This is a genomic window from Allomuricauda sp. CAU 1633 (genome assembly GCF_017313225.1).
GTDB lineage: Bacteria > Bacteroidota > Bacteroidia > Flavobacteriales > Flavobacteriaceae > Flagellimonas.
Genome location: NZ_JAFLNE010000001.1, coordinates 288,358 through 1,108,498, shown reverse-complemented (window position 1 = coordinate 1,108,498; position 820,141 = coordinate 288,358). Strand labels below are relative to the sequence as shown.

Sequence of the window (820,141 nt, the reverse complement as noted above, 5' to 3'; positions counted from 1 at the left end):
TTACGCTGTCGTTACAATATGTATATGAACTTCTTCACTCTAAAGGAAAAAAAATTGGCCACAATTCGACCAAATCCCCCTCCTTTAACACCCAGCCTTATCAGCTAAGCGGGTGCAAATATAAGCAGGTTATTTTTTCTCCGCAAATAGTTTTGGCTTATTTTTTTTTCAAAAAAAGATAGAAAATTATAAGTGACTGTTTATCAAGCTCAATTTAATTCTTCCTAGGAAAAGAAATTCCAAACCAGCCCAAATCGAATTACAAAATCCCTAAAGGGATAGTTTGGGGCGGAATAATAATTAGGCTCCGAAAAAATGGAATTCAAATGTTCTGCTTTTAGATAAATGCGGGTTTGCCTAACCTTGGCATTGATAAAAACATCCATTAAAGGATAGCCACCGAATTCTTCATTGTTCTGTATATAAAACTCTCCCAATAATGGATTGTAGGCATTCATATTATAGGAAGTGAAATATTTAAAGGTAACTCCAGTCTGCAAAAACATGGCCTTTTTAAAAACATCACTTGAAAAATACAAGGTGTTTCTTGTGACCAACTGAGGCAGGTTCAAGACTTGGTTGTCCTGCGTGACTTCTTGGTACAACACTGTGTTCATCAATGCCCATTTGCGCCATTTAAACTCCTTTGTATATTTTGCCCGTAGATGGTTTATGGTATTGGTTTCTTGAAAGGGTTTTACAAAGGCGGTCTCTTGGGCAGCATCAATCTGCTCTTGGGTGGCTGTGGAAGCAAAATAGGTATAATTGTCAAGCGCACTATATTCTGCTTCAATCTGTCCAAGCCACTTTGAATCAAAACCAAATTTTATGGATTGGGTCTGCTGTTTTTCAAATGCATCAAAATTATACCAGTTAAAATTTCGATAATCGCTTTGATACAGCAAATAGTTAAAATCCGGCATACGGGATGAGATGTGGATGCCCCCGAATACCACGTTGCTGTCATTGATACGATATCTGGCCATGGCATCCAGCCTATTTCCGGTTAGATCTCCTGAAATAGTATAATTGATATTTCCTTCGAGAGACAATCGGCCTAAATTTTTGGAGTACCCGCCGCCAACTGTTATTTCCTCTCCTTCCAGTTTATTTGGAATGGTACCTTCATCCGTAATTAAAATACTGTTGAAGAAATAATTATAGGTATACAGTCCAATACTTCCCGTTACCTTACCTAATGTTCTGTTTGAGAATTCCACACTCCCTTTATTGAACATGGTCTTTAATCTAGCCCTATCCGCTATGGGCGTCACAAAAGGATCTTCACCAAATGCATCATTTAGTCTTGCTTGTTCAAAGTCATAGAACTTGGTTTCATAGTTAAACTCATGACCAATGGCTAATGAGGTGGGGTTTTTATCCGTTGAATCCCTTTTGTGGTTCACCAATTTGTAGTAGTGATCCAAATAATATCGCTTACCCAATATTCTGTTATTGGCATCCGTATAGCGTACATCAATCTTGGAGCGGTCTTCAAAGTCGGGCAAATCTCCTTCAAATTGCTCGCGGTCCAAAAGTCCACCATTCTCCTGTCCTTCAATATCCTGTGCTGCTATATGTGCCCTTAAACCATATCGGTCATTTTGGGTGCTATAATTTAAGGTGGTGCTAAAATTTCCAGACTCCGCCTGTTCATATCTATATTTTCCCAACGACCGAAATCCGTTGTAACCCACAGATAAATTAAGGCGCCTAGAAAGATTAAAGGTTAAAAGCGCATCCAAGAACTGACCCTGTTCCATTGAGGTCTTGAACATCAACTCTGTCATGGGCGTTGGAACATTATAATATTTGATGTCCTCCACTTCAAAGTATCTGGAATGCTTGGCCGTAGCGCCAATCCGGGGATAATATGGATTTTGTGAAAATGTTTTCCCCAACTCATTATACGGTTGTCCCATATTGGCAAAGGGCATCAGCTCAAAATCATCTTCCCTAATGTAATTGTACTTGTATTCTTTTTGAATGGTAAGTGTTGTATCCAGAAAAGTAGTATCCCTAGCATAGTTGACTATCTTGTAATCCTTAATGAAAACAGAATCAACCTTTTTAATCTGCTTGACGTTCTTTATAAATTTTCTATCAGCCAAGGCGGTGGAATCCGAGGCCAAGGAGTCCTTTTGTTTGGTCTTCAAGGAATCCTTTGTTGCCAGCTTTAGGGAATCCCGCTCCTTAAGTTTAACTTTCACGGAGTCCAACGTCTTTACCTTTATTGAGTCCACTTCTTTCTGGGGAGGTAAAGAGTCTTGTTGTGCAAATAAAAATTGACCCAGCAAAAAGAGCAGGGTAAACAGTATCAATCTCATTCCATGGTATTGCTGCGGCAAAGGTATAGGTTTTGTTTCTAAACAAATGTGAAAAGTTTGCCATCAAAAAGCTAACTAAAATCTGGAAACATAGCGCCTTATTTGGCCTTCAACAAAGCAGGTCTTATCTTTCAGCAGTCTTATTAAATATGCTGAAAGACCTCTACAAATATCAAAATGAGGCTGGAACCGATGAAGCGGGCAGGGGCTGCTTGGCAGGTCCGGTTACCGCAGCTGCCATTATTCTACCCGAAGGGTTTGCGAATGATATTTTGAACGATTCCAAGCAATTGTCGGAAATCAAGCGCGATGGTTTACGCCCCATTTTGGAAAAAGAGGCGGTTTGTTTTTCCGTTTGTCATGTTTTTCAGGATGAAATTGATAAGATCAATATTCTAAATGCTTCTTTCCTCGCTATGCACCGCGCTCTAGATGCCATGGAAAAGGCACCCAGTTTTATCTTGGTTGATGGAAACCGCTTTAAACCCTACCCCACCATTGCCCATGAATGTATCATAAAAGGAGATGGTAAGTACATGAGCATTGCTGCGGCCTCCATTTTGGCAAAAACTTATCGGGATGAATACATGGCCAAAATCCACGAAGAATTCCCCATGTACAATTGGAAAAAGAACAAAGGATACCCCACCAAGGAACATCGCGAAGCCATTAGAGAATTTGGCCTTACCAAATACCACAGAAAAAGCTTCAGACAACTCCCAGAACAGTTAACATTGGATATTTAAAAATTCTAACTTTGTGTCAAACTTCAACCATGAGATATAAGGTACTGTTCTTTTTCCTCACACTTTTTATCCTTTCCTGTGAAACCGAGGTCAAGATCAAAGATTCTTTATTGGACCATCTGCCACCCAACCCTGCGTTGGTCATTAAAATCACCAATCTGTCCAATTTTAAAAGTGAGCTAAAAAACAATGCCTTTCTATCAACCACCAAAAGCTTTCCGGTATACAAATCCGTTTTGGAAAAGTTGGACAATTTGGGCCATCTTTCTACAGAGGCCACCTGTCTTTTGGCACTCTACGAAGTGGGCAAAGACAATTATGACTTCGTTCTTATCGCCAAAAAGAGTCCCAACCTTTTTACTATTGATGATGTCAGCAACAAAACTGTGGAAACCCTTCAATATGAGGGTACCCAAATCACCAAATATACCTTGGATGGCAATGAGGTCTTTCAATTGCCGAAAGACAAGGAAGTTATATTGAGTTCTTCCATGCTGTTAATGGAAAATATGGTTCGGACCAAAGGGAGTAATCCGGTGAACCCCACTTTAGAAAAATTATATGAGACCACCGCACCCAATAAATCGGGAACGGTTTTTATGAACCTCAGCGAAAATGCATCACTGTTTTCATTAAAAGATGAGTCTGATACAGATAAACCCTTTTCTGAATGGATTTCTTTGGATTTTACCGCCAATTCTGATGAAGTAACGCTCAATGGAATTGCCATGGCCCCGGACTCCACCAAAAATTTTATTAATCTATTCAAGGGAACCTCGCCGTTGACCAACAAAACACCGGCTCTTGCCCCACTGAATGCACAGGCTGTGGTTTCGTTTACGTTTGATGACTATCAGGTCTTTGCCAAAAACCAAAATACCTATTTAGATCGCGTAAAGCCTGTAGATTCCCTTTTCAATACCATTGAGGAAGTGGGCATCATCTATCTGAACAATCAAAAAGTGGTCTTGCTAAATTCTTACGGAACCGATGGCTTGTTTGAGTTTTTGGATGCTGAAAAGGCCTCTTCAGAGAACTATCAGGGGAGTGAAATTATGGAGTTGCAGAACAAGAATTTTTTAAGCGAAGGGTTCAATCCGCTCGTCACTGATTTTGAGTCGAACTTTTGCGCCATTTTAGAGAACAGTTTTGTTTTTTCCGAAGACAAAACGTCGCTTCAGACCATCATCAGCAACCATAATGGCACCGCTTCGTTCAGCAATGCACCGCTGTACCAAACCGCAAAGGCTCCTTTGGCCAGCGAATCCAGTGTGCTGTTTGTATCGAATGCTTCGGGAATTGAACTTTTTGCCGAGAAAGAATTGACTCCCGACCTTTTTGAATCCATCAAGGAAGCTGATTTGGAAGATTACACCTTCGCAGCTCAAATTGTGGGCGATACGGATTTTGCCCACCTTAACATGTTGGTTTCCAAAATTGAGAAAACCGTTCAGAACAATACCGTCACGCCCCTTTTTACTTTAGAACTGGACACCGATTTGGCGATTGACCCCCAGTTTGTAAAAAACCACCGGACCAACAAGCAGGAAATTGTGGTGCAGGATCAAAACAATGTGCTTTACCTAATTTCCACGGAAGGCAAGGTGTTATGGACCAAACAATTGGAAGGTCGCATACAACCGCCCATACAGCAGATAGACATCTATAAAAACGGTAGGCTTCAATTGGCCTTTAATACCAACGATCAATTTATGATCATTGACCGAAACGGGGATGATGTGCCTCCTTTTAAAATTGATTTTGAGGGCGGAAATCTGAATCCACTAGGGGTTTTTGATTACGATGGCAGCAAGGATTATCGCTTTGTAATTACCCAAGGATCAAAAATCTTTATGTATAACAACAAAGCAAAAATTGTCAGTGGTTTTAAATTTACCGAAGCATCCAGTCCTATTTTGGGCGCGCCCAAACACTTTAGGGTGGGTAATCGGGATTATTTAGTATTTAAGCTGGAGGACAATACCATCAAAATAATGCACCGAGTGGGAACAGACCGAATCAAAGTTGCAGAAAAAATAGATTTCTCCACCAATGAGGCGTTCCTCTACAAAAACAAGATTACCGTAACCAACAAAACCGGGGTCTTGCATCAGATTGACACCAACGGAAAACTCACCGCCACCAATTTTAACCTCAACAAAGACCATGGTATGTATGCCACCAGCAACACCTTGGTTCTTATGGACGACAATGTCTTGAGTATTAAAGGTAAAAAGGTAGAGCTGGATTTGGGCGTGTACTCCAAGCCCAAGATTTTTTATATCTACGATAAGATCTATGTGAGTGTCACCGACATACAAAATCAAAAGATTTATCTCTACGACAGCCAGGCAGAACCCATTCCCAATTTTCCGGTCTATGGAAGTTCCCTCATTGACCTCACCGATATGGACAACGACAGGAAATTGGAGCTGGTAGCCAAAGATCAGGACAACTCCATTATTGTTTACAAAATGAATTAACGGTTTCTTTACTGCGGCTTATACATTGGTTTAAACGAGTTACACATTTTTAGTGATACCTAGGGTTGGTTTTTTGTAATTTGTATGGAATTGCTTTTTAAAAACCACAACTAAAGTACACTATAATGAAAATGTCTAGTAAGACCCTCTTCAGTATGCTTATTATGCTGATTGTAGGTTCCAGCATAAATGCCCAATTTTTTAAAAAATTGACGAAAAAGGCTGAAAATGCCGCTCAACGTACTGTAGAGCGAAGAGTAGAAACTGAAACGAGCAAAAAAACAGATCAGGCCCTGGACAGTATTTTGGAGCCCGGTTCTGGAGGAAAACAAGCTCCTGATGTTGGAAATCAAGGTGGGGATGCCCCTGTCAATACTGGAAATACCCCAAGTGGAAATACAAACGCTGGTGCACCGGCAGCAAGCGGTGAAAAATCAATCACCATCTACAGTAAGTTCGATTATGTCCCTGGTGACAAGCTTCTCTTCTTTGATGATTATGCCAATGATTTTATTGGTGATTTTCCCTCCAAATGGAACACCAATGGTAGTGGCGAAGTGGTCACCGTAGACGATTCGCCACAACGATGGATGGAGTTGTTACCCGGTTACAACACCTATTATATTCCCAATGCACCCAACCTACCGGAAGAGTATACCATTGAATTTGACCTGTTGACCTATGGCATGGACAACAAAACATCTTCAATAGCAGGAATAGGTGTTTTTCTTTCTGACGACCCCAATTTTGATGAAGGACAGAACCATGCTTCGGCTTGGATTCCAGTTGGGCAATACGGTGCTTTTGACATCGGGGTTCGCAATCACATCAAGGGTCAGGGAAGAACCATAAATAATGATATTCGTGCGGATATTAGAAAAGCCGTGCTCAACCAGCCCCATATCTCCATTGCGGTCAACAAATCAAGGTTCAGGTTATGGGTCAATGAAGAAAAGTATGTGGACATTCCACAAATGATTCCCGAAAATACATTGACCACCCTTAAATTCAACGTGAACAACATTAAAGACGGCAAAGAAAAAATCTTCATTTCCAACCTTAAAGTGGCTGAAGGTGGGGTTGATCTCAGAAGAAAACTGCTTGCTGATGGAAAAGTGTCCACCAATGGGATTCTTTTTGATGTGGGTTCAGCCAACATCCAGCCCCAATCCATGGGGATTATCCGACAAATATCCCAGGTACTTCAGCAAGAGCCTTCCATGAAACTCAAGATTGTGGGACATACCGATGCGGATGGTTCCGAAGAAAACAACTTGAAACTTTCAAAAGACCGTGCACAAGCCGTCAAAGACGCCTTGATTTCTGTCTATAGTGTCTCCTCAGATCGTTTGATTTCCGAAGGAAAAGGGGAAAGCGAACCTGTTGGTGACAACAACACCGCAGACGGAAAAGCCCAAAACAGAAGAGTTGAATTCATAAAACAATAACACTATAACATTACACATGAGAAACTATTTTCTAATACTGCTAGCTACTATTTTTTGCTTCACCACTACATCGGCCCAAACCAGTTGTAGTGCATACTACCCCATGGTGGATGGAGCCAGCTTTCAATACACCAACTATGACAAAAAAGGTAAGGAAGACGGCAAACTCAGTTATAAAGTGACCAATGTAAATGGGTCTGGCGACAACATTACTGCCACTATGGTCATGGATATGGAGGACAAAAAAGGCAACACCTATTCATCAGAATATGACATTATCTGCAATGGCAATGTGGTGAAGGTTGATTTTAAATCCTTGATGAACGAGCAAATGTTGGCCCAGATGGGCGATGTTGAAATGGACATTTCTGGAACGGATGTGGAATGGCCCAATAATTTAGGTGTAGGACAAGAGCTCCCAGATGGAAATGTGAACGTTAACATGAAAATGAGTGGGGTGATGAACATGAACATGAATGTGGAGACCATTAACCGAAAAGTGGAAAAAAAGGAGAGCGTGACCACGCCTGCCGGCACATTTGACTGCTTTGTAATCTATAGCGAAACAAAAAGCAAAATGATGATGGCCAACCAAACCTTCCCGTCCCGAGTATGGCTAGCGGAGGGAATAGGCATGGTAAAACAAGAATCGTACAATAAAAAGGGAAATTTGATGAACAGTTCTGTTCTGACACAATTCAGCAAATAAGCACTATCCTATTTAAAAATGAAAAACCGAGGCGATGCCCTCGGTTTTTTTATTGCTACGGATTAAAACCCTTCAATCCCATCTGGCCCTTCTTGCCAATACGAAGTTCGGTGCCATTTGTCCTTAAAATATAAGGCAATCATTGAACGGGTATACGACTCACTTTCATCACCCTCTGAAGCCCATTCATCCTGTGTGATTTCCTGGAACATGACAATTTCATCCTGTCCATCTGCATTAAAATCAATTCCTGTGATGTATCGCGTCCCCGACAGGCCATCCGATCCAAAAAGAACAGTTTCTTTGTTAATTTTAGTGGTCTCTAGATCCATGCGCTCCAAAAAATCGGAGGTAACCAGTAGCACTGGGGAATGCTCATCGAACTGGTTTTCTTGCTGGAAAATGATGGGAACCCCATTTTGGTCTGGAACATCCAATTCCCCGTAGGGATAGAATGTAGCATATTGAAGTCCTACCAAGGAGGCCAAAGATAACTGGGTCAGTTTGCCCTTTTTGATGCCCAAAACCGTAAGGGGTTTGCTCAATGTAAGGGTTTGGATTTGCTTCCCAAATCGGTTTTCCCAATGCTCGGGATTTGATGTGGGTTCAGTTTTCGTCTGGATTTTGATGTCATCCAATTCCAGAAAATAATTCAGTTCATTCCGATTGAGGATGATTTTATCAGTGCCCAGTATAGATTTTGGAAGAATTTGCTCCCACAGGCCATCACTAAGACAGGAAATTAAGGATGAATCCAATTCCCATTGACCCATTTCAGCAGCAATGATAGTATCCAGTTTAAGTCTTTTCTCAAAATTGTCTTGTTGGGCCATTGCACTTGAGATGCCCCACAACAATGCAAACCCTGTCCACAAACTTTTCATATTTCATTTTTAAGGTGTTACGTGAAGGTAGCTGGGCTCAATCCAAAAAATAGAGGCAAATTGATTTATGGGCGGTTTAAATTGATGGATGGGTTTTCCCAAAAAAACAGGAGAATAGGGTTGTCGCGCTTATCGGTTTGTTTATGGAGTTAGCCTTTCCTCAAATAGATTCTGACGTAATCCTTTATAATTCTAGAAAAAGTGTAACATTCAAGTTTGTTCTTTCTCCATATAAGGAATAATCAACATCAAAATAACTATGTTAGTATTTAAAAAGTTTGCGATACTTCTATTTTTAGCTACTCCAATCGTGCTGTGCGCTCAGTCGGAAATAATCTTTAATGGTATACTTTTAGAAGATTCGTTTGAAAAAGTAAAACAAAAAATTACCGAAATATCGGAAACCTCAGATCTCATTTCCATTACCAATCCAACATTTCCATTGGCCAAAGTCCAAGAAGATCATTTTGTCTGCACCAATGTTAAAACAGAAAATGGATTGATTGAAAATGTTGTTTTTACTTTCGCGGATAACAAACTTGCTTATATAGAAGCAAGGGGAAACTCTTATAAAACTTTTACCAGTAAGCGTAAAGATACCGCTCGAACCTATATGGATTATGAGATTTATCTTGAAGATAAATTATTTTTAAAAAAGGAGAATGATATTGCTTGGATCATGACTGAAAACGCGCTACACGTAAACCTATTTACTTGGGAAAATCCATATTTAAAATCTGATGGTACAACAAATACCGATGTCAATCATTCTTCTAAAATCCCTGCATTTCTAAAAATGGGAGCATCCATGAATGATTTAAAACCAGCACTTGATTCCAATAGCGACTTTATTCGTATCGAAGAATTGGATGGTTCTGATCCCAGTGCACAATTACAAATAAATTGTTTTGGTGTCACCTATTTAGGCTTTCCAAGAAAAATAGAAGCTCGCTTTGGAGATAATAAACTTAACGTAGTTTGGATTTTAACCGCGAAAGAGGAAGAAGATAGAATACGTAAGGCTTTAATCAATCAATATGGGAAGCCTATCTTTATAAATGATGATTGGGAAATCTTCAACAATTGGCAAGTTGCTTTAAGAAAAGACAAGCCGGAAGTTTTACTTATGGAAGAGAAAATAGGATTAGACTATAAAACAAGTTATTTTAAACAGTAATTAGCCCCTTTTCCATAACCAAAATGCTCTGTCAGTGTTCCGAATCTTCAATTTTCTTCAATGCATCAAATAGGTTGTCTAAAAACAGTTCTTGTTCAATGTCTTTCGTAAAATATCGCTGATAAAGTACCCCACACGATTCAATCCCTAAAATGTTTTCTTTATTGAAAGACCAATCATCCCCATTTTTCACTATTATCCCCAAACCATCATTGCAGCTTTGCCATAGATTGGAAAACTGGGTTTCTTTGTCCTTGCGCAGTTGATTGAAATCAGCGTAAACGGTAAAACCTTTCATTTCTGAATTAAAGAATTTGGTGATTGAAGTGATTGGTACACCACCCCAGTTTATTGTTTCTCCTTCCGGAAAAGAAATCTGCGTAATGTCACTTTCGTTGAGTGGTCTTTTTTGTTCATGTTTTTCCCAAAAGTAACGTTTTCCATAACTGATCTTTGTGCCCTCTGGCAACAATAGGTTTCTAATGACCATTGGTTTTTCAGTTATAAAATAGGGGTTGTCATCAGGTTTATTAATATCCCCCATGGAAGACATACCATCAACATACACATAAAAGCAACCCATAGCAATGAGCAGTAAAACTACAAGTGCCATCCCCATTCCCCTAGTTTTCATTTGATATAATGCATAGTATTGTTTTTGTAGTACTCCTTTTCAGTGAAGATAGGGCAGCCACAAAAAGAAGATAAAGGGCAATTGATCTATGGCTATTTTAGATTGATGGATGGGGTTTCCGCAAAAAATATAAGGGAGATAAGGTGGTTACATGTATCGTTTAAAGATATGAATCCTTTTAATGATTTATATCGACCGATACCTACCTATAGGCAAAAAGGAGTGAATTTAGGGCAAAATTCATATGTAAAACGAAGGGGCCAATGGATTCACTTATAGGAAACGTAGTTTTCATTGGCATACACCTTAAGAGGAGCTAAGCCTATAGATTTTCTTCGCTCGTCAACTTCAGGTTCTTTTTCAATCGGGTAGAATTTTTTTGTTCCCCTATCTTCAATAATTGCTTGTCCAAATTTTTGTTTTTGATTTGTATTGCGACATATACGGTCATACAACTCGGCATATAAAATAGGTTCTGGCTCCGGTTTAGTAAGCGTACTTTCCAGTAGTTTTAAGCATTTTTTCTGAAAGTCCAAATCATGGGAGTGCTGGGTAATGGCCCAAGCCAACCAAGTACCATCTTTTCCAATCATGCTTTGGGTTGGCCATCCATACTGTTCCAATATTTGATTCAACCGGATCGTATTTTTGTCCACAACAATTTTTTGTTCGTCCCATTTACCAACCAAATCTTGATCATTTTTCCACATTCTTTTTAATTCTTCCCTCAATTTAGGGTGAGATAAGGTTGTTACATATTCATCTTCGGACTTTTGCATCTTCATTTTCAAGGCGTCCCACCTTTTGTCATCATGAAGTTTTTCCAACCGACTGTTTCTTACCCATCTTGCCCAATCATACATTCCTGCATCAATACATTTTTCCAACAAAATGAATGTAGAATCCATTTGATTGGCATTGGCGTACATAATTGCAGCGTAATAATAGTGTTCAAAGTTTTCAGACCCTTTTAATCGAGCACCTTTGGCTATTAAGGCGCCTGCTTTTTTAAAATTTCCGTCGGCCCTTTCCTTTTTACCCTGATAAATAAGTTCGTCCCAAGTCTGTCCAAATGAGTTTAAGCTCAATGAGAAAACAAGTAATAAGAATATTTTTTTCATTTTTGGCACCTTCTACAAAAAAGACGAACGTAATACAGGTCTGTTACATTTTGTCAAACTACAAAAGAAATAAATCAGAAAGGTTTTCAAAAAATAGTGTGAATAAGGGTTTGCTTTACAATGGGGCTAGACTTCCGTCTTCTCCCGCACCAACTCAGCCTCAAAAAGCACTTGAAAATGATGAAGTAACTTCTCTTTTACCTCTTCCATGGCAACTTCTTTTTGGCCCAGTTCCACATTCAATGAAGTAACAGCCTTGTCCTTAATGCCACAAGGAATCATCAAATCAAAATAGCCTAAATCCGTGTTCACGTTCAAGGCAAAACCGTGCATGGTCACCCAACGGCTGGCGCGCACACCCATGGCGCAGATTTTTCGGGCAAAGGGAGTGCCCACATCCAGCCAAACCCCAGTTTCTCCTTCGGAGCGTTCCGCTTTCAGTTCGTATTCCGCCAAGGTACGAATGACCATTTCTTCCAAAAAACGGAGGTATTTGTGGATATCGGTAAAGAAATTGTCCAAATCTAAAATGGGATAGCCCACCACCTGCCCTGGACCATGGTAGGTGATGTCCCCACCTCGGTTGATCTTATAAAACGTGGCTTGTTTTTCTTTCAGGGCCTTTTCATCCACCAATAAATTGGTGATGTCGCCACTTTTCCCCAAAGTATAGACATGGGGGTGTTCCACAAACAAAAAATGATTGGGGGTTTCAAGGTGGGTGCCTTCCCTCCTGTTCTTGATCTTGGCATCCACAATGTTTTGGAACAAGAGTTCTTGGTAATCCCAAGTTTCCTTGTAATCCTTGTGCCCTAAATCCTGTAGCCCAACCTTTTTGTTCATGCTACAAAGATACAAAGCCTTAGGCTGGAAAACTATTCTTCCAGTTCTACCTCAATATCCAACAATTTGGGGTCTTTCATCATTTCCAAAAAGGAGACCTCATAAATCAAGGTCTTGCCGTCGGCACTAAAAGTGGCCTCTTGGGCGGTGGTAGACTTAACTCTTTTGGGAAAATGATATTTTAGGGTGTAGGTAGACCCCGAAAGGAACATTTCCGCCCCTTGAAGACTGTCTATATTCTGCTGGAACAATTCCGGGTCTATGATCGTGGACGTTCTTGAAAAGGTATTGTTAGCAAAGGAGTAGGTCACCTCAGTGGATTGCTCAGACATGGGCATGGGTGTAGCTTGTTCCGGTTGGCTTTTGGGGCCCATTAAACTAGCTTCCCTAAAGGTATTAAAAGCATCGTTCACCTCATTCACATTGGTAAATTCACTAAAGAGGTCAAACTTCATCACCTTTTCCTCAGGATTCATCACCATGTGCATGTTGAAGGGTTCCATTTTTTTTAGTTTTGCTTGTTCTTCCGCAGGAAGCTGGGCAATACTGTCCTTTTTCTCTTCCAATAGATCTTTAAATGAAATTATGGAATCTATCGGTTTTTCGTTCTCCTGTATCATTTGGTCCCCGGCCATTTCCATAAGTTCAGAGCCATCAAAATTTATGGACAGTTTTCCGGAACCGTCTTCCTGTAAATGGATTTCTTCGGTAAAATTGCAGGAATAGACAACCACTGCCGCTAGGGCAAGGATTAAGATTTGGACTTTTTTCATACGCTCTAGTTCGTGTTATTTAAAATGACAAGTGCACCGATAACCCCGGGCACCCATCCACAGAGCGTTAAAAGTAATACAATAACAAAAGAACCACAACCTTTTCCAATTACGGACAAGGGTGGAAAAAGTATGGCCAGCAAGACTCTCCAGAAACTCATGGTACAAATTTTGATTGATGATACTTATTAGTACCTTAATCCACAATTTTGTTACACCAGACCCGTATTTTCTATACTAAATGATTTAATAATGCGGTTTTTTGTCTTTTTTTCGTTTTTCTTGGCCAGTTCCTCCCTTTTTGCGCAATATCGCTTTTCGGGCGAGGTGTCACAAACCAATGCTGGAAACACCATTTATCTTTCCTTGGTAGAGGATTACAGGAAGTCATCACGAATTTATCTTGATCAGATTGTGAAGAAGGCCCAAGTGGATTCTTTAGGTCATTTTCAGTTTGAAGGAAACAATCTTCCTCTTGAAAATCGAATTTACCGCATTCATTTGGACGGTTGTTCAGATTCTTCGGAAGCCAATCACTTTCTGGGACAGTGCAACAACAGCTCGAGTGTTCTCTTCATTGCCAATAACACAGATACGGTTCAATTTCCAACCTCTTTTGAAGACCAATCCCTTTGCTCCATTATCTCCACCAATGCAAAATCGGAAGAGCTCTTGCAAGTGGAGTTCCTAAAAGATGAAATGGCGTTCGATTTTATGGAATATACCAGTGAAGCCAGCAGAAAACTCAATTCTAAAAAATGGTTTGCCACCTTACAGGATTTTGGGAAAACTGCTGAAGAACCTTTGGTTGAACTGTTCGTCTACGATTTCCTATCGGACAAAAGAAACGAAACCTACGCGTACTACCTTCAAGATGTGCCTACCAATCTCTATTATGAAAATCTTTTAAACCGTTTGCAAAGTACATATCCCGAAGCAAGCTTTACCCAACAATACGCTGCAGAAATTGCCACCGATAAAGAACTTGCCACGTTCAACACCCCAAAAACTTGGTATTTAAAATACCTTTTGCAAGTGGCCCTGATTCTTTCGCTTTTGGCCAATGTATATCTGCTCACCTTCCGAAAATTAAATATCAGGGTAAGGGCAAAATCGCTACGCGAAAAACTTACGCCCCAAGAACAGAAAATTGTGCAACATATCCTTCAAGAAAAAAGCAACAAAGAGATTGCCACAGAGCTTTTTGTAAGCTTAAGTACCGTAAAGACGCACATCAACAATCTGTATAAAAAACTAGAGGTTTCCTCCCGAGAAGAAATAGTGCTCCTCTTCAAAAAATAAAAATCAACCTGGGGTCTAGTCCCCATTTCCATCCTGCAAAAGTCCTTCCAAGCCCTGTTTTTATTGAATTTTCGAGCCAAATCTTAAAATCGAAAAATCATGAAACACCTTTTTACAACCCTATTGGTGCTCTGCACAACAGTGGTCTTCGCCCAAGAGTTCAACAAGGAAATTGTGCAAGAAGATGGCAAAAAATTTATGGTAGGAAAAATCAATTTGGAAGGCCTCCATGCGGAACCCTATCAACAATGGTTTCATCAGGGCATGAAAACCTACCCAGTGGACGAAACCTTGGTGAAACTCTTCAAAAAAGACTTGGCGCAATACAACATCAAACTGTTTTTGGGCACGTGGTGCGGGGACAGTAAGCGGGAAACACCCCGTTTCATCAAAATTCTGGAAGCTGCTGATTTTCCCATGGAGCAATTGGAAATCATTGCACTGGACCGTAGAAAAGAACACTACAAAAAAAGTCCGACTGGGGAAGAAAAAGGACTCAACATCATAAAGGTCCCCACTATGGTTTTCTTTAAAAATGGAGCGGAAATCAATCGAATTGTGGAAAGACCCATTGCATCTTTGGAAGAAGACATGGCCCAAATCGTTCAAAACAAGCCCTACATACCCAATTATGCACAATAAGCACGGCTGAGGAATGGAATTAAAGCGCAAAAGTGTAATTTTGCGCTTTAATTTTTTATAGGCTATGCAACTATCGGAACAGGAAATCGTTCGAAGGGAAAAATTGACCAAACTCAGGGAAATGGGTATCAACCCCTATCCCGCAGCATTGTATCCAGTGGATGCCACATCCAAGAGCATCAAGAACAATTTTGAGGAAGGCAAGAAGGTGGTGATTTCCGGTAGATTGATGTCTAGAAGAATTCAGGGAAAAGCTTCTTTTGCGGAGTTGCAGGACAGCGAAGGAAAGATTCAAGTATATTTTAATCGTGATGAAATCTGTCCCGGTGAGGACAAAACCTTATACAACGATGTCTACAAAAAACTGTTGGACATAGGCGACATCATCGGCGTTGAAGGTGAACTGTTCACGACCCAGGTTGGCGAAAAAACCGTGATGGTCAAGAACTTTAGCTTGTTGAGCAAGTCGTTGCGACCACTTCCCTTACCAAAAGTAAATGAAGATGGTAAAGTATACGATGCGTTTAACGACCCAGAGCTTCGCTACCGCCAACGGTATGTGGACTTGGTGGTGAACCCGCATGTAAAGGATACCTTCATCAAACGAACAAAAATCACCAACAGCATCCGTGAGTTTTATAACGAACGGGGCTATTTGGAAGTGGAGACTCCTATTTTACAACCCATCCCCGGAGGGGCAGCTGCACGTCCCTTTTTAACGCACCATAATGCATTGAACATTCCGCTGTATTTGCGGATTGCGAATGAATTGTATCTAAAGCGATTGATTGTAGGTGGTTTTGATGGGGTGTACGAGTTCTCCAAAGATTTCCGTAACGAGGGAATGGACCGCACCCACAATCCCGAGTTTACGGTAATGGAATTGTATGTGGCCTACAAAGACTACAATTGGATGATGGAAACCACCGAAAAGCTTCTTGAAAAAGTGGCTGTTGATGCTACCGGAAGTTCCAAAGTGAAAGTGGGTAATCACGAAATTGAGTTCAAGGCTCCGTATCCAAGGGTTCCCATTTTGGAGGCCATCAAGATTCATACAGGGTACGATGTGTCTGAAATGGACGAAGATCAACTTCGTGAAACAGCCCAAAAACTAAACATTGAAGTGGATGAAACCATGGGTGTTGGTAAATTAATCGATGAGATTTTTGGTGAAAAATGTGAACATCATTACATCCAACCCACTTTCATCACGGATTACCCGAAGGAAATGAGCCCGTTGACCAAAGAACACCGAAGCAATCCAAAACTTACCGAACGTTTTGAGCTGATGGTAAATGGAAAAGAATTGGCGAATGCCTATTCCGAGTTGAACGACCCCATTGATCAACGCGAGCGTTTTGAAGACCAGTTAAAGCTCTCCGAAAAAGGAGATGATGAGGCCATGTTCATCGACCAAGACTTTTTACGCGCTTTGGAATATGGCATGCCCCCAACCTCAGGGATTGGTATTGGAATTGACCGATTGGTGATGTTGATGACCAACAATTCTTCCATTCAAGAGGTATTGTTCTTCCCGCAAATGCGACCCGAAAAGAAAAAAGTGGAACTCACCGAAGAGGAAAAAGCCATTATGGACATTTTAAAACCTGTTGGCCAAATGCCCTTGGCTGAATTGAAAGACAAGGCAGGTCTTAGTGGTAAAAAATGGGATAAAAGCACCAAAAATCTTGTAAAACATGGGGTTTTTGAGGTTGTTAAGAATGATGACGGGCTTTTTGGGCGCATAAAATAAAGAGCGCTACCAACATTTTTATGTTTTCTTAAAAAAGCATAGCTTAGAATCCCAAATGGAACTAAGCAAAAAAATAGGGCTAATTCTTGGGCCCATCGCCTTTCTGATTCTTACATATTTACCCCTGGAACTGGTTTCCGAAAAAGGGGATGCCGTAATTTCTGTTGCGGTATGGATGCTCATCTGGTGGATTACCGAAGCGGTTTCCATCTCCGTTACGGCCCTTATACCTTTGTTGTTATTGCCAATTCTTAAAATATTGCCCATTGCCGAAGTTGGTGCCAATTATGGAAGTCCCATTGTATTTCTATTCTTTGGTGGTTTTGTAATGGCCCTGGCCTTGGAAAAAGTAAATCTCCATCGCCGGATAGCGCTCAACATCATCCGTTTGACTGGAACCACGCCCAATAAGGTCATTTTAGGGTTCATGATTGCCACCGCTTCTTTGAGTATGTGGATCAGCAATACGGCCAGTACAGTGGTCATGCTCCCTATTGCCTTATCTGTTATCAATCTTTTGATCAACGATGAAGATGGTTTCACCAAAAATGACCAGAATTTTGCATTGAGTGTTATGTTGGGAATTGCTTTTTCAGCCAATGCCGGAGGTATTGCCACTGTAATTGGGACACCACCCAACTCGGTTTTGATCGGGCTTTTGGAAAATGAGTACAACACCGAAATCTCCTTTTTAAAATGGATGACATTGGGGCTGCCGTTTTCCATCATCATGATCGCTATTTGTTATTGGGTCTTGGTAAAATGGATGTTTCCCAATCGGGATTTAAAGTTCAATGCTTCCAAGGAGGTCATTCATACAGAGCTTGAAAAATTGGGCCCAACATCAGGAAAAGAAAAAATGGTGCTGGTAATTTTTGGGGTAACAGTATTCCTTTGGATTTTCCGGACATTGATCAATGCCATTTTCCCTTCATTGGGACTTACGGATACCATGATCAGCATTTTTGCTGCCATTGCCCTGTTTTCCATTCCCTATAATATGAGAAAGGGCGATTTTATCATTGAATGGAAGGACACCTCCAAATTGGCTTGGGGCATATTGATTTTATTTGGTGGTGGTTTAGCCTTGGCCCAAGGGATGTCTTCCAGCGGTATTGTGGATATGGTTGCGGATGCCATAGCACAAAGTGAAATCAGCATCCTTCTTACTGCTACTTTGCTGATTTTCTTAATGCTTTTTATGACCGAATTGATGAGCAACGTGGCCTTAGTGGCCGTTTTGGCGCCCGTAGTGGCTGGTATTGCAATCGGGTTGGACATTCCTATCCTCTATTTGCTAATACCCGTAACCATTGCCAGTAGTTGTGCCTTTATGTTGCCGATGGCCACACCGCCAAATGCCATTGTCTTTGCCAGCGGCTATGTAAAGATTGCCCAGATGGCCCGCGTAGGGGTTATTTTGAACCTTATTGCTGTGGGACTATTGATTTTGGTATTCAAGTTTGTGGTTCCGATGTTATTCTAAAATAAATGGCCCTTCCGATTGGAAGGGCCATTGACAAACTAACTAACTCAAAAAAATAGTAAGAAACTAACTCAACTCTACTTTTATATGCTTTTTACACTACAAAGGTAAAACCCTTTACAGTGAAGATTTTCTTAATTAGACTTTTGTTAACGAACCACCTATTGTCATCCGATAACTACTTTCTCAATCCTTTTTAAGATTCAGTGAGAAACTTATAAAAGCTGTTCTCAAATCTTGTAAGATTGATAGCGTTAAAGCCGTTTTATTGCTTTTTACACTTTGCTGGTCAACCATGTTATTTTTTTGTTAACCAACACCTTACCTTAACTGTAACGGAAAAAAATCGACTTTCATATAAAAAGCCCTCCAAAGAGGGCCTTTCATAACTAACTAACTCAAAAATTTGTAAAATGAAAACTAAAACATCCTACTACTCTGTCCCTGCATAAGGGTCAAAACCTTCTGGGAGATACTTAGAAGTATCGAACCCCAAATCTATTTTGTCATCTTCCATGTAATTGATGGAAGTCACCTCCAAAACATTGGTGTAAGGATCAAAACCTTCTGGCAATTCATATTCAGTATCCAAACCAAGTGTAAATTCTACGTCATCCTCAATAAATTGGATAGCGTTCAAATTCACATACACTTCGTAGGGTGAAAATCCTTCTGGAAGGTAATCTTGGGTATTGAAACCTAATTCAACATCCTCTTCTTCTTCCAAATAATTGATGCCATGAACATCCACAACTTGAGTGTAGGGATCAAAACCTTCAGGAAGGTATGACTTAGTGCTAAATCCAAGCTCTTGTTCAACTTCGCTTTCAAGGTATATGATGGAATTCAAATCAAAATAGGTTTTATAAGGATTAAAATCCTTGGGAAGATAGTCGGCGGTATCAAAACCGAGATCAATATCGGTATCTTCCTCAATAAACACTATGTCGTCCAAATTCAGCTCATATGCCCCATCGGACAGGTTGGCTTCATTCCATTCAGCATTGATATTCAATACTGTAAACTCATTTTCCAAGGTACTGGCGGTCTCTGATTTGGTTTCTACGACCGCCGTCCTTTGTTGGTCACTTGCTATGGCGGAACTACTTAAAAGTACACATCCATAAATTAATAATAACTTGTTCATTTTTTGATTGAATTTTGTGATTGATGATATGCTTATAAGACTATTATGAATTTAAAATGTTACACCTTTTAGATTTTTTTCACGAAAAATAGATTCCTCTGAACCCCCTAAAAACAAGGTGTTACAGCGTAAACCATCAGTAAAACGCAGGACTGCCGAAGATTTTGTCTTCACCCAAAAAAAGTTTGCATTAATATTTATTTAACAGTCTGTTTTGATGTTTTTTTGGTTCTTTGGAAGCATTGCATCAATCAAAATGACACACAATGATCAAAAAACTACTCCCTCAACTACTCATTTTAGTTGTTACCCTAGCCTCATTTCAGACCGCAGAGGCACAACTCTTCAAAAAGAAAAAAAAGACCACCGAACAAAAAAAGGATGCCAAACCGGGTGATATTAAACCCTATGACAAGGTCATTACTAAAGAGGCTAAAACCGATACGGGTCTGTTCAGTGTCCATGAGGTAGATGACAAATATTACTACGAAATACCAGATTCACTCTTTACCCGAGAGATGCTGATGGTAAGTCGAATTTCCAAAACCGCGACCGGAATTGGTTTTGGTGGCGGAAAAATCAACACCCAAGTGTTACGTTGGGAGAAAAAGCCCAAAAAAGTATTGTTACGAGTAATCTCCTACGGAAATGTGGCTGCGGATTCCCTTCCCATCCACGAAGCTGTGGTCAATTCCAATTTTGAACCGGTACTTTTTGCATTCGATATAAAAGCATTTAATAAAAAAGATTCCCTGAACCCAGCTACGGTCATTGAGGTTGACCCTATGTTTACCAAGGATGTGAATGCTTTAGGAATGCCCGATGGTTATCGAAAACAATACAAGGTTAGCCGAATGGATGGTGACCGAAGTTTTATTGAATCCATCAAAAGCTATCCCTTGAATATTGAGACTCGTCATGTAAAAACTTATGTTGCCAGTGAGCCTCCGAGCAACGAAAGCATGGGATCCATCTCAATAGAAATCAATAATTCCATGATTTTGCTACCCAAGGAACCCATGAAACGCCGCTATTTTGATAGACGGGTTGGATGGTTCGCCAGAGGACAGGTAGATTATGGATTGGATGCCCAAGAAAGCAAAACCGTCACTTATTTAGATCGCTGGCGATTGGAAGTCAAGGATGAAGACATTGCAAAATACAAAGCAGGGGAATTGGTGGAACCCAAAAAACCCATTATATATTATATAGATCGAGCTACACCAAAAGAATGGGTGCCTTTCATAAAACAGGGCATCGAGGATTGGCAAGTGGCCTTCGAAGCTGCTGGATTCAAAAATGCGATTATTGCCAAAGACCCACCTTCTCCCGAAGAAGACCCCGAATGGTCACCGGAGGATGTACGCTATTCCGTGGTTCGGTATTTGGCCTCCCCTATTCCCAATGCCAATGGCCCTCATGTGAGCGATCCCAGAAGTGGTGAGATATTGGAATCGGACATAAATTGGTACCACAACGTAATGAGCTTGCTGCGCAACTGGTTCTTTGTGCAAACGGCAGCCATTAATCCCAATGCCCGTAATGTGCAGTTCAAAAAAGATATTATGGGTAGGCTGATTCGTTTTGTCTCTTCCCACGAAGTGGGACATACCCTTGGATTGCCCCACAATATGGGCAGTAGCGTGGCCTATCCTGTGGATTCACTTCGTTCGGTAAGTTTTACACAAAAATATGGTACGGCTCCTTCCATTATGGACTATGCCCGTTTCAATTATGTAGCACAACCTGGGGATGAAGGCGTAGCACTCATGCCCAACATTGGGGTGTATGATAAGTATGCCATCCGATGGGGCTACAAGCCTATTTTGGACAAATCCGCAGAAGATGAAAAACCCATCTTGAACAGTTGGGTCCGTGAGCATGAGGATGACCCTATGTATCGATTTGGACACCAACAGATAGGCGATATCCATGACCCAAGTTCGCAGACCGAGGATTTAGGGGATGATGCGATAAAAGCAAGTTGGTATGGTATAGAAAACTTAAAACGAATTTTACCCAATTTAATGCAGTGGACCACCGAAGATGGTGAAAACTATGACGATTTGGAAACCATGTACGGACAGGTGGTAGCTCAATTTCAAAGATATATGGGCCATGTATCCAATAATATTGGAGGTGTTTACGAATACCATAAAACAGCCGATCAAGAGGGTGCAGTGTATACCCATGTAAGCAAGGATCATCAAAAAAATTGCATGATGTTTCTACAGGGGCAACTTTTTAAAACCCCGGAATGGTTGATTGACCAAACTATTTTTAACAAAATCCAATATTCGGGTTCTGTGGAGCGTATCCGTTCCATGCAGGTACGCTATTTGAACACTATGCTCCAATTAGGGAAACTGGCACGGGTTATTGAAAATGAAACCATAAATGGTGATAATGCCTACGGCTTGTTGGAAATGATGCAGGATCTCAGAAATGGTGTTTGGTCCGAAACCCAAACTGGAAAAGCCATTGACACCTACCGAAGAAATCTTCAAAAAGCCCATATAGATCGTTTGGAATATTTGATGACTGCCGAAAACCAATCAAAACTTTCTGATTTTGGAGGGTATCGAAAGTCCACGGCAATCAACACCAGTCAATCAGATATTCGTTCTGTGGCCAGGGCCGAACTCAATAGTTTGAAAAGGGATATTAGGAATGGATTGGCCAGAACGTCGGACACCATGAGTCGTTACCATCTTCAAGATGCTTTGGAACGTATTGATTTGATTTTGGAGCCAAAATAATCCTATAGGTTTGTAGGAATTTAGTACAAGATTTGGGCTTTAGTCCATAAACCTTGCCGTTTATCGATTATACCATGCATTTCATCCTGTTCACATCGAATTAGGGTCATTTCGCAACATATCGTGTAGATTGACCAAAGGTTTAACTACTTTAGTAATCCCAAATCTTTAAAGTCATGACCTACAAAGTAAAAAGCCTCATCTTCTTTTCCTGTTTTGTGATTTCTTCCGTGGTATACTACCAAATGGAACAACAGGATAAATTTCAAGAACAAATCGGTTCAGAAACCTTCGTTGAAACACAGTTCCAAGATGTCGACGAATTGGAAAAACCCCAAACAAATTTGGAGGAGGAACAAAAATAAGTCCCTCCGTGCTTCGCTGTTAAAAGCTTCATAAATGTTGGCTTAATGATTAAACCATTGGATGATTGCCCTGTCCAAGCTATAAATCATTAAAAAGTAAACATATGAAACGATTAGTAGTAGCATTGGCACTTTTGATATCCATAGGTGCCCTAGCACAAAGGCAAGAAGGCCATAGAATGCACAAAAGTCCAAAAATGGACATGACCGCAGAGCAAATGGCCACTTTACAGACCAAACAAATGACCTTGGCCCTAGATTTAACCAAGGTACAACAACAAAAGGTCATGACCATCAATTTGGATGAGGCTGAATTTAGAAAGGCCAAGTGGGATGAAATGAAGGCCTTGAGAGAAAGTGGTGAACGGAAAAAACCCACTACGGAAGAGCGATTTGAAATGGAGAATGCACGATTGGACCATCAAATTGCACATCAGGAAAAAATGAGGGAGGTATTAAATGATGAGCAATACCAAACTTGGAAAAAACTACGATTCGCGAAAGCGCATCATGGCAAAAAGAAAATGCAGGAGAAAGGAAGAAGAGGATAGTGTTTTTTGTTGATTTTTTAGAAGCCGCGCCTGCCATGGGCGCGGCTTCTTTTTTGTTTAATTAAACAATATCGCTTTTTTTAACGATATTTACAATTATCGGCTATTTTACAGATATTTGCATATATCGGCTATTTTACAGATATTTACAATTATCTGCTGATTAACGGATATTTTTAACAAGAACAAATGGTTGCCATCCTTACAGGAGACATCAAAAATTCATCAGCGCATAAAACCGCCAAATGGTTGCCCCAATTAAAAGAAGCTTTGGGCAAATATGGGAATGAGCCAAAAGCGTGGGAAATCTACCGAGGGGATAGCTTTCAGTTGGAAACCCCTTCTGAAAATGCCCTAGAAGCTGCTGTTTATATCAAAGCATCCATAAAACAGACTCGTGATATGGATGTACGGATAGCTATTGGGCTAGGCGAAAAAACCTATGACGCCCAAAAAATAACCGAATCCAATGGACCTGCGTTTGTGTTTTCCGGAGAATGTTTTGAAAATCTCAAGAAACAGACCATGGCCCTAAAATCAGCATCTGAAGATTTTGATACGTCCATGAATTTAATGCTGCAACTGGCATCCCTTTCCATGAACAGTTGGCTACCGGCCACCGCCAGAGTTGTAAAAACTGCTTTGGAACACCCCAAAGTCAGTCAAAATGAACTAGCATCCATTTTGGGCAAGTCACAAAGCACCATTAGTGAAGCCCTTATACGTGCTGGCTTCGATGAAGTCCAAAAAATGATTCAATTTTATCAATCCCAACTCACCCAACTATGATACTGGCCCTAAAGCTTATCTTGGCGCATTTTATTGGCGATTTTGTACTCCAGCCCGGGCATTGGGTAGAGGACAAGCTACAAAACAAATGGAAATCCAAATACCTGTATTGGCATATTGCCGTGCATCTGTTGACCCTACTGCTCATCCTTCAATTTCACCATTTGGGAGTAATTGCCATCATTGTGGTTTCCCATTTCATAATCGATATAGGCAAACTCAGCCTTACCAATGAAAAAAATTACCGCTGGCTTTTTGTGGTGGATCAAATACTGCACCTTTTGGTCATTGCGGGCATGATTTACTGGATTTCCCCTTTTGAGATTGATTTCACCACACTATTTGGCGAGAAAAATCTTTTGTTAATTACATTTCTGGTCTTCGTCACCTATGTCTGCGGTATTTTCATGCGGATGTTGTTGGCCCCTTATATTGATGAAATTGCCAAAGATGATGAATCCACCGAAGGCGGCTCCCTAAAAAATGCCGGGACCTACATCGGTATGCTGGAGCGACTTTTTGTCTTTGGTTTTATCTTGATACAACAATGGGCGGCCATTGGGCTCTTGATTGCGGCTAAATCCGTATTCCGTTTTGGAGACCTCAACAAAGGCAAAAACCGTAAACTCACCGAGTATGTCCTTATTGGTACACTGCTAAGTTTTGGGCTAGCTATCCTATCTGGAATTGCTTACAGTTATTTGACAACGCTCATCTAAATAAAAAACAGGCCCAAAGGGCCTGCTTCATTTAAAAAGGCAGATTTGGTCTATACCTCAACCTCTTGGTTCCAAATTCCGGTTGCGGCAGTTTCCTTTGCATATTCCGAAAAATCTATGGGTTTTCTCCCCAGAACTTTTTCAATATCATGGGTGATGACTTCATTGGCTTTATTCCCCAATACTTCGGAAAACAGATAATTAATCAACCAAACATAATCTGAAGGCACACCAAAGTCCTCCATCATTTTGGTATACGCTGGAAGTGATATCGGCATAAATGTGATGTCACGACCCGAAGCTTGTGCAATCTCATTCACAACTTGTTGAAAAGTCAAAAAGCGAGGGCCTGTCAACTCATAGATTTCCCCATTATGACTGTCTTTCATCAATGCTTCCACAATTACATCGGCAATGTCATTGGTATCCACATAAGGAACCTTTGCCTCGGCCTGGGGTAATGCAACATGCCCGGCCAAAATGGGATCCAAAAAGAAACTTTCGCTAAAATTCTGATTGAACCAGCTGGCCCGTACAATAGTGTAATCAATGCCTGAATTGATGACCACTTGCTCACACAGTTCGGCCTCGCGTTCTCCTTTTCCGGACAAAAGCACCACTTTTTTGATTTTTTTCTGCTTTGCGATTTTGATAAAACCTTCAATGGCTTCCAAAGCGCCGGGAACCGCTAAATCCGGCTGAAAAGTAATGTATACCCTATCCATTCCTTCCAAAGCGTTGGCCCAAGTTTCTGGATTTTCCCAATCAAATGCTGGGGTTTCGCTTCGTGAACCGATACGTACGTTTTGATGCATTTGTGTCAATCGCTCAACAACTTTACGTCCTGTTTTTCCTTTTCCACCGAGTACTAAATAATTTGCTTTCATGATTTTCTTGTTTTTGTTATTAGACTATTTTATTTTGAATTGATTGTTTTCTGATTGCTTGACTTCCCTATGAAATTCCAGAACAGCACTGTCGTCAACACAAACTCCACAGCGATTAACCAAAAACAGGGAGCAGTAAAAAAACTGTAATGGGTTTCTCCATAGGGAGCCATTAGATACGGAACCGTAATAAATGCATCCATCAGGGCACTGGTCAGGAATAATATTGCTCCTACTGTTAGCCCATGGGTTTTAGCTTCCTTGGTGTAGTAGAACCATGAACCCATCCAAACCAGGGGAATCACGGCCAGTGAGAGTACTAGATTAGCCTGAAAATCTAAATCCTTCATGACAGGTATAAAGTAGGATAGTAGAAAAATGCTCACTCCCAAAATCCAGATGATAAGTCCGATGAATACAGCTCTAAAGAATTTCATTTTGATTTGTTTTAAGATTACAGGACAAAATTGCGCCAAACCCATGGGCTCTATTTGTTTGAAAAGCAGTAAGATTTGTTTGAAAAGGATAACTTTGAAAAATGGCTGTGGCTTTCATCAATACCCGTAGGTGGCGGATAATCCGGTTTTATTGCATTGGTTGGACCCTCGCCTTTGTGTTCCTGAGCATTGTGCGCGGGGTGGGCACCACCGAACTGGGCAGTCTTAAATTTGACTTCCTATCCAGCCTATCAATCTCGATAACCTTGGGTCCTGTTATAGGACTAATTTCCGGATTTGCCCAAATACTTACTGAAGAACGGGTACAAAAATACCGCTCCTTGATCACCCTCCTTATTTTCCGTATGATTTATGGCATCCTCTTCTTGATGCTGTTGGTTTTGGGGGCGTATGTGGTGTACCAATTCTATTTTGGCACTTCTTTGGGGATTGTGGCCTTTGCCATTGATGCCGGTAGTGGGGCAATCTATTTTTATGTATTGTCCGTTGATGTCTTTTTAACCTTTTTACGGCAAATTAATTTGATGTTGGGAGAGGGAAATTTAAAAAAGTTGGTCCAGGGCAAGTTCCTTGTTCCCAGGGAAGAGGAACGTATTTTTATGTTTTTGGACCTCCAGTCCTCCACCCAGCTTGCTGAACAATTGGGGCATGTAAACTATAGTTTGTTGATTCAGGATTGTTTTAACGATCTTGGGAATGCCATCGCCAACAACCCTGCTGAAATCTACCAATATGTTGGGGATGAAGCCGTGTTGACCTGGTCCTTAATGAGCGGGATTAAAAATGAAAATGGTCTCAAGTCCTTTTTCAACTTTAAAATGACTTTGGAAAAAAAGCGTGACTATTATGAAAAAAAATATGGCGTACTCCCTTTTTTCAAGGCTGGAATGCATTCGGGCATGGTCACCGTTACTGAAGTCGGGAAATACAAAAAGGAAATTGCGTATCACGGGGATACGTTAAACACAGCTGCCCGAATCCAAGGGCAATGCAATGTGCTGGAAAGCGAGCTGTTGATTTCCGAAATATTGGCCGATAATTTTAATTCAGATGCATACACATTTACTGCGATGGGTAGCATTTCCCTAAAGGGAAAAGAAGAAAAAGTGGCTCTTTTTGCGGTGTCTCAAAAATAATGTGGGGCTATTGCCGAATTTCACTGGGACGAAACCCAAACTTTTTGGAAAAGGCATTGGAAAAGGAACTCAGGCTGTCATAGCCCACTTGCCAAGCAGCCTCCTGTACCGTAGCTTCATGATTTCGGAGCAATTCGTGGGCCTTGTTCATCCGTTCGTTTTGAAGATACTTGAACACTGGAACCCCAAAAACTTCCTTGAAGTTTTTTTTCAATTTAAAACTATTAAGTCCTATTTGTCTGGACAGCTCTGTTAATGATGGTGGGTTGTCCAACTGGTTGGAAAGAATTTCTTTCGCCTGAAACAATTTTTCACGTTCTGATGTTTTGATGACCGATTTATCCATAGTGGCCAATTGTCCAAAAAAATGGGATAGCAAGGCCGTCATCTGACTCCGAAAGAACATCATTTTGGTCTTCCCTTCATACGAATTATGAAAAATCTGGTCCACAATGGATTGCATCTCTGGCGTCATAAAAAATTGTGGCCCTTCCACATAAGAATCCGATGGGTTCACCAATTGATTGAGCATTTCTGAGAACAATTCCCCCTCTTCATTGGGCAACTTTTCCAGATTTCGGGGCGAGGTGGCAATTACAATACATTCCAAAGGTTTATCCGAGGCTACCGTATGCTCAAATATCACCTTTTCATCGGCATAAAAAGAGAGCGCCAAGCCTTTGGTATGTTGAAAATCCTTTTGGGTGTCGCCGTGCTTAACTGCAAGATCCACATTACCGGAACCGTAAAAAGCCACCGCTATTACAGGTTCATCAAACAGGCACGCGTCTTTTGTGGGCACATCAGCCTTCGCCTCCTCCACCAAAATGATAAAATCGTTGATATCGATTATGTCTCGGGTCATAACTCAAAGTTAGCCAGAAAGTTTGTATTCCCTAAAAACAAAAAAGCCACCCTTTCAGGTGGCTTAATCAAATTTGGCAACATTACAATCAATCAAAAAAGTTGTTCTCCTGTAAAACCTGCATGCTCTGCAAAACATGATGTACCGCCAAGGTCATGGATTTGGCTGAAATGGTGGCCCCGGAAATGGCATCAATATCCTCACCGTAGGTGAGACTTTCTCCAGATTTTTTGCCAATGAACTGTTTTAACCAGCGTTGGCTCCCAACTTGGCGACCGTAATCTTCTCGGTAAATCAAGATTTTGGACTTTTTAATGCTCAGATCCGGATTGAAGAGGACCACATAATCAAAGATATTTTTCATGCTGGGTGCTTCGCCCAGGTACACATACCCAAGGGAATTGCCCTCCTTAATGACATTGAACAAATTTTCTCCACCCATTTCCACAGGGGTCTTTTCATTCAATCCAGCGTCCACTTTAATCTGTTCCAAGGTAAAATCCTCAACTTCAAATGTGGTCTGTACGGCATTATCTATTTTTTCCTGAAGTTTGGGCGAAATTTTGGGCATCCCAAATCCAGAGAGGAAAAGGACTGCAAAAATTGCAGCCCCACTGAAAACCTTAAACTTATTTCCCCTCTGCATTTTTATTTGGCTTTTTCTCCATGATAAACTTATTGATCAATTCTGATATTTGCGATTGATCGGCATTTTCCGCTTCCAAGGTGTAAAACTGCATGAACAACGGCTTTTCATCCACTTGTTTGTGAAGGGTCAAATCGGTGTTCCTGTCATAAACTTGATCCCAAGATGCTCTTGCCTTGGCCCAGAAATCTTTGTGTTGATTCCACCAGTCTTGGGCCACCTTACATTTATCATCGGCCACTTTGGTATATATGTTCATTCCTTTTTCTTGTGCCAGCAACACATCAGCTTTGTCTTCTTTACGAATGATCTTATCATTATCCTGCTCGTGCACCCAACCGTAGGAAGTGATTTCTTGGCGATTGCCCCGCTTCATGACATTGTAATCGCTTCGTTTGGAATATTCCCTTCGGGGAAGCGGTGAGTCCGTATCATTTTCCCAGTAATGTTTGTCATCAAAATGTACCCAGGTAGCTGAACCCGAATAGCGGGGACTATCATCCACTTGATACACTTTTTGGGTCCACTGCCCTTTAACAGCATCCGCTGGTAACTTCTGGAAGGTCCAGTTGTTGTCCTTGTCGTAATAGAAAACATCTTGGTTTTCAAACAACCAATCCTGTCGCCAGTGCTTGATCACCATAGTGTCATTTAAAACCAATAAATGTTGTAATGAAATCTTGTTTTCTTCATCTACAATGGGAAGGGCCAACTCCAAAGCCTTTGCCGTATAATCCAGTTTTTTTTCATAATCGATTTCCGGTGCAAAGGTCTCGGTGTACTTAAATGTAATTTCAAAGCAACCGCACATGTCCTTTATGGCTTTACGGTCCAGTTCTTTCTTTTCTTGGGCGTGCATTGCAAATGCCACTCCAAGGGCAAGTGTTGCAAAAATGATTGATTTCTTCATAGTGTTATTTAGTTAGACTGCTCAAAAATTGTTTTGACAAAAATATTAATATTATTTAGACTGAATTAAAATAACTTATATATTTGCCACAAATCTAACTAGAATGAGTCTAAATAAAAATAGATTCCTGTTTTATTTTTCATTTTTTCTGTGCTTTCAGGTTTTTACCCAAGAAATCGAGCCTATGGAAAAAGATTCTATGGCCATGCAACATTTGGAAGAAGTGGTGCTCACCGGCCAAATCAACAAACAGAGTGTGGACAAATCTGTGTTTGAGGTAAAAGTGATTCCTAGAGAAACTATGGATCGTTTGGCAGGCAACACTTTGGCCGATGTTCTTAATCAATCCCTCAATATAAGCATACAGCCCAACCCATCTACGGGGAAAAGTAGTGTTGAACTGTTCGGGTTGGACGGTCAATACTTTAAAATCCTTGTGGACAATATCCCTTTGATTAATGACGAGGGACTGGGGAACAATACGGACCTTACCCAAATCAATTTGGATGATATTGAGCAAGTGGAGATTGTGGAAGGCTCCATGGGCGTGCAATATGGTTCCAATGCGGTTTCGGGGATTATAAACATTATTACTCGGAAGGATTCAGACTACCAATGGGAAATAACCCCGTATGTACAGGAAGAGACCATTGGCAATGAATATGGTTTTTTTGACCAGGGAAGACATATTCAATCCCTTACGGTAGGACACCGATTTTCAGAGAAGTGGTATATAAACGGCAATATTACCCATAATGATTTTACGGGCCACCTCAACAATCGTGAAGGTGAATTTCATACACTCAATGATGGACGTAGAGGATTTGAATGGCTTCCCAAAACGCAGTATTCTGGCAAGGCCCTGGTGAACTATTCCGGGAAGAACTTTAGGTCGTTTTACCGTATGGAGTATTTCAATGAGCGTGTACAGCGATACGATTCCGTGGTTCGGGAAAATTACAATCCGTCTACCCAGACCAGCAATCCCACCGCCACAGATGCAGAATTCACCTCCCAACGATTCTATAACCACTTCAATATGGCCGGAAAGTTCGTGAAAACCATCAATTATGATATTTCGGCCTCCTATCAACAACAAAAAAGGGATGTGGAGCAATACAATTATCGCATCAACTCAAGGGAAAAATTTGATGTGGACTCCCAAGAGTATGAATCTAGAAAGGGAATCTATTCCAGAGGCACCTTCAATGATTTCTTCCAGTCCGAAAAGACAAGCCTACAATTGGGGTACGAGTTGAGCAACATTAAAGGGTATTCTTCCTCATTGGCCGGAACTTTTAGCGGCAACAGCATAGATCGTAGATTGGAAGCGTATGATGCCTTTGCAACGGCTGAGTTCGACTTCGGCAAGCGATTTTCATTAAGACCGGGGACCCGGGCCATGTTCTCATCACAGTTCAAAACCCAGATGGCCCACTCCCTGAGTGCCAAATATGCATTTGACAATGGCTATCAACTGCGTGCTGTCTTGGGGACATCGCCCCGAAATCCCAACTTTGATGAGCTGTTCACCTATTTTGTGGACGTGAACCATGATGTTCGGGGCAACATCAATCTGAGTCCAGAGCGAGGGATTTCCTCATTCCTTCACTTGAAAAAGAACTTTTTCCCAGAAGACCTTTCTTGGCGATTGAGTTCAAAAATATCGGCTTGGTACCTCAATGTAGATGACCGCATTGAACTCACCATCGTAAACCCGAGCCCATTGGCTTTTCAATACAACAATATTGATGAATACCGCAACTGGGGCGCTTCCTTTACCAACAAAGTTGTCTATGGTGATTTTCAATTTGATTTGGGACTATCCTTTTCAGGGGAGAGCAAAGTACTCAATAGTGAGGAATCCTTCAATGACGATTACCTCTACGCCTTGCAAGTAAGTTCCAATGTGGGCTATCAGATTCCAAAGATCAACACCACGGTTTCACTGTTCTTTAAGTACAACGGGCCAGAATATCAGTTCATACTCGATACCAATCAAGATGATCCTAGTTTCATTCGATCCAAAAGGGAAGGTTATGGATGGATGGACGGCTCCATCAGAAAAACGTTTATGGACAACAAATTGCACCTCACCTTGGGGGCGAGAAACCTATTGGACATCACAAGGATCAACACCTCAACCGTATCAAGTGGCGGAGTACATTCTTCACCCAACAATGGATTGTTGCTAGGCTATGGTAGATCCTTCTTTGTAAAACTTTTGTATAACCTGAATATTTAATACTAAAAACCAATTTTATGAAAAATTACGTTCTATATGTACTATCGCTGGCCTTTTTGTTTGTGGGCTCAAGTTGCAGCGATGATGGTGAAGACACCACACCCATTGAATTTGTGGTTGCTTTTCAAAACCCTTCGCTGAGTTTCGATACCGTTGACACCGAAAAAGAGGTGAATCTGGTATTCTCCACCACCGCACCAGAAGATGGTACCGTTACCATCTCATACACTACCGTAAATGCCGAGTATAGTACTGATTTCACCACGGCACCTGCGGGAACTTCAGGTGAGTTGACTGTAAGTTTTACTGGTGGATCTACCGGAACTTCGTTTACGTTCAACAAACTACTGGATGCCATTGAAGGTACTACAAAGACCGTCAATTTTACTATAGCTGCCATTAGTGTAGTCGATGCTACTATTCAGGGAAATACCCAATTGGCGGTAAGCTTTACCGAAACTGCCGCTCCAGAGGGCACTACTGCCCCGGAAGTGGGTGGGCCTAATCAAGATGACCAAGTCTATGTGGATTTAAGCTCAATTACCGAAACCACTGCAAAACGTGATAGTTGGGATCTTGGGTTTTATAATGGAGAAGCATTCAGGGTAACCATCAACGGGTCCATTTTTATGGCTGTTTCCGCTTTGGAAAGCACCGATATTGATGCCGTAACCCCTACCGATGTGGAAGCCCTGCAACCCCAAGTGGCCGTGGGCACCTTCGATGCGGCTAATATAGCCTTTGTGGATCATGTAACCGGAAGTCTGGAAGGAACCGCCATTGCGGCCATTTCTGAAACGGATGCAGATAACCCTGTGTATTTGGTAAACCTTGGTTTTGAAGTGGGTACCGAAGAGCCTGAGGTAGGTGCCGTAGCCGTTAGTGGAGATCCCAGAGGTTGGAAAAAAATACGCATTTTGCGCAATGGTGATGATTATGTGCTGCAATATGCCGATTTGGATGCCACCACCCATGAAGAAGTGACCATTTCAAAAACTTCTGGCTACCATTTCACCTTTTTCAGTTTTGACACAGAAGAAACCGTTGACGTGCAACCCGCAGCAGACCGCTGGGATATCAACTTCACTGTATTTACCAATGAAATAGAAGGCTTTGGTTCCTATGGCTATTCAGATTTCATCACCACCAACATCTTGAGCAGTGTTTCCGCCTATCAAGTAGAGACCGCCACAACAGCGTATGCCGACTTTGGCTTGGCTGATGTGGATGAGGCACTTTTCTTGGATGACCAACGTGGCATTGGAAGTAACTGGAGAAATGGTGGAGGCCCCGGAATGCTGCCTTCTCTAAAAGATGATGTGTTCTTTGTGCTAAAAGATACCGATGGAAACATCTATAAAATACGATTCACTGCATTGACCAATGAAAGTGGGGTTAGAGGGTATCCCGCCTTTGAGTTTGCCCTATTGTAAAATCATTAAAAATATATTCGGAAACTCATTGTTATCCATAGTGCCTTTTTGTTATCGACCTTTGTGGTTAATTTTGAGTTAGTTTGTGTGAAAGCGGGGCAATGCCTCGCTTTTTTTATTCGTATGAACACTCTTTCAAATGTTTTTGTTGTTTTTGCAGAACAAACCCTAATTTGTTCTATTTTAGTAGAATAGGCATCGATAACACCAACCTTTATGCTGCAAAAGACATCAAAAAAGATAAAAATATTGCTTTGGTGCCTTTTGGTATTGGCAGCTTTGCTGATAGTTGCACAAATCCTGTTTTCGCAAAAGGTAAAAACGGCAATCGCGGAACAAATACCTGAAAATATCTCATTACAATACGGGAATTTAAGCACCAATGTGCTCTTGGGAAAAATTCAACTAGAGGCTGTTGAAATCAAGAACAAAAGCACACTGGATTCCGTAAGGGTCAAGAAATTACGCATCAGCGGATTGCACTACCTCCCTTTAGTAACAAAAAAAGCCATTCAAATAGATCATTTGCTATTGGAAACACCAGTTGGACAATTCAGAAAACCAGCTCAGGATTCCCTTAAAAAAACTGCTCCGAAAAACAAACCCCAAACCCTTTCCATAGGAAAATTTACCATTACGGAAGGCCAACTGACCATTTTAAAAACAGAGATCGACAGTGTGCTGCTACAGCTTGAAAAACTGGATTTCAGCCTTTCCGATTTTCATTTCGACCCGGATACCACCCAACAAAAACAACCGTTCACCTTTGGTGCCTATCAGCTGGAAACCCAAAATCTGTATGCTGATATCAGTCCATTCGAATACCTACGATTGGGAAAAATACAGCTCGACAACGAATACGGAGTTATTGAGGATATGGTGTTTCGCAACAAATACAGCGCGGAAGAATTCAACACAAAAATAACTATGGAGCGTTCCCATTTTAACGTTTCCGTGGATAAAATAAGGCTCAACCAGCCCGATTTCCTGGGTACCGATATTCCAAAATTTCATGCGCCAAGCATTGAAGTTGAACATCCGGTGATGGAGGTATACCGAAACAAGTTGTTGCCCCCAAACACCATTGTAAAAAAATTGCCCAATCAAATGCTGCGGGAAATGGAGGTGGATCTTAAAATAGATTCCATTTTAGTGTCGGGGGGCGAGGTCAGTTTCACCAAAAAGACCATTCCAGATGTAATTCCCCAAAAAATGATACTGACCGATCTAAACGTGCGGGTCAAAAACTTGAACAACCAAAATCAAGGTCTGGTGGTGGTAGATTCGGAAAATAAGATCATGGGCGATGGGCTGTTCACCATGAACTACACCTTTGATCCCCAAAATACGGATAATGCCTTTATCGTTAAGTCATCCGTTTCCAATTTCCATACCAAGAGCATTAATGCCTTTATGCGGTCCACACTCGATGTTGAGGTAGATGGCACCATCAACCAGATGTTTTTTACCGTAGATGGCAACGAATGGACCTCCCTAGGAGAAATGAAGATGAATTATGAGGATTTTACGTTTACAGCCCTCAAAAAGGACCATGTACATGTAAACAAACTAAAATCCTCCGTGGCCAACTTATTGACCAAAAAAGGGGATCGTAAAGCCGACGAAGATGGTTTTAGGCATGGACAGTTTCACGTAGAGCGTGATAGGACCAAATGGATTATCTTTTATATCTGGGACAATATGAAAACCGGTATGATGCACACCATGCTAGGTAGCGGAAAAGAACGGTAAAACAACCCCTCACCTATCCATCTTCCCACTTCGTACCTCCAACTTCGTACGTAACCATTGATAATTATCAACTCCCCATTGTTAATTGTACATTGTTTATTGCCAATTGTAGAAAATCCCTAGTTTTTTTATGGTTTTCTGTAATGGCAATTATTTGGGAATTAGTAATTTGTGCACACTCCCCCTCCCTCAAGTCTTAGTGGAACATGCTTTATGTAAATAAAGAGGACTGAATGTGTCGATAACGTGCCTATTTGGGTATATATAGATGTGTTTTATGTTTATATAAACAAGTTAGGTGTAATTAACTGCAAATGGAAAAAATAGAATCAAACTACAACTCAAAAATTGGTCTATATCATAGCTTAGTGGAACAGTCAGTCCAACAGATTGAGTATCTTCTAAAGAAGGAGAATATAAAGCTTGGTTTTGCTATTGAATCAAGGGTCAAGGGATTAGATTCAATTTTGGACAAGTGCAACCGATATAATATCACTATTAACGACATTTCAGAAATCAATGACATTGCAGGTATTAGACTTGTCTCTCTTTTCCAAGAAGATGTTGACAAAATTGAAAAAATAATAGACAGAAATTTCAAGGTCCTACGGAAGGAAAACACAGAAGGAAGATTAGAAGAAAATCAGTTTGGATATGGGTCCATACATTATGAAGTAACCCCTCCTGATGAATGGTTCAATTTACCAACCTTGAGTGGCCTAAAGAAACTAAAAATTGAAATCCAAGTAAGGACGGCGGCTCAACATATTTGGGCTGCCACTTCGCATATTTTACAGTATAAAAGAGAAGACGATATACCATTACCACTTCGAAGGACTATCAACCGAACTGCTGCACTACTAGAAACTGTTGACCTTGAATTCAGTAGAGTAAAGACCGAAAGAGATGAATTCTTAACTAGCTTAAGTAAACCTGATAATTCAGATGAGCTTAATGTAGACATGCTGAAGTTTTTAATGAGAAAGCTTATACCGAAAGAATATCACACAAGTGAAGGTGGCCATTCTGCGTTGCTTGAAGATTTAGAAGCTATGAATATTGAAACTGTCAAACAATTCAAGGATTTACTTAAAAAACCCTGGTATAATCCTAAAGGATATAAATTAAATGAATTAGGGATTGTGAGATGGGCTATGAGAGATAAAATACCTGAAGCCAATGAATACTTTAGAGAAAAGAATAAAATAATAACTACACCTAACAAAACCTAAACTGCATTAAAACGCAGTTTAGCCAAACCGTTGTAGCCAATACGAGAAATGAAAGAAATTATAGAAAAAATATCGTCATATAACATTTTCAATTATCTCTTTCCTGGGATAATATTTGTTATTCTATTGAGAGAAATAACAAACTATGATTTAGTTCAGGAAAATAATTTCCTTGGTGCTTTTCTATATTATTTTATTGGTTTAATCATAAGTCGAATCGGCTCATTAATAATTGGTGATTTATTAAAAAGTAAAACATTAAAATTCATAAAATTTGTTGATTACAATGACTTTGTTAATGCTTGCGACAAGGATAAAAAAATTGAGTTATTTTCTGAAATTAACAATATGTACAGAACCATAATTTCTCTTTTGACTCTATTATTATTAGCTAAACTCTATGAAAAAACTGCAGAATGGTTGAACATTAGTGAAGGCATATCATACATACTATTAATCATCACTCTAATAATACTTTTTATTTTTTCTTATAAAAAGCAGACTGGATTTGTTAAAAAAAGAGTGGCATCAAGAATGGAAAAATAAATTATGGCAACACGTTGTGAAGTAGTTTTTTGGGATGTTCAACATGGTCATATGACTTACATTAAAACTCCAAATAAGAGACATATAGTTATAGACCTTGGAACAGGAGATTATTCAAAAGATAAAGAAGCTTTTAGTCCATTATTACATTTAAGAGATAAATATGGCGTAAAGCAGTTGGATTATGTAATTATTACTCATCCACACCTTGACCATATTGATGATATATTAAATTTTGACTCATTAAACCCAAAAGTTCTTAAAAGGCCTAAACATCTTTCAAACCAAGAAGTAATGGCAAATGTAAGAGACAAAGACAGAGAAAAATTTAAAAAATACTGTGAAATTAATAATAGATATAGTGAGCCTGTAAAATCGAACTCATCGGATAGTACATCAAATCCAGATAATTGGGGAGGTTTGCAAATCAAATCCTTTACACCTTCTACTTGTAATCATAACAACTTTAATAATCATAGTATCGTTACAATTATCGAATATGCGGATATAAAAGTCGTGATTCCGGGAGATAATGAAAAATGTTCTTTTGACGAACTTATGAATAAAGAAGATTTTGTAACCGCAATATCTGATGCTGATATTTTACTTGCACCACACCATGGTAGAGAATCTGGTTTTAATGCTGATTTTTTTAAAGCTGTAAACCCAAGATTATCCGTTGTGTCTGATGGTAGGTTTTGTGACACAAGTGCCAACCCAAGATACACATCTGGTAGTCGTGGTTGGGTTGTTCATCGAACAAGTACAGGAACTAAAAGAGAAAGAAAATGCTTGACAACTGCATCAGACGGAGAAGTAGTTGCCCATTTTGGTTATCAGACTGATGGGAAAAGGTTCCTATATGTAAAAACTAAATAAAAGTACTGGCTATAAGAATTGCTTACCTAACTATCAAAACACCTTCCCCACCGCTTCAAACGTCCTTACAACACAACAACTGCAAATAACACTCTTCCGCCATAGGCAAAAGATATTCTCCCAAATAGGTAATTGGGAATTGATTCGCTTTATCTAAATAACTGCCATAGATTTCCGTAAAGTTTTCCATGTGTTCAGGTCGCACTTGCATCAATTGAGCCACAAGCGAGATTAAATCCAAACTGTACAATCCACCATCATCCAAACCTAAATTTCGCAGGGCTTCGGTGAGTTGGCTGTGTTTTAAATCTTGCTGTATCAGATGAATGATTTGGGACTTGTTCATTATAAATATTATTATAATACAATATAAATATATATCAATATATAATATTTTACAATACTTTTTTGTATTGTATTTTGCTATACCATAAATAAACAGATTACAATACACTATACATCTATATTACAAAGTAATATGTTCCTGTATTGTTTTTTCTTATGAACAGAATCAAAGAGGTATTAAAACAGCAGGGTAGAAGCCAAATGTGGCTCGCGGAGCAATTGGACAAAAGCTACGTAGTCGTCACCAATTATTGCAACAATAAAAAGCAACCGAGCATTCCCATTTTACGGCAAATTGCCAAGATTTTGGACGTGGATGTCCGGGAATTGTTGGTTTCTACAAAATCATAACGCAAGCCTCAACTGTTAAAAAAAACCTAAAGCCACCGCATTCCGTAACAGCCCCACCCAAAAACCGTCTAGTAGGCAATCATCAAAAAACGCAACCATGAAAAAAGCCTACGCCATCGTAGCCATTACCTTATTTTTCTTTTCCGCATGCTCCAAAAGTGACGATGCCCCCAACCCCAACAACACCTACCTGCACATTCCAGACCCAGAATTTGAAACGGTTTTAATCGACCAAGGCATAGATACGGATGGCGAGGTGAACCAACAAATGCTGCGCACCGATGCCCAAACCATCACCCGTTTAGACCTTAACCCTTCGGGTAATTTTGGAGACATCAGCGATTTAACCGGAATTGAAGGGTTTGTCAACCTAACCTATCTGTACGCTGGCGGGCAAGAACTCACGGATATCGATTTAAGTGCCAACACCAAGCTGGACACCCTGTACCTTCAGGCCAATTATTTGTCCAGCATTGACCTGGGCAATAATCCCAATCTCTTGTTGGTGAACGTGGAGTCCAATGAACTGGAATCCATTGACGGGCTATCCAACGCCACCCAATTGAAAAAAATATACCTCTCCTTTAATTATATGGAAGAACTGCACTTGGACAATGCTTCTCTGGAACTTTTGCACATGGGCCAAAACCTGTTAAAGACCATTGACATCAGCGGAGCGGTGAACCTCAAGAACCTTTTTATGATCAGCAATGAGCTCACCGCTGTTGACCTGAGCAGCAACCTGTTGTTGGAAACGGTATTGCTTTCGGACAATGCCCTCCAAACGGTTGACTTTGCGCAGAACAGCAAGCTGACGCACCTTTATATTTCAAGCAATACGCTGAACAGTCTGGATGTGAGCAACAATAGGGAACTGGTGGACCTCCGCGCAGACCGTAATCCGACCTTAAGCTGTATCAAAATTTCATCGGGGCAGGAGATTCCCACCGTATCAACATCGGAGTACCAAGAGCTGAACACTATTTGCAACTAGGGCGTAAACAGTGAAACGATCCTAAAAGAAACAGGTTTTTTAAGCCTTCCTATCTTAGAATTGGCGATCTTTGGGAATACCATGAAGGATATTCCCGTAGCCCGTTTGCCCAATCAAAAAGAGCCTTCCCTTTTAGGTAGTTTTACTATCAGGGATATTGAAAAGTTGCTTGCTGAAACGGACATGGTCCAGGAGCTCCACCGGCACGATTTTTATTTTCTTTTGGCGCTTCAAAAAGGGGTTGGAGAGCACATCATCGATTTTAAACCGTACGAGGTCAGCGATGGTTCCATTTTTTTCATGCGGCCGGGACAGGTGCACCAGCTCACCCTTAAAATGGGAAGTAGCGGGTATGTGGTTCAGTTTACCCCCGATTTTTATTTGCCCAAAGATCAAAAATCCTTGATGTTGCTCAATAGGGCCAGTTCCAAAAACCATTGCCTAATTAATCCGTCTGACTTTGAACACTTGAACGCTGTGCTTTCCCAGATATTCGAAGAATATACGGGTAAAAAAGAAGGGTATGAAAAAGCAATAATGGCCTATATGGATATCTTCTTTGTGAACTTATTGCGGCAACAAAAATCGGCTTCTCAAATCCCAAATAGACATGAACAAGAAGGCTTGGAATCTTTTTTACATCTTTTAGAAACGCATTATTCCACCCATAAGAAGGTATCGGACTATGCAAATATGCTTCACCTTTCGCTGTACCAAATCAATGCCATCACGAAATCTGCTCTGGGTAAAACGTGTTCAGAAATCATTGTGGACCGCATTGTTCTTGAAGCAAAAAGATACCTGCTTGCCACTTCCAACCAAATAAAGGAAATTGCTTTTCAATTGGGTTATGAGGACGTTTCCTATTTTGTACGCTTCTTTAAACGACAAACCGGACACGCGCCAGAGTCTTTTCGTCAACTTTTTACTTAAGTACCATTCAACTTCATTTTCATCCTACTCTGGAAGAAGTATGGAAAATACCTTTGCCCCATAATTTTTCTATAAACTGAAATAGCATGAAAACAAAAGCAAGATTGATAGCTTCCTTAAAGATTTGGGTGGTGATTTACCCAGCATTGACCCTATTCCTGTATATCTTTCGGGAACCTTTGGCATTGGTTCCCCTTTACATTAGAACTTTGGTCATGACCTTGGCTTTGGTGCCGCTGATTGTTTTTATCGGCGTCCCTTTTGTGGACTTTGTAATTCGCCAGTTCACACCAAAAATTTCCAAAGGAAAACAGTAGTGCGCGCAAAACTCCTTTCGAGAAGACAATTTCTAGAAAAGAGTGGCAAAGCCACAGCCGTAACATTGTTTCCCTATCAACTCATTAAACCCCTATTACACAAAGACATGAAAAATCTTAAAAAATTTGACGTTATAATTGTTGGTGGTAGTTATTCCGGGCTTGCTGCGGGAATGGCATTGGGAAGATCCCTGAAAAAGGTGTTGATCATTGACAGTGGCAAGCCATGCAACCGACAAACACCGTATTCCCATAATTTTCTAACCCAAGATGGAAAAACGCCCAAAGAAATAGCTCAGGTGGCAAAACTACAGGTGGAACACTACAAAACCGTCCACTTTGTAGAGGGTTTGGCCACAAGCGGAAAAAAGACCAAGAACGGGTTTCAAATTGAGATCGATTCTGGAAAAAGTTTTGAGTCCAAAAAGTTGATTTTCGCTACAGGTATTCGAGATATCATGCCACAAATAAAAGGATTTGCAGAATGTTGGGGTATTTCCGTGCTTCACTGTCCGTACTGTCATGGATATGAGGTAAGACATCAAAAAACTGGTATTCTGGGCAATGGAGAGTACGGTTATGAGTTTTCAAGGTTGATTTCCAACTGGACGGATGGCCTTGCGTTATTCACTAATGGAAAATCTACCCTCTCCAAGGACGAAACCCAAAAACTAATGGATAAAGGCATCAAAATTATTGAGTCTGAAATAGCTGAATTGCAACATATTGAAGGCCATTTGAAGCAATTGATCTTTAAAGATGGGTCAATAGCCCCACTAAAAGCGCTTTACGCCCACATTCCTTTTGAACAGCACTGCCCAATCCCTGAATCTTTGGGCTGTGAACTCACCGAGGAAGGCTATATTAAGATAGATGGCCAGCAAATGACATCGGTTGATGGTGTTTATGCCTGCGGGGACAACACAACCAGAATGCGTACTGTATCAAATGCAGTTGCTATGGGCGCTACAACAGGTATGTTATTGAACAAAAAAATGGTACTGGACGAGTTCTAGAATACTTTTTTAACCGCTTCAATGGTCTTGTCCAAATCCTCGTAGCTTAACGCATCATTTAAAAAGTAACTTTCAAAGGCAGAGGGCGGCAAATACACCCCATTTTCCAACATCCCGTGGAAGTATTTTTTAAAAGTGTCATTATTGCCCTTGGCCGAGGAGGCAAAATCCACCACCGGTTCGTCCGTAAAATGCACGGAGATCATACTGCCATAGCGGTTAATCTGGTGGGTCACCCCTTTTTCGGTCAGCACTTGGCCAATACCCTTGTGCAAGTATTCTGTTTTTTCCGCGAGACTGGTAAAAACTTCAGGGCGGTTGTTCAGTTCCGTCAGCATGGCGAGTCCGGCACTCATGGCCAAGGGGTTTCCGCTTAGGGTTCCCGCTTGGTACACCGGGCCTTCTGGGGCCAAATGGGCCATGATTTCGGCTCGGGCCGCAAAAGCACCTACGGGCAGCCCCCCTCCGATCACTTTTCCAAACATTACCATATCGGCATCCACGCCTAAGGCTTCTTGCGCGCCGCCTTTCCCCAAGCGAAAGCCGGTCATCACCTCATCAAAGAGCAATAAAATCCCTTCTTGGGTGCAGAGTTTGCGCAACCCATGAATAAATTTATCGGTAGGGATAATGCACCCCATATTGCCCGCCACGGGTTCCAAGATAATGGCAGCAATCTCCCCTTTATTGGCTTCCACAAGAGCTTTTACCCCCTCCAAATCGTTATAATCTGCCAACAGTGTGTCCTTGGCGGTGCCTTGCGTTACCCCAGGGCTATTGGGACTTCCAAAGGTTACCGCACCACTCCCCGCTTGAATCAAAAACGAGTCAGAATGCCCATGGTAACAGCCCGCAAATTTAATGATCTTGTCCTTGCCCGTGTACCCGCGCGCGAGGCGCACCGCACTCATACAGGCTTCGGTACCACTGTTCACAAAGCGTATTTTGTCAATATTCGGCACCATCGAGACCGCCAATTGTGCCAATTCGGTCTCAATTTCGGTGGGCATCCCAAACGAAGTACCTTTTTTGGCCTTTTCAATCACGGCATTGATTACGGGTTCATAGGCGTGACCCAGAATCAGTGGACCCCAAGAGGCAATGTAATCGATGAGTTGGTTGCCATCCACATCATAGAGGTAGGCGCCCTTGGCCTCCTTCACGAAAATGGGGTCGCCCCCTACTGCTTTAAAGGCCCGAACGGGGGAATTTACCCCTCCGGGGATGTATTTTTTCGCCTCTGCAAAGAGGGCACTGCTTCGTTGGTAGATCATATACTTTATATCATTCCCGTACTTCGGCATGGCTCAGCATAAATTCCGACGGGAAACTCTTATTGGTTTGTTTAGGTAATCAAAGTAACCATCATGCTATATACCCTTCGACTACGCTCAGGGTACAGTTCTTCTGAGATATTTCGCGCTGCTCAGTATGACAGTTGCGGCAAAGGTAAGTATCCTGCAACTTTCTTGGAAACGGAAATTGGTTGCGTCAATTCGAGTGATTCACTTTAGTGAATCGTATCGAGAATCAGCAACTTAGTACCAGTTCTCGATACATCCTGACCTCACGGTCAAGCCACTCTAACTGACGGCCTAAGACATTAGGTGTCATGCTGAATTTCCTGCCAGTCCGGTAGGCGGGAGTTCGGCATCTCATCATGTTAGTGAAAACACAATACCCTTCGACTTCGCTCAGGGTACATTTTGTGAGAACCTGAAACCTGTCTATGTTGGCAGGCAAGTTCAGGTTGACGATTGGTTAAAACTACTTCGCTTTTTCTTTTCGGATGTTCAGCACCTGCCCAATGGAAATGTTGGTGCCATTTAAATTGTTGAGCCGTTGAATCTCATCCACCGAGATTTCATATTTGCGGGAGAGGGCATACAGCGTATCGCCCTGTTCCACGACGTGGGTAAACACTTCGTATTGTTTGGGTTCCCGAACTGTGGACAGACCACCTTCCACAACGGCCTCATCGTATTGGTGCAGATTGTATCGTTCAATCAGGGCAATCAATTTTTGTGGATAATGCCTATCCGTAGCGTAACCCGCCTGTCGAAGGCCATGGGCCCACTTTTTGTAATCGTTCCGCCGGTAATTGAACAAAAAGGCATAACGGGAGCGTGAGGACAAGAAAATACTGTGATCCCGAAACGAAAACATAGGGTGATTGTATTTTCGGAAGCATTCCCCCTTGGCATCATCATCATGAAAATCATATTCGCCCTGCCAACCGGTATGACATTTGATTCCGAAATGGTTGTTGGTCTTTAAGGTGAGCTCCCCCCGCCCGGAACCACTTTCCAAAATGCCCTGCGCCAAGGTGATACTGGCTGGAATGCCAAAAGCGCGCATTTCATACTGGGCCACCTCGGCAAAGGTCCCAATATATTCCTCGGTATCGGAAATGGGAAAACGTTCAAACCGCCCGGGGTCTTCGGGCATGGGATAAAGGTCCTTGGTCACCTCCGTATCCACATCGGTAGTGGTCTTGGTGGTAGGCTTTTCAGTTTTCACCACCACAGGAGCGCCTTTTCTATGGGTGGTCCTTCTTTTCTTCGCACCACAACTGGTCAGCAAAAATGCAACCAACAACACATATCCTATTCGTCTGATCATACGTCCAACAACGGTAATTTTTTTTGCTCCAACACTTGGTTCATGCCTTTTATCCCTTGCAATCCGCCTGTGTGGATGGCCAAAATTTGGGTTCCCTTTGGGAAAAAATCCTGTTTTATGAGTTCAAAAATACCAAAAACCAGCTTTCCCGTGTAAATGGGGTCCAACGAAATCCCAGTTCCTTTTCTAAAACGGTTGATGAATTGCACCAAGTCCGGGGTCACTTTGGCATAGCCCCCAAAATGATAATCGGTGATCAATTGCCAACGTTCGTTTTGCGCAAATGTACGGATATCCGCCTTTAAAAAATCACCCTTCAACGCTGGGAACCCCAAAACATGTTGATGCGGTTCGGTGGAATTAATAATGCCTGCCACGGTGCCACCCGTTCCCACGCTACTGCAGATATAATGGAAAGTGGAGTCTTCTTCGGTCAGGATTTCAGCACAGCCTTTCACGGCGAGTTCGTTGGTGCCGCCTTCGGGAAGAAGATAAAATTCACTGAACGTATTTTTTAAATGTTGAATGAAATCGGGCTCTGTTTTATTTCGATACGCACTTCGGGATACAAAATAAAACTGCATTCCATGATCATGGGCCAGTTGCAGAGTGGGGTTGTCTTCCCAATTGTCTTCCAATTCTTCACCTCGAATCACCCCAATGGTTTTGAATCCCTGTTCATGTCCAGCGCAGGCTACCGCTGCAATATGGTTGGAAAAGGCTCCACCAAAGGTGAGTAAGGTGGTTAGGCCCTGATTCTGGGCTTCCAACAGGTTATATTTGAGCTTACGGTACTTGTTTCCCGAAATCAGGGGATGAATGGTGTCTTCCCGTTTGATGTATAAAGTCACCTCTTTTTCATCAAGAAGGGGCGACTCTATTTTCTGATTGGGTGTTTTCAAATGGAATCCTTATCGCGTCAGGTAGTTGACAAAGCCAAAGGCTTTTCGTTTGGAAAGATAGTCCATGTCCTTTTCATTGGCGTAGGCCTCCCGTTCAAAACTGATGTTCTGGTAGGCGCGGTAGCTATCAAGATAAAGCAAGGTACGTAACAGCCATTCAGAAATGTAAAGGATGTAAAAGGGTAGTATAAGCAGCTCCCGCTGTTGTTTCAGATGGATTCGCTCGTGATTGATAAGCACTTCATCCGCTTTAAGCGACCCTTCCTTCAGAAATATAAAGGGCCACACCGATAGTCCGACGTAGTTTTTGTAAAAGAAGTGTTTGAATACCAATATCACTTGAAAACTATCATGGTTCAACACAAATATAACAGCAAAAAGCCGAGAAAATTGGTCGCTATCGATAATACCATTAACAATTTCGGTGAATAACCCTGCTTGGAAATCTTAAAACCCTAGGGGCTTTCCTCTGAAAATCGTAACTTTATGTAGCGAATTTGCGTTGTACGTATGAAGGAATACATTCCCTTGGAGGATGGCGATTTTTACTTTTCAGAAGAGGGATACAAGGTGTTCACGGAACAATATCTCCTAAAAAGGGGCTATTGTTGTGAAAGTGGATGCCGACATTGCCCTTATGGCTACAGTGCAAAAACCAATATGAGGCGCTAAAATTGCATTCGGCATAATATTTGTGATGCATCTAGCAATCTCAACGAATTCAAAAACAGTACTATGAAAAATGTAAAATTATTCACTTTAGCTGCAATGGCCCTTATTTTGTTGGCTTCCTGTAGCTCCGTCAGAGTTGTTTCCGACTATGACCAACAGGCCGACTTTAATACGTACAGAAGCTATGCCTTTTATAAAACAGGTATCGATCAGGCCCAAATTTCCGATTTGGACAAAAAACGTATCCTACGCGCCATTGAAAACGAATTGGGCTCCCGTGGCTTTGTAAAATCTGAAAATCCCGATGTACTCATCAGCATTTTCACCAAGGAACGTGAGCGTGTTGATGTCTATAGCAACAACTTTGGTTGGGGTTATGGTGGATTCTACAACCCTTGGGTCTGGGGTCCCGGTTGGGGCTGGGGCTGGGGAGGCAGCAATGTGAGTACCAGTACTGAAGGTTCCTTATATATTGACGTCATTGATGCCCATAAAAAAGAGTTGGTATGGCAGGGCCGCGGTGTAGGGACCTTGAACAACACCAAAAATATTGAAAAGAAAGAGGAGCGTATCCGAGAGTTTGTTTCCCAAATTCTAGAGGAATATCCACCCAATATAGCTGTGGCCTCCAACTAAAATACAAGCCGCCCTTTGGGCGGTTTTTTGTTGCCCTTAACTTTTGTTGTGAAAAACTCCTTCCCCTATTTCGTATATTTAAGTCGCATAAAAATTGACCGATGAGCTACGAATCAAGTCCCATATTGGACAAGTTGCCCAAGCACCTCAAACAGTTTATAAAACCACAACATTACGAGGCGTATTCCCCTATTGACCAAGCTGTTTGGCGGTATGTGATGCGTAAAAATGTGGATTATTTAAGTCGAGTGGCGCATAGTTCGTATGTGGATGGGTTGAAGAAAACCGGGATTTCCATCGACCATATTCCCAATATGTACGGCATGAACCGTATTTTGAAGGAAATTGGTTGGGCCGCTGTGGCTGTGGATGGCTTCATACCACCTTCAGCCTTTATGGAATTTCAAGCGTACAATGTATTGGTGATTGCTTCGGATATCCGCCAGTTGGAAAATATTGAATACACCCCAGCGCCGGATATTATCCATGAAGGTGCGGGACATGCGCCCATTATTGCCAATCCGGAGTATGCCGAATATTTAAGGCGATTTGGGGAAATTGGCTGCAAGGCGATTTCAAGCGCGAAAGATTACGAACTGTATAATGCGGTACGACATTTATCCATCATCAAAGAAGCGGCGGGTACACCTCAAGAAGAGATTGACAAAGCCGAAAAACACATTGAGCACCTCCAAAACAACATGGGTACCCCCAGTGAAATGGCCCTAATCCGAAATTTGCATTGGTGGACCGTGGAATATGGCCTTATCGGCACCGTGGAGAACCCAAAAATTTATGGGGCGGGTCTTTTGTCATCCATCGGGGAAAGTGCCTGGTGCATGACAGACAAGGTGAAGAAGCTACCCTACTCTTTGGAAGCAGCGCATGCCGAGTTCGATATCACCAAGCCCCAACCCCAGTTGTTCGTTACCCCAGATTTTGCCTTTCTGAGTCAAGTTTTGGAAGATTTTGCCAATACCATGGCTTTGCGAAAAGGCGGACTCTCCGGGGTTCAAAAACTGATTAATTCCAAGGAACTGGGCACGATTGAGCTCAGTACCGGATTGCAGATATCGGGGAATTTTAACAAGGTGATGGAACACGAAGGAAAACCCATTTACATCCAAACCAAAGGAGCAACGGCCCTAGCCTATCGAGAAAAAGAGTTGGTGGGTCACAGCATTGCCCAGCACGCGGATGGTTTTGGAACGCCCATCGGTAAATTAAAAGGCATCAATATTGCCATTGAGGACATGGGTCCCAGAGATTTAAAGGCCTATAAAATTTATGAGGGGGAAGAGGTGAAGCTGGAATTTGAAGGAGGTATAAAAGTTGAAGGCACTATCATTACCGGCACTCGAAACCTTCGCGGCAAGATTATCTTGATCACCTTCCAAAATTGCACCGTAACCTATGACGGACAAGTGCTCTTTCAACCCGATTGGGGACTCTACAATATGGCGGTAGGACAAAACGTGGTATCCGCTTTTAACGGCCCTGCAGATTTGGCCAGTTTTGACCTCATCACCCATGAGATTACAGAAACCACCATCAAATACAAAAAAAGTGCGGAACGCCAACAACTGGAGCAGTATTATTTGCAGATTCGTGAGTTTCGGGAAGGAAAAAACACCACCATCTCCCGAAATAAGGTCTTTAAGGCACTAGCAGAAAATCATCCTAATGATTGGTTACTTCCTGTGGAATTGTATGAATTGGCTAAAAAAGGCCATGATGAAGCGTTTCAGCAAGAAATTTTGGACCATTTGGAGTCCATCAAACAAAATAACCCCAAAGTGGGGCATTTGATTGATGATGGGATTGCACTAATCGACCACAGTTTTACGCAGGTCAAGTAATTCTTCTGTGGAATTGATAGGTTCTTCTCCATAAACCAAAGTCCAACCCAAGGAATTGGTCAACACATAAATTCGGGAAAGTTCGCTGAGCAGTCGATTTTCTGCATTGGACACCAGTGTAGAGGCTTCAATCTTTTTCAACAATGACTGGTTGACATTCTTTTTGATCAAATTATAATCCTCAGCTTTGAACGGGTTCAAATAATCTGCGGTAACATCATAATATTCAAAATCCGGGTTTATCTTGATTTCCGCTTCTGGAATTTGGATGATAGTGATCGTTTTGCTGACCTCATCCACCCCGTACGTTATTTTAGAGAGGTCGTAAGCAATGGTGACCTCAGCATTCGCCACCACCAACGCTTTTTTATCCGCTGTGACCAGGGAACCGAACAACTCACGCGAGTCTTTGTAGTTGTAGACTTCCACAAAATGACCTTCGGTCACGATGAGTTTGGAAACGTTCTTCAATTCCTGTTGAATGAGCATGGAACTCTCTTGTAGCAAAGTCTTACGCTCGCGCTCATCGGCACAGGATTTGTAGATCAAAACAGAGGCCAACGCGATGATGGCTCCAACCAGTACTTTCTTCATTTTTTAAAATTTCATGAAAGGATACCTCTCTTGAAGATACGTAATTTTTGACCGGAGAGATGTTTCAAACTTTTGGTGCGCCTCGGAATCTGGGTTAAACGGTCGGTGCAAAAGTCCTTTTTGAATGTTGTCCACCTCTTCCATTACACCATAGCAATCCTCATCAATCCAAACCGATTTGAACTTCTCCCAAATGTAATCCACAGCCAATTCATTGGGATGTACCAAATCCTTTCCGTAAAAACGGTAATCCCGGAGTTCGTCCATCATGATTCCATACGCTGGAAAGTAATTAAGACCTCTCGACTGCGCTCGAGGTGACAAAACCTTATGAAGTGCCGAAATAAGATGGGCCTTACTTTGTTGATTTTCCACAAAACCGTCCTTGAGGTGGCGCACGGGTGAAACAGTAAATATAAGTTGGGCCTCAGGATTGACCTCTGCCACCCTATTGACCAAGTTTTCCAGGCTGGTCGTTATGGTCTCAATAGACAATAATTCTTTGGAAAATTCCTTTTGTGGCACTTTATGGCAATTGGCCACAATTTTATTCGCCTTTTTATGGTGGTATACCCAGGCCGTTCCCAAAGTAATGATGATATGGGTTGCATTTCGCAATCCCAACCGGGTTTCATGGAGCTGTTGGTTTAGCTTTTGGAGTAACGCCTCTTGAGAATTGGCTCGAACCTCAGAATGAGCATCAAAACAATGCCAAATGCCATCCTGCTCAAAAACCTCAGTTTCCTTATAACACCATTCCTCCAAGGAACGTTGCACCAGATTTTCAATGGCAAGCGGATGAAATAGGATTCCAAAAGGATTTTGCAGTTGCTGAAACTTAAAATAGTTGAGTTTCTTCCCTATATTTTCCACAAAACAAGAGCCCATCAACAATAGTCTGCTTTGGTAATCAATGGGATTATTCGCCTTTTCTAAGGGAATGGTAGTTTGAAGTTTCATGGAAAGTAAGATACGTTATTTACAGTCATCAATGCTTTCCAGCATATCCTTGTACTGCATTTCCAACTGCTCTTCCAACTGTTTCATGATGGCCAAGGTGTTCATCAAATCCTGCATGGATTTGTTCCGTAAAGCTTCAGTGGCTTTGTTCAGTTCATTTTTCACCAAATCTTGGGTGCTATACAATTTCTGAAGATCGTAAAGGCAATCATAGCCAAATTCATGGAAAATCCCAGTTGATTTGGATACATCCCAAGCAATACTACTCAGGTCCGTAATTTCAAGATTGATGAAAGAATCAACATTATATTGGTAAAGCCCATCTCCCACGGATGTGGAATCTATTTTTCGAACAAACTCCGGATATCTTTTTACGAAGGCGTGCATGACTTCGGAGGAAGCTATTATCCTTCCGTCATCGTTTTTGATACTGTTCATCTCGGCAAAAAAAGCAGGGATTTTTTGGTTGGATTCATGATCTTTTACCAATTGCTCCAAGTTGGTTTCGATTTCCCCCTCAATTTTTTCCAGAGCGATTTCCTTGTTCTTCTGAATGGTTTTGGAGGCATTCCAATCGTTGAACCAAATGGCCAGATTAATGCCCACAAACAACAGAAAGATTTCTCCGAAGATATACTTCCAGTTGAACTCTTTTATGTTGAAGAATCTCATACGTTAGGTTGTTGCCAGAACAATCTCCTCGGCATTGGCCAAGGCAGCCGGGATACCATTAGGGTTTTTACCCCCCGCAGTGGCAAAGAAGGGTTGTCCCCCTCCACCACCTTGAATGTGTTTGCCCAGTTCCCGGACAATGTTTCCAGCGTTCAATCCTTTGTTGGACGCCAAATCCTTGGAAATGTAACAGGACAATATCGCTTTTCCATCATTTTCAGAGGCCAATAACAAGAATAAATCGTCAACTTGACCTCCCATGTCAAAGGCCAAATCCTTGATGCCGCCAGCATCCAAATCCACTTTTTTGGCCAAAAATTGAATTCCGTTGATGTCCTTCAATTCACCAATCAGTTCATTTTTGAGCCCTTTGGCTTTGTCTTTCAACAATTGTTCCACTTGCTTCTTCAAGGTGTTGTTCTCCTCTTGCAAACTGGCCACAGCTTTCACAGGGTCTTGGGAGGTATTCAACAAATCCTTGATTTCAAAAAGCATGCGGTTGTTCTTAAAGAAGAATTCCTTAGCAGCTTCGGAGGTGATGGCTTCAATCCGTCGGATTCCGGCAGCTACCGCACCTTCGGAAACAATTTTAAAATGCCAAATATCCGCGGTATTCTTCACATGCGTTCCTCCACACAATTCAATGGACTGCCCAAAGCGAACCGTTCGTACAGCATCGCCATATTTCTCACCAAAAAGGGCCATTGCACCTTGCTCCATGGCATCTTTAATCGGAATGTTTCGATTTTCTTGCAGCGGCAATTGGCCTTCAATCCGAGCATTGACAAAATTTTCCACTTCGCGGAGTTCCTCCACCGTCATTTTGGAAAAATGGGAAAAGTCAAACCGTAAATGTTTGGCGTGGACCGCAGAACCTTTTTGTTCCACATGAGTCCCCAATATTTCTCGAAGTGCTTGATGTAACAAATGTGTTGCGGTATGATTGCAGGCGGTATGGAATCGTTGTTCTTTGTCCACTACAGCTTTGAAGGTTCCCGAAACATCCTTGGGAAGGTTTTCCGCAAAATGAACAATCTCGTTGTTCTCCCTTTTGGTATCCACAATGTATACAACATCTCCATTCGGAGCTTCCAAATAACCCTTGTCACCCACCTGTCCACCACCTTCGGCATAAAATGGAGTCAAATTAAAGACCAGTTGATATTGATCCCCCTCTTTTTTGCTGCTTACTTTGCGGTATTTTACGAGCTTCACCTTAGCTTTCAAGGTATCATATCCCACAAATTCCTGTTCAGAATCCTGTTGTAGTACCGTCCAATCATCCTTGGACACTTCAGACGCAGCTCTGGAACGGTCTTTTTGTGCTTTTAATGCTTTTTCAAATCCTTCTACATCCAGCTGATATCCTTTTTCTTCAAGAATGAGCGATGTTAGGTCAATAGGAAATCCGAAGGTATCATAGAGTTCAAAGGCTTTTTCGCCATCAATAGTTTTGCTTTTTGATGACGAAATCACAGAATCCAACAACACTAAACCTTGCTCCAAGGTGCTCAAAAAAGAATTTTCTTCTTCCTTAATCACATTCTCTATGAGTTGGTGATTTTTGGGAAGTTCCGGAAAGGCTTTTCCCATTCGTTCACTCAACACCTTTACCAATCGATAAATAAACGGCTGTTTGGTATCCAAAAAGGTAAACCCATACCGAATGGCGCGCCGCAATATCCTTCGAATAACATACCCTGCCCCGGTATTGCTCGGTAATTGTCCATCGGCAATGGCAAAGGCCACGGCACGAACATGATCGGCCACTACACGGATAGCTATATCGGTCTCTTCGTTTTTTCCGTATTTATGTCCTGTGATGGTCTCAATTTCACGAATCAAAGGTGTAAAAACATCCGTATCGTAGTTGGATTTTACATTCTGCAACGCCATGCACAAGCGCTCAAAGCCCATCCCGGTATCAATATGTTTTTCAGGAAGATCTTCAAGCGACCCATTGGCTTTTCGATTGTATTGGATAAAAACCAAATTCCAGATTTCTACCACAAGCGGGTGATCTTGGTTCACCAAAGTAGCTCCGGGAACTTTCGTTTTCTCTTCTTTGGAACGAAGGTCCACATGGATTTCAGAACAGGGACCACAGGGACCTTGGTCTCCCATTTCCCAAAAATTGTCTTTTTTGTTCCCCATGATGATACGGTCTTCAGGAACAATGGCTTTCCACAAATCGTACGCCTCTTGGTCCAAATCCAAGTTATCATCCTCACTCCCTTCAAAAACCGAAACGTAAAGGCTTTCCTTGTCTATTTTGTAAACCTCCGTCAGCAATTCCCATGCCCATTGGATGGCTTCCTTTTTAAAATAATCCCCAAAACTCCAGTTGCCCAACATCTCAAACATGGTATGATGGTAGGTGTCTTTGCCCACTTCTTCCAAATCGTTGTGCTTTCCACTAACCCGAAGACATTTTTGGGTATCAGTGACTCTTTTTGACTTTGGAACAGAATTTCCCAAGAAAAACTCCTTAAACTGGTTCATGCCTGCATTGGTGAACATCAACGTGGGGTCATTCTTCATCACCATAGGTGCCGATGGCACTATTTTATGGTTCTTTTCTTTAAAAAAGTTTAAAAATTGAGTCCTAATTTCTTGGGATGTCATTGAATTCCTAGGGTTTTCTTAAATTTAACACTTTAAACAAAACAATTTTTATATTTGCTTGTTTTGATAAAAATAGCCTGCCCGTTGGCAGATAAGTGAGCAAAAATAGGATAAAATCCCTTCATGTCTAAAGTTAAGTACTATTACGACCCGGATACACTTTCCTATCGGAAAATTGAGCCGAAGAAATCTAAACGATACCGGAATCTCTTTCTGTTTCTGGTGGGTTCGGCCTTGTTTGGTTTTCTAGGTCTCATTATACTATTGAACACAAAATGGGTAAATACGCCCAAGGAGCTTTCTTTGGAACGTGAAGTACGAAACTATGAACTCCAATATGACATCCTGACCCGGAAAATGGAGCAGATGGAGCAGGTCTTGGCCAATATTGAAGATCGCGACAATAACATTTATCGTTTGTACTTTGAGGCCAATCCCATTCCAGAAGAGCAGCGAAAAGCAGGTTTTGGAGGAATCAACCGATACAAATCCTTGGAAGGTTTCAATAACTCTGAAATCATCATAAATGCTACACAACGGTTGGACATTATCCAGAAACAGATGGTGATCCAATCCAAATCGTTGGACGAGATTGCCAAACTGGCGGAGGAAAAGGAGAAACTCTTGGCTTCCATTCCTGCCATACAACCCATAAACAATGAAGACCTTACCAGAATGGCTTCTGGTTACGGATGGCGTTCGGACCCCTTTACCAAAGCACGAAAAATGCACTGGGGGATGGATTTTACCGCTCCACGGGGTACGCCCATTTATGCTTCAGGAGATGGAAAGATAACACGTGCCGACAATAGATCATCCGGTTACGGAAAACACGTTCGCATAGATCATGGCTATGGTTATATTTCATTATATGGCCACATGAGCAAGTATAATGTTACGGTAGGCCAAAAGGTGAAAAGAGGAGACCTCATTGGTTTTGTTGGCAGCACCGGTCGTTCCGAAGCCCCCCATGTTCACTATGAGGTGTTCAAGGATGGAGAGCGAATCAATCCCATTAACTTCTACTACGGAAGTTTAACAGCGGAAGAGTTTGAAAATATGCTCAAGTTTGCCAATCAAGAGAACCAATCCTTGGATTAATGCACGTAGATCTTCCCGAAAAACGGTACTATGGCATTGGCGAAGTAGCCAAAGCATTTGGGGTGAATACTTCCCTGATTCGGTTTTGGGAAAAAGAGTTTGATGTGCTCCAGCCCAAAAAAAATGCCAAGGGCAATCGGAAATTTACACCACAGGACATCCACAACCTTCAATTGATCTATCATTTGGTAAAGGAACGTGGCTTTACCTTGGAAGGTGCTAAAACCCATCTGAAAGAAGAAAAACAGAAAACGCTTTCCACCTTCGAAGTCGTTCAGAAACTCCAAAAGGTAAAGGCCGAACTGTTGAAGATCAAGGAACAGCTATAATCAGAAACACTAAAACCATAGAAAATGAAAAAATGGCTAATCTCGTTAATTGTAATTGCAATTATAGCTGTCGGAATATTTGGTTGGACCAAAAGCTTCTACAACAAGACTATTAATCTGGAAGAAACTACTAAACAAGAATGGGCCAATGTGGAAAGCACGTATCAACGACGGAGCGATCTCATTGGAAACTTGGTCAAGACAGTTCAAGGGGCGGCCGATTTTGAACGAGGCACCTTGACAGATGTCATTGAAGCGCGGGCCAAAGCTTCATCTGTAAATATTGATCCCACAAATATTACCCCTGAACAATTATCTGCTTTCAACGAAGCTCAAAGTGGTCTTACCAATGCACTTAGTAGGTTGCTTGTAGTGGTTGAACGTTATCCTGAGCTGAAGGCCAATCAAAATTTCTTGGAACTGCAATCCCAGTTGGAAGGCACGGAAAATCGAATAAATATAGCTCGCGACAAGTTCAATCAATCTGTTCAACCTTATAACGAACATGTACGCAACTTCCCTAACAATTTGTTGGCTAATATTTTTGGATTTGAAAAAATGACATACTTTGAAGCTAATCCCGGCGCAGAGAACGCCCCTGATGTTAATTTTGACTTCGATTAGACATGTCGCATGTTGAAGAGTTTTTAACCGCAGAAGAGGAACGGGAAATCATCGATGCCATTTTGGAGGCAGAGAAGAACACTTCCGGAGAAATTCGTGTGCATATTGAGGGTGTCGCCAAAATAGACCATTTTAGCAGGGCCCAGCAACTGTTTCATTTCCTCAAAATGGACAATACCAAAGAAAGCAACGGCGTGTTGATCTATGTTGCTGTCGACGATAAAAAATTTGTAATCTACGGCGATACCGGCATTGACCGTGCTGTTCCCAAAGGGTTTTGGAACACCACTAAAGACGTCATGGCTTCCCACTTTAAAAAAGGACAGTTTAAACAAGGTATTGTTGAAGGCATCTTGATGGCTGGAAAGGAATTGGAATCCCACTTTCCATGGGACCATAATGACACCAATGAGTTGAGTGATGCTATATCCAAAGGCTAGCCTTTTTGTACTTGCTTTTTTATGTGTTTCCATAAGCTGGGGGCAGTATACCATACCCGAAAAGCCCAAAAAACAGACCAGCGTCTATGATTATGTAAACCTCCTATCTTCTTCACAAAGCAATGCACTGGAACAAAAATTGATTCGGTATTCCGATAGTACCTCAACCCAGATTGTAATCGCCATCATCAGTTCCACTGAAGGAGAAAACATCAACTATTTAGGAGCGCAATGGGGCCAAAAATGGGGCATAGGTCAGGCTGATAAAGATAACGGCGTACTCGTGCTTCTGGCCAGGGACGATAGACGAATCGCCATCAACACCGGTTATGGAGTTGAAGGTTCCCTCACCGATTTTATGTCCAAACGTATTATTGAATCCGTTATCATACCTGAGTTTAAGAAAGGGGATTACTATACCGGCTTGGACAAAGGCGCAGACGCTATTTTTCAAGTACTGAACGGGGAATTCAAAGAAGACCGTTCATTTGACCGAAACTCCGAATTTCCAAAAAAAATGTTCTTTCTCATCATCGTCTTCATTGTGATTATGGTCATTCTTTGGAGTCGTAAAAACAAGGGCGGTGGCAAAGGTGGTGGACGCCATGGTAGAGGTTTGGATATTTGGGATATGATCATCTTGAGCAATATGGGGCGTAGCTCTGGCTCCTCTGGTGGTTTCGGAAGCGGCGGTTTTGGTGGTGGAGGCGGTTTCAGTGGCGGCTTTGGAGGCGGCGGATTTGGAGGTGGTGGTGCCTCGGGAGGGTGGTAGTCCCCTAATCCACTTTTCTATAGAAAATCTTGCTCACAATCTTCCATTCCCCATCAACTTTCAATAGATTCATAAAATCGATAAAGGTGAAATCGGGATAATCAATTTCCAAACGGGCATTGGCCGCGTTTCCAGCAATGGTGATGTCTGCTATCCTAGTTTTTCTATTTTGCTTAGGGCCTGGTTTCATACCTTTTTGAAAAAAATCAATGGCGTTTACCTCGGTGTAGCCATCTTGCCCTATAAACTTCATGGTAGCCGTTTCATGGAAGGCCTTTTTTAAGGTTTCAAAATCATTGTTGGTCCCTCCATCCAAATAGTAATTTACAGTTTGTTCAACCAGTTGATAATCCGACTGGGCTTGCGTAGTTCCAAAAGCTAATACTGATAAAAAAAGGAGAATGTGTTTTGGCATCATGATGTGATTGTTTTTTGATTGTTGTTGATGGAATGAATATATTTCTTTTATCACTTCATCCTTCTTAGAAAAATCATAAATGTTTCACAATGAGAAATCTTTACCAGAACATCCATTCGTAAATCCTAATGCACCATCCGTAAAACAGAACAAGCCCCCTATCTATTTTTGGCTATCTTGGCTTTGGCTAAATGTATTGTGTAATTAATTCCTTTTTGACATGTCAAGGCTTCTCAGAATTTCCATTGTTTTTCTATTGATTTTTGTTGTCTCCTGCAAAAAAAAGACGGGTAAAGGCGAAACGGACAACCTGTTTAAATTCAAGGATTACATTAGTTACCACACCCACGGAAATCAAAGCATCTCAACCCCCATTAAAATTGTTTTGGCCCAACAATTGACCCAATATGAGGTGAATCAAGAACTTCCTGCGGAGTACCTCAAAATTTCGCCAAGCATTGAGGGAACATTGATGATCGAAAATGGCAGGGAACTTACCTTTCAGCCTTCCGAATATTTAAAACCCGATACGGAGTATGTAGTTACTTTATCCTTGAACAGACTCATGGAGGACGTTGAGAGTGATTTTAAAAAATACACTTTCAGCTTTAAGACCATCTCGCCAAACTTTAAAATCAATCTAGGCAACCTACAATCTTACAGCCGGGAATGGCAATATTTGACTGGGACCTTGGATGCCTCCGATATTTTGGAAGCCTCTAAAATCAACAGTGTGCTCTCGGTACAACAAGACGGCAAGAAGGTTTCGGTAAAATGGGACAACACCTCCGATAACGCCCAATACTACAGTTTCAAAATCGACAGTATTTCCCGTAAAACAGAAGATGATGAGCTTACCATCAACTGGACGGGAAAAACATTGGGCATTGACAACGAAGGCTCTGAAAAATATAACATTCCGGGACTCAACAAATTTGTAATCGTGGATGCAAACACCTCCTCTGCCCCAAATGCGGTTTTGACCTTGAATTTTTCCGAACCCTTGCAACAAAGCCAAAACTTGAATGGGTTAGTGACCATTGAAAATGCTGAAAGCCTTAGATACGAAATTGATGGCAATGTGCTCAAAGTCTATCCTTCCAACCGTATTTTGGGCGAAGTTCGGGTGAATGCCTTTGAAGGCATAAAGAGCGAATACGGCTTTACACTAAGCAAAACCTTCTCAGAGCTGGTTTCTTTTGAGCAATTGAAACCCAATGTCCGATTGATTTCCAAAGGTACTGTTTTACCCAATGCAGCATCAACACCCATTTATTTTGAAACCGTGAACCTCTCCGCCGTGGAGGTACGTGTTATTCAGGTTTACGAAAATAATATGCTGCAGTACCTTCAAAATAATAATTTTGGTACGGAATATTTATCCGATTTAAGACCCGTGGGTCGTAGGGTGGCCTACAAAATCATTCCACTATCTGAAACGGGGGAAGAAAATTCCAGTTACTGGAAAGCCCATGCCCTGGACCTTTCCGAATTGATTAAAATTCATCCAGGATCGTTGTACAGGGTCGAGTTCAGCTTTAAAAAAGAACATACTACCTATGATTGTGGTGATTCCGAAGCCATCGAAGAAACATCAATTGACTATGCCTCGCAAAATTCCAATGATGAGGCTTTGGAAGAGCGCTACTGGGATAACGAGATTTATTATTGGCGAGAGTATGACTATAATTGGCAAGAACGTGACAATCCATGCCATTCGGCCTATTATAACGACACTCGTATCGCCTATACCAACCTGTTGGGCAGTGATTTGGGGCTCATTGCCAAAAAAGGGAACAACCGATCATACCATTTTGCAGCCACCAACCTATTGACAACCAAACCTGAGGCCAACACCAATATCAAACTATACAATTACCAACAACAATTATTGGGAGAGATAACCACTGACGCTTCCGGATTTGCAGTTTTTGACAGCGATAAAAATATTGCCTTTGCCGTGGCCCAAAACGGCAACAATTTTGCCTATGCCAAATTAATGGATGGCAATGCCCTTTCCCTAAGCAAGTTTGATGTTTCTGGGGAAGAACTGCAAAGCGGACTTCAAGGCTTTATCTATACCGAAAGAGGGGTGCACCGACCAGGCGATGTGGCCCACCTAACCTTTGTTTTGGATGACTCGGCCAACCCATTGCCTAAAGGTCATCCTGTAACATTGGAGGTCACCGATGCCCATGGCAAATTGGTGCAGCGCAATGTACTTACAGAAGAAACCCTTCCAGTATCTGACGGCTTGTACGCCAAAAAGGAGGAAAAATTCTATTATTTCCCAGTTCCCACCCAAGCCAATTCCCCAACCGGAACGTGGAATGCCAAAATTGTGGTAGGAGGTGCCCAATTCAACAAAAGTTTAAAAATCGCAACCGTAAAGCCCAATCGCTTAAAAGTGGACTTTTCGTTTGATGATGAAGTTTTGACCGCCAACTCCAACAATCGGGGGAAAGCCACTGTACAATGGTTACATGGCGCTCCTGCCCGCAATCTTAAAATCGATATCAATGCCACCTTAAAGCAAACCAATACCGCTTTCCCAAAATTTAAAGACTACGTCTTTCAAGATCCTGTGCGTAGTTTCAACGAGACCGAATTGCAATGGATTTCCTCCAAATTGGATGCCAATGGCGTTTTAAACATTAATGAAAAAATCAATGTGAATGGCAACGCTCCTGGAATGCTTCAGGCTACATTTACCACCAAGGTTTTTGAAGGTGGTGGCGATTTTTCCATCGATGTATTTTCCAAAAATTTGGCTCCTTTTTCCCATTTTGTGGGGCTTCGCTCTCCAAAAGCACGCCAATATGGTTCTTATTTAACTGATGAAAACACCTCTTTTGATGTGGTCAGTGTGGATTCCCAAGGAAACACATCCAGCAATCGAAAACTAAAAGTCCAAATTTTTAAAATTGAATGGCGTTGGTGGTGGAACCGGGGTTACGACAATCTCTCCCGATACGAAAATGCCACCGTGCATCGTCCCTTCAAAGAAATGAGCATTACCACAGGTGCTAATGGAAAAGCCAATTTCAATATTAATGTCCCTGATGGCGATGGAGGGCGATTCTTGATTCGGGTTATTGATGAAGTTTCTGGCCACGCAACAGGTCGTACTGCTTATTTCTATCGCAATTGGTGGCGAAGACCGGCTTCCAACGACACTGAAAGTTCCAAAATCCTCATTTTCTCAGCGGATAAAGAAAAGTACAAGTTGGGTGAAGAAGCTATTGTCACCTTCCCTTCAGACCGAGGTGGCCGTGCCCTAATCAGTATAGAAAATGGCACCGAAGTATTGTCCCAGCAATGGATAGAAACTTCGGCCAAAGAAACTAAGGCCACAATTCCCATTACAGCTGAAATGGCACCGAATGCCTTTATCAATATTTCATTGCTTCAGCCACACGGACAAGTGGCCAACGATTTACCCATCCGACTATATGGGGTAGTCCCGCTTTTGGTTGAGGACCCAGCTACGTTCTTGGAACCTCAGCTTTCCATGCCAGATATCTTGGAGCCAGAAAAATCCTTTAAGGTGACCGTTTCCGAAGCCAATAAAAAAACCATGACGTATTCCTTGGCGGTTGTGGATGAAGGACTCTTGGATTTGACCCGTTTCCAAACCCCCGATATCCATAGTTCTTTTTATGCAAGACAGGCACTTGGGGTAAAAACCTTTGATATTTTTGATGATGTTATGGGCGCCTATTCCATCAGTGTGGATAATATCTACGCTATTGGTGGCGGTGGCATTGGTGCTGGTGCCGAAAACAGAAAAGCACAACGGTTTAAACCTGTGGTCACTTATTTGGGCCCATTTACCCTAAAACCCGGTGAAAAAGCCTCACACACCATAAACATGCCCAATTATATGGGCTCCGTCCGTACCATGGTTGTGGCAGGTAACCAAAACAGCGCCTACGGCAATACCGAAAAAACTACGCCTGTGCGCAAACCGTTGATGGTATTGACTTCTATTCCAAGGAAACTATCTCCCGGAGAAATGGTAACCATTCCCGTGACGGTATTTGCCATGGAGTCCAAAGTGAAAAATGTGAAAGTTTCCATCAATGCGGGCAAGGCTTTGGAGCCCATTGGTGATACGTCTAAAAATATTACGTTCAATTCGGTTGGAGAGCAGATTGTGAATTTTGATTTTAAGGTCAATCCGGCAGCTGTATTCCAAACCATAAAAGTGACCGCTTCGGGCGCTGGGGAAAGTGCCAGCAGTGAAACCGAAATTGATGTCGAAAATCCTAACCCCATCACCACACGAAGCGAATTATACACCATTGATGCCAATGGTTCCCAGACCATTTCCATGGAAACTTTTGGTACTTCAGGCACCAATGAGGCCTTTATTGAATTTTCCACCTTACCCCCAATGGATTTCTCAAAGCGGATGGATTATTTGCTCCGCTACCCCCATGGCTGTGTGGAGCAGACCACATCAGCAGCATTTCCGCAATTATTTTTGGGGGATGTGCTGGACATCACTTTTGAACGAAAAAAGAAAATCGAAGAGAATGTGAAAGCCGCCATCCGTAGACTGGGCGATTTTCAAACCCCAAGTGGCGGCTTAAGTTATTGGCCCGGCTATGGCAGTGCCGATAATTGGGGAACCTCCTATGCTGGTCATTTTATGTTGGAAGCCAAACAACAAGGCTACCAATTGCCATTAACTTTCTTGAGCAACTGGTTGAGATACCAGAAAAATGCTGCCCGCCAATGGAGCAATGCCGCTACCAACTACAATAATGATATTGCACAAGCCTACCGTTTGTACACCTTGGCATTGGCACAACAACCCGAGTTGGCTTCCATGAACCGACTTCGTGAATCCAAAAACTTGAGCAATGAGGCAAAATGGAGACTAGCGGCTGCCTACGCTTTGGTGGGCAAGAAGGAAGTGGCTCAAGCTATTGCACAAAAGGCGAACATTAATTTTACACCCAACAACTACAATTATAGAACCTATGGTTCTGTATTCAGAAATAGAGCAATGGCATTGGAAACCATGGTAATTTTGGGTAATGCCCAACAAAGGGAAATGGCAGTTTCCTTGGCGAAAAACCTTTCCTCCCAAAGCTGGTACAGCACCCAAGAAACAGCCTTTGCCCTCTTATCCATGGCAAAAATGGTGCAAAAAAATGGCGGAAAGTCCATCGATTTAACCTTTACCAACAATGGTAAGGAAGTTTCAGTAAAAACCGATAGGGCCATTGCGCAACGAAGCATTACCATTTCATCATTCAAAGAGGAAATTCAGGTGAAAAACAAGCAAGGAAACACTATTTATGCCACCCTAACGCAGACTGGGAAATTACCTGTAGGCGAAGAATTGGCCCAGCAACAAAACCTAAACCTTTCTGTCGCGTATTTGGATGCCATTGGAAATTCCATCAATGTGAATGAATTGCGACAAGGCACCGAACTTCAGGCCCAAATTACAGTCTTTAACAGCTCCAACGATTATGTGGACAACTTGGCCCTGACCCACATTGTTCCCAGTGGATGGGAAATTGTGGATACTTCGTATACGAATGGCGATAATCCCAATGCCACTAAAGCCGATTACGTGGATACGCGGGATGACCGTACTCATCTGTATTTTGACCTTGGTGCGAGAAAATCCAAGACTTTTACCATTAAGCTGAATGCCTCCTTCTTGGGCGATTACTATTTGCCCGGAGCTCAGGTTGAAGCCATGTATGATAACAACTACCAAGCACGGAACAAAGGAAATTGGATAAAAGTGGTGCAATGATGTGATAGGATTTGAATGAAGGATTTTTGGTCGCCAGTAAAAAAGAAAGCAGCAAACCACAAAATCAAGCTGGGTGTTTTAGGCATCCTCTTGGTTTTGTGGTTGGTCTGCCTACCCAAAAATCTGTTTGAAGACCCAGCCTCAACGGTGGTCAATGCTGCTGATGGGAGTTTGATCGGAGCTCGGATTGCCGATGATGGACAATGGCGGTTTCCACAATTGGATTCCATCCCACACCGATTTGAGCAATGCATTTTGTTGTTTGAGGATGAATATTTTTACAAACATCCGGGCTTCAATCCCATTTCCATTATCAAGGCCCTTGGTCATAACCTCACTAAAGAGACCAGAAGGGGCGGGAGTACCATTACCCAGCAGGTCATTCGGTTGAGTCGAAAGAATCAAAGTCGTACTTATTGGGAAAAATGCATTGAGATTTTTATGGCCACTCGCTTGGAATTACGTCACTCCAAGTCAGAAATTTTAAACTTGTATGCCTCCCATACCCCGTATGGTGGAAACGTGGTAGGATTAGAAACTGCCGCCTGGCGATACTTTGGGATTCCGGCTCACGAACTCAGTTGGGGACAATCCGCGGCACTTGCCGTATTGCCCAACGCCCCTGCCTTGATTTTCCCTGGACGAAATGAACAAGAATTCCTCGAAAAGCGAAACCGACTACTGGAAAAGTTAAGGGATAAAGGCACGCTAGACCAAACCACGTATGATTTGGCGGTGGCCGAACCACTACCCCAAAAACCTTTCCCGTTACCTGATGTTGCTCCGCACCTCACTGAACGTATTCGGATTGAACATCCGGGAGAGCGAATCACCACTTCTATTCAAAGACCGTTGCAGCAACAACTCAACTTGTTGGCAGAACGCCATTATCAGCAATTAAAAAGCAATGAAATCCACAACTTAGCCATTTTGGTCTTGGATGTGGAATCCCGAAAGGTTTTGGGGTATGTGGGGAATTCCCCTTCGGGAAAAGCACATGGCAATTATGTGGATATCATTACTAAGAATCGGAGTACCGGCAGTACGTTGAAACCCTTTCTATTTGCATCATTGTTGGATGAAGGTCAGGTATTACCCCATAGTTTAGTGGAAGATGTCCCCACCGTCATTAATGGGTACAACCCTCAAAATTTTGATAAAAAATATGCGGGGGCCGTTCCAGTGAGTCGGGCACTCTCTCGTTCGTTGAATGTTCCTGCAGTTCGATTACTACGAGAATATGGACTCCAAAAATTCTATAACAAGCTCCACAAAATGCAAATGGAATCCCTAGATAAGCCCTCATCGTATTACGGATTATCGCTAATTCTTGGCGGAGCGGAAAGTTCCCTTTGGGAAGTCACCCATACCTATGCTTCGCTGGCATCCACCTTAAATCATTTTGTAAGCAACAGTAGCACCTATTTCCCAAATGAGTTTGTGGCACCCACCTATTTAGCAAACCAAACCATTGATTTTGGCGAGCAACGGTTTGACCCTCCTATTTTGGGAGCTGGGGCCATTTATAGCACGTTTCAATCCATGTATGAGGTCAACCGCCCTGAAGGGGGTGAGAACTGGCACTTTTTTGATTCTTCCCAGCCTATTGCCTGGAAAACAGGCACCAGTTTCGGCTTTAAGGATGCTTGGGCCATTGGGGTGACCCCAAAATATGCCATTGGGGTCTGGGCCGGAAACGCAGATGGTGAAGGAAGACCCGGACTAACTGGAATCACTGCAGCAGCACCATTATTTTTTGATGTTTTGGATGCGCTGCCTCACAGCGGTTGGTTCCCAGAACCTTTTGATGATTTAGTGGAAATGGAGGTCTGTGCCGAAAGTGGGTATCGTGCTTCTTTATATTGCGATACAACGAAAAAAGAATTCGTCCCCACCCACGGTACCCGAAGTGGGCCTTGCCCCTATCACCAGCAATTGTTTTTGGATGCTTCGGAAAAATTCAGGGTGAATTCGGATTGCTATCCACTGGAAAACATGGTGACTAAAAACTGGTTTGTACTTCCTCCGGTTTTGGAATACTATTATGCTACTTCCAATCCCAATTACAAGCCCTTACCGCCCTATTTGCAAGGATGTTCCTCCTTGGAAAACCAGCGTATGGAATTTATGTATCCAAAGAAAAATGAAGCGGTGCTCCTTCCTAAGGATTTGGGCAACACCACTTCAGACGTTATCCTGAAATTGGCCCACCAACAATCTGACTCCGTAGTGTATTGGTATTTGGATGAAACTTATGTGGGCAAGACCGAAAATTTCCATGAACTCCTTTTGGACATTCAACCGGGGGAATATACTTTAACGGTAGTGGATAGCGAAGGAAACCGGATGCAGCAACAGATGGAAGTAAGACGTGCTTCGGGGGATTGATTGTTTAATAAAGTTTTGGCAGTTTAATATTTTAATCATTTTGCCAAAAACCCACATCGAAATTATTAATTGAAAACCTGTTCAGCTACACCCATAAAAACAAATATCCCTCCATATATAATGAAACATATGTTGTCAACAAATGTAAGTCTCCTGTTATCCCAAATATCTATGGAACCCTTATTAGGTGCAACTAGTTCCATTTCCTGAAACTTAAATGAAATAACTCTCAGCAATTGAAATAATAATAAGAATATCCATGTGTACCTTAAAAATCCTGAGGCTGGCCCTCTAACAAACATGAACTTCTCAATACCAGAAATTTCATAATATAAAACTATATCCAATAAGGAGATTATAGTCCAGATTATCCAGACATTAAGTTTTCTTAATGACTTGTAATTGAACAAATAAAGAAAAAGAGGAGTTAAATACGCATAAAACAAAACCATCTCCTTAGTTATCAAACCGTAGGGGTCAAAATATATTATCAAGCTAATTGCGACGTAGATGAAAATAGAATAGAAATCCCAATTGTCCATACGTTTAACATAAAATAGATTCCTATTTGCCATCGGGTTAAATCATTTACTATTTCTTCCGCATAAAAATGGTGATGGGCACTCCCGTAAAATCAAAATGTTCCCGGAGTTTGTTCTCCAAAAAGCGCTTGTAGGGATCACGAACATATTGCGGCAAATTGCAGAAAAAAGCAAACTGCGGATAGGGTGTCGGTAGTTGTGTACAAAACTTGATTTTCACATATTTTCCCTTGTAGGCCGGAGGCGGGGTATGCTCAATAATGGGTAGCATGATATCGTTCAATTTTCGGGTCACGATTTTCTTTGAACGGTTTTTATAGACCTCCACTGCGGTTTCAATCGCTTTGAAAATCCGTTGCTTGTTCAATACCGAAATAAAAAGAATAGGGACGTCCTCAAAAGGTGAAATAGCTTGTTTTATCTTGGCGGTATACTCCTTTACCGAATTGGTTTCCTTCTCCACCAAATCCCATTTATTGACCAGAATCACAATACCCTTATTATTACGCTGGGCAAGCCAAAAAATATTCTCTACCTGTCCGTCGAAACCTCGGGTCGCATCCAACATTAATATACAAACATCACAGTGCTCAATGGCCCTCACGGAACGCATTACGGAGTAAAATTCCAAATCTTCCTTCACTTTGGATTTCCTTCGAATACCTGCGGTATCCACCAAATTGAACTCAAACCCAAACTGATTGTATTTGGTATCGATGCTGTCCCGTGTCGTACCTGCTATATCGGTCACAATGTAGCGGTCCTTCCCAATCAAAGCATTGATAAAGGAGGATTTTCCGGCGTTGGGCCTACCCACCACGGCGAAACGTGGGAGTTCACTCTCTTCTTCAATTTTTTCAGGAAGCACCTTGACCAAGGCATCCAAAAGGTCTCCCGTTCCACTACCGTTAATACTGGACAACGTGAAATACTCTCCCAGCCCCAAAGCATAAAACTCAACGGCGTCTGCCATTCGCTGGGCGTTATCCACTTTGTTCACGGCCAAAAAAACGGGTTTATCAACCTTTCGTAACAGCTTGGCCACATCTTCATCCATTCCGGTTACGCCAGACTCCACATCCACCATAAAAATGATGGCATCCGCTTCATCAATGGCCAACTCTACCTGCTTATCGATTTCTTTTTCAAAAACGTCATCGCTTCCTAAGACATAGCCGCCCGTATCAATCAAAGAAAATTCTTTGCCGTTCCAGTCGCTTTTTCCATAGTGACGATCACGGGTGACACCACTCACGGCATCCACGATGGCTTCCCGACGCTGAATCAATCGATTAAAAAATGTAGACTTTCCTACGTTGGGTCTCCCCACAATGGCCACAATAGCTCCCATCTGCCTTAATTTTTGGCAAAAGTACCATTTATTATGAAGAAAAAATGATACCTTTTTTCATCTATTTCAATATGTTATGAGCGATTTCACCAACGAAATTGTATTGCGTCCCCGATTTCAGGTCGCCCTAAAAACCGATATGGACCAATTAAAAGCCATTTTTGACCAATCGGAAGAAGAATCTTTTGTGATCAAACGGTTGGACGAACATATCTACATTAAGTTCCGGAACTCAGAAAATACCTTTTGGTCGCCCCAACTGCATTTGGAACTTACTTCATTTGAAAAGGGTGTGAGTAAAATCCATGGGGTTTTTGGCCCCAATCCAACGCTTTGGACATTTTTTATGTTCCTGCATTTTGGGGTGGGTACTCTGTTTATCATCTTAGGCATTTTTGCGTATTCCAATCATTCTTTGGGCAAAGATGTCACTTTTTGGATGGTGGGCATGTTCTTTTTGGTGGTGATTTGGTTTTCGCTCTATGCTTTTGGCCGCATGGGGAGAGCCAAGGGAAAACCACAAATGGAGCAGTTAAAAACATTTATCCGAAAGAAGATTTCTGGGTTTCAGCAGGGGTAGCCTTTTAGCCGTTATACCCAAATCGCCGGAGTTGTTGGGAATTGCTCCGCCAGTTTTTGTTGACTTTTACATAGAGTTCGATGTGGACTTGTTTATCAAAGAATTTTTCCAAGTCTTTTCGGGCCTCCACTCCTACTTTTTTTAAGGCACTTCCCTTATGTCCAATGATGATTCCTTTTTGGGTATCGCGCTCCACCATAATCACGGACCGAATTCGGATGATGTTATCATCTTCCAAAAATTCTTCGGTCTCTACCTCCACGGAATACGGAATCTCCTTTTTATAGTGAAGTAATATTTTCTCGCGAATGGTCTCATTGACAAAAAAACGTTCGGGTTTATCCGTTAATTGGTCTTTGGGGTAATACGGAGGTGCTTCGGGCAACAATTCCAAAATTCGTTCAAAAACTTCCCTTACATTAAAGTTTTCCAAGGCCGATATGGGATGGATTTCCGCCTCGGGCAACAAACCTTGCCAGTGTTGCATTTGTGCTTCCAAGGCTTCTTGATCCGAAGTATCAATCTTATTCAGTAATAGCAAAACGGGAATCTTACTGTTCTGTATTTTTTTGAAAAACGCTTCGTCCTTCAAAGCCTTTTCCCCAATTTCAACCATATAGAGCAATACATCAGCATCTTCAAAAGCGGATTTTACAAAATCCATCATGGAGGTCTGAAGCTCATAAGCAGGTTTAATGATTCCGGGAGTATCGGAAAGGATCACCTGAAAATCATCCCCATTCACAATGCCCAAAATTCGATGACGGGTGGTCTGTGCCTTGGAGGTGATTATGGACAGTTTTTCGCCCACAAAGGCATTCATCAAGGTGGATTTACCCACATTGGGATTACCGATAATATTTACAAAACCTGCTTTATGCGCCACCTTGTTTCATTTTTTGAAGGTATTTTTTTGATGCTTCATTCACCTTTGGTGAAAGATACAATACGGCTATCATGTTGGGAATCACCATGAGGGCGTATGAAAGATCTATAAGATTCTTCACCAATTGTAACGAAGCCACTGCTGCAAAAATAATCATGATTACGAAGAAAACATTGTACCATTTGCCAATTTTGGGCGTGGTCAAAAAGGAAAGGCTCTTTACCCCGTAGTATGAATAGGTAAACAATGTGGATAGTGCAAAAGCCGTAACAATCACCATCAAAAGGGTATCTCCAAAGCCAAAGAGGGTTTTCTCAAAAGCGGACATGGTCATGGTGATTCCACTACCGTCCTCAAGATAGGCACCACTCAAAATAATCACCACAGCAGTAAACGTACAGACCATTATGGTATCGATAAAAGGGCCCAACATGGCCACCAGTCCTTCCTTGGTAGGTTCATCATTCCTGGATTGACCATGATACATAGGCGCACTACCCAAACCTGCTTCGTTGGAAAACATAGCTCTTCGTACCCCAATAATCACCAAGCCCCAAAATCCTCCCGTAACAACAGTATCAAAATTCCAAGCTTCAACTAAAATCATTTTTAAGGCTGGAATCACTTCGGAAGCGTTGTTGATCATCACAAACAATACGGCAAGCAGATAAATCCCTACCATAAAGGGTACAATAGCCGAAGCTACCTTAGCTATTTTTGAGAGACCGCCGAAAATTACAATGGAGGTAACAATTGCCAAAAAGAAACCAATACCCAATTTCCAGTTGAATTCACTGGTCGCCAAAAGTGTTTCATGAGGTTGCACTACACCCATAAAGGCTTCAGTGAATTGATTGGCGGTAAAGACCCCTAAAAATCCGAAAAGCCCACAAATACTAAAAAATATGGCCATGGGTTTGGCCCATTTCCCCATGCCTTGGGTGATATAAAACATAGGGCCTCCCTGAAGTTTTCCGTCGGGGTCCGTTGCACGGAACATGATGGCCAGGCTGCCAGAGTAAAACTTGATGCCCATTCCCAAAAGCGCCGTCATCCAAATCCAAAATACCACACCGGGTCCCCCATCGTGAATGGCTATGGCTACGCCTGAGATATTTCCCAATCCCACTGTAGCTGCAACCGCGGCTGACAGCGCTTGAAAGGAAGTCACATCCCCTTTGGCATTTTTATCATCATACTTTCCCGATACCACGGCAATCGCATGGCCAAAATACCGGAATGGTACAAATTTGGAGTAAAATGCAAGAAAAAGTCCACCTCCAATCAGCAGGATGAACATGGGCCACTCCGTGTAGGGCAGCATGGAGGATATAAATTTGTTGATGGCTTCCATAAAGTCAAAAATCCGAATTTATGGATTTTAGGCTGGATTGCCCCCAATGATATTAGGAATATTGAATTTAGTTTGGAAATGACCCGAAAAGAGTTGTATATTTGCCGTCCACATCGCGGGATAGAGCAGTAGGTAGCTCGTCGGGCTCATAACCCGAAGGTCACTGGTTCGAGTCCAGTTCCCGCTACAAGGGCTAAACAGCCAAGAATCAACGGATTGTGTACATACAATCCGTTTTTTTATGCCCGATGTTTCCCTATTTTTACGGACAGTACACGGTACCGTACACGTTTTTGACATGAAACGCGCCTTCTCAGAACCCAGGATATACACAGGTGGGGCCGATGCGAAAAGCTGGTCCAAGCTCCCCAGGAAAGAGCAAAGGGACGCCCTTGCCAGGGACTGGTACGTCTACTATTCCTTCCGTGACCCAGCTACCTGAAAGCTCAAGAGACAGCCCAATATCAAGGCAGGTGCCAACCGATATGGGACAAAGCGGCAGCGCTATGCCCACCTGAGGACCATCCAGAGGAACCTTTCCATGCTCCTGGAGGCCGGTTTCAGTCCCTATGCCGACAACACCGAACTGGAGGGGGAGCTCTTTAGCAAAAAGGAAGGGGTGCCGGATAAGGGCACAATTGCCCCCATTGAAAAGGAGCGGCCCCAACGGGTGACCATTGGAACAAAGGAGGGGGATGCCCCAATGGGGGTCACGGAGGCCCTTGAAATGGCCCTTTCCATAAAAAAGAGGACCCTAAGGGAATCGACCTATATCAAGTTCAGGAGCAGGGCCAACCGTTTCGGGGAGTGGGCAGTGCAACGTTTTGGCAAAGGCCACAATGTTGCACTGTTGGACAAAAGAACGGTCATGGAGTACCTCAACGAGGTGTTGCAGCGCACCAGTGCACGGAACCGGAACAATGCCAGGGCCGACCTGAGCTCCCTGTTCCAGACCTTGGAGGACAACGACATCATTGCCAGGAACGTTGTCAAGGGGATACCCCAACTGCGCACCCAGCCAAAAAGAAACAAGACCTATGCCCCCGACCTCCTTGCCAAGGTAGAGGGGCATATGGGCAAAAATGACCCCCTGTTATTGCTCTTTGTCCGTTTTGTCTCCTATTGTTTCCTAAGGCCCATAGAGGTGTGTAGGCTGAGGGTAAGGGACATCGATGTAAGGGACAAAAAGCTGTACCTGCGCACCAAGACCAAGCTCGACAAGACCAAGATAATCCCCGACATCCTTTTGGGGGAACTGCCGGATATTTCCGCAATGGACCCGGAACACTTCCTCTTCACCCCTGAGGGCATCGGAGGGGTCTGGGACACCTCGGAGGAGAACAAGAGGGGGTATTTCACAAACCGGTTCAAAAGGGTGAAGGAAGAACTGGGGCTCGGAAAGGAATATGGCCTGTACAGTTTCAGGCACACCTACATCACCCAACTTTATCGAAAGCTTGCAAAGGACAACCCCTCCTTCGTGGCCAAGAGCAAACTGTTGCCCATAACCGGCCACAGCACCATGGACGCCCTTGAGAAGTACCTCCGTGACATCGATGCCGAACTGCCGGACGACTATTCCCACCTGTTCGAAAGATAGAAAAGGGCAATTGGCCCCATTGCCATACCCCATATTAGGGTAAAATTTCGTTGTTTTACACATATTTATACCCCTATGGACCCCTTCGGACTGTTGAAAGGACACGACCTGACCAATATGGACCCAATGGACCGGCAACGGCTCCTATTGTCCCATGGGCTCATGGAGCCAATTCATGTAATTGCCCTGACAGCTGAGCCCAAACAGGTGTTTCCACCGACGGGCCCTCCCGTGATGCGGTACACCCAACATCCCACCATTGCCCTGCACTCTTTTTTGTTGGACCGGTACATTGACCTAATCGATGGGCCTTTCTTGGGTTTCTTCCATGATTTCAATGAAGAGATATTCGGACTTGGGAAGAAGAAATCCAAAAAACTGGCCCTACAATACTATACCCTGTTGGCCGATTCCATGATCACCAAGAGCATCAGGTTCATCCGTGTCCAAAAGGACAAAAGTGGTATCGAGTCCGTCAGCAACATCGGGAAATTGGAAATGTTGGATGGGCAACGGAACACATTGAAGGATAATCTCGCAAATAGTGAGCTCTTGGACCACTACCTAATGGGGGATGAGGGTCATTTCTCCATTGACCTTGTTGGCAATGATAAAACATTGGGGCATTTCATTGATTTTGAAACGGCCCTGAAGATCCTGTTGTCCCTGAACCATTCCTATGGTTTTGAGGCCAATCCTTTCTCCGTGCCACAAGAAAAAACATTTGAAGAACCAAATCAAGTTAAGAAGACCATACCCAAGATCAAGAAAACTTCTGTTCTATCTGATGAAGAGGCCCTTGATTATTTATTGAAAAATGTTTTTGGGTCAAAGGGAGACACAAAACCCAAATAATCAAAAAAGGGTTTTCAAAGTAGGGTATTATGGCTTCTTTATTTCTTCAAGTAACATCGTTACGGAAATCCATAATATCACGAAAAGATTTTTCATAAATTGAGGAGCAATCAAGACCAACCCCATGCTAAAAAGAATAACCTTAGTAGTACTACTGCTGGTTTCGTATTATCCTGCTTTTTCCCAACAGGATGAAGTCACCTTAATCTCTTGGAACATAAAAGACTTTGGAAGAACAAAGAACACTGAGGAACTGAATAGGATTGCCCAAATTGTAAATGACACCGATGTTTTGGCCATTCAAGAAGTAGTGGCCGGTTTTGGTGGTGCCCAGGCTGTTGCCAAACTCACAGATATCCTGAATAGAAAAGGAGCTAAATGGGACTATGTCATCAGCGACCCCACCAATAGTCCAAAGTACGTTACCGAACGTTACGCCTTTATTTGGAAGACCCATAGGATAAAGATCAAGAACCGGGGTTGGCTCATTTCGGAGTTGGATTCCTTAATCGATAGGGAACCCTTTTTGTTGCACTTTTATATAGATGGGAAACAATTTACAGTGGTCGATTATCATTCAAGACCCTACAACAAGGACCCAGAGAGTGAAATTGAAGCCCTTTCCAAGTTTGTTATTGATTCTTTGAAGACCCCAGTGATCATTGCAGGGGATTTTAATGTGGATGAAAAAATGCCCGTCTTCAACACTTTGAAAAAATCAGGTTACCAAACGGCCATTACCGACCAAAAGACCACTTTAAAACGGAGCTGTGAACGAACCAATTACCTCAACTACCCCATTGACAATATTTTTTATTCGAAAAGTATTCACAAGGTAGAAGGGGGTGTAATCGACTTTGTCAGGTTTTGTGATCAATTAGAAGAGGCCAGAAAGTTATCAGATCATTTGCCGGTGTTTTTGAGGTTTAGATTGAACTAGAACTCTCCTACGACAGGTAGACCAACCGATCACTATCATCTACCAACATATCATTTTTTGGTGACAATACCGATTCATTTTGATGGTTGATCACACCCAAAAGAGTTTCATTTTTTTCCAGTAAAAGTAGTTTTATATCCTTGATCATCACTGGAACAGAAAGCCCCAATTCGGTCGGTTTTAGACTTTTTACCCGTTCTCCTCCCTCACCAAAGAGTTGGTAGAACAAATTGGAAACATTGGGATGACCTATACAGGTAGAGATAATCTTGGCATCGATCAACTCCTTGAACAGGATTTCATCTCCCATGATCTTGTCCCTGATGATCTCCGCGTTGACCTCATCGTTTATTTCAGCAATAGTATGGGTCTCAGGGGCCTCCTTTTCAATATGAAAAACAGTCATTACTGTTCTCAGGTCTACATCCCGAATGGTATCATGCTCATTAAATTCTGCAAAGACAATGGCAAATTTGGCATGCTTTATCTGCACTAACTTTAAGGTATTGTAATCCGTATAATCAGCATTTACGTAAATGAGTCCGTCTTTATCGGCAATGGGTTTTTGGGTAATCAGGACAATCTTATTGCAATACCTTTTGTCTCGAAGCAAGTCTTGTATGACCTTTTCCGCAGATTTGGTGTAACCACATATCACAACGTGGTTCTTGATGTTGAGGCGAGATATTTTCCCAGAAGTAATAGCATTCATGACCAAAGTGATTTTATTGAGGATAATCGAGATAAAAAAGCCAAAAATGGCCATGTTGAAAATCAGCAGTAGGACGGAAAGAAGCTTTCCAAAAACGGTCTTGGGGGTAGTATCGGCCAATTCTATCAATTCAAGGGAATACCAAAAGGAATTGGTAAAGCTATAAAACGCTTCGCTGTCCTGATTGTGTTCTACACTATATAAGCCAAAACTCAACACCAATAGAATAAAGAGCGTTACCGAAAAAAAGATATAGAACATCCTGTTGTGCTCTTTCATGCCCTGGAGAATGATGTGTAGCTTGTCTATTTGGCGAAATATTTTGAAGGCCCTTACCAAACGGAACAACCTTAAAAAGCGCAGAAGGCGGAGCATCCGAAAGGCCCTAAAGAACCCCAAGGACGGCAAAATGGCCAATAGGTCAATCAACGATGTTGGTTTGGCCATCCAATAAAGTTTTTGCCTTGTCGCAAAAAGCAGGCCCTTGGCATGGCAATCGTCCCTAAAATCCGAACAGATATAGAAACGGATTCCATATTCCGCAATAAAAAATAGGAGCACAACCTTATCCACATACTCCAAATCCTTGGAAAGATATTGGTGTTCATTTTGAAAAAAGATGAGCACAATGGAAAGCAGAATCATTGAGGCAATGAAGACATCCAACAGGTATTTTTTTGGATTTTCCTCATCCAAGAACCAATATCTCAAAAACTGTTTCATGGTTTTTACCTACCACCTTATTTAATTGCACCTACACCCTTCCCCCACGACCCACCTGCAACAAGGGTCGGCTTGGCAAGGGGCTTTGTTCTTGTTGGAGCATCCGCAATTTGAAGTTGTAGCACAGGTTTTCACACTATTACCGGGTTCTTCACAGGCGATACCATCTTTATCAGCATCTAAATCGTTCCTACATTCTGGGTCGGCATTGTACGCAGCTTGGGCTGCAGCCTGTGAAGTATAATTGGCACAATTTGTATCCCTGCAACCTAAGGTTTCTTCAGCATCTATTCTTTCGCTTTCCACAGCTGTACAAGCAATGACAAATACAACAAAGAACACAACCAAACACCCACTATTTTTTGCTTTTGAAAAAGTTTTACGATAAGTCAACCCAGGAATTCCGGTCCTAATGGAATATCCTTTTGAGCTTAAACTACCCCGCTTCCCCCTATAGCTTGGCGTAATTCCAGATTTACTGATATGAACCCCAAAACCTTTTCCCAGTTTAACCCTTTTGTGAAATCGGAACGCCATGACTATTTGTTTAGGATGAAATTCCGGATGATTTTGTCCATGTCCGATGGTAGTTCCGAATTTCTAATTTCATAATACCCAACCTCCATTTCCTCAAGCCATTCCTTCCAATAAGCTTTTATTACATCATCTTCATAAACATTGCCTTTATTGGGATTTATCCCTAAAACCAAAACTTGTAAATTTTCAAGGTTTCCTGAAGCGGGAATAAAACCATATCCGTCACCCTCAAATCTTTCTTTCCAATTAGAGTCATTAAGTTTATGGGTTCTTATGAATTGGGGGGTTAAATAGGTTGACAGGTTCCCTTCTTTTCTTAGGTTATTCTCATGATACAAATAGCCATCTGTTAAAATAATGAGGAGATTGCTGGAATTTTCTTCAATGCAAAAACTCTTAACCTTATTTTTAAAAAAGTTCCAGGTGTCTGACCCCACATACTTGCCATCTGATAAAGCTTGTTCATAGATTTCCCTTGATTTACTTTTATAGGTATCCTTTATGTCTTCAAATAAATCCAATGAAGCATTGTTTCTGGTTACATGGAATTTCAAGCTTTCCGAAATCCTATCTATTTTCGGATTTTGGGGTACCGGATCAAAGAAAACTGCAATTTTATCGTCCATCGCACGTATCCTTTTAACCTTTAAATATTCAACAAAAGAATTGGCAATGGACTCTATATACCCTACATCCCTCAAATAGAACTCCAATGCCTCGTTATGGTATTTGGTAGTGTCTATTCTGTCTGACAAATCCAACAAGAGACTTATATTGAGATTCACATCCTCTTTTTTTATCTTATTGTATTTATCTTTCGCTTCAGAAATCTCATTTTTATTATCCCCTTTGCAAGCAAATAAGAACAAAGCCAAAGTGAATATTGTATATATATATGGTTTCATTTTTTAGTTTGTTGTGAAGATTAAGTTTTGGAAGTCCATCTCTGTTAAATTGAGGCTTTGCAGATGTTGGCTTGCTATAGATTCACAGCTTTCCCGGAGTTCATCTTTTTCTTTTTTTGGCAATGCCAATTCCGCATTTATTGCCTGGTACCACCCCTCTTTATACTGATAATGGTAATGCAGGTATTCTTTTACAGGAAAAATAAATCCATCTATTTTGGACTGTAGCTCTGAAATTTTACCTTGGAACAAGGTTATGTCATGTCTGGCCTTATCAATTTTGCCATTGAGTTCTTCAAGAATGAGCGCAAGGTTTTTTATTTCATCTTTTTTAGCTCGTATGAAAGCTTTGATTTTGTCAACATTTTCATGCTCTTTCATTACAAAATCAAACACCAATCCCCAAATGATATAAACTACGAAGCCTGCAAATATAATCCCCCAAAAATTAACACTCTGTATTGCATCGGTCGGGGTAAACTGTTGCCCAACCACAGCATCAAACAAGAATATTTTCTTTTCGATCAAGTAAGCAAGTATTACATCAAAAATGAAGGTTAACACAAAAAGGGATACTAATTTTAGAATGGCTTGCCATCCTTTTATCTTATGAAACATATGAACCAAATATCCAAGTCCCATGAAGACAAATGGAATGGTCCCGACGAATATCGCTTCCAACATTCCATCTGAAATTGCCTTGCTCAATGCATTAGCATCAAAAATTGCAGCTGTTAGACTATCTGTCTCAAAATCTTTAAAAAACCCTGAATAAGAGGCCGAAATGTAGAATACAAACAGGTAGATTGTAATTGGAAGCAATAGCAGAAGACCTATATAAAATTGAGCTTTTGGGCGTTTATCGGCATCAATGCCATATTTTTCAGGACTTTGTTTAACCGCTATCATATCAGCTTTTTTTTCTTCTATCGCCGAAGAAGTATTGTTGATTTGCTCTTCAAGAATCCCAATGGCCGTTTCTCTTTTTTTAAGCTCAGTTTTGTATTTTTCTTGTTCCTCGATATAGGGTTGTTTTAATTTTTTTTGCTCATGTAGTTGTTTTCTACACTGGTCTTCAAAACTGTTGTACAGGTTCTTTAATCCAACTCCAAAGGTCATTGGCTCACCCGAAGCCTTGGTGGAAGCACCATATCCACTCTGGTAATATGTAATCCTTATTTGTTCTTTTGATTCTTCGGGATTTTCTTTTATGTCATCCTTGGCCGTGCTTTTTTTAAGCGTAAAGAGTTTCTTGATATTTTCCATGTTATTTAGGTGTTAAGGTTTTTTAGAATCTCTTCCTTCCCCTTTTTGTTTTTTGCACTCTCCAAAAGGAAGTCTACTATTTGAACAATGTTATCCTCAAGAAATTCAAATTTTTTACAGTACTTTTTCAAGGTATTGTACTCATCCTCAGTAACTTTCCCATCTGCCCAAATCATTACGGCGAGGTCATATAAATATTCAACTCTCTTTTCCTGGGTTTCAGGTATGGCAGATTGATTTGTGGGACTCAATAGTAGATTGTTTAACTGTTCTTTTGAGACCCCTCTATCTTTGGCAAATTCATATAACATTTGCATTTCAAGTACATCAAAATTGTCATCAGAAAGGGCGATTTGATATAACCTTAAAAAATGACTTTTCAATTCTGCAGTTATGGTAATTTCTTGCATACTTTAATATAGTTTTGGTTAGTACATTCGGTCTCGTTCGTATTTCTTCACCTTCTTTTTAGTAGTAGGTACAGGTTTTACTTTTTTGGGACGGTTGATGATGACCTCTATGAGAAACAACATTCCAGTCAAAATATCCAGGGGAACCCAATACATTTTTTTGTAGAGAAATATGGGAAATATGGGATTGAAGAGTATGGCTACCAATCCAAACAAGAGCCCCCAATATAAATGATTACTGTTTTTGATAATAACCAATAATGCCCCAATGAAAATCACCGTACGTAGCAGCCAATAATATTCTCGGGAAGCTTTTAAAACTGCTATGAACAGAAGCAAGGCACAACAAGCCGAGATTACAGATACGAAATAGTCAAAAAATCCTTTGCTCATGGACGATCTAGTTTATTTCATATCTTCCTATGAATCCATCAGGCAAAAAAACCTTGTTACTGGGATTCTGTGTAATGATTTTCATCCCATCTAAATATTTCTGCGAGAGGATAATTTTACTTGCGGCTTCTTCGCTGGTCTGCTCTCTGAGCTTAAGAATATAATTACCTTCTGCCTCTGCGATAATCTTGAGTGCCTCAGCTTGGGCGTTGGCCCTTATCAAATTTGCTTCCGCATCTGCCTTAGCCCTGGTCAGCTCAGATTTGGCCATGCCCTCTGCTTCTGCAATCAGAGCGCGTTTTTTTCTTTCTGCCGTCATTTCCTGCATCATGGCATCGGCCGTGTCTTTGGAATATTTGATTTCTTGAATCTCTACCCTGGTAAACGTAACTCCCCATTTTGATGCTACTTCAATGAGTTCAGCCGCAATTTTTTGATTGAGGTTTTGCCTTTCTGACAGCACCTCATCCAACTTCAATTTTCCAATATTGGCCCGTAAAGCATTTAGAGCAATGTCTGTGATGGATTTAGGCAAAATGTCAATATCATACACTGCCTTCACAGGATCTAGGATTCGCCAATAAATAGATGCATTGGCCTCCATGGTAACATTATCAAGGGTCTGACATTGCCTCGGTGGTGTATCGCTCTGCTGCTCTGATAGCTCGATAAAACGTCCTCCTTTGTTGGCAACACCTTTCCAGTTGTATACATATTTGATTTCGTCTATGAGAGGAACCTTAAATCGGATACCTTCTTTTTGTATTCTTGAATGCTTTCCAAAACGTTTAATGAGCACTACATGGTTCTGCGGTACGGTATAAATGATAGCCATAACAATGTTTTTAAATGATTAGCTTGTTTGATGATGTATTTACTATTTTATAAGTATTTCCTGTAATGATGTCCTTATTTCCAGTGTTCTCAAATTCATAGAGTTCTTCATTGACAAGAATGAATTTTGTCCCTCCTATTTCTTTTACAATCCCACTTTTTCCAATCAAACCTTCTATACCTCCTGTATGTCTTTGTGGTGCAATTATCTTATCATGAATCTTTTCAATAAGCCTTCTCCAAACGAGGTAATGAAATACCAAAAATCCAAACCAAAGTAATCCCCCGAGAAGTATCTTATGCACCGGGCCACCATCCAGTGTCAGCACAATAATGACGGTCAACAAGATGTAAGCTACATGTGTTGGGACCTCATAGGCCAAAAAGATATCGACCAGAATTAAAATGAGGACGGTAAACAAGAGAATGGTGGCCATGTATTAGCTAACTTTCGAAAACTATGAGGTTGTATCCTCCACTCCGGCAACCAGAGCATCACGCTTAACGGCTGAAATACCATTTTCACAACCTTGCCTGGAAACATACATTTCACTTGTTGCAATCACTTTACCATTTGAGGCAAATAGATTAAAGTAAAATTGATTGTTTCTACTTTTTGAGATAACGAATTTTGGAAATGCCATAATATTGGTTTTAATAATTTACATTTCAAACGTAAACCCATTACAACACAATCCCTTACAGATTTCCGTAATATAAAAAGTGGTAATAAAACTTTTTCGTTCAATTTCAGTCTAGAACCGATATTTGTATAGAATTCATGTTACATCTCCAGTACGTTCGATGTGAAATCTGTGATTTATTGAAGAAAACAAGAGTTTTAGTCTTCCCAACCACAAAGGGTGCGACCCATTTCCTTGGCTTTTTTTAAAGTGACTTCGTAAATCTTGGTAGAACAGTTGGAAAGTCCCCGACAGTTTTTGATATAGTGATATCTTTTGCTGCCTTTTCCCATGCAGAGGAAGACATTGTTGTCAGATTTTGAGGGAGCAAAGAAACTGGTGAAACCCAAATAGAATAATGGTATTAAGATGGCTTTAGTTGCCTTCATAATAATCAATGCTTTTTAGCAATTCTTCCTCAAACTGGTATATTTCTTCCACAGCTTGTATTAAGTGTCGAGTTTCTTTTCTTTTCTCGCCAAAAATTCCCAAGTAATTATTGCTCCCGTTAAAATAGAGACGACACAGGGGCTTTCGGTTATTGTCGTCCAACAAAATCCCGAAATACGATTGGGTATCCCTGTGTACAATACGCTCAACAGGAAGTTTTCTCCGCAAAATGGCCACCACAATCCGATAGCCTTCCAGTTCTTCCTCCGTAGTGTTCACCTTACTGATTTTTTCAGGTTCTTTGTGCTCTTCCTGCTGTTTTTCGGCTTCTTTGTTAAGAGCTGAATTTAATCGATCGTTCACCTTTTCACTAATGGTCTGGGTAAAGGCCTTGCTTACCAAATCAGTGAATTCCCCCATCACCTTTTCAGTAAGCCGGCCAGAATACACTTCTCCAGCAAACAGCCGGACAAAATGATATGATGGAGCTTGCAATTCCTCTGCAATCAATTTCTTTATCTCCTTGGTATACTTGAGGGAGCTAGCATTGTCCACAATCTCCTCGATATTGAAATTGGATTTGTGGAACTTGGCAATCTCATTGATGCTGTTTTCCTTTAACTGGGTAATATCGAACTCCAAAAAGGGCTTTTCGTCCATCTTATTGGCCGCTTCCAGGTCCGTATAAAACTGATATTCTATACCATTGGTAAGGAGTGCAAACCGGGTTTTGGTGGTGTGGAAATACCGAAACAGTTGGGAGTTGTGCGCCGTGAGCTTTTCCTTCCAGTTTTTACATTCGATAATGATGATGGGCTCCCCATTCTGGAAAATGGCATAATCCACCTTTTCCCCTTTTTTTAGGCCCAAATCGGCCGTAAACTCCGGCACTACTTCGGTTGGATTGAATGTGTCGTACCCCAAAAGGTTGATGAATGGTAACACAAAGGCATGTTTGGTGGATTCCTCGGTATCAATCTGTCCTTTTAGCTTGACCACTTTTTCGGCCAGGGTTTTGAGTTGGTTTTGGAGTTCCATGGTTAACTTAATTCTGAAAAAGGAAAATTCTTTATGACTGTTTTTCCAATTTTTATCTAAAGTCGAGCACAATGACTACACAATGGTTTGCCTCCAGTACCGGACCTTCTATTTTCTGGTTCTATGTTATTTCCTTCAGTACATCTAGTATTATTGTGGTGTACATTGGAATTGATACTGTAAAAAGGAGCTGTTTTTGCCATGACTGTTTTTTTTAAGATTATCACATGTCAAACCTAACCCCATTAAAAAACAATCCCTTACAGAAATCTGTAAGGGATTACAATTTGTTTGAAAAAAGAAAGGTCTCTGCTTAGATCTTACCTTCCCTAACCAGTTTGGCTATCAAATGATGTGTATTTTTTGCCCCAAACTCATCAAATAACTTGCTTACTTTTTTATCTATAGTGCTTTCGCTATTTGGGGTAATGTTTTGCTGTTTGAGCTTTTCCGAGATTTCTTTCTTGGTGAGACCATTGGCAAGGTCTTTCAAAATAATACGGTCAAACTCGTCAAGTTCAAACACATTGTCGGAGACGTTCAGGCTAATCTGGGGTGAAACGAAAGTACGGTTATGGTACACTTCCTGTATGGCCTTTACCAATTCCAACATGCCATGGCGACCTTTACAGACGTAAGCATTTATGTTTTCCTCCTTAAAAAGGTTATTCACCTTTACGGGATTGTCTTCCATGGAATTGATGATAACCTTTAAATCAGGCTGAATTTCCCTTGCAGCTCTTATGAGTTCCAAACCTGAGGTAAGTTTGCGATCCATATGGTCTTTCTTAAATAAAAGATCGGTAATCAATAATTCGTATGGTTCGTCTTGGACATGAGCCAATTTAAGACGGTTGTAGGCTTTGTCACAATACAACTCTTCCTGAACAATGGGGATGCTAAATTTAGTGCGAAGCGTATCCATAATACCTTGATTGGTATCTTGAAAATCTTCGGCAATCAAAACTTTTTTGAACATAGTAGGCAACTGTTTTACTTCGGTAGGATGATGTTGGCCCTAAAGCCATCACCTTTTCCTGAATCAAATGTAATGGTTCCCCCCAAGGCTTGAATACGCTTTTCTGTATTTCGAAGTCCATTTTTGGCATTCAAATCTTCAACAGAAGCTCCAACCCCATCATCGATATAGTCTACTTTCAGCATTTTATCTACTTTTTGTAATGAAATGGTAATCAAAGTCGCTTCACTGTGCTTACCCATATTTATCATTAATTCCTGAAGCACCTTGTAAAGTACCGTCTTGGTCAATGGAGCAATCTCTGCCCAATTGATTTCCTTACTTCCCGTAATGAGCAGCTTTGCATTCAGCGGTGTCCTAAACCGGAGCATTTCAAAAAACTCTTCTCTAAATTTGGATCCAGTGTTTACTTCATTGATTTCTCGAGAAAAGTCCCTACTCTGGTTGTAGAGGCCTTCCAAAGTATCCAACAATGTTGATTTGTCCATATCATTTTGCACCATCAACATGGTTTGGTTGAGTCCTGCCCCAAAACCATCGTGCAATCTTCTGGACAATTCGGCCTCCGTTTCATGGGTGGCCATTAATTTATCCGTTTTGTTTTTTTGCCTTAACCTTTTGGTTCGTTGTCCAAAACTATATATAGACAGGCCCAAAACGGATATTACAAAAAGGAAACCTCCTAGATAAATGATTTTCTGGTTACGTTGTCTGCTTGCTTCCAACTCTTTTTCCGCATTTTCCTTCTCCAGCCGTAAAATGGATTCTTGCTTGAGTTTATCATCATATTTATACTTGGCAAATTGGGTCTTCACCTTCAGCTCTTGCTCATATAGACTATCTTGCAAAAAAACATAGCGATCACGCAATTGAAAATTTGTAGGCTCTAAATGCATCAAGAATTTTAATGCATCCTTTTCTGCCCGTGGCATTTTTATGGTTTTGGACAGATTGATCACAGTATCAAAATATGCTTGTGCTTTTTGATGTTGATTCTTGGAAAAAAATTCACCCAAATGGGTATAGCTGGCAATTTGTCCTCTCTTATCATTGTTTTGTTGACGTATTTCTAAAGCTTGTAAAAAAGGATCTACGGCTTTTTCCTTTCTCGAAAGCCAACTAGCATATGCAAGATTGTCCAATACACGGGCATATTCATACCCGTTTTTCATGATTAAGGATTCAGTGGCAATACTGTCCAGTAAATGAACGGCTTGCCTATAGCGAGCATCATCAATATAGGTAGCAGCCAAATTATTCTTGTATATTAATCTATCTTCTATCGAATTAGTGGTATTGATTGCCTTTAAATAATATATAATCGCGTCATCATAATTCAGAAGTTTTCGATGATCTGTGGCTAATAGATTATAACATTGGGCAATGTACACAGTATCATTTTCAGGCACTAAATACTGTAATGCCTCAGTAAGGGTTTCTTTGCTGCCAAAAAAATCGTTGAAATCTTTTTGAATTGTACCCATATTTAAAAGATTCCTACCTACTCCACTACTATCACCAATTTGCTCAAAGTAACCTTTTGAAAGTGTATAATTTTGAAATGCTTCTTCTGAATTATGGGCTCTCTCAGCAAAATAATAACCCATCAAGTAATATTGATAAGCCAGCATATGGTCATCACCTATTTTTAAAGCATGATTAATTAGGAGTTTATTATAAATCTGCAAACTATCATATTCTTGGGAAGCAAGGTGAAGGGAGTTTTTTTGATACAAAATTTGACTATAAATAGAATCATATAGGTGATTTTTTGCAAGGAAAAAGGACTTATCAATCTTTTGCTGTTTTTGTACCAGGGAAAGATTCTTATCCAAGGATTGATAATAGTAGTGTAAAACACTGTCTTTAATATTATCGGCAGCTCTTGAAATAGGTTTCTTGCCACTAGGGGTACAGCAAACGCTTAAACCAATAAAAGTTAAAATCAGAAACTTTTTCAAGGACAATAGATTTATATAAAAACCAAAAAGAGCTATACCCGAAAGTATAGCTCAAATTAGTGAAAATAATCCTTACTACTTGTCACCAGGAGGTGGTGGTGGGGGTGGGGGCGGTGGGTTCCCATCATCCCCCTCCGTTGCCACAGTATGGTAAAAGGTCTCAGTATCGGCTATGTCTTCTGTAGTACAAGAAAACATAAACACATTCAAAACAACGGCTATCAAGGCCAAAAAAATTTTCTTCATTTTTATGAAATTTTTACATTAAACAAAGGGGTGACTGTCCGGGATTTTCCCAGATTTGTTTTGCTTTTCAGCCACCCGTGAGTGTTGGAGTACTCCTTTGTTTTTGGAAAGTGGAAACTGTAAGCGGCAGACTTGGCTACTTTCCAACGGACCAAATACTAGCCGCATTACAGAATCCCATAAAAATGAATCTTCTAGAAAAGCTATGTTAGCAAAGCATAGCGGAATTCATCTTTGGATGTAAAATTATTAGTGCTTAACGGTTATCTTTATAGGTGATTCCAAGAATTCCAATGATTCCCAAGAATTCCAGAAGAATTTCAGAAATTCCGAGCCAACCATGGAACCAAGAACAAGTAAAAGCTACCAAGAAGCGGTTTTAGAGAAATATAAAAGGGAAAAAGGGGGAGAAATGAGAGGTTATCTCGCTAAGCCAACATGTAGTCAAATAAGAGATGCTTGTATTTATCTATTAGGAAGAAGAAATGAAAAGAATGACGATTATATTCTTAATCGTTTTTTTGAATTCAAGAGTAATGATAATAAGCAAAGAGAAATAGAAACCCATGGAATTGGAAAGTTTAAATCAATTGAAAAATTCCTAAAAGGAAAAATCAAAACGACCAGTACCAAGAATATTAATTTGATAAGCTGGCTTATTGATTTTCATCCCCGACCTTACGAAGAGTATTCAAAATCCAATAATTCAAATATTTCGGAATCACCAATTAATCCACCAATATCCAAAATTATTGAAGAGGCGAAGAATATCAAGGAAACAGATAATACAAAAGAAAGTACAAAGCCTTCCAGACGGAAGCTAATCATAACCATTAGTATCTCTTTTGCTGCTATTTTAGCAACTTCCTTGATTTTGAAAAATCAAATACCAAGTGACAACAGCAACTCTTCAACAAACCTTAAAAATGACACCCAATCCATTACAAGGGAAAAATGCATGACCTGGGCCGATACAATATATGTTGAAGTCTCTTGCACTACCAAACCCTACTCTAAATTTGGTACAGCGGTAGAGCCCCTAGACCCCGTTAAATTGAAGAATTTCAAGAAAGTTGAAGTAACAATGTCCACAAATTTTTTTACAGAGGATGGCAAGCCAATAATTTGGTACTTTAAAAACAGGGATGAAGAGATTGAATACTTTACCTCTCCTGGGTTACACCCCATTACAGGTAAAACACTTGATGAAATTACTGAATACATTATTGAAAAATATGTCCCCACTCATATTGAGAGAGAAGGTTCTTTCATTCAATGAGATAACATGAACTTTCCCGAAGTCTTATCTCATAATATTTGTTAGTTTAAACTCGGCCTATATAATTCTTTTGAATACTATAAATTATTTAGGGTCACGACTCATTAAGGATATGAACTCTCTTATTAAAATTCTTAGCCCACCTTTATCTCCAAAAACCTAATATTCCACCTATTACCGTAAAATAAATAACAATATACCCCCCATTTATTAAAATATATTTCCAGCTTCTTTGTTCAAATAATGCAATAATTGTAAATATTGCAGCGGCCCATCCAAAACCGGTCAAAAATCCCGCTGTTAAGCCCCATTCGAATGTTGTACCTGCATCTCCCAAAAAAAAAGCCATATTATACGAAATAAGATATGCAAGAACGAAAGTTACCCCATAAGTCTTTGCCGGACTTGCACTTTTAATTTGATCATCTGTTAAATTATTTTCGGTTTTCCACGCCTTGTAGAAGAGTACTGGGGAATACCAGAATGCCCCCCAAATTAGATTAAACACTGCGCAGGTTAAAACTGCCCAGTGGTTGATTACCATATTTTCCATGAAGTTTGATTTTTATTGGAAAACAAAGGAAATTGAACGTTCTTAAAAAAAATTGTAAAAAATTTACTTTACTGGAAAGTAGTTTGGAAATTCTCCAATATCGCTTAAGTATCTACTTGGATTTAAACCAGAAAAAGATTGAAAATCCTTAATAAAATGGGCTTGGTCATAATAACCGCAATCAGCTGCTATGATGGTCCAAGATATTTTTTCATCATTTTCCACAGCGGTAAGAATTTCGTTGAAGCGTTTTATTCTATGAAATTGCTTAGGAGTAATACCTACATATTTTTTGAATATTTGGATAAACTGCTTTGGTGAATAGCCTGTTTTTGCTGTAATTTCACCGATGCTCATTTCCGTGGGGGAGTTTTCTATCTGTTCCAAGGCAAACTGGATGATATCAGTATATAAGTCGTCCTTCTTTAATCGGTTTTTTAACCATTTTTCTATTTCATCAAACTTTTGTTCTGGGCCATCAAGCAATTTGAGTTTCTTATGAAGTTTCAAAACAGCTTCTCCAAACACTTCTTGAGCTGGCACCACTTTATCAGTAAATAAGAAAGCGGGGGTATGCAATAATGGATATCCAGCGCCTGGCTTAAATACTACAACCATCATTTCCTCAGAGTGAGAACTTATGGTGATATAGTCCTTCAATACCCCAGAAAACCAAACATCCGAACATTCTTGTTTGACTTCTTTGGTTGCATTATCAAAAATATATTTGGGACTTCCTGTAAGCTCAAAAACAATATTCATGGTGCCATCCGGCAAATACTTGTCCATGACATGCTCAGGATGATAATCCTTATTGTAATGGATGACCTCTACGTACTTTGATATTTCCGGTATTGGGATGTGAGTCTTATGTCCAGCCAAAAATGTATTTATGTTAAGTATTCAAAATTGTTCCTGAGCCAATTGGATGCTATGGATAGGTCAATATAACTAACCCTACTATCTAAAATAGGTTTTAAATCTTTGGAAACAAAATTTCTTGATTAATCTTAATGACCTCATCAATCCAGGCATGAATCAATTAGATACCTGAACGAATGCTTAAAACGTAATTAGAATACAAAACAACTTCATTGGCACTAACTTCGCAGATATCGAGGATTTCATTTTTACTGAAATTGTTAATTTGATAGAGTCCCTAAAACTCCTATTAAAACTAGGTTTCTCGATTGAAGTAAATACAATGGTTAACCGAAATTCTATGTGAAAGTTAACATATCTGTATGAATTTTTGGAGTTGGGATTACTGTCACTGTGTCCATTGAACGAAAGGATACCGCTATTTAGGTAATAAGTCAGAGAATTCCAATCAAATAAAAAGTATAGATGTAAATCTTATTAAATGCGCATAATTATTAAGGCAACGTACCACTAATATTCTGCTTCCAATAGAGAGCAATATGAAACTTTAGTCATCCATTTGGAATAACTGTTATTTTTGAAATTTTACCCCCAGAGTTAAATTCTATAATGTCCACAGCTCTTGTCACAATACTATCCTGCGTTGTAAATGAAAAATCAATCAGTACGTTGTTCGTTTCATTCGACAAATAATAACCATGGGTCTCGAATTTTAATTTTGAAATCATCTCTTTGTTCGAAAGGAACTCTTCTCTAGCCAGCCCCAATTCCTGTTTACCGTAACGGAATGCACAGTCTCGCGCCAAATAGGTAAATACTTTATCAAGATTTCCATTATGAAAAGCTTCAAAGTAAGCTCTTGCGATTATTACTTTTTTATCCATATGCTAAAACACTTTGCTACAAAGGGACATCGATCAAGCATAATTCATTAGTCCAAATTTTCTGCTTTACAATATAATTATACGTCAAGATTTGAGTGGTGAGTCAAAGATTATTCCAATCTTTTCTGAACACCTTTATACAGTTCCTGGGCCAAAGAATCTCCGTCCCAATCCAGTATACCTGTGAAAGTTGCCAATGAACCGCTGACATCAAATTTGTAGGCGTTTGTCCCTTCTGTAGAGATTAAGTATAAACTGTCAGATTGAATCTTCCATTTACCCTTCATGGCAAATAAAAGGGAATCGTTCAAATCAAAATATTTAGATTCATAGGAGCCATCTTTCAAATATGTAGTTTTAATGGGTTTGATTTTTAAGATATTTTCCCATTCACCCTTGGGAACATTAAAAATAGAATCATTGGTGTAAAACTGAATTTGCATGGAAACATTTTCCCATGTCCCTAAAATCTGATCATTCAAGGCCAAAACCTTGTTGTTGGCAACTTTTTTTTTGTCACCTGCCTGTTTGCAAGAAACAACAACGCATAGAAGAAAAAGAGTTAGAATTTGAAGTGTCATTTTCATATTTATAAGGCTTTAAAAGGTTAATTCTTTCTAAAAACTCAACGTCCGGTGTATTAATCAAACCTATACCCAGTGCTGAGTCTAGAAGTCTATAACAATTCTTTCCATAGTAATGGGGACAAAAAATGTTCATATCTGTTATTTATTAGCACATTTTCAATATAGAAAGATCCTTAACATCATATTAGACTGGTAAACATTGTGTTCTTTTCCAATTCAATTTTACCTAGAATACTAGAGACAGAACAAAAGAACTTCCAGTTTTAATTGGGAATCCTCCTCCCTAATAAGTCCCCTAAACGGGTTGGTAATTGTTAGAATAAAAAATCAAACACATGAAGGCCCTTAGTTTTGAAGTTGACAAAAAATTGTCCCTATATGTATGCTGGCAATTCCTAACAAGTCAAGAAAAATTAGAATTTGTTTTAAGACCTTATTTTAAAATCATACAAGACCAAAAGCAACTAACCCAAGGAGATTCCTTCTCCCTTGCATCTTCCCATGAATTCGATATGGAATTTATAGTCATTCAGATCATGGAACTCATAGAAATCGAATATTTAGCCAAATGCAAGAATTCTGGATATGAATTTCGCTTAAGCTTCAAATTGTATTCTGTGAGTCCAGGCAGTTGCAGAATTGTCTTGTATACTTTTCCCTTGATAAAAGAGACCCGACCCTTAATCATCCAAAAGATTCAATGGAACTATAGGTATAAAAAACTTTTTAAAAGCTGGATTTCAGAATATTTGGATAACTGTAACTAACTTTCCAAAACTCATCCTTCTGTCTTAGGAACTGGACAGTTTGAGCTAATCTTTATTCAAATTTAATTTAGCTTTTTAGTTTGTTCTTCGGTTTAAACAAACTTTATCCTTTGACAGAAATAGTGCACTTGAACAACATTTTGTAACGCTCTGTAGTAAACAGCTAATTATTCTATAATTAGTACCTCCTATTTTACTTCTGGATATTCTCTTCTCCTTCTGGATACAGTTCCTCTATTATTTCATTAATCTGCATCGTATGCCTATAACAATGTGTTCCGACAATAATCGCCTGTTGGATAGCATCTGCTTCGCCATATAGGTAAGGTGCGAACAAGTGACGTAAATCTGCTTCCGAAGAATAAAGAATATTGAGGAGTTCATCTCTATCCGATTTTATAGCAGCCAAGAAGTCATCTTTGGTTTTCTTGGCATTCTCCGGTTTAGGTCTAAATGGCTCTGCAGTATCAACCTTCCTGGTCCTATCCGTAACTTGAGTAACCACCTTCCAGTCATTGAAGGACAAATCTTTGTCGGTTTGCAAATTACCCTCCGCAATCATCCTTTTTACTTTTAATATAAGTACTGGTTCGGTAATAAATATGTGTTCCAGGCAATTCAACGCACTCCAACCACCATCTTTGGGAATATAATTCAATTCTTCCTCAGAAAGCTTTCCAACTGTATTTTCTAGCTCAACATACGTTTGCTCCAACAAATCGTATGCAAACTTTCTTTCATCCAATATTTTTTTAGTTTGTGAAAACCCAATAACACCCATAATCATGGAAATAATCAATATGCTATTTTTCATTGTATTTAATTTTTATAATAAACTAACACCTGAACCCGAAAAATGGGGACTAATCCCAACCCATTTTTATTACTTAAACAGGGAAAATTGATTATGTGAGATGTTTCATCATATTTTCAGTTCAACTCAAAGCTGAACAGATTACCGTTGACTCCAAATAAAATTATGGAGTTCAAATATTGCACGGGAGTGGCTATAGTACCTTCTTCCAACTCAAACTGCCTCTCTAAAGTTCCAGATTCCCAATCTAAAAAGACCAAACTCCCAGGTTCATTTAGATTGTATACGTTACTGGCGGTGAATGCCATTTCCCCATTATAGAGAATTGGTTTTCCTACGATGTTCTTGTTTCCCTTATAGCACCATATGAGTTCTCCTGTTTCTAAATCAAATGAGTATAGAGAATGATTGTCTGAACCCCCTATATATAATGTCTTTTCTAAAATCAAAGGATCTCCCCACATCCAACCACCTTCTTCCTCTATGAAGCTCCACAAAATACCTCCTGAGTCCGCATCCAAAGCATTGACTGTATTATTTCTTGCACCAAAAAACAATATACTATCGTTAATCTCAAAATGACCTACAATACCTCCAAATGTCTCATAAGGCTTCTCATAGTCAAAAGTTTTTCCATTCCAAACCAATGTCATATCGGACAATTGATAACAGTGCACAGTACCATTCCAATCACCAAAAATAATTTTGTCCTTCCATATTAAAGGTGTTGTTCGAATTGCAGTCCCATTCGGAATTGATATTGAATCTTTGAGAATACCATTGCCAACATCCAAAACATAGATAGTTCCATTATGGGCTGCAAAAAAGACCGAATCCTTCTTAACCACTATATCGGGCCTTTTAAAGTCAAAAGGATCAATTTGATATTGAAATCGTTTAGATCCCAAAATAAAAGTTTTTGGCTTCAATCCAGGATCAAACATCCATTTAACTTTACCTTGATAGGATAATTTATATACTTTGTTTCCTGCTTCGAACAGAACCCCATCTTCAGTTAATGCTGGTGATGATGAGATAAGACCCTTACATTTATAACTCCAAAGTTTGCTGCCTGAACTAGCATCAATAGCAAAAAACATTCCTTGATTTGTTCCTCCATATAGAATTGAATCTTTTAGTGTAAAGGCAGATCGGATGCTTCCTCCCAAGTCAGTATTCCACTTTTTCTTCAATTCCTGCCCGTGTATTGAATATATCATTACCAAGGACACCATTAGCAAGAAGTACAATGACCCCAATTTCTTGTAACCTAATCCTTCAACACAAGTACTAGTAACTGACAACTGTAAATTGGTATTCATTTTAAATCCATTTAAACATGTATTTACCATTTGTGGTTTGATATTTCTCATAGTCCAATTGGAATTATTATATCTGAACCAACATTTACATCCATTAAATAAGCAATATGTACGGATTCAACCTTGGAAAATCCCTATCGTTAAACAAACATTTTGAGTGTAATCTTTGAAAAAAAGCCACCAATAATATATGGTGGCTTTCTTATTTAATATATCCCAATTTTCACTGTATATCACTGAGACCATTAAGGCCTACAGAAATCTATGGTGATTGGTCCTGCGGTTGTACCAGCGGTCACACTACCGACCAAGTTTCCATTGGGGGTATAGATCTGCATGGAGATCTCTCCATAGGCATCACCTGGGAAATACCAGTCGGCCGTTGTGGTCCCTACAGGAATTTCAATGGTGGTCGAGGCCGAATCTGTACCAGGGGTACAAGTGTAGCTAGATGGTCCGTAAGGAGAACACATCCCGAACTCGATAACGGTACCGTCATCCAAGGTCACTGTAACGGGGTCACCCGCAGTGGTGTCACTGGTCTGCCAGCCATCACCGTAGGAATCCTGCATATTGATTGTCCAGGTCCCAGCTGTAGGGGGAACCGGGGGACAAACTATCGCCGAGGTATAGGCATATGGAGATCTAAAGAAAGATCCACCGGTAATAGTACCATTGGCGTTGTTGGTGAATACCCTACCATCGGTGAGCACGCCTTCCAAACGGATGGCGAACACATCGCCCCCCTCGATATCGGCATCAGCAATCCCTGTTCCTGCGATGGCCTCCGCATAGGTCATGGAAACATCCCCTCTCGGGTACCCAAAGGGCCCTGGAGAAAAGTTGGAAGCGGAAACGGTCATGATCAACGCCTCGGGAGTGGTCACATCGGTTCCCCCATCGGGAATATCTGTGTCAACATAGGCCGCGTACACACGTACCTCGGAAAGCAGAGACCCACCCTCTGCATCCTGGGCCTCAAGGGTGACCCCCCAAACGGAGTCAGGATTATTGATGTCAAATTCAACTCCTACGGAACCGACCGTTCTCAGGACAAGCCCCCTAGTGGTATCATCAAATATCTCATCGATCAGCTTCTCTTCGCTACAGGAAAAAGCAATGCAAACGAAAAAAAGCAGTGTTATATGTTTTTTCAAATTTTTCATGTTTTTAATTTTTTACGTTCAGTGCCAATTTTAGTTAGAGAATGGGAACCCACTAGCTGGATTCGTATCCCAGAACACCTGGACCGTCTGATCTGATTTTTGGGTGATGTTGGAATTACTGGTCACAGCCTGGTTGGGATAGTACATGGAACGGATGAACGCTCCCGGATCTGGCTCCCTGTTGGGCTGCAAGGTGGTCGGGTACCCCGTTCTCCTATAGAAGTTGTAGGTCTCAATACCGTTTCCATAATGGCTCACGAAGTACTGCTCGGCCAATACATCCCATTGGTCATCTCCAGAGGCCCCGTTGAAGGCCGCCACAGTGGCATCGATAAAGTCGGTCACATCGGTGGAGGTAGGCTCGAAGGAAAGGTCGGCTCCACCATCATTGGAAACAAAGGACCGTACTTTTGCAATCTGCTTGGTCAAAGCACTTTCTAGATGCGTGGCCGCAGCACCGGGCTGATTAGCTGCCAAGGCCATTTCCGCTCTCCAAAAGTCCACCATAAAGGCATCCAGTATCGGGGTGATACCAACACCTCCTGCCCCGAAGGAATCTGTATTGTTACTTTGTGCTATTTCACTGAAACTGTCATCATCAAACCGACCACCAGCAGGATATACCCCAAATGTGCTTCTCAAGAGGCCGTCTGGAGGTGTTCCCTCATCATCACCATGGTCCCTCCCCCAATAGCCATTGGGCAGTGCGCAGAAGGTGAACCCTCCGCTTACATAGTGGGCCGGTGGAGTCTGCAAGGAACAGGTCAACAGCTCCTCGTCCGGTGGGAAACCATCTTGATTTGGAACATCCAAGGTCTGGCGATAGAAGTAATATCTCAATCTGGGATCTCCACTTGTATCAATGAGGTTTGTTAACCAATTAGATATATAATCGGTACCGCCTGCTGATGCATAATTGATACCAAAACGTGGGTGTCTAACATCGGGCTGGGAGGCACTAGTGCCCGGCCAGAACCAATCAAAGTCATCTGCCGTGTCCATGATATAGTTTCCGGAGTTGATGATGGCATTGAAACTTGCGGCCGCTGACGGATCCACCAAACGGGTCTGCACATAGATCTTGAGCTTCAAGGTGTTTGCAGCGTTCACCCATTTGTCATAATCACCTCCATAAAAATAATCTGTAGGAGGCTCTGAAGCTGAGTCAGAAGAAAAATTTGAAATTGCCTGGTCCAATAGTGATAGCGCCGCAGCGTACACGGACTCACCACTGTCCAGCGTCGGGTTCAATATCTCAGGTGCGTGAAGGGCCTCAGAATAAGGGATGTCCCCAAAGAAATCCACCAAGGTGACAAGGGTATAGGCCTCAATGAATTGGGCAATTCCCAAATGGTGTGTCAAACTAGATTCCTCAGCTACCGGGGTCATAAGACGGATATCAAAAAGGATGCCCCTATATGCATTGTCCCATTCATCGTCCGTATCGATGTCCTGATAACCTCCCCTATAATCTCTTGCACCAAACGGCATCAAACGGGTAAGTTCGCTTCCCAATATTGAGAATCCATCCCCACTTACATTACCCCCTCCAACAAAATTGTCATTTGGGTCGTTATCAGCGTCTCCTTCTATCAGTCTTGCAAAATCCTCCTGGATCGAGTTCAGGAAGAAATCCGGGCTTGCCTGTTCGGGACTCAAAAAGTTGGGATCCTGTGTAAGGTCCAGTTCCGTGGACTCACAGGATACCATCAATGATCCTACAAACAATATCGATGCTATATATGTGCTTATGTTTTTCATTTTTATAACTATTTTTTTCATCTTAGAATGTTGCTTTAACACTGAATCCATATCTTCTGGAGCTCGGCCCGTTCAAGAAATCGAACCCGAACCCGTTACCGACACCTGTACCGGATGTGTTTGGATCCAAGTTCGCACCGTCAGGGGTGTTTATGGCATCATACCATAGGTTGAACCCGGAGACCGTGAAGGACAATGTTCCGAAAGGAGTCCTGTCCAAGAACTTCTTGGGAACCGAATAGCCCAGGGAAACCTCCTGTAACCTAAGTAGAGTGGCATCATAAATCAGAAGCTCATCAGGGCCAAAAAGAATGTTGTTGAAGAAATAGTCGGAGTTGTTTATCTGGATGTCGTTTGGCTCGCCATTACTCTGTTTAACACCTTTTAAGACAAAAGTATTCTCCCTGTCAACGGTCTCTTCGATGAGGCCCCTACCCAAAAGTGTGGCAATGGTACTGGAGTAGATGTCACCACCCTGTGTCCAGTTGAACTGGAAGCCAAAGTTGAAGTTCTTGTAGGAGAAGGTATTGTTGAAGTTGGCAATGAAATCCGGGTTCGGGTCACCGACTACTCCATTTTGTGAATCAAAAACATAATCTCCAGTAGAGTTGATCACCAAGTTACCGGTATCGTCCCTGAGCACACGGCTACCATAGATGACCCCCAAGGGCTCTCCTGCAATCGCTGCATTGCCTAAATTACCAAAAGCCGAGTAAACAATTAAATCAGTATCCTGTCCTAGGTCCTTGACTTCTGTCTCAGCAGCACTGAAGTTCACATTGGACCTCCAGTTGACCCCATCGCTATCACTTCTAATAAGGTTCAGTCCAAGGTCTATCTCCAATCCCTGTCCTTGGATCTTGCCAATGTTCGTGGTTGTTCTGTAAAAACCAGAGGCCGGATCCAAAGGCTGGCTCACGATAAGATCGGTGGTGGTCCGATTATAAATGGAGGCATCCAAAGTGATGCGTCCGTCCCACCATCTTGACTCAATACCAAGCTCTATCTCCGAGACCTGCTCTGGTTTCAGGCTCGGATTACCCAGTGTAAGAGGGCTTGTGTTGGTCACGATATTTCTACCTGTATCATCTTGGAAATCTTGGGTATCCAATCGTAATCTTGAAGCTACAGGATAGGAATCGGAATTCTGATCTGGGAAACCTGCGGAGGTACCGTAACCGGCCCTTATCTTCAGATAGTTCAACACCTCGCTCTTCAGACCGTCAAACGCCGTGGTCGGAACAAAGGAGAGACTCGCACTGGGATAGAACAATGCCCTATTTTCTGTAGTCAAGTTGGATACCCAGTCGTTCCTTGCGGCCAAGGTGACGAAGACAAAGTTGTCATAGTCGAATTCCGCCTGTCCGTAGAGACCGATCACGTTACGCTCGGAAGTGAGCTGGATCTCATTGTTGTTCAAGAAGTTGAAGTGGCGAAGCACCCCGAACACCTGTTGGCCGTCACTGGATACACCGGTCTGGTTGAAGATTTCCCTTCTTCCGTTGAAACCGACGTTGAACGTACTACCAATGGTCTCGGTAAGATCAAAGTCACCGTTGATCGCAAAGTTGTGGTCCCAGATGGTGTTGGTGTTGTTCCAGGTCTCGTAGACACCGCTCTGCAGCCTGATATCGTTACTGTTACTGTTCACACCACCTTTGTTCTGGTAGTTGGTATTGTTCTCACTATAGTTATCGATACCGACCCTGTACACGATGTTCAGGTTCTCGCTAATATCGTATTGGACCCCCATGTTACCGAACACCCTGTTGGTCTGTTGCTGGGTACCGGAGTTGTTCACGGTCCACAAGGGGTGCTGGATGGAGTTGTCTTGGCGATAGTAAACGCTACTTCCCGTAATGGGATCCTGGTACGGTAGTCCAAGAACGTCTACGGAACGGGGCGTAAAGTACAGATCACCGAATACGGAGGAACCGCTACCGGTGGCACCGTTACCCTGGCTCAATGCCACGGGAGGGGAGATGAACTTGGTACGTGCATAGTTAAGTGTACCGGATACGGTGAACTTGTTGCTCAATACGGCTCTACCACCGATACCAAAGTTGTTCCTGTTCAAACTGTTGCCGGGGGTGAAACCCTGATCCTTCAAATACCCGTAGTTGGCATTGTAGGATACCTTGCCATCTGAGGAGGCCCCTGCAACATTGATGGAGGTATTGGTGACCGTTCCCTTTTTGAAAAAATTCTGAAAGCTATTGTAGGGTCTCCACTCATAACGAGCTCCCTGAAATTCAGGAAAGGCCGCCTGGATGGCCGATGTTGAAGTGGAGTATGGGTGGGGCAGTGTTCCGTTCGAATCGAAGGAACTGCTGTTCCCCCAACCGGCTATTCCCTCCCTTCTAAAAGCAGGTCCCCAATTACTATAGAACCATCCAAAGGCCTGGTCGAAACCGTTACCGTATTCATTCTGATATTTTGGCGTTGAGGCAATCTCGTTGAAGAACATGGAGGAGGTCACCGTGATCTCGGTCTTCTTCGCTCCTTCTCCTCCTGATCCGGCCTTGGTGGTGATCAAGATCACACCGTTCCTACCCAAGGATCCGTATAGTGTGGAGGCAGCAAGACCTTTCAACACGTTCACGCTCTCGATACTGTTCGGGTCAAGGTCCAAGAACCTACTGGAACCATTGTTACCATTAACGAAGTCATTACGGCTACCTTGTCTTCCTGATGGGTTGGTATCCCCGTTGAAAGGAACACCGTCCACGATGAACAAGGGCTGGTTACTTTGGCTAAAGGAGTTGAAACCCCGGATGATAATGTTCGTACCCGATCCGGAAAGACCGCTCTGCTGGGTGATGTTCACCCCGGAGGCCTTGCCCATAAGGACACGTCCAAGATCACCTTCGGCCTTTTCCTCCAATTGTTCGGAGCTTACCTCGGCGACGGCATATCCCAGAGCCTGCTTCTCCCTTTTGATACCAAGGGCGGTCACAACGACCTCCTCAAGGGCCTGGGTGTCCTCTTCCATCTGGACATTGATCACATTCCCTGCACCAACCGGCCTACTTGTGGCCCTTTGCCCTATATAGGTAAAAAGCAGTGTTTGACCTTGACCTGCACTGATTGAATAGTTACCATCAAAATCTGTTTGGGTACCGTTGGTGGTCCCTTCGACGACAATGTTGACCCCAGGCAGCGGAAGGCCGTCGGCATCCGTAACAGTACCTGTGATTGCTTTGTCCTGGCCAATAACCAGCTCAAAGCACAATAAACTGCACAGCAACAAAAATGTTCTTTTCATATTTAAATTTGAATTAGTTAGTAAGGGCGGAAATTATCACAAATAACCTCCCACCCCCCGTCTATTGTGGCAAGTGCACACTTATTTGTTTTGAACGGACTGATATATTTATGAATGGACGTAATACAATTTTTGCAGAGGATTTGAAAATCTTGCATGGATAGAACGAATACTTCTATTCTAGCGTCCCCACAATGGCATTTTGATGTACATATAATATGGACTAATCAAAATAAGATGGGATATAGTGCACTAATTGTAGATGACGAGGCCTTGGCAAGGAAAAGAATTTCTTCCTTGCTGGAATCGTGGAATCAAATAGAGGTTTTGGACCACGCCAATAATGCTGGAGATGCTATACAAAAAATAGTACACTTTCAACCGGACATACTTTTCCTAGACATCCAGTTGAAGGATTTAACCGGGTTCGATGTACTGAATGGGTTGAAACAGATGAAAAACTTTCCCCTCATTGTATTCATTACCGCATTTGATGAATATGCCATTAAATCATACGAAGTACAGGCTGTGGACTTTTTGCTTAAACCTTTTTTAAAGGAGAGGCTGGATAGAAGTATACAACGCTGCATCACTATTCTTGAAAAAAAAGAACTTATCCTAAGTCGTGAACAACTCAAAGATCTAATAAATAATCTTTCAAATAGTGGAAGTGAGTACCCAACCATTCACAAATCACTCAAAAAGGTACCAATAAAAATAGGAACCAAAACCATGTTGTTAAAGGGTAACAACATCAAATATATTTTGGCCAGCGGCAGTTATGCCGAGCTCCACATGGAGGATAGAATGTTGGCACTCAGAGACTCCTTATCAAGCTTGTTAAAAAAATTTGACAAAACAAAATTCATAAGAATCCACCGTTCCACAATTATAAACTCTGACCATATTCAGGAAGTGATTACCAGCAGTTACTATGAAATTGATGTAAAGATGAACGATGGTGAGCTTTTTAGGGTAAGTAAGTCTTATAGAAAAAAGTTTTTGGGAAATTTAGGAATGTAATGACCTTACTACAAAAATTAAAAAACCCTTTTTATCAAAGACTTCTGGTCATTTTGGTACTTTTCTACTCCGTATTTGAGTTAATATCCTTTTTTAAAAACTTGTTCGCTTATAAAACTTCGATCAATCCAACAAAAAGAAACCCGCTAGACTTCTGGGAAGTATTTTTGGTTGATTGGTTTGTGGTTTTGGTCTACATGGGCTTAGTAGCACTGACCACGCCAAAAGATGCCTTTAATTCCAGTAGAACTTTGGTATGGTTTGTAATAAAACACTTGTTTTTGTCCATTTTGATAGGATTTGCCATTATGACTACCAGTTACTTTATTTTAAAGGCCATTGATAAACTGCCTATCATGGAAAATAACCTTTGGATAATTGTAAACAAGGTAATACTCCTTTCTGACCTCAATTTCTTGGTCTATTTTTCGATGGCCAGTATTATTTATATCTATAATTATTTTGATGGTTATAGGGCTAATAGGTTTCTTAAATCAAGGTTGGAAGCTCAATTGAATGAAGCAAAATTCAATGCTTTGAAAGCACAAATACAACCACACTTTATATTCAATACCCTAAATAGTGTTTCAGCCCTCGTAGAGGATGACAAAATAAAGGCGCAAGAAGTTCTAAATAATTTAAGCTCATTTCTAAGGCAGTCATTTAAAAATGAAAGGAACTCATTGAAAACAGTCAGTGAAGAAATTCACTTCTTGGAGGACTACATGAGTCTAATTAAGACAAGATTTGACAATGACTTTTTTTTCAAGACCAAGATTCAAAAGCAAACATTGAATAAGAAAATCCCCAGCTTTGTTTTGCAACCACTTGTAGAGAATTCCATAAAACATGGGTTCTCTGAAAGACATCCAAAGCTCTTGGTCATTATCGAACTATTCTTTGAAAATGAATATATTCATATTTTGGTCTCGAACAATGGTAAACCGATACAAACCTCTATTGGCAAACGAAGGTTTGCAAAAGGAACAGCTCTAATCAATATTCGCAAAAGGTTGGAAAATCTTTATGGTGACAATTTTTATTTTCATGTCAAAAATAAGAAGGATGAATCCGGTGTTGTTTCAAAAATTATCATTCCAGAATTAGTTAAAAAGAGCTTTGATAAAAGGAGTAGTCTAAAACTGTAATTTTATTCTTATAAGTATTTAAGCCTAGAAAAAAATACTTTCCAAAAAAGATGCTTGTGACAGAATTTCTTATGTGATATATTACATCTACTTTAATGCTTTAATGTCAGCACTGACTCCAAGTTAGAATAACTTTCTTCCTCTTTATTTTTTTTGAGCAATAGATAGTTATAAACCTCATTTTTTATTAACTTTTTCACTCTTGTTTGCCATAAAACCTTCAAGAGAAAGTTGCTATTTCCCTTTTTTTTGACGGGTGTCGAGATAACAATAATTTTGGACCTTACTGGGTTCAAATATTTCAGATTAATGGAAATTTTAAATTCATTTCCATTCTCTCCGCACCTAACTATATATGTAATCGTTTCATTCTCGACCTTATCTATTACCTCTAATAAAATGTTCCTTAGATTGAGCTGAAACATAAATATGTCGCCAAGCTCAACTGTTTTTTTTGACGGTTTGTAGAGCTGTTTAACCTCCTCCAAAAAACCAAAGGGTTCCGTTTCAATCAGATAATCCCAACAATCGCTATGAGGCTTAAGGATTTCAAACTCCAATTTAAGTTCCTTCATGATTCTTACTTTGTTTTACGGTATTGTTTTAAAAGAACAATCCAGAAAGGTCAAAGGGGACGACGTTGTGTAATCGATGAGAATAAAAAAGCCGGCGTCAACCGGCTTTCATTTAGCTAATTCAAAAATTTTAGAATGAGAACAAAACTTCTCTTCTCATCAAAAATTCTAATTAAAATTAATCAATAACCATACTGTTAGAGGATGTATGTTTCGAATGAACACTATTTTGTTTTGAATGTACGGGAATAGTGCAAAACTGGTACTGTGTGCTTCTACAATTCAAAGTTCTTGGATAGAATAGGTGTTCTACCGCAATATATCATAGAATGGTTCTACGTACATGCCTCATGAAGTTACATGCTTTGGGAAGAATGAAAGAAAGTAATAATTTAAAGGGAATCCATTTTTCGATGAATAAGTTCTTTCTCCAGGTTAGAAGAAGTAAGATTTTTTGCAATAACATATGATTCCAACGCCAAATTAGGTTTTCCCGTAACAGCGTAGAACTCTCCCAAGGTTGCATGTAAAAGATAATAACCATTCAAAATGTCATCTTCCTTAAGTGAGTTCAAATCGTCAATTGCTTCTCCTTGATAGCCAAGTTGCCACTTAACTATTGCTTGGTTCAACAAAATAATTGGAGATGGCTTATATTGATAAAGCAACTGGTATAATTCGCTTATTTTTAACCAGTTAGTACTTTTAAAATCGTCGGATAAGCAGTGTTCGGCGGCAATACCAGCTTCTATATGAAAAGTACTTAAAATTTCACCTGAAGCAGAGGCAGATAAATAACGTAATCCACCATTAATCATTTCCTTGTTCCATAAATCCCTGTTCTGATTTTTGAGTAGAACAATAGCCCCTCTATCATCAATTCTACTTTCAAATCTGGCTATATGAAAGCACATTAAAGACATCAAAGCATTTATTTTTGGTTCGCCTGGAAAGGATTGCAAGAGCAAATCGGTCAGCCTTAGTGCCTCTAGACACATATCCTTTCTAATAAGTTCCTTTTGACTTGAAGAATTATAACCTTGATTAAAAAGCAGGTATAGGGTATCACAAACTACGGAAAGTCTATCTTGAAGATCGACACCTTTTTTCAAATCAAAGTTGAGATGGGTCTCACGAATTCGTTTTTTTGCACGATAAAGCCTTTTTTTAACCGCCTCTTCCTCAATCAACAAGGCTTGGGCAATTTCCTTTCGGCTAAAACCGCATAAAGTGCTTAAAATTAAAATTATAGAACTCTTGTCGTCAATTTGGACTAGAGAACAATTAAAAATCATCCTCAGCATACTATCTTCGATTTCCTGTTCTAGTTTGGTAGAAACCGGTGGAATCGAAAAATATTTCTGATAGTTATCAATATTAACTGACTTGCTCTTTTTTTTTAGGATATTGATTGCTTTATTTTTACACACAACAAATATCCAAGCTTGTGGATTTTCCGGCACACCGTTAAAGGTCCAATTTTGGTAGGCGGTGACCAAGGTGTCTTGAACTACATCTTCCGCTTCCTCCAAAAAATTGATTCCAAATTTCGAGGTGAGATACGACACCATTTTACCATATTCGGTCCTGAATAAATTATCCACAAGTTGATTTACATCTTCCTGCATGAAATTAGATAAACTCGGATGGATCTGGCATCAAAGGCTTTACTGTTATGAAAAATTCGTTACTCAAAGGGCAAGTTAGCACCAGTTCTTCGGCCTCGCCCAAATTATTGGCCCTTAGTATGATATACCCCCCTATTATTTCTTTTGGCTCAACATAGGGTCCATCACCAATTATTGTTTTAGGTCGAACAACTCGAGAGTCATTTTCAAGCCGGTTACCTTTTACAAACAAGTTTCTATTTTTTAAGTCTTTCATCCACTCAACATATTTTTGCATATGCTCTTCCAGAGCTTGAGGGGATTCGTCGTGATAGCTATCACCATGTATCAACAGAATAAATTCTTTCATACCATGATTTTTAGATAAAAAATTATTTACAATGACTAGAACAGACTTCAAACATAAGAGGGGACAAAATAAATGTTGAAATTAAGTTAAAAATAGCAATAATATTAATGTCCCCTTTCCCTAAAACCTTTTGTAATTAAATATACTTATAAAGTGATGTTATGGATTTTGTGTTACTACTTTCAAGTAACGGTCTTGAACCCTCCCCTAAAGAAATGCAAGTTGTTATGCAAGAGTATTTACAATGGAGCAATCATTTAAAAAAATTGGGGAAATACTTGGAAGGTTGCCCTTTTGAAAAAAGATATATCAATATCAATGATTCTTGCTCTATCTATTCCATTGAAGATTTTGAAGAAGGAAGTAATTTCATAACAGGGTTTATCAAACTTAAGTGCAAAGATTATCAAGAGGCCTTTTCCATTGCCTCCAAATGTCCTCTTCTTTTTTGTAATTTTATCAATATTCACCCAGTGTTGGATGCTCAAAACATTACTTGATATGATTTTGTCATAACTCAGAAGATAAAATTCATTATTGTTTTTATTTGAAAAGGATGATCCACTCTTAATAATATCAAATACCGGAAATCGAAGTATCCTGATTATTTTAAACAACCTGAAATAAATACTTCAAAATTCAGATAGAAGTCATTTACTATTGTAGAAAATCCAATTCTAAGAAGAATAAGCCAATCCTAAAGCATTGAATAATAGTTTAATCAATTAAGGTATTTTGACTATTTTAGACCAAAATAACCGTACACGATACCGTACACGTTTTTTGGCAAAATACACCCTAAATAGCATAAAATAAGGGGTTTGGTGGAACTCATAACCCGAAGGTCACTGGTTCGAGTCCAGTTCCCGCTACAAGGGCTAAACAGCCAAGAATCAACGGATTGTGTACCAGCAATCCGTTTTTTATGCCCAATGTTTCCCTATTTTTACGGACAGTACACGGTACCGTACACGTTTTTGACATGAAACGCGCCTTAAGATTAGGCTGTCCTAAGGCACATCTATTGTTTCGAAACAAATCCTTTCTCCATAGCAAAAGAAATAGAAAACCCCGTTGAGCCTAAAATCAAGATTGCCCTATTCTAACTAATAAGGATACCCTTAAATCATCTTCTTAAGAGTACTTTTAATTCAACTGTAAATAGAAGTCTAAATTAATTTTTCAGGTTATCTCCCCCCATTTTTTTATACTTACCCTTGATCATGGTAAATGAATGGGCGGGAAAGTTATATGTGAAACTACTTTTTGAGATTTTTGAATTTTTGACATTCTTACTTTTAATAATTTCATTCCCAAATGTATTTTGCGCTTTTACATTGGGGCCATTGACCTCTACAACTTCAACATTACCGTTAAAAGCTCCTTCCTGTAAAACAATATCCGTGGATATCGACTCCGTTAGATGTCGATTAACAACCGCTAATATAATTTCATCCCCATTTATTGCTGCTGAAACATCTAAATAAGGAACGTTACTTTGTTGTGTCATCTGCTCCCCCAGACCAATATTGAACTCTTCCGTATCGTATGTCCCACAATCCACAAATAGATCCAATGCCGTACCATGCATATTTTGGGAAAATAATTGAAGTGGATAATAAATGGTTTGCTTGAACATGCCTTCTTCATTAGTGAACATTGGACCAATAACATTGACCAATTGAGCCATATTTGCCATTTTAACGACATCTGCATTCCTAATAAAACTATTTAGGAATCCTGCAATCACCAAGGCATCTTCAAGATTATAATGTTCTTCCAAGGCTCTCTCCCCTTTGGAAGAAGCTCCCCGTCTTGCCCTATACCAAACATTGTATTCGTCCCAGGCGATATAAATAGGATCCCTCTCCCCTCTATCCGCCTTTTGCATCTCAACATTTATAAGACCTTTAATGAGTTTTGTCCGTTGCTCCATGACCAAGGGAGTTGACAAAAAATTATAGTAGTTGTCATCTGGATTTCCGACATACATATGGATGGCCAAAAAATCCACAACATCCCTAAGTTCCTTTAAGATTGTTGCATTCCATTCATTAGGGTCGGCAAAAGGACGGTAATTTGAAGATCCCGCAGCTATCAATTTGATATTAGGGTCCGTTAACTTCATCAGCTTTGCGGCTTCCCTGGCTTTTTTGCTATAGTCTTCGGCATTTAAATGTCCCATTTGCCAAAATCCGTCCATTTCGTTACCCAAACTCCAATAGGTAATGTTGTGCGGTTCGGGATACCCATGCTCTTCCCTTAGCTTTGCGTAATATGAATTGCCCTTAACATTTGTATATTCTACCCATCGTTGGGCCTCTTCAATGGTCCCTGTACCCATGTTGACCGAAAAATAGGGTTCCGTCCCCATTTTTTTAGCGAAGTCCATAAACTCATTGGTTCCAAATTGATTGGTTTCCAATCGAGACCATGCCAACTCCATTCTAGGTACTCGGTTTGGTCCCACACCGTCCTCCCAATGATAATTGGACACAAAGTTTCCGCCTGGATACCTTGTGATGGTCACGTTTAAATCCTTTGCAGCTTCCAAAACATCTTTACGAAATCCATCTTCGTCTGCCAACGGTGATCCCGGATCATAAATACCTCCATAAACACATCTGCCCAAATGTTCCACAAAATTTCCATAGAGCAACGGACTTATGTCTCCGATAACACGATCAGTGTCGATTTTGATTTTTGCCTTCTGTTGTGCGGTTATTTTAGTTTGCAAACCTGCAATCATCAAACAACAAATTACAAGCTTTGTTAAAGCTGGGGTTACACCTATTTTTTGATTGAAATCGAATTTCATGGTTATTTTGGTTTTACTATTTTTTTTTGATTGATTACTATAGGAATAAAAAAATTCAGTGCAGCTGTTTAGAATCGTTGTTTTTAAAAAGCGCAGCTCTTACACTGCGCTTTTCGCTAATCAACTGAATAAAACTAACACTTGAAAAGCTCAGCTTTACGCTTCACTTTTCACTAAAAGAACTAAACTAAACTAACTTACTTGCACTTTTGTATATATTTTATATGCTTTGATTTTATCATGATTATGATTCTACGGCATTAATGATGGTAAAAATGTTGTTATCGGCGCCCAGTAGGTAATTAGGAGTTGAATAATGATCATGGCCAAAAGAAACTTCAATACATAGGGGGTCATTTTAGAAATGGACACTTTTCCAACGGCACTGGCCACAAAAAGTGTGGAACCCACTGGTGGCGTAACCAGCCCTATGATCATATTGGAAACCACGAGAATCCCAAAATGCACGGCGTCAAGTCCAAGGTCCATCCCAATAGCCTGGCTAATGGGCAATACGACCGGCACAACAATAAGCAGGCCTGGACCCGCATCAATGAACATCCCCACAAACAATAAAGTGATATTTAGCACGATGAGCACCAAAAATACACGGACACTTGCCAAGGTATCGGGTGAAAAATCAATACCTGAAAATGTTATCAAACTGTCACAAAATCCAATTAAATCCCCTGTAATCATCTCAGGAATCTTACCAATGGCCAAAGTCCATGCAAACAGACTTGCACAGGCAATCAAAAAACTCAAAGCTGCCGTTGTCTTGGCCGAGGACAATAGAATTTTTGGAAGATCTTTCAATTTTAGTTTTCGATATGCAAAATAGCCCACCAAAGCAGCATAGACCACTGCCACTGCGGACGCTTCCGTGGCCGTAAAAAAACCACCCATGATGCCCACAAAAATCACAATTACCAGCCCTATTGGAAACAGGGCTCCTATAAAACTTTCCTTTATTTCCTTGAGGTCAGCTTTAGGTTCCTTCACAATGGTCATTTTCCGGGTCATATAGCTGCTAATGACTATAATACTGATGCCAACAAGAATTCCTGGAATAATTCCACCTATGAATAGTTTTTCAATGGACACATTGGCCAACGTACCATATATGAGCAGTAGGATACTCGGAGGAATCAATGCCCCTGTAGTTCCTGAACATGCAGCCAATGCCGTACTGAAAGCTCGGTTATATCCATTTTTCTCCAATGCCGGAATCATAATTCCACCAACAGCGGCGCAAGTGGCCGCAGAGGCACCAGACACTGCTCCAAACATTTGCGAAGAGACCGTGGTCACCGCAGGCAATCCAATTCTATAATGCCCAATCAATGCCTTTACCAGCCTTATCAATCTTTGGGAGAGTCCTCCATAATTCATAAGTTCTCCCGCTAGGATGAAAAAAGGAACGGCCAAAAATGAATAAAAAGAAGATAGGGACCGGGTAGTTTCCAATCCTACCATAATGGGATCTACACCAACATACAATAAGGCCGCAAAACAAGATAGTACCATACAAAAAGCCACTGGCACATCTAAAAGCAGTAAAATCAAAAAAGTAATTATCAGTATGGTTCCCATTAAAACATTTTATTAATCATTGTATTTAAGCTCGCTTCATTTTGTATTAGTTTCCTCAGCTTGTCATTCCAAGTCTTCCTTTTTATTGATGTATTCCGATCGAATTCCCCAAAGGGCATAGTACAACATTAAGGCACATCCCAAAGGGCAGGCGATGTAGACAAACATCCTGGAAATCTCTGTGGCGGGCATGACCCAATATCGAATCTTCCATACCACTATGGAGCCATAATACAGCAGTAGGATTATGGAAAACAAAATGAGTACTTGCTGAAGGATATAAAATGGGCGTTGGGCCTTGCCCTTTAATTTTTCGCTCAGAAAATTAAGGACATAGTGTGCCTTTTCCCGAATGGCTAAGGCGGCTCCAATAAATGTAAGCCACACCAAAAGTATCTGCGCAACCTCATCTACCCAATAGAGTGAGGCATTCAGCACAAATCTAAAGAAAACGTTAGCCGCCACGATGAGCGACATCGACCCCAATATCAACGCCAAAAGTCCGTCCACCATTTTATCTATTATGCGTTTCATCACTTATTTTTTATTCGATTAAATAGAGCTCTGGAGACATTCGGATATATCTCAAAAAATTCATCATAAACAGGAGTCACGGATTCCATAAAAGCTGTTTTGTCCACTTCTTGTATACGGACCGAGTTATGTTCCACATATTCCATAGCCTCCTTGCTTGTGGCGTCCCAAATAGCATTATATTTTGGGGTTATGGCTGAAGCCACCTGCTTAATTCTCTCCCTGTACTTTGGCTCCAAATCATTCAACCATTTTTGGTTGACAATAAGAACGTGCTGGTCAGCGGAATGTTCCGTAAGGGAAAAACAGTTGCACCCTGCTTCTTGATATCGATAAGAAGCAAATACTTTTACGCTGTTCTCCGCACCGTCCACCACACCAGTTTTTATGCCCTGATAAAGCTCCGAGAACGGTAAGGGCGATGCACTCGCCCCCATGGCATTGATGGTATTGATCATTGTGGGACTTTCCATTACGCGAATTTTAAGTCCCCTAAATTCTTCTGGGGTAGAAGCACATGGGCGGTCTTTAGGGTAGGTAAAGAACATACTCCGAAAACCTGCACTATAAAATCCCAGCCCTTGCAAATCATGCTTTGAGAGCATATCTAACATTTCTTTCCCCGTTGGGCCATTCAACACCTTCTGAAGGTGTGATTTGTCGGAAAAAAGGTAGGGAAGGTTTAAAATGGCATAGGATGGTTCTATGGTAGTCACCACCGCAGAGTTTACCTGTACTACTTCTACCACGCCAAAACTGCAGGCCTCCAATAATTGACGTTCTGTTCCGATTGACCCTTGATCATAAAAATCCACTACAATTTCACCCTGTTTTATCCCATGCTCAGGTGAGGCCTTTTGTAATTCTTCCCGAAAGAGATTCGCCACTTCCCAAATCTTGGTCTCAGGCTTCATTTCCAAGGCCAACCTAAATCTGAGTTCAGGCTTGGATGTTTTTCCTCCTTTATCATTGTTCTTGCACGAAGCAATAACCAATGTCACCAGAACAAGAGCTGCCAAGAATTTAGTATGCGAAAATTGTATGGTCATGTAGTGAATAATCTCTGTATCGATTAAATTTTGTCCTTGGTCCAATTCCCATCCACCAATCTTAATAATTGCAAGGGATTGTCATTTTTAAGTTCATTAGGCAGGAAATCATTTGGAAAATCCTGATAGGCCACGGGACGAACAAAGCGCCGTATGGCATCTGTACCGACTGAGGTGGAGTTGGCAAAGGTGGTCGCGGGAAAAGGACCTCCATGCTGCATGGAATGGCATACCTCTACACCAGTTGGAAATCCTCCATAAATAACCCTCCCTGCCTTTTGTGTTATAAGTTCAATTATTGATGGCAATGCTTGCTCATCTCCTTTTTCAGCATGAACGGTAGCCGTTAATTGCCCTTCAAAAGACTCCAAAACCTTCAATTGTTGTGCATGGTCATTGCAGAGAACAAATACAGAAGCCGGACCAAAAACTTCATCCGAAAATGCATTATCCTGTAAAAAATGGGTTCCACTTACGGTGAAAGCAGCAGGACTTCCCATGGTATTTAATTCTTTACCTTTCACAGCCGATTCCGCCAGTAAGGTTGCTTGTCCATTTTTCTGAAGTGATTCCACTCCATTTCTGTAAGAACTAGCAATGTTCTTGTTCAGCATTACCCCAGGAGCAGCTTTTTCCAGAGATTTAGAAAAGGTCTGAAGAAATTTTTGACTTGTCTCTCCCTTGATTAATAGCACCAAACCTGGATTGGTACAAAACTGGCCAACCCCTAAGGTAACCGATTGAACAAGAGACTCAGCTAATTGCTCCGTCTTTGCCTTAATGGCATTTTCCAGTAAAACAACTGGGTTTATGGAGCTCATTTCCGCAAAAACGGATATAGGTTCTGGTCTATTGATCGCCGCTTTGAAAAGCGTCATACCAACAGAGCGCGAACCTGTAAACCCTACAGATTTTATGATTGGGTGTTCCACAAGTTTAACGGAATACTCATGCGATAAATAAATCGAAGAGAAAACCCCTTCAGGCATCCCAGTTTCCTGTGCAGCCTTATTAATAGCGAAAGAAACCAATGCATTGGTTCCAGGGTGCGATGAGTGGGATTTAACTACCACAGGGCAACCTGCTGCCAACGCTGATGCAGTATCCCCGCCTGCAGTTGAAAATGCCAACGGAAAATTACTTGCCCCAAAGACTGCCACAGGGCCAACTGGAATAAGCATTCGCCTAACATCTGGTTTGGGTACGGGTTGCCTATCAGGGTTTGATTTATCAATTCGGGCATCTACCCAATTCCCGTCACGCAAAAGTTGCGCAAATAATTTTAACTGATTACAGGTTCTTCCCCGTTCCCCAGTTATTCGCTGTGTTCCCAGGCCTGATTCCAAAGCGCATCTCTCCACTAAAACATCGCCCAATGCCATGATTTCATCAGCAATGCGATCTAAAAAATTGGCGCGTTTTTCATTCGAAATGGAGCGATAGATTGGAAATGCCTCTTCCGCCAAGGATAAGGCCTCCTCAAATTCCTCATCAGTGGCTCTTTTAAATTCAACGGGAAGTGCAACACCATCATTTGGTGACACAGCCTGAAACACACTGTTCCCCTTACCGCTTTTTTTGAATCCTATATAATTATCGCCTGTCAACTGTGTACTTTTCATTTCAATTTCCATGTTCCGTATCATTATTTTTTTACGACTTCTATTTGTGTTTGCTGTCTTATATCTTCGGATGAGCTTCCAACCATCAATGTAAATTCGCCCGGTTCCACCTTAAAGTCATGGGATTTCTCGTCATAAAATGAAAGTTTGCCCGCCGGTAAGGAAAAAGTGATTGTTTTTGTTTCTCCTGGTTCCAATGGAACTCGCTCAAATCCCCTTAGTTCTTTGATGGGTCTTTTTACGCTGGATTCAACATCATGCACATAAAACTGCACCACTTCATCGCCAGCCCTTTCCCCTGAATTGGTGACATCCACACTGACCATCAATTCATCTTCTTCCGAAACTTGTGTTTTGGAAACCTGTAGATTGGCATAGTCAAATTTGGTGTAGCTCAATCCATGCCCGAAAGGAAACAAGGCCTCTTCTTCAAGGTACATATAAGTGAATCCCTTGGTAATATCGTACTCGTCCTGTGAAGGCACATGGGCTTCGGAAGCATAAACGGTATAAGGCAGTTTCCCTCCCGGATTCACATCTCCAAAAATCACATCTGCGATGGCGGGCGCACCCTGCTGACCGGCCCACCAGGCTTCCAATATGGCTGGGGCTTTTTCCTTTACTTTTGGAATGGCTAAAGGTCCCGCGTTCATTAGTACAACCACTGTATTTGGGTTGACTTCCATGACTGCATCGATTAATTTTTCTTGATTTTCAGGAAGATGAAGACTTTCCCTATCGTGCCCTTCTCTTTCAATTCCCAGCGTGGTACCTACAAACAGCAATACGGCATCAGCCGCTTTGGCCACCTTGACTGCTTCAGCTAAAGCTGAATTCTCATCGGCAATTTCTTCTCCCATCAACCATTCCGCTTCAGGGAAATCTTCCAACGACCATCGACTTGGTGGTGGTGGTTCACATCCTTTGGCAAAAGTAACTTTGACCCCTTTCCCTACACTATTTTTAATTCCCTCAATCGGAGTGACAACCTCTGTAGGAAGTCCACTGTACCCTCCTGAGACAAATATATCGGCATGAGGGCCAATAACAGCAATGCTGTTCAATTTGGTTTTATCAAACGGTAACAAATTGTTTTTGTTAGTGAGCAATACCATGGATTCCTGGGCTTCCTTCAAAGCAAGTTGCAGATGTTTTTCGCTACCAATGATTGACATAGGAATGGTACTGAAAGGAACCTGCTCCGCAGGGTCAAATTCACCCAAAAGAAAGCGTTCCTTCATCACCCGAAAAACGGCATCGTCTAGGCGCGACTCTGGCAACAAGCCTTGTCTAACTGCATTGGGAATGTATTCCATAAACTCCTTATCCGAAAAATCCACCCCTGCATTCAAAGATTCAGCCACCGCAATTTCATAGGTCATCTGTCCTTTTTCGTGTCCTTCAACCATTGATTTTACGCCACCCAAATCAGAAACCACAAAACCATCAAATCCCCATTGGTCTTTTAAAATATCTGTGAGAAGGAGTTTATTTATATTATTGGGCGTGCCGTTGATGGCATTATATGATGCCATTATGGATTGTGCCCCTCCTTCAATAATACATTCCTTAAAATGCGGCAACCAATATTCATGTAGCATCCGCTCACTAACATCTACCGAAAGTGATTGTCGATTGGCCTCAACATTGTTCACCGCGTAATGTTTTAAGGTAGATACTAATTTTCTGTACTTAGGATGATTTCCTTGAAGACCTTTAACGTATGCCACACCAATTCTACCTGTTAAGAAAGGATCTTCACTAAAGGTTTCGTTGATTCTTCCCCAATAGGGATTACGACTAATGTTGATTACCGGGGAACGATAAATAAGCCCCTTTTTATCGCCTTCAAAATCGGGGCTTTGATGCCAGCCATTATATATAGCTCTGGCTTCATCGGAAATTGCCGAAGAAACTTCATACATCAACTCGGGATTCCAGGTTGCTGCAGCAGCCGTGGAAATCGGAAACATGGTGGTTGGCCTGTCCCAAACCACGCCATGCAGGCATTGGTTCCATTTATCGGAGATAATCCCAAAGCGTTCAATTTCAGGCGCTCGATGATTCAAAAATGTGGCCTTTTCTTCCAAGGTCATACGAGACATCAAATCATGGACACGCTCATCAACAGGGCGTTCGTAATCAAGGTAAATCTCATCAACCCCCTGTTTTCCACTTTCCATGCAGCCGCTGGTCAAGAGAACCATGGCTCCTAAAAAGCATGTCATTACGGTTTGAATATGGGTGTTTGTATAGAAAAGTTTCATAATTCACATTTTGTTTAGGGCAAGGACCTATTTTATGGATTTTACCGAAATCATCTTTTCCTTATCCGTAACCTGATTTAGCTTGGTTTGCAAAGGTCTCCCCAAACCATTCCAAGCCACGGTCATTGTATCATCCTGCTCCAAAACTATTTGGTTTCCGAAGCTAAAGGCATCTGCTCCAAAAAAGTGAACATGGGCCTGAAAGGGAATCCGATGCGAAGCGTATTTAAAATGATGATATTCCAGATTCTCCAAACTATGGCACATGTTGGTGCCGCCAGTTTTTATAGGGGATTGCCATAGGATTTTTTCATTTCTGATAATACTTACTTCCCCGGTATATTCGGAAAAATCAGCATCTATCACAATTTCTGGTCCGATAGCACACTGCCGTATCTTGGAAGGTGCCAAGTACAAATAGTTCTTTTTTTCCATAACATGATCGGAGAACTCATTTGCAACACTTAGTCCAATTCTCCAAGGCCGTCCGTTTTTATCCACGACATAGATACCCGCTAATTCGGGTTCTTCCCCTCCATCATCAGCATAGGCTGGAATCTCAAGGGAATCGCCATGGCCTTTTAATACGGTTCCATTGCCTTTGTAGAACCATTCGGGCTGAACCCCAATCTCACCTTTTTTAGGGAAGCCGCCTTGAACCCCCCATTCATAAATCTTGATACTGTCCGTTGGAGTTGTTTTTTCCGATTGATGCATCATCTGTCGGTTCAATGCACTGTTATGGTGTGTAAGTCCAGTTCCAGAGACCATACATTTCAAAGGGTCTTCGGGGTGATCAAACGAGGGAAGTAATTTCCAATCGCTGTTTCCCTTATAAATGGAATCATAATCCAACGTATCATTGGACAATTTGGACTGAACAATGGATTGTATGGAGTCTTCATTTTCAATAGCGGTCAAGGCCAAATCATACACAGAGGTAAATCCATCAATCAAAACAAGATTGGGTTCTTTTACCATGGCTATGGCCCTACCATTTTTCGGATGCTGAAGCTGCACCAGATGTAATTTATTCGAGGTCATTTAATTTTTCAGTTTTAGTTTAGTTCGGCCAACTTATTGCGCTATCCAGCCACCATCTATTGAGAATCCTGCCCCTGTAACAAATCCAGAGGCGGGACTTGCGAGGTATAGTGCCAACGGACCAATTTCATGGGGTTCTGCCCATCTTCCCATTGGTATTTTGGAAATAAATTCCTTGTATTTTTCGGGATTTTCCAGCAATGGTAGATTCAATTCAGTGGCAAATGGACCAGGCAAAATGGCATTGACCGTTACGCCTTCTTTGGCAAGTTCTATACCCAAACTTCGCGTTAGCTGCAAAATAGCTCCCTTGCTAGTGGCGTAAGGGGTCCTTTCTGGAATTGCAGTCAAGGATAGCATGGATCCAATGTTGATGATTCTGCCATAGCCATGCTTTTTCATTATGGGCACGACTTCTCGACATGCCAGCCATGATCCTGTGACATTTACCTCTTGCACCTTATTAAATTCCGCAACAGAGAGTTCATCAATTTTTCCCCGAATATTGATTCCTGCTGAATTAACAAGAATATCTATACTGCCGAAATGCTCAGCTGTTTTTGAAACGGTTTCCTTGACATTTTCTTCATTAGTTACATCGCAACTGTGAACCATACATTCCGACCCGTACTGTTTCTTTATTTCATCCGCTGCATTACGATTGGTTTCATTATCACGTGCAGCAATGGATATGTTGGCTCCCATCTCGGCAAATGCCTTGGCGATGGCTAGGCCCAATCCCCTATTTCCTCCAACAATTAAAGCAGTTTTTCCTTGTAAGTTAAGTTGTTCAATAATGCTGTTCTTCATCTATGTTCTTTTATTCAATGATATTAAAGTGCGTTAAATCTTCAGTTTTTAGCGTTAGTCCGAGTCCAGGTTTATGGTCATCCAGTTGAAGTTGTCCATTTTCCGCGATGGCCTCCCCATCAAAAATGTACCAAAAGAGTTCATTTCCGACTTCGATTTCCGTTTTTGGAAAATATTCTGCCATTGGGGATGCAAAAGAGCTCATCACCACATGTAGATTGTGCATTTGTCCTCCATGCGGTATGATTTCCACACCATGACATTGGGCCATGTTACAGATTTTCAAGGCTTCGGTAAATCCTCCTACCCTATTGGTATCAAATTGAAAAATGTCCAATGCATTCGCCTGAAGAAGGTCGTGGAAGCCAAACCTTGTATATTCGTGTTCCCCACCTGAAAGTGGTATTGTTGTCTCTTTTTTTAGTTTGGAGAAATTATGGATTTCATCGGGCAACAGTAACTCTTCCACCCATCTTAAATTATAGGGTTCCAACAGCTTAAGAAAGCGTCTGGCATAGGCATAGTTAAATCCCATATAGGCCTCGAGCATAATATCCACATCATCCCCAACAACCTCTCTGACCACTTTTACCATTTCCACGTTCTTTTTCATGCCCTGGATTCCATCCCGTAGCGGATAACCGCAGCGAAGCTTCATTCCTGTAAAACCCTCTGCTTTATAATGTTCCGCTTCTTTCCTGAGACTGTCAAGGTCGCGTGTGTACAATCTGCTGTAATAGGTAGGGATGATTTCCTTGGTCCTTCCTCCCATCAACATAAATATGGGCTGTTTCATGGCTTTTCCCTTAATGTCCCAGAGTGCAATGTCCACAGCACTTATGGCGGCCAGTACAGCTCCTTTTCGTCCATAGGCCACGGAAGACCGATACATTTTTTCAAAAAGATACTCTGTATTCAATGGGTTTTCCCCAATGAGCAATGGAGTCAGTTTGGCATCGACGACCAACTTGGCAACGTCCGGGGACAAACCGGCATTTCCCAAACCAACTATGCCATCATCAGTTTCAACCTCAACCACTAGCCAACTGAAAAATCGGAATGGTGCCTGCGAATCCTTCTGGAATGGCAATGGGCTGAGTGGTGTGGCGAAAATAGTATCACTGGTCTTTACGGGTCCTGTCCATTGGTACAGCTTTGCCCGTATGTTCTTAATTTTCATTTATGTGTTATTTGGTTTTATAAAGTTTGGACTGGCATTTAATGTAACATTATGTTGCTTCCTTACCATGTAAACTGGAGTAGGGAAACACCCTGCCTTGGCAATTCCATTTCTACCGTTGTGGTACTTTCGGTGATGGTCATATAGGTGGGTGATGTCAACATTTTCAACTGACCTGCCTTTTCAAGTTCTTTGATCTGTTCTGGCGAGGGGTTTTGCGGAGAGCCCATTGCTTTCCAAACCTCATAGGAATTGCTGTTCTCATTGTCGATTCTGTAATGGTGCAACAAAACTCTTCCTTTTGGCAACCCTTTTACGTTTACTTTTACGTTGGCAGGCACTCCTTCAATATTGTCATCGTGATAGTTCCAAACCATGATGGCCGCTGTTCCATCATCTTTACTTGCAATGGCATTCACATCGGTTTTAGCTCCCCGAACACTATTATTGGTGATTTCTTGATAGTCATAGGCTAAATCTCCATTTACGGCGACCCTATTTCCCGTCATCATACCAAACATTCTAAACACATTCAACACAGGCTTATCAACCCCATTGGTGGCCATATCCCTAAAACCAGCATACCATGCTTGATCCTCAAACTCAAATCCCCAGGTTACCGCACCTAAAAGATTAACACCATGATGGTCTGCCAAATCGTATTTTCTAGCAAACGAGGCAGCTGTGTAGCTTGAGTACATGGTACCATTTCTATAGGCATTGTGAGGATAGTCTCCCTCTGAGCATGCCGCACAACCTTCTGGATCGGACTCTCCAATAACAATGGGCAAATCCTTAAACTGTGGATAAGAGGCTACAATTTCAAAACCTTTATCAATGTCCTGCAATTGACTGGACATATTCATTTGGACTATGCCGTTGACCACTTTTGGGCTTCCCTTAGCATGAAAGGTGATAAAATCCAATGGGGAACCTGTTTCTCCTGTGGCATAATTTTTTCCATTTGCTACGTGGTCTAAAAATTCCCTCATGAACTCCTCGGACACATCCCAAGCTGGCCCTGTAACTTCGGGTCCACCCATTTTTGCGGTTGGAAGTGCTCTTTTTACCGCATCTGCGGTGTAATCGTAAAGTTTGATATATTCTTTGGTAGTACCTCTCCAATATCCAATATTGGGCTCATTCCATAGCTCCCAGTACCAGCTTTCCACTTCCTCTTTACCGTAACGCTCCACAGAATGCAAAACCCATTGATAGACCAATTCGGCCCATTTTTTATAATTCTTTGGTGGATAGGCCCATCCGGTGAAAATATCATCATATTTGGCCCCAGGCTTCCAGAAGTGTCTGTAAGGTTCTGGCTTTTTCGACAAAGCTTTGGGCATAAATCCAATCTGGGCCATGGGTTTCATACCCCTTTCCACATAGGTGTCAAAAATCTTATCAATGATGGTCCAGTCATAAATTGGATTTCCCTTTGCATCTTCTGTATAGGCATTTGTGGAACCCCATTTCAAGGCTGCTCTTGGTCCATCATCGGTCACCAATAAGCTATGTGCGCGAACATACACTGGTGTGGCACTCAAATTGGATATCTCCGTAAGCAGTTTGGTCCCATCCTTCATATAGGTATAATTGGGCTCATCATAGCCCCACCAGGCCCAAATGGGTTTCATCTCTCCTTTTTCTTGGGTGAGGTCCACGTCAATGGAAACCATGTCCCCAGTTTGCGCATGAACAAATTTCATATTGGACATACTAAAAAGGAAAAATAGTATCCAAATCATTGTAGGCCTTAAACCCAATGGTCTAACTTCAAAATTTCTGTATTGCATTTTCACTTTAGTTTTATTGTATTGATTTATGTTGATTCTAATTCTGTAATTCACATAAGTTAGTTAATATCCAGGATTTTGCACCAGATTTTCGTTCACACTGGTCTGGGTAGACGGGATAGGGAACAACTTATGTTTTTCCTCCGCTGCACTTGCCCCATTGGCTTGCGCATGGCTTATTAACCTATCATGTCTGAGCAAGTCGTATCTAAAATGCCCCTCACCTGCAAACTCCCTTGCATATTCATCAAGGACAGCATCCCTGAATTGGCCTTGGGACAGCCCCGAAAGGTCCGGGTAGGTACTTTCTGGTTGCTCCGAAGTCGTACCGACCGCACGGGCTCGTCGTCTTACACTGTTAATGGCATTGTAAGCCTCTGCCGAAGGTCCACCATTTGCCTCGTTGAGCGCCTCAGCATAGATTAAAAGCACATCTGAATATCTTATAATCGGAAAATTGACACCTTCCCTTAAGGTTCCCGAAGAGAAGTTGATCCTATGGTATTTCAACAAAAAGGGCGCATACATTTGCACGGTATCCATAACAAGGTTGGCCTCACTTACACTATTTAAATAGTAGTATGGCATTTTTTCCCGCATGGTCCACCATTTTCTGTAGGTATCTGGTGTAGCATTAAAGAAGTCCTGATCGGCTTGATAAATTACCACATCTTTCAGTGAATGAAATATCACACTTCGTCCATCAGACAGATTCTGGGCAGGTGGTCCTGCCAAATAAATAAATCTAGTTTGATAAATCTGTGAGTTTTCATTGCCTGTTCCTCCAGCCTGAATGGAAAATATCTGCTCACTTCCATTTTGGGTATCAGGATTAAAGGTGTTTTCATAATTGGCCTGCAGGGCAAATTGGTTCATATCAATCACCTTTTTTGCTTCTTGGGCCGCTGCTTGCCAGTTGCGTTGTTGAAGATAAACCTTTGCCAACAAAGCGGTTGCAGATGCGTAGCTTGCCTTACCAAGTGCATGTTCGGATGCATTGAAAGGAGACAAAGCCGATTGGGCATCCTGCAAATCTGAAATTATTTGTGCATACACCTCCTCCTGCGAGTTTCTGGGAATATCGGCCAAACTAAGATCTGAAGTTCCGTTGGTATAAATGGGAACACCTCCAAATAATTTTACCAAATCAAAATAGATAAAGGCTCGCATGAACTTTGCCTGACCTATAATGTTTGATTTGGCACTTTCTGAGATACTGGAACCTTCCACCTTATCAATGAGCGTATTGGCTCGGTTCAGTGCGCCAAAATTACTGTTCCACTCTGTACTAAACTCCAATGCATCGGCCGTCCATGTATAAGTATTCCATTCATTATCAACCCCAGACCTATCACCCGATCCATTTGCTGAACCACCACCTTTTAGGGTAAACGCGGTAACATCGCCGAGTGTGGTCCATATTCCATCCCTATAGATGTCGCCTCCCAAAAAGATGCTGTAGACGCCATTCAGTGCCAATTGGGCCTGGTCTTCAGTGGTATAAAACTCACTTACGTTTACTTGACTGTAAACATTTTCCTCTAAATCTGAGCAATTGGTAAGGCATAAGGCCATAAGCATAACCAAAATCCAGCTTTTGTATTTTTTATGTATTGAGAACTTTATCATGATTCCTATTTTTTTGAATTCTCTATGTTTAAAATTTTAATGAAAGACTTAGTCGATATGTTCTTGATGGAGGATATCCAAATCTGTCCATCCCTCTGGTCATGTTACTGTTACCATAAGAGTTCACTTCTGGGTCGTAACCAGAGTATTTTGTGAAAACAGCAAGGTTGTCCACTCCCAAAGAAAAATGGGCACTTTGTAGCGGTCTGCCAAATAGGCTAACATCTATGGGCAGTTTGTAACCCAGGGTAACATTCTGTATCCGTAAGAATGATCCATCTTCAACCAATTCGGACATTACCCGTGTTGGATTGGAGCCTCTTGCAGAGTTATATCTACCATCTAGATTTGATTCACTCCATCTATCCAGACGCTTTGCCGAAACACCCAATCCATCCCAAGCAGTTTGCTGTACAGAAAGATTTAAAATTTCGTTCCCTTGCTCACCATACATAAAAATGTGGAGGCTTAAATTTTTGTAGCTCAAATCATTGGTGAAGCCATAGGAAAAATCAGGGTTGGGATTTCCCAAAAAGACATCATCGTTTTCGGTATCGTAGGTTCCGTCACCATTCACGTCCTTATAGCGTATATCACCCGGTCTTGCTGATGGCATTGTTCCTACTGCATCAATTTCTTCCTGTGATTGCCATATACCTTCATAGACAGACCCATAAAATTGACCTATGGAGCGACCTTCTTCCAACCTAACCGTGTGTTTTCCGTGTGGGGTCACGTTTCCACCGCCTACCCATCCTGCGTTGATGAACGGGGCACCTCCCAGGGACAGAATCTCATTTCTATTGAACGCGATATTGAAGTTGGATGTCCAACTAAACTCGCCTTCAAAATTTACAGTGTTCAATCCAAGCTCCACCCCTTTGTTCAGCATAGCTCCGGTATTTTTAAGTACGCTCCCAAACCCTGCCTGGGTAGGTATTGGCACACTCAATAAAAGGTCGGTGGTCTTTTTGTAGTAATAATCAATTGACATTCCTAGACGCCCCCTAAAGAGACCAACATCCAATCCAGCATTATACTCGCTGGTTTTTTCCCAACTTAGATCGGGGTTTGGAATGTTGTTTGGAAACGCAATGGGAAAACTGGAGGTTCCATAAATATAGGATGACCTTCTACCGTAAGAGGTTCCCAAGAGAGATAATGACCTATACGATCCTATATCCTCATTACCTGTTTGACCGTAACTTGCTCTCAACTTTAATTGACTGAATACATCCAGGTCGCTGATGAACTTTTCGTCCGCAATGGACCACCCTGCCGAAACTGATGGGAAATATCCATATTTGTTGTTGGCACCGAACTTGGACGACCCATCTGCCCGAATGGAAGCTGCAAGAAAATATTTATCGAACAGGGTATAGTTGACCCGCGCCAAGTAAGAAACCAAAGTCCATTCCGATTTGTTACTTCCCGGGGCTTGAATATTACTTCCCAGTCCTAAATTGTTGTATTGAAAATTATCCATGGGATATCCATGTGAAGCCGCCGTAAAATCTTCTGAAAGATTTCTTTGATACGTATATCCCCCCAATATGGTCAACCGGTGATTGTCGTTAATCGTAGGTGAATATGTTAGGATATTGGACTGACTGATATTGATGTTCCTTGCAGAGGACTGTCGTGCTTTTCCACTAGCTCCCCCAGAGGCTTCCGAACCAATAGGAAAGTATTCATGGTACCTCCATTCATTGATGTCAAACCCAAATTTTAGGTTTAAACTAAGGCTTTTTCTAATTTGATAGTCTGCAAATACATTACCAATAACACGTGTTGTATTTTCAATTTGTTTATAATTATCCGTCATGGTCAATGGGTTTTCACGCCCACCTCCCAAGGGATATGCAGCCAGCAAAGTGGGATCACCATTCTCATCGCGTGCCGGAATTGTTGGTGGGGCCTCATATAAGGCATCGATTACGTTGGAAACACCTTCATACCCTTTTGTGTCAGTTGGCACTATTTTGTTTTCAGAAATCGTGAACATAAGGCTTTCCCCTACTTTTAAACGCTCACCCAATTGGGTATCAACATTAATAGTGGTTCCATATCTGTTGAAATGAGATCCCTTAATGATTCCTTCCTGCTGGGTTACGTTTTGAGATAGCAGATATCTTGTTTTATCATTACCCCCGGAAAATGAGACTTTGTAATTTCTTTGAAGTGCAGTCCTGAAAATTTCGTCCTGCCAATCAGTACCATCGCCAATTTGCTCAATATCTTGACTGGAATACACAGGTTCTTGGCCCATAAGAATTGCCCTTTCATTGGCCTGTTCCGCCCATTGGCGTCCGTTCAAAAAAGGAAGTTTGTTGCTCAACTCGGCTATCCCCGATGAAATCTCGATATCCATATTCTGTTGATTGTACTGCCCTCTCCTAGTGGTGATGAGCACCACTCCATTTGCGGCCCGTGAACCATAAATAGCGGATGCAGAGGCATCTTTCAGGATTTGGATCGAGGCAATATCCGAAGGATCTATGGAGTTAAGCGGGTTTGGAGGTGCACCGTACGTTCCTGCGTCGCCGCTTCTTCCCGTATCCAAGTTTGTAGAAATTGGCATTCCGTCTATTACGTATAATGGTGTTCCACCTGCAGATAATGAGGCCGTACCCCGGATTCTTACCGAAATACCCCCTCCTGGTGCATTGGAGTTATTTCTAACTTGGACCCCAGCTACCTTACCCTTAAGGGCCTCATCCGGTCTTTTAATGGAACTTTTCTCCAAATCATCATCGGATATAGAGCTAATAGCACCTGTTACATCCCTTCTTTGTTGTGTTCCATAACCGATAACAAGAACCTCATCCAGGGCCTGCGCATCTTCTGACATTTGGAAATTCAACGTGGTGGAACTACCAACAACCTGCTCAATCTTTTGCATACCCACATAAGAAATTACCAAAACAGAGGAAGAAGAACTTACAGCTATACTGAAAGCCCCGTTAAAATCTGTCATAGTACCATTGGTAGTGCCCTTTTCCAAAACAGTGGCACCGGCAAGCGGTTCGCCTGATGTATCGGTCACTATACCTGTAATGGTTAATTGATCTCTGTGGACTGTACTTGTCAAATTCAAGAAATGCACATCCCTTTCTACTTTTTTTCCAAAAATCAGATTGGAGTCCTTACCTCCCATCTCGAGTTTCATACCCATGGCAATACCATCCGTCTGGAATAGACCGGACAAAAGCAGAAAAATCAGAATTTTCGGAGTTAATGATTGTTTTTTCATCTATGCTTTTATTTGTTTGGTTAATTATTTAGGTGCAAAAACAGCTTCTGGAATTTTGTCTGGGTAATTCATTTTATCAATTTGACAAAAAAGACATCCACAATTTTATGATTTGACTATTTTGACCTATCTAAAAGCAATAGTACATATTTTTTTTTAATATTCAACAATGTTGAATTAAATTATTTTTAAGTTTCATAATATTACGCATTTATGAAACCGATTGCGTCACTACAGTTGCTTACCATACATCTATAATCAAGAAATTAAGTTTGTTAAGTGCTATTTACAAGGTATTTGAATGAAGAAGGGAAATGTTAAGGAAATAAGTCAAGCACACTAAAACAAACCTTAGAGCGTTCCTCTTTTAGTAAACTAATTTCAAACCATGAAACTTAGTTTATTAAATTTCTAATATTTAAATTCATATATTGAGCCCTTGAAAAGCACTGAGAATACGTAATGAACTTCGTTTTCCAAGGTTACGTGGAAATAAAACATCAGGTGCTACATTGGTTTAATAAAATATCGATTGCCGTTGATGCAATCATCCCATCTAAATGAAAGATTCAATTAAACAGAGTATTGTTGGATTAAACATTAAACAACTTCGAATTTCCCAAAAAAGAACAATACAGGATTTGGCCGATCAATGTGAGATGTCCAAAAGCATGATTTCAAAAATTGAAAACAACAAAGCCCTTCCATCAATTGCTGCATTGGTTAAAATTGCAAGCGTCCTTGGTGTAAAGGTTAGCGACTTAATGGAATCCGACACTTTGATCAGTTCTGAAATGACATTGGCCTCCGAGGTTGAAGGAAACCTTACCAAAACCAACAAAGGCTACAGCATTTTCCCCTTTGCTCCTAAAGTACATCAGAAAAAAATGCAACCCTTTATATTCACTGCTGTAAAGGGCGAGGTGAAAAAGCACTCCTTAACCCATGACGGAGAAGAATTTCTTTATGTTCTGGAAGGATCCCTTAAAATAAAGGTTGGCCGTATTGAATATTTGCTACACGAAGGCGATAGTATTTACTTTAGTTCCCTTGAGCCACATGGTATTATTCCTGAGTCAGATTTTGTAAAGTATCTGGACATTTTTGTCTAATCTTCTTCACCCCTTCCAAAGACTAAAAATCTAACATCCGGTGATGCCTTTGCGGCCACTGCACTACATTTGGTGTTGATTTAAGGATCATGTCTTAGGTTTATCCTGAGCGAAGCCGAAGGGAGTCCAGTCCCCTCTACAAGTAAAGAGTTAACAGCAATGTCAGCTCTTTTTTATGCCCTCAATCTCAGAACTACCATACTTTCCTTCTTGTACCGGGTTTTTCAATTACTATTTATCCCTATAAGATCATATACCCAACTTTGGTGAGGTATCTCTATCCGCACAATTCTGTGTGAGGTAATATCCACAAACAATTTTTGTACCGCCACACCCCCTTGTAATTGAAGTATGGCACAGGTAAACATTCCCAAGCTAGAACTAATTTCTGTTTGCCCCAATGGAGTAGCCGTTATACTCCTGAATTGTAAATCCGTTGGATTGAACTGCCTATAGGTAATTATAGAATCTGATTCATGGATAAGTCTAGGCAGTACAAACAAACTTTGGAATCGCTCTATATGATTTTCGCCACTATCCGTTATCAGCGAATCCAAAGTGTTGTATTTTATTGCAATAGCTCCGCCTTCCAACCATTTCCCATTAAAATTGAGGGTGTTTTCGCCAAATTTCATAAACAGTTCAGCCTCGACCATTTCTGCTGAATCAAGATTGAATGTACTGCTGAGTTTTTCGTAAATGTTTATGCCGTTGTACACCGCTTCCACTTCTTCCCCAGCCATCAATGTATCTCCATCCAAACGATATTCTAAAGCGGTATATCCTGCAGAATCTTTTTCGTGCGACATTATATAAAGTAGCTTTTCGGTTTTGACCCTGTTTCTAATCTTTTCAGGGTTCAACAACGGAGTCTGGGCAAAAGCCATGGAAGCATTCAGTGAAAGAAGTATGCTGATTGTAATTAACTTAAAATTCATAACCAACCTATTAATTTAAAATATCCCAAAAATGTATTCACAAGATTTGGTCAGAATGCTAAAGCTCCTGAAAAAGAATCAATTCTCTATTTGGATTCCATGAATCCGAAGAAAAAATGAGAACCCTATCCTCTCCTGATTCCATAAATCAGGAAGGAATAATTGCCCTTTTTTGCTAATCTCGTTATTCAAGCCATCAATCAAAAAACTAGTAGATAACAATGGAGTTAAACGTCAACAATCAAAAGTACTCATTTGAAGCCGAAGAGAACATGCCCCTCCTGTGGGTATTGCGTGATCTTTTGGAACTTACAGGAACCAAATATTCTTGTGGAATTGGCCAATGTGGGGCCTGTACAGTTTTGGTAAATGGGCAAGCTGCTCGCTCTTGCAGTATTCCAGTGAGTGCTGCATTGGATAAGAATATAACCACCATAGAAGACTCCAACTCAAATAGCCTCCTGCAGGCCCTTAAAGACTCATGGATACAAAACGATACCCCACAGTGCGGTTATTGCCAAAGCGGCCAGATTATGAATGCCTTGGCACTATTGAGTCAAAATCCCAACCCAACAGACGAAGAAATTAAAATGGGCATGCGCGGGAACATTTGTCGTTGCGGAACCTATCCAAGAATCAAAAAATCCATTGAGCAAGTTATTGAAACGAACAGCAAACTATGAAAAGGAGACATTTTTTTAAAACCTCCACTCTGGCCAGTGGAGGATTCTTGATCAGTGCATATTTACCGTTCTCTTGCAATGAGCAAGTTTTGGAAACCGAAAGCTGGGAACCCAACTTTTATGTAAGGATAGACCCTGACAACACCATAACTTTTATCTGTTCCAGAACCGAACTGGGTCAAGGCACCTCTGTGGGATTGGCCATGATCGTTGCGGATGAACTGGGAATGGATTTTGAAAATCTCAAAACTGAGTTTGCCGATGGTGCCATTGAACGTTATGGCGACCTTCAGGATACCGGCGGCAGTAACGGGTTACGAATGCTATGGGAACCATTGCGAAAGGCTATTGCCACAGCAAGGGAAATTTTTATAGTTGCTGCTGCTCAAAAATGGCAGTTGGATCCTTCAGATTGTTTTAGCGAAAATGGTTTTGTGTACCATAATTCCAGCGAAAGAAAAGCGTCTTATGCGAGCCTGATTACCTTGGCCAAGGATCTTCCAGCGCCTTTCGATATAAAATTAAAGGATCCTTCTGACTACAAGTACATTGGAAAGCGGCTTATTGGGGAAAGAACCCGAATCATTGCCGAGGGCAAAAATCCATATAGCATCAATGTGAAATTGCCCAATATGCTATATGCTGCAGTTGCTCGTTGTCCAACTTGGAATGGAAACCTCATCGATTTTGACGATTCCAAGGCTCGCTCTTTTCCAGGGGTAGTAGATGTAATTGAAGTTACTGCTGTTGAGATACAGCCCGATGATTTCAAAGGCGGGGTAAGATCTGGGGTAGCAGTTTTGGCCAGCAATACATGGGCCGCCTTGGAAGCCAAAAAGTTACTCGAAATACAATGGGATTTGGGCAATCTTTCAAGAAAATCCGATACGGACGTTAAAGAGGAACTTTTGGCCCAGCTAGAGGAACCCAGAACTGTAACACCGGAAAAAAGAGATATCCATAATCTGTTCAACAGATACAGCAAGGGCCATGAAGCCACTTATTTCTCTGCCTATCAAACCACCACGTGCATGGAACCCCTCAATGCAACCGCCTACCACATGGGTCATAAAATTGAAATTTGGGTAGGAAGTCAAGCCCCCGGAATGTTCCGTGAACGTATCTCTGAATTGACGGGCCTTCCTGAAGCGGCCATCACCATACATAATTTACCTTCAGGTGGTGGATTTGGCCGTCGCTTCCATGCTGATTATGTGGAAGAAGCCGTGTTGATTTCGGAAAAGGTGCGAAAACCAGTTAAACTCACCTGGTCTAGGGAAGATACCATTACCACTTCCAAATACCACCCCTATTGCGTAGATCATTGGGAGGCTGCTTTTAATCCTACAGGAGAGGTGATGGCCATTGCCTATAAAGGCACTATTGGAAGTACCAATGCTTATAGGCCGAATCCTTATGCCCTGCCCATGGTGCATTACAATTATGTGGCAGAAAAGGGGGATCGTTTGTTACCACGGGCTTCTTGGCGTAGTGTATTTGCCCATCCCTGGGCTTTGGGCCTTGAATGCTTTATTGATGAGTTGGCTCATCTGGCCAAAAAGGACCCTATTGCCTATCGTATTGAACTCTTGGACAAAGCAGAGGTGGTTGAACAGGTTATGGAACCCTGGGTAGGGGATAATCTTTACCCGAAAAAACTCAAGGAAACGCTTGAAATAGTCCGGGAAAAATCAAATTGGGGCCAGGTGTCCGAAGGAATTTTTCAAGGAGTTTCCGGTATAAGTTATAACACTTCCTATTGTTCCCAGGTGATTGACCTTTCGGTAGAAGATGGAAAAGTAAAAGTCCATAAGGTGACCGCTGTCTTAAATTGTGGTCGGGTCATTAATCCCAGTCAGGTGGAGTCTCAGATTGCAGGCGGTATTATCTGGGGGCTTTCAGCGGCGCTCAAGACCCAACTGACCGTTGTTGATGGCCAGGTTCAGCAAACCAATTTTGATTCGTATGATTTGCTACGCATGAATGAAACACCAGAGATTGAGGTGCACCTAGTGGACAGCAATGATGAACCTTCTGGAGCCGGAGAACCCGGGGTGCCCGGAGTAGCTCCCGCACTATTAAACGCAATTTTTGCGGCTACTGGCGAAAGAATACGGCAAATTCCTATTGTAAAAAGCAGCACCTATTCCATTGCATAAAATCGAATTCCAAGTCTATTCGAGAGGGGTTGACAAATTCTTGTGGTTTTTTACCTCACACCCGATGGTTCAATTCCATCCATTGGCGTCCTCACCTTCACCAATGACCGGAAATGCACTGATTCGTAAACGGGCCGCTCCCATAGGAACCAGTTCTACAGTTTCTTCAGCAGTTTCTGTTTTGACCGGACTATCCGATAACTCCCCGGTAAGACCGTATTGGTCAAAAGTCCATCCTGGAATTCTTTTTGCCCTTGCCTTTAATAGGATTGGAGCGGAATCAGGCGTAAATGGAAAATTGTTGGACGGCCAAGGTCTATGTTCCACTTCAAAAGAAGTTTTTGCATCCTCTTTTAATACCAACCCATAATTCCATGGTGTTGTCGGGTGAATCTCATAGGAAGGCCATTCCTCCACATTGGCACCCTCTTGCCATTTCGAATCGTGCTGCGCATTCTCCTCAGATTTTGTTTGAACGTAATCTTCACCGATTTTAAGCGAAAAGGTCAACGGGCCATAATTCACACTTATGCTATTGTGATTCTGTTCCCATGTGGTGATATCCAATTCCATAGGAAACTTGAGTTGAACGATATCCTCATTATTCCACTCTTTATTGATTTTGACGTATTTCCCAGCTTCAATTTGCGCATTAACCGAATTGCCATTTACAGATATGGTAGCGTTGCTGGCCCATCCTGGAATACGGAAATACAACGGAAATTGATCAGGTGATTCCATGGATAGTTTAAAGTCGATGGTATCCTCAAAGGGATAATTGGAGTGATTAGTGATGGTAACTTCCTTGCCTTGGTTTCCAACTTTTGCTGTTACTGTGTTTGCCGCATATAATACTGCAGCCAATCCATTGTCTGGGGTGGCCATCCATAAATTTTCCACATAATAGGGCCATCCTTGGGTATGATTATGCTGACAACATCTTGAACTGAAGGGATTCATCATTAAATAGGGGCCTGAATTATCAATTCCCGGATTATGATTTTTGTTATCGTTCATGGCCATATTGGGACTTGTAATGTATCGAAGGCTTTTAAAATCTGGAGCAACCGCGGCCGGATAGGTATTAAAAGCCACCTCTTCGGCATGATCCGCCCAAAAAATATCTCCCGTAATACGCAGAAGGTGCTCGTCTGAATTCATTTGCTCCACCATACCACAGGTTTCCACGCCTTGCCTGGGGTCATCATAGCCTGGTCTGCTATTTTCATCAGAACCAAACATTCCGCCTGGCACCTGCCCGAAATACTTTCGTACCCTGTGAAAATTATCATAGGTGGCCCGTAAATCCTTTTCGTCGCCACTCAAAAGATAGTACTGTGCCGGCTCACGAAATGCTTGCGCAACATTCACATTGTGCCAATCGATCATGGTATTGTACCATTCGGGCCATTCCATTCCTTCCCGTATGTGTTTTGGATTTCCGATATCCTCAAAATCATGGTTCTCTTTGTTCCAAGGCGCTGTATTCCGGTGCACCTTTTCTGCGAGTTCCAACAACCAGGGCTCACCCGTTCGATTATAGAGCCAAAGTACGCTGTGTAAATTGTCACCACCTCGTATTCTTTGCCAGTATTGCGTTTCCGAGAGAAAATTTTCATCGGGCACTTCAAGCTGATATTTAAAATACTTGGTCATGAGTTCAATGACTCGTTCATCCTGGGAGTATTCATAATACGATTGCAAACAATACAACATGATCATATTGGCCCAATAATCTCTTTTCTCCAACTTTTCAGCCATTCGCTCTTCAGTTCTGGATTCTTCAGAAATATAACTTTCCCAAGCCAGATTTGGTCCAAAAAATCCATTGGGCTGTTGACTGGCAATGGCGCCATCAATCCAAATTTTGGCTTCATCAATCATCGCTTGATCATCCAAAATATAGCCAATGTTGGCATATCCCTTCAGCCAATAAGGCACTTCTTCCCAACCCCATTCACCTTGCCCATTTTCGTCAAGCCAAGCATTGTTTTCCTTTTGTAGCCAAGCACTTATTTCATTCAAACGACCTGTTAAACCGTTTTTTTGACGTTGAAGGTACTCCATCAACCAGCCGTGGGGTTTTATATCACCTACCGGTAACTTTATCAACACACTTGGCTTTAAAGGTGCTTTGTTACTTGGGTAATATGAATTGGTACCAGCCGTGGCATCGGGCACCGTCACCACATCTACCTGAATCTCTGATGTGGCATTTGATGCATCTTGACAGGCTGACATCACACCTATCATTACGCACACACATAGGGTTGACTTCATTTTTTTGATACTATTTAATTGGATTGACATGTTGGTTTTGTCTTAATTGGTAGTAGGCAATGTTTGGGAATCAGTGGGAAGCCAAACCATCATGGAGCTATCCCCTCTATTGTTCCAAGCGTAGTACGGAATCATCACAATTTCTTGCTTTATGATTTCTCCATTTTCCAGCGTTTTTCCATTTAGAGTCAGGGAACTGATATTTTTTAATTTTCCCGTTTGTATGGTATGTATTTGCGGATTGTCCTGAACTGAATCGATTGCGATTTCTTGCACCGGCCTACCTTGATCCACTCCTTCTGCACAATAGACCAATGGTCCGCGGGTTACCGCAATGCGGCCTTTATCCGATTCTACTTCATCCAATGCTCCATTCAACCGAACAGGCATGGGTAAAATCAGTTCAACCTCATCTTTTGGTTTCCAAACCCTGTTTATGGTCACAAACCCTTTTTGGATGGGATATTCCTGCTCAACACCATTGATTTTAACTGTCCATTGAGATGGTTGTTCCTCCAAATAATGATAAAGGTCGCCCGGCACAAATTGGGAAGTTGCCCAAGTGGGAATTCTTAAATGCAAATTGAATTCTTGCTCCTGTTTTGGATTGAGGGTTACTTTAATATCGCCATCAAAAGGATAATTTGATTTTTGGCTGATACCGACCCCTCCTTCTGGCATTGGAACATCCGTGCTGCTACTTGCGTAATAGGTAACATACAAATCATCACCTCCGTGGGCATACATCATTCCGGCCACTTGGGGAATCAATCTGGCAATGTTTGAGGGGCAACATGCTGTACCGAACCAAGGTGCCCTGCCCGTCTCTCCTTGATTAAAGGGAGTAATCCCATCGGATTCCAAAGGATTGACATAAAAAAACCGATTGCCATCCAAATTGACCCCGGCCAAGGAATTGTTCAATAAAGCAACTTCGGCCACATCCATATATTTGGCCTCATGGGTTTTGAGAAACATTCGGTTATTAAACAATACATTACCAACTGCAGCACATGTTTCATTATACGCTTCTTTATTGGGAAGTACGTAGCTGGGACCAAACCCTTCAATACCACGAATGGCGCCAAGTCCCCCCGTGATGTGCATTTTGGTATCGGTAATATCATTCCAAATGGAAAAGAGTGCCTCATCATATTCTTGGGAACCCGTTTCCGTAGCTACGTCTGCCATACCAGAATATTGATACATGGCCCGGACAGCGTGACCCACAGCTTCGCGTTGCTCAGATACGGGTTTGTGCTGCTGGGCATATGTTGGCGCCATTACCCCTTCTCCTTCGGTTTGGAAAGTGCGTCCACGAATATCCAGGAATTTCTGGGCCATCTCCAAATACAATTCATTTCCTGTAACCCGATATAGTTTTACCAACGCCAGCTCCAGCTCCTGGTGCCCTGGGGCTTGCTCCACAGGTTTTCCCCCATTGTAGTTGGAATCACCTTCAAAAAAAACCTTGTTGATATGTTGTGCGTTCTTCTCTGCCACCTTTAACCACTTATCCTTTCCTGTAGAACGATAATAGGCTATGGCAGCTTCATACATGTGGCCCATATTGTAGAGTTCATGGCTGTGAAGCACCCATGTGTACGGTTTATCACCCATTCCTCCACCACCCCAATGGTCATGGTCTTTGGAAACCCCTGTGATGTGGGACACATATAAATATCCATCACTCTTTTGCGCGCCAGCAATAATATCGATGATGCTATCCATTCGTTTTTCCAGCATGGGATCTGGGTTTTCCCGAAGTAACAGTGCTGCACCCTCCATCACTTTATACAGGTCCGAAGAGATGTAACGGTGCGCAAAGGGTAAATCCAGTGTATCCCCTTTTAGGTAGTCGGCAGCTTTTCGAAGATTTTCTACTGCCGGTTTGGTTTTGTCCAAGGCAAAAGGCACCAAGGTGTCCTTTTGGATTTTTAATCTAGGTGACCAAAAATCGTCCATTAGGTTTACCTCGTTAAAAGGAACGAATGCGAGTTTTACATCTTCAGTGGGTTTGATTTCTTGGTCCGAACATGCAGAAAATGAAATTAATAATAAGGCAAAACCAAAAGTTATGCTTCCTATCTTATTCGGTGTTCGTTTGTTCAGTGTGAATCTATGCGGTTGCAAAATTTTGTTTTTCGGGGTTACCCTATAAAGATATGTTCTTTTTTAAAAGAGCACTTATTTGACCGCTAAAGCTTCAACAAAAAGTGGTTGCCCATGGGCAACCACTTCCTTACAGGAAAGAAATATCCACCCCCCTTTCCTATTATGTTTTAATTTTCTTTGTCCCTAGCAAACGGTCTAAAGCGGTCTTCGGCCAGAAATAATATTATATAAAATGGCAATGATGGCGATGACCAAAAGTATGTGAATCAGGCTGCTTGTTCCTATTCCGGCAACAACACCGAAGAATCCCAAAACCCATATAATAATACAGATGACGGCTACTAACCATAACAAACTTCTCATAATCTTAGGTTTTACTGTTATACATGGTAAAAGTAGATTATCCAAAAGCAGTAGGTTGATTGTATAGGTTCAATTTTTAACCCAAAAGCATGAAATTCATAAATCTAGCTAGAGTTTATTGACTCCTTAGACACACCTCTATAAGCCATTTTTTAAATGAAGGCTTAACTTTGAAAATGCCATTATGCCTATTGTTTTTTCAGAAGTAAGCGGGCAAAAACAGGCAAATGGTCCGAAGGGTACCTGCAATCCTTGGAATCACTTAAAATGGCACTTTTTAGCACCTCAACGGTATTCGGAGAAACAAAAATATAGTCGATTCTTCGCTCCACCGGTTTGGTAAAATCAAAACCATTAAAGGTTCCAGAAGGGCCAAAAGCATTTTTGCCCGCTGCGATATGGGTATCTTCCATTTCGGTTAAAATGACCTGGACGCCCGAGCTCTCACTTTCCAGATTAAAATCGCCTGTTACCACTACCGGATATCCATTGGTGTTCAACTCTTTTATTTTTTTGAGAATCAATTTGGAGCTTTCCTCCCGTGCCTTTTCCCCAACATGGTCAAAATGGGTATTGAAGACCATGAACTTATCCCCACTTTCTTTATATTCAAAAAGTCCGTAGGTGCAGATTCGTGGCAAAGCAGCATCCCATCCTTTGGAAGGAACCTCTGGCGTTGTAGACAACCAAAAGGTATAATGTTCCAATAGGTTGAACTTTTTTGTGTTGTAGAAAATAGCGGTGAACTCGCCTCTCTCATCACCATGATCACGTCCCACACCAAAATAAGTGTAATCGTTCAAACCATCATCAATGGCTTTTAATTGATGAACAAGTCCCTCCTGTGTCCCAAAAACGTCAGGGGCATAAAAATTGAGCTGCGCAATGAGAAATTCCTTCCGATTGTCCCAATGATTCGGTTTGTCGTTGGGGTTATCATACCGAATATTATAGGAAATGACATCCAAGTTTTGGCCATTAACATTGATTATTATCCCCAAAACAAAGGCAATAAGTATACTTTTTCTCATAAATCAGCTTAAATTAAAGCTGCAAGCTATCCATTTTCAACTATTTTAAAGTTATGATTTCTTTATCTTCTTCATTTTGAAAGTAGTGTCATTGAAAAATATCATCTATAACTTGATGGCCCAGATTTCCCAAATAAATTGTATTTTTCGTCCGTAAAATATCTGAATGCCCTTAGGTATTTTATTCCAGAGCAACGATAGAAAGGGCCAATGCCACAAGAATTAATAATTCTTACAAACAATGTATACACGTTACTCTGGGGCTTATTACCCATTATTTGCACTTATCACAATTCTTTTTTTAATCGGATGCAATCCCGAAAAAACTGAAAATCCACATAGTACTTGGACACATTATGGAGGTTCCCCTGGTCAGTCCAGATATTTTGATGCTTCCGAAATCACTAAAGAAAATGTTAGTGAACTGGAAGTCGCGTGGGTCTACCCAACGGGAGATGAATATAATTTTTTCAGCCCCATTATTGCGGATTCCATCATGTACGTCCTTGGAAAAAACAGCTCCCTGATTGCTCTAAATGCTAAGACAGGTGAGGAAATCTGGATTCATGCCAATCTAAAAGGAATTACCCGAAGGGGCATTAATTATTGGGAAAGTGCCGACAAAAAAGACAAACGTTTGCTCTTCACTTTAAATAGTTCCCTTCAAGCCATTGACGCTACCACGGGAAAATCCATTATGGATTTTGGAGAGGACGGTTATGTGGATTTACGTGAAGATCTTGGCCGGGACCCATCAACCATTGTTCGGATTCAGTCCATGATGCCGGGCGTACTTTACGAAGATTTACTCATTTTGGGTTCCTCAACAGGGGAAACGTATTTCTCACCACCCGGTCATATTAGAGCGTATAATGTAGTGACCGGAGAGCTGGAATGGACATTTCATACCATTCCGCAACCCGGCGAGTTTGGATACGATACATGGCCCAAAGACGCTTATAAATATGTAGGGGGCACCAATGCTTGGAGCGAAATGTCCGTTGACGTGGAGCGGGGCATCGCCTACATACCTCTTGGTTCTCCCACCTATGATTATTATGGGGCAGACCGATTGGGAAGTAATCTTTTTGCCAACTCTTTGGTCGCTGTGGATGCACGAACAGGGGAACGTATCTGGCATTATCAAACCATTCATCATGACCTATGGGATTATGACTTGGCCAGTGCACCTCAATTAATCACGGTGCAACGCGATGGTAAGTCCATTGATGCGGTTTCCATTGCCACCAAACACGGTTTTGTATTCGTATTTGACCGTGTAACCGGGGAGCCCATCTTTCCCATTGAGGAAAAGCCGTTCCCTCCCAGCAATATGCCCGGTGAGGAAGCATGGCCAACACAACCCATACCATCATTGCCTGATTTCACAAGACATGAAGTTAATTTGGACAATCTGAACCCCTATTTTCCGGATAGTATCAAACAGGCTTGGGTAAAGCGATTGGATTCTTCAAAATCCCAGCTATACCTTCCTCCTTCCGATCAATATGAGATCATAGCAATGCCAGGGGCACTTGGTGGGGCAAATTATGGCAATACTGCCGGAGATCCATCCAAAGGAATTATGTACATCATGGCCCAGGAATATGCTTCAACCTATAGATTGAACAAGGTTGAACCACCAAAAGAAGACCTTTCCCAAAATGATGTGGAACGAGTACAAAACCTCTACAGTTCTACTTGTATTGCATGTCATGGACAAAATATGGAGGGAGGAGCCGGACCATCCTTGTTGAATATTGGACATCACATGGGTTATGACGATTTCAAGGAGGTTGTGGTCAACGGTCGCGGTCAAATGCCAGGATTGGTCCATGTGGATGAAGAATCCCTTAAAGCTTTGTTCAAATTTTTGGGTGGAAATCCGGTGAGCAATCCCTTTAGAAGAGCAACACAAGAAGAGACACTTCCTGAAGGCCCTGTGGTTGCTTCAGGGGGTGCTCCCATAAAACCTGATGCTCAAAGAGGTGCTCCTATGCGGGAATATCCGGAAGGTACAGATCACCCCAATGCGCAGTACACCACTGAATATGGGTTGGATTGGCCTGCGCTTATTGATCCCCCATGGTCTTCGGTATTGGCCTATGACCTAAATGAAGGCACTATTAAGTGGCGTAAACCAGTAGGCATCGATTCGCTCTATGCCAAAGGAGACCCCAGCAAAGGAGCGCCACAAGGAATCCAACGAAAGGGAATGGTAATTACCTCCACTGGTTTGGTTTTTGCAACCGCCAAAGGGGCAAAATTGTATGCATTTGATCAAGATACTGGAGAAACGCTTTGGGAGACCACAATGAGTCACGAATCGAATGCACAACCCAGTATGTTTACGCTTCATGGCAAACAGTACTTGGTGGTAAATGCCAATTCCAATTTTTTCCGGGGCACGTATGACCAATCCAAGAAACCTGGCGCTTTACCAAGAGGGTATGTAGTTTATGCTTTGCCCGATAAATAGTTCGGGATTTTAATCAAACACAGTAGTCATTTAGCAACACAGTTTTAAATTTTAAATCAAAAAATGTTAGTATCATGAGAGCACTTATCGCCATCCTTTTGATTATAGTAACAGGCAGTCTTTCGGCCCAATCGATACAAAACCGTATCATCCACAACGATCCATCTACCTATAGAGATTTGACTTCGGTGCATGCTGGGGCAGGAAGTATGGGGTTCACTCAACTTATTGGCAGAGACGACCTCTCAACCAACTTTCTTTATCTCCACACGGGCACCATTGCTGGTAAATCGGGAATTGGCCATCATTTTCATCACGATATTGAAGAAATGTATGTACTGCTATCGGGTGAAGCCGAATTTACCATCAACGGCAGGACTTCCAAAATAAAAGCACCAGCCCTAGTTCCGTGCAAAATGGGAGATTCGCATGCCATTTACAATGCAACTGACCAGCCTGTACAATGGCTCAATTTTGCGGTGAGCACGGTTAAAGGAAAAGGAGGCGCTTTTGATTTAGGGGATGACCGGGTAGGAGCCACCTTAGACGCCATACCCGTATTTGTTTCGGAGAAGCTTGATACGGAATTGCTCAAGCCGGAAAGAACGCCTTATGTTGGAAAAGGGGTATCGTATAGACGGGTGCTGCGCCCAGATGTTTTCTCCACTGATTGGAACCATGTGGATCATTTAACCATTCCCTCCGGAACCAAAACCGACCCTTATCAACTTGAAGGCATGGAAGCTGTTTATTATGTCATCAGCGGTTCAGGAACGGTAACCACTGATGGTAAATCCGGAACATTTGGAAAGGATGATGCCTTCTTCGGAAGGGTCGGCGAAAACATCACACTGAACAATACCGGTAACGACACCGTGGAATTGTTGATCATTGGAATCTCCGCTTCCAAGCAATGGGACATCAAAAAACCCTTAAAAGAACCAAAATCCATGGTTTTGGAAATGGATTTTGTGGTGGAAAAGAAAAATGCCCAAGCCTTTGAGGAAATGTACTATTCCATCTATGTTCCGGCCATGATCGTTCAGGATGGGTATTTGAGCTCCAAATTATTGCGTTTGTACTCGCCAGACCAAGCCAAGGAAATTGAAGCTGAACCAACCACCTACAATTATCAAATCCTCATTTCCTTTGAAACTGAGGAAAAACGACGTAAATGGGTAGCGAGTGACCAGCATCAAATTGCGTGGCCTGCTGCAACTGCCTTGGCCAAGGAATTCAAATGGCGAGGCTACTTTGTCATGGGCGATGATGACCAAAAATAATTAGGATATGCTCCAACTTTTGGAAGGCTACAGGTATAGTACAAAGCCTTCCATGTTAGTACGAATCTTATATACTTTATCATAGCTTACCATGTAAAGGGTCTTCATATCTTCATCCCCAAAACAAAGACTGACGGGGAAACTTGGCAAGTTGATCATTCCCACATAATTTCCTTCGGAATTAAAGATTTGCACCCCATAATAGGTAGCCACATAAATATTGCCCATGGTATCGATGGCCATGCCATCAGCACTTGAGGACTTTCCTTTGCGGTCCAAAACCGGTCCGGTAAGGAATAATTTGGCGAATTTCCGTCCATTGGCTATGGTGCCATCTTCGTTTACATCGTAGGCCCAGATAAAGTTTTCCTTTTCGCTATCCACAGGGTACCACTCCTCGTCATCATAACAATTGTTGATGTAAAGCGTCTTTCCATCCGGCGATAAAAGAATTCCATTGGGCATTGCAAATTCGTTGGGCTCCACCAATCGTTTCACCTCACCTTCTGGAGTGATGTAATACACCGCCCTTCCAGGTTGAAATTTTTCGGCTTCCATGGTAAATTGTGGATCGGTAAAATAGATACCTCCTTTAGCATCGGTGATGATGTCATTGGGGCCATCAATGGGCTTTCCGTCATACGAATCAGCAATAACACGCACTACTTTGCCCTCTGTGGTCATTTCCAATACGCGATGCCCCATCATATCACAAACAATCAGATTTCCATTCTTGTAGGGATACAATCCGTTGGCTTGCATCTTACCTTCAGTGATATTTCGGTAAGAACCATCGGGATCCAACTCTACAATAGAGCTTTTGGAAGGGTCTCCGTTCCAATTTTGGTCAAAATACATATTGGAAAAGTATACCTTTCCGTTCAGCCATTTTGGCCCTTCACTGAAGTATAATTGCGGTTGGGTCTTGGAGCCATCGACTACTAATTCAGGTTGTGCATCTTTTGGAATAATTTTATGATACGCTTCCAAAGAAGCCTTGTTTTTTTCCAAATAATCGGTACGCGCTGGCCAGAAAATATCCAAAACATCAGAGCCAACATCGCCCACCGAAGCACTGTGCACCATATTACCAGGTAAAAGGAGTGCATCCATCACATCCAGGGTAACCGGTGTGTCCATAGCTTTTTCCGACAATTTTCCACGCAGCACATAGGTAATCTGCTCTTGCGGATGGATATGCTCCGGAGATTCTGCCAGTGGATCCATAGCAACAAAACTGAGCTGCATGTTCTTCCCGGAAATAATCCGGGCATAGGCCCCTTCCCCAATTTTTGTAAACTGGATGTCATAGAAGTCATACACCTTACCAGACTCAATGTTGGGCGGATACATTTCGTTCAGATCTTCCAAAGCGGTGGGTAGGTTTTCCACCCCTGCTTTTTCCAAATAATCCAAACGATAGGGGCTATAGATTTCCATGATTTTAGCACCATCGGCCCCTGCCTTGATGGCATTGGCACTGCCCTTTTCCAAAAACACAAAGTCTGTTCTTGGTGTACCGCTGTGGGTTCCATCGGGTTCTTCCCTTTCTCTGGAAAGCATGGGCACAAATGCTCCATTGATCAACTGTTCAACAGTTCCATCCAATACAAATAGAAAACGATCTGCGGGCAATTCTTCCTCCTCCACTACGGCATTTGGTTCTAGATCAAGAACGCTCGTCATGGTTCCTTCAGACCAAAAAACCTTGCCGCCGATACCGGGATGGAATTCCAAAAGTTGCAAGTCCCCAAGATTAACTGCCTCTCCAATTTTAAGGTTGGGGGCAATACCGTTTTCGGGTAAATTGGGTAAATTTTTAACCTCCAATTGATGTTTTGAAATCAATTCCTGGTTCTCTTTGGCCCATACTGGGTCTTTCGAATTTTTACATGCCGAAAAGAGGGTCAGTGCTGTCACAGGCACCAACAATGCATGCAAATTCCTTGCAAATATGCTCTTCATTGTACGTTGATATTTGATTTTGATTTTTAACTATGCCCGTGAAATTAAGCATTTTATCGCAACTCTGATGTAGCTGTCTTGGGTCTAGTGTTTTCCTAGTTTACATCCAACAAAAAATCAAAATCGCATTAAGAAATTAAACAATTGTACGGGGCAGGGAGCCTCGGTGTTTGTTACCGATTTAGGTGAGTTTTAGCAAGATTTGAGCTCATTTATGCTATAGGCTTTAGTTTATTACCCAATAGTGATACTATATTATCCGCAAAATTGTGCAGACAGAAAAATGTTAGTACTTTTTTACAAAGAAAAAGCAAAGATCCTCCCATCATGAAAATTCTACCCTTTAAAATTCCAAAACCAGAGCAAGAGGCTTTGGTTTACCAAGAAGATTCTGGTCTACTTTTCTATGACAAATTGCATCAGCATGAAGAAATACAGATAAGCTACATTGTTTCCGGTGAGGGATCCATTGTGGTGGGCGACACCATTAGCGATTTTAAAGCCAATGATATCCTTGTTATAGGCGAAAATGTTCCCCATGTTTTTAGAAGCGACTCAAAGGCGTCGTCCAAATCTGTTATGTACACCTTATTTTTTACCAAGGAATCGTTTGGGAAAGAATTTTTTTCGCTTTCCGATATGACCAGACTCCACAACTTTTTTGAAGAATCTGGATATGGTATGAAAATATTGTCTGAGAATCAACGACTCAGTTTACTTTTTGAAAATCTTAAAAACCAAAGCCGGATTCAGCGTATTGCAACTTTGTTGAATATTTTGGACGTTATGATTTCTTCTGAAAAACAACCCTTGTCCACATTTGTCTATCGGAAAAAATATACGGAAGATGAGGGAAATCGGATGAACAATGTCATAGACTATGCCCTGAGTAATTTCCATGAGCCTTTTTCATTGGAAATGGTGGCCGAAAAGGCCAGTATGAGCAAAAATGCATTTTGCCGTTACTTTAAAAAGAGGACCAACAAGACCTTTTTCCAATTTTTGATAGAAATTAGAATTGAGCATGCTTGTCGTTTGCTCTTTAAGGATAATGATTTGCCCATCTCAGAAGTTTCTGAGCAGTGTGGGTTTTTGAATATTGCCAATTTTAACAGGAAATTCAAGGAACTGAAAGGTGTTACCCCAACCCAGTACAGGAAGTTTACCATAGAAAAATGGAGGGACAAATATTCTAAGTCTGCCTAGGAAAAGTTCGTCCATTTATGTAGTATCTACCTCTACTAGCGTTTGGGTTATTTTCTTTTTATCCCATTTCGCCTAATTTAATTTGTCACTGTTCAAACCAAAAAAAGCACCTACATTTCTGCAGGCACTTTTTAGATGGATAACACTTAATTATAGAAACTAAACTTTACTTTTAACTTAAAACCCACTGGGCAAATTTCCAGACATTGGGTTAGTCATAAAATTTCCAGTTGGTCTTAAAGTCCTTGGTCAATTTTTGGTCTGTAATGATCGCCCGTATCATTTCCATGGGCATGGCATTTAATTTAATGGCTTTATCATGAAACTCCTTTATCCCCATTTTACCACTGTCCACCATTTCCTTTTTCAAGGCATAAAATTGACGCCCTCCGGTTAGGTATCCAACCTGATACAGGGGATTACTGTTACTGGACAATGGCCCACGAATCTCGCTTTCAGCATTTATGCGCTCATGCCCCACTTTTTCCACTAGAAAATCAATACACTGCTGCGGGGTCCATTCACCCATATGAAAATTGAAGGAAAAGATGATTCGGGCGCAACGGTGCATGTGCCAAAACAGCATTCCTATACGTTCTTCAGGAGTGGTTGGGAAATCCATATCCCATAACAAGAGTTCCCAGTAGAGTGCCCAGCCTTCCATCCAAAATGGTGTACCAAAATTTCTGTAGGTACGGTAACGGGCATTCATGAAGTACTGAGTATTATGACCAGGAATCAATTCATGGTGTACGGTGGCAAACGAGAAATTGGGATTGTTCCCGCGCATACTCATCATCTTAAACTCATGATCCATGGTATTGGTAGGGTAGGAAATGGTAATGTTCCATCCTCCCGTAAAGAATGCATTGGTGCGCTGTCTTTCAGGAGACATCATATACATGCCCCAAACCTCTTCCATCAAAGGCGGAACTGTAATCAAATCATGCTTCTTCAGGAAAGACACCGACCTTTCATATAAATCCAATATGGCCTCAGGTTGTTTTCCTGGGGGCACATAGGTGTCTTTTACATGTTCCAAGGCAGCTTTCCAATCATTCCCAAAGCCCAATTCTTGGGATGCTTTCAACATTTCTTTTTCGCACCATGCAAATTCCTCATTGGCTATTTTGGTAAGTTCTTCTGGAGTGTATGGCACCATTTGATATTCAAGTAAGCGAATGAGCTCCTCACGACCTACGGGTTTACGGGATACGATTCCGTTTTTATCCGGGGTCTGTTTCTGCTTGAACAACTCCGTATATTCCTTAAGGGATGCATCTAAATCTTCATATGTTTTTGAGGTCCACCATGTAAACATGGGGTCATACCCATTATAAAACCCATGAACATCGGCCAAGGCCTGTTGCAATCCATTGCCTACATCCGTAGCTTTTCTTATCACCAGTACACTTAAATCATCTGAATCTTTTAAAACTGTTTTGAGTGAATCTATCTGATCAAAAATTCCAGACCATTCTTTTGCTACCTGTTGTGCATCGGGCTGTATACCTCTTCTTCTCAGTTTGAACAAATCATATACAGTGTTGCTAAAAGGGAACCATTTGGCCACGCTGTCCAACTCCTGTCTTTCTACCTGGGATTGACGGAGGTTCTCATTCAGGTCTCTTTTGAAAAGTATATAGTCCGCTTTACATTCTTGGGACAACCCATCAAAATCTATGGTATTCAACTTGTCCAAATACTGTTTGTACAAGCGGTCCATACGTTCCAATTTTTCGGGGTAAGACGCCGATGCCCCCCTTCTCCCAAATCTGGAGAACGACCCTGAGGATGGGCTGTAAAAATTGTCCAAAACCCGAGAATCCGCTTCAAAATTCTCGATAAGGAAGGGCATCTCCTGACAAGGGACATAATCCCCTTTTTTAAACTCTTGGGCAGAACCCGTGGCCATCAATAATAGACCACAAAGGCCACCAATAAAACCAGTCCTCATTTTTATTGTTTTGGGGCTTCGTAAAATTTCCATTTGGCCTTATAATTTTTGTTGATTTTCTGATCGGTTATAATAGCTTTTATCATCTCAACTGGCATTGCGTTCATGGTGATAATTCGGTCGTGGAATTCCTTGTTGGTCATTTTTCCGCTATCTACAAGCTCTTTGTGCAATGCATAGAACTGACGACCTCCTGTTAGATATGCCAATTGATACAATGGAGGGTAGTTACCCACAAAGGAACGTCTTACCTCACCTTCTGCATTGGCACGCTCATGGCCTACACGATCTACCAAAAAGTCGATACATTCCTGTGGCGTCCATTTGCCCAAATGATAGTTCAAAGAGAAAATGATACGTGCACAACGGTGCATGTGCCAGAACAACATTCCAATACGGTCTTCGGGACCTTGTGGAAACCCTTTGTCCCACAACAAAAGCTCCCAGTACAACGCCCATCCTTCAGTCCAGAATGGGGTACGGAAATTGCGGTAGGTACGGTGACGGCTGTTCATAAAACCTTGAAGGTTGTGCCCTGCAATCAATTCATGGTGTACGGTTGCCATAGAGAAATGAGGGTTGTTTCCACGCATACTCATCATACGCTGCTCATAGGTCATGTCATCGGTAGGGTATGAAATACTAATGGAGGAACCGCCTGTAAAAAATGGATTTACCAACTGACGTTCAGGAGACATCATGCGCATACCCCAAACTTCTTCGGCCAATGGGGGAATTGTAATCAAATCGTTCTTTTTAAGAAAATCCACGGCTTCATTGTACAAGCGAAGAATAAGCTCGGGTTGTTTGCCAGGCTCCACGTAAGCATTTTTCACTTTTTCCTGGGCAGCTTTCCAATCATTGCCAAATCCCATTTCTTGTGATGCTTTCAGCAGTTCAGCATCGCACCATGCGAATTCTTCATTGGCCAATTCAATCAATTCCTCAGGAGTATAGTCAATCATCTCATACTCCAATTGTCTCATCAACACTTCACGACCAACAGGATTGCCCACGATACCACTTTCATCAACAGGTTTTCCAACTTCAACCTTGTTTTTGAATACTTCAGCATACGCATCAAATTCCTTCCCCATTGCTTCGTATATGGTAGGCATCCACCAAGTAAAAAGAGGATCATATCCGTTATAGAATGCGTATACATTTTCAGCGGAATTCTTCAAGTCTTCTATAACTCGAACAGCTTCTTCCACCTCATCCTTACCCAAGGATGTAGTTTTTTCCAGCTGGCTTTTTAGGCTTTTTATTTGTTCCACAACATCGTTCCATTCTTTGGCCATTTTTGTAGCATCAGGCTGATGTCCTCTTCTTCTTGCTTCTATGTAGGAATAGATGTTGTTAGAGAATGGAAACCATTTTTTTATCTTTTGATACACCGCTTCCTGCTCTTTGGCCTCGGCATTTTCCTTTTCCAAGTCTCTTTTGAACAATACATAGTCTGCTTTGCATTCTTGGGGCAATGCATTGAAATCCAAGCTTGCCAATTTTGCCAAATAGTCATTACGCAGTTTGGTCATTCTTTCCCGGCGCTCAGGAGACCCCCCTGGGTCATTTGTTCTTCCCCAAAAACTCCGCACACCTGGTGCATAAAAACGGACCAATGCACTATAATCTGCACTGTATTTGGTCATTAAGTCCGGCATTTCCTCGCAAGGCACATACAAAGCTTCTTGTTTGGCTTGTGCATTCAAGGACATTGAAACTGACCCCATCATTAGAACAGAGGAGACAATCCCCAACATTTTTTTATTTCTCATTCCGATAGTTAGTTTGGTTTAAAAATTATTCCATGCCGAAATCAAACAACCCCTTTAAAATTCTATTATCTGAGTCATTTTAAGGCATGGTTGAAAACTTTCATTTTCTTAAATCACTTTAAAGGTATTGTAGATTTACGCCGACCCATAATAACATATTAACTGTAATTGATATTATGTTGTCTAATGTTGAATTTTAGGCATCCCATTGGAATTGATCTATTTAGCCTAAGTAAAGAGGCAATTTTATAACTCCATATTCGGGTTGATAAAGCCAATAGATAATTGGCCAAAAAAACCCTAGGGCCATCAAAAAAATGATGGCCCTAGGACACTAACTCAAACAACTAAAAACAAACAATTCTTATTTATCGTAAAACTTCCAAGAAGTTTTATAATTCTTGCTCAAGGGTTGATCGGTGAGTATGGCACGTACCATCTCTACCGGCATGCTGTTCTCCCGTAGAACGGCATCATGGAATTCCTTGTAGGTCATTTTTCCAGAATCGACGAGTTCCTTTTTTAAGGCGTAGAATTGCATCCCCCCTGTCATATATGCCAATTGATACAATGGTCCATAACGAGCTGTAAAAGAACGTCTTACTTCACCTTCGGCATTAGCTCTTTCATGCCCAACCCGATCCACTAGATAATCAATACATTCTTGAGGTGTCCATTTCCCCAAATGGTAATTAAGGGAGAAAATGATACGGGCACAACGGTGCATTCGCCAAAACAACATTCCTATACGATCTTCTGGGGACCTTGGAAAGTCCATATCCCATAGGATAAGTTCCCAATACAGGGCCCAACCTTCAGTCCAGAACGGAGTTCTAAAATGGCGATAGGTTTTATGTCTTCTGTTCATAAAGCCTTGTAAGTGATGCCCTGCAATGAGTTCATGGTGCACCGTAGCTCTTGAGAAGTGGGGATTGTTGCCCCTCATACTCATCATTTTATCATCATGATCCATGGTATTGGTTGGGTATGAGATCATCAGGGTTTCTCCACCAAGGAAGAAGGGAGCAATTTTTTGTCTTTCTGGACTCATCATGCGCATTCTCCATGTTTCTTCTGCAACAGGAGGAATTGACAATAAATCATTTTTCTTGAGAAAGTCTATAGACTGATTGTACAAATCCAACATAGCTTCAGGTTGTTGACCTTCGGGCACATAGGATTGTTTTACTTTTTCTTGGGCGGCTTTCCAATTGTCGCCAAATCCCATTTCACGGGATGCTTTTAACAGTTCTTTATCGCACCATGCAAATTCCTTATTGGCTATCTCCACCAATTCTTCTGCAGAATAGGGAATAAAGGCATCTTCGAGCAAGTTCTTCAATTCTTTGGCACCAACAGGGCTACCAATAATTCCGCTTCCATCGTCTTTGGGAAGGGTACTTTCATCCACCTTGGTCATGATAAGTTCACCATAGGCCTTAAGCTCTTCCATAAGTTGAGCGTAGGGCTTTTCCATCCACCAGGTAAAATCTGGGTCATAGCCATTGTAAAATTCGTAGATGCTTTCAAGGGCGGTTTGGTGACCTTTGACAACATCTTGCCCTCTTTCGGCCAGGCTACGATCAAAAGATGGTGGTTCTTTGGAAAGTTCAGTTGAAAGGGTTTCTAATTTATTGCTTATTTCGTTCAATTGAGCGGCTACCTTGGCTGATTCCAGATGTATGCCCCTTCTCCGTAATTTTTCGGTTTCATAAATAGGTCCAGCATAGGATACCCATTTTTCAATTTTGGCATATTCTTCAGCTTCTGCATCTAAATTCCGCAAACTTCTGTTAATGTCACTCTTGACCAAAAGATAGTCTACCCTACCATTGGTTGACAATTGATTAAACGTGAACTCTTCCAATCTGGAAAGGTAACTTTGGTAGAATTCTTTGAAACGTTCCCTTCTTTCTCGGGAACTCTCCACAATATAAAATCTACTTAGGCTTCCATAATCGGCAGACATCTCGTTCATCAACTGATACAACTCACTCACGGGGGCCGCGTCACCACCATTTTGTGCGAAACTTGTCATTGTTAGAAACAATGCCAGAAAAAGTGAGGCTACTTGTTTTGAAACTATTATTCTCATTGTTGTTCTCAAAAATTACATCAGAACTAATTCTAATTATGGTTTTAATAAAAAGACGGGGCCATTAAAACATGGCCCCGCTTTCTTCCATTTTTACTACTTATTATCCCAAGTAGTACCCTTGGCAAACCAATCCGGTTGACCAACTGCAGTTACATTTGGATTTCTTTCCACTTCGTTTAGTGGGTATGGGAACCTTCTTGGGAAGGTTTCTGTATTGTACACATTCAACAGCATATAATCAAAATCGAATTCTGGATACCCTGTTCTTACATAATCAAAATACGATTCGTGGGTCCTGAATACGTTGGCGATATACTTTTGATCAATAATCAGATTTTGAGCATCTTCTATATTGGTTGGCATAGTCAAAAAAGCTTGAGCCAAATAGGCATCAATTTCTGTCTGCTCCACTCCTACGAACTCCATATCAGCAGCGATACCTGCCTTCATAACCTCTTCAGCCAGAGCCCACTGGCCATTGAATGCATAGGCTTCAGCTCTGATAAATTCTGATTCGGCATACATCATGATCTGCGCTGGATAGGACATAGAAATGTAGGTGTATCTCCAGTGGCTAGGGGTTTGCCCTGGTTGAACCACCGCACCAGACTGCAAGCCTACAAATCCGTCAGGGAACTCTTCGGAATAGGTAAACATGATAGGTCTTCTTGGGTCATTGTAGGAGTTCATCAAGTCTATTAAAAAGTTACCTGGTGTTAATCCAAGACCACCGGAATAGGCTCTGTTCATGTAGTTGAACAACGGGTTGGCATTGGCTAATTCGTCCAAGTGTCTCCACATAACGTTATCGTCATTGGAGATCATACCATTGTCAAGATAGGTCAAAGCCAAGCTTGCTTGAGCTGCTGGAGTTGTTCCAGGAGCATAAGATAGTCTAAGGGCTTGTCTGGCCTTCATGGAATAGGCATATCTGATCCATTTGTCCATATCTCCATCTAAAAGATAATCATCTCCTGCAGGAACACGATCTCCTTGGTTTGGAGCACTTAAAAGGCTAATTGCCTCGTCCAACAGCCCATTGGCATGTGCATACAATTCTGCTTGACTTGCCAATGTTGGCTGCAAAGCATCCAATCCTTGGATAGCATCTTCCAATGGCGCCTGATCGTAAACATCCGCTATGTAGAACCAATGGAAGGCCGCAATAATCCCAGCCACCCCTTGATAATGGGTATTACCATTTGCTTCAGCTTTGTCATAAAGTTCAATGGCATGTTTTAAGGAAACAGAATAGGAATCCCATACTTCATTCCCATAATCAGCATTGATATCCATAGATCTAGAGGTTGAGCCTTCAATGGAGTGATAAGACAACCATTGAGCAAAACCTTCCCATGTATCCAACTGGTTAGTAGCCAATGCGGCCCATTCAGCTTCAACCCCAATCAACATTACGTCTTCTGTAATCAGTGGTCCATCCACAATACTATTGGGATCTTGGTCAACGTCTATCCAAGTATCACAACCTATCAACAAGGTGATCATTGCGACCAAAACTGCGTAGTGTTTTATATATAATCTTTTCATAGTCATTGTATTAAAATTTGGCGGTTAAGGTAAATGTATATGTCTTGGTAGCTGGCATGCTATAACCCAAGTATGCATTACCATTGGTAATACCATCGGTATTAACTTCAGGATCCGCACCTTCAAAACCATCTTTGAACTTTCTCCAAAGGTTTCTTCCAGAAAAAGAGACATCAAGGCCAGTTAACCCAATGCCAGACAACATATCTTGAGGAACACTATACGTTAGGTTTACTTCCCTCAATTTAATGTAGTCTCTTGGCATGATGTTGTCTTCCCAAACCCCTTGGGCCACTGTCTGCCAATACAAATCGTATCGGGTTGCTTCTGGGGTCTCACTGGTCACCACAACTTCACCATTCTCAACATGCCCCATAACACCATCAAAAGTGATCATGTTATCCTCTGGTCTATTCTCTTGGTGTTTGGCCATACCGTAATAGGTAAGATAGTGGTCGTTCAAACTATATACATATCCACCTTTACTAATGTCCAACAAAGCAGAAAGTGAAATGTTCTTGTATCTAAAGGCTGTTCTAAAACTTCCCAACCAATCTGGAACGGTTTTTCCCAAGACCTGGTTTGTGGAGTTATCGGCCAAAGGACGTCCATATCCTGATCCAGGAGCATCGCTCAACACCAATCTACCTTGATCGTCCCTTAAGAAACCAGGGCCATAAATTACTGGATAAGCTTGGCCAACCACAGCTGATCCATACGAACCAACACCAATGGGCTCATTATTATTTCCTAAGTTATCCACCTCTGGATTATCCTTGGAGAAGTTAATGTTAACATCCCACTCAAAATTAGCAGTTTGAATCGGCGTAGCATAAATAGCCAATTCTACCCCTTTGTGGGTAATGCCCCCTATGTTGACGCTCCCCTCAGTATAACCCGTTGAGGCCAAGAACTGTTCATTCAAAATTTGGTTTTCACTCCAGTTATGGTAGTAGGCAAAATCTATCCCCAATCGGTTTTGGAAAAACTTCAACTCAGCACCCAATTCCACCTCACTTTTAAACTCATTGCTCAAACCTACGTTAGGCAACTGATCATTAGACAAGTAGCTTCGTTGACCATTGAATGGCCAAAGCACACCATCACTGGCAGGATCACCCAATACCACGTTACGAGCATATGCATCTGCAGGGGAACCTACTTTTGCGTAACTGGCTCTTAATTTACCATAGTTGAACACATCAGATTTAGGCAACAATTCACTGAAAACGAACCCTAAACTATGACTGGGATAGAAAAAGCTATCAGCCACACTGGATGCCCAGTCATTTCTACCAGTCACGGTATAGTAAAGCCAATTTTTGTACCCTATCATAGCCTGTCCGAAGAAGGAATAGGATCTAAAAAGATTTTTGGTCTCCCAAGAATTGAATCCACTTACGTTTGCTGTGTTGTAAATTCCGGGCAGCACCAATCCATTCCCTTCAAATTCAATTCTACGGTTTCTACTTTCAGAGATATTGTGCCCTACCAAGGCCATTAAACTAATATCTCCAAAATCATTGTCATAGGTTAAAGTCTCCGTAGATTCAATGTTACGATCAAAACGCTCCATGGTATCATAGCTTCCCTGTACTGATGCATAACCTCCTTTGTTGTAATGTGAATCTGTATGCAAACTAGACGTACTGATACCCGTAATAGATCTAAAACTCAACTTAGGTACAATCTCGTACTCTATGGTAATGTTGGCGTTAAAACGATCTCTTTCATTAGTGTTACCCACATTGTCCAACAACCACAGATAGGGATCTCTGGAACCACCTCGATAAGAACGCAAGCTACCGTTTTCATCATAAATAGGATACGGGTTCCATGTATTTGGTGCAGCCATAACTGTGTTCATAAAAGCACTGTTAGAGCTGTTTTCATCCAATTGATTATTCTTTTGTGTGGTATACAAAATACTGGATGATACTGTAAGTTTTGGTGTAAACCTAAACGTGGTATTTGCATTGATCGAGTTCCTTCTAAATTTCAAGGGATCCAAAATACCGTTGTTCATCAAGTTACTATAGCTTATAAAATAAGATGCTTTTGAAGAACCTCCCTGGGCACTGATGGTACTTTCATTGGTAACACCCGTTTTAAACACATCCCATCTGTCATAATACTGTGCACCGGGCACATCTGAGATTCTTGGACCCCAGCTTGTTGATGTAAATGCAGTTTCTCCATCAACATAGCTCCAATCAGTACCGTCATAAAATCCTTGAGACCATTCTTTCTGTAATGGAATTTCGTAAATTCTATCAAAACTCACAGAGTTGGAGAAAGTGATGACCGGTTTGGATTCGAATTCTCCAGATTTAGTGGTAATAAGTAGTACACCATTTGCAGCTCTACTACCATAAAGTGCGGCGGCTGAGGCTCCTTTAAGAACGCTTAAGCTCTCAATGGCATTTGGGTCAATATCCCCAAGACCTGATGATGAACTGGTGTTGGCAGCATCAAAGGGAACCCCGTTGACAACGATCAACGGTTGGTTGTTTCCTGTAATGGAAGAACCACCCCTGATCACAATACGGGTACCACTACCAGGCTGGCTGGATGTACTTGAAATCTGCACACCTGCCACCTTACCGCTCAAGGAGTTCACAAAGTTGTTGGTTGCTTTAACCGCACTAATGTCATCTCCTTCAACTTGGGCCGTGGCGTATCCCAGTGCTCTTTTGTCACTCTTAATACCCAAAGCGGTCACCACAACCTCTTGTAGTGCTTGTGCACTCTCTTCCAGGGTTACCGAAATACTAGTTTGTCCATTTACAGGAACTGTTTTGGTTACATACCCTATATAGGATATCTCCAAAGTTGCACTTGCATTGGACAATTGAATGGTAAAATTACCATCAAAATCAGTTTGGGTCCCGTTGAGGGTCCCACTCTCTACAACACTGGCTCCAGGGAGCGGTGTGCCGTTTACATCTACAACAGTACCGCTTATGGTTAATTGCGGTTCATTGTTGTTGTTCATCTTGAATTCCTCCGAAAATACAAGCTCGTCCACCAATATATTGGTTTCAGCAGCCCATGAGGAACAATAAAACACCCAGATGCCGATCATCAATAGTTTGTTTAGCATACTAACGGGTAACTTTATCAATTTTTTCATAATTATTAGTTAGTTGTAATAGTTTCTGGTTATTTTTTATCTTATTCTATCCACACCATACGGATAGTTAGCATAATTTTAATCTAGGGAGGTTCACTTCATTCTTGTTTTTTTATTGATTATACTTTTACTTTTCCTGATTGAAATCTGATTACTTTATCCAAGCCGTAATACCGATTTTAAATGTCTCCAGCACCATGTTGAAAAAACAATGGTTGGTGTATCTGCATTTGCACCATCAGAAGCATCATTTTTTTATCTTCAACAGATTTGATGATACTGTGATTTTTATACAACCAAAACCCAAATCCTATGCTATTCTTTCAAAGGAATTAACGTTTTCGTTACCGAAACTTAAAAAAAGAATTGTGAGATAAATCGTGTGGGATAATATAATATTGGTAAAAGCTAATATGCTATATATCTTGGGGGTTTTTGGAATAATCCCCCTACTATTTTCTGCAATTTTGATCGGAAAATCAACATATTACAACGGATGCCCTTATTAAATTTTAACATGGATTTTCTATGAAAAAAAACATTGAAACTGTATTTTTTCTTCTCGAAAATGGAGGTGTGGTATTAAATAAAAATCAACAAAAAATACTGGGCTAATTTCTGTAGATTCAGCTGTATTTTTTCAAATAGAAATCAACTTTATTGCCCCAACTCCCGGACTTCAAAAACCGTTAATTCTTGATTTATAAAGCTGGCACTGATTTCAATGGGGTTGCAGCAGACTTCACAATCTTCCACATAGGTTTGATTGGATACAGAAGTATCCAAAAGAAAGGAAATTTCTTCCCAACAATAGGGGCATTGAAAGAAATGCTCGTGCATGATTAAAATTAAACCCTAAAACTCCACATTAAGGAGCTGCCCACTGATCTGCAGCATTTGCAATTCGGCAAGCTTGGCGTTGTACTTGGCCTGACTTTGTGCCAATTCGGCATTCAACAGGTTCAATTGTGCCTGTCTGAACTCAATGGAGGTTACCTGACCCAATTGGTATCGCTCATCGGTCCGTGTAAAGTTATTTTGGTTGGTCTGCAGGTTTTTCTCCTGTACTTCCAATACATAAAGGGCATTGGTGTAACTGTCCCAAGCATTTCGGATGTCCCGTTCCACCTCCAGTTCTATCTGCTTTTTGAACAATTCTTGGTTCTCATAGCTGATCTTGGCGTTCTTCACATCTGTAATGGTTCTTCCTCCATCAAAAAGGTTCCAGCTTAGATTAATGGCTCCCGTAACGCCTGTGGAGGTATTTTGTAGGGAAAAAGCTAGTGGACTGTTGTTGGTAGACTCGTTCCAACCGTAGGTCCCTGTAAGGCCAATAGTGGGCAAGAAGTTACTTCTGGCCACTTTCATATTATAATTACTGATGTTGATGTCTTTTTCCACTATCTGCAACCGAACATTGTTCATTTTGGCCTCATTGTGCATGCTTTCCATCTGTAAGCCCGGCACAAAGTTCACCGTGGTATCTATCTCAAATCGGGTGGAAAGCTCTCTGTTGAGGACAAGGTTTAAATCCCGCATGGTGTTGCGAAGCTGTTGTCTGGAATTCAGCAGGTTGATGCTGTCCGTATTGATATCCACCTCAGCGTTCAATACATCCAAACCGGTGTTCTGCCCATATTCAAATTGATAACGTGCCCGTGTGAGCCTATCTTTTGAAATTTCCAAAGCCCGTTCCAAGTTATTGGTGTTCTCCGTGAGTCGGGCTACTTCATAATAGACGGAAAAAAGCTGTAAAATAGTGGTCTCAATGGTCTGCTTTACTTCCAATTCCGATTGTTGCGAACGTTCCTTAAAGCTTTTAAAATTGTAATGACGGCCCAAACCATCAAACAAGGTATAATTCACATTAACGGAAGCATTGTACCTTCGGGTTTCGGCACCATCTGCGGTTCGGGTCTCCCCATTGGCCAGTACCCCTTCCGTGTTCTGGCGATCAATGGTGCCACCTCCATTTGCCGTAACTGTGGGCAAATATCCGGAATTGAGTATGTTGGCATTGTTGTCATCTATTCTTTGGGTGTTTCGGGCCACTTGAATACCCAAATTATTCTCCAATACCAATTGTACGGCCTCTTCTTTAGAGAGTGTTTCTTCTTGGGCTTTTACCGAATGACCAAAAAACAATAAAAAAAGGGGTAGCGTATAAAAAATGCTTTTCATTATGTTGTTTCTTCTAAAACTTTTGAAGTCTCTTCTTCAGATTCTTCATGGTTTATGTGCCCATTGAGGCTGTTTCCACTTTCCTCAAGCATCAGCTGTTCTTCATTCTGTTCCCGGATGGCACGTTCCACTTCTTCATGGGACACTTTTTCACCGGTCCACAATCTTTTCGTCCACACCTTAACATTGTTGCCAAATGAAAGGAAGAGGGGCAACATCAAAAGGGTAAGAACAGTGGCAAATCCAATTCCATAAGCAATGGAAATGGCCATGGGCTTTAAAAATTGTGCTTGTCTACTTTTTTCCAATAATAGGGGTGCCAAACCTGCAATGGTTGTAATTGAAGTTAAGAATATGGCCCTAAAACGGGAACGTCCGGCTTCATAAAGGGCTTCATCGAACTTTAGTCCATTCCGTAAATTGATATTGAATTTCCCTATCAAAACCAAACCATCATTGACCATAATCCCAATTAGGGCAATGATCCCCAGCATAGAAAGAATATTGATGGGAAACCCATGAATCCAATGTCCCCAAGCCACTGCCGTTAAACTAAATGGCACCAAAAGCAAAAGCAACAAGGGCTGGCTAAAGCTTCTAAAGGTAAAGGCTATGGTGATAAAAATGAGGAATAGCACCGTCAGTCCCACAAACCTCAAGGATCTTATAAATTTATTTGCCTCTCTATTCTGACCTTCATAGGAAGGGGTTATGGTTGGGTATTTGGATAAAATATCGGGCATTACCTCAGTGCGAATCCAACCCATGGCATCGGTTCCACTGGTGGTTTCTGGGTCGGTTAAATCTGCGGAAACCTGAATCTCACGTTGACCATCCAAATGGTTTATGGCCACATCGCCCCGTTCAATGGTATAGGTTGCTATTTCCTTTAATGGGATTCGCTCACCGTTGGGGGCCAAAATCCGCATTTCATCCAAATCTGTGATGGAAGAACGGTTTGCACGATCATAACGTACCCAAACCCGAATTTCATCTTGGCCACGTTGAAAACGCTGTGCCTGTGCCCCAAAAAATCCAGCCCGAACCTGGTTCATTACAGAACGAAGGTCCAAGCCCAGCAAATAGGCATTTTCTTTTAGTTGCAAGCGAATTTCCTTGATTCCAGCCGGGTCATTATCCGTAACATCCTTTAAGTTGCCATTATTGAGCATGGCACTTTTTAGTTCTTCCTTGGCCGCTTTTAATTCAGTAATGTTATTCCCAAGCAATGAAACCGATACGGGAGACCCACCAAAATTACCTCCAGAGCCATAAATCAGGCTTTCCACACCGATTACTGGGCCCACCAGTTCCCTAAGTCTGGTGGTTACCATATCTGCCCGAATCATATCTGGGCGTTCTTCCCCTGGCAATAAATTAATTTCCAAGGTAGCTGCTGATGATCCCGGACCCACATTTTTGATCATGTTCACAAAAAGATCCTGACCTGTACCTTTTAGATACTTATCGGTAAGTTCCTGGTCAACGATATGGGCTTTTTCCTGAATTAAACTGATAATGGAATCGGTAACCTTTTCATTGGTGCCATTGGGCATCAACAATTCAATGGAAATCTGGTCACTGGCTATCCTTGGGAAGAATGAAGTCCTAATGATTCCCCCACCGATAGACCCAAAAGTCAATACCAGTGCCATAAAAAATAGAGCGAAAGTCAATATCTTATAATTCAAGGCAAATTTAAGGGCAGGGCTATACCATCTGTCCCGCATCCAGGCCATGAATTTATCTCCCATTTTATTGATTACCCGTAGTTTTGCAAAAACCTTGGAAATTCCGGTCTTTGGGCCTTCTTGTTGCGGATGAAGCGCCTTGGAATGTGCCAAGTGTGCCGGAAGAATAATCAAGGCTTCAACCAAAGAAACCACTAGGGTCAAAATCACAATTACGGAAACCTCGCCAAAAAATTCGCCAATACGGCCGTCCAAAAACAGGATAACCGAAAAAGCCAATACGGTGGTTATGATTGCTGAAATTATGGGAGGAATCACCTCCATGGTCCCATCTATGGCTGCTTGTACCGGGGGTTTCCCTTTCTCATAATGTTGATAAATATTCTCTGCTATCACTATACCGTCATCCACCAAAATACCAATAACGATGATCATCCCAAAAAGGGACAGTACGTTTATGGTAACGTTGAACAAGGGTGCAAATACGAACATTCCCAAAAAGGCGATGGGCAGACCAAAAGCTACCCAAAAGGCCAAGCGTGTGTTTAAAAATAGTGAGAGGAAAATCAGCACCAGAATCATTCCCACAATAGCATTTTCTGTGAGCAATTGGGTACGTTGCGTCAATATTTTGGAGCGATCATCAATGATTTCCAATTGTACATTGGCGTGTTTGGCATTGAAATCCTTCATGTACTCCTTGATTTTCTCCGCCGAGCCGATCAAATCTTCGGTATTGGTACTGGTAACGGTGATATTTACCGCCAAATTCTCATTAAAATAGGAGGCATTAGGGGTTTCAGAGAACCGATCTCTGATAATGGCCACATCCTTTAAACGAACTGTGCGGCCAGCAGCATCGGCACGTACCACAATATTGGATAGCTCATCTCCGTAATAGGAGCGGTTCTTTGCCCGGATCAGGTACTCTTCCGTAACTGTTTTTATATTACCCCCTGTCACCAAAATATTGGCATTGGCCACAGCTTGGGCCACTTCGGTAAAGGATAGGTTATAGGCCAGAAGACTATTTTCATTAACAGCGATCTCAATTTCCTCATCGGGATAGCCCGAGGGTTGAATCTGGGAAATACCATCAATTGCCCTGAGATCATTTTCAATCTGGCGACCAATCTGTTTTAAGGTGGCCAAAGGAACACCGTTCCCATTTATCGCAAAACTAATGGTGGGGCGTACCGGCTCCTGCTTGGAAACAATCAAAGGTTCCATTCCCGTAGGGAAAGTAGGAACCCGATCCACAGCATTTTTGACCTCCAACAGCATAAAATCAATATCCCTTCCCTTTTCAATCTCCACATTGATGGAACCGCTATTTTCCCTAGAAGTGGAGGTAACCCGCTCCACACCCTGCAATCCTTTTAGGTTATCCTCAATCTTTAAGGTAATTCCTTCCTCTATTTCCAAGGGCGATGCCCCTGGGTAGGTAATATTGATAAGGATGTTTCTAGACTCCGATAGTGGAAAAAAGGAAGACTTTAAGGTTAGCGCACCCACAATACCAAAAACCAAAAATGCTACAACTATAACATTTACGGCCACATGGTATTTTATAAAATAAGAGATTATCTTTTTCACAACTGTGCGCTTATGGATTCCTTCTCATCAAACACTTTTACCAGCATTCCAGCATAGGCACCAGATATGGGTTTTGCTACAATTACCACGCCATTGGGTACATTTTTAAGCACTACCCTTTTGTCTGTAAAATAAACGGGGTTCACATCAATAATATCCAAAATGGAATCCCGTACCACAAAGATTTGGTTGTTCTCCAACAATAGGGAACGGTTTATCTCAATGGCATCCGTTTCTTCCTTGGCTTCAAGGTTGGCCTCCAAATATTGGCCTTCTTTAAGGTTATCGCCACTTACTTCAATATAAACGGTTATAGTCTGGGAATTTTGGTCAACCCTACCATTTACCCGAATAACTTCCCCGGTGTAGGTTTGGGTCTTATCCAAATTAAAAAGCTCCACTTTTCTCCCAACTCGTAAAAAGTCGCCATAGGTCTTACCCACAGAAACTTCCAACTCATATACCCCCGTATTAATGAATTCCCCTAATTTTTGGCCGGAACGAATCAATGTACCCTCGGTGACCAAAGCTTCGGTTAAAACACCGTGGAAGGGAGCAGTAATAGTGTATTTGGACAACCGCTGCTCCATATTCTTTACGTTATAATAATTGGAGATGATGCCTCTACCCGTGATAAAGAACTTTTCCTTCTCTGTGGACATTTCGGGTAGTTCAGGTGTGGTCTTGGTCAGGTCAAAACTATTCAAATACGTTTGCCATTTGGGATAGATTTCCGCATAGTCCAACCGAAGATCGGGCATAATGGAAGTAAGCAAATTGTACAGGTTACTTTTGGCCGATTGTACACTGGCGTAGTATTCATTGGCATCAATACGAATCAAAGTTTGCCCTGCACTGTATTCCTGTCCCGTTCTGAACAACTTACTGCCTTGACGAAAAACGCCTTGTACCTCGGAATACAGCTCAACTCTTTTTTTGGCCCTTAAATTGCCATTGGCGGGCACCATTATGGGAACTGTGGCATTCTTTACAGTATCCACAAAAACAGTCTTGACCACTTTTTGTGATTCTGGTCTTCTCGTATCCTTACTATTGGCAATAAGCCCGGCAAAATACAAAGATCCAAATATAATTATACCGCCCACAACGGCGGAAATGATCAGCTTGCGCATGCGTAGAATTTGAATTAGTGGTACAAAACTATTCCCTAGACCCTTCTTGGATGGTTAAATATTTCATAATTGTTAGCCAAAAAAAAAGGGGATACACGCCTGCATCCCCAAACCAAACAAACTAAAGTATTAACTAACTACTCATTTTCGTCTTCGTCTTCAAATTTTGTATCCGCCATGCGCGTGCGCTCAAAATGAATCTCATTGAATCGTGGCTCAAGAGATTTATCGTCTGAATCGAACACCAAAAATTGATCGGCATTCATGGCCTTGAGTCCAGTAAAAGAATCGAATTTGTTATTCTGAAGTTGAAGAATCTGCAAGCTTGCCAATTGCCCAAATTCGGCAGGAATCTCTCCTCCTAACTGGTTGTTGGCCAGCACTAATTCCTTGAGTTTTCCTAAATTTCCTATTTCCTGTGGGATGTTTCCTTCCAAACTATTTTCAAATAGCCCCAAAGTTTCCAATTGTGTGAGGTTTCCGATTGCCGTGGGTATAATGCCTTTTAAATTGTTACTGGACAAATTAAGCTCCTTCAAATTTTTAAGTTCTCCAAAGGACTCTGGTATGGAACCACTCAAGAAGTTATTGAACATGGAAAAAATTTCCAGTTCACTGAGCTGTCCAATGCCATCGGGAATAGCACCCTTTATCCGGTTCATCTCCAGTCGTAATTCCTGTAATCTTTTAAGATTAACAATATCTTTCGGCAACACTCCAGTAATACTGTTGAATGCCAAGTTTAGCTGGGTTAGGTATGTTAATTTCCCAATGCTTTCGGGAAGTGTACCTTCCAAATTGTTCATGAACAGTTTAAGACCCACTACATGTCCGTCTTTAACCTCCACACCCTTCCAAGTGTCTACCGGTGCTTCCAAATCCCAAGTAGTGTTCCATTGACTCCCGTTGGTACTGTTGTACAAATCTATAAGAGCATTCTTTTCCTTCTGGGAAACTTCCTCATTGGCTGAGACTTGACTTAGGGGAGACATCAAGAATATGAAAAAAATGGCCAATCGAATCATTGAATACTTATTTAATGGTAAAGAATTTACCTACAAAGTAATGAGAATACGTATAATCTTACAAATTTAATCGGCGAAATGACGGTAAATTGTTGTGTATTAGGGTAAAAATGTGGTGTGAATTCCCAATTTGGCGTCAGTCCAGTAATTCCAATTCATGGGAAAGTTTCTCCCAATCTTCCATGAGGGACTCCAAATTCTTCTTTTTCTTTTGGTAATTGTCAAAAAAGTTGGGTTTGGCGACCGTGTTGTCGTAATCCATGAGGAGTTGATGGTCAATTTCACCGATTTCCCTTTCCAACTCTGAAATTCGCTTTTCAACCCCACTGAGTCTATTCTTCAATGATTTTTGCTTTTTCTGGGTATGATAATCGCTTTCTTTTTCTTCTACTTGAACCTTTTCGGCCACCTTTTTCTCACCCTTCTCAATTTTTCTGAAATCCTCTGCCTTACGTTGGTCCAGATAAAAATCGATGTCGCCCAAATACTCCTTGATGGCCCCCTCTTTGAACTCATATACTCTATCGGTTAGTCCTTGTAGGAAATCACGATCGTGCGAGACTAAAATCAAGGTTCCCTCAAAATTTTGAAGGGCCTGTTTCAGCACATTTTTGGATTTAATGTCCAAGTGGTTGGTAGGCTCATCCATAATCAACACATTGAAGGGCTGCAACAACATTTTGGCCAATGCCAGTCGGTTTCGTTCCCCACCAGAAAGCACTTTTACGTATTTTTCAACCTCATCGCCGCGAAACAGAAAAGAGCCCAAAATATCCCTTACCTTGCTTCGATTGCCTTCATTGGCGGCATCGGTCATAGTATCCAAAATGGTCTTTTGCCCATCCAAGTATTCGGCTTGGTTCTGTGCAAAATACCCAAGTTGCACATTGTGGCCCATTTTTACGTCACCGGTATGGTCCAATTCCCCTACAATGATCTTGGCCAAAGTTGTTTTTCCTTGTCCATTCTGACCCACAAAGGCAGTTTTACTGCCCCGTTCAACCAATAAATCTATATCTCTAAGAACTTCTTTTTTACCATAGCTTTTGGAAAGGTTTTCCAACTCCACCACCACTTTTCCAGGATTGACGGAGACAGGGAATCGAACATTCATAACACTGTTGTCCTCCTCGTCCACTTCAATCCGCTCCATTTTGTCCAACTTTTTGATGAGCGATTGTGCCATACTGGCTTTGCTAGACTTAGCCCGGAACTTTTCAATCAGTCTTTCGGTCTGTGCAATTTGTTTTTCTTGGTTTTTCTGGGCACTCAGCTGTTGTTCCTTCATTTCCCTTCGCAACTCCAAAAACTTGGAATATGGTTTGGGGTAATCATAAATTCGGCCTAACGAAATTTCTATGGTTCGATTGGTTACGTTATCCAAAAACATTTTATCGTGTGAAACGATTACCACTGCCCCTGCATAACTTTTCAGGAATTGTTCCAACCAAATAATGGATTCAATATCCAAGTGGTTTGTAGGCTCATCCAGTAGCAATACATCGTTGTTTTGGAGCAAGAGCTTGGCCAATTCTATCCGCATCCGCCATCCGCCGGAAAAGGTATCCGTCAACTTGTTGAAATCCTCTCGTTTAAAGCCGAGTCCCAACAGTACTTTTTCGGTATCGCCTTGATAATTGTACCCGCCCAAAATTTCATAATGGTGGGTCACATCATTCAAGTCCACCATCAGTTGGTGATACGAATCGCTTTCATAGTCCGTTCGCTCCGCCAATGCGGTATTGATGTCCTCCAATTGAGCCTCCAAGGATTTGATTTCAGCAAAAGCTTGATAGGATTCATCCAAAACGGTTCTACCTTGTTCAAAATCAATATCCTGCTTTAAAAATCCAATCTTAACATCCTTCTCTGTGGCGATGGTCCCCTCATCAGGTGCCATTTCTTTGGACAACAATTTGAGCAATGTGGATTTACCGGCCCCATTTTTCCCTATAAGACCTACCCGATCCCCTCCGTTTAACCGAAACGCGATTTCCTCAAAAAGATATTCACCCCCAAAGGCTACTGAAAGATTATGAATATTTAGCATTATATGTGACCTGAATTACAAAGCAAAACACGGCGAATCCGTATTTTTGCATAAAAATCGCTGCAAATGTTAAAAAAAGGAACCAAACTCTACAGTATTTTAACAGGAAGTTGTCCCAAATGCCATGAGGAGAGTATGTATAAGAACACCAATCCTTATGCGCTCTCGCAAATTTTTAAGATGCATGAACGTTGTTCGCACTGTGGCACAAAGTACAAGATTGAGCCTTCTTTTTTCTATGGTTCCATGTATGTGAGCTACGGGGTTGGGATTGCCTTTGCCGTGGCTGCTTTTGTAATTGCCTTTTTGTTATTGGGAGCGTCACTTCCAGCTACTTTTATTGCCATTGTAGGCACCATGGTTGTGTTTATGCCCGTTATTATTCGATTGTCCCGAAATATTTGGATTAATTTCTTTATTAAATATGATGCTACTGCGGCCAAGAACAAAGCTGTTTTGGGACATGAAATGAAATAATTCTTTTCCCATCAAAAAACTTAACTCTCAACATCTGACCAACGTAGGGAAGTCTTTTCCTTCGGAAAAACTCGAACTGACGATTAAGTCAGGAGTTGTAGTATTTCTTTGTGAATCGTTGGATATTGATTTCAGGGTCCAGTGGTTCTTGATTTTCAAGAAAATTAAACAACTGCCCAGAAGCATAAGGGGCAATAAGCACACCCCGTGACCCAAATCCGTTCAACACATATAGGTTTTTGTGTTCTGGATGTTGCCCAACCAATGGTCTTCGGTCCACCACTGTAGGACGAATACCGGCCACATGATCCACAACCTCAAAATCGCACTTTAAAAAGGTGCTCAATTTATCCAAAAGTTCCTTTTTGGATGCTTCGGTAGGTTCGTTGGTCTTGTCTTTCCATTTGTACGTAGCACCAATTCGGTATAAATCATTCCCTAGTGGAATACTGAAAACGGAGGATTTTATCACATTTTCTTCCTTAAAATCTGGTGCTTTAATGGTCAAGAGCTCTCCTTTAGTGCCATTTAGGGGGAGATAGTTGAAAAATGGGTTGTTTTTAAGTCCGTAGCCGCATGAAAATACAATTTGCTTGGCCTGAATCGATTTGTAGGAAATATGCCCATCGTGCTGCTTAAAATCAGAAAAATCAAAGGATTCATGGACTAAAAAGCCTTTATCATCCAAATACTTCCGGTACGATTCTACCAAAGTGGCCGTATCTATCCTTCCCGTAAATTTCACTTCTCCAAAACCAAAAGGAGCATCAATATTGGGGTTTTTATTTTGAATGATGGTTGTGGACAGAAAATAACCAAGACCGGGCTTATCGGAAGCTTCAAACCAGGTGTTTTGTTCTTCAACGGATGCAAATCTGCGAAGTACTGGGACTTTATAGTCCAAGGTCTTCCCCAATTTTTGCTCCAAATCCGAATAGAAGGGTTTTGCCAGTTCCATTTGCTCCTTGGCCTTCCAAGCAAGGGTAAAGCGTTTTAGAATCACAGGGTTGTACAGTCCTCCGGCCACCTGCGAAGCTTGCTGGGACACATCCGATACCACTTTAAAGGATTTACCTTCCTTTTCCAGAACCTCACAGAAGGAGATTCCCGCCAAACCCAAGCCTACAACCAAGTAATCGTACATGTTGCAAAAGTAGGAATCTTGAATAGATGTTGAATATAGTGTGTTGGTCTATTTACGGGTTGACACGAATTACACCAATTGTCACGAATGTTGGGTTGAAGGTGATGGGTGATGGGTGAAAGGTGTTGATGTGGTTATGATTCCGTTGCGATGAAAATCCTACGGATTTTCGGAAGTAGGCGAGAACAAGCAATTACTTATAGCCATTGTTGGCAAATCGTTTTTTTTATTAGTCAGGCAAAAGGTCAGATGTAAATCCACTATTTTTTTCCCCATTCTCTGACTCTTTTCATTCTCTTTTTTTCTATAAATTCTCCAGTCCAAGGGTCAAAAGAATAGACATTATACTTATAAATAATTCTTGAACGTCCTTTTGTTTTTATATCTTTTATTTCATCCGTAAATTCAGTTATATAGTACCTGAATTGTCCATTATAAAATTCAGGCTTTTTAAATTTTTCCCATTTTAAAAATTCCGACACTTTGCTTAAATCATTTGTCTGTAGGCCTTTTGATTTTGCAATTTCGATAGCTTTATTTTTATCTATTTTGAAAGTTTTACTATTAGAATTCACCATTTCAAATCCGTAATTATTCCAAAATCCTTCGTTGGGAATGTATTCTCCATTTTCGTCCAATTCTATTCCAATCATTTCATCGTAACATTCAGAGGCATTTAATTTTACTTGGTATCTAAATAGGAATTTCGTTGGTTTTCTTTCAATAGGTTCAACCCAACTTCCTACATATCCCTCTTGGTCATAAGTAGCACAATTAAAATCAAATCTAACGTGTCGTTCAAAAAACTCTTTACTGTAAGTGGAAATGATTAAACTGTCCGCTTTTAATTTCATTTTTTCGAGTAAGTCATAAAAAGGATAAAGGTCTTTATTAATCTCACAAGTAGCATTGTCATAATCTCTTATGTACATCAATTCTTTATCAAAATTGTATTCTTTCCAAACCCCAAGATATTTATCATCTTTTGTTCTCCATCCTTCGGTATTTAGTCTTGTAGTGTCTTTTATGAAATGAACACTGTACCAAACAGAATCTTTGTTTTTATATGCCTCTTCATAAATATGGTATACAGAATTTCTGATTATTTCAATATTGGACGAGTCAGTTTCTATTTTCTGCCTACTGAATTGTCCGAAAGATGAAAAGGAAGTCAGGATTAGAATGGTTGATATGATTGTTTTCGTTTTCATTCAAATGTTTGCCAACTCGTTTAAAGATATGAATCGTTTTAATGATTTATATCGCCCGATAAGTGAAGTTAGAATTTTTAAACTAAAAAATCCAGCTAGAATTGACGGATTACAGTGGGAGATTGATAGAAAAATAAGCTTTAGAAGTTTTTCCCAATTGGATTCATAGCCCTGTCTGCCGACAGGCACGTTCACAGGAATGATATTTCCAAAAAAAAACGCCGCACTTTCGTGCGGCGTAATTTGTATTGAATTGGAAATTGTTTGTGAGATTCCGAAACAAGTTCGGAATAATTCAACCATCAACTTTGATCAACTTCAATGCAGTTTTCAAAGTTGGGTTTCATTAATATGCCCACATATCCTGCTCCCTGTCTCTTATATGCTCTTTGATTCGTTGAGCTTCCAAGAGCTGGAACAATGCATTGTCAAAAATATATTCGTCTATTTTACGGTCTTCATGAACGTTTTCCTCTTTGTAGATCACCCCATTGAAACGGCGTGCGTTCAATAGCATATCAAAGGAAATGGGTCTTGCCGAGTTCTGCTGATTGTACACTTTGGCATCATGCAAAATCTTTCTTGCAGCAGGGTACCAAACCCAGAACAATTCTACTTTGTTCTGTCCTGGATCAACGGACTCATCATCGATGAAGTTAACGTCCGGTGCAACAGGGGCAATTCCCAATAAACGAAACTTAAGCTCTCCTTGGCGTTTATCAAAATACCAGATTCCTTTAATGCGGTACTCTTCAATATCAGCAGCGGTAAGATCTCTTTTGTTGATGAACTCTGGAGAAATTTGCTCGCCGGCATTGTATTGCTCATACCCTAGGTCTGTGGTATCCACTTTGCTCAAGGTTGCCGAAAGATCTTCCAACTTTCGCTTTTCAGTAAAGTAAGAGTCGGTGTAAACCTCGGTCAATTTACCATTTCTGATGTTTTTCATCAAAACGTGGTACAGCGACCTTCTATCCTTTCCAATACCGATAGTATCGGTTGGGTAGTATAGTGGAAAGTTTACTCTTTCGTCAAGATCGATGATTTCCCATACGGTCTTGGACCATAGGATGTCCCTATCATCCACATAACCGTACTCTAAGGGCTCATCGGCATCTTGCTCTATTTGAGCTTGGGTTTTTTTACCGATATCCTCGGGCAACTTGGCATTTAAAATATTTGCCTGCCCCATCATTGATACGGGCAATACACCCAACAATCCGATTATTAATGCATTTTTCCAATTCATGATCACTTGTATACTTTTATACTATTAATTTGTAATCTCAACAACAACAGGAGATACCTTTTTCAATTTATAGGTCTTGTTGTTGGTGATGTACGCTTGTATATCAAAAATCTGAACAGCATCACCTCTTCCGGCTCTACTCAAGGCAGATTTAGCTCTGTTGTCCAATTTGTTACCGTTAACCACTACTGTAGGCTGACCTGGTACTTTAAACTTGAACTGGCCAACGGCAAGGTTCAAATCAAAGTCGAAGTCTTCCAACATGGCTCCGATGGTAGAAATCTCCAAGTTTCTTCTTGGCATTTGAATGCTACCAGACTCACCACGTACAGTACCTGCAGGTCTTGGAATATCCTTGATACGGAACTCAGACTTGGTAGAGATACCTTTACCATCAGGCAATGTACCTGAAGCGGTAATAGTAACTGATCTACCTGTACCTGGGTTCATAACATACTGGCTTCCACTTCTTCTGCTCAAACCGGCAGCAGATGCAGATACCTTGTTATCAGGAATACCAGGAATGGAAATGGTCATTGGGTTGGCCACACCACGGTATACTACGTTCATTTTATCCGCAGAGATAACTGCTGCATTAGGCATGGAGATGGTTGCAAAAGTGTTGTTCACTTCTACAGGTACCTCTTCACCGTCCTGCATAAATGTCATAGATCCTTTAATGGTATGATCTCCTGGTGTACCGGCACTGATCAACATCTTGATACCACCAGCTTCCAATTCGTAGTCTTTACCTTCGGTCAAAGCTCTACCGTCCAAAGTCAATTCTGCTTTTACAGGCGTGGAAGTCTTGTCAGTTTTGCTAACAATGATCTTACCATCATATTTCTCACCAGAATAGTACGCTGTTTTTGGAGCGTTCAAAGAACTTGCAAAGTTGGTCAAGGATACAGCCTCGGTCAACTCACCTTCCAAAAGGGTTTTCAACACCTCTTGCTCAGTGGTTTTGATATCGGCCTGCAATTGGGTCATCTTTGTCAAAGAGGCTACCAATGGGAACCCTTCATAATGATAGTTGATCCAATCTTGACGTGTACCGTCTCTCTTTTCAACTTTACCGTCTGCATCACCCGTAGCGAAACGAGTCTTTACTGCTGATTTCAATGACTCAAACTCACCTTCTGGCAAAGCGTTGATCACACCTTCACGGTAAGTATTGATCTGATCCATGAACTTTTTCCCTTCTGGGCCCAAATTGTCGCCCTGGAAGAATTTTTGGTCCAAATAATCAGACTTGTCCATAACCACATAGTCTTTTGGATCTTCCAAATCTGCGGTCATTTCTTTTTTCAATCCTTCCAAATAGCTATAGTAAGAATCTGAAAGTTGTTTGATCTGCTGAGCGTCTTCATAAAGTTCGCCGTACTCCTCCGCGTTTTCGTCCTTCTTGGTTTCCAAGCTGGCCATGAAGTTGGAGTTGTTATCAGCCATGTTTGTATTGGAAGCTTCCAGCTTTTCGTTCATTAGTCCGAAAGCGGCAAGTACTTCCTTGCTCATATTAAGGGCCAACATCGCGATGAAGATCAAGTACATAAGGTTGATCATCTTCTGACGTGGCGTTTGTTTTCCTGATGCCATGTTTATCTAATTAGAATTAAAAAATTAATTTGATTTGGGTTTTTGTTGATATCGCTTAATTTGATATCCTAATTAGTTTCTTCCGCCCATGGCAGTAAGCATACCACCGTAAACTCCGTTCAAAGAAGATAGGTTAGTTGCCAAAGACTCCATTTGGTCTTTCAATGCACCTGCATTTTGTACTACCTCCTCGTTGATGGAAGCTTGACGGCTAGCGCTTTCCAATTGAACTTTGTACAAGCTGTTCAAAGATTCCATTTGAGCTGCAGCGTGGGACAATTCCTCAGAGTATTTCTTGGTGTGCTGGATTGCATCTGTGGTAGGAGCAATATTTTTTGCGGCACCTTCAAAATTCTTGATACTTTCACCCAAGCTTGTAAATAGCTCAGAATCAATATTGGCTTCTTTTAAAAGGTCATCCAATTTTCTGGAAAGGATTCCTTCAGCTTCTTTGGCGTCTTTAGCATCTTGCTTTCTTTTGGAATCTGCTTCACCACCAGCTAATTCTGGGTATACCAAAGACCAATCGAATTCGTCGTCTACTGGTTCAAATGCAGAGATCGCGAAGATCAATGCTTCAGTAATAAGTCCAACCGCAAGAAGAAGACCACCTGTAAGGGGTCCAAACTCCCAGTGAAGGATCTTGAACAATGCACCAATAATTACTACCGATGCTCCAAGCCCGTAGGCCATGTTAAACAGCTTTTTTGTTGATTTTGACTGTGCCATAATTCTAGTTTTAATTAAGTTATATAAATAAGTATTTGGTTACTGGTTTATTTATATAATGTTCTCTCTCTTTTGTTTTTATAATCCGCTTCTACCGTTGGTTGAATCTTCCTCTCCCATATAATCCTGTACCGTTCTGAATCCGATATAGCTTCTGGCAGAATCTTGGTATTCGTAATCCCGGGTACTTACTTGAAGGAAGTACGCAACATCTTTCCAAGAACCACCTCGGATTACCTTACGCTTATTGTCTTGGGAACCAATGTTAGGGTTCATGGTGGACAAATATTCGTAGGCACCTTGATCAAAGCTTGAGTTGGTCCATTCCGATACGTTACCGGCCATATTGTACAGGTTGTAATCGTTTGGCTCAAATGACTTGGCCTCTACGGTGTACAAAGCGGCATCTGCGGCGTAATCTCCACGTTGCGGCTTAAAGTTAGCCATAAAGCAACCGGTATCACTGATCACATACGGACCACCCCAAGGGTAGGATCCACCTTCAATACCACCTCTGGCGGCATACTCCCATTCAGCTTCGGTAGGCAATCTAAATTGGTTCACGAATTGCTTTCCGCGGCTTTTTTGGTCGTCGTTCTTAAACTTGGTCCTCCAGTTACAAAATGCTTTGGCCTGCATCCAATTGACCCCAACAACAGGGTAATCACTGTATGCATCATGCCAAAAATAATCATTGTGCATGGGTTCGTTATAGGAATATTCAAAATCCCTGATCCACACAGTGGTATCTGGATAGATTTCCAATTCCTCATGTTTTATAAAGTCTTTTCTACTACCAGTTCTGGCTCGGGCCGCAGCCTCAATATCCATCCAGCTGTACTTGTACTTCAGTTTGGTAACATCAATGGATCTAACGCCATTGTAACTTTCTTCTTCAGAAAGGTAAATGGAATCCATGACCTCTGCGTAATACTCGTCTGGGTACTCCGAAGTATCCCATACCAAGTCTGCATCGAAGTTCAACGCCCTTCCTTCATATCCAGTCTCACCAAGTCCGGCATAATTGTCGAGCATATACTTGTCATACACAGAAAGTTCGGTGGTGTCTGTATCCTTAAAAGCATACTCACCAATACCTTCATCTTCAGGGCTTATGCCCAGTTCATCTGCCAAAATGGCCAATTTGGTCCTTACAATGGAGTCTTTTACCCACTCTACAAACTGACGGTACTCACTATTAGTGATTTCCGTGTCATCCATATAAAAAGAACGTACGGTAACCGTTCTTGTAGGTGCGTTCAAAACTTTAGCTTGGTCCTCTTCGGCTTTTCCCATTACGAAGGCGCCACGAGGAATCAGTTCCATTCCATACGGTTTCTCCGGATGCCATTTTTTTCCAGGGGCCCCAACTAACTCACCTTTTGACCTTGATTTAGACCCACAACTCGTAAGTAAAAAAACAAGTGCTATAGATGATAAGAATAGCTTTCTCATACTTTAGGTTAAATTATTCGATTCAAGATTATAAACTGCTCTACACAAATTCATTACTCTCAAAACTACTTTTTGAATGAATTATTGTGTAAAATCAATTAATGCTCAAAAATTAATTTGTTTAGTTAAAGCCCTTTCTGTAGGCCTTGAACCACCTTTCTGGAATGTTTTGGTTGCAAGCATCCAAATAGTCCCCCTCGGTGCAAGGTAATAACGCAACCGAATTTGTTTTAGTATGTTCGGGTAAAATTGATGGGACTTCCACCCACCAGCGTTCGGTGACATGGCTTTTGTAAAATACCAGTTCCTCGGTATCGGTGGGCACCGTGAATTTGGTGAAATCCTCACTCTTTGAAGTTGGGGTTTCCTTTACCCTAAAGCTCAACCCTTCTATAAAGTACCAAATAATCTGTGCAATCATCTGAAAGGCTTGATGTGAGTTCTCCCCCTCGTAGATGCCAAACAAGGATACGCGGTCACTGATACCAGCGTATCGGGCAATGGTACAGATTTCCCTTCCGGTGAATCCATTGGGCGAAAAGTTTTTGGACAAACCCATTTCACTGGCTCGAATGGCACGAAGGTCCAAACTCACAATATCGCTGCTCCGCAACACGGGTTCGGTCAATTCTATATCCGCCGCTATCTCTCCCAATCGGTAAGCGTCAAAGAAAAGACGCTCCATAAGATCAATTTCTTCTTGGGCATTGAAATAGCTTTGGTAACCAATATTGGAGAAATTGAAAAGATTATTGGGTTTATCGGTAATAATTCTACTCATGTAGGAGTGTGAGGAAATCAATTCATCATCCTCTCCAAAATCGAACCGACTATCAATGGAAACCAGATTCACCATTTCCTTGATCTTGTCGAAAGCCCTATAGGTGGGAAACGTAATATCTTGTGTGCACCCTAATACTATAGGTATAATATTTTCTTCCAGAAGGCCTGCCACAATCTCCTTCACCACAAAATAGGTATCCTCCACGGTGTCTCCCTCCTCCACATCGCCTATGTCGATAATGTTGGAATTCCAATTGCCCATCATTAAACGGTACAACTGAATTCGGATTTGGTCCACATCCAACTTTTCGGTCTTTTTCTCAAATGCATTTCTGGATTCCAACACCCCGAATATGGCAACATCGGCATGTGCAAAGACAGGAAGTCCGTCTTTTTCTGTATGTACAAAGATATTTTTGCCCAATGATTGTTGCGGCAACAATTCTGAAAATGCCAGCACTTTGTCCTTAACAGGAACCAAAAAATCGAATGCCATATTATTTTTTAGCTTTTGCCTTGGCTTTTTTCTTAGGTGTTTTCTTTTCCAAAAGGGCCTTGGCCTCTTCCAAAGATACTTTAGAGGCATCTACATCTTTGGACAGTTCCACCTTGATCCTACCTTTTATAATATTGTGCCTTCCCCATCGGGCCTTTTCTATTCGGATTTTCTCCTCGGGCCATTCCTGCACCAACTTTTCGGCTTCTTTTTTCTTTTTATCCTCAATGAGTTCCTCAATATCGGATTGGGAAAGGTTGTCAAAATCGTATTTTTTGTTCACATTGATGAACATGCTATCCCATTTAATGAACGGTCCAAACCTACCTTTACCTTTGGTAACTTCCTTACCTTCATAACTGGCAATGGGCGCATCCGCTTTTTCCTTTTCCTTGATCAACTCAATGGCCCTATCCAAATCTACATCAAAGGCGCTTTCGCCCTGTGCCAATGAAATGAATTTTTTTCCAAATCGAACATAAGGTCCATACCTTCCCACATTCGCCTCAATCTCTTCTCCTTTATATACACCTAGCTTTCGTGGCAATTGGAAAAGCTCCATGGCTTCTTCAAAGGTTATGGTGTTGATGGACTGATCGGGCAGTAAGCTGGCAAACAAAGGTTTTTCTTCTTCGTCAACCGTTCCAATCTGAACCATGGGGCCAAATCGACCCAATCTGGCGGCTACTTGTCTTCCTGATTTCGGATCTACACCCAAAACACGTTCTCCACTGGCACGTTCCGCATTTTCTTCAACTTCAATTACATTGGGATGAAACTCCTTATAAAAGGATTTCATCATCTGCTGCCAATCTTCATCGCCAGAGGCTATCTCATCAAAATCCTCTTCTACTTGGGCAGTAAAATTATAATCCAGGATTTTGGTAAAGTGACTTACCAAAAAATCATTCACAATCATTCCAATATCCGTAGGCACCAATTTTCCTTTATCGGACCCCACCATTTCAGATAGTTTCTTTTCGGCCAATTTACCTTCTTCCAAAACCAATTGCAGGTAATTCCGTTCCGTACCTTCCACACTTCCTTTTTCCACATAACCCCTATTTTGGATGGTGGAAATGGTGGGTGCATAGGTGGATGGTCGTCCAATTCCCAATTCTTCCAATTTCTTTACCAAGGATGCTTCCGTATAGCGATATGGAGGTCGTGTAAAGCGTTCTGTGGCGGAAATGTATACATTTTGCAAGGCTTCGCCCACTTTCATGGCTGGAAGCATTCCCTCTTGTTCCTCAGCACTGTCCTCTTCGTCAGTTCCTTCCAAATATACCTTTAGGAAACCATCGAACTTCACCACCTCTCCATTGGCCGTAAATTCTTCTTGATGGGTGTTCGCTTGAATCTTAACATTGGTACGTTCCAACTGGGCATCGCTCATTTGCGAAGCAAGAGTACGCTTCCAAATAAGCTCGTATAGTTTGGACTGGTCCCGCTCCAGTGATGGGGACTGTAATTTCATATCGGTTGGGCGAATGGCTTCGTGCGCCTCTTGTGCCCCTTTTGTTTTTCCTGTATAGTTTCTTACCTGACTATAAGATTCGCCATAGTTTTCTATGATGGCATCCTTGGCAGCTCCCAAAGCTTCATTGGAAAGGTTAACACTATCCGTTCTCATATAGGTAATGAGACCCGCCTCATACAATCGTTGGGCCACTTGCATGGTTCTACTCACCGAAAAGTACAACTTACGGGAAGCTTCCTGTTGCAAAGTGGAAGTGGTAAAAGGTGGTGCCGGCGATTTTTTAGCTGGTTTTTTATCCAAGTTGGCCACCGAAAAATCAGCGCCCATATTTTGCTTTAAGAAAGCTTCCGCATCCTCCTTGCTGGCAAAAGTCTTATTGAGCTTTGCGGAAAAGACACTTCCTTCTTCCGTTTTAAATTCAGCTTTTATTCGGAACGATGCTTCTGGTGTAAAGGCATCAATCTCCCGTTCACGCTCCACAATCAACCGCACTGCCACGGACTGAACACGACCTGCCGAAAGACCTGGTTTTATCTTTTTCCAAAGTACGGGTGAAAGTTCATACCCCACCAATCGGTCCAAGACACGACGGGCCTGCTGGGCATTCACCAAGTTATAATTGATTTCCCTTGGATTCTCTATGGCCTTTTGAATCGCAGATTTGGTAATAGAGTTGAAAACAATCCGTTTCACCTTGTCCTTATCCAATTTCAACTCCTCGGCCAAGTGCCAAGAAATGGCTTCTCCCTCCCGGTCCTCATCACTGGCCAACCAGATGGTATCGGCTTTTTGGGCGAGGTCCTTGAGTTTTTTTACCAAGGCTTTCTTCTCCTTGTCAACGGTATATTTTGGCTTAAAGTCGTTTTCAACATCAACCCCAAGTTCTTTGGAAGGAAGGTCTACAATATGTCCAAAACTGGATTCAACTTGGTACTCTTTCCCTAAAAATCGTTCTATGGTCTTTGCCTTTGCAGGGGACTCAACAATAACTAAATTCTTTGGCATGCAGTGGGTTTTGTGGTAACAAAAGTATATCAAAAATTCGATTTTGGATTTTTTAGAAAATACATGTCAAAAAAAAATCCCGTCAAAAACGGGATTTTTACGATTGATATTGTGCTTTTTAGTTAAGCCCTATCTGGCTGATGAGCTTAATATCATTGTCCAAATACTCATATTGATAGAGCACACCATCGCCTACCATAATCAAGTGGCTTTCTAATGGAATGACATCAAACGTAACAATATTATCAAAATGATTTAACTCCACTAAATCGTTGATATCTGTCTTATCATATACTTTAAGTCCAGAATCGCCATCGCAAACAAACAGTTTTTCATCCTTTATCCCCAAACCATAAGGACCATCCATGGGATATTGAACTGCCAACTCAGGGTTTTCAATATTTGAAATATCAACAATGAACAAACCGCTTTCGGTGGCACCACACCCGTTACCACCCCTAAGGGTGACGTAGGCATAATCACTATCCACTACAACAGGGTCACAGGCGGTACCATGTTCAAACTCTGAGATAAAAGACGGCACTGCGGGGTTGGTAATATCATAAATGTACATGCCACGCATGCTTCCCAAAAACAAATAGGTGCCGTTATAAAAAATGGTCTCAATGTCGAATCCGGCATACACATCATCCAAATTCTGTGGGTTTTCCAAATCGGAAATGTTGAACACATTAATATTATGACTGTCCACGGCATAAAGATAATCTTCAACAATCTTAAAGCGGGCCAGGGAGCCTCCTTGTCCCGTACCTCCCGAAGCATCATTGGCAAGTGCAAAATCTTCCCTAAAAACAAACCCTCCATTTTGTTGCTCAACTTCTGAAATCAATCTTCTTTCGGTGGTGGTCTCCCAGCCAATGATCATCTCAGACTCATAATCAAAATCATCATTTTCGACCAAATCGGCTTCAAATGGAAAGAAAACATTTCCGTACAGCACATCTTCCAAACGATTGACCAATGATATATTGTTGATGTCAGAAATATCTATCACCACCAAATCCATAAGGCTGTCGGCATACAAATAATCATCCTTCACCGAGATGTCCACATTTCCGGGAATGGTGATAAAAGCGATTTTTACAGGTTGTTCTGGATTGCTATTGTCAATCACATGGATACCTTGATACATATCATTGATGAAAATATAATCTTGATAGGTATAGACCTTTCCAGATTCATTAATGGGACGTGGAGCAATAATGTCAACACTGGTGGCAAATTCAGCTTTGCTCATTATAAGGGGTCGTGCCACTACATAATCAGCAAATTCGCCATCAGGCTCATCATTGTTGTCGCAGGATACAAAAAAGAGTGTGGTTAAGAAAAGTAGGGATAGGATTTTCGTTTTCATGTGCGTTTGTTTTTTTCTGATTGAAACTGTGGTCATTAGATAAATTCAAACTAAAAAAGTTGCGTTGCATTTTGGTTAAATTTTAACTGCCAAATTGTCACTAAAATGGAATAAGCACTATCTTTGCAGCCCATTGCACGAATATGATCAAGGACGAAAGCGTAGAAAAAATAATAGACGAAAGCCAACAAGGAAACACTTTGGCTCTGGAGAATAACGATAAGAATACCCGTAAACTTTATATAGAAAGTTATGGGTGCCAGATGAATTTTTCTGATAGTGAAATTGTTGCCTCCATTTTAGCCAAGGAAGGATTCAATACCACCCAAATCTTGGACGAGGCCGATTTGGTACTTGTGAACACCTGTTCCATCCGCGAAAAGGCAGAGCAAACTGTTCGCAAGCGTTTGGAAAAATTCAATGCCGTTAAAAAAACCAATCCTGGAATGAAGGTCGGGGTTCTGGGCTGTATGGCAGAACGACTGAAAAGTAAGTTCCTCGAAGAGGAAAAGATTGTTGACATGGTGGTAGGCCCAGATGCCTACAAAGACCTACCCAACCTTATCCAAGAAATTGATGAAGGCCGCAATGCCGTGAACGTCATCCTTTCCAAAGATGAAACGTATGGCGATGTGGCTCCAGTGCGATTGAACTCCAATGGCGTAACGGCTTTTGTGTCCATCACCAGAGGTTGTGATAACATGTGTACCTTTTGTGTGGTTCCTTTTACCCGCGGTCGGGAGCGTAGTCGTGATCCCCAGTCCATTTTGGAAGAAGTGAACGAGTTATGGGAAAAAGGATTCAAGGAAATCACTTTGCTCGGACAAAATGTGGACAGTTACCTTTGGTATGGTGGTGGCTTAAAGAAAGATTTTGAAAAAGCTTCGGATATGCAGAAGGCTACTTCCGTAAACTTTGCCAAACTTTTAGAGTTGGTGGCCGAAGCCCAACCTAAAATGCGGATTCGTTTTTCCACTTCCAATCCGCAGGACATGACCTTGGACGTAATTGAGGCCATGGCCAAATATGAAAATATTTGCAACTACATCCATTTGCCCGTGCAAAGTGGCAGTAATCGCATTTTAAAGGCCATGAACCGCTTACACACCAGAGAGGAATATTTTGAGTTGATAGACAACATCCGAAAAATCATCCCCGATTGTGCCATCAGCCAAGATATGATCACAGGATTCCCCACAGAGACCGAAGAAGACCATCAAGACACCTTGAGTTTGATGGAATATGTGAAGTACGATTTTGGTTTCATGTTCGCCTATTCGGAACGACCTGGAACCCTCGCAGAACGAAAAATGGAAGATGACATTCCTGATGCGACCAAAAAGAGACGTCTGCAGGAGATCATAGAAATACAGCAAAAGCATAGTCATTATCGCACCCAACAACATTTGGGCAAAACCGAAGAAGTCCTTATTGAAGGTACTTCCAAAAAATCCGATGCCCATTGGATGGGGCGCAATTCACAAAACACCGTAGTGGTATTTCCAAAAGAACACAACAAAGTTGGTGATTTTGTGAATGTAAAAATCAATGAATGTACCTCCGCCACCTTGATTGGTGAGGCAGTGGGGTATTCAAAAAAATAATTAAAATATTCCTCACAGGTGCTTCGACTACGCTCAGCACCCTTGTGGAATCCAATAAAATATAGATTCCTGCTGGAGTTTATGCTGAGCTAGACGAAGTGCAGGAATGACAAAAATGGAAAGTATACAATCAATAAAACAGCGGTTCGAGCTTATTGGTAACGACATTAAGCTCAACCGTGCCATAGAAAAGGCCATGCAGGTGGCCCCCACGGATATTTCGGTTTTGGTAACCGGGGAAAGTGGGGTCGGTAAGGAGGCTATCCCAAAGATTATTCATTCCCTATCACATCGCAAGCATGCCAAATATATTGCTGTCAACTGTGGTGCCATCCCTGAAGGAACCATAGATAGTGAACTGTTCGGTCACGAAAAAGGCGCCTTTACGGGAGCTACTCAAACCCGTAGCGGGTATTTTGAAGTGGCTGATGGTGGAACCATATTCTTGGATGAAGTTGGGGAACTTCCGTTGACCACCCAAGTGCGACTCCTCCGAGTTTTGGAAAATGGGGAATTCCTTAAAGTGGGGTCTTCCCAAGTGCAAAAAACCGATGTTCGCATTGTGGCCGCTACCAACATCAACATGTTCGAGGCCATTAAAAATGAAAAGTTCCGGGAAGACCTGTACTACCGATTGAGCACGGTGGAAATCAACATTCCACCACTCCGTGAACGCCAAGAAGATATTCATTTACTGTTCCGAAAATTTGCTTCGGACTTTGGACAGAAATACAAAATGCCCACCATCCGTTTGGAAGATGATGCTGTTGGACTGTTAACACGTTATCGTTGGCCCGGAAACATTCGTCAGCTTCGTAACATTGCCGAACAGATTTCCGTGTTGGAGGAAAACAGGACCATTTCGGCCGCTACTTTGAACAGTTATCTGCCCAATGCCAGTACTTCCAATCTACCCGCCGTGGTGGGTCAAACCAAAAAGGAAGGTGATTTCAGCAACGAAAGGGAAATTTTGTATAAGGTGCTCTTTGATATGAAAGGCGACCTTAATGATTTGAAGAAGCTCACCTTGGAATTGCTAAAACACGATAATTCCGAAAAAGTGCAGGAAGAAAATGAGACCTTAATCCGTAAGATTTACGGAAATAAGGAAGAAGAGGACATAGAGCATGAAGAAAGCATGACCGAAGTGCTTCAACTCCCTGAACCCGTGGTGGAAAAACCCGTGAGCATTCCACAGCCCCAAGAAGACCGGTATCATTTTGCGGAAGAGATTGAAGAGGAAGAAACCCTATCTTTACAGGAAAAGGAAATAGAACTCATCAAAAAATCGCTGGAACGTAACCGAGGAAAACGAAAAGCCGCAGCTGCCGAACTGGGTATTTCCGAACGGACCTTATATCGAAAAATAAAACAATACGATTTGTAAATTGCCAACTTTATTGCACGAAATGAAAATGAAGAGAAAAAATGGTTTTAAAGTTGGACTGCTTGCATTGGTCCTGAGTTTATATGGTTGCGGTGCTTATAATTTTTCTGGTGCCGATATTGGTACAGCCACCACCTTTCAGGTGAATTTCTTCCAGAATTATGCGGATCAGTCAGCACGCTCCGTGATTGTTCCGGGATTGGACAGGGAATTTACTAATGCCCTACAAGAGATGATTAATAATCTCACCAGCCTATCCCTTACCGGAAGTAATGGGGATTTGTTGTATGAAGGCGAAATTGTGGAATATAAAGTGGTGCCCATGACCGCAACCGCCGACCAGCGGACAGCACAAAACCGACTTACCATGAGCGTGAACGTTCGGTTTTTCAACAATACTAAGGAAGATGCGGATTTTGAACGTCGTTTTTCCTTCTTTTACGATTTTGATGCAGCGGCTTCCTTGACATCAGTTCAAGCAGTGGCCCACGAAGAAATTTTTGAACGGCTTACCCAAGATATTTTTAATGCCTCCTTGGGAAATTGGTAAACATTTATGAACGTATCGGATTTTATACAGATTCTTCAAAACTCAAATACCATCCTGTCCCCAAAACAAACACGGGAACTGGAGGATATGATTGAGGAGTATCCGTATTTTCAGGCGGCTCGTGCTTTGCATTTAAAAGGACTGAAAAATCTTGATAGCTATAAATACAACAACGCTTTAAAAGTTACGGCGGCCCATACGGCAGATAGGGATGTGCTTTTCGATTACATCACATCCCAAGAATTTGTCCAGAACAACATTGCCGATACCATTGCCGGGCGACGATCCAAACTTGAGGAGCAAAATGCCATTTCCGAAGAAATTGAGCCCAGCGAAAATGTAAATGCCATGTTGGTGGAGGCTGAGGAAGTAGCCCTACCCCAAAATATTCAGGATGCCGAACAAATTTTGAACCCGGCATTGTTCAAATCCAAAACCCCTGAAAAACCCAAAACGGAAAAAGAAGAACCTGCACCAATTCAAGCCAAGGAAGAAACCGCTCCTGAAGCCGATTTAAAATTGGGCAAGCCCATTCCCTTTACCAAAAAGGAAAAACACTCTTTTACCGAATGGTTGCAGTTGACCTCCAAAACTACCGAACAAGAACCCGAAGAGGATATGATGGAAGAATTGGAGAAAAAGAAAAAATTTGACCTTCTGGACAAGTTCATCGAGAACAATCCCAAGATTGTTCCACAGGAAAATGCCAATCCAAAAATTGATATCAAGGCATCCACCAAGTTCAATAAAGATGAACTGATGACGGAAACTTTGGCCAAGGTATATCTCGAACAAAAAAAGTATAAAAAAGCCATCCAAGCCTTTAAAATATTGAGTTTGAAATATCCAGAAAAAAGTGGTTTCTTTGCAGACCAAATTCGGGCGGTGAAGACACTGCAGAAAGAAAAAGAATAAGATAAAAAATGAGCACGTTTACAATTTTTTTGATTTTGATCATTATCGTGTGCCTTTTGTTGGTCTTGGTCATTATGGTCCAAAACCCTAAAGGTGGTGGGTTGTCCTCATCTTTTGGAGGTAGTGGAAACCAAGTTGTGGGAGGTGTAAAGAAAACCGGTGACTTTTTGGATAAAAGTACTTGGACCCTCGCCACATTATTAATTGTATTGATTCTTTTGTCCAACGTTTCCCTAAAGGGAAGCTACAGTCAAGCAGATTCAAAATTGTTGCAGGGCGATGACATAGAGACCACTGTTCCAGAAACAGTACCCGAGGAAGTCCCTGAACAACTTCCTACTGACAGTGCCGATCCAACGGACACCATCAATTAATTATGACAACACATATAAAAATGCCAGCTTGAGTGACAAGCTGGCATTTTTGTTTTCCATAATGTCAGTTTTTGCGCATTGGCATAATTTCTGCCCCAATGTTTCGAGAATTTTTAAAATAAATACCTAAATAATTAAAAATATGGCTAAAGTTAATATCAAACCATTGGCAGACCGTGTTCTGATCGAGCCACTACAGGCCGAGACCAAAACTGCCTCCGGTATCATCATTCCGGACAACGCAAAGGAAAAACCCCAAAAAGGCAACGTAGTTGCAGTTGGACCTGGAACCAAAGATGAAAAAATGACCGTTAAAGTTGGTGATACCGTACTATATGGAAAATATGCCGGTACTGAACTTAAATTGGACGGTGCGGACTATTTGATGATGCGCGAGAGCGATATTTTGGCAATAGTATAACACGGAAAATTCCAAAAACCAATAAACAAAATCCAAAACAACCCCTATCAACCTTCCAATATGGAGTTTGGGAATTGAGTTTTGGAAATTAATTTTTTCAACTAAAAAATTTAAAAATGGCAAAAGATATTAAGTTTGAGATAGATGCACGTGATGGCCTTAAAAGAGGTGTTGACAAATTGGCCGAAGCTGTAAAAGTAACCTTGGGACCCAAGGGTAGAAACGTAATCATCAGCAAGTCCTTTGGTGCACCTCAAGTAACCAAAGACGGTGTTTCCGTTGCAAAAGAAATTGAATTGGAAGATCCCCTTGAAAATATGGGGGCACAAATGGTTAAGGAAGTTGCTTCCAGAACCAACGACCAAGCCGGTGACGGTACCACTACCGCTACCGTATTGGCCCAGGCCATCGTTAAAGAAGGTCTTAAAAACGTTGCCGCAGGTGCCAATCCAATGGATCTGAAAAGAGGTATCGACAAAGCGGTTGAAGCCTTGGTAGCAGACTTGGAAAAGCAAGCCAAAAAAGTGGGCAACGATTCAGATAAAATCAAACAAGTTGCCTCAATTTCTTCAAATAATGACGAGACTATTGGTGATCTTATCGCCAAAGCATTTGATAAAGTTGGAAAAGAAGGTGTAATCACCGTAGAGGAGGCCAAAGGTACCGATACCTATGTTGATGTTGTTGAAGGAATGCAGTTTGACAGAGGATACCTTTCTCCTTACTTCGTGACCGATACTGACAAAATGGTGGCCGATTTGGAGAACCCTTATATTCTTCTTTTCGATAAGAAAATTTCCAATCTACAGGAAATCCTTCCTATCCTAGAGCCCGTTGCGCAATCTGGAAGACCGCTTTTAATTATTTCTGAAGATGTTGAAGGTCAAGCATTGGCCACTTTGGTAGTGAACAAATTGAGAGGTGGTCTTAAAATTGCCGCTGTAAAAGCGCCTGGATTTGGGGACAGAAGAAAAGCCATGTTGGAAGACATCGCCATCTTAACTGGTGGTACCGTAATCTCTGAAGAAAGAGGTTTCTCTTTGGAAAACGCTTCTTTGGATATGTTGGGTACTGCTGAAACCGTAACCATCGATAAAGACAATACAACCATCGTAAACGGTTCTGGTAAAGCTTCTGACATTAAAGCCAGAGTAAACCAAATCAAATCACAGATTGAAACCACTACTTCTGATTACGACAAGGAAAAATTGCAAGAACGCTTGGCCAAATTGGCTGGTGGGGTTGCAGTTTTGTATGTAGGTGCCGCTTCAGAAGTTGAAATGAAGGAGAAAAAAGACCGTGTTGATGATGCCTTGCACGCTACCCGTGCCGCTGTTGAAGAAGGTATTGTTGCCGGTGGTGGTGTGGCTTTGGTTCGCGCCAAAAAAGTATTGGAAAAATTGACTACCGATTCTTTGGATGAAACCACTGGTGTACAAATCGTGGCTAAAGCCATTGAGTCTCCTTTGCGTACCATCGTTGAAAACGCTGGTGGTGAAGGTTCTGTGGTGATTTCAAAAGTTCTTGAAGGCAAGAAGGACTTCGGTTATGATGCCAAATCAGACAAGTATGTTGATATGCTTGAGGCAGGTATCATCGATCCTAAGAAAGTAACCCGAATTGCTTTGGAAAATGCCGCTTCGGTAGCAGGTATGATCCTGACTACGGAATGTGCTTTGACAGACATCAAAGAAGATGCTCCTGCCGGACCACCAATGGGTGGCGGTGGAATGCCAGGTATGATGTAAGAAATCCCATTTGGATTAAAATAGGAACGCCTCGATTTTCATCGGGGCGTTTTCTTTTCTGTTTAGTGATAAAGTTCTTCGAAAGAACCTAAAAACCAAGTTACTTCTTCTTTCCAGTAGCTTGGGTAGTCTTCTTTGCATTTGGCTTAACCGCTTTTGCAGGAGATGACTTTCCAGTTGACTTCGCTTGTTTCATGAGTCAAAAAATTAAAAAACTGAAGTAAATGTATTTTAGTTTTGAATCCGTTGTTTTTATTTGGCTAAATATTAACTAAAACACCATGTGCTTTTGACTCGAAAAATGTTGTCGGTATCGTTCAAGCTGTTCTTGGTCTAAAACATTCGCCTTTCAACCTCTTTTGGATTACTTTCTAAAAATCAAAAACATACAAAATGAAACATCTTCGTTCCATTACTCTTCTACTTCTTTTCGGTTTGATTACCGCGTTTGCTGTTTTCAAAAATCAACCAGACACCAAAACATCTTCCGTGGCCGTAATGGCGTATTATGTTCCCGAAAAGGAATATCAACCTGAAAAACTTCCGTTACATCAACTCACCCATATTATTTTTTCATTTACCCATGTCATCGATGGAAAAATGCAGTTCAGGAATGCGGAAGACGGCAAAAAACTGGAACAATTAGTGGAACAACGCAAAAATCACCCAAATCTAAAAGTCATGATTGCTTGTGGTGGATGGGGTGCCGATGGATTTTCGGATATGTCCCACACTGCTGGGAATCGAAAGAGGTTTGTGGAAAGCGTGGTGGAGTTCAATCAAAAATATCAACTGGACGGAATTGATATTGATTGGGAATACCCAGCCATACCTGCAGCAGATACAGGAGCCCGACCCGAAGACAAAGAAAACTTTACGCTATTGATGAAAGAATTACGGGAATCCTTGGATACGCTGGACCGCGAACAGACCTTGACCTTTGCTTCAGCAGGGTGGAAACCCTACTACAACAATATTGAGTTGGAAAAAGTGATGGGTTATGTGGACTACATGAACATTATGACCTACGATCAAGTCGGAGGCAATTCTCCTTACACCGGCCATCATACCCCTCTGGGTTATATCAAAGAAAAGGATATTGAAGGTACTCCCGCCGCTGAATTCATTGCCAATTGGAAAAAAGAACGCGGAGATGACCGGGATTACGGGCCAAGGTCTGCCGAAAAAATAGTGGAATATTGTCTGGAACAAGGGGTAAAGCCCGAGCAAATGGTCATTGGTTCCGCTTTTTACGGACGTGCTTGGAAAGGTGTTCCTCCCAAAAACAATGGACTTTACCAGTCCAACTCCGGACCTTACATTGGTTGGGCTGCCTACTACAATATCCGAAGTGAATTTGAACAAGACCCTGATTTTAAGCGCTATTGGGACCCCATTGCCAAAGCACCTTATTTGTACAATGCCAAAGACAGCATTTTTATCAGTTATGACGACACGGTTTCTGTGCGCATGAAAACCGAGTATGCCCTAAAAAAGAAGCTGGGTGGCATCATGTTCTGGCAATTGGGCAACGATACCAAGGAAAAGAACAGTCTGTTAAAGTCCATGTTCGATGCAGCCAGCAAGGACTAAATTACCACGTATGGACTACACTGCCACAGCTTAGCATGGCCTCCCCATAATACGGATTTCTAATTTCCTTTTCGGCACTGATCCAATTGGCGCCCTTGTTGTTATCTGCCATGGGACAATGCTGCACATACAGTTTTTGGCCCAAGCCCTTCAATTGGTTTCTAATTAGAATCATGTTTTCCGACAACAGCACAAAATCCTTCCGTTGGGACTCAATGGAATCTTCTTCAGAGATATTGGAAAGGTATTCTTCAATTTTTTCCACATGAGTCATCCCCATATCATCAATTTCCATTGATTTTAGGTTTTGCACTTTTTGTGATGCCTCGCTTGCCCATTTTTTTGCTCCATCCATATCCGAATCTACCAAGGCATTTTTCAATTTAAGGTAAGCATCCAATACACTACCAAAACCATTTTCAAAATCTTTGGAAAAATCCATTTTCATTCCATGGCCCTCGTGACCTGTCATGGTTGCACCACCACTCTTGTTCATCATGGATTTTTTGCCTTGCAATTGGGCCGCGGCATCCACGGTAAAAGTTCCTTTGGCCACAACTTCTTCTCCAGCTTCAAGACCAGAAACCACGGGGTAGCTGCCATTGCTCAAACTTCCCAAGGTTACTTCCCGCATTTCAAAAACGGCTTCATTGGGATTTGGTTGCACATAAACCACAGAGCGTTCCCCAGTCCATAGCACAGCACTTTCAGGAACGGTAACCATATCTGTTGTCATACTTTCCGATGTTTTTATTTCACCAACAACGAACATTCCAGGTTTTAACAAACCTTTTTTGTTGTCCAATTCTGCCCGAACTTCCAACGTTCGGCTGGAATTGTTGAGCAAGGGATCTACAAAGGAAATCGTCGCCTGAAATATTTCATTGGGATATGACTTGGTAGATACTTCTAACGTCTGTCCTTTTTTGAACAATGCCAACTGATTTTCATAGGCATCAAAAATGGCCCATACCGAATTTAAATTGGCCACTTTCACCAAAGGTGAACCTGTTTTTACATAATCGCCTTCTTCCACCATAATGGAAGAAACAACCCCGGAAACATTGGCGTACACTGGAAAATTTTCAACCACCTTCCCTGAACTTTCAATTTGATTGATTTGGACATCGGACAACTTCCATAATTTCAATTTGTTACGTACCGCAGTGTACAAAGCAGGTTGGGTGGATTTGAGTTTTACCGCGGTAATCAATTCTTGTTGGGCCGATACCAATTCAGGGGAATAAATGGTGGCCAATTGTTGTCCTCTTTTCACCTCTTCACCCTCATAATTGATGTTTAAGCGTTCTATTCTCCCATTAAAGTAAGCAGATTGCACTGCATCAGATTCTTGGTTAACGGCCATCTTTCCCGACAATTTTACATTTCCACCACTGGTACTTCCTTCGCCAACGGTTACCGTCTCCACACCCGCTAAGGTCATGGCATTTGCGGTCATGCTAATTTGCGAATGCGACAGTCCTTCGCCTGCTGCATCAGCAGGAATTAAGTCCATCCCACAAATGGGGCAAGATCCCGGTTCTGGCTGCATAATCTGTGGGTGCATTGAACACGTCCACATTTCGCCTGAAGCCATCTCCGCACTGTGGTCATGTACCTGCTCTTCCATTGTGGTTTCGGTGCCACCTCCAAAAATAAGGTATCCGGCCAGTAGCCCCACTACAACCGCAATCCCGATATAAATGATATTTTCTTTTTTCATGTGTTATTTTTTTCGTTTTACAACTTTCCGCATCGTTGGCGATGAGGTAAACCAGAGCAAAAATCCGCTCAGTACAGTAATCAATCCCATTAGGGAGAAGGCACGAAGTACTGTGGTATTAAAATCATCCCTGCTCTCGTAATCCATCGTATGGGTCATCCACAAAAAATCGAACCAACGCCAATTCCGGTGTCGAACAGTCTGAAAAGAACCATCCTCCACCGAAACATAGGCCTTGATGTCTTCAAGGGATTCATACGAAATCACATAAGCGGGCAATTTCCGCTCCCGATACTCGTGATGCTTATCGGTTTCGTTGATGACCTCCACAGCTTTCACTTTTAACTCATGTGACATCTGTTTATGGGCCACCGCCAAAGCCTCTTGTTCTGAAATACCTTTTTTCAGACTTCCATTCCTAGCATCAACCAAAAATTCATTATTGATCCAATAGTATGGTTTCCCTCCTATGTCCTTTAAACGCAACGAACTTATTTTAGCGGGTATATTGATTTGCGAAAGTCCAATGAGGCCATCAAAGGTTGTAGGTTCGTGGTCCATATTTCTGAAATGATCACCGTGTATTTCATCAATATCGGTCCAACTGAAGTAGAGGCCACTGGCCGTCCACATGATGAATTGAATCCCCAAAAACAGCCCCAAATATCGATGGGCCTTTCTAATCTTAACCGCTGTTGTTCGTTTTACCATTTTAGTTTTAGTCGATTGATTTAGTTCGTAGTCGTAATGCATTGGCTATCACCGATACTGAGCTGAAGCTCATGGCCAAGGCCGCGATCATGGGTGAAAGCAAAATCCCAAAGAAAGGATAAAGCACCCCTGCTGCCACCGGTACACCGATGGTGTTATAGATCAATGCAAAAAATAGGTTTTGTTTTATGTTTTTCATGACGGCCTCACTAAGGTTCCGTGCTTTTACAATGCCATGAAGGTCTCCTTTTACCAAAGTGATCATGGCACTTTCAATAGCTACGTCAGTTCCAGTTCCCATGGCAATACCCAAATCACTTTTGGCCAATGCTGGGGCATCGTTGATACCATCCCCGGCCATAGCAACCACCTTTCCTTCATTTTGCAAGCGTTCCACTTCCTTCATTTTGTCCTCAGGCAAGGTTTCGGCCTTAAAATCATTTAAGTGCAATTCGCTAGCCACCGCTTTGGCCGTGTTGGCATTATCCCCGGTGAGCATGATCACAGAAATTCCATTGTCTTGAATGGCTTTGATGGCTTTGGCACTGGTTTTCTTTATTTTGTCGCCAATGGCCACATAGCCATGACACTTTCCATCTATGGCCAAATAGGAAACGGTTTTCCCTTTTTCTTGTGCTTTTTTGACCTTTTCCTTCATGTCTTTGGAAATTTCCACCTCAGCTTTCTCCATCAACTTGAGGTTTCCCAAATGGATTTTAGCATCTTTGATCTTCCCTTCAACCCCCATTCCCGTGACGGCATTGAAGGACTCCGTTTTTAGAGTCTTGACATCTTTTTCCTTACCATAATTTACGGTAGCCTGCGCCAAAGGGTGTTCACTATTGGCATTTACGGAGACAACGTATTGCAACAAATCTCTATCTGAATAGTCATCAGAAAAGGCCTCCAAATGGTCAAATGTTGGTTTACCTTCGGTAATGGTTCCCGTTTTGTCGATAATCAAGGTGTCCACATCAGCCATTTTTTCCAAGGCTTCTGCATTTTTAATGAGCACCCCATTTTGAGCACCTTTACCCACACCGACCATCACCGACATCGGCGTGGCAAGCCCCAAAGCACAGGGACAGGCGATGATTAAAACCGCAATGGCATTGATCAAAGCGTAAACATAGGCGGGCTGTGGCCCCCAAATGGCCCAAACCGCAAATGTGATGATGGAAATAATCACCACCGCGGGAACAAAATAGGCCGATACCTTATCCGCCAAATTCTGAATGGGTGCCCGGCTTCGACTGGCTTGGTTCACCATATCAATGATTTGTGAGAGCAACGTATCGCTACCCACTTTTTCAGCTTTCATCAAAAAAGATTGATTCCCGTTGATGGTACCGCTGCTTACCTTGTCATCCACTCCTTTTTCTACAGGAATGGGTTCCCCGGTGATCATGGATTCGTCCACAGCGGTTTCCCCTTCGGTGATGATGCCATCCACAGGAATTTTTTCTCCCGGTTTTACCCGAAGGATATCCCCTTTTTCAATGTCATCGATACTGACCTCAACTTCTTCCCCATTCACAACTTTGACGGCTTTGTTGGGGGCTAATTTCAATAATTCCTTTACTGCATTGTTGGTTTTGCTATGTGCTCTGGCTTCCAACAATTGTCCTAAAAGTACAAGTGTGAGGATAACAGTTGCTGCTTCAAAATATACGTGAACCGCCCCAGATTCGGTCTTGAATTGGTCTGGAAAAAACCCAGGAAACAACAGTCCCAATATACTGAACACAAATGCCACACCAGCACCGATTCCAATTAAGGTGAACATGTTCAGGTTCCATGTCTTGATACTTCGGTAGGCTCGTTCAAAAAACATCCATGTAGCATAAAAAACAACAGGAATTGATAACCCAAACTGTACCCAATTCCAATATCTCGGCGCCATTAGTTTGTACAATGGATTGTTGGGTATCATCTCACTCATGGCAATCAGGAAGATAGGGAGCGTAAATCCCACCGCTATCCAAAACTTCTTAAGTAATTTTTTATAGGTTTTCTCCTCTGCACTTGCTTCGAGCTTCATCGGCACCAAGTCCATTCCGCAGATGGGGCAAGAACCAGGGCCATCTTCCACCACTTCGGGGTGCATGGGGCAAGTCCATTGTTGTTTGGAACTTGTAGCCGTGTTCTGTTCCTCTACCAAATCCATACCACATACCGGGCAATCTCCTGGTTCGTCGTAGGTTTTGTCCCCTTCGCATCGCATGGGGCAATAAAAAGTGCCATTCCCGTTTGAAACCGTTTTTTTTTCTTCTTTCTTTGGTGGATGATGGTGATGACCGTCCGCATGAATAGTATATCCGCCTCCATCATTCTTTAGGGCTTCCTCGAAGGTTTCAATAGGAATATGTTCCTTCATCTCGATTGAGGCCTCGGCCTTCTCCAAACTGACTTCAACCCCGGTAACCCCATCAACTTTTGATAGGGTTTCTTGTACATGGTTTCTACAACCATTACAGCTCATTCCGTGTATGTGATAGGTATGTTTCATCTTGTTTGTTTTTTGTTCAAAACTAGCTGAATACCAGTCGGAAGCTTTTTACAATTCTGGGTTTCTTTTATACAATTTGGTCCAACGGCCTCCTGTTCCACTCTTGTACCTTTTTATAGGCACTCATCGACATTCCAGTTACTGATTTAAACTGTTTGGCCAAGTGGCTACTGCTCTTGTAGTTTAAATCGCAGGCTATTTCAGAGAAAGTTTTCGTTCCCATTTGAATTTCTTCTTTTACCTTCTCCATTTTGAGCAGGATAAAATACTTTTCAATGGTCAATCCCTCTTTGGCACTGAACATTTTACTGAGTGCCGAATAGTCTCTGTTCAGCTTTCCAGCCAAGTATTCTGAGAGATTTTGATCGGAACGGTTCTCCAACGCATTGATCAAGTGTTTTTTGATGTCCACGATGTACGTCTGATTGACATCCTCAATCAATTCAAATCCATTCTTGGTCAAAATCTCCCGAATACGCTCTATTTGGCCCATGGCCGAATCTTTAAATTCAACTTCGCCTAAGTCAATTTGTACCACTTCAATGCCCATATCCCGAAATTCGTTTTTCAAGACACCTTTGCATCTTTCACAAACCATATTTTTGACTTTAATACGCATAGTGGTACAATTTGAAATTAATTATGGGTATGTCCGTCTGCCATGTGCTCCTCATTCAACACATAATCCATTCGACAAACTGGGCATTTTCCCTCTTCATCACTTCCACTGCCTTCGCAATGCATTACGCAAACATATTTAGAGGTGTACTCTTTGCCTTTCATATCAGCAGTTTCCATGTTGTCCATGTCATGTCCTTCATGGTCCATTTTATCCATATCGTGACCTTCATGTTCCATGGTCGCTTCCGTAGAAGTCTCTTTTGCCTCCTCTGTTTTTCCTTTGCAGGATACCGTAAGTACCAAGGCTGATGCAAATGCAATTCCGATAATTGTTCTGATGTTTGTTCTCATTTTTGATAAAATTAAATTTACTTGTTAATTAAATAATTGATGATGGCAGATTGTAAATAATACAGCTGCACTGATTGTATTTGATTCGTTTGAAACTTTAATTGTAATTCTTGAATATCCAACACATCGTTGAAATCGATGGTTCCCGTCTCATAGTTCTTGATCAGGATTTCTTCAGCATCTTTCGCCTGATTTAGGTTCTTTGACTGGGTTTGATGGGCAATACGTGCTTGATTCCGTTGCGAAATGGCATTGGCATAGGCATTCTCCAATACATTTAATCGCTCTGCTTTTTGCAGTTCAATCTCCTTTTGACGAAGCTCATTTTGTTTGGTGGTCGATTTAAACTTGTTATTGAAAATAGGCACTGAAAAAGTAACCATCGGCATCACAATATCCTTTCCATTATCACTGAACACCATATCATCCCGCTCCGAAACAGGGATGTAGTCCAACCCAATGCCAAAACTAGGTGCATTCTCCTTTTGATTCAGCAGTTCGGATTGCGTAACCGATTCGTACAACTGGTCGTATTTGAGCAATTCCGGATTTAAACTTAAATCGTCTTTGTTAAGCATAGGGTCATCCTCTGGAATGTCCATTTCCTCAACAACCTCCACAGCGATGCTTTCATCTCGATTCAACAAATTGTTGAAAACAGCCTGCTCCGCCAAGTAGGATTGTTCCAGTACCTCCTTCTGCTGTTGCAATTCATTTTGGCGAATTTGAAGTTTCAAAATATCCACCGCCGAAGCTTTTCCCACCTCCACGGAGGTCAGTGCCAGGGTTTCATAGGTTTTGAGCAGTTCAATGTTTTCTTGAAGTACTTTTTGTTTCGCCTCAATCCCGTATAAATTGTAGTAGGATTGCGCCAATGACAATGCCAATTTTCGTTTGGCGATGACAATTTCGGCATACTCCGTCTCAGCCATGGAACTGGCATAGTTTTCCCGGGCCGTGATAGTGCCAAACCATGGCAACATCTGCGAAACCGAAAATCTTGCCCGTTGCGCTCCCGTTCTGGTCTCTGGTTCACTCACAAAATATCCCGCAGCAACCGTTGTGTTTGGCAAGGTGTTCATTTCACTCACCTTTTCTTTTGCAATATTGTAGCGTAGCTCCAAAGCCTGAATCATGGGGCTGTTCAATTCCGCTTCCTGAAGATAGCTTTCCAAGGACTGAGCACTTAAAAAGTGGAAAGTGAAAAGTGAAAAGATAAAAGTGCATGCTCTCCTTAAAGTAAAAGGTGAAAATTGAAAAATAGTTTTTATGTTATTTGGCTTTTTCATTAGAGGTTGGATTTTGAAGTTTTTACTGAACTTGCCAACATAGCTACTAATTCTTTGCAGGTTGAATTCAATTTTTGGTGGCTGTCAACTTCCAAAAAATGTGTGTCTTTTAATAAATCTAACCAGTACAGAGTTTCGTTTGCTTCCTTAAGAGCAATACTCATTTTATTAATGAAATCCTTTTTGCTTTGGGCAAATTCAGCTTCTCGAATTAATGCTCCAATGGAAGACCCACTTCTTAAAAGTTGCTTGCTTAACACATACTCCTTTTTTTCAGAAATTAAAAGCTGTGATAGATTTACAATTTCTATTGCAAAACCATAGCTCTTTTCTCTTAAAACACTTTTAGCCATAACTTTAATTCTTCACTTTTCGTTTTTCACTCTTAATTCAGCTTTCCAACTGTACAGCACGGGTACCACAAACAATGTGATCAATGCAATCAACATACCCCCAAAACTTGGAATGGCCATCGGAATCATGATATCACTACCTCTACCAGTACTTGTTAGGACTGGTAATAGTGCCAAAATGGTAGTCGCAGTGGTCATCAAACAAGGACGGATTCGTTTTTCACCTGCTTCCAACACCGAAGCCCGAATTTGTTTCAGGTTATCTGGTTTGTTCTTGTCGAAAGTTTGGGTGAGATAGGTGGCCATCACTACGCCGTCATCCGTGGCAATGCCAAACAGTGCGATAAATCCGACCCACACCGCCACACTCAAATTAATCGTGTGCATTTGGAAGAGGTCCCTTAGGTTTTCGCCCATAAAACTAAAGTTGAGGAACCAATCCTGACCGTAGAACCAAATCATTAGAAAGCCTCCCGCAAAAGCGACCAAAATCCCAGAAAATACCATCAAGGATGTGGCCACCGACCTAAATTGAAAGTACAGAATCAAAAAGATAATCAGTAGTGCCAACGGAACCACAACGGATAAAGTTTTCTTGGCCCGTAACTGGTTCTCATACGTACCTGTAAATCGGTAGCTGATACCCTTGGGCACCACCAATTCCCCGCTATTTATTTTTTCCTGAATCTTGGCTTGGGCATTTTCCACTACATCCACTTCCGCATAGCCATCAAGTTTATCAAAAAGCACATAGCCTACCAGAAAGGTATCTTCACTTTTAATGGCCTGAGGTCCTTGTTCGTAGCGAATGGTCACCAACTCACTTAAGGGAATGGGACTCCCTTTTTGTACAGGAACATAAATATTTTCCAAATCGGAGGGGTTTTCCCGAAGTTCCCTCGGATAGCGCACTCGGATTCCATAACGTTCCCTGCCCTCCACGGTTTGGCTCAGCGACATCCCTCCAATCGCTACTTCCAATACTTGCTGCACATCCTCAATGACCAATCCGTAACGAACCAATTTTTCACGGTCTATATCGATAAGGAGATAAGGCTTGCCCACGATTCGGTCTGCAAAGACAGCTTCATCCTTGACCCCGGCTGCTTCTTTTAAAATAGGTTCCAATTGTAGGCCAAAGTTTTCGATTTCCTTTAAATCCTGACCTTTTACCTTAATGCCCATCGGTGCCCGCATCCCGGTTTGAAGCATCACCAAACGCGTCTCAATGGGTTGTAGTTTAGGCGCCGAAGTGACCCCAGGCAATTTGGAGACTTTCACGATTTCATTCCAAATATCATCCGGACTTTGGATTTCGGGACGCCAGTTTCGAAAATATTCCCCGTCGCCATCCGCAATCAAAAGATTTCTATCGATGCGCAAAGGTTCGCTTACATGGCTGTCCTTGTAATTTTGTTCATTGGTTACTTCCAAATTTGGATTGGCCAGCACTTTTCCATTGCGCAATTCAAAATAACCATCAGCATTGACTTTGAAACGCTGCGGACTTCCAGTCTCATTTTTTTCGTATTCTGACCGATATTGAATGATGTTCTCATACATGGAAAGTGGTGCAGGGTCCAATGCAGATTCTGTCCTTCCTGCTTTCCCCACTACAGTTTGAATTTCTGGGATGGTGGCCACGGCCATATCTAATTGCTGCACCACCCTTTTGTTCTCCTCCACTCCAGCATGTGGCAAGGAAGTGGGCATCAGCAGAAATGAACCTTCATTGAGGGATGGCATAAATTCCTGCCCCGTGTTCCTCATAATCATGAATCCGAAGACTACAATTATGGTAGGAATGGAAAGAAACACCAATTTATGCTCCAATGCCCATGTCAAAATGCGACTATAATATTGTCTGAAGAGGTAAAATCCCCCCAACAAAACACTACAAATCAAACCCACAAAAATCAGGTTGATGGCAATGCTACGGTCAAAACCAAGAGGTCTCCAATAGGTAGCCAACAAGAAGGCAATGGTGCCCACGCAAATACTCACATTGAGCATACTGGCTTGTTTTGCGTCCAGCGTTTGACGTACTTTTAGGATTCCGGAAACACCAAAGGCAATCAAGGCCAACCCCAACCAATAGCCAAAACCAATGGCCACCAATCCTAGGGCAATCAAAATACCATTCCAAACATAGGCGAAGATGGGCGTTCTATTTTTCTTTTTAAATATGATGGCCGCAAATGGTGGAATAAGGAACAGTGCCACAATAATGGATGCCGTCAATGCCATGGTTTTTGTAAAAGCAAGTGGTCGGAACAATTTTCCTTCAGCGCCCACCATGGTAAAAACTGGAATAAAGCTGATGATGGTTGTCAATACAGCGGTTAAAATGGCTCCGGAAACCTCAGCTGTGGCATTGTACACCACCTCATTGATGGATAAGTTTTGGTCATTTTCATCCATATGCCGAATGATATTCTCGGAGAGAATCACCCCAACATCCACCATGGTTCCAATGGCAATGGCGATACCAGAAAGCGCCACAATGTTGGCGTCTACACCAAATAGTTTCATTGAGATGAACACCATGAGCACGGCAACTGGCAACAAGCCCGAAATCAAAATTGAGGCCCTAAGATTGAACACCATGACCACAATCACCAAAATGGTGATGAGAATTTCGAGGGTCAACGCCTCGTTCAGAGTTCCCAATGTTTCTTGGATGAGTTCCGTTCTGTCATAAAATGGAACAATGGTGAGTTGGGAAGTAGTTCCATCTTTCAAAACTTTAGATGGGAGGCCAGCACTCAACTCCGTAATTTGTTCCTTTACATTGTTAATGACCTCCAGTGGATTGGCTCCATATCGGGCCACAACAACTCCCCCAACTACCTCAGCCCCTTCTTTGTCCAAAATTCCACGACGAACAGCCGGGCCCAAGGAGACATGGGCCACATCCTTAATTCTGATGGCGGTGTAATCGGTTGATGCAACTACAGCATTTTTAATATCCTCCAAGGATTTGATGTATCCCAAACCACGCACCAAGTACTCTGCTTTATTGATTTCCAAAGTCTGAGCGCCGATATCCCGATTGCTCTGTTTAACAGCTTTCACTACTTGATCCAAGCCCACATTGTATTGCTTCATCAGTTCAGGGTCCACATCCACTTGGTATTCCTGCACAAATCCACCTATGGAAGCCACCTCGGAAACCCCTGATGCGGATGAAAGCGCATACTTTACGTAGTAATCCTGTACGCTACGGAGTTCCTGCAAATCCCACCCGCCTGTTACATTGCCATCTTTATCCCTTCCTTCCAGTGTATACCAGAAAATCTGGCCCAAAGCGGTGGCATCAGGTCCCAAGGCAGGATTTACACCATCTGGTAATAGGTTGTTGGGAAGCGAATTGAGCTTTTCCAAAATGCGGCTACGGCTCCAGTAGAACTCCACATCCTCTTCAAAAATGATATAGATACTGGAAAATCCGAACATGGATGAGCTCCGAATGGTCTTTACCCCTGGGATTCCCAATAAGGAAGTAGTCAATGGGTAAGTGATTTGGTCCTCGATATCCTGTGGGGACCTTCCGGGCCATTTGGTAAAAACAATCTGTTGATTTTCCCCAATATCCGGGATGGCATCCACAGCTACTGGATTACTTGGCAAAATACCACCCGTATCCCAATTAAAAGGTGTGCTTACAATGCCCCATGCCATAAAAAATAGCAGGAGCAGTATGGCTACCAACTTGTTATCTATTAAAAATTTGATGCTTTTGTTCAGCATATGGGTTTGATTTAAACATTAGATTGACACAAAACACGCGTAAATGCGACAGCCCAACCACTTCGGTCGGGTACATTCAATCTATGTTAAATCAAATAAGGAAAGTCTGGTCAAGAACCTGCACGTCCCGTATCAATGGGGGTGGGTTGTACTCGTTGAAAGCGTGAGGTTCTTCAGAATCGATTTCGAAAAGCTGAAAATAGGTTTGGACAAAGCTGACCAAAAAGACTTGCTGGTCCAAATCAAACTTCTCAAAAGAGATTTTTAGGTCGTCCTGACCTTGTACAGTGAAAGATTCATCATCACAACAGGATTTTTCCATATCCATATCCATTCCGCAATCATCCGCATGGGAAAAAAGGGAAATATCCATTACCCGGCCCATGCAAATATGCTTGTCCACTGTCCAAGAAACCGTGGAAGCCAGGACCAAAAGGGCCATCAACGAGGATACGATTTGATGAAAAATCTGCTTCATTTGACTACAAAACTACAAAATATATCAATTTATTGCTTTGTTTAACAGAAGATTAAGCCACATCTTACTGTAAGCACTAGCTTCTTTGTCGTACAAATGCAGTATTCAATACATTTGCAAAAAAATACCTCATGCTAAAATCGTTGGAACCCAAGGTACTTGAAATTGTAAAAGATGAAGACAAATCCGTAGATAACCGTTTGGGTGAAATCTGTGAGCTTTTGCGCAGTAATGTGGATTATTACGACTGGGTTGGGTTCTATTTTAAAAATGGCGATAAGGAAGAGTTGAAGTTGGGACCTTATGCCGGAGCGCCCACCGACCATACCATTATTCCGTTCGGAAAAGGTATCTGTGGGCAAGTTGCCGTGAGTAACCAAAATTTTGTGGTGCCCGATGTGGCCGCCCAAGATAACTACATCGCATGTAGCATAACGGTAAAAGCAGAGATTGTGGTTCCCTTGTTCGTAAATGGGGAAAATGTGGGTCAAATCGATATTGATTCCAACACGCCAGACCCTTTTACGGAAGAAGATGAACGCTTTTTGGAATTCATCAATCAGGAAGTGGCCAAAATTCTGTAAAACTTACCTTATTTTGTTGATAACCCGTTCTGATTTTTAAGGAGAGATCAAGTACTTTTGTGAGCTTAAGAAATTGATTTTTAAGACACCAATGAAGACTGCCAAAAAAGCCTCTGCTGCATTAATTTCCGTATTTCATAAAGATGGTCTGGAACCCATCGTAAAAAAATTGGATGAACTCGGTGTAACCCTTTATTCCACAGGAGGAACCGAAAAATTTATCCGCGATTTGGGTATTGATGTGGTACCCGTAGAAGATGTGACCAGTTACCCTTCCATTTTGGGAGGTCGTGTGAAGACCTTGCACCCCAAAGTTTTCGGAGGAATCTTAAACCGACAGGACAATGAAAGCGATGTGGCCCAGATGGAAGAATTTGAGATTCCGCAGTTGGATATTGTCATCGTAGACCTCTACCCGTTTGAAAAAACCGTGGCCAGTGGCGCATCAGAACAAGATATTATTGAAAAGATTGATATTGGTGGAATTTCCCTGATCAGGGCAGCCGCCAAAAACTTCAAGGATGTGCTTTGTGTTTCCTCCATGGAAGATTATACCGACTTTTTGAATGTGATTACCGAAGGAAATGGAAACACTACCTTGGAAGACCGCAAGCGATTTGCCACCAAGGCTTTTAATGTGTCATCGCATTACGATACAGCTATTTTCAATTACTTCAACAAAGAGAAAGAAGAAACCGTATTGAAAATTAGTGAGACCCAAGGCCAAATACTCCGTTATGGCGAAAACCCACACCAAAAAGGCTATTTTTTTGGTGATTTTGAGGCCATGTTCACCAAATTGCATGGTAAGGAGCTATCCTACAACAACTTGCTGGATGTGGATGCCGCGGTTAATTTGATGCAAGAATTCAAAAATGATGACCCTACCTTTGCCATTTTAAAGCACAATAATGCCTGTGGATTGGCTACCCGAAGCACCATTAAGCAAGCTTACGTTGACGCTTTGGCGGGCGACCCTGTTTCCGCTTTTGGTGGAATTTTGATTTCAAACAAAGAAATTGATGCCCCTACCGCTGAAGAAATCCATAATCTGTTCTGCGAAGTGGTCATCGCTCCCAGTTACTCAGATGAAGCTTTGGAAATCTTGAAAGGCAAAAAGAACAGAATCATCTTGATTCAAAACGAAACGGAACTGCCAGAAACCTTGGTTCGAACTTGTTTGAACGGCGTTTTGGTTCAGGATAAGGATTCCAAAACCGATTCCAAAGAGGACTTGAATCCTGTTACCGACAAAAAACCAACCTCAGAAGAAATCGAAGATTTGATTTTCGCTTCTAAATTGTGTAAACACACGAAGAGCAACACCATTGTTTTGGCCAAAAACAAACAATTGTGCGCTAGTGGAACGGGGCAAACTTCACGCGTTGATGCTTTGAACCAAGCCATCCATAAAGCGCAATCCTTCAAATTTGATTTGAATGGTGCTGTTATGGCCAGTGATGCCTTCTTCCCATTCCCCGATTGTGTGGAGATTGCAGATAAGGCTGGAATTAAAAGTGTCATTCAACCTGGAGGGTCCATCAAAGATCAATTGGGCATTGATTATTGCAATGAAAATGGAATGGCCATGGTGATGACAGGTACACGGCATTTTAAACATTAATTTTAGTACATTAGCCGATAATTTTTACCGTTAATCCGAAAATAGACGCTTTTTATGGGATTTTTTGATTTCATGACCGAGGAAATTGCCATTGACCTTGGTACTGCAAATACCCTGATCATCCACTTGGACAAAGTGGTGGTTGACAGTCCTTCCATTGTGGCCAGGGACCGCGTGTCAGGAAAAATTATCGCGGTAGGCCGCGAAGCAAATATGATGCAGGGGAAAACCCATGAAAACATCAAAACCATACGCCCGTTAAAGGATGGGGTAATCGCGGACTTTGATGCTTCGGAAAAGATGATCAATATGTTCATCAAGAACATTCCGGCATTAAAGAAAAAGTGGTTTCCGCCTGCGCTTCGAATGGTCATTTGTATCCCTTCGGGAATTACCGAAGTGGAAATGCGGGCGGTTCGTGAATCCGCGGAACGTGTAAACGGTAAAGAAGTTTACCTGATCCATGAACCTATGGCCGCTGCCATTGGTATTGGGCTGGACATTATGCAGCCCAAAGGAAACATGATTGTTGATATTGGTGGAGGTACTACCGAAATTGCAGTAATTGCCTTAGGCGGTATTGTTTGTGACAAATCAGTGAAAATTGCGGGTGACGTGTTCACCAACGATATCATTTATTATATGCGAACCCAGCACAACCTGTATGTGGGTGAAAGTACGGCTGAGGCGATAAAAATTGAGATTGGTTCCGCTACCGAAGATTTAAAATCACCCCCAGACGATAAATCCATACAAGGTCGTGATCTTTTGACCGGAAAACCAAAACAGGTACAGGTTTCTTACCGCGAAATTGCCAAAGCACTGGACAAAAGTATATTACGGGTTGAGGATGCGGTAATGGAAACTTTATCCCAAACCCCTCCAGAATTGGCTGCTGATATTTACAATACGGGAATTTATTTGGCCGGGGGAGGCTCCATGCTAAGAGGGCTGGACAGAAGGCTGTCACAAAAGACGGACTTGCCTGTTTATATTGCGGAAGACCCTCTAAGAGCGGTTGTTCGGGGAACAGGGATTGCACTTAAAAATTTGGAGCGTTACAAGAGCATCTTGATCAAGTAAATGGGAACTTTGTTGTTTCTTAGTGCTTGATGCGTTCAAACTTTCATAACGATACGATTGCATGCAACGGATCATCAACTTTATCCTACGGTACAGAAATGCGTTCCTCTACAGCTTTCTTGCGCTTATTTCGTTGGTGATTACGGTTCGGTCCCACTCCTACCATCAATCTAAATTTTTCAATTCATCCAAATGGCTAACTGGAAATGTCTATGGCACAGCTTCGGATATATCCTCTTATTTTAACCTTAGAGAAGAGAACGATAGGTTGGTCAATGAAAATGAGCGGTTGCGCAGAATGCTCTTCAATGCGGAAAATGCTGTAATTGAACCTCTGGACTCATCCCTTGTGGATTACGAAGTTTTGAGTGCCCGACTTGTAAAAAATAGTTTTACTTCGCCCCGTAACTACGTTACAATCGATAAAGGAAAAAATCAGGGAGTTGGTCAAGATATGGGTGTAATCACCACTAAGGGTATTTTGGGGATTGTTGAGAACGTATCCAATAATTTCGCCACGGTACAAAGTGTGCTGAATACCAAGTCCAACATCAATGCTAAAATCAAACATTCCAATTATTTTGGATCATTGGTTTGGGATGCGAATGATTATACCGTGGTACAGTTGGTGGATATACCACGACTGGTGCCTCTTGTAGTTGGAGATACTATTGTTACCGGAGGAATGTCCAGTATTTTTCCTGAAGACGTCCCCGTTGGCGTCATTAAAAGATATGACCTCAATGCTTCCAAAAGTTTTTACAATATTGATGTTGAACTGTTCAACGACATGGTTAACATCAAAAACGTGTACCTTATAGAAAACAAAAATCGGGAAGAAATTAAAGCCCTGGAATCAGCTACCTCTAATGAATAATACTGTTTTCTTAAATACCATGCGGTTTGTGTTACTGGTTCTCACCCAGGTGCTGATCTTTAACAATCTCCACTTTATGGGGTACATCAATCCAATGGTTTATGTAATTTTTTTCTATTGGTACCCTATAAAAGGCAATAGAGCCTTATTTATGGTAATTTCCTTTTTGCTGGGATTCATAATCGATATATTTTCAGATACCTTGGCGCTCCACTCCATAGCCTCCTTAACGGTGGCGTACGCAAGGCCTGTACTTATGCGATTTTGTTTTGGAGTGAATTACGAGTTTCAAAATTTCAGTTTCAAGAACACCACAAAAGTGCAGCGCCTCACCTTTTTGGGCCTGCTTATTTTAATCCATCAAATGGTATTCTTTTCCTTGGAAATTTTAAGTATTTCCCACTTCCTTTTAATTTTGAAAAAGGTTTTTACCACAGGTATTGTAACTTTGGTACTTTGTACACTCTTTAGTTCACTTTTTAGTCCGCAAAGCGAATAAATAAGCTATTGCTTCGTTGAAGTACTGTAGGGCTTCGAGTATACAAATACGTCATATATGAAAAAGCTGCTGTTATCTTCCATAATCGTCATCATTGGATTTACCTTTATCGGTAGACTTTCCTATTTGCAGTTGTTTCGCTTTTCTCCCGACCAGATTTTGGAAGATCCCGCCATCAAGAAAATATATGATTATCCGGAACGGGGCTATATCTATGACCGAAACGGGGATCTTATGGTGGGAAACCAACCAGCTTACGATGTCATGGTCATTCCCAGGGAGGTAAAACCGTTAGATACTTTGGAGTTCTGTGGTCTATTGGGAATCGACAAAGCCACTTTTATATCCAAAATGGAAAAAGCTCGGGTTTATTCTCCAAGGCTTCCTTCCGTTTTAGTACCCCAACTCTCCAAAGAAGATTATGCTACTCTTCAGGAAAAAATGCGCCATTTTGTTGGATTCTATATCCAAAAAAGGTCTTTACGTTACTATACCACTAACAGTGCGGCCAATGTGTTGGGCTACATTAGTGAGGTAAACGAATGGGATTTGCAGAACAATCCATACTATGTGGCTGGAGAGTTAAAAGGGCGAACCGGTATTGAAAAACAGTATGAAGAAGTACTTCGGGGGCGAAAAGGGGTCATGCATATCCAAAAAGATCGTTTTAATCGCGATATAGGCCCTTACAAAGATGGCAAACTAGATACCATTCCAGTGCAGGGTACGGAGATACACATCACTTTGGATAAAGAGCTCCAAGAATATGGCGAAAAGTTGATGCATGGAAAAAGAGGGGGCATCGTAGCCATTGAACCCAAATCCGGAGAAATTCTAGCTATGATTTCCGGTCCTACTTATGATCCAGCGCTATTGGTGGGTCGGGAACGTTCCAAAAATTATAGCAAACTCCATTACGATACCATTTCCAAACCCACTTGGGACCGTTCCATTTTGGCGGAACCCTCGCCAGGGTCCCCCTTTAAGACTTTAAATGCATTGGCTGCCTTACAAGAAGGTGTGATTGACCCCACTACCAAATTTCGGTGCTACCATGGTTTCTATGTGGGGAATACCTTAAGAGGATGCCATTGTGGAGGAGGCGTTCGGGATATGAATTCCGGTATCACACAATCGTGTAACGCTTATTTTGCTGGAACATTTAGAAGGTTATTCGACAAATATTCCACTACGGATGAGGCTATTGATGTTTGGGAAAAGCATATGAAAAGTTTTGGCTTGGGTAATTATTTAGGCACCGACCTACCTACGGGAAGACCAGGACGAATTCCGGATAAAAACTTTTACGACAAATGGTATGGGGATGGAAGATGGGCCGCTTCAACCATTATATCCAATGCCATAGGACAGGGAGAAATTGCTGCCACTCCGCTTCAATTGGCCAATATGACCGCTGCAATTGCCAATCGTGGTTATTTCTATACCCCACACGTCATAAAAAATATGGGGAGTTCTGGAGCCATTGACCCCAAATATACCGAACCCCACTACACTACAATTGATCGCAAGCATTTTGAACCTGTGATCAAAGGAATGGCCAATGTGTACAAATATGGTACGGCCCGATGGGTGCAAATTCCAGATGTTGAAATTGCAGGTAAGACCGGTACGGTGGAAAATTTCGTTCGAGTTGATGGAGAACGCATGCAGCTTACCGACCATTCGGTTTTTGTGGCCTTTGCCCCAGTTGAGAATCCGCAGATTGCCTTAGCCGTATATATTGAAAATGGCTACTACGGGGCACGTTATGCTGGGCACATTGCTTCTCTTTTGATTGAAAAATATATTAAGGGTGAAATCACCCGAAAAGATTTGGAGAAGCGTATGTTGGAAAAAACACTGGAGCACGAATATGCAAAACCCTATAGCGGTGAACCTTTCAAGATAAATGAGTATGTCTGGTAGAGGGTTGTTTGGAAGGATAGATTGGATCACTATTTTTCTCTATGCCCTTTTGGTTTTTATAGGATGGATCAATATCTATTCCACATCCTTGGTAGACCCCAATCTTTCTATTTTTGACTTCTCCACTTTATACGGGAAACAATTTTTTTTTATTGGATTGGCCGCATTGGGGATTATTTTGGTCCTTTTTGTGGAATCCAATTTCTTTGAGCGTTTTTCCTCCATCTTTTATATCATCTCCATTCTTTTGCTGCTCGGCCTTTTTGTCTTTGGAAAGACCATTGCAGGGGCAACCTCATGGTATAATTTGGGTTTTTTTAACCTACAACCTTCTGAGCTTGCCAAAGTAGCTACGGCACTTGCCTTGGCAAAGTTTTTAAGCGATATACAAACCGATATTAAAACAGGAAGGCACCAATTGTATGCACTTTTCATTATTCTTTTACCAGCCTTTTTGATTCTACCCCAACCTGACCCCGGGAGTGCCCTGATTTACTTTTCTTTCTTTTTTGTGCTGTTCAGGGAAGGGTTCCCATTGTATTATTTGGGCATATTATTGTTCATGGTGGTTTTATTCGCAACCACCTTAATGTTTGGTACTGTGTGGGTAGCCATAGGCTTGATCATATTGACCATATTGGTCTATACCTTTAAAAAAGCATCTGTTAAGATTCCCATACTTCCCGTTATTGGGGTAATTGTCCTTTCCATCCTGTTCTCCCTATCGGTGGATTTTGTTTATGCAAATGTGTTTGAACAACGCCATCGCGATCGGATTGCACTTTGGTTGAGCTTGGAAAAGGATGAAAAAAAACTGGAGGAAATCAGAAAGACCATTGGGTACAACACCTATCAATCTGAAAAAGCCATTGAGTCCGGCGGATTTTTTGGAAAGGGTTTTTTGGAAGGTACACGTACCAAAGGTGATTTTGTTCCCGAACAGCACACGGATTATATTTTCAGCTCTGTGGGTGAGGAATGGGGCTTTTTGGGGACCATGACCGTAATTCTTTTGTTTTCTGGTTTCTTTTTACGATTGATTCATATTGCAGAGCGACAAAAAAGTGATTTTAGTCGGATGTACGGCTACGGGGTCATTTCCATTTTAGTGTTCCATTACTTCATCAACATTGGAATGGTGATAGGTCTCTTGCCTACTATCGGGGTACCTTTACCCTTTTTTAGCTATGGAGGTTCTGGGCTTATCTTTTTTACAATGCTGCTCTTTATCTTCCTAAAATTGGATTCAAACCGATTAAAGGACGGTATTTAAAACTTCCATTCCGTAACATTCACCTTACTTTCAACCTCATCTTGCCATGTTTTGGTCTGCTTTTCAAAAAAATCGATGCCCGTTTGTTTCTCAATGGTATCTATGGGCACCAAAAAATAATCTAATGGTTGTTTACTTTCTGTATTCGGCATCAAAAAAGCGAGTGCCTTTTTAGAGTCTTTTCTCAAAATAATCTTATAAAAAGTTCGAGGTACATCCACATCTTCATCCCCAATTTCTTCCAACCCATTTTCTAGAATTCCACCCGTAATCACAACCAAATCCCCATACGTTTTGCACCAATACCTAACTTTCTGCTCCAATCGATTCCACAAACCTGCATTAAAATCCCTGTCCTGCGGGCTTATGTTGCTGGTATAAAATGTCTCGTTATAGGCATATTCTGAAAAGCGGCGATCACCTGCCGGACATAGGTGTCCACGGTCATAACCAGAGCCTCGGTAATTGCGCCAATCGGCCGATTTAGTCTTCACCTTGGGGTCTTCGATAAAATATGGCCGCTTTCTATCATCATAGGTGAGATGACTTTTCTTGAGTTCATACAACACCCATTCGGCTTGTTCAAATGGCTCATTATACGAAAGCATAAAATGTTCATGCTGTACAATCTCCCCCGTGGTGGAAGTCGGCAAGAACACTTCAGAAATGACTTCATTATTGGAGCTTTCCGGATTGGAATAGGTAGCGGGCGTATAAAAATTTTGAAAAAGCCAAAAACCAAGGATACAAACTAACATCAAAAGGGCATATTTGGTTTTATTGCTCATCGCAAACAGATATTTAATAAGGATTGCAATGATAGCAAACTTGAAAAACTTAAGCCCATTTATTTATAAAACTTTATCTTGAAAAGAATTACCCCTTACTTGAATTAAGATTCTGGTCAATTTATGATAACCAAACAAATATTTCCATTAAAATACATTTTCAACGAGATTAAAATATCTCTGCTCATTGTCACGCTCATTGGTGTGGTCGTGGATATCCTGCCTGTATTTTGGTCTGATTATTTACCCGATATTCCCATTTCCATTGCCACCACATTGGGTATTGCCATATCCATTCTGATATCTTTTAAAGTGAACCAATCCTATGACCGGTGGTGGGAAGCCCGGAAAATTTGGGGAGCCATTGTGAACGATTCCCGTACGTTGGTATTGCAATTGAAAATGTATACCGAAGCAAACGATCCCTTGATCAAAACCATGGCCTACCGGCAAATTGCTTGGTGCTATTCCTTGGGACAATCTTTAAGAGGCAAAAATCCCTATGCAAATTTGGAAGAATTGATCTCGAATCGAGAATTGAACCATTTGCAAACACATAAAAATGTACCCTTGGGCCTATTGGATTTTCAGACCGAATCCATCAAAAAATTATTTGATGAGGGAAAACTGGATGGATTTTCGAGACTACAGTTGGAGGAAACATTGGAACGGTTAACGGCCTCCATGGGGAAGTGTGAGCGCATCAAAAACACCGTGTTCCCAACCACATACCGAAAGGGATTGCATTTGGCCATCTATCTCTTCGTTATATTTCTGGCCATGTCGGAACCTTTGCGATTGGTGGTGGTGTTGGAGGTTTTAATTTTGGTTATTGTCTCCATGGTATTCTTTTTTCTGGAAAAGGCAGCCTTTAGATTGCAAGACCCATTCGAAAATCTACCTACCGACACACCGGTAACTTCCATAGCTCGGACCATCGATATCAATATAAGACAGCTCTTGGGAGAGACCGAACTTCCAAAACCCATTGAACCTGAAGATTTTTATATACTGTAAAAAAAAAGCGGCCCCTAAAAGAAGCCGCTTTCAATTTTATTGATTCCGTTTTAGTCCTTATTGGCGCTGGCCAATTTTCTTTCGGTACTCTTAATGTTGTTCAACTGAAGGTCTTTAAGCACATTCACGGCCTCTTCCACATAAACATCTTTGGCCAAATCTTTATGCCATCTGTTCCTTTTTTCGCGAAGAACAGAATCTTGGGTGAACAATTCAGTTTCGTATTGAAGCGAGCCAAAGGTCAGCTTGGAATCATAATCCCGTAGGCTTTTGAATTTATCAGACCGTTTTTTAGCCTCACTTTCCTTCGTTACAAATTTGTCATAGTTAAGCGAAACAACGGTTTCGTCTTGTTGTTCCTTGATCCATCTGGCGTTTTCCTCAATCAACTTGATTTGGGGGTTGTTGGCCATACGCTTTTGGCTGTTCTCCACAGTGGCCTCAAGATCAATATAACCATCCCAAACTTTATAATCGGCAGGGGTAATCTTGTCCCAACCCAATGGATTTTCTTGATCGCGCTCACCCAAATCGATATAGCTATATCTATCTGGAACAACAATATCACTTTTAACGCCTTCCAACTGCGTGGAACCACCATTGATTCGGTAGAATTTTTGGGTCGTCAATTTAATAGCACCCAACTCACCATGCTCATTGCTTCGGACAATATTATCCAAAGGAATCACATTTTGAACGGTTCCTTTACCGAAAGTCTGCTTGCTTCCAATAATCACAGCTCTTTTATAATCTTGCATGGCGGCCGCCAAAATTTCAGAAGCGGATGCTGATAGCTCATTGACCATAATTACCAATGGTCCATCCCATTGAATGCGTTCGTCCTTATCTTCATGGACCTCTTTTCGTTGTCCAGAAGAACGAACCTGTACGACTGGGCCATCCTTAATGAACAATCCAGCCATTTCAACCACGGTTTTCAAGGAACCACCTCCATTATCCCGAAGATCGAGAATGATACCTTCCACACCATCTTCTTTAAGGCGTTCTACCTCTTTGGCCACATCGGTAGCGGCATTTCGTTCGGTATAGTCCTCAAAATCCACATAGAATTTTGGAAGATTAATGAGTCCATATTCATGATCATCACTTTTGATGGTCGCAGATTTAGCATAAGATTCTTCCAACTCTACCACATCACGGGTAATGGAAATTTTTTCTATGGTTCCGTCCACTTTTCTGACGGTAAGGTCAACTATACTTCCTTTTGGGCCTTTGATAAGTTTAATGGCATCATCAAGACGCATTCCTACAATATCAATGGGTTCTTCACCTTCTTGTCCTACTTTTAAAATTTCGTCACCCACTTCCAAGCTTTGGTCTCTCCAAACAGGACCTCCTGAGATAATCTCCACAATTTTGGCACCTTCGGGTCTTTTTTGCAATCGGGCTCCAATACCCTCAAACTTACCGGACATACCAATGTCAAATCGTTCTTTCTCTTCTGGTGCAAAATAAAATGTATGGGGGTCAAACTCGTCCACAATGGTATTGATGTACTGCACAAACCAATCCTTGCGTTCCAAGTCATCAATAAAATCGAAGTACTCGTCCAAATTTTCTTTTACATTCTGACGGGCTTCTTCCTCTGTCACTTCCTTGTCAATAGAAATTGGGAAGTCATTGAAAGTAACAACATCAATGGATGCCTCTCCATCCCCATTTTGGATGATTTCAGAAATTCTATTATCCACCTTATTCTCAAAAATGGCAAGAGCATTATATTTCAATTGCTTTCTCCAACGTTCACGAAGCTGCTTTTTGTTGGCCGCAAATTCTTGTTCACTATAGTCAATGTCAATGCTTTCATCCAAGGTATAATCAAAGGGTTCGGAAAGCACTTCTTTGTAGATATCCTTTGCTTCATTCATGCGAACCATTAAACGTTGGTACACAATATTGAAAAAAGTAATATCGGTGTTCTTTAACTCATCATCGATCATAAATCGATATTTCTCAAACTCCCTTACATCGCTTTCCAAAAAATAACGTTTGGTAGGGTCTAGAATGTCGATAAAATCATCAAAAACACTGGAACTGAAGGTGTCGTCCAAGTTTTTAGGCTCGTAGTGTCCCCTTTCCAGCACGTAGGTAATCAAATCCAGTAATAGTTTATCCTTGTCATCATTGTCAAAAGACTTGTTGGTGAAACTGCAGGAGGCTACTGCAACAAGAATCACTAGAAGTGCCAATACAAAATTCTTCTTCATAAATCTATTTTTTTCAGAGCGATGGAATCTGATTTTCAATCACTTTATCCGCCATTTCTACTCGTATGAATTCCCTAAGATACTGAAAAAACCATGCCAGTCAGGGCATTGTCATTTAATTTTTTGTTAAACAGTCAGGACTCCATATCCTTATGAAAAACGTATTTTTATGCCATTAATTATCCAAAATGAAAAAACCACTCATTCTGGTCACCAATGATGATGGAATTACGGCTCCAGGATTACGGGCATTGATACGGACCATGAAGCAATTGGGCGAGGTGGTCGTTGTGGCCCCGGACAGCCCCCAATCCGGTATGGGACATGCCATAACGGTAGACAGCACCTTGTTTTCCAAAAAGGTGGTGGTGGACCACAATGAAGGTGCCCCAAGCGAGTATAGTTGTAGTGGAACCCCTGCCGATTGCGTAAAATTGGCCCTGCGTGTATTATTGGACCGCACTCCGGATATTTGCGTGAGCGGTATCAACCATGGTTCCAATTCGTCCATCAATGTGATTTATTCGGGTACTATGAGTGCTGCCATTGAGGCAGGTATTGAGGGAATTCCGGCTATTGGTTTTTCGCTTTGCGATTATTCTTGGGATGCCAATTTTGAACCTTGTTTGGCGTACATCAAAAAAATAGTTGCTGAAGCATTGACCAACGGAATACCCAAAGGAACCGTGCTCAATGTTAATATTCCAAAAATGCCTGAGCAACCCAAGGGCATAAAAATATGCAGACAGGCACGAGGCAACTGGAAAGAGAAATTTGATGAGCGTACCAGCCCTTCGGGTAAGGATTATTATTGGTTGACAGGGGAATTTGAACTGTTGGACAAAGGTGAGGACACTGATGAATGGGCCTTGGCACAGGGGTATATTTCGGTGGTCCCCACGCAGTTTGATCTTACGGCACACCATGCCATCCCACAAATAAACAATTGGAACTTAAATGAACACTAAAAAGGAAATTTTAATCGGTTTTGCTGTAGGAATCATTGCCAACGCTTTTGGTACCCTGGTCTATATTTTGTTGTTCTCCGATTTGGGCATCGCGGAAACCTTTAATACCGCCATAGATCAAGGACACATGGGCAGTCTGTTGGCATTGGGCGCCATTTTAAACCTTGTTGCTTTCTTTGGTTTTCTTCGCATAAAAAGAGACCATAGAGCCAGAGGGGTCATGATTGCTACTTTGGTAACGGCATTGGTTATTTTGTTTTATAAAGTGTTTGCTTAAATACATACAAGTTCAAAATGCAAGTGCAAAAAGGTGCTCCAAATTGAAATTGAACTTGAACTTGAAAATTGAACTTGAGATTTCTGTATGAAATATTACATCATCGCCGGCGAAGCTTCCGGGGACCTACACGGTTCCAACCTCATCAAGGGTCTTAAAGCAGAGGATCCCTCAGCTGAAATACGTTGCTGGGGTGGGGACCTTATGCAACAGGCTGGCGGGGAATTGGCCAAGCATTATAAGGATATGGCCTTTATGGGGTTTTTGGAGGTAATTGCGAATATTCCCACCATCTTCAAGAACATTGCTTTTTGTAAAGAAGACATCAAAAAGTTCAATCCAGATGTGGTCATTTTTATCGATTTTTCCGGTTTCAACTTGCGGATTGCCAAATGGGCCAAAAAAAATGGATTCAAGACCAACTATTACATTTCTCCACAGATTTGGGCTTCCCGAGAAGGCAGAATCAACAAAATAAAACGGGATATTGATGCCATGTACGTTATCCTCCCTTTTGAAAAGCAGTTTTATGAAAAAAAACACGGCTATCCGGTACAATTTGTAGGACATCCGCTTATCGATGCCATTGAAAACACCAAGATTGTTGATGAAACCACTTTTAGAAAGGAAAATGATTTAGACCCGGAAAAACCCATCATCGCATTACTTCCGGGAAGCCGAAGACAGGAAGTCCAAAAAATGTTGGATGTGATGCTCTCCATAAATGGCGATTTTCCCGAATACCAATTCGTCATTGCCGGGGCGCCCAGTCTTCCCGATGAATTCTATTCGCCCTTTTTAAGAGGAAATAAAGTGGGCTACGTTTCAAACAAAACCTACTCGCTGCTGAAGCATTCACACGCTGCATTGGTTACTAGTGGAACGGCCACTTTGGAGACGGCCCTATTTGAAATCCCTCAAGTGGTGTGCTACAAAGGCAATTGGATTTCGTACCAAATCGCAAAGCGAATCATTACCCTTGATTTTATTTCCCTCGTGAATCTTATCATGAAAAAAGAAGTTGTTAAAGAATTGATTCAGAGTGAATTAACCTCAAAAAAACTCAAAAAAGAACTTTCTAAAATTGTTGAAGGGAAAGAACGTGAACGCATCTTGGAAGACTACAAAATCCTAAAAGAAAAATTGGGCGGAAAAGGTGCCAGTCAATTGGCGGCCCAATTAATCGTCAAAAATGCTTAGATTTAGCGTCCAAGAAAGTAATACTATTTCTTGGATGTTACGTAAAACCATTTTCTTACTACTTTTTTTTGCCGTGGTGGCCTGCGGTCCTGGCAAGAGAAAGCGAACCTACAGCAAGACCCAAACCGTTACGGTAGAGGGGTCAACAGAAGACACATCTCCCCGAAAATCCAGAAAAGAAGAACGGACCAATGCCAAGGCAGAGTCCATTATTTCCACCGCTATGGGCTATTCTGGAACCCGTTACAAATATGGGGGCACCACCAAAAAAGGGATGGATTGTTCAGGACTGGTCTATGTTTCCCTTCGGGAAAACGACATTCTTTTTCCAAGGGTTTCCTATCAAATGGCACAAGAAGGCCAGCGAATCCGGGTGGAAGAAGTACAAAAAGGAGACCTTCTTTATTTTAAGACCAGCAAGAGCGGAAAACGCGTCAACCATGTGGGGTTGGTCGTGGAAGTGGAAGGAAACGACATTAAATTTATACATGCCACAACCTCCAGGGGCGTTTTGGTATCCTCATTACGGGAAGGATATTGGAACTATGCCTTTGTAAAGGCCATGCGTATTTTGTAGTGCGTTTGTTCAGTTTTGTGTCCGTCAAGCTCTGCTTGTGCTTGATGGTGGGCATTATTTTAGGATTTTATTTCGAGATCGCTCCGCTTTTCCCGTTGTTGGCGATCCTCCTGTTTTTTCCCATTTTATTTTGGTTGCGCAAAAGGCAATCGCGTGAAGGTTTTCCCCTTTTTGAAATGGGAACCGTCCTTACTACAGTTTCTTTGGGGATGTTTGTGGTTGCCATGGCCATGGGAACAGCCTTGGGAAATCATTATTCCCAGCATGATTTTGAAAGAGAAAGCCTGTGGCACCTAAAGGTGAGAGAGGTCTTAAAGCCAAACTCTTTTTCCCAGCGGTATGTTACACAAGTTATTTCTTTGGATAAGGAAGATGTTGTTGGAAAACTAATACTCAATCTTCCGGCCGACTCAACCAGCTCAAAGTTGAAGGTAGATGATGAAATCTTCGTGTTTTCCAAAGCTGAAGCTATTCACCCTCCACTGAATCCGCATCAATTTGATTATAAAGATTATTTGCGCAAACAGGCAATTTATCACCAGATAAAAGCGGCGAACCATGCCGTCATAATTGCTGAAAACGCCTCAACAACCCCTTTGGGATTGGCATCAAATGCAAGGGAACACATCATTTCAAAATTGCAAGAAGAACCGTTTGGCCAAGAAGAGCTCAGTGTGATTCAGGCCTTGTTATTAGGTCAACGGGATGATATTTCCGAAAGCACTTATAACGATTACAAAAATGCGGGAGCTGTCCATATTTTGGCGGTATCGGGACTCCATGTAGGGGTTTTGCTGCTGTTGCTGCAATTTTTGTTGTCACCCCTAGAAAGATTCCCGAAGGGAAAAACCCTAAAGCTGTTGCTAGTGGTGTTATTGCTATGGGGGTATGCTTTTGTGGCCGGATTATCACCATCCATAGTTCGGGCGGTGACCATGTTCTCCTTTTTGGCCTATGCCATGTACTTGAACCGACCCACCAATTCTTTCAACATTATTGCGTTGTCCATGCTGTTTATTCTTTTGATAAAACCGTTGTTTTTGTTTCAGGTGGGGTTTCAAATGAGTTATGCGGCCGTGTTTGCCATTGTTTGGATTTACCCGAAATTGCAAAAGCTTTGGTTTCCAGAAAATGTGGTTGTTCAGAAAACGTGGCAATTATTATCCGTGAGCGTTGCGGCCCAGTTGGGGGTTTTGCCTATCAGTCTCTTCTACTTTCACCAGTTTCCTGCCTTGTTTTTTATATCCAACCTAGTGATCATTCCATTTTTGGGGTTGATTTTGGGCATGGGTATCTTGATTATCACATTATCATTGATCAATCAGCTTCCAGAATTTTTGGTCGCTATTTATAATTGGATTATTGGAATGATGAACGCAGTGGTAAACTGGGTAGCGAAGCAAGAGGGGTTTATCATCAAGGATATTCCGTTTGATTCTGTTCAGTTGATTTTGGGGTACTTCACGATAATTTCAATGGTGGTCTTTCTATCCCGACCCAAACGAAAAACTGCCTTGGCATTATTTGCAGGAATCGTCATGCTACAAGGTTGGTCTATTTGGAACCAGTTTCAATTCAAAAACAAAGAAAGCCTCATCTTGGTTCATAAATCGCGGAATACAATTTTGCTCCATCAAACGGGAAAGGTATTGAGTATAGCTGCGCAAGACACCTCCAATGTAGACAGAATTGCAAATGATTATGCAGTGGCCGAACGCATCCAACGCCTATATAAAAACCCAATTCAGAATAGTTACTTCATCAACCAAAAAAAATTGTATGTGATGGATAGCCTAGGCTTCTATCCCTTAAACAAGGAACTGGAATTTCTACTGCTCACTCAATCACCAAAAATCAATTTAGAGCGGTTGTTGGATTCCATACAACCCAAAATGGTTTTGGCCGATGGTAGTAGTTACAGAAGTTATGTGGAGCGTTGGAAAACAACTTGCTCCCAAAAAGAAATCCCTTTCCACTATACGGGTGAAAAGGGATATTATGTTTTTGATTTGAAAAATCCTTAATGAACGTTACCCATGAGACGCTTCATCAATGGGCCGAAAATCAATACCACAACACCGGCCACCAGCGAGTACTTGGCGATGAGTGAAAAACCGTCTAAATACACCGAAAGAGTCTCCAAACCTCCCACGTTTTTGTCTGTACTTTCTATGGCCAATTGTTTGGAAATAAACCCTACAATCTGAAAGGCATAGGATGATGACAAAAACCAAACTCCCATCATAAAGGCCACAATCCGTTTTGGTGAAAGGTCCGTGATTTTGGAAAGTCCTACGGGTGACATGAACAATTCCCCTACCGAAATCAAGAAATACAATGCCAACAAATAGGAAAAAGGTACCATTCCGTTTTCATCCGCACTTCCTCCGCTCAACGAAACCACATAAAATGCCAATCCCGCAAGAACAAGGCCCATTCCAAACTTATAAGGCGTTCTTGGATTGAGTTTCTTTTTGGCCAAATAGGTCCACATCACAGAAATAGGGATGGACAACAACACAATAAAAATTGAGTTCAAAGCATTGGTTTGACTGGCATTGATTATGGATAAATTCACATTTCGCGCAGCAAACAAGGTAATTACACTACCATGAAGTTCATGGAATCCCCAGAAAATGGTCATAAAAAAGGTAATCAACAACGCCATGAAAAGCTTTTTACGTTCATCAGCGGTTGCCTTGACCATAATGGTGCCCATATAGACCAAAATGGCTATCCCAATCAATTTGAACAATACGTTTACAATATTCTGATCTTCGAAAAAGGAACCTTCTCCACCCAAAGATTTATAGGAATACAACAGAAAGGCAATCAATGGCGCAGATAGAAAAGCTACCGCTGGAATAAAATGCTTTTGTGGGATTCCGAAAATTTTTCGTTCGTATACTTCCATGCTTGGCGGCTTGCCTCCTTCACCAAACACATTCTTTTTAATTCCACTCCAGAAAAAGATAAGTCCCGTCAACATTCCAATTCCGGCCAAACCGAAACCGTAGTGCCAACCATAGGTGGCTCCCAGCCATCCGCATAATAAGGGTGCAATGGCGCCTCCAATATTTATCCCCATATAAAAAATGGTGAAACCAGAATCTTTTTTGGCATCACCATCTTCATACAATGTTCCTACAAAGGTTGAGATATTCGGTTTAAAAAAACCATTCCCAACAATGATAAAGGCCAAGGCCAAAAAGAAGGCCACATCATTTTCAATGGCCAATACAAAATGTCCCAAAGCCATTAGAACACCACCCAAAAAAATGGAGGCTCGCATTCCCAGAATGGAATCTGAAATTTTTCCTCCGATTACGGTGGAGGCGTATACCAATGACCCATACGATGCATAAACCGCTGCGGCTGCGTAATCCCGAGTGGACAAGGCCTCGAAAATGACATTGACCATATACAATGTGAGCAGGGCCCGCATTCCATAAAAACTGAAACGCTCCCACAGTTCAGCAAAAAAGAGGTAGAAAAGTCCAACTGGATGTCCAAAAAGGGTCTTTTCGTTGGCTGGTTTGGTTAAATCCGACATATATCTTCTGTTTGGTTATAAATTTTCTTTGACGAAATTGGTCAACTTGGTGAACAAATGTAGCCTTGTGTTGCCCCCGTAAATTCCATGGTTTTTATCGGGGTAAATGGCCCAATCGAATGGTTTGTTGGCCTGTACCAAGGCTTCAATCATCCGCATGGTGTTCTGCACATGCACATTGTCATCCCCAGAACCATGGACCAGCAAGTATTTTCCCTTCAACAGTTCTGGATAGTTAAACGGTGAGTTATCATCATATCCACTGGGATTTTCCTGTGGGGTCTGCATGTATCGTTCCGTGTAAATGGTATCGTAAAAACGCCATGAGGTGACCGGAGCCACTGCAATCGCCATTTCAAAGACATCGTTACCCTTTAAAATACAGTTGGTGGACATAAATCCGCCATAGCTCCACCCCCAAATCCCGGTACGATTTTCATCGATATAAGGGAGTTCGCTCAATTTTTTAGCTGCAGCAATTTGGTCCTTTACTTCATATTTGCCCAGTTCTTTTTGGGTCAACTTTTTAAAATCCCGACCTTTTAACCCGGTTCCCCTGCCGTCCACACAGGCTACAATATATCCTTCGGAAGCCAAGAGTTGATGCCAATAATCATTACTGCCCAGCCAAGTATTTGCAACTTGTTGTGAACCAGGTCCACTATATTGGAACATGAACAGTGGATATTTTTTATTAGGGTCAAAATTTGCGGGCTTTATCATCCACATGTTTAGGTCGTAACCATTAATGTTGATGGTAGAAAATTCCTTTGGAACCCATTCGTACTGCTGCAATTTGGTCAACAAGGCTGAATTATCCTTGATGGCTTTTACTAATTTGCCATCCTCAGCTTTGTGCAAGGCAAATTCAAAAGGGGTTCCCGCACTTGAATAGGTATTGATGTAATAGGTATAATCGGCACTAAAATCTGCGGTATTGGTGCCTTCTTGGGTCGAAAGTCGCTTTTTCTTCTTTCCTTTTGTTGAAATGCTATACACATCCCTATTAATTGACCCATTCTCCACCGATTGGTAGTAAATCCGGTCATGCGAGGCATCGTACCCATAATATCTAGTAACCTCCCAAGGCCCCTCGGTAATCTGGTTTTTCAACTTTCCATCTTTTCCATATAAATACAAATGGTTGAATCCGTCACCTTCGCTGGTCCAGATAAAACTGTCATCAGCCAAAAAAGTAAGGTCATCATCAATGTCTACATAAGCATCATCTGTTTCTTCGAGTAGTACGGACACTGTATTATCATTCGCATTGACATCCAACAACTTTAAATTGTTCTGGTGGCGATTCAGGGTCTGAACGCTCAAATGGTTTGGGTTGTTCATCCATTTAATTCTTGGAATGTAGTAGGGTTTTCCCAAATCAACTGGAGTGATGCTACCAGAAGCCACATCCAACATATGAAGAGTCACTATGGAGTTCTTCTCTCCGGCTTTGGGGTATTTAAATTCATCCGCGTATGGATACAGATTGGTCCCATACACATCCATGGTATACTTGGGCACTTCGGTTTCATCAAAACGAAGAAAGGCTATTTTGGTCCCATTGCTGTTCCATTCAAAGGCACGCACAAAGGCAAACTCTTCTTCATAGACCCAATCGGTTACGCCATTGATGATGGTTCCCTTATTGCCATCAACCGTCAATTGTTTTGTGGATTTTGAGGCCACATCAAACAAAAAGAGATTGTTGTCCAGTACATAAGCCACTTTTGTGCCATCTGGCGATAATGTGGGTTCTTGAATCTTGGTTTCGGAAATTTGGGTCAGATTTTTTGAAGCAATGTCATACACGTAATAAATGCCCAATCGGGAGCGTCTAAATATGGGCTCCACCTCGGTGGCCAACAACACTTTGGATTCATCATCACTGAATGTATAGGAGGTAAAATAAGGCACACTGCCTGTTGATGACACAATGGTCTCTACCTTTTCCAATGTTTCATAGTTGTATTTGTCCAAACTACTGCTCTGTGGTGACCGGGAAAAATTTAAAATGGTGTATTGTTCTCCATTTTTTAGGGAACGAAGCACGTCCATACGTTCGGTTTGAAACACACCGCCCCAAATTTCTTCGTTAGTGATTTTCTTCTTCTGTGCAGTGGAAATGGCAAGAAACCCTAAAACAGATACAAACAGGAGGAACTGTTTTCTCATGTGTGAAAATTGATTAAAAACCCCCAAGTTTACTAATATTTATCCAAAAAATAAACTTTGGTGTTGCATTTACAACCATAATTGCAGTTCTGAACAAGGTTTGTTCTGCCTAAGGCATACATAGTATAAGCCAAAGTTCTATTATATTTATATTTGATGCCTTTAACCCAACACTATGAACACTCCTGTTGAAGGATTCTCGAAACGCTCCAAAGCTGAAAAAATTGATTGGATTGCCAAACAGTATACCAAAGACCCGGAAGCATCCAAACGTATTTTGGAAAAGTACTGGAATACCGACCCGAAGGTGCAGAAACTGCATGATGAGTTCATAGAAAACACCATTTCCAACTACTACCTGCCATTTGCCGTTGCCCCCAACTTTTTGATCAACGATTCGCTCTATGCCATTCCCATGGCCATTGAGGAAAGTTCTGTTGTAGCGGCAGCCAGTAAAGCGGCCAAATTTTGGTTGACTCGGGGCGGATTCAAAACTGAAATCCTGGGAACCGAAAAAGTAGGGCAGGTACATTTCATCTATAAAGGCGAAAAGAAGAAGCTGTACTCTTTTTTTGAGGAACTAAAACCCGAACTCAGAAAAAGTGTTTCCGATATTACCGAAAACATGGAAAAACGAGGTGGCGGCATCAAGGAAATTCAATTAAGGGACCTCAGTGAACAGATAGAGGGCTACTACCAACTGCATTGCACTTTTGAGACCTTGGATGCCATGGGTGCCAATTTTATCAACTCCTGTTTGGAACAGTTTGCCAAAACGTTGGAGACCAAAGCTCGGTCCTATGATAACTTCTCCGATGAGGAGAAAAATCTGGAGGTGGTCATGAGTATTCTCTCCAATTATGTGCCCAATTGTGTCGTGAAGGCCGAAGTAAGTTGCCCTGTTTCCCAACTAAATGCAGGCGGGATGTCTGGTGAAGAATTTGCCAACAAATTTGCACAGGCCATCACTATTGCCAAACTAGAGCCTTATAGAGCCGTAACCCACAACAAAGGGATTATGAATGGCATTGATGCCGTAATCCTGGCTACCGGAAATGATTTTAGGGCCGTGGAGGCAGGTGTGCATGCCTATGCCGCCAAAGATGGGCAATATTCCAGTTTGACCCATGCCGCCATTGATGGGGATACCTTTACATTTTGGATTGAAGTGCCCTTGGCCCTTGGCACGGTTGGTGGATTGACCACCTTGCATCCCTTGGTAAAACTTGCTTTGGAAATCCTTCAGAATCCATCGGCGAAAGAACTTATGGAAATTGTTGCGGTTGCTGGTTTGGCCCAGAATTTTGCTGCAGTTCGGTCTTTGGTCACCACGGGAATCCAAAAAGGACACATGAAAATGCATCTGTTGAACATGCTCAACCAAATGGGTGCCACCGAAGCTGAAAAACAACAGCTTGTAGAACATTTTAAATATCATATTGTGACGAATGCTTCGGTAAAAGAAGCCTTGGAAAAGATTCAATCCCAATAATGCACAAGGAGTTTTACAGCAACGGAAAACTATTGCTCTCTGGGGAGTATGCCATTTTGGATGGAGCGCTTGGCCTGGCGGTCCCAACAACACTGGGGCAGTCTTTACAAGTTGTTGATTCGGATTCAGGAACTCTACGTTGGGCCAGTTTTGACGAGAATGCTGAAATCTGGTTTCAGGCAGAATTCGAGTTGGAAAGTTTCAGAATAAAAACTGCTTCGGATGAGAAAACAGCACAAACCTTGGTGGAACTACTTATAGAAGCCCGACAACAAAATCCTGATTTTCTATCAAAAAATAGTGGCGTTGAAGTGGAAACCCGTTTGGGTTTTCCTCGCTCATGGGGGCTGGGCACCTCATCCACACTTATCAATAATATAGCACAATGGGCACAAGTGGACGCCTACCAATTGCTTTGGAACGCCTTTGGGGGCAGCGGGTACGACATTGCTTGTGCGCAGCACAGCGCTCCCATTACCTATCAAGTACAAAACGGCAAACCAGCAGTCAACGAAGTGGACTTTGACCCTCTTTTTAAGGAATCGCTTTATTTTGTGCATCTCAATCAAAAACAGAGCAGCAAAGAAGCCATCGCTGCATATCGAAAGCAGGAATTCAACCAGAAAGACCTTATCCATGACATTTCTTCCCTCACTGAGAAAATGGTCAATGCCGCTACATTGCAGGAATTTCAGTCACTCATGGAACAACATGAAGCTATACTATCCAATGTTCTTCAAATTCCAACCGTAAAATCGCAACTTTTTTCGGATTATCCTGGTGCGCTGAAAAGTCTTGGGGCCTGGGGCGGGGATTTTGTTCTGGCTGCTGGAAATCAACATACATTGGATTATTTTAGTGCCAAGGGATACCCTACTGTAATCCCATTTTCAAAAATGGTGCTCTAACTTTTAGTTTAGTTTCAGAATGAAAAACATCTTTACCTACCCGCTGTTGCTTTTGGTTCTTGTACATTGTCAGACCCAGAAAACTCCCATTGGCTATGAAACTGAGACCTTAAAAATTAATCAACTTACCGAACATACATTTCAACACATCACCTATTTGCAAACCGAGAGTTTTGGTAAGGTAGCTTGTAATGGCATGATTGTAATTGTTGATGGCGAAGCCATTGTTTTTGATACGCCAAATACGGATACGGAATCTGAAGAGCTGATTCAATGGATTGAAAATGAATTGCAGTGTACCATAAAGGCTGTTGTGGCGACCCATTTTCATACGGATTGTTTGGGTGGATTGAATGCTTTCCACACCAAAAATATTCCCTCTTATGCCTATATAAAGACGTTGGAGCTTGCTGCCTCCAACAAAAGTCCCATCCCACAAAATGGCTTTACAGACCCATTGGAACTTTCTATTGGGAGCGAAACAGTCATCTTGGATCATTTGGGAGAAGGGCACACTTTGGACAATAGCATTGGTTACTTTCCAACCGATCAAGTTTTATTTGGGGGCTGTTTGATAAAATCCCTTGGTGCCGGAAAGGGAAATCTTGAGGACGCCAATATTGCTGAATGGCCCGAAACTGTATCCAAACTAAAAGCCAAATATACCAAGGCTAGCACCATAATACCCGGACATGGAAGTGTTGGTGATAAAGCCCTTTTGGACTTTACCATTGCGCTTTTTAGCAATTAAAGACTTAATCGGGTCACATAATACCCCTTTTCATAAACCCAAACAGGAGTTTCGTCAATTGGGGTTCCAATTCCTTATCGTGTTCTTTTAGATTTGGAAGTATATCCAAAATACAAGAGATATGTCTTCCATGTACAACATTTTGGCTGCCTTACTCTGTTCCCTACTATTTTGTTTACCGGCATTTACACAGATTAATGAAGAAACCCATGCTCGGTTAGAAACGTTTTTGGAAGAAAGTTCCATTACCTCTTTTGAGCAGGTCACATCAGATGCCATTGAATACATTTTGGATTCTAATGTCTATGTCATAAAACGAAAAACGCTGAATACTTACCAGAATAATAAGGTTCGTGAAGACAGATTCATTGTTTTGGACGCAGGGGAAGAAATTCTGCATTTTGAACAAATCAATCGCAATACCTCCCTTGATGATTTCTTAGGGCATATTAAAAATGATTTCATCCTAGATCCGCAAACCGCTCCCCTTTTTGAGGAATTGCTGGATATTGTTTACCCTGTGGCCGCATGGAAGGTCGACAAAAGGGAATTCTTCCACAAAAATGGTAGTTGGTATTTTCTGCGCGATGCTTATTTCCGGACCAAGCAGGGTTTTGAAGTAACCACAGATGCCGATGGGAAAATCACTTCCATTCGCTATAAAATGAAGTGGGATGAACCAGATAGATCATAACGTAACACCCATAAACTTAACCACAAAAAAGGGGCTTACATAAGAAAGCTCCCTTTTTTTAGTTCACTATTTCTTTACTACACTCTAATAAAACGTAGCTCTTTTGTCGTCAATCTCAGCCTTCTCCTTGAGCGCATTGTAGACAGCTCCGTTTACACGATTAGCAGCACTACTTTGCAAGCTGTTGGCATAGGTACTGAAATTTTCTATGCTTGGTGCATCTTCTTTTTTGGTCACTTTCACCATAAATACCCCGGTTACACCTTTAATCAAACCGGAAGTTTGGTCTTGGTCAAGGCCAAATGCCTTACCCACCAATAGGGGTTCTCTACCCGCACCAGGAATTGTGGGAGATTTTACGGTCAATGCCGTGGCATTGCTTAAGCTAACATTATTGTCGGAAGCAATGGCATTCATGTCTTTTCCTTGATTTGCAGCTATGATTTGCTCCGCCTTACGCTCTTTCCTTATTTCAGGAAGCGCGGTTGCTGAGGCATCTTCAGGAGTCATAAGACCCTTTTTATATTTTTTAGTCAACTGCACTATGGCGTATCCATTGTTCACGTTAAAGCGTCTTATGTCGCCCACGCTGGTCTCATCATTGAACGCCCATTGCACAATGCTACGTTGTGATCCCAAGCCAGGAAGGTTTTCTTCCATTTCCTTGATTTTGTTCACAGGCCTTACCGTGTAGCTGCTTTCTCTGGCGATATCCCCAAAATTCTCAGGTTCGTCATCCAAAGTGGCCATTTCAAATTTAGTGGCATCCGTGAACAGGGTGTTGATAGTCTCTTCGGAAGGTTCAATTTCCCTTGAAAGTGTAGCTACCTGAACCACATCTTGCTTATCATCTACTTTAATAACATGGTACCCAAATTGCGTTTCCACCAAATCAATGGCACCCACAGGGTTGTTAAAGCAGAAATCATTGAACTCATCGGCCATAACCCCTTCTTGGAAATACCCCAAATCCCCGCCACGTGGCGCAGAGGGTCCATCTGAATTTTCACGGGCCAAGGTAGTAAAGATGGTGCCTTCTTGTTTGGCTTCGGCCAAAAGCTCCTTGGCTCTCGCCTCAGCTTCTTCCTTGGTTCTTGTGATACTTGGATTGGCACGTTCCGCACCTTCCCAAGTAATAAGAATATGACTTGCTTTTACCGTTCCATCTTCTTTCTTGTCCATAATCTTGGACACGCGGTAAAAATCACCATCCTTGTACGGGCCATAAACTTCACCAACGGCCAAACTCATGAGCGAATCTGAGGCAATAGCTGGCAAATCGTTTTTGGCTTTGTAAATGGTATCGAACTTGGTATCTGAATTCCGATCTAAGAACGCAGCCATATCGGTGGTATTATTAAACCCAGGAATAGTATCGGTAGTGTCTCTTTCTTCAGAATATTCAACGGTATCACCCAACAAAGCTGTAATGGCATCCTTAACTGCTGTTTCATCTTCGGCAGATGCTTTTTCTTCAAAATAGACAAAACGAATGTCCCTGGCTTTTTCTTGTTGAAATTGATCTTGGTGCTTGCTGATGTAAGACTGAATCTCATCTTTGGACACCTGAATGGTACTATCCGGAATGGAAGTATAGGGCACCCTTACGTATTGGATATCCACTTTCTTGTTAGCCAATTGGTAATCAAACTTCCCTTCAGCCAAGGTAGCACCTACCCCACCTTTTATCAAGTTGAAATACATACGCTCCTTGGCGGCCTGTATTATGGACTTTTCATCTTGTAACCAAGCATCATATCTGAGTGGGTCGTTGGCCCTCCAATCAGCAATAGCACTTTTGAAAACTTCTTCGTTAAAGATTCCATTCTCATCCAAAAAGTCTGGAATTTGCGCATAACCCGATGTTTTTACAAACTCAATAATCTGATCGCTTTCCACATCAATGCCTAAATCCTCAAATTGTTGGTTCAGGATGGCTTTTCTTACTTCTTGGTCATACACCGTATTCACCAATTGTGTTGACGAGAAATTAGGGCCGTATCTTCTTGATGCGGTTTCCACTTCCCTTCTAAATTCGTCAATGGAAATACTCTCCCCATTAATCTCAGCCACTTCGGAGCCTACTTTACCCCCAGCAAAATCATTGCTGGTAAAGACCCCTGATATTACAAATGCGAACAAGGCCATACCAATGATCAAGATCAAGATGGTTGTCCGTTTTCTAATATTCTCTAATATTGCCATTTTACTGCTTGTTTACTTTAATTTCAGTGGGCGAAAATACCACTTTCTTTTCAAATAGGAAAGGGTAAAAAACGCTGGAAATTGTTAATCCTCAGCGTGAACACGCACACTCACCAAATCGATTTTAGTATTGGACACTTCCAAAATATGAAAGGTAAAATTCTCAATCTTCACTTCTGAATCCTGCTCTGGGATCTCTCCCGTCTGATTCATGATCAAACCGCCCAAGGTTTCATATTCTTCACCTTCGGGCAGTTCCAGTTTATAGGTTTCATTGATATAGTCTACCTCTAAACGTGCTGAAAACTTATATACATTTTCACTGACTTGCTCTTCATGTAGGTCAGTACTATCATGTTCATCCTCAATTTCACCAAAAAGTTCCTCAATAATGTCCTCCACGGTAAGGAGTCCGGCGGTACCTCCATATTCATCCAAGACCACGGCTACGCTTTTACGTTTTTTGGTAAGGACGTTCAAAATATCCTGGATAAGCATAGTCTCGGGGACAAATTCCACGGGAAGTAGAATGCTTTTTATGGTTTTTGGCTTTTTGAATAGTTCGTAGGAATGCACATAGCCAATGATTTCATCTATGCTATCCTTAAAGACCAATATTTTGGAATAGCCGGTTTCGGTGAACAGCTTGGTGAGGTTTTTTGGGGTCTCATCCAACTCAACGGCGGTAATCTCTGTCCGGGGCACCATTACTTCCCGTGCTTTTACGGTAGAAAATTGCAGTGCATTCTGGAAAATCTGTATTTCTGAATCGACCATATCCTCTTCTTCAACAGTTTCCATCTGCTCGGTGATATAATCGCCCAATTCCAGTTTGGTGAAGGACAGTTGCACTTCATCACCATCAGTCTTAAAAAACACTTTTAGAATAAAATCCGAGACCTTGATCACAAACCAAGAGACAATGGAAAACAGCAAGTAAAAGAAATAGGCAGGAACAGCAAAGAACTTCAATAGCGTATTGGAATAGATTTGAAAGAGTACTTTGGGCAAAAATTCTGCCGTTAGCAAAATAATCAATGTAGAAATCACGGTTTGGGACAACAGGCTGAAATCCGTAAGTAAAACATTTAAAAACTCATACTTTACGGGGAGCAGGCTTTGAAACCATTCCATAAGTACATCGCCCATGAACAACCCATAAATGACCAAGGCGATATTGTTGCCAATGAGCATGGTGGCGATAAACTTTGAGGGTTTATCAGTGAGCCATGTCAGCAATTTGGCCAAAAGCCCTTCTTGTTTCTTTTCAATTTCTATGTGGATCCTGTTGGCAGAAATAAAAGCAATTTCCATTCCTGAAAAGAAAGCTGAAAACAGTAAAGATAGGACTATGATGATTACCGAGGTGTCCAAGGCTATTGTTGATTATCCTTTTTGTGTTGTTCGAAACGTTTGCGGTATCTTCTTCTAAAGATGAACATGGCGATTGAAACCACCGCAAAGAAAATAAAGATGTAGGTTTCCTTGGGCTCTATGCTCCAAAGCGTGGCAATCTTGTAAATGGAAATGGCAGCCACGGCCAAGTATAGGTATTCTGTATATCGTAAAAACTTGATCATATTATTCTTCTTCTTTAATGGTCATAAGGCCATAGGTTTTGTGGGCCTTAAAAAAACTGAAATCCCTGTTGAAATCCATTCCTTCGCCGTCCATGACGGTACCGTCTTCCGGATTGGTATAAGTGAAGGTTTCTTCGGTAAAGATCCAGTTGTTTTTTCTATCGAAAAACAGTTGGGGTGTTTCCAACATTTTCCCATCATGGGTCTCTATCACCACATTGCCCCTCAAATCAATCAAATTGGTCTGGGAGTACACAATACCGTAATCTGCAGTGACCACACTTTTCTGATTTTTTTCATCGAAAAAATCAACCACAAGTCCTTCTGGAAAGGTACGGAATTTAAAGCTTTGGTTGTCAAAATCTTCGGATATGGGGCTTTTGAGCACCGCAATGACCCTTGATTGGGATGAGTCTTGGGAACTTAGTTCCTCTTTGCTTTCGGTATAGGTAAGGGTAAAATCTTGGGCAACCCCCTGTGGAAAAATGGGCTTTACGGCTTCTTCCCCCACCCTTTCATAGTTATCTCCGCAGGACATAAAAAGGATTGCCACGGCGAACACCGTGGCAAAACACTTAAAAATATTTTCAGATGTTTGTTTCACCTTATAGATTGGGCACCTTAACGCTACCACCTACCCAACAACTGAATGATACTGTTTTTCCGGCCATTCCGGAATTGAAAATCATTTCTTTGCTAGGGGCTCTTTCTGAATAACTGGCTGCTGTTTGGCTGGCAGTGCCACCCAAAGAGGGATCTACCCGACCCGCTTTTCTGGCCATGTCCTCGGCTTTCCAATAGATAGCTCTCTTTTCAAATGGAGTGCTTCCACAATCGTTGGCACTGCTTGCATATAGATTGGCAATCAACAAATATGCTTTTCCATTTGCAGGATTGGCGTCAATGGCCTTAAGTGCATAGCTTCTAGCCTGAGACTTACTGGATCTACGTACGGTAGTTGCAATTTTATAAAGGATATCAGACTTTTTATAGGAATCTGTTTCCAATTCCACCGCTTTGTTGAAATCGGCAATGGCTCCATTGGTATCACCGGACTTTTGCTTGAGGGCACCTCCATAGAGGTAAGCACTTGCAGAAGGTTCCAAAGCCAATTGGGCCTCGAACAATTTTCTAAACATGGGGTCATCGGTACATTCTTTTGAGAACATTCTACCTACAGCTCTTTTCACCCAAGCCACGTCTCCTTTTTTCTCCTCATAGCTCTTTTCGTAAAGAGGAATAAGGTTGTCGCAATCCGCCAAAGCTCCTAACTTGGAATCGATACTGGCACCGACCTTACCATAAGATTCAGAGTTGGTACTGGCCACTCTAAGCATACTTTTTTCTTTGGATGTAAGTGTACCCAAAGAATCTTTAGGAAGCAGTCTAGTAATAACGTCTGTTAATTTTTTGTTTTCATCTTCAACTTTCTCTGTTACATCATCATAGGTATCAAATACTTCTTGAAGATCTTTTTTACCTGCAGAGTGCAAATCTACCAAGCTGGAGAAATAAAGGTATAATGCTTTAGGGTTGGTGAAATTTTCTTTGTCTTTTTTGAAGGCGTCATCCAACATCTTGAAGATTTGCTCATCGGAGGCCATTTTGCTGTCATACATCAATAGCGCTTTGTCTATTCCAATGTCTGCAGCGGAATAATTTTTTGGGAAATACTTGATGCTATTGTCATACAATGACAACAATTCTTGGATATAGCCATCTTTATCGGCACCGGAGGAGTTTTCAATCTTATGTTTTAAGATTCTTTCGCCATAGGAAAAATTGGCCTTGTTGATGTCTGGGCAACTTTCGTAGACCATTTTCCAAGGTTCGTAAGCGGCATCGTAGTTTTTTACTTTTGCGTGCTCTGCATAAATGGAAAGATTGGTCATACACTCTGGATTCTGAGCTTGAGCCATACTTAATCCCATCGTCATAAAGACCGCTATCATCGTTAAGTAGTGTTTCTTTTTCATCTTACTAGTATTAAAGTGGTTAAAGTACAAATTTTCATTAAAAAATCCTCTTATAAGGATCCATATGGTCGGTTAATTGTGATTTTTTTAAAAAATGGCCCCATCAATTTATTTTTCTTTTTTGAAACCACCTCGCATTTAATGATAATCCTACATTGATTTTCAAATAACTTTCTTCAATCAAGGCGGCATCTGTGGTTCCCCTTCTTCCCAGCTCAAATCCAAGATTTAAGTTGGAAAAGGCAGATTCATAGCTTATGCCACCTATCGGTAATCCTAATCCAAAAGTTATGCCAAAATTATTTATTTCTTTATTGTTCACTTCCAGTCCGCTTACATCATACCGAAGTCCAGCCCGGTACGTAACCCTATTAAAATAACTTGACAGGGAACGATGATCCGGCACCCAATAGCCTCCAAGGGCATAGGTGGCAGCATCATTGTAGGTAACATTCTCCAATGCTAGGAAAGAGTTATCAAAATCACTGTACTGCTGGAAGCTGTACTCACCTCCCACAAACCACTTTTTATCTTCACCGAATCCCAGCCCCACGGTAGTACGTGTAGGTATCTTTAATTCGGTATTTCTGCGATTGGTAGCATCCAAATTAACATCGATGACCTCAATTTCATCCCCAGTGACCAAAGAGAAAGACCCCAATCGCTGTGAATTTTTGGATACCAAATTTCCTTGGGTGTTTACCCGAACTGAGGTGTACAGCGTGTATTTGTCCTTAATGGTAGGAGTATAATTTAAGGCGTAGTTAAAATCGTATCCATTAATTCGGGACTCACGGTTATCCAAGGTCCCAAATTGAACCTCTTCCACACTTTGGAGTCGTCTGTACTCCAATGTACCAAAGTTATAATTTACGGTCGCTCCCAAACTAAGGTTCTTGATGGGTTCAAAACCAACGGAAAAATAAATTCGGTTTAATCCACCCTCTCCTTCAAAAACATTGGTAACATTGGCTCCAGCACCTGTAGTGGTTTCATCCCTAAGGCTATATCCCACGGACGAGAGCGGCATCAGACCAAAACCAACCCCAACTTTGTCGGCTATGGGAAAGCCAATGGACAGATAATCCAAATTGGTAGAGGAAATACGCTGCTCCTCCGTCCAGTCCTTCAGTCTGTATTCTGTGTGGGAAATCCCCGCGGTATAGGCCGTGAGCCTCAACTTGGAATAGGCAGCAGGATTTTGGAGGTTAATGTGGATACTATCGGCATACATGCCCATTCCGCCCATCATTTGGTTATCCACCGTTCCGGAATTTCTAAGATCTCCTATCCCAAAATAGGAATATGGCGATATGGTACCATTTTGCGCAAAAAGACCCTGTGCGGCCACGCAAACAAATGCAATCAAAAATTTCTTAACCATCTAACGTTTGTTGTATTCCAGCAAGCAATTGAGCCCCTTCAGGAGAAATTTAGAATTCGCAAATATGGTGTTTTTTAGCCTTTTCGCAAAAAATTGGGCGTCACCGCCTGTTAAAATAACTGTTAAATGTTGAAAACGATTGCGATACTGGTCAATCACTCCGTCCACTTCTTGCGCAACCCCGTTGATTACCCCACTGTGCATGCTGCTTGCGGTGGAATTTCCGATAAAGTCCAAAATATCCTCCGGTTCCAGCAACGGAAGTGCGGCCGTTTGGTTGTGCATGGCCTTGTACCGCATCCGAATACCCGGCGAAATAGCTCCCCCCACATATTCTCCAAAATTATTGACCATATCATAAGTAATGCAGGTGCCAGCATCAATGACCAAGGTATTTCCCCTTGGATTGTGATAAAACGCTGCGGTGGCCAAGGCTACTCGATCCATGCCCAAGGTCTGGGGCGTGGCATAGCTGTTCTTAAATGGAACCTTAGAGTCATGCGTGAGCACATGCACCTTGCAGAACAGTGCCACAATATCGCGCTCCTTTCGGTCCAATTTGCCCACGGAGGAGATAAGGGCATGGTTAATTTTGGGGTACTGCTCAAAGAGTTCTTTGACCTTGGAAAGAAACAGGCCCGACTCTGAACTTTGGCCATAGAGAAGGTTGCCATTTTCAAAAACGGCATATTTAATTAGGGTGTTACCAATGTCTATGACCAGATTCATGCTGCAAAGATCGAGAATTGCAAAAAAAGGAATGCCTTTTTTGAGGTTTTTGTTTGTATATCCTAATTTTGAAATTATATTTGCACCCGCCTTTGCAAAAGCCCAAGCTAGCAAAGTCAGGCAAGCCCGCCAAATGACAGGCATAATTAAAATACTGGTACCTTAGCTCAGTTGGTAGAGCAACGGACTGAAAATCCGTGTGTCCCTGGTTCGATTCCTGGAGGTACCACGAAGTGGCAACTACAAAAAGCCCATCCAAATTGGATGGGCTTTTGTTTTGTTACAAAACGGAATTGAAGTGATTTTTGCGCCTAAATTAAAACGTAACTGATTGGAGTTCCTTTCCCAAATCATGAATGGTTCCTTGGATCAATTTAAGGCGCTCCTCGGATACGGTGGCCCTACCAGTGGCATATTGACGCATTAAAGAAGGGTTTATCTTTGCCCGCCTTGCAATTGCGGTGATTTTGACCTGTGGAACAAGGTAAAAGAAAGATTCAATGTTCATTTTAAACTCATATTCATTGATCGGCAAAACCTCATCAATCCAATCCTCTTCCAATTCCACGGCAGTTTCAATATAATCATCAACCACAACTTTAATATTCTTTTTCAATTCTTCTAAAGTATCGCCATAGGCAGATACTACGCCTGGAAGATTTTGGGTGGTGCCCCAATACGTTCCATCGTCTGCTTTCTCCACAAACACTTTTACTGATTCCATTCCTCTTGTTTTTTGATGCCTTACAAACCAGCCCCGAAATTTTTATTTGATCCCGGCTTGTTTTAAGATAGATTTTACTGTACCCAATGGAACATCCTTTTTGGGATGTGGTATGGTTACAAGCCCTTTTTTCTTTGGATGTTTATAATGATGGTGACTTCCTTTGGTCCTAACCAATTTCCAACCATCACTTTCCACTATCTTAATCAACTGACTTGATTTCACCAAACAAAACTATAACAAAAATGTTATATAACAAAATTGTTATATCATAATTTAATGACATGGGTATGGATGTGCCACAAAATGCAATCTTGCGGGAGCGAGGGGTTGGCTTGAAAACTAATTTATACGTAACCCCTATTCTGCCAGATAACATTCCCCTGTGCCCAGGCCATCTGGATTTTCTTCGGTATTTGAAAATGTCACGGGCTGCGTGGGGCAGTTCGCCTGATTGGGCAACCCTGGTAAACCGGAACAAGGATGTACAGAGAAATGTAAATGGGGAATATCCCCAGTATTGCCAGTGTCTCCGCTTAACCCAATCAACTGTCCGCGTTCCACCGCATCACCAATCTCTACAAAAGAACCATCCTCTGTTAAATGGGAATATAGTGCTACTGTACCATCTGAATGTCTTACCGTAATGAGGTTTGTGGCATTTCTATTGCCATCGCGTGCGCCGTCATACGTGTAGACCACTCGCCCTGATCGCGCTGCATAAACCTCAGTGCCTATATTCATTAGAAAATCGTACCCGAACCTCCAAAACCCGCTGTGACCAAAACCAGAAGTATTGCCCTGATTCACAAGGTATCTTTCCCCTTTCTTGTACGGTAAATGATAGGGTGAACTCTTCCATGGAGGAAAAGATGCGTTTACATCAAACTTTGCTGAAAAATTAAATTCTGTGCACGGCATAAGCTGGTCTTCATTACCGTTATCACCATCAGCTCCATTAGCATCTTTAAATACGTCAGGATTAGTTCCCGACGCTTGATTATCTTCACTATTGGAACAGCCAGCAATGTTTATAACTACAAACGCTGACAAAAAAAGAACAATACCGGTTATAAATTTTTAATACATCAGTTTTATAGCACTACTTTGATGCTAGTACCGAATGTACTGGTTATATTCCATAAATAAGCATAAATACCCTGATAATCAGCGGTTTTTGTTTAGCACTATTCTGCTAAACCACCGGATGCAATCTTGCTGGAGCAGAGGCTACCTATTGATTTTATCTTTCCTTTTTATCAATCCGTAAATGATATTAATCGGAAAAATCAGTTGTCCTAAAATAATGAGCAAAATAACAATGGTTATGACCATAGACAGATAATTGTTAAACTCATATTCCATAATCTCTGTTCGATAAAATTTAGTCAAAACCCACACAAGGAATGTTCCGCCAAAAGTTAATCCAATGTGAGTCCCATTCAGCCATTTTGATAGTTGTTTATCTGCTTTTTTCATAGCCCAATAGCCAATTCCAATTATTCCAAACAGTATTGAAACGAGTATTGCCAGATGCAAATGAGCAATTACATAATAGGTGTCGTGAACATTTATATCCAGTACTGCGTTTCCATTCAAAATTCCAACAAATAGAATTATTGGAATGGCGAATAAAAATATCAGATGTGGTTTTTCAATGAGTTTGTTCATTAAACTTATTACTAGTGTTCTCAACTATAATTTTGGCGTCACAAAACCACACGATACAATTTTACTGGAGTGGGGAGAATCACATTGGATTCTCAAGTCTTTTTCCAATATAGAAATCTCCGTGATGCACAAAAATCCTTTTGGTAAGAGAAGCCTTATTTTTCATTTCTTCTGTTAAAATCCCATCCTCTGGTCGACTGTCTATATTAACTCCCCCTTTACCTCCTGGTACGATGTATACATGATCCTCTGTATAATGAATCATTGCAATACTTAAGATATTGTTCTTGACATTTAGTTGAAAGCTAACAAGTCCATGTTCATTCAAAATTTCAATCCCCGACTCATCATAATTCACTGAAAATCCATGATTCCTGTTCAAAGACCATTTATTTTCAATTATTTCAATTGTAATTTCATTATTAATATTTTTTATGGTAGAACTAACGAATAAATTTGTGCCTTCTATTCTGAGTACTAAGGGTATTCTCAACTGAAATATGGGCAATATAACTGTGTAACCTTTTACTAATTCAACCCTTGAAACTTGAAATAAATTTCCTCCAATAACAAAAGAATAAGATTTGGCATGTTTAACTTTTAGTTTAAGTTCCCCTTTTTCCTTATTCTCTTCACGAATTAAATTTAAAATATTATTGTTAACACGATTTAGATTTTGAATTGAAGAAGATACAGATGAGAGTTGATCTATCGTTACTTTCAGTCCGTGTGAAATACTTAAAACTTCGTCTGAAATAGTTTGGTTTTGTTTTAATGTAACCGACGACTCTCCCGCAATGCCAGCAATATCTTTAGATATTTCAAGGATATTGCCCGAAATCGTTTCGATCTCTTTTGATTGCATAGAAAGTTTTTTTGTTTGGGCAAAGAAGTTTTCTTCCAAAGCATTGATTCTCTTAGTGTTTGATCTTCTATTGCTCAAATTGATAAGATAAGTGCCAATAAAAGTGCCAATCACCAATATCAGTATACCCAGTACAAGTGTAATATCAATTTCTTTTATAAGTTCCATTTGCTTTTTCATATAAATTCTAAAAAGCACCATGTTTTAGAGTTGTAAAAACTAGCCTTTTACCCTGATAAACATATCACATGAATTTCAACAATTTTATAAGGTAACTAATATTTATTCAATTTTTGATTCTTTATTCTCTTTACTTTCTACCAATTTATTAGAAAATCGTTTAAAATTCTCAATGTAAAGAACACAATTCTAATTCCAAGTTCTCTTTAGATTAAATAGGAGTAATCCTAAAATTCAGGGAAATTGATAAGAGAAGTCATTCTAAAAAAGTTTCGGATTTGTAAAAATGATACAATTCTATTCATCAAAACCTTCAGCAAAAAATTCAGTGATGCTTAAAGCAAAATAGGTGGCAATTCTTTTGATGGTGCTGAATTTTGGGTCCCATTTGCCGGTTTCAATCCGTCCAAAATGAATTCCTGTGTCATTATAGGCGTCTTCTTGGGTAAGATTTCGAGCTTCTCTCAACCCCTTAATTCGGTTGGCTAAGTCTTTTAAAAAATCAACATTTTGGTCGTCTTTTTCCTCCATACGACAGCAATGTCAAAAATTCATATGTCGAAATTAATGACGTAAACGTCATTTTGTGTATTTTTGAGATATCCCATTCTTAAAATAATCTACTATGCCACCACGTCCTATTTCTTCCACGCTTATCCACTTTTTACGTCAAAATTCGCCAGATGCCCTGCATATCACCTTTGCCGCCCTAGAAATTTGCAACCATCAAAACGGGCAATTGCTGCACAAAGTGCAACGGCCCCAGAGCCGTATCATCCTCCAAAAAATGCCACAAAAGGGTATGGCGGAGCTTACGGTCTTGGATAATTTGGTCTTTAGCTTCTCGTTTCAATTCCAGACACTCAAAGCCCAAAAATTCCATGATGTGGAAATGCTGTCCCTCCCCCGCCCCTTGGATCAAGGCCGGTTGTATATGGATGAAGAAAAACTACAGCTCTCTTTTCGGATAGATGCCCCGGATCCCACCCTACGGGTGGAGGTAACGCATGTATACCAAGGCATCCTAAAATTGGAACACCCTTGCACACGCCTTTGTCGGCCAACGTTATGATATTATACCCATACGCTGCTGAGTCCTATTTCTTTTCAAAAAGTAAATGGAAATAATTTTTAAGCTCCTTTAGCTGTCCAGAGATGAGCGCTGGGTCATTCAAGGCTTTGGAAACCACGTAAGAGCCTTCAAAAATAACCGTAAAAAGGTTAGATAAAGCAGCGATGTCCACTTCTACCTTGGTGTTGTATTCCTTGAGTACGTTCTCCAATAATTGTTCAAATGTCTTTCGCCATGTCAACAGCGTTTCCGAAATAAACTCCAAAATTTCGGGTTCAAATTGACTTGGTTCATACGTATAAGAGGCGTACAAACAACTGGGTGGGTCTTCTAGATCAGACATCAGGTCAACAAACTCCTGTATAAACTGGAGTAATCTATCCAAAGGGTCACTATGCAGTTCTCCTGTTTTTTGTAACGCCTCCTGCATATGCCCAATATCATCTCTCGCAAACTCTTCTATTAAGGCCTGTGCCAGAGCATTCTTGGTCTTAAAATGATAGAAGAACGCTCCTTTGGTAATACCGGTCCTTGCCAATATCTGGTCTATGCTTGTCCCTGAAAATCCATTTTCAAATACCAGGGTTTTGGATTCTGCTAAAATTTTAGCTCTTGTGGGTTTTCCATCTCTTGCCATACACTAAAGATAAAAAATTTTACAAACTAGTTGGTATGTTTAAATTTTTTTTATATTTGTACCGTCTAGTCTGTATATATATTTAGACATTGTTTAAATCATTAAAATTTTCATCATGAAAAAAACAGTTCAACAAATCACACTTTTTACCACAATGCTTTGTGGCTTTCTGCTGAGTACGCCAACGTATGGCGCAAAAGGAGACGAGGATCCAAGAATCCGGATTGAAGGACAACAGCTTAAAATCTGGCTGTTGAATACACTGGAGTCAAAATTTATTGTTAAGGTCTACAACACTTCCAATGAATTGATTCATTTTAATCGTTTAGGAACTGAAGTTACCTTAGGTAAGATTTTGGACTTTGAAAACTCCAGAAGAGGGTACTATCGCATTGTAGTGTCATCAAAAGAGGGAATACTCTTTGACAACAGACTCATGTTGGGTACAAAATAGCCAAAATGAGGTATTAAAAAACCCGACACTTTTGTCGGGTTTTCTGTTTATCTTACAAAGACCAGTAGAGAATCCTGGTCTGTGGTTGCTCCTATGTAATAAGGGAAATTACCTTTTGTTGGAATCAAGCACTTAGCCCCATCTCCCTTTTGCTGCTTTTAAACTCACTTGGGCTAATGCCATATTTTTCCTTGAATATCTTGGAAAAATAACTTCTGCTGGTAAACCCAATGGAATAGACCACCTCTGAAATGTTCATTTCGGTGGTGTTGATCAAATCCCGTGCGACTTCCAATCGGGCATTTCGGATGTACTCCGTTACGGTTTTGTTGTAGAGCAATTTAAATCCTTCTTGAAGTTTGGCCTGTGTAAGTCCGGTTTCAGCAGCTATCTCTTCCAGAGAGAAATCTTTGGCAATGTTATTTTCAATTTGTTTGGCACAATCCCGAATGGTGTTCAGCTCCCTGTTCAGCAGGGATGTTTTAGGACCATTGTTAAGCACTTCATTGTTGTGCTGTAGAATGTGCATGGAAAGAATTTGATACACCAATCCCTCTAACTGTAGAATGCGGATCATTCCGTCTGCGGTAACATTTTTTATGGATGAAACAAGATCGGCCATTTTTAAATTGTACGACCCATAATAAGAGAATACGTTTTTATGGTCGGTATCCAAAAATACTTTATACAGCTGTTCATTGAGCGCCTCTCCTTTGTTGAGTCGATTGCTCATAAACTGATTTCTATGTACCCGTATTACATTGATGTGCAGTGGAATTCCAGCCGGCAGATACCCATGGTTGAAGCCATTGGCCCTGCTAGAAATGATTACCGATTGGTACTGTTTCAAGATTTTAAGGTCAGACATTTCTTGGTATCCAAACTTATGCCCACAATAGCCTTCCAAACAATACACAAAACTTATGGGATTATAGTGGGTACTATCCGTAATCAGGGTAACCTCATCAAAAAAAGTAATATCGTATTCCAAGAGGCAGGCGCCCCAGTCAAAATTCAAGGCTCGTATTTCGCCTTTGGCGTTTTCATTGTCCACAGCAAGAATCTGTTGTCCCCATTTTTCCATGACCTCCCCTCCAATAATATTCTTGATCTGTTCAAAAGTTTCAGCTGTATTCTTGGCGTTTATTTGTATTGTTATCATGGGTTGTATAATTTTAAGGTTGAACAAGAAACTTGCTTTGTTTAAATATTTACGATAAAAAGTGGACAAAAAGATGCCCTTTCACAAAACTTTCACATATCATTCCCATTACGATTAATATCTAATGAGTTAAGTTTTGTGATTAAAAATGGGTTCTTTCGCAGTGTTGTTGAAGTTGAATATGAAGACTAGAGGATTATGATTTACAAACTTTCCAATGTAGCAGAACGGACAGAGATTGAGGAGGAGTTTGGCTTACATTTTAAATACCCACATTTATATACCCCCAGTGCAATTATTGATGGTTTTAAAGAAACCAATATCAGCGTGGTGACCACTGAGGACAAACACAAAATTTCTTTTGCGATATGGGGCCTGATGCCCCAAGATTTTAAAGAGGATTGGCACATTTTTCAAAATAATGCCAATACCCTCAACGTGCAGCTCCAAGATCTGGAAAGAGTGAAATGGATGAAAGAATCCTTTACAAAGCGAAGGTGCTTGATCATTGTTTCCGGTTTCTATACCCATCTGCTCAAAAATGGAAAAATGCACACCTACTACGTAAGCTTGGAAAACGAAAAACCTTTTTATTTGGCCGGGGTGTACAATGTGTTGGAGGACGGATTTCAATGTTGTGCCTTGGTCATGGCCAAGACCAATGCTTTTGTGTCCAGTTACCATGACATTAGTGATCTAGCTCCCATCATAATTCCTAAAGCTCACGCAGATTTATGGTTGGCAAATGAGTTTGATATCGACAACCTAAAGGATATCATCAACAATCCTCCAGAAGTCAAATTAAAAGCCCATCTCATGGCGGATGAGTTTTTCAAGGACACCATACCCGCGATTCCATTTTATACCCTGATTTTTTAGAAAAATAAACCTTTACTGGTGACAACACCCCATTTTAGCTGCCTTATTGTTATTGGGTTAACATAAAACTGGATAGGAGCAAGCTTTTGCCCAAGATTCCCTCAAATTTGTAATGTACTGATTAAGAGTTAGTCAGACAGCAACCAAAAAACAATAGATATGTTACGTTGGACAGTCACCTTTATAATTTTGGCCATCATAGCCGGAATATTCGGTTTTGGAGGAATTGCCGCTGGTGCGGCGAGTATTGCCAAAATCCTATTCTTCATTTTCATTGTGTTATTCATTATATCACTGATAACCGGAAGAAAAAGATTGTAAGAAGAATTTTTTATTAACTAAAAACAGAGAACCATGAAAAAGTCGATAAGTTTATTTTTGCTACTAATTGCTTTTGCCGTTGGCGCAAGCGTAACCAGTTGCAGGGAAACCAAGGAAAGTAAGGCTGAAGAAGCCATAGAGGATGTTAAGGACGGCGTTGAGGAAGCCGGAGATGAGATTGAAGACGCCGCTGATGATGTTGGAGATGAGATTGAAGATATGACGGATGACCATTAATATCCTTGTGTAAAGAACCAAATCTAAACTCTGGGCAATTGAATGTCCAGAGTTTTTTATGTGCAAAACGCTGCATTTTAAATTTTGAGTAGTAGCTTAGAATTCAATTAATTATTGAGCCCCCTATTTTGAAGACCTTATTTATTATTGTTCACATTGTTCTTGGGCTTTGGTCCATTGGCTCGATCATTTATCATGGTAGGCGGCCTTCCCGATCCATAGGTTGGGTGTTTGCCATTGTGGTCCTTCCCATTCTTGGTGCCGTACTCTACTATCTTTTTGGCGTAAACCGGCGTAAGTTCAAGTTTTTCAATACAAAGGAATTTGAACAGCGGAAACGGTTTTCCTACGGAAGTGCCCCAACTTCAGATAAATTCAAGGTCAATTTTGATTCAGACATCCGAAAAAAGCGATTGAACCAACTCATCAATGCCAATTCCAACACCGTGGCCACTGGTGGGAATGCCATTACGGTGCTTCAAGATGGTGGCGAAACCTTCAATACGCTGTTCAAAGCCATGGATGCCGCTGAGAAATTCATCCATGTGCAATATTATATTTTGGAAAGGGGGAGCCTTTTAGATAAAATGTTGGAGCTCTTCCAAAAGAAAATCTCCGAGGGTGTGGAAATCCGAATCATTTATGATTCCTTTGGAAGTTACAGTCTACGGGGGAGACCCAAAAAGCGATTTCAGGAAATTGGAGTGAAAATTCACCCCATAATGCCCATCCGGCTAAAAAACCTGCTGTTTTACCTCAACTTTAGAAACCACAGAAAGATTGCGGTCATAGACAACAAGGTTGCCTTTACCGGCGGGGTAAACATTTCGGACAAATACATCAGCCACAAAGGTGATCTGGGGAAATGGAAGGACACTCATTTAAAATTGGAAGGCCCCATCGTAAACGACCTGCACCAAGTTTTTCTCAAAGATTACTTTTTTGCCAGTAAAAAAGAGGAGTTCAAGATTGAGGACTACCTCTTTGAGCAGTCAAAATGTGGTACAGTGGATGCCCAGGTGGTGGCCGGAGGCCCGGATTCCAACCTCCCTACCATTATGCAGCAATATTTGGGGATGGTCAATCAGGCACAAAAGTCGATATGCATTGCTAACCCGTATTTTCTTCCCGGGGAAGCTTTTTTTCAGACGCTGAAGGTCATTGCCCTTGAAGGTGTTGAAATCCGTTTGTTGGTACCGAAAAAATCAGATTCCAAAGCGGCCATGTTTGCCATGTTCTCCCAGTTTGAGGAACTTTTGAGCGTGGGTATAAAAATCTATCTGCGCGACGATTTCTCCCATGCCAAACTACTGCTTGTTGATGATGATCTAGTCTCCATAGGTTCCGGTAATTTCGATATCCGAAGTTTTGAGTTGAATTATGAGGCCAATATCCTGATCTATGACCAGAACATCAACCAAGAAATAACGGCAGAATTCAACGCTCTTTGCGAAAAGGCTGAACAGTTATCCTTTGATGAATTCAGAAATCGCCCTCGTTGGAAAAAATTTATGGAGGGGCTTTCCAAGTTTTTTAAGCCGCTTTTGTAGGTTTTTTCTAACTTTATGTGTTAACCTTTGTCTGATTTGAGGCAATCCAAGATTTGGACACCTTTAATTTTGCAACTAAACAACAGAATTATGAGAACTATTTTAAGTATTCTTTTTTTATTGACAGCGGTGACCTTAAGTGCGCAGAGCATTTCCAAAAATGCACTGGGTATACGTATTGGAGACAATGATGGTTTTGGAGGTGAGATTTCCTACCAACGCTATTTGCATGAGAACAACCGATTGGAATTTGATCTGGGTTGGAGAGATTCCAACAACGTAGATGCCTTCAAATTGGTTGGTCTGTACCAATGGGTAATGCCCATTGATGGCGGATTTAACTGGTACGTTGGTGCTGGTGGAGGTATTGGCTCCTTTGATGCAGGTGAAAATGACGGTACTTTCCTTCTTGTTGCCGGTGATCTGGGGATAGAATATGATTTTGAAATACCCCTGCTCATTTCACTGGACCTAAGACCAGAGCTAGGGTTTAACGATGATTATTCTGATGACCTAGACCTGGATATTGCCTTAGGAATCCGATATCAATTTTAAAACAATAAATCACATGTAAGGGCAAATTCACGTTTGCCCTTTTTTATTGCCCTTATCTGAAAAACTGCCGCCCTATCATAAATTTTCCCTATTTTTAAAATCAGCAGCGCAATTAACCACCATATCCAAACTCATCAACATGAAAAAATATGGTGCCCTTTTTATAATTTTCTTTGTCTCCCTCCAATTTCTCCATGCCCAAAATTTCCTTTCGGGAAAAATACTGGATGCCGATACGGGAGCGCCTGTCGACTATGTAAACATTGGTATTGTTGATCAGGCCAAAGGCACCGTATCATCAGATGATGGGACCTTTGTGCTTCAGTTGGAAGATGGCGACATTAATGACACAAATACCGTCCAATTTTCCAGAATAGGGTATGAAACCCTTCAATTTAATGCCAGTGAACTATACAAGCTGCTTCAGGAAAACCCGCAAATTCTCATGAAAGAAGCTTTTTTTGAGCTGGAGGGGGTTACTCTCAATTTAAAAAGCGCCGCAAAGAACAGGGTTGGGTACGTAAGCAACAACAAAGAAAAATTTGCATTCTGGAACGACAGTCTTGCTTTGGGCGGGGAGCACGCCTCAAAAATCCGTATCAAGAACAGTCCCCTAAAACTGGAGGACATGTCCTTCAATGTTATCGCCAGTATTTCAGACAGTATTTTGGTACGGGTAAACATTTATGAAGTGGGCAAAGCAGGATTGCCCGGCAAGAATATATCCAACCACAACATCCTTCACACCATTAAAGGAAAACAAGGAAGGGTAACCATAGACCTTTCTCCATACAACATTGTGGTAAAAGATCACTTTATTGCCAGTCTGGAGCTTCTTAAAATTTACGGTGGAAAAGTGGGCATTCTTATTTCTTCTTTTGATGATGGTGCGCGATCCTTCACCAGAGTGATCAGTCAGGACAGATGGAAAAGGATTAGCAAGGGTACCACCATTGCGTTCAGCTTGAACACTTCACAGTTAGAGGAAAACCAATACAATGAGGTGGTGGGCTCCCAGAATACACTGCGCGAAAAACCCGAAAAGATTACCCTTCTTTGGGATACTTCATATTCCATGAAAGGAAAAAACAGCGCCAAGGAACTGAGGTTTCTGGACAACTATTTTAACCATCTTAAAAATGTTGATGTAGCACTGAAAACCTTTGGGTATGACCTTGGAGAAGTTGAACAGTTTGCCATTGAAAATGGAAATTGGGAGTCTCTTAAAAAACGCTTGCTCGAAATTATATATGATGGTGCAAACCGGCCTGAGGTTTTGCATGAATTACAACCCGACCAATACACTTTGTTGTTCACAGACGGAAAAGGCTTTCCGGAAACCCTTGATGAAGATTGGAAACATACTGTCTTTACCATTAATAGCCAGTCAGAGGCCAATCATGAATTATTGAAATTGATTGCCGAGGGCTCTGGGGCCAATTACATTAATCTAGACAAAATTGATGACCAACAACTGGCATTGGACTACACCAAAAAGCACATCATAGACAATCTGGAATATGCCCCAGTAGAATCAAACAGTAATGCATTAAGGGAAATAAAAGGTACCGTAACCGATTTTGACGACCCTCTCCCCAATGTTACGGTCAAAGTAAGGGAAACTAGCAAAACTACTAAGACAAATACGGACGGAAACTTTTCCATAATGGCCCATAATGGGGCTATTATAGAATTTACCTACCCTGGAAGAGAGAATGCAGAATCTGTGGTGAACTCCAATACCGACTTCCTTAACATCACCATGCCCATGGGCGTAAAAGTGTTGGATGAGGTAATCTTAGAAGAATACCTTAAGGCCGAAGCCATAAAAGGTGCTGACCCTCAAAAAACCGACATAACAACTAATTTTGGGACCATTGATGTAGAACGAACCGGGTTTGCCATAAAGCAGCTTCAGAATGACAAAGTAAAAAATATACATCGATATGTTTCAGATGTAATAAAAGGGAAGTTTCCTGGTGTTCGTGTTTTTGGTGATGATGCCAGCGCTAGAATCGCTATACGGGGAGGTGAAATAATCAAATCTTATGCAGCTTGGGATATCGATGGACTACTATATCCTCCTGAAAACCCTCCACTTCACATTAATGTACTGAACGTTAAAAGCATCACTATTATGCCAGGCAGTTGGGCCGCTGCTCGATATGGCAGGATTGCAAGGGGCGGAATTATAATCGTAAAAACAATCAATCAGTCTTTTGAGCAAGAAACCACAAACGGAGGTTCCCATTGGGATGCGTTACGGTCCAATGACATTTATAAAAATGATGCTGTTCTCTTCGAAAATTCCCAAGGCAGCCAACCCAAATACATTCAATGGATATCTGGAGCGAAATCTATGGATGAAGCTTACGATGTATATATAGAGCAACGAAAATTATATGGACATCTTCCCCATTTTTATATCGATGTACATTCGCTGTTCCTTCAAGAATGGGAAACCGAAGAAGTTGCAGGGAAAATTCTTTCCAATTTAGAAGAGGTTTTCTCCAAAGATGTTATTGCCCTGCGGTCATTGGCCTACCAACTTGAAGAAAAAGGTTTATTTAGCGAAGCTCATGCCATCTATACACAAATACACACATTACAACCTGCTCAGGCCCAAAGTCAACGTGATTTGGCCCATAGCTATGCAAACCTTGGTGAAATCCAAAAAGCTTGGTCGCTTTACAGAGAATATTTGATGGGAATCAAAGAGCTAAAACAAGAAGGGATTGATAAAATTATCAAGGAAGAAGCTCTTACACTCATACGAAAACATCATGCCGAACTCAACTTGGATGTGTCTAGATTTTCCTTGGAAAATGAGCCCAGTGATATTGAACTTCTGGTGGAATGGAACAATCCCAATACCGAGTTTGAACTTCAATTTGTAGGCCCAACTGGCCATTATTATACATGGCAACATACCAAAGAGGCCAACCCGAGTTTGATTTCCGATGAAATCTTCAAGGGATATTCCTCAACTAGTTTTCAAATTGATGATTTAGCCCAAGGAAGATGGCTGCTGAACGTAAAATATTTGGGCAACCAAACCAACACCCCTGCATTCTTGAAAACAACCATAAAAAATAATTTGACTGGAACCGAAACCATAAAAGTCCTACGGTTGCAACAAAAGGATGTGAATTTTCAATTTTTAAACCTAAGCTCGGACAAGATTTCCAATTTTAAATGACTTGTGCTATTTTCATAAAAAATGGGATAACCATGAAAATTATGCCGCTTATTTTTCTGATTGCACATTTGGTCAGTGCACAAGATACTATTGTTTACGAAGCCCCGGTATGGTCCCCTAGCGGCAATCATGTCTGTTATATTTCAAATCTATCTGGAGCCACTGAGATTTACCTTCAGGATATTGAGCATGGAACCCTATCAAAACTAACCGATGATGGTAGAAAAAAATGGACTCCATCTTGGTCCCCCGATGGCTCTAAAATTGCCTTTGTATCAGAAAAAGATGAAAACAAAGAGCTATTTTTCTTTGACATTGCCACCCAAGCCACAAAAAGAATCACCAATACCCCCAGCGATGAGAGCATGCCCTCTTGGAATCCCAATTCCGAGAGCATTCTCTACATAAACGCTCCAAAAGATGCACCAAACCAAATCATGGAGACAACACTGGACGGAAAAACAAAAATACTGCTCCAAAATCCTGATACAACTTATATATATCCGAGTTTGTCACCAGATAAAAAACACCTGCTCTACTGTTACAAACCTGTAAGCGGTGAAGAACAATTCCACATTGCCATCCTAAATCTTAAGAGTGGGGAGGAAACAGCACTGGAATCACTGGGTTATGTAAGCTATAATCCTAGTTGGGCCTGTGATGGTGCCAAAATTGTTTTTGTCAATCAAGAAGTTCGCGAAATTGCATCTGCCCGTATTTTTATGATGGCTTTGGATGGTTCGTCAAAAGAAAAAATCATGACTTGTGAAGGGGGTTGTTTTCAGCCAAAAATGGACCCTGCCTGTACCAAAGTTCTATTTCGTGACGGTTGGAAAGTCAACCACAAAGGAATTTTTGTGTATGATATCACGATCAAGAAAATAACAAAACGGATTGCCAAGAGCCAATCCTAAAAGCACAATAGTGTGGACCAACAACCTCAAATAGACGTAATTTCTTTGTTGGGAATAGGATTTACTGCGGTAGGACTCTTTTTACCCATATTCTTTCTTCTTAACAAACAAAAAAACGACGGTTATTTTTGGCTCTATGCCATTCTTGCCTTTATTGCTTTGGAACTTGGCTTTAAAACTTTTGTGCACAGTCGTCTTTTTTTTGAGTTCCCTGTCTTGTTTACCCCTGGACGCTTTTTTAACCTTATGCTCTATCCCTTGTTCTTTATCTTTATTTGGACGGTGACCAGGAAAAAGCCTCCCAAGAAATTATGGGTTTGGATGCTATTGGGGCCCTTTGCTGTTTACCTTTTAATTCGTTTGGGACATCTTCTTTTTACGCCTCTTGCCTATAAAAAAATAGCATTGACAAATTTTTACAAGGATGCACGTCCTGGTCCTTTTGACTATTGGAGCAATTTTGGAACAGTAGTTAAAACCTTGATGGTTCCCTTGCTATTTTTGGTGCCTTTGGGGTATCTGTTCTTTACGTTTATGGGAAAATCGAAAAACAAACCCGATAGGCTGTTGGCAGGGCTGTTGACCGTTAGTATTTTATTGTATTTCTTGTTCACGATTACCTCAAACCACATCTATCAGCTATTGTTCTCAACCACTAAAATATCCATGATTGAATGGCCTGTGGATATGGTCTTTTTGACAATTATGCTTCTACTTTTTGTCCTTGTGGCATTGCTGGTAAATTCTGGAAGCACCTTGTTTCCTCCCATAAAATATGCGAAAAGTGTTTTGAATGACAACGCGTATCAAGAAATCTTGGAAAGTGCCAAAAAATTGATGCAGTCTGAACAGCTTTATTTGCAAAAATCCATGAGCATGAAAACCATTGCCGAGAGATTGGGCACAAATTCAAAGTATATTTCCCAAGCCATCAACCACAAGATGGGAAAATCATTTACCCAATGGGTCAATGACTATCGGGTTGAAGAGGCCAAACAACGGTTATTGGATCCTAAAAATGAAAAATTGACCTTGGAAGCCATTGGGAATACTTCTGGCTTTCATACCAAATCATCTTTTTTCAGTGCTTTTAAAAAAAGTACCGGTCTAACACCATCCCAATTTGTGAATGCCTACAAAAAGTAGGTCCAAATTCAGGAATTAAGTCCAAGATTGCTTCAAAAACTGGCCGAAAAAAATCTATCCGACCCATATTTGGTCAAAACAAACCATTATGAGGTCTTCTGATATTTTATGTGTTGCCTTACTTCTATGTTATTATCAAATAGCACATACACAAATTTCCCCAAAAGAAAATAGCCATGGTGTTACTGAGTATTTTTCAACACTCCCCCTCCGGGAATCCCCTTATCCAGATTTTAAGGGGGTGGTTCAAATTACAGAAGCCGAAGCCCAAAAAAGAAACCACTACGAATTTCAGTACGACTCACTGTTTCGACCTAAAGTTGTGTCTTTTAAATTGGGAAAACATTTGATAGAACCCAATCATACGGCCAACTACTTTTTTACCACCCCCCAACAACGGTTTGTTTATGATGGCCCTAAAGAGGTTCGCACTTTTTTTGACCGGTTCGGAAACCAGATTACCCAACGGAATGCCTTTAAGGAAATCTATATTAAGGACAATATGGGACGATACACCCAACTCTATTTTGAGGATAAAGATGGAAATCGTATTGAAAACAGTTGGGGAATTTATGAATATCGCTGGACAGTGAACAAAGATGGTTCCGTGGACGAAATTCGTGTTGACCGTGATGGAAATCAAGTTTCATTACGCCCCGGTTTTGAATTTTATGCGATTCGATTGTTCTATTACCAAAACGGATTATTGGCCCTTATGCAAAATATTGATGAAAAAGGCAATCTTGTGGAAAACAGAAGCGGTGTGGCCCAAGACAAAATTCATTTTGATAGGGAGGGAAAATGGTATGGATGGACCGTTCTTGACGCTCAACACCAAGTAAAAAAAGGTAATGGGCCCAATGTGGCGAAAGGAATAAATACAACAGACCGTTATGGGTACGAGCGATCCATTAGATATGAGGACGTTGACGGCTCCCCCCTAATAAATTCACATGGATTTTGGGGCAGCAAACGCTACTACGACAAGCATGGAAACTACGATTACACCCAATTTTTGGATAAAGACGGTAACCCCGGAACCAATGAACATTCTGGTTACAGTATGGCTAAATATTCGTGGGACAAAAGTGGAAAAAACAGAACCAGAATAGACCTTTTGGGATTAAAAAATGAGCCCGTGCTCCACAAAACCCGAGGATATGCCTCCATAAAACAAGAATACAATGAAGATGGCACCCTGGCTAAAACTTCATTCTTGGGCTTAAACGGTGAATTGGTCAACCGAACGGATAATCATGCAGCTTATATGCTGTACTTTTATGATGAGGATAAAAAGTTGATAGCAACCAAATTCTACCAAAAGGATGGCAAGGAACTGTAGTGATTTGTATCTTTCCCTTTCTAATTGGCACATAACAAAGCGGTGAATCCCAACAATCTCATTTGGGTTTTTTGTTATGATTTTTGACCACCTTCTTAATCTTTTCATAAATATGAAAAATGAATCGTTCCATAGGCATAAAGTATGGAACTAACTCTTATATTTAGCCAATTCAGATTAATTTTAAAATAAAAATGACACAAGATCTATTGTCCAAAGCCGAAGAGTTCGAGAGCAGGTCGCTAAGCCATATGTCAACCAGTGATAGGGTTGAGGCATCGAGAGAAGCCAAAAAGCTTATCCTATCCATCAATGAAATTTATAAAAAGACCAAAGATTCCAAGTTAATGGAGACCATGAAGAGTCTCACCGAAAAAAAACGAAAGATAGAAAAGCGACTCAAAGGAAATCCATTGGTTTAAAAACTACCTTTTTGCTATCCAATTCCTACTCCCTGCCACTTTTCTTGACCTCAATTTCTTAATTGAATGATGAACAGACAGAATTATTTTCTGTCTATTTTCATCATACCTTCCTACACCCTATTTTTTGTTTCTTTTGAATGGTTTTTCCATTTACGAAGCAATTCCTACCAATTATATCCCAATTCCTGCAACAAATATAATTGTGTATTGTTCGCCCATTGTTTTAAGTAATTTCGGTGTGTAGATGTAATCTCAACTAAAAACAAACACTTGCGAAAATGAACACTGTAGAAACAAAGTTGGGCTACCTTTTTTGGTACTTTGTAACTGCCCTCTCCGTTTACTCCCTTATCAACAGCTTGTACTTGTATATCTTTTAAGCTATATAAACACTACCATCATCAATCAGAATACTTCAGTAGTTAAATAAGTCTCTTAAAGGCGCCCCGTTAAGGCGTCTTTTTTATTTTTTGAGAATCCGCGTCTTAGTTCATAAAAGCATGCCAAAATGGTTTTTACCAAACCGATTCCATATGTTTTATGGATTCAAGATGAATTTCTGATTCTTTACTTGCATTTTCAAGAATCAGGGTGGTATAAGGCTCCGTTGGAAATAGTTGTTCGGTCATCACATTTACGCCCCCATCCATGAAAATTTCAATGGAAGACCAGTCCAGCAGGATTTTTACCTGATACGTACCATCATTCAACATCCCAATGGGCGCAAAATGTTTCTTATTTCCAAACTCAGGGTTAAAATCGATCTTTCCAGATTTTGTACGGTCCACCATAAGCGTATAGCTTTGCGAATCCATGGCAAGTATCAAGGTTTCACCTAAATCATTTTCAAAAGTCAAACTAAAGTCCCTGGAAGATGTCTCAAATTGAATCTGGGATTGATTCAAGCCATCAACGGACAAGGTCTCTGAGGTCCCAGGGGCAATCTGTACATCTTCGGCCAAAACCTGTGATGCCAGTTTATCCAATTGCCCCACAGGATAGCTGGTTAGTACCAAGTCATCTCCAATTTTTTTTAGGGTAAGCTCGCGCGGTACCGTCATGGCACTTCTCCATTTTTTGGTAGGTGTTTTATCTGCATAGGGCCAGTTGCTCATCCACCCTATAAAAATTCGCTTTCCGTCTGGGGTATTATTGTAGGTGACCCCAGCATAATTATCCGCACCTTGATCAATCCATAGAGGTTCTTGTTGATCGGAAATGAATTTTTCCCAATCAAAATCACCAATAAAATATTGAGTACCACATCCTCCATTGGGAGCTCCTGGGTTTATACTGATAATCAACACCCACTTTTCTTCATCCGAACCTGCAACCTGAATCGGAAAAAGGTCGGGGCACTCCCAAACCCCTCCATGAGCACCTTGTGCTTTTCCAAAATCGCTCAAGTACTCCCATTCTTTTAAATTTTTGGAAGCATAGAACTTGGCATGGTCCCCTGCCACCAGGGTTAAAATCCATTTTTGGGATTCCTCATGCCAAAATACCTTGGGATCCCTAAAATCCCTGATACCATCATTACCGATTACCGGGTTGCCTTCATACTTGGTCCAAGATTCTCCATTGTCCAAACTAAAGGCGATTCCCTGCGTTTGAAAATCATCTCGACCCGCTTTTTCACCCTCCATTAAATGATAGGTGAAAATGGCCACCAAAGGAGCTACTCCTTCTTTACCAAAACCAGAGGTATTATTTTTGTCCACAACGGCACTTCCCGAGAAAATCAGTCCATGTTCATCTGGGTAGAGTGCAATGGGTTTGTGCTCCCAATGCACCAAATCGGAACTTATGGCGTGCCCCCAATGCATGGGTCCCCAAACAATATCCTCCGGATAGTATTGGTAAAAGAGATGGTATATCCCATCATTGTAGACCAATCCATTGGGGTCGTTCATCCACTTTTCTGGAGGGGAAAAATGAAATTGGGGGCGATACTGTTCCGTATACCTCTTGACCTCCTGTATTTCATTTGGTTTTTCCTTGTTCTGTTCCCTACACCCCATCAACATTATTCCTAAAACAAAAAGAGTGACTTTTATTTTCATATCATTTTTGTGGTTTATCGCATAAGATAATCAATTTAACAAATCAAAAATTATTGATTTATCTTTGGAATATATCCCTATTCCATGCGATTACTGTTGTTGCTGTTTCTCTTTTTGACATTGGGCGTGGCTTCATGTGCACAGCAGTCCATTCCTGAGGTTTTAAAACAGCTCAATGATGGTACGGTGGACTATATTTCTGTGGAAAATCTACATGAAATGGAAGCTCCCCTCCTTTTGGATACAAGGGAAAAAGAAGAATTTGAGGTAAGCCATCTAAAAAGCTCCATTTGGGTGGGCTATACTGAATTTGATCTGAACAAGGTCCTTCAAGAATTGTCAAATAAGGAAAAGCCTATTGTAGTGTACTGTTCCATTGGGGTTCGTTCCGAGGATATTGGGGAACAACTAAAAAATGCCGGATATACCAATGTCCTAAATCTGTATGGAGGAATCTTTGAATGGAAAAATAAGGGCTATCCCGTTTATGATGAAAATGAGCACAAAACCGAGAAGGTACATCCTTATAGTAGGTATTGGGGTCGTTTTTTAACCAATGCTGAAAAAGTGTATGGTAAACAATGACAAAGCGCCCATAAATAAATACAGATTAAAAGCTTATAAATACAATTTTTTCATAAAATATATGTTAAGTCTTTGCAATGTTGTTGCTTTTTCCTACAATAATTATTAAGACTTGGATTTTGACTGAATTGCAGATAAATAATTGATTTCTACCCCAAGAATTGGTATTTGGTATGTCGTTGATATCTTCAAAAAGAGAGTTAATACTTCCTGTTGTGGTATTTGTCGTTTTCATGACCACGGTGTCCATTCTATGGAACAATTCCTTAAAAACACAGAAATCATCGTTCATCCATGAAATTGAGACCACCGGAAATCTTCGGTCCCAGGAATTCTTTTCCTCGGTAAAATACAACATGAAATCCCTGGAAAACCTAAAACAACGTATTGAAATGACCAATGGGTCCTATTTTCAATACTGGGAAGAGGATGCCCAACTTATTTTAGAACAAAATCCTTCCTTTAAATTTGTGGAATGGGTAGATAGCTTAATGATCATCCAAATGGTAACCCCAGTGGAGGGCAACGAAGCAGCAATTGGCCTGGATCTGTCCAAACATCCAAGAAGCACGGAATGGAGAAAACACATGAGTAATTCCTCCACCAATATTTCTTCATGGACAAAGCTAACCCAAGGTGGAAGTGCTTTTTTGGTGGATGTGCCCGTCTTTTTTGGGGGAAGTTTCCAAGGATCAATAACCGCTGGGATGGATTTTACCAACCCCTTTAATGAACTGGCATCCAGCTTAGACAACTACGCCATTGAAATACAGGATGAGAACGGCACAATTTTTTACTCCAAGAACAACCCAACAACAAATGATATTGCAGATGAATATGTGTTCACCACATCTTTGGAGATAGATTCCCTGGACAAAAGGCAATGGACATTTGCGCTAATGCCCACCGACACAAATTTCATGGTGGCAAGGCAAAAAGACACTTATATTTTATTGATTTTTGGCACATTGGTGGCATTGCTTACCAGTTCACTCATTTATTTTTATCAGTCCTCACGGAAAAAGAACATACGCTTGAGCTATGCCAATGACAAACTCAAAGACCTCAACAAATCTTTGAAAAACGAAAGGTTGAAAGCCGAAAAATCCTCTTTGGCCAAAACAGAGTTCATCTCCAATATGAGTCATGAGATACGGACCCCTTTAAATGCCATTATCGGTTTTATTGAAGTTTTAAAACTTTCCAAACTGCATGATTCCTTGCAAGAATACCTCTCATTAATGGACATTTCCTCAAAAAAATTGCTCTTGCTGGTGAACGATATTCTAGAAATTGACAAAATAGAATCTGGAAAGGTCAACTTTAGGGAAGACATTTTTTCTCCATTGGAAGAACTAAAGAATATCATCAGTATTTATAGGCCCAATGCCGAGGAAAAAGGACTCCAAATTTTACTCGATTCATCCCAGGAAAACGACCACAACGTAAAAGGTGATGTTGGAAAATATGGACAGGTCATCACCAATATCGTTAGGAACTCCCTCAAATTCACGGAAAATGGAGAAATACAGGTTTTCTACCGGGAAAAAGTGAAAGAAGAATCCCTCGCCATAGAAATTATGGTTAAGGATTCAGGAATAGGGATTCCAAAAAACAAACTGAAAACCATTTTTGACCGATTCACCCAGATAGATGCCGGAAAGGCCAAAAGACACGAAGGTAGTGGACTCGGTCTCTACATTACCCGTAGATTGGTTGAGCTTTTGGGAGGAAAAATCACTGTGGACAGTGAAGTAAATATTGGTACAGAATTTTGTCTAAATCTGGAATTCCCCGTTGCTGAAGTAAAACAAGATTCCAGTTTGCCAAGCCCTGAGCAAATTGATCTCAGTGGGTGCAAGGTTTTAATCGTGGATGACAACCGGGTGAATGTCATTGTACTTCAAATGAGCTTGGAAAAATTGGGAATACAGGCCCAATCGGTATCCAATGGAATACAGGCTGTGGAAGCTGTGACCCAAAACGAGTACGACCTTGTTTTTATGGATATTCACATGCCCAATATGGATGGGTTCCAAGCGACCAAGGAAATCAGGAAAATAAACCAAGAAATAGCCATCATTGGGCTCTCAGCAGACGTGACCAAAGAGGCCATTGATGAGGCCAAGGGAGTGGGTATGAACGACTACCTCACCAAACCCATTTCGTTTGACAAGCTTCGCAATATTTTGCCCGTTTATCTTATTAAAGTATCCTAAGCCCACAAATTGGTTCAAAAATAAAAAGTGGCTTTACCAAGTCATAGATCCATTATGGTATCTTTGAATACATGGATAAAAACCTACTTTTAATCCTTACCCGAAACCCCGAACTGGGTAAGTGCAAAACCCGATTGGCAAAAAAAGTCGGTGATGGTGCAGCTTTGGACATTTACAAATTCTTACTGGACCATACCGTTTCCTTCACCAAAGACCTTAATGTGGAAAAATGGGTGTACTACTCAGAGGAAATTTGGGAAAATGATATTTGGGACCAAAACAACTATCAAAAAAAATTGCAGGTTGGAGCCCATTTGGGGGAACGGATGTTGAATGCCTTTCAAGAGGGGTTCAACGCTGGTTTTGAAAAAATCGTTATTATTGGCAGCGATATGTACCACCTCTCCCAGGCTGATATGGAAGAGGCTTTTTTACGACTCAACGAACATGATTATGTGGTGGGGCCGGCTGAAGATGGCGGATATTATCTGTTGGGCATGAAATCCCTTAATAAGGAAGTTTTCCACAACAAATCGTGGGGTACTGATGCCGTTTTATCCGATACCTTGAAGGATTTGGAGTCTGGAAGTATTTTTATGCTCCCCGTGAAGAACGATGTGGATTATTACGAAGACATTAAAAACATTGAGGCTTTTCAGCCTTTTTTAAAACATATAAAAAATGACTCAAGCACAACTTGATGAATCTGTTGACCACTTAAAAAAGAGAGGATTTAATGCTCCCGAAATTGGCATTGTCCTCGGCACCGGGTTAGGTCAATTGGTGGACAACATTGAAGACCCGATTGAAGCACACTACAACCATATTCCCTATTTTCCTTTGGCCACAGTGGAGTTTCATACCGGAAAACTCATCTATGGGACCATTGCAGGCAAAAAGGCCGTGGTGATGCAAGGTCGTTTTCATCTGTATGAAGGGTACGACTTCTTGGACATCACCTATCCCATTCGGGTCATGCACCAATTGGGTATAAAAAAACTGTTTGTGTCCAATGCCGCTGGTGCCATTAACCTCAACTTTAAAAAAGGGGACATTATGCTCATTGAGGATCACATTAATCTTCAAGGAGGCTCTCCTTTGGCTTTTAAGGGCGTGTCAGAGTTTGGAGACCGGTTTGTGGACATGAGCGAACCGTATGACCTCGATATGCGAAAAAAAATTGTGGACATAGCTCAAAAAGAAAGCATTTCGCTTCAAAAAGGGGTGTATGCCTCTGTAGTGGGGCCGCAGTTGGAGACCAAGGCCGAATATCGGATGCTGAAAACCCTTGGTGCTGATGCTGTTGGAATGAGTACTGTTCCCGAAGTAATTGTTGCCAATCATTTACGACTACCCATTGTGGCCGTATCCGTTTTAACCGATGAATGCGACCCCGATAATCTTAAACCCATCAATATTGAAGAAATTTTGGGCATCGCTAGCAAGGCCGAACCCAAAATGATTCAATTGTTCAAAGAATTAATCAAACAAATATGAGCTATCTAAATGCCACCCAAGACCTCTATAAAGAGGCGGCCCTGACCCCAGATGTTGGACTTTGTTGTACCACAAACCCCGTTTGGCAATTCCCAGGGTTATCCATCCCAAAGATCATGCAAGAAATGAATTATGGTTGCGGGAGCACGGTCTCCGCACAGGATTTAGTAAACAACCCTAAAATACTTTATGTGGGAGTGGGCGGCGGAATGGAATTGTTGCAGTTTTCTTATTTCTCCAGACAACAAGGTGGTGTCACCGGGGTGGATTCTGTGGATGAAATGTTGGAAGCTTCCCGAAAAAACTTTAAAGTGGCCGAAGAAGAGAATGATTGGTTCAAAAGCGAGTATGTGAATTTAGTAAAGGGCGATGCGCTTAACCTTCCCGTTGCCAATGAAAGTATTGATGTAGCTGCCCAAAACTGCCTCTTCAATATCTTTAAGATGGAAGATCTGAAAAAAGCAGTCTCAGAGATGTATCGTGTATTAAAGCCCCATGGACGTTTGGTAATGAGCGACCCTATTTGTGAACAGCCCATGAACGATGCACTTCGTAATGATGACCGACTAAGGGCACTATGCCTCAGTGGTAGCATCCCTCTAAAAGACTATGTAAAAGTTCTGACCGATGCCGGGTTTGGCACCATTGAGATTCGAGGAAGAAGATCGTATCGCGTTTTGTCGCCCAACCATTACCCAACGGACGAACTCATTTATATTGAATCTATTGAAATTGCCGCAATAAAAGACCCCATGCCCGAGGATGGCCCTTGTATGTTCACTGGAAAAACAGCCATCTATTACGGTGATGAGGAGTATTTTGATGATGGCAAGGGTCATGTCATGTACCAAAACCAGCCCTTGGCCGTTTGCGACAAAACAGCGGCTGCTTTAGCAAAAGCCTCGGACCAAATCCATATTAGCGAAAGCACGTGGCATTACAATGGCGGTGGTTGCTGCTAGGTTTCCTGAAATTCAAAAGATAAGAGCATGAACATTGTCCTACATCTTTTACTTGGCTTATTTCTTCTTTCTTGCAACGGAAAAAAGGAAAGGTTGGAGGCTCACTATCAGATGAACACTTCCAAACCTTCCCATGAGGTTTGGAACACACTTTTAAAAAATCATGTGGATGAGAATGGAAATGTGAAATACTCGGTTTTCAAACAGGATGCCGCACAGCTTAATGATTATTTAAGTCATTTGGCACAACACCCCCCTTCCCCAACTTGGTCCAAGGAGGATTCATTGGCTTATTATATTAACCTTTATAATGCGGCAACCGTAAAGCTGATTGTGGACCATTACCCTGTTGAAAGTATCAAGGACATTCCCAATCGATGGGATAAAAAATGGATTTATGTGGGTAATTCAACTTTATCCCTGAACCATATTGAGCACGAAATTCTGCGCAAGATGAACGAACCACGAATTCATTTTGCCATTAATTGCGCCTCCTATTCCTGTCCAAAATTGTTGAATGAGGCCTTTATGCCTGAAAAAATGGAACAGCAGCTTAACCAAGTGGCTCAAGATTTTGTAAACGACCCGACAAAAAATCGCTTTGAAAACGGCGAAGCTCAATTATCCAAAATATTCAAATGGTACAAGGGTGATTTTACGGAGGACACCTCACTTTTGGAATTCATCAACCCTTATTTAAAAAATCCCATCGGCAGCGATGCCGATATCGACTATTTGGATTATGACTGGAGTTTGAACGATGCCAAATAAGAATCGTTCCATAAGCATAATTATTCCGGTGCTCAATGAAGAGCTATGCCTCGGAAAGTTGCTCAAGCACCTTAACCAAAAATCAACACCCTCCAATAACATAGAAATTATTTGTGTTGACGGTGGAAGTACGGACAAAACTCGGGAAATTGCAGAGCAACATCGTGCAAAAGTGGTTCTATCCCAAAAAGGGAGGGCCAAACAAATGAACCTAGGAGCCAAACACGCCAAAGGAGACGTTCTCTATTTTTTACATGCCGATACCTTTCCTCCCCACAATTTTGACCAGTTTATCCTGAGCGCTGCTGATAGTGGATTTTTAGCAGGTTGCTTTCGGATGAGATTTGACACCAAAAACCTTTTTCTTCGCTTTTTTGCTTGGTTTTCCAGAATGAATCTACTTATCTGTCGCGGAGGCGACCAATCCCTATTTGTAGAACGGGAGCTCTTTACAAAAAGTAAAGGCTTCGATGAGACTTATCGCATTTATGAGGATACGGAATTCATAGGGCGGTTATACAAACAAACAAAATTTAGGGTCTTACCAGCTTACGTGGTCACCTCAGCACGGAAATATCAGGAAATAGGCATCTTGAAGCTTCAATTTCATTTTGCTGTTATCCATCTAAAAAAGTATTTGGGGTCGAGTCCAGATAAGCTATATCGGTATTATGCGAAGTACATTACACCCTAAAGAAGCTATTCTTCAATCTCCAGATCGGCAAAATCGTTCATAATTCCATTGGTCAGCAAATTGGCAAGCAGCTTTTTATTAGGGCGTACCGAAATTTTCTCTTCTACTGATTTTGGTGAATCGTTATCCAGAGTAAGCAAACTTACCGCCGGAAGCGTATTTTTAGCCAAGTATAGGCTATTGCTGTCTTCAAATATCATGTTGCTATTCTCTGGGGAGCGGGATACACTGTTCTTTTTGAATACGTTTTGGATATTTTCTGCCAACCGCTGCCCTTCTTCGCTTTTGTTGTAATGATAAACGGCTACGTTCATGTTGCCTCTTCCTGTAACGGCATTGTCCCGTATCACCAATACCCTTTGGTACTTGCCACTATTTTGAAGGTAACGCTTGTTTATGGCATCAATATAGGCGTCCATTTTTTGGGTATAATCTGTCTCAGCTTCAGTTTCTTCCAAAATTTCTGGGCTTTCGTTACCCAAGATGTACACTTGGGCCCCATGAACCATGAGCTCGGAAGCTAAATTTTGAGTAGTTTCCTTTACAAATCCATTATCTTGATGGGCATCATTTTCCACGATCAAATAATAGACCGCATCTTTGAGTTTCTCACTTTTTAGGGACATTTTGGCCAATTCTTTGTCAAAAATGGGCTCCTCTGTTCCATTTTCTCCCAGTATCTGCACTCCGGTTTTCTTGAAAGAATCGGTGGTTTTGGGAATTTGGTAGGCCACTCCAACCTGCAAAAAACTACCATCCTTAATTTTTTCTTCATTGAGCTTGATGAATTCCTCATAATGCTTCACAGGATCCAAGCCTTGTTTTCGAAGTAAGGAAAAGATGCCATCGCCTTGTTCTGCAATGACCGTATTGGGAAGGTCTTGAGCGAAAAAAAATGAGCAAGTGCATACCCAAAAGAAGAGGGATGGAAAAAATTTCATCAGGTTCAGTTTATAATTGGGAGGTGCACTACAAATATGGCAAAAATCATTTATCCCAAAACCTGACGGGTACAAAAAGTTTTAACAATCGGTATTGATAACCTTAAAGTTTTGATTTTTTAACTTGGGCGTAGTGTTCCCGAATCACAGATTCAGCTGGTTTGTTTTGAGGGGTAAACCTATTGTCCGCATAACCTCCTGCACGGTCATGGTGAATGAACCATTTCCATACAAAACCTCCAGCAAACCAATCCTCATCCCAAAACTCATCAAAAATGACCTGGGTGGCATCTGCTTGAGCTTTTAAATTGACATTTTCTTGGTTACGATCCACCAACCAAGGTTTTTTTCCGGCATAATCCATACTTCTGTACCCAAATTCGGTAAACAGCATAGGCTTTTTGTGTTTTTCCGAAAGCCCCTTCAATTTAGCTTTCCAAGGTTGCCATCCTACAGTTAGGGTTTCCACGGTGGGACTTTGCTTTTCACATAATGGGAAATAAGCATTCACCCCAACATAATCCAACTGATCCCAAAATGGGGTGCGGGCATATTCATCCCAATTGGCAGCATAGGTCAACTTGCCGTGATACACTTGTCGTACTTTTCCAATAAGTTCATTCCAAAATTCAGGTCGGTGTTTGATGAACTCATCCAATTCAGTTCCAATACAATACACGCTGCTTTGGGTTTCTTCGGCCAACTTGGCGTAGGTAAGGATAAAGTCAGCATACGATTTTTCAAACGTCCTCCAATCTTCTTCTGAGGTCATGGCCATATCTCCGGTAAACGAACCGCGGCGAATCCAGATTTGGGGCTTGAGCATCACCTGCACCCCATTTTTATGCAATAAATCAATATACTGTTTGGCACCCCGTTTGGTCTCACCATACCACTGGCGTTCCGAGTTAAAAACCAGTTCAGGGGAATTGGACTCTCTCATAAAACCAAAAGGCATCACCGCAGCATAATTGGCATGGATCTTCAGCAAGGGATCTACATGCTCTTGTATCACTTCTTCCCGAGACCCCACAAAGCTGACACCATTGATTTTTTCAATAGACTGACCACTGCACGAAATCAAAATCAAACACCAAAAGAGGCCTAAAAGTTTCATATACCAAATTCCTTTACCCTAAAAATAATCCATTAAAAGTTAAGGATTTATGAAAAATGCAATCTGTATTAAATTATATTCTTTCTAAATTAACCCATTGGGTTAAGTTCCTTTTGTTAAGTTCGACCCATTAGCAACAATCAATAGGTCCATATGGAGAACATTGTCATTATTGGAAATGGAATTGCCGGGGTTACGGCAGCGCGGCATATCCGTAAACTCTCTGATAAACGGATTACCCTAATTTCTGCGGAGACCGATTATTTTTTTTCCCGAACCGCGCTGATGTATGTGTACATGGGTCATATGAAATTTGAACACACACAACCCTATGAAAATGGGTTTTGGAAGAAAAATCGCATTGAATTGGTCAAAGGGTTTGTAACCCAGGTAATTCCCGAAGATAAAAAGGTATCGCTGGATGGTGGCAAATCCATCTTCTATGATAAATTAATCATCGCCACAGGATCCAAACCCAACAAATTTGGATGGCCCGGACAAGATTTAGACGGGGTTCAAGGACTCTATTCCAAGCAAGATCTAGATCTTTTGGAACAAAATGCCCCTAACAACAAGGTTTGCAAAAGGGCTGTGATCGTAGGTGGCGGATTGATCGGGATTGAACTGGCCGAAATGCTCCGAACCAGAGACATTCCTGTAACCTTTTTGGTGCGAGAAGACAGTTTTTGGAACGGCATTTTACCCAGTGGTGAATCGCAAATGATCAACGAGCATATTGTGGAACACCACATCGATTTAAGGTTAAGCTCCTCCCTTAAAGAAATTGTTTCCGATGAAAACGGAAGGGTAAAATCCATCATTGTGGAAGAAACTGGAGAGGAGATCCCCTGTGATTTGGTCGGACTTACCGCGGGCGTTACGCCCAATATCGATTTCTTAAAGGATTCTGGAATTGAATTAGGTCGAGGGGTTAAAGTAAATCGCTTTCTGGAAACCAACAGTAAAGATATCTATGCGATCGGCGACTGTGCCGAACAGCACAAAGCTATTGGAAACAGACGCCCCGTTGAAGCGGTTTGGTACACCGGTCGCATGATGGGTGAAACCGTGGCACAGACCATTTGCGGCAATAAAATACCCTACAATCCTGGACATTGGTTTAATTCTGCCAAATTCCTGGATATTGAGTACCAAACGTATGGTTGGGTGTTTTCGGAACGAAGAAAGAAAGCCGAGGAAGTTCATTTTCATTGGAGACATCCCAAAGAGAAAATTTGCATTACCATTGCCTTTCATAAAGATTCCAAAGAACTTTTGGGCATCAATACCTTTGGCATTCGATTGCGACACGAGATTTTTGACCGATGGCTTACAGAAAAAAGAAACGTGGAGTATGTATTGGAGCATCTCATGGATGCCAACTTTGATCCAGAATTCTACAAGACGTATGAAAACGACATCGTGAACCAATTCAATTCAGATTTTGGGAAATCCATCCACTCCAAAAAGAAAAGTTTAAAACGCATCTTCCAATTTGCCTAATCCAATAGCAATGAGCACATACGATAAAAGCATGGCCCTCACTGGGCAACCCCCAAAAAGCTTGAGCACTAGTCAAAAACTGGCCACTCTTACCGGTGTTACGGGATTGGGGATAATGCTGCTGGCCATATTCAATGTTTCCTTTCCCAATAAAACACTTTGGCTTTCCATTTCACTTTCAGCGCTTTTTGCAGGTATTCTTTGGTTTTCATGGGATGCCTATTCTCAAAAACTTCCAGGCATCAAAAATGATGGGGTTTGGTTCAAATCCATCTCCAACCGTGGATTTTGGGCATGGGTAGCTGGTCTTTCATTGACTGGATTCTATATCATCTTGTATTTCTATCCCGAATATTTGGGATTGGTAAGTGATGGAGACAACAAAGGAGTTATTGGGCTTTTTGACCCTTTGAGCAAGGCGCTGAGTGGCAATCCCGCCAGTCAATGGTTTGTCTATGGAACCTTATATACAGTGGCTATTTTAGCTTTCGGAATAAAGTTTCTGTGGAAGTATCGCCATAACCGTTATGAAAAGCTCCGAACCTGGAGCGTCATGTTCTTCCAAACCGCTTTCGCGTTCATCATTCCCGAATTGATGGCCCGTTTAAACGGAGATAAAATTTTAAATGGAGGTAGCTTGCCCTATTATGACCTTAAAAATGTTTGGCCTCTCAACTACTATAATTTTGAGAGCTACCGCATAAAAGGGTTTTTAAGCTCCGGGGATATTGGTTTTGCCCTATTGGTTTTTGGAATTCTCTCCATTTTTGTCATTACCCCCATCCTAACCTATAAATATGGGAAGCGATGGTATTGCTCTTGGGTTTGTGGTTGTGGCGGACTGGCCGAAACTGCTGGAGATTCCTTCCGTCAATTGAGTGATAAATCAACTTTTGCTTGGAAAGTGGAGCGCTGGGTGGTGCATAGCGTGGTGGTTTTTGTCACCTTGATGACCACCGCAGTGGTGTACTCCTATTTGGGAACGGATACGAGCAAATATTGGCTGACCAAAAGCTCATTTTTAATTGGCGTCGCCGTATTACTGACACTTGTTTTTGTATGGGTGATGCTCTTTAAACGGGACCAACTTCAAAAAGATGCGCAATACGGTGCCATTGGGTATTTTGTGATCATTATGGCACTTCTCGGCATGCACTTTTTCAGTGGAGATGGCAATGTATTTCTCTTCAAGTCGGAAACCCTACGTAAATCCTATTCCTTTCTGATTGGCAGTATCTTTTCAGGAGTCATTGGCACGGGCTTTTACCCAATTTTTGGGAGCAGGGTATGGTGCAGGTTTGGGTGTCCCATGGCGGCCATCCTTGGTTTTCAACAGCGGTTATTCTCCAGATTTCGAATTACCACCAATGGGGGGCAGTGTATTTCTTGCGGAAACTGTTCAACCTATTGCGAAATGGGTATCGATGTGCGGGCCTATGCCCAAAAAGGCGAGAATATTGTTCGTGCCAGTTGCGTAGGATGCGGTATTTGCTCCGCAGTGTGCCCAAGAGGTGTATTGAAATTGGAAAATGGCCCGTTGGAGGGAAGAATAGACAGCAACCAAGTTTTATTGGGCAATGATGTGGATTTAATGACATTGGTAAATCAAAAATGATATAAACTCTTTTCACAAGAAATCAAAAAAGCGCATGGAAAACCCTAGTTTTGGCAACTTCAAACTAAAATAAAATCCAAAGGCAGCCCATGGCGGATATCAAGGTCATTATTCCTGCAATCAATGAAGGAGACTCCATCGGAAAAGTGGTTTCCGAAATCCCAAAACATGTTTCCGAAATTATTGTGGTAGACAACGGCTCCACCGATAAAACCATGGAAAATGCCAAAAAAGCAGGGGCCACCGTAATCACCGAAACCCGCAAAGGATATGGGTCTGCCTGCTTGCGCGGAATTAATTATGTAGAGCAACAATCCAAACAACCAGACATAATCGTATTTATTGACGGAGATTACTCGGATTATCCAGAGGAACTGGATAAGGTAGTCGCCCCAATCTTGGAAAATGACATAGATTTTGTGGTCGGCGCTCGAAAAAAGTCGCTCAGGGAACCCGGTTCCATGACTCCACAGCAGGTTTTTGGCAACAAATTGGCCACTTTTTTAATGAAAATCCTGTTTGGAGCAAGATTTACGGATTTGGGACCTTTTAGGGCCATAAAATATGAAAAACTCAAAAAATTGGAGATGCAGGACACGACTTATGGGTGGACGGTGGAAATGCAGCTCAAAGTACTGAGAAAAAACATGTCATATACCGAAATACCAGTGCGTTATAAACGAAGAATTGGTGTTTCAAAAGTGTCGGGTACGGTAAAAGGTACTATATTTGCTGGCATTAAGATTTTGGGTTGGATTTTTAAATACAGTTTAAAATAATATGGGACTCACAATTGCTCTTATCATCGTCGCTATTTATAGTACAGCCTTAATTTTGATTTTCTTTTACAGTCTTTCGCAATTAAATCTGTTGATCAATTACCTAGGTTACAAAAAGCGAAATGATGAAGCTCCCAAATTCAACCTGCTAGATCCCAAGGAAATACCGTTTGTCACCATACAGCTCCCCATTTACAACGAAGAGTATGTCATGGAGCGTTTGTTGGACAATATCGCCAAAATAGAATACCCAAAAAGTAAGTTGGAAATTCAGGTTCTGGACGACTCTACTGATGATTCCGTCATAGAAACCGCAAAACGAATCGAGGAACTTCAAAAAGACGGACTCGATATCCAACACATCCGTAGGGAAAATCGAAAAGGATATAAAGCCGGAGCACTAAAAGAAGGTTTGGCCATTGCAAAGGGCGAGTTCATTGCCATTTTTGATGCTGACTTCCTTCCTGAGAGTGATTGGTTAAAAAAGACCGTTCCCTATTTTAAGGATGAGGAAATTGGTGTGGTACAGACCCGCTGGGGGCATATCAACCGCGATTATTCCACCCTTACCCGTATCCAGGCTTTTGCTTTGGACGCCCACTTTACGTTGGAGCAGGTAGGGCGAAACTCAAAAGGACACTTTATCAACTTTAACGGTACCGCGGGTATCTGGAGAAAAGAATGCATTTTGGATGCCGGTAACTGGGAAGGCGATACCTTGACCGAGGATTTGGATTTGAGCTACCGTGCCCAATTGAAAAACTGGAAGTTCAAATATTTGGAAGATGTTGAAACTCCTGCTGAATTGCCCGTGGTCATCAGTGCAGCACGTTCACAGCAATTCCGTTGGAACAAAGGTGGTGCCGAAAACTTCAGAAAGACCGTTTGGAGCGTTATTACATCCAAAAACATTTCATTAAAGACTAAGTTTCACGGAGTGATGCACTTGTTGAACAGTTCCATGTTCCTTTGCGTATTCATTGTGGCGCTGTTGAGTATTCCCATGCTCTACATCAAAAATACGTACGGGCATTTGGGTTGGATTTTTGAGGTGACCAGCTTCTTCATCATAAGCACCATTATCCTGTTCATTTGCTATTGGTTTACGTATAAAAGCATTCAGGGAAGCAGCTTTGACAACTTTGTGGACTACATTAAACTCTTTTTTACTTTCTTTTCAGTGGCACTTGGGTTCTCTTTGCACAACACCGTTGCTGTTTTGGAAGGCCATTTGGGCAAGCGAAGCGAATTTGTACGTACCCCCAAGTTCAATATCAATAGCATTAAAGATACGTGGAAGGGCAATAAATATTTGGCAAAGAAACTTTCGCCCAACATGATTTTGGAATTTGCCTTGATGATCTACTTCCTTTTTGGAATGTACAGCGCCGTTCCTTTGAATGACTACGGATTGTTCCCATTCCATTTGATGTTGTTCCTTGGTTTCGGTTTTGTTTTCTTTAAATCGTTGACCTCCAAGGCCTAAAACCCATGCTTTCTTACTGGCGCTTGCACAAATACCCGATACTCTTTGTCTTCGGGAGTTTATTGTTCTACGCAAGTTTTGGTTACGATTTGGCCCGTACCGATTTCATAAAACTGCTCATGCTCTTTGCAGGGCTTTTCTTTTTTATGGTCAAACTCATGCAGTTTGAAAAATGGAACTTTAAGTTCCTTTTGGTAGCGGGAATTCTATTTCGATTGGTTTTTTTGTTCGCCGAGCCCAACCTTTCCCAAGATTTTTACCGCTTTATTTGGGACGGGGAACTCATCAAAAATGGACTCAATCCATACCTACACACTCCAAACGACCTCATTGGTCAATCTGATTTGGCCATTGCGAATGCCCAGGAATTGCACACGAATATGGGAGCACTCCATGCCAGACATTTCAGCAATTATCCCCCTGTCAATCAAATTCTGTTTGCTTTGGCTGCTATTTTGGGAGGGGGAAGTATTCTGGGGTCTATCATAGTTATGCGAGTCACCTTGATTTTGGCTGATATCGGCGTTCTATACTTTGGGAGAAAGTTGCTCCAAAACCTCAACCAATCCACACATGTGGCTTTTTGGTATTTTTTGAACCCCTTGGTCATCATTGAATTGACGAGCAATCTCCATTTTGAAGGGGTCATGTTGTTCTTTCTGGTTTGGGCCTTGTACCTCATTTCAAAAAAGAAATGGATTTTTGCTGCACCCATCTATGCATTGTCCATCATGGTGAAGTTAATTCCCTTGCTATTTCTGCCCTTCTTTTTAAAATATCTTCGTTTGAAGAACAGTGTATTTTTCTACGGACTTGTGGGAGTAGGATGTGTTTTGGTACTTCTACCCTTTTATGCACCATCGTTTATCGACAACTATTCCGAAACCTTAAAGCTATGGTTCTCGAACTTCGAGTTCAATGCAAGCATTTACAACATTGTCAAAAAAATTGCAGTTACCCAATATGAAGCCAAACCTTGGGAGCTGATTGAATCCTACGGGAATGTCATCACCAAAGTAATTCTAGGCATCACCTTGCTCATTGCTTTCCTTCGGAAAAACAACACTCTGGAAAGTGTAATCACCTCAATGGTACTGGTATTGTCTTGCTATTATTTTCTGTCCAGCACCGTGCATCCCTGGTATGTTGTTTTTTTGCTGGGCATAAGTATTTTCACAAAATATCGATTCCCCTTAGTGTGGTCGTTGGCCATTGTGCTTAGTTATCAGGCCTATTCCAACCCAGATTTCAAGGAGAATCTTTGGTTATTGGCTATTGAGTATATTTTGGTCTTTGGCTTTTTTGTTTATGAAATAATAGGTAGGGATTCAAAAAAGTTATATTTCTTCAAAAAATAAATCAATCTCTAGGTCAATTGGAATTAATTTGTACTTTTATCCCGCAATGAAAGGACAAGAATACATATTTACAGCATTGAGCATCCCCGCTCCAGTACGTCCATTTTCTCCACGTCGTCGCCCGTAAGGGTGCACTAATATCTATGGAAATAGGTGAGTCCATTTCCGCAAAACCATCAAAACATCTTTTTTTAATTTTATCTGTTTAATCGCTTGCAATGGATATTGTAATTGCTAACGAATCACATTTTAAATACGCTCAGATTATCTGCGACACCATAGCGGAATCCGCCAAAGTGCGCGGTACTGGAATTGCCAAACGTACCCCCGAATATATCATGAAACGTTTACAAAACGGAAATGCAGTCATTGCCTTGGACGGTGACACATTTGCTGGCTTTTGTTATATCGAGGTTTGGGGCAACAAGGATTTTGTGGCCAATTCTGGGCTTATTGTACACCCTGATTATAGAAACCAAGGTTTGGCCAAAAAAATTAAAAAGGCCGTCTTTGACCTTTCGCGAAAGAAATTTCCGGATGCCAAAATTTTTGGGATCACCACTGGGCTGGCCGTCATGAAAATGAACTATGAGCTTGGATATAGGCCCGTAACTTTTTCGGAACTTACTAATGACCCCGAATTCTGGAAAGGTTGCCAGACCTGTAAGAATTTTGATATTCTTACACGTACCGAACAAAAAATGTGCCTGTGCACTGGAATGCTGTACGACGCCAATGAAAAAAAGAGCGAAAAAAATACAGAGTCAAAAAAATTAAATGGAAAGGCTTTTCAAAGGCTAAAGGAAATAAAAGAGACCCTTTTCCTAAAGAAAAAAGAAAAGTAATTTATAAATGTCCCCTTGAGAGCTTGCACTGAGCGAAGTCGAAGTGGGACCTTAGGGTGCAACGCACAACTATTGATAAAGAATAAAGATTCCCACTTTTGGGAGAAAAAATAAATTTGAATGAAAAAATTAGTTTTAGCCTATAGTGGTGGATTAGACACTTCCTATTGTGCCAAATATTTATCCAAAGAAGAAGGATTTGAAGTACATGCCGTAAGCGTTAACACCGGTGGATTCAGCAAAGCTGAAATTAAGGAGATTGAGGAAAAAGCGCTTGCCTTGGGGGCAACTACATACACTTCCATCAATGCCATTTCCAATTTTTATGAAAAAGTGGTGAAATACCTCATTTTCGGAAATGTTCTTCGGAACAATACCTACCCCCTTTCCGTAAGTGCGGAGCGGATTGTACAGGCCATTGAAATTATAAACCACGCCAAAAAAATTGGCGCCCAATATATTGCACACGGTAGCACCGGAGCTGGTAACGACCAAGTGCGTTTTGATATGATCTTTCAAATATTGGCCCCAGAGATTGAAATCATTACACCTATTAGGGATAAAAGATTAGCCCGGGAAGAAGAAATCAATTACTTGCAACAAAATGGGATTGACTATTCATGGGAAAAGGCCAAATATTCCATCAACAGAGGATTGTGGGGCACATCTGTAGGCGGTGAAGAAACTTTGACTTCACATCTTTCCTTACCGGAAACAGCCTATCCAAGCCAACTGGAAAAAGAATTGCCCAAAGAACTAAAGTTGACTTTTGAAAAAGGGGAACTCGTAGCCTTGGATGGCGAAAAAGATACTCCTGTGGCCAACATTGAAAAATTAGAGGCCATTGCCTCCAAATATGCTATTGGTAGGGACATCCATGTGGGTGATACCATCATCGGAATCAAAGGTCGGGTTGGTTTTGAGGCTGCTGCGCCTTTGATTATCATCAAGGCACACCATTTATTGGAAAAACACACCTTGAGCAAATGGCAACAGTACCAAAAAGAGCAAATGGCCAATTTTTATGGCATGTTGTTGCACGAAGGAAACTATCTGGATGAAGTGATGCGAAATATTGAAGCCTTTTTGACCGATACCCAAAAGAATGTTTCCGGAGAGGTCTTTGTAACCTTGCATCCGTACCGATTTGAATTGAACGGCATCGCTTCGGACCATGATTTGATGAACGCTTCCTTTGGAAGTTATGGAGAAATGAACAAGGGTTGGACCGCCGATGATGCCAAAGGCTTTATCAAAATTCTGTCCAATTCCGGGAAAATTGCAAACCACGTAAATCAAAAGCATGATTAAAGCAGGAATCATAGGCGGTTCTGGGTATACAGGTGGGGAACTCATTCGATTGTTGTTGAACCACCCTGAAACCGAAATCGATTTTGTGTACAGTACAACTCGAGCCGGAAAACCCATTACCTCAGCCCATCAAGATCTCTTGGGATTGACCGATTTGGCGTTTTCTGGAGAGATAAATCCTGATGTGGATGTCGTTTTTCTTTGCTTGGGACATGGGAATTCGACCTCCTTTTTGAATGAGAATAAGTTTTCAGTATCAACAAAAATCATAGACCTCAGCAACGATTTCAGATTACAGGCAGATTCTAATTTTAATGGCCAGCGTTTTATTTATGGGCTTCCTGAATTGAATAAATCTGCCATACAATCAGCGGAGGCCATCGCCAATCCCGGTTGTTTTGCTACGGCCATTCAACTGGCACTGCTTCCTTTGGCCAAAGCCGGATTGCTGAAAAGTGATATTCACATTAATGCCGTTACTGGAAGTACCGGTGCTGGGGTTGGATTGTCATCGACCTCACATTTTAGCTGGCGGAACAACAACATTTCGTGGTACAAGCCTTTTACCCATCAACATTTGGGAGAAATAGGTGAAAGTTTGGATTCCTATGGAAATTCGGTTGGAAAATTATTGTTTTTGCCCACACGAGGAAATTTTACCCGAGGGATTTTGGCAACAGCGTATACTTCTTTTGAAGGTTCTTTGGAAGAAGCCAAAAAGCTATACAAAGCATTTTACAAGGATGCCGCCTTTACTCATGTTTCTGATGAGGAAATCCATTTGAAGCAGGTTGTCAACACCAATCAATGCCATATTCATTTACACAAACATGAAGGCTTGATTTTGATCACCTCAGTCCTTGATAATTTGCTAAAGGGCGCCTCCGGGCAAGCTGTACAAAATATGAACCTGATGTTTGGTTTCCCTGAAACCGAAGGTCTATTACTAAAAGCAGGAGTTTTTTAAAAGAATAAACCATGAAAATAGCAATCATAGGAGCAGGAAACTTGGGATTGGCCATTGCAAAAGGCATTTTGCACACCAACGGCGCCACTACCATGTATCTCACCAAACGAAACACCAAATCCATCAAGGATTTTGAAAAATACGGGAACGTCACGGTTACTTCAGACAATGAAGAGGCGGTAAAAAACTCGGACATTCTCATTTTTGCGGTACAACCGGGTCATTTTACCTCCATTTTGGAACAGACCAAGGACCTGCTCACCGAAAAGCATGTAATAATAAGCACCATTACAGGATTTAGTATTCCTAAAATTGAAGGCATCATCGGTTCGGATAAGTTCATCATACGTAGTATGCCCAACACCGCCATTTCGGTGGGGAAATCCATGACCTGTATCTGTAGCAACGAACTTGGGAAAAAACGAATCGATTTGGCCAAGGCCATTTTTAACCGGATGGGACATACCATGGAGATTCCAGAGGAACAAATGCAGGCCGCTACGGTTATCTGCGCGAGTGGTATTGCCTTTTGGATGCGTTTGATTCGAGCTACTACCCAAGGTGCCATTCAGCTAGGTTTTGATGCCAAGGAAGCCCAAGAATTGGCCATGCATACCTGTAATGGAGCGGCTAGTCTACTCATTGAATCCGGAAGTCACCCCGAAGAAGAAATTGACAGAGTGACCACGCCCAAAGGTTGTACCATTGAGGGATTGAACGAGATGGAACATCAAGGGTTGAGTTCCTCGCTTATCCGAGGTATTGTGAGCTCATTTGAAAAAATCAGCCAAATTAAAAAGGGGTAAAAGATGAAATTATTTGACGTATATCCATTATATGATGTCACCCCGGTTTCTGCCAAAGGCATTGAGGTTTGGGATGATAAAGGACAAAAATATTGGGACTTTTATGGCGGTCATGCCGTGATTTCCATTGGACATACCCATCCACATTACGTAAAGCGAATCAAGGATCAATTGGACAAGATTGCATTTTACAGCAATTCCATCCAAAATCCCATTCAAGAGGAATTGGCGGAAAAGTTGGGTGAACTTTCAGGTTGCGAGGAATATGACCTGTTCATGTGCAATTCTGGGGCGGAAGCCAATGAAAATGCGCTTAAAATGGCATCGTTCCACACGGGAAAATCCAAAGTCATCGCATTTAACAACAGTTTTCATGGAAGGACCTCGGCTGCAGTTGCCGTTACGGACAATCCAAGTATCAATGCCCCCATCAACAAGCAACAGGCGGTTACGTTTCTCACACTGAATGATTTTGAGGCGTTTGAAAACACAATTACTTCGGATGAGTATTGTGCCGTGATCTTGGAAGCCATCCAGGGTGTGGGCGGACTGGACGAACCTACTACAGCGTTTTATCAATTCATCGCTGAAAAATGTAAGGAGCATAATGTTGTTTTGATTGCCGATGAAGTCCAATCAGGGTATGGTAGAAGCGGAAAATTCTTTGCTTTTCAACACCATGGAATTCAACCCGATATCATTTCCATCGCAAAAGGAATGGGCAACGGCTTTCCGGTTGGCGGCGTATTGATTCATGAAACCTTTAAGCCTTCATACGGGCTTTTAGGAACCACCTTTGGTGGAAATCACTTGGCCTGTGCGGCAAGTATGGCCGTTTTGGAAGTATTGGAAAGTGAAGATCTCACCAAAAACGCTGATGAATTGGGAGCTTATTTTAGGGAAAAGACCCAAGAAATTCCAGAAATCAAGAACATAAAAGGTAGGGGGTTGATGATTGGCCTTGAGTTTGACTTTGAAGTAGCCGACCTGAGAAAAAAACTCATCTATGAGCAACATATTTTTACCGGCAGTGCCAAAAACAAGAAGTTATTGCGGTTTTTGCCCGCATTGAACATCACCAAAGAACACGTAGACCTATTTTTTGAAGCCCTGCAAAACGCATTAAAATGAAGCATTTTTTATCTGTTAACGATATTGAGTCCCTCCCCGATTGGGTGGACGAAGCAATTACCTTAAAACAAAACCCTTATCAGTTTGAAGATTTGGGCAAACACAAAACCTTGTGCCTGCTGTTTTTCAACAATAGCTTGAGAACACGGTTGAGCACACAAAAAGCCGCCATGCAATTGGGTATGGAAGTCATGATCATGAATTTCGGCAGCGAAAGCTGGGTTTTGGAATACCAAGATGGTTCTGTGATGGACCAAGGAACTTCGGAGCACATCAAGGAAGCTGCGCAAGTGGTGTCCCAATATTGCGACATTGTGGCCATTCGTGCCTTTCCCGATTTAAAGGACAGGGAAAAGGATGAGGCCGAAGAAGTATTGAACGGTTTCGCCAAATATGCTTCGGTTCCCGTGGTAAATATGGAAAGTTCTACGGGTCATCCTTTGCAGGCTTTGGCAGATGCCATAACTTTAGCAGAGCACACCCCAAAGCCAAGACCAAAAGTAGTTTTGTCTTGGGCGCCCCATCCAAAGGCTTTGCCTCATGCCGTAGCCAATTCATTTACCCAAATGATGAAGTTGCAGGATGCGGAATTTATCATCACCCACCCCAAAGGGTACGAACTCAACCCCAAGATCACCCAAGGGTGCCAAATTGAGTACAATCAAGAAAAAGCACTCAAGGATGCCGATTTTGTCTATGTGAAAAATTGGAGCAGTTATACCAATTACGGGAAAGTGCTGCACCAAGACCTAAACTGGACCATGACGCAACAAAAATTGGGAAAGGCCCAATTTATGCACTGCCTACCCGTGAGAAGGAACATTGTTGTGGAAGATGCCGTTTTGGATGGCAATAACTCGCTGGTAATCAACCAAGCATTGAATAGAACCTTTTCGGCACAAATTGTCCTGAAAAAAATATTGGAAGCCTTATGAAACAAACACTATCCATCGTAAAAGTAGGGAGCAACCTCATTGAAGATGATAAGGGGTTCGTGAGAATTTTAGATCTTTTTTCCAAAATGCCAGGGAACAAAATCATGGTGCACGGAGGAGGAAAAAAAGCAACACAGATTGGCAACAAACTGGGCATTGAGGCCAAAATGATCAACGGCCGTAGAATTACCGATGAAAAAAGTTTGGAAATCGCCATTATGGTGTACGGTGGATTGGTAAGTAAACAAATTGTGGCCCAATTGCAGGCTTTCGGCACCAATGCCATTGGAATGAGCGGCGCCGATGCTAATGCCATTCTGGCGCATAAAAGACCAGTTACCAAGGTTGATTTTGGCTACGTGGGCGATGTGGACAAAGTAAACGCCTATGGAATTTTTAAATTGTTGCAGGCTGGGTTCACTCCTATTTTTTGCGCTTTAACACATGATGGGAAAGGACAATTGTTCAACACCAACGCTGATACCATTGCAGCAGAATTGGCCATTGCCATGTCTGACCAGTTTGATACTACCTTATACTATTGTTTTGAAAAGAAAGGTGTCTTGGAAGATGTAGAAGATGAAAACTCGGTCATTACCCATATCAATTCCAAAACCTACGAAGAGCTTTTGGCCTATGGCATCATATCGAATGGGATGCTGCCCAAAATGCACAATTGTTTTTACGCCCTCAGAAACCAAGTAAAGAAGGTATGTATAGGAGATATTGACATGCTGGAAAAAGGCAACCCAAATTTTACCACAGTAACACTATGAAAACCAATCAAGAAACATTGACCGAAAAGGCTATTGAGTTGCTGAAACAACTCATTTCAATCCCTTCCTTCTCTGGCGAAGAGGACAAAACTGGTGATGCCATTGAAGCCTTTTTGCAAGGCTTTGGGGTGAAAACAGAACGGCAGTTCAACAATATTTATGCCTTTAACAAACATTTTGATGCGTCCAAACCTACGCTACTGCTGAACTCGCACCACGATACTGTAAAACCCAACAGTGCCTATACCAAAGACCCTTTCAACCCCCATATTGAAGATGGCAAATTGTATGGTCTTGGCAGTAATGATGCTGGCGGTTGCTTGGTGTCGCTATTGGCCACTTTTGTTCATTTTTATGAGATGGAAGGATTGAGTCATAATATAATTATGGCCGCAACAGGTGAGGAAGAAGATGCTGGCGAAAAAAGTATTCGTGCTTTGTTGCCCATTCTTCCTGAAATAAACGTTGCCGTTGTGGGTGAACCCACCTTGATGGATTTGGCCATTGCCGAAAAAGGTCTGGTGGTATTTGATGCTGTTGTGGAAGGAACGCCCTCACATGCCGCACATCCAAACGATAACAATTCCATTTACAATACCATTGAAGTTTTACAGTGGTTCAAGGATTATACGTTTGATAAGGTTTCCGATGCTCTGGGCGAGGTAAAATTGACCGTCACGCAGATTAATGCCGGAAAACAGCACAATGTGGTGCCTGCCCAAGTGGATTTGGTGGTGGATGTTCGGGTGAACGACTGTTATTCCAATCAGGAGATTTCAGATATGTTACAAAAGGAGGCACCCTGTAAAATGACGCCGCGTTCGCTACGACTCAATTCATCTTGTATTGATCCTGACCATGATTTGGTAAAAAGTGGACTGGCTCTGGGACGAAAAACCTATGGCTCCCCGACTTTATCGGATCAAGCAGCATTGAGTTGCCAATCGGTTAAATTGGGCCCTGGGGACAGTACACGTTCGCACTCCGCCAACGAATTTATTTACGTAAACGAAATTGAAGAAGGCATAGACCTTTATATCAAAATCCTTTCAGGATTTTTAAAATAAGAAAACGAAAATTGGGCCCTGAGCGAAGTCGAAGGGCAATGGATACCGAAATTATTAGATTCCCATTTCCATGGGAATGACAAATAGGAAATTATGAAACTCTGGGACAAAGGTTTTAGTACCGATAAAAAGATAGACCATTTCACCGTTGGAAATGACCGTGAATTGGATTTGGTCTTGGCAAAATACGATGTCATTGCCTCCACCGCGCATGCCAAAATGTTAGGCAAAGTAGGATTGATCACTGAAAATGAATCCGAAGATTTGGTAAAGGCATTGGGTAACATTGGAAAAGATATTGAAAAAGGGAAATTTACCATTGAAGACGATTTTGAGGACATGCACTCCAAAATTGAATTTCTCCTCACAAAAAAACTCGGCGACACTGGTAAAAAAATCCATTCCGCCCGCTCCCGGAACGACCAAGTTTTGGTGGCCATGCAGCTCTACCTAAAAGATGAATTGACCGAAATCACATCCCAAACAAAATCTTTGTTTGATTTATTATTGGATTTGGCAGAAAAGCACAAAAATGTGTTGCTGCCAGGCTACACCCATTTGCAGATAGCCATGCCTTCCTCGTTTGGACTTTGGTTTTCGGCCTATGCTGAAAGTTTGGTGGATGATCTGTACTTCGTACAAGCAGCCCATAAAGTAGCGGACCAAAACCCGTTGGGAAGTGCTGCTGGATATGGTAGCTCCTTTCCCATTGACCGAAGTTTTACTACATCCGAAATGGGCTTTGACACCCTAAAATATAACGTGGTGGCTGCCCAAATGGGTCGTGGAAAGGTAGAAAAAGCAGCCGCATTCGGAATTTCCAGCGTTGCTGCTACGCTATCCAAAATGGCCATGGATATTTGCCTGTACATGAGCCAGAACTTTGATTTCATCTCTTTTCCCAACGAATTGACCACGGGAAGTAGCATTATGCCCCACAAAAAGAATCCAGATGTTTTTGAACTGATTCGGGCTAAATGCAACAAAATCCAAGCGGTGCCCAACCAATTGACAATGATTACCAACAACCTCCCCAGTGGCTACCACCGTGATCTACAGTTGGTGAAGGAAGTGATTGTTCCTGCGTTACAGGACATGCAGGCCTGTTTGGAGTTGATGACTTTTAGCTTAAAAGAAATCAAGGTGAACCCAAATATTCTGGAAGATCCCAAATACGATTACCTCTTTAGTGTGGATACCTTAAATGAACTCGTAAAAAGCGGAATGCCGTTTAGAGATGCGTATAAAACCATGGGCAAGGCCATTGAAAATGGTAATTTTAAACCCAAACGGGACATAGAGCATACCCACGAGGGTAGTTTGGGAAATTTGTGCTTGGAGGAAATCAGGCAGAAAATGGAAAAAACGCTAAACTTATGAAAATATGTTTTCTATCTAGAATGACGGAAAACATATTCCATAAACCCATATAGTCCATCCGTCAATTCCGCCTTATTCTAAAGGTGAAATTTATCGAATTTCATTCCCAATACTGAACCTGTAACCTGTTCAGGAGAGCTTGTTTCAGTAGCTAAAAATTGAAACAGCATTATGTCAAACCCTTATGCTAACAAACCTTCAAGGAATGGGATTGGAATCATATCTATTTTACGTAAAATTTGATGAAGAGGTTTCAGAACTGGAACTTGACCAACTTCTCATTTCCATTGGACTTAATCCAGTGAAAAAAGTTGGCAAAAAATTATCTGATTTTAGAAGCTACTATTACGAATTAATTACAGAAAAAGGAATCATAGAGGCGCATTGTCTTTTTTCACCAGACAACAAAATGGGGGAAAGTTTTTATCTGAGGTTTTCAATATGTAGTCCGGTAGAGGTTATTGATCAAACCTTTATGTTGTTGGACAATTTGAACAGCAAGCAGTCAATCAGGGTTAAAGACACGGAAATTTACAATCATTATTGTAGACGTGCACGGCAAGAAGGAAAGGTTGATGCCAGTTTTAAAGGGTTGACAAAATCAGAAGATCAAATCATACACGACCAAAGCTATATCCCGATTGACCCAAATGAATTCAAAAAAAACAAATTGGGAATAATGAAAAGAAATGTGCTCCTACAAGATGATGGGAATAAAGCAATTGTCCGTGGCGACTCAGAGACATTTCTTTATTTAGAAAAAAAGAGCCTAATTCAAAAGTTTATGGGATGGATTACCAAAGAGTTATAAAAGCTGTTATATTGATTTGAGCTGGATTTTCAGCATGAAAAATCCTAACTTCACTCCTGTCTGCCGACAGGCAGGTACCTGTGCTGAACTTGTTTCAGCATCGGTCGATATTATTCACTTTGTGCTGAGCGCTCGCCTGCCGGACGGGCAGGTAGCCGAAATATTAAAACAAATCATATCTTATAACGTTGACATTAATACGGAACGAATTTTGGTGCTTTATTAAAATGTATTTACTTTGTAATAACATTTAAAAATTATGGAAGCATCAATAATAAAAATCGGAAACTCAAAAGGACTTCGCTTGAGCAAGACCATCTTGGAAAAATATAACATTAAAGACAAGGTTGAACTTATTCTTGAAAAAGGACAAATAATTCTCAAACCAATCCCTTCTCCGAGAAAAAATTGGGAAAAGGAATTTAAGAGAATGAGTGAAAACGGAGACGACAAGTTGCTAATGAACGATGTGTTTGATGACGAAAACCTTGAGGAATGGATTTAAAGCAATATTCCATCATTCTTGTAAACCTTGACCCAACAATTGGAAGTGAAATAAAAAAGACAAGACCTTGTGTTATCGTTTCGCCAAATGAAATGAATAAATATTTGAATACAATCGTACTTGCACCGATGACAACGAACCTGAAAAAATATCCGACTAGAGTTTCAGTGAAACACAACGGAAAAAAGGGAATGATTGCAATCGACCAAATTCGGACAATTGATAAAACCAGAATCATCCGAGTTTTTGAAAGTCTGACAAACTCGGAAATTGAAAAATGCAAAGACGTTATTAGAGAAACTTTTGTAGACTGAAAGAAATACTAATGCCAACAAAGAACTGAGTTAAAGAACAAGTTCTTTTAAGTCAATTTCGATACATAATTCTCATCATAGGGCAACCCTAATTTCGCAACTACTCATAGCCGAGACCGATACGTGCCTTTTTAAAATCCCTTCTTTTTGAATTTTTCAGTTCCACGCAAAAAATCACCTAAGCTCTTGCCCAAAATTGTATCTTGAACCCTAAACGCTTTAGTGGTCCTTTTATGCAACAACGAATTGTAACCTCCCTTCTAGTTTTTACCTTGGTTTGTTTTCTTGGAAATGCCCAAGACCAATATCCCAAAAATGAAAATGTAGATGTACAACACTACGTGTTCGGTCTTTCCTTAACTGATGCCTCAAACGAAATTCAGGGCGAAACCCAAGTGACGGTCACCTTCAAAGAAAAAGCGGTGCCATTTGCGTTGGATTTGATTGCAAAATCCGGGGAATTTGGCATGGAAGTGACCGAGGTTATGGAAGACAGCCTCCAAGCCAACTATACCTATGCTGAAAACAAAATCAACATTGTTCCAACAACCGAAGCGAAAACTCAAACCTATACCATAAAATACCACGGTATTCCTGAAAGAGGTCTCGTTATTGATACCACCAAATTTGGAAAACGCTCTTTTTTTGGGGACAACTGGCCCAATTTGGCGCGACACTGGCTTGCTTCCGTGGACCATCCGTATGATAAGGCGAGTGTAGAATTTCAAATTACGGCTCCAGACCACTATGATGTGGTGGCTACTGGTGAAAAAATCGAGGAAAGCAATCTTGAAAACGGCTACAAACTTACCATTTACCGCGAACCCGCTCCCGTGGCCACCAAGGTCATGACCATTGGTGTTACCGAATTTGCCAGTCGGGTGGTGGATGAAGTGCAGGGCATTCCCGTTACGGCTTGGGTGTATCCGCAAAATAGATTGGAGGGGTTTCACGATTATACCGTGGCCGGAAAGGTGCTGGACTACTTCATCAATGCCATAGGGCCGTACTCCTACGCCAAATTGGCCAACATGCAGGCCAAAACACAGTGGGGTGGACTGGAAAATGCTGGGACCATCGCCTATTTTGAAAATTCAGTCACTGGGAACAATGAGGTTGAACCCCTAATCGCCCATGAAATTGCCCACCAGTGGTTTGGCAATTCCGCCACAGAGAAAAGCTGGAACCACGTGTGGCTCAGTGAGGGCTTTGCCACCTATTTCTGCATCCTATATTTGGAAAATGTGTACGGCGATGAACGCAGAAAAGAAGAATTGGCCATTGACCGCAGAGAAATTATTGCCTATTATAAAAGGAACCCCTCGCCGATTGTGGATTTGACCATAACCGACCCCATGCGGGTACTCAGCACCAATACCTACCAAAAAGGGGGATGGGTGTTAAACATGCTCCGACATAAGTTAGGTGACGAAACTTTTTGGAAAGGCATTCAAAAATACTATGCAACCTATCGCAACAGCAATGCGCTTACGGATGATTTTCGGAAGGTGATGGAAGACGTTTCCGGTGAAAAACTGGATGATTTTTTCCAACAATGGCTCTTTACCGAGGGGCATCCGCAACTCAAATGGAGTTGGGAATACCAAAAAGGGGAGGTTATGCTGAATTTGGAGCAACTACAATCCCATCATGTGTTCCGGTTTCCGTTGGAAATTGCTTTGATTAAAGATGGAAAGACCGTTATTGAAACCATTCAGATGAATGAACGTTCCCAAAGTTTTGAGCTTAAATCAAATATCCGTCCTGATACTGTGGTGTTAGACCCTGACCAATGGACTTTGTTTGAGGATATGAACTAGTTTTCGAACTTTTTTCAAGTATTGATTATCCCCAACTAAAGTGCAGAGGATATTTTTTGGGGTAATATAAGTCACATTCGCCCACATCTCCTTCAAATCTTGATATTTCCCCCCTAAAAACCCTACCTTAATGGGCCTGTTGTTCATTTTTAATTACTTATATATTCGAACATCAACCTTTAAAATCACCAAAAAATAAAAACCATAAGTCATTGAAAACCTCCCCCATAATTCTATCGTTCTTACTATTACTTTCCCTTGGTTGTCAAAATGCTAAAAAAGAGGGAGCAACCGAAGCCCAAAATCAAATTGAAAAATTTACTTCCAACGATTATGCTGATTTAGTTGCTTTTTTCAAAGAATGGCGAACCTTCGAAAAGCCACCTCTTCTTGATGGTGCTCCCAATTACACTGCAGAATCCTTTGAAAAGCGTTGGCCGACGTTTAAAGAATTGCAGTTAAAACTTCAGTCTATCGACACCACAAATTGGTCTGTGGAAAATAAAGTGGATTGGATGATTGTTTGGGCCGAAATGAACGGGTATGATTTTTACCATCGCATTTTAAAGCCCTGGGAACGTGATCCTGCTTTTTACAAATCCGTTTGGACAGCCCGGAGTGATGTCCCCGCACATGAAGGCCCCACGCATCATGCCGTAACCGACCTGTGGACGTACACATTTCCACTTCCCCCAGAAGAAAGGCAACGATTGCTATCAGATTTAAAAGTAATTGCACCGCTGAATGCCCAAGCCAAGAAAAATTTAACTGGAAATGCGAAGGATTTATGGGTGACCGGGATTCGGGACATTCAACAACAGAGCAGGGCGCTTTCCAATCTAAAAGAGAGCGTTCATATTAAAGATGATGCAGAACTGGTTTCCGTTATTGATGCGGCCTTGACCTCAACAGACAATCTTGTCTCTTGGTTGCAGGACGAATCCAAATCCAAAACTGGTCCATCAGGAATTGGAAAAGAAAATTATACCTGGTATCTACAAAATGTAAACTTGATACCATTGACTTGGGATGATGAAGTTATGTTGCTAAAACGCGAGCTCGCCCGTGCTTGGGCTTCGTTAAAATTGGAAGAGCACCACAATAGAAATCTCCCAGATTTGGTGGAGGCGGATTCCCCTGAAGCTTATGATAAAAAAGCGGATGCGGCGGCTACAAACCTGATTGAGTTTTTGGAACAGCAAGACATAGTTACCGTAAAACCCTATTTTGAACCTGCTCTACGGGAGCATTTAGGTCGTTTTGTGCCTAAGAAAACCCGCAATTTTTTCTCCATTGCCATGCACTACGACCCCAGGACGTTATACTCTCATTCGTACCATTGGTTTGAACTGGCGCGCATGGATAACGAGCCCCATAAAAGTGAGATTCGAAAAGGGCCTGTATTATATAACATTTACAGTTCACGGAATGAAGGAACCGCCACTGCTGTTGAAGAAATGTTCATGCAAGCCGGACTTTATGATGACAGCCCAAGAACCCGAGAGATCATATATATAATGATTGCACAGCGTGCGGCCAGAGGTTTGGGGTCCTTGTACGCCCACGCCAATGAGATGACCATGGAAGAAGCCGGGGGAATTCACAGTGAGTACACCCCTCGAGGCTGGATGAAAACCGAAAAAGAACTGCTCATTTTTGAACAACACCTGTATTTGCGCCAGCCCGGATATGGAACCAGTTATATTACCGGTAAATATTTGTTGGAAAATGCCTTGGCAGATTATGCCAAACTCAAAGAAGTAGAGGGCGAACCCTTTGTGGTAAAAGACTTTTTTGACACCCTCAGTAGTATTGGAAACATTCCGGTTACGTTGGGGCACTGGCAAATGACTGGCTCCAACGACCATTTAAAAGCGGTTGTTGATTAAACCAAATCATAAGTCTACCGCAAATTAAATTTAGTTTTTCATCTTCAAATTGATCACTTCCTGTTCGGTCAAGTGGCGCCAATGACCTCGTGGTAAGTCTTTTTTGGTCAACTCAAATAGAACACACATCAATTGCATCTGGATATTTTCCATGAAAACTTTATCGATAGATATAATTCACGCAGTATTGAGCGAAGCCGAAGTATTAAACCGAATCATATCTTGACGTTACAACAATTTGTAAATGATTCGTATTTGGTGTATTTTTACATCTAAAATATAAAATTATGTCAAGACAAAGTATATCATTTACAAAACCGAACGACGAATGGCTAAAAGCCCAAGTTGAGAATAAAGAATATTCAAGCAAAAGCGAATTGGTTAACGACTTGATTAGACAAGCCCGAAAACAACAAGTTCAAATTGACTGGATTCGAGCCAAACTGGAAAAAGCTGAAAATAGCGGATTTACAAATGACAGTAAAGAAAGTATTTTAGCTCAATCAAAGGCTTTGCTGAATGGCTAAATACAAATTGGCCAACGAAGCAAAAAATGACTTGATTCGGATTCATCATTATGGAGTTGAAAAATTTGGAATGACCCAAGCCGACAAGTATTTCGAATCGTTCTTTGAATATTTCAACATTATTGCCGAACGGCCCTTTTCCTTTGAATCGGTAGAATACATTAAAAAAGGATATAGACGTTGTGTGTGCGGAGTTGATAGCATTTATTACAAAATCAACGAAAACATTGTTGAAATAATGGCAATAGTCGGAAGACAAGATTTGAATACAAAACTATAACCTGAATTAATAAAAACTGTTGCCAACAATGTATAACCGATAAGTGCAACTCCAAAAATCCTCCCTTAAAACCCCTATTTAATCATCCTTAAATTAATCACCTCCTGTTCGGTAAGATGACGCCAATGGCCCCGGGGTAAATCTTTTTTGGTGAGTCCGGCAAAAATAACCCTGTCCAATTTGGTGACTTCGTAGCCCAAATGTTCAAAAATGCGGCGCACAATTCGGTTTCGTCCACTGTGGATTTCCACCCCTATTTCGCGTTTGGGCGCCCCTTGGATAAAACTGATACTGTCCACGTCAATGGGGCCATCTTCCAATTCCAGACCTGCTTCAATTTTGTGTAGATCAGCCAAGTTTAGGCTTTTGTCCAAATGCACATGGTAAATCTTACGAACCCCATGCTTGGGATGGGTCAACTTTTTGGTCAAATCGCCATCATTGGTAAACAGCAGCAGACCTGTGGTATTTCGGTCCAAGCGACCCACAGGCAACAAACGGGCCTTAGTGGCACCGGAAATCAATTCCATGACGGTACGTCTTCCTTTTTCATCACTGGTGGTGGTGATAAAGTTTTTGGGTTTGTTGAGGAGAATGTATTCCTTCTTCTCTGGATTTAGGCGTTTGCCATCAAAACGGACCTCATCAGAACGTTTTACCTTAAAGCCCATTTCAGTGATTACTTTTCCGTTCACCGTAACATTACCCGCAGCGATATAGGTGTCGGCTTCCCTACGGGAGCAAATGCCCGCATTGGCAATATAACGGTTCAATCGAATCTCATCTGGGTTCGATTTTTTTACTGGGACATTTCGCTTTTCCTGAGGTTTGTAATTTTTGGAATAGGGCTTCCGTTGATCGCCCCCTTTGGTATTTCGGGCAGGTTTCCTGTTACGGTTATTGTCTGATTTCGCCATCAGTCATGAATTTTTTGCAAATGTAATCTTTTTACACCCCTAAAGTCCGCTCAAGGGGACAATTTGTTTTGACTTATAATATACGATTCAGAACCAAATCCACATCAATCAAAAGAATGCTGAAAACCCCTGCTACAATAATGAACTTCAATATGTTGTGCAGCCACACGTAGTGCCTCTTGTCTTTGGATTTCAAGAGAAGCACCAAAAACAAAATCAAAAGGGCAATGCAAGCGATGAAATAGAGATACATATAACCCACATCAAAAGTTTTAATGAGTAACAGAGCGGGAATCAAGGTTAAAATAATCAGTAGCGCAATGCTAAATTTGGAAACTTTTGGGCCATAAATTATGGGTATGGTTCGGTAGTTTTGAGCCATATCGCCTGCCATGTTTTCAAGGTCCTTGATCATTTCTCGGGCCAAAATCAGTAAAAACAGAAAGATGGCATGCACAAAAATGACCGTTTCAAAGTTTCTGTAGTACACAAATACCACAAAGAAGGGAGCTATGGCTAAGGTGGCCGACACCAAATTTCCAATAAAGGGTATCCGTTTAAGCTTGTGTGAATAGAACCAAATCCCAAAAATGTAGGCCGAGAAAAACAAAACCGCCCGAAACGAAATGTAACTGGCTGCCAAAACCGCCAAAAAATTAAGGATAAAATAGGTGGTCAACTTAAAACGTTGGCTTACCAAGCGGTCCAGCATACTTTTGGTGGGTTTGTTGATCAAATCCTTTTCAGCGTCATAAAAATTGTTGATGATATACCCACTGGCTATTACCAACGCCGAAGCGGTTACGATCAAAAAAAGATTGAGGTCAAAAACCACCCTTCTCAATGGGATATTTGGCGAGAGGATGTAAATGGATGCCAAGTATTGGGCCAGCGTAATGACCAGAATGTTGTATCCTCGGACCACAGAGAATAGGCTCAATAGCTTAAAAAGCAAGAGTTTGTTTTTTCTACTAAGCATGGGATGGTTTTTAGAAGTTGTACACCACTTCCAAATTGTAATCTTTGAGTGCTTTTTTGGCCTTATCCAAGTCTTCGGTGAAGCCCAAAATATATCCGCCGCCGCCCGAACCGCAAAGTTTTAGATAATAATCGTTGGTTTCAATGCCTTGCTGCCACAATTGGTGAAATTTCGTTGGAATCATGGGCTTAAAATGGTCTAAAACCACATGGGAAAGCTGCTTAAGATTTCCAAAAAGGGATTTCACATTGCCATTCAAGAAATCTTCCACACAGGCGTCGGTATGTTTCACGAATTGGTTTTTGATCATGTTCCTGAACCCTTCCTGCTTCATTTTCTCCATAAAAATCTGAACCATGGGAGCAGTCTCTCCGGTAATCCCGCTATCCAACAAAAACACGGCCCCCTTGCCATTGGTGTTTTGGGATGGAATGCTGGTGGATTCGATATTATCTTGGGAATTGATAAGAATCGGAAGGCTGAGATAGCTGTTCAAGGGATCCAATCCAGAGGATTTTCCGTGGAAAAAAGACTCCATTTTCCCAAAAATCTTCTTCAATTTCAGCAATTTGTCCCGAGTAAGATTTTCAAGAATGGTAATTTTATCATTGGCGTACCTATCGTAAATGGCCGCTACCAGAGCCCCGCTACTACCAATACCATAGCCTTGCGGAATGGAGCTGTCAAAATACATGCCGTTGGCGATGTCTTTTTCCAAAGATGCCATATCAAAAGAGACCAAACCTTTTTCCTGCTTTTCAATATTTTTAAGGTATTCTGCAAAAGCCTTTAGACTTTCGTTGGATTTTTTAGCCAGGTCAGACGGATTTTTATCCCTTTTTAATGCCCCTTTAAAAAAGTTATACGGAATGGAAAGGCCTTTGGAATCTTTGATGATTCCATATTCCCCAAAAAGCAAAATCTTAGAATAAAATAAGGGTCCTTTCATATACTCCTACCAAGATACGAACAATTCTGTTCAGTCAAAAAAACAATCCGATAAACAAAACTGTTTCTTCTTTGAAAACCTCAATCTTTGTAAAATATGGGACAAATAACGTAAAAAAAACAGTTTTGCTGTTATTTCCTTCCCACTATTTTTTGGCACCAACACCAATTCGATCGCAAATATAATGCCCTTTCTCGCAGTGCACAACCAATTCATCCTGAATAAATTGAATGGCTTTTTCCTTGACCGATTCCGGATAGAGCACGTGCACATTGGCCCCGGCGTCCAACGTAAAGCAAATGGGGACGTTGCTCTCGTTTCGGTATTTCCAGATTTTATTGATGATTTCCAAGGTATCGGGCTTCATTAAAATAAAATAGGGCATGCTGGTCATCATCATGGCATGAAGGGTAAGGGCTTCACTTTCCACTATTTTGATGAAATCTTCCAAGTTACCATCTGCTAAAATGGATTTTAACCTATCCAAATTGTCATACGCCTGTTGAAATCGGTTTTGGGCATAGGGATGATTATGCATTAAATCATGGCCCACGGTACTGCTCACCTGTTTTTGACCCTTGTGCACCAATAAAATGGTATCGTGATACTTCTTAAAAATTGGGTTGACCTCAAACGGATATTTGATTCCGTATAGATTTGAGCTATTGGGAATTTTGGGATGCTCTCCCCATTGGATTAAATCGCCTTCAATGCTTCTGCATGCACTTCCAGAGCCCAATCGAGCTAAAAAGGAAGCCTTTGTTTTGAAGAATCCTTCATCCATCTCCGGGTTCAATTGCTTTTCAATATCCATCAAGCAAAGCGACAATGCTGCCATACCACTCGCTGATGAGGCAATCCCGCTGCTGTGCGGAAAAGAGTTTGACGTTTCAATGGCAAAATGGTATTTCTTCAGAAAAGGAAGATAAGCCTCAATCCGACCAAAAAAAGTTTCAATCTTAGGCTTGAAATCGGCCTTGGGCTTTCCTTCAAAAAACAAATCAAAAGAGAATCCACCTATATTACCTTCTTTTTTTTGATAGGAAACTGAAGTGGTAGTGGCGCAGGCATCCAACGTAAAGCTAATGGAAGGGTTGGCTGGGATTTGATGGGCCAATTTACCCCAATATTTCACCAAGGCAATATTGCTGGGGGCTTTCCAAGTCACTTTTCCCCCATCGGAAAAATGCTGGTATGGTGCTGGCAAAAAATCTTTTTCCGTCATGGGAAAGCTATTTGGACAAATATACGGTTGCAACCCACGTATTGGAAATTGGATTGAAATAAATTCTTATTTTAGACGAAGTTGCACCAACCATGAAAAAAAGAATCGTTTACATTGGCATAAGCGTTGCTATTTGTCTGTTGATAGGGTTTTTATCCGGATTTGCTACGCAAAGTTCGGTAAATGATTGGTATGCTACCTTGGCCAAACCCGAATTTACCCCTCCCAACACGCTTTTTGCCCCTGTCTGGACCGTGTTGTACATTCTTATGGGAGTAGCCGCTGGAATTGTGTGGTCCAAGGGGTATCACCATGTTTGGGTGAAGACAGCCCTGTACCATTTTGTATTTCAATTACTGCTCAACGCTTTGTGGAGCATTGTTTTCTTTGGATTAAAAAATCCTTTTGCAGCCCTTTTGGTCATATTGGTGCTAATGACATTGATCATATTGACCATAAAATGGTTCAACGTGGTGAGTAAACCGGCTGCATTTTTAATGATTCCTTATTTACTTTGGGTCGGTTTTGCCGCGGTGCTCAACTACAGGATTTGGGAGCTGAATTCTTAAATAAAGTTCAAGTATCAAGTTCAGAAAGCAAGTTCAAGTTCAGGGTCAAGAGTCAAGTACAAGCTATCCGTGTTGAGTCATTTCCAGTAACTTTTGCATGGTTTTTTGGTTACGGGTGGTGGCCTCCACTTTTAATTTTCGTTCAATGAGGTTATTGTTGAGCTTGGCATTGCCATATCCCTTTTGGCACATCAGGTAGACACATTTTTCCGTAACATGAAAATCTTCATTTTCAAAAGTGAGCTCTTCAAACTGAGCAACCAAATCCTTTTCCGGAACTTGTTTGAGCAATACATAATACAATTTGTTTTCCTCCTCTTTTTTAGCAAACGGGTTAGCTTCCAAAACCTCTTTTATATCATTGCCACTTACTACCAGAGTGGGAACTTCAAAGCCAAAATCTTGTACTATAGCTTTGTAAATTGTATGTTCCAAAGTGCTCACGTCCATAATTTCACTATCAAAAATAATATTGCCGCTCTGGATATAGGTTTGCACATTTTCCAGTCCACTTTTAGTCAAGGTTTCCCGTAAATCGGCCATTTTAATTTTCTTTTGGCCACTCACATTTATGCCTCGCAAAAGCGCTATAAAAGTCTTCTTCATTAGTTTCAAGGAAATTACTCAGATTAATTTTAGTAAATTCAAACGCATTAAATTAACTAAAATGAACCAATATATCCTTGCCTTGGATCAGGGTACCACAAGTTCACGTGCTGTGGTCTTTGATCAAAAAGGGAGCATCATTTCCGTCGCACAAAAAGAATTCACCCAAATTTTTCCCAAACCCGGATGGGTGGAGCACGACCCCAGTGAAATCTGGGCTACCCAAGCGGGAATGGCCGCCGAAGCTGTCAGCAAAAAAGGGCTTAAAGGAGAGCAAATAGCCGCCATTGGTATCACCAACCAACGAGAAACGGTGGTAGTTTGGGACAGGAATACGGGTGAACCCATTTACAATGCCATTGTATGGCAGGATAAACGTACGGCGGATTATTGTGATGAATTGAAAAGTCTAGGAAAATCCCAAATGATTCGGGAAAAGACTGGACTGGTTATCGATTCCTATTTTTCAGGAACCAAGGTCAAATGGATTCTGGACCATGTGCAAGGTGCCCGAGAAAAAGCGGAGGCTGGTCATCTGGTATTGGGAACCATTGATACGTGGCTTATCTGGAAAATGACCGAAGGCAAACTCCATATCACTGATGTGACCAATGCCTGTCGGACCATGCTGTTCAACATCAACACCATGGACTGGGATGATGAACTTTTGGAATTGTTGACCATTCCCAAAAGCATGCTTCCCAAAGTAAAACAATCCAGTGAGGTCTACGGGCATACCAGCCCTAATTTTTTTGCTTCCAAAATACCGATTTCGGGAATTGCAGGAGACCAACAAGCCGCCCTGTTCGGGCAAATGTGTACCAAAAAAGGAATGGTGAAAAACACCTACGGGACAGGCTGTTTTATGCTGATGAACATTGGTGATAAACCTATTGTTTCCGAGAACAAACTTTTGACCACGGTGGCGTGGAAAATCAATGGGAAGACCCAATACGCCCTTGAAGGCAGTATTTTTATTGCCGGAGCAGTGGTGCAATGGCTTCGGGATAGTCTTGGAATCATTAAGAAATCATCCGATGTGGAAAAATTGGCCAGCTCGGTGGATAGTTCCGAAGGAGTTTATTTTGTTCCCGCCTTTGCCGGACTGGGTGCCCCACATTGGAACCAACGGGCTCAAGGAACTATTTTTGGGCTGACCCGGGGTAGCACCGATGCGCATATCGCTCGTGCTACCTTGGAATCCATTGCCTACCAGACCATGGACATTTTAAAGGCCATGGAAGCCGATTCCGGAATATCAATCAAGGAGCTTCGGGTAGACGGCGGAGCAACGGTGAATGATATGTTGATGCAATTTCAGGCTGATGTATTGAATACAATCACTGTGCGGCCCAAGATTGTGGAGACCACTGTTATGGGTGCTGCTTATTTAGCTGGATTGGCCGTTGATTATTGGAAAAGTACGGATGAAATTCAGGATATTTGGCAAGCCGATGTGCATTTTAATCCTTCAACCGACCAAGAAACCATTGAAAAAGGCATTCAAGGTTGGTATAAGGCCATAAAAGCATTGGAATATTGGACAGAAAACCCAAAATGATATAAAAACCAAACCATTAACTTTTATCCCAATTTTCTATGACTCCTTTTATTGCTGAGATTGTAGGCACCTTTTTGCTCATGCTCTTGGGGTGCGGTGTAAACGCCAATGTCTCCTTACAAAAAACCTACGGTTCCGGTTCAGGGTGGATCGTTATCACTACCGGATGGGCCTTTGCGGTCTATACTGGAGTGGTGGTGGCTGGCCCTTATAGCGGTGCACACCTCAATCCGGCTGTGACGATTGGTCTGGCCGTTGCGGGAGAATTTCCATTAAATGATATTGCCCCTTATATCATTGCCCAATTTATAGGTGCCATGCTGGGAGCTTTTTCGGTTTGGTTGATGAACAAGGATCATTTTGATGCCACTCCCAATGGCGATGCCAAAAGGGCTGTTTTCTGCAATGCTCCTGCTATTCCAAATACGTTTTTGAACCTATTGACTGAAATCTTGGGAACCTTTGTGCTTGTATTCGCTGTGCTTTATTTTACGGACGCCACCATTTCCTCGGATAACACCATTATAGGGTTGGGGTCTTTGGGTGCCCTTCCCGTAGCCTTGATTGTTTGGGGCATTGGTTTATCATTGGGAGGCACCACTGGTTATGCCATTAACCCTGCCCGGGATATGGGACCCCGAATTGTGCATGCTTTGGTTCCCATAAAAGATAAGGGATCCAATGGGTGGGCCTATTCTTGGATTCCTGTAGTAGGTCCCATTTTGGGGGCCGCTCTAGCTGCTGGGATTGCACTGCTTTTAAATTGATTTAGCTTTGAGAAGCAATGGACATGGCAGCCAAATAGGCCCCTGTCCAAGCATTTTGGAAATTGAACCCTCCGGTAATGGCATCCACATTTATGATTTCTCCAGCAAAATAGAGGTTGGGGTGCAACTTGCTTTCAAAGGTCTTGAAATTGATTTCCTTTAAATCGACTCCACCTGCGGTGACAAATTCTTCCTTAAAGGTGCTTTTTCCTTCCACCCGAAAGGAACAGGCGGTAAGTTGTTTGGCCAAATTGATCAATTTTTCTTTGGTGATATCGGCCCATTTTTCATCTTTTGTGATGTGTGCCGCCTCCACCAATTTTGTCCACAAACGCCTTGGAAGCTGCACCGCTTGGGTACGCATTACTGTTTTTTTGGATTCCACCTCCTTTACTTTCTTCAGAAAACCTTCCATAGATCCAGTGGTATACTCTGGGGTCCAATTCACATTCACCCGAAAGACATAATTATAGTCATGGAGAATATTGGCCCCCCATGCGGAAAGTTTTAAAATAGCTGGACCACTCAATCCCCAGTGCGTAATCAAAATAGGGCCTTCGGAACACAAAACCGGCTCGTCCTTGACCACACTTTTTAAGCCCAAATCTTCCCTGTCACTGGTAAAAATGCGCTTTGGGGGAATTTCCACCGAGACATCAGCACTAATCCCTTGAATTCCATTTATTCGTTCGTCCTTGATATTGAATGTAAACAGCGAAGGAACCGGAGAAACAATAGTATGGCCTAGGTCTTTCAACTGATTCCATATTTTGGCATTGCTTCCCGTGGCCAACAGTAGTTTTTTGGTTTGATAGTGCTTGTTCATAGTGGTGACCTGCCAACCTTCACCCTGCTTTTGGAACTGTTTTACCGCGCTATTTCTAAGTACTTTAATGCCGAGGCGTTTGGTTTCAGCTTCAAAACAATCGATAATGCTTTGGGAAGAATCACTTTGGGGGAAAACACGACCATCGTCTTCAATTTTGAGTGAGACACCCCGATCTTCAAAAAAAGCCATGACATCCATTGGGGCATGGGTATGGAATGGCCCCAAAAGTTCCTTTTCGCCCCGTGGATAATTGGTGATCAGCTCTCTGGGATCAAATTCGCCATGGGTAACATTGCATCGACCACCACCAGATACCTTTACCTTGGAAAGTACGGTCTTGCCCCGTTCAAAAATGGCCACTTTAAGGTGCGGTGCCTGTTCCACAATATGAATTGCCGCATAATATCCGGCAGCACCGCCTCCCACTACAATGACATCAAACATCAATGTGCACGCTCGGGATAATTGGTGATGATACCATCCACCCCAAAATCTTTCATTCGTTGAATGTCTTCGGGTTCATTAACGGTCCAAGTGTAAACCTTAAGGTCTTCATCATGAATCTTGTCCGTATTTTCCTGGGTCAGGGTTGTATAATTGGGGTTTATAGCGACCGCATTGAGTTCTTTGGCGACCTCAATGGCCTGTAATGGGTCTTCCTCGGTAAGGACGGCAATTTTAACCTCTGGATTGATCTTTCGCATCTCCCTTAATTCATCCCAAATAAAACTGGAAATAATGATGTTATCGGGAGACCAACCCCTATCAGAAATATAGTAGCTTACAATTTGATTGACCTTATCTGCCGTTTTGTATCCCTTCAATTCAATGTTAAGGGCCACTTGGTTATTGATGAGCTTTAAAACATCTTGAAGAATTGGGATTCTATGCCCGCCTTCAACAACCAGTTGTCTCATGGCAAACATATTGTAATCCTCTATCATACCACTACCATTGGTCAGCCTATCCACAGTTCTATCATGAAAAACCGCAATTTCCCCACTATCAATTCTAAACACGTCTATTTCTACCATATCCACTCCTAGATCCATAGCCTTTTTTATGGAAACCAATGTATTTTCAGTCTCATGGCCCATGGCTCCCCTATGACCAATAACCAACGGTTTTGAATCTTTCATACCACAACTGTTTAAAAGCAAAATGGCCAAGGAGGCCCACAGCAAACCTTTTTTCATCCTGTTTTTTGTTTAAGAATGCTAAAAATACAATTTGAAACCGAAACAAAGAATCCTTTTTTAGAAATCAAAAAGTAAGCTCAAACCCTATCTAAAAAACAATATTGATAATATTGTATTGTATATTTTATGTATTTGATAATTTTTATTTAATATATTTATCACATTAATAACCAATTAATTAAACCAACATGTTTTCAAAATCTAATTTACTGGCCACCTTGGTCGGTACAATTGTCATGTTTTTCTTGGGATACCTCATTTGGGGTATGGCCACAGTAGATTTTTTTGAACAGCACACGATTGTCAGTGTCATGAAGGAGGTTCCCAATTTGGGCCTTATTGCATTGGCAAACTTGATTGCAGTGTTTGCATTGAGTACGCTTTACAGTAAATGGGCTAGAGGACACCATTCCATGGGACAAGGTTTTCAATTTGGAATGTGGATCGGTATTTTGATAGGGCTCGGCATGGGTTTGCTAAATTACGCAACCGCCAACTTTATGGATATGACCGGTCATGTGGTAGAGGCCATACTAGATATCGCTTTCTTTGGCATTATTGGAGTTGTAATCTCCCTGGTCTATCAAAAAACAGCCAAAAAGGAATAAAATCATAACCACCTTAAACTTAGGCGGATTGCATTGCAGTCCGCTTTTTTTATGGCTTCAAACTAAAAATATAAGATTGCAAGGGTTGAAGTTCCAGTTGTATTTCTCCCCTTCCGCTATTGACAGAGAGTACCTTATCTACCTGCCCATAGAGCTTTTCCTCAAGCTGAAATACATTGTTTTTCAATTGCCACTTTGCAATGATATCTTCGGGTACCTTTAGGGTGAAGTTATAGCTCTTATTAGCATCAAAATTGGAAACAATGATGAGTTTTTCATTGGACGACCACCGTACATAAGAAAAAACCCTATGGTCATAACTTTCCGTATGATCCTTATTATAATAATGGATTTCTTGGTATTCTCCCATTAAAGCACTGCTTTCAATGGTAAAATTCAGAAGCCGTTGGTAGAAATCGCGTAGATCCTGTTCTTCTTTTGAAAGTTGGCCACCATCAAAATTCTTGTTATTCACCCAACGTTGGTGATGGGGCACTCCAATGTAATCGAAAATGGAGGTTCGGGTAGGTTTCCCAAAGCCGGCGTCCTCTGCACCGGGTTCCCCAACTTCCTGTCCGAAGTAAATCATGGTCGGCGAGGTGCTGATCGTAGCCGAAACTACCATTGCAGGTTTGGCCAATTTGGCATCACCTACAAAATCTGGGCTGGCGATACGCTGTTCATCATGGTTTTCCAGAAAGTGGAGCATGTGGTGTTCAATATCCGCCACTTTTTGCTGCACCACAGGGATATGGTCCGTCCACCCGTAACCCTTCATAATATGTTTGATGCTGTCATAAAGGTCGACCTTGTCATACAAGTAATCCATTTTTCCCATATGGATGTAAGCTCGGTACAAATCAGGATTGTAGACCTCTGCCAATAAAAAAGCATCAGGATTTTTCATTTTGATACTGGAGTTGAGATAACTCCAAAATTCCACTGGAACCATTTCGGCCATATCAAACCGGAAACCATCCACACCAAAATCTAGCCAATATTGGGCAATGTCCTTGAACTTGTACCACGAATCGGGAAGGGTTTTGTCCCTCCAAAATTCATAGTGAGCTTTGTAGTCCTTCGTCCAAAGCTCTTCAGGGAGTTCCTCAAAATCTTTGGTTCCATCAGGACGAATGCCATAGTTCACCTTTACAGTCTCATACCAATCATTAAAATGGGGTTGGGCCAATCGGGAGCCATTACCGGTCCACTTGGCAGGGTTTTCTTCAAACTTAGAATCGGCCAATGCATTTTTTTCACCTCCAAGTGGTTCATAGCCATTATGCCATTCAGGAACTTTAAACGCTTCTCCCGGAATATAGTAGAAGTTATTGTTGACATCGTACTCTTTGCTCGTATCGTCACTAGCTCCAAAGTCTTCCACTCCTTCTGGATTGGTGGTTCCTTCATAATTTCGGGCCACATGGTTGGGCACGATATCAATGATGACCTTCATGTCGGCTTTATGGGTGCGCTCAATAAGTGCCTTGAATTCTTCCAATCGATTTGAAGGATCAAGCGCCAAATCAGGGTTAACATTATAGTAGTCCTTAACAGCATACGGGGAACCGGCACGACCCTTGACCACATCAGGGTCATCGTTGGAAATTCCATGCGCCGTATAGTCGTTGATCAAGGCATGATGGGGAACTCCGGTATACCAAATGTGTGTTACGCCCAAATCCTTAATTTCCCCCAAGGCTTTATCGGTAAAATCCGCAAACTTGCCGACCCCATTTTCGTCGATGGTACCCCAAGGCTTGTTGGTGGTATTGGTGTTTCCAAATAGTCGGGTAAAAACCTGATAGACTACGGTTTTTTTCTTCATAAGCAGCTCGGTGGGCTTTTCGTTCCTGTTTTCCTTACATGAATATACTGCGCCCAACACAATCAAGAAAGTGATGAGCCGAATAGTTTTCATGCTTTGGTAGTTTCTCCGGGAATCAATTTGACCGATTTTCCATCAACCTGAATACTCAACGGCTTATTTCCAGTGATTTCAAAGGAATTTCCTTTTGCCGAAACATGTATGGTAATAATCTGGTTTCTAAAATTAATTTTAAAGGAATAGGACTGCCATTGGTCTGGAATCTTGGGTGCAAAGCACAACTGATCGTTCAATACCCGCATACCACCAAAACCCTCAACAATGCTCATCCAAGTCCCAGCCATGGAAGTGATGTGCAGCCCTTCCTTTACCTCTTTGTTGTAATCATCCAAGTCCAGTCTGGAAGTCCTGAGGTAGAAGGTGTATGCTTGTTCCATCCGTCCCAACTTGGCTGCTTGGATGCTGTGCACACAGGGTGACAGTGAAGACTCATGTACTGTAAAAGGTTCGTAGAAATCGAAATGACGCTCCAGTTCCTCTTGGCTAAAATCGCCCTCAAAGAAATAAAATCCCTGAAGCACATCAGCTTGTTTAATATAGGGTGAGCGTAAAATCCGGTCCCAGCTCCATTTTTGGTTGATGGGCCGTTCGGACTTGTCCAGATCCTGGACCTTAATCATTTTTTTGTCCAAAAACCCATCTTGTTGCAAGAAGACTCCATGCTTTTCCGAGAATGGGAAGTACATATTGTTAGCCACTTTTGCCCAATCTTCTGTTTCGGGTTGGGTCAAGTTGGTTTTCTGGATAATTCTTTTGTAATCTTCTGGATAGGATTCTTGGACAATTTTGAGTTGTTCCAAAGCATACGCAATGCACCACTTAGCCAAATAGTTGGTATACCAGTTGTTGTTGACATTGTTTTCGTACTCATTGGGTCCGGTAACACCCAACATCACATATTTCTGTTTCTCTTCGGAAAAATTGACCCGTTGGTGCCAGAATCGCGCTATCCCGATCAATACCTCCAATCCCATTTTTGGGATGTAGCTGTAGTCTCCTGTGAATCTATGGTAATTATAAATAGCGAAGGCAATGGCTCCATTTCTATGGATTTCCTCAAAAGTGATTTCCCATTCGTTATGGCATTCCTCCCCGTTCATGGTGACCATGGGATAAAGCGCCGCTCCATTGGAAAAGCCCAATTTTTCCGCATTTTCGATGGCCTTTTCCAAGTGGTTGTATCGATATTTTAGTAAGTTCCAAGCTACATCTTGGTTTTTGGTGGCCATGTAGAAAGGCAGGCAATAGGCTTCGGTATCCCAATAGGTACTTCCTCCGTATTTTTCTCCAGTAAATCCTTTTGGGCCGATGTTCAAACGGGAATCTTTGCCCAAATATGTCTGGTTCAACTGAAAAATATTGAACCGGATACCTTGTTGCGCTTGTACATCACCTTCAATGGTAATGTCGCTCATCTCCCAGATCTGGGCCCAAGCCTCTCTTTGTTTTTGCAGGAGGGTATCAAATCCCAATTGCGAAGCTTCGTCCAAAACGGTATGGGCAGCTTGTTGCAATTTATCCTTTGGATGATTTGTATCAACGGTGTAGCCTCCAAACTTCACCAAGGTAAGGGTTTCATCCTTTCCGAGCTCAATAATATAGGAATGACCAACGGATGCATCGTCTTTTTCAGCCGTTGGTTCTATATCAGATTCAATCCCATCGACGTACAACGCACTCTGCATAAAAGTGCAGACCGAAAAGTTGGTCTTCATGGTATGGGATTCAATAAAAGCCCTATTTCCTTCCGAAGCAATTTTGGTTATATTCCAGAACTTATCGTCCCAGTTGGTGTCCTTATTTTTAATGCCACCATCCAAATATGGGACCACCTCCACCTCAGCATCCGAGTTCAGTACTTGTAGATTATATTGAATGGCACCTGTTTCATCCAGGTCCAAGCTCAAGAAGCGAACTACGTCAACCGCTACTTCCAGGTCATTGGGCAGGGTGGCGACAAAACTTCGCTTGTACCAACCTTCCTGCATATTGAGTTCGCGACGGAAATGCTCCACTTTTTTGCAGGTGTTCAAATCCAGCGGAACATTATTGATCATCACGCCAATCCCAATCCAATTGGGAGCATTGAGCACTTTTGCAAAATATTCAGGATACCCATTCTTCCACCACCCCACGCGGGTTTTGTCTGGGTAATAAACCCCGGCAATATAACTGCCTTGAAACGTTTCGCCCGAGTATTGCTCTTCAAAGTTGGCACGTTGACCCATGGCTCCATTGCCTAAACTGAAAAGGCTTTCAGAAGATTCTACTTGTTCGCTGCTAAACCCCTCCTCTATAATGGACCAAGGGTGTGCTTTTATGTAGTCTTGATTCATTGCTTACCAAAATTGTGAAGCAAATGTAGGCAGCTTTATGATAAGGACATTGTAAACTTAATGAAATATGGAATCCCTAATGACCAAGGTAGGTTCCAAAGTCTTGGTCAGGAAGGTCTCTTCCTCTCCTTTTTCCCCCTCTACCTTATCAATTAGCATTTGGGCGGAAATCTCTCCCATTTTTTCACCGTGCTGCGCCACTACCGTTAAGCTGGGATAGGCATATTTGGACAAAAAGCCGTCCGTAAAGCCAATGAATGAGATATCTTCAGGTATTTTAAGGCCCTTTTCTTGGGCTAGACGCATGCTATACACCGCAAAAATCTCATTGACACACAAAACGGCATCGACTTCTGGGTGTTCCTCGAAAAAATCTTTGATGCCCATTTCATCCATTTCCATGGTAGGAAGTTTCAATATTCTGGATTCGTCCACACCCAAACCACTGTCTGTCAATGCCTTTTTATATCCCATGGTACGGGCTTTACTCACACTTAGGTAGTCGTCTGTACTGATCAATGCTATTTTTTTTCTGCCTTGCTCAATAAGTTTTTGGGTGGCCATGTAGGCCCCGAGCTCATCGTCAATGATTACCTTATCACAGTCTATTTCATTGGTTATTCTATCGAATAATACCACAGGGATTCCTTGTTCAGTGACTTCCTTTAAGTGGTTATAGTCCCCTTTTTGTTGGGTCTCCGAGGATAATGACATAATGAAGCCGTCTATACTTCCATTGGCCAACATTTCCATATTGATAACTTCTTTATCAAAGGATTCCTCTGATAAACAGACTATTACGTTATACCCTCTGGCATTTGCGTATTTCTCAATTCCCCTAATAACAGTGGTAAAAAAGTGGTGTACTATATCTGGAATAACAACGCCAATGTTCTTGGTCCTCTTATTTTTAAGACTAATGGCAATGTTGTTGGGCTTGTAATTATAGAGTTTGGCAAAAGCCTGTACCTTTTCCTTGGTATCCCTGCTGATTTCTTCACTGTTCTTCAGTGCTTTTGAAACTGTTGAAATGGATACTTCAAGTTCTCTTGCAATATCTTTTAATGTGATTTTCACTTTATAGTGTTGCTAATTAATTCTAAGATTTGGGTTCGGGAAATTACGTAATAAAGAAAAGAGGCTTGACCAAAATATGCATTTTAACAAAAACACGTTGCCGGTTAAAAAAACTCTTATCAAAACGTTAATAGGTGCTAAAAAATAAAAATACTATATTAGTGGAAAAATTGCATATTTCTTATTTATTTGTCTTTATATTGTGATATAAGTGTTATACGTACATTAATTTTGTCAACCTTCTACAAATACAAAGTTATCAACACGAAACCGTTTTCGCTCTATGTTGCGATATGCTTAAATTTAGATTAACATTTTTTTTGTATATGTTTAACACTTGAATTAAAATTAACTAAACTTAAAATTAACTATTTATGAAGATTACGCTACTTAGAAGCCTTTTGCTGCTTGGGGCATTTTTATGCTTCAGTTTAGCAAAAGCTCAGACAGTATCTGGTACTGTTTCGGACGCAAACGGACCATTGCCGGGAGCAAGCGTATTGGTTAGAGGAACAACCAATGGTACGCAAACCGATTTTGATGGTAATTACACATTGGACGGTATTGGCGATTCGGCTACACTTGTATTCAGTTACATTGGATACAAATCTGTTGAGGTCGCTGTAAATGGTAGATCTACCATAGACATTACGTTGGAGGAAGATGCCCAGGCGTTGGATGAGGTAGTGATCATTGGTTATGGTCAAACTACCGTAAAAGATGCAACGGGAGCTGTTGCTGCCGTTACCTCTGAGGATTTCAACGGCGGTGTCATTGCATCTCCCGAACAATTGATCCAAGGTAAAACAGCGGGTGTGCAAATTACACAATCCAGTGGTGAGCCCGGAGCCGGCATCAACATTAGAATTCGTGGTGCCAACTCCATTCGATCTAACAACAACCCATTGTTTGTTGTGGATGGTATTCCTATTTCGGGAGAATCAACCACACCAGAGGGCGGTGACATTAGCAATGGAACCAATGCTACCAGAAACCCACTTAACTTTATCAACCCATCTGATATTGAAAGCATGTCTATCCTAAAAGACGCTTCTGCAACAGCAATCTATGGTTCCCGAGGTGCAAATGGGGTTGTTATCATTACTACTAAAACGGGAAAAGCAGGACAAGGTGGTGTTTGGGAATTCAATTCTAACCTAAGTATCTCTTCACCAGCCAATAAATATGATCTTTTTGATGCTGATGAATTTCTTACACAAACTGCAGCTATCCGTTCTCAGGAAATTGCAGATGGAAATGATTTTGGTTACAATACAGATTGGCAAGATTATATCACTAGAACTGTGGCCTCTCAAAACCAAAACCTTTCCTATTCCAATAATTATGGATCAGGTAATGTAAGGGCCACCTTCTCATATGGAAAGCAATTTGGGGTAATTGAAAAATCTTCCCAAGAGCGTATCACCGGAAGAATAAATGCAAATCACAGATTCCTTGATGACAAACTAAAGCTTTCATTACAAGCTTCCGCCTCAAGAGTTAATGATGAAGCTCCACCTATTAGTGGTTCTGCAGGTGCCAGTGGTAACTTAATCGGTGCTGCGTACTCCGCTAACCCCACTTGGCCAGCTGACCCAAACTTTTTTCTTGATGGGAACCTTATCAATCCTGCAAACTATTTGGCCAATTGGCAATCTGAAACATTCACAGATCGTTATTTAATCAATTTTTCGGCTGAATATGATGTAACGGATGAGCTTACTGCCAAAGTAGCCGTCGGTTATGATGATTCAGATGCAGAAGCTATTTCAGTAATATCTCCGAACATCAACAATTTTGACAGGGTATCTGGTAACGGACAAGCTGCCTACAACACTTTGAAAGCTACCAGCCAACTTTTGGAAGCCACGTTGAGCTACCAAAAGGATTTTGGCAATTCGTCAATCGATGCAATTGTGGGATATACTTTCCAGGATTTTAGAAGGCAAGGTTTCAATTCGCAAGGTTGGGGATCCCCGACCCCCAATTTAGACAATATGGGAGATTTGCTGGTTGGAGCTATCAACGGGGCTAGAAATGCCATTGTTGGTCCATATCAACAATTTGGCTATGACAGCGGTTCAACTTTTGTAAACCGCATTTTGCCCACTTTAGATGAAGAAAGCACATTGCCTTCTGGCGTGAGATCTGGTTATCTCTCACTTTGGGGCGATGAGTTTGACAATACTGATGAGCTTCAATCCTTCTTTGGTAGAATCAACTACTCTCTTAACAACAAGTATTTATTTACTGCTACGTTAAGAGCTGATGGTTCATCAAGATTTGGTGGCAATAATAAGTATGGATATTTCCCATCTGGTGCTTTTGCCTGGAAATTGACCGAGGAGGATTTTATTGGTGATGCATTCTCCACCTTGAAATTGCGATTGAGTGTTGGTGTCACCGGTAACCAAGAAGGTTTAGGATATGCCAACTATTTAAAAAGAACACGTTTTGCCGGACCTGTTATTGACAACGATGGTAGTATCAACAGGCCAGGTACTGAAACAGTCGCGGTTCAAAATCCGGATTTGAAATGGGAGTCTACTTTGGACTACAACATAGGTGTTGACTTTGGTTTCAACAATGATCGTTTCAGCGGAACTCTTGATTTTTACCGCAAAGAGACATCGGATCTTTTGTTCAGACAGCCTGCGGCTGCACCGGCATTTGATCCTTTCACCTTCAAAAACCTTGAAGATGGAACATTGATCAACCAAGGTGTTGAATTATCCCTTAATTACGATTTCATTCAAACGGCAGACGTAACATTTTCAACATCCTTTAACATTTCATACAATGACAATACCGTTGAAGGACTAAATGGAACCACCGCAAATTTTGGTATTTTGAATGGCCCAGGACTTACTGGAGCCTTTGCACAGCGTTTGGGTGAAGGAAGATCCATATTTTCATACTATATGGCCACGTATGATGAAAATGGTTTTAGTGCTGATGACAAGGACTTCGTTGACGAAGACGCTGTACCTGACGTAATCTCAGGTTTGGCATTGAATCTTCGAGTTAAAAATTGGGATGTCTCTACATTCTTTACAGGACAATTTGGATTTTCCGTATACAACAATACGGCAAATGCATTCTTGAATAGACCTACATTCGAAACATCAAGAAACTCAACTCCAGAGGGACTTCAACTTCTTTCCCAAGAAGTTTCAACCCTTTATCTGGAAAAAGGAGACTTCGTAAGATGGCAGAACGCAAGCATCGGTTACAATGTGCCGCTAAGCGGAAGCGGTGCACTGAAAAGTCTACGCTTTTCTGTTACAGGTCAGAATCTAGCACTCTTTACTGATTATAGTGGTCTTGATCCTGAAGTATCTTCTTCTACTGCATCATTTACGGATGCACGTGACGTTACAGGAGGAATACCAAGTCAAGGTATCGACTATACTTCTTTCCCTAGACCGAGGACCTTTACTTTAGGTATAAATGCTAAATTTTAAAAAAAATTGCAATGAAAAATTATAGTAAACCCTTAACAAAACATTTGATACTATCAGTTTGTACACTAGGCCTTATCCTTGCATGTACAGATTTGGAGGTTGAACAAACAGATTCGCTCTTAACACCCAACTTTTCGGGTGTGCCTACAGCAGAGGAAGCTGCGAGTTCTGTAAACGCAATGTACAACTCATTGAACGGATATATTGGTGACCAAGCTAACCTTTTTGCCCTTAGCGAGGTTACCACCGAAGAACAGTTGGTCCCTACAAGGGGATCTGACTGGGGAGACAATGGTATCTGGAGACAGTTGCACCAACACAGTTGGACGCCTGACCACCAATACATTACAACAGTTTGGAACCAGTGGAATGAATTACAACTTACTGCCAGTGAAGTGCTAGATGCAAGGTCGGCATCATCCGCCGAAACAGTGGCACAAGCCTCTTTTCTAAGAGCTTTAGGTGTATTTGTAATTCTGGATAACTTTGGACAAGTTCCCTTTAGGGATACCGAAGCTGACCCATTGGCTGACCCAGAAGTACTTACTGGAGAAGATGCAATCGCATTGATTCTAAGCGACTTGGATAATGCCATTTCAGGTCTTCCATCTGCACCTGCAGGGAGCGATAATGATAGAGCGACCAAAGCAGCTGCAAGATTTTTAAAGGCTAAAGTACATTTAAATAGACATATTTATAATGGTTCAGGTTCCCCAGCAGCTGGCGATATGGCCGAGGTAATCTCCTTGGTTGATGATATTGCCGCAGAAGGTTACGAGCTTCAAGCTGGTTATTTCGATATCTTTCGTGAAACTGCAGATACAGAGACTATCTGGTACATTCCTACTTCTATAGGAAACCGTATATGGAACGGGCTTCATTACAACAATACGACTCCCGAACAAGCTGGTGGCTGGAATGGCTTTAGTACCCTTGCAGAATTTTACGACCTTTTTGAAGGTGACCCCAATATTAATGTTCAAGGTAGTGGCCAAGAAGAGCGCCGAGGATTTGTTCCCACAATGGCAGAGCCTGCCGGAGTACCAGGTACTGTAGATGACAATGGTGATGGATTTGCCGATGGAACCAATATAGGTAATGGGTTCTTGATTGGTCAGCAATATGGCCCAACTGGAACACCACTTACCGATAGAGGTACCTCTCCCCTAAGTTTCACCCGAGAATTTACAAATTCGGCCACCGGAGAAGCAAGTTTGGTTGAGAACAATGAAATTACCGGTATCCGTGTAATTAAATACAATCCAAGGTTCGGAGCTTTTAAAGAGCATAACATATTTTTCAGATATTCTGATGCACACCTTATGAAAGCCGAAGCTATGATGCGTAGTACAGGTGACCCAACTGCCATGGTGAATGAACTAAGAACCATTAGAGGTGCTGCACCGCTTGGCTCCGTTACCGAACAAGATTTGATTGATGAAAGAGGAAGAGAGCTATATATTGAAGGTTGGAGAAGAAATGACTTGATTCGCTTTGGGCAATATACGCGTGATTGGGAGTTTAAGGATGCTAATGCCGTCAATAATTCTGATCGTCAATTGTTTCCAATTCCAGCTACACAGATAATTTTGAACCCAAATTTGGTTCAAAATCCCGGCTACTAAGCAAACATAGTTTAAGCTGTTTATATACATAAGGAAAGGCCGCCAATTGGCGGCCTTTCCTGTTTAACAATCGCCCCATATACAATACTATATTAGTCAAAAATTAACCCTTTTTTTGACAAACATTAATCGTTGATATATCCTTGTTTCCTATGGAAATAACTATATTAAACTCCGTTTTTGACGCATGATATGAGAGGAAGATATTGGCTTGTTTTGGGTTTTTTATTGCTGGTTTACAGCTGTTCGAAAAACGAATCCAATACCTTATTTGTTCAGAAAAAATCCAAACAGACAGGGGTGTCGTTCAAAAATGAGTTGACATCCACTCCACAACTCAACATCCTTAATTATCTATATTTCTACAACGGGGCCGGTGTCGCCACCGGCGATTTTAATGGCGATGCTTTGCCCGATTTGTATTTTACATCCAATCAAGGCTCGGATAAACTATATCTTAACAAAGGAGATTTTAAATTCGAGGATGTCACAGCTTCTGCAAATATTAAAAACGACTCTGGATGGACCACTGGCGTAACCCATACCGATATCAACAATGATGGCCTTCTTGACATTTACGTGTGTAAAGTAGGGGACCATGGCCCCATAAGTGGCAAAAATCTACTCTTCGTAAACAAAGGCGTTGATGCAAATGGAGTCCCAACCTTTGAGGAAGAGGCTGCCAAATATGGGCTGGACTTCATTGGTTACTCTACCCAAGCCGCATTCTTTGATTACGACCTGGATGGGGATTTGGATATGTACCTGCTGAACCATTCCATAAACCCAAACCGCTCCTATGGCAAAGGTGCCAAACGAAAAATCATCGATTCCATGTCCGGGGATATCCTTTTTAGAAATGACGATGGACATTTTGTGAATGTTTCCAAGGAAGCCGGCATATTTCAAGGAAGCATCGGTTATGGTTTAGGACTGGCTATTAGCGATATCAATAATGATGGCTATCCAGATATTTATGTGGGCAATGATTTCTTTGAAAACGACTACCTCTACATCAACCAAAAAGATGGAACATTCAAAGAGACCATATCGCAAGACAACACCAAAATGGGGCATACCACCCACTTTTCTATGGGCAATGACATCGCTGATGTCAACAATGATGGTCTTGCAGACATTTTGTCTTTAGATATGCTTCCCGAAAATCTGGAAACCTACAAAACCTCGGGATTGGAATACCCATATCCCGTTTATCAACAATATCTGAAAAATGGTTTTGCACCGCAGTACATGCAAAATGCCCTACACCTAAACTTGGATGGTGAAAATTTTGGGGAAATTGCCAATTTGAGCGGTATCAATGCCACCGAATGGTCCTGGGGGGCACTTTTTGCTGATTTTGACAATGATGGATACAAAGACCTCTTCATTTCAAACGGAATCCAAGGGGTGACCAACGATATGGATTATATCAACTATATCTCCAATAAAGAAATACAAAAAAATATAGAGACAGGCCTATCCGACAAGGATATGGGCCTAATCGATAGATTACCAAGTAAAAAAGTACCCAACTATTTTTATAAGAATAATGGAGGGGTCACATTTTCAGATGTTACGGATACTTGGAGTCAAAAAATGCCTTCCTTTAGCAACGGATGTGCCTATGCTGATTTTGACAATGACGGAGATTTGGATTTGGTGATTAACAATGTTAACCAAGAAGCATTTATTCTCGAAAATACACTGAACCAAAACAATTTCATCAGAATCACTTTTGATGGAAGTCCTAAAAATAGATTTGGCATTGGAGCAAAAGTAATCCTATATCAAAAAAGTAGCAGTGCGATACAAGAAAATATGGCCACCAGAGGTTTCCTATCGGCCAAAGAAAATCGATTAAATTTTGGTGCTGGAAAGGACAGCATCATCGATTCTATCCAAATTATTTGGCCAGATGGCAAGTTCCAGACCCTGCGTAATGTTGCTGCAAATACCACTTTAAATGTGTCTTTCAAAGATGCTTCGGGTAATTATTATGCAAAATCATCCACAAAAGTTGCATCGTCATTTTTAGTTACAGATGAAGATTTGGACTTTGTCCACCAAGAGCAACCTTCCCTTGATTTTGACCGAAATCCCCTCTCTCCTTTTGCATATTCCAATGAAGGACCAGCCATTTCGGTCGGTGATGTTAATAAAGATGGATTGGATGATATTTTTATCAGCGGAGCTAAAGGTCAGCCTTCAATACTATATTTTCAGGATGGTGACGGTTCATTTTCCTATCAACAAACAGAATTGTTTGAACAGGATGCCATTGCTGAAGATATTGACCAAACTTTTTTTGATGCCGATAACGATGGTGATCTAGATTTGATTGTGGTCAGTGGTGGTAATGAATTTACCAGGGGCAAACCTTTGCAGCCTAGACTATACATCAATCATAATGGCATTTTTACCAAAGAAGAGTCATTTATGGGAATTGAGGTCAATGCGTCAAAGGTAGCAGCCGTGGATATTGACAATGACAATGACTTGGACATTTGCATTTCTTCCAACGCCGTCTCCACAAAATTTGGAGAGGTGCCAAAACAATATATCTTTCGAAATGATGGAAACCTCAACTTTATCGATATCACACCTTCCTTCTCACCAGATTTTGAAACCATAGGAAACGTTAGGGATTTTGTTTGGCAAGACTTAGACGGAAATGGTTTTTTGGATTTGATCATTGCGGGGCACTGGACCCCCATCACCATTTTCCTCAACAATGGAAAGCAACTCATACAACAAACCAGCAACGGATTGGAAAATACCAATGGCTGGTGGAACTGTTTAAAAATGGCCGACCTGGACCATGATGGGGATTTGGATATTTTGGCTGGGAATTGGGGGCTGAACACAAAATTTAAGGCATCTTTGGATAAACCGGTCACACTTTACATCAATGATTTTGATGGGAATGGCTCCATTGAAACTGTAGTGACCTATTTTCATGGTGATAAAGAGACCGCCTTTTCATCAAAGGATGAACTGGCCAAGCAAATGCCCTTCCTCAATAAAAAATTCCTTTTCTATAAAGATTTTGCCAAAGCATCCTTGGAAGAACTTTTTGGTCAAGAAAATCTGGAGAAAGCCACCAAAAGAAAGGTGTATATGCTAGAGACCTCCTACTTTGAAAATGACGGGAAAGGTAACTTTAAAAACAAGGAACTTCCTTTGATCGTGCAATCCTCAACGGTCAACGATATATACATTGATAATATTGATGAAAAAAAGATTAATGAAATATTAATGGTTGGTAATAATTTTGAGATAAGTACCCAACTTGGTAGATTAGATGCTTCGCATGGGTTAGTATTACAAAATGATGTAGAGGGCAACATACACTGGAAAGAAAACCTGAACATTTCCGGAGCGGCCCGAAGGATTGAAAAAATAAATAGAAATGGGAACGAAGAACTCATCATCACGTTAAACAACGATTCTCCCGTTTTTTTAATCAAAAAACAGAACAACAAATGAGACTTAGAGCTGTAATCCTATGCCTTTTTCTGATTCAATTTGTGGCATGTACCAATAAAGAATCAAAGGACGTAACAGAAGAAAACGTTGAGACGCTCTTCACCCTGCTTCCATCAGAAGAAACCGGAATCACATTTATCAATTCCGTTGAAAACCAAAAGGACTTCAATATTTTTAAGTATAGAAACTTCTACAATGGAGGTGGTGTTGCCATCGGCGACATTAACAATGATGGGCTTTCAGACATCTATCTTACCGGAAATATGGTTGAAAACCGCCTGTATTTGAACAAGGGCAATTTTAAGTTTGAGGATATCTCTGAAAGTGCTGGAGTAACAGGTAACAAACCTTGGTCCACCGGAGTGTTGATGGTGGATGTGAACCAAGATGGGCTTTTGGACATTTATGTGTGTAATGCTGGAAACATGGAGGGCAACAACCACGATAATGACCTCTACATCAATAATGGGGACCTCACTTTTACCGAAATGGCGAGTGAGTACAATTTGGACAAAACAGGATTTACCACCCACGCCTCTTTCTTTGATTATGACAAAGATGGCGATTTGGATGCCTATATCCTTAACAACAGTAACATCCCCGTAAGTAGCCTTGGCTATGCCGAACAACGTGAAGTACGCGCCCAAGACTGGGAAGGCGTCCCCGATATTTTTAAAGGTGTGGGCGATATGCTCCTACGTAATGACGATGGCAAATTTGTGGATGTCAGTGAAGAAGCTGGTATTTATGGAAGCCTTATTGGTTTTGGACTGGGCGTGATGGTCACGGATTTCAATGGCGATTTTTATCCAGATATTTATGTCTCCAACGATTTTTATGAGCGGGATTACCTTTACATCAACCAAAAAGATGGCACATTTAAGGAGCAAATCAAGGATTGGACTTCACATTTAAGTCTTTCCGCCATGGGAATAGATATTGCCGACATCAACAATGATGGACATAACGATATTTTTATCACCGACATGCTTCCCGAAGAAGAACATCGGGTAAAATCTGTGATGGAATTTGAGGGATACAACGTTTTTGACCTCAAACAAAGCAAGGATTTCGGTCAGCAATATATCCAGAACACCTTACAGCTCAACAACGGGAATGGCACCTTCTCCGAAGTGGCCTACTACAGCGGTGTGGATGCCACGGACTGGAGCTGGGCCGGATTGATGTTCGACATGGACAACGATGGCCTTAAAGATATTTTTGTCACCAATGGCATTAACCATGACCTCACGGATTTGGATTTTGTCGACTTTTTTGCCAATGAGATTGTCCAAAAAATGGCCCTCACAGGAAAAAAGGAATCCATTGATTCCATTATCAGTAAAATGCCCATAAAGCCCCAACCTAATTACGCTTATAAAAACAATGGGGACATTTCCTTTAAAAATGCCAACAAAGAATGGGGTTTTGAACTGCCTTCCCGCTCCAATGGGGCTGCTTATGGTGATTTGGACAACGATGGCGACCTGGATTTGGTCATCAACAATGTTAATACAGAACCTTTTATTTATAAAAACAATACAGATACCCAATTGAACAACAACTATGTTCAATTGCAGTTCAAAGGGCCAAAAACCAATCCATTTGGGGTTGGTGCACTGGTCAAATTTTATTTTGATGGCAATATTGTCAACCAGGAAATGATTCCATCCAGAGGGTTTCAATCCTCCATGGAGTATGGTATGACCATCGGGTTGGGGAAATCAGAAGCATTGGATTCCATCCGAATTATTTGGCCTAATCAACAAACGCAAAAGCTCATTAATGTAAAGGCTAATCAACGTGTCACTTTGGACTATGCCAATGCGGCCGAAATCTATGACCCCCTCAAAAAAGAAAACAAGAAATCGTTCTTGACAGAGTTGGAGACTGGAACGGTATTGGCTCATCAAGAGGACAATTACAATGATTTTGATTACGAGGGTCTTATCTACCAAAAGCTTTCCCAAGAAGGGCCATCTTTGGCCGTGGCCGACATAAACGGGGATGGAAATGAAGATTTCTTTATCGGTGGGGCACATAACCAACCCGGAAGCATCTATCTGCACGGCGGAAATGGGAAAATCTCCCAAAAAACATCTAGGGTTTTTGAAGAAGACCAAAGGTTTGAAGATGTTGCCGCTGCCTTTTTTGATGCCGATGGCGATAATGATCTTGACCTTATGGTGGGTTCTGGCGGTAATAATGTAAGTGAACAACGGAATTACGTGCCGCGCTTGTACCTAAATGATGGGATGGGCAATTTCACCCGTTCTGAAAGTCAACTGCCATCAACCTTTAAGAATGTTTCTACCATATCCCCATTTGATTTTGATGGAGACGGCGATATGGATGTGTTTATTGGCTCCCGAAGCGTAGTGGGTGTTTATGGCATATCCCCTGATCATCTTTTCTTGGAAAATATGGGAGATGGCACCTTCACCAATGTCACAGAGCGATTGGGTTACGACCTAAAGGATGCTGGCATGGTTACTGACTCCAAATGGGTGGATATTGATGGGGATTCCAAGAAAGACCTTGTGCTCACTTCCGAGTGGGACACACCAAAAATCTACAAAAATACAGGCAGAAGACTCGCTAAAATGTCTTCTTCATTGGATAGTCTTTACGGGTGGTGGAATACCGTGGAAACTGCAGATTTGGACAACGACGGAGACATGGACCTGATTTTGGGGAACCAAGGATTGAATCTGCATTATAAACCTTCCAAGGAGCATCCCATGAAATTGTGGATCAACGATTACGACAACAATGGCACCATTGAACAAATTGCAACGTTAGGAAAAGATGGCGGTGATTATCCCATCCACCAAAAAAGGGAGCTCACCCAACAATTACCCGGTCTAAAAAAACAAAATCTAAAAGCTTCGGACTATGCCCACAGGACCATACATGAACTTTTTCCAGAGCAATTGGTTCAGAATTCTATTGTAAAAAAGGTGGAAACTTCTGCCTCGGTAATAGCCATAAACGAAGGTGGTGGCAAGTTTACCATTAAAAACCTCCCTCCTCGGGTGCAACTATCTTGTGTTTGTGATATTACCTGCGCCGATGTGAACAAGGATGGCAACCTGGATTTGATCATGGCCGGTAATAATTTTGAATTCAAACCACAATTCTCAAGACTGGACGCCAGCTATGGGAACCTTTTATTGGGAGATGGCAACCTTGGGTTTAAATGGCAGGAATATGATGTGAGCGGATTTAAGGTAAAAGACGAGGTAAAATATATGGAGCAATTCAAGGATAAAAACGGAAAAACGTTTGTAATTGTAGCCATCAATAACGATAAACCAAAGATATTTGCCATTGATGAATAAGCTCAAAATAGCCGTATTGATCACACTCCTTCTTGCCAGTTGTAAGAAAGAAGGCAGTCTCTTTGAAAACCCTTCTCCAGAAAAGACAGGTGTGAAGTTTACCAACACCTTGACCACAACTGAAGACCTTAGCATTCTGGACTACCTCTATTTTTATAATGGTGGAGGTGTTTCCATTGGGGACATCAACAATGATGGCCTTCCCGATATTTTCCTCACCGGAAACCAAGTGAAAAACAAGCTTTACCTGAACAAAGGGGACTTGGAGTTTGAAGATATTTCAAGTGCTGCCGGAATTGAGGGGAATAGCAGTTGGAATACAGGGGTAACCATGGCCGATGTGAATGGGGACGGTCTTTTGGACATCTATGTCTGTGCCGTTGTAGGCATTAATGGATTTAACGGGTTCAATGAGCTATACATTAATAATGGCGACAACAGCTTTACCGAAAGTGCGGCCCAATACGATCTTGATTTTGATTCGTACAGTTCCAACGCTGCATTTTTTGACTATGATTTAGATGGAGACTTAGACCTTTACCTCCTAAACCACGCCGTGCACACCCAAAATTCATTTGGGCGGTTCGACCTTAGATTTGAGCGCCGATACGAAACCGGGGACAAATTACTCCGCAATGATGATGGTCGGTTTGTGGATGTTAGCGAAGAAGCCGGAATTTATGGGGGTATTAATGGATATGGACTTGGTTTGGCCGTTGCCGATTTTAATCAGGATGGGTATCCTGATATTTATGTGGGCAACGATTTTCATGAAGATGACTATTACTACTTGAACAATGGCGACGGTACTTTTACGGAAAGTTTGAAAAAATATTTTGGACACACCACCCGATTTTCCATGGGAAATGATGTCACCGATATTAACAATGATGGGCGTCCAGATCTTATTTCATTGGATATGCTGCCTGAAGATGAGGTGGCTTTGAAATCCTCCGAAGGGGATGACAATGTTCAGACACAAAAATTACGCGTAGATCGGTTTGGGTACCATTACCAATTTACCCGAAACATGCTTTTTGTGAACCAACCGGATGGCAATTACATGGAAACAGCCCTCATGAGCGGTATAGCGGCAACCGACTGGAGCTGGAGTGCCCTGTTCGGGGATTATGATTTGGATGGAACCCAAGATCTTTTTATTTCAAATGGAATTCCAAAACGACCCAACGACCTGGATTTTATCAAATTTGTTTCGAGTGATGAAATCCAGAAAAAAATAGATAATACCAAACTGGTAGATCAAGAGGCCCTTAACTTAATGCCTTCAGGAAATGTTCACAATTATGTGTTCCAAGGCAGTCAAGATTTAAAGTTTATGGATAAATCCGAAGACTGGATCACCAAAGACACTTTAATTTCGGGGGCTACGGCCATGGGAGATTTGGACAATGATGGCGACCTTGATTTGGTCACCAACAACATCAACCAACCTGCTTCCCTTTACATTAACAAAGCTTCCAAAAAAGGGAATTATCTCAAATTAAAGTTCCAATTCACCGCCAAGAATACTTTGGGGATTGGAACAAAAGTATATTCCTACCAAAATGGCGGGCTACAATTCAAGGAATTATTCCCTACTCGTGGATTTCAGGCATCGTCAGAGCCTATGATTCATTTTGGGTATGGAACCCTAGAAAAAGTGGATTCCATTAGGATTATTTGGCCAAACAAAACTTATCAGACCCTAAAAGATGTGGCTACAAATCAAACTTTAACCATACAGCCCAAAGACACAAAGCCTTTTGACTACAAGTCCCTGCACAAGAAAACTCAAAACCTCTTTGAACCTGTTCCGGGTAATTTAGGCATTGACTTTACCCATGTGGAGGACAATTACACCGATTTTAACCGTGAAAAACTGATTCCTTACCAAGTTTCGGATAGAGGGCCAGCACTTGCTTTAGGCGACCTTAATGGCGATGGAAAGGAAGATGTCTTCTTGGGCGGGTCAAAATTTATCCCTTCAAGTATTTATCTACAACAAGACTCCACTTTTGTAGATCACCTTTTTGAAGCCGTTGCCAAAGATTCCATTAAGGAAGATATTTCGGCGACTATTGCAGACTTCAACAATGACAAAATCAATGATCTTTTCGTAACTTCAGGAGGGGGAGATTTTTTTGGCGAATCCGATGTTTTATTGGAAAGCTATTATGTTCAGAAAGATTCCAGTTTTTCACCCTCGGAACTTCCCAAGTTTTTTCAAAATGCATCAGTGGTCAAACCCCATGATTTTGACAACGACGGTGATTTGGACCTATTTGTGGGGGGACATACCATTACAGCTAAATTTGGAGCTCCTGCCACATCCTATATTCTGGAAAACAACAATGGGAATTTTTCTATTTTTAATGGATTTGAACCATATTCTAAAGGCATGGTAACAGATGCCATTTGGGATGATTTTAATGAAGATGGAACAAAAGACTTGATTTTAGTGGGCGAATGGATGGCACCCAAATTTCTTCAGTATAACAATGGAACTTTCACTGAAGCCAACCCGTTGGACATAAAAGGGCTTTGGCAAAGCATAGCTCCATTTGATATTGATGGGGATGGCGACACAGATTACCTTTTGGGGAATTGGGGCACCAACTCCAAATTTAAGGCCTCTAAAAAGTATCCCATGAAATTGTTTTTCAATGACTTTGATAACAACAGTCAAACCGAAACGGTAACGGCTCTGGAAAAAAATGGCAACTACTATCCATTGGAGTCCTTAGACGGACTTTCATCACAATTGACATACTTGAGAAAGAAATTCACCTCATACAAGTCTTTTGCCGGAAAGACCATGGAAGAACTTTTTGGAAAGGAAACCTTGGAAAAATCGACCCTCTTAGAGGTAAACACCCTTGAATCTGGGTATTTAAAAAATGACAATGGAAATTTTACTTTTGTCCCTTTTAAAAGTGAACTCCAAGTTTCGCCCATTATGGCATTTTTAGTGGAAGATTTTGATGGCGATGGAACCCAAGATGTATTGATCGGTGGTAACTTTTTTGGGGTAAAACCCTACCACGGTCGTATTGATTCCTTTCCCGGGGCACTTCTTAAAAGCGAAAATGAGGTAATTTTGGGCAATGAACTAGGGCTGGATTTTACCAAGAAGTCATTGAGGCATTTAAACATAATTACCTTAAATGGCGAAAAGTACCTACTAGCCATTTTTAATAACGATAAAGCACAAGTTTATAGAATAAATAATTAAGGCCATGAAAGAAAGAATTAGTTTACTGGTAACAATACTGTTAGTTTTCGTTTCCTGTCAAAAGAAGCAGGAACCTATAACCATATCACCCGAAGACTATCATAAATCTGTGGACAAGGTTGTTGAGGTCATGATTCATGATATCTTCTCTCCTCCTGTGGCAAGCCGAATTTTTGCCTATCCCAACATTGCCGCATATGAAATCATAGCGCAAAAAGATGACGGTTATAAATCACTGGCAGGACAAGTACATGACCTAGAGAGCATTCCAAGCCCCAAAGAAGAGAACATCAACTATGAAATGGCTGCCTTGGTAGCCCACATGGATTTGAGCAGAAGATTGATTTTCTCCGAGGAAAGGGTAATTAGCTTTAGGGATAGTCTCTATACGATGTGGGCCGATAAAAATGAACCCGTATTCAATGCATCCAAAGCCTATGGTCTGGAAGTGGCCGATTTTATTGGAGCTTGGATGGACAAAGACAATTACAAGCAAACGCGGACCATGCCAAAGTTTACGGTGAACACAGAAGACCCTTCGCGTTGGCAGCCCACCCCTCCCGCATACATGAGTGGTCTGGAACCGCATTGGAGCAAAATACGTCCCTTTGCCATTGATTCTTCGGAACAGTTCAAACCCGTCCCGCCGCCTGCTTTTTCTATGGAAGAAGATTCGCCTTTTTATAAAGAGTTATTGGAAGTATATGAGGTTAGAAAAAGTATGATCGGAAAAGGTGATAAGTCCGAGGAAATCGCCATAGCTCAATTTTGGGACTGTAACCCCTATGTTTCTGTAACCCGGGGACACTTGATGTTCGCTACCAAAAAGATCACCCCAGGAGCCCACTGGATAGGCATTACCAAAATAGCCAGTAGAAAAGACAATGCTGATTTTGCCAAAACAGTTTATGCCTATACGAAGACCTCCATTGCTATCGCTGATGGTTTTATTAGCTGTTGGGATGAAAAATACAGAAGTAACCTTATCCGCCCAGAAACCTTGATCAATGAATATATTGATGATAGTTGGGAGCCTGTATTGCAGACTCCGCCGTTTCCAGAATATACCAGTGGACATAGTGTGGTCTCGGGCGCTGCATCCACGGCCCTTACAGATATTTTTGGTGATAACTTTTCCTTTGATGACGATACCGAGGTGCCTTATGGCCTTCCCGTTCGCTCCTTTACATCCTTTAAACAAGCTGCAGACGAAGCGGCCATCAGTAGAATGTATGGTGGAATACACTACCGTGCAGCCATAGAGGTAGGGGTAAAACAAGGCCGTGACCTAGGAAAATTCATTGTGGATAAACTTGACATGACCAGAGGGTAATTTCTATTTTTGCCATCTATGATGAGAAAAATTTCTATTCTGGTCCTTACGCTGGTTGTGTTTGCCTTGCTTTGGTACCTGTTTCTAAAGCCACAGGATTATCAAGTTAACTTTAAGGCCAAAACCATTCCCGGGACAATTTATGAGACCGTAAAAGCGTGGAACAAGACCTTAAATGATTCTGCTACAGTTTCTTATGAAAGCTTGACGCATTTTCAGCAAAATTTAGCTATAAATGATTCGGTACATATTTACGAATGGGATATTACCCCAATAAATGATTCTTTGAGTCAGATTAAGGTGAATATCAAAGACCCCGATAATTCCTTCGCCAACAAAATCAAAGTTCCCTTTTCTGATACTGATTTTGAAAAAGGAAGCCGTAAAAGGCTACTTGATTTTAAACAATTCCTAAATGATCATTTGGATGATTTTAAGGTCTCAGTTATAGGAGATGATAGCCTTTTTACCTCCTATTGTGCCTGTATCCCCATTAAAACCGAACAGAAATACAAAGCCTCAGGCATCATGGCCAATTATTCCTTCATAAGTTCCATATTGGTAGAGAATCAGGTAGAAATGAATGGCCCACCTATTTTGGAAGTTGTAGATTGGAATATAAAGGCCGATAGTTTGTCGTATAATTTTTGTTATCCCATAATACGTTCTGAAAAACTTCCCCAACATCCAGATCTAATTTACAAACGAATCAATATCAAAAAAGCATTGAAAGCCATCTATAATGGCAACTATATTACTTCAGACAGAGCATGGTATGCACTTTTAAACTACGCTGAAAAAAATGATATCCCCGTTGAAAGAAAACCTGTGGAAATCTTTTTCAACAATCCCAATATGGGAGGCAATGAGTTAACATGGAAAACTGAGGTATACATGCCCATAAAGGAATCTGAATGAGCCGTCTTGCCCTTATCTTGATTTTGATTTTTACCCAGGGATGTGCCCAAAAAACGCACTACGGCCAATTGGACCACTTGGGAGACTTCCCCTCCAAACTTAAAGAAGTATCTGGAATCAGTGTTGGGCAAGAGGATATTTGGGTGATTGAGGACAGTGGCAACAAGGACAAAATCTACAAAATTGATACCAAGGGCAATGTCACCAAAAGCCTAAAAATTGACCATGCCAAAAATGAGGATTGGGAAGACTTGGCCATGGACAAAAAAGGCAATCTCTATATTGGTGATTTTGGAAACAACAATAATGCTCGAAAAAATTTGACCATCTATCGGGTCTCTGCTTCTGAACTAAAGAAAAAAGAACCCAATGCAGAAAAAATTGCGTTCCACTACCCTCAACAAAAAAAATTTCCACCCAAAAAAGACAGCTTACTGTTTGATACGGAGGGTTTATTTCATTGGAAAGACCACCTATACATTTTTACCAAGAATCGCACCAGACCCTATACCGGAGAAACTTTAATGTATCGAGTTCCTGATGTTGAAGGTGAATATGAAGCAGAATTCTTGGGTTCTATTACCCTCTGTAAAAGTCAAGATCACTGTTCGGTCACAGGAGCTGATATTTCACCGGATGGAAAAACCATTGCTCTTTTGGGGTATGGTCTTATTTTTTTGGTGAGGAATTTTGAGCTTCCAAATTTTGAAAAGGCTTCCATACAAATCATTGACTTCAATAGCGATACCCAAACAGAATCCATTGGATTTTTGGATGAAAAAACGCTCTTGATTGCCGATGAAAAAAATATGAGAGGAGGGGGTAGTCTGTATTCTTTTTCCATCAACTAGAACCCGAACCCAACTCCAAAGGCAAATCGAAGCCCATCTGCACTATTGAACAACCCAAAATTGGCGGTGAGCATATCGGCTCCGTTCATGAAAAACCCTCCCCCGTAGGAGTTATGCCACTTATCTGAGTCTTCCCCAGGGAACCAAACACGACCGTAATCAAATCCACCATAAATTCCAGGGGTAACAGGCAACAATCCTGTTTTACGTCCTCTAAAACTGTACCGCAGGTCTGAACTTTGGTAAAACGCAGTCTTTCCCGCAAAACGTTGAAAACGAAAGCCCCGCAACCCATTATTCCCACCAATATTTGCAGCTTGATAAAACTCAAAATCATCCCCAATATTGATGTGCCCCTTCACCTTTGTGGCCAGAACCAGCCTACCATTGGAACACAATCTATGATCCAAGGACAAGCTAGGTATGATATAGGCAAACGACCTGCCGTATTCCTGTATATTGGTCTTATAGCCACCCTGCAATTCAAAAGCCATCCCTAAAGTGGGAAAGGCTTCATTATCTGTATTTGAATAGGAGTATTCCGCATCCACTCCAAAGAATTTTTGATGTCGCTCCTCTCCATTTCCAATATAGAATTCATTGACGAACCTATCCTCTGTAGCTTCAACTTCAATATCTTCATAAGAAACCCCAACCCGGACTTTAGAACCTAAATAGCCGCGCCAAACCAATGATGGTTCCAATTTCAATGTTCTTAGTTTAACCCTGTTATAATCCAGACCAAGGGGTTCATCATCGTCATTATTGACCGTTTCATTACCAAAACCGAAGAAGTTCAAGGTGAAATTAGGGCTGGTGAACCGAGCTTGAACCTCTAGGTTCACTTTGTTGATTACGTTGGCAAATTCACCCCTATACGCCAAATTAAATCCATTGGTAGCAAAGTAGTATGCCCCATTAAATGTGTGTTGTTGGGTAAAAGGATTCTGTCGGAATGCATTCAGCGTATAGGTATCAGTAAGCCCAATCCTTAAACCATCATCTGGGTTAAACCCGATGGTAGGTAGTAGTTGGTTATTACTTGCCTTGATTTTTAGAAACTGATAGGTGTTGGTTTCATAATCGTTTAAACGGTGAATTTTTCCGCCAAAGGCTTCATCGTAGGTGTTCTTTTTGGCCTTAAAATCATAGACATGTGCTTTTTTGGACGCTTCTCCAATTTTGTACACATCGTTGTTCTGCCCACCCACAATCCTAACTTTTATTCGGGATGTTTTGGTGTTGACATCAAAAACATCATCATCGTCCAAGCCATACACCCAAATTTCCTTGGTGAATTCGGGTTGGTAAACTTTCTGAAAGAAAATATCGGCCTTTTCTCCTCCTTTAATACGATAGCCGGTCACCTCAACACTTCCATCTTGTAGGGAATTGATACTGAAATAATCATCCTTGTCCGTTCCGGTGACCACACTGTACTTGTTGAGGATGGCAAAGTATTCCCTTGCGGTTTCCACCAGTTTCCCTTTTCGGGCCAATAGGGTATTCTTGATTTGGGTGACGGTTTCATCCCGTACTTCTTCCGGAAAGGCCAAAAATGCTTCATCAATGACCTTTTCCGTAATATGTTGCTGAATGAATTCGGCCTCATCCACCCACATTTGCATATCAGTTTCAGAAAGTAGGGCCATATCCAAGGCAAATGTCCGCGGTGATGAGGTAAAGCCCTTTACACTACGGATTTCCTCATGAAATCCTTCAAAAATTCGAAGACCTGGTACCGCCCTGGAGCCAAACTCCATGATTACGCCATCTCCCCATCGGGAGAATACCTGATCTCTATCCCTAGGAATGGGTTTGAAAATTTTGTTGCCGTCTTCTGTTTTAAATTCGGCCCATCGCCATTGATCTACATGACGGTCCCAATCCCCCAAAAGAATATCGAACAAGCGGGCTTTTACATATTCCTTTTGATCAATTCGGTATTCCTCATCTTCCCGTAATTTATTGATAAGGTCGTATGTGCTTTCAATTTTTTTGGTTTTCCCAAAGCTTTCAAGCTCATCATGCCCATCGGATACATGTTCTTCAATCATGTAGAGTCCATCGCCAAAATCTGTATTGAAATCCCCCAAAACGGACTGCTTGGGTATGTAGTATAATTTTGGATTGGTATGGTAAATATTCACTGCATCGGACAATTTGGCAATGGTAAACGGAGCATAGGGATGCGCCCCAGTATAAAGATCCATAAGCAAATCCTCCGTGTAGGTGTCCTCAAACTGCCCAATGATATATTGCTCTTGAAAAGCCATGGCTTGCAGATAACGCTCAACACTTTTACGAAGATCGCGCATTACGTATTGTCTTCCTTCTTTATCTTCCAATCGCAGCGAATTGGATTGGTTCCCCCCTCCTTTTCGTACAACCTTAACCCCACCGAAAATGGTATCCAAACGAACTGTTGGGGCCTTTACCTTGGTGGCATAATATTTCCGATACCGCTCGCCCCATAACCATTTGTGGAACCCGCTTTTATCGATTTCTTCATCACTATACACCGAAGCTACTTTGTAGGAAGGAAAATCATCCGGCAGGGAGACACTTTCGGTAGGTCTATCAGGTGGCAGCACTTCTGAAGTAAACAAGGCTTCATCTCCTGATTCATCCGCTGCATAAAATCCAACACTGGACGAACCATCTGTATATACTTTTAAAACAGCAAAACCCATTTCCCCAGTAGAGAACTTACTCCCGTTCAAAAGTCGGGTAGCGCCTGTTTTGGCTCCTGCCCCACTAACAATCTGTGGTTTTCCGGATTCCACGTTATATTGAAGGGTATGCTCATGCCCAGAAGCAAAAATGACCTTATCTGAATATTGGGAAAGGGTCAGAATACGCTTTCTAAGCTCGTTGTACTTTTTATTGGATATATCCTCAATACTCACCCCCGAGGTCCGTCTCAACACATTGGCCACTGTTCCCAAACCAGGAAGTGGAAACCCTCCACCGCTTGGGTATATATGCTGTTTGAAGGAAAACTGCCCGCCATGCGAGCCATAGGTAAACATGGGGTGGTGCAAGGCAATGATAATGGTCTTGTCCAAATTCTTTTTGATCTCACTTTCCAACTCCTCAAAAAAACGACCCCGATCTTTGATCTCGCACTTGTCGTTCATGGTGGGGTGTTTGTCCCAATCGACCAAGTACCATTCCGTATCTATGGCAAGAACCAGAATACGGTCACTGACCTCAATTTTTTCAATGGGACACCCATTATCTGGAAGAAAGACATCCTTGCTGTCCAATGCTTTTTGAATGTACTTTTCCTCTCGTTCCAAGCCATTCAACCCATCACTGTACCAATCATGGTTGCCTGGAATAAAAACAGCTTTTCCTTTAAAATTTTCAACAGTGCTTAATTGGGCGTTTAGATAGTGCTTTGACAATTCGTGCCCTTCAGGATCATCATCTTTATCTGGAAAACCGGCGGGGTAAATATTATCGCCCAAAAAAAGTGCTGTACTGTTTGCATCGGCTTTGCTCAAGACCGATTTAAACTTCTTTAGGCTAGGATTTAAGTCCCCCGCGGGAGATAATCCTGCATCTCCAATCAAATAAAAGGTATGCTCAACCTCCTTGCTTTGAAAAGCATTTTCATTCATAGAGGGAATGGCATATTTAGCCTCATAGGTTGCACAGCCGGACACCATTGCCAGTAAGAGGATGAACAGGTAATGTTTCTTCATAAGCTATGAGGTTGAATCCAAAATTTTGTACTTTGGATACTTCAAACATGCAGTTATGTCGGATATTGTTGAAAAAACTGAACAATTTGTCTGTGAACTTTTTGATAAAAAGCTCGACCCGAGGTTTTTATACCACAATTTGCGACATACCCAGCGTGTAGTTAAAAGTACTAAAGAATTGCTCAACTTCTATAACTTAAAAGAAGAGGAGAATGAAAGGCTTATACTGACCGCATGGCTGCACGATACCGGCTATGTTGAGGCCCCTGAAAACCATGAAGAGGCCAGCTGCAAAATTGCCACAGATTTTTTAAAAGATAATGGATATAATGCGGCGGATGCGAAGGAAGTTTGCAATTTAATCCTTGCAACCAAGAAACAATATGAGCCCCAAAATTTATCGGAAGAAATCATCCGGGATGCCGACATGTCCCACTTTGCCAAAAAAAGCTATTGGGAAACCACCGATTTTTTAAAGAAAGAATTAAAGGAATTAGGCATTGCCAATTATTCCGCCAAAGAATGGCGCGAAAAGAACATTCAGATGTTCCGGAAAGGGCAAAAGTTCTATACCGACTACGCCAAGGAAAATTGGGAAGAAGGTAAGCAAAGGAACTTAAAACAATTGCTCAAAGACAAGAAAACAGAAAAGAATATCGCCAAAAAGGAAGCCCTTAAAGCAAAATACAAAGAGGAAAGCCCAGACCGAAGTGTGCAAACCTTATATCGGGTAACACTGAAAAACCACTTAAAACTCAGTGATATTGCCGATACTAAGGCCAACATTTTGTTGTCTGTAAATGCCATTATCATTTCTTTGGTGCTGGCCAATTTGCTTACCAAATTGGACAATCCCACCAATACCTACCTCATCTATCCCACAATGATCCTTATCCTTTTTAGTGTGGTCTCCATGGTCTTATCCGTTTTGGCCACCAGGCCTAACGTTACCACCGGTAAATTTACCAAAGAGGATGTGGAACAAAAAAGGGTGAACCTTTTGTTCTTCGGCAATTTTCATCAGATGGATCTAAATGAGTATGAATGGGCCTTGAAGGAATTGGTAAAGGACAAGGATTATGTTTATGCTTCTCTTACCAAGGATTTATACTATTTGGGGCTTGTATTGAACAAAAAGTACCGAATATTACGGCTGACCTATACTATTTTTATGGTGGGAATGATTATCTCCGTTCTTTCGTTTGGCATCGCTTTCCGGTTTTTTGGTCCCGACAGACTAATATTTTAGTCTAAGACCTCAACTCCTCCATTAAATCATCATAGGTATAGGTTTGCTCCGATTTTTTGTCCTTTTTATACAAAATTTCAGCCCTAATGGCCTTAAGGCCCGTTACCCCCTGTAGCCCTTCCAGTTCCACAATTTCAATGTTGTCCGTAAAGTAACCCTTGTTTTTTAGGAAGCGAATGTAGCGCATATATTCCCGCTCATCCTTTCGTTGGGAATACACAATGGCCAACTTACCCTTTTGAGTCAACCGTTCATTGGTGCCCTTGATATAGGATTTGTCAATACGTTTTTTGATTACCTCATAGCGTGCATTGTAGGTACCGTCCACATCAAATCGTTTTTCATCCATTCTAAAACGGATGGACAGCGAGGTGCTGTAGACCAAAATAAGTGAGGTAACATCCAATTGTACGGGTAAATGTGGTTTAAGGGAATAATACTTGTTCTCCATGTCACACATTACCTGAAGCTGCCACAACCTCAAATTGCTCAAATAAAGTTCATTAAACTTTCTGTCTCGAGCAATGGAGCTGCCAATGTACATATTGTGCTCAACACCATCAGTCTTGTAGCGCTCAAAATAATGCGGGAACATTTCTTGGGCGGCCAATTGCTTTTTGTCCAAAAGAGCGGCCAATTGCATGTTGGATTCCATCACACTTTCATCATAGTTTCGGCGATGGTCATAATACGATTCCGTGGTTTCATCTATCTTGGACTCATAGGCCTTGATAAGTGCCTTAATCTCCTTATCCTCTTTTTTCAAGTGCTCGAACACTGGATTGATTTCTTCCTTCACAAAATCAAACACGGCCTGCTCCGTATGGGTATAAAGGGTCTCTCTGACTTCATTAAGATAGGTGTCTACCCTAAACATCAACTCCTCATAAATGGGCAGTGCGAACTTTTCAATGGCCATTGCCAAAACATCATTGATTTCGGATAGTTGAATCATTAAATCCCGCTGAATGGAAAGGTTTCTTTCTTTGGAAGAATCCTTTATATCGATTTGTCCATAAAGTGGATGTACATCCTTGAACACAATTTCCTTGAACACGGGTTGGTTTCCAGATAATTCATCGGCCATAAAACGTTTGGCCTCTTCCTGAAATTTCCAATACACCGAAGGGTGCACTGTGGTACACTCGTGTTGAATAATGGCGTCCACCAAATTTTCTTCTTCCTCAATAGATCGCAGTACGGATGATATAATGTATGGCATAACATCATCCAGCTTATTGGCATTGACACTGTTCAACTCATTAACAGTATCTGAAACCAGTTCCAAGACCCCCAAAAGTTCCCCATTGCTGGAAATTGGGGCCAATATGGCACTCCGTATTCCCTGTTCATAGAGATTCTTATAGGGTTGGGACTTTTGTTTCTGATAGTATTTTTCAACATTGGAAATGGCAAAATATTTACTCTCAGCAAAAAGTTTCCCATGGGAATATTCACATAGTGTTGCATCACAAGATTCCATTTCCTTACCGTTAAGCAAGAAACTTTCCATACCTCTGCCGTAAATCTTGAAAAAACTATTGGCACTGGAATCATAGCCTGCAAACCCTACATTTATTTTCTTGAGCTTAAAGAGAGACCTAAAGGTATCCTGAAAACGTTCCATATAGTTTTCGCCTTCGCTCTTCTTTTTCCCAATCAGGGTAGATTTTATTTCTGAAATGGAATGTTCGGTAGTGACATCGAACATATTGCAAATAACAAACCCTTTTGTAATAAAACTATTGGGTGGTATTTTTTCCTTCCAAAGCTCCAGATTTTCAAAATTTTCCAAAAGCTCATCTACATCTTCCTGGGTCAGCTTTTTAGATTTCTCCGTTGGAAGGATTTCCATAAAATCGGCATTGTACAAGATGCGATAATGGTGCGTTACCCCATTGGCATCAGGAATGTCGTAAAAAATAGGGCGTTTGAAATCCAAATTAAACCCATAATAAAAGTTCAGAATCACCGTACATTTCATAATGTAGCCGAGTCCTTCGGGCATGTTCTGGATTTCCAACTCAAAGTCTTCGCCAGCATCTTTCAAAATCTTCTGAAAACGCTCTGAAGAATTGAACACCAAACTTTCAAAAGGGGTTGATGCTGTTTTTATTTCGTTGTTCGTTAATGCTGGGGCAAAGCTCTCTTTCAAGATAATGCTGATGACATCCTTGTGCTTTTCCAACAAACTAAGGTCACTGAAGCCTTCTCTGAGCTCGGGATAAGGTGCCTGTAAATCCAAGACATACTTCGCCCAATCAGCGTAGAACTTGTCCTCGCTGTTCAGTTGTCTATCATAATGTTCCAATAGTTTGTTGAAGCTTACCAACTGCACCATTGGGCTTTCAGCATCACACTTTTGTTTCATACTGACATTGGTCGAAAATTAGTACGTAAAGTTACAAAAAGAAAGAATGCCCGTCTTATAATGGAAATCTTTATAGATTAATCACCATTTTTAAGGATATTTAGTTAAAAAAATACCATGTCTTCCACAAATAGGTTAGATCGAGCCTACAACAAGGCCAAAATCATTCCTTTTGATGATGATTCCAAATTCATCTTCTTTAGCGATTGTCATAGGGGAGACAACAGTTTTGCCGATGACTTTGCCAATAACCGAAACATTTATTTTCATGCCCTGAATCATTACTACCGACAAGGTTTTCAATATTGCGAGCTTGGCGATGGGGATGAACTCTGGGAAAACATCGGTTTTGATGAAATTTTTGAAGCGCACAAAAATGTGTACCAACTGCTGCGGCAATTCCATTTGGAAAAACGATTGCACATGCTCTGGGGCAACCACGATATGGTCTATAAGGACAAGGTTTATGTGGACAAGCACCTTTCCAGTTATTTTGAACCCATAGATGGTTCGGACAAGGAACTTTTTGAAGGCATTACCTATCACGAAGCCATTATTTTAAAACACACACAAACAGGGCAAGAGCTTTTTTGCACCCATGGACACCAAGCAGATTGGTGGAACTATGTCTGTTGGCGCATCGGTCGATTTTTGGTAAGGGTTCTCTGGAAACCACTTCAAGTAGTGGGCATTGCCGACCCTACCAGCCCTGCCAAAAACTACAAGGAACTTATTCGGATAGAAAAACGGATCAAGCGATGGATCTTGAAGAACAATCTACTGATCACCATTGCCGGGCATACCCACCGACCTCGATTTCCCGAGCCAGGGCAAATCCCTTTTTTTAATGATGGAAGCTGTGTGCACCCCAGAAGTATAACGGGTATTGAGATTGAGAATGGAACCATTGCATTAATCAAATGGCACATCGCCACCAAGGCAGATGGTACGCTGCAAATTGTTAAGGTGCTGCTGGAAGGGCCAGAAAAACTATCGGATTATATAGATGTTTAAGTGCGTTTTGCCATAGTTTTCATCGCAGCCACAAAACGATCCAATTCATCAAAGGTAGTATAGACATTGGGCGTGATGCGGCATCCATGAACATTCTCAAAATCTATGGCAACCGTCCAAACATCAAATTCCTCCAAAAGGGTTTTTGCCAAATCATGGGGCTTCATATTCTTCAACCCCACATTGGCAATACCGCAACTTCTATAGGGTTCAACAGGGGTGTTGATCACTACATTATCCACATTCCGTAGCTGATCGCTCCAATAGCGTTGCAATTGTCGCAAACGTTCTTCTTTTCGTTCCATACCGATCAACTCTAGATAATCTACACAATCATTGATGGTAAGGTCCGTATGTACCGGATGAGTCCCCGTATGATTCAAACGTCGGATTTTGGTCTCATCATCCTCATGTTCAGCCAACAAAGGCCAAATTTTTGGGATATGCTTTTCGGCTACGTATAACATTCCAGCGCCAAGCGGTGTACTCAACCACTTGTGAAGGCTTGACCCATAATAATCGCAATCCAGTTCAGCTAAATCAACTTTTATGTGCCCCACGCAGTGGGCACCATCCACCATGACCTCAACACCATGGGCATGAGCCATATCACAAATTTTCCGAATGGGTAAAATCTGCCCCGTTACATTGACCATGTGGCATACCATCATCAATTTAGTCTTGGGGGTAATCTGGGATGCATACAATTCCACAATCTCGTCATCAGATTTGGGATGATTGGGTAGGGACACCTTTTTGCAAACCATACCATACCGTTTTTGCATTTGTTCAAAATGTAGCTGCATGGCACCATAGTCCTGTACAGCAAAAATGGCTTCATCTCCTTTTTCCCATGGAAATCCACCTATGATTAAATCCAACGATTCAGTGGTGTTTCGGGTAATGACCAGTTCTTTTTCTGAGCAGTTTACCAATTGGGCCACACGAGCGGCAGCCTTATTTTTATTCTCCCATTGTACCGTGCGCATATAGTAGGAGCCTTGATAATTCACCTCCCTTACATGCTCCATGAATTTGTTCAATATTGGGGTCGGTACAAAATTGTAGTAGCCATTTTCCAGATTAATGTAATCAGGCTTCAGCCTATAATCCATTCTGATACGTTCCCAGAAAGCTTCACTGTCCTTATCTGGGTATGGGAGTGATTCATGGGTTTCACCTGCACTGGCGGTAATTGGAAAAAGAGGGGCCGCCATGGCCGCACTTCCCACATATCGCAAGAATTGTCGTTTTTTCATTTTTGGTCAACAGTTGATTAAAAAAAGAATGGTAATTTCCACTTTTGACGGATTATCAAGATACGATTTAAGTTCTTAGGATGGAAGACATAGAGACCATATTGGAGCAAATTCCAATCCGGCACAATCTGGCATCACACATTATGCTCCTCGGGATTGTTCAGGGGTTATTCTTGGTCCTTGTCATTTTTCTCAGAACCAAAAGAGATTCTGCCATTCAACTGTTCGGGTGGGCCTTGTTGGTGCAATGCTTGGTATTTATGGACATCTACCTCTGCTATACGGGGCTCATGAAACATGTGCTGTTCCTAAACGATTCCACAGAAGCTTTTGTCCTCCTCATAGCTCCTACACTTTATTTTTTCTTGTATTCTTTACTGAAGCGAGAACCCTTTAAACTAAAAAAACAATGGTATCATTTCATTCTTCCCATAGCTTATGGGTTGTCTCAAATTAATTATTCGTTGAGCCCTTTGGAAGTAAAACTCAATGCCTACATAGGGGCTTATCATCGTAATTTGAGCTTTGTGGACGTGCCTGATTCTGTAAATTATTCCTACCATATTATCAAAGATCAGTTCCGGTGGATTTTGTTGTTCAGCTTTGCGTTCTACCTTATTTTATCCATACAATTGGTGGCACCAACATGGCGTACAAAAGAAATGTCAGCAAAGAATATTAAAGTGAACAAGTACACTTTTTCAAGAAACACTGTATTCTTCTTTTTGGTATTGTTGCTATTCATTTTTTTAATATTCATCAATTATGATGATGACGGCGGCGATCATTACATTGGCATTTTTGGAACGATAACCATCTTCGTGACTTCCTTTTTTATTTTTTCTGAATCACGCTTTTTTGAAAAAACCTGGATTGCGGACAAATATGAGACGCTCTCCTCCAACTCGCTTGAGTTTGGGGCAGTGGAAGATTTTTTAAATCACGGTGCTTATTATTGCCATCAAGATATTTCACTAAAGGATTTGGCGGAAAATCTCAACACCAATGCCAACACCGTTTCAAAATTGATTAATTCTGAAACCGGGATGAATTTCAACGACTTTATTAACCAGAAGCGGATTTTGTTGGCCAAAACCCGCTTGTTGGATAACGAATTTGCCCATTTAACTGTTGAGGCCATTGGGCACACTGTTGGTTTTCGGTCTAAATCTGCATTTTATTCCGCTTTTAAAAAGCATGTGGGAAGTTCGCCTTCGAGCTACATGAAGCAAAAAAGGGGATAAAACACGCCTAATTCCTCCAAAATTGTAATTCTGGACGTTTTGATGCTCCAAAAACTGCAACATTTTAGAGCGTAGACGCATCTTTGGTTAAAATTCATCAATCATGCAGACAAAAATTAGACGTTACGATTTAGATTGGCTACGGGTCATTGTTTTTGGGCTTCTCATTTTTTACCATGTGGGCATGTTCTTTGTACCCTGGGGGTGGCACGTCAAAAACAATACTATATATAACTGGCTGCAATGGCCTATGCTCTTTTTGAACCAATGGCGTTTGCCTATTCTTTTTGTCATTTCAGGCATGGGCACTTATTATGCCTTTGGAAAACGAACGGTTCATCAGTTTAATTGGGAACGCTTCAAACGGTTGGGTATTCCGCTCATTTTTGGCATGTTGTTCATCGTACCTCCGCAGATTTACTTTGAACGTGTAGCCAATGCTCGGTTCATAGGTTCATACTGGGAATTTTTTACCACTGTGGCCCGAGATGGCATTTATCCAGAAGGAAATTTCTCCTGGCACCACCTATGGTTTTTGCCTTACCTGCTCATTTTCTCGTGGGTTTTGTCCCCTATTTTTCTTCGAATCCGAAAAAAACCTGGGAAATTTGTGCAATGGATAAAACGGCTTGTTGCAAAACCGTTGGGATTGTACTGGTTTATTCTACCGCTATATCTGTGGGAGGCTTTGGTAGAGCCTTTTTTTGACATTACCCATGACCTTATCCACGATTGGTTTGCCATCATCAACTACAGCACCCTTTTCTTTTTCGGTTTTGTACTGATCTCACTGGGAGATACTTTTTGGAAAAGTGTTGAAAACATAAAGAAAAAAGCCCTGGTCATTGGGTTGATATGCTTTACGGGACTCATTGTCTGCTGGCAATTTGAAGATGGGTACTTCAGACATTTCACCGAAGCCTTGTTAAAGGTCGCCAATCTTTGGAGTTGGATACTGGTTCTGTTTGCCTATGCCGCACAATATTTAAATCGTCCCAGCAAGACATTGGCCTATGCCAACCGAGCGGTGTATCCCTTTTATATTTTACACCAAACTGTGACCGTTGCCATTGGGTACTATTTAATGGATTTGGATTGGGGGTTTTTCCAAAAGGCTTCCATTTTGGTGGTGGGTACTTTTGGAATCAGTTGGTTGATCTATGATTTCATCATTCTTCGGATTCCGTTTTTGCACCCACTATTTGGATTGAAAAAGAAAAAGCCCGCTGCAGTGTAGCGGGCTTCTATACCATTTCAGATATCTCTAAAAGTAATAAGACAATCCAAAAAATAGATTTGAAGAATCCAGACTAAGATTAAAGCCACTGTTTTTGGTGTCAACTCCATCGCTTTGCTCACTTTCATAGGTGCCATATTGCAGTACCCCAAAGGAAGATTCAAAAGCCAAGTTTTTGGAAACAAAGTAAGTAATCCCAGGTCGAATGGATATGGCAAACTGGTCTGCTTGGCCAGTACTTCTCTCTGAGGTATCTGAAATAGTTTCAGACCAAGATGCACTGTACTCGAGTTCTCCTTGTAGATTGATAAGTAGATTGTTGCCCAAACCAAAATATCTTCTAACATACGGTGCCACTGTGATGGATTCACCTGTACCTTCAGATTCACCGGTGAAAGCACCGTTATCTATAAGTTCAAGGTCGGATTTACTAAAGCTGTACCCAGTTTTTAAGCCTAACATCCAATTGTCTGAGAAAACATAGCCAACCCGAGGTAAGACAGAAAATGAAGATCTATCCGAATTACGAATTGAAATTTGATTTGTAGACTCTTGATTGCTGAACCCCACGGAAAAATCACCCCCAATATTCCAGGTGCCTTTTGGGATGGTTTTTTTGCTGTTTTCGGAATCTTGTGCTTGAAGGGTCACTGCGCCCAACAACAGGGTAAAAAGTAATACGTGTTTCATTTTTTGATATAATTAAAAGGTTAAAGCCAAAAAAGTATCAAGCTTCATACCTCGTTATGCTAACAAATCCCATTTGTGAAGACTTTAACTCACATCGATTTTTTCATCGATTTAACGCCACTTTATCAAATTCATGGCAAGGTATTTGCTAACTTTAGAGTTACGAATCGACCAAGTTGTTATGAAAAAGCTTGTATTCTTAATAATGGGTTTTGGATTGGGGGTTATTTCCCTACAAGCACAATCTGACCTACCCACTACCCGTCCCCTAAAGATTGGCGATAATAATAATTTGGATGTCAAGGCCAGCAATCAGGGAACCTCCCTTCGCATGCCCTCTGTTCTTGATGAAAGTTTAACCTCTGATAATGAAAAACCCGGGGTTCAAATGTTGCCGGACAGGGAACTACTTCAAGCTGGACATGATTTGGTTATAGACCCTAAAGTAGGTGAAAAGGAAAAAAAGGGCTCCAATGAACATTTTGGTGACCAATATTTGGGCGATTTAAAGACCTCTGCCAAATTTGTTGGCGTGGTATGCCGTGATCACGAATATGTGGATGGCGACCGAATAAAAATCTACCTGAACGGTGAAGTGGTAGAGTATAATTTGTTGCTTTCAGGTTCTTTCAGAGGGGTTAACTTAGATTTGGCCCCAGGGTTCAACCGTATAGAATTTGAAGCCTTGAACCAAGGTTCATCCGGTCCCAATACCGCCCAAGTTGTAGTTGCAGATGATAAAGGTGAAGTCATCCATAATAATCGTTGGAACCTTTCCACAGGCTCCAAAGCCAGTTTAATCATTGTAAAAGAAGAGGAGTAATCATTCTCCCGGCTTATACGTGTGCTCTGCCCTTTTCAAAACATCTTCTTTATAAAAGGCTGCATCCTTAAATTGCTTATCGGCATACAGCTGTGCTTGATCATTAAAATGAGGTGAATTTGGATTACCACTCTGCCCACCGGCCAACATAGTTTTTGCTTTTACTTTATCCCCAAACTCAACAACGGCCACAAAACTATTGCCCCGGGTTCCGTAGATTTTCTTGGTGCCATTGTCATAGCGTGCACCATACGCAGCCAATGCCCCCCAACGACCACTGGCAAACCCAATGGGAATACTGGGTTGGGTATCATCAAACGGTTGGCGGATATCCCCATTTAAGCGTTGATACCGATTAACCTCGCCCCACGGCATTTGCCATGTTCCGAAATCGTTCTCTAATTGAGCTACAACTTCTTGGAACAGCTCTATTTTTTTTGAATTGGGCCAATCGCTTCCCCAATAGTTCACCCATTGCATGGGATACATGCCTTCAGGTCTTTCTGCTTTTGCATAGCAAAGCGTACCATAATAATGGGCCAAGGTCATAGCTACAGATTTCTCAGAAGTGGTAAAATCCCATTCTCGTAGTATTTCAATCGGTTTTTTTAATGTTGGAGTTGGATTTGCATCATAGGCTTTGACCAAGCCAGGAATCAAAGCTTCAAAAGCGGGCAAATAGGGGTCGTGGGCCAATTCAATTAAGCTATCCAAGGTATAGTCGCTTCGATCGGTCAACAATTCGATGGCGTGAATACCTCTAAAATTTTCTTGGTCACGCGACATATAATTTGGATAGTCTTGCCGTTTTGGACTGAATTCCAGAGCCAAAGTGTACGGTGTGGAATTACAGTTCTGAATCCATCCATTCTCTGGGTTCAGAACCAAAATATTCTCATCAACCGAATGCAAACCTTGCCAATCGGTTTTAGGATTGCTTCCGTCCACGGGTTGGGTATAATCATAAATAGTATCACGTTTCGGAACAAAGTTCCCATGAAAATAGGCGATGTTGCCCTCCGCATCGGCATACACCGTATTATTGGAAGAATTGGTTCGAATATCCATCATCTCTCTAAAACCTTGGTATCCATCCTGCTTGGTCCGGATATAGGATTGCTCCAATGCCTTCACCGGTTCCCACACCATGGCCGATGCCGTCCACTGTCCATCCACTAAATGGGTGATAGGTCCATGATGAGTGCGGTACATAGGAAAAGTCCTTTCTTTTAAACTATCGCCTTCTTTATATTTTAAAGTGACTTCCAAAGAATCCACAGGCCGAAGTTCATCTCCATATTGATAGAATAAATTGCCATCATTTTTGACCAAGGTTTCCTTGAATTCATCCATCACATCGGTATAGGTTGAAGTGTGCATCCACCCCGTTTTCTCATTGAAGCCTTGGTACACAAAGAACTGACCCCAAGTTACCGCGCCGTAGGCGTTTAGTCCCTCTTCGCTGACGACATGTACTTCACCTCGAAAATAAAATGAGGTATGTGGATTGATCAAGAGCATGGCATTCCCCGATTGCGTCAGTTTTCCCGAGATAGCAATCCCGTTGGAGCCTTGTGGTTCGGCCATTTCCTCTTCCCTTTTTAGTTTAAATTCCTCCATCTCTGGCAATTCCATCCCACTTTCATAAAACGCTTTGATTTTTTCTGTGGAAATGCGCTCAATATCACCACCGATGGATCCCTCACTGAAATACATGGGCATCCATGGCTCAAAATGGGTCAGCAATTTGGGTTTTACCTCTGGGTGGGTATGAAGGTAATAGTTGATTCCATCCGCAAAGGCATCGCAAAGTTTTTTCAACCATTCGGGGCTACTATCATACTTGGCTATGGCCTCTTCCTCAGTCATGAACAATTTTGCTCTTAAGTCGCTGTAGATGGCTTGCTCGCCCTCAACCTCAGCCAAACGTCCCGTGGCCCAAATGTAATTTTGTTCCACCCGATTAAAATCATCCTCACATTGGGCGTACAACAATCCGAACACAGCATCGGCATCGGTTTTACCGTAGATGTGGGGCACCCCAAAATCATCTCGAATGATGGTAGTGTTTTCAGCTTGGGCTTTCCATTTTTCAACCTCGGTTTGGGGTTTTTCGGAACAGGAAAGAAATACGAACAGTGCTGCTAGGATTGCAATTCTCATCTCGGGGATTTGTTTCGTTAATGTTGTGAAAATACGGGAAATCAAAAACAATTACCAACTTCCGCTGGCGCCACCACCACCAGAGCTTCCACCTCCACCAGAAAAACTACTGGAACTGCCTCCCGAAGATGAACCAGAACCAAAGGAATGACTACCCCCAGAAGAAAAGGTCTTGCTCATATAGGTGCTGTCTGATTTGACCCATGAGAGTTTAAAATCTTCCTTCCCTTTAATGAGAATCTTTAAGATGGCTAATGCTATGGTCACCAAAAAGAACCCAATAGGCACATAATACACCAAAGTAGTATTCAGGTTAATATTATCTGGGTCAAAATCGAATCCAAAGACCATTGAAAGGAAAAATACGGGCATCAGAATAAAAACCAAACCAAAGACAACCATCATCAGGGTAGGGATGAACATAAATAATCCTGGCAAAAGTCCAAGTTTACCAATGAATATTCCCCTGAACATCTCAATTAAAGACGAATACCCTTTATAAAAGACAAATCCACCGGCTGCAATAAAAACAGAAAGAAAAAGGGTCATTAACAGTTTGGCCCACCAAGGAAATTCACCTTCGTTTTCTATCTCTTGTTTGAATTCCTCAAGGGCTTCTGGATCATTAAGAAACGTGATGATTTGGTTTGTGGCCACATCCAGCCCGCCAAAATAATCCTCCTCCTTAAATTTAGGAATCATGGTGTTTCTGATGATACGCGAAGCCACTGCATCAGTGATATAGGGTTCCAAACCATAGCCCACCTCAATGCGTACTTCCCTATCCAATTTTGAGAAGAGAATCAAAATCCCATTATCCTTTTCGTCCTGTCCCAATTTATTTAGATTGAATGCACCGTTGGCATACTGCTCAATGGTCTCATTGCCCAACTCATTGATGGTAAGAATTACCAATTGATTGGTAGTTTCTGTTTCAAACTGGGTGAGCTTGTTGCGTAAGTGCCCCAACTCCTGCTGGGTAAAAATTTCAGCTTGGTCTGTAACAATCTCCGTCAATTGTGGATACGTTGCCTGTGACCAACACATCGCTGAGATGAAAAGTAAAAAACAGGTAAAAAGTGCCTTTCTCATGTTTTGGATGACAAGAAAGACTAAATATAGGGTTTTAACAGATGTTATCCCCTTGAGGATTGATGGATAGGTGCTTTGGATTAACCTTCCTCAGGGGCCAATTCCACTTCCAGTCCATCCAAATCTTCGGTAATGTGGATTTGGCAGCCCAATCGGCTATTATCCTTAACAAAGAATGCTTCGGCCAACATGGCGTCTTCATCATCCGATTTTTCCGGAAGTTGATGATCGGATTGAATATAACACTGACATGAAGCACACATGGCCATACCTCCACAAATTCCAATGGTCCCCTCAGGGGCCAATTCGTAGGAACGTACCACCTCCATCAGGTTCATATTCATATCGGTTGGGGCATCCACTTCGTGGGAAACACCTTCTCGGTCGGTTATTTTTATTTTAATGTCACTCATTCTATTTATAGGAAATAGGAATTAGGGGTTAGGAATTAGTCTTCATAGATTTTATCAATCCGTACAGTAATTTCGAGACTTCATTGGTAATCTCAATTATTTCATCCGCTCTTCCTTTAGCCAACAAATTTAGTTTAACGGAAAGATAAATCATAGATCTTACTTCACTATTCGAGCCAAGAGCGTAAAATAAAAATTTGGAAAAGTCGGCGTTGGAACTTCTTTCGAAACCTTCAGCTATGTTGTTGGAAACAGAAACTGAGGCTCTTCTTATTTGATCTCTAAAACCAAAATCCGTACATCTTTCAAACTCTTTGTAAATAAGAACTGCTAGTTCCTGTGCTTTTTGCCAAACAATTAAATCTTCAAATTTCTGAACTGCCATACTAAATCCTATGCACTAATTCCTAACTCCTAGTTAATTGCCTTTACGACTGCTTTTGGCGCTTCTTTTTTACTACCATCAAATCCTGTGACACCCCCTACCGTGGTATACTTCATTACATATTTTTTATCCGGATGGATACGTTGATAGGCACTTTGACACATCAATGTTGCTTCATGGAAGCCGCAGAGAATCAATTTTAATTTTCCGGGATAGGTATTAACATCGCCAATGGCATAAATTCCAGGAATATTGGTTTGATAATCCAAGGAATTATCCACTTTTATGGCATTTTTTTCAATTTCCAGACCCCAATCCGCAATGGGCCCCAATTTTGGGGAAAGTCCAAAAAGTGGAATAAAATTATCCACGGTCACATCTGTTTCTTCTGAAGTATCTGTATTCTGCACCGTTACCTTTTCCAATTTTCCTTCACCATGAAGAGCGACCACCTCGGCGGGCGTAATCAGATTGATTTTCTCCTCATTTTTAAGTTGCTGCACTTTTTCAACGGAGTCCAAAGCTCCACGAAACTCGTTACGACGGTGCACCAAAGTGACCTCATCGGCCACATCGGCCAAGAAAATAGACCAATCCAAAGCAGAATCCCCACCCCCGGCAATCAATACTTTTTTGCCACGATACACTTCAGGCTCCTTGATCATATAGGCCACGCCATTGTCCTCATATGCTGAAAGGTTGTCCAACAAAGGTTTTCTGGGTTCAAAACTTCCCAATCCTCCTGCAATGGCAATCACAGGTGCTTGGTGTTTGGTGCCTTTATTGGTAGTGACCACAAACGAGCCATCATCCAACTTTTCAATGGTCTCAGCACGTTCGCCCAAGGTAAACCCAGGTTGAAACGGTTTAATTTGTTCCATAAGATTGTCCACCAATTCACCAGCCAATACCTCAGGAAATCCAGGAATATCGTAAATGGGTTTTTTGGGATAAATCTCCGCACATTGACCACCGGGTTGTGGCAAAGCATCTATTAAATGACATTTGAGTTGCAATAAGCCTGCTTCAAAAACAGCAAAGAGACCCGTAGGTCCCGCTCCAATAATAAGTATATCGGTCTTGATCATGTAACAATGTTTTGGATGCGCAACTTATTTGTTGCTTCCGGAAGGATTCATGATTTTTATCAGTTAGCTCACGTTAATGACTTCCTCGATTTGGGGTGCATATTTTTTTATGGTCATTTCAACACCGCTCTTTAGGGTCATTTGATTGACACTGCATCCAATACAGTTGCCTTCCAATTTGACTTTTACTGAATTATCGTTGTCTATTGAAATCAATGTGATATCACCTCCATCGCTTTGAAGAAAAGGTCGTATTTCCTCCAAAGCCTTCTCTACATTTGTTTTAATTTCCTCTGTTGTCATGCTCATTTCTTTTTAACGGCGGCACAACCAGCCATTGTTGTAATCTTTATTGCTTCTGTGGGAGGCAAATCGGTGTTTCGTTTCACCAACTCACTGACCACACTTTTCGTCAATTCCTCAAATGCCTCTTCAGTTGGGGTGGCTGTTTGCAATGCTGCCGGCCTACCTACGTCCCCTGCTTCCCTGATGCTCTGTACCAGTGGAATCTCTCCTAAAAAGGGTACATCCAAGTCCTCAGCCAGATTTTTCGCCCCATTTTCTCCAAAGATATGGTATTTGTTGTTAGGCAGCTCCGCTGGTGTAAAATAGGCCATGTTTTCCACAATACCCAGCACAGGTACGCTAATGGCTTCTTGTTGGAACATCGCCACCCCTTTACGGGCATCGGCCAATGCTATTTCCTGCGGTGTGCTCACCACAACCGCTCCCGTAACGGGCAAGGATTGCATGATGCTCAAATGAATGTCCCCGGTTCCCGGTGGCAAATCCAATAACAAGAAGTCCAATTCACCCCAATGGGCATCAAAAATCATCTGGTTAAGTGCTTTTGCTGCCATGGGTCCACGCCAAATCACCGCTTGATTGGGTTGGGTGAAAAACCCGATGGACAATAATTTTACCCCATAATTTTCAATGGGTTTCATCTTAGCTTTGCCATCCACATTGATGGACAAAGGTTTTTCCAAAGCCACATCAAACATAATGGGCATGGATGGTCCATAGATATCGGTATCCAAAAGTCCCACCTTAAAACCCATTTTGGCTAAAGTGACCGCCAAATTCGCAGTTACGGTAGATTTACCAACACCTCCTTTACCAGACGCAACGGCGATAATATTTTGAATTCCAGGAATGGGGCTCCCCTTAATTTGGTTGACTTTGGGTTTTTCAGGTGCATCAACCTTTAGGTTGACCTTGATCTTTGCCTTTTCATATACTTCTCTGTGGATACACTTCAAGATTTCCACTTCGGTCTTTTTCTTGGCCTGAAGACTTGGGTTCTTTATGGTAACATCCACTTCCACTTCATCCCCAAAAACCTGAATATTGGTAATGGCTCCGCTCTCCACAATGTTTTGTCCGTCACCGGGTGCGGATATTTTTTCCAATGCCTTAAGAATGTCTGCCTTTTTCAGCTTCATGTACTCCTAATTTTATATGCAGTCGTTTGTATTGATTCTAAATTACAAAGATACGGCGTTGAGCTTAGATTAAGAAGTTGGTTCATTGAAATTCAATATAATAGAACAACTTGTATCTATAATGTAATGATTCATTTCATTTTACCCTTATTTTTGTGATACTTACCCCTCGGAAATTTTAGAAAATCACCTTTCAAATCAATATAAATACAGCCCAATCCACCACTCTTTTTTGAAAAAAATGTAGCTTAGGTGTTTCAACCCACCAATGACCGACCAAAAATGCCGATCAAATCTAAAACCTCCCATTTTGTTTGCTTATTCAGCTTGATAATTCTGTTTTCTTGTGCCTCAAAACAGGAATTTACCAAAAGGGATGTCAAGAAATCAGAACGTTTGATAGGAGTACATTTCGAGAAAGAGGGTAGAGATACATTGTATCATTATTTGCTGCGGAATCGCGAGGGATATGATTCACTTCGCAAGTACCCGCTGGGGAACGATGTCTTTCCTGCAGTTCGTTTTGATCCCGTTCCTTTTGGATTTGAGATGCCTGAACAATTGGAAAATCAAGCTTGGGACATCCCTGAAAATGTGGAAATTCCAGAACCTTATGATGTGTTGGCTTTTTACACCATTCCACAATTGGCATCATTGATCAAACATCAAAAAATCACCTCAACCGAATTGACACAGTTCTTTTTGGCCCGATTAAAAAAATACCAACCCACCTTACAATGCAGCATCAGCATTACAGATAGTTTAGCATTGGCCCAGGCCAAACGCGCCGATGACGAAATCAAAAATGGGAAATACCGAGGTATTTTGCACGGTATCCCATACGGCACCAAGGATTTAATGGCCGTTCCCGGCTATACCACCACATGGGGTGCTGCCCCGTACAAAAATCAAATGCTCAACGAAACTGCAACCGTTGTGCAAAAATTAGAAGATGCTGGGGCTGTTTTGGTCGCTAAACTGGTTTCTGGAGCTTTGGCTCGAGGGGATGTTTGGTTTGGGGGCAAGACCAAAAATCCGTGGGACATAAAACAAGGCGCCAGTGGGTCATCAGCAGGATCAGGTTCTGCCACATCCGCTGGATTGGTGCCCTTTGCCTTGGGAACGGAAACCTTGGGTTCCATAACCTCTCCCAGCACCCGAAATGGAATCACAGGACTCCGGCCCACTTACGGACGGGTAAGTCGGCATGGGGTGATGAGTTTAAGTTGGTCCATGGACAAAGTGGGACCCATGGGAAGAAATGCTGAGGATTGCGCCATTGTATTCAGTTTCATCCAAGGAAAAGATAAAAACGATCTGACTACGGTGGACCTTCCTTTTGGGGTGGATTGGAAAAAAGACATTTCCGATTTAAAAATTGCCTACTTCAAAAAAGACATTGAAGCCGATACCACAGAAAGTGGTGATAATCTAAGAGGTGCGCTTAAAACCATGGAAGAAATGGGAATACACCCAACTCCTGTTGAAATGCCAGAGGAAATTCCCTACCGGGGATTTGATATTATTTTAAGGGCCGAAGCGGGTGCCTTCTTTGATGAATTGGTACGTTCAGGAGAAGTGGACTTAATGGTGGAGCAGGATTTTAGTTCCAGAGCCAATTCCCTAAGACAAAGCCGATTTATTCCTGCCGTGGAGTACATTCAGGCCAATAGACAGCGGCAGGTGTTGATTCAAAAAATGCAGGATTTGATGAAAGACTACGATGTGCTCATTTCCCCAACGTTTGGCAACGACCAACTACTGGCCACTAATTTAACAGGGCATCCGGTCATTGCTATCCCTACGGGATTGGACAAAGAAAATCATCCTACCAGCATGACTTTTGTGGGCAATTTGTATGATGAAGCCAGTATTTTGTTATTGGCCAAAGCTTTTCAAGAAAAAACGGCATTTGATGAATTGCATCCTCCGGGATACTAACTCTAAAGCTCTTTTGCAGGATCCCAAAAATGCTTTTGAAAATCCACAATTTGGTTGTCCTTCACTTTGACCCCCTCATTTTCGAGAAGTTGTTGCATCAGATTGGTCCCGCTAAAATGGTGCTTTCCAGTTAACACACCAACACGGTTTACCACTCGATGGGCCGGAACGTCTTTAGCCGATGAATTGTTCATGGCCCAACCCACCATACGGGCGCTTCGGGCAGCACCCAGATACTTGGCAATAGCTCCATACGAAGTGACCCTCCCATACGGAATTAGTTTTGCCACCTCGTAAACTTTTTCGAAGAAGTTTTGCTCTTCCATTTTTAGCGATAAAAGATTCGGATAAGGGTAATTACCAAAAGTACGAGCATCAAGGCACTCAAAATATAGTTGGAGTTCTTTGAAAATCGATTGGTCTTGGTTTCCAACTTATCAAAATAAAAAGTGTATAAGTACAGTACGGAAAATGTTCCAGCACCGGCTGCGACCACAAATGTGGTGATGTCCTTAGCTTCAAATTTTATCCACCCTGCTTCGTTCCACATGGCATTAAGTCCGCTGTAGTAAGGAATGGTCAAAAGGTTGAGAGCCGCCAATAAAATCCCTTTAAAAAAACTGTTCTTTTTACTAACATTCACTTTTTTAAAATTCTTGACCTGCTTCCGTTTGGCCGTAATAAAAAAGTAAATGGCAAAAAAGGCAAAAACACCTATGGCTATCTTGAGCAAAAGGTCTATTACTTCTGGATTGCGATATAAAAATTTTGAAATATACACGGCAATATAGGCCTGTATCATAATCATGGAGGACACCCCCAAACTGAAAATAACACCGTTTAGTTTTCCTTTTTCCACACTGGTTTTAGCTGCGTTCATATTGAGCAGACCTGGAGGTACGGTAGCCATAAAGGCTGCCGAAAATGTGGCGAAGAAAAGTATAATGATATGGGTCATTGGCTAGGTTATCCTAAATTGGATGTAGGTAATTGGTTTTCCAACCTCAAGATACTGATTTTCGTAGAAAGTCTGGATTTCCAAAACTTCTGGGGGGCTTCCTTCGTTCTTGTAAACATCGTGATTGGCATACAAAATTTCATGTCCCATACCCTGCAAAAGCCCAAGTGTATAGCCATGCATAAACTCACTATCAGTCTTTAAATTTACAATCCCCTCAGGCTTGAGTATTTTTTTGTATCGTTCTAAAAATACAGGATTTGTCATTCTATGTTTGGTGCGTTTGTATTTGATCTGTGGATCGGGAAAGGTTATCCAGATTTCATCGACCTCGTTTTCCCCAAACAGATGGTCTATCAGCTCAATTTGGGTACGCAGGAAAGCTACATTGTCCAATTTTTGCTCCAAGGCCGATTTGGCCCCACGCCAAAAACGAGCTCCTTTAATATCGACCCCAATATAATTTTTGTTAGGGTTTCTTTGGGCCAAACCAACGGTATATTCGCCCTTGCCACACCCCAGTTCCAGCACAATGGGATTGGTATTCTTAAAAAAAGACGCCCAGTTATTCTTCAATTTGAATCCTTCCAAAACTTCCTCCCGCGTGGGCTGTACCACATTGGCAAACGTCTCGTTCTCCTTAAACCGTTTTAGCTTGTTTTTACTTCCCACTGTTGGTGCTTTTGAGCAAAAATTTAATGTTTTGGCAAAACTAAGGAAATCTAAAAGCAATTTGGATTTTGTTTTTTTGTCGTTATGCAAAATTCGAAACGCATTTTGGTAGCGCCATTGAATTGGGGTTTGGGACATGCTACACGCTGTATTCCCATCATCAATGCCCTTTTGGAGCAGGGTCACCAACCTTTTATAGCTTCAGATGGAGTGGCGCTTTCTCTTTTGCAAAAGGAATTTCCGGATTTGCCTTCTTTTGAATTGCCTTCGTATAAAATCACGTATGCCGAAAAAGGGAAGAATTTTAAGATTAAAATGATCTGGGATTCCCCCAAAGTTCTCAAGGCCATGGCCAAGGAGAAAAAGGCGGTAAAAAAGTTGGTGAAGGAGCATCAATTGGATGGCATCATTTCAGACAATAGGCTTGGGGTGTACTACAAAAAAGTGCCCTGTGTTTTTATCACTCACCAACTCAACGTGCTTTCGGGAAATACCACATGGATGAGTTCACAGGCGCATCAAAAAATTATAAAAAAATTCAATGCCTGCTGGGTTCCCGATGTGGAAGGAAAACCCAACCTGACAGGAAAGTTGGGACACTTGAAGAAATCCAAACTCAACATAAAATATTTGGGGCCATTAAGTCGGTTTGAAAAAATGGATGTTCCCGTAATTTATGATCTGATGGTTTTGCTTTCAGGCCCTGAACCGCAGCGTACTCTATTGGAAGAAAAGCTTTTGAAGGAACTTCAACAATTTGAAGGCAAGATTCTTTTTGTAGGCGGTAAAATTGAGGAATCGCAGACCAAGCAAGAAATCAAAACGGAAAAAGGCTGCCTATTGCAAATTAATTTTATGCAATCCCGTGAGTTGCAAACCGCATTAAACCAAAGTGCCCAAGTCTTGTGCCGTTCTGGGTACACTACGGTTATGGATTTGGCCAAATTGGAAAAAAAGGCCTTTTTTATTCCAACTCCGGGGCAGTATGAACAAGAATATTTGGCCAAGCGTATGGAAAAGCAAAATTTAGTGCCTTACAGCGAGCAAGATAATTTCACCTTAGCCGAGTTATCCCGAATGGGTGATTTTGAAGGTTTGGCGCAGTTTGATTCGGAAATTGATTATGCGGATTTGTTTGCGGCTTTTTCTAACGTAAATGAAAATTCGGAGCCCACATCTTCCTCACTTTCCACATAGATTTTTTCGCCATGCACCTCAATAATGTGCTTTACAATGGCCAATCCCAACCCTGAACCTCCTTCATCCCTACTACCGCTCTGATCAACACGATAAAACCGTTCAAAGAGTCGTGGAATGTGCTGTTTTGGGATACCCTCCCCGTTGTCTGTAACCCTAATAATGACCTTGTTCTTGATCAAATTTTCCACACTCACCTCGGTAGTTCCGTTGGGGTGCCCGTACTTGATGGAGTTGACAAGAAGGTTGCTGATTACTTGTTGTATTTTTTCCCGGTCAGCATTTACGTAAATGGGTTGCGTGTATTCCATATCAAACGTTAGGGCAATATCCTTCTCAGCAGCTTTCATCTCCAAGAGGTCGAACACATTTTTTATGAGTTCAATGATGTCAAAATTTTCACGCTCCAATTTAAGCCCCCCTACTTCAAGCTTGGTAATCAAATCCAGGTCCTTAACGATGTAAATCAACCGTTCCACCCCCTTGTTGGCACGTTCCAGATACTTTTCCCTAAGTTTTTTATCCTTCATGGCACCATCCAACAAAGTCAAGATATACCCTTGAACGGTAAAAAGAGGGGTTTTCAATTCATGGGACACATTCCCCAAAAAGTCTTTTCGGTATTCCTCCCGTATTTTTAAGGTGTCGATCTCAATTTTCTTACCCTCCGCAAATTTTTCAATTTCCTCGGTAAGGGTCTTCATATCGGTGGTTACCGGTCTTGAAGAAAAGGTGGAAGACTCCAGTAGGGAAACATCGTCATATATTTTTTTGATCCGTCGGTAGATAAATCGCTCTACACGAATCTGTAGAATAATAAAACAAATGGCAAAACAAATCAGTGTAAACAATATTGTATAGGGCCAATCCATTTGGCCCTTGTCCAAAAGAAATGCTACAAACAATCCGGTTAAACATACCGTGATAAGAAGGGAAGACCTTAAGGCAAACTTATAGGATTTCCTGAGTTGAATGGCCATTACAGAACAAACTTATACCCTACGCCCTTAACGGTTTTAAAGTGATGATCTCCAATTTTTTCGCGTAGTTTTCTGATATGGACATCGATGGTACGGCCACCGACCACAACCTCATTTCCCCAAACTTTGTCCAGAATCACTTCTCTCTTGAATACTTTGCTGGGCTTTGAGGTAAGCAGGGACAATAGTTCAAATTCTTTTCTGGGCAGTATAATTTCTTCACCATCATTGATAATTTTATACTCTTCGCGGTTGATCACAATGTTCCCAACTTTGACGATATCTTCCACTTCTTTCTTTTCTTCCTTCAGTCTTCGCAGCAGGGCTTTTACCTTACTCACCAGAACTTTTGGCTTAATGGGTTTGGTGATATAATCATCGGCGCCGGCATCAAAACCGGCTACTTGGGAATAATCTTCACCACGCGCCGTTAAAAAAGCAATGATCGAATTTTCCAGTCCAGGAGTATTTCTAATCTGTTCACAAGCTTCAATACCATCCATTTCGGGCATCATAACATCAAGGATGATCAAATGTGGACTTTTTTTCTTGGCCTTTGCCACGCCTTCGGCACCATTCTTAGCGGTAAAGACCTCGTACCCTTCTGCAGATAGATTATAGCTTACAATCTCCAGAATATCAGGTTCATCGTCTACAAGTAAAATCTTAATATCCTTGGTTTTCATGGGATGGTATTTCTAAGTTAAACGCCCAAATGTAAAGATAATACTATAACGGGATAAATGCTTAACATTCATTTAATCTCATAACATTATTGTAACGGTTCCCAAATAAACACTTAACACACAGCTAACATCGCTTTTACAGCCTGTGGCGTTCTTTGCGCCAAATACTTACCTGATAATGAAATATTTTTTACTGATTATGACCCTTGCATTCACCATGCAAGCGGTAGCACAGGATACCACGGGAAGCATCGTAGGTAAACTGACTGACAGAGAGCTAAATGATGAGCCTTTAGCCTTTGCAAATGTCCTTATTCAAGGAACAACAACCGGAACAACTTCGGATTTTGATGGGTTGTATGAAATATCTGGTTTGGAGCCAGGTACCTACACCGTTGTGTTTAGCTATTTGGGCTATGAAACTGTTGAAATACCCAATGTGGCTGTAGAAACCGGAAAGGTAACCAGTGTAAACGTGCCCATGAGTGCTTCATCTGGTTTTGCACTTGATGAAGTGGTAATCACCACTGTTGCTCGAAAAGACTCAGAAGTAGCATTGCTTCTGGATCAAAAAAATGCCACAATTGTTGTGGAAAGTATTGGTGCACAGGAACTGGGCGATTTGGGAATTACTGATGTCCAAACCGCTGCAACCAAAATTTCTGGAGTTACCGAAAGTGAAGCATCTGGTAACATCTTTGTTCGTGGTCTTGGTGACCGATACCTTTCCACTACCTTAAATGGCCTACCCGTACCTTCTGATGATGTAGAAAAGAAGAACATCAACCTTGGGCTTTTTCCAACTAGGGTTATCCAAAATGTGAGTATCAGTAAAACGTACTCCGCTTTAAATTCTGCTGATCAAGCTTCGGGGACCATTAATATTGCGTCAAGGGAATTGGTTGGCCAGACTGAATTTAGCGTCGGTATTAAAGGCGGATACAACACCAATGTGATGAGCGATGGCGTCAAGGACAACTTTTTAACTAGTCCAAACCTTGATGATGCTAGCCTAGGATTCTACAAATCTGAAAGAAACTTGCTTGACCAAATCACACGGCAGGGGTGGGATCCCGTTGTAAAAGACAATCCGTATGACTTTGGTGTGAATTTGGCATATGGAACAAAATTGTTTGACAACAAGCTATCCTTCATTCTTACAGGGTCTCATGATAGAACCTATTCCTATAATGAAGGAGTTTTTCAATTTCTAGAGTTTGGTTTTGTTCAAATCGCTTCATCAGACTACACCATTTACCGATCTCAGATCAACAATTCAGCTTTGCTGGATTTAAGTTGGTACATCAACGATAAAAACAAAATCAAGTCCACCACCACCTTTTTGAATACGTTGAATGATTTTGTGGTTGAACAAGGTAGAAATGGAGAAGCACGTATCAGTGATGATACTGGGGATAACAGAGACTCTGAATTTGCCCGTGACCAAAATACCAAGCAGACTCGTCTATGGGTGACCCAGTTGTTGGGTGAACATAAAATTGGTGAGAAAAATGAATTGAACTGGGCACTTGGATATAACCTCTTGAACGCGGACGAACCAAACCGTATACGAAATCAGCTATTCTTTGATGAAGGCCCCGCAGATGTTGTTCTCAACTCGCAAGGTGGTTTCTTACAACGTAAAGCCTCCCAGTTGATAGAAGACATTGAATTTAATGGCTATATAAAAGATAAAATTACTGTCATTAAGGAAGAAAATGAGGATGGTGATGTTACCAAAGGATTTGATATAAACTTTGGAGGCGCTTACCGAAATAAAGAAAGGGATTTTAGCTCAGAATTTATTGGTGTTACTGAAGTGGGGCGTTTTGACATCAGCACCAACAGTTTGGAAAGCATAAATGATTTGATCAACCAAGACAATTTGGATAATGACCTCATTGAAATTAACCGATTAGGCGAAAACGAGCAAGGGGAACGACAAGACATCTATACCGGGGAATATACCTCCAAAGCTGCTTTTACCGATTTCAACCTTGAATTGGGGAAATGGGGCATCAATGCCGGTCTGCGATACCAATTGGACAACATCAATGTACTTTATGATGTAGGTAATGATGGAGGAGCTGGTCGCCAAGGTGAAGTAGATCAGGAATACCAAAACCTGTATCCAAGTTTGAATCTGAAGTATGAAATCAACGAGAAAAATGCCCTTCGATTTGCTGCCAGTAGAACCATTACCCTTCCTGAGTTTAAGGAAATAGCTCCATTTGAGTATGTATCTCCCAATGGTTTGGTTGTAGTGGGTAATGCAGAAAACTTGGTAGCTTCCTTTACCAACAATTTTGACTTTAAATGGGAGTTTTTCCCTTCCAGTGATCAGTTGATTTCAACTGCTGTTTTCTATAAAGACATCAAAGATCCTATCAACAGAACATTGGCCAAAGGTGGTGAGAACAGACTTACATTCGATAATACCGGTGAAGATGCCAAAGTTTATGGAATTGAGGTGGAAAGCAAAATCAACCTGTTGAAAAGTTCATACAATGAAACACTGGACAAGGACACAGGTATGGATTTAGACTTGGTTCTTAATGCTACCCGCATGTGGCACGAACAAGATTTGAAATTGGAACGAGATGGAGAAGGAAACCTAATTGAGTTCTTCAGATTTGGAACCAACAGCCGAACTGGCTTGGAGGGGGCAGCAGATTTCATCCTAAATGCTAACCTAAACCTAAAATCCCCTGGCGAAAATAGATTTTCTGCATCGGTCAATGCCAATTATGCTTCTGATAAAATATTTGTTTTGGGTAACCCAGACGGATTCAACAACTATGACTATTCCTATAACGACAATATCGTTGAAAATGGGTTCATGGTATTGAATGCTAGAATAAGTAAAGTATTTGCAAAAAATTGGGAAATCTATGTTAGGGGGACCAACCTACTAGATCCAACCATAAAACAGACCCAAAATGTTCTGGACAACTTTACGGAAGTCCGCAATTTTTCAACGGATATAGAAGAGCGCCTTGGCCCAAATGCCCCAACCCGAATTTATCGGGAAGAAACCGTTAGGGAATACACCTTGGGAAGAAGATTTACAGTAGGATTACGATTTACACTATAACATATTGAACATAAGATTAATAGCATTAACTACTTACTAATAAACATTTTAATTTAAAACTCTATTTTATGAAAACGAAAATCTTTAAATTTTCAATATTGGCGATTATGGCCTCTACCATGGTTTTGGTTGGCTGTAGTAGCGATGACGGAGGACCAGCTCCCGATAACGAACCAGAAGCCACTTGTGATGATAACATCCAAAACGGTGATGAAACTGGAGTGGATTGTGGTGGTTCTTGTTCCAATGCATGTCCTGAGGACTTTATAACCCTTACAGGAGAGCAAACTGAGGATTTAACCTTAGATCCGGCGGAAACTTATATCTTGGAAGGTACTTTTAGCGTTGAGTCAGGGGCTACTTTGACCATTCCCGCTGGTACTACCATTACCGCTGAAGTGGAAAGTGGTGAAGAAACAAGCACTTATATTGTGATTCAAAAAGGTGCAATGATCGATATCCAAGGTACTGCCGCAAGCCCAGTAATTTTGACTTCGGCCAGTGAAACTCCTGGTGATTGGGGTGGATTGGTTATCGCTGGTAATGCGACCACTACTAAAGGTGTTGATGCTACTGCAGAAGTAGGTAACATTATCTACGGTGGTACTGATGACATGGATGACTCTGGTAACATCGATTACTTGATCATCAACTATGCCGGTGCACAAATCAACTCTGAGTCCCAATATAACGGTCTTACCCTTTATGCTGTTGGTTCTGAAACAACCATCGACAATGTAGCTATATTAAATGGTACCGACGACGGTGTGGAGTTCTTCGGTGGAACAGTTTCCGCTTCCAATTTCTACTTGGAAAACAACGAAGATGATGCCGTTGACTGGACAGAAGGATGGAACGGTACATTGACCGACACTTATGTATTGCATACAGAAGCTGGTTTCTCTACTGCTTTAGAGGCTGATGGTGACAATGGGAACCCTACTTTGGTTAACTTCACTGCTTTATCAACGGTAGGTGGTACTGCACTTCAGTTCAAGAAAGAATCTGGTGCTACGATCACTGGACTTTCTTTGTCAGGGTACGAGACTATTTTGGACTTCGTTGACGGTGGAGCTGTTGCCAATGTTCAAATTGAAGGTGCTGATTCTGACCCTAATGAGCTATATGCCAGTATTCCTACAGTGGACGTCAACTCTTTTGCCTGGGCAACCGGAGAAAGCGTAGGTACTTCTGAAATTCTTCAAGGTAATGTTACTACTGATTTGACTTTGGATGCTTCCGTTGCATACAAGTTACAAGGTACTTTGAGCGTTGAGTCCGGGGTAACCTTGACCATTCCTGCCGGTACTACCATTACTGCTGATGTACAGGCTGCCGGTGCAACAAGTACATACATCGTTGTTCAAAAAGGTGGTATGATCGATATCCAAGGTACTGAAGCCAGCCCAGTAGTTATGACTTCCAGTGGCGAAACTGCCGGTGACTGGGGTGGATTGGTAATCGCCGGTAATGCGACCACTACAAAAGGTGTGGATGCCACAGCCGAAGTAGGTAACATTATCTATGGCGGTAACGATGACATGGATAACTCCGGTAACATCGATTACTTGATCATCAAATATGCTGGTGCACAGATCAACTCTGAGTCTCAGTACAATGGTCTTACCCTTTATGCCGTAGGTTCTGAAACAACTATTGATAACGTTGCTGTATTGGATGGTGCAGATGACGGTGTTGAGTTCTTTGGTGGAACTGTTTCCGCTTCCAATTTCTACTTGGAAAACAATGAGGATGATGCAGTTGACTGGACAGAAGGATGGAACGGTACGTTGAGCAACACTTATGTATTGCATACAGTTGCTGGATTCTCCACTGCTGTTGAAGCTGATGGTGACAATAACATGCCTACATTGGAAAATTTTACTGCTCTATCAACAGTAGGGGGTACTGCACTTCAGTTCAAGAAAGAATCTGGTGCTTCCATCACTGGTCTATCTTTATCTGGTTACGAGACCATTTTGGACTTTGTTGATGGCGGTGCGGTTACCAACGTTCAAATTGAAGGTGTGGATGCCGATGTAAACGAACTATATGCCAACCTTGCCACTGTGGATGTCAACTCTTTTGCTTGGGCAACTGGAGAAACCATAGGTACTTCTGAAGTTCTTCAGGGTAATGTTACTACTGATTTGACTTTGGATGCCTCTGTATCCTACCTATTGCAAGGTACTTTGAGCGTTCAGTCCGGGGTAACCTTGACCATTCCTGCCGGTACTACCATCACTGCTGATGTTCAGGCTGCCGGTGCAACAAGTACATACATCGTTGTTCAAAAAGGTGGTATGATCGATATCCAAGGTACTGAAGCCAGCCCAGTGGTTATGACCTCAAGTGGTGAATCTCCAGGTGACTGGGGTGGATTGGTCATCGCTGGTAACGCGACTACAACAAAAGGTGTGGATGCCACTGCCGAAGTAGGTAACATTATCTACGGGGGTAACGATGACGCTGATGACTCTGGTAACATCGATTACTTGATCATCAACTATGCTGGTGCACAGATCAACTCTGAGTCACAGTACAACGGTCTTACCCTTTACGCTGTAGGTTCTGAAACAACCATCGATAACGTTGCTCTGTTGAACGGTGCAGATGATGGTGTTGAATTCTTCGGTGGAACCGTTTCCGCAACCAACGTATACATGGAGAACAATGAGGATGATGCCATTGACTGGACAGAGGGATGGAACGGAACCTTGAGCAATGCCTATGTTTCCAACACTGTTGCTGGTTTCTCAACCGCTCTTGAAGCTGATGGTGATAACGGCAATCCAACATTGACCAACTTGACCTGTGTTTCTACAGTAAATGGTACTGCCCTTCAGTTCAAGAAAGAATCTGGTGCTACTATCACCGGTCTTTCTTTGACTGGATATGATACTTCTTTCGACTTTGTTGATGGAGGTGCTGTTTCCAATGTTCAGGTTGAAGGTGCTGATGCAAATCCAGCTTTGGCTTATGACAATGCTGCTACTGTAGATGTTACTATGTTTGCTTGGGCCAACTAAGAAATAGGTAATTTCTTAATCATATTTAAAAGCTCCCGATGATTCGGGAGCTTTTTTAATTACAAAAACTTAATTTACTGATAACTAATCAGTAGTCTTTTTCTTATAATTTTCATAGGAATTTAAATCTAATCTTATGAAAAAAATCATTTTTTTGTTTAGCTTGCTGTTTACCTTTGCGTGGACAAATGCCCAAACCTATAACTACCATAGGTTTCAAACCTTTGCAACAGCAGAAAAAGCTTGTGTTGGAAACTCTTATGAGGCTTTTGTTGTAAAAGTTAATCTTGACATTGACCATCTATTGAATAACGGAGAGTTTTATTTAATAGATTTTGGCAGTAATTTTAATTTAGGGGTCAGATATGCCAAAGTTCTCAATCGATACAGTGGAACTGGTGATGCAGATTTTTATCTTAATGGTTCAGGTATAGGAAACTCGGCAGATGTCTGTAGTTATGAAATTAATAGATACCATAGATTTGAAACTTTCACAACCTTACAAAAAGCAAAAGATAGGGTTTGTGGAACCTCAACCAGCCATGATGGAATTTGGAAAGCCAACATTCTCATAAATCACTTATTAGAAACCAATAAAGTATACCAAATAAACCTTGGGGGAAGTTTAGGCACCAGATATTGTAGGATTTTGAATAGATACAATGGGAAGGGCGATGCGGATTTTGACATAAACGGACAGTCCATAGGAGACCCCATAAGCATCAGTTGTACCGTGGATAGTGATGGTGATGGTGTACCTGACAGTGAAGATGATTGCCCTAACCAAGCTGGGCCCGCTTCCAATGATGGCTGCCCAGGAAATCCAGAACTCTCAATAGACTTAGACGGTTCAATTATTTATAGTGACTGTTCCAATTGCGAAAATGTTTTTAGTGAAATTGGTACAGACAGACACTTTTTAGAAACCTCAGCCAGTACCACTTCCATTGATGTATATATACAAAATTTAGGTGGAGTAAGCTCCAGTTCAAGTACAATAGGTTTTTATATTTCGGCAGATAGTTCATATCAAAGTGAATCTGATAATCAAATTAAATCTGAAAATGTTGGATCCATTGCAGCCAACTCTGGGTCATACGCATCCACTTCTCTTTTCGTGGAAGATTTTGATGAGGTAGGAGGAAATTTCTGGTTATTGATTAGGGTTGATGATAGTGATACAAATCAAGAATCCAACGAAAACAATAATGTTTTTGCCATTCGATTTAACATGACTTATGAATAAGTAAGAACAAGACTAGCGTAAACCTTAGAAAATATAGTTTCTTTAACATTAAAACAAGTACAATGAAAAATAAAATATTAGCCTATTATCTTCTACTAAATCTGGTAAACCTATTCATTTCATGTTCAAATGATGATGGCTCCACAGCAATTCCAGATAGTTCCACCCCTCAGACCATAATAAGAAGTAATGCGGTTCTTGTGGATTTTGGAAGTCAAGAGTTTACCAATAATCTTGGTTTGGGAATAACCATTCCGGAAAATGAAAAGGATATTTCCAATGACGAACCTCTATTGCTATTTCTCTATTATCAACTAAAAGAGGACAGTTCCAAAACTTGGATATACATGCCTACTGTCCAATTAGAAAAAAACTATAAAATATACTATTCTCGTAATAATTTGAATTTTAATATAATAGTCGAAAAGTCTGATAGCAACGAACCCTACGGAAGTCCTTTGGATTTTTCAGATTTAAGGGTCATAGCTGCCAAACCTGCAACCTTATCAGGCCTAACTCGGAATGACTTAGATATCCGGGATTACAATCAAATGGTTGAATATTTCGACCTAAAATAATTACATAAAACTTTCAAAATTTGATAAAAAATGGCGGATGTCTATCCGTCATTTTCCTTTCCATACCACTCGCAATCAAAATGCATTTCACCGAAAAGTACCCTGCTATTCGTCAATTCAAACTACCTTTTCGTCAAACTGCACACCATCACTTTCATATTTTTATATCTTTGTGGCATAGCGTTTGTTATCAATACCTTATGAAGCACTTTTACCTTGTCATTTTCTTTTTTGTCTGTACCCTTGGTTTTTCGCAAGAAAGTACCTCGAGTTCAGATATTGACGGGTTTAAGTTGTATCCCAATCCCGTTACCCAAGGCAAAGTATTTATCGAAACAACCGATAATGCCCCTAAAAAAATTCTCATTTTTGATGTGTTGGGCACCCAAGTCCTTCAAACCACCATTTTGGGCAATGAACTCAACCTTTCCCGATTAGATAAAGGAGTTTACATTTTAAGGGTTTTTGAAGCCAATAAAGTGGCCACTAGAAAGCTTATTGTCAAGTAGTTTGCCCTTTTTACGCTTTTCTTTCCAACCCTAAACCACAGGTTTTCCACTTTTACCTACATATTTTTCTGTTTCACAACATTTTATAGCCCTACACCACGGGTTTATCTATTTTTACATTGCACATGATCCCAAATCAGCGTATATGAAGAAAATCTACTTTGTTCTTATTATGGCTTTACCTATAATTTCCTACGGTCAAGAGTTGGTCAGTGTAAATACTGAACCTATACAAGAGCTAAAGGGCTTTAAAATGTACCCTAATCCTGCTTATGGCGAGGAAATCTATATTACCACCGAAACCAATGGTAATAAGGAAATCAAAATTTATGATGTCTTTGGCGAAGTGGTCCTAACCGATAGGATTTCAACCAATACCTTGGATATATCAAGATTGGTCCCTGGGGTCTATGTACTTCAGGTAACCGAACAAAAAAAGACCATGACCCGAAAACTGGTCGTTAAATAATAACTATGATGTTTTTAAAAGCCCATCCACCACAGATGGGTTTTTATTTTTGGGTACTTTTATACCCCAATGAACAGCATGGATATTCAACGGATTTTTTCCATTTCAAATCCCAAGGAATTTGAGGAGGTAACATTACAAATCTTCCAATTCCAATACAAAAACAATCCCGTCTACAAAGCCTATTGCGACCACCTAAAAAAGTCACCTTCAAATGTGGCCAACACTACGGATATTCCTTTTTTGCCCATTGAATTTTTTAAAACACAACAGATAACCTCCACCCATAAAAAGGCCGAAACCATTTTCGAAAGCAGTGGAACAACACAAACTTCAGTAAGTAAGCATTTTGTTCCCGACCTAAAGCTATATGAGCAAAGTTTTTTACAAGGTTTCACCACATTCTATGGCCCTGTTGAAGACTATTGCATCCTGGCCTTATTACCTTCCTATTTGGAACGTGAAGGATCCTCGCTAGTCTATATGGTGAATGAGTTGGTTTCCCGTTCCAATCATCCTGATAGCGGTTTTCATCTCCATAATCTGGCAGAATTGCACCAAAAACTCATCACTTTGGAAAAGAAACAAATCAAAACACTATTGATAGGAGTGTCCTTTGCATTGTTGGATTTGGCAGAGCAATCTCCCACGCCGCTTAAGAATACCATAGTTATGGAAACCGGAGGAATGAAAGGCCGTCGAAAAGAATTGATCAGGGAAGAATTACACCATATTCTGAAAAAAGCGTTTGGCGTGCCCAAAATACATTCAGAATATGGGATGACCGAATTGCTGTCCCAAGCCTATTCCCAAGGTGATGGGATTTTTAGGACACCCCCGTGGATGAAAATCATCACTCGCGACACGGAAGACCCTCTCTCGTTACAAACCCATGGCAAAACCGGGGGAATAAATATCATTGATCTGGCCAATGTGTACTCCTGTGCTTTTATCGCCACACAAGATCTTGGAAAAACCTATTCTAATGGTTTCTTTGAAGTTTTAGGCCGGTTTGACAGTTCGGATATCAGGGGCTGTAATTTGATGGCACTATAGCATTTCCTTGTATTTCCCGTTTACCATCCATACACAATTGTCGTTCAATTATATAGATTCAGCATTTACTATAAGAAGTTTTTATACCTTAAGGTTGTAACCAAACAAACATAGTATGGACAGAAATGCATTTTTAAAAAGAGGGGCCCTGTCAGCAGCGGCTTTGGCTTCACTCCCGGCATTTGCCCATTTTTCTTCTAAAAGTGAAAAGGACGGCAAACCACTTGATCCCAAAATCGTTCGGAAAGGGGAAGGCAAAAAAGTAAATGTCATTGGAGATCAACAAACCTTTAAATTAACAAGTGAGGACACCAATGGTCTCTTCACTTTGATTGAGGAGGTGAATCCGCCAGGAACCATGATTCCTCCCCATGTGCACACCAAAGAGGATGAAATCTTTAAAGTATTGGAGGGCGAACTGGAAGTTACCGTAGGCGATGAGACCACCATTTTAAAAGCGGGAGATTTGGCTTTTGCACCCCGAAACGTACCCCATACTTGGAAAGTAGTTGGGGATCAAGACTGCAAGACCATTTTGAGCGTATTTCCGGCCGGTCTGGAAAATATGTTCGCCGAATTGGGAGAACTTCCCCCGGGACCACCCGATTTTCCAAAGGTGGCCGAAATTTGTGGTCGATATGGAATTACATTTATCTCATAATAAAAAAGCCATCTTTAAAAGATGGCTTTTTTATTATTCCACTACCAGCACAAAATAGTTCTTTTTGCCCCTTTGTAGCAAAACAAACTTATTGTTAATTAGATCCTCTTTTGTGATCAAGTAATCCTCTTTTACTTTCTCTTTGTTCACCGAAATGGAATTCTGCTTCAGTTCCCTACGGGCCTCACCATTGGAACCCAAAAAATTGGTCTTGGCCGCCAAGGCTCCAATCATATCCAATCCGGGAGTCAGTTCGTTCATGGAAACCTGGGCTTGTGGAACGCCTTCAAACACATCCAAAAAGGTCTTTTCGTTCAATTGTTTTAGATCTGCAGAGGTGGATTTCCCAAAAAGGATTTCACTGGCTTTTATAGCATTGTCCAAGTCCTCCTTGGAATGCACCATAGTTGTGATTTCCTCGGCCAATTTCTTTTGAAGTGTTCGTAGATGTGGTGCTTCCTTATGTTCAGCCACCAAATTTTCAATCTCTTCTTTCCCAAGAAAAGTAAATATCTTGATGTACTTCTCAGCATCCTCATCTGAGGTGTTCAACCAATACTGGTAAAATTTATAGGGTGAGGTACGTTCAGCATCCAACCAAACATTTCCGCCTTCAGTCTTACCGAATTTGGTGCCATCCGCCTTGGTAATCAATGGACAAGTTAAGGCAAAACCTTTACCGCCCCCTATCCTACGGATAAGCTCGGTTCCCGTGGTAATATTTCCCCATTGGTCACTCCCCCCCATCTGAAGGGTACAATCATGGTTTTGGAAGAGATATAGAAAATCATACCCTTGCACCAATTGATAGGTAAATTCCGTAAAAGACATGCCTTCCTTGGCATCGGAGGACAACCGTTTTTTCACAGAATCCTTGGCCATCATATAGTTTACGGTAATGTGTTTCCCCACATCACGGATGAACTCCAAAAAGGTAAAATTCTTCATCCAATCGTAGTTGTTCACCAGAACCGCAGCATTGTCCGCATCACTTTCAAAGTCCAAAAAGCGGCTTAACTGGGTTTTTAAGGCCTCTTGGTTGTGTCGAAGAGTCTTTTCATCCAACAGATTTCGTTCAGCTGATTTCCCAGAGGGATCCCCGATCATTCCCGTGGCACCACCTACCAAAGCAAACGGTTTGTGTCCTGCCAACTGAAAGTGCTTCAGCATCATAACACTAACCAAGTGTCCAATATGGAGTGAATCTGCCGTTGGGTCAATCCCCACATAAGCAGCTCGCATCCCTTCCATTAGATGTTCTTCGGCTCCGGGCATTACATCATGCACCATTCCCCTCCATTGCAGTTCTTGAACAAAATTCTTCGTCATGATTGTCTTTTAGAATAGCTGCAAATATAAAATGAAGTTGGCACTTCCCTGAATAAATCCGTTACAAATAGGTACTTTTATCGCATGATATTGGTCACTGGAGGCACTGGATTGATAGGTTCGCACCTACTATTTCATTTAATAAAAAATGGGAAAACCGTAAGGGCAACCTATAGAAATGAGGACACCCTCAACAAGGTGAGCAAAGTTTTCGGATATTATAGTGATGATCCGTCCAGCTTAATGAAACATATTGACTGGGTTAAAGGGGACATTACCAACATTGGGGAACTGGAAACTTCTTTTGAAGGTATAAACTACGTTTACCACTGTGCCGCCTTAATTTCTTTTGATCCCAAACAATACAAGGCTTTGGCCAAAATCAATGTGGATGGAACGGCCAATGTGGTCAATCTCTGTTTGAAACACGGCATAAAAAAGTTATGCTATGTAAGTTCCATTGCGGCCATTGGTCCAAGTGTTAAAGGTGATGTAGTAACGGAGGAAAATGAATGGAATGATACCCATGCGTCAGTCTATGGAATTACAAAGCACGATGCAGAACTGGAAGTTTGGAGAGCTTCGCAAGAGGGGTTGCCTGTCGTTATCGTCAATCCTGGGGTAGTCATTGGTCCCGGTTTTTGGAGATCAGGAAGTGGCACTTTTTTTACGTATGCGGCCAAAGGTAAAAAATCCTTTATTCCCGGTGGTACTGGTTTTGTGACAATAAATGACGTGGTCTCCGCAATGACAACCTTAATGGCATCCCATATTGCCCAAGAGCAGTTTATCATGGTCAGCCAGAATCTTTCCTATGGAGAACTGTTTCAAAAAATTGCTCCAAAATTGGATGTAGAACCTCCAACTAAAAAAATCCCCTTCTGGATGTTGGAATTCTTTTGGCGGTTGGATTGGTTGCGGAGTAACCTACGTGGGAAACGAAGAAGACTCACCAAAACCATGACTAAGGGACTCTACAAACGAGAGCATTACAGTAGCGAAAAATTGATAGAAACCCTCGATTTTACATTCGAAGATTTGGATGCAGCCATCGCTTTTTGCTGTGCCAAATTTAAGGCGTAACGGAATCCTTCTCTTTTTCTAGGGCTTGGATGGAATCCCTTCTATGGGTCTGTGCATCCCGAATACTATCATTTCTTTTCTTGGTGGCTGCCTCTAAGGCATTTTTTCTTTTTTCAATCATGGCATCCACATCTTCATAGATGGATTGGTATTCCAGAGGAATGGAAGCGTAGTAGAGGTCACTTTGGGCAAATTGGGTACTGTCTATATCATACTTCTCATAAAGAAACTCCATGATATCAATTCCCGTTTTATCAAAAACGCTGGAAAATGACGATTGTGTGGTGTTCAATATGGACAAATCAAAAAGAATATGGGTCATTTCATCCTTTGGGATAAGGTTTTCAGGTTGCTCCACCACCTTCTCTCCACAAGCAAGAAATAAACACGCACCAAAAAAGAAAAGAATTCCCTTTTTCATAGTTTAACGATTGAATGTAAGTCTTTTTGCATTCTTCTTTTCCGAAAAATTTCCATGGTCATACGCCAAATGCCCGTTGACAAAGGTTCGTGCCACTTTAGAATCAAAAGTAGCACCTTCAAAAGGAGACCAACCACATTTATAGAAAATATTGGCTTTTTTAACCTCTTCTTTGGAGTTTCGGTCAACTTGGACCAAATCGGCATAATATCCTTCCCGAATATAACCCCTACGGTCAATGTCAAATAATTTGGCTGGATTGTGGCACATTTTCTCCACCATTTTTTCCAAAGTGATGACACCTTCTTTTTCTTTCTGGAGCATGGCCAACAAAGCATGTTGCACCAAAGGTCCCCCAGAAGGTGCTTTGGTATAGGGATTTTCCTTTTCTTCCAAGGTGTGTGGCGCATGATCGGTGGCTACCACATCAATTCTATCATCCAAAAGGGCTTTCCACAACTTTTCCCGATCCGTTTTGGTCTTAACTGCGGGATTCCATTTGATCAAGGTTCCTTTTTCGGCATAATCAGCATCTGAAAACCACAAATGGTGGATACAGACCTCAGCGGTAATTTTCTTTTCTTCCAACGGAATGGCATTGGTGAATAAATCCGTTTCAATTCCGGTGGACACATGGAACACATGCAATCGAGCTCCAGTTCTTTTGGCCAAGGCAATGGCTTTGGAAGAGGATAAATAACAGGCCTGTTCACTCCGAATTATGGGGTGTAATTCAATAGGAATGTCATCACCATACATTTCTTGGTATTTGGCCATATTGGCACGGATGGTTCCTTCATCCTCACAATGAGCCGAAATCACCATTTCGGTATTACTGAAAATCTTTTCGAGAACGGCTTCATCATCCACCAACATGTTCCCTGTGGAAGAACCTAAGAACAGTTTTACCCCTGAACAAGCATTCTTGTCCAAACGTTTCAATTCCTCCAAATTGTCATTGGTACCTCCAAAAAGAAAGGAATAATTGGCTGAAGCATCTTTGGCCGCAATGGCAAATTTCTCTTCCAGCTTTTCTATAGTAGTGGTCTGTGGATTGGTATTGGGCTGTTCCATAAAAGTGGTGATCCCACCCGCTATTGCCGCCCTACTTTCCGTGGCGATGGTTCCTTTGTGGGTAAGCCCGGGCTCTCTAAAATGCACTTGATCATCTATGATTCCAGGAAGTAGCAAGTCTCCTTTTACATCAATGACATGGGCATTGGCATCGGAAATGTCAGTGTCGATTCGGGTAATAAAATCCCCTTCCAAGAGCACATCGGTCTCAACAATGCTATTCTCGTTGACCACTTTGGCATTTTTTAGTAGTGTTCTTGACATTTCTAAAAACTCTTTTTGAAAAAAATACTTCTAAATTTCATGGCAATGACCCCAAAAATGGCTTCACGGATGATGGCGGAGTTCATTTTTGACTTTCCATTGACCCTATCCGTAAAAATTATGGACACTTCCTCTATTTTGAATTTTTTGAGGTACGCCCTATACTTCATTTCTATCTGAAAAGCATATCCAATAAACCGAACATTGTCCAGATTGATGGTCTCCAACACTTTTCGCTTGTAACAAACAAAACCTGCTGTAGGATCGTGGACTTTCATTCCGGTAATAATCTTCACATAAAAAGACGCTCCGTAGGACAGCAAAATTCGAAACAGGGGCCAATTGACCACATTCACACCTTTTTTGTATCGGGAGCCAATGGCCACATCGGCACCGTTGAGACAGGCCCGGTGCAAGCGCGACAAATCGGCTGGGCGATGGGAAAAATCGGCATCCATCTCAAAAATATACTCATATCCCTTTTCCAAGGCCCATTTAAACCCATGGATATAGGCCGTTCCCAAACCAGATTTTTCTTTCCGTACCTCAAGGAACAAGCTATCCGGAAATTCCTTTTGCAATGCCCGAACCGCATCGGCTGTACCATCGGGAGAATTATCATCCACCACAAGCACATGAAAGTCCTTCTTTAGGTCGAAAACCGTTTTGGTTATAGCTTCAATGTTTTCAATTTCATTGAATGTAGGAATAATGACCAAGCCGTCTGCCATTCACTCTGGATTAGAAGGCAAAAATACGGTTTTCTATTTAGCCCTCATATGTTCCTATTTGAACCCGCCTGCTCTTGGCAATATTTGTAACTTTGCGCCATCTAAAACCCACTTGATGTTTAAAAAGTTTCCCAAACTTTTTCTTTTTCTACTAGTGTTCATCTTTATCCTGAACCTTGTTCAAAGCTATTTTACGGAACTTATTTATGACGAGGCATACTATTGGTACTATGCCCAAGATATGGCTTGGGGGTATTTTGACCATCCTTCCATGGTAGCCTTTTTGATCAAGATTAGCAGTTTTTTGTTTGATGGCGAACTTGGGGTGCGTTTTATGAGTTGTGTGCTCTCCGCGGGCACCTATATTATCCTATGGCTGCTGGTGGATAATCCCAAGAAAAAGGATTATGTGGTTCATTTTTTTCTGTTGGTATTCTCCTTTACGTTGATGAACGCTTACGGCTTTTTAACCTTGCCCGATACTGCTTTACTCTTCTTTACGGCGCTGTTCCTTTGGTTGTACAAGCGTTTTTTGAGGGAGCCTTCTATTGGGGTTACTCTACTTTTGGGACTGACCATGGCGGCATTGATGTACAGCAAGTACCACGCTGTTTTAGTGATTCTCTTTGTTTTTCTTTCCAATGTAAAGCTCATTACCAACAAAAAAGCGTGGTTGGCGGTAGGTTTGGCGTTGGTTTGCTATATCCCCCATTTTGTTTGGCTGTACCAAAATGATTTTGTTTCCATCACTTTTCACTTGTACGAGCGGCCAAACCAAGCCTATAAATTTGATGGGTTTACCCTTGGTTTTTTCTTGAACAATATTGTGATTATTGGCCTCTTGTTTTACTGGGTTTATAGTGCCTTCTTTAAATTTAAAACAACCGATAGGTTTTCAAAAGCCTTAATTTATTTGGTTTACGGAATATTGATTTTCTTTTTTATCTCCAGTTTCAATAGGAGAGTGCAAGCCCAATGGACCATTGCTATTTCCATTCCCTTGGCCATTATAGCATTTAACTATCTTTTGGAAAACGCCAAGAGTAGAAAATGGGTATACCGTATTGGTATGGTGAGCTTAATATTGCTATTGTATGCCAGGGGCTGGTTGGTATATAAACCTTTATTCCCCATGGTTTATGAAACCCATGGCAACAAGGAGTGGGTGGCTGACCTCACCCAAAAAGCAGGAGGAGTTCCCATTGTTTTTGAAAACTCGTATCGACGTGCTTCTATGTACGCGTTTTATTCCGATGTTCCTGCCATATCCCTCAACAATCATTGGTACCGTAAAAATCAATACTCCATTGATGATTCCGAAGAACGTGTCCGGGGCAAAAAAGTGCTGTATGTTCCGGTAGCTGCAAAAAGAGGGGATATTAAATACATGCATTTGGACAGTACAGTCTTTTACGGGAATTTTATAGATGATTTTCAATCGTACCGAAAGCTACAATGCATTGTGGAGAAACCCAAAACAGGGATTGAACATTCGTTAAAAGTATATAATCCATATGGATTTGACATTCCATTGGAAAACTTGAAATACACTATTTCATATTCCAACAAGTATAAACAAGTAAAGGAAATGCGTTCCCTTAAGGTCAAAAACCGTTATCGGGAAAACCATATTTTAAAAGCCAAGGACACGATTTTTTATACCTTTGAACTACCATTGCCAAAAATGGAAAATCCAGGGTATTTTAGAATTGGGGTTTCGGAAAATGGCCTACCCTCCGGACTGAATGGAAAACCAATCAAAATAACGGAATGAACCCAATAGAAAAAACTGTTTATTCTTTGGATTGGATGACCCTGGTGCTATTCATCAGTATGTTGATCTTTGCCTTGGGAAAATACTTTTATCACAATAAATTCTTGAATTTTGTAATACTTCCCTTTAATGATAAATATGTGCTGCTGCACAACAAAAAAGGTCAGTTGTTCAATTGGTTCCACATCTTGCTCACCGCGTTCCAGGCCATAAACCTCGCCCTTTTCATTTTTTTAGCACTAAAGGCTTTCGATGCCATTACAATTGAAAATCAGCTAAACACATTTTTATGGGTCTTGGCTTTTTTGATTCTTTTCCAGATTGCAAAATTGGCCTTGCAATTTATCAAAGGATTTGTTTTCAACACCCAGGGACTTATATCGGAATTGGTGTTCAGCAAAACCTCTTATCTAAACCATAGTAGTATACTTCTTTTTATAAGCAACGTGATCTTGGTGTACATTTTTAGGGACTCAAAAATGATAATTTACACAACGATCATCTTAATTTTATTGGTTAATGGCATAGGGGTGATAAAGCTGTTGAAGAACTATCAAAAAGCTATGTTTCCGTATTTTGTGTATTTTATTTTGTACCTTTGCGCACTCGAAATTGCGCCCTTGGTGATAATTGGAAGCTATCTAAAAGATTGAAAATTTATGAAAGTAAAAACAATTTTGGTTTCCCAACCAGAACCTAAAGTCGAAAATTCCCCCTATTCAAGATTGATCGAGAAAGAAAAGGTTAAAGTGGATTTTAGGCCTTTTATCCATGTTGAGGGGGTTGAAGCCAAAAGTGTGAGGCAGCAAAAAATTGACTTGAACAATTTTACGGCAATTATCTTGACCAGCAGAAATTCTGTGGATCATTTTTTTAGGATTGCCGAGGAGATGCGCTTTAAAGTTCCGGACACCATGAAATACTTTTGCCAGTCTGAGGCCGTGGCCTACTACTTGCAAAAATATGTAGTGTACAGAAAACGTAAGATCTATGTAGGGAAAAGGACTTTTAATGAGTTGATTCCCCTAATCAAAAAGTATAAGGACGAGAAATTCCTTTTACCATCATCCGATGCATTGAAGGCTGCTGTGCCCCAAGCTTTGGATGAGATCAACGTTGACTGGAAACGCGGTGTTTTTTACAAAACGGTCATTAGTGACCTATCGGATCTTAGGAACGTTTACTATGACATATTGGTTTTCTTTAGCCCTTCTGGAATTGAATCGCTATTGAAGAATTTTCCGGATTTTGAACAGAAAGATACAAGAATTGCTGTTTTTGGAAATAGTACCATAAATGCAGCTACTGAAGCCGGACTTCGAATAGACATTCAGGCGCCAACACCAGAAACACCATCCATGACCATGGCCCTACAGAAGTACATTACCAGTGTAAATAAGTAAACTATTTTTTATTGGAAAAATCAACGCCCGATCAATGATCGGGCGTTTTGTTTTAAAAGGCATACCGTTGTGGCCCTCCCCTTCGGATTTCCTCACTGGCATAGGCCTCGAACTTCTTAAAATTCTCCCGAAACGCATTTGTTAACTTAAATGCTGTTTTATAATACGCATCGTCATTGTTCCAAGTAGCTCTAGGACTCAACACACTGGTTGGCACTCCCGGACATTCCCTGGGCTGTGCCACACCAAAAACGGAATGGATGTGGTATTTATCGTAACAGTACAACCCCAGTTCCCCGCTTAGCGCAGCACTGATCATAGCTCGAGTATATTTTAACTTCATACGGGTTCCTACGCCATAAGGTCCGCCTGTCCACCCCGTATTGATCAACCAAACATCCACTCCGGATTCCTTCATTTTTCGGCTCAGCATTTCAGCATATTTAGCAGGGTGCAATGGCATAAAAGGGGCTCCAAAACAAGCAGAAAATGATGGCTGCGGTTCAACAACACCTGCTTCTGTTCCAGCTACTTTTGCGGTATATCCAGAGATAAAATGATAGGCTGCTTGTGCTGGGGTAAGCTTGGAAATAGGGGGCAATACCCCAAAAGCATCCGCGGTTAGAAAAAAGATATTCTTCACATTTTTACCAATGGAAGGTTCCTGAATGTTCTCAATGTGATAAATAGGATAGCTAACCCTGGTATTCTGTGTAATGGAGGTATTTGAAAAATCGACCACCCCTGAATCATCCATGATAACATTCTCCAAGATGGCACCCTTTTTAATGGCTCCATAAATTTCAGGTTCGTTCTCTTCGGATAGATTGATGACTTTGGCATAGCATCCTCCTTCAAAATTAAAAACGGTATTGTCAGGAGTCCAACCGTGCTCATCATCCCCAATCAATTTTCTGTCTGGATCTGTGGAAAGTGTGGTTTTCCCAGTACCTGAAAGTCCAAAGAAAATGGCAGTATCCCCATCTTCGCCTACATTGGCCGAACAGTGCATGGGCAGCGTATTTTTATACACAGGGAGAATAAAGTTCAAGGCCGAAAAAATTCCTTTTTTTATTTCTCCGGTATACCCCGTTCCCCCGATCAAAGCAATCTTCTTGGTAAAATTGAGGATAGCGAAATTGTGTTGTCGGGTTCCATCCACTTCGGCATCTGCCATAAATCCTGGAGCATTGATTACGGTCCATTCGGGGTCAAAATCTTCCAATTCCTCTTCGGTAGGTCTCAAAAACATGTTGTATGCGAACATATTGGACCAAGGATATTCATTCACCACCCTAATGTTCAACTTATAGGAAGGGTCGGCACACGCATAACAATCCCGAACATACAGTTCTTTTGAGTTTAGGTAGTCGATGACCTTATCGTATAGTTTGTCAAACTTTTCAGGTTCAAATGGGATATTAATGTTCCCCCACCAAATCTTATCTTCAGTTATGGCATCCTTTACGATAAAACGATCCTTGGGAGAACGTCCTGTAAACTCACCTGTATTGACCGCCAAGGCTCCAGAGGAAGCTTCTTTTCCCATGCCTTTTTCCAAAGTAATGTCATGGAGTTCATCAGAAGAAAGTTGATACTCAAAATTGTCATGTTTAATTCCGTAGGGCTTTAACGAAATCGTTTTCGTAGCTGAGGCAGAATCCTTCATAGTTTTGTTTTAGTTGTAACACAAAACTAGAAAATTATACGATTTCCACCTTTTATTTCTAGCTTAATTGAGTCCTTTTCGGGTCAAAATGTAGTATCCTGAAAGAAACCATCCCAAAATCATGAAAACTCCTCCTATGGGCGTTAAAAACCGATGATTTTAAAGCTGAAAGCCGTTAAACGCTTAAATATCAATACACAAACCCAAAATCCAAGAGTAGAACATCAATATATAGATCTTCTTTTCATCAATTCAAAATAGGAATCCATCAATCGGACAATACTATTATGAAAGTTTAGTATGACATTACACCCCTCCAAACTTTATGTATTATGAAAACTGTAAAAGGTAGTATCCTATTTTCTTTCGTACTTCTTTTAATTTTTAGTTGCGGCACCAAATCAGAAAAGAAAAATCAATCATCTGAAAATTCAAGTATTTCTAAATCTGAGGTTTCAGAAAACCCAGAACTATCCCACGAGGGTACTTCTGCTATTTGTTTGTGGCCTAAAGTTGGGTTAAGGGACAAACCTGGAAGAAAAAACACTAAATACCTCACTACAATATATTTTGGAGAGTCTGTGGAATATCTTAATGAAACAGAGCAGACAGAAGATGACAAGGAATATCTTAAAATAAGACTTTCCGATGGAAGTGAAGGTTGGGCTTATGAACACTTGTTCGCCTTAGGAGGTGAATTGGCGATTATAGATAAGGAAACGGAACTCTATAAAAGACCGGACATTATGACTTTTGAAGGTAAAAAGTTGGAACCCATGGACATGGTAGTAATCTTTGAAAATGAAGAGAATGAGGGATGGCATGAAGTTACAAGCATGAAAAGGGATGATAACGGATGGATACAAGGGGATATTGATGCTATTAAAGATGACATTGATGTGAAACTGGGTATTCTGTATTGGCGAGCTATGGAAGAACCAATAGAAAAGAAATTTGAATTGTTAGAAAACATCTTGGCCAACCCAAACTTTAAAAAGTCAAAATTAATTGACCATGTAAATAAAGCGCTTTACGATAATGAAGAGGGGGGAGAGGCATTTTATATTGAAGAACTTGATTCCTTTGAAAATCTTTCTTCCAACAAACTTGGAATTAAAGCTGATATGGCCAACGTCAGAAGCGAACCCAACACAAAAGGCAATGTTCTTTTTCAATTGGAAAAAGGAGATATATGTCATATCATTGGACAAGGAGCATCCCTAGAAAAGGTGGGGGATAGAACGGATCGCTGGTACAAAATCAATTTCAGTGGTGAAGAGGGTTGGGTTTTTGGGTATTATACTACTAAAAGAAGAAATTGAGGGTCAAGTTCATCTATAGACAGCCTATTCCTAGGTTACATTATATTAATTAGACTTAAAATTTTTGGACCCCAGTATGTAATATCCCAAAAGAAACCATCCTAAAATCATAAAAACTCCTCCTATTGGTGTTAAAAAGCCAATAATTCTAAAGTCAAAAGCGGTTAAACTGTTCAAGGCCAGCAGATAAATTGAGAACGAAAACAAAATCACACCAATCACTATCATCGTAAAAATTCTTTTTTTGCTCCCTTCTTTTAGACCTTCCCAAATTCCTAAAAAAAGAAGGAACAATGCATGGTACATTTGGTAACGCACTCCGGTCTCAAAAGTACTGACAGCATCAGCGTCCACCAATTTTTCCAACCCGTGTGCTCCAAAAGCACCTAGAATAATGGCCAACAGACCAAATGCGATTGCCGTTAACAGTATTGTTCTGTTCATAACTTTTAGTGCTTATTTTTTTAGAAATATAACATTTTGATACCTTAGTATCTGTTTTAGTCAAAATTACACAAAACCTATGGTCCGCACTATTTTGGTTGTTGGGGCTGGAAAATCAACCTCATATCTTTTAGATTACCTTTTAAAGAAAGCCGAAGCCGAAAATCTACATTTGGTCATTGGTGATCTTCAACCGGAGCATATCCCGGAGCAATTTTCATCACATCCCAATTGCAGTGTGGTCCAATTGGATATTTTCAATGATGAAGATCGCAGAAAAGCCATTGAATCCGCATCCATTGTCATATCTATGCTTCCAGCTACGCTGCATATTAAAATTGCCGAAGATTGCATTCATTTCAAGAAAAATTTGGTCACCGCTTCTTATGTAAGCAAGGAAATGAAAGCATTGGATGACGAGGTCAAAAAAAATGGCCTGGTGTTCATGAATGAAATTGGCCTTGATCCCGGTATTGACCACATGAGCGCTATGGAGGTCATTGATCGCATCCGGGATGAGGGTGGCAAAATGTTGCTTTTTGAATCTTTTACAGGAGGATTGGTTGCCCCAGAAAGCGATTCCAACCTTTGGAACTATAAATTTACCTGGAACCCCCGAAATGTTGTTTTGGCTGGCCAAGGTGGCGTAGCCAAGTTTATTCAAGAGGGGACCTATAAATACATCCCGTATCAAAAACTGTTTAGACGTACAGAATTTTTGGAGATTGAGGGCTATGGCACTTTTGAGGTCTATGCCAACCGGGATTCCTTAAATTATAGAGAAGCCTATGGCCTGCAAAATGCCCTTACTCTCTATAGGGGTACTATGAGAAGGATTGGGTTTTCCAAAGCTTGGCAAATGTTCGTGATTTTGGGCATGACGGATGATAGCTACACAATTGAAAATTCCGAAGGAATGTCCTATCGGGAATTTGTAAACCTGTTTTTACCCTATTCCCCAACCGATTCTGTGGAATTGAAACTGCGCCATTATCTTAAAATTGATCAAGATGACATTCGCTGGGGAAAATTATTGGAACTGAACCTTTTTGATCATTCCAAAAAAATCCCGTTGAAAAATGCTTCGCCAGCACAAATATTACAGCACATTTTGGAAGATAGTTGGACTTTGAAGGAAGATGAAAAAGACATGATCGTCATGTACCATAAATTTGGTTTTGAATTGAACGGCGAAAAGAAACAGATTGATGCCAATATGGTGGTTATTGGCGAAAACAGAACCTATACCGCCATGTCCAAAACGGTTGGGCTGCCTGTTGCTATTGCCACACTTCAAATCTTAAATGGAAAAATTACAACCCCCGGGGTGCAAATTCCAATCAACAAAGAAGTTTATGCTCCCATACTCTCAGAACTAAAAGCACACGGAATCATTTTTAACGAATTTGAAGTGCCCTACTTGGGCTACAATCCAGATTCTGTAGCAAGCTAAATGAAGATTTTCTCTATATTTAGCTTCAATTTTAAACAGATTCCGTGAAAAACCATAACAGTTCGGTCAAAATAGATGGCATTGACAAAAAAATTCTAAGGTATTTGATGGAAGATGCCCGAAAACCTATTTTGGAGATTGCTCGAAACATAGGCATTTCTGGAGCGGCTATCCACCAAAGACTCCGCAAATTAGAAAGTTCTGGTTTGCTTGCGGGTTCCAAGTTCATCATCAATCCACGCGTATTAGGCTACACCACAATGGCTTACATCGGTATTTTTCTGGATAAGGCCATGGCCAACCCTAGAGCTGTTAAGGAACTGGAAAAGATCCCCGAAGTTTTGGAATGCCACTACACGACAGGGAATTGGTCCATCCTCATAAAAGTGCTGTGTCGAGATAACGAACACCTAATGCAAGTATTGAACAAAAAAATACAGCAAATCGAGGGCGTTTCCCGTACCGAAACGTTTATCTCCCTGAATCAGCAAATTGATCGACAAATTCAGATCTGATATTTGTATTCAATCTAAATAAACTTTACATTTGTCCCATGAATGTAATAGTTCAAACTTCATATTATACCTTATACCAATCTGCAAAGGAGCGTAGCTTCTACGTGGATTTTGGCCAAAAAATGGTCCGCATGTCGCTTTGCCAATTGCTTGCGCTCCGGTATAAACTGATGTCCATTCCTATCGAAAACCACTTTGATGGCGATTTGAACAAGCATGGTTTTGAAGTTTTATTGCTATGCAACAAGGAACACCTCCTTGTTTTGAACACCTATGAAATTTTGGACCTAAAACAGTTTGTGGAACAAAGTTTTATGGCATTGGGGCTTTCTGTAGAAGCAGAAACCGTGACCATATAATCCCATTTTCACGTCTCTTATTTTTATTCAATCTTAAACTGCCTTAAAACAAAGGAGTTACTTTCAAAAGGCTGGTAAATTTCGTATTTTTGTTAAAGTCATTTTCACGATTTAAACCTATTGATATAGATATGAAAGATATAGCAAGACAAAGTATGAGCATAAAAGTGGAATCCATGGATTTGCTCAACGGACAAATTAAAATGGAGGCCCACGCTTCTGCCACCTATTTGGCCATGGCGTCTTGGTGCGAGCAGAATGGGTTTTTTACCAGTGCCAAGTTTTTCTACAAGCAATCTGAGGAAGAACGTGGACACATGATGAAGATTTTTGAATTTTTGGTGGATACCGGTGGAAACCCAGTTTCACCAGAAGTAACCAATATTAACCACGACTACTCTTCCATCGTGGATGTTTTTGAAAACACCCTGGAGCATGAAGTGGCCGTGACCAAATCCATTCACAATATTGTAAAAAAAGCCCGTGAGTTGGGTGATTTAGCCACAGAACGATTCTTGGATTGGTTTGTTTTGGAACAGGTTGAGGAAGAAAACACCATCCGCGATATTTTGGATATGATTGAAGTAACCGGTACCGAAGGTGTTGGATTACAAATGATCGACAACCAAGTTGCCAATTGGATTGAATAAATCCAGAAGTAGGATAGCATTATAAAACGGGGCCGATGGCCCCGTTTTCAGTTTATATACTTTTCTTTAATAATATTAAAATGGCGGAGCTCATGACCCGCAATATGGTATGCCAACCCTCTTACCGTTCTTTTGTTTATGATGCTACCATCAAAATCCACTCCTTTGCCTCCCCTTGTAAAACTTTCTTCCGGTAAATAAGTAAAAAGGGTTAGTGTAGCCTTTCTAACCGATTCATATTCATCGAAAATACTTTCCAAACTTCGTTCATTCGCTTTTGAAAATGTGGCGTACGCGTCTTGATCAAATCCATGGAGCGGTGTGTCATCATTTCTGGCGTACCGCAATGCCCGATAGGCAAAAATCCGTTCATCATCAATCAGGTGTACCAGTATTTCCTTTATAGTCCATTTGTTTTTTGCATACCTATACTCCAACTTTTCCTTGGGAAGGGAGTATACAAAATCTTTGATTTTGAGGAAATTTTCCTGCAAATGCTTCAAAACCTTACCATCATCTTCCAACAAATCCATATAAATATGGGAATATTCAGGATACTCTCCCTCAACTGGTTTTTTAATATATCTCATGTTCTTAAGATTTATTGTTATTTTCCTTGAAACTCTGTGTCCATCGGTGTCTGGCCCAACTTCCCATAGGTTCCAATAGTTCATACAATTCTTTGCCATACGCTGTAAGAGTATAGCCTTCCAACGTTCTTTCAATAAGATTACAGTCCCTTAGCTCTTTTAATCTTGTATTTAAAGTAGTGGGCGAAATGGATTCACAGTAGTCTTGCAGTCCTCGAAACGTATTAGGACCGGAATACAAATGCCAAACAATGCCCATGGCCCAGCTCCTACCTAATAAATCCAGCAATGCCATAATAGGTTGACCACTTTTTGAGCCGCGAACGGGCTGTCCAGGTATAGGAATAATCATTACGCTACATATTTTATAGCAAAGCTACAAAAATAATAGCGCCTAACGCAAGCCAATCTTAATTGAATAAAAAAGCCTGCTTGACTGGAACTCAAGCAGGCTTTGTTTGATATTGTAAATTTCAGTTAGTCTCTCCCCCCAAAAACTTGGAAAGCCCAATAGATTAAGGAAGCCAAAGCACCCAATGCAGCAACCAAATAGGTACGGGCGGCCCATTTTAGAGCATCCTCGGACCCAGCATACTCCTGTTGGCTCACCATATTCTTTTGTTTTAACCATACCAAGGCCCGTCTACTGGCATCATATTCCACGGGCAGGGTAATAAAACTGAACAAAGTGGCCAAGCCCATCATGATCAATCCGGCTACGGCAATATAAAATCCAATTCCACCGGCCACTCCGGTAGCAGCCATCAACATAATACCTCCAAAGACAATCCAAGTGGACATTCCTGAAGTAACACTTACTACAGGCACCAATTTGGAACGCATAGTCAACCATTCATAGGCTTGTGCATGTTGTACGGCATGTCCACACTCATGCGCAGCAACGGCAGCGGCAGCGGCATTACGTTGATTGTACACGCCTTCACTCAAATTCACAGTTTTATTTTTGGGATTGTAGTGGTCAGTTAACATTCCAGGAGTAGAGATTACTTTTACATCCCTTATTCCGTGGTCATCCAACATTTTTTGGGCAATCTCTGCCCCACTCATCCCATTCCGCAGGTGTACTTTGGAATATTTCTTGAATTTGCTCTTCAATTGGCTACTGACCAACCAACTGATCAAGGCAATTCCACCAATCAATATATAATATGTCATCATAACTTTTCCGTTTTTACTCTATTAAATATACCACTATTAAAGCAAAAACCCCGCCAAATGTTGGCAGGGTCTTTTTACTGACAAAATGTATGTTATGCCAATGCTGGCTCCCAATGAAAGGCTTCAATAATTTCCTTATAAACTACTTCACCCTCCACAATGTTCAATCCTTTGGCCAGTGATTTATCCAAATTGCATGCGCTACGCCATCCCAAATTAGCCAATTTTAGCACATAGGGCAGTGTTACATTCGTCAAGGCAACTGTGGAAGTATAAGGCACTGCCCCTGGCATATTGGCTACACAATAATGAACCACGTCATCAATAATATAAACGGGGTCCTCATGGGTTGTTGGTTTTGTTGTTTCTACGCATCCTCCTTGATCTACGGCAACATCCACAATCACGGTACCGGGATGCATATCCTTGAGCATATCCCTGGTGATCAGGTTTGGCGCTTTGGCACCCTTTAAAAGGACACCACCTATTATTAGATCATGGGTTTTGATATATTTTCTGATATTGAATTCATTGGAGAATCCGGTTACTACATGGCTGGGCATGATGTCGTTCACATACCGAAGCCTTTTTATGTTCACATCCAAAATGGTGACTTGGGCCCCTAGGCCTGCTGCCATTTTAGCAGCTTGAATTCCCACGGTTCCGGCACCCAAGACCAAGACACGGCCCGGGGACACGCCAGGAACACCGCCCAAAAGCACGCCTTTGCCCTTAACAGGTTTTTCCAAATATTTAGCCCCTTGTTGAATGGCCATTCGTCCGGCCACTTCAGACATTGGGGTAAGAAGCGGCAAACTTCCATCTTCATCCTCTACCGTTTCATAGGCAATGCAGATAGATTTATTCTTAATCATGGCTTGGGTCAATGCTTCGCTCGACGCAAAATGAAAGTAGGTGAATACTATCTGCCCTTTTTGAATCAGGTTGTATTCCTGTGCAACGGGCTCCTTTACTTTTACGATCATATCGCTCATAGCGTATACTTGACCGATAGTATCCAAAATTGTAGCCCCTGCCCGTTGGTAATCCTGATTGAAAAAACCGCTGCCTTCTCCCGCACCGGATTGCACATAAACAGTATGGTTGTTCTTTACCAGTTCAAAAACCCCGGCTGGGGTCATCCCAACCCGGCTTTCATTGTTCTTGATTTCTTTTGGTACCCCTACAATCATTTTGGTGTGTTTTATGATTACACTCTCAAAGGTGTTACAAAAAAAACAAACTGAGAAACAAAATCGACAAAAAGTAGGGGTCAATGGTTAAAAATAATGTTTTTTAACATTTATACCCCTATTTTAATAGGGGTTCTTTTCATTTTAAAATATTTTATTTGATTATACCCTATAATTTTTAGGGGTTAAATTATATAAAAATAAAAATGCATGCCGTTTGGCATGCATTTTAATGGGTTTGTTGAATAAATTTCAATAAAAGTTGACCTCAGCCCATAGATTTAGGTTTTACCCTACAATATTTACAATCTTTCCGGGAACCACGATTACCTTTTTGGGTGAACGGCCTTGCAATTGTTCTTGGGTTTTTTCATGTGCCAAGACAGCGGCCTCAATTTCGTCCTTACCCATATCTAAGGGAAGTTCCAGTTTAAAGCGCATTTTACCATTAAAGGAAATAGGGTATTCTTTGCTGCTCTCCACCAAGTACTTTTCTTCGAACTTGGGGAAAGGGGCTTCTGCAATCGACTTGGTATGACCCAACCGTTCCCAAAGTTCCTCAGCAATGTGTGGTGCATAAGGCGATACCAAAATGGCAAGTGGTTCCAAAATGGCCTTGCCGGTGCATTTTTGGGCCGTCAATTCGTTCACGCAGATCATAAAGGTGGATACCGACGTATTGAACGAGAAGTTTTCAATGTCCTCTTCCACTTTTTTGATGGTTTTATGGAGCGTTTTTAGGTTTTCTGGGGTAGGTTCAACACCCCCCTCAACAGAGGAATAAAGCTTCCATAATTTTTTAAGGAAGGAGTGCACTCCGGTAATCCCAGCGGTGTTCCAAGGCTTGGATTGCTCCAAGGGCCCCAAGAACATTTCATACAAGCGAAGGGAATCGGCTCCATACTCCTCACAAATGGCATCGGGGTTGACGACATTGTATTTGGATTTGGACATTTTTTCGATTTCGCGATAGGTCTTATTGCTAACAAAAAGAGCATGTTTGTACTCCTTTCCAAAAGGGCTCTTTATAAATGCTTCCACATCCAATTCGTCTGACGAATTCACAAAATCAACTGGCACACGTATAGAAAGATGCATGTTGATGTCATATCCCTCTATGTCAATCAGTTTAATATTCTTATTTTCTTCTTCGGAAAGGATTTTATCAAGTTGATTTTCAGCTATTTTTTCTAATTCATCTTTATCATATTTTGAAACCGAGCCTTCATCCGAAATAATTATTGCCTGAAAGGTTCTTTCCTCAATCTTTGAATCAATCTCTACAACAGTTCTAACATCTACAATTTGCCTAAGGATAAAAGCACTCGTCCCGGTAATCATCCCTTGATTGATCAACTTTTGGGCGTACTCATCCTTGGGTACATAGCCCCTATCAAACATAAACTTCTGCCAAAAACGGGAATAGAGCAAGTGACCCGTAGCGTGTTCGCTCCCACCTATATATAAGTCCACATCCTGCCAATAGTCAATCGTTTCCTTGGAAAAAATGGCCTCGTCATTGCGCGGATCCATATATCGATTAAAGTATTGGGAACTTCCGGCCCAACCCGGCATGGTGTTCAACTCCAAAGGAAATACAGTCTTGTGGTCAATCAAATCATTGTTGACTACTTCATTTTTTTCAGTATCCCACGCCCAAACGGTGGCATTGCCCAAAGGCGGCTCGCCCGTTTCGGTAGGGAGGTATTTCTCCACTTCGGGTAGTTCCAATGGCAAATGTTCCAAATCAATCATTTGCGGCATGCCATCCACATAATATACAGGAAAAGGTTCACCCCAATACCGCTGACGGCTAAATACGGCATCCCGTAGGCGATAATTCACTTTTCCCACCCCGTGTCCAATCTTTTCCAATTCGGTAATGATTTTCTTCATGGCATCTTTATAGGAAAGCCCGTTGAGAAAATCGGAATTGGCAATTACGGTAGTTTCCTTGTCGGCAAAAGCCTCTTCGGAAATATCAACTCCTTCAAAAATATTGGGGATTGGAATATCATAATGTTTTGCAAAATCGTAATCGCGTTGGTCGCCACAAGGTACCGCCATGACCGCACCAGTTCCGTAACTGGCCAACACGTAGTCCCCAATCCAAATGGGAATGGGTTCTTTAGTGAAGGGATGCTCCGCATATCCTCCAGTAAACACTCCTGAAACCGTTTTTACATCAGCCATACGATCCCGCTCGGAACGTTTGGCGGTGGCTTCCACGTAGGCTTCAACCTCAGCCTTTTGTCCGGGTGTGGTGATTTTGGTCACCAAATCATGTTCTGGGGCCAAAGTCATAAAGCTTACTCCAAAAATGGTATCGGGACGGGTGGTAAAAACTTCAATAGTATCATCCGACCCTTTTACATCAAAGGTGACTGATGCCCCAACAGAGCGCCCAATCCAATTGGTTTGGGAATCCTTGAGCGGCTGCGGCCAGTCAATTTTATTCAATCCATCCAATAAACGTTGGGCATAAGCCGTAATTCGCATGCTCCATTGTGTCATTTTTTTGCGTATCACCGGATGACCTCCACGTTCGGAAACGCCATTCACAATCTCATCATTCGCCAAAACGGTTCCCAAAGCAGGGCACCAGTTGACTTCGGTATCGGCCAAATAGGTCAATCTATATTTTAAGAGGATTTCTTGCTTTTCCCTTTCTGAAAAAATGTCCCACTCTTCAGCAGAAAAAACAGGAGTGTCTTCATCGCACGCAGCTTCTACTTTTGCATTCCCTTCTTTTTCGAAGAGCACAACCAAGGTTGAAATATCCTCGGCTTTATCGGAAACTTTGTTGTACCATGAATTGAACAATTGGATAAAAATCCACTGCGTCCATTTATAATAGCCAGGATTGGATGTACGCACCTCGCGGTCCCAATCGAACGAAAAACCAAGTTCATCCAACTGCTCTCGGTACCTTTTAATGTTGTTTTCCGTCGTTATGGCCGGATGTTGCCCGGTTTGAATGGCATATTGCTCTGCAGGCAGTCCAAAAGAATCATACCCCATCGGATGCAGCACATTGAAACCTTTATGTCTTTTGTAGCGCGAATAGATGTCCGTGGCGATATACCCCAGTGGATGCCCCACGTGCAATCCAGCCCCAGAGGGGTATGGAAACATGGACAATGCATAAAATTTGGGTTTGTCGGAGTCGTTGGAAGCCTTAAACGTTTTGTTTTTAGCCCAATACTTCTGCCATTTGGCCTCTATTTCCCTAAAATTGTAATCCATTTTATATCTTACTCCTTTGAATGGGCAAAAATAGGTTTAATCGCGCAAAGCGAAAAAGTTTAAGCGTATTGCTTTATAATCCCCTCAACTAGTAGAACGTTGCAAAGCAAAATTTACATTTTTTCAATTTGGTTTCTTTGCATTGCGGGACAGCAACTAAATGCCCAACTTGGGTTCTGCAGTGGTAATTCCGGGGATCCCATTTTTTTGGAAACTTTTGGAACAGGCACCACCAATGGCCCAGCACTCTCGGCAGGCACCACTACGTATTCCTATTCCAATGGTTTGCCCATGGATGGAAGCTATACCATCTCCAGTACCTCAAACTATTACGATTGGTTCGATACGGATGACCATACCCCTGGGGATACCAACGGAAAAATGCTTCTTGTGAATGCCAGCTATACCGCTGGAGAATTTTTTAGACGCACCATATCAGGGCTTTGTGAAAACACTTCCTATGAATTTTCTTCTTGGTTGGTGAACCTTCATCCCCAATCGGGATGCGAGGGCAACGGCATTCCGGTGAACGTGAAATTCCAGATTTGGGACAACACAGACACCAATTTATTGGCTTCCGGGGATACCGGGAACATTTTTGACAAAACCTACGCCGACTGGGAGCAATACGGTCTGGTTTTCCAGACCTTGTCGGGACAAACCTCTGTAATTCTTAAAATGATAAACAATGGGGCCGGTGGCTGTGGAAATGATCTGGCCATTGATGACATCACCTTTAAAACCTGCGGTGATAGAATTACTTTGACAGATGCCCAAAACAATACCGAAATTTATGGGATTTGCGAGGAAAATGCACCTACTTCGGTGGAACTTACTGCAAATCCTGATTTTTCGGTGTACAACACCCATGCTTATCAATGGCAAGAAAGTCCCGATGGTACAAACTGGACCGATATTCCCGGGGAAACCAACGCCACTTTTAGCTCTCCACTTATTTATGGTACCACATTATTTAGGGTGAAAGTTGCTGAAGATGCCATAAACTTGACGAACTCTAAATGTATCACGGTTTCCGATATCTATTCTGTTGTTGTAGAAGGCAAGCCTGATGCGCCGATCTCTCTAGGAGATATTAGTCTCTGCGCTAATTTCACGGGTGGGGTCGCAGCTTCTGTTCCTGATGGAATCACCATAAATTGGTACGATGCCCCTACCGGGGGTACACTTTTGCAAGCAGGAAGCCGTTCTTATGACACCACAATCAATGGCACGTACTACGCCGAGGCAGTAACCGAAATTGCAGGTTGTTTTTCCGACTCAAGAACTGCAGTGTCCATTATGTACAATCCCCTTCCAGAAGTAGAAGATGAGGAGTTACTTTTGTGTAAAGGCAAGGCTATAGAATTGTTTGCTGATGTTTCAAATGCCTCATATTTATGGAGTACAGGTGAAATCACGCCAGAAATAACCGTGGATGAGCCTGGAACATATACAGTAAAGGTCACCAATATTTATAATTGTTCAGAAACCAAAACCATTGAAGTTGTTCAAGTCGATATTCCTGTAATTGATGATGTGGTTTCCGATCACCGGGATTTTACCATCGTGACGCTAAATTCAGGTAATTTTGAATATTCCCTTGATGGTTTTACGTTTCAGGACAGTCCTCTTTTTGAAAATATGAGGGGAGGAACATATACAGCCTATATCCGGGAAAAAAATTATTGTGGCATAGTCGTTTTCTCATTTATCCACTTGGTCGTCCCCCGCTTTTTTACCCCTAACGGTGACGGGGTCAACGATAATTTTATCCCAGAAGGCATTGATGCCTTTGAAGATTATGAAATTAGGATTTTTGACCGGGCCGCAAAACTAATTTCTCAATCCAACAATACAAATTACGGATGGGACGGTAAATTCAATAGTAAACCCTTGCCGGCATCTGATTATTGGTACACCATTAAGATTGGTGAAAATTTGTTCAAAGGGCATTTTACCCTGAAACGCTGATTCTATTTCAAAATGAAAACATAAAATCGCAGTGTTTCCCAATATTATATCGCCATTAGCCCATACTTTTCTATTTTTACGTATTGATTCCACTATATGAGCCAATATATTGAAAGATATCAGCGAAGAAAACTGATTTCCTCTTATTTTTCCGTGGTTTTGAGCATTGCGTTGGTGCTATTCCTCTTGGGAACGCTTGGTCTTTTGGTGTTGAATACCAAAAAACTGGCCGATCACTTCAAAGAGCAAATTACCATTTCAGTCTTTTTGAAGGACAACGCCAAACCTGTGGAGATTGACCAATTGCAGAAAAGCTTGACTTTGGCCGAGTATACCAAGTCTGCCGATTATATCTCCAAAGAAGATGCCGCGGAACAGTACAGCGAAGACATTGGGGAGAATTTTGTGGAATTTTTGGGCTACAATCCCTTGAAAAACTCCATTGATGTACATTTAAAAGCTGATTTTGTCTCTCCAGAGCAAATCGCTGAGATTGCCGAGGAAATCTCCACAAAAACCTATGTGGATGAAGTGAGCTATGACAAACCTTTGATTTCCTTACTCAACGATAATGCTCGAAAAATCAGCTTGTGGATTTTAGTAGCCAGTGCCATTTTCACGGTGATTGCGGTTTTACTCATCAACAGCTCCATTCGGCTGTCCATTTATTCTAAGCGATTTATCATTAAGACCATGCAGATGGTGGGCGCCACAAAGACCTTCATACGCCGACCTTTTATTTGGCAAAACATAAAATTGGGAATGGTGGGCGCCGCTGTGGCACTAATTTCATTGGGTATCCTTGTTTATTATATCAACAAAAATTTCCCGGAATTGAATCTGCTTCAAGATTACTTGGTACTCATCTTTTTGTTTGTCGGCGTTTTTGGTCTTGGTGTGGTCATTTCATGGGCCAGCACCCATTTTGCCACACAACGTTTTCTCAATTTAAGAACAGACGATCTATACTATTAGACAAAAGATATAGGACCGCTTCGCTGATGGGCACAAGACTACAGACGTTATATAGTATCTACACGGTCAATGCTGGGAAACTTTTCATTAAATTTGCGGCATGAGCAAGAAAAATAAGAACGGTCAAAAACCCACCAAGGAGTTCGTTTTTCAAAAGAAAAACTATCTGTTCCTTTTTATCGGAATAGTTTTTATTGCCTTGGGCTTTATTTTAATGAGTGGTGGTGGCAGTGATGACCCCGAGGTCTTCAATCCAGATATTTACAGTTTTAGAAGAATCCGTTTGGCGCCCACTTTGGTGCTGATTGGTTTGGGCATCCAGATATATGCCATCTTGTTGAACCCTAACAAAAAGAAAGACTGATTTGGAGCTTATTGATGCTATCATTCTTGGTATTATCCAAGGATTGACCGAGTTTTTACCCGTATCATCCAGTGGACATCTGGAGTTGGGCAAAGCCATTTTGGGCGCGCAAGCCGTTCCTGAAGAAAGTTTATTGTTTACAGTAATCCTTCACTTTGCCACAGCCTTGAGTACCATTGTGGTCTTCCGAAAGGATATTTTGGAGATTTTCAAGGGGCTTTTTCAATTCAAATGGAACGAGGAGACCCAATTTTCCCTAAAAATTATCATTTCCATGATTCCTGCCGCTTTAGTGGGCATCTTTTTGAATGATTTTATTGAAGTGTTTTTTGATGGTGCCATTGTTATTGTAGGCATTATGCTCATCATCACTGCTTTTTTGTTGTACTTGGCCGATTTAGCCAAAACCACAGACAAAGGGGTTTCTTTTCGAAGCGCTTTTGTCATTGGCATGGCCCAAGCTGTGGCCATATTACCCGGTATTTCTCGAAGTGGCGCTACCATCTCCGCCGCTGTGCTTTTAGGGGTGGACAAAGGTAAATCCGCTCGATTCTCTTTCTTAATGGTTGTTCCCCTTATTTTGGGAAAAGTGGCCAAAGATTTAATGAGTGGCGACATTAATTTCCACGGAGACCAAGCCGTGGCCATGGGTGCAGGATTTATTGCAGCCTTTATTGCTGGACTTGCCGCATGTACTTGGATGATTAAATTGGTACGCCAAAGCAAGCTGACCTATTTTGCCATTTACTGTTTAATTGTAGGGCTCATTGCCCTCGCTTGGAGCATTTGGGGGTGATTTTTGAACGACTTTTTATCAACTACTACACCTTAGCCCGGAAAAACAATCCACAGCTAACACATTTAAAACTGGTCAGCAAATCAGCTCGCTTGGTCACCTTCGTTTTAACGGTGAGTATTATATACCTGTTTCTACTTTCAATACTTACTTTGAATAAAGCCCTCAAAGTTGATGTTCAATTATCTTCCTACAAGTGGTATTTAATTGTAATTCTAAGCTCAAGCATTCTAATTTTTGATTATCTCTTCAAAAAACACTTACAGAAAAAGTACCCAGGTTTCATTGAAACACCATATGCTCCAAAAGTTCAGCAGGTGTATATTTTAACAGCCTTATATCTTGTTGGCCCGCCAATACTTTTATTTTTATCTCTATTAGTCTTTTAGTTTGAAAACCAAAGAAGATTTTTTGAATGGTCAGATTTTGTTGATTGACAAACCGTTGGAATGGAGTTCCTTTCAGGCGGTGAATGCCTTAAAATGGGCCATCCGAAAAAAATTTGATCTTAAAAAGATAAAAATTGGCCATGCGGGAACATTGGACCCTTTGGCTACGGGTCTTTTAATTATTTGTACGGGAAAATTCACCAAAAAAATCCCAGAATTACAAGGTCAGGTCAAAGAATATACGGGAACCTTCACGCTTGGCGCCACTACCCCTTCCTACGATATGGAAACCGAAGTGGACCAAAGCTATCCCACAGACCATTTAACGGAAACATCCATTAAAGAAGCTACCAACCAATTTTTGGGTGAAATTGATCAAATACCTCCCATCTTTTCAGCTTTAAAGAAAGACGGCAAACGTTTATATGAATTGGCTAGGGAAGGCAAAGAAGTCGAAATAAAACCCCGAAAAATAGAAATATTGGACTTTGAAATTACCCGCATTGCCCTACCAGAAGTGGATTTTCGGGTGGTCTGCAGCAAAGGAACCTATATCCGTTCACTTGCCCATGATTTTGGCAAGGCTTTAGGGTCGGGAGCCTATTTATCGACTCTCAGAAGAACCAAAATAGGGGATTTCAACGTAAATAATGCTACAAGCCCCAAGGATTTCAAAGAAAATCTGTGATTTCATGCCCAAAAAACCGAATGAATAGGCGGTTGTACTGAATCACGGGGTAAAATATTTTTGAAAAAAAGCGGTTATAGTAAAACCATGAACCTTAATCTTAACAAAAGTCAGTTATCACTTTTAATCACGTTCTTCTCCATGTCAATAGTGATTTTGTTGTTGTTCAACATTCACTTAGGGGGCATAAAGGAAGAGGAATATGTGATTGAAATGAGCCTGGCCGATGAGGATATTGAGAAATTGTTGGAGCAAGAAGAGGAACGACTGGAAGAATTGGCCAACAATGACCCCATTAAAAGTCACATGGCCTTTAACGAAACTGCCAAACCCACCATTGGAAATCCGGAGCCCCTTAAAACGCTGGAAGAATTGATCGAGGAACGGGCGATGAACAGCGAAGAAGGCGAATATTCAGGGGACAGTAATTTCTCGGAACAACTAAAGCAGTTGGCCGCCCAACGCGATGAAAAAAAGCAAAAATTGGGTGAGCGCGATGCCCAAAAAGAAGAATTCACCAATTATTTAAAGGATAGACGAACCTCCATTTCGTTTTCCTTGGTGAAGCGCAATGCCTACTACCTTCCCCCTCCCATTTATACCTGTATTGAGGGAGGAAAAGTGGTCATAAATATTCACGTGGACAATAATGGCTATGTCACCGAAGCCACTTTTAACGACAAAAGTTCTGGTACCAGTAATGGTTGTTTGGTGGACAATGCTATTAGATATGCTCTTAAAGCACGATTTAGTCCGGACTCTAAAACGGAGCAAATTGGCACCATTACCTACCTATTCCAGGGGAAGTAAATCTAGAATATCATTCAAAATACCTACGCCTTTATCCTTGTTGTACCAAACCTGTAGGTCTTGCTTAAATTCTGGGGTAAGTTTACCGTATTCTTTTTTGTAATCTTCTACCATTTGAGTGGCCAAATTGGGCCTAGGCCCCCACTCCCCAAGAATTGCCTTATTTTCTTTATCCCATAGAATCACTTTGGGAATGGAACGTGCTCCTTGGGTTAAAAAAGCATCCATGATTTCGGGTACTTCGTCACGGAGAACAACCTTGTGATCCATATTTGGGTTGAGTTCCGAAATCTTGTTGATAATAGGCATGCTATGGGCCGCATCCCCACACCAACTTTCGGTGATGGTCAAGAATGCTAATTTTGATTTTAAGTTGATAATCTTCTGCTGGATCTCATCAGGAATTGCAAAGGTTTTGTCCCAGCGTTTCATTCTACGGTCATTGAGTTGGGTATAGTGAACATTGGCCTCAGTTTGAACATGCCCCGTGGTTTGTTCAATTTCCACCAAATGATGCACCAAATCCCGATACTTTTCATAATCCATTCCCATAGAAATGCCTTGCTGCACCAAAGTGGGTTTATCCTGCTGTATGTGTTTTTCCAATAGTTCCATAAAAATTCCTTTCAACAAATGTATCCTTCAAAAACAGCCTATCTTCTGACTTTTGTCATTGGTTGTATTACACTAAAAAACCTTACAAACGATACTATTTGGCGCATTACGCAAAAAATCCACCCTTTCGAGTGGATCATTGGCATTAAAATTATTCTTATTCCAACAGTTTTAACGATTCTGGTGAGGTTGGTATAAGCAGTGTCCTTAAATTACTTTATCCAAAAGCACTTCTGTTTAATTTGTCATTATCAATGTATTAATCTTCAGTTACCTAAGATTCTAAATAATGTTTTTAGGTTTCTAAGAAGTTCTTCTAACTTTAGCTAAAAATTTACCATGGATAAACACAGATGTGGCTGGTGTTTGGGCGACCCGTTATACGAAGCATATCATGATGAGGAATGGGGTGTTCCCGTAAAGGATGATGACACCCTTTTTGAGTTTCTGATTTTGGAGACGTTTCAAGCAGGGCTCAGTTGGATTACCGTTCTTCGAAAGCGGCAAAATTTCAGAGAAGCTTTTGACCATTTCGACTACAAAAAAATTGCGGGGTATGATCAAAACAAAATTGATGCGCTTTTGCAAAACCCTGGAATCATCCGAAACAAATTAAAGGTGAATGCCACGGTTTCCAACGCCAAGGCCTTTATGGATATTCAAAAAGAATTTGGAAGTTTTAGCAACTACATTTGGGGATTTGTGGACGGAAAACCAATAAAAAATACTTTGGAAAATTACAAACATGCCCCCGCCACCACAGAACTATCAGACACCATTAGCAAGGACCTAAAAAAACGTGGGTTCAAGTTTGTGGGGAGCACCGTCATCTATGCCCACATGCAGGCCACCGGAATGGTAAATGATCACGAAATTCATTGTTTCAGATATGATGAGGTTTAGTTCCATTTTTATATGCTGTCTGTGTTTTGTCCAATTTGTGTTCGCGCAGAACAAATACGAGAAGGAATCCAGAATCAAAAAAGACGCATTTCCTGAAAAAGCCTATACGCTTATTTCCGAATATTTGGAAAATGCCAAGCGGGTTCGTTTTTACCAGGAGACGGACAGTACCAAGAAAAGTTTTGAAGCAAAATTCAAAAAAGGACGATTGCATTATAGCGTAGAGTTCAATGAAACTGGTGATTTGGAAGATGTAGAGTTCATTATCACAGAAAACGACATTCCAGAGGATACTTGGAACACCATTAAAGCATACCTCGACTCACAATACCCGAAGTTGCGTATCAAAAAAATACAACAACAGCATCCGCTGACCGGCCAAGACCCAAAAAGGACGCTTCACGAGGCCTTCCAGAACTTAATGTTGCCCCATATCAACTATAAACTTGTTTTTTCAGCAAAAAAAGAAGGAAAGCGAAAGTCTTATGAGGCATTGTTCAACGCACAGGGGAATTTGGTGGCCGTACATACAGTATTCTAACGTTAGGGCACCCTTACAACAGTTCCATGAATTTTTTCCGGGGGATCAATTCTGCCCCCAAACTTTCCAAATGATCGGTATGGACCTGACAGTCGATTATGCGGTACCCTTTTTCACCCAACTCCTGAGCCATTTTTATAAAAGCAAATTTTGAAGCGTTGGGCTGAAGACTGAACATACTTTCTCCGCAAAACACACCGCCTAAATCCACTCCGTACAATCCTCCAACTAAGTTGCCATCCTGCCAAACTTCGAAGGATCGGGCTAATCTCTTTCTGTGAAGTTCGGTATAAGCCTCTTTCATTTTTGAAGTAATCCATGTGCCATCTTGCCCTTTACGTTCCACTAAAGCGCACTGCTCCATAACCTCATTGAAACATGTATTTTGGGTGAGTTTAAATTTACCATCACGCAGCACCTTGCGCATGCTTTTTGATACTTTTATTTTACTTGGAAAAAGGACCATTCGTGGGTCTGGGCTCCACCACAGAATCAGGGCATCGTCATTGAACCAAGGGAAAATGCCACTTTTATAGGCCAGCAGCAGCCGCTCTGGGGACAAATCACCCCCTACCGCCAGCAAGCCATCTTCATTGGCAGTTTCAACCGGCGGAAATTCCAATCGGTCTCCTAAAAAGTAAAGTGGAAAGTAATTCCTATTATGTTCCAAAACGCAATTTTTACTAAAATACGTAAACCGAATTGGACTAAAAAACAAGAAGTCCGGCCATATAGATTAAACTACCGACAACCATAAAAAGTACCGTATAAGGTAGAATTTCCTTGGCTTTTAACTTTGTAATTCCCAGCAAGGGAAGGGCCCAAAAGGGTTGTAACATATTGGTCACCTGATCCCCATAGGCCAATGCCATAATGGCTTTGGGCAATGGTACGCCCAGCTGCAGGGCAGATTGCAGAACAAAAGGCCCTTGAATGGCCCACTGTCCACCGCCACTCGGCACAAAAATGTTGACGAGCCCTGCACTTATAAAAGTAAAAAGAGGCAAAGTTGTAGCTGTACTTATCGAGACAAAAAAGTCGGAAATACTATAGATCATCCCACTACCAGACATAATTCCCATGATACCAAAATACAAGGGAAATTGAATCAGAATTCCCGCAGTATCCCCTATGGCTTCCTCCACAGCGGTAAGGAAACTTTTAAAACTTCCATGCAGGATAATGGCCAATCCCAGCATAAAGAAGTTGAGCATGTTTGGGGTTATGTTCAATGTTTTGAGCGCTGGTAAATATTGGATCATGAAGGCCAGTAAAATCAAAATTCCAAAAACAGTGGAGGCCCATGGAGAGTAATCCAATTTCTCTGCACCCTGCAAATGTTTGCGTTCTGCTGTTTTAAATTGATAGCCCTTCAGATCCGTGGATGTAGTACTTGTCCTTTTGCTCAGATAATAGGACAAAGCTGTAATGGACAAAGCTACCAATGCAAATAAAATCAGGTTCCAATAGCTGAACACGGTAAGTGCTGTGGAAATGGTGTCGGGCAATTGGGCTAAGATGTCATTACTGGCATTGGTTTCCAACAATCCTTTTAAATGGCCAGCTTCAGCAACTTTTATAGGGGCGGAACCACTGATTCCGCCATGCCAGACCATTAATCCAGAGTAGCCGCAGGCACCAATGAGTGGATAATTGATAGAAATATGGTTGGCTTGGGCATATTCCCCCACTTTTCGGGCTAAAATTGCTCCAAAAATAAGCCCAAGTCCCCAATTGAAAAAGGAAACCAAAAGTGTGGGCAATACTACCAACACCGTTGCGCTCGAAGTACTCTTCACCAATCCGGTGATTTTCAAAATCAACCGTTCCATGGGTTTGCTGAGTACCAATACGTGACCAAGCACTAGAATGAGCATCATCTGGTAGGCAAACACCAAAAGGCCATTGTTCCAAATACCATCTTCCCAATATGAAAGAATAGCAGCGAAATGATTTCCATCGGAAGTATTCTCCGTAAAAATCAAGGCCAAAATCAAGGTAAGCCCCGTAAGCAATACCGCAATGGTGAACGGGGAGGGCAAATACCTCCTAAAAATACGTTCTATGACCTTGGTAAGGTCCAAAGCTGTGGTTTAGAATGGGAGATCATCATGATCCTCCTCATTGAGGTCATCAGCAGGCTCAAAAGCCTCCATAGGTGGTACCGGGGGCATGTTGTCAGAGGAAGCTTCTGACTCTAAATTTTCAATTCGCCAACCTTGAATGGAATTGAAGTATTTGGTCTCTCCCTGTGGGTTTACCCATTCCCTTCCTCTTAGGTTGATGCTGACCTTCACCATTTGGCCCACATTGTAATTGTTCAGTAAATCACATTTATCTTGCACGAACTCCACTAAAATATGTTGTGGATATTGTTCTTCCGTAGTCACGACCAATTCTCTTTTTCGGAAACCATTGTTCCCATATGTTTTGGTCTCATCAATCATTTTTATTCTTCCCTGAACTTCCATGTATGCTAATTTTCAATGAATTTCAAATGTACATAAAATGACGCCCAATGGAAACCCAAGTTTATCACGAAGTATCAACATATTTTCCATTTTCCGCTATCTTTAATCACAATTCTGCCAAAAATGAACTTCAATCCCAGACGGAAAGCTTCCAATATCACCTTGCTGATTTCGGCATTTGTGGTTGTTAGCTTGATTTTGTGGAATACCAACAGTTTTTTTAAGAAATTTAAGGAGGAAGAACGCCTAAAAATGGAAATTTGGGCCACGGCACAATCCGAACTTATCCAATCTTCGGTAGACCAAGAACTGGGCAACCTAACCCTAAAGGTGATGGGCAATAACACCTCTACCCCCATGATTTTGATGAATGAAGAGGGTTCGTACAAAACCCATAACATTCCGGTTGAGCGGATTGCCGATAGCAGCTATATCCGTAAAAAGATACAACAGTTTCGAAGTGAAAATGAACCCATAGAAATCATTCAGGATGGAGAGCTCTTGGAGACCTTGTACTATGGAAATTCTGAAGTACTGAACAAATTAAAGTACTACCCCCTTGCCCTTTTATTAATTATCTTTTTGTTCGGAGCGGTCATTTTCTTTTTCTTCCGAACCAACAAAGCTTCAGAACAAAACAAACTTTGGGCCGGTATGGCCAAGGAAACGGCGCACCAAATTGGCACCCCGTTGACTTCGCTATTGGGATGGAACGAATTACTGAAGTCAGAGAACATTAATCCAGATATTACGGTAGAGATTGCCAAGGATATTGATCGTCTGGAGACCATTACGGAACGGTTTTCCAAGATAGGGTCCATCCCTGATTTGGAAGTACACGATATTGTGGAAGAGACCAAAAAGGCGTATGAGTATTTGAAGCAACGCAGCTCCAAGTTGATTCACTTTTCCTTCAGTTCCAATGTGGATGAACTTTATGTGCTTTTAAATCCTCCTTTATATAATTGGAGTATAGAAAATTTGGTTAAAAATGGCATTGATGCTATGAAGGGGAAGGGAAATATTGCCATCCAAATAGATAAAAAAGGCCAAAATGTTAATATATTGGTGTCGGATACGGGGCACGGTATCCCAAAAAGTGATTTTCAGAACATCTTCAGTCCTGGAGTAACCTCCAAAAAAAGAGGATGGGGATTGGGTCTTTCGTTGGTAAAAAGAATCGTGGAAGAGTACCACAAAGGAAAAATTAAAGTACTTTCGTCCAGTAAAGAAGGAACAATCATGCAAATTTCGCTAAGAGCAAAATGAAAAGTGAACCATGTCAAAGGAAAAGAGAATTGTAATCAAGGATGCCGACATTACCAATAACTGCCCCGAGTGTTATAACCAAGAATTGAAGCTTACCTTTTACCAAAAACATACCTTAAACCCATTTTATCACCGAACCACTGCAGAAGTGACGCATGAGATAAAATGCAAAAAATGCCATTCCATTATTTACCCCGTAAACTGGACTCCAGATATTGAGCGGGTCTTCGATTATTACAACAAATTGGTACGCCCAGACCGACCTTCAGTACGGTTTACCACCTTGTTTTTTATCCTCCTTATTTTGATTTTGTGCCTAGTGGCCGCCGGGATTTACTTCTATTTGGAAGGCCTTATTTAAGCTGTTCCCTGATTTTATCGGCGATTTCCTCAAACTCTTTGGCCTCCAAACTTTCTTTGTGCTGAAAGGTGGCATTTTGCATACTGTGCAATGGAATAAGGTGCACATGCACATGGGGAACTTCCAATCCAATAACCGTCATACCCACACGTTTGCAGTCCACTGCAGCTTCCAAAGCCTTGCCTACTTTTCTGGAAAACGCCATAAGTTTTAGGTAGGCTTCCTCATCCAAATCCAAAATCTTGTCCACTTCTTTTTTGGGAACGCAAAGCGTATGACCTTTAGCGTTGGGGTTGATATCCAAAAAAGCAAAATTATCATCGTCCTCCGCTATTTTATAGCAGGGGATATCTCCATTAATGATCTTGGTGAAAATACTAGGCATGTTGGTTTGGTGTTAAATAAAAAATCCTGTCAGGTGACAGGATTAAATATAGGCATTCTATAAACTTTTAGTTACGGGAAATCTCCAAAATCTCCAACTTTAACGTTCCGTTGGGGACTTTGATTTCAGCAACATCACCTACTGATTTTCCCAACAGTCCTTTTCCAATTGGGGAGGTCACCGAAATTTTTCCTGATTTTAAATCAGCCTCGCTTTCGGCCACCAACGTATATTTCATTTCCATGCCATTAGCCTGGTTTTTTAGTTTGACTGTGGACAGCACCAATATTTTTGAAGTATCCAATTGGGATTCATCTATCAATCTGGCATTGGACAAGGTTTCTTCCATCTTGGAAATCTTCATTTCCAATAGACCTTGAGCCTCTTTGGCGGCATCATATTCAGCATTCTCAGACAAATCACCTTTGTCTCGCGCCTCTGCAATGGCCTGAGAAGCTTTGGGACGTTCCACATCCTTCAGTTGGTTGAGCTCTTCCCTCAATTTTTTTAATCCCTCCGCAGTGTAGTAAGATACTTTGCTCATATCGTCATGTTTTTATGCATAAGAACATCGAAGAAAATCAAAAAATTTCCCCAATGATCTTGTTCTCTACAAATACAAAAAATCCTCTACGATTCCCATGACCTGCATGGTTTTTAGCGAGGATTTAACGCAAATATAGGTAATTTTTGTTCAACTTTGTGGAGCGATGAATTGAAATTCCAACTATGAAACACTTTTGGGCCTGCGTTCTACTTCTTACCCTAATTTCCTGTAGTTCAGATAATACCAATAGAAACCCTTATCTCCAAGAGGTGAATTTTAGGTTTGATATGAACCTAAACCTTCCTCTCTACAGCGGATTGAATAACATTGGAAATCCAGTTTATGTGGGCAATAATGGAGTAGGAACCCGGGGAGCATTTGTTATTAAATCCGGTTTGGACAGCTTTTATGCTTTTGAGGCCAGTTGTCCTAACCATACCCCCAACAATTGCTCTACTATGACCATTGATGGCCAAAATGTGGTCTGCGATTGCGAAGGCTTTACGTATAATCTCTTTACGGGCCAGCAACTGGACAGGCCCGATGATGGCAAGAGATACTACGATCTTCTTTTTTACCGAGCCACACAAAGCGGAAATATAGTAACCATATCCAACTAAAACAGTAGCATGCAATACAGAAAACTTGGAAAAACCGGACTTAAGGTCTCTGAAATCTCTTTGGGCACATGGCAAGTGGGAGGCAAATGGGGTTCTGGTTTTGATGATGCCCTTGCAGAAGGTATTATCAATGAGGCGATTGATTCTGGAATCAATTTTATAGACACTGCCGATGTGTATGAAGCAGGTGCCAGTGAAGCTGCCGTAGGCAGAGTGGTAAAATCCAGATCGGAAGAAATTTATGTGGCCTCCAAATGTGGACGACAAATCAACCCGCATGTCAATGAGGGCTATACGGTAAAAGCATTGCGAAAATTTGTAGAGGATAGTCTTAAAAATTTGGGATTGGAGTGTTTGGACCTCATTCAATTGCATTGCCCCCCTACCGAAGTGTACTACCGACCAGAAATCTTTGAACTTTTTGACCGATTAAAGGATGAGGGGAAGATAAAAAACTTGGGAGTAAGTGTTGAAAAGGTGGAGGAAGCCATTAAAGGAATGGAATATTCCAATGTGACCACCGTACAAATCATATTCAATATGTTTCGGCAACGACCTTCAGAACTGTTTTTTGAACAGGCGAAAAAAAAGGATGTTGGAATCATTGTACGCGTTCCATTGGCGAGTGGATTGCTTACGGGTAAATTTTCTGCCGATTCCACGTTTGAAAAAGAGGATCACCGCTTTTTTAACCGTGAAGGTGCAGTTTTTGATAAAGGTGAAACATTTTCCGGAATTCCATTTGAACTAGGCTTGGAAGCCGTGGAAGAGTTAAAAAAGCTATTTCCTGATCATGAAAATTTGGCGCCAATCGCATTGCGATGGATTTTGGACTTTCCTGAAGTAAGTTGCATTATTCCAGGTGCTTCAAAAGCAGCGCATTTGCATTCCAATTTGAAAGCAACAAGGCTTCCTACACTTACGGCTGAACAAAATCAGGCGGTCAAGGCTATTTACGAAAAGTACATCAAAAAGCAGGTGCACCAACTCTGGTAGTTTTTAAATTGCTCCCAGAATCTTATCCATGACCCAACTGGTATGTAATGCTGATTTTCCCGAAGAGGGGTGATTTCCATTACTTAGAAAATGGTTTTTGATGTTTTCCACATGATGCTGTTGCACGTGTTCTGGATGTGGAATCTCCAAAACTTGATGTCCATCTGCATTTTTTAACTCTACTGGTGCATCATCCAATACCGCAAAGGTTATGGTTCCATCAGAACCTAAAATTTCAACCTTGTCCACACGATTTTGGGTTCCAAAATTCCAAACCCCTTCCCCAGTGATACCATTACTATGCAGCCAAGAACCAGATATGGCATCATAGGCGGAATACAATCCTTGTTGATTTGTGGCAACTCCATGAACTTTTTGTATATCGCCCAATAAAAAAGTGAACAAGTCGAGACCGTGACTGGCTAAATCGTCAAAATATCCTCCCGGTGCCACAACTTTATCAGTGCGCCAATTGTATTCCCCGCTCAAATCCATTTTGTTGGGCGGTTGGGTCTTTTGCCAATGAATATGCCTCACCTTACCTATCAGTTTCTCATCCAACCATTGCTTTATCTGGAGGAAACGAGGCAACGACCTACGGTAGTACGCAACAAAAAGAGGAATGCCTTTCGTTTCAAAAGCATGGTGAATTTCTAAACTATCCTGATAGCACGGAGCCATGGGCTTCTCAATGCAACAGGGTTTTCCTGCCGCCGCTACTTGTAGTGCGTACAATTTATGGGTGTCTGGTGGTGTAGCGATATAAACAGCATCAACATCAGGATTTTCGATAACCGTTTTGGCATCAGTGGTCCAATGTGCAACATGGTGCCTTTTTGCATAGTCTTCGGCCTTTTCGGTATCACGTCGCATGACCGTGTGAACTTCAAAACCTGAAGTTTTTTGATAGGCGGGTACACTTTTCTTTTCGGCCACGCTTCCGCAGCCGATTACCCCCCATCTAAGGGGTTTATCTTCGGAAAAATTAAAATGGGATTCTGTCATGGGTTATAAATGTACAGAATCCCATAAACTTAAGCCTTAGAAATTAACTGTTGCACCAACCAAAAAGTTGATTCCAGCCTGAGGATAATAGCCAGCGCCTTCAATGGTGGTGATGGTTCCCGGATTGGAAAAATCATCATCGTAGGTGTAGAAATATCCGTTGGAAACAATGTCTGCATCAAAAATATTGTTCACCAGACCCGAAAGTACAATACTTTTCACAAAAGACCCGGTTTCAATCACATACTGTACATTGAAGTCCGTTTGGGAATAACTGTCCAAGGTTGAGCTTTCAGAATCGATGTTGCCCATGTATTGTTTCCCTACAAATTTTGACAACAAAGACACTTGCAGGTTCTGGTTGGGCTGAAATGTCAGCACATTTCCAGCAACCACTTGGGGCGAATAAGCAATATGGGTATTCCCCAAATCCTGAAGCGCACCATCCCGTTGAAAAAAGAAATCGATATTACGGTTATCGCTCAAAGCAACATTGGGTCTCAGTCTAAACTTGTTCCCCAACCGAAGATTAGCATCCACCTCCAAGCCTAAACGGTAGCTGTCACCCACATTGGCACGCAATGGTGCACCAACATCATTGAGTTCTCCAGTGAGTACCAATTGGTCCTTATACCGCATGTAGTACACATTGGTGTTCAATTGAAAATCTGGAGAAATATAACGCCACCCCAACTCAAAATCATTTAACTTTTCAGGTTTGGGGCTCCCATTTTCATAGTCGTTTCGATTCGGCTCCCGGTTAGCTCTAGCATACGACAAATAGAAATTGTTATTTGGGTTCAAATCGAAGGTAATTCCAGCTTTTGGATTGAAAAAATTAAAGGTATCATCCACCAATCCCGTGTCATCCCCATTGGCTTCGTATCCAACACCACGGTACTGCACATCACCAAAAATGGACCACTTGTTGTTTAATTGAAAGTTAGCCTTGGCATACACATTCAAGTCAGTTTTTGTGGAATTGTCCTCGTAATATCTATCGCCAATTTCACTACCGCTGGCATATCGGGCCCAGATGATCTCGCCAAAATGATCTCCTTTATACTCATTATACCCTCCACCAAGAATCAACCTTAGGTTGTCCTTATTGTAGGTGGCTGAAAACACGGTACCATAAAAGTCGTTGTCCAACCATCTTCTTCGTATTAAATCTGTGGTTTCTACAGTCTCTCCTCCCAATGCGATGGGCTCCAAACCATAGTCGCCAAAATCCTCATCTTCCCGGTACTGCTCAAAAAATCCTCGCCCGCGGGTGTAGTGTAACGCCAAGTTGGTGCTCCATTCATCACTTAAAGTTTCGTTCCAATGGAGTTGGAAGTGGTCTTGTTTGTAATCATCCACCTCATTGTCGTGGAATTGAATAGTACCGTTTTCATCGGTATAAATTCCTGCGGAATTGTAGGTTCTGTCGGTTTCCAATTCTTCAGCAGTAATGCCGTTCCATGCTTGATAGGTGATTTCGTGTCCTCCGAAAAGCAATGCTTTTATCAGGGTATTATCGTCTTTATACACCCCTTGCAGGAAATAGGCATCCAATTCTGAACGGGCCCTATCAATATACCCATCCGAGGTGATTCGCGACAAACGCCCGGATATTTCAAAATGATCACTCAAGATTCCCGTACTGAACTTAATGTTGTTCCTAAGTGTATTGAAGCTTCCCACAGATGAGGAAATCCTCGCATACGCCTCTTCGGAAAAAGCATCCGTCAACAAGTTTAAACTGGCTCCAAAAGCTGCTGCTCCGTTGGTGGAAGTTCCCACACCGCGCTGCAATTGCAAACTTTGGGTGGAAGAGGCAAAATCGGGCATATTCACCCAAAAGGTTCCTTGCGATTCTGCATCGTTATAGGGAACACCATTGATGGTAACATTCACTCGAGTGGCGTCACTTCCTCGAACCCGAATGCCCGTGTAGCCGACTCCTGCTCCTGCATCGGAGGTGGTGACCACGGCCGGTAAAAAGTTCATTAAAATAGGGACGTCTTGCCCCAAGTTCCGAGGTGCGATTTCCTCTTGATCTAAATTGGAAAAAGTGATGGGAAACTCCTTGGTTACCCTAATGGCCTGTACCAGAACTTCGTCCAGCACCACTTTTTTTCCTTCCAAAGAATCGGTTTGTTGTTCTTGTGCGCTCAATCCAAGCGCGAGCCCAGAAAGGGCCAATGTTGTGAATAAAGTTTTCATCCGTAAAAATTTTACGAATAAAAGGGGCCATTATTCTTGTTACTATTTGATTTTTGTTTCTAAGGAAACATAGAAATTCCAAGATGCGCTTTAGCGCAATCCCTTGGCAGCATTACCCGCCCAGGTTCATTGGGTATAATCTCAGCCTTTTAAAAAAGCACCCCTTTGAGATGGGGCAAATGTAAAGGCTGATTTCCTTTTTTCATAGCAAAAATCAGGTAAATTCACTTTAACAACAAGCCTGCTGTTTTTTGTGATGCACAAGACATAAAAAAGGCTGCCGAAGCAGCCTTTTAATGCCAACATCATAATCCCAAGGAAAAAGACCATGAATATTTGGCATGGTGGAAAATGCATGGTTAGTGCTTATTGCATAGCATCATCCTGATTTTTTTGTTCATTTTTCTTTTTCATATCCTTCGTATAAGATGCCAAAAGGTATATGACAATGGCCATTGCGATTAGATTAAGGAATAGAATTATTTTATATACCATTGTGGTCTGGTTCCATTTTCATTTTAGACTTTGTGGTAAAAGAAAGCCGTACATGGTGCACGGCCTCCTAACCAAATCAACCAACCTAAAAATCTATTTAGCCTGGTAAGGATTATTCTGCCTTATTGCAAAAAGCGGTACATTCTTCATGCGATATCACAGTATCCTTTCTCTTTTGGACACCATCTTTTAGGTTAGGTCACATAGTGGGCAAAAAAAATCCGCACTTTGTAAAAGAGCGGATTTTAATTCCTTATTTGTAAAATCTTTAAGCTTGATGTGTCGGCTTCAAAAGGTCATTTACTGTTTTCACCGGATTGAAGGTCACTAAGGGTACCTCAACAAAAATGGTATTCCAAAAAGCCATGGCGCCATTCCAAAGTCCGGGAAGCTCCAAAGCCTTTAATTCCTTTCCTTCTTGGGTTTTTCCTGTAATGAATCCTTGTTTGGTATCCACAAAATCCAAGAGGTTGTATTTTTCGCCTTTATAGTTTCGAACACCACAAATCAAATCAACAGGGTTAAAATGGGTGGAATTTTTTAAAATAGCGGCTTGTTCACCATTGGACATATCTATTTGGGCCGACTCTATGATCTGTAATGAAATATTTCCTTCGCCATCTTTAATCCAGAACGGACCACCTCCAGGCTCTCCTTCATTCTTTACCATCCCACAAATTCGAATAGGCCTATCTATCCTATCCTTCAAAATTGAGAGTTGCTCATCAACGGACAAATCATTGTAATTTTTGGGCATTCGTACATTTAGGTCCTTTTCCAAAAATGCTTTGATTTGGTCCGCCATTTCTGTAGAGACATCACCTTCTTCCAACTGTTGGGCGTAGCCAAATGCTTTATCCTGAACTTTTTTCAGCACCCCGGCCAACATTTTTTTGCTATTGGCCACTTCATCCAAGTTTTTATCGATGACAACATTATCTATATTCTTGATGAAAATGATGTCGGCATCCATGTCGTTCAAGTTCTCAATAAGGGCTCCATGACCCCCAGGCCTATATAAAATTGAACCATCACTATTCTTAAACGGCTTATTTTCCATATCCACGGCAATAGTATCGGTGGATGGCTTTTGATTGGAGTAGGAAATATGAAATTCCGTATCAGTATCTTTCGAAATTTTCGGGGCTACTTTAGCTTCTTCATCAGCGAACATATCATCATGCTGCTCCGAAACCGTAAAGTGGAGATTGGCTTTCCCATCCGTTTTAGCATATAAAGCTGCTTCTTTTAAATGCTCCTCAAAAGGGGTAGCACTACCTGAATTATACTGGTGGAACGGCAAAAGTCCTTTGGGATAAAATCCGTAATTCAATCCATCCTCCATCAGCATTTCCTTTGCAAAAAGGTAAGCTTCCTCATCTTTATTAGCCGCTTTACCTTTGATTCTACCCATAATTAAATCATAAAAAGGCAGCTTGTGCATTTGGTCCGTAAACTTTTTGGCATCGGTATCGCCCGTTCGCTCAATATAGGCTGAAAGCGATTCTTTGGAAGGGTCGTAAGCGTCCACAAAATTGAACATAGCCTTAAACATTCGGGATGCGGCTCCCGAAGCCGGAACAAATTTTAATAGCTCCAGGTTGCCTCGGGAATTTTCAAAATATTGAACAAGTTCTTTCTGTTCTTGTTCAGAAAACCGGAGAATACCATTGGACACTACTGCCGCCTTTACCAAATCCACAAAAGGGATTCCTTCTTTAAACGTTTCTATTTGACGGGTTACTTTTTCTTTGGAAATACCTTTGCTTTCCAATTGTTCCAAGTCGTTTGGACTTAAATCGATCATGCTATGGAGAAGTTTATCAATGTGTTTTATTGCTGTTGAAAGCCGAGATGCTTTATCTCCCTTTAAAATAATAAAATTCCTGTGATATTTTTCCAAAGTTTCTTTGAAATACGCAAACATTCGCTCACGTTCATCGGGCTTGTCTCTAAGGTCGTCAGCTTCCCATGGGGTATCAATGTAAGTCAGGAGATACAGGTCGTAGGAATTCTGCAAGGCATATTTCTCCAAAACCGGATCACATGAACCTAAATAATAGGCTTCTGAATATACCTTGGTTTCCAAAAGGTCCGTATCGCAAATAAGGATTTTATTGGCTTGTTTGGCTAGCTTGTTTTCCAAATGCATTTGTCCGTAAGCAATGGGCAAAAGATCTTTGGGTTCGCAGGTCTTCTGTTCTCGATCCCATTTATCCTGGAGGTATTCCCGGGCATATTCAGGAACCCATTGTGTATGATAGTGCTGGGCCAGTGCTGTAGCCAAGGTGGTCTTTCCTGTGGATTCTGGTCCAAAAAGGACTATTTTAATGAGGTTTGTAGGGTCTTGTCCAAGTCTTTCTTCCATGCTAAATATCCCTGAATGGCCAGTACGGTGAAGATAAGGTATTGCAATGAGAACATGCCCCACCCTCTGTACGCGTACAAAGGCACGGTTATTAAATCACCTATTATCCAAAGGGTCCAGTTTTCCAATTTTTTGTTGGCCATGTACCACATCCCGGTAAAGAAAATCCCCGAAGTAAGAATGTCCACATAGTTGGTGGTTTTTATTTCTGCTCCAAATGCCTTGTACACCCCAAAGGTTATTAGCAGGGTGAGTAGGAAAAGACCAAATCCAATCCACTTTTCCCTTTTACTGGTTCTGGAGATTTTTACCACAAACTCCCTGTTCTGCTTTCTTCGGGCCCAGTTCCACCATCCGTAAATACTCATGATGGAGAAGTAGAAATTCATCATCATATCCCCCAATAACCGATCTACAAAGAAAATATAAGTGGTTATGGCAGTCGCCACCAAACCTGTGGGATAGACCATAATATCTTCCCGCTTTGCGTAGATAACACTAGCGATTCCAAAGAAAAAAGCAGTGGCCTCCAGAATGATCAAGGAGAGTTCCCGATCTTCATAAGGCCCAATAAAGAAATCAAAAATGGGGTTCATAGCCGCTTCTGTCCGATTTTACCATTTTCATGGCCAATACCACATGATCCAAATTCTCAAAAGCTTCCTTGATTTCAGATTGAAGCAAATCCATGACCCTATCATACTCCCCATACACTTGGGTGCTCATTGGGTTTTCCAAAACGGTGAGTCCAGACGCTCGCAATTTTTTGATAAAATCAATGATCGGGGGCTCAAAGTTATCTTGAAGTGGAGTTAGAGTAAGTTCAACAGAGATTTTCATGGGCTATGCAGAATTTTCAGGGGCAAAACTACAAAAAGGAATTGTCATCCTCCCATCATTTTTAGGGCATATACGCAGGTAAAACCTTCAAATTCCAAAAATTCAATTTCGTAGTGCGATTTTTTGCCTTTATATAAAATTTCAGCCACGGTACGGGAATCCTCAAAGGTAAAATCCATGACATTGATATGCCTTAAAAAACTTAATCCTTGTTGTGCATATATTTTATAAAGTGATTCCTTGGCTCCCCAAACAATGGTGAGCTTTCTGATAAGTGCATCGGTGTTGGCCAAGGTTTTATACTCCTCAATGGGCGTGAACTTGTGGGCAATACGGAGTATTTTGCCCCGCTGCATCTCTATATCAATACCTACCTCATCGGTTTCGCTCACAATAATTCCCGTAAAATTGTGGGAATGCGTAATGGAAATATGACTGCCATCCTTTAAATGGGGTTTTCCAAAATCGTCATAAAATAAATCATGATCTACATATCCCGCTTCGGCCATTAAGTGTCTGATACTCAAAAAAGCCCTGCGATGTGCTTCCGATTTCATGCCGTCCATTCGATCTTGACAATGCGGGGTCAGCTGAATTCCATCGGATAAATCCTGCTCCGGCTCATCAACCTTCCAAATATAGACCGATGTTGATGGAGAAACTGTTATGGTTTTGTAAATGGGCATGACCAAAAGTTAAGCGAATTCGTATCTTTGTCGCACTAAAAGCGAAGCTACAAAAGTAAATTTAGATAAAATTATGAGCACAAAGACAATTCCGTATGTACCATATAAGGTAAAGGACATTTCCCTGGCCCAATGGGGAAGAAAAGAGATTGAGCTTGCCGAGGCCGAAATGCCCGGACTTATGGCATTGCGTGAGGAATACGGCAAGGAACAACCCCTGAAGGGAGCGCGAATTGCCGGTTGTCTGCATATGACCATACAAACAGCGGTCTTGATCGAGACCTTGGTGGCCCTAGGTGCCGAAGTGACTTGGAGTTCCTGCAACATCTTTTCCACACAGGACCATGCCGCTGCCGCTATTGCTGCAGCTGGTATCCCGGTATATGCTTGGAAAGGCATGAACGAAGAAGAATTCGACTGGTGTATTGAACAAACCTTGTTTTTTGGAGAGGAAAGACAGCCTTTAAACATGATCTTGGATGATGGCGGTGACCTTACCAATATGGTTTTGGACACATATCCTGAATTGGCTTCGGGAATAAAAGGGCTTTCTGAGGAAACCACCACAGGAGTACACCGTTTGTATGAACGCATGAAGAAAGGTACACTGCCCATGCCCGCCATCAACGTAAACGATTCCGTGACCAAGTCCAAGTTTGATAATAAATATGGATGCCGTGAAAGTGCCGTGGATGCTATCCGAAGGGCTACCGATACCATGCTTGCTGGAAAACGTGTGGTGGTTGCCGGGTACGGTGATGTTGGAAAAGGAACTGCCGCTTCATTCAGAGGGGCAGGTGCCATCGTAACCGTAACAGAAATTGACCCTATTTGTGCGCTTCAGGCCTGTATGGATGGTTATGAAGTGAAAAAATTGGAGACCGTCATTTCCAATGCTGATGTGGTCATTACCGCCACTGGAAATAAGGATATTATCCGAGAAGAACACTTTAGAGCCTTAAAAGACAAGGCCATTGTATGCAACATTGGACATTTTGACAATGAGATTGATATGGCCTGGTTAAATGGAGCTTATGGGAATACCAAAGATGAAATAAAGCCACAAGTGGACAAATATACCATTGACGGTAAAGACTTGGTGGTTTTGGCAGAAGGCCGATTGGTAAACTTAGGGTGTGCCACAGGCCACCCCAGTTTTGTGATGAGTAACTCGTTCACCAACCAGACCTTGGCGCAAATTGAGCTTTGGAACCACAGCGACAAATACGAAAACGAAGTGTATATGCTTCCAAAGCATTTGGATGAAAAGGTAGCCCAATTGCATTTGGCTCGTTTGGGTGCAGAGCTGACTGAACTCAAGCAAGACCAAGCCGAATATATCGGCGTGGAAGTAAAAGGCCCATTTAAGCCGGATTACTATAGATACTAGGTTTTAGATGCCAGAAATAAGATATAAGACCCTTGCAGTGATGTGGGGGTTTTTTATTTTACATATCCAACCACCGCTTAAAGTTGGTGGTGCGTTCACGGGATACAATGACCTGTTCCTCTTCCTTCGGAAGTAATTTTAGCAATAGGCGACTATTGAAGTAACTGTGAATTTCCACCACAGACTTTACCGATACCATAAACTTTCGGTTAATCCTAAAAAAATGGATGGGGTTCAGAATATTTTCCAATTGATCTATGGTATACTCAATGGGAAAGGACTGCCCGGTATGCGTGTAAAGACAAATTAAACCGTCGTTTGACTTAAAATAGGCAATATCCTCCACATTGAACGAGCGAAATTGGTTTCCTACCTTTACCATAAAACGATGTTTGTACTCTTTGTGGAAAAGCTGTTTGAGATGTTCCAAATTCTCAGTGGAGACATGGCCGTTCCGGGTCACATTTTTTTTAAATTTTTCCAGTGCTGTTTTTAAATCAGACTTTACGATCGGCTTTAAAAGGTAATCCACTCCATTGTATTTAAAACCCCTGATGGCAAACTCATTGTATGCCGTTGTAAAAATCACTGGAGGATGGTCCTCAATCCCATCAAGGATATCAAATCCATAACCATCATTGAGTTGAATGTCCAAAAAGACCAAATCGGGCTGGTCATTTTTCTTGAACCATGCAGCCCCGCTCTCCACGGAATTCAATTCAGCAATTATAGTTATGTCCGGAGTAAGTTCCCTGACTAACTGTGCCAAACGTTTTGCCGCAAATTCTTCGTCTTCAACAATAACTGCCGTCATTTAGGAAATGGCTTTCAAGTTTAATTCTGTTATTTTTTTATCCAAAAGAGGAACGATGACCTCAAAATGCTCCGCTTCCTGTCGCACCAAAACCTGCTTATTGGAATAGTAGGAGTATCGCTTTTTAATGTTTTCCAAGCCCAACTTGGTGGTCTCTTCCTTTAGCTCACGCTTTCTTAAGCTGTTTTTTATGGCTAAGGCATTGCTTTCAATGGAAGTAATGCAAATCTGAAGCGGTTTCTCTTTGGAGTACCAATTGTGTTTCAGGGCGTTTTCAATCAACATCTGCAAGGTAAGCGTGGGGATCCAATATTCTTCTGCCTTGACTTTGATATCCATTTGTATGGAAATAGCATCTTTATGGCGCACCTCCATCATAAAAATATAGGCATCCAAAAAATTGAGTTCCTTTTGAAGACTCACCAAATCTTCTTCCTTATTATCCAGGATGTAACGATAACTGGTCGCCAATCGGGTGACAAAATCCGAAGCAAGATCACGATCTTCATACATCAGGGAAGTAAGTGTGTTTAAACTATTAAATAAAAAATGGGGACTGATCTGGCTTCTCAATGAGGAATATTTGGAAGCAATCATCTCCTTTTTCAGGTTTTCCATTTGTTCTTCCATTTCTTCCCTGTGCTTCATGGAAAAATAAAATAGATTAACAAATACTACTGTGGAACCAATCAACAAGGCCCTTGACACATCGCCGGTGAACTCCACAATAACGGGTTCCTCACATTGAATCCCCAAAGTGTCCTTCAAAGGAAACAAGGCCAAGTAATAAGTCAATGTGCTCAAAGGCAGTAAAACTGCCATGGTCAATGCATAGATTTTAAGGCTGTTGTTAAGGTCAAGACTCCCTTTTTTACGCTCCCTATGAATCAGCCAATCATTAAACTCCCAGGTCACCATAAAAAAAAGGAAGGCCGTCCAATAGTAAAATTGACTAGTGGGATTTAAGAATGAATGCCAAGCGTCATTTTCGTGCTCAGAAGTAACCTTGATCAGAAAAAAGACAACCGTGGCCACCATCCAGCGGAACAAAAACTTTTTTACGCCCCTTTTGTTGAACATCCCAAAAACCATTTGTTAAAGATACTGAAGTCCTCGTGACACCTAAACTTCTCTCACTTCAAATGTCAAAAAAGGGATTGAACCGTGTTTAACTGCCATTAACTTGACTTTAAGTCTCCAGTAAACCGAATATCAGCCTCAGTTGCCCGTTTCACGGCTTCATCAGCAAATACAACAGTTCAAAAGTTTTAAGTTCCAATAGGAAAAACTTTGGGGCAACTTCGGCTAAAATCAAAAAACCTCGTCATGAAAAAAATCATTTTAGCCCTTACATTCCTTTACGGATTTTCCATGTTTTCCCAAACAGGCACGCTTAAGGGAATCGTTGTAGACAAACAATCTGAAAATCCTTTGGAAGGGGCCACCATTGAACTTTTGAACGTGGAAATCGCCACTGGCGTCATTACCGATTTTGATGGTCGGTTTACTTTAGAAAATGTTCCCATTGGGCGACAAATGGTACGTGTCAGTTATATCGGGTTTGAAAGCACTACCATTCCCAATGTGGTAATCACCACAGGAAAAGATGCCTTTATTACCGTTCAGTTATTGGAGTCTTTTAATCAATTGGATGAAGTGATTCTGACCAACTCCGACCATAAAAATGAGCCTTTGAACAAGCTGGCCACAGTCTCAGCACGTCAGTTTGGTGTGGAGGAAGTCACCCGATTTTCTGGCGGGCGAAGCGATGTGGGCCGTTTGGCCGCTAATTTTGCAGGGGTTTCCGCTCCAGACGATAGTAGAAATGATATTGTCATTCGGGGGAATTCCCCAACGGGGCTACTCTGGCGTTTGGAAGGCGTACCCATTCCAAGTCCCAATCATTTTTCCACCATTGGAACCACGGGAAGCCCTGTTTCGGCCTTAAATCCCAATCTTCTCAAGAACTCGGATTTTATTACCTCTGCGTTTCCAGCTGAATATGGCAATGCCATTGGAGGGGTCTTTGATTTAGGGTTTAGAAAGGGGAATCCCGATGACTATGAATACACTCTGCAAACCGGAGTGTTTACAGGCTTGGAAGCCATGGCCGAAGGCCCTTTGGGCAAAAACAGAGGTTCTTTTTTGGTTGCGGGTCGATATGCCATGACCAGTATTTTAGGTGTTGGTGGCGCTGGGGGAACTTCTTCGGTTCCCAATTATAATGACATCTCTTTTAACGTTGACTTTGGAAGGGTGAATTCTGGGAATCTTTCCGCATTTGGAATTATTGGAACCTCTGATATTGAATTTAAAGGAGATGATATTGACCCAGATGATTTGTTCGCCGCGGAAGATGAAAACTCTTATGTAGACTCACAATTTGGGGTATTCGGTTTGAAATACAATTTAAGCCTGAATCAAAATTCATTTTTACGGACCGTGGCTTCCATGTCCTATTCCGGAAACAATTTCAAAGCCGACCGCTATTTGGATATGGATACACCAGAAGAACGACTGGTTCGTTATACGGAAGCCGATAATTCCGAAACCCGGTTTACCTTTTCCTCTTTGTTCAACACCAAAGTGAGCAACAGATTTACTTTTAGGACCGGACTGCTGCTGGAAACTTTCAATATTCAAAGTTTGTTGTTAGACAGAACTGAGCAAGAGGATAATGATAACGATGGAGATCCAGATTTGGTCAATTTTAGAGATATTGATGAAAATATTACCCTCTGGCAACCTTACATCCAAGGACAGCTCAGGGTCACCGAAAAGTTGACCTTGAATGCAGGTCTTCATACTCAATATAGTTCATTGAACAGTCAATTTGTGTGGGAACCGAGAGCTGCGCTGAACTATACCATTCTTCCCAATCACACCTTAAATTTGGGGTATGGTCTGCATCATCAATCCATTCCCTTGCCGCTTTTGTTTTTGAATGAAAATGTGAACGGTGAAATCCAACAAACCAACAGGGAATTGGATTTTGTTAGAAGCAGCCATTATGTCTTGGGCTATGATATTCGTTTGGCCGATCGTTGGCGAGGCAAGGTGGAAATTTATTATCAAGATATTGATAAGGCAGGGGTTGAAGCTTTTCCATCCAGTTATTCCACCTTGACCGAAGGAGCTGATTTTGGTTTTGACAATGATAGGGTTTCCTTGGTGAATGAGGGAACAGGATACAACCAAGGTATCGAACTCACCCTTGAAAAATTCTTTAGCAAAGGGTATTATGGTTTATTGACGAGCTCCTTTTTTGAAAGTAAATACGAAGGCAGTGATGGGGTTGAACGGAATTCACCTTTCAATAATGGCTATGTGGTCAACCTTTTGGCCGGAAAGGAATTCAAGGCAGGTCCATCTGGAAAAAATGTATGGTTTGTAGATACCCGACTTACCACCTCCGGTGGGCGTTATTACACTCCAGTGGACTTGGAATCTTCACAACAAGCTGGTTACGAGGTGCTTCAAGAAGACTTGGCCTTTACCCAACAATACGATGATTATTTCCGGTGGGATGTGAAGTTTGGTCTTAAAATTAATAGCCGAAAGAAAAAACAATCACATCAGTTTTATTTTGACCTACAGAATGTGACCAACAATGAAAATATCTTCGTGCGCCGCTACAACCGTTTGACCAACAATGTGGACCGGGTGGACCAAATAGGGTTCTTCCCCGACTTTGGGTACAAGTTTCAATTTTAAGAGGAATCAACCCAAGTTTCCCCACAAATGATTACATTGTTGTCAAACCAAAAGTTGAAACAAACAGCATTGAAGATGGCAGAAGATTGGTACGTAATCAAAAATGTGGAAACGGTGGATTCTCCTTCCGTGGCATTGTATTTGGAACATCTCAAATACAACATCAATGAGATGATCACCTTGGTGGACGGCCAAACCAAAAGGTTGATGCCACACATCAAAACCAACAAAATGCCCAAAGTAATGCAGGTTTTATTGGAATCGGGAATCACCAATTTTAAGGCTTCCACTATTTCAGAAGCAGAAATTGCCGCCGAAGCTGGAGCCAAGTCTGTATTAATTGCCCATCAATTGGTTGGTCCTAAAATTGACCGGTTTTTGCGTTTGATAAAACACTATCCCGAAACCCTATTCTCTGCCATATTGGATAATGAAGACAGTGCGGAACTTTTAAACCAAAAAGCATTGGAGCAAGAGCTTTCCGTAGCTGTATACGTCGACATAAACAACGGGATGAATCGTTCCGGCATTGTAATTGGCCCTGGGCTGGATGAGCTTATGGCCTATTTGAAAATATGCAAGGCTTTAGTTTTTAAAGGGCTTCACGCCTATGATGGCCATTTACGAGATTCTGAATTTACAGTACGAAACCAAAAGATAGAAAATGGGGTAAAAGATGTTGAAGTCTATTTTGAAGCGTTGAAAGAAAGTTATCCCCTAGCCGAATTAATCTGTGGGGGAACGCCTTCTTTCACTTCGCATTTGCTAAAAGAAAAAAGGGTAACCAGTCCTGGAACCTGTGTGCTTTGGGATTGGGGTTATGGTGAAAAACTAACAGAGCAGAACTTTAAGTATGCCGCCCTTTTGGTGACCCGAATTATCTCCAAACCCACTGAGGGAATCATAACCGTAGATTTGGGCCATAAGTCCGTTGCCGCGGAAAATCCGATTGACAAACGGGTCAAATTCCTGAACCTTGTGGATTATGAATTGCTTTCACAGAGTGAGGAACATGGTGTAATTCAAGTAAAAAATTGGGACAAATATAAAGTTGGGGATGTCCTGTATGGTGTTCCTTATCACATTTGCCCTACCATTAATTTGCATGATGAAGTTTCCGTAATTGAAAATGGCATGAAAACGGATTCTTGGGAAATCATGGCCCGTAAACGAAAATTGCAGTTTTAAATCACTCCTTATCCAACAGTTCCTTTAAATTGATTTTGAGTGCCACACCACTGATTTGCTTTGCAAAGGATTGTTGAATCAAATAGTTTAAGAGCAAAGCGCCTTGTTTGGGAGTTAATCCGTTTTTGTGAATGTTGGAAATGCAATTCCGGCGCTCATCCGTCAATCCCTTTGTTGGGGCATAGGTCGTATAAATCCCCATACTTTCTGGAGAGGAAAGCCCTGGGCGCTCCCCAATAAGCACCGCAGTAAATTTGGCTTTGAGTTGGGTGCCAATAGCATCACCCAAAGCTACGCGGGCATGTGTGGTCAGTACAAAGCCAACATTATAATTTGAATCAAGTTGGGGCAACACCTCTTTTAAAAGAGAGATAGCATTCGTGTTGACCGCCTCGGCTGAAAGCCCATCAGCCAATACAAAAATAATATCAAATTCATTGGTACTGTTCCGAAATAATTCTTCTGAAGTAGTATTCAAAAGCCGACCAAAATCGGGGCGTTTTAAGTACTCCTCTCTATTTTGAACCTTGCTCTTCACTGTCCAAATGGGAAATCCCAAAGATTGTATTTCCTTTTCCAAAAAGGGAATGTCCAACTCGGTATAAATAGCATCCTTGGCATGGGCATGGGCCAGTTTAAATTGGAGGACTTCCTTCAATGGAATGCTATTTCCAACACTGCCCAGCGCTATTCGCGCATTTGTAAAAGAACTGAGATTGTCCCAAGCGTCTTTTTTCACCAAGCTGCTGTCCTTTCCGCTCATGGCATGCTGTTTAACAATCGGTGTGAATTGGATATGGAAATTCGATTTCCTGAACCATCCATAATGCCCATTTTTAGCAACCAAGCTTCAAACTCGGGAGCGGGTTTTTTGTTCAACACCTTGCGCAAATAAAGCGCATCATGGAAAGAGGTGGTTTGATAATTCAGCATGACATCATCTGAACCTGGTACCCCCATGATAAAATTACATCCGGCTACGCCCAATAGGGTCATTAGATTGTCCATATCGTCTTGGTCCGCTTCGGCATGGTTTGTATAGCACACATCCATACCCATAGGCAATCCCATCAATTTTCCACAAAAATGATCTTCCAGACCGGCACGGGTAATCTGTTTTCCATCGAACAAATACTCGGGACCGATAAACCCCACCACAGAGTTTACCAATAAAGGATTAAAATGTCTGGCCACAGCATAAGCTCGAACTTCGCAGGTCTGCTGATCCACATTCCAATTGGCATTGGCTGAAAGTGCCGAACCTTGACCCGTTTCAAAATACATGATGTTCTCACCCACTGTACCACGATTGAGTTCCAAGGCACCTTCGTAGGCTTCTTGCAACATGGGTAGGTTTATACCAAAAGAGGAATTTGTTTTTTCTGTTCCTCCAATGGATTGAAATACCAAATCCACGGGTGCATCATTGAGCAATTCCAATGCCGTGGTCAAGTGGCAGAGCACACAAATTTGGGTAGGAATCTCAAACCGCATTCGGATTTCATCCATCATTTTTAGCTGGTTGCCCACAATGTCCACACTATCGGTTACTGGGTTAATACCGATGACGGCATCACCACTACCATAGAGCAAACCATCCATCATACTGGCGGCAATACCTTTGATATTATCTGTGGGATGGTTGGGCTGCAACCGAACGGACAAATGTCCTTTTTTGCCAATGGTATTGCGAAATTGAGTGATCACCTCACATTTTTGGGCCACAGCAATCAAATCTTGATTGCGCATCAATTTGGAAACCGCCGACACCATTTCTGGAGTGAGTCCTTTGGAAATCTGGGTCAATTTTTGGGTGTCCACCTCATGGGTCAGCAACCAATCCCGAAAATCACCCACGGTAAGCCCAGAAATCTCTTGAAAAGCTTCCTCATCATGGGTGTCGTAGATGAGTCGGGTAATCTCATCTTCTTCATAAGGCACCAAGGCTTCGCTGAGAAATGCCTGCAAGGGAAGTTCGCTCAACACGCATTGGGCTGCAATACGCTCCAAATTGCTTTCGGCCGCCAATCCTGCCAAGGCATCCCCCGTACGGAACGGACTAGCCTTAGCCAACACTGCCTTTAGGTCGGGAAAGCTGTACACCTGATTCCGAATGGTATGCTTGTAGGCCATAACCGAGGGTCTGTCTCTCAAATATAACCCGTAAAACCACGATTCCGTGGGGAATCAGTCCATTTTAAGTCCCAATTTGCCCAAATCGTAAAAATAGAAGTCCTTTTCGTCGTTCATTGCAGCAAAAAGGCCGTTTGGAAAAGTATCATTCAATGGAACAGTGACCACATCACAACCATCAGTCTCTGTAGTAGATAGATTTACTGCTTTTATAAATGAATTGTCCTTTCTTGAAAAGATATTGAACTGTCCACGTTGCTGATCGGAAACAATAATATAGCCTTCCCCGTTGGGATATCTGGCTATGGCGATACCTTCGATGTCTTCCAAGAACAGTTCCCCGCCGAAGCAAGCCAACTCTTCGTCACCCATGCTAGGTTCTGCGTGATATTTTTTTACGCATTCGCCTTCATCCGAATAATAGATGTAACCCATTTCATTGTCTACCGCAATGGCTTCAATCTCTTTTCCTCCGGTAAAACTTCCAAATTTTCGCACCAAATTGGCGGAAACCCCAGTGCTATCAGATTCAAATTTATACTGATAGAGGTACGAACCACTCGGCCCAATTTTTCTGCCCACAATGGCATAAACCGAAGAATCTTTAGGGGATTTGTAGAGGCTGATCCCCATGGCCAAACGTTGCTCCACATCAGTTTCATCTTCAAAGACGGGGAAGCCACCACCATCCAAGGGTTTCATTTCGGGTACTGAGAACAAACGGATTTGTTGTTTCTCCCGTTCCGTGAAAGCAATCACATCCACAGCAACGGAGTCATTCAATTGAAAACCATATTCCAAATCCACATTATTGGGGCGTTGAATGCCTGTGATGGATTTCTCCTGGATAATTTTTCCATCCAAATCAAAGGCATAAACGCCTCCGTTGGTTTCCTTATCGGTTCCAAAAACAATACTTTTTGAAGCATCTTCAGGATTGATCCAAATGGCGGGATCATCGGTATCGTTTGGGGTTTTTTCGGTGATAACATCAGGAGCTATGGCCGGCAGTGAACTGCCTTGTTTGCAAGAGATGATTCCCAACACCAAAATGAATGGGATATATAATTTTTTCATACTAGAAACTTTATGGATAACGGTTGTCACTCCAAGTACCCACCCTTTATGGGCGGGCACTCATCATGACTTAGTATATAAAATACTACCTGAATTATTTTCTGAACAAATCGTATTTCAATCCGAAGGTAAATCGAATGCTGTAAAATTCAGCTTGTTGGGTCCGTTCTTTTACACTTTGGAAATACCGTAGGGGTTGATTGGTGATGTTGTTCACATCGGTATAAATCCTCAAGTTGTTGGTAATGGCATAGCTGGCATTGAAATCCAAGAAGAACTGGGTGTCATAGTATCGGTCCTCAAAAGCGTTTCCTCCAATTTCATCGATATACGAATCGGAAAAGTTGGCTGAAAGTCGCGCGCTAAACCTTTTATCGGCATAGCCCAAAGATCCGTTGAACATGTTGGGTGCCGTGTTGGGCAAGTCAAGGTCGGTACGCTCATCACCATCTTCGTTGCGGATGCCATCGGCACTGGAAGATAAGTAGGTATAGTTTAAATAAATGCTGAAGTTTTTGGCGAAACCAGGCAAGAAATCCAACTGACGCTGAAAAGAAAGCTCAGCCCCAAAAATGGAAGCAGAATCCCCATTTAACGGTTGAAAGACATCGTAACCTGTTGTTCCAGAACCAAAGGAATCATCTTCGGCCTCTGTGATAAATGTGTATATAAAATCATTGATTCTTTTGTAGAAAAGCCCACCAGAAACAATTCCCACATTCTGAAAATAATGCTCTGCGTTTAAATCAAAGTTCATGGAAGTGGTTGGATCCAATTCTGGATTCCCCACGATGACTTCTTCATCCTCATTCACAATCTCAGCCCTTGGGATCAAATCTTCGTAATTTGGACGGGCCAAGGTGTTGGTCCATGCAAAACGAAGAATGGTATTGGTGTCCACATCGTACTTGAAATGGATGCCTGGTAGTAAATTGGTATAGGAGTTTTCATCAGATACAGGCTCAACTTCAATGCTTTCCTCTATATCTGCGTCCTCATCCTCTTCAATATAAATAACTCGGTTACCATCAGTTTCAAGCTTGGTATTCTCAAATCTTGCACCGGCCAATACACTTAATTTATCAGATAGTTTTTGGTTGAACATTACGTAGGCTGCCAATACGTTTTCCTTTACCTCAAAGTTTCCGGGCAAAAATTCATCTGGCAAGGCTTCACCATTGGTGCTGTTCAAATTCAACGCACCCAACCATTCTTCACTGGCAAAGGTTCCTGCTTGATATTTTTCACCTGCCAGAAAATCTGGGTCGGTGTAGCTTTTTACGGGAACTGCCCCCAAGGTCGGAAAATCATCTTCCAAATCGTATTCGAAGAAGTCGTTGTCTCTTAATTTGGTCTTGAAGCGACCTCTTGCCCCAAACTTAATGGTCCCATTCCCTTGTCCAAAGAAATCGGCGGGAAGCTCAAAGTTTGCAAAGAAGTTGATGTCCTCCTCTTCAGTATATTGGTTTTCGTTAGTGATTTCATCGAACTCAAAGTTGTCCAAATTGCTGAAATCACTTGGGTCGGAAGCAGTCATAATAGGATACTTTGGATTGCTGTTATCATTATTTACAATGTATTCAGCAGCGTAAGCAGCGTAACGCTCGTTCAAACGCTCTTCGGATGCTTTTGCGTAAGACCCCATCCAATCGAACTTTAAACTGCCAAAAAGATGGTTACCTCCCAAGGTATAGTTTTGCATGCGCTGATCTTCCAACCTACGGTTTTTATTTCTTCCTCCCGCGATTCCTCCTTTAGACTCACGTACGGCTTCAATTGGGAAACGGGTCGGGATTCCATTGGTTATGGTAAAATCGCCTTCTTCAATATCCTCACCATCCAATATCTCTTGGGCAAAAGCGAATCGGTTTTCTCGATCGTCTCGCCAGTTGTACATGGTTTTCAAATAAATATTGTTGGCAGCATTGATTTGGTAATCAAAATTGGCAGAAAAACTTCTTCGTACCCGTTGCACCAAATAGGTGCGCTGCTCGGTTACATTAGTATAGGGATCAACATCTACCTCTTCTAAAATAGGGTCTCCTTCATCATCATCTTCACCAGTATAGTATTCAAATTCGTCGCTCCATTCAGCCTCGATATTATCTGAACCAAAATCATTATCGTTGATGGTTGCCGAAAACATATATCCGAATTTGCCATCATTGGTACGGTCACCTACTAAAAGAGAGCCGTTCCAAATTCGTTTGTCGGTGATAAAATTGATTCCCGATCCTGCGGTAGCGGAAATCCTAAATCCTTGAGGAGCGGTACGGGTCACCAAGTTTACAGAACCCCCCAAAGCGTCCGCATCCATGTCTGGAGTCACCGCTTTGTTCACTTCAATGGTTTGGATCATGTCCGAAGGAATCAAGTCCATTTGGATGTTTCTGTTATCCGATTCTGCGGAAGGAATACGGCTTCCGTTCAAGGTAACGGAGTTCAACTGCGGCGAAAGACCACGAACAATAATATTTCTTGCCTCACCTTGGTCCACCTGCATGGTGATACCAGGAATACGCTTAACGGCGTCCCCAATATTGGCATCGGGAAATTTCCCAATCTGGTCTGTAGATACCACGTTGGTAATGTTCAGATTGGTACGTTGCGTGTTCAAGGCTTTGGCTTGACCACTAAGTCCATAAGCACTTACCTGAACCTCGTCCAGTTCTACATTACTTGGATTCAAGACAATGTTTACACCTGTGGTTTGACCACCAGATACAGAGACCTCTTGGTCAACATCAGCATAGCCCATGTAGGTGATCTTTAAGGTATAGCTCCCTTCGGGAATACCAACAATGGTAAACCTTCCATCAAAATCGGTAATAGCCCCTTTGGCCAGTGATTCAATAAATACGTTGGCACCCGGAACATAAATTCCGTTTTCATCGGTAATGGTTCCTTGAATATTGCCTGTTTGTGCTTGTGCTTTTACAAGTCCAAACATCAAAAAAAGCGTTACAAAAAGTAGTTTCCTTGCGTTCATTGGTTTCATTTTGGTTCTAGTTAGAATGCTATCCAAAACTATGTATATCAGTTCATTATGATTTAAACTAAAGGGAAACAAAAAGGAAACAAATCGGTGGGACGGCAGAAACAAGAGGGCAACAATTACATTTTTTTTACATGGGGCTAACCTTTTCAAAAAATTGGGATGAAAATGGGTCAAAGTTCAATCATAAAATTTACCAACTCGTCCTTCTGATCTATGGGAAGCTTTTTGCGAAGTCGGTGACGGGCCACACGAACACTGTCTGGGGTCACCCGAAGGATGGATGCAATTTCTTTGGAGGAGAGATTCAATCGCAATAGCATGCCCAACCTAAGTTCAGCCGGGGAAAGGCTTGAATCAGAAAGTGATGATAGTTTTTTGATAAACTCTGGGTGAATTTCTTTAAAGAAATTCATGAATTCGTCCCATTCGTCTTCCTGTTGCAGATTAAAATCAATCTCCTTTACCAAAGCTTTTATTTTTTCCGAGGTGTCCATGTTTCTTCGGGATGCAATGTTCCGAAGGGTGTTCGCCAAATCAAGTAAGATTTTATTTTTCTGGGAAAGATGGAGGCTGTACCGGGATAGTGAGGCCGTTTTAAGCTGAACCTCATTTTGCAAGTTTTTTTCCTCAATGGCTTTTTTATCAAGCTCCGCCTTGAGCATTCGCTGTTTGTATTCTTGGATTTTAAGCTTGGCCTTACGCTTTCTGCCCAAATAGCTGTACAAAATGGTTAGGATGGCCGCCAAGGCAAACAAAGCCACCCACAACAGGTTTTGATTGGCAGCACTTACCTTATTCTGTTCCTTCAACAATTGAATTTCAGCCTCTTTTTTGTTGGTCTCGTAAATGGTCTGAAGCACATTGAGCTGATTGGTGTTTTGTGCGGTGAGCATGGCACTGTTGTATTCTTCAGCTTCCATCAACTGGGCATGGGCCTTTTCAAAATCGCCCATGAGGGCATAGGTTTTGGACAAATCTTTATGGGCACTTTCCAGCTGGTGGAAATCATTCAACTGTTTCGCAATATCGAGTGCCTTGCCCGTATAAGAGAGGGCCGACTCATATTTTCCTGTTTTTCGAAAGCTGTCTCCCAAATTATTGAGCACATTGATTTCTTCTGCAGTATTGCTGTCCTGCAAATACGCATAGGCTTTATAAAAATATTGCTGGGCCAAATCAAATTGTTCCAAATCTTCATAAATGCTCCCGATGTTCTCATTGGTCATGGCTACGCCATGTTTGTCTTCCAGCTGTTCAAACAACAAGAGACTTTCTTTTTGATAGGCTAAGGCCTTGTCATATTCTCCTTGTTTTTCATAGCATGCCCCAAGTAGTGCCATGGATTCTGCTTGTCCTTTGCTATCTTCCAAATTCACCGTAGTGTTCATGGTTTCGGTGAAATGTTGTTCAGCAAGCTCAAAATTATTTTGGGAAAGGTAAACCCTACCAATATGGTTATTCAGGGTCATGTAAAGCGTGTCGTTGAAATCGGTTCCAATCTGCTCCAAGGCCCTGTTGTATTGTTCCATAGCTTCGGAATACAATCCTAAAGAGCGGTAGTATTCCCCAAGCTTTAAGTGGCTTTGAGCTATTTGTTTAGGAAACTCCGGTTTGCTTTTGGACTGTTCCAACTGCTTTTGGAGCTCCAAATAGGTTGGGTCTGATGTTTGGGAGGAAAGGTCAATAGGTGCTTGTTGAGCCATACTATTGCCATGGACAAGAAGCATCACCACCATCAAAAGAAAAAAAGGTCCAAAATGTGTTCTCATTGAACGTAATTGGCAAAGAAAGTTCAAGAAACACAATTACGTTCGCCCAAATATCATCAAGAGGTTATTAAACCTTTATCAATGGGTTAGGAAAAAGAAAGGCCCCGCTACTGCGAGGCCTTCAATATGATATAAATCTTGTTATTAAGCTTGGAAAGGCTCAATGGAAACAAAAGATTTTCCACCTGCTTTCTTTTCAAACTTAACAATACCGTCTACCTTGGCATGCAAAGTATGGTCTTTACCAGCGTATACATTTTCGCCAGGATTGTGCTTGGTACCACGTTGTCTAACAATGATGTTACCAGCAACAGCTGCCTGACCACCAAAAATCTTAACGCCCAAGCGTTTCGATTCTGATTCTCTACCGTTTTTTGAACTACCTACACCTTTCTTGTGAGCCATGATATATAAATTTTAGTTCGTGTCTTATTTACTTAACGCTTCAATCAACTCGGCTTTCTTCATGGAAGAATATCCAGTAATATCTTTAGCCTTTGCCATTTCCTTCAACTCTGCTACCGTTTTGGAGCTCAAATCCTCAGTTGCCTTTGCTTTTGGAGCTTCCTTTTTAGGAGCTTCAGCTTTTTTGGCTACTTCTTTCTTAGGCTCAGCAGCAGGTTTCTCTTCAGTTTTGGCTTTTGCTGCAGGAGCGGCTTTCTTGGCTCCTTTGGCTACGATACTTTCAACAACAATCTCAGTCAAATATTGCCTGTGACCGTTTTTCTTTTTGAAACCTTTACGTCTTTTCTTTTTGAAGACAATTACTTTATCTCCCTTAAGGTGCTTTACAACTTTGGCTTCAACAGCCGCACCTTCTATGACTGGGGCGCCAATAGTAACGTTTCCATTATCATCCAAAAGAAGAACTTTGTCAAAAGTAACTTTTTTGCCTTCCTCGGTCTGCAAACGGTGAACGTACACTTTCTGGTCTTTTGCAACTTTAAATTGCTGCCCTGCCATCTCTACAATTGCGTACATAATGCGTTAATTAGATTAATTTATGGTCGCTTTATTAAATTAGCGGGTGCAAATATACTGCTAAATCCTTAATCTACAAGTATTATATCTCCCTTTGGGACATTATTTTTTTTGATTGTTGGAGGATTTGAAGAGTTGCATAAAGGAAAGCGTTAAAACCAAGGTAGTGGCAAATCCCATAATGGCCACCGTAAAGAAAACAATTCCTTGGAAGTTTTTGTAGTCCTTGGCCCATACTTTGGAGAGTTCATCCAAATACGCACCGTTCAATTCCGTGCTATAAAATGCGAAGAAAATGGTGAATATCAGCGTGGCAATAAACCCTGTGGTGATTCCTGCCGTGAATCCATTTCCGTAATTGAAACCTTTGCCTTGCCTAAGCTTGGTGTACTTTATAGTTTCATAAATACCAAACCCGGTAATGATCCCATTGAACAAGCTATAGAAGACATTGGTATGCTTTCCCATTAGGGACAAGATCAAAAAATACGCGATGAGAACAGCACTGGTAACTATCCCAAAACGAATAGGCAGGGTTAAATTTTTCATCTCATTTTATTTTTGGATGCGATGTTTAATTTACTGAATGTTTACGAATTATCCCATAGATTCTTTTAAAGACTTGCAGTCTGTTGATTCCGCTTGTAAATTTTATCCTATATTTAACGTAACATCAATCATCAAATCAATACCAACCTCAGTAGTACATCGTACACCAATATTAAAATAACATATCATGAAAAGACATTTACTTTCTGTGCTTTTCATACTTACCTTGGGCCATTTTCTATCAGCACAAGAAGTAGCCTTTGAAGAGTATGATCTGCCAAATGGCCTGCATGTAATTTTACATCAGGATAACACGGCCCCTGTAGTGACCACCGCCGTTATGTACCATGTGGGATCCAAGGATGAAGATCCACAAAAAACCGGATTCGCCCATTTTTTTGAGCATTTATTGTTTGAGGGCACCCAGAACATTGAACGCGGTGAATGGGACAAAATAGTTTCCTCGAATGGCGGGCGGGGTAATGCCAACACCTATTTGGACCGCACCTATTATTATGAAACTTTCCCGTCCAATAGTTTGGAAACGGGTCTGTGGTTAGAGTCCGAGCGCTTGATGCACCCCATTATTGGTCAAGTCGGAGTGGATACCCAAAAAGAGGTGGTACAAGAAGAGCGAAGACTTCGGGTGGACAATTCGCCTTACGGTGCTTATTTTGAGCAGATCTGTAAAAATCTTTTCATAAAACATCCCTACCGATGGGCCGTAGTTGGCTCTTTGGAGCATTTGGCCAGTGCCACTTTGGATGATTTCAAAAACTTCAACAAGACCTATTATGTCCCAAATAATGCGGTGTTGGTGGTGGCTGGCGATTTTGAAACCGAAAAGACCAAAAAAATGATTTCCGATTATTTTGGTCCCATTCCAAAAGGTGCCGAAATTGATAGACCCCAGATAAAGGAAGACCCTATCACCTCAACCCTATTTGCTACCTACCATGATCCCAATATTCAGATTCCAGCCATCTTCTTGGCGTATAGAACTCCTGGACAAGCTGAAAGGGATGCCTATATCATCAATATGATTTCTGCGTATTTGAGTGATGGTGAAAGTTCCAAACTCTATAAAAAGTTGGTGGATGATAAAAAAATGGCACTTCAAGTCTTTGCATTCCCTTTGGATGGTGAAGATTACAGCGCCTATATTTTGGGAGGACTTCCGCTCGGAGAACATACCATCCAGGATCTTAAAGACGAAATCGATGCTGAAATTTTAAAGCTTCAGACTGAGCTCATTTCTGAAAAAGACTATCAAAAACTTCAAAATAAGTTCGAAAACCGCTATGTGAATGCCAATAGCAGTGTTGAAGGAATTGCCAACTCCCTCGCTGAAAATTATTTGTTACGTGACGATACCAACCTCATCAATACCGAAATTGATATTTACCGATCCATAACCCGGGAAGAAATCCAGGAAGTGGCCAAAAAGTATCTAAAAGTAAACCAACGTCTGGAGCTGGAGTATTTACCTGAACAAAATGATGCCAATTAAAATGAAAAAGTATATCCTATTTTCTGTACTGTCACTTTTTTGGGCAGTAACAAACGCACAAATAGATCGTACCACACCTCCAAAAAAGGGACCTGCGCCAGAAATAAATCTAGAGGAACCTGCTCGTTTTGAATTACACAACGGGCTTAAAGTAATGGTGGTGGAAAATCATAAATTACCACGGGTCAATATGTATTTGACTATAGATAATCCTCCTATTTTACAAGGGGATAAAGCTGGCGTATCCGATTTGACCTCCAGCATGTTGGGAAAAGGGTCCACTTCCATCCCCAAGGATGATTTTTATGAAGAAGTGGATTTTTTGGGTGCTTCCATAAGTATTGGAAGTCAAAGTGCATCCGCCAATTGCCTGTCCAAATACTTTCCACGGATTTTGGAACTTATGGCCGATGCTGCCCTTAATCCCAACTTTACTCAAGAGGAATTCGAAAAAGAAAAGGAGCAACTCCTTACCGGGCTCAAAAGTCAGGAAAAGGATATTTCAGCCATTGCCACCAGGGTACAACTCGCCCTGGCTTACGGTAAAAATCACCCATATGGCGAAATCACTTCAGAAGAAACGGTAAATAACGTGACCTTGGCCGATGTGGAACAATTCTACAGAAACTATTTTGTGCCAGCGAACGCCTATTTGATCATTATTGGGGATGTTGATTTTGAAAATGCCAAGGAGCTCATCACCACGCATTTTACCCCATGGTCCAAAGCCGTTCCCCCATCGTTCAGTTATTCAAAACCCACAGATGTGCAGTACACCCAAATTAATTTTGTGGATGCGCCCAATGCCGTACAGTCTGAAGTGGCCGTGGAGAACATCACAGAACTCAAAATGAAGGATGATGACTATTTAAATGCATTGCTGGCCAATAAGATTTTGGGAGGTGGTTCGCAAGGTAGGCTGCATCTGAATCTAAGAGAAGACAAAGGGTATACCTACGGCTCCTACTCCGCCATTAGGGACAACAAGTATAGCCCCATTCGTTTTGATGCCTCCGCACAAGTAAGAAATGCCGTAACCGACAGTGCTGTGGTCGAAATTTTAAAGGAAATAGACAAAATAATCCATGAGCCTGTAACAGCCGAAGAACTCTCCAACGCAAAGGCAGAATATGCCGGTAACTTTGTAATGGCCCTGGAAAACCCTACCACCATTGCCGCCTATGCCCTAAATATTGAAACGGAAGACCTGCCCAGCGATTTTTATAAAAACTATTTGGAGCGACTTGATGCTGTTTCCATTGCCGATGTACAAAAAGCTGCCCAAAAACACCTAACCACCTCCAATGCCAGGGTAGTTGTTGTGGGCAAAGGAAGTGATGTTGTGGAAAACCTTGAAAAAGTCACTTTTAAAGGTAAGGAAGTTCCGGTATTCCACTACGACAAATTCGCCAACAAAACCGAAAAAACTGAGTATAATTCGGCAGTTCCAGAGGGTATGACTGCCAACACAGTTTTGGAAAAGTATATTGAAGCGATAGGTGGAAAGTCCAACTTGGAAGGTGTAGAATCCTATGCCATGATTGCTGAAGCCGAAATGCAGGGCACGACCTTGGAGCTGGAACTAAAAAAGACCTCTCAAGACCAATTTATGCAAGACATAAAGGTAATGGGCAACTCCATGCAAAAACAAGTTTTGGATGGCGATGCAGGCTATATGGTGGTGCAAGGACAACGCAAAGATCTTTCTCCTGAAGAAATTGAGAAAATCAAAGAAGAATCTGCTGCTTTCCCAGAATTAAATTATTTGGCTGCTGGTAATGTTTCTTTGGAAGGGATTGAAGCTGTTGGCGACAAAAAAGCGTATAAATTGAAGATCACTGATAAAAAGACAGCCTTTTATGATATTGAATCCGGTTTAAAGATTCAAGAAATTTCTGTGGAAGAAATCCAAGGGGAGCAAATGCAGAATATCATGGGGTTTGCTGATTATCAAGAAGTTTCCGGGGTTAAATTTCCTTTTCAATTGTCGCAGAGCATGGGCCCACAAAACTTTGAATTTACTGTAAAAGAACTCAAAGTGAATGAAGGAGTCAGCGCTTCTGATTTTGATTAAAGCTCTTTATAGAAGTAAAAAAAGACGCTCTTTTGGAGCGTCTTTTTGTTTCATTTTTTAAAACCTGTACTGCACAAAGGCCGAAAGATTTCTACCTGGGTCATTAATAGGCACCCGACCATAATCAGCTTGATTCACAAAAGAAAAATTCAAGTGGTTGTTATAGGTCACATCAAAAATGTTGGATGCAGCCACTCCCAAAGTAACATGTTTAAACGGTTTTGCGCCAAAACTAAAGTCCACAACCCCATAACCATCCGTAACCTGCTCACCAAATGAGGGTGCAATCTTGGATTGCTCAGAAGTAATAACATACGTAGCCCCAGCCCAAATTTTATCTCGCTCAAACCGTAAATTAAAGCGTGTCACCAATGGCGGGGTCAACGGAAGCGATTCATTCAAATCCTGATTTTTGGCGTACACATAGGATAGTTCCGTTTTAAAGGCAAAATCCTCCAAAAAGGACAATTCCCCAAAAACTTCAAAGCCTGTTTTATAGGCTTCGTCCAAATTGGTGAATCGTTTTACTTCAGTAGGTTCAGCCATGGGCATGTACTTTTTGTCCAATGTTGGATCAATCACAGGAACAATATAATTGTCATATATGGAATAATACACTGAAGCTCCATAATCCAATCTGTTCATGACATAACCATCAAAATTTGCATTTGCCTTTACACCCAACTCAAACTGATTGTTCACCTCGGCATTCAAAAAAGGGTTGCCCACATATTCATAAGGGTCTTGTCCCACCGCAAAGTGGTTAATGAACCGTTCAACCATATTGGCGGAGCGTACACCTCTTCCATAGGCCAATTCAAACAAAAGATTGGATGTGGCCATATATTTAAATGATGCCGTAGTACTGAAATTGTGCTCTGTACGTGTATCCAAATCGGGATATTCAGCAACAAAATCATCCGATGGTGCATCTGCTTTAGAGCGGACCATATCATATCTGGCCCCAAGATTCAATAAAAGCTTTTCAGTCAGTGGATATTTTCCTTCTACAAACGTTCCATAATCTTCAATTTGGGAATCTTGCCAAACCTCATCCACAAATTCCATGGGCATTGGAAGCGCTTCACCGGTCATCATGTTTCTTTTTACTAGGCGGGTTCTGTTTCCTGTTCTTCCTACCGAAAAAGCATCTATCCCAGTATAAAGTTTTAGGTTCTCAATTGGTCTCCATTCAAGTTCAATCCTACCACCCAAAGTAGTGGCTTCTACTTCAGAAATGGCTTCCATCATCATAAAGGTTGGCCGTAGCTCATTCGTCATAATATGGTCCACTTTAGAGCGATAAACCTTTGCACTCAAGGTTTTTAATCCTTCGGAAATATTGTCCAACTTATAATCTAAAGAAAGGACATTGCTGTTATCTTCTTCCGTATCCATGGGTAATCCTGCATGCAGGACATCCCTTCCGAACGATTGCCGGAAACCAAGCTGTAACCGTTGGTTTTCGCTTGGATTATATCCTACTTGAACCCCATAATCGTTACTTTTAAATGATGACGGTACCTCGTTCCCATCGCCATCTTCGTAATTGCCAAAATCACGAAATCCAAAATTGAGGTTGGCGTCAAACCTTTCTCCAATATATTTAACATTGGCAAAGCTGGTAATGGCATTGCCGTTGTTCTCTCCTCCAAAATTCACCTTTCCATGGTAGCCTTTCTCCTGTTTTTCTACCTCTTGTGTCACCAAGTTCACAATACCGCCAAAGGTGGGGCCATACCGAAAAGTATAGGGTCCTTTAACCACCTCAACCCGTTCTATTTCCTCGGGAATCACATGGGTGGTAATGGGATCCATTCGGTTGGGGCACGCGTGCATTACCTTGGTGCCCCCATTAAATTGAACATTCAACTGTTCGTATTGCGAGGCACGGAAAGATGGGTCTATGGCATAATTACCACGTTTTATTAAGTTAAACCCATTGATGTCCTTAAATAGGTCGGCCACATTTTTAGATTGGACAATTTTCTTTTCCGGTTCGCTCTTGAACGAGGAAAGAACCGGGTCTGTTTTTCGTTTTCCTTCCACCAAGACCTCGTCCAATTTCACCAATTTATTGGATAGGGTATCTTGCGAGGGCTCCACTTGGGCATAGGATACACCCATCCCAAAAAGCAAAACGCAAAGTTTTGCTGTTGCAATTCTATTCATTTTTGATTTTTTGTTTAAGATTATACATGTACGGCTATGGTATTTGCCGTGGCGTGGTACATCTTAAACCATGGGCGGCTTTATTAGGGTATCGCTAAAGCGATAAGCATAGGAAGTTGTATAGTAAAATACATTTTTGTGACCCTCATCATCATTTGACATGGAGTAGTTGGGCAAATCCACCAAAAAAACCAAGACCTCTTCCCAACCGATAACGGGCATGGGTTCTTCATCTTCTGTTTGTGCACGAAGCATCTGCATCAACATACATTTCCCATCACAATTGAGTTCGGGTTTGTCCTTGTTTTCGCAGAGTTGCTCTATAAACCCTTCCCTGTCCAAGCTGTAATAGAGGTACATTGATGAAAAACGTAGGTTGCTGATTAGTATCAGCGCAATAAAAAGGCAAGAAAAACCCAGCTTTTTCACGAATATGTTGAACCTGTTTTTCAAAAAAATGACTGTTTCCGTGTATAGGCCCCAAATGTAAGTTTGAAAAACATGTTTTTTGGTGACAAAAGTCATCTTTTCCATTTATTTCAACATTTAACGCCAATCATCCATTTTTGCTTTTTCAAATGGTTAAATTTGAGGACAAAATTCCAACAGCCATGAAAAAAATCTCTTCAATATTAATCTGTACCATTTTGTTTTTGGGTTTCTCCTGCAAGGAAGAAAAGAAAGCCCCTGAAGGCCCCACTCAAATGGAAAAAGTGATGGCCATTCATGACGAGGTAATGCCCAAAATGGGAAAATTGGGAAAATTAGTGGGAGAACTCAAAGCTAAGGTGGACACCACCGAAATGGGACAACAATATGAAACGGCCATGAAAGACCTTCAAGAAGCTAATTCGGCGATGATGGATTGGATGAGAGATTTTGGGGATAAGTTTGATTCTGATGAAATATTGAATGGCAAAGAGCTTACCGAAGAAAAACAACAATGGCTGGATGAAGAGGAGGAAAAAGTAAAAGTTGTCAAGGAAAAAATCAACGGCAGTATTGAAAGGGCTGAAAAACTCCTCAACAACTAACATTTTCCGATTATTGGACAGTATTGGTCAACTCAAACTACCTGTTTATCAATCCATATCGTTCCTTTCTGGGCTAGACTTCTATTTTAGGTCAAATAATTCCTAAAATAATACGTATGAATCTTCATGAAAAAGCCTTTAAAATTGCTCATTCTTTTCTGAAAGAGCACAATCTGGAAGATAATTGGAATGTATTGAAGCATGACTTCCAATACTATTTGGGTTACAATAAAAACCCTATTTTGGATGAATCAAAGGTGACCCTTGGTGCCTCCAAAATTCGTGGATTACCCCATTTACCTGATTCATTTGAGTTTTTACCCGGAGAACTGTTCATAGCTCAATTGAATTTATCTGACATCAAACCCTACGATTTTAACAACATACTGCCAGAAAAAGGCATTCTACATCTTTTCTTAGATGAGAGCACCTCGTTATCCCGATGTTCTTACTATGATGGATCCTTTGAGAATCTCAAGGTACGCCCCTATCCTAAACAAAAAACCAAGCTTTATGATAAGAAAGAATTCTTAAACGAGTCCTATACCATTGATTTTACTGATAATGAAATCGTAAACCTGGGGAAAAATAATTTTGAGAAAATTTTGGGCAATAAATTTAAAGATTTAACTGCCCGGTTAAAAGAGCAACTCGGCAATGCCCTTGTAATCAATGACCTTTTATATTGTGATGGCACTCCAAATAATTTTGTCTTTGGTGAGCCACGTTTTTATCAAGATGAATATATTGAAATGGAATATGATGAGATGGATGATGGGTATCCTAGTTACAGTTCATCATACACACTACTTTTTTGTATGAGTTACGGCGAAGGACATGTAAACTTCTTTATAAAAGGGGACGTTTTGGACATTTCAAAGGACATCAACAACCAAATTGTTGCCATTTATTCTGGCACCTAGTTGCTGCTAAACTAATTTTTCCATCGCAAAGTTTCCATTATCCTTCTAATATCGTTCTGCAGGTACATGGCCGCTGGAAGAATGGAATCGTAATTGGGTTTGGCATAAAAATAAAGTGACCCGGTTACAAAGTGCTCTGTGCTATCGGTCACATAAAATTGGGATTGAGAGGCTGCATTGCCACTGACTTCATAAAACATCCCGTAGACGCCATCCTCGGGGTTCACAAAGGGCTGGTCTATGATATTATCTGCCTTACGAACATGCTCATAGGAGAGTTTTTGGGCGTCGATTAATAAAGTGTCCAAGTTGCCGTTCACGGGTTTGTAGGTAAGATAAATGGATCCTTTCATCATGGGATAATCCAAAACCAAAGAGCAATCTGTGTTCTCCTTTATAGTGGAGCGAGTATTCTGTTGAAAAGAATAGGGGCAATCTATATCGGATTCCAAGTAACTGGCTGTTGGATAGTCCAAACGGAGCATAGCCTTTGGTTTGGGCTGAACATCATCTTTACAACCGACCATTACAATAGTCGCCAACAAATAGAAAAGAAGGTTATGCTTCATGGGGCAGTGTTACTTTTATACGTTTCAATCTTTTTTTGTCCAAACTTTCCACGATAAATTGATAGTTGTTGAAAAAAACTTTTTCACCTTGTTTGGGGAAACTTCCGGAAATTTCCAATACAAACCCCGCAATGGTTTCGGACTCGCCCTTTTTCGATTCAAATTCTTCTTCGTTTTCAATCTTCACCACCCGGTAGAAATCCTTTAGAGCTGTTTTTCCATCAAAAACATAGTTGTAATCGTCCAATTTTGAGAAAATAAGGTCTTCATCATCAAACTCATCACTGATATCGCCCACAATTTCCTCAATAATATCCTCCAAGGTAACAATACCTGAAGTCCCCCCATATTCATCCACCACCACGGCCAAGTGGTTCTTTTTGTCCTGAAATTCCAACAAGAGATCATCCAACTTTTTGTTCTCGGGGACAAAATAAGGTTCACGAATCAAGGACATCCAATTAAACGTTTTCCTTTCGATATAGGGCAAAAGGTCTTTCACATACAAAACACCCAGAACATTGTCCATATTTTCAGAGAAAACGGGGATGCGGGAATACCCATTCTTTTTGATTTCTTGGAGGACTTCCGGGAATTTCATTTTCTCGTTAAGGGCAAAAATATCGATTCGGGGACGCATGACCTGTTTGGTATCCGTATTCCCGAAGGTTACAATGCCCTCCAAAATCTTCTGCTCTTCTTTTGTAGTGTCTCCTTCCGAAGCCAATTCCAGAGCTTGTGATAAATGATTGACGCTAAAACTGGATTTCTGTTTCCCCAACTTATCCTCTAAAAATAATGTCGCAGAACGCATGGGCGCGCTCAATGGAGTGAACAAAAAATTCAACCCTTTTAAGGGCAAGGCCATAAAATGGGAAAATTGCACCCGGTTACGGTTAGCATAGATTTTTGGAAGGATTTCCCCAAACATCAAAATCAGGAATGTGGCAACCACAACTTCCAGTAAAAAACGCCATGTTCCATCAATATTTACAAAAATGGTGTTTCCAATGGAGCTGAACAGCAACACAATTCCAATATTGATGGCATTATTGGTAATAAGAATGGTAGCGAGGAGTTTCTTGGGCTTTTCCAATAATTGAACAATGAGTTTTCCTCGGGATGTGTCTCTTTCCTCTATCTCGTTTAAATCAGTTTGGGAAAGACCGAATAGGGCCACTTCGGCCGCAGAGATCAAAGCCGATCCACCTAAAAGAAGTAAAAGCACAACTATTTTTAGGGTGAAGATACCACCGGTAGCTGCGAAGAAAAACACCAAACAATGGGGCTCAGGATCCAAATTCTATTGCTTTATACTTGTATTTAAAAGGGTAGGTCATCATCCTCTTCGGTATTGTCAACGGGTATTTCTGGTGCAGTAGAGCTTGAGGGATTATTTTGTGGCGGAGTTCCCGATGACTGCTGTACATTGGCCATGCTTTCATTTTTGGTAGTCAAAAAGGTAAAGTCCTGCACATGCACCTCTGTAGTGTATCGCATATTGCCATCCTCGCCTTGCCATTGTCTATTTTTCAACCTTCCTTCCACATAGACCTTATCTCCTTTGCTTAAATACTTTTCGCAAATTTCAGCGGCCTTGTTCCGAACCACAATATTGTGCCAATCTGTATTGGTGACCTTCTCCCCAGTCTGCCTATTGGTATAGGTTTCATTGGTTGCCAAAGGAAACCGGGCAATGCAATTGCCTCCCTCAAAATAGTGGATTTTCACCTCGTCTCCCAAATGCCCAATCAGCATTACTTTGTTCAATGTTCCGCTCATAACTCTTTAATTAGTCAAAAGTACTAAATTTTAAATGTCTGGATAAAATCCGCAATCAAAACTGGGACGGGAAAAGCCGTTATTTTCTCCCATGCAATCCCATTGGCCAATAAATCATCTGTTTTTACAATCCAAAACTTGGCATGTAAATGTTGATGGGAAAGTTTATGTGTGATGGGCTGCTTATTATATAAGGATAGGGATTCCATTTCAGGGTAGTCATTCTTGCTTGTCAATTTTTTCTCCACTTCATCAACATGAAGCTCCTTTTCAGATTCCAATAGAGGAAATTGATACAGATTCTGCCATATTCCACGACCTTTCCGTTGCTCCAACAAGGTATTTTTGTCCTGGTCCAGAAACACCAAATAGTTAAAATGGCGATCCTTGATCTTGGTCTTGTTCAATTTTACCGGAAGAACATCCACCTTATTTTCTTTTAAAGCGACACAACTGTCTTGCAAGGGACAGAGCAAGCAATACGGTTTTTTAGGCGCGCACTGAATAGCCCCAAACTCCATGATGCCTTGGTTATAGTCCCTAATGTTCTTGGTGTTCATGACTTCTCTGGCCAGCTCCTTAAAGTATTTAATGCCCTCAGTACTGTTGATGGGCAAATCCACACCAAAATATCTTGCGAGCACGCGATACACATTTCCATCGACTACAGGTTCTGGGACATCAAAACAGATGGATGCAATGGCACTTGCCGTATAATCACCCACGCCTTTTAGAGATTTTAGCCCATTATACGTTGTTGGAAACTCCCCATCAAAATCTTCCACAACCATTTTAGCCGTGGCATGAAGGTTCCTCGCTCGGGAGTAATATCCCAGTCCCTGCCAAAGCTTTAAAACTTTTTCTTCGGAGGCATTCGCCAAGTTGTGCACCGACGGAAAAGCTTCCAAAAACCTTTGGTAATACGGCATCCCCTGTACTACTCTTGTCTGTTGAAGGATGATTTCGGACAGCCAAATCTTATAGGGATCACGGGTGGACCGCCACGGAAGTTCGCGTTTATTTATATGGTACCACTCTAAAATTTTCTCAGAAAAAGACATCTAGAAAAATACTATTGCCAAAATGAATGAGTTTATATACTTAAAATTAAAGGCTTTAAACGAAAGATTAATTTTAATTTTTATATTTGCAAGCCGAAAAAATAAGAAAAATAATCAAGAGAAATGACGAAAGCAGATATTGTAACTAGAATCTCAGAAAAACTAGGAATTGAAAAAGGAGACGTACAAGCAACAGTGGAATCTTTTATGGAGGAGGTTAAGTCTTCCTTGGAAAACGGAGACAACGTTTATTTAAGAGGTTTTGGAAGCTTTATCATCAAGACAAGAGCCGAAAAAACAGGTAGGAACATTTCAAAGAATACTACCATTAAAATCCCCGCGCACAATATTCCTGCCTTTAAACCAGCAAAAGTGTTTGTTGAAGGCGTTAAGAGTAACGTACAAGTAAAATAAAAATAACTAACACAAAAGGAGAGTACTATGCCGAGTGGTAAAAAAAGAAAAAGACATAAGGTAGCTACCCACAAGCGTAAGAAACGCAGGAGAGCTAACCGACACAAGAAAAAGTAGTTGTTGTCCAACTACTTTTTCATTTTGTATTTACACGTTCTTTGACATAGAGATTCAAGAAACGAATTTCAGTCGGTTTGAAATAGAACCGATTCTATATATTGTTTAATCATTTATCCCAAAAACCTTATGGGGTAAATACAAAATCGATTCAGGTGAATAGAGAATTAATTGTTAGATCTAGTCCTGAAGCAGTCGATTTTGCCTTACTCAAGGATGGAAAACTTATAGAATTACACAAAGAAGAGGACAACAACAACTTTTCCGTAGGGGATATCTTCCTAGCCAAGATACGAAAACCCGTTACAGGCCTAAACGCGGCATTTGTCAACGTAGGTTATGAAAAAGATGCGTTCCTGCACTATCATGACCTTGGTCCGCAGCTGTCCTCCATGTTAAAATTCATCAAAAAAGTTAGAATGGGGAAGTTAAAGGACTTTACCCTTAAAGATTTTCCATTTGAAAAAGATATAGACAAGAATGGCAGCATCAATGATGTTATCAAAGCCAATCAGTCATTATTGGTACAAATTGTAAAGGAACCCATCTCCACCAAGGGACCAAGAATCAGCTCAGAACTTTCCATTGCTGGCCGATACTTGGTAATGGTACCTTTTTCAGACCGAGTGTCGGTATCGCAAAAGATAGCGAGCAAGGAGGAAAAGGACAGGCTCATACGACTTGTAAAGAGCATTAAACCCAAAGGATTTGGCGTAATTATCCGTACCGTAGCAGAAGGCAAAAAAGTTGCAGAACTAGACAAAGATCTTCAGAATTTGTTATCCAAATGGATAGCAATGTGCAAGAAATTGCAAAGAGCACCGCATCCCGCCAAAGTATTGGTGGAACTCAACAGAGCTTCCTCCATTTTAAGGGATGTTTTCAACGATTCCTTTACAGGGATTCATGTTGATGAGGAAACGCTCTACAACCAAATCAAGGATTATTTGCACGAAATAGCACCCGAAAAAGAATCCATTGTAAAGCAGTATTCAGGTCCAGCCCCAATTTTTGAAAAGTTTGGGATCGAGCGTCAAATCAAGACCTCTTTTGGACGCACGGCCTCCATGAGCCGTGGGGCATATCTTGTTATTGAACATACCGAAGCGCTTCACGTCATTGATGTGAACAGTGGTAATCGTTCCAACAAGGCCAAAAACCAAGAGGATACCGCTTTTGAAGTAAATCTGCTCGCCGCAACAGAAATTGCAAGACAATTGCGTTTGCGGGATATGGGCGGAATCATTGTTATAGATTTTATAGATATGACCCGGGGTGAGCACAGAAGAAAACTCTTCGATCACCTAAGGAATGAAATGAAGGACGATAGGGCCAAACACAAGATTTTGCCCCCCAGCAAGTTTGGACTTGTACAAATCACCAGACAACGGGTACGTCCAGAAATGAATATTAAGACCAGCGAAGAAAACCCTAATGGCACTGGTGCCGAAGTTGAAGCGCCAATAGTCTTGATAGACCATATCCAAGCGGATTTGGAGCGAATCTTAAAAGGTGACCACAAGAACAACGGAATTATATTGAATATACATCCGTTTATTGCGGCTTACATTACTAAAGGATTTCCCTCCATGCGTTCCAAGTGGTTCAAAACCTATAAAAAATGGATCAAGGTTCAACCTAGGGATGCCTACAAATATCTTGAATACCGTTTTAAAGATAAAGACGGTAAAACAATACGACCATAATAAGAAGCGACTCCAGAAATGGGGTCGCTTTTTTGTTTTATGTACATTTGAAAATGCCGTATACCAAAAGCTATACCCTGCCCGAGGCCACAAAAAAAATGGAGCATTACTGTGCTTACCAAGAACGTTGCCACTATGAGGTCGTTGAAAAACTAAAGGGTATGCGTATGATTCCTGAAGCCATTGATCAAATCGTTGGCCACTTAATTCAGGAAAACTATTTAAACGAGGAGCGTTTTGCCAAAAGTTTTGCCCACGGAAAATTCAACATAAAAAAGTGGGGCAGAAAACGCATTGTTCTAGAATTGAAACAACGTCAGATTTCGACCTTCAACATTAAAAGTGCCCTAGCCGAAATTACGGAAGAAGACTACCACAATACCCTTGATGGGCTCGCCAAAAAAAGATTGGAACAGATCAAAGAGTCCAACCCGTTAAAAAGAAAGAAAAAATTGGCCGATTATCTTCTGTACCGAGGTTGGGAAAGCCATTTGGTCTACGAAAAACTCCAAGAATTGATCTAGTTATTTTTGAGCCAATAACCGCTCCGTCCGAACCACAGCTTCTTCATTTTTCCAATCTATCCAATCTTGTCCCTTTAACCTGCGCATCAAATTATCAAAATGACGCATAAAGAAAATGTTGTACACTGCCTTGCCAAAATTCTTGGGTTTTCGTGCTATGGCGCGCAAACTCATGGAAAATCCAGGAGTGATATATTTCATATGATGCCAATACCCTTCGGGTATATAAAGCACGTTTCCATGCTCCAATTGGGCCACATGACCCTTAGCATGTTTTAGGGCGGGCCATTTATCCAGATTCGGGGCATCAAAATCGATATCCTCCCGAGTAATCAAGGAATGTGGAATTTTATACAAATACTTCGTCTGGGATTGGGAAAATAAAATGCACTGTTTTTTCCCTTCAAAATGAAAATGGAAAATATTGGCCAAGTCAATATCGTAATGCATGAAAGTATGTGAGTTGCTTCCACCAAAGAACAACATCGGTAGGCCCTTCATCAAAGGCAGCCCAAAATCCGGATACGAAAAATCTTTTTGGAGCTGCGGAACTTCCTTTAAAACATTCCACAGAAAAATTCGGTATTTGGTGGGTTTGCTTTTTAGCAAGTCGATGTACTCCCGCATCTTCATTTTGGCATGGGGCTCATTAAAGCCCTCGTCATGCTTTACAGGCCGATCGTCATACAGTGGAACTTCTTTTTCGCCTGCCACATCCTTCATATAATCCAAACTCCATTTGGAGTACGCAGGCCAATCCTCAATGAACCTTTCTATGACTACTGGCTTTTGAGGTTTGAAGTATTTTTGGATAAACTCCTTCTTGGAAAGGGTCTCCTCCCTAGGAATCTGTTCAAGGTTTAGCTTCAAGATTTCAATGAGTTTGAAACTACTAAATTAGTAAAAAGGTTTTTAAAAAATCTTGAAACCTTATTGCTTGGAAACTACCCCTGTTTTTTGTTTAGCCGCTTCATTGCGGTCAATCGTATGCCCCGGTCTGGACCATTTGGGCTTCTCCCCCAAAGGCTGAAATTGTGACTCGGCCGCTTCAACAGTTTTCGGTTGGGGTGCTTTTACAAAGGCTTTTTGGGGATTCAATCCCAATTGTTGGAACATGGCCATATCCTCATTTACATCTGGGTTGGGAGTCGTCAACAATTTATCGCCCGCAAAAATGGAATTGGCCCCTGCAAAAAAGCACATGGCCTGACCTTCACGGCTCATTTCAGTACGTCCAGCAGATAAACGTACTTGGGTTTTGGGCATAACAATTCGGGTAGTGGCCACCATTCGAATCATTTCCCAGATTTCAACGGGTTTTTGATCTTCCATAGGAGTACCTTCAACAGCAACCAAAGCATTGATTGGAACTGATTCTGGCTGGGGATTTAACGTAGCAAGGGCCACCAACATCCCAGCGCGATCCCCTTCAGATTCACCCATACCGATAATTCCACCACTACAAACAGTTACATTGGTCTTACGGACATTCTCAATAGTTTGCAGACGATCTTCATACCCACGGGTAGAAATGACTTCTTTGTAATATTCCTCTGAAGTATCCAAGTTATGGTTGTAGGCATACAGGCCAGCTTCGGCCAAGCGTTTAGCCTGATTCTCGGTGACCATTCCCAGGGTACAGCAGACTTCCATATCCAATTTGTTGATGGTACGGACCATGTCCAACACCTGATCAAATTCGGGTCCGTCCTTTACATTTCTCCAAGCCGCACCCATGCACACCCGGGAACTACCAGAAGCCTTAGCACGCAATGCCTGTGCTTTCACCTGCTGAACGGTCATCAAATCGTTGCCCTCAATATCGGTATGATAGCGAGCAGCTTGCGGACAATACCCACAGTCTTCTGGACAACCTCCTGTTTTAATGGAAAGTAAAGTAGAAACCTGAACCGTATTTGGATCATGGTGCTGCCTGTGAACGGTAGCTGCCTCATACAGCAATTCCATTAAAGGTTTGTTATAAATTTCGAGAATTTCTTCCTTGGTCCAGTTGTGCTTCGTGTTGCTCATAATACTTGGAATCTGGTTCAAAAATAAGGCATTCTTCACGATTAAAACCAAGAATAACCCGATTTAAGAAATAGCTTGTTTTTTATGGGTTTGAGCTTTTCAGCAGAATACTTACGGCATTCCCCCCGAAGCCAACGGCATTTACCATGACGGTTCCCAGCTTTTTTTGCTCATTCTTATTTTGATAAAAAGGTGTTGGAATGTATTGCTGGTACTGCAACATTAAAACGGCCAACTCCAAGCTCAACAATCCCGAAGCGCCAAAGGTGTGGCCCACTTTCCATTTGTTGGTGGTCAAGAATGGCATACTTTCCCCAAAAACTTTTTTTATGGCATTGTACTCCGTTAAATCTCCCTTAATGGTTCCTGGAGCATGCATTACAATGGCATCCACTTTATCAATCCCTGCACTTTTCAAGGCCATTTTCATAGAATCTTGAAAACATTGGGCGTCTGTGGAAATAGAAACACTATGCTCCAAAGGCTCGGTGGCATACCCAATACCAGCCACCAAGGCTAAGGCGTTGGATTTTTCTCCTTTTTCCAAACAGGCTAATGCCGCCGCTTCACCCAAAACCATAGTATTCTGATTTTTTTTCAAATCCATAGCCTTGCAGGGGTGGGTGTCTGTTTCTCTTGAATAGATTTTCAAAGCCTGCATTTGCGCTATGGTAAATGGAGTCAATGGGGCTTCGCTGCCTCCAACCAAAAATTTATCGGTCAACCCACTTTGAATCCAAGCCACGGCATTTAACAATGCATGCAAAGCGGTGGAGCAAGTGATGGAATGTGAAATTTCTGGCCCTTTTGATTTTAAGTCGTGCGCCACCCAAGACGAAATATTGCCCAAAGTTGTGGTTGGTGAACTAAGGGTAGATGATTTTCCCTGTTCCAAAAATTCTTGATGATATTTTTCAAAAAGGGATGTGGCTCCTCGGGAGGATCCAATGTTCACCCCAAAATTGGATCCTGATTTCCATCCAGCTTCTTGGATTACCTTTCGAGCTGTGTAGATGGCGAACAAAACGGAATCGTCCAAATCCTTGTATTTATGATCGGATTGGCGTAGCGTTTCAATTGATTTCTGGACCTCTTTATTTAAGGGAGAAGCCCAAACTTCCTGTTTTCCAATTTCAAGTTTTGAAAAGCAATGGTTTTCATTCAAGTAGGAATTCCAAACTTCTTGCGCTCCACCCCCCAAGGATGAAATTGATGACAACGCGGTTATGGAAATAGGTTCTTTCAACATATTTTCAACTTATACCAATTCCAAGGCCGACTTGATAGCCCCATAAATCCGTTCCATTTGCTCCTTGGTTGTAATGAAAGGCGCCAAAATATAAATGGTTTCACCCAAAGGTCTTAGAAAAACGCCTTGGTCCATAAAGTGCTTGAAAAGTTGGTTTCTCAAATTACCATAACGCTCCATTTTTATGTTCAAATCCAAGGCATAAATGACCCCCAACTGACGCGTACTGGCCACTTTTGGGTGATGCTTTATCTCTTCATCAAATTTTTGGTGCCATTGGATGGTATTTTGTATCCCAGTCTGGATTTCTTCGGTTTGAAGCAGCTCCAATGCTGCCAAAGCCGCCGCACAGGCCAATGGGTTAGCCGTATAGGTATGCCCATGAAACAGTCCTTTGGCCACATCATCACTGTAAAATGCCATATAGACCTCTTGGGTACAGGTGGTAAGCCCCATGGGAACCAGACCTGCCGTCAAGGCTTTGGAAAGGCACATGATATCGGGTTGAGTATCCAAATAATCAGAGGCAAAATATTTCCCGGTTTTGCCAAACCCCGTCATTACCTCATCAGCAATCAATAGTATACCATGCTCCTTTAAAAGCCCAAGAATTTTATCCAAACCATCTACATCGTGCATTTTCATGGCCGCAGCTCCCTGAACCAAAGGCTCATAAATGAACCCAGCAATATTGTTATGCTCCAATCGCCTTTCTAGAAATGTCAGAATTTGGTGGATATTCGTTTCTGTGGGCACCGGGATACGCTCCACCTCAATAAAAAAATCGGCAAAAGGACCATTATATACGGAAAGACCCGAGACCGACATCGCCCCAAAGGTATCGCCGTGAAATCCTTCCTCAAAAGCCAACAAAACATTTCGTTTTTCGCCTTGATTATGGTGATATTGCAAGGCCATTTTTATACCCACTTCCGTGGCGGTGGAACCATTGTCTGAAAAGAAAAGTTTCTCTTGGTTTTCGGGTAGAATCTTGATGAGTTCTTCGGAAAGTTTTACGGCCGGTTCATGGGTAAAGCCACTGAACACCACTTGGTCCAAACGCTGCATCTGCTCCGAAACTTTTTTCAAAATATAGGGATTACAGTGTCCATACATGCAGGTATACCACGATGCAATACCATCCACATAATCCTTTCCATCCTCATCAAAAATCAATGCCCCTTCGGCTCTTGCAATACCCAACATATCAGGACTCACCTTATGCTGGGTCAATGGGTGCCAAAGGTGTTTTTTGTCTCTGTCCGTTAATTTTTCCAATGCTTCTGTCTTACGCAAACCCCTTAATTTATCTATCTTGCAAAGATGACAATTAATAGCCAAAAAACTTAATCCTGACCGTGTTTACTAAAATCCCCTCCCTTACTTCTATCCGATATGAAGACTTTAACTGGAAGGCGGTTCTATTGATTTTGTTTTTGGTGGCCCTTTTTATCCGGTTTCCCTTTTTCTTTAGGGATTATGTTGATCGTGACGAAAGCACTTTTATCATCATGGGACAATCATGGGTGGATGGTCATTTGCCTTACACCCAGCTTTGGGACCTAAAGCCACCAATAACATTTTTGTTCTTTGCCATCGTCATAAAATTATTCGGGAAAAGTTTTATTGCCATTCGGTTATTTGGAACTGTATTGGTAGCATTGACTTCCTTGTTCACCTATGGAATAGCGTCCCAAATAACTTCCAAAAAAATTGCCTTTTGGTGTGCCGTGTTCTGTGTGTTCTTTCTAAGTCTCTTTGGAAGTTTGCAGGGCGTAATGTCTGAACATATCTGTACTTTCTTTTTTATGACCGCTTTGTATGTGGTGTTCCTCAAAAATGGTGGAATTTGGTATTTTATTTCTGGGCTTCTCTTGGGACTCTCGGTCATGTCCAAATTAAACATGGCCTATCCTGTCTTAATTTTGGGATTATGCCTTTTATGGATTGGCTATAAAAATCGACAGTTGTGGTCTACTTTCCAAGGTTTGGTCTTTATGGGCATGGGCACGGTCTTAATCGTGTTACTAACGGTTCTTCCTTATTATTTGGAAGGAAACACACATCTTTGGTGGCAGTCCATTTTTGAGGCCCCACTGGCCTATTCCGAAGGAAAATTCCATTCCCCCTTGAAAACCTTGCCCTTTTTAATCGTGATTTTGGGCTTGCTCACCGCAGGATTTGCAACCAAAATTATTGACTGGAAGGCTAGGGAACTACAAATTTTAACCGCTATAGTCGTTGGAACTTTATTGTCGTTTATGCAGGCGGGCAAAATCAATGGTCATTATCTGATTCAACTCTATCCTTTGATTTTAATACCTTTTAGCATGGCGGTGGGAAAACTTCCGCAACCTAAAAAACGATATAGACCCTTGCTTTTTTTGCTTTTGGCTCTTATTCCAATGGAATCCTATTTGGAATACGCCAATATTGTTTCCCATAAATTGGAAAAGGGTTCTTTTTTTAATGGGGAGGGAATTGATGTGCCCAATTACATTGTTGAGCACAACCTAGAAACCAAAAATATTTTTTTTACAGAATATCATATTGGATATTGGGTGCTGAACGAGAGTCCACCCACCAAAGCAGCCACACATCCAAGCAATGTGGTTCGGGAAGAGATTTTCCCTTATATGGAAAATCCAAGAAAGACCGGCATGGAAGAATTGCGGTATATCATGGAAGTGCTTCAACCCAAAACCTTGGTGGCTCGGAACGGAAAAAAGATTTTTGACAAAAAATTGATTGAGGTCAACTCTTATATTGACACTTATTTGATGGAACACTACACCTTGGTGGAAACCGTGGGTCGTGGACTCATTTACCAGCGGCTAGAATGATTCCAGAACAGACTTGAACTGCTCTGCATATTTTTTAATGACTTCCTTGTCAAACTTTTGTTCCTCGTTGATTCGTCCCAAAAAAGTCACTTCAGATTTCTTCAAAATGATTTCCTCAGTTGTCGGATGCTCATCGCCACTGAAAATTATACCGACTTTCACCTTCTTTTCCTGCAATTTTTGCAAGGTCAAAAGGGTATGGTTGATGCTTCCCAAATAATGCCGGGACACCACAATGACTTTGTAATGGAGTTGAATAAGGTCAAAAATGGTATCGGTATCGTTCAAGGGAACCAACAATCCGCCAGCGCCTTCAATCACCAAATGGTTTTTGGTTTCTGGGGGAACGATTTTGTTCAAATCAATGGTAATTCCATCAATAGCCGCGGCGGCATGTGGGCTCATCGGAGTTTTTAAGGCATAACTATTGGTGTGGATTTCGGTTTTATCATTGGAAATAAGGGCTTCCACTTTATGGCTGTCGGAGTTATCCAAATCGCCTGCCTGGATGGGTTTCCAGTAATCCGCTTGCAGGGCTTCCACCACAATAGCAGAGGCCAACGTTTTTCCCACTTCTGTCGAAATCCCGGTTATAAATAATACCATTATTGTTGGGGTCTTGTAATAAAATTACACTGCATACATCTGTACTTCGCAGACTCAAAAAACGGAAAAAGTTTAAAGAAAAGACCTTTTCTGGAATAATATTTTTCAGATTTTGTGGCCTTGCAGTTGGGACATACAATCAAATTTCCCTTTTCATCCCTTGCATAACTTTTAATCTCTTCATAAACACGTAATGCTTCTTCCTTTTGGGATAAATAGACCTGCAAACGCACCCTTGAGTAACTTGTTGCTGTATGATAATTAAGGTTTTCTTCCCAGATAAAAGCAGGAATTCCTTCGGACTCAAGCTTTGCTTTTGCCATTTGGGCATCCGACTCTAGAAAAAATGAGTCAAGCGTATAAAATTCCTTTTTCACTTAAATTCACTTTTTAGCAATTTTAAAACTTGCGATATTTCTTTTGTTGTGTTGAAAGCATGCAAACAAAATCGCAAGCGCTCTTCTCCTTCCTTTACCGTTGGGGAAAGAATCGGTCGAACATCAAAACCCTCTTGCTGCAATTTTGATGCTATTGGCTTTACCGTAGCATTGCCCGGAATAATAGCACATTGAATCGCTGAATTGCTTTCGATAAATATATCAGCTATCCCTAATTGCTCCAATTTTATTTTAAAATAGTTGATATGCTGCTGAAGTAGCTTACACTGCTCCTCACCAAAATCCCTCAAATAATGATAGGAACCCAAAAGAATTGCAACCGAATGGGGTGGTAATGCTGTTGTATAAATCAAACTTCTGGCAAAATTGACCAAGTAGCTTTTAAGTGTATCACTCCCTAAAATAGCGGCTCCGTGACAGCCCAAGGCTTTTCCAAACGTAATGATCCGGGCAAAGACCTGTTTTTCCAATCCCAATTGGCAGGTTAAATCCCTTCCCTCGCCAAAAATTCCAGTGGCATGGGCCTCGTCCACAATTAAATGACAGCCATTTTCAGTACAAAAATTGGCCAAGCCCACTAAATCGGGGGAATCTCCATCCATGGAAAAAACGGATTCGGTGGCAATATATATTTCTGATTTACCGTCCCTATTTCGACTTCGCTCAATATGACGGCGCAAATCATCGATACTGTTATGTTCAAACTTATAGTTCTTCGCATGCCCCATTTGAATACCATCCCGAATACTGGCATGGACCAACTCATCATAAAAAATGATGTCGCCTCGCTGTGGCACTGAAGAAAAAAAACCAACATTGGCATCATAGCCCGAATTGAACACTAAGGCAGATTCCGATTTGTGATGCATGGTTAAAAAATCTTCTAATTCAACATACAAATCATGATTTCCGGTGAGTAACCTAGAGCCGGTTGCCCCATTTTTTTGAGAATCCTTTTCGAGAAAAATGGAAGCCTGTTTGGACAGATTTTCGTTTCGGGCAAAGCCCAGATAATCATTTGAGGAAAAATCTACCAATCCATCAACCGATAACAAATTGCGCATGGCATCCTTCGCCATTCGCTCAGACAGCTTACGCAGTAACTTTTTGGGAAATTTCTCCATACCACAAATGTAGTACTTACTGTTTTTAAACAGTATCTTAGTCCTTTATAAACCTGACTGAAAATGAAATTTATTCTATCCGTCTTTGCGCTCTTTTCAACCCTCTTTTTAACAGCGCAGACCAATACCTATAGCATCTCATTTGGCAATGCTGTGCATCATGAAGCAGTCATTCAAGCTGCGTTCCCTGATTTAAAAATGGATACGATTTCCTTTCGAATGAGCAGAACCTCTCCAGGAAGGTATGCCCTACACGAATTTGCCAAAAATGTCTATGGTTTTAAAGCAATGGACAGTAAAGGAAATCCCTTAAGCGTTTATCGCCCCAGTCCGTATGAATGGCAGGTAACAGGGCATGATGGCACTGTTAAAATTGAATATATCCTGTTTGCGAATAGAGGGGGAGGCACCTATTCCCAAATAGATGAGACTCATGCCCACCTCAACATTCCGGCAACTTTTATGTTTTCCCCAGAATTAAGTGATCGAAAAATTGAAGTAACCTTTGATGTTCGGGAAGACCTCAACTGGAAAGTGGCCACCCAATTGCCTTTGGTCTCCAGCACCACCTATTCGGCTCCTAATCTGTATTATTTTATGGATAGTCCAACTGAAATCAGCGACTTTATGCTCAGGTCTTTTGAGGTTGATGGCAATACCATACAATTGGCAATGCACCACAATGGTTCTGAAGAAGAGGCTGACACCTATTTTGAAAAAGTGAAAAAGGTAGTATTGGCGGAAAAGGAGGTGTATGGGGAACTGCCTAATTTTGATTATGATAGGTACACTTTTTTGGCCTGTTATATTCCCAATGCCTCAGGGGATGGTATGGAGCATAGGAATTCCACCATTTTAACCAGTACTAGAAGTTTGGCCGAAGGAGGAATGGAACGCAATATTGGTACGGTTTCCCACGAGTTTTTTCATGCTTGGAATGTGGAACGTATGCGACCCCAATCGTTGGAACCTTTTGATTTTGAAGCGGCCAACATGAGTGGAGAACTTTGGTTTGCTGAAGGTTTTACCAGTTATTATACCAACCTCATTCTTTGCCGAGGAGGTCTTATTTCACCCAAAGAATATGTCGAAGGACTTGCGGGTACGTTTAATTATGTATGGAATTCCCCGGCACGTCAGTTTTTTAATCCCATTGAAATGAGTTATCAGGCCCCATTTGTGGATGCTGCAACTTCGGTGGATCCTGTGAATCGGGAAAACACTTTTATATCCTACTACTCTTATGGGAGTGTGTTGGGACTGGCGTTGGACTTGTCCTTGCGCCAAAATGGACTCAATTTGGATGATTTTATGAAGTTGGCTTACGAGCGATTTGGGGAAACAGAAAATCCATATACCGTTGAAGATTTGCACCAGACCCTGAACCAATATGCAGGAAAGAAGTTTGGCGACACCTTTTTTAATTCTTATATCTACAAGAGTGAAATGCCAGAATACGGGCCATTATTTGAATCAGTGGGTGTGGCACTTGAGCAGCAGAATAACGTTCCCGGTTTTGGTCCTTATGTTGAAATAAATACAGATGGTACGGCTACAGTTTTAGGAAATCCCACTATGGAAAGTCCTGCTTATATTGCCGGATTGGACAAAGGCGATATCATTACATCCATTAATGGCCTTCCATTGTCCAAGGGGCAAGGTTTTACCGAATATCTAAAACAATTCAAGGTGGGTGATACCTTAAAAGTTGATTTTATGCGCTACGAAAAGTCTATGACCACAACTTTGGTTCTTGGTCTCAATCCAGATTATTCCATGCACTTGATGGAAGATGCGGAACAAACCCCAGCAGCCCAAATGCTGGAACAACGCAACGCTTGGCTCAAGAGTGAATAAATGATTTACTGCAAACAGGCCTCCAGCGATCAGGAATTGGAGCAAATTCTCTCGCTACAACAAGAAAACCTTATCAAAAGCCTATCTGCTGAAGATAAAGAGAAAGAAGGTTTTTTAACGGTTGAGCATTCCATGGAAATTTTAAAAGCCATGAATGAAAAATGTGGGCATATCATTGCTGTCGATAATGGCGATGTCGTAGGCTATGCGCTGTGTATGCATTCCATTTTTGCAGATTCCATTGCAGTATTACGGCCCATGTTCACCGAAATCAAAAAAGTGATTCAGAATCAAGATAATTATATGGTTATGGGTCAGATTTGTGTAGCCAAAAGTCATAGGGGCAAGGGTATTTTCAGAAATCTGTATCTGACCATGAAGAACAGATTGCCCGAAGGTTTTGATACGATTATCACAGAGGTTGATGGAAAAAACAAGCGGTCACTTTCAGCCCATGCAGCCGTTGGGTTTAAAACCCTAAAGGTGTATCCCTCCGACGATAAAGAATGGCACCTTATTATTTTAGAATAAAAAAACCGCTCAGTTGAGCGGTTTTTTTGTGTATGAATTCATTTATTTTAATCGGCTAGGACAATCACTTTATTGTCCTTCATTTCCACAGTACCACTGGTAATGGGAAGTATGGTTTCTCCATCCTTTCCTTTGGAAAACTTGTTTTCAAAGGCTTCATCTATGGTAATGTTACCCTTCACCTTCACTCTTCCCTCTTGTAGCAATGAAACTATGGGAGCGTGATTTTCCAACATCTGGAACTCTCCGTTCACACCTGGTACGGTAACCGAGGTTACTTCTCCGGCAAACAAAGTGGCTTCTGGTGATACGATTTCTAAATACATCTTTTTAAGTTGTGAGTTACGAGTTATGAGTTATGAGTTACTCCGAACTCTACATTCTTAACTCTTAACTGGTTTATGCTTCAGCCAACATTTTCTCCCCAGCCTCAATGGCCTCGTCAATGGTTCCTTTAAGGTTAAAGGCTGATTCTGGCAAGTGATCTAACTCACCATCCATAATCATGTTGAATCCTTTAATAGTGTCCTTAATGTCAACCAAAACTCCAGGGATACCGGTAAACTGCTCGGCTACGTGGAAAGGCTGGGACAAGAAACGTTGTACACGTCTTGCTCTACCAACAGCCAATTTATCTTCTTCAGAAAGTTCCTCCATACCCAAGATGGCTATAATATCCTGAAGCTCTTTATAACGTTGCAACAACTCTTTTACACGTTGTGCACAATCGTAATGTTCTTTACCCAAAATCTCAGGAGTCAAAATCCTAGAAGTAGAATCCAAAGGATCCACCGCAGGGTAAATCCCTAACTCGGCAATCTTACGTGAAAGTACGGTAGTAGCATCCAAGTGAGCGAAAGTAGTTGCTGGTGCAGGATCCGTTAAGTCATCCGCAGGTACATAAACCGCCTGTACCGATGTAATGGAACCTCTTTTTGTGGATGTAATTCGTTCCTGCATGGCACCCATCTCAGTGGCCAAGGTAGGTTGGTAACCCACAGCAGAAGGCATACGACCTAAAAGTGCGGATACCTCAGAACCTGCTTGGGTAAAACGGAAAATGTTATCCACGAAGAAAAGAACGTCTTTTCCCTGTCCTTCCCCTGATCCATCACGGAAATATTCAGCAATGGTCAATCCAGACAATGCCACACGGGCACGGGCACCTGGAGGTTCGTTCATCTGACCGAACACGAAGGTTGCCTTGGATTCCTTCATGGCTTTCTTGTCTACTTTGGACAAATCCCATCCGCCTTCTTCCATGGAGTGCAAGAAATCGTCTCCGTATTTTATAATTCCAGACTCCAACATCTCACGAAGCAAATCGTTTCCTTCACGGGTACGTTCACCAACACCTGCGAATACAGACAAACCACCATGACCTTTTGCGATGTTGTTGATCAATTCCTGAATCAATACGGTTTTACCTACACCGGCACCACCGAACAATCCAATTTTACCACCCTTGGCATAAGGCTCAATAAGGTCGATTACCTTAATCCCTGTAAAAAGTACTTCTGTGGAAGTGGATAAATCTTCAAATTTTGGGGCTTCCCTGTGAATTGGAAGTCCATTGTCTCCAGCTTTAGGAAGGTTTTCCATACCGTCGATGGCATCACCGATCACGTTAAAAAGACGTCCGTAAACATCCTCCCCGATTGGCATTTGAATTGGATTTCCGGTAGCTACAACTTCTACTCCTCTGCTCAATCCATCGGTAGAGTCCATAGAAATGGTTCTTACGGTATTCTCACCAACATGGGATTGTACTTCCAAAACCAATTTTGAGCCATCAGCTTTTGCAATTTCAAGGGAGTCATAAATTCTTGGGATTTCTACCCCAGATTCAAACTCAACATCAATGACCGGGCCTATAATTTGGGCAACCTTTCCTGTTACTTTAGACATTAGTGTGTTTATTTATAAATGAATACGCGGAAAATAACCGCTATTTTTTCGGCTGCAAAGATATGTTTTTCCCTCATTATTGAGAAACCGATTTTAGCTTTTTTTAAAAAGAAAAAAGGCGTTGGGAAATCCAACGCCTTTACTTTTTCTTATTTACTCCTGTTTAAGGGTTTATGGTCCATGATACGTAGTAAATGGAACCTATATTACCTGTACCGATTGCGGTGTAGTATTCATCACCCAAAATATTGGATCCGCCAACCTTAAAAATGGATTTCAAGCTTGGAACGGCATAGTTGATCTGTGCATCCAATACGGTAAACGAAGGAATTTGCCCATCAGCAAAGGAGGCTTCCCAGAAATAAGTGTCGCTCCATCTATAGTTTACGTTAAAACCAAAGTTCTCGAACAAAGCTGTATTCCCGAATGACGCCTTGACCTTGTGTTTTGGCGTGTTAAAATTGGTTCTGAAATCTGACAACCTGCCTTCATCAATATCCAATTCGGCATAGGTATAATTTACGCCTAAATCAAAGTTGCCCAATTTGGTGTCCACCCCAACAGTTGCTCCGTAGGAGTTAATGTCCTCATCTGAATTGGTGTAGGTTTGATACACCTGAAAATCCCCATTTTGAACAGCCAACAAAGACAATCCTCCATCCCCGGCTTCACCATAAAATGGAACTGCAGTGGTGGTATTGGCCAAGAAGTTTTTATACTTATTGTAGTATCCGCTCATATCAATGGTGAACTTACCCACTTGGGCTCTGTACCCAGCTTCGTAAGCGGTTATTTCTTCGGGTTGTACCAAAGGTGTAGTCACTGCCTGAGGTGCTCCAGCTTGCAAAGAGCTAGTAGAATAGGCGTTTTCATAAGCTGCACGACCAGTAATTTCCACAGTAGCAGGTATTCCTAGGTTATCCTGAGCCGCTTGGCTCACATTGAATGTTCTTACATCTCGATCCAAGTTTGTAGGGGCAGAACCCACTAAAATAGCTCGACCAGCATTCAAACCAATAAACAAATCCTGTGTGGTTGGGTTTCGGAAACCTTGTTGAACCGAAACTCTTAGGTTATGATTTCGCTTTTCACCTAAAGTGTAGGCCACGGAGAGCCTTGGCGATAAAAACCCATCAAAGAATTCGTTTTTATCATAACGGGCAGAGCCAGTGAATTTTAAACGATCATCCAGAAGCTTTTTTTGAATTTGGAGATAAGCACCATATTCGTTGTAGGTAATAGGGCCATCAATATCGGTAAAGATAGTTCCGTTTGAATTTAGTTCGTATTCCCTGAACGACCCTCCTATTTGGATATCGGCCCAGTCATCAATCAAATGGGCCAAATTATAGTTTCCATTTACATGACGGAACTTGGTTTCATCCACAAACTTGGCTCCAGTGGTCAAATCCCCATCATTTGTTACCGTATTGAACGCATTCTGGAAACCTGGTGTACCAGGAATCAATCTTCCAGTATCAGCTGCTTGTCTACCTACTATATGCGCTTGGGTAGAAGCTTGTTCGGGTGTAAGCCCACCTTGTTGTATCCCTCCCAAATAGGTTGGTATATATGCACTGGCATAATCCGTGAACCATTGGGTATCTGACTTCCAAGCTCTATTAATATTAATTGCTGCAAAACGAGTATCATAAGCGTCTCCTGAATTTTCGGAAACGATGTATCCTCGAAGAAAGAAATTATCGTTTTTAATTTCAACTTTGTGCTGCTGCATGGTAAATCCTGAAACAGCATAACGGTTAGCTCCTTGGTATATGGTAGTACCTCTACCAATCCTACTGTTAAAGATGACCTCTAAGTCATTGCCAAAAGGCCTGTAGTGCAATGCAAAATCTGCTTTTACACTTTCTGCATTGTAATTGGCCAAATCAGCTTCGTCATATCCGGTTCTTGAAATGACAGCCGACCCAACGGTGCCTGTTGGTAATCCTGCAGCGGCATCAAAGTTCAACGTAGTTGAAACTTCATCTCCGTATACATTTAAACCATCGTAGGCCGGATTGGAGCGGTCTGCCCCTGGGTTGTTTAAATCCACTGTACGGTTAGCATGCCAATCTTCACCGGTTAAAACAGATAGGTTTGCCTTAACAGCAACTTTGTCACTAAAGGCGTGAGCGGCACGTACCCCAAAATCCTTATAAAAATTGCTTCCAGCGGCATCTTGGATGGTTACCCCGCCCTTAGCATAGGCACTTATCCCTTGAAAATCGAACGGGTTTTTACTGGTCATGAACAAAATACCGTTAAAAGCACCTGCACCATATAATGCCGAAGAAGCTCCAGGTAAAATTTCCACACTTTGCACATCCAATTCGGACATCCCCACTAGGTTACCCAACACGAAGTTAAGACCCGGTGCAGTGTTGTCCATTCCATCCACCAACTGTAAAAATCGGTTGTTGGCAAATGTGGCAAAACCTCTGGTATTGATAGATTGAAAGGTTAAACTGTTGGTGTTAATGTCAACACCTTTTAAATTTTGTAGGCCGCCATAAAAGGATTCGGCGGTGGTGTTCTTAATTTCCCTTAGCCCAAATCTTTCTACGGATACAGGAGATTCAAAAATACGCTCCGGGGTTCTTGAAGCGGAAATCACAATCTCGTCCAACAAGGTGTTGGCTTCTGATAGGGTTATGGTAAGCGTCTGGTTGTTAGAAGTGACATTGGTCACAACATCTGAAAATCCAATACTGGTAAATCGAAGTTGAAATGGGGGTTCTTCCGAAGTATTGAAGGTAAAATTTCCATCAAAGTCAGTGGTGGTTCCTTCTGCTTTTCCCACCAAAACCACATTGGCCCCTGGTATGGGCTCATTATTATCATCTACTACCTTTCCCTGTACAGTTGTTTGAGCATAGGATACAACTCCAAACATCATTAGGGAAATGAATAAAAGTCTTCTCATCAGCTTTGAATTAGAGTTAAATTAGAATTAAGCGTTTGTTAAGCAATGGTGGTGGAAGATACATTTTTTTTTATTTGATTTCCACAAAATTGAAAAAAATTATGCATGCATAATACTTTTTTCATAAAATATAGGGGCCAAATCTGTGTATTTAATAAAAATGGCACCCAAATGGGTGCCACTCGATAGTAAATTAACAATCTGGAAAGTTACTCTACAGTAACCGATTTTGCCAAATTTCTAGGCTGGTCTACATTGCATCCCCGCATTACGGCAATGTGGTACGACAACAATTGTAGTGGTATTGTGGTCAATAAAGGTGAAAGCCCCTCTGAGGTTTCTGGAACCTCAACAACGTGGTCTGCAAGCTCTTTTACGGTCTTATCTCCCTCAGTAACAATGGCAATGATTCGCCCATTTCTGGATTTGATTTCCTGAATGTTGCTGACCACCTTCTCGTAATGTCCTTTTTTGGTAGCAATCACAATCACTGGCATTTGCTCATCGATCAAGGCGATGGGCCCGTGTTTCATCTCAGCAGCTGGATAGCCCTCTGCGTGGATGTAACTAATTTCTTTTAGTTTCAAGGCACCTTCCAGTGCTACTGGGAAATTGTACCCCCTGCCCAAATACAGGCAGTTGGTGGAACCTTGGTATATTTCTGAAATTTGTTCCACAATGGCATTGGACTCCAAGGTCCTCTCCACTTTTGCAGGAATACTTTCCAACTCCGCTAAATACTCATGGTATTTGGATTGTGACAAAGTTCCTTTTTCTTGGGCCAGTTTTAAAGCTATGAGGGTGAGTACCGTAATCTGCGTGGTAAATGCTTTTGTTGAAGCCACTCCAATCTCTGGCCCAGCATGGGTATAGGCTCCTGCATGGGTTTCACGGGCTATTGAGGAGCCCACTACATTGCAAACCCCAAACACAAAAGCTCCTTTTTCTTTGGCCAACTTAATGGCCGCCAAGGTGTCTGCCGTCTCTCCAGATTGCGAAATGGCAATCAACACATCATTTTCTGAAATCACGGGATTTCTATATCTGAATTCCGACGCGTATTCCACTTCAACAGGAATCCTGGCCAAATCCTCAAAAATGTACTCGGCCACGAGTCCGGCATGCCATGATGTCCCACAAGCCACAATAATGATTCTGTTGGCATTGAGAAATTTCTCCAAATTTTGATCAATGCCCGCCATTTTTATCAGGCCTTTATCCGCGAGCAAGCGCCCTCTATAGGTATCCAATATGGCCCTGGGCTGCTCATAGATTTCCTTTAGCATGAAATGCTCGTAGCCTCCCTTTTCAATCTCTTCCAGGTTCATTTGAAGTTCATGGATATTGGGATAGGCAATGGCATCATCCTTGATTTTGCGCAACTTGATTTCCTTTCCAATACGTACAATAGCCATTTCCTCATCCTCCAAATAGACCGCATTATTGGTAAACTCAATAAATGGAGAAGCGTCTGATGCAATAAAGTATTCGTTTTCCCCTATTCCAATGGCCAATGGACTCCCTAGTTTGGCCACTACAATTTCATCGGGTTTATTTTTATCAAAAACGGCAATGGCATAAGCGCCCACAACTTGGTTGAGTGCAATTTGTACCGCCTTACCCAATTTTACGCCTTCCTTTTTCTTAACCTCTTCAATTAGGTTGACCAGGACTTCGGTGTCCGTATCCGATTGAAAGGAATATCCCCTTTTGATCAGTGCTGTTTTTATGGATTCATAATTTTCTATGATTCCATTATGGATAATCACCAAATCCCCGGAATTTGAATAATGGGGATGGGAATTCACATCATTGGGAACTCCATGGGTGGCCCATCTTGTATGTCCAAGCCCAAGTTTTCCTGCTGTGGATATTGAAGTTTCTGTTTTGTGCTTTAGGTCCTCGACCTTACCCTTGGTTTTGGACAGACTGGTGTTTTCACCATCAAAAAGTACTATTCCAGCACTATCGTATCCTCTATATTCCAGTCTTTGAAGACCTTTTATGATTATGGGATATGCGTCTCTATGACCAATATACCCTACTATTCCACACATAAGATAGATTTTTGTTGAACGGTTGTTGTTGGGTTTAGGTCCTTAAAATTATAATCTATTGGGCAAAAACCCACGAAACGACACGTTCAAAACGATGAACAACGCAAAATTAACCATAAGAAGCAATATTAGTTGGCTTCCGTATAACTAATTTGAAGTTTTAATTTTTTGTCCTCGTTTGCAGCATCAACATTACTGCCATAAAGTATAGTTCCCAACGGACTGATGGATGCCCTTACCGGAACATCAATTCCTTGGCTGGCACCATCCATCCCTTCTTGTACTTGAATGAAGTCAATATCCGATGTTAAGGTCAGTCCCAAACTGGCATTTGTGGAATCCCTTACAATGATGTTATTAAGGTGTTCGGTTATCCTAATCGTATATTTTATACCCTTATTACTTTCTTCTTTGTCAAGAATGCCGTCATAATTAAGGTATAGCCCCAAAGGACCATCACTGGTATTACTTTCAGTGGCAATGTTGTACAAAGGCTGGTTGGTCTCAGCATTGTACAGATAAAGTCTTGGTGGCTCCACAACCGCATCTCCTGCGTCCAGTGTATTACGATCTACATAAAATACCAAATTGGCCTCGTTAATAATCCAATTGTTAGCTTTAATTTGATTGATGATGTCCCCTCCTCCGTTCAAAGTTTCTTCGAACAATCGTATTTCCGTGAGGGTCTTTGCTCCCTTGACATAAATACGGGAAGCATTTTCACCATTGTCCAATCCACCAGCTATATCTGGCGAAAGCGCGTCTTCTTCAAAAATATTGATGGCATTCCCTATAAAACCGCCAGTATTGCTATTTACATTCAATAAATTAAGAACATAATCCCTTTCTGCGGTTTCAACCTCCCCATCCTCGGAATTGTAATCATCGTATGTATAGGTGATGGTGATATTGGCTTCCGTCAAATCCAGCAGAAACATTAATTGCTCTGAATCTGCATCCCCTGCGGTAATGTGAATACCTCTAAAAAAATCAGCAAAATTAGATTGGCTCAACAATTCGGATTGTCCTTCCTTGTCTAAAATGTTCTGTTGAAAAAAGTCTGGTTTCAAAGGTACGCGTATGCCCGGGGCCAAGCGTGATTCTACTACCGTTTCTGATTCGTCAACATCTTCCGTATCCGGATCATCGTCGGCAAAAAACAACATTTCTTGGTTGTCAATAACAACGATATTTTTTCCTTCATCTGTAATGGTCAGTTCCTCCCCAATAAAACTTGAAAAATCTTGGTTGGAAAAATAGCGTTGTCGCTCCTCAAAGTTGGTGTTGGGATCCAAATCCCTAAGGAAATAAGTGTTTCTTGAAACCTTTATTTCAAAAGACTCTGTCCTATTCCCATAAATACTGTCCAGATCAAACGTTCGAGGATATATATTAGGTATAAAATCGTCTGCAGAACCATCTTCATCTGCATCAAAGGGGTTAGAACCAATATTCTTTTCCTGAAGGTCCGTTACACCGTCTCCATCCCAATCTGAATTTGGGTCACTCACATCCGCATCCGTTCTCTCCAACTCATCTTCCACACCATCCCCGTCACTGTCCCTAGTTGCGGATGGCGGTACTTGGAACGGGATATACAGATAGACTTCTTTTACCGTTTCGTTCTCTGGAATAGTGGCATCGTTATCATCAGAATCTGAACTATCTTCGGTAGCTTGTGAAGAATCTCCAAAAACAGGCTCTGAACTGGAGAGTGTAACCTGGGTTATGATACTTGCCTTCCGCTTTCCATAAACGGGGTCGTTAAAAGTACCCAATTGGTACAAGGGTAGCCTATTGGTCTGTACGGCCGCAATGCTCTTATTAAAGGCAAAAACATCATATTCTACCGTACCTGTAGTGAAAGGTTCCCCTCCAACAACACCTTCTCCTATGGTGTCCAGTTCATCTTCACAAGAAACGGTCATTAAAAATAAAGTTCCAACCAAGGCCGAAACTTTTATCATCCTGGAAAATTTCATGCAATTTATTTTAAAACCTCTGTTTTATAGAAATTTGTGTACGCTTCCTCCGCTTCTTGAAGTGAAACATAGGGCAATACAGGTTTGGATAGATTATCTATGTGGCTCTTTAAATCCTCCGACACCTCTTCTGCGGCTAAAATAATGGCATCGGAATAATCCGCAGCAACCTTTAACAAATTATTATAGTCGGGTGTGGAAAGTGATGAAATTTGTTCCTTTTCAATACCATCAAAGGCAATTTTATTGATCATTTCGGTATCCAATTCGCCTTCAAAACTTTTGTTGTAAATAGAAGTGACTATTTTACTATCGGCAAATAACGGCTCATCTGCATAATACTCCCTTAAATATAAGGGGAGCAAAGAGGCCATCCAGCCATGCACATGAATAATATCTGGGGACCAGTTTAATTTTTTTACCGTTTCTACCACACCTTTGGCAAAGAAAATGGCTCGCTCATCATTGTCTGGAAACAAATTCCCCTCACCATCCGTAAATGTGGCCTTTCTTTTAAAATATTCTTCATTATCTATAAAATAGACTTGAATACGTTCTTTGGGAATAGATGCCACTTTAATGATCAAGGGCATATCCATGTCGTTGATCACCAAGTTCATTCCCGACAAACGAATTACTTCGTGCAATTGGTGCCTCCGTTCGTTTATGTTTCCATATCTTGGCATAAAAATGCGGATTTGGCCGCCATTGCTATTAACCATACGGGGCGCTTCGTACGACATTAAGGAAACTGGATTCTCTGGGAGGTAAGGAACTAATTCAGAAGATACAAACAATATCTTTTTGCCATTCATAAACACTTTCTTTTGTTTATCCGAAAAACGTAGCTGCAAAAGTACAAAAATTATGCTGATTACCAGTATTTATAGTATTTTTGCACGCTTTTAAACCATGTAATGCACATATTTGACCGTAAAAAAGATCTTATCTTCTTTCTACAGGAAGAGCGCAACAAGAACCGTACCATTGGGCTAGTGCCCACTATGGGCGCTCTTCATAAAGGTCATATCTCCTTGGTTAAAAAAGCACTTTTGGAAAATGATAGGGTTGTGGTCAGCATTTTTGTGAACCCTACCCAATTTGACAAAAAGGATGATCTTGAAAAATATCCCAGAACCTTTGAAAGGGATTTAAAACTTTTGGAAGACGTTTCAGAAAACATAATTGTGTTTGCCCCTTCCGTTGATGAAATTTATGGAGAAAACATAAAATCTCAAAGTTACAAGTTTGATGGTCTTGACAAAGTCATGGAAGGTGAGTTTAGAGAAGGGCATTTTGACGGTGTGGGCACCATTGTGGAACTGTTCCTAAGAACCGTTTCGCCAGACAAAGCCTATTTTGGGGAAAAGGATTTTCAACAGCTCCAGATTATCCGAAAAATGGCAGCGTCCAAAAAACTACGTTGTGAAATCATTGGCTGCCCTATTGAACGCGAACCGCACGGATTGGCCATGAGTTCCCGTAATGAAAGGCTGTCAAAAACGACTAGACAAGAGGCAAGTTTCATCTATGAAACCCTGCAGTCTGCCAAAGCAAAATTTGGCACGGAAAGTGCACATAATATATCAAATTGGGCAAAGGAAGAATTTGAAAAGAATCCACTGTTTGAGTTGGAATATTTTCAGATTGCTGATGAGGATACGCTCACTCCAATGCTCAAAAAACAAAATGATACAAAATACAGGGCGTTCATTGCCGTTTATGCTGATGACGTTCGACTAATAGATAATCTAAGATTGAATTGATACATTTGCACCATGCAAGTAGAAGTTGTAAAATCTAAAGTTCACAGGGTAAAAGTAACCGGGGCCGACCTTAATTATATCGGCAGTATCACCATTGATGAAGATATCATGGATGCCGCCAACATTATTAGGGGCGAAAAAGTGCAGATTGTGAACAACAACAATGGCGAACGGCTCGAAACTTATGCCATTCCTGGACCCAGGGGTTCTGGAGAGCTTACCCTCAACGGAGCTGCCGCCCGAAAAGTGGCTGTTGGCGACGTCTTGATTTTGATCACCTATGCCTGGATGGGCATTGAAGAAGCCAAGTCATTCAATCCAGCTTTGGTCTTCCCCAACGAAGCCACCAATCTTTTGAACTAGTTTTGGGCAAATCCCTAAAAAAATTCCTGAAGATTTTTGTTCCCATTGCCGTTGGGCTTTTCTTGGTTTGGTATTCCTACAATTCCACTACTCCAGAAGAACGGAAACAAATCATCCATTACATTTCCAATGCCAGCCCTTTTTGGGTCAGTATTTCAGTAATCATAGGGATTGCAAGCCATATTTCCAGGGCCATACGCTGGAAATACCTGTTGGAGCCCATGGGATACAGCCCCAAAATAATAAATACCATTTTTATAGTGCTCATCTCCTACTTTGCCAACTTGGGAATTCCCCGATCTGGTGAAATATTAAGGGCTACTGCACTCACCACCTACGAAAAAGTCCCTTTTGAAAAAGGATTCGGAACCATTGTCACCGAAAGGGTCATTGACCTTCTTATGCTTTTGATCATCATTTTGATCACCTTGATGCTTCAAACCGACTTTATCTTAGGTTTTTTGGAAGAAAAAGGTGTGAACATTATTGGTGCCATTGGAATCTTGGCAGTTGGTATTGTTGGTCTGTTCTTAGGTTCGTATATCATTCGAAAATCCAAATCACCGTTTGCCATTAAGTTGAAAGCATTTTTAAATGGACTTCAAGATGGTGTGCTAAGTGTCTTCAAAATGAAGAACAAATGGCCTTTTATCTTCCATACACTCTTTATCTGGGTCGCCTATTTCGGCATGTTCTGGGTCATAAAATACACCGTCCAAGAAACCATTGGTCTTAGTTTGGGTCAATTGTTGGTGGGCTTTGTTGCGGGTGCTTTTGCCATGTCAACCACTAACGGCGGCATTGGGCTCTATCCCATAGCCGTAAGCGCTGCATTGGGCATTTATGGTATTAGCTCTGTTTCTGGTGATGCCTTTGGGTGGATTATGTGGATTGCCCAGACATTAATGGTTGTTGTTTTTGGTACAATATCCTTCATTGTCCTACCGTTATTGAATAGAAATCGGTAGACCCCGGCCAACTAAATCTTACCCAATGAGAAAATGTCTATTGTTTCTATTGATGGGCTTTGTTTGCCTTAATCTTGGAGCACAGGTAAAAAAGGAAATCTTTGAATCCTTTAAACTTCAAGAGCGAAGGGATGTCTCCTACTATTTTCCGGAAGACTATACTGAAGAAAAAAAATATCCCCTTATTGTTGTTTTGGATGCCGAATACCTTTTTGATTTGGTGGTGGCCAATGTAAAATTCCAAAGTAGATTGGGTCGAATGCCACAGGCTATTGTGGTGGGCATTGATCAAAGCAAAAATGATATCCGTTGGGAAGATTGTGCTTATGAGGAAGATTCAGGCCTACCTTCTGATAAAGGTAAAATGTTCTATGAATTTTTGGGTACCGAAATTATTCCCTACCTGGAAACAAGCTACAACATTGCTCCTTTTAAAATGTTCATTGGTTATGACATTACGGCCAATTTCGGCAACTATTACCTCTTTAAGGATCGATCTCTTTTTAATTCTTATGTGAGCATTTCGCCTATTTTGGCTTCTGAAATGGAAAATAGAGTACCTGCTCGGTTATCCGCTTTGGATCAAGAGATTTTTTACAATGTGATTGTGGAAAAAGAAGCTTCGGATGACAGGCAACTTATCCTTCAGATGAACCACAACATCAATTCCATCACTAAGGAATCACTTCATTATTTCTTTGATGAATTTGATAACGCTGATCATGTTTCCATTATAACTTATGGGATTGGCAAAGCGTTTGACAATGTCTTCAACATGTTTAGGCCTATAACTCCAAAGGAATACAAAACCGAAATCATCACTTCCGATGAACCTGCGTTTAAATACTTGGAGGATCGGTATGCGTTGATCGAAAAGCTTTTCGGTTTTGAAAAACCCGTGGAACTCAATGACATCATGGCCATTTATGCAGCCTGTAGAAAAAAGGATGATTTTGAGTCCCTAAAACCTTTGGCCGACCTTTGCAAGGAACAATATCCCGAAACTATGATGGGCTTTTATTTTGAAGGCGAATACTACGAGGAACTCGGAGAGCCCAAAAAAGCGTTCAAAACCTTCGAAAAAGCATTTCAAATGGAGGAAATCGACTTTTTGACCAAGGATATGGCCTTGGAAAAAATCGATGCACTCAAAGCCGACTTCGGGTATTAAAATCTAATTTCTTCTACGGACTTTGCTATCTTAGCCAAAACCTGAATTCAAGGAATGGCCAAGACCAAAACTGCTTTTTTTTGTCAAAACTGTGGTACCCAATACGCGAAATGGGTCGGACAATGTTCTGCCTGCAAGGAATGGAACACCATTGTGGAAGAGGTGGTTCAAAAAGAGGACAAAAGAAGCTGGAAGGCCAGCAGTGTTTCTGATAAAAAAGCCAATAAACCTCTTCGTGTTTCTGAAATTACCCATGAAAGTGAACTTCGCTTAGATACGCAAGACCAAGAGTTCAATCGAGTGGTAGGTGGTGGATTGGTCCCTGGCTCCCTGACCTTGCTGGGCGGTGAACCGGGTATCGGAAAAAGTACCCTGCTGCTTCAAATTGCGCTAAAGTTACCTTTTAAAACCCTCTATGTTTCTGGAGAAGAAAGTCAACGGCAAATTAAAATGCGGGCAGATCGTATTCAACCCAACAGTGAAAATTGTTTTATCCTCACCGAAACCAAAACCCAGAACATCTTTCAACAAATTGCTTCACTGGAGCCGGATTTGGTGGTGATAGATTCAATTCAAACCCTCCACACCGATTATATTGAATCGGCCGCGGGAAGCATTTCCCAAATTCGGGAATGTGCTGCGGAGCTTATCAAATTTGCGAAGGAAAGTCATACCCCAGTCATTTTGGTGGGACACATCACCAAAGATGGCACCATTGCTGGACCCAAAATTTTGGAGCATATGGTAGATACGGTACTTCAATTTGAGGGCGACCGAAACTACGTTTACCGCATTTTGCGCTCCCTAAAAAACCGTTTTGGTTCCACCGCCGAATTGGGTATTTATGAAATGCAAGGCAGCGGATTACGGGAAGTGAACAACCCTTCGGAAGTGCTTATCTCTAAAAACGAGGAAGACCTCAGCGGTACCGCCATTGCCGCAACTGTGGAAGGTATGCGTCCTTTATTGATTGAAATTCAAGCCTTGGTAAGCACTGCCGTATATGGAACTCCACAACGTTCCGCCACCGGATTCAATGCCAAACGCTTGAACATGCTTTTGGCCGTTTTGGAAAAACGAGCCGGTTTTAAACTGGCCGCCAAAGATGTTTTCTTGAATATCACTGGAGGGATTTCCGTGGATGATCCCGCCATTGATTTGGCAGTGATGGCCGCGATTCTTTCCAGCAATGCAGATATTCCCATTGAAAAAGGAATCTGTTTTGCTGCTGAAGTTGGGCTTGCAGGTGAAATTCGTCCTGTACAACGGGTGGACCAGCGCATTTTAGAAGCCGAAAAACTGGGTTTCACCACTATTTATGTTTCCAAGAGCAATAAAATCGGGCTAAAAAACACCACAATCCAGATTCAGAAAGTGTCTAAGATTGAGGATGTCGTCAGCCTACTTTTCGGATAAATTAAGGCGCTGGATTCGGAATAGCATTGTGGATTTCCTCAATCCCTTTCAACACCTCATCCGAAAGATTCACCTCAATACTTCCAATATTTTCTTTAAGTTGTTCCATGGTAGTAGCTCCAATGATGTTGCTCGTTATAAACGGACGGGTGTTCACAAACGCCAATGCCATTTGGGCCACACTCAATCCGTGTTTTTGAGCCAATTCTACATATTTTTTAGTAGCTTCTACTGCAATATCTCCACTATAGCGACTGTAATTGGGAAAAAGAGTAAGTCTTCCTTTTCTAGGAGGTATTTCATCCAGATACTTTCCACTCAACACCCCAAATCCTAACGGCGAATAGGCCAAAAGTCCAATTTGTTCCCGCATTGAAATTTCAGAAAGGCCTACTTCGTAGAGCCGGTTCAGCAAGTTGTACGGGTTTTGAATGGTCTTAACTCGAGGTAAGGTTCTGTGTACCTTGCTTTCCTCCAAAAAGCGCATGACACCCCAAGGCGTTTCGTTGGAAAGTCCCACATGCCGAATCTTCCCTTCAGCAATCAAATCCCGAAAAGTTTCCAAGATTTGGTGGATATTGTCATCCCACAAATCCACCGCATGGGCATTGTAGCCGCGCTGTCCAAAATAGTTGGTGTTCCGCTCTGGCCAATGCAACTGGTATAAATCAAGATAATCAGTTTGGAGTCGCTTTAAACTCTTTTCCACAGATTCAACAATTTCTTTTTTGTTGAATCCTTCATCCCTGATAAACGGGCCTGGTCCTCCCGGACCTGCCATTTTTGTGGCCAACACAACTCGATTTCGATTTCCTGTCTTTTTGAACCAATTCCCAATGATTTCCTCCGTTACGGCATAAAACTCCTTTTTGGCAGGAATGGGGTACAGTTCCGCAGTATCAAAAAAGTTAATGCCTTGGTCTAAGGCATAATCCATCTGTTCAAACCCTTGTTCCTGAGTGTTTTGTCGCCCCCAGGTCATGGTGCCCAAACAGATTTTACTTATTCTGATATCGGTATGTGGAATTCGTGTGTATTTCATCAAGCTATATTTTTTAAGCGACTAAGGTAGGCAATCCTAATTTTTGACTTTTAAAGCAATTGTTATTTTTCCAACTCCAGCAAAATGGGACAATGATCGCTGTGTTTTGCTTCTGAAAGAATCACGGAACGCTTTAATCGGTCTTGCAATGATTCGTTGACCATGCCATAATCCAAACGCCAACCCTTGTTATTGTTTCTGGCATTGGCCCTATAGCTCCACCACGTATAATTGTGGGGTTCTTTGTTGAAATGTCGAAAACTGTCAATAAAGCCACTTTTTATGAAGTTGCCGATCCACTCCCGCTCTACAGGTAAAAATCCTGATACGTTTTTATTCCGGACAGGGTCGTGGATGTCAATAGCTTCGTGACAAATATTGTAATCGCCACAGACCACAAGGTTGGGACGTTCCTTCCGAAGCTTATCAGCGTACTTTTGAAAATCGGCCATGTACGTCAGCTTTAGGTCCAGTCGATCTAAATTGGTCCCTGATGGCAAATACATGCTCATGATGGACAGGTCACCATAATCTACGCGAATATTCCTTCCCTCAAAATCCATATAATCGATACCCGTTCCGTATGCCACATGATCCGGTTGCTCCTTGCAGAGCAATGCCACTCCACTATATCCTTTTTTTTGGGCACTGAACCAATAATGATAGGGGTATCCGGCTTCCTCCAAAACCGAAGTATCCACCTGTTCTTTCATAGCCTTGGTTTCTTGCAGGCACACTACATCTGGGTTCACGGTTTGCAACCAATCCACAAATCCTTTATTGATGGCAGCTCGAATGCCATTTACATTATAGGAGACAATCTTCATTCTAAAATTTTGCCTAAAAATAGCCATTGCCACTGTTTTGTTAAAATAAAGCTGATCCACATGCATGCTGTACCTTTGTTTTTGGAACGCTAATTGATTATCCTTCTTGGATTTAAAATATACCTCATGAAAAAACTTTTGTTTCTCGGTTTTCTGTTTTCTGGTTATTTGCTATCGGCACAGGCTTACCCAACATTTTATAACAGCAATGAGATCAAATTCAATATTGGGTTGTTCTTGGCCACCTCCACGGTTGAAGGTTCCTACGAATACTACTTTAGTGAAAACGCAAGTATCGGAGCAACCGTTTATTTTGATAACGATGCCACCGATTATAATGGCAATTTTGGAATCGGACCCAATTTTAGGGCCTATTTTGGCTATCAACCTAGAAGCGGGTTCTTTGCTGAAGCTTTTGGACTCTACTACACGGGGGAGGATGAAATTGAGGATGACCTGCAACGAAACAGGGATTATAGTACCACAGCCTTAGGATTGGGATTGGGCAATAAATGGTCTACTCGTGATCAGAGATTCACCGTGGAAATTTTTGGGGGTCTGGGGCGGAACATCAACCCAGAAGATTTTCAGGATGACTTTATGTACCGTGGTGGATTGTCTGTTGGTTTCAGGTTTTAATCCCTACTTTTAGGTATAAATTGTAATAGAATGACCGCTTTACTCCTCATCGATATTCAACAAGGTCTTCAAGAAATGAAGTTTTACGGCACCGAGCGCAGTAATCCAGATGCCGAGGCCAATTGTTCTAGAATCCTAAATGCTTTTCGGGATAAAAATTGGCCCATCTTTCACGTGCAGCATTGTTCCACCAATCCGGCATCGCCACTCCATCCGAGTAAAGAAGGTAATGATTTCCATCCTTTGGTAAAACCATCAGAACATGAACCTGTCATCCAAAAAAATGTGAACAGTGCCTTTATCGGAACGGATTTGGAAACAAGATTAAAGTCTCAAAACATTACCGATTTGGTGATCGTTGGACTTACCGCGGAGCACTGTATCTCCACTTCGGTGCGAATGGCCGCCAATTTGGGTTTTAATGTTATTCTTATTGCTGATGCCACGGCTGCTTTTGATAAAATTGGAGTGGATGGGCAACGGTTAAGTGCTGATATTATTCACCATGCTGCCCTAGCCAACCTCAAGGATGAATTTGCTAAAGTGATGAATACAACAACTTTGTTGAAAGAACTGGCAGATTAGTTGTTATTTTTATGTCCAATTAAACAAACACATGCTTCGCAATTTCATTGCCCTCTTTTTTTGCACGATTAACTTATCGGTTGGTCTATCTCAAGAAAAACCCTTAAAAATTGGGGTGGCTGGGCTCACCCATACTCATGTTCACTGGATTTTGGGCCGTGAAGACATTAGTGATATTGAAATTGTGGGCATCGCCGAACCCAATCGGGAGCTGGCGCAACGTTATGCCGACCAGCATGGTTTTTCCATGGATTTGGTCTACGATTCGTTGGAAGAAATGATAGCCGCTACAAAGCCAGAGGCGGTAACGGCCTTTGGCACCATTTATGATCATCTGGAAGTTGTACAGACCTGTGCCCCAAAAGGGATTCATGTAATGGTTGAAAAACCTTTGGCCGTTAGCATGGGGCATGCAGAACAAATGAAAGCCTTGGCTGAAAAACACAATATCCATCTCCTCACCAATTACGAAACGACCTGGTATCCCACCAATCACAAGGCCAAAGAACTATTGGACCAAGGCAAAATTGGAGATCTACGTAAGGTCATCGTTCGGGATGGACACCGTGGACCCGTAAAAATAGGCGTCAACCAAGAGTTTTTGGAGTGGCTTCAAGACCCTGTCCTCAATGGCGGTGGAGCCATTACCGATTTTGGTTGTTATGGGGCCAATTTGATGACCTGGCTCAAAGAAGGCGCAAAGCCTAACACGGTTACAGCAGTGACCCAACAGCTTCAGGCCGAAAACAATCCCAAAGTGGACGACGATGCCACCATCATACTTACCTATGATGATTCCCAAGCTATCTTGGAACCCTCATGGAACTGGCCCATTGGCAGAAAGGACATGGAACTCTATGGCCTTACCGGGGCCATTTATGCCGATAACCGTAACACCTTGCGCATTCGTATGGCAGAGGGGTATGATGGCTATGACGAAGAACAAATGGTTCTTGAGGAAAGGCCTTCACCCTATAACGACCCCTTTTCCTTGCTTGCGGCAGTTGTCCGTGGCAAAATAACCCTTTCGCCAAACGACCTTTCTTCCTTGGAAAACAATATGGTGGTCGTGGAAATTTTGGATGCCGCCCGAAAGAGTGCCCAAAATGGCGAAACCATCAATCTCAAAAAATAATAGTACTTGTCAGCACATAATTCCCTCACAAACAAAATGAAAGCTTTTATTTTTAGCATAGCACTACTCTGCACTGCCCATATTTTGGGTCAGGACGTCCAAAAAGATTCCATAACCCAATTGGATGAAATCATCCTTACCGAAGACCTCGCTCCCAAAAAGGCCACAGGAATTACCGCTTCATCCACCATCAGCACCAAAACCTTTGAGCGCTTCAATCCTACCGATATCCCTTCGGCGGTGAACCAAATTTCCGGGGTGTATATCCTCTCTGGGGCCATCAACACCAACAGAATCACCATTCGTGGTGTTGGGGCACGGACTTTATATGGTACGGACAAACTCCGAATGTATTTTAATGGTATTCCCGTGACCAACGGCACCAATTTCTCCGATATTGAGGCCTTCGATTTGGAAAATTTGGGCTCTTTGGAGGTCATCAAAGGTCCAAAAGGAACCGTTTACGGCACCAATTTGGGTGGAGCAATTATACTGGACACCAAATCAGCACAAACAGACGAGACCCAGCTCATCAATACCACTAATGTAGGGTCTTACAATATGTTGAAGGACAATCTTTCCTTTACCCATTCTGAAAAAACCTTCGACCTCACCTTTAGCTACAACCATTTGGAAACGGATGGCTTCCGGCAAAACAGTCGCTTTGAACGTGATGGATTTTTATTGACCAGCAACATCAGCCTCAGCGCAAAAAGTAGTATGGGAATCTTGATGAACTATATTGATTATACCGCAGGTATTGCAAGTTCCATCAACCAGACCGATTTGGAAGAAGACCCCACCCGTGCAGCCGGAAACTGGTTAGCGGCTCAAGGTTATGAAGCCAACAAATATGTTCTTACAGGTTTGTCGCATACCTATCAATTTTCAGAAGCGTTCAAAAACACCAGCAGCATTTTTTATACCTACACGGACCATTACGAGCCACGTCCGTTCAATATTCTGGATGAATTTACCAACGGCTTTGGCTTCCGAAGTCAATTTGAGGGTAGTTTTGACAAGGCCGAATATACCTTTGGTGCCGAACTCTACAAGGATGAATACCACTGGGGCACCTTTGAGAACCTCTACCAAGACAACAATGGCAATGGTAGCCTTCAGGGGGACCGTTTGAGCCAGAACACCGAGTTCCGTAGGCAGTTTAATGCATTTGCGACCTTCACCTATGCCTTGACCACTGACCTATCGGCCCAAGTGGGGCTCAACCTCAACAAGACCCATTACAATTTTAAGGATTTGTTCAACCAAGGTTCGGCCAACACTTCGGCCACTCGAAATTTTGATGCCATTTTATTGCCCAGTTTTGGACTGCAATACGCCATCAACAATGGGAATCTGTATGCCAACATCAGTCGTGGGTTCTCCAACCCAAGTTTGGAGGAAACCTTGACCCCCGAAGGCGTCATCAACCCCGATATTGCCCAAGAGACCGGTACCAATTACGAAATCGGGGCGCAATGGACTTGGTTGCAAAAACGCTTTTCGGCCAATGTGGCCCTCTACCGCATGAACATCAACAATCTTTTGGTGGCCCAACGGGTGGGCGAGGACCAATATATTGGCACCAACGCCGGGGAAACCCGTCACCAAGGGGTGGAAATGGATGTGAAATACATCGCCCGACTCTCCAACCAACTTTCCTTGGCGCCTTATTTTAGCTATACCTTTAACAACCATACGTTTGTGGATTTTGTGAATGAGGACAACGACTATTCCGGCAATCCCTTGACCGGGGTGCCCAAGCATCGCTTGAACACGGGGATAGACCTGCAACACGCCAACGGGTTGCAATTGAACCTCACCCACCAGTATGTGGACAACATTCCATTGAACGATGCCAGTACGTTGAGCAGCGATTCCTATAACGTGTTTAATGCGCGATTGGGGTACAAAACGCAGCTTTCCAACCATATTTCGCTTGGAGTACATGCCGGCATCAATAACCTGTTCGATACCAACTATGCGCAATCCGTTTTGATCAATGCCACAGGCTTTGGCGGTGCACAACCGCGCTTCTTTTACCCCGGAAATGGCAGAAATTACTACGGAGGGGTGCGTTTGGGCTATCTTTTCTAGGAAAACTAACATTTGTCATTCTTGGCAACAGGGTAAATGGGCTATCTTTAAGGATAACCAAGACCTTTGTAGTGATGAGCCACGATACCCGAGACCTGTTTGAACGGATGCGCGAAGGGGGCACCATTCCCCATGACGACCCCCAAATGCCCAAACTTTGGAAAGTGGTGGCCAAGACCATGGAACTGAAAGCGGCCCTGAACACCTCCACCAATGTAGAGCAGATTCGGGAGCGGCTCAGTGAAATCACAGGAAAGAAAATTGACGGCAGTACCCGCATTTTTGTGCCTTTCCATACCAATTTTGGTCGACATACCACCTTAGGCAAAAATGTCTTTATCAACCACGACTGTACCTTTTTGGATTTGGGTGGCATTACCATAGAGGACGAAGTCCTTATAGGCCCCAAGGTGAGTGTTATTACCGAAAACCACCCCATTGCGCCCGCCAACCGAAAATCTCTGTCCCTGCACCGGGTGGTGATCAAACGAAATGCATGGATCGGGGCCGGAGCTACCATTTTAGCGGGGGTCACCGTAGGTGAAAATGCCGTGGTGGTGGCCGGGGCCGTGGTAGCCAAGGACGTACCGGCCAATAGCATTGTGGGCGGGGTGCCCGCCAAGTTTATCAAGATGATTGGGGAGTGATAATTTTACCTCTTCAAACAACTTACGCTTATCCACTATCTTTGAAAAGACCATATCCCACTGTATGCATTATCAGCTCATACAAAATATATCAAAACACGTACAACTTAGCCCAGAGGAAAAAAGTCTGTTTGACACTTTTTGGACAGAGAAGACTTTGGATAAAGGGGATTATCTTTTAAGAAATGGTGAGGTTTGCAAAAATGATAATTATATCATCTCTGGGGCACTTAAAGCATTCTATATAAATTCGGATAAGGGCAAGGAAGAAATCCTGTATTTTTCAATTGATGATTGGTGGGCCACAGATATCCTAAGTTTCCAAAAGCAAAGACCTTCAATATATAACATTCAGGCATTGGAGGAAACAAGGTTGTTGCAAATCAGTTATCAGTCATTTCAGAAAATGTTGGCCGAAATACCAAAACTTGAAAGGTATTTTCGCATTATTTTGGAGGCCTACTTAGGCAGTTTGCAGCAAAGAATCATTGTTGGCAACACCTATGATGCAGCTTATAGATATTCTGCTTTTTTAAAAGATTACCCAAAAATTGCACAAAAAGTGCCCCAATACTTGATTGCCTCTTATCTAGGCATTTCTCCCGAGTTTATAAGCCGTATCAGAAAAAAATAAATCTTTATTGAACTAGGTCAATTTTTACATTTTCATTTCGTGTCAATTTTGTGCTATAAAAATAAGGCACATGAAAAGAGTACTTATCATCAACGCAAGTGTAAGGGGTAAAAAATCGCAAAGCAGAAAACTCACAGAACTGTTCATGGAAAATTGGAAACAAAAGTATCCTGAAGATGTTTTTACCTTAAGGGAGGTTGGACTCAATGTTGTTCCTCCAATTGATGAGAGTTGGATAGCTAGTGCATTCACGAATCCCAAAAACCGAACCGAAGCCAATCAAAAAGGAGTTAGGTTGAGTAATGAGTTCATCAAAGAGTTGAAAGAAAATGACATCTATGTGATTGGAAGTCCAATGTACAATTGGTCTATACCCAGTGGATTAAAAGCATATATTGATCAAATCATGCGTATCAATGAAACATGGAGATTCCGTTCTGGAAAACCTGATGGAGATTACGTTGGACTGCTGGAAGATAAAAGGATGTTTATTCTATCCAGTAGGGGTGATACGGGTTATGGTGAAAACGAAAAAAACGAACATATGAATTTTCAAAGCACCTACCTCAAGTTCATTTTTGGAATCATGGGTGTTACGGACATTACCACAATTTCTTTGGACAACGAAGAGTTTGGAGGTGAACTATTTGAGCGATCAAAACGGGAAATCGGCAAAAAAATTGGGCTGCTAGAATAGTGATCCCAAAATGATATATAAACCTACTTCCTAAAAACCCTCTTAATCCCCTTAAGTGTCGTCACCACATCCTGCACTTCAATCTGCTCAAAGACATCTAGTTCCAAGTAAAATAACATTTCCACGGCCAAATCTAGATAATGAGCCAGTGCTTCCGGTGTACCGTAGGTATCGGTAATCCAGTCTTGGAGTTGTGTGATTTGGGTTTCATCCATGTTTGGGACATTTATATCTAAAGATATAAAAAGATTTCAAAATAACCACTAATTAGTAGTTACTTATTGATAGTACTCTTGATTTCTTTACTTTATGGACAAATCCAAAGAGATTAAGAAGTTAGCTGAGCGTATCAAATCCTTACGACTTCAAAAGGGATATTCTAGTTATGAAAGTTTTGCCTACGACAATAGCATCCATCGGGCACAATATGGTCGTTACGAAACTGGAACCGATATGCAATACACCAGTCTGCTCAAAATTGCCCAAGCTTTTGACATGACCCTAGAGGAATTTTTCAGTGAGGGTTTCGATTAATTTAAACGTAGTCTGCGCAACCCATGGGCCATAACCACATCAGTACGGTAAAGACCTCAACCCATGAAACAAGTGATCCTCCTTCTTTGTGTCCTTGTGGGCCTTGTTGCCTGCTCCGATGAGGACTATGGCCCCGTCTACATCCGCCTGTCCAACGTGAGCGATTTTGATTTTGAGAACATCGTCGTTAGTCCCTATGGTGAACAAGAAAATTATGGCAATTTGGCCGCAGGGGAAATCTCAGGGTATAAAGAATTTGATAGGGCCTATAGCTATGGTTTTATAGAACTCACCATTGATGGGGAAACCTATACCATTCAACCCATAGATTATGTTGGGGAGACCCCGCTGGCCCAAGGCAACTATACCTATCAATTGGATGTCCCCGAGTTTCAAGGGCAATATGGGACTTTGAGCCTCACCTTGGTTGAAGACTGATTAAATTTCGATTCGTCACCCTGAATTCATTTCAGGGTCTTACCAATATTCGCCCAAGAATGTTACGCTTTAGGTAGGGCATTTGGCCTTTCATCAATTGATATCCAATAACCATCAATCTCCACCAATTCTCCAATATTTCATTATATACTTTAAGGGTCATAAAAAACGAAACGTATGATCAATCAAAAAAATAACGCGACGCTTTTAGTCTCCCTTTGTATTTTGACCATTATCGGTTCCATTTTTACCATGGCCCGGGCCTATTTTTATGAAATGGCCTCTATGATAGAGGGAAACAACTATTATGTTGGTGATTGGGTTTATGCAGACTCTGCTATTGGAACATTAATGGGTGCATTTTTTATGATTCAAAGAAAAAGAATCGGTCTTTATATCTACACCCTATTTCAATCTGTTTACATCAGTAGAGTTTTAATTACTACGTTGATGTTCAAAAATTTCATTAATGGATCGGACAAAATAACATATGGTTTTGCAACATTCTTTTTAATCCCCTCAATTATTTTTTTGATTTTGTATTGGACAAAACCTATTCGCAGTCAACTTAAATGATAACCAATTGTACAAGAGTGCATAACAAATGGTAGGTCAAAGAATAGAATACCCGATAAAGAAATTTGCTGAGAGGGTTTCGATTAAGGGTCCAAAAATTAGCTGTTAGGCTCTCATCTTTTTATATGCTTCCTATTTTTTTTAATAGGTTTGTGCAAATCAGGATCACTATCAGAAAAATCCTATTTTTAATTCAAACTATCAATCAACCTCTAATGAAAAAATTTGTCCCAATCCTCCTACTTGGTCTTGCTATTTACGCATGTAGTTCAAGCTCTGATGACCCCACACCTCCAGAAGAAACGCTATTAGCACCAACAGTTTCCACAACAGCGGTTACCGCAATTGAAGAAACAACAGCAGTAAGTGGAGGTAATATCACCGATGACGGAGGAGCCAATATCATTTCACGAGGAATTTGTTGGAGCACCAGCGCCAACCCAACCACTGCGGACAATATTACTTCCAACGGCACTGGAACGGGCAGTTTTACTAGCAATCTTACGGGCCTGGATGCCAACACCGAATATTACGTGCGGGCGTATGCCACCAATAGCGAAGGAACAGCGTATGGGGAGCAAGTCAGTTTTACGACTTTGGAAGAAGAATCCTTGTCCGCTCCAACGGTTTCAACCACGTCCATCACCGAAATAGGTGTGACCACAGCTGTAAGCGGAGGAAGTATTGTAACCAATGGCGGGAGTGAAATTATTTCCAAAGGAATCTGTTGGAGTGTTAATCCTGATCCTACCACAAATGACAATAGTACTTCTGAAGGAACAGGAGACGATAGCTTTACCAGCAATCTTACGGAACTGGATGCCAATACCGAATATTATGTACGGGCATATGCCACCAACAGTGAAGGAACAGCGTATGGAGAACAGGTTAGCTTTACTACGTTGGAAGAAGTATCCCTGACCACTCCTACGGTTTCAACTACATCTATCACCGAAATAGGTGTAACCACAGCTGTAAGCGGAGGAAGTATTGTAACCAATGGCGGCAGTGAAATCATTTCCAAAGGAATTTGCTGGAGCGTTAATCCTGACCCTACCATAAATGACAATAGTACTTCTGATGGAACAGGAGACGATAGTTTTATCAGCAATTTGACCGAACTGGAAGCCAGTACCGAATATTATGTACGGGCGTATGCCACCAATAGCGAAGGAACATCCTATGGGGAGCAACGCACTTTTACTACCTCTGAAGTTTCAAATGCCAATACAGTTTATGAGGGTGATCTTGTATTTACCAGTCAGCAGCAAATAGATGATTTTGGTGAAGAGGGTTATATTGGGGTAAATGGAAGCATTACCATTGGGAACCTTGCAAATGGGCAAACAGACATCACCAATTTGGATGGATTAAGCACCATAGAAACCGTGGCCTCCTTTTTGACCATTTTTGCAAACAATGCACCCCTTACCCAAATTGATGGCTTAGGCGATTTAAAAACTATTGGTGGAGACCTCACCGTGCAGTTCAATAATTCCCTTGCAAACCTTAATGGCTTTAGCAACCTAACCAGTATTGGGGGCAAGTTGTTTATTTCTGGTAACAATCTATTGGCCAATATTACAGGATTGACCAATGTGGAATCCATTGGGGGCAATATCGAAATTGTTCAAAATGATGCCTTGCTCAACTTGCAAGGCTTGGAAAAAATTACATTGGTCAATGGCATATTGGATATTTCAAATAACTCTGCCTTAACCAGTGTACAAGGGCTTGGTTCAGTCACCACAGTAAATGGTGACCTTAATCTATATTTTAATTCTGAACTGTCAGACATAAGTGCACTGACCAACCTAGAAACTATCGCCGGTGATTTTTATTTTTTCCAAAGCTATGCTTTAACGGAAATCACAGGTTTTGATAACCTAACCCATATTGGTGGCCTTTTCATTCTCAGGGGCAACGATGCATTGATTGAAGTTTCTGGATTTACCCTACTGGAATCTTTAGGAGGTATACAATTTGACAACAACAATGCCTTGGTCAGTTTAATAGGTTTTGGAAATTTAATATCGATTGAATTTGGAATTCAGGTTTTTGGCAATGAATCTTTGAGCAATATTGATGGGTTTAAAAACATACTCACCGTTGGGAGTGGCATTTATATCGCCAACACAAAACTAACTGATTTTTCAGGTTTAAGTCAATTAGACGAAGTTGGTGGGAATTTTGAGATAGATTCCAATTCAAATTTAACCTCTCTTACTGGTTTACTACAGTTGGATACTATTTCGGGAAGCTTTTTAATAACGAATAATCCTGCCTTAGAAAATACTTATGGTCTAGCAATTGATTCAATCATCGGAGACCTTATTATAAAAGACAATGTGTCTTTGGTAACCTTGAATGACTTTGATTATCTAAGTTCAATCTCTGGAAACCTCATAATAGAGGGTAATGAGTCTTTAGAAGTCTTGAGTACCCTTAATAATTTATTATTAATTGGTGGGGATTTGATTATTAGAGGGAATGATTTGCACAATAATATTTGGGCTTTTGATAGGTTAGACCGAATTAGCGGAAATCTAGTGATTGATGGCAATGAGGGATTACAAGAATTGGGTGGTTTTACAAACTTCAAGACTCTAGAAGGAGACTTGGAAATTACCAATAACACTTCTTTGTATGATTTTTGCTCCTTACAATTGTTAATGAACAATAATTTTTCGGGAACCTATAATGTAGAAGGTAATTTCTACAACCCTTCCCAAACAGATATTGCCAATGGCTTATGCAATTGATAACATAAGATCAAGCTATTTCTAAAAAGACTTAAAGTGCTATTCCGTATCTTAGTCAGACCTAATACTGCCCTATGCAAAAGTTGGTCCTGATCGTTTTGTCGCTCTTTATCCTTTCCTGCGCCGAAAAAACGCAAAAAGAGGTGAGTTCCATGCATCCAGTAAACTGGAATAACCGTATGACAACCCTTTCGGCCAGTGATTCTTTGGTTCAGGGCATCAGTTACCTTTCCGTCTATTCCCAAATCTATAGCGAAACAGAACACCGCACCCATAACCTTACGGGCACAATCAGCATGCGGAACACCAACCTTAGGGATACCATTTACATCCGCAAAGCGGAGTACTTTGATACCCGTGGCAATTCCATCCGCACCTATTTCAACAAACCCATCTACATCCAACCCATGGAAACTGTGGAAATTGTCATCGATGAAAAAGACCAATCTGGTGGAACAGGGGCCAATTTCTTGTTCCAATGGTCCATTAAGCCCAACATACACGAACCTTATTTTGAGGGCGTTATGATCTCCACTTCTGGGTCACAAGGACTTTCCTTTACCACCAAGGGTATTCGGGTGGAGTGACCTCACCAATGGATTCGGCTCACAATCTTCGCGATGAATGTTAGCCCCTAATTCCGTACCTTAGTAAAGGTTCCCTTCAGAGCACATGCGGGCGGCCTGCACATACAACTGAACAAACCTTTCCTCTATGAAACGTAAGCAATTCATTAAATCATCCTCCATGGCCGTGGCAGGCGGAATGTTACTGCCCAATCTCGCCTGTTTGGACAAGAAAAAAGAAACCGTGACCGCACAAGCTACTCCTCCTCGAACAAATTGGGCCGGTAATTATACCTACAAAGCCGAAAAATTATATGAGCCTACCTCCACCGAAGAGGTACAACAATTGGTAAAAGAATTGGGTCAGCAAAAGGCCTTGGGCTCCCGACACTGCTTTAACAACATTGCGGATAGTCCCAAAAATCAGATTTCCACCAAAAACCTGAACAGAGTGGTCAGTCTGGATACCGAAAACAAGACCATCACTGTGGAAAGTGGTGCTCGGTACGGGGATTTTAGTGAAGAACTTTATAAAAAGGGTTATGCACTTCATAATCTGGCCTCCTTACCCCATATTACGGTGGCAGGTGCCTGTTCTACAGGAACACATGGCTCTGGGGTCGCCAATGGCAATTTGGCCACTCCAGTAGTGGCTTTGGAACTGGTTACCCCAAGTGGTGAACTGGTGACCCTAGACCGCAACCATCCCGACTTTTATGGTATCGTGGTGGGATTGGGTGCTTTTGGCATAGTTACCAAGGTTACCTTGGAAATTCAAGAGGCTTTTGATGTTACCCAAAACATTTTTTTGGACTTGCCTTTAAGCGCCATGGTCGAAAATTTTGATGAAATCATGTCTGCCGGATATAGTGTAAGCCTATTTACGGATTGGATGGATGACAAAATCAGTGAGGTTTGGATAAAACGTCGGGTAGATGCAGAGCATGAAGCCTTGGGTGATGAATTTCATGAAGCTAAGGCCGCCACGGAAAATGTACATCCGATTGCCGCTCTTTCCGCGGAAGCCTGTTCAGAACAAATGGGTATTCCTGGGCCGTGGTATGACCGCTTGCCTCACTTTAAAATGGGCTTTACTCCAAGTGCTGGTGAAGAACTGCAGTCAGAATTCTTTATCCCCCGTGAAAATGCAGCGGAGGCTATCTTGGCATTGGAAAAAATGAAGAATGAGATCAATCCGCATTTGATGATTACAGAAGTGCGCACCATTGCTGCCGATGAATTTTGGATGAGTCCCTGTTACCATCAAGATTCTGTGGCCATTCACTTTACCTGGAAACAAAAACCAGCAGAAGTCATGGCGTTGCTCCCAAAAATTGAAGCAGCACTGGCTCCATTCAATGTAAAACCGCATTGGGGAAAATTGTTCACAGTAGACCCAAATACGCTGCATGAGCGGTACGAGAAATTCGGCGATTTCTTAGCCTTGGCCAAAAAATATGACCCTGAAGGAAAATTCAAGAATGACTATCTGGATTTGAACATTTACTAGGCAAATCTTGTCCGATTATGGTATATTGTAGGGTGGAACCCGAATCCTATTCGGGTTTTCAATGCTAACTCAACATACCACTTATGACCGATTTGCAAATTGCGAAGGAGGTTGAACTTCAACCCATTTCTGCTATTTCCGAAAAGTTTGGAATCCCTGCTGATGCCATTGAAATGTACGGGAAGTACAAAGCCAAACTCCCTTTAAAAGCGATTGATAAGGAAAAGGCCAAAAAGAGTCATCTTATCTTGGTTTCAGCCATTTCCCCAACTCCTGCCGGTGAGGGGAAGACCACCATGTCTATTGGACTTTCTGAAGGTTTGAATCGGTTGAAAAAGAAAACCACGGTGGTGCTTCGTGAACCTTCATTGGGGCCTGTTTTTGGAATAAAAGGAGGTGCGACTGGGGGTGGCTATTCCCAGGTATTGCCCATGGAGGACATCAATCTGCATTTTACAGGGGATTTTGCTGCCATAGAAAAAGCGCACAATCTTTTGGCCGCCATTATCGACAACAACATTCAAAGTAAAACCAATTCCTTGCTTTTGGATCCCCGTACCATTGGCTGGAAACGCGTAATGGACATGAATGATCGTTCCTTACGACATGTGATCGTGGGTTTGGGCGGAACCACTTCGGGTGTTCCTCGGGAAACCGGTTTTGATATTACTGCCGCTTCAGAAATCATGGCCATTCTCTGCTTGGCCGAAAACCTCAGTGATTTAAAAGCGCGATTAGGGAACATTTTCGTGGGCTATACTTTTGATAAAAAACCCATTTACGCTAAGGACTTAAAAGCGGAAGGGGCTATGGCCGCTTTGCTGAAAGATGCCATTAAGCCCAATTTGGTGCAGACCATTGAGGGGAATCCGGCCATCATTCATGGTGGTCCATTTGCCAATATTGCCCAAGGCACCAATACAGTTATTGCCACTTTAATGGGGATGTCGCACTCCGAATACACGGTCACCGAAGCGGGTTTTGGATTTGACCTTGGGGCCGAAAAATTCTTCGACATCAAGTGCCAAAGTGCTGAATTAAAACCAAAGGCTGTGGTGCTTACTACCACTATCCGTGCTCTAAAATATCACGGGGGAGCGGATTTAAAATCGTTGACCATCCCAGATGTAGAAACCTTGAAAAAAGGACTGCCCAATCTGGAAAAACATTTGGAAAACATTGCCAAATTCCAAGTAGTTCCCGTGATTTCCATTAACAAGTTTACTTCTGATACCGAAGAAGAAATTCAGGTGATCAAGGATTTGGCCGCTTCCAAAGGTATTCGCGTAGCGGTGGCCGATGTGTGGGCAAAAGGTGGGGAAGGTGCCTTGGATTTGGCTCAAAAGGTGATTGATGTGGTAGAGTCCAACGCCTCAAACTTTAAACCACTGTACGATTGGAATTCCAGTGTCACCGATAAAATTGCCACTATCGCCACCGAAATCTACGGAGCTGAGTATGTGGATTACACGGCTAGAGCCAAAGCCAACCTTCGGAAAATTGCTGACTTGGGATTGGAGCAGCTACCCGTTTGTATTGCGAAGACCCAAAAGTCATTATCGGACAATCCAGCATTGTTGGGAAGGCCCAAGGATTTTATCATTACGGTACGGGAGATTGAAATTGCGGTTGGTGCTGGGTTTTTGATCCCCATTACAGGTGACATTATGCGAATGCCCGGATTGCCAGCGCATCCCGCCTCGGAAAATATCGACATAAATGATGATGGGGAAATTACTGGCCTGTTCTAGTTTTTTCTAATTGATTTTTGGTTTTGTCAAACCACAGCTACCATCCATAAATTTACCCATAGCCTTTTTCTTCTTTGGTTCTATTTTCCCATCCAAGAAAATTCGGCACATGGCAAATCTCAAAATTCATTATTTAAAACTGGCAAACCTTTTTGAAGGATACATCCCTATTTTCCCAACTTTGCGTTTTGACATCAAAGGAGACCATAACCATTTTACCCTAAAAAAGGTCCATGGCTACCCTTACCTCTATGCGGGTTTATTTGGGGTGTTGTTCATCATTCCATCCCTTATTATGATTCCTTCAGATTTTAAAAGTCTTCGGTTTTGGTTGGTAGAACTTTTTATCTTGGGTATTGCAGGGATAGTTTTTTGGTTTTTTGTAGCCTCCAGAAGTATCACAATAAATACCGTTGAAAAAATCATAGTCTTTGAAAGAAACAACATTTTTAAAAAGCCCGTTTCCGAACAACTTTGGATACAGTTCGATGAATTCAAAAAACTTATCTCAGAAACAAAATCCAAAACCATAAACAAATTTGGCCAAAAAGCAGTGTATCAGGGTATTTATATCCTATATAATGACCAAAAAGAGTTTTTGTTTGACCTTCCCAGCAATTTTCAACTAGGTGATAGCCATACCTCTTTCATTCAATGCATGGAAGCAATTGTAAAAAATGAATGAAAAATCTACTGGATTTTCTGCAGCCAGTAACGCATATCCACTTCTTTGGCGATGATGTCTTTGACCTCGGGCAGTTTCACGCGTTTTTGGTCCATGGTATCCCTATGTCGAATGGTAACCGTATCGTCTTCCAAGGTTTGGTGGTCAACAGTGACACAGAATGGCGTTCCTGCAGCATCCTGACGACGGTAACGACGCCCAACGGCATCCTTTTCATCGTAATCCACATTGAAATCCCATTTCAACTCATCTACCAACTTTTGGGCCACTTCGGGAAGTCCATCCCGTTTGAGCAATGGCAATACTGCAACTTTATTGGGGGCCAAAACAGCTGGAATTTTCAAAACGGTACGTGTTGTTCCATTTTCCAACTCCTCTTCTTGTAGTGAATTGGAGAACACTGCCAAAAACATACGATCTAGACCAATGGAAGTTTCCAACACATAAGGCACATAGCTTTCGTTCAACTCCGGGTCGAAGTACTGCAATTTTTTTCCAGAATATTTTTCGTGGTTGCCCAAGTCAAAATCGGTACGGGAGTGGATGCCTTCCAATTCCTTAAATCCAAACGGAAACTTAAACTCAATGTCGGCTGCCGCATCGGCATAGTGGGCCAATTTTTCATGGTCATGGAAGCGATAGTTATCCTCGCCCAATCCCAAAGAAAGGTGCCATTTCAATCGCTTTTCCTTCCACGCTTCGTACCATTCCATTTGGGTGCCGGGTTTGATGAAATATTGCATTTCCATCTGTTCAAACTCCCGCATACGGAAGATGAATTGGCGGGCCACAATCTCGTTACGGAAGGCTTTGCCGGTTTGTGCAATTCCAAATGGAATCTTCATCCTTCCCGTTTTCTGAACATTCAGAAAGTTGACAAAGATACCTTGTGCGGTTTCAGGGCGAAGGTATAAATCCATGGCACTATCGGCAGAAGCGCCCAATTTGGTACCAAACATGAGGTTGAACTGCTTCACATCCGTCCAATTTTTTGAACCGGAAACAGGACAAACGATCTCCAACTCCTCGATTAAAGCCTTAACATCAGCCAAATCCTCTTTTTCCAAGGATTTCCCCATACGTTTGAGGATTTCATCAGCCTTGGCCTGATAATCCACAACACGCTGGTTGGTGGAAAGAAATTGCTCCTTATCAAAACTATCCCCAAAGCGCTTTTCAGCCTTGGCGACCTCCTTTTCAATTTTGGCTTCGATTTTGGCCACATGATCCTCAATCAAAACATCAGCACGGTATCTCTTTTTGGAATCCTTGTTGTCTATCAACGGATCATTGAAAGCATCCACGTGGCCAGAAGCCTTCCAAGTGGTAGGATGCATAAAAATGGCGGCATCGATGCCCACAATGTTCTCATTGAGCTGCACCATGGCCTTCCACCAATATTCTCGAATATTTTTCTTTAGCTCGGCACCGTTCTGTCCATAGTCATATACTGCACTGAGTCCGTCATAAATCTCACTGGATTGGAACACGTACCCGTATTCCTTTGCGTGGGAGATAACCTTCTTAAAAATGTCTTCCTGATTTGCCATTGGGCAAAAATAGAATTTTACCCAAAAAGAAGTATGCTATTTCAGCTGAAATTCTGTGGAAGCGAGCAATCTTTCGTCCTCAAAAACATTAAGGGTGTAAATTCCTTCCGGCAAGGAACCTTCGGGAACCGTAATGGCATCACAAATACTGATTTCCTTTCCGGTGTACACAATTTCCACTTTTTTGCTGTAGGTGTTGCCACTCACTGAAACGGTATTCGCATTATCCTCGATAACGGCCATGTTCGGGTCCAAAAATTGAAGATAGAGCACTTTTACATCCCCTCTTTCACTGGCATCGCTTAAAACGGTAACACAACCTCTCAGTTTTTCTATGGTTGAGGCTTTGTTGGTCTTAATAGGTCTTCCGGCGCGCAATCGGAATCCACTACCTTCCGCATCTTGTAGTTTTAGGTAGCTTTTGATGCGGAGTTCCCTGGTCAATTCCCTGTTGGTTTCCCTAAGCAGGGACTCGGTTTGCTCCATGGAACTGGCCTGGCCCCTGAGTTCTTCAAGTTGTTTACGGGTCTCCTCGTAACGACTTGCCATTAAGCTGTTGTTATATCGAAGGAAATTGTTTTTAAGTTTTAAGCTATCAAACCGGATTTCAAGTTTTCGAAGTTCTTTTCGGGTCTCCTTCAGTTTGGTGATGCTGAAGTTCAACCTTCCTACAGAATCCAATAATTGTTGCACCCTGAACCGTGAAGTCTGTAATTCAATCTCATTGACCTCATTGAGCCCTGACAAACGATCTACTTCGGCCTTCATCAAAGTAAGATCTTTGACCAAAATGGATTTTTCATCCTCCAAAAACGACATTTGGTTCTTAGACTGCGCATAGCTGTAATAAAAAGCTATGAGAATACCCACAATGACCGCAACAAGTGCAGCAAAGATAATCTTGTAGTTGAAATTGTTATCTTGGGGGTTCATGGATTAACAGACTACTCTAACGCATATACGATTTGATACCAAAAAGGTTGGCTAAGATACTAAACGTGATTAACAACATCCTATTGCCACAGGTATGTTTTGGATGTAATGCCCAATTATTTAGGGGAGAACACATTTTGTGTGCCGTTTGTCGACATGAGATGCCACTCACCGATCATAACTTTCTGGAAGAAAACGCTGTAGACCGTATATTTTATGGGAGAATTCCTATAAAAAAGGGCGCTTCCTTCGTTTTTTTCTCAAAAAATGGCATGGTAAAAAATTTGTTGCACTGGTTAAAATATAAAAATCAGGAGCAAATTGGAGGCTTTTTTGGGGATTGGTGCGGTGCTCTTTTGAAACAAAATGGGAGTCTTAAAAAAGTTGATATCGTTGTGCCTGTTCCCCTGCATCGCAAAAAACTGAAAAAACGGGGTTATAACCAAGTAGCTTTGTTTGCCCAAAAAATTGCTGCATCCATTGGGGCAGAGTATCAGGATGATTTACTTATAAAGACCATCAACACAAAAACCCAGACCAAAAAAGATCGGCAATTGCGTTGGGAAAACTCCAAAGAGGCCTTTCAACTCAATTCCAAAATCAAAACCTCCTTTAAGCATGTACTTTTAGTGGACGATGTCATCACAACCGGAGCCACCATAGAGTCCTGTACCAAGGTGCTCTTGCAGCTTAAAAACGTCCGCGTATCCGTGCTGAGTATGGCTGTTGTGCCCTAGGGTTAAAATTTGTGAATCCTTGGGGCAGGTTTTTAAATTAGTTGTTTCTTTGTCCCATTGGTTTTGAGCATGGCGTACATCAAAAAAATATTGGGCTTATTGTTTTTTACCTTTATGGTTCTCGCCCTTTGGCAGTGCGCCAAAAGATCTGGTTCCCCCTCAGGTGGGCCAAAAGACTTGACTCCACCAGAACTGACCCGCGCCGAACCCGAAAATTTCTCAATCAATTTTAAAGCTGAAAAAATACGGCTCTATTTTGATGAACTCATCAAATTGGAAGATGTACAACAGCAATTGGTAGTCTCTCCTCCTTTAAAATATCAACCTGAAATAACCCCGCAGGGCGGCCCTCGAAAATATATTGAAATCACTTTAAAGGACACCTTGAGGGAAAACACTACCTACACCATTAATTTTGGGCAAAGCCTTGTGGACAATAATGAAGGAAATCCCAATAGCTTTTTAACCTATGTGTTTTCTACAGGGGATTATATTGATTCTTTGACCTTAAATGGTGCGGTAAAAGATGCCTTTAATAGAAAAGCTGATGAGTTTGTGAGCGTGATGCTCTATGAAATTGACACAGCTTATACCGATTCTACAGTGTACAAAAGCCTTCCCAATTATATTGCCAACACGGGAGACAGTCTCCCCTTTTTTCAACTGAGGAATTTAAAAGCCGGAAAATATGCCCTGTTTGGGATCAAGGATGAAAACAAAAACAATAAGTTTGACCAACGGTTAGATAAAATTGGGTTTCTTGAAGATACCATAACACTGCCCACGGACTCGATTTATTTGCTAAATCTGTTTAAAGAATTGCCAGATTACAGTATTTCCGTACCTAGCTATGTGGCTAAAAATCGCATTATTTTTGGATATCAGGGAGATTACCGGGATATCGAAATTGAAACTTTGACCGAGCTTCCAGACTCGGTAGAAACCCTAATCCGAAAGGATCGGGAGAAAGACACCTTGAATTATTGGATCACACCCACAGATTTGGACTCCATTATCTTTACCGTGACCAATACAAAATTGGAAATGATCGATACCTTCACGGTAAAAACTCGAAAATTACCTTTGGATTCACTCACCTTGAGCAATGGCCTCAGGGGCAAATTTAATTTTGAGGACAATTTCAATGTTTTGGCCAATACCCCCATTGCTTCTGTGGATACTACTAGAATCGGACTTGTGGTGAACGATTCCTTGCTGGCTTCCTATAGCTATTCATTGGATTCATTGGAAAACAAGATTGAGTTTGATTTTGATGCCGAGCCCAACCAAAAGTATAGGTTTGCCTTCCTGCCAGGAGCGGTAACCGATTTCTTCGGGATACAAAATGATACGCTGGACTACAATATTACAACCGGAAGCTATGCTGACTTTGGAAATTTACGGTTCAACCTTGGTGGAGCGGTTCAGTATCCTCTGGTATTGCAACTCCTAACGGAGAGAGAAGAAGTTAAACGTGAAATTGCAGCTACTGAACCTCAAACTTTTGAGTTAAATAACCTTGACCCTGGCAATTATATTGTTCGCGTAATCTTTGACGAGAATGGCAATGGTAAATGGGACACAGGAAACTACCTCAAAAAAATACAGCCCGAAAAAATCAGCTATTATCCGGATGTAATTGAAGTGCGTGCCAATTGGGAAATGGAACAAACTTTTATCCTAACAGAGTAAACTGGTCCCTGTCTTCCAAAAATCGTAGCTTGCCTCGGGTGGTCTCAATATGCTTTTTCTCCAGAGTTGCATATAAAATTTCCTCTTTTTCAGAGTATGCCAATTTTTTACCCAGGGTATCGTACACGGCTGAATGCCCAGAATATTCATGTTCCAGAGCATCCATTCCTGTCCTGTTAACTCCAATGGTATAGGCCATATTTTCAATAGCTCTAGCCTGTAGCAAGGTATCCCAAGCCGAAATCCTGGGTTTGGGCCAATTGGCCACATAGATCAGGGCATCATAGTCTTCCACATTTCTGGACCAGACCGGAAATCGGAGGTCATAGCAGATCATGGGACAAATTTTAAAGCCTTTATACTCCACAAATAGTTTTTGAGTACCTGCTTCATAGACCAAATCTTCCCCAGCCAAACTAAAGGTGTGTTTTTTATCATAGGCCTTTACATCGCCATTGGGCAAAACAAAAAACAGTCGGTTGTAGTATCTGTTGTCCTCATGATAAACAATACTTCCTGCCAAGGCAAGCTGTTTTTGCTTGGCCAACTTTTGCATCCAAGCCACGGTAACATTTCCTTCGGGATGTGCAATGTTCTGGGGCTCCATGGTAAAGCCTGTGGTAAACATTTCTGGAAGGACGATCAAATCCACCTCATCCGGAACTGAAGTAATCTTTTGTTGAAACATCTCCCTGTTCCCCAAAGGGTCTTCCCAGTGCAACGGAGATTGAACAAGTGCTATGTTGAGGGTTGATTTCATCTATTTCTTTTCAATAATTCCACCAAGGGCTGCATCCCCTGTTCTTGAGCATAATCCAAAGCGGAATTGCCTCTTGCATCCTTTATGGAAACATTAGCATCATGCTCCATTAACAGTTCTGCAATTTCTTGCCGGTTAAAAGTGACGGCATAAATAAGGCACGTGGAGCCCATGGCATTGATGTGGTTTACATTGGCCCCCGCATTAATCAATTGCTCTGCGATTTTGGTATATCCTTTAAAGCAAACTCCCATCAAAGCCGTATTTCCCGAGCCGTCCTTGGCATCAACCTTTGCCCCACTCTTCAACAAGAGTTCTACCAATGCATCATGACCATAATACGCTGCCAACAGCAAAGGTGTAGACCCCCTTTGGTCTTTACATTCCAATACTTTAGGGTCAGTATCCAAAAGTTTTTCCACCGATTCTATATTACCATTCCGTATATGGTTGAATAAATTATCCGTATTGTTCATCTATATGTGTGGAAGTTATAAAAAAACTGCCACAACCTTTGGGGGATGCGGCAGCTTATCAAATTAATTTCCTTTTTCTTAATATACTATAGAAATGTTTTTTTCTAATTCAGGTCAAAGCGATCTAAGTTCATGACCTTCGTCCATGCGGCAACAAAGTCGGCAACAAACTTTTGCTTACCATCTTCAGAAGCATACACTTCAGCCAAGGCCCTCAAAATGGAATTTGAACCAAATACCAAGTCCACTCGAGTACCACTCCATTTAAAATCACCTGTTTTACGATCAACCCCTTCATATAGGGATTTTTCTTCATTGGCAGCTTTCCATTCGGTAGACATGTCGAGTAAGTTGGCAAAGAAATCGTTGCTCAATACACCGATGTTATCTGTAAACACCCCATGTCTTGAACCATCAAAATTGGCGCCAAGTACACGTAAACCACCTACAAGAGCGGTCATTTCAGGGGTAGTAAGCGTCAATAATTGAGCTTTATCCACCAACAAATGCTCCGCAGGTACTTTTATCCCATCCACCACATAATTTCTAAATCCATCATAAGGTGTGTTCAAAAAGTCAACAGAATCAACCTCTGTCTGTGCTTGAGTTGCATCGTTACGACCAGGAGTGAATGGAACTTCGGTTGGCACACCAGCATCGCTAGCCGCTTTTTCAACCGCTGCACTACCTGCCAAAACAATCATATCTGCCAAGGAGATTTTTTTACCTCCACTAGTATTGCTATTGAATTCATCCTTAATTCCTTCAAGAACAGCAATAGTTTTATCGGTTCCTTTGTTTACTTCCCAACTTTTCATTGGCTCCAAGTTGATACGTGCACCGTTCGCACCACCACGCTTATCACCACCACGGAAGGTAGCTGCAGATGACCAAGCTGTATACACCAAATCAGAAACGGAAAGACCAGAATCCAATATTTTAGCTTTTAATGCCGCAACATCAGAAGCATCAACCAAAGAATAATCCACTGCTGGAATTGGGTCTTGCCAAATCAACTCTTCTTTAGGAACTTCTGGTCCCAAATAACGGGAAACAGGTCCCATATCACGGTGTGTCAACTTAAACCATGCCCGTGCGTAAGCTTCGGCAAAGGCTTGTGGATCATTATAAAATTTACGTGAAATTTTCTCGTAGGCAGGATCAAAACGCAACGAAAGATCTGTAGTCAACATCGTTGGTTTTCTGTTAGGCCCACCAAAAGGATCAGGGATGATAGCCTCAGCATTTGAAGCTACCCATTGGTGTGCCCCTGCTGGAGATTTAGTCAATTCCCACTCATATTCGAACAAAAACTTAAAGAAATCGTTGCTCCATTGTACTGGTGTTGACGTCCAAATCACCTCCAATCCAGAAGTAAAGGCATCTGAACCTTTTCCTGTACCATTTTTATTTTCCCATCCAAAGCCTTGTGATGCCAAATCTGCTGCTTCTGGATCTGCATCCATCATTACTTTTTCGCCATCTCCATTCCCATGTGTTTTACCAATGGTGTGACCACCAGCAATCAATGCAACGGTTTCTTCATCATTCATCGCCATTCGCTCAAAAGTTTCGCGAATGTCGTGTGCTGCCGCTACTGGGTCAGGGTTACCATCCGGTCCTTCTGGGTTTACGTAAATCAATCCCATTTGCACTGCTGCCAATGGATTCTCGATCTCACGTTCTTCCTTGTTGTGCGAATAACGACTGTTTGGTGTATCACTTGTAGCCAACCATTCGGTTTCGTTACCCCAATATACGTCTTGGTCCGGTTCCCAAACATCTTCACGACCGCCTGCAAAACCAAAAGTGCGGAACCCTGCTGATTCCAAGGCCACGTTTCCGGCCAAAATCATAAGGTCTGCCCAAGAAATTTTCTGACCATATTTTTGTTTGATAGGCCATAACAAGCGACGGGCTTTATCCAAACTTACGTTGTCTGGCCACGAATTAAGAGGGGCAAAACGTTGTTGACCACGGCCACCACCTCCACGACCATCTTGAACACGATAGGTTCCTGCGCTGTGCCATGCCATACGGATAAACAAACCAGCATAGCTGCCAAAGTCGGCAGGCCACCAGTCTTGTGAATCGGTCATAACATCCAAAAGATCTTTTTTAAGTGCTCCGTAATCCAGCTTTTTAAACTCTTCGGCATAGTTGAAATCCTCACCCAGTGGGTTCGATTTTTCAGAATGCTGGCTCAAAAGTTCCAACTTAAGTCGATTGGGCCACCAATCTTCATTTTGTGTACCTCCACCGGCCACTTCACTCAAAAATGGGCATTGACTTGCATCTGCCCCATTTGCCATTTCTTTACTCATGATTGTATGTTGTTTTAATTAAATCTTTTGCCACCCTAAATTTACAAAATTGCTTGTCGGAATCATAGATAATTGATATTAAAATACTATAAAATCATAGATTTATCTTATTTTAATTTGAAATGGGATAGATTTTTCCTTTTGTGCAAAGTGACCCCTAATTTGGCATATTTACCCCCCAAAAGGGTGTTTATTTGCGTTATCTTTATCATGGGCTATTTTCAACCCAAGAAACACTATCAAACAACTTAAAACACACAACAAATGAAAAAATTTATGCTGCCCATGGTAGCCTTGGTGCTTTTCAGTTTTAATACAGACACCACCAAGCTTACTAAAGAAGAACGCCAAATGGTGAACAAACACTTGACCGAAACCAGAGATCACATGCTAAATGTTCTGGATGATTTAACCGATGAGCAATTGAACTTTAAACCTGATGCTGCCACTTGGTCCATCGCTGAAGTTGTGGAACACCTTGCCATCATTGAAAACACCTTTGGGGGCATGGTCCACAAAACCGTTGCTGATGGTCCCAATCCTGCGTTGAAGGACTCCTTGGTTTTTAAAGATGAACAAATTATGCCCATGATAACCGATCGGAGCAACAAAGTAAAAACTTCCGAGCCTTTTGAGCCCAGTGGCAAATTTGGCTCTTATGAGGAAACGCTACAGGCGTTTTTAGAGAAACGCAGTGAACTCATCGACTATGTAAAAACCACAGATGACGATCTTAGGAACAGGTACAACAAAGACCTTCCTTTTGGTGCGGTTGATGGAGTTCAACTCATTGTTTTTACCGCCGCACACACCGAACGCCATGTGCTACAAATGGAAGAGGTAATGGCCAACGCCAATTTTCCTGAATAAATGGCCTAATCCTAAGGTTTAATTAACATTAATTGGCAAACCCTTTCCATTTTGGAAGGGGTTTGTTTTTTAACTTTGAGAAACACTATAAAACAAGAACACTATGAAAGTTTTAAAATCAATTGTACTGGTGGCATTGGTAGCTTTTACCACCAGTGTTTTCGCCCAGAATAAAAAAGATGAAAAAATAATGGCCGACGCCCAAAAGGCAAAGCAAACGCTTTTGGATACCGATTCCGGATTGGAGAATTTCTTTGACAACTCTGCAGGCTATGTCATTTTTCCCAATGTTGGGAAAGGTGGTTTTATCATTGGAGGCGCCTCTGGAAATGGCGTTGTTTACGAAGGTGGGGGAGCTGTAGGTATGGCCGACCTTAAAAAGTTGAACATTGGTCTGCAAGCCGGTGGACAGGCCATTATAGAGGTCATCTTTTTTGAAACCCCTGTGGATCTACAGCGGTTTAAGGAAGAAAAGTTCCAGTTTGCCGCGGAAACTTCCGCCGTTGCCCTTAAATCTGGTATTGCCTTTAATGCCAAATATAAAGATGGTGTAGCCGTTTTTGCATTGCCTAAAGCTGGTCTTATGGCCGATGCTTCTGTGGGTGGACAAAAATTTGGGTATAAGCCCTTCTAAAAAAATTAATCCCTGGTCCCTGGGGAAAAATCCTCGGGGGCATTTTGGGGTTGTTGTATGGTTCCTGCATCACCGGAATCGTTGTACATAATCCATTCGGAAAAGGTGTAGACCGGGTTACCTTCAACTACGTTTGGATTGCGAATGGTACGCCCGTCTTCAAATTCATGGTTGGTACCAGAGCCGTCTTCGCCAATTACGCCAAACATATCGATGACTTTACCAAATGGATCTACCAATTCCAGATTATCATCTCCATTGGAATCGGCAGGGCTATTGGTGGAAACCCCCAAATCTGGAGGAAATCCATAGACCAACTCAAATTCTTCTGCATTGGGCGATATGACCAACGTACTTTGAGCCCCAATGATGAAACCAGACAAATCAATCGCAGAGCTTACTTCAGTATTGTCGTTCGTATACCGCCGCAGCGTCCAGAGATTCAAATCGAGAGGTTCTGCTGCCGAATTGTAGAGTTCCACAAACCGAGCACTTGAATTGTTATCTGGATCAGCCAGTTCTGAAATAAAAATTTGGGTGGATGTAAACTCGGTAATGATCTCGGGGCATCTGTCATTGGAAAAATCAAGGTCTTCCAGCCCCCGAATCACCAATTGCCGATTTTTTCCATCTTTAATTAAAACACCGGTCACCGATCCATTATTTTCTGGAAGCAATTCAGCTTGAAAATCAGCATAACCACTGTTCAGCATCACTATTTCATTTTCAGCACAGTCCTTCAACCTTCGTTCTGTTTCTTCTGTGGCAATGGCATAAAATTCTCCCAATTCCTCTTCCACAAATTCCAAACTATCTATTTGGACCAAGGTATTCCAAGGAGCATTTTCTATTTCGGGTATTGTGGTTTTAACAGGCTGAACCATACTACTTTCATCACAAGCTAAAAAAATATGCTCTAGCACCTTCAAGCCCGGCAATCGACCTACGGAAATATTGCCAAAAGAGGTAAATGTGCCTCCCAACTTCACATTATCTCCACTTTTTCCCAAATACAAGTCTTTTAATTTCACGAAAACTTTGTGCCCTTCTGGATAAAACAAATGGGATTCCCGATAATCAATTTCAACCTGGATGCCCATGGTTGGATTTTCTGGAGCGTCCTGTAGATACAGTACATTGAAAAAGTTCCCGGCTTTGTCCGAAGAAATCACATACCCCTCCAATACCAAATCACCATGAATTTGTATCACCTCATCCTCAACCATTGCATCCAAGTCGGCAAAGCTTAGGTTGGATTCCAAGGTTGCATCACATTGGGTTTTGAGCGTGTCAAAATCCACATTGCCCACACAAGATGCGACCAAAATCAGACTAAAAAGACATGCTCCGATAGCTATTTGTTTTCTCATAATTTGTTTGCTTAAAAACTGATTGCCAGATTCAAAAAATAGGTTCTTCCATAGCTGTACCAATATTTTGGTGCGAAGGACGGGGTACCACTCAAATTGTCTTTTTGCAATTGTCCAAAATTGCCGTTACGGCTTTGTTCATAACCACCAGTCCTAAAAACCGAATCGAAAAGATTGTTGATGCTGACAAAAGCACTGATATATTTTTTGCCCCATAACCATGATTTTCCACCAATGAGGTTGAGCAGGTAGATATCATCCAAGGGTTTTTGTCTTAGTAGCTTATCAACATTTTCATCAGTGGCATTAGGGAAACGTTCGCCGGTGTCCGGGTCTAACAGAAAGCTTGGCGTGCGTGTGATGGTGGACAGATTAGCATAATTATTGGTAAGGTAATTGGTTGTAGCCCCGACCCACCAATACTTCGGCGCCCTATATGACACCCCCAAAGCCAATGCGGTTTGTGGGCCTTGCGCCAATTTGAGCTCTTTCAGTTTGGCTATGCCCAAATCTATAGTCCCTTCGGGATCAATGAGTTCTTCTTCTGCTCCGGCCGTATCAAAATTTATCTGTACAAAAGGGTCACTGGCATATACGTAATGACCAAAGTTTCCAACGGCGGTTATTTTTACGCTAGATGAGGCTTCATACTCCAATCCAAACTCTATCCCTTTATGCAGCTGATCCAAACCAGTGATGACCTCCTGTACGAAGTCCGAACCCAGTCCTGAGTCCACAAAAAAGAAGTTGATGTCGGTCAAGTTTTGAAAACGGGTGTAGAACGCACTGATTCGCCCCGTAACATCGGGCAATCTGATGAAGTAATTCAAATCTACCGTGGTCACCACCTCTTTCTGGATATCGGGAACAACCGCATTGTTCTCCCTTGGGTTGATAAAGGTGTTCTGAAGTGTGGGCGCCCGTTCTATTTTTGCGCCGTTAAGCGTAAACCAATGCCTTCCCGTTATAAAATAGCTTAGGCCACCCTTTAGCCCAATAGAGGAAAAAGACATCTTTTCACTCGGCCCGAACGAATTTTCCAAAAAGCGTTCGTTGGCAAACAGCCCATTTCGTTGCACTGCAAAGCTGGTCATGGAAGCCGAAGCAAATCCACTCCATTTTTTTGCTGATACAGAGGCTTGTCCAAAAACCTCAAATTGGGATGCATCCAAAGTGTAATGGTAATTGAACATGTCCCCTTCCATTTTCTCCAAGCTTTCATTGCTATCGTTCAAGGTGTTGGAAAACGCATCAATATCCTCATGAAAGGTGGCCCCCAACAAATCTTGGATTTCTGCATAATTGTCCGAAGACATTTTTCTATAATTCCCACCCAGACCCAAGTTGATCATCTCATTAAAATTGTAGTCCAAACTGGTTGAAAAGGTCATCTGATTGTCGCTGGCAACATCATTATAAAGCACATAGGCCGCTTTGCCATTAGTATTAGGATTGGCATTGGCGGTATAGAGCTGTTCCCAATCCATTTGGGGGTTGTCCAAAAGAGCTTCCTTGGCCAGATTTGCATTTATAAAATCCGCCCCAATGGAACTATTGATGTGGTAACTGGGCAAATATCGGTAGTAGGTAGGGTCTGGATTAGGAGCATTAAAATAGCCCAATCGGCTTCTTGCATTGGAGCCAAATTGATAGGCCACACCCAAGTTCCAGTCCAATTTATCCAGTTTCAACCTATAGTTCAATAGAAATAGGGGCTCAAAAATATCCCGCTCCCTTGAATTTCGAATTCGTCCATCTTGAGTGCCCCAATACGGATTATACTGATTCCCCATGAGCGCGAAGGCCTCTTCCGTAAGTGCGGAGGAGCGCCCTCTTCGGTTTCGTGCCAGAATAGAGGTAAACATGATGCTGTTCTGTGGGTTGAATTGATATTCCAGTGCTCCGAAAAAGGAATATGCATCATACAAAGTGCCCTCAACATAACCCTCTTTGGCCCATCGTCTTGAAGCTGAAAAGGTATAGGCAAAACCATTTTTCCCCAATCCGGAATTATAGGTGGCCATCAGCCTACCTCTGTACGTTCTGTTGGATGCGGAACTGGACAAACGAATGCCCGGCCGCATCCCAGATGGGCTTGTATCAATATTTGTTGTGCCCAAAATTCCACCAAAGGCATACGGGTTCTCGGTCAACCCGTAGGTATATTCTTGGTTTCTGACCACATCATTGAGCCCGCCCCAATTATTCCACTGGGGTCGACCGTCAAAAAATTTGTTCATGGGAATGCCATTGATCAAGACGTTACCGTTTCGAGAATCGTACCCTCGGACCTTAAAAAAGGCCTGACCAAAATCAAAAGCAGCCCTATTCAGGAATATATCCTTTGTGGACTGCAACAGTCCCAAAGTGCCCGAAACGGTTTCTCCATCATCCAAAAGATCACCATCAGTAAGGGTTATCAAATTATCTGTCTTTTCCCTTTCAATGTCTCTTTCCAATACAATCTCTCCTAAGTCAATGGTTTCACCAGATAGGAATACTGAAAATCGTTTTGAAATAAAATCAGGAGCAGAAATAATTAACAAAACCTCTTCAGAATCTTGAGGAGTAATCTCAAAGTTCCCAGATTCATCGGAAAAAAATTCTTGTGAAAAGCCTTTAATGGTAATACTGGCTTTATAAATAGGCGCATTGGTTCCCCTTTCTTGCACACGCCCTGTAATGGTAGTACCCTGTTGCCCATATTGCATAGTAGACCAACAAAATACAGCCAAGAACATAGCTGTTCTCATAGCTTATGAGTAGGTTAATTAATAAAAAAGGGGTTGTAATTGCCTTACAGGCTGCGCGATAATTTCGCAATCTTACTTATTTTAGTGGCAAAATCAAAATAAAATGCGATTATTAATATGCCTACTTGTATTAATATCGACCTCACTTTATGGACAAACGTCCAAAACGTATACCCTAAGAACCATTGCGTTCTACAATGTTGAAAACCTGTTTGATACGGAGAACGATTCTCTCACTTTTGATGATGATCGTACTCCCGAAGGAAGCTATCATTGGACGCAAGAACGGTATCTCCAAAAGATTGACCACATTTCAAAGGTGCTTTCCAAAATAGGGGAGGACACGTCCAAAACTTCACCAGATGTTATTGGCCTGTGCGAAGTGGAGAACCGAAAAGTAGTGGAAGATCTTATCATTCACCCGAATTTGAGGGACAAAGATTATGGGATTGTGCATTTTGATTCCCCGGATGCGCGGGGGATTGATGTTGCACTACTTTTTAAAAAATCCTCTTATTTGCCCACTTCCTTTAAGAGCCATCGCCTTTTATTGTTTGATGACCTTGGTGAGCGGGTCTATACACGTGACCAATTGGTGGTAGGAGGACTTATGGACGATGAGGACTTCTATTTTGTGGTGAACCACTGGCCATCAAGAAGAGGCGGTGCCGCCAAAAGCAATCCCAAACGGGTACGGGCCGCACTGTTGAACAAACGTATTATTGATTCCATCCAAAATCTGAACTGGAAGGCAAAAATCATTTGTATGGGCGATTTAAACGATGATCCCAGGGATGATAGTCTCAAGAGCATCCTGAAAACCAAAGGAAAAACAAAACAATTGGACAGTTTAAGTCTCTTCAACCCCATGGAGCAATTGTACAAAAAGGGAATCGGTTCGTTGGCTTACCGAGATAAGTGGAACTTGTTTGACCAGTTTTTTATGACCTCCAATGTGGTCAATGATGAAAAAGAGACCCTTTCGTATTGGAAAGCGGGCATTTTTTCACCTTCCTTTATCCGAACCACTGAAGGAAAATACAAAGGTTACCCCCTAAGAACGTATGCAGGCGGAAGCTATACGGCAGGGTATAGCGATCATTTTCCGGCGTATTTGTTTTTGGTTAAAGAAGTTGAATGAGATTCCCGCCCCTGTCTGCCGACAGGCAGGTTCGCGGGAATGAAAATCTTAACCAAACCACTGCCCCCAAGGAATACGGCTTAGGATCAATAACAGCCCAAGGCCATAGAAAATGGTGATGGTCTTAAACTTTTTGTCGCTTTCCATAAACTTTTTATGACGAGACCACCCAATGGTAATCAACGCCAAGGCTATGATGTTAATAAAGGGGTGTTCCACCGCCAAGAGTCGTGCAGGCGCGTTCAATCCTCCCATTCCTAAGCTTTGGATGGCTTTAAGGCCATTCGCCGAAACGAAGTACAGAATAAGCCCCACCAAAAGCTGAATATGGCTTAAAATGAGTGCAAACAAACTTATCCTTAGGTCTTTTTGAAGGGTAAAATCCTTTTTGCCCAGCCACCCCAATAGGGCATTGACCACCGCAATGATGAGTACGGCCAATACAATGTAGGCAAGATACGAGTGAAGGTTCTTGATAATTTCCATTTTGAGTAGAGTTTTTTCGATTCTAAAAATAACGATTTTGAACATAAAAAAACCCTGCCGATGGGCAGGGTTTCATATATTCTTATAATTAGATTAGAAATCGTAACGCAAAGTAACGTTCCAAGTTCTACCTAAACCAAAGTATCCTTGGTTAGAAACAGCAATACCATCATAAAGCTCATCGCCTGCTTCTGCGAAATTATTGGTGGTAAGTCTAGAGATGTATTCCTTATCCAATACGTTGTTCATATTGGCTCTGATCTTCAGGTTTTTGGTTTTATCAATTCCCAAAGGAAGGTTGAAAGTTACCCCAGCATCCAATAGACTGAAGGATGGCAATTCAAGGTTTTCCTTAACTGCACCTACATCAGAATAAAGGTTGTCATAGTATCTGAAATCAGAATCAATAGAGAACATGCTGGTAATTCTGTAAGCAAAACCTAGTCCACCAGATAGTTGAGCGGCACCACCCACTTTACCACCATCAATGTCAACAGGTTCAGTGCTAATAACATTACGCTCCTCATCAGTAACTTGGGTTACGGTTTCACCTTGGTATTCCCAATTTCCTATGGATGCAAAACCATTAAAGCTAAGTCCACTAACCGGTCTTAGTTTAAAATCCAATTCAACCCCAGAGTGCAACTGCTCTGCACCAAAGTTAGAGGTGTAGGTAACCACATCATCAACAACATTGGAGCTGGTCACCACACGGTCTTTCCAAGAAGTACGGTAAAGGTTTACACTACCAGAGAACATGGAGCTAGAGTAAGCATAACCCGCTTCCAATCCCAAAATCTTTTCATTCTCCGTTAACGGATTGATTTGGTTGGTAAAGTTCAGATAAATATTGTCATGATAGGGTTGACGGTTATAGTAACCTGCATTTGCATAAAAGCTATGCTGATCAGTTGGGCTATAGCTGAAACCTCCTTTAGCGTTATATCCAAAGTTGTTCACTTTTTCGGAATCCACACCATCAGTGATACCAGCAGGAAGCGGAGTTCCTGTACCTTGAGATGAAGTACCATCGATCAAAGATTGGTCTGCATATTGGAAAGGATCGAATCTTTGGTGATATTGATTTGAAATAGATCCTTGGAAGAACGCAGAAAATTGATCGGTAGCATACTCCAATTGCGTGAACAATCCTCCGTAAGAGATTCGCTCATCATTGCTGTAGGCAATTTTTTGGTCTTCTGGATAGCTATCAAAAGCTGCTTCCCATCCAGATGGCCTAAAAGATTCCGTGGCAATTACTTGTTTGTAAGTGCCAAAAGTACCATACGTTTGATGGTCATTATTCTGATCTCTTAAACGAATGTTCTCTTGCCATGAGCTAAGACCATGAAAGTCAGAAACTACCCTAAAGTGTTTTCCATAGTAAGTTCTTAAATCGAAACCAACATTCCAAGTAAGGTTGTCAGAAAGTTGTTTTTCGAAGTTGGAAATTAAGCCATACCAGCTGTGCAGGTTCATGGATGATCTGGTAACATAACCCCCTCCTGCAGCAAAGTATCCTCCTTCACCATTGGGCACGCTGTTATTAAAGGCATAAATGGCATCGTAGTCTACATAACCGTCGTCTGTTCTAATTCGGTTACCGCGATCTCCGGTACCACCACCATTACCCCAAGAGGCATACAACACAGTTGACAAACTTGTAGAAGAATCAATGTTCCAGTCCCAGTTTAGGTTAGCAACAGGCTTGTGGTAAAAGTTTCTTCTTTCCGTAAGGTATTGGCCATTGTAAGTACCCCAGTTATTGTTGTAACGTAAACCATACTCCAAATAGCTAGAGATGGGTTTGGTAAAGTTCTGGTCGTGGAACTGAGGTGCGCCAGTAACCAAAAAGTTGAAGTTGTGGCTATCATTGGGCGTATATCCCACAGAAATAAAGTAGGTCTGGCCTTCACCAAAGTTACCCTCATTATATCCATCTCCTTGCCAGTGGGAAAGCATAACACTTAATCCCCATCCCTTATCAGAAACACCAGTATTATATCCACCAGAAACTTTAATGTAGTTGTTGTTGGCCACAGTGGAATAGCCAAAACCGCCTTCGTTCATCTCAGTGGCCTTGGTCACAAAGTTCACCGTACCCCCAACAGAAGAAATGGCCAATTTTGAAGATCCCAAGCCTCGTTGAATCTGAACCCCAGAGGCAACATCATTCAAACCAGACCAGTTTGACCAGTACATCAAACCATCTTCCATACCGTTGATTGGTTGTCCGTTTAAAAGAAAAGCGGTGTTGTCCTGATCAAAACCACGAACCCTCATGTTGGTGTCTCCAAAACCACCTGCCTGTCCAGAAACATATACAGAAGGAGTATTCACCAAGGTCATGGTAACGTCTTGGGTACCAATTTTTTCTTGAATAACCTTAATTGGAACGGAAGAAACTGCGATTGGGGTTTTTCTGTCGGCTGCAAGGTCAATAATACCTGTACCAACTACTACAACTCCTTCCAATTCTTCTGCATCAGGTTGCAAAGAAATGGTTCCGACGCTCCCAGCTGAACTAAAAGTAATGTTCTGCTTAACAAATCCGATGTAGGAAACCACCAAAGTTCCAGAAGCTTGATCAACTTCCAAAGTAAAGTTTCCATCAAAATCAGTAGAAGTACCTATGGAAGTACCTTTAACTACCACACTGGCGCCAGGAAGCGGGCCGCCAAGCTCGCCATCCACCACAGTACCAGTAATTGTTCCTTGTGAAAATGCCATTGCGGACACAAAAATCGCCACAAAAGCCAAGTAAATTCTTTTCATTTCTCAGTGTTTAAGTGTTTAATTTGCCCTGCAAAAGTGATTCATTTTTGACTTTCAGCGATTAAGTCAAGGTTAAATGAAATTGTTGCAGTTAACACAAAATTAACAAAGAAAAGCAGTTGACAAACAAATGCTTAAGCTTTTTCCCTACAAATAAAAAACTGGCTGTTTAGCTCTTAAAAAATTGGAGAAGATTCAATGTAGAGGCATCATGTTTGCCAATATCTGAATTTTCAATGTCGGCAAGAATCGTCTTGGCCAATTGTTTGCCCAATTCCACACCCCATTGATCATAACTGAAAATATTCCAAACTACGCCCTGCACAAAGATTTTATGCTCGTAAAGGGCAATCAATGCACCAAGGGTTTTTGGCGTGAGTTTTTTGATCAATATGGTATTGGTGGGTTTGTTGCCTTCAAACACCTTGAAGGGAAGCAGGGGTTTTTGTTCTTCTTCTGAAACACCCTGTGCTTCCAATTCATTTTTAACCTCATCAGCGGTTTTCCCGTTCATTAATGCTTCGGTCTGCGCAAAGAAATTGGCCATTAATTTATTATGATGGTCCACATCGCCATGCAACGATTCCTTAAACCCAATAAAGTCGGTTGGAATCAATTTTGTGCCTTGATGGATCAATTGAAAAAAGGCATGTTGGGAATTAGTGCCAGGCTCGCCCCAAATGATGGTCCCAGTTTCGTGCCCGACCCTATTGCCATCACGACCCACACTTTTCCCATTACTTTCCATGATGCCTTGCTGTAAATAGGCCGAAAAGCGATGCAAATATTGAGTGTAGGGAATAATGGCCTCAGTCTCTGCTTCGTAAAAGTTATTGTACCAAACGCTCAACAAAGCCAGAACAACGGGCATATTTTCTGAAAATGGAGTTTCCTTGAAATGCTTGTCCATGGCATGAGCCCCTGCAAGCAGGTCATCAAAATTTTGATAACCCACCGAAAGTGCGATGGAAAGGCCAACAGCACTCCAGAGCGAAAAACGGCCTCCGACCCAATCCCACATGGGAAATACATTATCATCTGCTATTCCAAACTCGGCAATTTTTTCAAGGTTGGTGGAAACGGCCACAAAATGATGGGCCACCTCCTTTTCAGAAGCATGCTGCAAAAACCATTTCTTAATGGTCAAGGCATTGCTCAATGTTTCTTGGGTGGTAAAGGTTTTGGAAACAATAACGAACAAAGTGGTTTCTGGATCGAGTTCCTTTAACACTTCATGAACGTGGTCTCCGTCCACATTGCTCACAAAATGAACCTTTAAATGGTTCTTATAGAATTTTAAGGCCTCGGTGACCATTGCCGGGCCTAAATCGGACCCACCGATGCCGATATTGACAATATCGGTAAAGGCTTTGCCTGTGAATCCCTTTTTTTCACCAGAGATTACAGCTTCGGAAAACGATTTTATCTTTTCTTTTACTTCGTAAACTTCCTCTACCACATTTTCTCCATCAACCAAAACAGTGTCGCCTTTATTAGCCCTAAGCGCGGTATGGAGCACGGCCCTTCCTTCGGTTTGGTTGATCAGGTCTCCCCCAAAATAACCATCCATGGCCTCTTTGAGCTTTACTTCCTCGGCTAAATCCAACAAAAGGGAAAGTGTCTCCTCTGAGATTCGGTTTTTGGAATAGTCCACCAAAAAGTCATCCCACAGAATGCTGAATTTTTGTCCTCTATCGGCATCCTCGGCAAAAAGTTGTCTTAAATGGGTGTCCTTATTTTGTTTATAGTGTTCTGCAAGTTTTTTCCAAGCGTTGGTAGTAGTCGCGTTGATTTTGGGTAAGGCCATTATTGGTTATAGGTTATGAGCGTTTCTTCGAGTTCTGGGGTTGGTTCTATCAATTCAATACAATCCAATTGATCACGCAACGGTTGAATATGAGATAAATAATCAGTACGTAACGAATCTGCGATGGGTTCTGCAGCGGGAAGTTCTTCTCTAAGAGGGTCTACTTGTCTACCATACTTCCAAAAACGATAGCAAACGTGTGGCCCGCCAGTGTTTCCGGTCATTCCAATCCAACCAATTACATCACCTTGACGTACAAAGTCACCTCGTTTTACGTTTTGCGCTTTCATGTGCAGGTATTGGGTGCTGTAGGTGTCGTTGTGTCTAATTTTCACGTATTTACCGTTTCCGCCTCTTCGGGTCGATTCGGTTACTGTTCCATCTGCAGTAGCCACAATGGGTGTACCAATTGGGGCAGCAAAATCAGTTCCTTTGTGGGGTCTTACTTTATAGCCGTAGTAAGCAATCCTTCTTTTTAGGTTATACCGGGACGACAACCGATATTGGAATTTAACCGGCGCCCGTAAAAAGGTGCTTCTTAAATTGTTCGCATCTTGATCAAAATACTCTAAGATATTGTTGGTTGCATCTGACATATAAGGGAAAGCATATATGGTTTTTCCCTTGTGCTCAAAGTAGGCTGCCTTTACTGCACCAATCCCAGCATAAATGGTATCATTGATATAACGCTCATCAAAAACCACTTTAAATCTGTCACCTTTGTCCAATCGCCCAAAATCAATGGTCCAGGCATAAATATCAGAAAGAGCAAAGGTCAGGTTATAATCTACTCCCAAGGTATCAATGGACATGGACAGACTGTGATCGATAACACCACCTATCTCACGTTCGACCAGTTTTACCTTTTTCTTGCTCTTGTAGGCTTTTACACTATCTCTTAAATCAACAACCGTATAGTTGATCTTGTCATTTTGATAAATAAAGATTTCGGCGATTTCAGAAGTGTCTTTGGATTTAAGAATGGTATACGGTTTGCCCACCATAATTTTTCGCACATCGAAGGTGTCCTTGAATTTTTCTGAAATAGCGGCAATTTTTGGGTAGTCCACCTTGTTTTTCAACATCAATTCCCCAAAGCTATCCCCCCGGCGAACTGTATCATGCACCACATTAAAGTGATCCAGATTAAACCCAAAATGGGTGATGGGTGGTTTCTCTATCGTTTCCACCTTAACCAATTCATCGTTTACTACAACCTTTTCTTCTTTGCATGACACCAGAACCACCAGCGTCAAAATTGCCCCAATAAATTTTCGCATTCTAATCTTGTTCCTTGTATTGCTTGTTTGCTGGATTAAATATATGGTCCACCCACTGTTTTCCCCATGTATCAAGCTCATTTTCTGAGTACAAAGTTGGGAAAAATATTATTTTCTGAAAACTGGGCGGTAAATACTGTTTCCAATTGGTGCCTCCGGTGGCATCAATTTCTTGATTTTCCTTGGCCAGATACCGGTAGGCGGAGCCCATGTGCATCAGTGGCCAATTTACGTTGGCGTTCATATCCAACTCTTTTAACGCTTTTATAAGCTCGTTATTATTTCTGGAAGATTCGGGCAGTTGAAGATATTTATGGTATACGGTACTGTTCTTCACTTGGTTGGAAATACGCAATAGCCGAGGGGTATACCGAATCTCAAATTGTTTTAGTGTCAGTGTTTTTTCTCCAGTGGCCTTGTCCGTTGCGCCATTCTTCCAATAGATATGCTCAAAAAGCTCCTCGATGCTATCCTTGGACGAAAAATCATCGCGCTCTGTATGGTGCACCAAATTTTCCAAGGGGGTGGCATAGAGTTCAATCATTCGGTATTGTACTGATTGAAACCCACTGGCGGGCAACAAAGCCATCCGATAGCGAAGAAACTGTTCCCGCTCCATACCTTTAATCATAATGCTGAACGAGGAAATCAACGCTTTAAAATAGTTGTTGATGCGGGTTACTTTTTCAATAAAGAACTGAAGGTCTTGAGACCGGTCCTCTACAATCTGTTTTTGTTCATGGATGATCAGCTTAAAATAAAGTTCGGTGATCTGGTGGTACATAATGAAGATTTCCTCATCCGGGAAATGGGTGCGTGGCACCTGAAGGCTCAATAAAGTATCTAAATGTATATAGTCCCAATAGGTGAGGTATCTCTGGTAGAGCAATCCATCGAGATACGAGCTAAGATCCTGACCAGAGTTTTTGTATTTTTCTTCTAGCTTATTGATTTGGGACTCAATTCGCTCATCATTCTTCATCCAAACTAAACTAATCCATTATTATTTTAAACTGGTTTCTTAGTCCGTTATAGGCCTCCAAATCTGCTTTTAACGACCCAACGGCCAAATCTGCCTTGATCCGTATTGGAATTTTATTCAAATCGTTTGAAACCCAGAGGGTAAGGCTTTCTTTTTCCTTAAAAACACGGCCCGACTGAACCAAAGGTCTAAATTTAAGACATTCCACCTTGCCAAACTTGGTTCGGAGCACTTCTTTTCCCAAATATTTTAGTTTAAACTGAAAAACCCCGTCATCATCGAACAACATATCCAGATTAATGGATTGGCCTTCCTCAAATTCTTCCAGGTTATAATTATTCCTCATAAAATAAGAAGCCGAGATAAGGTCTTGGATTTTATTGTGGACCGGAATTTTCTGTTCGGTCCCATTCTTATTATCCCTAAGAACGGCCATTTCCTCCTTGTAGTCAAAATCAATTTCAATATCCTTGGTATAACCTCCTTCGTCTATCTTTCTAACAAAACGATAGGGTTTTCCGTTATTACGTCCAAAATAACTTTCATAGGTATCATCAACCTTAAAAAAGATACTGGCAAAGCCTGTGGTCTTTCCTTCACCCACTACGTGGTATACGGGAATGCTATCCAAGGTATCCGAGGTTAAGTGCAATGTGGCATAGCTTGCATTGAGGAATCCATAATGAATTCGGAATTTCAGCCACTCGCCCGATTTGTAGGCAGGTTGGAATTTTTGCCCAATCGCCAAGGCGGCACTAAGTAGCATAAGTACAATCAGTGTCTTTTTCATGACCCTTTTTATTGCTATAAAATTAATAAAATCGCTTTTGGGGCTATGCGCTTTACATTTACTTAAACAAAAGTTATTCCAAAATATTATATACAAAAAAAGCCCAGTCTTAAAACTGGGCTTTTCCTAAATAACCAACCAAACTTTAAATTATGAAAAACCAATACTTAAAGTTATAAGGGAACCACCCCTTATGTGGTGTAAAGATACATTAAGCCTTTGTAGGAAAATAAGTTTTTAACGGACTTTAACTATAGTTGTTCAAAATTGATGGTTTTACTACTGATTTTTGGCAATTTCTTAAGAAAAACCAAGGCTTTGGTACATATTCCTTGAACTAGAACCAATATCCAATACTAAAGAAAATACTGTCATTTTTAATCTCTGGAGTCCAGGAATAATATACTTGTATAGGACCTATGAACGACTCAAAACCATACCCTATTCCATAACCGGAAAAAGTGGGCTCCGAAAACCATTCCCCTGTCCTAAAAAGGTCATCGTCCACATTGGCAAAATTTGCCGACAAGAGCAAGTGGTTCTTTGGGGCAAATCTGTAATCCAAACGTCCGTATGCCTTTACAAAACTGTTTCCGGCAAGACTTAGAAAATCATATCCAAAAAAGGGCACAAAATTGTTCACAAAATCGTTTCCAAAACCGCCCAGCACAAAGTCAAAAGAGGTTACGGCAGAGGTTCCCAGTTTAACTCCTCCGTCGGCTTCTATATTAAAACTTAGGTTGTGGGACAAAGGGATTACGGTTCCCAATTTTGTTTTTGCAATGGAAAACTCCCTAAAATTATCATTGAAATCCGATGAGAAAAGATACAGATGAAAATCACTGTCAAAATACAGCCCCTTTGTGGGAAAATATTTGTCGTCATAGGTGTCCAACGTAATTTTTCCGAAAGCACTGAAATAATTGGAGTTTTCAAAAAATGTTCTTTCGGGAGGGTCTATGAGCGATTCTTCCACATCCTCCCCTTCCAATTGGTTCAGGGTTCGTGTACTGTATCGCAAAAGTTTGTGCTCTGCCCCTATGGTAAAGGCAAATTCCTCTTGCAAAACGGTCTGTAGATAGATTTGGTTGGTCAAATCGGTAACGTCCAAGTTTATTTGACGAATATTGGGGTCATTACGAACATCAAAGTTGGACCGAATCAATCCAAAATCAACCTCCTCATCAAAATCGGTGAACCTTGAATTTATGCCAAAACTCCAGTAATACCCTTTGTCTAGATAATACTGCATATTATATCTTATATGATCTCCCAATATAAAATCAAACGATCCCACATCATCCTTCATAAAAAGATTCTTTTTGGTCAAATTTATAAGGGCCGCACTTTTATAGAGGTCATCATAGTGGGCAGACAGTTTCAAGAACATTTTGGTAGGGTCTTCCTTTAACTTTAGAATCAAGTCTGTACCCAATCCGTTGGAAACCAACTCGTACCGGATAGCCTTAAAGTTTCCCGTTGCCGATAGATTGTTCATGCCCTGTTTTAGATCTTCAAACGAGATTTTCTCAGCTAGGTTAAACCTTAGTTTTCCTTTAATATATCCCCTGGTATACAGATCGTTCCCCCTAATGATCATCCTATTAATGGTAAGACTGTCCATTATCTGGATATTCTTTTTGCCCATGCCCGTATAATTTTGGCTTTGGGCCAACACTTGCAATTCCTGAATCTTATTCCTTGCAGCTTCTTCCCCGCTTTTTACGATTTCTTTGCTTCTGCCAAAATCAATTACCGAAAATTTATCAATGTCTGGTCGTATGTAAACATCTGTTTCTTCGGATTTCTTCTTCATATCATTAACGGTCCGGTAGTTGTTGATCTGTAGTAAAATTTCCGTAGCGGATAAAAGGGATTCCCGTGTGGATAAATTGTGCTGTACATCCACTCCGATAATAACATCGGCCCCCATATTTTTAACTTTATCTATGGGATAGTTATTGACCACTCCTCCATCAATCAATATGGTTCCATCAATTTCCGAAGGCTCAAAAAGCGATGGAAACGTTCCGCTTGCCATGATAGCTTCAGGCAAATACCCATGATCCAACAACACCTCTTCGCCAGTTTCCACATTAGTGGCCACGCACAAAAAAGGGATGGGTAACTTTTCAAAATCATGTACGTCCTTGACATGAAACAGCAATCGCACCAGCTCATTGTATATATTCTGACCCCCAGAGATGGCTTGCGGAAAACTGACACTAAAATTGGTAAACGGCAATCCCAAGGCATAGCGTTCAGAATCTTCCTTCTCATAAAATGTTTTGGCCCCCCTGGGCACATTATCCTGAATAAGTTCTGCAAAATCGGTCACCCTAAAAATGGAATCAAGCTCATGTGCAGAATAACCTGATGCATACAAAGCGCCCACTATGGCCCCCATGCTGGTGCCCCCAATATAATCCACCTTTACCCCGGCTTCCTCAATTACTTTAAGTGCTCCTATGTGGGCCAGCCCTTTGGCACCACCGCCACTAAGTACCAGGCCTATCTTTGGGGGTGTCTCGCCATCTGGTGTTTGGGCCATGCCCAAAACCCCAAAAAGAATACAGCTTAAAACAGAAAAAATGTGTTTAATGCCCATACTATCAGTGAAAGGATTTATAAATTTTTTTGGCCTTTGCCATTCCTACAGACTCGGCAAGACTCTCAATGGTGGCCTCTTTTATTCTTTTTACCGATTTAAAATTCTTCAACAATTGCTCAGCGGTCTTTTTACCAATACCCTCAATACTCTCCAACTCCGAACCAATGGCTCCCTTGCTTCTTCTGTTCCGGTGATGCGTAATCCCAAATCGGTGTGCCTCGTTTCTAAGTTGCTGTATTATTTTTAAGGTTTCAGATCTTTTATCCAAATACAAAGGAACCGGATCATCTGGAAAATAGATCTCCTCCAACCGCTTGGCTATACCTATAATGGCAATCTTACCTCGGAGCCCAAGGGCTTCCAAGCTTTTTAATGCTGATGACAACTGACCTTTTCCCCCATCAATAACAATAAGTTGGGGCAATGGTTCTTCTTCATTGAGCAATCTTTTATAACGCCTATACACCACTTCTTCCATACTCGCAAAATCATCTGGCCCCTCCACCGTTTTTATATTGAAATGCCGATAGTCCTTTTTGGAGGGCTTTCCATTCTTAAAGACAACACAAGCGGCCACAGGGTTGCTTCCTTGAATGTTGGAATTATCAAAACATTCAATATGGGTGGGCTCTTGGGAAAGCCTAAGATCGGCCTTCATCTGAGCCATAATCCTTGTAGTATGCCTATCCGGGTCCGTTATTTTGATCTGTTTCAATCGATCTTGGCGATAAAAACGGGCATTACGCTCAGAAAGTTCCAAAATCCTGCGCTTATCTCCCAATTTTGGCAAGCTTACTTTAACAGTATCCTCCACCGAAACCGAAAAAGGTAGATATATCTCTTTTGATTGGGAATTGAACCGTTGTCTAATCTCCGTAATGGCCAATTGCAGCAATTCCTCATCGGTTTCATCCAGCTTTTTCTTGATTTCCAAGGTGTGCGACCGAACAATGGATCCGTGTGAAAGTTGCAAAAAGTTAACATAACCATGGGTCTCGTCGGATATAATGCTGAACACATCCACATTATTGATCTTGGGGTTGACCACGGTTGACTTGGCCTGATAGTTTTCCAACACATCAATTTTTTCTTTGATGCGCTGTGCCTTTTCAAATTCCATTTCCTCCGCAAAAACCTTCATCTGTTGTTTAAAGGTCTGTATGGAGTTTTTTAAATTTCCTTTAATGATCTGTCGGATATCGTCAATCTGACCGTGATATTCGGCTTCGCTCTGTAATCCTTCGCAGGGACCCAGACAATTGCCCAAGTGATATTCCAGGCACACCTTATACTTCCCCGCATTGATTTTTTCTTCGGACAAATCATAATTGCAGGTTCTCAGTGGGTAAAGACTTTTTACAAGGTCCAACAAAGTCCTCACCGTTTTCATGCTGGTGTAAGGACCATAATATTCAGACCCGTCCTTGATCAGTTTTCGGGTTGGAAAGACCCTGGGAAAACGTTCGTTTTTAATACAAATCCAAGGGTAGGTCTTATCATCCCTGAGCATTACATTGTACCTGGGCTTCAGTTTTTTGATCAGATTGTTCTCCAACAACAGGGCATCAGACTCTGTGCGAACCACAATATGTTTGATGCTGCGTATTTTCTTGACCAAGACCCGGGTTTTGCCGTATTCCTGCTTTTTGTTAAAATAGGAAGACACCCTTTTTTTAAGGTTCTTGGCCTTGCCCACATATAAGATTTTACCGTCCACATCATAAAATTGGTATACCCCCGGACTATTGGGCAATACACTGATCTGAACATTGATGGGTGGGTAGGACATAGATATTTTGGGAAATCTCCTTAATCGACTTTTAACAAAGTTATATTTTAATTGGAGTGTTTTTTGTTAAACTTGATGCTTTCTTGGTTTGGTTTAACCACAGTGCGGTTTGCTTTTACGAAAATGGTTTGTTTTCAAGAAGCTCATCCTATGAGTTTTGCGAAAACTGTGGTTTTTCTCTAAAAAATCTATGGAAAACCTATAATTAACAACTTAGAACAAGTCTAAATTGTTAAACAATTGATAAAAATCATGCACTTCATCGATAAAAAGTGCATTTCATGGTGAATTTTAAAATTGTTTTACCTACATTTAACGCTATAAATACAATGCAAATGGAAAACTATGTTATCGTTTTGGGAATGTATTTGATTTTGATGCTTTTCTTCAAAATCTTTTTCTCGGTATCTACCCGAGGAGAGTAGTACTATATTGCCCCAGAACACTACCCCAAAAATCTTCAACATTTCACCTAGATGTTGAAACATGAACTAAGAAAAAAATACAAAAATCTGAGAACGGAACTTACGCCTTCCAAAATTTCAGATTTGAGTATGGATTTAGCAAATCATGTACTTCAAATCCCTATTTGGGATTTTTTTTATTTCCATATCTTTTTAAGCATTGAGGAAAACAAAGAAGTAGATACACTTCCCCTCATCACCTTACTCCAAGGAAAAGACAAACATGTGGTCATCCCAAAAACACATGGTGCCAATGCTTTGGAAAATTATTTGTTGACCGATAGTACAGTCATCAAAAAAAACAATTGGGGCATTCCAGAACCTGTAGATGGAATCCTTGTCCCAGAGAATAAAATCGATGTCGTCTTTGTTCCGCTTTTGGCGTTTGACCTTCAAGGAAACCGTGTGGGTTATGGAAAAGGATTCTATGACACTTTTTTACAGAAATGCAGAAAAGAAACCGTTAAAATCGGACTCTCTTTATTTGGACCAGAAGAAAGCACAATTACCGATGTTCATGAAAATGATGTAAAGCTGGATTACTGCGTTACCCCAGAAAAGATCTACACATTGTGATCTACCACTTCCTTTGAATCTTCTGATTTTTTTGGGAACGCCTTTTTATTGAAAACAATCAATATGCCCACGCCAGTACTGATGGCGGTATCGGCAATATTAAAAACAGGCTCAAAAAACCTAAACCGGTGCCCACCCAGACTGGGAACCCATTCGGGCCATGTAGCATCAATCAACGGAAAATAGAGCATATCTACCACTTTACCATGAAACAAGCTTCCATACGGTTCATTGGAAAAAAGCGTAGCCACTTGCCCACTGCTGTGGTCAAAAATAACCCCATAAAAAACAGAATCGATAATGTTTCCCAAAGCCCCGGCAAAAATTAGTGAGACCGCCAAGATAAGGGTTCTGGGAGATTGCTTTTTAATGATGTCCCACAACCAATAACCAATACCAAAGACAGCAAAAATTCGGAATATAGTCAATACAAGCTTCCCAACAGATTCCGAAATGGGCAGTAGATCACTGAGTTTGGTACCCCAAGCCGCACCTTCATTTTCTATAAAAAGTATTTTGAACCAACCTAAAACATCATGAGATTCTCCCAAAATAAAATGGGTCTTGATGTAAACCTTGCTTATTTGGTCAATAAGTAGGATCAGTACAATGATGATAAGGGACTTCTTTAGATTCATGCCGTTAAAAAGTGGTTGCAAAAATAGGTATATTATTTTGTTTTCCTAAGATGGATGTTGCCCTGTATCGTCTTCAAGATATATTGATTATGTCCATTTGGGATTTGATTGTTTTCAACCAGACCGTATGTACTTTCAGCAAGAATGGTTCCGCTATCTGTACTTAACCAAATGTCTCCTTTTTGGGTGGTGACTTCAACCATTTCCGACACATTGTCCAACTCGCACCTGCCATCGGATAGTTTTACATCTAAATTTTGATAACTACCTTTTACCTGTACATTGCTATTGGTTCCAAAAATAGATACATTCTTGTATTGCGGTACGATAATATGCAGTGCTATGGAAACCACCTTATGGGCACTAAGCTTGTCATTGGGGTTGATGAAGTTGGGTTGGAAACCCGTACTGATGCGCACCGTTGTTCCTTTTTCTTCCAAGGAAACCAACAAATCCTTGGCATATTCCCCCTCTATGCTGGCCTCAACTTGAACTTCATTGGTCTTGGCCGTTTGTAAATCAATTTGATAACAGTAGCGCGAGTCAATTTGAATGGATTGTGTTCGTGGACCGATAAAAGCCTTCTTCACCAGTTTTTGCCCTTGCACCTGTACAAGAAAAAAAAGCCCAAACACAAAGAACAGAGTTCTCATAAACAAAAAACGCCCAAAGGCGTTTTATTATTTCTGCATGTTCTTCGCCTCAATGCTCAATGTGGCATGGGGCACAAGCTTCAATCGCTCTTTGTTGATGAGCTTTCCGGTAACACGGCAGATACCGTAGGTCTTGTTCTCAATGCGTAAAAGTGCATTCTTAAGATCTCGGATAAACTTCTCCTGTCGAATCGCCAGTTGGGTGTTGGCTTCCTTGCTCATGGTCTCGGACCCTTCTTCAAAGGCCTTGAACGTAGGCGAGGTATCATCCGTACCGTTATTACCATCGTTCATGTAGGCACTCTTTAAAAGGTCCAAATGGCTTTTTGCTTTTTCTATTTTTTCTTCAATCAAGACTCTGAACTCATTCAGGTCCTTATCCGAATATCTAACTTTTAGTTCTTCTGCCATTTTCTAATGTTTTTGAATAAACAATTTTGTATTCACTTCATCAAAGGCAATTGCTATACCTTCTTCCAATTTTTCCTCAAAGTTCAGCTCAGCGGTCAAGGTTTCGGTTTTGATGTAATCCTCATTGCTGGAAACCGCATTTTCCACCAGGCCGTCCTTCAATATTTTAATGTTGATCTTGTCCGTTACCTCAAATCCGGATTCCTTTCTCAAGTTCTGGATTCGGTTTACAAGTTCCCTCGCAATGCCCTCTTTTCTCAAAGTTTCATTAATCGTAACATCCAAGGCCACGGTCAAGGGACCTGAACTGGCCACTAACCAACCTTCAATGTCCTGGGAACTGATCTCTACATCGGTTAACTGTAAATTAACGCTTTTATTTTCCAATTGCAGCATTAATTCCCCCTCACGTTCAAATTTTTGTATGTCTGCCTGACCCAATTTGGATACTTCAGCGGCAATGGCTTTCATATCCTTACCAAATCTTGGCCCCAAAACCTTAAAATTGGGTTTTATCTGCTTTACCAATATTCCCGATGCATCATCCAACAATTGGATTTCTTTCACGTTTACTTCGGATTTCACCAAATCGGAAACCGCTTCGATATCCCTTCGCTGTTCATCATCCAAAATAGGGATCATAATTTTTTGAAGCGGTTGGCGCACCTTTATTTTTTCCTTCTGACGGATGGATAGCACCAAAGAAGAAATTTTTTGGGCCAATTGCATCTTTCGTTCCAAATCTTTGTTCACCATATTGGCCTCAAAAACAGGGAAGTCTGCCAAATGTACGCTTTCAAATCCATCTTTTTGGGTTGTAGCATCCAAATCTCGGTACAATTGATCCATAAAGAAAGGAGCAATCGGTGCCGATAATTTCGCCACAGTTGACAAACAGGTATAAAGGGTTTGGTAGGCAGAAATCTTGTCCTGCTGGTAATCCCCTTTCCAGAAACGTCTCCTACTCAACCTAACGTACCAGTTACTGAGGTTTTCTTGAACATAATCAGAAATCATCCGTGCCGCACGGGTGGCTTCGTAATCTCCGTAGGCTTCGTCCACATTCTTAATCAAGGTATGGAGCTCGGACAAAATCCATTGATCGATCTCTGGCCTATCCTTCATCGGGATATCAGCTTCGGAATAATCAAACTCATCAATATTGGCATAAAGCGCCATAAAGGAGTAGGTGTTGTACAGCGTTCCGAAGAATTTTCGTTTTACCTCAACAACTCCTTCCAAGTCAAACTTAAGATTGTCCCACGGATTCGCATTGGAAATCATGTACCAACGCGTAGCATCAGGGCCCTGCTCTGGTAACACCTCAAATGGATCTACCGCATTGCCCAAACGTTTGGACATTTTTTTGCCTTCCTTGTCCAAAACAAGTCCGTTGGAAACCACATTTTTATAAGCAATGCTATCAAAAACCATAGTAGCGATAGCATGTAGGGTATAAAACCAACCTCGGGTCTGATCTACACCTTCGGCAATGAAATTGGCCGGGAATGCCACTCCGTCATCAATCAATTCCTTGTTCTCAAAAGGGTAGTGCCATTGGGCATAAGGCATGGAACCACTATCAAACCAAACATCGATAAGGTCTGCTTCGCGCTTCATGGGCTGTCCTGACGGCGAAACCAAGGTGATGCCATCCACGATATTTTTATGCAGGTCGATTTTATCGTAGTTCTCCTCGCTCATGTCACCCACCACAAAATCCTCAAACACATCCCTCTCCATTACTCCGGCTTCAACGGCTTTGGCCATTTCCGACTTCAATTCTTCCACAGAGCCAATAATCAACTCTTCTCTACCATCCTCGGAACGCCAAATGGGCAATGGAATACCCCAATATCGAGAACGGGAAAGGTTCCAATCGTTCGCATTGGCCAGCCAGTTGCCGAAACGGCCTTCACCGGTGGATTTTGGTTTCCAATTGATGGTCTGGTTCAGTTCGAACATGCGATTCTTGACATCGGTCACCTTAATGAACCAAGAATTCAAGGGGTAATATAGAATGGGTTTGTCTGTACGCCAACAGTTGGGATAGCTGTGCACATATTTCTCAACCTTAAAGGCCTTGTTTTCTATTTTTAGTTTGATGGCTAGCTCAACATCAACCGATTTTTCGGGAGCTTCACCTTCATCATAATACTCGTTCTTTACATACTTGCCTCCAAACTCCTTCATTTCGGGCCTAAACTTCCCTTGAAGGTCAACAAGCGGAACTGGATTATCATTTTCATCCAATACCAACATAGGAGGTACTTCAGGCGTGGCCTGTTTAGCCACCAAAGCATCGTCCGCACCAAAGGTGGGTGCAGTGTGTACAATTCCGGTACCGTCTTCGGTGGTCACAAAATCCCCGGCAATGACGCGGAATGCATTTTCTGGATTTTGATAGGGAAGTGCATATGGCAATAATTGCTCGTACTTAATGCCGACCAAATCTATGCCCAAAAAAGTTTCACCCACCAGAAAGGGAATCTTCTTGTCGCCTTCTTTAAAGTTGGACAATTCCTCCTCCGTCTCAACTTTGGAGAACTTTCCTGAGAAATTGTAGCTAACCAAATTTTTGGCCACTACCACATTGATAGGCTCAAACGTATATTGATTGTAAGATTTTACAAGAACATACTCAATCTTGGGACCAACAGTCAAAGCAGTGTTCGATGGAAGCGTCCAAGGTGTGGTCGTCCAAGCCAAAAAGTGGATGTCTCCACCAATTTTCTTTAAAAATTCTGGAAGAGAATCGGATTTGGCCTTGAATTGGGCCGTTACCGTGGTATCGGTAACATCTTGGTAAGTTCCTGGTTGGTTGAGCTCATGGGAACTTAAACCGGTCCCCGCCTTTGGCGAATAGGGCTGAATGGTGTAGCCCTTGTAAATGAGTCCTTTGTTGTAAATCTGTTTCAGCAGCCACCAAACGGATTCCATGTATTTGGACTTGTAGGTGATATAGGGGTCATCCATATCTACCCAATACCCCACTTTTTCGGTCATTTCATTCCACACATCGGTGTAGCGCATGACCGCTTTTTTACAGGCGGCATTGTATTCCTCTATAGATATTTTCTTTCCAATATCCTCTTTGGTGATGCCCAATTCTTTTTCTACGCCAATCTCTACAGGTAAACCGTGGGTATCCCAACCTGCTTTTCTTTTTACTTGAAACCCTTTCATGGTCTTGTAGCGCGGAAAGATATCCTTTATGGTCCGTGCCATGACATGGTGAATCCCGGGCATTCCGTTTGCAGATGGAGGGCCTTCATAAAACACATAGCTTTCCCTGCCCTCCCGTGTGGAAACACTTTTTTCAAAAATCTGTTTGTCCTTCCAAAAGTTCAGAACCTCTTCCGATACCTTGGGCAAATCCAATCCCTTATATTCTGCAAACTTCATATATATTGCTACTTCTTCTCGAATTCCAAGTTTGCAAAATTATAAATTTAGATGGAAATATACCCTTCCCTTGGGGGTATTAGTATTTCCTTAATAGCCTTAACCTAAATATGATATGCCCCACATAACCATTTACATTAATTTCACTACCTTGAAATTTAATAACACTAAACCATTTATAACATGAAAAAAGTTTTAGTCGCCGTAATGGCCTTGACTTTATCAATGTCTGTATTGACCTCCTGCAGAGAGGCAGCAGATAAGGCAAAAGAAGCCTCCGAAGAGGCCAGCGAAACCTTTGAAAAAGCAGGAGAGGATTTAAAAGAAGCAACAAATGATGCTGTAGATGCGGTAAAAAAAGCAGGGGACGAAGCAATGGAAATGGGCGAACAAGCTGTTGATAGCATTAAAAAGGCCGGAGAAGAGGCCATGGACAAGGCCGAAGAAATGGGTGAAGATGCTAAAGAAATCACCAAAAAGGCAATGGACAGCCTAAAAATGTAATAAAAACATGAAGTAATAAAGGCATGGGAGTTCCCATGCCTTTTGCTTTTTTTAAAAGACGTATCCAAGTCCTAAAATTAGATTGGTACCTGGTGCCGCAATACCCGATGAATACATCCGATACCGTTGGTTGGTCATGTTTTCCAAACCTACCGTGGCTTTCAAAGCATTTGAGATTTGGTATTGCGACTTAAAATTCAAGGTATACCAAGATGGGGAATATGGGTTCCCATTGGCATCACTGGCATAAATGTAATCCTTGCTTTGTTCCGAAAGTGCCAAATCATCGTTACTAATCTCACCGTTGTAGTTGACAAAGACGTCTGCTTTAATTTTTTCATTTTGCCAAACCAAATGGGCATCACCAAAGGTGGGTGCCGCATGACGGGCAGGGCTATCCATACCATCATCGTCTTCTTCAGTTCCCTCGGTGAGAGTTAGGTTGGATGAAAATGACCAATGCTCATCAAAAAAGGCCTCCATCCCAAATTCAAAACCATACACATAAGCCTTGGCCGCATTCTGTATGGCCTGTACATTGCTCATTTCGCCATTGTACTCAATCTCGGTTTCGCCATTAAAGTTAAAATCCCTTCGTACTAGCGCATCCACCAAATACGTGTAAAAGGCAGCTCCTTTTAAAACAAATCGGTTGCTGAAATTTTTTCGGATTCCCAATTCACCATTATAGGCATATTCGGGTTCCAAATCTGGATTTGGAACCACCACAGAGCCGGGTTCGGAATCAAAGATTTTTCCAATATCATCAATGTTGGGCGCTCGGAATCCGGTAGACCCATTCAATGTTATCTGTAAATCCTCCCTTGGAAACCAACTGAACCCTAAACTTCCGGTGAGGGCTCCGGTTACGATATCAGCCTCATCAAAAGGAAAAGGATAGAAGGTTTTTTCAAACTCGGCATCCACCCAAACCTGACTATATCGAATTCCGGAAAGTAGCGTGAAATTAGGTTCCAGTTGATATTCCCCATTGATGTAGCCCGCAAAGGTCTGCCAAGTAGATCCATCGGGATATCGGGACGCGGTGCGTTCCGTCTCATTCGTTTCTATATTTCTCCAGCTTCCAGTGGAACCTACTTTGTTGAACACATATTCCGCACCATAATACAAGTGCAGCCCTCCCAGCTGTTTGTTCTCAAAATCGAGGTTCAAAGACAGCGCATCCACTTTTTCCTTGGTAGAGAACAGGTCAACGTCTCCAAAACCACGGTCATGGCGACTCTCTTCAAAAAACTGATAGGCCGTTGTGAGCTTTACGCGATCATAAAATTTGCTATCCCCTTTTTTAGTGACCTGAAAATTCCCCATAAACCATTTCTGGGGACCATAATACCATTCTGCCGACCGGAGTCCCTGTCCATCACTGGTAGGGCGAATCAATCGGTCGTATCTGGAATAATCTGAGGTTTCAGAATAGTAGACTCCTAGATTGTAATTCCAGGTATCATTGGGTCGAAACGCAAATTTTTGCAAGAAGTTAAGCTGGTCATATCCTGAAGAGACTTGCTTTTTGGGGTCGTCATTGGCCACCAAAACATCCGTTCCATTCTGTTGGATAACGTAATTATTTCGGAGGTAGGAATCCGGGCCGTGTTCTCCCATTTTCAAGTCATCAAAATTATTGTAGGTGAAACTGGTGTATGATGCCCACTTTTGCTTCCCGAAATTAAACTCGATATGACCAGTACTTTCATTGTTGGCTGAAGCAAATCTGTAATCGGCCTTTCCCGAAAACGCCAAACTGTCCGTAAAGGAAAAATGGGGTCTTTGTGTGTAGAAGTTCATTACACCGCCAATGGCATCGCTACCATAAATCACCGAGCCTGGGCCAAAAATAACTTCGGTCTTGTTCACGGTAAAAGGATCAATGGAAATTACATTTTGAAGGTTTCCTCCCCTGAAGATGGCGTTGTTCATCCGAACCCCATCCACCGATAACAATAACCTATTGGTGGCAAAACCTCTAATCATAGGGCTTCCGCCACCCAATTGACTTTTTTGCACAAAGACCTTTCCACTGTTTTGCAACAAATCTGCCGAGGTTTGGGGTGCCGTAAAAGAGATGCTTCTGGCATCAATGGTTTCAATTTTTTGGGGAATATTCTTTTTCTGCTGCTCCCATTTGGAAACGGATAACACCACTTCCTCAAGTTCTTCGGATCTTAAATAAAGGTACACTCGATTACCTTTTTTGGCTATCTGTGATTTTGAGGCGGCATAAATCTCATAGCTGAGATGTTGAAACGTAATTCGTTCATTATTGTGAAAGATTCCCAAATCACTTTTTCCGTTAGCATCTGTGACGGTGGATTTCGATTTTGATTTGTTAAAAATGGCCAGATTGGAAATGGGTATTCCCGAATCGGCATCAAGAACGGTTACTTCTTGGCCGTAAAACGAAAGGGAAATGAGTAAAAAAATTAAGGTTAAGGTTGGTTTAAACATGTTAGTTAAAAACAGAATTTAGTACGGCAAGGGACTTTGGTTCCCTGAATCCATGCACATGCAAACGGTAATACAGAATGACCATTTTTAAGAGTTCCCGCCTGTTAGACTTAGTTAGTTGTATCGTCTGTAATGCATCAAAATTCGTGCCTAAAAACTGTTTAAAATTCTCCAATAATTCATTCTGAATCAATGGGTTAATTGATGGGGTTTTGCTAAAACTCCCTTCCTGAAGATCAAAAAAAGGCGCATTTTGAAAAGAAGTGTCAGGATAGAAGCCCAAATACTTGGTAAGATTCAACAAAAAAAGAAGGTGAAAATTGGGATTGGCGGGATGCTCATCCAACCAAAGCAATGCATATTCCAAATAGTTGAAAAGGCTTTCATCCTGCTCTTCTTCATGGATGCTGTTACCCAACATTTCAGCTAGAAAAAGAACAATGCTGTTTTTAACAATATCGGTATGCAGGGTCTTGTAAGGCATGGATACTTTTACCTCTTTTATGCCTTCTAAAGTTCCCTTGTTCTTATGGTTGGCCACTATTTCCAACTGCATGAGCGGGAGAAAATAGGCGGGTTTCAATTTTCCCTTTTTTGAGCCCATAACGCCTTTCAATAAGTAGGATTTTAACCCATCGGAAGCTGTAAAGGCCTTAACAATAAGGCTGGTGTCGCCATATTTTAGGGAAGAAAGCACTATGGCCTTGGTGGTTACTTGCATAGGGTTCAAAAAAAAGGCAGTTACAGAAAGGGTAAAAATAATCACTCCTTCCGGTAACTGCCAACCAAAAACTCTGGTTGATTATAGGAATTATATCACTCCTTGAGCCAACATGGCGTCTGCAACCTTTACAAAACCAGCAATATTGGCTCCTTTTACATAGTTACAGTAACCATCTTCCTCTTTACCATATTCAATACAGGCATCATGAATATCACCCATGATTCCCTTCAATCTTTCGTCAACTTCCTCTCGAGTCCAGCTAATGCGAAGCGAGTTTTGAGACATTTCCAAGCCTGAAGTGGCCACACCCCCCGCGTTTGATGCCTTGCCGGGTGCAAACAAAATTCGGGCATCGTGAAATGCATGGATAGCTTCTGGGGTAGAAGGCATGTTTGCTCCTTCTGCCACGGCTATACATCCGTTCTTGATCAATGTTGAAGCATCGTCTCCATCCAATTCGTTTTGGGTAGCACATGGCAATGCAACATCACAAGCCACTTTCCAAGGGGTTTCTCCTTCATGAAATTCTGCCGATGGATACTTATCCACATATTCGGAAATCCTGCCCCTCTTGTTATTTTTCAAATTCATGACAAAGGCCAGCTTTTCTTCATCAATTCCGTCTTTGTCATAGATATACCCACCGGAATCAGAAAGTGTCAATACCTTCCCACCTAAATGCAGTACTTTTTCAGCAGCGTATTGTGCCACATTACCAGAACCTGAAATGACCACTTTTTTACCTTTAAAAGTTTCATTTTTGGTCTTTAGCATACTATCGGCGAAGTAGACTGTTCCGTATCCTGTAGCCTCGGGACGAATCAAGGAACCACCCCATGAAAGGCCTTTCCCTGTCAATACGCCCGTAAACTCGTTGCGAATTTTCTTGTACATCCCAAAAAGGAAACCAATTTCACGGGCTCCCACTCCAATATCCCCAGCGGGAACGTCTGTGTTGGGACCAATGTGTCTACACAACTCCGTCATAAAAGCATGGCAAAAGCGCATCACCTCATCATCGGATTTTCCTTTTGGATCAAAATCAGAGCCTCCTTTTCCGCCTCCCATGGGCAAGGTCGTCAGACTATTTTTAAAGACCTGTTCAAAGGCCAAGAATTTTAATACACTGGCATTTACAGTGGGGTGGAATCGAAGTCCACCTTTATACGGACCAATGGCCGAGTTCATTTGAATACGATAGCCCCGGTTTACATGAATTTCGCCATCATCATCAATCCAAGCCACTCTGAAGGAGATCAATCGTTCTGGCTCCACCATGCGCAAAAGGATATTTTTCCCATGATAAATATCCTGGGTAACAATGTATGGTATTACGGTTTCGGCAACTTCTTGAACCGCTTGGATGAACTCTGGTTCATGGCCGTTTCTGGCGATGACCTCATCCATGAATGCTTTAATTTTGTCTTCCATATAACGGATTTATGTTTGTTGCTCCTGCAACTTTAATTAGACGTAGTTTTATTGAATTTTGAATTTGACCGCAAAATTATGGTATTTACATAATTTGAAGGGGCTTTTTTTAAAAATTTTTCAATTTCCTAACCTATGGCTTGCTCCAAATCTGCAATGAGGTCATCTACATCTTCAATACCCACGCTCAAGCGAATCAAAGCATCGACCACTCCGCTTTTTTCTCGTTCCTCTTTGGGGATACTGGCATGCGTCATGCTTGCCGGATGGCCTGCCAAGCTTTCCACACCTCCCAACGATTCGGCCAAAGTGAAGACCTCCAGTTTTTCCACAATTTTAATCGCCTCTTCATAACTGCTTCCTTTGGGCACAAAAGATATCATCCCCCCAAAACCGCTCATCTGACTTTTGGCTATGTCATGGTTGGGGTGCGATTCAAATCCGGGCCAGTATACTTTTTCAATTTTGGGATTTTGGTTTAAATAGTTGGCTATAGCTTCACCGTTTTCGCAATGGCGTTGCATCCGCACATGGAGTGTTTTTATGCCACGTAGCGTTAAAAAGCTATCCATAGGACCACACACGGCTCCACTGGCATTTTGTATGAAATAGAGCTTGTCCGCCAACTCTTTGTCCTTCACTACCAAAGCTCCTACTACTAAATCACTGTGCCCTCCCAAATATTTGGTGGCAGAGTGCATTACAATGTCCGCACCCAAATCCAACGGTCTTTGTAAATAAGGTGTAGCGAAAGTGTTGTCCACAGCCAGCAAAAGCTTGTGTTTTTTGGCCAAAGCAGAAGTTGCTTTAATATCGATGATGTTCATCATGGGGTTGGTCGGGGTCTCCACCCAAATCAACTTGGTTTTTGCATTGATGTGAGCTTCAATGGCATCCATATTTTGCATTCCAATAAAATGGAATTTTATGCCATATTTCTCAAAAATCTGCTTAAAAAGTCGGTAGCTTCCACCATACAAATCGTTGGTGGATACAACTTCGTCACCAGGTTCCAATAATTTTATCACGGCATCAATAGCCGATAACCCGCTGGCAAAAGCCAATCCGTAGACTCCATTTTCTATACTGGCCAAGGCATTCTCCAAAGCCGTTCGAGTTGGATTGGCACTTCGGGAATATTCAAATCCCTTGTGTCCACCCGGAGTGCTCTGGGCATAAGTGGAGGTTTGGTAAATGGGTGGCATTACCGCGCCATACGCTTTGTCTGGTTGCTGCCCTCCGTGAATGGTTTTGCTGTTGAATCGTAACTCTTTTTTGCTCATTTTCTTATGATCTTGCTACAAATGTATTGTTATCTTTCGGAGTTTTCAATGAAGTCTTATTTTTGGGAACCCTAAAACCTCACTCATGAAAAAGTATCTTGCCCTACTTTTAATCCTCTGGATTCCTTTTGGTTGCGAAACTGAACACAAACTTACTTTTGAACCCCTTGAATTACACGGAGAATCCTGCAAGAGCTGTCCTGAAATCACCATAAACCTTCCACATGCCTTAGATGATACGGGAGTGGCCACTGCCATAAACCGAAGTTTACGGGAAGAGGTCATTGCGCTACTGTCTTTTAGCGATAATAAAGACATTGGGAATGTGGATGATGCCATGGCTTCTTTTACTGATAGTTATAAGGAATTAAAAGCCAAGTTCCCGGATGAAATTGAATGGGAGGCCAAGATAAATGGTGAGGTCATTTATGAAGATGCCAACCTAATTACCATTGTGGTCAACTCTTATACCTTTACCGGTGGCGCACACGGTTATGGTTCCACAAGTTATCTCAATTTTGATAAAACAAAAGGTGCCGAGCTGGAAAACTGGGAGCTTTTTGATGACCCTGAAGGTTTTGAAAAGTTTGCAGAGACCAAGTTCAGGGTACAGGAGAAAATCCCCCAAGACAGCAACATCAATGCTACTGGTTTTATGTTCGAAGGGGACGCATTTCATTTGTCCAACAATGTAGGGTACACCAACGATGGGGTACAATTGATCTACAACCAATATGAAGTGGCCTCTTATGCGGATGGCCCCATCATCCTGACCCTTCCCTATTCTGAGGTAAATCTTTTTTTAAAGCGAAAGGTGAAGTCTTAAACTTCACTTCAGGTAATACCGAATGCCAACTCCTAACAGTAGCATAGTGTCATTCAGGTCGCTGTTGAAATGATAAAAGCCACTTGTTGGGACAAACAATGAAAAGGCATCCGAAAGAAAGAAATCCATTTCAAAAGAAGCAAAACCACCATAAATAAAACTGCTTTCCGCCGTTACCGCATCAAACGGAAATTCAGTTTCCCCATTGTTGATGTACTTGTACCCTACGGATGGCCCTCCGCCAAAAAAAATGAAGAACCCCCGCTTCGGAGAAGTCAAAATTGTGGTGAAATACCCCAAATTGAACAGGTAATCGTGATACGGGAATTCAACACCAGAATCGGGTTGCTCTTTGGAAAAAGCGGCCACCAAGGAGACTTGAAGATAATCCGTCGTGCTGTGATAATGGTTTACATTGAGCTGTATACCATACCCATCAGTTTTGTAAGTAGGTACCACCCCAACCGAAAAGTTACTTCTTTGGGAATGGATTTGCTGAATAGAAATCAGAAACAAGGCCCAGAGGCCCAAATTGAATGCGTAGGTCTTTCTCATTTTGGTTAAGATTTGGAATTAAAGAAACCTGTACTATCGCTTTGGGGTACTGCGCAATTGCCATTTTATAGCACTAAAGATACAAAATGGAGGGAAATGGGGTTATAATTCCCAAGTCAAGGGAAAGTCTTAACGGGCGTTTTCCAATGCCTTTTGCAAACCTCGGATAGCTCCTAAATGAATTCCTTCATGAAAGGCACTAAAGGCAATGGCATCTTCGGCACTGGTAAGGGTTACATTGACCGAGGTGGTGAGTTCTTTGTAGTTTTTTACATTCAATCTGCCGTGTTCGTAATCCAATTGAATGTGTTTTACCGTGCTGAAGAGATAGGCCGAAATCTTTTCCAATTCTTGTGCGGAAGGTTCTCCATCAGGAAAGGTTCCCTTACGGTAGGTATTGATTAACTCTTCCTCAATGGTATAATCCAATCCACATAATCCATACACCAATAGTTGAGGAGTCACCACAACATGGGCAATGTTCCACCAGATATTGTTATTATATCCTTCTGGAATTTTGTACAGCTCTTCTTTTGGGGTCTGCTGTAAGATATCATGTAGTAATTTCCTGTTCTTAAGGAGGATGTCAAATATCTTTTCCATGATTATGTATCAAAAAACCAAGGTTTTGTTAAAACATATCTAGTTTTTTAGATATGTAAATATTTTGATTTATATTTGTTTATGGATTTTATTGAAATCAATAAGGTTTTATCCAATAAAACTAGGGTTAATATTTTGAAATGGTTAAAAAACCCGGAATTAAATTTTCCGCCCCATCAAGATATTGATCATTTTGATGACGGGGTATGCGTAGGATATATTCAAGATAAAACCGGACTGTCTCAGTCTACCATTTCAACCTATTTGAATTCCATGCAAAATGCCAAATTGGTTGTTCCAACCCGGCATGGCAAATGGACCTATTACAAGAGAAATGAACAAACCATTAAGGCCTATTTGGAGGCCCTAAAAAAAGAACTGTAATTTTTTAAGTGAACATATTGAAATTTAGCGAAATGTAAATATTATGGAAAACTGTACAATTTGCACACCTCAAAGATCAGTAACCCAAAATCCGTTTAAAGCCTTGGCTCGGAAAGTGTCTCTTTTTTTAACTTCAATTACCATAGAGGGAGCTGAAGAAATGTCAAAAATGAAGTAAAATTCAAAACCAGTAAAAAAATGAAAACAATTGGAATGATCGGTGGCATGAGTTGGGAGTCCTCAAAAATATATTACCAACACCTCAACGAAATGGTCCGGAATCAATTGGGAGGCTCACACTCTGCAAAAGCTATTCTTACCTCAGTCGACTTTGATGAAATTGAACGCCTTTCCTTTTCAGGCGATTGGGACCAAATTGGAGACCTTATGGGCCTACACGCCAAAAAATTGGAAATTGCAGGTTCTGATATTGTTCTCTTATGCACCAACACCATTCATTTGGTGAGTAATTTCATTACAGATGCCTTGGACATTCCTTTTTTGCACATTGCCCATGCCACTGGACAAGCGATTACAGAGAAAGGAATGGGAAAAGTGGCCCTTTTGGGCACCAAGTTCACCATGGAGAATGATTTTTATACCAAAATTCTTACTGAGGACTATGGCCTGGATATCATTGTTCCAGATGAAAAAGATAGGGAAAGCCTTCATTCCATGATCTACAATCAGCTGGTCAAAGGGATTTTTACCGAAGAATCCAAAGCAATCTGTTTGGACATTATTAAAAGAATGGAGATGCAGGGAGCTGAAGGAGCTATCCTAGGCTGTACGGAACTTCCTTTGCTCATTCCAGCAGAAGAAGCTTCAATCCCTACCTTTGATACTACTAAAATCCACGCGCAAAAAGCTGTTGAATTTGCACTTTCATAACATGAATTGATTCATTTTTAACTTCCTTTGTGCCTTAGAACATGATCATGAAAAAGATTTACCATTTGGGCAGCTGTTCTACCTGCCAACGTATTTTAAAAGAATTTGAGCCTTTGGATGGTGTTCAATTACAAGAAATCAAAACGGAACCCATGACTTCTGGCCAATTGGAAGAAATGTCCTCACTCGCTGGAGGGTACGAGCCTCTGTTCAGTAAAAGGGCCATGTTATACCGGCAAAAAGGTTTGCAGGAGAAACAACTTTCCGAAAACGATTATAAGGAACTTATTCTTGAGCATTATACCTTTTTAAAGCGACCCGTTGTTTTGGTTGATGGGAAAATTTTTATCGGAAACTCCAAAAAAGTGGTCGAGGCCGCAAAAGAGGCCCTTCACCCATGAGCAAAAGAACACTCGCAATTTTAGCCGCTATTGGGGCCACTATTATCTATGGCCTTAACCATACCATTGCCAAAGGGGCCATGCCCAATTATGTGGGTCCTTTTGCCTTTATCATGTTGCGGGTAGGTGGGGCCACAATCCTGTTTACCTTGATTTCATTTTTTGGCCCTAAAGAGAAGATTGAGAAAAAGGACTGGGGCCGAATATTGGCCTGTTCCTTCTTGGGCATGGTAGTCAATATGTTGGCCTTTTTTAAAGGCTTGCAGCTCTCCACACCTATTAATAGTGCCGTTTTGGTGACCATTACCCCCATCATTGTAGTAATTCTATCTGCCTTGTTTCTTAGCGAGCGAATTACCTTAAATAAGGGAATGGGTATTTTTTTAGGGTTTATTGGAGCTCTTGGCCTTATTCTTTTTGGAGCCGAAATACGCCAAGACGCTCCTAATATTCCAATGGGTAATTTCCTCTTCATTCTTAATGCGACATGCTATGGCTCCTATCTCATTTTAGTGAAAAAACTGCTGGAAAAATACCATCCTTTCAATCTCATGAAATGGTTGTTTGGCCTTGCCTTTATCATGAATTTTCCCATTACCTTACCAGAATTTCTGGAAATAGAATGGGCCACCATGCCGCTGTGGGTATACGGTTCCGTAGCTTTTGTGGTGATTGGCACCACCTTTATGACCTATCTTTTTAATGTGTTCGCCCTTAGAGAACTCAAGGCGTCAACCGTAGGGGCTTTTATCTATGTACAACCACTCATTGGTATCCTGTTTGCCCTATTTTCGGGCAAGGACCACCTAACCTTGGTCAAAATTTTGGCCACCTGTTTGGTATTATTGGGAGTGTACCTGGCCGGTAAACGACCCAAGCCAAAAATTTGATCCACTAATTTTTCCATAGCCCATTATTCGTCAACTTGTTTGGGGTGTTCATCAATTAACCCCTAAAAATTCTATGCCAGAGCTTTAGTTTCAACTCACAATTGGAATCGCTTTTTAGCTGAATAGAAATATTATGAATCTGATAATTCTCGGAGTTGCCACTGGTCTTCTCCTTTTTGTCGCACTTCTTTGGGTTGAGAAAAAATTGATGAAAGCCTTTGAAATAAATCCATTGCTGGAACTGGGGTTGATTTACCTCGCTTTTTATTGGTTGCCTGATCTGGCCTATAAATTTCTTCCGCCTTTCTGGAAAACGGAGCAGGTAATTAACCCCTTGCAGCTTGAAGGGTCTTTAGGTTTTATGTTGCGCTTAAATAAACCACATATGTCTGTGGTGGATTTGGCTTTTTCCGTATTTCTCGTGTGCATAATTGGACGTTTCATTTACGTCTTTACTGCAAAAAAATCGTTGTGGGGAAAAATTGATGACAAAGAAGAGCACTGATGGACACCCCACATTCCCAGCAAATAGGGCGAATCAAGAAAAAGTTACTGGAAGCTAAAACAATTGATAAAGATTGTTTGGTCTTTGGAGCAAGTGCACACAAATACGCAATGCACTCCCCTGCCACCATTTCCCAAGTTGAATCTTTTGAAGCAACCTATGGAATTCAACTCCCCGAGTGCTACCGTGCTTTTAAACTCCATGTTGGAAATGGGGGAACATCATACCAAAACTCTGGTGCAGGCCCTTATTACGGAATCTACACACTCGGAGATCATCTGGATACATTGGTCTACGAAGACCCTAAAATATTCCTGAAAAATAACTGTTGTCTGTATCCTAAAATGAAAGATGCACAATGGAAAAAGCTAACCAAAATCTTGGATGAAGATGGTCTTTCTGACGAAGTCTATTATGAAGAGTTTACTAAAATCTACGGAGGAATTCTTCCGTTAGGCACCCAAGGTTGCACCTATGTTCATGGGCTTCTTCTCAATGGCCCTCACAAAGGGAAAGTGGTAAATCTTGAAATGTCTGCTGACCAAAAACCCTTCTTTGCCCCGGACACTACTTTTTTGGACTGGTACGAGCGTTGGCTCGATGAAATCATTTCAGGGAAATTAATTAAAAAATCGCCAAGCTGGTTTGGCTATACCCAATAGTAAGCTTTAAAGATCTTTCGGAATTTGAACAAATTTTCGGGTATCGGCCTTGGTCAACACCTTAAAATCATCTGTCTTTTCCATTCTTTCAAAAGCATCCAAGAATTCTTGGGGCAACCCTATCAGTTTTCGTTCTTTCAAATCAATCCAAGCACCCATCATTTGGCACCGAGCAAAATTTTTGCCTTTGCTATCATAAAAATCGTGCTCAAACTCAAAGAACATTCCATCTTCGCTCATTCCTTTAAACCCCAAAGAAACCTTTACTGGTTTTCCGGCAAAAACCTCCTTAAAATAATACATGTGTTCATAAAAGACCACAGGACCAATATTGTGTTCGGCCATGCTTTTTTGAGTAAAGCCCAACTGTCCCAAATAGGCCATTCGGGTGTGGCTCATAAAGTTGATATAGGCCGAGTTGGCCAAGTGGCGATTGGCATCCAAATCGCTCCATCGAATCTCAAATTCCTTAAAAAACATACGGGTTATTTGTTATGCATGCATAATAGTTGACAAAAATACCATAGTTTTATAAACTGACTACAATGAAGTCGTATTATTAATTCTATTTTTAAACATAGTTTAACACAAAAGCCATGAGCCAAAAAGCCACGTTTATCAAAGACCTATCCTTACCTGTAATAGCTGCCCCCATGTTCCTTATTTCGGGTCCAAAATTGGTGGTGGAATGTTGCAAAAATGGCATTGTTGGCACCTTTCCCGCCCTTAACCAGCGTACCAGTGAAGGCTTTGAGGAATGGCTTATCCAAATAAAGACAGAGCTACAGCAATTTGAGGAAGAAACCGGCAAAAAGGCAGCTCCTTTTGGGGTAAACCTGATTGTCCATCCCACAAACCCTAGGTTGGAAGCTGATGTAAAACTCTGCATAAAACATAAGGTTCCGTTGGTAATCACATCGCTTGGCGCAGTAAGTATGGTGGTTGATGCCATCCACAGCTATGGCGGATTGGTGTTCCACGACATTATTAAAAAACGACACGCCGAAAAGGCGGCAGAGGCAGGCGTCGATGGTTTGATTCTGGTTTCAGCGGGTGCCGGAGGGCATGCAGGAAACATCAACCCCATGAGCTTAGTGGCCGAAGTGAAAAAAATCTTCAACAAGACAGTCATTCTTTCAGGATGTATCAGTACTGGTAGGGATGTTGCCTCTGCAATGCAAATGGGTGCTGATTTGGCCTACATGGGAACACGCTTTATTAACACAGAGGAAAGTAAGGCTACGGAAGAATACCGAAAAATGATTATCGAAGCCGGTGCCAGCGATGTAGTATATACCGCAGCCATTTCAGGTGTACATGCCAACTTTTTGGCCGCAAGCCTAAAGGCTGCCGGGATTTCTGAAGAAGATTTAAAAAAAGACCGCAAAATTGACTTTGGGAAAGAACTCAATACAGAAGCCAAGGCCTGGAAAACTATTTGGTCTGCAGGGCAAGGCGTAACCACGATAAACGATGTACTGCCCGTTTCAAAACTGGTGGATAATCTCAAAGTTGAATTCAAGGACTCCATTGAGGAACAAGCCAAACTGTTGGAGACTTTTCCCAAAGAAATGCTGCCGTAATTTTCTTTTGTATTTTGTATCGGTATAATCAACAGACACTACCATGTACATTAAAAGAAATATTAGTTGGCACATTATTTTACGCTACGCATGGAAAAACCTTATTTTTTTCATCCTATATGCTGGCATCATCTTTTACCTCTATACCACCTTGGATTGGACCCACATCGACATTCCTTTCCAACCCCTATCTGTAATAGGAATTGCGGTGGCTTTCTATATTGGTTTCAAGAATAGTCAAAGCTATGACCGTTTTTGGGAAGGCCGAAAAATATGGGGTGGTATCGTAAATTACTCCCGTACCTGGGCCAATAATGTGCTCAGTTTTGTAGAGAATGACCGAAACGCCCAAATTACATTGATATATAGACATATTGCATGGGTCAACGCCCTACGCATTCAACTGCGGCAACCCAATAGTTTCTCTATAAAGGAAAATCGAGCAGTGGAAATGCTATTCGACAAACATGGGGAACGGAACCCCGCTTGTGATGGAATGGATTTGCTGCTCTCCCAAGACGAAATTGCGGATCTGGAGAACCGAAAGAACGTAGCCACACATCTTGTAAAAAATCAAGGGCAGCAGCTTAAGCAATTATTGAAAGCGGGTAAAATAACGGAGTTCGACAAACAGGTACTACACAACAATTTGGAAGAAATGTACAATCTTCAAGGCATGTGCGAACGCATTAAAAACACTCCTTTTCCGAGACAATATGCTTATTTCAGTACAGTTTTTACCTGGATTTTTATCCTTTTGCTACCCTTTGGGTTGCTCAACGTTTTTGAGACCCAACTTCAAAGTTTAAATCAAAGTTACAACTGGTGGTATCTTGGACTCATGGTTTTCTTCTCGGTGTTGATTTCTTGGATTTTTACCACTATGGAAAAAATTGGAAGCAATAGCGAAGATCCTTTCGAAGGGCGTATCAATGATGTGCCCATGACCGCTTTGTGCCGTACCATAGAGATAGACCTCAGGGACATGTTGGATGAAACCAATTTACCAGAAAAAGTGCAACCCCAACATAACATATTATATTAATGCCCCTTGTTTCATCAAATTACAATCCCCCACTTTTTTTCAAAAATGGGCATTTGGCTACCATTTACTGTGGTCTTTTTAGAAAAGTCAATGGAATTGTCCAAAAACGGGAACGCTTATCACTGTTCGATGGCGATTTTTTGGATTTAGATTGGAGCGATTCTATAGTACCGTCCAATAAACTGGTGATTCTACTCCATGGTCTGGAAGGAGATGGACAACGACCTTATATTACCGGAAGTGCCAAACTTTTTAACCAAAATGGGTACAATGCCTGTGCTGTAAATTATCGAGGTTGCAGTGGGGAAACCAACAAAAGATATCGTTCTTATCATTCGGGCGTTACCGAAGACCTAAAAGAAGTTATCGATCACATATTGAAGACCAAGGATTATTCAGAAATCTATATTAAAGGCTTCAGTCTGGGCGGAAACCTAGTGCTAAAATATTTAGGGGAAGAGGAAACCGTTCCAAAGGAAATCAGAGGAGCGGTTGCTGTTTCAGCACCATGCAATTTGCACAGTTCGTGTCAACAGTTGCTCACATTCAAAAATATCCTATATGCCATTCGTTTCAAGGGAAATTTGATTGACAAGCTCAGACAAAAACAAGTCTTGTTTCCCGAACTTATCACGGATTCTGATATCAAAAAAATTAAAACCCTAAAGGATTTTGACGACATCTACACCAGCAGGGCGCATAACTTTAAAGATGCGCTGGATTATTACACGCAATGTAGTTCCCTTCAATTTTTGCCTAACATCGAGGTGCCAAGTTTAATCATCAATGCGCAGGATGATTCTTTTTTAGGCTCCGAATGCTATCCTTTTTCTGAAGTGGAACAGAATCCAAATCTATATTTGGAAACCCCAAAATATGGTGGGCATGTAGGTTTTTGGGGAAAGAACAATATCACGTATACAGAAAGAAGGGCTTTGGATTTCTTTAATGAGCTGGGATTTTAATTCCATTGTAAAACAGCTAATGCAAAAACTGCTATAAAATTAGTCTTCAATTACCTATCTTAGTAGCTGTAATTAACACAAACTACAACAGAATTGATCAAGATGAAAAAATTACTCCTTTTCGTAGCATTGGGAGCCCTTGTGGCCAGCTGTGGCGGAAAAAAAGAAGAGAAAAAGGATGATGGTTTTGAAGTAAGCCGTACCAAAACTGAAGAGACCAAGGCCAAAACCGACGAAGGTGTGCCCGTGGATTTGGATAATAAAGGGGTAGGCCCCATTGAAAATTTGGCTTTCCCTGCCGAAATTGATGAAGAAATGGCCGCACGCGGAAAAGCAAAGTTCGATGGTATCTGTGTGGCTTGCCACATGGTGGACAAACGCATGATTGGACCTGCCCTAAAAGGAGTTTATGAGCGAAGAAGTCCGGAGTGGGTCATGAATATGATCTTAAACCCCGATGGCATGCTCAAAGAGGATCCCATTGCAAAAGCTTTGTTGAAAGAATACAATAATGCGATCATGCTCAACCAAAACCTTACCGAAGAAGAGGCAAGGGACGTGGCCGAGTACCTAAGAACGCTGTAATTCCCAAACATACAATCTTTGAAATGCTGTTGTTTTCTTGAAAGGCAACGGCATTTTTTGTTTATCCCCATTATGGATTTAGCTACAAACAAAAACAATGCAATTGCTTTCTACAAAATGGCCTACGAAGGAAACCCTCGTGAAGCTGTTGAAAAGTTTGTTGGGGATGCCTACATTCAGCATAACCCCGATGTTGCGGATGGAAAGGAAGGGTTTATTTCCTATTTTGAGAAAATGCAACAAGAGTATCCCAATAAGTCCATTGCTTTTGTAAGGTGTATTGCCGAAGGCAATTTGGTGGCCCTTCATACCCATCAAATTTGGCCGGACAACGATGAATATGTAACAATGGATTTTTTTCGCTTTGATGACAACGGGAAAATCTGTGAGCACTGGGATGCCATTCAACAAATACCAAAAACAGCAGCACACTCCAATAAAATGTATTGATCATGAAAAAGAATATTTTAACCCTGATTCTTATTGTTCTAGCCATGTCCATTTCCAAGGGCCAAGACCTTAGTGGCGCATGGCAATCAACTGTCACCAATGATGAGGGTGTTTCGGTCCAATATGTGACCATAGTATCTGGGGGTTATTTTTCCCAGGCCTTTTTTGAAAAAGAAAATGGTAAGTTCATGGGCACCATGGGTGGAACATTATCTGCTACAAATGGATTACTTGCCTACACTCTGGAATTTGCCTCTTTTGACCCTGATTTTGTGGGCACTTCTGATAGTATTCCTTACAGGTTTGATGGAGACAAGCTACATGTAGATGATAAAATATGGTCTCGCTTGGATGATGGCACTCCTGGAGATTTGCCAGGAGCATGGTTGATTTCTGGCCGGAAACGTGATGGTGAAATTGTAAAGCGGGACACCTCTGGACCCAGAAAAACCATGAAAATTCTGTCAGGCACACGGTTCCAATGGATTGCCTACAATATAGAAACCAAGGAATTTATGGGTACAGGCGGAGGCACCTACACCACCATAGATGGCCAATATACCGAAAACATTGATTTCTTTTCTAGGGATGACTCTCGCGTGGGAGCAAGTTTGCAATTCAATTATGAGCTTGTGGATGGCGACTGGCATCATTCCGGATTGAGCAGTAAAGGCCAGCCTATTTACGAAGTTTGGAGCAAAAGAGGGGAATAATGCCTTTTCTTATCCATTTATTAACCTGATTGACTGAAGGTTCCATCACAATTTTTTAGTACTTTTCTGTACCATTAACTATAATTTTCTGTAAAAATGAAACCTTCAATCACCCTTTTTTTATATGCCCTGATTTTGGTTTGTTCATGCAATCCAAAACCGGACAACTCTGAAGCGCTTTTCAATACCACATGGGAACTGGAATACATTTCTGGGCCCCGAATTGCCTTTGATGGCCTTTTTCCAGAGAAAAAACCTCGCATCACTTTTGACAAAGAAAATGCCCAGGTTACCGGTACCGATAGTTGCAATGGCTATTCCGCAGATTACGAACTGAATCAAAGCTCCCTTTCATTTGGGGAACCCGGCCCAACCACCATGATGTTCTGTGGCGGTGGGGAAAGACAATTCCTGAACATGATGAAAAAAATAGATGGCTATATTATTGAGGATGGCAAGCTTAACCTTTTAATAGGTGAAGTCCCTATGATGCGATTCAAAAAACTGGAGGAAGAAGGAGGAAAAATGGAGGATCCCCTAAGCGTTGAAACGCCAAAACCCGCTCCCGTAAAAATTGATGAAAACTATTTTAAGGCGACAGGCACCGAGCCTTTTTGGGGCTTAAAAATCCAAGATGATAGGGTAGCACTGAACATGATGGAAGACACCATTATCACCCCACATACCGAGCCCATAAAGGCACAGGACTCCAACATTAGCATGTATCGTATCCAAACGGAGGCCGTTGAGCTTGATGTCATCATTGCCCACAAGGAATGTACCAATGCCATGTCTGGTGAAAAATCACCCTACACGGTTACCATAGCCTATAAATATACCGGAGATGAAGAAACCCATGCCTTGGAAGGCTGTGGCGCCTATGTTACAGACTATAGACTACATGACATTTGGGTACTGGAAGAAATGGACGGGACATCGGTTTCCAAAGAAGAGTTTAACGGAAAGGATGTCCCCAATATGGAAATTGATATCAACACCAATCGTTTTTCCGGATTTTCCGGATGTAACCGAATGACCGGAGGTCTTTTTTACGAAAAGGATGTATTGCGATTCACCCAAGTGGCCGGAACAAGAATGGCTTGTCCGGGAGCGAATAAAGAATCGGAATTTTTGAAAAACCTACAAGCCAGTACCACATATTCCCTTTCAAACAACAGATTGCACCTTTCCAATGGCAGCCAAGAAAATCTTCTTGTTTTTAAAAAAATTGATTAAAAATGAAAACAATCGCTCTATTCCTGTTGCTCCCAATTTTTATTAACGCCCAAGAAAGTGAAGTTAAGAAATCACATTTTGTGGCATTATACACGGTTGGTTCTCTTTGGGATATGGACAAAGCTCCCAATGACCAACCTTATTTTAAGGAACATTCCGCCTTTTTATCCAAATTGAGAAAAGAAAACGCCATTGTTATGGGTGCTCGGTACAGCGATACCGGCATGATTGTTCTTCAGGCTGCGGATTTGGAATCTGCCAAAAGCCTTTTGCTTGAAGATGTGGCCCTGAAAAACCAACTGTTCAACGTGGAGGTACACCCATTCAATGTGTTTTACAAAGGATGTTTTGATTGATGAAATTGCATTTTCGCCCCTGTTTTTTGGCAAAAAACCTGCTAGGTTTTGACTGTCAATTAGTTATTTTTGGTTGATAGGCCACTAAAAACAATCGATATGAATCCAAGACTAATTTTCCTTTTTGCTCTGTTGGCTTGCTTTGTGACCCAAGCGCAATCTGAACCTGAAATTACCATATCCCAAGAAGTAGTTTATGATGCAGAAAAAGCCAAGAAGTACGGTGCGGACGATTATGGTATGAAAAAGTATGTTTTTGCCTTTCTGAAACGTGGCCCCAACCGTGACCTTTCTAAAGAAAAGGCAGCTGAATTGCAGGCTGCGCATTTGCAGAACATTGGGAAAATGGCACAAGAAGGAAAATTGGTATTGGCTGGTCCCTTTTTCGGTAACGATGACCTTCGTGGTATTTATATTTTTGATGTGGATTCCATTGAGGAAGCCCAAAGGCTCACAGAAACCGACCCTGCCATACAAGCAGGCAGTCTAGTGATGGAATTAAAAGAATGGTACGGTTCGGCAGCACTCAAAGAAGTAAATGAAATTGGTCTTACCTTGGCCAAAAAATCAGTTATGGACTAAACCCTTAATATGAAAAACCCTTTCCCCATAAAACTTATCAGTTTTACTTTGTTACTTACCTTAGTTACCCAAATACAAGCACAAAACATGGAATTGCCCTATCATCAAATTCCTGACTATCCCGAGAAATATACTTCTGGAAATATGGTTGCCCGTATGATTGACGGATTGGGGTATCGGTATTACTGGGCTACGGAGGGATTAACCCAAAAGGATTTGGAGTATAAGCCCTCTGAAGATGGAAGGACTATTTTGGAAACCTTGCAACATATCTGTGGCATGTCATTTACCATCCTGAATGCCCCCTCTGCAACGCCCAATGTACGACAAGATCTCTCTGGTTTTTCATTTGAGGAACTTCGAAAAAAGACCTTGGAAAACTTTAAGGCCGCTAGTGAAGTGGTCATGGGAAAAGAATCAGAAGATATTGAATCATTCAAGATTATTTTTCAGCGTGGCGACCAACAGACCGTGCTTCCTTTTTGGAACATGATCAATGGGATGTTATCAGATTGTATTTACCACACCGGACAGATTGTTCTGATGCGCAGGGCCAGTGGGAATCCCCAGAATCCCAATGTAAATGTATTGATGGGAAAGACTGCAGAGTAGTCTCAATTGTAACAATCTCTTGTTTTTTGCTACCTATAAATAAATAGAGTTATTATGGGTTCTGCAAGTCAACCAATGCTAGTCGTAAAAGCCAATCGTGCGCTACTTCGCAAACGACCAAGCTTCAAAGACATTCGTGGGGCTTATGAAGGTTATATAAATGAGACTCAACTCAAGTTCAAAGAACTTACTCCTTTTGAACAAAAGAAAATACGGGATAAAATCATTGAAAAAGCTAAGAGAGACCGGATTAAAGAAATCCAAGTCTACCTCCTTTCCTTTTTCATTGTTTGTCTTGTTGTTATTGGGGTGTACTTCCTTTTTACTAGCTGAAGCTTCGGGTTCTAGTCAATTTTGTCAACCACCACCTTGTATGTGGGATCTTCCATCACATTAACCTCAATAATATCATCGGCGTTGGCCAATAGCTTTTGACAATCTTTACTTAGATGTTTCAGATGTACATGCTTCCCCACTTTGCGATAACGCTCCGTGATTTTGTTTACCGCTTCAATCGCCGACATATCCACCAATCGGCTTTCAGCAAAATCTATCACGATTTCATCGGGGTCATTCAAGACATCAAATTTTTCTGAAAAAAGCGTAGTGCTTCCAAAAAAGAGAGGTCCGTAGATTTCGTAATGTTTTACTCCGTCTTCATCAATATGCTTTCTTGCCCGGATACGTTTGGCATTGTCCCAAGCAAAAACCAATGCGGAGATAATGACACCCACCAAAACAGCCAAGGCCAAATTGTGAAGGAAAACGGTTACCAAAGTCACCAAAACCATCACCAGAACATCTGATTTTGGCATACGTCTAAAGGTTCGCAAACTGGCCCATTCAAAGGTTCCCAGTGCTACCATGATCATCAGACCGGTGAGTGCGGCCATAGGTACTTTTTCAATCAAACTGGACCCAAACATGATAAAAGCGAGCAACATAATCGCAGCCACAATCCCAGATAGTCTTGCCCTTGCCCCGTTAGAGGTGTTGATCAGACTTTGCCCAATCATGGCACAACCGCCCATTCCAGAAAATAGTCCGGAAAGGATGTTCGCCGTGCCCTGGGCCACAGCTTCTTTATTACCACGACCCCGGGTCTCCGTGATCTCATCCACAATGTTCAGGGTCAGTAGACTTTCAATCAATCCAACTCCGGCCACAATGGCTGCATACGGAAAAATAATTTCCAAAGTCTCAAGCGTAAAAGGCAACTCAGGAATATGGAATGGAGGAAATGTTCCTTCAATAGAAGCGATATCGCCAATGGTGCGTGTTTCAATTCCGAAGAAAAACACAATCCCAAAGACCAAAAGAATGGCCGCCAAGGATGCTGGAACCACCTTGGTCAATTTGGGAAGCCCCCAAATAACTACCATAGTCAAAAGCACCAATCCAAGAAAGATAAACAAGGTGTTTCCCGTCAACCATTCGCCATCTACAGTTTGAAACTGACTCATCTGTGACATAAAAATAATCACCGCCAACCCGTTGACAAAACCAAAAATAACTGGATGGGGCACTAGGCGCATCAATTTCCCCAAACGAAGAAATCCAGCAGCCATTTGCAGAAGACCTGCCAAAATCACTGTAGCAAAAACATATTCCACACCGTACTGCTTTGCCAGACTCACAATGACCACGGCCACAGCTCCGGTGGCACCGGAAATCATTCCAGGTCTACCGCCTAAAATTGAGGTGACCAAGCCCATAACAAAGGCAGCGTACAACCCTGTTAGGGGAGAAAGCCCGGCTATAAACGCAAAGGCAATCGCCTCAGGGACGAGGGCAAGTGCAACGGTTAAGCCCGATAAAATTTCTGTGCGATAGTTTACCTTTTGTGAAAAATCAAAAAGATTGAGGTACTTTTTCATGGCTTCTTTCTTGAAGCGGGCAAAAATAACACTATTAAATCCAAGACCCTAATCAACTCGGGATTTTTAAGGATTTGATAATCTACCAGTTAGTCAATCCCAATAACCTTTCGCCAAGGGGGCTTAATTTGGCAGCATCGTATTTGGTCTGCTCCCATTTTCTTGGATCTCCGGGAAAGGCATACCCTTCCGGGGCGATTCTCTTTTTCCACGAATTGATGCGCCACTCCCGCATTTCAACATTGTCTTCTTCGGCGGGCATCATGGAAATGTACTGTGCAATCCGGACTTTATTCCCTGATTTGTTCGGACGGATGCCATGGGGTTGGGTGCTGTTGAAAATCAACAAATCACCCGCCTCCAGTTTCACTTTCACAATTTTGTCCTCCAATCCAGTTACGTCAGGTTGAAAATGGTCTCGGTCCTCGGGCTGGGTCAATTTCCACGTATCATAGTTTCGGTACAACCAAGGGATACATTGAAATCCACCCATATTCTCATCCGTCTGGTCGGCCAAGGCCAACACCCCTTGTACATTTTGTGGTCTGGTCTCCGGGTCATAATCCCAATGAATGAACCCTTTTTTATTTTCTCCCGGGCGTTGGGGCATATTTAAATTGGCACGATCAATGGTCACCCAAAGTTTTTCAGTGCCCCAAATGTCCACAAAGGCATCGTATACTTTTTGGGTCTGTCTGTTGTTCCACAAATGTTGGTGATTATACACTTCCACCATTCCCGTTCCCGTGAGTTCTTTCATTTTCATTTCGGTTCTTGGTGGAGCATACCATGTTTTGGGGTCGTTGGGGTCTTTTTCATCAAACTCCCATAAAAAATCTGCAGTTGCCTTGGCTTGCTCTTTTGGCACTGCATTTTTAACCACAACGTATCCGTTCTCCATCCAAAATGCCCAATCCTTTTCGGAAAGCACTCGTAAAGGTTCACCATTGGCCCTATCATTGAGTTTCTTTTTACTACTGGTTGCGGTGGATGGATTCCCCGGTATAGCTTCGTGGGCCTTGTTGGCCATTTTCATTTTCTGTTGCATGCTATATTTCTGTTTTTTTAGTTGAACAATCGATACCTCAAATTTATGGGAGCAACCATTTGGTTTCCACCCTAGTGTTGACCAAAATTTGAACTATATTGATTTTTATTGGCTATTTTTATAATTAATTGAACAATACAATGAAAATTCAGCTTGAAAACATACGGCCCAACGATAAAAGCTCTTTTCATTTATTGCACAATCCCAAGTTGAACGATCTCTTTTTTTGGCATTTCCACCCTGAGTTTGAACTGGTTTATATTGAGGGCGCTAATGGAAAACGCCATGTTGGTCACCATATCTCCAATTTTAAGGGAAGTGATTTGGTTCTGATCGGTTCGAACATTCCGCATTTAAATTTTGATCATGGGGTAAAAACGAAATATCACAAAGAGGTTTTGCACATAAGTGCTTCTTTTAAGGAAAAGGTTTTTACTGAAATTGAAGAGTTGGAAGATGTGTATGAGCTGTTGGAAAAATCGCAATATGGTATTGCTTTTTATGGCGGAACCAAAAAAACTGTTGGTGCCATTATGAAGCAATTGCAAAGCATAAATCGGTTTGAGCAATTCCTTAAAATTTTACAATTGCTGAAACTTTTGGCAAAAAGCGATGAGTTTGAACTGTTGCATTCCAATCCCATTAGTAATGACAAAGCCAACAAGCAGCAAGAACGCTTGCAAAAAGTGTATTCCTATATTGATGAAAATTATTCCAAGAAAATAGCCTTGGAGGCTATTGCCGAATCGGTTAATTTGGGGAAAGAGGCTTTTTGTAGGTATTTCAAGAAAAATACGGGAAGTACCTTCACCCATTTTTTGAACCAATACCGCATCACCCAGGCCAAACGGTTGTTATTGACAGGCAGGAACATTGGCGAAACCTGTTACGAATGTGGTTTTGAGAGTCTGTCCTATTTCAACCGGACTTTTAAAAAAATAAGCGGTGAAAATCCTTCGGATTACAAAAAAAGAAACTGCTAAAAAAAGAACCGCCCCAAACTGGAACGTTCGGGGCAGTTCTTAACTAAATAACCAACCAAAAAACTTGTTTGTATAGTCGAAGACTAAACTGTTTCCTTACATTTTTCTTTGTCGGACCACATTCATGACAGGATTTTTGGTTTTCACCCTCTTTTTCCCTGTCTCACTGCCCGATTTCAAGTACTGCTGAAACCCTCTTCCTGTGAACTCGTAAATGGTTCCGCTGGACACGTGGTACAGCTCAATGGTACTGTCATTAATAACGTATATCTCAAAATAATCATTGCCCAAAAAGTCGTAATCCAGTGTTAAAGTTTTTAAGGTTTCATCATTGGCCACATCAAACACCTCATAATCACCTTCATAGTCCCATTGCAAGTTTACCAATGGGGTTCCAGAAACATCAATGGATGATCTAAATGTGCCTCCGTTATTGGCAAAAAACTGTAAAAAGTTCTCATCATCAAACTCGTTTAAAGCACCCTCTTCAGAGACATAGGTCTTTTCCCAAACCTGGTACTCCTGCAAAAAATAGTGGATGTTGTCATAGAAGATCAGATCATAATCAAAATTGCTTCTTTGGTATCCCCGTAACAAATATGAAGTATTTGAATCAGGATCGTACAATTCCAAGGTATTATTGTTCACTGTATATACATCCAACAACCAGAGTCCGTCCACATCATGGTCCACTTCCACCGTCCCGCTGTAGGTTCCGTAGGTGCCTACATCAATCCCCAGACCGTTCCCGGTTTTTCCAATTCCTGCCAAGTTGTTGTTGGCATAAACCACACCCCTATCAAAAGAGATGGTGAACGCACGTTGTAAAAAAGGAACTTCCCCATTTCCTTGGGTAGCATTGATGTCTATGTACCAAAGATCATACGTCTCTAAAACTAAGGCTGTGTTTACTGGTGATTCCACGATGTAATCGTCCTCCAAGATAACCTCGGTGTAACACGAACTGGCCAAAAGACCAATCATTAAAATTCCAAAAAGTAGTTTTCCATTTTTCATAATCGAGGTTTTAACGTTCACCTGATATAGACCAAGCACCATGCCAAAACTTATAACTTTTTGATAATCAGTATTTAACAAATAGATTGATATATTTTTTAGCTTTGCTAACTAAAATATGTGCATGGAAAACAAACTGAGGTTCGGTGTTTTTGGAGGAGGAAGCTGGGGAACGGCCCTGGTTAAGATGCTATCGGAAAACATGGATTCCGTAGGATGGTACATGCGGAACGAATCCGCCATCCGGCACATTCAAAAGGAGGGCCATAATCCCAATTACATCAGTTCGGTGGAGTTTGATGTGGACAAACTAGTATTGAGCCATGACATCAATGAAATAGTCAATGCTTCGGATATTTTGATTTTTGCCATTCCTTCTGCTTTTTTGGATGCCGAACTTAAAGGTCTCTCTGCTTCGTTGGAAGGCAAAATTGTTTTTTCAGCCATCAAAGGAATTGTTCCAGAAAGTGGACTTATAGTTGGAGAACATTTTCACAACCACTACACCATTCCCTTCAAAAATATTGGGGTTATTACAGGACCGTGCCATGCTGAGGAAGTTGCTCTGGAACGCCTATCCTATTTGACCATTGCGTGCGCCGATGCCGAGAACGCCAAACTAGTGGCCCAAGCCTTGAAAAGTGATTACATCCGAACCAAAATTTCGGACGACATCATCGGAACGGAGTATGCTGCCATGCTGAAGAACATCTACGCCATTGCTGCTGGAATTGCACACGGATTGGGGTACGGTGATAATTTTCAAAGCGTGTTGATCAGCAACGCCATTCGAGAGATGAAGCGTTTTATTGACAAGGTCTATAAAATGAAGCGAAACATCAACGCTTCCGCTTATTTGGGCGATCTGTTGGTGACCGGTTATTCCACCTTTAGCCGAAACCGACTGTTCGGGAACATGATTGGTAAGGGCTATACCGTTAAAAGTGCCATGATGGAAATGAACATGGTGGCCGAAGGCTATTACGCCACCAAGAGTGCCCATTTGTTGATGGACAAACTGGAAAAAAAATCCAAAACCCCCATCATCAATGCGGTGTACCAAGTACTTTACAAGGAAAAAAATCCAAAGAAGGTTTTTGAAAAGTTGACAGAAAAGCTGGATTAATTCAAGAGCACCTCATCCGAAACACTTTTCCCGCGCGGAATGGCATTATCTTGTACATCAATGGTTACAGCATCATATGCCTTAATATGGACTTTGTTCACAATATAGGATTTATGCACCCTCCTGAAATTATCGGGCAATAGCGCCAAAGCTGCTTTTATGCTCCCATAACTTGTTATTTTGGACTTGTCTGAAAGATGATAGGTCACATAATTGCCCAATCCTTCCACATAGAGAATATCGGAAACAGGAACACGATGTGTCTTTCGGTTGGACCGGATTTCCAATATTTCACCCTCCAATCCCTCGTTCTTTTCATGCTCCAAGACCCAAAGTTGAAATAGCTTTATGGCCAAGATGAAAAGGACTGTGGTATTGATCAATACAATGGACCGCACCAACATCATTATACTGAAAAAACCACTACTGGAATTGTTGAGCAATAATTCTTCATAAAATAAATGGATAAAAACGCGTTGCAACATACCGCCCACCAGCAAGACGATTCCATATCCCAGTAAAAATTTGAGGTATTTCTTCTTCAATAAAAATTGCGGAAGCAGAAAATAAATAGTCACATAAACAGCCAAAATACGGATGGGCAATAAAAGAAATTCCAAATAAAAAGAGGCTAGATACCCTTCTTCGCCTACCCAAATCAATCCAAACAAGACATAGTAGAGCATCCAAAAAACCACATGGGTGGCTATTCTTGAATTAAATAGGTAAAAATTGGCGCCAGATTTCATGTTTACAAATTCTGCAAGTCCTGATTGAAGGCAAATTCATATAAAAAGCAGCGACCTTCATATAAATTGTCCCAAACCTAAAAATAGGCATTCTAGTTTTAAGGAAAACTTAAATCCCATTCCATGAATTTCAAAAAATTGATTGCCCTTACCTTCCTGTTTTTACTATCTACACTGTCCATACAGGCCCAATTCTTGGGAAGAAGAGCCTCTTGGGAAGCTAAAATTAACTCCCCCGAAAATGGTATCCCAGGTGCAAAAATCACTGAAATTAATCCAAACAGCCCGCTCCAGCAATCGGGTTTCCTTCCCGGTGATCTGATTATTGAGGTAGATGGAATCCTTATCAAAGCCGAGGAGGTTTGGAGCGATATTTCTTATGGCTTGCGCGGTAATGTACCAACTCAAATTACAGTGCTAAGAAATGCGAAGAAAATTCAGACTACGGTTGCCTTCACTCCTCTTGAAAAAGAAAAACATCCTGGATTGGACACCTTTTATGAAGAAATCACCAGCAGTTATGGTATAACCCAGCGGACCATTATCACAAAACCCAAGAAAAGTGGAAAACAACCCGCCATTATACTGATTGGAGGATTGAGTTGCTCCAGCATCGAAGTATATCCTGGCCGAAGTGGCAACTGGGTCCAAACCATAAAAGATTTGGTTGAAAAATCGGGAATGGTGGTTATGCGCATTGAAAAGCCGGGGGTGGGCGATAGTGATGGTGATTGCAGCAGTTCCGATTTTCTCATGGACTTGGAGGGGTACCGGTCTGCCATAAAAAGTTTGCTTACCAAACCTTATGTGGATACCACAAAAGTGGTTATCTACGGTTCCAGCATGGGCAGCGCCTTGGCGCCCTTATTGGCGAATGAGTTTAATTTGGCAGGCGTGATTTCTGATGGCACTTTCTTCAAAACTTGGTTTGAACACATGCTGGAAATTGAACGACGTATTCTTCAATTTAATGGCAACACGGAATCACAGATTGTGGAAAAGATGAACAAATACTACTTTCCACTATATTATGGTATGTTGGTAGAGAAAATGACCTATCAAGAAGTGGTGGATACCTATCCTGCCCTAGCGGAATACAATTATCATTCTCCCGCTCACATGTATGGTAGGCCCGTGGAATATTATCAGCAGTTGCAGGACATTGATTTGGCAGGGCAGTGGGAAAAAATTAAAGCCCCTGTCCGAATCTTACGAGGTGCCAACGATTGGATCATGTCCGCTTTTGATAACGAAATGATCATTGAAGTATTGAAGCGCAATAGGCACCAAGACCATATCTTACATGAGTATCCTGGGCTGGACCATTGGAACACCATCCATGAAAAGGCCAAGGATTCTTATGAGGGCAAACCTGGGACATGGGATGAAGGTACCATCAACCTTATTATTCGATGGGCCCAAGACATGGTTGGTTTGCAACCTTAATGGCGGTCTAAGGAAAAATTGGAATGCTCCGCAAGTTCGGCTTCCAAATCTTCTTTATAAATGGCCATTTCTTCTGCGGTAGAATTGAAGGCCTTTTGGAATTCCTCCAATACGGCATCGCGGTAGGTCCGTACGCTGTCAATATCAAAATAGAGTCGTCCCGTTCTTCTAATAAAGAAATCCAACGGGCTCAACACCATTTCATAAGCTATCGCAAACTGTGCCTCGGCACGAATCATACGTTCATGCACATCATCAACTTTTAAAGAGGCGTAGTTTTCCAAAATAGTTTCGGTTTGCTTACCATAAGTGGTCACCAAATACCAAGCATCATACTCCGTAAAACCACTGTCTTTAATACGATCAAATAGTTGTGCTATGTATTTTTTTACATGCTTGTACTTTTTAAAATCACTTCCGCACAACCGTATTTTATCAGTGGTACAAGGCTCCAATTCCACTCCATGGTCCTCCTCCATGTGCCGAGCTATACGGTTTACCGTGCGTTCTGCCATTTTTCGGTAGCCTGTTAACTTTCCGCCAGCTATGCTCACCAAACCTGTTTCCGAAGTGAAAATCTCATCCTTTCTAGAAAGTTCGGAGGCCGATTTTCCCTCCTCATGGATTAACGGACGTAATCCTGCCCAAGAAGAAATAATATCATCCAACTCTAAATTAATATCGGGGAACATATGGTTTACCGCCGAAATCAAATAAATGGCATCGGCGATGTCCGTGGTCACATAATCCTTGTCCAAATTGTAATTGGTATCGGTAGTGCCTACATAGGTAATCTTGCCCCTTGGAATGGCAAACATCATCCTGCCATCCGGAATATCAAAGTAAACCGATTGCTTCACTGGTAATTTTTCCTTTGGAAAGACCAAATGAACTCCCTTGGTCAAATGCAAGCGTTTGCCCCTTTTGGAATGGTTGATGGATCGCAATTCATCTACCCATGGCCCCGCCGCATTAATCACATATTTTGAGGATACCCTGAGCTCGTCCCCAAATACCTCATCCTTGAATTGCACTCCTGCAACCCGTTCATTTTCATAGATAAAATCGATGACCTTGGCATAATTCAAGGCCTGTGTTCCAAACTGGAGACTGGTTTTGAGATTCTCCAAGGTGAGTCGGGCGTCATCTGTTCGGTATTCCGCATAATAGCCCGCTCCGTTCAATATTTTTTTAGGCAGAAGGGGTTCCAACTTCATGGCTTCTTTTTTCTCCAACATCTGCCGTTTATCTTCTCCTGAAACCTGAGCCAGAATATCATAAACCTTTAAACCGATCGATGTCAACCATTTGCCATAAGACCCTCCCTCGATCAAGGGCAGCAACATTTTTTCAGGAATTACGAGATGTGGTGCCAATTTGTGGACGATGGCCCTTTCTGAGCCCACTTCCTTCACCAGCCAAAAATCGAATTGTTTTAAATACCTGAGCCCTCCATGAATCAATTTGGTAGATTTGCTACTGGTCCCCGATGCAAAATCACCCTTTTCCAACAACAAAACTTTGAGACCGCGAGATGACGCATCTAAAGCAATACCCGCTCCGGTGATACCTCCCCCAATGACTACAAGGTCAAAAGTCTCTTTTGCAATCTTTTGAAGCGTTTCTTTTCTGTTTAGATTTGAAAAAGGAACATCTCCTTCCATATATTTTTATTTAGTGAACTCATATTCGCGTTCCACTTTGCAAATACGAACCTTATACCACGAATACCATTTTTTGATGCCATTTCTTTGAGCCGCCCTGTGGTCCATGTTGGCCTTCCAATTGGCGATGGCCTCCAGACTTTCCCAATAGCTTATGGTAACCCCCAATCCGTCCCGGGCACTTTCAAAATCCAAAAAACCCGGCTGCTGACGGGCCAATTGTTCCATTTCGGCTGCCATTTGCCCATAACCATTGTCACCTTCTGTACGTGTACTGGTAAAAATTACAGCGTAATACGGTTTTTGTAGCTCCATATTAAAAGATATATTCCTTTTCCAAAAAATAATTCACCACGGCCTCCTTCATCAAAACGGTTTGTTCTCCAGCTTTCAATGGAGGTAATTGTTCTTTTACTTTGTAATGGGGCCATCCTTCGTCATCAAAAAAATCAAAATCGTAATAGCCATAAGGTTCCAACAACCTGCAGATGGCAATGTGCATCAGATTGATTTTCTCGTCTTTTTTGAAACTTCGGTGAAAACTTCCCAATTCCTGCACCCCGACCAAATAAATGATGCCATCCATTTCCAAGGGATCACCATCAGAAAATTGTGCCGACAATTTTTCCACCAAAAGCTCCCATCGTTCTTTTAATTTTTCGTCCCTTGCCATGTTCTTGATAAGAAATCCAAAGGTACAAATCAATATTCTATATTTGTTAAAACCCGTTTATGAGCTTTTTGGATATTGTTTTGGGAATTCTATTGGTCTGGGGCCTGTACAAAGGCCTAAAAAATGGGCTTTTTGTTGAAATTGCCTCCTTAGCAGCCTTGATCGCAGGGATTTATGGTGCTATCCATTTTTCCTATATCACTGGAGATTACCTCTCGGAACGATTGAACTGGAGTGACCAATACATAAAACTTACCGCATTTCTGGTCACTTTTTTTGGCATTATCCTTTTGGTAAATTTTGCGGGTAGGTTCCTGACCAAAATTGCCGATTTTGCCATGTTGGGACTTTTGAACAAGATTGCCGGAGGAATTTTTGGTGCCCTCAAAGTGGCCATTATCTTGGGCGCCATGCTCATTTTTTTTGAACGCCTTGCCACTCCTTTGAACCTCATTAACGAAGAAACCAAAAAGGAATCCGTCTTCTATGAACCTTTAAAGGAAATTGGAGCCTTTGTTTTTTCATTGGTACTTGAAGAGGAAGAAGAGCAAGATTCACCACCTGTAAATATGGAGGTTATATAAAGTGTTCATTTTTTCCGATGAATGTATTCGGGCCATAGTAAAAAAATTGTGTTGGAAACCCATTCATGCAATTCAACGTAAGAATTTACCTTCTATGGACATTCTGTGGCAAAGGTGGCTTGCTCCACTAGATTAGCCAACAGAACACTTGGGATTGTTAGAACCGGTCCCTGAAAGTACCCCTAAAAATGAAAAAATTATTTCACTTATTATTGGCCGTTGGCCTAGGGCTTATTGTTAGTATGTGCAGTACTACATCGCCTGAAGAAGAACAAGATTACGCCGAGGCCCTCTTGGGAAATGAAAAAGTTACGGTGGACCCCGTATCCATGGAGCAGGAACTTTTGGATTTGGTGAACGACCATAGAGCTTCCATTGGCGAAGTTGTTCTTCAAGACAGTCCGTCTTCCTATAAATATGCGGAAGAGCACAACCAATACATGATTTCCAAAAACAAATTAAGCCACGACAATTTTGACGATAGGGCAACTCAAATAGCGGCAGAGACCGATGCCGTTAGTGTTTCTGAGAATGTGGCCCGATATTATTCCTCAGCGGAAGTAATAATGGAAGCCTGGCTCAACAGCAGCTCACACAGGGAGGCCATGGAAGGAGATTTTACCCATACCACCCTAAGCGTACAATTGGACAAAGATGGTAGACCGTATTACACACAGATATTCCTTAAAGTGGAATAACTGACCCATTTACATTCGTTTTTAGGCACCGATAAAGCTCCTTTCAACAGGGGCTTTTCTTTTGGCAAACCTTATGTTTCCACAAAGGTTTTTTTTACCTTTCGTAAAACATTGGATTATGGCGATACAGGCACCTTTTAATCTGAACAAATGGATTGAGGAAAATCGGGATACCCTAAAACCTCCGGTTGGGAACAGAAACTTATATAAGGAAGCCGATGACTATATTGTTATGATTGTTGCTGGACCCAACGCACGAAAAGACTACCACTACAACGAAACGGAGGAGCTCTTTTACCAATTGGAAGGGAATATTGAGGTTCATATTCAAGAGGATGGCAAAAAAAGAACCATGAAACTGGGCCCAGGTGATATGTACCTCCATCCTGCCAAGGTTCCTCATTCCCCAGCCCGACAAGAAGGCTCCATCGGTCTTGTAGTGGAGAGAAAAAGAGCAGATATGAAGGTTGATGATGGGTTGTTATGGTTCTGTGATAACTGCAATCACAAACTTTACGAAGTGTATTTCACCTTAAATGATATTGAAAAGGACTTTCTGGGTCATTTTAAGCATTTTTATGGTTCTGAAGAATTGCGCACCTGTGACAATTGTGGAACCGTAATGCCGGTAGATGAACGATTTGTAGCCAAAGACGAATGATGCTGATTCTTGCCAACATAATAGTGGTCATTGTGGCCTTGCTCCATCTGTATTTTCTATGGTTGGAAATGTTTGCGTGGACCACTAGGGCCAAAAAGGTTTTTCGCCAGTTCCCTGAACATTTGTTTGAACCCACCAAGACCCTTGCTGCCAATCAAGGATTGTATAATGGTTTTCTGTCCGCAGGACTGATATGGTCACTATTGATTCAAGACCCTGTTTGGCAAGTTTATGTGGCACTTTTCTTTTTGGGATGTGTAGCTCTAGCCGGAATGTATGGCGCAGTTACCGCCTCCAAAAAAATCTTTGTGGTACAGGGGCTTCCTGCTTTGATCGGAATTGTACTGCTTCTCCTCCACCTTTTCCTTTAAAACAGCATTATCCCATCAGGATTATTTGTAATTTTGAAAAATATAACAATTCACGCATAAAAAGTTATAAATGTCAGAAACTGCTATTGATTTTGGAATAGAAAAAGCCCTTCAACAACTCGGGCTCAATGAAATAAATAATGGAACTTCCACAGGGAAAAATTGGTTTTCCAACGGAGAAATCATAGAGTCCTATTCGCCTGTTGATGGCTCCCTCATTGGCAAGGTAAAAGCTACTACCAGAGAGGATTACGAAAAAGTTATCAGTACTGCCCAAAAAGGTTTTAAAAGCTGGAGAACAATGCCGGCCCCGCAACGTGGAGAAATCGTTCGCAAGTTTAATGACGAACTCCGCCGTCTAAAGGAACCGTTGGGTAAATTGGTGTCCTATGAAATGGGAAAAAGCTACCAAGAAGGCTTGGGGGAAGTTCAGGAAATGATAGACATTTGTGACTTTGCTGTGGGTCTATCCCGTCAATTGCATGGACTTACCATGCATAGCGAACGTCCCGGCCACCGCATGTATGAACAATACCATCCACTTGGGGTAGTGGGCATTATTTCTGCCTTTAATTTCCCAGTGGCCGTTTGGTCCTGGAACACGGCCTTGGCTTGGGTTTGCGGTGATGCCTGTATTTGGAAAGGTTCCGAAAAAACCCCTGTGACCTCTGTTGCTTGTCAAAATATAGCAGCTCGTGTTTTTGTTGAAAATGGTATGCCAGAAGGAATTTCTTGTTTAATAACGGGTGATTATACCGTAGGCGAGTTTATGACCAAGGATGAGCGCATTCCATTAATTTCTGCCACTGGGTCTACCCGAATGGGAAAAATTGTGGCCAAAACTGTAGGCGAACGCCTTGGAAAGTCACTTTTGGAACTCGGTGGAAACAATGCCATCATAGTGACCCCTGACGCCAATATTAAAAACACTGTTATTGGAGCTGTTTTTGGAGCGGTGGGTACTTGTGGACAACGTTGCACCTCAACCCGCAGGTTGATTGTGCATGAAGATGTTTATGATAAAGTAAAAGATGCCATTGTCAATGCATATCAACAAATACGAATTGGGAATCCGTTGGATGAAAACAACCATGTTGGGCCACTCATCGACAAAGATGCTGTAAAAAATTATTTAAGTGCCTTGGAAAAAGTTAAGGCCGAAGGTGGAAACATTTTGGTTGAAGGTGGAGTGCTTGAAGGTGAAGGCTATGAAAGCGGTTGCTATGTAAAGCCTGCCATTGCTGAGGCTGAAAATCATTACGAAATTGTTCAGCATGAAACCTTTGCTCCAGTGCTTTACCTTTTAAAATACAAGGGTGACCTTGAAAATGCCTTGGATATGCAAAATGGAGTTCGACAAGGCCTTTCATCAGCTATAATGACCAACAATCTGCGGGAGGCTGAACGTTTTCTCTCTGTAGAAGGTTCAGACTGTGGTATTGCCAATGTTAATATTGGAACATCGGGTGCAGAGATTGGCGGAGCCTTTGGAGGTGAAAAAGAAACCGGCGGTGGTCGTGAAAGTGGTTCAGATGCTTGGAAAATCTATATGCGAAGGCAGACCAATACCATAAATTACACTACGGAACTGCCGTTGGCGCAGGGCATCAAATTTGACTTGTAAGACAATAAAAAGCCCGGTTTTCCGGGCTTTTCTTTTAATCTTTTGTTTGATTGACTATTAGTTCTTGGGAGCAATTCTCTTTACTAGCTCATATACAATGCTGTATTCAAATCCTCCCTCAGGCATAATCTCTCCCATCTTGGATTGTGAAATGACTTCTTGAAAATCAGAATCGATTCCATCAGGATTATACCTGAGATAGTTCATTACATCAGAAACTTTGTCAAATCCATCCCATGTGAGTACAGAGAATCTGGCCTGACTTCCACTGGGATAAACAACAGACATCAGCCCCCAGGATTTCATGCCCATTTTTCCTGCTTTAATGCTTTTTTCAAACATTGGCTTCCAGAGTTCTTTGTTTTCTTGAATAAAACCGTTTCTACTCTTTGGCATCGCGTAGTTTACAATAGCATACTTATAATCACCCGGTATCATGTCTTCTATTTGAAGCCAATAGTCAAAAGTAATCTTGGCAAACGAATTGGTTTCTACCATGCTTGGTGAAACTCCCATAGTCTTGACATTTTCGCTGGTCCAAACCTCAGCTGGGTTCGCCTTTTCAAAACTTTCATAGGTGTTCACAAAAACATAGTTTGGGGCACCTTCTTCAGTTACTCCAACTTTTCTCCAAAGCGACCAAGTGGCCATCTTACCTTGATCAACCGCAGCTTGGGCCACTTTAGCCCAATACTTGGTTTCCTTCTCTACAAATTCTGCCTCTCTGTCTCCTGGAACAGCCCTATATTGAAGATAGGCTACTTGTCCAAAAGAACAGATTGCAAGCGTTAATGCGATAGTTGTTAATAGTGTTCTTTTCATCCTTATGGATTTTTAGTTTGTCCTCTTAAGGTACTAAAAATCAAGGGTGTTTAACATTATATTAACATATTGTTAACTTTTTGTTAAGCGAATGGTGAGGCTATATAAAAAAAGGCGCCCATCTAGGATGAACACTGGATGGGCGATCTTTAAAAAACCAACTTAACTAACTCAAACTAACTAACCTTAATAAACCCTATTCCAATGCCGGAACTTTGTCGGGAGAAATAGGGTTTCTTACCTAATATTTCCTGCAAATTTCACACTATTTCCGCGAGTTTTCAGGAGCTATCTTATCAGTGGTCGTAAAAAGTGTATAGTTGGTATTTTTTGGTTGATTTTTTGTTGATGTTTTTTCGATTTATTAAAAAACCCTCCCAACTATCTTAGATTGTTATAGTTAAATTCGGAATTTTAAGATTTTTTTAATATTTTGATATTAGATTTCCCAAGTCTTCCAAGTCCTATTTTGATGTTTTGGCTTTATTTGGATATAACTAAATAACAGCCCATGAATGCTGATACAATAGACATCTTTTTTTGGATTATTTTGGCCCTTGTTGGTATAACCATCGGCATTGTAGGGTATCTTCTCGGTAGAGGGAGTAAATCTTCCGTGGTTGATAATTCAGCCCTCATCAAAAATCTTGAAATTGAGAATACAAAACTCAGAGCAGATTTAGAGGCCTGTAAAAAGCAAACAGCTCCTGTTGAAAAGCCCAAGCCCAAATCCACTAGCTCCACCGCTTCCCCTGTTTTCTCTTTTGATGCAAAGGCAGCCAAGGCGGCATTGGGAAAAAAGGTCACAAAAGATGACCTGAAAATAGTGGAAGGTATTGGCCCCAAGATTCAGGGACTCTTCCACAATTTTAATATTAAAACTTGGAAGGCTCTTTCCGAAACTTCGGCCAATACATGTCAAGAAGTGCTCAACTCCGGGGGCAAACGCTACAGGATACATGACCCAGCCTCATGGCCCATGCAAGCCAAAATGGCCTATGAAGGGCATTGGCAGCAATTGCATGAATGGCAAGAGAGGCACAGAGCTGGTAAATTCTAACTACAACATCCCGTTGGCCTCAACCCATTTAAATTTGTATTGATCTTGTGAAAATTGCATCCGCTCCGCAATTCGTTGGAGCCTGTCTGGAAGTTTCATAAGGTAATCCCTGGCCTTTTCCGCTTGGTCTGAAAGTCCCCTTAAATGGCCTATGGCCCAGTATTCGTTCAATTTTTTGAGGATATCAATATAATCTTGTGCCGTATACACGCCCAAGCGTTGAGCACAATTGGAAAATTGCTCAAATGCGGCTCCCATACTTCCTCCAGATTCTCTTAAAAAATGGGCAGGCATTACAATTTTCTTCTTCATCATTTCGGCAAAGGCTATGACCATTCCGTTAGGGTCATGCTCCAATATGGTCTTCACAAATTCCCGGTACGCCAAATGATGCCGCATTTCATCTCCCGCAATAATATTGCACATTTTACCCAACAGTCCATTGCTTTTTTTCTTTGCCATCATACCTACTCGTTTATGGGAGATGTTGGTAGCCAATTCCTGAAAAGTGGTATATACAAAATTTTTATAGGGATCTCTGTCCGTACCTATGTCAAACCCATCTGAAATTAAATGTTGGGTAGTAATTTCAACCTCGCGCATATTAACTCTTCCGGACAAATACAAATATTTGTTCAACACATCACCATGACGGTTTTCTTCCGCGGTCCAGGCCCGCACCCATTTGCTCCAACCATTTTCACGGCCGCTGTGTTGATCAATTCCTTCCACATCCATCAACCAGGATTCATACGTTGGAAGGGCTTCTTCAGTAATGGTATCTGCCACAAGGGTGACCCAGAAATCATAGCCCAGTTCCTTGGCCTCTCCCCGAATCTGCTCTATTTGGTCATAGAAGTCATCACTTTGGGAATCGGGCAAAAAGTCGGTGGGTTGCCATATTTTTTCTGCTGGAATCAAAAACGAATCCATGAACCCTTCTACTTTTGGTTCTATGGCCTGCATTACTTCCAACCGGATATTTTTTATAGACATATAGTGTTTTTTAGTTTGTAATCAAGGTTTTTGAAGTCTGGCGTTGGATAATTAATTTCTGCCCCGCTCCCCGGGATAAAAGGTGTGGACGGGATCACTTTGCCAAAACTCTTTGGTCTCCACATTCATCATGGTAAGTCCTCCCATGAAAGCCGCACCTGTATCCACGTTCCAAACGTTGGCTCCCTTTTGAGGAGCAACCACCTTATCCTTGGATAAAGGGGTGTGGCCAATGAAGACTTCTTTGTAGTGGGTCAATCTTTTAGGAAATTTGGGGTCTTCTGGCTCTAAATTGGAATCAATCGCAGTAGCCAACTCCCACAATGTCCTATCCCAATAGAACGACTGCTCAAAATATTCAAAATCTATCCCTTTTAAATTGGTGTACCCCGCATGCAGGTACAATCGGTTGTCCTCTGCGAGATAATGGTTATTCAAGTTTGCATAAAAATCAAGATGCGAACCCCAATCCTTCCTGCTGTCCCTTAAATAGGAATCCCGTGTCGCCGTTCCTCCATGTGCCAACCATTGCGGATTCTCTTTTTTGGTCAACAACCAATCCCTACAGAGCTCATCATGGTTGCCTCGAATAAAAGTGCAATTAAAATCTTCTTTCAAATCAATTAAAAAGTCTACAGTTTCCACAGCTGTACTCCAAGCATCCACATAGTCCCCCAAAAAAATAAGGTGGTCTTCGGGGGTAACTTTTGCTCTGGATATAAGTTGTTCCAATGCCCTTAATCCAGAATGGATATCCCCCACAACCAATGTTCGCATAGAAAAATTTTTTACAAAAATACGGACAAAACGACCTGTTGATAAGAAATTAAGCCTAAAGTTTTGCAAACTCCAACAATATGATTCCTCCAAAAGGCTTCATCTTTTTTGGTCAACGAAGAATTTTCTATGTACATTAGGATATTGCAAAAGGAAACATGAAAAAGGTATTCTGCGTTGGTGAATTATTGATAGATTTTGTTGCGGAAAAGCAAGGAAGTGATCTATCCAAGGCTACAGAGTTTACCAAAAAAGCAGGGGGTGCCCCAGCTAATGTTGCCTGTGCCATATCCAAACTTGGAGGCAAAAGTATTTTCATAGGATGTGTGGGCGATGACCCTTTTGGCCGCTTTTTGTTGGATGTATTGAAAGCAGAAGGCGTTGATATTTCCCTAGCACAATTATCTAAAACGTTTACAACCTTGGCCTTTGTTTCACTTGCGGAGGACGGGGAGCGCGATTTTGTTTTCAGCCGGGGGGCAGACAAGGAATTAGAGTATGACCCAACCCTTCGTAAAAGCCTAAAAGACAATATTTTGCATTTGGGCGCTGCCACCGCACTTTTGGGCGGTTCTTTGGAAAAAGCCTATGGAAAATATCTTTTTGACGGGCTTACCAAAGATATGTTCATCAGTTTTGATCCCAATTTTAGAAGTGACCTTTGGAAGGAAAATGAGGAGCAATTCATTAAAAAATGTATGCCTTTTATTGAAAAATCCCATTTATGCAAGTTCAGTTTGGAAGAAGCCCAGTTACTCTCCGAAAAGAACGATAGTAATGCCGCCTGCGACTTTTTTCATAGGATGGGTGCCAAAATCATTACGGTTACTTTGGGCGAAGAAGGTACTTTGTTAAGCGTGAATGGCTCAAAAAAAATGATTCCAAGTATGCCAGTGAACCCTGTGGACACCACCGGTGCAGGGGATGCTTTTATTGGGTGTTTGCTGTATCAAATCTCCGATTTGGGCAATTTTGCACCCGTATTTAAGGACCACGATTTACTGGAAAATATGGTGGCCATGGCCAATAAAGCTGGTGCTATAACAACCACCAACTATGGCGCTATTCCATCCTTGCCCACCAAAGACCAGTTGAAAGATTAAAATGAATCAAGCAGAATTACATCGACTGGCATCTACCCAGCTCAAAACGAAAGATCCCAAAGCACTTTTTGATTTACGCTTGGCCACCAACCTAAGTCTCATACAACAACTGTTTTTCTCATTATATCCAGAGGAGCAATACAAAGAAGCTTTTAAAAAATTAATAGGCCAACTACCCAAGCTATTTGGGTCAAGACCAGATGTATTAAAAAAACAAGACATTGATCGGTTAACATCAGGAAATTGGTATCAGTCCGAAAAAATTATGGGGATGCAATTGTATGTGGAGCATTTCAACAAAGACCTCAAAGGACTTCAGCAAAAAATCCCTTATTTAAAGGAATTGGGCATCAACTTTGTACACATCATGCCCATCACCACGCGACCCAAAGGTGAAAGTGATGGAGGCTACGCCGTGAACAGTTACCATGAGGTCGACAAAAAGTACGGTACCAAAGAAGACTTGTTGAAGCTTACCGCGGAGTTCCGAAAACAGGGAATATTTCTCATGTTGGATTTTGTGGTGAACCACACCTCCAATGAGTTTTCATGGGCCAAAAAAGCCGTGAAAGGCGATAAAAAATATCAGGGATACTACTACACTTTTGAGGATGATACCATTCCAAAGGAATATGAAAAAACACTCCCTGAAGTGTTCCCTGAAACCTCTCCGGGCAATTTCACCTACATCCCAGAAATGGATAAATGGGTGATGACGGTCTTCAACAGCTATCAATGGGACCTCAATTACACCAATCCGGAAGTATTTATGAAAATGCTGTCCAATTTGGTTCAACTAACAAACATGGGGGTCGATGTGGTCCGTTTTGATGCCCTGGCTTTCCTTTGGAAAAAAATGGGAACCATTTCCCAAAATCTTCCAGAGGCCCACAACCTTATTGCACTTTTTAGAATGTGTCTACAAGTGGTGGCCCCAGGCGTAGTACTTTTGGCCGAGGCTATTGTAGCTCCCACGGATATCGTCAAGTATTTTGGGGAGGGTCAAAAAGCAGGCAACGAATGTGAAATTGCATATAATGCCTCTTTAATGGCGCTTTTATGGAACTCCATTGCTACAAAAAAAACAGAGTTGCTCTACAAAAGCTTGGCTCATGTACCCGCCAAACCCAAAGATTGTACCTGGATCAATTACATCCGTTGCCACGACGATATTGGTTTGGGGTATGAAAACAACTTGATTTATGAATTAGGGTTGAATCCGGAAATGCACCGGAAATTTCTGTTGGATTATTACTGTCAACGTTTGGATTATTCACCAGCTACGGGACAAGTGTTTATGTACAACCCAAAAACGGGAGATGGTCGTATCACTGGAAGTGCCGCATCACTACTTGGCTTGGAAAAGGGGTTGACCCAAGATGATTCAGGTTTGATTGAGCAGTCCATTTCAAAAATTATTATGCTACATGGAATTACTTTTGCGTTTGGTGGAATTCCATTGATCTATGCCGGTGATGAAATTGGCACTTTGAACGACTACTCTTTCTTGAAGGACAAATCCAAAAAGGATGATAACCGTTGGTTAAACCGGCCTGTGCAAGATTGGGGTCTGATTGCCAAATTGGATGACAAAAAACGGCCTCAATCCAAAATCTTTCATACCCTGCAAAAGCTAATTCAAATCAGAAAAGAAAATCCTGTTTTTGCCGATCATAATGATTTGCAATTGTACCATACAGGAAATGATCATATCCTTGTTTTTGAACGAAGTAATGCCAAGAAAGAAGGGGTACTGGTAATTTGCAATTTTGATGAAAATGCACAGGTCATTGAGACCAGTTGGATTAAAAAACTGGGGTATTTTGCCCAAGGAGACCCCACAGATTTGGTTTCCGATCAAAAAATAGTGGTTAACAGTGGCCTGTTGGAAATCCTTCCCTACCAAATGCTTTGGTTCAAAAGATCTTAATTATATCGCACCTTTCTAAGAATACGCTGCGATTCTTTCAAGGACTGATATACACTGGTATCATGGGCCTTAAGGATAGGTCTAGAACGGTCCATCTGCTCCTTTGCCTCCTCAAAACCATTCAAATAGCAGATAAGAAATGTGGCTGGTAAATGCGTAAGGTCAATTTCCTCTGCTGGGGTCAAAGCAATCTTCTTTTCAAGCTTTTGCAGGAGCGCATTATTGGTATTGTACACATGGTACAAGGTCTTTTTATCGTACTGGGGCGGCTCAAATACCAATTTGCTGTTGATGGTATACTTTCCATTTTCAGAAAAGGTAATCATCAATTCTTCCAATGGGTAATATTTTTGTTGTGATCCCAAACCCAATTGCACATACTCCAAAGTCTGGAACGAATCATCATCATAATTTATAGTGATTTCATCCAAAGCGGAGTAGAAAAGTTTCACCTGTTCGTTGATGAGTTCAATATCCACCCTAGAATAATAAATCTTGTTCTTCACTTTTTTCTTGTTCCCCGCCCAACAGACCACAAACTGTTCTTTAAAAACCTTATAGTCGCTGGTAAGGTCGGGATGTCGCGTATTCATAAATTTAATCACGGCATCTAAGGTCAGCTCAATATTATTTCTTGCATGTTGCTCTATAGTGGCCACCACTTCAGAATTGATGTCTTTCAACTGGATGTCAAACGCTTTGGGCAGGCTTATGCTCCCTTCCCTGAAGAAAACAGCCCCTCCATAATACTTCCAAATATTTTTCCGGAGGGCACAGACCTTGCCATTCGACCGAATGGTAACGAGCCCCACCACCTTTCCTTCAGGCAAATGGGGAAAGGGAATATTTTCGTAGGAAATTATGGGTGGATTGTCTAGATAGGCATTCACCAAATTCTGAATCTTACTATCATCAAAAAAGTCAACTCCGACGATTTCGTTATCGGCATCCTCCACCCCAATTACAATAAAACTGTTGTTCTTGGGATTACTATTGGCCAAAGCACAGACATGCTTTAAAAATTTTGCCTTTCCTTCCTTTTCACCTATGGATATAAAGCGCTTCTTGTCGTAAAAACTGTTCTCGTCATTATGCGCTAAAAGATTTTTTACCAGTAGGCGTTTGTTAATCATATCATAAGTCCTTCTTCACAATGGTACTGCTGGCTTGGGCGGTGGGCATCACTACCAAATCTGCAATATTGACATGGTACGGCCTAGTGACCACAAAAAGAATAATGTCGGCAATATCTTCAGGTTTTAAAGGTTGAAAACCTTGATACACTTTTGATGCCCGTTCGCTATCTCCTTTGAACCGAACATCACTGAATTCGGTTTCCACCAATCCTGGATTCACTGCGCCAACCCTAATTCCATGGGTATTAAGGTCAATTCGCAAACCTTGGTTAATGGCATCTACAGCATGTTTGCTGGCGCAATACACATTTCCATTGGGATAAACCTCTTTTCCAGCCGTGGATCCAATATTGATGATGTGTCCAGCCTTTCGCTCTACCATTTGGGGCAAAATGGCCTTGGTCACGTAGAGCAATCCCTTCACGTTAATATCCATCATGGCGTCCCAATCATCCATGCTCCCATCGTAGATGGGGTCTAATCCATGAGCATTTCCGGCATTGTTCACCAAGATATCGATGGGCATAAATTCTACAGGCAAACTCTGGATGGCTTCAAAAACCGCCTCTCGGTCCCGGACGTCAAAACTTAGGGTATGGACTTTCACCGTTTTTCCCAAGGCTTCTTTCAATTCATCCAACCGTTCTTGACGGCGTCCACACAACACCAAAGTAAACCCTTGCTTTGCAAATAGTTCTGCGGTGGCCTTCCCAATTCCGCTGGTGGCTCCTGTGATCAGTGCAGTTTTCTCCTTCATAGTATTCATCTTAAGGAACATCATGGCCTTGACTTGCCACTAATAGGGCAAACCAATCCTGAAGTTCCAAATCCAATTCCATGGCCTTTGCAGCCAAGCTTATCCGTTCTTTATTTGTGGTACCAATGACTGGAAATACCTTGGCCGGATGTTTTAGAATCCAAGCCAAAAGCAATTGACTTTCATCAGCATCATATTTTTCCATCAAAGGAACCATCGTCTTTTTTATTCGCTTTGTCTGTTCGGTTTTTTCCCGGAACATACTTCCCAATGGACTCCATGCCATGGCCATTCGTTTGTTGGCGATACAATCGTCTAAAGTGCCATCGTAGATAGGGTCATCATGTGTCAATGAAAATTCCACTTGATTCCCTGAAACTGGAATGGCTTTTTCCAACATAGCGATTTGGGAAGGCGTAAAGTTGGACACACCAAAGGTTTTAATCTTTCCACTTTCCAACAACGCATTGGCAGCCTCCGCCATTTCATAAGGTTCCATCAATGGGCTTGGTCTGTGCATGAGCAGTAAATCCAAATAATCCGTGTGTAGTTTTTTTAAGGATTGCTCGGCCGACCAAATGATATACTCCTTGTCGTACTGATAATGATTCAGCCGATTGTCCCGCCCTCTGGTCATTTGGATTCCACATTTGGAAATCAACTGGATATCTTCCCTTTTGATTCCACTTTCAGCAAAAGCATTTCCAAAATCCGCTTCGGTGGAATAGCTGCCATAAATATCAGCATGGTCAAAGGTGGTCAATCCAGCATCAATGCAGTGGTGCATTAAATCTATCATTTCATTTTTGGAAAGTTTTTTGCCCCAACTTCCCCATGTCATGGCTCCAGATATAATTCTGGAATACGTATCTGTCTGTTGCATATAGGATGAAAGTATAAAAATAAACCCTTAAATCCTTCATAAAACTAGGGCTTTCCCATATTTTTTAACCATTAATTAACAGGTGAATTTTAAATAAATTTTCATTTTGCACCCCTTAGCTAAAACACCAACTATAACACCAAACAACAAAGCTTCATATGGAAGAAAACACTACTATTGATATTAGTGCTGTGAATGAGAAAATTGCCCAGGAAAGTGCTTTTATCGACCTGCTCAAGGTTGAGATGAACAAGGCCATTGTAGGGCAGACCCACATGGTTGAACGATTGCTTATTGGTCTGCTTGGCCAAGGCCACATTCTTTTGGAAGGTGTTCCGGGGCTCGCGAAGACATTGGCCATCAATACGCTTGCCAAAGCGGTAAAGGGAAGTTTTAGCCGAATACAGTTTACGCCTGATCTTTTGCCTGCAGATGTTATCGGAACATTGATTTACAACATCAAGGAAAATGACTTTTCCATTAAAAAAGGACCCATTTTTGCCAATTTTGTTTTGGCGGATGAGATCAACAGGGCTCCTGCTAAGGTGCAATCCGCTTTGCTGGAAGCGATGCAAGAAAAGCAAGTGACCATTGGAGATGAAACTTTTAAGTTGGATGCGCCATTTTTGGTGATGGCCACCCAGAACCCCGTGGAACAAGAAGGTACTTACCCACTTCCTGAAGCGCAGGTAGACCGTTTTATGCTAAAGACCGTTATTGATTATCCAAAGTTGAACGAGGAGCAACTCATCATAAGACAAAACCTGAAAGGTGCCCATGAGCCCGTAAAGCCAGTGGTGACCTTAAAACAGATTTTGAGTGCTCAAGAAGCCGTTCGGGACGTCTATATGGATGAAAAAATAGAAAAATACATTCTGGATCTGGTGTTTGCCACCCGATATCCAGAAAAATACAATCTGGAAAACCTAAAACCCTTGATCAGTTTTGGTGCCTCCCCAAGGGGAAGTATCAATCTGGCCAATGCATCAAAATGCTATGCCTTCATCAAACGAAGAGGGTATGTAGTCCCTGAAGATGTTAGGGCGGTAGTCCATGATGTATTACGTCACCGTATTGGAATAACCTATGAGGCCGAGGCGGAAAACATCACTTCAGAAGAAATCATAAACAAGATTGTAAACGAGGTAGAGGTACCGTAACGGTTCATTGTTTCTCGGTAAAAGTAAAAACTACTTTAACCAACCAGAAAGCTTATTCCTTGAACCCAATGGATACAAAAGAACTACTAAAGAAGGTACGAAAAATTGAGATTAAGACCCGGCGTCTTTCCGACCATATATTTGGTGGGGAGTACCATTCTACCTTTAAGGGAAGGGGTATGACCTTCAGTGAGGTTCGGCAATACCAATTTGGGGATGATGTTAGAGCCATCGATTGGAACGTTACCGCGCGATACAACGAACCTTTTGTAAAAGTTTTTGAAGAGGAACGCGAACTCACCATGATGTTGATGGTGGACGTGAGTGGTTCAGAACTCTTTGGGACTGCCAATCAGTTCAAGAAGGAAATCATTACTGAAATCTCTGCGACGTTGGCCTTCTCCGCCTTGCAGAACAATGATAAGGTGGGTGTGATATTGTTTTCCGATGAAGTGGAACTTTTTATCCCTCCCAAAAAAGGGAAAAGTCACGTATTGCGAATCATCCGGGAGCTTTTGGAATTCACTCCAAAAAGCAGTGAAACTAATATAGCCGAAGCTTTAAAGTTCCTCACCAACGTGATGAAGAAAAGGGCCATTGTTTTTGTGCTGTCTGATTTTATTGCAGATGAATACAACAATACGCTTCGGATTGTAGGCAACAAACACGATGTCACCGGTATCCGGGTTTTTGACGAGCGCGAAGAATCCATTCCCAATTTGGGGATGGTGCAAATGCAGGATGCCGAAACCGGAACACTACAACTCGTCAACACACAATCCAAAAAGGTTCGAAATGCCTATGGGCAATTCCATAAAGACAAAGTGAATTATTTTATGGATTCCTTTACCAAATCGGGTTGCGGGGTCATCAATTGCAGGGTGGATGAAAGCTATGTGCGGAAATTATTGGGCTATTTTAAACGAAGAGGATAATGCAAGTTGAAAATTCAAAATTGAAAATTCAAAATGTCCCAACACCATTTGTGTTGATGACGCTGCTGTGCCTTTTTCTTGTACCGCTTTCTGGGTTTTCACAGGAAAACCCCAACATTTCAGTTGAGTTGGATACCCTTTCCATAAAAATTGGGGAGCAAATCCAATATAAAATTACTGTCGAGGCCGATTCCACTGATGTGGTCCATTTCCCAGAAGGACAGACCTTCTCTCCGTTGGAAACCGTGGAGGCCATCATTGGAGATACTATAAAAAATAACGATAAGGTTACACTTCAGCGCATATACGCCCTCACCCAATTTGATAGTGGGGCGTATACCATTCCACCACAGCGTATCGCGATAAACGAGCAGCCCTTTTTCACAGATTCCTTCAACATAAAAGTGGCCGATGTTGCTGTGGATACCACCAAACAGAAGATGTACGACATCAAACCTTTGATGCAGGTAGAAAAAAGTTATGCCCAACTTTGGAAAACCTTGCTTTGGATTCTTTTGGGGTTACTCATCGTTGGAGGATTGGTATATTGGTTCTTCCTAAGAAAAAAACCACTCACCGAAGAAGAAAAAGAAGCCCTTCTTCCGCCGTATGACCGTGCCTTGTTGGAACTCAAAAAATTGGAGAATTCCCGATACCTCATTCAGGATGAGTACAAACGCTACTATTCGGAACTAACGGATATTGTCCGGATGTATTTGGAGGATGAAGTTCATGTTTCCGCCATGGAAAGCACCACTGGACAATTAATCACCAAATTGGAAATGCTTCGCGATGCAGGGGAACTTAAACTAGAGGATGATACCCTTGATCAATTTCAAAAAATATTGGAAACCGCGGATTTGGTAAAATTCGCAAAATCAAAACCTGCGACATCGGTAGCAGAACAGGATCGGAAATTGGTGGAGGAAATTGTGGTAAAAACCCATGATGCCCTTCCGGAACCTACCGAAGAAGAATTGTTGCTGAACGAAGAATATTTGGAAGAATTGGCCAAAAAGAAACAACGCAAACGCATCTATTGGGCCGCAGCCATTTTTGCGGGATTGGTTGTTATTGGTGGAGGTATCTCCGTGGCTTATTTTGGATTCAAGCAGGTGCGGGATACCGTTTTTGGCTATCCCACCAAAGAACTGTTAGAGGGTGAATGGGTGGCCAGTTCCTATGGGTTTCCCCCTGTTGAATTGGAAACACCGGATGTGCTTATCCGTCAGGATGTGAAACTGCCTCCCGAAACCGAGGAGTTGATCCAGGAGCTCCAAAGTTTTTCCTACGGAAGTTATGTGGGCATCTTTTCGGTATCTACAAGTTCGGTGACCTATAAAGAAGAAACAGACCCAGATTTTAATGCGGCCGTTGGGTCGACTCTTGGGAACTTTGAAAAATTTGGACTTAGAAATATTATCACCAAGCAGGAGGAGTTTGTGACCCAATCCGGGGTCAAAGGGTTAAAAACCTATGGTACCGGAACTTTGGATGTCCCCGGAAGTAGTGACTCCAAAAGGGCCAAGTATAATATCCTTTCCTTTGGTGGGAAAGGGTTTATGCAACAGGTGGTCATCACCTGGGAGGATGGCGATGACTATGCAGAACAAATCGTAGACCGAATATTAAACAGTTTGGACGTAAAAACACAGGCATAGATGTTTGAGAATATAGAATTTGCAAATCCACAGTTTTTCTGGTTGCTTTTATTGCTTCCACTGGCTTTGCTATGGTATTTTTTCAAACGGAAGAATGAAATGGCCTCCTTACGGATTTCCAGCATCAAAGGTTTTTCGGTGAGCAACTGGGCCGCACAGATAAAACCTTCGCTTTTTATCCTTCGTTTGTTGGCGTTGGCTGCTATCATCACGGCAATGGCTCGTCCACAGACCGAAGATATTTCAACGCGGACCAAAACCACCAAGGGGATTGATATTGTGATGGCCATTGACGTATCTTCCAGTATGCTGGCCCGTGACCTAAAACCCAACAGGCTTTCCGCCCTAAAGGAAGTTGCGGCAAATTTTATCGAAGAACGCCCCAACGATCGTATTGGTTTGGTGGGCTATGCTGGTGAAAGCTATACCAAAACCCCTATTACCAGCGATAAAGCCATTGTGTTAAGTGCGTTGCAACAAATTACTTATGGCGAACTGGAGGATGGAACAGCGATTGGCATGGGGTTGGCCACTGCTGTAAATCGATTAAAGGAGAGCAAAGCTATCAGTAAAGTCATTATTCTGTTGACCGATGGCGTTAACAATTCTGGGTTTATTGAGCCGCTGACTGCAGCGGACCTTGCAGTGGAATTCGGCATCAAAACCTATACCATTGGTTTGGGAACCAATGGAAACGCTTTGACTCCAATTTCATATAATTCTGATGGCTCATACCGTTATGGCATGCGTCAAGTGGAAATTGAGGAAGACCTCCTCAAAGAAATCGCGCAAGCGACCGGAGGAAAATATTTTAGAGCTACGGACAATGAAAAGCTCAAGGAAATCTATGAGGAAATCAACAGTTTGGAAAAAACAGAAATAGAAGAATTCAAATATTACAAATACGAAGAAAAGTTTAGGCCACTCATTTTTTTGGCAGGGGTCTTGTTGTTATTCGAATGGGGATTGCGCAATTCCGTATTTAAAAGTTTTATTTAGGAAATGATTCAGTTTGACGAAAAAACATATTTCTACCTCTTGGGCATTATTCCGGTAATGGTCCTGGCCTTCTTTTTTCTTCAACTCTGGAAAAAAAGGACCCAGCGCCAGTTTGCGGATACCAACTTATTGAAGCGATTGGCTCCGAACAGGTCGAGTTTTAAATCGGCTCTAAAGCTGATTTTCCTCCTAGCTGGACTGTCCTTTCTCATTTTGGGATTGGTCAACCCAAAAATCGGAACCAAATTGGAAACGGTTAAACGAGAAGGAGTGGATATTGTTTTTGCTGTGGATGTTTCAAAAAGTATGTTGGCGGAAGATATTGCGCCCAACAGACTGGAAAAAGCCAAACGATTGGTTTCGGAAATCATCAACCAATTGGCCAGTGACCGAATTGGAATCATTGCCTATGCAGGCCAAGCTTATCCCCAATTGCCCATCACTACAGATTATGGTGCGGCTAAAATGTTCCTCCAAAGCATGAATACCGAGATGTTGTCCTCTCAAGGTACCGCCATTGATGCTGCCATCGATTTAGCCAGTACCTATTATGATGACACGGAACAAACCAATCGAGTATTGTTCATTGTTTCCGATGGAGAAGACCATTCCGAAGACAATACCGTAAGAGCTGTGGAAAATGCCACACAAAATGGCATCCGCGTTTTCACCATTGGGGTTGGAAAAGCCAAGGGAGCCCCTATTCCTATCAAAAGAAATGGGGTAGTGGAAAGTTTAAAGAAAGACAATGAAGGAGAGGTGGTCATCACCAAACTGAACGAAGTTATTCTGTCTGAAGTGGCAGATCGGGGCAACGGGGAATACATTGATGGTTCCAATACCGAACAGGCTGTGGAATACATCAAAGAGTTATTGAACCAAATGGACAAAACAGAATTTGAGGCCAAACAGTTCGCCGAGTACAAAGACCAATTTCAATGGTTTCTTGCCGCAGGCTTTTTATTTCTATTTTTGGATATCTTCCTTTTGGACCGAAAAACGCAATGGTTGAAAAAGCTAAATCTTTTTAATGAGCATGATGATGAATAAGATACGATTGTTACTTGGTCTGTTCTGTTGTGCTGCAATTGCCCATGCACAGGACGAAATTGTGGACAAAGAGGCCGAAAAAGCACTAAGAACCTCCACAAACCTTACCCATGATGCCAATGAGGAACTTACCTCCAATGATTTTCCCGTAGCCGAAGGCAATTATAGAAGGGCCATATCCAAAAGCAAGGAAAATGTGGCCGCCCCCTTTAATCTGGGGAATGCCTATTATAACCGCGAAAGTTATGGTGAGGCCTTTGGGCGATACAAACAAGCAGGGGAATCAACAGAAGAAAAGCCCGCAAAGCATAAGGCCTTCCACAATATGGGGAATGTTTATATGAAGCGTAAGGAATATCAACAGGCAGTTGAAGCCTATAAACAGGCCTTGCGAAGTAATCCCAATGATGATGAAACCCGTTATAATCTAGCGCTGGCCAAGAAAATGCTGGAAAAGGAACAGAATGATCAAAAGAACGATCAGAATCAGGATAACCAAGACAATCAGGACCAGCAAGATCAAGATAAAGATCAGAACCAGGATCAAAACAACGAAGGAGACAACGACAAGCAGGACGAAGGAAAGCAAAACGAAGACGAGAACAAGGACAGGGGTGATGAAGGGGAAAATGGGGAAGATAAACCTGAAGAAAATCAGAAAGGTGATGGTGATGAGAAAAAAGAACAGGAGAAGAAACCCAATGAGGGTGACCAGCCTGAAGAACAGGAACAAGAACAAAAACCACGACCCAATCAACTTTCCCAACAGCAGATACAGAATCTGCTAGAGGCCATGCAAAATGAAGAAAAGAAAGTGCAGGAAAAAATGGAGGCCAGAAAAGTGAAAGGCAAAAAAATAAGAAACGAAAAAGACTGGTAGTGTACAGGTTGAAGGGCAAAATACTATGGTTGATAGCTGCACTATTTTTTGTGGCCCACCCTTCCCATGCCCAAGAGGATGAGGTTTCCTTTGAGATGAACCTCAGCAAGGAAAAACTTGGAATCAACGAACGGCTTCGGGTTGAGTTTACCATGAACAAGGACGGGGACAATTTTAATCCTCCTCCTTTTGAAGGTTTCAAGGTAGTTATGGGTCCTTCACAATCCATCAGCTCCTCTTGGATCAATGGAAAGCGTACGTTCTCCAAGACCTATTCTTATATTTTGGTGCCCACGGCCAGAGGTAATTTTTCCATAAGTCAAGCTACCATAGAAATTGGGGGTGAAACCTATAAAACCCTCTCCAAAACTGTGGAAGTAACGGCTGCCGTGGATAAACCCAGTGATCAAAAAACCGTGGACGATGTTGCGGATGAAAGTCTTCATTTGGTAGCCGAAGTTTCTAAAGGTGGCCCCTATTTGAATGAGGCCGTTACTGTTATCTACAAACTCTATGTAAGCCCCAACATAAGTGTCACCAACTACAGACCGTTGGACAATCCCAAGTACAACAATTTTTGGAGTCAAGAGATTCCCGTGACCAAGCATACGGCCCAAAACGGCACATATCAGGGTAAGCCCTACCGGTACGTGGTGTTGAAAAGAGTGGTGCTTTATCCTCAAAAGGCAGGGCAATTGGAAATTGAACCCCTTTCCTTGGAAATTTTTGTGGACGTGCCCACCAATCGTCGTGACTTTTTTGGTGGACGGATTTATACCCAGACCAGTAAAACAGTCTCAGCGGGAAGAAGAACCATTAACGTTAAGCAATTACCTGAAAGTGGTAAACCAGCGAATTTTGGTGGCGCCGTGGGCGATTTTGAATTCTCCGTTACAGCAAGCAAAACCCAATTGAACGCTTCAGAATCGCTACAAGCTGTAGTGGAGGTTTCTGGAAAAGGGAACCTAAAACTGTTCCAACTTCCAGAGCCAGAACTTCCCAGTTCCCTTGAAGTGTATGAGCCAGAATACGAGGAAAACATCCAAACCTTTACTTCTGGAATGGAGGGAAAAGTTAGCAACAACTACACGATTGTGCCCTCATTTCGAGGAAAATACCCTATCCCCAGCATTTCTTTTAGCTATTTCAATCCCGATACCGGAAGATACGTTACCCTAAACTCAGAAGAAATCAATATTGAAGTGTTGGAAGGGCCAACTAGTACCTCATCCAATCCTATTGCAGGAACGACTACAAATCAACAACAGGTGGTACCTACTGGAAAACAGTTTCACTTTATAAAGCTGAGTCCCAACCTAAACCCCATTGGCGTCAACTACTTTTTTGGATCAAACACGTTTTACATGCTCATGTTTGCTCCTTTGTTGTTGATTCCCATCGCCATTTTTTCTTTTAAGAAAAGAGAGGCCATTGCCCGCGATGTGGAAGGAAACAAAATAAAGCAAGCCAATAAATTGGCCAAAAAGTACCTGTCCACCGCCAAAAAGGAACTGGGCAACAAAGAGGCTTTTTATGTAGCATTGGAGAAAGGGCTTCATAATTATTTGAAGGCCAAACTAAAGATTGAGACATCAGAATTCAGTAAGGAGAAAATCACATCCATTTTACTGGATAAAAAAGTGGATGATGCAGATGTGGAAGGCTTTATTGCATTGCTAAAAAGTTGTGAAATGGCACGTTACAGCCCATTTTCAGAGGTGCAAATGCAACAGGATTATGACAAGGCCAGCGAGGTAATCTCTAATTTGGATAAGCAATTATGAATCTAAAAAAGTTGATTGTTGTATTGGGTCTGTTTTCATTTTCCTTTGGGTTTTCTCAAAACAACAGCCTATTTGACCAAGCTACCGAGCATTACAATAAAGGTGAATATACCAAAGCCATAGAAAATTACAAGGAAATCCTGGAAAATGGGGAACACTCCGCACAGCTTTACTTTAATCTCGGGAACTGTTATTACAAACAAAATGCCATAGGTCCCAGCATTTACTATTACGAAAAAGCTTTGTTGTTGGATCCTACAGACAGTGAAATCATCAATAATTTGGGGTATGCCCAAAACATGCGGTTGGATGCCATTGAAGAGATGCCAAAAACCGAAATCTCCCAAATCTATAACACCATTGTAAACCTTTTTTCCTTTGATCAATGGGCCTATTTGGCGGTGGCGCTCATTTTTTTGTTCGTGCTGGCCTATTTGGCATATTTCTTTCTCAGATATGCCAATCAAAAACGGATGGCCTTTATAACCAGTGTCTTTTCACTTGGTCTGGCCGTTGTTTGTGTATTAATGGCCTATCTTCAATACCAAGGATTTAAAAAGAACAATCCTGCGATAGTATTTAGCAAGGAAGTTCAGGTTTCCTCCGAGCCCAATAACAACAGTGAAAATGTTTTTACACTGCATGAAGGTACCAAAGTGAACGTTATGGACCATCTGGATGATTGGAGCAAAATACGGATTGCAGATGGTCAAACAGGGTGGTTATTGACCGGTGATATTAAGTTGTTGAAGGACTTTTAAAAGTTATTTAACAATTTTTTACGTCCCACGACTTATTTTTGCGCAAAACGGTGCTATGCTTCGGCTATTGGCTATTCCTTTTATTTCGGTGATGTTGGTCACAATTTTGATGGCCTCTCCCTTTGTGCCCCTATTGGGCAGGGAGTACTGTACCGCATTGATTATAGGCTCTTCTGAGGAAGAAAACAACAGCAATGAAACAGCTCCCACCAAAAATTTTGAAAGCAAATATTTTTTACTCCGGAATTTTTTCCCCGTAGATGCATCCCTTCAACAAGAAACAAACCTAACCTCAATGGGGTACATCTTCCCTGTTTTGGAGTATACTGTTGAGATACTTGACCCTCCCCCCAGAAGATTGATTTAATACTCACTTACATTCAAATCAATTTTTTAAATGTCTTCGCAAATTCCAAAAGCCGAAGGCACAACTAATTTTTAACTTATTATTATGTTCAAGTATATTAAAAATGACTTGCCAGCCAGTATTGTGGTCTTTTTCGTGGCACTTCCCCTTTGTTTGGGAATAGCCTTGGCCAGTGGCGCACCTCTTTTTTCCGGACTTATTGCCGGAATTATTGGAGGTATTGTGGTAGGCTCGCTCAGTGGTTCCCAAATTGGGGTGAGCGGTCCAGCTGCAGGACTTGCCGCTATTGTATTGACGGCAATAGGCACCTTGGGCGGTTATCAAAACTTCTTGGTGGCCGTGGTTTTGGGTGGAATCATCCAAATTGTATTTGGTTTACTCAAGGCCGGGGTAATTGCCTATTATTTTCCTTCATCGGTCATCAAAGGAATGTTAACCGGTATTGGAATCATCATCATCCTAAAACAAATTCCACACTTTTTTGGCTATGATGCCGACCCAGAGGGCGATTGGGCCTTCTTTCAAGTGGACGGTGAAAACACGTTCAGTGAAATTATAAATACCATCAATTTTATTAGTCCTGGAGCCACTCTAATTGCTATTGTTGCACTGGCCATCCTTATTTTGTGGGATAAAGTCTTAAGTAAAAAATCAAAAATATTTCAGCTTATCCAAGGCCCTTTGGTAGCAGTTGTGTTAGGAATCATTTACTTTACCGTAACCCAGGACAATCCTTCTTGGGCAATTTCAAAAGAACATTTGGTAAGTGTTCCAGTACCAGATAGTCTTGAATCATTTGCAGGCTTATTTAGTTTTCCAAATTTCTCTGCCATTTCCAATCCCGAAATTTGGATTACTGCCTTTACCGTTGCATTGGTTGCCAGTTTGGAAACCTTATTGTGTGTTGAAGCTACTGATAAATTAGACCCGGAAAAACGAGTAACCCCTACCAATAGGGAGCTATTGGCTCAAGGTGTGGGAAACACTTTATCTGGTTTGGTTGGCGGCCTACCTGTGACCCAGGTTATTGTACGAAGTTCAGCCAACATACAGTCTGGAGGTAAAACCAAAGCCTCTGCCATTATCCATGGTTTTTTCTTACTGGCTTCGGTTATTCTGATTCCAACACTTCTTAACAAAATTCCATTATCGGTTTTGGCAGCAATCCTGTTCATTGTAGGGTACAAATTGGCCAAACCAAGCCTGTTCAAGGTCATGTACAATGCTGGTTGGAAACAATTTGTTCCTTTCATTGTGACCGTTGTGGGTATCGTGTTCACTGATCTTTTGGTAGGTATTGGACTTGGATTGGGTGTTGGTATTGTGGTGATACTAATAAAAAGCTACCAAAACTCTCACTTTCTTCACATTGAAGACAAGAGCAATGGAGCACATAAAATAAAAATGACCCTTGCTGAGGAAGTTACCTTCATCAACAAAGGAGCGATTTTAAAAGAGTTGGATCGCATCCCAGAAAATTCCTATCTTGAATTGGATGTCCGAAAAACACGGTATTTAGATAATGATATTATAGAGATATTGGAAGATTTTTCGGGTAAGGCGAAAAGTAGGAACATCGATATAAAACTTATATCTGAAAGAGGAGAGGTTGAAAACCCCCCAAGCTATATTGAATTTTTTAATCTGAGACCGAAAAAAACGGCATAAAATAGTGATATGAAAGCACATACTAAAGAAACACAGGCCACCATGACGCCCAAAAAAGCACTCCAATTTTTAAAGGAGGGCAATGAGCGTTTTCAACAGAACTTGAAGGCCAACAGGAATCTTTTGGAACAAGTGAATGATACCAAAGATGGGCAATTTCCATTTGCAACCATTCTAAGCTGTATCGACTCCAGAGTATCGGCCGAACTTGTTTTTGACCAAGGATTAGGAGATATCTTCAGCATTAGAATAGCTGGAAACTTTGTGAACGAAGATATTTTGGGTAGCATGGAATTCGCTTGTAAATTGGCGGGAACCAGAGCCGTTGTTGTTCTAGGGCATACAAGCTGTGGTGCCGTAAAGGGCGCTTGTGATCATGCACGCTTGGGCAACCTTACCGCTCTCATCAACAAAATTGAACCTGCGGTTGCAGCCGTTCCAGAACCCAAAGATGAAGCTATAAGAAACTCCAAAAACTTGGATTTTGTGGATGCCGTTGCCGTTAAAAACGTTGAAATGGCCATAGAGGATATCAGGAATAGAAGTGAAGTCTTAAAAGAGATGGAAGACAATGGGGAAATTGCCATTGTAGGTGCCATGTACGACATCTCAGATGGTAAAGTGACATTTTTGTAAGCTCCTTTTTAACAATTTTTGAAAAGGCCGATGATCTTAAGATCATCGGCCTTTTTTGTAGGGTAAAATTAGTATCTTCAAACTACACAATCGTAACCATACCAATGTTCAAACATCTAAAAGGAGATTTATTTGGAGGCATTACGGCAGGTATCGTGGCCCTACCACTGGCACTTGCTTTTGGGGTAAGTTCTGGACTTGGTCCCAGTGCCGGATTGTATGGTGCCATATTCATTAGTTTTTTTGCAGCTCTGTTTGGAGGAACCAACACCCAAATTTCTGGTCCTACTGCTCCTATGACCGCCGTAAGTATGGTGGTTATTGCTGGAATTGTGGCCATAAATGATGGGGATATCAACCAAGCCCTTCCAGCTATCCTAACTATTTTTCTTTTAGCCGGAATTATGCAGATAGGCCTTGGACTCATCGGCTTGGGGAAATACATTAAATATATTCCGTATCCGGTTGTATCTGGATTTATGACAGCCATTGGGGTTATTATATTGGTTACACAAATTTTGCCTGCAGTAGGATATTATCCGAAGGAAGATAGTGGCTATGTAAGCCAATTTATGCCCGAAGCAGAGGAAGAAATTTTGGAAAACATCCTAAAAGAAGAAGCTGGTGAAGGTATTTTGGTTTTGGAAAATTTTGAAGAAACCATTAGACGGGCAAAAGATATAACCCCCGCAGATATGCAAAAGGAAGCCAGTACCTTGGCCGCAAAAGACGCTTCAGGAGTGGTTGGTACCTTTAGGGTGCTGCCCCGAGCCCTACAAAACATTAATTGGCTGGAATTGGGACTTGCTTTGGCTACCATTTTAATCATCTATGGTTTTAAGCGTATTACCACAGCGATTCCAAGTACTTTGGTGGCCCTTATTGTTGTTTCGGGGGCTGCCTTTGGATTTGGATTGGAGTATCGTCCCATTGAGCAAATTCCTAGCGGATTGCCCATCCCCAATCTAGAAATTTTTACAGGTTTTCAACTGAACTCCATTACTCCTTATATTTTTACCGCACTTACCTTGGCCTTGTTAGGGGCGATAGATTCCTTGCTTACTTCAGTGGTTGCAGACAATATGACCCAGACCAAACACAAACCTAATAAAGAACTGGTGGGGCAAGGCATTGGAAATAGTATTGCCGCCATTTTTGGAGGTATACCAGGGGCTGGAGCCACCATTAGAACGGTTGTCAACATTAACTCTGGGGGTAAAACCAGACTTTCAGGGATGGTTGCCGGTGTTCTTCTCCTCATTATTCTATTGGCTCTCGGACCCATCGCCTCACAAATTCCCGCTGCGGTATTAGCTGGAATTTTGGTAACAGTAGGAATTGGGGTAATGGATTACCGGGGACTAAAAGCAATCCCCCACCTTCCAAAGGACATAAAATTGGGGCCATTAAAGCTCAGTTCAGAAGTCATCATTATGTTGGTGGTCTTGGTCTTGTCCTCTATTTGGAACCTTGTTTATGCAGTAGGTATCGGTTTGGTGATAGCTTCGCTGATGTTCATGAAAAAAATTGGAGATCTCACAGCACAAAGATCAGATGTAAAACCTCTACGCGAAGAAGCATGGTCCGATGAAAAGAACCTTCCGCAAAAAATCAAGGAAGAAGTCTTCATAAAACATATAAAGGGCCCTTTGTTTTTTGGCTCAACCAATGAGTTCCAACAATTGGCAGCGCAAATTCCCCATAATGCTTCCACCGTGGTCATACGAATGGGAAGAATGCAATATATGGACCAATCTGGTCTCTACGCCATGGAGGATGTATTGCAAGACCTTTTGCGAAAAGGAATCACCGTGCTTTTGGTCAATATTTTGGATCAACCCAAGTATATGATGGAGCGTATCGATATTATCCCCGATCTAATTCCCGAAGAACATATCTTTGAAAATTTTAAATCTTGTATGAACTGGATAGGTGATAATCACAAACCTGACTGATAGCCAAACAAACCCATTCTTTACATGTACTTCCTAAGATTTCCCAACGATTCAGGCCCCATTTATTTAGAGACTATTCAAGGTAGATTGCCGGTAGAGCCCTTCAACACCTATAGTAACCTTATTTTTTTGGTCCTGCTTGCATATTGGGGAATCAAAGTTTACCAAAACCCAAAACAGCATGGGTTCTTGGCATGGGTACTTCCTGTTATTGGCATAAGTTACGTTGGAGGTACCATCTATCACGCTACCCGAAGCCATGAATTCTGGCTCAGGCTGGATTGGATGCCCATAATGTTATTATGTGCTGCACTGGTCATCTACTTTATCTTTAAATTGGTTCGGCCTTGGTGGCAAAGAATTCTTTTGGTATTTGTGCTATTGGGTGCATCATTTATGCTCCGCATTCTTCCCATTCCCGGTCCATGGCGAATTTCTTTGGGCTATGTGATTACGGCAACTACCATTCTATTTCCATTGGTTTGGTATTTGGCACATACCCAAGGAAGAAATATTGGTTTAGTTATTTTGGCCTTTGGCTTTTTTGGGATTGCTATTTTCTTTAGGAGCATTGATCTTACCCAGACTTTCTTTCCCATGGGTACCCATTGGCTATGGCATTTTTTCGGCGGAGTAGCAGTACATTTTCTTATTGCCTACATATTCAAGGACAATTTGCTAAATTTGTCCGCCAATACAGCCATCAAACATGATTGAGACCATAAAGGAACATTTGGCTGAAGTGGAGAAATTCACCTCAACCTCTAAAGATGAAATTGAAGCTTTCCGAATCAAATATTTGGGAAAAAAAGGACTTTTGAACGGCTTCTTTGCTGAGTTCAAAAATGTGCCCAATGAGGAGAAGAAGGAGTTTGGTCAAGTAATCAATCAATTAAAGAATGTTGCCACCGATAAAGTTGCTGCGCTAAAAACCGCACTGGAAAACCAAGTGGAGGCCAAAGGCAAATATGGAGACCTGACCCGTCCCGGTGAACCCATTGCGCTTGGAGCAAGGCATCCCATTTCCATTGTTAAAAATCAAATCATTGATATTTTCTCAAGAATTGGGTTCAATGTTTCTGAAGGGCCTGAAATTGAGGACGATTGGCATAATTTTACGGCACTGAACCTACCAGAATATCATCCTGCCCGCGATATGCAGGATACGTTTTTTATTCAGACAGACCCGGATATTTTACTTCGAACGCATACCTCATCCGTGCAGGTACGTTATATGGAAAGTCACAAACCACCCATTCGGACCATCTCTCCTGGAAGAGTTTACCGAAATGAGGCCATTTCGGCTCGTTCGCATTGCTTTTTCCATCAGGTAGAAGGTTTATATGTGGACAAGAACGTATCATTTGCCGATTTGAAACAGACTTTACAATATTTCACATCGGAAATGTTCGGGAAATCAAAAATCCGATTACGCCCCTCCTATTTCCCATTTACAGAGCCCAGTGCTGAGGTTGATGTGTATTGGGGCTTGGAAACCGAAACTGATTACCGTATGACCAAAGGAACCGGTTGGTTGGAAATCATGGGATGTGGTATGGTGGATCCCAATGTGCTGAAAAATTGTGGCATTGATCCCGATGTCTACTCCGGTTTTGCCTTTGGAATGGGGATAGACCGTATTGCCCTGCTCCTACATCAAATCTCAGATATTCGCTTGTTGAGCGAAAATGATGTACGCTTTTTGGAGCAGTTCAAAAGTGCACTGTAAGCCCTTTCCCTTCTTTTGATTTTTTGTTTTATAACCCTTTTTGAAGTTTTAACAGAAGTTTAAGTTCGTTTGGTTTTGTTTCTTCCGAACCAACACTACTTTTGTGCTTTCAAATTCGGTTTACTATGGAAAAAACCAAAGATGAGTTGATAGAGACCTTAGGGGTTCACCTTGAGGTTGAGAACAACCTTCCTCCACTCGCAGCTAGAATCTACGCCATTTTAATCTTGACCAATGAAGATGGTCTTACCTTTGACGACTGCTTGGAAAAGAGAGGGGCCAGTAAAAGTTCTGTGTCTACATCCCTAAACCTGCTCTTGAACATGAATATTGTCACCTATTTCACCAAACCTGGTGATAGACGGCGCTATTTTACCCTTGCCGAACGAAAAACCTTCTTTCTTTCCAAATTGGAGGAAAGCCTCAAGCGTATTGAAAAAGAAAAGGAAATCTTCGCCTTGGTTCAGAATTACTTTAAAACCAACAATCCTAAAAAATATGAGGAAAGCAAGGCTAAAACCAGCATATATCTGGATTATATCACTAAACACGAAGCACTTTTAAAAGAGCAAATAGAAAAATATCAAGAACATCTTTGATTAGCAAAAACATAATTGCCAAACCAATAAAAAAATCCTGCAACTATAATATCATCAGCACCAACATGAAAACATTTACAATAACCATAGCAATAGCAACCACACTCTTACTGCTTTCTTGTGGAAACAAGACTCAGCAGCAAGCCAGTGCACCATCTCCACCCGCATTAAAGGTGATGGAGCTTAAAAAACAGAATATTACCGTTTTTAATACCTACGCCACTACCCTTCAAGGAAAACAAAATGTGGAAATCTGGCCTAAAGTTTCTGGCTTTGTACAGCACATTTATGTGGAAGAAGGTCAAAAAGTGAAAAAAGGCCAGTTGCTTTTTAAACTGGAGACCCAGACCCTTACTCAAGATGCTGAAGCTGCAAAAGCAGCCGTAAATGTATCCCAGGTTGAAGTGGACAAGCTGGTCCCTTTGGTTGAAAAAGGAATCATCAGCAACATACAATTGGAAACAGCCAAAGCACAGCTCCAACAAGCCAAAAGCAATTACCAAAGTATTTCGGCCAATATTGGATATTCTAACATCTTGAGTCCTGTGGACGGATATATCGGTGGGATTCCGTATAAAGAAGGAGCCTTGGTGAGTGCTACCATGGCAGAACCCTTGACGATGGTTTCCGATATCAGTCAAGTGCGTGCCTATTTTTCCATGAACGAGAAGGAGCTTCTTGAAATGAAAAAGCAAATGGTTTCTGAAAATGGCGCTGTAACTTCTGATGTAGCCCCAGAGGTAGAGTTGGTGATGATCAACGGAGAAACCTATCCGCAGAAAGGGAAAATTGCCATGGTCAATAATCTCATCAACGGAACTACCGGAAGCGTAACCTTACGGGCAGATTTTGAAAATCCGAATACCCTGTTGACTTCAGGAAGTACAGGGAAAATCAAGATTCCATCCACCTTTGAAAATGTGTGGGTGATTCCCCAATTTGCCACTGTGGACCTTCAGGGAACCAAAATGGTTTATGTACTGAAAGATGGAGATTCCGTATCCACTAAGCCCTTGAATATTGTGGCCCAAACAGATACCGATTTTATCATCTCCGATGGTTTTGACCAAGGCACCACCATTGTTTCCGAAGGAGTTTCAAAACTTAGGGATGGTCAGACCATTAGTCCCATCCAATAAAAATTTACAGCCAACATTTTAGATAAAACTATATGTTCCAAAAGTTTATAGATCGCCCCGTACTATCCACTGTGATATCAGTCATCATAGTGATCCTAGGTGTGTTGGGGCTTACCACTTTGCCCGTAGAACAATATCCAGAAATCGCACCTCCCACAGTTCAGGTCACCGCCAACTATACGGGGGCCAATGCCGAAACTGTATTAAAAAGTGTGGTAGTTCCCTTGGAAGAGCAAATAAATGGTGTAGAAGGCATGACCTACATGACCTCATCGGCCAGTAACGATGGTGCAGCCAGTATCAGCGTGTTCTTTGAACTAGGGGTCGACCCAGATATTGCAGCCGTAAACGTACAAAACCGGGTAGCTCGAGCCAACAGCCTTTTGCCCCAAGAAGTTATACAGACTGGGGTAAACACCCAAAAAGCACAAAACAGTGCGCTTCTATTCTTCTCTATTTTCTCTGAAAACGAGAATTATGATGGCACTTTTGTAGAAAACTACGCCAAAATCAATTTGGTTCCCCGTTTGCAACGGATCAAAGGTGTGGGAAACGTGAACGTTTTTGGCGCCAAGGATTATTCCATGCGTATATGGATCACTCCCGATAAAATGGCAGCCTACAATCTGGTACCGGCCGATATCCAGGCTGCCTTAAGGGAGCAGAACCGCGAAGCAGCAACGGGAAAAATCGGTGAAAACGCCGAAGGTATCTTTGAATATGTAATGAAATACAAAGGACGACTTTCTGAGGTTGAGGAATATGAAAACATCATTCTAAAAACAACAGACGATGGCGGTTTTCTTCGACTGAAAGATGTTGCCGAAATTGAACTGGGTGCTTTTAGTTACGTGCGAAAGAACTCGGGTATGGGAAATCCTGGTGTCGCCGTTGGGGTATACCAGACCGCGGGATCTAATGCCAAGGAAATCATTGATGAAGTGGAAGGTATCTTGATCGAGAGCAAGGCGGATTTTCCAAAGGGATTGGACTATGTAATTCCCTTTAACACGAAAGACTTTCTGGATGCATCCATTGATCACGTAGTGCAAACTTTGATTGAAGCCTTTATTTTGGTGTTCCTTGTGGTGTTCCTGTTTCTTCAGGATTTTAGATCCACTTTGATTCCGGCCATAGCCGTACCCGTAGCCATTATTGGAACTTTTTTCTTCCTGCAATTGTTTGGGTATTCCATCAATATGTTGACCCTTTTCGCTATGATTTTGGCCATTGGTATTGTAGTGGATGACGCCATTGTGGTGGTGGAAGCGGTCCATGCCAAGCTGGAACAAGGAGCGGATTCGGCCAAAACGGCCACAAAAACGGCCATGAGTGAGATTTCTGGAGCCATCATCTCCATAACATTGGTGATGTCGGCCGTGTTTATTCCCGTATCCTTTATTCAGGGGTCTTCGGGCGTATTCTACCAGCAATTTGGTATTACATTGGCCGTAGCCATCCTAATTTCAGCAGTAAATGCTTTGACATTGAGTCCTGCCTTGGCCGCGTTATTTCTTAAACCTCATGACCCCAATAAAAATCACAAATCTGGATTATTGAAACGCTTTTTCAGAGCCTTCAATGTCGGTTTTATGGCCATCACCAACAAATACACCAATACCGTGGGAACTTTGGTGAAGCGCAAATGGATAACCGTTGCCATGCTGGTTGGTTTTAGTGTATTGGCTATCTTTTTGTTCAGGACCACTCCTGCTGGATTCGTTCCTGATGAAGATCGGGGAATCATTTTTGTAAACGTGAGTATGCCTCCCGGAACTACGATTGAGAAGACCGAAGAAACCATCATGAAACTTGATTCCATTTACGAATCCATGGACATTGTGGAAGCTCGAATGAGCGTAGCAGGTTTTAGTTTGTTGAACCGGGTAAGTGCAGGTTCTTATGCTTTTTCCATCATGAAATTGAAGGATTGGAGTGAAAGGGATGCCGATTCACTTTCTGTGAATGCTACCATGCAACGGTTGAGGGCAACTTCAGGACAATTTAAGGATGCCCAGATCATTTACTTTACCCCACCCAGTATCCAAGGCTTTGGGACCAATTCTGGGTTTGAAGTACAACTACAAAACAAAGGAACCGATGATTGGTTGGCCATAAACGATGTAAAAAATCAATTCTTGGGCGCATTAAATGCGCGACCCGAAATTCAATACGCCATTTCCCAATTTGATCCTGGATTTCCACAATACGATTTGGAAATCGATATAGAAAAAATAAAAATGGCAGGTTTCTCCGCTACCGATATTTTCAATGCCCTTCAGGGATACTATGGCGGAATTTATGCCACGGATTTTAACAAGTTTGGAAAACAATACCGTGTTATGATCCAGGCCAAGCCCGAAGATCGCGCCAATGAAAATTCCCTCAACCATATTTATGTGCGGAACAGCAATGATGAATCGGTAGCGGTTAGTCAATTTGTAAATCTGAAAAAGATTTATGGCCCTGAAGTGGTGGAACGCTTCAACCTGTTGAGTTCGGTAAAAGTAAGTGGTGTGCCCAATCCAGGGTACAGTACCGGGGACGCCATCAACGCCATTGAAGAAGTGGCAGCACAAGTGTTGCCCAATTCCTATAGCTATGACTATTCTGGGCTTACCCGAGAGGAAAGCAATGCCAGTTCACAGACCGTACTCATTTTTATTTTGAGCCTTGTGTTCGTGTATTTCTTGCTCAGTGCCCAGTACGAAAGTTACATTGTACCGCTTTCTGTACTGCTTTCATTGCCCATTGGACTTGCTGGTGCCATCCTTTTCATCAATGTGGCAGGGTTGCAGAACAACATCTATTTCCAAATTGCATTGATCATGTTGATTGGGCTTTTGGCCAAAAATGCCATTTTGATTGTGGAGTTCGCTCTCCAAAGAAGACGGGCAGGATTATCACTCTTTGAAGCCGCTGCGGATGGTGCACGAGCTAGGTTACGTCCCATCTTGATGACCTCTTTTGCGTTCATTTTTGGTTTGATGCCCTTGGCCCTATCCTCCGGAATCGGTGCCATTGGGAATCAGTCCATTGGATTAAGTGCTGTAGGCGGTATGCTCATCGGGACCATATTTGGAGTTTTTGTCATACCTGTATTGTTTGTGGTATTTCAAGCCCTTCAAGAGCGCATTTCGGGAAAACCAGAAGTAACCCTTGAAGAAAGCAATGCCTAATCATTCATTGACCCAACTAAGTAGATTACCCATGAAAATAGCATCCATACATAAATTCATTCTGCTGCTCTCAGCGCCCTTGTTGTTACAATCCTGTTTTGTGGCCAAGAACTATTCCCGACCTGAGGTGGAAACAGAAAATCTGTATCGTACAGATAACCTTCCACAAGACAGTGTCTCCATGGCCGATGTTTCTTGGAGGGATTTGTTCAACGACGAACAACTGAAATCCTATATTGAAAAAGGCCTGGAAAACAACTTGGACATCCGGATTGCGCTTCAGAGCATAACTGCCGCCGAAGCGTATGTAAAGCAAGGAAAGGCAGGGTATTATCCAACCCTTTCCGGAACGGCAAGTTTCACCCGCACCAAGAACTCTGAAAATAGTCAATTTGGTAGCTTTTTTACCCGTCCTTTGGAACAATATGAGCTGTCTGGTTCTCTTTCCTGGGAGGCCGATGTTTGGGGCAAAATCAGAAGTAACAAACGGGCCGCAGGGGCATCATACCTTCAAAGTGTTGCTGCACACCAAGCCGTAAAAACCAATTTGGTGGCTGCCATAGCCAACACATATTATCAATTGATGGCTTTGGACAAACAAAAGGAAATTGCACAGCAAACCTTGGAAGCCAGAAAAAGCAGCTTGGAGACCACAGTTGCCCTTAAAGATGCCGGTCAAGTGACCGAAGTAGCTGTAAAACAGACCGAGGCCCAGGTACATACCACAGAAATTATCCTCATCGATTTGGAGAACAACATTAAATTGTTGGAAAATGCATTTTGTATCCTGTTGAGTGAACCTCCCCACGAAATACAAAGGGGAAGCTTGGACAACCAATCCATAAAAAATGAGTTGCAAACCGGTGTTCCCTATTTGCTTTTGGCCAATCGTCCAGATGTGGTACAGGCCGAATATGGCTTGATCAATGCCTTTGAATTGACCAATGTGGCCCAAAGTAGCCTATATCCCTCTTTAAGTTTAACGGCTAATGGTGGGTTCCAAAGTTTGGAGTTCGACAATTGGCTGGATGCCAGCTCACTGTTTTCCCAGTTGGTAGGCTCCCTAACCCAGCCTATTTTTAATGGAAGACGATTGCGCACCCAAATGGAAGTGGCCAAGGCACAACAAGAGCAAGCGCTCTTATCCTATAAGAAAACCTTACTGACTGCAGGAAGAGAAGTATCTGATGCTTTGTACACCTATGATGCGGAAACCCAAAAACTGGAAGCACGTTCCAAAGAATTGGACGCTTATTCCACAGCAGAGGATTATTCAGAAGAGTTGCTGAAAAATGGTCTTGCCAACTATTTGGAAGTACTTACAGCTAGACAAAATGCCCTGAATTCCGAATTGAGTTATGTGGATTCACAGTACGGGCAGTTGAATGCCATGGTCGAGTTGTATCGTGCGCTTGGTGGTGGATGGAGATAAACAGCAATTAACGTGGACAGCAAAGAAGATTTACTGGCATTTGCCATAGCCAATTTTACCAAGTTTGGGAGCAAGCGCTTTTCCATGGACGAATTGGCGCATAGCATTGGTATTTCCAAAAAGACCCTATACAAATACTTTGACAGCAAGGAAGAATTGGTTACCGAAAGCCTTCAGTATTTGTTGAAAAACGTCCGCGATAGTATAGATAATTATGTTCTGGAAAATCCAAATGAAGACCATCCCTTGCAAACCATTGTCTTTATCTATAAATTGGCCCTGAGCCATCTGCAAGTAATTAGTCCCTCTTTTTTCTATGGTCTTAACAAGTACTACCCAAAAGCAGCCAAGGCCTATGCTGATTTTCGCACCGAAATAGTCTGGAATCTGGTATTTCCCCTTCTGGAAAAAGCTCAAAAAATGGGGCAAATACGGCCTCATGTAAATGTGGAACTTATGTGCAAGGTCTTTTTATCTCGAATGGAAGACACGGTGTACGCCAAAACCAATCTTTTTGAAGCCTATAGTATTCAGGAATTGTTAGATCATATTGTAGTGAACAGTTTACGTGGCATAATCACCTTGGAATACCTACAAACCAGCAACTTGAAAAATTAGCTTTTTTCATTCATTTTGCCCCCATCAGTTGTAATTTCAAAAAATAAAAGGTTCCTATTTTGGGATTTTGCATTTTAAGGTGTTGATTTTTATGTTTTTAGCATTGTTTTTAGTGGTGTTATCCCTTAATTTTAAAACACTGCTAAAAAACATCAACTATCATGGGAACAACCAACATCAACAGAAGGGATTGGCTACGTAAAAGTATGCTCACAGCCGGTGGGGCCATGGCCTTGCCATATATCGGTCTTGCCGAAACACCAAGGGCTCCATTGCAATTGGATACAAATGGAAATGCGGTGTACAGCCCATTTTTTAAGGAGTTTTTGCCGAAGCCTGATTCCTTGTTTCCTGATTTGGCCGCCAAACTCAATGCCAACGAAAATCCATACGGGCCTTCCCCAATGGCTTTGGAAGCATTTAAGAATGCTGCTCCTGGAGGGAACAGATATGCTTGGAAGGAATTGTTCCAACTCATGGACAAAATAGCTGACTTTGAAGGTGTAGAGAGCAAGAACATTATGATGGGGCCTGGGTCTTCAGATTTATTGGAAAAAACAGCGATGGTACTTTTCATGAATGGAGGCAATGTAGTATCAGCCGACCCCGCTTACATGTCCTTGATTCGTGTTGCTGAATCCGTTGGTGCTACTTGGAAACCCGTTCCCCTAAAAGACGATTGGTCCCACGACCTTAAGGCCATGGAGGAAGCGGTGGATTCAGAGACTAAACTGGTTTATATCTGTAATCCCAATAACCCAACAGGAACCATGACAGACCATGAAGAGCTTGTTGATTTCTGTTCTAGGGTTTCAGAAAAAGTGCCTGTATTTGTGGACGAAGCCTATCTCTGGTTCTTGGATGAGGGTGCCAAAAAAAGTATGGTATCCTTAATCAATGAAGGAAAGGATGTCATCATTGCCCGCACTTTTTCCAAAATTCATGGTATGGCCGGTCTCCGGGTCGGGTATATCGTAGCACAGGAATCCACCTTGGCAAAGCTTCAAAATATAACCCGCGGCGGTATGGGAATTTCATACCCATCTGTCTATGCCGCAATGGCTGCAATGGATGATGCAGCGTTTATAGATCAATCCCGTAGTCTAAATGCCGAATGTAGGGAATATGTGTATCAAAGTCTAGATCAAATGGGCTTTAACTATGTGCCTTCCCATACCAGTTTTCTCATTTTCCCCATAGAAATGGATGGTAATGCATTTTTGGACAAAATGACCCAACTAAAAGTCGGGGTTCGTGCTTTTGAATTTATGGACAAGACTTGGTGCAGGGTAAGTATGGGAACCATGGACGAAATGAAACTGTTTACGGCTGCCATCAACAAGGTATTGGTATAGACAATGGATATTAGCCTACAAAAAACCATTGTTTTTCTATTTTTTATCTTCATTGGAGTTCTGCTTAAAGTAAAGTTTAAGTCCAAAGAAGAAATTTCCGGGATCAAGAAAATCATCCTTAACCTTGCCCTGCCGGCCACTATTTTTATTGCCCTGCTGGGCATAAAAGTGGAATTGCATTTACTTATCTTGCCCTTCCTCGCTCTTGGGCTCAACCTGCTACTGTTTTTGGCCATGCCCCTTGTTTTACCACTTATGGGTATCAGTAAAAAAACTCCGGAATATCGTACCGCAAAACTTTTGATTCCCTCTTTGGCGCCCGGATTGTCTTGTTTTCCCTTCGTACTTGAATTTTTAGGTGAAGATTATTTGGCCAAGGCGGCCATGGCTGATTTAGGAAACAAAGTCTTCGTGCTTTTCTTTCTTTATCTCGTTGCGATGAATTGGCATTATGCTCTACAATCCAATCGAAGGAATACAGGTAGTGCACAGCTAAAGCCTATGCTTAAAGCCATGATTTCCGAACCGGTCAACATTTTCATTGGTATGGCCTTACTCTTGCTGGTTTTTGGTTTTACCATGGATTCGCTCCCCTTCTTTTTGAGTGAAACCTTGGAAAAATTGAGCCTCATTATGACACCATTGGTTCTTTTGTTCATTGGATTGGCCGTTAAAATCAAAAGAAAACAGTTTTTCCAGATTTTCTCACTCTTGTGTGCACGGGCAGGTCTGGTTCTATTGATTTCAGGGTTTTTTATATTGATTTCCGGCATTCAAGCCCAAAATGAAATTCTATTGACCATGGCCTTCGGACTGAGTGCCTGCAGTTTTTGGCCTTATGCCCATATTGCTGCAGTAGATAGTTTGGAACTGGAAAACAAGCCCAAAAAGAAAACCTTCAACAATGATTTTGGCATTGCCATATTGGCACTTTCCTTTCCACTTTCCACCGTACTTATCTTGGGAGTACTCAATAGTGGAACTTTCTTCGCTTCAGGCTATACCGTCCTTTTGATGGCTGGTTTGCTTTTGGCCATAGGACTGTTGCTTCCTTTATTCAATGGGTTGACCGCCAAATGGGGCCATTTTAAGTTTGTAAGTCCCAAATTGGAAAGGCCTGCCACGGAGAATGCCTAGGATTTGAGGAATTTTGACCTCAAATGATTACCTTTCAAAAGGATACACTAAACTATAAATCATGCTTTATCGACTCGCTTCGTTGTTTGCTTTGTTGCTTACAACTTCCATCATTGCACAGAAAAATGAAATTAAAGTAGACCAAGACCGCTTGGAAAAACGGATTTTTGATCTAGCTGATTTCGGAATGCAGGAAAACGGCGAAACAGAACGCGTAGCTTTTAGTGATGCCGACATTGAAGCCAGAAATTGGGTGGTACAAAGCCTCAAAGACTTTGGAATGGAAGTCACCATAGATGTGGCCGGAAACATTATCGGAAAACGAAAAGGAACTGATGCCTCCAAAAAACCCATTTCCTTTGGTTCCCATATTGATCGTGTTCCCAATGGCGGAAATTATGATGGTTGTGTGGGTTCCATGGCGGCATTGGAAGTCATCGCAACTCTGAATGACCATAAAATCAAGACCAAACATCCATTGGAAGCCATTATTTTTCCCAACGAAGAAGGTGGTGTTATGGGCAGTAGGGCCATGTCTGGGAATCTCACCAAAGCCGCTTTTAACGTAGTTAATTCAACAGGATACTCCATGGGCGAAGGTATTATGCGTTTGGGAGGGGATACCACCCGAATTGCCGATGCCATCCGAAAAAAGGGAAGTATGGCTGCTTTTGTGGAACTCCATATTGAGCAAGGCGGTATTTTGGAAAAAGAAAACCTCAACATAGGGGTTGTGGAAGGGATAGTTGGATTAAAATGGTGGGATGTGGTCTTTACCGGTTTCGCCAACCATGCGGGCACTACGCCCATGAATGCGCGGCAAGATGCACTCTTGGCGGCAGCTAAATTCATCGTTGCAGTGAATGAAGTCACCAATAGTTTTGATGGTCCTCAAGTAGGCACCGTAGGTAGAATTAAGGCCGAACCGGGGGCACCCAATGTTATTCCAGGTAAGGTGGTTACCAGCTTGGAAATCCGTGATTTATCCTCAGAAGTCATTGAAAAGGTTTTCCAAGCGATAAAGGCCAAAGCCCAAGAAATTGCTGAAGCTTCCGATGTCAGTATCGAATTTCATCCCTTGGATACCACGGCAGACCCAGCATTAACAGACCCTCTGGTCTACAATGAAATTGAAAGTTCCGCCAAGGCCTTGGGGCTTACCTATAAATACATTCCCAGCGGAGCAGGACATGATGCTCAGGATATGGCACGCATTGCCCCAACGGGAATGATATTTGTTCCCAGCAAAAGCGGTATAAGTCATTCCCCAAAAGAATTTACATCCGCAGAAGATATGGCCAATGGAGCCAATGTCCTGCTGAGCACAATTTTAGCTTTGGATAAAAAATTAGATTGATTCAAGCTTGATTGCCAGAGTTAGCTTTACTATCCCAAACAATTTTGAAGGTAGCATTTGCAAGTAGGCCGATACTGAGCCAATACGTTCCCAAAATCAGCACACTGGAATAGGCGAAAGGTGCTTTAAACTTGTTTACGGCCAGCATCGTATCAGAAAGCATGAAGAGTATAACGGCCAACGCTATCCATGAATACGCTTTTCCCTTGTCTCTTAAAAACAAGCCTATTCCTTGCCAAGCCATACAAGTGATGACCAGAACATAAATAAGAACAGGAATCATAAAATCCCCTAAATCTGGTTTTAGCCAAAAGAAAATAAACCCTCCAATCGCAAAAAGCAGTACAAATGACCCCCAATGGAACTGGAAATTTTTGTGTTTTATAAATCCCACAATGAAGAGGATATGCGCCAGTAGAAACGCAATCAATCCAAAAACAAAATACGCTGGGTTGAGTAAAAGGATATCGCCCAAAAGACAAAATCCAAAGGCAACCATCATAATTAATTTGAACTTTGGATGTCCCTGTTTTGGAGCGAAAAACAATAGGGATACGATTAGAATGGTGGTCAACGGCTTAAAAAGCAGATAGAGATTATGTCCTGTGAAATCCAAGTAAATGGCGATACAGGCCGAAACCGCGCTGAGCAAATTGATGCTTCTTTGCCATTTTTTGGGCTCCCCTACCATTGCAAAAATGGGTTTTTACTCAGTTGGGAATTGTAATATTTAGGCTGTCCTGTTACCTCATCCCCCAGCCATTTGGGTTTTTCAAAAGCCTCATCTTCATGCTTGAGTTCCACTTCAGCAATGACCAAACCTTTATTTTCTCCCAAAAACTCATCCACCTCAAAAAAGTGGTTTCCCAAAGGAACTTCAAACCGCACTTTTTCCAAAATAACATCTTCACAAAGGTCAATTAGATTGGTAGCTTCGGTAACGCTGATTTCAGTTTCCCATTCAAACCGAGTGGTTCCAGATGAATTGCTGGGACCCTTCACGGTCAAAAATCCCTGGTTTCCCTTGATTCGAACCCGTACCGTCCGTTCAGGATCCGTGTTCAAAAAACCTTGTGCTATGCGTACCTGCGATGTGGCTTCCTTTTTATATGCGTCCGAGACCACCAAAAACTTTCGTTCTATTTCCAAGTGTTCCATCAAACTAAATATACCCTAAATTTGAGTATGGACTTGGATTTTCCCTTAAGAAAAATCATTCATGTAGACATGGACGCTTTTTATGCCTCCGTGGAACAGCACGATAACCCAGAGCTGAAGGGAAAGCCTATTGCAGTGGGCGGTGGCTCCAAACGCGGAGTGGTTTCCGCGGCCAGCTACGAAGCTCGAAAGTATGGGGTGAAAAGTGCCATGGCCGGTTATATTGCCCAACGTAATTGCCCTGATTTAATTTTTGTAAAACCCCGATTTGACCGTTACAAGGAGGTGTCCTATCAAATACGAAGTATCTTTTTTGAGTATACCGATTTGGTAGAGCCACTCTCGTTGGACGAGGCCTATTTGGATGTAACGGAAAACAAAAAAGGGAATCCATCAGCCACATTGATCGCTAAGGAAATCCGGCAAAAAATTTTGGAAAAAACAGGGTTGACCGCCTCTGCAGGAATATCCATCAATAAGTTTATCGCTAAGGTGGCCAGCGATTACAACAAGCCCAATGGTCAGAAAACGGTAAATCCGGAAGAGGTCATTCAATTTCTGGAAGATTTGGATATTCGGAAATTCTATGGTGTGGGTAAAGTAACCGCTGAAAAGATGTACCGCTTGGGCATTTTTACCGGGAAAGACCTGAAGCAAAAATCCATTGAGTTTTTGGATGAAAACTTCGGAAAAAGTGGCAAATACTATTACCATGTGGTCCGGGGTATCCACCATAGTGCGGTAAAACCCCATCGTATTCCAAAATCGGTTGGGGCGGAGCGCACTTTTTTTGAAAATTTGAGCAGTGAAATCTTTATGTTGGAAAAGCTGGAGAACATTGCCAACGAATTGGAACGAAGACTTCAAAAATCCAAGATTGCTGGGAAAACCATCACCCTGAAAATAAAGTACAGCGATTTCACGCTCCAGACCCGAAGCAAAACATTGCCCTACTATATCGCGAACAAAGCACTCATCTTGGAAACGGCAAAAGAATTGCTGTATCAATCAGAATTGCAGAACTCCGTTCGCTTGTTAGGAATCTCTTTGGCCAACCTCAATACCGAAAAAAAGAAGGAAGAACCTGAGAAAGAATCAGTATCCGTTCAACTAAAATTTGATTTTTAAGGAATCTGTGTCCACCTTAGAAACAAAAAACCTCCCGGTTGGGAGGTTCCTTTTCTAATTTCTCATGTCCGATTCAATTTGGTCCATCGCAGGTTTAATGGGATTACCATCGGCATCAATTTCTATAATATCATCAAAGCCGAGTTCATCCAATTTTGTAATGATCTCTGCTCGATCACCCACCATAAACCAGTTAACCTCTTCTGGTTTTACTACTTGGTTGCTCACAGTTTTAATGTCGTCCAACGAAAGTCCCCTTACATTTTGATCATACTTTTGGTAATAATCATCGGGCAAATCATATCTGACAAGGTTCCTGACCGAACCATTTACAGAACTATTGGTTTCCCACTGACCAGGCAGTCTCAATACCTGATTGGTCTTTACTTTTTCAAGTTCCTGGGCAGTTGCAGGTCTGGTGGAGGTAAACTCTGATATTTCTTTTCGTATTTCCGTTACAGATTCCGCCGTTTTATCAGTTTGTACCGGAGCATACACAATAAATGGGCGCTCCTCTTTGGAACCAATAACAAAACCTCCTGCGCCATAAGACCAGTGTTTATCTTCCCTTAAATTCATGTTGATTCGGGATGTGAAATCACCTCCAAGAATACTTACCATTTGCTCTAAGGCTATTTCGGAAACATCACCGTATTTTTCGGTCAAATGACCTGCTATGATAACCGATTGTTGCGATTCAGGCCTGTTCATTAGGTAAAGGGTGTTCTTGGAATTGGTGCTTGGCTTGTTGAAAGTAATTTGTGGTACATCTCCTCGCTTCCATTTGCCTAATGTCTTTTCCAGTTTAGCCTTTATTTCATCCATCTCAACATCGCCTGTAACAATAATCGTGGAATTGTTGGGCTTGAACCAGTTGTTATAAAACGCAAGCATATCATCCCTTGTCAAATTTGAAACGGAGTCTTCATACCCTGTTCCCGTATATGGGGAACTGTATGGGTGTCCTTCCCCATAAAGGTATTTGTTCATTACCCGTAAAGCCATAGTAATTGGCTGGGCCTTTTCTTGCTTAATATCATTGATCTGTTCATTCTGTAAGCGTTCAAATTCCTTTTCTGGAAATACTGGATTGAGCACTACATCCAAAAAGAGGTCCAAACTGGCATCCAAGCTTGGTTTTAGGGTGGACATATATACATTGGATTGGTCTTGGTTCGAAAAAGTACTCAACGATGCTCCCAATAACTGCAGTTGCTCGTTTATTTCCAGTGAAGTTTTGTCCTTGGTTCCCTCATCCATCAAGTTCATGGCCAACCGAGCAGTACCGGGACTGGATAAATAATCGGTTTTGTAACCCGCATCAGTAACCAAATTGATCACAATGGTAGGCACCCCTTTACGCTGGGCCAAAACCACATTGAGCCCATTGGACAATTGGGTCCGTTGCAATTCTGGAAATTTTGAGCTTTTTTGGGGTCCAAGTTCTGGCAGTTTACTTCTGTCCACAGTAGATTCCTCAACACTATATTCTGGAAATGGTTTACACACCAAAACGTGCTTGCCTTTTGAAAGCCATTTAGCAGCCGTTTTCTGTAAATCCGCTACCGTGGCTTCTTCAACATATTTTAATCTTGTTTTGTAGTACGAAGCATCCCCATGATACGTTTGATTAGACGCTAGGATATCTGAAACTCCCCCAAAGCCGCCTATCCGTTCAAGACCCATTATAAAATTGGCAAAATAGCTTGCTTTTACCCTTTTGAGTTCCTCTTCGGTAGGGCCTTCTTTGATGAACTTATCGATTTCTTCCCAAAGCTCCTTTTCCAGTTTTTCGGCATCGTTTCCTGGCTTTACATTTAACCAGGTTACAAACCGGCTAGCTATTTCGCTGGTGGCTTGGAAAGAAACAGCTGCACTTGCTGACTGGTCTTCATAGACGAATTTCTTAAACAACCTTGAATTTTTTCCACTGCTCAGAATGGCTGAAATCAAATCAAAATGAAGGTCTTCCCTAGAGCCACCTTGAGGGGTGTTCCATGCAAAAAGTACCCTTGTCTCTGGAACGCGGTCCTCGTATACCTGATAAGAATCATTAATCTTATTGGGAATGTTAACTTCCTGTCGTTCTACAGTTGGCCCTGAAGGAATGTCCCCAAAATACTTGATTACTTTTTGATGGACTTCTTCCGCATCAATATCACCAGCAATGGCAACAACTGCATTTGCCGCTCCGTAGTACGATTTAAACCACTCTTGAACGTCTTCCAAAGAAGCCGCGTTCAAATCTTCCATTTCCCCAATCACAGTCCATGAATATGGATGTCCCTTTGGATACATGGCCTTGGTTAAATAATCCCACTGCATTCCATAAGGCTGGTTTTCCCCTTGTCTTTTTTCATTTTGTACAACCCCTCTTTGCTCGTCCAATCGTTCTTGGTCAATAGCGCCGAGTAAATGCCCCATACGGTCGGATTCCAAAAACAAAACTTGATCCAAGGCTGAAACCGGAACATTTTGAAAGTAATTGGTCCTATCTGTGTTGGTTGTGCCATTAAGGTCTGTACCTCCAATACTTTCCAAAGCTTGAAAATAATCGGTATTATAGTTTTCACTTCCATTGAACATCAAATGCTCAAAAAGATGGGCAAACCCACTTTTCCCGGGTTTTTCATTCTTAGATCCCACATGGTACCAAACGTTCACCGCAACAATGGGTGCCTTATGGTCTTCATGTACCAAAAGTGTTAGTCCGTTCTTTAGTGTGAATTTTTTGTAAGGGATGTCAATATCATCCGCTTTAAACTGGAAACCCTGCCCATAGTTTATGGGTGCACAAAAAAGCCCTATTAATAAGGCTATTACTAATTTTTTCATTTTGACTGTTTTAATTAATTGATTGATAAATTGAAGTATACAATATAGGAAATTGTTTACAATCTGCACGCTTTTAAACAGTTATGGGTTATATGAAAGACACACACCGTTAGTAATTATATTAAATGGTTTCCTCATCGAATCGATGTTCATTCAACTAAAATTTGATTTTTGAATTGCCATAAACTATTTTCTTGCTTACTTTGTGTGTGCAGCCCCTATAATTTTATGCCATATTTATACTATGCAACGTCCTGAATTGCACCTACATATCATAACCACTGCCGGCAATCTTTTTTATATGCAGGGTTATAATTCCACGGGCATCAATGAGATTATCGAAAAGTGTGATATTGCCAAGGCCACGCTCTACAGCCATTTTAAATCCAAGGAAGATATTTGTGTTGCCTATCTGGAACAACGCCATGACGCTTTTATGGAGTCTCTAAAAGGCTATGTAAGCCGCCGAAAATCCGGTAAAAACCAACTATTGGCTTTGTTTGAGTTGTTACAGGATATGTATCGCGAAGAAAATTTTCAAGGCTGCTGGGCACAGAAAACCTTGGGTGAGATTTCCCCGAAACAGAAAAAGATACTTGGAGTCATCCAAAAACAGAAAAAAGACCTGCTTTTGTATTTGGGAGAAGTTGTAGGGGAAAACATTCCCAATATTTCCAGGGCGGAAACAGAGAAAATTTCCGGTGGACTTTACTTGTTATACGAAAGTGCCATTACAGAAAGTCATCTTTTTAAAAACGATTGGCCCATCTATACCGCCAAAAACATAGCTTCTTCTCTTTTTGTAGATGCTGAACTGGCATAAAAAAAGTCCTTCCAAAATTGAAAGGACTTTTTAGTTCTAATCCTATTTAAATTAAGCTTCCACCGCTTCCAAAGGCTGTGCCACAGGAAAATCGATGGGAATCTCTGTAGTATTATTGATATAGTTGGAAATGGTTTTATCTCCCACCAATACAATGGTATCAATTAAATTTTCCTTGGTCCATCCGGCTGCAAAGAAGTTGTTCAACACTTGGGCGTCTGTTGCGCCTCTGTTTTCGGTAATGTTTTTGGCCAAACGTGCCAAAGCATCCAACTTCTGGTCAAAGGAGGCTTTCCCAGCTCTCAATTCCAAAATCTGCTCGTCTGTAAAACCGTTCATTTTACCAATGGCGGTATGCGCAGACAAACAATACAAACAGTTGTTGGCTTGGCTCACTGCTAAGTTTACCACCTCTTTTTCTTTGGCCTTTAATGAGGTCTTGGCATTGGCAAAAGTTAAATAATTACCCAAAGCGTTTTCTGAGTGGGCATAGGTGGCATAAAGGTTGGGAACAAAGCCTACGGCTTTTTCCAAATTGTCAAAAATAGCCTGATTGGCTGGACTTACTTCTTCTCTTTTAAGAACATTAATTGTGCTCATGATTTTAAATTTTAAAATGAATTATATATGGATTAAAAAGTCTGTACAAAGGGTTTCTCTGCATCACAGTAGAAATCGTGATGGTATTTTTGTTCACAATGCTCTGACGCTTTTATAGGTTGCGCCTCAACTTTTTGTGGCGTTCTAAAAATCTCTATGAGATTGAAAATGGATTTTTCCGAAGGTTTCATCTTTTGTCTGTTTTTAAATTACAGGGCAAAGATGCTGTGGAAAAGAAGGCAGGTGTTAGGAGGGATTTCCCGTTGGCTTGACGAATTTTCCCTTAGGCCAAGACAAGTAGGTTTTCTCGGTACTCCGATGGGGTCATTTGGGTCATTTTTTTGAAGAATCGACTAAAATGTGCCGGGTCATTGAACCCCAAATCGTACGCTATTTCCTGATTTTGTTTGTCAGTGTAATTGATAAGTCGCTTCGCTTCCAGGGCTATGCGCTCCAGGATAATCTGCTGTGGCGATTTTTGGTTGTATATGGAAAAGAGGTTGGAAAGCGTCTTGGGTGATTTGTACAACATTTCGGCATAATCACTCACCCTTCGCTTGGTCTTGTAATGGAGGTCTACCAAAAAATTGAATCTGCGGATGGTGTCTATTTGATCATTTCCCAATGTTTTTACAATGAGCTGTTCCTTGGCCAAACGCGTGCTCATTATGATCATTCTTTTAAGGAGCATCTGCAGCATATCACCTTGAATGTTATCTGGGGTAGAAAACTCCTCAATGAACATATCGTGCAATAGATTGAACTTGTTCAGCTGGTCTTCTGGAATACTGATAATGGGAATATCCTGGGTGCCAAAAAACAAAATACCATTACAAGAAACCTCACTATCATGATCGAATACACAGTAAAATTCTCTATTAAAAAGAATAGCGGAAAGAGGTAGGTGTGTTTCTGAATAGGAAACGTGTTGTAAAAATGTAACGGTTACCATCTGATTGGGAGCCAACTCCAGTTCCATCCCATCAATCTGAATGGTAAGGGGGCAATCATTCCGGTTCCACAAAAATTTAATGGTTTTTGCTGTAATGGAAAATCGTTCTTGGTCTTTTTTGATGTCTTCGGTAAAGCCCAAAATGGCCCCTAATCTGGAATCTTTGTATTCGTATTTCATGGGTCGATTGTTCCGTTACTGGTGCTTTAGTCCTCCCTTTTTGTTCATACTTACAGGGTGTAAGCTGTTCGTTATCAAATAAAATATTAAACAAGAGTGTTAATCTCTTGTACACATTTTACCAATTTTATAGTATTGGGTATGAAAGCACCTTTTTATGAAGAAGCCATAACTCAATTTTATGGCGAAATGAAATTGGGAGGTTCACCTATTGCTTCCTTGGATTTTTACGCTTCTTTTTTTGACAGCATCTCTCGAAACATGCAGGACATTACAAATTTAAGTTCTCTTTCCAAGCAAGGAAAATGGAAAGTGATTTTCCCGTTCCATCAAGAAATCATGGATAAAAATCATACGGTGGTAGTAACCGATGCAGATATAAATATTGTGTACGCCACTCAGAACATGTACTTCATGAATGGGTATAAACCAGAGGAAATCATTGGTGAAAAGCCCAAAATTTTCCAAGGAAAGGACACCTGTCCAAAAACCACCCAAGTTATTTCAAAAGCCATCAAAAGTAGAACACCTTTTGAAGTTGTGTTGGTGAACTACAAAAAAAATGGAGCCCCATATCAATGTAAAATCAAAGGGGCCCCTATTTGGGATAAAGACGGAAAGTTGGTCAACTTTATCGCCTTTGAAAAAGAAGTTGCTTAAAAATTACAGGATTCTATCTCGGTCACCCGTAGGGTGTTTACCATTCCTTTATCCTTTATGGGCATTGCCGCAAGGCTGATGAGCATATCGCCAACCCCCAAGTAACCTTTCTTGCAGGCAATCTGGTTCACATCTTCTATGGTCTGGTCTGTGGACACAAATTTGTCATAGTAAAAGGCCTTGACTCCCCAAAGTAAATTCAATTGCGTCAAGATTCTTTTGTTGGAGGTAAACACCAAAATGTGGGCGCTGGGCCTCCATGCAGATATCTGAAAGGCCGTATAACCACTGTTCGTCAATGTAGAAATGGCCTTTGCTTGAATATCATTCGCCATGGACGCGGCATGGTAACAAATAGATTTGGTAATGTATCTTTTAGTCCTTATATGCGGAGGATTTTGTGGAACCTTAATCAAACTGGAACCCTCCACACTGGATAGAATGCTTGTCATTTTTTCGATAACCTGAACGGGGTAATTACCAACGGAGGTTTCCCCGGAAAGCATCACCGCATCGGCACCGTCCATCACGGAGTTGGCGACGTCGTTCACCTCGGCACGGGTTGGTGTAAGGCTGGTAATCATGGTTTCCATCATCTGCGTGGCGATGATTACGGGAATCCTGGCTTTTTTGGCGCGGAGCACCAATTTTTTCTGAATCAAGGGCACTTCGTGTGCGGGCACTTCAACCCCCAAATCCCCGCGGGCTACCATTAATCCATCACAATAGGCCACAATTTTATCAATATTATCTACGGCTTCAGGCTTTTCTATCTTGGCCACGATAGGAATCTTGTGGTCGGTATGCTTGTTGATCAATTCCTGAAGATCGATCAAATCCTGGCTATGACGTACAAAGGAAAGTGCAATCCAGTCTACCTTATGCTCAATGGCATAAATAGCATCCTTTATGTCCTTCTTGGTCAATGCAGGCAAAGAAATATCTGTATTGGGTAGATTCACCCCTTTTTTGGATTTCAAGGGCCCCCCTTGGATTACGGTTGCCGTTACTTCATCTTTTCCATTTGTGGATTTTACCTCAAAAATGAGCTTTCCATCATCCAACAAAATACGCTCTCCCGGTTTAACATCAATGGGGAAATTCTTGTAGTTCATGTACACCCTTTGCGCAGTACCCTCAAAAGGTTCCCCGGTGGCAAAGGTGATTTCATCCCCAGGGGCCACAACGGCCTCGCCACCCATAACACCCACTCTAAGCTTGGGGCCCTGCAAATCTGCAAGTATTGATGTATTTACCTCCAATTCCTCATTTAACTCCCGTATCATGTTGATACGCTCTGTAACATCATCATAAGAGGCATGCGAAAAGTTTATTCGAAAAACATCCACTCCCGCCTCAATCATATCTCTGAGCACTTCCTTTTTACTGGTGGCAGGGCCCAACGTTGCTACAATTTTAGTCTTCTTTCTAGTTGGCATTGTTAAAAGATTAAATTTCTTTTTGATTTTAAGGTTTCTGTGTCAATGGGATATGCGGTTATGACCTTGGATATTTTATTGATCGACTTTACTTTTTGTGCGAATGCTGATTCATCCGCAGCATCAACTTTTAAAAAATAGTCGACCTCTTTCCGCTCTTTTACCAAATGGTTGGTACGTACGGAAACATTGCTCTCAAATAATCCCCCCGAAGGTATAACTTCTTCAACAACACATTTGTTGGATATCAGTGTCCAGTAGATGTCATTCATTTCATCGTCCCAATCAAACACAGAAAATAATAGATTTTCATCAAGGTGAAGGTCTTTTGCCATCCTCTTCAAATGCAATCCGCAGTTGGCATTTATGGCATAGGTCATGGCATAATCCTCCAAATTACTGTGTATGGCGATGAGCTTAAAACTGTCATCATAAAAATCTGCTGATATCTTATGTGTTGTCAACATGCCCTTAACACGAACTGTAAATATACTCTTAATCCTATTGACTGCCTAGTTGAAACAAGACAATACATTCATAAACGCAACGAAAACGTTTGAATTTACCTTTATTTAAAGTTACTGGTTTTCAATTTTGTTCTGAAGTGCAAAATACGCTCTCTTGGAAGCTTTTTCCTCTGCCTTCTTTTTGGAGGTGGCCCTCGCTTTTGCCATAACCCGATCGCCAATGGTAAGCTTAACGGCAAAATGTTTTAGCTCGTCATTTCCGGTGTCCTCATACACATGGTAGTTGAAGGATTTCTTTTGTTTTTGACACCATTCTATGACCAAGCTCTTGTAGCTGATGACCTTACCTTCCAACTGTTCAATGTCCACGTAGGGCTCTATGACCCGCTCATTGATAAACTTTTCACAATACGCGTACCCGCGATCTAGATAAATGGCACCTACCAAAGCTTCAAAGACATTCCCGTGGATGTTTTCCCCAAAATGGGTTTTGGGAATCCTACTTTCCACAAAACGCAAAAGATTGAGGTCCTTGCCCAATTCATTCAAGTGCTTTCGGCTCACTACTTTTGATCGCATTTTGGTGAGATAGCCTTCATCCCCTTCAGGAACTTCGTTGTACAAATGCTTTGAAATTATAGTTCCCAACATGGAGTCGCCCAAAAATTCCAAACGCTCATAATTCATGGGGTTCCCCTCTGCATCTTTTTTATTTACGGAACGATGCAGAAAAGCTTTCTTGTAGATTTCAATATCCTTGGGCTTGAAACCAAGGATTTTTTTGATCCCTAAAAAAAAATCCCCATCCGTTTTCGGATGGGAATTGAATATTTTAGAGGTGAGCTTCATGTGTACAAAACTACTCTATTTTTTTGAACAAAACACAGGCATTGTGCCCTCCGAACCCAAAGGTATTGCTCATGGCCACGTTGACTTCCCGTTTCTGAGCCTTGTTCAAGGTCAGGTTGAGGGAAGGGTCAATTTCCTCATCCACTACAGTGTGGTTTATGGTAGGAGGCACCATGTTGTGCTCCATGGCCAATATGGAAGCTATGGCCTCAATGGCTCCGGCAGCTCCCAGCAAATGCCCAGTCATGGATTTTGTGGAATTGATGTTGATGTTGGGTGCATGGTCGCCAAAAACTTTGGAAATAGCTTTCAATTCGGCCACATCTCCCAGCGGAGTTGAAGTACCGTGGGTATTGATAGCGTCCACATCCTCTGGTTTCAATCCAGCGTTTTGCAAGCAATTTTCCATTACCTTGACCACACCAATCCCTTCGGGATGTGGAGCTGTCATGTGGTAGGCATCACTGGACAATCCGCCACCTAAAACCTCCGCATAAATTTTTGCGCCTCTTGCCTTGGCGTGCTCATATTCTTCCAAAATGAGCGCTCCACCACCTTCTCCAAGTACAAAACCATCTCTGGTTGCGTCGAAGGGTCTTGAAGCCGTTTCTGGACTATCGTTTCGTGTGGAAAGTGCATGCATGGCGTTGAATCCGCCCATACCGGCTATGGTCACTGCGGCTTCACTTCCTCCGGTAACAATTACATCGCAATGGCCCAAACGAATATAGTTGAGCGCATCGATCATGGCGTTGGCCGAGGAGGCACAAGCAGAAACCGTTGTATAGTTTGGACCCATAAATCCATGTTTGATGGAAATGTTCCCTGGAGCGATATCCGCAATCATTTTTGGGATGAAGAAAGGATTGAAACGTGGTGTTCCATCACCCTCGGCATATCCGATCACTTCATTCTGAAAAGTTTCCAGACCACCGATACCGGCACCCCATACAACACCTACCCGAAATTTGTCCACAACGTTCAGGTCTATTCCTGAATCAGCAATGGCTTCATCCGAAGATACAAGTGCATATTGAGCGAACCTATCAAGCTTTCTGGCCTCTTTCCTGTCGAAGAAATCCTCTGGATTGTAACCTTTAAGTTCACAGGCAAATTTTGTCTTGAACTTCTCCGTATCAAAATATGTGATGGGCGCAGAACCGCTCTTTCCGGTCCGTAGTCCTTCCCAATAAGCTTCCAAATTGTTACCTATGGGGGTCAATGCTCCCATTCCGGTAACTACTACGCGCTTTAACTGCATTGAACTATTTTTTACCCTTTTGAACCTAAATTATAAAAAAAATTATCCATGTGCCGATCATCACATGGATAATTTATAATCTTTAGTAATATATCATATAATTACTTCGCTTCTTCGATGTAGCTAATGGCCTGGCCAACAGTTGCAATGTTTTCTGCCTGATCATCAGGGATTTGGATGTCAAATTCTTTCTCAAACTCCATGATAAGCTCAACAGTGTCCAAGGAATCCGCCCCTAAGTCGTTGGTAAAGCTAGCTTCTGCTACAACTTCATTCTCATCTACACCTAGTTTATCAACGATGATAGCCTTTACTCTTGATGCAATGTCTGACATAATTATAGTGGTTTTAAAAATTTAATTGTTGGCAAAAATATAAAACTTTGGATTAAATACACTATTTGTCGATAAAATGTACCCCAAATTAAACATCTTAAGATTCAGTATCTTACTTTAGCCGCCTGAAGTTAGTCCAAAATCATATCAATTCCTAACAGATGAAACAAATTGTCATCTTGGCATCGGGAAGCGGGTCAAATGCCGAAAACATCATCACCTATTTTAAAGAAAATCCGCAGGTAAAGGTCTCTGCTGTACTTACCAACAAGAAAACAGCAAAGGTTTTGGAACGGTGTGACCGGTTGGAAGTCCCCTCGTTTTACTTTAGTAAAATTGCTTTCATTAAATCTGATACTATTGTTGGAGTCCTAAAAAGTCTTCAGCCTGATTTAATCGTACTGGCCGGCTTTCTTTGGAAAATTCCTTCCAATATTATAGAGGCATTCCCCAACCAAATCATCAATATCCACCCTGCCTTGCTTCCCAAATATGGAGGAAAGGGCATGTACGGGGCCAAAGTACATCAGGCTGTAAAGGAAAATGCAGAGACCGAAACCGGTATCACCATACATTATGTGAATGAGCATTATGATGAGGGCGCCATCATTTTTCAAGCTAAAACTGCAGTGGAACCTTCGGATGATGCCGATACCATTGCCGAAAAAGTGCACCAGTTGGAATATGAGCATTTCCCTAAAGTGATTGAGAAACTCCTTTTATAATGGCGAAAAAGCAGAAGTTTTATGTGGTCTGGAAAGGTAAGCATCCTGGTATTTTTGAGTCGTGGGATGACTGCAAAGCACAGATTGAAGGGTTCAAGGGCGCTCAATACAAATCATTTGGCACTTTTGATGAAGCCAAAAAAGCCTTCAACAGTAACTATTTGGAATACAAGGGTAAACCCAAGGGAAAGTCAGAGCTGACCCAAGAAGAACTCCTTAAAATTGGAAACCCCAATTACAATTCCATAGCAGTGGATGCGGCTTCAAGTGGAAATCCAGGGAAAATGGAATATCGTGGGGTGGATACCAAAACCAAAAAAGTTTTGTTCCATCAAGGACCTTTTCAACAAGGCACCAGCAATGTTGGCGAGTTTTTGGCCCTGGTACATGGTTTGGCTTTTCTGAAAAAAAACAAAAGTGATCGCATTCTGTATTCGGACTCCCGAATTGCCATTGGTTGGGTGCGTAAAGGAAAGTGTGGCACCAAATTGCAGAAGAGTCCCAAAAACGTAGTCCTTTTTGAACTGATTGAACGTGCAGAAGACTGGTTGAAAAAAAATCGCTACACCACCCCCATTGTAAAATGGGAAACCAAAGCATGGGGTGAAATCCCAGCAGATTTTGGAAGGAAATAAGGATTTATAGAGTAGAGATAAAAGAAGTTAGACAAAAGACCAATGCACTTAGACTTGATTTTGAGCTTGAACTTATCACTTCTTTTTTCCAAATCCTTTGCCAATGATTCCAATATGGAATATCAAAGCGTATATTTGCACCAAAATTCATTGAATGGGCAAATTGCTGATTGTCGGTAGCGTGGCTTTTGATGCCATAGAAACTCCGTTTGGCAAGACTGGTAAAATTTTGGGAGGTGCCGCACCTTTCATAGGATTGGCTGCTTCGCAGTTCAAGACAAAATCCGCCATAGTTTCTGTTGTAGGGGATGATTTTCCACAAGCATATCTGGATTTGTTGACAGACAGAAACATAGATATTTCTGGAATTGAAGTGGTAGAAGGTGGAAAAACCTTCTTTTGGCAAGGCAAATATCACAATGATCTCAACTCAAGGGATACTTTGGTCACCGAACTCAATACTCTTGGAGATTTTACCCCAGTAGTTCCTGATGATTTTAAAAATGCCGATGTGGTGATGTTGGGTAATCTGCATCCCAGTACCCAAATTAGTGTAATTAATCAGATGGAAGAACGACCAAAGCTTATCGTTTTGGACACCATGAATTTTTGGATGGACAATACTTGGGATGAGCTGATGGAGGTCATCAAAAAAATAGATGTAATCACCATTAATGATGAGGAGGCACGCCAAATGACCCAAGAATATTCGTTGGTGAAAGCGGCCGCTAAAATTCAGGAAATGGGACCTAAATATGTGGTCATTAAAAAAGGAGAGCACGGTGCCTTGTTGTTCCATAAAGAGAACATTTTCTTTGCTCCTGCCCTTCCGTTGGAAGAAGTTTTTGATCCCACAGGTGCAGGTGACACCTTTGCTGGTGGTTTTTCCGGATATTTGGCTGAAACGGGAAACATATCCTTTGAGAATATGAAAAATGCCATTATACATGGGTCCAATCTAGCCTCGTTCTGTGTGGAACGATTTGGTACGGAACGAATGCTGGAATTGCAAAAACATGAGGTAGAAGCCCGCCTGATGCAGTTTAGGGATTTGACCCAGTTTAATATTGAATTAACATAAATTTGTGCCCTGAATTTTCGGGGCATTTTTAGTATTGGTTTGTTATGAGTGATGCGATTAAGCACGAATGCGGAATATCACTGATCCGTTTGCTTAAACCTCTGGAGTATTACAAAGAAAAGTACGGTACAGCCTTTTACGGCGTAAACAAAATGTACCTAATGATGGAGAAACAGCACAACCGGGGACAGGATGGAGCTGGTTTTGCCAGTATTAAACTGGACATGCAGCCTGGTGAGCGCTACATGAGTCGGGTAAGGTCTGCACAACAGCAGCCCATCCAAGATATTTTTGATCAGATCAATGCCCGAATCAATTCGGTAATGGCAGAGCATCCCGAATATGAAGATGATGTAGAAATGCAAAAACGCCATATTCCCTACATCGGCGAACTGTTGATGGGGCACGTGCGCTATGGAACTTTTGGAAAAAACAGTATTGAAAGTGTTCACCCGTTCCTAAGACAGAACAACTGGATGCACCGTAACCTTATCGTTGCCGGAAACTTCAACATGACCAATGTTGATGAACTCTTTGGCAATTTGGTCGAATTGGGACAGCATCCCAAAGAATTGGCGGACACCGTTACCGTAATGGAAAAAATTGGGCACTTTTTGGATGATGCCGTAGCCAAACTCTACAAACAAATTAAGAAGGAAGGGTATAATAAAAGGGCTGCCTCACCTTTGATCGCGGAACGATTGAATGTGGCAAAAATCCTTAGAAAAGCTTCAAAAAACTGGGACGGGGGCTATACCATTGGCGGTCTGTTGGGCCATGGTGATGCTTTTGTCATTCGGGATCCAGCAGGAATACGACCTGCCTACTATTATCAAGATGATGAAATTGCGGTTGTTGCTTCAGAAAGGCCTGCAATCCAGACTGTGTTCAATGTAAAATATGACGATGTCAAGGAATTGGATCCTGGGCATGCGGTCATCATTAAAAAGGACGGCGGTTTTTCGGCAAAGGAAATCCAGGAACCCACAGAACGTAAAGCCTGTTCTTTTGAGCGTATCTATTTCTCAAGAGGGAGTGATAAAGAAATTTATCAGGAGCGAAAGATGTTGGGGAAGTTGGTGTTCCCACAAATCTTGAAGTCCATTGACGACGATTTGGAAAATACCGTCTTTTCCTATATTCCCAATACGGCTGAAACCTCGTTCTTTGGGATGGTAAAAGAGGCCCAAAATTACCTCAACAACAAAAAAGAAGAACAAATCATAGAATTGGGGCCCAATATTACCCGAGAAGAACTCCATAAAATATTGGACGTTCGCCCCCGTATTGAAAAAGTGGCCATCAAGGATGCCAAGCTGCGAACCTTTATTACCCAAGATAGCAGTCGGGATGATTTGGTGACCCACGTTTATGACATCTCGTATGGTTCCGTAAAGCAAAACGATAATTTGGTTATAATAGATGATAGTATTGTACGAGGTACTACACTTAAAAGGAGTATCCTTAAAATTTTGGACCGATTATCACCAAAGAAAATCATTGTGGTTTCTTCAGCCCCGCAAATCCGCTATCCAGATTGTTATGGGATTGACATGGCCAAGCTAGAGGATTTTGTGGCCTTTAAAGCAGCAAAAGCATTGCACGAAGAAGCAGGTACAACGGATAAGATAAAAGAAATCTACGAAAAATGTCTTACCCAAACAGAAACCAAGGATAAGGATGTGGTAAACTACGTTAAGGAATTTTATGCTCCTTTTACCGCACAGCAGATTTCCAAAAAAATAGCTGAAATTCTAAGTCCAGAAGGCATAAAGGCCGAAGTGGACATCATTTACCAAAGTATTGAGAGCTTACATGAAGCCTGCCCCAAAAACTTGGGCGATTGGTATTTCACGGGAAATTATCCCACCCCAGGCGGCAATAGGGTTGTGAACAGGGCATTCATCAACTTTTATGAGGGCAAAAACCAACGGGCCTACTAATCTTGTATTTGCATACAACCTATTTACATGCACTTTATCGATGAAACGAGTAGATGAACGGGTTTTTGTAAGATGGGCAAGTAGCAAACCTACTTTAGCATTGCCATAGCATAAGTAGGTTAAGTTCATGGTAAGATTTGGGGCAAAAAAGGTGGAAGCTATTCCACCTTTTTTATTTTCTACACATCCATAACATCATCTCCTTTTATCTCTCTTTTATCACTTCCCGTAATCCTTTTCTTCATTTATAGTACATGTAAGCGGTAGGTTTGGTAGTTCAACCAAATAAAGGGAGTTTCATCTAAAAGCTTGTTGGGAAAAAGGTCCCTTGGCGTACATTTGGAGAACCATAGCATAAGTAGGTTAAGTTCATGGTAAGATTTGGGGAAAGAAGGCGGAGAATACTCCGCCTTCTTTATATTTGACTACCAACGATTTATCCATTTTATCGATGAACTGCACGTTTTCTTTTTCATTGAAAAATCAAAAATTTATCTAAAACCCTTTGTTATTTTACACAATACCAGTATTTTAGTCTCGCCATAGCATAAGTAGGTTAAGTTTATGGTAAGATTTGGGACGAAAAGGGCGGGGGCTTCCTCGCCCTTTTCTATTCTAAAAATCCACCCACAAAAAAAGCCGAACACTAAGTGCCCGGCTCTCATATCTTTAGGTTATTGTTACCTATTTGCTTGCCTCGTAATTCTCAGCAACCTTAGCCCAATTGATCACATTAAAAAATGCTGAAATATAATCGGGTCTTCTATTTTGGTAGTTCAAATAGTAGGCATGCTCCCAAACATCCAATCCTAAAATAGGCTGTCCGTCACACTCTACTCCCGGCATAATTGGGTTGTCTTGGTTGGGAGTGGAGCAGATTTCCAATTTCCCACCTTCGTGTACACACAACCAAGCCCATCCTGATCCAAATCTGGTTCCAGCAGCAGCAGTGAATTTTTCTTTGAAACCTTCAAAAGAGCCAAAGGCTGAATCAATGGCCGCAGCCAAAATGCCAGTTGGGGCTCCTCCACCATTGGGAGACATTACTTCCCAAAAAAGAGAATGGTTGTAAAAGCCTCCTCCGTTGTTTCGTACAGCACCATTGGACATATCCAAATTGGACAAGATATCCTCAATGTCCTTGCCATCCAAATCAGTTCCAGCAATGGCATCATTCAATTTGGTAGTATAGCCATTGTGGTGTTTGGTATGGTGGATTTCCATGGTCCTAGCATCTATATGTGGTTCCAATGCATCGTATGCATACGGTAATTTTGGTAATTCAAAAGCCATAATTTTGTGTTTTTGTGTTATTACTTGATTCATGTAAAAATACGGGTTTTAACAAACATATTCACCTAAAACCGTGTTAAGTTCAGATCGATAATTCTTATTTTGCAATAAACGTTTTCTTGGGAGACTCCAACTTTAAAATATATGGCGCATCGGCCGGTTCGGGCAAGACCTATGCCTTGGCCAAAGAGTACTTAAAATTGTTACTGTCCAACGATTCCCCTATCTCTTTCAGGCAAATTTTGGCCATTACCTTTACCAACAAGGCGGTGGATGAAATGAAAACTCGAATTTTGGACAATCTCTATTCCTTTGGAAAAAATCCTGTCCCAATAAAACAGGAGTCATTATTCCAAGAACTTTCCCAGGAGCTTTCGTTGACCGAAGATCAGTTGCGACAAAAATCCAAAATCGTTCTTAAACGAATTTTGCACAATTACTCGTTTTTTGAGGTTTCCACTATCGACAAGTTCAACCATAAACTCATCAAAACCTTTGCACGGGATCTCCGCCTTTCCCAAAATTTTGAAGTAGAACTGGATACCGACCTGCTTTTGGAGGAAGCTGTAGGGCGACTTCTGGAACGGGCCGGAACGGACAAAGAACTCACGGAGGTGCTTATTGATTTTTCCCTTGAAAAAATCGACGATGACAAAAGCTGGAACATTACCTATGATCTTTTGGATATTGGCAAATTGCTTTTTCAGGAAAACCACGCCGTTCATATTGATTTGCTTCGTTCCAAGTCCATTCAAGATTTTAAGGGCATCCAGAAAAAAATAATGTTTCAGGTCAATATTCTGGAAGAAAAAGTGAAGAAGTTGGCGCAATCGGTACTTCAGGAAATACAAAACCAAGGTTTTGATGCTGCTGATTTTCCGCGGCAGACGCTTCCCAATCACTTTAAAAAAATTGAAGGTGGAGATTTTAATACCAAAACGCTCTACAACAACCAATTGGAGCAAAATCTGGAAGAGGGAAAAATTCTAAAGGCCAGCGACAAAAGAGATGCCACAATATTGGGGCAGTTTATTTTGGAAGCCTTTTTGTCCATCAAACAAAAACTGTATCGCCGCAGTTACCTAAAGAACATTTATGGTAACATTGTTCCACTGACGGTGTTGAACGAAATCGCCAAGGAAATCCATAACATTGAATTGGACAACGACATTGTTCCCATATCTTCCCTGAATGCAATTTTGTCCAAAGAAATCAAGAACCAGCCCGTACCTTTTATTTATGAGCGGATGGGCGAAAAATACCGCCATTATTTTATTGACGAGTTTCAGGACACTTCACAAATGCAGTGGGAAAACCTAGTTCCGCTCATTGGCAATGCTTTGGAAAGTGAAAACGAGCGGCATCAAAAAGGGTCTCTCTTTTTGGTGGGCGATGTAAAACAGGCCATTTATCGCTGGCGGGGTGGTAGGGCCGAACAATTCTTGAATCTTATCAATGGACATTCACATCCTTTTGTGGTGGAACCTACGGTACATTCGCTGGACACCAACTGGAGGAGTTTTGACCAAATTGTGGAGTTCAACAATTCATTTTTTACCGCCACAGCCCCCGTTCTTCAAAATGAAGCGTACCGAAGCCTCTTTTTGCACGATTCGCACCAAAAAACCAATAACAAGCCCGGAGGGTTTATCCAACTCGCTTTTTTGGATAACAAGGTTGATGATAAGGACGAGGTCTATTGCCAGCAGGTTTTGGAAACCATCCATGAAATCACCTCGAACAAACACCCCTATTCAGATATCTGTATTCTGGTAAGGGACAATAATAAAGGTATGCTCTTGGCCGATTTTCTGGCGCAACATACTATCCCCATTATTTCTTCGGACGCGTTGCTGCTGGATAACAATGACAAAATTACTTTTTTAATTGCCCTTTTAAAGCTGTTTGAAAATGGAAGTGACCGTGAGGCCGCCTATCAGGTTTTATTGTTTTTAGCTGAAGATGAAGCAGACAAGCATAGCTTTATTTCCAAAAACATAAATCAAATCCAATCCTTTCTTTCCCAGCAGTTTGGATTTCACATGGCGCAACTGAAGGGGCAATCGGTCTTTACTATTTTGGAAAATGCCATTGTGCAATTTAATCTCGCCCGAGACTCTACAGCATATCTTACTTTTTTAATGGATGAAGTGTTGCTGGTTGAAAAAAGGGAAGGTCCCAGTATATTTTCTTTTTTGAAGTATTGGGAGCAGAAAAAATCATCCCTTTCCATTGCCGCTCCGGATAATGTGAACGCAGTTCGTATCATGACCATCCATAAAGCAAAAGGATTGGAGTTCCCATTTGTCATTTTTCCCTTTGCCAATGCCCTTTTGGATGATAAACGGAAGAAAAAAAAATCGTGGGTGCCGGCCACCGAAGCGGAAAAAGAATTGGGATTGGGAGAGTTTCTAATCAACACCAACAAGGAACTATTGGAATACAATGATGAAACGGCCCAGATTTATTTGGATGAAGAGCAAAAATCGGTCTTGGACGCCATGAATGTACTCTACGTGGCCTTAACACGACCTGTAAAAGGACTTTTTGTCATCACCGAAACGGGTAAAGATTTAACCTCCATGGAAAGCGCCACTTCGTATTCCGATGTATTTCAAGTCTATCTACAACAGCAGAACGTCCCAAAAAACGAACAAGGGAAATATACGTTTGGCTCTTTTCCTGAAGTACAGGATGATTCAGAAAAAACTACTGAAAAAAACACCAATATCAGCTACATTACCCGACCCAAAAATGATGCTGGCTTTACCATTGCCACCACTTCTGGACGCTTATGGGATGATGAACGAAAAGAGGCCATTGAACTTGGAAATCTGATTCATTTTGCGCTCAGTAAAATTAATTTCGCTGATCAAGTTCCGCAGGTGGTGGAAAGTCTTCAATTAGATGGTTATTTTGAAAAGGACGCTTCGGAAGAAGTTAAACAAAAGCTGATGGATGTAGTCACCCATCCGGATTTAATTCCTTATTTTTCAGAAGATTACATAATCATTAATGAGCGTGAAATCTTAACGGTAGACGGGGTTTCCCTTCGGCCAGACCGGATTTCCATCAAAGGAAAAGAAGCCAACATCATTGACTACAAAACTGGAAAACCATCGCCATCGCACAAAGAACAAATCACCCAATATGCGGATGTGCTAAAAGAGATGGATTTCACCATTAAAAATGTCATTATTGTCTATATTGACCAAAATATTAAACCCGTTTTCGTCTAAACAAAAAACTATGTACGGAAAAATAAAAGAACACTTGGCCCAAGAACTGGAAGACATTAAGGAAGCAGGCCTTTTTAAGAAAGAACGCATTATTACATCGCCTCAAGGAGCGGTTATAAAAATATCCACAGGAGAGGAGGTCATCAACTTTTGTGCGAACAACTATTTGGGGCTTTCCTCCCATCCCGATGTAATCCAAGCGGCAAAAGATGTAATGGATACCCATGGCTTTGGAATGTCGTCTGTACGGTTTATTTGCGGTACGCAGGATATCCATAAAGAATTGGAACAGAAAATCGCAGATTTCTACGGTACTGAGGACACCATATTATATGCTGCCGCTTTTGATGCCAATGGTGGGGTTTTTGAACCATTGTTGACCGCTGAGGATGCCATTATCTCCGATTCGCTCAACCACGCTTCCATTATTGATGGGGTCCGTCTCTGCAAAGCAAAGCGCTATCGCTATGAAAATAGCAATATGACCGACTTGGAAGAACAGTTGAAACAGAGCGAAAAGGATGGCGCCCGTTTTAAAATTATTGTTACCGATGGCGTCTTTTCCATGGACGGGCTATTGGCTCCCTTGGACAAAATTTGTGACTTGGCCGATAAATACGATGCCATGGTGATGATTGACGAATGCCATGCTGCTGGTTTTATTGGCGAAACAGGTCGGGGAACCTTGGAAGAAAAAGGGGTTTTGGACCGAATTGACATTATTACCGGGACCTTGGGCAAAGCCCTTGGTGGTGCCATGGGAGGTTACACTACTGGAAAAAAGGAAATCATTGAAATATTGCGTCAGCGGTCCCGACCTTACTTGTTCTCCAATTCCTTGGCACCTGCCATTGTAGGGGCATCCATTAAGGTTTTCGAGATGCTGGATACCGATACTTCCCTACGTGATAAGCTCCAAAACAACACAGAATACTTTAAAAAAGGGATGAAAGACGCCGGATTTGACATTATTGACGGGGACTCAGCCATAGTACCAGTTATGTTGTACGATGCGAAACTTTCCCAAAAAATGGCAGATATGTTGTTGGAAGAGGGTATTTATGTCATTGGATTCTTCTATCCAGTGGTACCAAAAGGGAAAGCTAGGATTCGAGTTCAATTATCCGCTGCCCATGAAAAACAGCATCTAGACCATGCAATAAATGCCTTTATCAAGGTAGGAAAGTCGTTGAAAATCGTCTAAAATCGTTGAAATGCAACAATTGTTAGGGCAAATGAGTTAAAAAAAAAGAATGTTTGATTTTGTTAATAAGTCTTAACAACTTACATTTGCTGCTGATAAACACTTAAACTTAAAATTTTGAGCATGAAACATCTTAGCAAATTATTGGTTGTTGCCCTTGTATTTGTAGGGATCAACAGCATACAAGCGCAAGACGAGAATAATCCATGGCAGATTAGTTTTGGGGTGAATGCAATTGATGCATATCCAACCAATGACGAGAATAACCCATTTTCTAGTACTACACTTTTCGATGAGTACTTTAATGTGACTGACCACTGGAACATCTTGCCTTCTGTTTCCTATGTAGGCGTTTCCAAGTACATTGGTGACGGATTCTCCATCGGTGCACGTGGTTCCTTGAACAGGATTGAGAAAATTGGTGATGTATCTGTAGATGACCTTTCTCACTACGCTGTAGATGGTACAATTAAGTACAACTTCCTAAAAAACACAACCATCGACCCATTTGCTGAGATTGGTGGTGGTTATACTTGGATTGATGAGATTGGTGCAGGTACAGTAAACGGAGGTGTTGGTCTTAACATCTGGTTCTCTGAAAACATCGGTCTTACATTGCAAACCCAGTATAAGCATGCTTTTGAAGACTATTTGGTTAAGCATTTCCAACACTTGGCTGGTCTTAGCATCAAATTTGGTGGTACTGATACTGACGGTGATGGTATCTATGACAAAGACGATGCTTGTCCAGAAGTTGCTGGTTTGGAAGCTTTCAATGGTTGTCCTGATTCTGACGGTGACGGTATTGAAGATGCTAAGGATGAATGTCCTAACGAAGCTGGTCCAAAAGAAATGAACGGATGTCCTGATTCTGACGGTGACGGTGTTGCCGATAAAGATGACGCTTGTCCAAGTACTCCAGGTCTTGCCGCTCTAGCTGGTTGTCCTGATGCTGATGGTGACGGTGTTGCTGACAAAGATGATGACTGTCCTAACGAAGCTGGTCCTGCTGAAAACAACGGATGCCCATGGCCAGACAGAGATGGTGACGGTGTTCTTGACAAAGATGATCAATGTCCAGATGTTGCCGGTACTGTTGCTAACAACGGTTGTCCAGAAGTAACTGAAGAAGTTCAAAAGCAATTGAACGATTACGCTAGAACTATCTTGTTCGATACTGGTAAATCTTCCATCAAAGCAGAGTCTACTTCTGTAATGGTTGACATCATCCAAATCTTGAACGAGTATCCTACTGCTAAGTTTACTGTAGAAGGTCACACTGATAGCGTAGGTAGCGAAACATTGAACCAAAAACTTTCTGAATCTAGAGCTAACTCTGTTAGAGATTTCTTGATTGACAAAGGAATTGCTTCTGATAGATTGACAGCTATCGGTTATGGTGAGGCTAAGCCTATCGCCACTAACAATACAAGAGCTGGTAGAGCACAGAACAGACGAGTTGAAATCAACTTGATAAAATAATAGAAAACCCTAAAGTTTTCTTTAAAAAGGCTCCGCAACTGCGGGGCCTTTTTTATTTTAGTACATGCATCAAAGCTTTCTGGAATATGTTCTGAGTGACCTCCAAAACAAGGGCACGGATTTTTCCGAATGTACCTTTGTACTTCCCAGTAAGCGTTCCGGTACGTTTCTAAAAAAACACCTAGCCAACACGCTCACCAAAAATATCTTTAGTCCTGACATACAATCCATTCAAGACTTTATTGCAGACATTTCAGGAATGGAGCAAACCTCTAATCTGGACTTGTTGCTGGTTCTTTATGAAGTCTACAAAGATTCTCCGATTGAAGAACCCGATGATTTTCCATCTTTTTTGAAATGGGGGCAAACCCTTTTGCAAGATTTTAATGAAATGGACGGTTACCTAATTCCGGCGCACGATCTCCTCAATTACCTCTCCGCTATTAAGGAAATCAGCCATTGGTCCGTAAAAAAAGAGAAAACCGAATTAGTTCAGAACTACCTTCAACTTTGGAATAAATTGGAGACTATTTACAATGCCTTCTCCAAAACCTTAAAAGAACAAAAAAGAGCATACCAAGGTCTAATGGCCAAAATTGCTGTATCCCGCTTGGAGGACTATTCTCAAAACCATAATACCAAACCCATCATTTTTGTTGGTTTCAATGCATTGACCACTGCGGAGTCAAAAATTGTCCAACATTTTTTGGAACTGGGCAACGGGCAGGTCTATTGGGACATTGACTCTTATTTCTTGGATGACCCCGTACACGATGCTGGACTTTTTATTAGAAATTATCAGCGTAATTGGCCCTATTACAAGAACAAGGCGTCCCTAAAACCGCAGCACAATTTTTTGTCTTCAAAAAAGATTTTAATTACAGGCGTGCCCAAAAGCATTTCACAGACCAAATATGTAGGGCAATTGTTGCATGAGCTCAATTCCAATTCTGCCATTGATTTTTCTAAAACAGCGGTTGTACTGGCTGATGAGTCCCTTCTATCCCCTATGTTGCAGGCAGTACCTCCGTCTATCAATGCCACAAACATTACCATGGGGCTGCCCTTGAACAAAACCGTTTTGTACTCCTTTTTTATGGCACTCTTGGAACTCAACGCCAATACTTCAGAAAGGGGGTGGTTCTACAAATATGTTTTGGAGCTTATCTCGAACCCCTATTGTTTGACCCTTTCTACTTCTGGAGCAAAGGATTTTGCGCCAATTTTGGCCAAGGACATTAAAGAACAGAATTGGTTATACGTTACTACTAGTGTCCTAACCAAATATGCTGAAGACAACAGCGCTTTGGAAACTTTGTTTCCAAAAGAGCCCATTTCTGTTTTACAATGGACCAACAATTGTCTTCTGCTCATTGACAGATTGAAAAATATATTCCAGGAAGAGAAAAACGCCTTGGAACTGGAACAGGTCTATCGGTTTTATACCCTATTTAACCAGTTGAAAGACTATTTAGCCCATGTGGATTTCATTACGGAACTTAAATCCATCAAAAATCTGTTCAAGCAATTGACTTCCATGGAAACCTTGGACTTTATTGGAGAGCCTCTCTCAGGTCTTCAAATCATGGGAATGTTGGAAAGCAGAAACCTCGATTTTGAAACGGTCATCATAACATCAGTAAATGAAGGCATCCTACCCTCCGGAAAAATGAACAATTCCTTTATCCCTTTTGATGTGAAACGGGATTATGACTTGCCCACTTACAAAGAAAAAGATGCTATCTACGTTTACCATTTCTATAGGCTCATTCAACGGGCAAAAAATGTGTACATCATTTATAATACAGAGCCTGATGTTTTGGAAGGCGGTGAAAAAAGTAGATTGATTTCCCAACTATTGACAGATGAAAACATAGCGCCGTTCGTTACACATACCATTGCGGCTCCACATGCCCATATTACACCAGCACAACCTCTGGAAATAAACAAAGGTTCTTTGCTTATAGATGACATCATTGCCTTTGCCCATAGTGGTTTCTCACCAACCTCATTGACCAATTATGTGAGGAACCCCATCGATTTTTACACCAGAAATATCCTTAAAATCAATGATTTGGATGAGGTTGAGGAGAATATTGCCGCCAATACCTTTGGTACCATTGTACATGATAGTTTGGAGGAGTTGTATACACCGCTTCTTGGAACAACGCTTTCAAAGGAAAATGTTGCAGCCCTTAAACCTAAAATTTCGGCCATAGTAAAGGGTCATTTTCAAAAGAACTTATCTGGAGTGGATATTTCCAAAGGAAAGTTTCTGCTGGTGTATAATGTCATTTGTAAATATTTGGAGAATTTCATCGACATCGAAATAAAAGAACTCCAGAACCACACCGTAAAATTATTGGCTCTGGAAGAAAAATATGATGTACAGCTCCATATTCCCGAGTTGGATTTTCCTGTAAAATTGAAAGGGACTTTGGACCGTGTGGATGAGTTTGACGGCATTACACGGATCATTGATTACAAAACAGGAAAGGTAGAGTCGAAAAATGTAAAGCTCACCGATTGGGAAGAACTTATCACCAATTACGATAAAAGCAAAGCCTTTCAGTTGTTGTGCTACGCGCTGCTGTACTCTAAAAAACATGACACCAATTCCCTTTTGGCCGGAATCTATTCCTTCAAAAATTTAGGACAAGGGTTGTTTTCCTTTTCGCAGGACAAGAACAATACCCTCATTGATGCCGAAGTTTTATCCACTTTTGAGGGGTATTTAAAACAACTCATCCTAGAAATCTGCAACCCCGATAACCCCTTAATAGAAAAAGCCGTCTGATTATTTTAAATCAGGACGTGTGGGCCGCACCTCAATCTTGCTTGGCAACGTTCGTGGATGCATGGTCAATAAATCAACGACCAATTTTCCAATATCCTCAGGCTGAATCTTCCACGAATCTTTGTCGGAAGGCTCATGGTTGTTAAAATGACTGGCTACTGAACCGGGCATGATGGTAGTTACCTTGATATTGTATGGCCTCAAATCCAACATGGCCGCTTGCGTAAAGCCAACCACCCCAAACTTTGTAGCATTGTACCCCGCTGCCGTTGGGAAAAAGTTGGTCCCCGCCAAACTGGCCAAGGTCATATAATAGCCTTCTGACTCTTTCAAGGCCTCCACAGAAGCTTTTAAGGTGTGGAACACTCCGTTTAAATTGGTGTTGATCATGCTATTCCAATCATGTTCGGTCATTTCATCAATCGGCGCAAAATGTCCTACACCCGCATTGGCCATAACCATATCCAATTGCCCCCATGTGGCTAGAATCTTATCTACGGCATCTATTTCGTCCTTCTGTCTGGTAACATCTGAGACCAAACCCAGAACCCGATTACCATCGCCTAAGTTTTTAACGGCCCAATCCACTCCTTCTTGGTTTCTTCCGCTAATGGCAACCTTCATTCCCTGTTCCAATAAGCTTTCGGCAATACCGTATCCAATTCCTTTGGTTCCTCCTGTTATATATGCTACTTTTCCTTCTAATTTCATGTTGATGTGTTTTATCCCATAAAGTTCAAAAAGGAAATGGCCAAAAACAAAAATTCCGTCCTAAAAGGATGGTAAATTTTTAAGGCGAAATGAAAAGTGAACACTGTGGGATACTTCTTTAAGAAAATACTACATTGAGCTTGATTATATCATGTCTTATTTGAACAAATGATAGCCCATGAAAAAATCCAAAGAAAATAGTGAGCATTATACTTGGGGCAACAATTGTAGCGGATGGCATTTAGTTAAATCGCAAAGTTTAAGTATCATAGAAGAGTTAATGCCTCCAAAAACCCAAGAGAAAAAACATTATCACAACAATTCCCAGCAATTTTTTAGAATTCTAAACGGTAAGGCAACCTTTGAAATTGGAACTGAAATAGTTGAAGTTAAGAGCGGAGACGGAATCCATATTCCTCCAAAAATAGAGCACCGAATACGAAATGACCAATCAGAAAATTTGGAGTTTATCGTGATTTCGGAACCAACCACACGTGGAGACAGATATGACGTTCTTGATTAATAAAAAAAGCACCTCACTGAGGTGCTTCTGTTTTCTGTGGAGAATACCGGATTCGAACCGGTGGCCTTTCCGAAAGCCTTCGGAACGCTCTAGCCACCACTCTCCGCAATAAGAAATTCAATGTACTTCCGACTTTTCTTTCTTTTGATTTCCCTTTCCCTAGCCATAGCTTCAACCCTAGTTGAATAACCCACAGTGTGCTTTACCTCCCAATCCGTTGCCAATTTTGTGTATTTGGATCTACCACCGTTGTGCCGGCTCATCCTATCTTCCAAATCTTGACAATGGCCCACATAATATCGGTCAGCAGATTTACTATATATGATGTAGACAAAATACTCCATAAAAAAAGCACCCCAGTGAGGTGCTTCTGTTTTCTGTGGAGAATACCGGATTCGAACCGGTGGCCTCTTGCCTGCCAGGCAAGCGCTCTAGCCAACTGAGCTAATCCCCCGTAAGAGAGCGCAAAGGAACTACTTTTTTCTGAAACTATCAAAAATTGCGCCCCTGCTTAGTCTTTTTTAACGCTCAACACCAAAACAGGAATGGGCACAAAAAACTCAGACTTGGGTATGGTATTTTTTTCCCATAACTTCTTAAAGAATCCCCGTTTTCTTCTAAAAACACACAACATATCCGGCTGTGCATTTTGAAAATGTTCCATTACTCCCAAATAGGTAGTTCCATTTTCGGTGATGGTCAATTGCTTGCTCAAATCCATGAGCGCCGTGTTCACTTTCAAATCATCCTCTGAATATCCCGGCCGTTTTACCAAAAGTAAGCTTACTTCTGCCCTGAACTTATTTTTAATCCCTATCAATGGATTTAGAATGCTGCTTCGCTTTAAAATTCCAGAACCAAACGCAGTCAATATTTTTTTTATGGGTTTAAACTTGGTGCCTTTTGGAACAATCAAGGTGGGAATGTTGGTTTGTTTAATAATTCGACCCGAAGTGTTCCCCAAATAAAGTTCTTCCTGGATTTCGTTACTTCTTGGTGCGATAATAATCAGGTCTATCCCCAATTCCTTGTTGATGTCTTTCAACCCATCCACAATATCACCGTTGTAGGTGGCCATTTTAATTTCAACCCCCTTGGTATCCACTTGGTCAATCACCTCTTTCAAGTGCTCCTTACTACTTTTGGCCACTTTTTCCTCAACATTGGCCAAACTCCCCACTGCGGTGGTGACCGAAAACACATCCATCACAAAAACTTTGGCGCCAAAGTTTGATGCAAAGTCGATAGCGTATTGCAATGTGCTTGATGAATTTGGTGAAGTTCCAATAGGTACGAGTATATTGTTCATTATTTGGTGATTGAGATTAAACCCTAAATTTACAACTTAATTGAAATGAAACCATGATCAGGCATGCAAAGATATCTGAAATAACGGATATCCTGAATATCACCAAGGCCTGCGCCAAAAAAATGCAGGAAAACGGAATTTTTCAATGGAATGAACATTATCCTTCCGAAGCTGCATTTGTACAGGATGTGGAACGGGATGAACTGTATGTCATTGAAAGGAACGGCTCTGTTCTGGGGACCATCGTCATTTCAGCCTATATGGACGAGGAATATGTTCCTATTGAATGGTTGACGCCAAATGGAAATAGTACCTATATCCATCGTCTTTCTGTGGATCCTGCCCATCAGGGGAAAGGAATGGCTCAGCAACTCATGGATTTTGCCGAAAACTATTCCAAGGAACATGGATTTGTATCGGTTCGGTTGGATACCTTCTCCCAAAATCACAGAAACCAACGATTTTACGAGCAACGAGGCTACCAAAAACTGGGCGACATCTTCTTTCCCAAACAAAGCGAACATCCTTTTCATTGTTATGAATTAGTGCTGTAACTTGCCGCCGATTTGAGCACACATGTAAATTTTAAAAGTATCAATCGTCTTGCCATTCCCGCTACCATTTCAGGAATTGCAGAACCCCTGCTCTCCATTACAGACACAGCCATTGTGGGCAATATTCCCGAGGATGGCTTGGAATCTTTGGCGGCGGCCGGTATTGTGGGATCCTTTTTGTCCATGCTCATTTGGGTACTGGGCCAGACCCGAAGTGCCATCTCCGCCATCATTTCACAATATTTGGGTGCAGGAAAACTGGATGAAGTAAAAAACCTGCCTGCCCAGGCCATTTTTTTCAATATTCTGTTGAGTGTCGTCATCTTGGTCTCCACCATTTTTGTTGTTGAAGATATTTTTAAACTTTTTGAGGCCTCGGGAAAAATTTTGGAGTATTGCATTTCGTATTATTCCATTCGGGTTTGGGGCTTTCCCTTAACGCTCTTCACCTTTGCCATCTTTGGCATATTCAGGGGGCTACAGAACACATTTTATCCCATGTTGATTGCCATGATTGGAGCAGGGCTGAACATTTTCCTCGATTTTATCCTGGTCTACGGAGTAGATGGGTACATACCCGCTATGTATTTGGAAGGTGCTGCCTGGGCCAGTTTAATAGCACAAGGTATCATGGCTGTTTTGGCCCTGATACTGCTGCTAAAAAAGACTGAAATCAGCATGAAGCTGACATTTCCGCTCAATACCGAAATAAAACGGTTGGTGGTGATGAGTTTGAATTTGTTTGTCCGTACCGCAGCCCTAAATGCCGCTTTAATGCTTGCGGTCAGGGAAGCTACAATTCTAGGGGATCGTTTTATAGGCGCCCATACCATTGCCATAAACCTTTGGCTCTTTGCTGCCTTTTTTATTGATGGTTATTCGGCAGCTGGAAACAGCATGGGGGGCAAGCTTTTGGGTGCATCAGATTATGACGGGCTTTGGAAATTGGCCAAGACCATTTTCAAGTATGGCATGGTGGTGAGTGTGGTTTTGATGCTCTCCGGGTTCATCTTCTATAGGCCCATCGGTCAAATTTTTTCCAATGAAGAAATCGTGCTCCAAACCTTTTATGGTATTTTCTACATTGTAATTATTGGACTTCCCATGAATACCATTGCCTTTATTTTTGATGGGCTTTTTAAAGGGTTAGGTGAGATGAAATATTTGCGGAATGTGCTGCTTTCGGCTACGTTCTTGGGATTTATTCCTGTCTTATATTTAGGTAAGTTTTTAGGTTGGGGCTTTTATGCTATTTGGATTGCCTTTGTGGTCTGGATGATGATTCGTGGCTTTGCCTTGGTCTGGAAATTTAGGCAAAAGTTCAGGCCCTTGGTTCAAAACGCTTAATTTAGCATAGTCAGACATCTGATATCAGAAGTCAGACATTTGAAAAATTGTAAATTGATTATTGAGAATGTCAACAGACAGACCCAACGGAAGTCTATATACGAAAATCGACAACGGAGTTGCCACCGTAGAATTTGGTCATCCTGCCAGTAACTCTTTTGTTTCTGAACTTTTAGAGCGATTGGCCAACGAATTTTCCAAACTCTCGGATAATGATTCGGTTTCCTTGATTGTATTAAAATCCGAAGGCGACCGTGCCTTCTGTGCCGGGGCTTCTTTTGATGAGCTTGTGGCCATTTCAAATTTGGAGGAAGGAAAAACCTTTTTCAGTGGATTCGCAAATGTCATCAATGCCATGCGTAAATGTCACAAACCAATTATCGGGCGTGTTCAGGGCAAAACCGTTGGTGGTGGGGTTGGATTGGCCGCTGCCTGTGACTATGTATATGCCACTGTGGACGCCGCCATCAAATTATCGGAGATTTCCATCGGAATAGGCCCTTTTGTCATTGCCCCAGCTGTAGAACGGAAAATGGGAAAAGCTGCTCTGGCAGAGCTCTCCTTATCTCCAACCGAATGGAAAAATGCCTATTGGGCCAAAGAAAAAGGATTGTTTGCCAAGGTGTTCGATTCCATATCAGAAATGGACAAAGAATTAGAGTTTCATGCGCAGCGCTTGGCTTCCTACAATCCCAATGCATTAGCTGAAATGAAACGAATTCTCTGGGAAGGTACTGACCATTGGGACCAATTGTTGGCCGAACGCGCAGAAGCTTCAGGTAAATTGGCCCTATCTGCAGAAACCAAGGCAGCCTTGGAAAAATTTAAAAAATAAAAGAAATTATGACTGATTTTTTGTTCCCCATATTGGCTCTCTTTGTGATTGTTATTTACGTATTCAACCGAATAAGAAGCAACAGACGTTTTAAAAAATAAATGAAAAACATTACCCTTCCAAAAGGTAAGAAAGTCTATTTCGCCAGCGATAACCACTTAGGGGCACCTACCAGAAAGGACAGTCTGCCCCGAGAAAAAAAGTTTGTGGACTGGCTGGACAGCATTAAACACGATGCCCATGCCATTTTTTTGATGGGTGACCTTTTCGATTTTTGGTTCGAATACAAAACCGTGGTCCCCAAAGGTTTTACGCGAACGTTGGGCAAATTGGCCGAGCTTTCGGATATGGGTATCCAAATCACTTATTTTGTAGGCAACCATGATCTATGGATGAACGGGTATTTCGAAGAAGAGTTCAACATCCCAGTGTACCACAAACCACAACAGTTTTTAATCAATGACACCTCCTTTTTTATTGGACATGGCGATGGATTGGGTCCGCACGATAAGGGCTTTAAACGCATGAAAAAAGTCTTTACCAATCCTGTAGCGAAATGGTTCTTTAAATGGTTGCATCCCGATTTAGGGGTTCGGTTGGGACAACATCTTTCCGTGAACAACCGGATTATTTCTGGTGAAGCCGATGCTACTTTCTTGGGCGAGGATAAGGAGTGGCTCATTCTCTACGCAAAGCGAAAGCTGGAACAACAGCATTACGACCATTTCATTTTTGGCCACCGACATCTTCCCATGGAAATCCAACTCAGTGAAAAATCAGTCTACACTAACTTAGGGGATTGGATCAGTTATTTTACCTATGCCGTTTTTGATGGTGAAAAATTGACTTTGGAAAAGTTGGAAGACTAATCTTTTTCATGCTCATCAATATCCTTTTGAAGATCCAATTTTCTAAAGGTAGGTGAAGCAATGGCTGTTGCACCTGCTGTGAGTAAGGTCATACATCCACCAAAAACCACCGCTGTTACCGTTCCCATAAGTTTTGCCGTCAAACCACTCTCAAATGCCCCCAACTCATTGGAAGACCCCACAAACATAGAGTTTACAGAAGCTACCCGACCTCTCATGTTGTCCGGGGTCTTTAATTGCAGAATGGTCTGTCTGATGATCATGGAAACACCATCCACCGCTCCACTCAGGAACAAGGCAGCAACAGACAGCCAGAAAAGTTCCGAAAGTCCAAACACGATGATACAAATTCCAAAGGCAAACACCGCCATCAGCAGCTTTTTACCTGCATTTTTATGCAATGGGAACCGCGTAGACCCCAACATGGTAATGGATGCCCCTACGGCCGGAGCTGCTCGTAAAATTCCAAATCCTTCTGCCCCTACATGCAAAATGTCCTGGGCATACACTGGCAAAAGTGCAACGGCACCTCCAAAGAGAACCGCAACCATATCCAACGTCAAAGCGCCAAAAATGGCTTTGTTGTTAAAGACAAACCGTAACCCATCCTTTAAGCTCTGCATCACCGGTTCACCAATTTTGGGATTCATAATGGGCTTTCTGGGTATCTGCAATAGAAATAACAGTGCCATCAAGGAGAAGCCAAAAATGACACACATGGACCAATGGACACCAATCCAACTAATGGAAAATCCTGCTAAGGCCGGTCCTAAAACCGAGGCCAATTGCCAAGTAGAACTGCTCCATGTGGCCGCATTCGGATAAATCTTTTTGGGAACAATCAAAGCTATTAGTGAAAAAATAGTGGGGCCTAAAAACGAGCGTACAATTCCTCCCAAGAAAACCAAGGCATAAATGGAATACAGTATAGTTCTTGATTCCCAAGTGTCTTCCAGGCCAGGCCAGCTCAAAAGAAAAAGACCCAAACTGATTACAGAAAACCCAGCAATACAGGTAACCAACAGGTTTCTTTTCTCTTTTTGGTCTACAATGTGGCCTGCAAACAAAGCCATTCCAACTGCCGGAATCACTTCCATCAATCCAATAATACCTAATGATAAAGGATCCTTGGTCAAGGAATACACCTGCCACTCAATCACAATAAATTGCATGGACCAAGCAAATACCATGGCAAAGCGTACCAGCAAAAAAATGTTGAACTCCCTATAGCGGAGTGCAGCGTATGGATCCATAAATGTCTAGCGAATGTCTCTTAATTTCAGTTGAAGGCTCACCGTTCCGTTCCATTCATTTTCATCCAACGAAAATACGGCATCAAAAGGTTTTTTTTCAGTCACCAGATTTAATTTATTTCCCAAATTAAATCCAATGGCACCAATGGGCATTGAGCCATTTTGTGAGACGGATGCCTTCAAATGTTTTTCATCCTCGCCCACCCCTTTGGCATAGCCGGTGTCCTGTACTCCTTCGGCCATAAAAACAGGGGTCATGTTCCCTGGTCCGAAAGGGGCAAACTGTTTTAAAATGCGCATTAATTTTGGGGTAATTTGACTCAAATCCAACTGGGCATCAATGGAAATTTCAGGTTGCAACAAATGGGGTTCAATGGTTTCTGCGACCACTTTTTCAAATTGTTGTTTGAAGGTTTCGTACTGTTCTTCCAAAAGGGTAAGTCCTGCAGCATACATGTGTCCACCAAACTGCTCAATACAATCGGAACAGCCTTCCAAGGCATTGTAAATATCAAACCCTTTTACAGATCGGGCTGAAGCAGACAATTTATCCCCACTCTTGGTAAATACCAGAGTAGGTCGGTAATAGGTTTCGGTAAGGCGAGAGGCCACAATCCCAATGACACCTTTATGCCAATTTTCATTATAAACCACCGAGGTAAACCGATTTTCTTCCGCGTTTTCTTGAATCTGCAACAAGGCGGCCTCCGTGGTTTCTTGATCCAAGTTTCTTCGCTCTGCGTTAAAAGACTCTATCTCTTGGGCATATTGTTTTGCAGTATTCCAATCTGTTTCCGTCAACAAGGCCACAGCATGTTGTCCGTGTTTCATTCGACCTGCAGCATTGATGCGAGGGGCAATGATAAAAACCACATCGGTGATGGTGAGCGTTCTTTTTTTGACTTGATCAATTAAAGCTTGAATTCCAATTCTAGGACTGGCATTGATGACTTGCAGCCCAAAATGGGCCAGCACTCGATTCTCCCCTGTAATGGGCACGATGTCCGCTGCAATGGCCGTTGCAACTAAATCCAAATACGTAATTAGGTCTTCCACCGTTTTTCCCTTTCGGGAAGCCAGCGCCTGAATCAATTTAAACCCTACCCCGCAACCACAGAGTTCTTTATAGGGGTATGAGCAATCTTCTTGTTTTGGGTCGAGAATGGCCACCGCTTCGGGAAGATTATCGCCAGGTCTATGGTGGTCGCAAATGATAAAATCAATGCTCTTTTCTGAAGCATATGCCACTTTATCAATGGCCTTAATTCCGCAGTCCAAAGCGATGATCAAAGAGATGTCGTTATCCTCGGCATAATCAATCCCCTGAAAAGAGACGCCATAGCCTTCTTCGTACCTATCCGGTATATAGGTCGCCACATTGGGGTAGCTTTCCTGCAAGAACGAAGCCATCAAAGCCACCGAGGTGGTTCCGTCCACATCATAATCACCATACACCAAAATATTTTCCTGATTTTCGATGGCCAATTCTATCCGCTCCACAGCCTTTTGCATACCTTTCATTAGAAAAGGGTCGTGCAGATGTTCCAATTCTGGGCGAAAAAAGTGTTTGGCCTCCTCGTAATTGGTAATGCCGCGCTGCAGCAGTAAGTGCGACACCAAATCATCAACATTCAATTCCTTTGAAAGTTGGTCAACAGCTTCTTGTGTAGGTTTGGGTTTTATGGTCCAACGCATAATCTTGGTTTTTAGGTATCGTCAGTTCGAGTGTTTCGAGCTTGTCTCGAAAAGTATCGAGAACCGACTATTGAAACTTCTTTTTGGCAAGATTGGGCAACGCATCATATTGACCGTTTATGAGGGCTTCCTTTTTGGCTTTTGACCACTTTTTTATCTGTTTTTCCTTTTGAATGGCCAATTCAATTTGTGTAAACTTAGCATAAAAAACCAATTCTACAGGTCTTCTTTCAAAAGTATAACTGGTTGAATGCTTCCCGATAGTATGTTCTTCGATTCTTTTCTCAAGATTGGAGGTTACCCCTGTATAATAGGTTCCATCAGAACACTTTAGAATATAGACATACGATAATTTCATGTAATGGGCGCTTCTCGATACAATTCTGATTGCATCAGAATCACTCGAAGTGACGAATCATTTACGATGATACAGAATCTTGATTTCCAACTTGGCAAACTGTCTGAACATTTCCATAACACCACAATATTTTTCTACAGATAAATCCACCGCTTTTTGCAATTTATCCTCTTTGAGATTGGAACCGGTAAAGTGGTATTCCACAGTTACAGAATCATAATATTTGGGGTGTTCATCGGTAAGGTTGGCAATGGTTTCAATGGAAAAATCATCTACCTCCAGTTTCATTTTCTTTATCAACGAAGCTACATCCAATCCAGAACATCCGGCCAGTGCGGAAAGCATTAAGGCTTTGGGTCGTAATCCAGCACCTGAGCCACCACTTTCGGGTCCTGCATCAATTCTCAAAGTATGTCCAGAAGGATTATTGCTTTCAAAGGCCATTTCGCCCAACCATTTGGTGGTAATGTGATTTGTCATACAATCAAATTTTTGTTTCTTGTAGAACATCAAAAATACGATTTAAAATCGCACTTATGGCCTTAGTATCTCCCCTTGACCCCAATCACGATCCCGAAACCAAGCAGTTGGCTGAGTTTTTCAATGAAACTCTTGGATTTTGTCCCAATTCCGTATTGACCATGCAGCACCGGCCTGCCATTTCCAAAGCATTTATTAACCTCAACAAAGCGGTTATGACCAATGAAGGAAGGGTCACCTCAGCCTTAAAGCGAATGATTGCCTGGGTGAGCAGCAATGCAACAGGATGTCGCTATTGCCAAGCACATGCCATTAGGGCTGCGGAACGTTATGGGGCCGAACAGGAACAGTTGGACAACATTTGGGAATACCGCACCCACCCTGCTTTTTCTGAAGCGGAACGTGCTGCACTCGACTTTTCTCTGGCAGCGTCACAGGTACCCAATGCGGTGAATGCCGAAATCAAGGAGCGACTCTATCAACATTGGAATGAAGGTGAAATTGTTGAAATGTTGGGGGTGATTTCCCTTTTTGGATACCTCAACCGATGGAACGATTCCATGGGCACTTCTATTGAAAATGGGGCCGTGGAGAGTGCCGAACAGTATTTGGGCAAACACGGCTGGGAAAAAGGGAAGCATGATGGGTCTAGGTATTAGATTCCTAGATGTTAGATGCTAGACCGCTTCGCTGTTAGATTATTCTTCTTAATTGCTTTTTAAATATTTAAAGCTTGATAGGTTTGTTTTATCATAATTCAATAGAGTATAAATATTGTTTTTTCTAATTACATAGATAATATCTATTATAAAATAAATTTTATATATTTGAAATATAATCATAATAGATTTTAACTATGGAAAATTGGTTCCATTATAATTTTAAAGACTGCGTAGCATTTTCACTCTTGGTTTTATGCCTTGTATTGCTTATTGCTTTTGATGGCAAAATTTCAGATAGTCTTAGACAAACTTTGGGATATGTGATAGTTGGTTGTTTTGGGTTTCTATTTAGAGGCAATTCGTAAAATTGAAATCATTTCTGTTAAATTAGATAAAACCTCTTCCCCAAACCACGGGTTTTTGGTTATCCAAAACCGATTTCTGGGTGATGGGTGTGACAGTACAAAATAATTGGGCAAATAGTTTTTATGGCTCATCGGTGATGGCCATAGATTTCTTGATTTGCATCAATATTTATCTATGGGTCTTGCCCCAACTTTGTATGGATCAAAAAAACGAACAGTTATGGCAAGTTTAATACTTACACCGGAAAACCAAATTCAGCGACTGAACCTTATCCTCAACAAAGTAAAAAACCTTCAAGAATTAGATCAAAGTCGCTTGACCAGTCCGCCGAATGCAAAATCGTGGTGTATTGTAGAGGTTTTGGAGCACTTAAGCATTGCTTACAGCCATTATCATAAAAAATTCAATGAAGTGTTTCCCCAACTGTCTAATTTGCAAAAAGAACACAATGCTTTTAAGGCCCGAATGTGGCAAAAATTGGTGATTGAGATGCAGCGTCCAAAGGGAACCCAGCGAAAGTGGAAAATGAAGACCATGAAACGTTTTGAACCCTTGCTTGACCCCAAAACATTGGATAAAGCCAAAATAGAACAGGTATTTCAACGCTTTTTTGAACTGCATGGCCATTTTAAAGAGTCTATCTTGGAAAGTAGGGGCAAAGACGTTGCTACAGTCAAGATTCCATCAGCAATTGGGCCCATTGTGCAATTTTATCTACCCGAAAGCTTCGAGTTCTTGTTGGCCCACATGGAGCGGCACATGGTACAAATTGATACGATTATGGAACAGCAAAAAACTTTGGTTTCAAGCTAACAAACCGTGCAGCCCATACAACATATTCCCTATTTTTATGGGAAATAAGTGATTCTACAAAATGGACGATGATGCCTATCTCATTTTAAAAAATTTCTTTCCGAACATTGATTTTACTGAGGAGCAGGAACGGCATTTTAAATCGCTCTGGAGTCTAAAAACATTCAATCAGTACGATTTTATTACTGAGGCAGGTAGTACCGAGCGCTTTTTTTATGTGGTACTGGAAGGGGTTCAGGCGATCTATGTGCTTAATGAAAAAGGCGAAAAGGTGGTGCTTGGGTTTTCCTACACAGGCAGTCCATCTGGTGTGTTTGATTCGTTCATTCAACAAGAACCTTCCAAAGCTTTTTTGGAGGCACTCAAACCATCCAACCTTTTGGCCATATCACGAAGTGATTATATGTCGCTCTTTGAAACTTATCCCGATTTCTACATTTGGGGTCATGATTTTTTTCAGCAGATTTTATTTGGACGACTTACACGCGAAGTAGAAATTTTAACCCTTTCGGCGGAACAACGATATGTTGCATTTATGCAGCGTTGCCCCGATGAACTCAAAGTAATTCCACAAAAATATTTAGCATCTTACCTCAACATGAAACCCGAAACTTTCAGTCGATTAAGGGCTTCTGTTTCCTATTGATTTTTTACGGTACTGGAAACTGCTTTTTGAAGCTGGGGAATTACCTGCTCCTCAAACCACGGATTTTTGCTCAACCAAAACCTATTTCTGGGTGATGGGTGTGGCAAGACCATATAGTTTGGCAAGTAGTTCTTGTAATTCTTCACGGTTTCCGTGAGGTTTTTTCTCATGGCATCACCCAAATAATACTGCTGCGCATATTGACCAATGAGTATCGTCAGTTTTAGCTGTGGCATCATGTCCATCAACTGTTGATGCCATAGCGGGGCACATTCAGTTCTGGGTGGCAAGTCTCCAGATTTTCCCTTTCCCGGATAGCAGAAACCCATGGGGATAAGAGCAAATATCTTTTCATTATAAAACTGTTCTTCGGTGACATTGAGCCATTTCCGAAGTTGTTTTCCGCTGGGGTCATCCCAAGGAGTTCCCGTTTGGTGCACTTTGGTGCCGGGAGCCTGACCAATGATAGCAATTTTTGATTTCCGATGGGCCGCCACTATAGGTCTTGGGCCAAGGGGCAAATGTTCGGTGCAATACGTGCAGTTTCTTATTTGGGTAAGCAGTTGTTCCATACTTACTGCTTTTGTCGAAAAACAACACTTTTGTTAACAGCTTTTAGTGTAATAGTACCTTTCTAACCCATGAATTGTTGTAGCAGATAAATAGTGATCATGCCCCAAAAGGTGCCTGTGGCCATGCTTAAAATGGCCAGGATTATGGCATGTGGCATCCAACTACCTCGATAGGCCGCAGTAACTGCTGGGGCCGTAGCAATCCCTCCAACATTTGCCATACTGGCAATGGGTACCCAAGCCATATTCACATTTAACAATTTGGCGACAAGAATCATAAAAATGAAATGTCCACTGAGCCAAATCAGCAGAAAACCGAAAAAGGCCATATCAAATCCAAACATATCAAAGCGAAGTTTAAGTCCTAAAATGGACATGACGACCAGAATTAAAATGCCTCCCAATTTTAAGGTGAATCGAAAGTTCCATTTGGGAATAAAATTCCCCAAAGCCAATCCAATAAAAGACAATGCAACCACTTTGGCCACAAAAGCATTCAATGCAATATCGATTACAAAAACTGCAAAAAGCATTACCATCAAACTTAACCAAGGTGAAAGTAGCTTTCCAAGTTGGGTGTCAATCCGTTCTGGAATTTCTTGATCTGAAATCCTACAGTATTTGTTCAGGGTATTGCTCTTTTTTATGGTTTGAAACATAAGAATAGTCCAAACATTTACCAAAATATTGTCCATGATTAAAACAGAGAGAAAGATGTTCTCCGGACAATTGACAAGTTCTTTTAGCACCAATTGACTGGTGCTCCCCCCAATCCAGCTACCAACAATGGGCGGAACTCCTTTCCAAAACCCATTGGCAGACAATGTGATGGAAACCAAATCAGTTTTATTAAATAGATGTATAAAGACCACTGGAAAGAGTGCAATAAAAAATGAGCCTGCCAAAAAAACAACTATGGGTTTGTATCCAATCGATTTGAGTTGGTGGAGAGAAAGGCTTGCCATAACAGCCACAATGGTCAATGGAATAAAAAAGTCACGGCTTAACCCATGAATAGTGGATTGAGAAAAATCGAATCCAAAAACATAACTTATCACTGCTGGAATAATATAGGAAAGCAAAATTGCGGGAACCCAGTCAAAGAGTGATTTCACCCATTTGTGTTCCCAGCGATCCAAAAAATAAACACAGACCACTGTGAAACACGTTATAAGCCAAGGCATCCATTCCATTTGTCACTTCAAATTTTCCAAAAGAATGAAATTTAACAAAATTTGCAAAGAAAGTGCCTTGACTTTCATTGAGTTGATTTTGGAAATAAATATAATCCTTATTTCTTCCCACCCACCACAATAACGAATTCTCCTTTAGGAGATTGGTTGGTGAAATGTTCCAACACTTCGGATAGGGTTCCTCGAACCGTTTCCTCGTAGAGTTTGGTAAGTTCGCGCGATACAGAAACTGGTCTGTCCGCTCCAAAATACTCCACAAATTGAGTCAGGGTTTTTAAGAGTTTGTGGGGAGATTCATAGAAAACTAAAGTCCTGGTTTCGTCAGCCAATTGTTCCAATCGGGTTTGGCGTCCTTTTTTTAGGGGAAGAAATCCTTCAAACACAAAACGGTCATTAGGGAGGCCACTATTCACCAAAGCAGGCACAAAAGCGGTGGCCCCGGGAAGACATTCCACAGCAATCCCATTTTCCACGCAAGCACGGGTCAATAAAAACCCAGGGTCAGAAATGGCTGGAGTCCCCGCATCTGATATTAGGGCGATGGTTGTTTCTCCCTTCAATTTGTTCACCAAGGCATCAATCTGTTTGTGCTCGTTGTGCATATGGTGACTTTGAAGCGGGGTATTGATTTCAAAATGCTTCAGCAATTTTCCACTGGTACGGGTGTCTTCTGCCAAGACCAAATCCACTTCTTTCAAGACCTTGATGGCTCGAAGCGTAATATCCTCCAAGTTTCCAATTGGGGTCGGAACCAAATATAGTTTTCCCATAGACCTAAGTTACGGTCTTCCGTCTAAAAAGTGATTGGAATCTTGGTGATTTAAGCGAATCGACGCTCTATCAGCGCCATCAAACGATTTTCGTAATCCTCCTTGCCTTCCCAATTGTCGTACTCAGGTTTTACCATGTTAGTGATAAAGGCAATCGAACGTTCCTCAGTTTCAATAGTATTCAACTGGGACAATACCCGAGTATAATCCTCCATACTGTCATTGAACAAGTGTTTTACAAAGGCTAGTTTGTCGTTGAGCCCAATCTGGAGGTCTTTGACAAACCTATCATTTAAGGATTTTGACTTGCTTTTCTGTTCTGGTTTTTCAACTTTTTCGGCTACTCCCACATTTTCCTTATCATTTTTCATAAGATCTGGTTTGGCCACAAACTCGGCAAAAACCTGTTCCAGTGCCGTTTCTGTGGGCATTTCAGAAACCATGTCCTTGATGGTCTCCATACCTGGGGTCATAATATCTTCTTCGTGTGGATTGCTTTCGGGTACGGAAATATTCCCACTTAATACGGCATTGGCGACTTTCTCAAAACGTGAAGCGATTACATTTTTGGAAACATCGACCTCAACATCACTCAATTTTTCATCAATGAACTTGAGTACCGCCAATTTCTCATAGATTTTGCGTGCCTTATCATACAACTCCGCCAAATCCTGATCTTCCCTTGCAGTGATGATCTCGGTGGAGAGCTTTATCAATTCTTCCCGTAACTTCCGTATCATAGCTAATCTTCTTTATTATAAAAATATAATGATTTTGTGCTTTTCCCTGCGAACAAAAGGTTAAATTTTAACCCAAATGCCGTAGGTGCATTTTTTTAGTAGCTTTGTGTTTCGTTTTCTAAACAACGAAAAATCACTCAATTTCTTTCAAAAATACGGTATGTTTCTCGAAAACACGGTCAACCCTAAAGAGCAGTTCGGATGGATAGAAGTTATCTGCGGCTCCATGTTTTCTGGAAAGACCGAAGAGCTCATCCGAAGACTGAAACGCGCCCAATTTGCCAAGCAAAAGGTGGAAATATTCAAACCTATTGTAGATACCCGCTATCATGAAGACATGGTGGTTTCGCATGATGCCAATGAAATTCGTTCCACTCCTGTGCCTGCGGCTGCAAATATTCGCTTGTTGGCCGATGACTGTGATGTGGTCGGTATTGATGAAGCCCAATTCTTTGATGATGAAATTGTTACCGTTTGCAATGACTTGGCCAATCGTGGCGTGCGCGTGGTTGTCGCTGGTTTGGACATGGATTTTAAAGGCAACCCTTTTGGTCCTATGCCCGCTCTTATGGCAACAGCGGAATATGTAACCAAGGTGCATGCTGTGTGTACTCGAACCGGAAATTTGGCCAACTACAGTTTTCGAAAATCCAGTAACGACAAGCTTGTCCTTTTGGGCGAAACAGAAGAATATGAACCTTTGAGCCGGGCCGCTTTCTATAAGGCCATGCTACGTGAAAAGGTGAGGCAAATAGATGTGGAGGCCGAAGAAGTGGATGCTAAAAAGAAGAACGCCAATGAATAAGATTGGGGAAACCACTTTGCAAATAGATCTGGGGGCCCTAGAACACAATTACAGGTACTTGCGCTCCAAAATAGCCCCAACAACCAAATTCTTGGCCGTGGTAAAAGCTTTTGCGTACGGCAGCGATATGGTGGCAATCGCCCAAAAAATGGAAAAATTGGGAGCTGATTACTTGGCAGTAGCCTATGCCAAAGAAGGGGCATTGCTTCGCGATGCAGGGATTAAAACCCCCATTTTGGTGTTGCACCCGTTACCCGCTAATTTTGATGAGATCATAGATCGATGCTTGGAGCCTAGCTTATATTCCCGGAAGATTCTCGTTGAGTTTTTGGAGGTTGCGAAAGCAAAAAATCAGAAAGCCTATCCAATACATATCAAGTTTAATACGGGCCTGAACCGTTTGGGTTTTAATGAGGCTGATGTAGATTTTGTTGCGGAACAGTTGAAGGACAATCAGGAGATAAAAGTAGCTTCCCTATTTTCCCATTTGGCCGCTTCGGAAGATTTGGATGAGAAACCTTTTAGCTTGGGTCAAATTGAATCCTTCAAAAAAAATAGTACCACTCTCTCTCAAAAATTGGGGTACGCCCCTATTCGGCACATGCTGAACACATCAGGCATTCTTAACTATCCCGAAGCGCAATTTGAAATGGTTCGAAGTGGCATAGGGCTCTATGGTTATGGCAATGACTCTACTATCGATCCCCAACTGAAACCTGTTGCTTCGCTAAAAACAATCATTTCCCAAATCCATCATATTGATGCCAACGAAACAGTGGGATATAACAGAGCTTTTACGTCAGACAGTCCAAGAAAAACAGCAACTCTGCCCTTGGGTCATGCCGATGGTATTGGACGGCAATATGGAAACGGAAAAGCCAGTGTGCTTATCCATGGTAAAAAAGCACCCATCATTGGGAATGTTTGTATGGATATGATCATGGTGGATGTATCTGGAATAGATTGCCAAGAAGGCGATGAAGCCCTGGTGTTTGGACAAGATAAATCTGCAGAAAACTTTGCAGCGGGTGCCAAAACCATTTCGTATGAAATCTTAACAGCCATCTCGCAACGGGTGAAAAGGGAGATCATAGAGGGCTGAATTTTAGCTTTTTTCTCCAAACTAATCCCAATTTTGAGTATTTTGTTTCCATATTAACCAAAAACCTTAACTATACATGGGATTTGTAAAAGAATTTAAGGACTTTGCCATGAAAGGAAACCTGGTGGATATTGCCGTAGGTTTCGTCATGGGTGCCGCTTTCAACAAAGTGGTTTCCTCATTTACCGGGGGAATTGTGTCTCCGTTGATTGGACTGTTGTTCAAATCAGATTTCAACGATTTGAAATATGTAATAACCGAAGGAACCGTGAACGATGCAGGAGAAACCGTTGGGGAAATTGCCGTACTCTACGGAGCATTCCTGACCAACGTCATCGACTTCTTAATTGTGGCTTTCGTGATGTTCATGATTGTTAAAGCCGTGAACCGCATGAAGAAAAAAGAAGAACCTGCTCCAGAACCACCAAAAGGTCCTACACAGGAAGAGCTTTTGGCCGAAATTCGGGATTTGTTGAAGAAATAAACGTAGGTGCTGAATGAATTTCAGCATACCGCTACACCACTAATAATCCTTTAAAAACCATCAATGTGTTTCGCTAACATGTTGATGGTTGTTTTATTTGTAACATTTTGTTAAATATTGATTATGAAGGAAGATTATTCTTGTTTAGTTCACTTGCTAGCGTACCTTTGTCCCAAGAAATTTTAAAACGATGAAAGTAGCAGTTGTTGGTGCCACCGGAATGGTAGGCGAGGTCATGTTGAATGTATTGGAAGAACGCAACTTCCCCATTACCGAATTGTTGTTGGTTGCCTCGGAACGCTCTGTGGGCAAAAAACTTACTTATAAAAATCAAGAATATACCGTAATCGGTTTGGAAGATGCCGTTGCAGCGCAGCCTGATATTGCCATCTTTTCCGCTGGTGGCGACACCTCCTTGGAGTGGGCGCCCAGATTTGCCGAAGTGGGCACCACAGTTATTGATAACTCCTCCGCTTGGCGTATGGACCCGACCAAAAAATTGGTGGTTCCTGAAATCAATGCCAGCGAATTGACTGCTGAGGATAAAATCATAGCCAACCCCAACTGCTCTACCATTCAATTGGTGATGGCGTTGAACCCTTTGCACAAAAAATATCAAATGAGACGGGTGATTGTTTCTACCTATCAGTCTGTTTCTGGTACTGGTGTAAAGGCTGTGGAGCAAATGGAAAATGAGGCTGCTGGAATTCAGGGTGAAATGGCCTATCCATATCCCATAAACCGAAATGCATTGCCGCATTGCGATGTATTCTTGGAAAATGGCTATACCAAGGAAGAAATGAAACTGGCCCGTGAGCCCCAAAAAATATTGGACGACCGTACCTTTTCCGTTACAGCCACCGCAGTTCGTATTCCAACTGCTGGGGGACATTCAGAATCCGTAAATGTGGAATTCCACAACGATTTTGATTTGGCCGACGTACGAAAATTGCTTAGTGAAACACCAGGCGTAGTAGTTCAGGATAATCCTGAAACCAATACCTACCCCATGCCTATCTACGCCAATGGTAAGGATGAGGTTTTTGTGGGGCGTATTCGAAGAGATGAGACCAATCCCAACACTTTAAATATGTGGATTGTGGCCGATAATCTTCGAAAAGGGGCTGCGACCAATGCGGTTCAAATTGCGGAGTATTTGGTCGAGAACAATCTGGTGCCTAACGCTTCCGAAGCTATTTCATAAAATACGTTAAAGCTTTTTCGGCTTATCGCCATTGTCAGTTTTTATGGTACTTTTATCGGAATCAATCTGATAAAAATGAGAACCGCATGCCTGTTGACTGCTGTAGTCTTATTTGCTGCATGTCAAAACACTCCAAAAGGAGAACCTATTACCGTGAGTTACCCCACTACCAAAAAAGTTGACACTGTAGACACTTATTTTGGAACAGAAGTTCCCGACCCGTATCGTTGGCTTGAAGATGACCGAAGTGCTGAAACCGAAGCATGGGTCAAGCAACAAAATGCGGCCACTTTTGGCTACTTGGATAAAATTCCCTTCCGCGAAGACCTAAAAAATCGACTTGAAAAATTGTGGAACTACGAGAAAGTAGGCTCGCCGTTCAAGGAGGGTGATTACACCTATTTTTACAAGAACAACGGGCTGCAGAATCAATATGTGGTGTACCGAAAGAAGGAGAATGGCGAAGCGGAAGTGTTCTTGGACCCCAACACTTTTTCCGAAGATGGTACCACATCTTTAATGAGCCTCAGTTTCACCAAAGACGGCTCTAAAGCGGGCTATCTCATTTCCGAAGGCGGCAGTGATTGGCGAAAGGCCATCGTTCTGGACGCTGAAACCCGGGAAATTGTTGAAGATACCTTGGTGGACATCAAGTTCAGTGGTATTTCGTGGAAGGGAAATGACGGTTTTTTTTATTCCAGCTATGACAAGCCGGAAGGAAGTGAGCTATCGGCCAAAACGGACCAACACAAATTGTACTACCATAAATTGGGCACGCCACAATCCGAAGATACCGTTATTTTTGGAGGCACACCAGAACAAAAGCACCGCTATGTTTGGGGCTCGGTTTCAGAAGATGAAAAATACCTGTTCATTACAGCATCCATATCCACTTCGGGCAACAAGTTGTTCATGATGGACTTAACCCAGGAAAATCCAGAACTGGTCACCATTTTAGATGATACGGATTCTGACACCAATGTCATCGATACCGAAGGGACCAAACTGTTTTTGGTCACCGACCGCAACGCACCCAACAAAAAGGTAGTGGTGGTTGATGCTTCCAACCCAACCCCGGACAACTGGAAAGACCTCATTCCCGAAACGGAAAATGTACTTACCATTGGAACTGGTGGCGGTAATTTGTTTGCCGAATATATGGTAGATGCCATCTCTAAAGTGCTTCAATATGACTATGAAGGTAATCTGGTTCGCGAAGTAAAATTACCCGGTGTGGGAAGCGCTAGTGGTTTTGGTGGTAAAAAGAAAGAAAAGGAATTTTACTTCTCCTTCACCAATTATAACACGCCCGGTTCCTTGTATAAGTACCATGTGGAAACGGGTGACTACGAACAGTATTGGAAGCCCCAAATCGATTTTAATCCAGAGGATTACGAATCCAAACAGGTGTTCTACACCTCAAAAGACAGTACCAAGGTTCCCATGATCATTACGTATAAAAAAGGACTGGAACTCAATGGCAAAAACCCTACGATTTTATACGGGTATGGCGGCTTCAACATCAATTTGACACCATCGTTCAGTATTGTCAATGCCGTTTGGATGGAGCAGGGTGGCGTGTACGCAGTCCCCAATCTTAGAGGTGGTGGTGAATACGGTAAAAAATGGCACTTGGCCGGGACAAAACTTCAAAAGCAGAATGTTTTTGATGATTTTATCGCTGCAGCAGAATATTTGATTGACAATAACTATACATCCAAGCAATATTTAGCGATTCGTGGAGGATCCAATGGTGGGCTTTTGGTGGGTGCCACCATGACCCAGCGCCCCGATTTAATGCAAGTCGCGTTGCCTGCAGTTGGGGTTATGGATATGCTTCGCTATCATACGTTTACGGCTGGAGCTGGTTGGGCCTATGACTATGGCACCTCGGAGGACGACTCAGAAATGTTCAATTATCTCAAAGGATATTCCCCGGTGCACAATGTTAAGGAGGGAACTGAGTACCCCGCCACTTTGGTGACCACGGGCGACCATGATGATCGTGTAGTTCCGGCGCATAGTTTTAAGTTTGCTGCGGAACTTCAGGAAAAGCAGGCAGGTGCTAGCCCTACATTGATTCGGATAGAAACCAATGCGGGTCACGGTGCAGGTACTCCCGTTACTAAGACCATTGAGCAATATGCTGACATTTTTGGGTTTACGTTGTACAACATGGGGTACGATGCATTGCCGAATCAAGCAGTGCTCAAAGAATTTAAGGATTAATAGAATTCAGGGAATTCTCTATTTATATGCTCAAAGTTCACTTTCCATCATTTCAGTATAAATCCAGGCCCATTTTAGAGGATATTTCCTTTGAAGTGGCTCCCGGAGAACACGTGGCCTTAATGGGCGAGAGCGGCTCAGGAAAAAGTACGCTCCTTAAAATCATTTATGGGATTTTGCATGTGGAAGAGGGTGCAATTTTTTGGGGTGAAAAAGAGGCACTGGGACCTAACTTCAATTTAGTTCCGGGAGAACCTTACATGAAGTATCTTTCCCAAGATTTTGATTTGATGCCCTTTACCACCGTTGAAGAAAACATTGGGCAGCACTTATCGGTTTTTGAGCGAGAAACCCATCAAGAACGAATTGCTGAACTTTTAACCCTGATCGAGTTGGAGGACTATGCCAAAACCAAGGTAAAAAACCTCAGCGGTGGACAACAACAACGGGTAGCTTTGGCACGGGTCTTGGCGCAAGAACCCGAAGTGCTTTTGTTGGATGAGCCTTTTGGGCACATTGACAATTTCAAAAGGAATTCTCTCAGAAAAAACTTGTTTGTCCATTTAAAGGAAAAAGGGGTTACGGTGCTCACCGCCAGTCATGACCCCAGTGATGTACTACCCTACGCACAACGAACTTTGATTTTGCAAAAAGGCCAAATCATAGCGAATCAAAAAACCAAAAAACTGTACAACAATCCACCCAACCATTATACAGCTAGCTTGTTTGGCGAAGTGAGCCAAGTCCCCATTAAATTATTGAAGTCCTACTCTCAAATCGATAAGTCCGTGTTGGTGTATCCCCATGAATTTAAGCTCTCCCGAAGTTCTGGCATGAAAGTAGAGCTAACCCATTCCTTTTTTAAGGGAAGCCATTATCTCAATATAGGAAAGGCCGAAGACAGCACGCTATTGTACTTCAATACCACAAAAAAGCAGAAGTTGGACAATACCATTTTCCTTAATGTATCTTTGAAGACCATCAATAGGCGCCTCAAAGGTGAAAAAGCAACAAGTCCATAGCGAATTAAAATTTAAGGCCGTTCGAAGCAGTGGTGCCGGAGGGCAACATGTGAACAAGGTCTCCTCTAAAGTGGAACTGTCTTTTGATGTGCCGGCTTCCGAAGGACTTTCCGATGTGGAAAAAGAACGCCTTCTCCAAAAACTAAAGCCCCGACTTACCAATGACGGTGTTTTGATTTTGCAATGCGACGAGGCACGGAGTCAACACAAAAACAAAGACTTGGTCATCAAACGGTTTTTTGAGGTAATGAAAAAGGCCCTTGCTGTTCCCAAAAAACGAAAGCCCACGAAGCCTACCAGATCTTCCATTGAAAAACGACTGAAAACCAAAAAGAAGGCTGCTGAAAAAAAGGCGAGCCGTAAGCCGCCGGATGTTGGCTAAATTTCAAACCACCTCCAAAACGGAATGGGTAGCCCCATTAAAAACAAAATTCTCACCCGTCTCTTTCCCCGCCAACAATTTTGCAATGGGCGATTCCATGGAAATGCAGTAAATAGGTTTTCCCTCCAACGTGAACGCTCCGCAGGAAACACTGATAAAGTAATTGGCTAAGCTGGTGCTCACCATACTTCCCAAACCTATTTTAGTGGACTTTTTTGTGATGTCGATTTTTTTGAGAATTCCTTTTACCCGATCCAGTTCTTGGACTTGTTGGGCCAATTTTTCCTGTTCTAACTGCACCATGGCCCTGCCTGTTTCGTGCTTGTCGCCAGCAGTGCTCTTGGTTTCGGAATCCAATGATTCTTGAAGCGAAGCTCCAGTATTCTGCAACCGTTCTGTTCTTTGGTTCACGTAATCCCAGCAAAATTCTAGTAGCTGTTTCTTCTTTTCCATCAGCGTAAAAATTAAGCGAAAGTAAGCCGAAAAACGGTTTCTTGGTTGGGAACTGAATGTACTTGGATACCTCCTCCGTGCAATTGCATCACCCGCTTGGAAAGACTAAGCCCAATTCCGGTGCCTTCGCTTTTGGTGGTGAAAAAGGGCACAAAAATTTCATCAATCATATCAGCTGGAATTCCTGGCCCATTATCTCGAATTTCAATATATTTTTTGCCATTGTTTTCAATTCCGGCAACCATAAGAACCCTTCCTTTTTCTACAGCGTTGACAGCTTGAAGTGCATTTTTGCCCAAATTAATAAGCACTTGGCTAATGAGTTTTTCATCAACGAACAGTTCCAAATCCTCGGGATGGGATTGCACCTGAAATTCAGTTTGTCCATCATGTAATCGGGCGGACATTAAAACCTCAATTTTGCCCAAAAGTTCTTTTGCGCGTACGATGGTTTTATTCGGTTCTGGCACATGCAAAAGACTTCGGTAGGATTGTACAAAATCCATGAGGTCACCACCTTGTTCCTTGATGACTTCCAATCCTTTGAGCGTGTTTTTAATTTGACTTTCCTCCAATTCTTCAAGTGGAACAATCTTGCCGTTGTTCCTATAATATTTGATAATGGAATCTGAAATGGAAGCAATAGGGGTTATAGTGTTCATGATTTCATGGGTCAAAACCCGAATCAGCCGTACCCACGATTCCGTTTCTTTCTCATCCAACTCTTTGTGGATATCCTGCACCACCACCAATAAAAGTGACTTCCCATCCAAAGTCAAGGGTGTGGATTTGATGGCCAATTGGGTTTGTTCCCGTTCATTGGATAGCTGAATTAGTTTTCGTTCAAAAGGTTCAAACGATTCAAAAATTTTATAGAGATTCCCATCAACTTGATTGAGCTGTTTAATATGGTTCAATGGGCTGTGGTCCAACAATTTTTCCAAGGTAGGGTTGGAAAAGAGAATGTGGCCCTTTTCATTATAGGTCATTATGCCGATACTGGCCTGCTTTAAAATTTCCTGATAATATTGCTCTCTAATCTGTAATTGCAAATGCACTTCTTGGATAAGCCCATTCACCCGATTTAGACTTTGATTCAACTCTTTGAATGATTTTATGGAAACCCGTTCCGGAAACCGTAAGGTGAAATCCTCATTTCTAATGGCATCAAAAAAGTACGCTATCTTCCGATTCGTCCTATTTATGAATACAATAAGGGAATACACTTGCGCCACCAAGGCTATCATTGAAAAGAACAAGCTCAAATACCATTTGTAGGCCACTGAAAAACCCAATAACATAGCCGTAAGCGTAATTAAAAGTACCCTGATAAGAAGCTGAATATAGAAATGTCGACTGGCCATTATTCGTTCTTTTTCTTCAACTTATTGTAGAGGGTCTGTCTGGAGATTCCCAACTGGTCGGCAGCGGCACTGTAATTTCCATCATGTTGGTCCAAGGCCCGGGAAATCATTTGCTGTTCCATCTCGTTCAGGGTCATGGGTTCATGGTCAAAAGATTGCATAGGCTTGGCATGCAATAAAAAATCCGATGGTTTTAGCACATTTCCATCAGAAAGGATTACTGCCCGCTCCATGGTATGCTGAAGTTCCCGCACATTGCCCGGCCACGCATATTCCATTAACTTTTCTTGGGCGAGATTGTTGATGCGAAGGCCATGTTTATCATATTTATGGGCAAATCGTTTCAAGAAAAAATCGGCAAGCACCAAAATGTCATCATCGCGCTCCCTCAAAGGGGGCACCTCTATATTGATAGTATTGATACGATATAACAAATCTTCGCGGAACAATCCATCCACCACCATTTGTTCCAAATTGCAGTTGGTGGCACAAATCAATCGAATATCTACATGGATAGGTTTGTTGGATCCAACCCGGACCACTGATCTATTTTGAATGCAGGAAAGCAACTTGGCTTGCATCTGCAGGGACAGATTTCCAATTTCATCCAAGAACAAAGTGCCTTGATGGGCCGCTTCAAACTTCCCGGCACGATCTTCCTTGGCATCAGTAAAAGAGCCCTTTACATGTCCAAACAATTCACTTTCGAATAGATTTTCAGCAATGGAACCCATATCCACATTAATAAAGACCTCATTTTTACGGGAAGACAACCGGTGGAGTTCCCGGGCAATAAGTTCCTTCCCTGTGCCATTTTCGCCCGTGATCAACACATTGACATCGGTCTTGGCCACCTTGCCCGCCAAATTCAGTACCGAGGTCAAGGCTTTGGATTGGCCAATGATAAAGTTCTTGTCCTCATTGATGACCTGTTTAAGATTGCTCTCTTTCTTTTTAAGGTTATGGATTTCCAGTTTGGACTTTCTCAGCTCATAAGCTGATCGAACCGTAGTCATTAACCGTTCATTGTTCCAAGGTTTAAGCACAAAATCCGTAGCGCCTTTCTTTAGGGCAGTCACGGCTAAATCCACCGCGCCGTAAGCGGTCATCATGATCACAGAGGTGTGGGGCGATTTTTTTTTGATTTCATTCAGCCAGAACAAGCCTTCGTTACCGGTGTTCACCCCAGCGGAAAAATTCATATCCAACAATACAATATCAATCTCCTGCATATTGGGAAAAGAGGAAATCTGATTAGGGTTGAACAAGGTCTGAACACTTTTATATTCAAACTGCAGCAAAATCTCCAAAGCGCTCAACACACTTTTATTGTCATCAATGACTAAAATTTTGGCATCTATCATGACTTTTGGCTCAAAAAGGAAGCTAAATCTACAAATTGGATGTATACAACTCGATAAAGTGTAAAATAATTGGACGTTTTTTGTATAAATATTTTACACCTTCATTCTCTGTATATCACCAAATCAATAGTAACTTACTGAATATCATAAAATTATGTTTTTGGCACAAGAATAGCCCCTGTTTTGGCACAGGAAAATACTATGAACCTTAAAACATACATTTTTAGCACGCTATTTTTTATCGCTATCCAGGCATTTTCGCAAGAGACTTGGACGTTGGATGAGTGTGTAGCCTATGCTATAGAACACAACCTTCAGGTAAAGAATACCACGTACAACAAAGATTCCAGTAAGGAAAGCTATCGACAGTCGGTTCGTGATTTATTGCCCTCAGTTAATGGGTATACAGATTACCGGATTCGATATGGTAGATCGGCGGACCCCAATACCAACGATTATGTCAATACTGAGTTCTTTAGTAACAACTATTCCCTGAATGCCAATCTGGATTTGTTCCGGGGCTTTCAAAAATTAAATTCGATAAAGGCTTCAAAATTTATCTATAAAGCTACCCAAGAGGATATCCTTCAAGAAAAGTTTTTGTTGGCTTTTCGGGTAATGCGTGCCTTCTATGACATTAAGTTTTACGAAGGCTTGGTTGCCAATTCCTTAGAACAGCAAGAAATCTCCCAAGCCAATTACGATTTGGTGAACAAACAAGTGGAACTGGGCCTAATGGCCGGAGCCGATTTATATGAGGCTGAATCCAATCTTTTGGGTGACAAACTTTTGGTGACGCAAAATCAAAACCTTCTCGCTGACGCTAAACTGATTCTCCTTCAAGAGATGAACCTTACCAAAGTAACCGATATTACTCTTCAGGAAAGTTTAGAGCCCGTTTCCAATGAAACAACCGAAAAAGTATCTGTAGATTCCCTCTACAATTCAGCCAGAGGATTTGTGCCTTTGGTAAAATCACAAGAATACCGGGTAAATGCGGCAAAAAAACAAATGCAGGCCACCCGCGGTGGATTGTTCCCTTCATTGGCTTTGGTAGCTGGGTACGGAACGAGTTATTTTGAGACCAATACAGACGACGATGGTAACATCATCCCGTTTAGGACACAGTTCAAGGACAATACCTCAAAGTTTGTTGGGGCTGAGTTGAGCATTCCCATCAGCAATGGATGGGCCAACCATTCTCGGGTAAAACAACAAAAGATTGCCTACCTCCAAGCCAAGAACAATTTAGAAATCCAAGAACAGGAGCTTTTCCAACTATTACAGCAATTGGTCCAGACCCATCAGGCTTTGCTGGTGGAACTGGATCAAAGCAATAAACGGGTACAAGCTCAAGAACTGGCCTTTGCCATCGCGCAAAAACGCTATGAAAAAGGACTTATAAATGCTTTGGATCTTTTTCAAGCAAAAAACTTATTTGGAGTGGCACAAAATGAAAACTTGCAGGTAGGCCTTCGGTTGAAGGTGAACAAGAGCACTATAGATTTTTACAGCGGCCTACCTATTTTTAATATCAACTAAAGAATACCATGGATATACAACTAGAGAAAAAGAAAGGACTTAAAGCAAAGCATTACGGTTATATAGCTTTGGGCATATTACTGCTATTTGTGGGGTGGAAACTCCTTTTTGCCAGTTCGGTATCTACGTATAGAACGGAGAAAGAGCGGCTTTCAATTTCTGAAGTAAGTGCTGGCAAGTTTGATGATTATATCACCATCAACGGAACTGTGGCGCCTATTGCCACCATTTATATGGATGCGTACGAAGGTGGTCGCGTTTCCGAAAAATTGATCGAGGAAGGTTCCATGGTGAAGAAGGGTGATATCATCCTGAAATTGGAGAACATGATGCTCTATGAACAGATTTTAGCAAGTGAAAGCAACTTGGCCCTTAAGCAGAACGACCTCCGATCTACCAAACTCACTTTTGATTCCAGGCAGGTCGAAGGCAGAAGAAACCTCGCCACTGCTGAGTACGATTTGCAGCGATTGAAACGAAACTATGAACAGAACCAAGAGTTGTATGAAGACGAATTGATTTCCAAAGAAACCTATCTGCTTTCCAAAGAAAACTATGAGCTGGCCAAGAAACAACATGAAATTGTAAAACTACAGACCGAGCAGGATGATGAGTTGCGGGAAACTTCCTTGTCCGGACTCGATACTGATCTGGACCGTATGCAAAAGACCCTTTCTATGGTTTATGAGCGATTGGACCACCTAAATGTAAGGGCCCCTGCTGATGGACAGTTGGGATTCTTGGATGCTGAAATAGGACAAAGTATTTCACAAGGAGAGCGTATTGGGCAAATCAATGTGCTTACCGATTTTAAAATTGAGGCCGAAATTGATGAACACTACATTGATCGTGTCAAACGTGACCTTTCTGCCATCTTGGAACGAAACGAGAAAGAGTACAACCTGCGGTTGCGAAAAGTATACCCCGAAGTACGAAATGGTCGCTTTAAAGTAGATTTGGTTTTTACCGATGAAAAGCCAGAGACCATACGGGCGGGGCAGAGTTATAGCATACGACTACAATTGGGTGAGTCCAGCGATGCCATGTTGTTGCCCAAAGGAGGCTTTTTCCAAAGCACCGGTGGACAATGGGTTTTTGTAGTGAACCCAAATGGGGACGAGGCTCTAAAACGAAACGTACGCTTGGGCAAACAGAATTCAAGATACTATGAGGTGCTTGAAGGACTTCAGCCTGGCGAGCAGGTCATCACAAGCAACTATGACAGCTTTGGCACTGCAGAACGAATTGTGTTAAAATAAAAGAGAAACGTAACAGTAAAGGAATTTATCAAGTCTATATACTAACAGCTAAAACAACCATTAAAAAATGATACAGATACAGAATCTAAAGAAAAGTTTCCGAACAGAAGAAGTGGAAACCCTTGCCCTTAACGGGGTCAATCTCAAGGTTGCAGATGGAGAATTTGTGGCCATCATGGGACCATCAGGATGTGGAAAGTCCACCTTGCTCAACATCATCGGCATGCTGGACAACCCTACCGAGGGTAGTTACGAATTTGCTGGCCATAAGGTGGAAGGCCTTAAAGAAAGCCAGCGCACCCAACTTAGAAAGGGCAATCTGGGCTTTGTCTTCCAAAGCTTTAACCTCATCGACGAACTCACTGTCTTTGAAAATGTGGAACTCCCGCTCATCTATTTAAAAATGAACAAATCGGAACGCAGGGAAAAAGTGAATGCCGTTTTGGAGCGCATGAAAATTGCACATCGTGAAAAGCACTTTCCCCAACAGCTCTCGGGAGGGCAACAACAACGTGTGGCCATTGCCCGGGCCGTAGTGACCAATCCAAAATTGATTTTGGCGGATGAGCCCACCGGAAATCTGGATTCCAAAAACGGGATTGAGGTCATGAACCTTTTAACAGAGCTCAACCAAGAGGGCACCACCATTGTTATGGTAACACACTCAGACCGCGATTCGCACTATGCGCACAGGGTCATCAATCTATTTGATGGACAAATTGTGACCGAAAGTCAAAACAAACCTATGGGAGCCATGGTCTAGGAGTTTATTCATCAATCACAATCAAAAAACAATCATCATGTTCAAAAACTATATCAGAATCGCATGGCGAAACCTACTCAAAAGAAAGGTCTTCACCACCATAAATATATTGGGTCTTGCCATTGGCTTTGGCAGCAGCATTCTACTCTATATGTTTTTGACGTACCATCTTTCCTTTGATAATTTCCATGAAAACAGTGACCGCATTTACAGAGTGGTTACCGAGGAGCAACGGGACTATATAGATTATGAGGCAAGTGTGCCACCTGCCTTTGCCAAGGTTTTTCGGGAGGATTACAACTATGCTGAAAAAGTGGCCAAGGTGGTGTCTTGGGAGAACTACCAGCTCAATATAGGCGAGGGTACAAATAGCAAATCATTTAAAGAAGATGCTGCTTTTGTGGAGCCAGATTTCTTTGGAATCATGACATTCCCCATTTTGGAAGCCTTGGGCACTCGATCCCTTTTAGAACCCAATACTGCTTATATAAGTGAACGTATGGCGCAGAAAATGTATGGCGCAGAAAATCCTTTGGGAAAAACCTTTTTGTACGACAATAAAGAAACCATTGAGGTTATTGGAATTCTTAAAAACGCTCCTAAGACTTCCTTGATTCCTGAAGAAATTTTTATCTCCTATCCCACTTTAAAAAAGTTCAACGATTTTACTGCTGAGGAAACTTGGGGTGGCATTTCTTCCCATTTGCAATGCTTTGCGTTGTTACACCCAAATCAAAACATTGCCCAAATTGAAAATGTCCTTACAGAACTTCCAAAAAAGCACCGCCCAAACAGTAAGAACAAACATGTATACAAGCTTCAACCGCTGTCAGACATCCACTTCAATCCCAAATATGGGGGAATAGACCCCGCTTTAATGTGGATTTTCGGGGTTATTGGACTTTTTCTGATAGCCGTGGCCTGTATCAACTTCATCAATATTTCAACTGCGCAAGCATTCTATCGCTCCAAAGAAATTGGAGTTCGAAAAGTCTTGGGCAGTTTTAAACAACACCTGTTCTGGCAATTTTTGTCGGAAACTTTTGTGATAAGTCTGTTCGCCATTGGGTTGGGCGTATTGTTTGCCGTTTTGTTCCTTCCCTCTTTCAATAATCTCTTTGAGTTGGAGCTCTCGATGAACAGCTTATTGAATGTTCAGTTTTTTGCCTTTCTGATTTCGGTTCTTCTTCTGGTTTCATTTTTATCCGGAAGTTACCCTGGAATTTTGATGTCTCGTATTGTGCCCGTACTTGCCCTTAAGGGCAAATTGAGCCATAACGATACTGGAGGAACTACAACCCGAAAAGTTTTGGTCGTGGCCCAGTTTGCCATTTCCATAACCTTGATTGCCGCCACTTTGATTATTTCAAGACAAATTGATTATGCGGTAAACTCTGATTTGGGTTTTGACAAGGAATCCATAGTAATGGTGGGTATCCCAAAAGAATTGGAGAAGGTTCAACTCAACAGTTTAAAAGAACAATTTGCCCAAATTCCAGAAGTTACCAAAGTTTCGGCCTGTTTGACCAGCCCGGGTGGTGCTGTGAACAATTGGGGGACCAGTGTTAAATACCACAACCGACCTGAATTCGAAGAATTCAGCATTCAAGCCAAGCTGGCAGATGCAAATTATCTAAACACTTTTGATATACCTCTTGTGGCGGGAAGAAACTTTTTTGAGAATAGTTCCGATTCTATTGCCGAGGTGGTCGTGAATGAAAAACTGGGTGAAAAATTGGGAATTGCCACATCGGAAGAACTATTGGGAAAACAAATTACAGCCAATGGTGGTTATATCAAGGCCACCATCGTAGGTGTAGTCAAGAACTTTCATGACAATGATTTTACGGAAGAAATCAGTCCGATTTTTATTGCCAATCAAACCCGTTGGTTTGACGAAATCGCCATAAAGACCAATGGCCAAAATATGAGACACGTTGTGGAACAAATTGGCCAACCATGGGTCAATGTGTTCCCAGGGTACATTTATGAACCCCGCTTTTTGGACGATAGGGTTGCCGAACAATATGAAACCGAGCAGCGGTACCTATCCCTGTCCAAAGTTTTTTCGGCATTGGCCATTTTAATCGGTTGCTTAGGGCTTTACGGTCTCATTCTTTTCTTTGTGGGCCAACGAACCAAGGAAATCGGAATACGAAAAGTGTTGGGAAGCAATATAGCCAATATACTTGCCCTCTTCACAGTGGATTTCTTTAGACTTATTCTTATCGCAGGGGTTCTGGCCACACCCATAGCTTGGTACCTTATGGAGCAATGGCTCCAAGGCTACACCTACAGAACCCAAATACATTGGTGGGTCTTTGCCATTGCCATTGTGGCCATCATGATCATCACACTTATTACCATTAGCTATCAGACCTTAAAGGTTGCAATGGCCAATCCGGTAAAAAGCTTAAGAACAGAATAATCAACAGAGAAAACATACAACCATGTTCAAAAACAACATTAAAATAGCTTGGAGGAGTTTAAAAAAGCAGCCCTTTTTTACATTCCTCAACACCTTTGGCCTTGCCATTGGCATTGCTGGGGGAATATTGATCGCTCTATTTATTTATGACGAATTGAGCTATGACAAAATGTTTGCCGATGCGGAGCGCATTTATAGAGTTGACAGTAACATTAAGTTTGGTGGCGCCGAAATGAAATCAGCCGAAGCAGCGGCACCCATGGCCGCTACCATGCAACGGGATTTTCCCCAAGTGGAATCCACCGTTAGATTTAGGAACAGGGGAAGTCTACTTCTACGAAGAACCGGTACTGAGACCAATACCAAAGAACCTCGGATAACTTTTGTTGACTCCACTTTCTTCGATTTTTTTGGAGTAAAACTGCTGGTTGGGGACAAAAAAACAGCCCTTGTGGAACCCAATACCCTTGTGCTTACCAAAACGGCCGCAGAAAAACACTTTGGCGTTCAAAATGCCTTGGGTCAAAGCATGTTGTTGAACAATACAGATACCTACACCGTAACAGGTGTCATAGATGATTTGCCAAGGAATTCATTTTTAAGGGAACATTCCGTTTTTATGGCAATGTCCGGTTATGCTGACTCCCACGATCCAAACTGGGGGAGCAATAATTACTTCACTTTCATTAAGTTGATTCCCTCCGCTAATGTTAAAGATTTTCAGGAACCGTTGAACGGTATTGTGGACGATTACATATTTCCGTGGGCACAGCAATATTTTCCTGGAATGACGAAGGAATCCTTTATTGCAGCTGGGAACTATGTAAACTTTTATACACAACCACTCACTGATATACATCTCTATTCCCATCGTGATGCAGAAATGAGTGCCAATAGCAGTATCCAAAATGTATACATCCTTGCCTTTATTGGTTTGTTCTTGATTGTCTTGGCCAGCGTTAATTTTATGAACCTATCCACGGCTCAATCCCTAAAAAGGGCAAAAGAAGTTGGAGTTAGAAAGACGCTTGGTTCCAAAAAGTTAGATCTGATCCGGCAATTTCTTATTGAATCAGGGTTGATTTCATTTATCTCCTTATTAGTGGCTTTGGTCATCACATTATTGGTCCTCCCACTTTTCAACGACCTTGCTGGCAAATCCATTTCTTTGCCGTATTCAAGTCCTTTTTTCTGGGGGATTCTGCTACTGGGAACGGTATTGCTCGGACTCTTTTCGGGCAGTTACCCCGCTTTCTTTTTATCACGATTTATGCCTGTAAAAACCTTGAAAGGGGATACACAAGGTACCGCAGGCGGGGGCAATATCAGAAATGCATTGGTCGTGTTTCAATTTGCCATTTCGGTATTCTTGATCGTGGGTACCATTGTTGTTTATCAACAGTTACAATTCATACAAAGCAAAGATCTTGGGTTTACCAAAGACCAGATTCTGCTTGTTGACGATGTTTTTGCCGTTGGGGACCAAACCCAAAGTTTTAAAGATGAAATTGTTGCCCTCAGCCAAGTGGAAAATTCCACATTGAGTTTCTACTTCCCTACACCTTCATCCCGATCCAACAGTTCATTTTTTCCAGAAGGATCCAGAAATCAGGAAGATGCCCTTCAAATGCAAACTTGGTATGTTGATGAAGACTATATCCCTACCATGAACATGGATTTGATTGCCGGGCGTAACTTCAATACAGATTTTCCAACGGACTCCACAGCTGTAATTGTAAATGAGGCGACTTTAAAAGTCCTTGGTGTCGGGCCTGAGGAAGCTTTGGGGATGCGGGTCTCTCAGGATGTGGAATTGGAAAACCCCGAATTCAATACCATCATTGGTGTGGTTAAGAATTTTCATTACGAATCGTTACGCGAAAATATTGGGTCACTGGGCCTATTTTTTGGGGGAACTTCGGGGTCACTCGCTGTAAAATTAAATCCAGGTGATTTTTCGACAACTATAGCCGACATTGAGGGCATTTGGAACAAATTTGCCCCAGGCCAACCCTTTTCCTATGATTTCATGGACGACTCTTTTAATACTACTTATGAAGCCGAGCAACGTTTGGGAAAAATCTTTGTGGTCTTCACCATCCTTTCCATTTTAATTGCTTGCTTAGGGCTCTTCGGTTTGGCTGCTTTCAATGCTCAAAAACGTACCAAAGAAATTGGGGTCCGCAAAGTGCTGGGAGCTACGGTGGGTCAAATTACCTTCAGGCTCACAACAGATTTTCTTAAAATGGTGGGGGTTGCCATTCTTATTTCAATGCCCATTGGTTGGTTTGCCATGAACAAATGGCTGGAAGATTTTTCATACCGTATAGAAATTGGCTGGTGGGTATTTGTGCTGGCCGCTATTTTAGCGGTTGGCGTAGCTATATTGACCGTGGGTTACCAAAGCATAAGGGCCGCTGTGGTAAATCCGGTGAAGAGCCTTAGAACGGAATAGAAAATCATCATCAAAAGCGAGAACCATGTTAAAAAACCATATACGAATCGCGTGGCGAAACATCAAAAAAGACAAGCTTTTTACCACCATAAAAATTGGTGGTTTTGCCATTGGAGTAGCCGCCTGTCTGTTGATAGCCCTTTTTATTGGGAATGAATTGAGCTATGACCAGCAATACAAAAATAAAGATAGGATCTACCGTGTTGTAATGCAGGGCGTTATGGATGGTGAAGTGCTAAAAAGTGTTCATTTTCAGCGCCTTTTTGCGGAAACCCTACAGGCCAAATATCCCGAAATACAGAAAGCAGGTAAAGTGAATACCAGCGAGCTTTTTGGGGCAGGACGAAGAGCGCTTCGACCTAAAGGAACCATTCAAAATAATTTTGAAGAAGGATTTATTTACGCCGATCAACCTGTTTTTGAAATCTTGGAATATGATCTGGAAGAAGGAAATCCAGAACAAGTCTTGGTAAATCCTGGCAGTATTGTAATGACAGCCTCAAAAGCCGAAAAGTATTTTCCCAATGGCGATGCTGTGGGTCAAACTATTTTTCTGGATGACGATTCTACCAAACCTTATACGGTAACCGGGGTCATAAAGGAAATCCCTTCACAAAAATCGCATCTCAACTTTGATTTTCTTCTAGCCATAGAAGATACTAACACAAGTTGGACAACCACAAATTACTTCACGTATTTGTTGGTTGATGAGAATACTGACATTCCAAGTTTGGAAAACAAAATGAGGGCCATTTTAGAGGAGTATTTTATCCCTGCCAGTATCGAAAGAGGTATGGGAGAAAGATTTAAAGACGTGTTCAAGACTTTGGAATACAAACTGCAACCTGTTACCGATATCCATTTAAAATCTGACCTAAAAATGGGCGATCGCTTAAAGCATGGCGATATTCGATTTATCTGGTTGTTTGCTGCCATTGCCATTTTTGTTCTTGTATTGGCCGCCATAAACTTCATCAATCTATCTACAGCAAAATCAGCAAATAGAGCAAAAGAAGTAGGTCTCAGAAAAACTGTGGGAGCCTTTCGGAGTAATTTGGTCAATCAGTTTTTAACGGAATCCATCATATTTAGCATCATCTCCTTCATCATTGGGGTAGTATTGGCTTGGGCCCTACTGCCCACTTTTAATACCATTGCTGCCAAAAGTATTGCCATGCCATGGGCTTTGTGGTGGTTTGCACCATTATTGTTGGTTGCCTCTTTGATAATTGGAGCCATTGCGGGACTATATCCTGCCTTTTACCTATCCGCTTTTAAGCCCGCCAATGTTTTAAAAGGGTCACTGAGCACAGGAAGTAAAAGCGGCAGATTACGAAGTGGCCTGGTTGTTTTTCAGTTTGTAACTTCTATTGTTTTGATTATTGGCACCCTAATCATCTACAAACAAATGAACTTCATTTTAGATAAGAAATTGGGCTTTAACAAAGAACAGGTGGTCCTCATTAAGGGAACCAATCTATTAAAGAACAATTCACAAACTTTTAAAGATAGACTCCTTGCCTCATCGGATGTAAAAGAAGTATCCATAAGCGATTATCTTCCCGTGGATGGCACCAAACGAAATGGAAATACTTTTGGAATGGTTGGGGATGGTACTCAGAATAGAACGGTTCCTGCACAAATTTGGCGGGTAGATTTTGACTATATCAAGACCCTCGGACTTCAAGTTAAAGAGGGACGAGGATTTTCAAAGGACTTTGCAACCGACTCATCGGCCATTGTAATCAATGCAACCATGGCCAAGGAATTGGGTTATGAGGACCCCATTGGAAAACGCATCAACAACGGTCAGGACTGGACGATTATTGGTGTTCTTGAGGATTTTCACTTTAAAAACCTAAAGGAGGATATCGCAGCACTTTCATTGGTCATTGGAAATAGCCCAGGGACAGTGGCGGTTAAACTTAATACCAGTCAAACCAATAGGGCCATCAGCGATATTGAAACCGTATGGCAAGAATTTGTGCCTAATCAAGCTTTCGAGTACACCTTTTTGGACCAAGAATTCGCCCTTATGCATGACGATGTGCAACGAATGGGTAAAATATTCAACAGTTTTGCGCTCTTTGCCATTATTGTGGCTTGCTTGGGACTCTTTGCGCTATCGGCTTTCCTAGGCGAACAACGAAAAAAGGAAATCAGTATCCGACAGGTACTGGGCGCTCCATTCAAAAGCATATACCAACTACTGACAATGGACTTTATGAAGTTGATATTGATATCGATTGTATTGGCCGTGCCTATTGGATGGTATATGATGAACCGATGGCTTGAAGATTTTGCGTACAGAATCGAAATTTCATGGTCCACCTTCTTGCTGGCTGGTGTACTTGCATTGACAATTGCTTTTTTAACGGTCAGTTATCAGGCGATACGGGCAGCATTGGCGAGTCCCATAAAAAGTTTACGAGCTGAATAAATCAATCAAAAAAACAAACCATCATGATCAAGAATTATTTTAAAATAGCCTGGAGGAACCTTACCAAGAACAAGGCCTATACTATTATTAATGTTGGTGGGTTGGCCTTGGGTATGGCAGTGGCCCTTATCATTGGGCTATGGATCCAAGATGAATTATCGCACAACACCTATTTTACCAACAAAGACAAGATTGCCCAAATTTTCCAGTCCCAAACGTTCAATGGTGAAACTGGAACGGGGCCAGCCATTCCCCGACCTTTGGAAAAGGCATTTCGCGATAGCTATATGGACAATTTTGACCATTTGGTGATGGCTTCTTGGAGCAATTCCCAATATTTAAAATATAAGGATATCAGTCTCTCCAGAAATGGCAACTTTATGCAACGGGAAGCTCCAGAAATGTTCGACCTAAAAATCCTAAAAGGGGAAAAAGATGGGCTTAGAGAGGTAAACTCAATTATGCTTTCTGCTGCAACCGCAAATGCCTTGTTTGGCAATGAGGAGCCCATTGGGAAATCCGTTAAGATCAATGGTCAGTATGATATGATGGTCACGGCGGTTTATGAGGACATCCCCCATAACACTTCCTTTAACGAGATGGACTATCTAATGCCCTGGGAAAAATATATTACCGTTAATGAATGGATTAAAAATGCAGAAACCCAATGGGGCAACAATTCGTTCCAAATGTTTGTGAAAATCCCAGATAACACCACCATGGAAAGTGTTACCTCGGCCATTAAAGATGTAAAAAAGAACTTGAACGAAGATACTGTCGAGTTTAACCCACAGCTATTTCTATTGCCCATGGAGGACTGGTATTTGCGCAACCGTTTTGAAAATGGAAAACAAGTTGGCGGACGAATTAAATATGTGTGGCTGTTTGCTATCATAGGCATCTTTGTATTGCTCTTGGCGTGTATCAATTTCATGAACCTGAGTACGGCCCGTTCTGAGAAAAGAGCCAAAGAGGTTGGGATTCGAAAATCAATCGGGTCTCAAAGAGGACAATTGATCAACCAGTTCTTGGGAGAATCCTTTTTGGTGGTCCTGTTTGCTTTTGTCATTGCCCTTTTGATCGTAGTGCTTTCTTTGGCCGGCTTCAATGAACTCGCTCGAAAGGAAATTGCATTTCCGTGGATGCAACCCTCTTTTTGGTTGGTCTCCATCCTATTTATTTTGCTAACTGCGGTTTTGGCTGGAAGTTATCCTGCACTGTACCTATCTTCTTTTAAGCCTGTTGATGTACTAAAAGGCACTTTCCAAGCTGGAAAACATTCAGGCTTGGCCCGAAAGGCATTGGTGGTGCTCCAGTTTACAGTTTCAGTCGCTTTTATTATAGGTACGGTCATTGTGATGCAGCAAATCAACTATGCTAAAAACCGCCCCGTGGGATATGATAAGGAAGGGTTGGTGCAACTCCCAACCATGAGCCCTGAGTTTTATGGCAAGTATGGGCTAATGCGGAACGAGTTCCTAAATTCAGGTGCTGTTGTAGATATGTCTTCATCCAGTAGCCCTACAACCAATATTTGGTCCAACAGAAGTGGATGGACGTGGGAGGGGAAGCCCGATGGCTTTCAGGAAGATTTTGCTTGGACCGAGGTCTCCCCAGAATATGCAAAATCCCTTAATCTAAAAATTATTGCCGGCAGGGATTTTTCCCGAGAGTTTCCCTCGGATTCCAGTGCTATTCTCCTTAACGAGACCGCCGTTAAATATCTGGGGGTAGAAAACCCAGTTGGAATGTTGTTCAGGGATTCCGATGAGGAGAATCCTGGTGGACCCCTCAAAGTCATCGGCGTGGTAGAGGATATGATTGCCCAGTCCCCCTATGAACCCGTAAAGCAAGCCATTTATGCTTTTGATAAGTACGATAATGCTTCTTATTATAACCTTCGATTGAACCCAAAACAAAGCGCAAGTCAAAATTTGGCCATTGTAGAACGGGTCTTTAAAGCGCATTTTCCGGATGTTCCCTTTCACTATGATTTTGTGGATGAAGAATACGGTGAAAAATTTGCTGCTGAGGAGCGAATAGGAACACTATCGGGTATTTTTACCGCCTTGGCCATCTTGATTAGTTGTTTGGGACTTTTTGGACTTACCTCTTTTGTGGCGGAACAACGAACAAAAGAAATTGGGGTTAGAAAAGTGCTCGGTGCAACCGTATTTAATGTATGGAACATGCTCTCCAAAGACTTTTTAAAATTGGTCATTCTCTCCTGTTTTATTGCGGTTCCCATAGCGTATTACGTAATGAATGGTTGGTTACAGGAATATCCATATCGGGTAATCCTAAAATGGTGGATTTTTGCACTAGCCATGATTGGGGCTTTGCTGATTACTGTTCTTACCGTAAGTTTTCAAGCGATAAGAGCGGCAAGGGCAAATCCAGTAAAAAGCTTACGAACTGAGTAAATAATTTTAACCAAAAAAATAGAGCCATGTTAAAACACAATGTCTTACTCTTTTTTAGAAGCATTAAAAAGAACAAAAGCACTTTTCTCATCAATGTTTTAGGGTTGGGTTTGGGCATTGCATCATTTCTAATACTATTCCTTTACATCTACAATGACATTACCTACAACCATTTTCACAAGAATTTGGATAGGATCTATAGGGTGAGGGAGGGGGAAACTGTACAAACCAGAGGATTATTGCTTCCGGAAATGCTTAAGGACATCCCAGAAATAGAAGATGGCACTCGAATTTTTGATTGGGATGGCGCTAGGTTAAGCTATGGTGACCTTGCCTTTTATGAAAACATCAAGTATGCTGATGAAGGCTTTTTTGACATCTTCACCTTTTCTTTTGTTGAAGGATCTCCCAAAAAAATTCTTGAGGATAAATACGGTGTTGTAATAAGTACTGAATTTGCTAAAAAATACTTCGGTGATGTGCCTGCTCTTGGAAAGCAACTTGATGTCAATTTTGGAAATCAGTTCCTCACCGTAAAGGGCGTCGTGGACATCCCCTACAATTCATCCATCAAATTCGATATCCTTTCCAATTACGTAACTGGGGAGGAAATTCTTCCTTGGATAAAAGATGCTCATAATTGGCAAAATGTTTTTTCCATTACCTATGTGCTTTTGGAGGATGGGGTTAAGCCCCATGACTTTAAAGATAAGATACAGAAGATTGTTAAACGTGATTTTTTTCCAACTGGAGAAAGCAATGTAGAGCTCAACCTATTGCCTTTTAAGGATTATCATTCTGTCTTGGAGTCCAATCAAACCTTAATGGTGATTCTTTTTATTATTGCGTTGGGCATTATCGGCATAGCTATCGTAAACTTTATCAATTTAACCATTACCCAATCTTTTTCCCGAGTAAAAGAAGTAGGGGTTAAAAAAGTTCATGGCGCCTCCAAGACACACTTGCTTCGCCAGATTATGACAGAATCATTTTTGATGAGCTTGATGGCTCTAATAGTGGGAGGATTTCTTCTTGTCATTTTCCTTCCATCGTTCAATACATTGTTGGGGATAAACCTAAAGTTCAATCTTTTTAAGAACAGTTCCTTGCTCTTGACCATCATTGGACTATGGTGCATTGTTGGGCTTTTATCTGGATTACTTCCCTTGTCATTATGGATGCGTGGAAAGCTTACGAATACCCTGAAAGGCAATATGTCCAATATAGGAAAGCCAAATTATTGGAATTATACACTGGTTGTGGTACAGTTCATCATTGCAATTTTCCTTATTTCGGGAACACTACTTATTCGAAAGCAAGTGACCGATATGCTAGAAAAAAATCCAGGGTTCGACAGCGAAAATGTAATTGTGGTAGAATTGGATGGGTGGCAATTTTCAAATCTTGAAAAAGCTTCAGATAATATTAAAAGGATATCCGAAGAATTACAAGCGAGTTCTTATGTGAGTTCAATAAGTTTTTCAACCACGGCTCCTGGTAATTACCAACAAAATTACAATGTATTCTTCTCTAGGGAAGAAAGTAACGTGGAAAGCATTCACTTAAGAAAGGCATACGTAGGTTACAATTATTTTAAGACCATGGGCATTGATCTCCTTAATGGATCTGGCTTTCCAAGAGATTCCATTTTGTATAAAAATACGGTAGTCTTGAATCAAAAAGCTATGGGTTTGCTGGGATATCAAGGAGCTTCAAACCAAATACTCCACGAAGGGTCGCCAGACGGAACGCCCTACAAAGTCATTGGAACAATTACCGACTTTAGTTATCAAAGCATTGACAACCAACAACAACCATTGGCTCATTTCTTTATCGATAGGGAAAATTTTACCGATTGGCCTTACCTTATGATAAAATCAACCAAAGGGACCAGTCTGGATGTTGTTGAAATCTTTAAGGAAAAATGGAGTGCGGCTTTTCCGGGAATTGAGCCCAATTTATTTTTTGCCGATGAAAAACTAAATAACCAATATAAAAAATATATAGAAACCAATACCTTGGTAACATGGTTTTCCATTCTGGCCATTATGCTATCCTGTATGGGGCTATTTGCACTGTCCACCTATTCCTTAGCCCGAAGAACCAAGGAAATTGGCATCCGAAAGGTCAACGGTGCAACAATCACTCAAGTTTTGGCCCTTCTTAACAAGGATTTTTTAAAATGGGTGGCCCTTGGTTTTGTAATAGCAGTTCCCATCTCATGGTACGCTATGGAACAATGGCTGACCAATTTTGCCTATAAGACCAACATAAGTTGGTGGATATTCATTCTGGCCGGTGGGCTTACCTTGATGATTGCTTTCCTAACTGTAAGTTGGCAAAGTTATTGGGCCGCATCCGTCAACCCAGTAAAAAGTTTACGAACCGAATAACTAAAAAATATGCTACTACAACTCAACAACATATTCAAATGGGTCCACTCTGGGGGGCAACGTGTTTTTTTGTTGAAAGACATCAACCTAGAAGTACGGGAAGGAGAATTCATATCCATTATGGGGCCCTCTGGTTCCGGTAAATCCACTTTGCTCAATGTTATTGGCATGTTGGATACGTTTGATGAGGGCGAATATCAATTTTTGGACGAACCCGTACATTCCCTAAAGGAAAAATATAGAGCCAATCTGTATAAGGAATATATCGGTTTTGTGTTCCAGTCCTACCATTTATTGGATGAACTCACCGTAAAAGAAAATCTAGAGATGCCCTTGCTCTACAAAAAACTGAGGGGTACTGAACGCAAAGCTATGGTGGCCGATATGCTGGACCGATTCAACATTGTGGGCAAAAAAGACCTTTTCCCTGCTCAACTGAGTGGTGGACAACAACAATTGGTTGGCGTTGCACGTGCCTTGATTTCCAACCCCAAGCTCATTTTGGCGGATGAGCCTACGGGAAACTTAAATTCCAAACAAGGGGAGGAAATTATGGAACTGTTCAAAGAGTTGAATGACGAAGGGGTTACCATTATTCAAGTTACACATTCAGAAAAGAATGCGGAATACGGTTCACGAATTATCAATTTATTGGATGGGAGGATGATTTAATCAAACTCAAGCATCAAGTGCAAACTCAAGTATCAATATTTTGTGCTTGGTCTTGAACTTGTATTTGGGCTTACTGAGCCAAATCCGCGAGTTCTTTTCCCACCAAACTGCCCAAGGCAACCCCCATTCCTCCAAGTCGAACACCGCAATACACGGAATTGGAAAGTTGTTTTACTATAGGTGATTTTTGGGTGCCCACACCCATAATTCCACTCCATCTTCGGTCGATTTCTATATTTTGATTGGGCAAAATCACCTCGCTAAGTAGTTTTTCCAAGGACTTTTGGATGATTTCGGTCTCACCAAATTCCGTGGTTTCCTCGGTTTTCATATCAAGGTTTCGGCCACCACCAAATAGAATGCGGTCATCAATATTTCTGAAATAATAGAACCCTTCATCAAAATGAAATGTGCCTTTGATGTTCAGGTTTTTGATAGGTTGAGTTACGAGCACCTGTGCCCTAGCTGGCTTCACGGTTTCCGATTTCAACAATTTAGAGGCAAATCCATTAGTGGCGACAAACACCTGTTTCGAGTCAAATTCAAAACCATCGGTAGCGACAAGAGCTTTTGTTCCTATTTCTTGAATCTCCCTAACCTCTACTCCATTTAAAACAGGAATTTGCGCATCATAACATTTTTGAAGCAAGGCTTTCATCATCTTGCCGGTGTCCAACTGCCCTTCAAATTGGTGGGTAATGTATTGCTCCTGAATCTTCCCAAATCCAAAAACATTGTTCGTTTTTACGAAAGGAACAGCTCCAAAAACGGGACGTAATAATTCGTTCAAATCCTCCATTCGATCCAGACAAGTTTCAAATAAATCTGGATTATCTTCTAAGAAAAGCTCATGCCCTCCGTGTTGTTCAAAACCGATGGCTGTATCACCTAAAAGCTTTCGTAATAACTGAATACCTTCGTACCTTTTTTGAACCAGTTGAACCACTTGTTCTTCTGAATGGGACTTGAGGTCGGAAACCAGTTCAGAAATGCTTCCAAAACAGGCGAATCCGGCATTTTTGGTACTGGCCCCCTGTGGAAGGCTGCCTTTTTCCAAGACCAAAATCTTGCTTTTGGGATATTTTTCCTTGAGCCGAAGCGCACAGTTAAGCCCCACCAAACCACTTCCGATTACGGTGAAGTCCACTCGGGACAACCAGGTCTTATATTCCCAATAGCTTAGCTCCATAGCACAAAAAACCCCGATAAGAATCGGGGTCTATTTTAATCTTGATATTTTGGATCCATTTTAAACCCTTCCATGAATTTGGTGGTGTAATTGCCAGCCAAATAATCGGGATGGTCCATTAATTGTCTGTGAAACGGAATCGTGGTCTTTACACCTTCTATCACAAATTCATCCAGTGCTCTTCGCATTTTGTTGATGGCCTCCTCCCTAGTTTGGGCGGTGGTAATCAACTTGGCAATCATGGAGTCGTAGTTTGGTGGAATCATGTATCCGCTGTATACGTGGGTGTCCAAGCGTACCCCATGACCCCCTGGTGTATGAAGTGTTGTAATCTTTCCTGGTGATGGCCTAAAATCGTTATATGGGTCTTCCGCATTGATTCGGCATTCAATGGAGTGCAACTTTGGATAGTAATTCTTTCCAGAAATTGGAACTCCACCTGCTACCAAAATCTGCTCACGAATCAAATCGTAATCCACTACTTGCTCGGTAATGGGATGCTCCACCTGAATACGCGTATTCATCTCCATAAAGTAGAAGTTTCGGTGTTTGTCCACCAAAAACTCCACGGTTCCCGCACCTTCATACTTAATATATTCTGCTGCTTTAACGGCAGCTTTACCCATTTCTTCCCGAAGGGAATCCGTCATAAACGGAGATGGGGTCTCCTCAGTCAACTTTTGGTGTCTACGCTGTACAGAACAATCTCTTTCGGATAAGTGGCAAGCCTTACCATATTGGTCTCCAACCACCTGTATTTCAATGTGTCTGGGCTCTTCAATGAGTTTTTCCATGTACATTCCACCATTCCCGAAAGCAGCGGTTGCTTCTTTCACAGCGCTTTCAAAATTCTTTTCCATTTCATCCTCGGACCAAATGGCGCGCATTCCTTTTCCCCCACCACCTGCAGTAGCCTTGATCATAACGGGATATCCCATTTTCTTGGCTTCTTTTCTGGCGTGGTCCACATCTTTCAACAAACCATCGGAACCAGGAACAGTAGGAACACCCGCTTTTTTCATGGTTTCTTTGGCGGTTGCCTTATCTCCCATTTTTTCAATTTGCTCGCCCGATGCACCAATGAATTTGATGTCGTGCTCAGCACAAATTTTGGAGAACTTAGCATTTTCGGAAAGAAATCCATAGCCTGGGTGAATACCATCGGCATTGGTAATCTCCGCAGCAGCGATGATATTGGGTATTTTTAAATAGGACTCGTGGCTGGGGGCTGGACCAATACAAACAGCCTCATCCGCAAACCGTACGTGAAGGCTTTCCTCATCGGCCTTGGAGTAAACGGCCACGGTTTTGATACCCATTTCCTTGCAGGTACGAATAATGCGAAGTGCAATCTCACCCCTATTTGCAATTAATATCTTTTTAAACATAGAATACAATTTTAAAGTCTGGATTCTAAATTTTAAATGGTTTTAAACAACTAGCAATTAGTCACTTAAAATTTAGCATTTAAAATTATCTATGATGGGTCTACCAAAAATAAAGGCTGGTCAAATTCAACAGGAGAAGAATCTTCAACCAAAACTTTTACAATTTTACCAGAAACTTCAGACTCAATATCATTGAAAAGTTTCATCGCCTCGATTACACAAAGCACATCGCCTTGGCTCACCGTGGAACCTACTTCAACAAAGGGCGGTTTGTCTGGTGAAGGCTTTCTATAAAATGTTCCAATAATAGGCGATTTTATAGTGATGTATTTGGAATCATCAGATTTTGCTGCTGATTCGGTCTTGGTTGCTGCGGGTTCTTGTGCTGCAGGCGCCTGGGCCACTTGAGGAGCAGTCTGTGCTTGGGGTACAGGTATTTGCTGTACAATGGTTGTTTCTGGGGAACTTGAGCCAAGAGCGCCGGTTCTAATCGTGATCTTGAGGTCTTCCATCTCCAATTTCACCTCGCTGGCGCCCGATTTGGCGACAAACTTGATCAAACTTTGAATTTCCTTAATGTCCATGGAATATGATTTAGTTAGTAGTGTGCTATTTTGAATTATAGGCCCATTTTAAATAAATGGATCCCCATGTAAACCCTCCACCAAAGGCGGCAAAAATTAAATTATCCCCTTTCTTCAGTTGTTTTTCATAATCAAATAACAACAAGGGTAATGTAGCGGAAGTTGTATTTCCGTACCGATCTATATTGATCATCACCTTTTCAGGGGCTACGCCCATCCGGTTGGCAGTAGCATCAATAATCCGTTTGTTGGCCTGATGTGGTACCAACCACTGCACATCTTCATGGGTAAGATTGTTCCGTTCCATGATTAGTGCGGATACATCGGCCATATTGGAAACGGCAAACTTAAAAACAGACTTGCCGTCCTGGTATACGTAATGTTGTTTGTTCTTTACCGTTTCTTCGGATGCAGGCAGAATAGAGCCTCCAGCATCAATCTTTAAAAACTGTCGTCCCACACCATCAGACCGCAAGTACTCATCCTGTAGGCCAAAACCTTCTTCATTGGGTTCAAAAAGAACCGCTCCGGCACCATCACCAAAAATGATGCATGTGGTACGATCGGTATAATCAATGATGGATGACATTTTATCGGCACCTATCACCAAAATTTTCTTATATCTTCCAGATTCAATATAACTGGCTGCGGTAGACATTCCGTACAAGAAGCTGGAACATGCTGCTTGAAGATCATAAGCAAATGCGTTCTCGGCTCCTATTTGCGATGCCACATAGGCCGCAGTTGATGCAACCATAAGGTCTGGAGTTGCTGTGGCCACCAGCACAAAATCTATTTCAGTAGGGTCTACCCCGCTTTTTTGTATTAAATCCTCGGCCGCTTTAATGGCCATGTATGAGGTTCCGGCGTTTTCTTCTTTTAAGATTCTTCGTTCTTTGATTCCGGTCCGGGTGGTGATCCATTCATCATTGGTGTCTACCATGGTTTCCAGTACCTTGTTGGATAGAACGAAATCAGGAACATATCCTCCTACAGCTGTGATTGCCGCTGTTGTTTTTTTCATTTTAGCGTCTCTTTTTTTGTCAAAAACATTGAAATTTGACCCAAAAGCGGTGAAAATTAGTCATTTTATATGACTTTTTCGTCAAAACGGGTTCGTTTTTAAATCAGAATATGGGGTCATAAAAAAACTCCCGTTGCAGAATAACGGGAGTTGGTTTAGGATGAGAAGGTTGCGGTTAGGCCGCAGTTTCTTCTTCTGTTTTGTCAATCAAAACTTGACCTCTGTAATACAATTTGCCCTCATGCCAGTGCGCTCTGTGGTACAAGTGCATTTCACCGGTTGTTGAATCTTTGGCAATGGTAGGGGCCACAGCTTTGTAGTGGGTTCTTCTTTTGTCCCTTCTGGTCTTTGATGTTTTTCTTTTAGGATGTGCCATTATAAACCTATTTGTCCGTTAGTAACTTTTTTAAATCATCCCATCTGGGATCTGTTTTTTCTGATGGTTTCTTTTCCTCTTTTGGTTGTAATTCCTCCAACCTGTCCAAGATATCGGATTGTAACGTTCCATCCTGTACGCCAGGGTGAACCCGTTTTTGAGGAACGGCCAACACCAACATCTCATAGACATACTGTGCAATGTTGAATTGGTGCTCTCCATGGGGAATGATAAGAATTTCATCATCCTCATCATTGTATTCCTCCCCAAACTTAATCACCAAATGCAAATCTGAACTGATGGGTTGATCATACGGTTCCCCTGTAAGATCACAGTCCACATTTACGGTGCCCTTCGCTTCTATTTCAAGTTCCATCATGGTGCTCATTTTTTCCAAAATGGCAGTCACTTGAACGGAAGCTCCGTTAAATTCTTGGTATTCAAAAGATTCAAAGAACGAATTATCAATCTCGTACACAAATTCATGTTTTCCCAACTTCAATCCTGAAAAAGGGATAAAAAACTCCTTCAGCTTCATCGTTTCTACACTTAGGGTTTGTGTACCAGCCTGTAAAGGCGGGTGCAAAGATACTACTTATTTGCAAAACTGCAATTCCAAAGCTAACAAATATCAAATCCAAGCACAAGTTTTTAACTGGCTCTCTTTGTCTTTTGTTTTTGCAATGGGTTTTGCGTCAATTCCATATACTCTGAACGGTTCTTAAAGACTTTAATTGCCATAAAAACCGCTTCTTTAAACGAACTCTCATCAGCTTTTCCTTTTCCTGCTATCTCATAGGCGGTACCATGGTCTGGTGAGGTACGAACCCGTTCCAATCCTGCAGTATAATTCACGCCTTTTCCAAAGGAAAGGGTTTTGAACGGAATCAACCCTTGATCATGATAGGCCGCCAAAATCGCATCAAACTGGGCATGGGTGTTGGAGCCAAAGAAACTATCTGCAGAATAGGGACCATACACCAAAGTACCCTTGTTGAACATTTCCTGAATCACTGGCTTCATGATTTTATCGTCTTCTTCGCCAATGGTTCCGTTGTCACCGCTATGCGGGTTTATACCCAACAACGCGATTTTTGGGCGACGTATCCCAAAATCCATTTGGAGCGACTTCTCCATAGTAGTTACTTTATGTCGAATCAATTTTGGTGTAATCGCTTGGGCCACATCTTTTACCGCGATGTGATCGGTTAACAATCCTACCCGAAGGGTATCGGCCACCATGAACATCAGGCTTTCGCCATTGAGTTCCTGGGCCAGAAAGTCGGTATGGCCTGGAAATTTAAAATCATCGGCCTGCACATTGTTCTTATTGATAGGGGCCGTAACCAACACATCAATCTTTTCTTCCTTCAAGGCTGTAACGGCCGCTCGCAGGGATTTAATGGCGTATTTTCCCCCTTCTTCCGTGGCCTTCCCATATTCAATATTGGGAACTTCTTTCCACACATTTACAATATTGATTTTTCCTTCCACCACCTGGGATGCATCTCTAACTCCATTAAAGGTAATATCGATGCCCAAATCCGATTTTTGTTGGGAAATGGTCTTGTTCGATGCAAAAATGACCGGGGTACAGAAATCCAACATTCTGGCATCTTCAAAAGTCTTGAGTGCCACTTCGCACCCTATGCCATTAAGGTCCCCAATGGAAATCCCGAGCTTTATTTTTGGCGTTTCTTTCATAGAATCAATACTGATATAGCTACTTTTGCACTACAAAGCTAGTCAATTAAAAAGATTCATGTTCACAGGTATAATAGAGACTTTGGGGAAAGTTGAAAAGCTCGAAAAAGAAGGCGGAAATTTGCACATTACCGTTTCTTCCAGCATCACCCATGAATTGAAAATAGATCAGAGCGTATCCCACAACGGGGTATGCCTTACCGTGGTTTCCATTGAAGGTGATTCATATACCGTCACAGCTATCCAAGAGACCTTGGACAAGACCAGTTTGGGCACTTTACATGTAGGAGATGCCGTAAACTTGGAGCGCGCCATGCTTTTGGGTGCTCGATTGGACGGCCATATAGTCCAAGGGCATGTGGACCAAACCGCTGTTTGTACTTCCATTGCAGAAAAAGATGGAAGTTGGTTTTTTACTTTCCAGTACGACCCAAAATTGAGTAACATTACCATTGAAAAAGGTTCCATCACCGTGGATGGCGTAAGCCTTACCGTGGTCGATTCCAAAAAGGACAGTTTTAGTGTTGCCATTATCCCGTACACTTATGAACACACGCGGTTCCATTCCTATAAAAAAGGTACTGTAGTAAATCTGGAATTTGATGTGGTGGGTAAGTATGTGGCCCGTCTGATGGAATTGCGAGGCTGATTTTCCATTCTTAATCTTCCCATGAAACCCAAGATATCTTTTTGGGTTATTTTTGTATCTGACCAAAACCATTGAATGGACCTTTCTCCCATATCCCAAATTTCAATCGCCTCTTGGGTCTTGGCAGCCACGGCAACCTTTCTTTTGGGAATATCAAAAGCCGGTTTAAAAGGGATGTCCATTTTCAATGTGACCTTAATGGCGTTGGCTTTTGGCTCCAAAGCTTCAACAGGTTTGTTCGTTCCCTTATTGATTGTTGGAGACATCTTTGCGGTTATCTATTATAATCGGCACACCCAGTGGAAACATATTATTAGGTTTCTTCCTTGGATGATATTGGGTATCCTCGTTGGAGTGCTCGTTGGGAAAGACCTTCCAGAGTGGGAGTTCAAATGGGGTATGGTCACCGTAATTTTTATCAGTTTGGGGATGCTGTACTGGTGGGACCGACGAAAAACGGAACATGTTCCTACGCATTGGCTATTTGCAGGGTCTATGGGTGTCATGGCCGGGATCTGCACTATGATTGGAAATTTGGCTGGCGCCTTCACCAACATTTTCTTTTTGGGCATGCGATTGCCTAAAAACGAATTCGTAGGTACTGCGGCCTGGCTCTTTTTTATTACCAACACCTTTAAGCTTCCGTTTCACATCTTCGTTTGGAAAACGGTTACTGTGGAAAGCCTTATGATTAACCTTCGTTTGTTACCGGCTATTTTGGTGGGACTCTTTCTTGGGGTGGTCATTGTAAAGAAAATCAACGAAAAAAATTACAAGCGATTTATTTTGATTGTAACTGCTATTGGGGCGGTGGCGATTCTGTTTCGTTGATTTAAAACAAAAACCCACCAGTAGTTGATGGGTTTTCAATTACTTTTTCAATACTTTCTAATCGGATGCACCCTCATAAATTGCATTAAAAATCAATTTATAGGTGCCACGAGGCTGTGCTCTAAATTGTGGCCTAAAAGCGTACAGAATCACGGCCCCTTTTCCATACTTTGCTTTTACCATGGCTGGTTTTTTGGCGATGTATTTGTTCTCTCCCATGGCCCAACCACTCATTAAAAGGTTCTTCTCGGCATAAGTAGCGATAACCTCAACCTCTGGTTTAGGGGCATCCTTAATGTCTTCTTTGCCTCCTTCACCCTCCTTGCTTTGCTTGTCAATGATAAAGGCTCTACTCTTATTAAAAGAGACAGAAACGGTATCCTTCATACCAAAAGCCAATGGGTTGGTGGTATCTATTCCCGTTTTGATCAAAGAACCCGGGATAAAGAAGTCCTTGCTGTCCACCCCCTCAACGGCATCTTTAAGCGGCAATCCAAATTGTTCAATCACAAAATCACTAGCGGCATCAAAAGCTAGCAAAGTGCCTCCATTTTTCACATAATTGCTCAGGGCGAGGGAACCATCCAACCCGATACCTCCTGTAAATTTTTCGGGCATTTCCAAAGGGGTATGACCATGCAATATGGATTTTTCTTCTTGGGATGGCAAGATGATAGCATCATACTTGGACAAGTCCACCGTTTTAATGTCCACATCGTGAAGGGTGTCGGTATCAAACGCATATTCATCCATAACAAAGCGGGTCCATCCTTCATCCATATTGGCCACCCACGACTTGTAGAGTCCCACTTTGGGTAAATGAAGCTTGGTCAATTGAACCTCGGGCTTGGCCATCAATCCTGTAAATTCCAAACCATATTCATCCGCCAAAGATTTCACTAAAGCTTCATCACCTTGGATTACAAAAGAACCTGCGGGAAGGGTTTGTTTTCCAGCTTTGAATGGGGTCATGGCCTTGTAAGCCGTTCCCCCCGACTTTAAAATTTTGTTTATGGCCGCAACTGAAGCATTGGTGTTTACACTTAGCGCGTAACCATAGGAACCCTTTCGGTTGAGGCTTCCCTCATAGTAACCAGCCAATTCTGTTACTTTTTCGGTGGAAACATCAAAGGGTTCTTTTATTTTGGCTACATCGATTCCCATTTGAAGGGGTAAGGTCCATCCGGCCAGATCGTAAGGGGTATCCGGAGGCCCACCTGGGTATTGAAAACGGGTTGGGTAATCCTGCTTTTCCATCAAATCCAATAAATAAGGTCGAAACGCCTGACCTCCATAAATTACATAGGATCCTTTTTCATATTTGGTGTCGCCAACAGTGAAATCCTTGGTTGCTTTTTCGATTTCAATGCCGCCTTGCAGCAACACATTGACCAAATTAACGGCTTCAAAGGAATCCCACTGGTCTTTGCCAATCACATAGGCAAAAGGGCCTTCGGTCTTGCCTTTTTCAATGGCCGAAGCACCCATTTTATAAATGTTGTAGAGGTAATTGTTTTTTCTATCTGCAGCCAAATCCAAAACGGCCCAAGTTGCGGTGAGCATGTAATCCACCGCATCCCTAAAATGGGATTCCCCTCCTTTCCACGGGTCCGGGTACATGATGTCCGTTCCATCGGTAGGCGTACCTCCAGCCACAGTTTTTGGCAATTTTTCAGGGTCGTAGAATCGAGGCGTAGGGGAGGTATGTCCTGTTTCGGTAAGGATTCCTATCATATTGTGATAGTACGGCACCGTTCTCCCACCGCCATTCCAGAACATGGTATAGAAATTATCGGCAATGGCGCCAGGCATATTTTCCAACGAAAAGCGCTTAGACATGGCGGAACCCACTTCGCTCACTCCGGCAGTTACAGCAGGATGAATCTTTGGATTCACCGGGTCAGCATACGGAGGAATGGAAATCTTGGTCCAAAACGGTGACGATTGGTGATGGTTGTAGACAATCTGTGGATACCATTCGTTGTACAATATTTTGGTGACATTATAGGTCTCGGGCATGGTGTTCATGAACCAGTCCCGGTTATTATCGTGCCCCATATAATAATGATAGAGAATGGGAGGTCTGGACGTTTCATAGGGTGTATCCCGGTTTTTTCGATACCAATCCACCACAATATCCAACCCATCAGGGTTCATTACGGGCATCAAAAGGGTTATCACATTTTCTCGAACTTTCTGCATTTCAGGTGTTTCTGAAGTGGCTAAGGTATACGCCAGTTCAGAGGTCATTTGACCATGGGCCAACTCTGTGGAGTGCATCCCACCATCAATCCAAACAATGGCTTTCCCTTCTTGTGAAAGTTTTGCGGCCTCATCATCCGCAACCTGAACTCTGGCCAATTTAGTGCTGATATCTTTCCATTTGTCCAGTTGCGCTAAATTTTCCTCTGTGGAGATAAATAGCAAGTACATTTTGCGGCCTAATACCGTTTCGCCAATCTCAATCTTTTTCACACGGCCCGAAGCGTTGTCCAGTTTGGTCAAATAATCTTCAATTTGAGTATAATCTGCCAATTGGTAATCGTCGCCTACATTGAATCCGTACACGTCCTTGGGAGATGGAATACTTTGTGCTACAATGAACGAGGTGAAGGCCAAAGTCATCACTACGGAGAATAGCAATGTTTTGAGGTTTGCAATTTTTGGAATCATTTTCTGAGTTAGTTTGAATTTGGTTGGAAATTACGGAATCCTGAGGAGTAAACTAAATCTGCCGGTCTTGAATTGAAGTTCAAAAGAAATCTTTTACAATTAGCCTTACTATTCTAACCGTTCATTACGGAATTGGTAACCCTTCTGCCCAAAGGTTTACAAAACCGTTAACATGATTAGGTATTTTACACTTCTTAGGAGTCAATCCAACAAGGAAAGCATTGTATAGGCATACCGTTTGCCCAACTTTCTATAACCTTCCGAATCAAAATGAGCATTGTCCTTCGCAGTACAGTTTTTAGATGAGATAATGTGGGTCGATTCAACGGCATTGGGCAATTCGTTGATAATGGCATTCATACTCGCACAGCAGCTATTTTCAACAGCAACCACCTCGCCGGCCAATAAAGGAACGTCCTCTGAACTCAAGGAAAGTTCTTCCAGGAGGTCGTTGTATATCTTTTTTACATACTGTGGCCAATTGGCGTCACCTGTATTGGTTTCTCCTTGGTGCAGCAAAATACCCTTGATCACCCCATCCTTTTGGGCAAGCTTTGCCAAATCGGTGAGATATTTGTAGGGATTCCCCTGATAGGCTTCCACTTTGTCCGTAAACCAATCCTCGGTGTAGGTGGAATCAAAATCCTGATAAAGGTCTTTATCAAACAAACGGATATCGCATCCACCAACAGCTACGCTTACAACTCCAACCCGTATGCTGTCTGGAAGGTTGGCAACCATGGTTCGCCCAAAATAATCTGCAGGGGAAAGACCTGAATAGCATTGGCACAGAGGAGGAACGGCCGTATACCAGTTGCCTTTGGTCCTGTTCATGTCGGGGCAATCCAAAGCCTGCATCACAAGAAAGCGGTTATCCACTTCCTTATCCTGGGCTTCAATGATGCCCTGCCCTTCCATATTTGATTGTCCAAAGCACAAATAAATATGCAGGTTGGGGTCTTGGGCATAACTTTTCCCTGTAAACAGCATAATAATGAAACAAGATAAAAACAGCGGATTGAGTGGTTTATTTTTCATAAAATTCATATGCTCTTTTGGTGTATAATTATGGGATTGTTTGGATGGGATTGCCTACCAAAATAAGAAAAAAATCGACCTAAAAGATACCTTAAATGAACAAAGGTCCGTCAAAGAAATTATGAAAAAGCCTTTGGGTGACGTCCATAGAAAAGAATCATGCAAAATCTATGGAAGTTTCGCGTTCTTATATGTCATTTCGCTGGATTTTGATATCAATTTGACAAAATTGTATCTGTTATCAGCCTGATAATTAACTAGATTTATAGGTTAAATCAATATCACGGGCAAGATGAAATTTCTAAAAAAATTAATCCTATTCTTATTTGTAAATGCATTTTTCCTGAATCTTTCCTTGGGTCAGGGTGGATTGGACCGAATATTAGTTAAGGGGAACAGCTTTGTAAACCAAAAAGGGGACACCTTGGTGTTTAGGGGAATGAGCACTAGCGATCCGGATAAACTTGAATTGGATGGGTTGTGGAACAAAAAATATTTTATTGAAATAAAGGATTGGGGCGCCAATTTGGTCCGATTTCCCATTCACCCAAGCCGAGTGCGCAACAGGGGGTTTCAAGAATATCTTAAGCTATTGGATGATGGCATCAAGTGGGCCGGGGAATTGGGCATTTATGTGGTGCTTGATTGGCACAGCATCGGTAATATTGAAACTGGAATCTACCTCTTGGATATCTATGATACCACCAAAAAGGAAACTTTTAATTTTTGGAAGGCGATGGCCGAGAGATATGGCAAAAACAATACGGTGGCCTTTTATGAAATATTCAACGAGCCCACAACCAACGGCAATAGGTATGGTACTTTGGATTGGGATTCTTGGAAAGACTTCAACAAAGAGGTCATAACCATCATACGCGCCAATGGAGGTGAGGGCATTCCTTTGGTGGCTGGGTTTAACTGGGCCTATGACCTTACGCCGGTAAAATGGAGCCCACTTGAGATGGAAGGAATTGGCTATGTAAGTCACCCCTATCCCCAAAAACGGGAAAAGCCTTGGGAGGAAAAATGGACCAATGATTGGGGTTTTGTCAAAGACAATTATCCCCTACTATTGACAGAAATGGGCTTTTGTGGGCCAGAAGACCCCGGTGCGCATATTCCGGTCATTAGTGATGAATCGTATGGGATTTCCATTACCGAGTATTGCGATACCCGGCAAATTTCATATTTGGTATGGGTGTTTGATATGGAATGGGCGCCCAATATGTTTACCGATAGAAAATTTACGCCTTCAAGACAGGGTAAGTTTTTCAAGGAAAAGTTCAAAAGCTATCCGTACAATAAATAAAACCTGTTTCTATTGGATTACTGAGTAAGGTAACTCTTATCAATTCATACTTGGGTCTTGGTACATATCCAAGGCCTGAATGTCCTCTTGAAATAGGGTTTTGGAGTTATTTTTGAACGCAATGAAATCATCTTTTGCCTCTTGCGGACTTTGCGCATTGGGAATGAATAGGTTGTTCTGACTACCGTCCCACGGAGCATTGAACCAGCCCAAAACCCATGCAATCCGGATGTCGCTACCACCTTCTTCAATGGCGTCGAGAATGTTGTCCGTCCAAAAATCAGTGTTGTCAAAAATGTAATTCTGTTGCCCGGTTTCTGTAAGCGCTGCTATCTTGTGGTGTTGTTCGGCAAAATCCGTCAGCTCGACCAAAGCTTGCTGTAATGAAGCTTTGCTTGGAGTATAATAATCAATTCCCACTACATCCACATAGGCATCGCCGGGATAATAACTTTCATCAAAAGGATAGTTTGGTGACCAAGCAAAAAGTATATGATCGCTGCGTTGCTTCATGTAGTCCACCGTCATTTGATACAGTTCTATGTAGAGTTCGGGTGAATGATTCTCCGTTTGCGTACCCCACCAGAACCAACCTCCGTTCATCTCGTGCAGTGGTCTAAAAATAATCGTGAACCCCAAATCGGTGTTAATGATGTCCAAAATCATATCAATCTCATCAAAATACCAATCCCTTGAGCCATTGAGGTCGTTTACAATATCATACATCAAACTCTTATCGGTATCCGTGGTAAGCTGGTCATAATAGATTTGGCCATCAGTTCTGCTCTGTTGATGAAAATCAAAGGTAACAATGGAACCATTTTCGTAAGCGGCCTTGGTCTCATCAATATGAAGTTGCCGCTCAGAAGCACTTTTGTACAGCATGTAATGAGGGTCGATACCAAACACGGCCGGATGGTCGCCAGATACATCCTTGCAATCAGAAGTATTTAAATCGTAATTCAATGCATTGAGCTGAAATGAAAGTGGAAACTCCTGCCCAAATGCAAATGTTTCGCCATAGGCCAATGCGGCCAAATTGTTCAACACATTTTGGGTCTGTTGAGTAGCCCCTGAATCAATGGGAGCAAAAACACCCAACTCACGAATTTCAACAGTTATGTTGTCCGTTCCCGATACTCCCTCTGCATCGGTGACCACAAGGGTTATTTCATGTATCCCAAGTGCCAATGCTACTTCTGCCATTTCAGTGTCCGCAATGATAGCATCATCAAGCATCCACTCATAGCTCATTTCCTCATCTTCGGGATCATTTGATGCGGAAGCATCCAAAGCCACCGATATAGTCTCACTGGCTACTGGTAAATATAGAATCATATCACTACCGGCGTTTGCCGTGGGGGGCTGGTTCTCATACGGATTGATGGTCACACTGAAAGTGGCCGTACTGCCATCCTCAGCTTTTACAGTATAAGTTACCCTACTGCTGAAATCATTTGTGGTAGACCCGGATTTTTGTACTGTTTCCCCAATATACACTGTGGCTCCTTTTGACACTTCAAAAATAGCGGTCAGATTTGTGATATTGGCATTACTGATCAAATCAGCTTCCAACTGACCTTGGCTCAGCCCTGAAAAGGTCAAATCTGGCAATTCTTTTATTGAAAATGAAAAGAGGGACTTGTTACTGCTTAAAAAGACGTCCTCCTCTGAATCACTGGAACAGGAATAGAGTAAAACAATCAGGAAAACTATTTTAAAATGTCTTGCTTTTCGGTTTAAAATCGATAGGTTCATCCATTGCATGTTTTAGTAGGCTTTATTCTTTTTTCTGATTTCATCCCGAACCATGGTTCCTGATATAGTTAAATCTTCTTCCGACCATCCTCCTGTTGTACTAGCCCCGGGTTTCAAGGCTGCAGAAAGTTCCTCCTTGTCCGCAATGGACCAATTGAGGTAGGATATTTTATGCTCGTCCAGAAAGTTCCACCATGTTTCCGATTCGGGTGCGTCTATGGATTCATCACCGGAGGCTTGGGTAACTCCGTATTCTGTCACAAAAATTGGGATGTTATTATTGATGGCCACCACGGCTTTGTCCCGAAGTTCTTGTTTATGCGTTGCGGCATAGTAATGCAAGGTATACATTACATTGGGGTCATCAATTTTTGCTACGATGACGTCCTCCACATCTTGTGACCAATTGGGTGTGCCACAGATAATCAAATTGTCAGGGTCGTGTTTTCTGATTTCGGCAATCACAGCTTCATGATAGGGTTTCAGTACATTTCGCCACGAAACGGCCAAAGGCTCATTATAAGGTTCATAAATGATATTGGGATAACTGCCGTACTTTTCAGCCATCTCTCCAAAAAATGCCACGGATTCTTCCAGATGGTTTTCAGCTTCATGATCGTGCCAATCAATAATCACATACAAGCCGTGCTCGATGGCAGCATCGACCACAGTCATTATTTTTTGTTTTTCCGCTTCGGGATTCACCAAATAACCTTCGTAATCAACAGCCAAAGCTGCCCTTACCGCAGTGCAATGCCAATCGTCCTTTAACCATTGCACGGTTTCATTGGTATAATATTTTCCGATCCATTGGCTCCAAAAAAAAGACATTCCCCTGAGTTGTGCTGGATTTCCATTTTGGTCGACCATTTTGTTGCCCTCTACAGATAGCTGCCCGTATTCCTCAACCACTGTGGTGAAGGAGGCTTGGTCATCGGTTTCATCATCCTTTTCCTCTTCTTCCGGTGTTGGATTGTCATCTGTGATGTCCTGAACGATTTCTTGCTCCGTGTCTTGCTGTGAAGAAGAACAATTCACTGTTATGAATAATAGCAGAAAGGTGCTGAACAGATATGAAAAACAGATTTTCATTGTAACTCTTTCAAATATGAAGATTCCCACAGGTTTTGATACTGTAGGAATCTTGCGAATTAAAACTAACTCAACTTATTATTGTTTTTCCTCGAATCTGACGTTGTCGATGGCGAAGTTCAAGAGGACATCGGCACCTTCGAAAGCCATTCCAAACTCGCTGTCCACCAAACTAAAATCGGGAACCCCTAATTCGGTCAATGGAATTTCAATAGTTATCCAGCCTCCGGTGTCCAAAGGTTCACCTGTATCAGTCCAAGGATTCCAATCATAGAAGGCGTCCACTCCATCAGCATCATTAAAGCGAATCCTGAACATTCCCGCGGAGAGGGGTTCAATGGTGTTAAGGTCGAACTTAAGGACATAATCATCCAAATTACTGCCCACCGTTGCGGCTCCGTGAAAGGTTGTGGGGTCGTTTCTCCAGAAAAGATCCTGCCAGCCTGTACCTCCGGTTTGGAAATTGGCGCGGCCATAACTGGAGCCGTCCAAAGTGATGGAAGGGTCATTTTCTGCGGCAACATTGCCCCACCAAGGACCATTGGCATCCCAATCGAAAAATACCAAAGCTGGGTCGTCCACTTCATCAGGACCACCGCAGGTATATCCTGGGGCATCAAATCTTACATTATCAATAGCAAAGTTCAGCAGGACATCAGCACCTTCGAAAGCCATTCCAAACTCGCTGTCCACCAAACTAAAGTCGGGAACGCCAAGTGCGCTCAATGGAATTTCAACGGTTTGCCAGCCACCTGTATCAAAAGGCTCTCCAGTATCATCCCATGGGGACCAATCGTAGAAGGCGTCCACTCCATCAGCATCATGGAACCGAATTCTGAACATACCATCAGAAATTGGTTCAATGGTATTTATGTCGAACTTAAGGACATAGTCGTCCAAATTGCTGCCAACGGTGGCAGCTCCGTGAAAGGTTGTTGGATCGTTTCTCCAGAAAAGATCTTGCCAACCTGTACCTCCGGTTTGGAAATTGGCACGACCATAGCTGGAGCCATCCAAGGAGATAGAAGGGTCATTTTCTGCTGCAACATTGCCCCACCAAGGGCCGTTGGCATCCCAATCAAAGAACACTAAATTTGTATCGCCCACAGGGTGTAAGTCACAATTTGGAGCTACTTCGATGCCCAATGCATCCAATAATTCTTCTGGAATCAACACCCTGTTCACTTCATGTATGATGCCATTGGTGGCACCAATATTGGCATCGACTACTTGGGAAGGAATGGCATCTGAAAAAGAAGGTCTTAATCTAATGGCATCACTAGCGCTCACATCGAACGAATCGCCCAGAACTGTAGTTACAGAACTGCCATCCGTAAGCTGGGATTCAACAAGACTTCCTGCATACAGGTGGTATTCCAATAGTTTTCTAAGCGCGTCTATTTCTTCTGGAGTGTCAAAATCCTCCAACGCATTGAAATTGTCAATTGTAGAGAACAGTGCAGTAAAAGCATCATTGTTCGGTGCAAAAACGGTAAGGTTATCCGTGGTAAGGCTCTCTGTTAGGCCCGCAAGTTCAACTGCGGCCAAGAATGAGGTGTATCCTTTATCTTCCGATCTGGCCACCAAATCGAGGGTTGCACCTAGCATTTGTTGAAAAACAGCATCAGGCAGAAGCACTTTGTCCACACCATGCATAATTCCGTTTATGGATTGTACATCGGTAAGATTGATTTCCGCATCAACATAGGAGGCATCGTCAATGGTTGTCCCCGCCACCGAAAAAGATTCGCCCTGAGCCGTTTCAAAGGTTGTGCCATCCACATCGTCAGAAACCACATTGCTTCCCACTATAACATGGTACAACAAAACTTCTTCCAAGAGGTCATTGGGCACATCGGCCAACGTGGCATATCCAAAGGCTGCTTCCATCTGTACCATGAGCATTTCAAAAGCAGTATTATTTGGCGCAAAAACGGTAAAAGGCCCGTCCCCTTCCAAGGTTTCAACCAATTCAGCCTGCGTAATTGCAGCTGCCAATGATGTATAATCCGGATTGGCCACAACATGGTCAACTACCGTTGGAGGAAGAAGGAGATTGTCTACCATGTGAACCACACCATTGGTGGCTCCCAAATCGAACTGGCCTTGAACGGGTGATGCCACACCATTAAATATGATGGATCCTTCTGTATTGGTAAAAAAGCTAAGATTTAATCCATCCACTCCAGTTGCCATAGTCGTACGATATCCAGTTTGCAGATTGGCCGAAAGGTCGGCGGTCGTAGTGTTCCAAACATGGTTTAAGAGCGCGTTCCTCTGCTCCGCTTCTGTCATAGTCGATAAATCAACACCCGCGAAAGCCGCATTCACAGGCGCAAATACGGTAAACGTGGTGTTATTGGCCAATGTTGCATCCAAATTTGATTGTTCCAGGGCACCCAACAAGGTTGAAGTTTCCGATGAGCTTGCCAAGATTTCAACAATATTTTGATTTGGAGTCTCCGATTGTGGAAATACTTCATCGTCCTCATCACAAGAGGAGATTGTAAGGGTTGCCAAACCAACCAAAAGCAGTCCCTTTATTCCTTTCTGTCCAAAATATCTCATAGTTTGTCTAGTTTTATATTTTAAAAAATTCTCCTATTCAATGAGCCCTACTTGGTCCAAATAAAATAGGAAGGGGGCGGTACCACCGGAGAATTCCTGAAAATCAATCCGTGTAATTAATTCCGGAGCTGTCCCTGGAGGGTAAAAATCGGTAAGAGGGATACTGAAGCTGTTCCATTCCCCTGGCACCAAATCGAGTTCCACCTGAACGGCAAAGTCGTTCAGTGCACATGCAACTCGCACGGTTTCGCTGTTAGCGGGATAAATTTGGAAGTTAATGGCACTGTAGTCCGCAATTACCAAATCCTCAGTCAAGTCATTGGAAACAAAGGTTAGCCCTGCCCAGTTAAGACTCTCCCTTCGGATAGCGGTTGAGCCAAGAGTCACTTCTGTGGAAAGTTCTTGGGTACCATCCCATCCTCCAAGTTCCCACCCGTTGATCAACTCATCCGTAAAAATTGGATAGTTAAACCCGTATGATGTGGATTGGGCAATGGCTCCATTAACGAAAACGTGTATAAAGGCCTGAATAACACCATCAGGAACCTCTACGACTATTGCCGAGGCAGTTTTGTTTATAATCCTAGCTTCTCTTTCCACCAAATTGCCGTCATCTTCCGATCCCGAAGCAAATAAGACCTGGTCAGCATCGGTGAAATCGCCCCCGTATAAGGTTACAGCGTTTACACCGTCTACCAAGCCTTCATCAAAACCCGTAATGGTTAAAAGAGAAAAATTGGCCTCGGCAACACCATACAGTGTTTCCACAGTTAATTTATTGGAGGCATTTATATAGGGCGCACCCAAAGGAATCTGTGAAATAATGGTATTGTCCGTCACCAAGGTGGGATTGAACCCTGCATCGAAACCATTATATTTAATAGATGTTGTTGTGCCCAGGTTCTCTCCTTTGATATAATATAGATTTCCTAGAACACCGGTCTGCACCGTACTGTTTTCGGTAGCATCTGCCACACTTGTTATCACTGGCGGTTCTGTGCTCCCTGAAGACAAATCAGATTGATTGAACTCATTGCTACATGCTGACATTATGGCCAACGCTACTATAAATGCGGCATATCTAAAATTGACTGTGTTGCGAATATTTTTTTTCATTGCTCTTTTTTTAATTGAAATAGGGAACAGGTGGATCCAGCAATGCGGGATTGTTCAGGGTTTCATTGGTTGGATACGGAAACAGCAACTTATCTGCGGTAATGGTGACGAACCTATCGGTTATTCCATTTGTTTCTCCCCGATCTGTATCATTAAACCACCCTCTTTGTACCGTTGCTAAATACGCCAAGGCATCAGACCTTCTGATAGCATCGTACCAATGCTCCATTTCCATAGCAAATTCAATTTTTCTTTCCCGAAACACATCTTCAAAGGTTGGGTTGGTAATTGAAGGCAATCCAGCTCTGTTACGTACTTTATTCACTGAGGCTTCGGCTTCGGCCATGGAGCCCACATTGCCCAAAATAATGGCTTCGGCCTGTATCAATAATATATCGGCATATCGGAGCACATAAATATTATTGGCATAACTGGTTCTGGCTCCGCCACCATTATTGGCCGGTGTCCCCACTACATATTTTTTAATGGCAACATTTGTACCTTGCGCATTGCACCCCGAAGGTCCCGGGGCAGTATACCCCCCATTAAGGTCCGGATAAAAGGATTCTGGATCCATGATAGTGGCTTTATACCGTTGGTCCATTTCTTTGTCTTCGTAGGTGTCCTGCAAATCAAGGGATGGGCCAATTGCTGACCAACCATCATCAAAACCGGTAATTCCAGATAATGCATAGAGGCTTTGCACCCCATTTCCTTCTGCATAATTGCCGCTGCCGGTCCACTGGGTGGCAAGGATGCTCTCGGAATTGTTGTCGTTCTCGGTCAGGAATAGGTCATTGTAGCTTCCAGCAGTACCGTCTGCGCCAGTACCTCCCAAAAGTTTGAACTCCCCCGAGCCAATCACCTCCGTTGCCAACTGATAGGCTTGGGCATAATCTTCCTGGGTCAGTTGAACCTTGGCCAATAGAGCCTTGGCGCCATTACTGGAAATTCTCCCAGGATCCGAAGATTTGGTATTTGTGATGTTATCAATGGCAAAGTTTAAATCATTTTCTATAAAGGTGTAGACGTCTTCAACCAAATGCCTTGGGATATAACTTTCATCAACTAGCTCCAAGTTGTTTTCCACAATTGGAACTGATCCAAAGATCCTCACCAAGTAGAAATAGGCCGTGGCTCTCATGGCCCTTGCCTCACCCACAGCATTGTTGATGACCGATTGGGGCACATCTGCATTGGCGGTTGTGGGCACCGTATTTATTATGGTGTTCGCATGTGCAACTACGGCGTACAATGATCCCCAGGCCTGGCCCAGTGTATTATGCTCGCCCGTAATGGCAAATAAATCGAAATCTTGGTTTCTAGGGTCCCATGTTCTACCAGTACCGCCGGCCAAATCACCAATACACCATGATACATTGGAAACAAAATTATACCATGGCACACTGTACAGAATATTTGTGGCCACTTCAATTTGTTCCGTGGTCTTATAAAACTCTTCAGAGTTTGGAGAGTCTTCTGGCGGGCGATCCAAAAATTCCTTGCTACATGAAACCAAAATCGGCAAAGAGAGGAATGCCATCAAAACTAATTTTGTAACATTTAATCCTTTTTTCATAATTCTAGCTATCTTTTATTTAATTAAAAATCAATGTCAATCCCAAAAGTGAAGGTCCTTGGAAGTGGATATCTTCCATTGTCAACACCGGCCAACAGAGGGTTTTGGTTGAACGCTCCTACCTCTGGGTCGTACCCAGAATAGTTGGTAAAGGTGTAAAGGTTCTGCACAGAGCCATAGATGTTAACCTTGTTTAATGCTCCTATTTTATCCAATACTTTGGATGGAATCTGATATCCCAATTTTACGTTTTGAATTCTGACATAAGACCCATCTTCTATATATCTGTCCGAGATAAATATATTGGGTGTGGCATTGCTTGTATATCTGGGGTGTGTGGCATCTGGATTTTGGAAAGTCCAAAAATCCCGAACTGATTCCAATTGATTCCGGTAGGTTAAATTAGTACCTGTTAATGACCGGTTAAGCGCATTGAAAATCTCATTTCCGTAGGATCCTTGCACAAAAATGGATAAATCAAAACCCTTGTAACTGAAATTGTTCTGCCAACCGAAAGTAAAATCGGGATGGGGGCTACCAATTACCGTTCTATCTTCGCCATCCACAACACCATCTCCGTTTACGTCCTTGAACTTAATATCCCCAAGCCATGTTCTACCTACAGCACTTGCATCCCCCACAGGTTGTCCAAATTGAATAGGGGCATTATTTAAATCATCCACAGATCGAAACAATCCTTCCACTTGATATCCATAAAATACACCGATGGGTTCGCCTACTTTTGTTTCGGTAAGTATTTGGTTGGTATCATCCAAATCGGTTTGGCCATTAATGGTCAATCCGTCAACCAACTCCAAGACCTCATTTTTATAATGGGAGAAGGTAAGGGTGGAGTTCCATGAAAATGCACCCGCGCTAAGGGTGTCAAAGTTGAGAGTGACATCGATACCCTTATTCTCCATTTCTCCTAAATTTACCCATGGTGGGGTAATGGATCCTGCAATGCTGGAGTCTCCGCCGAGCACAAAGTCGTTAAGACCCAACTGGAAGAGGAAATCACTATTGACTTTTCGATATACCTCAACTGTGGTGTTCAAATGTCCTCCAAACAAGGAAAAGTCAACTCCCAGGTTGGTCTGCTTTGAAGTTTCCCATCGCACATCTGGGTTTGGAATATTGGACACCGAAAAAGCGGTGCCCAATTGTGTGGCATTCGTGTTTAATATAGATAGGAATGGGTTGTTGCTAATTTCCTGGTTACCTACTTCACCATATCCTCCGAAGAACTTGATGTTTTGGATTGCTGTGAAATCTTCCATGAATTTTTCGTTGGACAATCTCCATGCTGCCGAAACGGATGGGAAATACCCCCATTTATTGCCTTCAGCGAATCGCGAAGAGCCATCCGCCCGTATGGAAGCTGTAAGACTGTACTTGCTATCAAAGGAATAAATCAAACGGCTGAAATACGATTCCAACGAATTGCTCCCCTTGTATTCATCAATAATATAGGTATCGGCATCGGCATTGTTTAAGGTGGGGTTACTATTGTCCACAAAGCCAGATCCCGTTGTAATTATTCCATTATAAGAGGATTGTTGCGCTTCATGACCTACCAAGACAGTTACATCATGTTTTCCTCCAAAGTTGTTGGAATAGGTCAATAGATTTTTGACAATCCAATAATCAAAGTCCTCATTGGTTTTTGTCAATGTGGGATTGTCAAACGAAATTGCCCCATACGCAAATGCTTTTTGAAAGAGTGTATTTTTATTGTATCCAAAGGATCCCCCGAACTCGTTTCTCAACTTAAAGTTTTTTAGAATATCGATTTCAGCATACACATTGCCCAAGAGTTGGTCCTTCCTTAAATCGTTATCGGTATTCTCCAGCTGAGCAATGGGGTTGGGTACCGCCAATGCAATCTCTTCAGCCGTGACCGGTCCGGCATAGGAACCATCTGCATTGAAAACCGCTACGGCAGGATTATTTCTCAGCGCCAAAGCAACAATACCCCTAGAATCTCCATTGGCTACAATGCTTTCGTTGGTTCTGCTGGCGGTAAGATTAATGCCCACTTTAACTTTATCCAAAATTTGCGAGTCCAAATTCAGTCTAATCGAGGTCCTGTCAAACCCAGAGCCTTTTACTGTTCCTTGCTGATCTGTATATCCGGTGGAGAGGTAATATTGTGTTTTTTCACTGCCCCCGGAAAAAGACAATTGATGGTTTTGCAAAAGGGCATCGTCAAATATTTCCTTTTGCCAATTGGTTCCTTTTCCCAGCAGTCCAGGTCTTAAAAATTCTATTTGTTCCGGAAGCTGAAACACTTCCCGCATCTCATTTTGTAGCCCGGCATATCCTTGTAGGTCCAGAACAGGCATAATATTGGTAGGTTGCTGAATTGCTGTATAACCACTATAATTCATGGTGCTTCTTTCCCTCTTTCCTTTCTTCGTGGTGATGATCACTACTCCGTTGGCACCTCTTGAACCATAAATTGCGGTAGCCGAGGCATCTTTTAAAATATTCACGGATTCAATGTCATTGGGATTAAGGCCGGCCAGATTTCCCGAGCTATTCTCAAAAAACCTTCCACTTCCTCCGGTATTTCGGCTGTCCCCAGAAATTGGAACTCCATCTACAATATATAAGGGTTCTGCTGATGCATTAATGGACCCGACTCCCCTAATTCTGACCGAAACGGCACCTCCAGGTCGCCCGCTGTTCTGGGTGACAGTGACCCCTGCAGCCCTACCCTGAATCAATTGATCTATACTAATTTGGGGTATTTTTTCAATGTTTTCTACGGCAATATTGGCTACGGACCCGGACAATTCCTCCTTCAGTTGGGTACCATAACCAATGACCACCACTTCATCCAGTTCACTTAGGCTTTCCTCCAAAACAATATTTATGGACGTTCTACCATTAACGGCAACCTCTCGGGTAACAAATCCAATATAGCTGATGACCAAGGTGGCATTCTCACCAACTTCAATGATATAATTCCCATCAAAATCAGAAACCACACCATTAGAAGTGCCTTTCTCTACAATATTGGCCCCCGGTATGCCCATGTTATTGGAGTCGGTTATAACTCCACTGACCCTATTCTGGGCCAAAGTCAATTGCACCATAAGGCCAAAGAAGAACATCGTGCCATAAAACCGTAAGGCACTCCCTTCTTTACATTTAATATTTCCCATAATTCTCAAATCAAATTTGTTTAGTCCTTAATAATTGACACCTGAAAATAGAGTATCGAAAAAAATAAGCGTTTTTGGTTAAACAAATTTATTTGAACAGCCTACTCCCACATAATACTATTTGAGCATTTTGTAGTATAATATTTTGTTAACTGCGTATGATTATACCGTAAAGCCATTTAAAGATTTCAACCCATTTATATAATTTATCTATTTTAATACTTTTATTATTGGGGGTTTTTAAAAAAGAAAGTGGTTTTTTTGAGGATTGTATTATCACGCATTTTTTCAAAATAATGCGCTCAATAAAAACAATCACCCATTGTTCGATTGCTTTATATTAAATGTTAAGGTTGACTCGACTTTTCAATATTTAAAAAATGTGTTCAATTATTTGATTATCAATTAATTAAAATCATTAAGGGAATAATCATCAATCATTCTGGTAATTTTTAAGTAAGGAACACATCGTTTCTTTTGAAAATATACTTTGGATATTTGAATAAATAATATCATATATTTTATAACAGTCCTTGTTAAATTTGCTTCTATTATCCTCATTCTGCCAGACATTGAGCCCGAACATATCATTTATTTTGAAAACCATGAGGTCCAATATTGGGATAGAAAAGAACCTATATTTACTAGTACTACTGGTTTCGGCGGTTTCTTGTAAGCCTCTCTACAATGCTGGATATGAAAAAACACCTATGGTAGACAAAAAGCTTTCCCCGCCGACAAAAAGGTTGCACAAAAAACTTTTCCTCACTTCAAAGAAAGGTATCATCTTGGGCCATCAAGATTCTCCTGGATATGGGGTAGGTTGGAAATACGATGCAGCGGTTCATGCGTTTGAGAGTGATGTACAAAAAGCAACTGGGGATTTTCCCGGGGTATATGGGTTTGATTTGGGACATATAGAATTGGACAAAACACATAATCTGGACACTGTTGGTTTTGCGCCAATGCGAAGGAACATTCAAGAAGCGTATAAAAAAGGAGGCATTATTACCCTAAGTTGGCACCTTAACAACCCTTTTTCTGATGGTAGTTCTTGGGATACCATATCGGCTGTTGACAAAATAATCCCTGGTGGAGCTTATATAAAAAAGTATGAACATTGGGTAGAACGTTTGGCCAATTTCGTAAAGTCCTTAAAATATGAGGGAAAGGAAATCCCAGTGATTTTTAGGCCGTTTCACGAAATGAACGGAAACTGGTTTTGGTGGGGGGATGGTAATTGTTCCCCTTCTGATTATGTCGCGCTTTGGAAACAAACCGTGCACCTATTAAGGGACAAACACAGGGTGCATCAAATTCTGTATGCCTATTCGCCCAACATTGTTGATTCTGAGAGCACTTTCTTAAAATATTATCCAGGTGATGCTTATGTGGATATTCTGGGTGCTGACATTTACGATCATAATGATTCTGAAACCTATGCCAAAAATGTAAAAGAGAACTTGAAGATACTGCGAAGTATCGCCAAAAGAAAGAATAAGTTATACGCCTTCACTGAAACAGGTTTGGAGAAAATCCCAAATGAAAAATGGTTTACCGAGATACTCTATCCCAATATAAGGGCTTCAGGTATTGCATGGATATTATTCTGGAGAAATGCGCGGGAATCCCATCATTATGTGCCTTTTCCAGGGCATAAAAGCGAGACGGATTTTAGACAATTCTGTAAATCCCAAGATATACTCCTTTTGGGCAACCTTCAAACCATCGATACCCAATAAATATGCTCTCTACACTTGATATTACCATCATAGCTGTTTATTTACTATCGACCGTAATCATTGGGTTGGTGGTCAAGAAAAGTGCCCAAAAGAGCAAAGAAGCATACCTCTTGGGCGGAAAATCAATCCCATGGTATCTACTAGGGCTGTCAAATGCATCCGGCATGTTCGATATTTCAGGAACCATTTGGCTGGTCACCCTTATGTTCGTTTATGGAATCAAAAGTGCTTGGATTCCATGGCTGTGGCCTGTTTTCAACCAAATATTCTTAATGGTCTACCTCTCCAAATGGTTAAGACGTTCCAATGCCACAACTGGAGCGGAATGGATTGGAACCCGTTTCGGTTTTAAAAAAGGAGCAAAGCAATCACACATTATAGTTGTAATTTTTGCGTTGATCATGTGCCTGGGGTATTTGGCGTATGGCTTTATAGGCTTGGGCAAATTTGTTGAAATTTTTATTCCCTGGGAAGTCATCAATGCCTATGTTCCTTTTGAGGTTCCATTGGAGTATGTTCCTCATTTCTATGGTACGGTCTTCACCTTTTTTGCAGTTTTCTATTCCCTGATAGGAGGAATGTCTGGAATTGTATTGGCCGACGTGGTCCAATTTGCCATAATGACCATTGCCGCATTGGTGATTGGTTATCTTGGGTTTCAAGCTGTGGGAAACAATCCATTACATGTTCCCGAAGGTTGGATGTCTCCATTTTTCGGTTGGGAGCTCAATCTGGATTGGAGCCATATCATTCCAAAGGTCAACGACAAGATACGCTCTGATGGTTTTGGGCTGTTCACCATCTTTTTTATGATGATGGTCTTTAAAGGAGTTTTGGTCAGTTTGGCCGGGCCAGCACCCAATTACGACATGCAGAAAATCCTTTCCACCAAATCGCCTGCAGAGGCCTCCAAAATGAGTGGTTTTGTATCTGTGGTGCTCATTCCTATTCGCTATTTCATGATTGCGGGCTTTGCGGCCTTGGCATTGATTTACTATGAAAAACTGGATTTGATGAACGCCGCAGGTGAAATTGATTTTGAACTGATTTTGCCTACAGCTATGATAGAATTTGCACCCATAGGACTATTGGGTTTGCTGTTGGCGGGCTTGATTGCCGCATTTATGTCCACCTTTGCAGGAACCCTCAACGCCGCTCAAGCCTATCTGGTCAATGACATCTACCTGAAGTATCGCAACCCAAACGCCTCCATAAAACAGGTGCGGAATATGAATTACCTCTCTGGTATCTGTGTTGTAATCTTCAGTATTGTGTTGGGTTTTTTCGCCAAAGATGTCAACTCCGTGTTGCAATGGATTGTTTCCATCCTGTATGGAAGCTACGTAGGATCTAATGTTTTAAAATGGTATTGGTGGCGTTTTAACGGGGAAGGGTTTTTCTGGGGAATGGTCGCTGGTCTCCTATCCGCAGCCATTGTGCCGGAGTTGTTCCCAAATGCTTTGGAACTCTATTTGTTTCCCATATTGTTGGTGGTCTCTTTGCTTGGTGGCATTATTGGCACATACTCCGCACCCCCTACTGACGAGGAAACTTTAAAAACTTTTTATAAAAATGTGCGTCCTTGGGGTTTTTGGAAGCCTATTCACGATAAGGTTCTTGCCGAAAATCCAGACACGTCAAAGAATACCGATTTTGGTAGGGACATGTTTAATGTGTTTGTAGGCATTATTGCCCAAACCACTTTTATGGTACTTCCAATGTATCTCATTTTTAGACAAACCCTACCCTTTTGGATAACCCTAGGCATTATGGCATTGAGCCTTTTGCTTCTTAAAAAATTCTGGTGGAACAGATTGAACGAACAACTAGACTAAATGGATACATTATTTAAAGAAAGCTTTGAGGCACTGAAAGCTGAACAGCTAAAATTGTTGGGCAGGACAAATAAGCTAGTGGCTAAATCCAATGGGGTTTATCAGCGATTTGAATTTCCGATTGTAACCCCAGACCATATTCCTTTGCATTGGAGATATGACCTTAATCCAGGAACCAATCCATACATGATGGAACGTATTGGGTTCAACAGTACCTTTAATGCAGGAGCTATAAAGCGCAATGGCCATTACCTACTCTGCCTTAGAGTGGAGGGGAATGATCGAAAATCATTTTTTGCTATGGCCGAAAGTCCAAATGGCATTGATAATTTTAGGTTTTGGGACGAGCCCTTTCTCATTCCTGAAATCCCTGGAAACCCAGACACCAATGTATACGACATGCGTTTAACAGAGCATGAGGATGGATGGATCTATGGCATTTTCTGCACCGAACGAAAAGACCCAAAAGCTTCACCAGATGATACAAGCTCTGCCATTGCCAATGCGGGGATTGTGAGAACACAAGATCTAAAGCGCTGGGAAAGGTTGCCCGATTTGGTCTCCAACTCAGGACAGCAACGCAACGTGGTATTGCACCCAGAATTTGTAAACGGGAAATATGCCATATACACCAGGCCCCAAGATGGTTTTATAAATGTGGGAAGTGGCGGCGGAATAGGATTGGGGTATGTAGATGATATGGCAAATCCTGTGGTTAAAGACGAAAAGATCATAAACAACAAAGTGTACCACACCGTTTACGAGCTCAAAAATGGCCAAGGACCAGCTCCCATAAAAACGCCAAAAGGTTGGTTGCATTTGGCCCATGGCGTGCGTAAAACAGCAGCTGGACTCCGGTATACACTTTACATGTTTATGACCGATTTAAAGGATATTTCAAAAGTGACCTACCAACCTGCCGGATATTTTATGGCACCCATTAATGGCGAGCGTACAGGGGATGTTTCCAATGTACTTTTCGCAAACGGTTGGATCGTTGATGATGATGGAACAGTATACATTTACTATGCATCTTCAGACACTAGAATGCATGTGGCCGTTTCAAGTATTGATAAGCTGATGGATTATATTGTAAATTCTCCTGAAGATAAATTTACCTCGGCCCATTCAGTGAAAACCATTCTCAAATTGATTCAAAAAAATAAAGGTTTGTATTGATGCCACAGCCCCTTCAAGTGCTGCAATCTGAATTAAGAACGGAGTTGGACCGAATCCTCAACTATTGGAGCCAAAATACCCTCGATTTTGATCATGGTGGTTTTTGGGGGCGAATTGATCACCGGAACAAAATAGTATCAAATGCCCCCAAAGGCATTATCCTGAACACAAGAATTCTATGGTCGTTTAGTGCAGCTTCCAACCATTTGAAAACCAATGAATACCAATTTATATGTGATCGCGCCCACGAATATCTAAAAGACCATTTTAAGGATTCTATTCATTCTGGAGTGTTTTGGGAACTGGATTATACGGGAAACCCCATTAACACTCGAAAACAAATTTATGCCCAAGCTTTTGCCATCTACGCCCTTTCCGAGTATTACATTTTATCCAAAAATGAAGAGGCAAAACAATGGGCCATTCAACTTTTTGAAATCATCGAAAAAGTGGCTAAGGATCCCCTAAATGGGGGATATCTGGAAGCCTTCCGCGAAGATTGGTCGCCCATTGAGGATATGCGCCTTAGCACAAAGGACATGAATGCCTCTAAGACCATGAACACCCATCTTCATATTTTGGAGGCCTATACCCGTCTTTCGGATATTTATGAAAACGACCAACTAAAGAGTTCGCTCAAAGAGCTTGTTTTCCTCTTTCAGGAAAGATTTTTAACAGTTGAAAATCACTATGATCTTTTCTTTGATACAAATTGGAACTTATTAAGCTCTGTAGTTTCGTATGGACATGATATTGAAACCGCATGGTTGGTAATTGAGGCCGTCAAGCGCTTAAAGAACAACGCATTGTTAAAAGAAGTTCAGGATACTGCCATTCGGGTGGCTAACACATTTTTACAGGAGGCTATTGATGATGACATGGGGGTAATCAATGAAAAGAACACCAAAACGGGGCACGTGGACCAAGACCGGCATTGGTGGCCCCAAATGGAGGCCATTGTTGGGTTAGGGTATGTTTATGATGTAACCAACAATGCCAAGTATATTGAAACCGCTTTATCCATTTGGAAATTTGCCAAAAAACATTTGATCGACCATGAAAACGGGGAATGGCATTTTCGGGTTGATAAAAATGGAGCTCCATATACCCAAGAGGACAAAGTAAGTATGTGGAAGGCCCCCTACCATACCACAAGGGCCTGTATTTCGTTGAGCGCCGAGAACCCCTTTGGTTAAAGCACTTTTTTTATGCCTTCAAACTTTTCTTTGAACTCACTGGGAGTACATTTCTTAATCTTTTTGAAGATCCTGTTGAAATTGGCAATGTTGTTGAAGCCGCACTTATAGCTAATTTCAGAAACATTCATGTTGGATTCTATCAACCATCTAGACGCATAACTAATCCGGGTTTCATTGGTATATTCTATAAACGTTCGCCCTGTGCGTTTTTTTATGAACCTGTTGAACGTTCCCGGACTCATGTTCACCAATTCTGAAATTTCGGCAAGGGTAATTTTCCGTTCAAAATTTTGATGGATAAAATCGTACACCATTTTTATGCGGTCGCTGTTCTCAAATACATCATTGATGGAAGAACTGTAGGTGGACAACTGCCTTTGGTTGCGTGAATTGGCCAAGTCTTGTAAAATGGACAGCAATTCCATGAAATAATCCATGCTGTCAATCTTTGAAAGTGCCATGATTCTTGTCTTCAAATCTTTGGAAATCTTGCGCGAAAAAAGAATGCCCCTATTGGAGCGGTGCAGCATTTCTTTGATGGATTTAAAAATACGCCTGGAAAGCAATTTCTCATCAAACAGGTCATTATGGAACTGAATCGTAATCTCGTAAATTTTGTTGCTCTTGCAATTGTACGTTTCCCAACCATGTTCCAAATTGGGCCCAACCAAAACAAGCTCTATATTGTCAATTTCCTCCATGCTGTCCCCAACCACTCTTCGAACACCTTTGCCATTCCAAATAAAGTTCAGTTCATATTCAGGATGAAAATGTATTGGAAAATCAAAATGCTTCTTAACCCTGTCAAAAACCAAAAAACTATCGTCTTGAGACAATGGTGTAATTTCCCTGTGTATATTCTTGTTCATTGCAGAAAAATGATATGCCCCGAATGTAAAAACCAAGGCAAAAACAAGATACACAAATGTATTTTGATAAAAAAGTGGGCAGGGAAATCATAGCATGTATTCCGAAGGATGCTGCCATGATCCTCGATACTCCCGCTTTAATAATGCTGTGGCTTCAGGGTCATCAACAATGATTCTTTGTTGAGGATTGTAAATCAAGGGGCGTTTCAAATCCATGGAAAGATTAGCCATGATGCAACTTGCGGTTGAAATATGCCCTTCTTCCACATCGGCCACGGGGAGGGTATCGTTTTCAATGGCAGCCAGTAAATCCAACATGTGGGCCCTTGTAGCCGGAGCCGTATGCAATTCAATGTCTTTTTCCTTTAAATCTTCCGGAAACTGCTCCCGTTCATACAGCGCATCCATTTTGATGGTTTTACCCCCATCATTTGGAATAAACTCGTACTTATAAACGCTTCCCTTTAAGGTTCCTTTTTCGCCATAAATAAAAAAGGCCCAGGGATATTCAGGGTCTGGAGGGGTTCCCCAACTGCGGTGCTGCCAAATGCAATTCAGCTCATCAAACTCAAATACCGCAGTTTGCGTATCCGAAATATTGGCGATGGAGTCTTTTTGCACATAAATTCCCCCGGTAGAGCTCACCTTCTTGGGCCATCCCAGTCCCAGCATCCAACGCACGGTATCCAACATGTGGACGCACATATCGCCCACAATCCCGTTTCCATATTCCATAAAAGCACGCCAAGTTCGGTGTGGAACACCCACAAAGGGTCGCATGGAAGCGGGCCCGGACCACAAATCATAATCGAAATAATCAGGGATTTCCTGAAATGGTGGATTCGCATTCCATCGCATGTGGTAATAACAGCACATATCCACATGGGATATTTTGCCCAACAATCCGGCTTCAATAATATTTTTCTTGCCCTCAACCAAGTGTGGAGTGCTTCTGCGTTGTGTCCCTATTTGAACCTTCTTTCCCAATTTTCGAGCGGTGGCCAAAATAGCTTCGCCTTCCAAAACATCAAGGCTTATGGGTTTTTGCAAATACAAATGTGCTCCGGCTTCCATGGCCTCAATGGCTTGAAGCGCATGCCAGTGGTCTGGAGAACCGATAAGCACAATATCCAAATCCTTTTCGGCCAACATTGTGCGGTAATCTTTGTATAAACGTGGTTTTTTACCGGATTTCTGTCGTTCTGAAACCAGTTTTGCGGCTTCCTCCAAATAATTGCGGTCCACATCGCATAGCGAAACCACTTCAACATTGGCCACCTGAATCAGTTTGAATAAATCACTTTTTCCATACCACCCACACCCGATAAGGCCAACCCTTATTTTTCTTGGAGAATACATTATATCCAGTCCGTAAGCTCCAAATGATGATAAGGCCAGGGCCGCAGTAGATCCTTTTAAAAAATTTCTTCGATTAATATAAAATGGCTTGGGCTGGTTATTGCTCATGGTTGATTTTTAACCTTCAATTTAAGATTAATCTTTTAACCGAGCGTTTTAGTCAATACCATTATTTTAGAGAAATAAAAAAACCCTTCCAAATTATCAACTTAGAAGGGTTTTAAGTGGTCCCACCTGGGCTCGAACCAGGGACCACCTGATTATGAGTCAGGTGCTCTAACCAACTGAGCTATAGGACCGAATTTTTGCGGATGCAATATTAGTGTTTATTTTGCTTTACCGCAAGGTTTTAACGCCGCTACCCCGCTTTTATTTCCTGACAAAGCTCCACCAGCACCCCGTTGGTGCCCTTGGGATGCAAGAAGGCCACCAGTTTATTATCTGCCCCTTTTTTGGGCGTTTCGTTTAAGACAACAAACCCTTCTTCGCTCAATCTAGCGATTTCTGCAACAATGTCATCCACCGCAAAAGCAATGTGGTGAATGCCCTCGCCTTTCTTTTCCAAAAACTTGGCAATGGGGCTTTCTGGGTTGGTGGCTTCCAAAAGTTCTATCTTATTGGGCCCCGATTTAAAAAACGAGGTCTTTACCCCTTCTGATGCCACTTCTTCTGTTTTATAATGTGGAACGCCCAGAAGTTTGGCGAACAAACTGTTCGATGCTTCCAAATCCTTTACGGCTATCCCTATATGTTCAATTTTGTCCATTAGATTCCTTTTTTTTTGGCTCGAATGACTTTCTTGTCCCCTAAATTACACACTGAAAGGACACCATATCATGAGGTTAGTCAGTATTTCGCTTATTTTTGCAATATGGAGGAAACACAACGGCAAAAGAAAATAGCGGGAATCATCCAACAAGACTTGGCGGATATCCTGCAACGGGCGGCAACGGATGGTGGACTTAAGGGAACTTTGATATCAGTTACTAAAGTCTCTGTTACCACGGATTTATCCATAGCCAAAGTGTACGTGAGTATTTTTCCCAACAAAAATGCCAAAGAATTGCTGGATGGCATTAAAGCCAATCAGGTGGCTATTCGGTATGACTTGGCCCAACGTACCAAGCACCAATTGCGCAGGGTGCCCGAACTCAATTTTTATCTGGACGATTCCTTGGAATATATCGACAATATTGAAAAATCACTCAAAGGTGAAGAAAATCCCATTGAAAATCGAGACTTACTTGATAAACGAAAGAAATCCTGATTTTGAACTTTCCGCTGTATATCGCTAAACGTTATCTGCGCTCAAAGAGCAATCAAAATGCGGTAAACATCATCAATTTCATCACTTTTTTGGTGATTGTCATCGGGTCTGCCGCCTTATTTATTGTGCTTTCGGCCTTTGCTGGGCTAAAAACCTTTAGTCTCTCTTTTTCCAACACCTTTGATCCTGATCTCAAGGCTTTGCCTACAACTGGGAAGTACTTTTCCATTTCCCCCGATGATGAAACTGCTCTAAATTCGGTTTCTGGCTTAGCCAATTATTCCAAGGAGCTGGAGGAAAGGGCCTATCTCACCTTCAAGGAAAAAAGCTGCATCGCTTATATTAAAGGAATAGACGAAAATTATAGAGCGGTAACCGGTGTGGACAGTACCCTTTATTTTGGCAATTGGGGTGAAATGGAATACAACGGGGTCATGGGCATTGGTATCTACAACCAGCTTGGTGTGCCCATTGACAATTACAGAAACCCCATGACGGTTTTGGTGCCCAAACCGGGTAAGGGCTCTCTTGCTCAGCAGGGGCAACCCTACAACCAACTTTCTTTGGTGTTGAGTGGTGTGTATGCTGTGGAAGAAAATCTGGATAAAAAGTATGTTTTTGCGCAGCTCCCATTGGTCCAGGAGTTATTGGAACGTGACAGTACACAAATCTCGGGCATCAACTTTAAATTGAATGAAGGAGCTTCCGTTGATGAGGTGAAAGCCTCCATCAACACCATTTTAGGGAATAAAGTTTTTGTGTTGACCCGACAAGAGCAGAACAGCACCCTACACCGTATGCTGAAAACAGAAAATTTGGCGACTTATCTCATTTTTACTTTGGTGTTGATTATTGCTCTTTTTAATGTGGTCGGGGCTATTATCATGATGATTTTGGACAAACAACAGAATTCAAAAACACTGTTCAGTTTGGGAACAACCCTTAAAGAATTGCGAAGGATTTATTTTATCCAAGGCCTTTTGGTGACTTCTTTGGGTGGCCTTATTGGAGTTTTGATAGGTTCTTTGTTGATTGCTTCGCAATTGGCATTCAGTTGGTTGAAAATCACGCCATCCTTGGCGTATCCAGTAGAATACAACATCATGAACGTACTATTGGTATTGGCCACGATCGTAGTCTTGGGTTTTATTTCCTCCAAAATTGCGAGTAGTCGTATTACCAAAAAGTTGATTATGAACTAAGCGAATTGGAAGTCTCCAAATTTTTCCAATACCTCATCAAAGGCAGCAAAAACATTGGCAGCGTCATCACTGGTCACCATTTTCATACGGTACTCCTTGAAGTGTGGAATCCCTTTAAAATAGTTGGTGTAGTGTCTTCTGGTTTCAAAAACCCCTAATTTTTCACCTTTCCAATCAATGGCCATTTGCAAATGACGTCGAGCAGCCTCAACACGTTCTTCCATGGTGGGAGGGCTTAAGTGTTGGCCCGTTTTAAAGTAGTGTTTTACCTCTTTGAAAAACCATGGATTGCCAATACTCGCTCGTCCAATCATAGCGCCATCCAAACCGTATTCGTCACGCATTTTAACAGCGGCTTCCGGCGTGTCCACATCACCATTGCCAAATACCGGAATATGCATTCTTTGGTTGTTCTTAACTTCAGCAATGGGCTTCCAATCGGCTTCACCCTTGTACATCTGCACCCGGGTTCGCCCGTGGATAGAAATGGCTTCAATCCCCACATCCTGCAATCGCTCTGCAACCTCAACAATTTTGATAGAATCGGAATCCCAGCCCAAGCGGGTCTTAACGGTGACAGGAAGTTTTGTCCGCTTTACCATTTCCTCCGTCAGTTTCACCATCAAGGGAATATCACGAAGAATCCCAGCCCCTGCATTTTTGCACACCACTTTTTTAACCGGACAACCAAAATTGATGTCAATGATATCTGGGTTGGATTTTTCAACAATGTCCACGGCTTGCAACATGGAATCCAGCTCAGCACCAAAAATTTGGATACCCACGGGACGTTCCTTTTCGTAAATGTCCAGTTTAATGACACTTTTAGCGGCATCCCTGATCAATCCTTCTGAAGAAATGAACTCCGTATATACCACATCTGCCCCCTGTTCCTTGCACAAAGCACGAAAAGGAGGGTCGCTCACATCTTCCATTGGGGCAAGCAACAATGGAAAATCAGGAAGTTCTATGTTTCCAATTTTAGGCAAATCTTATTTTTTGGATTGCAAAAGTACAAAATACCCGATAATCAAGGCATTACTCTTCGGCTTCAAGTCGATCTCGTTCCTTTTTATCGATGTTGCGCTGATTATCCTGCAACCTGAAATTTCCAAAATTATAGGTAAACCCTACCCTGATAAACTGGGTTTCTGCCCGTCTTCGATAAAAATTATCCTGATTGAGATACCTTGAAGTATAGGTAGGAACCCATTTTTCCAAAAGATCCTCTGCAGCTATGGAAACAACAGCCCTGTTGTTGAACAAGGATTTTCGTAATCCCAAAGTAAGGTTCAACTGTTCATCAGAAATGTATGAACCAAACAAAAAATTGGAAATATAGGTCATGGTCACCTCGCCGGTGAGGCTTCCATCCTTGGAAAGCGTCAAATAATTGGCCAAGTAGCCATAGACCCCATCCACTTCATTGGTGTATTCCACGTTTCCGCTTTCAACGGCCAAAAAGGTTTCTTCCTCATGAAAAAGTGAGGTGTAGGCATACAAAAACCATGAGGGTATAATGGTTTTGCTCAGCGTAAAGTCCAATCCATAGGATGTGCTCTCCAATACATTTTGCTTGAGCTCCACCAAGGTTTGGTTGTCGTTGTCCTGAAAGACCAAATAGGCTATGTTGGCGCCATTATCCCGATAATACACATCGAAGAAATATTCGCTGTTAAGTGTATAGTTGAAATTAAAATTGTTGCTGAAGCTCGGTCTTAAACTTGGGTTGCCCTCTTCATAATCGTTCTCATTGAAGAAAAACCGGAATGGGTTAAGGTCGTTGTATTTGGGGCGATCCACATTTCTACCATAATCAAAGGAAAAGCTATGCTTATCCGATGGCGAATAAAGCAAATACAACGATGGAAAAGGTTCAAAGAAATCTTGGGTGTTGGTTTCGTTCAAAGTCAACGAAACCCCTTCTGCTTGGGTAAGTTCTCCCCGCAATCCCATTTTCATGGACCATTTTTCCCAGTTTTTTACAAAACTGAAATAGGCTGCATACACATTTTCATCATACGTGAAGTCATCAGATAGGGCTGAGTCCACGGTATTGCTTGTACCATTAAAGTTGAAAAAATCCACATTACTTTCAGAATCAATCGAAGAAATCTTGGCACCTGTTTCTATGGAAGCGTTGCCCATGGGCGTTGAAAAATCTATCTGCCCGGTGTAAATCTGAATGTCTTGCTGTGAATCAGAGTCAAAACCAAAATCCCTTAAAAAACTCCCGCTGGAATCAAAATAATTGGACGCCAAGTTCTGAAATGACTCTCCATTGTAATAGGTATAATGGCCGTTAAAACTCAGTCGGGCCCCGGGTTTTTTTAATTTGTGAACATAACTCAAATCAACTGCCACATTGGTGTTGTCCATAGTGGTATTGTTCAAGGTGGTAAAAGTGGAATCCAACTCATATTGGGCATTTTGCATGGTATTGCTCAACTGGGTTTGTTGTTCTTGATCAGGGTTGAACATTAAACTGGAAGTCAAATTGATGCTGTTGTTGTCATCAAAATCGTAATCCATAATTACGCTTCCGGTATGGGATTGGGTGCTTTTAATTTGGTTATATCGTGTATCCCATCGCGAAAAAACCGAATTGGCATCATCCATAAAATTGATGCCCTTCTCTGTTTTCCAGATTTCTTTTTGCGGATTGAAAGAATAGTTGGCAAATAGATTTAGCTTGTCTGTTTTATAGTAATGGCTTGTTCCCAAATTATATTTTGGAAACACCGCTTGGGTATAGGTTCCATTAATACTTCCCTTATATCCGGGAATAATATTTTTGCTCGTGACGATATTTAAAATGGGGCCGCCTTCGGCATCGTACTGGGCAGGCGGGTTAATGATTACCTCAACCGATTTAATGTTCACTCCCGAAAGACCCTGTAACAAATCTTGCACTTCTTGACCTGATAACTGAACTTGCCTTCCATTAAGATAGACCCTTGCACCCTCTCCCCTCACCAACAACCTATCATCGTTTACTATGACGCCAGGTGTACTTCTTAAAATATCCCATGTTGTTCCCTGAGAAATGACGGTATTTTCAACCGAAAAGACCAGTCTGTCTGGTAATCTTTGCAGCTTTGGTCGCTGTGACGTGACAACCACCTCATCCAGTTCATTGGCCTCCAAGGGTATGATCAATGCCCCTAGGGAAACATCTTGGGAAATATCCAATGCCCGTGGTTCAGAGCCCCGCCCCACATAGCTGGCTTGTAGAAGATAAAGATCAGGGTCTACCTCGGTAAGGGCAAAAAAACCATTGTCATCCGCAGAGGTGCCTTTTACAAAGGTGGTGTCGGATGCCTGCAAAAGCAAAATATTGGCAAAAGGTATAGTCTGGTTCTGTTCATCTACAACCTTTCCCGTAATCTGATAGGTCTGGGCACTTACATGGTTGACCACAAAAAACACCAATAAAACAATATAGGTGAGGTTTTTCATTTAAGTTGGGGTTGAACATCAAATCTAAGAAAATATTTTAGAGCGGTGCAACCCTCTTTTCTTATTTGCAAAAAACCATTCTCAGGTATTTAAAACAACTATATTTGCAGTTGCTTAGTAGCCCATTTGTATTGAGCAACTGTTGATATGGAGAAGATTAGGAATTTTTGCATCATTGCGCATATAGACCACGGAAAAAGTACGTTGGCAGACCGATTATTGGATTTCACCGGCTCCGTTACCGAGAGGGAAAAACAAGATCAGTTGTTGGACAGCATGGACTTGGAGCGTGAACGTGGGATCACCATAAAAAGTCATGCCATACAAATGGAATATGTGCACGAAGGGGAGACCTATGTCCTAAATTTAATTGATACTCCTGGCCACGTGGACTTTTCCTATGAAGTGTCAAGATCCATTGCCGCTTGTGAAGGTGCCCTTTTGGTAGTGGATGCCGCACAAAGTATCCAAGCGCAGACCATTTCCAACTTGTATTTGGCTTTGGAGAATGACTTGGAAATCATTCCGGTGCTCAATAAAGTGGATTTGCCAAGTGCCAATCCTGAAGAAGTTACCGATGACATTGTGGATCTCTTGGGTTGTGCTCCTGAAGATGTAATTCCTGCCAGTGCCAAAACAGGAATCGGAATTGAAGATATTCTCACAGCGATCATTGAGCGTGTTCCCGCTCCAAAAGGAAATCTAAATGAGCCTTTGCAGGCTTTGGTTTTTGACTCAGTCTACAATCCTTTTCGAGGTGTTGAGACCTATTTTAGGGTCATCAACGGTGAAATTACAAAAGGGCAAAAGATAAAATTCGTCGCTACTGGAAAATCCTATGACGCCGATGAAATTGGCACTTTAAAACTAAAACAGGTTCCCAAGAACAAAATATCAGCAGGGGATGTGGGGTATTTGATTACCGGAATCAAAGATGCCCGTGAGGTAAAGGTTGGTGATACCATTACGGATGCCGTCAACCCCACCAAAAATGCCATTGAAGGATTTGAATATGTAAAACCCATGGTTTTTGCTGGAATTTATCCTGTGGATACCGAAGATTTTGAGGAATTACGCTCTTCCATGGAAAAATTGCAGCTCAATGATGCTTCTTTGGTCTTTACGCCAGAAAGTAGTGCGGCTTTGGGCTTTGGTTTCCGATGCGGATTTTTGGGAATGCTCCACATGGAGATTATCCAAGAACGCTTGGAGCGCGAGTTCGACATGACGGTGATCACCACTGTTCCCAACGTAAGCTATCACGCATTTACCACCAAGGATACGGAAACCCCGGTTATTGTCAACAATCCTTCTGATTTGCCCGACCCTTCCACTTTGGATCGGGTTGAAGAGCCCTATATAAAGGCAACCATCATCACCAAATCCGATTTTGTGGGGAATGTGATGTCGCTCTGTATTGAAAAACGGGGTCAGATTGTCAACCAAACCTATTTGACCACGGAACGTGTGGAACTTATTTTCGATATGCCCTTGGCTGAAATCGTTTTTGATTTTTACGACCGATTGAAAACCATTTCAAAAGGATACGCCTCTTTTGATTATTCCCCAATAGGAATGCGAGTATCCAAACTGGTCCGAGTGGATATACTTTTAAATGCCCAGCCCGTCGACGCTTTATCTGCATTGGTCCATTTTGATAATGCACACAACATTGGGAAACGCATGTGCGAAAAATTGAAGGAACTTATCCCTAGACAACAGTTTGACATTCCTATTCAGGCCGCCATCGGTTCCAAAATCATTTCGCGTGAAACCATCAAGGCCTTGCGAAAAGATGTAACGGCCAAGTGTTATGGTGGGGATATTTCGCGGAAACGAAAATTGCTGGAAAAGCAGAAAAAGGGGAAAAAGCGTATGCGCCAAGTGGGCAATGTAGAAATTCCGCAGCAAGCGTTTATGGCTGTTTTAAAGTTAAATGACTAAGCTTTAAAGTGTCATAAGTCTAATTCACACGTTGCTTCAACCACTTGCTTAATACTTAGCCCAGCCAACTCTTCTTTTGTTATGGTTGTGGTAGTACTTCCTATCGTGTAATCATATGTTTCATTTCCATTGTCACATATCTTATGGGTATTGCCTGCATTTGAGGTGCAGGATTCACATTTTTTGGCTGGACCATCGTCTTTAGAACATGCTGTGAGGAACACGGCAGCTAATCCCACAACTAAAACTACTTTTTTCATCATCTAAAATTTAAGATTATGAAATAAAAGTAGAGCCCTTCAGGTGTACAGAGGGGGTAGAATTGATGTATGCCCCATAGGAATTGATGTTTCGATAAAAATGCTGTAAATGGCTGTTTTAAGACGGTTCCTTCTCCGTAGCAAACCGCTTACCCAAATAAACGAGTTTGAAGCCTTCACCCTTAGGTTGAAAATCCTTACTGTTCGCAGGAATGATTTCAATACTTCCATTGGGATGTTTGGTGAAAACAGGAATGATGTCCCCCTCTTGTTGACTTGTATCTATGAGTTTATCATAGTGTTCCTTATCCTTGAGGTCAATTTCATGAATTGCAGGGTACTTTCTTACCGTGTCCATAAGTTTGATGAAATCATCCGTATGTGAAAAAAGTCCTTCTTTGGGATTGTTCTGTGGGTCATTTACCTCTTCCGTGTTCACCAATCGAAAAGCTCCATTCTCCCCAAACTGCTTTTGAAATTTATCGATGGCAAATTTATTGATGTCTGAGTTCCCGGTGAGTGCCATCAGATAACCCATATCGTTCAGTTCGATATTATCGGTAAGGGTGTCAGAAAAAATATTGGCCGTAAGCGCCTCCAAGCCTAATTTTTTAGCCTTATCCACATTGGTTTGGTTATTGTCTATCAACACCACGTGTCTATTGTTCTTCCGCAAATAATTTGCAATTAGCCTAGACAGTTTGGAGGCACCTATGATCAATATACCTTCTGACTTTTTTAGGAAGACCCCCACCAATTTTGCAAAGATGCGAGCTGTAGTGGCATTCAAAAGTACTGTTCCCAATACAATCATAAAGACCAATGGGGTAATATACTCTGCCCCCGGTTCTCCCCTTAAAATCAGTTTGGAACCAAACAGCGAAGCAATACCGGCAGCCACAATACCCCTGGGACCCACCCAGCCGATAAAAAGCTTTTCGTTGAATTTTAAATTGGAGCCATGGGCGCTTAAAAATACCCCCAGCGGCCTAATAATAAATACGATAACGGCAAAAAGAGCCACAGTATCCCAATTGTAAATCAGCTCCATATCGCTGATATTGATGTTGGCCGCCAAAAGAATGAAAAGAATGGATATGAGAAGCACGCTCAAAGACTCCTTAAAATATAGAAGCTCTTTTAGGTTGGGCAGGTTCATGTTGCCCAAAACCATTCCCATGACCACAACGGCCAAAAGCCCAGATTCATGTGCAAATAAATCTGACTCCACATACACCAGAAGTACGGTGGATAGGGATACCACATTCAACAAGTAATGTGGGATAAAATCACGCTTTATGGCAAAAGCCAATGCGTGGGCAAACGTAAACCCAAAGGTGGTTCCAAAAAGCAAAATCTTACCGAACTCAATTAGTGCGGTTTGTGTAAAGGCTTGCCCTTCCCCAACACTGATAAATTCAAACACCAAAACCGCCACCAATGCTCCAATGGGATCTATGAGGATGCCTTCCCACTTCAGGACTGTGGACACATCTTTTTTAAGGGGTATGTTTCGTAAAATAGGTGTAATCACAGTTGGGCCCGTAACAATGATCAATCCAGAAAAGAGAAAGGATATCTGCCATGACAGCCCAAAAATATAATGGGCGGCCACGCCTGCCCCAAAAAAAGTGACCACAGTTCCTATGGTTATCAACTTGGTGATTACCGGTCCTACGTTTGATATTTCGGCTCGTTTTAGGGTAAGTCCTCCTTCAAACAAGATTACGCTGATGGCCAAGGACACAAAATAATAGAGTCCCTCACCCGGAAATAATCCTTTTTCTCCCGTCCAAATGGGTTCAATCAGTTTTGATCCATCCTCGGTGTACAGCGTAGATATGGGTCCCACCAAAAGACCAATCAATATTAAAGGTAAAATGGCTGGCAATTTAAACCGCCAAGCCACCCATTGTGCAATGATGCCAAGAATAATAATTCCCGCAAGTTCCAGCATTGTTCAAGTTTTGTTGAAATTTACAGTTTTTCTTTTAGATTGCCCCCAATCCCAAAAAGGGAGTTTTTGTTTATATATGGTGATAAGTCATAAACTAAGGTTTCATCAGAATAATTTTGTTAAAATACGGCCAATAAATTCCTATTTTTTAGCCATTTGCATTGTGCTTTTCTTATTTTGCATGCCATTTGCTTTCTAAATGACGATTTATCCCGTAGAGACTGGTAATTTTAAGTTGGATGGTGGGGCCATGTTCGGTGTGGTGCCCAAATCCATTTGGAATCGTACCAATCCGGCAGATGCCAACAATATGATTGATTTAGGCACCAGATGTCTTCTCATAGAGGATGGTGACCGACTTATTTTGGTTGATAATGGCCTGGGCAACAAACAATCCGAAAAGTTTTTCAGTTACTATTATCTGTGGGGGAACCATTCCTTGGACGGCTCTTTGAAAAAGTTGGGGTTTCATAAAGATGATATCACCGATGTTTTTTTGACCCATCTCCATTTTGATCACTGTGGCGGAAGCATTCAATGGAACAAAGACCGAACAGGATATGAGCCTGCTTTTAAAAATGCCAAATTCTGGAGCAATAAAGATCATTGGGAGTGGGCCACTAACCCGAATCCTCGGGAAAAAGCTTCTTTTTTAAAGGAAAATTTGTTGCCTATGCAAGAAAGTGGGCAACTTCATTTTGTAGCACAAAGCGAAAGTTCTTTTAAAGAAAATTCAGAATTGGATTTTGGAATCCATTTTGTAAATGGGCATACGGACAAACAAATGCTTCCCCATATTACCTACAAGGGCAAAACTCTGGTCTTTGTGGCCGACCTTATTCCAACGGTCGGGCATATTCCATTGCCCTATGTTATGGGATACGACACCCGCCCTCTGTTGAGCATGGAAGAAAAAGCAACATTTCTCAATAATGCGGCGGGCAACAATTGGCTATTGTTCTTTGAACATGATGCCCACAACCAACTCTGTACCCTAAAACATACTGAAAAAGGGGTGCGTCTGGATGAAACATTCACTTTTAACGAAATATTCAATACGCAATAAAGTTTTACATTCTATACAATTATTTTTTATGAATCGCACATATAGCAAACTATCTTTCCTGTCTCTTTACGTTTCACTTTTCCTAATGGGTTGTGGGGCCACATCTTTGGTTTCCACACCTGTTGAAAATATTGACACAGTACCTTTAAAGATTACAGACCTCACTGAAACTGAGAAAAAAAGTTGGGGACATGCCGACCTGATTATGGACACCATACCTGGAATGAGTGTGGATAGGGCCTACAAGGAAATCATCAAAAATAAAAAAGGAAAAACGATCATCGTGGCCGTAGTCGATTCTGGAATTGATTTGGAGCACGAGGATTTGAATGGCGTATTATGGGTCAATACCGATGAAATTCCAAACAATGGAAAGGATGATGACGGTAATGGTTATGTAGACGACATTCACGGCTATAATTTTTTGGGGGATTCCTATAATGAGCAATTGGAATATGTTCGAATGCTTCGTCTGAACATCGGTGATGCATCCGAAAGGGCCCAAGCAAGACTGCTGTTGGACAAGGAATACCCCGAGGCCCTTCAAAACAAACAGCAATATGAGCAAATCTATCAAGTGGTAAAAGGTGCCGATGACGCGGTTAAAAAAGAACTGGGCAAGGAAACCTATACCAAGGAAGACTTAAAATCCATTGAGGCCAAAACCCCACAAATGGAACAAAGTATTGCCGTTCTTACACAGATGTTTGCCTATGGTGATGACATTCCCAGTGTCTTGGATGAACTTCATGAGGGAATTACATATTTTGCCGATCAGGCCAACTACAACCTCAACAAGGATTTTAATGGTAGAGCGCCCGTTGGTGACGATCCCTACGATTTAACTGATGTTCCCTACGGGAACGGAAACCCAAAGAACCAAGTAGATTCTGAAAGCCACGGTACCCACGTAGCTGGAATCATTGCTGCAGAACGAAACAATGGAATTGGTATGAACGGGGTAGCTCAAAATGTAGAAATCATGAGTGTTCGTGCCGTACCCAATGGTGATGAATACGATAAGGACATTGCTTTGGGCATCCGATATGCTGTGGATAATGGGGCCAAAATCATCAACTGTAGTTTTGGAAAGGCCTTTTCCCCAGAAGCAGAATGGGTGTACGAAGCCATTCAATATGCAGCTTCCAAGGACGTATTGATTGTACATGCCGCTGGAAACGATGGCCATGACTTGGACGACCCAGAAAACCCAAATTATCCCAACGATGCCAAATTGGGACAGACAGATGAGTTTGTGGACAACCTGATTACCGTAGGGGCGCTTACTAGTAGCTACGGCTCTGACATGGTGGCCACCTTTTCCAACTATGGTAAATATAATGTGGACGTTTTTGCGCCTGGTGATGATATTTATTCCACCCTTCCCAACAACACTTACGATTTTCAAGGGGGTACCTCTATGGCCGCTCCTGCGGTTGCAGGGGTTGCAGCCTTGGTAAGGTCTTATTATCCAGATTTGTCGGCGACACAGGTGAAAACCATTATTATGCAGTCTGGATTGTACTCAAAAGCTTCCGTTATTGTTGCGGGCGATGAAACCAAACCTACAACTTTTGATAAAATCTCAAAATCAGGAAAAATGGTCAATGCCTTCAATGCCCTGCTTTTGGCAGATAATATTTCAAAAGGCAAAATGACCTTGAACAGTAATTCAAAATAATATATGAAGCGTTTACTATCATTCCTTTTCACGGCAGTATCGGGAATTTCCCTTCTCTTTGCACAGAATAATTCGTATTGGCAGCAACATGTGGATTATACCATGGAGGTTAATATGGATGTAAAAACCTATCAATATACCGGAACACAAAAGCTGGTCTACACTAATAATTCACCTGATGTGTTGAATCGCGTTTTTTACCACTTGTACTACAATGCCTTTCAACCTGGAAGCGAGATGGACATTCGTTTGCAGAACATTAAAGACCCGGATGGCCGGATGATGGAAAATGGAGTGAGCAGAATTTCCACTCTTTCTGAAGGTGAAATCGGCTATCTGCACGCAGAAAGTCTTATGCAAGATGGGCAAGCGGTTTCCTTTGCTGAAGAGGGCACTATCCTTGTGGTGGATTTGGCCAAACCTATCCCCTCCGGCGGAAAAACTACTTTGGAAATGACCTTTAAAGGTCAGGTTCCATTGCAGATTCGCCGCGCTGGAAGAAATAGTAGCGAGGGCGTGGCCCTTTCCATGAGTCAATGGTACCCCAAACTTTCCGAATACGATTATGAGGGCTGGCATCCCAACCCATACATTGCCCGCGAGTTTCATGGCGTATGGGGCAATTTTGATGTAAAACTCACCTTAGATAAGGATTACACTGTTGGTGGAACGGGTTATTTGCAAAATCCCCAAGAAATTGGGCATGGCTACGAAACCCCTGGAACCAAAGTAAAAACCAAAGGCAAGACCCTTACTTGGCATTTTGTAGCTCCAAACGTGCACGATTTTATGTGGGCCGCCGATCCAGAATATATTCATGATTCGGTTAAAATGGAAGACGGACCAACCCTTCATTTTTACTACAAAAACAATCCGGAAATCATTGAAAACTGGAAAAAATTGCAGCCCAAAACAGAGGCGGCCATGCGATTTTTTAGCAAAAACATTGGAAAATACCCCTATGACCAATACTCCGTGGTGCAAGGCGGTGATGGCGGTATGGAATATGCCATGAGCACCCTGATTACTGGGGGTAGGGACTTTGGGGCTTTAGTCAGTGTAATGGTTCATGAAATGGCACACTCATGGTTTCAACATGTTTTGGCCAACAACGAATCCGAGCACGAATGGATGGATGAGGGTTTCACCACCTTCATTAGTAGTTTGTGCAAAAATGAAATCATGGAGCAGAACAAACAGAATCCTTTTGAAGGTTCCTACAAAGGGTACTACGCCTTGGTGAATTCTGGCTTGGAGATGCCACAATCCACCCATGCAGACCGCTATACCACCAATTTTGCCTATGGGATTTCAGCCTATAGCAAGGGCGCTATTTTTCTTTCGCAATTGGGCTATATCATCGGACAAGATAAATTGATGGAAACCATCAGAACCTATTTTGATGATTTCAAATTCAAGCACCCTGTGCCCAATGATGTTATTCGAACTGCGGAAAAGGTTTCTGGAATGCACTTGGATTGGTACCTTACTGATTGGACCAAGACCACCAACACCATAGACTATGGAATTCAAAATGTAAGTGCAGATGGTGATAAAACCAAAATCACCCTAGAGCGAATTGGCGAAATGCCCATGCCTTTAGATATCTTGGTGGTGGGTGCAGATGGTACACAAAGTACGTATTATATTCCATTGCGAATGATGTACGGGGAAAAGGAGAACCCCTATACAACTTTGCAAAGAACGGTATTGGACGATTGGCCTTGGGCATATCCTACTTACGAATTCACTATAGATATGCCTTTGGAAAAGGTAACGGCCATTGTAATTGACCCCTCCCAGCTTATGGCTGATGTGGACGGGGAGAACAATGTATACCAATCCAACCCATAGGTTTCTCAACTTTCAAAAGTATTCCTAGTTAGCAATGTCCCCTTGAGGGGACCTTAGGGGTGTTAAAATTATATTTGATTAATTTGGTACAGCCTATGTCCCCATGGAGGCCTTAGTGATATCCCGTGAAAAACAAAATCATTCCATATAATCCCAAGCTCAAAGAATTTGCAAGACAGCTTAGAAAAAACAGTACGTTGTCTGAAGTCCTCCTATGGCAGAAAATAAAGCAACGGGCATTGGGGGTTCAATTTCACAGGCAAGTGCCTTTATTGGAATACATTGTGGATTTTTACTGTCGCGAATTGAAACTGGCCATTGAAATTGATGGAAAATCCCATGAGTATATCTATGATGAAGATGCTTTTAGAGAGGGTAGATTGGAGCAATTTGGTGTACAGGTTGTACGATTTTCAAACGAAGAAATAAAAAACAACCTATTTAGTGTTTTATTGATTTTACAAGAAACTGTGGACAAACTATCTCAAGGCAAACTCAATCCTTCCCAAAAAATAACACCCCTAAGGTCCCCTCAAGGGGACACCTCAATATATAGCTTTCCAAAAAAAGAAAAACTCAAGAGCAAAGTGCTTTTTGAGGCTCTTTTTGCAGAAGGTAAAAGCGTTTCCCAATTTCCGTTGAAGTTAATCTATCTCAACACCCCATTTGATGATGGTTCCCAAATCAAGGTGGGCGTGGTGGCTCCAAAGAAAAAATTTAAAGGTGCGGTTGGTCGCAATCGCATAAAGCGGCTTTTACGTGAAGCATATCGACTTAACAAGCCCCTTATTTTTAACAACATAGAGGGTAACTTTGCGTTCTTATTTTTATACCTTGGTAACAAGATGCCCGGTTATGCTGAGATAGAAAGTGCTATGAAGCAACTTATGGAAAGCTTTCTAAAAAAAGAGTCCGATGAAAAAATTGATTAAAAAAAAGGTTGTCATCCCCATTTTGGCCGTTGCCGTTTTAATTGGGGCCAGTAGTTTCAGTTTTAAAAGTGATTTCTTTGAAATTGCAAAGCAAATTGAAATTTTCACCACCCTCTTCAAGGAATTGAACATGAACTATGTGGATGAGACCAATCCCGCAGAGCTCATGGATTCTGCCATTAAGAACATGCTGGATGAGCTTGACCCTTATACCCGTTTTTTGAACGAGCAGGATGTGGAAAGCTACAGAATCAACAACGCTGGAGAGTATTCCGGAATAGGGGCCTTGGTGCGTTCCTATGAAAGCAAGTTGCTCATTGTCGAACCTTATGAGGGTTATGCTGCAGATAAAGCCGGATTGAAAGCTGGGGACGAAATCATTAAAATTGGCGATACAAAAGTCTCTGATTTTGATGATGATGCTGGCGAGTTGTTGAAAGGCGCCAACAACACTTCGGTCAATGTAACCTTTGTACGACAAGGAGAAACCATGACCGCCAACATTACCCGCGAAGGTGTTGAAGTGGACGCTGTCCCTTTTTATGATATGATCGATGAAAAAACCGGATACATTGTGCTTTCGCGTTTTAATCGAAAAGCATCCGCTCAGACCAAATCGGCAATTCAAGATTTAAAAGGTAAAGGTGCGGAAAAACTGGTGCTTGATCTAAGGGGAAATCCCGGTGGCCTTCTTTCCGAAGCCATCAATGTTACTAATTTGTTCGTTGATAAAGGCGAGTTAATCGTTACCACAAAATCCAAGGTCAAAAAATTTAACCAAGAATACCGAACCAAAAATCAGCCCGAGGATTTGGATATTCCGCTTGTGGTTTTGGTTGATGGAAAAAGTGCTTCGGCCAGTGAAATTGTCTCAGGTGGATTACAGGATTTGGACCGTGCCGTGGTCATGGGAGCTCGAAGTTTTGGAAAAGGATTGGTGCAGCGCCCCTTAAAGCTCACATATGGAACGCAATTAAAAGTAACTATCTCACGCTATTATACGCCTTCGGGAAGATGTATTCAATCTTTGGATTATTGGAACCGGGATGAAGAGGGCAATGCCGTTCGCAACACAGATTTCCACGAATACACTACTAAGAACGGACGCAAGGTCTGGGATGGTGGCGGTGTAATGCCCGATGTGGTCATCAACTCCTTAACAACCAATTCGCTCATCAATTCCCTGCAGGATAACAACGTTGTTTTTGATTTTGCTACAGACTTTTATTACGACCATAATTTTGAAACCATTGCTGATTTTGCCTTTTCGGATGCGGACTACAACGCCTTTAAAAACTATGCGCGGGAACAAAACTTCACCTTTCAAACCAAAACGGAGGAGTTGTTGGAACAGTCCATCAACGCAGACGATGCTCTTTTGGGCTCGGAGGTCCAAGAAAAATATAAGGATTTATTATTGGCCGTAAATCGGGGGAAAATCACCGCATTGGACACCTATAAAGATGAAATAAAGAAAGGGTTGGAAGATGAAATCATCACCCGTTATTTCTACCGTAATGGGCTCTACAGCTATTATCTGAATCATGATGAGGCCATTTTGGCGGCCACAGAACTCTTGTCCAACAGTACCAAGTATGGCGAAATCCTGAAGTAATCATGCGGCTTTTTGGCCTATTCCTGGTTTTTTTAATAGCTCTCCTTACCAAGGGACAGGCTCAAACTCAACTGGAAAAAGGCATTATTCATGATTCTATTGCCATTGCAGGAACCTCTGATGAATTTTTTGCTCTTTACTTGCCAACATCCTATTCAGACAGCTTGCCCGGTTCCATTGTGTTTGTTTTTGACCCCGCTGCCCGTGGTGCTATTGGTATTCAGCCTTTTATAGCTGCTTCAGAGAAATATGGTCATTTATTAATCTGTTCCAATAATTCAAGGAATGCCTCTTATGAGCGTAATTTTGATTTGGCCAATCGACTTTTCAATCATATTTTTTCACAATTCAATATACAATCGGATGAGATTTACGCCGCAGGATTTTCAGGAGGGTCCCGTTTGGCCGGTGCCATCGCTTCATTGACCAATCAGTTTGCTGGGGTTTTGGGTTGTGGAGCTGGGTTTTCGGGTGTGCAAGAACATATGCCCACAACTCAAAATTATGCTTATGTGGGGCTGTGTGGCTACAAGGACATGAACTATAGTGAAATGCTTGAGAACAGAATCTACCTCAACACCATTAATTTTAACAGCACCCTTTTTACTTTTGATGGTGAACATAATTGGCCGCCACCAGCCCAAATAACTAGGGCATTTGATTGGCTATATCTTCAAAAACTGAAAAAAGAAAAACCAAATCGTTCAGACGATATTCGAAAATCTTATAGTAATCAACTCGAATGGTTACGTATTCTAGATGAGGAGAAAGAACCGTTGCTTCTTGCGGAAGAATATGAACGTATGGTGAACGATTATGCGGGTTTTATTCCCTTGGATTCTCTAGATCAACACTATCGGTTGCTGCAAAAATCCAAATCATTCAAGCTTAAAAAACGAGCCTTGGAAACGGCTCTTTCTACTGAGAAGAAATGGACAGACAAATTCAGGCCACAATTTTCCAAAGATTTCGAGGGTCAAAACAAGCCGCAGTTTAATTGGTGGAAGAAGGAACTTGACAAGTTGGATGCTTTGACCAAAAAAGGTGAGCCGGAACTACAAAAAATGGTATACCGCGTAAAATTTGACCTTTATGCACGTGCTTTTTCCAGAAAAAATTGGCTTTCCTTAACTTCAAATCAAAAAGCAATAGCTTTAATTGACCGTTTTTTGGAGATACTTTATTCAAAAACCAACTAAGTTTCGTTCTTTGTCAACCCATATAGTGGAATGGTCAGATCGTAAGGGAAATACCTTTTCCTGTTCGTTATTTTTCTAAAAATTTCGTTCATGATCTATACCATTATCACCCTGACCATTGTGAGTCTTGTCTTGCTATTTTGGCTCTATAAATTGATGCAATATTGTTTTTTTCGACCCTTTTCTCTTTGGAAGTCACAAAAGAACAGTTCTGTTCCGGCCAAGGAGGCTACCATACTTTCGGTGAATACACTTAGAAATGGAAAGTTCCCGCTTTTGGAGGTAGATGTTCTTTTTGAAAATTTTTCGGGATATCCTATACAACGTAAAATGAGATTTGTGGATAAAAAGCCCCACCTAAATCGGTTTAAAAAAGATGGGGCGATGAGAATCTTATTGGACGCTGGAAAAAAACCGGGAAGCCCTATTTTCCCAGAGACTGGTGAATATCGTATTTCCATGGCACAAATACTATTTTACAGTATTTTGACCATGGCCTATGTTTCAGGATGTTATTTTCTTATGGGGGAAGCCATTTCAAGGGTAAGTGCCTCACCTAATCGTTACGAAGCTATTTTTGCCAACTCCACCGAAAGTGGTGAAACGTTTTTTATTGTTGTCTTGGTTGCTGTATTTCTCTATTTTGTTTTTAGACGCATTGGACTATTGCCTTCCAAAAAATCCAAATCATTGAATTGGGATTTATTATATCATGGCTTAGGGGTTACGGCTACAGTTAAGGAATATAAGGATACGGGTACCCTAATTAATGATAATCCAGTGGTAAGATTTATCTACACATACCCAGACCAGAGAGGTCAGATCATTGAGGGAAGTGATAAAAAGGTTGTGGGGAAGTTGGAAATTGTTGGGCTACCGGACATGCATGAACTGGAAATCATGTATTTGCCCACAGATTCACATATTTCTAGATTGACGGAAAATTTACAAAAGGAAAATTTTTCGGTTTACGCTAATAGCTTGATTCTGTTCTCCCTACTTCTATTTTCAATATTCTTTATTGTTGGATTCTGTAAGGATTTGTTTTAAAAATCCATTGTATCTTGTTAAATGTTCAACCAGCCACATGCCAAAAATAGATCGCGAAGACATACAAATACTCTGCAAGCACAGCAATTGGTCCGAGCCTAGTGTCCGAAATACTTTGGAAGAAACCATTTATAATGGTGTTTCTTCCTGGCAGCGCTTTTTACAACTTTTGTTATTGGCTTTGGGTGTCTCATTTACTGCTGCGGGAATCATTTTTTTCTTTGCCTATAATTGGGCCGACCTTCACAAGTTTGCAAAACTTGGGCTGATTGGATTCCTGATTATTGTATCTATTTTGGCTTCCGTATTTACCAAAACCAAGCCTTTGGTCAAGAAAATGATGGTTTTGGCCGCATCCATCTTGGTTGGTGTGCTGTACGCCGTTTTTGGTCAAGTATACCAAACTGGAGCAAATGCTTACGATTTTTTCTTGGGTTGGACTTTGTTTATTACCATTTGGGTTCTGTTTTCCAACTTTGCGCCACTTTGGACACTTTTTGTTGTTTTGCTGAACACTGTACTTTTCCTATATGCAGAGCAAGTGGCCCATGAATGGTCCAAGATCTTACTGTATACCCTTCTTTTTTCCATGAATGCCCTTTTACTGGTCGCCTTTCTTTGGTTGCCCCGAATTTTTAAACTATCTCCTTTTCCCTCGTGGTTTGTACAGCTTTTGTCACTGGCAACCGTGGCTTGTTCCACTATAGGGGTTTCCACAGGAATTTTTGCGGAAATAGAGACTTCTTTCAGAATACTGCTGGTCTTAACCCTATTGTTTTATGGTGCCGGAATCTGGTACGGGTTAAAAACCAAGAGCCTGTTTTATCTATCCATCATCGCTTTCAGCATGATTATAATACTCAGCGCTGCACTATTGGACTTTTCTGAGGAAGCCAGTATGCTATTTGCCATTGGGGTTTTTATTGTCGCCAGCATCACCTTGTTGATTAAGATTTTACTGAACTATCAAAAGAAATGGGCAAACTAGAGGACATACAACAGCATTTAAAGAACATTAAATCCCTTGAAGGTAATTCTTTTGAGTATGATGAAAAGGCCATTCTCCAGGAATATGAAAAAAGAGGTGGGGAAAAATCCAGTTTTATTATTAAAGCACTCTCCATTTTTGGTGGCTTTTTGGCTTCCATTGCTTTTTTGGGCTTTTTATTGATATTAGGTCTGTATAACTCGGAAACCACCTTGTTGCTGGTAGGCGTTGGTCTTATTATTGCATCTATTGTTCTCGTCAAAAAATATGATAAGCTTATTATTGACACCTTTGGAATCTCTCTGTATATTCTTGGTTTGATTCTTTTCATTTTTGGTTTGTCTAACCTTGAAATCCATGAGGATGTTGTTACACTTTTGGTAATGGGCATCGCATTTTTCAGCTTATTCCTGGTTCAAAACCCTATTCTGTCCTTCTTCTCCATTTTGATTTTAAGTGGTGGGTTATTGACTTTGATTATTTCCAATGATGCGTATTCTTTAATCCATCTGTACATCAACCTACATGCCTTTGCACTCACCTACATGTTCTTGAATGAATCAAGTATGCTTACTTCTGAGCTAAAATTGATAAAACTCTACGACCCCCTCCGTATCGCTTTGGTTTTTTCTTTGTTGTTCGGGCTTGCGGCCACGGCCAAACATGAATTTTTTATAATGTCCCAAGCCTATTTTTGGATGTCTTCTTTGGTCATAATTCTAATTTTGCTGTACGTCGTGAACTTACTTTTGAAAACATTTGAGGTTGATTCACCAAAAACCAAGCTATGGGTTTACCTTCTAAGTGGATTGACCTTATTGCCAACATTGTTTGCCCCGGCCATATCTGGAGCACTGCTAATCGTTTTGTTAAGTTTCAAGGTCAATTACAAAACAAGTCTTACCATCGGAATAATTGCTTTGGTGTTTTTCGTCATCCTATATTATTATGACTTAAATTTTACTTTATTAACCAAGTCAATAATCCTTTTCTCTTCGGGATTGGTGTTTCTTTTTTTCTATGTCTTCCTTACCAAAAAGCTAAAATCCAATGAAAAAGTATAGTGGCTACATCATTTTGGGGAATCTGATTCTCTTTTTGGGACTTTTTATCAATGCCGTTGTGCAAAAAGAAGACATTATAGATGAGGGGCAATTAATTCTTTTGGAGCTGGCCCCTGTTGATCCCAGATCTTTGATGCAGGGAGATTACATGCAACTTAATTATATGGTTTCGGGTGACGTTATCGTAAACAGAATTCCAAAAAGAGGATATTGCGTGGTTACCCTGGACTCAGATGGGGTGGCAAAAAGAGACCGCTTTCAAAAAAAGAACGCTCTTAAAAACGAAAACGAATATCTCATTGAGTACACCGTTGGGGAATGGAATACGGTTCAGATTGGCGCTGAATCCTACTTTTTCCAGGAAGGAGAGGGCGAAAAATACGCCGAGGCCAAATATGGTGGCGTTAAAGTGGATGAAAAAGGGAACAGTGTTTTGGTCGGTCTGTATGATTCTGACCGAAAAAAGATAGAATAAATCCTATTTTTGAGCATGCAAAAACTTAAGGTCTGCGAACTTTTTGCCGGTGTGGGCGGTTTTCGGTTGGGTTTGGAAAAAACGGGACACTACTCCGTAGTGTGGAGCAACCAATGGGAACCCTCTACCAAAATGCAACACGCCTCTTTGGTGTATGAAGCTCGTTTTGGTTCAAAAAACCATTCCAATTCCAATATTGAAGAAGTCCCAACTTCTGAAATTCCAGACCACGATTTGCTGGTGGGCGGTTTTCCTTGCCAGGATTATTCGGTGGCCACTTCCTTAAAAAATTCTAAGGGCCTTCTGGGTAAAAAAGGGGTGCTTTGGTGGTCCATCCATCGCATTCTTTTCGAGAAGAAAAATAAGCCCAAGTACCTTTTTTTGGAGAATGTGGACCGACTTTTAAAATCGCCCTCTACCCAACGTGGTCGTGATTTTGCAGTGATGCTCCGCAGTTTGAACGATTTGGGCTATGCTGTGGAATGGCGCGTAATTAATGCGGCTGAGTATGGAATGCCACAGCGCCGAAGGCGCGTTTTTTTTCTGGCGTTTCACAGGTCTACTAAATTGTTCAAATCCATTGAAAAAACACATCCCAAAGACTGGCTGTTGAGAGGTGGAGTGATTTCAACGGCTTTTCCTGTTGCAAAAACTGCTCAAAATTTGGTTTCTTTTGATTTGGATGATGATTTGGTGTCTATTTCAAATCATTTTAATGCTGAAAAGGGACTTTCTCCGTTTTTAAACTCTGGAACGTGTATAAATGGGTCAGTTTCCACTTTAAAAGTAACGCCTTCTTATGATGGAAAACGTACCGTACTTTCCGAAATACTGGAAAACGGTTCAGCACCAGAAAACCTCTTTATTAATGAATCGGACCTGCCCAAATGGGAATATTTAAAGGGTGCCAAAAAAGAAATTCGCAGAACAAAAGCGGGTTTTGAATATAAGTATAGTGAGGGCAGCATGGTTTTTCCTGATGCCCTTGATCAACCTTCCAGAACCATAATTACTGGAGAGGGCGGTAAATCCCCTTCCCGGTTTAAGCACGTGGTCCAGACCAAAAAAGGACTACGAAGACTTTCTCCTGTTGAATTGGAACGGTTGAACATGTTTCCGGACAATCATACATTATTAGAAGGCATTCCTGATGCAAAACGTGCATTTTTTATGGGAAATGCCCTAGTAGTGGGTGTTGTGGAACAAATTGGTTCTGCTCTGTTCCAGAAAATATCCCAAGTTGAAAAGCAAGTTCAAAGCTGATTTATCCAAAGAACAACGCTTAACCCCTCTTTTGGATTTTTATTACAAAAAGTATTTAAAACAGTACTTTTTCGAACGCTTCCTTGATTTGAAACAACAACTTTTGGGCATAGATCTTATCCTCACAAATAAAAAAACAGGCTTAGTTTATGTTGTGGATGAAAAGGCACAGTTGGATTACATCAATGAAACTTTACCCACTTTTGCTTTTGAATTGTTCTACTCAAAAAATGGGGTTGAAAAACAAGGTTGGCTGTTCGATGCTTCCAAAAAAACCCATTTTTACGCCTTGGTGACCAGCATCTTTTCGGATGAAGAAGAACACTTTACTTCCTGCAACATCACTTTTGTAAATCGTGAAAAGCTCATTCAACATTTGACCGGTTTAGGGCTGGATCAAGAACGTTTTCAGAAAATCGTTGCCGAACACAAGGGACATCACGGTAAATTGGGCCTCGAAAAACTACATCCGTGGCATGAGGGCTATTTATTCTTTTCCACCCAAAACAAGGCGGAACAGCCTATAAATCTCATTTTAAAATTGGACTATTTAATTGACATCGGGATAGCTAAACGGTTAGTTTGATTAAATGGTCAATCACACCTAGGCAGGAATCCATCATCTAAAACACCCCTAAGGTCCCCTCAAGGGGACAACTAAATTAATTCCTTTTTCAAAGAATCATTTGAATATGGGGTATGCCATCCTCTAAATATTCCTCACCAAAGGCGATAAATCCCATTTCTGTATAGAATTTTAGGAGATATTTCTGTGCGGAAATTTCAATGGAGGTTTTGGGAAATCGTTGCGCCAATGCAGCAAGGGAAACCTCCATAATTTGTTTACCATACCCATATTTTCGCTGATTGTTGGCAACCACTACCCTTCCAATGCTCGCATTTTCAAAATAATCGCCAGGCTTGAACATTCGGGTGTAGGCGACAAGTTCACCATCTTTTAAGCCCAAAACATGAAGCGCTTTTTGGTCCTTGTTATCGATATCTTGGTAAACGCAATCTTGTTCCACCACAAAGACCTCACTACGTAATCGGAGTATTTGATACAATTCTTGGGTGGAAAGTTCATCGAATGTTTTGACAACAGCTTCCATTAATCCTGAACGATTACATGTTTGGAATCACATTTATCAAACTCTGGTTGAATATTAACATGATTGATTCCGTGTTTGTGGTAGACGTGTTCCTCAATTTCCTCCAAAATAGCATCAAATTCCGATAGTTTGATATCCTCGGTAAAATCTATATGGGCCTCCATGTGCACTTCATCTTCATTGAGCTGCCAAATATGTACATGATGTACATTCTTGACCCGGTCAATAGTACAAATAGATTCCACAATATCCTGTATTACAATCGTTTTTGGCGTGAAGAGCATCAGCACCTTGGTGGATTCCTTTAGTAGGTCATATCCCATATAGATCAGGTAAATGCCTATCAGCATGGTCAAAACGGCATCCACCCAATAAATTTCAAAGAACTTCATCAAAATACCTCCAATCAATACGGCAACCGAAGCCATCATATCGGTCAACAAATGCAAATATGCCGATTTCATGTTCATGTTGCTTTCCGAATCCTTCTTCAACAGAAGCACACTGAATCCGTTGGCCACAATCCCCAATATGGAAAGCCAAATGACCAAACCAGATTCAATTTCTTGGGGGTCAAACAGACGTTCTACCGCTTCCTTCATCAAAAAAATAGCGACAACCACAAGCGTTGCTGCATTGATAAAGGCCGCCATAATCTCGGCACGTTTATAGCCAAAGGTCTTGTGGGCAGACGCCTTCTTTTTGCCAAAAACTGCAGCCACATAACTGATAATCAAGGAAAGTACATCACTGAAATTGTGAAGTGCATCGGATAAAAGGGCCAAACTTCCCGAAATAAGTCCACCTATAACCTGCGATACGGTTATGGCAATATTCAAAAAGATGGAAATAAGTAGATTCCTTCCTTTTAAATCATTGTGGGCATGTGAGTGACCATGATTATGATGGTGGTGATGACCCATGTGTTTGGTTTAACTACAGGGAATTTTTTCAATTCTTCGTTCGTGGCGTCCGCCTTGAAATTCGGTATTCAAAAAAGTTTCTACCATATCCAATGCCTGCGGAAGCGCAATGAACCGGGCGGGAAGACTTAATATATTGGCATCATTGTGTTCCCTGGCCAATTGGGTAATTTCCTTGGTCCAACACAATGCACCACGTACTTTTTGGTGTTTGTTAATGGTCATAGTAGCGCCGTTTCCGCTTCCGCAGATAACAATACCCAAATCCACATTCCCCTCTTCCACATCGGTGGCCACAGGATGCACAAAATCTGGATAATCCACGCTGTCGGCTCCATCGGTTCCATAATTGATGACTTCTATTCCTTTTGATTTTAAAAGCCCAATTATGGCTAGCTTGTAGTCAGTTCCGGCATGATCGTTCCCTATGGCAATTTTCATGATTTTTGTATTAATATGATAGATTACAAAGGTACGATTCTTTTTGAGTGACCCTGTTGATAAAAATCAACTAATCCTTGCATATCGTTGTAAAACAAACCATTATCATTTTTCCTCATTTGTTGATCTTTTTAAGAAAACTAAGTGTAATTAAATTTTGATTTTCAGAAAATTAAAACCATTACATTAATTTCTTAATGTTAAGCTTAGAATTCTTTAAAAATTAATCAACCAATTAGAAACATAAAATGGGAATAGCTAACATTAAATCAATACTAAGTTTTCAATAAATTTATGTTGAAAACGGTTATTAAAATGCGTTCATAAAAATCGTAATCAGTTGATTTATATGATTTTTTTGGTGGGAAAAATTGTGAACAAAAAACTGCATCGGTTCAAAGCAAGAATTTAGAGAAAAAATTATTCCACATTTCAACATCCTATCATCATCATCATTTTTTTAATTTTTAAAAAGAAGGAAAAGATGTTATTATAATAATTGTTGATAAAACACCTTGTGATGCGGATTACTTTAGCTTTCTTGGTCGGTCACGAATTTTAATTTGTACTTTTCAAAAAAATAAGGACGTTAATGTCAAAGAAAAAGAAGAGAGCTCACAGTCAGCGGAAGAATGAGATTACAAAGGGCATTTTTACAGTTCTTGAAAAAGAACCGTCTCAAAGCTTTAACTACAAGCAAATTGCTTCAAAATTAGGGATTACCGATACACAGGACAGGAACAATTTAATCAAACGATTGGGACAGCTGAAAGCCAGTGATCGCATTGTTGAGATAGAAAGAGGCAAGTATAAAAAGAAGCCAAGTTTGCATACCTATTTTACAGGAAAGGTGGATATGACTTCCAGCGGCAATGCTTATGTTATTGTTGAGGATCAAGATGATGATATTTTTGTTCCGTTCAATCGAATAAACAAAGCATTTCACGGAGATATGGTTGAGGTTTTTTTAAAACCAAAACGCAACGGAAAACGACCCGAAGGCGAAGTATCTAAAGTTCTTGAACGTAAAAAATCTTCGTATGTGGGTATTGTGGACAAACAAAAGACCTTTGCTTTTGTTCGGCCTACCGACCCAAAAATGTACACCGATATTTTTATTCCCCTTGAAAAACTGAAAAAAGCCAATAATGGCGATAAAGTTTTGGTAAGTCTCGGCAACTGGCCAGATGATGCCGATTCACCGTACGGTGAAGTGATTGAGGTACTCGGAAAACCAGGAGAGCACAATACCGAAATACACTCCATCTTGGCGGAATATGGTCTACCGTATGAATTTCCCTATGAAGTGGAGCAGTTTGCCCAAACTTTGGATACCTCAATCAAGGAGTCAGAGATTGCCAAACGAAGGGATATGCGGGATGTGCTTACCTTTACCATAGATCCAAAGGATGCAAAGGATTTTGATGATGCCCTATCCTTTCAAAAATTGGAAAATGGGAATTATGAAATAGGGATTCACATTGCAGACGTATCACATTATGTGCTACCCGATACAATCTTGGAAGATGAGGCATTTAATAGGGCCACATCGGTGTATTTGGTAGATCGGGTGGTGCCCATGCTTCCGGAAGTATTGTCCAACAATGCTTGTTCCCTTCGACCTAACGAAGAAAAATATACCTTTTCTGCCATTTTTGAAATGGATGACAAGGCCAAACTGGTCAATCAATGGTTTGGTAGAACGGCCATCAATTCCAATGAGCGTTTTGCGTATGAAGAGGCACAGCATATCATTGAGACAAAACAGGCGAATATTCCAGAAGATATTTCAATCAGGGATGCTGCATATTCGGTTTCTGAAGAAATCAAGGATGCTATCCTCAAGTTTGATGAATTGGCCAAAATTATGCGAAAGGCACGCATGAATGCTGGAGCTATTTCTTTTGACAAGATTGAAGTACGTTTCAACCTGAGTGAGAATAATGAGCCGGAAGGTGTGTACTTCAAAGAATCAAAGGATGCCAATAAGTTGATTGAGGAATTCATGCTTTTGGCCAACCGAAAGGTGGCAGAGTTTATTGGGAAGCAGAAGAAAACCTTTGTCTACCGTATACATGATGAACCCGATGAGGAAAAGTTATTGGCCTTAAACGGGGTTATATCAAGATTTGGACACAGCATCAACCTTAAGGACAGGAAGAGTGTAAATCAGTCGCTTAACCAGTTGTTGGAGGATGTAAAGGGAAAAAAAGAACAAAATTTGGTGGATACTTTGGCCATACGGAGTATGAGCAAGGCCATTTATACCACTGAAAATATTGGTCATTACGGTTTGGGATTTGAATATTATACTCATTTTACCTCACCTATCCGTAGATACCCAGATGTTATGGTCCATCGCTTATTGCAGTATTATTTGGATGGTGGCAAGCCGCCCAAAGAGGTTATTTATGAAGAAAAGTGCAAGCATTCCTCGGATATGGAACTATTGGCGGCGAATGCCGAACGCGATTCAGTGAAGTACATGCAGATAAAGTTCATGGAGGACCATAAGGACCAAGAGTTTTTGGGTGTGATTTCCGGAGTGACCGAATGGGGCATTTATGTGGAGATTATTGAAAACAAATGCGAGGGAATGGTCAGGATTCGCGATATTAAGGATGATTATTACGTATTTGATGAACGCCAATATGCCATTGTTGGTGAGCGAAGAAAGAAGGTATACCAATTGGGAGATGAAGTATATGTCATGGTCAAGGATACCGATTTGGTAAAACGGCATTTGGACTTTTCGTTGATTGGTAAGAAAGAATGATACTATTTTGGAATAAAATTTGTTATCCTATTGAGAACCAAATTTTTATAGTATGAAGACCTACACAATAGTTTTGTTATGCCTTTTCTTTCAGGTAGTTGTTGCCCAAGGTGAGGTAACACAAAACCTTCAAAGTTTTACTGAGGTAAAGGCTTTTGATGGCCTGTCCATTAATTTAATAAAGTCAACAGAAAACAAGGCGGTCATCAGTGGAGTGAATACCGAAAAGGTGGCTATTGTGAACAATGATGGGGTTTTAAAAATACGAATGGAAATTGATAAAATGTTCAGCGGTTATAGAACCTATGTTGATTTGTACCATACCGAGACCCTAAAAGTAATTGATGTTAATGAGGACGCACGGATTTCTTCAGATGAAACGTATGTGCAAGATGTTCTGGAACTAAAAGCCCAAGAAGGTGCCGAATTGGAAGTCAATTGCCAAGTAGATCAATTATTAATTAAGGCAGTTTCTGGTGGTGAGATTTTTGCAGCTGGATTTTCAAACAACCAGGATGTCATCATTAACACGGGCGGTGCGTATAACGGGAGGACCTTTAAAACAAAATTTACCACAATATCCGTGAATGCGGGGGGGAATGCTGAAATCTATGCAACAGATTATGTAAAAGCAGATGTTAAGGCAGGAGGTGAGGTATTGGTCTACGGAGATCCAAAAAAAATGGATGAAAAAACCGTGTTTGGTGGAAAAATAAAAAGAGTGGAATAAGCAATATGATTGATGATATCCAGGCAGCCATACCGTTAGGATTTTTGTTGAGCTTTATGATTGGGCCTGTCTTTTTTGTGCTTTTGGAAACCAGTGCAACAAAAGGATTTAGGGCAGGGCTGAGTTTGGATATAGGGGTGATTATTGCAGACATTGTTTTTCTACTTATTGCTTATTTCAGTAGCTTTCAATTATTGGAAAACCTCAGCAATCAACCAGGTCTTTTTGTATTTGGGGGAATGATTCTATTGGTCTACGGAATTGTACTTTTTGTAAAAAAGGATGGAAAAAAAGCAAGACTACATGCCAAGAAGGGCAATTATCTAGCCCTCATGGTAAAGGGTTTTTTGTTGAATTTTATCAATATTGGGGTATTGGCTTTTTGGTTGGGCCTTCTTATTGTGGTGGGTCCCAGTTTGGACAATGACCCCAACCGAATGACGGTCTTCTTTAGTACTGTATTGATTGTTTATTTCTCTACAGATTTAATCAAAATTCTATTGGCGAAGCAGCTACGGAAGTATTTGACCAAGGAACGAATTGTGCTTATTAAAAAGGGCCTTGGAATTGTTTTGATTATTTGTGGAATTGTTTTGATCACAAAAGGATTTTTACCTAAGGAAGAGTTCAACATCAAGAAGGAAATAGAACGGATAGAAAATAGGAACACATAAAAAAACCCAACAATTTTGTTGGGTTTAAGAGGCATCGAGCGGATTCGAACCGCTGTACAAGCTTTTGCAGAGCTGTGCCTAGCCACTCGGCCACGATGCCATTCAGGTGTGCAAATGTACTACTTTTTTTAGGTAACCCAAGCGATTATTTAGGCCTTTCAAAGGACAAGACCACGGTTACACTTTCTACATCACCACCAATGGGTGGATTTATTTTTGAAACCTCAACAGTTACTTTTGAAACTTCTTTTAGTTCCAAAAAAATTCGGTCGATGATTCGCTTGGCAACATGTTCCAAAAGGTTGGAACGTATGGCCATTTCCTCTTTTACAATGTTGTTCAAGTGAACGTAATCTACGGTTTCACTCAATTTGTCCGAGGCTGCCGGTAGCGATAAATCAGCAGATATTTCCAAGTCTACCCTATAATCACTCCCAATGAGCATTTCCTCCTTTAAGCATCCGTGATTGGAGTGTATCCTGATGTTATTTACTCTAATTTTTCCCACACCGTTGTTTTAAACAGCGCAAAAATAGGGTAAAACCAGCTAAATTAATACATGCACCTACAGTTGCTTATTCCTTGGAAGAGATCCATGCCAACGGTGACCACATGGGTTCCTGTACTATATCCCAAAATTTCATTGGTAATTACTTGATAGGAATATCCAAAATAGAAGTTACTTTTCTTAAGACCAGCAATAGGGGCAATGTAGAGAGGTTTTCCTAATTGGTCGTTCAAGAAGCGGTAGGTAAGACCTACATAGTAATAGTCTTCAAAATCGTGAAAACGGAACTTGGCGTTCAAGTCGGTAACGGAACGGCCATCACTTTCAAACCATTGGAAGAAAACGGAAGGCTCCAACTCCAATTTACTGTTCTTATTTTTCGAAATGCTATATCCAGTATAGACATAATAATTACGCAAGGTATTTGGTTCAAAAACGGGATTGAACTGTTCCAAGTTCTTGTTCAGGATATTGGACGCATTTAAACTAAAATAGAACTTGTCATATCGATAAAGTACACCCAAATCAAAATTATGGTTGGTGGTAGCTTTATCATCCGTTGGAAGTTGACCGTTGTTTTCCCGAAAATTTTCTACATCAATCCGAAACTGGTTAAAGTTATAGGATATACCAAATGACAAAAAGATATCATCGTAACGGTCCAAAGTCAAATGGTGGGCAAAGGAAACCCGCGCACCTCTTTGTTTGGTTTCCCCATTACTATCATTGTACAAAAGCATTCCCAATCCTGATCGGTTCCCAATCCTGGCATCAGCAGCCAAGGTTTGGGTATCTGGAGCATCCTCTATGCCAACCCATTGCGTTAGACCATTCAAACGCACCTTTATGTGATCTCCTATACCAGCATAGGTAGGGGACATTAAAAAGGGGTTGTCAGCGATGTATTGCGAAAGCTGGGGAATGGTCAACTCCTGGCCTTTGACCATAAAGGTCAAAAGAAACAATAAGGCTGAGGAATATGCTTTTTTAAACATTGTGGTTCTGTAGGTTAATGTTATTGTCGATACAGGGTAAAGTGGCCAATGAACTCTCGGTCATCCATTTCTCCATTTAGACGAATCACGTACCAGTAATCTCCTGTGGGCAACGGTTTGCCATCGTATTCTCCGTCCCAACCTGCGGTATCCCGAGTTAAGTTTTCCACTACTCTACCATAACGATCATAAATGGTAATTAGTACATCTGGGAAGCCTTCAATATTGTCTGGAATCCACATATCATTGAGGCCATCACCATCTGGAGTAAAGAAGTTTGGCATTTCAATGTCAATGAACTCCATGAATATTTCGGCAGAGACTTCACAACCATTCTGATCAATCACAGTTACCGTGTATGTATCCGTTCTATTGATGTAAAAAGTATTATCTGTACCGTTGTCCACATCGCCAAAATAGAAGGTATAATCCTCAACACCACCTTCTGCAACAGCAGTGATTTGGTTGATGTTGTTATTTTCCAACACCAAAGTCAATGGCTCGTACCCTTCAATAGTGAAATCATAGGTGGTCATACAACCATTGGCATGTGCTATGGTGATGTAATGATCGCCTGGAGCCATATTTCTAAAGTCTGAAGACAATTGCATATCCGCTGGATCGGTAGAATCCAAAGCGTACAATACATCTGCCTCAACCGTTGGGTCTTCAAAGACAATATCCAAATAGTTGTCCGGTATGTTTCCAGTACATTCGTACATGGGCGTTACCGTAGCATTCAGGTTTACGCCAGGTTCTATTTCCACGAACACGTTGGTCTCACATCCTTGGGCATCACGCACAAATACGACGTGGGTTCCTGCAGCAAGATTTTGGAACACGGTTTGATTTGGCACAAAATCCGCATCCGCATTAGAGTTCAAGGCAGTCTCATAAGGAGCAGTACCTCCGGTAATCTGTAGTTCAAATGCACCATCGGCACTATTAAAGCACACTTCATGCATAATGTTGATGGCCTCAGCTTCTACAGGCTCTGGTTGAACTATTTCGAACTGGAAGGTCATAAAACAACCATTCCTATCCTGAGCGATTACGTCATAAATGCCAGGAGCCAAGTCTGTAAAGGTATTGTCCGTATCAAACTGGTCAAGATTTGGTGAAATGGCGTAGAAAATCTCACCAGTTCCTCCAGATACCTCAACGGTAATGGTACCATCATCCATACCCGCACAGGTAACATCAGTATAGCTTTGATTATCCACTTGAAGTGGAGCAGGATCTACAATGAGTATCTCTGGAGACACTTCAACACAATCTTGGCTGGTAACCCGCACATAATAGCTTCCAGCAGGAAGACCACTGAAGGTTCCATTGCTTCCAGGACCACTCAATAGATTGGTAAGAGCGGCATCACCAAAGAGTTCATATTGGTAATTTCCAAGTCCACCAGTTGCTTGTGCTATGATGGTAGCGGTAGATTCTCCCATACAGTTGATAAAGGCCGCAGAATCATCTATGTTGATAGTCAATGGCGGTACCATGTCAATACTCACCTGATTGGAGATTTGTGCAGCACAGCCCCCTGGAATATCGCGAACATAATATTGGTAATCCCCAGCACCCACAGAAATAGTAGCGGTATTTCCGGTCATTGGAGTCCATATGGCTTGATCTAAACTGTATTCATAAGATCCTGAGCCTCCAGCAGCCGTCAATCTGATTTCTGCTTGATTTAAACAGGTCAAAGCACTCAATTGAATCAGTGAAGCTGTTACTTCAGCAGGTTCGGCTATGGTCACTGGTAGGGTTTCTGTGCCACAATTCCAGCCATCCAATACTGTGATGCTATAGATGCCAGCACCTAAGTTGTTGAAGGTGTCCGAAGATTGTTCTCCAGAAGTGAACACAATGGTTGTTCCTGTTGGGTCATAAATATTCAACTGATATTCATAAACGCCTTCTCCACCAGCTTCATTTTCAGCCCAGATGGATGCCGTAGTATCCCCATAGCAGGTTAACATGGTGGTTGATGCTGCAATATCAGCAGTAATTGGAACAGGCTGAATTAAAGTTATAGGCTCGTTGATTACACATCCGTTGGCGTCGGTAATCTGAACATCAAAATCACCAGCGGACAATCCACTGAACAAATAGCTGTATACATCGTTTCTAGTATATACTTGTGTAGTGGTAGTATTGGTTACAACAATGTCATAAGGAGCATATCCTCCGGTAGGAGACACCAATAATTCACCTTGATCATTGGTACAGGTCACGTTGGCCACTTCTTGTGGTGTTACTTCCAATTCTGCACTAGGTGAAACAATAGTTATGGTGTTGGAATCTTCCACGCACAATGGATTGGCGGTTTCGGTAACCCGGACAAAGTAATTTCCACCTACCAATGCAGGGTCTGTTATGGACAATGGATTTGTAGCGGTGTTTCCACTTCCTGTAATACCAGTTGTAGTACCATTGGACGTGAATACTTCATAATCATAAGTTCCGGTGTAGCCCGACACATTGATTTCAAGTGTACCAGCTCCTCCAAAGCACACAGCAGGCGCGGTAGCCGTGGCTACTACATCGATTAGGTTATATGGAGCAATGGTGTATGGTGCTGTAGTCACATAACAGCCCGTAGCATCATCGGTAACCCTAAAGGTGTACGTACCTGGTGCAATCAATTCAAAAGTAGCAGTTGTATTGGTCAACACCGTTGGGGCTGATCCGTAAGGATTGCCTATTGGCAACAATTCAAAGGTATAAGTATTGGCCACATCTCCATTGTCAGAAACGGTTAATAGTACTTCTTCTGGATTAACGCAGCTTATGGCCACATTTTGGGTTACACCAACCGTAAAGGCATTAATGGTCGGTATCACTACAGCAGCCGTTGTGGTACAACCGTTGGCATCTCTGACAAAGATTGTAATATTCTGATCTACTCCAGTATCAATCACAGGGAATGTGTTTGAGGTTTGGAAGTTGATATTGTTCAAACTATAGCTATAATCTGCTGTTCCTCCGATTGGAGTAACAGTGATTGTTGATGTGTTTACTGAATTGTTCGGATTACACACAAAGTCCGTAGCCGTAGCCGTAGCCGTTAATACTGTAGGCTCGGTAATCGTAGCATCAAAGAAATCTTCACACGCCCTTGAGGAAATCACACGAACTCGGTAATCCCCAGCAGGAAGATTATCAAATATGGCACTACTTTGTGCAAAGCGATACGGTGTAACCAAATCGGACATTTCATAAAGCTCATAGGTATATACGGGATCCACCACAGAGGCAGGATTTAGCACAACCGTCAAACTACCGTCTGAACCACCAAAACAGTTTACATGGTCTTCTATGACATTGTCAATGACCGGGTCAACCTTGTCGTCCAATTCTTGGGTTACAGTAACGGTACATGGTGTGGCGGTATCATTATCAGTAATGGTGAAGGTGTACACACCAGGTTGTATAAGCCCTGTGAAGACACCAGTCGCATTTGTTATTGTTGTAACAGCATCTGGGAAAAGAACTTCATAGCTCAAGTTTGAAGAACCTCCGCTCACATTTACAGTAACTCTTCCTCCTGGATCTACCGTACAGTCTATAGGTTTTACAACGGTAGTTGTTGCTGTCATGGCATCCAAGAGCACAACAGGTCCAACCGTTGTAGTACAGGTCCACTGATCGGCTATCAGAACTTCATAAGAGCCAGCACCCAATCCAGAGAAAATAGGGTTGGTCTGCGGTGAACCCACGTTGGATCCATTTCGGATAAGTTGATAGGTATAGTTACTTCCTTGTCCGCCAGTAGTACCTACAACCTCAATTTCTCCTTGAAGGTTGGTACAATTTTCAACATTGACCTGAAGCGTTGCAGTAATTGGCGTAGGATCTGCCAATACAATGTTATTTTGTATCATTTGCTCACAACCACCAGAGTCGATGACCCAAGATTCATAGGTTCCTGGAGCAAGGGAAGCAAAATTAGGGCTGGCCACATAATCCCCAGGGCCGGTAGGCGCAGAAGTACCCACATAATAGTTGTAGCCGCCCCAGCCACCTGTTACATTGATAATTTCAATGATGCCATCATTTCCAACACAAGTTATTGGTGTAACTTGGGTAGTCCCAGTGATAGGTGCAGCAGGCCCTGCAATAGTAAATGATTCAGCATAGATGCACGCAGATCCCGGAGGGTTGGTGTCTGTAACTTCAACATAATACGTTCCAGCGGCAAGACCTGTAATGGTAAAGCTACCATCAGCATCAGAACCGGTAGTGGTAACATCATCGGCTAAGTTTGCCGGCGTGTTGTTGATGTCGTAATATAAGGTGTAGCTAGTTGCGTTGGCATAGGTTACACTTGAAGCGTCAACCAAGTTTAGTTCAACCTCACCATCCGTGGCACCAAAACAGGTGATGTCAGTAGTGTTCACGACAACCAAATCCAATACCTCAGGGTCAGCCACAGTATGTGAAACCCCAATGATACAACCCGTTATGGTATTTCTTACTTCAAAGTTATGTGTACCCACGCTCAATCCTGTGAAGCTTCCAGAAGCTTGGAACACACCAGCAGGCAATATCCTAAACTCATAATTTGCCGGGTCTGTAATTGAAGTGGTAATTGAGCCTGTTGCGGTGATGGTAATATCCTCACCAGTAACACAGGTAGCCACAGCATCCACAACAACACTCGCTGACAACAATTGATCAAAAGGAGCAATAGTTTCCGTGGTGGATCCCATACAACCATTATCGTCATAGACATTAATGGTATACACTCCACCAGCCATATTGGTTTCAATATAGACAGGGTTGGCACCTGATTGTACAACAACCGGAGCTTCTACAGGAACAGTATTTGGATCATCCTCTTCAATGAATTCATAAATCACATAGTTTCCACTTCCTCCGGTTATGGAGCCGGTATCCACAGTAATTGTGGCGTTGTTCATATTGTTTCCAGCGGTACATAAAAACTCGACAATATTGGTGTTTACATTGGCAATTGGGTCTGGCTCGTTAATGGTGATATTAAAAATATCCACAAAGCAACTGTTGTCACCAACTCCACGTACGCTATAGGTACCAGCAGGAAGATTTTCAAATGTATTTCCGTTCAATACGGCTCCGCCAGGCATCGGTGATAGTGTATAGGTCAACGGATTGATTCCTGTATCGGCCTCAATGAGTGTAATACTACCATCATTTGCTCCATTACAAGTAACATCTGTATGGATTTCGGTAAAGCTGGGTAGCGGTGCATCAGGAACTTCTATGGTTATAGTATTCGAGCAATTTGGAGGCGTAGTCCCCACATCAAATACCGTGACGGCGTAGCTTCCTGCAGCAGCTGCACCTGTCCATGTAAATGGATTGGAAGGAAGAACCGTTCTCACTTGATCATTGGCTCCAGGTCCGTCTATGATGAATTCATAGTTTCCAGAACCAGAAATGACCTCGATTTGAATTTCCGCATTAGCTGCAGCACCTGGCTCACAGTCCAAGGCAACCGTTTGAATCACGTTAAATTCCAAAGGAGGATGGATATCAAAGGTATCGGTATCGGCACAACCATTTAAATCTCTTACGGCAATGGTTTGACCCGCACCTGAACTTAAACCAGAAACGGTGTATTGGTTACTACCATTGAAGGTAAAGTTTTGATAAGCAGATCCATTTATACTTATTTGGAAAGGAGCCGAAGCCACACCGGGGTTGTCAAGTGTGATCAGAACCTCAAACAGTCCCTCATCCACACATTCATCCACAATGGTTAAAGTAATCTCAGGTCTTGGATCTTCATCAACCGTGATGGGCCTTTGGAAGATACACCCGTAAGCATCCATTACATAAACAATATAGTCACCGGCCTCCACATTGGTGGAGGTGTTGCTGATCCAACCGGCACTAGCGGCGGTAGGCGCAGGATCGGTATCCAATAGGTATTGATATTGATAAGGCGCGGTACCATATCTACCTGTAGCAGTAATAACGCCCGCATTGGGGTTACAGTTGTCGTTTTGTGGGCTGGCCACGTCCAAATCCAAAGCGTTTACCGATTCACGGATGGTGAACTCTCCACCGTTAACGGAGCATCCATTATTTGGACCGCCAACTTCGGACAACAACAAGTAATATTCACCTGGAGGCAAAGTTGCAAAGTTGTTCACGGTTACCGTTGTTGGTGCGTTTACCGACGCTGATCCGGAATAACCTGTGGTAATGTTGGATTGTTGATTGAAGATTTCATATTGCACGTCTGTTGCACCAGCATCAAATCCAGTGAAGGTAAAAGAGATATTACCATCGGCAGAACCGGTACAGCTTACATTGTTCACAACATCCAAAGTGGCCGTCATGGCAGATGGCGTATTGATGGGTGCTGCTGCCTCTTCAAAATAATAGCAGTTGGTGGTTAGGTCATATACCACAAAGGTATATGTAATACCGGGGGTCAATCCCGTAAAAGTGGCTGTATCGCCTCCTGGCGCATCAGGAGCTTGATAGCTACTAGAGTATGGAGCCACATAGTTTTCCAAAATGGCAAATTCATAATTTCCACTTCCAACGGCAGAACCTACGGTTACAATTGCTGTACCTCCGGACACACAATCTGCTGTGGCAGTACTTACATCAATATCAAGATCATTGGGTGGAGATGCAATAATTTCAGTGGTATAGGAAGCACATCCGTTGGCATCTACAACATCAATCTGATAAATACCAAATTCCAAAACGGTAAAGGTGTGGTCTCTTGCACCCGAAGTAGTGGTATATGTCTGCGGAGCAATTCCATTATTAGCCGTAAGGATATACGTATATTCTGCTGTTCCCCCGGAGATACCAGAAACGGTAATGGAACCAGGATTAGTTACACCGGACATGGAATCACAAGTAATAGGAACATCTGATGTAGTATAGATTATTGGGTCTGGTTGAGCAATTACCACCGGGAATGGAGCGGATACACAACCCTTATCATCCGTAACGGTTACTTCATAAGAACCAGCAGGCAACCCTGTGGTTTGTGTTCCGTAGTTTGTAGGACCACTGGTTTCAACCACATTGATAGTATATGGAGGAACACCTACTGAAGTATCAATAACAACATCCAAGGAGCCCGTACTTTCCCCATTACAAAGAATATCCGTAGGGATAACATTGCTAATAACTGGAGGTACAGCCGGTGTCACCACAATACTGTTGGTAACAGCCGTACAAGCTACCGGAGCTGTAGTATCTGTTACTCGGAATTGATAAGTTCCATCTGAATTGGTGGAAAACACATTTCCAGTAAATCCAGAGGCATTGTAAGTTGCCCCACCATCGTTGGACCATTCATAGGAATATGTTCCTGACCCACCAGAAGCACTTATGGTAATGCTGGCATCAGCCAAACAGGTTAGATCACTGTTCAAAAAGGCAGAAGCTGTTAATTCTGGGTTGATGGTAACACTTTGTTGAATTCCAGTACATCCAAATCCGTCACGTACATCTATGGTGTATGTTCCAGGGGCTAGATTCAAAAAGGTATGAGTTATTGCAGTGGAAGGCGTAGGGGTAATCCAAGGACCTCCATTTAGACTAAATTGATAATCTCCATTACCATCCGTAACATCCACTTGGATGGAACCGTCGTTATTTCCACTATAACACGCAGTTGGTGTGGAGGTAAAGGTTATGTTTGCTGGAGGTACAACCGTAATAACAGCATCTGTTGGATCCTCGCAAAGATTGATATCCCGTGCTCTAACAATATAATCACCGGGAGCGAGTCCTGAGAAAATATTTGATGTTTGGTATGCAACAAGCACACCACCTACATTATCTTCCAATTGGTATTCGTAAGTAGGTGTTCCACCCGTTGCTGAAGCAGTAATTGTGGCACCACCATTGCTACAGGTCATTACACTGGTCACAGAAGCTGAAGTCACCAATGGGTTGGGCTCGGTCAACGTTTGATTTAGAGTAACAGTACAAGCCGGATCTCTTAAATCTGCAATTGTTATGGTATGAAGCCCAGCGGCCAAACCATTAATAGTTATTGGACTTGCGAATTGGGCAGCAGAAACGGCACCACCATCTACCTGATAGGTAAATCCTGTTCCTGGCTCAAAGTTTTCGGCCTCAAAGGTTATGGAACCATCGGCGGCACTGTTACAGGTTAAGTTTGAAAAGGCTGTAATTCCAGCATCAAACGCATGTCCGTCCTCAACGTTTACATCAACAGTCAGGGTTCCGGCACAAACCTCAGGTATTTGGAATGCTTCAATATCATCAATGGCGATATCATTACCACCTGTAACGGCGGAATTGGTTCGGATAACAATATCCAAGTTGGCATTAGCACCAGGATTTAGGGTTACACTGTAATTCTGCCAATCGTTGGCACCATTGTTTTTAGGAACTTGTCCTGTTGTGGTACTGGCGATTACAGTTCCAACACCATCTACCAATTGAATATCAATATCAGGATCAGCACCTCCAGTTCCATTGCGCAATAGATTGAAAGCCCACAATGAAATGGTGATATCCCGGTTGGGTACTACCTCTATATCTCTTTTTGCATAGATGATTCCGTTTGGCCCCACTGCGCCGCCTACATTCATGGCCAAGAATCTACCATTTGGTAAAGCCGAATGGTCGTTTGGACTTAGCCAAGTACCATAAGGGTTTACAATATTTTGTGTTACGGAGTATTCACCATCTTGAATATGGGTGTCGATGCCCCATCCACAGGAATTTACGGAACCATTTTGGGGTTCATAGCAATAGGCGGGGTCTACTTCCGGGATGCTGGTATTGGGTCCAGTACCAAAAGTTTCCAACAACAACACACTTGGGGTTGGTGCTGAATTGCTGGTATAGTTTACCGTAACCGTGTGTGCACCAACACTTACATTGTTGAATACGTTTAGATTGGTTGGAGTATTTGGAGTTCCATCCAACGCATAGGTATAGTCAAAATCTGCACTATCCGGAGTCAAGGTAATGGTTCCTTCCCCATCACATTCGTAGTCAATAGCCGGAGTCACGTTTGGTGGTGTGGGCTCGGGGTCAATGGTTACTGTCATGGGATAAGTACAAAGATTGGCATCCCTGATATACACGGTATGGGTTCCCGGCAACAAATAGCCTATGGAACTTGCTCCATAGGTGGTTCCACCATTAAAACTGTACTCATAAGGTGCGGTACCTCCAATAGCATTGGTAATTCGAACCTCAGCACCCAACCCAGGATTACATTCTGCCAATTGCGTAACAGCCGCAGAAGCAGAAAGTGTTAAAGGCTCGGTAATGGTATAAATTTCATTGACGATACAGTTATTGGCATCCCTTACCCTGATGTTGTAACTGCCCGCAGCTTGGTTTACAAAGGTATTTGAAGCTTGATAGGTAGCCCCATTGTTGATACTATATTGATAAGGCGCCTCACCACCTGATGCGGTGATGGTAATGGTAGCTTGCGCTTCCCCACTACACAAAATTCCTGAATCAGCCACTGAAATGGCCAAAGGCGGATCTTGGACAATGGTTATGTCGTATGTGGCCTCACAATATCCAGCACCACCATTGTTATCACGAACATATACGTCATAATCTCCAGCACCGGTTACCGTAACGGGGTTGGTGGCTGAAAAATCGCCGGCATTTGGGGTAACGCCATCAGCAACAACGGCATAAACATAGTTTCCATCACCACCTGCAGCAGTGATGTTAATGTCCGTGTCTGTTGTACATGCTGTAATGTTTGGTGCAGAAGCCACAACGCTTAACTCAGGATCAATAGTGATAGATGCAGAATCCACACAGGTGTTTCCATCCCGCACTTGAATGGTGTATGACCCAGGCCCTAGCCCAGTAAACACATTGCTAGCTCCAAACGGACCACCATTTAGGCTATATTCATAATTTCCATCTCCACCCGAAGTAACATTAGCGGTTAGCGTTAGTCCTACAGCGTCATCGTAACAAAGATCATTAGGTACAATGGCCAAAACAGGAGGTATGGCATCTATAATGTCAAAAGTATCCGTAAAGACACAACCATTTGCGTCTGTAACGGTATAGGTATAAGTTCCCCCGATGGTCAAGTTGTTGAACAAACCATTGGCTTGTGGACCAAAAGTTGCTGGCCCGACAGTAATTTCATAACTGTAACTTCCCCATCCACCTGAAGCGGTTATGGTCGCAGACCCAGGTGAAGGACAAGTGGGTTGTGTAACCGAAGCCGTAGCTGTTAACGCTGAAGGAGGGGCATTGATGGTTACATCGGCAGTATCGGTACAGTTGGTAAAATTGTCAGTAACGTTAATGGTATAGGTTCCAGCGGCCAATCCGCTTAAGGAAATTGTACCATTGGTCTGAGCAGTTCCAGAGAATGTGGCCGGACCCGTTACGGCATAATCATAATCGGTGTTGAAGTTACTTACGGTGTATAGCAATTCTCCATCAGTATCTCCAAGGCAGGTAATATTACTTACGAGTTGTCCCACTACAGCAATTTCCGTAACTGGATCTATGGTGAAAGATTCATCATAGGTACAACCTTTGTCATCGGTCACTCTGAAGATGTAGGTGTCGGGAGCCAATCCATCAAAATCGGCGGAACCCCCAGAAGTTGAGGTCGCAGCAATGGCAGAAGGCGCAATAATTTCAAAAACAAAAGGGGTGTTTCCACCAACTACAGAGACTGTCACATCTGAGGTGAACGAAGGACAACTTGGGTTGGAAGCCGTAAAGGTTAAATCCGTTGGAGGATCCAATGGATCTAGAGTGATTGGATTTGTATCGAAAGTACATCCGTTATCGTCCCTAATGGTAATGGTATAGGTGCCGTTGGTCAATCCTGAAAAAGTTTCAGCTCCGGGACCGCTTACAAAATTGACACCATCTATGCTGTATTCATACGGAGCGGTTCCACCAGTCACGTTTTGAGCCTCAATGATACCATCTTGTAGACAAGTATAGTCTTGGATCAAAACAGCTGTACCAGAAATGGCCGTAGCGGGAGCTGAAATGCTGCTATACTCAAAATAATCACAGGAAGCACTACCTTTTCTTTGGTTAATGACCACAACATAATCCCCATTGGTCAACCCAGGGAAATAACCAGATGCATTGGTGGCGATGGCATCAACCAAGTTATAGTTTTCTTCATCAAAGCCAGTGGCATCGAACAAATAATACGTAAGTTGATACCCATTGTCATTCACTAGGTTGAACTGGATGGACCCAGAGGCCTCCCCGTTACATAGTACATCATTAACCGTAGTTGCATTGTACTCTGCCGCAGGTCTAAATTCAATGCTGACTGTGTTTGAAATGTCATAGCAGTTATTGCGATCTACTACCACAAAGGTGTAGTCTCCTGGATCATAAATGTCGAAGATTTGACTGGTTTGATATTCAGAAGCAGGAATATCATTTACTGTGGGATACGATATTTGTGTAATGCCATTATCATCAACAAAGGACCAGATGGCATAAACATGTGGTGTTTTTCCACCGGTGGACTCCATTTGTATATTACCTTCCCTACATGTGATATGTTGGGAAATTCTAGCTTCCAGCTCTAAATCCGATGTGTCCTCAATGGTAACTTGCTCTGTATAATCACAACCATCATCAGTTGTTACAGAAACGTCGTATACACCATCACTTAGATTTTCAAAGGTATAGTTGTTGTCAGATGAAGGACCATAAGTGTCCACCACAGTTCCACCCTGGGAAATTTCATAATAGTATTGTGCCTCAACATTGAGTATGGAAATTGAAATTTCACCAAGACCGTTACAATCAACTTCCTGAGGAACAACATCCACTTGAAAATCTCTTCTAAGAATACCAATGTTGTCCAGAATAAATACACAACCATCAGTAACGCCCTGTTGTCTCATTTCAACGGTATAGGCACCGTTGTTGGCAATACTAAAGCTTGGACTTGTTTGGTAGGGAAACAACACGTTTCCTGTGGACTGATCTATAAGTCTGTACTCATAACTGGCCGGCATATTGGTCACGGTGATGTTTCCGTCCGTGTCACAAATAATATCTTCCGAAGTATACTGAGGATTCAATGGGTTTTTGTAAATGTTGAAATAAAATCTACTGAAACATCCATTTTGGTAGTTGATGACCAATCGATATTGACCAGAATCGGATGCCAAAAAGTCATTCCCGGTATCCACTGTGTTCCAGGTACAACCACTATTGGTATTGGCACAGTCTTGTGTTGCCGCGGCACAACTGGCTTCGTCCAGTTGCTCCCAAACAATGCTCTGGGCATCAGGAATGTTCACTTGGATCAATTCTGTATCGTTAAGGCCGCACAAAAAGATTTCGGGCAGCTCACTACCATCATTGGGGCAAACCACAATTTCTCCATCAATAGTGTTTGAAGTATCATTGATCAAAGCCGTAATAGGGTTGGATTGTACGCTTCCAAAGAGTTCTACGGTAATGATTTCCATAAAATCCTTACAAGGGTCGGCCACTTGCTTGTCCACCAAATAAGTTCCCACTTCGGCAACCAATATGGTACTAGGGTCATTATCGGCATCAGCATCGGTAATAACGGTATCCGTTCCCAAATCTATTTGGTTATTGCCGTTTTCATCCCTATACCAGGTATAGCTGTCAAAATTATCACCGGCATCCAAAAGCACATCGGTACCACAGAGTTGAACGGTTCTGCTAAAATTACAAGCACTAAGGTCGTCTAACAAGAAGTTGGTCGCTCCCGGTGTTGCAAAACCACAACCATCAAATTCAGAAACACTGGGGTCGTCCGTTATTTGGGCATTATTGATAGCTCCACTGTAGGTGGAATAGGCTAAATTTTGGATAATATCAGTACAGGCATCAATAAAATCAAAACAGTTTTCTGCCACTTGTACCCGCATACGGATGGTGGCCACGGGGTCACCTTCCTCTACTAAGCCGTCTGGTATATTGAACAAAATGGTTCGTGTGGCAGGGTCGTAGGAATAGGTTACTCCTGCGGGCATGGAGATACTTCCTTCATCTAGCGTAACATTTATGGGCAGTACGTCCCTAATGGTATAATCAACGGCGTCATCGTTTCCAATGTTTTCAAAGGAAAGCACATAGTCCAAAAATTGGCCAAGGTTTACACCCTGACCTGTAATGTCGTTTCCTCCAATGTCTTCAACGGTTTTGGTAAGGGCCATGTTGGGCTCTATGATCTCTACATCCAAAGAGGTAAAGAAAATGTCATATTTATCCTGTGTGGAGGAGGCCCTTAATGTAGCTCCGGTCTCACTGTTTGGGATAACTGTCTGGTTTGGGTTTGGAATGGTGAACAAATCTACGTCCCACCCCAAGGTATTTACACTGTTGGGGTTCCGTGTGGTAATAATATTGTCCTCAATGGTAATGTTACTGTTGAAAAAGTTGTTGGTAGGGTTAACCGTGTTTCCAAGAGTAGTAAAAGAAGCATTACTGTCGGCACGAATGGCCAATGCATCTCCTGTGATTCTATTGTCACCTTCAAGGGTGGCCACACCCAATTTGGCACGTACCGGAAATGGTGCTGGCAAAGTAGTAAAGCCACTAAACGGAATATCTACAGTCTCTCCAGATTTTACACCGGCGTATCCATCAAATGTAGTGATGAATTTTCCTGGAAGTGTTGGGTTTTCATAGACCACAACCAGAGTCCATCCCCCAGAAACACCACCTTGTACGCCACTACCTGAGCTGGCCCTAACATTGGCTACAAAATATTCTCCATCTGGATTGGCCAATCCGGTTAGGATAGAAGTTACATCCTTGTAACAGGCATATGGCGCATAGTTACCAAAATCTGAATCACCATCGCCATCAAATAAAATTTCGTCAGCAGTAAGGTCTACATAGGAGGCTCCCGGCACTTGAAACTTGACTTGGTTAAAATCAGTGCTTCGGTTAGAATCACTATAAACAGCAGACCAATATAGTCCAGCATATCGGACCAAGGAACAGTCAGTATCTGGTATGGACAGAGTAGCACTACTGGAACTGAAAGTGGTAGGGTCACTATCAATATCTATGTATTGCATGTTCAAGTTATCGTTATAAGACGAACTTGAACCCGTTGTGTTATAGGGGTCTTCGGGATCACTTCCTGAAGAATCCCGGTTTACTATATTATTGGCGATGAACGTAAGATCTCCCCTAAGTTCATTTTCATAGCGGACATCAAAAGTGTTCTTAACCTGAGAGCTACCCACCCAAGAGGTGAGTGCCATCCCAAAGAACAGCAATATTTTAAGTAAATGTTTGGCCATGGTTAGCTATTGTAGTTTGGTTTTACTCGTAGGATCCACATTTCGTCATCATACGAGGCATTTAGTTTGGAGTAGTATGAGGTTAGGGCATTGCTCCAGGTTTCATGTTTTTTGAGGTATACATATCTGTAATTGTCCTCTGGGTTTATGAAATAACTGGCATTGAGCCCCTTTGCGTTCAATTCTTTTACAAAGCGGTTGGCGCTTGATGAGTTATCAAAAACATTGGCAATGATGTAATAACCAGAGCCTACACCACCTATTCTGTAGGTGCTATAGGATGCTTTTGATTTACCGAGCTTGGTTTTGGCGACATTCTTGTGCAACACGGTATCATCATATTTTGAATCTTGCGTGTCCGCCATTGAGCTGAATCCTCCAAAACCAGAGTTTCCATCATTAACATTCATTACCCAAGCATCGCCTTGATAGGTTCCGTTCAAATTGGTATGATAGGCGGTCAACGCCTCTTTTTTCTCCTTATAGCCCTCCAAGTACACGTAGTTGAGGCCATTTTTTGGATTGGTAAAGTACCCTGCATCAATACCTTCAGATTGTAATCTTTCCACAAAAGCGGTTGCATTGTCTTCGTTTCTGAACACATTGGCAATTAAATAGTGACCGCTGGTTACATTTGGAATGGCATGGGATTTAAAATGAGTTTTTGAAGTTCTTTTGGCTCGAACGGTTTTGTCTTTTTTGACACTGGATGTACTGGCCATTCTACTTTGCGCACCATCATCATTCAGACGAATGACTTTTTTGGCCGCCGTGGTGTTGGACAAGCCATGATTGGACACTGGTTGTTTTCTTGTTGTGACCAAATCGGCACTATCAGCATTGGCAAAATAGACTTCCTTGGCCTTTTCTTCTAACTGTGGATTTTCACCACGAGTTTCGCGGCGCACCATTTTCATGACCGTTTCAAACCTTTTTTCCAAGTCTTGTCTTCTGGTCGTTTCAATGGAATCTTGACGTATGAGAAGTTCGTCTAAAATGGCATCGTTTTCAGCCAATTTATCTTTAAGCTCTGCTATTTCAAGGTCTTTTTCAGTGATGCTAAGGCTGTCTTGTGGAACATCTTCGTTTTCAACAAGTAAATCACCGTCTTGTTCCAGCATTACGCGGTCTTCCGTAAGATTGGGCGTAAAGGAGTAGGCCAAAGAGATTTCATGGCTTACCCCAAAGTTTTCAAAATTGTTGGTGAGTCCTTTTTCAACGGTGTATCCCAAAGACAGGTTTTTGTTCAAGTTAAAACCCAAACCGGCTGAAGCTCCATAGAAATCATCATAACCCGCTTGAATCCATCCCAATTTTGGCAAATCCAAGATGAGATTTCCACCCAACACCAGATTTTCCTCCCCTACTTTTCGCACACGCGCCAAGGGCATTAATCTAGCTTGTTCCATGATGCCCGCACCATTTTCGAACTGATGGGTATATTGTAAGTGACCAGAATAGGTTTTCTCAGCAAAATCGGTTACTGACTCACTGGTTTTTAGGTTGTAATCGAATAGGTTTTCTGCAAAACCACCAATGTCAAACTTTCCAAAAGAGAAGTTGAATCCAGGTTGAAAGCTTACCAGGGAACTGCTTTCCAAAGTGTTCAAGAAGGGGTCATCCTCAACGGTGTTGGCCCTATCTTGATTAAAGGCGCTTTGATAGTATGAAAAGTTGGCTCCAAACGTAAAAGTACTCTCCTCGCCCAATCGTACCCCATAGGCGTAGTTGGCGTGTACACCAAAATTGTTGAAAAGCCCTTCACGATTGGTAAACAAGCTTAAACCGACACCACTTCTATCACTTACCCTACCGCTATAACTCAAGAAGTATACCTGGTTGTTGTCATCAAAAGAGACCGATTGGTTTCTGTGAAACAAGTTGATATATGACTTGTCTTCACGAACTGTTGAAAAGGTTGGATTCAATAAAAATCTATTGAACTTCAACAGGTTCTGTGAAGGGATGTTATAGGGTACAAAGGGATCTTCTTCCTGTCCGTGAACCATTGTCGCGGAGAAAAAAAGTAGCAAGAAAGATGTAAGTAATAGTATCGGTTTTTTGGTCTGCATCGCTATTTAATAACAGTTATGGTGCCCTGCTTCAGGGCTTTTCCTCCCCGTGTGATTTTGTAATAAAAGATCATACTGGGTTTATTGAACGACATTGTGGACTGTGGCCAATTGTTTTCATACGCCGCTTGATTGAATACTTGTTCACCACGTTCATTAAAGATGGTTACAAGCACATTCTGATCTCTGGAATATGTGTTTGGTAAAATCCATAGGTCGTTAATTCCGTCGCCATTGGCGGTAATTACGTTGGGAATCGCGAACATGTCACGGTAGGTAACGGTGATAACGCGACTCACGGTACAACTGCCAAAGCTGGCCACAAGGAGATATTGGCCTTCCTCTTGGAAACCATAAGAATCTTGTGTGGCAATAAGGTTGTTTCCGGCATCGAACCATTCGTAGGAATCGGCACCACTGGCAGTGACGGTTCCTGTTTCACCTTCAATGATGATAAGGTCTGTTGGTTTGTCCAAAACAAGCAAAGACTCATCGAAAGCTCTAATGGTAACCTCATTGGAAGGTATCGGACAGTCATTGGTTTTTATTACCAGTTGATATACACCAACTCCATTTACATTATAACTTTCTGAAGAGGTATCCACAACGGTACCGTCTTTTGTCCATTCAAAGGATTGATCAGTTAAATCTTGGGAGCTGGTCAATGTTATGGCTTCACCACCTTCACAAAGAACAGTTCCATTGGCGGAGATGCTCAAGTTTTGGTTGGCAGATAGTTTAACATTTAAGGTGTTAGAAGTAGCGTTAAAGCCATCCAACGTACCATTTAATTTGTAAACACCATTCTTTTCGTGATCGGATATGGTGATGGTCTTAGAGGTTTCGCCGCTTATATTTGCGCCATCCAATTTCCATTGATAGGTAAATGCTGACTCCAGTTCAGAGGTAACATCGGTCTTTGCACCATTATCACTAACCGCATTAACGGCAGAAAGACTTATGGTAGCGTCCGTATTTTCACAATCAAAATACGCTCCAATAAATTCAATCTCCAGCTCAAAGGAATCAGGAGAAACAATGGTTGTTATTTCAGAAGTTTTAGGGTCTGATGAACAACTTCCACCGGTGTCGGTCACTTCGGCATAATATTCACCTATTTGATTGATAACCAATGAACTACCTGTAGCGTCGGTTATGGGTGAACCATCCTTATACCATTGATAGGCTGGAGCACTTGCCGTAGTACTAACGGAAAGTGTTTTAGTTTGAGAAGGCAATAGCACAATATTTTCTGCATTCGCTCTTGATACTTCAAAAGAACCTGCGCTTCTAAGAACAACCGCTGATGAACGTTCTTTACAGGTTGATGCACCGTCAATTTCTACTTCGTAACTTCCTTCAAATCCATCCACTCCGGTATTAATGGCATAGGTTGATGCTTCCAAAGTTGGACCACTGACTACATTTCCATCTTTATACCACGTATAGGTTAGGCCCATTCCGGTAATGCTGGCTTCCAATGTATATGGGCTTCCAGGGCACAGTTCTACATCATTATCCCCGTTTATGGCAACACCCAAACTACTACCATTACTAATTTCAATAGTATTGGAAAGGGTATTGGCCGAACCGGAACATACAGAACCATAATCCAGCTCAACATAATACATGCCTGGGGTAGAAACCGTTATGCTTTCCGTTTTTTGAGCTAAGAGCGTGCCACTTCTATACCAGTTGTACAGATAGGTTTCCGCATTAGGAATGTTATGTGGTTTCAAGGTTACAGAACTACCATCACAAATTTGGATAGTTCCTCCGGCAGGAATGCTTCCGCTTCCATTTTCACTGATTAGCAAGGGTAAATTGTAATCAATATAGTACATGGAATACGCGTCTGAAGCCGGACTTGTTTTAGCGGGGCTCGTACTTCGAACCCGGAATTTGTACCCTTCTCCACGAATATCATTGGGCAGGGCAAATTCAAATTCGAAATCAAAAACCGTGTTTTTGTCAGATATACGCGCCAATTCCCTCGGAGAACCGAAGTTTCCATAGGAATCGGAAAGTTCTAGAATAAACTCGTTGGAGGAGTCAACCAAAGGCGGACTCCAGGTAAAGTTCACAAAATACTCGTTAAAGCCGGCAGAAGCACATGCTGCGGTCCAGGCCGAATTACCGGCCAAGTTAGGGTTGTCAGCAGCTGTGGGTTTGTTGAGTACCTGGGCCATTACAGAAGAGGTGCCCCAAAGCATCATAGCCATAGCCAGAACAAGAATACCATACGTTGAACTACTTTTTTTCATCAGCGTTAGTTTTAAGAGGTTGAAGGCAATCTTTGCCTGTTAGTTTGTGCCCCTTAATTTTGTTAGTTCTTTGTGGCGTTGTTCTGACGCCACTTTTCCATATAGTATTCCAATAACAAATATGATTTTTATTTCGTCGAAAGGAAAGATATTGTTGTAGGGGGCACCAAAAGTGTTGTGAAATGGCTTACTTTGTATACACCAAGAGGGGAATAATAGCTATAAACACGGGTTTTTACTACATTTGCGCTTCAAATTTTGGATATGGCGGAAGAAGCTAAATCATTGAACTTTATTGAGCATATTGTCGAAGAAGATTTGCGAAATGGATATGCAAAGGATGCATTGCGTTTTCGGTTTCCCCCTGAGCCGAACGGTTATCTTCATATTGGCCATGCAAGCTCTATTTGCTTGAACTTTGGATTGGGATTGCGGTATAATGCCCCGGTAAACCTCCGTTTTGATGATACCAACCCTGCAAAAGAGGAAAAGGAGTATGTGGATGCTATCAAAACTGATGTATCATGGCTTGGTTATGAGTGGGATACGGAGTGTTATGCATCTGATTACTTTCAGCAGTTGTATGATTGGGCCATTGCGTTGATTAAGCAGGGAAAGGCGTATGTGGATAGCCAAACTTCCGAAGAAATAGCTGATCAAAAGGGAACACCAACCGAACCTGGCACGGAAAGTCCTTATCGCAGTCGTTCTGTTGAGGAAAACATAAAGCTCTTTGAAGGTATGAAGAACGGGGAGTTCAAAGAAGGCGCCCATGTTCTTCGAGCCAAGATCAACATGGCATCGCCCAATATGCTGATGCGGGATCCTGTGATGTATCGTATTCTTCATAAAGCACACCATCGCACAAATACCGATTGGTGTATTTACCCAATGTACGATTGGACTCATGGGGAAAGTGATTATATAGAACAAGTGTCCCATTCCTTGTGTACATTGGAGTTCTTGCCACACAGAGAGTTGTACGATTGGTTTTTAGACCAATTGGTTTCTGAAGAAAAACTTCGCCCAAAACAGCGTGAATTTGCTCGACGAAACCTGAGTCATACCGTGGTGAGTAAACGTAAATTGCTGCAGCTGGTGGAAAGCAAAGTGGTTGAAGGCTGGGATGATCCCCGAATGCCCACCATCTCTGGATTGCGAAGAAGGGGCTATACTCCGGAATCCATCAAGAATTTTGCGGATACCATTGGTATTGCTAAACGGGAAAATGTGGTTGATGTTTCTTTATTGGAATTCCATGTGCGGGAACATTTGAATAAAATAGCTCCACGGGTCATGGCTGTGCTAAATCCTTTAAAGTTGGTCATCACCAATTATGAAGAAGGAAAAGAAGAGTGGCTTGAAGCAGAGAACAATCCGGAGGATGAATCAGCTGGAAACAGACAAGTGCCATTTTCTCGTGAATTGTATATTGAACAAGAGGACTTTAGAGAGGAGGCAAACCGTAAATTCTTTCGGTTAAAATTGGGTGGTGAAGTTCGTTTAAAGAATGGCTACATTATTAAGGCGGAAAGCTGTACGAAAGATTCTGATGGAAATGTTGTTGAGGTTCAATGTACGTATGATCCTAAAAGTAAGAGTGGTTCCGGGACCGAGGAGAGTTTGCGAAAAGTTAAAGGTACGTTGCATTGGGTCTCTATCCCACATGCGATTACTGCGGAAGTTCGATTGTACGACCGACTTTTTAACGACCCAACTCCAGATGGACATAAAGACAAAGATTTTATGGATTTCATCAATCCTGATTCGTTGGAAAAAGTTACCGGTTATTTGGAGCCAAGTTTAAAGGATGTTAAAGTTGGGGACCAATTTCAATTTCAGCGGATGGGCTATTTTAATGTGGACAAGAATTCCACATCTAGCCATCTTATCTTTAACCGTACAGTTACCTTACGGGATACTTGGGCCAAATTAGAGCAAAAAAGTTAAAATAGATTTTCCTTATTGTATCCGGTTAATGCTATTTGGTTTAATTATAAAGAATGACTTGTTTTAAGGCGTTTTCACGGGGTTTTGTAAAACGGCAACCCAATCCCAAGGAAGCTCTAGCGATCTTTTAGCGTAAAGCGGTTAATTGAGGATTCTAGAATTAAGAATCAATTTAGGCGAGGTTATGATTTTCAGGTAAGAAATATCTTTATAGAAATAGAAAAGGGAGCAAATTTGCTCCCTTTTTGTGCATTTATAAATGAAGCTAATCTTCATCTTTCTTTTTGTTTTGTTGTTTCATGGCTTCCCCAATTTGGTTACTTGCGGTAAACGAAGCTACCATGTTGTTCAACATATCGCTTCCGGCTTGTGGCGAGTTGGGCAGCAAAATCAAATTCGTGTTGGTTTCCTCACCAATGGCCTGAAGGGTATCATAATGTTGGGTTACCACAATTAAAGCGGAGGCTTCTTGCGAATTGATACCCACTTTGTTCAGTACTTCCACGGATTCTTCCAGACCTCGGGCAATCTCTCTGCGCTGATCGGCAATACCTTGACCTTGTAGTCTTTTGCTTTCCGCTTCAGCCTTTGCCTTTTCTACGATTAGGATTCGTGCGGCGTCCCCTTCAAACTGAGCCGCAATTTTTTCACGTTCCGAAGCATTGATTCGGTTCATCGCCGCTTTTACTTGGGCATCTGGGTCAATGTCGGTCACTAGGGTTTTGATGATATCATAACCGTATTCCAACATAGCATCTTGAAGCTCGGCCTTAACGGCGATAGCGATATCATCTTTTTTAACAAAGACATCGTCCAATTTCATTTTAGGAACTTCTGCACGAACCACATCAAATACGTAGGAAGTAATTTGATCATGTGGATATTCTAATTTGTAGAATGCTTCATAAACCTTGTCCTTAATAACAACATATTGCACAGAAACTTTCAGTTTTACGAAAACGTCGTCCAGGGTTTTAGTCTCAACAATCACATCCAATTGTTGTATTTTAAGACCTACCCTTGCTACGATGCGATCCACTAGTGGAATTTTCATTTGCAGACCGGATTGACGAATGCTTTGAAACCTACCAAACCGTTCAATGATAACGGCAGTTTGTTGTTTTACGATAAAGAAGAACTTAAATAAAATGATAAGTCCTATAAAAAGAAATGGTATTAATAAATAGTTGCCCATAGTGTTTATTTTTTATGTTAGAAATGGAAATTACGAAACTCTCCAACATATTGGTAGGCAACCGTCAACTTTTGTTACACATCCGTCAATTGGGAAGGGAGGAAATGGCTTTTTGGATACGAAATATACTCTCTTCCTTTCCGATAAGTTCTAAAATATCGAATAAATGGGGACCTTTCATATCACCTACGATGACCAGTCGCAAAGGAGGCATTACTTTTCCAAAGGAAAGTTCTTTTTTGCCGATCCAACTCTTTACGATGGTTTCAATGTTGGAAGAGGTAAAATCAGTAATTCCTTCCAAAATGGAAACCACTTCGCCCATAATTTCAGCCGTATCTTCTTTCCATTGCTTTTTTACGGCCTTTTCGTTGTAAGAAGTTGGACTTATAAAAAAGTAGTCGCCTAAATCCCAAAAGTCCGAGACAAAAGTAGCTCGTTCCTTGATGAGGGAAACAACTTTGGTCGCATAAACTTTTGAAGTCTGAACCGATCTAAATTGTAATTGGTGCAGAAACAGGTCTGCAAGTTCTTCATCACTCTTGCGCTGTAGCCACTGCTGATTATACCAATTGTTTTTTTCCGGGTCAAAACGTGCTCCTGATTTATTTACGCGTTCTAAATTGAAGGAACTCACCAATGCTTCCAGTGAGAATATTTCCTGTTCTGTTCCGGGATTCCACCCTAGAAGGGCCAAGAAATTGACCACCGCTTCTGGAAAAAATCCCGCTTCGCGATACCCTTCAGATTGATTCCAGGACAATGGAAAAACCGGGAATCCTCCTTTTTCTCCATCGCGCTTGCTCAGTTTACCCTTTCCTACGGGTTTCATTATTAGGGGTAAGTGGGCAAATTCCGGAGCTTTCCAATCAAAGGCATTGTAGAGGAGTTGGTGCAAGGCCAAAGAAGGCAACCATTCCTCACCTCGAATTACATGGGTAATCTGCATGAGGTGATCATCAACAATATTGGCCAAATGATAGGTGGGCATACCATCGCTTTTGAACAACACTTTGTCATCCAAAATATTGGTATCAATTTTAATTTCGCCCCGTATGATATCGTTCAACACCAATTCTTCATCTTGTGGAGATTTAAAACGAATCACATATTCTTCCCCAGCATCCAATTTAGCCTGTACCTCTTCTGCGGAAAGTGACAACGAATTGGAAAGTTTTAAACGGTTATGCCAATTGTAGATAAAAGTCTTTCCTTTTGCTTCATGGTCTTTTCTATGGAAATCCAATCGCTCTGCCGTATCAAAAGCATAATACGCGTTTCCTGTTTTAATGAGCTCCAGCGCATAATCTTTGTACAAATCTTTACGCTCACTTTGCCGATAAGGTCCAAAATCACCTTCTTTACCAGGTCCTTCATCAAAAGGAATTCCACACCAATTTAAGGCCTCAATGATATATTGCTCTGCCCCTTCAACATATCGGTTCTGATCAGTATCCTCTATACGAAGTATAAAATCACCGTTATGCTTTTTGGCAAATAGATAATTGAACAAAGCTGTTCTAAGACCTCCAATGTGTAAAGGTCCGGTGGGGCTGGGGGCAAATCGCACCCGTACTATATCACTCATGGCTCATGCTATTGAACCGCAAAGATACATTCCCCATTATGATTTTGAAAAGGGAATGGATGGTGGTTTTTGATTTGTGGAAAGGGCTGATACCATAAGGTTTAACAAAAATTTTCGGTTGAATTCCCGTGTATCGGGTATCTTGGTGGTAAAAATTACTTGTTTTGGGCAGTTATCAGAACATTTTGACCAAGTTGGAACGCTTCACCAAGAAGTACTATACCAAGCAATTGATTAAGGGCAGCCTGCTCTTTTTAACGCTTGGATTGTTGTTTTGGATGGCCGTCATGTCCCTGGAATATCTGCTCTGGCTTAGTACGGGTTGGCGGCTGATTCTTTTTTTGCTTTTTATAGGCGTTGAGCTTTTTCTACTCTACAAGTTTATAGCCGTACCGCTTGCCTATTTATTCCGGTTCCGTCAAGGAATTAATAATCGGGAGGCCTCGCTGTTGATTGGCAAACACTTTCCAAATGTGGATGATAAGTTGCTGAATCTGCTCGAACTTTCCGAAAACCAGAAAAAGTCCGATTTGTTGTTGGCCAGTATTGAACAACGCGCAAATGGCTTGGGTGCTGTTCCTTTCATAGAGGCAATTAGTTTTAAAGACAGTTATAAGTATGCCAAGTATATTTTTATTCCTTTGGGCTTGCTTGCTTTTATTTGGATTTCTGGAAACATCGCTTCTTTCTTTAATTCACACCAAAGGGTGGTCAACTACGATTTGGCCTATGAACGCCCTGCACCATTTACGTTTCGAGTTTTAAACGATAAGTTGGACGTCTTGGACAACGAGCCACTTACTATTAGCGTATCAACCGAAGGGAGTTTTAAACCGGAGAACATTTTCATGGTTGTTAATGGAGAGGAACGTTTATTGAAACAGCAAGGGGATATTTATACCTATACTTTTGAAGCTCCTGTGGCCGAAAGCACTTTCTATTTAACTGCGAATGGGTGGAATTCAAAATCCTATTTCATCAGAAGTTATAGTACACCTGCCTTGGTCGATTTTCAAATGAAGTTGGATTTCCCAAAATACCTGAATCGAGCATCTGCAATTGTAACGGGAACAGGTAATGCTATTGTTCCTGAAGGCACCCGATTAAGTTGGCACATTGAAGGCACCAGTGTTGATACTATCTCAATGAAAACTGCCGACACCAGTTTTGTATTTCAACGGAATGGAAATGGATTTACACACGCCAAAAGACTGTTTAATGATTTTGGGTATGAACTAAGCACATCCAATGTGCATGTTTCCAATTTTGAACGACTTGCTTATAGCATTGATGTGGTTAAAGATGCCATGCCAACGGTGCAGGTTAATCAGGTGTTGGATTCGTTGAATCCTAACCAATCCTTTTATACGGGTCAAACTGCGGATGATTATGGCATCCGTGAGATTAGGCTGGTTTGCTATCCTTCAAATGACACCCAGAACGTACAGAGGATTGTATTGGAGTCTCCATATAAAAATGTTTACCAATTCTATTATACCTTTCCTTCCGGACTTCAGTTGGAAGAGGGATTGAATTATAAGTTGTATTTCGAAGTTGTTGATAATGATGGGGTTAGAGGTGGTAAAGTGGCTAAAAGTGAAACTTTTAATGCAACGCTGTATGATGATAACCAATTGAAAAACAAAGAGTTAGAATTCCAAAACAGCACCTTATCAAAAATGAATCAATCCCTTCAGGAGTATAAGGATCAGAAGGAAGCGTTGTCCAAGATAAATAATCTTCAAAAGGAGGAAAGAGCCTTAACTTTTGAGGATAAAAGTCAAATTAAGGATTTCTTACAAAAGCAAGAACGACAAGAACAGCTCATGGAGAAGTTTAGTAATGATTTGAAGGAAAGCTTGGATAAGGATAAAAATGACAGTGAGTTTAAAAAGATGCTCCAGGAGCGTTTAGAACGACAAGAGCTTGAGGCCAGGAAGAATGAAAGGTTGCTTCAAGAACTTAATGAATTGTCTGATAAGATTAAGAAAGAGGAATTACAGCAAAAGTTGGAAGAACTAGGCAAAAACCAAAGCAAGAACACTAGAAACCTAGAGCAGCTTCTGGAATTGACCAAACGTTATTACGTAACAGAGAAAGCGTCTCAGCTATCTAAAGAGCTTGAAAAGTTGGCTGAACGTCAAGATATCTTGTCAAAGTTGGATATAGGACAAAAGTTCTCTAATGATGAACAAGAAAAACTTAATGAAAGTTTTGAGGAGCTGTCTAAAGACTTAGAGGAATTATTAAAGGATAATAATAATCTTCAAAAGCCTATGGATATGGATGTTTCAAAGAAGCAGGCAGAAGATGTGAAAAATGATCAGAAGGAGGCTTTGGAGGAGATAAATAAACATCAAGGAAATGACCAATCTTCGGATAGTCAGGAACGGATGCAATCCGGTAATAAGATCACCCAAAAACAAAAATCAGCAGCACAAAAAATGCAGGAAATGAGCCAAGCTCTTCAACAAGGAGCTATGGGCGGAGGTGGTTCAGAGGACACAGAAGATGCTGAAATGCTCAGACAAATCTTGGATAATTTGGTAACATTTTCGTTCAAGCAAGAAAACCTTTTTGATAAGATTGAAAGTGCTGATGTTGACATATCACAGTTTTCACAAACGGTTCGTGATCAAAATGAGCTACGTAGATTGTTTGAACATGTGGACGATAGTTTGTTTGCGCTATCATTACGCAGGGTTGAACTTTCTGAATTTGTTAATGAACAGATTACAGAGGTGTATTATAACATTGACAAGTCTCTGGAGAGTATCGCTGAAAATCAAATTTACCAAGGGGCATCCTATCAGCAGTATGTCATTAATGCCACAAATTCACTGGCTGATTTTCTAGCCAATATTTTGGATAATATGCAACAGAACATGAAAGCAGGGCAAGGTAGCGGAGAAGGTTCTGATTTTCAATTACCAGACATCATCAAGGGACAGCAGAGCATACAGGAAAAGATGCAGGGCTCTGGAGAGCAGGGCAAACCCTCAGGCAAAGAGGGCGAACAGAATGGAGAAGGGGAAAAGAATGGAGATGGAGAGCAGCAAGGTAAAGGTAATCAAGGGGAGCAGGGGCAGCAAAGTGGCGAGAACGGTCAGGGAAATAGCGGTCAACAAGAACGGTCAAATGGCAATGAAGGCAGTGGGCAAGGGGATGAAATGGGACTCAATGAGGTGTATGAAATCTACAAGGAGCAACAATTTTTACGCCAACAATTGGAGCGGCAGCTACAAGATATGATCAATAAGCAAGATGGTAACCTGGCCAAGAAGTTGCTAAAGCAAATGGAGGATTTTGAGAACGATCTATTGGAAAATGGTATTACGGAGAGAACACGGAACAAGGCTAATATTATCCAACATGAATTAATGAAACTGGAAAATGCCACCTTGGAGCAAGGTAAAAAGAAGGAAAGAGAAAGTAATACAAACACCACTAGCTTTAGAAACCCAATTACAACCCGCCCAGAACTGCTCAAAGATTACCAGAACGACATTGAAATATTAAATAGACAAGCACTACCTTTGCGGCAAAATTATGAGCGTAAGGTAAAGGTGTATTTTAAGAATGATTGAGTTTCATTTTAAGTCTGATTTTATATTGAACAACAAAACCAACTATTCCGATTGGATTAGTAGAATTTTAGATTCCGAGCAATTTCAATTGGGCCAGTTGGACTATATTTTTTGTTCAGATGAATTTCTTTTAAAGCTCAACACGGAGTACTTAAACCACGACACCCTAACCGACATCATCACGTTTGATTATTCAAGTGGTAGAAGGATTTCTGGCGATGTTTTTATATCAACTGAACGGGTAAAGGACAATGCAGAAACGTATGGGGTTGATGTTGAGAATGAGCTTTTGCGTGTAATGAGCCATGGTGTTTTGCACCTCATGGGATATGGAGACAAAACCGATTCGGAGAAGGAAGTTATGCGCTCTAAGGAAGAGGAAAAAATTAAAATGTTCCACGTGGAACCATAGTGATGTTTGAAAAGGAGTATGATGTTATTGTAGTTGGAGGAGGTCATGCAGGAGCCGAGGCAACAGCCGCGGCAGCAAACATGGGCTCAAAAACGCTGTTGGTTACAATGAACCTTCAGACCATTGGGCAGATGTCTTGCAACCCGGCCATGGGCGGAATTGCCAAAGGCCAAATTGTTCGCGAGATTGATGCGCTAGGGGGTTATAGTGGAATCATTACTGACAAATCGGCCATTCAATTTAAGATGCTGAATAAATCCAAGGGCCCTGCAATGTGGAGTCCAAGGGCTCAGAATGACCGTATGCGTTTTGCAGAGGAATGGCGTTTGGCTTTGGAGAATACCCCCAATGCAGATTTTTATCAGGAGATGGTTTCCGGTTTGTTGGTTGAAGGGGATAAGGTTGTTGGTGTGAGAACTTCGCTTGGAATTGATATTAGATCTAAGGCTGTGGTTTTGACCAATGGCACTTTTTTGAATGGCCTGATACATATTGGAGAGAAGCAGTTTGGCGGGGGGAGAGCTGGCGAAAAAGCAGCAACCGGTATCACCGAGCAGTTGGTTGATTTTGGTTTTGATAGCGGCAGAATGAAAACCGGAACTCCCCCTAGGGTGGATGGAAGATCTTTGGATTATTCTGTTATGATTCCACAACCCGGAGATAAAAAGCCAGAGAAATTTTCTTATTTAGACACCGCAGTTTTGACCACCCAACGTGATTGCCACATGACCCACACAAGTGCTTTGGTTCATGATTTGTTACGTGAAGGTTTTGATCGTTCACCCATGTTTAATGGAAGAATTAAAAGCATTGGACCACGCTATTGCCCTTCCATAGAAGATAAGATTAACCGATTTGCCGATAAAGATTCCCATCAGATTTTTGTTGAACCTGAGGGCTGGCATACCGTTGAGGTGTATGTGAATGGGTTCTCTACTTCGTTGCCGGAGGATGTTCAATACAAAGCTTTAAAATCGGTAAAGGGGTTTGAGCACGTTAAGTTTTTTAGGCCTGGATATGCTATTGAGTACGACTATTTCCCACCAACTCAGTTAAAGCATACACTGGAGACTAAATTGGTCAACAACTTGTACTTTGCTGGACAAATTAACGGCACTACAGGATATGAAGAGGCTGCCTCACAAGGGTTGATGGCCGGGATTAATGCGCATTTAAAAATCAATGAGAAAGAAGCTTTCGTGCTCCGAAGGGACGAGGCCTATATTGGTGTTTTAATTGATGATCTAATTACAAAGGGAACTGAAGAGCCCTACCGCATGTTTACTTCTAGGGCGGAATATAGAACATTGCTTCGTCAGGACAACGCAGATTTTCGACTTACACCCAAAGGCTATGCCATTGGTTTGGCTAAGGAGGAGCGCATGCGAAAAATGGAAAGTAAGCAACTAAAGGCAGAAAGTTTCATTTCATTTTTTAAGAAAACCAGCTTCAATCCTGATGAGATTAATCCAATTTTGGAGTCTTTAGATTCCGCAACGGTTCGCCAATCCGATAAACTTTTTAAGGTGTTTTCACGCCCAAAAGTAACCATGGACCATATGCTTCAACTGGATGCCGTGTCAGAGTTTGTTGAGGAAAATGAATTGAATTCTGAGGTGCTCGAGCAGGCTGAAATTGAAGTGAAGTATTCAGGATATATTGAAAAGGAAAAGAATAATGCAGATAAGCTCCAGCGTTTGGAGGGGGTTCGTATTCCAGATAATTTTGATTATTCCAAGCTCAAATCCCTTTCGTTTGAAGCTAGGGAAAAATTGGAATCCATACGGCCTGTTACCATATCACAGGCATCTCGTATAAGTGGAGTTTCACCTGCAGATATTAGCGTTCTTTTGGTCTACTTGGGCAGATAAAGGTCAATTTGTTCCACGTGGAACACCGTTGCATAAACGCTACTTTTCCTCTTTTTTTAGGTAATATGCATGGTCAATAGGAATATCTTGACCGCTCCAGACTTTCTTTTGCGTCCAGTTCTCGGGCGCGTCCGACCAAAACGGATTGTTTTCGGGTAGCCCCAGCACTAGAAATGCTGTGGTGCATAAATACAAACTTCCAGTGGTTATATAGGGCTCTGCAATTGAACGTTGGTGACCGTAGAACCCAATGTTTAGCCAACCATCCGTGTTGAACGTTTCAGGAGCAGACAGTTGATTTTTTATTACAGCGTATAGAGCTTCCCTCACTTGTGCAGGCTTAATTTGTTGTGGAAGCACTTCAAATAAAGCTATTTGAGAAAGTGATTGGAACACGCCAAAACGGTAGGCCATAGAGCGGCCAATAATCGGGTAGGTTCCATCGGGCGCAATTAAACGTTCTTGGATTTCAGCATACCGTTGAGCTCTTTCCAGAAAAACCTTATTGTCTGTGATGAACTTGTCTTTGTAGTTGTAGCCTTCAAGTTGTGGCTCCTTTTCTTTTAATACTGAAAGGATATCCAATATCATGGGTTGTATAACAAAACTATTATAGTAATCCCAATGAAAATCTGGACCATCACCATATATACCATCACCTAAGTACCATTCATCGTGCTTTATAAGACAATACTCAATACGAACCATATCTGCGGAATCATCAAATTTTAACAAGGCAGCTTCAATCATACCACTAAACAGGAGCCAATTCATATATAGTGGCGATATACTTCTAGTACTTTTGAGTTCTTTAAGCACCCTTTGTTGGGTTATTTTGTCCAAGTTGCCCCATAACTGTTTTGGGGCGCGGATTAAGGCTTCTGCTAAAAACGCTGCGTCTACCAATGGCTGTACATGTTCTGTGAAATTTAAATAATCATTGGCTTCGGGATTTACGGCATTAGCAATTCCTTTTACAGCCAAATCAATATATTTTTTTCTAAGTTGGCCTTCTTTTGAATTATCAGGGCCTAATTCCAACCAGGGAGCCATTCCTGCCAGTGTCCGTCCTACAACCTCAAGATGCGCTACCTCTTCTCTAAAATCATAGGGTTCATCAGCTACCTCTATCGGCATGGTAGCTTTAAGCTTATCTTTAGCCAAATTTGTTAGAACAGGGTCGCAGATTTCTATCAAGCTTTTTACAAAAAATGAACGTGCTTCTTGACCGGAGACTTTCGGATTTGACTGAGCGATGATTTGACTGCCCAAGAGGACGAGAAGAAAAAGGGAACAAATATATTTGTTTAACATCGTTTAGGGTTGGATTGGTTAACTCTTATAAAAGTATCATTTTTATCATCAAGGTATTCCATGATCTTTAATGGCCGCCATCTAATTCTTTTCCCACATTATAATTCTGAGCTATGGTAGCTGACTTTTGGCTTATTGGATTAATTGCAGCTTTTCATTGGAGTAGGAAAAGAATGTATAAAGCACAATACAATTTTGAAGGATATAGTTTTATCCTATCTTAGGAACTTCAAAGGATATATTTGACAACCCATAGCTAAATGAAGTTGTATTTAAAGACAAAGGACTTTTCCGTCTCTGGGGAAACTTTCGAACTGCATCGAGATGATGATTTGGATATGTTGATCACTCAACCACAGCCTGAAGATATTGCCAAATATTATGAAAGTGAGAATTATATTTCCCATACAGATGCACAAAAGACCTTTACAGAGAAGCTTTATCAAGCTGTAAAGCGGAAAAACCTTAAAAATAAGATTCAACTTATTGATAATCAAGTAGATAACAAGAAATCTTTACTTGATATTGGTGCTGGAACGGGTGATTTTCTGCTTGTAGCACAAAATGCAGGATTTATAGCAGTTGGTGTGGAGCCCAATGATAAGGCTAGGCAATTTGCTGCCTTCAAAGGCGTGGAGTTGAATTCGGACTTGGAATCATTAGGCGGGAAAAACTTTCAGGTTATTACGCTTTGGCATGTGTTGGAGCATCTTCCCAATTTAGAAGAACAGATCAGTTCCATAGTTTCATTGTTGGAAGAAGATGGGATTTTGATTATAGCTGTGCCCAACTTTAAATCTTTCGATGCAAAACATTATGGAAATCATTGGGCGGCTTATGACGTGCCCAGACACCTTTGGCATTTTTCCAAAACGGCCATCACAAAACTTTTTGATAAACATAAAATAGAAGTTGTTTCAATTCATCCGATGTGGTTTGATGCATTTTATGTTTCTATGCTTTCTGAAAAATATAAGGGCAACAAACTTTATTTGATCAGTGCTTTTTTTGTTGGATTATGGTCTAATCTCAAAGCATGTTTTACCAAAGAACATTCTTCCCTTATTTATGTCCTAAAAAAGAAGAAATAAGCAATTGGAGTATTCCCTCTCAACGAAAAAGCAGATAAAGGCCCAAAGGCCTTTGCTCAAAAAGAAACGCGCTCTGAGGCCCATTTCTGACAACCAACAAAATAGACAGAATCAATTCAACCAAAGGAAAGCCATAAAGATTGATTATAACAGGGGTTTTGACTTTTTTGAGTTCACAAAAAGATAATGGCGTGCATTCCAAAAGCTTTCCTATTTTTGCGCATCAGTAAAAAGACAAACATGAAAAAATTAATGGTACTCGCTGTTGCCCTCATTGCAATGGCATGTCAGCAGAATAAGATTGGATATGTGGACAGTGTGAAATTGCTGGACGGTTATCAAGAGAAAATTGATGTGGAAGCCCGCTTCAAAACCAAGGCAGATGCCATGACCAAAAAGAGGGACAGTATTTCACAGGCATTCCAAATGGAATTGCAGGCATTCCAGACCAAGGCCGAAAGAATGTCTCAACAAAATGCTCAAGAAGAATACGGACAATTACAGCAACGTGGACAATTTATAGGTCAGCAGTTGCAGCAAGAAGAGCAGCAATTGCAACAGACTAGCCAAACCGAAATGGATACTTTGGTGAAAAAGGTGAAAAAAGAAATCCAAGAATACGGCAAAGCCAACGGGTACACTTACATTTTGGGTGGAGGCGATGGTGGAGCAGTATTGTATGGTGAGGAAACCAAAGATCTTACAGATGTCATTCTAAAGATTTTAAACGACAAGTACGGGAAGTAACAGTCCCGAACTGATGATACCAAAAAAGGCCCATTCGTAAGGATGGGTCTTTTTAGTTGGTGCGTATGGTGGAAAAGTATACCCACACTATAAAAAAGAGCTGTAACGGAATCCGTATCCACAAATAAGAAAGCCCAGGACCGTCCATGTTTCCGGTTTGGTAGTTGATGTTTTCCAAAGAAGCCTTAATATTTGCCGGTAGAATGAGGACGAAAAAAGCAATTAAGACCCAACCTGTTGCGTGGGAGTATTTGGGTAATAATAATCCGATGGCAAACAGCACTTCCAGAATTCCCGTTGCAATGACCACCTGCATTTTAAAAGGTACGATACTGGGCACCATAGCGGTCATTCCATTGCTGAAGGCAAAATGTCCAATAGCCGTAAACACCAACATAAAGGCCATGGCAATCCTTCCCGCTAGTGGGTAATCAAACTGTTTTGTGGTCAGTTTTAAGACAAGGCTTGAAACAACAAAAGCGCCAATGAGTATGTAAAATGGTTTCATAAATCCTTTTTGCAAAGGTGAATTCTTTTTGGGGCCGAAACAATGAACCTGGGTTAAGAAATACGGCTTCGTATTCGGCTTAGGGCCTGTGGCGTTATCCCAATATAAGAGGCGATATATTTTAAAGGGATGTGTTGGATGAGTTCGGGTCGTTCAGTAAAAAGTTTTAGGTAGCGTTCCTCCGCAGAATCTTGTAATAGTGAAAGTTCGCGTTGCGATTTTTTCAGAAACAATTCCTCACTCGCCTTTCTGCCGATAAGATTTCCAATGCCACTCTCCTTATAAACAGTTTGAAGATCTTGGTACGTCAATCGCCAAAGTATGGTATCCGCAACAGTTTCCACAACATAGGGAGAAGGGGATTGGGTAAGGAATGAATCGTAAGCACTTACAAACGCATCCTGAAAGACAAAAGCAAAAGTGAGTTCACCATCTTCCTTGGGAACATACAGACGAACCACCCCTTTTTCTACAAAGGAAAGGTGGTTTTCGGTTTCCCCAACATGGAGCAGGATTTCCTTTTTCGGACATTCATATCTAGTCAATTTGGATGAAAAAATGCTCCAATCCGCCTCGGATAGTTGAAAATTTGATTCAAAATAAGTCTTGATTTGTTCCACGTGTGAATACTATGATGTTATTCGTTGAACGAAGCTACGACAGGGACGGCAACCAAAGTATTAAATTACTGCATCAAGTACACCAAAAACACCGTAGGAATCAAATAGACCACGATGGTTTGTGCTCCAACATAATCTTTGGCTATTCGCTGCCCCAAAAGAAGTATTAAAAGCGTTAGGGCGGCAAAAAGCGCCCCATAAAAACCAATGGAACTTTCACCTTCCACGATAAATTGGAAAATGCCAACGGCAGAAAGCACCCCCGAAGCCATTTCCATGAGCAACACAATTGTCAATAGTAAGGGAACGCTTCCCTTAAAAACGGTTTTGGAAAAATGACCGGTGAGCCAACCCAAATTGCCTTTCCAGTCCAATACCTTATCAATACCGCTCTGTAAAAAAGTAATCGCCAAAAAGGCCAAGAGAAGGATCTCTGTTGCATTAGAAAATATATGTTCCATGGTTGTATTTTTAAGCGGCTTTGGTATGCAATAGCCGCGTAAGTTTTATGGATAAATCTGTAAAAATGATTTTTGAATTACCATTGCGTTCCACGTGAAAAATGGCTTTTTCCAGTTCTTCCACAATATCCACAATATTGTTTTCATGTACAAAAGGCGCAAACTTATTCAGGTCAAAACCTTCCACATGAATTTTGGTATAGACGAGATCATGGGCCTTGTAATTAAGCAAAAGGGCTTGTCTCATCAAGGTAAGGCAATAGTTTAAAAACTGCTTCTGTACTTCCCGGCCCGTTTTGGCCACCTCGTCACTCCAGAGAATCAATTCTTGGATGGCTCCTTTGTTGCCCTTTGCTTTAAATGCACTGCGAACCCACTGCACAAACCAACGTTCAAACACCAAATCCTCAGAATCTTTGTTCATCAAATCCAAGGCCTTATTGAAATTTCCATTAGCCTCTTGTGCAATGTTATGGGCCGCACTTGCGCTTAAACCCCTGTTGACAAGCGCATCGGTAATAACCTGCTCCGTCAATGGCGGAAAATGTAAAATCTGGCATCGGGAACGGATGGTATTGATGATTTGTTCCTCGTCTTCGGCCAGTAAAAGCAAAACTGTTTTTTGTGGTGGTTCCTCTATCAATTTAAGGAGCTTATTGGCCGCGGAAATGTTCATTTTTTCGGCCATCCAAAGGATGAGCACCTTATACCCCCCTTCATAGGATTTTAGGGACAACTTCTTCACCATATCTTGAGCTTCATCGACCCCAATCTGGCCCTGTTTTTTTTCAATGCCGATGTGTCGGTACCAATCAAACAGATTCCCATAGGGTTGCTCCTTTATAAATTGCCGCCATTCTTCCAAGTAATGGTCACTCACCGCATGCGATTTTACCTTATCCGAATTAGCAACCGGAAAAGCAAAATGCATGTCAGGATGTGCTAACGAGTTGCACTTGGTATTGCAAACGGCATTTTCGCCCTCGTTTTCGCCGCCCGTGTTGCCGCATAACAAATATTGAGCATAGGCCACGGCCATGGGCAAGGTTCCCGAACCTTCTGGGCCCACAAACAATTGGGCATGTGCTACCCTTCCCGAGTCGGCAGTGGTCACCAAATGGTTTTTGATATGTTCCAGCCCTAAAATGTGTTTGAACAGCATAAGCCAAAGATACATTTTTTAGCTCGCCCATCTTTGTGACGATTTTTTTGGAAAACATCAAAAATATAACCTAAGCGACAAGACCAAAAGACAGGAAATCTTTACTTTTGAGCTTCTCATAAAGACACACTACATGAAGACGATAGACGATTACAACTTTGAAGGAAAAAAAGCATTGATTCGTGTTGATTTCAACGTTCCCCTGGATGGTGATTTCAATGTGACGGACACCAGCAGGATTGAAGCAGCAAAACCCACAATTCTAAAAGTGTTGGAAGATGGTGGTTCTGCCGTTCTAATGAGTCACTTGGGAAGGCCTAAAGGCAAAGTGAATCCGGATATGTCCCTTTCCCATATTGTTGAAACCGTTTCAGATATCATTGGAGTTGAAGTAAAATTTACCAATGACTGTGTGGGCAAGGAAGCAGATGATGCTGTCGCCAAGCTTGAAGAAGGCGAGGTGCTTCTTTTGGAAAACCTTCGTTTTCATGACGAGGAAGAAGCAGGTGATGAAGCCTTTTCTGAGGCTTTGGCAAAACACGGAGACATTTATGTAAACGATGCCTTTGGAACGGCTCACCGAGCCCATGCCTCAACCACCATTGTAGCCCAATTTTTCCCAAACAATAAATGCTTCGGATATCTATTGGCCAAAGAAATCGATGCTATCGCCAAAGTGATGCAGACCGGAGAAAAACCAGTAACCGCTATTTTGGGGGGAGCCAAGGTATCTTCCAAAATCACCATTATTGAGAATATTTTGGACAAGGTTGATAACCTCATCATTGGTGGTGGAATGACCTATACCTTTATCAAAGCGCAGGGAGGTAAAGTTGGTAATTCCATTTGTGAAGATGATAAAATGGAATTGGCCCTGGACATCCTAAAGCAAGCCAAAGCCAAAAATGTAAACGTTTATCTACCTGTTGATGTATTGGCTGCAGACGATTTTGACAACAACGCCAACACACAGTTTGTAGACGTGGACAAAATTCCCGATGGATGGCAAGGGCTGGATGCCGGACCAAAAACCTTGGAGATTTTCAAGCAAGTTATTTTGGCCTCCAAGACCATCTTGTGGAACGGCCCAGTGGGTGTTTTTGAAATGGAAAGCTTTGCCAAGGGAACCATTGCCGTTGGAAATTATATTGATGAAGCCACACAAAGCGGAGCATTTTCTCTTGTTGGAGGGGGCGATTCTGTAGCTGCGGTAAAGCAATTTGGTTTTGATGATAAAGTAAGTTATGTGTCCACAGGAGGTGGGGCCATGTTGGAAAGCCTTGAAGGGAGAACCTTGCCCGGTATCGCTGCAATATTGGACTAGTTTACACGTTATGGATTATTGGGGAAAGAGTTAAAATTCAGTACGTTTTACACCCGAAATTTTAATATTTCAGAAAAAAACGCCATTTTAGTTCGCCCCAAAAACCAAACCTTGTCCAAATGAACCCAAAATTGAACACAGCTGTCTGCGCAGCACTTGTTTTTGTTGCTTCGATGGTCACCGCCCAAGAGATTGATTCCATTCAATTGGCTGTGCAAGATTCCACATTGATACAATCAGATGAAACCCAGGAAATCAGTATTACCAACGTTAGTATTGATGGTAAGCCCATGGTGTTGGAAGCGGATAAAAATGGGGAATTTCAATTACTGGATTTGGAAGAGGCCCATCGGTACGACAGTCTTTGGTTGAAAGAGCTTCACGGCAGCGCACAGTTGTTCAGTGATATGCTGCTTGAAATTGAGAATGGTTTGGAGAACGACTCCATTTTTGTTGTGGATTTACCCACTGATACCTTAAAGGCCCGTTTGGCACGAATGGATGAAAAAACGCCATTCAATATTACCTATAATCCTTCTTTGGAGAGCGTTATTAAATCCTTTTTGACGAGAAAAAGAGATTTGATGCAACGAATGATGACCGCCAGTCAGTTCTACTTCCCATTGTTTGAACAAGAATTGGATAATCAAGATATCCCCCTTGAAATTAAATATTTGGCCATTATTGAATCGGCATTGAACCCAAGAGCAAGATCAAGAGTGGGCGCCAAGGGACTTTGGCAGTTTATGTACAGTACAGGTAAAATGTACGGATTGGATGTGAGCAGTTATGTGGATGAACGCCATGACCCTATTTTAGCGACAAAAGCAGCCAGCAAGTATCTGGCCAAGCTCTATGAAATTTTCAACGATTGGGATTTGGCCCTTGCCGCATACAACTCTGGCCCAGGAAATGTGAACAAAGCCATCCGTAGGTCTGGCGGATATGAAAATTATTGGAACATACGTCCATTCCTTCCGCGTGAAACGGCAGGCTATCTTCCTGCGTTTTTAGCGACGATGTACATTTTTGAGTATGCCGATGAACATGGGTTACAATATAAAAAGGCAGACCGCCCCTATTTTGAAACGGATACGGTCCATGTAAAAAACTTGATCACTTTTGATCAAATAGCGAAGTTGGTGGACATCAGCACCGAAGAATTGGAGATGTTGAACCCAGCCTACAAACTGAATGTGATACCCAAGGTAAAAGGGAAAGATTACGCCCTTCGTTTGCCTAAGGCCAAAATTGGAAAGTTTGTGGCCAATGAGGAACAGATTTATGCGTATGTGAAAAAGGAAATGGATTCTTTGGAAAAACCATTGCCACAGATGATAACTGCCCAAGATCAAATTCGCTACAAAGTAAAGAGCGGAGATTATTTGGGCAAGATTGCGGAACGATATGGCGTTGGCGTGAGCCAGATTATAAGGTGGAACGGGTTACGTAGTAACAACTTGCGCATTGGGCAACGATTGACCATTTTCCCTAGAAAACCCCATATCCCAGAAAAACCTGTGGCTAAATCGAGTACTTCAAAGTCAGTTTCAGGGGCGGTGGCAGGCAACTCTAAAACACATACAGTACAACCCGGTGATTCACTCTGGACGATTTCCAGAAAATATCCCGGAGTTTCCATAGAAAATTTACGAGAATGGAACGGTCTTAGCAGCAATAACCTAAAACCGGGCACAAAACTTAAATTGTGCGATTGTTCTTCGTAAATTTAACGCAATATGAAAAAATTTGGAACACTATGTAGCGCTATTTTGGTAATGGCGCTCTGGTCTTGTAATGATTCAGGACGCAAACAAAAATTTCTACCGCCATCAACAGGTGGTGTCAATTCCTTAATGGTGGTAATGGACACGGAACTGTGGCAAAGTGATGTGGGCGATAACATAAGGGAACATTTTGCTGCACAGGTCTTGGGACTCCCACAGCCCGAACCCATTTTCACTATTGTACAGGTTCCTCCAAAGGTGTTCAAGGGAACAACAACCTATTCTCGGTCTATTTTATACGTGGTACAAGATTCATCCTCATTGGCGCATATTAAAACTGATGCGTATTCAAAACCCCAAAAGGTGGCGGTGGTCACCGGACAAACCCGTGATGTTCTGAACCGTAATTTGGATTCTTTAGCACCGAAGGCCATTGAGGCATTCAAACAGGTAGAAATCTCAGAAGCCCAAAAACGTTTTGAACGTTCTTTGAACAAGGACAAAGCCATGCAAGAGGAATTTGGTATAAGCTTGAAAGTTCCATCATTGTATAAAGTGGGTAAGCGGGACAATAAATTTGTGTGGATGGACATTCAGATTCCAAAGGGAACCATGAACATCATTGCTTATGAAATGCCAGAAAACAGTTTTTCCAACGACTCCACTTTTATTGAAGATATTGTAAAAATGCGGGATTCCATCGGAAAGAAATATGTTCCAGGACCCTATGAGAACACCTATATGAAAACAGAAATGGCGTTTGCGCCCTATGTTTTCCCAACAGAGATAGGCGGAAAGAAAGCTGCTGAAGTTAAAGGAATCTGGGACATTCAGGGATATCCCATGGCCGGCCCTTTTTTAACGTACATCATCAACGATGAGGAACACCACAGAAAGCTGGTCTTGGAAGGATTTACTTTTGCACCATCGGCGGAAAAAAGGGATTACATGTTTGAGTTGGAAGCCATCATGCGAACGGTTGATTTTAATACAACCGCAATGGAATAGAAAAGCATAAATCAAAGCAAAAAAGCCCGGGTTCCCGGGCTTTTTGTTCTTTAAATACTTATGTATTTGGGATGTTAGTCAAATGCAAAGCCAGTAGCTATTCTGTATACAAAGGCATATAGCACAATGAAGAACATGACAAAGCTAAACCAGGCAAATATTTTAAAGTATTTTTCTATAATAAAATGTCCTAAGTTGCGAAACCCTTCAATATAGATTTCTTTTACGAGTATAAGTTTTTTCATAAGTCAGATTTTTAAGATTTAAAGACAAGACAAAGGTTGGGTTTTGTAGATGGGGTTTAAAAACAAAAGGATGAAAAGCACCAAAACAAGGACAAAAGCTTTGTTGGTTTTGCTAATATCCACTAAGGCACTTTTTTTATCGATATACGGTAAATTATAGGTAGCTGTTCAGCTAGTAGAATTATCGATGAAATGCACACAGGAAGAATAGCAGCATAAAAAAACCCCTTGAAAGGGGCTTGGTTTTTTATTGGGACACGATGATAAACTCAGATCGTCGGTTTTGCTGGTGCTTGTCCGGAGGACATTTATGACCATCTGCGCAATTGTTTAACAAACGTTCTTCACCATATCCAATGGCACTTGCTATTCGAGACGGGTCTATACCTTGGGAAATGATATAGTCCCTGGTGGATTTGGCCCGTTTGTCCGAGAGGTATTTGTTATAAGCCTTGTTCCCTATCGCATCGGTATGGGATTCAATCTTAATGACCAAGTTCTCATTTTCATTCATTACAGCCACTAACTTGTCCAGCTCTTTGGCCGTTTTTGGTTTAATGTTGAATCGGTCAAAATCAAAATAAATCGCATCGGGCTCCAGATTCACAATCTTTTTCTCTTCATCAATGATGTCCTTGAGCGGTTGTAAAGATTGATTTGCTTCTATGGCTATGTTGTCCTTTGTCCGTATGTCCGAATCGTTTTCAAAATAGCCTTTCTTTGAGATTTTGAGAAGATAATCAGATTCTGATTCGAGACCCTCAAAACGATAACTACCATCAGCATCGGTGTTCACTTCGGCCAAAAGAAGCTTGTCTTTGTTGTACAAGATGACCTGGGCACCTTCAAGAACCTCACCAGAAGTGGCATCCTTGATCGTACCGGAAATGGCATTGTGGTTTTCAGTAGCGATAAAGGAATAAATATCATCATCACCCTTGCCCCCTTTTCTATTGGAAGCGAAATAGCCTTTTTTTCCAGAACTGTCCACTATGTAGGAGAAATCATCCCTATTGCCATTAATGGGCTCTCCAATATTATACACTATCCCAAAGATGTCGTTGTCATAATCGGCCTTATAAATATCCAGGCCGCCAAAGCCCATCGCCCTATTGGAGGAGAAATAAAGTGTGTTTTCCGTGATGTAGGGAAACATTTCCTTACCGCTGGAGTTGATGCCCCTACCCAAGTTTTTGGGCTCGGAAAACTCCCCATTTCCCAAAATATCCACTACGTAGATGTCTGTTTCACCGTAGCCCTCTGGTTTATCGGAGACGAAGTACATTTTTGTACCATCTGGACTTATGGAAGGGTGTCCCGTGGAATAGTTTTCACTATTAAAGGGTACCTCCACAGCATCGGTCCATTCGCCATCAATTAAGTTGGATTGATAAATTTTGAGGTGGTTGATTCCATTTTTTCCCCGTTTCAACCTTTTGCCATAGTTGTTTCGGGTAAAGTATATGGTTTTTTGATCAGGGGAAAAGGCCACGGAAGCCTCATGATATTTTGTGTTGATTTTTCTTGAGAATTTCTTGGTGCCAAATAAATCCCCGCTGTCATCATCCTTGGTTTTGGCTAGATAGAGATCTAAAAAGGGTTGGTTGGTCCACCGATAGCGCCTTGTCGTCAAAAAGGAGGAATCCCGTGCCGAAGCAAACACCACTTCGGAATCTTTGTGGAACATGGGAGCAAAATCTGAATACTTGGAATTAATGGCCAAGTTTTTTATCTCCACCAATGCAGTACGTTTCCAGGTAGGCGTAGCAACGTTTTCCAATTCATTAAGGGGCTGGTCTCTTTTTTGTCGAAACAATTTGGTGAGTTGAGCTGCGCGGCGGTATCTCCCCGTACCCTTTAAGGCATGGGTGTACTTAAAGAAACGATCCTCAGTGATTTGTTCAGAGTAGGTTTCGTAAAGCTCGTGGTACCATTTATAGGATTTTTCAAGATTTCCACTATAGTAATGCGAGTCACCGGCTTTGGCCAAAAGGTCGAACGTGTGTTTTTCATTACTTTTTTCAAGGACAATGTCATACATGCGGGCTGCTTCTGCGTACCACATTTGGTCAAAGTATTCGTCCCCTTTTTTAATAAGTTTGGCGGCCACCCCTTCTTTTCGAACAAATTGGATAAGGTTTTTGTTGTTGAGGCCTTCCAGCGTTTTTACAAAATCGCTCTCTGGAACCGTATTTGGATTATTTTGGGTGGTAGCAGCAATGTCTTTGTTCTGAAACTGCAAAAGAGTAACCTCTTGGGCTCGAATCCCAAAGGCTATCAACATAAAAAAAAGCAAGATCGGTTTTTTCATTACCACTCCTTCTGCACAAATAATCAACTATTGATTACTTGGAGGCTAAGCAAAGAGAGCTTAACGTCAGTTTCAACAGCTAAAATAAGATAAGATAAAGGGGTTGGTAATTTTTTGTTGTGAAAGAGAAGATTTCTGGCGTGTAGGTCAAAAAAATGTGGTTCTTTATCGAAAAGCCCTTTGTAGACAAGGCTTGCTAAAGGGTGTTGTACGCCAAAAAAATTGGAACACTAAGACTTTGTCTCGTTACCGCCTTCCAATTTCTCCTCTTCTTTTGAGGCATCCTTAAACTCTTTGATACCGCTGCCAAGTCCTCTCATCAATTCTGGAATCTTTTTACCTCCGAAAAGTAAAAGAACAATAACCACGATAAGTACAATTTGCCATGGGCCAATCATACCAAGAAACATATTTTGAGCAATCATAATGTCAAAACCTTTAATTTGAAAGGTAAAAGTACTAAAAAGAACTGTAAGTGTCCATGGGATTAACGAAAATTAGCATATAGAATCGTTCTGTGCACCTAAACAAGATGTTAGGTATTTTAAAAAGCTTAACATCAATATCAAAATGGAAGATTATCTTTGTTCATTATGGCGAAGGACCGAAAGAAAAGAAAAGAGATAAAGCGCAAGCTGCTGCACAAGTATCGCTTGGTCATTCTAAATGAAAGCACCTTTGAGGAAAAGATTTCCTTTAAACTCAATAGACTCAATGTTTTTGTGACCGGAACCCTTTTTATCATTGTTCTGATAGGGGTAACTACCCTGATTATTGCCTTTACACCGCTAAGGGAGTATATTCCGGGATACTCATCAACCAAGTTGAAACGTCAGGCCACAGAACTGACCTACAAAACGGATTCTTTGGTGACCGTCCTTAATTATACCAATAGGTATTTGGATAATGTCAGACTTGTACTCCGTGGGGATATTGAGAACAACCAGGTAAATCGGGATTCGCTTTTTGATCAGTACAAATTGGATCCCTCAACGGTTGATTTAACCCCTATTCGTGAAGATTTGCTCCTGAGGGAGGAAGTGGAACTGGAAGATAAGTACAATCTCTTTGAGCGGAACATTGAAAACATGGGCACCTTGCTCTTTTCACCCATCAATGGCACCTTGGTACAAGGATTTGATGCCAAAACCAAACATTATGCCGTGGATTTGGTGGCGCCCAAAGACACTCCGGTGAAGTCCATTGCCGATGGCACCGTACTTTTTGCAGAATGGACCTCCGAGACGGGCTATGTCATCATTGTTGAACACCAAGAAGGGCTTACCTCAGTATACAAACACAATGGCTCATTGAGCAAGTCCCAAGGAGACTTGGTAAAAGCAGGAGAGGTGATAGCCTCTATTGGAAACACGGGTGAACTTACCACGGGGCCACACCTACATTTTGAACTTTGGAGAAGAGGAAAACCGGTAGACCCCCAGAATTATATTGACTTCAACTAAATGTCGTTAAAATCATTTGCAGCAAAGATTTTTGCCAAAAGAATAGCCCAAAAAAATCAGAAATGGGTCAAAAATCCTGTTCAAACCCAAGAAAAGGTCTTTAAAGAACTAATCTCCAAAGCGGCCAAAACCCAATTTGGCAAAGACCATGATTTTGGTAGTATTACATCCCACCATGATTTTGTAAAAAAAGTCCCCGTTCGGGATTATGAAGCGCTTAAGGATTACATTCAAAAAATTATTGATGGCCAAGAAGATGTGCTCTGGCCCGGAAAGCCTATTTATTTTGCCAAAACATCGGGCACCACATCAGGAGCAAAGTATATTCCCATTACCAAAGCATCCATTAAAAATCAAGTTGAGGCCTCAAGAAATGCCATTTTAAACTATATCCATGAAACAGGCAATACCGATTTTGTGAATGGAAAGATGATTTTTCTACAGGGAAGTCCCATTTTGGAAGAAAAAAACGGCATAAAATTGGGGCGTCTTTCAGGGATTTCTGCCCATTATGTTCCCAATTATTTGCAAAAAAACCGATTGCCCAGTTGGGAGACCAATTGCATTGAAGACTGGGAAACCAAGGTGGACACCATTGTGGAAGAGACGGAAAATGAAAACATGACTGTCATTGCAGGGATACCATCTTGGGTGCAGATGTATTTTGAGAAACTCAATGCAAAGTCTGGAAAAAAGGTTGGGGAGCTTTTCAAGGAATTTCAGTTGTACATCTACGGAGGAGTCAATTACGAACCTTACCGAGCCAAATTTGAAAATTTGATTGGAAGGAAAGTGGATAGCATTGAACTTTTCCCGGCCAGTGAAGGTTTTTTTGCCTATCAGGATTCCCAAAAGGCAAAAGGCATGCTCTTGCTTTTGGATTCTGGAATTTTCTACGAGTTTATCAAAGCGGATGAGTTCTTTTCCGAAAATCCAAGACGACTTACCATTGCTGAAGTAGAATTGGAGGTGGACTATGCGATGATTATTTCGACTGATGCCGGACTCTGGGCCTATAATCTGGGAGATACCGTTCGGTTTGTTTCCAAAAACCCAAACAAGATTATTGTTTCAGGACGGATAAAGCATTTTATCTCTGCTTTTGGGGAACATGTTATCGCCAAAGAGGTGGAAGAAGCCCTAAAACTGGCGGTGGAACGGACCGATGCTGTAGTGAACGAGTTTACGGTGGCCCCGCAAACCAACCCTGTGGATGGGAAGCTACCGTATCACGAATGGTTTATTGAGTTTGAAAAAGTCCCCTCCGAACCTTCAAAATTCGCTCAAGAAATTGAAGAGAGTATGAAAAAGCAGAACAGCTATTATTACGATCTGATTGCCGGAAACATTCTTCAACCCCTTATAATAACTCCAATCAAACCTGGCGGCTTTCAGGATTATATGAAGACCATTGGCAAATTGGGGGGTCAGAATAAGGTGCAAAGGTTGTCCAATGACCGTAAGGTGGCAGATGGACTCCAGCCGTTCAAAATTTAGATTGCAAAGAACGGCACAACTTTAGTAGGAATTCATGTATTTTTGCTCCATTATATGATGGCAACTGAAGTAAAGCAACCCACTAGGGCACAAGAATCCACCAATGCAATTGAGCGCTTGTACATTACCATGCGCCATCTGCTCAATCGTGGATTTTACAAACCATCCGGGGTCTCCGGCAATGCGCTGCGTAGTGCACTTTTGTTGTTACGGCCCGAAATTTACGGTACGGTAGCCGAGGATAAATCAGAATTGAACGGTTTGATCTATGTGTTGGAACGATTGCCGGAAGGCATTGAGGAATGCCGTTTTATCAACCTAACTTCTGATGAGGGTTTTTCCAAATCACATTTAAAGCCCATTATTCCCCCAAAACGAAGGCGTAATTGTTACCGAATTGATGAAGTTCAGATGAACATTGAGATTACACGGGGCAGAAGCGACATCTATGATATTCTCACCCACTTGACCTTTTTGTTCATTGAATCAGGAAAAATCTGCAAGCGGGTTTTGGTGGAGGACGGTAATGCCACTATCCACGACTGGGATAAACTGGAACGATTTGTTCAACTCACTGAGAAAAAAGAAAGTGAAAGGGAGATTGCCCTAATCCATGCCGCCAATATTTTGGGCAGGACCTTTGATGAAGTTGTTGACATTTATAAAAAACTCAAGAAGCCTAAGGATCCCGATCGCTTTTTGAATGTAATTTACTGGCTGGGCAAGTTGGCCATTGAAGAAGAAACCACGGGCAACAAGCGCACCATCACTTTTAGTCCCTTGTTACGCGAACGCTTGGGGCACCACATTCATGGGGAACGGTGGGCGGATATGATTAAAAAGACCCTTACAGACCATAATTTATTGCACAGGCCCATTCACATCATAAGTGCCAACATGCACAGTGTCATGAATTCTTTGTTCGCCCGAAAAGCTTTGGTAAAGGAATTTCCAAGCGCCAAACCTTTGGAGATTTTTGAGACATTGAGCGCCACTATCAACAACAACCTTCATGAAAAGGTAAGGACCGTCGCTGAAAAGAACGGAATGCTATTTTTGGATGATGTCTCTGGAGCCAATATTGATGTACAGATTTTTGATACGGCCAAATTGGGAAAAGATACGTGTTGCTATGATTTGCCGGAAGGAATTCAAGACGAGGAAAAACCCGTTATATTTGTCATGGATTATGCATTTGGGGAGCAGGCATATGAGACCATTGACGAACTTTTGAAGCCTTTGGAGGAAGGAAATGAGAAACGGTTTTTGAATGTAGAATCTTTGTCGATTATGGGTAAAGCAGGTATTTTGGAGGGCGGCAAAGGGGATTTAATGATTCCATCGGCCCATATTTTTGAAGGTACGGCAGATAATTACCCATTCCATAATGAACTAAGCGCTTCAGATTTTGAAGGCCAGGGCCTAAAAGTTTTGGAAGGCACTATGGTAACCGTTTTGGGCACCTCTTTGCAGAACAAGGACATTTTGAAGTTTTTTTATGAGTCCACTTGGAATGTCATTGGCTTGGAAATGGAGGGGGTACATTACCAAAAAGCGATCCAATCCGCATCCAAGATAAGGAAGAGCATCAAAAAGGATATTAAAGTAAGATATGCCTATTATGCCTCGGACAATCCTTTGGAAACAGGAAGTACATTGGCCTCGGGGGGGTTGGGAACAACCGGGGTAAAACCCACCTATTTGATTACGGACCGAATTTTAAAACAGATATTCAATTCATAGATATATGGCAGACCAACCAGCACATCAAAACTCTTCAGACGAAATAGATTTGGGGCAGTTGTTCCAAATGATTGGAAGGGCATTTCAAAAATTCTTCAACTTTGTCGGGAGCATCTTTAAGGGCATTTTCCATGTTTTGATGCTGCTCTTGCTCTTCATTCAAAAAAACTTCATCATCTTGGCAGCTGCAGTCATTATTGGTGGGGTAGGCGGCTATATTTTGGACACTACTCTTCCGGAAAAGTATATTTCCAAAATGGTGGTAGAGCCCAACTTCAACAGTGTTCAACAGCTTTACAACAACATTTCATTCTATAATGATTTGGCCGAAGCACAAGATTCAGTTGCCTTGGCAACCGCATTGAACATCACAGAACATGAAGCAGCCAGTGTTGAGGAAATTTTTGCCGATTCCTACTCAGATGAGAATCAAAAAATTAAATTGTTCGACGAGTTCATCCGGGAACTGGACACCACCACGGTTAAGACCATAGATTTTGAGAACTACTTGCAAAACTTTAATTCTTTGGATGCAAGGTTCCATCAGATTTCAGTCATTAGTACGGATAATAAGGTGGCCAAAAAAATGCAACCTGCTATCATTAACTCCATATCGGTCAACGATTATTTCAAATTGCAGAAAAGAATCAATGATGAAAACCTAAGCTTGCAGGAAGATATTTACAAGCAACAGCTGGTTGAAATAGATTCATTACAAAGTCTGTATAGGACGGTATTGGTAAAAGAAGCGGACAAGCCCATGCAGGGCACCAGCATAAGTATGGCAGAAAGTGGAGAGTCAAGCAACAGGGAATTGGCCTTGGTGCAGGAAAAGGATGTATTGAAGGAAAAATTGGTCGCGTTGAACAAAGAACGGGCCAATAAATCTACAATCATCAACGTAATAAGTGACTTCCCCACTAGGGGAGTTGGACAAAAAGGCATATGGAACAGTTATAAATTTAAACTACCCATACTATTATTGGCTTTAACAATTGGGATTTTGGCTTTGTTTAAGCTGAACAAGTATTTAACATCCTACAATTGAAAATAAATTACCCGTAGAAAATGGGACTTATTTTTAAACTTATAAGACAACACATAAACCTTAAACTTCAGCAAAGAGAACAAGTCTGATGAACAAAAGAATATTGGTTACGGGGTCCAGCGGGCAACTTGGACAAACAATACAAGAATACGCCTATAACCGCTCAGATTTTTTTTTCGATTTCAAATCATCCAATGAACTTGATATCACGGAACGAAAAGAACTGTATGATGTATTCCAAGATGGAAACTATGATTTTTGCATCAATTGTGCAGCATATACTAACGTTGAACGTGCAGAAAAACAACCGGAAACCGCCTTTAAAGTGAATGCAGAAGGGGTAAAGAACCTAGCGGAGCTTTGCAATGAACATAAAACAACCCTTGTCCATATCTCAACGGATTATGTCTTTGATGGGGAAAAAGAGACCCCATATACCGTTGATGACCTGGCCAACCCCATTAATGAGTATGGGAAATCCAAACTAAGTGGAGAGAAGTTTGTTCAAGAGATAATACCAAACCATTACATTATTCGCACATCTTGGCTGTACAGCAAAAAATATGGACATAACTTCTATCGCACAATCTTAAAAAAAGCTCTAGCCGGGGAGAGTCTTCACATTACAGATGCCCAGAAAGGACGCCCAACCAATACCGAGGGGTTGACAAAGTTTATTTTAGAGGAAATCATACTGAATAAAAAATCCTTTGGGACATACCATTTTGTTGATGGGGGAGCAATGACATGGTATGAATTTGCCAAGCAAATACTGGAAGACAATGGATTGACCGGAAAAGTCAACCTTGTTTTGGATAGGAATTATCGTACTTTCGCAAAGCGACCAAAGAACAGCGTTCTCATTTAATGGAATTAAGGCTGATGGAGTTTTTTTAGAATAAACAGCACAAAGACATATATATAATGAAATCTCATAAAAGGAATATTTTAATTACCGGCGGGGCGGGCTTTATTGGATCCCATGTAGTTCGCAGATTTGTTGAAGAATATAAGAAATATCAAATATATAATCTTGATGCATTGACTTACGCAGGGAATTTGGAAAACCTAAAAGACATTGAAAATGCCCCCAATTACTCTTTTATCAAAGGAGATATAACCGATTCAGAATTTTTAAAAGAGCTTTTTTCCCAAATAGAATTTGATGGAGTTGTTCACTTGGCGGCAGAGTCGCATGTAGATCGTTCCATTTCAGACCCTCTGTCTTTTGTGAAGACCAATATCTTGGGTACAGTAAACCTGTTGAATGAATCGGTTGCTTTATCAAGAAAGAACGAAGGGTTTAGGTTTTACCATGTAAGCACGGATGAAGTATATGGTGCTCTTGGAGATACGGGATATTTTTTGGAAACCACAGCATATAGCCCCAACTCCCCCTATTCTGCCTCCAAGGCCAGTTCAGACCATTTTGTTAGAGCTTATGGAGAAACCTATGGGCTGCCCTTTGTGATTTCCAATTGTTCTAACAATTATGGGCCAAACCATTTCCCTGAAAAATTAATTCCCCTGTTCATTAACAATATCATACAAAAAAGGCCGTTGCCCGTATATGGGGATGGGAATTATACCCGTGATTGGCTCTATGTAATAGATCACGCAAGAGCAATTGATTTGGTTTTCCATGAGGGAAAGAACGGCGAAACCTATAATATAGGAGGATTTAACGAATGGAAAAACATTGATTTGGTAAAACTGCTTTGCCAGTTGATGAACCGGAAACTTGGCAGACCTGATGGAGCTTCAGAAGAATTAATAACCTTTGTAAAGGACCGTCCAGGCCATGACTTACGCTATGCAATTGATGCCACAAAAATTAATAAAGAACTGGGATGGAAACCATCGGTTACATTTGAAAAAGGCCTTGATAAAACCATAGACTGGTATCTGGAAAATCAGGAGTGGTTAGGCCACGTAACCTCAGGAGACTATAAAAAGTACTACAAAAAACAATATCAACACTAACAGACGATGAAAGGAATTATTCTAGCCGGAGGATCAGGAACCAGACTACATCCCTTAACCCTTTCGGTAAGTAAACAACTTATGCCTATTTATGATAAGCCAATGATTTACTACCCATTGTCAACGTTGATGTACTCGGGCATCAAAGAGATTTTGATTATCTCCACCCCAAAAGACCTTCCACTTTTTAAGGAATTGTTGGGAGATGGACAAAAGTTTGGTTGTTCATTCTCTTATGCTGTTCAAGAGTCCCCTAATGGATTGGCCGAGGCTTTTATAATCGGGTCAGATTTTATTGGTAATGACAAGGTAGCACTTATACTTGGGGACAATATTTTTTATGGAACAGGCTTATCTAAGCTTTTACAGTCCAATAATGAACCCGATGGGGGCATAATATATGCTTATAGGGTACATGACCCAGAGCGTTACGGGGTGGTTGAGTTTGATGGTGAGGGCAAGGCCATAAGCATTGAAGAAAAACCAAATAACCCTAAGTCCAATTATGCGGTTCCCGGAATTTATTTCTATGATAACGAAGTGGTGTCAATTGCCAAAAATATTAAACCCAGCCCTAGAGGGGAGCTAGAGATTACTGATGTAAACAAGGAGTATCTTAGAAGAGGTAAATTGAGTGTGAGTATATTGGACAGGGGGACTGCTTGGTTGGATACAGGAACTTTTCAATCCCTTTTACAAGCATCCCAATTTGTGGAGGTAATTGAAGAACGGCAAGGATTAAAAATAGGAGCTATTGAGGCTGCCGCCTACGAGATGGGCTACATTGATCAAACTCAATTTGAAGAATTGGCCCGGCCCTTGATGAAAAGCGGGTATGGAAATAATCTATTGGGGATTTTAAATGCAGGAAAATGATTCAAGTAACGCAGACCAAACTTGAAGGATGTTTTGTTGTAGAACCAAAGGTTTTTCAAGATCAAAGAGGACATTTTTTTGAAAGTTTCAATCAAAGAACCTTTTGTGAAGCTATAGGCCAAGATGTAGTGTTTGTGCAAGACAATCAATCCTTTTCCACGAGGGGGGTTTTGCGGGGGCTACATTTTCAAGAAGGGGAGTTTGCCCAAGCAAAATTGGTGAGGGTACTCCAGGGAACAGTTTTAGATGTTGCGGTGGACCTTCGTGAAGAATCCGAGACCTATGGCCAACACATATCGATTGAGCTCAGTAGCGAGAATAAGAAGCAATTATTTGTCCCAAGAGGCTTTGCCCATGGTTTTGTTGTTCTTAGTGATGTGGCACATTTTTTTTATAAATGTGACAACTATTATTACAAGAATGCCGAAAGAGGCTTGAAATTTGACGACCCAACTTTAGACATTGATTGGAGGCTAGATAAAAATGAATTACAGCTCTCAGAAAAAGACAGAATATTACCCAACATTAAAGAATACCTATCCAATCCAATAAAAAAATAAACCTCACACTTTTGAATTTAGATCAGAATATTACAATTGCCATAAATGCATCCATTGATGCAGGAAAAGCCATCATGGAAATCTATACTTCCCCAGATTTTGAAACCGAGATCAAAGAAGACAATTCACCTTTGACCAAAGCAGACAAGGAATCCAACAAGGTCATTATGTCCTACTTGGAAAAGACAGATATTCCCATCATCAGCGAAGAAAACAAAATGTTGGGGTATGATGAAAGAAAAAATTGGGATTTATGCTGGTTGGTAGACCCATTGGATGGCACAAAGGAGTTCATCAAAAGAAATGGGGAGTTCACCGTTAATATTGCCCTGATCAAAGATGGAACCCCTATTTTAGGCGTAATTTATGTGCCTGTGACCATGGAGTTATACTATGCCAATGTTCAAACTAGAGAATCCTTTAAAAATATTTTGAATAACACAGAGGAAACCAATGCCCTTTTTTCAAAAGAAAACCAATTGCGTTTAAGTGACAATCAGAAAAAAGAACTTATTAAAGTGGTAGGTAGCCGGTCCCATATGAATGAGCAAACCGAAAACTTCATCAAGGATTTAGAACAAAAACACGATGAGGTGGAAATCGTTTCCAAAGGAAGCTCCTTAAAATTCTGTCTTGTGGCCGAAGGAAAGGCAGACGTTTACCCAAGAATTGCCCCAACCATGGAATGGGATACGGCAGCGGGCCATGCCATCTGCAAGGCAGTGGGCCTTAAAGTCACCCAATGGGAAACGGACAAAGAACTATCATACAACAAGGAAAATTTGTTGAACCCCTATTTTCTAGTGCACTAGATGGCTAAAGAGGTATCCTATAAAAGGCATTTGGCCAAGACCATAACATGGCGGTTGGTGGGTACCTTGGACACTATTTTGTTGTCTTGGGCCATCACCGGGAATCCATTTACAGGCTTAAAGATTGGTTTTGCTGAGGTCATTACTAAAATGACCCTGTATTATTTCCATGAAAGAGCGTGGGTGAAAATAGGAATAGGAGACAGTAGACGAAGACACATTTTAAAAACGGTTACATGGCGAGTCTTGGGAACCTTGGATACCATCTTGTTATCTTGGATCATATCTGGAAACCCTTTTACAGGACTAAAAATCGGTTTTGCAGAGGTCATCACCAAGATGATTTTGTATTACTACCACGAAAGGGCATGGTACCGAATTAATTACGGATTGGATAAAAGAAATCGGGCAAAGAAATGGAAGAGAACATCATAAGGCATGACTATAAAATTGGAGCAAACGAGAGAAGGAAGGCCAATGGCCATAATTCCTTCTTGATTTTCTTTACAGGGTTGTCCGGTTCAGGAAAGTCGACTATTGCCAATGGGGTGGAACAAAAATTGTTTGAAGAGGGCATAAAAACCTATACCCTAGATGGCGATAATGTTAGAAAGGGGATCAATAAAGACCTAACATTTTCCCCAAAAGATCGATCAGAAAATAACAGAAGGATTGGCGAAGTGGCCAATCTATTTGTAGATGCGGGGCTTGTGGTCCTGGCAGCGTTCGTGGCGCCTTTTATAAAGGATAGAAAGATGATTAAAGAAGCCGTTGGCGAGGACAATTATGTTGAGGTTTTTGTCAACACCAGTTTGGAAGAATGTGAGCGAAGAGACGTAAAAGGGCTGTATAAAAAAGCAAGAAAAGGAGAAATAAAAGATATGACGGGCATATCAAGTCCGTATGAAGTACCTTTGCGGCCAGATATTGTTCTTACGGAAAAAGAAACTGTTGAAGAAGCAGTGAACAAAATATATGAATTGATTCGACCCAAATTACAATTGTAATGAGTAAGTATTATTTGAACTATTTAGACGAGCTGGAATCCGAGGCCATTTTTGTGCTAAGGGAGGTTTGGGCTCAATTTCAAAACCCAGTAATTCTATTTTCGGGAGGGAAAGATTCCATTGTGGTCACCCACTTGGCCCGAAAAGCATTTTATCCCAGCAAAATACCCTTTGCTTTGATGCACGTGGATACAGGACACAACTTTCCAGAAACCATAAAGTTTAGGGACGACCTAATTGAAGAATTGGGCGTACGTCTCATTGTTGGATCGGTACAAGAATCCATAGACCAAGGAAGAGTAGCCGAGGAAAAAGGGAAAAATGCGACAAGAAATGCGCTTCAAATTACTACGCTATTGGACGCCATTGAATCCAATAAGGTGGATTGTGCCATTGGTGGCGGTAGAAGGGATGAAGAAAAGGCCCGTGCCAAGGAACGTTTCTTTTCGCACAGGGATGACTTTGGTCAATGGGACCCCAAAAACCAACGTCCAGAATTGTGGAACCTTTTCAACGGGAAGCATTTTGAAGGAGAGCATTTCCGGGTTTTCCCAATCAGTAATTGGACGGAAATGGATGTTTGGAACTACATCAACAGAGAAAATATAGAGATACCTTCATTGTATTTCGCACACGAAAGAGAAGTGGTCTGGAGAAGCAACTCCTGGATTCCCAATTCTGAGTTCTTGAAATTGGATGAGGGTGAAGAAGTAGTAACCAAAAAAATACGCTTCAGGACCCTTGGTGACATTACCATAACCGGGGGAATAGAATCCGATGCAGATACCGTTGAAAAAATAGCGCAAGAAGTATCGGCCATGAGACAAACGGAGCGAGGAAACCGCAGTGACGATAAACGTTCGGAAACTGCAATGGAGGACAGAAAAAAACAAGGATATTTTTAGAACAGCTATGTTGGACAACAATCAACTTTTACGATTTACCACGGCAGGAAGTGTGGATGATGGGAAAAGCACCCTCATCGGAAGACTACTATACGACTCAAAATCAATTTTTGAGGATCAATTGGAAGCCATTGAAAGCACCAGTAAAAAGAAGGGCCATGAAGGTGTGGATTTGGCTCTTTTTACAGATGGTCTTCGGGATGAAAGAGAGCAGGGAATTACCATAGATGTGGCCTACCGATACTTCACCACACCAAAACGAAAATTTATTATTGCAGATACGCCCGGGCATATACAATATACCCGAAACATGGTTACTGGAGCTTCAACGGCAAATGCAGCCATTATTTTGGTCGATGCCAGACATGGAGTTATCGAACAAACCAAAAGACATGCGTTCATTGCATCATTGCTTCAAATTCCCCATGTTATCGTCTGCATCAACAAAATGGATTTGGTGGATTTTTCGGAAGAGGCTTATAACAAAGTTATAGGACAATTTGAGGAGTTTTCATCCAAACTGCTAGTAAAAGATGTTCGGTTTATTCCAATCAGTGCCCTATTAGGCGACAACGTGGTGAACCGATCAGAAAACATGGATTGGTACCAAGGAGCCCCGCTTTTGCATACCTTGGAAACCATGCACATCAGTAGCGATATCAACAAAGTTGACGCCAGATTTCCGGTTCAGACCGTTTTACGACCACAAAGTGAAGAATTTAGGGATTATCGTGGATATGCTGGAAGGGTGGCAAGCGGTGTGCTGCGAAAAGGCGATGAGGTTACTGTGATGCCCTCAGGCTTTGTGTCAAAAATTAAGTCTATCGACTCATTTTCTGGCGAAGTTGAAGAGGCATTCGCACCAATGTCCGTATCCATAACACTAGAAGATGATATCGACATCAGTAGAGGCGATATGATCGTTCGTTCCAATAATAAACCTGAGGCACAACAAGACATAGAAGTAATGCTTTGTTGGTTAAACAATAGCCCGGCAAAACCTAGGGCAAAATATACTATCAAGCACACTTCAAACGAGCAGAAGGCCATGATCAACGAAGTGCTGTACAAGATTGATATCAATACCCTAAACAGAAGCACTGAGGATACGGAAATGTCCATGAACGACATCTGTAAGGTTCGTATTCGAACAACAAAACCGTTGATGATAGACCCGTATCGTGAGAACCGGACCACAGGGAGCATTATTTTGGTGGATGATGCAACCAATGAGACTGTGGCGGCGGGAATGGTGGTTTGATAAATTTAGGAATGGTTAAATAAAAGCCATGTAGAATTCATGATTGCTAAATACCTTTTGTTAATCCGAAGCAATTTGATTAAAAGGTCGGGGTCGGTTTTTCTACTTAGAATTTTTAGCATGTTGCTTGCATATCTAAACATGCTGTACATTTCAAATATATATGGTGCTGAAATATTTGGCAGATATTCTATTTCGCTGGCGCTTTGGCAACTTTTAATATTAGTTTTTTCATTTGGCTTGCCATTAACAATGGTCAAGTTAACAGCGGACACAAGGTTTTATAATCATGGAAGACCCATTAACAGCTATTTACAAAAATCAGCTTTTTTATTACTTTTTTCAGCTTTTTTTTGCACCCTAATCATTCAGTTGACCAAAGAATGGCTTGCTATACAGGTATTCAATGATTTTGAGTTGATAAAGTACTTTGAATATTTATCCTATTGCATTGGCTTTGGAATTTTCCACCTTTTTTTTGTCGAATTTATAAGGGGTAAGCAGCTTTTTAAAAAGTATGCTTTATTCTATTATGTTTTGCCCTATGTAATAACCATTCCACTTTTGTTCGTTTTCAATAATTTGGGCTTACCTGAAAGCAATACGATTTTTGCTTATGTATTGTCAATTAGTGTTTTGGCGATAATACTTTTTTTAAACGTTCCATTGAAAAAAACAAAAGAGCTTAAAAACTATCCTCAAAAAGACCTTTTGAACCTTTCTTTGCCCTTACTGTTTAGTGCACTTTTTATTTTTTTAAGCAATTGGACAGATGTCTTTATGCTTGGGGCAATGGCCACTAAAAGTGAAGTTGGCGTCTATAACGTTGCATACAAGTTGGCTGCCATTTCACTAATTGTAATTAATGCTGTGAATACGGTTATAGCACCACGGATTTCAGAATTATATAGCAACAATCAAATTTCGCAAATAAGCGACGAGGTTAAAAAGGCAACAAGACTAATAGCATTGGTTACATTGCCCGTGGTTTTGGTTTTAATAATATTCAGCAAACAGTTTTTAAATTTTTTCGGCGAAGATTTCATATCAGGTCAAAGGGTACTTTTGGTGCTGTCAATAGGCTTTCTGTTCAATGCTTTATCAGGAAGTGTTGGTCAGGTACTAAGTATGACCCAACATCAAAAACAGTTGAGAAATTTTACAATAGTAAGCACAATATTTAATGTTATTTTGAACTATATTTTAATTAATAGTCATGGTGTTCTAGGCGCTGCATTGGCAAGCGTGCTTTCAAACATATTGTTGAATGCCATGTGTATTTATTATATTAAAAAGAAATTTGACTTCTATGCTTTCATATTCTTTCATAAGTAGCAACAGCAGTAAAAGATACCTGTATTTACCGTTAACCTTTTTAAGAAATTGTAAATGAAGGCACTTTAAATCCATTGGGATATAGCACCACATTATGGCATTGTTTGAAGGCTTGCAATAAATTAAGAAAATGAGATAACAGTTAAAAAATAGAATTCTAAATGTTTAGATACCAATTGGCCACAAAAATAAACAACAGGATCAGCACCCTATTGTTTTTGTTGAAATACTCTTCTTTGATTCAAAAAGAGGGGAAAATAACGGTTGGATTTCGTGTTAAGCTGAATCCCTTTTGGTGGAAAAAGAACAAAAAGCTTTTAATAAACATGAAGAAAAATTCCAAGATTAAATCTGATGTATTAATTCAAGGAAGCGGTAAATTGATTTTAGGGGAAAATTCATTTATAGGGTCATTCAGTGTGATTGGAGTAAATGAAAGTATATCAATTGGAAAGAATGTATTAATTGCTCAAAGCGTATCAATAAGAGATACCGATCATGTATTTTCTGATCTGGATACACCAATAATTGACCAAGGCGAATCAACTGCTGGAGTTGTGATAAAAGATAACGTCTGGATTGGATATGGGGCAGTAATAACAAAGGGGATTACAATTGATTCAGGAGCCATAATAGCCGCAAATGCAGTGGTGACCAAAGATGTTCCAGAAAATGCCATTGTTGGCGGAGTACCAGCACGAATAATCAAGTATAGGGAATGAATGAAATTTCTTTTTTTTGCATAGGGGCCCAAAAGGCAGGAACTTCTACCTTGCATGATATTCTGGTTCAGAATCCAGATATTTACCTGCCAGATGTAAAGGAAACCCATTTTTTTAGAGACGATGAGAAATATAACTTGGGCAGGGCACATTACTTTAAAAAATATTTTTCCGCAAGGGAGAGTGACTTTCTGGGCGAAATTGACCCGGAATATTCTTACTTTACAGAATGCGCACAAAGAATAAAGGAGACTTTAGGGGACAGTATCAAATTTCTCTTCATTTTAAGAAATCCTGTTGATCGGGCATACTCCCACTATTTGATGACAAAGAGGAGGGGTTATGAAGAATTGGGGTTTATTGAAGCTCTTGAAAAAGAAAATTCGAGACTTTGCAACCACTGGGGTCGAATTCACCACAGTTATATTTCAAGGGGTATATATAGCACCCAAATAAACAGGTATACAAAATTGTTTGGTAAAAACAACCTTAAGATAATCTTGTTCGAGGATCTTATAAAAGATATGGAAGGAACTGTAAACTCCATTTCAAAGTTTATAGGACTGCCACCTTATGAATATGATTTTGATTTAAAAAGCAATATTGCATCTGAGCCTAAAAGTATATTATTGCGAAATTTTATTTTTAAGCCAAACTACATTAAAAAACTATTGGGCAAAATGATTTGGTCAGAAGAATTAAAAGCTAATATAATAACCTCTCTTAACAGGAAAAACCTCAAACCAGTTAAGAATAGCCTCCTTAGTAATAATCAAAAGAAGTTGGTACACGATCTATATTTTTCAGATGAAATAAATCTTCTGGAAAAAATAGTGGGGAGATCGTTGCAACACTGGAGATATGAATAAGACTTATAAAACCAACTTTTTGGTGTTGGGGGTTCCTAAAGCAGGGACTACCTCATTATATGAGTATCTTAAAGAGCACCCACAGATATACTTGCCATCCAAAAAGGAGTTACACCATTTTTCATATAGTTTAATAAGCCAAAGAACGCAAGGGCCAGGTGATAAGGATGTATTGCGTGAATTGACAAAAGAACCCGATCAGTATCAGAAGTTATATACTGGCGTTACAAGCAAGCATAAAGTAATTGGGGAAATCTCACCGTCCTATTATTATTTTATAAATAAGATCGGAACAGACCTGAAAAATAAGATGTCGGAAAATCCTAAGGTCTGCATAATACTTAGAAACCCTATATATCGCACATATTCCAATTACAAACATCAGGTAAGAATGGGATATGAAAAAGAAAGTTTTGATGTTGCCCTAAAAAACGAAGAGAAAAGAACGGAATATGGGTATGGAGATTTTTGGATGTATAAAAAGCACTCCTTTTATGCTGAAAATTTAAGGCAGACCATAAAGATCTTTGGAAAGGAGAATACCAAGGTCCTGATTTTTGAAGAGTTTATTCAAGAACCCCATAAAAGTTTAATAGAGTTATTTGATTTTTTGGAAGTTGACTCCGAGTTTAAACCAGATTCTTTGCGTAAAGTTTTTAATGAGGGCGGAGGTTATAACAACAATATGCTTAGCCGTTTTCTCTTGCAGCCCAATAAGTTTAAAAACTGGTTTAAAAAGATTGTTCCAAAGAATCTTTTAAATAAGCTCACAGGGTTTAAATCTTCTTATTTGTCCAAAAACAGCAAAAAATTCCAATCTATGGATGAAACCATGATAAATGAACTTGTGCAGTTTTTTAAGGAAGACGTGAATCAAGTAAAATCTATACTAAATAATCGAATAGACGTTTGGGATGAATTTAAATAGTGAAAGGGAGGAGAGGAATAAAACCTATTTGATTTTAGTGAATTATCGTTCTTGGAAAGATACTGTAGAGTGCTTGGAATCTATTTTAAAACTGACCAACCAAAATTTCCAGGTATTTATTATTGATAATTCCCCTGATCAAGAGTCTAGTAATTCAATAATGGAATGGGCCAGAGGAAATTATGGTGAGGTTAATACACAATTTCCAGATTTGGTTTTCCCTAGCTCTTCCCCAATTACCTTGAGATATTTAGAAGAGGAGGATTTAAAAGGCGTTAAAGATTTTCATGAAAAAATAATATTGGTTAAGGCAATACAAAACAAAGGGTTTGCTGCGGCAAACAATATTGCGCTGGAACACCTCCGTTCAAACCAAATGGGAAATTATATATGGCTTTTGAACAATGACACCGTGGTTGCTCCACATTCATTGGATTCTTTAATAGATGCTCATAACACTACTAAGGCAGATTTGATTGGCTCGTGTTTGTATGAATATTATGAAAGGGATGCCATTCAAAGTGTTGGAGGCACCTATACACCAATACTCGGGAGAATTCAACTTAAAAAAAATTTTGGAGATAAGTGTGATTATCCCATTGGAGCATCCATGTTTATTACACGACAGTTTTTAGATGAAGTAGGCTTAATGTGTGAAGATTATTTTTTGTTTTTTGAAGAATATGACTGGGTTTTAAGAGCAAAGAGAAAAGGTCTTGAATTTTACAATGAGGATAGATCAAAAATATATCATAAAGGAAGTGCAGCAATTGGAAACGCTTCTCTTCTAGCTGATTTTTACAGCATAAAAAGTAAAATCCTTTTTAATAAAAGATTTTTCAGAAGATCTTTTGCCGTATTTTGCTTTATTTTCGGTTCAATGTTTTGCCTTAACAGAATTAAGAGAGGACAATTTTCCAGAGCAAAACTGTTTTTCCAATTGCTTATGAACCCTAATCTTCAATTCCATGAGATTAAGCATAAATAAAATTTCTTTTTTCACACTTTTTTTAGATAACCTTTTTTTTCCAGTTGATCTAGGGTTTGACTTTAGGGTCAATTATATTTTTCAAGCCATTTTCATAGTGTATTTTTTTTTTACAAATAGGAACATAAAAATCAAACCTAAAATCGTGATGGTTTTATTAACGGTTTTTTCGTTGTTGCTTTTGTCCGCACTCATCAACGGGGCAAAGTTTCCGTTATTCATTAAACAAACAATATTAATAACATACCAATCAATTTTTGCATGGTTTTTAATCAATGCCTATAAATTTGATTTCTATAAAATAGCAAAGGATTATATTTCAATTTGTATTCTTATCTCGATTGTTGGGCTGGTTCAATTTATTTCATTTAAGATTGGGTTTGTACATGGAGCAAATTATTCTTTTTTGGGGTTCGACATGGGGAATCTAAAAATGCACAGTCATAGAGTGCAGTCATGGTTTCAAGAGCCCTCCTTTATGATTTATTCTTTGATTCCTGCTGTATTTATTTCATTCGCAAAATTTTTTAACATTACTAGTTTGATGGGTTATAAAACAGCATCATTAATTGTTCTTACAGTTATTTTGAGCAAATCTTCGTTGGGTTTTTTTGCATTGCTACTATGTCTTTTGTTAATTGTTTTTTCAAAATATCCAGTTGTCAAAAAGCCAATCTTCCTGTCAATTTTTGGCATAAGTACATGTATTGTTGCAATTCTGTTGTACAATGTTCCAGAAATGAAGTTCAGGGTAGATGATACTTTGGAATTGTTTACTTCAAACAAGGTTACGGCCAAACAGATAGACAAGACCAATTTAAGCACCTACGCCCTTTATAGCAATTACAGTATTGTAAAACACTCAATGTCTGAAAACCCTTTGTTTGGAGCGGGATTAGGACAATATCCGTTCATTTATGACAAAACCATTGAAGAGGTTGTGCCAAAATCAACCTATCGGGAAAATTTTAGGCTGAACCGTGAAGATGCCAATAGCCTGTTGTTTAGGTTATTAGCGGAAACAGGTCTTTTAGGAAGTATTTTGTTTGTCTTTTTTGTCTTCAATTATAGAATAAAATGGTCTGAAAGGACTTCAGACAACCATTTTTTTTGGACATTGAACAATGGCATATTTATTTTAATAATATTGCGTCTTCTTAGGCAAGGGCATTATTCTATGTTGGGGTTTGCTTTAATGCTTTTTATCTATTTTGAAACGTACACCAAAAACAAAAAAAATGTTTCGGACATTAAGGGCATACACAATACTTGATGTTTTTCGTTTGTCAAGGGATGTGTTGATAACTAAATTATTTTATGGCAGAAAGGTCAGAAAAATAAGGCAGCCTGCTTATTTTTTGAGTAAGGACCTTATTTTTTTCGGAGAAAAATTTACAGCAGGGCCAAATTTAAGAATTGAAGTATTGCCACAGAATCGGTTTAAGGGAAAGATTGTAAACCAGCAATGTACTCCCAAGGTAGTATTTGGTAAAAATGTAAAACTTAATAACAATGTTCATATAGGGTGCGCGTATGGAATTACTTTTGGCAATAATGTGTTGGTTGGGAGTAACGTCTTAATTACAGACCATAACCACGGAAACTATGATGATGCCAAAAGTATTTTACAACACCCTGATGAAAGGGATATCCATGGAAAGGCCATAAAAATTGATGATGATGTTTGGCTTGGAGAGAATGTATGTGTTTTGCCAGGGACAATATTGGGCAAAGGCACAGTTGTGGGCGCAATGTCAATGGTAAAAGGAGAATTCCCACCGTATTCTGTCATAGCCGGAAGCCCAGCAAGAATTCTTAAAATCTTTAATCCCCAAGAAAGAGCATGGGAGAAACAGTAAGAAAAAAATTGGTGATTTCTGCAGTAAATTTTGATTCTGGAGGGCCATTGTCAATATTGAACGACTGTTTGTCTTTTTTGAGTGATAAATATGGTAATAACTTAGAAGTTATAGCACTAGTTCATTCCAAAGCTCTAATTAAGGCAGATGGGATTAAGTTAATGGAGTTTCCAAAGTCAAAAAGAAGCTGGTTCAATAGAATGTATTATGAGTTTTTTTATTTTAACAAGCTATCTAAAACCATTAAGCCAGATTTTTGGTTGTCTCTACATGATATAAGCCCCAGAGTGGATTGTAAAATCCAATTTGTTTATTGCCATAACCCCACGCCGTTTTATAAAACTTCAATTAAAGACTTTTTTGTTAATCCTAAAGTATACCTCTTTTCCAAATTTTATAAGCACCTTTATAGGTTAAACATCAAAAGCAATAAATATATCATTGTTCAACAAGACTGGATAAGAAAGGAGTTCTTTAGGTTTTGGGGTTTAAAAAATATAGTTGTGGCTTATCCTAACACGCCAACAATAGAAAGGAACCAAGACTTTATTGAAGGCGAGAAAAAAATTCTTTTTTATCCAAGTTTCCCTAGGCCATTCAAAAACTTTGAAATTTTATGTGAAGCTATCTCACTTTTACCAGAAGACTTGCAAGGTAAATGTGAATTGAGAATTACAATTGACAAGAATCTAAATCCTTATGCAAAAAAGATTGTTCAGAAATATGGCAATATAAAGGCAATAACTTTTTTGGGGCTATTGACCAGAGAGCAAGTATTTGAAGAATATGCCAAAGCCAGTTGCCTTGTATTCCCATCAAAACTTGAAACTTGGGGCCTGCCAATTACGGAATTTAAGGACTTCAACAAGCCTATTTTATTGGCAAATCTACCTTATGCAAGGGAAACCCTGGGGAATTATGACAGCGTAAAGTTTTTTGACCCGTATAATGCTAAAGAGTTGTCAAATATCATCTCTAGGTATTTAAGAAACGATGACATCTTTGGAAGTAAAGTTGCAGATACCGTAGCATTTCCTTTTTGTATTGGTTGGAATGAATTGTTTAAGTTTCTTTTAAATGGAGAAGAACAATAAGATTCTAGGAGTTGATTTGAATGTTATTTTGTTGGGTGTGGTATGCCTTTTCCCATTGTTCAAGATATCATTCAATACATACTTGATTATTTTATGGGCATTTGGAGCCGCAATATTAAACTGGAAAAAAGCCCATGTCAATCTTAAATTAAAAAAAAATCTAATATTAGTTGCATCTCTGCCTTTTTTAATAATTGTAGTCAGCCTCTTTTATAGCAATGATATTTTTCACGGAGTAGAAAAGACAATACAAGCACTGCCCATATTGATTTTTCCTGTAGTGGTGTTTCTTTTTTATGATGGGTTTAAGAAAAAAGAAGTACTTTTTTTAATAATGGTTTTTTCCATTGTGTGCGTAACCCACTCTATTTACCTTAATTATAATTTTCTCTCTTCAGGGCTGTTCGGTTCCATAGGAGAAATTAGATTCTATAATAATCCGTTTAGGAGAATCGCACATCAACTTCAATGGGGAGATTTACACCCAACCTATGTTACCTTATGGTATGTTATGGCAATTGGCTTTTTTGCTAGCCGTATAAAAAAAACAAAAAATATTTTACGTGTTGCTCTATTAGTGTGCTTGATACTATACCTCTCTTTTACAATACTGTTGTTATCATCTAGAATAGGAATTTTAGCATTGTCCGTTATTTTTCTTATAAATGTCTTTTTCATAAGAAGCGCAAAAATTAAGGCCACATTAATTCTTCTGCTCACGGCTTCCTTTTTTTCCGCCCTTTTTTTTACACCAATGTTAAAATCAAGATTTCTACAAGAATTTAAGGTAACTAAACTAGCGCCTCCAGAAGGCAAGAGGCATAATTCAATAAATATAAGGGTAGGGATATATTCTTGTGCTGCTCAAATAATTAAGGAAAATAGTGCTTTTGGAGTAGGTATAGGTGATGTACAACATGAACTTGTACGTTGTTATGGGCAGTATAATACGGATGCATACCAATTAAAAAACTACAATAGTCATTCATATTATTTGAACGTCCTTCTTTTTGGAGGAATAATTGGCTTCCTCTTATTCATTTCTGCATTTCTATTTTTTGTTTTTGTTTCTTTTAGAAATAAAGATGTTCTGTATATTTCTTTTTTAACTTTGATTTTGATTTTCATGATTACAGAAAACATATTGAGCAGAAACCATGGCGTATTGTTCTTTGGGTTGTTCAATACAATTTTCTTAAACCACTACAAAGTGTATGCTAACAGGCTCTTTGGTTATATACCACAATTCAATAGAAAAGCTAGAAAAAACATTGAATAGTTTTTTGTCCATCCCATGGAATAAAAAATTATATGTAATTGATAATTCAGAAAACAATAATCTAGAGAAAGTTTTTAAGGGGTATCCAGAGGTACAGTATTATTTTGTGGGTAAGAATTTAGGGTTCGGAAAAGGACACAACTATATTCTGGATAAAATTGACAAAGACTCGGCCTTTCATCTTATCTTAAATCCAGACATTTATTTTGAACCCAATGTTACAATTGGGCTTATGGAGTATGCTAGGCATAACCTCAATGTCGGGATTATTGCTCCTTTAGTTTTTTTCCCCGATGGAACCCTTCAGCATTCTTTTAGAAGATATCCAAACCCCTTTGATCTAATTATTCGAAGGATTCCTTTTATTAAAGCCCTTTTTCATAATAAATATGAAAAAAACCAATATTTTCACAAAGAGTTGAACGCGCCTTTTGCGGTTGATAGCGTTATGGGTTGTTTTCAATTATTCAGAACAAACACTTTTAAGTTAATTAAGGGGTTTGATGAAAGGTATTTTATGTATATGGAGGACATTGATATCTGTAAGAAGGTTACTGAAACAGGTTTGGATGTGGTTCTACACCCTGGAGAAAAGATCGTTCATCATCTAGAAAAGGGATCTGCAAAAAGTTTTAAGCTCTTTAAAATACACTTGGAGTCCGCAATAAAGTATTTTAAAAAATGGGGGTGGTAAAATTATCTTAAGGCAATAATTTAGGGAGATTCAAAACTCTGAGTTTATTTTAACAGATTATGTTTTTCAGACAACATAGATATTCAAACCTTATCACCCCTCTATCATATGCTATAGACCTGATGGTTTTAAATATGTTTTTATACATTTTGCCCATCAACTTTCAAACGCCCTTGTTGATGCATCTGTATATAACAATGGCATGGATTGTTATCTCCACAAAAAATGAGTTTTATACCATATATAGGTTTGCCAAGGTAACCTATATTTTTAGGTTGATATTTGTGCAATTTGTTTTCTTCTTTTTAACACTCTATGCGTTCATAGGCTTTTTTAAGCAGCCCATCATTAGTAGGTTGGCACTTGGCGAGTATTTTGTAATAGTTTTACTGGTCATATCCATTATAAAGCTTTTGAGCTATGTCCTCTTGATGGAGTATCGGGAACGTGTGAAAGGTAATTTAAGGAACGTGGTCATTGTAGGGAAAAACAAAAAAACAGATCAGTTGCGCAAGGTGTTTCAAGGAAGGCAGGAGTTCGGATATAATTTTTTGAAACAGTTCTCGCCAAAAACTACAGGATTTGAACTTCAGGGGTGTTTCAACTATATTCTAGAAAATAATATTGATGAAATCTATTGTTCAGTATCTGAACTGAAAAATGAAGAGCTTACAAAGTTCATCAACTTTGCTGACAATAATTTAAAAACCCTCAAGTTTATTCCCGATAACAAAAACATCTTTGCCAAAAAGCTCAAATTTGAATACTATGATTACATCCCCGTACTTTCTTTAAGGGACATACCATTGGACAATCCCATAAATGCCTTTATCAAACGAAGTTTTGACGTTATTTTCTCTCTGATTATAATAGTTGGGCTGCTCTCTTGGTTAACCCCCATTTTGGCCATATTGATTACCCTTGAGTCCAAGGGCCCTGTATTTTTTAGACAAACACGTAATGGTATAGATAATAGGGAGTTCTATTGCTATAAATTTCGTTCCATGGCCCCAAACAAAAATGCAGATGATGTTCAGGCCACAAAAAATGATATGAGGATCACCAAGCTGGGTAGATTTTTAAGAAGTACCAGCATAGATGAACTGCCTCAATTTTATAATGTACTTTTTGGCACTATGTCTGTAGTGGGCCCCAGACCTCACATGGTTAAGCATACCAATGAATATGCAGCAAGTGTTGACAAATATATGGTGCGCCATTTTGTAAAGCCCGGCATAACGGGTTTGGCACAAATAAGAGGCTATAGGGGGGAGATTGAAACCGACTCCGATATACAAAATCGAATTAAATTCGATATTTTCTATATCGAGAACTGGTCCATTTTTTTGGACTTTAAAATCATGCTCCAGACCGTTTTAAATGTTTTTAAAGGAGAGGAAAAAGCGTATTGAGTCGAGAATTTAGTGTAGGTTAACCAGAAAAGTTTTTGATACGGACCATTATGGCCTAAGTTTGTTTTGATGAAGACAACAATTTATATCAAAAAATAAATGAAAAGAATCCTTATCACCGGGGCAGCAGGTTTTTTGGGCTCCCACCTTTGTGACAGGTTCATTGCAGAAGGCCATCATGTCATTGCAATGGATAACCTTATCACAGGAGATTTAAAAAACATAGAACATCTGTTTCCTCTGGAACGCTTTACGTTCTACCACCACGATGTGACAAATTTTGTCCATGTTCCGGGAGAACTGGATTACATTCTTCATTTTGCCTCGCCCGCGAGTCCAATAGATTATCTGAAGATTCCAATTCAAACCTTAAAGGTGGGTGCACTGGGAACACACAATTTACTGGGTCTTGCAAAGGAGAAAAATGCTCGTTTCATGATTGCATCCACTTCCGAGATATATGGTGATCCCTTGGTACACCCGCAAACAGAGGAGTACTATGGCAATGTAAACACCATCGGGCCAAGAGGGGTGTATGACGAAGCCAAACGCTTTCAAGAGTCCATTACTATGGCCTATCACAGATTCCATGGTTTGGATACGCGTATTGTACGGATATTCAACACCTACGGACCGCGAATGCGACTGAACGATGGTCGCGTAATCCCTGCTTTTATGGGACAAGCCCTTCGAGGGGAGGATTTAACTGTATTTGGAGATGGTTCACAAACCCGCTCCTTCTGCTTTGTGGATGATGAAATCGAAGGAATCTACCGTTTGTTGATGAGTGATTATACCCTCCCGGTGAACATTGGAAACCCCAATGAAATTACCATTAAGGATTTTGCCGAGGAAATCATCAAACTCACAGGCACGGACCAAAAAATTGTCTATAAACCATTACCTAAAGACGACCCCATGCAGCGTCAGCCCGACATTACCAAAGCAAGGGAAATTTTGGGATGGGAACCCAAAGTAGGACGTGAAGAAGGAATGCGAAAAACATTCGAGTTTTTTAAAGGACTAACCAAGGAAGAACTCGAAAAAACAGAACATCGCGATTTCTCTACCCGCAATAAAAAGTAATTTTCATTTTAAAGGGGCATCTAAACAGCGTATTTTTGCCAAAATTCTAATTCATGAACATTTTGGTCCTGGGCTCTGGTGGACGAGAACACGCCATAGCCCTTAAAATTTCACAAAGCCCTATCACGAAAAATCTGTTTGTTGCTCCTGGCAATGCAGGGACTTCAACAATAGCTACAAATGTTGAGGTAGGGGTCAATGACTTTCCCGCCATTAAGCAACTGGTACTCAAGGAAAATATTGATTTAGTCGTTATAGGACCAGAAGACCCATTGGTAAATGGAGTGCATGATTTCTTTCTGAATGATGCCGAACTGAAATCCATTCCCGTAATCGGCCCGGAAAAAGCCGCAGCGGCTTTGGAAGGTAGTAAGGAATTTGCCAAAGAGTTCATGATGCGGCACAACATCCCAACCGCGGCCTATGAAAGTTTTACAGCTGAAACTTTGGAAAAGGGGTATGGTTTTTTAGAATCCCTAAAACCACCTTATGTACTTAAAGCGGATGGACTTGCGGCTGGGAAAGGGGTGCTGATCCTTCAAGATTTGGAAGAAGCCAAGACCGAATTAAAATCCATGTTGGTCGATTCCAAATTTGGGAATGCCAGTGCCACGGTGGTCATTGAAGAGTTCCTGGACGGCATAGAGTTGAGTTGTTTTGTGCTCACGGATGGAACCAATTACAAAATCCTTCCTACCGCAAAAGATTATAAACGTATTGGGGAAGGGGACACTGGACTCAACACCGGGGGCATGGGGGCTATTTCACCTGTTCCATTTGCAGATTCCACATTCTTGGACAAGATAGAGCGCCAGATTGTAAAACCTACCGTAGACGGCCTTAAAAAGGACAACCTGCCTTATGTGGGTTTCATTTTTATCGGGTTGATAAAAGTTGGTGACGAGCCCAAGGTTATCGAATACAATGTTCGTATGGGTGATCCTGAAACGGAAGTAGTGATACCCCGTCTGAAAAGTGACCTTGTTGAGGTGCTGACGGCGATGGCAAATGGTACATTGGACCAAATCAACCTAGAGATTGATGAACGTACAGCCACAACCGTAATGGCTGTTTCGGGCGGTTATCCCGAGGCTTATGAAAAAGGAAAGGAAATTACCGGTACCGAGAACATTAAAGACTCCTTGGTGTTCCATGCAGGGACTAAACTTTCAGAAGGAAAAGTGACCACCAATGGAGGCCGGGTCATAGCCGTAACTTCCTTTGGAAAAGACTTTAAGGAAGCCCTACAAAAATCCTATCAAAACATGGAAAAACTCCACTTTGATGGAATGTATTACCGAAAAGATTTAGGGTTTGATCTATAGGTAAGAGTGTGAGCTGATGCTCTTATCCTCTTCACCATTATCATTGAAAATTTTCAATTGATTCATCCAGTAGACGGATGCCACCAAACCAATGACAAAGAAAATCCAATTCAATGTGTTGGCAGCCCACCAACTTTCCATAAAACGGAAAAAATCGTAGGGGGCAAAAAGGTAGTTCACAAATAAGTCTTCTATACCGTAAAAAAACTTGCTCATCTTGGCTATATTTACTTTACAAAAGTAGCAAAAGAAAGGATGATTTCAAGCTTTTTCGGAAAAACAAAACCCATAAATTACATTGTCCTTGGCATTTTTTTGTTCCTTTTCTATTCTATCAATGCATTTTTGGGCTTTGGGACACAAGTTGTAACCCAATTTATTGCGCTTGAACTCTTGGCTTTTGCGGTCTTGCTTTTGGCCTTATTTATTATCAACCAGATTGTGCGTACCGAGAAGGTGACCGACTTCAACTCCTACGCCATGCTGTTTTTTGTACTGTTGTTGGTGGCTTTTTCTGAAACCTTGTTCAACAAAAATGTCATCTTCACCAATTTTTTTCTGCTTCTGGCCTTTTGGCGATTGTTGTCCATAAAATCCATCCGGTTTGTAAAGCACAAGATTTTTGATGCTTCCTTTTTAATTGGTGCCGCCAGCCTTTTTTACGACTGGTCCCTTGTATTTTTACTGTTGGTCTTTGCCGTCATCAATGTGTATGATAGAAAAAACTTTAAAAACTGGTTGGTTCCTTTTGTGGGGATGGCAACTGTCTTTATTATAACTTTTGCTGCACTTAGGCTGACGGGGTCAACCGATTTTTTTGGCAAGCACTACGTATTTTCAATAGGATTGCTCAAAACGGAAACTTTGGGTCAGGTCATCAACATAAAAACAATGATCTATATACTATTGATGCTATTGTTAATGATGATTGTTTTTGTAAGGGTTAGAAGTATTGGCGGGGGAAAGTTGGTGTTGTTGCGAATTATGCTTTTTATTTTCATACTTGGAGTGGTCTTGGCACTTTTTAGCCCTGCAGGTTCTTCCCCGCTCCTGTTTACCTTTTTCCCAGCCGCCGTTTTTATGGCTAATTATTTGGAAGGCATCAAAAGAATAAAGTTGCGGGAGTTGTTTTTGGGGCTATGTATTGCGGTTCCCCTTTTGCTTTTTGTCGTGCAGATGTACCAATAAACCATAAAGCAATATCTTTGCGCAAAACGTATAAAGATGTTCAGCGAATTTGCCTTCAAGATATTTCAGGAAAGTATAGATACCTACCACATTGAGGACGATGTATACCAAGATTTCTCCAACCCGTATCCAAAGGATAAAGTGGAACATTTGCTATACCGAAAAAATTGGATTGATACGGTTCAATGGCATTATGAGGATATTATCCGTGACCCCGAAATTGACCCAGTAGCGGCTTTGGGCCTCAAGCGAAAAATTGACGCCAGCAATCAGGACCGTACTGATTTGGTGGAGTATATAGATGGTTATTTCTTAAACAAATACAAGACAGTAGAGGTTAACGAAAATGCCACCATCAATACCGAAAGTCCAGCTTGGGCCATTGACCGACTTTCCATATTGGCCTTGAAAATTTACCACATGCAGGAGGAGGTCAACCGAACAGATGCCTCACCGGAGCACATCAAAAAATGTAGTGACAAGTTAGCGGTACTTTTGGAGCAGAGAAAGGACCTTTCCACAGCTATAGACCAACTGCTGTCCGATATTGAGGCAGGAAACAAGTACATGAAAGTCTACAAGCAGATGAAAATGTACAATGACGATGAACTCAACCCCGTACTCCGTGGACAAAAAGGGTAAATCCACCCATATTCTGGTCATTCGCTTGTCCGCAATGGGTGATGTGGCCATGACTGTTCCCATACTGGACACATTGCTCAAAAAATATCCAGACCTACAACTTACAGTGCTCACCAAAAAACACTTCAAGCCCATTTTTGATGGGTTGGAAAGAGTAAATGTAATTGAGACAGATGTAAAGAAGCGGCATAAGGGCCTTATGGGATTATGGCGGCTCTACAAAAAGGAGTTGAAACCCATGCATTTTGATGCTGTGGCCGACCTTCATAATGTTTTGCGGAGCAGGGTGCTGAAAAAGTATTTTGCCTTGGATAGGGTTCCCGTTGTACAAATTGACAAGGGTCGTGGTGAAAAGAAGGCCCTTACCCGTTCCCGAAACAAAATATTCAAACAGCTCAAGTCTACTCATCAACGTTATGCTGATGTTTTTGACAAACTCAGTTTTCCTATTGATTTATCTGATGCCAAACCCTTAGATCGGGTTCAACTTTCGGAAAAAGTGCTGGGCTTGGTGCAGCAAGACACCAAAAAATGGGTGGGGATTGCGCCCTTTGCCGCTCACCAAGGCAAGATGTATCCGTTGGAATCCATGGAGAAGGTTATTAAGACTCTCAATGATACCGAAAAGTATAAAATATTGCTATTTGGCGGTGGAGCCAAGGAAGTAGAAGCGTTGAAGGGCTTATCAGAGAAGTATGAAAACGCCTTGTGCATGGCCGGAAAGCTCAATCTTTCCGAAGAACTGCAACTTATTTCCAATTTGGACGTAATGTTGTCCATGGACAGTGGCAATGCCCATTTGGCTGCCAATTATGCTATTCCGGTGGTGACCTTATGGGGAGTTACCCACCCCTTTTCCGGATTTTATCCGTTCCATCAACCTGCAGAAAATGCGATATTGGCTGACCGGGAGGAGTATCCATTGATTCCTACTTCAATTTATGGAAATAAAGTGCCGGGAGGATACGAATCAGCAATGAAAACAATACAACCCCAGCAAGTCTTGGAAAAGCTTACCAAAATTTTGGAAGGTTAAGCGAGGGCGTGGGTAGCCGAAATCGACTTGAAGTATTGCTTTAACTGTTGAATGTATTGGTATTTTAATTGGCGGTTGGTGCTATCCGTCATTAAAGAGCGCATACCCAAATACGAAGCAATGATATAGGTGGCAGCCCCCTCACAATCCACATGGCGGGCAATATGGCCGTCCACTTTCCCTCTTTTCAGCACAGCAACTAGGTTGACTTCCCAAACGCTAAGGATATTTTTTAGGTAACCCGATATTTCTTCATTACGCTTATTGAATTCAGTCAAGAAATCGTTGAGCATAAAACCATAGGCCATTTCATTTTTCTTGCCAGGCTCCAAGGCATTTTCCAAACTTTCCACAATAACGGGCAATGGATTTTCATTCGTGTCCAGCGGCTCTATTAAAAGTGCGTAGACTTTTTGCACAATAAGGTTCTGCACAATATTGATAAAATAGTCTTCCTTGGATTTAAAGTGATGGTAAAAGGCACCTTTGGATAAGGATAATTCCTGAAGGATATCATCCAAACTGGTGTTGTAATAGCCTTTTTCGTTGAAGATTTCGAGACCCTTCCCGCATAAGCGGTGCATGGTCTCCCTTCGTTTGAGGGTCATTTCCATAAGATTTGGGTTTAGACTGTTGAGTCTGTGACAAAGATTCCACGGAAATGGTCCAACCCAAAGAATTCAAGACGTACTTCCCTGAAAAATCGGTGAAGTGTTCAAAAACCGATGAATTGCCAAAATCCCAAAAAATAACCGACTTATGGGTCGGTCAAATTATATGCGGGATTCGTTGAATTGTACATGGCATTCATCAATTTAACTCTGATTCTTAAAGTAAAACCCCCGAAGTTCATTGACCTGTTGGACAATCATTGAATTGAAATCAAGGTCATATAAATGAGATTAAACTTAGCCGCTATCATAGTGTTATTTCTTGGAATCGCATTATCTAACTGTTCGTCAGGAAAGGGCAAAATACAATACGGATTTGGTCTCGATAGCGTAATAAATTATAAGACTGTTGATTCCACAAACCTAAAGATGAGGGTATTCTTTCCCAAGGATAAAACAACTAAGAAGTTAAATTCCGCAATTGTCTTCTTTCATGGAGGAGGATGGCGAGGCGGTTCCATCAGTCAATTTGAAGCTCACGCAAAATACTATTCAAATAAAGGGTATGTAACTTTTTTGGTTGGATATCGGGTGAAGTTTAGAAATAATACAACTCCTTTTGAATCATTAATGGATGCAAAATCAGCAATGAGATATATAAAAAGAAATGCCGAACGGTTTAGGGTCGATTCATCTAAGATTGTTGCATGTGGCGGCTCTGCTGGCGGACACCTAGCGGCCGCTACGGCTTTAGTATCCGGATTTAATGAAGACACAGATGATATGACGGTCAGCACAAAGCCAGAAGCCCTAGTTCTATTCAATCCTGTAATTGACAATGGACCAAATGGATATGGATTTGAAAGAATAGGGGAATTGTATAAATCATTTTCGCCCATTTACAATATCAGTAAAGATGCGCCCCCAACCATTATCTTAATTGGGTCCGAGGATGAACTTGTGCCGATTGAAACTATTGAAAATTATAAACATAGAATGGATAGTGTTGGAAGCTTTTGCGAGGTTAAGGTTTATGAAGGGCAAAAGCATGGGTTTTTTAATAATAGGTCTCCTGATTATTATAAAAAAACGCTACAGGATGTAGACTTATTTTTGGATAAAATCCAGAAACGCTAAGACCGTGTGTATATTTTGTAGTACTAATAGCTAAGATGAAATACCATGGCTTATATTCCACTAAAACATTGTAGGAGGTTGATGGGAAAAAACGGCCTCCTGTTATGTATTTAATTTACCATTAAGTTAACCTTCCTGCTCTAAAAGCGTAAGTTACTACCTCTTGGTAACTACTTCTGGCCCTAGCTGAGCATCTATAACACGGTTAAATGACCACAAGTTCAATATGGCTAATAAAAAGGCATTAAAACGAATGGATTTTGGATAAGTTTGACTTCCCTTATATTTGTGTAAAAGCCAATTAACAAATTTTAGGTAAGAAACATTACAGGGTGAGGCCAATACTAATACTACTTCTATTTTCATTGGCAATAACTTCTTGCGAAAAGAATGAAACTGATTCTTTTCCCTCAGTTGAATGTGAACGCTCAGTAGTTTCTTTTAGCAAGTCAAAGTATAATATAATATTGATTATTGGGCAGTCGAACACGCATGCCGGGTTAGGTTTGGATGCATCCATTGATACTACGCGACAAGGTGTAATGCAACTTGGCAGGGTTGGTGACAGAAACTTGAAAGTGGTAAAAGCCATTGCACCTTTAGACCATCATACAGCTAAATTAGATAGGATTGGTTTTGGGCTGACTTTCGCGAATCTCTTTAAGAATAGACTAGTAGCCGAGAATGACAGTGTGATAATAATCCCTTGTGGCCATGGAGGAACAGGATTTTCGGATAACATGTGGAACAAAGGGGATGCTCTATATAATGATGCGGTATCGAGAGTAAAATACGTTCAAGACAAATTTCAAAATAGTGAACTACAAGCTATTTTATGGCATCAGGGAGAGATTGATGTGCACAATAAATCGTACGAACGCCAACTTGGGAATTTTATCAATGACATAAGAGAGGATTTAAATGCTGAAAACGTACCATTTATTTTAGGAGGAATGGTACCATACTGGGTATCACAGGATAAATCAAGATTAAATCAGCAAAAGAAAATCGCAGGGATAAAAGACAAGCTATGCATAATTGGCTATGCGGATCCGTCATCTCCTGTTGTTATTGAAAAAGAAAACAATAAAATTGATGAGATTCATTTTGATGCTGATGGGCAAAGGGAGTTGGGTAAACGTTATTTTAATGAGTATCTTAACCTAATAGAATTAATTCCGAACCAGTAATCTCACCGCTAGTTGTAATTTCTTGTACTGAAACCCTAAGCCACCGTCCCCTGGCAACTACTTCCCGCACCACCAGCACATCCATAGCAGCGTTGTGTGATCACAATATTCTGGCTCCTCAATAAATCCTTTTGTTCATATCCAAAATAGATAATCAACCAAAATTTTATCAGATCGGATGATGGACTGGCTAGATGAAATAGGGCATTGATCAATTTTCTTCGAGATGGAGGTACGGTTGGGATACCTTGTCATTATCAAACAACAACAAAAAACCGTAAAATGAGCAAGCAAGGCAAATACCCAAAACCAATTGAAGACTTTTTCCAAAACGGTGAACGTTACAAAAAAATATCTCCTCTGAAAATCAGGATTATGGGAAAACCAAATCATTATTATCCTATTACATTTGAGTACTATATGATTTCTCCAGATGAGTTGGATATTGAGGAATACCCAGGTGATCCTGAAGAGGATTTGGCTGAGCTATTCTATACGGGATATTCTGATGAGATGCAAGAGCATTTCAGAGCAAACTTTGTTCCATTAATTTCAGAGACATTACCTGATCAATGTGGTCCAACGGTATTGGGGGTTTATCTTGACGAGGAAAAGGAAAATTTCCCGGTGTATATCATAGGTGAGGATACCGATTATGAGAAGGAAAAAGTGGCCAACAGCCTTGATTCCTTTGTGGCTCTGTACTTTGCCAACGGGTCAGATGAAGTGAGCTCTAATAACTATACCATACCAGTAATCAATAACACAAGTATTGATGCATTGAACAGTAAAGAGGACTGTTTGGCTTTTATCGACGCTAAATTTGATAAGCCCGTAACCAATACAGAATTCTCCCCGCAATATCTAGCAAGACGTGCACCTGATGCGCTACTCGATAGGCTAGATCAAAAAGACGCTTCAAATATTAGAAAAAGGGAAAGAATGCAGGACAAGGTATTTGTGGAGTATGGGGTTGACTTTTTTGAGCAACCTTTTTTGGTATTCTTTGAATCGGATTCTGAAGAATTGAAACCATTCAAGATTATAGAGGAGGCGGAAAAGTTTTGCGAAGATTTACTTCAACGAGGGATATATTCTCTTTTGATTACCATAATGAGTAATGAAATTGAATTCAAACTGTACAAGTAGATAGAATTAGCCATAAAACTGCTTTTCTTTTTTATGTTACCGTACCTTGGCAACTACTTCCCGCTCCTGCGGTGCAGCCGTAGCAATGCTGTGAAATCACAATTTCACGGTCATTCAACAGGTCTTCGTTATAATCTTTGATGTGCTTTACCTTGCTGGCCACCTTTAGGTTTAGCATTTGGTTAAAGTCGCAATCATACAACCAGCCATCCCAACTTACTGAAATGGTATTGGTGCACATCACATTTTCCACCGCAGCGGGATTGTAGGCCTCCACCAAGGCGTACATATAATCTTCATAATTGTCCGAAGCAATCAAATAATCCAAAAAGCGCGAAATGGGCAGATTGGTAATCGCAAACAGATTATGGAACTCAATATTGAAATCTTCTTTCAACGCTTTTTTAAAATCGTGTTCCATGGCCGCTTGGTCACCCGGCAAAAAGGCCCCAGAGGGATTGTAGACCAAATCCAACCGTAGGGCGCTATCAGGCATACCATAGCCCACCGCGTTCAAATCTTGCAGTGCTTTGATGGACTTATCAAAAACCCCATCACCACGTTGCTTGTCCGTTTTGCCCCGAGTGTAATGTGGCATGGAAGAAACCACGTGCACATTATGCTTTTTAAAGAATTCGGGGAGGTCGTGGTATTTTTTGTTGGAACGGATGATGGTCAAATTGGACCGCACAATAAAATCTTGGATACCCGCTTTGGCTGCTTCTTCCACAAACCACCGAAAGTTGGGATTCATTTCTGGAGCACCACCCGTAAGGTCCAAAGTATGGGCTCCAGTATTTCGAATGACCTCCAAACACTGCTCCATGGTCTCGCGCGTCATGATTTCCTTTCGGTCTGGACCAGCATCCACATGGCAGTGCTCGCACACCTGATTGCACGTATACCCCACATTGATTTGCAGGATTTCCAAGGTTCTGGGCTTTAATGGAAATTGTCCCGTTTTAGCAATTTTATCCTTAAAGGAAGGCAACTCACCATCGGCAAACAATCCCCCATTCAATATTTCCAACTGCCTGTTGGTATTCGCGAGTTCATTTTCCCGAGCCTTCAACGACTTTTTGGCCGCTTTTTTAATATCTGATAATATGCTTTGTCCCATTTTTAGTCTTTAAAATTGTTCGGAAACCTTCTAAAATCTGACAGCGCAGCGGTCTAATATCTAGAAGCGAAGCGTTCCATTACTACATGGAAAGTTTATTGTATTTGTTCATCATCTGAACACCATGTACCAGCGTAGCACCACTTTCAATGGCAGCACCGGCGTGCACGGCTTCCATCATTTCCTCTTTGGTAATGCCACGTTGAAGCCCATCTTTGGTGTAAGCATCGATGCAGTAGGGGCATTTGACCACGTGGGCCACCGCTAGGGCGATCAACGATTTCTCTCTTGCACTTAGTGCACCTTCTTCGAAAACCTTACCGTAATAATCAAAAAATTTGTTGCCCAGTTCCTCGCTCCATTCGGTAATGGAACCAAATTTTCTTAAGTCTGCTGGGTCGTAATATGAGTTTGCCATGTTTTGTTTTTTAGTGGATTATCAACATTTGCCTTAAGGCATTTGTATGTCTGAATTAAATAATAACTGAGGGCCAAGTTTAAGACTCGGCATGGGTAATCAGGCAAACGAAACTGGTGAGCCTTTGTTAAAAGGAATGAAGAGAAATAGGTTTTTGGTATTGATAAGACCAATGTCAATAAACTTGATAAACTGATGCAGCAATTTTGAAAAAAACGAGAGCCATCCTCCGACCAAAGTTGTAATGTGATTGGATAGACGTTTAATATCACTGGCAGAATCAATGTCGATTAATCGGCTCAATGAAAAAACTACACAACCCAAAGATTCAAAATAATACTGAGTGGTATTAAAAAGGCTTGTCACTTGCCATGGCAGCGCTTCAAAAGAATTTTTATGAAAGTTGGAAGCATGTAGTCCCAACAAATAAAATCCACCATCCACCGCCGGGCCTAAAACCGTTTTGCCCAGCTGGAGTTTTTGATGGGTTTCCAGAAGATGTTGGGTCTTCAACTGTGGGCTGTCATTTCCAATGGCGATAATGTTGGCAAAGCCTTTATCAAAAATGGATTGAATCGCATGGGTGAAACGCTCTCCAAAAGTTTCACCGCGTTGTTCTTTTTCCGTAAAATGAAAGTAAGGTAGGCCAGTGGCCTTTACAATCTTTAAAGAATGTTGGTTGAGGGCATCAAAAAGGGTAGTATCCGAACCAATTTTTTTAATACGGCTGTCCTGGGTCGCAGAATTTGCGAAGATTAAAATGGCAGTATCTTGAACCGATTTTTGAATCAACCTAAGGAATGTTTATCCTAAACTTACAACAATTATTGCTATTGATTTTGGTCGAATCGTATGTGGTTGGATTACAGTTTTTTGGAAAAACAGGCCAACTTTAACATTCCGACCCCACAGTCGGTTTTGAAAATGAGGGATTTACAGTTTTCCGATTAAGGTTGCATCGCATTCGACAAAAGACAAGAACAAGGCCCATTTTTGAAAAACACCGACTGCCCAGTCTGTGAATTCCCGTTTTGGAAAACCATAATTGACGGTGGAAATAATGTTTTTTTAACCGAAATCATGATGCAGGACTACATCATCCACAAGGCAATGCTATACCTTTGTGCATCATTGTTTTGTAAATAAAATGTTTCAAGATAAATCCATTGGATTGGTTCTTTCTGGCGGCGGGGTTCGCGGTATGGCCCATATCGGGTTGATCAAGGCTATGCGTGAACATGGCCTGGAAGCCCAAATGGTGTCTGGTTCCAGTGTTGGGGCTTTGGTGGGTGCGTTGTATGCCAATGGAAATTCGGTGGAGAGTATGTTGGACTTCTTTCGGAAGACGCCTTTGTTCCAATACAGCTTTTTTGCCATCAACAAACCGGGTTTCATTGATACGGAGCGCTATTTCAGCATTTTTAAAAACTATTTTCCGAACGACTCTTTTGAAAGCTTGAGCAAACCTTTATATGTGGTGGCCACCGATTTGTTGAGCGGAGAGGAAAAAGTCTTTAATCAGGGTGAATTGATTCTGCCCTTGCTTGCTTCGGCAGCCTTAACCCCCGTTTTTAGCCCTGTGGAGATTGAAGGCATACTTTATGCCGATGGCGGAATCATGAATAACTTTCCAAAGGAATATCTAGAAGATAAAGCCGATTTTTTTATTGGAAGCAATGTTTCCATTGCGGCCAAAGTGCAAAAAACCGACCTGCGGAATTCTCTACAATTGGCTGGAAGGGTTACCAATCTCATGATATATGCTTCCAACATAGAAAAGGTGAAACAGTGTCATCTTTTTATAGAACCCAAGGAACTGGACAAAATTGGGGTGCTGGACAAAAAAGGTATCGAAAATGCCTTTTCCATTGGGTATGAGCATGGCAGCAGAGCCATTGAAAAACTCTTGACGAATTAGGGTTATACGTCGTCGTAGTCCACTTTTAAAGTAGGAGTCAAGGGGTGGGCCTGACACGTTAGGATGAACCCTTCCGCCACTTCGCTATCGGTCAAGATTTGGTTTTTGGCCATTTCCGCCTTTCCTTCCTTAATTCGGGCAATACAGGTGCTGCAAACCCCACCTTGGCAGGAATAGGGAGCATCAATATCTTCATTGAGAACGGCATCCAATACTACTTGTTTTCGGTCCATGACCAGGGTGAAGGTCTCATCATCCAAGGTTACCTCAACCTTGGTTTTTCCCTCAAGGCTTTCGGCCATTTCATCTTCTTCATCAGAACTGGTGAAGAGTTCAAAATGGATGTTATCCGCAGCAACACCATTATTCTTAAGCGTATCGGTTACAGCGTGAATCATTTCTTCGGGACCGCAGAGATAGAAGGTATCGAATGGGGTTTCCTTGAATTTGTTTTTGACTACAAAGTTCACTGTAGAACGCTCAATCCGTCCAAAAAGAGCATCCTCCTCGTGCGCGCGACTGTACACATATTGGACAAAAAACCGATTGGCATATTGTTCTTTAAGTGCTTGTATTTTAGCAAAATACATGGTCTCTTCTGGGCTTTGGTTTCCAAAAACCAATACAAAATTGTTCTCCGGATGGCTTTCCAAAACGGTTTCGGCGATACTCATTATTGGGGTAATACCACTTCCTGCGGCAAAAGCGGCAACATTCTTTTTGCCTGAAGTTTGGTCAAACACAAAACGACCCTCTGGGTGCATCACCTCCAAAACGTCACCGGCCTTTAAATTTTCATTGGCAAAAACCGAAAATGTACCGCCCGGCATTTTTTTGATGCCTACCGTTAGTTTCCCTGATGAAGGGGAAGAGGAAATGGAATAGGCCCTACGGAGTTCCTTTCCGTTCAACGGATACTTTAGGGTAATGTACTGGCCCGCTTTAAAGCTATAGGTCTCCTTGAGTTCCTGGGGAACCTCAAAGGTAAGTGCCACAGCGTTTGGGATTAATTGATCTACAGCAGAGATTTTTAACGCATGGGAATCGCTCATGAAAACAATTTTGCTGCAAAACTAAGGATTACCCTCATTTTTTGCCTTCATTTTTTAAAAAAGGATGTGCATTGTAACAAATAGTCTACTTTGCACACTAACAGAAAAACAACCAACCATGTTAAAACGTTTCCTTGGGCTTCAATGGAAATCTTTTTATAGGGCGGCATCCTTCAAGACCGAGATTTGGTTTAAAATCCTAATGGGTATTGGTGCCCTCTATTTTATTTTGGTCTTTTTGGGAATGGGTTTTGGCTCCTATTTTATAATCAAGAAGGCTGGAATAGGCGACCCATTGCGAATCGTGAATCAATACATGATTTACTATTTGGCCTTTGACCTTGTACTACGGTACATGCTCTAGAAGATGCCCGTGACCAACATAAAACCGCTGCTGTATTTACCCATCAAAAAAAGCAAGGTGGTTAACTATTCCCTTGGGAAAACCGTGGTTTCCTTTTTCAATATAATGCACGCCTTTTTCTTTGTGCCCTTTAGTGTGGTTTTGCTTATGGAAGGGTACGCTACTGTTTCCGTAATAGGATGGCATTTGGGATTTATGGCCCTCATTTTTGTCAACAACTTCATTAATGTCATGGTCAATAACAAAGACAGTGTCTTTTATGTGTTTGCAGGACTGTTTTTACTGGCAGGCATTTCGCAATATTATCAATGGTTTGACATTACACAGTATACCCAGCCCATTTTTGATCTTTTCTTTGATCTTCCTTGGACGTCTGCTGTTCTCTGGCTCTTGCTGATTGGACTCTATTTTTTGTCCTTCAGCTATTTCAAAAAACATATGTATTTAGATGGTGGCCTGGCCACCAAACAATCCGAAGCCAAAACTGAAAACTTGGATTGGTTGAACCGTTTTGGGAATTTGGGCACTTTTTTAAAGAACGACATCAAACTCATCAAACGAAACAAGCGTTCCAGAACTGCGGTTATTACCGGCTTCTTTTTTATTTTTTATGGACTGCTGTTTTTTACGGGCGCCATTGAAGCTTATGAAAGTCCATTCTGGAGCATGTTCGCCGGAATCTTTGTTACGGGTGGCTTTTTATTCAGTTTTGGGCAGTATGTTCCTAGTTGGGACAGTAGTTATTATCCGTTGATGATGAGCCAGAACATTCAGTACAAAGAATACCTTTCATCCAAATGGTATCTGGTTATCATTGCCACTATAATTTCAACCATTTTGGCTTCTTTTTATATCTACTTCGGATGGGAAGCCTATGCTGCCGTATTGGTTGGGGCCATTTATAATATTGGCATCAATAGTTATTTGGTGCTTTGGGGCGGAGCCTATGTGAAGACCCCTATCGACCTGACTTCCAACAAAAAAGCTTTTGGAGACAAACAGGCGTTCAATGCAAAGACACTGCTCTTGACTTTACCTAAAATGCTTTTGCCCATTATCATTTATGCTGCAGGCCATTTGTTGGTCAGCCCACTTGTAGGATACCTCTGTGTGGCCATGGTTGGATTACTGGGCTTTGTGTTCAAGAACAAGGCTTTTAAAATGATAGAAGGCATCTACAAAAAAGAGAAGTACAAAACCTTATTGGCCTACAAACAAAAATAGTATGATCACAGCACAAAATTTAACAAAGACCTATACGCAAACAGTTCTGAACATTGACCATTTGGAAATTCCCAAAGGGCAAAGCTTTGGGCTGGTAGGGAATAACGGAGCTGGAAAGACAACCTTGTTCAGTTTGTTATTGGATTTGATTCAGCCTACCACGGGACACATTATAAACAACGAAGTGCAAGTTGACCAAAGTGAGGCATGGAAACCGTTTACCTCTGCATTTATTGATGAGACTTTTTTGATAGGTTATCTTACTCCCGAAGAGTATTTCTACTTCATTGGAGAATTGCGTGGAAGGAACAAAGCCGATGTAGATGCTTTACTGGCCAATTATGAAGATTTTTTCCACGGTGAGATTTTAGGCCAGAAAAAATATCTGAGAGACCTATCCAAAGGAAACCAAAAAAAGGTGGGCATTGTGGCCAGCTTTATCGGGAATCCAGAAGTGGTAATTTTGGACGAACCCTTTGCCAATTTGGATCCTACTACCCAAATACGGTTGAAGGGTATTATTAAAGATTTGGCGGCCAAGGAAGAAGTAACTGTTTTGGTTTCCAGCCATGATTTGATTCATGTCACCGAAGTCTGCGAACGTATCGTTGTATTGAATAAAGGAGAAATTGTGAAGGACATCAGAACTTCCACAGAGACCTTAAAAGAACTGGAAACCTTTTTTGGGGGATAAAAAAGAGCGGTCAAACTTGACCGCCCTTATAATTGTTTCTAGCTCATCGCCGAAGTATCATAATGGAATGACACCTTTTTGATTTTTCCATCCTGCACTTGATAAAGGGCAACTTCCTCCATGTTCATTCGTGTGCCGTCTTTAAATGTGGCATCACTGGTCATGGCCACAGCAAAATGATTGCCGGCAACCACAGGATCACCAACAGTACCCCCATGGGTTTCTTGGATGCCATCAACCCATTGTTGAAAACCTTTTAAAATGTTGTCCAACCCCTCGGTTACCTCATTGGGCATCCCAGGCATTTCTAAACTAACAGCGTCTTTCGCATATAGTTCGTAGGCCTCATCGTGTTTGCCCTCTCGGCATATGGCGACTAGTTTGTCTGCAACTTCTTGTGTGCTCATTGTGTTTCTGTTTTTATGATTAATGAATAAACTATTTAGTCAAAGGCTTGGTTTAAATAGGCGTTTAAAGGTTTAATGGCTTTAAAATGAAGCAAAATTTCATCTTCGAGCCGTTCTGATTCATAAAAAGGCTCCAATGGAAATTCGGCCATGGCATAAAATTGTTTGTGATAGATGAGTTCGGTTTTCTCAGCAGCGGGAAGCAAGTTTTTGTCCAGCCGTTTGGCTTTTTCTCCCTTTAGCCATCCAAAATTTTGGGTGAAATCGGGTGCTTTTACAATAGCTTCAAGGGTCGATGAATCTTTGGCGATGTGTTCCCGAATCAAGGCCAACTCTGGTGGGCGAACCATAAATAAGCCACCACCCACATGAATGCTGGTAGCATCAACACCCAAATAATAGCCCGGTAACATGGATTTTTTTCCGTCAGGGGAAAAACCAGCTTTAAGGATGGTATGATATGGGGATTTATCTTTGGAAAACCGCACATCTTTATTGATTCGAAACAGGGCCTTTTTTGGATCGGAGGGTATTCGTTCATCCCAAGAGTTTAAGGTAGCGAGCAAAACCTCCAGCAGTTCTAAAAAAGGCGCTTTAACCTCATTCTCGAATCGTTTTTTGTTCTGGTGAAACCATTCCTTATTGTTGTTTTGCGCCAGCTCCTTAAAGAAATGTGTATGTTCCTTGGTGATCATGCTTGTTTGTTTTGTATCAGGTTTAGAGCCAATTGGGTTAGAGTTTCCCATTGGTCATGATGTTCAAAATCAACTTCGTACCACCCTGCCAAGGGGCCTTTGTTTTTAAATGGATTGAATTCGGCCAACGGCACTTGTATGGTTTCCATGGGATAGCCCTTTCCCAATTTAAAGACCATCTTTTTCTTTCTGGAGAAGAAGACGAACACCTTGTTCTTATAATGAATGGCCTCCGAGCTCATCATTTTGCCCTCGGTCACATCGGCATATTTCATGCAGAACAATTGCCGTATTTCACTGAATTTTTCAAACTCCATGAACCAAAGCTACAAAAGCAAAAAAAGCAGAAGCAAGGGTAAATACGACACTTTAACGGGTTGTTTCTGCCATAAATATCAGCTACATTTACCACTTGTAAGACCATGGTTATGAAACATGTAAGTATTTTGGTGCCTAAAGGGAACGCCATTTTAAGCAGCGTGGTGGGGCCGTACAAAATTTTGTCGGCCGCCAACCGTTTTTTGCAAAAAACGGGGGTTAGAAACGACAATTTTTTTGACATTCATCTGGTGGGGTTGGACGGTGAGCAATCGCTCTACAATGGGTTATTCAGTATTCATTGTGACAAGACCATTGACCAAGTGGACAAAACCGATCTTATCTTGATCCCCGCTTTGCGAACAGAAAAGTTGGTTGAAGAGCTAAAACTGAATCAACCTTACGTGGATTGGGTCATTGATCAACGCAATCGAAATAAGGCTGAAGTGGCGAGCATGTGCTTGGGTGCATTTGTTCTGGCCCGTACGGGTTTGGTAGATGGCAGACAATGCTCTACCCATTGGGCGGCCATGGAAGTATTCAAACGAATGTACCCCCAAGTGAATTTGGTTTCCAACAAAATTGTCACAGAAGAAGATGGCATCTATACCAGTGGCGGAGCTTATTCTTTTTTGAATTTGATGATTCACCTTATAGAAAAATACTGCGGTCGAGAAGCAGCCATCTATATCTCCAAATTTTTTGAGATTGAAATAGATCGCGAAGATCAAAATCAGTTTGTGATTTTCCAAGGTCAAAAAGAACATGATGACACCGCTATAAAAGCAGCCCAAGATTATATTGAAGACAATGTGAACGACAAAATATCGGTGGAAGAATTGGCCCAAAAATTTGCCATCAGCAATAGAAATTTTGTGCGACGATTTAAAAAAGCCACACAGAACACCCCATTGGAATACATTCAACGAGTAAAGATAGAAGCGGCCAAGCGTAGTTTGGAAACTACCCAGCAAAATGTGAACGAGATTATGTATCAAGTGGGTTACGCAGATCAAAAAGCGTTCCGTACCGTGTTCAAAAAGTATGTGGGATTATCGCCCGTGGCGTACAAAACCAAATACAACCGTGCACAGCTCGAATATCAAGGCTCCAACTCTTGGTGATTAGATTGTGGGTTGTCTTATTATTAGGGAAATAAAAAAACTTGTACTTTATCGATGAGCCTTATAATAAACTGAGTTTTTTTCAGTTAAGGTTACACACGATTATCGATAATTTTGAAGCTTCGTAATACACTTATCATCGCCATGGTTCTGGGAGGGCTGTTCTTCAATTCCTGCTCTACCCAAAAGGACAAGTTTATCAACCGAAATTGGCACGCCCTCAACACCAAGTACAACACCTTGTACAATGGTAACATCGCTTTTGAACAAGGTCGCGAGGATTTGAATGCCAGTTATCGAGATGACTACTGGGAAATTCTTCCCGTGGAGCGCCTGGAAGTGACCGATGAGATAAAACTCGACTCAGAAGACAACAACCCCAACTTTATTATTGCTGAGGAAAAGGCTACCAAGGCCATCCAAAAGCACAGTATGGATATTAAGGATGAGGAACGAAATCCCCAAACCGATGAAGCATTTTTATTGCTAGGAAAGGCACGTTATTTTGACCAACGCTATATTCCTGCGTTGGAATCCTTCAATTATATCCTTAGAAAATATGTGGAGAGTGATAAATTGAACGAGGCCACCATTTGGCGTGAAAAGACCAATATGCGGTTGGACAACCCCGAAGTAGCCATCAAAAATTTGAAACGCTTGTTTAAATATGAATCGCTCAAGGATCAAGAGTATGCCGATGCCAATGCGGTTTTGGCCCAGTGCTACATCAATCTAAATGCTCCGGATACCGCCATTCAAAAATTAAAGATTGCACAGGCTTACACCAAGAAAAATCCTGAAAAAGGAAGGTATCTATTTATTATTGGACAGCTTTTTAACCAATTGGGGCATAAAGACAGTGCCAATTATGCTTATGATAAAGTCATTGACCTCAACCGCAAGTCGCCTAGGGTCTACATGATCAATGCACATTTACAGAAAATTCGAAATACGGAGATTACCGATGCCAACGAGGAGGAACTATTGGAATATCTGACCGATTTGGAGGAAAACCGGGAAAACCGCCCTTTTTTGGATAAGATCTATCGCGAAGTGGCCCAATTTCATTTGGCCAATGAATCAGATAGTTTGGCTTTGGTGTATTACAATAAGTCGCTTCGGGCAACGCAGGGTGAACGGAAACTGAACGCCCTCAATTATCAAAGTCTGGCCGATTATTATTTTGATGAGGATGCATACAAGACCGCAGGTGCTTATTATGATAGTACTCTGACCAATCTGGCAGAAAACACAAGAAAGCACCGTGACATTAAAAAGAAGCTGGACAATTTGGAAGATGTCATCAAATATGAGGACATTGTTCAATACACCGATAGTGTTATCACCGTTTACCAAATGCCTGAAGCAGAGCGGAAGGCCTATTTTGAAGAATATATTGCAGAATTAAAGCGCAAGGCCGAAGAAGAGGAAGCTAAAAAGCAACAACAAGCAGCGGCTGGTTTTGCCACATTTGCAAATAGTAAGGGTGGAAAAGAAAATAAGGGGAAGTTCTATTTTTATAACATCACCAGTTTAGGATATGGCAAAAACGACTTCAGAACCCGATGGGGCGACAGGACTCTGGAAGATGATTGGCGTTGGAGCAATAAAAACAGAACCTTGGTCTCCGAAGCAACCGGTGAGCAAGTGGCGGGCAACGACCCATCAACTCAAAACCTTACTGAAGACCAAAAATATTCGGTGGATTACTATTTAGGACAAATCCCTACGGATGCATCCGTGATTGATAGTCTATGGACGGAGCGGAACTTTGCCAACTATCAATTGGGATTGATCTATAAAGAAAAATTTAAGGATAACCTTTTGGCCGCCGCCAAGCTGGAACGTGTTTTGGCTTCCAATCCAGAGGAGCGCTTGATTCTTCCTTCAAAATATAACTTGTACAAGATTTATGAGGAAAGCGGAAGTCCGCTGGCTCAGAATATGAAGCAGGATATCATCACTAATCATCCAGATACCCGTTATGCAGAGATTTTGTTGAACCCTCAAGCGGTATTGGCGGGCAACACCGATAGCCCAGATGCACGGTATGCAGCGCTGTTTAAAATGTATGAAGAGCAAGAGTACCTTCAGGTCATTACCCTGTCGGAAGAATACATCAACAAATTTACGGGTGACCCCATTGTCCCCAAGTTTGAAATGTTGAAGGCAAACGCCATTGGTCGCTTGCAGGGCTTTGAACAGTTTAAAGACGCCTTGAACTATGTGGCGCTGACCTATCCCAACAATCCCGAAGGTAAAAAAGCGGAGCAAATCGTAGAAGAGCAGTTGCCCAAATTGGAAAAGAAGGAATTCTCTCCAGAGACGGGTTCCACAGGAACCTCGAACTGGAAGGTGGTCTTTCCATTTAAAATAAGAGACGACGAAAAAGCGTTAATCTTAAAGAAACGATTGGAGGATGCCATTAAAGAGCTTAACTATAAAAATGTGGTTTCCAAAGACATTTATAATTTGGAAGACGAGTTTGTGGTGGTACATGGCTTCCGCTCCAAGGATTTTGCATTGGGCTTTGCAGAGCTTATTAAAAACAACAGGGACTACCGCATTAAAGATGAGAATTTTGTAGTTTTATCGGAGAACTATAAAATTGTTCAAGTCCACAAGAATTTAGAATCATACAAAGAACATATTTTAACCCCAAAACCCTAGAACACAATGTTTTCTGACAACAAAAAACCCAGACCTATGAATGAACTTGGCGGACAACCCAACAGAATTGAAAAGAACACGAAGATAAAAGGAGACATTACTTCCGAAGCCGATTTTAGAATCGATGGAAAACTGGAAGGCAATGTAAAAACCTCCGGTAAGGTGGTCATTGGAAAAGATGGCTATATCAATGGAAAAGTGGAATGCGTAAATGCGGATATTGAAGGAAAGTTCAATGGCGAGCTTTCGGTAAAGGATTTACTTTCCTTGAAGGCCTCTGCTATTATTGAAGGCACGGTAACCGTTGCCAAATTGGCAGTAGAGCCAGGGGCAACTTTTAATGCAGCCTGTACCATGGGCAAAGGTGCTACTACAACGACCACTTCGTCCACAGCTGCACCAAAATTGGAGTCTACCAAAAGCAATGAGCCAGCAAAAGCCTCCTAAAAAAAAGAATACGTTTAGAAATGCCGCCATCCTAACAGGCATTGGCTTTGAAATGGGGGCTATCATTTATTTGTCCGTCCAAGGCGGAAAATGGTTGGACGCCGAATATCAAAACGAAAAGAATATTTTTACGGTAATTGCCACTTTATTGGGAGTGGCAATTTCTATTTGGCTAGTTTTGCAGCAGTTAAAACGTATCAAATATTGATGTCAAAACTTAATCTGTTCACCCAGTTTTTTATCCTTCTTTTGATTTTATTGGTTTTAGCTTTTGCGGGGCATTTGTATGTCTTATCTAGCAAAGAGCTTCCACTTTATGGCAATCTAATTGTGCGTTCCTATGTAATCAATGGGATTTTGGCTGCGATTATTTTTGGATTGCTCTTCCGTTTTAGGGAACGGTTGAAGAACCAAATCGGGTTTTTGTTCATGGCCGGAAGCTTGGTTAAATTTGTGTTTTTCTTCGTCTTTTTCTATCCAACTTACATAAGCGATGGGGATATGTCCGGTCAAGAATTTGCTGCTTTTTTTGTCCCGTATGCCATTGCTCTTTTTTTGGAGACTTTTTTCGCTTCACGAATGCTTAAAATTTTGGAGGAATCCTCTGAAGATTAGGCGACTCAAAATCCTCAAAAATAAAAGTTTGAAAGCTTTTTTCTTTTTGGAAGAATGGCTTACATTTGCACCGATTTTGAGAGACCGATATTTTGAGCGAAATGCGAAAGACTTTTTTTACGAGATTAATTCTTGTCGGAACACTATTGTTGGCCCAGTTCACTTTTGCCAAAGAACAGGAACACAAAACTGAAGAACACGGCAAGGACCTAAAGACTGAAATTAAGGAGTACATTTCCCATCACCTTAAGGATTCTCATGACTTTTCCTTGTTCTCTTACACCAAGGAAAATGGCGAGCACAAATATGTAGGTTTCCCATTGCCCGTTATCTTAATTGATGATGGATTGAAGGTTTTTTCTTCCTCAAAATTCCATCACGGGGAAACCGTTGCCGAAGTGGATGGCAATTACTACAAGCTTTACCATAGTAAAATTTACAAGACAGATGCTGAGGGCACCATTACCTATGATGAAGAGCACCATCCTACCAACGTAAAACCATTGGACTTTTCCATCACCAAAAACGTGGTAATGATCATTGTTACCGGTTTGTTGATGTTGTGGTTGTTCACCAGCTTGGCAAGATCTTACGCCAAAAACGGTGGTATTCCAACTGGAGCCGGGCGCTTTTTTGAGCCTATCATATTATATATAAGGGATGATATTGCCAGACCGAACATCGGAGAGGCAAAATATAAGAAGTACATGCCCTACTTGTTGAGCATCTTCTTCTTTATATGGTTCTTGAACATTTTTGGCCTGACCCCGCTGGGTATCAATGTAACAGGAAACATCGCCATCACGTTTGCGTTGGCTTTGATGACTTTCTTGTTCACCAATTTTACCGGAACAAAGGATTATTGGGGACACCAGTTCAACCCACTGGGCAACACCATGCCTTGGTACGCCAAGATACCTTTATATATCATTTTGGTTCCTATTGAGATTTTGGGATTGTTCATTAAGCCATTTTCCCTGTTGATTCGTTTGTACGCGAACATGCAGGCAGGACACATTGTATTGATGAGCTTGATCGGGTTGATGTTCATCTTTAAAAGTTGGATTGGAAGCCCGTTGTCCTTCGGACTGGCGTTTGCCATTTCATTGATAGAAGTATTGGTAGCATTGCTACAAGCCTATATTTTCACCATGTTGAGTGCGTTGTACTTCGGATTTGCCTCCGAAGACCATCACGCCGAAGGTCACGAAGAAGACCCAGAATTGGTGCACCTATAGGAAGAGTATTGTCACTTCGAGCGTAGTCGAGAAGTGGCTTTTTAAGTTGAATTTTTAATTTTTAAACTAGATAGATATGGAAGTTCCAGTAATGGTAGGTGCAGGTTTGGTTGTAATCGGTGCAGGTATCGGTATCGGTAAAATTGGTGGTTCCGCTATGGAAGCCATCGCTCGTCAGCCTGAAGCTTACGGAAAAATCCAAACAGCGATGTTGATTGCAGCAGCGTTGATTGAAGGTATTGGTTTTGCTGCGCTATTTGCAGTGTAATCAAAAAATCCAGAGCAAAAGTTGTAACGGTTGGTTGCAACTTTTGCTTCATTTTTAGTTTAAAAGCACAAGAATAAAGTACAGATATGGAAAAGTTATTGGAAGAGTTTTCGTTGGGACTGTTTTTTTGGCAAACCCTTTTGTTCGGATTGCTGTTGTTCCTTTTGTGGAAATTTGCATGGAAACCTATCCTTAAAGCAGTAAATGATCGTGAAGAAGGCATCAAGAATGCTTTGGATGCTGCCGATGCTGCCAAAAAGGAAATGCAAAACGTTACTGCCGATAGCGAAAAATTGTTGAAGGAGGCCAGAGCGGAGCGAGATGCCTTGTTGAAAGAAGCCAGGGAGCTTAAAGAAGGCATTGTTTCCGAAGCCAAAGAGCAGGCTAAGGTTGAAGGCGATAAAATGATCAAACAGGCCCAGGCCACCATCGAAAGTGAAAAGAAAGCCGCCGTTGCTGATATTAAAGCACAAGTAGCCAACCTTTCCTTGGAAATTGCGGAAAAAGTCATCAAAGAAGAATTGTCCGACAAGAAGAAGCAACAGAAGTTGGTGGATGATATGTTGGGCGACATCAAATTGAATTAAAAATTAAGGTATTGGTTTGCTAAGGTGCGGTTGCGAAATAAGTTCAACTTTAACCTTTCACCATTAACCCAATAACCTAAAGAATATGAACCAAAACAGGGCAGCCATACGCTACGCAAAAGCAACCTTGGATTTCGCTATCGAAAAGAAAGCGGCAGAGGCCGTTGAAAAAGATATGCGAACTATTTCAGCGACCATTTCTGAAAGTGATGAGTTGGAAAAACTTTTGGAAAGTCCTATCGTAAAAAGCGAGGTGAAGAAAAATGCGTTGCTTGCAGTTTTCAAGGATGCTTCGGAAATCACCAAAGGACTTATCGAAACATTGATAAGCAACAAAAGGGTGGCCATGTTGCAGGAAGTGGCCTTGAAATACATCATCCTTCATGAAAAATTGAAGGGAGAAGATGTGGCCTTCGTAACCACAGCTGTCCCTTTGACCGCTGATTTGGAAAAGAAAATATTGGCCGAAGTGAACAAAATCACCGGAAACAAGGTTACTATAGAGAACAAGATTGACGAAAGCATTATTGGTGGATTTGTATTGCGCGTTGGCGATTTACAGTATGATGCCAGCATCGCAAACAAATTGAACAGTTTAAAAAGAGAATTTACAAATAGTCTATAAAAATGGCAGGAGTAAAAGCCGCTGAGGTATCAGCAATTTTGAAAAAACAGTTATCAGGTTTTGAGGCTACCGCTTCTTTGGATGAAGTAGGTACCGTATTGCAAGTGGGGGATGGTATTGCCCGTGTTTACGGACTTTCCAATGCCCAGTACGGGGAGCTTGTGGAGTTTGATGGTGGCATGGAAGGTATCGTTCTTAACCTTGAGGAAGATAACGTAGGTGTGGTTTTGTTGGGTCCAACCAAGGAAATTGTGGAAGGAGCTACCGTAAAAAGAACACAACGTATCGCATCCATTAAAGTGGGTGAAGGAATTGTGGGCCGTGTGGTGGATACCTTGGGTAACCCTATCGATGGCAAAGGACCTATCGCTGGCGAAACCTATGAAATGCCCTTGGAGCGCAAAGCTCCTGGTGTAATTTTTAGACAACCTGTAAACGAACCTTTGCAGACCGGTATCAAGGCGATAGACGCTATGATTCCAGTAGGTCGTGGACAACGGGAGTTGGTTATTGGTGATAAACAAACAGGTAAAACCACCGTTTGTATCGATACCATCTTGAACCAGAAAGAATTTTACGATGCGGGTGAACCCGTTTACTGTATTTACGTAGCCGTTGGTCAGAAAGCATCTACGGTTGCTGCCATTGCCAAGACGTTGGAAGACAGGGGAGCTTTGGCGTACACCACTATCGTGGCGGCCAACGCATCTGACCCTGCTCCTATGCAGGTATATGCGCCTTTTGCTGGTGCAGCGATTGGGGAGTACTTCAGGGATACAGGTCGTCCTGCTTTGATCATCTATGATGATTTGTCAAAACAAGCGGTTGCCTATCGTGAAGTATCCTTGTTGTTGCGTAGACCTCCAGGACGTGAAGCTTACCCTGGTGACGTTTTCTACCTGCACTCAAGATTGTTGGAGCGTGCTGCAAAAGTGATTGGGGATGATGAGATTGCAAAAAACATGAACGACCTTCCAGAGGTGTTGAAACCAATGGTAAAAGGGGGAGGTTCATTGACAGCATTGCCTATTATTGAAACTCAAGCAGGTGACGTATCAGCGTATATCCCAACCAACGTAATTTCCATTACCGATGGTCAGATATTCTTGGAGCAAGATTTGTTCAACCAAGGGGTGCGTCCTGCGATCAACGTGGGTATTTCTGTATCTCGTGTAGGTGGTTCTGCGCAGATAAAATCTATGAAGAAAGTGGCCGGTACCTTGAAATTGGACCAAGCCCAGTTCCGTGAATTGGAAGCTTTTGCCAAGTTCGGTTCCGATTTGGATGCCGCTACCTTGAACGTCATTGAAAAAGGACGTAGAAACGTGGAAATCTTGAAACAAGGTCAGAACGATCCTTTCACCGTTGAAGACCAGGTGGCCATCATCTTTGCAGGTTCCAAGAACTTGTTGCGTGATGTTCCCGTGGACAAAGTAAAGGAATTTGAAAGAGATTACTTGGAGTTCTTGAATGCAAAGCACAGAGGCGTATTGGATAGCCTAAAGGCTGGTAAATTAACCGATGAGGTTACTGATACGTTGACTGCCGTTGCTAAAGACCTTTCAAGCAAGTATAAATAAGTTAAGAGTTCAGAGTGATGGGTTATGAGTAAATTGGAAAGTAGTCCCATAAGGATAAAAAGTTTTCAGTTTGCATGTGAAATTGTCCATTACTGTGATGTGCTAAAGAACAATAAAGATTTTGAGATAGCTTCTCAATTGTTAAGGAGTGGAACGAGTATAGGAGCAAATACTAGGGAAGCACAAAGAGGGGTTAGCACAAAAGATTTAATGGAAAAGTGTGAAGAGTTAATGCGTATTCTAGTTGCTATTATCAAAAACTCGTAACTCATCACTCCTAACCCATAACTATAACAAATGGCGAATCTAAAGGAAATACGGAATAGGATATCATCCATCTCTTCAACGATGCAGATTACCAGTGCCATGAAAATGGTTTCTGCTGCCAAGTTGAAGAAGGCCCAGGATGCCATCACGGCCATGCGTCCTTATGCAGACAAACTTACCGAGTTGTTGCAAGGGCTTAGTGCCAGTTTGGATGGTGACGCTGGAAGTGCATTTGCGGACAGCAGACCTATAAACAAGGTTTTGGTGGTGGCTATCACTTCCAACCGTGGTTTGTGCGGAGCGTTCAATTCCAACATCATCAAACAAAGCCGGACTTTGGTAGGGCAAACCTACGCTGGAAAGCAGGTGGATTTTGTGACCATTGGAAAGAAGGCCAACGATATTCTTCGTAAAAAGAATACCATCGTGGCCAACCACAGTGATGTTTATGATGATTTAACTTTTGATAACGTTGCTGAGATTGCCCAGTTTCTGATGGATCAATTTACCGAAGGCAAGTATGACCGAATCGACTTGGTGTACAACAAGTTCAAGAACGCAGCTACGCAGATTGTAATGACGGAGCAGTTTTTGCCTATAGCCATTTCTGAGGAGAATGGGTCCAATGTTTCCGACTACATTTTTGAGCCTTCAAAAGCCGAGATTGTGGAACAATTGATTCCAAAATCATTGAAGACCCAATTGTACAAGGCTATCCGGGACTCCTTTGCCAGTGAGCACGGTGCGCGTATGACGGCCATGCACAAAGCAACGGACAATGCCGCAGAGTTACGGTCTCAATTAAAATTGACGTACAACAAAGCGCGTCAAGCTGCCATTACCAATGAAATCCTTGAGATCGTTGGTGGTGCGGAAGCACTCAACAATTAATACAATTACATAAATAGTATATAAAAGCCGCTTATTTAGCGGCTTTTTTTGTCCACATATCTTTTTACAGTATTTGGACTAAAGCGTTTTATGTAACTTGTGGGCACCAATCAAAGGTTATAAAAGAGAACACACCTATTGAACCCACTTAAAAGGCTTTTTAAACAGACTTTTATCTATGGCCTGGCCACGGTGATGCCACGGGTCATTTCCTTTTTATTACTGCCCCTCTACACTTCGGTTTTTGAGAATGCGGCAGGATATGGGCAATACACCAACATTTACTCGTGGATTGCCATTTTCAATGTCTTTTTGGCCTATGGTATGGAAACTGCTTTTTTTCGGTTCTATCATAAAACAGACGACAAAAAAAGGATAGTATCCACTTCGTTAATATCCCTTTTAGCCTCATCCCTTTTGTTTTTGATAATTGCGCTGTCCTTGAAAGAATGGCTGTCCCAAGTAACCAATATTAATGCCGATTACCTTAAGTTCACCACCTATATTTTGGTGTTGGATGCCTTGGTCATTATTCCGTTTGCCTTGTTACGCGCACAGGAAAAGCCGATGAAATATGCGATACTGAAAACGGTCAATGTGGCTATCAATGTAGCGTTAAATGTTTTCTTTCTTCTTGCGTTGCCCAAAATGGCCCAAGAAGCTGAATCGGGGTTCTTCCAAGCCATTTATAAACCAGACTGGGAAATTCACTATGTATTACTGGCAAACGTAATTGCTAGCGGCATTACGCTATTGATTTTATTGCCTTCGTACTTTAAAGTGACTTACCAATTTGATACTGTTCTTTGGAAACAGATGCTAAAATATGCCGGTCCTGTAATGCTGGCGGGTGTGGCCTTTACCATCAATGAGGTTTTTGATAAAATTTTATTGACAGAAATGCTACCCAGTGATATTGCAGAGGCCGAAGTAGGTAAATATAGCGCATGCTATAAACTTGCCCTTTTTATGACCCTGTTCGGAACGGCCTTCCGAATGGGGGTGGAACCCTTTTTCTTCAGTCATGCCAAAACCGAAAAACCGCAAAAAACCTATGCCCAGATTACCAATTACTTTGTAATTCTGGGAAGCATCATCCTATTGGGAGTAGTGGTGTTCGTAGATGTATTGGCCAAGATTTTGTTGGGGAGTTCTATATATCGGGAAGCATTAGATGTGGTTCCCATCATTCTATTGGGTAGTTTTTGTTTGGGCATTTACCACAATCTGTCCGTATGGTACAAAGTAACGGACCAAACCAAGTTTGGAGCCTATATTTCATCCATAGGTGCTTTGATTACTTTGGTCATCAATGTAGGACTCATTCCAAAAATTGGCTATATGGCTTCAGCGCTGGCAACCCTATCGGCTTATGGAAGCATGATGCTCCTGTCCTATTTCTTCGGAAGAAAATACTACCCCGTACCCTACAACATGCGGAAAATAGTGTTCTACCTTGCTGTTTCAATTCTCTTTTCTGCCCTATCCTTCTACGTTTTTAATAGAAATTTAATAGCGGGCAGCCTACTTCTTTTGTTATTTTTGGGATTGATTTACAGAATGGAAGGAGATAATTTAAGAAGCATATTTTTAAAGCGTGAAGATTAAGATCATCAATAAGTCAAGCCATAAAATGCCTCATTATGAGACTTTGGCTTCGGCTGGAATGGATTTAAGGGCAAATATTGATTCCCCTATTGTATTAAAACCCTTGGAGCGGGCCATTGTCCCCACAGGAATTTTTATGGAATTGCCTATTGGCTATGAGGCCCAGGTACGACCACGGAGCGGGTTGGCAGCGAAGAAGGGCATCTCTGTACTGAATGCGCCCGGCACCATCGATGCGGATTATCGTGGAGAAGTAGGCGTGATTCTGGTAAACCTTTCCTCTGAAGAATTCACTGTAGCGAATGGTGAACGCATAGCCCAAATGGTCATTGCCAAACATGAACGAGCCGAATGGGAAGAAGTGGAATCCCTTTCAGAAACCGATAGAGGTGCTGGTGGATTTGGCAGCACAGGGACCAAATAATATTTCCTGCGAAGGCAGGAATCTCTTTGGGAAAAGATGCTGAACAAAATCTTCAGAGAAAAAGTTGCGCAAACACCATTGAAATTATGAAGCTTTGGAATGTTTATATAATGAGCAATAAACCAAATGGAGTGCTTTATATTGGCATTACGGATAATCTTGACGAAAGAGTGAAAGAGCATAAGTTAAAAGTCTATCCACAGTCTTTTACAGCTAAATACAATTGTGACAAATTAATGTATTTTGAAAAGTTTGAAAATGTGTAGGAGGCCCTAAAACGCGAAAAACAATTGAAGAAGTAGAAGAGAGAATGGAAAATCAATTTAGTGGAAGATTTTAATCCTAATTGGGTTGATATTAGTCTTAACTGGAAATTGAATTACAATAGAATAAGATGAACCTTGATAGACCAAGGGAGAATAAAAGTTTAACTACAAAAAAGAGACACCTGCCTGCGCAGGTGTGTGACTTATGAAAATAATCGTACCCATGGCGGGAAGAGGCTCCCGATTGAGACCTCATACGCTAACCATCCCAAAACCACTCATTCCCGTTGCAGGGAAACCCATTGTGCATCGTTTGGTGAGTGACATTGCCAAAGTGTTGGGCGAGCCTATCGATGAAGTCGCCTTTATTCTGGGTGATCCAGCTTTTTTTGGCGATGATGTTGTGGAAAGCTTGATGCAATTGGCGGAAGAGCTAGGTGCAAAAGGTTCAATTTATAGACAAGACCAGCCCTTGGGTACCGGACATGCCATTATGAGCGCCAAGGAATCGCTGAGTGGCCCTGCGGTAATCGCTTATGCGGACACATTGATTCGAGCTGATTTTGATCTGGATAAGTCTGCCGACAGTGTTATTTGGGTAAAACAGGTTAAAAATCCAGAAGCGTATGGTGTGGTCAAATTGAGCGAACAAAACCAGATTGTGGAACTCGTGGAAAAGCCTAAAGAGTTTGTATCTGATTTAGCGGTGATAGGAATCTACTACTTCAAAGATGTGGGCGTCCTTAAAAATGAGCTTCAATATGTATTGGACAACGAGATTACCCATGGTGGAGAATACCAAATCAATGATGGTATAAAGCGGATGATGGAAAAGGGCATGAAATTTGTTCCCGGTAAAGTGGATGAATGGATGGATTGCGGGAACAAAGATGTGACCGTGGAGACCAATCAGCGGATGTTGGATTTCTTGGAAAAAGACGGGGAAAATTTGATAGCCGCATCAATAAAACAAGAAAACGCAAATATTATTGAACCTTGTTTCATTGGGGAGAATGTAGTGATCAAAAATACAACGGTCGGACCGTATGTTTCTGTGGGATCCAATACTGTTTTGGAGAATTCCACTATTAAAAACAGTCTTATTCAAAGCAACAGTAAAATATACAACGCCAATCTGGATAATGCCATGATCGGCAATCATGTTGTTTTTAATGGTAATTTTGAAACTATAAGCATTGGGGATTATTCCGTTTTGGAATAATGGACTGTTTTTTGATGTGATGATTGATGTTTGAGATGGTATGAATGGAAAGTTTCTTCTTTGGATATGCGTGGTTGTGTCCGTGCTGACATGCTGTCCTAGTTATGCCCAAGAAAAAGTGAATTTGAATTTTCTTTTTGATGATTGGGTCATCTCGGACAAAGAATCTACTATCAAACAATTAATACTTAGAAAACCAAGTTTTACCGAAACATTATCAGAAGAAGATTTAAAAACAATCTACACTTTTCAAATCGGACAGGATTCAATAATCTGTACGAGTCACATAAAAAAGTATTCTGGGTGGATTTGTGGTTCACAGCCTATAAGTTCTATGAGAAGTACACCCAATAAGGAGATATGGTCTTTAAAATATCAAAGTAATCAACTAACGCGAGGATACTATTTTGGTAACGACGTAAGCCCCATTTATGCCAGTATATATAAAATAATTGGTCTAAATGACAACTATGTAAAGCTTCAATTGTTAGATGAGGTTTTTAATTAAGTAGTGTTTGAAATGAAGAAGAAGTTTTTTCTTTGGACAATTTTATCTGTGTTTGTTTCAACACATAGCATTACCATTGCCCAAGAAGAACAGGAAAGCGCCGAAGTTTACCTAGAAGAATACACCGATGAGTTTCAGGAAAACTTCTTTGAGGCGCTCAAGCAAAAAGGCATCCAAAACTATGATCGTGCTATTGATTTATTGCTGAAATGTAAGCAATTGGACCCCTCCAACAGTGTGGTGGATTATGAATTGGCCAAAGCCTATTCGCTGGATAAACAATATGTGCTTGCTCAAGAATATGCTGTTAAGGCCCTAAATGCAGAACCATCCGATTTTTGGTATTTGGACAACTTACTCCATGTATTGGAGATGCAAGGAAGCCCTTTGGAAGCAGTTAAACAGGATATCCCTTTCACCAACCAAAAACTGCAACAGAATTTGGCGCTGGGATATTTCAAAATGCGAAAATATACCGATGCCCTCAAAATTTTGGACGGAATGGGCAGCACCAAGTTTGCTGAAGAGTTGACCTCAAAAATCAATGATTCCCTTCAAATTAAAAATGAAAAGAAAGCGGTGTCACCTGTTGTCAACAAACCAAAAGAAGCAGATGACCCAACAGACCAATACCGAACACAGATAGAACAATTGCTTTCTGAATCAGAATTTGACCAAGCATTGACCGTTTCCAAAGAGGCCTTGGATTCGTATCCACTACAGCCCTATTTTTATTATGCATATGGAACGGCATTGAACAACACGGCCAACGCCAACAAAGCCATTGAGGTTTTGGAAAGTGGTCTGGATTATTTGTTGGATGATGACCAATTGGCCAACAAAATATACAGCGAACTGTCCAAAGCATACACGAGCATTGGTAATACCTCCAAAGCAAACGAATATTTGAACAAGATAAAACCGGGATTATGAAGATTGAGTTGAGATATTTTGGAAATCGGTTGTGGGTGTTGATTTTATCAATGCTGACACTGGGTGCTTGTAAAAGTACCAAGACGGTGACGGGTGGAGAGGTGGATGCACGCATGTCCGCAAAAAATATCATTGATAACCACTATACCAACCAACCCAACTTCAAGACCCTTAGCGGGCGCATTAAAATTGATTATTCCAATGGGGAGGAAAGCCAAGGGGTTAATGTCAGCCTTAGAATGGAAAAGGACAAGGTCATTTGGATGAGTGCCCCGCTGGGAATGGTAAAAGCTCATATTACACCGAATAAGGTGTCCTTTTATAACAAGCTTCAAAATGAATACTTTGATGGCGACTTTAGTTATTTGAGTCATGTTTTGGGAACCGAATTGGATTTTGAAAAAGTTCAAAACCTACTTTTGGGCAATGCTGTATTTGATTTAAGAAAGGAAAGATTCACCTCATCCGTAATTGAAGGTAATTATCAACTGAAACCCAAAAAGGCTCGGGATTTGTTCAAAATCCTATTTCAAGTCGAGCCCAGAAATTTTAAAATTGCCTCCCAGCAAATAGCACAACCAGATAGCTTACGACAACTGGAGGCAAAATATACCTATCAGAATGTTTCTGGGGGTGTGTTTCCTGATGAAATCAAGGTTTTGGCCGAGGATAAGGGAGAACTAACAACCATTGACCTTAGTTTTCGAAACTTGGAATTGAATAAATCCATGAGTTTTCCTTACAAAGTACCAAAGGGGTTTGATAAAATTACATTAAAGTAATATGATAAATAAAAATTCATATTGTCTTTACTATCTGATTTTTACGATTATAATTTCTTTTTCTGGTTACGCTCAGACCAGCGAACAAAAGGCACTTGAGGCCAAACGAGAACGGTTGCAGGAAGAGATCAAGGAAATCAATAGATTACTCTTTGCCGAACGCAAGGAAAAGGGGTCTATTTTAGATCAAATGGAGGCATTGGACAACAGAATCAATGTCCGCCAAGAGTTGATTCGTGTCACCAACCAACAATCAAATTTACTTAATAGGCAAATTAATGTCAACATCAGAAATATCAGTAAACTTCGGGAAGACTTGAATATTTTGAAGGAGGATTACGCCAATCTCATTCAAAAAACATATCAAAATAAGTCCCAAAGCAATAGATTGATGTTTTTGCTTTCCGCAGAAAACTTCTTCCAAGCCTTTAAACGGTTGCAATACATGCAACAGTATGCCAAACATCGGAAGAAACAAGGTGAAGGCATCATCAAAAAAACGGAAGAACTGGCACAACTAAACAAGGATTTGGTGGAGCAACGCAAACAAAAAGACCAACTTGTTGCCGAAAATACAAAAGCAAAGAACGAGCTGTCCAAAGAAGTGGAATCGCAAAGAGATCTTCTAAGGAGTGTTCGACAAAATGAAGCCCGGTACACCGCAGCGATAGCAGAAAAGCAAAATGAAGCCCGTAGAATTGAAAGGGAGATTGAGCGATTAATCAGGACGGCCATAGCCAGCTCCAATAAAAGTTCAGGGAAGAGCAACACCAGCAGCGCCAAATTTGCGCTCACTCCAGAAGCAAAATTGGTAGCGGATAATTTTTCGGCGAATAAAGGACGACTGATTTGGCCCGTTGAAAAAGGAATTAAAAGCCAAGGCTATGGGGAATACGCGGACAAATTGTATCCCGGCATAAAACACCGCAACAATGGCGTAACCATCACTACTGACAAGGGCGGTAAGGCCAGGGCGATTTTTGAAGGTGAGGTAATCGCTATATTCTCTGTTCCAGGAGGTGGTAGGGCCGTGGCTTTAAAACACGGAAATTATATTAGCACGTACTATAATTTGTCTACATTATATGTTGAAAAAGGAGCTAAGGTAGCTACTAAAGAAATGTTGGGCGAAATAAATACCAATCGGTCTGACGGCACCACAAAAATGAAATTCTATTTATACCAAGATTCCAATCGGCTGAATCCGGAGGATTGGATTTATCAATTATAACACATGAAAAAAATCACCAACCTACAAGGAACATTTGAATTGAACAACGGTGTGCAAATGCCCTATTTTGGTCTTGGAGTTTGGCAGTCCGAAGAAGGCCAAGAGGTCATCAACGCAGTGCAATATGCCTTGGAAGCAGGTTATCGACACATAGATACAGCCGCAATTTACAAAAATGAAGAGGGTGTTGGAAAGGCAATTGCGGATAGCTCGGTGGATAGAAAGGATGTATTTATAACCAGCAAGGTGTGGAACTCTGACCAAGGCTATGATAACACCTTAAAAGCTTTTGATGCAAGTCTGAAAAGATTGAATATGGATTATCTTGATCTCTACTTGGTCCATTGGCCTGGAAAGGATAAGTTCAAAGACACTTGGAAGGCATTGGAACGACTTTATAAGGAAAAAAGGGTGAGGGCCATCGGGATAAGCAACTTTTTACAACATCATATAGAAGATTTGCTCCTAGAAGCTGAAGTGGTACCCATGGTCAACCAAATGGAATTTCATCCCTATTTGGTTCAACAGGACCTTATTGATTTTTGTACACAAAAAGGGATTCAATACGAAGCTTGGTCTCCAATGATGCAAGGCAATATTTTTGGAATTGATCTATTGAAAGACATGGCCGAAAAGTATGGTAAATCCATTGCACAGATCGTACTTCGCTGGGACCTGCAAAAAGGTGTTGTTACCATACCCAAATCTGTAAAGAAAGAGCGTATAATAGGCAATGCCCAAATATTTGATTTTGAATTAGCACCTGAGGATGTACAAATTTTGGATTCAATGGACAAATCCCACAGATTTGGGCCAGACCCTAATACGTTTAATCTGGGCTTTGACGCTTAAAGGAAAAGGGCCTTCAATTCTGTAGCTTCAGAAGGTTTCAACTTTCCAGCTAACACCAAGCTTAACTGCTTGCGTCTAAGGGCCGCGGCAAAACGTTCCTTTTCCAAATCAGTTTCAGGCTCCAAAGGAGGAACTTCTGTGGGTTTTCCAGTATCATCCACGGCCACAAAAGTGTAAATGGCCTCATTGGCCTTGGTGCGCTCTCCTGTGAATCTGTCCTCGATCCAAACATCAATAAAAATTTCCATGGAGGTTTTGAACGCACGGGAAACAGCAGCTTCCACGGTCACCACACTTCCCAAAGGTACAGCTCGATTAAAAGCTACGTGGTTCACCGAAGCGGTCACCGTAATCCTTCTACTGTGCCTACGGGCCGAAATACTGGCCGCACGGTCCATACGGGCCAAGAGTTCCCCACCAAAAAGATTGTTCAAAGGGTTGGTTTCGCTGGGGAGTACCAAATCGGTCATTACCGTTCGTGATTCACTGGGTGTTTTAGCGCGCATACCTTGTAATTTTGCGCAAAGATATTGAAGTGCGGTATCGTTTTAAAGAAAAGAAGGGTTATTTCTCAGAAAGCAACCATGCATCACGGGATTCGGTAGCTTTTACTTTTCTCAAGAAAACCAAAGCATCTTTGGGATCCTCAAAGCTATCATAAGCCACTTGGTGAAGCCCATATTTGTTTACGCCTAAATAAAAGGCACTAAACCCTTTTTCCTTGAGTTGAGCAACTCGCTTATCAGCATTTTCTTCCATTCGATAAGCACCAGCGATGACATGGTGTTTGCCCAATTGTTTTTTGCTAACATTTATGTTGATGGCCGGAAGTTCCAAAGGATCACTTTCAAAGAAAGTGGCTTCCTGAATCAAACGGGAAACCTCTTGTTGGGCATCTTGTTGGGCGGCTACCTCCTTTTGCTGAAGATCACCATAGGTTCGGTATGAGGTTACACCCAAAGAAATGGCCAAAAGGAAGATGGCGGCATATTTTAGCCAAGGTCTAAATGAAGTCTCTTCGCGTTTTTCTGGAGTGATGATAAATGGAATCTTTTCTTCCAGTACCTCAACTTCCTCTTTCAATACCTCACGCTGTATCGGTGTTGCCGCAAAGGAGGACAATCCAAAAGACGAAGTCAAATAATTGACCCGGTTCTCTGGTTGAAATTGAATGCGTTGTTCTCGGTTGAGCCAGAGTTTTCCGATTCCAAAAAGTTCCAGACTCTCACCAAGCTCCAATTTTTTGTTCCACTCTTCAGCTACACCTTCCACTTCCTGGAGCAATTCTTCATAGCCCAACTTTTTTTCCTTAGCGATATGCGATACCAATAACCCATCATTTTTGGACAATTGGGCATTAAAGGAAATCGACTTGGTAGGAGGAAGAAGGGTGTTTGTAGTTGCATCGATTTCTGCGGATTTTCCATGCGCCAAGAAAGCCCCAAAACCGGGAACTACGACACAATTATATTCAAACAGGAGTTTTTCTATGTAGGAGTCAATCCGCATAGCCACAAATATTGTAAAAAAAGCAAGAGCACAAAATAAGCAGGATAACTTTTTATTAACATTTGAAAATCTGTATTTTGTGGACAACTTTGACGCCCAAATCAAATGACTGAACCTGAAATTATTGCGGCGCTGCGCTTGCAGGCCATCCCAAATATTGGGGATGTTACCGCAAAAAAATTAATTGCACATTGTGGCAGTCCAACGGCTGTTTTTGAATAAAAAAAGCAACACCTTTTAAAAATTGATGGGGTAGGGAGATTCACTTTGAACGGACTGTATGATTCTGCGTATTTGGATAAGGCCGAAATGGAGTATCAGTTTATATCCAAAGAAAATATTGCCGTATCCTACTTTATGGACGAAGACTATCCCTACTACCTGAAGCATTGTGCGGATGGTCCCATCTTACTTTTTCAAAGGGGGGATATTAATCTCAATCAAAAAAAGATCATTAGTGTGGTGGGCACCCGAAACATTACCAACTACGGGAGTACATTTTGCGAAGCATTTATTGAGGAGATTGCCCCATTGAACCCCATTATCGTAAGTGGATTTGCCTATGGGGTGGACATCACCATCCAAAAAGCGGCTATAAATCATGGATTACAAACTATAGGCTGTTTGGCGCATGGTCTGAATCAAATTTATCCGAAAGCACATAAAAAATTTGCCTCGAAAATGGAACAGAACGGTGGGTTTCTTACTGAATTTTGGAGTACCAGCAACCCTGACCGGGAAAACTTCCTAAAACGCAATCGGATTATCGCTGGAATCAGTGAGGCCACCTTGGTGGTAGAATCAGCTGAAAAAGGAGGCAGTTTGGTCACCGCGGATTTGGCCAATGGGTATAATAGAGAAGTGTTTGCCGTGCCGGGGAGATACTCCGACAAATTCAGTAAAGGCTGCAATGATCTTATAAAGCGACAAAAAGCCCATTTATTAACATCAGCAGCAGAGCTGGTTTATCTTTTGGGATGGGATTTAGAGGAGAAAAAGGAGGAACCTGCAGTGCAAAAGCAGTTGTTCATCGAGTTGGATGAAACAGAACAGTCAATCTACTCGTACTTGCAGTTGAACGGGAAACAACTATTGGACACCGTGGCTTTGGCATGTAATCTGCCCATTTTTAAAACCTCCTCCACACTTTTGGGCATGGAAATGAAGGGTGTGATCCGTCCATTACCCGGTAAGTTGTTTGAAGCAATCTGAATTATGAATTGAAATGTCATTCTGAGTGAAACGAAGAATCTATTAAAAGACCAAATGTATATAGAAGGGTGGCATACGTACTATGTTTACATTTTAACGAACAGGAATAAGACTGTTTTGTATACTGGCGTGACCAATAATCTATCAAGGCGATTATTGGAGCATAAGAAGAATATTCAATTGATGAAAAAAACTTTTGCCGCCAAGTACAAATGCAAGCACTTGCTCTATTATGAAAAGTATACCTGGGTGCAAGATGCCATTACTCGTGAAAAGGAAATAAAAGGTTGGATTAGGGCAAAAAAGTTGGAACTAATAAAAACAGCGAATCCAAATATGGATTTTTTGGAAGGGAAATTTCTTTTTAAATAAGAATGTCATGCTGAGCGCCCACCTGACTGGACGGGCAGGCAGCGAAGCATCTCTGCCGTATGTATTATGTGGGATTCTTCGTCTTCGCGTTGCTTCGATTCAGAATGACAATTGCTATCGTATTTACAGTTTGTCATGCTGAGCATAGCGAAGCATCTCTAAAATGTCTGTAGTATATATTACATGAGATTCTTCACCTCCGCGTGGCTTCGGTTCAGAATGACAAAAAGGAGGATTAGTACCCCAATTTCTCCCGTACCCTTTCTAGCACCCCATTGGCCACTTTTTTAGCTTTTTCGGCACCAACGGCAAGGGCTTCATCCACCTCGTTCAAGTTATCCATGTAGTAGTCGAACTTTTCGCGGGGTTCTTGGTATTTTTCCAGAATAAGCTCGTACAAGGCCTGTTTGGCATGCCCGTACCCATAATTTCCTGCTAAATAATTGGCACTCATTTCCTCAATCTGCTCTTGGTTGGCCAACAGTTTATAAAGAGCAAATACATTATCATTGCTTGGGTCTTTGGGTTCTTCCATGGGCGTGCTGTCCGTAACAATACCCATAATCTGTTTGCGTAACTTTTTATCTGGTTGAAAAATGTTGATAAGGTTTCCACGGCTTTTGCTCATTTTTTCACCATCGGTTCCCGGAACATACATGGTTTGTTCATGCACTTTGGCCTCGGGTATCACAAAGGTTTCTCCCATTTGATTATGGAAACGGGCGGCCACATCTCGGGTCATTTCCAAATGTTGGAGTTGGTCTTTCCCTACGGGAACTATATCGGCATCATATAACAAAATATCTGCGGCCATAAGCATGGGATAGGTGAACAGTCCGGCATTCACATCTTCCAAGCGGTCTGCCTTGTCCTTAAAGGAGTGGGCTAAGGTCAACCGCTGGTAAGGGAAAAAGCAACTCAGGTACCAAGCCAATTCCGCCGTTTGAGGCACATCGCTTTGGCGATAAAAAACCGTTTTGTCAATATCCAAACCAAAGGCCAACCAAGCCGATGCAATGGCATAGGTATTGCTTCGCAAAAGTTCCCCATCTTTAATTTGGGTAAGGGAATGCATATCCGCAATAAAAAGAAACGAATCGTTTTTGGGATTTTGCGCCATTTCAATGGCAGGTTGGATTGCTCCCAAGATATTTCCCAAGTGGGGCGTTCCAGTACTTTGGATTCCGGTCAGAATTCGGGCCATGCTTAAATTTTGTCCGTAAAAGTAAGCAACCACGTTCTATAAAAAAAAAAGTTGAAACGGCTACTTTTATACCGTTAGTCGAAGGTTGAACATTCTTTGTTTCCAAAGCCGTGCAAAAAAGCTACTTTTAGTGTATGTTCCGTATCATAAAAAGCATAGGTCAGGTGTTGTACCGGGTTTGGTTTTATCTGCTTGTGGCCATTCCCATTTTTGTGTTTTTTCCCATTTTGTTGCTTTTGACCTTTTCGGAACAAACCTATCCCCAATTTTTTTGGACGGCAAGGAACTTTTGGGCCAAACCCATATTGTACGGGATGGGTTGTATTCCCAAAATAGAACGGGAGCAACATATGGAAAAAGGCAAAAGCTATATGTTGGTGGCCAACCATGCCAGTATGTTGGATATTATGTTGATGCTGGTGGTGAGCAAAAACCCGTTCGTATTTGTGGGAAAAAAAGAGTTAGTGAAAATTCCCGTTTTTGGATTTTTCTACAAACGGGTGTGCATTATGGTGGATAGGGATAATATTAAAAGCCGAACAGGAGTGTACAGGCGGGCACAACGAAGATTGGATCAAGGATTGAGTATTTGCATATTTCCTGAAGGAGGTGTGCCCGAAGAACACGTTGTTTTGGATGAATTTAAGGATGGAGCCTTTAAAATGGCCATTGCCCATAAGATTCCTGTGGTGCCCATTACCTTTTATGATAATAAGGAGCGATTTTCATTTACTTTTTTTAGCGGAGGGCCCGGAAGGATTCGTGCCAAAGTGCATCGATTCTTTGAAACGGGAATTCTTTCAGAAGAAGACAAATCAACGCTTAGGGAAGAAGTAAGAGAGGTTATATTGAATGAACTCATAGGTTGAGGTTGGGAAGTTTTATGGAGATCCTACTCTCATATAGCTCATTATTGTCCGTAATGGAAACATCATTGGTGATATGGTAGTTTTTTACTGCATTTAGAAGCCTTACATGATCCTGCCATTTTAAAATTCCTTCCCTGTATTCGGGTTCGCTGGCTATGTTGGAACCTGTGCTTGGACGTTGGTGATGAACATTTATGGTAACAGCACTTTCTGAGACTGCAAAGGCAACATCAAAAACATGGTCTTTTTCAGTGTTTGACATGGCTTTCTCTATGATGTTTTCAAAAAGGGTCTGGATTATAAAAGAAGGAATAATGGCATCGTTCATCAGCTTTGGACTCGACTCGGTGTTGATGGAATATTCAAACCAGCCATCATACCGAAGTTTTTGAAGTTTGAGATAGCCATGTAGCATCTCTATTTCCTCGGACAGAACAGCGGTATCATGCTCTATGCGCTTTAGATAAAACCGGATTAGCTTACTGAATGTAGACAAGTAGTCCATAGCCATTCTTTTTTCTTCGGAGGCAACAAAATATTGAATGGCGTTTAAAGCATTGAACACAAAATGCGGGTTCATCTGTGAGTTCAAGGCTTTTAGTTTCAGTTCCAGCATTTCTTCCTTTATTTTATAAAGTCGGTCCTGTTCGTCCAATAGGGCTCTTGTAGCCCGAACACTTTTGATCTTTATGGCACAAATGGATGCTATGGCCGAAAGCATTTTTAGATGATGTGGATTAAAGAAGTCCACTTGGGGATGTTCACAATCGATTACCCCATAAATAGTATTTTCAAAGGTAATGGGCACACAGATTTCCGAGAGTCGTAACTCATCATCCTTAATATATCGGAGATCCATGGAAGTGTCATTTACAATTTCAGCCACACCGGTCTTTGCCACATGGCCGGTTATTCCTTCCCCAATGGAAATTTCAACCGGCTTATACAAGGTCTGATCCTTTGGATTTTTAGGGCCGTAAGCCGCTTTTTGAATCAGTAGGTTGTTGTCGTGATCAATGAGGTAGATCACACAATCCACAAAACCCAACTTTGAAATGCAGTTTTTGGCAAGGTCCCACAAAATTTCATCCTCATTTTCTTTGCCCAGCAACGATTTTGAAAAGTAAATAAGGATATCTTCGAACTGCTTGTTTTTCAAGATGATACGATTTGAAAATGAAATGTAAAGTAATAAATTTTATATAATGTTCTTTTACTTGCATGCTGATTGCCATGCGTTTGGGAAGAAATTTGCAAAAAAGAAAACGCCCCGTCAGAAGAACAGGGCGCTAAATTGATTGCCTAAAGGGGCAATCTTCCTAACCAACATCTTTGATCTCTAAAACTTAAAGCTTACACCACTGTATATTCCAATGGAAAAGGGTTGAAATTCACCCGCAGTTTTAGAAAACGTATTCATTTGATATTTAAAAACTGGCTCAACACTGAGCTGTACTTTTGGAGAGAAATCGTAGTTGAGCCCCATTCCAAAATTGGCACTAAAGTTCACATCATTGGCATTGGTGGCCTCGCCAACTTCGGTCACTAAACCTTCAGATTCAACCAACACAGAATTTTCCACAAGGAAAAGTGAGCTCACACCTCCAATAAGGTCAACCCCAAATTTCTTGTCAATTACGGCATAATTCAACTCAACAGGCACCTCAATATAACCCAGTTGCTGCACCATTTTTCCATCCAACACGGGTATTTCATTGGAGGAGAGCTCCAAGAACGCATCGGTTGGAATATTGTTGGGGAGACTATTTTTACTTTGGACCACAAGGGTTTCGGCTTTTTGATCATAATCGATATTAGCCAATTTAGCACTGGATGAGTTTCTGGCTGATGAGGAAAAGAGCACATCATTGGTGTCGTATCCATAATTAACCCGGTGCACTCCAGAACGGATTTTCAACTTTTTTCCAATTTCATAGGCAACGGAAAGGCCGTAACTCAAATTAAGATTTCCCGATTTGGAGTTGGAGGCAAAATCTGAATGGATGGGCGAACCTTTTCCAGAGGCACTGAAATACACTGGCGCCACGGATGGACCAACCGACCATTTGCCAGAGGTGTTATCCACGATTACCTCTTCCTCTTCCTCCTCTTTTATGGCATCAAAAATGGACTTGCCTTCATCATCTTGTTTTTCTTCATTTGCAGCCACAGCTTCTTCTTTTTGCTGTTCCAGCACATTTTGAAGCGCTTCTTTCTGAGTTGCCTTATCGCTGGAATTGTCATTGGCGATGGCTTTATCACCTTCAGAAATAGCGTTCGCAAGATTTTCTTCCCTTTTGTCCGATGAAGCCAAAGCTGCTACCTCTTCTTTGTTTTGAGAAGAAGGAAGAGCTTCTTGTTTTTGGATTCGGCCTTTTTCCGCCCCATCATTGTTGGCCACTTGCTGTTGATTGGAAGTAAAACTTTGGTTTGCGTTAACCGAAGAACCCTGCATATCTTGGTTTTCTCCTTCCTGGGTTTCAGAAGATGTCTCAACCAGACTTTCCGTGCCATTGGTAATGGAAGAAGGATCGATTTGTTCTTCTTGGGCGGAGGGTTCTATTTGGGTTTCGGTATCCGTTACAATACTATCGGTTTGTTGTTGAACACTTTCAAACGGATTGATGATGTACAATAACACGGCGACTAAGGCAGCCACTCCACCCAGTTGCCACCACAGTGGCACCATGCGTTTTTTCTGTTTCTTCTTGTCCAAGGAAGCCTCAATGGAGTTCCAGACCTTGTCATCTGGAACTTCCTGAAACCCTTCAAAGGTTTTCTTGAACAATTGCTCTAAATTCTTTTTCCCCATCGTTAAGTTCTTTAAGCAATGTTTATTTTCTCTTTTTCTATTTTTTCCCTCAGAATCATTTTGGCTCGTGCCAAATTTGATTTTGAGGTTCCCGTGGATGTCCCCAACATCTCACTTATCTCCTTGTGGCTATACCCATCCAACACATAAAGGTTAAAGGTAAGCCTGTACTTGTTCGGTAATTCTTGAATGTATCCCAAAAGGGTGGACAGGCTAATGTCCGTTCCTTCGGTATCCACCTCGGTTTCTTCGCCAATGTTTTCAGAAACTACATTGAGGTGTTGTTCTTTTCTGTATTTCTGTAATACGGTATTTACGGTAATCCGCTTGATCCAACCTTCAAAAGAACCTTGAAAGCCATATTGGTCTATCTTGCTGAAAATGGTCATAAAACTGTCGTGCAGATTATCCTCGGCCTCAGTTCTATTTTTGGAATACTTGAGACAAATACCGAAAAGAATACCGGAATATCTCCGGTATAATTCGGCTTGTGCCTGCCGTTCTTCCTTTTTACATTTATGTATCAGCTCTTCAAGATCCAAATGTTGGTCAATTTTGGATTATTGATATCTAGTCCGTGTTTGCTTCGCCGTCTACTGGAACATCATATTCCAAGTAAATGGCATTATCATTATCATCTTGCCCGGCATAAAACCTAAAATGATATTCACCGGTGAAGATAACATGGAACTGCATAGTTGCAACAACTTCTTCAACCACTTGCGTACAGCCAATGTTCTCATCTGTTAATCTGGATCCAACCACCAATACCTCACGATCGGTCTCCCCTGTTTTTACCACATCAAACCCTTCAAAATATGTGCAACCATCCAATCTTACATAAGTTACATCAATATCATAGGTTTCGTTGAGTTCAAAGGATTCGGGCATGTCCACATCCACAACATCCAATGAAGTAAAGTAAAAATTTGGGGTGTCATCATCCAGATCACATGAACTGAACCACAAGCATGCCACAAGAAAAACTAGGGGCATCAACAATTTTCTTACCATAAAAATCCTTTTTTATTCCCTAGATGTGCAGTATAGGCAAGGGTTGCGTAGGATTTTCACAAGCAAAAGTTAAACACCTAAAAAAGAAGAGGGCTTACGCTTTGACTGCAGAAATGGCCTCCTTGATTTTACCCTCCAATTCTTCGGAAAGTTCTGGGTTGTCCAACAGGAGTGCTTTAACGGCATCTCTTCCCTGTCCCAGTTTGGTGTCGCCATAACTGAACCACGAACCGCTTTTCTTTACAATTTCATAGGCAACTCCCAAGTCCAGGATTTCCCCGATCTTGGAAATACCTTCGCCGTACATGATGTCAAACTCAGCAGTTTTAAAAGGAGGCGCCACTTTGTTCTTTACCACCTTTACTCGTGTTTTGTTTCCTTGTACATTTCCATCGGTGTCCTTTATTTGCGTAGAGCGTCTAATATCCAACCGAACAGAAGCATAGAATTTCAGTGCGTTTCCACCGGTGGTGGTTTCCGGATTTCCGAACATCACTCCAATTTTTTCCCGCAACTGATTGATAAATATTACGGTACAATTGGTCTTACTGATGGTAGAGGTCAATTTTCTAAGGGCTTGGGACATTAAACGTGCATGGAGCCCCATTTTGGAATCCCCCATTTCCCCCTCAATCTCACTTTTCGGCGTAAGGGCGGCTACGGAATCCACAATAACAATGTCAATGGCTCCAGACCGGATAAGATTATCGGCAATTTCCAAAGCTTGTTCCCCATGATCAGGTTGTGATATGATGAGGTTATCGATATCTACACCCAGTTTTTTGGCATAGAAACGATCAAAAGCATGTTCCGCATCAATAAAAGCAGCTATGCCCCCTGCTTTTTGGGCTTCGGCAATGGCATGCAAGGTCAAAGTGGTTTTACCCGAAGACTCTGGGCCATAAATTTCAATGACCCGCCCACGAGGGTATCCGCCAACGCCCAAGGCAATGTCCAGTCCCAACGATCCAGAAGGAATTGCCTCAATGTCTTCCACAACACTATCACCCATTTTCATGACGGCGCCTTTACCGTAGGTCTTGTCCAGTTTGTCCAGCGTTAGTTTGAGGGCTTTTAATTTTGCTTCTTTTTCGTTGCTCATGGTTCTCGATATTAGGAAGGCTAAATTACCATTTCTTTCCACATACGGCAAAAGCCACGCAACCTTTTTATAAAGATCGAATCTACAGGGTACTAACTCAATATCCATAGAGCCGCACTTGGCTCGATTTAAGGTAGGGGAGAAAATATAGCTGTGAAAAAGTTTAAGGTGGTTTTAAGGGCTTCTTGCTAAAGAGGCCCTTTTCCATTTTACCTATCTGAATTTTTTATCTTTGCCTAGATTTTACAATAAACTATTCTTTAATCTTAACTATTGGTATAGCATGCAACTGTACAATACATTAAGTGCAAAGGAAAGGGAGAAACTTATTGAGGAAGCCGGACAAGATCGGCTTACCATCTCTTTCTACAAATATGCACACATTGGAAATCCCAAAATTTTACGGAACCATCTTTTTTTGAATTGGGACGAAATGGACGCTCTTGGCCGAATCTATGTGGCCAACGAAGGCATTAATGCGCAGCTTTCTGTACCGGCTGAAAATTTCAATGTTTTCAAGACTCATTTGGATAGCATTTCCTTTTTGGAAAATGTTCGATTGAACATCGCCATTGAGCAGGACAATAAATCCTTTTTGAAATTAAAGGTGAAGGTCCGTGATAAAATTGTGGCCGATGGACTTAATGACAAAACGTTTGACGTGACCAACAAGGGCATCCATGTGGGGGCTGAACAGTTCAACGAACTTATTGAAGACCCTGATACCGTTTTGGTGGATATGCGAAACCACTACGAAAGTGAGATAGGACATTTTAAAAATGCCGTTACCCCAGATGTGGACACGTTTCGAGACTCATTGGATATTATTGAACAGGATTTGGCAGAACACAAAGAGGACAAAAAATTGGTGATGTACTGCACCGGGGGAATCCGTTGTGAAAAAGCCAGTGCTTACTACAAACACAAAGGCTTCAAAAATGTATATCAGCTTGAAGGCGGTATTATTGAATACACCCGACAAGTACGCGCCCAAAACCTGGAAAATAAATTCTTGGGGAAAAACTTTGTCTTCGATCACAGGAGGGGGGAGCGGATTTCTGAGGATATCATTTCCCATTGCCATCAATGTGGAAAACCCTGCGACACCCACGTCAACTGCGCCAACGAAGCGTGTCATTTGTTGTTTATTCAGTGTGAGGAATGCGCTGCAACGATGGACAATTGCTGTTCCATGGAGTGCCAAGAAATCCATGCACTGCCCTATGAAAAGCAAAAAGCATTGCGAAAAGGAAAGGGGGCCAGTAACAAGATTTTCAAAAAAGGACGTTCTCCCGTATTGAAATACAAAAAATAGCATTTCAATACCCCCGTAAATTATACTATATTTACAATTAGTAATTTTTATGAACCCTATTGAGGTTAACCCTAAAAGATAAATGACACTTGAATGTCACATCGAGCGCAGTCGAGATGTACATTGAAAATTAGTTGTTTTAACGAGTTCTCGACTACGCTCGAACAGACAACTTGTCTTTTTGGAAACCTCAATCAAGATATTAAATATGGCGTGTAGCAGTTGTTCAACCGGCAAGGATGGACAACCGCGTGGTTGCAAGAACAATGGTACTTGCGGCACTGATGGTTGTAACAAGCTAACGGTCTTTGATTGGCTTTCCAATATGTCGTTGCCCAACGGTCAAAAACCCTTTGATTGCGTTGAGGTACGTTTCAAGAATAGTAGAAAGGAATTTTACAGGAATGTGGACAACCTCCCTTTGTCCATTGGTGATGTAGTGGCTACCCAGGCAAAATCCGGACACGATGTAGGTATGGTGACCCTTACCGGGGAATTGGTTCGGGTACAGATGAAACGAAAAAAAGAGTCCCCGGATGACAATTCCATTCCAAAAATTTACAGAAAAGCCACCCAACGCGATATTGATGTTTGGCAAAAATGCCGGGATAAAGAGGAAGAGATAAAAAAGCGCTCTAGGGAAATCGCCATCGCCCTTAGACTTGAAATGAAATTGAGCGATGTGGAATTTCAAGGCGATGGATCCAAAGCAACATTTTATTATACCGCCGAGGACCGGGTGGATTTTAGGCAATTGATCAAGGACATGGCCAAAGCCTTTGGCATCCGAATAGAAATGCGCCAAATAGGCTATCGGCAAGAAGCCCAACGATTGGGGGGCATTGGTTCCTGTGGAAGGGAATTGTGCTGCTCCACTTGGTTGGTTGATTTTAGATCCGTAAGTACCGCATCAGCCAGATACCAGCAATTGGCTTTGAACCCACAGAAATTGGCAGGGCAGTGCGGCAAGCTCAAGTGTTGCCTCAATTATGAGTTGGATATGTATTTGGAAGCATTGAAGGATTTTCCACCTCAAGATAGCAAGTTACTGACTAAAAAGGGGTTGGCCTTTTGCCAAAAAGCGGATATTTTTAAGGAAACCTTATGGTTTTCATACAAAGATGACCCCGCCACTTGGCATGCTTTGCATAAAGAACAAGTACTTGAAATTTTAGAGCTAAACAAGAAAAACGAAAAGATTGCCAGTCTTGAGGAATATGCCGAGGACAATGTAAGTGATGAAAAAATGGCCTTTGAAAATGTAGTGGGGCAAGACAGTCTCACCCGATTTGATAGGCCTAAGAATAAAAAACGTAGAAACAAGAAACGCAGAAAGCCTAAATCTAAAGCATCCTCCAATGCGAAATAGCCTACTTTCTCTCTTAACCTTGGTTCTGTTTGGATCTTGTAATGATCAAATGGTCTATTCAGAATATGAACCTTTGAAAGATGGGAAATGGGAAATGGGCAATGTTGTTCATTTTGAGTTTTCCGGGATGGACTCCATTACTTCCTATAATATGTTCATCAACATACGTAACGATGACAAATTTCCTTTCAGCAACCTTTTTTTGATCACAGAATTGGAAGCTCCCAATGGAAATACACTAAAAGACACTTTGGAATATAAAATGGCGGAGCCAACCGGGGAATGGTTGGGCAAAGGTTTGGGAAGTATAAAGGAAAACAAACTTTGGTTTCAGGAAAACGTCGTTTTTCCAGATTCTGGCGTATATAAAGTAAATATTTCCCATGCCATGCGCAAGAATGGTAGTGTGGATGGCGTTCATATTTTGGATGGCATTACCGATGTTGGTTTGGAAATAGAAAAAAGGATTCCATAAAAGCAATGGCAAAGAAGGCTCAAAAGAAACAACAGCAAGGATATTTTAAGTTTATTAAATGGTTCTGGATACTTTTTGGGTCCGGGGTTCTAGTGGTCATTTTCATTTTTCTTTTGGCATCATGGGGTGCTTTCGGAGAGATGCCCACCTTTGAACGTTTGGAAAACCCAGAGACAAATCTGGCAACGGAGTTTCTTTCTTCAGATGGTGAAACCTTGGGAAAATTATATTTGGATGACAATAGGACCTGGGTGGATTATGATACCTTGCCACAAAATCTAGTTGACGCCCTCGTTGCCACTGAAGACGCCAGATATTACAGTCATTCTGGGATTGATGCCCGTGGAACTTTAAGGGCATTTCTTTTTTTGGGTACCAAAGGAGGGGCCAGTACCATTTCACAACAACTTTCCCGTCAACTTTTTGTTGGGGTGCGTTCCCGAAACCTTATGGAAGCCGTTACCCAAAAAATAAAAGAATGGGTCATTGCTACCCGTTTGGAAAGAAATTATACCAAAGAGGAAATCATAGCCATGTACCTCAACATTTATGATTTTGGCTATGCTGCGGATGGTATCCGTTCCGCATCCCGAATTTATTTTGGCAAAGAACCGTATGAGCTTCGAACAGAGGAATCTGCCGTTTTGGTAGGGATGTTGAAAAATTCATCCCTGTACAATCCTATTCGACGGGAAGAATTGGTTCTAAACCGGAGAAACACGGTTTTGGGGCAAATGGCCAAATATGATTATATCTCCGAAGAGGAAAAGGATTCTCTACAGCAGTTGAAAATGAACATCAATTTCAACCCAGAATCGCACCGGGAAGGACTCGCCACCTATTTTAGGATGCACATGCAGCGGTTTATGAACAAGTGGGTTGCTGAAAACCCAAAACCTGATGGTGAAAAATGGAACATCTATTTAGACGGATTGAAAGTCTATACCACGGTAGATTCCAGAATGCAGCGCAACGCTGAGGAAGCTGTGCAGGAGCATATGAAAAATCTTCAGGCGGAATTCTTTCACCAGAATACACCACAAAGAAATGCAACAGCGCCCTTTTTGGACATTTCACGAGGAGCCATTGATACCATCATGGAACGTTCCATGAGACGATCCGCCCGTTGGCGTCATTTAAAAAGAGAAGGCCTGTCTGATAAAGAGATTGAAGCTACGTTTCACAAAGAAGAGGAAATGACCGTCTTTGATTGGAACAGTGATTCTTTTGAAAAGGACACCATTATGTCCCCTCTGGATTCTATTCGCTATTACAAGACCTTTTTACGAACCGCAATGATGTCCATGGAGCCGCAAACGGGCCACGTGAAAGCTTGGGTAGGTGGAATAGACTATAAGCACTTTCAATACGACAATGTTATCCAAGGAGCAAGGCAGGCAGGATCTACATTCAAACCGTTTGTATATGCTGCGGCCATTGATCAATTACGATATTCTCCCTGCGAATCTCTGCCCGACAATCAATACTGCATTGAACCCGGAAAGCATGGTAATATGGAAGCGTGGTGTCCGAAAAACTCCGATGGAAAGTATTCTGGTGAGAACCTGACCCTCAAAAATGCATTGGCCAATTCAGTAAATACCGTTACTGCACAATTGATTGACAAAGTAGGGCCGGGCTCCGTGGTTTCCATAGCAAAGAGCATGGGATTGAACAAGAACATTCCAGAAGTTCCATCCATAGCATTAGGAACCCATGATTTTAGTGTATATGAAATGGTTGGAGCCTATGGTACTTTTGCCAATCAAGGGGTATATGTTAAACCAGTAATGGTAACCCGAATTGAAGACAAAAACGGAACCGTACTCTATGAATACACCCCAGAAACCAAAGATGTTTTGAGCAAGGATGTCGCCTATGCCATGATTAATCTGATGGAAGGGGTAACTCAATACGGCTCTGGGGGAAGACTGCGGCACTCCTTTGCAAAAGACCAAACGGTATATAAAGAAATTATAACAGGCTATCCCTACGAGCTTACTAATCCAATTGCAGGAAAAACAGGTACTACACAGAATCAGAGCGACGGTTGGTTTATGGGTATGGTGCCCAATTTGGTGACTGGTGTTTGGGTAGGTGGTGATGATAGATCAATCCATTTTTCAAGCCTTACCTATGGACAAGGAGCATCCATGGCATTGCCCATTTGGGCACTTTATATGAAGAAGAACTACGCCAATGAAGAATTGGGGGTTTCCAAAGATGCTTTTGAAGAACCGGAAGAAATGACCATTAATGTGGATTGCTCCAAACAAGCTCAAGAGGAGGAAGACGATTTGGATACCGAGGACGATTTGGAAGACATCGATTTTTAGTCTATTTACACCTTAAAAAATAGTAGCCTCAAGCATGAAATGTCTTGGGCTTTTTTATTTTAATCGTAATTTCAAGCAATAGGAAAAAAGAAGAAATGATCAATAAAAAAGTTTCAAATGTTTCAATGGCTTTGGAGGGTGTGGCAGATGGAATGACCTTTATGCTGGGCGGATTTGGCCTTTGTGGTATTCCTGAAAATGCCATTGCCGAATTGGTGAAGTTGGGGGTCAAGCACATCACCTGCATCTCAAATAATGCTGGGGTGGATGATTTTGGCCTTGGCTTGCTACTACAAAAACATCAGATTAAAAAAATGATATCCTCCTATGTGGGGGAAAACGATGAGTTTGAGCGCCAAATGTTGAGCGGTGAACTGGAAGTGGAGCTGACACCCCAAGGTACCCTAGCTGAAAAATGTAGGGCGGCCCAGGCCGGCTTCCCAGCTTTTTATACCCCAGCCGGCTACGGAACTGAAGTGGCAGAAGGCAAAGAGACCCGTGAGTTCAATGGAAAGATGTATGTGCTGGAACCTGCGTTTAAGGCTGATTTCTCCTTTGTTAAGGCCTGGAAGGGCGACGAAGCCGGTAACTTGGTTTTCAAGGGAACAGCGCGCAATTTTAATCCCTGCATGTGTGGTGCTGCTAAGATTACGGTTGCTGAGGTAGAGGAACTCCTTCCAGCTGGAAGTTTGGACCCCAACGAGATTCACATTCCCGGCATATTTGTACAGCGCATTTTCCAAGGGGAAAAGTATGAGAAACGCATAGAACAACGAACATTACGCATACGGAGTTAGAAATTGTCCCCTTGAGGGGACCTCAGGGGTGTTTAAATTAAGGACAAAAACAATGTTGGATAAAAACGGAATCGCAAAACGTATTGCAAAAGAGGTCAAGGATGGATACTATGTCAATTTAGGGATAGGCATTCCTACCTTGGTGGCCAATTTTGTTCGGGATGATATCAGTGTAGAATTTCAAAGTGAAAATGGGGTGCTTGGTATGGGTCCTTTTCCCTTTGAAGGTGAAGAGGATGCCGACATTATCAACGCAGGAAAACAGACCATCACCACTTTGCCAGGAGCCTCTTTTTTTGATTCGGCCCTAAGCTTTTCCATGATTCGTGGGCAACATGTGGACCTTACCATATTAGGAGCCATGGAAGTGGCTGAGAATGGAGATATCGCCAATTGGAAGATTCCGGGTAAAATGGTCAAAGGTATGGGAGGTGCCATGGATTTGGTGGCATCTGCTGAGAACATTATCGTAGCCATGATGCATACCAATAAAGCAGGGGAGTCCAAACTTTTAAAACGATGTACCCTGCCATTGACTGGAGTAGGTTGTGTTAAAAAGGTTGTGACCAATTTAGCGGTTTTGGAGGTGACATCTAAAGGATTCAAACTTTTGGAAAGAGCTCCCGGGGTCACCGTTGAAGATATTGAAAAGGCTACAGAAGGTAATCTGATTGTGGAGGGAGAAGTACCCGAAATGAAGATTTAGCAAATACCTTTCGTTTTTATACAACAAAATAAAACCATTACACAACATTAGTTTTAATTTGCCAATCATCGAGTTTATATTTGGTTATATCGAATTTTTTACCCAAATTAACACCTAATAAAACTTTACCATGGCAGCCAAATTAAACCACACCACAATGGACGAAAACGTCCAAGTGTACCGAAACGATTTCTTTACAGGATTTATGCTATTGATTAAGAAGCTTTTTATGCTTTAGACCAATATACATTCCCCCTGAAAATCTTAGAGCCGACACTTTTGTTAGGCTCTTTTTTTTGGGATAAATTTGAGGAAAAATAACCATGGGCTTAAATTTTAGGGAGTGCACTATTTCTGATTTGGATACTTTGGTCAACATATCCAAAAGTACTTTTGTGGCCGCTTTTGAAAAAGATAACGATCCTGATGATTTTCAAGATTACATTCAAAAAGCGTTCAGCTCAGACAGGTTGGAAAAAGAACTGAAGAACACCGATTCTCTCTTTTATTTTGTATTTGATGATAAGACCTTGGCTGGGTACTTTAAGTTAAACATGGGCAGCGCACAGACTGATGTGCATGATCAAGACTCCATTGAACTGGAGCGGATTTATGTAATTCAGGAACATCAAGGCAAAAAAATAGGTGCACAGATGCTCAAGGAAATTTTGGCTCTGGGTAAAAAACTAAGCAAAGCATATCTATGGCTGGGAGTGTGGGAACACAATCCCAAAGCCATCCGATTTTACCAAAGACACGGCTTCCAAAAATTTGGAGAACATCCTTATTACATTGGTAAGGATAAACAGACCGATTGGCTCCTTCGGCTAGACCTTTAAAAAGTTTTCCAAGAACAAAATATCCCCTTCAGAGCGTAGCTTGTAGGCAATGGAGTTCTCAAAAGCGGCATGGATCAGTAACGAAATGGCCTGCGCATTGGCCTTGGTAAGGCTGTTGGTCCGGTATACCACATCCCTAATGGTTGAAAAACTCACTTTGCTACGAATGGCAATGTTGGCATAATCGTCTTTAGAGACATTTCTCC

At 41.5% G+C, this 820,141-nt stretch carries 713 protein-coding genes, 6 tRNA genes, 3 pseudogenes and 1 riboswitch (1 of these 723 cut by a window edge); of the genes and pseudogenes, 392 read left to right on the top strand and 330 right to left on the bottom strand.

What is annotated here, in order from left to right:
* Window positions 1-224: 224 nt before the first annotated feature.
* Window positions 225-2,327 carry a putative porin gene (locus tag J0X14_RS04890; protein WP_207096625.1) on the bottom strand — a complete coding sequence of 701 codons (2,103 nt, stop codon included), beginning with the start codon at window positions 2,325-2,327 and terminating at the stop codon, window positions 225-227.
* Between the two features lie 149 nt (window positions 2,328-2,476).
* On the opposite strand from J0X14_RS04890, the gene J0X14_RS04885 reads away from it, so the two are divergent.
* The 4 genes from J0X14_RS04885 to J0X14_RS04870 all read left to right on the top strand — a co-directional run bounded on the left by J0X14_RS04885 (window position 2,477) and on the right by J0X14_RS04870 (window position 7,713).
* Window positions 2,477-3,073, top strand: coding sequence for a ribonuclease HII (locus J0X14_RS04885; protein WP_207096624.1), 597 nt, complete (start codon window positions 2,477-2,479; stop codon window positions 3,071-3,073).
* Window positions 3,074-3,102: 29 nt separating this feature from the next.
* Window positions 3,103-5,556, top strand: coding sequence for a ribonuclease HII (locus J0X14_RS04880; protein WP_207096623.1), 2,454 nt, complete (start codon window positions 3,103-3,105; stop codon window positions 5,554-5,556).
* 131 nt (window positions 5,557-5,687) lie between these two features.
* Window positions 5,688-7,004 (top strand): OmpA family protein, encoded by a 1,317-nt coding sequence (locus J0X14_RS04875; protein WP_242527913.1) that lies wholly within the window; start codon window positions 5,688-5,690, stop codon window positions 7,002-7,004.
* A gap of 16 nt (window positions 7,005-7,020) precedes the next feature.
* On the top strand, window positions 7,021-7,713 hold the full coding sequence (locus tag J0X14_RS04870) for a hypothetical protein (protein ID WP_207096621.1): 693 nt from the start codon (window positions 7,021-7,023) through the stop codon (window positions 7,711-7,713).
* A 62-nt stretch (window positions 7,714-7,775) separates the two neighbouring features.
* Here J0X14_RS04870 and J0X14_RS04865 read toward each other — a convergent pair whose 3' ends face one another.
* Window positions 7,776-8,597 carry a hypothetical protein gene (locus J0X14_RS04865; protein ID WP_207096620.1) on the bottom strand — a complete coding sequence of 274 codons (822 nt, stop codon included), beginning with the start codon at window positions 8,595-8,597 and terminating at the stop codon, window positions 7,776-7,778.
* 259 nt (window positions 8,598-8,856) lie between these two features.
* Between J0X14_RS04865 and J0X14_RS04860 the strand changes: the two genes are divergently transcribed.
* The gene (locus tag J0X14_RS04860) at window positions 8,857-9,774 is read left to right on the top strand and encodes a hypothetical protein (RefSeq protein ID WP_207096619.1); all 918 of its coding nucleotides are present in this window, start codon (window positions 8,857-8,859) and stop codon (window positions 9,772-9,774) included.
* A gap of 31 nt (window positions 9,775-9,805) precedes the next feature.
* Here J0X14_RS04860 and J0X14_RS04855 read toward each other — a convergent pair whose 3' ends face one another.
* From J0X14_RS04855 to J0X14_RS04835, 5 genes are all read right to left on the bottom strand, one after another.
* Complete coding sequence (locus J0X14_RS04855) at window positions 9,806-10,393, bottom strand: hypothetical protein (protein WP_207096618.1); 588 nt, start codon at window positions 10,391-10,393, stop codon at window positions 9,806-9,808.
* A gap of 284 nt (window positions 10,394-10,677) precedes the next feature.
* Window positions 10,678-11,529: a DUF6624 domain-containing protein gene (locus J0X14_RS04850; protein ID WP_207096617.1), complete on the bottom strand. Its 852-nt coding sequence runs from the start codon at window positions 11,527-11,529 to the stop codon at window positions 10,678-10,680.
* 126 nt (window positions 11,530-11,655) lie between these two features.
* Entirely contained in the window at window positions 11,656-12,372 is a 717-nt protein-coding gene (gene lipB / locus J0X14_RS04845; RefSeq protein WP_207096616.1) for a lipoyl(octanoyl) transferase LipB, read from the bottom strand.
* Between the two features lie 32 nt (window positions 12,373-12,404).
* Window positions 12,405-13,145 carry a hypothetical protein gene (locus tag J0X14_RS04840; RefSeq protein WP_207096615.1) on the bottom strand — a complete coding sequence of 247 codons (741 nt, stop codon included), beginning with the start codon at window positions 13,143-13,145 and terminating at the stop codon, window positions 12,405-12,407.
* A 5-nt stretch (window positions 13,146-13,150) separates the two neighbouring features.
* Window positions 13,151-13,306, bottom strand: coding sequence for a YqaE/Pmp3 family membrane protein (locus J0X14_RS04835; RefSeq protein ID WP_106143045.1), 156 nt, complete (start codon window positions 13,304-13,306; stop codon window positions 13,151-13,153).
* Between the two features lie 91 nt (window positions 13,307-13,397).
* Here J0X14_RS04835 and J0X14_RS04830 point away from each other — a divergent pair, with 91 nt between their 5' ends.
* From J0X14_RS04830 to J0X14_RS04815, 4 genes are all read left to right on the top strand, one after another.
* Window positions 13,398-14,447, top strand: a complete 1,050-nt coding sequence (locus tag J0X14_RS04830) for a response regulator transcription factor (RefSeq protein WP_207096614.1) — start codon at window positions 13,398-13,400, stop codon at window positions 14,445-14,447.
* Between the two features lie 99 nt (window positions 14,448-14,546).
* Complete coding sequence (locus J0X14_RS04825; protein WP_207096613.1) at window positions 14,547-15,089, top strand: thioredoxin family protein; 543 nt, start codon at window positions 14,547-14,549, stop codon at window positions 15,087-15,089.
* A 64-nt stretch (window positions 15,090-15,153) separates the two neighbouring features.
* Window positions 15,154-16,842 (top strand): lysine--tRNA ligase, encoded by a 1,689-nt coding sequence (lysS, locus tag J0X14_RS04820; RefSeq protein ID WP_207096612.1) that lies wholly within the window; start codon window positions 15,154-15,156, stop codon window positions 16,840-16,842.
* Window positions 16,843-16,897: 55 nt separating this feature from the next.
* Complete coding sequence (locus tag J0X14_RS04815; protein ID WP_207096611.1) at window positions 16,898-18,328, top strand: SLC13 family permease; 1,431 nt, start codon at window positions 16,898-16,900, stop codon at window positions 18,326-18,328.
* Between the two features lie 433 nt (window positions 18,329-18,761).
* On the opposite strand, the gene J0X14_RS04810 is transcribed toward J0X14_RS04815, so the two are convergent.
* Complete coding sequence (locus J0X14_RS04810; RefSeq protein ID WP_207096610.1) at window positions 18,762-19,475, bottom strand: hypothetical protein; 714 nt, start codon at window positions 19,473-19,475, stop codon at window positions 18,762-18,764.
* Between the two features lie 266 nt (window positions 19,476-19,741).
* On the opposite strand from J0X14_RS04810, the gene J0X14_RS04805 reads away from it, so the two are divergent.
* The 5 genes from J0X14_RS04805 to J0X14_RS04785 all read left to right on the top strand — a co-directional run bounded on the left by J0X14_RS04805 (window position 19,742) and on the right by J0X14_RS04785 (window position 24,658).
* A complete protein-coding gene (locus J0X14_RS04805) occupies window positions 19,742-22,234 on the top strand; it encodes a zinc-dependent metalloprotease (protein WP_207096609.1) in 2,493 nt (830 codons plus the stop codon).
* 176 nt (window positions 22,235-22,410) lie between these two features.
* A complete protein-coding gene (locus tag J0X14_RS04800) occupies window positions 22,411-22,599 on the top strand; it encodes a hypothetical protein (RefSeq protein ID WP_207096608.1) in 189 nt (62 codons plus the stop codon).
* A gap of 104 nt (window positions 22,600-22,703) precedes the next feature.
* Window positions 22,704-23,150 (top strand): hypothetical protein, encoded by a 447-nt coding sequence (locus tag J0X14_RS04795; protein WP_207096607.1) that lies wholly within the window; start codon window positions 22,704-22,706, stop codon window positions 23,148-23,150.
* 189 nt (window positions 23,151-23,339) lie between these two features.
* Complete coding sequence (locus J0X14_RS04790) at window positions 23,340-23,939, top strand: transcriptional regulator (RefSeq protein WP_207096606.1); 600 nt, start codon at window positions 23,340-23,342, stop codon at window positions 23,937-23,939.
* Window positions 23,936-24,658, top strand: coding sequence for a DUF3307 domain-containing protein (locus J0X14_RS04785; protein WP_207096605.1), 723 nt, complete (start codon window positions 23,936-23,938; stop codon window positions 24,656-24,658). The genes J0X14_RS04790 and J0X14_RS04785 overlap by 4 nt, the downstream gene beginning before the upstream one ends.
* Before the next feature lie 50 nt (window positions 24,659-24,708).
* Here the strand turns inward: J0X14_RS04785 and J0X14_RS04780 are convergent, their stop codons facing one another.
* Together J0X14_RS04780 and J0X14_RS04775 are read right to left on the bottom strand one after the other, a co-directional pair.
* On the bottom strand, window positions 24,709-25,545 hold the full coding sequence (locus J0X14_RS04780; protein WP_207096604.1) for an NAD(P)H-binding protein: 837 nt from the start codon (window positions 25,543-25,545) through the stop codon (window positions 24,709-24,711).
* A 29-nt stretch (window positions 25,546-25,574) separates the two neighbouring features.
* On the bottom strand, window positions 25,575-25,982 hold the full coding sequence (locus J0X14_RS04775; protein ID WP_207096603.1) for a DUF5367 family protein: 408 nt from the start codon (window positions 25,980-25,982) through the stop codon (window positions 25,575-25,577).
* Between the two features lie 101 nt (window positions 25,983-26,083).
* Here J0X14_RS04775 and J0X14_RS04770 point away from each other — a divergent pair, with 101 nt between their 5' ends.
* Entirely contained in the window at window positions 26,084-27,139 is a 1,056-nt protein-coding gene (locus tag J0X14_RS04770; protein ID WP_207096602.1) for an adenylate/guanylate cyclase domain-containing protein, read from the top strand.
* Window positions 27,140-27,146: 7 nt separating this feature from the next.
* Here J0X14_RS04770 and J0X14_RS04765 read toward each other — a convergent pair whose 3' ends face one another.
* The 3 genes from J0X14_RS04765 to J0X14_RS04755 all read right to left on the bottom strand — a co-directional run bounded on the left by J0X14_RS04765 (window position 27,147) and on the right by J0X14_RS04755 (window position 29,560).
* Window positions 27,147-28,004 (bottom strand): helix-turn-helix domain-containing protein, encoded by an 858-nt coding sequence (locus tag J0X14_RS04765; protein ID WP_207096601.1) that lies wholly within the window; start codon window positions 28,002-28,004, stop codon window positions 27,147-27,149.
* An 88-nt stretch (window positions 28,005-28,092) separates the two neighbouring features.
* Window positions 28,093-28,650 (bottom strand): FMN-binding protein, encoded by a 558-nt coding sequence (locus J0X14_RS04760; protein ID WP_207096600.1) that lies wholly within the window; start codon window positions 28,648-28,650, stop codon window positions 28,093-28,095.
* Window positions 28,634-29,560 (bottom strand): DUF6607 family protein, encoded by a 927-nt coding sequence (locus J0X14_RS04755; protein ID WP_207096599.1) that lies wholly within the window; start codon window positions 29,558-29,560, stop codon window positions 28,634-28,636. Before J0X14_RS04755 ends, J0X14_RS04760 begins: the two co-directional genes overlap by 17 nt.
* Before the next feature lie 184 nt (window positions 29,561-29,744).
* Here J0X14_RS04755 and J0X14_RS04750 point away from each other — a divergent pair, with 184 nt between their 5' ends.
* The 6 genes from J0X14_RS04750 (at window position 29,745) to J0X14_RS04725 (ending at window position 37,647) form a co-directional block, all read left to right on the top strand.
* Window positions 29,745-31,805, top strand: a complete 2,061-nt coding sequence (locus tag J0X14_RS04750; RefSeq protein ID WP_242527912.1) for a TonB-dependent receptor plug domain-containing protein — start codon at window positions 29,745-29,747, stop codon at window positions 31,803-31,805.
* 17 nt (window positions 31,806-31,822) lie between these two features.
* Window positions 31,823-33,238: an HmuY family protein gene (locus J0X14_RS04745; RefSeq protein WP_207096597.1), complete on the top strand. Its 1,416-nt coding sequence runs from the start codon at window positions 31,823-31,825 to the stop codon at window positions 33,236-33,238.
* A 216-nt stretch (window positions 33,239-33,454) separates the two neighbouring features.
* Window positions 33,455-34,990, top strand: coding sequence for a hypothetical protein (locus J0X14_RS04740; RefSeq protein WP_207096596.1), 1,536 nt, complete (start codon window positions 33,455-33,457; stop codon window positions 34,988-34,990).
* A 314-nt stretch (window positions 34,991-35,304) separates the two neighbouring features.
* Complete coding sequence (locus J0X14_RS04735; RefSeq protein ID WP_207096595.1) at window positions 35,305-36,222, top strand: GTP pyrophosphokinase family protein; 918 nt, start codon at window positions 35,305-35,307, stop codon at window positions 36,220-36,222.
* A gap of 48 nt (window positions 36,223-36,270) precedes the next feature.
* Window positions 36,271-36,768, top strand: a complete 498-nt coding sequence (locus J0X14_RS04730) for a hypothetical protein (RefSeq protein ID WP_207096594.1) — start codon at window positions 36,271-36,273, stop codon at window positions 36,766-36,768.
* A gap of 3 nt (window positions 36,769-36,771) precedes the next feature.
* The gene (locus J0X14_RS04725; RefSeq protein ID WP_207096593.1) at window positions 36,772-37,647 is read left to right on the top strand and encodes a ComEC/Rec2 family competence protein; all 876 of its coding nucleotides are present in this window, start codon (window positions 36,772-36,774) and stop codon (window positions 37,645-37,647) included.
* Window positions 37,648-37,702: 55 nt separating this feature from the next.
* Here J0X14_RS04725 and J0X14_RS04720 read toward each other — a convergent pair whose 3' ends face one another.
* Window positions 37,703-37,993 carry a hypothetical protein gene (locus J0X14_RS04720; protein WP_207096592.1) on the bottom strand — a complete coding sequence of 97 codons (291 nt, stop codon included), beginning with the start codon at window positions 37,991-37,993 and terminating at the stop codon, window positions 37,703-37,705.
* A 155-nt stretch (window positions 37,994-38,148) separates the two neighbouring features.
* Here J0X14_RS04720 and J0X14_RS04715 point away from each other — a divergent pair, with 155 nt between their 5' ends.
* The 5 genes from J0X14_RS04715 (at window position 38,149) to J0X14_RS04695 (ending at window position 41,603) form a co-directional block, all read left to right on the top strand.
* Complete coding sequence (locus J0X14_RS04715; RefSeq protein ID WP_207096591.1) at window positions 38,149-38,343, top strand: helix-turn-helix transcriptional regulator; 195 nt, start codon at window positions 38,149-38,151, stop codon at window positions 38,341-38,343.
* A gap of 97 nt (window positions 38,344-38,440) precedes the next feature.
* On the top strand, window positions 38,441-39,337 hold the full coding sequence (locus J0X14_RS04710; protein ID WP_207096590.1) for a hypothetical protein: 897 nt from the start codon (window positions 38,441-38,443) through the stop codon (window positions 39,335-39,337).
* 81 nt (window positions 39,338-39,418) lie between these two features.
* Window positions 39,419-40,270, top strand: coding sequence for an AraC family transcriptional regulator (locus tag J0X14_RS04705; protein ID WP_207096589.1), 852 nt, complete (start codon window positions 39,419-39,421; stop codon window positions 40,268-40,270).
* 86 nt (window positions 40,271-40,356) lie between these two features.
* Window positions 40,357-40,587, top strand: a complete 231-nt coding sequence (locus tag J0X14_RS04700; RefSeq protein WP_207096588.1) for a hypothetical protein — start codon at window positions 40,357-40,359, stop codon at window positions 40,585-40,587.
* A gap of 107 nt (window positions 40,588-40,694) precedes the next feature.
* Complete coding sequence (locus J0X14_RS04695) at window positions 40,695-41,603, top strand: NAD(P)/FAD-dependent oxidoreductase (RefSeq protein WP_207096587.1); 909 nt, start codon at window positions 40,695-40,697, stop codon at window positions 41,601-41,603.
* On the opposite strand, the gene hemL is transcribed toward J0X14_RS04695, so the two are convergent.
* The 4 genes from hemL to J0X14_RS04675 all read right to left on the bottom strand — a co-directional run bounded on the left by hemL (window position 41,600) and on the right by J0X14_RS04675 (window position 45,466).
* Window positions 41,600-42,877 (bottom strand): glutamate-1-semialdehyde 2,1-aminomutase, encoded by a 1,278-nt coding sequence (gene hemL, locus J0X14_RS04690; RefSeq protein WP_207096586.1) that lies wholly within the window; start codon window positions 42,875-42,877, stop codon window positions 41,600-41,602. The two genes, J0X14_RS04695 and hemL, sit on opposite strands and share 4 nt — an antisense overlap.
* Window positions 42,878-43,370: 493 nt before the next feature.
* Window positions 43,371-44,225 carry a glucosaminidase domain-containing protein gene (locus tag J0X14_RS04685; RefSeq protein WP_207096585.1) on the bottom strand — a complete coding sequence of 285 codons (855 nt, stop codon included), beginning with the start codon at window positions 44,223-44,225 and terminating at the stop codon, window positions 43,371-43,373.
* Window positions 44,222-45,127 carry a 1-aminocyclopropane-1-carboxylate deaminase/D-cysteine desulfhydrase gene (locus tag J0X14_RS04680; RefSeq protein ID WP_207096584.1) on the bottom strand — a complete coding sequence of 302 codons (906 nt, stop codon included), beginning with the start codon at window positions 45,125-45,127 and terminating at the stop codon, window positions 44,222-44,224. Before J0X14_RS04680 ends, J0X14_RS04685 begins: the two co-directional genes overlap by 4 nt.
* Before the next feature lie 9 nt (window positions 45,128-45,136).
* The gene (locus tag J0X14_RS04675) at window positions 45,137-45,466 is read right to left on the bottom strand and encodes a hypothetical protein (protein WP_207096583.1); all 330 of its coding nucleotides are present in this window, start codon (window positions 45,464-45,466) and stop codon (window positions 45,137-45,139) included.
* 171 nt (window positions 45,467-45,637) lie between these two features.
* On the opposite strand from J0X14_RS04675, the gene J0X14_RS04670 reads away from it, so the two are divergent.
* From J0X14_RS04670 to J0X14_RS04660, 3 genes are all read left to right on the top strand, one after another.
* On the top strand, window positions 45,638-45,799 hold the full coding sequence (locus tag J0X14_RS04670; RefSeq protein ID WP_207096582.1) for a DUF5522 domain-containing protein: 162 nt from the start codon (window positions 45,638-45,640) through the stop codon (window positions 45,797-45,799).
* Between the two features lie 63 nt (window positions 45,800-45,862).
* Window positions 45,863-46,435, top strand: a complete 573-nt coding sequence (locus J0X14_RS04665; protein WP_207096581.1) for a DUF4136 domain-containing protein — start codon at window positions 45,863-45,865, stop codon at window positions 46,433-46,435.
* A gap of 101 nt (window positions 46,436-46,536) precedes the next feature.
* The gene (locus J0X14_RS04660) at window positions 46,537-48,294 is read left to right on the top strand and encodes an aromatic amino acid hydroxylase (RefSeq protein ID WP_207096580.1); all 1,758 of its coding nucleotides are present in this window, start codon (window positions 46,537-46,539) and stop codon (window positions 48,292-48,294) included.
* Here the strand turns inward: J0X14_RS04660 and J0X14_RS04655 are convergent.
* Genes J0X14_RS04655 through alaS form a run of 4 tightly spaced genes read right to left on the bottom strand, consistent with a single transcriptional unit; the run spans window position 48,262 to window position 53,145 of the window.
* Window positions 48,262-48,888, bottom strand: a complete 627-nt coding sequence (locus J0X14_RS04655; RefSeq protein WP_207096579.1) for a DUF4230 domain-containing protein — start codon at window positions 48,886-48,888, stop codon at window positions 48,262-48,264. The two genes, J0X14_RS04660 and J0X14_RS04655, sit on opposite strands and share 33 nt — an antisense overlap.
* Before the next feature lie 3 nt (window positions 48,889-48,891).
* Complete coding sequence (locus tag J0X14_RS04650) at window positions 48,892-49,848, bottom strand: GSCFA domain-containing protein (protein WP_207096578.1); 957 nt, start codon at window positions 49,846-49,848, stop codon at window positions 48,892-48,894.
* 15 nt (window positions 49,849-49,863) lie between these two features.
* Entirely contained in the window at window positions 49,864-50,520 is a 657-nt protein-coding gene (locus J0X14_RS04645) for a hypothetical protein (RefSeq protein ID WP_207096577.1), read from the bottom strand.
* A 3-nt stretch (window positions 50,521-50,523) separates the two neighbouring features.
* Window positions 50,524-53,145 carry an alanine--tRNA ligase gene (gene alaS, locus J0X14_RS04640; protein ID WP_207096576.1) on the bottom strand — a complete coding sequence of 874 codons (2,622 nt, stop codon included), beginning with the start codon at window positions 53,143-53,145 and terminating at the stop codon, window positions 50,524-50,526.
* 123 nt (window positions 53,146-53,268) lie between these two features.
* Between alaS and J0X14_RS04635 the strand changes: the two genes are divergently transcribed.
* The 5 genes from J0X14_RS04635 to J0X14_RS04615 are packed head-to-tail and all read left to right on the top strand — an operon-like array spanning window position 53,269 to window position 56,411.
* Window positions 53,269-54,246: a M23 family metallopeptidase gene (locus J0X14_RS04635; protein ID WP_207096575.1), complete on the top strand. Its 978-nt coding sequence runs from the start codon at window positions 53,269-53,271 to the stop codon at window positions 54,244-54,246.
* On the top strand, window positions 54,246-54,575 hold the full coding sequence (locus J0X14_RS04630) for a MerR family transcriptional regulator (RefSeq protein WP_207096574.1): 330 nt from the start codon (window positions 54,246-54,248) through the stop codon (window positions 54,573-54,575). The genes J0X14_RS04635 and J0X14_RS04630 overlap by 1 nt, the downstream gene beginning before the upstream one ends.
* Before the next feature lie 24 nt (window positions 54,576-54,599).
* A complete protein-coding gene (locus J0X14_RS04625; RefSeq protein WP_207096573.1) occupies window positions 54,600-55,199 on the top strand; it encodes a LemA family protein in 600 nt (199 codons plus the stop codon).
* A gap of 2 nt (window positions 55,200-55,201) precedes the next feature.
* Window positions 55,202-55,639, top strand: a complete 438-nt coding sequence (locus J0X14_RS04620) for a TPM domain-containing protein (protein ID WP_207096572.1) — start codon at window positions 55,202-55,204, stop codon at window positions 55,637-55,639.
* Complete coding sequence (locus tag J0X14_RS04615) at window positions 55,620-56,411, top strand: TPM domain-containing protein (RefSeq protein WP_207096571.1); 792 nt, start codon at window positions 55,620-55,622, stop codon at window positions 56,409-56,411. Before J0X14_RS04620 ends, J0X14_RS04615 begins: the two co-directional genes overlap by 20 nt.
* A gap of 4 nt (window positions 56,412-56,415) precedes the next feature.
* Here J0X14_RS04615 and J0X14_RS04610 read toward each other — a convergent pair whose 3' ends face one another.
* A complete protein-coding gene (locus J0X14_RS04610; RefSeq protein WP_207096570.1) occupies window positions 56,416-56,829 on the bottom strand; it encodes a nuclear transport factor 2 family protein in 414 nt (137 codons plus the stop codon).
* A 220-nt stretch (window positions 56,830-57,049) separates the two neighbouring features.
* On the opposite strand from J0X14_RS04610, the gene J0X14_RS04605 reads away from it, so the two are divergent.
* Window positions 57,050-62,608 carry an alpha-2-macroglobulin family protein gene (locus J0X14_RS04605; RefSeq protein WP_207096569.1) on the top strand — a complete coding sequence of 1,853 codons (5,559 nt, stop codon included), beginning with the start codon at window positions 57,050-57,052 and terminating at the stop codon, window positions 62,606-62,608.
* Between the two features lie 15 nt (window positions 62,609-62,623).
* Window positions 62,624-64,996: a penicillin-binding protein 1C gene (gene pbpC, locus J0X14_RS04600; RefSeq protein WP_207096568.1), complete on the top strand. Its 2,373-nt coding sequence runs from the start codon at window positions 62,624-62,626 to the stop codon at window positions 64,994-64,996.
* A gap of 65 nt (window positions 64,997-65,061) precedes the next feature.
* On the opposite strand, the gene J0X14_RS04595 is transcribed toward pbpC, so the two are convergent.
* Both J0X14_RS04595 and der read right to left on the bottom strand, forming a co-directional pair.
* Window positions 65,062-65,538: a hypothetical protein gene (locus J0X14_RS04595; RefSeq protein WP_207096567.1), complete on the bottom strand. Its 477-nt coding sequence runs from the start codon at window positions 65,536-65,538 to the stop codon at window positions 65,062-65,064.
* Window positions 65,539-65,587: 49 nt separating this feature from the next.
* Window positions 65,588-66,889 carry a ribosome biogenesis GTPase Der gene (gene der, locus J0X14_RS04590; protein ID WP_207096566.1) on the bottom strand — a complete coding sequence of 434 codons (1,302 nt, stop codon included), beginning with the start codon at window positions 66,887-66,889 and terminating at the stop codon, window positions 65,588-65,590.
* A 76-nt stretch (window positions 66,890-66,965) separates the two neighbouring features.
* On the opposite strand from der, the gene J0X14_RS04585 reads away from it, so the two are divergent.
* The gene (locus J0X14_RS04585) at window positions 66,966-67,469 is read left to right on the top strand and encodes a GTP-binding protein (RefSeq protein ID WP_207096565.1); all 504 of its coding nucleotides are present in this window, start codon (window positions 66,966-66,968) and stop codon (window positions 67,467-67,469) included.
* Between the two features lie 4 nt (window positions 67,470-67,473).
* Here the strand turns inward: J0X14_RS04585 and era are convergent, their stop codons facing one another.
* Complete coding sequence (gene era / locus J0X14_RS04580; protein ID WP_207096564.1) at window positions 67,474-68,355, bottom strand: GTPase Era; 882 nt, start codon at window positions 68,353-68,355, stop codon at window positions 67,474-67,476.
* The gene (locus J0X14_RS04575; protein ID WP_207096563.1) at window positions 68,345-69,709 is read right to left on the bottom strand and encodes an alanine/glycine:cation symporter family protein; all 1,365 of its coding nucleotides are present in this window, start codon (window positions 69,707-69,709) and stop codon (window positions 68,345-68,347) included. The genes era and J0X14_RS04575 overlap by 11 nt, the downstream gene beginning before the upstream one ends.
* A 114-nt stretch (window positions 69,710-69,823) precedes the next feature.
* Here J0X14_RS04575 and J0X14_RS04570 point away from each other — a divergent pair.
* From J0X14_RS04570 to J0X14_RS04555, 4 genes are all read left to right on the top strand, one after another.
* Window positions 69,824-69,896 (top strand) — tRNA-Met (locus tag J0X14_RS04570).
* A 354-nt stretch (window positions 69,897-70,250) separates the two neighbouring features.
* Complete coding sequence (locus J0X14_RS04565; RefSeq protein WP_242527911.1) at window positions 70,251-71,309, top strand: tyrosine-type recombinase/integrase; 1,059 nt, start codon at window positions 70,251-70,253, stop codon at window positions 71,307-71,309.
* A gap of 75 nt (window positions 71,310-71,384) precedes the next feature.
* Window positions 71,385-72,164 carry a hypothetical protein gene (locus tag J0X14_RS04560; RefSeq protein WP_207096562.1) on the top strand — a complete coding sequence of 260 codons (780 nt, stop codon included), beginning with the start codon at window positions 71,385-71,387 and terminating at the stop codon, window positions 72,162-72,164.
* Between the two features lie 124 nt (window positions 72,165-72,288).
* Window positions 72,289-73,104 carry an endonuclease/exonuclease/phosphatase family protein gene (locus J0X14_RS04555; protein ID WP_207096561.1) on the top strand — a complete coding sequence of 272 codons (816 nt, stop codon included), beginning with the start codon at window positions 72,289-72,291 and terminating at the stop codon, window positions 73,102-73,104.
* Window positions 73,105-73,111: 7 nt separating this feature from the next.
* Here the strand turns inward: J0X14_RS04555 and J0X14_RS04550 are convergent, their stop codons facing one another.
* The 13 genes from J0X14_RS04550 to J0X14_RS04490 form a co-directional block, all read right to left on the bottom strand.
* Complete coding sequence (locus J0X14_RS04550; RefSeq protein WP_207096560.1) at window positions 73,112-74,539, bottom strand: ion transporter; 1,428 nt, start codon at window positions 74,537-74,539, stop codon at window positions 73,112-73,114.
* 21 nt (window positions 74,540-74,560) lie between these two features.
* Window positions 74,561-75,076 carry a DUF4236 domain-containing protein gene (locus J0X14_RS04545; protein ID WP_207096559.1) on the bottom strand — a complete coding sequence of 172 codons (516 nt, stop codon included), beginning with the start codon at window positions 75,074-75,076 and terminating at the stop codon, window positions 74,561-74,563.
* 2 nt (window positions 75,077-75,078) lie between these two features.
* Entirely contained in the window at window positions 75,079-75,981 is a 903-nt protein-coding gene (locus J0X14_RS04540; RefSeq protein ID WP_207096558.1) for a hypothetical protein, read from the bottom strand.
* Window positions 75,982-75,984: 3 nt separating this feature from the next.
* Complete coding sequence (locus tag J0X14_RS04535) at window positions 75,985-77,247, bottom strand: ABC transporter permease (RefSeq protein ID WP_207096557.1); 1,263 nt, start codon at window positions 77,245-77,247, stop codon at window positions 75,985-75,987.
* Window positions 77,248-77,252: 5 nt separating this feature from the next.
* A complete protein-coding gene (locus J0X14_RS04530; protein ID WP_207096556.1) occupies window positions 77,253-77,657 on the bottom strand; it encodes a hypothetical protein in 405 nt (134 codons plus the stop codon).
* Between the two features lie 18 nt (window positions 77,658-77,675).
* Complete coding sequence (locus tag J0X14_RS04525) at window positions 77,676-78,050, bottom strand: DUF6804 family protein (protein ID WP_207096555.1); 375 nt, start codon at window positions 78,048-78,050, stop codon at window positions 77,676-77,678.
* 7 nt (window positions 78,051-78,057) lie between these two features.
* Window positions 78,058-78,885 carry an SPFH domain-containing protein gene (locus J0X14_RS04520; protein ID WP_207096554.1) on the bottom strand — a complete coding sequence of 276 codons (828 nt, stop codon included), beginning with the start codon at window positions 78,883-78,885 and terminating at the stop codon, window positions 78,058-78,060.
* 10 nt (window positions 78,886-78,895) lie between these two features.
* Entirely contained in the window at window positions 78,896-79,321 is a 426-nt protein-coding gene (locus J0X14_RS04515; protein ID WP_207096553.1) for a hypothetical protein, read from the bottom strand.
* A gap of 21 nt (window positions 79,322-79,342) precedes the next feature.
* On the bottom strand, window positions 79,343-79,528 hold the full coding sequence (locus J0X14_RS04510) for a YegP family protein (protein WP_207096552.1): 186 nt from the start codon (window positions 79,526-79,528) through the stop codon (window positions 79,343-79,345).
* A gap of 414 nt (window positions 79,529-79,942) precedes the next feature.
* A complete protein-coding gene (locus J0X14_RS04505) occupies window positions 79,943-80,995 on the bottom strand; it encodes a type I restriction endonuclease (protein WP_207096551.1) in 1,053 nt (350 codons plus the stop codon).
* A gap of 313 nt (window positions 80,996-81,308) precedes the next feature.
* A complete protein-coding gene (locus tag J0X14_RS04500; protein ID WP_207096550.1) occupies window positions 81,309-81,974 on the bottom strand; it encodes a DNA-binding response regulator in 666 nt (221 codons plus the stop codon).
* A 14-nt stretch (window positions 81,975-81,988) separates the two neighbouring features.
* Window positions 81,989-83,935 (bottom strand): tetratricopeptide repeat-containing sensor histidine kinase, encoded by a 1,947-nt coding sequence (locus J0X14_RS04495; protein WP_207096549.1) that lies wholly within the window; start codon window positions 83,933-83,935, stop codon window positions 81,989-81,991.
* Between the two features lie 75 nt (window positions 83,936-84,010).
* The gene (locus tag J0X14_RS04490) at window positions 84,011-84,181 is read right to left on the bottom strand and encodes a hypothetical protein (RefSeq protein ID WP_207096548.1); all 171 of its coding nucleotides are present in this window, start codon (window positions 84,179-84,181) and stop codon (window positions 84,011-84,013) included.
* Window positions 84,182-84,521: 340 nt separating this feature from the next.
* On the opposite strand from J0X14_RS04490, the gene J0X14_RS04485 reads away from it, so the two are divergent.
* Entirely contained in the window at window positions 84,522-85,460 is a 939-nt protein-coding gene (locus J0X14_RS04485; protein WP_207096547.1) for a hypothetical protein, read from the top strand.
* A 145-nt stretch (window positions 85,461-85,605) separates the two neighbouring features.
* Here J0X14_RS04485 and J0X14_RS04480 read toward each other — a convergent pair whose 3' ends face one another.
* From J0X14_RS04480 to J0X14_RS04465, 4 genes are all read right to left on the bottom strand, one after another.
* Window positions 85,606-86,013 (bottom strand): DUF1761 domain-containing protein, encoded by a 408-nt coding sequence (locus J0X14_RS04480; RefSeq protein ID WP_207096546.1) that lies wholly within the window; start codon window positions 86,011-86,013, stop codon window positions 85,606-85,608.
* A gap of 63 nt (window positions 86,014-86,076) precedes the next feature.
* Window positions 86,077-86,895, bottom strand: a complete 819-nt coding sequence (locus J0X14_RS04475) for an AraC family transcriptional regulator (protein WP_317194418.1) — start codon at window positions 86,893-86,895, stop codon at window positions 86,077-86,079.
* Window positions 86,896-87,446: 551 nt separating this feature from the next.
* A complete protein-coding gene (locus J0X14_RS04470) occupies window positions 87,447-87,779 on the bottom strand; it encodes a nuclear transport factor 2 family protein (protein ID WP_207096544.1) in 333 nt (110 codons plus the stop codon).
* A 110-nt stretch (window positions 87,780-87,889) separates the two neighbouring features.
* Window positions 87,890-88,366 (bottom strand): hypothetical protein, encoded by a 477-nt coding sequence (locus J0X14_RS04465; RefSeq protein ID WP_207096543.1) that lies wholly within the window; start codon window positions 88,364-88,366, stop codon window positions 87,890-87,892.
* Between the two features lie 335 nt (window positions 88,367-88,701).
* Between J0X14_RS04465 and J0X14_RS04460 the strand changes: the two genes are divergently transcribed.
* Complete coding sequence (locus J0X14_RS04460) at window positions 88,702-89,133, top strand: hypothetical protein (protein WP_207096542.1); 432 nt, start codon at window positions 88,702-88,704, stop codon at window positions 89,131-89,133.
* A gap of 193 nt (window positions 89,134-89,326) precedes the next feature.
* Here J0X14_RS04460 and J0X14_RS04455 read toward each other — a convergent pair whose 3' ends face one another.
* The 5 genes from J0X14_RS04455 to J0X14_RS04435 all read right to left on the bottom strand — a co-directional run bounded on the left by J0X14_RS04455 (window position 89,327) and on the right by J0X14_RS04435 (window position 97,461).
* Complete coding sequence (locus J0X14_RS04455) at window positions 89,327-89,947, bottom strand: DinB family protein (protein ID WP_207096541.1); 621 nt, start codon at window positions 89,945-89,947, stop codon at window positions 89,327-89,329.
* A 116-nt stretch (window positions 89,948-90,063) separates the two neighbouring features.
* Window positions 90,064-91,167: a PQQ-binding-like beta-propeller repeat protein gene (locus J0X14_RS04450; protein ID WP_207096540.1), complete on the bottom strand. Its 1,104-nt coding sequence runs from the start codon at window positions 91,165-91,167 to the stop codon at window positions 90,064-90,066.
* A gap of 347 nt (window positions 91,168-91,514) precedes the next feature.
* A complete protein-coding gene (locus J0X14_RS04445) occupies window positions 91,515-92,435 on the bottom strand; it encodes a hypothetical protein (RefSeq protein ID WP_207096539.1) in 921 nt (306 codons plus the stop codon).
* Window positions 92,436-92,465: 30 nt separating this feature from the next.
* Complete coding sequence (locus tag J0X14_RS04440; RefSeq protein WP_207096538.1) at window positions 92,466-94,196, bottom strand: SusD/RagB family nutrient-binding outer membrane lipoprotein; 1,731 nt, start codon at window positions 94,194-94,196, stop codon at window positions 92,466-92,468.
* 22 nt (window positions 94,197-94,218) lie between these two features.
* Window positions 94,219-97,461, bottom strand: a complete 3,243-nt coding sequence (locus J0X14_RS04435; RefSeq protein WP_207096537.1) for a SusC/RagA family TonB-linked outer membrane protein — start codon at window positions 97,459-97,461, stop codon at window positions 94,219-94,221.
* A gap of 237 nt (window positions 97,462-97,698) precedes the next feature.
* Between J0X14_RS04435 and J0X14_RS04430 the strand changes: the two genes are divergently transcribed.
* Both J0X14_RS04430 and J0X14_RS19190 read left to right on the top strand, forming a co-directional pair.
* Entirely contained in the window at window positions 97,699-98,484 is a 786-nt protein-coding gene (locus tag J0X14_RS04430; RefSeq protein WP_207096536.1) for a LytR/AlgR family response regulator transcription factor, read from the top strand.
* Window positions 98,484-99,632 (top strand): sensor histidine kinase, encoded by a 1,149-nt coding sequence (locus tag J0X14_RS19190; RefSeq protein ID WP_317194417.1) that lies wholly within the window; start codon window positions 98,484-98,486, stop codon window positions 99,630-99,632. The genes J0X14_RS04430 and J0X14_RS19190 overlap by 1 nt, the downstream gene beginning before the upstream one ends.
* 92 nt (window positions 99,633-99,724) lie before the next feature.
* On the opposite strand, the gene J0X14_RS04420 is transcribed toward J0X14_RS19190, so the two are convergent.
* The 3 genes from J0X14_RS04420 to J0X14_RS04410 all read right to left on the bottom strand — a co-directional run bounded on the left by J0X14_RS04420 (window position 99,725) and on the right by J0X14_RS04410 (window position 102,184).
* Window positions 99,725-100,207: a hypothetical protein gene (locus J0X14_RS04420; RefSeq protein ID WP_207096534.1), complete on the bottom strand. Its 483-nt coding sequence runs from the start codon at window positions 100,205-100,207 to the stop codon at window positions 99,725-99,727.
* Between the two features lie 392 nt (window positions 100,208-100,599).
* Entirely contained in the window at window positions 100,600-101,835 is a 1,236-nt protein-coding gene (locus J0X14_RS04415) for an RNA polymerase sigma factor (RefSeq protein WP_207096533.1), read from the bottom strand.
* 4 nt (window positions 101,836-101,839) lie between these two features.
* Window positions 101,840-102,184 (bottom strand): YciI family protein, encoded by a 345-nt coding sequence (locus J0X14_RS04410; protein ID WP_207096532.1) that lies wholly within the window; start codon window positions 102,182-102,184, stop codon window positions 101,840-101,842.
* Window positions 102,185-102,345: 161 nt separating this feature from the next.
* On the opposite strand from J0X14_RS04410, the gene J0X14_RS04405 reads away from it, so the two are divergent.
* The gene (locus J0X14_RS04405) at window positions 102,346-102,684 is read left to right on the top strand and encodes a YciI family protein (protein WP_207096531.1); all 339 of its coding nucleotides are present in this window, start codon (window positions 102,346-102,348) and stop codon (window positions 102,682-102,684) included.
* A 674-nt stretch (window positions 102,685-103,358) separates the two neighbouring features.
* Here the strand turns inward: J0X14_RS04405 and J0X14_RS04400 are convergent.
* The 12 genes from J0X14_RS04400 to J0X14_RS04345 form a co-directional block, all read right to left on the bottom strand.
* Window positions 103,359-105,002 carry an alpha-N-arabinofuranosidase gene (locus J0X14_RS04400; protein ID WP_207096530.1) on the bottom strand — a complete coding sequence of 548 codons (1,644 nt, stop codon included), beginning with the start codon at window positions 105,000-105,002 and terminating at the stop codon, window positions 103,359-103,361.
* A gap of 252 nt (window positions 105,003-105,254) precedes the next feature.
* Complete coding sequence (locus tag J0X14_RS04395) at window positions 105,255-106,595, bottom strand: TRAP transporter large permease (protein WP_207096529.1); 1,341 nt, start codon at window positions 106,593-106,595, stop codon at window positions 105,255-105,257.
* Between the two features lie 63 nt (window positions 106,596-106,658).
* Window positions 106,659-107,129, bottom strand: coding sequence for a TRAP transporter small permease (locus J0X14_RS04390; RefSeq protein ID WP_207096528.1), 471 nt, complete (start codon window positions 107,127-107,129; stop codon window positions 106,659-106,661).
* Window positions 107,129-108,178: a TRAP transporter substrate-binding protein DctP gene (gene dctP, locus J0X14_RS04385; RefSeq protein ID WP_207096527.1), complete on the bottom strand. Its 1,050-nt coding sequence runs from the start codon at window positions 108,176-108,178 to the stop codon at window positions 107,129-107,131. Before dctP ends, J0X14_RS04390 begins: the two co-directional genes overlap by 1 nt.
* 23 nt (window positions 108,179-108,201) lie before the next feature.
* On the bottom strand, window positions 108,202-109,824 hold the full coding sequence (locus J0X14_RS04380) for an aldehyde dehydrogenase (NADP(+)) (RefSeq protein WP_242527910.1): 1,623 nt from the start codon (window positions 109,822-109,824) through the stop codon (window positions 108,202-108,204).
* Window positions 109,824-112,067: a glycoside hydrolase family 3 C-terminal domain-containing protein gene (locus J0X14_RS04375; RefSeq protein WP_207096526.1), complete on the bottom strand. Its 2,244-nt coding sequence runs from the start codon at window positions 112,065-112,067 to the stop codon at window positions 109,824-109,826. The genes J0X14_RS04380 and J0X14_RS04375 overlap by 1 nt, the downstream gene beginning before the upstream one ends.
* A 27-nt stretch (window positions 112,068-112,094) precedes the next feature.
* Window positions 112,095-113,111: an AraD1 family protein gene (gene araD1, locus J0X14_RS04370; protein ID WP_207096525.1), complete on the bottom strand. Its 1,017-nt coding sequence runs from the start codon at window positions 113,109-113,111 to the stop codon at window positions 112,095-112,097.
* Window positions 113,112-113,144: 33 nt separating this feature from the next.
* Window positions 113,145-113,921 carry an SDR family NAD(P)-dependent oxidoreductase gene (locus tag J0X14_RS04365; RefSeq protein ID WP_207096524.1) on the bottom strand — a complete coding sequence of 259 codons (777 nt, stop codon included), beginning with the start codon at window positions 113,919-113,921 and terminating at the stop codon, window positions 113,145-113,147.
* Window positions 113,922-113,931: 10 nt separating this feature from the next.
* Window positions 113,932-115,101 carry an enolase C-terminal domain-like protein gene (locus tag J0X14_RS04360; protein ID WP_207096523.1) on the bottom strand — a complete coding sequence of 390 codons (1,170 nt, stop codon included), beginning with the start codon at window positions 115,099-115,101 and terminating at the stop codon, window positions 113,932-113,934.
* A 62-nt stretch (window positions 115,102-115,163) separates the two neighbouring features.
* A complete protein-coding gene (locus tag J0X14_RS04355) occupies window positions 115,164-116,810 on the bottom strand; it encodes a GH39 family glycosyl hydrolase (protein WP_242527909.1) in 1,647 nt (548 codons plus the stop codon).
* Window positions 116,811-116,960: 150 nt separating this feature from the next.
* Entirely contained in the window at window positions 116,961-118,526 is a 1,566-nt protein-coding gene (locus J0X14_RS04350) for a RagB/SusD family nutrient uptake outer membrane protein (RefSeq protein ID WP_207096522.1), read from the bottom strand.
* A 28-nt stretch (window positions 118,527-118,554) separates the two neighbouring features.
* Complete coding sequence (locus J0X14_RS04345; RefSeq protein ID WP_207096521.1) at window positions 118,555-121,779, bottom strand: SusC/RagA family TonB-linked outer membrane protein; 3,225 nt, start codon at window positions 121,777-121,779, stop codon at window positions 118,555-118,557.
* Window positions 121,780-122,339: 560 nt separating this feature from the next.
* Here J0X14_RS04345 and J0X14_RS04340 point away from each other — a divergent pair.
* A complete protein-coding gene (locus J0X14_RS04340; protein WP_207096520.1) occupies window positions 122,340-122,891 on the top strand; it encodes a helix-turn-helix domain-containing protein in 552 nt (183 codons plus the stop codon).
* Between the two features lie 224 nt (window positions 122,892-123,115).
* Here the strand turns inward: J0X14_RS04340 and J0X14_RS04335 are convergent, their stop codons facing one another.
* The gene (locus J0X14_RS04335) at window positions 123,116-123,829 is read right to left on the bottom strand and encodes a hypothetical protein (protein WP_207096519.1); all 714 of its coding nucleotides are present in this window, start codon (window positions 123,827-123,829) and stop codon (window positions 123,116-123,118) included.
* A gap of 221 nt (window positions 123,830-124,050) precedes the next feature.
* Here J0X14_RS04335 and J0X14_RS04330 point away from each other — a divergent pair, with 221 nt between their 5' ends.
* Window positions 124,051-124,512, top strand: coding sequence for a (2Fe-2S)-binding protein (locus tag J0X14_RS04330; RefSeq protein WP_207096518.1), 462 nt, complete (start codon window positions 124,051-124,053; stop codon window positions 124,510-124,512).
* Complete coding sequence (locus tag J0X14_RS04325) at window positions 124,509-126,671, top strand: xanthine dehydrogenase family protein molybdopterin-binding subunit (RefSeq protein ID WP_207096517.1); 2,163 nt, start codon at window positions 124,509-124,511, stop codon at window positions 126,669-126,671. Before J0X14_RS04330 ends, J0X14_RS04325 begins: the two co-directional genes overlap by 4 nt.
* A gap of 69 nt (window positions 126,672-126,740) precedes the next feature.
* On the opposite strand, the gene J0X14_RS04320 is transcribed toward J0X14_RS04325, so the two are convergent.
* From J0X14_RS04320 to J0X14_RS04305, 4 genes are all read right to left on the bottom strand, one after another.
* On the bottom strand, window positions 126,741-128,951 hold the full coding sequence (locus J0X14_RS04320; RefSeq protein ID WP_207096516.1) for a beta-L-arabinofuranosidase domain-containing protein: 2,211 nt from the start codon (window positions 128,949-128,951) through the stop codon (window positions 126,741-126,743).
* A 42-nt stretch (window positions 128,952-128,993) separates the two neighbouring features.
* Window positions 128,994-131,084, bottom strand: a complete 2,091-nt coding sequence (locus J0X14_RS04315; RefSeq protein WP_207096515.1) for a glycoside hydrolase family 127 protein — start codon at window positions 131,082-131,084, stop codon at window positions 128,994-128,996.
* A 177-nt stretch (window positions 131,085-131,261) separates the two neighbouring features.
* Window positions 131,262-131,429 carry a lmo0937 family membrane protein gene (locus tag J0X14_RS04310; protein ID WP_207096514.1) on the bottom strand — a complete coding sequence of 56 codons (168 nt, stop codon included), beginning with the start codon at window positions 131,427-131,429 and terminating at the stop codon, window positions 131,262-131,264.
* A 188-nt stretch (window positions 131,430-131,617) separates the two neighbouring features.
* A complete protein-coding gene (locus J0X14_RS04305) occupies window positions 131,618-132,460 on the bottom strand; it encodes an endonuclease/exonuclease/phosphatase family protein (RefSeq protein ID WP_207096513.1) in 843 nt (280 codons plus the stop codon).
* Window positions 132,461-132,701: 241 nt separating this feature from the next.
* Between J0X14_RS04305 and J0X14_RS04300 the strand changes: the two genes are divergently transcribed.
* Window positions 132,702-134,939 (top strand): PQQ-binding-like beta-propeller repeat protein, encoded by a 2,238-nt coding sequence (locus tag J0X14_RS04300; RefSeq protein ID WP_207096512.1) that lies wholly within the window; start codon window positions 132,702-132,704, stop codon window positions 134,937-134,939.
* A gap of 74 nt (window positions 134,940-135,013) precedes the next feature.
* On the top strand, window positions 135,014-136,222 hold the full coding sequence (locus tag J0X14_RS04295) for a cupin domain-containing protein (protein WP_207096511.1): 1,209 nt from the start codon (window positions 135,014-135,016) through the stop codon (window positions 136,220-136,222).
* A gap of 27 nt (window positions 136,223-136,249) precedes the next feature.
* Here J0X14_RS04295 and J0X14_RS04290 read toward each other — a convergent pair whose 3' ends face one another.
* Window positions 136,250-138,187: an SMP-30/gluconolactonase/LRE family protein gene (locus tag J0X14_RS04290; RefSeq protein WP_207096510.1), complete on the bottom strand. Its 1,938-nt coding sequence runs from the start codon at window positions 138,185-138,187 to the stop codon at window positions 136,250-136,252.
* A 327-nt stretch (window positions 138,188-138,514) separates the two neighbouring features.
* Here J0X14_RS04290 and J0X14_RS04285 point away from each other — a divergent pair, with 327 nt between their 5' ends.
* On the top strand, window positions 138,515-139,393 hold the full coding sequence (locus J0X14_RS04285; protein WP_207096509.1) for an AraC family transcriptional regulator: 879 nt from the start codon (window positions 138,515-138,517) through the stop codon (window positions 139,391-139,393).
* Between the two features lie 211 nt (window positions 139,394-139,604).
* Here J0X14_RS04285 and J0X14_RS04280 read toward each other — a convergent pair whose 3' ends face one another.
* The 11 genes from J0X14_RS04280 to abc-f all read right to left on the bottom strand — a co-directional run bounded on the left by J0X14_RS04280 (window position 139,605) and on the right by abc-f (window position 159,583).
* Window positions 139,605-141,350 (bottom strand): DUF885 family protein, encoded by a 1,746-nt coding sequence (locus J0X14_RS04280; protein WP_207096508.1) that lies wholly within the window; start codon window positions 141,348-141,350, stop codon window positions 139,605-139,607.
* Between the two features lie 2 nt (window positions 141,351-141,352).
* Window positions 141,353-143,128, bottom strand: coding sequence for a DUF885 family protein (locus J0X14_RS04275; RefSeq protein WP_207096507.1), 1,776 nt, complete (start codon window positions 143,126-143,128; stop codon window positions 141,353-141,355).
* Window positions 143,129-143,492: 364 nt separating this feature from the next.
* Window positions 143,493-145,166, bottom strand: a complete 1,674-nt coding sequence (locus J0X14_RS04270) for a DUF885 family protein (protein ID WP_242527908.1) — start codon at window positions 145,164-145,166, stop codon at window positions 143,493-143,495.
* 153 nt (window positions 145,167-145,319) lie between these two features.
* A complete protein-coding gene (locus J0X14_RS04265) occupies window positions 145,320-146,774 on the bottom strand; it encodes a SusD/RagB family nutrient-binding outer membrane lipoprotein (RefSeq protein ID WP_207096505.1) in 1,455 nt (484 codons plus the stop codon).
* 10 nt (window positions 146,775-146,784) lie between these two features.
* Window positions 146,785-149,907, bottom strand: coding sequence for a SusC/RagA family TonB-linked outer membrane protein (locus J0X14_RS04260; protein ID WP_207096504.1), 3,123 nt, complete (start codon window positions 149,905-149,907; stop codon window positions 146,785-146,787).
* Between the two features lie 657 nt (window positions 149,908-150,564).
* Entirely contained in the window at window positions 150,565-150,747 is a 183-nt protein-coding gene (locus tag J0X14_RS04255) for a CPXCG motif-containing cysteine-rich protein (protein ID WP_207096503.1), read from the bottom strand.
* Window positions 150,748-150,762: 15 nt separating this feature from the next.
* Window positions 150,763-152,088, bottom strand: a complete 1,326-nt coding sequence (locus J0X14_RS04250) for a TolC family protein (RefSeq protein WP_207096502.1) — start codon at window positions 152,086-152,088, stop codon at window positions 150,763-150,765.
* Entirely contained in the window at window positions 152,088-155,375 is a 3,288-nt protein-coding gene (locus J0X14_RS04245; protein ID WP_207096501.1) for an efflux RND transporter permease subunit, read from the bottom strand. The genes J0X14_RS04250 and J0X14_RS04245 overlap by 1 nt, the downstream gene beginning before the upstream one ends.
* Window positions 155,372-156,508: an efflux RND transporter periplasmic adaptor subunit gene (locus tag J0X14_RS04240; protein ID WP_207096500.1), complete on the bottom strand. Its 1,137-nt coding sequence runs from the start codon at window positions 156,506-156,508 to the stop codon at window positions 155,372-155,374. The genes J0X14_RS04245 and J0X14_RS04240 overlap by 4 nt, the downstream gene beginning before the upstream one ends.
* 137 nt (window positions 156,509-156,645) lie before the next feature.
* On the bottom strand, window positions 156,646-157,533 hold the full coding sequence (locus tag J0X14_RS04235) for a leucine-rich repeat domain-containing protein (protein ID WP_207096499.1): 888 nt from the start codon (window positions 157,531-157,533) through the stop codon (window positions 156,646-156,648).
* A 136-nt stretch (window positions 157,534-157,669) separates the two neighbouring features.
* Window positions 157,670-159,583, bottom strand: a complete 1,914-nt coding sequence (abc-f, locus tag J0X14_RS04230; protein ID WP_207096498.1) for a ribosomal protection-like ABC-F family protein — start codon at window positions 159,581-159,583, stop codon at window positions 157,670-157,672.
* 66 nt (window positions 159,584-159,649) lie between these two features.
* Between abc-f and J0X14_RS04225 the strand changes: the two genes are divergently transcribed.
* The gene (locus J0X14_RS04225) at window positions 159,650-160,060 is read left to right on the top strand and encodes a DUF983 domain-containing protein (RefSeq protein ID WP_207096497.1); all 411 of its coding nucleotides are present in this window, start codon (window positions 159,650-159,652) and stop codon (window positions 160,058-160,060) included.
* Between the two features lie 88 nt (window positions 160,061-160,148).
* Here J0X14_RS04225 and J0X14_RS04220 read toward each other — a convergent pair whose 3' ends face one another.
* The 9 genes from J0X14_RS04220 to J0X14_RS04180 all read right to left on the bottom strand — a co-directional run bounded on the left by J0X14_RS04220 (window position 160,149) and on the right by J0X14_RS04180 (window position 172,583).
* The gene (locus tag J0X14_RS04220) at window positions 160,149-161,204 is read right to left on the bottom strand and encodes an NAD(P)/FAD-dependent oxidoreductase (protein ID WP_207096496.1); all 1,056 of its coding nucleotides are present in this window, start codon (window positions 161,202-161,204) and stop codon (window positions 160,149-160,151) included.
* Window positions 161,205-161,464: 260 nt separating this feature from the next.
* Window positions 161,465-162,415 (bottom strand): hypothetical protein, encoded by a 951-nt coding sequence (locus J0X14_RS04215; protein ID WP_207096495.1) that lies wholly within the window; start codon window positions 162,413-162,415, stop codon window positions 161,465-161,467.
* Between the two features lie 346 nt (window positions 162,416-162,761).
* On the bottom strand, window positions 162,762-163,664 hold the full coding sequence (gene gldN / locus J0X14_RS04210) for a gliding motility protein GldN (protein WP_207096494.1): 903 nt from the start codon (window positions 163,662-163,664) through the stop codon (window positions 162,762-162,764).
* 24 nt (window positions 163,665-163,688) lie between these two features.
* Complete coding sequence (gene gldM / locus J0X14_RS04205) at window positions 163,689-165,260, bottom strand: gliding motility protein GldM (protein ID WP_207096493.1); 1,572 nt, start codon at window positions 165,258-165,260, stop codon at window positions 163,689-163,691.
* A gap of 72 nt (window positions 165,261-165,332) precedes the next feature.
* Window positions 165,333-165,989: a gliding motility protein GldL gene (gene gldL / locus J0X14_RS04200; RefSeq protein ID WP_207096492.1), complete on the bottom strand. Its 657-nt coding sequence runs from the start codon at window positions 165,987-165,989 to the stop codon at window positions 165,333-165,335.
* A 78-nt stretch (window positions 165,990-166,067) separates the two neighbouring features.
* A complete protein-coding gene (gldK, locus tag J0X14_RS04195) occupies window positions 166,068-167,444 on the bottom strand; it encodes a gliding motility lipoprotein GldK (protein ID WP_207096491.1) in 1,377 nt (458 codons plus the stop codon).
* Window positions 167,445-167,565: 121 nt separating this feature from the next.
* The gene (locus J0X14_RS04190; protein ID WP_207096490.1) at window positions 167,566-168,723 is read right to left on the bottom strand and encodes a formimidoylglutamase; all 1,158 of its coding nucleotides are present in this window, start codon (window positions 168,721-168,723) and stop codon (window positions 167,566-167,568) included.
* Window position 168,724: 1 nt separating this feature from the next.
* Window positions 168,725-171,208, bottom strand: coding sequence for a type I DNA topoisomerase (topA, locus tag J0X14_RS04185; RefSeq protein ID WP_207096489.1), 2,484 nt, complete (start codon window positions 171,206-171,208; stop codon window positions 168,725-168,727).
* 118 nt (window positions 171,209-171,326) lie between these two features.
* Complete coding sequence (locus J0X14_RS04180) at window positions 171,327-172,583, bottom strand: LVIVD repeat-containing protein (protein WP_207096488.1); 1,257 nt, start codon at window positions 172,581-172,583, stop codon at window positions 171,327-171,329.
* Between the two features lie 143 nt (window positions 172,584-172,726).
* On the opposite strand from J0X14_RS04180, the gene miaB reads away from it, so the two are divergent.
* The 8 genes from miaB to J0X14_RS04140 all read left to right on the top strand — a co-directional run bounded on the left by miaB (window position 172,727) and on the right by J0X14_RS04140 (window position 181,175).
* Window positions 172,727-174,187, top strand: coding sequence for a tRNA (N6-isopentenyl adenosine(37)-C2)-methylthiotransferase MiaB (miaB, locus tag J0X14_RS04175; RefSeq protein WP_207096487.1), 1,461 nt, complete (start codon window positions 172,727-172,729; stop codon window positions 174,185-174,187).
* Between the two features lie 115 nt (window positions 174,188-174,302).
* Complete coding sequence (locus tag J0X14_RS04170; RefSeq protein WP_207096486.1) at window positions 174,303-175,574, top strand: sigma-54 interaction domain-containing protein; 1,272 nt, start codon at window positions 174,303-174,305, stop codon at window positions 175,572-175,574.
* Between the two features lie 22 nt (window positions 175,575-175,596).
* Window positions 175,597-176,124 carry an LptE family protein gene (locus tag J0X14_RS04165; RefSeq protein ID WP_207096485.1) on the top strand — a complete coding sequence of 176 codons (528 nt, stop codon included), beginning with the start codon at window positions 175,597-175,599 and terminating at the stop codon, window positions 176,122-176,124.
* 6 nt (window positions 176,125-176,130) lie between these two features.
* Window positions 176,131-177,039, top strand: coding sequence for a hypothetical protein (locus J0X14_RS04160; RefSeq protein WP_207096484.1), 909 nt, complete (start codon window positions 176,131-176,133; stop codon window positions 177,037-177,039).
* 8 nt (window positions 177,040-177,047) lie between these two features.
* A complete protein-coding gene (gene secG, locus J0X14_RS04155) occupies window positions 177,048-177,413 on the top strand; it encodes a preprotein translocase subunit SecG (protein ID WP_207096483.1) in 366 nt (121 codons plus the stop codon).
* 142 nt (window positions 177,414-177,555) lie between these two features.
* Entirely contained in the window at window positions 177,556-177,834 is a 279-nt protein-coding gene (gene groES / locus J0X14_RS04150) for a co-chaperone GroES (protein ID WP_207096482.1), read from the top strand.
* Between the two features lie 116 nt (window positions 177,835-177,950).
* A complete protein-coding gene (gene groL / locus J0X14_RS04145) occupies window positions 177,951-179,582 on the top strand; it encodes a chaperonin GroEL (protein ID WP_207096481.1) in 1,632 nt (543 codons plus the stop codon).
* A gap of 393 nt (window positions 179,583-179,975) precedes the next feature.
* On the top strand, window positions 179,976-181,175 hold the full coding sequence (locus tag J0X14_RS04140; RefSeq protein WP_207096480.1) for a glycoside hydrolase family 18 protein: 1,200 nt from the start codon (window positions 179,976-179,978) through the stop codon (window positions 181,173-181,175).
* 1 nt (window position 181,176) lies between these two features.
* Here the strand turns inward: J0X14_RS04140 and J0X14_RS04135 are convergent, their stop codons facing one another.
* The 9 genes from J0X14_RS04135 to J0X14_RS04095 all read right to left on the bottom strand — a co-directional run bounded on the left by J0X14_RS04135 (window position 181,177) and on the right by J0X14_RS04095 (window position 192,960).
* Entirely contained in the window at window positions 181,177-182,898 is a 1,722-nt protein-coding gene (locus tag J0X14_RS04135) for an efflux RND transporter periplasmic adaptor subunit (protein ID WP_207096479.1), read from the bottom strand.
* A gap of 3 nt (window positions 182,899-182,901) precedes the next feature.
* The gene (locus J0X14_RS04130) at window positions 182,902-183,609 is read right to left on the bottom strand and encodes a hypothetical protein (protein ID WP_207096478.1); all 708 of its coding nucleotides are present in this window, start codon (window positions 183,607-183,609) and stop codon (window positions 182,902-182,904) included.
* A gap of 7 nt (window positions 183,610-183,616) precedes the next feature.
* A complete protein-coding gene (locus tag J0X14_RS04125; RefSeq protein WP_207096477.1) occupies window positions 183,617-186,118 on the bottom strand; it encodes a heavy metal translocating P-type ATPase in 2,502 nt (833 codons plus the stop codon).
* Window positions 186,119-186,185: 67 nt separating this feature from the next.
* Window positions 186,186-186,737 carry a helix-turn-helix domain-containing protein gene (locus tag J0X14_RS04120; RefSeq protein WP_207096476.1) on the bottom strand — a complete coding sequence of 184 codons (552 nt, stop codon included), beginning with the start codon at window positions 186,735-186,737 and terminating at the stop codon, window positions 186,186-186,188.
* A gap of 17 nt (window positions 186,738-186,754) precedes the next feature.
* Window positions 186,755-187,090, bottom strand: a complete 336-nt coding sequence (locus J0X14_RS04115) for a hypothetical protein (protein ID WP_207096475.1) — start codon at window positions 187,088-187,090, stop codon at window positions 186,755-186,757.
* Between the two features lie 17 nt (window positions 187,091-187,107).
* Window positions 187,108-188,379 carry a TolC family protein gene (locus J0X14_RS04110; RefSeq protein WP_242527907.1) on the bottom strand — a complete coding sequence of 424 codons (1,272 nt, stop codon included), beginning with the start codon at window positions 188,377-188,379 and terminating at the stop codon, window positions 187,108-187,110.
* Complete coding sequence (locus J0X14_RS04105) at window positions 188,379-188,732, bottom strand: four helix bundle protein (RefSeq protein WP_207096474.1); 354 nt, start codon at window positions 188,730-188,732, stop codon at window positions 188,379-188,381. Before J0X14_RS04105 ends, J0X14_RS04110 begins: the two co-directional genes overlap by 1 nt.
* A gap of 12 nt (window positions 188,733-188,744) precedes the next feature.
* Window positions 188,745-192,482 (bottom strand): efflux RND transporter permease subunit, encoded by a 3,738-nt coding sequence (locus tag J0X14_RS04100; protein WP_207096473.1) that lies wholly within the window; start codon window positions 192,480-192,482, stop codon window positions 188,745-188,747.
* Window positions 192,483-192,573: 91 nt separating this feature from the next.
* Entirely contained in the window at window positions 192,574-192,960 is a 387-nt protein-coding gene (locus J0X14_RS04095; RefSeq protein ID WP_242527906.1) for an HYC_CC_PP family protein, read from the bottom strand.
* Between the two features lie 131 nt (window positions 192,961-193,091).
* Here J0X14_RS04095 and J0X14_RS04090 point away from each other — a divergent pair, with 131 nt between their 5' ends.
* From J0X14_RS04090 to rodA, 7 genes are all read left to right on the top strand, one after another.
* On the top strand, window positions 193,092-193,544 hold the full coding sequence (locus J0X14_RS04090; RefSeq protein WP_207096472.1) for a GAF domain-containing protein: 453 nt from the start codon (window positions 193,092-193,094) through the stop codon (window positions 193,542-193,544).
* A gap of 91 nt (window positions 193,545-193,635) precedes the next feature.
* Window positions 193,636-195,168, top strand: a complete 1,533-nt coding sequence (gene purH / locus J0X14_RS04085; protein WP_207096471.1) for a bifunctional phosphoribosylaminoimidazolecarboxamide formyltransferase/IMP cyclohydrolase — start codon at window positions 193,636-193,638, stop codon at window positions 195,166-195,168.
* Between the two features lie 54 nt (window positions 195,169-195,222).
* Window positions 195,223-196,251: a rod shape-determining protein gene (locus tag J0X14_RS04080; protein ID WP_036380166.1), complete on the top strand. Its 1,029-nt coding sequence runs from the start codon at window positions 195,223-195,225 to the stop codon at window positions 196,249-196,251.
* Between the two features lie 61 nt (window positions 196,252-196,312).
* On the top strand, window positions 196,313-197,128 hold the full coding sequence (gene mreC, locus J0X14_RS04075; protein ID WP_207096470.1) for a rod shape-determining protein MreC: 816 nt from the start codon (window positions 196,313-196,315) through the stop codon (window positions 197,126-197,128).
* Window positions 197,121-197,627 carry a rod shape-determining protein MreD gene (locus tag J0X14_RS04070; RefSeq protein WP_207096469.1) on the top strand — a complete coding sequence of 169 codons (507 nt, stop codon included), beginning with the start codon at window positions 197,121-197,123 and terminating at the stop codon, window positions 197,625-197,627. The genes mreC and J0X14_RS04070 overlap by 8 nt, the downstream gene beginning before the upstream one ends.
* 57 nt (window positions 197,628-197,684) lie before the next feature.
* The gene (locus tag J0X14_RS04065; RefSeq protein ID WP_207096468.1) at window positions 197,685-199,553 is read left to right on the top strand and encodes a peptidoglycan D,D-transpeptidase FtsI family protein; all 1,869 of its coding nucleotides are present in this window, start codon (window positions 197,685-197,687) and stop codon (window positions 199,551-199,553) included.
* Window positions 199,543-200,826 (top strand): rod shape-determining protein RodA, encoded by a 1,284-nt coding sequence (gene rodA / locus J0X14_RS04060; RefSeq protein ID WP_207096467.1) that lies wholly within the window; start codon window positions 199,543-199,545, stop codon window positions 200,824-200,826. The genes J0X14_RS04065 and rodA overlap by 11 nt, the downstream gene beginning before the upstream one ends.
* Here the strand turns inward: rodA and J0X14_RS04055 are convergent.
* Entirely contained in the window at window positions 200,823-201,614 is a 792-nt protein-coding gene (locus J0X14_RS04055; RefSeq protein WP_207096466.1) for a DNA/RNA non-specific endonuclease, read from the bottom strand. The genes rodA and J0X14_RS04055 overlap by 4 nt on opposite strands.
* A gap of 123 nt (window positions 201,615-201,737) precedes the next feature.
* On the opposite strand from J0X14_RS04055, the gene J0X14_RS04050 reads away from it, so the two are divergent.
* Window positions 201,738-202,631: a bestrophin family protein gene (locus J0X14_RS04050; RefSeq protein ID WP_207096465.1), complete on the top strand. Its 894-nt coding sequence runs from the start codon at window positions 201,738-201,740 to the stop codon at window positions 202,629-202,631.
* A 50-nt stretch (window positions 202,632-202,681) separates the two neighbouring features.
* Here the strand turns inward: J0X14_RS04050 and J0X14_RS04045 are convergent, their stop codons facing one another.
* Complete coding sequence (locus J0X14_RS04045; protein ID WP_207096464.1) at window positions 202,682-204,859, bottom strand: carboxy terminal-processing peptidase; 2,178 nt, start codon at window positions 204,857-204,859, stop codon at window positions 202,682-202,684.
* Between the two features lie 188 nt (window positions 204,860-205,047).
* Between J0X14_RS04045 and surE the strand changes: the two genes are divergently transcribed.
* From surE to J0X14_RS04020, 5 genes are all read left to right on the top strand, one after another.
* Entirely contained in the window at window positions 205,048-205,827 is a 780-nt protein-coding gene (gene surE, locus J0X14_RS04040; RefSeq protein ID WP_207096463.1) for a 5'/3'-nucleotidase SurE, read from the top strand.
* Window positions 205,817-206,104, top strand: coding sequence for a hypothetical protein (locus J0X14_RS04035; protein ID WP_207096462.1), 288 nt, complete (start codon window positions 205,817-205,819; stop codon window positions 206,102-206,104). Before surE ends, J0X14_RS04035 begins: the two co-directional genes overlap by 11 nt.
* Window positions 206,105-206,191: 87 nt before the next feature.
* Window positions 206,192-207,304: a lipid-A-disaccharide synthase gene (lpxB, locus tag J0X14_RS04030; protein WP_207096461.1), complete on the top strand. Its 1,113-nt coding sequence runs from the start codon at window positions 206,192-206,194 to the stop codon at window positions 207,302-207,304.
* Window positions 207,297-207,881 (top strand): C40 family peptidase, encoded by a 585-nt coding sequence (locus J0X14_RS04025; RefSeq protein WP_410548698.1) that lies wholly within the window; start codon window positions 207,297-207,299, stop codon window positions 207,879-207,881. Before lpxB ends, J0X14_RS04025 begins: the two co-directional genes overlap by 8 nt.
* A 44-nt stretch (window positions 207,882-207,925) precedes the next feature.
* Window positions 207,926-209,905, top strand: a complete 1,980-nt coding sequence (locus tag J0X14_RS04020) for a ComEC/Rec2 family competence protein (RefSeq protein ID WP_262897093.1) — start codon at window positions 207,926-207,928, stop codon at window positions 209,903-209,905.
* Here the strand turns inward: J0X14_RS04020 and J0X14_RS04015 are convergent.
* Both J0X14_RS04015 and J0X14_RS04010 read right to left on the bottom strand, forming a co-directional pair.
* The gene (locus tag J0X14_RS04015) at window positions 209,902-211,434 is read right to left on the bottom strand and encodes a peptide MFS transporter (protein WP_207096460.1); all 1,533 of its coding nucleotides are present in this window, start codon (window positions 211,432-211,434) and stop codon (window positions 209,902-209,904) included. The two genes, J0X14_RS04020 and J0X14_RS04015, sit on opposite strands and share 4 nt — an antisense overlap.
* 15 nt (window positions 211,435-211,449) lie before the next feature.
* Complete coding sequence (locus J0X14_RS04010) at window positions 211,450-213,609, bottom strand: S9 family peptidase (protein ID WP_207096459.1); 2,160 nt, start codon at window positions 213,607-213,609, stop codon at window positions 211,450-211,452.
* Window positions 213,610-213,784: 175 nt separating this feature from the next.
* Between J0X14_RS04010 and J0X14_RS04005 the strand changes: the two genes are divergently transcribed.
* The 4 genes from J0X14_RS04005 to J0X14_RS03990 all read left to right on the top strand — a co-directional run bounded on the left by J0X14_RS04005 (window position 213,785) and on the right by J0X14_RS03990 (window position 217,454).
* Window positions 213,785-215,101 (top strand): hydroxymethylglutaryl-CoA reductase, degradative, encoded by a 1,317-nt coding sequence (locus tag J0X14_RS04005; protein WP_207096458.1) that lies wholly within the window; start codon window positions 213,785-213,787, stop codon window positions 215,099-215,101.
* Window positions 215,101-216,009, top strand: a complete 909-nt coding sequence (locus J0X14_RS04000) for a GYDIA family GHMP kinase (protein WP_207096457.1) — start codon at window positions 215,101-215,103, stop codon at window positions 216,007-216,009. The genes J0X14_RS04005 and J0X14_RS04000 overlap by 1 nt, the downstream gene beginning before the upstream one ends.
* A 19-nt stretch (window positions 216,010-216,028) precedes the next feature.
* Window positions 216,029-216,760: a subclass B1 metallo-beta-lactamase gene (bla, locus tag J0X14_RS03995; protein WP_207096456.1), complete on the top strand. Its 732-nt coding sequence runs from the start codon at window positions 216,029-216,031 to the stop codon at window positions 216,758-216,760.
* A gap of 121 nt (window positions 216,761-216,881) precedes the next feature.
* Entirely contained in the window at window positions 216,882-217,454 is a 573-nt protein-coding gene (locus tag J0X14_RS03990; RefSeq protein ID WP_207096455.1) for a hypothetical protein, read from the top strand.
* 84 nt (window positions 217,455-217,538) lie between these two features.
* Here J0X14_RS03990 and J0X14_RS03985 read toward each other — a convergent pair whose 3' ends face one another.
* The 7 genes from J0X14_RS03985 to J0X14_RS03955 form a co-directional block, all read right to left on the bottom strand.
* Window positions 217,539-219,659 (bottom strand): peptidylprolyl isomerase, encoded by a 2,121-nt coding sequence (locus J0X14_RS03985; RefSeq protein WP_207096454.1) that lies wholly within the window; start codon window positions 219,657-219,659, stop codon window positions 217,539-217,541.
* Between the two features lie 84 nt (window positions 219,660-219,743).
* Complete coding sequence (locus tag J0X14_RS03980; RefSeq protein WP_207096453.1) at window positions 219,744-221,033, bottom strand: hemolysin family protein; 1,290 nt, start codon at window positions 221,031-221,033, stop codon at window positions 219,744-219,746.
* 2 nt (window positions 221,034-221,035) lie between these two features.
* Window positions 221,036-221,239: a hypothetical protein gene (locus J0X14_RS03975; protein ID WP_207096452.1), complete on the bottom strand. Its 204-nt coding sequence runs from the start codon at window positions 221,237-221,239 to the stop codon at window positions 221,036-221,038.
* Between the two features lies 1 nt (window position 221,240).
* The gene (gene lptC / locus J0X14_RS03970; protein ID WP_207096451.1) at window positions 221,241-221,843 is read right to left on the bottom strand and encodes an LPS export ABC transporter periplasmic protein LptC; all 603 of its coding nucleotides are present in this window, start codon (window positions 221,841-221,843) and stop codon (window positions 221,241-221,243) included.
* A gap of 1 nt (window position 221,844) precedes the next feature.
* Window positions 221,845-223,215 carry a hypothetical protein gene (locus J0X14_RS03965; RefSeq protein WP_207096450.1) on the bottom strand — a complete coding sequence of 457 codons (1,371 nt, stop codon included), beginning with the start codon at window positions 223,213-223,215 and terminating at the stop codon, window positions 221,845-221,847.
* Window positions 223,216-223,318: 103 nt separating this feature from the next.
* Window positions 223,319-224,599, bottom strand: coding sequence for a hypothetical protein (locus J0X14_RS03960; RefSeq protein ID WP_207096449.1), 1,281 nt, complete (start codon window positions 224,597-224,599; stop codon window positions 223,319-223,321).
* Window positions 224,600-225,328 (bottom strand): type III pantothenate kinase, encoded by a 729-nt coding sequence (locus J0X14_RS03955; protein ID WP_207096448.1) that lies wholly within the window; start codon window positions 225,326-225,328, stop codon window positions 224,600-224,602. It abuts the gene before it with no gap.
* A 156-nt stretch (window positions 225,329-225,484) separates the two neighbouring features.
* On the opposite strand from J0X14_RS03955, the gene J0X14_RS03950 reads away from it, so the two are divergent.
* Window positions 225,485-225,557: transfer RNA gene (locus J0X14_RS03950), tRNA-Phe, on the top strand.
* A gap of 87 nt (window positions 225,558-225,644) precedes the next feature.
* On the opposite strand, the gene J0X14_RS03945 is transcribed toward J0X14_RS03950, so the two are convergent.
* From J0X14_RS03945 to J0X14_RS03920, 6 genes are all read right to left on the bottom strand, one after another.
* On the bottom strand, window positions 225,645-226,052 hold the full coding sequence (locus tag J0X14_RS03945) for a type II toxin-antitoxin system HicB family antitoxin (protein ID WP_207096447.1): 408 nt from the start codon (window positions 226,050-226,052) through the stop codon (window positions 225,645-225,647).
* Between the two features lie 42 nt (window positions 226,053-226,094).
* Window positions 226,095-226,277 carry a type II toxin-antitoxin system HicA family toxin gene (locus J0X14_RS03940; protein WP_207096446.1) on the bottom strand — a complete coding sequence of 61 codons (183 nt, stop codon included), beginning with the start codon at window positions 226,275-226,277 and terminating at the stop codon, window positions 226,095-226,097.
* Between the two features lie 135 nt (window positions 226,278-226,412).
* Window positions 226,413-227,105, bottom strand: a complete 693-nt coding sequence (locus J0X14_RS03935) for a M23 family metallopeptidase (RefSeq protein WP_207096445.1) — start codon at window positions 227,103-227,105, stop codon at window positions 226,413-226,415.
* Window positions 227,106-227,282: 177 nt separating this feature from the next.
* Entirely contained in the window at window positions 227,283-227,723 is a 441-nt protein-coding gene (locus tag J0X14_RS03930; protein ID WP_207096444.1) for a cbb3-type cytochrome c oxidase subunit I, read from the bottom strand.
* A 79-nt stretch (window positions 227,724-227,802) separates the two neighbouring features.
* Window positions 227,803-228,768, bottom strand: coding sequence for a hypothetical protein (locus J0X14_RS03925; RefSeq protein WP_207096443.1), 966 nt, complete (start codon window positions 228,766-228,768; stop codon window positions 227,803-227,805).
* A gap of 297 nt (window positions 228,769-229,065) precedes the next feature.
* Window positions 229,066-229,299, bottom strand: coding sequence for a helix-turn-helix domain-containing protein (locus J0X14_RS03920; protein WP_207096442.1), 234 nt, complete (start codon window positions 229,297-229,299; stop codon window positions 229,066-229,068).
* Window positions 229,300-229,393: 94 nt separating this feature from the next.
* On the opposite strand from J0X14_RS03920, the gene J0X14_RS03915 reads away from it, so the two are divergent.
* The gene (locus tag J0X14_RS03915; protein ID WP_207096441.1) at window positions 229,394-229,840 is read left to right on the top strand and encodes a hypothetical protein; all 447 of its coding nucleotides are present in this window, start codon (window positions 229,394-229,396) and stop codon (window positions 229,838-229,840) included.
* A 25-nt stretch (window positions 229,841-229,865) separates the two neighbouring features.
* On the opposite strand, the gene J0X14_RS03910 is transcribed toward J0X14_RS03915, so the two are convergent.
* The gene (locus tag J0X14_RS03910) at window positions 229,866-230,477 is read right to left on the bottom strand and encodes a TetR/AcrR family transcriptional regulator (protein ID WP_207096440.1); all 612 of its coding nucleotides are present in this window, start codon (window positions 230,475-230,477) and stop codon (window positions 229,866-229,868) included.
* 115 nt (window positions 230,478-230,592) lie between these two features.
* Between J0X14_RS03910 and J0X14_RS03905 the strand changes: the two genes are divergently transcribed.
* Window positions 230,593-230,931 carry a hypothetical protein gene (locus tag J0X14_RS03905; protein ID WP_207096439.1) on the top strand — a complete coding sequence of 113 codons (339 nt, stop codon included), beginning with the start codon at window positions 230,593-230,595 and terminating at the stop codon, window positions 230,929-230,931.
* A gap of 124 nt (window positions 230,932-231,055) precedes the next feature.
* On the opposite strand, the gene J0X14_RS03900 is transcribed toward J0X14_RS03905, so the two are convergent.
* Window positions 231,056-232,093 (bottom strand): helix-turn-helix domain-containing protein, encoded by a 1,038-nt coding sequence (locus J0X14_RS03900; RefSeq protein ID WP_207096438.1) that lies wholly within the window; start codon window positions 232,091-232,093, stop codon window positions 231,056-231,058.
* 198 nt (window positions 232,094-232,291) lie between these two features.
* Here J0X14_RS03900 and J0X14_RS03895 point away from each other — a divergent pair, with 198 nt between their 5' ends.
* The 10 genes from J0X14_RS03895 (at window position 232,292) to J0X14_RS03850 (ending at window position 242,658) form a co-directional block, all read left to right on the top strand.
* Complete coding sequence (locus tag J0X14_RS03895; RefSeq protein WP_207096437.1) at window positions 232,292-232,972, top strand: SOS response-associated peptidase; 681 nt, start codon at window positions 232,292-232,294, stop codon at window positions 232,970-232,972.
* A gap of 159 nt (window positions 232,973-233,131) precedes the next feature.
* Window positions 233,132-233,293, top strand: coding sequence for a DUF1328 family protein (locus tag J0X14_RS03890; RefSeq protein ID WP_067034370.1), 162 nt, complete (start codon window positions 233,132-233,134; stop codon window positions 233,291-233,293).
* Window positions 233,294-233,326: 33 nt separating this feature from the next.
* Window positions 233,327-233,530 carry a hypothetical protein gene (locus J0X14_RS03885; RefSeq protein ID WP_207096436.1) on the top strand — a complete coding sequence of 68 codons (204 nt, stop codon included), beginning with the start codon at window positions 233,327-233,329 and terminating at the stop codon, window positions 233,528-233,530.
* A gap of 128 nt (window positions 233,531-233,658) precedes the next feature.
* A complete protein-coding gene (gene cls / locus J0X14_RS03880) occupies window positions 233,659-235,080 on the top strand; it encodes a cardiolipin synthase (protein ID WP_207096435.1) in 1,422 nt (473 codons plus the stop codon).
* Window positions 235,081-235,170: 90 nt separating this feature from the next.
* Window positions 235,171-235,635, top strand: coding sequence for a hypothetical protein (locus J0X14_RS03875; RefSeq protein WP_207096434.1), 465 nt, complete (start codon window positions 235,171-235,173; stop codon window positions 235,633-235,635).
* Window positions 235,636-235,774: 139 nt separating this feature from the next.
* A complete protein-coding gene (locus tag J0X14_RS03870; protein ID WP_207096433.1) occupies window positions 235,775-238,834 on the top strand; it encodes a carboxypeptidase-like regulatory domain-containing protein in 3,060 nt (1,019 codons plus the stop codon).
* A gap of 32 nt (window positions 238,835-238,866) precedes the next feature.
* A complete protein-coding gene (locus J0X14_RS03865) occupies window positions 238,867-239,748 on the top strand; it encodes a DPP IV N-terminal domain-containing protein (protein WP_207096432.1) in 882 nt (293 codons plus the stop codon).
* 12 nt (window positions 239,749-239,760) lie between these two features.
* Complete coding sequence (locus J0X14_RS19185) at window positions 239,761-240,894, top strand: helix-turn-helix domain-containing protein (protein WP_207096431.1); 1,134 nt, start codon at window positions 239,761-239,763, stop codon at window positions 240,892-240,894.
* Window positions 240,895-240,982: 88 nt separating this feature from the next.
* Window positions 240,983-242,236 (top strand): hypothetical protein, encoded by a 1,254-nt coding sequence (locus tag J0X14_RS03855; protein ID WP_207096430.1) that lies wholly within the window; start codon window positions 240,983-240,985, stop codon window positions 242,234-242,236.
* A 194-nt stretch (window positions 242,237-242,430) separates the two neighbouring features.
* Window positions 242,431-242,658 (top strand): hypothetical protein, encoded by a 228-nt coding sequence (locus J0X14_RS03850; RefSeq protein ID WP_207096429.1) that lies wholly within the window; start codon window positions 242,431-242,433, stop codon window positions 242,656-242,658.
* Between the two features lie 518 nt (window positions 242,659-243,176).
* Here J0X14_RS03850 and J0X14_RS03845 read toward each other — a convergent pair.
* Window positions 243,177-244,724: a glycoside hydrolase family 32 protein gene (locus J0X14_RS03845; protein WP_207096428.1), complete on the bottom strand. Its 1,548-nt coding sequence runs from the start codon at window positions 244,722-244,724 to the stop codon at window positions 243,177-243,179.
* Between the two features lie 84 nt (window positions 244,725-244,808).
* Between J0X14_RS03845 and J0X14_RS03840 the strand changes: the two genes are divergently transcribed.
* The 7 genes from J0X14_RS03840 to J0X14_RS03810 all read left to right on the top strand — a co-directional run bounded on the left by J0X14_RS03840 (window position 244,809) and on the right by J0X14_RS03810 (window position 251,452).
* Window positions 244,809-245,309 carry a rhodanese-like domain-containing protein gene (locus J0X14_RS03840; RefSeq protein WP_207096427.1) on the top strand — a complete coding sequence of 167 codons (501 nt, stop codon included), beginning with the start codon at window positions 244,809-244,811 and terminating at the stop codon, window positions 245,307-245,309.
* Window positions 245,310-245,482: 173 nt separating this feature from the next.
* Window positions 245,483-247,528 (top strand): response regulator, encoded by a 2,046-nt coding sequence (locus J0X14_RS03835; protein WP_207096426.1) that lies wholly within the window; start codon window positions 245,483-245,485, stop codon window positions 247,526-247,528.
* Window positions 247,529-247,599: 71 nt separating this feature from the next.
* Window positions 247,600-248,229, top strand: a complete 630-nt coding sequence (locus J0X14_RS03830) for a TIGR04282 family arsenosugar biosynthesis glycosyltransferase (protein WP_207096425.1) — start codon at window positions 247,600-247,602, stop codon at window positions 248,227-248,229.
* The gene (locus J0X14_RS03825; protein WP_207096424.1) at window positions 248,210-249,025 is read left to right on the top strand and encodes a purine-nucleoside phosphorylase; all 816 of its coding nucleotides are present in this window, start codon (window positions 248,210-248,212) and stop codon (window positions 249,023-249,025) included. The genes J0X14_RS03830 and J0X14_RS03825 overlap by 20 nt, the downstream gene beginning before the upstream one ends.
* The gene (arsM, locus tag J0X14_RS03820; RefSeq protein WP_207096423.1) at window positions 249,022-249,987 is read left to right on the top strand and encodes an arsenosugar biosynthesis arsenite methyltransferase ArsM; all 966 of its coding nucleotides are present in this window, start codon (window positions 249,022-249,024) and stop codon (window positions 249,985-249,987) included. Before J0X14_RS03825 ends, arsM begins: the two co-directional genes overlap by 4 nt.
* Window positions 249,988-250,014: 27 nt before the next feature.
* Complete coding sequence (locus tag J0X14_RS03815; RefSeq protein ID WP_207096422.1) at window positions 250,015-250,758, top strand: DUF547 domain-containing protein; 744 nt, start codon at window positions 250,015-250,017, stop codon at window positions 250,756-250,758.
* On the top strand, window positions 250,748-251,452 hold the full coding sequence (locus tag J0X14_RS03810; protein WP_207096421.1) for a TIGR04283 family arsenosugar biosynthesis glycosyltransferase: 705 nt from the start codon (window positions 250,748-250,750) through the stop codon (window positions 251,450-251,452). The genes J0X14_RS03815 and J0X14_RS03810 overlap by 11 nt, the downstream gene beginning before the upstream one ends.
* A gap of 5 nt (window positions 251,453-251,457) precedes the next feature.
* Here J0X14_RS03810 and J0X14_RS03805 read toward each other — a convergent pair whose 3' ends face one another.
* Together J0X14_RS03805 and J0X14_RS03800 are read right to left on the bottom strand one after the other, a co-directional pair.
* Window positions 251,458-252,393: an N-acetylmuramoyl-L-alanine amidase gene (locus J0X14_RS03805; protein ID WP_207096420.1), complete on the bottom strand. Its 936-nt coding sequence runs from the start codon at window positions 252,391-252,393 to the stop codon at window positions 251,458-251,460.
* Between the two features lie 103 nt (window positions 252,394-252,496).
* On the bottom strand, window positions 252,497-253,510 hold the full coding sequence (locus J0X14_RS03800; protein WP_207096419.1) for a glycoside hydrolase family 113: 1,014 nt from the start codon (window positions 253,508-253,510) through the stop codon (window positions 252,497-252,499).
* A 153-nt stretch (window positions 253,511-253,663) separates the two neighbouring features.
* Here J0X14_RS03800 and J0X14_RS03795 point away from each other — a divergent pair, with 153 nt between their 5' ends.
* The 21 genes from J0X14_RS03795 to J0X14_RS03695 all read left to right on the top strand — a co-directional run bounded on the left by J0X14_RS03795 (window position 253,664) and on the right by J0X14_RS03695 (window position 275,615).
* Complete coding sequence (locus tag J0X14_RS03795) at window positions 253,664-255,013, top strand: NAD(P)/FAD-dependent oxidoreductase (protein WP_207096418.1); 1,350 nt, start codon at window positions 253,664-253,666, stop codon at window positions 255,011-255,013.
* A gap of 10 nt (window positions 255,014-255,023) precedes the next feature.
* Window positions 255,024-256,628 (top strand): 4Fe-4S binding protein, encoded by a 1,605-nt coding sequence (locus J0X14_RS03790; RefSeq protein WP_207096417.1) that lies wholly within the window; start codon window positions 255,024-255,026, stop codon window positions 256,626-256,628.
* An 89-nt stretch (window positions 256,629-256,717) separates the two neighbouring features.
* The gene (locus J0X14_RS03785) at window positions 256,718-257,407 is read left to right on the top strand and encodes a glycosyltransferase family 2 protein (RefSeq protein ID WP_207096416.1); all 690 of its coding nucleotides are present in this window, start codon (window positions 256,718-256,720) and stop codon (window positions 257,405-257,407) included.
* A gap of 1 nt (window position 257,408) precedes the next feature.
* Window positions 257,409-258,893, top strand: a complete 1,485-nt coding sequence (locus tag J0X14_RS03780; RefSeq protein ID WP_207096415.1) for a cellulose synthase family protein — start codon at window positions 257,409-257,411, stop codon at window positions 258,891-258,893.
* Between the two features lie 5 nt (window positions 258,894-258,898).
* Window positions 258,899-260,251, top strand: a complete 1,353-nt coding sequence (gene mptB, locus J0X14_RS03775) for a polyprenol phosphomannose-dependent alpha 1,6 mannosyltransferase MptB (RefSeq protein ID WP_207096414.1) — start codon at window positions 258,899-258,901, stop codon at window positions 260,249-260,251.
* A gap of 218 nt (window positions 260,252-260,469) precedes the next feature.
* Complete coding sequence (locus J0X14_RS03770; protein WP_207096413.1) at window positions 260,470-261,096, top strand: GNAT family N-acetyltransferase; 627 nt, start codon at window positions 260,470-260,472, stop codon at window positions 261,094-261,096.
* Window positions 261,097-261,216: 120 nt separating this feature from the next.
* Window positions 261,217-262,407: an argininosuccinate synthase gene (locus tag J0X14_RS03765; RefSeq protein ID WP_207096412.1), complete on the top strand. Its 1,191-nt coding sequence runs from the start codon at window positions 261,217-261,219 to the stop codon at window positions 262,405-262,407.
* The gene (gene argC, locus J0X14_RS03760) at window positions 262,400-263,374 is read left to right on the top strand and encodes an N-acetyl-gamma-glutamyl-phosphate reductase (protein ID WP_207096411.1); all 975 of its coding nucleotides are present in this window, start codon (window positions 262,400-262,402) and stop codon (window positions 263,372-263,374) included. Before J0X14_RS03765 ends, argC begins: the two co-directional genes overlap by 8 nt.
* An 11-nt stretch (window positions 263,375-263,385) precedes the next feature.
* Complete coding sequence (proC, locus tag J0X14_RS03755; protein ID WP_207096410.1) at window positions 263,386-264,180, top strand: pyrroline-5-carboxylate reductase; 795 nt, start codon at window positions 263,386-263,388, stop codon at window positions 264,178-264,180.
* 3 nt (window positions 264,181-264,183) lie between these two features.
* A complete protein-coding gene (locus J0X14_RS03750; RefSeq protein ID WP_207096409.1) occupies window positions 264,184-265,311 on the top strand; it encodes an aspartate aminotransferase family protein in 1,128 nt (375 codons plus the stop codon).
* Window positions 265,308-266,246 carry an acetylornithine carbamoyltransferase gene (locus tag J0X14_RS03745; protein WP_207096408.1) on the top strand — a complete coding sequence of 313 codons (939 nt, stop codon included), beginning with the start codon at window positions 265,308-265,310 and terminating at the stop codon, window positions 266,244-266,246. Before J0X14_RS03750 ends, J0X14_RS03745 begins: the two co-directional genes overlap by 4 nt.
* A complete protein-coding gene (gene argB, locus J0X14_RS03740) occupies window positions 266,243-267,022 on the top strand; it encodes an acetylglutamate kinase (RefSeq protein ID WP_207096407.1) in 780 nt (259 codons plus the stop codon). Before J0X14_RS03745 ends, argB begins: the two co-directional genes overlap by 4 nt.
* Complete coding sequence (locus J0X14_RS03735; protein ID WP_207096406.1) at window positions 267,019-268,089, top strand: M20 family metallo-hydrolase; 1,071 nt, start codon at window positions 267,019-267,021, stop codon at window positions 268,087-268,089. The genes argB and J0X14_RS03735 overlap by 4 nt, the downstream gene beginning before the upstream one ends.
* A gap of 93 nt (window positions 268,090-268,182) precedes the next feature.
* Window positions 268,183-269,469 (top strand): argininosuccinate lyase, encoded by a 1,287-nt coding sequence (gene argH / locus J0X14_RS03730; protein ID WP_207096405.1) that lies wholly within the window; start codon window positions 268,183-268,185, stop codon window positions 269,467-269,469.
* Window positions 269,470-269,674: 205 nt separating this feature from the next.
* Complete coding sequence (locus J0X14_RS03725) at window positions 269,675-270,280, top strand: hypothetical protein (protein WP_207096404.1); 606 nt, start codon at window positions 269,675-269,677, stop codon at window positions 270,278-270,280.
* A 259-nt stretch (window positions 270,281-270,539) separates the two neighbouring features.
* Window positions 270,540-270,785, top strand: a complete 246-nt coding sequence (locus J0X14_RS03720; RefSeq protein ID WP_207096403.1) for an AbrB/MazE/SpoVT family DNA-binding domain-containing protein — start codon at window positions 270,540-270,542, stop codon at window positions 270,783-270,785.
* Complete coding sequence (locus tag J0X14_RS03715) at window positions 270,776-271,099, top strand: type II toxin-antitoxin system PemK/MazF family toxin (RefSeq protein ID WP_207096402.1); 324 nt, start codon at window positions 270,776-270,778, stop codon at window positions 271,097-271,099. Before J0X14_RS03720 ends, J0X14_RS03715 begins: the two co-directional genes overlap by 10 nt.
* 203 nt (window positions 271,100-271,302) lie before the next feature.
* Window positions 271,303-272,919 carry a M1 family metallopeptidase gene (locus J0X14_RS03710; RefSeq protein ID WP_242527904.1) on the top strand — a complete coding sequence of 539 codons (1,617 nt, stop codon included), beginning with the start codon at window positions 271,303-271,305 and terminating at the stop codon, window positions 272,917-272,919.
* Between the two features lie 212 nt (window positions 272,920-273,131).
* Window positions 273,132-274,808: a hypothetical protein gene (locus J0X14_RS03705; RefSeq protein ID WP_207096401.1), complete on the top strand. Its 1,677-nt coding sequence runs from the start codon at window positions 273,132-273,134 to the stop codon at window positions 274,806-274,808.
* A gap of 287 nt (window positions 274,809-275,095) precedes the next feature.
* A complete protein-coding gene (locus J0X14_RS03700; RefSeq protein WP_207096400.1) occupies window positions 275,096-275,335 on the top strand; it encodes a type II toxin-antitoxin system ParD family antitoxin in 240 nt (79 codons plus the stop codon).
* Window positions 275,328-275,615, top strand: a complete 288-nt coding sequence (locus J0X14_RS03695; protein WP_207096399.1) for a type II toxin-antitoxin system RelE/ParE family toxin — start codon at window positions 275,328-275,330, stop codon at window positions 275,613-275,615. Before J0X14_RS03700 ends, J0X14_RS03695 begins: the two co-directional genes overlap by 8 nt.
* Window positions 275,616-275,689: 74 nt before the next feature.
* Here the strand turns inward: J0X14_RS03695 and J0X14_RS03690 are convergent, their stop codons facing one another.
* The 4 genes from J0X14_RS03690 to J0X14_RS03675 all read right to left on the bottom strand — a co-directional run bounded on the left by J0X14_RS03690 (window position 275,690) and on the right by J0X14_RS03675 (window position 279,685).
* Window positions 275,690-276,532, bottom strand: coding sequence for a pseudouridine synthase (locus tag J0X14_RS03690; protein WP_207096398.1), 843 nt, complete (start codon window positions 276,530-276,532; stop codon window positions 275,690-275,692).
* 73 nt (window positions 276,533-276,605) lie between these two features.
* The gene (locus J0X14_RS03685) at window positions 276,606-277,511 is read right to left on the bottom strand and encodes a geranylgeranylglycerol-phosphate geranylgeranyltransferase (RefSeq protein WP_207096397.1); all 906 of its coding nucleotides are present in this window, start codon (window positions 277,509-277,511) and stop codon (window positions 276,606-276,608) included.
* Window positions 277,512-277,521: 10 nt separating this feature from the next.
* On the bottom strand, window positions 277,522-278,460 hold the full coding sequence (locus J0X14_RS03680; RefSeq protein WP_207096396.1) for a mevalonate kinase: 939 nt from the start codon (window positions 278,458-278,460) through the stop codon (window positions 277,522-277,524).
* Between the two features lie 145 nt (window positions 278,461-278,605).
* Window positions 278,606-279,685, bottom strand: coding sequence for a diphosphomevalonate/mevalonate 3,5-bisphosphate decarboxylase family protein (locus J0X14_RS03675; protein ID WP_207096395.1), 1,080 nt, complete (start codon window positions 279,683-279,685; stop codon window positions 278,606-278,608).
* Between the two features lie 92 nt (window positions 279,686-279,777).
* Here J0X14_RS03675 and J0X14_RS03670 point away from each other — a divergent pair, with 92 nt between their 5' ends.
* Complete coding sequence (locus J0X14_RS03670) at window positions 279,778-280,254, top strand: TspO/MBR family protein (protein ID WP_207096394.1); 477 nt, start codon at window positions 279,778-279,780, stop codon at window positions 280,252-280,254.
* A gap of 63 nt (window positions 280,255-280,317) precedes the next feature.
* Here J0X14_RS03670 and J0X14_RS03665 read toward each other — a convergent pair whose 3' ends face one another.
* Window positions 280,318-280,860, bottom strand: coding sequence for a DUF1697 domain-containing protein (locus tag J0X14_RS03665; protein WP_207096393.1), 543 nt, complete (start codon window positions 280,858-280,860; stop codon window positions 280,318-280,320).
* 61 nt (window positions 280,861-280,921) lie between these two features.
* On the opposite strand from J0X14_RS03665, the gene glpK reads away from it, so the two are divergent.
* Together glpK and J0X14_RS03655 are read left to right on the top strand one after the other, a co-directional pair.
* Window positions 280,922-282,421 carry a glycerol kinase GlpK gene (glpK, locus tag J0X14_RS03660; RefSeq protein WP_207096392.1) on the top strand — a complete coding sequence of 500 codons (1,500 nt, stop codon included), beginning with the start codon at window positions 280,922-280,924 and terminating at the stop codon, window positions 282,419-282,421.
* Between the two features lie 38 nt (window positions 282,422-282,459).
* A complete protein-coding gene (locus tag J0X14_RS03655; protein ID WP_207096391.1) occupies window positions 282,460-283,188 on the top strand; it encodes an MIP/aquaporin family protein in 729 nt (242 codons plus the stop codon).
* A 1-nt stretch (window position 283,189) separates the two neighbouring features.
* Here J0X14_RS03655 and J0X14_RS03650 read toward each other — a convergent pair whose 3' ends face one another.
* Window positions 283,190-284,461: an NAD(P)/FAD-dependent oxidoreductase gene (locus J0X14_RS03650; RefSeq protein ID WP_207096390.1), complete on the bottom strand. Its 1,272-nt coding sequence runs from the start codon at window positions 284,459-284,461 to the stop codon at window positions 283,190-283,192.
* The gene (locus J0X14_RS03645) at window positions 284,461-285,213 is read right to left on the bottom strand and encodes a glycerophosphodiester phosphodiesterase (RefSeq protein WP_242527903.1); all 753 of its coding nucleotides are present in this window, start codon (window positions 285,211-285,213) and stop codon (window positions 284,461-284,463) included. The genes J0X14_RS03650 and J0X14_RS03645 overlap by 1 nt, the downstream gene beginning before the upstream one ends.
* Before the next feature lie 191 nt (window positions 285,214-285,404).
* Here J0X14_RS03645 and J0X14_RS03640 point away from each other — a divergent pair, with 191 nt between their 5' ends.
* Window positions 285,405-285,824, top strand: a complete 420-nt coding sequence (locus J0X14_RS03640; RefSeq protein ID WP_207096389.1) for a hypothetical protein — start codon at window positions 285,405-285,407, stop codon at window positions 285,822-285,824.
* 49 nt (window positions 285,825-285,873) lie between these two features.
* Here J0X14_RS03640 and J0X14_RS03635 read toward each other — a convergent pair whose 3' ends face one another.
* The 3 genes from J0X14_RS03635 to J0X14_RS03625 are packed head-to-tail and all read right to left on the bottom strand — an operon-like array spanning window position 285,874 to window position 291,125.
* Window positions 285,874-287,745, bottom strand: a complete 1,872-nt coding sequence (locus J0X14_RS03635) for an alpha-amylase family glycosyl hydrolase (RefSeq protein ID WP_207096388.1) — start codon at window positions 287,743-287,745, stop codon at window positions 285,874-285,876.
* A complete protein-coding gene (locus tag J0X14_RS03630; RefSeq protein WP_207096387.1) occupies window positions 287,742-290,048 on the bottom strand; it encodes a glycoside hydrolase family 65 protein in 2,307 nt (768 codons plus the stop codon). Before J0X14_RS03630 ends, J0X14_RS03635 begins: the two co-directional genes overlap by 4 nt.
* 57 nt (window positions 290,049-290,105) lie before the next feature.
* A complete protein-coding gene (locus tag J0X14_RS03625) occupies window positions 290,106-291,125 on the bottom strand; it encodes a LacI family DNA-binding transcriptional regulator (RefSeq protein ID WP_207096386.1) in 1,020 nt (339 codons plus the stop codon).
* Between the two features lie 374 nt (window positions 291,126-291,499).
* Between J0X14_RS03625 and J0X14_RS03620 the strand changes: the two genes are divergently transcribed.
* The 8 genes from J0X14_RS03620 to J0X14_RS03585 all read left to right on the top strand — a co-directional run bounded on the left by J0X14_RS03620 (window position 291,500) and on the right by J0X14_RS03585 (window position 309,378).
* On the top strand, window positions 291,500-294,589 hold the full coding sequence (locus J0X14_RS03620; protein WP_207096385.1) for a SusC/RagA family TonB-linked outer membrane protein: 3,090 nt from the start codon (window positions 291,500-291,502) through the stop codon (window positions 294,587-294,589).
* A gap of 11 nt (window positions 294,590-294,600) precedes the next feature.
* A complete protein-coding gene (locus J0X14_RS03615) occupies window positions 294,601-296,214 on the top strand; it encodes a RagB/SusD family nutrient uptake outer membrane protein (protein WP_207096384.1) in 1,614 nt (537 codons plus the stop codon).
* 300 nt (window positions 296,215-296,514) lie between these two features.
* Entirely contained in the window at window positions 296,515-299,703 is a 3,189-nt protein-coding gene (locus J0X14_RS03610) for a VCBS repeat-containing protein (RefSeq protein WP_317194414.1), read from the top strand.
* Complete coding sequence (locus J0X14_RS03605; RefSeq protein WP_207096382.1) at window positions 299,700-303,044, top strand: VCBS repeat-containing protein; 3,345 nt, start codon at window positions 299,700-299,702, stop codon at window positions 303,042-303,044. The genes J0X14_RS03610 and J0X14_RS03605 overlap by 4 nt, the downstream gene beginning before the upstream one ends.
* Complete coding sequence (locus J0X14_RS03600) at window positions 303,037-306,276, top strand: VCBS repeat-containing protein (protein ID WP_207096381.1); 3,240 nt, start codon at window positions 303,037-303,039, stop codon at window positions 306,274-306,276. Before J0X14_RS03605 ends, J0X14_RS03600 begins: the two co-directional genes overlap by 8 nt.
* A 4-nt stretch (window positions 306,277-306,280) precedes the next feature.
* Window positions 306,281-307,609, top strand: a complete 1,329-nt coding sequence (locus J0X14_RS03595) for a vanadium-dependent haloperoxidase (protein WP_207096380.1) — start codon at window positions 306,281-306,283, stop codon at window positions 307,607-307,609.
* An 18-nt stretch (window positions 307,610-307,627) separates the two neighbouring features.
* Entirely contained in the window at window positions 307,628-308,527 is a 900-nt protein-coding gene (locus J0X14_RS03590) for a GyrI-like domain-containing protein (RefSeq protein ID WP_242527902.1), read from the top strand.
* On the top strand, window positions 308,524-309,378 hold the full coding sequence (locus J0X14_RS03585; RefSeq protein ID WP_207096379.1) for a hypothetical protein: 855 nt from the start codon (window positions 308,524-308,526) through the stop codon (window positions 309,376-309,378). Before J0X14_RS03590 ends, J0X14_RS03585 begins: the two co-directional genes overlap by 4 nt.
* Here J0X14_RS03585 and J0X14_RS03580 read toward each other — a convergent pair.
* Window positions 309,375-313,088, bottom strand: a complete 3,714-nt coding sequence (locus J0X14_RS03580; RefSeq protein WP_207096378.1) for a metallophosphoesterase — start codon at window positions 313,086-313,088, stop codon at window positions 309,375-309,377. The two genes, J0X14_RS03585 and J0X14_RS03580, sit on opposite strands and share 4 nt — an antisense overlap.
* A gap of 55 nt (window positions 313,089-313,143) precedes the next feature.
* Here J0X14_RS03580 and J0X14_RS03575 point away from each other — a divergent pair, with 55 nt between their 5' ends.
* The gene (locus tag J0X14_RS03575) at window positions 313,144-314,337 is read left to right on the top strand and encodes a Pycsar system effector family protein (protein WP_207096377.1); all 1,194 of its coding nucleotides are present in this window, start codon (window positions 313,144-313,146) and stop codon (window positions 314,335-314,337) included.
* 1 nt (window position 314,338) lies between these two features.
* Here the strand turns inward: J0X14_RS03575 and J0X14_RS03570 are convergent, their stop codons facing one another.
* Entirely contained in the window at window positions 314,339-316,708 is a 2,370-nt protein-coding gene (locus J0X14_RS03570) for a GAF domain-containing protein (RefSeq protein ID WP_207096376.1), read from the bottom strand.
* Between the two features lie 117 nt (window positions 316,709-316,825).
* Here J0X14_RS03570 and J0X14_RS03565 point away from each other — a divergent pair, with 117 nt between their 5' ends.
* Window positions 316,826-317,722, top strand: coding sequence for a metallophosphoesterase family protein (locus J0X14_RS03565; RefSeq protein ID WP_207096375.1), 897 nt, complete (start codon window positions 316,826-316,828; stop codon window positions 317,720-317,722).
* On the opposite strand, the gene J0X14_RS03560 is transcribed toward J0X14_RS03565, so the two are convergent.
* On the bottom strand, window positions 317,719-318,981 hold the full coding sequence (locus tag J0X14_RS03560) for an aminotransferase class V-fold PLP-dependent enzyme (RefSeq protein ID WP_207096374.1): 1,263 nt from the start codon (window positions 318,979-318,981) through the stop codon (window positions 317,719-317,721). The two genes, J0X14_RS03565 and J0X14_RS03560, sit on opposite strands and share 4 nt — an antisense overlap.
* Before the next feature lie 80 nt (window positions 318,982-319,061).
* Between J0X14_RS03560 and J0X14_RS03555 the strand changes: the two genes are divergently transcribed.
* Both J0X14_RS03555 and J0X14_RS03550 read left to right on the top strand, forming a co-directional pair.
* A complete protein-coding gene (locus tag J0X14_RS03555; protein ID WP_207096373.1) occupies window positions 319,062-320,225 on the top strand; it encodes a helix-turn-helix domain-containing protein in 1,164 nt (387 codons plus the stop codon).
* A gap of 103 nt (window positions 320,226-320,328) precedes the next feature.
* On the top strand, window positions 320,329-321,462 hold the full coding sequence (locus tag J0X14_RS03550; protein WP_207096372.1) for an acyltransferase family protein: 1,134 nt from the start codon (window positions 320,329-320,331) through the stop codon (window positions 321,460-321,462).
* Window positions 321,463-321,489: 27 nt separating this feature from the next.
* Here J0X14_RS03550 and J0X14_RS03545 read toward each other — a convergent pair whose 3' ends face one another.
* Window positions 321,490-322,152, bottom strand: a complete 663-nt coding sequence (locus tag J0X14_RS03545; RefSeq protein WP_207096371.1) for an outer membrane beta-barrel protein — start codon at window positions 322,150-322,152, stop codon at window positions 321,490-321,492.
* A 181-nt stretch (window positions 322,153-322,333) separates the two neighbouring features.
* Here J0X14_RS03545 and J0X14_RS03540 point away from each other — a divergent pair, with 181 nt between their 5' ends.
* The gene (locus tag J0X14_RS03540; RefSeq protein ID WP_207096370.1) at window positions 322,334-322,975 is read left to right on the top strand and encodes a hypothetical protein; all 642 of its coding nucleotides are present in this window, start codon (window positions 322,334-322,336) and stop codon (window positions 322,973-322,975) included.
* Here J0X14_RS03540 and J0X14_RS03535 read toward each other — a convergent pair whose 3' ends face one another.
* From J0X14_RS03535 to J0X14_RS03505, 7 genes are all read right to left on the bottom strand, one after another.
* A complete protein-coding gene (locus tag J0X14_RS03535) occupies window positions 322,976-325,138 on the bottom strand; it encodes an acylase (RefSeq protein ID WP_207096369.1) in 2,163 nt (720 codons plus the stop codon).
* Between the two features lie 51 nt (window positions 325,139-325,189).
* Window positions 325,190-326,230, bottom strand: a complete 1,041-nt coding sequence (locus J0X14_RS03530) for a TPM domain-containing protein (protein WP_207096368.1) — start codon at window positions 326,228-326,230, stop codon at window positions 325,190-325,192.
* 80 nt (window positions 326,231-326,310) lie between these two features.
* Complete coding sequence (locus J0X14_RS03525) at window positions 326,311-326,643, bottom strand: 2Fe-2S iron-sulfur cluster-binding protein (protein ID WP_207096367.1); 333 nt, start codon at window positions 326,641-326,643, stop codon at window positions 326,311-326,313.
* Window positions 326,644-326,671: 28 nt separating this feature from the next.
* Window positions 326,672-327,028, bottom strand: coding sequence for a four helix bundle protein (locus J0X14_RS03520; protein ID WP_207096366.1), 357 nt, complete (start codon window positions 327,026-327,028; stop codon window positions 326,672-326,674).
* Between the two features lie 29 nt (window positions 327,029-327,057).
* A complete protein-coding gene (locus J0X14_RS03515) occupies window positions 327,058-328,116 on the bottom strand; it encodes an NAD(P)/FAD-dependent oxidoreductase (protein ID WP_207096365.1) in 1,059 nt (352 codons plus the stop codon).
* A gap of 63 nt (window positions 328,117-328,179) precedes the next feature.
* On the bottom strand, window positions 328,180-328,419 hold the full coding sequence (locus J0X14_RS03510; protein WP_207096364.1) for a NifU family protein: 240 nt from the start codon (window positions 328,417-328,419) through the stop codon (window positions 328,180-328,182).
* Between the two features lie 2 nt (window positions 328,420-328,421).
* A complete protein-coding gene (locus tag J0X14_RS03505; protein ID WP_207096363.1) occupies window positions 328,422-329,561 on the bottom strand; it encodes an Mrp/NBP35 family ATP-binding protein in 1,140 nt (379 codons plus the stop codon).
* Between the two features lie 396 nt (window positions 329,562-329,957).
* Here J0X14_RS03505 and J0X14_RS03500 point away from each other — a divergent pair, with 396 nt between their 5' ends.
* On the top strand, window positions 329,958-331,502 hold the full coding sequence (locus J0X14_RS03500) for an amidase (protein ID WP_242527901.1): 1,545 nt from the start codon (window positions 329,958-329,960) through the stop codon (window positions 331,500-331,502).
* 2 nt (window positions 331,503-331,504) lie between these two features.
* On the opposite strand, the gene J0X14_RS03495 is transcribed toward J0X14_RS03500, so the two are convergent.
* The 3 genes from J0X14_RS03495 to trmB are packed head-to-tail and all read right to left on the bottom strand — an operon-like array spanning window position 331,505 to window position 333,132.
* Complete coding sequence (locus tag J0X14_RS03495; protein ID WP_207096361.1) at window positions 331,505-331,828, bottom strand: MGMT family protein; 324 nt, start codon at window positions 331,826-331,828, stop codon at window positions 331,505-331,507.
* 2 nt (window positions 331,829-331,830) lie between these two features.
* On the bottom strand, window positions 331,831-332,460 hold the full coding sequence (locus J0X14_RS03490) for a LysE family transporter (RefSeq protein WP_207096360.1): 630 nt from the start codon (window positions 332,458-332,460) through the stop codon (window positions 331,831-331,833).
* Window positions 332,461-332,463: 3 nt separating this feature from the next.
* Window positions 332,464-333,132 (bottom strand): tRNA (guanosine(46)-N7)-methyltransferase TrmB, encoded by a 669-nt coding sequence (trmB, locus tag J0X14_RS03485; protein ID WP_207096359.1) that lies wholly within the window; start codon window positions 333,130-333,132, stop codon window positions 332,464-332,466.
* Between the two features lie 84 nt (window positions 333,133-333,216).
* Here trmB and J0X14_RS03480 point away from each other — a divergent pair, with 84 nt between their 5' ends.
* Entirely contained in the window at window positions 333,217-334,329 is a 1,113-nt protein-coding gene (locus tag J0X14_RS03480) for a glycosyltransferase (RefSeq protein WP_207096358.1), read from the top strand.
* On the opposite strand, the gene J0X14_RS03475 is transcribed toward J0X14_RS03480, so the two are convergent.
* Together J0X14_RS03475 and J0X14_RS03470 are read right to left on the bottom strand one after the other, a co-directional pair.
* Window positions 334,254-335,309, bottom strand: a complete 1,056-nt coding sequence (locus J0X14_RS03475) for a sensor histidine kinase (RefSeq protein ID WP_207096357.1) — start codon at window positions 335,307-335,309, stop codon at window positions 334,254-334,256. The two genes, J0X14_RS03480 and J0X14_RS03475, sit on opposite strands and share 76 nt — an antisense overlap.
* Entirely contained in the window at window positions 335,309-335,995 is a 687-nt protein-coding gene (locus J0X14_RS03470) for a response regulator transcription factor (RefSeq protein WP_207096356.1), read from the bottom strand. The genes J0X14_RS03475 and J0X14_RS03470 overlap by 1 nt, the downstream gene beginning before the upstream one ends.
* Before the next feature lie 178 nt (window positions 335,996-336,173).
* Between J0X14_RS03470 and J0X14_RS03465 the strand changes: the two genes are divergently transcribed.
* The 8 genes from J0X14_RS03465 (at window position 336,174) to J0X14_RS03430 (ending at window position 346,637) form a co-directional block, all read left to right on the top strand.
* On the top strand, window positions 336,174-339,089 hold the full coding sequence (locus tag J0X14_RS03465; protein ID WP_242527900.1) for a TonB-dependent receptor: 2,916 nt from the start codon (window positions 336,174-336,176) through the stop codon (window positions 339,087-339,089).
* 68 nt (window positions 339,090-339,157) lie between these two features.
* Window positions 339,158-342,118, top strand: coding sequence for a beta strand repeat-containing protein (locus J0X14_RS03460; RefSeq protein WP_207096355.1), 2,961 nt, complete (start codon window positions 339,158-339,160; stop codon window positions 342,116-342,118).
* A gap of 136 nt (window positions 342,119-342,254) precedes the next feature.
* Window positions 342,255-343,364 carry a thrombospondin type 3 repeat-containing protein gene (locus J0X14_RS03455; protein WP_207096354.1) on the top strand — a complete coding sequence of 370 codons (1,110 nt, stop codon included), beginning with the start codon at window positions 342,255-342,257 and terminating at the stop codon, window positions 343,362-343,364.
* Between the two features lie 62 nt (window positions 343,365-343,426).
* The gene (locus J0X14_RS03450) at window positions 343,427-343,942 is read left to right on the top strand and encodes a hypothetical protein (protein WP_207096353.1); all 516 of its coding nucleotides are present in this window, start codon (window positions 343,427-343,429) and stop codon (window positions 343,940-343,942) included.
* Window positions 343,943-344,142: 200 nt separating this feature from the next.
* Window positions 344,143-344,451: a T9SS type A sorting domain-containing protein gene (locus tag J0X14_RS03445; protein ID WP_207096352.1), complete on the top strand. Its 309-nt coding sequence runs from the start codon at window positions 344,143-344,145 to the stop codon at window positions 344,449-344,451.
* A 145-nt stretch (window positions 344,452-344,596) separates the two neighbouring features.
* Window positions 344,597-344,920, top strand: a complete 324-nt coding sequence (locus J0X14_RS03440; RefSeq protein ID WP_207096351.1) for a T9SS type A sorting domain-containing protein — start codon at window positions 344,597-344,599, stop codon at window positions 344,918-344,920.
* Between the two features lie 78 nt (window positions 344,921-344,998).
* Window positions 344,999-345,976 (top strand): acyl transferase, encoded by a 978-nt coding sequence (locus J0X14_RS03435; protein ID WP_207096350.1) that lies wholly within the window; start codon window positions 344,999-345,001, stop codon window positions 345,974-345,976.
* Window positions 345,977-346,091: 115 nt separating this feature from the next.
* Entirely contained in the window at window positions 346,092-346,637 is a 546-nt protein-coding gene (locus J0X14_RS03430) for a quercetin 2,3-dioxygenase (protein ID WP_207096349.1), read from the top strand.
* Between the two features lie 33 nt (window positions 346,638-346,670).
* On the opposite strand, the gene tyrS is transcribed toward J0X14_RS03430, so the two are convergent.
* Window positions 346,671-347,966 carry a tyrosine--tRNA ligase gene (gene tyrS, locus J0X14_RS03425; protein ID WP_207096348.1) on the bottom strand — a complete coding sequence of 432 codons (1,296 nt, stop codon included), beginning with the start codon at window positions 347,964-347,966 and terminating at the stop codon, window positions 346,671-346,673.
* An 84-nt stretch (window positions 347,967-348,050) separates the two neighbouring features.
* Here tyrS and J0X14_RS03420 point away from each other — a divergent pair, with 84 nt between their 5' ends.
* Entirely contained in the window at window positions 348,051-349,049 is a 999-nt protein-coding gene (locus J0X14_RS03420; protein ID WP_207096347.1) for an NAD-dependent epimerase/dehydratase family protein, read from the top strand.
* Here J0X14_RS03420 and J0X14_RS03415 read toward each other — a convergent pair.
* Genes J0X14_RS03415 through J0X14_RS03405 form a run of 3 tightly spaced genes read right to left on the bottom strand, consistent with a single transcriptional unit; the run spans window position 349,039 to window position 351,539 of the window.
* Window positions 349,039-349,470: a cytochrome P450 gene (locus tag J0X14_RS03415; RefSeq protein ID WP_207096346.1), complete on the bottom strand. Its 432-nt coding sequence runs from the start codon at window positions 349,468-349,470 to the stop codon at window positions 349,039-349,041. The two genes, J0X14_RS03420 and J0X14_RS03415, sit on opposite strands and share 11 nt — an antisense overlap.
* A gap of 3 nt (window positions 349,471-349,473) precedes the next feature.
* A complete protein-coding gene (locus J0X14_RS03410; RefSeq protein ID WP_207096345.1) occupies window positions 349,474-350,808 on the bottom strand; it encodes a dihydroorotase in 1,335 nt (444 codons plus the stop codon).
* 2 nt (window positions 350,809-350,810) lie between these two features.
* Window positions 350,811-351,539, bottom strand: a complete 729-nt coding sequence (locus J0X14_RS03405; protein WP_207096344.1) for a polyprenol monophosphomannose synthase — start codon at window positions 351,537-351,539, stop codon at window positions 350,811-350,813.
* A 115-nt stretch (window positions 351,540-351,654) separates the two neighbouring features.
* On the opposite strand from J0X14_RS03405, the gene J0X14_RS03400 reads away from it, so the two are divergent.
* From J0X14_RS03400 to J0X14_RS03390, 3 genes are read left to right on the top strand one after another with little or no spacing between them, the layout of a single operon-like run.
* Window positions 351,655-353,313, top strand: a complete 1,659-nt coding sequence (locus tag J0X14_RS03400; RefSeq protein ID WP_207096343.1) for an ArnT family glycosyltransferase — start codon at window positions 351,655-351,657, stop codon at window positions 353,311-353,313.
* A complete protein-coding gene (locus J0X14_RS03395) occupies window positions 353,310-353,966 on the top strand; it encodes a DUF4271 domain-containing protein (RefSeq protein ID WP_207096342.1) in 657 nt (218 codons plus the stop codon). Before J0X14_RS03400 ends, J0X14_RS03395 begins: the two co-directional genes overlap by 4 nt.
* Window positions 353,967-353,972: 6 nt before the next feature.
* Window positions 353,973-354,716: a uroporphyrinogen-III synthase gene (locus J0X14_RS03390; RefSeq protein ID WP_207096341.1), complete on the top strand. Its 744-nt coding sequence runs from the start codon at window positions 353,973-353,975 to the stop codon at window positions 354,714-354,716.
* Window positions 354,717-354,768: 52 nt separating this feature from the next.
* Here the strand turns inward: J0X14_RS03390 and pckA are convergent, their stop codons facing one another.
* Window positions 354,769-356,385 carry a phosphoenolpyruvate carboxykinase (ATP) gene (gene pckA, locus J0X14_RS03385; protein WP_207096340.1) on the bottom strand — a complete coding sequence of 539 codons (1,617 nt, stop codon included), beginning with the start codon at window positions 356,383-356,385 and terminating at the stop codon, window positions 354,769-354,771.
* Between the two features lie 332 nt (window positions 356,386-356,717).
* Here pckA and J0X14_RS03380 point away from each other — a divergent pair, with 332 nt between their 5' ends.
* Window positions 356,718-357,707 carry an SH3 domain-containing protein gene (locus J0X14_RS03380; RefSeq protein ID WP_207096339.1) on the top strand — a complete coding sequence of 330 codons (990 nt, stop codon included), beginning with the start codon at window positions 356,718-356,720 and terminating at the stop codon, window positions 357,705-357,707.
* Window positions 357,708-357,752: 45 nt separating this feature from the next.
* Here J0X14_RS03380 and J0X14_RS03375 read toward each other — a convergent pair whose 3' ends face one another.
* The gene (locus J0X14_RS03375) at window positions 357,753-358,151 is read right to left on the bottom strand and encodes a DUF423 domain-containing protein (RefSeq protein WP_207096338.1); all 399 of its coding nucleotides are present in this window, start codon (window positions 358,149-358,151) and stop codon (window positions 357,753-357,755) included.
* Window positions 358,152-358,230: 79 nt separating this feature from the next.
* Here J0X14_RS03375 and J0X14_RS03370 point away from each other — a divergent pair, with 79 nt between their 5' ends.
* From J0X14_RS03370 to J0X14_RS03355, 4 genes are all read left to right on the top strand, one after another.
* On the top strand, window positions 358,231-359,604 hold the full coding sequence (locus tag J0X14_RS03370; protein ID WP_207096337.1) for a saccharopine dehydrogenase family protein: 1,374 nt from the start codon (window positions 358,231-358,233) through the stop codon (window positions 359,602-359,604).
* A 44-nt stretch (window positions 359,605-359,648) separates the two neighbouring features.
* Window positions 359,649-360,119: an Lrp/AsnC ligand binding domain-containing protein gene (locus tag J0X14_RS03365; RefSeq protein ID WP_036380341.1), complete on the top strand. Its 471-nt coding sequence runs from the start codon at window positions 359,649-359,651 to the stop codon at window positions 360,117-360,119.
* A 38-nt stretch (window positions 360,120-360,157) separates the two neighbouring features.
* Window positions 360,158-360,478, top strand: a complete 321-nt coding sequence (locus J0X14_RS03360) for a hypothetical protein (protein ID WP_207096336.1) — start codon at window positions 360,158-360,160, stop codon at window positions 360,476-360,478.
* A 131-nt stretch (window positions 360,479-360,609) separates the two neighbouring features.
* The gene (locus tag J0X14_RS03355) at window positions 360,610-361,128 is read left to right on the top strand and encodes a ferritin (RefSeq protein WP_207096335.1); all 519 of its coding nucleotides are present in this window, start codon (window positions 360,610-360,612) and stop codon (window positions 361,126-361,128) included.
* Between the two features lie 47 nt (window positions 361,129-361,175).
* Here J0X14_RS03355 and J0X14_RS03350 read toward each other — a convergent pair whose 3' ends face one another.
* From J0X14_RS03350 to J0X14_RS03330, 5 genes are all read right to left on the bottom strand, one after another.
* Window positions 361,176-361,718 (bottom strand): DinB family protein, encoded by a 543-nt coding sequence (locus tag J0X14_RS03350; protein WP_207096334.1) that lies wholly within the window; start codon window positions 361,716-361,718, stop codon window positions 361,176-361,178.
* Window positions 361,719-361,722: 4 nt separating this feature from the next.
* Entirely contained in the window at window positions 361,723-362,070 is a 348-nt protein-coding gene (locus J0X14_RS03345; protein ID WP_207096333.1) for a winged helix-turn-helix transcriptional regulator, read from the bottom strand.
* A 125-nt stretch (window positions 362,071-362,195) separates the two neighbouring features.
* Complete coding sequence (locus tag J0X14_RS03340) at window positions 362,196-362,897, bottom strand: zinc metallopeptidase (RefSeq protein WP_207096332.1); 702 nt, start codon at window positions 362,895-362,897, stop codon at window positions 362,196-362,198.
* 92 nt (window positions 362,898-362,989) lie between these two features.
* Window positions 362,990-364,090 carry an alanine dehydrogenase gene (ald, locus tag J0X14_RS03335; protein WP_207096331.1) on the bottom strand — a complete coding sequence of 367 codons (1,101 nt, stop codon included), beginning with the start codon at window positions 364,088-364,090 and terminating at the stop codon, window positions 362,990-362,992.
* A 288-nt stretch (window positions 364,091-364,378) separates the two neighbouring features.
* The gene (locus J0X14_RS03330; RefSeq protein WP_207096330.1) at window positions 364,379-367,336 is read right to left on the bottom strand and encodes a leucine--tRNA ligase; all 2,958 of its coding nucleotides are present in this window, start codon (window positions 367,334-367,336) and stop codon (window positions 364,379-364,381) included.
* A gap of 99 nt (window positions 367,337-367,435) precedes the next feature.
* On the opposite strand from J0X14_RS03330, the gene J0X14_RS03325 reads away from it, so the two are divergent.
* The 6 genes from J0X14_RS03325 (at window position 367,436) to J0X14_RS03300 (ending at window position 373,329) form a co-directional block, all read left to right on the top strand.
* Window positions 367,436-369,307, top strand: coding sequence for a T9SS type B sorting domain-containing protein (locus tag J0X14_RS03325; protein ID WP_242527899.1), 1,872 nt, complete (start codon window positions 367,436-367,438; stop codon window positions 369,305-369,307).
* Window positions 369,308-369,403: 96 nt separating this feature from the next.
* Window positions 369,404-370,282: a cell division protein FtsX gene (locus J0X14_RS03320; protein WP_207096329.1), complete on the top strand. Its 879-nt coding sequence runs from the start codon at window positions 369,404-369,406 to the stop codon at window positions 370,280-370,282.
* A 100-nt stretch (window positions 370,283-370,382) separates the two neighbouring features.
* Window positions 370,383-370,646, top strand: coding sequence for a DUF3098 domain-containing protein (locus tag J0X14_RS03315; protein WP_207096328.1), 264 nt, complete (start codon window positions 370,383-370,385; stop codon window positions 370,644-370,646).
* 1 nt (window position 370,647) lies between these two features.
* Window positions 370,648-371,442 carry an undecaprenyl-diphosphate phosphatase gene (locus J0X14_RS03310; protein ID WP_207096327.1) on the top strand — a complete coding sequence of 265 codons (795 nt, stop codon included), beginning with the start codon at window positions 370,648-370,650 and terminating at the stop codon, window positions 371,440-371,442.
* Between the two features lie 390 nt (window positions 371,443-371,832).
* Window positions 371,833-372,519, top strand: a complete 687-nt coding sequence (truB, locus tag J0X14_RS03305) for a tRNA pseudouridine(55) synthase TruB (protein ID WP_207096326.1) — start codon at window positions 371,833-371,835, stop codon at window positions 372,517-372,519.
* Window positions 372,520-372,660: 141 nt separating this feature from the next.
* Window positions 372,661-373,329, top strand: coding sequence for an energy transducer TonB (locus J0X14_RS03300; protein ID WP_242527898.1), 669 nt, complete (start codon window positions 372,661-372,663; stop codon window positions 373,327-373,329).
* Here the strand turns inward: J0X14_RS03300 and J0X14_RS03295 are convergent.
* Window positions 373,312-373,944: a thioredoxin family protein gene (locus tag J0X14_RS03295; protein ID WP_207096324.1), complete on the bottom strand. Its 633-nt coding sequence runs from the start codon at window positions 373,942-373,944 to the stop codon at window positions 373,312-373,314. The genes J0X14_RS03300 and J0X14_RS03295 overlap by 18 nt on opposite strands.
* 339 nt (window positions 373,945-374,283) lie before the next feature.
* Here J0X14_RS03295 and J0X14_RS03290 point away from each other — a divergent pair, with 339 nt between their 5' ends.
* Together J0X14_RS03290 and J0X14_RS03285 are read left to right on the top strand one after the other, a co-directional pair.
* Complete coding sequence (locus J0X14_RS03290) at window positions 374,284-374,847, top strand: DNA-3-methyladenine glycosylase I (protein ID WP_207096323.1); 564 nt, start codon at window positions 374,284-374,286, stop codon at window positions 374,845-374,847.
* Window positions 374,834-375,388 (top strand): hypothetical protein, encoded by a 555-nt coding sequence (locus tag J0X14_RS03285; protein WP_207096322.1) that lies wholly within the window; start codon window positions 374,834-374,836, stop codon window positions 375,386-375,388. The genes J0X14_RS03290 and J0X14_RS03285 overlap by 14 nt, the downstream gene beginning before the upstream one ends.
* A gap of 13 nt (window positions 375,389-375,401) precedes the next feature.
* Here J0X14_RS03285 and aat read toward each other — a convergent pair whose 3' ends face one another.
* The 3 genes from aat to J0X14_RS03270 are packed head-to-tail and all read right to left on the bottom strand — an operon-like array spanning window position 375,402 to window position 377,859.
* Window positions 375,402-376,058: a leucyl/phenylalanyl-tRNA--protein transferase gene (gene aat / locus J0X14_RS03280; RefSeq protein ID WP_207096321.1), complete on the bottom strand. Its 657-nt coding sequence runs from the start codon at window positions 376,056-376,058 to the stop codon at window positions 375,402-375,404.
* 37 nt (window positions 376,059-376,095) lie between these two features.
* A complete protein-coding gene (locus J0X14_RS03275; protein WP_207096320.1) occupies window positions 376,096-377,472 on the bottom strand; it encodes a short-chain fatty acid transporter in 1,377 nt (458 codons plus the stop codon).
* 9 nt (window positions 377,473-377,481) lie between these two features.
* Window positions 377,482-377,859, bottom strand: a complete 378-nt coding sequence (locus J0X14_RS03270) for a DUF3127 domain-containing protein (RefSeq protein ID WP_207096319.1) — start codon at window positions 377,857-377,859, stop codon at window positions 377,482-377,484.
* A 123-nt stretch (window positions 377,860-377,982) separates the two neighbouring features.
* On the opposite strand from J0X14_RS03270, the gene J0X14_RS03265 reads away from it, so the two are divergent.
* Entirely contained in the window at window positions 377,983-379,128 is a 1,146-nt protein-coding gene (locus J0X14_RS03265; RefSeq protein ID WP_207096318.1) for a sensor histidine kinase, read from the top strand.
* Window positions 379,129-379,138: 10 nt separating this feature from the next.
* Window positions 379,139-379,489 (top strand): hypothetical protein, encoded by a 351-nt coding sequence (locus tag J0X14_RS03260; RefSeq protein WP_207096317.1) that lies wholly within the window; start codon window positions 379,139-379,141, stop codon window positions 379,487-379,489.
* Here J0X14_RS03260 and J0X14_RS03255 read toward each other — a convergent pair.
* Together J0X14_RS03255 and greA are read right to left on the bottom strand one after the other, a co-directional pair.
* A complete protein-coding gene (locus J0X14_RS03255) occupies window positions 379,482-379,874 on the bottom strand; it encodes an HIT family protein (RefSeq protein WP_207096316.1) in 393 nt (130 codons plus the stop codon). The two genes, J0X14_RS03260 and J0X14_RS03255, sit on opposite strands and share 8 nt — an antisense overlap.
* A 67-nt stretch (window positions 379,875-379,941) precedes the next feature.
* Window positions 379,942-380,418: a transcription elongation factor GreA gene (greA, locus tag J0X14_RS03250; RefSeq protein WP_207096315.1), complete on the bottom strand. Its 477-nt coding sequence runs from the start codon at window positions 380,416-380,418 to the stop codon at window positions 379,942-379,944.
* Between the two features lie 185 nt (window positions 380,419-380,603).
* Here greA and J0X14_RS03245 point away from each other — a divergent pair, with 185 nt between their 5' ends.
* Both J0X14_RS03245 and J0X14_RS03240 read left to right on the top strand, forming a co-directional pair.
* Entirely contained in the window at window positions 380,604-381,041 is a 438-nt protein-coding gene (locus J0X14_RS03245) for a Rieske (2Fe-2S) protein (RefSeq protein WP_207096314.1), read from the top strand.
* A gap of 9 nt (window positions 381,042-381,050) precedes the next feature.
* Window positions 381,051-382,037: an aldo/keto reductase gene (locus tag J0X14_RS03240; protein WP_207096313.1), complete on the top strand. Its 987-nt coding sequence runs from the start codon at window positions 381,051-381,053 to the stop codon at window positions 382,035-382,037.
* 3 nt (window positions 382,038-382,040) lie between these two features.
* Here J0X14_RS03240 and J0X14_RS03235 read toward each other — a convergent pair whose 3' ends face one another.
* The 6 genes from J0X14_RS03235 to J0X14_RS03210 all read right to left on the bottom strand — a co-directional run bounded on the left by J0X14_RS03235 (window position 382,041) and on the right by J0X14_RS03210 (window position 389,639).
* On the bottom strand, window positions 382,041-383,042 hold the full coding sequence (locus tag J0X14_RS03235) for a Gfo/Idh/MocA family protein (protein WP_207096312.1): 1,002 nt from the start codon (window positions 383,040-383,042) through the stop codon (window positions 382,041-382,043).
* A 36-nt stretch (window positions 383,043-383,078) separates the two neighbouring features.
* Window positions 383,079-385,250 carry a TonB-dependent receptor gene (locus J0X14_RS03230; protein WP_207096311.1) on the bottom strand — a complete coding sequence of 724 codons (2,172 nt, stop codon included), beginning with the start codon at window positions 385,248-385,250 and terminating at the stop codon, window positions 383,079-383,081.
* An 82-nt stretch (window positions 385,251-385,332) separates the two neighbouring features.
* Window positions 385,333-385,425: riboswitch (TPP riboswitch) on the bottom strand.
* Between the two features lie 588 nt (window positions 385,426-386,013).
* The gene (locus J0X14_RS03225; protein ID WP_207096310.1) at window positions 386,014-388,113 is read right to left on the bottom strand and encodes a DUF4301 family protein; all 2,100 of its coding nucleotides are present in this window, start codon (window positions 388,111-388,113) and stop codon (window positions 386,014-386,016) included.
* Complete coding sequence (gene pnuC / locus J0X14_RS03220) at window positions 388,068-388,709, bottom strand: nicotinamide riboside transporter PnuC (RefSeq protein WP_207096309.1); 642 nt, start codon at window positions 388,707-388,709, stop codon at window positions 388,068-388,070. The genes J0X14_RS03225 and pnuC overlap by 46 nt, the downstream gene beginning before the upstream one ends.
* Window positions 388,693-388,953 (bottom strand): YkoF family thiamine/hydroxymethylpyrimidine-binding protein, encoded by a 261-nt coding sequence (locus tag J0X14_RS03215; protein ID WP_207096308.1) that lies wholly within the window; start codon window positions 388,951-388,953, stop codon window positions 388,693-388,695. Before J0X14_RS03215 ends, pnuC begins: the two co-directional genes overlap by 17 nt.
* A gap of 44 nt (window positions 388,954-388,997) precedes the next feature.
* Window positions 388,998-389,639 carry a 4'-phosphopantetheinyl transferase family protein gene (locus J0X14_RS03210; protein WP_207096307.1) on the bottom strand — a complete coding sequence of 214 codons (642 nt, stop codon included), beginning with the start codon at window positions 389,637-389,639 and terminating at the stop codon, window positions 388,998-389,000.
* A 73-nt stretch (window positions 389,640-389,712) separates the two neighbouring features.
* Here J0X14_RS03210 and ahcY point away from each other — a divergent pair, with 73 nt between their 5' ends.
* Window positions 389,713-391,029, top strand: coding sequence for an adenosylhomocysteinase (gene ahcY, locus J0X14_RS03205; RefSeq protein WP_207096306.1), 1,317 nt, complete (start codon window positions 389,713-389,715; stop codon window positions 391,027-391,029).
* Between the two features lie 58 nt (window positions 391,030-391,087).
* Here ahcY and J0X14_RS03200 read toward each other — a convergent pair whose 3' ends face one another.
* Window positions 391,088-391,843, bottom strand: coding sequence for a LytR/AlgR family response regulator transcription factor (locus tag J0X14_RS03200; RefSeq protein ID WP_207096305.1), 756 nt, complete (start codon window positions 391,841-391,843; stop codon window positions 391,088-391,090).
* On the bottom strand, window positions 391,844-392,923 hold the full coding sequence (locus tag J0X14_RS03195; RefSeq protein WP_207096304.1) for a sensor histidine kinase: 1,080 nt from the start codon (window positions 392,921-392,923) through the stop codon (window positions 391,844-391,846).
* A gap of 246 nt (window positions 392,924-393,169) precedes the next feature.
* On the opposite strand from J0X14_RS03195, the gene J0X14_RS03190 reads away from it, so the two are divergent.
* Both J0X14_RS03190 and J0X14_RS03185 read left to right on the top strand, forming a co-directional pair.
* Window positions 393,170-395,557, top strand: coding sequence for a TonB-dependent receptor (locus tag J0X14_RS03190; RefSeq protein ID WP_207096303.1), 2,388 nt, complete (start codon window positions 393,170-393,172; stop codon window positions 395,555-395,557).
* Between the two features lie 75 nt (window positions 395,558-395,632).
* Window positions 395,633-396,745, top strand: a complete 1,113-nt coding sequence (locus J0X14_RS03185) for a D-TA family PLP-dependent enzyme (protein WP_207096302.1) — start codon at window positions 395,633-395,635, stop codon at window positions 396,743-396,745.
* Between the two features lies 1 nt (window position 396,746).
* On the opposite strand, the gene eutC is transcribed toward J0X14_RS03185, so the two are convergent.
* The 8 genes from eutC to J0X14_RS03145 all read right to left on the bottom strand — a co-directional run bounded on the left by eutC (window position 396,747) and on the right by J0X14_RS03145 (window position 406,252).
* On the bottom strand, window positions 396,747-397,508 hold the full coding sequence (gene eutC / locus J0X14_RS03180) for an ethanolamine ammonia-lyase subunit EutC (RefSeq protein WP_207096301.1): 762 nt from the start codon (window positions 397,506-397,508) through the stop codon (window positions 396,747-396,749).
* Window positions 397,505-398,878, bottom strand: a complete 1,374-nt coding sequence (locus J0X14_RS03175; RefSeq protein WP_207096300.1) for an ethanolamine ammonia-lyase subunit EutB — start codon at window positions 398,876-398,878, stop codon at window positions 397,505-397,507. The genes eutC and J0X14_RS03175 overlap by 4 nt, the downstream gene beginning before the upstream one ends.
* 54 nt (window positions 398,879-398,932) lie before the next feature.
* Window positions 398,933-399,955, bottom strand: a complete 1,023-nt coding sequence (locus J0X14_RS03170) for a phytase (RefSeq protein WP_207096299.1) — start codon at window positions 399,953-399,955, stop codon at window positions 398,933-398,935.
* 94 nt (window positions 399,956-400,049) lie between these two features.
* A complete protein-coding gene (locus J0X14_RS03165) occupies window positions 400,050-402,953 on the bottom strand; it encodes a TonB-dependent receptor (RefSeq protein ID WP_207096298.1) in 2,904 nt (967 codons plus the stop codon).
* Between the two features lie 170 nt (window positions 402,954-403,123).
* Window positions 403,124-404,722 carry a tetratricopeptide repeat protein gene (locus J0X14_RS03160; RefSeq protein WP_207096297.1) on the bottom strand — a complete coding sequence of 533 codons (1,599 nt, stop codon included), beginning with the start codon at window positions 404,720-404,722 and terminating at the stop codon, window positions 403,124-403,126.
* Window positions 404,723-404,866: 144 nt separating this feature from the next.
* Complete coding sequence (gene rpmA, locus J0X14_RS03155) at window positions 404,867-405,127, bottom strand: 50S ribosomal protein L27 (protein ID WP_207096296.1); 261 nt, start codon at window positions 405,125-405,127, stop codon at window positions 404,867-404,869.
* Between the two features lie 24 nt (window positions 405,128-405,151).
* Window positions 405,152-405,703, bottom strand: coding sequence for a 50S ribosomal protein L21 (gene rplU / locus J0X14_RS03150; RefSeq protein WP_207096295.1), 552 nt, complete (start codon window positions 405,701-405,703; stop codon window positions 405,152-405,154).
* A gap of 102 nt (window positions 405,704-405,805) precedes the next feature.
* Window positions 405,806-406,252: a DUF4199 domain-containing protein gene (locus J0X14_RS03145; RefSeq protein ID WP_207096294.1), complete on the bottom strand. Its 447-nt coding sequence runs from the start codon at window positions 406,250-406,252 to the stop codon at window positions 405,806-405,808.
* A gap of 187 nt (window positions 406,253-406,439) precedes the next feature.
* Between J0X14_RS03145 and J0X14_RS03140 the strand changes: the two genes are divergently transcribed.
* A complete protein-coding gene (locus J0X14_RS03140) occupies window positions 406,440-407,762 on the top strand; it encodes a M16 family metallopeptidase (protein WP_207096293.1) in 1,323 nt (440 codons plus the stop codon).
* Window position 407,763: 1 nt separating this feature from the next.
* Window positions 407,764-409,836, top strand: coding sequence for a M16 family metallopeptidase (locus J0X14_RS03135; protein ID WP_207096292.1), 2,073 nt, complete (start codon window positions 407,764-407,766; stop codon window positions 409,834-409,836).
* Between the two features lie 57 nt (window positions 409,837-409,893).
* On the opposite strand, the gene J0X14_RS03130 is transcribed toward J0X14_RS03135, so the two are convergent.
* Together J0X14_RS03130 and J0X14_RS03125 are read right to left on the bottom strand one after the other, a co-directional pair.
* Window positions 409,894-412,008: a TonB-dependent receptor domain-containing protein gene (locus J0X14_RS03130; RefSeq protein ID WP_207096291.1), complete on the bottom strand. Its 2,115-nt coding sequence runs from the start codon at window positions 412,006-412,008 to the stop codon at window positions 409,894-409,896.
* 63 nt (window positions 412,009-412,071) lie between these two features.
* Complete coding sequence (locus J0X14_RS03125; RefSeq protein ID WP_207096290.1) at window positions 412,072-412,368, bottom strand: hypothetical protein; 297 nt, start codon at window positions 412,366-412,368, stop codon at window positions 412,072-412,074.
* A 251-nt stretch (window positions 412,369-412,619) separates the two neighbouring features.
* On the opposite strand from J0X14_RS03125, the gene J0X14_RS03120 reads away from it, so the two are divergent.
* Window positions 412,620-413,042 carry a hypothetical protein gene (locus tag J0X14_RS03120; protein ID WP_207096289.1) on the top strand — a complete coding sequence of 141 codons (423 nt, stop codon included), beginning with the start codon at window positions 412,620-412,622 and terminating at the stop codon, window positions 413,040-413,042.
* A gap of 116 nt (window positions 413,043-413,158) precedes the next feature.
* Window positions 413,159-413,965, top strand: a complete 807-nt coding sequence (locus J0X14_RS03115; protein WP_207096288.1) for a DUF1963 domain-containing protein — start codon at window positions 413,159-413,161, stop codon at window positions 413,963-413,965.
* 11 nt (window positions 413,966-413,976) lie between these two features.
* Here the strand turns inward: J0X14_RS03115 and gldD are convergent, their stop codons facing one another.
* The 4 genes from gldD to mutY are packed head-to-tail and all read right to left on the bottom strand — an operon-like array spanning window position 413,977 to window position 417,377.
* Window positions 413,977-414,534, bottom strand: coding sequence for a gliding motility lipoprotein GldD (gene gldD, locus J0X14_RS03110; protein ID WP_207096287.1), 558 nt, complete (start codon window positions 414,532-414,534; stop codon window positions 413,977-413,979).
* The gene (locus J0X14_RS03105) at window positions 414,524-415,834 is read right to left on the bottom strand and encodes a gliding motility-associated protein GldE (protein WP_207096286.1); all 1,311 of its coding nucleotides are present in this window, start codon (window positions 415,832-415,834) and stop codon (window positions 414,524-414,526) included. Before J0X14_RS03105 ends, gldD begins: the two co-directional genes overlap by 11 nt.
* A 23-nt stretch (window positions 415,835-415,857) precedes the next feature.
* Window positions 415,858-416,316 (bottom strand): single-stranded DNA-binding protein, encoded by a 459-nt coding sequence (locus tag J0X14_RS03100; RefSeq protein WP_207096285.1) that lies wholly within the window; start codon window positions 416,314-416,316, stop codon window positions 415,858-415,860.
* 23 nt (window positions 416,317-416,339) lie between these two features.
* The gene (gene mutY, locus J0X14_RS03095; protein ID WP_207096284.1) at window positions 416,340-417,377 is read right to left on the bottom strand and encodes an A/G-specific adenine glycosylase; all 1,038 of its coding nucleotides are present in this window, start codon (window positions 417,375-417,377) and stop codon (window positions 416,340-416,342) included.
* Window positions 417,378-417,500: 123 nt separating this feature from the next.
* Here mutY and J0X14_RS03090 point away from each other — a divergent pair, with 123 nt between their 5' ends.
* The 3 genes from J0X14_RS03090 to J0X14_RS03080 all read left to right on the top strand — a co-directional run bounded on the left by J0X14_RS03090 (window position 417,501) and on the right by J0X14_RS03080 (window position 420,138).
* A complete protein-coding gene (locus J0X14_RS03090; protein ID WP_036380395.1) occupies window positions 417,501-417,791 on the top strand; it encodes an HU family DNA-binding protein in 291 nt (96 codons plus the stop codon).
* 272 nt (window positions 417,792-418,063) lie between these two features.
* A complete protein-coding gene (locus J0X14_RS03085) occupies window positions 418,064-419,614 on the top strand; it encodes an Rne/Rng family ribonuclease (RefSeq protein ID WP_207096283.1) in 1,551 nt (516 codons plus the stop codon).
* Window positions 419,615-419,667: 53 nt separating this feature from the next.
* Window positions 419,668-420,138: a regulatory protein RecX gene (locus tag J0X14_RS03080; protein WP_207096282.1), complete on the top strand. Its 471-nt coding sequence runs from the start codon at window positions 419,668-419,670 to the stop codon at window positions 420,136-420,138.
* Here J0X14_RS03080 and J0X14_RS03075 read toward each other — a convergent pair whose 3' ends face one another.
* From J0X14_RS03075 to bioA, 4 genes are all read right to left on the bottom strand, one after another.
* Window positions 420,139-421,008 carry a cupin-like domain-containing protein gene (locus tag J0X14_RS03075; RefSeq protein WP_207096281.1) on the bottom strand — a complete coding sequence of 290 codons (870 nt, stop codon included), beginning with the start codon at window positions 421,006-421,008 and terminating at the stop codon, window positions 420,139-420,141. It abuts the gene before it with no gap.
* A gap of 60 nt (window positions 421,009-421,068) precedes the next feature.
* On the bottom strand, window positions 421,069-422,169 hold the full coding sequence (gene bioB / locus J0X14_RS03070; protein WP_207096280.1) for a biotin synthase BioB: 1,101 nt from the start codon (window positions 422,167-422,169) through the stop codon (window positions 421,069-421,071).
* Between the two features lie 82 nt (window positions 422,170-422,251).
* Window positions 422,252-423,418: a beta-ketoacyl synthase N-terminal-like domain-containing protein gene (locus J0X14_RS03065; RefSeq protein WP_207096279.1), complete on the bottom strand. Its 1,167-nt coding sequence runs from the start codon at window positions 423,416-423,418 to the stop codon at window positions 422,252-422,254.
* A 9-nt stretch (window positions 423,419-423,427) separates the two neighbouring features.
* Window positions 423,428-424,714 carry an adenosylmethionine--8-amino-7-oxononanoate transaminase gene (bioA, locus tag J0X14_RS03060; RefSeq protein ID WP_242527896.1) on the bottom strand — a complete coding sequence of 429 codons (1,287 nt, stop codon included), beginning with the start codon at window positions 424,712-424,714 and terminating at the stop codon, window positions 423,428-423,430.
* A gap of 62 nt (window positions 424,715-424,776) precedes the next feature.
* Here bioA and J0X14_RS03055 point away from each other — a divergent pair, with 62 nt between their 5' ends.
* A complete protein-coding gene (locus tag J0X14_RS03055; protein WP_317194412.1) occupies window positions 424,777-426,261 on the top strand; it encodes an ArnT family glycosyltransferase in 1,485 nt (494 codons plus the stop codon).
* Here J0X14_RS03055 and bioD read toward each other — a convergent pair.
* From bioD to J0X14_RS03040, 3 genes are read right to left on the bottom strand one after another with little or no spacing between them, the layout of a single operon-like run.
* A complete protein-coding gene (bioD, locus tag J0X14_RS03050; protein WP_207096278.1) occupies window positions 426,253-426,867 on the bottom strand; it encodes a dethiobiotin synthase in 615 nt (204 codons plus the stop codon). The two genes, J0X14_RS03055 and bioD, sit on opposite strands and share 9 nt — an antisense overlap.
* On the bottom strand, window positions 426,867-427,244 hold the full coding sequence (locus J0X14_RS03045) for a DUF2007 domain-containing protein (RefSeq protein ID WP_207096277.1): 378 nt from the start codon (window positions 427,242-427,244) through the stop codon (window positions 426,867-426,869). Before J0X14_RS03045 ends, bioD begins: the two co-directional genes overlap by 1 nt.
* Window positions 427,241-428,389, bottom strand: a complete 1,149-nt coding sequence (locus tag J0X14_RS03040) for an aminotransferase class I/II-fold pyridoxal phosphate-dependent enzyme (RefSeq protein WP_207096276.1) — start codon at window positions 428,387-428,389, stop codon at window positions 427,241-427,243. The genes J0X14_RS03045 and J0X14_RS03040 overlap by 4 nt, the downstream gene beginning before the upstream one ends.
* A gap of 63 nt (window positions 428,390-428,452) precedes the next feature.
* On the opposite strand from J0X14_RS03040, the gene J0X14_RS03035 reads away from it, so the two are divergent.
* Together J0X14_RS03035 and J0X14_RS03030 are read left to right on the top strand one after the other, a co-directional pair.
* A complete protein-coding gene (locus tag J0X14_RS03035; RefSeq protein WP_207096275.1) occupies window positions 428,453-430,246 on the top strand; it encodes a M61 family metallopeptidase in 1,794 nt (597 codons plus the stop codon).
* Window positions 430,247-430,777: a GNAT family N-acetyltransferase gene (locus J0X14_RS03030; protein WP_207096274.1), complete on the top strand. Its 531-nt coding sequence runs from the start codon at window positions 430,247-430,249 to the stop codon at window positions 430,775-430,777.
* A gap of 47 nt (window positions 430,778-430,824) precedes the next feature.
* Here the strand turns inward: J0X14_RS03030 and J0X14_RS03025 are convergent, their stop codons facing one another.
* The 6 genes from J0X14_RS03025 to J0X14_RS03000 form a co-directional block, all read right to left on the bottom strand.
* A complete protein-coding gene (locus tag J0X14_RS03025) occupies window positions 430,825-431,103 on the bottom strand; it encodes a F0F1 ATP synthase subunit epsilon (RefSeq protein WP_207096273.1) in 279 nt (92 codons plus the stop codon).
* Between the two features lie 73 nt (window positions 431,104-431,176).
* Window positions 431,177-432,685, bottom strand: coding sequence for a F0F1 ATP synthase subunit beta (gene atpD / locus J0X14_RS03020; protein ID WP_207096272.1), 1,509 nt, complete (start codon window positions 432,683-432,685; stop codon window positions 431,177-431,179).
* A gap of 163 nt (window positions 432,686-432,848) precedes the next feature.
* On the bottom strand, window positions 432,849-435,611 hold the full coding sequence (locus J0X14_RS03015) for a TonB-dependent receptor (RefSeq protein WP_207096271.1): 2,763 nt from the start codon (window positions 435,609-435,611) through the stop codon (window positions 432,849-432,851).
* Window positions 435,612-435,820: 209 nt separating this feature from the next.
* Window positions 435,821-437,668, bottom strand: a complete 1,848-nt coding sequence (gene glmS, locus J0X14_RS03010) for a glutamine--fructose-6-phosphate transaminase (isomerizing) (RefSeq protein WP_207096270.1) — start codon at window positions 437,666-437,668, stop codon at window positions 435,821-435,823.
* Between the two features lie 128 nt (window positions 437,669-437,796).
* Window positions 437,797-439,650 carry a DUF4270 domain-containing protein gene (locus tag J0X14_RS03005; RefSeq protein ID WP_207096269.1) on the bottom strand — a complete coding sequence of 618 codons (1,854 nt, stop codon included), beginning with the start codon at window positions 439,648-439,650 and terminating at the stop codon, window positions 437,797-437,799.
* A gap of 5 nt (window positions 439,651-439,655) precedes the next feature.
* The gene (locus J0X14_RS03000) at window positions 439,656-440,465 is read right to left on the bottom strand and encodes a glycogen/starch synthase (RefSeq protein ID WP_207096268.1); all 810 of its coding nucleotides are present in this window, start codon (window positions 440,463-440,465) and stop codon (window positions 439,656-439,658) included.
* Window positions 440,466-440,567: 102 nt separating this feature from the next.
* On the opposite strand from J0X14_RS03000, the gene panC reads away from it, so the two are divergent.
* Genes panC through radA form a run of 5 tightly spaced genes read left to right on the top strand, consistent with a single transcriptional unit; the run spans window position 440,568 to window position 445,334 of the window.
* A complete protein-coding gene (panC, locus tag J0X14_RS02995) occupies window positions 440,568-441,416 on the top strand; it encodes a pantoate--beta-alanine ligase (protein WP_207096267.1) in 849 nt (282 codons plus the stop codon).
* Window positions 441,417-441,428: 12 nt separating this feature from the next.
* Window positions 441,429-441,779, top strand: a complete 351-nt coding sequence (panD, locus tag J0X14_RS02990; RefSeq protein WP_067036702.1) for an aspartate 1-decarboxylase — start codon at window positions 441,429-441,431, stop codon at window positions 441,777-441,779.
* A gap of 2 nt (window positions 441,780-441,781) precedes the next feature.
* Window positions 441,782-442,747, top strand: a complete 966-nt coding sequence (locus J0X14_RS02985) for a YbhN family protein (protein ID WP_207096266.1) — start codon at window positions 441,782-441,784, stop codon at window positions 442,745-442,747.
* 25 nt (window positions 442,748-442,772) lie between these two features.
* Window positions 442,773-443,918, top strand: coding sequence for an alpha/beta hydrolase (locus J0X14_RS02980; protein ID WP_207096265.1), 1,146 nt, complete (start codon window positions 442,773-442,775; stop codon window positions 443,916-443,918).
* 54 nt (window positions 443,919-443,972) lie between these two features.
* Window positions 443,973-445,334, top strand: a complete 1,362-nt coding sequence (gene radA, locus J0X14_RS02975; RefSeq protein ID WP_207096264.1) for a DNA repair protein RadA — start codon at window positions 443,973-443,975, stop codon at window positions 445,332-445,334.
* A 1-nt stretch (window position 445,335) separates the two neighbouring features.
* On the opposite strand, the gene J0X14_RS02970 is transcribed toward radA, so the two are convergent.
* Window positions 445,336-446,376: an aldo/keto reductase gene (locus J0X14_RS02970; RefSeq protein WP_207096263.1), complete on the bottom strand. Its 1,041-nt coding sequence runs from the start codon at window positions 446,374-446,376 to the stop codon at window positions 445,336-445,338.
* Between the two features lie 62 nt (window positions 446,377-446,438).
* Entirely contained in the window at window positions 446,439-447,203 is a 765-nt protein-coding gene (locus tag J0X14_RS02965) for an exodeoxyribonuclease III (protein WP_207096655.1), read from the bottom strand.
* A gap of 126 nt (window positions 447,204-447,329) precedes the next feature.
* On the opposite strand from J0X14_RS02965, the gene J0X14_RS02960 reads away from it, so the two are divergent.
* The 7 genes from J0X14_RS02960 (at window position 447,330) to J0X14_RS02930 (ending at window position 453,637) form a co-directional block, all read left to right on the top strand.
* Entirely contained in the window at window positions 447,330-447,842 is a 513-nt protein-coding gene (locus J0X14_RS02960) for a hypothetical protein (RefSeq protein WP_207096262.1), read from the top strand.
* Window positions 447,843-447,872: 30 nt separating this feature from the next.
* Window positions 447,873-448,427, top strand: a complete 555-nt coding sequence (locus J0X14_RS02955; protein ID WP_207096261.1) for a cysteine hydrolase family protein — start codon at window positions 447,873-447,875, stop codon at window positions 448,425-448,427.
* A gap of 31 nt (window positions 448,428-448,458) precedes the next feature.
* A complete protein-coding gene (locus J0X14_RS02950) occupies window positions 448,459-449,562 on the top strand; it encodes a Gfo/Idh/MocA family protein (protein WP_207096260.1) in 1,104 nt (367 codons plus the stop codon).
* A 36-nt stretch (window positions 449,563-449,598) separates the two neighbouring features.
* Window positions 449,599-451,659 carry a TonB-dependent receptor family protein gene (locus J0X14_RS02945; protein ID WP_207096259.1) on the top strand — a complete coding sequence of 687 codons (2,061 nt, stop codon included), beginning with the start codon at window positions 449,599-449,601 and terminating at the stop codon, window positions 451,657-451,659.
* Between the two features lie 74 nt (window positions 451,660-451,733).
* Complete coding sequence (locus J0X14_RS02940) at window positions 451,734-452,306, top strand: DapH/DapD/GlmU-related protein (protein ID WP_207096258.1); 573 nt, start codon at window positions 451,734-451,736, stop codon at window positions 452,304-452,306.
* A gap of 64 nt (window positions 452,307-452,370) precedes the next feature.
* Complete coding sequence (locus tag J0X14_RS02935) at window positions 452,371-452,940, top strand: Crp/Fnr family transcriptional regulator (RefSeq protein WP_207096257.1); 570 nt, start codon at window positions 452,371-452,373, stop codon at window positions 452,938-452,940.
* Window positions 452,941-453,010: 70 nt separating this feature from the next.
* Window positions 453,011-453,637: an FMN-dependent NADH-azoreductase gene (locus tag J0X14_RS02930; RefSeq protein WP_207096256.1), complete on the top strand. Its 627-nt coding sequence runs from the start codon at window positions 453,011-453,013 to the stop codon at window positions 453,635-453,637.
* Window positions 453,638-453,660: 23 nt separating this feature from the next.
* Here J0X14_RS02930 and J0X14_RS02925 read toward each other — a convergent pair whose 3' ends face one another.
* A complete protein-coding gene (locus J0X14_RS02925) occupies window positions 453,661-453,852 on the bottom strand; it encodes a hypothetical protein (protein ID WP_207096255.1) in 192 nt (63 codons plus the stop codon).
* Window positions 453,853-453,946: 94 nt separating this feature from the next.
* Here J0X14_RS02925 and J0X14_RS02920 point away from each other — a divergent pair, with 94 nt between their 5' ends.
* From J0X14_RS02920 to J0X14_RS02885, 8 genes are all read left to right on the top strand, one after another.
* Window positions 453,947-454,171 carry a helix-turn-helix domain-containing protein gene (locus J0X14_RS02920; protein WP_207096254.1) on the top strand — a complete coding sequence of 75 codons (225 nt, stop codon included), beginning with the start codon at window positions 453,947-453,949 and terminating at the stop codon, window positions 454,169-454,171.
* A gap of 63 nt (window positions 454,172-454,234) precedes the next feature.
* Complete coding sequence (locus tag J0X14_RS02915) at window positions 454,235-454,609, top strand: hypothetical protein (protein ID WP_207096253.1); 375 nt, start codon at window positions 454,235-454,237, stop codon at window positions 454,607-454,609.
* A 177-nt stretch (window positions 454,610-454,786) separates the two neighbouring features.
* Window positions 454,787-455,185 (top strand): hypothetical protein, encoded by a 399-nt coding sequence (locus J0X14_RS02910; protein WP_207096252.1) that lies wholly within the window; start codon window positions 454,787-454,789, stop codon window positions 455,183-455,185.
* A gap of 215 nt (window positions 455,186-455,400) precedes the next feature.
* Window positions 455,401-457,947, top strand: coding sequence for a beta strand repeat-containing protein (locus tag J0X14_RS02905; protein ID WP_207096251.1), 2,547 nt, complete (start codon window positions 455,401-455,403; stop codon window positions 457,945-457,947).
* A 74-nt stretch (window positions 457,948-458,021) separates the two neighbouring features.
* Complete coding sequence (locus J0X14_RS02900; protein ID WP_207096250.1) at window positions 458,022-458,534, top strand: DUF3124 domain-containing protein; 513 nt, start codon at window positions 458,022-458,024, stop codon at window positions 458,532-458,534.
* A gap of 127 nt (window positions 458,535-458,661) precedes the next feature.
* Complete coding sequence (locus J0X14_RS02895; protein WP_207096249.1) at window positions 458,662-460,023, top strand: D-arabinono-1,4-lactone oxidase; 1,362 nt, start codon at window positions 458,662-458,664, stop codon at window positions 460,021-460,023.
* Between the two features lie 83 nt (window positions 460,024-460,106).
* Entirely contained in the window at window positions 460,107-461,774 is a 1,668-nt protein-coding gene (locus tag J0X14_RS02890; RefSeq protein WP_207096248.1) for a formate--tetrahydrofolate ligase, read from the top strand.
* Window positions 461,775-461,883: 109 nt separating this feature from the next.
* Window positions 461,884-462,459, top strand: a complete 576-nt coding sequence (locus J0X14_RS02885; RefSeq protein ID WP_207096247.1) for a hypothetical protein — start codon at window positions 461,884-461,886, stop codon at window positions 462,457-462,459.
* Window positions 462,460-462,464: 5 nt separating this feature from the next.
* Here the strand turns inward: J0X14_RS02885 and J0X14_RS02880 are convergent, their stop codons facing one another.
* Both J0X14_RS02880 and J0X14_RS02875 read right to left on the bottom strand, forming a co-directional pair.
* The gene (locus J0X14_RS02880; protein WP_207096246.1) at window positions 462,465-464,009 is read right to left on the bottom strand and encodes a glycine--tRNA ligase; all 1,545 of its coding nucleotides are present in this window, start codon (window positions 464,007-464,009) and stop codon (window positions 462,465-462,467) included.
* A 36-nt stretch (window positions 464,010-464,045) separates the two neighbouring features.
* Entirely contained in the window at window positions 464,046-464,942 is an 897-nt protein-coding gene (locus J0X14_RS02875) for a hypothetical protein (RefSeq protein WP_207096245.1), read from the bottom strand.
* Between the two features lie 65 nt (window positions 464,943-465,007).
* Between J0X14_RS02875 and J0X14_RS02870 the strand changes: the two genes are divergently transcribed.
* Both J0X14_RS02870 and J0X14_RS02865 read left to right on the top strand, forming a co-directional pair.
* Window positions 465,008-465,679, top strand: coding sequence for a ComF family protein (locus J0X14_RS02870; protein WP_317194411.1), 672 nt, complete (start codon window positions 465,008-465,010; stop codon window positions 465,677-465,679).
* A 69-nt stretch (window positions 465,680-465,748) separates the two neighbouring features.
* Window positions 465,749-467,371 carry an Ig-like domain-containing protein gene (locus J0X14_RS02865; RefSeq protein ID WP_207096243.1) on the top strand — a complete coding sequence of 541 codons (1,623 nt, stop codon included), beginning with the start codon at window positions 465,749-465,751 and terminating at the stop codon, window positions 467,369-467,371.
* Here the strand turns inward: J0X14_RS02865 and J0X14_RS02860 are convergent.
* The 3 genes from J0X14_RS02860 to katG form a co-directional block, all read right to left on the bottom strand.
* Window positions 467,355-468,131 carry an amidohydrolase gene (locus J0X14_RS02860; RefSeq protein ID WP_207096242.1) on the bottom strand — a complete coding sequence of 259 codons (777 nt, stop codon included), beginning with the start codon at window positions 468,129-468,131 and terminating at the stop codon, window positions 467,355-467,357. The two genes, J0X14_RS02865 and J0X14_RS02860, sit on opposite strands and share 17 nt — an antisense overlap.
* Window positions 468,128-468,607 carry an ankyrin repeat domain-containing protein gene (locus J0X14_RS02855; RefSeq protein ID WP_207096241.1) on the bottom strand — a complete coding sequence of 160 codons (480 nt, stop codon included), beginning with the start codon at window positions 468,605-468,607 and terminating at the stop codon, window positions 468,128-468,130. Before J0X14_RS02855 ends, J0X14_RS02860 begins: the two co-directional genes overlap by 4 nt.
* 104 nt (window positions 468,608-468,711) lie before the next feature.
* A complete protein-coding gene (katG, locus tag J0X14_RS02850) occupies window positions 468,712-470,931 on the bottom strand; it encodes a catalase/peroxidase HPI (RefSeq protein ID WP_410548697.1) in 2,220 nt (739 codons plus the stop codon).
* A gap of 264 nt (window positions 470,932-471,195) precedes the next feature.
* Here katG and J0X14_RS02845 point away from each other — a divergent pair, with 264 nt between their 5' ends.
* A complete protein-coding gene (locus J0X14_RS02845) occupies window positions 471,196-471,801 on the top strand; it encodes a DinB family protein (protein ID WP_207096240.1) in 606 nt (201 codons plus the stop codon).
* A 103-nt stretch (window positions 471,802-471,904) separates the two neighbouring features.
* The gene (locus J0X14_RS02840) at window positions 471,905-472,435 is read left to right on the top strand and encodes a lipid-binding SYLF domain-containing protein (RefSeq protein WP_207096239.1); all 531 of its coding nucleotides are present in this window, start codon (window positions 471,905-471,907) and stop codon (window positions 472,433-472,435) included.
* 5 nt (window positions 472,436-472,440) lie between these two features.
* Here the strand turns inward: J0X14_RS02840 and J0X14_RS02835 are convergent, their stop codons facing one another.
* Together J0X14_RS02835 and J0X14_RS02830 are read right to left on the bottom strand one after the other, a co-directional pair.
* On the bottom strand, window positions 472,441-473,805 hold the full coding sequence (locus tag J0X14_RS02835) for a DUF5689 domain-containing protein (protein WP_207096238.1): 1,365 nt from the start codon (window positions 473,803-473,805) through the stop codon (window positions 472,441-472,443).
* Between the two features lie 11 nt (window positions 473,806-473,816).
* Window positions 473,817-476,558: a TonB-dependent receptor gene (locus tag J0X14_RS02830; protein ID WP_207096237.1), complete on the bottom strand. Its 2,742-nt coding sequence runs from the start codon at window positions 476,556-476,558 to the stop codon at window positions 473,817-473,819.
* A 103-nt stretch (window positions 476,559-476,661) separates the two neighbouring features.
* On the opposite strand from J0X14_RS02830, the gene J0X14_RS02825 reads away from it, so the two are divergent.
* Entirely contained in the window at window positions 476,662-477,699 is a 1,038-nt protein-coding gene (locus tag J0X14_RS02825; RefSeq protein ID WP_207096236.1) for an endonuclease/exonuclease/phosphatase family protein, read from the top strand.
* 48 nt (window positions 477,700-477,747) lie between these two features.
* On the opposite strand, the gene J0X14_RS02820 is transcribed toward J0X14_RS02825, so the two are convergent.
* From J0X14_RS02820 to uvrC, 8 genes are all read right to left on the bottom strand, one after another.
* A complete protein-coding gene (locus J0X14_RS02820; protein WP_207096235.1) occupies window positions 477,748-478,185 on the bottom strand; it encodes a hypothetical protein in 438 nt (145 codons plus the stop codon).
* A 93-nt stretch (window positions 478,186-478,278) separates the two neighbouring features.
* Complete coding sequence (locus J0X14_RS02815; RefSeq protein ID WP_207096234.1) at window positions 478,279-480,960, bottom strand: TonB-dependent receptor; 2,682 nt, start codon at window positions 480,958-480,960, stop codon at window positions 478,279-478,281.
* Between the two features lie 169 nt (window positions 480,961-481,129).
* Window positions 481,130-482,767, bottom strand: coding sequence for a glucose-6-phosphate isomerase (gene pgi / locus J0X14_RS02810; protein ID WP_207096233.1), 1,638 nt, complete (start codon window positions 482,765-482,767; stop codon window positions 481,130-481,132).
* Window positions 482,767-484,047: a peptidoglycan DD-metalloendopeptidase family protein gene (locus J0X14_RS02805; protein WP_207096232.1), complete on the bottom strand. Its 1,281-nt coding sequence runs from the start codon at window positions 484,045-484,047 to the stop codon at window positions 482,767-482,769. The genes pgi and J0X14_RS02805 overlap by 1 nt, the downstream gene beginning before the upstream one ends.
* A gap of 1 nt (window position 484,048) precedes the next feature.
* Window positions 484,049-485,029: a tryptophan 2,3-dioxygenase family protein gene (locus J0X14_RS02800; RefSeq protein ID WP_207096231.1), complete on the bottom strand. Its 981-nt coding sequence runs from the start codon at window positions 485,027-485,029 to the stop codon at window positions 484,049-484,051.
* Window positions 485,030-485,039: 10 nt separating this feature from the next.
* The gene (locus J0X14_RS02795; protein WP_207096230.1) at window positions 485,040-485,819 is read right to left on the bottom strand and encodes a DUF3108 domain-containing protein; all 780 of its coding nucleotides are present in this window, start codon (window positions 485,817-485,819) and stop codon (window positions 485,040-485,042) included.
* Between the two features lie 337 nt (window positions 485,820-486,156).
* The gene (locus J0X14_RS02790) at window positions 486,157-488,427 is read right to left on the bottom strand and encodes a patatin-like phospholipase family protein (RefSeq protein WP_207096229.1); all 2,271 of its coding nucleotides are present in this window, start codon (window positions 488,425-488,427) and stop codon (window positions 486,157-486,159) included.
* 4 nt (window positions 488,428-488,431) lie between these two features.
* A complete protein-coding gene (gene uvrC / locus J0X14_RS02785) occupies window positions 488,432-490,219 on the bottom strand; it encodes an excinuclease ABC subunit UvrC (protein WP_207096228.1) in 1,788 nt (595 codons plus the stop codon).
* Between the two features lie 476 nt (window positions 490,220-490,695).
* Here uvrC and J0X14_RS02780 point away from each other — a divergent pair, with 476 nt between their 5' ends.
* Window positions 490,696-491,259 (top strand): 5-formyltetrahydrofolate cyclo-ligase, encoded by a 564-nt coding sequence (locus tag J0X14_RS02780; RefSeq protein ID WP_207096227.1) that lies wholly within the window; start codon window positions 490,696-490,698, stop codon window positions 491,257-491,259.
* Here J0X14_RS02780 and J0X14_RS02775 read toward each other — a convergent pair.
* The 4 genes from J0X14_RS02775 to ileS form a co-directional block, all read right to left on the bottom strand.
* Entirely contained in the window at window positions 491,247-491,897 is a 651-nt protein-coding gene (locus J0X14_RS02775) for a lipoprotein signal peptidase (RefSeq protein ID WP_207096226.1), read from the bottom strand. The two genes, J0X14_RS02780 and J0X14_RS02775, sit on opposite strands and share 13 nt — an antisense overlap.
* A gap of 32 nt (window positions 491,898-491,929) precedes the next feature.
* A complete protein-coding gene (locus J0X14_RS02770; protein ID WP_317194410.1) occupies window positions 491,930-492,487 on the bottom strand; it encodes a hypothetical protein in 558 nt (185 codons plus the stop codon).
* Window positions 492,488-492,577: 90 nt separating this feature from the next.
* The gene (locus J0X14_RS02765) at window positions 492,578-492,961 is read right to left on the bottom strand and encodes a TraR/DksA family transcriptional regulator (protein WP_207096224.1); all 384 of its coding nucleotides are present in this window, start codon (window positions 492,959-492,961) and stop codon (window positions 492,578-492,580) included.
* A 3-nt stretch (window positions 492,962-492,964) separates the two neighbouring features.
* Window positions 492,965-496,366: an isoleucine--tRNA ligase gene (ileS, locus tag J0X14_RS02760; RefSeq protein WP_207096223.1), complete on the bottom strand. Its 3,402-nt coding sequence runs from the start codon at window positions 496,364-496,366 to the stop codon at window positions 492,965-492,967.
* Between the two features lie 183 nt (window positions 496,367-496,549).
* Between ileS and J0X14_RS02755 the strand changes: the two genes are divergently transcribed.
* The gene (locus tag J0X14_RS02755) at window positions 496,550-496,870 is read left to right on the top strand and encodes a hypothetical protein (protein WP_207096222.1); all 321 of its coding nucleotides are present in this window, start codon (window positions 496,550-496,552) and stop codon (window positions 496,868-496,870) included.
* 51 nt (window positions 496,871-496,921) lie between these two features.
* Here J0X14_RS02755 and J0X14_RS02750 read toward each other — a convergent pair whose 3' ends face one another.
* The 4 genes from J0X14_RS02750 to J0X14_RS02735 all read right to left on the bottom strand — a co-directional run bounded on the left by J0X14_RS02750 (window position 496,922) and on the right by J0X14_RS02735 (window position 502,774).
* A complete protein-coding gene (locus J0X14_RS02750; protein WP_207096221.1) occupies window positions 496,922-499,336 on the bottom strand; it encodes a TonB-dependent receptor domain-containing protein in 2,415 nt (804 codons plus the stop codon).
* Between the two features lies 1 nt (window position 499,337).
* Complete coding sequence (gene recO, locus J0X14_RS02745; RefSeq protein ID WP_207096220.1) at window positions 499,338-500,057, bottom strand: DNA repair protein RecO; 720 nt, start codon at window positions 500,055-500,057, stop codon at window positions 499,338-499,340.
* 90 nt (window positions 500,058-500,147) lie between these two features.
* Complete coding sequence (gene gdhA, locus J0X14_RS02740; RefSeq protein ID WP_207096219.1) at window positions 500,148-501,491, bottom strand: NADP-specific glutamate dehydrogenase; 1,344 nt, start codon at window positions 501,489-501,491, stop codon at window positions 500,148-500,150.
* Between the two features lie 128 nt (window positions 501,492-501,619).
* On the bottom strand, window positions 501,620-502,774 hold the full coding sequence (locus tag J0X14_RS02735; RefSeq protein WP_207096218.1) for a cystathionine gamma-synthase: 1,155 nt from the start codon (window positions 502,772-502,774) through the stop codon (window positions 501,620-501,622).
* An 85-nt stretch (window positions 502,775-502,859) separates the two neighbouring features.
* On the opposite strand from J0X14_RS02735, the gene J0X14_RS02730 reads away from it, so the two are divergent.
* Window positions 502,860-503,600, top strand: a complete 741-nt coding sequence (locus J0X14_RS02730) for a DUF3298 and DUF4163 domain-containing protein (RefSeq protein ID WP_207096217.1) — start codon at window positions 502,860-502,862, stop codon at window positions 503,598-503,600.
* Window positions 503,601-503,603: 3 nt separating this feature from the next.
* Here the strand turns inward: J0X14_RS02730 and J0X14_RS02725 are convergent, their stop codons facing one another.
* Together J0X14_RS02725 and J0X14_RS02720 are read right to left on the bottom strand one after the other, a co-directional pair.
* Window positions 503,604-504,155 (bottom strand): conjugal transfer protein TraO, encoded by a 552-nt coding sequence (locus J0X14_RS02725; protein ID WP_207096216.1) that lies wholly within the window; start codon window positions 504,153-504,155, stop codon window positions 503,604-503,606.
* Window positions 504,156-504,284: 129 nt separating this feature from the next.
* The gene (locus J0X14_RS02720) at window positions 504,285-504,758 is read right to left on the bottom strand and encodes a DinB family protein (protein ID WP_207096215.1); all 474 of its coding nucleotides are present in this window, start codon (window positions 504,756-504,758) and stop codon (window positions 504,285-504,287) included.
* A gap of 135 nt (window positions 504,759-504,893) precedes the next feature.
* On the opposite strand from J0X14_RS02720, the gene J0X14_RS02715 reads away from it, so the two are divergent.
* The 6 genes from J0X14_RS02715 (at window position 504,894) to J0X14_RS02690 (ending at window position 508,491) form a co-directional block, all read left to right on the top strand.
* Window positions 504,894-505,142: an ArsR/SmtB family transcription factor gene (locus J0X14_RS02715; protein WP_410548696.1), complete on the top strand. Its 249-nt coding sequence runs from the start codon at window positions 504,894-504,896 to the stop codon at window positions 505,140-505,142.
* A gap of 198 nt (window positions 505,143-505,340) precedes the next feature.
* Complete coding sequence (locus J0X14_RS02710) at window positions 505,341-506,033, top strand: aspartate/glutamate racemase family protein (RefSeq protein ID WP_207096213.1); 693 nt, start codon at window positions 505,341-505,343, stop codon at window positions 506,031-506,033.
* A gap of 47 nt (window positions 506,034-506,080) precedes the next feature.
* A complete protein-coding gene (locus J0X14_RS02705) occupies window positions 506,081-506,434 on the top strand; it encodes an arsenate reductase family protein (RefSeq protein ID WP_207096212.1) in 354 nt (117 codons plus the stop codon).
* On the top strand, window positions 506,431-507,324 hold the full coding sequence (locus J0X14_RS02700; RefSeq protein ID WP_207096211.1) for a DMT family transporter: 894 nt from the start codon (window positions 506,431-506,433) through the stop codon (window positions 507,322-507,324). The genes J0X14_RS02705 and J0X14_RS02700 overlap by 4 nt, the downstream gene beginning before the upstream one ends.
* 133 nt (window positions 507,325-507,457) lie before the next feature.
* Window positions 507,458-507,829 carry a hypothetical protein gene (locus tag J0X14_RS02695; protein WP_207096210.1) on the top strand — a complete coding sequence of 124 codons (372 nt, stop codon included), beginning with the start codon at window positions 507,458-507,460 and terminating at the stop codon, window positions 507,827-507,829.
* On the top strand, window positions 507,829-508,491 hold the full coding sequence (locus J0X14_RS02690) for an SMI1/KNR4 family protein (RefSeq protein ID WP_207096209.1): 663 nt from the start codon (window positions 507,829-507,831) through the stop codon (window positions 508,489-508,491). The genes J0X14_RS02695 and J0X14_RS02690 overlap by 1 nt, the downstream gene beginning before the upstream one ends.
* 6 nt (window positions 508,492-508,497) lie before the next feature.
* Here J0X14_RS02690 and J0X14_RS02685 read toward each other — a convergent pair whose 3' ends face one another.
* On the bottom strand, window positions 508,498-508,971 hold the full coding sequence (locus J0X14_RS02685; protein WP_207096208.1) for an acyl-CoA thioesterase: 474 nt from the start codon (window positions 508,969-508,971) through the stop codon (window positions 508,498-508,500).
* A gap of 116 nt (window positions 508,972-509,087) precedes the next feature.
* Here J0X14_RS02685 and J0X14_RS02680 point away from each other — a divergent pair, with 116 nt between their 5' ends.
* The 11 genes from J0X14_RS02680 (at window position 509,088) to J0X14_RS02630 (ending at window position 516,951) form a co-directional block, all read left to right on the top strand.
* Window positions 509,088-510,074 carry an NAD(P)H-dependent flavin oxidoreductase gene (locus J0X14_RS02680; protein WP_207096207.1) on the top strand — a complete coding sequence of 329 codons (987 nt, stop codon included), beginning with the start codon at window positions 509,088-509,090 and terminating at the stop codon, window positions 510,072-510,074.
* A gap of 43 nt (window positions 510,075-510,117) precedes the next feature.
* A complete protein-coding gene (locus J0X14_RS02675) occupies window positions 510,118-511,119 on the top strand; it encodes a bestrophin family protein (protein WP_207096206.1) in 1,002 nt (333 codons plus the stop codon).
* Window positions 511,119-512,084, top strand: coding sequence for a YheT family hydrolase (locus J0X14_RS02670; RefSeq protein WP_207096205.1), 966 nt, complete (start codon window positions 511,119-511,121; stop codon window positions 512,082-512,084). Before J0X14_RS02675 ends, J0X14_RS02670 begins: the two co-directional genes overlap by 1 nt.
* A 102-nt stretch (window positions 512,085-512,186) precedes the next feature.
* Window positions 512,187-512,669 (top strand): c-type cytochrome, encoded by a 483-nt coding sequence (locus tag J0X14_RS02665; protein WP_207096204.1) that lies wholly within the window; start codon window positions 512,187-512,189, stop codon window positions 512,667-512,669.
* 72 nt (window positions 512,670-512,741) lie between these two features.
* Window positions 512,742-513,119 (top strand): ester cyclase, encoded by a 378-nt coding sequence (locus tag J0X14_RS02660; RefSeq protein WP_207096203.1) that lies wholly within the window; start codon window positions 512,742-512,744, stop codon window positions 513,117-513,119.
* A 2-nt stretch (window positions 513,120-513,121) separates the two neighbouring features.
* Window positions 513,122-513,832: a membrane or secreted protein gene (locus tag J0X14_RS02655; RefSeq protein WP_207096202.1), complete on the top strand. Its 711-nt coding sequence runs from the start codon at window positions 513,122-513,124 to the stop codon at window positions 513,830-513,832.
* Between the two features lie 96 nt (window positions 513,833-513,928).
* On the top strand, window positions 513,929-515,068 hold the full coding sequence (locus tag J0X14_RS02650; protein WP_207096201.1) for an META domain-containing protein: 1,140 nt from the start codon (window positions 513,929-513,931) through the stop codon (window positions 515,066-515,068).
* Between the two features lie 2 nt (window positions 515,069-515,070).
* A complete protein-coding gene (locus J0X14_RS02645; protein WP_207096200.1) occupies window positions 515,071-515,424 on the top strand; it encodes a YciI family protein in 354 nt (117 codons plus the stop codon).
* A 99-nt stretch (window positions 515,425-515,523) separates the two neighbouring features.
* The gene (locus tag J0X14_RS02640) at window positions 515,524-516,006 is read left to right on the top strand and encodes a YciI family protein (protein WP_207096199.1); all 483 of its coding nucleotides are present in this window, start codon (window positions 515,524-515,526) and stop codon (window positions 516,004-516,006) included.
* Window positions 516,007-516,015: 9 nt separating this feature from the next.
* Entirely contained in the window at window positions 516,016-516,618 is a 603-nt protein-coding gene (locus tag J0X14_RS02635; protein ID WP_207096198.1) for a DinB family protein, read from the top strand.
* A 54-nt stretch (window positions 516,619-516,672) separates the two neighbouring features.
* Window positions 516,673-516,951 (top strand): hypothetical protein, encoded by a 279-nt coding sequence (locus tag J0X14_RS02630; RefSeq protein ID WP_207096197.1) that lies wholly within the window; start codon window positions 516,673-516,675, stop codon window positions 516,949-516,951.
* Window positions 516,952-516,962: 11 nt separating this feature from the next.
* Here J0X14_RS02630 and J0X14_RS02625 read toward each other — a convergent pair whose 3' ends face one another.
* Together J0X14_RS02625 and J0X14_RS02620 are read right to left on the bottom strand one after the other, a co-directional pair.
* The gene (locus J0X14_RS02625) at window positions 516,963-518,495 is read right to left on the bottom strand and encodes a SulP family inorganic anion transporter (protein ID WP_207096196.1); all 1,533 of its coding nucleotides are present in this window, start codon (window positions 518,493-518,495) and stop codon (window positions 516,963-516,965) included.
* Window positions 518,496-518,577: 82 nt separating this feature from the next.
* Window positions 518,578-519,543 (bottom strand): phytanoyl-CoA dioxygenase family protein, encoded by a 966-nt coding sequence (locus J0X14_RS02620; protein ID WP_207096195.1) that lies wholly within the window; start codon window positions 519,541-519,543, stop codon window positions 518,578-518,580.
* A 140-nt stretch (window positions 519,544-519,683) separates the two neighbouring features.
* On the opposite strand from J0X14_RS02620, the gene J0X14_RS02615 reads away from it, so the two are divergent.
* Window positions 519,684-520,526, top strand: a complete 843-nt coding sequence (locus tag J0X14_RS02615; RefSeq protein WP_207096194.1) for an AraC family transcriptional regulator — start codon at window positions 519,684-519,686, stop codon at window positions 520,524-520,526.
* Window positions 520,527-520,622: 96 nt separating this feature from the next.
* Here the strand turns inward: J0X14_RS02615 and J0X14_RS02610 are convergent, their stop codons facing one another.
* Complete coding sequence (locus J0X14_RS02610; protein ID WP_207096193.1) at window positions 520,623-521,543, bottom strand: nicotinic acid mononucleotide adenyltransferase; 921 nt, start codon at window positions 521,541-521,543, stop codon at window positions 520,623-520,625.
* Window positions 521,544-521,667: 124 nt separating this feature from the next.
* Between J0X14_RS02610 and J0X14_RS02605 the strand changes: the two genes are divergently transcribed.
* Window positions 521,668-522,669, top strand: a complete 1,002-nt coding sequence (locus tag J0X14_RS02605) for an NAD(P)H-dependent glycerol-3-phosphate dehydrogenase (RefSeq protein WP_207096192.1) — start codon at window positions 521,668-521,670, stop codon at window positions 522,667-522,669.
* Here the strand turns inward: J0X14_RS02605 and J0X14_RS02600 are convergent.
* Window positions 522,666-523,418: a LytR/AlgR family response regulator transcription factor gene (locus J0X14_RS02600; RefSeq protein ID WP_207096191.1), complete on the bottom strand. Its 753-nt coding sequence runs from the start codon at window positions 523,416-523,418 to the stop codon at window positions 522,666-522,668. The two genes, J0X14_RS02605 and J0X14_RS02600, sit on opposite strands and share 4 nt — an antisense overlap.
* 123 nt (window positions 523,419-523,541) lie before the next feature.
* On the opposite strand from J0X14_RS02600, the gene J0X14_RS02595 reads away from it, so the two are divergent.
* Complete coding sequence (locus J0X14_RS02595; protein WP_207096190.1) at window positions 523,542-524,864, top strand: PDZ domain-containing protein; 1,323 nt, start codon at window positions 523,542-523,544, stop codon at window positions 524,862-524,864.
* Here the strand turns inward: J0X14_RS02595 and J0X14_RS02590 are convergent.
* Genes J0X14_RS02590 through J0X14_RS02580 form a run of 3 tightly spaced genes read right to left on the bottom strand, consistent with a single transcriptional unit; the run spans window position 524,861 to window position 527,201 of the window.
* Window positions 524,861-526,528 carry a glycerol-3-phosphate dehydrogenase/oxidase gene (locus J0X14_RS02590; RefSeq protein WP_207096189.1) on the bottom strand — a complete coding sequence of 556 codons (1,668 nt, stop codon included), beginning with the start codon at window positions 526,526-526,528 and terminating at the stop codon, window positions 524,861-524,863. The two genes, J0X14_RS02595 and J0X14_RS02590, sit on opposite strands and share 4 nt — an antisense overlap.
* A 6-nt stretch (window positions 526,529-526,534) precedes the next feature.
* Window positions 526,535-526,843, bottom strand: coding sequence for an antibiotic biosynthesis monooxygenase family protein (locus J0X14_RS02585; protein WP_207096188.1), 309 nt, complete (start codon window positions 526,841-526,843; stop codon window positions 526,535-526,537).
* Window position 526,844: 1 nt separating this feature from the next.
* The gene (locus J0X14_RS02580; RefSeq protein WP_207096187.1) at window positions 526,845-527,201 is read right to left on the bottom strand and encodes a hypothetical protein; all 357 of its coding nucleotides are present in this window, start codon (window positions 527,199-527,201) and stop codon (window positions 526,845-526,847) included.
* 59 nt (window positions 527,202-527,260) lie between these two features.
* Here J0X14_RS02580 and J0X14_RS02575 point away from each other — a divergent pair, with 59 nt between their 5' ends.
* From J0X14_RS02575 to J0X14_RS02555, 5 genes are all read left to right on the top strand, one after another.
* Window positions 527,261-527,785 carry a CvpA family protein gene (locus tag J0X14_RS02575; protein ID WP_207096186.1) on the top strand — a complete coding sequence of 175 codons (525 nt, stop codon included), beginning with the start codon at window positions 527,261-527,263 and terminating at the stop codon, window positions 527,783-527,785.
* Between the two features lie 188 nt (window positions 527,786-527,973).
* Window positions 527,974-528,483, top strand: a complete 510-nt coding sequence (locus J0X14_RS02570) for a CAP domain-containing protein (RefSeq protein ID WP_207096185.1) — start codon at window positions 527,974-527,976, stop codon at window positions 528,481-528,483.
* A gap of 118 nt (window positions 528,484-528,601) precedes the next feature.
* Entirely contained in the window at window positions 528,602-529,144 is a 543-nt protein-coding gene (locus J0X14_RS02565) for a 3-hydroxyanthranilate 3,4-dioxygenase (protein ID WP_207096184.1), read from the top strand.
* Window positions 529,144-529,515 carry a DUF1304 domain-containing protein gene (locus J0X14_RS02560; RefSeq protein WP_207096653.1) on the top strand — a complete coding sequence of 124 codons (372 nt, stop codon included), beginning with the start codon at window positions 529,144-529,146 and terminating at the stop codon, window positions 529,513-529,515. The genes J0X14_RS02565 and J0X14_RS02560 overlap by 1 nt, the downstream gene beginning before the upstream one ends.
* A gap of 70 nt (window positions 529,516-529,585) precedes the next feature.
* The gene (locus tag J0X14_RS02555) at window positions 529,586-531,139 is read left to right on the top strand and encodes an aldehyde dehydrogenase family protein (RefSeq protein WP_207096183.1); all 1,554 of its coding nucleotides are present in this window, start codon (window positions 529,586-529,588) and stop codon (window positions 531,137-531,139) included.
* Between the two features lie 57 nt (window positions 531,140-531,196).
* Here J0X14_RS02555 and J0X14_RS02550 read toward each other — a convergent pair whose 3' ends face one another.
* Window positions 531,197-531,961 carry a hypothetical protein gene (locus J0X14_RS02550; RefSeq protein ID WP_207096182.1) on the bottom strand — a complete coding sequence of 255 codons (765 nt, stop codon included), beginning with the start codon at window positions 531,959-531,961 and terminating at the stop codon, window positions 531,197-531,199.
* A 511-nt stretch (window positions 531,962-532,472) separates the two neighbouring features.
* Between J0X14_RS02550 and J0X14_RS02545 the strand changes: the two genes are divergently transcribed.
* Window positions 532,473-533,021, top strand: coding sequence for a hypothetical protein (locus J0X14_RS02545; protein ID WP_207096181.1), 549 nt, complete (start codon window positions 532,473-532,475; stop codon window positions 533,019-533,021).
* Here the strand turns inward: J0X14_RS02545 and J0X14_RS02540 are convergent, their stop codons facing one another.
* Window positions 533,022-534,017: an acyl-ACP desaturase gene (locus J0X14_RS02540; RefSeq protein WP_207096180.1), complete on the bottom strand. Its 996-nt coding sequence runs from the start codon at window positions 534,015-534,017 to the stop codon at window positions 533,022-533,024.
* A 51-nt stretch (window positions 534,018-534,068) separates the two neighbouring features.
* Window positions 534,069-534,794 carry a metallophosphoesterase family protein gene (locus J0X14_RS02535; protein ID WP_207096179.1) on the bottom strand — a complete coding sequence of 242 codons (726 nt, stop codon included), beginning with the start codon at window positions 534,792-534,794 and terminating at the stop codon, window positions 534,069-534,071.
* Between the two features lie 158 nt (window positions 534,795-534,952).
* Here J0X14_RS02535 and J0X14_RS02530 point away from each other — a divergent pair, with 158 nt between their 5' ends.
* Together J0X14_RS02530 and J0X14_RS02525 are read left to right on the top strand one after the other, a co-directional pair.
* Window positions 534,953-535,897, top strand: coding sequence for a carbohydrate kinase family protein (locus J0X14_RS02530; protein WP_207096178.1), 945 nt, complete (start codon window positions 534,953-534,955; stop codon window positions 535,895-535,897).
* Window position 535,898: 1 nt separating this feature from the next.
* Window positions 535,899-537,827, top strand: coding sequence for an amylosucrase (locus J0X14_RS02525; RefSeq protein ID WP_207096177.1), 1,929 nt, complete (start codon window positions 535,899-535,901; stop codon window positions 537,825-537,827).
* On the opposite strand, the gene J0X14_RS02520 is transcribed toward J0X14_RS02525, so the two are convergent.
* From J0X14_RS02520 to J0X14_RS02510, 3 genes are read right to left on the bottom strand one after another with little or no spacing between them, the layout of a single operon-like run.
* Window positions 537,824-538,960, bottom strand: a complete 1,137-nt coding sequence (locus J0X14_RS02520; protein ID WP_207096176.1) for an ATP-binding protein — start codon at window positions 538,958-538,960, stop codon at window positions 537,824-537,826. The genes J0X14_RS02525 and J0X14_RS02520 overlap by 4 nt on opposite strands.
* A gap of 1 nt (window position 538,961) precedes the next feature.
* Window positions 538,962-539,720: an SDR family NAD(P)-dependent oxidoreductase gene (locus J0X14_RS02515; RefSeq protein ID WP_242527895.1), complete on the bottom strand. Its 759-nt coding sequence runs from the start codon at window positions 539,718-539,720 to the stop codon at window positions 538,962-538,964.
* Between the two features lie 10 nt (window positions 539,721-539,730).
* Window positions 539,731-540,603: an aldo/keto reductase family oxidoreductase gene (locus tag J0X14_RS02510; protein WP_207096175.1), complete on the bottom strand. Its 873-nt coding sequence runs from the start codon at window positions 540,601-540,603 to the stop codon at window positions 539,731-539,733.
* A gap of 158 nt (window positions 540,604-540,761) precedes the next feature.
* Here J0X14_RS02510 and J0X14_RS02505 point away from each other — a divergent pair, with 158 nt between their 5' ends.
* From J0X14_RS02505 to J0X14_RS02400, 22 genes are all read left to right on the top strand, one after another.
* Window positions 540,762-541,763 carry an AAA family ATPase gene (locus J0X14_RS02505; protein WP_207096174.1) on the top strand — a complete coding sequence of 334 codons (1,002 nt, stop codon included), beginning with the start codon at window positions 540,762-540,764 and terminating at the stop codon, window positions 541,761-541,763.
* 68 nt (window positions 541,764-541,831) lie between these two features.
* Complete coding sequence (locus tag J0X14_RS02500) at window positions 541,832-542,698, top strand: DUF58 domain-containing protein (protein WP_207096173.1); 867 nt, start codon at window positions 541,832-541,834, stop codon at window positions 542,696-542,698.
* A 56-nt stretch (window positions 542,699-542,754) separates the two neighbouring features.
* Entirely contained in the window at window positions 542,755-544,359 is a 1,605-nt protein-coding gene (locus J0X14_RS02495; protein WP_410548699.1) for a BatD family protein, read from the top strand.
* Window positions 544,360-545,358 (top strand): vWA domain-containing protein, encoded by a 999-nt coding sequence (locus J0X14_RS02490; RefSeq protein WP_207096171.1) that lies wholly within the window; start codon window positions 544,360-544,362, stop codon window positions 545,356-545,358. It begins immediately after the preceding gene.
* A 3-nt stretch (window positions 545,359-545,361) separates the two neighbouring features.
* Window positions 545,362-546,408, top strand: coding sequence for a VWA domain-containing protein (locus J0X14_RS02485; RefSeq protein WP_207096170.1), 1,047 nt, complete (start codon window positions 545,362-545,364; stop codon window positions 546,406-546,408).
* Entirely contained in the window at window positions 546,389-547,288 is a 900-nt protein-coding gene (locus tag J0X14_RS02480; RefSeq protein ID WP_242527894.1) for a tetratricopeptide repeat protein, read from the top strand. Before J0X14_RS02485 ends, J0X14_RS02480 begins: the two co-directional genes overlap by 20 nt.
* A 29-nt stretch (window positions 547,289-547,317) precedes the next feature.
* On the top strand, window positions 547,318-549,072 hold the full coding sequence (locus J0X14_RS02475) for a BatD family protein (protein ID WP_242527893.1): 1,755 nt from the start codon (window positions 547,318-547,320) through the stop codon (window positions 549,070-549,072).
* On the top strand, window positions 549,069-549,833 hold the full coding sequence (locus J0X14_RS02470) for a tetratricopeptide repeat protein (RefSeq protein ID WP_207096168.1): 765 nt from the start codon (window positions 549,069-549,071) through the stop codon (window positions 549,831-549,833). Before J0X14_RS02475 ends, J0X14_RS02470 begins: the two co-directional genes overlap by 4 nt.
* A 55-nt stretch (window positions 549,834-549,888) precedes the next feature.
* On the top strand, window positions 549,889-550,200 hold the full coding sequence (locus J0X14_RS02465) for a hypothetical protein (RefSeq protein ID WP_207096167.1): 312 nt from the start codon (window positions 549,889-549,891) through the stop codon (window positions 550,198-550,200).
* A gap of 84 nt (window positions 550,201-550,284) precedes the next feature.
* Window positions 550,285-551,868, top strand: coding sequence for a SulP family inorganic anion transporter (locus J0X14_RS02460; RefSeq protein ID WP_207096166.1), 1,584 nt, complete (start codon window positions 550,285-550,287; stop codon window positions 551,866-551,868).
* 9 nt (window positions 551,869-551,877) lie between these two features.
* The gene (locus J0X14_RS02455; RefSeq protein WP_207096165.1) at window positions 551,878-552,504 is read left to right on the top strand and encodes a carbonic anhydrase family protein; all 627 of its coding nucleotides are present in this window, start codon (window positions 551,878-551,880) and stop codon (window positions 552,502-552,504) included.
* 104 nt (window positions 552,505-552,608) lie between these two features.
* Window positions 552,609-554,459, top strand: coding sequence for a SulP family inorganic anion transporter (locus J0X14_RS02450; RefSeq protein WP_207096164.1), 1,851 nt, complete (start codon window positions 552,609-552,611; stop codon window positions 554,457-554,459).
* Window positions 554,460-554,483: 24 nt separating this feature from the next.
* Window positions 554,484-555,176: a hypothetical protein gene (locus tag J0X14_RS02445; protein WP_207096163.1), complete on the top strand. Its 693-nt coding sequence runs from the start codon at window positions 554,484-554,486 to the stop codon at window positions 555,174-555,176.
* Window positions 555,169-556,188, top strand: coding sequence for a phenylalanine--tRNA ligase subunit alpha (gene pheS, locus J0X14_RS02440; RefSeq protein WP_207096162.1), 1,020 nt, complete (start codon window positions 555,169-555,171; stop codon window positions 556,186-556,188). Before J0X14_RS02445 ends, pheS begins: the two co-directional genes overlap by 8 nt.
* A 125-nt stretch (window positions 556,189-556,313) precedes the next feature.
* Window positions 556,314-556,787 (top strand): GbsR/MarR family transcriptional regulator, encoded by a 474-nt coding sequence (locus tag J0X14_RS02435; RefSeq protein WP_207096161.1) that lies wholly within the window; start codon window positions 556,314-556,316, stop codon window positions 556,785-556,787.
* 65 nt (window positions 556,788-556,852) lie between these two features.
* Window positions 556,853-557,926, top strand: coding sequence for an efflux RND transporter periplasmic adaptor subunit (locus tag J0X14_RS02430; RefSeq protein ID WP_207096160.1), 1,074 nt, complete (start codon window positions 556,853-556,855; stop codon window positions 557,924-557,926).
* 32 nt (window positions 557,927-557,958) lie between these two features.
* Window positions 557,959-561,105 (top strand): efflux RND transporter permease subunit, encoded by a 3,147-nt coding sequence (locus J0X14_RS02425; RefSeq protein WP_207096159.1) that lies wholly within the window; start codon window positions 557,959-557,961, stop codon window positions 561,103-561,105.
* 31 nt (window positions 561,106-561,136) lie between these two features.
* Entirely contained in the window at window positions 561,137-562,537 is a 1,401-nt protein-coding gene (locus tag J0X14_RS02420; protein ID WP_207096158.1) for an efflux transporter outer membrane subunit, read from the top strand.
* Window positions 562,538-562,549: 12 nt separating this feature from the next.
* Window positions 562,550-563,155, top strand: a complete 606-nt coding sequence (locus J0X14_RS02415) for a TetR/AcrR family transcriptional regulator (protein WP_207096157.1) — start codon at window positions 562,550-562,552, stop codon at window positions 563,153-563,155.
* Between the two features lie 161 nt (window positions 563,156-563,316).
* On the top strand, window positions 563,317-564,510 hold the full coding sequence (locus J0X14_RS02410; protein WP_207096156.1) for a pyridoxal phosphate-dependent aminotransferase: 1,194 nt from the start codon (window positions 563,317-563,319) through the stop codon (window positions 564,508-564,510).
* A 3-nt stretch (window positions 564,511-564,513) separates the two neighbouring features.
* The gene (locus tag J0X14_RS02405; protein WP_207096155.1) at window positions 564,514-565,647 is read left to right on the top strand and encodes a permease; all 1,134 of its coding nucleotides are present in this window, start codon (window positions 564,514-564,516) and stop codon (window positions 565,645-565,647) included.
* 61 nt (window positions 565,648-565,708) lie between these two features.
* Window positions 565,709-567,004 carry a Zn-dependent hydrolase gene (locus J0X14_RS02400; protein WP_207096154.1) on the top strand — a complete coding sequence of 432 codons (1,296 nt, stop codon included), beginning with the start codon at window positions 565,709-565,711 and terminating at the stop codon, window positions 567,002-567,004.
* A 1-nt stretch (window position 567,005) separates the two neighbouring features.
* On the opposite strand, the gene J0X14_RS02395 is transcribed toward J0X14_RS02400, so the two are convergent.
* Entirely contained in the window at window positions 567,006-567,695 is a 690-nt protein-coding gene (locus J0X14_RS02395; protein ID WP_207096153.1) for a lysoplasmalogenase, read from the bottom strand.
* Entirely contained in the window at window positions 567,689-568,162 is a 474-nt protein-coding gene (locus tag J0X14_RS02390; protein ID WP_207096152.1) for a CYTH domain-containing protein, read from the bottom strand. The genes J0X14_RS02395 and J0X14_RS02390 overlap by 7 nt, the downstream gene beginning before the upstream one ends.
* Before the next feature lie 27 nt (window positions 568,163-568,189).
* Here J0X14_RS02390 and dinB point away from each other — a divergent pair, with 27 nt between their 5' ends.
* The gene (gene dinB, locus J0X14_RS02385) at window positions 568,190-569,290 is read left to right on the top strand and encodes a DNA polymerase IV (RefSeq protein WP_207096151.1); all 1,101 of its coding nucleotides are present in this window, start codon (window positions 568,190-568,192) and stop codon (window positions 569,288-569,290) included.
* A 54-nt stretch (window positions 569,291-569,344) separates the two neighbouring features.
* Here dinB and J0X14_RS02380 read toward each other — a convergent pair whose 3' ends face one another.
* A complete protein-coding gene (locus J0X14_RS02380; RefSeq protein WP_207096150.1) occupies window positions 569,345-572,125 on the bottom strand; it encodes a M16 family metallopeptidase in 2,781 nt (926 codons plus the stop codon).
* A 244-nt stretch (window positions 572,126-572,369) separates the two neighbouring features.
* On the opposite strand from J0X14_RS02380, the gene J0X14_RS02375 reads away from it, so the two are divergent.
* Entirely contained in the window at window positions 572,370-572,948 is a 579-nt protein-coding gene (locus J0X14_RS02375) for a TetR/AcrR family transcriptional regulator (RefSeq protein ID WP_207096149.1), read from the top strand.
* 51 nt (window positions 572,949-572,999) lie between these two features.
* On the opposite strand, the gene J0X14_RS02370 is transcribed toward J0X14_RS02375, so the two are convergent.
* The 3 genes from J0X14_RS02370 to J0X14_RS02360 form a co-directional block, all read right to left on the bottom strand.
* Complete coding sequence (locus J0X14_RS02370) at window positions 573,000-573,548, bottom strand: carboxymuconolactone decarboxylase family protein (protein WP_207096148.1); 549 nt, start codon at window positions 573,546-573,548, stop codon at window positions 573,000-573,002.
* Between the two features lie 32 nt (window positions 573,549-573,580).
* On the bottom strand, window positions 573,581-573,739 hold the full coding sequence (locus tag J0X14_RS02365) for a hypothetical protein (protein WP_207096147.1): 159 nt from the start codon (window positions 573,737-573,739) through the stop codon (window positions 573,581-573,583).
* A 92-nt stretch (window positions 573,740-573,831) separates the two neighbouring features.
* Window positions 573,832-574,680 (bottom strand): helix-turn-helix domain-containing protein, encoded by an 849-nt coding sequence (locus J0X14_RS02360; protein ID WP_207096146.1) that lies wholly within the window; start codon window positions 574,678-574,680, stop codon window positions 573,832-573,834.
* Window positions 574,681-574,821: 141 nt separating this feature from the next.
* Between J0X14_RS02360 and J0X14_RS02355 the strand changes: the two genes are divergently transcribed.
* Complete coding sequence (locus J0X14_RS02355) at window positions 574,822-575,340, top strand: PAS domain-containing protein (RefSeq protein WP_207096145.1); 519 nt, start codon at window positions 574,822-574,824, stop codon at window positions 575,338-575,340.
* Here J0X14_RS02355 and pyk read toward each other — a convergent pair.
* The 5 genes from pyk to J0X14_RS02330 form a co-directional block, all read right to left on the bottom strand.
* On the bottom strand, window positions 575,337-576,779 hold the full coding sequence (gene pyk / locus J0X14_RS02350; protein ID WP_207096144.1) for a pyruvate kinase: 1,443 nt from the start codon (window positions 576,777-576,779) through the stop codon (window positions 575,337-575,339). The genes J0X14_RS02355 and pyk overlap by 4 nt on opposite strands.
* A gap of 2 nt (window positions 576,780-576,781) precedes the next feature.
* Entirely contained in the window at window positions 576,782-577,246 is a 465-nt protein-coding gene (locus J0X14_RS02345; RefSeq protein ID WP_207096143.1) for an IPExxxVDY family protein, read from the bottom strand.
* Window positions 577,247-577,357: 111 nt separating this feature from the next.
* Complete coding sequence (gene rnc / locus J0X14_RS02340; protein ID WP_207096142.1) at window positions 577,358-578,095, bottom strand: ribonuclease III; 738 nt, start codon at window positions 578,093-578,095, stop codon at window positions 577,358-577,360.
* 10 nt (window positions 578,096-578,105) lie between these two features.
* Window positions 578,106-579,356: a beta-ketoacyl-ACP synthase II gene (gene fabF, locus J0X14_RS02335; protein WP_207096141.1), complete on the bottom strand. Its 1,251-nt coding sequence runs from the start codon at window positions 579,354-579,356 to the stop codon at window positions 578,106-578,108.
* Between the two features lie 101 nt (window positions 579,357-579,457).
* Window positions 579,458-579,691 (bottom strand): acyl carrier protein, encoded by a 234-nt coding sequence (locus J0X14_RS02330; protein ID WP_009778413.1) that lies wholly within the window; start codon window positions 579,689-579,691, stop codon window positions 579,458-579,460.
* 161 nt (window positions 579,692-579,852) lie between these two features.
* Here J0X14_RS02330 and purN point away from each other — a divergent pair, with 161 nt between their 5' ends.
* The 4 genes from purN to J0X14_RS02310 all read left to right on the top strand — a co-directional run bounded on the left by purN (window position 579,853) and on the right by J0X14_RS02310 (window position 584,075).
* On the top strand, window positions 579,853-580,416 hold the full coding sequence (gene purN, locus J0X14_RS02325) for a phosphoribosylglycinamide formyltransferase (RefSeq protein ID WP_207096140.1): 564 nt from the start codon (window positions 579,853-579,855) through the stop codon (window positions 580,414-580,416).
* Complete coding sequence (locus J0X14_RS02320) at window positions 580,416-581,051, top strand: viroplasmin family protein (RefSeq protein ID WP_207096139.1); 636 nt, start codon at window positions 580,416-580,418, stop codon at window positions 581,049-581,051. The genes purN and J0X14_RS02320 overlap by 1 nt, the downstream gene beginning before the upstream one ends.
* Window positions 581,052-581,205: 154 nt before the next feature.
* Complete coding sequence (locus tag J0X14_RS02315; RefSeq protein ID WP_207096138.1) at window positions 581,206-582,132, top strand: PfkB family carbohydrate kinase; 927 nt, start codon at window positions 581,206-581,208, stop codon at window positions 582,130-582,132.
* Between the two features lie 44 nt (window positions 582,133-582,176).
* Window positions 582,177-584,075 carry an amidophosphoribosyltransferase gene (locus tag J0X14_RS02310; protein WP_207096137.1) on the top strand — a complete coding sequence of 633 codons (1,899 nt, stop codon included), beginning with the start codon at window positions 582,177-582,179 and terminating at the stop codon, window positions 584,073-584,075.
* A 684-nt stretch (window positions 584,076-584,759) separates the two neighbouring features.
* Here J0X14_RS02310 and J0X14_RS02305 read toward each other — a convergent pair.
* Entirely contained in the window at window positions 584,760-585,368 is a 609-nt protein-coding gene (locus tag J0X14_RS02305; protein ID WP_242527921.1) for a superoxide dismutase, read from the bottom strand.
* A gap of 119 nt (window positions 585,369-585,487) precedes the next feature.
* On the opposite strand from J0X14_RS02305, the gene J0X14_RS02300 reads away from it, so the two are divergent.
* The 4 genes from J0X14_RS02300 (at window position 585,488) to J0X14_RS02285 (ending at window position 594,090) form a co-directional block, all read left to right on the top strand.
* The gene (locus J0X14_RS02300) at window positions 585,488-588,607 is read left to right on the top strand and encodes a UvrD-helicase domain-containing protein (protein ID WP_207096136.1); all 3,120 of its coding nucleotides are present in this window, start codon (window positions 585,488-585,490) and stop codon (window positions 588,605-588,607) included.
* 10 nt (window positions 588,608-588,617) lie between these two features.
* A complete protein-coding gene (kbl, locus tag J0X14_RS02295) occupies window positions 588,618-589,811 on the top strand; it encodes a glycine C-acetyltransferase (RefSeq protein ID WP_207096135.1) in 1,194 nt (397 codons plus the stop codon).
* Window positions 589,812-589,934: 123 nt separating this feature from the next.
* On the top strand, window positions 589,935-591,293 hold the full coding sequence (locus J0X14_RS02290; RefSeq protein WP_207096134.1) for an OmpA family protein: 1,359 nt from the start codon (window positions 589,935-589,937) through the stop codon (window positions 591,291-591,293).
* 64 nt (window positions 591,294-591,357) lie between these two features.
* On the top strand, window positions 591,358-594,090 hold the full coding sequence (locus tag J0X14_RS02285) for a PD-(D/E)XK nuclease family protein (RefSeq protein ID WP_207096133.1): 2,733 nt from the start codon (window positions 591,358-591,360) through the stop codon (window positions 594,088-594,090).
* On the opposite strand, the gene J0X14_RS02280 is transcribed toward J0X14_RS02285, so the two are convergent.
* Window positions 594,091-594,801, bottom strand: a complete 711-nt coding sequence (locus J0X14_RS02280; RefSeq protein ID WP_207096132.1) for an SDR family oxidoreductase — start codon at window positions 594,799-594,801, stop codon at window positions 594,091-594,093. It lies immediately after the preceding gene.
* A 178-nt stretch (window positions 594,802-594,979) separates the two neighbouring features.
* On the opposite strand from J0X14_RS02280, the gene J0X14_RS02275 reads away from it, so the two are divergent.
* The gene (locus J0X14_RS02275; protein WP_207096131.1) at window positions 594,980-595,324 is read left to right on the top strand and encodes a cupin domain-containing protein; all 345 of its coding nucleotides are present in this window, start codon (window positions 594,980-594,982) and stop codon (window positions 595,322-595,324) included.
* A 37-nt stretch (window positions 595,325-595,361) separates the two neighbouring features.
* Here the strand turns inward: J0X14_RS02275 and J0X14_RS02270 are convergent.
* From J0X14_RS02270 to J0X14_RS02255, 4 genes are all read right to left on the bottom strand, one after another.
* Window positions 595,362-595,429, bottom strand: a tRNA-OTHER gene (locus tag J0X14_RS02270).
* Window positions 595,414-595,668, bottom strand: a complete 255-nt coding sequence (locus tag J0X14_RS02265) for a GIY-YIG nuclease family protein (RefSeq protein ID WP_207096130.1) — start codon at window positions 595,666-595,668, stop codon at window positions 595,414-595,416. The genes J0X14_RS02270 and J0X14_RS02265 overlap by 16 nt, the downstream gene beginning before the upstream one ends.
* 36 nt (window positions 595,669-595,704) lie before the next feature.
* Window positions 595,705-595,778 (bottom strand) — tRNA-Ala (locus J0X14_RS02260).
* A gap of 57 nt (window positions 595,779-595,835) precedes the next feature.
* A complete protein-coding gene (locus tag J0X14_RS02255; protein ID WP_207096129.1) occupies window positions 595,836-596,633 on the bottom strand; it encodes a universal stress protein in 798 nt (265 codons plus the stop codon).
* 53 nt (window positions 596,634-596,686) lie between these two features.
* On the opposite strand from J0X14_RS02255, the gene J0X14_RS02250 reads away from it, so the two are divergent.
* The 4 genes from J0X14_RS02250 to J0X14_RS02235 all read left to right on the top strand — a co-directional run bounded on the left by J0X14_RS02250 (window position 596,687) and on the right by J0X14_RS02235 (window position 600,238).
* Window positions 596,687-597,187 (top strand): GNAT family N-acetyltransferase, encoded by a 501-nt coding sequence (locus J0X14_RS02250; RefSeq protein ID WP_207096128.1) that lies wholly within the window; start codon window positions 596,687-596,689, stop codon window positions 597,185-597,187.
* Between the two features lie 12 nt (window positions 597,188-597,199).
* Window positions 597,200-598,534 carry an MATE family efflux transporter gene (locus J0X14_RS02245; protein ID WP_207096127.1) on the top strand — a complete coding sequence of 445 codons (1,335 nt, stop codon included), beginning with the start codon at window positions 597,200-597,202 and terminating at the stop codon, window positions 598,532-598,534.
* A gap of 67 nt (window positions 598,535-598,601) precedes the next feature.
* Complete coding sequence (locus J0X14_RS02240) at window positions 598,602-599,369, top strand: enoyl-CoA hydratase/isomerase family protein (RefSeq protein WP_207096126.1); 768 nt, start codon at window positions 598,602-598,604, stop codon at window positions 599,367-599,369.
* A gap of 101 nt (window positions 599,370-599,470) precedes the next feature.
* A complete protein-coding gene (locus tag J0X14_RS02235) occupies window positions 599,471-600,238 on the top strand; it encodes a UDP-2,3-diacylglucosamine diphosphatase (protein WP_207096125.1) in 768 nt (255 codons plus the stop codon).
* Here J0X14_RS02235 and J0X14_RS02230 read toward each other — a convergent pair.
* The 4 genes from J0X14_RS02230 to J0X14_RS02215 form a co-directional block, all read right to left on the bottom strand.
* Window positions 600,235-601,491, bottom strand: coding sequence for an MFS transporter (locus tag J0X14_RS02230; protein ID WP_207096124.1), 1,257 nt, complete (start codon window positions 601,489-601,491; stop codon window positions 600,235-600,237). The genes J0X14_RS02235 and J0X14_RS02230 overlap by 4 nt on opposite strands.
* Before the next feature lie 6 nt (window positions 601,492-601,497).
* The gene (recJ, locus tag J0X14_RS02225) at window positions 601,498-603,186 is read right to left on the bottom strand and encodes a single-stranded-DNA-specific exonuclease RecJ (RefSeq protein ID WP_207096123.1); all 1,689 of its coding nucleotides are present in this window, start codon (window positions 603,184-603,186) and stop codon (window positions 601,498-601,500) included.
* A 67-nt stretch (window positions 603,187-603,253) separates the two neighbouring features.
* A complete protein-coding gene (locus J0X14_RS02220) occupies window positions 603,254-603,544 on the bottom strand; it encodes a GIY-YIG nuclease family protein (RefSeq protein ID WP_207096122.1) in 291 nt (96 codons plus the stop codon).
* A gap of 57 nt (window positions 603,545-603,601) precedes the next feature.
* Window positions 603,602-604,024 carry an OsmC family protein gene (locus J0X14_RS02215; RefSeq protein WP_207096121.1) on the bottom strand — a complete coding sequence of 141 codons (423 nt, stop codon included), beginning with the start codon at window positions 604,022-604,024 and terminating at the stop codon, window positions 603,602-603,604.
* Window positions 604,025-604,080: 56 nt separating this feature from the next.
* Between J0X14_RS02215 and J0X14_RS02210 the strand changes: the two genes are divergently transcribed.
* The 3 genes from J0X14_RS02210 (at window position 604,081) to J0X14_RS02200 (ending at window position 606,511) form a co-directional block, all read left to right on the top strand.
* A complete protein-coding gene (locus J0X14_RS02210; protein ID WP_207096120.1) occupies window positions 604,081-604,683 on the top strand; it encodes a carboxymuconolactone decarboxylase family protein in 603 nt (200 codons plus the stop codon).
* A gap of 588 nt (window positions 604,684-605,271) precedes the next feature.
* Window positions 605,272-605,865: a DinB family protein gene (locus tag J0X14_RS02205; RefSeq protein ID WP_207096119.1), complete on the top strand. Its 594-nt coding sequence runs from the start codon at window positions 605,272-605,274 to the stop codon at window positions 605,863-605,865.
* Window positions 605,866-605,926: 61 nt separating this feature from the next.
* Window positions 605,927-606,511: a Crp/Fnr family transcriptional regulator gene (locus J0X14_RS02200; RefSeq protein ID WP_207096118.1), complete on the top strand. Its 585-nt coding sequence runs from the start codon at window positions 605,927-605,929 to the stop codon at window positions 606,509-606,511.
* On the opposite strand, the gene J0X14_RS02195 is transcribed toward J0X14_RS02200, so the two are convergent.
* The 4 genes from J0X14_RS02195 to J0X14_RS02180 all read right to left on the bottom strand — a co-directional run bounded on the left by J0X14_RS02195 (window position 606,505) and on the right by J0X14_RS02180 (window position 609,786).
* Window positions 606,505-607,083: a uracil-DNA glycosylase family protein gene (locus J0X14_RS02195; protein ID WP_207096117.1), complete on the bottom strand. Its 579-nt coding sequence runs from the start codon at window positions 607,081-607,083 to the stop codon at window positions 606,505-606,507. The genes J0X14_RS02200 and J0X14_RS02195 overlap by 7 nt on opposite strands.
* 62 nt (window positions 607,084-607,145) lie before the next feature.
* Window positions 607,146-608,267: a DUF819 family protein gene (locus tag J0X14_RS02190; RefSeq protein ID WP_207096116.1), complete on the bottom strand. Its 1,122-nt coding sequence runs from the start codon at window positions 608,265-608,267 to the stop codon at window positions 607,146-607,148.
* A 107-nt stretch (window positions 608,268-608,374) separates the two neighbouring features.
* The gene (gene rsmI / locus J0X14_RS02185) at window positions 608,375-609,046 is read right to left on the bottom strand and encodes a 16S rRNA (cytidine(1402)-2'-O)-methyltransferase (RefSeq protein WP_207096115.1); all 672 of its coding nucleotides are present in this window, start codon (window positions 609,044-609,046) and stop codon (window positions 608,375-608,377) included.
* A 50-nt stretch (window positions 609,047-609,096) separates the two neighbouring features.
* Window positions 609,097-609,786, bottom strand: a complete 690-nt coding sequence (locus tag J0X14_RS02180) for a hypothetical protein (RefSeq protein WP_207096114.1) — start codon at window positions 609,784-609,786, stop codon at window positions 609,097-609,099.
* Window positions 609,787-609,946: 160 nt separating this feature from the next.
* On the opposite strand from J0X14_RS02180, the gene J0X14_RS02175 reads away from it, so the two are divergent.
* From J0X14_RS02175 to arfB, 7 genes are all read left to right on the top strand, one after another.
* Window positions 609,947-610,591 carry a thymidine kinase gene (locus J0X14_RS02175; protein WP_207096113.1) on the top strand — a complete coding sequence of 215 codons (645 nt, stop codon included), beginning with the start codon at window positions 609,947-609,949 and terminating at the stop codon, window positions 610,589-610,591.
* Window positions 610,584-611,693 carry an alanine racemase gene (gene alr / locus J0X14_RS02170; RefSeq protein WP_207096112.1) on the top strand — a complete coding sequence of 370 codons (1,110 nt, stop codon included), beginning with the start codon at window positions 610,584-610,586 and terminating at the stop codon, window positions 611,691-611,693. The genes J0X14_RS02175 and alr overlap by 8 nt, the downstream gene beginning before the upstream one ends.
* A 76-nt stretch (window positions 611,694-611,769) precedes the next feature.
* Complete coding sequence (gene mscL / locus J0X14_RS02165; protein WP_207096111.1) at window positions 611,770-612,177, top strand: large-conductance mechanosensitive channel protein MscL; 408 nt, start codon at window positions 611,770-611,772, stop codon at window positions 612,175-612,177.
* A gap of 190 nt (window positions 612,178-612,367) precedes the next feature.
* On the top strand, window positions 612,368-613,381 hold the full coding sequence (locus J0X14_RS02160) for an aspartate-semialdehyde dehydrogenase (protein ID WP_207096110.1): 1,014 nt from the start codon (window positions 612,368-612,370) through the stop codon (window positions 613,379-613,381).
* 75 nt (window positions 613,382-613,456) lie between these two features.
* The gene (locus J0X14_RS02155) at window positions 613,457-615,610 is read left to right on the top strand and encodes a prolyl oligopeptidase family serine peptidase (protein WP_207096109.1); all 2,154 of its coding nucleotides are present in this window, start codon (window positions 613,457-613,459) and stop codon (window positions 615,608-615,610) included.
* A gap of 26 nt (window positions 615,611-615,636) precedes the next feature.
* Window positions 615,637-616,632 (top strand): sulfate/molybdate ABC transporter ATP-binding protein, encoded by a 996-nt coding sequence (locus J0X14_RS02150; protein ID WP_207096108.1) that lies wholly within the window; start codon window positions 615,637-615,639, stop codon window positions 616,630-616,632.
* Window positions 616,610-617,014 (top strand): alternative ribosome rescue aminoacyl-tRNA hydrolase ArfB, encoded by a 405-nt coding sequence (gene arfB, locus J0X14_RS02145; protein WP_207096107.1) that lies wholly within the window; start codon window positions 616,610-616,612, stop codon window positions 617,012-617,014. Before J0X14_RS02150 ends, arfB begins: the two co-directional genes overlap by 23 nt.
* A 3-nt stretch (window positions 617,015-617,017) precedes the next feature.
* Here arfB and J0X14_RS02140 read toward each other — a convergent pair whose 3' ends face one another.
* Genes J0X14_RS02140 through J0X14_RS02130 form a run of 3 tightly spaced genes read right to left on the bottom strand, consistent with a single transcriptional unit; the run spans window position 617,018 to window position 620,195 of the window.
* Complete coding sequence (locus J0X14_RS02140) at window positions 617,018-617,467, bottom strand: 3-oxoacyl-ACP synthase (protein ID WP_207096106.1); 450 nt, start codon at window positions 617,465-617,467, stop codon at window positions 617,018-617,020.
* An 11-nt stretch (window positions 617,468-617,478) separates the two neighbouring features.
* Window positions 617,479-618,831 (bottom strand): sensor histidine kinase, encoded by a 1,353-nt coding sequence (locus J0X14_RS02135; protein WP_207096105.1) that lies wholly within the window; start codon window positions 618,829-618,831, stop codon window positions 617,479-617,481.
* Window positions 618,831-620,195 (bottom strand): sigma-54-dependent transcriptional regulator, encoded by a 1,365-nt coding sequence (locus tag J0X14_RS02130; protein WP_207096104.1) that lies wholly within the window; start codon window positions 620,193-620,195, stop codon window positions 618,831-618,833. Before J0X14_RS02130 ends, J0X14_RS02135 begins: the two co-directional genes overlap by 1 nt.
* A gap of 201 nt (window positions 620,196-620,396) precedes the next feature.
* Here J0X14_RS02130 and J0X14_RS02125 point away from each other — a divergent pair, with 201 nt between their 5' ends.
* The 9 genes from J0X14_RS02125 to J0X14_RS02085 all read left to right on the top strand — a co-directional run bounded on the left by J0X14_RS02125 (window position 620,397) and on the right by J0X14_RS02085 (window position 636,570).
* The gene (locus J0X14_RS02125; protein WP_207096103.1) at window positions 620,397-621,737 is read left to right on the top strand and encodes a TolC family protein; all 1,341 of its coding nucleotides are present in this window, start codon (window positions 620,397-620,399) and stop codon (window positions 621,735-621,737) included.
* Between the two features lie 8 nt (window positions 621,738-621,745).
* Window positions 621,746-622,996, top strand: a complete 1,251-nt coding sequence (locus J0X14_RS02120; protein ID WP_207096102.1) for an efflux RND transporter periplasmic adaptor subunit — start codon at window positions 621,746-621,748, stop codon at window positions 622,994-622,996.
* 67 nt (window positions 622,997-623,063) lie between these two features.
* Window positions 623,064-623,759 (top strand): ABC transporter ATP-binding protein, encoded by a 696-nt coding sequence (locus J0X14_RS02115; protein ID WP_207096101.1) that lies wholly within the window; start codon window positions 623,064-623,066, stop codon window positions 623,757-623,759.
* A 37-nt stretch (window positions 623,760-623,796) separates the two neighbouring features.
* Window positions 623,797-626,187, top strand: a complete 2,391-nt coding sequence (locus tag J0X14_RS02110; protein ID WP_207096100.1) for an ABC transporter permease — start codon at window positions 623,797-623,799, stop codon at window positions 626,185-626,187.
* Window positions 626,188-626,209: 22 nt separating this feature from the next.
* On the top strand, window positions 626,210-628,642 hold the full coding sequence (locus J0X14_RS02105) for an ABC transporter permease (protein WP_207096099.1): 2,433 nt from the start codon (window positions 626,210-626,212) through the stop codon (window positions 628,640-628,642).
* A 25-nt stretch (window positions 628,643-628,667) separates the two neighbouring features.
* Window positions 628,668-631,082: an ABC transporter permease gene (locus J0X14_RS02100; protein WP_207096098.1), complete on the top strand. Its 2,415-nt coding sequence runs from the start codon at window positions 628,668-628,670 to the stop codon at window positions 631,080-631,082.
* A gap of 23 nt (window positions 631,083-631,105) precedes the next feature.
* On the top strand, window positions 631,106-633,505 hold the full coding sequence (locus tag J0X14_RS02095) for an ABC transporter permease (protein WP_207096097.1): 2,400 nt from the start codon (window positions 631,106-631,108) through the stop codon (window positions 633,503-633,505).
* A 26-nt stretch (window positions 633,506-633,531) separates the two neighbouring features.
* Window positions 633,532-635,898, top strand: coding sequence for an ABC transporter permease (locus J0X14_RS02090; protein WP_207096096.1), 2,367 nt, complete (start codon window positions 633,532-633,534; stop codon window positions 635,896-635,898).
* 9 nt (window positions 635,899-635,907) lie between these two features.
* On the top strand, window positions 635,908-636,570 hold the full coding sequence (locus J0X14_RS02085; RefSeq protein ID WP_207096095.1) for an ABC transporter ATP-binding protein: 663 nt from the start codon (window positions 635,908-635,910) through the stop codon (window positions 636,568-636,570).
* Window positions 636,571-636,640: 70 nt separating this feature from the next.
* Here the strand turns inward: J0X14_RS02085 and J0X14_RS02080 are convergent, their stop codons facing one another.
* From J0X14_RS02080 to pdxA, 7 genes are all read right to left on the bottom strand, one after another.
* Window positions 636,641-637,759, bottom strand: a complete 1,119-nt coding sequence (locus tag J0X14_RS02080) for an NAD(P)/FAD-dependent oxidoreductase (RefSeq protein WP_207096094.1) — start codon at window positions 637,757-637,759, stop codon at window positions 636,641-636,643.
* Window positions 637,760-637,794: 35 nt separating this feature from the next.
* A complete protein-coding gene (gene accC, locus J0X14_RS02075; RefSeq protein ID WP_207096093.1) occupies window positions 637,795-639,147 on the bottom strand; it encodes an acetyl-CoA carboxylase biotin carboxylase subunit in 1,353 nt (450 codons plus the stop codon).
* An 89-nt stretch (window positions 639,148-639,236) separates the two neighbouring features.
* Window positions 639,237-639,731: an acetyl-CoA carboxylase biotin carboxyl carrier protein gene (accB, locus tag J0X14_RS02070; protein WP_207096092.1), complete on the bottom strand. Its 495-nt coding sequence runs from the start codon at window positions 639,729-639,731 to the stop codon at window positions 639,237-639,239.
* Window positions 639,732-639,756: 25 nt separating this feature from the next.
* Window positions 639,757-640,755: a beta-ketoacyl-ACP synthase III gene (locus tag J0X14_RS02065; protein WP_207096091.1), complete on the bottom strand. Its 999-nt coding sequence runs from the start codon at window positions 640,753-640,755 to the stop codon at window positions 639,757-639,759.
* Window positions 640,756-640,930: 175 nt separating this feature from the next.
* Window positions 640,931-641,131 carry a 50S ribosomal protein L32 gene (gene rpmF / locus J0X14_RS02060; protein ID WP_207096090.1) on the bottom strand — a complete coding sequence of 67 codons (201 nt, stop codon included), beginning with the start codon at window positions 641,129-641,131 and terminating at the stop codon, window positions 640,931-640,933.
* Between the two features lie 7 nt (window positions 641,132-641,138).
* Window positions 641,139-641,669, bottom strand: a complete 531-nt coding sequence (locus tag J0X14_RS02055; protein WP_207096089.1) for a YceD family protein — start codon at window positions 641,667-641,669, stop codon at window positions 641,139-641,141.
* A gap of 113 nt (window positions 641,670-641,782) precedes the next feature.
* The gene (gene pdxA, locus J0X14_RS02050) at window positions 641,783-642,835 is read right to left on the bottom strand and encodes a 4-hydroxythreonine-4-phosphate dehydrogenase PdxA (RefSeq protein WP_207096088.1); all 1,053 of its coding nucleotides are present in this window, start codon (window positions 642,833-642,835) and stop codon (window positions 641,783-641,785) included.
* Window positions 642,836-642,893: 58 nt separating this feature from the next.
* Here pdxA and J0X14_RS02045 point away from each other — a divergent pair, with 58 nt between their 5' ends.
* Entirely contained in the window at window positions 642,894-643,484 is a 591-nt protein-coding gene (locus tag J0X14_RS02045; protein WP_207096087.1) for a riboflavin synthase, read from the top strand.
* A gap of 75 nt (window positions 643,485-643,559) precedes the next feature.
* Window positions 643,560-644,315 (top strand): sulfite exporter TauE/SafE family protein, encoded by a 756-nt coding sequence (locus J0X14_RS02040; RefSeq protein WP_207096086.1) that lies wholly within the window; start codon window positions 643,560-643,562, stop codon window positions 644,313-644,315.
* A 57-nt stretch (window positions 644,316-644,372) separates the two neighbouring features.
* Here the strand turns inward: J0X14_RS02040 and J0X14_RS02035 are convergent, their stop codons facing one another.
* Together J0X14_RS02035 and J0X14_RS02030 are read right to left on the bottom strand one after the other, a co-directional pair.
* On the bottom strand, window positions 644,373-646,988 hold the full coding sequence (locus J0X14_RS02035; protein WP_207096085.1) for a M14 metallopeptidase family protein: 2,616 nt from the start codon (window positions 646,986-646,988) through the stop codon (window positions 644,373-644,375).
* 201 nt (window positions 646,989-647,189) lie between these two features.
* Window positions 647,190-648,026 carry a sialate O-acetylesterase gene (locus J0X14_RS02030; RefSeq protein ID WP_242527892.1) on the bottom strand — a complete coding sequence of 279 codons (837 nt, stop codon included), beginning with the start codon at window positions 648,024-648,026 and terminating at the stop codon, window positions 647,190-647,192.
* Between the two features lie 292 nt (window positions 648,027-648,318).
* Here J0X14_RS02030 and J0X14_RS02025 point away from each other — a divergent pair, with 292 nt between their 5' ends.
* On the top strand, window positions 648,319-649,335 hold the full coding sequence (locus tag J0X14_RS02025; protein WP_207096083.1) for a glycoside hydrolase family 5 protein: 1,017 nt from the start codon (window positions 648,319-648,321) through the stop codon (window positions 649,333-649,335).
* Window positions 649,336-649,374: 39 nt separating this feature from the next.
* Here J0X14_RS02025 and J0X14_RS02020 read toward each other — a convergent pair whose 3' ends face one another.
* The 6 genes from J0X14_RS02020 to J0X14_RS01995 form a co-directional block, all read right to left on the bottom strand.
* Window positions 649,375-651,093 (bottom strand): glycosyl hydrolase, encoded by a 1,719-nt coding sequence (locus J0X14_RS02020; RefSeq protein WP_207096082.1) that lies wholly within the window; start codon window positions 651,091-651,093, stop codon window positions 649,375-649,377.
* Between the two features lie 12 nt (window positions 651,094-651,105).
* Window positions 651,106-652,185: a glycoside hydrolase family 5 protein gene (locus tag J0X14_RS02015; protein ID WP_207096081.1), complete on the bottom strand. Its 1,080-nt coding sequence runs from the start codon at window positions 652,183-652,185 to the stop codon at window positions 651,106-651,108.
* Between the two features lie 78 nt (window positions 652,186-652,263).
* Window positions 652,264-654,753, bottom strand: a complete 2,490-nt coding sequence (locus J0X14_RS02010) for a glycan-binding surface protein (protein WP_207096080.1) — start codon at window positions 654,751-654,753, stop codon at window positions 652,264-652,266.
* Between the two features lie 33 nt (window positions 654,754-654,786).
* Entirely contained in the window at window positions 654,787-655,869 is a 1,083-nt protein-coding gene (locus J0X14_RS02005; RefSeq protein ID WP_207096079.1) for a hypothetical protein, read from the bottom strand.
* Window positions 655,870-655,879: 10 nt separating this feature from the next.
* Entirely contained in the window at window positions 655,880-657,412 is a 1,533-nt protein-coding gene (locus tag J0X14_RS02000) for a RagB/SusD family nutrient uptake outer membrane protein (protein ID WP_207096078.1), read from the bottom strand.
* A gap of 59 nt (window positions 657,413-657,471) precedes the next feature.
* Complete coding sequence (locus J0X14_RS01995; RefSeq protein ID WP_207096077.1) at window positions 657,472-660,618, bottom strand: SusC/RagA family TonB-linked outer membrane protein; 3,147 nt, start codon at window positions 660,616-660,618, stop codon at window positions 657,472-657,474.
* Window positions 660,619-661,223: 605 nt separating this feature from the next.
* On the opposite strand from J0X14_RS01995, the gene J0X14_RS01990 reads away from it, so the two are divergent.
* Genes J0X14_RS01990 through J0X14_RS01975 form a run of 4 tightly spaced genes read left to right on the top strand, consistent with a single transcriptional unit; the run spans window position 661,224 to window position 666,570 of the window.
* Window positions 661,224-662,360, top strand: coding sequence for a glycoside hydrolase family 26 protein (locus J0X14_RS01990; protein WP_207096076.1), 1,137 nt, complete (start codon window positions 661,224-661,226; stop codon window positions 662,358-662,360).
* Between the two features lie 2 nt (window positions 662,361-662,362).
* Window positions 662,363-664,195 carry a sodium:solute symporter family protein gene (locus J0X14_RS01985; RefSeq protein ID WP_207096075.1) on the top strand — a complete coding sequence of 611 codons (1,833 nt, stop codon included), beginning with the start codon at window positions 662,363-662,365 and terminating at the stop codon, window positions 664,193-664,195.
* Window positions 664,196-665,374 (top strand): glycosidase, encoded by a 1,179-nt coding sequence (locus tag J0X14_RS01980; protein WP_207096074.1) that lies wholly within the window; start codon window positions 664,196-664,198, stop codon window positions 665,372-665,374. It abuts the gene before it with no gap.
* Window positions 665,374-666,570, top strand: a complete 1,197-nt coding sequence (locus tag J0X14_RS01975; RefSeq protein WP_207096073.1) for an AGE family epimerase/isomerase — start codon at window positions 665,374-665,376, stop codon at window positions 666,568-666,570. Before J0X14_RS01980 ends, J0X14_RS01975 begins: the two co-directional genes overlap by 1 nt.
* Here the strand turns inward: J0X14_RS01975 and J0X14_RS01970 are convergent.
* From J0X14_RS01970 to mce, 4 genes are all read right to left on the bottom strand, one after another.
* Window positions 666,567-667,442: an AraC family transcriptional regulator gene (locus tag J0X14_RS01970; protein ID WP_207096072.1), complete on the bottom strand. Its 876-nt coding sequence runs from the start codon at window positions 667,440-667,442 to the stop codon at window positions 666,567-666,569. The genes J0X14_RS01975 and J0X14_RS01970 overlap by 4 nt on opposite strands.
* Before the next feature lie 87 nt (window positions 667,443-667,529).
* Window positions 667,530-668,909 carry a Gfo/Idh/MocA family oxidoreductase gene (locus tag J0X14_RS01965; RefSeq protein WP_207096071.1) on the bottom strand — a complete coding sequence of 460 codons (1,380 nt, stop codon included), beginning with the start codon at window positions 668,907-668,909 and terminating at the stop codon, window positions 667,530-667,532.
* 117 nt (window positions 668,910-669,026) lie between these two features.
* Window positions 669,027-669,100 (bottom strand) — tRNA-Ile (locus J0X14_RS01960).
* Between the two features lie 59 nt (window positions 669,101-669,159).
* Complete coding sequence (gene mce, locus J0X14_RS01955; protein WP_207096070.1) at window positions 669,160-669,567, bottom strand: methylmalonyl-CoA epimerase; 408 nt, start codon at window positions 669,565-669,567, stop codon at window positions 669,160-669,162.
* A gap of 105 nt (window positions 669,568-669,672) precedes the next feature.
* Between mce and rbfA the strand changes: the two genes are divergently transcribed.
* Entirely contained in the window at window positions 669,673-670,068 is a 396-nt protein-coding gene (rbfA, locus tag J0X14_RS01950; protein WP_207096069.1) for a 30S ribosome-binding factor RbfA, read from the top strand.
* 2 nt (window positions 670,069-670,070) lie between these two features.
* Entirely contained in the window at window positions 670,071-671,270 is a 1,200-nt protein-coding gene (locus J0X14_RS01945; RefSeq protein WP_207096068.1) for an ABC transporter permease, read from the top strand.
* Here J0X14_RS01945 and dusB read toward each other — a convergent pair.
* Together dusB and J0X14_RS01935 are read right to left on the bottom strand one after the other, a co-directional pair.
* Complete coding sequence (gene dusB / locus J0X14_RS01940) at window positions 671,267-672,259, bottom strand: tRNA dihydrouridine synthase DusB (protein WP_207096067.1); 993 nt, start codon at window positions 672,257-672,259, stop codon at window positions 671,267-671,269. The two genes, J0X14_RS01945 and dusB, sit on opposite strands and share 4 nt — an antisense overlap.
* 49 nt (window positions 672,260-672,308) lie before the next feature.
* Window positions 672,309-674,729 (bottom strand): outer membrane beta-barrel family protein, encoded by a 2,421-nt coding sequence (locus J0X14_RS01935; protein WP_207096066.1) that lies wholly within the window; start codon window positions 674,727-674,729, stop codon window positions 672,309-672,311.
* 147 nt (window positions 674,730-674,876) lie between these two features.
* On the opposite strand from J0X14_RS01935, the gene lepA reads away from it, so the two are divergent.
* Window positions 674,877-676,673 carry a translation elongation factor 4 gene (gene lepA, locus J0X14_RS01930; protein ID WP_207096065.1) on the top strand — a complete coding sequence of 599 codons (1,797 nt, stop codon included), beginning with the start codon at window positions 674,877-674,879 and terminating at the stop codon, window positions 676,671-676,673.
* Between the two features lie 11 nt (window positions 676,674-676,684).
* On the opposite strand, the gene J0X14_RS01925 is transcribed toward lepA, so the two are convergent.
* Together J0X14_RS01925 and J0X14_RS01920 are read right to left on the bottom strand one after the other, a co-directional pair.
* The gene (locus J0X14_RS01925) at window positions 676,685-676,933 is read right to left on the bottom strand and encodes a hypothetical protein (protein WP_207096064.1); all 249 of its coding nucleotides are present in this window, start codon (window positions 676,931-676,933) and stop codon (window positions 676,685-676,687) included.
* Between the two features lie 118 nt (window positions 676,934-677,051).
* Entirely contained in the window at window positions 677,052-678,890 is a 1,839-nt protein-coding gene (locus J0X14_RS01920; protein WP_207096063.1) for a cation:proton antiporter, read from the bottom strand.
* Between the two features lie 199 nt (window positions 678,891-679,089).
* Between J0X14_RS01920 and J0X14_RS01915 the strand changes: the two genes are divergently transcribed.
* The 12 genes from J0X14_RS01915 to J0X14_RS01860 all read left to right on the top strand — a co-directional run bounded on the left by J0X14_RS01915 (window position 679,090) and on the right by J0X14_RS01860 (window position 692,663).
* Window positions 679,090-679,956 (top strand): MBL fold metallo-hydrolase, encoded by an 867-nt coding sequence (locus J0X14_RS01915; protein WP_207096062.1) that lies wholly within the window; start codon window positions 679,090-679,092, stop codon window positions 679,954-679,956.
* 28 nt (window positions 679,957-679,984) lie between these two features.
* A complete protein-coding gene (locus J0X14_RS01910) occupies window positions 679,985-681,637 on the top strand; it encodes a S8 family peptidase (RefSeq protein ID WP_207096061.1) in 1,653 nt (550 codons plus the stop codon).
* 3 nt (window positions 681,638-681,640) lie between these two features.
* On the top strand, window positions 681,641-683,491 hold the full coding sequence (locus J0X14_RS01905; protein ID WP_207096060.1) for a M1 family metallopeptidase: 1,851 nt from the start codon (window positions 681,641-681,643) through the stop codon (window positions 683,489-683,491).
* A 125-nt stretch (window positions 683,492-683,616) separates the two neighbouring features.
* The gene (rnpA, locus tag J0X14_RS19180) at window positions 683,617-684,423 is read left to right on the top strand and encodes a ribonuclease P protein component (RefSeq protein ID WP_317194406.1); all 807 of its coding nucleotides are present in this window, start codon (window positions 683,617-683,619) and stop codon (window positions 684,421-684,423) included.
* Window positions 684,407-686,038, top strand: coding sequence for a S41 family peptidase (locus J0X14_RS01895; RefSeq protein WP_207096059.1), 1,632 nt, complete (start codon window positions 684,407-684,409; stop codon window positions 686,036-686,038). The genes rnpA and J0X14_RS01895 overlap by 17 nt, the downstream gene beginning before the upstream one ends.
* 2 nt (window positions 686,039-686,040) lie before the next feature.
* Window positions 686,041-687,237 (top strand): hypothetical protein, encoded by a 1,197-nt coding sequence (locus tag J0X14_RS01890; RefSeq protein WP_207096058.1) that lies wholly within the window; start codon window positions 686,041-686,043, stop codon window positions 687,235-687,237.
* A 90-nt stretch (window positions 687,238-687,327) separates the two neighbouring features.
* Window positions 687,328-688,287, top strand: a complete 960-nt coding sequence (locus tag J0X14_RS01885) for a hypothetical protein (protein WP_207096057.1) — start codon at window positions 687,328-687,330, stop codon at window positions 688,285-688,287.
* A gap of 37 nt (window positions 688,288-688,324) precedes the next feature.
* The gene (locus J0X14_RS01880) at window positions 688,325-689,275 is read left to right on the top strand and encodes a DUF2157 domain-containing protein (protein ID WP_207096056.1); all 951 of its coding nucleotides are present in this window, start codon (window positions 688,325-688,327) and stop codon (window positions 689,273-689,275) included.
* Window positions 689,263-690,339, top strand: a complete 1,077-nt coding sequence (locus tag J0X14_RS01875; RefSeq protein ID WP_207096055.1) for a DUF4401 domain-containing protein — start codon at window positions 689,263-689,265, stop codon at window positions 690,337-690,339. Before J0X14_RS01880 ends, J0X14_RS01875 begins: the two co-directional genes overlap by 13 nt.
* Entirely contained in the window at window positions 690,326-690,814 is a 489-nt protein-coding gene (locus J0X14_RS01870; RefSeq protein ID WP_207096054.1) for a GDYXXLXY domain-containing protein, read from the top strand. Before J0X14_RS01875 ends, J0X14_RS01870 begins: the two co-directional genes overlap by 14 nt.
* A 15-nt stretch (window positions 690,815-690,829) precedes the next feature.
* Window positions 690,830-692,077 (top strand): DNA (cytosine-5-)-methyltransferase, encoded by a 1,248-nt coding sequence (gene dcm / locus J0X14_RS01865; RefSeq protein ID WP_207096053.1) that lies wholly within the window; start codon window positions 690,830-690,832, stop codon window positions 692,075-692,077.
* On the top strand, window positions 692,055-692,663 hold the full coding sequence (locus tag J0X14_RS01860; protein ID WP_207096052.1) for a hypothetical protein: 609 nt from the start codon (window positions 692,055-692,057) through the stop codon (window positions 692,661-692,663). Before dcm ends, J0X14_RS01860 begins: the two co-directional genes overlap by 23 nt.
* Window positions 692,664-692,751: 88 nt before the next feature.
* Here the strand turns inward: J0X14_RS01860 and J0X14_RS01855 are convergent, their stop codons facing one another.
* Genes J0X14_RS01855 through J0X14_RS01845 form a run of 3 tightly spaced genes read right to left on the bottom strand, consistent with a single transcriptional unit; the run spans window position 692,752 to window position 694,553 of the window.
* The gene (locus J0X14_RS01855; protein ID WP_207096051.1) at window positions 692,752-693,189 is read right to left on the bottom strand and encodes a GNAT family N-acetyltransferase; all 438 of its coding nucleotides are present in this window, start codon (window positions 693,187-693,189) and stop codon (window positions 692,752-692,754) included.
* Complete coding sequence (locus tag J0X14_RS01850; protein ID WP_207096050.1) at window positions 693,189-694,112, bottom strand: cation diffusion facilitator family transporter; 924 nt, start codon at window positions 694,110-694,112, stop codon at window positions 693,189-693,191. The genes J0X14_RS01855 and J0X14_RS01850 overlap by 1 nt, the downstream gene beginning before the upstream one ends.
* Window positions 694,113-694,121: 9 nt before the next feature.
* Entirely contained in the window at window positions 694,122-694,553 is a 432-nt protein-coding gene (locus J0X14_RS01845; RefSeq protein WP_207096049.1) for an RpiB/LacA/LacB family sugar-phosphate isomerase, read from the bottom strand.
* Window positions 694,554-695,145: 592 nt separating this feature from the next.
* Here J0X14_RS01845 and rnr point away from each other — a divergent pair.
* From rnr to J0X14_RS01830, 3 genes are read left to right on the top strand one after another with little or no spacing between them, the layout of a single operon-like run.
* Window positions 695,146-697,329 (top strand): ribonuclease R, encoded by a 2,184-nt coding sequence (gene rnr, locus J0X14_RS01840; RefSeq protein WP_207096048.1) that lies wholly within the window; start codon window positions 695,146-695,148, stop codon window positions 697,327-697,329.
* A gap of 52 nt (window positions 697,330-697,381) precedes the next feature.
* A complete protein-coding gene (locus tag J0X14_RS01835) occupies window positions 697,382-698,059 on the top strand; it encodes a head GIN domain-containing protein (RefSeq protein WP_207096047.1) in 678 nt (225 codons plus the stop codon).
* A gap of 5 nt (window positions 698,060-698,064) precedes the next feature.
* Window positions 698,065-698,733 carry a LysE family translocator gene (locus tag J0X14_RS01830; protein ID WP_207096046.1) on the top strand — a complete coding sequence of 223 codons (669 nt, stop codon included), beginning with the start codon at window positions 698,065-698,067 and terminating at the stop codon, window positions 698,731-698,733.
* 29 nt (window positions 698,734-698,762) lie between these two features.
* Here J0X14_RS01830 and J0X14_RS01825 read toward each other — a convergent pair.
* From J0X14_RS01825 to J0X14_RS01800, 6 genes are all read right to left on the bottom strand, one after another.
* A tRNA-Cys gene (locus J0X14_RS01825) sits at window positions 698,763-698,833 on the bottom strand.
* A gap of 45 nt (window positions 698,834-698,878) precedes the next feature.
* Window positions 698,879-699,241 carry a dihydroneopterin aldolase gene (folB, locus tag J0X14_RS01820; RefSeq protein ID WP_207096045.1) on the bottom strand — a complete coding sequence of 121 codons (363 nt, stop codon included), beginning with the start codon at window positions 699,239-699,241 and terminating at the stop codon, window positions 698,879-698,881.
* 44 nt (window positions 699,242-699,285) lie between these two features.
* On the bottom strand, window positions 699,286-700,236 hold the full coding sequence (locus tag J0X14_RS01815) for a type IX secretion system membrane protein PorP/SprF (RefSeq protein ID WP_207096044.1): 951 nt from the start codon (window positions 700,234-700,236) through the stop codon (window positions 699,286-699,288).
* 20 nt (window positions 700,237-700,256) lie between these two features.
* Window positions 700,257-714,500, bottom strand: coding sequence for a T9SS type B sorting domain-containing protein (locus J0X14_RS01810; RefSeq protein ID WP_207096043.1), 14,244 nt, complete (start codon window positions 714,498-714,500; stop codon window positions 700,257-700,259).
* 2 nt (window positions 714,501-714,502) lie between these two features.
* Window positions 714,503-716,572, bottom strand: coding sequence for a PorP/SprF family type IX secretion system membrane protein (locus J0X14_RS01805; RefSeq protein WP_207096042.1), 2,070 nt, complete (start codon window positions 716,570-716,572; stop codon window positions 714,503-714,505).
* A 2-nt stretch (window positions 716,573-716,574) separates the two neighbouring features.
* Complete coding sequence (locus tag J0X14_RS01800; protein ID WP_207096041.1) at window positions 716,575-718,836, bottom strand: gliding motility-associated C-terminal domain-containing protein; 2,262 nt, start codon at window positions 718,834-718,836, stop codon at window positions 716,575-716,577.
* Window positions 718,837-719,100: 264 nt separating this feature from the next.
* Here J0X14_RS01800 and J0X14_RS01795 point away from each other — a divergent pair, with 264 nt between their 5' ends.
* The gene (locus tag J0X14_RS01795) at window positions 719,101-720,786 is read left to right on the top strand and encodes a glutamine--tRNA ligase/YqeY domain fusion protein (protein ID WP_207096040.1); all 1,686 of its coding nucleotides are present in this window, start codon (window positions 719,101-719,103) and stop codon (window positions 720,784-720,786) included.
* 265 nt (window positions 720,787-721,051) lie between these two features.
* Here the strand turns inward: J0X14_RS01795 and J0X14_RS01790 are convergent, their stop codons facing one another.
* Complete coding sequence (locus tag J0X14_RS01790; protein ID WP_207096039.1) at window positions 721,052-721,981, bottom strand: SPFH domain-containing protein; 930 nt, start codon at window positions 721,979-721,981, stop codon at window positions 721,052-721,054.
* Between the two features lie 85 nt (window positions 721,982-722,066).
* On the bottom strand, window positions 722,067-723,569 hold the full coding sequence (gene gltX / locus J0X14_RS01785) for a glutamate--tRNA ligase (RefSeq protein WP_207096038.1): 1,503 nt from the start codon (window positions 723,567-723,569) through the stop codon (window positions 722,067-722,069).
* Window positions 723,570-723,733: 164 nt separating this feature from the next.
* Here gltX and J0X14_RS01780 point away from each other — a divergent pair, with 164 nt between their 5' ends.
* The 3 genes from J0X14_RS01780 to mnmG are packed head-to-tail and all read left to right on the top strand — an operon-like array spanning window position 723,734 to window position 729,439.
* Window positions 723,734-727,156, top strand: coding sequence for a hypothetical protein (locus J0X14_RS01780; protein ID WP_207096037.1), 3,423 nt, complete (start codon window positions 723,734-723,736; stop codon window positions 727,154-727,156).
* Window positions 727,149-727,568 (top strand): rRNA maturation RNase YbeY, encoded by a 420-nt coding sequence (gene ybeY / locus J0X14_RS01775; RefSeq protein WP_207096036.1) that lies wholly within the window; start codon window positions 727,149-727,151, stop codon window positions 727,566-727,568. Before J0X14_RS01780 ends, ybeY begins: the two co-directional genes overlap by 8 nt.
* 2 nt (window positions 727,569-727,570) lie before the next feature.
* Window positions 727,571-729,439 carry a tRNA uridine-5-carboxymethylaminomethyl(34) synthesis enzyme MnmG gene (gene mnmG / locus J0X14_RS01770; RefSeq protein ID WP_207096035.1) on the top strand — a complete coding sequence of 623 codons (1,869 nt, stop codon included), beginning with the start codon at window positions 727,571-727,573 and terminating at the stop codon, window positions 729,437-729,439.
* A 39-nt stretch (window positions 729,440-729,478) separates the two neighbouring features.
* Here the strand turns inward: mnmG and J0X14_RS01765 are convergent, their stop codons facing one another.
* A complete protein-coding gene (locus J0X14_RS01765) occupies window positions 729,479-730,753 on the bottom strand; it encodes a DUF2264 domain-containing protein (protein WP_207096034.1) in 1,275 nt (424 codons plus the stop codon).
* A gap of 260 nt (window positions 730,754-731,013) precedes the next feature.
* Here J0X14_RS01765 and J0X14_RS01760 point away from each other — a divergent pair, with 260 nt between their 5' ends.
* Window positions 731,014-731,844, top strand: coding sequence for a class I SAM-dependent methyltransferase (locus tag J0X14_RS01760; RefSeq protein WP_207096033.1), 831 nt, complete (start codon window positions 731,014-731,016; stop codon window positions 731,842-731,844).
* A 240-nt stretch (window positions 731,845-732,084) separates the two neighbouring features.
* Window positions 732,085-732,591, top strand: a complete 507-nt coding sequence (locus J0X14_RS01755; RefSeq protein WP_207096032.1) for an OmpH family outer membrane protein — start codon at window positions 732,085-732,087, stop codon at window positions 732,589-732,591.
* A 52-nt stretch (window positions 732,592-732,643) separates the two neighbouring features.
* On the opposite strand, the gene J0X14_RS01750 is transcribed toward J0X14_RS01755, so the two are convergent.
* The 4 genes from J0X14_RS01750 to J0X14_RS01735 all read right to left on the bottom strand — a co-directional run bounded on the left by J0X14_RS01750 (window position 732,644) and on the right by J0X14_RS01735 (window position 735,342).
* Entirely contained in the window at window positions 732,644-733,099 is a 456-nt protein-coding gene (locus J0X14_RS01750) for a hypothetical protein (protein ID WP_207096031.1), read from the bottom strand.
* Between the two features lie 53 nt (window positions 733,100-733,152).
* Window positions 733,153-733,719: a Crp/Fnr family transcriptional regulator gene (locus J0X14_RS01745; RefSeq protein WP_207096030.1), complete on the bottom strand. Its 567-nt coding sequence runs from the start codon at window positions 733,717-733,719 to the stop codon at window positions 733,153-733,155.
* A 65-nt stretch (window positions 733,720-733,784) separates the two neighbouring features.
* Window positions 733,785-734,180: a DoxX family protein gene (locus J0X14_RS01740; RefSeq protein ID WP_207096029.1), complete on the bottom strand. Its 396-nt coding sequence runs from the start codon at window positions 734,178-734,180 to the stop codon at window positions 733,785-733,787.
* A 10-nt stretch (window positions 734,181-734,190) separates the two neighbouring features.
* Window positions 734,191-735,342 (bottom strand): ATP-binding protein, encoded by a 1,152-nt coding sequence (locus J0X14_RS01735; protein ID WP_207096028.1) that lies wholly within the window; start codon window positions 735,340-735,342, stop codon window positions 734,191-734,193.
* Between the two features lie 133 nt (window positions 735,343-735,475).
* Here J0X14_RS01735 and J0X14_RS01730 point away from each other — a divergent pair, with 133 nt between their 5' ends.
* From J0X14_RS01730 to J0X14_RS01720, 3 genes are all read left to right on the top strand, one after another.
* Window positions 735,476-736,666, top strand: a complete 1,191-nt coding sequence (locus tag J0X14_RS01730; protein WP_207096027.1) for a phosphoglycerate kinase — start codon at window positions 735,476-735,478, stop codon at window positions 736,664-736,666.
* Window positions 736,667-736,785: 119 nt separating this feature from the next.
* A complete protein-coding gene (locus J0X14_RS01725; protein ID WP_242527890.1) occupies window positions 736,786-738,393 on the top strand; it encodes a LysM peptidoglycan-binding domain-containing protein in 1,608 nt (535 codons plus the stop codon).
* Between the two features lie 12 nt (window positions 738,394-738,405).
* Window positions 738,406-739,401, top strand: coding sequence for a DUF4837 family protein (locus J0X14_RS01720; RefSeq protein WP_207096026.1), 996 nt, complete (start codon window positions 738,406-738,408; stop codon window positions 739,399-739,401).
* Window positions 739,402-739,475: 74 nt separating this feature from the next.
* Here J0X14_RS01720 and J0X14_RS19175 read toward each other — a convergent pair whose 3' ends face one another.
* From J0X14_RS19175 to tatA, 3 genes are all read right to left on the bottom strand, one after another.
* A complete protein-coding gene (locus J0X14_RS19175) occupies window positions 739,476-739,646 on the bottom strand; it encodes a DUF6747 family protein (protein ID WP_317194405.1) in 171 nt (56 codons plus the stop codon).
* Between the two features lie 247 nt (window positions 739,647-739,893).
* On the bottom strand, window positions 739,894-741,957 hold the full coding sequence (locus J0X14_RS01715) for an OmpA family protein (protein ID WP_207096025.1): 2,064 nt from the start codon (window positions 741,955-741,957) through the stop codon (window positions 739,894-739,896).
* 230 nt (window positions 741,958-742,187) lie between these two features.
* Window positions 742,188-742,382 (bottom strand): twin-arginine translocase TatA/TatE family subunit, encoded by a 195-nt coding sequence (gene tatA, locus J0X14_RS01710; RefSeq protein ID WP_317194404.1) that lies wholly within the window; start codon window positions 742,380-742,382, stop codon window positions 742,188-742,190.
* 168 nt (window positions 742,383-742,550) lie between these two features.
* On the opposite strand from tatA, the gene J0X14_RS01705 reads away from it, so the two are divergent.
* The 26 genes from J0X14_RS01705 (at window position 742,551) to purD (ending at window position 768,703) form a co-directional block, all read left to right on the top strand.
* Window positions 742,551-743,420: a M23 family metallopeptidase gene (locus tag J0X14_RS01705; RefSeq protein WP_207096024.1), complete on the top strand. Its 870-nt coding sequence runs from the start codon at window positions 742,551-742,553 to the stop codon at window positions 743,418-743,420.
* Window positions 743,421-744,917, top strand: a complete 1,497-nt coding sequence (locus tag J0X14_RS01700) for a GH3 auxin-responsive promoter family protein (protein ID WP_207096023.1) — start codon at window positions 743,421-743,423, stop codon at window positions 744,915-744,917. It begins immediately after the preceding gene.
* A gap of 54 nt (window positions 744,918-744,971) precedes the next feature.
* The gene (locus J0X14_RS01695) at window positions 744,972-746,660 is read left to right on the top strand and encodes a DUF6909 family protein (RefSeq protein ID WP_207096022.1); all 1,689 of its coding nucleotides are present in this window, start codon (window positions 744,972-744,974) and stop codon (window positions 746,658-746,660) included.
* 4 nt (window positions 746,661-746,664) lie between these two features.
* A complete protein-coding gene (locus tag J0X14_RS01690; protein ID WP_207096021.1) occupies window positions 746,665-747,708 on the top strand; it encodes a hypothetical protein in 1,044 nt (347 codons plus the stop codon).
* 88 nt (window positions 747,709-747,796) lie between these two features.
* Window positions 747,797-748,576 (top strand): dTDP-4-dehydrorhamnose reductase, encoded by a 780-nt coding sequence (gene rfbD / locus J0X14_RS01685; RefSeq protein WP_207096020.1) that lies wholly within the window; start codon window positions 747,797-747,799, stop codon window positions 748,574-748,576.
* A 56-nt stretch (window positions 748,577-748,632) separates the two neighbouring features.
* Complete coding sequence (gene rfbB, locus J0X14_RS01680; protein WP_207096019.1) at window positions 748,633-749,691, top strand: dTDP-glucose 4,6-dehydratase; 1,059 nt, start codon at window positions 748,633-748,635, stop codon at window positions 749,689-749,691.
* Between the two features lie 6 nt (window positions 749,692-749,697).
* Window positions 749,698-750,567, top strand: a complete 870-nt coding sequence (gene rfbA / locus J0X14_RS01675; protein ID WP_207096018.1) for a glucose-1-phosphate thymidylyltransferase RfbA — start codon at window positions 749,698-749,700, stop codon at window positions 750,565-750,567.
* Entirely contained in the window at window positions 750,564-751,127 is a 564-nt protein-coding gene (gene rfbC, locus J0X14_RS01670) for a dTDP-4-dehydrorhamnose 3,5-epimerase (protein ID WP_242527889.1), read from the top strand. The genes rfbA and rfbC overlap by 4 nt, the downstream gene beginning before the upstream one ends.
* An 11-nt stretch (window positions 751,128-751,138) precedes the next feature.
* Window positions 751,139-751,939, top strand: coding sequence for a 3'(2'),5'-bisphosphate nucleotidase CysQ (cysQ, locus tag J0X14_RS01665; protein ID WP_262897091.1), 801 nt, complete (start codon window positions 751,139-751,141; stop codon window positions 751,937-751,939).
* Window positions 751,940-752,374, top strand: coding sequence for a DUF2061 domain-containing protein (locus J0X14_RS01660; RefSeq protein ID WP_207096017.1), 435 nt, complete (start codon window positions 751,940-751,942; stop codon window positions 752,372-752,374).
* Window positions 752,356-752,946, top strand: a complete 591-nt coding sequence (gene cysC / locus J0X14_RS01655; protein WP_207096016.1) for an adenylyl-sulfate kinase — start codon at window positions 752,356-752,358, stop codon at window positions 752,944-752,946. The genes J0X14_RS01660 and cysC overlap by 19 nt, the downstream gene beginning before the upstream one ends.
* A complete protein-coding gene (gene cysD / locus J0X14_RS01650) occupies window positions 752,946-753,851 on the top strand; it encodes a sulfate adenylyltransferase subunit CysD (protein WP_207096015.1) in 906 nt (301 codons plus the stop codon). Before cysC ends, cysD begins: the two co-directional genes overlap by 1 nt.
* Before the next feature lie 7 nt (window positions 753,852-753,858).
* Window positions 753,859-755,112: a sulfate adenylyltransferase subunit CysN gene (gene cysN, locus J0X14_RS01645; RefSeq protein ID WP_207096644.1), complete on the top strand. Its 1,254-nt coding sequence runs from the start codon at window positions 753,859-753,861 to the stop codon at window positions 755,110-755,112.
* Between the two features lie 39 nt (window positions 755,113-755,151).
* Window positions 755,152-756,447: a flippase gene (locus J0X14_RS01640; RefSeq protein WP_262897090.1), complete on the top strand. Its 1,296-nt coding sequence runs from the start codon at window positions 755,152-755,154 to the stop codon at window positions 756,445-756,447.
* A 161-nt stretch (window positions 756,448-756,608) separates the two neighbouring features.
* Window positions 756,609-757,169 carry an acyltransferase gene (locus tag J0X14_RS19025; RefSeq protein WP_242527888.1) on the top strand — a complete coding sequence of 187 codons (561 nt, stop codon included), beginning with the start codon at window positions 756,609-756,611 and terminating at the stop codon, window positions 757,167-757,169.
* Complete coding sequence (locus J0X14_RS01630; RefSeq protein ID WP_207096013.1) at window positions 757,166-758,038, top strand: sulfotransferase family protein; 873 nt, start codon at window positions 757,166-757,168, stop codon at window positions 758,036-758,038. The genes J0X14_RS19025 and J0X14_RS01630 overlap by 4 nt, the downstream gene beginning before the upstream one ends.
* Complete coding sequence (locus J0X14_RS01625; protein WP_207096012.1) at window positions 758,031-758,966, top strand: sulfotransferase family protein; 936 nt, start codon at window positions 758,031-758,033, stop codon at window positions 758,964-758,966. Before J0X14_RS01630 ends, J0X14_RS01625 begins: the two co-directional genes overlap by 8 nt.
* Entirely contained in the window at window positions 758,953-759,954 is a 1,002-nt protein-coding gene (locus tag J0X14_RS01620; protein ID WP_207096011.1) for a glycosyltransferase family 2 protein, read from the top strand. The genes J0X14_RS01625 and J0X14_RS01620 overlap by 14 nt, the downstream gene beginning before the upstream one ends.
* Window positions 759,935-761,227 (top strand): O-antigen ligase family protein, encoded by a 1,293-nt coding sequence (locus J0X14_RS19170; RefSeq protein ID WP_317194403.1) that lies wholly within the window; start codon window positions 759,935-759,937, stop codon window positions 761,225-761,227. Before J0X14_RS01620 ends, J0X14_RS19170 begins: the two co-directional genes overlap by 20 nt.
* A complete protein-coding gene (locus J0X14_RS01610; RefSeq protein WP_207096009.1) occupies window positions 761,193-761,813 on the top strand; it encodes an acetyltransferase in 621 nt (206 codons plus the stop codon). Before J0X14_RS19170 ends, J0X14_RS01610 begins: the two co-directional genes overlap by 35 nt.
* A complete protein-coding gene (locus tag J0X14_RS01605; protein ID WP_207096008.1) occupies window positions 761,798-762,907 on the top strand; it encodes a glycosyltransferase in 1,110 nt (369 codons plus the stop codon). Before J0X14_RS01610 ends, J0X14_RS01605 begins: the two co-directional genes overlap by 16 nt.
* Window positions 762,891-764,186, top strand: coding sequence for an O-antigen ligase family protein (locus J0X14_RS01600; RefSeq protein WP_207096007.1), 1,296 nt, complete (start codon window positions 762,891-762,893; stop codon window positions 764,184-764,186). The genes J0X14_RS01605 and J0X14_RS01600 overlap by 17 nt, the downstream gene beginning before the upstream one ends.
* Window positions 764,179-764,880 (top strand): galactosyltransferase-related protein, encoded by a 702-nt coding sequence (locus tag J0X14_RS01595; RefSeq protein ID WP_207096006.1) that lies wholly within the window; start codon window positions 764,179-764,181, stop codon window positions 764,878-764,880. The genes J0X14_RS01600 and J0X14_RS01595 overlap by 8 nt, the downstream gene beginning before the upstream one ends.
* Window positions 764,881-764,939: 59 nt before the next feature.
* The gene (locus J0X14_RS01590) at window positions 764,940-766,292 is read left to right on the top strand and encodes an undecaprenyl-phosphate glucose phosphotransferase (protein WP_207096005.1); all 1,353 of its coding nucleotides are present in this window, start codon (window positions 764,940-764,942) and stop codon (window positions 766,290-766,292) included.
* Window positions 766,293-766,391: 99 nt separating this feature from the next.
* Entirely contained in the window at window positions 766,392-767,378 is a 987-nt protein-coding gene (locus J0X14_RS01585) for a UDP-glucuronic acid decarboxylase family protein (protein ID WP_207096004.1), read from the top strand.
* Window positions 767,379-767,431: 53 nt separating this feature from the next.
* Window positions 767,432-768,703 carry a phosphoribosylamine--glycine ligase gene (gene purD / locus J0X14_RS01580; protein ID WP_207096003.1) on the top strand — a complete coding sequence of 424 codons (1,272 nt, stop codon included), beginning with the start codon at window positions 767,432-767,434 and terminating at the stop codon, window positions 768,701-768,703.
* Here the strand turns inward: purD and J0X14_RS01575 are convergent.
* Window positions 768,698-768,919 (bottom strand): DUF6341 family protein, encoded by a 222-nt coding sequence (locus tag J0X14_RS01575; protein ID WP_207096002.1) that lies wholly within the window; start codon window positions 768,917-768,919, stop codon window positions 768,698-768,700. The genes purD and J0X14_RS01575 overlap by 6 nt on opposite strands.
* Before the next feature lie 39 nt (window positions 768,920-768,958).
* On the opposite strand from J0X14_RS01575, the gene J0X14_RS01570 reads away from it, so the two are divergent.
* From J0X14_RS01570 to J0X14_RS01560, 3 genes are read left to right on the top strand one after another with little or no spacing between them, the layout of a single operon-like run.
* On the top strand, window positions 768,959-769,891 hold the full coding sequence (locus J0X14_RS01570) for a DUF6427 family protein (protein ID WP_207096001.1): 933 nt from the start codon (window positions 768,959-768,961) through the stop codon (window positions 769,889-769,891).
* Between the two features lie 36 nt (window positions 769,892-769,927).
* Window positions 769,928-770,533 carry a DUF4254 domain-containing protein gene (locus J0X14_RS01565; RefSeq protein WP_207096000.1) on the top strand — a complete coding sequence of 202 codons (606 nt, stop codon included), beginning with the start codon at window positions 769,928-769,930 and terminating at the stop codon, window positions 770,531-770,533.
* Window positions 770,496-771,569: a glycosyltransferase family 9 protein gene (locus J0X14_RS01560; RefSeq protein ID WP_242527887.1), complete on the top strand. Its 1,074-nt coding sequence runs from the start codon at window positions 770,496-770,498 to the stop codon at window positions 771,567-771,569. The genes J0X14_RS01565 and J0X14_RS01560 overlap by 38 nt, the downstream gene beginning before the upstream one ends.
* Here the strand turns inward: J0X14_RS01560 and J0X14_RS01555 are convergent.
* Window positions 771,566-772,183, bottom strand: a complete 618-nt coding sequence (locus J0X14_RS01555; protein ID WP_207095999.1) for a TetR/AcrR family transcriptional regulator — start codon at window positions 772,181-772,183, stop codon at window positions 771,566-771,568. The two genes, J0X14_RS01560 and J0X14_RS01555, sit on opposite strands and share 4 nt — an antisense overlap.
* Window positions 772,184-772,465: 282 nt before the next feature.
* On the opposite strand from J0X14_RS01555, the gene J0X14_RS01550 reads away from it, so the two are divergent.
* Together J0X14_RS01550 and J0X14_RS01545 are read left to right on the top strand one after the other, a co-directional pair.
* Window positions 772,466-773,317 (top strand): alpha/beta hydrolase, encoded by an 852-nt coding sequence (locus J0X14_RS01550; protein WP_242527886.1) that lies wholly within the window; start codon window positions 772,466-772,468, stop codon window positions 773,315-773,317.
* Between the two features lie 365 nt (window positions 773,318-773,682).
* Window positions 773,683-774,507 carry a sialate O-acetylesterase gene (locus J0X14_RS01545; RefSeq protein ID WP_207095998.1) on the top strand — a complete coding sequence of 275 codons (825 nt, stop codon included), beginning with the start codon at window positions 773,683-773,685 and terminating at the stop codon, window positions 774,505-774,507.
* 35 nt (window positions 774,508-774,542) lie between these two features.
* Here the strand turns inward: J0X14_RS01545 and J0X14_RS19020 are convergent.
* Window positions 774,543-774,632 (bottom strand): annotated as a pseudogene (locus J0X14_RS19020) (DUF3641 domain-containing protein); the annotation flags it as partial.
* Window positions 774,633-774,789: 157 nt separating this feature from the next.
* On the opposite strand from J0X14_RS19020, the gene J0X14_RS01535 reads away from it, so the two are divergent.
* Entirely contained in the window at window positions 774,790-775,656 is an 867-nt protein-coding gene (locus J0X14_RS01535) for a hypothetical protein (protein ID WP_207095997.1), read from the top strand.
* A gap of 31 nt (window positions 775,657-775,687) precedes the next feature.
* Here J0X14_RS01535 and arsS read toward each other — a convergent pair whose 3' ends face one another.
* The 3 genes from arsS to J0X14_RS01520 all read right to left on the bottom strand — a co-directional run bounded on the left by arsS (window position 775,688) and on the right by J0X14_RS01520 (window position 777,986).
* Window positions 775,688-776,776, bottom strand: a complete 1,089-nt coding sequence (arsS, locus tag J0X14_RS01530) for an arsenosugar biosynthesis radical SAM (seleno)protein ArsS (protein ID WP_207095996.1) — start codon at window positions 776,774-776,776, stop codon at window positions 775,688-775,690.
* Between the two features lie 82 nt (window positions 776,777-776,858).
* Window positions 776,859-777,194: an arsenosugar biosynthesis-associated peroxidase-like protein gene (locus tag J0X14_RS01525; RefSeq protein ID WP_067029694.1), complete on the bottom strand. Its 336-nt coding sequence runs from the start codon at window positions 777,192-777,194 to the stop codon at window positions 776,859-776,861.
* Between the two features lie 99 nt (window positions 777,195-777,293).
* The gene (locus tag J0X14_RS01520; protein WP_207095995.1) at window positions 777,294-777,986 is read right to left on the bottom strand and encodes a DUF2064 domain-containing protein; all 693 of its coding nucleotides are present in this window, start codon (window positions 777,984-777,986) and stop codon (window positions 777,294-777,296) included.
* A gap of 355 nt (window positions 777,987-778,341) precedes the next feature.
* Between J0X14_RS01520 and J0X14_RS01515 the strand changes: the two genes are divergently transcribed.
* Window positions 778,342-779,112 (top strand): patatin-like phospholipase family protein, encoded by a 771-nt coding sequence (locus tag J0X14_RS01515; RefSeq protein WP_207095994.1) that lies wholly within the window; start codon window positions 778,342-778,344, stop codon window positions 779,110-779,112.
* 2 nt (window positions 779,113-779,114) lie between these two features.
* On the opposite strand, the gene J0X14_RS01510 is transcribed toward J0X14_RS01515, so the two are convergent.
* On the bottom strand, window positions 779,115-780,164 hold the full coding sequence (locus J0X14_RS01510) for a ferredoxin--NADP reductase (protein WP_207095993.1): 1,050 nt from the start codon (window positions 780,162-780,164) through the stop codon (window positions 779,115-779,117).
* Window positions 780,165-780,282: 118 nt separating this feature from the next.
* On the opposite strand from J0X14_RS01510, the pseudogene J0X14_RS01505 reads away from it, so the two are divergent.
* Window positions 780,283-781,752 (top strand): annotated as a pseudogene (locus J0X14_RS01505) (DUF5687 family protein).
* Between the two features lies 1 nt (window position 781,753).
* Entirely contained in the window at window positions 781,754-782,446 is a 693-nt protein-coding gene (locus J0X14_RS01500) for an ABC transporter ATP-binding protein (protein ID WP_207095992.1), read from the top strand.
* 38 nt (window positions 782,447-782,484) lie between these two features.
* Here the strand turns inward: J0X14_RS01500 and J0X14_RS01495 are convergent, their stop codons facing one another.
* From J0X14_RS01495 to J0X14_RS01485, 3 genes are read right to left on the bottom strand one after another with little or no spacing between them, the layout of a single operon-like run.
* Window positions 782,485-782,853 carry a nuclear transport factor 2 family protein gene (locus J0X14_RS01495; RefSeq protein ID WP_207095991.1) on the bottom strand — a complete coding sequence of 123 codons (369 nt, stop codon included), beginning with the start codon at window positions 782,851-782,853 and terminating at the stop codon, window positions 782,485-782,487.
* Window positions 782,854-782,888: 35 nt separating this feature from the next.
* Window positions 782,889-783,548 carry a DUF2461 domain-containing protein gene (locus J0X14_RS01490; protein WP_207095990.1) on the bottom strand — a complete coding sequence of 220 codons (660 nt, stop codon included), beginning with the start codon at window positions 783,546-783,548 and terminating at the stop codon, window positions 782,889-782,891.
* The gene (locus J0X14_RS01485; protein WP_207095989.1) at window positions 783,545-783,865 is read right to left on the bottom strand and encodes a hypothetical protein; all 321 of its coding nucleotides are present in this window, start codon (window positions 783,863-783,865) and stop codon (window positions 783,545-783,547) included. Before J0X14_RS01485 ends, J0X14_RS01490 begins: the two co-directional genes overlap by 4 nt.
* Window positions 783,866-783,976: 111 nt before the next feature.
* On the opposite strand from J0X14_RS01485, the gene J0X14_RS01480 reads away from it, so the two are divergent.
* From J0X14_RS01480 to J0X14_RS01385, 20 genes are all read left to right on the top strand, one after another.
* A complete protein-coding gene (locus J0X14_RS01480) occupies window positions 783,977-784,990 on the top strand; it encodes a GlxA family transcriptional regulator (RefSeq protein WP_207095988.1) in 1,014 nt (337 codons plus the stop codon).
* Between the two features lie 114 nt (window positions 784,991-785,104).
* Window positions 785,105-787,660 carry a tetratricopeptide repeat protein gene (locus J0X14_RS01475; protein ID WP_207095987.1) on the top strand — a complete coding sequence of 852 codons (2,556 nt, stop codon included), beginning with the start codon at window positions 785,105-785,107 and terminating at the stop codon, window positions 787,658-787,660.
* Between the two features lie 6 nt (window positions 787,661-787,666).
* Window positions 787,667-788,107, top strand: coding sequence for a polymer-forming cytoskeletal protein (locus tag J0X14_RS01470; protein ID WP_207095986.1), 441 nt, complete (start codon window positions 787,667-787,669; stop codon window positions 788,105-788,107).
* On the top strand, window positions 788,085-788,315 hold the full coding sequence (locus tag J0X14_RS01465; RefSeq protein WP_036381029.1) for an AtpZ/AtpI family protein: 231 nt from the start codon (window positions 788,085-788,087) through the stop codon (window positions 788,313-788,315). The genes J0X14_RS01470 and J0X14_RS01465 overlap by 23 nt, the downstream gene beginning before the upstream one ends.
* Entirely contained in the window at window positions 788,315-788,722 is a 408-nt protein-coding gene (locus tag J0X14_RS01460) for a DUF6168 family protein (RefSeq protein ID WP_207095985.1), read from the top strand. Before J0X14_RS01465 ends, J0X14_RS01460 begins: the two co-directional genes overlap by 1 nt.
* A 101-nt stretch (window positions 788,723-788,823) precedes the next feature.
* On the top strand, window positions 788,824-789,960 hold the full coding sequence (atpB, locus tag J0X14_RS01455) for a F0F1 ATP synthase subunit A (RefSeq protein ID WP_207095984.1): 1,137 nt from the start codon (window positions 788,824-788,826) through the stop codon (window positions 789,958-789,960).
* Window positions 789,961-790,036: 76 nt separating this feature from the next.
* Window positions 790,037-790,228 (top strand): ATP synthase F0 subunit C, encoded by a 192-nt coding sequence (atpE, locus tag J0X14_RS01450; RefSeq protein ID WP_036381035.1) that lies wholly within the window; start codon window positions 790,037-790,039, stop codon window positions 790,226-790,228.
* Window positions 790,229-790,314: 86 nt separating this feature from the next.
* The gene (locus J0X14_RS01445; RefSeq protein ID WP_207095983.1) at window positions 790,315-790,815 is read left to right on the top strand and encodes a F0F1 ATP synthase subunit B; all 501 of its coding nucleotides are present in this window, start codon (window positions 790,315-790,317) and stop codon (window positions 790,813-790,815) included.
* Window positions 790,816-790,900: 85 nt separating this feature from the next.
* On the top strand, window positions 790,901-791,440 hold the full coding sequence (atpH, locus tag J0X14_RS01440; protein WP_207095982.1) for an ATP synthase F1 subunit delta: 540 nt from the start codon (window positions 790,901-790,903) through the stop codon (window positions 791,438-791,440).
* A gap of 2 nt (window positions 791,441-791,442) precedes the next feature.
* The gene (atpA, locus tag J0X14_RS01435; RefSeq protein ID WP_207095981.1) at window positions 791,443-793,020 is read left to right on the top strand and encodes a F0F1 ATP synthase subunit alpha; all 1,578 of its coding nucleotides are present in this window, start codon (window positions 791,443-791,445) and stop codon (window positions 793,018-793,020) included.
* A 24-nt stretch (window positions 793,021-793,044) separates the two neighbouring features.
* On the top strand, window positions 793,045-793,287 hold the full coding sequence (locus J0X14_RS01430; protein ID WP_207095980.1) for a four helix bundle protein: 243 nt from the start codon (window positions 793,045-793,047) through the stop codon (window positions 793,285-793,287).
* Window positions 793,288-793,317: 30 nt separating this feature from the next.
* Complete coding sequence (atpG, locus tag J0X14_RS01425) at window positions 793,318-794,178, top strand: ATP synthase F1 subunit gamma (protein WP_207095979.1); 861 nt, start codon at window positions 793,318-793,320, stop codon at window positions 794,176-794,178.
* Between the two features lie 138 nt (window positions 794,179-794,316).
* Window positions 794,317-795,786 (top strand): lipopolysaccharide biosynthesis protein, encoded by a 1,470-nt coding sequence (locus J0X14_RS01420; RefSeq protein ID WP_207095978.1) that lies wholly within the window; start codon window positions 794,317-794,319, stop codon window positions 795,784-795,786.
* Window positions 795,776-796,210, top strand: a complete 435-nt coding sequence (gene dut, locus J0X14_RS01415) for a dUTP diphosphatase (RefSeq protein WP_207095977.1) — start codon at window positions 795,776-795,778, stop codon at window positions 796,208-796,210. The genes J0X14_RS01420 and dut overlap by 11 nt, the downstream gene beginning before the upstream one ends.
* An 86-nt stretch (window positions 796,211-796,296) precedes the next feature.
* The gene (locus J0X14_RS19165) at window positions 796,297-796,476 is read left to right on the top strand and encodes a GIY-YIG nuclease family protein (protein WP_317194421.1); all 180 of its coding nucleotides are present in this window, start codon (window positions 796,297-796,299) and stop codon (window positions 796,474-796,476) included.
* Window positions 796,477-796,681: 205 nt separating this feature from the next.
* Window positions 796,682-797,698, top strand: a complete 1,017-nt coding sequence (locus J0X14_RS01405; RefSeq protein WP_207095976.1) for a sugar phosphate nucleotidyltransferase — start codon at window positions 796,682-796,684, stop codon at window positions 797,696-797,698.
* A gap of 520 nt (window positions 797,699-798,218) precedes the next feature.
* Window positions 798,219-799,139, top strand: coding sequence for a tetratricopeptide repeat protein (locus tag J0X14_RS01400; protein ID WP_207095975.1), 921 nt, complete (start codon window positions 798,219-798,221; stop codon window positions 799,137-799,139).
* A complete protein-coding gene (locus J0X14_RS01395) occupies window positions 799,136-799,921 on the top strand; it encodes a DUF4292 domain-containing protein (protein WP_242527885.1) in 786 nt (261 codons plus the stop codon). The genes J0X14_RS01400 and J0X14_RS01395 overlap by 4 nt, the downstream gene beginning before the upstream one ends.
* A 1-nt stretch (window position 799,922) precedes the next feature.
* Complete coding sequence (locus tag J0X14_RS01390) at window positions 799,923-801,152, top strand: murein hydrolase activator EnvC family protein (RefSeq protein WP_207095974.1); 1,230 nt, start codon at window positions 799,923-799,925, stop codon at window positions 801,150-801,152.
* 3 nt (window positions 801,153-801,155) lie between these two features.
* Window positions 801,156-802,004, top strand: a complete 849-nt coding sequence (locus tag J0X14_RS01385) for an aldo/keto reductase (protein ID WP_207095973.1) — start codon at window positions 801,156-801,158, stop codon at window positions 802,002-802,004.
* On the opposite strand, the gene J0X14_RS01380 is transcribed toward J0X14_RS01385, so the two are convergent.
* Together J0X14_RS01380 and J0X14_RS01375 are read right to left on the bottom strand one after the other, a co-directional pair.
* A complete protein-coding gene (locus J0X14_RS01380; protein WP_207095972.1) occupies window positions 802,001-802,510 on the bottom strand; it encodes an acyl-CoA thioesterase in 510 nt (169 codons plus the stop codon). The two genes, J0X14_RS01385 and J0X14_RS01380, sit on opposite strands and share 4 nt — an antisense overlap.
* A gap of 58 nt (window positions 802,511-802,568) precedes the next feature.
* Window positions 802,569-803,513: an SPOR domain-containing protein gene (locus J0X14_RS01375; RefSeq protein ID WP_207095971.1), complete on the bottom strand. Its 945-nt coding sequence runs from the start codon at window positions 803,511-803,513 to the stop codon at window positions 802,569-802,571.
* A 105-nt stretch (window positions 803,514-803,618) separates the two neighbouring features.
* Here J0X14_RS01375 and dprA point away from each other — a divergent pair.
* Window positions 803,619-804,725: pseudogene (dprA, locus tag J0X14_RS01370) on the top strand (DNA-processing protein DprA).
* 54 nt (window positions 804,726-804,779) lie between these two features.
* A complete protein-coding gene (locus J0X14_RS01365) occupies window positions 804,780-805,097 on the top strand; it encodes a GIY-YIG nuclease family protein (RefSeq protein ID WP_207095970.1) in 318 nt (105 codons plus the stop codon).
* 235 nt (window positions 805,098-805,332) lie between these two features.
* Here J0X14_RS01365 and trpS read toward each other — a convergent pair whose 3' ends face one another.
* Window positions 805,333-806,301: a tryptophan--tRNA ligase gene (gene trpS / locus J0X14_RS01360; RefSeq protein ID WP_207095969.1), complete on the bottom strand. Its 969-nt coding sequence runs from the start codon at window positions 806,299-806,301 to the stop codon at window positions 805,333-805,335.
* 134 nt (window positions 806,302-806,435) lie between these two features.
* Here trpS and J0X14_RS01355 point away from each other — a divergent pair, with 134 nt between their 5' ends.
* Window positions 806,436-807,170 carry a lysophospholipid acyltransferase family protein gene (locus J0X14_RS01355; RefSeq protein ID WP_207095968.1) on the top strand — a complete coding sequence of 245 codons (735 nt, stop codon included), beginning with the start codon at window positions 806,436-806,438 and terminating at the stop codon, window positions 807,168-807,170.
* Here the strand turns inward: J0X14_RS01355 and J0X14_RS01350 are convergent.
* The 5 genes from J0X14_RS01350 to recA all read right to left on the bottom strand — a co-directional run bounded on the left by J0X14_RS01350 (window position 807,160) and on the right by recA (window position 812,098).
* Window positions 807,160-808,329 carry a histidine kinase gene (locus tag J0X14_RS01350; RefSeq protein WP_242527884.1) on the bottom strand — a complete coding sequence of 390 codons (1,170 nt, stop codon included), beginning with the start codon at window positions 808,327-808,329 and terminating at the stop codon, window positions 807,160-807,162. The two genes, J0X14_RS01355 and J0X14_RS01350, sit on opposite strands and share 11 nt — an antisense overlap.
* 180 nt (window positions 808,330-808,509) lie before the next feature.
* Window positions 808,510-809,982: an outer membrane beta-barrel protein gene (locus J0X14_RS01345; protein ID WP_207095967.1), complete on the bottom strand. Its 1,473-nt coding sequence runs from the start codon at window positions 809,980-809,982 to the stop codon at window positions 808,510-808,512.
* Between the two features lie 11 nt (window positions 809,983-809,993).
* Window positions 809,994-810,524 carry an RNA polymerase sigma factor gene (locus J0X14_RS01340; RefSeq protein WP_207095966.1) on the bottom strand — a complete coding sequence of 177 codons (531 nt, stop codon included), beginning with the start codon at window positions 810,522-810,524 and terminating at the stop codon, window positions 809,994-809,996.
* A 28-nt stretch (window positions 810,525-810,552) separates the two neighbouring features.
* Window positions 810,553-810,996, bottom strand: a complete 444-nt coding sequence (locus J0X14_RS01335) for a hypothetical protein (protein WP_207095965.1) — start codon at window positions 810,994-810,996, stop codon at window positions 810,553-810,555.
* 94 nt (window positions 810,997-811,090) lie between these two features.
* Entirely contained in the window at window positions 811,091-812,098 is a 1,008-nt protein-coding gene (recA, locus tag J0X14_RS01330; protein ID WP_207095964.1) for a recombinase RecA, read from the bottom strand.
* A gap of 283 nt (window positions 812,099-812,381) precedes the next feature.
* On the opposite strand from recA, the gene J0X14_RS01325 reads away from it, so the two are divergent.
* From J0X14_RS01325 to J0X14_RS01295, 7 genes are all read left to right on the top strand, one after another.
* The gene (locus J0X14_RS01325; RefSeq protein WP_207095963.1) at window positions 812,382-813,413 is read left to right on the top strand and encodes a rhodanese-related sulfurtransferase; all 1,032 of its coding nucleotides are present in this window, start codon (window positions 812,382-812,384) and stop codon (window positions 813,411-813,413) included.
* Window positions 813,414-813,621: 208 nt separating this feature from the next.
* Window positions 813,622-814,782 (top strand): stage 0 sporulation family protein, encoded by a 1,161-nt coding sequence (locus J0X14_RS01320; RefSeq protein ID WP_207095962.1) that lies wholly within the window; start codon window positions 813,622-813,624, stop codon window positions 814,780-814,782.
* Window positions 814,772-815,257: a gliding motility lipoprotein GldH gene (locus tag J0X14_RS01315; RefSeq protein ID WP_207095961.1), complete on the top strand. Its 486-nt coding sequence runs from the start codon at window positions 814,772-814,774 to the stop codon at window positions 815,255-815,257. Before J0X14_RS01320 ends, J0X14_RS01315 begins: the two co-directional genes overlap by 11 nt.
* Before the next feature lie 5 nt (window positions 815,258-815,262).
* A complete protein-coding gene (locus J0X14_RS01310; RefSeq protein ID WP_207095960.1) occupies window positions 815,263-817,593 on the top strand; it encodes a penicillin-binding protein 1A in 2,331 nt (776 codons plus the stop codon).
* Between the two features lie 95 nt (window positions 817,594-817,688).
* Window positions 817,689-818,390: a CoA transferase subunit A gene (locus J0X14_RS01305; RefSeq protein WP_207095959.1), complete on the top strand. Its 702-nt coding sequence runs from the start codon at window positions 817,689-817,691 to the stop codon at window positions 818,388-818,390.
* 52 nt (window positions 818,391-818,442) lie between these two features.
* Window positions 818,443-819,096 carry a CoA transferase subunit B gene (locus J0X14_RS01300; protein ID WP_207095958.1) on the top strand — a complete coding sequence of 218 codons (654 nt, stop codon included), beginning with the start codon at window positions 818,443-818,445 and terminating at the stop codon, window positions 819,094-819,096.
* A gap of 323 nt (window positions 819,097-819,419) precedes the next feature.
* Window positions 819,420-819,935, top strand: a complete 516-nt coding sequence (locus tag J0X14_RS01295; protein WP_207095957.1) for a GNAT family N-acetyltransferase — start codon at window positions 819,420-819,422, stop codon at window positions 819,933-819,935.
* On the opposite strand, the gene J0X14_RS01290 is transcribed toward J0X14_RS01295, so the two are convergent.
* Window positions 819,924-820,141, bottom strand: partial view of a hypothetical protein gene (locus J0X14_RS01290; protein ID WP_207095956.1) — the 3' portion only. 103 nt of this gene lie beyond the right edge of the window; only the last 218 of its 321 coding nucleotides appear in the window; its start codon lies beyond the right edge, outside the window; the stop codon is at window positions 819,924-819,926. The genes J0X14_RS01295 and J0X14_RS01290 overlap by 12 nt on opposite strands.

Excerpts from the sequence above, each read along its gene's own strand:
- J0X14_RS04635 (WP_207096575.1), top strand. The coding sequence starts at position 53,269 with ATGTCTAAAGTTAAGTACTATTACGACCCGGATACACTTTCCTATCGG.
- J0X14_RS03725 (WP_207096404.1), top strand. The coding sequence starts at position 269,675 with ATGGGATTGGAATCATATCTATTTTACGTAAAATTTGATGAAGAGGTT.
- J0X14_RS01385 (WP_207095973.1), top strand. The coding sequence starts at position 801,156 with ATGAAAAAAATCACCAACCTACAAGGAACATTTGAATTGAACAACGGT.
- J0X14_RS03735 (WP_207096406.1), top strand. The coding sequence starts at position 267,019 with ATGAAAACCAATCAAGAAACATTGACCGAAAAGGCTATTGAGTTGCTG.
- J0X14_RS02600 (WP_207096191.1), bottom strand. The coding sequence starts at position 523,418 with ATGAAATCTGGCGCCAATTTTTACCTATTTAATTCAAGAATAGCCACC.
- J0X14_RS02395 (WP_207096153.1), bottom strand. The coding sequence starts at position 567,695 with ATGGTAGGGGAGCCCAAAAAATGGCAAAGAAGCATCAATTTGCTCAGC.
- recJ (WP_207096123.1), bottom strand. The coding sequence starts at position 603,186 with ATGCGTTGGACCATAAAACCCAAACCTACACAAGAAGCTGTTGACCAA.
- rfbA (WP_207096018.1), top strand. The coding sequence starts at position 749,698 with ATGAAAGGAATTATTCTAGCCGGAGGATCAGGAACCAGACTACATCCC.
- J0X14_RS03290 (WP_207096323.1), top strand. The coding sequence starts at position 374,284 with ATGGATAAACACAGATGTGGCTGGTGTTTGGGCGACCCGTTATACGAA.
- J0X14_RS04010 (WP_207096459.1), bottom strand. The coding sequence starts at position 213,609 with ATGAGAAAACAGTTCCTCCTGTTTGTATCTGTTTTAGGGTTTCTTGCC.
- J0X14_RS02430 (WP_207096160.1), top strand. The coding sequence starts at position 556,853 with ATGAAAACATTTACAATAACCATAGCAATAGCAACCACACTCTTACTG.
- J0X14_RS04065 (WP_207096468.1), top strand. The coding sequence starts at position 197,685 with ATGAAAAAGCTGCTGTTATCTTCCATAATCGTCATCATTGGATTTACC.
- J0X14_RS04395 (WP_207096529.1), bottom strand. The coding sequence starts at position 106,595 with ATGGGAACCATACTGATAATTACTTTTTTGATTTTACTGCTTTTAGAT.
- J0X14_RS03300 (WP_242527898.1), top strand. The coding sequence starts at position 372,661 with ATGTCAATAGTGATTTTGTTGTTGTTCAACATTCACTTAGGGGGCATA.
- J0X14_RS01355 (WP_207095968.1), top strand. The coding sequence starts at position 806,436 with ATGTTCCGTATCATAAAAAGCATAGGTCAGGTGTTGTACCGGGTTTGG.
- J0X14_RS04485 (WP_207096547.1), top strand. The coding sequence starts at position 84,522 with ATGGAACCAAGAACAAGTAAAAGCTACCAAGAAGCGGTTTTAGAGAAA.
- J0X14_RS04390 (WP_207096528.1), bottom strand. The coding sequence starts at position 107,129 with ATGAAACGCATAATAGATAAAATGGTGGACGGACTTTTGGCGTTGATA.
- J0X14_RS01395 (WP_242527885.1), top strand. The coding sequence starts at position 799,136 with ATGAAGATTGAGTTGAGATATTTTGGAAATCGGTTGTGGGTGTTGATT.
- J0X14_RS04695 (WP_207096587.1), top strand. The coding sequence starts at position 40,695 with ATGAAAAATCTTAAAAAATTTGACGTTATAATTGTTGGTGGTAGTTAT.
- J0X14_RS04180 (WP_207096488.1), bottom strand. The coding sequence starts at position 172,583 with ATGAAAACGAAAATCCTATCCCTACTTTTCTTAACCACACTCTTTTTT.
- J0X14_RS02155 (WP_207096109.1), top strand. The coding sequence starts at position 613,457 with ATGAGAACCGCATGCCTGTTGACTGCTGTAGTCTTATTTGCTGCATGT.
- J0X14_RS01850 (WP_207096050.1), bottom strand. The coding sequence starts at position 694,112 with ATGGGTCATCACCACCATCATAATCATGGTCACTCACATGCCCACAAT.
- J0X14_RS02250 (WP_207096128.1), top strand. The coding sequence starts at position 596,687 with ATGATCAGGCATGCAAAGATATCTGAAATAACGGATATCCTGAATATC.
- J0X14_RS04520 (WP_207096554.1), bottom strand. The coding sequence starts at position 78,885 with ATGGCTATCATTTATACCGTACCGCAGAACCATGTAGTGCTCATTAAA.
- arsS (WP_207095996.1), bottom strand. The coding sequence starts at position 776,776 with ATGGGACAAAGCATATTATCAGATATTAAAAAAGCGGCCAAAAAGTCG.
- J0X14_RS02310 (WP_207096137.1), top strand. The coding sequence starts at position 582,177 with ATGAGTGATGCGATTAAGCACGAATGCGGAATATCACTGATCCGTTTG.
- J0X14_RS01760 (WP_207096033.1), top strand. The coding sequence starts at position 731,014 with ATGAAGTTGTATTTAAAGACAAAGGACTTTTCCGTCTCTGGGGAAACT.
- J0X14_RS03800 (WP_207096419.1), bottom strand. The coding sequence starts at position 253,510 with ATGAAACTTTTAGGCCTCTTTTGGTGTTTGATTTTGATTTCGTGCAGT.
- J0X14_RS02100 (WP_207096098.1), top strand. The coding sequence starts at position 628,668 with ATGTTAAAAAACCATATACGAATCGCGTGGCGAAACATCAAAAAAGAC.
- J0X14_RS04355 (WP_242527909.1), bottom strand. The coding sequence starts at position 116,810 with ATGAAATTTGTTCATGCGCAAACTGGGGACATGGTTTCCATTGACGTG.
- J0X14_RS02230 (WP_207096124.1), bottom strand. The coding sequence starts at position 601,491 with ATGGATCCATACGCTGCACTCCGCTATAGGGAGTTCAACATTTTTTTG.
- J0X14_RS01985 (WP_207096075.1), top strand. The coding sequence starts at position 662,363 with ATGCTCTCTACACTTGATATTACCATCATAGCTGTTTATTTACTATCG.
- J0X14_RS02590 (WP_207096189.1), bottom strand. The coding sequence starts at position 526,528 with ATGGAAGGAGATGTTCCTTTTTCAAATCTAAACAGAAAAGAAACGCTT.
- J0X14_RS04655 (WP_207096579.1), bottom strand. The coding sequence starts at position 48,888 with ATGAAGAAAGTACTGGTTGGAGCCATCATCGCGTTGGCCTCTGTTTTG.
- J0X14_RS03390 (WP_207096341.1), top strand. The coding sequence starts at position 353,973 with ATGAAAGTAAAAACAATTTTGGTTTCCCAACCAGAACCTAAAGTCGAA.
- J0X14_RS04140 (WP_207096480.1), top strand. The coding sequence starts at position 179,976 with ATGAAACATCTTCGTTCCATTACTCTTCTACTTCTTTTCGGTTTGATT.
- J0X14_RS02750 (WP_207096221.1), bottom strand. The coding sequence starts at position 499,336 with ATGTTTAAACCAACCTTAACCTTAATTTTTTTACTCATTTCCCTTTCG.
- J0X14_RS01910 (WP_207096061.1), top strand. The coding sequence starts at position 679,985 with ATGAATCGCACATATAGCAAACTATCTTTCCTGTCTCTTTACGTTTCA.
- J0X14_RS01730 (WP_207096027.1), top strand. The coding sequence starts at position 735,476 with ATGAAGACGATAGACGATTACAACTTTGAAGGAAAAAAAGCATTGATT.
- argC (WP_207096411.1), top strand. The coding sequence starts at position 262,400 with ATGATTAAAGCAGGAATCATAGGCGGTTCTGGGTATACAGGTGGGGAA.
- J0X14_RS03630 (WP_207096387.1), bottom strand. The coding sequence starts at position 290,048 with ATGAATCAAGACTACATAAAAGCACACCCTTGGTCCATTATAGAGGAG.
- J0X14_RS03525 (WP_207096367.1), bottom strand. The coding sequence starts at position 326,643 with ATGAGTGACATTAAAATAAAAATAACCGACCGAGAAGGTGTTTCCCAC.
- J0X14_RS02210 (WP_207096120.1), top strand. The coding sequence starts at position 604,081 with ATGGCCTTAGTATCTCCCCTTGACCCCAATCACGATCCCGAAACCAAG.
- J0X14_RS03810 (WP_207096421.1), top strand. The coding sequence starts at position 250,748 with ATGCCAAATAAGAATCGTTCCATAAGCATAATTATTCCGGTGCTCAAT.
- J0X14_RS02610 (WP_207096193.1), bottom strand. The coding sequence starts at position 521,543 with ATGAAAAATGGAAAACTACTTTTTGGAATTTTAATGATTGGTCTTTTG.
- J0X14_RS02845 (WP_207096240.1), top strand. The coding sequence starts at position 471,196 with ATGAAAAAATTTATGCTGCCCATGGTAGCCTTGGTGCTTTTCAGTTTT.
- J0X14_RS04575 (WP_207096563.1), bottom strand. The coding sequence starts at position 69,709 with ATGGAAGCCATCAACAAATTTATATCCTCCATGCTGCCCTACACGGAG.
- J0X14_RS19170 (WP_317194403.1), top strand. The coding sequence starts at position 759,935 with ATGAGATTAAGCATAAATAAAATTTCTTTTTTCACACTTTTTTTAGAT.
- J0X14_RS02955 (WP_207096261.1), top strand. The coding sequence starts at position 447,873 with ATGACCGCTTTACTCCTCATCGATATTCAACAAGGTCTTCAAGAAATG.
- J0X14_RS03890 (WP_067034370.1), top strand. The coding sequence starts at position 233,132 with ATGTTACGTTGGACAGTCACCTTTATAATTTTGGCCATCATAGCCGGA.
- atpD (WP_207096272.1), bottom strand. The coding sequence starts at position 432,685 with ATGTCTAAAGTAACAGGAAAGGTTGCCCAAATTATAGGCCCGGTCATT.
- J0X14_RS04630 (WP_207096574.1), top strand. The coding sequence starts at position 54,246 with ATGCACGTAGATCTTCCCGAAAAACGGTACTATGGCATTGGCGAAGTA.
- J0X14_RS02970 (WP_207096263.1), bottom strand. The coding sequence starts at position 446,376 with ATGAAATACACACGAATTCCACATACCGATATCAGAATAAGTAAAATC.
- J0X14_RS03445 (WP_207096352.1), top strand. The coding sequence starts at position 344,143 with ATGAAGCACTTTTACCTTGTCATTTTCTTTTTTGTCTGTACCCTTGGT.
- J0X14_RS02890 (WP_207096248.1), top strand. The coding sequence starts at position 460,107 with ATGACCGATTTGCAAATTGCGAAGGAGGTTGAACTTCAACCCATTTCT.
- J0X14_RS03960 (WP_207096449.1), bottom strand. The coding sequence starts at position 224,599 with ATGGTTAAGAAATTTTTGATTGCATTTGTTTGCGTGGCCGCACAGGGT.
- J0X14_RS03215 (WP_207096308.1), bottom strand. The coding sequence starts at position 388,953 with ATGAAAATCTCTGTTGAACTTACTCTAACTCCACTTCAAGATAACTTT.
- J0X14_RS04755 (WP_207096599.1), bottom strand. The coding sequence starts at position 29,560 with ATGAAGAAATCAATCATTTTTGCAACACTTGCCCTTGGAGTGGCATTT.
- J0X14_RS03560 (WP_207096374.1), bottom strand. The coding sequence starts at position 318,981 with ATGAAAAAACGACAATTCTTGCGATATGTGGGAAGTGCGGCCATGGCG.
- lpxB (WP_207096461.1), top strand. The coding sequence starts at position 206,192 with ATGAAATATTACATCATCGCCGGCGAAGCTTCCGGGGACCTACACGGT.
- J0X14_RS03770 (WP_207096413.1), top strand. The coding sequence starts at position 260,470 with ATGGATATTGTAATTGCTAACGAATCACATTTTAAATACGCTCAGATT.
- J0X14_RS04080 (WP_036380166.1), top strand. The coding sequence starts at position 195,223 with ATGGGATTTTTTGATTTCATGACCGAGGAAATTGCCATTGACCTTGGT.
- J0X14_RS03225 (WP_207096310.1), bottom strand. The coding sequence starts at position 388,113 with ATGGAAGAAAGACTTGGACAAGACCCTACAAACCTCATTAAAATAGTC.
- rpmA (WP_207096296.1), bottom strand. The coding sequence starts at position 405,127 with ATGGCTCACAAGAAAGGTGTAGGTAGTTCAAAAAACGGTAGAGAATCA.
- J0X14_RS02160 (WP_207096110.1), top strand. The coding sequence starts at position 612,368 with ATGAAAGTAGCAGTTGTTGGTGCCACCGGAATGGTAGGCGAGGTCATG.
- glmS (WP_207096270.1), bottom strand. The coding sequence starts at position 437,668 with ATGTGTGGAATAGTAGGGTATATTGGTCATAGAGACGCATATCCCATA.
- J0X14_RS01720 (WP_207096026.1), top strand. The coding sequence starts at position 738,406 with ATGAAAAAATTTGGAACACTATGTAGCGCTATTTTGGTAATGGCGCTC.
- J0X14_RS02795 (WP_207096230.1), bottom strand. The coding sequence starts at position 485,819 with ATGAAAAAGACACTGATTGTACTTATGCTACTTAGTGCCGCCTTGGCG.
- J0X14_RS02275 (WP_207096131.1), top strand. The coding sequence starts at position 594,980 with ATGAAAAAATCCAAAGAAAATAGTGAGCATTATACTTGGGGCAACAAT.
- J0X14_RS04275 (WP_207096507.1), bottom strand. The coding sequence starts at position 143,128 with ATGAGAAATAAAAAAATGTTGGGGATTGTCTCCTCTGTTCTAATGATG.
- J0X14_RS01515 (WP_207095994.1), top strand. The coding sequence starts at position 778,342 with ATGTTTCAAGATAAATCCATTGGATTGGTTCTTTCTGGCGGCGGGGTT.
- J0X14_RS01625 (WP_207096012.1), top strand. The coding sequence starts at position 758,031 with ATGAATAAGACTTATAAAACCAACTTTTTGGTGTTGGGGGTTCCTAAA.
- J0X14_RS03260 (WP_207096317.1), top strand. The coding sequence starts at position 379,139 with ATGTCAAAGGAAAAGAGAATTGTAATCAAGGATGCCGACATTACCAAT.
- J0X14_RS01365 (WP_207095970.1), top strand. The coding sequence starts at position 804,780 with ATGTATATAGAAGGGTGGCATACGTACTATGTTTACATTTTAACGAAC.
- J0X14_RS01465 (WP_036381029.1), top strand. The coding sequence starts at position 788,085 with ATGAGCCAGCAAAAGCCTCCTAAAAAAAAGAATACGTTTAGAAATGCC.
- J0X14_RS02235 (WP_207096125.1), top strand. The coding sequence starts at position 599,471 with ATGAAAAACATTACCCTTCCAAAAGGTAAGAAAGTCTATTTCGCCAGC.
- J0X14_RS01640 (WP_262897090.1), top strand. The coding sequence starts at position 755,152 with ATGATTGCTAAATACCTTTTGTTAATCCGAAGCAATTTGATTAAAAGG.
- purN (WP_207096140.1), top strand. The coding sequence starts at position 579,853 with ATGAAACAAATTGTCATCTTGGCATCGGGAAGCGGGTCAAATGCCGAA.
- J0X14_RS01990 (WP_207096076.1), top strand. The coding sequence starts at position 661,224 with ATGAGGTCCAATATTGGGATAGAAAAGAACCTATATTTACTAGTACTA.
- J0X14_RS03850 (WP_207096429.1), top strand. The coding sequence starts at position 242,431 with ATGACACAAGATCTATTGTCCAAAGCCGAAGAGTTCGAGAGCAGGTCG.
- J0X14_RS04260 (WP_207096504.1), bottom strand. The coding sequence starts at position 149,907 with ATGAAAAAATTGATAAAGTTACCCGTTAGTATGCTAAACAAACTATTG.
- J0X14_RS02645 (WP_207096200.1), top strand. The coding sequence starts at position 515,071 with ATGAAAACAATCGCTCTATTCCTGTTGCTCCCAATTTTTATTAACGCC.
- J0X14_RS04025 (WP_410548698.1), top strand. The coding sequence starts at position 207,297 with ATGCTTAGATTTAGCGTCCAAGAAAGTAATACTATTTCTTGGATGTTA.
- J0X14_RS01375 (WP_207095971.1), bottom strand. The coding sequence starts at position 803,513 with ATGCGGATTGACTCCTACATAGAAAAACTCCTGTTTGAATATAATTGT.
- J0X14_RS02910 (WP_207096252.1), top strand. The coding sequence starts at position 454,787 with ATGATCAATCAAAAAAATAACGCGACGCTTTTAGTCTCCCTTTGTATT.
- panD (WP_067036702.1), top strand. The coding sequence starts at position 441,429 with ATGCAAGTAGAAGTTGTAAAATCTAAAGTTCACAGGGTAAAAGTAACC.
- rodA (WP_207096467.1), top strand. The coding sequence starts at position 199,543 with ATGTCTGGTAGAGGGTTGTTTGGAAGGATAGATTGGATCACTATTTTT.
- J0X14_RS02840 (WP_207096239.1), top strand. The coding sequence starts at position 471,905 with ATGAAAGTTTTAAAATCAATTGTACTGGTGGCATTGGTAGCTTTTACC.
- J0X14_RS01630 (WP_207096013.1), top strand. The coding sequence starts at position 757,166 with ATGAATGAAATTTCTTTTTTTTGCATAGGGGCCCAAAAGGCAGGAACT.
- J0X14_RS02460 (WP_207096166.1), top strand. The coding sequence starts at position 550,285 with ATGTTCAAGTATATTAAAAATGACTTGCCAGCCAGTATTGTGGTCTTT.
- J0X14_RS03235 (WP_207096312.1), bottom strand. The coding sequence starts at position 383,042 with ATGACAGAATCCCATTTTAATTTTTCCGAAGATAAACCCCTTAGATGG.
- J0X14_RS01400 (WP_207095975.1), top strand. The coding sequence starts at position 798,219 with ATGAAGAAGAAGTTTTTTCTTTGGACAATTTTATCTGTGTTTGTTTCA.
- J0X14_RS02005 (WP_207096079.1), bottom strand. The coding sequence starts at position 655,869 with ATGAAAAAAAATATTCGCAACACAGTCAATTTTAGATATGCCGCATTT.
- J0X14_RS02980 (WP_207096265.1), top strand. The coding sequence starts at position 442,773 with ATGAGAAAATGTCTATTGTTTCTATTGATGGGCTTTGTTTGCCTTAAT.
- J0X14_RS04645 (WP_207096577.1), bottom strand. The coding sequence starts at position 50,520 with ATGAGATTCTTCAACATAAAAGAGTTCAACTGGAAGTATATCTTCGGA.
- J0X14_RS01470 (WP_207095986.1), top strand. The coding sequence starts at position 787,667 with ATGTTTTCTGACAACAAAAAACCCAGACCTATGAATGAACTTGGCGGA.
- J0X14_RS02435 (WP_207096161.1), top strand. The coding sequence starts at position 556,314 with ATGGAAAAAACCAAAGATGAGTTGATAGAGACCTTAGGGGTTCACCTT.
- J0X14_RS04300 (WP_207096512.1), top strand. The coding sequence starts at position 132,702 with ATGTATACACGTTACTCTGGGGCTTATTACCCATTATTTGCACTTATC.
- J0X14_RS03840 (WP_207096427.1), top strand. The coding sequence starts at position 244,809 with ATGCGATTACTGTTGTTGCTGTTTCTCTTTTTGACATTGGGCGTGGCT.
- panC (WP_207096267.1), top strand. The coding sequence starts at position 440,568 with ATGCACATATTTGACCGTAAAAAAGATCTTATCTTCTTTCTACAGGAA.
- J0X14_RS02925 (WP_207096255.1), bottom strand. The coding sequence starts at position 453,852 with ATGGATGAAACCCAAATCACACAACTCCAAGACTGGATTACCGATACC.
- J0X14_RS03600 (WP_207096381.1), top strand. The coding sequence starts at position 303,037 with ATGAATAAGCTCAAAATAGCCGTATTGATCACACTCCTTCTTGCCAGT.
- J0X14_RS03475 (WP_207096357.1), bottom strand. The coding sequence starts at position 335,309 with ATGGCCATTCAACTCAGGAAATCCTATAAGTTTGCCTTAAGGTCTTCC.
- J0X14_RS02280 (WP_207096132.1), bottom strand. The coding sequence starts at position 594,801 with ATGAAATTAGAAGGAAAAGTAGCATATATAACAGGAGGAACCAAAGGA.
- J0X14_RS03765 (WP_207096412.1), top strand. The coding sequence starts at position 261,217 with ATGAAAAAATTAGTTTTAGCCTATAGTGGTGGATTAGACACTTCCTAT.
- J0X14_RS04685 (WP_207096585.1), bottom strand. The coding sequence starts at position 44,225 with ATGATCAGACGAATAGGATATGTGTTGTTGGTTGCATTTTTGCTGACC.
- J0X14_RS04345 (WP_207096521.1), bottom strand. The coding sequence starts at position 121,779 with ATGAAAAAACAATCATTAACTCCGAAAATTCTGATTTTTCTGCTTTTG.
- J0X14_RS03795 (WP_207096418.1), top strand. The coding sequence starts at position 253,664 with ATGGAGAACATTGTCATTATTGGAAATGGAATTGCCGGGGTTACGGCA.
- J0X14_RS03520 (WP_207096366.1), bottom strand. The coding sequence starts at position 327,028 with ATGGCAGTTCAGAAATTTGAAGATTTAATTGTTTGGCAAAAAGCACAG.
- J0X14_RS01855 (WP_207096051.1), bottom strand. The coding sequence starts at position 693,189 with ATGGAAGCTGTTGTCAAAACATTCGATGAACTTTCCACCCAAGAATTG.
- J0X14_RS01565 (WP_207096000.1), top strand. The coding sequence starts at position 769,928 with ATGTTCAGCGAATTTGCCTTCAAGATATTTCAGGAAAGTATAGATACC.
- J0X14_RS04450 (WP_207096540.1), bottom strand. The coding sequence starts at position 91,167 with ATGATATATTCAATACACGGGCAGGAATTGAAGAAAAAGTGGAATACT.
- J0X14_RS02405 (WP_207096155.1), top strand. The coding sequence starts at position 564,514 with ATGGATATTAGCCTACAAAAAACCATTGTTTTTCTATTTTTTATCTTC.
- J0X14_RS03615 (WP_207096384.1), top strand. The coding sequence starts at position 294,601 with ATGAAAAATTATAGTAAACCCTTAACAAAACATTTGATACTATCAGTT.
- J0X14_RS02670 (WP_207096205.1), top strand. The coding sequence starts at position 511,119 with ATGCCCCTTGTTTCATCAAATTACAATCCCCCACTTTTTTTCAAAAAT.
- gldK (WP_207096491.1), bottom strand. The coding sequence starts at position 167,444 with ATGAGAAAGCTATTCTTATCATCTATAGCACTTGTTTTTTTACTTACG.
- J0X14_RS04525 (WP_207096555.1), bottom strand. The coding sequence starts at position 78,050 with ATGAGCAAAGGATTTTTTGACTATTTCGTATCTGTAATCTCGGCTTGT.
- J0X14_RS02265 (WP_207096130.1), bottom strand. The coding sequence starts at position 595,668 with ATGGAGTATTTTGTCTACATCATATATAGTAAATCTGCTGACCGATAT.
- rfbB (WP_207096019.1), top strand. The coding sequence starts at position 748,633 with ATGAAATCTCATAAAAGGAATATTTTAATTACCGGCGGGGCGGGCTTT.
- J0X14_RS04765 (WP_207096601.1), bottom strand. The coding sequence starts at position 28,004 with ATGACCCGAGACATAATCGATATCAACGATTTTATCATTTTGGTGGAG.
- J0X14_RS02065 (WP_207096091.1), bottom strand. The coding sequence starts at position 640,755 with ATGAAAAAAACAACAGCGGCAATCACAGCTGTAGGAGGATATGTTCCT.
- mnmG (WP_207096035.1), top strand. The coding sequence starts at position 727,571 with ATGTTTGAAAAGGAGTATGATGTTATTGTAGTTGGAGGAGGTCATGCA.
- J0X14_RS03715 (WP_207096402.1), top strand. The coding sequence starts at position 270,776 with ATGGATTTAAAGCAATATTCCATCATTCTTGTAAACCTTGACCCAACA.
- radA (WP_207096264.1), top strand. The coding sequence starts at position 443,973 with ATGGCCAAGACCAAAACTGCTTTTTTTTGTCAAAACTGTGGTACCCAA.
- J0X14_RS02825 (WP_207096236.1), top strand. The coding sequence starts at position 476,662 with ATGCGATTATTAATATGCCTACTTGTATTAATATCGACCTCACTTTAT.
- J0X14_RS04760 (WP_207096600.1), bottom strand. The coding sequence starts at position 28,650 with ATGCAGAGGGGAAATAAGTTTAAGGTTTTCAGTGGGGCTGCAATTTTT.
- J0X14_RS02485 (WP_207096170.1), top strand. The coding sequence starts at position 545,362 with ATGATTCAGTTTGACGAAAAAACATATTTCTACCTCTTGGGCATTATT.
- J0X14_RS03320 (WP_207096329.1), top strand. The coding sequence starts at position 369,404 with ATGAGCCAATATATTGAAAGATATCAGCGAAGAAAACTGATTTCCTCT.
- J0X14_RS01405 (WP_207095976.1), top strand. The coding sequence starts at position 796,682 with ATGAAAATAATCGTACCCATGGCGGGAAGAGGCTCCCGATTGAGACCT.
- J0X14_RS03015 (WP_207096271.1), bottom strand. The coding sequence starts at position 435,611 with ATGAGAAGACTTTTATTCATTTCCCTAATGATGTTTGGAGTTGTATCC.
- J0X14_RS02025 (WP_207096083.1), top strand. The coding sequence starts at position 648,319 with ATGAAATTTCTAAAAAAATTAATCCTATTCTTATTTGTAAATGCATTT.
- J0X14_RS02935 (WP_207096257.1), top strand. The coding sequence starts at position 452,371 with ATGCATTATCAGCTCATACAAAATATATCAAAACACGTACAACTTAGC.
- J0X14_RS03200 (WP_207096305.1), bottom strand. The coding sequence starts at position 391,843 with ATGACGGCAGTTATTGTTGAAGACGAAGAATTTGCGGCAAAACGTTTG.
- J0X14_RS03870 (WP_207096433.1), top strand. The coding sequence starts at position 235,775 with ATGAAAAAATATGGTGCCCTTTTTATAATTTTCTTTGTCTCCCTCCAA.
- pckA (WP_207096340.1), bottom strand. The coding sequence starts at position 356,385 with ATGAAGGATTCTGCCTCAGCTACGAAAACGATTTCGTTAAAGCCCTAC.
- J0X14_RS03780 (WP_207096415.1), top strand. The coding sequence starts at position 257,409 with ATGGGACTCACAATTGCTCTTATCATCGTCGCTATTTATAGTACAGCC.
- J0X14_RS04135 (WP_207096479.1), bottom strand. The coding sequence starts at position 182,898 with ATGAAAAAAGAAAATATCATTTATATCGGGATTGCGGTTGTAGTGGGG.
- J0X14_RS02655 (WP_207096202.1), top strand. The coding sequence starts at position 513,122 with ATGAAAAAGAATATTTTAACCCTGATTCTTATTGTTCTAGCCATGTCC.
- J0X14_RS03650 (WP_207096390.1), bottom strand. The coding sequence starts at position 284,461 with ATGTTTGATGTCATTGTAGTGGGAGGCGGTGCTGCCGGATATTATGCG.
- J0X14_RS02125 (WP_207096103.1), top strand. The coding sequence starts at position 620,397 with ATGAACCTTAAAACATACATTTTTAGCACGCTATTTTTTATCGCTATC.
- J0X14_RS02575 (WP_207096186.1), top strand. The coding sequence starts at position 527,261 with ATGAGCTTTTTGGATATTGTTTTGGGAATTCTATTGGTCTGGGGCCTG.
- J0X14_RS03190 (WP_207096303.1), top strand. The coding sequence starts at position 393,170 with ATGAAAAAAATCATTTTAGCCCTTACATTCCTTTACGGATTTTCCATG.
- J0X14_RS02355 (WP_207096145.1), top strand. The coding sequence starts at position 574,822 with ATGAAAGCACCTTTTTATGAAGAAGCCATAACTCAATTTTATGGCGAA.
- J0X14_RS03435 (WP_207096350.1), top strand. The coding sequence starts at position 344,999 with ATGGATATTCAACGGATTTTTTCCATTTCAAATCCCAAGGAATTTGAG.
- J0X14_RS01480 (WP_207095988.1), top strand. The coding sequence starts at position 783,977 with ATGAAACATGTAAGTATTTTGGTGCCTAAAGGGAACGCCATTTTAAGC.
- J0X14_RS02470 (WP_207096168.1), top strand. The coding sequence starts at position 549,069 with ATGAATCTAAAAAAGTTGATTGTTGTATTGGGTCTGTTTTCATTTTCC.
- J0X14_RS01795 (WP_207096040.1), top strand. The coding sequence starts at position 719,101 with ATGGCGGAAGAAGCTAAATCATTGAACTTTATTGAGCATATTGTCGAA.
- J0X14_RS04795 (WP_207096607.1), top strand. The coding sequence starts at position 22,704 with ATGAAACGATTAGTAGTAGCATTGGCACTTTTGATATCCATAGGTGCC.
- J0X14_RS04565 (WP_242527911.1), top strand. The coding sequence starts at position 70,251 with ATGCTCCTGGAGGCCGGTTTCAGTCCCTATGCCGACAACACCGAACTG.
- J0X14_RS03270 (WP_207096319.1), bottom strand. The coding sequence starts at position 377,859 with ATGGAAGTTCAGGGAAGAATAAAAATGATTGATGAGACCAAAACATAT.
- J0X14_RS04770 (WP_207096602.1), top strand. The coding sequence starts at position 26,084 with ATGGCTGTGGCTTTCATCAATACCCGTAGGTGGCGGATAATCCGGTTT.
- J0X14_RS01740 (WP_207096029.1), bottom strand. The coding sequence starts at position 734,180 with ATGGAACATATATTTTCTAATGCAACAGAGATCCTTCTCTTGGCCTTT.
- J0X14_RS03420 (WP_207096347.1), top strand. The coding sequence starts at position 348,051 with ATGATATTGGTCACTGGAGGCACTGGATTGATAGGTTCGCACCTACTA.
- J0X14_RS01885 (WP_207096057.1), top strand. The coding sequence starts at position 687,328 with ATGATCTATACCATTATCACCCTGACCATTGTGAGTCTTGTCTTGCTA.
- J0X14_RS03455 (WP_207096354.1), top strand. The coding sequence starts at position 342,255 with ATGAAAAAAATCATTTTTTTGTTTAGCTTGCTGTTTACCTTTGCGTGG.
- J0X14_RS04790 (WP_207096606.1), top strand. The coding sequence starts at position 23,340 with ATGGTTGCCATCCTTACAGGAGACATCAAAAATTCATCAGCGCATAAA.
- J0X14_RS02110 (WP_207096100.1), top strand. The coding sequence starts at position 623,797 with ATGTTCAAAAACTATATCAGAATCGCATGGCGAAACCTACTCAAAAGA.
- J0X14_RS03915 (WP_207096441.1), top strand. The coding sequence starts at position 229,394 with ATGCCACCACGTCCTATTTCTTCCACGCTTATCCACTTTTTACGTCAA.
- J0X14_RS04835 (WP_106143045.1), bottom strand. The coding sequence starts at position 13,306 with ATGAGTTTCTGGAGAGTCTTGCTGGCCATACTTTTTCCACCCTTGTCC.
- J0X14_RS03815 (WP_207096422.1), top strand. The coding sequence starts at position 250,015 with ATGAACATTGTCCTACATCTTTTACTTGGCTTATTTCTTCTTTCTTGC.
- J0X14_RS04625 (WP_207096573.1), top strand. The coding sequence starts at position 54,600 with ATGAAAAAATGGCTAATCTCGTTAATTGTAATTGCAATTATAGCTGTC.
- J0X14_RS03380 (WP_207096339.1), top strand. The coding sequence starts at position 356,718 with ATGAAAACTGTAAAAGGTAGTATCCTATTTTCTTTCGTACTTCTTTTA.
- gldM (WP_207096493.1), bottom strand. The coding sequence starts at position 165,260 with ATGGCATCAGGAAAACAAACGCCACGTCAGAAGATGATCAACCTTATG.
- J0X14_RS04865 (WP_207096620.1), bottom strand. The coding sequence starts at position 8,597 with ATGAAAAGTTTGTGGACAGGGTTTGCATTGTTGTGGGGCATCTCAAGT.
- J0X14_RS01970 (WP_207096072.1), bottom strand. The coding sequence starts at position 667,442 with ATGAACAAGAATATACACAGGGAAATTACACCATTGTCTCAAGACGAT.
- J0X14_RS02830 (WP_207096237.1), bottom strand. The coding sequence starts at position 476,558 with ATGAGAACAGCTATGTTCTTGGCTGTATTTTGTTGGTCTACTATGCAA.
- J0X14_RS04735 (WP_207096595.1), top strand. The coding sequence starts at position 35,305 with ATGGAAAAAATAGAATCAAACTACAACTCAAAAATTGGTCTATATCAT.
- J0X14_RS01495 (WP_207095991.1), bottom strand. The coding sequence starts at position 782,853 with ATGAGCACACAAGAAGTTGCAGACAAACTAGTCGCCATATGCCGAGAG.
- J0X14_RS03530 (WP_207096368.1), bottom strand. The coding sequence starts at position 326,230 with ATGAGAAAGGCACTTTTTACCTGTTTTTTACTTTTCATCTCAGCGATG.
- J0X14_RS01725 (WP_242527890.1), top strand. The coding sequence starts at position 736,786 with ATGAACCCAAAATTGAACACAGCTGTCTGCGCAGCACTTGTTTTTGTT.
- J0X14_RS01600 (WP_207096007.1), top strand. The coding sequence starts at position 762,891 with ATGGAGAAGAACAATAAGATTCTAGGAGTTGATTTGAATGTTATTTTG.
- J0X14_RS02680 (WP_207096207.1), top strand. The coding sequence starts at position 509,088 with ATGAGCCAAAAAGCCACGTTTATCAAAGACCTATCCTTACCTGTAATA.
- alr (WP_207096112.1), top strand. The coding sequence starts at position 610,584 with ATGAATAAGATTGGGGAAACCACTTTGCAAATAGATCTGGGGGCCCTA.
- J0X14_RS01445 (WP_207095983.1), top strand. The coding sequence starts at position 790,315 with ATGGAAAAGTTATTGGAAGAGTTTTCGTTGGGACTGTTTTTTTGGCAA.
- bioD (WP_207096278.1), bottom strand. The coding sequence starts at position 426,867 with ATGGTATTATTTATAACCGGGATTTCGACAGAAGTGGGAAAAACGTTG.
- J0X14_RS04650 (WP_207096578.1), bottom strand. The coding sequence starts at position 49,848 with ATGAAACTTCAAACTACCATTCCCTTAGAAAAGGCGAATAATCCCATT.
- J0X14_RS01845 (WP_207096049.1), bottom strand. The coding sequence starts at position 694,553 with ATGAAAATTGCCATAGGGAACGATCATGCCGGAACTGACTACAAGCTA.
- J0X14_RS02710 (WP_207096213.1), top strand. The coding sequence starts at position 505,341 with ATGAAAACAATTGGAATGATCGGTGGCATGAGTTGGGAGTCCTCAAAA.
- J0X14_RS19190 (WP_317194417.1), top strand. The coding sequence starts at position 98,484 with ATGACCTTACTACAAAAATTAAAAAACCCTTTTTATCAAAGACTTCTG.
- J0X14_RS03395 (WP_207096342.1), top strand. The coding sequence starts at position 353,310 with ATGAACCCAATAGAAAAAACTGTTTATTCTTTGGATTGGATGACCCTG.
- abc-f (WP_207096498.1), bottom strand. The coding sequence starts at position 159,583 with ATGCTAAATATTCATAATCTTTCAGTAGCCTTTGGGGGTGAATATCTT.
- J0X14_RS01555 (WP_207095999.1), bottom strand. The coding sequence starts at position 772,183 with ATGGAAATGACCCTCAAACGAAGGGAGACCATGCACCGCTTATGCGGG.
- J0X14_RS03575 (WP_207096377.1), top strand. The coding sequence starts at position 313,144 with ATGTCGGATATTGTTGAAAAAACTGAACAATTTGTCTGTGAACTTTTT.
- J0X14_RS04330 (WP_207096518.1), top strand. The coding sequence starts at position 124,051 with ATGGAGTTAAACGTCAACAATCAAAAGTACTCATTTGAAGCCGAAGAG.
- J0X14_RS01560 (WP_242527887.1), top strand. The coding sequence starts at position 770,496 with ATGAACTCAACCCCGTACTCCGTGGACAAAAAGGGTAAATCCACCCAT.
- J0X14_RS03925 (WP_207096443.1), bottom strand. The coding sequence starts at position 228,768 with ATGAAAAAGCAAATGGAACTTATAAAAGAAATTGATATTACACTTGTA.
- tatA (WP_317194404.1), bottom strand. The coding sequence starts at position 742,382 with ATGATTGCTCAAAATATGTTTCTTGGTATGATTGGCCCATGGCAAATT.
- mce (WP_207096070.1), bottom strand. The coding sequence starts at position 669,567 with ATGGACAAAATTGAACATATAGGGATAGCCGTAAAGGATTTGGAAGCA.
- J0X14_RS03965 (WP_207096450.1), bottom strand. The coding sequence starts at position 223,215 with ATGAAAAAGAAACACTACTTAACGATGATAGCGGTCTTTATGACGATG.
- J0X14_RS04605 (WP_207096569.1), top strand. The coding sequence starts at position 57,050 with ATGTCAAGGCTTCTCAGAATTTCCATTGTTTTTCTATTGATTTTTGTT.
- J0X14_RS01815 (WP_207096044.1), bottom strand. The coding sequence starts at position 700,236 with ATGTTTAAAAAAGCATATTCCTCAGCCTTATTGTTTCTTTTGACCTTT.
- J0X14_RS02455 (WP_207096165.1), top strand. The coding sequence starts at position 551,878 with ATGAAAGCACATACTAAAGAAACACAGGCCACCATGACGCCCAAAAAA.
- J0X14_RS03845 (WP_207096428.1), bottom strand. The coding sequence starts at position 244,724 with ATGAAAATAAAAGTCACTCTTTTTGTTTTAGGAATAATGTTGATGGGG.
- J0X14_RS02855 (WP_207096241.1), bottom strand. The coding sequence starts at position 468,607 with ATGAACAATACGGATAATTTATTCAACCATATACGGAATGGTAATATA.
- J0X14_RS04505 (WP_207096551.1), bottom strand. The coding sequence starts at position 80,995 with ATGGAACTCCAAAACCAACTCAAAACCCTGGCCGAAAAAGTGGTCAAG.
- J0X14_RS01975 (WP_207096073.1), top strand. The coding sequence starts at position 665,374 with ATGCCACAGCCCCTTCAAGTGCTGCAATCTGAATTAAGAACGGAGTTG.
- mptB (WP_207096414.1), top strand. The coding sequence starts at position 258,899 with ATGCTTTCTTACTGGCGCTTGCACAAATACCCGATACTCTTTGTCTTC.
- J0X14_RS03875 (WP_207096434.1), top strand. The coding sequence starts at position 235,171 with ATGAGAACTATTTTAAGTATTCTTTTTTTATTGACAGCGGTGACCTTA.
- gldL (WP_207096492.1), bottom strand. The coding sequence starts at position 165,989 with ATGGCACAGTCAAAATCAACAAAAAAGCTGTTTAACATGGCCTACGGG.
- J0X14_RS04830 (WP_207096614.1), top strand. The coding sequence starts at position 13,398 with ATGCGGTTTTTTGTCTTTTTTTCGTTTTTCTTGGCCAGTTCCTCCCTT.
- J0X14_RS02380 (WP_207096150.1), bottom strand. The coding sequence starts at position 572,125 with ATGAAAAAATTAGTAATAGCCTTATTAATAGGGCTTTTTTGTGCACCC.
- J0X14_RS01605 (WP_207096008.1), top strand. The coding sequence starts at position 761,798 with ATGGGAGAAACAGTAAGAAAAAAATTGGTGATTTCTGCAGTAAATTTT.
- J0X14_RS01965 (WP_207096071.1), bottom strand. The coding sequence starts at position 668,909 with ATGAGCAATAACCAGCCCAAGCCATTTTATATTAATCGAAGAAATTTT.
- J0X14_RS03255 (WP_207096316.1), bottom strand. The coding sequence starts at position 379,874 with ATGCCTAGTATTTTCACCAAGATCATTAATGGAGATATCCCCTGCTAT.
- J0X14_RS02330 (WP_009778413.1), bottom strand. The coding sequence starts at position 579,691 with ATGTCAGACATTGCATCAAGAGTAAAGGCTATCATCGTTGATAAACTA.
- J0X14_RS02920 (WP_207096254.1), top strand. The coding sequence starts at position 453,947 with ATGGACAAATCCAAAGAGATTAAGAAGTTAGCTGAGCGTATCAAATCC.
- J0X14_RS02175 (WP_207096113.1), top strand. The coding sequence starts at position 609,947 with ATGTTTCTCGAAAACACGGTCAACCCTAAAGAGCAGTTCGGATGGATA.
- J0X14_RS04670 (WP_207096582.1), top strand. The coding sequence starts at position 45,638 with ATGAAGGAATACATTCCCTTGGAGGATGGCGATTTTTACTTTTCAGAA.
- J0X14_RS03580 (WP_207096378.1), bottom strand. The coding sequence starts at position 313,088 with ATGAAGAAACATTACCTGTTCATCCTCTTACTGGCAATGGTGTCCGGC.
- J0X14_RS03570 (WP_207096376.1), bottom strand. The coding sequence starts at position 316,708 with ATGAAACAAAAGTGTGATGCTGAAAGCCCAATGGTGCAGTTGGTAAGC.
- greA (WP_207096315.1), bottom strand. The coding sequence starts at position 380,418 with ATGAGCAAAGTATCTTACTACACTGCGGAGGGATTAAAAAAATTGAGG.
- J0X14_RS03185 (WP_207096302.1), top strand. The coding sequence starts at position 395,633 with ATGGCAGAAGATTGGTACGTAATCAAAAATGTGGAAACGGTGGATTCT.
- J0X14_RS03885 (WP_207096436.1), top strand. The coding sequence starts at position 233,327 with ATGAAAAAGTCGATAAGTTTATTTTTGCTACTAATTGCTTTTGCCGTT.
- accC (WP_207096093.1), bottom strand. The coding sequence starts at position 639,147 with ATGTTTAAAAAGATATTAATTGCAAATAGGGGTGAGATTGCACTTCGC.
- J0X14_RS02595 (WP_207096190.1), top strand. The coding sequence starts at position 523,542 with ATGAATTTCAAAAAATTGATTGCCCTTACCTTCCTGTTTTTACTATCT.
- J0X14_RS04745 (WP_207096597.1), top strand. The coding sequence starts at position 31,823 with ATGAAAAATTACGTTCTATATGTACTATCGCTGGCCTTTTTGTTTGTG.
- J0X14_RS03125 (WP_207096290.1), bottom strand. The coding sequence starts at position 412,368 with ATGTACCTCTATTACAGCTTGGACAGGGAAGGGTTTATAGAGCAACTC.
- J0X14_RS01920 (WP_207096063.1), bottom strand. The coding sequence starts at position 678,890 with ATGCTGGAACTTGCGGGAATTATTATTCTTGGCATCATTGCACAATGG.
- J0X14_RS02080 (WP_207096094.1), bottom strand. The coding sequence starts at position 637,759 with ATGGAGCTAAGCTATTGGGAATATAAGACCTGGTTGTCCCGAGTGGAC.
- J0X14_RS03350 (WP_207096334.1), bottom strand. The coding sequence starts at position 361,718 with ATGAGATATATTAAAAAACCAGTTGAGGGAGAGTATCCTGAATATTCC.
- J0X14_RS04250 (WP_207096502.1), bottom strand. The coding sequence starts at position 152,088 with ATGAAAAGCATTTTTTATACGCTACCCCTTTTTTTATTGTTTTTTGGT.
- J0X14_RS03900 (WP_207096438.1), bottom strand. The coding sequence starts at position 232,093 with ATGATAACAATACAAATAAACGCCAAGAATACAGCTGAAACTTTTGAA.
- J0X14_RS03370 (WP_207096337.1), top strand. The coding sequence starts at position 358,231 with ATGGTCCGCACTATTTTGGTTGTTGGGGCTGGAAAATCAACCTCATAT.
- J0X14_RS03855 (WP_207096430.1), top strand. The coding sequence starts at position 240,983 with ATGAGGTCTTCTGATATTTTATGTGTTGCCTTACTTCTATGTTATTAT.
- J0X14_RS01915 (WP_207096062.1), top strand. The coding sequence starts at position 679,090 with ATGACGATTTATCCCGTAGAGACTGGTAATTTTAAGTTGGATGGTGGG.
- arsM (WP_207096423.1), top strand. The coding sequence starts at position 249,022 with ATGAGCTATCTAAATGCCACCCAAGACCTCTATAAAGAGGCGGCCCTG.
- J0X14_RS02515 (WP_242527895.1), bottom strand. The coding sequence starts at position 539,720 with ATGAAGGAGAAAACTGCACTGATCACAGGAGCCACCAGCGGAATTGGG.
- J0X14_RS03680 (WP_207096396.1), bottom strand. The coding sequence starts at position 278,460 with ATGAAAGGACCCTTATTTTATTCTAAGATTTTGCTTTTTGGGGAATAT.
- J0X14_RS04405 (WP_207096531.1), top strand. The coding sequence starts at position 102,346 with ATGGATTTTGTGTTACTACTTTCAAGTAACGGTCTTGAACCCTCCCCT.
- J0X14_RS03695 (WP_207096399.1), top strand. The coding sequence starts at position 275,328 with ATGGCTAAATACAAATTGGCCAACGAAGCAAAAAATGACTTGATTCGG.
- J0X14_RS04240 (WP_207096500.1), bottom strand. The coding sequence starts at position 156,508 with ATGCGCAAGCTGATCATTTCCGCCGTTGTGGGCGGTATAATTATATTT.
- pbpC (WP_207096568.1), top strand. The coding sequence starts at position 62,624 with ATGAAGGATTTTTGGTCGCCAGTAAAAAAGAAAGCAGCAAACCACAAA.
- J0X14_RS02800 (WP_207096231.1), bottom strand. The coding sequence starts at position 485,029 with ATGAAGAATGATGAGCGAATTGAGTCCCAAATCAATAAGCTAGAAGAA.
- J0X14_RS04615 (WP_207096571.1), top strand. The coding sequence starts at position 55,620 with ATGCTATATCCAAAGGCTAGCCTTTTTGTACTTGCTTTTTTATGTGTT.
- J0X14_RS03515 (WP_207096365.1), bottom strand. The coding sequence starts at position 328,116 with ATGATCAAGACCGATATACTTATTATTGGAGCGGGACCTACGGGTCTC.
- J0X14_RS02565 (WP_207096184.1), top strand. The coding sequence starts at position 528,602 with ATGGCGATACAGGCACCTTTTAATCTGAACAAATGGATTGAGGAAAAT.
- groL (WP_207096481.1), top strand. The coding sequence starts at position 177,951 with ATGGCAAAAGATATTAAGTTTGAGATAGATGCACGTGATGGCCTTAAA.
- J0X14_RS04070 (WP_207096469.1), top strand. The coding sequence starts at position 197,121 with ATGAATAATACTGTTTTCTTAAATACCATGCGGTTTGTGTTACTGGTT.
- J0X14_RS02085 (WP_207096095.1), top strand. The coding sequence starts at position 635,908 with ATGCTACTACAACTCAACAACATATTCAAATGGGTCCACTCTGGGGGG.
- dctP (WP_207096527.1), bottom strand. The coding sequence starts at position 108,178 with ATGACCATACAATTTTCGCATACTAAATTCTTGGCAGCTCTTGTTCTG.
- J0X14_RS03240 (WP_207096313.1), top strand. The coding sequence starts at position 381,051 with ATGCAATACAGAAAACTTGGAAAAACCGGACTTAAGGTCTCTGAAATC.
- rsmI (WP_207096115.1), bottom strand. The coding sequence starts at position 609,046 with ATGGGAAAACTATATTTGGTTCCGACCCCAATTGGAAACTTGGAGGAT.
- J0X14_RS02320 (WP_207096139.1), top strand. The coding sequence starts at position 580,416 with ATGGCGAAAAAGCAGAAGTTTTATGTGGTCTGGAAAGGTAAGCATCCT.
- J0X14_RS04105 (WP_207096474.1), bottom strand. The coding sequence starts at position 188,732 with ATGGCTAAAAGTGTTTTAAGAGAAAAGAGCTATGGTTTTGCAATAGAA.
- J0X14_RS03975 (WP_207096452.1), bottom strand. The coding sequence starts at position 221,239 with ATGATCAAGTTTTTACGATATACAGAATACCTATACTTGGCCGTGGCT.
- J0X14_RS04800 (WP_207096608.1), top strand. The coding sequence starts at position 22,411 with ATGACCTACAAAGTAAAAAGCCTCATCTTCTTTTCCTGTTTTGTGATT.
- J0X14_RS03640 (WP_207096389.1), top strand. The coding sequence starts at position 285,405 with ATGTTTTCAAAATCTAATTTACTGGCCACCTTGGTCGGTACAATTGTC.
- J0X14_RS02240 (WP_207096126.1), top strand. The coding sequence starts at position 598,602 with ATGTCAACAGACAGACCCAACGGAAGTCTATATACGAAAATCGACAAC.
- J0X14_RS04235 (WP_207096499.1), bottom strand. The coding sequence starts at position 157,533 with ATGATTCGATTGGCCATTTTTTTCATATTCTTGATGTCTCCCCTAAGT.
- J0X14_RS04460 (WP_207096542.1), top strand. The coding sequence starts at position 88,702 with ATGAAGGCCCTTAGTTTTGAAGTTGACAAAAAATTGTCCCTATATGTA.
- pyk (WP_207096144.1), bottom strand. The coding sequence starts at position 576,779 with ATGCCAACTAGAAAGAAGACTAAAATTGTAGCAACGTTGGGCCCTGCC.
- J0X14_RS01755 (WP_207096032.1), top strand. The coding sequence starts at position 732,085 with ATGAAAAAATTAATGGTACTCGCTGTTGCCCTCATTGCAATGGCATGT.
- J0X14_RS02140 (WP_207096106.1), bottom strand. The coding sequence starts at position 617,467 with ATGGAAAAGAAGAAACAGCTACTAGAATTTTGCTGGGATTACGTGAAC.
- J0X14_RS03555 (WP_207096373.1), top strand. The coding sequence starts at position 319,062 with ATGGAAGACATAGAGACCATATTGGAGCAAATTCCAATCCGGCACAAT.
- J0X14_RS02695 (WP_207096210.1), top strand. The coding sequence starts at position 507,458 with ATGAATCTGATAATTCTCGGAGTTGCCACTGGTCTTCTCCTTTTTGTC.
- J0X14_RS03170 (WP_207096299.1), bottom strand. The coding sequence starts at position 399,955 with ATGAAAAAATTATATATCCCATTCATTTTGGTGTTGGGAATCATCTCT.
- bla (WP_207096456.1), top strand. The coding sequence starts at position 216,029 with ATGAAAAACATCTTTACCTACCCGCTGTTGCTTTTGGTTCTTGTACAT.
- J0X14_RS02530 (WP_207096178.1), top strand. The coding sequence starts at position 534,953 with ATGAAAAAGGTATTCTGCGTTGGTGAATTATTGATAGATTTTGTTGCG.
- J0X14_RS02630 (WP_207096197.1), top strand. The coding sequence starts at position 516,673 with ATGGGTTCTGCAAGTCAACCAATGCTAGTCGTAAAAGCCAATCGTGCG.
- pheS (WP_207096162.1), top strand. The coding sequence starts at position 555,169 with ATGATTGAGACCATAAAGGAACATTTGGCTGAAGTGGAGAAATTCACC.
- accB (WP_207096092.1), bottom strand. The coding sequence starts at position 639,731 with ATGGACATTAAGGAAATTCAAAGTTTGATCAAGTTTGTCGCCAAATCG.
- eutC (WP_207096301.1), bottom strand. The coding sequence starts at position 397,508 with ATGAGCGGAAAGGACAGCAGCTTGGTGAAAAAAGACGCTTGGGACAAT.
- J0X14_RS01590 (WP_207096005.1), top strand. The coding sequence starts at position 764,940 with ATGTTTTTCAGACAACATAGATATTCAAACCTTATCACCCCTCTATCA.
- J0X14_RS04435 (WP_207096537.1), bottom strand. The coding sequence starts at position 97,461 with ATGAAAAGAACATTTTTGTTGCTGTGCAGTTTATTGTGCTTTGAGCTG.
- J0X14_RS02115 (WP_207096101.1), top strand. The coding sequence starts at position 623,064 with ATGATACAGATACAGAATCTAAAGAAAAGTTTCCGAACAGAAGAAGTG.
- J0X14_RS02095 (WP_207096097.1), top strand. The coding sequence starts at position 631,106 with ATGATCAAGAATTATTTTAAAATAGCCTGGAGGAACCTTACCAAGAAC.
- J0X14_RS19165 (WP_317194421.1), top strand. The coding sequence starts at position 796,297 with ATGAAGCTTTGGAATGTTTATATAATGAGCAATAAACCAAATGGAGTG.
- J0X14_RS02965 (WP_207096655.1), bottom strand. The coding sequence starts at position 447,203 with ATGAAGATTGTCTCCTATAATGTAAATGGCATTCGAGCTGCCATCAAT.
- mutY (WP_207096284.1), bottom strand. The coding sequence starts at position 417,377 with ATGTCTTTTTCTGAGAAAATTTTAGAGTGGTACCATATAAATAAACGC.
- J0X14_RS19025 (WP_242527888.1), top strand. The coding sequence starts at position 756,609 with ATGTTTAGATACCAATTGGCCACAAAAATAAACAACAGGATCAGCACC.
- J0X14_RS01695 (WP_207096022.1), top strand. The coding sequence starts at position 744,972 with ATGATGGCAACTGAAGTAAAGCAACCCACTAGGGCACAAGAATCCACC.
- J0X14_RS03115 (WP_207096288.1), top strand. The coding sequence starts at position 413,159 with ATGAATCTTCATGAAAAAGCCTTTAAAATTGCTCATTCTTTTCTGAAA.
- ahcY (WP_207096306.1), top strand. The coding sequence starts at position 389,713 with ATGAGCACAAAGACAATTCCGTATGTACCATATAAGGTAAAGGACATT.
- J0X14_RS04170 (WP_207096486.1), top strand. The coding sequence starts at position 174,303 with ATGGAAAGTATACAATCAATAAAACAGCGGTTCGAGCTTATTGGTAAC.
- J0X14_RS04325 (WP_207096517.1), top strand. The coding sequence starts at position 124,509 with ATGAAAAGGAGACATTTTTTTAAAACCTCCACTCTGGCCAGTGGAGGA.
- topA (WP_207096489.1), bottom strand. The coding sequence starts at position 171,208 with ATGCCAAAGAATTTAGTTATTGTTGAGTCCCCTGCAAAGGCAAAGACC.
- rpmF (WP_207096090.1), bottom strand. The coding sequence starts at position 641,131 with ATGGCACATCCTAAAAGAAAAACATCAAAGACCAGAAGGGACAAAAGA.
- J0X14_RS01835 (WP_207096047.1), top strand. The coding sequence starts at position 697,382 with ATGAAGACCTACACAATAGTTTTGTTATGCCTTTTCTTTCAGGTAGTT.
- J0X14_RS02930 (WP_207096256.1), top strand. The coding sequence starts at position 453,011 with ATGAAAAGAGTACTTATCATCAACGCAAGTGTAAGGGGTAAAAAATCG.
- J0X14_RS02665 (WP_207096204.1), top strand. The coding sequence starts at position 512,187 with ATGAAAAAATTACTCCTTTTCGTAGCATTGGGAGCCCTTGTGGCCAGC.
- J0X14_RS02200 (WP_207096118.1), top strand. The coding sequence starts at position 605,927 with ATGGACGATGATGCCTATCTCATTTTAAAAAATTTCTTTCCGAACATT.
- J0X14_RS02585 (WP_207096188.1), bottom strand. The coding sequence starts at position 526,843 with ATGGAGCTACAAAAACCGTATTACGCTGTAATTTTTACCAGTACACGT.
- J0X14_RS03460 (WP_207096355.1), top strand. The coding sequence starts at position 339,158 with ATGAAAACGAAAATCTTTAAATTTTCAATATTGGCGATTATGGCCTCT.
- J0X14_RS03750 (WP_207096409.1), top strand. The coding sequence starts at position 264,184 with ATGAAATTATTTGACGTATATCCATTATATGATGTCACCCCGGTTTCT.
- J0X14_RS02725 (WP_207096216.1), bottom strand. The coding sequence starts at position 504,155 with ATGAGAAAGACCTACGCATTCAATTTGGGCCTCTGGGCCTTGTTTCTG.
- J0X14_RS04290 (WP_207096510.1), bottom strand. The coding sequence starts at position 138,187 with ATGAAGAGCATATTTGCAAGGAATTTGCATGCATTGTTGGTGCCTGTG.
- hemL (WP_207096586.1), bottom strand. The coding sequence starts at position 42,877 with ATGATCTACCAACGAAGCAGTGCCCTCTTTGCAGAGGCGAAAAAATAC.
- J0X14_RS02580 (WP_207096187.1), bottom strand. The coding sequence starts at position 527,201 with ATGGCAAGGGACGAAAAATTAAAAGAACGATGGGAGCTTTTGGTGGAA.
- J0X14_RS01875 (WP_207096055.1), top strand. The coding sequence starts at position 689,263 with ATGGGCAAACTAGAGGACATACAACAGCATTTAAAGAACATTAAATCC.
- J0X14_RS02000 (WP_207096078.1), bottom strand. The coding sequence starts at position 657,412 with ATGGCATTCCTCTCTTTGCCGATTTTGGTTTCATGTAGCAAGGAATTT.
- J0X14_RS03945 (WP_207096447.1), bottom strand. The coding sequence starts at position 226,052 with ATGGAATCAGTAAAAGTGTTTGTGGAGAAAGCAGACGATGGAACGTAT.
- J0X14_RS03100 (WP_207096285.1), bottom strand. The coding sequence starts at position 416,316 with ATGAGCGGAACATTGAACAAAGTAATGCTGATTGGGCATTTGGGAGAC.
- J0X14_RS02605 (WP_207096192.1), top strand. The coding sequence starts at position 521,668 with ATGGAAAACAAACTGAGGTTCGGTGTTTTTGGAGGAGGAAGCTGGGGA.
- J0X14_RS02775 (WP_207096226.1), bottom strand. The coding sequence starts at position 491,897 with ATGAATCTAAAGAAGTCCCTTATCATCATTGTACTGATCCTACTTATT.
- J0X14_RS04000 (WP_207096457.1), top strand. The coding sequence starts at position 215,101 with ATGCACAAGGAGTTTTACAGCAACGGAAAACTATTGCTCTCTGGGGAG.
- J0X14_RS04455 (WP_207096541.1), bottom strand. The coding sequence starts at position 89,947 with ATGAAAAATAGCATATTGATTATTTCCATGATTATGGGTGTTATTGGG.
- J0X14_RS04750 (WP_242527912.1), top strand. The coding sequence starts at position 29,745 with ATGGAAAAAGATTCTATGGCCATGCAACATTTGGAAGAAGTGGTGCTC.
- fabF (WP_207096141.1), bottom strand. The coding sequence starts at position 579,356 with ATGCAGTTAAAGCGCGTAGTAGTTACCGGAATGGGAGCATTGACCCCC.
- J0X14_RS02780 (WP_207096227.1), top strand. The coding sequence starts at position 490,696 with ATGTTGAAACATGAACTAAGAAAAAAATACAAAAATCTGAGAACGGAA.
- J0X14_RS02960 (WP_207096262.1), top strand. The coding sequence starts at position 447,330 with ATGAAAAAACTTTTGTTTCTCGGTTTTCTGTTTTCTGGTTATTTGCTA.
- J0X14_RS01700 (WP_207096023.1), top strand. The coding sequence starts at position 743,421 with ATGTCGTTAAAATCATTTGCAGCAAAGATTTTTGCCAAAAGAATAGCC.
- mreC (WP_207096470.1), top strand. The coding sequence starts at position 196,313 with ATGCAACGGATCATCAACTTTATCCTACGGTACAGAAATGCGTTCCTC.
- J0X14_RS03295 (WP_207096324.1), bottom strand. The coding sequence starts at position 373,944 with ATGGAACTATTGGAAAAACACATACAGCAGGATAAACCCACTTTGGTG.
- J0X14_RS01510 (WP_207095993.1), bottom strand. The coding sequence starts at position 780,164 with ATGAGCGATTCCCATGCGTTAAAAATCTCTGCTGTAGATCAATTAATC.
- J0X14_RS03130 (WP_207096291.1), bottom strand. The coding sequence starts at position 412,008 with ATGAATAGAATTGCAACAGCAAAACTTTGCGTTTTGCTTTTTGGGATG.
- J0X14_RS03700 (WP_207096400.1), top strand. The coding sequence starts at position 275,096 with ATGTCAAGACAAAGTATATCATTTACAAAACCGAACGACGAATGGCTA.
- J0X14_RS04045 (WP_207096464.1), bottom strand. The coding sequence starts at position 204,859 with ATGAAGAAGAATTTTGTATTGGCACTTCTAGTGATTCTTGTTGCAGTA.
- J0X14_RS04885 (WP_207096624.1), top strand. The coding sequence starts at position 2,477 with ATGCTGAAAGACCTCTACAAATATCAAAATGAGGCTGGAACCGATGAA.
- J0X14_RS03590 (WP_242527902.1), top strand. The coding sequence starts at position 307,628 with ATGATGAGAAAAATTTCTATTCTGGTCCTTACGCTGGTTGTGTTTGCC.
- J0X14_RS02375 (WP_207096149.1), top strand. The coding sequence starts at position 572,370 with ATGCAACGTCCTGAATTGCACCTACATATCATAACCACTGCCGGCAAT.
- J0X14_RS01305 (WP_207095959.1), top strand. The coding sequence starts at position 817,689 with ATGATCAATAAAAAAGTTTCAAATGTTTCAATGGCTTTGGAGGGTGTG.
- J0X14_RS03605 (WP_207096382.1), top strand. The coding sequence starts at position 299,700 with ATGAGACTTAGAGCTGTAATCCTATGCCTTTTTCTGATTCAATTTGTG.
- J0X14_RS04295 (WP_207096511.1), top strand. The coding sequence starts at position 135,014 with ATGAGAGCACTTATCGCCATCCTTTTGATTATAGTAACAGGCAGTCTT.
- J0X14_RS02015 (WP_207096081.1), bottom strand. The coding sequence starts at position 652,185 with ATGAAAATCTGTTTTTCATATCTGTTCAGCACCTTTCTGCTATTATTC.
- miaB (WP_207096487.1), top strand. The coding sequence starts at position 172,727 with ATGATCAAGGACGAAAGCGTAGAAAAAATAATAGACGAAAGCCAACAA.
- J0X14_RS01735 (WP_207096028.1), bottom strand. The coding sequence starts at position 735,342 with ATGCTGTTCAAACACATTTTAGGGCTGGAACATATCAAAAACCATTTG.
- J0X14_RS04805 (WP_207096609.1), top strand. The coding sequence starts at position 19,742 with ATGATCAAAAAACTACTCCCTCAACTACTCATTTTAGTTGTTACCCTA.
- gldD (WP_207096287.1), bottom strand. The coding sequence starts at position 414,534 with ATGAAGCATAACCTTCTTTTCTATTTGTTGGCGACTATTGTAATGGTC.
- J0X14_RS03330 (WP_207096330.1), bottom strand. The coding sequence starts at position 367,336 with ATGGATTACAATTTTAGGGAAATAGAGGCCAAATGGCAGAAGTATTGG.
- purD (WP_207096003.1), top strand. The coding sequence starts at position 767,432 with ATGAACATTTTGGTCCTGGGCTCTGGTGGACGAGAACACGCCATAGCC.
- J0X14_RS04310 (WP_207096514.1), bottom strand. The coding sequence starts at position 131,429 with ATGAGAAGTTTGTTATGGTTAGTAGCCGTCATCTGTATTATTATATGG.
- J0X14_RS03140 (WP_207096293.1), top strand. The coding sequence starts at position 406,440 with ATGAAAAGACATTTACTTTCTGTGCTTTTCATACTTACCTTGGGCCAT.
- J0X14_RS01535 (WP_207095997.1), top strand. The coding sequence starts at position 774,790 with ATGAGCAAGCAAGGCAAATACCCAAAACCAATTGAAGACTTTTTCCAA.
- J0X14_RS03865 (WP_207096432.1), top strand. The coding sequence starts at position 238,867 with ATGAAAATTATGCCGCTTATTTTTCTGATTGCACATTTGGTCAGTGCA.
- J0X14_RS03120 (WP_207096289.1), top strand. The coding sequence starts at position 412,620 with ATGAAAAAAATCTCTTCAATATTAATCTGTACCATTTTGTTTTTGGGT.
- argB (WP_207096407.1), top strand. The coding sequence starts at position 266,243 with ATGAAACAAACACTATCCATCGTAAAAGTAGGGAGCAACCTCATTGAA.
- J0X14_RS03375 (WP_207096338.1), bottom strand. The coding sequence starts at position 358,151 with ATGAACAGAACAATACTGTTAACGGCAATCGCATTTGGTCTGTTGGCC.
- J0X14_RS02755 (WP_207096222.1), top strand. The coding sequence starts at position 496,550 with ATGAAAAAAGTTTTAGTCGCCGTAATGGCCTTGACTTTATCAATGTCT.
- J0X14_RS02675 (WP_207096206.1), top strand. The coding sequence starts at position 510,118 with ATGTACATTAAAAGAAATATTAGTTGGCACATTATTTTACGCTACGCA.
- J0X14_RS04220 (WP_207096496.1), bottom strand. The coding sequence starts at position 161,204 with ATGTACGATTACTTGGTTGTAGGCTTGGGTTTGGCGGGAATCTCCTTC.
- J0X14_RS02055 (WP_207096089.1), bottom strand. The coding sequence starts at position 641,669 with ATGAAGCTGAAGGAGTTTTTTATCCCTTTTTCAGGATTGAAGTTGGGA.
- J0X14_RS02010 (WP_207096080.1), bottom strand. The coding sequence starts at position 654,753 with ATGAGATATTTTGGACAGAAAGGAATAAAGGGACTGCTTTTGGTTGGT.
- J0X14_RS02465 (WP_207096167.1), top strand. The coding sequence starts at position 549,889 with ATGCTTCGGCTATTGGCTATTCCTTTTATTTCGGTGATGTTGGTCACA.
- J0X14_RS04320 (WP_207096516.1), bottom strand. The coding sequence starts at position 128,951 with ATGAAGTCAACCCTATGTGTGTGCGTAATGATAGGTGTGATGTCAGCC.
- J0X14_RS01610 (WP_207096009.1), top strand. The coding sequence starts at position 761,193 with ATGTTTCGGACATTAAGGGCATACACAATACTTGATGTTTTTCGTTTG.
- J0X14_RS01905 (WP_207096060.1), top strand. The coding sequence starts at position 681,641 with ATGAAGCGTTTACTATCATTCCTTTTCACGGCAGTATCGGGAATTTCC.
- glpK (WP_207096392.1), top strand. The coding sequence starts at position 280,922 with ATGAACCAATATATCCTTGCCTTGGATCAGGGTACCACAAGTTCACGT.
- J0X14_RS04095 (WP_242527906.1), bottom strand. The coding sequence starts at position 192,960 with ATGAAGCAGATTTTTCATCAAATCGTATCCTCGTTGATGGCCCTTTTG.
- J0X14_RS02705 (WP_207096212.1), top strand. The coding sequence starts at position 506,081 with ATGAAAAAGATTTACCATTTGGGCAGCTGTTCTACCTGCCAACGTATT.
- J0X14_RS01980 (WP_207096074.1), top strand. The coding sequence starts at position 664,196 with ATGGATACATTATTTAAAGAAAGCTTTGAGGCACTGAAAGCTGAACAG.
- J0X14_RS03135 (WP_207096292.1), top strand. The coding sequence starts at position 407,764 with ATGAAAAAGTATATCCTATTTTCTGTACTGTCACTTTTTTGGGCAGTA.
- J0X14_RS01575 (WP_207096002.1), bottom strand. The coding sequence starts at position 768,919 with ATGAGCAAGTTTTTTTACGGTATAGAAGACTTATTTGTGAACTACCTT.
- mscL (WP_207096111.1), top strand. The coding sequence starts at position 611,770 with ATGGGATTTGTAAAAGAATTTAAGGACTTTGCCATGAAAGGAAACCTG.
- J0X14_RS02875 (WP_207096245.1), bottom strand. The coding sequence starts at position 464,942 with ATGAACCCCCAAGATAACAATTTCAACTACAAGATTATCTTTGCTGCA.
- J0X14_RS01810 (WP_207096043.1), bottom strand. The coding sequence starts at position 714,500 with ATGGCCAAACATTTACTTAAAATATTGCTGTTCTTTGGGATGGCACTC.
- J0X14_RS03930 (WP_207096444.1), bottom strand. The coding sequence starts at position 227,723 with ATGAACAAACTCATTGAAAAACCACATCTGATATTTTTATTCGCCATT.
- lepA (WP_207096065.1), top strand. The coding sequence starts at position 674,877 with ATGGAGAAGATTAGGAATTTTTGCATCATTGCGCATATAGACCACGGA.
- J0X14_RS02720 (WP_207096215.1), bottom strand. The coding sequence starts at position 504,758 with ATGGAAAAGATATTTGACATCCTCCTTAAGAACAGGAAATTACTACAT.
- J0X14_RS04340 (WP_207096520.1), top strand. The coding sequence starts at position 122,340 with ATGAAAGATTCAATTAAACAGAGTATTGTTGGATTAAACATTAAACAA.
- rfbC (WP_242527889.1), top strand. The coding sequence starts at position 750,564 with ATGATTCAAGTAACGCAGACCAAACTTGAAGGATGTTTTGTTGTAGAA.
- J0X14_RS03510 (WP_207096364.1), bottom strand. The coding sequence starts at position 328,419 with ATGACAACAGAGGAAATTAAAACAAATGTAGAGAAGGCTTTGGAGGAA.
- J0X14_RS01335 (WP_207095965.1), bottom strand. The coding sequence starts at position 810,996 with ATGGTAAGAAAATTGTTGATGCCCCTAGTTTTTCTTGTGGCATGCTTG.
- rplU (WP_207096295.1), bottom strand. The coding sequence starts at position 405,703 with ATGTACGCAATTGTAGAGATGGCAGGGCAGCAATTTAAAGTTGCAAAA.
- J0X14_RS02805 (WP_207096232.1), bottom strand. The coding sequence starts at position 484,047 with ATGCGAAAATTTATTGGGGCAATTTTGACGCTGGTGGTTCTGGTGTCA.
- J0X14_RS03400 (WP_207096343.1), top strand. The coding sequence starts at position 351,655 with ATGTTTAAAAAGTTTCCCAAACTTTTTCTTTTTCTACTAGTGTTCATC.
- J0X14_RS04215 (WP_207096495.1), bottom strand. The coding sequence starts at position 162,415 with ATGAAAACGAAAACAATCATATCAACCATTCTAATCCTGACTTCCTTT.
- J0X14_RS04480 (WP_207096546.1), bottom strand. The coding sequence starts at position 86,013 with ATGGAAAATATGGTAATCAACCACTGGGCAGTTTTAACCTGCGCAGTG.
- J0X14_RS03545 (WP_207096371.1), bottom strand. The coding sequence starts at position 322,152 with ATGAAACACGTATTACTTTTTACCCTGTTGTTGGGCGCAGTGACCCTT.
- pnuC (WP_207096309.1), bottom strand. The coding sequence starts at position 388,709 with ATGAACCCCATTTTTGATTTCTTTATTGGGCCTTATGAAGATCGGGAA.
- J0X14_RS04470 (WP_207096544.1), bottom strand. The coding sequence starts at position 87,779 with ATGGATAAAAAAGTAATAATCGCAAGAGCTTACTTTGAAGCTTTTCAT.
- J0X14_RS02905 (WP_207096251.1), top strand. The coding sequence starts at position 455,401 with ATGAAAAAATTTGTCCCAATCCTCCTACTTGGTCTTGCTATTTACGCA.
- J0X14_RS01805 (WP_207096042.1), bottom strand. The coding sequence starts at position 716,572 with ATGCAGACCAAAAAACCGATACTATTACTTACATCTTTCTTGCTACTT.
- J0X14_RS04225 (WP_207096497.1), top strand. The coding sequence starts at position 159,650 with ATGTTAAAAAAAGGAACCAAACTCTACAGTATTTTAACAGGAAGTTGT.
- J0X14_RS04490 (WP_207096548.1), bottom strand. The coding sequence starts at position 84,181 with ATGAAGAAAATTTTTTTGGCCTTGATAGCCGTTGTTTTGAATGTGTTT.
- rbfA (WP_207096069.1), top strand. The coding sequence starts at position 669,673 with ATGGAGGAAACACAACGGCAAAAGAAAATAGCGGGAATCATCCAACAA.
- J0X14_RS03620 (WP_207096385.1), top strand. The coding sequence starts at position 291,500 with ATGAAGATTACGCTACTTAGAAGCCTTTTGCTGCTTGGGGCATTTTTA.
- J0X14_RS03495 (WP_207096361.1), bottom strand. The coding sequence starts at position 331,828 with ATGGAAGAGCAAAACTTCTTCGAAAAAGTTTACGAGGTGGCAAAACTA.
- J0X14_RS04400 (WP_207096530.1), bottom strand. The coding sequence starts at position 105,002 with ATGAAATTCGATTTCAATCAAAAAATAGGTGTAACCCCAGCTTTAACA.
- J0X14_RS02765 (WP_207096224.1), bottom strand. The coding sequence starts at position 492,961 with ATGGCAGAAGAACTAAAAGTTAGATATTCGGATAAGGACCTGAATGAG.
- atpH (WP_207095982.1), top strand. The coding sequence starts at position 790,901 with ATGAACCAAAACAGGGCAGCCATACGCTACGCAAAAGCAACCTTGGAT.
- J0X14_RS02615 (WP_207096194.1), top strand. The coding sequence starts at position 519,684 with ATGAAAATTCAGCTTGAAAACATACGGCCCAACGATAAAAGCTCTTTT.
- J0X14_RS04015 (WP_207096460.1), bottom strand. The coding sequence starts at position 211,434 with ATGTCGGATTTAACCAAACCAGCCAACGAAAAGACCCTTTTTGGACAT.
- J0X14_RS03720 (WP_207096403.1), top strand. The coding sequence starts at position 270,540 with ATGGAAGCATCAATAATAAAAATCGGAAACTCAAAAGGACTTCGCTTG.
- gltX (WP_207096038.1), bottom strand. The coding sequence starts at position 723,569 with ATGAGTGATATAGTACGGGTGCGATTTGCCCCCAGCCCCACCGGACCT.
- J0X14_RS04005 (WP_207096458.1), top strand. The coding sequence starts at position 213,785 with ATGAACACTCCTGTTGAAGGATTCTCGAAACGCTCCAAAGCTGAAAAA.
- J0X14_RS03675 (WP_207096395.1), bottom strand. The coding sequence starts at position 279,685 with ATGACGGAAAAAGATTTTTTGCCAGCACCATACCAGCATTTTTCCGAT.
- J0X14_RS03410 (WP_207096345.1), bottom strand. The coding sequence starts at position 350,808 with ATGTCAAGAACACTACTAAAAAATGCCAAAGTGGTCAACGAGAATAGC.
- argH (WP_207096405.1), top strand. The coding sequence starts at position 268,183 with ATGAAACTCTGGGACAAAGGTTTTAGTACCGATAAAAAGATAGACCAT.
- J0X14_RS02365 (WP_207096147.1), bottom strand. The coding sequence starts at position 573,739 with ATGAAACCTTCGGAAAAATCCATTTTCAATCTCATAGAGATTTTTAGA.
- J0X14_RS01430 (WP_207095980.1), top strand. The coding sequence starts at position 793,045 with ATGAGTAAATTGGAAAGTAGTCCCATAAGGATAAAAAGTTTTCAGTTT.
- J0X14_RS19175 (WP_317194405.1), bottom strand. The coding sequence starts at position 739,646 with ATGAAAAAACTTATACTCGTAAAAGAAATCTATATTGAAGGGTTTCGC.
- J0X14_RS04090 (WP_207096472.1), top strand. The coding sequence starts at position 193,092 with ATGCTAAAATCGTTGGAACCCAAGGTACTTGAAATTGTAAAAGATGAA.
- J0X14_RS02315 (WP_207096138.1), top strand. The coding sequence starts at position 581,206 with ATGGGCAAATTGCTGATTGTCGGTAGCGTGGCTTTTGATGCCATAGAA.
- bioB (WP_207096280.1), bottom strand. The coding sequence starts at position 422,169 with ATGAGCAACACGAAGCACAACTGGACCAAGGAAGAAATTCTCGAAATT.
- J0X14_RS03210 (WP_207096307.1), bottom strand. The coding sequence starts at position 389,639 with ATGCCCATTTACAAAACCATAACAGTTTCTCCATCAACATCGGTCTAT.
- trpS (WP_207095969.1), bottom strand. The coding sequence starts at position 806,301 with ATGGCCCGAATTCTGACCGGAATCCAAAGTACTGGAACGCCCCACTTG.
- J0X14_RS02625 (WP_207096196.1), bottom strand. The coding sequence starts at position 518,495 with ATGAAAAAGTACCTCAATCTTTTTGATTTTTCACAAAAGGTAAACTAT.
- J0X14_RS01390 (WP_207095974.1), top strand. The coding sequence starts at position 799,923 with ATGATAAATAAAAATTCATATTGTCTTTACTATCTGATTTTTACGATT.
- J0X14_RS02650 (WP_207096201.1), top strand. The coding sequence starts at position 513,929 with ATGAAACCTTCAATCACCCTTTTTTTATATGCCCTGATTTTGGTTTGT.
- J0X14_RS04825 (WP_207096613.1), top strand. The coding sequence starts at position 14,547 with ATGAAACACCTTTTTACAACCCTATTGGTGCTCTGCACAACAGTGGTC.
- J0X14_RS01585 (WP_207096004.1), top strand. The coding sequence starts at position 766,392 with ATGAAAAGAATCCTTATCACCGGGGCAGCAGGTTTTTTGGGCTCCCAC.
- J0X14_RS04705 (WP_207096589.1), top strand. The coding sequence starts at position 39,419 with ATGAAGGATATTCCCGTAGCCCGTTTGCCCAATCAAAAAGAGCCTTCC.
- J0X14_RS04775 (WP_207096603.1), bottom strand. The coding sequence starts at position 25,982 with ATGAAATTCTTTAGAGCTGTATTCATCGGACTTATCATCTGGATTTTG.
- J0X14_RS02545 (WP_207096181.1), top strand. The coding sequence starts at position 532,473 with ATGAATGCTGATACAATAGACATCTTTTTTTGGATTATTTTGGCCCTT.
- J0X14_RS02130 (WP_207096104.1), bottom strand. The coding sequence starts at position 620,195 with ATGATAGATGCCAAAATTTTAGTCATTGATGACAATAAAAGTGTGTTG.
- J0X14_RS01925 (WP_207096064.1), bottom strand. The coding sequence starts at position 676,933 with ATGAAAAAAGTAGTTTTAGTTGTGGGATTAGCTGCCGTGTTCCTCACA.
- J0X14_RS04555 (WP_207096561.1), top strand. The coding sequence starts at position 72,289 with ATGCTAAAAAGAATAACCTTAGTAGTACTACTGCTGGTTTCGTATTAT.
- J0X14_RS02735 (WP_207096218.1), bottom strand. The coding sequence starts at position 502,774 with ATGAGCAAAAAAGAGTTACGATTCAACAGCAAAACCATTCACGGAGGG.
- J0X14_RS01800 (WP_207096041.1), bottom strand. The coding sequence starts at position 718,836 with ATGAAAAAAAGTAGTTCAACGTATGGTATTCTTGTTCTGGCTATGGCT.
- J0X14_RS03645 (WP_242527903.1), bottom strand. The coding sequence starts at position 285,213 with ATGAAAAAAGGTTTGCTGTGGGCCTCCTTGGCCATTTTGCTTTTAAAC.
- J0X14_RS02820 (WP_207096235.1), bottom strand. The coding sequence starts at position 478,185 with ATGGAAATTATCAAGAACCTTCACTCGTATCTTGCCTACATTGTATTG.
- J0X14_RS04545 (WP_207096559.1), bottom strand. The coding sequence starts at position 75,076 with ATGGCGTTCCGATTTCACAAAAGGGTTAAACTGGGAAAAGGTTTTGGG.
- J0X14_RS04730 (WP_207096594.1), top strand. The coding sequence starts at position 36,271 with ATGAAAGAAATTATAGAAAAAATATCGTCATATAACATTTTCAATTAT.
- J0X14_RS02640 (WP_207096199.1), top strand. The coding sequence starts at position 515,524 with ATGAATCCAAGACTAATTTTCCTTTTTGCTCTGTTGGCTTGCTTTGTG.
- J0X14_RS03415 (WP_207096346.1), bottom strand. The coding sequence starts at position 349,470 with ATGAAAAAGGGAATTCTTTTCTTTTTTGGTGCGTGTTTATTTCTTGCT.
- J0X14_RS02660 (WP_207096203.1), top strand. The coding sequence starts at position 512,742 with ATGGATTTAGCTACAAACAAAAACAATGCAATTGCTTTCTACAAAATG.
- J0X14_RS04815 (WP_207096611.1), top strand. The coding sequence starts at position 16,898 with ATGGAACTAAGCAAAAAAATAGGGCTAATTCTTGGGCCCATCGCCTTT.
- J0X14_RS03195 (WP_207096304.1), bottom strand. The coding sequence starts at position 392,923 with ATGTTCAACAAAAGGGGCGTAAAAAAGTTTTTGTTCCGCTGGATGGTG.
- J0X14_RS04535 (WP_207096557.1), bottom strand. The coding sequence starts at position 77,247 with ATGGAAAATATCAAGAAACTCTTTACGCTTAAAAAAAGCACGGCCAAG.
- J0X14_RS01485 (WP_207095989.1), bottom strand. The coding sequence starts at position 783,865 with ATGGAGTTTGAAAAATTCAGTGAAATACGGCAATTGTTCTGCATGAAA.
- J0X14_RS02945 (WP_207096259.1), top strand. The coding sequence starts at position 449,599 with ATGAAAGCTTTTATTTTTAGCATAGCACTACTCTGCACTGCCCATATT.
- rnr (WP_207096048.1), top strand. The coding sequence starts at position 695,146 with ATGTCAAAGAAAAAGAAGAGAGCTCACAGTCAGCGGAAGAATGAGATT.
- J0X14_RS04720 (WP_207096592.1), bottom strand. The coding sequence starts at position 37,993 with ATGAACAAGTCCCAAATCATTCATCTGATACAGCAAGATTTAAAACAC.
- J0X14_RS02220 (WP_207096122.1), bottom strand. The coding sequence starts at position 603,544 with ATGAAATTATCGTATGTCTATATTCTAAAGTGTTCTGATGGAACCTAT.
- J0X14_RS02030 (WP_242527892.1), bottom strand. The coding sequence starts at position 648,026 with ATGAAAAATAAACCACTCAATCCGCTGTTTTTATCTTGTTTCATTATT.
- cysD (WP_207096015.1), top strand. The coding sequence starts at position 752,946 with ATGAGTAAGTATTATTTGAACTATTTAGACGAGCTGGAATCCGAGGCC.
- J0X14_RS02520 (WP_207096176.1), bottom strand. The coding sequence starts at position 538,960 with ATGATTAACAAACGCCTACTGGTAAAAAATCTTTTAGCGCATAATGAC.
- pdxA (WP_207096088.1), bottom strand. The coding sequence starts at position 642,835 with ATGAAAGAAACGCCAAAAATAAAGCTCGGGATTTCCATTGGGGACCTT.
- J0X14_RS04380 (WP_242527910.1), bottom strand. The coding sequence starts at position 109,824 with ATGATACGGAACATGGAAATTGAAATGAAAAGTACACAGTTGACAGGC.
- J0X14_RS01765 (WP_207096034.1), bottom strand. The coding sequence starts at position 730,753 with ATGTTAAACAAATATATTTGTTCCCTTTTTCTTCTCGTCCTCTTGGGC.
- J0X14_RS04810 (WP_207096610.1), bottom strand. The coding sequence starts at position 19,475 with ATGAACAAGTTATTATTAATTTATGGATGTGTACTTTTAAGTAGTTCC.
- J0X14_RS03165 (WP_207096298.1), bottom strand. The coding sequence starts at position 402,953 with ATGAAACCAATGAACGCAAGGAAACTACTTTTTGTAACGCTTTTTTTG.
- J0X14_RS03685 (WP_207096397.1), bottom strand. The coding sequence starts at position 277,511 with ATGCTTAGTAGAAAAAACAAACTCTTGCTTTTTAAGCTATTGAGCCTA.
- J0X14_RS02305 (WP_242527921.1), bottom strand. The coding sequence starts at position 585,368 with ATGGCTTTTGAATTACCAAAATTACCGTATGCATACGATGCATTGGAA.
- J0X14_RS04465 (WP_207096543.1), bottom strand. The coding sequence starts at position 88,366 with ATGAAAATGACACTTCAAATTCTAACTCTTTTTCTTCTATGCGTTGTT.
- cysN (WP_207096644.1), top strand. The coding sequence starts at position 753,859 with ATGTTGGACAACAATCAACTTTTACGATTTACCACGGCAGGAAGTGTG.
- J0X14_RS04610 (WP_207096570.1), bottom strand. The coding sequence starts at position 56,829 with ATGATGCCAAAACACATTCTCCTTTTTTTATCAGTATTAGCTTTTGGA.
- der (WP_207096566.1), bottom strand. The coding sequence starts at position 66,889 with ATGGGAGCTATTGTGGCCATTGTGGGGAGACCCAACGTAGGAAAGTCT.
- J0X14_RS04710 (WP_207096590.1), top strand. The coding sequence starts at position 38,441 with ATGAAAAAAGCCTACGCCATCGTAGCCATTACCTTATTTTTCTTTTCC.
- ileS (WP_207096223.1), bottom strand. The coding sequence starts at position 496,366 with ATGAAGTTTGCAGAATATAAGGGATTGGATTTGCCCAAGGTATCGGAA.
- J0X14_RS01620 (WP_207096011.1), top strand. The coding sequence starts at position 758,953 with ATGAATTTAAATAGTGAAAGGGAGGAGAGGAATAAAACCTATTTGATT.
- J0X14_RS01715 (WP_207096025.1), bottom strand. The coding sequence starts at position 741,957 with ATGAAAAAACCGATCTTGCTTTTTTTTATGTTGATAGCCTTTGGGATT.
- J0X14_RS03145 (WP_207096294.1), bottom strand. The coding sequence starts at position 406,252 with ATGAAAAATTTAACCCTGCCTATTCGTTTTGGGATAGTTACCAGTGCT.
- J0X14_RS03990 (WP_207096455.1), top strand. The coding sequence starts at position 216,882 with ATGTCTTCCATGTACAACATTTTGGCTGCCTTACTCTGTTCCCTACTA.
- J0X14_RS03345 (WP_207096333.1), bottom strand. The coding sequence starts at position 362,070 with ATGATTATTCCTATACCTGGACAGCCCGTTCGCGGCTCAAAAAGTGGT.
- J0X14_RS02570 (WP_207096185.1), top strand. The coding sequence starts at position 527,974 with ATGAAAAAATTATTTCACTTATTATTGGCCGTTGGCCTAGGGCTTATT.
- J0X14_RS01750 (WP_207096031.1), bottom strand. The coding sequence starts at position 733,099 with ATGAAACCATTTTACATACTCATTGGCGCTTTTGTTGTTTCAAGCCTT.
- alaS (WP_207096576.1), bottom strand. The coding sequence starts at position 53,145 with ATGACATCCCAAGAAATTAGGACTCAATTTTTAAACTTTTTTAAAGAA.
- J0X14_RS01380 (WP_207095972.1), bottom strand. The coding sequence starts at position 802,510 with ATGCGCGCTAAAACACCCAGTGAATCACGAACGGTAATGACCGATTTG.
- J0X14_RS02900 (WP_207096250.1), top strand. The coding sequence starts at position 458,022 with ATGCAAAAGTTGGTCCTGATCGTTTTGTCGCTCTTTATCCTTTCCTGC.
- dcm (WP_207096053.1), top strand. The coding sequence starts at position 690,830 with ATGCAAAAACTTAAGGTCTGCGAACTTTTTGCCGGTGTGGGCGGTTTT.
- J0X14_RS02120 (WP_207096102.1), top strand. The coding sequence starts at position 621,746 with ATGGATATACAACTAGAGAAAAAGAAAGGACTTAAAGCAAAGCATTAC.
- ald (WP_207096331.1), bottom strand. The coding sequence starts at position 364,090 with ATGATTGTAGGGGTACCAAAAGAAATCAAGAACAATGAAAGCCGGGTT.
- J0X14_RS02205 (WP_207096119.1), top strand. The coding sequence starts at position 605,272 with ATGGCAAGTTTAATACTTACACCGGAAAACCAAATTCAGCGACTGAAC.
- J0X14_RS04410 (WP_207096532.1), bottom strand. The coding sequence starts at position 102,184 with ATGAAAGAATTTATTCTGTTGATACATGGTGATAGCTATCACGACGAA.
- J0X14_RS04055 (WP_207096466.1), bottom strand. The coding sequence starts at position 201,614 with ATGAGCAATAAAACCAAATATGCCCTTTTGATGTTAGTTTGTATCCTT.
- J0X14_RS04870 (WP_207096621.1), top strand. The coding sequence starts at position 7,021 with ATGAGAAACTATTTTCTAATACTGCTAGCTACTATTTTTTGCTTCACC.
- J0X14_RS03835 (WP_207096426.1), top strand. The coding sequence starts at position 245,483 with ATGTCGTTGATATCTTCAAAAAGAGAGTTAATACTTCCTGTTGTGGTA.
- J0X14_RS02915 (WP_207096253.1), top strand. The coding sequence starts at position 454,235 with ATGAAACAAGTGATCCTCCTTCTTTGTGTCCTTGTGGGCCTTGTTGCC.
- J0X14_RS02045 (WP_207096087.1), top strand. The coding sequence starts at position 642,894 with ATGTTCACAGGTATAATAGAGACTTTGGGGAAAGTTGAAAAGCTCGAA.
- J0X14_RS02865 (WP_207096243.1), top strand. The coding sequence starts at position 465,749 with ATGGCGTACATCAAAAAAATATTGGGCTTATTGTTTTTTACCTTTATG.
- J0X14_RS04875 (WP_242527913.1), top strand. The coding sequence starts at position 5,688 with ATGTCTAGTAAGACCCTCTTCAGTATGCTTATTATGCTGATTGTAGGT.
- J0X14_RS03955 (WP_207096448.1), bottom strand. The coding sequence starts at position 225,328 with ATGAATCTGGTCATAGACATTGGTAACACCCTAATTAAATATGCCGTT.
- J0X14_RS01550 (WP_242527886.1), top strand. The coding sequence starts at position 772,466 with ATGAGATTAAACTTAGCCGCTATCATAGTGTTATTTCTTGGAATCGCA.
- J0X14_RS02020 (WP_207096082.1), bottom strand. The coding sequence starts at position 651,093 with ATGAACCTATCGATTTTAAACCGAAAAGCAAGACATTTTAAAATAGTT.
- J0X14_RS01690 (WP_207096021.1), top strand. The coding sequence starts at position 746,665 with ATGGCAGACCAACCAGCACATCAAAACTCTTCAGACGAAATAGATTTG.
- kbl (WP_207096135.1), top strand. The coding sequence starts at position 588,618 with ATGTACGGAAAAATAAAAGAACACTTGGCCCAAGAACTGGAAGACATT.
- J0X14_RS04785 (WP_207096605.1), top strand. The coding sequence starts at position 23,936 with ATGATACTGGCCCTAAAGCTTATCTTGGCGCATTTTATTGGCGATTTT.
- secG (WP_207096483.1), top strand. The coding sequence starts at position 177,048 with ATGAGCACGTTTACAATTTTTTTGATTTTGATCATTATCGTGTGCCTT.
- J0X14_RS01300 (WP_207095958.1), top strand. The coding sequence starts at position 818,443 with ATGTTGGATAAAAACGGAATCGCAAAACGTATTGCAAAAGAGGTCAAG.
- J0X14_RS02555 (WP_207096183.1), top strand. The coding sequence starts at position 529,586 with ATGTCAGAAACTGCTATTGATTTTGGAATAGAAAAAGCCCTTCAACAA.
- J0X14_RS04890 (WP_207096625.1), bottom strand. The coding sequence starts at position 2,327 with ATGAGATTGATACTGTTTACCCTGCTCTTTTTGCTGGGTCAATTTTTA.
- uvrC (WP_207096228.1), bottom strand. The coding sequence starts at position 490,219 with ATGTCCTACCCACCCATCAATGTTCAGATCAGTGTATTGCCCAATAGT.
- J0X14_RS03535 (WP_207096369.1), bottom strand. The coding sequence starts at position 325,138 with ATGAGAATTGCAATCCTAGCAGCACTGTTCGTATTTCTTTCCTGTTCC.
- J0X14_RS04620 (WP_207096572.1), top strand. The coding sequence starts at position 55,202 with ATGTCGCATGTTGAAGAGTTTTTAACCGCAGAAGAGGAACGGGAAATC.
- J0X14_RS01315 (WP_207095961.1), top strand. The coding sequence starts at position 814,772 with ATGCGAAATAGCCTACTTTCTCTCTTAACCTTGGTTCTGTTTGGATCT.
- J0X14_RS04430 (WP_207096536.1), top strand. The coding sequence starts at position 97,699 with ATGGGATATAGTGCACTAATTGTAGATGACGAGGCCTTGGCAAGGAAA.
- J0X14_RS01935 (WP_207096066.1), bottom strand. The coding sequence starts at position 674,729 with ATGAAAAACCTCACCTATATTGTTTTATTGGTGTTTTTTGTGGTCAAC.
- J0X14_RS03910 (WP_207096440.1), bottom strand. The coding sequence starts at position 230,477 with ATGGCAAGAGATGGAAAACCCACAAGAGCTAAAATTTTAGCAGAATCC.
- J0X14_RS01500 (WP_207095992.1), top strand. The coding sequence starts at position 781,754 with ATGATCACAGCACAAAATTTAACAAAGACCTATACGCAAACAGTTCTG.
- J0X14_RS03480 (WP_207096358.1), top strand. The coding sequence starts at position 333,217 with ATGCAAAATTCGAAACGCATTTTGGTAGCGCCATTGAATTGGGGTTTG.
- J0X14_RS03585 (WP_207096379.1), top strand. The coding sequence starts at position 308,524 with ATGAGCCGTCTTGCCCTTATCTTGATTTTGATTTTTACCCAGGGATGT.
- J0X14_RS02815 (WP_207096234.1), bottom strand. The coding sequence starts at position 480,960 with ATGAAAAGAATTTACTTGGCTTTTGTGGCGATTTTTGTGTCCGCAATG.
- J0X14_RS04860 (WP_207096619.1), top strand. The coding sequence starts at position 8,857 with ATGTTAGTATTTAAAAAGTTTGCGATACTTCTATTTTTAGCTACTCCA.
- J0X14_RS02885 (WP_207096247.1), top strand. The coding sequence starts at position 461,884 with ATGGCAAATCTCAAAATTCATTATTTAAAACTGGCAAACCTTTTTGAA.
- J0X14_RS04700 (WP_207096588.1), top strand. The coding sequence starts at position 40,357 with ATGAAAACAAAAGCAAGATTGATAGCTTCCTTAAAGATTTGGGTGGTG.
- J0X14_RS02255 (WP_207096129.1), bottom strand. The coding sequence starts at position 596,633 with ATGAACAATATACTCGTACCTATTGGAACTTCACCAAATTCATCAAGC.
- J0X14_RS02450 (WP_207096164.1), top strand. The coding sequence starts at position 552,609 with ATGTTCAAACATCTAAAAGGAGATTTATTTGGAGGCATTACGGCAGGT.
- J0X14_RS01880 (WP_207096056.1), top strand. The coding sequence starts at position 688,325 with ATGCCAAAAATAGATCGCGAAGACATACAAATACTCTGCAAGCACAGC.
- recO (WP_207096220.1), bottom strand. The coding sequence starts at position 500,057 with ATGCAAGTAACCACCAAGGCCATAGTGCTTTCTTCCCTAAAATATGGC.
- tyrS (WP_207096348.1), bottom strand. The coding sequence starts at position 347,966 with ATGACGAAGAATTTTGTTCAAGAACTGCAATGGAGGGGAATGGTGCAT.
- J0X14_RS03595 (WP_207096380.1), top strand. The coding sequence starts at position 306,281 with ATGAAAGAAAGAATTAGTTTACTGGTAACAATACTGTTAGTTTTCGTT.
- J0X14_RS02290 (WP_207096134.1), top strand. The coding sequence starts at position 589,935 with ATGAAACATCTTAGCAAATTATTGGTTGTTGCCCTTGTATTTGTAGGG.
- J0X14_RS03450 (WP_207096353.1), top strand. The coding sequence starts at position 343,427 with ATGAAAAATAAAATATTAGCCTATTATCTTCTACTAAATCTGGTAAAC.
- J0X14_RS03000 (WP_207096268.1), bottom strand. The coding sequence starts at position 440,465 with ATGAATGGCAAAAAGATATTGTTTGTATCTTCTGAATTAGTTCCTTAC.
- J0X14_RS04280 (WP_207096508.1), bottom strand. The coding sequence starts at position 141,350 with ATGAGGACTGGTTTTATTGGTGGCCTTTGTGGTCTATTATTGATGGCC.
- J0X14_RS03265 (WP_207096318.1), top strand. The coding sequence starts at position 377,983 with ATGAACTTCAATCCCAGACGGAAAGCTTCCAATATCACCTTGCTGATT.
- J0X14_RS01705 (WP_207096024.1), top strand. The coding sequence starts at position 742,551 with ATGGCGAAGGACCGAAAGAAAAGAAAAGAGATAAAGCGCAAGCTGCTG.
- J0X14_RS02505 (WP_207096174.1), top strand. The coding sequence starts at position 540,762 with ATGGAAGAAAACACTACTATTGATATTAGTGCTGTGAATGAGAAAATT.
- J0X14_RS04050 (WP_207096465.1), top strand. The coding sequence starts at position 201,738 with ATGATAACCAAACAAATATTTCCATTAAAATACATTTTCAACGAGATT.
- proC (WP_207096410.1), top strand. The coding sequence starts at position 263,386 with ATGAAAATAGCAATCATAGGAGCAGGAAACTTGGGATTGGCCATTGCA.
- J0X14_RS02790 (WP_207096229.1), bottom strand. The coding sequence starts at position 488,427 with ATGGGCATTAAACACATTTTTTCTGTTTTAAGCTGTATTCTTTTTGGG.
- J0X14_RS03540 (WP_207096370.1), top strand. The coding sequence starts at position 322,334 with ATGAAAAAGCTTGTATTCTTAATAATGGGTTTTGGATTGGGGGTTATT.
- J0X14_RS03405 (WP_207096344.1), bottom strand. The coding sequence starts at position 351,539 with ATGGCAGACGGCTTGGTCATTATTCCTACATTCAATGAAATTGAAAAC.
- J0X14_RS04035 (WP_207096462.1), top strand. The coding sequence starts at position 205,817 with ATGAACACTAAAAAGGAAATTTTAATCGGTTTTGCTGTAGGAATCATT.
- J0X14_RS04350 (WP_207096522.1), bottom strand. The coding sequence starts at position 118,526 with ATGATAAAGTTCTCAATACATAAAAAATACAAAAGCTGGATTTTGGTT.
- J0X14_RS03065 (WP_207096279.1), bottom strand. The coding sequence starts at position 423,418 with ATGTTGAAAGAACCTATTTCCATAACCGCGTTGTCATCAATTTCATCC.
- J0X14_RS04265 (WP_207096505.1), bottom strand. The coding sequence starts at position 146,774 with ATGAAAAGATTATATATAAAACACTACGCAGTTTTGGTCGCAATGATC.
- J0X14_RS04540 (WP_207096558.1), bottom strand. The coding sequence starts at position 75,981 with ATGAAACCATATATATATACAATATTCACTTTGGCTTTGTTCTTATTT.
- J0X14_RS02560 (WP_207096653.1), top strand. The coding sequence starts at position 529,144 with ATGCTGATTCTTGCCAACATAATAGTGGTCATTGTGGCCTTGCTCCAT.
- J0X14_RS02535 (WP_207096179.1), bottom strand. The coding sequence starts at position 534,794 with ATGCGAACATTGGTTGTGGGGGATATCCATTCTGGATTAAGGGCATTG.
- J0X14_RS02400 (WP_207096154.1), top strand. The coding sequence starts at position 565,709 with ATGCTTTATCGACTCGCTTCGTTGTTTGCTTTGTTGCTTACAACTTCC.
- J0X14_RS03635 (WP_207096388.1), bottom strand. The coding sequence starts at position 287,745 with ATGAAAACTATTCGGCTCATCACTTTCTTGATTGTGTTGGGCGCAGTA.
- J0X14_RS03550 (WP_207096372.1), top strand. The coding sequence starts at position 320,329 with ATGCAGACAAAAATTAGACGTTACGATTTAGATTGGCTACGGGTCATT.
- J0X14_RS02835 (WP_207096238.1), bottom strand. The coding sequence starts at position 473,805 with ATGAGAAAACAAATAGCTATCGGAGCATGTCTTTTTAGTCTGATTTTG.
- J0X14_RS03985 (WP_207096454.1), bottom strand. The coding sequence starts at position 219,659 with ATGGCAATATTAGAGAATATTAGAAAACGGACAACCATCTTGATCTTG.
- J0X14_RS04365 (WP_207096524.1), bottom strand. The coding sequence starts at position 113,921 with ATGAAGAACAGCATTATTGAACAACTTAACTTACAAGGAAAAACTGCT.
- J0X14_RS01660 (WP_207096017.1), top strand. The coding sequence starts at position 751,940 with ATGGCTAAAGAGGTATCCTATAAAAGGCATTTGGCCAAGACCATAACA.
- J0X14_RS03465 (WP_242527900.1), top strand. The coding sequence starts at position 336,174 with ATGAAATATTTTTTACTGATTATGACCCTTGCATTCACCATGCAAGCG.
- J0X14_RS03360 (WP_207096336.1), top strand. The coding sequence starts at position 360,158 with ATGAATGTAATAGTTCAAACTTCATATTATACCTTATACCAATCTGCA.
- J0X14_RS01345 (WP_207095967.1), bottom strand. The coding sequence starts at position 809,982 with ATGGGGAAAAAGAATTTAGAGCAATTGTTCAAGAAAACCTTTGAAGGG.
- araD1 (WP_207096525.1), bottom strand. The coding sequence starts at position 113,111 with ATGACCTCGAATAAATTACATCTGGTGCAGCTTCAGCATCCGAAAAAT.
- J0X14_RS01325 (WP_207095963.1), top strand. The coding sequence starts at position 812,382 with ATGCAACTGTACAATACATTAAGTGCAAAGGAAAGGGAGAAACTTATT.
- J0X14_RS03175 (WP_207096300.1), bottom strand. The coding sequence starts at position 398,878 with ATGGCCTACAAGCATACCATTCGGAATCAGGTGTACAGCTTTCCCGAC.
- J0X14_RS04375 (WP_207096526.1), bottom strand. The coding sequence starts at position 112,067 with ATGAAACTTTTCTATACAAACACCCATATTCAAACCGTAATGACATGC.
- J0X14_RS04420 (WP_207096534.1), bottom strand. The coding sequence starts at position 100,207 with ATGAAGGAACTTAAATTGGAGTTTGAAATCCTTAAGCCTCATAGCGAT.
- J0X14_RS04415 (WP_207096533.1), bottom strand. The coding sequence starts at position 101,835 with ATGCAGGAAGATGTAAATCAACTTGTGGATAATTTATTCAGGACCGAA.
- J0X14_RS03490 (WP_207096360.1), bottom strand. The coding sequence starts at position 332,460 with ATGACCCATATCATTATACTTTTCTTCGCCACATTTTCGGCAGCCTTT.
- J0X14_RS01295 (WP_207095957.1), top strand. The coding sequence starts at position 819,420 with ATGGGCTTAAATTTTAGGGAGTGCACTATTTCTGATTTGGATACTTTG.
- J0X14_RS03355 (WP_207096335.1), top strand. The coding sequence starts at position 360,610 with ATGAAAGATATAGCAAGACAAAGTATGAGCATAAAAGTGGAATCCATG.
- J0X14_RS02135 (WP_207096105.1), bottom strand. The coding sequence starts at position 618,831 with ATGGCCAGTCGACATTTCTATATTCAGCTTCTTATCAGGGTACTTTTA.
- J0X14_RS04445 (WP_207096539.1), bottom strand. The coding sequence starts at position 92,435 with ATGAAAAATTTGAAAAAACATATAACACTGCTTTTTTTCGTTTGCATT.
- J0X14_RS04550 (WP_207096560.1), bottom strand. The coding sequence starts at position 74,539 with ATGAAACAGTTTTTGAGATATTGGTTCTTGGATGAGGAAAATCCAAAA.
- J0X14_RS03895 (WP_207096437.1), top strand. The coding sequence starts at position 232,292 with ATGATTTACAAACTTTCCAATGTAGCAGAACGGACAGAGATTGAGGAG.
- J0X14_RS03830 (WP_207096425.1), top strand. The coding sequence starts at position 247,600 with ATGGATAAAAACCTACTTTTAATCCTTACCCGAAACCCCGAACTGGGT.
- J0X14_RS01995 (WP_207096077.1), bottom strand. The coding sequence starts at position 660,618 with ATGGGAAATATTAAATGTAAAGAAGGGAGTGCCTTACGGTTTTATGGC.
- J0X14_RS02105 (WP_207096099.1), top strand. The coding sequence starts at position 626,210 with ATGTTCAAAAACAACATTAAAATAGCTTGGAGGAGTTTAAAAAAGCAG.
- J0X14_RS03655 (WP_207096391.1), top strand. The coding sequence starts at position 282,460 with ATGACTCCTTTTATTGCTGAGATTGTAGGCACCTTTTTGCTCATGCTC.
- rfbD (WP_207096020.1), top strand. The coding sequence starts at position 747,797 with ATGAACAAAAGAATATTGGTTACGGGGTCCAGCGGGCAACTTGGACAA.
- J0X14_RS03285 (WP_207096322.1), top strand. The coding sequence starts at position 374,834 with ATGATGAGGTTTAGTTCCATTTTTATATGCTGTCTGTGTTTTGTCCAA.
- J0X14_RS02550 (WP_207096182.1), bottom strand. The coding sequence starts at position 531,961 with ATGAAAAGAACACTATTAACAACTATCGCATTAACGCTTGCAATCTGT.
- J0X14_RS04660 (WP_207096580.1), top strand. The coding sequence starts at position 46,537 with ATGAGCTACGAATCAAGTCCCATATTGGACAAGTTGCCCAAGCACCTC.
- J0X14_RS02215 (WP_207096121.1), bottom strand. The coding sequence starts at position 604,024 with ATGACAAATCACATTACCACCAAATGGTTGGGCGAAATGGCCTTTGAA.
- J0X14_RS01790 (WP_207096039.1), bottom strand. The coding sequence starts at position 721,981 with ATGGGCAACTATTTATTAATACCATTTCTTTTTATAGGACTTATCATT.
- J0X14_RS04850 (WP_207096617.1), bottom strand. The coding sequence starts at position 11,529 with ATGAAAAAAATATTCTTATTACTTGTTTTCTCATTGAGCTTAAACTCA.
- J0X14_RS03080 (WP_207096282.1), top strand. The coding sequence starts at position 419,668 with ATGCCGTATACCAAAAGCTATACCCTGCCCGAGGCCACAAAAAAAATG.
- J0X14_RS03315 (WP_207096328.1), top strand. The coding sequence starts at position 370,383 with ATGAGCAAGAAAAATAAGAACGGTCAAAAACCCACCAAGGAGTTCGTT.
- ybeY (WP_207096036.1), top strand. The coding sequence starts at position 727,149 with ATGATTGAGTTTCATTTTAAGTCTGATTTTATATTGAACAACAAAACC.
- J0X14_RS02940 (WP_207096258.1), top strand. The coding sequence starts at position 451,734 with ATGAGCCACGATACCCGAGACCTGTTTGAACGGATGCGCGAAGGGGGC.
- J0X14_RS04595 (WP_207096567.1), bottom strand. The coding sequence starts at position 65,538 with ATGGACAATTGGGATTTCTATTCTATTTTCATCTACGTCGCAATTAGC.
- J0X14_RS02190 (WP_207096116.1), bottom strand. The coding sequence starts at position 608,267 with ATGCCTTGGCTTATAACGTGTTTCACAGTGGTCTGTGTTTATTTTTTG.
- J0X14_RS04115 (WP_207096475.1), bottom strand. The coding sequence starts at position 187,090 with ATGAGAACAAACATCAGAACAATTATCGGAATTGCATTTGCATCAGCC.
- J0X14_RS02510 (WP_207096175.1), bottom strand. The coding sequence starts at position 540,603 with ATGCAACAGACAGATACGTATTCCAGAATTATATCTGGAGCCATGACA.
- J0X14_RS04715 (WP_207096591.1), top strand. The coding sequence starts at position 38,149 with ATGAACAGAATCAAAGAGGTATTAAAACAGCAGGGTAGAAGCCAAATG.
- J0X14_RS02410 (WP_207096156.1), top strand. The coding sequence starts at position 563,317 with ATGGGAACAACCAACATCAACAGAAGGGATTGGCTACGTAAAAGTATG.
- J0X14_RS04500 (WP_207096550.1), bottom strand. The coding sequence starts at position 81,974 with ATGTTCAAAAAAGTTTTGATTGCCGAAGATTTTCAAGATACCAATCAA.
- J0X14_RS03090 (WP_036380395.1), top strand. The coding sequence starts at position 417,501 with ATGACGAAAGCAGATATTGTAACTAGAATCTCAGAAAAACTAGGAATT.
- J0X14_RS03430 (WP_207096349.1), top strand. The coding sequence starts at position 346,092 with ATGGACAGAAATGCATTTTTAAAAAGAGGGGCCCTGTCAGCAGCGGCT.
- J0X14_RS02195 (WP_207096117.1), bottom strand. The coding sequence starts at position 607,083 with ATGGAACAACTGCTTACCCAAATAAGAAACTGCACGTATTGCACCGAA.
- J0X14_RS04440 (WP_207096538.1), bottom strand. The coding sequence starts at position 94,196 with ATGAAAAACATAAGCACATATATAGCATCGATATTGTTTGTAGGATCA.
- J0X14_RS03920 (WP_207096442.1), bottom strand. The coding sequence starts at position 229,299 with ATGGAGGAAAAAGACGACCAAAATGTTGATTTTTTAAAAGACTTAGCC.
- J0X14_RS03790 (WP_207096417.1), top strand. The coding sequence starts at position 255,024 with ATGAGCACATACGATAAAAGCATGGCCCTCACTGGGCAACCCCCAAAA.
- J0X14_RS04725 (WP_207096593.1), top strand. The coding sequence starts at position 36,772 with ATGGCAACACGTTGTGAAGTAGTTTTTTGGGATGTTCAACATGGTCAT.
- J0X14_RS01890 (WP_207096058.1), top strand. The coding sequence starts at position 686,041 with ATGCGGCTTTTTGGCCTATTCCTGGTTTTTTTAATAGCTCTCCTTACC.
- J0X14_RS04160 (WP_207096484.1), top strand. The coding sequence starts at position 176,131 with ATGAACGTATCGGATTTTATACAGATTCTTCAAAACTCAAATACCATC.
- J0X14_RS03160 (WP_207096297.1), bottom strand. The coding sequence starts at position 404,722 with ATGAGAACACATTTTGGACCTTTTTTTCTTTTGATGGTGGTGATGCTT.
- J0X14_RS03470 (WP_207096356.1), bottom strand. The coding sequence starts at position 335,995 with ATGAAAACCAAGGATATTAAGATTTTACTTGTAGACGATGAACCTGAT.
- J0X14_RS03785 (WP_207096416.1), top strand. The coding sequence starts at position 256,718 with ATGGCGGATATCAAGGTCATTATTCCTGCAATCAATGAAGGAGACTCC.
- J0X14_RS03745 (WP_207096408.1), top strand. The coding sequence starts at position 265,308 with ATGAAGCATTTTTTATCTGTTAACGATATTGAGTCCCTCCCCGATTGG.
- J0X14_RS02730 (WP_207096217.1), top strand. The coding sequence starts at position 502,860 with ATGAAAAAGTATCTTGCCCTACTTTTAATCCTCTGGATTCCTTTTGGT.
- J0X14_RS02285 (WP_207096133.1), top strand. The coding sequence starts at position 591,358 with ATGCATCAAAGCTTTCTGGAATATGTTCTGAGTGACCTCCAAAACAAG.
- J0X14_RS01490 (WP_207095990.1), bottom strand. The coding sequence starts at position 783,548 with ATGATCACCAAGGAACATACACATTTCTTTAAGGAGCTGGCGCAAAAC.
- J0X14_RS02490 (WP_207096171.1), top strand. The coding sequence starts at position 544,360 with ATGTTTGAGAATATAGAATTTGCAAATCCACAGTTTTTCTGGTTGCTT.
- J0X14_RS02950 (WP_207096260.1), top strand. The coding sequence starts at position 448,459 with ATGCTTCGCAATTTCATTGCCCTCTTTTTTTGCACGATTAACTTATCG.
- J0X14_RS04780 (WP_207096604.1), bottom strand. The coding sequence starts at position 25,545 with ATGAAAGCAAATTATTTAGTACTCGGTGGAAAAGGAAAAACAGGACGT.
- J0X14_RS04360 (WP_207096523.1), bottom strand. The coding sequence starts at position 115,101 with ATGAAAATTAAGAACATACGGGCAAAGCTGTACCAATGGACAGGACCC.
- atpE (WP_036381035.1), top strand. The coding sequence starts at position 790,037 with ATGGAAGTTCCAGTAATGGTAGGTGCAGGTTTGGTTGTAATCGGTGCA.
- J0X14_RS02635 (WP_207096198.1), top strand. The coding sequence starts at position 516,016 with ATGAAAAACCCTTTCCCCATAAAACTTATCAGTTTTACTTTGTTACTT.
- J0X14_RS04560 (WP_207096562.1), top strand. The coding sequence starts at position 71,385 with ATGGACCCCTTCGGACTGTTGAAAGGACACGACCTGACCAATATGGAC.
- J0X14_RS01310 (WP_207095960.1), top strand. The coding sequence starts at position 815,263 with ATGGCAAAGAAGGCTCAAAAGAAACAACAGCAAGGATATTTTAAGTTT.
- J0X14_RS02445 (WP_207096163.1), top strand. The coding sequence starts at position 554,484 with ATGTACTTCCTAAGATTTCCCAACGATTCAGGCCCCATTTATTTAGAG.
- J0X14_RS01830 (WP_207096046.1), top strand. The coding sequence starts at position 698,065 with ATGATTGATGATATCCAGGCAGCCATACCGTTAGGATTTTTGTTGAGC.
- J0X14_RS04100 (WP_207096473.1), bottom strand. The coding sequence starts at position 192,482 with ATGCTGAACAAAAGCATCAAATTTTTAATAGATAACAAGTTGGTAGCC.
- J0X14_RS04510 (WP_207096552.1), bottom strand. The coding sequence starts at position 79,528 with ATGGCATTTCCAAAATTCGTTATCTCAAAAAGTAGAAACAATCAATTT.
- J0X14_RS04880 (WP_207096623.1), top strand. The coding sequence starts at position 3,103 with ATGAGATATAAGGTACTGTTCTTTTTCCTCACACTTTTTATCCTTTCC.
- J0X14_RS04020 (WP_262897093.1), top strand. The coding sequence starts at position 207,926 with ATGGTGGGCATTATTTTAGGATTTTATTTCGAGATCGCTCCGCTTTTC.
- atpG (WP_207095979.1), top strand. The coding sequence starts at position 793,318 with ATGGCGAATCTAAAGGAAATACGGAATAGGATATCATCCATCTCTTCA.
- J0X14_RS02040 (WP_207096086.1), top strand. The coding sequence starts at position 643,560 with ATGGACCTTTCTCCCATATCCCAAATTTCAATCGCCTCTTGGGTCTTG.
- gldN (WP_207096494.1), bottom strand. The coding sequence starts at position 163,664 with ATGAATTGGAAAAATGCATTAATAATCGGATTGTTGGGTGTATTGCCC.
- J0X14_RS02895 (WP_207096249.1), top strand. The coding sequence starts at position 458,662 with ATGAAACGTAAGCAATTCATTAAATCATCCTCCATGGCCGTGGCAGGC.
- rnc (WP_207096142.1), bottom strand. The coding sequence starts at position 578,095 with ATGAAGCTCACCTCTAAAATATTCAATTCCCATCCGAAAACGGATGGG.
- J0X14_RS04530 (WP_207096556.1), bottom strand. The coding sequence starts at position 77,657 with ATGCAAGAAATTACCATAACTGCAGAATTGAAAAGTCATTTTTTAAGG.
- J0X14_RS02700 (WP_207096211.1), top strand. The coding sequence starts at position 506,431 with ATGAGCAAAAGAACACTCGCAATTTTAGCCGCTATTGGGGCCACTATT.
- J0X14_RS03030 (WP_207096274.1), top strand. The coding sequence starts at position 430,247 with ATGATTTACTGCAAACAGGCCTCCAGCGATCAGGAATTGGAGCAAATT.
- J0X14_RS01895 (WP_207096059.1), top strand. The coding sequence starts at position 684,407 with ATGAAAAAATTGATTAAAAAAAAGGTTGTCATCCCCATTTTGGCCGTT.
- J0X14_RS02500 (WP_207096173.1), top strand. The coding sequence starts at position 541,832 with ATGGATACAAAAGAACTACTAAAGAAGGTACGAAAAATTGAGATTAAG.
- katG (WP_410548697.1), bottom strand. The coding sequence starts at position 470,931 with ATGAGTAAAGAAATGGCAAATGGGGCAGATGCAAGTCAATGCCCATTT.
- J0X14_RS02880 (WP_207096246.1), bottom strand. The coding sequence starts at position 464,009 with ATGGCAAATCAGGAAGACATTTTTAAGAAGGTTATCTCCCACGCAAAG.
- J0X14_RS04270 (WP_242527908.1), bottom strand. The coding sequence starts at position 145,166 with ATGACAAGTTTCGCACAAAATGGTGGTGACGCGGCCCCCGTGAGTGAG.
- J0X14_RS02360 (WP_207096146.1), bottom strand. The coding sequence starts at position 574,680 with ATGAAATACGAATACAAAGATTCCAGATTAGGGGCCATTTTGGGCTTT.
- recA (WP_207095964.1), bottom strand. The coding sequence starts at position 812,098 with ATGAGCAACGAAAAAGAAGCAAAATTAAAAGCCCTCAAACTAACGCTG.
- J0X14_RS03245 (WP_207096314.1), top strand. The coding sequence starts at position 380,604 with ATGAAACACTTTTGGGCCTGCGTTCTACTTCTTACCCTAATTTCCTGT.
- J0X14_RS04305 (WP_207096513.1), bottom strand. The coding sequence starts at position 132,460 with ATGAGAAAAAGTATACTTATTGCCTTTGTTTTGGGGATAATAATCAAT.
- lysS (WP_207096612.1), top strand. The coding sequence starts at position 15,154 with ATGCAACTATCGGAACAGGAAATCGTTCGAAGGGAAAAATTGACCAAA.
- J0X14_RS02540 (WP_207096180.1), bottom strand. The coding sequence starts at position 534,017 with ATGTCTATAAAAAATATCCGGTTGGAAGTAATGCAGGCCATAGAACCA.
- J0X14_RS04285 (WP_207096509.1), top strand. The coding sequence starts at position 138,515 with ATGAAAATTCTACCCTTTAAAATTCCAAAACCAGAGCAAGAGGCTTTG.
- J0X14_RS04190 (WP_207096490.1), bottom strand. The coding sequence starts at position 168,723 with ATGGCATTCGATTTTTTGGTTCCTGTTAAGGACAAAGTGCTGGCATTT.
- J0X14_RS03040 (WP_207096276.1), bottom strand. The coding sequence starts at position 428,389 with ATGGAGAAATTTCCCAAAAAGTTACTGCGTAAGCTGTCTGAGCGAATG.
- pgi (WP_207096233.1), bottom strand. The coding sequence starts at position 482,767 with ATGGCCTTACCCAAAATCAACGCGACTACTACCAACGCTTGGAAAAAA.
- J0X14_RS03230 (WP_207096311.1), bottom strand. The coding sequence starts at position 385,250 with ATGAAAACTTTATTCACAACATTGGCCCTTTCTGGGCTCGCGCTTGGA.
- J0X14_RS02180 (WP_207096114.1), bottom strand. The coding sequence starts at position 609,786 with ATGATACGGAAGTTACGGGAAGAATTGATAAAGCTCTCCACCGAGATC.
- J0X14_RS02420 (WP_207096158.1), top strand. The coding sequence starts at position 561,137 with ATGAAAATAGCATCCATACATAAATTCATTCTGCTGCTCTCAGCGCCC.
- J0X14_RS01525 (WP_067029694.1), bottom strand. The coding sequence starts at position 777,194 with ATGGCAAACTCATATTACGACCCAGCAGACTTAAGAAAATTTGGTTCC.
- J0X14_RS03340 (WP_207096332.1), bottom strand. The coding sequence starts at position 362,897 with ATGATGACATATTATATATTGATTGGTGGAATTGCCTTGATCAGTTGG.
- J0X14_RS02090 (WP_207096096.1), top strand. The coding sequence starts at position 633,532 with ATGTTAAAACACAATGTCTTACTCTTTTTTAGAAGCATTAAAAAGAAC.
- J0X14_RS03825 (WP_207096424.1), top strand. The coding sequence starts at position 248,210 with ATGACTCAAGCACAACTTGATGAATCTGTTGACCACTTAAAAAAGAGA.
- J0X14_RS01870 (WP_207096054.1), top strand. The coding sequence starts at position 690,326 with ATGAAAAAGTATAGTGGCTACATCATTTTGGGGAATCTGATTCTCTTT.
- J0X14_RS03005 (WP_207096269.1), bottom strand. The coding sequence starts at position 439,650 with ATGAAATTTTCCAGGATGATAAAAGTTTCGGCCTTGGTTGGAACTTTA.
- J0X14_RS04110 (WP_242527907.1), bottom strand. The coding sequence starts at position 188,379 with ATGAAAAAGCCAAATAACATAAAAACTATTTTTCAATTTTCACCTTTT.
- J0X14_RS02495 (WP_410548699.1), top strand. The coding sequence starts at position 542,755 with ATGACGCTGCTGTGCCTTTTTCTTGTACCGCTTTCTGGGTTTTCACAG.
- J0X14_RS02685 (WP_207096208.1), bottom strand. The coding sequence starts at position 508,971 with ATGTTTTTTAAGGAATTTGAGATTCGATGGAGCGATTTGGATGCCAAT.
- J0X14_RS04665 (WP_207096581.1), top strand. The coding sequence starts at position 45,863 with ATGAAAAATGTAAAATTATTCACTTTAGCTGCAATGGCCCTTATTTTG.
- groES (WP_207096482.1), top strand. The coding sequence starts at position 177,556 with ATGGCTAAAGTTAATATCAAACCATTGGCAGACCGTGTTCTGATCGAG.
- J0X14_RS04515 (WP_207096553.1), bottom strand. The coding sequence starts at position 79,321 with ATGGCCACCATTCTCTTGTTTACCGTCCTCATTTTAATTCTGGTCGAT.
- J0X14_RS04585 (WP_207096565.1), top strand. The coding sequence starts at position 66,966 with ATGAGCGATTTCACCAACGAAATTGTATTGCGTCCCCGATTTCAGGTC.
- gdhA (WP_207096219.1), bottom strand. The coding sequence starts at position 501,491 with ATGGAAGACAAAATTAAAGCATTCATGGATGAGGTCATCGCCAGAAAC.
- J0X14_RS04165 (WP_207096485.1), top strand. The coding sequence starts at position 175,597 with ATGAAAATGAAGAGAAAAAATGGTTTTAAAGTTGGACTGCTTGCATTG.
- purH (WP_207096471.1), top strand. The coding sequence starts at position 193,636 with ATGAAGACTGCCAAAAAAGCCTCTGCTGCATTAATTTCCGTATTTCAT.
- J0X14_RS04120 (WP_207096476.1), bottom strand. The coding sequence starts at position 186,737 with ATGCGTATTAAAGTCAAAAATATGGTTTGTGAAAGATGCAAAGGTGTC.
- J0X14_RS01320 (WP_207095962.1), top strand. The coding sequence starts at position 813,622 with ATGGCGTGTAGCAGTTGTTCAACCGGCAAGGATGGACAACCGCGTGGT.
- dinB (WP_207096151.1), top strand. The coding sequence starts at position 568,190 with ATGGACTTGGATTTTCCCTTAAGAAAAATCATTCATGTAGACATGGAC.
- J0X14_RS04125 (WP_207096477.1), bottom strand. The coding sequence starts at position 186,118 with ATGAAACATACCTATCACATACACGGAATGAGCTGTAATGGTTGTAGA.
- atpB (WP_207095984.1), top strand. The coding sequence starts at position 788,824 with ATGCGAAAGACTTTTTTTACGAGATTAATTCTTGTCGGAACACTATTG.
- surE (WP_207096463.1), top strand. The coding sequence starts at position 205,048 with ATGAAAAAACCACTCATTCTGGTCACCAATGATGATGGAATTACGGCT.
- J0X14_RS04130 (WP_207096478.1), bottom strand. The coding sequence starts at position 183,609 with ATGGTAAAACGAACAACAGCGGTTAAGATTAGAAAGGCCCATCGATAT.
- J0X14_RS02425 (WP_207096159.1), top strand. The coding sequence starts at position 557,959 with ATGTTCCAAAAGTTTATAGATCGCCCCGTACTATCCACTGTGATATCA.
- J0X14_RS04840 (WP_207096615.1), bottom strand. The coding sequence starts at position 13,145 with ATGAAAAAAGTCCAAATCTTAATCCTTGCCCTAGCGGCAGTGGTTGTC.
- J0X14_RS03805 (WP_207096420.1), bottom strand. The coding sequence starts at position 252,393 with ATGAAATTTTTTCCATCCCTCTTCTTTTGGGTATGCACTTGCTCATTT.
- J0X14_RS02620 (WP_207096195.1), bottom strand. The coding sequence starts at position 519,543 with ATGCAACAGAAAATGAAAATGGCCAACAAGGCCCACGAAGCTATACCG.
- J0X14_RS04740 (WP_207096596.1), top strand. The coding sequence starts at position 33,455 with ATGCTGCAAAAGACATCAAAAAAGATAAAAATATTGCTTTGGTGCCTT.
- J0X14_RS02035 (WP_207096085.1), bottom strand. The coding sequence starts at position 646,988 with ATGATTCCAAAAATTGCAAACCTCAAAACATTGCTATTCTCCGTAGTG.
- J0X14_RS03665 (WP_207096393.1), bottom strand. The coding sequence starts at position 280,860 with ATGAAGAAGACTTTTATAGCGCTTTTGCGAGGCATAAATGTGAGTGGC.
- J0X14_RS02480 (WP_242527894.1), top strand. The coding sequence starts at position 546,389 with ATGAGCATGATGATGAATAAGATACGATTGTTACTTGGTCTGTTCTGT.
- J0X14_RS04335 (WP_207096519.1), bottom strand. The coding sequence starts at position 123,829 with ATGAATTTTAAGTTAATTACAATCAGCATACTTCTTTCACTGAATGCT.
- J0X14_RS03035 (WP_207096275.1), top strand. The coding sequence starts at position 428,453 with ATGAAATTTATTCTATCCGTCTTTGCGCTCTTTTCAACCCTCTTTTTA.
- J0X14_RS03440 (WP_207096351.1), top strand. The coding sequence starts at position 344,597 with ATGAAGAAAATCTACTTTGTTCTTATTATGGCTTTACCTATAATTTCC.
- J0X14_RS02345 (WP_207096143.1), bottom strand. The coding sequence starts at position 577,246 with ATGTTGACAACACATAAGATATCAGCAGATTTTTATGATGACAGTTTT.
- J0X14_RS03505 (WP_207096363.1), bottom strand. The coding sequence starts at position 329,561 with ATGAAGCTGAAAAAGGCAGACATTCTTAAGGCATTGGAAAAAATATCC.
- J0X14_RS04255 (WP_207096503.1), bottom strand. The coding sequence starts at position 150,747 with ATGCACGAGCATTTCTTTCAATGCCCCTATTGTTGGGAAGAAATTTCC.
- J0X14_RS03025 (WP_207096273.1), bottom strand. The coding sequence starts at position 431,103 with ATGTATTTAGAAATCGTATCACCAGAAGCCACTTTGTTTGCCGGAGAA.
- J0X14_RS03905 (WP_207096439.1), top strand. The coding sequence starts at position 230,593 with ATGAAAAAAACAGTTCAACAAATCACACTTTTTACCACAATGCTTTGT.
- J0X14_RS02860 (WP_207096242.1), bottom strand. The coding sequence starts at position 468,131 with ATGAAATCAACCCTCAACATAGCACTTGTTCAATCTCCGTTGCACTGG.
- lipB (WP_207096616.1), bottom strand. The coding sequence starts at position 12,372 with ATGAACAAAAAGGTTGGGCTACAGGATTTAGGGCACAAGGATTACAAG.
- J0X14_RS01570 (WP_207096001.1), top strand. The coding sequence starts at position 768,959 with ATGATTTCAAGCTTTTTCGGAAAAACAAAACCCATAAATTACATTGTC.
- J0X14_RS02690 (WP_207096209.1), top strand. The coding sequence starts at position 507,829 with ATGGACACCCCACATTCCCAGCAAATAGGGCGAATCAAGAAAAAGTTA.
- cysC (WP_207096016.1), top strand. The coding sequence starts at position 752,356 with ATGGAAGAGAACATCATAAGGCATGACTATAAAATTGGAGCAAACGAG.
- J0X14_RS03670 (WP_207096394.1), top strand. The coding sequence starts at position 279,778 with ATGAAAAAAAGAATCGTTTACATTGGCATAAGCGTTGCTATTTGTCTG.
- J0X14_RS02525 (WP_207096177.1), top strand. The coding sequence starts at position 535,899 with ATGAATCAAGCAGAATTACATCGACTGGCATCTACCCAGCTCAAAACG.
- J0X14_RS02370 (WP_207096148.1), bottom strand. The coding sequence starts at position 573,548 with ATGAGCACAATTAATGTTCTTAAAAGAGAAGAAGTAAGTCCAGCCAAT.
- J0X14_RS02390 (WP_207096152.1), bottom strand. The coding sequence starts at position 568,162 with ATGGAACACTTGGAAATAGAACGAAAGTTTTTGGTGGTCTCGGACGCA.
- J0X14_RS04855 (WP_207096618.1), bottom strand. The coding sequence starts at position 10,393 with ATGGGGATGGCACTTGTAGTTTTACTGCTCATTGCTATGGGTTGCTTT.
- atpA (WP_207095981.1), top strand. The coding sequence starts at position 791,443 with ATGGCAGGAGTAAAAGCCGCTGAGGTATCAGCAATTTTGAAAAAACAG.
- J0X14_RS03565 (WP_207096375.1), top strand. The coding sequence starts at position 316,826 with ATGTCTTCCACAAATAGGTTAGATCGAGCCTACAACAAGGCCAAAATC.
- J0X14_RS03690 (WP_207096398.1), bottom strand. The coding sequence starts at position 276,532 with ATGGCGAAATCAGACAATAACCGTAACAGGAAACCTGCCCGAAATACC.
- J0X14_RS02150 (WP_207096108.1), top strand. The coding sequence starts at position 615,637 with ATGCTCAAAGTTCACTTTCCATCATTTCAGTATAAATCCAGGCCCATT.
- J0X14_RS01460 (WP_207095985.1), top strand. The coding sequence starts at position 788,315 with ATGTCAAAACTTAATCTGTTCACCCAGTTTTTTATCCTTCTTTTGATT.